Genomic DNA, 922,746 nt, shown 5'->3' on the forward strand with positions numbered 1-922,746 from the left:
GTCTGCTACTTCCGGTCAAAGCATATGCGTTGTGTACGCTGAGCAACAGCGATTGGCTCTCACGAAAGTCAGCCAAGGCATCCGGATCTGCCAAAGACCAGACGCTCAACCAGAGCCAGGAGCCTCAACCAGACGCCATCCAACCTTCAGGTCGCGCAGTGCCGATTCGGAAGTGGGATAGTCCGTACCGTACCTCCGGCGGTGACGCGACTGCGCTTGCAGCGGCGAGTGATCGCGCGGAGTAAGGAGCGGATATGAAGCTGGATGATAGTTACCAATCCTTAGAGCGAGAATTGGCTGCGGATGATCCGTGGCGCCTGGACGGCAATCCGTTCGAGCGCGAGCGTCACACGCAAATGCTCCGGCTTTCGCTTTCTAACGGCTTTATCACAAACGCACTCGAGGTCGGGTGCGCAGCTGGCGCATTCACGGAAAAGCTAGCTCCACACTGCGAACGACTTACGGTCGTCGACGTCATACCGCGAGCGATCGGTCGGGCGAGCCAACGAACGAAGCGATGGTCGCACATCACATGGATAGTGTCTGACATTCAACAGTTCTCGAGAACGGAGCGGTTCGATCTGATCGTGGTCGCTGAAGTGCTCTACTACCTGCACGACGTCGCGGAGATGCGTAAGGCCATCGGCAATCTGGTGCGAATGCTTGCGCCGGACGGTCATCTGATTTTCGGGTCAGCGCGTGATGCCACCTGCCAGGGCTGGGGACATGCTGCCGGTGCGGAGACGATCATCACAATGTTGAACGAAACATTGCTCGAGGTCGAGCGGGTACAATGTCAAGGTGGGTCGGCCAACGAAGATTGCCTGCTCGCCTGTTTTCGCAATTCGATCCGGTCTTCGTTCCCACTCCGAAAACGACCTTAGCATTGAGGCACTATGCGCATCTGTGGCATCAAGTTGACGCATGACGGATCCATCGCTCTTGTAGAGGATGGACGTCTGGTCTTTTGCATCGAGCAGGAGAAACGCGACAACAATCGGCGGTACTCAACCATCGACAACCTCGACACGGTTGTTCGCACTTTGGCAGAGCACGGCCTGGATCCTCGCGATATTGATCAGTTCGTCATTGACGGCTGGGACGGGGAAATCGAATCGGAATTTCAAGTCCCGAGTGGGACGGAACTTCTCACTCTCAAAGGTGCTCCGTATGTTGAACGACCCGAGGGACTCCTCTCTTCACGCGAGGGAGTTGGTCTTGTGCTCGACGGCAGGAGTTTCTCCTACAGGAGCTATGCACACGTCGCAGGCCATGTTGCCTCCGCGTATTGCACTAGCCCGTTTGCGAAAGCGGGAGAACCCGCTTTCTGCCTAGTGTGGGACGGCTGCATCTTTCCGCGGCTCTATCGTGTAGAACCCAGCGGCGGCCGGTTCCTCGAATGCCTCTTCCCGATCATAGGCCACGCCTATGCTGTGGCGGGCCACTACTTTGGGCCCTACCGGCAGCCGAACCGGACCAACTGGGACCTTGGTGTTGCGGGAAAGCTGATGGCCTATATCGGCCTGGGGGCGCCCGATGAAGACATTGTGACAGTGTTTAGGGAGGTTTATGAGAAGTGCTTTGCGGCCGACACAGAGTCCGCTCGGCGTTACCGCGCGAACATAAGTGACGCCGAGGCCTCACTTGCGGCTACGCATGACTTCTTCGAGGAGAGCGCACTTCGACTAGACGCCAAGCGACCCGAAGATATACTCGCATCATTTCATGTCTTCCTTGAGCGTCTGCTCGTGCGGGAGATGGGACTTGCTTTGCTTCGGCATTCGTACTTTCCGGGACCGCGCAATCTATGCATAGCCGGAGGTTGTGGTCTTAACATCAAATGGAACAGCGCCCTCCGTGCAACCGGCCTGTTCGACGCTGTATGGGTCCCACCATTCCCGAATGACAGTGGCTCAGCAATCGGAGCCGCGTGCTCGGCCATGGCAGTCGACAGAGGTTTCGTGCCACTGGAGTGGTCGGTCTATAGTGGCCCCGCCCTCACATGCAGCGATGCATCCGCGGACTGGGACGCCTCGCCGTGCAGCATAAGTGAGCTTGCTGCGCTCCTCGCGAGCAATAAGCCCGTGGTGTTCCTTGCTGGTCACGCCGAGCTGGGACCACGCGCCTTGGGTGGCAGAAGCATTCTTGCCGCAGCGACATCGCAAGGAATGAAAAACTATCTCAACGACACCAAACTTCGTGAACACTTCCGCCCCGTTGCGCCGATATGCCTGGAGGACCGAGCAACCGACATTTTCGATCCCGGATCACCGGACCCTTACATGCTTTTCGATCATCAGACTCGGTCAGAGTGGCGAGGCAGAATTCCAGCCATTGTGCACCTTGACGGATCTGCACGATTGCAGACGATTAGCAGAACATCCCAGCATAAGGTTGCTGAACTGCTCATTGAATATGAAAAACTCACCGGCATTCCGCTGCTTTGCAATACCAGCGCCAACCACCATGGACGTGGGTTTTTTCCCAATGTCGCAGCTGCGTGCAAATGGGGTCGCGTCGAACACATCTGGTGCGACGGTCTGCTCTGGACCAGAACGCTCGAAGGCAAGGTGCCACCATCCGAACTGGTTCGGACAAGCTGAGATGAGCGCATGTCGAGCGTAGCGATCGATCTCGCCGCTGTAACCAAATCATACCGCGGCAAAAGTGTTGTCAACGGGCTGACTTTCACTATTGCGGCGGGAGAATGCTTCGGACTGCTCGGACCGAATGGCGCCGGTAAGAGTACCATTGTGCGTATGATACTCGGCATGACGCCGCCGGATTCTGGCAAGATCACGGTGCTCGGCAAGCAGGTACCGACACACGCTCGCTTGGCACGCGCAGGCGTGGGCGTGGTTCCACAGTTCGACAATCTTGAGAACGGGTTTACGGTACGCGAGAACTTGCTGGTGTTCGGGCGATACTTCAGCATGAGCGCGCGCGAAGTCGAGGCGGTCATTCCATCACTGCTCGAGTTTGCTCGCCTCGAAAGCAAGGCGGACGCGCGTGTTGCTGAGTTATCGGGCGGCATGAAGCGGCGGCTGGTGCTGGCTCGTGCGCTCATCAACGACCCGCATCTGCTCATTTTAGACGAGCCAACGACCGGTCTCGATCCGCACGCGCGTCATCTGATCTGGGAGCGGCTGCGCTCGCTACTTTCGCGCGGCAAGACTATTCTGCTGACGACCCACTTTATGGAAGAGGCGGAGCGGTTGTGCGATCGGCTGTGCGTCCTGGAGGAAGGGCGCAAGATCGCCGAGGGAGAGCCTCAAAGCCTAATCAACGAGCAGATTGGCTGTGACGTTATGGAGATTTATGGCGGCAATCCGCGCGAAACGGTTGAGCTGATCAGGCCTTACGCACAACGCATTGAATTGAGCGGCGAGACCATCTTTTGTTATGCGCCGAATCTGGAGCAGGTACGGAAGCAGTTGCGGGGGTGTGCTGGTTTGCGCCTTCTCGAGCGTCCGCCGAATCTCGAAGATGTGTTCTTGCGACTTACAGGACGCGAGATAGAGATATGATGAGGATAACGTTTGGCGCGGCCATGCCTGCCAACGCGCTCAATTGGGTCGCGGTATGGCGTCGCAATTATTTGGCATGGAGAAAGGTTGCTCTTGCTTCGCTTGTCGGGAATCTCGCCGATCCAATGACGAATTTACTCGGACTTGGCTTTGGCCTCGGATTAATCGTTGGTCGTGTGAACGGGACTTCTTATGTCGATTTTCTCGTGGGCGGCATGGTCGCGACCAGCGCGATGACCTCCGCGAGCTTCGAAATGCTTTACGCGACATTCGCCCGCATGCACACCCAACGGACTTGGGAGGCAATGCTGTGCACACAGCTTACGCTTGGCGATATCCTGCTCGGTGAAGTGGCATGGGCAGCCAGCAAGGCCCTGCTGGCCGGCACAGGCATTACTATCGTTGCTGCCGGACTTGGCTATGCCGCATGGCCATCCATGCTCTACGCGCTACCGGCAATCGTTCTTACTGGGGTCGTCTTCGCCAGCTTGGCAATGGTCGTCATATCGATGGCGCCAAGCTACGACTACTTCGTATTCTATCAGACGCTGGTCGTTACACCCATGATCTTCCTCTGCGGCGCTGTGGTTCCGACGACTCAGTTGCCCGCCGCGTTTCAACTCGTGGCGAGCCTGTTGCCGTTGCAGCATTCGATTGAGCTCATTCGCCCGGCGATGCTTGGTCGGCCAGCGGACGGCGTTGGCATGCATATTGTTGCACTCTGCATCTATGCGGTCGTGCCGTTCTTGTCCTCGGTTGCACTGCTTCTTCGGCGTCTCATGCGCTGAGAGACTGTGGCGGCAAATATGATGAACGTAGAGTCGTTGGTGAGAACGGTAATCTCGCACGGTTTCTTGGATCGGTAATGCCGGCCCGATGCATGAAGCGGCGAGCGACCGCGCGCCATGCCCCAATAGAATGCCTACAGTGAATGGAGAGTAACATGCTGTGTCTCGGAGTGAGCGGTGGACTAGACAAGGTTTATGAATGTCGACCCGAGCTTCCAAGCACATTTCTTCACGACGGCGCTGCTGTGCTCGTACGGGATGGACGTGTGATTGCGGCCGTCGAAGAAGAACGCCTCAATAGGATTAAGCATTCTAACAAGTTCCCAAGCCAGTCGATCCAATATTGCCTCGATGCTGCAGGTGTTCGACTGAGCGACGTGGATCGCATCGCTTTCTATGCGACCGAAGCTTACTGCAATGCCATGCTCGAGCGGTTGTTTGTTTTGCAGCCCTCAGACTCTATTCCAATGGATGCCCGGCTTTTGCTGCGGGGCATGCTGGCGCAGGAGTTCAGCACCGAAGTGGATCCGTCTCGCGTCTCGTTCGTCAGTCATCACCAAGCGCATGCGGTAAGTGCATTCGCGATGTCCGGATTTGAGCGGGGTCTGATCCTTGCGATCGATGGCGGGGGTGAGTTTCTCTCTGGCCTCGTTGCGATCGGGTCTGGAACCGAAGTTAATCAACTCGAGAGCTTCCCGGAGAGTAACTCTTTGGGTTTGTTCTACCTAGAGACGATCCGATATCTGGGCTACGGCTTGTTCGATGAGTACAAGGTCATGGGCCTTGCCCCTTATGGTGATCCCGCTCCTTATCGCAAGCTGTTTGAGCAGTTCTACGAACTCTCCGAGAACGGGCGATACAGGCTGTACCTCGATCGCATCGGTCCTGCATTGGTCCGCGCTATTCAGGTCCGGCGAAGAGGAATGCCATTTACTCAGCAGCATCGAGATGTCAGTGCGTCCTTGCAGGAAGCACTTGAACGAATCGTATTTCACATATTGCGGCATTATCGCGAAGACACCGGCCTGAAGCGGCTTTGCTTGTCTGGTGGAGTGGCCCACAACTGCACCATGAACGGTAAGCTGCTGTATTCAGAGCTCTTCGAGGAGATCTTCGTGCAGCCTGCAGCGCATGACGCTGGCTGCGCCCTAGGCGCTGCACTGATGGCATCCCAAGAGGTCGGTCAGCCCGCGCCACGCGAGCGGCTTCAGGAGGTCTATTGGGGCCCCGGTCTCGGGCCCGACCGGGCCGTGGAGGGGGAACTGAATGCATGGGCTGGGCACCTCGTCATTGAACGCAGCGATGACGTGGCAGGCAGAGCGGCCGATTGGATGGCAAACGGCGCCGTGATCGGATGGGTGCAGGGTCGATCGGAGTTCGGACCACGTGCGCTTGGCAACCGCAGTATCCTAGCGGACCCCCGACCTGCAGCGAACAAGGATCGCATAAACGCGATAGTCAAGAAGCGCGAAGGCTATCGACCGTTCGCGCCCTCTGTATTGGAGGAAGATGCATCCGAATATTTCGAGCTCCCAGCCAGGACAAGAGAAATCCCATTCATGAATTTCGTAGTTCGCGTGCGCGAGGCCAAGCGCGGCTTGCTGGGCGCCATTACACATGTCGATGGCACCGCGCGGCTGCAGACTGTGTCCCGCAGATCAAATCCAACCTACTGGGGTCTTATCGATGAGTTCAAGAAACGAACCGGCATTCCAGTTCTGTTGAATACCTCGTTTAACAATAATGCCGAACCGATCGTAGCTTCCGTTGCAGACGCTATTGCGACATTTTTGACGACCAAGCTCGATGCTCTCGTAGTCGGGCCGTTTCTGGTGAAAAAGCGGACTGCAACGCTTGACGATTGGTGCTCGCTCGCGGTTTCATTGCCCCTTTATGCATCTTTGCACCGCGTCCGCGCTCATACAGCACGAGACCGGCAGGAGACAGTCTGCGAGATCCGCACGACATTCTCCGGCGGTGACAGTGTGCGCATTTCAGATGAGGTGTTCGATCTGCTGATGCAGGTCAAAGGCGAGGCCGTCCTCCGCGACCTATTCAACTCGATGGCATTGGATCAAGCCGATCGCGAAGCTCTCGTCGAAGAGCTCTGCAGCTTGTGGGAACAGCGCCGTATTCGTCTGCACCCTCCTTCACGCGCGACTTGCGCGGAGGATGGTCGTGATCAGATGAAGAGCCAGCATAAAGCTCGATGAATGCATACGGCCACTCATTGTTCGAAATGTGCGCGTTGGGGGGCCATAAAGAGAACGCACGTCGGTGATCGCGCGTGCTTAATCACAATCGAGAGGATCGCCACTTGGTTGAGGCTGTTCTAGGAGGCCCTTTGCTGGCACCGCGAACGGTGATGACGGATGAGGCCGTCGGGCGAGGCCGTGCGTCTAGTTACCCGATCCCGAATACTGCCGAGATGTCCAGGAAAGTAACATGCTTGTTGATCTGCCTATGAAGGAAAGGTTCGTTGTTTCTCGACGACGTACTGGTTTTGGTGATTGCTTGTGGTCCCTCGCGGCTGCCTGGCAGTACGCCAAGCGGACAGGGCGTACACTGGTCATCGATTGGCGCGGCTCTTGTTATCTCGATGAACCCTTCACCAACGCCTTTGGGGTCTTCTTCGAGCCAATTCAAAGCATCGCGGGCGTACGCGTGATTTGCGATGAACAGATCAATCAGCTCTCATTTCCGGGGCCATTCTTTCCAGCTTGGTGGAATAGGCCATCCATCGACTGCGTTTATCGACCAAATGAGCAGATTTTTCGCGAGCGTGACGAGCTCCGGAGGCTCTTCGAAGATCAAAATGATACTCACGCGAATACTGTAGTATGTGATGCTTGTTTGATGTGGGGTTGTGATCAGGACGCGGAGCGACAGATATTTCAGGCGGTCAAGCTGCGGTCGGAAATTCAATCGCGGATTGATGCAATTTATCAGGAGCACTTTGGCGGCCGCAGCGTAATAGGTGTTCATGTTCGACACGGCAACGGTGAAGATGTCATGGGGCACGCACCTTACTGGGTAGATCCGCAGCTGGCCTTGGGGCAGGTATGCGCTGCCATTGAAAAGGCCAAGGCGTTGCCCCACGCAAAGCCAGTTACAGTATTTTTGTGTACGGACAGCCCGAAAGTGCTGCGTCAGGTGTCCGCCTGGTTTCCCGACCTCTTTTCGATCTCAAAGCGCTTTCAAGCGGATCAGGCAGGACCATTACACAGTGCAGAACTGGGCGCGGAGGGTGGGTTTTCTGCCCTGATCGAGATGTACCTCCTCGCTCGATGCGATACCGTAATCCGTTTTCCGCCGACCAGCGCCTTCACGCGCTATGCGCGCCTTGTCGCGCCACGCGTTATTGAGTTCGATTTGAACGATCCGAGCCGTTTGATCGTCTTCGATGGGGAGGCCGTTCGCAAGAACTCGTAACCTGCAGAGCCACACGCGTGCGGCTCATGCCGCCTTTTGCATTTGCTGTGTCGTTACGCCGCCGGGTGCGTTGGCAAGGGATCTTTCAAGGACCACCGAGCCGAGTGAGGGGAACAATCTTCCTGGGTTCGAGATGAGCCTCGACAATCGTGCCGTTAGAGCATTTCATTGCTTAATTGGATTGGAGGGGATTCCGGTTTTGGCGGATTGTGATTCAAGATGCTGACTGGATTGGAGGCCAGCATCGCATGACCCGACCTCTTTCCCTGGATCTTCGCGAGCGTGTGGTGACGTCGGTTTTGGCGGGCGAGAGCTGCCGGTCTGTGGCGGGACGGTTTGGTGTTGCGGTCTCGTCGGTTGTGAAGTGGTCGCAGCGGCGGCGGGCGACCGGCTCGGTTGTGCCTGGCAAAATCGGCGGTCACCGCAAGCTCCTGCGCCGGGAAGGGCTGCGGTTTGAAAAAACCACTGTTCGCGCTCGAACAGGTTCGCGCCGACGCCTCTCGTAAGCGCCGGCGTTGGCGATCCTGGCAGGCCGGATTTGATCCGGGCTGGCTCGTCTTCATCGATGAGACCTGGATCAAGACCAGCATGGCCCCTTTGCGGGGCTGGGGCCCCAAAGGGGCGCGCCTGCGCGGCTTCGCCCCGCACGGTCACTGGCGTACCCTCACATTCCTCGGCGCACTCCGCCATGACCAACTCACGGCACCTTGCGTCTTCGACGGCCCGATCAACGGCGAATGCTTTCGCGCTTACGTGAAGCATCTTCTCTCCTGCCAACCGTGCGCGAGGCGACATCGTCATTCTCGACGATCTCGGAAGCCACAAGTCGAGAGCTGTCAGACAGATGATCCAGGCTGCTGGCGCCAGGCTCTGGTACCTGCCGCCATACTCGCCCGACCTCAACCCGATCGAACAGGCCTTCTCCAAGATCAAACACTGGATGCGGCAAGCTCAGAAGCGCACCATCCAGGACACTTGGCGCCACGTAGGTCACCTCGTTCAGGACATCCAGCCTCGCGAATGCGCCAACTACTTCGCCAACGCCGATGCTTCAGTCAAAATTTGAAACGCTCTAGTGCGTTGGGGAGAGCTGAGGGCGACGCAGTGATTCCGGCAGAATGTTTGCTGGATGTACCTTTTGGGTAGGGGCAGACACACGCGTCTTTCGCGTACAGGCTAGTATGGGACCGGCGGTGTTGCTCCAGTAAACAACCAATGCGCCAAAACAACCGTCAACGTCGGACCACACCCAGCTCGGGTCCTTGTAGCTTGAACTTGTTGGACCACCAGTTCGACGAACCTGACGTATAAGGCTAGCCACGTCCGATCAGCAGAAGTTGCGAGCATCCTGCCATGAGGCGGTGGTAGCATGCACCAGACGCTCGTTGTCCATGGGCTCGCTACTGCGGCCGAGTGGCGTCAATTGGGTCGAGGGACGATAGATCGAAATGTGCCGGCAGAAGCCAGGTTCTCAGGACGCGCTGACACAGCTAAGACTTTATTTGCCTGCGCATCGATCGGCGATCAAACTTAAAACGCGTGCCAGTGGCTCTGATCTTCGTTCAATTTGGCTGACAAACGACAAAATGCCTGCTTCAGGACGCATTGAAGTGTTTCCGACACAAGGGACCGTATTTCCCTAATTCAGCGAACAGGAAGCAGACCCGCTATGTCGTCAACCCGCTAAGCTGTTTGGGAGCGCGGCTTGCGCAATCTTGTCGGCTTCGCAGTGCACTGGCCCAAATCCTGCACGATCTACGCGTAAATGGATGCGGCAAGGGCAACATAAGATGCGTTTGAGTTCTGGACATGTTTGCCAATGCTGCGCTCCTGTCTTGCGCGGACGTCAATATCCCTTTCACGTCGCTGTGACTCGCGTGCAAATGGAGGCCGAAACACGCTTCTGTCGCCTAGGCGTCGCGGCTTCGGCCGGATGTATCGGTAGAATGTGGCGGCCCACTACGATCTATAGAGCGGTGAACGCTGCCGCTCCGCATGACCGAACTCGAAAGGTCCCGGCGTATACGGTTGCTGGCGTTGTGCAGCGCGTCCGTCTCAGCCGAAGGCCCGGATGGCGCGCCGCTTACATTGTCGATAACGCCAGTCGAAATGTGGAAGTAGGCCGTCCGACATCAGTCCTCTGGCGCCATTCTTGTCGGCATCGCGGCAACGCTCGGTGTTCTGACCGCGTCTTTGCAGCGCGAAGTAGTTGCTCGCACGCAATCGCTCGTAGGTTGGCATGTCCAGCTCAAATAGCCTGAAGCGCAATGGCGAGAAAGCGATAAGCAAATCGTTTTCTTGAATGAAAGAAATCACGTCAGTGTCTCAATTCGTAGCGTAGAACATATGTGACGACATGTGCATACGACGAGATGCCGCTAGCCCCGTGTTGCACTGCGCTGATGGGTTTTCAATGAAGTGTCTGCTCGACTTTGGGAAAGAGTGCGAATCGAATGAAAGCCTCTTGGTTACCGTCGTGCCATGAAAAGGTGTTATCTCCCACCGCTATCGGAGTTAGCGCGAAATCGAGAGTGAGATGCAAGACAATGTTTCGAAGTTCGAACTAAGTGCAAGCAAGGAGACGAAGGGCGGCGTCGACGTTGTCACGGTGCAAATTGCTTCCGAATGCGAATGGCCCGGCTCGGAAGGCGGGGTGAGTTATCCCGTGGACCTGCCGTTGAACGAAATCGCGCTCCGAGGAGTGCTCGAAATATCGAACATGCTCGCCAGTCCCTCGCGGCTCGAAGTCGCGCTGGCAAGCGTCATCGATCTGCTGCAGTCCTCTCTGCAGATGCGGCACGGTGTCGTCTCTCTCCTGGCAGACGATGACGTCGCGGAGATTGCGGTCGGAGCGGGCTGGAGCGAAGGAAGCGATGAGCGTTACCGCATGCGCCTGCCCCAAAAAGCGATTGAGCAGATTGTCTCCACGGGCATGCCGTTCGTGGCTGAGGACGTTGCTACTAATCCGGCGTTTAGCGCAGCTGACATGGAAGTGCTCGGCGCATCCGATCACATGCGGCTGTCGTTCATCGGGGTTCCCATCGGCGTCGATGGAAAAGTGGTGGGCACGCTATCCATCGAACGTTTGCCAGACATCGACGCGATGTTCCCGCTGGATTCCGATGTCCGGCTACTCACCATGATCGCCAACCTAGTTGGGCAGGCGGTGAAGCTTCATCGCCTGGTAGCGCGCGACCGCAAGCGCCTTATGGCCGAGAGCTATAGATGGCAGAAGGAACTTCTTGAATTTAAGCAGCAAGCGCGAGAACGGAAGAGAGTTCACATCGATGGTATAATCGGTACCAGTCCAGCGCTGCGGGGACTGCTCGACAAGATCGCTGTGGTAGCCAAGTCGAACGCTACGGTCTTATTGCGGGGTGAATCGGGCACGGGCAAGGAGCTGGTGGCCAAAGCAATTCATGAGCTATCCCCCCGCGCCAAGCGGCCGTTCATCAAAATGAACTGCGCGGCGCTGCCCGAGACAGTGCTGGAATCCGAATTGTTTGGTCATGAAAAGGGAGCCTTTACCGGCGCTCTCAATTCACGCAAAGGACGCTTTGAGCTCGCCGACAAGGGCACTCTGTTTCTGGACGAGATCGGCGAGATCTCGGGCTCGTTTCAGGCGAAGCTGTTGCGGGTTCTTCAGGAGCAAGAGTTCGAGCGGGTCGGTAGCGGCCACACCATGAAAGTTGATGTCCGCGTGATTGCTGCAACCAACAAGGATCTGGAAGGGGCGGTGGCAAAGAACGAGTTTCGCGCAGATCTCTATTATCGCATTAGCGTGGTTCCTTTGCTGCTGCCGCCCTTGCGCGAGAGGCGCAGCGACATTCCGCTGCTTGCGACTGAGTTTCTCAAAAGTTTTAACGGCGAGAACAGCCGTACGTTAACGTTTGATCCGAGCGCCATGGAAGTGCTGATGAATTGCGGTTTTCCGGGCAATGTGCGAGAACTCGAAAATTGCGTGCAGCGGACTGCGACACTTGCCCCAGGGCCATTCATTTTTAGGAGCGATTTTGCCTGCTGCCATGGTCAATGCCTTTCTGCCCTGCTGTGGAAAAGCGGATTAGGTGAACCGAAGCCGCGGGCGGCGCTAAGTGGTGAGCAATCGGCGAAACCACCCATGTCAACCCCTGACGCAGCTTCGTCGATTGCCGTTCTGGCTCCGCCTGTCGAGGCTACGTCGGCCGATCATGCGGTCTTGAGTGGTGCGAAACTGACGGATCGCGAGCGCCTCATTGCTGCAATGGAAAAGTCTGGCTGGGTGCAGGCGAAGGCAGCGCGTCTACTCGGACTAACGCCGCGCCAAATAGGTTACGCGCTGAGGAAGTATGGCATTGAAATCAAACGTTTGTGAGCAGCCGCTGGACTAGGTCTCCAATCCTGGACCCGAGCGTGCCAGAATCTGCGATGCTAGAGGACTTTTAGCCAAGTTGGCTATTGGACGACACTCATGCCACGTAGGTGTCAATGAGATACTTGGTGATCCTTTGCTATTTCGGCGGTCGAGGTCGCTATGACTCTTCCATGCCGGCACGGGGCCTGGAGTTTCGCTGAAGAACTCGTCTCTCGAAATGCTAAGCGAGCCGGCGCGGTTGTTGAAGTCGTTGTAGCGGCAAGTTGCTCCCCGTAAATCAGATCTTTGTGCCGGAGGATCAGATCATCCGGGGTGCAGACAAAGTCCCACTCTGGCCGTGTCCTCAGTGGACGGTACAGATTGGGAGGAAGGACAGAGCATTGAGAGCTGCAATTACCAGGGCTGTAGCCCTGCGGAAGGGCGAAGATGAGAGCAGTTGGAGTTGCGGCCCAAGTTCGCGGCCTCCAGTGAGCGCGACGCTATGCCTCGGGGCGTCGTCCCAGTTCGGTTCGCAGATTGCAAATAGCGCTGTTGGCCAGATGCAGTACGTTCTTCTCACCTGTTCTCAATGAACGTTCCAGGTAGACTCGCAAGCGAGCGCGCAGCAACGACTCCGCATTATGCGTCAAGAATGGATCTTTCTCAATAAAACGCCATGACTTCTCAAACGCCACGCGGACCAGAGTCTCGTGCTTGAGTGAAGTGTGATCCATGAATACTAAACTCCAACAGATTATCCGAGCAACGGCTCGCCGCTGGTCAGAAATGGTAGGTCGCAAGCGGGCCCTTAACCGAGCGGATCATCGATAGTTATTCAGCTCTTAGGACGCGATTGCTAATGGTCTATACAGGTGTTTGTTGAAGCCATGATGACCGCGGCCGTGCAAAGTGTCGTCAGAACTTTCGCTAAGTGCGGTGTTCTATTAAACTTTAGAGAAGATTGTTGCCCTCACGTGATGGAAATCGATTCCAGCGTGTGACGGCCATTGCTTTCGTTTTCTCCAGATGCACCGAGCATTCGGAAACGCGCGAAAAGGTGGTTGTTCGATGCGTGATGGGGCCACCTGCTGTTTTCGCCTACGTCGATAAGGGCTTCAGAGCGGGTGCCTCGGTCCCCAGTGCCCGAGGATCTCTGAGCGACAATGCTAATTCGGGGAATTCACCTTGCCTCTTACGACTACTGTTGCAGCATTGGAGCGTGCTGAGCACTTGATCTTCAGTCATGAACCCGGTTTTCGACCAGGTTGTCCAGCACCGCGTTGGCGAGCACGCGCAGCGGTCAATTCGAAGTGAGGGGCATAACTCGTCGGCGCCTGGATCAGGCCGCCCTGCCTCGCAGCTTCAGCGAGATTCACCTGACGGGCCGGCTTATTGAAGTAAAAGCGGGCGGCGCCGTCGACACCCAGCGCATCACCACCCAGATTGACGCAGTTCAGGTACAGTCTCAGGACTTCATCTTTCGTCAGGTTCCATTCTAGCCAGGCCGCAAGCAAGATCTCTTTGACCGTGTCCTCGATACTGCGCTTAGGGTTTGAAACCAGACTCCGGGCGAGCTGCCGGGTGATCGAAGAGTCGACCTGGTGAACGCGATCGTTCTGCGTTATCATCAGGAAAGCGCGCAGAGCGCCCGCAAAGTCGATGGCGAATTGGTCGTAGAAGTCGCGGTTCTCGGTTGCGAGCATGGCCTTGATCAGCGCGTCGGGAAAGCCCTCGAGAGGGACCGAAACGCCATGGTCAACCGTTCCGCGACCAATCGGAAGACCGGCCTGGTCAAACAGACACGCTGTGACACTGGAGGCCTTTAGCCAATCCTCTTGCAGAGGAGCGCGAATAGTGGAGACCGCAAATGCCATCGCTAGAATCAGTCCGCCAAGAACGAGGGTCAGGACTTCCGAAAGGGGCTCGACCAGCAGCCAGCGCTGCCATCGCCTGAGAGAGAGGCGGTCTAGACTGGTCAAGTAACGCCCATGTAATGGGCGCTTTCTTGCGAGGAAGACTAGGACGGAATTGAAAAAAGGTTCGCGATCCGACAAGCAGTGCAGGATCGTGGTCCTCCAGTTCGGCGGTATAATCTGACCCACGTCAATCTCTTTCAGTTTTTACTATCTGCACGAGCCTTTGAGGACGCGAAGTGGCGTTGCTGAAGCGCCGCGGCAAAACCTAAGGCGATAGTGGCTCGGTCATTTAATGTCCGGTTAAGTGCGAGGTTGACATATGCAACGCGTGACCCGCTGGGTCCAAAGGCGCTTGCGGCCGAGTGTGTACTGGTCGAGAAGGATCAAATTGCGATGAATGTGCCAGCCATTCGGTTGTGCACCTCTCTGATCCGGCGATGACAACTCGAAATGCAGTGAGTGAACGTGGGATGGATCTTGAGCGCCATATTTAACGTCAGTTCACATATTTGCAGAGAATTCCGGACGCCGGGCCAAGGGTCCGGAGAAAGGTACCTTGGAAAACTCAGACTGTTCAAATCGATCGGCCATGGTGCAAGAGGATCGGGGACCAGAACAACCGGAAAGCTGCCCGAGCTGCTGTTTGTTCGAGCGCCCTTTCGTACCGAAATACCAGGCATCGATGGGTCCTGTTGTCTGATGTGGAGTCTGCCCTCGAATCGGCGAGCACGTTCGGCCGCCCACATAGGCGGCAAGTGTGGCGCCTTCGCGCGGTTGCTGAAGCGACAAATCGGCAAAACCTGACAAACGTCACAAGTGCATCAGCTTTCGTGCGGAAAAGTTGGCGAGGTTGTGTAACCGCTGCCGTTGATCTGGTCCGTGGCCAACGGTGTTTCGGGAGCGAGACGAAGTAGCCCGGAGGGAAAAGCGGTTGGCCCTGCGCTATATCGGCGCCTAGCGTAATGGCCCGCCACTCAAGCGAAACCCCTTGAATTTTGCGGCAGGCGCGAGCTGGCGCAAACTAACTAATCAGCGTGATAGACGCCAGTGCTGGTATACCGAATAAGTCGCATAAGCGGCACTCCTGCACGATGTCTTTCATTTGAGACGCCAAAAGCAAGGCAAGCAGCAGGCAAGCAAGGGCAGACTTCGGCAGCTGAAGACGGTGCAAACGAGCCGTCAGCCGAAGTCATGTTGAGGCAACGGGTCGGCTTTTCCCATCAAGTGCGCATCGCGTGAGAGTTAGGCGCGCATGGCGCGGCCGCGCGCGGGTGAGCATCATTGGGGTGGCACAGGAAACGGTGCAAGCAAGCGAGGTTTCGATTGTCAATCGCTGAAGTCTTGCTCGGCTGATCGAGCATTGAGTTGTTTGAGCAAAGTATGCTGAATCTTGCCCAAGGCGGTTCGTGGCAATTCTTGCGTGAAAATGACTTCCCGCGGCACTTTGAAACGCGCGAGATGCGATTGCACATGTGTTAGGAGTGCCTCCGCGCTAATCTGGGCTCCGGATCGCTTGATCACATACGCGACCGGTACCTCATCCCATTGCGGATCCGGCCGGCCGATGACGGCGCACTGTGCAACATCAGGGTGCTCCAAAAGTACACGTTCGACTTCTGCCGGATAGATGTTTTCGCCACCAGAAATGATCAAGTTCTTCTTACGGTCATGAACCCAAAAATAACCGTCGGCGTCGCGACTAGCGATGTCGCCAGTACGATACCAGCCGTCATGCATCACTTCACGCGTGGCGGCTCGATCGCCCCAATACTCGTGCAAAACGTTGGGCCCGCGCACTGCGATCTCACCCGGCGTCCCCGCGGGCACCTCGTTACCGGCCTCGTCCATGACGATCGCTTCGCAGCAAAGTCCGGGTAGGCCGGTCGACCCCTCCCGCGAAAGGTCACCCCCGAGCCTCGTATAGATCGCAATGGGGCTCGTTTCCGTCGAGCCGTACACCTGGAGTACGGTCACCCCGCTTGTAACCAAGCGATCAATCAGAGGCTGTGGCACGGTTGTCGAGCCCACCGAGATGGCTTTCAATGACGACAAATCAGCCGTCGACCACCTATGGTCCCCTGTCAAGGCCTGGATGATCGCAGGCACCAGGACGGTCAAAGTCGGCCGATCGTGCTTGAGTGCGGCAAAGGTAGCGTCAGTCGTAAACCTTGAGTGGATGGTGACAGTCGCGCCAAGATGTAGTGCTGGCGTCGTCTGTATGTTGAGCCCGCCGACGTGGAAAAGTGGTAATACGGCGAGCACGTGGTCGTCGGATGTGAGGGCGTGCATATGCTGACTCATCACGCCGTTCCAAAACAGGGCTTCCTGGCGCAGCACAGCTCCCTTCGGCCGGCCTGTGGTCCCTGAAGTGTAGACGATCAGAAGCGGGTCACCGAGGTTCGCGCAGGGGTCGTGGCATCTGTCCCGCTGTATCTGATCCAATAGGTCATCCCAGGCGCTGGCTCCGGGAGCCGCAAAGTCGAGGCCCACAATCGCAACCTGGGGCAGTGTCTCTTCTAGAATCGGCAGAACTGCGCCAAAAGCTAGCTCAACAACCAGAACCTTGGCGCCGACGTCGGATAAGATGAAAAGCTGCTCGGTGAAGGCCAGCCGCCAATTTAATGGTACCAATATCGCGCCGAGCCGCGCGCAAGCGTACAGGAGAACGAGATAATCGGGGCGGTTGAGGCCGAGCAGTGCGACGCGATCGCCTCTGTTGACGCCGAGCGTAATTTTCAGAGCCCGAGCTGCACCGTTGATGCGTCGACTTAGGTCGGCGTAAGTTAAGGTCTCACCCTCGAAGTGGATCGCGGGCTTGTTAGGAGTAAACGCTGCGTTGCGCTCAATCAGTGTGCAGAGATCGGCCATTCCTCATCCCTAAATGTGGTTCTTAGCTGCTCATACCCGGGGCGTCGAACCCGCGCTCGTCTGCGCGCCTATTTGAAGGTCGGGATTGTGTATCACCTCTGTGAGGCTGACATAGCCAAACGACGGTCTCGCAAAACTGCACAGCGAAGGCGTTCGAGACGTACGTTATTCGTCGTACTGTCTTTGGCTTTTTGGTGTGCAAAGTGTTGTCTAGCTTAGGTTTGGTAGGTCGCGACCCCCGGGTCAGATCATGCCCGACTCTGAATGAGGACCTTACATCTCGTGAAGCCGATCGACCGCATTTCCCGTGTCGGCGTGGGGCACGGCTCAAAACGAACACTGTGGTATCACACTCAACTCGAGATCACGAAAGACGGTGTAGCTCCGCCGAATCCACTGGTGCAGTTCGGTCGACGAATCCTTCTCGTGGCGTAGATAGCCGGTGAAAGACAAGCCAAATCTGCGAATGTAAGTACTCAGAAACACCGGAAGCGCCGCGAACCGGAGCAAGCGGCCCCGACCCATCGTCTCGAACAATTCGCCGCGGACCACGAATTCGTTGTGAACGGTAATCAAGATGCGTGGCGGTACCTGCCACCGTAGCATCTCATGGGCGCGCGCTGAGACGCGGTCGAGGTCAGCTACGAACATGATGATTGGTACCACGTTGTGCAGTATCGCCTCGCTCACGAAGTCGATCTCCCCACACATCTTGAAGAACTCGTCGAAAGCGTGGAAGCCAAGGTCGATCACCTTAGCCACGCCATCATTGAGAATCAGTCGATCGACCAGCTGCATCTTGCCATAGGTGTCCATGACATCTGCTGTCTCAGTGATGGCGGGTAGGTAGTCGAGCAACGACGGCTCCTTCAGGTTGATGTCGAAGGAGAGCACCGTACCGTTCTTCAAAAGCAGGAACTCGCTCAGGAGCCGCGCGATCAGCGTCTTGCCGACCTGCGGGCTCGCAGAGCAGATGATGTAGACCGGAGTTACCAAGATTGCGATCCAGTGGGGCGTAAAGTCCTTGAGGGACTATCTTTCGCCCTCGCGGGTTACCGAATTGGCGCCGGCGAGCTCTGTCAGGTTGATGCGATCGTACTCGCGCCAGACATTGGCGAGCCAATGCCGGACGTACCCACGCAGCACAAAGGAGTAATTCTCGGTATCATCGTGCGGTCCTTTATTCGCGACGAAGCTGACGAACGGGACGGAAGCAACCTCAACCTGCTCGTAGGCCATCTCGTTGAGTTTTGGGATCGTTAGATCGGTCGCGTCTTTGATGCGGTGAAAATAGGAATTGTACGTAGACTGGTCCCATTGGAAGAACTGCGTGTCGTTGATGAAGTTCTTGACCAGGAAGTATTTTGCGCCGCCCATGAACTTGCTCGTCTCGGCGATCTCATCGAGCGAGGCGATAGACGATCCCAAGACATGGAATACGGCAAAGGTGATTTGGCCTGATCGCGCCGCGTCCAAGAAGCCTATATCGCGCAGCGACGCGAGGGCTGGAGACATCAGTCCTGCGCGCACGTCGATCACGGTGACGGATAGGCCCGAGTTCAGCGTGTCGAAGATCTTCATCTGGTCCGCGGTCCTCGTCATATCCACGATGTCGGTGATCGCGGGGTGGAAGCGCTTCAGCGTTCCGCGAGGCGACTCGGTATCAAATGCGCGGGTCTGAACGTTATTAGCGCTGAAATAGTCAAGCAGCGTTCGAGATACGGTCGTTTTTCCGACCCCACCCTTGTCCGCGCCAACCACAATCACAACTGGCTTTGCCATTGAACTTCCCTCATGATTTTCGTTCAACCCGTTTGACCGCGGGACCCCGCGATCAGCATTTCTCTGATCCCGCTTTCGATGCAAAACACAGCGGGAGCTAGTTCGATTTGCGAGATATCGACGGTGGCTATTGTTGGTAATGACGCCGCCTATTGCCCGGTTGGCATCGCTCGCATCTTTGGATCGTGTCTACGTTTGAGTTGCTTCGTGACCATCAGAACATTTTCTCCGGTTGGGGCATGTATGCGGCAGCAATAGTTGTCGTGGTGTGACCTGGAATCGGCATTGTCGCCTGCATCCCGTGAAGAGCTGCATTGACCGAGAAGGGGGCCCGCAGCGACAAATGGCGCTTGTCATGATTCGTCCATTCTTCGAAGAAGACCTGGATGCGTCAGCTATGGTCACGCAGACGCGAGTGGAAAATTAATCAGGACCCACCTGCGGGCGAGGTGCTGGAGAACTGTTTCGAGCACTGGCTCGCTCGTACAGCTTCAGGCGCGTCGGATGGTCAGGCCCGCTTTGTCAAACGCCGCGAGGACCTCTCTTGCAACGGGCAGAGCGTTCCCCTTGTGCTCACCCATCAGGCGAGACGCCACGACGTTCGCGACTATGGCGTATGCTCTCTCGCGCTCGGCCAACTCGCCTTCGACAAAGGCACCACAGGCCTTGCAAGCGATCACCGAACGACCGCTCCAGGGATCATGCGACGCGGATTGATCGTTGGCATGACACTTCGGGCACTGCATGGTTCGTACTTTCGGCATTTCGCGGTTTGTGAGCGTGTTCTTGTCAGGAAACGAGTGCGGTTCGTCGGAGGGAGGTGGCGCGTCGGATCGATTTAAGACGATCGGCCAAGAGGAGGGATCTCCTCTCTTGTCCGAGAAAATTCGTCCACACGATGGAAGGTGATGTTGTGTAGGCTTCTGCATTCCGTCAGTCTCGGCGCTACATTCTGAATACGCCATAATGTGGCGCATCAATTCGGGTATTGAGCGAGGCGCTCAAGGCGATCGAGAGCGCGTTTCTGGTATCTACGGGATCAAGAATGCCGTCATCCCAAAGCTCGGAAGTTGCATAGTAAGAACTCGATCGTTTTCGGTATTCTTCCAAGATTGGCTCTCGAATGGCTGCTAGTTCTTGGTCAGTCAAACGCCGGCCTTTGCGGGCCAGTTGCCGTGCTTTGACATGGGTGAGCACGCCAGCCGCTTGCTCCGCCCCCATGGCCGAGATCTGAGATTGCGGCCAGGAAAATACAAACCGTGGATCGAAGGCTCGACCAGCCATTGCGTAGGTCCCCGCTCCATGGGAACCGTTGCAGATCACTGTGAGTTTGGGCACTGATGTTCCAGAGACGGCCATGATGAGCTTGGCGCCGTCCTTGGTAATGCCTCGCTGTTCGTATTCCCTTCCCACCATGAAGCCGGTGGTGTTCTGCAGGAACAGAAGGGGCGTTCGGTTTTTGTCGCAGAGTTGGATGAAGTGAGCGCCCTTTAGGACGCTCTCGTTCTGCAGCACGCCGTTGTTTGCGATAACGCCGACCTGATAGCCATGGAGGCGCGCGAACCCGCATACCAGGGTTTGGCCGTAGCGTGGTTGGTATTCATGGAACCGGCTACCATCAACCAGCCGGGCGATGATCTCCCGCATGTCGAACTGAGTGCGAGGGTCCTTTGGAAGGATGCCGTACAGCTCGGATGAATCGTAGGCGGGTGGCTCCGAAGGGGATCGGACAACCGCTTCCTTCGTTGGACGACTCATGCGAGCGACCAGCTCCCGCGCAATGGCAATCCCGTGCATCTCGGAGGTCGCGTAGTAGTCACTCGTTCCCGAGACGCTCGTATGCATGCGCGCACCACCAAGCTCCTCGGCAGATATCTCCTCTCCGGTAGCGGCTTTTACGACTGGAGGGCCGCCGAGAAAGATCGCTCCGGTCCCCTGCACAATAATGTTGTAGTCGCTCAGCGCCGGTACGTAGGCCCCTCCCGCGGTGCAGTGCCCCATGACTATCGCGACCTGAGGGACGCCCATCTTGGAGAGCATTGCTTGGTTGCGCAGGATTCGACCTGCGTGATAGCGGTCGGCGAAAAACTCTGCTTGCAGAGGCAAGAACCCGCCAGCGCAGTCGCACAGATGGACGACGGTCAGGCGGTTCTCGATCGCGATATCCAATGCCCGCACGATCTTCTTCACGGATAGCGGATACCAAGCGCCGCCCTTCACGCTGGCGTCATCTGCATGAACAATGACCTCACGACCTGCTACGATGCCGATGCCGACAACCTGCGCTGCGCTTGGTACCTCGCCATCATAGGCGTTGTTGCCAGCCAGAGTCGAAAGCTCGAGAAACGGAGTTTCGGGATCAAGCAGCGCCTCGATCCGATCACGAACGAATAGCTTATTTTTCTGCCGCAGACGCTCAGTTTTTCGAGCTGGTCGGTCGAAGCGAGCGGAACGCTGGCGTTCTTTCAGCTCGGCCGCAAGCTGTCGGTTGTGGAGCTCGTTGATGCGAAAGTCTTGCGAGCGGGTGTCCGCCCGAGAAACAATCCGCTGCATGTCAGCGTCCTACTTCGGAAATCGTAACGAGCGCGCAGTCTCGCTCGAAGCTTTCGCCGACTTCAAAGTGAACGCGCTCGACAACGCCGCCCCGAGAGGCGCGTACGACAAACTCCAGCTTCATGCTCTCGACCAACATGAGGATCGCGTCCGCGGAAACAACGTCGCCACGCGAAACCTTGGTCGCGATAACGACACCGGGCATCGGTGCGCGTGCTACAAGGTGACCCGGCTCCTCGTCTGGGCAGGCAAGCGTTCGTAATTGATCACGGTACGTCAATATGTGCGTTCTGCCACGGATATGCAGGTGAACAATATCGCCGTCGATTGCGAAGTGGACCGGAACGGTATCGCTCGCAATGACAAGAGTACCGCTGCCGTTGCGTTGATGTGAAAACGTAACCGGCGAAATTGCCTCGTCCTTCAAGTGAAGACGATAGCCGTGCTGTCCAGGTGAGAGCCACAGTTCATAGTTCTCGACACCAAGCGCAAAGGAATGCTTCATGTCAGTTTCTCCACTTGCCGAGCTCTGCGTGAAGCAAGGGCACGGCGTCGGCCGAATCTCGAACGGACCTTGTCAGCAGTGCAGCGGCTGCCAAGACGGCTGGGAGGTCGCTCGCAGACTGGCTGACGGCGAGGTGCGGATTCTCGTCCAGATACCCGGTATGGATCTGTCCGCTCAAAAAGGTCTCGTCTGCCAGCACACGCGCGAGAAAGTCTGCGTTTGTTTCGCAACCAAGAAGCACCAACTCGCGCAACACGCGCTCTGAGATCAATGCGGCGGCACGGCGTGTGGTCGAATGTACCACGATCTTTGCGAGCATGGGGTCGAATGCTGTCGTGATCTGCTGACCTTGGACGATGCCGCTGTCAATTCGCAGGCCCTCGCTCTGCGGATACTTCAGCACTAATATCTTGCCAGTCGTCGGAGCGTAGCCGCGCTCAGGAGCTTCGGCATATAGCCTGGACTCAATTGCGTGGCCTCTTGAGACGATATCGGCTTGTGAAAACGCAAGAGAGTGACCCGCAGCTATGCGGATTTGTTCGGCAACAAGGTCGACGCCGGTGACCATTTCGGTCACGGGATGCTCAACTTGAAGTCTGGTATTCATTTCAAGGAAGTAGAACTCGTTTCCATCAAAGATGAATTCGACAGTTCCTGCACTTCGATAGTTGGCGCTACGAGCGATGCCGACCGCTGTATCACAGACCCGTTTCCGTAATTGTGGCGACAAGGCAGGCGAGGGTGTCTCCTCAATGATCTTCTGGAACCGGCGTTGCACGGAGCACTCCCGTTCGAAGAAATGGACCACATTTCCGAAGGAATCCCCTAGCACCTGCACTTCGATGTGGCGCGGCCGCTCAACATATCGCTCGACGTAAAGCCGACCGTCACCGAAGTACCGCAACCCCTCACGGCGTGCTTGAGCGATCGCGTCATCAAGGGTGTCCATATTGCGAACGATCCGCATGCCCTTGCCGCCGCCCCCCGCGGAAGGTTTTACCAGCAGGGGTAAGCCAAGCGCTCGCGCTCTGGAAGTGAAGGTCTCTGGATCGTCGTCTTCAATAGCCGAAGGTGCGACCGGAAATCCATTCCGCTGAACAAATCTGCGAGCGTGGACTTTATCGCCCATTAGTGCGATGTTTTCGGAGGTGGGCCCGATGAATGCGATGCCTGCACTTGAAACGGCGCGCGCGAACTCCGAGCTCTCCGACAGAAAGCCATATCCAGGATGCAAAGCACCGGCATTTGCTCTGCCGGCCGAAGCGATGATTTGCTCGGCATCCAGATAGGCTGCGAGCGGGGAGCAGCCGTCTATGGCGATTGCAGTGTCCGCCATAGAAACAGCAGGCGTGCCAGAATCGACGTCGTGGTAAACGATTGCTGATCGTAACCCTAACTTACGCAAGGTTTTGATGATGCGCAGAGCAATCTCGCCCCTGTTGGCGATCATAACTGTATCGAATGGGAGCGTGTGCATGCGCCTATTCATCCAAACAACGTCGGATTCCCGACGCGAGGGCTGGTGGGTCCAAAAGCAAATACCCGCGCTAGTCGGATAAAGGCGAGACATCAGTGACAGCTCTTCGGATCAGGTTGCGAGCGACGCCGCCGCGACCCTCGAAGCTACGCGAGGCGGCTATTTCGGGCCGTCTTTTACTTTCGCGCTGTCCCGTGCTGACATTATGTAGCGACACTGGTCACTCAAGCTGGCGAAGTTGGTTCGGAGACAAGCAGTGATTGCCTCGACATTTGGTATGACGCTGCTGCACAGCCGAAACACGTCCGCGGTGCAGGCCCGTCGCTCCTGCTCTGTCCCTGTTTGGTCTCGGGCGACGGAGCGCTCGGATATCAGAGCGGTCGAAGCCGAAAAAACTAGGACAGCTGCTGCATGTTGACCTGCTCTAGAGGCCCAATGCGAGAGGGGGCGATGCCTTCGAGTCACGATATCCTCTTTGATAGGTATTTGGCGCCGTGTTGTACGTCGTGCAGGACAATCAGCGGCTTTGTTAAGAAGGGAGGCCAAATGGGCAGAGTTGCCACGCTCGTGGCGGCAGACGCATTTCGATCTACTGGGGGGCTGGTTCGAGCAATCGTCAAAATCGCTGCAAGTTGAGCGAATATGTATCGGAACGCGACAAAGGAGAGTCAATTACTACTCGCGCTCGAGACGCACTGCACGTCCATTATTGTCATCACGACGTGCTGTGTCGGTCTCTGCCGAGACGCCTGGAGCGGTGGCGTATCGGATGCAGGCGCAGTCGGAAATTCACCGTATAGAGGGGATCGGCAAACGCACTGTTGGGTGAGAGATCGTGCGGGGTAGGTCTGAACGAGCTGAGACATTGGCGATCCTTGAGCTACTGGAGACGTTGGCCTTTCCGGAACCGCCGCCACTTGTTCGAGACCGTACAATGTGACGCTACGTACGATACAAGCCTCTAAGCGGCGCGCCTGACAAAATTGTGTGGATTGGTATGGCGGCGGCATCATTCGCAATGTCGAGAGCGCAAGGCGACAAAGGAATGAGAGACGATCTCGTGGCTCACCACGCCGAATCGCGGAGGGCCGTGCCGATTTCGAGAGATCGCAAGGCAGAAGCGGACCTCAACTGATCCGTCGCCAGGAGGGCGCCATCACGGGCGGGCCTAAGACAAGAACGTTCCGTTCTCCGTCCATCCGCGCCGATTGGACGAAAACGGCCGGGGATAGGCAGAGACGATGGCGTGAGAAGCGGTGGCGCTTGCGAGGCGAAGCGAACAATCCGCTGTCGGGTAACGTTGACGTCAGCAATTGCCGCGTCGCCATTGGAAGGCGACTCCTCAGGCTGGCCAATGAGAGTAGTGCCGCCGATGGAGCCCACTAGATTTGGGAGGCATCACAAGAATTGGCTTGAATCTCACGTAACGTCACGCCGTAGATGTGGAGCGCAGAATATGAAGGGTACGCACCATGCCTCAGCCCATGTTCCAATTGCACACGCTGCCCACCAGCATCATGACGCCCGCAGCCGATTATCCCCTAGCTGACGAATGCGGCCGACGTAAGGACGACGAACAAGAGAAGGCGCAAAAGATATGGGCCTATTGCTTCTCACCTTATGATCGGATCAAGTACATCCGCAAACATCGCGCACAGTTTGGGTTTGACGGCTACAGTCAGATGATCGACGTCGTGCGGGGGCGCTGCTTCACCGGTTGCGCGTCGGAGCTAGTTAACTGGCGCGATCGATTCAGAGTAAGGGTGTGGCGCTTCGTCTTATCGTTATGCGCTGCCACATGGTTAGCCATTGTTCTCCTCGCGATTCGAGCAGCCAGTTGAACTTTCGCAACTTGGGGCGCTACGAGCAAGCGTACTTTACGCACTGGTGCTGGGTCGATAGAGCATCGACAAGGAGGCGGGCATCTGTGATCCTGCAGATGCGTGGCATTTCGTCCTGCCTAGAGTTCTCCCTACGATGTTCCCTCTATCGTCCGTCGGGGCAGAACCGCCGGCGGCGCCCGGAATCAGTCCGGCCTGGCAGGGACTCGGCGATTGGCTGGCAGAACTAGATGTCCGCGATCTGCTGATGGCCATCTTGGAAAGTCTCGAGCCGTCCACATTGATGTGAAGGATGATTGATATCTGTTTAATCGCATCAGTTTGGATTCTTTAGCGTGAGGCGCCGGCAAGTGGCCGATTAGTGTCATCAAGCAGCAGCGACAAGGGCGATTATAAACTTAATAAGAAGACCCAGCTCAATTTGTGAAATAGATGAGCGTCCTAAAACAAGTTTGGCGATCTCTGTCCGGTTGGCAGGAGTTCGCATACTTGGTGGAAGTTCCAAGACTGCATTATCAAAAAATGTCCCCAGAGGCGAAAGCTGTTCGGGCTCGTACAGTGCACCATGGTCCTGTTCGATACGGTTCGCGCCCCCTGCTATGACAGCACCGTCGGCTTGTTCGTTGAGTTCCGGGCAAATGCCGAGTTTCGCCGCTACCAGCTCGCTTGTGAGTGCATTGAGGAGTAGAGTCGCCTCAAGCGCGCTCTCGTCATCGCAGATAAGTCTTGCAACCTCTTCGACTTGTAGCTCTATCCTCTGCTTAAGGTATTGAACCCGCGAATTGCAGCTACGAACGTGCCGTGGATGTTCTCCAGGCGATCGTGCAGGGGGGGTACGTGGATCAGTATCAGCCTTCCGTCGAAGTGAGTGTGCGAATTTGCGTAGGGAAAGAGCGAAGTATCGAAGGAGTTGCGTAAAGAAGCAAAATGCCATCACTCGATATGCTTGGTTCAAGCGCTCCAATGCCCTAGAGTTTACGGATCCGTACGCTGTCATAGTCATAGCTGCCTCATGCATCGTTCTGGCGCACGAATTATCCTTTTGCGATGGGGCGGCCTCCAGCGCGCGGGTGGCTGCCTGCCTACTGATCGCTGAACCACCGTGCGTAATGCCCTTCCGGAGCTCAACGTTGAGCGACGAGCAAACGGGGCGATCTCGTGCGGCTGCACTTAACAGTCGACGAAAAATCCTCACGACTTCCTCCGACCCCAAGCTCAACCGCCGCTTTGAGTAGCAGCGTTTAATCGGATCGGTAAAATAGATTTCTATGATGGAGCGCATTCATTTTATGGATGAATTGAGGGGCGAACAAGGCATCTAACACATTGAGCAATAGGATTGCTCTCGCATGGATGTCTGCTCCAGTTTCTCAAGTGTTCGACAATTCGCGGTCATGCTCGTCGGCTTCTTCGTAGGATTAGCCGCCCGTGGAATGGATCACGGTTGGATTGTCGGGGACGACCAGGATCGTTATTAGCCGCTAGAATGCATTTGAGAGACTGATCCTCTTGGCGCCGGGATCACCGCGCAAGTCTCGCGCAGTTCCTGTCGGCAACCTTAGTATAGGTTTAGCAACCAATTCTATATCGCCCCGCTTACCTTTGTAGGGTCGAGACACCTGTCGAGTTGTTCTTACTTTCGGGCGTCGCAGCGGGATAATTCGAAGCAATCGGCGTGCGGCACAAAGCTGACATCTGACTTGATGCGTTTGCTGGAGGCTGTTACCTGCCATTGAAGCGTGAGGACGAAGTTGGAAATACGCGAATCGACTTCCGCGTCAGAGCTCCATCAACGCTCTGTTTCTGCCTGCTGAAGCCAGATCCAGATGAACGTGGATATTGGCTGCTGCGACGTGACGGGCCTCCGAGCGTCCTCTTCGGGTTTCTTCAGGCGCTCTGTTCTAGTGTTTCGAGCCGGCCACCGGGCGATTGACCCAGTGGAGGGAGAGGTGTTGCGCATGAACACGAGCCTTTAAGCAACGATCCTGCTTTACTCATGCTGCGGGCATAATCGCAGTCGCCGCATTTATCACTGTGGCGGTGGCCCGAGTCTGCTTGCGAGCTGATGTCAGTCTCTTGAATCTGAGCGTTGCGACGGCATTTACCGAACTTTTCGTCAAACGTCCGGTGCTATCTGTCGCCGTCAGTCTTCTGATCCTGCTGATAGGCCTTCGCGCGGCCACCGTTTTGCCGATTCGGCAATATCCCAAGCTGTCGAACACGGTCGTCAATATTACGACCTCCTATCCGGGCGCCTCCGCTGACATGATTCAGGGGTTCATCACGACCCCATTGGAGCAGGCGGTCGCTTCGGCCGAGGGCGTCGACTACACAACCTCCTCCTCAGTGCTCGGTACCTCGACGATCCAAGTCTACATCAAGCTCAATTTCGATCCAAACGAGGCGCTCACCGAAGTCCTCTCGAAGGTCAACTCGGTCAGATACTTAATCCCCAAGGAATCGAACGATCCGGTCGTCGCCAAATCTACCGGTCAGACGACAGCTGTCATGTATATCGGCTTCTCCAGCGAGGAGCTAACAGCAAGCGCGATCTCCGACTATCTCTCGCGCATGGTACAACCGGTTTTGTCAACCGTAGACGGCGTCGCAGCGGTAGACATCCTGGGCGGCCAAAGCTTTGCGATGCGACTATGGCTCGATCCTGCGAGAATGTCAGGGCACGGCGTATCACCGGCTGATGTTTCGGCTGCAATCGCCGCCAATAACTTCCAGGCCGCAGCCGGCCAGGCCAAGGGCTATTTCATCGTCTCTGACGTGACGGCCAATACTGATCTGCGGAGTGTCGATGACTTCGAGAGCATGGTCGTCAAAGCCAACGATGACGGCTTTGTTCGCATAGAGGACATCGCGACAGTCGAGCTTGCCGCGCAGACCGCAGACGTCAGCGTCGCCATGAACGGCGAACACGCAATTTTTATCGGCGTGCAGGCGAGCCCTCAAGGAAATCCGCTGAACATAGTGCGAGGCGTTCGGGCATTGTTTCCGGAAATGGAACGCAACATGCCGCCATCGGTGAAAATGAAAGTGGCCTACGACTCCCCAAATTCATTCAATCGTCGATTGATGAGGTGGGAAAGACGCTCATTGAGTCCGTCGCGATCGTTATGTCGTGATCTTTCTGTTCCTCGCCTCGCTGCGGTCGGTCATCATTCCCGTCGCCACCATGCCGCTGTCGCTCGTTGGTGTCTGCAGCATGATGCTGGCACTTGGCTTTTCATTAAATCTCCTGACCCTCCTTGGTGCTTGCGATCGGCCTGGTCGTCGACGACGCGATCGTCGTGGTGGAGAACATTCATCGCCATCTGGAAGCAGGCGCGACGCCCACGCAGGCCGCTAGGGAAGGGGCGCGCGAGATCGTCGGCCCCGTCGTTTCGATGACGATTACACTGGCCGCTGTCTACGCGCCCATCGGGTTCCTCGGCGGCCTCACCGGTGCGCTGTTTCGCGAATTCGCGTTTACGCTGGCGGGATCTGTGATCGTGTCGGGTGTGATCGCGTTGACGCTGTCCCCGATGATGTGCGCGGTTTTCCTGAAGAGTGCTGAGGAGGGGCGGTTTGCAAGATTCGTAAACCGCGTGTTCGGCGCCATGACACGCTGGTACGGCCGCAAGCTCGACCGCTCGCTCGACTATCGCCCGGTTACCGGGTTGTTTGCGCTGACCATGCTAGGTCTCGTCGGTTTTCTTTACATGCATACGTCCAAGGAACTCGCACCCGAGGAGGATCAGGGCATCGTATTTGTACTAACTAAGGCGCCCAAATACGCGAATATCGACTACCTCGACTATTACGCCGTAAGCTCGACAAGGCGTTTCAGAAGTTTCCCGAGACCGACTTGCGTTTCGTGAGCGGCACCAGCGGTGCGCAGGGTGGCATGGCCGGCATGTTGCTCAAGCCTTGGGACGAGCGCAAACGCTCATCGATCGCGCTGAAGCCGTTAGTGCAGGCGGAGCTGTCCAAAAATGAAGGTACCAATGCATTTGCCTTTAGCCTGCCGCCGCTTCCGGGTGGTTCGGGCGGCTTGCCGGTGCAGATGGTGATCAACTCGACGCTGGGTTTTCAGTCCATCTATGAGCAAATGTCGAAGCTGAAGAATGCCGCGCGCAAGAGAGGTCTGTTCATGGTCAGCGACTCTGACCTTGAGTTCAAGCAGCCGGTGGTACGAATGAGGGTAGATCGATCTAAGGCAAATGGGCTGGGCATCACCATGCAGAACATCGGGAGCGCGGTTGCGACCCTACTTGGCGGAAACTACGTCAACCGCTTCAACCTAGAGGGCCGCTCCTACCAGGTGATCCCATAGGTGTCGCGCGAGCACCGCCTGACCCCGGAATCACTTGGGAAGTTTTATGTGAAGGCTGCATCTGGCGCGATGCTGCCGCTGTCAACTGTGGTCTCCATTGAGACTAAGATCGATCCTAACGCGCTCACCCACTACAATCAACTCAACTCCGCAACCTTCCAGGCCGTACCGATGCCCGGCGTCACGATCGGTCAGGCTGTGGACTTCCTAGACGAAAAGGCAAAGGAGCTGCCCGAAGGGTACAATCACGACTTCCTCGCCGATGCCCGCCAATATCTGAGGGAAGGTAACCAACTTGCCATCACCTTTGCGTTTGCAGTCGTCATTATCTCCTTGGTGCGTGTGGTGCAGTTCGAAAGTCTGCGCGATCCTTTCATCATCATGGTCAGCGTGCCGATGGCAATCGTCGGCGCCTTGATCCCGCTATTTTTTGGTGCGGCGACGATGAACATCTACACTCAGGTCGGATTGCTGACACTGGTCGGGCTGATTTCCAAGCATGGTATCCTGATGGTCGAGTTTGCCAATGAGCTGCAGCTCAATAAGAGACTTGATCGTCGCTCGGCCATCGAAGTGGCGGCGCGCGTCCGACTCCGTCCAATCTTGATGACCACTGCGGCGATGGTCACGGGCCTTTTACCTTTATTGACCGCAACGGGTGCTGGCGCCGCGAGCCGCTTCTCGATCGGACTTGTGGTCGTAGCGGGCATGGCTATCGGCACACTGTTCACGCTGTTCGTGCTGCCGGCCGTCTATGTCGCCATCGCGCGGATCACCGTCTCGAAGCGAGCGCGGGCCAAGCCAAGAAGGCCGCCGAGCTCGTCCTCATAGACGGCTGGTCCACCTCGCCAAGCGATGACGCTGATGATCAGCCCGGGTTCGCCCGATTGCTGCTCTAGATAAGGGGGCTGCTCACCGATTGCGTGACGTGACCACACTGAGGTGGTTGCAGTTCGCGGCGCGGACGAACACGAAGGTGATCTGCGGCTGCTGCGCTTTGCCTCAATCTATCGCCTGCCCGAGGAGAGCGACTGAGTATGGTGGGCGCGGTTCGAACGCGACGCGCATGAGCAATAGCTTCGAAACCGACAGCGCGAGCGAATGCTGCGCGTGCAGGCGAATGGTGCCGCCCGTGACTCAGCGCTCGTCACAGCCCGGCGACTCATTCGGGCAAATTGAGTTATAAGTCCGATAGGTGGTCCTCAACTTGATCATCAGCGCCGTCGAGGCGCTAAGCGGAGCAACGAGGTACCCGAGAGTCAGCATGGCCAGATCTGTCTCAAATAGTATGGTGGTCGGCTTACGAGAGTCGGGTCCAGGATTGGACCCGAATAGTCCGGAGCGACTGCAGTTCACCCTGCCCATAGAATCTGACGTCGTCTATCCCACGGTGCATATGGGCGCGAAGAAGAGACTAGGCAAGCATCAGTTGGTGATTGGGGCGTGGGCTCACTAAGCGCAGCCAGCCATTGGGATATACAAAGCGAGTTGGTCGAGGGCAGTTCGTTACAAGTTAGTCGTAGCGTGTCACCACCGATGGCATTGCTCCTTCCTTCATATCAAGCTCTCTTATCCACCCGGCATCGTAGCCCCTTAACCAACCTGAAGACGGTCCTCCGGGCAAACCCGAGCTTATTGATTCGAAAACGTCAGATGTTGAAATTGGCTTTTTCCGGCCGGTCCTGGCTGTAACAAGGCTGGTGTAGCGTTTACCGTGCGGCTTGGCTGGCGACCATGCGCGATCCGCCCGTCGAACGACGCTGGGGAGGTACTGCACTGCTGTCCGTCGGGCCGCACGTTGCCGTCTCTCACCGCTCATTCCGCGCCTGGCTCGGCCGAACAACGCGCGTGGCGCCAAGTTAGAGCCTCGACTGGGAGAGTCCTGTGATCACAGGCGCCGCATCCTGCTCTTCGTTCTTTGTGCACAATCGTCTCGCCGCGTATCGTTTATCTCCACCTGGTGGGCGTCAGCGCTTGCCGCGGCTCACATGGGCGCAGGGCGCATGGTTCCGCTCAGCTTCCGCGCATACGCTCCAGAAGCACAAAATCGCCAACGTCACCAAATGATCCACTGTGTAGATATGGCCCATCAACACAATCGATTTTACCATTTTTGCAGGACGTCGCATAACAAAAGCGTCGGTTCGATCCTATCACGATGGTTATCGATCTTTGCCTAGGCAGGAAAAAACATTCTCCGTATACGTCGCGTGTCAAGCCGCGCGCTCGTTCAGTCTGGCCGCGCTTTTCGATGGTCTCTCAGCTAACACTGGCCGTTCGCGGCGATCGGCGGCAGCCAAAGGGCTGGGCGTTGGTCGCCAAATCCTCGCGCCGACGAGCATCAGGCCGAGTTCCTTCCCTGGGTCAGTCGAACGGAAAAGGCAACGCCAGATTTCATTCGTAAAGGATTTATGGCTAGCGGCGAATGCCCTCGCCGCAAATGGACCGTCGGCAGGAGCCCTCCCTCTGCCGACGGAAGTCGGCGCGGCGTGCAGTAGCGTTCCGAGGCTGACTTCTGCCGGGCCATCAAAAGTGGTCGGGCTTCATTTTGTGCGGCGAGTACGAGCGATAGCGTCGAGCCAGCTATGCGCTTCATTTTGACAGCAGCGACCCATCCTTGATGATCTGACAGGTGCATCATCATGAAGAATCTCAGCGCAACGTGAGCGACCATGAAGTTCATATTGGTCAATCACAGGACGCCTAGCAGTTCATCGAATTGCGCCGAGTGTCATCGATCCCTAGGGATCGGTTACCTACGAGAAATGTCCACGCGGCAGCTCTATTGCGACTACGATTGCTATCATCGAGGTCGGGAGAGGCCATGCATGCCATGGCTCGCGATGAGATGCGGCATCCGTCGCCTCGTGCATGTCTGTTTTACTCACCTGGAAACCGTCGCTGTCTTTGCTGCCGTGACGTGTTGGTATTCGATCGCGCTCACCGAAGCTGCGCTACAGCTTGGCGAGATCAGAGAGCTGAAACGGCCTCACACGTAGGCATCATAAGCCTAAATGACGCGACAGCGAGTCGTGGAATCAAAACTATCAAACCAATCAAGTGTCGCACAAAGGCGAAGCGGCTTTGAGAGTTGGTTTAGTGAGTTCGGGGGTAGTGATTTAAATGTGCGGGATTGTCGGTATTCTCGGTCGCGAACCGGTTGCGGAGCAACTGGTGGAGTCGCTCAAGCGGCTCGAATATCGTGGCTACGACTCCGCGGGTGTTGCCACGCTCGAAGACGATCGCCTGGATCGCCGTCGCGCCGAAGGCAAGCTGAAGAATCTCGAGGTGCGGCTGCGTGACAAGCCGCTCAAGGGCACGACCGGCATCGGGCACACCCGCTGGGCCACTCACGGCAAGCCGACCGAGCACAATGCCCATCCCCACGCCACCGAGCGCGTCGCGGTCGTCCATAACGGCATCATCGAGAATTTCCGCGAGCTGCGCGAGGAGCTCGAAGCGAAGGGGAAGGTGTTCCGGACCGAGACCGATACCGAGATCGTGCTGCATCTGGTCGACCACCTGCTCACGCGCGGAAACAAGCCAGTGGAGGCGGTGAGGCTCGCCTTGAGCCGGCTGCGCGGCGCCTTCGCGCTCGCCTTCATCTTCGCGGGCGAAGGCGACCTGATGATCGGCTCTCGCAACGGTCCGCCGCTCGCGGTCGGCTACGGCGATGGCGAGATGTTCCTCGGCTCGGACTCGATCGCGCTCGGCCCGTTCACCGATACGATCATCTATCTCGAGGATGGTGACGTGGTGGTGCTGACTCGGAGCACCGTTGCCATCTTCGACGGGGACGGCCGCCCCGTCCAGCGCGACAAGATCAAGCACGCGGCCTCGACCTCGCTGGTCGATAAGGCCAATTTCCGCCATTTCATGGCGAAGGAGATCCACGAGCAGCCCGAAGTCGTGGGCCACACGCTGGCCCGCTATGTCAACATGGCTTCCGAACGGCTATCACTGCCCGTGAAGCTGCCGTTCGATTTCCGCGCTATCAAGCACATCACAATCACGGCCTGCGGCACGGCGGGCTACGCCGGCTATGTCGCCAAATACTGGTTCGAGCGCTTCGCCTGCTTGCCGGTCGACGTCGACGTCGCCTCCGAGTTTCGCTACCGCGAGTCTCCCTTGCGCGACGGCGATCTGGCCATCTTCATTTCGCAGTCGGGCGAAACCGCCGATACGCTCGCCGCGCTCCGCTACGCCAAGGCCGCGGGCGTGCACACGCTCGCCGTCGTCAACGTGCCGACCTCGACGATCGCGCGCGAGAGCGAGACGGTGCTCGAGACGCTCGCCGGTCCGGAGATCGGCGTCGCGTCCACAAAGGCCTTCACCTGCCAGCTTATGGTACTCGCCTCGCTCGCTGTCGCTGCCGGCAAGGCGCGCGGCGAATTGTCCGAGGAGGACGAGACCAAGCTCGTGCACGGCCTCGTGGAGATCCCGCGCCTGATGGCGGACGCGCTCACCACCGAAACGCAGATCGAGAAGCTAGCGCACAGAATTGCCAAGTCGCGCGACGTGCTCTATCTCGGCCGCGGCACCAGTTTCCCGCTCGCGCTCGAAGGCGCGCTGAAGCTAAAGGAAATCTCCTACATCCACGCCGAGGGCTATGCTGCCGGGGAGCTTAAGCACGGGCCAATCGCGCTGATCGACGAGACCATGCCGGTCGTTGTCATTGCACCGCACGATCGCGTTTTCGAGAAGACCGTCTCCAACATGCAGGAAGTCGCCGCCCGCGGCGGCAACATCATCCTGGTAACGGACGCCAAGGGCGCGGCTGAGAGGGCAGTCGCTTCGCTCGCCACGGTCGTAATGCCGGACATGGCGGCTGCTTTCACGCCTATGGTCTACGCCATTCCCGTGCAACTGCTCGCCTACCACACGGCCGTTGTGATGGGCACCGATGTCGACCAGCCGCGCAATCTCGCGAAATCCGTCACCGTTGAGTAAGCGCGACGCCATCGGTCGACTCGTCACGATCGCCAGCACTGCGGGTTTCTGACCTGCGCCGCTCCGCCGGTGATAAAAAGAAAGCGAGCAATACTTATCGCGTCGACGTACCACAGAACCGCTATTTATTTCATCACGCCACTGCTCCCTACCAGGTGGTAAAGCAACTTCGCCTGCGACGTTCGGAGTAGATCAGCCCGCGTATGTAGCGCCGAAAGATGGGAAGGTGTTTTGATGCTAGTCCGTTTGCGCTGTGGGGCAATGCTGTCCATGCTTGCCATCACGTGCCTGCCCGCACAGGCGAGAGATCGCCGCACGGTCGCCGAACCTGTCGCGCCCAATTATGTTTGCGCCCGCCTAGCGCCGTCCGGAGAAAACGATACAGTTACGCTGCAAGACGCCGTTGCTCAGTGCCCTCCTGGCTCAGCCGTCTATTTGACAGGCGGGATCTTCCTGTCCGGCCCGCTCGAGATGAAATCGGGAGTAACGCTTTGGATCGAGGGCGGCGCCACTCTTATGGCACTTGCCCAGCCGAATGCTTATGACAAAGGCCGCGGAAGTTGTGGTCGTATCGAAGGCAAGGGCGACGGCTGCCGGCCATTCATCAGCTTCTCAAAAGCACGTGGAGGCGGCATCTATGGCGAGGGCATCATCGACGGTCAAGGTGGGGCGCTCATGGTTGGTGCCACCGAGAGTTGGTGGCAACTGGCCCGGCGTGCGCAGGCCGAGGGCGGCAACCAGAACGTCCCTCGCCTGATCCAGATCGACCATGCCAATGACATTACCTTCCACGGCATCACACTCCGCAATGCGCCCAATTTCCACGTGGCGATGAACCGAGTCGAAAGTGCCACCTTCTGGGGCGTTACGATCGATACACCGGCCGGCGCCCGCAATACAGATGGCATCGATCTCGGCGCCAGCCAGGATGTGACGATTACTCACTGTCAGATCCGTACTGGAGACGACAATGTGGCTATCAAAGCCGGCAGCAATGGGCCCACCCGGCATATTTCCATTACCGACAACTACTTCGGCTGGGGGCACGGCATGTCGATCGGCAGTGAGGTAAGCTCAGGTATTAGCGACATACTGGTGCACGGCCTGACCCTAGACGGCACGACGTTTGGCGTGCGCATTAAGAGCGATGTCGGACGGGGCGGTCTGGTGGAGGGGGTGACCTATGAGAATGTGTGTCTGCGTGGCAATCGATGGCCGATCAATTTCGATACACGCTATGACGTGCAGGCGCACGGCAACAAAATTCCGGTCTACCGACGGATCACTCTGCGCCACGTGCGTGGCGGTGATGGTGCGCTGGTTATGCACGGGCTTGATCGAGACCATGCCCTTGAGATTGTGCTGGACGATGTGCGATTTTCCGATAGCGCGACCTGGCAAGTGGAAAATGCGAATGTCGTGATTTCCGGCGTGTGGCCGCCGTTGCGGGGCGGACAAGGCCCGCTATCGTCTCGTGCATGGGACGGCTGTGCGGGTGCATTCCGTCAGCCCCTAAGCAAAGCTCTGAACGGCCTTGCGCCACGATAGTACTCTTCGCTTCGTTGTAGCACCCGCACTTGACTAAACCCAAGACGAAATTTGGCATGGCTCATGTTGCACCGTCCGGGCCTAATCGCGTAGGGGGATGTGACGCAGCTCGCCATGGACGGATTAAAAGTCCGCGACGACCGCCCCATAGCTCCTATTTTGACGATGAGCTCGGTAGCCAGTTCGTGTCATCAGCAAAGAAAGCTTTGAGGGACCATTGCTTAGCTTCGCTGTCGTTCAGCTGATGGGAGTAAGGCTCACGTCCTCTAAGATTGGCGCCGATTCCGGTGGATTCGTATTCGGCATAGTAAGCCGTCTTTAGTCTGTTGGTCTTGCCAAGTTTCCACTCGCTCCAGCCGTCCGCCATCACCGGCGCATTCATCTTGGTGGATAAGAAGATCACCGTAGCGTAAGAGCGCCAAGGGCGTCCGAGGGTGATGGCACGTGCGGCGGAATCGGCGGTCAGAGTGCAACGGTCAAAAACATAGGCGCTGTCCTCGTCCGGCGAAGTTCTGCTTTGTGCGGTATATACCACAGCTTGGCTGGCGATGCCGTGAAGTTCACAATGTTGGAAATAGGCCTTCGCGTTGCCAAATATATAGTCAACATGTCCCTCGATATAGCAGTCTGAAAAGTATTGCCGTGCCGTTCGGCCGTTCGGCCCCATATTGGCAAATAGTGTGTCTTGTGCGCCGAGCAGGCGAACGCGAGTGATCACGTCCTTGTCTCCTGTAAGAGACAGCGCCACGGCCTGTGATGGCGGATTGGATGGATTCAGGGAGTAGTCGTTTTGGATCGTTAGATTGTCGAGCCGGAAGTCGTCGCCAGACGCGTCCATGGTGGCGGAATGAATGGTTCCACCCGCCTTAATCGCACCGTCGCCATAGACGACCACCGTGTCCTCCGGCTTCTTGCCGGTTCCTTTGATGTGAACGGCAGGTTTGCCAATCCTGATCTTCTCCCGATAGATGCCCGGCGCGATCAGAATGTCGCCGCCTCGGGCCGGCAATGCATCTACGGCCTCCTGGATCGAGCGATAGGTCAAGCCGTCGGATTTTGAGACAAGAAGCCTCTCCGCATTTGCCTCTGAAAGTTGGAAGCATCCGGTCAGAATGGCAACGGAAATCAGGAAGTCTCGCATAATGGTCTCCACCTTTTGCTGGACCAGCTTCACGCTTGTTGCAGCGGTTCTCCTGGAACTCACCTGGCGCGATCTCGACAACGCTTCGTCTAGCTGCGCCCAAGTGTACGTTTAGAATCAGCGTCTTCCCCATCCCGCCCATCTGGAAAGCAGATGGGTAATTGCAATCGTGACCCACCCCGCCGCTTCTGGCGTAAGAGCGCGCATCAAAATTTGTCGGAAAGCGCCCTTTGGTCTTCGTGTCTGGTCATGCTTGCATTGGAGATGCCCATGTCAGAAACACGACATTAGGACGAGAATGTTCCGTCCGAACGACGCACATCATTGTCTCCCTTTCAATCGTGGCTCGCAGACTTGGCACCCCGATTGCTCGATAGCAGAAAACGACCATTACGACGATGGCCACGTTATAGCCGCCGGCGACGGAGTTCGATGAGCAAGGTTGATGCCTTGCCAGACCTCGACGTTCCGAGCGGCCTTGCAGCCGGGCGTCTTGAAATGAATCTTGTGCCAATCGGTCTCAACCAAGAAATGAGGGATACATGGTGCCCCTGGTCGATCGACCGCGCGATAATGCGCGTCGCGTCCGAAAAATATAAGCCGCTCTACTCCGCCATAGAGGAAAGCAGATGAAGTTTGGAGTGTTCTACGAGCACCAATTGCCGCAGCCCTGCGAAAATGGTGGCGAACAGAAAATGTTCAGCAACGCGCTGGAACAGATCGAGCTCGCTGATCGAATCGGATTCAATTATATTTGGCAAGTTGAGCGCCACTTCCTCAAGGAGTACTCCCACTCGTCCGCACCAGAAGTCTTTCTTGGGTGGCGTTTCGCAGCGTACAAAGAATATTCGCATTTGGCCACGCATTTGTCTTCCCCGCCCCGCCATAATCATCCCGCGCGGCTAACTGAGCGCCTCGCGACGCTCGATCTGATCTCTGGAGGACACGTTGAGTGGGGGACCGGAGAATCCGCCTCGCTAATTGAGATGGATTTAGGATAGAGCCTGAGCAGAAGAATGCCATGTGGCAGGAAGGCGTTGAACAGGCCGCCAATATAATGATGATGTGTCGTATCCGGGATACGAACGGCAATTCTTCACAATGCCGCCCCGTAACATTGTGCCAAAACCGATACAGAACCCGCATCCACTGCTTTGGATGGCGTGCTCACGGCGCGACAGCATTTTGCGAGCCGCGCGTCACAGGGTGGGAGCGCTGGTCTTTGGGTTTGCGCGACGAATACTATGAGATGATCAATTCTGACGAATGTGTGCCAATCGGTCATTCGGTCAACGCCAATATTGCAACACTCAACGGTATGATGGTTCATGAGAGTGCAGAAGAGGCGATGCGTCGTGGAATCGAGGGTTTCAAGTTCTTCGGATACTCGCTCGCACATTATGCGGTATGTGGCGCACATCGTCCTGGACGCACGAAGTTGTGGCGACGCTTCCAAGCTATTAAGGACGACATCAAGGACACAGCAGACTCAGGTAGCATCGGACGCCCCCAGATCGTCTGCGACCATCTGATAAGTTATGCGCATGTCTGTATCGACCAGATGATCTTCATTCAGCAATGTGGGGTAAATAAGCGCGAACATATCTGCGAAGCACGCGAGCTGTTTGCCGATGAGGTCATGCCCGCGCTGAAAGAACGGCAAAACGAACGCGTCCGACGCAAACAAGAGGAACTGGAACCCTACAAAGAGGCGGCACTAGCCCGCAAGCCTTTGATGCCAGCGCTGCGCGAAACCGACATCCCCAACATTGAGGCTATGGACATCGTTCTCGGGCGTCGCACTTGTAAGGATTACGCTTCAGCGGGCGGCACCTTCGAGTATCCGACGCGTGCAGGTGCGATTCCGATCGTTTCACGCGAAACCTGTGCCAAGGCAGCAAGTATCGACTGATGGCGAAGCTCATTGCGGAACTTACCTGAGCTCATGTTGGACGTGTTCGCATCGGAAATATGACAGGGAAGCATCTGAGCGCGAATGAAGATATCGCAAGCGTTCAGGTTCGAGGTGGCCCACCGCCTCCCGGAGACGCCGGCCACACACAAGTGCAGCCGCATGCATGGGCAATCCTATCGAACTGAATTGCAGGTCGTTGGGCCGATAGATCCGGTTACAGAATTTGTCGTAGTTGTTTCTGACCTTGGGAAGTCCTTTGCCGAAATAGTTACGTGTACTTGATCATTGATGTCTGAATGGAGGTGAGGGCCTGGAGAACCCTATGGCAGAAAATATTTCCATGTGGATCTGGGAAAGATTACATCGAAAAATTCAGCAGGTCGTGCGAGTCGTGAAACATCTGACGCTCGGGCCGAGTATGACGGACGATGACAGAAAGGTCAGCCTATTCGGTCAGTGCTCGCGGTGAGTTGAGGCGGCCCGAATTCTTCGTTGCTGGAAATCCGGGGAATGATTGCACGGCGCGGCCCGGATGTCGAGCGAGCTGATCGTATTAACCTGCAGATCGTGACAATTTCCAAGTTCTTATCGGGCAACACTGCGCCGCAAGATCTTACTCCTTGGGGCGCGGGAGGACGCCGCAAGAAGAAAACGAAACGCCCCGGCGCACTTCGTCAGGAAGAGCGCGCCGGGTCCGCCAGACATCGTCAGTGCATTCTGACAATGTTCCCTCAAATCAATCAAGCAACCTGGCAAATCTGAGGCTGGCCAATCGGTTAAGGGTGTTGTCTCTGCAAAATTCTACACAAGAGGGCCGACGGAGCTTGAATCGCACGTAGCGTCAAGTTGTAGATCGCATCGTAGGCGTCTCCGACACAGCCAAAGGTGGCTCGATTATATGGCGTGTTCACTGTGCATGTGGGGAAGAGAGGAGAGTGTTGCTCTCCTTTTCATCTTGGTCTCCATTTTCTTTGCTAGCTTCGGGCTCGCATATGCCGCGCTGGCATCGCGCTTTCGTCATTGTGACGGCTATGTACTCTACGTGTTTGATGTGATCTCCCATGACCGTTCTCCGGACTCTTGCGGGCGGAACACCGACGGCTAATGATCCGAAGGATCGATCTAGAAGCAACAAAGGTGCCTCCTATCGTTCAGTAGCGCGCTCTAGTTCCGCAGCATAAACTGCGTGCGAGATAAGGTACAAGAGGTGCCGCGTTTATGTTCTCATGAGTATCGACGTTGCCTCGGTGCGCGATCTTGGCAGCACTTTGATCCGATCAGGTCATCGAGAGCATTGAGCGACATAAGAATGCGTGAAACAAAGGCCGCGCCATACTTGACCACTGTTCTCTTCAAGCTGTGACCATCGGCGATTAACGCACGCGAGAGAGAATCTAGCGAGCCATTTGTGCCTTCAGAATGGAAAAGGTCTAGCTTGCCGGAATTGCTGTGGATCGAAAGTATGAGCAGCGTTTGCGTCATTGCTCGAAGGCAGTCGTCTTGCCGTGAAAACAGAGCATGCAAGCTGACGTTAGGCGCGATTCTAATGTCTTTCGAAGTGCTCGCATGGAGTATGTTTCGCTTCTGCAGAGCCAGGGCCTCAGTTTTGCCACGCTAGTCGCTTCTGTCAGGATAGCATCATCACGGATGTACTGATGGTGCAGAGGTGGGACCCGGCGCATTTTACGTACGAAGACGGCAAAGTGCGCCGGGCGCCTCGGTTGATCGCGAACCCAGTGCGTGAAAGCTTGCAACTGGGCGCAGCTGCGTTGTCTGGTTCGCGAGTGACGTCGCGGGGCCTCAAACAGAAAGCCGAATTTCAAACCAATGCTGCCGAGAATACATCGTCTTGTCAGCTCCGGTCGCTACGTGTGCCGATCTCGGCACCGCAGTTAGTTCTGAAAGGCCACGAGCTTTTGCAGAGAATCAACGAAGATGTCTTAAGCCGACATTCGGAAGAGAGAGGGCAATCCTGCAGTTGCCGCCCTCGGCCCGGATTTCGCAAAACGTCCTGCCGAAGATGTTGGATGTCCTAAAGGAGCTCGCTTGTCCATTCACGGATTAGATGGAGACGGTGCAGTTGAGTCGTCCTCTGCGCCAAATCATGCACTCTGTCCTTTTCACGATGTCAGCTCGCACACGAGGCGGGACGGAAGGAAGACACTCGTACTGACAGGCGCCTCGCGCGGCATTGGCCACGCTACGGGTAAGCTGTTCTCGGAAGCTGGTTGGCGAATTATCTCCTGTTCCCGACAGCCTTTCGATAGCCGTCGATGTCCCTGGGAATTAGGCGTCAGTAACCACGTGCAGGTTGACTTGAGCGACCATCGCGCGTTGCCGCGTGCGATTGTCGAGATTAAGAAGCGGCTCAACGGAGAGCCGCTTCACGCGCTGATCAACAATGCTGGCATTTCTCCAAAGGCGCCGGATGGTAGTCGGCTGAATTCGCAGACGACGTCCATCGGAACTTGGATGAGCGTCTTTCACGTCAATTTGCTCGCGCCGATTCTCCTTGCTCAAGGCTTGTTCGAAGAATTGAAAGCGGCATCCGGCTCGATTGTCAATGTCACCTCAATCGTTGGCACTCGGGTGCATCCATTTGCCGGCACTGCCTATGCGACATCCAAGGCCGCGCTCGCCTGCCTCACGCGGGAGATGGCTCATGACTACGCTCCGTTCGGAATTCGTGTCAATGCGATCGCGCCAGGCGAGATCAAGACCGACATCCTCTCGCCGGAAACCGAAGCGAAGCTGGCACCAATTATACCGCTTCATCGTGTTGGTACGCCGGACGAGGTCGCAAAGGTTATTTTCTTTCTCTGCTCAAATGCTGCGAGCTACGTCACCGGTGCGGAAGTGCCAATCAATGGCGGACAGCACGTGTGATATTGGCGGACAGATACGCAAACGGATCCTTGGATCGTGCTGGTTTAGGCGGAAGATCTCTTGGCCTGCCGTGCAGCATCAATTCCAATGTTGTAAACTGGGAGAACAATCCGGCGAGGGCGACAAGAGACTGTCAGTAAGAAGACAGGCTGAGTATGACCTTCCACATGCCTCGCAACAAAGCGGAGTGGCGAAGTTGAGGAAATTGAGGCTCATTGCATGAGCCACGGTCCATGGCGAGAGCACGAGTGTGGCGTAACCGAACATGGGACGGCCGCACTCTCCTCGTGTTGGAGTCGTGGCCGAACGGCTACACGCCTTAGGCCAAATAGTTGTTATGGGACCGTCGCGGATGTGGCGTGCCATGGGCTCGCGACGATACGCCTCTCATAGATTGGTGCCAAATGGTCGATCTCTCGCATGTGGCACGAGGTTTGAAGGGCAGCTGTCGAAGTACAACGACATCGTTTACTCCTGGGAGTCTCAATTCATGGCTTACAAGATCGTCGCCTCGCAATGCTCGGCTTGCGGTGCATGTGAGTTCGAGTGTCCGAACGGCGCGATCAGTCTAAAGCGCGATACCTATGTGATAGATCCTAAAAAGTGCACAGAGTGCGAGGGGCACTGCGATACACCGCAGTGTGCGGTGGTCTGTCCAGTCGAAGACACATGTGTCCCGGCCTGAGGATTTCGAACGGATCATTCCGCCGCTGACAGGTCGGTGATTGTCGGTAATGCACGCGGAATCGTCGAGCAGCGTGTGCGCAGCTTGCGGACAGCCTTGAAAATGCGTTCAATGCCACGGGGCCGCCGGGCCAATAAACACCGAAGACGAAGGCAGTATCGCGCCGATACATTGGTTCGCATGCGCAGCAATGCACGCGCGGCCTGCAAATTCGTCGAAGTGAGAGCGTGAAGGATTTTGACCAATCGCATAGTTTGAGGTCTTGACAGAAGGTCTGTCGGACGGTTGAGGAATGTACCGCAGGAACGAGCTCGCCCGGTTGCATGTAATGGCGTAGATATGTTGCTACCGGCTGACCATGACCCGTCGCCCCGGGCGCACGTCGACTATTCCAACAGTCACGTCTCAGGACAGACTACACGGAGCCGAAAAGACCATCTCGTGATTTCGATAAGAGAAAGTCGGCTATCCGGAAGACGCGGGAGAAGCTGGGGGTTCCCTGTGCGAGCTCCACGACGCTGGTGATCGTCGGCGCGAAAAAGGCAGGGCGAACCGGCCCTTCGACCGAATGTCCGCAGGCAGAACCTTCAAGGAGAGGCGGAGTTTCATGCTGAGCGCAAGCATCCCCGAACTGGTGCAGGCGGCGCCATTCAAAGCCGAGTAAGAAGCGCCTAACCGAACGCGACACGAACGAGACGCGATGGCGCGCCGGGAAAGTCCGGTGCGCCCAAGACGACCCGGACGGCATCGCAGACAGAATCAAAGGAGATTGGATTACTGATGACTCCATGGGCGCCTTGTTTAAGCCCAGCCTGCGCGACAGGATCGCAAATCCGTTCCGCTACGAGCAAGATCTTGGTCGTCGCGAACACCGTGCTCAGTTCCGCCAGGACCTCCTCGCCTCGGTCGCGCAGGATGGCAATGCCGATCAGCACCACAGCGGGAGCTTTCATGGGCGAGGCCACTGCCTCATCCATGGAGGCAAAAGCATGTGTCCCATAGCGCTCGCGCAGGATATATTCGAGCGCGGAACGTACCACCTGCTCAGGTTCGATCAGGAAGACGGCCGGACGGGCTGTCCTCGCGTAGACCTCGGTATGCTGCATGATATCCTCGATATCATTGATTGATAGGCATCAAGCAAGCTCTGGGCCGTGATGTGATTAGCCGTTTGCGCAGGGAAAACTGCCGATTTCGCTAGCCGGGTAAAGCAAGGTTTGCCGTGTTTCGGACAGGCGAGTGCGACGCACACGCCTTGAGACTTGCCGATGTAGGACTTGCAACAAAGCCCATCTGCGCCTGTATCTATCTCCATTTACACCGCTTTTTCCTCGCGAGCAGGCACTGGCACGCTCGTTGCAAAAGTCATTGCTCAAGCGGCGCGGCTGTCGGCCTTTGTATCTCCATTAGCTGCAAAGGCGGCGAACCGCGCGATGGGATCACGACGAAGCGCATTATGCATATCGGCAATCGGTTGATGGAGAACAGCATGTCTTCACTGAGACAAATCGCGTTTTACGGCAAGGGCGGTATCGGCAAATCGACGACATCGCAGAACACGCTCGCAGCCCTTGCCGAGATGGGTCACAAGATCCTGATCGTCGGCTGCGATCCGAAGGCGGACTCGACCCGCTTGATCCTGCACGCCAAGGCGCAGGACACGATCTTGAGTCTCGCGGCAAGCGCCGGCAGCGTCGAGGACCTCGAGATCGAGGACGTCTTGAAGGTCGGTTACAAAGACATTCGCTGCGTCGAATCCGGTGGTCCGGAGCCGGGAGTGGGGTGCGCCGGCCGGGGCGTCATCACCTCGATCAATTTCTTGGAAGAGAACGGCGCCTATGAGGATATCGACTACGTGTCGTACGATGTGCTCGGCGACGTCGTCTGCGGCGGCTTTGCGATGCCGATACGCGAGAACAAGGCGCAAGAGATCTACATCGTCATGTCCGGCGAGATGATGGCGATGTACGCTGCCAACAACATCTCCAAGGGCATTCTGAAGTATGCCAATTCCGGCGGCGTGCGGCTCGGCGGCTTGATCTGTAACGAGCGGCAGACCGACAAGGAGCTGGAGCTGGCAGAAGCACTCGCCAAGAAGCTCGGCACCCAGCTGATCCACTTCGTGCCCCGTGACAACGTCGTCCAACACGCCGAGCTACGCCGCATGACGGTGCTGGAATATGCACCGGACTGCAAGCAGGCTGACCACTATCGCAATCTCGCGACCAAAATCCATAACAATGGCGGCAATGGCATCATCCCGACCCCGATCAGCATGGACGAGCTTGAGGACATGCTGATGGAGCACGGCATCATGAAGCAGATCGACGAAAGCCAGGTCGGCAAAACCGCTTCAGAGCTTGCTGCTCTCTCGGCTTGAGGTCGGACCTCACATTCGGCAGTTTCGACGAAGCGTCGGTCCGTAAAGCGCAGAGACAATCAGAAGGATACTCGTATGAGCCTGGCATCCACCCAGAGCGTTGCAGAGATCAAGGCCCGCAACAAGGAGTTGATCGACGAAGTTTTGGAAGTTTATCCGGAGAAGACGGCAAAGCGACGTGCCAAGCACCTCAACGTGCACGAGGCTGGCAAGCCCGACTGTGGTGTCAAATCGAATCTCAAATCGATCCCGGGCGTGATGACCATTCGAGGCTGCGCCTATGCCGGCTCGAAAGGAGTGGTGTGGGGTCCGATAAAGGACATGATCCATATCAGCCACGGTCCGGTCGGTTGCGGTCAGTATTCCTGGGGATCGCGGCGCAACTATTATGTTGGTACCACCGGCATCGATGCCTTCGGAACCATGCAGTTCACCTCCGACTTTCAGGAAAAGGACATCGTCTTCGGCGGCGACAAGAAGCTCGCCAAGGTCATCGATGAAATTGAGACCTTGTTTCCGCTCAACCGCGGAATCACTGTCCAATCGGAGTGCCCCATCGGTCTGATCGGCGATGACATAGAGGCAGTGTCGAGGGCCAAGTCGAAGGAGTATGATGGCAAGACCATCGTGCCGGTGCGCTGCGAAGGGTTCCGTGGCGTATCGCAGTCGCTTGGCCACCACATCGCCAACGACGCCGTACGCGACTGGGTATTTGACAAGATCACCTCAGAGGCGGAGCTTCGATTCGAACCAACACCCTATGACGTCGCCATCATCGGCGACTACAACATCGGCGGCGACGCATGGTCCTCTCGCATTCTCCTGGAGGAGATGGGTCTGCGGGTGATTGCGCAGTGGTCCGGCGACGGCAGCCTCGCCGAACTTGAGGCGACGCCAAAGGCCAAGCTTAACATCCTACACTGCTATCGTTCGATGAACTACATCTCTCGCCACATGGAGGAGAAGTTCGGCATTCCCTGGTGCGAGTACAACTTCTTCGGTCCATCAAAAATCGCGGAGTCACTGCGCAAGATCGCGAGCTTCTTCGACGACAAGATTAAGGACGGGGCCGAACGCGTCATCGTGAAATACAAGCCGCTAATGGATGCCGTCATCGCCAAGTACCGGCCGCGCCTTGAAGGCAAGTCCGTGATGCTCTTCGTTGGTGGCCTGCGCCCTCGGCACGTGATAGGCGCCTACGAAGACCTCGGTATGGAGGTCATCGGGACTGGCTACGAGTTCGGTCACAACGACGATTATCAGCGCACCGCCCGGCATTACGTCAAGGATGGTACACTGATTTATGACGATGTCACTGGCTACGAGTTCGAGCGCTTCGTCGAGAAGATGCAGCCCGACATCGTTGGCTCCGGCATTAAGGAGAAGTACGTGTTCCAGAAGATGGGCGTGCCGTTCCGGCAAATGCACTCCTGGGACTATTCGGGTCCTTATCATGGATACGATGGGTTCGCGATCTTCGCCCGCGACATGGACATGGCAATCAATTCCCCGATCTGGAAGAAGACCAGGGCGCCCTGGAAGGACACCCCGCGTCCAAGCCTGATGGCTGCGGAATAAATAAGCCGGACCAGTCGTTCGAACAGGAATTCAACAAGGACGCCACGATGCCACAGAACGCCGAAAACGTGCTCGATCATTTCGAGCTGTTCCGAGGTCCGGAATACCAGCAGATGCTGGCTAACAAGAGAGCGCTCTTCGAGAATGCGCATGATCCCGCGGAGATCGAGCGTATCCGCGAGTGGGCCAAGACACCCGAATATCGAGAAAAGAACTTCGCACGCGAGGAACTCACTATCAATCCGGCCAAGGCGTGCCAGCCATTAGGCGCCGTGTTTGCTTCGGTCGGCTTCGAGCGCACGTTGCCTTTTGTCCATGGCTCACAGGGCTGCGTAGCCTACTACCGAAGCCACCTGTCGCGGCACTTTAAGGAGCCGACCTCATGTGTGTCCTCGTCGATGACCGAAGACGCAGCCGTATTCGGCGGTCTCAATAATATGATCGACGGACTCGCCAACAGCTACAACATGTACAAACCGAAGATGATCGCGGTCTCGACTACCTGCATGGCGGAGGTGATCGGCGACGATCTCAACGCCTTCATCAAGACGTCGAAGGAGAAGGGGTCGGTGCCGGCCGAGTTCGACGTGCCCTTCGCTCACACGCCAGCCTTCGTCGGTAGCCATGTCACTGGCTATGACAACGCCCTGAAAGGCATTATCGAGCATTTCTGGGACGGTAAGGCCCGGGCTGAGCCAAAACTGGAGCGCGAGCCGAACGAGAAGATCAACTTCATCGGCGGCTTCGACGGCTACACCGTAGGCAATATTCGCGAAGTAAAGCGCATCTTCGAATTGATGGGGATTGGGTACACGATCCTGGCGGATAACAGTGACGTGTTCGATACGCCAACGGACGGTGAATTCCGGATGTATGATGGCGGCACCACGCTGGAAGACACCGCGAATGCTATTCACGCCAAGGCGACCATCTCCATGCAGCAATATTGTACGGAGAGAACGCTGCCGTTCATCGCGAGCCATGGTCAGCAAGTCGTTGCGTTCAACCATCCGGTCGGCGTCAGCGCGACAGACGACTTCCTTATGACGCTGTCGCGGATAACCGGTAAGGCGATTCCGAAACTCCTCGAACGGGAACGCGGTCGTCTGGTCGACGCCATGGCGGATTCCAGCGCGCACATTCACGGTAAGAAGTTCGCGATCTATGGTGATCCCGACCTTTGCTATGGATTGGCGGCCTTTCTGCTCGAGCTCGGTTCCGAACCGACCCACGTCCTCTCAACCAATGGCAACAAGGGCTGGGAGGATAAGATGCAGGCGCTCTTCGCCAGTTCGCAATTCGGCAAAGACTGTCATGCCTATCCGGGTAAGGACCTCTGGCACATGCGTTCGCTGCTGTTCACCGAGCCGGTCGATTTTCTGATCGGTAACACCTACGGAAAGTACCTGGAACGCGACACGGGCACGCCGCTGATCCGCATCGGCTTTCCAGTGTTCGATCGGCACCATCATCACCGCTATCCGGTATGGGGTTATCAGGGTGGTATGAATGTGCTGGTGAAGATACTCGACAAGATCTTTGAAGAGATCGACAGGAACACCAACGTTGTGGGCAAAACCGATTACAGCTTCGACATAATTCGTTGAGGTGAGCGTGTCTATGCCTCATGCAGCTTGTCGCGGTCGTGAGGTGGGAATGCAGGGCATCAGCCCATCAGCCGGCCTGTCGACCCTGGCCGGACTAGAAGCGTCCGCGGAAGGAGAAATTGTGACTTCGCTATCGGCTACCATCCAAGACGTCTTCAACCAGGCGGACTGTGCCAAGAACACCAACAAATCGCAGGCTGTGCGCAAGAAAGGCTGTACCAAGCAGCTGCAGCCGGGCGGAGCCGCCGGAGGATGCGCATTTGATGGCGCTAAGATTGCGCTGCAGCCGTTTACTGATGTCGCTCATCTTGTTCATGGTCCGATCGCGTGCGAAGGCAACTCGTGGGATAATCGCGGCTCTGCCTCCTCAGGCTCCGATCTCTGGCGGCGGAGCTTCACGACTGATATGCAAGAGATTGATGTCCTATTCGGCGGCGAGAAGCGACTGTACAAAGCCATAAAGGAAATCATCGCGAAGTACGACCCGGCGGCGATTTTTGTCTACCAGACCTGCGTTCCAGCCATGATCGGCGACGATATCAATGCGGTTTGCAAGGTGGCCGCGACGAAGCTCGGCAAGCCCGTGATTCCTGTCAATTCGCCGGGCTTTCTTGGTTCGAAGAATCTCGGCAACAAGCTTGCCGGCGAAGCGCTGCTGGGATGCGTGATCGGTACGCAGGAGCCAGATTTCGTCACGCCCTACGATATCAATCTTATCGGCGAGTACAATTTGTCCGGCGAGCTTTGGCAGATCAAGCCGCTGCTGGACGAACTCGGCATTCGCATCCTGTCCTGCATATCCGGCGATGGGAAGTATCGTGAGGTGGCCAGCTCGCACCGGGCTCGCGCCGCAATGATGGTGTGCTCCAAATCCATGATCAATGTTGCGAGCAAGATGAGGGAGCGCTACGGGATCCCGTTCTTCGAGGGCTCCTTCTACGGGATTCAGGACTCAAGCGAATCGCTGCGCAAGATCGCGCACATGTTGATCGAGCGCGGCGCAGCGACCGAGTTGATGGAACGAACTGAGGCCGCAGTCACTCGCGAGGAAACAAAGGCCAGAGCTGCGATCGAGTGTTTCAAGCCACGCCTAGCTGGCAAGAAGGTGCTGCTCGTCACCGGCGGCGTGAAATCGTGGTCTGTCGTTGCGGCTTTGCAGGAGGTCGGGCTTGAGATCGTCGGTACTTCCGTAAAAAAATCAACCAGGGAGGACAAGGAGCGCATCCAGAAAATGATGGGCCATGATGCACACATGATTGAGGAGCTGGCGCCGCGTGAAATGTACAAGATGCTCAAAGAAGCAAAAGCCGACATCATGCTCTCGGGCGGAAAGTCACAGTTTGTCGCCCTGAAGGCTACGACACCATGGCTGGATATCAATCAGGAGCGCTGCTACGCCTATATGGGGTATGTCGGCATCGTGAAGCTGATCGAAGAGATCGATAAGGCGCTGCACAACCCGGTATGGGATCAGCTCCGTAATCCTGCGCCGTGGATTGATGACGACCTCACTTGGCATGCCAAGGCGCTTGCGCAGATGGATGTCCGGTCCGCGGAAGTTGCTCCGAAGCCGCTCCGCGTCGAAAAGGCCAGCCCCGTCAAGAGACCCTGCTCCTGCGAGGCCGTGGGTCGCCGCGTCATCAAAGACGCCGGTGCCGCCCACCGCTTGACAATTGTCGATGGAGCCGCGCCGCGCACAGGGGCCAGCGTCTGCCGCGCGAGTAAGGAAACCATCCAGGACGTTACCGCCCATTGCGCGTCCATGCCGCAGGCGGCGGAGTAGGGGCGGCAAAGCTGAATCCAAGCCATGGCTATCGTTACCAGTTCCAACAAGGCTTGTTCGATCAATCCGCTGAAGATGAGCCAGCCGATCGGTGGCTCCTTTGCCTTCCTGGGGCTTCGGGGTGCCATGCCACTCCTACACGGCTCTCAAGGCTGCACATCATTCGGCTTGACCCTGTTTGTCCGCCATTTCAAGGAGGCGGTGCCGCTGCAAACTACCGCAATGAGCGAGGTTGCGACCGTGCTCGGTGGATACGAGAATGTCGAGCAGGCTATTCTCAACATCTACAACCGCACCAACCCCGAAATTATTGGCATCAATTCGACCGGTGTCACCGAGACCAAGGGCGACGACGTCGACGCCTTCATTCGCCTCATTCGGCAGAAGCATCCGCAGCTTGAAAAACTTCCGCTCGTCTACGTATCGACGCCGGATTTCAAGGAGGCGTTTCAGGATGGTTGGGAAAAGACCGTGGCGCGAATGGTTGAGGTGCTTGTCGAACCTGTCGACGCGGCCGCACCGCGCGATCCCTCGCGCATTAATGTCCTGCCTGGCTGCCATCTCACCCCCGGCGACCTTGACGAGCTACGGACGATTGTTGAGGACTTCGGGCTAAGGCCGTCATTCCTCCCAGACATCGCCGGTTCACTCGACGGTCACATCCCCGACGAGTTCACGTCGACCACGATCGGTGGGATCGGGGTCGACGAGATCGCGACCATGGGGCAGGCGGCTTGGACCATCGCAATCGGAGCCCAGATGAGGTGCGCAGCCGAGGCGATGCAGGCGAAGACGGGCGTGCCGTTCCGGCTGTTCGAGCGTGTCTGTGGCCTCGTCCCCAACGATGTATTCATCGCTTTTGTGAGCGAAATCAGCGGCAGGCCCGTGCCCGCGAAATATCGCCGGCAGCGTGGCCAACTCGCGGACGCCATGCTGGATGCGCATTTCCATATCGGCGGTCGAAAGCTCGCCATCGGGGCGGAGCCCGACCTCTTATTCGACGTCTCCAGCATGCTCTACGAGATGGGCGTGCAGGTGACGGCCGCGGTGACGACAACAGCGTCTTCTGTGCTCGAACGCGTGGCGATCGGAGAAGTCGTCATCGGCGATCTGGAAGATCTGGAGGACCTTGCCAAGGCGCGGGACTGCGATCTCTTGATCTCCCATTCGCACGGTCGCCAGGCGGCGGCGCGGTTGAACATTCCGTTCTTCCGAGCCGGCTTTCCGATGTTCGATCGCCTTGGCGCAGCTTACCAGATGACGGTCGGCTATCGCGGCACGCGCGAGCTCATCTTTGCACTCGCCAATCTCATCGTTGCCGATCGCGAGGACAACCGCCAGCCGACGCCGGACACCTGGCGCACCACTTAGAACGGCCCGCATGTCGTTCTGCCGCGGCTGGATTGACGGAAGAGAGGAATACGCCGATGAAAGTCGCATTCGCCACCCAGGATCTGAAGCACGTCGATGCCCATTTTGGTTGGGCCAAAAACATCGCCATCTATGATGTCAGACCCGAGGGCCACCGCTTGGTCGAGGTTATTCAGTTCGATGGTGAACTCAACGAAGATGGCAATGAGGACAAGCTGGCGCCGAAGGTCAAAGCCATCAAAGACTGCGCCATCCTCTACGTTGCTGCTATCGGCGGCTCCGGCGCCGCTCGCGTCGTCGCAAGTAATATCCATCCGATCAAGGTGAGCCAGCCTGAAGCGATCGACGATCTTTGCATCAAGCTTGAAGGTGTATTGAAAGGCTCGCCGCCACCTTGGTTGCGCAAAGTGCTCGCTACGGAAGGGGATCGCTCGTTTGATTTCGAGGACTGAGGAAGATAATCATGACTGAAGCGGCTGAATTGATCCAACCCGGCTCTGAGGCGGAGGCGCCCTTTGTGAAGGAGCTCGTCAAGATCTGGCGCGCCCAGGACGGGCATGGCGCTTGGGAAGGCAAGAAGGATCTCGAGCTGCTTGAGCCCTATGTTCTCGACCGGGAGAAGCGCCGTGCCTTACCCATCGTCGGCGATCCCGATCCGGACACGATCTGGCGGCTGGAATTGTTCTTCAACGCCGTTGCAGTGTCTATTGAGAAGGGTACCGGCGTCATGATCTCGCCGATGCTGAAAATGCACCATGAGGGCTTTGGCCGCATAGTGTTAATCGGTGGACGGCTCATTGTCGTAAACAAGCAACTGCGCGATGTGCATCGTTTCGGCTTTGACACTCTCTCAAAGCTGATCAAGGACGGTGACACATATGTCGACAGCGGAATCGAGATGATCCGCAGTTTTCCGGAAGTCGCGAATTACTGAGGTGACGAATGAGCGATCTTGAGGCACTGAAGGCCGAGATCAAGAAGCTGTCGGCCAAAGCCACTCAGGCAAAGATGGATCTCCACGACTTCGCCGAGGAATTGCCGGTCAACTGGACCTCGATCCTAAGTGTTGCCCAAAAGGTCCACGACGCCTTCGACGAGCTCGAGCGTAAGCGCGAGGATCTTAAGGCGCGGGAAAAAGCATACGGATCGTGACCATGTCATTTGCAACGCGCGACGGCCGCGTCTGGAATCCGAAGTATCTGGTTTCCATCGATCCAAAGAAGTGCATCGGCTGCGGCCGGTGTTACAAGGTGTGTGGCCGCGAGGTCATGATGCTGAAGGGCATGAACGAGAACGGCGAGATGATTGATCTCGAAGACGATGATGACGAGGTCGAGAAGAAGGTCATGGTGCTAAACGATAACGGAGCGTGCATCGGCTGCGGCGCCTGCGCCCGGGTGTGTCCGACCAACTGCCAGACCCACGCTTCAGCTGCTTCAGGCTAACCATCGCGAACAGAGAAGCGGTAAAGACCCTTGGATCTTCTGCAGCGGAGCAAGCCTGTTGACACCGGAGACACGGTCGCCTGATGCTGCTATGCGCGGCGCCGAACCCCGCTCCATCGCCGTCTTAACCTTCATGTAGCTTGCGGCGGGCGCGCTCGGCGCGCGCGTCAGCCCGCTATGTCGACGATCTGCTCGCGGGACGTATTCCGAGACCGCTGCGGCAGGCTCTGACCGACGCGCAGCGGTGCGCCCTTTCCGAAGCTGCGGACAAGCTCGATGATCTGCGCCACGAGAGCCTCAAAGACTGATCAGTCTTCAATTTCGGTCTCCGTACACGCCGGGTCGGCATACAAAAAAGTTAGATTGCAGAAACCTTCCAACGGTGGCTCGTTGCATCTACGATCCGCTGCGATGGCTTGCCGATATGCGGCGCCGGCCGAGCCACCGTCGCGGAATCCGCGTTTGAGAGAACCGTGGACGCACGGGGCCGACGGATCTCTCCTTATGGCGGACTATCACCGGGCCGCATCACGGCTGAAGGGCGCGCTGATAGATCCGAGGGCCTGATGACGTTTCGCAAGGCGCTGCCTCTGGCGATCGATTTTCCAACTGGCGAGTGTTGGTGGAGTGCGCGAAAGTTCGCAGGCCATGCGACTGGCGGCACGAAATGGCGCCGAAAATCTGGCGCCCACCGATGGAATCGTCCAGTACCTGGCGTAACTGTTTCAATCTGGCGACTATACGGCGCTTCTACGCGTCGCGGCATGAGCTGCACCGCTCATGCTGGTGTGGTTGCGGCTTCGCAAGAAGCTGCATGAGTGCGGCCATCGGTGCGCCAGGAGTGCGGCACATTCCTGCTTGAGCGTCGGGAGATGGCGCTCTAGACGCGGGTACTTGATCTTGGCGCTTCTCACCGTCTTCCCCGCGCCTATCTGTGAAAATTCCCGATGACGCGGGGGATTCTGCACTTGGAGCGCTTGAAGCCAGCTCCACGCAGATATGACGCTGCGAGTTGCAGAAAAAAGTCAACACTACTCCTGCTACTCGATCCCCTCTTCACGTGCCTTCATCATCGCAGCAATGCGAAACCGCTCGTGGATGGCGACGGGATTGGCGAGCATATCAGCCTCGGTTTCCTTGAAGGCGGCAAGAACGATCTCTGCTTCCTCGCGCGTCAACGGGACGCGGCCGGCCGTGTGGGTCGCGTTAGGTACTGCGGACAGGATCGCTCGGCGGTAAGGATGATCCTTGACTTCCATGAGCTCATTAGCTTCGAGCTTGCCCCCGAGCAGGATTGCCAGCCCTAGTACCTCGAGCTTGCGGCCGTCCTGGGTGGTCTTGACAAGCGTTGCCATTTCTATTCTGCCTCCTGTGTAGCAACCCACATATGGCCCGGTCTTCCAAGTGCGACGCTTTGCCAAATCACGCGATCATCCGCCTCGAAGAGAGGTGTCCGTTCCGCGAACATCGACCACGTAGAAAGTTGCTCGGGGTCGTAGCACAATGGCGGATGGGTCTGCTGATGCTTTCGCAATTGTCTTCTTTAGATTGTCTGCCCCGCGGACAAGTCCCTCACCACCCCGCCAACGGCCTAGGAGGATGGAAGAAGCGATGCGATCGGGCGCGAAGTTAGACGGGACGGTTCTCGTTGCGGTTCCTTACTGGCTGCATCTTGGCGAGCCCCTCCTCGTAGGAGAGTTCGGCATAAGAGGCATCGACGCTCTTGGCGGCATCGAGCAGATGATCGAGCTTGCCGGCAGTATCGAGTTTCTTGATGTCGTTCTTATCGACGCCCGTGAGATCCATCATCTCCTTCCACACCGTCGACTCGTCACATGGCAGCACGTGGAATGTGATGTCGCCGAACTTGATGCGATATTTCGCCAGCAGATCGATGTTGTTGCAGAAAATGAAATAGGTGCCCTTCGGGCTTAAATCGCCGTCCAGTACTTTTACGACATCGGCAAGATATTCGAAAGAATGCAAGTAGCCAGCCAGTACCGGGATCGTGGTCTGCCCTTCGTCTGCGACCGTCAATACCTGTTCGATCGAATAGTCGGGCGGACGCTTCTCGTCTGCGAGCTGAGCTTGGAACCTTAGCGCAATGTCGCCGCGGAAGCCGAAGCGGCCAGGCTTCGTTGTGTCACCCTTCAGCACCGCATTTAGCAACCGACCTTCCTTATTGAGTCGGCAAAAAACGGTGTTGTCGATCGACGTCATGAAATCCTCCTCGTTTGATGTGGCGGGGCAAATGTCGCACGTAGTCTCGCGTGCCCTATGCAAATTATTTGCCGTCCTCACATATGCGGAAAAGGTCAGAGAAGTGCCGTCTTCGATGTGGGCAGACATGCGTAGTTGGCGGCGCGGTGATGTCGCGCCAGACTTTCCAAAAATTTAAAGCCTTGTGTCGCAATCCCGACACGCCTTACAAGGCAGTCACGCGACATTTTGCAGAAACCCAGCATTGTCAGCGGTGTAATCGCTGGCATGGGACTTGCCCAACTCATCCCGAACTGGCGCGGTAGTGAGGGATAACGATGATCGAACTGACGAAGAGTGCGGAGAACGCGTTGAAGAGCGCGATCTCTACGGCGGCGAAGCCCATGACGGGCTTGCGGATAATGGTCGAAGCTGGCGGATGTTCCGGATTCAAATACACGATGGGACTTGCCGACGAGCCAAAGCCCGATGAGACCGTGATTGAGCGAGGCGGCATCAAGCTGTTTGTCGACAACAACAGTCAGGAGCATCTTGCCGGAACGACGATCGACTTTGTGGTGGCGCTGGAAGGCTCCGGTTTCACGTTCAGCAATCCCAACGCAAAGTCGAGCTGCTCATGCGGCAAGTCCTTTAGCTAGTGCCACGTTCGGACCAAGTTAGCACAGAAAGACCTCGAACAATGCTTGTCGAGACCGCACAAATGGGCCGGCCGGAGGTCGCAAGACCTGCCGAATTCGAGCAGATCGTACGCGCTGTGCTCGATGAAGTCCGGCCAAATCCGCAGCATGACGGCGGATGTTGTGAGTTTGTCGGAATCGATGGCAACAAGATCATGGTCACGCTCACGGGCGCCTGCGTTTTCTGCCAACTTGCGAGTGCTACTCTGGAAGGCATCCAGGCACGCCTCGTTGAACGGCTTGGCAAGTTCGTTCGTCTGGTCCCTCCCTGTCGCGGGACACATCAACGCCAAACACTAACGAAGGCGTAAGGTGCAAGCGATCTACCTTGACAATAACGCAACGACTCGAACGGATCCGTCCGTTGTCTCGGCGATGCTGCCGTTTTTCTCCGAACGATTCGGCAACGCCTCGTCGGCGCATGCTGTAGGCAGCGAAGTCGCTGAAAGCATAAGACAGGCTCGCAGGAGCGTGCAGGCGCTGATCGGTGCAGCCTTTGATCACGAGGTCGTATTTACCTCGGGCGGTACCGAATCGGATAATACGGCGATTCTCTCAGCACTTGCCGTGCAGGAGCGACGCGACGAACTCGTCACCACGACTGTCGAACATCCGGCGGTGCTATCGCTCGCAGACGAACTCGGCCGTCGCGGCAACAAATGTCATCTCGTTCCCGTCGACTGCTCTGGCCGAATCGATATCGATGCTTATCGCCGTGCGCTGTCCCCGCGCACGGCAGTCGTCTCCATCATGTGGGCCAATAATGAGACCGGAACGATTTTCCCCGTGGAGGTCCTCGCCACAATGGCGCGGTCCATTGGCGCGCTCTTTCACACTGATGCGGTGCAGGCTGTGGGGCGAATGCCTATCGACGTGAAGACCACCGATATCGACATGCTGTCGCTTTCCGGCCATAAGCTGCATGGTCCAAAAGGGATTGGCGCGCTCTATGTGCGCAAGGACACTAAGTTCAGGCGGCTGATATTCGGCGGGCCGCAAGAGCGCCGCCGACGTTCCGGCACCGAGAACGTACCCGGTATCATCGGGTTGGGGAAGGCTGCAGAGCTTGCTGCCGTGGAACTCGGTGGGGACGGGCTGAAAATGGCCGCGTTGCGCGACCGGCTGGAGCAGGGCGTTCTTGAGTTTGGCAATTGCGTGGTGCTCGGCGACGACGAGTGTCGCCTGCCAAACACGTCGAATATCGCCTTCGGGCACCTCGAAGGGGAAGCTATTGTCCATCATTTGAATCGCGCCGGCGTTGCCGCCTCCATCGGATCAGCCTGCGCGTCAGGTTCCATGGAGCCGTCGCATGTGCTTCGAGCGATGAACGTACCCTCGAATTTGCTGCGCGGCGCGATCCGCTTCTCGTTGTCTCGCGAGACCACCTGCGAGGAGATCGATCATGTCCTTGTTATGCTGCGAAACATCATCACTAAACTGGATAGGGGCGTCACCTGAAAGGCCACAGCGTGCCGGATCCATCTCTCGATGCAATGAGGTCTTTCCGATGAAAATTATCATACGTCGTTCACCTGAAGCTGGCCTCTCGATTTACGTCCCAAAAAAGGATCTCGAAGAATCGATCGTTGAATCCGAGCATGAGGCACTGTGGGGCGGCTGGATCAGAATCGCCAATGGCTGGGTGCTCGACCTGCCGCGGATGGCGAGCGACACCACTTTGCCGATTACGATCAACGTCAGGAGGCGTGACGGCGACAGAGAAGAGACGTGACCGTGCCGGCTCCGCAGATCGAGTTCGTCGATGGGCCGGCGGCCGAAGCCATGCTCCGCCAAGTTGCGCAGGAGCTTCGTAGTGGCAATGTTGTTCCTTATCTCGGGCCAGGCTTGGTGGAATTGTCGAACGCGCCCGTGCCGACACATCCGGAGGACTTGGCGGCATTCTTCGGCACCAAGGTAACGTTGCCAAAGCGCGCGAGAGGAAATGCCTGGGCCTGCGCACAACACATCGAAACCACGAAGCATCGCAGCATCGTGACAGCGATGATGACGGATGCCTTTAGCGCAGCGTTCGCGCCGACGGAATTACAGCGGCATCTTGCGACGCTGCCGCTGCCGCTGATCGTCGATAGCTGGTATGATGGTGCGATGCGCCAAGCGCTTGCCGGACGTAGCAATTGGGGCGAGATCCAAGGAATTCCGCGCGCCGGTCTCAGTGACGAACGCTGGTACCGCTTCTACGATGCCGCAGGCGCCGAAGTCGATTGCTCTCTGGCAAGAAGTTGGACAACGGTTCTCTACAAGCCGCACGGCAGCGTCACCCCGGCGAAGAATTTCCTGGTCTCCGATGCCGACTATGTTGAGGTGCTGACGGAAATCGACATACAGACGCCGATTCCCGACGAGGTGAAGGCTCGCCGCACCGGCCGCAGACTCCTGTTTCTGGGCTGCCGCTTCAACGACCAGCTCCTGCGCACCTATGCGCGACAGGTCTCAAAGCGCTCGTCCGACGTCCACTATGCCGTGGTCGGGCCCGACACGCTCTCCAAGAATGAGCTCCGCTTCCTGGTTGACCAAGGCCTGACGCCACTCGCAGTTCCGCTTACACGTGTCCTTGAGATCGTTCTGGCGGATTAACAGACGCCTCTCGCGTTGTCATTTAACCGCCAGTTCGTCAGGGCATCCTCTGCTGCGTGCTATTTCTATCATTGCGCATGTCAGCTTTCCAACACGGAGGAACATTGGATGCTTTGCTAACTCATTGGACAAGACGATGAAAGTCGTGAGCCGGAGCCATGGCACGCCGGTTGCTAAGATGCGGATACCGGAAACTTCTCAGGCCTGAAGGGAGAACTGGGCAAATGGGGGCTCTAACGCATCGGAAATCATCAAGCGACGCAGTTGGGAACGGCGAGATCAGGCTGTCGATTGCCGAGCACAAGGGCTGCGGTGCGACGGGCCGCAGCGGGAGAGCTAGATGCGGCTCGCCGGCAGGCCCCAGTGATCTGCCAGCTGAGACGTGGGAGAAGGTGAAGAACCATCCCTGTTATAGCGAGGAAGCGCATCATCACTATGCGCGCATGCATGTCGCGGTCGCGCCGGCCTGCAACATCCAGTGCAACTACTGCAACCGCAAATATGATTGCGCCAATGAATCGCGCCCGGGCGTGGTCAGCGAGAGGCTCACGCCCGAGCAGGCCGCCAGGAAAGTGATGGCGGTCGCCTCTACCATCCCGCGGATGACCGTGCTTGGCATCGCCGGTCCTGGCGATCCACTCGCCAACCCGGAAAAGACCTTCAAGACGTTCGAACTCGTCCATAAGGTTGCGCCCGATCTGAAGCTGTGCTTGTCAACCAACGGTCTTGCGCTACCCGATCACATCGAAAACATCGCCAAATTCAACGTTGACCATGTCACGATTACGATCAATATGATCAACCCCGAAATCGGCGCAAAGATCTATCCCTGGATCTTCTACAAACACAAACGCTACACCGGCATCGAAGCTGCAAAGTTTCTTACTGATCGTCAGCTCCAGGGCCTGGAGATGCTCACTGGGCGCGGCATTCTCTGTAAGATCAACTCCGTCATGATCCCTGGGATCAACGACCGACACCTCATCGAGGTCAATAAGAGCGTAACGCGGCGCGGCGCCTTCCTGCACAATATCATGCCACTGATATCCTCGCCCGAGCACGGAACCGTGTTCGGCCTGAACGGGCAGCGTGGCCCGACGGCGCGGGAATTGAAGGCGCTGCAGGATAACTGCGAGGGAGATCTGCACATGATGAGGCACTGCCGCCAGTGCCGCGCCGACGCGGTCGGTCTGCTCGGGGAGGACCGTCGTGCCGAATTCAGCATGGAGAGGATCGAGCGGATGGATGTCAAGTACGATGTTGAAAGCCGCAAGGCTTATCAAGCTAAAGTAGAGGAAGAGCGCGCCGCCAAGGCAGCCGCTGAGTGCGCGGAGCTTGCGGAACGCGCAGATAACTTCGGCGGCATTAAGGTGCTGGTGGCGGTCGCGACAAAGAGCTCGAGCCTCATCAACGAGCACTTTGGTCACGCCAGGGAATTCCAAGTCTATGAGCTCTCCTCCGGTGGCGTCAAGTTCATCGGCCATCGCCGCGTCGATCTGTACTGCCAGGGTGGCTATGCGGACGAAGGAAGCCTCGCGACTATTATCCATGCTATCAGCGATTGCCACGCGGTGTTCATTGCCAAAGTCGGCGGCTGTCCGAGGGACGAGTTGATCAAGGCCGGCGTCGAGCCGGTCGATCAATACGCTCATGAGCCTATCGATAAGTCGGCGATCGCCTGGTTCAAGGCCTATCTAGACAGGGTCGACAGTGGCGCGATCAAACATATCGAGCGTGGGGATGCGGCGATCCATCGGGGCACGTTGAATTCCGCGGCATGAGATTGGATCAAACGATGCCGTTCAAAATCATCGCCTCTCAGTGCACGAGCTGCTCGGCCTGCGAGCCACAATGCCCGAGTGTCGCGATCGCGGAGAAGAACGGAGCCTTCGTGATCGATCCCAAGAAATGCTGCGAATGCATCGGCTATTTTGACGAGCCCCAATGCGTGGCAGTCTGCCCAGTCGACAACACCTGTGTCGTCGACACCTCGCTACCACGCTACCAGGCGCCCGCTTGAGGGGACGACAGGACATGAACTTTGGGAATTTATTAGCGATCCGCATGAAGCTTCAAGCTGGCGCACGCGCCGGCTGCGACCTCTGCCTTGCGATTAGCCCGATCGGATGTCCCGGGCTCGGCTGTGGGAGCAGCCTGCTCGAAAGATCGCGGTTCCCTGATGCTCTTTCCGAGCGCGATTACGTCAGGCCGTTTACTCACCGGGAGAGCTCGCTACCGAACGGCGGTGTGACGACCGATTTTGTCGATAAGCCGAAGCAGACTAGCATATTGCAGAATCGCAAGTCAGTCTCTTGCGGACACCATTGATTGCAAGTGACCAGCGATGCCAGCTGCTCTGTTCAGTCCGCAATCCGAGATCAACGAAGCGCTCCTCACCAGCACCTTGCTTGGAGATGGGCTGCCCAGCGAGGCGGAGCATCACCTATGGCAAGCGAGCCTCTCCTATCACCTTGATGATATTGCCGAAAGCCACTTGCGCAAGGCTGAAGCGCTCGCACCCGCGCACGCGGCGGTGCTGATCGGCCTCTTTCGTTTTTATTTCTATAAAGCGCGCCTCACCGAGGCGCTTCAGCTTGCCAAGCGCTGTATAAGCAAGGCGGCCGAGGCCAACAGTCTCCCCTCCGACTGGCGCCTTGTACGAGCTGATCATGCGCAGTTCAGCCACTATGAAAAAATCCTGCCTCGCTTCTTCCTGTTTTCGCTGAAAGGATACGCTTACCTGCAGGTGCGCCTCGGTCAAACCGAGGAAGGTCGACTAGCCGTCCAAAAACTCCTGGAGCTCGATCCCACCGACAAGATTGGCGCCAAGGTTCTTCTGCGCGTACTCGAACGCATGGGGGAGGATGAGTGACGACATTAACGACCTCCGAAATTGGAAGGGCGACCAAGTCGATTGCGCCTCCTTTCTGTTGCCACCGTTGCTCAGCGACAAGAAACCGTGCATTGGAGCGCCGTCCGTCGTCTGTCCAAGCGCCATGCTCTGCAACTTGGCAACGATCCTCATCACGATGTTAGGATGTGGGTCGCAAACACCACTTGAAGGCTATGAACTGCTGTCGCTGGCCGCGGATGAATATGACTACGTTCGCCCTGTAGTTGCACGGCGGAGCACGCCATTGCTGCTCTACAGACTGACCCCGACGGGGAAGCTGAAGTCGGCGCGTCGTGGCGCGACGCGTCCCGCAGGAATGGTTGCTCAGTATGGTCGATAACCGTGACGCGTCGGTGGGGTTACAGGTCGCCCGACGCTTGTCGGCGTCGCTCCTGGCTCCTTTGCGCCGTGACTCGGATTGGCGCATCCGGCACGAGGACGCAAGCCGGATCGCGCCCTCCCAACTTGTAGGCCTTGCCGATGATCACTATCGCCTGGCGTGCGAGCTCGCGGCGGCTCTGCAGCCATAACAAAGGAGTCCGGCGTGAGCAACATTGTTCCCGACAGTGACATAGTCGAGCTGACGGCACCGCCGTTCTTCGACTTTGGCGAGAAGGTGCGTGCCAACCGCACCATCCGCAATGACGGTACCTATGCCGGCAAAGAGATCGGCGACATCCTGGCGAAGAAGGGCGAGGTCGGCTACGTCGTATCGATCGGCACTTTCTTGCAACAGTTTTACATTTACGGCGTCGAGTTCATCGAAAGCGGCAACCGTGTTGGCATGAAGCGCAAGGAACTTGATCCGGTCATCCCATCCGACAGCGAAGACCTGCTGTTGCCGGGAGCCAAATCACGGTGATCAAAGTCAAGCTGCTAAAATATCACCGGGCCCAGCGCGTTAAGCGATGCTCGACTTGATCAATGAAGGGTCCTTCTCTGATGCTCCAGCGGAAGGAATCCTGGTCAGTTTCGACGCGTCATCTGAGTTGGCCGGCATACGGGAGCAAACCTGCCGATCTATCTCGTGAGGTCGGTGAGCGGTTGGTCGTCGGATGCCTCGAAAGAGAAATCTGCATGATTTAGAAAGTAGACCGATGAAACCTATCTTGGGAACTAATCCCGGGGACCCATGCACCCCAACGACATCGACCGCAAGCGAACCGAGCGCGCGCTAAAGTCGAGAGAACGTTACCGTTACGTCTCAGTGAATATCAGCGTAGTTTCCGGCGGCTACTTGATCGAAAGTCCGTGCTGCTCGCGCAATATCGGCGTCGAGGGCGGCGTCATGGACGTGGCCATGCTGCAGCACGACGGCACAAGCGCCAGCTGGCACGTGTTCCGAAAGGATCACAAGCAGGGCATCTGGAAACTGCACCCGACGCACCGGCGCTTGGCAGCGGTTACCGATCTCTTGAACACCGATCCGGAACGCGTGTTCTGGCAAATAAGGACCGCCGGATTGCTTTGGAAGCAGGCGAAATTGCGGCCATCGAACAGGTGCTCGCGTCGTGTGATGATGCGTCTCAAGCCTATAAGGCGTTGCGACAGAAATACCCGCACCTCGCCTGGATCCTGCGACTCCTCCGACCTCACCGAAACACCGTTTCGCAGCACCTGGCAATTCGACCTACATTTGCTTGATAGCGCAGATCATTGTACGCGGATCACGGACGATCCGGCGCGGGCGACCGGCGTTGTGCTGGCCAAGCGGAGGAGAGAGCCCTGACCGTCACTCGTATCAGCCGGACGAGCGTTCGGCTGGCCACAGCCGAAACAGGGCAGTTCAGCGATCTCACAGTGACTCTCGCGGGTCTTCGCCGGGCCAATGGGCCATTTCTGGAGCGAAAGCGCAACCGGCCGCTCGCTGACTAGCACGACACGGTTGGCATGAAGTACGCCTCAAGGTCGATGCTCGGCGTATACGTCGTCGCCGCATTTCTTGAGCCCGACGGAAAGCCGAGCAGCCTCATCTCCGCATGACGTAGTCGATCGAAACACTATTGTTATCTTCGCGACAGTTCGCTCGCGGGGTTGTCGGCGAACGGACGCAAGATTGGCATCCGCCTCGGCGGAAGTGTCTCAAATGGTCCTCTCTAAAGTTGGTGTGGAGCTTGCATGAAACAGCAAGAGCAGGGAGTCAGGGACATGGTTATCGCCGGGCCGGCAATCGAAGACTTGATCCGCGAGGCGCTTCCAGAGGCTGATGTGATCGTGACCGAGCTGGCGGGCGCCGGACACCACTGTGGGGCACGAATCGTCTCGCGGGCTTTTGCAGGTAAGAGCCGCATCCAACAGCATCGGATGATCTATGCCGCGTTAGGGGGAAAACTGATCGATACATTCGACGCGCTCGTCCTCCAAACGGCGGTGTCGCATTGAGCCACTTGCAAGGAAGTGACACGGTGAGCAATCTACCCGAAACGTCAGTTGCGGACGTGGCATCAAGTCATCTTTGACCTAGCCGATCATCCTGTGGCTCAATGCCAGAGTTGGATCTCTCGGCGACTGCGACATCGCTCCCCAGAGTTCCAGGTCGGATGAGTTCACCACTCTTGAAAACAGGCGCATTGCAATAACAGAAGTATGAGCGGAAGCATGAACGAGTTCGAACTCCCACAGATCTACCGGCATCACGTTTTTGCCTGCCACACTCAGCGCCCACCCGACCATCCGCACGGCAGCTGCGGGGCGGCGGGCGGTGGACCGTTGTGGGAACGGCTCGGCAAAGCGATCGAGGCGAGAGGGCTGGTCGATATCGGCTTCACCGCAGCCGGCTGTCTCGGCTTCTGCGGCTCCGGTCCTCTGATGGTCGTCTATCCTGACGGTGTCTGGTATCGTCCGAGTACACCGGAGGACATTGACGAGATTGTTGAGTCTCATCTGAAGAATGGCCGCCGCGTCGATCGCCTCGTCATCGTGCTCACACGAAGCTAGCGGCTCCTTGCTTTCCCTTTGCGGGAGATGGTGCCTTGGGTGGGCTTCGGCCACCGTAAGAAGGACGGCGATGGCGTGCCGTCGGTCGTGCCTGTCGACTATTTTCCGAGCATGAGCGGGCGCTCAACGCGCGGCGGGTGGCACGCTAGTTGCTATTCGATTGCTGCAGCTACGAGTTAGGGCTGAGGCCACGCCGGCGCCTATGGCGAGCGATGTTCTCCTTCCCGATGCCCGTGTGCCCACGTTTCTGAGAGAGAAACAATCCTGCGCAAGCCGAGCGCGAAATCATTGGCAATCGGTTGATGGAGAACAGCATGTCTTCACTGAGACAAATCGCGTTTTACGGCAAGGGCGGTATCGGCAAATCGACGACATCGCAGAACACGCTCGCAGCCCTTGCCGAGATGGGTCACAAGATCCTGATCGTCGGCTGCGATCCGAAGGCGGACTCGACCCGCTTGATCCTGCACGCCAAGGCGCAGGACACGATCTTGAGTCTCGCGGCAAGCGCCGGCAGCGTCGAGGACCTCGAGATCGAGGACGTCTTGAAGGTCGGTTACAAAGACATTCGCTGCGTCGAATCCGGTGGTCCGGAGCCGGGAGTGGGGTGCGCCGGCCGGGGCGTCATCACCTCGATCAATTTCTTGGAAGAGAACGGCGCCTATGAGGATATCGACTACGTGTCGTACGATGTGCTCGGCGACGTCGTCTGCGGCGGCTTTGCGATGCCGATACGCGAGAACAAGGCGCAAGAGATCTACATCGTCATGTCCGGCGAGATGATGGCGATGTACGCTGCCAACAACATCTCCAAGGGCATTCTGAAGTATGCCAATTCCGGCGGCGTGCGGCTCGGCGGCTTGATCTGTAACGAGCGGCAGACCGACAAGGAGCTGGAGCTGGCAGAAGCACTCGCCAAGAAGCTCGGCACCCAGCTGATCCACTTCGTGCCCCGTGACAACGTCGTCCAACACGCCGAGCTACGCCGCATGACGGTGCTGGAATATGCACCGGACTGCAAGCAGGCTGACCACTATCGCAATCTCGCGACCAAAATCCATAACAATGGCGGCAATGGCATCATCCCGACCCCGATCAGCATGGACGAGCTTGAGGACATGCTGATGGAGCACGGCATCATGAAGCAGATCGACGAAAGCCAGGTCGGCAAAACCGCTTCAGAGCTTGCTGCGCTTTCAGCGTAACTATTGTGTCGATCGTCAGAAAGAGGGCCAAAACTGACACGGTCCGACCGATGGAGTTGTCAATGTATGCAGCGCAAACAGATCTAATCACTGCGATATCAACTCCGTCGGACGGGACCTCCCCTGACAGACGGCATGCCGGAATTGAACTCTACCATCTTCTATCTGGCTGCGATCCAGTCGACGCCGACGTAAGGGATGACGACAATTTTGACCGGCACGTGCTCGCCTCTGTTCTTTGTGCGGCGGTAATGGATGGAGGGTCGCTTCCCGACCGCGCGGGCCTGACGGTGGAGGAGCTCAATGAACTCCTGGCGAAATGTTTCCCATTCGCGCCGGTGCGGGTCACCGTCTCGATGCAAAAGGCCGGTTCGGCCAGCGACGAGGAGATAATGGTGCGTGACCTCCTGCTGGCACAGCGATCGACCAAGGGCGAAATCAGTCGCTGGCTGGCAGCCATGATCGCGCGGCGTGCGATGGAGCCGAACCATTTGTGGGAAGATCTCGGATTGCGTGAGCGGGCTGAGTTGTCGCGTCTGTTGGCAAGACATTTCGCGCCGCTGGCTGCGCAAAACTCCAAAAATATGCGCTGGAAGCGTTTCTTTTATCGAAGATTGTGCGAGGACGAGGGGTGGGCGATGTGCACCACGCCAGTGTGTGCGGAATGCATCGACTTCAATCACTGCTTCGGTGAGGAGAGCGGCGAGAGCCGGATGGCGGAGCGCTCTAGCGATCATTTGCGCGAATTCAAAAGTCATGTGGAAGCTTCCGGCAGTCCGCAAGCGTGAGTGAATCGACCATGGACGCGTTCCCCGCCAACAGCCTCGCGGGGCCCCCGAAGCTGAGGCGCTCGAACTCTCGCGCGATGGGAAAGTCCGCGAAAGCGTGCATGCGGAAGTTGCGAGAGGCGGCCCTGCGGCCGACACGCCGGCGTGTGCTGCTTTGTTCTTCGATATGCCGATCACTGAATTGGGTATCCCAACTTGAACTCGTGCGGACACAGGCGGAGAATATCCAAGCGCCCCCCCAGAATGCACCGAAGGTGAAACCGCCTTATGCCTTCAGTGACTGTCAAGCACTTCATTGAAATACGCCAATGCTTCTTCGACGGTTCTGGTGCTGATCGAAAGCTGCTCTGCTCAGTTGCTGTTCGCCGGGAAGACCGCCACGTCACTGCCGAGATGCTCTTCCATGAGGCGATCGAAGCCAACATCAAACTCTCGATTGCGACCGTATACAACACGCCGAACCAGTTCACGCAAGCTGGCTTATTGCGCCGCATCATGCCTGACAGCTTAAAGTCATTCTTTGACATCGATACCAGCAAACACCCGCATTTCTATCTTATCGGCGAAGACAATTTGATCAACATCCCCGAATGGCCCTTGCTCGCGCAGATGCCGGAGGCCTTGCCGGCTTCGAGATTGCCCAGCTCGACATCATCGTCCGCAGTCGCCGTAGGCCGATGGACATATGTGGCGTTGGGTCTCCGACATTGTCGCATTTACGACTGGTTCAGCCGCTGCCCAGAAACGCTGTGATTCCAAGAGTCTGCATCACTCAATCGCTCTGGCACAGCTGTTGCTCACGATTTGGCGGAAAGACGGGAATGCGCACATGGCCTTCGGTGGAACGGCTCTCACCTGCAAGTCGCAGACAGGACAGATAGTCCTGAACGACACCACGTTACGCGACGGCGAGCAGGCACCCGGCGTGGCCTTTACAACAGCGGAAAAAGTATCGATCGCACGTGCGTTAGCAAATGCCGGAATTACCGAGATCGAGGCCGGTACGCCGGCTATGGGCCATGAAGAGGTCAGCGCGATCCGCGCTGTTGTCGACGCTGACCTGGCGGCGACAATCATTGGCTGGTGCCGAATGAAACCCGCTGATGTCGATGCTGCAATCGAATCTGGTGTCTCGATGGTCAACGTCTCGATCCCATCCTCCGACGTGCAGATAGCTGCCAAGCTCGCCGGCGGCCGGGTCGCCGCGCTCGAGCAGGTAAGGCGGATCGTCGGCTACGCTCGCGACAGGGGGCTCGAGGTCGCAGTCGGAGGCGAAGACGCCTCGCGGGCCGACGTCAACTTCCTAGCCGAGCTGATCATCGCCGCAAAAGATGCCGGCGCTCGGCGCTTTCGCGTTGCCGATACCCTCAGCGTGCTCGATCCCGATGCAGCCTTTGCGTTGGTGGCGGCGCTACGTGCCGCCGCCGATCTCGAAATCGAATTCCACGGCCACGACGATTTGGGCCTAGCGACGGCTAACACGCTCGCCGCAATCAAGGCCGGCGCAACGCATGCCTCCGTCACCGTGATCGGTCTTGGCGAGCGTGCAGGCAACGCGCCGCTGGAAGAGGTCGCCGTCGCGCTCAAACAGCTCTATGGACGCGATACGGGCGTCGTGCTCTCGCAACTCAACAATGTCGCGGCCGTCGTCGCGGCCGCCGCCGTCCGAATCGTTCCGCTCAACAAGGCGATCGTCGGCGAGCATGTCTTTACCCACGAATCCGGCATCCATGTCGATGGCCTCTTGAAGGACCAGCGCAGCTATCAGGCGCTCGATCCACGGTTGCTCGGCCGCTCTAATCGCTTTGTTATCGGCAAACATTCAGGGCTCGCCGCTATCACCGCGCTGCTGGCTGAACTGCAGCTTTCCGTCAGCGCCGACGAAAGAAAGGTCATCCTTGCGCGCGTCCGCAAGCATGCCATCGAGCACAAGGGCGGGGTCGCGCGCGAGACTGTCATGGCGATTTGGCGCGAGGTCCATGAGCACTCCCTGCTGAACGGAATGTGAGGCCACCATGTTCCGAATAGCCGCTCTCTCTGTCATCGACCAGGTCGTTAAGCCGCCGCGTCAGCGTGTAGGCATCCCGATGATCAGGAAGCGGGCCACACGCAGTATTGCACCACGCTAGAAAGGCGGATGGAGACGACGAATGGTTGATGGAGTCCTGTTGAGATTGAGCAAGGCGGCTGCGGCCGAGGAGTTCTTCGACCTACTCGGCGTCAAGTACGATCCAAATGTCGTCAATGTAGCCCGGCTCCACATCTTGCAGCGCATGGGGCAGTACCTAGCGGATGAAGACTTGACGGCAGCAAGCGATGCATTGGTCGCCGAACGGTGTAGGGCCGTACTGGAACGGGCATACGCGGATTTCGTCTCTTCCTCTCCAATCAATCAACGGGTTTTCAAGGTCCTCAAGGAGGCCACCGCACCACACGCGAAGATAACGCCAAAGTTCGTGCAGCTGGACACGTTCAAGTGACCATGCTTCAACTTGAACGGACGCGTCCTCTTCCTGATCGTCTCACAAGGGCGATGGACCTAATGCCTCTGTACGATCTCCGACGCGTGCCGCCGCACGCTTGTCGGCTCTGGTGCCTCCTCCAGACAAGGGTCAAGCCGCTGTGGTCGTAAACATCTGTACTGATACGGTTCTTTTTTAGGTCGTGTGCACAGTTGGTACGACATTTGCTGTCTCTGTTCGCTGCAAAACCTTGGAGAAGCGAATGCGCATCGTCGTATGCATCAAGCAAGTCCCGCTCCCCGCGCAGAGTCGGGTGCCCTTTGTGAGCAAAACCATCATGCGTGAGAGGGGGAAGACCAACTAAGACCTGTTTGCACTCTGTAATGCGGCCTCCACGGCTCGCCGTTTGTGTCAACGCTTCTTCGCGTCGGGCCGCGTAGCAACGGCAGCTCAAACCGAGACTCCGGGGACGAACCGGACGCGATGCTGAGAGAGGCGGCCCCCAAGCGCCGAACGCACCTGCAAGTCGATCTCGCGAAGCTGGTGCGTGGCTGGTAAAGCAAGGAAACCAATATCATGAGCTCTACATCAAAAAGTCGTGCGCCGGCCGCTGCCTCTGGCCGCGCTGCGACCAAGAAGGAGTTGCCCGAGCACTTCAAGGCCTACAAACACGTCTGGGTCTTCGTCGAGCAGGAACGCGGAGTTGTGCACCCGGTGTCTTGGGAACTCATGGGTGCCGGCCGCAAGCTCGCCGATAAGCTCAAGGTCGATCTCGCCGCTGTCGTCATCGGCCCGGTAGGCGAGGCGACGCAGCAGGCGGCTGCTCAGTCCTTCTGCTATGACGCCGATCTCGTGTACATGGTTGCCCACGATCTTTTGGCCGACTATCGCAACGAGTCCTACACCAAGGCCCTGACCGACGTCGTCGATACCCATAAGCCGGAGATCCTGCTATTGGGCGCCACCACGCTCGGCCGCGATCTCGCAGGCTCGGTCGCCACTACGTTGCTTACGGGCCTTACTGCGGATTGCACAGAGCTTGATGTCGACGCGGACGGATCGCTCGCTGCTACGCGACCGACCTTCGGCGGCTCTTTGCTCTGCACGATCTACACGCTCAACTACCGCCCGCAAATGGCAACCGTCCGCCCACGTGTGATGCCGATGCCGAAGCGCGTCGCGCGCCCGGTCGGCCGCATCATCACTCACCCGCTCGGTCTCGTCGAACACGACATCGTCACAAAAGTGCTTTCCTTTCTGCCCGACCGCAATTCAGAAAAATCCAACCTCGCTTATGCCGACGCGGTCGTTGCGGGTGGCCTTGGGCTTGGATCACCGGAGAATTTCCAGCTGGTACATCGACTTGCGACCGTGCTTGGGGCCGAATACGGCAGTTCGCGACCGCTGGTACAGAAGGGCTGGGTCACCTCTGATCGCCAGATCGGTCAGACCGGCAAGACGATACGGCCAAAACTCTATATCGCCGCTGCCATTTCGGGTGCGATCCAGCACCGTGTCGGCGTCGAGGGGGCCGATCTGATCGTCGCTATCAACACGGATAAGAACGCGCCGATTTTCGACTTCGCTCATATAGGCATCGTTGCCGATGCCATCGAGCTGTTGCCGTCCCTCACCGCCGCCTTCCGCGCGCGGCTGTCGCCGCATTCCAGTGACCGGAAGCAGCTTGAAGGAGTACGATCATGATCGAGGAGAAGTTCGATGCCATCGTTGTCGGCGCAGGCATGGCCGGTAATGCCGCGGCACTCTCCATGGCCCAGCGTGGCATGAATGTGCTGCAGCTCGAACGCGGCGAGTACTCGGGCTCAAAGAACGTGCAGGGCGCGATCCTCTATGCGGACATGCTGGAGAAGCTAGTTCCAGATTTCCGTGACGACGCTCCGCTTGAGCGACACTTGGTCGAGCAGCGCTTCTGGATGCTGGACGACCGTTCGCACACCGGCTTGCACTACCGCTCGGACGACTTCAACGAGGACAAACCGAACCGCTACACCATCATCCGCGCTCAATTCGACAAATGGTTCTCGCAAAAAGTTCGCGAAGCCGGCGCCACAGTGTTATGTGAAACCACCGTCACGGAGCTCGCCCGAGACGCCAACGGTAAGGTCATCGGCGTTCGCACCGATCGCCGCGACGGGGAGATCCGTGCTGATGTCGTTGTCCTGGCGGAGGGCGTCAACGGCATGCTCGGTACGCGCGCTGGCCTGCGCGAGCGGCCAAGGCCCGAGAAGGTTGCGCTCGCAGTCAAGGAAATGCACTTCCTGCCCCGCGAAACCATCGAAGCGCGCTTCAACCTCAAGGGTGATGAGGGCGTAGTGATCGAAGCCGTCGGCACGATTTCTCGCGGCATGACCGGGATGGGCTTTATTTATGCCAACAAGGAATGCATCTCGCTTGGTATCGGCTGCTTGGTCGCCGACTTCCAGCGCACCGGCGAGACGCCTTACGGCTTGCTCGATCGGTTTAAGCGGCATCCTTCGGTCACACCGCTGATAGAAGGCTCCGAGGTGAAGGAATATTCCGCCCATCTGATCCCCGAGGGTGGGTTTAAGGCGATCCCGCAGCTTTACGGCAATGGCTGGGTCGTGGTCGGCGACGCGGCACAGCTTAACAACACAATCCATCGCGAAGGGTCAAACCTCGCGATGACCTCGGGCCGGATTGCGGCGGAAGCGATCCTTCAGATCAAGTCGCGAAGTCAACCGATGACCCCGCAAAACCTGGTGTTATACAAGAAGAAGCTCGATGAATCCTTCGTGATCAAGGACCTAAGGAAGTACAAAGATATGCCGGCGCTGATGCACACCCGGTCCCAAAACTTCTTCCTGACCTATCCGCAGCTCGTCTCCAAGGCTATGCAGAACTTTCTGCGTGTCGACGGTACACCCAAGATCGAAAAAGAGAAGCTCACACTGAAATCGTTCACCAGGGTGCGCTCGCGTAGCGGTCTGTTCGGCGACGCCTTTGGCCTCATGCGCGCATGGCGGTGAACAGAGAAACAGGAAGTACGAACCACGGAGAACGAACTATGTCGATCGAACCATCCATGCGTGTCGAGGACAAGCTATTCTATAACCGCTATCTCGTCGATACCGGCCGTCCCCATATCAAGGTGCGGCCGCACGCAAAGCCATCACCGCAGCTTTTGTCAATGCTCAAAGCCTGTCCAGCGCGCTGCTATGAGCTCAATGAAGGGGGCCAAGTGGAGGCTACAGTCGATGGCTGTATGGAATGCGGCACTTGCCGGATAATTTGCGAAGAGAGCGGCGACATCGAATGGAGCTATCCCCGAGGCGGCTACGGCGTGCTGTTCAAGTTCGGCTAGCTCGAAATAGGAGTCCTTTGGCGAAGATTCGACGATCAACAATTGCCAAGCTTCGAGCCACTTATCGGAGGCGCGGCATGGGGCTATGCGAGAATGATCGGCTATCGGGCAAATGGCAGAACTCTCCTATCGATTGGCGCATGATTAGAGCAGATCTATCTCAACCATCGCAGAGGGTTCCGATGAAGACAGAACCGCTGCTTCCTACGTCCTGAGGGGTGGAGAAGAGTGGCCGCGTCTTGCAGTGGTCGCCCGTGTGCTGGCTGAGCCGACGAGTTTGCTGCTTGATCGATCTGAACCGCTTGAGGGCTGCACAGCTGTCGATGCCGGTTGCGGCGGTGGCGATGCATCGTTCGAATTTGGAAAAAGGGTCGGCCGAGTCGTTCAAGTCATTGGTTTCGACATCGAACGAAGATAAAGTAGTTCTCGCGCTGGCGGAGACGAGGCGTGGTGGTATACCCAATGTCGAATTCTGCTGCACAAATATCATACGGCATTGGCCGGTACGCGGGGGCGTCGCTGGTGAGCGTGCGGTTCGTGCTTTGCTATCTCATCGATCCTGGCGAGGCACTCAAACAAGCGTACGAGGCGCTCCGTCCTGGGGCATGATCTTGGTGCAGGATATCGATTGCATGACGAGTTATGCGAACCGGCGTCGGCTGCATTGCGGCCCAAAGGTGAACTCTTCGATGAGGCGGTGCGGATGTCGGCGATCCCTTGATCGGCCGCAGGCTTCTTCGCCTCCTTGAAGCGCGGGTTTCTCTGATGTTCGCTCCTCAATGGTCCAGCCATACGGCCGCAATGGTGAAGTCCAGCGAGTTCCATTGCTGACTTTCGCGACAACGCCCTGATTGAACTAGAGCTTACGAGCATGCAGGAAATCCGTGGCATCAGGGCCGAACTCGAAGCGTTTCTCGATCGGCTTGACACGACCGTCGTGCCGCCTCGCATCCTTCATGCTTGGGGACGCAGGCAGTGAAGCGCGAGTGGACCGCTTGGTATCAATTCATGCGGGCGTCACGATCGTTCGGCAGGGCGCGGCGGTAGACGCGCGCGCCGGGGTCGTCCTTAACTGCGCCGCGCGCGAGAGCAGTGATCGCCAGCAACACAGGCGGTACGAGATGTCCTCAGCGTCTTCTCACCACCTCATTCGGCAAACGAAGCACATCGAGATAGAAGTTTGGCCAGGACGATCAACGAGAATCTCGCTGCGATGCGCAGTCATCGAAATCGCATCCACCGCTATCGCCGTTTACTTGAAGTTCAGCCGACTGACCTTGAGCGCCAATATCTTGAGCGGCGCTTGTCCGAAGAGCTTCGTGCCTTCGATGCGTTAATGAGTGATAGCATTCTTGTGGTTTTCAGAAGTCCCAGGTAGTTCGCTCGGGACGGTCCGCCCCAGTCACAACAAGGGTATGACCCTGGGGCTGAGGTCGCCCGGATTTCGGGCCAGTCATGTGAGGTATCCGCTCCACATCACAACAAGAGATCTTACGACACCGAGATCATACCCTATTCTGTGATCTGTGGTCCGGCTTCCGCGCAAGATCAGAGGAGCATCTATCATCGAACACTATAAGCGAAGTAGGAATCCGCGTTGTGGTCGAGCATATGGGCTTTACGATGCATGACGTTGATCGAGAAGGAGGATGACGTGTCATGATCAAAGCCGCTGTACACCATCGAGCCGCTCGGCATCAGCGTGAAATACGATTGCTCACCCTGGTGGTATAGGTGCGGTAACTTGCCACTGACGTAACAATGGCTGATGTAGTCATATCCGCAAACTCTGTCGTCCCGCACGGATACACTTATTCTATGGTAGGCGTGAGTTTCGTATTTGTACACCCCGATGACAAGACGTTCGAGGCTGTGAGCCAACGCGATCGCAGCCGCGGCCGTTCGAATATCCGGGTTCAAATTGCCTCCTTGCTGCTTGACCGTCGAAGCGAAGGCCACGGCAGCCGGCGCCTAGCCCGAGACCCATCGAGCTCACCTCAGCATCCCCTGGCGATCTGGTGCCGCAGGAAGCAAGCAGTGTGCCGCGCCGCGGGTGTGGCTGCTCGCATTCCGTGTCCAATCGTAAGTAGCGTAACTCTTGCGACCACCGGCTGTAGCTGAAAAGAGGCTGGAGAGGACGCGTCGTAATTGTGGATTGTGCCTGTCTTACGCTCTTTCCGAACGCCAATTGGGCTTTGAACCATCCGGCATGGGACTTCGATGTGGCCGCGATATTCTCATGGCGGGAGCCACCAGTGCTCAACTCGCGAAGGTGAGGAGGATGTTTCTCTTCGAAGAGGGCTTGAATCGGACGTTACGTCAGGCTGTACGTAGCGGCGAAATCGTTCCACAAGAGATAGCCGGAATGACACAGCCTTTCCTTGTTGCCTTACTATGTTCCACATTCGGTTTGATTGGAATGAGCGGAGTTGCGCGAGCGGATGCAATCGGGCGCTACGACTGCAGCACGGTGGCGACAGCTCGAGAGCCGGTGGGTGATCGCAATGAGCACGACATCATCAGCTTCCAATATACGTGCCGTGGTGTGGATGGGCTGTTCAAGAATGGTATAGTTGCCGCAATATCTGTCGCGGAGTGTGATCGTGAGAAGGGGACCTATTTGTCATCGTTCGGTCTTCATCGCTTGCCCGACGGCTTTGCGGCTGAGCAGCTGTTGGAGGGCATCGGCTACATCGTCCTAGAAGACGACAAAGTCGTTGGGGTCGAAGCGTACGGCAAGACATCATTTAAATTCGCATCCGGTGCCTTGGAGGGTCTTACAGAGAAGGCCGTCAATTTCACGGCGACTCCCACTGGTATTGGTCGGTTCAAGTTGGAGTTTACAGATTAATGTAGGCGTCGACTGAAGCCGTCGCCAGTCAACGCATATTCTGCTTTATGAAGCAATATGATGGCGATCCTGTTCTCTGCATTAGCCAAACTCGTCGGGCCGCCATACGACGAGTGCGGCTCGAATTACGGTTCAGCGATGTGCGGGAAATTCTATGAATCTGGTGTTGGCTGCTGGGTAGTTTATGCGCGTCTGCTGGTGGGCATAGTGTCTATTGGTGGCTTAGCTGCGCTTGCCGACCTCGTTCGACGAGGTCGCTAACTAGCGGCTCAGAATGTTGCTTGAATTCACATTCGCTTAGCCGGAAATCATATGGGAACAAGTGAAGGCGGTCCTCGGCGCAGCCCATATTCAGCGTTCCGCTTTTTAACATCAAAGAGGCCATGACATTTGGCCCTTCGGCCGATCGTTAGAATATCGTAGATCCAAAGCGATCAACCGAAACGTCGATTGCAGCGAGACCACGCGAACCTTCGCTGGCTTAGGACGGGCCTCCCCCTGGCCGATCAGGCCCAATTCACCAATTTGAACGCCACGGCCCGCGGCGCTTGTCTCGATTGTTGTGCGGCGATGCTCGAGCCCGCGTATCGAACGACCTGATTTCAAAGCTAAAGAGGGGAATTTGCAATCCGATGATTGGCCGACGGACCTCGCCGGATCCGCCATTGGGTCGACAAGTCATCCGGGGTACCACAGCCATGGCGTAGCTTGGACCAAACCTGGTTCGAACGCACGTTGCTGGTGCATCTAGTGACTTGCGGAACCTCGCAGATCCGTTTGTTCGACATCGCGCGTCTGGCTGTCTGAGCGTGCACGGGCCGATGTCGGGAACTCACCAAGTTGCCGCCAGAGTGGCATGGGGTCCGAAAGACCACATGCGCGATCGTTTGTATGTCACTGGCGCAAATCCTGCACCGCATAATGGAAGACGGTGATCGCTTGCTCCCGGGTACACCCGTTTGCCGGCACAGATCATGGTGCCTTGCGTGATGCGGAATCGGGAGAATTCATGGACGAGCAATTGGATTTGGCATCATTCAAGCTGCACCCTGAGCGCGCCTCTGTGCTCGGCGAAGTCCATGCGCGCCCTTTCACAGGTCTTGTTTCGTCTCTCGGCATGGTCAGCTTCGTGTTTCTCGCAAAGGGTGATGATGCCGCACGCGATCGCCGCCGGTTTACCGATTTCTGTCGGGGGCACAAAGTGTCTCCGCCGGACCCGACGGCGAAACATCATCAGGTCGGATTTGGGCCGGTGGTGCTGCGCTGGGAGCAACACTCAGAATTTGCGACCTTCACATGGATCTGGAGCACCGCGAACAGTCCAGCCGCTCGTCAATTCGGGGACGTCAGCGAGGCCGCTCAATCACTCATCCGCGCACTATCGCAAACTGGAGAATTGCTCGCCGCGATCAAGTTGGAGGTAGAACGGGATGGTTGCCCAACAGAGCGCGCCGAGCTGATCTTTGACAACAGTAGTCTGGCGATGGTCAACGTCAAGGGCGGAGCAGGGGTCGTGGCCTCGGACTTTCGCGCTGACGACAAAGGTTTCACGAGAATTCTGGTCAGCGATCTCGGGCTGACGCCGCATGATCTCGGCGCGCTGGTGCAACGTCTCTTAGAAATTGAGACCTACCGCTCGCTGGCGCTGCTTGGTCTGTCGACCGCGCTAGAGCTTGCGCCATCGGTCGATCGAATCGATCGCCGTCTGGTCGAGGTGCTTGAGGAAATGCAGGGCGCGAAAGGGCTGAAACTCAACAATCATCTGCTTCAGGAACTGACGGCGTTGGCCGTGTCCTTCGAAAGAGACGTGGCCGGCAGCCTGTTCCGCTTTGGTGCCAGCAGAGCATACAACGAACTCGTGCAATCGCGATTGTCAATCGTTGAAGGTGAGTGCGTCTCAGGTGTTCCAACTTGGTCTTCCTTCCTGGCACGCCGTATGGCGCCTGCGATACGAACCTGCGCAACGATGGAGGAGCGTCAGGCAAATTTATCGGACAAGCTGGCACGCGCCGCCGATTTGTTGCGAACGCGTGTCGACGTTGAAATCGAAAAGCAGAATCGCGACCTGTTGCGGTCGATCAACGAGCGCGCGAGACAGCAACTTCGTCTGCAGTCGACGGTCGAGGGATTGTCGGTTGGAGCAATCGGATATTATGTGGTGAGCCTGTTTGCCTACCTAGCCAAAGGCGCTCAGGATGTCGGACTGCATGTAGAGCCCGCGTCCGTGACCGCCGCCTTCGTGCCGGTCGCCGTCGGCTTGATCTGGCTGGTCAGTTACAATGTGCGGAAACGGCACCTTAAGCCAGACGACGCGTCAGCGAGTGCTGGCGAGTAAGTGTCGTGGTAGAGACATGTCGATCGCGATGTTCCCGCCGCACGGGCGAGGTCCGCACAAGTATATAGTCAGTTTAATGGGATGGCGCTCCTGCGTTCTGTCAATGCGCCCGCCCTGTGTACGGACGAAACCGTCAAGCTCGCCGCGGCGGCTCACACTCGCGAACCAGCGAAACTCGACCGCAAGCGCCGGTCGCGGTCTTCTTGAGACATATCGATATGCGACACAAGAACTTGAGCGTCCGGCGTGCTTCCGCCGGGTCGATCTTGGTCAGGGCATAGCCGACATGGATGATCACAAAATCGCCAATGGGGAAATGCAGCCGTGATGGGAGTGTTGTCGGATCTGCGGGTCGTGGAGATTGGCAACTCGGCGGCAACCAGCGAGTGCGCGCGTTGTTTGCCGATTTCGGCGCGGATGTTCAGAAGATCGAGCCGCCGGCGGGCGCTCCACTTCGTTACTGTGCGCCGTTCACTCCGGTAGGTCAGAGCGCTTGGTTCGCGTTCCTGAAACTTTAATAAGTCATGCACGATCATCGATCCTGCTGACGCGAATGCGATCGCGCGGCTGACAGCAATGATCGACCATTTCGATATCCTGGTTGATGGCAGGGACATTGATCCGCCAAATTGTCCGCCGCCCATTGATCGCTGAGATCCGGCAGCGGCGATCCAGCTTGATTTACCTCCAAGCGAGCTGGTTCGGCAGCGAGGGTTCTTATGCAGGATTTGCCGAACCGATACGACCATCCGCGCGCTCGCTGGCCTCATCAAGCTGGTTGGTCCGGCCGAGGGCCCACCGTTGCACGCACCGGACTTCCAGACGGGTATCCTCGGCGACTGTGGGGTTCATCGCCGCCGCTTCATCTTGTCGCGCGAATGGGGGTGAAGCAGGACTGTCCTGGTCTGTCAGCATCTTTGAATCATGCCTCGCTCTCAGTGAAGATTGCGCCCTGCGCGTATTGCAGATAGGATCTAGTTCAAGGCACATGTCAACGGGCTGGTGCGATGCCAATGCGGAAGGCGCAAGGACGCACGCGGGACCTCCTACGAAGAGGTGTCGCCGATGCAGCTCCAGCGAGCCGTTCTGATGCCTTCCGACTCGATCACTTCATCGATATTGGCTGTTTGAGACTCAGATGCAGTGGTGGCTGGCAGCGGGTGTTTCCCGCTTCGTGTCTCGTATCTGGTAGAGCCCGCACGAGCGCCGCGGATGAAGGAAAGTCATCTCTCTTAGGCCAAATGGATGGCACACAGGAGTTGCGTGCACCTGCCGAGTAGGAAAGTTCGATTTTCGGGCTGAGCAACGTTCCGCACAACGTGCGGCAGAGTGCGCTTGGGCGCGCTTCGCAATCCGACCGATGGAGTCCGTTGCCCACTATCAAATGGAAGTACCGATGGATCGATCGTATCGATTGCATGAACAAACAGCGCCGCAGCAGCCCCGCACGAGCACATCGCTCGCGTTGACGGTCCGAATCCAAATGAATTCGGCCGGTGAGAGACACCTCAGCCAACGCCATTCGTCTGATCGGGACAAAGCAGCATCGCTTCTACGAGCAGAGTGAAATGCAAGCGCCTGGGGTCGGCGTTCGTGTCAATGCCACGGGTAACAGATTCCTGCAGACCTACGCCGACAGTTTATGGAAAACAACGTGCTCGCCCTGCGTGAATGCTCGCGTTAGCCCTCATCATGAGGCCAGACTCCACCAAATATGGTCGAAGTGTAGTTTAAGCCATTTGCTCTCTCCTGCTTGCATGTGCCGCAAGTGACAAGAACGGCCCGGAGACAAAAAAGTCTGATCCGGTCATTCCCGGCATAGGGTTGGTCAGAAGCTATCAGCGCAGGGCGCGTCCTAACAGGGCAAGTGGCTCGGCTCACCCAATGTAATGCGCGCTCCGCACAGTTTGTCGGACAGTTGTAGCCGGGCCGAACTGAAGACGGCGTCGCTTGCGTCAGAGGCGGTGGGCGTCGGTGCGAGCAATACTCGTAAGCGTCATGTACCAGCGGCACGCTACTCTAAGAAAAAGCTGTCATGTGGGCCTCCTGGTGGGGTAGCCAACTATTCATCGTTCCAGCCCCCCCCCCCTTCAATCCGTAGGGTCGGTAGCTGCCAGGAACCATAGTGAAAGTTAATGCCAGCCCCGGCTGGTAAGTTGAGCGTCCCCAAGGGAGGGAAGAGGACTGCAGGCCTGAACAGCTCCGCGCTGCCGAACAATGGAAGGAGACCTTTTGTGGCTTCACGCGAATAGATCACATCCTGCGCAGCCCGCTGCGTGGCGTCTTTCATCCAGACCTGAAGAAGGCCGATCTGATCGGTTGAGGAACTCGTGCAGCTAATTTTTCCAAACACTTCCATCGCCTGCGTGGATTCAGTTTGAACTCGCTCCTGCCAATGACAATAGATATCAAGAAGTTTTTTCGAGAATTCCGTCTGCGTTCCGATGGATCGCTTGGCAAAGTCCTGAAATGCGCTTGTTGAGATGCCAAACTCATCGTTGAAATTGCTTTGCTTCGTCATCACGATCTCCTTGTTATGATTGCCAGCGTTGGTCTCCAATCTATCCCAGCAATATCCGCGCCACTAATGAGGTTGTGGGAGCACTTCAGATGCATATGTGCTTTGCACGAGCACTGCTGGAACGTGTCGACTTTCGTGTAGAGGTGTGGACATCCGTGGCTCTGGACGGACAGACGTGAAGATCTGCCGGCGCTTCGAGTTTTGCGTGGATGCTGTACAAGACAGAATACGGTGCCTAGGCTGATCGACCTCATGAAGAATTGCGAGACTGCCAATGATGCGGTGTGGCAGACAGGCGCATTCGTCAAGCGATCAAATGCCTGCCCCTAATAACGCTATTCTCAGGTATCGAGGCCGCGGGCCCGAGGACTGCACTTCCGACAGATCAAGGAGTGATTGAACCGCGGACCAGGGCAGGACGTTCATCGTTGCCACGGTCTGGCTGATCAGCCGTTCGCCGGAGCGGCATTTTCCCCACTGCCGTCCCTCTCGTACTCGCGAATAAGTTAGCTGTGTCGCGCGGGGTCAACCGTCTTCAGGTCGTTTAGCGCGCGTCTAGCTTCCAGATCGGCGTCTTGGCGGTAGCGGCCCTCGATCTTGTTCACCGCGTCCACCATGCTTTTGGCCGCCGCAGGAAGGACTCCAGCGAAGGTGTCTGTCCGAGTGCCTTCGCGAGCATGCTGAGTTTTTGATCAAGTTCTTTAACGGCTTCGGAAAGCGCGCCGAACCATTCGGTCATGCTTATCTTTTTGGCCAAATCCTGGTCGAATCGCGCGCCAACGTTGGCCTCCAATGTCCTGAGTCACTGCCCCGCTCAGCGGTGCAAAAGAATGGAAAGGAGTACCACGAGAATTAATTCGGATTTGACATCGATATCTTCTCGACCATCGAGATGGTGGCGCTCTTTGTCATGTTCGAGCAATTGGCGTGCCAATCAACCGGTTGTGATCACTACACGAAAAAACAGCCCGCAGTCGACCTCCATCGAGTGCTCAGGAAAGGGCTTGCGTTGCACAAGTACCAAGCTTGTTAAAAGGAAAAGACGGACTACATGGCTGTCGTGATCGGTAAACCGTCAAATAATGTCGATTAAGAGCGGAGCCAAAAATATAGAAAGTTGGAGAGGCTTCTACACCGGCATTGATGGGCGCGGCTCCGCGCACTAGTGCTGAGACGTCCTTGCGACTGAGCTGATAATCGACAATCGTTGCGAAGCTCGTTGGGGTGGTACGGTCGGCGCGGGCCCCGAATTGTGCCTTCTTTGCGAGTTGGTCGTCGGCATTGGGTGCGATCACTCGTTCATAGGCGTTCGGGAAGTGACTCTTTTTCGACAAGAATCGAGAAGCGCTTCGGCGTGCCTCGAGCGGGCATCGCCCGAGAGGGTAGGGACGTCGACATCGGCTGGTTTTCGTGTGAACGACCGCTGGAGCCACGCGACCGCGAAACATTGATCTTCGGCAGTAAGGAGGCATCCGACCGTTCGCCGCAAAGCAAATCGAAGCCCAGCTAGATGAGTCGGTCGACAATCCATGAGCTGAGTGGTTTGGCAATTGGTCTTGGTCTTGCTCCACTGCTTATCGGCTGGGCCGCCCGGATTGTCCGCCGCGGAGCACGGGCATGCACGGATACTTCAGTGTATCAAGCAAGTGATATCGAACGCGCCACCACCCATCGCGAGTACAGATGAGACTCGGATTGGTAATCATTGCGATTTAGTCAGGAAGCTGACAATCGGCAACAACAACCTTCGAGGCGGTTCGCGCTGACGCGTGCCGCTGCGACCCGACCAGGTGGTGCATTGGCATCACCATCGACGCTGAGCGCCGCGAGATTTAACGGATTCAAAAGGGTTCGGACAATGCCAGCCTGGGCCGAATCTTCCGCGCCGACATCGACATCCCGGACGGTGAGAGCCCAGCAAACCGCTCTGACGTCGAGGCGCTGTTTGAAGGCTTGCCTGAACCAATCCACCTTGAGTTCGATCTCGCGAACCGCGTCCTCTATTTGACGGACCGCGGCGATCTTCCGCGGGGCAATACAGTCAATCGCGCGCGCGTCGACACCAAAACGGAACCGGAAATTCTTATCACTCACCTAATGGAGGGCATTGGCATCGCACTCGACGTTCCCGGTGACCAGATGTTCATCATCGACCTGGCCGGGTCGATGTATTCCGCCGATCTCGATGGAAAGAACAAGCGCAATCTCCTCTGGTCCCGGGGCAATTTCACTGGCATCGCGTGTGCCGCTAACGCATAGAGGCAATGAAATGGCTGGAACCAAGCCGATGTACGAACGTCGCGGTTGGTCGCCAGCTGTCGGCGCGAGCTGGGGGCTGTTTGCCGCCAGGAAAGCACAGATCGGCGCAAGCGACGTGGCAGCAAACGCAGAACGTGCGCTGACACAGTTCGCGGCGGCCCCGCAGTCGAACTGCCGGGTTTCGCATTCAAGGTTCCACACCCCACCCGGAAACTCCGCGATCTCACTAGCACAAGCTGCCGGCGGCTCCGTTTTCCTGCAACTGTCCGAATAGCTCAGCTCAGCGGGCTATTGAGCTGCTCTTCCCTCACACGAGCATGGTGTGGAGGTCGCGGCCGTGTTTCGGCGAGCCAACTGCTCCGGAGAGTGAACGCCACGCCTTGGAGACGTGAGCCTGTTGCAGAGGTCACCTCCAAATCGGCGTCATTGTCAAAGCGTTCCCAAGGCAAGTTCGCCAGATCCGCCCATAGATGACTTAAGCCCTCGATGACAGGAGACGCAGTAAGCAGTTTGAGAGCAAAGTCATTGTCACAATTGCTCCAACTGGAGGTGTGGTGAAAAAAATCGCACAATCCGCACCTGCCGACCCAGCCTAGCTAGATGGCCGAGGATGTGTACCGGTGCTATGATGCGGGTGCATCTATCGTGGCGCCGCATGCGCGCAGGCGGGACGACAGTGCGACCTGTAATCTGGAAATCTACCAAGACATCAACGCCCAAGTGCGGCATCATCAACAACAGTACGGGCGAGGGCATTGATGGAGATATGGTGCGATCGATAGAATCAGGTCTCGATGAGGCCATATTCGAGGAGCGTCTAAAAGGTATCGAGGCCGGCGCCGACATAGCGACATTTGACGCGCACAGCGTTCTAGCCTGCGTTGGTAATCGCGAGATTGTCGTGAACACCTCGCTCACCCGCTGCGACATCATGGCAAAACGATTCCAAAAGACGAGCATCAAACCTGAATGAGAATGTTTCTTACTTTCCCATTTTCTCCAAGATCCGATACGCCTCATCAATAAGGGGTTCGACAAGCCTCCCTATTGGATCAATTTCGTTCCTGGTGCCGAGCGCGGAATTCAGGGCGGCTTGCCTTACACCCCGCAGATTCTCGATACGATGATCGGAAATCTTCCAAAAGGAGCCATGTTTTGCGTTAGCGGAATCGGTCGAGCTCAGCTGCCGGCAACAACTCACGCGGTGCTTGCCGGAGGTTCACGTCCGCGTCGGGTTGGAGGACAATCTGTACCTCGAACAGGGCGTGCTTGCCACTAACGTGCGGCTCGAAGAGAAGACAGTAAGGGTTATCCGAGAACTTGGGTACGAGCCCGCAACCGTAGTGGAAGCTCGCGCGATGCTTGGGCCTCGCGCCTCGCAAATTATCCAAATAGCACCGCCACCCTAAATCCGAAGTAGCGTCATCCCGGCGTCATCTGGTACATCTCCACCTGGTTTCCGGCGCGATCAAGAAACGGGCGTCGTCGCCTGGTTTATGGCTGCAACGCCGCTGTCCGCGTTAGTCGGCAATCCACTCTCGCTTCGCTCCTGGAAACGGACGGAGTGTGGAGACTGGCTGGCTGGCAGTGGATGTTCCTGATCGAAGGCCCTCCGGCTTGCCTGCTCGGGGTCCTATGCCTCGTTCTGCTTGCCGATACGCCGGAGAAGGCCTCTTGGCTCACGCCTACAGAGCGCAATACGTTGCTGAACGAACTTGCAAGCGAGAAGCACGAGAAGGTCGAGAGGGATCTCTGGGCCGCAATAAAGGACGCTCGCGTGTCAAAGTTGACGGCGATCACCTTCGCTTTCACGATCGGCTCCTATGGGATTGGCATCTGGCTCCCTCTGCTTCTAAAGGACCAGAACTTGAACAACATGCAGATCGGGTGGCTCTCGGCCGTGCCCTATCTTTTTGTGACATTTGGCATGTTGCTCTGGGCGCGCTTTGTTTATCGCAAAGGGCATAAGATCTACGATCTGATCGCCGCGTTGATGCTAGGCGCGACCGGCCTCGTGTTTTCGGTAGTGCTCACGTCGCTTATATCGACGCTCATATGCATGACGCTCTCTCTGATCGGCACCATCTGCGCGGTCAGTCCTCTACACGATCCCACAGAGTTTCCTTGCTGGCGCCGCTGCCGGCGAAGGTATCGCGTTCATCAACTCTATTGGTGCTTTTTGCGCCTTCGTCGGCCCGTACATGCTCGGCTTCCTTAAGGATAGGACCGGATTCTTTGACATTGCCATGATCGCAATGGCAATCACGCTAGTTGTTGCAGCGGGCATCGCAATCAGTCTTAGGCTGGTGCTCCCGTACGATGATCACGTTCCTGTTTGAGCAGAACACTTAAGTTGAGGACGTTCCCGGTAAGGTGTGTCGCAAGGCGGCGTCTCCTGTGAATTCGCATTGCGAGTGAGATCAGGATCGGAGCACTTCCAAACGCGTACATCGCCAGGATCGAGTTGCTCATTAAAAAATTACCAGCCCAAAACCGGCACGCAAAAATGGCCATTACGTTCCACCAAACGGAGCAGATTCTTGCGCCTGCGCGCCGCGCTTTCGGCTGGTTTCCGGCCACTAACCTCTTACCACCGATATCTGCTTGATCAGCTTGCGAACTTTCCGCGATCGGCGAGCTCTAGGTAAACACCGAAGTTCAGAATCCAACGGAGCGTCTCGCGACTTGGCGGCGGTTTAACTGCAACAGGCGATCCATTTCGCACATTGAATCGACGATACGCTGAGCCTGCGCGTCCTCAAACGAATAAAACCGCGCCCGAATAGATCAGGCCGTCGGGCGCGGCAAGGCCCCATCTCGAAATCGCTACCCAATCAGTGCGGATGAACTGTCCGTGATACGTTCCTTCCCGCGCCCGTGGCAGGTCATGTCATTTGCGATTCTTTGTATTCGAGAGCTTCTCGCCTGCGCCTCCCTTGGCCGCCTCTCCGGCAGCGGACGGAAGCTTTGATTTGTCGCCGCTTGCGAAAGCGAAAGTGTCCGCGCCAGCGCTGATGCCATTCCACGCCACCGCTTCGGCGAGTGAAAGTAGCCAGAGTCCCTGAAATCCCGAGGTAGCGTTCAGCTGTCCCGTCCACACGGTTGTCGAGCCGCAACCTGCAAAATTCACCGAAAAGCTGATCGCCGTGCCAGTGTTAGTCTGTGCGAGCCAGCCTGTCATCAACTGAGGCGCACCTTCGTCGCAGCTATTGCTCGCATTGTTCGTGTAAGTGCCGGCAATCGCACCTGTGTTCGCATTGTAATTCTCAACCACTAGGGTTGAGCCGTATTGGTTGATCCAGGTCCAGATCGGTTGCGCCGCTGCAGGCGCCGTTGGAAGTACACCTATGCAGGCCGCACCGATCCAGTTCGTCAATTTCCACTTTGCTTGAGACATTTCCGACTCCATACCGCTTCAGTAACGGATCGACTTGGTTATAAAACTCGACGTAGGTAATTCAAACGAGCGATATGACGTGGTAACGCTAGCAGGTTGAGATGTGATCGACGTTTGCAATTCCGTTAGGCAAAGGCAAAGTGGTGCGGTTAGTCAGACGCGGGCGGCTGACCCGTGACCGGCCGATCTGGTTGCTTTAGCTGTCCGCAGGTCTGCGCCTTGTACGGCAATGGGGGTAGCACACCGGTCGGCCGCGTCAGTAACGATCCCACGGAGTCCCTCTAGGTACTGCGAGGTGTGGCCACCGCGTAAGTGGGACTAGTCCAGGTGCAGCCCGATGCTTGAGGCGTGTGATGGAAAACGTCGCCGGTGACTTTTCACGAATATGCAATCTGATGTGTTATTGTTCGTACTAGCTGTCGAACACAGGGTTATCGGCATGGCCGCGGAGCCTCCGATAAACCCGTCTTCGTCGCTCCCGCCGGCGAAGCTGCTGCGGGGGCAGTTGCGGGTGGATCCGACAAGCTCCGTCGAACGAACGCGGCTCTATGGTAAGGTCACGCTGGAATCAGCAGGCCTTGCGCAGTTCGCGGGCGGCTGCGACCATGTTGGCCAGTGCCGGACGCACTTCGTCCCATTTGCGAGTCTTCAAGCCGCAATCCGGATTGATCCAGAGCTGTGAGTCCGACAGCCGTCGGCGAGCCAGCGCGATCAGATCTCCCATCTCATTGGCTTCCGGAACGCGAGGCGAGTGGATGTCATAGACGCCGGGGCCGATGTCGTTCGGGTATTTAAACGCCGTGAATGCATCAAGCAGCTCCATCTTAGAACGGGACGTTTCGATCGAGATGACATCCGCGTCCATCGCGGCAATTGCGTCGATGATGGCGTTGAACTCCGAGTAACACATGTGGGTATGGATCTGCGTTGCATCGACGACGCCGGACGAGCATATGCGGAAGCTGTCCACTGCCCAGTCCAGATAAGGCTTCCACTCGGATCGGCGGAGCGGCAAACCTTCGCGAAGCGCAGCCTCATCGATTTGGATCATGGTTGCACCGGCCTTTTCGAGGTCGGCGACTTCGTCACGGATCGCGAGCGCGATCTGTCGGCAGGCCTCGCTGCGCGGAATGTCGTCACGGACGAACGACCAATTCAGGACCGTCACGGGCCCCGTAAGGATTGCCTTCATAGGCCTTTTGGTCAACGATTGCGCGTAGCTCCACCACCGAACGGTCATCGGCTTCGGCCGGGAGACGTCACCGAACAGGATCGGAGGGCGAACATAACGAGAGCCGTAAGACTGTACCCAACCGTGCTTGGTGAACACGAATCCGGAGAGCTGCTCAGCAAAATATTGGACCATATCGTTGCGCTCGAACTCGCCGTGGACGAGCACGTCGAGCCCGATGTCTTGCTGCCAGTGGACGGCGTGAGCCGTTTCCTTCTTCAGAAAGTGTTCATACTGTACGTCTGTCAACTTCCCACTGGCATGGGCCGCGCGGGCCTTGCGAACTTCGGTCGTCTGCGGGAATGATCCGATCGTCGTCGTGGGGAAAAGGGGCAGGCCGAATCGCTTGCGCTGAATTTCGGTCCGGCTCGCAAACGCGCTATTGCGGCGGCGCATATCATCGCCAATCGTGGCCGTCCGCTGCGCGACGGCCGTGTCATGGATTTTTGAGGATACTCGGCGAGCCGTTGCCGCAAGGTCTGATTCGGCAAGCGCGGCGACATTCTCATCGCCCGCAAGCGTTTTCGCCAAGGCCGCGAGTTCCCCGATCTTCTGAACCGAGAATGCAAGCCAGCTCTTCACGTCCAAATCGAGCTCGGTCTCGAGCTCAAGGTCGATGGGGACGTGTATGAGCGAACAGGAGGGCGCCAGCTGCAGGCGATCCTTGCCGAGCCTGGCAACGACGGGCTTGAGCCGGTCCACAAGCGCCGACAGGTTGGAACGCCACACGTTGCGACCATCAATCACGCCGAGCGAAATCATAAGGTCCGCGCGGGCGCCGAATTCAATCTGATTCAATTGTTGGGGAGCGCGAACAAGATCGACGTGCAGTCCGGCCACAGGCAGCTCCAGAGCGGTCGACAGATTGTCGCCGATCGCCCCGAAATAAGTTGCAACCATGACCTTAATGCCAGGTACGTCGTCGGCGAGACGCTTATAGGCGCGCTGGAGCGCATTCCGCGTGGTCTCGTCAAGATCAATCACAAGGCACGGCTCATCAAGCTGAATCCACTCGGCTCCGCGTTTCGCTAGTTCCTTGAGTACCTCAACATAGACCGGCAGGAGGCTATCGAGCAGCGAAATCGGATCAAAAGTCAGATCGGCGCCCTTGCCAAGCTTCAGGAAGGTGACTGGTCCTACCAGAACAGGACGCGTCTGATAGCCAAGGGCTTTCGCCTCCTCATATTCCTCGATCGGCTTTCGGGAGGAGAGCCTGAAGGTCTGACCTTGATGGAATTCGGGCACCATGTAGTGATAGTTCGTATCGAACCACTTGGTCATCTCCTGCGCGGCAGAGGGGCGGGCATCATCGGCGTGGCTGCAACTCGCTTCATGATCCTCGGTTTGCGAGCCGCGCGCCATAGCGAAATAAGTCTTCAGCGAAACCGGACCGCCGTCCCAGCCATACGCTTCCGGAATGGCACCAACCATGACGCTCGTGTCGAGAACCTGATCGTAGAGTGAAAAGTCATTTGACGGGATGACGGTGACGCCAAGCGAGTTCTGACGCGCCCAATTTGCGACACGAAGACCGGCTGCAGTTTCAAGAAGCTGCTGGTTGCTGATCTTACCGGCCCAGAAGCCTTCGAGTGCCTGCTTGAGTTCGCGGCGTGGCCCGATACGTGGCATGCCGAGTGTTGCGACAGGAAGTGAGAGAATAGACATAGCTTTAACCCCATTGTTGGGGGGCAGCCATGGCGGACGCAGCAGGAGGGCTGCGAAGCGCCTGCTGCTTTAGCGTACCACCGGACACCCCGCCCGTGGACGATTATGTTGTCGGGGCAGGTCTCCTGGCTCGCAGGTCATCGCCTACATCCGGTCTTCCCGAAGCGTCTGCTTCAGTGACACGTGTGAATGCAGGCTCGCCGCTTACAGGTGCGGGGGCAGCGCCGGCATTACTTCGATCCCGAAAGGATCCAGAGCGCACCGGCTTCCCTCTTAGCTCCAGATCAGGCGAGACTGAAGAACCTCGACGCCTTCGATTATCTGTAACCTAAGGATTACGTCAACCTCATGATCACCTTTTCCGCGGCATGCTGGCAGGTATGAGGTTCTTAAGTCCGTGGCAATCAATGGTGTAAACCTCTGCGCTTGCATCAGCCCGACGAGCTTGGCCGAAAAACGCTAACCTTGCGCCGTAACGTGTTTCCTAAGCCTTGTTCGCCCCGGAGCGCTGGGGGAAGGCCATATGATCGCGTCGCCGATGGTGTTGGACCTCCGACGCTGTGAGGACGGTAACACCGATCGAACAACTCTACTCTTGGGACTTCCGATCGCATGAGATTAGCACTGCGGCTCTTTAGCGCTGAGCTTCCCATCAGGATCGATCTCACGGGCCCTCTCTCATTCCTCTATCCACCCGACTGGTGTTTTTTTGCGCGTTCGGCGCTGAACGGAGCTGCAATTTCTGCATCAATTGGCCAGCGAGTAGTAAAGCCTATGCCTCAGTCAACTACCAATGTTAGCAATTGATCCAACTGACAGATTCGGTCAATCAATAGATAAGAAACCGTCACGCAGGCCAGACCTCACCTCTTCGAGACCCCGAAGCGCGCATAAATCGGCTCCTCGGGGTCACTCGGTTTTGACGGATTGGCGCTATGCTGTCCGCAACGTGGCGTTCGACAGGTTCTATCCCAGCTGAGTAGCTTGTTCTGGCGATCGAACCGCAGATCTCTCAATTTGGAGAGTGCCGCTGTGAATGCAATGATCGTCTCGGATAGTGTCATTCCTCGCGCCGACGTCATCAAACGCGCAGCGCGCATCGGCGCAGAAATTCGAAAGGTCAAGCTCTCGGGCGATCTGCCCGACCAAACGATCGCCGCCATCAATGAGCTGTTGCTCGAGCACAAGGTTGTCTTCTTTCGCGACCAAGGACATCTCGACGACGCCGAACAGGAGCGCTTTGCTCTTCGTTTCGGAAGTCTGGCGGCTCATCCGATGCGCGGTGCCATTAATGGAACAGCGTCGATCATCGAGCTTGATTCGGCTCGCGCCGGTAGCCGAGCCGACCTGTGGCACACGGATGGAACGTTCGTCGATGCCTACCCCAAGATAGCGGTGCTGCGCGGCATTGTGATGCCATCTTTCGGTGGCGATACAGTCTGGTCAAATGCCGTCACGGATTACCTCGACCTGGCACCGCCGCTGCAACGGCTTGCGGACAAGCTCTGGGCCGTCCACAGCAATGCATTCGACTACGCAATAATGCCCCGCGCCAGCGAGCTCGATAAGAAGCACTTGGACGAAGTCTTCACGAAAACGGTCTATCAGACGGAGCATCCTGTCGTGCGCGTCCACCCTGAGACCGGCGAACGCACGCTGGTGCTCGGCGCCCTAGTACAACGTTTTGTTGGCGTCCCAAAATACGACGGTCAGAAGCTGTTTGATCTGTTTCAGTCCCATATCACTGTGCCCGAAAACACTGTGCGCTGGAGCTGGAAGGAAGGTGATGTAGTGGTCTGGGACAATCGCGCCACGCAACATTACGCGGTGAATGATTACGGCGACCAGCATCGCGTCGTTCGTCGCGCCACAGTCGCAGGCGAGATACCCATCAGCATCGATGGTCAGAGCAGCGTAACCCGCATAACAGCGACCAAGAAGCCTGTGGCAAAGGTCGCTTAGCGGGTCTACAGGATGGATTGCCCGCAAAACAGGCAGGGCAGTCTCTGCTTAGTCCGCCTATCGCTGCATCATGCCAACGGTCATTGACCGCCGTGGTGCTAGCTCTCAGATTAGAAGACGCATCGATTCCTGAAAGGCCCCATTGGCTTGACCAGCTGTGGGATTGTAAGAAACGAACTGCAAGCGGCGGAACTTGGGTTGCGTTGCGGCTGCACAGAGCGCGATTCCTTCGAAAAAGAGGTATCGTGCAAGTTTATTGGGCCTAATGACTTCCTTACATCGGGCTCTCGATCGGCTTGCTTGCTCGCGTGCGCTGGCCTCGACTCTTGTCGAGCCTCTGCCGGACCTGCTGAATAACAGTCAGTATGTATTTTGTTCATCTCGGACAAGTTCTAACACCGCCCATTGGATCGCAATATTCAGCAGATCGCCACACGATGCCTTCATCCATCTGCACGAACTACTATACTCAGCAAGGCCGATTTGCGGTATCGAAAGTGTTTCCACCGGAACGCGTCCGTGGCTTTGAGAAGCAAGTTATGAGCGGGGAAGCTCACTTCTTCCAGCAGACGTACCGCTCCAAGTCTTCATGAGCTGCGATGTCGAGAGCACGCTTTGCGCGCCTCTGTGTCTGTAAGCTCACCCCCCGACGTAGTCCTTGAACAAGTTGTAGGCGCAAGATGCCGCGCAGAAGCGGCCGCTCTTTGATTATGCGCCCGTTGGTGTTTGACGACACGAATCGGAACGCAACGCACTGCGCTGGGTCACCTACCAACCTTGGTGATTGATGGAGATGGGGGACGCATGGCACTCGTGGGGCAACGAAATCGGCGCCTTTCACGCTAAGGGAGTCGGGATGCAAGCGAGATCTGGTCGCGTTACGGGCCTGATGGATCTGCTATCTCGTCATCTCAGCAATGAGATCTGCTCCAGCTGCTTTCTCTCCCGCCTCATTGAAGCTGCTAATGAATCATCTTGCGCGATCGTCGAGCGCTGCTCAGGCTTCAAAGGTGTTGAGGCTCCGGCCCCGTCGATTGCTTTGCCTTGCGGCTAGCGCGCTGGACACGAGGGTTCGTGCAGTCAACACGCAGAGATGGTTTGTTGTGGCACTATCTCTCGCGGCGAGCCCCGTCGGAGGCGCGGCGCCAGCAAAAGCTACCAACGTGCCTGGCCCCAAAAGCGGCACTTCAAGTGAAGTTACTCAAGAAAGAACTCAAAATAAGAATCGTCCGGTTGTCAGATCCCGAGGCGTCTGGTCCCAAGCAGTAGCGTATCCCACCGATGGCTCGGCGCCCGTAGAGACTATGAATTCACTTGCACCAAAATCTGACAGAGCGGATGCAATTGCTTGGAGGAAAACTCAAAGGAATGACCCGTTCGCAAAGTTCGAGCACCTCCGCGAAAGAGGTATGTGGCTCAATATTCCAGGTCCGGCCGATACGATAGATCAGGATCAGGGTGGCGTTAGATCTGCGCTGGCGGATGTCGGGATCGGCTATGTTGGCGGGACGGTAAACACATTCGTAGTCAATCAATTGCCAAGTGCAGCAAGGAGCACGATCCACGAGCAGCTATATGCTGGTCAGAACCCGACATTTAACACGCTTAACTTCATGATCGTGACGTACGATCTCAGTCGCTTTGGGATTCCAGATGGTCAGATTATTTTGGGAGCCCAGCAGCAATATTGGACATGGAAGCCGGGGGGCCAGATAGAGTTGGGATCAATACGATCGCCTACTATCAGACGTTCTTGGACGGGAGACTCGAACTCAAAATGGGCTACCTCAGAAACATAAATGAGTTCGCAGGTACCGTGGTTGGAGGGAATGCAGCAGTCAATGTTTTTGGAGCTTCATCGAATATCCTGTACCAGGCAGGCATGAGCAACAATGCCGCGCCGACGCCCGGTCTCAATCTGAAGTACAATTTCGATGATCGATTCTATATGCGGATGTCAATACAGCGTTCTCTCAGTCCAGACGGTCAATTTGCGCACATTACCGAAAATCCGGACGGGTTAGACTGGACTACGACCAACGCGGGCGTTCTTTTACTCGATTGCAGTATCCGTCGCAGCCGAGAGCTAGCGCGAACAGCATCTACTACGTGGCAGCGGACAGGCAACTCTGGCAGTCTGATGCCCAAGGCTCGGCAGTTCGTGGCGTCTATGCAGGATTTTCTGCGATGTACGCGCCGCCCGAGCTAAACAGAGTGAGTCAGTATTACGAGCTCCGTCTGTACGCCAAGGGGCTGTTTGACGGCCGCCCACGTGATCAGATTGCTATTGTTGCCACCAATACCGCGTGGAGCGATGCTGCAGTAAATGCCGCCGTGGCCAAGGGCCACCTTGTGCATCGCGACAGCACATCGGGCACATACACGGCGCATCTGGCGCCCGGGATATACTCAAGCTTAGGACTGACATACATCAATAACCCGACAAGCATCACCTACACGGCCAAAACGGGACATGCTTTGAACTTGTTGGTGTCCACGTCGATATTTTTCTGAGAAGAGGGTTTGGCGAATGCGGGTCTTGGAACGCTCTCGGCGTCTAGCATACTAGCTGGTCAGGAGACCATCGCGGCCAGCACCGCGTGAAGCCACCGCAAAGAGGGCCGCTTTGTCGGGAAAGGATCGTAAAGTTCAGTATCGATCGTGGCGGTTGCTCCGCAAATGCGATCTTTTGGTCCCATGCAGTTTAGCATCAGTCGTGGTGTGGATTAGACGGCATGCGCCATTTTCCGGAAACTGTTTTGTCTCCTCTGATCAATGTGTCGGCAAAGCTCACGGCCCCCTTCACCAGGAAACGGCCCGCACCGCTAAACTGCGGGTGTCAAAGCGGTGCTCATCAGGGCAGCTCTACGAGTTGACCTCGCAGCTTGCGGTCGTGCTCAAACTGGGCTGAAGTTGCTAGATATAGCTTCCCGCTACAATCTTCGGATGCGGCGATGCTTCGTCGGGAATCGATGGCTAGCCATAAAAATACGGAAAAGGTGGTGTCATGGGCCCAATGCGAACCGAAGAAGACGTTCTTGGTGAGAGGAAGCTGCCTGCGGACGCGCTCTATGGCATCAATACTCTTCGAGCTTTGGAGAACTTTCCGCTGACCGGCCGCACCATCGCGACGCTGCCTGAGTTTGTCCCAGCACTGGCGATGATAAAAGAAGCGGCAGCGCTTGCCAACAAAGAGATCGGCGCGCTTTCAGCGCAGAAAGCGGAAGCCCTCATTGAGGCTGTCCAAGAGATTCGCGTTGGAAAGCAGGATGCCCACCTGATTGTCGACGTGCTCGAAGGGTCGGGTGGCACATCGTCCAATATGAATCTCAATGAGGTGATCGCAAATCTAGCCGCGCGGCTGACCGGAAAGCCGGTTGGCGAGTACGCCTTCGTCCATCCGAATGATGACGTCAATCTCGGTCAATCGGCCAATGACACGGCCATGAGCTTGCGGTCTTTCGGATGTCGGAGGGACTTCGCTCGCCGTGATGCAACTGGCCGCCGCGTTCTCGGACAAGAAAAAGGAGCATTCGCAAACCCTTCGGCTTGGCCGGACATGTTTGCAGGATGCCGCTCCAATGCTATTCGGTCAGACCTTCAGGGCATATGAGGCTGTCGTAGAACGCCATGCCAAGTATGTGAAGGAGTTGCGGCGGCAACTCCCGATCGTTCCACTCGGCGAAACCGCAGTTGGTACCGGCTTGAATTCGAGGCCGGGCTACAAATCGGCCGTTCTCCGCCATTTATCAGCGCTGGCCGGCCACGAGATCAAACCAGCGGCTGATCCATTCAACGGAATGCAGAACTTGGACGCGTGCGCCAGGTTGTCGGCTGAAATCCGGAATTGCAAATTCCCTGGAAGATCGCTAACGACCTCGAACTGGCGGGGTCTCAGTAAGCAGCGCAGAAGCAACGGTAAGCGCCGCATCAATAAGCTGCGCAATGTCCAAAGCGTGTCAGCCACCTCCAGCGCCTTCTGGTGGCGCAGGGCTTTGTTGCTCGGGATCGCCGATACTACGTGACGGCTTTACAGTTTACTACGGCGGCGGGGAGTACCGGTCCTGCGTTTCCTTGCCAAATGCGTTACGCTGTAGGTCTTTAAGAGGCGTCCAAACCGAAAGCGTCGCGTGTTTTGCTACGCGGTAGGGATGGAAGGACATTTCAGGCGGCCGACAACACGGCTGCGGAAGTCCATCGTGCTTTCCGCATTCCGGTTGCCGGCGCCCCAGCCAATCATTGCCTTCTGCGCCCCAGCTATGCCGATGAAAAAGCAGCGATCGCCCTCGGCATTGATTCCGTGACGCCAGATCTGTCAAAAGAACAAATCGTGAGGTCTGACGGGAGGGATCTGATCGAGGAAGATCTTCCGCAACGTTCCACTCTCGCAGCGGCGAGCGCCGAACGACCTCGCAAACCGTAGCGATGCTTTCGGGGCGCTGCTCTTGTCATTCCCAAGTCAAGGCACCTCCGTTCTGGTATTCGATGACGCGGGTCTCGAAGAAGTTCTTCTCCTTCTTCAAATCCATCGTCTCCGACATCCACGGGAACGGGTTCTCGACCTCGGCGAATACAGGCGAAAGTCCGATCTGCGCACAGCGACGGTTAGCGATGAAGTGCATGTACTGTTCGCACAGTGCCGCATTGAGCCCGAGGAAGCCCCTCGGCATCGTGTCGCGTCCATAGGCGGCCTCCAGCTCCGCCGCCTCGCGGATCATGCCGCGTACCTCGTCCTGGAACGCTGGCGTCCACAGGTGCGGATTCTCGATCTTGATCTGGTTGATCACGTCGATCCCAAAGTTGAGATGGATGCTCTCGTCACGGAGGATGTACTGATACTGCTCGGCGATGCCGACCATCTTGTTGCGGCGGCCGAGCGAGAGGATCTGCGCAAAGCCGGTGTAGAACCACATCCCCTCGAACACGACGTAGAAGGCGACGAGATCGCGCAGAAAGGCGCGGTCATTGTCCGGCGTGCGCGTCTGAAACGAAGCATCGTCGAGATGCTGCGTGTGCTTGAGCGCCCAGGCCGCCTTGTCGGTGATCGAAGGTACCTCGCGGTACATGTTGAACAGCTCGCCCTCATCGAGGCCGAGGCTTTCGACGATGTATTGGAAGGTATGGGTATGCACCGCCTCCTCGAAGGCCTGCCGCAGCAAGTACTGGCGGCATTCCGGGTTGGTGAGGTGCCGATAGATCGCCAGCACGATGTTGTTGGCGACGAGGGATTCGGAGGCCGCGAAGAAGCCGAGATTGCGCTTGATCGCGCGCCGCTCGTCTTCCGTCAGCCCGTCCCGCGACTTCCACAGGGCTATGTCGGCCTGCATCGAGACTTCGGTCGGCATCCAGTGATTGTTGCAGCCGGAGAGATATTTCTCCCAGGCCCATTTGTATTTCAGCGGCAGCAGCTGGTTGACGTCGGCGCGGCAGTTGATCATCCGCTTCTCGTCGACCGAGACCCGGCCGCCGCCGCGATCTATCGCACCCAAGCCGGTGGGGTCGACCGGCTCGAGCCTGAGCTGGGTCTGCGGACGGAGCGCGGTGGCGAGGCTTGAGGCAGCCGGAGTCGCCGCCGTGGTTTCGGTGTCGGACCAATCGAGCATCGTCATCTCCTCACTGGCACGCTTCGCATTCGGGATCGTCGATCCGGCAGGCCTTGATGCCTTCGAGATCGGGAGCTGCCGCCGCCGGGATCATGATCGGGGCGTGCGAGAGAGCTTCAGATGCAGACACCGCGTTGAGCTTGCCGTCGGTTCCCTTGAGCGTCGACTTCTCGACATGCGTGGCGCTGCGCGAGCGCAGGTAATAGGTGGTCTTCAAGCCGTGCCGCCAAGCCAGCCGATAGAGCGCATCGAGCTTCTTGCCGGAGGGATTGGCGATGTAGAGATTGAGCGACTGCGACTGGTCGATCCACTTCTGCCGGCGCGCGGCGGCCTCGATCAACCAGGCGCTGTCGATCTCGAAGGCGGTGGCGTAGAGCGCTTTCAGATCGTCAGGGACGCGGTCGATCTGGCCGACGCTGCCGTCGAAATATTTGAGGTCGGAGACCATCACCTCGTCCCATAATCCCCTCGCCTTGAGATCACGAACGAGGAACTCGTTCACGACGGTGAAGTCGCCGGACATGTTCGATTTGACGAACAGGTTCTGGTAGTTCGGCTCGATCGACTGCGAAACGCCGCAGATGTTGGAGATCGTCGCGGTCGGCGCGATCGCCATCACGTTCGAGTTGCGCATGCCGCTGGCGGTGACCTTCTTGCGCAGGCGATCCCAATCCCGCGTCGAGGAGCGGTCCGCACCGAACCCACCGCGGGACTCGGCGACGAACTGCATGGAGTCGAGCGGCAAAATCGCCTTCGACCATAGCGAACCCTCGAAGCTCGCATAGCGGCCGCGCTCGGCGGCGAGATCGGAGGACGCCTCGATCGCGTAGAACGAGATCGCTTCCATGCTGACGTCGGCAAAGGTCACCGCCGCCTCGGACGCGATCGGGATACGCTGGACTTGAAGCGCCTCCTGAAAACCCATCAGGCCGAGGCCGACCGGCCGGTGGCGCATGTTCGAACGACGCGCCTCCGGGATCGTGTAAAAACTGATGTCGATGACGTTGTCGAGCATCCGCACGGCGGTCGTGACCGTCCGCTTCAACTTGGCCTGGTCGATACCGTCAAGGCCGACATGGGCGAGCATGTTGACGGAGCCGAGATTGCAGACTGCGACCTCGTCGGCCGAGGTGTTGAGCGTGATCTCGGTGCAGAGATTCGAGGAATGGATCACGCCCATGTGCCGCTGCGGCGAACGCAGATTGCAGGGGTCCTTGAAGGTGATCCAGGGATGGCCGGTCTCGAACAGCATGGTCAGCATGCGGCGCCAGAGGTCGGTCGCGCGCACCGTCTTGAACACGCGTAGGCCGCCGGCCTTCGCCTTGGCTTCATAGCCCTCATACGCGGTCTTGAACGCAGTGCCATAGAGATCGTGCAGGTCGGGCGTCTCGTCCGGCGAGAACAATGTCCACTCACCGTCGGCATCGACGCGCTGCATGAACAGATCAGGCACCCAATTGGCGGTGTTCATGTCGTGGGTGCGGCGGCGATCGTCGCCGGTGTTCTTGCGCAGATCGAGGAACTCCTCGATGTCGACGTGCCAGGTCTCGAGATAGGCGCAGACCGCGCCCTTGCGCTTGCCGCCCTGGTTGACGGCGATCGCGGTGTCGTTGGCGACCTTCAGGAACGGGATGATGCCCTGGCTCTCGCCATTGGTGCCCTTGATGTGGGCGCCGAGACCGCGGACCGGCGTCCAGTCGTTGCCGAGCCCGCCGGAGTATCTTGCCAGCAGCGCGTTGTCCTTGATGGATTTGAAGATGCCGTCGAGGTCATCGGAGACGGTGGTGAGGAAGCAGGATGATAATTGCGGGCGCAGCGTGCCCGAATTGAACAGCGTCGGCGTCGAAGCCATGAAGTCGAACGACGACAGCAGATCGTAGAACTCGATCGCCCTGGCTTCGCGGTCGATCTCGCGGACCGCAAGACTCATAGCGACGCGCATGAAGAACGCCTGCGGCAACTCGATGCGCTTGCCGCGCTCATGCAGGAAGTAGCGGTCGTAAAGGGTCTGGAGACCGAGGAACTGGAAGTTCAGGTCGCGCTCCGGCTTCAGCGCCGTGGCGATCCGGCCGAGGTCGAAACGGGAGAGCTCGGGATCGAGCAGTTCGGCAGCAATGCCGGCTTTCACATAGGCCGGGAAGTATTCGGCATAGCGGGTCGCCATGTCGGCCTGCGAGGCGGACGAGGGAATGCCGTGGACATGCGAGAGCACTTCGCCGCGGAGCTTGTCGAGCAGCAGACGCGCGCTGACATAAGCATAGTTCGGCTCCTGCTCGACCAGCGTGCGCGCGGCCATGATCGAGGCCAGCGCTAGCTCGTCCTGGCTGATGCCGTCGTAGAGATTGCGGGTGGTCTCGGCCAGCACCGGGGCGGCGGAGACGCCGTCGAGCCCCGCGCAGGCTTCGCCGATGATCAGCGCGAGACGCCTGGTATCGAGGCCGATGCGCGAGCCGTCAGCAAGCGTGACGTGTAGCTCCGGAACGGCAACGGGCGCTGGCTGCGCAGCCGCCTCTTCTGCGCGCTGGCGCGATCGCTCTTCGCGGTACAGCACATAGGCGCGCGCGACCTTGTGGTGCTCGCTGCGCATCAGGGCGAGCTCGACCTGGTCCTGCACATCCTCGATATGGAAGGTGCGTCCTTCGCCTGCGCGCCGCATCAGCGCTGCGACGATCTCGGCCGTCAGCTGCTCGACGCTCTCATGGACACGGCGCGAGGCGACCGCGCTGGTGCCTTCGACCGCAAGGAAGGCCTTGGTCATGGCAACAGCTATCTTGGCGGAATCGAATGGCGAGACCTTTCCATTGCGGCGGATGATCTGCATGGCCGGCTCGCTGAAAGCAGCCGCAAGTGATTGTGGACGCAACTGGATGATGGGTGCGGAAGCGCCTTCCGCGTCGTGCAGGTTCAGTGACATCAATAGGCCCCGTGATGCGCGTTGTGTTTGAACGGGGCGTTGAGGAAGGACGCTGCAGATCGCCGGCGGAATGATGCCGACGGCGCATGCAAGCGACCGCCGGGACACCCCGCCCGTGGACGTTCAGATCATCACGGCAGGTCTCCTGGCTCGCAGGTCGTTGCTCGCTTCCCGTCTTCCCGGTGCAGATAGCGCCAGTGACGATTTTCGGAAACAGCTCGCTGCTGACAGTTGCGGGGGCAGCGCCGGAATTCCACGCCAAAGCGCAGTCACCGGCTTCCCTCTTAGCCACTAAATCTTGCGATCCGGTGGAACCATGATTACTATATGTAGCGATGGTTCGGGCCTCCTGTCAATGGCTGATAACGTGCCGATACCGATTTGCCTGCGGAATGCTGGAATCTCACGGGCTCTGAAAGCTCCCGATTCGCAGGCAAACGTGTGCTCATAGATTTGGGTAGAACGGTGAGGCCTGCGCACTCGCGTTGGAAACTGATCTTGCTTTGGCTCTTATCGACATTTCTACGATATCCGACCATGGCGAGTTCGATCACATTCTTCGTGACTCCGTTGACGTTCCGAACTTCGTCGCCAATGCCGGCGTGTACAAACCTAAGCCCGTAGGCTGGCCGGACGGCATAGGCCGCGTCGAAAATTTGTCGCGACGACCGGAATGACATTCATCAGCGCCATGCCGGATGACCCTGAGCATGTCCTTCCAGTTCAGCTTGATAGCCTAACGACATCACTGCCGCTCGCAACTCGCTTCCGTTCAGAAGGGTCCGTCGGCGAAAGCGCCGGAGCAAGACATCGAGGAATGAACTCGCGCGAACCAGATCGGCATTGAGGCCGCGCGAATTCACTCCACGGACGAAATTCCCGTCCAAAAGAATGACAGTGCAAAGAAGACCTGCATCCGACGCCACCAAAACAACGAGCGAGCCGCCGAGGTTCATGGCACCACTCCTCTTTGTTGTGGTTATTGTTAGCATTATGCTCGCGGTGACCTGCCACTGAATTGTCATCCAGCGGCAGTTAGAGTCCCGAGGGTTTTGAAACGCTCTCCAAAACTAGGCCAGCCGGAGCTGGAATTTTCCGGATTCGGTTCATGCCGGCGGCGGGAGCCATTCAACAGCTATATCGGGCCTTGTTGCCAATCGCGCTGTGTGGGCGGACTTCGTTGTGGTTTCTACGCCATTCTCCATTTTCTGCCGGGCATCGTCAAGGCTGAGGAACCAGTGCGTGTTCAGGCATTCGTTTCTGAACTTGCCGTTGAAGGATTCGATGAAGCTGTTGTCCATTGGCTTGTTAGGCCTGGAGAAGTCGAGAACGACATTCTTCCTGATAAGCCCAGATGTCGATATCGCGGGAGACGAACTCCGACCCCTGGTCGACGCGAGTGGTCTTGGGGCAGCCGACGGTTTTGCACGCGCGTTCCAAAGTCAGCACGACATCCTCGCCTCAATAGCTGAAGCGCGGATCGACAGCTGCAGAGAAACGACTGAAGATATCGACGATGGTAAGGCACACGAATCTTGCCACCGTTGGCGAGCTGGTCATGAACAAAGTCCATCGCCTAGGTCTCATTAATTTGACCTTCAGTGGATCTGAATTGGAAAATTCCAGTTCAGACTGGCATCTTGGCGGAAGCAGGTTATGCCAGCATGGTGAATCAGAAGCACACTGATTTGGGAATCCCAAATCGATCCAACCTAACCCCATCCCGCTTTAGATGAAGGTTCAGCGGTAGGCCAGACGGTTTACACCGACCGGACGCGCTGCCACCGCGGCGGTATGCCTGATCCTAATGTTTCCCACCGATCCCCACTCAGAACTTCCATCTGCGAGAACCCGCAGAGTACCGGCTGTGCTATCTCCGGATTTTGGTCATCCATGGCTTGAAAATGCAAATGGGGAAGCATCGAATTTCCTGAACTTCCGGCTTTGCCTACGGCGTCCCCCACCTCTACTAGCCGACGTTTGCACAAATCGAACCCCGCCGTAGATGGGAAGCACAAATAGAGACGGCCATCGAACACGATTACGAAATTGCCGAAAAGGTCCCGCCAACTGCGGCGCGTCACCTTAGAAAGAATGCGCACCCGAAGTAGGTCCAACGGTAACGACTCTCGATCTTCCGACTCGCACCAGCTGTCAAGCACCTCACCATGTGACGCTGACATCCATTTCCCAGGAGAGAGCGTTCGCCGCCCGCTCTACGAAGAATAGATGGCGGAACGACATACCTGATCTGAAGATGTGACGACCCATCGGCGGAGTCCGTCGAGCTCGCTACGGCACGGGGTTCTGCGGTGAGTGGGGCTTGCCGATACATCCGCGAGCCGGTGCCACTCCCCGGAGCTGGTAGGTTGAACTTAGATCGGACCGCGCCCCTAATGATTAATCATCAGGCGATACTCAGGCCGCATTAATAGGCGGGCGAGAGGGGCGATCCCAATTTGCCCTGACCGCGAGGAAGTTCGTGTCGTGAACATTTCTTCAGCGGTTTAGCGATCAAACGGAAGGTCAGACAATGATCCGTACTCTCTTTCTGATCGGCTTAACGTTTGTCCTCACGTCGAGATTGAGCGCCCAGGGAACCGACGCCAATCCGAACTATGTTGAGCAAGGTGCGGATTGGAGCACGACAGCGAGAGCGGACTTCTATTCGCGCGATCAGGGCTCGCGCTTGATCACACTGTCTTGGATGCAGGCTCTGAAGCAAAGGAACGGACAACCGTTCATCGCATGGTCTATCACGATACGGTTATCTACCGAATCCTGGAAACGCGGCCAACCTTCCCGTCGGCTTTCATGCTTCTGGCCCTCAAGACTTCCAGGTCGTCGGAATGACCTGCTCCGCATGTCACACGCGCCAGATTGAAGTTGACGGTCAGGTGTATCGCGTCGATGGCGGTCCGGCGTTTGTGGACTTCTACGCACTGCTTAGCGATCTGGACAAGGCAGTCGGCGATGTGATTGCCAGCGATAGCTCGTTCGCTCCGTTTGCTGCAGTTGTTCTGCGGTCCGAAACGCCGGATCCGGCCGACGTCGCAGATCTTCGTCGATAGACGCCTGGTACTTGCGGTTTCATACCCTCATGGTCCGCGCACTACCCAAGAACGGCTGGGGAGTTGGCCGTCTAGATGCGGTCGGGATGATCTTCAACCGCGTATCGGGACTCGACATCGGCCCGCCACCCGACTTCATGATTCCGGAAAACATGAAAACCGCCGATGCTCCAGTGAGATATCCATTCCTTTGGAATGCGCCGCGGCAAGACAAGACACAGTGGCCGGGATTCGCAAAAAAACGGAAGTGACATCTTGGGGCTGGCTCGGAACGTGGGCGAGGTTCTGGGGGTTTTCGCCACGTTCGAACCGAAACGTCAGGGTGCGGTCATCAACTTCCTCAACAATAATTCCGCCAACTTCGACGGCCTGAGCAAGCTCGAAAACTTGGTAAAGCGAATTGGCCCTCCGAAATGGCCTTGGAAGATCGACGCTGCCCTGGCGACCAAGGGCAAGCTGATTTTCGAAAGAGATCCCGCGGAAGGTGGATGTAGCGCATGCCATGGAATTCAAGAGGGCGAGCAGCGCTTTCCATTCATCAAGACGTGGAGAACTGCGGTCCAGAACGTTGGAACCGATACACGGGAATACGACGTCCTCGCTTGGAAAGCGAATACCGGCGTGCTGAAAGGAGCGTACATTCCCCTGGCGACCGCCCCACTGAAGGACAATGACCAAGTTCTTAACATTCTTGCTACCTCGGTTATTGGTTCAATCGCAGAACACGTGTTGACCCGCTTCCACCAACGCGCGGGTCGCCGCAGCGCCAGATCCGGGGTCGTCCGACACACCGGAGTCTCTGGGGCTAGTACGATTACCGCCAACGCTGCAGGATCTGCTAACGGCATTCGATACTGCCAGCACGTCGGCAGCGATCGAACAGACCAAGCGGCAGGGAGCAGAACGAGCGTCTCGCAATCGTCTCCCTCCATGGGGCGCTTACGAGGCTCGTGTTCTGCAGGGTATTTGGGCAGCCGCACCCTATCTTCATAACGGCTCGGTCCCCACCTTGGCGGAATTGCTCAAGACATCAGGGCACTGCACATCACAGTTTAGCGTTGGACGGAAATACGACATCGAAAACGTTGGTCTTGCGACTACCCAGGAGCCGCCGCTGAGCGAACACGATCCGTAACGGATTGCAGTGATATCAATACTGGAAACAGCCGATGTGGCCACGAGTACGGGACGAGTTTGAGCGACCAAGACAAAAAAGCGTTGCTTGAATACCTCAAGACACTGTGACCCGCTGCAGCGTTCCCTGTTTGAGCGGATTTCGGACAAAACGGGCCGTTACTCAGACCCTCGCGCAGCCAGATAGAAGGTCCCCTTTGCGCTAGAATCGCCCTATCGGCGAGGACGCCTTCTGGCCATCGCATCAGATCACTGCGACGCGAAATATGGTCGCTATCGGGATATAGGGGACTCTAGCGAGCTGTCCGTGCGGCTTTATGGATTCACGGCTCTAGTCTTCCGGCCAAAGCGCGCTGCTCACGCTTCCTTACATGTGCAGTGACAAAGCCACGCGTTCCAAACGCGGGGCCATCCCGTTCTATCAGAAGCCGCGCCTCTTGGGCGCGCTTGCTCACACCGCTTTTGCCGAAACTTGAGCGGGGGCTAACAAAGACGCAAAATTGGGTCCGCTACTCCGACTCTCTGAGCACTTTGATTGAGAGCCGAGATTAGTTACAGGACCGTACCAAGCCCCAGCCCATCCCGATCCAAAGCCGTCAGCCAATGCGACTGCGACGAGCCAAATGGTTGGATCACTGCTGGGCGTCAATAATAGCGCCAGGATCTCATCTCGATTGAAAATCGAGAAATCCCATTGATCGAGAGGTACTGGCCACGCCGGGACCTCATCGCGGCAGTCATCCGCCACCCTCCCGGTCCTTTCCAAGGCATTCGCACGGTGCAATGGCATGATCGGATCCCTTGTGGTCCTCCAGGATCATGCCGGGAACTAAACTAATCTTTAGGGGACGATTCCACCTCGGCACGAATAGCTACTGCGATGGCGCATGGGTGCAGGCGGACGGAGTGTTTGCTGGGGAGTTTCTGTCGGCCAGTTGCGGCGATTGATCTCAGGGAATCTTTCGATGCTGAATGTCAAGAACAATGGTTCCGCTCGTTCTGAACTCATATAGGGTGCTGGCTCAGAGGCGTTTTTTTACCATGGCGTCCCGTTGGGGGACTGCCACGCGGTACAAAGTCGTCGTGGTGGACACCAGCAGGCGAGTTGTTTTCGCGGCGAAGCTTGACTGCAATGACGAGCAGACCGCGAAACATCGCGCTGAGCAAATGTGTGGCGAGCATGACGTTGAGCTTTGGGAAGCCGATTGCCTCGTTGCGATCTTTCGAAGCGCGAGGTCAGCGGCAGCCACGGGCGACCGCGCCTTCTAAGGGACTTGGTGCCGGGGCTAGCATTTCCATCCCAACAGAATTCAACCGGCAATGGCGTCGTCTAGCAACCGTTTCAGCCGCGTGTTCTCATCCTCCAGCGTCTTCAGCCGCTTGGCCTCCGAGGCTTCCAGCCCCCCGAACCCGGCCTTCCATTTGTAGATGCTGTCGTCGCTGACGCCATGCTTGCGGCACGGATCGGCGATCTCATGCTCCTTCAAGTTCCCGATGATCTGCTCTATGCTCTGGTCCTTGTCGTGGGCTAAACGAACTTCAAACTGGATTAAACCCGCGGGCAAGGTCGGCTGCCTCGGCAGCGCATCTGGTAGTCGTCGCTCTGACGATTGAGCGGCAGATGCAGGCCGTACTTGGCGAACAGGATATGGGCCAGCAGCTTTGGCCCTGCACGCCCGCGCGCAATCGGATGCGAGGGGGCCGGCGGCTGGGTGATCGCTTCGCAGGCCCGGCAGACGAGCTTCTCGCGCACGTGCTGGATCACCTTCCACTGGCGCGGAACGAGCTCCAGCGTCTCGGTCACGTCCTCGCCAATCTTGCGCAATCGGCTGTCGCCGCAATGGGCAGATCGCAGGTGTCGGATAGACGATGCGCTACCGTGGCAGATGCTCCGGCAGTGGCCGGCGGGCTGGCTTGCGGCGCTCGAACGATGGCACCGCAATCTTCTCGGCTGCCATCTGCGCTGTGGTCGCAGCTTGCGCCGCGTTCTCCTCCAGGTCGGCGAGCTGTAGCTCGAGCTGGTCCAGCAATGCGCCCCGCTCAGAGGACTGTCCGAACTGCTCGTGCCGGAGCTTCTTGATCGTGAGCTTGAGCTTCTCGATCAGCAAGGTCCCCGCCTGGGCTTCGGCTTCCGCGGCCAACCGGGCCGCTCGCTCGGCGCGCAGCATCGCCTGCAGCGTGGTCACATCGTCGGGAAGAGAATCATCGGCGCCCATCGCCGACCAGAGAATCACAAGACGCGGTCTCTGTCCGAACCGCTGATCGTGCCACCGATTCAAATCCCAGCGATCCCGAGCCCCGGCAGCAAACTCGATCTCGATCGACCCGCCGCTGCTGGCCGGCGTGGCTGGACAAGGCGTCGGCCCTGATTCCGCGACCACCATCGCCGGTACGAAGCCCGGTTGATCGGCGGCATCCTTCGGCTCCGGCCGAAACGACCGTCGCCACGCAGCAGCAATGAACGCGACACGCCATACCGCCGCGCTGTTGCCGCGACTTGGCGCGGCGCCTGTAAGCTCTCCAGAACGATCTTGAGCTTCTCATCCTCGGACCAGCGCCGCCGCCGGCCCGTGTCCACCACCTCAAGCCGTTCGACTTAGGCACTGCGCCTATCACTGTCCATAAGGACAGTTCTCAACAAAACGCCTCATTCGGCAAGGCGGCCTTCACCGGAGGGATACGCTGAAAGGCATTCTGAGAGCGATTTAGAAATTTGAAGCGGCGGAAATGAGCGGGCGGTGCCGTCATACAATCACTAAGCCCCGCGGCAATTTGCTCAAGACATCGGTTGTACCGGGCAATTGAAGCCGGGAAGAAGTGGCCCTCACTGGAAGGCAAGCCAATCGAACTTGATATCGAGATCGATATCAGCGGTCTCGGGGCCGCGGCCCCAGTCCTCCCACTTCGTGATTCCTCGGGTGTGGTGATAAGGAGCGGTGGCGGCACGGAAGTGACAATGCCTCATTCTGTGCTGATAGGTAATTTCGCGACATGGATATCGCTCAGCGAACCTTAAATAGCACTCGTTACGGTGCTATTTTCTTATCGGCACAAGGTCTTGCTACACTTCAGAAATGGTCAAGAAAGAAGAATCCGTCTTCGATAGACTTGCTTGCCTGCTCAAAGAGGGGGCGAGGACATTCCGGCGCGTCTGGCGCCGAATGTCCTTTGCATTTGTTCTGCCGGCGCTTTGCCCGGCCCGGATTTCTGTTCCATCGATGCTCCGGGTGGCTACGATGACCAGAAATCCTTCATGGGCAAAACCCGTCAATTGTGTCTCACATGCTCTGACAGCGAGCCCTGATGAACCAGAGCCTCTCGCTGATCAGTCTTCAGTTCCTGGCTGCTGCGCACAAGCCGGGTCGGTCAAACAAAAAAGAGATCGCAGATGCCATCCAATGGGTACTCCTCGCATTGAGGGTATACCGTGTCGGCTACCCGCGCCTTGGCGTCGACCGATTGTGCGGCAACCCAGCGACGAAAGTCGGCACTGCCGCTGTAAGCGCCACGGCGCTCGCAGTTAAAAAAGCCAATTTTTTCATTCGAGAGGCACTCCCTTAGATTGGTCTCAGCCGCCCTCAATGTGTCCTATATGGCGATCCCACGAGCTGTAAACTCCATGCTTTGATGGGATCCATCTACAGTATGGATGAGTATCGCGCCTTCGAGATCGCCGTTTGCGATAGTCGCATAATCCCGGGTCTAAGACTCGCAAACAGCATCGGTATGATCGGGACATGCTTCCGACAGGTCATGAAGCCTCCCCCGAGTGTCTCGAAGAGTACAAAGCGATCTACAAAGAAGCGTACGGTGAAGAAATCACCCGGCCCGACGCAGCTGAAATGACCCGCCGACTCCTCTCGCTCTACCAGCTCTTCGGCCGACCTTTGTCATATCGACGAAGAGCAGCGAGCCTCTCCATCGCCTCCTCGTCTCGATTCAGCACAGCCCTGATGCAGTCAAATGTATGCTGCCCCTCTTCGGTCTTCGAGTACTGCGTCATCCCTTTTGCCAGCTTGGCAATTGTGCCCCGTGAAATCGAACGTCGTCGACGACTCCCTTACTTGTTCATACTTAGTGTGAGAAACGAAAATAGCTCGCAGCTGAGCCATATTTTGCCGATTTGGCATGAACTCCGGTCGTGCATCAAAGAGGCGCGGCCGCTAGATTTCGACGCATGTCGCGCACCACGTCAATCTTCTCGGTTTCTTTGCCACCCGAGATGCTCGCCGAACTCGAGCGGGCGCGGAAGGTAGAGTCTCGCACTCGATCCGAGCTTATACGCGAAGCGTTACGCCGGTACTTCAGAGTGGATGCGTTCAGACGTTCGACTGGCCAAGACGTCTGCGAAACCAGCATAATTAGACGACCTTGGCCACAGCGTCGGTCAAGTCGGCCGTCGCCTTACATTTCCGACACTATGGGCTGAACCAGACATTGGTTGAGAAGGGAGGCACAAGCAAAGCGCAGCTCAGGCGGGACGCAGTCGCTCGAATTGCAAGCTGCCTTCCGAGCCGAAAGGGGAGATACCAACTCCCATCCTCTCAATCCACCACCATCGGCTGCTTATGGTCAAAGCGTTAGCAACGGCCCGTTCACGCGTGTGAAAGAAGATCGACAACCAGCAGCCTGGAATCGTACTCCTCGTACGTGCTAAGCATGATCTGGCCAACGGCCAAATTGTGCACCGGATCGATGACTGAGGGCGAGTCGTAAGTTAGTGGAACAGGGCGTTAATCAAGACCACAAAGTGAACGTAAAGTGGGTTCCTTCCCGGCAATCAAACATGCAGGTACGACCGCAGCTGATCTTCTCTGCAAAGTAGGCTGCGGTATCGTGATCGAAGCCGACGTACACTCCGAGGCGCTTCGGAGCGAGCTGCAAGCGCGCCCCCGTTCCATAGTGCTGCAAGCTAGGTAACGAGCCGCTGAAGCGACAGTTGTAATCGTACTGGAATCCGTTCGCGTTATTTCCGCGTACAAAGACGCCGGTCCTGCTGTAACCCCCGCGTTTCCTACTCATAGACGCTCACAACTTCGCGCCGAAGGCCGTGCGCAAATGCGGTTGCTGCCGCGGCAGCTCGAACTGGTTTCATTACGCAACACACCAACATGCACATCGCAATTGAAGCGCTTGCCGGCCGACCTCGTTGCGCGAGGAACCTACAAGGTTTGGCAGGCGGCTAACTCAACAGGATTAGGTATGCTAAAGGCTTCTGTTGTGCAGTTCCAAACGAAGGAGGCCTCAGATGGTCTACAAGAAACTCGTCAGTCAAAGTGTGCTGACGCTTACGCGTGTTGCTCATCACGCGTGTTGGTTCGGAGTCGAACCAGTAACGGGCTATTGTCGCGGCGGCGCTACCGGCGGGCGGCAGGCAAACGGATGAGTCGGTAATACGCAGAATCCTTCCCTCAACGGGCTCATGATTTGCTCGTCTTCCAATGGTGCGTTTTCGAGCGCCCCACAGACCTAGCAACTCGTGGCAGCAGCCGGGACCATCTGCTGAAACGCACACGAAACACTAACCGCTCAGCAGAGCGGGTAGGCCGAACGTGATGGGCTCGAACACCTGAATGCAGCTTACGGCCTGCTGATCCCAGCCGCGTGACCTGGGCCGCTTCTGGACGACAAGGCCGATCCTATCGGCGCCGCCGACTGTTTGACGGGTGCAGCAGACGAAGGGAAAGCACCGGTACGGCGGTGATCGCGCGGACCGCTTTTTGAATGGCCTTCCGACCGCGACGCACCGCGGCTCCTTCATCTGAGTAGTACAGCCGGGACCGAAGGTGCTCTAGGTCAGCGTATCCTCGGAGACGCTCGAGAGCAGGTCATCATGGGTGACGGTAAATCATATGAGCACCAATCTTGCGGTACACGAACCGACCAACGCACTCCGGCTGGTTACACAGGCGTATGTGAGCCTTCTACTCATCGCCTTCGCCCTGATGCCCGCCCAGTTCATCACCTACCTGTATTTCCAGCAGGATCCCGCGCTAAAATTCGAAAATCACCTGTTCCACGAATTCGCGATTGCTGTCGCCACCCTCGAAGGGCTATTCGTCACCTATGTGACGTGGCGTTGCTACCAGTCTTCAGGCGAACCTCTGTTGCGTTGGTTGACGCTGGGTTTTCTCGGCTTCGTGCTGATCTATTCTCCGCACGGCGCCTTCACCGGGATGGCACATCGCAATATTTGGCTGTTTCTGCTCTATGGGCCGGCATCGCGTCTTGCGATGTCGATTCTGCTCTTTGTTGGGCTGCTCAGCTACAACCAGCCGTCAGACGAGGTCGAGAAGCGTTCGGATACGCGCACGTGGCTGATATGGATCGGCCTATTCCTGACGATGGACATAGCCGTCGCCCTGATCGCCTACTCCCCCTATGCGGGACATCCCGCGGTACGCTTGTCCATGGAGGGCGGCGCACTGGTGTTCAGCACGTTGAACGTCACAGCCATGCTCATGCGACGGATTCACTCGCCGCTCATGCTTATTTTCGGCATTTCGGTCGCGTGGTTTGCGCTATCGTCGCTCGCATTCATTCTGGCGGCGCCCTGGAACCATATGTGGTGGCTCGCTCACGCGATCTTTGCTAGCGGGTTCTTTCTGCTCAGCTATGGTGTTGTCCAGGCTTTCCGAACGACGCAATCATTCTCGACTATCTATAGCCAGGAAGAAATGACGGCTCGCCTGACCGAATCGATGGCCGAGACCCAAAGGGCGCTCCAGCAACTGCAACTGAGCAATCAAAGGTTGGAACGCCTTGCCGCCACTGACCCACTAACCGGTGCCGGAAATCGGCGCCACTTCATCGAGCATATCGGCCATGAGATCGCGCGGGCCAAACGAAGCGGTGCTCCATTATCTCTGCTGTCAATCGACCTCGATCATTTCAAGTACATCAATGACTCACGCGGTCACAGTGTCGGCGATGAAGTCCTCCGCGCATTCGTGCGAAAGTGTCTGGAAGCGATCCGCCCTTACGACTCTATCGCGCGCGTGGGCGGTGAAGAATTTATGGTGTTGCTGCCGGGAGCGACGCTCGACGCGGCTTGCGCGGTAGCCGAGCGCCTTCGATCGGCTATCGCACGCGCCGCGTTCGATGTCGGAGCCCAACCGTCTGTTGGTGTCACCATCAGTGTTGGGGTATCGGAGTTCGGGCGCGATGGAGACACGCTTGACGGATTCCTTAATGTCGCCGATCAGCGGCTCTATCGCGCAAAATATGAAGGTCGCAATCGTGTGATTGTCGCCTAGGCCGCTTCCCAGGAAGCGCCATGTCGTTGATTGGTACGGCGTTGTTCAATAGCTTTCGTCTGTCGCGCGTTCAGACTTCTGCGTTGGCGGAACGCATGAGATATTCATGTCGAAGATCGAGGTCGACGGCGTAGGCAAGATGGTGTTCCGACTCTACCGATCCTTGTCGCGAACGCAGGCCGCCCCTGTGGGCGGTCCGAAGCGACGGAGGCCGATAAGTCGACGCCGTCAAGGTCCGGATCGGAGGGCCACTGTGACAAGACCCTAGCGGACTGGTCGCGGATGTCGCGCCCGAGCTTGGTTTCAGCGAGCTGGCGGTGGCCGACTTCTAAGCTTCTCGTCCACGACACCGGCAGCTTTTTCGTCGACCATCGCGACATCGAGAAGGTTCCTAGGTCGCGACACTGGTGCTGCCCTCGGGCCATCGTGGCTGCGAACAAAACGTAGATCGCGTCTTGCTGTACACGGTGTGTGAGCCGCTTTAACGTCGTAAGCGAACTTGCCGGGTATCGAAACCACTCATGCCGGGGACGACTATCGCGATCCGAGGGCAAGGCGCGTTTACCGTCGCGGCTTGCGAAGCGTTAATCCGGCGCACAACATCTGGTATTCAATTAACATCTGTGCTATCTATAAGAAACTCACTCTTGAACAACCAGCCTCAGCGAAGGTTCGACTGTGATGAGTTTGTCGACTCCACGATCACGCGTATTGCACGCCGATTGGTTCGATTGGCGTAGTTCTGCCACAAGGGATTTCGTTGCACTCTTTGGGGGCGTCGTTCTCGCCTCGATTTTGGTGCATGTCTATGAGGTTGGACCTCTTTTGTTCAGCTGGGGCGGGCTATATGGATACGGCACTCAACGACATCGTATTCATCATATTCGTCGCGTTCTTCCTGTGCGCTGCGCTGACAATTTTTAGTGTCCGCCGCTATCGAGATCTCGCCCGCGAAACCAAAGCGCGAGCCATTGCGGAACGAGAAGCGCGCGACCTAGTGCGACACGATCCATTGACCGGCCTGCCAAACCGTGGCCTGTTTGATGAAAAACTGGATGCGTGCCTTGGCCTCGCCCGCGACAAGCACCAGGTGGCCGTTCTGCTGCTTGGCCTTGATGGCTTCAAGAGGATCAAGGACACGCATGGCCACGCAGCGGAGGACAAGGCGCTATGCGAATTTGCCAACAGGGTCGCCGACATCTTGCGCAAGGATGGCGTCCTGGCGAGGATTGGAAACGACGAATTCGGGATTGTCCTACCAGCTATTAGCTCCCTTGAGGTTCCCACCAATCTGGCGCACCGTATTGTGGCGTCCGCCACTGAAACCTTCGCGATCGAAACGGGGGCAGCCGAGCTTGGGGTTGGAATTGGCATCGCCATCGCTCCGATTGACGGCGTCAATCTCCACGAATTGGTCAGGCGCGCAGAACGTGCACTTTATCGCGCACAAGGCGATAGCAGGTCGCGTGTCCGCTTTTTCGAGCCAGAGATGGACATGCATGTCGAGCGGCGCACTCAGATCGAGCGAGAGCTTCGCAGCGCTATCACGGCCGATATTATCGAGCCGTACTACCAGCCGCTAGTTTCACTCAAAGGTAATTGCATTATCGGGTTCGAGGCACTGGCGCGTTGGGAGAACAGGACATTGGGGCGTATTCCGCCCGACGTGTTTATTCCGATTGCGGAGGAAACGGGTCTCATCAACGCGCTTGGAGATCAGCTTTTCCGTCGCGCTTGTTTCGACGCCAATGCGTGGCCGGAGGCGTTTACGCTTGCCTTCAACATTTCCCCCATTCAGTTGCGTGATCTCTCGCTTGGACAGCGGATTCTATCGATCCTTGGGCAAACCGGGTTTAGTCCCCGCCGCCTGGAGATTGAAATTACCGAGAGCGCGTTTGTGGAAAAGACCGGGGTTGCGAAGACCGTGATTGATGTGCTCCGCCAAGCGGGCGTCCGCATCGCGCTAGATGATTTTGGAACGGGTTATGCTACGCTGAGCCAGCTGCTTTCGTTTCGTCTCGATAAGATCAAAATAGACCGCAGCTTCGTGTCGCATCTCAACGACAGTGCCGACAGCCGGGTGATCGTTCGTGCTATCCTTGGCCTTGCCAAGGGATTTGGCTTGACGACTACCGCCGAGGGCGTCGAAGACGCAGGCCAACTAGACTTTCTGGTGGCCAATGGTTGCACAGAAGGACAAGGCTACATGTTCAGTGATGCCGTCCCAGCCGCCGGTATCAATGCCCTGCTTAATCGCGAATCCGGCCGCACGACGGTCGCTGAAGATGGAACAAGAAGCCTGCATGCGTGAGACGGCGTGCTCGGTTGTTCGGAGCGGATTGGCAACAAGATGCCATCTATGTCGGCTTCTCGAGCATGATCCAGAGAAGTGAATATCGGTTTTTCGAGAAGGTCACGTTGAAACAAGAAGATGGAGCAGGACGATGGTTCGAAGATCAGCCATCACGCTCCAAATCTGCGATGGGGATGAGCTGTCGTCCAGATGAATTCCGGGCCATCGCGGACCGGGCAGAGGAACGGGGCGACCTCGTTCGATGTCGCCGGGCTAGGTAGTAGTAGTTATCCAGCAGAATGCGGTTCTTGAGGACCTGGTGCCAACGCGCGATCTTTCCCTGGGTCGGGGATGACACGGCGCGCCGCGTACACGCCGCATGCCTTTCTTCTCGAGCCACCTGATCAGATCCATCGTAAGCGTCATTTTGAACCCACCTTCTCGTGACGCGAGAGATAGGCGAGGTTCACGATTTCTTTGAAGGAATCGGCTCGTGTCTATGCTTGACCATACACTGAAGTCGGATGCGGCGGCGCGCCGGCTCGAAGTGATCAGGGAGACGGACGACGTCGTTGGTTCCAATGATGCCAAGGCCCGGATAGTCGAGGAGACGCTGGCACTAGGTGCGGTCATTTTCCGACGTCGGCGTGTGCCGCCGCCTTAACGCTTGTTGTAGAGCCCGTCAGCAGTCTTTTGCCGAGCTCGTGATAGCCGTGGGGATGTCCCGATTGGTGTTGAAGTATGTCGGGCCGACGTTGCCGGAATGGATGTTACGCGGCCCTCGTGGACCTAGGCAACGGGGTTGATCGTCATGCGATTGTGGCGAATGCGCCTTCAATCGTCGGAAGCCCTTGTTGGCCTCGATCATGCCGGCCGCGACCATCGCAAGGCCGTACCGGCGTCCCGCCGGAGTTTGACGTTGCGCGTGACGCGGCGAATGGTGCCCATCGTGTTCTCGGCGATGTTGGTACAGGCGAGCGATCGACGAAGCTCCTTCGGCAACTTCAACCGGACGACAGTCAGGATTTCATCGAGGCCTTTGAGGATGCTGGCCGCTACGCCGGGCCATTGCTGGTCGAGTCGACGCGCGAGATTGCGGATCAATTTTTCAGTCTTGTCGGCGTCATCGAGCTCCCAGGCCTAGCGCAGCACCCGACGGGTGGCCGCATGATGCTCTTTCGGCAGGCGTTCCATGATGTTGCGCGCCTTGTGGATCTGGCAGCGCTGGCTCGCAGCGGCCGAACCAAAGGTGCGGCGGATCGCCTTCGACAACGCTTTGGCGCCGTCGGCGATGAACAGTCTTGGCACCGTCGGGTCGAGCCCGCGCGAGACCAGGTTGTCCAGCAGGGCCTGAACCGTTGCGGCATTCTCGGTCGCCCCTTCCACCAGCGCCAGCGGATGCTTGTTACCTTCGCCGTCAACGACCTCTTCAACAGAACCCGGGACATCCCCGGTCGATTGCGTGCTCGTCGTAGAATAGGATAGGGTTGTCATAAACCTCCGCCGCGATCGTACACATCAGCGCATCACGCCCTGCTACACTAAGCCTCTGGAAGAGCACGCATCACAATCGGCCCGGTCATGTTTTGATCTCGCCACGTTCATCCTCAGGCTCGAACTTGCGGCAGAACTGTCCGGGCATTTGAGTCGATCCAGGATCGGCCGATCTATATCGAAAGATCAACCGCCCTATGATCGACGAGGGCAAGGCGACGCCGGCCGAATATTGGGTCGGGCTGCAGTACGACAAGATCAAGGCTGGCTCGAGCAACACGAGAGCAGGAACGTTCGTGAGGATGCTTCAGGCCGGGAGAGACCCAGTTCAGTCCGTCAGTCATAGACTGTCCGACTGAAGTGAGCGAACTGAGGTCTCGCGCCGGTTAGCACCCCCGGTATCCCGCTCAGTGAGCGATCCAGAAATCACCAGGCGGAGCGGAAACGCTCAAGAGTCTGAAACCGACATCAAGACTTTTTCGCCAGCTTCGCTCAGCTGACGCGCCAGGCCTGTTTGCAATCCTCTGCCAACCCCTGATCAGATGGTGGCAGGACCGCCTGCGGCCAGCTACCAACTCGAGCTCGCGGCTCATCGTATGCATCGGTCTGCCCGCACCTTCGTTCTCCTGGTGTCTCCGTCCCGATGCTCGCATCGTACGCTACGATCTTGAATATCGCAGCGGAACATCGGCACCGAGAAACTCTGATACCGGTTACCAACCCCATCGAAAACACCTTCGCTACCGTGCCCCACCGCACGATCGCGCAAAGAGCTGCCTGTCGAGCAGGACAGCCCTCGCGATGGTCTTTAAACTGGTCGAAGGAGCCCAGAAAAGCTGGCGCCGTCTCGATGGGGCACAACCAGCCAAAACACGTTCTCGGTGTGACATTCAACGATGGGGTCGAGGTCATCGTACAACAGATCGACCGTCAGCCCGCAACCGCCGCCGGCTGACCGCCTCGGCGGTCACCAAAATTTGGCGATAGCTCGTGCGTCGCTGCACGTCCAAGACCCGCTTCAGTGCCTCGCTCTCGCGCTCAACCTCATGCAGTTTCGCAGCCGCAAGTCGCGGGTGAAATGACCCATAAATGGGGGCATCCCCCCAATCTCATGACCCAATCGTGACACGACACAATGATGGAAATACAAGATCTCCCTCCAATGCGGTACGAAGATGGCGGTGAACCGCGTAAACTAAACCATTTCTGCAAGACCGCGCCATTGGCATGCCAATTGCTTGTCACGAATTGTCGGATGTCGAGGAATAAACGCGGTTCTCCGACATTACTACAACGTCGAGTGACACTCGACGCGATCGCAGTATCCACTGCGCCGGGGGCTAACGCTTAGACTCCGTCTAATATGAGGATGGGAGTATCTTGATGCTTGAGTCAGTGCGGGAGGGTCTTGTATCCGAGGCACGAGTGCCGTCAGGAAAGAAGGTTCCCTCCGATGCTACGCTCATGAACTTCATCGAATGTGCGCGCTTCGTTCAAGAAGAAGAGTTGCAGGCGAATGACATCACGCAATACCACGTCACGAAGTTCTATCGCGAGCACATTCGAAAGAACCGATACTACGAGCAGCTGAAACATATAGTCGTGCCTTCGCTCAAGGAGTTCGAAAGTCCCGGAAGCCTTGACACGAGCGGCGAGCACGACAACACCGTCGTGCCCGGCTTGCAACACAAATACCCGCAGACAGGACTGCTGCTCGTCACCGATCGCTGTGCATCATATTGCCGTTACTGTTTCCGCAAGCGCATTGTCGGCAAGGATTCCGACGAGATCGCGCCGGATTTCGCTGAAGTGGCTCGCTACATCGGCGCGCATCCGGAGATGAACAATGTGCTGCTCTCGGGCGGTGATCCGTTCATCCTAAGCACCACCAAGCTCGAAATGATCGTCGACCACCTGCTGCCGATTCCGCATCTGACCTCCATCCGCTTGGGAACCAAGATGGTGGCCTTCTCTCCCAAGCGGCTGGAGGATCCGACCCTCGCTGCTCTGTTCCGGCACATGCGCGAGGCGGGCAAGACGCCGATCATCGTCGCCCACTTCGATCACATAGGCGAAATCTCGTCCGAAGCAGAGCATTGCATCCGCGGGCTGCGCGCGCATGGCGTCCAGTTCCTCAATCAGACGGTGCTGCTCGCGAACGTGAATGACGACCCCGCTATCATTGCCGACACCTTCGCCAAGTGCCATGAGATCGGCGTGCAGCCGTACTATCTGTTCCAGGGGCGACCAGTGAAAGGTGCGTCGCACTTTCAGGTGCCGCTCGCCCGCGGCATCGAGATCGCCAAAGGGGCCAATCAGCGGCTGAGCGGGATCCAGAAAACGTTCAAGTACATCATGTCGCATTATACCGGGAAGATCGAAATTCTCGACCTCGGCGACGATGGCCGCGTGTACATGCGCTACCACCAGAACAAATATCCGGACAAGATTGGCAAAATCTTCTCCCGCCCGTATGTTGAGGACGCCTACTGGCTCGACGATTTGCCGGAAGCCTGACCCGGAGCGTTCGCGATGCCGGCCGCAGATCGAAAGCCCCGCGGCGTTGCGCCCGCGGAGGGACGCAAGCCGGCAAGCCTGGCAGCGGTGGTGACGGCCTTTCCGCTCGCCACCGCTGCCAGGCTTGCCACATTGCGTGCCGGCGGCAACGCCATGGACGCAGCGGCAGCCGCCGCGTGGGCGTTGTCCGCCTGCGAACCGAGCGCGTCCGGGCTGGGTGGACAGACGTCGATGCTCGTGCGCCGTACCGACGGATCAATACGGATCATCGACGGACCGTCGCGCGCACCCGCGGCGGCATCGCTCGAGACGATCACGGCGGTCCAGCAGAGCCGCGGTCATCGCGCCCGCACGGTTCCGTCGGCTCCCGCCACTCTCGACTGGGCGCAGCGCCAATATGGCGTGCTTAGTCGCGCCCAAGTGTTGGCGCCGGCGATCGGGATCGCGGAAGACGGCTATACCATCACGCAGCTGCAGCATCGGCAGTGCCGATGGTTGGTCCAATATCCGCGCGCCGGCGCGGCGGCGGAGTTGTTCCTGCCGGACGGCCGACCGCCGCCCCTCGGCTCAACGTTCCGCCAGCCCGCATTGGCGGTCACGCTTCGCGAGCTCGTGCGTCGCGGCATCGAGGATTTCTACCAGGGCTCCATTGCCCGTCGGATCACGGCGGACATGGCGACGTACGGCGGGCTCATCACTGCGGCCGATCTCTCAGCCTGCGCTCCGCCGGTCGAGACAGATCCGCTATCGGTCGAGTACGCCGGCTGCCGGATTGTCAGTGCTCCGGCGCCGAACGGCGGCCCGCAGCTCCTCATGGCATTCAACCTGTTGAAAGAGCTCGCGGAGCACGGCTTTGCGAGATCGGAAAGCGGATGGCGCAAGGTGCTCGCCCTTGCCGTGTCGGCCGCGTTCCGCGAACGCGAGCACATGAGCTCGCAGCAGCCCGCGCTAACTTTGCGCGACCCGCTGAGTCAGGATCATGCAAGGCGGGTTGCGGCCGCGATTGCTGGCTCGCGAAAGCTCGCCTTCACGGCCGATTGCGCCGAAGAGCCCGGTGATGCAACCCATCTGGTGGTGTGCGACCGGCACGGCATGATCGTCAGCCTGACTCAGTCGATCCAATCGGTATTCGGCGCGAAGGTCGCCCACCGCACGCTCGGCTTTGTCTACAACAATTATCTCTGCACCTGTCCGCGCACACCGCATGCTCATGCGCTCGCGCCGCGGTGCCGGCCCCGCTCGAACATTGCGCCGACGCTGGTGTTGGGCGGCCCCGCCGCAACGCCATTGCTTCCATTGGGCGCGGCCGGCAGCCGCCGCATCATCTCGGCCATTCTCCAGGTCACGAGCGAAGTCATCGATCACGGCCGTGACATCGTTTCGGCCGTCAATGCGCCGCGCGCGCACGGGCTCGTGGGCGGCAAGGTCTGGATCGAGCGGCCGGCCGCGGACGACGCCTTGCTGAGTAGCCTCCTGGCGAGCGGACGCGAACCCGTCATCCGGTCACGCTATAGCTACGCCATGGCGGCCGTGCACGCGCTGCAGTTCTCGCCGGACGGCGGCGTCACGGGGGCGGCCGACCCCCGGCGTGACGGAACGGCGGGAACGTTCCAGTGATCGAAAAATCGACCACCCCGCCCGAGTCGACGCGCGCGAGAGCTAGGACCGATTGGCTCTTGGTCTTCTTGTTCGCGCTTCCGGTCGGGATCGCGCTCGCGAAGATTCCGGTCTTCCCGTCCGCCGCCGTGACGACAGGCTTTTTCTCGCTTGCCGACGTGCCTGTACATTTTCACGCCGCGGCCGAAAATGTGATGCTGGTAGCGCTGGGCGCCGTGATCGTCGCGGTTTTCCGGCTAACGCTCGGAGTGAGGGTCCTCAGTTTTTTTCGTCCCATCCTCCTGGCGATGGGGTTCGATATCCTGGGTATTCCGATCAGCCTCGCGTTCGTTCTAGCGGTGCTTGTGGTCATGGTCGGGCTTCGCCGGCTGCTCACGACCAATCACAACTACTCGCGCCTCGGCGTGCTGTTGAGTCTTGCCGCGGCGTGTCTGTTCGTCCCGTTGATAATCGGAAGTTGGTGGAATATCGCATGGCTGCGTGAGATTTCCCTGTTTCCTGTCATCGCGCTGTGCCTGACCTGCGAGAGCTTCGCTAAGGTGCTCGACCAGGACGGTTTGGCAGAGGCCCTCTGGCGGATGCTGATGGCGGTGATCGCAGCCGTCCTGATCGTGAGCTTGATCAAGCTGCCGGGCACGTTCAACTTCTTTCTCCGATTCCCCGAAATGGTGCTGGCGCTCGCCGGCAGCATTCTGCTGATCAACAGGTATCTTGACGTTCGCTTGTTCGAAGGCATGAACCCGTTCGCTCGAGAAAAGACGGGCCCCTTAGTTGAGAAGCGGATGCCGACACGCGGTCGGAGCAAGTGATGACTTGGAATATCAATTGGAGTCTGACATGCGCGCAGCTGTCGTTTGGAACAGCGATCGTTTGGGAGTGATCAACCGGTTCGGACAGATATGTCCCGAGGAATACGGGCGCAACGCCGTCGAAAACGTGATGGCGGCCCTGCGCGACGGAGGGCATGAAACCCTCCTTTGCGAGGGTGACAAAACCCTGCTCGCCACGCTGGAGCGGTTCATGCCGCCGGATCGCCAGGGGCGGCCGTCAGGCATCGTATTCAACATGGCCTACGGAATTCAGGGAGAGTGCCGCTACACGCATGTTCCGGCCATGCTTGAGATGGCAGGCGTTCCGTACACCGGGTCGAGCCCGCTCGGCCACGCGCTCGCCCTGGACAAGGTGATCACCAAGGAGCTCATCCGTGCTGCCGGCGTCCCGACGCCGAATTTCCAAGTCATGCGGTACGGCACCGAGGCGATCCGCGAGCTGCAGTTTCCGGTGGTGGTGAAGCCGCGTCACGAATCGACGAGCTTTGGTCTGCAGCTCGTGCACGAGCCGGCTCTGTTGAAGCCTTCCGTGGACGCGATCGTTGCGCAATACGATCAGGACGCGCTGGTCGAAGAGTACATTGACGGCCGCGAAATCTGCGTCGCATTGCTCGGCAACGAGGTGATCGAGACCCTGCCGTTGGTAGAGCATGATTTCGTCGACCGGCCCGTTCGCCTGATCACCTGGGAGGACAAGTCGCATCGCGCTGTGGCCGAACCCGAGAAAATATGTCCGGCCCTCGTGGACGAGGACCTCGCAAAGCGGCTACGTGACATTTCAGTCGCGACGTTCCGCGCGTGCTTCTGCCGCGATTATGCGCGCGTTGATATCCGCGTGGACCGCGCCGGACAGCCGTTCGTGCTGGAAATCAATTCCATGGCGGCGCTCGGGCAGGGCGCTTCGTATGTGCTCGCCGCCCGCGCGGCGGGCCTGGGCTTTCCGGCGCTGGCCAATCGCATCGTCGATGTCGCGCTGGCACGTTATGCATTGTCCGACAAAGCGGAGCCCGTTCCTGCGCAGCAGGGGATGTCCCGGGTTCTGTTGAATTTCTGAAGAGGTCGGCGTTGCCCACCTTCAGCCGGTAGGCTCGGGGTGCTGATTCCACAAAGGAGAGCAAGGCCATGACGAGAGATATCACACCAGCTGGTTGGCCTGCGACCGGGGCTGTGGACGAAGCGTTTGCAGAAGTGCGGGCGAGCTTCGATCGGTTCTGCCTTGCGGCAGGGATCGAGGCGCTCGGCATGATGATGGAGGCGGACGTCACGGCGGTCTGCGGGCCGCGCCACGGTCGCGACGCGGCGCGGCGGGCGCACCGTTGGGGCCGAACGCGGGGACGGATCGGCTTCCATGGCGGCAAGATCGAGGTCGAGCGTCCGCGGGCGGGGTGGACGGCCGCGAGGTCACGATCCCGAGCTGGGAAACGGCGGAGGAGGATTGGCTCGGTCGCTGGGCGATGAACCTGATGCTGATCAATGTGTCGACGCGCCGGTTCGGCCGCGCTGTCCGGCTGCCGACGTGCCGGCACCGCTCGGATCGGGAGTTTCGAAGTCGGCGGCCTCGCGGAGGTTCGTAGCGCTGTCGGCGGCGCGGCTGGCCGACTTCATGGCTGCCGACCTGTCCGCGCTCGACTTTCTGGTGGTCCAAATCGATGGGCTGCATCTCGGCGACGATCTCGTGCTGGTCGCCGCGATCGGGGTTGACGGCGAAGGCAACAAGCATCCGCTGGCGCAGGTGGAAGGGGCGACCGAGAATGCCGCAACGGTTCAGGCCCTGCTGGACAACCTGGTCTCGCGCGGGCTCGACCCGACGGTGCCAAGACTGTTCATCGCCGACGGCGCCAAAGCGTTGTCGAAGGCGAACCGCCGCACCTTTGGTTCGACCGCTGCGAGCCAGCGCTCCCAGATCCATAAGGCGCGCCACAAGATCAAGCAATGTCGGCGTGTCGCAACCAAATATGACAAGCCAGCAGCCAGTAACCTAGCGCTCGTCAAGCTCACATCTCATGCGGCATTGGCTACGTGCCTAGCGAGTCCGCGGCGCCCCAGCCGCCACGCCCGTTTTCCCAGTTCTTACCGTTGCCCCCGCACGTGACCGGGTTCGCGCTCGTCGTGCTACCGACCAAGCGGATCCGAACTCAGCTTCAGGAATCTATCGTCTACCTTGATGCCGAAGCGGTCGGGAAAGTTCTCGGCCGCATGCGACATGCAACCCAGCGAAATGTCCGAGAGGTATGCTTCGTTTTCCGGATAGCTACCGCGACATCGGAGTGTTTCCGGCAGACCTGCTGCAGCCAATCCGCATCCTTGAAATATAGCGCCAGGGCTGCCCCGCACATTCAGCGCGAGAGCAGGCTTTGTCGGGCACTTGCTGCGCCGGTTGTCGGCATTGAGACTCAATGCCAGAAACCTGACACTACGCGCCGCTACGAAGTGCCTGCTGAGCCTGCGAATTCACTTCGGCACGCGATTTGCTCTGTTCACGGCATCATCACCAATCGCGGTGTGACGGTCTTCGGGACGGACACGCCACGCGTCGCTGTTCGCGCCTGGTCGGTTCCGACGGTTTGCTGTGGCAATGACTTGCCGCTCGGTTGTGAACAGAGAAAATGCAGGGAAGTGTTGGATCCGATCTAGAGTTCTTCTTTTGGCAGCCACAACAATTGTGCTCGTCGCGAGCGGTGCAACCAAAGCGGCAGACCGTGAGCCAGGAGTGAAACTGCCACCGGCGGTGTGGGCTAGTCCGGAGGCTATGTTGGCGGACACGTCGGCGGCGGGTACGGTCGAACCTCCTTCACCAATCCCTACGGTCAGTCGATCTAGGGCGTGCCTGAGCGCTGCGTTGGCGCGCCTAAAATTGCGATGCGCCTTCCCCGCGCTGTTCGTGCGGCTGGAGGATCTCGCGCCTACCATCGCCGCGGAGGACGTCGTCTACATGCCGTCTTACGTCATCCTCGCCGCAGCGCCTGCCGGTCACCTTCCGCTTAGAGAGTGAAGTGCCACCATGTCCGAACAACCCTTGCCGACGCTGCCGATGTGGCGCGTCGATCACATCGAGCCCTCGCCTGAGATGTTGGCGCTACGCGCCAACGGTCCGATCCACCGCGTGCGCTTCCCGTCCGGGCACGAAGGCTGGTGGGTGACAGGCTACGACGAGGCCAAGGCGGTGCTGTCCGACGCGGCTTTCCGGCCCGCGGGAATGCCGCCGGTGGCATTCACCCCGGATTCGGTGATTCTCGGTTCGCCGGGATGGCTGGTCTCGCACGAGGGGGGCGAGCATTCCCGGTTACGCGCGATCGTGGCGCCGGCCTTCAGCAACGCCAGGATGAAGCTGCTTGCGCAGGAGGTAGAGGCGATCGCCGCGCAGTTGTTCGACACGCTGGCGGCCCAGCCCCAGCCCGCCGACCTGCGGCGCCACCTCTGCTTTCCGCTTCCGGCCATGGTCATCAGCGCGCTGATGGGCGTGGCCTACCAGGATCACGCCTTTTTCGCTGGCCTGTCCGACGAGGTGATGACGCATCAGCATGAAAGCGGCCCGCGCAGCGCGTCGCGGCTGGCCTGGGAAGAGCTGCGCGTCTACATTCGCGGCAAGATGCGGGACAAGCGCCAGGATCCGGGCGACAACCTGCTGACGGATCTGCTCGCGGCGGTCGATCAGGGCAAGGCGACCGAGGAGGAGGCGATCGGCCTGGCGGCGGGCATGCTGGTGGCGGGGCACGAGAGCACCATCGCGCAGATCGAATTCGGCCTGCTGGCCATGTTTCGTCATCCGCAACAGCGCGAACGCTTGGTCCGCGATCCATCCCTAGTGGACAAGGCGGTGGACGAAATCCTGCGCATGTACCCGCCTGGCGCCGGCTGGGACGGCATCATGCGCTATCCGAGGACCGACGTGACCATCGCGGGCGTGCATATTCCCGCGGAGAGCAAGGTGCTGGTCGGCCTACCGGCGACGTCGTTCGATCCGCGCCATTTCGACGACCCGGAAATTTTCGACATCGGACGCGATGGCAAGCCGCACCTGGCATTCTCCCACGGGCCGCACTCCTGCGTCGGCGGGGCGCTGGCCAGGCTGGAACTCAAGGCGGTGTTCGGTTCGATCTTCCAGCGCTTTCCCGGGCTGCGCCTCGCCGTGGCGCCCGAAGAACTGAAGTTGCGCAAGGAGATCATCACTGGCGGCTTCGAGGAGATGCCGGTGCTCTGGTGATGCGTCGACGCCGGGGATCGGGATCTTCTCCGCAATTTACCGGACGCGCCTGGTTCGCGCCGGTCAGATCATCCAACCAACAGGTAACCAAGATGGACGCGAAAGAAACAACGGCAGCTTGCCGCGATGCCTTCGACGAACTGGCGTCGCCAGCGTGCATTCACGACCCCTATCCGTTCATGCGGTGGTTGCGCGACCACGATCCGGTGCATCGCGCGGCGTCGGGCCTTTTTCTTTTGAGCCGCCACGCCGACATCTGCTGGGCGCTCGAGGCAACGGGCGATGCGTTTCGGGGACCCGCGCCGGGCGAACTGGCGCGCTATATCCCACGTGCGGCGACCAGCCTGTCGCTCAATCTGCTGGCCTCTACGATAGCGATGAAGGACCCACCGACGCATACACGTCTGCGCCGGCTGGTCTCGCGCCATTTCACCATGGGCCAGATTGAGAACCTGCGGCCGAGCATCGCGCGCATCGTCGCAGCGCGCCTGGACGGCATGGCGCCCGCGCTGGAGCGCGGGGAGGTGGTGGACCTGCATCGGGAATTCGCCCTAGCCTTGTCCATGCTGGTCTTCGCCGAACTGTTCGGCATGCCCCAGGACGACATGTTCGGGCTCGCCGCCGGCATCCGCACCATTCTGGAAGGCCTGAACCCGCACGCGAGCAATCCCCAGCTCGCAGCGGCGGACGCGGCCAGCGCCAAGGTGCAGGCCTACTTCGGCGGCCTCATACAGCGCAAGCGCACCGGACCCCGCCACGACATCGTGTCGATGCTGGTCGGCGCGCACGACGACCATGCCGAGACGCTGTCGGATGCGGAGTTGATCGGCATGCTCTGGGGCATGCTGCTGGGTGGCTTCACCACCACTGCTGCGACGATCGACCATGCGGTCCTGGCCATGCTGGCGTATCCCGAACAGCGGCACTGGCTGCAGAGAGACGCCGTCGGTGTGAAGGCATTCGTAGAAGAAGTCCTACGCCGCGACGCGGTCGCCCTGTTCAGCGCCACTCCGCGTATCGCCCAGCACGACATCGAACTGGGCGGCGTGGTGATCCCGAAGAACGCGGACGTGCGCCTGCTGATCGCGGCCGGGAATCGCGACCCCGACGCCTTCGGCGATCCCGACCACTTCGATCCCGCGCGGTTCTACGGCACCAGTCCTGGCATGTCGGCTGACGGGAAGATCATGCTGACCTTCGGCCACGGCATCCACTTCTGCCTCGGTGCGCAACTGGCCCGGGTGGAGTTGGCCGAGAGCCTGACGCGGATCCAGGCACGCTTCCCCAGGCTGGCATTGGCCGAGCAGCCGACTCGGGAGCCCTCGGGGTTCCTTAGGACGTTTCGCGCGCTGCCGGTGCGGCTGCATGCGCAGGGGGGCTGAGATGCGCGTCGTGGTCGACCAGCATTTGTGCGGAACCTTCGGCCAGTGCGCGCTGACTCTGCCGACCACCTTTCGCCAGCGCGAACCGGACGGCGTTGCCGAAGTGTGCGTGGCGACAGTGCCGCAGGCGCTGCACGCCGCCGTGCGACTCGCGGCCAGCCAGTGCCCAGTCGCCGCCATTCGGCTCATCGAAAGCGACGCTCGGGATGACAAGCGCGCCAGCGCCGACCCTGCGCCTTCTCCGGCGCAGGCCGACCAGCATGCCGCGAAAGACCATCGCAGTCCAGGAGGACACGATGAGATGGTTTGAAAGAAAGGTGGCCGTGGTGACCGGCGCCGGCACTGGTAAGGCATGCGTCCTCCTTATCGCGCGCGAGGGCGGCAAGGTCTGGGATCAGACCATGGCGACCAATCTGCGCGGCACCCTGCTCTGCTGCCGCCACCGCCATCCCACGGATGATCGCCCGCGGCGGTGGCGCGATCGTCAACATGTCGTCGTGCCAGGGGCTCAGGGGGTGACATCGGGCAGACGTCCTACGGCCGCGTCGAAGGCGGCGATGAACTTGCTGGCGGCCTCGCTCGCCAGCCAGTACGGTCACGCGCAGATCCGCTGCAAGGCGGTTGAGCCGGATCTCATCATGACCTGGCGTTTCCTCACCAAGCTGGACGGGTGCATGCAATGGCATCTGCGCCGGCACCAGCTTCTGCCTCGCCTCGGCCGCGCCGAAGCGGCTGCGGCGCCGCACTGCTGATGCACATGCTGCTCAACCCGCTGGACCGCCGACACCGGCTGCGCTACGACATCCCGGTGGTGCCCGGCGCTTTCCCCCTGGTCGGGCATCTTCCCGCGATTGTCTGCGACCTGCCGCGCCTGCTAAGGCGCGCCGAACGGACGCTGGGCAGCCACTTCTGGCTGGATTTCGGCCCTGCCGGACACCTGATGACCTGCGTGGATCCGGATGCGTTCGCACTGCTCCGGCAGAAGGAAGTGTCCTCGGCGCTGATCGAAGAGATCGCGCCCGAATTGTTCGGCGGAACGTTGGTTGTCCAGGACAGCGGCGCTCATCGGCAGGCGCGCGATCCAATCAAGGCGGCGTTACTGCCTAAGGGGTTGACCCAGGCCGGCATCGGCGAGCTGTTCGCGCCCGTCATCTGGGCGCGGGTGCAGGCGTGGCGTGACCGCGGCAAGGTAACCATCCTGCGCGAAACCGGCGACCTGATGCTCAAGCTCATCTTCGGCCTGGTGGGAATCCCCGCGCAGGACCTGCCTGAGTGGCATCGCAACTACCAGCAACTACTGCAGTTGATCGTGGCGCCCCCGGTCGACCTGCCCGGACTGCCCTTGCGGCGTGGCCGCGTCGCCCGCGACTGGATCGACGCGCAGTTGCGCCAGTTCGTCCGCGACGCACGGGCGCATGCCGCGCGCACCGGCTTGATCAACGACATGGTGAGCGCCCTCGATCGCAGCGACGATGCGCTCTCCGATGACGTACTGGTCGCCAATATCCGCTTGCTGCTGCTTGGCGGCCACGACACCGCCGCCTCGACGATGGCCTGGATGGTGATCGAGCTGGCGCGGCAGCCTGAGCTATGGGACGCCCTGGTCGAGGAGGCGCAACGTTTGGGCGCGGTGCCGACCCGGCACGCGGACCTGGCGCAGTTTCCGGTCGCCGAGGCGCTGTTCCGCGAGACCTTGCGAGTGCATCCGGCGACCACGCTCCTGCCGCGTCGCGCGCTACAGGAATTGCAAGTTGGCCAACGGCGCATTCCCGCGGGCACCGATATGTGCATCCCGCTGCTGCATTTCTCCACCTCCGCGCTGCTGCACGAGGCTCCCGATCAGTTTCGCCTGGCACGGTGGATGCAACGCACGGAGCCGATCCGACCGGTGGACATGCTGCAGTTCGGTGCCGGTCCGCACGTCTGCATCGGCTACCACCTGGTATGGCTGGAACTGGTGCAGTTCTGCATCGCCTTGGCGCTGACCATGCACAAGGCCGGGGTACGGCCGCGGTTGCTGAACGGCGTTGAAAAAGGCCGGCGCTATTACCCGATCGCACATCCGTCCATGAAAGTTCGCATCGGATTCTCATGAGCTGGCATCGCATCACATGTCCCGTGTCGCGAGGCAGGCCTTGCTGTACCCGATGCGACGCCTGCAACATTTCGGCAACTTGCCACTCGCCGTGGCCGTTTCCTGTCAGGCACTAGGATATGAAGAAGATGCAGACCGGTTCCTCACTATACGACGACCGGACTGACATTTCCGCGCTCGGCGGATTGGGCGCGCAGGCGCGCGGCACATCCGGCAGGCTGCTGCCGGAGATCTGGATGCAGGAGGGCGCAAAGTGGGTCGAACAGGCGCTGGCTCGTCTTCTCTGCGCCGAAGACGACGGTGAGACCGAGCTGTTGGCGGCGATGCGCTACGCCACCTTGCATGGCGGGAAGCGCACCCGCGCCTTGCTTTGTCTGGCTGCCGGTGCACTGGCCGACACTCCGGCGCACATGCTCGACGACGTTGGCGCCGCCATCGAGATGATGCACGCCTGTACCCTGGTTCACGACGACCTGCCCGCGATGGACGACGACGTGCTTCGCCGCGGGTTTCCGACCGTGCACGTCAAGTTCGGCGAAGCGACTGCGATCTTGGTCGGCGATGCGCTGCAGGCGCACGCCTTCCTGACCCTGGCGAACCTGGATGCGCCGGGCGACAAGCGTATCGCGCTCGTGCGCGAACTGGCACAGGCGGTGTCCGCCAAGGGCGCTGCAGGGGGACAGGCCATGGATCTGTCGCTGGTTGGAAAGCACGTCGACTTGGACAGGATTTTGGCCATGCACCGGATGAAGAGCGGCGCGCTAGTGTGCGCGTCCGTTCGCATGGGCGCGCTATGCGCCATCGCGGAAGATGCCGCAAACGCTGCGCTGTACTGTGCTCTCGATCGCTACAGCGCCTGTTTCGGCCTGGCATTGCAGGTGATCGACGACATTCTCGATGCGACCGCGGATACCGCGACGCTGGGCAAGACCCCCGGCAAGGACGCGGCGGCGCAGAAGCCGACCTGCGCGTCGATCATGGGGCTGCAGGCAGCGCGCCAGTTCGCGCTCGATCTGTTGCGCGACGCCGGAGAGGCCATCGCCCCGCTGGGGCCGCGTGCGGAACGGTTGGCGCAGATCCTGCAGCGGGCCAACACGTATCTGTTCAAGCACGCGCCATGCGCCTGAGCGAGCCCGTCCGCATGGAGTCGCCCCTGTGCCGCCGCTATCGGCGGACGGCAGCGGTGCATGCTGCACTGTGTTCGAGTCCGCGGCTGCAATCGCAGCGGTTGCCCAGCACGGATGCGCACAAGCGGCCTATGCGGCAGACCGGCGCCAGCATCGAGGCGCGTCGCCGCGCCGGAGCAGGGCGGCCGTCCGGCGCTGCCCATCCGGCGGGCGGCGACGTGCGCGGCGTTTGCCCGATCCTGGTTCTCGTCAAGTGTCTGCAGAAGGAACATCTCGCGTGAACGCGCTGTCCGAACGGATCCTATCCGAATTGCGCCACCTGCTGAGTGAGATGAGCGATGGCGGCAGCGTCGGTCCGTCCGTCTACGACACGGCGCGAGCTCTGCAGTTCCACGCCAACGTCAACAATCGGCAGGACGTATACGCGTGGCTCATCGCGCAGCAACAGGCCGATGGCGGATGGGGAAGCGCGGACTTCCCGCTGTTCCGCCATGCGCCCACGTGGGCGGCGTTGCTGGCATTGCAGCGTGCCGGTCCTCTCCCCGGCGCTACCGACGCAGTCCAGGCTGCAACCCGGTTCCTTCAGCGCCAGCCCGATCCCTACGCGCATGCGGTGCCGGAAGATGCCCCGATCGGCGCGGAGCTGATCCTGCCGCAGTTTTGCGGCGAAGCCGCATCCTTGCCGGGCGACGTCGCGTTTCCACGCTACCCGGCGCTGCTGCCGTTGCGGCAAGCGCGCCTGGTCAAGCTAGGGGCGGTGGCGATGTTGCCGAGGGGCCATCCGTTGCTGCACTCCTGGGAAGCCTGGGGGACATCGCCGACCACTGCATGCCCGGATGAGGACGGCAGCATCGGCATCAGTCCGGCGGCCACCGCCGCGTGGCGTGCGCACGCCGTGACACAGGGGAGCACGCCGCAGGTCGGGCGCGCCGAGGCGTATCTGCAGGCGGCATCGCGGGCGACGCGCAGCGGCATCGATGGTGTCGTACCCAACGTCTGGCCGATCAATGTGTTCGAACCATGCTGGTCGCTGTACACCCTGCATCTGGCCGGGCTGTTCGCGCATGCCGCGCTCGCCGAGACGGTGCGCGTGATCGTCGCGCAGCTCGACGCCCGCCTGGGCGTGCGCGGTCTCGGCCCCGCCTTGCACTTCGCGGCCGATGCGGACGACACCGCCGTTGCGTTGTGCGTCCTGCGCCTCGCAGGCCGCGACCCGACGGTCGACGCGCTGCGCCATTTCGAAATCGGCGAGCTGTTCGTCACCTTCCCCGGCGAACGCAATGCCTCGGTGTCGACCAACATCCATGCCCTGCATGCGTTGCGACTGTTGGGAAAGCCCGCCGCTGGCGCCAGCGCCTACGTCGAGGCCAATCGCAACCCGCACGGTCTATGGGACAACGAGAAATGGCACGTTTCGTGGCTGTATCCCACCGCGCATGCGGTCGCTGCGCTGGCGCAAGGCAAGCCCCAGTGGCGCGACGAGCGCGCGCTTGCGACGCTGCTGCAGGCGCAGCGCGACGACGGCGGCTGGGGCGCCGGTCGCGCGTCCACATTCGAGGAAACCGCCTATGCGCTGTTCGCGTTGCACGTGATGGACGGGAGCGAAGAGCAGACCGCGCGCCGGCGCATCGCGCAGGCGGTGGCGCGCGCGCTGGAGTGGATGCTTGCCCGCTATGCGACGCCTGCAATACCGCAGACGCCGCTGTGGATCGGCAAGGAACTGTATTGTCCCACCCGGGTCGTGCGTGTGGCCGAACTCGCGGGGTTGTGGCTGGCGCTTCGTTGGGGGCGGCGCGTCTTGGCCGAGGGAGCAGGAGCGGCGCAATGATCCAGACCGAACGCGCGCTGCAGCAGGTGCTGGAGTGGGGGCGCTCCCTGACCGGGTTCGCTGACGAGCATGCCGTCGAAGCGGTCAAGGGCGGCCAGTACATCCTGCAGCGCATCCACCCGAGCCTGCGCGACACCAGCGCCCGCACCGGCCGCGATCCGCAGGACGAAACGCTGATCGTGGCGTTCTATCGCGAACTGGCGCTGCTGTTCTGGCTCGACGATTGCAACGACCTTGGCCTGATCGCGCCGGAGCAGCTCGCCGCGGTGGAGCAGGCGCTGGGGCAGGGCGTGCCGTGCGCGCTCCCCGGATTCGAGGGCTGCGCTGTGGCGCGCGCTTCGCTGGCCGCGCTCGCCTACGATCGTCGCGACTATGCTCAGCTTCTCGACGATACCCGGTGCTACTGCGCGGCGCTGCGCGCCGGACACGCGCAAGCGGCAGGCCCGGAACGCTGGTCCTACGCCGAGTACCTGCACAACGGCATCGATTCGATCGCCTACGCGAACGTGTTCTGTTGCCTGTCGTTGCTGTGGGGACTGGACATGGCGACCTTGCGCGCGCGTCCGGCGTTTCGTCAGGTCCTACGGCTCATCTCCGCGGTAGGGCGCCTGCAGAACGATCTGCATGGACGCGACAAGGACAGGTCGGCCGGCGAGGCCGACAACGCGGCGATCCTGCTGCTGCAGCGCTATCCCGCTATGCCTGTGGTGGAGTTCCTCAACGACGAGCTGGCCGGCCATACGCGGATCCTGCACCGGGTGATGGCGGAAGAACGCTTTCCCGCGCCGTGGGGACCGCTGATCGAGGCTATGGCGGCCATCCGCGCGCAGTACTATCAGACCTCGACCAGCCGCTACCGCAGCGACGCTGCCGGGGGAGGCTACCGTGCGCCGGCCTGAACGCGCGGGAGCCGGCGGCGTACGCGCGCTGCCGTCGGTCCGATCCGACGCAATGCCGTCGCCCGATGGGACGGATGGAGCGAGCATCAGCGACACCGCCTGAGCCGCGCAATCTGGACCTCGTGCTAGATCGGCGAACGGCGCCGGCCACGTTCGCCGCCGGCTGAGTACATCCGGTTCGAACACTGCGCATTGCCCGAGTTGGACCTGACGCCTCGCTGCTGGGCAAGACTATGCGGGCGCCGCTGCTGATCAGCTCCATTGACCGGCGGCATGCCACGCGCCGAGGCCATCAACCGGCGTCTGAGTGAGGCAGCGCTCGCCTTGGGCATCGCCATGTGCGTCGGTTCGTAGCGCAATCCCGCAACTCCCAGGGGCGGACGCGCCGCTGCGCCGCCTGGCCTCAGACATTCTCTTGTTGGCCAATATCGGCGCCGCCTCGGCGCGGCCGACCGTGTCTGCGATGTCGTCGGCGACCTTGGTAAGCATGCCCGAGCAGTTCCCCAACTTCGCCCATCGGGCGGGTCAGCACCACCTGTCAGGGCACCGCACGTGCCCGCCGCCACAAAGACAAATGGGAGCCGGTCTTGTAATGGTGATAGCGGTCGATCGGGACGTGCGTCACGTGTCCGGCGATCAGCCCATGACTGGAGCCGACTGCCTCCACGAGCGCCTCGATCATGCGCGCGATCAACTCAGGTGCCCGCGCAGCCTGCAGGCTTAGGTGTTTCTATTCGCCGTCAGGGCTTGTGAGACAAGTTGAAGGGTTTTTCGGGGGGAGGATTTCTGATTCATCGTAGCGTAAGCGGCAAAGAGACTCCGACTGACGGAGTGGGGATCGATCGGGTATCGGCTGCTGAGCTTGTGAGCCGATGTGAGCTTCTATGTCTGCGCCTAGTTCTGGAACTCAAACCTTCCATATGATCAAAGCGGTCGCCGGCCGTCTTGAGGGAGGGCCGCGGCAGCTTCGCCGACGCTCGTCGGGCGAGTTCAAAGCGCAAGTCGTGACAGAGGCGCTGGAGCCTGGCACGAGCGTCTCGGCGATCGCCCGCCGATCGGCATTCACCCGTCGCATCTGTTTGCCTGGCGCCGTGATGCTCGGGCCGAGCGGCATTATCGCTTGCGGCACTCGCGTTGCGAGGGTGTGGTGGGGGCTTGGCAGGCGCAGTGATCGAGATTGCCACTGGCGAGGTCGTCGTGCGTGCCGGCGTGGACTTCGACGAGGCGCACTTGCAGCGGGTGATCCGGGCGGTGCGTTCGGTATGATCCCCTCGGGTGTGAAGGTGTTCCTCGCCAGCCATCCAGTCGACTTCCGGCAACTGTCCCGAATCTTTCGCACTTTGATCAGGCGACGGCTCCGGCTTCAGAGAGTTGTGGTTGATAGAGCGGTCGCATGTTCATGTAGCATTTGGTCGGCCACGCCGTTCCGGCAATGTGCCGCAGCCGGGCCGCCGCCAAGTTACGACAGAATCGACCATCGGGGAAGGCGCCGACGATACGGGTTCGTCGCCGGATCTCCTTCATGATGCGCTCGAGCGAATTGTTCGTTCGAATCTTCCACCAATGAATGTCCGGAACGACGTAGTAAGTGAGCGTCTCGTGAACCGCCTGCTCGACGAGATCAGCAGCTTTGGCCATACCGCTTTGCCCGCAGATCCGCGATGACGGTCCTGGCTTTCTCGTCGGCCGCGGCGCTGGGCATGAATGGCCTTGAGCATGTGGCTCACCTCGCGGATCCGGGGCGACGGCACGTGGGTAAGCGGCAAGCTGAGGCCATTCACGCGGCGTAGTTCCACGGCTTAAGCGCGTCGATTTGGCTGCTTGGCCAGCCGTTCGCGATACGCTGCAGCGTGAGGGTAAGCCAGGCGAACGGATCGACGTTGTTCATCTTCGCTGTCTGCAGCAGCGTCGCGATGGTCGCCTAGGTTCGCCCGCTGCCGTCACGGCCCGCGAAGAGACTGTTCTTTCTCGTACTTGTTTGTGGCCTGATGGCGCGTTCGACGATGCTGGAGTCCCAATGCGTCCAATCTGTGATTCACTGCGTTGCATGAATGCGACTGCGACGCTTTCCGGATGACGTTGCCGCCCTGAAAGAGGCGCTGGCAGCTGAGCGCGCGAAAGGTTTGGAAATTGCCGCCGAGCTTGCGGTCGCCCGCGCGAAAGCATAAGACGAGGCGCTGACCGCGCAGCAGAAGCTGCAGATCGCCAAGCTGAAGCATCTTGCCGCGCGAAGGAGTGGTGATCAATCCGCCGACGGCTTGCGAGTGCTGTGGCAGCAATCGTCTTCACAAGCTCGGCGAGGGCGTGACACGTACGCTGGAAGTGGTGCGGCGCCAGTAGAAGGTGATCGAGACGGTCCGGGAAAAGTTCTCCTGCCGCGACTGTGAGAAGATCAGCCAGGCGCCGGCACCGTTCCATGCGGTCGCTCGGGGATGGGCTGGCCCGAGCCGCCGGCAAGAAGGAGATCCCGCTCTCGCCGATCGCGATCGAGGTCGTAAGGCGGACCGATGCGCTGTTCGAGATCGAGCGCTCTATCAATGGAAGGAGACCCCAGGAGCGTCTTCAGGTGCGGCAGACGCTGAGCTGGCCTCTGGTCTAGGACCTTCAGGTCTACGTGCGCGAACAGCTCGCCAAACTGTCTTGCGGTCACGACCTGGCCAAGGCGTTCAACTACATCGCTGAAGCGATGGGCGAGCTTCACGCTGTTCCTAGAAGATGAACGCGTGTGTCTCTCCAGCAATGCCGCCGAACGGGGCTTGCGAGGCATCGCTCTTGGACGGAAGTCCTGGCTATTCTGCGGATCTGATCGCGGAGGGCGGCGCGCCGCAGCTATGTACAGCCTCATCGTCACGGCGAAAATGAATGGCATCGACCCGCAGGCGTGGCTTACGGATATCCTTGCCCGGATCGCAGCGAAGATGAAGCAGAAAGCCGGACCGGGCAAAGTGCCGGCAGGACAAGTACTAAAGGACATTCGCCGCGCAGACCCGCCGGCAATATTCGGCGGAAGAGAAGATCCGCATCGTGCTGGAAGGACTGCGGGCGAGGAGAATATCTCCGAGCTCTGTCGCCGAGAAGGCATCCCTGCCTCGATGTATTATGGCTGGTCCAAAGAGTTCCTCGAAGCTGGCAAGCGCCGCCTGGCGGGCGATACCGCGCGTGCAGCAACCTCCGGTGAGGTCTGCGTCGTGAGACGGCCCCGTTGAAGGAAGTCGTGGCCGACCTCACCCTGGAGAACCGGCTGCTCAAAGGACGTATGGCCCGCCCCGTCTGCAAGGGGATCTGAGATTGACAGCTAACCAGTCTACTTCAACGTATCCGGCCCCGAAGCGCAGCCTCCGGCCATGATGGAGATACGCGCGCCCCGGTCCTCATAAAGCGTCCGGCGTCGAGCCGCGGTCTTTTTGACCAGGCTTCCGAAGCGCCGTTCGACTGTTAGAGCATCTCGTCGTCACCCTCTCGCAAACATCCGTGGCAGCCAGGCGCCCGGCCGGGCCCCAAGCCTTCTACGCCGCCGTGGTCCTGGTGACCGCAAATCGCTCTCCGCTTCGCAGCACAGCCCAGGCGATCCTGGCAAGCTTGTTTGCGACAACGGCGACATTGTGATGAGCGCGTTCCATGAGCACTTTCGCCCACCGTCCAGCGGCGTGTCACGCTCTGCCACATGGGGCAACGCCGCGCGCGCTCCATTGATCAGCTGCTTGCGGAGATGTGTATTGCCGCGCTTGCTGATTCCGAGCAGCTTCGGTTTGCCTCCGGTGGTGAACTGACGTGGAACCACGCCAAGCCAAGCCGAGAGATCGCGGCTCCGATCAAAGGACTCCGCCCGTCCAATCGCGGCGACGAGCGCCGTTGCCACGATCGTGCCGATGCCGGGGATTGTGGTCGGCCGGCGTGTGTCTTCGTTCTCGTTCGCCCAGCGGACAAATTCCGCATCAAAAGCTGCGATCCGACGGTCAAGCCTGACCCATTGGGTGCGCGCGTCGGCGACCAACGCGATCATCCGCGGGCTCAATCCCGCGCCGCCCTGTTCGTCCATCAGCACGCCCAGGAATTGTTCATGCTTCCGTTTGCCCTGCGGCGCGACCAGGCCGCTTTCAAGCCGGATCGCGCGCAGCTGGTTGATAGCGCCGTCCGCTCACCGATCAGTCGGTCCCTGGATCGGTGAAGCGTCTGCATGTCGAGTTGGTCTTGGCTCTTCAGTCCCACAAAGTGCATCGTCGGCCGCGTCGCAGCCTCCGCGATCCCCTCAGATCGCGATCATCGTTCTTCTGCGCCTTGACGTACGGGCGGACATATTCGGGCGACGTCAGCCGAACCTCATGACCATGGGCGGCGAACAACCTGCCCAGATGATGAGCCCCGCAGCACGCCTCCATCCCGACGACGCACGGAGGATGCTTCGCCACAAGAGCTATCAGCGTCTCGCGCCTAAGCTTACGCCGCATCACGACCGCGCCAGACGCGTCGAGCCCGACGATGCTGCAGACATTCTTGCCAAGATCGACACCTAGCACTGCAATATCCATTTCCGTTCCTCATTCTGGACCGTCGGCGATCCTACGACGCCGGTGCAAGGGCGGCCATTCCATAAAGCATGAACGGGCCTTTTCGGGGAATGCCCTTGCATTCACCTATCGGGTAAGAGATGGGGAGGACGAGGCATGAGATACCCTGCGTCCGAGAAGGCCGAGATCATCCGGCTCGTCGAGCAATCCACCTGCCGGCCAAGCGCACGCTGGACAAGCGCGGCATCCCGCGAGCCACGTTTTATCGCTGGTTGGTCGCCGTCAGGGCCTGTGAGACAAATTAAATGGTTTTGCGGAGGGGCCCACGATGCGTCTCGAACAGTACACTACCGCCTCTTGCTCTTCGGGTGTCCGTCGCAGCGTACCGGAGGACAGCCGATACTCGTTTCGATCAAGTCTCGGCGCTCCATATTCACCTGATAGTCACTAAACTAATCCGCCAATGAGGGGGAGGCGGGAAATGGGAAACGGCACTTTTGCATGGGGATGCCTGCCCATAGTTTGCGCCCGCGCCACCCTTCCCCTTCTTTTTGTCAAGTTCTGTATACGCTAGATATTGCCAAGGGCGGGCTTTTTCACCATCACCTCGTGACCACCGCCGAGGTGCACCGGAAACGTACGAACGGAAACATTTTCGCCTGCTACGGTTCGTGGATCGGTGAAGGCGCCATCACCAGATGGGTTTCGTGTTGGCACGTGTTTTGAATAAGAGAGCCTAGGAGAGTAGCTCAGTAACAGACGAGGTGGTGCCTCATAAGATCATTGCCTAATCTGGACCTCGACGCGCCACGCCTGCTATCCGGCACGCTCACGCTGAGAAGTGCACGTCATCGCGCGATGTTCGCATCATGCGTGCCGTGACTTTTCTCACCTGCAACTCAAGAACGACGTTTGCGTCGTTCTTTCGAGGGCGGTTGCAGGCCGCCAAACGGCGTTCGACGTCAAAAGAAAGTCGAACCTCTGCTGAAGATGAGCCGGCTCGGATGAGGCTTCCAGGCCCGGAGGCACAGAAACGCGAAGCTCCAGATCCAAACCACCGGGGTGCTTCGAGGTAGAAGGAGAGCCCGGACTAGATACCAAAGCATTCACGAAACCTCAGGGCGCTTCCATTATTGCTTTCGTTGAGAGGCATTTGTCCTATGCTCTACCTTTGCAATTCTAACGCTCAAACAGAGACTCAAAAACGAATCATGATAGCGGAATCGGGGATCAAATCTGCGAACGGAAATATTCGGGCAAACACTGTTTGGACGATTGTGCTCGGGTTTGCCGCCGACCCGTTGATGCGATGGAGTTGGCCCGACCCGCGGCAATATCTTAGGACCATGCCTCAGTTCATTAATGCCTGTGGCGGAAGAGCGTTCGAGCATGGCACAGCATACGTCACCGGAGGGATTCGCGCCGCGGCCCTGTGGCTGCCTCCTGACGTGCAGCAAGACGAGCAGGCGCTGGACGCAATCATGGCGCGGTCCCTACATCCGGAGATCACTGAGGATATGACACAGCTACGGCAGGGAATGGCGGAACATCATCCTACCGGGCCACATTGGTATCTGCCTCTTATTGCGGTCGATCCGACCTGGATCGGACGAGGGCTTGGCACATTGCTGATGAAATACGCTCTTCAACGATGTGACGAGGAGGGCATCGCTGCTTATTTAGAAAGCTCGAATCCGGCGAGCATTCCCTTTTACGAACGTCATGGTTTCAAAGTCGTTGGTGAGATACAACACGGTTCTTCGCCGCCGCTCATGCCAATGTTGCGAGCGGCTTATTGAGCAGATTCGGGGTTCTTGGCACGCTCCTGCTCAATTTTGTTGGTGAGGGCGGCCTAATGATCAGGTTTCCGGAGCGTTCCTCGCTCCAGTGTGTGTCAATGCGGATCTTTTCCGCCGAATAATGCCGGCGGGTCGCCGTCGAATATCCTACAGAAATTGTTCTGCCGGCGCTTTGCCCGGTCCGGATTCCGACGATGCTTGAGCCGTAGCTTGCGATACCTACTACCCCGATTGGGGGATTTGCGGCAGGAATTAGCTGCTTTGGTAATAGGCGTCCCACGTCGCTTGCAATTGTAAAGATGGCTTAAACGGCTTGGCAATTAAGAAACGCGCTGTCATGCCCTTCACCCCCGTGATAAAGGGGCGCATCGAACGGAATACCTGTGATTTCCGTCATAATTTACCCTCCGGTTAAGCATCCTGAGGGCGCTTGGTGAAATTCGCGGGCAGGTTACTGATCACGCGCATAGTGGTTCGCGACTACAGACCCGACTCCCACATCAAGGTTGGGCCCGTCTTGCTGCGAGAAACCGAACTATGGATTACCCAGAAACCAAAGGTCTATGTCCTTTGGGGCGAGCGATGCGACGAAAGCACTAACTCTGGTGACCCCGACTGGGGCGGGCCGGAAACTGGGCTTGTCTGTACGATGACGCTGACCGCGCGTTAGCGATGGCGTTGCCTATCGCGAGCGACTTCAAACAGAACAGTATCACCGACGTAGAGCGTATCAGTACCCCTTGACGCACTACCGTGAACACACTGATCCGCGCTACCGTCGTCACATCGAATGAACCGTAATAGCGCTCGCGAATCCTATCCAGTAGGTGACTTGGCCCGTCTTCATTCCTGCTCTCCGTTAATCAAGACCACAAACTGAACGTAAAGTGGATTCCTTCCCGGCAATCGAACATGCAGGTACGATTGCAGCTGATCTTCACCGTAAAGTAGGATGCGGTATCGTGATCGAAGCCGATGTACACTCCGAGGCGCTTCGGAGCGAGCTGCAAGCGCGCCCCCGTTCCACAGTGCTGCAAGCTAGGTAACGAGCCGCTGAAGCGACAGTTGTGATCGTAGTCGAATCCGTTCGCGTTATTCTCGCGTACAGAGACGCTAGTCCTGCTGTAGCGGCGCGTTTCATGCTCGTAGACGCTCACAACATCGCGACGAAGGCCGTGCGCAAATGCGGTTGCTGCCGCAGCAGCTCGAACATGTGGTTTCATCACGCAACACACCAACATGCATTTTTAGCGGAGCCGCCTGAGGCGAGCCCCACCCTACATCACCGGGGCGGGTGAACGGAATTCGGTGATGTCATCATAGCGCAGCAAGTTGCATGCCAGCATCGCAATTGAAGCGCTTGCCGACCGACCTCGTTGCTCCAGGAACCTACAAGGTTTGGCAGGCGGCTAACTGGTTAGGTGTGCTGGTGCAGTTCCACACGAAGGAGGCCTCAAATGGTCTACAGGAACCTCGTCCATCAAAGTGTGCTGACGCTTACGCGTGTTGCTCATCACGCGTGTTGGTTCGGAGCCGAACCAGTAACGGGCTATTGTTGCGGCGGCGCTACCGGAGGGCGGCAGGCAAACGGATGAATCGGTAATACGCAGAATCCTTCCCTCAACGGGCTCATGATTTGCTCGTCTTCCGATAATGCGTTTTCGAGCGCCCCACAGACCGTAACAACTCGCAGCAGCTGGGACCATCTGCTGAAACGCACACGACACGCCGACCGTCAGCGGAGCGGGTAGACTGAACGTGATGGGCTCGAACACCTGAATGCAGCTTACGGCCTGCTGATCCCAGCCGCGGGACGTGGGCCGCTTCTGGACGACAAGGCCGCTCCTATTGGCGCCGCCGACTGTTCGACGGGTGCGCAGATGAAGGGAAAGCAGCGGTGCGGGGTGATCGCGCGGATCGCTTGTTGAATGGTCTTCGGACCGCGACGCACCGTGGCTCCGTCATTTGAGTCGTACAGCCGGGACCGAAGGTGCTCTAGAGCCATCGAAGCCCGGAAACCGGTGTTCATTGCAGTCAGCGCCGACACCGTGTCGGAATTTGACGCGAAGAGATCGTTGAAACGTCTTTGGAAATACCTGCGCAGCCCTCTCGCGCAGGCTGGCGTGCATGATGAGGTATTCTCGGTAGCTGGTCCTGGCGCGAGCGCTCTCCTTGGCATCCAAAGCCATCCGCTTGAGACAATCGATAGGCGCCTCATGGAAGGCAACAAGAGCCGCTTGTCCGCTTCCGCGAATGGAGCGATGAAGGCTTTTAGCGGGCGGGCGTTCAGTAGATTGCGCAGCTGCTCGTCACCCCCCCATCCAGAACGGATCGCCCGTGACGGGCTTGTCTTCGCTCGAGTTTTCCTTGTCGAAGACACCACGGCTCACATTCCTGGATGCGTAGAAGTTACGGTCGAATGCCGCTGTGAACCGGTCGAGATCGATGCCCAGCGATTTCACAAGCGCTACCAAAGAAGGTAGGCGTGGAGATGTTGGAGGTTGTGCTACCTTCCGAAGAGTTGATGATCGGAACTGAGCAGAGAACCACGTCGCACGTTGTGAATCTTTACTCAGGTTGGGAGATATCGAATGCCCACGATTGCAGCCGAGGGATGAGAAACGCGAACGGCGGCACGCTCAGTGCCCGAGCTGGCCGCCCTTCGCTTCCGCAGCATATGGCGTTGCAGAATCGGCGGAGCCTGCACCGCGCAATTCAATTGGGTTTCTGGATATCAAGCCACTCTCCTGCTGCCGGCTCCAAGGACTTCTTCGGAGTTATTGAAGTGGCAGTTCCCGGAGAAATTCTGCTCCGAAGTCGTCCAGCCACGGCTCGACAATATTGGACCAGCTCAAAACGCAGCCATAGTTTACAACGCGCTAAACAATCGGCCGAGCATGAACAAAGGACCACCACGCTCTACTCCCTCCGGGTAGCTCGCGAGAAACGGCGCCGGACGATGTTGTGAAAAACCTACTGCTTCGAGGGCATACTGGACTGTCTCTTGTCAAATCGTGACCACTCAATAGTGAGCAACTTCAGGGTGAGGTTTCTTGCTCTCTCGCTTCCGTAAATTCGCCTCTAAGTTGCTCCACAAAAGGCTTGGAATGCGGTGGGAATTTTCTCATGAAGCTCGCGCGTGTGGCCATCGGCTTGGTTCTCCTCGTCGGCGGATTGTACGTCATCATCGGCGAGCACTTCGCTGGAACTTCGGCAGATGCCACAGTAAATGCTCGACTTTACGTCGTGCGTGCGCCCATCGAAGGCCGGGTCACCCTAGCCGTCAAGAGCATTGGGGGACGCATTAACGCCGGGGAACTTGCGGCTGAAGTGGCCGACGAGCGCTTCGATACCGCTCGGCTTCTTGATCTTGAGCGCGACCGGGACAATCAACGGAGCGAACTCAAGCGCATTGCTGGTCAGCGTGACGCACTATCGCAAGCGAGAGCCGGATTTGACGCGCAGTCAACCGACTACCAGCGCGGCAGAATTCGGCAGATCGAGGCGCGGATCGCCGAGACGAGGGCGACCCAGGATGCGGCAGTCGCGCGCCTGCGCGAGGCAGATGCGGAATTCAAGCGCGCCAATGAACTGAACAATCGCGGCGTTCAGACGGCTGCAAGCCTCGATCGGGCGCGCGCGAAGTTCGATGTCGCGCAGCAAGACGTGGAGAGTGCGCAACAGCGCGTCAACTATTTCGAGACGGAACTCACCTCAGCCCGCACCGGGGTCTTCATCGGCGAGTCCTATAACGATGCCCCTTTCTCGATGCAGCGCATTCGGGAACTCGATCAGCGCCTGGCGGAACTGAATGTCGACGAGCAGCAGATTAGAGGGCGCATCGCTCAATTCGATCGGCAAATCGACGCCGAGCGTCTGCGCGTCAATCGCCTGACGTCCGCGGCGCTTAATGCCCGGGTCCCGGGCCTCGTCTGGGATATCCTGGTGGATGATGGCGCGTACGCACGGCGTGGGCAAGACCTGGTCAAGCTCGTCGACTGCAATAGCCTTGTGGTCACCTCGGGCGTATCCGAATCGCTTTATGACAGCCTCTCTGTCGGCGCGACGGTTCAGTTTCGGCTGTTCGGCGACGAACGAATTTTCGATGGAACCATCACCCGGCTCGGCGGATCCGCCGCGTCACCGCTCTACGCAAACCTTGCCGTGGGTCCGAGTCCGCAGCATCTGCAGCGCTTTGACGTAACGGTAACGGTCCCGGGCCTCGCGCAGCAGCCGGATCTTGGCTGCGCCGTCGGTCGCACTGGACGTGTTGTATTCTCGAGCGGCCCGATCGCCCAATTCCGCCGTTTTCTCACGCGTTATGGCTTCTAATGCTTATGCTGTCGCCTCTGCTGGCCTCCTTGGCGGGAGCCGCCATCATCATCGGACTTCGCCTGACCGTCCTCCCGCTGCTTGACCCGAGCCGATGGTACTGGCGTGCCCTTCTGCTCGGCCTGGCGGCAACTCTCTCTTGGCGTTACGTGATATGGCGGTTCACCGAGACACTGGTGCCACTTGACTGGACTGCGGACGCATTGGTCAGTTGGCTCTTCGCCGCGCTCGAGAGTATGACGGTCCTGTCCTCGTCCGTCGCCTTTGTAATCCTTTCACGCGTTAAGGAACGCACCGCGGAGGCTGACCAGCACGCCGGATGGTGGCTGCCTGGAGAGGCACCAAGCGTGGACATCTTCATCGCGACTTACAATGAGTCGCTCGAAATCCTCGAACGAACGATTATCGGCGCCAAGGCGGTGCGCTTTCCGAAGCTTCGCGTCTTTGTGCTTGACGATGGCCGCAGGGACTGGCTGCGACAGGCCTGCGAGCGGCACTCTGTCGGATACATCGTGCGGTCCGACAACGCACATGCCAAGGCGGGAAACATCAACCACGCGCTCGCTGCGCGTGCCCAGGACCCGGATCGACCGGATTTTGTCGCCATCCTTGATGCGGATTTCGTTCCACATGTCGATTTCATCGACCGCACAGTGGCGCTGTTTCACGATTCGCGCGTCGGCCTGGTCCAAACGCCTCAACATTTCTTCAACCCGGACCCGATCCAGCACAACCTCGGCATTACCGCCGGGTACCCGGATGAGCAACGACACTTCTTTGATAACGTGGAGCCGGCGCGGGATGCCTGGGGAATCGCGATCTGCTGCGGTACCTCATCCGTGCTGAGGGTACGAGCAATCCAACAAATCGGCCTGCTTCCAACGCAAAGCGTGACCGAGGACTTCCTGCTCACGCTCAAGCTCGCGGAAAACGCATGGCAAACCGTCTATCTAAACGAGCCGCTGACCGAGGGGTTGGCTCCTGAGGGCCTCAAGGAATACATCGTCCAGCGCGGCCGCTGGTGCCTCGGCCTGATGCAGATTGCGCGCAATTCCTACAATCCATTCGGCTCCAATCGACTGGGTTTGATGCACCGGATGAGTCTCATCGATTCCCTGCTCTATTGGTTGACCACCTTTCCCTTCCGGTTGGCAAGTTTGATTTGTCCACTCCTGTACTGGTGGCTCGGTATTACGATCGTAAATGCCTCGCTCGTCGATATCATCAGGTACTATGTCCCGTACTACGTCATGGTCCTGGTGGCCTTGAACTGGCTCTCTAAGGGGCTGTTTATCCCCATCGTCAACGAAACAGCCCAGCTGATTGCCGCTTGGCCAATCTGTCGGGCCGCGGCGCTCGGCCTCTTGACGAGAGGACCGCATAGATTTTCGGTGACGGCCAAGGGCGGCGATAGAACGAGGGTAGTTGTCCAATGGTCATTGATGCGACCGTTTCTGATCCTGTTTGGATTGACCGTTGGCGGCTTGATCGTGCCGCTGAATTCCGATTTCGTCTTCAATACCTCGTCGACAGCCGGCGACGGCGTCGCCATCGTTCTGTTCTGGACAGTCTACAATGTCCTCGTCTTGGTGGTGGCGATCGCAGCGTGCATTGAGCGCCCCCGATATAATCGACCACAGCGCCAGGTGCTTGAACCGATCACGCTGAAGATCGGAGACGATCGGCACCGTGGCTGGCTCGTGAATCTCGGGCCGGAAGGCGCTCGCATCAGCGGACCATTCGGCCTTTCCGTCGGGGCGACAGGCAATTTGACGATCCCAGGTATTGGCGACCTCGATGTGCGTGTTCTTGCGCCAACTCGTGACGGCTACCGGTTAAAGTTTTCGCCGAGCATTGAGCAGCGACCCCAAATCATCGAAAAGCTCCACACCGCCCGAGCTCTTCCGGGAACCGATCGCGGGGACATCGTTCGCATTATCCGCGAATTGGCTCGGGCTCTAACTCGTTGAGGAGGCGTGATGGCGAAAAGACGACTGAGCTTGCGCACGCTTGTGTTCTTTGGCGGCGCAACGTTGATGCTGGCGCCGGCCATGGTGACCGCGACACTGTACACCGCGTCGTTGGAGCGGCGCGGCGAGGAATTGCAGGTGGAGAAGTTGGCGACCCGCGGCGAACTGAGCGCGAACCTGCTGGCGCGACGCCTCTATGGCGTTTGGATGGACGTGGCACGTATGGCCGACCTGATCGACCCCACCGATCTGGCAAATGCCCGTGAGCACATCAAATTCCTGAGCCGTTTGGATGGCCGATACGCCTGGCTCGGCATAGCCGATCTTGAGGGCAAGGTACTGGCGGCCAGGGACGGGATGCTCGAGGGCGCAAGTGTTGCGCAGAGGCCATGGTTCAGGCGTGGTCTTGATGCGCCAACTGCAGTCGATGTGCACGAGGCCCAACTCCTGGCAAGCCTCTTGCCTGTATCCGCTGAACCCTATCGCTTCGTCGATCTGGCCGCACCCTTGCGGCATGATGGGTCCGTCGCCGGCGTGATCGGAGCGCACCTCAACTGGAAATGGGTGGAGGAGGGCATGGCCGCGTTGCAGGCGCCTGGAATCGATGTGCTGCTGCTATCGCGGGACCGAACTGTCCTGTTTGGCCCGACCGATGTCGTCAACAAGCGGCTAAGCGTCGGCTCAGCGTTCGCGGCCAGCCGCGTCACCAGCGCGTTCCCGAGCGAGCGATGGCCCGACGGAAAAGACTATTTCACCGTGATCGTTCCGAGTGTTGGTTTTGCAGATCTTCCAAGCTTCGGCTGGTCTCTTCTGGTCCGACAGAACGCCGACGACGCGATGGCGTCAACCCGAGAATTGATCCATGCGTTCTGGTTCATTCTCGGTGCGGGCGCCGTCGTCGCTCTGGTGCTGCTCCTGTGCGCCGCTCAATGGCTCAGGACGCCGCTACGCCGACTCTCGGAAGCTGCCGAGGCCATCATGGTCGATCCTGGCTCGCGCCCTCCGCACCAGGAAACCCGATTCGAAGAAGCGGCAAGGCTGAGTGACGCGCTCGCCCACCTGCAGTCGAAGCTTTTGGGCCGTTTCCAGACGTAAGCGCCTGAGGGAGAGTGGAGAAGCGCAATTGGCCCACCGAGCGGCTTGAACGTGCGCACTATTCAACGGATAGAGCGTGGACAAGCGCAAGCGTCGAATCCCTGACGGCGGTGGGCGCCGTGGTCGAGGTCGATTGTTCAACTCTCAAGGAGCCGACCATGAATACCAGTGCGAGCCCAACTGTCAGCCCAGATGGAGCCGCCACGCTTGAGGACGATCTGAACTCCGTATGCCAACGCCGAGCCGGAGGTAATTAAGGGGCCGCCTTGCTGCAAACGACCCAAAAAGGCCTACCGTTCGGGCCGACGATCACCTCATCGACGATCCCAAGTAGTCACTTTGAGATCACGGCCCAATGGTTGACGTCAAACCTTCGGCCGCCGGCGGACGAGGTGATCTCAACGCCGTATTGGACGCTGCCGACGGTTATGTCCCCAAAATATCCCGCCGACTTTATCCATTGCAGGATACTCTTGATATCCACGGTCTCGCTGTTGGACTTGGAAGTGCGCAGGAACGAGATAACCTTATGTTTGTTCCAGCCTTCAAACACGTTCCAAGTCGCTCCGCCCACATTGACGCTTGTGTGGACTGGGATCGCGGCAGTCCCTGACGAATTATACTTGTAAGAAATGGGCTTAACATCGCCGCTTCCATCGGGATTCCCGGTGTAATTGGTCCAAAGCATTATTTCGTAGGCATTTGAGCTGTCCCAGATATCGTAGGCGAAGTTCCAGCGGCCGCTACTCGGGACGCTCTGATTGAAGCTTGAACTCAGGTTGTTGATCGCGCTCAGCGGTTTCCCAACATTGAAAGCCTCGTGGGGATAGCTCTTGATGCCGCCGGTATCAGGTTGGTTCGACCACACGCTCCATTGATTGACCGAATGGACCGAGATCGTTTGAGGCCCAGCACCTTGACCATACACGTCGTTGTTCCAGGAATAGCCATTAAGGGAAAAATTGCCGTATTGATCGCTCGAACTCCAGATCGGCGCTTTCGCAGATGCTGGGAATAACGCAATCATTACCGCAAAAGGCAGCGCAAGTACTTTTACCTTCGACAACTCAAACATTCTAATCTCCACCTGAGACCTGCCCGTCAGCGAACCAAAAGTAAGCAAAAGTGGGGCCAGAGTCGGCTCGGGAAATCTGAACAGCACGATAAGTGGAGTTTCTGCCTGACGGCGGGCAAGATTGGCCGGCGAATCAGGAGAGACGATGAGCAGACGAGCACGGCGGAACCATACTCCCGTCTTCAAGGCGAAGGTGGCGCTTGCCGCTGTCAAGGGTGACCGGACGCTGGCGCAACTGGCGGAGCAGTTCGACGTCCACTCCAATCAGATCACATCATGGAAGGCGGCGCTGCCGATATGTTCGGTCCAGGCAGCGGGAGCCGGCTCGCCGAGCCCATGATCGACGTGAAGTCGCTGCACGCCAAGATCGGCGAGTTGAGCTGGAGAACGATTTTTTAGAAGGAGCGCTCACCCAAGGCGGGATTGCTGAGAGCAAAATGATGATCGACCGTGAACACGATCTGCCGATCAGCAAGCAGGCGGAAGCTCTGAACATCAGCCGCGGCAGCGTCTACTATCTGCCGCGCCCAGTGCCGCCCAAAGACCACGCGCTGATGCAAAGGCTCGACCGGCTGCATCTGGAGTTTCCCTTCGCCGGCTCGCGAATGCTGCGAGGCCTGCTGGCTGCCGAGGGGTGCAAGATCGGCCGCCGGCATGTCAAAACGCTCATGCGGCGGATGGGGATAGAGGCGCTCTACCGCCGTCCGCACACCACCCCACCTGAGCCCGGCCACAAGATCTATCCCTATCTACTGCGCGGCATGGAGATCACGCGTCCCAACCAGGTCTCGGCGATGGACATCACCTAGATCCCGAGGCGCGAGGACAGCGACTTCCTCAATCTGTCGAAGAGGCGCATCTCACCTTCCGGGGCAAGTCCGATGGCGAAATCGCCTTCGGCCCTCAAGGGCTTCCTGGACGTGCGCTACGGCATTCGCGACAGATCGGCCTGCGTCGAGTTCTCATGGGAAGGGCACGACGAAAATGACCCCGTCTGCGGTCGCGGATGGGTTATGATCGGCACCGCGGGCAGATTCGTCGGCCACTTCTACATCTACAATGGCGACGATTCAGGCCTCGTTTGCGAACGTGGCTGAGTTCTTCATCAGCCTGCTAGTCGCGCTCCCTCTCAGCCAACGTCCGGAGCGTTCGCATGTCAACACGTCCGTCCGCGGGAGTATCAATGTAGTCGATTTGTACGTCCGACATCTCAAGAATCTCTGCTTTGGATAGGGCTTCTCTCGCGGTGGACCTTTGTATGGAGAAATACTTCCGGCCGTACTCCGTTCGATGACAGGTAATAGTGTAGGTCACAGGCAGCCCCCGTTGAAGGTAGTGAGTATACCGACTTATTGAAATAAGGGACCGACCAATACTGGTAGTGCGTCGGGGCGACACAATGTCGCCCCGAGCTGTCGGTGTTCCGGCTGTCGGTGTTCCGGCTGTCGTTGTTCCGGCTGTCGTTGTTCCGGGCTCGCCGCTCGGCGTAGTACCCAGGACAATGCTGTCCACAAAGTTGGCGGAGCATTATAGGAAATGCGTTTCATGGGTATACTACCAATGCCGAATAACTTCCTGTTAATTCCTGGTGGCGAGCAAACGGAGAAAAAATCGCAGCAGCAGACATCTGCAGGTATTAGGTTGTCGGTGCTCTCACAATAGCAGACATGATTGTAGTGCTCGACGAAGGCGCGTACTTGCCACGAGATCGCCAGGCAGGTAGTAATTGTTGAGCAGAATGCTGTTCTTCAGGGTCTGATGCCAGCGCTCAATCATTCCCTGGGTCTGGGGTGGTACAGAGCACCACGAACGTGCTGCATGCCCTTCTGATCGAGCCACTTGGCCAGATCGTCCGCGACGTAATTCGAATTATTGTCGCTGCTCGGGAAATCTGAACAGCACGATAAGTGGAGTTTCTGCCTGACGGCGGGCAAGATTGGCCGGCGAATCAGGAGAGACGATGAGCAGACGAGCACGGCGGAACCATACTCCCGTCTTCAAGGCGAAGGTGGCGCTTGCCGCTGTCAAGGGTGACCGGACGCTGGCGCAACTGGCGGAGCAGTTCGACGTCCACTCCAATCAGATCACATCATGGAAGGCGGCGCTGCCGATATGTTCGGTCCAGGCAGCGGGAGCCGGCTCGCCGAGCCCATGATCGACGTGAAGTCGCTGCACGCCAAGATCGGCGAGTTGAGCTGGAGAACGATTTTTTAGAAGGAGCGCTCACCCAAGGCGGGATTGCTGAGAGCAAAATGATGATCGACCGTGAACACGATCTGCCGATCAGCAAGCAGGCGGAAGCTCTGAACATCAGCCGCGGCAGCGTCTACTATCTGCCGCGCCCAGTGCCGCCCAAAGACCACGCGCTGATGCAAAGGCTCGACCGGCTGCATCTGGAGTTTCCCTTCGCCGGCTCGCGAATGCTGCGAGGCCTGCTGGCTGCCGAGGGGGGCAAGATCGGCCGCCGGCATGTCAAAACGCTCATGCGGCGGATGGGGATGATAGAGGCGCTCTACCGCTGTCCGCACACCACCCCACCTGAGCCCGGCCACAAGATCAATCCCTATCTACTGCGCGGCATGGAGATCACGCGTCCCAACCAGGTCTCGGCGATGGACATCACCTACATTGCGATCTTGAACGTTCACCGCTCGTTGTTAAAGGCTTCCCGTCATGGCGGCCGCGATGCGGCACGTGGCTCATCTGGCTATACGCAATCGCGGTGCGATCGGCGGCAGCTTGTCCCATGCTGATCGGGCCGCCGAACTGCCGATGCTATCGGCATTCTACGATGCAAGGATCTCCATTCGAGGACCAAATGGGTCCCGGACCGTCGCCGCGGAAGAGTTCTTCATCGATGCTCTGACGAGTTGTTTGGAGCCAAACGAAATCGTCGTGGAAGTTAAATTCCCGATCCTCGATCACGATGGTTGGGCCTTCGAGGAGGTCGCGCGGCGCTTCGGCGATTTCGCGCTAGCAAGCATCGCTCTTTCCGTTCGTCGCTCGGGCTCAAAGCCTCGAGACGCGCGTATCGCGGTAATGTGCGTCGCGGACACTCCGCTGCGCTTGAAGGAAGCTGAGCGAGAGCGCGTCGCCCTGACGCTTGACGAACAGGCTCCGGAGCTCACGGGCTCCAGTGCGGCCACTGCACGCCCGGCATGTTGATGACCGGCTAGGACTTGCTTGGAAAGTATCCTCTCGCGACCGACGAGGACATCCGAGAGGGTCTTTCCGGAAATCTTTGCCGCTGCACTGGCCACCAGAACATACTGGCGGCGATCCGCGGCGCCGCTACGAAGCGCTTGGAGAGAAAGCTATCAAGCTGAATTTTCTCGCCGCCGGACGTCTGGATGAAAAAGAGCATCTTTGTCGCCGACGCAGAGCGGAACGAGACGATCGATCTTCCAGTTAGCAGCGCGTTGATCCGGCACAAGCAGGGTAACGTGTTGTTCCACACTGGATGTCATCCGTCCGTCGTCACCGATGCGCAGGGGCGTTGGGGTCAGCTCGCAAAGGTCATGAGGCCGATGATGGGCGCGAACCAGACACTGGTGCCGAGCCTGGCTTGCACGGGCCTCGGGTCGGACGACGTCGACATCGTCATCAACTCACACTTTCATCCGGACCATTGCGGCTGCAATCAGTTCTTTCGCAAGGCGACGATTTTCGCTCATGCCAAGGAGATTGAAGCGGCGAGGGCGCCTGGCGCCGACACCGCAGGATATCTCAAAGTCGACTTGGGATTACGGACAGCCCATAGAACCCGTAAACGGCGAGAAAGATTCTGTTCGGAGACGCCACCTTGGTGCTGGTTCCGCTTCCCGGCCACACGCTCGGGACGATGGGCGCGCTCGTTAGGATTTGTACTGCACCACATTTCTAGATGACTTTACTGCGAGGTGCCCGAATGGTGCACACTTCATGCCATGGCCCTGCGCGAATTTCGGCGAGCCTCGCTGATGCCAGAGCGATTGAAAAGAAACAAGCGGAGCCACAGCGTGCACGTGGCGCCTGAGGCGGTCGAACTATTCAGGCCAGGGATGTGCGACCCTCACAGTCAGGACATCCGCATCCGATTGGCCGTGGCGCTTGCACGCAGCAAATTTGCAGCGCGCCCGCTGCGATGGCAGGCCTCGGCCTTGATCGGCTCTGGCCGCGAACCGGCGACGTTGCGCTCGGGCTGCGGGCGCAGCTGATGAAGTCGGCGAACCGGCCGGCTAGCGATTAACTTCCAACGGAGAGGTCAATGCCAATTTTTACTGCCGCCACAACGGCTGTTCTTGCGACCGCCGGCATCACCAGCACCTTTGTCGATGAAGCGGAAATCGTGGAATTGGACCCAAGGCCTGAGGATGACGGGGGAGAAGACGAATAACGGCGATCTCCGCTTTCAGATCCCCGGATTTTGTACCTTTTTTTACGAGCTTCAGTTGTCCCCGTATGCCGCATCGACCTGACGACAGGCTGACGACTCCAATGGATGGCGAGATCATTTGTCAATCCCGCAGACGCGGCGATGCGGCTGGCTGCCGAGCTATCATCGAAGTCGGCCGTGAATTGATTGAGCAGAAGAAGCCGCTCGGACACGGCAATTTTCCTGCCTTGGATCGATGCAGATTTTGGGATGGCAAAGAGCGCGGCCGGCAACTTCATCAATGTTGCAAATGTTTATGGCACCAAACTTCCAACCATTGGAAATTTGGCCCCAACCGCTCTCTACGCTCTTGCTGCGCCGTCAACGCCGCCCGAAGTCCACGAGCAAATCGAAGACCGCGCTGCCAAGGGAGAGAAGGTAACGCCCCAAGGCCGACGCATTCGCGGCGTCTTGTGCAGACCTCATTCGCGCCAAGGGTAGATGTTATTGAGAATCACAAACACTCAGCGAGTAAAAGAAGATTGTCAGGTTGAATGTCGTCCGCCATCGTCTTGATGTACTTGTGCCCCTCGTGCGTGGCCCACACCACCTCGACCCTGCGGCCGTTTTCTTCGACGTAAAACTCCCATTCGTCGCTCTCGATATCTTTGATAGCCTGATCGATGGATCGCTTCCACGGCGTCCCGTCGGGGTTTGCTCCTCCAACATGTGTGATTCTTTCGTGAGGGTTCTTTTTGTCCGTCTTGCTGACGCAGCGAATGCGTGCGCGTTTAACCATTCTAGTCTCTCCTAAATCTGAAAGTCCCGAAGGCCCAGCATAGATCAATGGTTGGATTAGGCGGCCACCAATCCTGGTAGGTGCGGGGGACCTTTCACTATACAGCTTGGAGGAGTCGCTCATGGACTGCCATCCGCGCGCGCCGCGCTGGTCAGCTTTGCTAGGCAGGCGGCAGGGCGGCAACCAAAGTTAGCGAACCGTGATAGGGACAGCGCGTTATAGGGAAGGACAAAGCGCCGAGTCATGTCGTCACTAACTTCACTGACAGCGCGAGCGCGGTACGGACAGCGTCGGGCTACGCGATCCTCCGACTCCGAGTCACGCTGCTTCTGTCGCGAGCCGCTTTGTCTTGGAAATCGGCCCGGAGTTGAGCGAGCAAAGCGCGGCACTAAGCGCCTTTATGAAATCCCACATGGCCAACGCGCCACCTTGGGTTGAGGTCGCCTAGCAGGTCGGCCAGCGAGCGAACGGGCTATTCCGCTCGGCGTATAAGCTGCGCTGGGCAGGAGTTCTCGGCCGCCAGTCATAGCCCGCCCATCAAGCCCGCTCCAGCGTACGCTGGGGCGGGCTTTCCCTGTTCTTTTTGCCGACTGGCGTTAACGCTGGTTCTAGGGGGCGTTGGGGGAATACGTGAGCGCGGCTCGCGAGTTTATCGACTTCTGAACCGAGAACAGCATTCAAGCCGTCGAGCAGTACAGGACTCCCGGCGCGTCGCAGGATGTGGCGGAACTCAGCCGATATCTTGTCGAGGCCGCTGGGGAGCGGGGTATTTCGGAGCCCGACTTGCGGGCTGAGATCGGCGAAGTCTCCGAATACATCAGGGACCGGCTCAAGGCGGTGAACGACGCTGAGCGCAAGCGGCGGAGGTTGGCCACGGCGCCGTGCTGCGAGTCGATGCTCTAAAACGTTGCCAGGCCCTAGCCAGAGCCATCCTTCTGAACATAATTCAATGCACCGGGGCAAGCACTGGGTAAAAGTTACAACAAAGTACAAGTCCGGTTGGACTAACGGCTTCCGATGCAGGATAAGGATTGCCTTGGCACGCAAAGCCTTGAGCATGGTTCGTGCAAGTCCCTTGTATTGCCCCGCCATTGGCAGGCGAAAACCAACAGTGCCGAACCCCGTTGATTCTTCCAGTACGACGGAGCAGGAAGCCCCTGCGCCATGGCCTCAGAAAGAAGAAGAACTGGGCGAGCACCAAAAGTGACAGAAATCTCTGTCCAGCTCGGTTGATATCTTTTTTGAATGGGTGTGCGCGGCACAGCCCTTGTGCGAGCTCTTCAAGGTGGCCATTTCCGCGGCGTTCAACCGTCGTCTGCAAGTTGTTCAACATGGTGCTGCGGGATGTCGCGTTCTTTGAATAGAAGGATTTTCAGCAATAGGCGGTGGTGCGGCGAATGGCAACCGATCTCAACCTTCCGATCGACATCGTCGCCGCGCAAACGGTTCGCGATCCGGATCAGCTCGCAATGACCAGCCGGAACCGGCGTGTCAGCGCGACTGAACGCAATCGAGCCCCTTTCGGTCAGTCGAAGGCTGTTCGAGGCAGAGGCCGAGCTTCGGGCAGGGGAGCACGATCCCGTCCGGCTGTTATCACTCGCCAGGCGATCCATCGAGAAGGTCGATGGGCTGCAAACCTGGAAACCGTAGATGTCGAAACGCTCGAGCCAGTCACAAGCCGTATCGCGTCATGTCGCTAGCTTGACCGGGCTGACGACAATATCGTGCTCGATCCCGATGGCTTTGCCGGCTGATGCCGAGCTCCGAGCGAGTCGCGATCTTGGTGTGAAGCGCAGACCGCCGATCAGCGGTCGCGCGCGCGTTTCCGTCGCAGGGGCGACTCATTGAGATGATGGAGCTGGTCGCTCCGATCTTAGCACTTTAAGCGCGCGACGCTTCATCGTCGCGGTCAGCTTTTTTGCTTTGGATCGACCGGGTGTTTTGGATGCAAGACTGCCGATGCTTGATCGTTGCTCCTGCTTGGTCTGCGTCATCGCCATCCTCCAAATAGATTCATCAATACGAGCTGGAGCATGCTTGCGATCGCAACTAGCGCCTCAAGCACGGCCGCTCACGGGCTCGGGCCAAAGCTGGTTGTGGCGAGCAGACCGGTGCGGTCAGCAGCAGAAAAAGAATCCTGTTCGCTTCATAACCGGCGGCTGCTCGACTGCGTTTAGAACCCGACATCACCAGCGGGCCTTCGTGCCTAAAAAGCGACCTGACCAGCTCCGCCCGCGGCGCTTAAGCGAAATCTCATAATAGGAAAAATGGTCGGACATCCACAATCGTTGCATTTCTGTTTACGGCGAACTCCGATCGTGGCGCCGCCTCCTCTGCTCAACGTATGGGGCCGTTGTGAAGCATCGTGCGACGTTGCTGACAACCCCTTCGACAGTTTTGCACATCGACTGCGGTGAAAACTATCAAAAAATGTCAGTCCAACGCTAGATTCCGTCAAGCCCGCTGTTGCGTAGCAAATGGCTTTATAGGAAGAGCAACATCTTCATTGTCGGTGAGGTGTATGTTCGGTTGGACTTTTCAGCTGAAAGAGCGCATTCGAGCGTCTCCAATGTGCTTTCTCGTAAGCCCGTTCCTTCGGGATGAAGTCGGTCAAAGGAGCAGCGTGCATTGTCCTTGTTCCCCCATTTGCATGACGACGCTTTTCTGGCCTTTTTCGCGCGATTACAAGCACATGTACGCAGCGTGCCTACTCGACATCCATGAGCGCTACTTTTCGAGCGCGCCGGCGTTTCCGACGCCGCGGCAGGTCGGTCATGGCATCGACGACGTCATGCGGGCGAACCGCGGGTTGTGAAACGAAGGCCTCGATTTGGGCGCTCCACCGGAAACGATCTCGGCGGGCCGCCGACGACGCGGATGTCGTGCTCGCCTCGGTTGCCGGCAGATCGCGGCCGAACGCCTTGGCGGCTTTCAGATTGACTACCAGCTCGTACTTGGTCGGTGTTTGCACCGGCTTCGCTCCGGCCCTTATCAGCGCAATCATGGGCCATGCAGGAGCGGCCCCAACGTAAGCGTCTTCTTCGCTCAAGGCTCGGACGAAAGTTTCGGACGCCAAAACCTCGCGCTGCTTAGGTTTACATTTCTGAATCTGAAATGCGGGTCAGCATCTTCACGTGCGGCCCCGCCCGTTTGAAGACCGGCTGCCAAAAGGCATAGGCCGACTCGGCGAAACTCGCGCTTATGGCGAACTTCGTGAGCGCCGCTCGATATGCGGCCTGTAGCGGGCAGCCTTGCCCCTCGACAAGGTGCCAGATGAAATGAGCGACCTGGCGCGCGTACGTACTAGGATACCCTCGGAGGTTGGCTACGATCTCAAGCCGCACGGTCCCGGTGTCGCGCGTCGCCGGTTCCGTGATATTGGCAAGCCAGATGAAGATTGATGGATCAATGCTCGCTGCATAACCGTCGCGCTTGAGCTGCTGATTGATTATAGAGAACGCGATGGCGGCTTCTCTGAAGCATTCGCTCAGGATAAAGTTCGCCTGATTCTCCACCTTGCCGTTCTGAAGATCATTCAGCAATCTGAGAGCCTCGTCAGTAAGCCGCCGCATGTATTGCGGCTGCGCCGCGCTATCGGCAAGTTCCTTCTGCACGATCAACTCGGCCGCATCCGCGCGGAGCTCCGTCGCGGTTTCTTTGAGAACGGTCAAAAAACTGCTTTCAAGAGCGGAGCCGATGTCTTTCGACGCCGCTTCGCCCCCCGCCCGTTCCTCTACGAGATCGGCAATCTTCACCATCATCTCAGTGGTAGTGTCGGAATTTAGGAGTTCGTCCTTCAGCGCTGCCGCATTCCGAGATTCAAGCACAGCAACGGGACTCGGAGCCGTCGCTTGCCTCGCCAGCGTTGTTTCATCACACGTCTTCTCTCCTGTGCGCTCCGATCGCGGATTGGAAGCAGCAATCCCGCTGGACAACACAAACAGGCCATCGTCAACGGCTCGGCTCGCCGCCGCGGTAAGCTCCACTAGCGAGCGTCGCGCGCAACGCGCGTGACTAGCACGGCGCCTTTTCTGTGTGTGGCTCATGATCTAACGACCCCTCGACAAGCTTCTTCAAGACCCAGCGCCACAACTCACGAACTTCCTCCGAGGCTCTTCCCTCTTGTGCAAACTCGGTCACGCCTAATCCTGACCCAAGCGCGTCCTGGTGGTCATTGCGCTGTCCGACATAGGGAAGCGCAAGCACCCCGAGCGAATTGAGCGATGTTGCAGCTTCACTCAAGCGGCAACCCCGCGGCGGCGCCTGATTAAGGACGAAAGCGAATCGGCGGTTGAGCCTACGAATAGCAATCAGCGTCGGTATCGCAGCTTCGATGTCGGCCAGGCTCGGACGCACAGGGATCAGGCAAAGATTGGCCCTCGCGATAGCGAGCACGGCCAGTGCATTGTTCGTGGCGGCGGTATCGATGACAGTAAGCCAGGTTCCCTCAGCTTCAAGGCTGTCGAGAGCCACTTCAATTTCGGCGGGATCGGAGATCCGAACGACCCGCGGATAGAGGTGGCCGCGTCGCTCTTTCCATTTTGAAATCGTGCCTTGTGGATCCGCCTCAACAATTGCGACGCGCTCCCCGTTCTCCATCGCTGCGACTGCAATTCCAACCGCCAGCGTGCTCTTGCCGCTTCCGCCTTTTTGGGTGATCAGAGCAAGGACATACATATCCTGCGCTTCCCGAATGACAACGAGATCGCATGAGTCGTTGAAAAAGCTGAGCCTACCAATCGGTGACCTACCACTCCCCAGCGTGAATCGCATCAAGAGCGAACGTGGAACTCACAACCAAATCGAGTCCCCGCCACGAACGATATACCGCGCTATATGTTGCCCAACGATTGCTTTGGCCCTCAGTCAACTACCAACCATTGGGAATGGATGGGAAGATGATCACGTGGCAATCCTCGTCCAGTAACCCCCACCGCCGGATGAGAGGTTGTCCTTTTTACGAGCTTCAGTTTTCCCGCATGCCGCATTCACCTGACGAGAAACTGACGACTCCAATGGAGGGCGAGATCATTTGTCAACCCGCGCAGGCGCGGCTGGAGAGGGGGAGCCGGCCAGCGGTTGGGCGGCGGGCGGTGAGGGGCGCGTCGGACGCGAGACTGTAGCGGCCAGCGGAGGGCTCGTTCTCGTTCAGCACATCCACAAAACGCGCGTGTAGCGTTATCTCATGCTTTGATCCGTCAAGCAGAACACGAAGGCGGTAGCGCGTTCCGACAGATCCGAGAACAAAACCATGTCGGCCGACCATTCTGGGACCCGCTGCTGCGTTCACGATAATCCGTTGCCCTTTCACCATCTCATTTTTGACGAGTGTGAGGTCCAGTGGCTTTGCCAGGCTGCGTCTGTTTGGCGGAGGCATGGTGGAAACTTAGCGCCGCCGGTCGCATGCAAGGAGTTTCCTCGTCGTACCAGGTAGTTTGCGATCAGTAGCCTGACAGCCGGGATGACAGTAGCAATCTCGCGGATCATTTGGACCTCAAAACGTTCATTTACCTCACGAGACGATCAAATCGTCAAGCCTCGTTGTGTTGCGCTCGGACGAGAAGGCCGCCCGAAAGAGATGCATCGGCTCGCGCCGCAGCGGAGCGCATTCGGGGTCGCACGCAGCTCGCGGCCGAGTCTATCATTAAGGTTGGCCGCAAGTTGGTTGAAGAGAAGGCACTTGGTCATGGCAATTTTCTTGCCATTGGTTGAGGCTTAGTTCGGCTGGGGAATTAAGACGGCCGATCGATACATGATGATAACCAACGGATACGGAGAAAATTGGACACGCGTGTCCGATTTGAAATACAGAGCACTCCTTTCTTCGTCGTCTGCAGAACCAGAAGTCCGCCGTCAAGTCGAGGGCCGCGCGACGCGTGGCGAGAAAGCAACGAACTGTATATATCGTTTCGTCCGGCTTTTGAGCAAACCGCATTCGCGCTAAGAGTAGATGTTGCTGAATATCGCGGACACTCAGGCAATAGAGGAATGTTTGGATGAATATCGTCCGCCGCCGTCTTGATGAACTTGTACCGCTCGTGCGTGGTCCACGACATAAACTCCGCGGCCGTTTTCTTCGACATAGAACTCCCACTCGTTGCTCTTCTCGGATAGCCTGATCGAGGGATCGCTTCCACTGCGTTCCGTCGGGGTTTGCTCCGCCATCATGTGAGAATCTTTCGTGAGGGTTCTTTCTGTCCGTCTTGTTGACGTAGCGAATGCGTGCGCGTTTGGTCATTCACGTCTCCTGAATCTGGCAAAAGGTTGAGGACCAGCCGGTTGGATTAGGCGGCCACCAATCTAGGTAGGTACGCTGCAGTGCTTTTCCGTGATACAACTTCGCGGCTCCCGGGGCCCTGCCGTCACCGCCGGGAGCCGGTGGTCAGCTTTGCCATTCAAGGTGGCCAGGCCGGCCACTGAAGTTAGCGGCGCGTGATAGGGACAGCGCTTGCGTGCTTGCGACGCCCCAAAGCGCCGAGTCACGTTGTTGCTAACTTCACCGGCAGCGCGAGCGCGGTAGGGACAGCGTCGGCTACGCGACCTATCGACGCCGAGTCGCGCTCGACGCGCTGCTTCCGTGGCGAGGATAGCTCACTGCGCCCCCTATGTTTTTCGCCCTACCGGGTGGCGACACAAACTCGGTTACAAGGTGGGTGGTCAGTAGAATCTTGGTTGGCTCATAGATGGCGAAGAACCTTGACGATCTCGGGCGTATGGCAGAGGTCGAAATCAACGAGTGCCGAGATCATAGTTGAGCAGCTCGATGGCGAGATCACTGTCGCAGTCGCCGGCGTTGTGGGCGTTTATTTGCAGCTAACGGCAGATAGTCGCGCAAGCTCTCTCGTGCCATGGCTGTGGCCGCGAAGAATGCGCAGAAATTTACCGCGTCAGTTGAGACGTAGTGGCTACTTTCTCACCGAGTGCTCTTGCATAAAGCGCGTGGCACGCACGCGCGCTCGCTCCAGCATGGCTTCCTTGCTTTCGCAGCGGCAAGCTTGGCCCTTGGTGTAGCCATTGTTATTTGGGCTCCATGCCGATAGCGTAGGTCCAAGCGAATGCCCGGTGCCGCGCGTGAGGCTATGGTGGAATCAACCGGTGCTCGCACCACAGCCCGCGCAAGGGTCCAGCGGTTGCCGTTACCCGTCTTGTAGCCGGCCGGTTGAGCAGGCCCGTAATCAGGTCGTCGCTGATGTCGCTCGAACAGCTCGCCATCGCAGAGCGCACTTGCCGACTGAAAGGTAGGGTCCCAAGATGGACGAGATCGTTACCAGGAGAGTGACCGCTGCAGATGCAGAAACCGTCGGCCGCTTTGTCGATTCACTTTTGGTCGAACTAAGGGGCGAACCGTCCGATGCAAGTCGCAGGATCAACAGCGCGCGAGCACTTTTGGCGGACAGCAGTAATTATCTTGGGTTTCTTGCAGAAAAGAGTGCCGGGCCGCTCGGGCTCATGATGATTATCGAATTCGCCGCCGTCTACACGCTCGGTATAGCTGGGACGATCACCGAATTGTACGTTTTGCCGGCGTATCGCTCGAACGGCGTCGCCGAGCGGCTGCTTGGCGCTGCGATCGCACATGGCAAGATGCGCGGCTGGAATAGGCTCGAGGTGGGCGCGCCCAGGCAACCAGCGTGGCAACGATCTCTTAAGTTCTACAAGCGCAACGGGTTCACCGAAATCGGGCCGCGCTTAGGCTTGAAACTTGGCTGACCGGTTGGTGCCGCCTATCTCATCGCGCGCTCAGCTTAACATGAATCCCGACGGCGGCAAAAACCGAGCGACAATAGGATTTATGGAGGCACCTCATGTTCGACACGGCAACCGCCGCGCTTTGCGGCGCTCCTCGACGAAGTCCGCGAAGCGTCTCGCACGGGGATGTCCCGGGTTCTGTTCAGTTTCTGAAGAGGTCGGGGTTGCCCACCTTTAGCCGGTAGGCGCGGGGTGCTGATTCCACAAGTAGAGCAAGTCGTGACGAGAGATATCACACCGGCTGGTTGGCCGGCGACCGGGGCTGTGGACGAAGCGTTTGCAGAAGTGCGGGCGAGCTTCGATCGGTTCTGCCTTGCGGCGGGGATCGAGGCGCTCGGCACGATGATGGAGGCGGATGAGACGGCGGCCGGAGGGCCGCGCCACGGTCGCGATGCGGCGCGGCGGGCGCATCGTTGGGACGGATCGGTTTCCGCGGCGGCAAGATCGAGGTCCAGCGCCCGCGGGTTCGGGGGTGGACGGCCGCGAGGTGACGATCCCGAGCTGAGAAACGGCGGAGGAGGATTGGCTCGGTCGCTAGGCGAATCTGCTGATCAATGTGTCGATGCGCCGGTTCGGCCGCGCTGTCCGGCTGTCCGAGGGTGACGTGCCGGCACCGCCCGGATCGGGGATTCGAAGTCGGCGGCCTCGCGGAGGTTCGTAGCGCTGTCGGCGGCGCGGCTGACAAACTTCATGGAAACCGACCTGTCCGCGCTCGACCTTCTGGTGGTCCAAATCGACGGTCTGCATCTCGGCGACGATCTCGTGCTGGTCGCCGCGATTGGGGTTGACGGCGAAGGCAACAAGCATCCGCTGGCGCTGGCGGAAGGGGCGACCGAGAATGCCGCAATGGTCCAGGCTCTGCTGGACAATCGGTATCGCGCCGGCTTGCCCACCGACGGTGCCAAGACTGTTCATCGCCGACGGCGCGAAGGCGTTTGTCGAAGGCGTCCGCCGCACCCTCCGTTCGGCCGCTGTGATCCAGCGCTGCAGATCCACAGAGCGCGCAGCATCGTGGAACGCCTGTCGAAAGAGCATCATGCGCCACCCGTCGGGTGCTGCGTCAGGCCTGGGAGCTCGATGAAGCCGACAAGGCTGAAAAATTGATCCGCAATCTCGCGCGTCGACTCGACCAGCAATGGCCCGGCGTAGCGGCCAGCGTCCTCGAAGGCCTCGACGAAATCCTGACTGAAGTTGCCGAAGGAGCTTCGTCGATCGCTCGCCTGTACCAACATCGCCGAGAACATGATGGGCACCATTCGCCGCGTCACGCGCAACGTCAAATGCCGGCGGGCCGCCGGTATGGCCTTGCGATGGGCCGCGGCCGGCATGATCGAGGCCAACAAGGGCTTCCAACGATTGAAGGCGCATAAGCAATTGTCAGTTCTGTGTGCCGCCCTTCAGGCTCGCCACAATCGCATGACGATCAACCCCATCGCCCACGTCAAGAGGGCCGCGTAACATTCATTCCGGCAACGCCGGCCCGACGCAATTCAACACGGACCGGGACATCTCCTCCGCGGCATCAGAACCGGGGTTAAGAGCATCTCGAAGGAGTTCTTCGGAATGCTTCCAACTAGCATCGGCTCTCCGCGATATACTCAAAACAGGCGCGGAACGTCAGAGCGCGGCCAACGATCGCATGGGGTAGCAATCCACCTCGCTCAGCCACCGCCGCAAAAGAGCTCTATTGTTCTTCGCTGTCGAGCTCAATTGAGTCAGAATCGTCAAAATCCAAGAGAGCCGGCATGCCAGCAGTGATTCGCCTTGTATTTCTGCGTTTTTTTTAACCACTTGCAAATTCTTTGCAGCGGCGTCATCGGTGTGATCCACATCTCGGCTCAAGTTGAAGCGCGTACCGACGACGAGCCAGGTCAGTGCCACATGCCGTCATTCGCTATCCCGAACGAGGCATTCGCGCTGCCAGGGAAGTTTGCAGCGTTGTGGCTCGGCGCCGGCATACTGACAACGATGTCCCACCACAGGAGGCTAAAGTGGCGGCGGCCATGCTGCCGCCTGCATCGCAAGGCTGACAGCGTGCTCCCCGGAGGGCAACCTACGGGGTGGCCTTCAAGTTGTATCGCAGAGAAGGCCTGTAAGTCACCGACCAGAATTAGTCGGCGGCCGCTAGGAGAGTGGCTCTTTACCCGATACTCTCTAGGCCGATCGGAGCATATGTTCGCGTGATGTGAGTCGCCGTAAAGCAGGTAATCTTGCTTGTAAAACAAAAGCTGGTGTTGAAGCGAGGATATCTCCCACGGATTCTTGCAGGCCGAAGTACGGGCCGCATTGGAATCTTCCTGTCTGTTGACACGAATACAGGCGTGGCCGGTTAGTACATCAACATTGGCTACACCTTGGGCTAGCAATATCAGCCCTTGCTCGGAGCAGGGCCCATTACGGCATCTAGGGCTGAGACTCGATCAGAGCCAGAAGGCGACGGCGGTTGCGAGCGCCACGGCGGACAGGGACAAGATGTAACCTGACGTAGCGTTAGATTTGCGTTTTGCATTCGCTCTGTTAAGCAGAAGGACGGCTGGGGTTAAGTTAAGGAAGTGACGCTCGAATGAAAAAATTCTTGTTTGTGACTGCGACCGCCATCGCGCTTGCAGCGACGGGGCCGGCTTTCGTCGCTGAGGCCGCAGGACTGGCCGACACCAATGCACAGCTCGACGATCCGTCAGGTTTTTGCAGCTCCAGCCCTTCGACGGAATGGCTCTGCCGGGTTTTTTCTTGCTTAACCGACCCGGAGTGCGTCCTAGGGTCCGTATCTAATTAAGGGCTGAGACTCGATCAGAGCCAGAAGGCGACGGCGGTTGCGAGCGCCACGGCGGACAGGAAATTGGCGGCGAGCTTGTCATAGCGGGTATGGACGCGCCGGAAGTCCTTGAGGCGGCAGAAGGCGTTCTCGATCAAGTGGCGGCCCCGGTAGCGCTGCTTGTCATATCGGATGGTGCGCCGGCGGTTGCGGCGGCCGGGTATGACGGGCGTGGCGCCTGCTTGGCGGGCGAGGCGGCGTAACCGGTCGGCGTCATAGCCTTTGTCACCCAGCAGGTATCGCATCGGCCCGGCCCGTTCGAGAAGCGCGGCAGCGGCCTTCATGTCGCTGACATTGCCGGGTGTCAGCATCAGGGCATAGGGACGGCCAATGACGTCAGTGAGCGCGTGGACCTTGGTCGTCCAGCCGCCGCGCGAGCGACCGATCGCCTGGGCCGCACGCCCCCCTTTGCTCCGAACGCCGCGCGTTGCGCCTTGATGTAGGTGCTGTCGATGGCGGTGCTCTTCGTGACCGCCCCTGCCTCCACCAGCGCGTCGAGCAGCTTGAGCCAGAAGCCTCGGCGCGACCAGCGGTTGAACCGATTGTAAATCGTTGTCGAAGGTCCGTAGTCGGCCGGGCAATCGCACCAGCGGCAACCGACCTTGAGCACGTGCAGGATGCCGGAGATCACGCGTCGGTCATCGACGCGCCGCGCGCCGGGCTGGTTCTTCGGCAGATGCGGCTCGATCGCCGCCCACGCCGCATCCGACAACCAGAACAACGCCATACGTCGCCTCCCGAGATCCACACCCTCTGAGAATCAGGAAAACCGAACCTGCTCAACCCGCTGATTGGGTTTTGACCCTAGTATCTACGCTTAACGGATTCATGTCGGTTGGGCGGAGCGGATGAGGTGCATTTATGACGCACGATTCCGACGGTGATGGCATTCGAGCCTCAGCGCGGATCATACCGGGCGCGGCTTGTGTTCGATCGCGATATCGGCCAGCTCTGCCAAAGAGCGCCCGATTTCGGCGGTCGGGATCAGAACCCGCGCGCCGTACCGCTTTTTTTGACACTTCAATTAAGTATCCAGGCCAATCCGGAACGAGAGTTGTCTAGGCGGCCGGCATCGCGACCAACCAATTCGGGTAGGCGCCTTGCGGATCTCATCCGGGATAAAATCCGGACCGGCTGCACGGGTAGAGAAATGACCGCATGCTTTGGTTTCGGCTCTGTCTCTGCCTCGGTTTCAGTCTTGGCCTACAGAGTTTGCGGGGTAGCCGGCCGGTCAGGGCGTTGACGTTCGGGCGAATGACAACGCCCTTATTGACCAGGTTAGATCAACTTGGCGAGCGCAGGATGGTGCGACGGCGGTCTCGACGGTAGCCCACTTCGTTCCCAGGGGATGGGCGGTTGGCCGAGACGGACATTGGCGAGCCCGTTGTCTTTATCATGGGCCAAACGCCGGTCTGCCAAGGACGAATATACGGTCACCTAGGAGGTAGCACCCGATGGCACAATGAAACTGTGGCTCCATATATACGAAACCAACGGAACGAGACTTGCAGGCGTTCGCACTTTCCCTTGTTGCTCACGAGTTGATAAACAACGAAAAGGCCGTGAACCATCGCTTTCTACATGACCACGCTGACTTTATCTTCATGACGACAACGCGAGGCAACTGAGCGATCTTCTGCGGCGCGGTCGTTGCATTTTTGGCGATCTTGTTAGGGGGCACTACTTACCGACGGTGGAGCAACAAACGGCCAAGGGCGACTTGTGGCGCGTTCAGCTTTCAGTCGACTGCGATTTTCAGGGGACTGCTAGGCATTCTACCCGCAACGTCATCATTCTCGAAAAGCGCGATGGGTAAGATTAGAAGTCTCAATCGCTCCTGGCTCAGCGTATCATGACTATGCCCAAGATTTTGTTTGATCATACGGAACCAGAAGATCAGGAAGCAATCGAGGCGGCGACGGCAGCCGTCCGGTCTGTCGATCTCAAAGAAGGATGAACTAGCATTGATTACCATGGGTAGGACGTAGCCGATCGACCCGAGATCCCAGCACGTGTGGGACGGTCTAACCGTCCCATCCCAACGAAGTTGATGCAGTCCGCGATCGGCTGGCACTCAAGGAAATAAAATGCACAGCACCAGACGTCTGCCGCGCGCGAGGGCATATCTGGCAGCGGCCGCATTCCTCTCGCTAACGCTTGATGGCGTTGCCGCGCAGCGAGGCGCGGAACTGCCTCCGCCAACGGTCAGCGTGATCGAAGTCAATGCGCATCCCGTTCCGGTCGTGAACGAGCTTCCGGGACGCGTCGCTGCGACGCGCATCTCCGAGGTTCGCGCGCGTGTTTCCGGAATCCTTCAGGCGCGTGTGTTCACGCAGGGTACTCCGGTCAAGGAAGGCGACCTCCTTTACCGCATCGATCCGAAGCTCTTCCGGGTGCGCGTGGCGAGCGCCGAAGCCTCGCTGCGCCGAGCCAGGGCCGTTCAGCAAAATGCGAGTCAGCAGTTCGAGCGCCAGAAGATTCTTCACGAGCGCGACGCCACCAGCGGTGTGAACCTGGATGCGGCAACCGCGACACTTGCCCAGGCCGATGCCGACGTTGCATTGGCCGAAGCTGCGCTCGCCGAGACGAAGATCAATCTCGACCACACCGAGGTTCGCGCGCCAATCAGTGGCCTCATCGGCGGCGCTCTCGTCACTGAGGGCGCGCTTGTCACCGCCGACGGAACGCAGAATCTGGCGCTGATCCAGCAGGTGGATTCGGTCTATATCGACTTCACGCAATCGGCGCAGGAGTTGCTCGCACTGAAGCGCGCGGTTGAGGAAGGCAAGCTCGCCAGCCCGGCGCCGGGAGAGGCTCGGGTCGAGCTCGTTTTCGACGACGGCAGCCTCTATCCGGAAGCGGGGCGGTTGCTGTTCGCGAGCGCCAGCGTCGATCCCACCACCGGGCAGGTCACTCTGCGCGCCCAGTTCTCCAACCCGAAGCACGACCTGCTGCCCGGCATGTTTGTTCGGGTGCGAACCGCGCAGGCAGTTCGCGAGGGCGCGATCACCATCCCTCAGCGTGCCGTAACCCGGGCACGCGACGGCAGGGCGCAGGTCTATCTCGTATCGGAAGGCGGGATTGCAGAGGCGCGTGACATCGAACTTGGACGGGCGCTCGACTCGGAATGGGTCGTCGAGGCCGGCCTAAAGGAGGGAGAGCGGGTCGTCGTCGAAGGCCTGCAGAAGGTCCACTCGGGCGGCAAGGTTGTGCCGGAGTCAAGGAAGCCTGCCGACCGGGAAGCAGGAATCTCTGCCGAGCAACCGAACAACCGAACAAGGTAAGTTGATGCCGCACTTCTTCATCAGGCGGCCGGTCCTGGCCTGGGTTTTTGCCCTGTTCATCTCCATTGCCGGCGTCATTGCGATTCCGCTGCTGCCGGTCGCGCAGTACCCCAAGGTCGCGCCGCCGCAACTGACGATTTCGACTTCGTATCCGGGGGCCTCGCCGCAGGAACTCTATCAGGGGGTCACGCGCCTGATCGAGGAGGAACTGAATGGCGCCGCGAGATTGATGTATTTCGAATCGACTTCGGACGCGTCAGGCTCGATCAGCATCAACGTATCTTTTGAGGCCGGCACAAGCGTCGAGCAGGCTTCGGTCGACGTGCAGAATAGGCTCCGGCGAATTCAATCCCGACTGCCGGCGGCGGTGACCGCGCAGGGCGTGACAGTGGAAGAGGCTTCAGCCGGGTTCCTCATGATCGTGTCGCTGACGTCCACCGACGGCAAGGTTGATGAAGTCGGGCTCGGCGACTACTTCAGTCGCAACGTCCTTGGCGAACTGCGCCGTCTTGGCGGAGTAGGCCGCGCGCAGCTGTTCGCCGCTCAACGCGCGATGCGCGTCTGGATCGATCCAGACAAGATGGTCGGCGTCAGGCTGACTGCCGCCGACATCAACAATGCGGTCCTGGCACAAAATGCCCAGGTTGCGGCCGGGCAGATCGGCGCATCACCGAATCCAGTCACGACCGACCTGACGGCGACCGTTCTCATCAAGGGGCAGCTCGCCAACGTCGAAGAATTCGGCAATATCGTTCTGCGGGCAAACCCGGACGGCAGCACGGTCCGGCTCAAGGATGTTGCGCGTCTCGAACTCGGCGCCGAGAACTACAACTTTTCCAGCCGCCTGAACGGCCAGCCGAGCGCAGCCGTCGGCATCCAGCTTTCCGGTAGCGGCAATGCGGTTGCGACGTCGCGTGCCGTCCACGCGAAAATGGAGGAATTGTCGCGGTTCTTCCCGCCCGGTGTGAAATACTCAGTGCCCTACGACACCAGTCCCTTCGTCGCCGCCTCGATCGAGAAAGTGCTGGAGACGTTGCTCGAAGCGGTGGCGCTCGTGTTCGTGGTAATGTTCGTCTTCCTGCAGAACTTCCGCTATACGCTGATCCCGACGCTCGTCGTGCCGATCGCGTTGCTCGGCACCGGCGCGGTCATGCTGGCGGCGGGGTTCTCCATCAACGTCCTGACCATGTTCGCGATGGTGCTCGCGATCGGAATCCTTGTCGATGACACCATCGTCGTCATCGAGAACGTCGAGCGTATTATGGCCGAGGAGGGCCTGTCACCGAAGGCCGCCACCAAAAAGGCTATGAACCAAATCACGGGGGCCATCCTCGGGATCACGCTCGTTCTTTCCTCCGTCTTCGTTCCGATGGCGTTCTTCCCTGGCTCGACGGGCATCATCTATCGCCAGTTCAGCCTGACCATGGTCGTTTCGATCCTGTTCTCGGCATTTCTGGCGCTGTCGCTAACGCCGGCACTTTGCGCGAGCTTCCTCAAACCGATCAAGCATGGTTATCATGAGAAGGGAGGAATTGGGCGCTGGTTCAACCGCAACTTCGAAGCATTGACCGACCGCTACACCGGCGCTGCAAGCGGTAGCGTGCGGAGCGCCGGACGCATGATGATGATCTACCTCGCCCTGGTCATCGGCCTTGGCTGCTTTTTCGTCAGCCTCCCCAGCGCCTTCCTCCCAAATGAGGACCAGAGCTATCTGGTCGTCGACATTCAGGGCCCGCCGGAATCCAGCGCCAACCGGACCCTGGCGTCGATCAAGCAGATCGAGGCGCTTCTCAAGTCTGAGCCTGCCATACGCGATATCGTGGCCATTCAGGGATACAGCTTCTCGGGCAACGGCGCGAACGCCGCCTTGATGTTCGTCACCCTCAAAAACTGGAGCGAGCGGGGCGAGGGCCAGGCCGCCCAGGAGATTGCCGACCGGGCCAACGGGCAATTGCTTACATTGAAGGACGCGACCAGCTTCGCGCTTTCACCGCCGCCGATCGAGGGCTTCGGCAACACTAGCGGCTTTGCCTTTCGGCTTCAGGATCGCAAGGGTCTGGGTCAGGCAGCACTGGCGGAAGCGGCGGCCGAGTTGATTGAGAAGGCCGCCAAGAGTCAGATGCTAGCAGGCCTTCGTATTGAAGGATTGTCCGACGCCGCGCAAGTGTTGCTCATTATCGATCGCGAAAAGGCCAACACGTTCGGCGTGACCTTCGCCGACATCAACAACTCCATCACAGCCAATCTCGGATCGTCCTACATTAACGACTTCCCGAACGCCGGTCGCATGCAGCGGGTCATCATCCAGGCTCGGGGGTACGACCGGCTTCGGGTGGAGGATCTGCTGAAGCTCAACGTCCGCAATGCGAGCGGCGGGATGGTGCCCTTATCCTCGTTTGCCATGGCGCAGTGGCGGAAGGGCCCGCCGCAGATCGTTGGATATAACGGTTATCCGACGGTGCGCATCGCGGGCGAGCCGGCTGCAGGTCATTCGTCGGGTGCAGCGGTCGCCGAGATGGAAAGACTTGTCTCCGAGTTGCCGAATGGTATCGGTTCCGAATGGACCGGACAGTCGCTGGAAGAGATCAAATCAGGATCGCAGGCGCCAATTCTGTTCGGCCTAAGCATCCTCTTCGTCTTCCTGCTGCTCGCCGGCCTCTACGAAAGCTGGTCGATCCCGCTCTCAGTGATGCTCGTCGTGCCGCTTGGCGCAATCGGTTGCGTCTTGGCCGTGATGCTCCGCGGATTGCCGAACGACCTCTACTTCAAGGTCGGACTGATCGCCATCATCGGCCTGTCAGCGAAGAATGCCATCCTTATCGTCGAGTTTGCCAAGGACTACTACGCTGAAGGCCAATCGCTAGCTGATGCCGTAGTTGAGGCCGCTCGCGTCCGCTTCCGGCCCATCATCATGACGTCCCTCGCCTTCACGCTCGGCGTCGTCCCGTTCGCCATCGCATCGGGCGCCAGCGCAGCTAGCCAGAATGCTATCGGGACCGGCGTTCTCGGCGGCATGATCTCGGCGACGGTTCTTGCGATCTTCTTTGTCCCCGCCTTCTTCGCGTTCATTCTGCGAGTGATGCGGACAAGAAGGACGGGCTTCGAACGATGATGCTGCAGTCGAGCTTCGTTTGCTGTTCGCCGTCAACGCCTGTGAGACAAATTGAGGGATTTTGCGGAAGGAGGATGCGCCGCCTGGGGCGAAACGGCGCGCGCGTCGACCTCTGGCGAGGTGAAGGATCTCCGCCGAGAGACTGTGGCCTTGAAGGGGGCCGTGGCCGATCTGACTATGGAGAACCGGCTGCTCAAAAAAGCACGAACGGCGATGGGGAGGACGAGGCATGAGATATCCCGCCTCCGCGATCGGTCTGCCAGCGCATGCTTGGCACAAGATCACGTGGCGTGAGGGCACGGCAGAACCGCTGTCTTCGCGTTTTGCCCGTGTGCGCGTCCGTCTGTCACATCGAGATTACTGGCTCGCCGAATGCCGGCACGAGGAATGGCTGCTGATCGAGTGGCTGAGGGCGAGGCAGCACCAACCAAATATTGGTTTTCAACGCTTGCGGTCAACATTGTATTTCGTCGGCTGGTCGATATTGCAGCAAGCTGCGCTGGCGCATCGAGCGCGACTACCACGAACTCAAATAGGAGTTTGGCCTTGGTCACTTCGAGGGGCGAAGCTGGCGTGGCTTCCACGACCACGCACATTGTGCATTGCCGCCTGCGGATTTCTAGTCTCCGAGCGAGAGACGAGTCCCTCTCAGAAACAGCCGCCACCAAGCCTTCAAGGAAGTTGCTATTCCCGAAACCTATCGGCCGAGGGGATCCGCCATTGCGGCCTGAACGGCACGTCCCGAATTCGATTGCGACCGTCCGATGAAGATTGAGCGCTGCGCTCGTCGTCACACTATCTCGATGCCCTTGTTGCATCAGGGCAATCTCAAGTCAAAGTAGCTAAGGAAATTTATGACGCAGTAAGACTAGGATGTGCAGACATTATGCGAGTGAAGTGTGTGGACCACCGTTAGAAAGGTCACACCTGTCCTCATTAGACCGTATGTTCGCCCTCTGAGGTGACGTCTTTCGGGTCGGCTCGAATGCTTCCTGCTCTTTCGGGTGTGCAAGCTTAAACCTCCGGTACAGACGTTGCGATAAGCTTGGCGAAGAAGGATTGCGGCTCCCAATCTTGCCCTTCGCGGAATAGTACATGATCGGCCGATGGGCGCGCTTGTCTCCCTCGACTATCGGGACCAAGCGCTCAAACTGTTCGAACTGGACAAAGCTCGGGCCCGGGAAGGGCACGGATGTTGTCCCTCACGGCTGCCGAGCTTGGCACAGATGGCGGTGCTGCCTTACCGAAGTTCAAGGACCCTGATCGGTATTGTGGCGCCCCGGCTGCGCCAGCTGTCGGTCTTGAGACCAATGTCAGCAATTTGACCTACACGCCACCACGAAGTGCCTCCATAACCTACGAATTCACTTCGGCACGTAACTTGCTCAGTTCACCGCATCATCAACAATCGCAGTGCGATGATCTTCGGGACGGACTTGGCGCAACTCGCTGTTAGCGTCTGGTCCGCCCGACGGATGCTGAGGCGATAAGTTAAGGGCGCTCGGTTGTGGACGAAGAAAACGCAGGGATGTGTCTGCTGCGATCTCGAGTTCTTCTTTTGGGAGCGACGACAATTGCGCTCGTCGCAAGCGACGCAGCCAATGCGGCAGACCTTGTGCCAGTAGTGAACCTGCCAGCGGCGGTGTGGAGCTGGTCCGGGGGTTATATTGGCGGCCACGTCGGAGGCGGCTACGGCCGAACCTCCTTCAGCAATCCGTACGGTCCTTCAATCTATGGCGACGTCGTCGATACCCCAGTATTCCTCGCAGGTGGTCAGGTCGGGTACAACTGGCAGAACAACGGCTGGGTGTTTGGCGTCGAACTTGATGTCAGCGGTGATGTCTCCGACGGCACAAATACCTGCCTCGCCGCGTCCGGCTTTCTCGTGAGCGCAAACTGCAAGGCAGGTCCCAACGTATTTGTTACCGGGACCGGTCGCGTCGGTTACGCGTTTGGCGCGCTGGGTCACACGCTGGCCTACCTCAAGGGGGGCGTTGCTTGGCAAAACAATCGCGGCCACATCTTTAACAACTTTGAAGGCCTCGCGCCACAGCAGAAGACCGACTTCGACTATGGTCGCCTCGGTGGCATCATCGGGCTGGGCGCCGAGCAAGCGCTTACGCCTGCATGGTCGGTCAAAGTAGAGTACGACTATCTGCATTTTGGTGGGCCGAGTGTCGCTACTCCTCCCACCGTGCAGTCTCCGCCGTTTGCGATTCTTCCGGCGAATACAACGGGCCTATCCAGCAATTATCACATCGCAAAAATCGGATTGAACTACCACTTTGGAGCCGCCCCGTGGACGCAGTGGTCCGATGCACCGCTGTACGCGAAAGCGCCCGCCGGCGCGCCGCCGATTGCTTACGCCGCCGGTTGGTTGTTCGAAGGCGGATCGCGGCTCTGGCTCAGCCGGGGACGATTCCAATGGAACGCTAGCGCTGTGCCCCTCGAGATCGCTGCTGGAGATCCTAACATTCTTATATCAAGGCTCACCTACCACGGCCTCGACGGGCTTTCCGGGGACGCATTTGGCCGTGTTGATAGCCCGTGGGGAGTATTCCTGAAGGGCAATATTGGCCTTGGACGCTTCAACAAAGGAAACATGAATGATGAAGATTGGGGCTCGCCCTATGTCAACACGATATCAGGCCAGGCAAACGGGAGGTTCAGCTATTACACGGGCGATGCCGGTTACGATTTCTTGCGCGGCGCCGACTACAAGTTCGGCGGATTTATCGGCTGGAGCTACTACGAACAGAGCTCCGACTCGAGGGGGTGTGTACAGATCGCCAACCCGATGACTAGATGCCTGCCACCCGGCGACGCCAGGGTCGTTGGCAGCCAGAATATTCAGTGGAATGCGCCTCGCATCGGCCTAAGTGCCGAAACCATGCTCACCGAGCAATGGCGTTTGAGCACGGACGTCGCTTACCTGCCCTGGGTCGATTTCAAAGGGCGTGACAATCATCTCTTGCGCCCGACGACCACCTTCGCTGAACAACGCGGGAATGGTGGCGGCGGCGTCCATATTGAAGGCGTGTTATCCTACTTCATCACCAAACACTTCAGCGTCGGCGTCGGCGCGCGCTACTGGGCCATGTGGACCAAAAAAGACAGCGAAGTGACATGCACAGGCTGTGGTGGCCCGGGAATAACCACTGGGACTCAGTTCTCCAAATTCAGTATGGAGCGCTGGGGTACGTTTTTTCAGGCTTCCTATAGGTTCGATTGAAATGATCAGCGAAGCTCCGAGCATTCCACGCCATCCTGAAGCTTTTGTAAACGGTATGAGACGTTTCGGTGCTAACGTTCTGCCGCGGTATCCTACATCGTGGCGTATGGTGCGACCGTCGGAAAAGAGGCACCGGGAGCACGAAGGTGCGGGCAGGCCGATACACACGATGAGCCGAGAGCTCGAGTTAGGGTCTGGACCTAGTTAGCGAACTCTGATTCCCTCGAGTCAGATTGATTCCGCGGGGGACTTCGATGCGCAAAGGACCGTCTGGCTCAATGATAAGCAATGGGCTCTGATAGAGCCGCATTCGCCAACGAACCAGACCGGTTCGGAGCGCGACGACGATCGACGCAACATTAGCGGAGAATTTCGATTTCTCGATTCCTAGAAGCGTGCGCACACCTTCTCACTCGAATGGCTCTTCGCGAAGATTGATCGCAGCCTCCACAAGGCGCAGAGATTGAAGCTGATTCCCTGCCGTGAGAATTCCATCAAGCTGTGTCTTGAATGGCTTGTCCTCGTCAGATAATTTGAAACTGATTAGGCGGTTTGGGAAGGGAGGCTCTAGTTCATGCGGGTTAGAGTTTAAACGGCCTGCAACCGATGCTGCAAGCGTCGGTTTGTGGTGTCGCGCTTGATGCGGTTGCGCTCTGCAAGGATCGCCTCGGCCCTGCCGAAGTAGAAGTCGGCTGGTGTGAGGTTGTCGATGCTCTCGTGGTAGCGAACGTGATTGTAGTGCTCGACAAAGGCCCCTACCTGCCGTTCGAGATCGCCAGAAGGGTAGTAATTGTCGAGCAGAATGCGGTTCTTCAGGGTCTGATGCCAGCGCTCGATCTTCCCCGATGATACCGAGCGCCTTGGACATGCTGCATGCCCTTCTGGTCGAGCCACATGGCCAGATCGTCTGCCACGTAACTTGAGCCATTGTCGCTCAAAGCCTTGTGACGGTGATGTGGTCGAAGCCGGACGCTGCGAGTGCCTGATCGAGCGTGGCCGTGACGTCGGAGGCGCACATGGTCGGACCAAGCCTCCAGGCCACGTTGTAGCGCGAGAAGTCGTCGAGCACGGTCGAGAGATAGTACCAACCCCGCTGGTGATCTTGAATGGAGTAAGAAGCGCACGAGCGCTTCTCCTCCCCGAACCTATGGGCACCTTTCAGCGCATACGGCTCTCCGTTCAAGTCTGGCCCGTGGCCGTTGCGACATCAATGATATCGCGAGGTGATGGTCTTCCTGGGCTCCTCCCTGAAGATGTAGGGATTTGCTTCCGGGTTTCTCCATCGGAACTGCTTCTTTGGACTGGATACCAATCGGTGCAATGCTCCCGACACGGGCCTCGTTCACGACCCCGTGGACAAACCTGGTCTTGGCCTGCCCAGCGACTGGTGCTCGATACCAGCTTCGCATCAATGGTTTGATGCGATTCCGATACTTTCTCGCAAGCCAGAGCGCCGTTTTCCAAAACACGACATGATCGACGTGCCGTAACGTGGTCGCAGTGAAGTTCGTGTACTTGTAGAAGGCCGCCGAGCCCCGCAGTTGGCGGTTCAGGCGGCCCCGTATCGACCTTGGCAAGATCATGGTCACCAGAGAGGACCTTCGACAATCTTCGTGCGAATGCCTTGGCCTTCTCTTTGGGTATGGTCGTGACGACCGCCATCCGCCCGCTTGATCCCCCTTTGCGAATGATCCGATGCCCCAGAAAGACGAAGCCATCGTTGACGTGGGTGATATGGGTTTTCTCCATATTCAGCGTCAACTTGCCTTCCAGAAAGGCCCGGCACTCCTTGCGGACGGCCTCAGCATAGGCGTTCGTCCCTTTGACGATGACGTCAGCATAGCGACAATAGGCTACAGCAGGTTTCCACTCGCGGTTCTCGCGAACCGTGATCGGACGCACCTGTTGAATGCCGATAGCACTGCGACCGCATGACGGCTGCGGCTTCATCAAGGCCTCGCTGAGCGAGCGTATGCTCGCCGTTCGCCGTGCCGGCCCGAAGGAAAGTCCCGATCGGATGCCGGCCTATGGCGAAGCAAGGAGATCGTCCGTGCCGGCCTCGGCGCTGCAACATTATCCTCGTAGTGAGTGAGTGGCGGGCGAGGCGCGCGAGAAAGCCAAGGCTTGGCTGGAGAGCAGAGGCGGGGAAAGCCTGATAGGCGAGCATCTGTTTCGTACGGTGACAGCAGGCCACATCGACGGTTCCGGCGCGTTGCCGTCCCGTCCAGTGACGATTACCTCCATGTGCCAGAGCGCAAGAGCGAGACGTTGACGGGAATGGGGGCGTGCTGATCGGGCGGTCTCCCTATGACAATCCCAACCTGCGCCCGCTTGCCTACGAACGCGTCAAGTCGGCAGCTGATGGGATCCGACTGCGGCATTCCTCGATAGATGCGTAGAAGAAATGGCCGGTCGCGCTTTTCGCCTCGGTGCCTTCAGCGGCCGAATATCTAGGAGCAAGATAGGCCACGAGCTGGCCGCCACTCACCCTCAACTATTCCGGACCAGTTCTAAGCATCATAATCTGAGAAATTAAACGTACCTAAACTCGGAGCCATGGCCGGTTGGGCCACTTCGCGATGCAGCGACGATATTGCACCTGATTATCCCCAGAGATAATGTGCGGTGACTTCGGCTTAATCATTCCCGCTAAGTTTTTTTTGGCAGGTGGACTTTTCTGTTTCAATCGCCTTCGTTGTACACTCACAGGACTAGGACCGCAGACGGAGCGAGGAATGCTATCCGCTCGAGAGCAGACGCAGTCTGCTCACTCGATGCTTGGCATTCATGACCCGAGGTGGTCACGTGGCTGCGCGGCCTGAGCGCGGTAAGGGGTGCCAGCTATCAATGCTGCGCCAACGGTGAAAGGCGCACTCAGAGATGGCGCAACGAAATGCATCGTGAACCTACGCAATGCTCTTTGTGCCATGTGCCTTGTTGGCCTGGTCGGCAGCGGCTCGGCGTAGGCGGGAACCAACGACATCCTGATCGGACTTGCCAGCAAGATCACCTATGGTCCTGAAGGCCAAGCGAAGGGCGCCCCGGGTAACGACGCCGTGCTGGTCATTGATGTTTCCGCCCGGGCCAAACCCAAGATTCGCGCCCGCGTGCCGGTGGCGAACTCCCTGTTGGGGCCGCCACTAATTTGCAGAGCACACCCGACTCAGGTCGGGGCCTGTCGATTTCGAAGGGCGATCTCGCGTTGATTGCCAATCGAGAGGGCAAAAAGTGTCTCTGTTGTCTCGATCCAGGGTACGACGGTCACGGCCGTCCGCGAAGTGCCGGTGGAGCAGCAGGCCGCGGCTGTAGTCATCGCGCCTGACGGCAAGCGCGCCTTCGTCTGCCTCATCTCGCGAACAAAATCGAGGTTTTGGCAATCGATGGACAAGACGTGACCTACGACAATTCGATGGACATTCCTTCGGCATTCAACCCCTACAACATCGACATCACGCCGGACGGAGAATACGTCATTGCCTCAAACACCGCCGCACTGAAGAACAACGCTGATGCGGCGGTGATTATCGAAGCAACCGGCCCACATCCCCACGTGATCGACTTGATGAGCCCCGGTGTCGGACCGGAAGGTTTCTTGATAGCGCCCGATGGAAGACCGCAGCTACCCCGCTCCTGCCTGGCAGTTCGACTAAGAGCGGCGAACTAGTTCTGATGTCGATGGCACTGGCGGTAGCCTGACAGTGACAGCGCGTGCGCCGCTTGGCCGCCTGCCGGAGGACGTCGCTTACAGCCCAAACAGCGACTACCTCTATGTGGCCAACTATGTGGACAGGGACCTGCAGGTATTTAACCTCGCTGGCGGCAAGCTGGCCGAGACGGATCCAGCTTGAAGCTGCCGGGTCAACCGGCGTTCATGCGTGCGCCTGATCAAGCTCTCTATGGATGGCCGTGGTTGTTGGATGGACAAGGTCTTCATCAAGCGGCTATGACGGTCGCTCAAGCATCAGGACATCTGTCTCAAGGGCTATGCGGACGGCAACGAGGCCAAGACAGGGTTGCGAGCTGGATCGGCTTCTACAACGATCGCCTTATCAGGCGCACGACTATCGCACGCCGATGGCGCTTTGGCGCGAACGGATGCAGGCCAGCGAAGGCTGTGGAAATGGTGGACGACGCTGATGCGTTGAAACATGCCCACTGCAACTGCAGCAGACAGAGAGTCTGGCAATGTGATAGAAACGGGTCAGGAGCGGTCAGTTTCCAACTAACAACCGGTCCGATCGGCCCCGCTCCGCGAGTCCATTTCAATATTACAAGTCTGTGCCACGACTCGATACCGTCGGTCAGCTGTTACCCTGGGATGAAACTCGCGTTCGCAGCGCAATCTGTGAGGTCGTCCATTCCCTCAGAGCGCGCGACGTCAGATAGGTATTGGCCAGTTTTCTCCAAGCCTTCCCAGCCTCTATCCAGCAGCTTCGCCGGATGGAAAACTCGTCAAGTATTCTCTGCGCAGTTGAAACGAAGCCTGCAGCGTCAGACCTCGCGTCACGCTCAGCCTCCTCGAGAGCTTTACGAAGAACCTCTTCGGACCGCGTCCACCCTGCCTCAGTAAACCTACGTTCCGCGAAATGCTCGAAGCAGGATCTGAACTTCAAAGCACGGCTGAGAACGGTATAGGTTGGTAGATTCACCTCGGTCAGCCACTGCCTGAGGGAAGCTGTTCGCTCTTGGCCGCTATAATCGATAAACTCAGAAATGTCGAACACCATAAACGCTGCCATATTAGCAACTTCGCTTTGTACCTCTGCGTCCTGCTTTTCGAGCCAATCACTGATTATTTGCAATGGCGTCATCAGTTGGCCCAATGACGGGCCTGCCAACTGAACGCGGGTTTGATGGAGTGGAAACACCGCATTGAGCAGCGACGCAGCGATATCACTTCGATCATCCATGCTGCCTCCTGCGCAAAGCGAACGGTCTTTCCTCATGTATAGGTTGGATACTACTGAAGACAGCTGCGAGTCAGCTACCAAGGTTGGTTGGCCTCGGATTGTTTGTGCGCAGCGTTGGGAGCACCGTTAGAAGAGCAGCTTTGGCAAGAGTGTGCTCGCGATGGACGACCAGTCGGACGACATAGGATGACCGTTGTCGCCGCGTATCGAAGGCATGCTTGCGTAAGCCGAAAGCGCTGGCGGGACGAGCTGAAGGTACCGATCGTCGCGGAGAGTCCAAGCCAGGCGCGGTTGTGACCGAAATCGCGCGCCGCCACGACTGCCGACCCCAGCAGCCATTGCTGTGTGGTGAACCTGTAACATGCGTTGGGCAGCATTATATACTACTCGAACTTGTAGATAGTAGCACCTCGTTGCCGATATCCTTGGCGGCACTTGGAATGCGGCATTTAAGGAGGTTCACGTTTTCTAGGGGCAGCGGAATCCGTTTCTTCCTTGAGGTAAGTCAGCATGGTGTTACAGGCGTCCTCGGCCTCAGCGAAGCTTTGGAGGGGCGAACCTAGAACCCTGATCGCGCCACGGCTCGGGTCGAGCGGACGCCACGACGCGACGTAGCCCAACCTTCCGAAAAAGCCTGGTCCAGAGGGGCTCTGGAAGCTGATCACGAACGAATAGTCGTCGCTGCTTGCGCTCCATATTTCCATGTCTTCGACTGCACGATGGAATTCGAGGGGCATCAGGGGCCGTTCGCCGGGCCAGCTGAAAACGAAACTGCTGCGGGCGGACGCCGGGCCGGGTCAATACACGGCAGCTCTGGGTAAATCGTGTTTCGTCGCCAAGCCATGGCATCGCTTCCCCTTATACCCACGGCAACACGAGGCGTCATTCCGCTAGTACTGTCAAGACGTGTAAATGTGCCCGTCCGGGAGTCGTCGACGACATTCGAACTTGACGGGGCAGAATTGCCAAGATGGCAAAAGAATTAGCGCAATTCGAAGGCCGAAGAAGGTCAGGCATACGTTTGATTGTATCAGGGCTGTTTTGAATCAGGATGCAGAAGCGATGGAGAGGCTCGCTCCCCTTCGTCGGTGTGCAAAGGTCGGGCGAGGATGTTGGTAGAGCGCGAGGAGACGGCGGATCATTTCACCTGCCTCCGGCCGCGTGACAATACCGACCAAGGGAGCCAGTCCACCAGCGCCGCCCTTACCGGCACGCTGGCCGCCACCGGCGTCAGGATCTCGATGGACGCTCGCGGGCGCTGGATGGATAACGTGTTCATCTAGCGGCTGTGGCGCTCGCATCAGGCGCTGGAAAACCGCGCGCGGTCGGCGGGCTGGTGTCACCGGCGCATTCGGCGAAGAGGCTGTGGATATAAAACTTCGCGCAATCGAGAAGCTTGGACAACGCTGCGCATTGTCCTCAGCCACAATAGCAGCAAGCAAGATTAGCATAAAGTTGTTTAGACAGGTCGCCTTCGAGCCGGATGCAAGTCTGTCTTTAGGGCGAGGATGAACGTGACGTTGCGATCGACGCGCGCAAGCGCGCCGGCTGCTAACGTCGCCACACGGCAGGTGCGTCATCGACGCAATCGGGGGGAGAACGAACGGATGCAGTTCCACCTAAGAAACCGGACCAAGTCGTCCTCAGCATAGGGTCCATTTCACAACAGCGATCGGGCAACCCCGGCCAGCAGTTTGGAGCTGCTTGTCACTGTCGGGCCGCTACCGATTACATCTGCGGATCGGCCGCTGCCCATCTTTCGACTGCCGCCGGTCGAGAAAGAATGCGATCGCTGCAGTTGCAAGTGTGATGATTGTGTATGCGAAAAGCAACAGCTCGCGCTATCCGCGTCTGCATATTCTTCCACACTGTATTCTTCTCTTTTGTCGGCGTCAGCGGTCGCTGAGCCATCGGCGTTTGCTGGGTGTTTGCGTTTGCGGACCGTGCTGAGGTGACTAATTTAGACGTCGGCATGGGATTAATCAGGCGACCAATCCTGGTAGGTGCCTGCAGGATCTCCTAGCTGTATAGATTGGGCGGACATGCACCCATGGGCAGCGCGGTGATCAGCTTTGCTATTTGAGATGTTAGCGGCGCGCGGCAGAGACAGCGCTTCGTTGGTCCGTCACGAAAGGGTCGAGTCACGTCGCTGCTAACTTCGGTGGTGGGTAGTAGTGAGGTGTGCCAGGGCGATCCTGTGGGCCGCTTCGGTCTGGCATCGCATGGTAAAGAAGCCGAGGCAGGAACGGGTACGAAGTAGCGGAGAGCGTCTAGTGTCCAGTTTCGGTCCCGGCATGTTCAGCGATGCACTGGCGCAGGCAACACTGACGGCGACTCTTGTGGCGGCGTTGGGCACGCCCTGGTTCGCTGGAAATGCTCGGTCTCCACGAGGCCCCGTTTCTGACGAACGGCTGAAGAAGGTCTATAGCCCGAGTAGAGAGCTGTGAAGTGGACGTACGAAACAAGTGCGGGGTCAGCCGAGATTATTATCGTCCTGGGCGGATGCGCCCTCCTGTTTGACGGTCAGCTTTTAGGCCAGTACATCTCCCCCGTTGTAGCCGCAGACGAACTCGCGAACGGAACATGCTGTTGGCCCACGGCTGGGAACCCAAAGGAGATGGGCTTTCCGCGAGAGCTGTCGGAGTGGCGGTGCGTTCCGTAATGCGTTGACGGCCATCGCAGTTGCCGAGTGCGTTGTAGTGAAACGTCATCACGCATAGTGGAGCCTCGAGGCCACGCTTACCGTTCAACAAAATCGGCCACAAGCAGACATGCGGACGCGACTTCTGGATTGCGGTCAGCACACCCGGCGCGCGTCGCTCGTTGTCGGTCCGACTCGATCGCGCGCTGGCGCGCACGCGGCAAGAATTCGTGATGTCGGAGCTGTTGACGTAGGCCGGATTCGTCGAGCTTCCGATCGCTCACTCCGCTGTGACCCTGGAGAGCTCGCCTTGATCATTCGGGAAGCCCGGCCTTGATAAATGCCTCCATGAATTCGGCCCTGAGCTGGGGTGACCTCACCCAAGGTGGAAGCACCGCCGTCGATCGACGCCATCCAGGAGCCTGACGGAGACACTCTGTCACCAATCTCCGAGCATCATCCATGCGATCCGCACCCGACATACACAGGATTGGCTGACCCATTCCAACGAGGAAGAATGGAGGATTCCGTCCTTCTGCGTTGCTGCGGGAATCTCGCATCTGAGGACGAACGCCTGAAGCACGCGCGCGCCGTTGTGCGTCAGCAACGGAAGTCGCACGGCATAGCCGGAACGCCGATCATACATACTGCACCATTCTAGCGCATACCGACAGTGGATCCGCCTTGGAGGTAAGGAGGGGCGTGAACTGCTAACTTGCCCTCAATTGCCGTTATGCTAGTCACGTGAATCTAGAGTTCGCCACATGAAGTCTGCTGGGCTTTGTGGCAGAAGCTTTTGACGGAAGCCAAAATCTGGTCTGCGGACTTCGTCCATTTGAAGGGCTTCGGTTTTTGTTGTGCAGGTCGATGAAGGTGCGGATGTCGGCCTCGAGCTGCCTGACGGAGTTGTGGACACCTCGCTGGATCTGCTTTCTGGTAAGTTTAGAAAACCAGCGCTCGACCTGATTGATCCATGACGCGGACGTTGGCGTGAAGTGAACATGATAATGCGGACGACGGGCGAGCCACGCTTTGATTGTGGGTGTTTTGTGGGTGGCGTAATTGTCTAGAATGGATATCGAGGCCTTCAGGAACCTCAGCATCGATTCTCTTTTAGAAACTTCAAGACTTCCGCAACCCTCGAACGGATCGACCAGTGCGTCGCGTCGGTGGGCGTCGTACGCAATGTCCGCTCGAGTACCTCAGCAACCTGATCGTCGTTGATGGTTCGAGGACGGCGAGGGCGGGCCTCGTCAAGCAGGCCATCACAGCGATCCTTCAAAAACCGGCGACGCCACTTGCCAACCGTGTGTTCATGGAGGCCGAGTTCAGCAGCCACAGACTTGCTTGACAAGCTATCCGCACACCGCAGGATCGCGCGGCATCGCTCAGATAGCGACCGGGCAACACGATGACGACGAACCTGCCAAGTACGCCCGCTCTTGTTGACTCAGCGCCAACGGCGCGATCGGCCGGCCTCTCACACCTGCATTCGCCACAACCGCTCTCCTTCAGAACCCCAGCGATCTTTTATGTGACGAACTTGTATACCAGATGAATAGAATACCAATCCCGCGCAGCGCGGCAGCCGCCTTCCCGAGTGGCGTAACAGGCTTGACGGTGCCAATTTCATTGGTGCGCATTTCGTCAATTCGATGCAGGAGTCGCGCGAAGCTATTTACTTGTCTGTCCAGCAGAATGATATTGACGTAGTCGCCCGGTTCGGTACTTAGCAGGTATTGCGGTACGGTTACGAGTGCGATGTTGGGGATGCCTTTTAAATAGAGCGGTTGGCCTTCGCCGAACTGAATGAGTGCGTTTGGGACCGATACTCTCGGCGCTTGCGCGGGTGTGCGCCACTCCGATTCGACAAGCGCCGTCAGCTGCGGGTTAGAGGCATAGAGCAATTCGGGTTCAGGTTTGCCTGTCGGCCCGTAGCTGTTTTCTAGGGGGTTGTCACAGTATTCTTGAGCGCCGAGATGCTCGATCACCAAACCTGCCACTGCGAGGCGATTTCCGGGGCCACCCGCCCACCACTGTGGGTGATCCTGCAACCAGCGCGAAGTGGCCTGGCCATGGTCGGTGACTGCCGGGATTCGCAGGTGTCCAGCGGCCAATACGAAGATGACCGTGCGTGACAATGGTTCAGCGACAACCTGGCGCGCGAGTTCGGTCAAACCAATATGGCCGTTCTCCTCGACAGCGTTTGTACCGTCGCTGTGGCTTACCACGAGCACAGTTTCATTGCGCGCGTCTCTACCTTCGACGACCGCCCATATTGTTCGCATTGTGCTGTCTCGTTCGATTACCGCGTCAAGGACGAGTACCGCCCGCCTGCACCGAGAGGCGGCGTCCAGCACAAAGTCGGCCTCCTCTCCAGCTACGAAGATGGATGGAATGCTCTGGTAGGGCAACGTGAATGGTAAATACTGTCCTCGGGCGTTGGAGCTGCTTATGCCACGCCAGGCGAATATCACCGCTTCGACACCAGCTCTGCGGGCACGCGCTAGACCGAGGCCGGCGAGTGTGGCGGGCAGTAGCGGCATAGTAGTCTTGCCCCACGCACGCGCCCGATCCCACGTCTCGACCACCGCACTAAACGGAAACTCATGGTTGCGGACCTCGACGACAGCGATGCCTCCGCGCGCTTTGGCCCATCGCGGTATTGCGCCAGGCAATCTGTGCAACTGCTTCTCGGTCCCTCGGGGCCCGGTTGTCCCGGAGTAGGGAAAGACGGAAGAGATCGCTACGTCGCGTCCGTCGATCAAAAGGCCCAGACCGTTGGGGTTTTCTGCAGTCATACTCCAGCGATCGAAATGCAGGACGTCCTCGTAAACTCGCATGCCGAAATCTACCCACTGCTGTTTGACGTGCTCAACCAGTTGATTATGCGGCTTTGAGCCGGAGGGTCGGGCGCCAAGGGACTCCAAGTACATCAGCTCGGCTCGGATAGTATCGTGGTCCAAGACGAAAACCTCCATTTTGCGGTTTCCAGCGGCGAAAGAAGTATCTGGAAAGTAGGCGGGCTCTTATTCGAAAGGGAAACGCATCCGTACACCCCCTTCCTTCCTCAAATCCCATTCTTGATTCTTCAGCCCTCCTTCGATTTAGTACTCAGGCATCCGACCAGCACCATGTGGCTCGCGTGCGTGGTGATCGAGCATTCCCGTCAACAGGTGCGCCATGTCTCAGTTACTCCGAGCTCCGGGACAGAGCTTCGTTGCCTCTCGACGCGGCGGCGCCACATCTTTCCTCGCCAAGCCACCGGCGCGTTACTCGCGCCCCATTTCCACCAACGGATCTTCCGTTACATCGCCAGCGATGGGTGGCTGGTCAAGAACTTGAGCGAACCGCCGTAAGAGAGCGGTCGTGCTTGGCGACATTTCCGCAACCGGGCCGGGTATATAGCATGAGACGAGATAGGCCCGGCGTCGTGCCTCAGAGTCATCCAGTAGCAATGGCAACGTTTCGATTGCTCTTTCCGGCTCCAAGATCGCGATGATGGTCTGCTGGCGAGTGATTGCATTCAGGCGATCAGACGCGAGAGAGCGGAACGGTTCGTCCTGCGTTAGAACGCGCGACCAGCGGTCCAGACGATCGCGGCGAATACCACCGCGATCGTTGACAAGCAGCGTCATCATACGAACGACCGCTTCGATGAAGCCGCCGGTCGCAATCGCCTTGAGTGCGAAGCAAACGTCAGGGCGCGACCGCAATTCTTCGAGTGTCGTTTGCCTCGCATTCACCTCGTAGTGACTACCAAAGTAGTCCTGCAAAGGAGTATTCCACATGCTGTGGAACACCAGCTCATAGATCGTGTCGCGCAGGTCGCGCCAGAAGATGATCGTCCGTTCGATATGCTGCACATACAGCGCTTCCGCAATCAAGAAAGGATTATCCGCTCTAGCCTTTGCTCGAGACCTAAGAACCTGCTCAGCTCGGGACTTGAAGCCGACGAGCATCAGGTTTTGCGAAGAGAGTAGCGCTCGCGACAAACGCTGCGGATGAACAGTTCGACTGGCGTCAGCCGTGACTTTTGTGACCGCCGCTCTGACGAATGGGCGGGCGACAGTGTGATAGACCTGTGCCTGAAGTTGCGATGCGCGGTCCACCGCGCCGAAAGGACGCTCGTCGCGATAATTGTCGTTAAATGCCAGGATGTCCTTGAAACTGCGTTGGACTAGCTCAACACTGTAGTCTTTTCGTCCATCATGTTCCTGAATATCCGTGACGCACATTTCGTAGAGCCCGGGCATCAACGCCTCGATCGCCTCAAGAGTGGTTGCGACTTGCCTAAACTCCCGATTGACAACTTTCGAAGAGACGAAGATGCCGAGGTGTCCGACGTCATTATGTACTAAATAGATAATGCGTTGGCCGCGAACGCGGATTTCCTCTTCGTTTTCGTAAGCATCCGTAATCCAATTCAGAGCCTGCTGGGGGGGCGTAACGTTGTCGCCATGGCTGGTAAACACGATGATCGGTGCCCCGATCTGCTTGAGATCCACGTGTTGACGTTCTGATGCTAGATAGGCCCTGTTTCTCGCAAGCCGGTTGCCGATGAACAGGTTTTCTAGAATCCAGCAGATCTCGTTCTCGTGCAGCAGGCAGAAGCTGGCCCACCACCTCTCTGTTGCAAGAAAGCTTTCGCGCGCTGTATCCACGTCGCGAAAAAGGTCGGCGTACTTTAGGAACAGCCGCTCGGGATTGAGCAATTCGAAATTGTGTATTAGATTGGCGCCGTCGAACATTCCTTTGCCAAGGTCGCACAGAAACATTGGAATCCAGACTCCGCCGAATATGCCGGCAATGTAGCGGAAGGTATTGTCGCCGATGTTCCCCGACACGGCTGACACCGGCGATCCATTGATGGTAATGGGGCCTGTCAAGTCAGGGTTTGTTGCGGCCATGACGAGGGTCGCCCAGCCAGCTTGGCAGTTGCCAATGATTGCAGGGAGAGCGGCACGCGGATGCCGGCGCATGACTTCCCGAACAAAGGCCGCTTCCGCATAGGCGACATCAGAGAGATGCTGATCCGGCTCCGGCTCGCGGCGGAAGGAAACCAGATAAACGGGATGACCTGCACGCAATGCGACGCCAACCTGACTATCCGCTGCGTGGGCGCCGACACCCGCGGTGTGTCCCGCACGCGGAGGGATGATAACAAAGGGCCGACGATGCGAGTAATCGACGGTAACATCTTGTGCTGGGATCATGCGTAGCAATACGAAGTTGGATTTTACAGGAAGATCCCGTCCGTCCATGATCGTCTCGTACTCGTAGAAAAGGGCGGGTGGACAGCCCGCCGCCTCATATTCAAGGAAGATGTCGCCGCTCTCTCGGAGAACATCCATTAGCAATATGGCGCGCTCGCCGGCGTCGCGGATGTATTCGCGCCAGGAAAGCCCAATCCGTCCGTCCTTACGGAGGTTCCACAGATCTTTTGCCAGACGTTCGCCGCTTGCCAAAAGCTCGGGCAGGCGCGAGAATGCCATCTCGCAGCTGCGCTTAGCCCGCAGTGTCCACGTCATTTGCAACACGTTGATGGTCTTGGCACCCACCTCTATTGTGCGATCAGCGTAGATTCTGAATGGGCTCTGGTTGAATTCAAGTTCAAGTTCAGCACGTTGCGCTTTCATCGACTCGGCTGCATTAGAGCGTTGGAAAGAGTCAGACATGGCCTGGCCTCCTCTGTTCTAGAGTATGCCCCGTAATGCTGTTCACGCTGTGGTGCCGGATTGTCTATCCATGGCGTGGTTCATCCGGCTAACTGCTCGCAAGCGATGTCAAAGTACGACCTGAGAGAAGCGGCGCTTAGGGGGAAACTGTGCGAGCACGGTGCCTTTTCCACCACGTCCCCAAACCTTTTATGGTGCAAGGTGCATGCCAAACGCATGGTCACTTAGGAGATTGGCCGAGCAGCTTCTGTTCTCGTGTTCGCTGCACAGCTTTTGGCGGATTGAGGACCATGACCGTCAGAGATTGAACACTGCCTTGTCGGACAGCGGCCGTTTCTACATTCCTTAGCGAGGCCTTGCAGGGGCTTCGTCCGCCGATTAGCCTGCTCTAAGCGAGAATTCGGGGCTAGTAGCTCGTCACAGTGATTTTGACTTTTTGGTCATGCCTGGATAGGCGCGCCGCAGTTTGGCGCGAGCTTTGTCTGTTGTGAACATCCAGTTGATACGGGCGCGAGCTTTGTTGCCAACGCTCGGTATATTTGATCGAGCCGTATTGGCTGCCCCGGTCGCTATGATGCACGAGGCCGCCGCGATGGACCGGCCGCCTGTCATTGCAGTGCCTGCTCCAGCGCGTCGATCGACGATTGCCGTCAGTTCGCGGCCCACGCGCCATCCCGAGATCGACATCTCCGGAATGGCGCCCAGGCATTCCTTGGTGACGTCGTCAACGATGTTGAAGATGCGGAAGCGTCGGCCATTGGCGAGATGGTCGTGGACGAAGTCCAGCGACCAAGCGCGCGTTGGGCCTCGCCTCGACCAGGATTGGGGCACGGCTTCCCACGGCCTTGCGGCGGCCCGCCGCACGCGGATGGTGAGGCTTTCTCGCGATAAAGCGCCGGTAGATTCGGTTGATTCCCGATGGCTCGCCCTCCCGCCGCAGCAGGACGAACAGCCGGCAATAGCAGAAACGCCGCTGCTCCTTGGCGAGATCGCGCGATCGGCCACGCAGAACTGCCGTCCGGCGGGCGGCTGCAGCGATATCGGATCATCTTCCGATCCGCACCCAGGATCGAGCAGGCCCGCCGTTCCGACAGGCTCATGACGGCCTGCAGTTGTGCGACCGCAGCGCGCTTGGCGGCGGGCCCTAGCATTTTTTTGAAAGCAACTCGCGAAGTGCGGCCGCATCGAGCATCTGCTCGGCCGGTAGGCTTCTTCAGCTTCGCATCCTCCTCCAGCGCCCTCAGCCGCTTCACTTTGTAAATGTCCATGCCGCTGAATTTGACCTTCCAATTGTAGATCGTCGCTTCGGAAACACCATGCTTACGAGCCAGGTCAGCCATCTTCGTCTCCGCCTCATGCTCCTTCAACACCGCGATAATCTCTTCCGTGAACCTTGCTCGCTTCATCAGTCCGTCCTTCTTCGGGGCGGACTCTAACTCCTTTTTGGACGAAATACTCAGTGGCAGATCAGTGAGAGTAGCGCGCTCCACTACGCGATGCGCGACCGATTGACGGCGCTGGGTTGGTCCAAGATCGAGGCGATCGACGATGACCTTGGACGTTCCGGAGGCGTCGCCTGATTAGCCGTTGACTTTGATGGTCCAACGATGGCTCAGTTTGGCATACTCGGGACTATTCGGTGGAAAGTCCTCGACGAAGGCTGGGAGGCCGAAATTGGCGATCTCCATGACCTAATCTCCCCTGGGGGGCGCCGTGACGGCTTGTATCGCATTCGCAGGTGATTGTGCGTGCGTGTCGCGTTCTGCGTCGCCTAGTCCGCCCGTATTTTGTAACTTAGCTACAGGCGCCGAATATTCCCCAGCTCTCTCTAAAGCGGGTGCCGACGACAAAAGTCACTCCCTTCTAAGCTGTGATTCGCTGGCCCTGTCCAGGTTGGGTCCGCCACTATGATGGTATGATGGCCCCATCTAGGGTTCTTCGATTCGAAAATACGTTTGCGTGATGTGCGTCGAAGTAAGTTGGTAACCTTGTGTTCTGGCCTCCGAAGTATCTGCCAGGCGTCGATCAGAGGGGAGTGTAAGGCGAGAACTGATATTAAAATGAGGATACTTTCCTTTGATACGAGGATGTATTTCCGCCGCAACTTCCACGTCTGATGATGAAACGTATCTCCCGCCCCACCTTTCGATGATATATTTGAGTGAGTGGGTGCGCGTCGAGAATCTTTTCGTCGTCGTCTGCGCATCGAGCCACTCGTATGCGATCCTGATGCAGTCGTCATGTTGGTGAATCTTCTCCTGTCCCTGATAGCGAACTCGCTTCTTGGCTTCCGCTATTTGCTCGGCGCTGAGCATATGTGGTGGCCTTGTTGGTTGTCCTACCGCAAACACAGCGAATATTGGACGGCTCTGAGGCGCCCGGCGGCGATCTTTTAGGCTTGGAATCTTCCCGCCCCGGATATCCGTATCTGCAATAAATATCGCTGATCCTTACTCGGAATTGCTACCGAAACTGGTAGGCTTCCCTGGCGGGCGCCCGCGACGCCCCGAGCGGAAACGTTGTACGGCTTACGTCTAGTTAGTTAGTCGAGTTCGCAGCCGTGCGCGACAACGAACCTACTAAGACTAGTAGGCGGCTCTATCCCAGAGAGAGCACGGGCCGCCTGCGCAAAGGCACAGGGGGCCTACCCAAGCACGCCGGCGCTAGCAAATGCCAGCAGCGTTACATATCGCTCCTGACCGCCCAATGGAGGATGACCGCGCCGGCACCCAATCCGGGCCCGGCAGGCGAAATCAAGCCATCGTGTCAAAAATAATCGAGCGGAAATCGGCGTAAGCCCCTCACATCGCATCGCGGGATGCTGTACGGAAACTTCAAATTGGTGGGAGACGAGCTCATGTCGATCATGACAGATCCAACCGATGCGCTTGTATCATTCCAGCAGGCGCTTCTTGCAGGCGCGCGGGAATTCCAGCGCGGAAGCTTGATCCGCAGCTCTTCATTCATCTCGACCATTCGAATGGTCGCGCGATCTACTTACGTGCGTCTCCAGGGCAGGGTTGTCACAGCGCATTTGATGGCGGTCGATCCTATTGAAGGAATTCCTTGCTTCCAGATTGGTGTCGCCGCTCCGGAGGAATATAGGCGCCGAGGGCTGGCCACGGACGTGGTCCCAGCCGATCAACCGTGGTGCTGGGGTGGCGAGTTGTTTGGTGAGCGCGATCATTGCGAGCAATTTCACATGCTTCGGCTTCGAACACAGTGGATGGTAACTGGTCTGAGCAGCAATCTCGATTTCTGGTGGTCAGTGTGCGTCGCTTGGAAATCAATGTGTTAGTCGTTGCTGAAAGCGTACGGGCATTCTGGCGGTTAACTTCGTGCTCTACGGTTCCTCGATCCGACGATATATCTGGATGATGTGAGCTGCCGTAAGCAGGTAGTCTTGCGTTCTGGCCTCGGCTATGCCTGTAAGCCGATGATCGGAAGGGAGCGTAAGGCGAGGGCTAATGTTGAATTGAGGGTACGTCCCTCGGATTTGAGGGTGTATTTCAGCCGCAACTGCTACATCGAACGATGCGACGTACCTGCCGCCCCAAATTTCGACAATCTCCTTCAGAGGATACGCTCGCCTCAGCTTTCTCTTGGTTGTTGTTTGCGCATCAAGCCATTGATAGGCGATCCTGACGCTATCGTCATGTTCGTGCAGAACGCTTGCGTATGGATACTTGACGCGCTTTTTGGCGTCCGCAATTTCTGCGGCGGTCAGCATCGTTGAAAGCTCCTCCCGACACGCTGCGCGACGATCGCTAAACAACTTGCCAAGATTATCCGCCACGATTGTCCGGAGTACTATCAGCTCTGATAGTTGAGCCTGCTTGGGGCCACCCAAGGATTTCGCCGCCTGGGATGACCAGCCAAGGCTCATAGATGGCTACAGGATTTCTGGGCGATACTTTCCGGCGAATGGCGGCGGCGTAAGCGGGCAGTTGAGCGAACGGAGCGATCAATGTGCGTCATGGTTGCAACCCACGATCCCCCACAGCCTGGACGTAACTACTCAGCGGCTCACAAGTGTTTGCCGACGTTCCCACGCTGCAAGCAGAGGGAGTTTTGTCTGGTTGCTCCTAACGAAGTCAGCACGGGAACAATACGCGGGGGAGCTCGCGCCAGAGCCGACTCAACGACGTTGTTCTTGTCACCCAACGACGCCGAACTGGTCACCGTGGAACTATGGTTGTGCCGATTAGCTCAACAATCCGAACAGTCACTGGAAACCTGACGCAAGCAGTAGCCACCGTGATCTGCTAATCGCGGCATTTAGAGGCGTGCACCTGATCATCGTCATCTGATCGATGTCGTCATGTTGCGCGTTCCCGCCCGGCTTCAATCCGCGGGGCGGTGCCCGCGATCATCAAGCGCCAGGAAGACGAGTGATGGCACCGACCGCCGAGGAACGCGACAATCGCCTCGGCGAGCTCGCCTTTTTCTTGCCGACCCTTGCCCGCCCTCCAGCTTTTCACGTGGCAAGGGCGCCGCGTCCGCGGACAAACCTGCGTCATGCGCGCCGGGGTTGCCGTTGTCGATGGTTAGCCCAGACGCAAAATGGAAGACCCGGTATTTGTCACGGACGACCGCAGCCCCACCTTTCACATAGAGCAGCACGTTATCCAGGCATATCCGCTTGGATGCTACGCCTTCTTCAAGCCTTCGCTGTGCCGCTCGCGCCTCATCCTTCTCTTGGCGTAGCGCGGTAACATTCCTCTCCGTTTCAGCGAATCGATTGAGGGCGCGTCGATCTCGTCCAACCTGAGGGCGCCGGCGCTGAGCGTCTTTATAGCCGTTTTTTGGCGACGGGCGAGGGTGTGCGCAAGCGGTTCTATTCGGTCGATGGCGACGCCGGTTCGATCGCGCTCGTGATCCGCCACTGGCTCGAGAAACACGAGCGGCTCTCCTCGCCGAAATATGTCGCGGGGGAAAGCTAAGGCGGCATTCGCGGACCGAAAGTCTTGCGCACTCTGCAGATGGAGCAGGGCGTAGGCGTGAAAGGTCTGATCATGGTCTCGCCGCTGTTCGTCTACCGCGAGTCCAAAGGCACGAGCCTTCTGCAGCATGTCGCGAGGCTGCCAACCTATGTCGCGGTGGCGCGCGACGCCAAAGCCGACGGCAGGCGAGCGGTCAAACGTGCCGATCTCGCCGATGTCGAAGCTTACGCGCGTGGCGAATTCCTGGCCGACCTTGTCAACGGCGCAACGAATTTCGCCGCGAGTTCGGTCGCAGGAGCGGCAAGGTGACCGCCGGTCATTACGCCTCGGTGCGCGGCCTCGATCCCTATCCGGACTCCGATCGCCACCACTTCGGCGATCCCTCGGGCGATCCGCTGGCTACGCCCATGGCGAGTGCCGCAGTCGATGTCCTTACGCGCAAGCTAAACTGGCGGCCGGACGGTTCCTATGAACTGCTCAACGGCGCGGTCGCGCAGGCTGGCAATTCGGCAACTGCGGCTCCCCGGAATCACTGTCGGCGCAGCGCCAGATCCTTGCGACGGACGCGAAGATGAACGTGCTGGTCGGGCTCGGCCTGTTCGATATTGTCACGCCCTATTTCGGCTCCAGATTGGCGCTCGATCGGCTGCCGCCTTTTGCGTCGGCGCGGCGGCTCAAACTCGTGGTCTATCCAGGCGACCACATGTTCTATTCACGCGACACCTCGCGTCACGCCTTTCGCGCAGAGGTCGAAGTAAAGATGAAGTAGGGCGGGTGTTCATCAAGTCGGCGGCGAACTAAGTCACAAGTCCGTCCTACCTATTGTAGTAGCTCGGCTCTTCTTAATTCGAGAAGCGCGGGGCATGGAAGTGGCCGACGCGCTGGTCGAGCAAATCCATCCGCCGCTCGCATGAAAGAGCCACACAACCAGTGCGCGTTGAGGCATTCGGCCCGGAAGCCGGGAGGCAGCAGAACGTTGACATTTCAGGTAGTTGAAATGGACCCGCGGAGCTTGATTGCCTGAATCGGTTTGTTGGACACTGACCGCTCATTACTATCATTCTGACAGAGCCTCTGTCTGCTCGCCATTGCTGTGAGCATGAGGCATGGATCTGGTTTGGTTGAACCGCGTAGCACTGGGCCAGATCGGCCATCGTCGCCTTCTCCCGTACCGCTTCCGGCGCATTCTTTGCCTTCAGTGCCGCGTCGACCTTGTGTCTCGTCTTCGCCGTCGTCATGCGCTCCGTCAAGCAACGGAGCAGCCCTTTCCAACGAAGCACGTGGTTCCAAAATGGGGGTCTGTCCTTTCACTGTGAGAGCGATCTTGGATGCTTTAGGATACGTGGCGCTTCAATCGACTAGCCTGACCTCGGCGGCTCTGTACTTTAAGCGCCGTTTGTTGAAGCGAAGATCGAAAGCCACGCGCCTGCCCGGCACCAGATCAGTCCCTGAGCAGTTGCGTAGTTCGGACATATGCACGAACAAATCCTTGCTGTTGCAACCATCAGACCTTACGAAGCCCCAGCCTTTTTCGACGCTGTACGACACTACCGTTCCAGTCTGCATCCTTGCTTTAGCTTATCGAAATTGGAGGATTATGCATTGACGTTTAGGCGACGACATCGAGTCCTGAGGCAGGCCTGCGCGGCTGCTTCGGAGCTGCGGGTACACTTAGCCAGGGCAAAGATCTCGTGGACATGCGGCCTCGTCGCTCGCGGCTTAGGGAGACATTGATTCCATAGTCCTTCTGTTCGTGCCGCGTAGTATATGGCGGCGGCGAGCGTGAGCGAATCTGGTCGCCGGTCGAAGATCCTGTTTCATGTCGCCTCACAGCACTACGGGGCGGACCCGACGCTAGCGGCGACGCGCGCCGAGCCCGCCCCTAACATTATCGCATCTGAAAAATAGGCGAGGCTGCCTCGAGCAGAGCAAGGGCCGTGCCGAATCGAGTATCGCAGGTTCTGCAGGCGCTTTGTAGTGGGCTATATCGCCAAGTTGGCGAACATTGGTCTGAAAGCCGACAATCGACGCCAACACTGTCCGACGTCTAGCTTTGGCTGACTTCGGACCAATGGCGGGATCACCGTCGCCTCGCGCTTTGGACATGTCCAAAAGCCCTGGAGGTACGCTGGCCGATTCTACAGCCGGCCTGGGTATCTGACACTTGGCATGAACACCACGCTCACCAACATGTACGCGACTCCATACGGCTACGTCGTGATCGATAGCCAACATCCGACCAATTGCATCGACGATGCGATCGCAAGCACCACCGACCGGTGTCTTTGCAGCGCCCCGTTGCGAGCAATACTTCACCCATCGCAGATTGAATAAGCGTATAGCTCAAAGTTCGTCGCGCTTCTCCGGAATCGCCCTAGACGTTCCGTGCTAAAGTCGTCAATCTCAGACTCGAAAACGCCAGCTGCCGATTGGTCCTGAACGAATGACAGCGACTAGCCCCTGTTTGCCTGAACCCACCGGGATCAAAGTCCGGATGCGCACAGCGTTGCGCCGCCGCTTGCGACTGCGAGTCCTTCCTCACGATTGTCGGTGGGCCCGGTTGATGTCTCCGCACGGCACGCCCCCCCGCTGCAGCAAGGACGCCGCGAGCGAGCCAGGCTGTCCGGAGATTGATGACGGTTATTTGAGGGCCATGCCTCCGTACCGAAGTTGTTCTCCCATTCGTGAAGTCATGCATGCCTGTTCTATGGTAGGCAAGAATTGGACCGGTTTAGAAAGGATTGCGTTATGAATCTGACGCAGAAATTTGAGTTTCGGCAGTCGCTGGTGATAACGCCGCAGTTGATGCAGGCGATCAAGCTGCTGCAATTGTCCAATCTCGATGTCGCGACGTTCGTGGAGGAGGAACTCGAGCGCAATCCGTTACTCGAACCTGCTGGCCATAATGAGCTCTCAACTAGTGATGTTTCGGACGAGACCAGCCTGTTCAGCGACCGTGGAGAACGCGCAAGCCAAGACCATGACTCCTTAGGCGGGGCCGTCGAAGCGTTTGAGCTCGGCCTAGAGGCATGGCCGAATCCCGATCTCGGCAGCCGTGCTGAGATCGCACACAACGTCTTCTCCGAGGAGCCGGCCGAGGCGGCCGCGCGCAACGCCCAGGATGCGACGCCGACCACCTATACCGAATGGGGCGGCGGCGCCTCCTCCGACGAGGACTACAATCTCGAGGCCTTCGTCGCCGCGGAGACCACGCTGTCCGACCATCTCGCCGAACAGCTGTCGGTCGCCTTCACTTCGCCTGCGCAGCGGATGATCGGCCAGTACCTGATCGATCTCGTCGACGAGGCCGGCTATCTGCCGCCGGATCTCGGTCAGGCCGCCGAGCGCCTCGGCGCCTCGGCGGGGGATGTCGAGAACGTCCTTGCCGTGCTGCAAAAATTCGATCCGCCCGGCGTCTGCGCGCGCAATTTGAGCGAATGCCTGGCAATCCAGCTCCGCGAGCTCGACCGTTACGACCCCGCGATGCAGGCCCTCGTCGAGCATCTCGATCTGCTTGCCAAGCGCGACATCGCGTCCTTGCGCAAGCTCTGCGGCGTCGACGACGAGGACATCGCCGACATGATCGGCGAGATCCGCCGGCTCAATCCCAAGCCCGGCATGAAGTTCGGCTCGGCGCGGCTCCAGACCATGGTGCCGGATGTCTATGTCCGCCCGGGTCCCGATGGCGGCTGGCATGTCGAGCTCAACAGCGACACCTTGCCGCGCGTGCTGGTCAACCAGACCTATTACTCCGAGCTGTCGAAGAAGATCGGCAAGGACGGCGACAAGTCCTATTTCACCGACGCACTCCAGAACGCGACCTGGCTGGTGCGCGCGCTCGACCAGCGCGCCCGCACCATCCTGAAAGTTGCAACCGAAATCGTGCGCCAGCAGAACGGCTTCTTCACCCACGGCGTGGCGCATCTGCGGCCGCTGAATCTGAAGGCCGTCGCCGACGCGATCCAGATGCATGAATCCACGGTGTCGCGCGTCACCGCCAACAAGTACATGGCGACAAATCGCGGCACATTCGAATTGAAATATTTCTTCACCGCCTCGATCGCCTCGGCCGACGGCGGCGAGGCGCATTCCGCCGAAGCCGTCCGTCACCACATCAAGCAGCTGATCGATTCGGAAGCACCGTCCGCGATCCTGTCGGACGACACCATCGTGGAGCGCTTACGCGCTTCGGGCATTGATATTGCCCGCCGCACGGTCGCGAAGTACCGCGAAGCCATGCGCATTCCCTCCTCGGTACAACGCCGCCGCGACAAGCAGAGCGCTCTTGGTAACGTCCTCTCTACCGCAATGTCCGATCGCTCCCGCAACATCGAGCCGGCGTAATTGCGCTGGCTCAAAGCTAGGCATCAACAGGCGAGCCGCCTGAGCTCACCGGATTTGCATCGGCGAAGCCTGCCAGGCCGCGCTGGCGAAGTGCTAATAGCATAACATCAACGCTAGGATTGGTATCTCGTAAAGAGTCTCCGACAGCGAGCTCGGCAAGCACAAGAGTTCACCGCGATCGATCGTTCGTCGCACAGACTTCGAGGCTCGACGTAAATTCCGCAAACATCTTGCGTTGGCGCTCGATCGACTTTTGGCGAAGGCGACAACGACGTCCGGCGCCAGCATCGGAATGGGCGAGCTCGTCATCAACGACGGCCCGGCGGGCGCGAGCGGTTGAAGGATTTCCCTCAGCGCCTGGGGCCTCGATCCCGACGCAAGAGCCGAACGGCGTCAGTTGTGGAACCTATAGCTGTATCGACGCTATTATGAGAACACGCTCGTCTTTACCGTGCCTGCCGGCGAGGCCCTTGCCCGGAGAGAAAACGGAAACGACTCGCCGGACAGTCGGACATTGGCGTGATATATTAACCGGCGACGATTCGCGTGATCATCGACCGCATCAGGCGCATCTCCTGGTCAACGACCCAAGACGGCGACCCGCGCATGGAACGATTTGCGGAAGTTGAGATGAGGGATTTCTCAAAACTGTCATTTCAGAATCGCGTTTCGCGCGCCCCGGAAACGAGCGGAAAAGCGAGCTGAAAGCAAAAAACCCGGCATCGCTGCCGGGTTCGTAGTCGTTGGAGCAAGTGGACTTAGAAATCCATGCCGCCCATGCCGCCGCCCGGGGGCATCGCCGGACCGGCGCCGCCCTTCTTGGGCAGCTCGGCGACCATGGCCTCGGTGGTGATCAAAAGCGCCGCCACGGAGGAGGCATTCTGGATTGCGGCGCGTACGACCTTAGTCGGGTCGATGATGCCCTTTGTGACGAGGTTGCCGTAGTCGCCCGTCTGGGAATCGAAGCCGTAGGCGTACTGATCCTTCTCGAGGATCTTGCCGACGATCACAGAACCGTCTTCACCGGCGTTGATCGCGATCTGGCGAGCGGGCCAGGACAGCGCCTTGCGCACGATCTCGACGCCGGTCTTCTGGTCGTCGTTCTTGGTGCGAAGGTTCTTGAGCTGCTCGGAGGCACGGAGTAGGGCTACGCCGCCGCCCGGGAGGATGCCTTCTTCGACCGCCGCGCGGGTCGCATGCATCGCGTCATCAACGCGATCCTTGCGCTCCTTCACCTCGACTTCGGTCGCGCCGCCGACGCGGATCACCGCGACGCCGCCCGCGAGCTTGGCAAGACGCTCCTGGAGCTTCTCACGGTCGTAGTCCGAGGTGGTCTCCTCGATCTGCGCCTTGATCTGGGCCACGCGGGCCTCGATGTCGGCCTTCTTGCCGGCGCCGTTGACGATCGTGGTGTTCTCCTTGTCGATCATCACCTTCTTGGCGCGACCGAGCATGTTGAGGGTCACGTTCTCTAGCTTGATGCCGAGATCTTCCGAGATCGCCTGGCCGCCGGTCAGGGTCGCGATGTCCTGCAGCATGGCCTTGCGGCGATCGCCGAAGCCCGGAGCCTTGACCGCCGCAACCTTCAGGCCGCCGCGCAGACGGTTCACGACCAGGGTTGCGAGGGCTTCGCCTTCGACGTCCTCGGCGACGATGATCAGCGGCTTGCCGGTCTGCACCACGGCCTCGAGCAGCGGCAGCAGCTCGTTCAGCGAGGAGAGCTTCTTCTCGTTGATGAGGATGTAGGCATCGTCCATCTCAACGCGCATCTTGTCGGCGTTGGTGACGAAGTAGGGCGAGATGTAGCCCCGGTCGAACTGCATGCCCTCGACGACGTCGAGTTCGGTCTCGAGCGACTTGGCTTCCTCGACGGTGATGACACCCTCATTGCCGACCTTCTTCATGGCGTCGGAGAGGAACTTGCCGATCTCGGCGTCGCCATTGGCCGAGATGGTGCCGACCTGGGCGATCTCCTCGTTCGAGGTGACCTTCTTGGAGTTCTTCTGGAGGTCCGCAACAACGGCCTCGACCGCGAGGTCGATACCGCGCTTGAGGTCCATCGGGTTCATGCCAGCGGCCACCGCCTTTACGCCTTCACGGACGATTGCAGCCGCTAGCACGGTCGCGGTGGTGGTGCCATCGCCGGCCGCGTCAGCGGACTTGGAGGCGACTTCGCGCACCATCTGCGCGCCCATGTTCTCGAACTTGTCGTCGAGCTCGATCTCCTTGGCAACAGTGACGCCGTCCTTGGTGATGCGAGGCGCGCCGAACGACTTGTCGAGCACGACGTTACGGCCCTTCGGGCCGAGCGTGACGTTCACGGCATTGGCGAGAATGTCGACCCCGCGCAGCATGCGGTCGCGGGCGTCAACGCCGAATTTCACTTCTTTGGCTGACATATTTAGTCCCCTGAGTTGTCTTGGTCTCATCTCACTCTTGGCGAGCCGCCCGGCAGGCGCTCCTCAAGGTGAGCGGTACGAGCGATTGGATTAAGCGGCCTTCTTCTTGGCCGACAGGTCGGTGAGAACACCCATGATGTCGCTTTCCTTCATGATTAACAGCTCTTGGCCGTCGATCTTGACCTCGGTGCCCGACCACTTGCCGAACAGCACGCGATCACCGACCTGAACATCAATGGGGATCAGCTTGCCGCTCTCGTCGCGGCCACCGGGGCCAACGGCGACGACTTCGCCCTGGGAGGGCTTTTCCTTGGCAGTGTCGGGAATGATGATGCCGCCAGCGGTCTTCTCTTCTGCCTCAATGCGCTTGACCACGACGCGGTCGTGAAGCGGACGAAATTGCATACGGTACTCCTTGCATTTGCACGATGGGAAATCAACGTTGTTAGCAGTCGATGCCTGCGAGTCTTAGTGCAGGCGCTGCTGAAATAAGACAGCTTCTTAGGGGAGCAAGGGCCTTTCAGCAAAAAATCAGCATTCAGACTAGTCGGCAACACAGATGCTGCAATCATTCTCAAGTGGAGCGAATGCTCTTGAGAGAGACTTACCCGTCAACTACGAGAACTTTTCCGCGAAATTGATGACCGAGTTGATAGCACTATTGGGCGTCCTTATTCTAGCTCCGATGGCAGCGCTTGGGTACCATTTGAATGAGGGCAGGTCTGATCCGCTCTTAGTCGATGGCTTTGATGAGATCGTGATCCAGTCCTTCGCAATCGATCGCCAAGAAGTCGATCTTGTCGGCATAAGGGATCAACAACTCGTTGATGCCGACAGTGTTCACCTCGATACGGTCTGTATACTTCCTAAGCCGTCGAAGTCGCCGAAATTTTCAATATGTGCTTCATTCACTGAGGAGGCTCATGGGCATTTCCGATGAAGAGCGTGGCAAACGCCTGCGGAGCGGGCAAGACAACAGACGGTTCTCTGGGGCGCGCCGTTCGGATCAGCGTCGCCAATTCAGGATTGGGTTCAACCAGAACACCTAGCGCGCCTCTTTGGTACATAAGATATATACTCGAGCTAGAGACGGGGTGATTGGCGCCGATCTCGACGTAGAAAGCACTATCCCGAGATTTTTGGCTCTTGAAGAGCCTCGCAGACAAAATTCCTTCCAGAATGATGTCTTGTCCGGCTTGTGCATAGCTGGCCGGAGCAAAGTGCTTGATGCGAGAATGCGGAAGATCGAGCCTATCGATCTCCTGGACTCCTGGGACGGCCGCTACCACCGGCTTGCAGGCGGCGCCTCTTTGCTTCATCCCAGCAATCGGCGTGCCAGGCCTAAGTATGGTTTCGCTTGCTTGGAAAAGTGAAGCACGCATGCACGGCAGATGCCCGCGCAATGAGCCGCGACGGTTTGTCGAGTTCGTAACATTGGCGTCATCAACCGAGCATGCATAGTAAGCCAAGACGGGAGCATCATGCTTGCCTCTCCGACCAGCTCGGGGTGATAAATCTCGAATATCGATGATGCGGGTAAATATCCGCCTAACCCAAGCGACTGCCGGATAGCGTCGGCGCAACACGTGTCCCATTATGGCTGATAGCCGGCCCGCGGGTCAAAGAGAGACTCTGAGCGATGCGCATCCGCCCGAGAATTCGGCTTCGAAGCGCGTTCATATCCGTTCGGCGTAGGTCACAGAGTCGCGGCTTTAGCAGTCCGGGATCCTCCTTGTAGTTCACCGCCAGGTAAACTTGCGGTAGGGCTCGCGTTTGCCGATGCGCAATCAATGCCTTGTCCCGTCGAATGGTCACGTCGCTGCACGCCAGGCCGCGTACGGCTTTGCGCTCGCTATGCTCCGCTCGCTAGGATGTGCTAACAGAGTGAGCGGTACGGATAAGCGTCGAATGCGGCGGCGACAGCCCGAATCAAAAGGCGGTGCTCCTGCCTCACGCGGATAAATCCATTTTCGATGTCCACAATCCCACCTTCGGCGAGCCTCGCCAAGCGTTCAGCTGAACTAAGAAAAGGAATCGGATCAAATCCGTGCACGGCATAGATGGCCGGCACGTCGGCCTCCAGATCGCACATCAGCCGCTCGATGATTGCTCCTCGGACGCGATCTTTGTGGGTGAGACGGCAGCCCTTTGATGTCGCCAGTAGACCCTCTCTGATGTGCCGGCTGTAGGAACCGGTTGCAACTTCGTTTTGGACGTAACCCTCGCCAAGACGACCAATGGCCGAAGGTCCGAAGCCGATCAGGTTCTACAGGTGTCTGCCGAGTACCCCAAAGAATTGCGCCGCAGGCGACCGGCTTTCTGCTCCAGAGCGAGCTCGTCTTCAGGCAAGGCAAAATGGTCAAGTCCGATTGGGCCGTAGCCGGCGGCGACCAGGGTATCGGCTACCGCGGCTGCCTGTTCGGCGCGGGCACCGCTATCTGGCAGCGCCGTCTCGTTGATGAGGAGCTGATTCTTCCTAAATGACGGAATGTGCGCATAGCTGAAAACCGCGAGCCGGTCGGGGCACATGCCTACCGCGATTGCTGCGGTCCGTACGCATGACTGCACTGTCTGCCTTGGAAGATTGTAGATGAGATCGAAGTTGATGCGGCATATTCCATGTTGGCGCAGATTTTCAACGGCCGTAGCCGTTTGCGCCGGGTTCTGGACCCGGTTTATCTTTTTGAACGATGGGATCGAAGCTCTGCACGCCGAGGCTCGCGCGGTTCACACCGGCCGCCCCGAAAACCTCGGCCATCTCGACCGTAAACGTGCGCGGGTCGATCTCGATGGCGAAGCTAGCCGATTTCCTGAATGCGAAGCGCAACCGCAAGAGTTTCATCAAGTCCAAAAACTCCATGGCCTGATGAGGGTCGGCGATCCGCCGCCAAAATGTATGTCGCTCACTGGCAACCCTTGCGGCACTTGCTCTGCGACCAAACGGATCTCCTCGCGCAGCACCGCCAAATAGTTGAGGATCGGCGCATCCCGCTGAGTCATCGTCGTCGGAAAACCACAATACCAACAAATCGATCGGCAGAACGGAACGTGGATATAGACCGAGACTGGCTCGTCGGCCGGCATTCTCTTCAGCCATTGCTCACAAGCTTCGGGACCGACCGCGGCGGAGAACTGGGGTACAGTTGGATAGATGGTGTACCAAGGCAGGCGGGCATCGAAATACTTGTTCAAGATTGACGTCTGCAACGGTGACTATCCCCTGCTTTATATCAGCATCGCCCTGCTCTCGATCGACGGAGTATAACCCGATATGGACTTACCGGCTCTTCCATCCGATCGCGCGACGTAGAGAATTTCATCCGGGTGCTTGAGAGAGGCTCTCTGCTCGTTGTCCTGGCGGTAAGCGTGGGCGCCTTACGCCGCTATCGTAAACTACCATTGAACATAATGATCGATCCTCAGGGCTGGGTCTTGAGGCTATTGCCAATGGGCAGCAGCCGGATTCGCTTCGAGCCACCAATCTGATTGCGCGGAAGCGAATTTACATGCGCTGAAAGATGTGTGTGATAGTACCAGTGTTCGGAGTCTCATTAGACCAGGTTCCGGTAAAGTCGGCGCCTCTAGGACCGCCGAGATCGCGCGGCACCGTAGTGATCGCGTTAGCGTGCTCGCCAAATATTGGGTAGAGAAGCGCGAGCGTGAGCAGCGTGACCGCGGATAATCGTGACATCTTCTTTGTCCTATTGATGCGACATTCAAGAAATTGGCAACAACCATGCCATGCAGCCGGATTGTGAAGGGGTGCGTTTGGAGCAGGTATCGTGTGCGCAGCTCAACGGTGCCTCGTCGGAAGTCCGACAATCGAGCGAACCAACTGAGGCGCATGTTAGACTCCTTACCTGTGAATTTGTGAGCGTGAGCTTGATCATTTCGGCGCTGGTCACCGATGGTGTGACCGGCCCATACGATAGCGAGGTCACCTGCGCGCCCCGTCGCCGCGTGAAAGCTTCAAACGGCGAGTCGTTGCCTCGTGTAGATCGCGCGCCAAACACGTCGGCGGCCGCGCGCCTGTGCTTTCGATCGAGACGTCGAGGCTGCGAGTGCCGCCGCTCAAGCCTTTTGCGCCCACGGCGGCGCCTCAGCGCGCCGAAATCCCGCCAAATGAGTGCCCGGCGATGGTCGCCGCCGCGGCGTCATCGAACGATAACCCACGTTGGCTGAAGAACGAGGGTACAAGGCTAATGTGCCGTTCTCCTTTCAAGGTCCCTGGACATCATCAAGCAACAGTAGGGTGTTTCGATCGGGGTCTCTGGTTCGCAAAAGAGAAGAGCCAATCAAAAAGCGCGGTGCACTAATGCGAGTAGAACGATATGCCGCTATAGCCTGAGGCCAAGACGGCGAAGTCGATAGTCGAGTTTTGGTCTGCTGATCTTCAAAAGACGGGCGGCGGCCGATACGTTGCCGTCTGCTTGGGCCAGCGCGGAGCGATAGGCGGCAACCTCCATTTCTGCAAAGGATCCGTTCGGCAATGATGCGCGTCCCTCCGAGACAGTGTTGTTGTCTTGCGCTGCAGGTGCATTCACTCCAATTAGCGGCGTGCGTCCCAGTCGTCCCTCACTCGTGAGCTGGATTGAGAATGGCGGCAGCAGCTCCGAGCCACTGAACAGATGACCGATATCTATGATGCTACCGTCGTCGGCATAGACGACGCCGCGCTCGATCAGGTTCTGCAATTCGCGGATGTTACCAGGATAGTCGTATTTGAGCAGCGCGTCGGTGGCGCGGCGGCTGAAGCCCACAAGCTGCCGGCTGTGGCGCGCGCAATAGATTCCGACGAAATGCGCCATCAGAAGTGGGATGTCGTCGCGCCGCTCCCGCAGCGGCGGGATCGCAATCGGAAACACGCTCAGCCGGAAATACAGATCCTGCCGGAAGCGGCCGGCCGCGACCTCGGCGGTCAGATCGACGTTGGATGCCGCCACCACACGGAGGTCCAGTGAGTTGGTCTTCGCGCCGCCGACCCGTTCGATCTTGCGCTCCTGCAGCGCGCGCAGCACCTTGCCCTGGGCCGAATAGGTCAGTGACGCGATCTCGTCGAGGAACAACGTGCCCCCGGAAGCGCGTTCGAATAGCCGGCGCGCGAGGCGATGGCGCCGGTGTAGGCGCCTTTCTCCACCCCGAATAACTCGGACTCGACGAGCTGCTCCGGGATAGCCGCGCAATTGATCGCTACAAATGGACCGCTGCTGCGCCGGCTCATGGCGTGCAACTGACTGGAGAACAGCTCCTTGCCGACGCCGGATTCGCCGACGAAGAGCACGGTGGCGTCGGTCTCGGCGACGCGTTCGAGCTGGCGGCGGGTGCGAACGAACGCGGCCGAGACGCCGACCGCGACGCTGCTGCCATCGCCTGCGGCGGTCGGGCTTTGGTCTGCCGCGACCGGGACCTTGCCGGTGGCGTGCACCGAGCGGCTCTTCCATTCCAATCCGAAATACTTGCGCTCCGGCGCGTCGTCGCCCCATGCATCGGCGTGCTGGCCGACAACCATGCAGCGTGACGCGCCCATGCCGGCGCATTCGACCTCGCGGAAGATGACGGGCCAGCCGCAAAGCTTGGTGGTGTAGCCGGAGGGTAGCCGACCTGAAGCCAACAGACCGGTTCGCTGGCGAGGCCATAGCTCGCAAGGTGCTCGGCGGCTTCCGAGGAGTCCTCCCACAGGAATTCGCCTAGATACGTGCACTTGTCGCTGTCAAATTCGAAATGCCGCGTCGTCACCTTGACGAAGCCCTCCAGCGTATACACGCGCGGCCCGGCGGCGAGCGCGTGGGTGAGGTCTTGGTTTGGGAAACGCTTCTGGATCAACTCGGCGTCGCGCGTACCCTGCATGTAACCCACACGCATGAAAAGCGCTTTCGCGGTCTCGATCCCGAAAGCGTCGATGATCTCGGTGCGCAAGCGCCCCAGCACCTGCGACTGCATCAGCACCATGCGCTGGTCGCTGAACCAGGTGCGACCGTCGCCGAGAACGAAATGCAGCGACTCGGCGAGATCGTTGAAGGTTGGCGCAGCGCCGCTCTTGAGCTCGCTGCTGGCACCGCGGGTGAGAATCCGGGCCGCGCGGCGGGATGCTTCCGCTAGGGAAATCCGCGTTTCATCAGTTCTCATGAGGTTGCCTTGGTATTCATGAATTCGCAAATAGGTCGATGAGGGACTTCATTATTTCATGAATTCTTGGCGATGGAAGGGCGTTGGAGACGTCTAAGCCGTGTACTGCGGTGCCAGAACTAAGCAGCTGTTTTAGCTATGTAATTTATTTTGGCTCATCATTTGGTCACAGCCGCCGGGGCGGCTGGCACCGGCTTTGCTATTCGGTGAGCCATTCGCGGGAGGAAGCGAGGCAAGAGGACCGGTTTACGGTCTCGAACCAGAAGTGCGGCGCGCCATCAGGTCGCCGCGCGGGGCAACTTCCTTGCTCTTTTTCTCCCCGGCAAGCCGCGGTCACAACGGCCGCACCGTCAATTGTTCCGCGTTAAGCGGAGGGGAGAATCTCCAGATGAATATGCAAACGCGCGATTTCATTGCCGTCGACCGCTGGCGCGGCAAGGCGTTCTTGGGAATGGAGCGTCACTGACGGCGGCGGCATGGATATCTGTGATTCGGCGACGGGCGCGCTGCTCGGTTCGGTTGGCATCGCCGATCCGAACGACATCGCGAAGGCCGCGCGCGAGGCGCGCCAAGCCCAGCAGGCATGGGCTTTGAAACTACCGCAGGAACGTGCAGCAATCCTCAACAAGGCGGCCGCTCTGCTCGAGCGGAATGGCGAAGAGCTGATCGGCTGGATCATGCGCGAGAGCTGTTCGATCGAGCCTAAGGCTGCGATCGAGATCGAGCACGGTGCAGGCCTCGTGCGCCATGCGGCGGCGATCGCGATCGAGCCGAACGGCATCATGCTGCCGTCGATGGAGCACGGGCGATCCAACACAGCCAAACGCGTGCCCCATGGCGTGGTCGGCGTGATCTCGCCCTTCAACTTCCCGCTGGTGCTCTCCATCCGGGCCATCGCCGCGGCGCTCGCAGTGGGTAATGCCGTGGTTCATAAACCCGATCCCCGCACGTCGGTATCAGGCGGTATCATCATCGCGCGCATTTTCGAGGATGCGGGCTTGCCCAAGGGAGTGCTGCAGGTCTTGCCGGGCGGAGCTGCGGCAGGTGAGGCGATGTGCGCCGATCCGAACATCGCGATGATCTCCTTCACCGGCTCGGCGGAAGGCGGCAGCAAGGTCGGCGAGGTCGCCGGCCGCCATCTCAAGAAGGTGCAGCTCGAGCTCGGTGGCAAGAATTCACTGATCGTCCTCGACGACGTCGATATCGACGTCGCGGCTTCCAATGTCGCCTGGGGTACCTTCCTGCATCAGGGACAGATCTGCATGTCGACTGGCCTCGTGCTCGCGCATGCCAACATCGCCGATGCGCTAGCGGCAAAGATCGCCGAGAAGGCGCGGCATCTGCCCGCCGGCGATCCGTCGTCCAGGCAGGTTGCGCTTGGCCCCATCATCAGCGACGCACAGGTCGCGAAGATCCAGGCGATCGTCGACGAGGCGGTGGCCAAGGGCGCGCGGCTGCTGGCCGGCGGTGGCCACGAGGGACGCTATTACCAGGCGACCGTGCTCGCGGGCGTGAAGCCGGGGATGCGCGCCTTTGTGGAGGAGATTTTTGGGCCTGTCGCCTGCCTCGTAATCTTCGCGACCGACGATGAAGCTGTCGAGCTGGCCAATCGCTCCGACTGTGGCCTCGCCGCCGGCGTGATCTCCGGCTCGATCGCGCGGGCGCGGGCTGTCGGCGATCGCCTTGCTGTCGGCCAGCTTCACATCAACGACCAGACCGTGAATGGCGGGCCGTTCGCGCCGTTCGGCGGGCGCGGCCGTTCCGGCAACGGCAGCCGCATCGGCGGGCCCGCCATCTGGGAAGAGTTCACGCAGTGGGTGTGGACCTCGGAGAAGCCGCAGGCGACGCCCTATCCGTTCTGAACCAGTTCGCAATATCGCATAGCTTCCGGCGCTTGCGTGCCGGAAGCCTTGCACCTCGAACCGTCTGATTTTTTTTTGGAGATTAGGAATGAAGATTCGTGCCGCCGTCGCCCGCGAAAAGGGCGCGCCGCTGAAGCTTGAAACCATCGACCTTGAAGCCCCGCGCCCCGACGAGATCCTCGTCAAGGTCAAAGCCACTGGCGTCTGTCACACCGATCTCGTCGTCCGCGACGGCATGCTGCCGACGCCGCTGCCGGTCGTGCTCGGCCACGAAGGCGCCGGCGTCGTCGTATCGGTAGGTGCTGCAATCACCAAGGTGAAGCCCGGCGATCACGTGGTGATGACGTTCAATTCCTGTGGCGGCTGCCCGAGCTGTCAGGACCACGCCGCGAGCTATTGCCATGAATTCTTCCCGCGCAACTTCTTCGCCGCGCGCGCGGATGGATCGAGCGCGCTCTCGGCGGACGGCGCTCGTATAAACGGCAATTTCTTCGGCCAGTCGTCGTTCGCGACCCATGCGCTTTGCCACGAGGCCAATGTGGTGATAGTCACCTCCGACGTCCCGCTCGAACTGCTCGGGCCGCTCGCCTGCGGCATGCAAACCGGCGCCGGCGCGGTGATGAACGCGCTGAAGATTTCGGCCGGAAAATCCTTCGCGGTGTTCGGATCCGGATCGGTCGGATTGTCCGCGCTGATGGCGGCGCACGCGGCAGGTGCCAGCACCATCATCGCGGTCGATATCAACCCCGCAAGGCTCGAGAGCGCCAGATCCCTTGGGGCCACACATGCGATCGATTCGCGCCAAACCAATCCGATCGAGGCGATCATGCGGATCACCGGCACGGGTCTGGATTTCGCGCTCGACACGACCGGTCTGCCTGCGGTGATCCGCAACGCCGTGGAGAGCCTTGGCCCGCGCGGCGCCTGCGGCACTCTCGGTGCGTCTGGGCCGGATGCGGAGATCGTGCTCAACGAGACGCATTTCATGAGCGCCGGTCGCCGCCTGATCGGCATCGTCGAAGGCGGCTCGGATCCGACCATCTTCATTCCGACCCTGATCGATCTCTACCGTAGCGGCCGTTTCCCGTTCGATAAGCTCGTCAAGTTCTACACTCTCGATGAGATCAACATTGCGATCAACGATTCCGAAACCGGCGCCGTAATCAAACCGATCGTGCGAATGAACTGAAGGAAAGGTCAATCGTAGCGGGCAAGGGGCCGGGCGTGGCACCTCGTCCTTTCAGGACAACATGGCAACAGACCGATCCACCGGCATACCGCTCACCATCGAAAAAGGAGGAAACATGTCCAAGCAGCAACTCGCAGCGATTTTGCAGAAGAGCGCGCAGTTCCCGCCACCGCCAATGGCAGCCCCGCAGACATATGCGCATGGTTCGAGGCGGTCAATGCGCAGACGCCGATCCTGGACGGCGCCATGATCGAGAGGGTATCGTCGGGGCCTGTCGGTGACCACCTGATCCGCTATTCCAACTCGAACGACAAGTGCTTGATTATCCATCTCCACGGTGGCGGCTTTCTCTTCGGCTCGTCCCGCTCGCACCGGGTCGTCGCTGCTAACCTCGCACGTGGCTCCGGCGTTGCCGTCCTCGTTGGGGACTATCGGCTCGCGCCCGAACATCCGGCGCCCGCCGCCCATGACGACGCGTTCGCCATATACAAATGGGCACTTGAGCAGGGTTTCGCGCCATCGTCGATTTGCCTGTCCGGCGACTCGGCGGGCGGTAACCTCACGATATCGACCGCGATGCGTGCCCGCGACGAAGGGCTGCCCAATCCGGGTGCGGTGGTTGTGATGTCGCCGGCGCTCGATTTCACCGGCCAGAGCGCTTCGTTCCGCTCCGTCGCCGACGCCCCACTTCTCACCCCGCAACTGGCCGAGCTGTTCAGGTACGTCTATTTCGGCGCCAGAGTTCACACATCGCCTTATCTTGCGCCGCTGAATCGCGATCTGTCTGAGCTGCCGGCGACTTTGATTCACGTCGGATCGTGGGAGCTGCTGCGCGACGACAGCGTGCAACTCGCTGAACGACTGCGCCAGGCATGCGTCTTCGCGGAGCTGAAGGTCTGTGACGGCATGTGCCACTCCTGGCAACTGTTTGCGCCGATGCTCCACGAAGGCATGGCCTCGATCGAAGAGGTAGCTGCCTTCGCGCGAGGGCGCCTTGTTCATTGATCGTCGAAGGCGTTCACCGGATTTGTAACGTAAGGACTCCCGAGACGTCAGTTCAATAGTCCGTCGAGCGGCTCGTATTTACTGGCTGCCGGAGCCGCGGCGCCTCGCCGATGCCACTGCATCAGAACCTGAGCAAAACGCTCAGGCGGAATGGCCGCTAGAATTCCTCATCATTGGCGAGGATGCGGGAGCTCCTCGCCAGAAAGCGGATTGCCGCAAATCGTGGCCGCAGCTTGAGGCGACGGTAGGGGATGCGTCGACCCGCAAGCTTGGCTGGCCGTGGCGGGGAACACAGAAAACGGTAATTGGACGCCCTTCCAATGCTCTCCCGCGGATTGGTTGCGATCGCAGTAGACCGTGCGGCGTTCTGTGAATTGTGGATCTCACACCGGTCGCGGATCGATGATAGTGGCTGACTTCTCGAACGCGACGTCAGGTAGTGGGATCTCAACTCGCAAATCTTCTCGAAGGTGCCCATTTCGGGTTAAATGTGAATACTGGTGAAGAAGTAGTGAAGTGCGTCTGAACTTGCGGACATAGTTTTCCGGACGATGCACATGCGAGATGTATTGCGTCTACATGAGATGGATTTTTCTGGATAAAGGCGTATGAGCGTTAAAGCGATGACCTCTACAATCCTTCAGAACCAACTGGCCATTGGGCGGCGAGCATTCCTTGACGCCATCTGGCTATGCAGAGATCATAGAGCAGCTAGTCGAAGAGCTCAGAGAGTTGGAGCTCAACTTTGCTGCTCGCGAGTTTGATTGGCAGGCAAGAGCCCAATCCCCGCATAGCGCGACGGACCGCGCATCAGGGACAGCCAAGTGCCGGACGTCGGGGGTTGTAGACCTGGAATCGATTTTCGGATGATCGCCGGGTCTTAAGCCAAATCCGCGCCCGATCTCTCGCATGCCTGATCTTGGCGTCAGTAGTGACGCGCACTGAAGAGCGTCTCCATCAAGCTGAGAAAAGTTGCCGACTCCAAATCGCGCAATAGCAATGGCTCTAGCATGATTGTGGTCCGGATCGAACGATGCTGACAAAGTTCAAACGGCCCCAGCCACGGATGGGGTAAGCGGCCGGGGGCGGCATTCCCATTCCATGTGCCGCAATCGGCGGTAGGCGGCACGCTCCAAGTTTAGGCACAGAGGAGCTAACGAACTTTTTCTTGGACCGCTGCCTCGTTTCATTTGGCTCAATGCGAGACGCAGCGAGGACATACGCGGCACCGCTCTGCGCGGTCCTGACTTACGGAGTGGTGGCATAAGAAGTTCCGGTTTTCGGCGGGGATCGATCGGAGCGATGGCGTCTCGATTCGGTCGGAAGATCAATTTGTCCTCGGCGGTCCGGGCTCGACATTTTTCACTTGGGCAGAAGTGACACGAGTTTTCGATAGTGAATCTGCTGCCCATTCTACATTGTAATACATCCACGAAGACAAGAATCGTCTAAATCGAACTATCGCAGGAGGGGAGAGAACTTCAGGACATAATCGGTCGAATGCAGTCCATTATGAAAACCGTGCTGGCCAACAGATGCAACTGGACAGAATGAACAGGGCTGCCCAGCGCGAAACAAAACAGCCGTGCCTCCTGCCAACCTCGCCGACAAGGCGAAGAAGCTCCCCATCCCGATCTGAAGTTTGGCAAGGACGACGCGTGAGCGCCGTACTGGTTGACACTGAAAGCAATAGCGCGGCGCGTTGAAAGGATCATTGTCGCAGTAGTCGATGGTGCATCGGGGCAGCGAACCGGTGGGTGGTCCTCCTCGGCTTCCTTGGAATTCCACCTTTGCGTGGGCAGTGATTTACGCGGGCCGAATGGCTCCGGTCGTTGCCGTGCCGGAAGCGTAGGTGCACGCATATGCCCGGACGACAATCCATGCCGTTGGTATCTATCAGCTCTGCGGGCCTCTGATTTGGATCCCCTTCCTAGACTTCCCTGTACGGAATAGCGAGGGTTTCACAGATCGACGCAAATGCCTTTTTTGCCTCGGCGCTCTCGAAGCCAAAGCGTGCCCCGTGGTCTCCACGCTCGATCCACCAATCCGCCCTGTGTCCTCGCGAAACGAAGTATGCCTCTTCGCGCAACTGATCCAATAATCTCCCGTAAGCACGCACAATCACGCAGTGTTCCATCTGGACGCTCATTGAAGGAAAGCAACACAGGCAGGTAAACACATATCCAGAAGACGCTGCAATGACAAATGCGAATCCGCACCTGGTCGTCGTTCCTTCGGACAAGATATCGAAGCTCGATGCGTGTTCCTCGCTCGCCGGGGCCTCTTGCGTTGCGTTCCTGCATTTGTCGGGTGGTAGCCCAGCGAAGAGCTTCTGCGCGGCTTGTGTGCCATCGTTTTTGGCAGCTTTCGATGCGCATCTTGGCGGCTATCTCTAGAAGATGCGATTGATCCGCAAGGGCGCGATGCTCGTCACGTTTCTCGATGGCCCCCATGTCTCCTGGAGTTGGTCGGACAATTATCTGGCCAGCCTAATTGCGCTTGCCGCCGGCGCAATGGTGGGCCGTTTGATCAGGTGCGCAATGATCCACCGTGACTATGCCGCGAACGTACACTCTATGCTTTGTTTAGAGAAACGGATAGGCAGCTGCCCCTGCGAGCGAACAGCGGCGCCAGCTCAGGAGAGCAAATCAGACCACTCGGATTGTCCAGGCTTATCCGGCAAAGCTGTGGATGGCCCAAGCAGCGGTTCTCCGGATTCAGCCAGAGACGCCGATGCCGTACCGAGGATGTTCGTTAACGCTGGCCCGCCGGTGTTGGTACGTACGCTCGTTGCATATCGCCTGGGCACCATCACGAACTCGCGAATCGCCTTCAGCGACGTTGTGGACGACGAGCGCCAAGTGTTGCGCAAAGCTGTGCTCGTTCGCTGGCGCGTACTCAGAATTCAGGAGGACTGCGTTCTGGTCCTTACAGATCGCAACCTAAGTAATGATACGGAGGCCAGCCGTCGCACTTTCTTGATCTTCGAAATGCATCCTCATCTACATGAAACCATACAGACCAATCTACGATCCACAACTCTGGCGAGGTCGTGCGCAAGCAACGCGGCTCAAAGCGGACTCGCTCGGACCCGGCAAACCCAGAGATAGGCTCCTGAAAATCGCTGAGGAATACGACAAGCTAGCCAAGCACGCCGAAGTGCACGACGCGCTCAGAATCAACGAAGATTCAGATTCGGGTCAGGATTTCTGATCGTTCCCCGCTGTCTTTGACGAAATCCCCGAGCGGCTCGCGCCGAGCCAGGCCGATGCCTTGACTCGATCTTGGCCAATGCTTCGGACGCGGTGCTTCCGAGCTTGCGAGAGCTGAGACATCCGCGAAATCAACCGCAATTCGCGCCTCTTCACACTGTACAGCATGTCTGACTCGCGCAAAATCGACTCATACAAAGGGACTATCAAATTCGCGGGGAGAAGCTAGGGCTGAGACTCGATCAGAGCCAGAAGGCGACGGCGGTTGCGAGCGCCACGGCGGACAGGGACAAGATGTAACCTGACGTAGCGTTAGATTTGCGTTTTGCATTCGCTCTGTTAAGCAGAAGGACGGCTGGGGTTAAGTTAAGGAAGTGACGCTCGAATGAAAAAATTCTTGTTTGTGACTGCGACCGCCATCGCGCTTGCAGCGACGGGGCCGGCTTTCGTCGCTGAGGCCGCAGGACTGGCCGACACCAATGCACAGCTCGACGATCCGTCAGGTTTTTGCAGCTCCAGCCCTTCGACGGAATGGCTCTGCCGGGTTTTTTCTTGCTTAACCGACCCGGAGTGCGTCCTAGGGTCCGTATCTAATTAAGGGCTGAGACTCGATCAGAGCCAGAAGGCGACGGCGGTTGCGAGCGCCACGGCGGACAGGAAATTGGCGGCGAGCTTGTCATAGCGGGTATGGACGCGCCGGAAGTCCTTGAGGCGGCAGAAGGCGTTCTCGATCAAGTGGCGGCCCCGGTAGCGCTGCTTGTCATATCGGATGGTGCGCCGGCGGTTGCGGCGGCCGGGTATGACGGGCGTGGCGCCTGCTTGGCGGGCGAGGCGGCGTAACCGGTCGGCGTCATAGCCTTTGTCACCCAGCAGGTATCGCATCGGCCCGGCCCGTTCGAGAAGCGCGGCAGCGGCCTTCATGTCGCTGACATTGCCGGGTGTCAGCATCAGGGCATAGGGACGGCCAATGACGTCAGTGAGCGCGTGGACCTTGGTCGTCCAGCCGCCGCGCGAGCGACCGATCGCCTGGGCCGCACGCCCCCCTTTGCTCCGAACGCCGCGCGTTGCGCCTTGATGTAGGTGCTGTCGATGGCGGTGCTCTTCGTGACCGCCCCTGCCTCCACCAGCGCGTCGAGCAGCTTGAGCCAGAAGCCTCGGCGCGACCAGCGGTTGAACCGATTGTAAATCGTTGTCGAAGGTCCGTAGTCGGCCGGGCAATCGCACCAGCGGCAACCGACCTTGAGCACGTGCAGGATGCCGGAGATCACGCGTCGGTCATCGACGCGCCGCGCGCCGGGCTGGTTCTTCGGCAGATGCGGCTCGATCGCCGCCCACGCCGCATCCGACAACCAGAACAACGCCATACGTCGCCTCCCGAGATCCACACCCTCTGAGAATCAGGAAAACCGAACCTGCTCAACCCGCTGATTGGGTTTTGACCCTAATGCAAAGCGATGAAGATCAAGGGCGACTCGACCCTGATTCCATCTCCGTGGGGGTCTCAATACAGCCCTAATGCTCCTCAAGGTCAGCATTAACCAGTGCCCGGCTGAGACCACCTGGGCGCAACAACAGGTACGCCGCTTGAAATAACTCTCAGCCCTATACGCCTCTCGGCGGCGAACCAACTTGAGACGGCCTCGCGTGTTAAGTTAGTTCCCGCCAGTTCATTCCAGGACTTCACGACACTCCTCCAACTTTCCTTTCGAGCGGGCAGAAGCTCTAGCATCCTTTGCGCCTTTCGCGCAGCTGCGGACTTCCCGTCGCGTTTGGCCTCTTTCAGTCTTTTGCGCATCAGCTCCTCGGTTCGTTTCCATCCGACATCCGTCATTCTTTCTGCGACAAAACAGTCGAAGAAAGTGCGAAAAGACAAAGCTCGGTCTGCGGCGATGCATGAGGCCAAGTTTGACTCGTTCAACCATCGATGAAGTGATTCGAGCTGTTCTGATCCGCCAAGCGCGAGCACACCTTCATTCCCATAAGTCAAGAACGTCGCGAAGCCCGCGATCTCAAGTTGCATGTCCAAGTCTTGTGATTCCAGCCAACGGGTGACGGCTTCCAATGGAGACATATTTTGCTCTCTTTCTCGGAGTGTGGCTTTGATACTGATTCATCTGGGGGCACCGTGCTTGTCAACCACAGGAATTTGTAGGCGACGGACATAAAGAGCTGTTTGGGGCGCGCTTCTGAGGCTGAGCTACGGTTGAACGCTCATCACAAAGCTATTCCGCACAGGAGGACTCGATCTTCCTGTTAGGCAAGCTGCAAAAGACGCGCAAAAAGCCGAGTAGCTATGTTTTGTACACGAATGGTGAACTTGAAGCAGATCATCGAGAATGCGGCGGAACGTATGCGCCGTGCCTTCGTAGGGCTTGTTTCCGGCCCAAGCAGCCAAACAAATTCGCTACGACGATCGGCCATTGCTAGCGTCGCCATTTGCGAGGTAACCCATTCCCTGAGAGCTGTGGATGTCAGATTTCGATCGGCAAGTTCTCTCCGAGAATGCCAGACTTCAATCCACCTGCTTTTTCGGGCGGACATATCATCAAACATTCTTCGTGCAAATGGAGCACAATCCGCAGCATCGGAAACTAGCTTTGCGCTTAGTCTCGTCAAGAGCTTGTCCGAAGAAGTTCTTCAGAATGTTTCCATCAAGCCTCGCTAAACTGCTCTCCGCGAAAAAAGGCAAGACAGGCGCGGAACGTCAAAGTCCGGCCGATGACTGCATGCGCGGGCAATTCCCTCGCTCAACCATTGCCGCACAAATCCTTTGTTCTTCGCTGTCGAGCGCAATAAAGTCAGAATCGCGGTAGTTCAAGAGATCCGCCATACCAGTAGTGATTTCGCCCTGTAATTCTGCGTGCTGTTTCTCGAACCATTCGGTCATTGTTTGCGATGGCACCTCGGTTGAGTCGCACTGACCTCTCGGCTCACCTTAATGCGAGTGCCGACGACAACCAATTCAATGTCACGGGCCGTCATTCGCTATCTCGAACGAGGCAGCGCGAGCGCGGCTCGGCGTCGACGGATCGCGTGACGACGCTGTCCCTACCGCGCCCGCGCTGCTCGCGAAGTTCAGTGGCGATGTGACTCGGCGCTCGTCCTTCCCGGTAAAGCGCTGTCCCTGTCACAGGCTACTAACTTCGCTGGTCAGATTTACCGTTTGCCTAGCAAACTGACTGGCACGGCCCGCGGATGCGAATCCACGAGCATGCTCTCGAAGCTGTATCGACGAAAGATCTCCATTGCACCTACCCGGATCGGTGGGCGACCTAAGTCCGGGCACGATGTTTAAGTTGTCCGAGTTTGGGTTCTATCACCTCAACGACGTTATGGAGTCCCGCTTCAGGACGGTTGATCTTCCATTATCTGATGGGTGGTTCGGCGAAGACTCGTTGCTACCAGCTTCGCGCCGCAACTTCTCCCTGGGTCAATGGCCATCGCCAGGATGACCATAGGAGGCAGCGCGGACGCGACTCGGCGCCGAGAAACATCTGACTGATCTCTCCTAACGCGCCCGCGCCTCGAGCATGACTCGGCCGCCTTGGAGCGTCATTGACAAAGCGCTCTCCCTCATCACGCACTCCAACGACCTGGCCGCCCTGACCCCAAAGCTGACCACCGCGCTCCTGCGGTGACGGAAGGCCCCGAGAGCCGCCAAAGTGTATCAGCAAAAGGACTGCATCGCACCTACCAGGATCGGTGGGCGGCCTATTCCATGGCCGAAGTCTAAGCTAGTCAGTTAGCATTGCAGACGAAGGAGAGACCCACGTGGCCAGACTCGCACGGATTTGTTGCGTCAAGAAGACCGACAGGATGAATCCCCACGAGAGGATTAGCATTGTCGGCGGCGTATATCCAGACGGACGTCGATGGAAGAAATCTGTCAGTCAAACGATCAAAGACATCGAAAGTGGAGAATGGGAGTTCTATGTCGAAGAAAACGGACTCACAGCTGGTTTGCTCGTCGCACAACACAATGGGCACAAGTACATCAAGACGGCGGCGGACGACATTCAGCCCGACAATCTTCTTTCCCTCGCTGAGTGTCAGTGATCGTCAGTAACAGTGGCATCCATAGGGTCATCCTCAGCTTTGTGAAGGGCCCAGCAGCCCAGGAGTTCGGCGCCCTGCGGAATCAACAGGCGTGGCCCGCCACGCTGTCATAAGACGTTCTGGCTGTCCCGGCCGTGATGCATTCCGGGAAGGTTGGAATTGATGCCGCTGATTAGTGTTGCGGGAATGATCGAGCCGCGCTTCAATTCGTAAGCGGGACGTCGGCGTGATAACCTTTGCGGGGAGAAAGCCGAGCTTCTGAGGTCCGCGTTGAAGAAGTCCTCTTTCGCTGCCTGTTGGTTCTAATCAATGTTCTTCACGCTAACGCCGGCGCGCAACGCGCCTTATTCAGATCGGCGCGCCCCGCTGCGACGACAGGTGTGTCGTCATTTTGCCGGCGCGGCGTTGCTCGTCGCCGTCGCAGAGCCTGTCTGGAACTTAATCAGATTGATGTCGAGCGGTGAGTCATAGGCGGCAGAGTTGGCCGGCATGCGCGCCATTCGCCCGCCAAGAAAACGCATTGTTTGCTGGCGTTGGTGTGTCGGGCTGCGGCAGTGCGGGCTAGAAGTGTTGCACCTCGGGTCTGATCGCCGATGATGCTGTTGGAGATACCTTTCCTCAATTGGTCGGTCAGGTCGAGGCCGGATTGGACGATGCGGTATCAACGCCGGCATTGCGCCGGACGTACAGACCGCGCGAATTCAGTTGGAAGATCGCCGCAATCATGCGCTGGTGTTCGGACCGATAGGCTCCGGCAAGTCGAGGCTCTCATGAGCCTGCAAGGGGAAGGAACGTCCCGATCTTTCCACCTTTGATATCGAGATGGACCTTCGACTGATTGCTGCGAGTTACGGAAGTTGATCGAGGCCTTCGCCGACCTGGGTCCTCGACTAGCAAGATGCCGGAGACCACCGCGCGAGAAACCAATTTGACGCATGCCCGTCCCGGACATCATTAGCAGTACGATGGAGCACGTTTAGCCCTCGCGCGCGCCTATGGTTGGAGAACATTCAATCATAAGCCCCCGACTCGCGTTGATGAATTGCAGTGGCCCCTACGCGATGGAGAACGCGTGTAAGTCTAAGCAGCGAGACGAGTACACATAGATGCATTCGCTATGTTCCGTCAGGCAGCCAGAGGTCGACATCAGTACCTTATCTTGACCTGCAGACAAACAATCATAGATGTTCAAATGAACAACTTGCGAGCGGTAACAATAAAGCCTGGTTTACCGGGAAGATGCCTGATGACGCTTCCCGACGATGATGTCGAGATCGTGCCGAAATCCGAGTGCGACAACCAACTTCGCTGCGATGAACACCGGTCCGATTAGCAGATGGGCAGGATTGTCGATCATGGCCGGCCGCCGTCGCTCGAACACCAACTGCCCGATGATCAGCAATGCAGCGCCGGTGACCATCAGGATAGCAGTAAGCGACCACATTCCGGCGGTCGTCACATGGTTAAGGATCATGGCAGCTGCTTCAAGCAATGCGATCGCAGCGCCAAGGATAACAGCGCCAAGCCCGAAGTCGACCACGAGCCAAAAGATCAGCGCCGGCACGAGCGCGATGGTTGCCAGGCGGACCTCGATCCCGAATACTGTGATGAACCAGAGGCTAAGAGGAAGAAGGGTAGCCAGGAACAAGAATAGGATGCCGAACACATGCATCGCATAGGCTGGCGACCGGTCGGACACATACACATATCGGTGCTTAAACCCGGGAAGGCCTCGCGTAAAATCTATCAAAAGCAGCGCGTGTGATAGATTCGTGTACCTGCTCGCGCAACTACGCCGAACCTGTTTGACGGCAAGGGCTCTACACTCGCGCTGGTTGTGGCGTGCGAGACGGTAGCCTCGCGCGGGACACTCGCTCGATCTACTCAGGAGGAGCGGTCTTGAAGCCAGGCCCGCAACCTCAGTTCTCTTGTTTCGATCGGGACGGCTCGTCCGATTGGAGAACGCAGAGATGGGACTGCCACCGAGTTCGTCATGACGGCCCGTTGGAAAAGCTGACGATCGGCCTCGAATCGAGGAGCTTGGCTCTAAACCAGTGACAAGACGCCCGCGTCCTGCGGACGGCACTTCAATCCCTGGAATTGGCGCCGCTCCCGCTGCGCCCAGTGGGCGCAGCGGGAGCGGCCTTGTACGGCAGAGCGCGGGCAGTTCGGCCGATAAGTTGTCTCAGCCACCGGTGAGCGGCGGGAATGATGGGCCGGTTCGTCCAGGTCATGCCAATCTGAAACGGCTCGGGGAGGGGACACGATGTTGCCACGACGGATGTCGCGATGTTTGAAGCAATGCGGCTTGGCACCGTCGAGATGAGATCCGTTGCGGGTAGAATGTGCGTGAGGTCGGAAATGCTCGGTATCGCGACCACCAAAGTGAGCGATAGACCACGTTCATCGAGTTCTGACCGCCAGGTGCCGCCATAGGTGACGACGGCGTGGCTCGCCTTGACATAGTCCTCCACGCGCAGCCTCCTGTCGGCGAGCCGATGGCCGCGATGCATGACGCACACATAGTGGTCGTCCAGCAAATGGCGATGATAGAAGCTCTCATGCACGTCGTAAGGGCCGACGAGAAGATCGGCTTCACCGCTTTTCAGATACGCCGTGCCTTTGGCGCGCGCCGTCTTGATCACTGAGCCGCCGCGCAGCTGTCGCGCGGTCTATCCACGGTCTGAATGCATTCGATCAAAACGATTGATTTTTGTCCATCTTACAAACGGTGGATAAGAGCTCAGTTTAGTAGAAATCAAATCAAGCATTTCCGGGTGAGCTATCATCTTTGTCCCGCCCCTGAGAAGAATTCCGAGGGCTGCGCCGAGCAGCATCCGAGGCGCATGTCGCTAATCCACTCCGCTTAGGCCAGCGGCATCGCGCCGGCTCGATGCGGAAACGTCCTACTTATCGCGTAGTGCGCCTGCTACCAATAAACCTCGGTATGGCTTGCCAAGCCTTTTCCCTATTGGTATCTCCGTGCGACCGAGGGAACCCTGGAGCGCTCTGGCCTCGCAAGCAATCGCTAGCTAGCAAATGCAGGTGAGAAGCGCTGTTTGGAGCCAAATGGATCACCTTCACTATTCAATGAATCATGAGTCATGATGTAAGCCATTTGCCTGCGCTCTGCTTTCTTCTGGGTATTCCCCGATCGGGAACGACCCTGCTGGCGCATTTGCTTCAGCGGCACCCAGATATTGTGGCTCCGCCTGAGCCCTGGCTAATGCTGGCACTCGAGGCATTTGGCAGCGTGGACCACCGTCACCCCGCCGGGGCGTCACTCGTTCAGGCAGCGACCTCGCAATTCTTGAGCCGAATAGACAGAACTGTCGTCACCCGCGCTTTGGCCGATGCAGCTTATGGCCAGTATTTGGCAGCGGCGGGCAAGCGCACCTTGATAGACAAGACACCGCGCTATTGGGCGGTGCTCGATTTTTTGGAATCCCTCTACCCGGAAGCGCCGCGAATCGTTTTGATGCGGAGTCCCTACGCCATTGCCGCGTCACTGAAATCGACGTGGGCCGTTCCCCTCCTGGCCGCAAGCTCCCCATCCGCAATCGCATCATGCGTCGCCGACATCGTGCTGGGTCAGCCTACGCCTGCGATCGCATCTTCTCTCGCCGATCTCGTTCTGGGTCTGCCTGCGCTTGCCGCCTGCCGCGGTCAGCGTGAGACACAAACCGTGCATTACGAAGTCCTCGTGGCACATCCCGATGAGGAAATTCGGCGCGTGCTTGCCGGTCTTGGCTATGCGGCGACTGACATGACATCAGCAACGGCAGAGCAAACCGACTATCTCCAGTCCAGCACTTTCGGAGATCGTAAGATCCTAGAGAAGAAGACGGTCGACGACCGCTCAGTCAAGGCTTGGCAAACCGAATTGAGCATCGAAGAGATGCAGGTTGTGACCGATCTAGTCGGGACAGAGCTTTTGATAGAGCTCGGTTATGAGCAGGATCTTCGGTTCGCAGAACAAGCGGGCGTCCTTGATAAGGGTCGGGAAACAACCGAAGGCTATCGCCAGTTATTTCGGACTTGCTGGGATTTCCTGGGCGGCAACATTGGAGGATCGATCGATATCCCTGGCGATGGCGCCGAGCCAAGCAGTAGTGCTCAGCAGGTGGAGGAGAACTTGTTGGCTTTTAGTCCCTCAATACTTCGGGAGGCGCATCGTCTTGCGGTGTCCAAGAAGCAGGAGAGTTTGCAGGTGGTAACCTCAATCGCGACGCAGTTGCACCAGGAGCTCACGGCTTTGAAGGCCGATCAAGGCGCACGGTCTGGCGACCCTTCATGGTGACCGCCGCGATATGATGAGTGGGGCAAGATCGTGCGGCTTGGGCAGGCCTCGTCATTTCAGAAGCCAATGTGAGGCGCGGATCCAAAGTCATGCGCAAGCAACGTGAGCTTGGACAGCCAAAAATTGCGTCACGTGACGCACACTTATCCGGCACAGCTCAGAGGAATTGCTGAATTGCTCTGGTCAGCATGTCCCGATCTCGAGGCGCACATGCAGCTGCAGCCCATCAATCGTCGGAAAACCTGACCTCGGCTGACGTTACGCATCCAGACCGGTGCCTACCCTGAACTGACGCGATTGATGCAGGTCTATAGGAATCTGCATCTATGCTTTCGGTCGTTGTTGCGCCTGCATTCTATATTGCCCCCCTCAAGACCGCAGAGGCCCTGGATCAATTGCCTTCAGACACCATGGTCGTCTCCGATCCCCACACATTGAGTGTCATTAGGGCGCGCTCCGGCTCAATGCTCCATTCTCGTAATCCAATTTTGTTACGATCAACGAGTCTGCGGAGTCGCGCCTCCGAAGAGCTTTGCTGGCATAAGCTCCGGCAACGAGCTGACTTCTGCGCGGCGCTTCGTGAAATGCTGCCGATAGCTGGCGACTATCGACATATGCTGGATCGTCGGTACCTACGCGAATAAGCGCTTGATGTGGTCGTTGCCTATTCATCAAGTACGGCATCTTGGGCAAATCTTCTGCCGCGAGCTATTTTCGTCGTTGTACTCGCTCGATGGCGGTTGAAAAGTTTAGGGCCTTGGACGGTGGAGTTTCGGATTGTTCAGGATCTCATCGCGCCATCTTTCTGTCGGCCTCGCGGTAATCATGGTTGCGTCGGGACGCGCTTGCTACCAAGCAGAATAACTGAAAGAGCGAAACCAAAGTGCAATTTTCGATGTGTGCGTTCGTATTTGGCGCCTAAAGACAACTATACGAAGGTATGTAATGCGCCTTTCTTCAGCTGTACTGAGTTCAGCAGTCGATCTCTAAACCGCTCTTTTGAGCGCTTGTCGCAGTCGAATAACTTGCTGTATTTTGTCTGATTATTAATCTCTCCCCGCCAGAAGGGCCTGACGGCTACAAACATGTTTAACCAGCTCACCACGTTGGGACGCTCCGCGAGGCAGTTTGTCTTCGGTGGGATTACGCTAGCGGTAGTGACGCTGGCTTCCTTGCATACTCACAGTTCTTTCGCAGCGACCGCGTTCGCCTGCCTGGTGGTGATCTTGCTGTTCTCGCAGATAGGCAGCTTCATCGCGTCACTGGCGCTTTCCATCGTCTCCGTCGCTGCTTTGGCCTACGTGTTTACGCCGTCCATGTTTGGACTTCGAATCGACGACCACCAGGACCTGCTGGTGCTTGTCGCTTTCCTTGCTGCCTCAACTGTCGGAGCGTACCTGATCGGAAAAGCCCACGACGAAATGGAAGCTGCGCGTGAGGCCGCAGCCAAGGTACGGCGCGGCGCGTCCGATCTGCGTGATCGCGAGAAAATGTGGCGCGCAATCTTTGAGCATAATCCGGCCATGTATTTCATGGTCGATGAAGCCGGGACGGTTCTTAACGTCAATACTTTCGGCGCGACTCAACTCGGCTATACGCCTTCGGAATTACTCGATCTATCCGTGCTGAAAGTCTTTCTGGAAGCCGATCGTGAGGTCGTTCGCAAACGCATCGGGGAGTGTCTTTCAGATATCGGCCAATCGCGGACCTGGGACATCCAGAAGGTCAGAAAGGACGGTTCGGTGCTGTGGGCGCGCGAAAGCGCCAAGGCCATGCTGGGGCCTGACGACAAGCCACTCGTCCTCATTGCCTGCGAAGATATCACCGAGCAAAAGCGAACGGAGCTTGCGCTGCAGCGGAGCGAAGCCCATTTGGCCCAAGCGCAGGAATTGAGCCGCACTGGTAGCTTTGGCTGGAACGTCGCCACCGGAGAGGTCTTTTGGTCCAAGGAGACTTTCCGGATATTCCAATACGATCCGGAGACGAAACCGACACCGCAGCACGTCCTTGACCGCACTCACCCGAAAGATAAAGCCGAGGTCCGAGAGACGATCGATCGAGGGTTTCGAGGCGAGGATTTCGAGCACGAATACCGGCTGCTGATGCCCGACGGGTCGATAAAGCATATTCGCGCGCTGGCACGGGCGACGAGAACCGCGTCTGGCGATATCGAATTTGTCGGGGCGGCGACGGACATCACGGCAGCAAAGCAGACGGAACAACAGCTGCGTCGCAGTGAGGGCTATCTGGCCGACGCGCAGCAGCTCAGTCACATGGGAACATGGTGCTGGGACTGTCACCGTCGCTGTTTTGCATATCGCTCCGCCGAAGTCAGTCGTCTATTTGGCTTTGATCCTGATGAGCCCATCTCGCTTGAGGCCCTCCGGTCGCGCATCCATCCAGACGACTTGCCCCTGCAGCAGGTAGTGCAGCGTCAGGCTATCGAACAGAAGACAGGGAACTTCGAATACGATTTCCGGATCTGTCTTCCCGATGGCAAGGTGAGGCATATACACGCAGTTGCGCACGCTGTGTTGGGAAGCGACGGCTCCACCGTCGAACTCATCGGAACGCATATGGATGTTACCGAGCAACACGCAGCTCGGGAACGGCTGGAAAACACTCTTGCTGCGCTACGTGAGAGCGAGCAGCGCTTTCGTGATTATGCCGAAACTGCTTCCGACTGGCTCTGGGAGACCGGGCCAGACCACGCGGTCACCCTCTTATCAGAACACGCCAGCGCTGCGGGCATCCTGGCCGCAGGGCTCCTCGGCCAGCCTCGCTGGGAAATTGCGTGCGACGTCGAAGAAGAACCTGAGAAATGGCGGCAGCATCGGGCAATACTCGACGTACACCTTCCATTTCGCGATCTGATTTATCGCACCGTCAACAGGAGCGGATCTGCGATCTACGTCCGGACAAGTGGCAAGCCCTTTTTTGATGTAAGCGGCAACTTTCTTGGCTACCGTGGCGTCAGCAGCGACATTACTGTGAACATTCGCGCAGATCAGGCCGAGCAGGAGCTGCGTAAGGCACAAGCGGATCTTGCGCATGTGACGCGCGTGACGACGCTGGGAGAACTAACAGCCTCCATCGCCCACGAAGTAAACCAGCCACTCGCGGCCATTGTCAGCAACGCCGATGCGTGCCTTGGCTGGATGGCGCGCGAAACTCCCGATGTGTCCGCCGCGCGCAGATCGGTGCAGTGGATCATCGACGACGCTATACGGGCAAGCGAGGTGATCCGCAGGGTCCGCACACTAGCGAAGAAAGGCGATATCGAGATGGTAGCGCTCGATATCAATGATGTTATCAACGAGGCCATCGCGCTTTTGACACGTGAGCTGGTTAATCACCGAGTGAGCCTGCGAACCGAGTTGGCGCCCACACTTCCCACGATCCTCGGCGACCGGGTCCAGCTGCAACAGGTGATCATCAATCTGGTGATGAATGGGATCGAGGCCATGCATACAGTTGCCGACAGGCCCCGCGAACTTCTGATTCAGTCATCCAGGGATGATAGGGGACGCGTGCAGCTCTCCGTGACTGATTGCGGCGTCGGGATTGCTGAGGATGATAGAGTTCGGATCTTGGATCCGTTCTTCACAACCAAATCGACCGGCCTTGGCATGGGTCTTGCGATATGTCGTTCGATCATAGAGGCTCACGGAGGGCACTTATCAATCGTCCGCAAGAAAGAGCCCGGCGCGACTTTCCAATTTGCCCTGCCCGTCGTGCATTTGCCTATCAGGCGGTCGGGAACCTCAAGTCCTTATTGAGACCTTAAGCCCGCGCGAGCAGGCACCTTGAAACTGGGCAGCTGCAGGTCCAATGAACAAGGAAACAGCCGCCGGCTCGGCCTCGCCGAGCTGAGCACCACAACCAATTCGGAGCGTTTCCAGGCGATCCCGCAAGGCGTCGCCCGCCCGATGTTCTGCAGTTGCGATAACTGGGTTCAGCAGCCGCTCAAGCAGACATGACGGCGCGCGAATGCATCGAAGCGGTCATTGCGCTTCTGGCGGACCTTGGTTTCGACCCGGATGACATCCGAGATTATCGGCGAGCGGCGCTGCAAGCGTTTAGCGCAGCGCGGCCGAATTGAATTGCGCACTGAAATGCCGCTGGGCACATGTGTCGGCTGGAAAGAGGATCGATGTTTCGGATTCATCAGGCCGGACGAAGGCGGCGGTGATATCTTCGTGCACCGAAAAAGCCTCGTTGGTAGTGCGCTCTGGCTCGAGCAAGGGCAGAGAGTGGAATTCGAGATCGGCTTGGATGCGCGTACCGGAAAGCATCAAGCGCTGAACGTCGAAATTCTTCGGTAGCACATGGCGCAGACCGCGAACACCGAAAAGATCAGCCAGATCCACCAAGCGAAAACCGCGCAGCAATCGCCGCGCGATTCCGACTAGCGCCGCGCGCCGGCCGGTACTGCATCTCGTCATGCCCGGCGTTGAAGCCGCGCGCGTTAAGGCGCTGCCTCGAGAGACCGTGACGGCGTTCCTGCGCCGTTCGGGCTGGGCTACGCGAGATCACAAGTATGGTTGGCGATTCAAGAAAGGCTTGCCAACTATCCTGAAATCAACGGCGAAGCGGTGTTGCGCCGCGATTGGCGGCGTCGGCGCATTGGCTCCAAGGATGTCGTGCGTTTTGTTTCCTATCCGCTTGGTGGTGATGGTGGCGCCAAGCAGATCAATGGCTTGTTGGCATTGGTCACCGTGGCGGCGTTTGCTGGCCCTCTGGTGAGGACTCATTTCAGATGCGCTGGTGTTGGACACGAAGGACCAGACAATCGTAGCGATCTGCAACAAGGCGATCTTATTGCCCCAGTTCAACGCCGCAGCGACGATACGAGCCGAGCAGTTTGTTGTCTTCCAGGCGGTCGGGCTTGCTCTCTCGACGATGATGGCAGGCAGTTTTGGTGAGTTCAAGAACGCTATCGGTCCAACCCTTATGTAGTTGAACGAGCGGATGGCCGCGATGGGCGCGACGGGTCCATTCGAGGTTTCGGTCGCTGAATTTCGGAGCGGCATGGTCTCTCCGGTTTCAGGATCACGACCCTTGCGGGCGGCAGCGAGCACCTAGAGCCTTGGTGCGCAATTGACGCGCCGCGCGGCTTTAATCCATGCCCCTGCAATACCGAAGCGGACGAACAGGTGATCCGCTCGGCACTAGCAGCTGCGCCGGCAAGCCTGGAGGCACACGCTATTGCTGCGCTGAAAACCCAGCGTGAGATTGCTCAACGCGACTTTGAGGCAGGCCGGAATCCTTGCTGGTTGGCGGCTTTGCGCAAACGACCACAATCTCCGCTGGAGGCATTTCCACGCGCATCATTCACCGCTTGCCTGAAGACGTTGTCGGGCAGAGATTGGCCGCGTGACGCACTAAGGCGTCAAATGATCAATCTCAGCAACTTACCACCCGACCTAACCGAGCCGCCACCGGAGGCAAAGAGCTGGCTCGCCTACCAGCCATCCAGCGGCAAGTTTTGGTGGAGGATCGACGGCGAATGGCTCCCTTGATGAAGCGCTTGCGCGCAGAGAGGCGATGAAGAAATCATAATGACCGCACTTAATTCGTATTCCACCGGCACCATTGACGTTACCGCAGACGGCACGACAGTCACAGGCACGATTTGGTCGAGCGCCGGCAACGTCAAGTCGGGCGACATATTTCAGAACGGTCGCTTTTCTGCAACGATTACCGACGTCACCGACGACACGCATCTTGTCATTACGCCCGGCCGGGCTCGACACTAAGCGGCGCGTCTTATGTTGTCTGGAAAGTGTCGCAGCAGCGCATTGTCGGCGAGACCTACGCGCGATCGGTTGACCAGATCGTGGGGGCGCTGGACACGAGTGGGTTCTTTGTCTTTGTAAATATCAACCAGACCGAGCCCGACCCGTCCCTCGGCGACAATGAACAGTATGCGTTCCAGCCGACTACGGGCAAGCTGTGGTCAAAGATCGCGAGTATCTCGACCTTCCTTGGCATTTACAAGGGATTCAACCTCACGGGCGCGTGGGACAGCGACACCGATTACGCCGCTGGCGACGTCGCAACGCTCAGTGGGTCGAGCTACGTCTGCAATCTCGACCACATCAACCACCCCCGCCGAACGTCACTTATTCATAACTGCTGGCGAGTCAGGGCGACACGGGCGCGACCGGCACGAAGGGTGACGCGAGCGGGATCAAACTCACATATTCCACGACGACGACCGATCCGACCTTGGCGCGGGCATTTTCCGTCTCAACAACGCCACACCTGCGAGCGCAACGGCTGCGTACAGCGACAATACGCAGGTCGGCGGCGCGTCAATCACCGCGATCCTTGACACTTGGGATGACAGCACGGGGACAACGAAGGGTTATGTCCGGTTTGAGAAGACGACCGACCCGACGGTTTGGGCTCAGTTCCGCGTCACGGGTTCGGTAGTCGACGGGACCGGCTGTCGCAAACTGACCCTGGCAAATGGTGCCGGCAGTGGCGCGTTCACCAATGCGGACACCTTCGCAATCGGGTTCTCGCGCGCTGGCGACGCCGGAATCGGCGACATGCTCAAGAGCGACAATCTTTCTGGTCCCGCGAACGTCGGCACGGCCGCAAACAACCTCGGCGATCTCCTACGCGGTGCCGCAATCCCTCACTGCCGGCGACAAAGCGCAGGCGCGCGCGAACATGGGCGTGCTTAAGAAGAACTATCTTCTGAACGGCGCCATTATGGTGTCGCAAGAGAATGGATCGGCGGCATCCTCTGCGAACTTATACTATCCGGTGGATCAATTTTACTCCACGCTCTCGAACGCGGCCACAGTTGCGTTCACACAGGTCGCAAGCCGACACCCGGCGGCTCGTCAAATAGAATTCGAATGACCGTTAACGTAGCCGATGCTTCCGTCGGCACGGCCGATTATCAATACATCACGCAGAAAATCGAGGGTATGCGCTGCGCTGAGCTCTTGTTTGGTGGATCTTCGGCGAAGGCAATTACGATCCAGTTCGGTGGTAAAGCGCCCGCGGGAACATCCAGCGTACCGTTCTGAATGGTGCGCAGAACCAGAGTTATACGGCGGAATATGTCATCTCCGGCGGGGAGGCGAACACAGACGTCGTTAAATCTGTGACCATTGCCGGAGATACTGCGGGCACGTGGGCGATCAAAAACACCACCGGCATGGAAATCAGGTGGGTTCTGATGGCAGGGTCGGCCGTTGCTCAACCATCGAAAAACGCTTGGGCCGCTGCGAATTACGTTGGATCGGCAAATCAGTTCAATTTTGTGGGAACACTCAGCAACGTGTTCGAACTGTTCGACGTCGGCATTTACGAGGGCGCCGCGCCGGCTTTCCAGTTGCCGGATTACGATGATGAATTGCGGAAGTGCAGCGGTACTAAACCCAAATTGCAGCAAATGATTATCTGCCGGTTTCCGGCTCGCTTTTAAGCGATGCGACAAGTGGTAAGTTTTTGTCAATGCCGGTGCCCGCCTCAATGCGTGCAAATCCAACAGTGACATTGGGCACCGGATGCGCAATGCTCTCCGGGAGCACAAGCGCCGCCATGACGGGGATTACGGCCGTCGCATCCGACCATGCGACGTTACAACTTTCCTTCACTTGGACCGGCACGGCTGGCTCAACTATCGGCGACGCGATGGTTGCGTTCGGTGGCACCACGCCCACCAAGTTCAGCGCTCGGCTTTAAAACTTTACCGAGTGTCGCTAACGGTGCACTGATGTGGCGCGCGCCAGCCTTTCTTTAGTCGGAATTCGGGAACTAGCTTTTGTTCTTGGAGAATGGAGAAGTCAAAATGGCTATGGGGACAGTGAAGTGGTTCAACCCAACAAAGGGGTATGGATTTATACAGCCTGACAACGGCGGCAAGGATGTTTTCGTTCACATCTCGGCGGTCGAAAAAGCTGGTTTCACCTCTCTCGCCGAGGGCGCGAAAGTCAGTTTTGACGTCGTGAATAATCGCGGAAAAGACTCGGCGGAGAATCTACGGATCGGTTAATGCAGCGCAGCCTTAGCCAAAGCCTACGCGAAAGCGCGGGGCACCTGAGAAAATGCGGGGGTACAAAACCCCCGTCGATCTAGCCGTGAAACCTTACTAGAAACCGAATGGCGAAAAAGGCGCCCGCCGCCACAATGACGGTAGCGCTAATCGCGAACAGCACTCTAAAGCTATTGTTCATGGTGTCTCTGGGTCCCCGCGCGAAAATAGCCCATTAAGCTCCCCGCGCTCGTCAAACCAGCATGATCCAACCGCAACCGGCCCGCGAGCGCAAGCCATAGCGCACCGGATGCCGCTTCCGCTACTAATTCGGGTAGGCCGCTGTGAGGCGTGTGGCGGGGTGAGGGGCAAGCGGAAGCGGAGGAGGTGAGGGGCGACATTAACCGAAAGTAGAGCCCGGGCTGATTGCGCGTAAAAGCTATTGTGAGACCCGCCGCGCGGCGTTATGTCGGTATGGTGACAAAAAGTGTGCTTGCCGCGCGGGGAAAGACGAGTGGCAATGGCTCTGCGCGCTGGTGCGCCTAGCGAGGCGCTAGTTTCGCTTCAGCACCTGCTCGCTATCGAAGATCCCTTTAGCGAAGATTTCCGGCGTATCAATTTCGGCGACTGGGCGTCAATTCACGTTTATTTGCCGCACCCCGAAGTGGATTCCAGCATCACCCCTCCATTTCTGGAGGCCTTCCTAGAGCTTCAGAGGCAGTTATATCTGCTCGCGGCGCAAGCGGCGAGCGGCTCACCTGACAGCAGTCAACTATCCGATGAAATCAAACGACGGCTTCAAATCAGTGTCGTTGTCTCCGGAGGAAGCGCCGATTACGTCACCAAGCTTTCCAGCCTGCCCAGGAGCTTTTGAAAACAATGGTTGGCAAGATGACAGGACAGCAGGCTGCTGTTGTCGTTCTAGGCATCGTGTTCTTGATCGGCACGGATGGTCGTTCAGCGCGTAGCTTGAGCAACGCAAGATTGTCCAGATTGAGGAGTTGAAGAGTAAGGACCATGTAGCGGCTCTCAAGGCCCTAAGCCTGAACGGCTCTTCACAACTTGAAACTATGAACAAGATTATCAGTATTGTTGAAAAACAAGGAGATATCGGTAAGCGAGCGACCGAAGCAGCAACGGCCACCAACGATGCTATCTTGAAGGCGGCGTCAAAGACGCCACAGACCGTCATCAACGCGACACATCTCAGTCAGCACGAGGCCGAACTACTTAGGACTTCGCCGCGAAAAAAGCTGAGGTCAGAATTGCTATCCAGCGAATGAGAGTTCTGGATGTGAACTCAAGCGATCCGAATGAACTAAGCATCTTGATTGCGACGCCGGACAAGGAAACTCAGTACCGAATTAAATTCACAGACAGCCTGTTCGGACAGGACGACAGAAGGCGTCTTTAGAGGCGCTCGATAGCAGAGAGTCGATTTGGATGGAGTTCGCGTTCAAGGAGGTGGATGGAGACGTTAGATCAGCAGAACTGATCAAGACGAGAGGGCCTCCCAAGGCTGCCTCTGCCGCCGAAGATTAATGAGTTAGCCGTTGATTGTGCCATCCCACTACTTCTCCTTCAGGTATCTTTCGACCTTCTTCACGGACACCCCCGACAGCGCGAACAGCTCCCGCGAGCGCTTGCCCCGATACGCCAAAGCGCTTTTTCCAGTACTCTTTTTCATAATCCTCATTGAGGTTGATGCGGCTGCGGTCGCTAAGCTGTTTTGCTTTTGTCGTCAGCCATCTCTTCACTCCCTCTGTGGTTATTCTCGTCACCCAAACATCGCCGTGATCTTCTTCGCTTGGCCGCTCACCGTCAAAAATCTGAGTGGGCAAGTAGGGCGAGTCCCATCTGTGATCCTATTGATGGGTGCCGTAGCGATTGCCGGTTCTGGAGTTCGCGTAAGTGCCGCCACGGTGAGAAGAGCCGGTCGCCCAGCGAAGCTTCCCCCGTGGCTGGTTGTATGGTGTCCGACGCCGTAGCTGACGGGACCTCGTGCGATCCGCCGCGAGCGAGGGCATGCTCATTAAGAGCGAGAAGCGTCATCAATGCTACGATCGTTGCAAGCGCTTTGGTCATTCGATCCGCCGTTTACTGACACTCTGGTAAGGCCAAGAGGTTGTCGTTGTAATAGCCGTCTGCGTGCGTGCGGACGTACTTGCCGTTTGAGCCATCAACGACACCGACTTCGGCGCGTTTCCCACCCACCTCGTGAAGAAGGTATTTGAGCCTTGTTCATAAAGAGGATCACCTGCGATCTGGGCCACTTCACCCGATGCCACCGAGATGCGTGATCCTCTCGTGAGTATCGTTTCTGGGTTGCTTGTTAATGCATGTCACCTGAATATCGGGCATCCGAAATCCTTGGTTGAAATCCGCTCAATCAAAGCGCAACCGAAGCGAGAAGGCAAGTCGAGGTGCACCTGATTTCGCCAATATATTTAGTTGGGATATCAAGCGGCGCCAAGAGGTCTGGGAGGAAATTAACGTCTCGGCAAAGGCGATTGGTGGTCGCGCCTCTGCAGCCGCCAGGGGAGGGCGGTTGATCAAGCAAACGCAAATCTGCGTTTGCTACAGCAACGGCAAAGTCGAGTGAGAAGTCCTTGCGCACCGCGGCGAAGCACTCGACCCCGACTCCACAAGATCGCTGGCACCAGTCTTCGTAAGGGCGTCGAGATGGACGCGCTTTCGTCTGCAGAGCTAATCGTCTTAAGTGGGCAGCTTAGACTTCGGGAATAGGCCGGCCACCAATCCTGGTAGGTGCCTTGAAGTCCTTCTCCGCGATACAGTTTGGAGGGCACGCCCATGGACTGCCATCCGCGCGGGCCGTGCTGGTCAGCTTTGCTAGGCAAACGGCAGGGCCGGCCACTGAAGTTGGCGGCGCGTGATAGGGACAGCGCTTCGTGCTTGCCACGCCCCAAGGCGCCGAGTCACGTTGTTGCTAACTTCACTGGCAGCGCGGGCGCGATAGGGACAGCGTTCGGCTACGCGTTTCACCGACGCCGAGTCGCGCTCGCGCTGCTTCCGTGGCGAAGATGGCTCATTGTGCCCTGTGTTTTTCGCCCCACCGGTGGCAAATAGGATTTTAGTTGGCTCACGGAGCACGGTGATCTGAAGCAGCATCTCCAATATACCAATGCCGGCCGCATGGAGAGTGTAGCGATGGCGAAGGACCCTGACGGCCTCGGGCGTGTCGCAGAGATCGAAATCGACAAGTCGGCCGCGATCTTAGTTGAGCAGATCGATGGTGAGATCACTGTCGCCATCGCCAGCGCTGTGAGCGTTTATTTGCAGTTAACGGCAGATCAGGCGCGCAAGCTCTCTCGTGCCTTAGCTGTAGCCGCGAAGAATGCGGAGAAATTCCAAACCGTGACGAGAACGCAAGGCGCGATGTCGTAGGATTGACATTTGTTTGCCCTTACGTAGCCGCGACTCAGGGGACGCATCCGGCGACGGCCTCTGGCCAGGTCGCTTTGAGCAGACAGCCGATAGCATTCAGGCGGCGTAAGCGATGTTCTGAGGGCGCCAGTTCCAAGGCAGGAGTTCGTGGATGCGCTTGGCGGGATGATCCGGCAGGCAGGCGAGCACGTCGGCGAGCCAGGCCTGTGGATCGATGCCGTTGAGTTTGGCGGTGGCGATGAGGGTGTAGATTGCCGCCGCACGCCGGCCGCCCCCATCGGAGCCGGCGAAGGTCCAATTTCTTCGGCCCACAGCGACAGCCCGCAGCTCGCGTTCAGCGGCGTTGTTCGACATGCAAAGCCGTCCGTCCTCAAGGAAGCGGCTAAATGCTTCCCAGCAGCTGGGGCAGTAATTGATCGCCTTGGTCGTGTCGTTGTTCCTGGAGAGGTTGGCGCGCTGCTCGTGCAACCACGCCTCCAGCTCGACGATCAGGGGGCGGCTACTCTCCTTGGCGCACACGCAAACGCTCCTGCGCAGCAAGTCCGTTGATCTCGCGCTGGATGGCGAACAGGACATCGATGCGCTTGACCGCCTCGGCCGCGATCGGCGCCGTACTGAGCCGCGCTAAATCGAAGAACTTACGCCGGCCGTGTGCCCAGCATGCCGCCTCGATAATCGGGCCCCCTTTGCGATTGACTTCGTAGAGCCTGCCAAAGCCGGCATAGGCATCGGCCTGCATCAGTCCGGCATAGCCCGCCAGATGCTGCTCCGGATGCGCACCGCCACGATCAGGCGAGTAGAAGAACACAGCTGCCGGCGGATCTGGGCCGGCGAACGGGCGATCGTCGCGCACATAGGTCCAGAGCCGGCCGGTCCGGGTCTTGCCCTTGGCCAGGACCGGCACCGTGGTGTCGTCGGCATGGATGCGCTCGGCCGCGAAGACGTGGCTTCGGATTGCATCGACCAGCGGCATCAGGGTTGCCGCGGAAGCGCCCACCCAGTTCGCCAGCGTCGAGACATCGAGGTCGACGCCTTCGCGCTGGTAGTCGTCGCTCTGACGATTGAGCGGCAGATGCAGGCCGTACTTGGCGAACAGGATATGGGCCAGCAGCTTTGGCCCTGCACGCCCGCGCGCAATCGGATGCGAGGGGGCCGGCGGCTGGGTGATCGCTTCGCAGGCCCGGCAGACGAGCTTCTCGCGCACGTGCTGGATCACCTTCCACTGGCGCGGAACGAGCTCCAGCGTCTCGGTCACGTCCTCGCCAATCTTGCGCAATCGGCTGTCGCCGCAATGGGCAGATCGCAGGTGTCGGATAGACGATGCGCTACCGTGGCAGATGCTCCGGCAGTGGCCGGCGGGCTGGCTTGCGGCGCTCGAACGATGGCACCGCAATCTTCTCGGCTGCCATCTGCGCTGTGGTCGCAGCTTGCGCCGCGTTCTCCTCCAGGTCGGCGAGCTGTAGCTCGAGCTGGTCCAGCAATGCGCCCCGCTCAGAGGACTGTCCGAACTGCTCGTGCCGGAGCTTCTTGATCGTGAGCTTGAGCTTCTCGATCAGCAAGGTCCCCGCCTGGGCTTCGGCTTCCGCGGCCAACCGGGCCGCTCGCTCGGCGCGCAGCATCGCCTGCAGCGTGGTCACATCGTCGGGAAGAGAATCATCGGCGCCCATCGCCGACCAGAGAATCACAAGACGCGGTCTCTGTCCGAACCGCTGATCGTGCCACCGATTAAAATCCCAGCGATCAGCCAGCCGCCTGCGGTCGCCAGGTATGTTGCGGCATCCGCCAGTCGATGCCCTCCAGCAGGTAGCCAAGCTGGGCGGGGGTGATTGTCACCACGCCATCAGCCGACGACGGCCACAGGAAGCGGCCGCGCTCCAGCCGCTTGGCATAAAGCGACATGCCCAGTCCATCGTGCCAAAGGATATTGATCAGCTTGCCCGCTTTTGCCACGGAACACGTAGAGATCGCCGCCGTGCGGGTCTCGCTTGAAGGCTTCCTGCACCAGCAAGCCCAGCGAGTTCATGCCGCGACGCATATCGGTGTGGCCGGTCGCAATCCACACCCGCACGCCCGACGCAACGGGAATCACCGCAGGCGTCCATCTGCCAGCGCCGCCACGGCGGCCTTCAGCGTCGCCGCGTCGACCGCGCCCGTGATCCGCATCCGAGCCCCGGCAGCAAACTCGATCTCGATCGACCCGCCGCTGCTGGCCGGCGTGGCTGGACAAGGCGTCGGCCCTGATTCCGCGACCACCATCGCCGGTACGAAGCCCGGTTGATCGGCGGCATCCTTCGGCTCCGGCCGAAACGACCGTCGCCACGCAGCAGCAATGAACGCGACACGCCATACCGCCGCGCTGTTGCCGCGACTTGGCGCGGCGCCTGTAAGCTCTCCAGAACGATCTTGAGCTTCTCATCCTCGGACCAGCGCCGCCGCCGGCCCGTGTCCACCACCTCAAGCCGTTCGACTTGGGCACTGCGCCTATCACTGTCCATAAGGACAGTTCTCAACAAAACGCCTCATTCGGCAAGGCGGCCTTCACCGGAGGGATACGCTCGATCGGTATCTGGACGATCCGAAACTCACGGCAGCAGGCTACGATTATAAGGATTTCTTCCCAGCACTACGGAATGCACTGGTCTGGGAGATCAAGGAAGGGCAGATCGAGACGGGAAACGGCCAACGGTGGACGATCCCGCATGGTTTTGAGAACATCCAGCTGTTCCACCGTAAGGACATACTCGACAAGTACGCCATCAAGGTGCCGACGAATCCACCAGAGATGTCGTCAGCCGCCTGCTAAAAACTGAAGGCTGCCGTCGCAGCGATCACACCTTTGGGTGTGCGCGGTGTGCTGCTTTTGGAGCAGCATCGAACCCGACCGGGGGTGTTCACGCGGACGATTGGGTGGGGCGTAAATATGCCGCCTCCCGTTTCCCGCCTTCATCAACTTTCAGCGATAGTTCGCAGTCGGGAAGAGATCTCAGAGAGATTGATCATCTGCTTCAACTCGTTGGCTGATTGACACCCCTCTCCGAAAGCGGCGAGCGTCAGACCGTTCGGGCTGAAAGGCCTCAACTAGAACTAGTAGGGCGCTCGCAGGATCACTGTCGCCGCATACGAAAACATCGGCGGCTGCGTAGGACTTCTCAGGCCAAGTATGCAAAGTCATGTGCGATTCAGCCAATAGGGCTATTGCGGAGACGCCATGACCCGGACAAAACTTGTGAACATGAATGTGGAGTAGTGTCGCGCCCGCCGCACGGATGGCTTTTCGAATTGCGTTTTCTGCGAGGGCCGAATCGTCGAGGTTCTTCGCTCCCCATAGCTCGATTAGCATATGTGTCGCACCAGTAGACAGAGTCGGTAGGACATCCTCGTTATCGATAGGCACTAAGGAATCTCCATTGAAATATCGGCCCAAGAAGCTGAGCTATTCGGGGGGGCGGTGACGAGCTGATCAGGCGCTCGGTCTCAATGCCATCGTTGACTCTAAAAACCGCGACGTTTGGCAACTGTTTGGTGCCTTTGAGCAGCCGCCAGGCCCTTGATGCGGCGATCATCAACTGGAACACCAATGGCTTGGCGGCGGCCGGCTTGTCAGGAGGTGGCTTGTGCGCCAAAAGCTGACCCACGCGGTCGGCTTCGGTGAGGCGACGAGGCCGGCATTTTGTGCCGTCGTGGACGGCGCCTCGGGCTTCGAATGAGACCAAACATCTAGCTATTCTCCCGCCAGTTAGAGCCGATCTGACCGCTGCCTGGTACATAGGAGCGACGCCGCCATAGTGTGACGGAAGGTAGGGATTACTGAAGGCGTCTCGCCGGTAACCACCGCCGGCGCGCCCGTGAAGATATCCTCCGGACCAATTCCACGGGGCCGGAGCCAGTGCGCCTGCTGGCTCAAGATCCGCCGAATCGAATGCACCTCTTGCGACAAACGCAATCGTTGTCGCTCCCCGAAAACAAACTCGACATCGCATCCAGCACTCCGCGGCCCTTTCTCGATCGATCAACCGAGCACCTTCTGTCACCGGTGATGGCGCCGTGAACAAAGCAAGCAGCGTGCCGCTTGGAAATGGTGATGGTCCAGTTACGTCGCGCCACGTGCATGCGACAAGTCGTGGACAAGGGTCTTGGATCTGACAATCGCGCTGTAGGCTTCAACACATACTTCGCAGTAGAAAATCGCCTCCTCTGTTGGAATCCAGGAGACGTCGATCTCGCCTCCAATCAATATCATGGGAGCGGAGCCTGCCTGGACGCTACACTCGACCACCCGCAGAGTACCTGCAGTGCATGGTTCTGCACGCCGACAACTGGTTACGCTGTCCACACTTGTCTCATTATAGCCAAGAGCGTCAAACTGCGTGAGCGCTCAAGCATTGCGCTCCAGATGACCATTTAAACAGCCATTGTGGAAAATGTTACATGCCTCTGTGTCGGGTATAGCGCAATCCGCGTACTGACTTGCGTGCTTCCAGCCAACCGACAGCCGGTGCGCCTAGTCCGCCTTCGTGAGGAGAGCGCCAAACTATAGGCCAGACGCTAATGCAAAAAATCGCAAGCCGCAACGAGTCTGGGCTGATTGGTTTTGATCCACGCATGACATCGCGAGTCAACTACAAGATCCGGTAGATGCGAACGCCAATTTGAGGCCTTAGCTTCCGGCCGTGTTCTCCTGCCGATCATCAGGAACATCAGAGAGCGGAACGACGAAGCCAAGAACGAGCAACAAGAACGAGCAAAACGGCGCTATATGATTCGCAAATCACGGGGCTACGGAACGCAGGTCTCGAGCGGAATCCTCACTGTTCTAATTTAGTGCCGAGCAGGCGATGGATGGCGGGACGGGTATGCCGACGGAAGATCGATCAGCAAAAAATCGACTTGTGGAACCTCAACCGATCGATGTGATCACGCTGATCGATGCCCTTGCAAGATCGGATCCCGAGAGGGACGCGCTGAGGTTCGGCGCAAACAAACTCAGTTACAGGGCACTACGATCAAAATCGGATGTCCTCGCAAGGAGATTACGAGAGCAGGGCGCTCACGGCTCGGTGATCGGTTATTGGGGGGAGCGAAACCTCGACTGGGCAACGGCGGTCGTCGCAATTCTGAAGGCTGGATCAACGTACCTACCGCTTGATCCATCGTTACCAGCGGCTCGTACATCATTCATGATCGAGCAGAGTCGCTGCGCTTTGATTGTTGGGCCAAATCAGCTGGATTCGCTTAGGCCATTCCAGGCGGGCAGCAAGTGCTCCACCCGATTCGTAACGATTGAGGCGACGCTGCGGGAGAGTGAGGCGTCGTCTGTTCTTCCGTCATTGAGCGACGATGGGCACGCCTACATTCTGTTTACGTCCGGTTCTACGGGGCAGCCTAAAGGCGCAATGATTGAGCGTGCAGCCTTAAACAATCATTTGGCGGCAAAAAGTGATGCTCTAACCCTCACTTGGACGGATTGCGTCGCGCAGACGGCATCGCACTCCTTTGACATCTCGCTGTGGCAGCTTCTGGCAGGACTTTGCGTCGGAGGCTGCACCGCGATCATTGATGATGTGACGATGCAATCGCCAGTATCGCTTCTTCAAGCCATTCAAGGACACGGCGTGACCGTCGTTCAATTCGTTCCATCGATGCTTGGGATATTTGTTGAATATCTGCAGTCCCTTCCGGCGGCTCAGCGAGCTTTGGACAGCTTGCGGATTATTTCTACGGTCGGAGAAGCTCTAACACCCGGACTAGCACGGGCGTGGCTTGCCTTATATCCTCGTGCCCCCATTCTTAACCATTACGGACCGACCGAGTGCGGGGACGGCGTCACCCACCATCTGGTCTCCGTGCCGCCTGCGCTGTCTGACACTTATGTGCCGATCGGAAGACCGATTTCTAACCTGAAGGTTTTTGTCGCGGACGGGGCGCGCCTGTGCAACACGGAAGAGGTCGGTGAAATCTGTGTTAGCGGCGTTGGTGTGGCTGGCGGTTACGTCAATGACGATGTCCGTACCAAGGAGGCTTTTGGGCCAAATCCGTTCTCGGATGACCCGTCATACCAGTCCCTATACAGGACAGGTGATCTCGGGCGCGTCCGTTCCGACGGTCTCTTGGAGTGTCTCGGTCGACGGGACCGTCAAGTCAAAATACGCGGGCACAGAATTGAGCTCGGAGAAATCGAGGCCAGACTCTCCACACATGAATTGGTACGTGGCGCCGTGGTGGTCGCCTCAGTCTGCACAGGCGTAAAGCTTACCGCGAGAGACATCGTCGGGGCTGAGGAGGGTACGGGATTCAAGCGACTGATCGCGTATGTGTTGGCTCCGACTGAACTAGGGGAGGGCGAGCTTCAGAATTATCTTGCCGAAGCGCTGCCCAGCTACATGCTCCCAGAAAGGATCATCCATGTCGGCGGAATTCCACTGACTCGAAACGGAAAGGTCGACCTTGGGGCGTTGCCGGATCCGACCAATATTCGCCCCCCACTGCCGACGCCATTCGAGGAGCCGCAAACTGAGCTCGAAGCCAAGCTGTGTCAAATTTGGTCCGGCATTCTGCGTATTGCGAACGTTGGCGTGAATGACCAGTTCATAAGCCTCGGCGGAGACTCGCTTCGGGCGGTGCTCATATTGGGCCAGGTGCAGACCCTGCTCGGAGTGCGACCGGATTTCAAACTGATCGTGAATGGAACGATCCGATCTCTTGCGGCGTCGATCTCTGCCCGACTCGAATCCAAACTGTGCCCAGCCCCTAAGTGCGGCACGCTTACGCGATCGCCTCTGACGCGAGTTCAGGAGCACCTTTGGTTTCTTTCGCAGCTCGATCCGTCTGCCAAAAACTACATCATACAAGGGGGCCTGCGAATAAGAGGCGTTATCGATCTGGCCGCGTTCGAGCGCGCCTGGACCGATGTTGTTCGTTCCCATCAGGCGCTTTCGGCACGCTTCATCGACGAGAACGGTCCGGTTCAGGTTTTCGATGACCCGCAACGCGTAAGTCTTGAAGTGGCTGATGCATCTCATCTCTCGGCGGAGGAAGCTGAGGAGCTAATTGCACAGTTACGGCGAACGGAGATGAATGGCAGCTTTGATCTTACCCAAGGCTATCTGTTTCGTGCGCGCATGATACGATTTAGCGCTGATAGACATCTCGTACTGATCACCGCTCACGAAATCATCATCGATGCCTGGTCGATCTCCGTTCTGCTCAGGGATCTTCGACAAAGGTACGAAAATCCCGCGGCGTTCGTGCCAGAGAACCGCATCACACTTTCGACCTACGCGGTCTGGGAGACAAAACACACAACGCCAGAGACACTGGTCAATCAACGAAGTTATTGGCGTCGTCAGATTGGTGATGATCCGCCGGTGCTTTCTCTTGCAACGAGACGGGTGCGGCGCCAGCCAAATTCCTATCGCGGCGCCTCGCATGCGGTGCTGCTTGGCCGCGAGCTCTCCAACCAGATACGGGAGTTTGCGCGGCGACATAGGTGCACCACGTCGACAACACTCCTCGCGTGCTTCAAGCTGCTGCTGCGGATGTATAGTGGTCAGGACGACATTATCGTTGGCATACCGCACGTCGTACGTGATCAACCCGGCAGCGCCGAAATTGTCGGCTTTCTTCTGAATATGCTGCCAATCCGCACCGCGATCGATGTCCACAAGTCCTTTGCGGTTCATGCCTGCCGCATCCAGGACCTAGTCAGTAGTGCCATCGCAAATTCAGCATATCCGTTCAGCTGGATGGTGAGGGATACCCGTCTGTACCGCGAAGCGGAACGATCACCGATCTTCCAAGTCATGTTCAACATGTACTCCGAAGCCGCGGAACCACCTGGCCTAAATGAGTTGGATTTGACGTTCCGTGAATACGACACCGGCTATGCAAAATTCGATCTGACACTATACGCACAAGATCAGGGCGATGAAATTGCCCTCCAGCTAGCGTATGCGGAAGACGTATTTTCCGGCGATCTGATTGTTCGCATGGCCGAAAATCTGCGCTGCCTGATTGCAGCGTGCATTGAGAACTCGCTTGCGCCCATTAAAGATCTGAGCGTCCTCAGTGCGTCAGACGTCACTATGCTCGACTCGCTGAATAGCTCGGCGCAGCCATATGAGACTGAATGTCCAATTGTCGAGGCGTTCGAGCAAACCAGCGTCTCGAATGGGAGCAGGGTGGCATACTTTGGTGATTTCGGTGAGATCACGTTCGGCCAACTGCGTGAGCGCGTTGCAGCTATCAGGTCGCTACTGCGGGCTTCGGACGTGGGGGCTGACGATGTGATTGCCATGCTGGTCGATCGGTCGCCAGACGTGGCCGCTGTTATCCTAGCGGCACGAGCTTTGCGCTCCATTGTTGTTCCTATATCGCCGAATTATCCGCGCGATCGGATCGAAGATATCCTGCGAGATTGTCAAGCAAAGCTTTTAGTTCACGCAAATGCCGCTGAACTTGGTGTTGACTTACCGTCGGTCTGTCTATTGACCCTACAAGGGGCCATCGCACCCACGCAGGACTTTGAATACTGCGACAAGCGAACAGATCAGGGAATTTCAAACCTTATATACACGTCGTCCTCAACCGGGAAGCCGAAAGGGGTTGCTATACCGGAATCCGCAATTCTCAATCGACTGAACTGGATGTGGCGACGCTTTCCCTTCGATTGTACTGACGTTCTGGTTGTTCAGAAGTCAGCGTCACTTGTTGCGTCCGTTTGGGAGTACTTTGGGGGACTTCTCAAGGGTGTGCCTACGCTGATCCTAACCCATGAGCAGATGCTAGATCCAGATCTGTTGCTATGCGCATTGGCAGAACATCGCGTGACACGCTTATTTGCCTCGCCGCCTCTCCTGTCCGGCGTCATCGCGTCCCAAGAACGGCACCGGCGACCGACCGCCTTGCGGCTGGTCACAAGCAGCGCCGAACCGATGCCTTCCTCGCTCCCCGTTCGCTGGCGTGCGAACTTCCCGAACGTGCCGTTGTGGAACTTCTATGGTGCTACGGAATGTGCATCCAATGCAGCAGTCTACGAAGCATCGGATTCCTACGACGAATCGTCGCTCGTCCCTGTCGGGCGCCCAATCGATAACGTCAAGCTCTACGTGCTCGACCCTCAGTTGAAGAAAGTCCCTGTTGGAGCCGCCGGCGAACTCTGCATCGCCGGACGCTGCGTGAGCGCCGGGTACTGGCGAGATCAAGATCGTACCAATCGCTCTTTCGTGCCTAATCCGTATGATGAGGGTCAGTACGGCGTTCTTTATCGAAGCGGTGACGTCGCACGTATCTCAACAAGAGGGCTTCTCGAGATCTGCGGCCGATCGGACAACCAGATCAAAGTACGAGGCTTTCGGATCGAATTGGAGGAGGTCGAAACCACTCTTGAGGCTCATCCGGCAATCGCCAAGGCCGCGGTCGTCGCAGACGGCATTGATAACCATCGCCGCCTGACCGCTCTCGTTGTTCCGGCTCGCGACGGCTTAAGCTCCGGAGATATTGTCGCCCGCCTGCGCCAATCATTGCCGTCCTACATGATTCCCGCCGCCTTCCGTTTGGTTGACAGTATCCCTCTTACCGCGAGCGGGAAGATAGATCGTTCTCGCCTGTCGTCCGTTCCTCACCGCGAGGTTGGGCCAACTCCAACTGCTGAGCCTCGCACGAGCAAGGAGCGTATTCTTGCTGACATCTGGCAAAATCTATTAGGCGCCAGGTGCGTCGGTCTCGATACGAGCTTCTTCGAGATGGGCGGAGACTCTCTTCTCAGCGTGCGCTGCGTCACGTTGGCGCGCAAAGCCGGGCTGAATTTCACAGTCCGCCAACTCTATCGAACACCGACCATCAGGGAATTGGCGGCAGACGAAGCGACTGCTACATTCCATACCGTTCCTTTCGCGGATGGCTTATCACCAACGACTCCCGTAACCTCATCTTGGAACCGTCTTGCCGGCTTCGATGAGCACTTCAACATCGGAGATCTGTTCTTCTTGCCTAGCGGCGTGCTGAAAATCCAAATGCTGGAGCACGCCCTTAGCTATGTCATGGATAGGCATGAAGGCCTCAGACTCCGTATTGCTCGAACTGCCGATGGTCTATGCCTGACAATCGCACCTTCCGTGGCCGAACGCCTGGTGGAAGAGATCGATCTTGTCGGAATGACGGGCGTACAGCAACGCCAGGCAATCGAGAGCATCTCAGCAAGACGCCAGCATATGTTTCGATTTGACGGCCACATGGCTCTTGTTAACATCACGGCCTTTCGCACAACGGAAAGCGGCGACTACTATCTGCTAATCTTGATGCATCATTTTATAGCGGACGGGATAGGGTATCGACTGTTCCTGGAAGCATTGGATACAGCGTACAAAGTCCTTGCCTCAGGCCGTGCTGTGAGCGCTCCCGTGCAAATGCTCTCTCCCTGGCTGAAGCGCCTTGAGCAATACGCGAACAGCGAAGCGCTAGCCGAGCTCAAATACTGGGAGGGGATTGACTACCATCAGTTCAAGTTCTGCGTGAGCGATACTTCATTAAACAGTGCGAGATTTTCGAAAGTTACCGCGAGAGAGCTGCATTATGCGCGGCTTGAAGGTCGCATGGATGAAGTGAACTGCCGATCCTTTTGGGAAGATCAGGCAAAGTACCATTTAGAGATTGGAAAAAATGCGACAGCTGATCTCTTCAGTATTGCACCTAGATTGGCGCATTGTCAGGACGTTGATGTGTTTCTTGCCGCTATATCTGGCGCCTTTGGACGCGTCTTCGGCAACTACTCGCTATGGATAGATAGCCTTACCTCATTCCGAGGTCAGCTGTTTGACGATTTCGATCCATCTCAGATCATCGGAAATATCAGCGAGCTTGTTCCGCTCCCCTTGAGCCTTTCTGGAAAGGAACATCGCCGCGATCGTGCTCTTTCGATATACCGCCAGCGTCATGCCCTGCCGCGCATGGGAATGGGGTTTCGGGCCCTGAAGTTCCTAAACCGAGATCCAGCGGTGCGGCGACGGATCGATCGCGTGCCCTTACCCAGAATTGGATTGAACTATCGAGCGGGTGTGCAGTGCCATTTTCCACGCCGTCTGTTAGCCAGGGAACCTTCTCCATTCTGGATCGGCGAAGACATGGATGAAGCATCTACGATTCACCTCTTCTGGTTCGACGTCGGATATCACGCCGGACGTCTACAGATTGAGACGAGGTACAATCCAACCGAGGTCAGTTACGAGGTGACCTGCAATCTTTGCAAGGTGTTGCAAGGGGAACTGTTGCAGACGATCAGCGAATTTGAAAGAGCTGGCGACGCTATCATCGATGAATGAGCCAGATGCGGAATTCGCAGTTGAGCGCGATCGCGAGGGGATGCGAAGGAGAAAGACGCATATTGATCTATCGGACTCAAATATCTTGAGCCTAATCTTGCGGCTCGCCATTCCGTCAGTTGTTGGCTTATCAATCAACGCGTTGCAACAGGTCGTAAATGCGATCTTTGTTGGCGCGCTTGGCGCGCAAGCGATCGCAGCTGTCAGTATGACATGGCCGATCGTGGTGTTACTCACCGCCGTCGGACAGGGGATCGGCGTTGGAGCCGGGTCGTCTATATCTCATCGTCTTGGTACGGGTGAGCACCTGGAAGCGAGTCGCGGCGCGAGTACCGCGCTCGCTCTCGCTGCTCCGATCGGCATCGCTGTTACCATTGCTCTGCTTCTAAGCCTGCGAGGTGTCTTCGTAACGCTCGGGGCGACTCCAAGCATCATGTCTGTTGCGCTCGACTACGCGACGACGATTTTGTTCGGGTACACCGTAATGCTTCTAAACATCGTCAACGGCTTTATCGTCAGAGCTGAAGGCAACACACGATTTAGCATGTGGACGATGATCGCGGCCTTTACTCTGAATGCTGTGCTTGATCCCGTGTTCATATTCTTAATGGATCTCGGTGTGCGGGGCGCTGCCCTCGCAACGTTGGTATCTCAGATCGCGGCTATTGGCCTCTATATTGCGTATTTTATGCAGCTTCGCGGGACAGTCCGCATCAGGATATGTCACATCTCGTTCCGACCAGATTCCATCAAGCAACTTGTATTAATAGGAGTACCGGCGACTATGACCAGCATTCTATCTGCTGTCGCCGATATGCTGTTGTACGGAGCTGCTGCGCCGTTCGGCGACGAGGCCATCGCGGCCGTGGGAATTGTTATGCGGATCTTGACGATCGGCTCACTGCCTATCATCGGCTTCTGTATAGGCTCTCAAGCTGTCTTGGGATTCGGTTGGGGCGCGCGCGACTTCGCCCACGTGCTGAAGACCGCGAAGTTTATGCTCTCTATAACCCTGGCCCTCTCCGTTGCGTATTCTGCGGTCGTCGTGAGTTTCGCCCGACCTTTGGTCGGCCTGTTCAGCGATAGCGAGAAGGTCACGGAAATTGCCATCTCAACCTGCATCGTCTTCCATCTCTTTTTTGGTCTTTTTGGTGTTCAGAGTGTCGTAACCACGATGCTTCAATCGTTCGGAAAAGCACGCCTCAGTGCAGTGGTGTCCTTCGCCAGGCAAGGCTATCTCTTCATACCCGCCGTACTGCTATTGCCGGTCATATTGGGCTTCAACGGATTGTTGGTTAGTCAAGCAATCGCTGAGTTGGGCGCTGGAATGATCGCGCTGTTTGTCATGTTCTACCAGTTCGCAGAGCTCAGACGAGCGCTGCGGCAACCGGCTTCGGTCAGGTAGCGCCGTAGCGGGTGGTCGGAAAATGGAGGCGTCCGGCGGGTAGTCCCCAGAGTCCAGTGCGCTGCTGGCGGAATCACGGACAAAGGGAGGGCGACCTTCGTGTCGCACGAGCGGGCGCTTCTGTTTCGCAAGACCATCAATGTCAGTTCGATGGAGAACAGATCTATCTGTCGACCGTCACGGCCAACGGACCGTGGCGGTGAGCGTCCGGAGCGGCATCCCGTCGACTTCGACGGACTGATGCAGGTCGACCTTTCGCATTCGCAGCCGAATACTCCTGAGCGATCCCGCGGCTTCGGCAGTCTCCCGTGAGGCACCGAGCGCTGACAAGAGGGATGAGAGCGCTCGACTCGCTCTAGCATTTCAACGAACGTGAATTCAAGGCGCTCGGTACGATCCGGGTGGGTGGTCGCATGGAAGGCGTCCGTTCTCCCCTACGGCCAACATTGCAGATGAAAGGTTGCGAGCAAAGAAGTAATCCCACTTTCTCTGCGGGAAAGGGTTCGTGATCTTTTGGCAACGGGCACCATCGGCGCGATTGTCGGAGTTGCCGGTGGCAAGGGAAGCGCAGTTTTCGGCGAGCTCGTGTCTGATCTGCCTTATGGCGTCCCTAAGCTACTCGTGAGCAGCGCGAGGCCAGCGCCGTTCGCCGAATTGGCCATCTACAACGACATCATCCTCTACCCGACGATCGTCGATCTCTTCGGGATTAACGCCTTACTGAACGGGTATTGAAGAATGCAGGGCGGGCCATTGCGGCCATGCGATATGTGCCCACGAAGCATGAACGGGAGAAGTAGATCGTTGCGATCACAGCCTTTGGCGTGACGATTGCGGCAAATCAGTGTGTGGCTCGACTCGCCGAGGCTGGCGTAGATGCGATTGTGTTTCCCGCCAACGGGTCGGGTGGCCGTAGAATGGAGGAGCTGATCGTGGGCGGCGAATTCGGCGCTGCGATCGATCTGACAACGACAGAGCTGGCATTTTTCGCAATCCTGGCGCTGACAGGGTTTGGCTCGAAGGGGTGAAGGACAATCTCGGAACACTCGGGTCTGCAAACTGAACTGCCACATCAACGATACCGAATTTGCCGAGACTGCCACCACGTGGGGTCGCGCGAGCGATATTCTGCGCGCTTCGATGGTGTCAGATGGGGCACCTAACAGATCGGATCATGCGGCCAGCGTGTTCGAACATTGTGGCTTTGAAGGGTTTACTCTCGACGAGACTATTTCAATGTGTTTCGGTCACGGCGGCTCCTGGAAAGACCGATATCGCTCCGAGGCAGAACTGATCGCGGATGCAGAGCGATGCTGGAATAAATTCATCTTGCCCAAAGAGGCTGAGCGCGAGGCTAATGCGAGAGCAGCAGAAGCATTCATTGAGAATGCGAGAAGGAAGCGCGATATCCAGGCGCGCGCAAATGCGGTAACCGCGACGCCGTTCATATACCAAGACCCTGCGACGCTGCCTCGACGTGACAACCTCTACGGTGGCCACTTTATCCGAAAGTACGTGTCATCGACGGTGGGCGGAGGTGGCGGAGGCAAGTCATCCCTCGAAATCATCGACGCGTTAGGGATGATCAGTGGCAGTCCGCCGCTTAGCGTCTGGTACGTTAACCTCGAGGACCCGATTGACGAGATACAGCGCAGAGTCACGGCCGCCGCCATGCACCACGACATCAACCCGAAAGTATTGAACGAGAAGCTGTTCGTGGACTCCGGGCGTGATCAATCGTTTGTAGTCGTGACGCAGCGGGGTAGGGAGACGAAAGTCGTCGAGCCGGTGGTGGAGGCGATAATCGCTGAAGTGCGGGGAAAGGGAATTGATGTCTTGATCATTGATCCGTTCGTGTCAACGCACGAAGTTGAGGAGAATGACAACAACAAGATTCAGCAAGTAGCCAACCAATTCACGCGCATCGCTAACGAAACGAATGCATCAGTAGAGTTGGTCCACCACATCAACAAGGCATCAGGGGATGGCAAGTCAGAAGTAACGGCGGTTTCTGGTCGTGGTGCTGGCGCGCTTAAAGATAAGGCGCGTGCGGTGCGGGTAATCAACACTATGAGCGAGAAGGAGGCCAAGAAAGCTGGTATCGATCCCAAAGACCGGTTTTCCTACTTCCGTGTGACCAACGTTAAAGCCAACATGTCGAAGCGATCCGGGCAGGCAGATTGGTACAGGATCGTGTCCGTGAAGCTTGGTAACGGCACGAAATGGTCCGCCGGGGATAGCGTTGGCGTTGTAGAGAAATGGCAGTGGCCGTCTGAAGAAGCTACGGCCAACGACGTTACGACGGAGCAACTTGGCGAACTTAAGCGACGGCTGAGCTTAGCTCCGCACGGAGACAATCACCAGGCGAAGGATTGGGCCGGGTGTGTCTTCGGCGAAGTTCTTGGCCTCGATGCCAAGGCGGACAAGCGCAAAATCGGACTATTGATGAAGGCGCTCGTAACGGCAGGCCACTTCGCCGTAGTCGAACGGAAGTGGACAGGGGGAGGCAACGGCCAATGTTCGAGGGCGCCCCAGACCCCACCACCCACTGGGTGGGGTGGGGAGTGGCGATTCATAACCCCATCCGACACCCCACCACCGCCTTATATCTATAAGGCGGATGGTGGTCGTGTGGTGGCCAGATCGTAACAAGACATCAAAGCCAAGCAATGTGGTCGCATGCAGCGGTCGCAGTGGCATCATTTTGTCTGCAAAGGGAACTAGAGCGTGACAAAAGTACCCAACGTGCTCGAATTCAGCTCAGAGCTAAGAGAAGAAATCGCAAAGGGAGAAGAGATTTCAGGACGGAAACAAGACGCCGAGCGGCGAGCGCATCAACTCAACGAGCGTGTTCGGTCGGGGCCAACTTCTGAAGAGCGAGCAGCCGACGCTGAACGAGTGATGCGGGGAGAGACGCTGCCCGACTTCGACGGTGAACTGGAAAAAGGCGCTGAGAGAATTACACGCGCTAGGCTCAGGACTCATTGATTGAGATAGAAGGCGAGGGAGGCTGCGATGCAGATCGCCGAGAAGAAGGTGTGAGCGCATCGGTCGTAGCGGGTGGCGATGCGTCGCCAATCCTTGAGTTTGGCGAATAGATGTTCGATCTTGTGACGGGAGCGATAGAGGCCTTTGTCGTAGACGAGCGGCTGCTTGCGGCTTCTGGTCGGCGGGATGCATGCTTGCATGCCTTTGGCCTTCAGGGCCGCACGGAACCAGTTGGAGTTGTAGCCGCGGTCTGCGATCAACGCCGAGGCGGGCGGCAGGGCTCCGAGCATCACGCGAGCGCCCTTGCGGTCACTCATCTGGCCTTCCGAGAGCAGCATGACGAGCGGCTTGCCAACGTCGTTGCAGACGACGTGGAGCTTGGAATTCAACCCGCCTTTCGTGCGGCCGATGCAGCGGGAAAGAACCCCTTTTTTAGGAGGCTCGCAGCCGTTCGGTGCGCCTTCAGATGCGTGGAATCGATCATGATGCGCTCTGGCTTCGGTCCTTCCGCCGCCAGGGTGGCAAAGATCCGATTGAACACGCCGAGCCGGCTCCAGCGGATGAAGCGATTGTAGAGCGTCTTGTGCGGACCGTAGCCCCTTCAGCGCGTCCTTCCACTGCAGACCGTTGCGAATGACATAGACGATGCCGCTGACAACGCGGCGGTCGTCGACCCTCGGCACGCCATGCGCCAACGGAAAACACGGCGATATGCGCGCCATCTGGCGCGCGCTGAGCAGAAACAAATCACCCATCAAAGTCTCCGAATCAGGAGACCTTGGATCACGCATCAATCAAAATTAATAGGTCCTGAGCCTAGAAGATGCCGAGAAGGTGCAGCTTGCGCGTATTGAGACGTCACGAAAGACGGCGGCGCGAGGAATCAGCGACGAAATGCGGCCGCACTATCAGCGTGCGATGAAGAAGCTAGTTCCTTTACTCTGCGATGCGCATGCGGAGTGGAAAGAGATCGTCGCAATGAAGCGCGCCATGCTCAACCAAGGACTTCAACTATACGGGATTTTCGAAGTCGAACCCGACTTTCTTGGCTTACCCGATGACCCGACGAGCGATCTCGCCGGATTTTTACGGGAATGTGTCGGCGCGGGATATCTTCGTTCGCTTCCAAAAGAGTTCGAGCGATGATGAAGCGCGGTTATGAGATCGCAGCCGGCGGACCATTTGACTGGAGTATGGCGGCGGCGGATTCGTGTCTGCCATTGATGGCAAGTCGATTGTTCCCTCCGATCCTGGCGGAGAGGTCCGACAACATTTGCAAGGCTATGCGCTGCGGTGGCGTTCCCTGATCGAGCAAAATGGAAACTACTTCTGCTTTCTTCCGCACGCGATCAAGAATCCAATGTGGGGTGAAGCAAAGCGACTCTTGTTTGATCACAACGAGGGTGAAGTGATCGCTACGACGTTGAGCGGTCTGGAGCTTCGCTGCGATGATCATGGCCTAGCGATGCGGCTAGTGATCGGAAATGATGCGGCACGACGTAAAGCGTACGAAACAGTCGAGAGTGGCGAACGCACCGCGCTATCGGTCGGAGTGACTATGCGGGGGGAGTGTGTTGAGGTCGATGATATTCGCGTGAAATGGTGAAGAGCGCCACCTTGCACGAAATCAGTTTGGTAGGAGGCGGAGCTTGTAAGCCGGCGTTTTGCAGCCTCGTCGATGCGGATGCCGATCGTTCGCTGGAGATAGATTCTAAGACGCGTAAGATTCTCAACGACGGCGCCGCGCGCGACTTCATGCGCGCTCTTCAGAATCTCGCTGATGCTTTTGAACAAGATCGCCGCTGAGTTTCAGGCAGCGGCGTGCTGCGTTCACAGCATCCCGGTGTGAGGGCTGCGACCCGGTCGGTGGGGATAGGTCATCGGCCGGGTCAACAACAAGAGAGGAAGCTCCGATGCCTTTTTCTGGCGTTCATATCGCTTGCGGTTTTACTGGCTCGCACGGTGGGTCAAATGGACAGGTCGCTCTGCTTGGCCCCGCTGTTTGGTCTCAAACAATGAGCGCACCAGGCACTACTAGCCAAGTCAGCCCGCACGAACGATTCCCTGATGGCCCAGGCGAGCCGGTCTTCTCCCTTTATTCATCGCAAGACATCTACTTCGCGATCGGAACGGCGCCCGACGCGACAAGCGGCACACGTCGATTCCTCCCAGCCAATACTGCGGTTGATATCTTCGGCGATCGTGCCGGTGGAGAAAAGGTGGCTTGGATTCTGGCGTAGCCATCACGGGCGGTCTGCGGAAGGCCGCAGACTGCGCTTGTCCCGCCCGCGACACCAAGCGGCCCACGCCATTCGTCCGTAATGGATCAAAAGCTGAAAGTCGGCTGGTTGAGCTACAAGGTCAGCTTTGGGCCACAAGGCGACATGAGTATTATATAAAAGAGGCCGCCAACTGGAGCGGCCTCGTATCATTGCCTTCTGAAAATCCTGGAATTGAAGACGGCCGTTACTTCGAGAACAGGCCCAACTCCATTGCGGACCTCGACAGCAAAGCGCTGATCCAGACACCCTTCGATGACTGCTGCACGGGCTGCGTCCATGAGAGCATCAAGCGCCACCTCGTGCGCCGCTTCGGCGTCCGGCAAATCCATGCCTTCAGGGTCTCGTGATCCCGCATGCACCGACTTGAAGTCGAAGAAATAGCGCTCCACTGGGGGCTACGTCGGCGGCTGCAGGCCACAAGAATTGACCCACTCGTCAATGTGAGACGCCGTGTCAGCCTCTCTGGCCTTTTTCAGCAATTGATCTCGCTCCGTCCCGGGCGGAAGGCCGGACGCTTGGGGCGGGCTTCCTGCGCGAAAGCCTGCAGCCTCTCGTGGAGAGATTGAGTTTGTTTGAAACGCCGCCGACGATTGGCCATGGCGCGCTCCTTTCCATTCGAGGAAGGCGGGAGCGCAAGTGGCGTTCTCATCACAGATAAAAGCCACGTTCCGTTCTGTGATGAACGACAATAGCGCGGCGCGGGGCTGGGTTCCTAGCTGAATGGTAACTCTTCAAAATACGCTACTCGCAAAATCCAAATTTGGGCATTGCGCTCGGAAACAAGGCCGACGCCAAAGAAGCTGCCAACTGAGGCAACCTTACTGCCGCTTTAGCAGGTTGGCTAAGTCCATCTCGAACGTCTGCTGTGTCTGCTCGAACAGTCTTAGAAGGTTCATTGAGGCTGACGTCCTGTCCCGGGCAACAATCGCTTGCTGGCGCTCAATAATGATCCTGTCCTGATCAACGTGGCGCTGCGCCAGAGTGATCTTTTCATCCAGCGTCATCGGGCTAACGTTCCCTTCTAACGGCGCCCCTCAATGCAGGAAATAGACGCTCGTAATCGCCATCGCGACGAGCACTGAGCCGCCGATAACGGCAACCACGAGACAAATACGAGCTGGGATTGAATATGTATCGAAACGGGGGTGTTTGATCATGGCACACTGTCCCTTCCTGTCTTGCAGGCGGGAGCGCGATCGGTCTCTCAGTCACCGACGCCTATGGCAAAGCCTCGGTCGGTGATGCAGTGACAATAGACCTCTTGCCGGTCAGTTGCTATTGAATGTTCCTCTGTTGGAACACCTCAGTTCGCAATCCGTTCTTCAAAAGTAAAATAGGCCACTGCGAAATTCAATTTAGGCCACTGGTCGGACACAGGCCAGTATCCGAGCCCACCTTAGGAACGGATCGTGAAAAAGAACTTTTGGGGACAATTCGGTCGGATGTCAGCGACGGGTCAAAAGCGACCTTACGGGTTGGTCACCGCAAGGTCTGGTTTACACGGGGAAACGGGCTCATACCCCGCAAGACTCTTCGCTTCAAAAAGGTCATCGGCCGGGTTGGCATCGATCACAGCGACTGCAAGCGTTTGCTGTCTTTGTTCGTCAGAGTTTTAGGTAGTTGAGCGTAGTTCGCCACAATCCGCCATTTCCTTCGGAATTCGGCGGTCGTGTAGGGGAATGCCGACTGCTCGTTCAAGATGATTGGACCCGTTCGCGCGAGGTCGTCACGCGTGATCTTCTCGGGATCGTGCATGTCGCAATAAATCGCTAGTTCCTGCATAACCATAGGCGCCTTGCGCAGGTTAACAGTCAAAGTGGCTTGCCCTTTTCGGTCCCTTGAGAAGAGGTTCAAATCTTCATCTAAGTCGGACCATCGGAGGCCGTCGTGCCATTTACCGTATTCGCTGTGAACCACATCGGTCTCAATGGCTTCTGACACGGGCACGTAAATGCCAATTACATCTTTCTGACTCAGATGGAGGTCGTACTGAAGGGCCTGAGCCAATGACATAGCTTCGAAGCCGTACTGATGCGCGGTTGTTCGAAACGCAACTATCTGTTCGTTAGTAATCGCCTGCCCTCGTAACGCAGGCTTTTCGAAACGAATTTTACTCAGCGCGGTGGACAATCGTCGGCACTCACGATCTTCCAGAAACACTTCGCCGAAGCGAAATAGCACGCGAAGTCTGGAGATAAGCGAGTGGGCTATCGCCACCTTGCCAGCGCCGACCCAAACTCTGTGCCAGGCAATAAGATCACGCGGCCTAATTTGCTTGAGCGACGTTCGACCGTGCTCGCGGATTAGACGCTCGTACAACCTTATATGCCTGACTCTGACAGCATGGTTGAGTGCGGCGAACGGCGAATGCGGATCAGCGCGAAACTCTTCAATCAAACGTTCAAGCGTGTAGCGCATCTCTGGCCCTCAGTAAGCGTTCAAGAGAATGAGAATCACCAGTACCGCGCCCACTATACCAGCGATGCCTTCCGCGCTGACCCGTGTACCCAAGACGGCTATTTCCATTCGCTGTCGCTGACGCACGGCCCAATCCTTTCAATCTCAGCGTCCCGACTCTCTCTGGGACTTCAGGAGTACATTGGATGTGCGCTGCCCATGACGACAATGACCAAAAGCCCAAAATGCCGATGTCCAGAAAAATCAGGTACTTAGCTGACACTAAGGGGCTTCATCACTCATGGCAAAAGAGCGCGCATCCCTTGTGGCCGTTTACGCTTTATCCCTAAGCGATTGGAATGCTTGCAGCATTCGTGCGCGGCCTCAGGCGCATCGGGGACCGAACAATCAAATGACTGATCACATAAACAACCCCAGACATATCAACTGCCTAGTACGGTTCAGCGCTCTTTACGGTAGAGCGCTGCACCCCTAAGGAAAGCGACTGGTCTTCGCGGTGGCATGCTATCCCTTGATCAGGCAAATCTCTCATCAGCTTTGTGAGCTGCGTCCTATGGCATTTCCGGCTTGTCGGTACCAAAGTCGAACAGCGGGCCGATGCTGATGTCACCGGTGTTCGCTCTTTTTGAAGTTCGCGCGATCTTGCTCGGCGCGCTCTTTCTTTCGATCTTAAGCAGACGAGGGTCCTTATTCGATACTTTTCTGAGCTTACCGGCCTCAGGGTAGTTGCAGGGGATGTGCCAATGAGCCCGGCTTGGCTCGCTTTAACTTCATCGCTATTTCTGGCCACCAGTGAAGTAGCAGCGCACATTTGCGGAAGAATTTCCAACCGGACCACTGGCTCTCAAAAAAAATGACGATCATTCCACATTCGATTAACGCCAATCGTTCGTGGGGTTGTCGCTTCATATCTGTATTGTCCGAAATGATTGCTTTTCCCCCGGCAGCAGCGAACCGCTTCACCCAGGGAACATCACTATGGGGGACGTAGTCAGGATCATCCTTGGTGGGCGAGTAATCCTTCGCGCTCTCCACCTCAAACTTGCCTGATATGAGTTTTTGCAACTGACGTTCGTTGGCGAAAGTCTGGAAGACCCTAACCATTGCAATCGGAACGTTCTCGTCGAATGCGATCTTCAAGCAGCTCTTCGCAATTGATTCTCGAATTTCACGGCTTCTCGAACTTGGCGTTCGGGTATCTCGAAGATGTCAGCAACAAACTTGACACCACCCTCTACATCAACAGCCTTCGCAATCGTTGCTGTTGGAATTCGACTTGTCTTGAGAACTGGATGGCCAAAAGAGAGCTTCGGGTGGACAATTACGTTGGGCGCAATGTCGGGCCGTGGCGTCCACGCGATCATTTCGCCATGAGGATCAAATTCTACGTCCTCACGGAACGACTTCATTACGACGCTGGGCATCTCATAGTTGTGCGAGCGTAGATCATAGACGAGATTTAGGCCATTTCGCCGAGCAATTTCCGCCACTATCTTGCTCCCGTCTGTTTTGAAGACGATGCGGGTCGCGAACGGATGCGGGTGGTTCAACACCTCGCTGGCTTCGTGCATGATGTTACGAATCTCGCGAAGGCCGACGCCCGCCGTCGCAAAGCGCGCAATGAAACGCAGCTCCATTAGATTCGCGAAACTGACGGCGGTCTTCCCACCGACCTTTCCAAGCTGATTTCGAATCACAGGAAGCTGTTTGCCCGTGTGACCTTCCACCCAGACGCGAACGCTGGCTTGTGCAGCATGGACAAGCTCCGCCGCTTCAGGAATCGTATAGATGCCAGCTTCTAGTAGGTCTGGCTGCGCCAAGAATTCCGCTCCCAATCACACGCACCGCGTGCAAAAGAACTTAGCAGTAGAAAAGGCGTCTGGCCAATACCATTCTCTAACGTTGCCCCGGAGTCAGTCGTACCAATCCTTCCGATCACGCGGCAGCACTCGCCCGCGCGCATAACCAGGCGAAGCAAGCTGCTCTAGCCGCCGCTCTAGGAAGTCGTTGGCAACGAGCAACGCTTTGACGGCCTCTCGCGCATCGCCGCCGCAAGTCTCAATGGCCAGATCGGCTGCCGCTTCGAGGCGATCGGGACCGGAGGGCTGGCTGGGGACGGAAGCAGGCATTTGATCGATGTACCAGTTTTGTTCTTGTTCGCAATATGTTCTTATGCGCAACCGGGTACTGGCCTTTTTCCGGCCTCAGTGGCCCAGTTTGATTTTGGGAGTGGCCTAGTTCCGCTTGCAAGGAAGATGAACGAAGCGCTTTGTTCATCTACATGAATAACGGTAATTAGGTATTCTATGTAAGTCACACAGAACCTTGTTACCTCGGTGGGTAACTAAGAGGGGGCGGTGAATTCTGGCCTTATCCGCCCCTTGCAGCGTAGCTTTGCAGGTTCTTGCAATTTGTACGGCGTTGCGGTTGGCGATTGCCTTGGTCGTACATAGCTATACACGAGCGGTTTTCGATGAAGTTTCGCCTAATTATTTGGTCATTAGGGTTTCCAATAGTTAATTTCTTAAGTTTCTTGAAACTATCAATGCGCGATGGTAGTTGTATGTTCAGTTGCTGATGGCGATGTAAAAACAGCACCCCGCTCGAAAGAGCTTCGTGTCTTGCGAATGCAAAGTGGGATTTCGCACAAATAGTCCCCTTAACCGGGGGCTATTTTCGTTTCCACGCCTTTGTTTTCTTCGGTCGCTCAGCTCCGTAGCCCCTGGCAGCCTTATGTACCAAGGCCGTAAACGGTATTGCGTTTAATCGTTCAGGCAGCTGGGGCTTTAGATATGCCGAGGCTACGAACAAAATCACGTCCAAGCTTTTTTGCTTCGCCTGTTCAACGTTGAAAAACACGACATACGGGCCTCCATCAACATCCTCGACGAGAAGCATGTTGCGGCCTTCCGAAAAGTACGCGTGCCCCGCGGAGGCCTCGCGAATGAGGCGGGGCAGGTTTTTCGAAAGCTTTGTTCGGTCGGGGCAGAAACACCGTCGATCTCTCCCCTCACTTAGAATGTAGTGGTCGGGATCTCCATCGCGGACTTCGCGCGCGTAGCAGTGCAGCCCATATGACACGAGCACCCTAAATTTGACCGAGGGGTCGGTCTGGGCAGCCACGTCGATAACAGCGGAATCCAGATGTGTTAGATCGTACTCAACCCCGTCGAAAATCTTCTTCCCATGACTAGACAACAAGACACCCTTAAAACTAGCATGCCGCGCATACCACTACTTTAGGAAAGAATGCAGCGAGTCTATTAACTGTTCGTTAGAACCTGTGGCCAACTAGGAAGGCTTATCCAGTTCGATTTTCAGTTCGACCGGATCGTCCATCTCGGCGCCGTCATAGATTTGCGAGACGTTCATGGCGAAGGTTTTGAACCAGCGAAGGCGCTGCTGGGCAGGCCATCCCTTTTCCGGTTCTGGAATCTTTTTCAGCAGTGCGAGCAGAAGCGGATCGAGGTGCAGGCTCTCGCCGCCGCCACCCCCACCTCCGCCGCCGCCCCCACCATTGCCATCATCGCGCGTCTTGTCTTCTTCACGCTGACCGGCAGCAATTCCGGGCATGACAAGCCGATTGCGCCCCTGTTCGAAGAAGCCTGCTTGGTCGGCTGAGCGTTCGAAAACTTGCCGCGCCTTATCCTTCTGCTTTTCAGCCACTCCGAGCCCGACAATCTCGCGCTCAAGCGCAGCCGTAGGAGGGATCACGCCGCCACGATGAGCGTCGTAAATCGCCTTGTACAATGGCACCGTAAGGAACGCTCGCGCTCGCGCTTCTCGCGCCCGATTGGGATCAACAATGGCGTTACCCAATGACGAGAGCCGATGTCGGCCACCCTCACCCTCAAGAATTCCAAACATGCGAGCCCCGTAAATCTGAGTACGGAACCCGCTACTCTTGACGCTCTGATTTGACCAAGCCGCAAGCTGATCATCGTCGCACTCTCCAGAGCCTACGTTGCTATGGATAGCGTTCGCCATCTCTACGGCGCCGTTTAGGTCAGCATATGGGAACGCAATCGTAGAGCGTTGACGCCCTTGCGCTTCTTCCTTCGAGGCGGCGGTAGCAGTATTCGCCTGATCGCCTTCCATGAGGCTATCTCCTGTCCAACCCGGTGAACTGTATAAGCGTCGTTGTAATGAGCGATATCCAAATTGTCAACGTCGCATGTTGACAATCCGCATTAAGTCGCTTGACTTATCCAAATCTCGCATTAAAAATGTGCGGGTTCCTTGGTTAGGAGGCATTCATGACTAGGAGGGCGGGGAGCCCCGGCGTTTCCGAGCGGCGCGCGGGGCGAGGACAAATAGCAAGGGCCGCTTCCCGGCCATCAACCTAGGGAAAGCGGCCCTTAATCGGGTCTTCTACTCAGGGCTCGTCTAAAGGTAGGACACCAGCCCCTACAAGCGTGGAGATGTCGGTCCGAATCCGGCGCCCTGAGCCACGAATGAGCGGGACCGACGGCGTTGGAGCGCTGCCGATCCCTAGTTACCCACCCCGGGATTGCGCCCCGAAGCGATAACCATCCGGAATATACGCCTTGGAGGGCGTAATTTCTAGAGTCGCTGACGGGCCATCCTTAACCAGAGGATTGCGCCCTCATGAACGTCCTGTCCCGAGAGAAACAAGTCGAAGTCATTGCCGCCCTTTGCGAAGGCGTCGGCGTCCGTACCGCCTCGCGCCTGACCGGTGTCAACCGTGGCACCGTCGCGAACCTGGCCCTCCGTGTCGGGATGGGCTGCATGGAATTGCACGACCGCATCATGGTCGGCGTGCGCACCGACCGCCTAGAGCTTGACGAGCTGTGGAGCTTCGTCGGCAAGAAGCAAAAGAACGTCCAGCGCCACGAAATCAACGCCAAGGGCGATCAGTACGTTTTCATCGGCATGGCCGGAACGCACAAGGCAATCATTAGCTGGGGCGTCGGCAAGCGGAATGCCGAAAGCACTATGGACTTCCTGCACGATCTCCGCAGCCGGGTTATCGGCCAACCTGAGATTTCAACGGACGGCTTCCACCCCTACCGCGTAGCGATCCGCGACGCCTTCGGCGAGAACGCCTCACATGGCGTCATCGTAAAGACCTACAGCGTGACCAACCTCGCCAAAGATGCCGTCACCCGCTACAGCCCGGCTCAAGTAGTAGCGGTAAGCCGCGAAGTAGTATCGGGCGATCCCGAGCAGTACGTCTCCACCAGCTACGTTGAGCGTCAGAACCTTTCACTGCGCATGGCGTCGCGTCGGTTCACTCGCCTCACCAACGGCTTCAGCAAGAAGCTGGACAACCACGTTGCGGCCGTTGCGCTGTATGTCGCGCACTACAATCTGCCGTACCCATGAGGCCCTGCGCACGACGCCAGCGAAGGCGCTGGGGCTCGCGGATCGGGCTTGGACCATCGCACAGCTTGTTGACGCTGCGCTCTCTGTGGCCCCTGCGCTGCCCACGGAGACCCCGCCAGATCGGCGCGGGAAATTCACCGTAATAGAGGGGGGCCGCAGTTAAGCGGCCTCACTCCACATGGTGTCGTCTTCGTCGTTGGTTCGGTGCGAAGTACGCACTCGGACCATCTCTATAGGCGCAATCCCCCCTTCTGGGAACGGCACAAAAATCATGCTCGCGATGGCTTTGGGGTCATATTCGAAGGCCCCATCGCTAAGTAGCGCGCAAATATTGTGTCGGACAAGTTTCTCACTCGCGCCGCCAATTCCATTGTGGTCGTTCTCCCAACGGGAGACGTGTTCAGGAGATAGATCCATTGCGGCGGCAAAATCCTTCTGCTTCATGTCCAGCGCCTTGCGGATAAATCTAACTTCCTTACCGGCCAAGCGCTCGGAACTCTGGGCGCGCGCCATCGCGGCGGCTCGGGCAAGCCCCGGCATGTCGGGGATACCAACCATTTCGTCGCCGCAAGCGGAGCAGCGCTGCACTACAACAGCATTCAAAACTTTGACGACCAAGCCGCCCAAGTCTTCAACGTGCTCTGGCTTCACACTTCTCTCCATCAGTCCATTCTTGCATTTGCAACGCATCGCACAGCCCTTTCAGTCACTTTTTATTCGCCCAGGTCGTGACCACCTTCACCTCTGCAACGTCCTCATAGGCCACGACTACGGCAGTTATTCTTCTACCGTCGTTATCCGTTCCTTCCGCTCTCCATTCCTCTTCTCCATTCTCCTTGTTTGTCTCAACCAATGAGACGGTACAGCGGCCGAGCATGTTGACCACATCGATCTTCTCAATGTCGTCCTTCTTTCGCTCGATCTCAGCATGGTCCGTAAAAAATACCGTTCCGCGTCGCGCAATCCTGCGCAAGCGACCGGCCTCGTGCTCAAATGCCATCGGCTAAGGCTACCACTGTATTCTGACGCGGGTTCCATGGGCTCATGTTGATCTAATGTCAAGTTCCTAGTCCAGTGCCACCTTTGTTATCTCACGAGGTAACGCCTAGATTGTGGCAAACAAGACACATTCCGGCATATATGGTCCTCACATTAGTTGACAATAGGTCAAGTTTTCTTGTCGTGAGGTTCAATTTTCGGGCTGGGAATCGGTTCCTAGTGGGATCGTGGCCCCCTCCGGTGGCCTAGTTTGAAAATAGCAGTGGTCTGATTTGAAATTTGGAACCCAGGTTCCTATGTCAGCTTCGGCTAAAAAGGGAGGCTCAAGTGACCAAACTTTTGAATGCCCGGATCGGTCTCTCTTAGCTGAGATCGCCACCGCCAACTCAATAAAGTGGTTTGGCAAGGGACCCTGGGAGGGTACTTGCTTGCGCTAAGTAAAGTCGCCTGACGGTGCGACAGGGGGAGTGAGCCTATTGCCTGCTCGATACTCACACCCCGCCAAGCCGCCTCAGTTGGCGGCCTCTGTGTGACTCACACAGCGCTTGTCCCGTCGGGCAAAACAGGGGCATGATTACCCTGCGGGGTAACCGTGCAGGCGCCTGCAATCAGCCCCGATGATGCTTCAAGCGGCCGAGCGCTCGACGGCGTTGTCGTGCTTGCAGCAACAAACGTCGGCAACACAAGGCTTGTTCCGGTATACTCCTTCGGTCCGCGGTGACCGCGATCAACCGATAAGATGTGCCCCAGCTCTCGCGGCGGCGAAGATGGCCACGCTAAGTGCGTCCACGATTATCCGATCGTATGAATGCCCGTCCTGCAAGAGCGTGCTGCGGATGGTAGAGCGCACCGAACCGAGCATGTTTCCGCGCCGGTCGGGAACCTGCCCGATAGAGGCGACTTAGTTCGTTGGACGCTTTTCGAGGGCTTACCGATGGCGATCTATGCTTTCGCGGGCACAACGCCGCTGCTTCTTCCTGAACGATTTTTCGTCGGGCAGCTCGAAGGCTGGGTAGTGCTGGAGAATTTGGTCGGTGGACTACTGAAGCGAGCAGCGATAGCTGGCCACGGCGAACGGGATGCGGACACCGATGCGCTGGTGTTCAACGAGACATATACGTTTGACGATGGACACAGCGACACCTTGCATTGGACGATACGAAAAGGCGAGGCTGGCAAGTACACCGGATTGGAAAATCGACTGGAAGGTGAGGCGGTAGGCGAACAAGCCGGTTGCGCGTTCCATTGGAAGTACACGCGCGACACACCGCAAGCGGGCGGTAAGTCCATCAAGCTGAATTTCGACGATTGGTTCTATGCGATCGATGACAGGGTTTGCATCGTGCGAGGTAGCGCTGGGCGTGCGGGAATTCCATTTGCGACGGCGCATGTCACCTACCGGAAGATTTAGCGCTTCGGGCAAAGGCGATGGCCTGAAGCTATAGCTTCCTACCGGTGCGCGAGCTAACCAGATTTTTGATCGACTCGGCCCCCGCGTTCGCGGGAGGCGGCGGCGCACTGCGGACCTCCTTTTGTCGGATGCCAACCGGTACGTAGGGTTTAAGCGGCCATTCGCGAATTCTTACCCCATCATCAGTGAAATCGATTCCAGCGGCTGTAAGCTGATCAAGGACGACCATCAAAGTGATGTCGTGCGGCATACGCCGATCCGATTCCAGATCAACGATTGTGGATTTGTTCACGTTCGCGCCTTCGGCCAGATACGCTTGCGACCAACCGAGGATCGCGCGGGCCGCCCTGATTTGGGCTGCTAGAAGGGAAGTATCTTTCACAAGAATATCCCGGAATCAGTTATTGACACTGGGTGGAAATCCGATAAAACGACGGAATTCCATCTTTTGTCAAGCTAAATGAATCTTCCTGTCCCGGCCAACGACAATATCGGTCCCGATCAGCTTTTACCGTTGAGGGAAGCATGCAAGATCGCGTTTCCACTTGGTGGGAATGACGGTTAGCGGCCTGCGGCGGGAGGCTAGTCGCGGGCACCTTGCGATCATGAGAATAGCAAACAATGATTTCGCAACGCTCCGTAACATCCAAGAAATGGAAATCTATGCCGCGTCGTGGCCGGGGACCTTGCCTCTGTTGGCGTCATGAACGTCGTAAAGGCGGGAACGTCATTGCCCGAGCAACCTGGATCATTATCGACGGGAGCAAGCACATTGCCACGGGATGCTTTGCTGGCGAAAATTCAAAAGCACTGGAATGTCTAGCGCGTTACATCACAGAGAAGTACAGCCCTGTTCGTCGTGAGAGGCTGATTGAAACCATCGATGTCGCGGATGTACTGAACGTCTATTATGACGACACCCGCGCGCGCCAAGCTAACCAGTCCAAGTTGGATGAACGGATACTACGTCTGGCCAGCTGGTGGGGTGGCAAGACGCTCGCAGACGTGAACGGCGAGTCTTGCAGGGCTTACGCGGCGTGGCGTGGCAGCAATGGTGGAGCGCGACGCGATCTCGAAGACCTCAGGGCTGCGATTAACCACCATGAAAAGGAAGGCTATCATCGCGGCCGAGTTCGCGTGGTTCTGCCGGAGAAAGGGCTTCCCCGTGAGCGGTGGCTCACACGATCAGAAGCCACACTGCTTGTATGGACCTGTTGGCGTTATCGAGAGACGCAAACCGTCCATGTCGGCAGTCTCAAGGGTACGAAGGTTGAAACCGATAAGCGGCCGCTGCGGCACGTTGCGAGATTCATTCTAATTGGACTGTATACCGGCACTCGCGCGGGAGCGATCGCCAGCGCTTCGCCGTTCCGAGAACCAGGCAAATCGTTCGTTGATTTGGATTCTGGCATCTTCTACCGGCTCGCTATCGGAAAGCGTGCGACCACCAAGCGGCAAACGCCGGTTCTTCTTCCAAGCCGGCTTCTCGCCCACTTGCGGCGGTGGTCGCGGCTTGGAATCTCGAAGCGCCACTTCGTAGAATGGAACGGGAAGCCGGTTGCTTCCGTGAAGACAGGGTTCGGATCGGCAGTTCGTCTGGCCAAGCTCGACCTCACGATTGGGGAATGTCACGCCTCACACGCTGCGGCATACCGCAGCGACGTGGTTGATGCAGCGCGCGGCGCCAATGTGGGAGGCGGCAGGATTTCTTGGGATGAGCGAAAAGACGCTTCGGGAAACCTATGGCCATCACCATCCCGATCATTTGCATGGGGCAGCGAACGCCATTGGTACGCGCGCGGCACCGAAGAAGAACGTTTCTTTGGTTATTCCTTTGGTTGAGGAAAGAGCGAGGCGGGATATAGCCTCTCAACCGCTTGATCCCACTGGCGGGCCCGGCAGGACTCGAACCTGCAACCAGACCGTTATAAGCGGTCTGCTCGAACCGCCAAGCCGCTAGACCTAATGCACAATTAGCTCCGGCCGCATTGGCTAGCTGCTCAACCGCGCGATATCTCCTTAAACGACTGATAAGGTCTGGTAGCAAACGGAGTTAGTTCGTCAGCTGATAGGGTTCCTAACTGAAGCTTATCGCTCCGTTGAACTCCATTTGACTCACGTCATTTCTGTACGATGCGCCAGGGCTAAGGGGAATTAGCTTCAGGCATCGGCAGCTTGCTGCACAATTTTAGTTCGGCAGACCGCCTTCACTGTCTCGGCTTTTTGCTTCCGACCGTCCGCAATTCGTGACGGATCATGGAGCGGGGCGAACTCGTTCCGGATGATCTGATGGTCGGGCGGATTTCACCTACACGCCTAGAACAAACGGCAAGGCTGTGCGCTTCATCAGACCGCACTTCGGGAATGTGCTTAGGCCAAGGCCCATCCAAGATCAGAATGGCGCGCACAAGAGCTGCCGGCGGTATCAATGCAACTGGCAGAAGCCCACGCGGTATCGATCTACAAACGCCGATAAGCAGTGGGCTGACCAGGGCAACCTCTTGAGGCTCCACATCCAGCTCGCAAGCCGGGGGGCTTGACACCGCGAAAAAAAATCAGTCTAGTTATGCAAGTAATGGGTCTGCCAGCCCTTCGTCGATTGGTCCGAACCCGTCTTAGCGTCAGAGAGGCAATGGTGGAGGAAATTCGTGTCGAGCGGCGAGATAACGTTGCGCACGTCGTTCTGAACCGTCCATCGGTAAGGAATGCCGTGACGCTTGCGATGTGGCGCGAACTGGCCGACATCTTCTTGGGCTTTGCCAGCGATCGGGATGTTCGCGGCGTCATTCTTCGTGGCTCGGCCAAGGACTTTTCCGTCGGCGCCGACATCTCAGAATTCGAACGCATCAGAGAAGACCACCATCAGGCGGCCGCATACGAAGTCGCGGTCGATGCCTGCTCGGGGGCGATTGCCTCGCTGGGAAAGCCTGTCATCGCCGCGATCACTGGCTACTGCCTCGGAGGCGGTTGCCATCTCGCGCTCGCCTGCGATTTTCGTTTCGCCGATCGCAACGCCACAATCGGCATTCCCGCGGCCAAGCTTTCTATCGTTTATGGCGTGAATAGCGTGCAACGCCTCCTCGCACTCACCGGCCTGTCGAATGCCAAGCGGATACTCTATTCGGCAGACCGCTTCGAAGCAGAACAAGCCATCCGAATGGGCTTGATCGATGAGCTTCACGACAACGCCGTCGCGAGCGCCGAGAAGTTCGTTCAGCGCCTGTCTGCCAACGCGCCGCTCTCGATCGCCGGCGCTAAGTTCATGCTGAACGGTCTCATCATGGGTAACGGAGCAATGGATCTCGTGATAGCACAGCGGCTCGTCGACGAAGCGTCTGACAGTAAGGACTTCCGGGAAGGCCGCGAGGCCTTCGTGCAGAAGAGAGCGCCGCGTTTTCTCGGAGAATAGTTCGCATGGTGAGGATTCGAGATTTGGAGAGGGCTCATGAAGCCTGCCAAGTTTGACTATGTCTCGCCATCGACGGTGGAGGCCGCCATCGAGGCACTTGTCGCCTCGAAAGGAGAAGGAAAGCTGCTGGCCGGCGGTCAGAGCCTGCTGCCGCTCCTGAACTTCCGAATGGCGCGACCTTCGGTTCTGATAGATCTCAACCGCATCGACGGGCTTTCCTACATCGAGGACCGGGAGGATCGGATCGCGATCGGAGCGCTGACGCGACATTCCGATCTCGAATGTTCACCGCTCGTCGCTTCAAGGCTTCCCGTCATGGCGGCCGCGATGCGGCACGTGGCGCATCTGGCTATACGCAATCGCGGTACGATCGGCGGCAGCCTGTCCCATGCGGATCCCGCCGCCGAGCTGCCGATGCTATCGGCGTTCTACAATGCAAGGATCTCCATTCAGGGACCGAATGGGCTGCGGGCTGTCGCCGCGGAGGAGTTCTTCATAGATGCCCTGACGAGTTGTCTGGAGCCAGACGAAATGGTCGTGGAAGCTGAATTTCCGATTCTCGAGCACGATGGTTGGGCCTTCGAGGAGATCGCGCGGCGCTTTGGCGATTTCGCGCTGGCAAGCGTTGCTCTTTCCGTTCGTCGCTCGGGCTCAAGCCTCGAAGACGCGCGTATCGCGGTAATGGGTGTCGCGGACACTCCGCTGCGCTTGAAGGAAGCTGAGCGGGAGCTCGTCGCCCTGACGCTTGACGAACAGGCTCCGGAGCTCTTTTCCGAGATCGTCGCATCGAAGGTTTTGCCGAACGACGATCTTCATGCTTCAGGCGAGTACCGCACGCATCTCCTAAAGGAACTGTCCAAGCGCGCATTGCGCACTGCTCTGGCATCAAAGGAGCACGCGGCATGACGGATATATCTGTGAAAGTAAACGGAGAGCGATACGTTATCCGGGACGTCGAGCCTCGCATGCTGTTGTCCGACTTCCTCCGCGATCGGCTGGGGCTCACCGGAACCCATGTCGGCTGCGAGCATGGCGTCTGCGGCGCCTGTACCGTGCTTGTGAACGGCGACAGCGCGCGCTCTTGCCTCATGCTGGCGGTCCAGACCGACGGCGCCGATATCATGACCGTCGAAGGACTGGGGTCGCCCGAAGAGCTTAACGTCCTTCAATCGCAATTCCGCGAGCATCACGGGCTTCAGTGCGGCTACTGCACGCCCGGCATGCTGATGACCGGCGAGGACCTGCTCAGGAAATATCCGCTGGCGACCGACGAGGAGATCAGGGAGGGTCTTTCCGGAAATCTTTGCCGCTGCACGGGCTACCAGAACATAGTGGCGGCGATCCGCAGCGCCGCTGCGAAGCGCTCGGAGAGAAAGTTATGAAGCTGAATTTTCTCGCCGCCGGACGTCTGCGAATGAAGAAGAGCATCTACGTCGCCGACGCAGAACGGAACGAGACGATCGATCTTCCAGTTAGCAGCGCGTTGATCCGGCACAAGCAGGGTAACGTGCTGTTCGACACTGGATGTCATCCGTCCGTAGTCGACCATGCGGAGGAGCGCTGGGGATCGCTCGCCAAGGTCATGAAACCGCTTATGAGCGCGAACGAGACCTTGCTGCCGAACCTGGCTTGCACGGGCCTCGGGCCGGACGACATCGACATCGTCATCAACTCGCACTTTCATCCGGACCATTGCGGCTGCAATCAGTTCTTCCGCAAGGCGACGATTTTTGCCCATGCCAAGGAGATTGAAGCGGCGAGGGCGCCTGGCGCCGACACCGCAGGATACCTCAAAGTCGACTGGGATTACGGACAGCCCATCGAGCCCGTAAACGGCGAGAAAGATCTGTTCGGCGACGCCACCTTGGTGCTAGTTCCGCTTCCGGGCCACACGCCCGGGACGATTGGCGCGCTCGTCAGCCTGGATCGGGCCGGCCAGTTCCTGCTCGCGTCTGATGCGGTCAGCCTGCGCCAGAACCTCGATGCGGACGCGGCCCCCCGCAACACTTGGAACGTCGACCAGCAGATGAAGACGTTCGCAGAGATCCGCCGGATCGAGAAGTCCGGTGTTACCGTCATCTGCGGACACGACGATGCGCAATGGCAAGGTTTGCGCAAAGGTGGCGACGGCTATGAATAGAGATCATCGCGCCAATTCGCTCGACATGATGCGCCCGAAAAACGTCGGCGCGCCGATTAGGCGTACCGAGGATCCGCGTTTGCTGGTCGGTAGCGGTGAATACACGGCCGATCGAAGGCCGGACCGCCCGTTGCATATCGCCTTCCTGCGCAGCGCACAGGCGCACGCGAAAATTGTGCGGGTCGGCACCGCTGCCGCTCTGGAGTCGCCGGCTGTCGTGGCGGTACTGACCGCGGAGGAGATTGCCGGCGACTTCAAACCGGTCATCCCGTTCTCGCGGATGCCGAATTACTACGCGACCCCGATTCTGCCGCTCGCCTCCGGAAAGGTGCGTTACGTCGGAGAGGCCATCGCCGCCGTCGTCGCCACCTCGCGCTATCTCGCCGAGGACGCGCTCGAATTGATCGAGGTCGACTACGAACGGTTGGAGCCGATCGCGCGCGCGGAGGCGGCGATCGCCGACGATGCGGCTCTGCTACACGAAGAAGCTGGGACTAACGTCCTGATCGCTCGCGAATTCAGAAAAGGGGACGTCAGGGCCGATCTAGCCGCCGCTGCGGTGAGGGTAGGTGGGCGTTTCGAGATGACCCGCAAGGCGGCACTCGCGATGGAGCCGCGCAGCTACGCTGCCGAGTACGAGAGGCGAAGAGACGCGCTCACGCTCTACACGTCGTCGAACATACCGGGAATCGTTCGCGACGCCATCTCGGAATCGCTGTCGCTTCCGGGGCACCGCTTGAGGGTGGTCGCCCCCGACGTCGGCGGTAGCTTCGGTTCGAAGGGGTCGCTGTATCCGGAGGAGCTCCTGATCTGCATCGCCGCACGCAAGCTGCGCCGATCGATCAAATGGACGGCAGACCGGCTCGAGGACGTCAGCAGTAGCAGCCAGGCCTTTGCCGAGATCGTTGATGCCGAGATGGGATTCGACGCGAACGGTATGGCCACCTCGCTGCAGGCAGACGTGATCGGCGACGTCGGCGCCTTCTCGATCTATCCGTGGACCTGCGGCCTGGAGCCAGTGCAGGTCGTCAGCTTCCTGCCCGGCCCGTATAAGATACAATCCTATCGTGGCGCGGTTCGCGGCGTTGCGACGTGCAAGCCGCCGACCGGTCCCTACCGTGGCGTTGGCCGGCCGGTTTCGACCTTCGTCTGCGAGCGTCTGATGGACATGGGCGCCAAGACGCTTGGGATCGATCCCCTCGAGATCAGGCGTCGCAACCTGGTGCGGGCTGACGAATTTCCATACCGTATCGCGTCCGGTATCATTTGGGACAAGACCGGTTTCGTCGAATGCCTGGAGGCTGCCGCCGAGGCAGCGGGCTACGATCAGCTTCGAAAGGAGCAGCTGGAGGCACGCAAACGCGGGCGACTTTTCGGGATCGGCATCGCTTCGTACGCAGAATTGACCGGCATCGGCTCACGAATCGCCGTGGCGCCGGGTATGCCGATCAATACGGGCTCGGAAACCGCGAAGATCACGATCGATTCGACCGGAAGTATCACCGCAGCGTTCGGCGTCGCCTCCCATGGCCAGGGGCTCGAGACGACCTTGGCGCAGATCGTCGCCGACGACCTCGGTGCAAGTTTTGAGGACATTCGTGTCATCCAGGGCGATAGCGACGAGGTCCCGATGTCGACCGGGACCTACGCAAGCCGTAGCGCGGTACTCGGCGGCGGTGCTGCGAAGCATGCCTCCGAGATTTTGAAGGGGAAGATCAAGCGGGTCGCATCGCATCTCCTCGAAGCCAACGCGGATGACCTCGAGGTTTTCGAAGGCAGGGTGACAGTACTCGGCACCGATCGCACAGTGTCTTTCAAACAGATCGCGAAGGCCGTCTATTCCGACATGAAGACGCTGCCGGTCGACGCGCGGGAGGAACTGACGGCGAGCTACACTTATGATCCGATCAACGGCACGACCGCGGCAGCAACTCACATCGCCGCGGTCGAGATCGATCCGGCGACCTGCTTCGTGAAGATCCACAAGTTTGTGGTCGCCGAAGATTGTGGCCGCATCATCAATCCGATGATCGTGGATGGTCAGGTTCACGGCGGGGTAGCGCAAGGGATCGGAGCGGCGCTGTTCGAGGAGCTGATCTACGACGACGATGGACAACTTCTCAGCGCGAGTCTTGTCGACTACGTGATTCCGTCAGCACCTGAAGTTCCGATGATGGATGTCGTCCACGTCGAAAGCGAGTCGGCGGTGTCGGGCGGATTCCGCGGCATGGGCGAAGGCGGCACGATCGGAGCGCCGGCGGCGATCGCCAACGCTATCGCCGACGCACTATCGTCCTTCGACATCGACGTCTCGATCCTTCCAATGACGCCAGAACGCATCTTCAGGCTCATCCAGAACGCAAAGCTCAAAGCAAAGGGAAAATCATGACTGATCTCAAGGGACGAGTAGCGCTGGTGACAGGAGGCGGCCGCGACGTCGGTGCTGCGATCTGCAAGATGCTGGCGGAACGTGGTGCGTCCATCGCCGTGAATTACCACAGTTCGAAGGCCGAGGCAGAAGCTGTCGTCGCTGAGATCGAAAAGACGGGCGGGAAGGCGAAAGCCTATCAGGCCGACATCGCGGATGCGGACGTGGTCAAGAAGATGGTCGCTGACATCAAGCGCGACTTCGGCGGTCTGGACATACTCGTCAACAATGCTGGATTGGTGTTCCGCAAGCGATTCAGCGAAAGCACCCCCGAAGAGTGGAAGAAGCAGATCGATACCTGTCTCTACGGGGCCCTGAATTGCTCTCACAGCGCAGGGCCGCTGCTTGAAGCATCGGGCTGCGGCCGCATCATATCTATCATGGGGGATTCCTCGCGGGTCGGCGAGTCCGGTTTGGCGCTCGGGGCCGCCGCCCGCGCAGGCACCATCGCGTTGATGAAGTCGCTGGCTCGTGAATGGGGCCGCTCTGGCGTGACCGCCAATTCGATTTCGCTTGGTCTGATCGAGACCGCACACGACAAGTCCTGGGTGGATGCCAATCGCGACAAGCTGGTCAAAGCCTACGCCATTCGCCGTCTAGGCCTGCCCTCGGACGTGGCTCCCCTGGTAAGTTTACTCGCCTCCGACGCCGGCGCCTGGATCACTGGTCAAGTGATCAGCGTGAACGGCGGATATTCGATGGTCTGATGGGAGGCGGCGATGCTGCACGTTGATCTGATCGCACCGATCGCGACGCTCCTCGAGCGTCACGCTAAGAGCCGACCGGAACAGGTGGCGTATTGGGATTCGACGCGGTCTGTCACCTACGCGCAGCTCGCCGACCGAACTGCTTCGATCGCGGCGAACCTGACGACGGCCGGCTTGAACGAAGGCGACAGGCTCGTGATCTACTTGCCGAATGGGGTGGACTGGATCGAAGCCTGCTTCGCCGCGTTGCGCGCCGGCGCGGTCGTGGTGCCGATTAGCTTTGACGCGGCCGAGGGGGAGGTCAGCTATCGCCTGACAGACGCAGACTGCGGTTTTGTCGTCACCGCGGGCGCGCGCAAGGATCTGCTGGAAAAGATATGCCGGGACCAGCATATCTCACCGACAGTGATCTTCGCTGGGGATGATGCCGACGGGGCCGGAGTATCAATGGCGGACCTCGCCAAGGCGCGCGGTGTCGCGTCGTTCGATCCGGATGACATTGATCGGTCCTCATTCATCATCTACACGTCGGGCACCACGGGACGGGCAAAGGGCGTGCTGCTGTCGATCCGCGGCATGCTGTGGATTTCGGCAGCGTGCTGGGCGCCGATCGGCGAATTGACAAGTAGGGACGTGATCCTGTCGCCGCTTCCGCTCTTCCATTCCTACGGCCTTAACCTTTCCGTGCTTGGGGTCCTTGCTGTCGGCGCCAGTGAGCACATCATGGAGCGCTTCTCGCCGCAGCAGGCGCTCGAACTGCTGCAGACTGGCAAATACTCGCTCATGCCAGGCGTGCCGACGATGTTCCACTACCTTCTGCTCCGCGCGCAGGAGGCTGGCATCGAACGCTTGGGGGCCGTGCGCCTGTGCATCTCGGCAGGCGCGATCATGCCTGCAACACTGAACGAGGCTTTCGAGAGCCGCTTCAAGACACGGCTCCTCGACGGATACGGCATCACTGAGACTTCCACGATGGTGACGATGAACTGGCTGCACGGCGGCAGGCCGATGGGATCTTGCGGACTCCCGGTGCCCGGGCTCGCGGTTCGTATCGTCGATCCGTCCTCGTTGGAAGACGTCCCGTTCGGCGAGGAAGGTGAACTGATCGTCCGTGGACCGAACCTCATGCAAGGCTATCACAACAAGCCTGCGGAGACAGCATCGGCGCTGCGCAAGGGTTGGTACCATACGGGCGATCTCGCGAAATCGGATCCATCAGGCTATCTGACGATCACGGGCCGCATCAAAGAACTGATCATTCGCGGCGGTCAAAACATCGCGCCGGCCGAGATCGAGGAAGTCGTCGTGAAATACCCTCAGGTCAGGGATTGCGCAGTCGTCGGGCTCAGGCACGCGACACTCGGCGAGGTACCGTGCCTCTTCGTGGTAGCCAAGGATGGCGCTTTCGATATCCCCGGGCTGCTGGAGCATTGCAGGGCGCAGCTCTCCGCATACAAGATCCCGGAGTACACGCATCTCGTGGCAGAAATTCCGCGAACCGGATCTGGCAAGATCATGCGCTTCAAGCTCGTCGAAGCTCTGAGCAATCAAGCTTGAGCGGCTCGGGCGGTCAGTCTACGGAGCGCGGACCAAGCGCGCCGAAGGATTTCGGGTCGTAGGCGAGACGATACCGCATGTCGGTAGCTACGATCGGCGTCTTGCACCGGTCGCAATCGACGACAGGATCAAAGTCGTGGCCGCACTTGATGTGCGTGAGGATGAGCGGCGGCTTTCCCTTCGAAAGCCAACGATCTCCCCATCGCAGCATGGCGATGAAGGGACCGTAAAGCTCCAAACCCATGTCGGTTAGGAGGTATTCGTACCGGTCGGGAGAACTCTGGTATTGTCTTCGGCGGAGCACTCCGTTGGCAACTAAGCGATTCAGCCGATCCGTCAGGATGTTCGGCGCGATTGCGAGTTCATTGAGGATCTTATCGTAGCGGCGGTTGCCAAAAAAACCCTCCCGGACGACCATGAAGCTCCATTTGTCGCCGATTATCTCGAGGGCGCGGGATACCGAACTTGGGCGGCCGAGCACGAAGCGGCTTCCGTCGGAGGGACGCCGTGTGTTGCGACCAGGCTTGGCGGGACTGCGGCCGGCGCCAGGGCCGTCGCGATACTTCGCGTCCCGAGCTCCAACGCTCTCACTGCAATGGGAACACGTGACAATCGGGTGACTCTCGCAACCGCAGGTCGCGTGGACAAGCGTCAGCGGCGGCGGCTTGCCTTTGGATAGCCAACGGTCGCCGAACTGCATGAGAGCTATAAAGCTCGGATAGAGGTCGAAGCCCATTTTCGTCAGCCTGTACTCCTTCCTTTGTGAGGAGCCGGGCGCAACTTGGCGGAAAATCGCGAGCTGCGTCAGCTTTTTGAGCCGATCAGTCAGAGTAGCCCGGGGAATGCCGAGCGCCGATCGAAAGGCTTCGAACGTCTGTGTCCCGAAGAATGCCTCGCGGATGATCAGGAAAGCCCATGCGTCGGAGACGATGTCCAACGTACGAGCGACAGAGCAGTTGCGTTCCGTTCGTCCAGCAGCCGTACGGGTCGCCGTCGCCGGCGCCTTGTGTTTGGCCGAGGTTATAGGCTTTTGGATTTTAGCAGCGACAGGCATCCGATCGGTCCGCTCACACAGCCGCCACGACCGGACAGCCTTGAAAAGTTGCGCATCTGTAGCACGGTGGCGCGATTGACTCCGTGAAAAAAATAAGTCTAGTTATGCATGTAACCATAGTCTAGTTATGCTAGTAATAAAAGCAGGATCGGAAACGAGATTATCCGGGAGGAATGACATGAAGCGGGAAGTGGAAAGTGGCCTGATTGCGGCGGCGATCCTGATGATGAGCTTTGGCGCCAGTGCTCAGACGGTCGCGGTCTCAGACGATGTCGTGAAGATAGGTGTGCTAACCGACATGTCCGGGCAGTTCTCGCACGAATCGGGTGAAGGCGCGGTGACTGCAATCAAGATGGCCGTCGAAGATTTTGGCGGCAAAGTTCTCGGAAAGCCGATTGAGGTCATCGTCGCCGATCATCAGAACAAGCCCGACACGGCTTCCGCGCTGGCGCGAAAATGGTTCGACGTCGAGAAGGTCGACGTGATCGGCAACCTCATCAACTCCTCAATCGCGCTTACCGTCTCCGGCCTGGCGAAGGACAAAAACCGGATCGCTATCATAAACGGCTCCGGATCGTCTCGTCTGACCGGCGATGCGTGTACGCCGAACAGCATACACTATTCCTACGACACGTATGCGCTCGCACGCGGAACCGGGACCGCGCTGGCGAAGGAAGGCAAGAAGTCCTGGTACTTCCTGACAGCGGACTATGCGTTCGGACATGCTCTCGAAGCCGACACTTCAACTGTCGTGAAGGCGATGGGTGGTGAAGTCGTTGGATCGACGCGATACCCGCCTGAGTCCTTCGATCAGTCCTCGTTCCTGTTGCAAGCGCAGTCGTCGAAAGCGCAGGTCGTGGCGTTGGCAGGATCCGGCAACGTGTTGGTAAACTCGATCAAGTCCGCGCAGGAATTTGGAATTCAACAGCGCCAAGCGTTGGCTGGCCTCCTCGTCTGGGAAACTGACATTAAGGTCCTCGGTCTTCCGGTCGCCCAAGGATTGGTATTGACGAACGCTTTCTATTGGGATCGCGACGATGAGACGCGCGCATGGTCGAAGCGGTTCTTCGACAGGATGAAAGTAATGCCACATATGGGGGACGCCGGCGACTATTCATCGACCATGCACTATCTCCGCGCGGTGGAAGCCGCTGGCACCGACGAAGCGCAGGCGGTCATGAAAAAGATGCGTGAGATGCCCATCAATGATTTTTTTGCCAAGAGCGGGCGTATTCGAGAGGATGGGCGCATGGTGCACGACATGTACGTATACGAAGTCAAGAAGCCGTCGGAATCGAAGGGCGATTGGGATTTCTACAAGCTCCGCGAAGTGATCCCGGGCGATCAGGCCTTCCGTCCGCTCAAGGATAGCGCTTGCCCGTTGGTGAAGAAGGGTTGAGCAAGTTGGAGCCGGGCCCGGACGCGGATATGTCATAGGCCCGCATGTAAGGAGGCATCTTGATGGACCAGGAAGTTGTCGCAGTGAGCTCAGCAGGGTTGCCCAATCCGATTAGCACTGGGGCTGAATACATCGAGAGCCTCCGCGGACGTAGATTGACCGTGTATTTGATGGGCAAGCTGGTCGATGAGCCGGTCGACAATCCTATGATTCGACCTTCGATCAATGCAGTGGCAAAAACGTATGACCTGGCGAACGAAAATCCGGCCCTCGCGTCCGCAGTCTCGCCACTCACCGGCGGGAACGTGAACCGGTTCCTCCATGTTTCCGCCAGCCCCGCCGATCTCGTAATGCAAAACAAGATGCAACGCCGTCTTGGGCAGCTGACAGGAACGTGCTTCCAGCGCTGCGTGGGCATGGATGCACTCAACTCGCTGCACTCGGTAACGTACGATTTGGATGGAAAATACGGCACGCACTACCATGCGCGATTCACGCAGTTCCTCGCGCGTGTGCAGGCAATGAACCTGGTGATTGGAGGGGCGATGACCGATGTCAAGGGAGACCGCAGTCGGTCGCCTTCACAACAGTCGGACCCTGATTTATTCCTGCACATTGTCCGTCGCACACCTGAGGGCATTTTTGTCCGAGGAGCGAAGGCGCACCAAACGGGCTGCTTAAACTCGCATTGGTTGATCGTTATGCCGACAATGAGATTGGAGGCGGCCGACAAAGATTACGCGATTGTCGGCGCGATTCCGGTCGATGCTCCTGGCATAACCTACATATACGGCCGGCAATCTTGCGACACCCGAAGCACCGAAGGGGGGGATATCGATGCAGGGAACGCGCAATTCGCAGGCCAAGAAGCGATGATCATTTTCGAGGACGTCTTCATTCCAAATGAGCACGTTTTCCTCGACGGGGAATTCGAATTTGCTTCGACACTAGTCGAGCGATTCACCTGCTATCACCGTCGCAGCTACGTCTGCAAAACAGGCGTGGGCGATGTCCTAATCGGTGCCGCGGCAACGATTGCTGACTACAACGGTGTCGAACGCGCATCGCATATCCGCGACAAGCTAGTCGAAATGACCCATCTCAACGAGACGATCTACGGCGCGGGGATTGCAGCGAGCCATCAAGGAACCGAGATGAAATCCGGAGCCTATTTGCCGGACGAGATGCTCGCGAATGTCTGTAAGCATCATGTTGCGCGGCTACCCTACGAGATCGGTCGGCTGGCGCAGGATCTCGCCGGCGGCCTAATGGTGACATTGCCGTCAGAGCGCGAGCTCAGGCATGAGACGATCGGTCCTATCATCGAAAAATACTTGAAAGGGCGGCCTGATATCGCAACGGAGGACAGGATTCGCATTCTACGCCTGGTTGAGAATATGACCCTTGGCAGAAATGCCGTGGGCTATCTAACGGAGTCCATGCATGGCGCCGGTTCGCCGCAGGCACAGCGTATCCAGATCGCGCGCTCGATGCAGATCGAATTCAAGAAGGATTTGGCCAAGGCGCTCGCTGGTGTCTCTTCCGCATCGTCCGCGGAAATCGAAAATGATCTCTCGATTTACATGGCTAGAGTATTCGCGCCTATTCGCAACTGAGACCGCGGAGCCAGCCTATCTCGATCGACTCGGAGACACCAATGGCAATGACAATGAGTGGAGAGATCCAGCTCGCGGCCTCGAGAGAAGCCGTTTGGGCCAAATTGAATGACCCTGATGTATTGAAGGTTTGTATTCCCGGATGCGAAGAGTTGGAGAGGATCGACGATCAAGGGTTTCGTGCCGTCGCAAAAATGAAGGTGGGACCTGTCTCCGCGCGATTCAAAGGTAGGGTTACCCTGACCGACCTCGATCCGCCAAGGAGCTATAATATCGTTGGAGAGGGGGAGGGCGGTGTCGCAGGCTTCGCGAAAGGTGGCGCAAAGGTTGCTCTGCTTGAGCGGGATGATGGCACGCTGTTGACCTATCAGGTCGAGGCGCAAATCGGTGGAAAGCTTGCGCAATTGGGACAGCGGCTCGTCAACGGCACGGCCAAGAAACTCGCCGACGAGTTCTTCGCCAATTTCGCGCGAGCACTTTAGCTGGAGATTACCCAGCCGCTCCAACGTAGGCCGAGCAGCGACCTTTGCGCTCGGCATTCAGCCTTTTGCCGGTGCGCCGACGAGCATCAAGGGCTTCGAGGACGAGCGCACTTTATGTACGCGTCGTGTTCGAGCAGCTGCATTTGCTGCCTCGATCGCCATCCTAACTAGACACGAAGAAATTCGATCGCCCACGATGTCGTGCGTTCCGTGGTTTAAAAGCGCCGCTGTCTAAACAAGCGAGATCTGGCAGGCGAAGGGCCTCACCGCAGCAGTAAGGTCACCGCGAGCGGGACCAATAGCGACGTCACGAGCGCATTGAGGCCCATGGCGATTCCGGAAAACACGCCAGCCACCTCGTCGACCTGGAACGCGCGTGCTGTGCCGATGCCGTGCGCAGCGATGCCAACCGCGAAGCCGCGCGCGCGAAAATCAGTGATCGCTGCCCAATTCATTAGCGGCGTGACGATGATCGCGCCCATGATGCCGGTGAGCACGACGGACACCGCGGTAAACGACGGATCGGCGTGTAGGGATTCGCTGATCCCCATAGCGACACCGGCCGTCACTGATTTCGGCGCAAGCGACAGAATGACGGCATGCGGCAGGCCGAAAGCTTTGGCAAACAGAACGACGGACAGGATTGCCGAAATTGAGCCGACCACTAGCGAGATCATCATCGGCACGATCGCTGCGATCACCCGCTTTCGATTGTCGTAGAGCGGCACCGCGAGCGCCACCGTGGCTGGCCCGAGCAGGAAGTGAACGAACTGCGCGCCGGCAAAATAAGTGGTGTAGGAGGTGCCAGTAATGAGCAGGAATGCGCCGATAATCCAGATCGAATGAAGTACCGGATTCGCCAGAGGATGCCTGTGCGTCGCGAGCGAGAGGCTGTCAGCGACTGCATAGGTCGAGAGTGTCACGGTCAACCAAAGCAGTGGCGACTGCGAGAGATAGACCCACAGCGAGAATGAGGCTGCGTTCATGGCTCTGTTTGGCGTTTCGCGACAAGCCGGCTGATCGCGAGGAAAGTAGCGACCGTCGCGAGCAGAGTGACCACCACCGACGCCGACAGCGTTACTAAAATTGCGGCTCCATGCTCGATAATCAAGTCGAGTTTCTTCACGACGCCTACGCCAGCAGGAATGAACATGAGAGATAGATGAGCGAGCAGGCCGCGGCCCGTTCGCTCAACTGCATCGTTCCGCAATGGGCCATGGCTAAGGGCGATGAAGTGATCTCGAGTCAAGAGAAGCAGCAGCAGCAATGCCATGCCGAGCACCGGTCCTGGCATCGGCAGACCGAGCCCGCGCACAACTACTTCGCCGACCAATTGACAGAACAGAATCAGGCTTAGACCTGCGATCATGCGGGGCGCTCTTCGCGGGACGAATTGGCCTCAATGAAGCGTGCATGAGCTCTGTGCTCGCAAGACGAATGTGGGATCGATATGCGAAGATCCAGCCATCTCGCAGTGGACTTATTGGGCCGAAGCTTAACTTGAATCCACGTTGTCACAGGCGCTATGCCGCGGGAATCTTCAAGGACGACATGAAGTGCTCCATGTTGGCTTCCACGCTTTCCCGACTGAGCATGCCCGTCTGCTGATCTCGGATCATTGCATACATCTTTTCGTGTAGGCCAACGGCACGGTAGCGTCCGCTGACCTCCAGCGATTTGCGGATCCAGGGGGCAACCATGTTCAAAACGAAATCAGCGACCACCACGATGAGCTTGTTGCCCGCTGCAGCATAGACTGCGCGGTGGAAGTCAAGATCGGCTTCCAGCAATTTGTCGACCGGCGAATGGGGATCGTCGGAGAGAGCCTTAAGTCGGTCAATGCTCTCTCTCATGACCGCCAGATCTCGTTCGGTACGTCTTGTTGAGGCCAGCTCTGCGCAATTGCGGTCGAAGATGTATCGAAGCTCCATCAACATCTCGGGAGTGGAATCTTGAAGATAGAGCTGAAACATCATCAGCGGCATCACGGCGGTGCCTTCATCCTTCCGGATATAGTTGCCGTGCCCATGTCGAGTTTCGATCAGTCCCGAAACCGCAAGCGTCTTCATAGCCTCGCGGATAGGGGTGCGGCTGATGCCAAGCTTCTCTGCGAGCTCCTTCTCATTGGGCAACTTGTCGCCGGGATTTAGATTACCGTTGGCGATCTCGCCCGTGATGTAATTCAACGCGACTTCGACACGCGTGGGTAGTTTCTTGTTCTCAATTCGCTCCATCGGTCGCTCGCAGCTCTAATTTTTGGCCGTTGCGGGCATAGCGAACACATAAGGCACCGCGCGACCAGCCCAAACCAACGAACATCCACAAGGTAGGAGGTATGATCTCGGTTGACAACAGGTATAAGGTATGACCTCATATCTCGACAGGGCGCGATCGAAGACGCCTCTGGAGGAAACCGATGCATTTGTCGACCGGGTCAAATCCGGAAGGCCGCGACTATGTCGCCCTCGGGCCGCGAGACGAGCCGTTATTGGTGGCGCACGGAATCGCGAAGTCTTTCAATGGCGTTCCAGCGCTTCGCGATGGCCGGCTTGTCCTCAAGCGCGGAACCGTCCACGCGCTCTGTGGCGGTAACGGCGCCGGCAAGTCGACCTTCCTGAACATCGTGATGGGCTTGTTGCATCGCGACGAAGGCAGCATTCGCATCGACGGGGTGGCCGTTGATTTCAGGAGTGCCGCGGATGCTCTGCGCCATGGCGTGACCATTATCACTCAGGAACCGTCTCCAGTTCCCGAGATGACTGTGGCCGAGAACATCTACTTGGGGAGAGAGCCGAAGATCGGTGGCCTTGTGGTCGACTTCCCGAAGATGCGGCAGGCCGCAAGACGGATTCTGGATGACCTCGAGTTCGACGTTCCCGTCGGCGCCCGCATGCGAGACTTGAGCCTGGCCCAGATCCAGCTCGTCGAGATTGCGAAGGCGCTTAGCCACCGTGCGGACATTGTCATTATGGACGAGCCAACCTCGGCCATCGGCGAGCACGAGGTGCACATCCTCTTCAATGCGCTGAAGCGGATAAAGGCGCGTGGATCTGCGATTATCTACGTCTCGCACAAGTTGACCGAAATTTTCGAGATCGCGGACGAATACACGGTTTTCCGCGATGGCCGGTTCATCGAAAGCGGAGCAATTTCCTCGATCGACCGCAATCATCTCGTTACTCAGATCGTTGGGCACGAAATCAAGTCCGTCGAAAAGGGGAAACCGAACGAAGGCGCGCCAGTCCTGCTCGAGGTGCGCTCGTTGTCGCGCGGATCTCACTTCAAGAACATCTCTGTGACCGTCGCTGCAGGAGAAGTTCTGGGCATCTACGGTTTGCTTGGCTCGGGTCGGACTGAGTTCTTGGAAACGATCTATGGCATCCACGCGCCGGCCGCCGGCGATGTCTTCCTCGATGGGAAACGGGTCGATCCGGGCAGTCCCAAGAAGTGCATCCAACAAGGCATGGCCATGGTTCCGGAAGATCGGAAGGATACCGGGCTCGTTCTTTGTGCCTCCATTGCCCACAACATTGCCTTGTCATCGCTGGCGCTTCGCGCCGTCAGCGGATTTGTCCGCCGCAAGGCAGAGGCGGCTGCGACCGATCGGATGATGCGGTTACATCGGATCAAGGCGGCATCTCCAAACGTCGCCGTGGAGACGCTTAGCGGCGGAAACCAGCAGAAGGTGGTTTTCGCACGCTGTCTCCTGACCAATCCACGTCTGCTGATATGCGACGAGCCAACACGAGGAATCGACGAGGGTTCGAAGCAGGAGATCTACGCCTTTCTCCGCGAGTTCGCGGCCAAGGGCAATGGGGTGCTTGTGGTCTCATCCGAAGCGCCCGAAATCCTCCAAATCAGCGATCGAATTGCCGTGTTTCGGCAAGGACGGCTCGATCATGTCGTCGACGGGCACGAGACAACCCAGCAGATGCTGACAGATCTCGCCAGTTGAGCGGATCGAAGGGCCTTTCAAGAATTGGCGTGCGAATGCGGTCGAAGCGAGGAGTGGATATGGTGACCAACGTAATAAGCAACGTCGCGACGGGTGCCCGATCCAAAAGTATTGCTGCTGTAGGACCATACCTGAAGTCGTTCAGTATCGTCATCGTGTTCGTGGTGATTTCGGCGTTCTTCGCCGTGGCCAACGAATACTTCATGACATGGCTGAATTGGGTGAACCTGCTGCGACAATCCTCGATAAATGGCGTTTTGGCGATCGGGGTGACGTTCGTCATCCTGACAAAAGGCATCGACCTTTCGGTCGGCTCCGTGATGGCCCTTGCGGGTATGATCGCTGCCAGCCTTGTGACCTCGACCAACCAGCATTTCGTCCTCTGGGCGATTCTGGCGGGGTTGGGAACGGGGGCGGCGTTGGGCTTGGTGAACGGCGTCATCGTGACGACATTCAATGTTCCGCCCTTCGTCGCTACGCTCGGAATGCTGAGTATGGCTCGCGGCTTGACGCTCATCTTCTCCGAGGGGCGCCCTGTTCCCAACCTCTCGGAGTCATTTCGCTGGATCGGCGGTGGCAGCGTTGCGGGCGTTCCGGTACCAGTCTTGATCCTCTTTCTGGTGTTTGCCATCGGGTGGGTGGTGCTCTCTTACACAACCTTCGGACGCTATGTGTACGCCGTGGGTGGGAACGATAAGGCCGCTAGGACGAGCGGCATCTCGACCCAGAGCGTCATTGCATCCACCTACGTGATCTCAGGCCTTCTCGCCGGACTTGCCGGTCTGGTGCTCACGTCCCGCACCACTGCCGCACTTCCGCAAGCGGGCATTGGCTACGAACTCGACGCAATTGCAGCCGTGGTGATCGGCGGGACTAGTCTCGCAGGAGGGCGCGGTTCGTTAGTCGGGACGTTGTTCGGCGCACTTATCATTGGAACGATCAATAACGGCATGGATCTGATGGGCGTGTCTTCCTACTACCAGCAGCTTCTCAAGGGCGCGATCATTGTCGTTGCCGTGATGCTTGACCAATTTCGCAAGTGACAGCTGCGAAGACCATTACAGACGCGAGGGAACGGCTGTAACGCCCAGCTGGGCGGACTAGGTGACTGACCACATCAATCGGAGGAGACGATGAAGGTTACGCGTAGATCGACGATGGCGGGTTTCGCCGCTGCCGCAATTATTCTATCGACCAGTACGGCCTTTGCTCAAAGCAAGACTCGGATCGCCGCCCTATCGTTCGGAGAATCCGGCGAATACATGAAGGCCTGGTCCAGCGAGATTCAGAACCACCCGGCCGTTAAGGAGGGTTCTGTCGCAGTCACGATCTTTGACGGCAAATACGATCCGCTCGTCCAAGTGAATCAGATCGATACGGCTATCACGCAAAAATTTGATGCCATTATTATGTCGCCGTTCGATCTCCAGGCGTCGGCGCCCGCGATCGACAAAGCCGTCGCCGCTGGCATTCCAGTCATCGTATCGGCCCTGAAAACCGCGTCGAAGAAATACACCGCGTCGATTATCGTCAACGACACGGAAGGCGGACGCATTATCGGGGAACAACTTGGAAAGCTGCTTCCGAATGGTGGGAACGTGGTGCTGATGGAAGGCCCGATCGGTCAGTCGGCGCAGATCGAGCGCAAGGCTGGCATTGATGCCGGGTTGGCCACGTTCCCGAAGCTCAAGCTGATCGCCAGCAAGTCGGGTAACTGGAGCCGCGCCGAGGCGCAGGCGCTCATGGAGAATTGGTTGCTCGCGCATCCGGGGCAGATCAACGCCGTACTGGCCGAGAATGACGAGATGGCGCTAGGCGCGATCGAAGCCATGAGGAGTGCCAAGGTCGACTTCAAGTCCGTTCCGGTGCTTGCGATCGATGGCATTCCGGACGGAAAGCGTGCCGTTCAGAAAGGCGAAATGACCGTAACGCTCTACAAGTACGCCCGCGCTGAGGGACAGGGCGCCGTCGATCTCGCCCTGCGTGCCGTCAAGGGAGACAGCTACAAGCCCCGGTCCGAGATTTGGGACTCTTTGATGGAGTGGAAAGGCGGGACCCAGAAGGACTACGTCGTTCCCTGGCTTCTCTTGGATTCTTCGAACGTCGCAAAATACATGTGAGTCCATCGTGCGCACGCGGTGAGTAGCCGCGTGCGCACCAATGCTTAAACAGGGATATTTGGTATGGTGGCTCTGCAGAAGAGGGCGCTCCCGAACGGCAGTCTGACTTTGACCTCGCTTGGGCTCGGAACATCACCTTTAGGCGGATGTGGTGTTCCGGTTAGCTTCGAGACCTTCGAGGCGGTCATCCTGAAGGCCTACGAGCAGGGCGTACGCTATTTCGATGTTGCTCCGCTCTATGGCCTCGGGAAGTCGGAGCATTTTCTCGGCCATGTTCTTCGCGTTCACGGTCTTCGTCCAGATGTCGTGGTGAGTACCAAGGCGGGCCGGCTCCTGAAGCCAGCAAGCCGTTCAAAGCGCGCGGAAAGTCTCTATGGGATCAATTGGGTTGATCCGCTGCCCTTCGTCGACGAGTACGATTACAGCTACGACGGCATCATGCGGTCCTTCGAGGATAGTCAGCAGCGCCTTGGTCTCGACCACATCGACATTCTTTTCCTGCACGACGTGAGCGGAGTGTGGCACCAGGAGAAGTATCCCCTCTATCTAGGGCAACTCCGCGAGAGCGGATACCGGGCGTGCGACGAACTCCGTCGCTCGGGAGCGGTCAAGGCGATTGGTCTCGGTGTAAACGAGACGGCTTCAGTGCTCGAAGTGGCGGCCGAATTCGATCTCGACTGCTCGCTCGTGGCAGGGCGGTACACGCTCCTGAATCATGCTCCGTTGACTGACTTCTTCCCCGAGGCCCGACGTCGCGGCATCGGCATCATCGCCGGCGGCGTCTACAATTCGGGGATCCTGGCTGAGGGTAGTCAAGGTAACGCCCTAACGCGGACCTACGATTATCAGACGGCTCCCGATTCCATCGTGCGGCGCGTAAAAGCGCTGGAAGCTGTCTGCGAACGTCACAACGTCGTGCTCGCCCATGCGGCTTCCCAGTTTGTCTATGCGCATCCTGCCGTGACGTCGGTGGTTCAGGGCGCGCTCACGACGTCGCATGTGGAGCAGAACGTCGCCTTGATATCGGCGCCAATTCCTCAGGCGTTCTGGATGGACCTCCGGAGCAAAGGCCTGATTCCTGAAGAAGCCCCGCTCCCGGATCAGGGCTCCCTGGCCCTCTCCGGCTGAACTTCCAAGACAAGCAAGGAGAAGAGCGATGATTCCGCTTGAAAGACGAACTCTAGGCCGCGCTAAAGTGACCGTCACGTCCGCGGGGCTTGGGACGGTGCCTCTTTCCGGGTTCAATGTCGGAGTGCCCTATTCCGAATTCGAAGCTGTCGTTAAAGCAGCCTTCGATCTCGGGGTGCGCTACTTTGACTGCGCGCCGATGTATGGTCTTGGAAAGGCCGAGCATTTCCTCGGTCGCGCTCTCCGCGACCTCAGTATCCGAGATCAGGTCGTCGTGAGCACGAAGTGCGGCCGAGTGCTCAAGCCAGCCAGCCGGACACCGAAGCTTGACACAGTGTACGGCATCGAATGGGTTGATCCGTTCCCGTTTAGAGACACGTATGACTATACGTACAACGGGGTGATGCGCTCGTTCGAGGACAGTCAGCAGCGTTTGGGCCTCGACTATATCGATGTGCTGCTGGTCCACGACGTCGGGTGCGCATGGCATGGCGATCAAGCAGAATTTTACTGGAACCAGCTCCGCGAGAGCGGATACCGTGCCCTCGAGGAGCTGAAGAGCTCGGGTGCTATCGGTGCGGTAGGGTTAGGAGTAAATGAGACCGAATCCGTTGTTGGAGTAGCGCGCGAATTCCCGATTGACTGCGCGTTGATCGCAGGTCGATACACGCTTCTCAACCATGCACCACTCGATGGGCACTTCGACGAACTGCAGTCCCGGAATGTCTCGGTGATTGCGGGCGGCATCTACAATTCGGGCATCTTGGCCGCTGGATCGAAGGCGGCAGCCTCGACCTATGACTACCAGCGGGTACCCAGCGCTGTCCTGGAGCGCGTCCGTTCAATCGAGGAAGTTTGCGAACGACACGGTGTTGATTTGCCGACCGTCGCGACGCAGTTCGTGCAAGCGCACCCCGCCGTCGCCACCGTGGTTCAGGGCGCGAAGTCGACAAGTGAGGTTACCCAGAATGTCCGCGCTGTCTCGGCGCGGATACCCGCTTCTCTCTGGCAGGACTTGAGGGCCGTCAAACTGATCCCATCGAATGCTCCGGTTCCTGAAGGCGAGCAATCCTCGTGAGCGGGCTTGTGGTCGCACAGTTCCGTGCCGACGATCCCTTCGAAGGGATTGCACCGGGTTCAGCGGTCGCCGAATACGATCTCGTCATCGGGCCGGTCGTTCGCTATCTGCGCGACGTTGTGACTGACCGCTCTGTTCGTCTTCTTGCGAACCTCATCGGGGCGTCGCATCTGGAGGACGAAAGCAAGACTGCCGTCGGCGGTCCGGATCATGTGTACGATATTCTTGCCGTGGTTCGGGTACCGCTGCAGCGGCGGCACGAGTATCACCACGTGAAGCAGGCGGCGCATTTGCTGTTGTCGCAGCAGGCAGCCCCCTTGGCGCCGCATCAGCGTACGACCGAGGTGAGCTTGCTATCAAGGGCTTGGGGTCATCTGCGTCGGACGAGCCCGATCGGTTGCGGCGGTTTGATCGACCTGCGGCAGTGCTGCGGCCAACTTAAGCTTGGTGCAGACCTTCTGATGGGAGCCTCCGAATGACGAGATATGCCATCACTGTGCTCGAATACGCAGCGAGCCCCCAACATCCGACAAGTGGGGTGTTGTACGGCCGGCACAACAGCGGAAGCATGAACCTGCCGTTTGCCTATGTGCTCTTGCGCAGCAGCGACACGGTCGCCTTAGTTGACACCGGTTACGATCAATCGGATTTCGGAGGCGAGATCGCCAGTACCATCGGCGTCACCGGCTGGACTCCACCTTCTGAGGTCTTGGGATCTGTCGGCATTCGTCCCGATGATGTGCAGCATGTGTTCCTTACACACGCTCATTTCGACCACATGGGTGGGCTGGACTACTTCCCCAACGCCAAGTTCTACATCCAGAAGCGCGAGATCGAGAGTTGGATCTGGGCCATGTCCAAGGGACGTCGTTTTCGATCCCTTCTCGGCGGCATCAACCCTGCCGACATTTTGAAGCTGGTGGATCTCGGACTGAAGAATCGGCTGGTTGTGCTGGACGGTGCGTCGCACGGCATCCTGCCGAATATCGATCTTCTTCCCGCCTTCGACACGCACACTGCAGGTTCGCAGTATGTGGTGGTCCGCAACGGCGGAAGTATTGAGGACCGATGGGTCCTTACCGGAGACGTCGTCTACACGTACGAAAACCTGCACGGAGGCGATCGGGATGATCCATGCTTCGTGCCACCAGGACTTGCGACGGGAAGTCAGACCAATCTAATTCTCGCGGCGGAAGAGATGCTCGCCAGCGTCGGCGGCGACACATTGAGGCTCGTACCCGTCCACGAGGAAAAGCTCAAGGAGCACTTCCCGTCTCGGGTGAGCGATCGAGGACTCCGAATCACCGATATCGCGACACTTTGAAACAGTTCGGGGCAGGCAAGCCAGCGAGGTATCGCTCATGGATTACATACGTTTGGGGCGTTCGGGCCTCAAGATCTCGAGGGTTGTACTGGGTTGTATGAGCTACGGAGTAGGGGAGCGAGGGAATCATCCTTGGACCCTCGGTGAGAGCGACAGCCGGCCCTTCATACAGAAAGCCGTCGATTGCGGGATCAATTGCTTCGATACGGCGAACGTGTACTCGGACGGTACGAGCGAGGAGATCGTGGGCAAAACTCTCAAGGAGATGGTCCCGCGAGACGAAATCGTGATCGCCACGAAGGTTTACGGCCGCATGCGGCCGGGGCCAAACGGGAGCGGACTTTCGCGAAAGGCAATTCTTGCCGAAGCGGAAGCCAGTCTCCGGAGGCTCGGTACCGACTATATCGATCTGTACCAGATCCATTTCTGGGACAACGACACGCCAATCGATGAAACCCTTGAAGCCTTGAACGATCTCGTGCGGAGCGGGAAGGTCCGTTACATCGGTGCCAGCAACACCTACGCTTGGCAGTTCGCAAGAGCTCTCTATCGGGCCGACGCAAATTCTTGGGCGCGTTTCGTGTCGATGCAGTGTCACCTAAATCTGCTCTACAGAGAGGAGGAACGAGAGATGCTACCGCTCTGTCGCGACGAAGGCATTGGTGTGATCGCCTTTAGTCCGCTGGCTCGTGGGCGCCTTACCCGCCCCTGGACTGAGAAAAGCGCTCGCTCCGAGACCGATAATGTAACGTCGCAGTTTTACGGGCACGCCGAAGCGTCCGATCGGAGCATTGTCGACGTGGTTTCCGATATCGCGACAGAACGTCGAGTGGCACCAGCGCACGTAGCGCTGGCGTGGGTAGCCGGCAAAGACGGAGTAACGGCGCCGATCATAGGGGCGACGAAGACCCAGCACCTTGATGATGCAATTATCGCCCTGAGTCTGAAGCTAACGTCCGAAGAAGTCGCGAGACTGGAAGAGCATTACGTGCCTCACAGAGTGGTCGGCTTGAAGTGAGGAGACCAGAGTTCAGCATCCTAGAGGTTATATTGGGCCGAGCAGGTCAAGGCGAAGCGCGTCGGCGAGGATGTGTGCCGTCGACCGTTGAAGGCGAGATTGGCGACGGGTGTTCAGAGATGTCAGCCGAATATCGGCTCGTCATCGGACTGGAGCAGTGAGGCACTTCGCTCAAATCGCGCATGTGTCTCAGCCAGCTTAATTATTTCTGAACCCGCCTTCACATCTTTGATCTTCATGAAGGCCGCTACAAGACGAATCGATTCGTCGATACCTCTGTCGTGATCCTTGTTTCTCACGAGTTATCCAGGGCTGAGCGCCGTGCTGTGTCGGGAGTCGCGGCTTCGCAGAGCGGAAGAAAGCCAGTGTCAAAAAAAGGGCCGGGATCAGGAAGATCCCGGCCCAGTCTGGGAGAACTGATGGCGCAACGCCTCGCGTCGTCTGGCCGATTGACCGCCTGGCGCCATTTGCTCGCGATTCTTGAACCACTAAATTTCAAGGATTTCCCGAACATCATCTGGAGAAGCAATCTCTCGTCCGCAGCCCCTCGCGATCAGGCACGTTCGGCGAACGAGCTCCTCGTTCGTCAGGCAGTCGTATTCTCTATAGGGATAATCGCCGATTCCGGGAGCAATGTTACCACCGCGCCTTGCTACGCCTTCGCACAGGTTCAACAGATTCCCGCCAACGATGTTGGCGGTCCAACTATGACGGAACCCTTTCGGCAGGAAGGGCAAGAACGCGTCCAATCCTTCGATCGTTCCAGGATGGCCTGTGAGATACGGACCGTCGGTCATGTTGAGCAGGAAGTAACCGGGCTCAGCCACAAGTCCCATTTCCATGAAGGCTATCGCGCGTCGGACAAACCCGATCGACCAGCAAGTCATCTTCGGCTTTATGCCGGCCGATTTAAGAGAACGAAAATAGTGCTCAACGGCGGAAGTGCGGTTTTCATAGATGCGATCAGAATGTTCGAACACGCGCTTATCTTCGTCGAACACGTCGAGATTGGTGCTTCCGGTATCTATGGGAACGATATCGGGTTTGGTCTCTGGATTCTTGGCAAGTTCGAGAATGCAGTTTATGCGCGCGTTCGGATGCGTATCGTTGGCAAAGAAGCCGAGCGTTGGCAGTATCAGTAGATCGCATTTTTGCCGGACTTTGCGAATGATCTCGGCGTTCTTCTCGGCGGTGTGGAGGGGGGACCCATCGTCCGCGCGAGCGTGAAAATGCAGGATTGACGCTCCTGCCTCGCGACAGCGGGCGGCAGTCTCCGCTATCTCATCTGCGGTCCATGGTACGTGAGGATTCCCATCGCGCATCGCATATTCATTCACGCGGGCCTCAATGATCATCTTCTTCAGCATTTTAGGCGCCTATTGCGATCGACCACGCATGCTTCTGGTCTTGACTGAGTTTCCGCGAGGGTAAGGCGTCATTGTCAAATACCCAAACGAGTTTTGAAGCCCCACTTGTGAGGAAAGCTCACAGCCGTTAGAGTTCGGTCTTTAGGAGGGGTCCGATCGTGCGTCCCAGGCCGTCTCTCAATGCATTGCGTGCTTTCGAAGCAACCGCGAGGTTGCGGAGCATGACCGCGGCCTCGCTCGAACTGTCCGTGACCCATGGGGCGGTCAGCCGCCATATCCGGTCGCTCGAGGAATTACTGGGCGTCCCGCTGTTCGTGCGATCGTCCTCCTCGACAGACCCGACGCCCGAGGGGATCCGGCTGGCCGAGGGCCTGACAGCGGCCTTCAACCTGATAGATGCGAGCGTGGAGCAGGTGCTGCCTGGGCCGCTGACGGTTTCATGTTCAGCGACCATAATGATGTATTGGCTGATCCCCCGCCTCGCGGCATTTCATGAAGCTCATAGGAGTATCGAGCTCCAGTTCAACCTGAATTACGATCAAGTGGATTTCATCCGCGATAAGGTGAGTGTCGCCATTCGCTCCAGCACCATTACCCCGCCTCGTGACGTGGTCATCAAAGAGCTTGCGCGGGAGTGGATTTCGCCTGTTTGCGCGACGTCTTACGCGAAGTCTAACAGACTCCAGGACCCTAGCGATATTGCATGTTGCCGGCTGATGGGGACACGAACACGCCCGGAGGCTTGGTCAGATTGGCTTGACGAGATGCGGTTGCGGCAGGACGTCCGCATTCACGACTCTTACGACCATTTCTATCTTCTCATCCAGGCGGCGCTATGTGGGCTCGGCTTGGCGTTGGTTCCGACGATGTTCGTCCTTGACGAAATCAACAGTGGAAGACTGGTTGCGCCGTTCGGAAGCATCCCCGGCAAGCGTAGGCTGATGCTTTGGACAGCCCCTCATGTCGCATCTCGCCCAGAAAGCAAAGCCGTAGCCCGTTGGCTCACGAACGAAATGTCCGCTACAGTGGAGATTTGCGCAACGCTGGCACCTGTCAACGCCTAGTGACGCTTTCGCACCTGCGAAAGGCCCTTACCGCGGTTATGCTCGAGTAGACCAGGCTAGGCCGGTGTAACTTTTCCTCACATGTCGCTTCACTAATATCGTTTGCGGCCGAGGCTTACTCGGGGTCAAGATATCAACGTTCCTCATACGATCGACTTTTCGCCGTACGGATGAAGGACAAATTTTCGGAAGAAACGCAGCAAGTTTCGGCAGGGCGTCACAATGCGCAGCGATAGTCCGCGATCTGAGTTTACGGCCCGATATCTCGTCGAGACCGGCGATAGCCTGGAAAAGGCGGCGGAAGTCATCGCAGGAGAGCAGTCAAGCGGGACATTTCTCTCTTTGCCGGGCGAAACGGATGAACTGAAAAAGCGGTCGCGTGCACGAGTGCTTCGGATGACAGAGCTGCCATCTGTCGACACTCCGACCTTGCATAGTGCCTTCTATGAGCGGAGGCAGAGACCAAAGGCGTTTCGGCGCGGCGAAATCGAGATCGCGTTTCCGATCGATAACGTGGGCCGCAATATCCCGACATTCCTGGCGACCGTTGCGGGCAATCTGTTCGAACTCGGTGAGATCACGGGGCTACGGCTGCTGGACATCGGCCTTCCCGTCGACTACGCCGCCAGCTTTCCGGGGCCGAAGTTCGGCGTGGATGGTACCCGACGGTTGGCCGGCGTTTTTGATCGGCCGATGATCGGCACGATTTTGAAGCCAAGTATTGGCATGTCTCCATCCGAGACTGCCTCGTTGGTCGATAAGATCTGCGAAGCTGGGATCGATTTTCTCAAGGATGACGAGCTAATCGCAGATCCACCTTACGCGCCTTTCGAGGAGCGCCTGAAGGCGGTCTTTCCCGTGATCGAGAAGCATGCCGACCGGTTGGGCCGGAAGCCAATGTACGCGATCAATATCAGCGGTTCGATTGACGACATGCGACGTCGCCATGACCTCGTGCTTCGGGCCGGCGGAACGTGCATAATGGTGAGCGTCAATTGGTGCGGCTTCTCTGCGATTGAACATTTGCGAGCCTACACAGATCTTCCGATCCATGGTCATCGCAATGGGTGGGGCTTATTTACCCGCCAACCCTGGCTTGGCTTCGATTTCTTGGCATTTCAAAAGCTGTGGCGGCTGACGGGTGTCGATCATCTCCACGTAAATGGCCTAAGGAGCAAATTCTGGGAGCCGGATGACTCAGTCATCTCGTCCGCAAGCTCGTGTCTTGCGGCCTTTTCAGGCGTCAAACCGATGATGCCGGTCTTCTCTTCGGGGCAATGGGCGGGGCAAGCCGGAGACACATTCGAGCGTCTCGGCAGCGTAGACCTCATGCACCTCGCCGGCGGCGGCATCATGGGGCATCCTGGCGGTATCGCCGAGGGCGTCATGAGCTTGCGAGAGGCTTGGGAAGCGGCAGTCCAGGGTGTGCCCGTAGCCGAATACGCAAAGTCCCATCCGTCGCTTCAGCTCGCGCTTTCCAAGTTCGGGGGCGCGACGTGACGCAAGCTCGCTATCGGTTGGCATTCTACGGTGATGATTTCACGGGGGCGACGGATGCGCTTGAGGTCATAGCATTTGCTGGGCTCCGTGCTGCTCTCTTTCTCCGTCCTCCGAGCCCCGATGTTTTAAAGCATTTTGGGGACATCGACGTGGTCGGCCTTGCCGGGGTGAGCCGTAGCATGTCTCCAGCGGAGATGACCGAACATCTGGAGAAGGATCTACGGTACCTTGCATCGCTTCGCGCGCCAATCGTTCACTACAAGGTGTGCTCAACCTTTGACAGCTCGCCCGAGATTGGCAGCATCGGTCGAGTCATCAAAATCGCAAAGTCAATCTTCGGCGATACAGTTCCGATCGTTGGCGGCACACCTTCGCTTCAAAGATATTGCTTTTTTGGACACCTGTTTGCCCGGTCCGGAACCGATGGCACTGTCTATCGCATCGATCGGCATCCGGTCATGAGCGTTCACCCAGTGACGCCTATGAACGAAAGCGATCTGGCGGTTCACATTGCACAGCAGGCAACGCTCAGGATCGAGAAACTAACATCTCCGGTCCTCGACCAGGGCTTTGAAGCGGCCGCTCGGCGTTTCAATGATCTGGCGGAGGGGGGGGCGGACGCGATCCTGCTGGACTCCGCGAATGCGTCACAACTTACTCAGGTCGGGCGGCTCATCGCTGATTGGGCTGGGGTGAGCGGAAGCGCATTCGTGGTTGGGCCGTCGGGTGTGGAGTATGCACTGACGCAATGGTGGCGGGAGGCCGGTGTTATTCCGCCGCCGTCTAGCACCTACGGCAATCCAGCTGCGATCGATCAAGTACTCGCCGTGTCGGGCAGCGCCTCGCCTGTGACAGCGTTACAGATCGAGGCCGCCGTGCGGGCTGGATTTGCAGAGGTGCCGCTAGACGCTGCTGCTCTACTTGATGATTGCCAACATTCGGCGTCCGCCAGGCAAGTCGTCGGACGTACCGTCTCGCTGCTCAAAGAAGGGCGCAGTGTCATATTACACACAGCCCGCGGTCCTGGTGATCCTCGGATCGGAAAAATGATCGACATGCTCGTCAGCGGCGGCATGTCACGTGAGCTCGCCAAGCATGAAGGTGGCAGAAACCTTGGTCGGAAGATTGGTCAGCTCGTCAGCGACATCCTCGCGGAGGTACCCTTAAAAAGGTTGTTGTTGTCGGGGGGCGACACGTCGAGCCAGGTTGCGCAGCTTTTGGATATCGATGCGCTTGAAATTCAAGCTCGCGTAAGCCCTGGTGTCCCACTTTGCCGAGCAAGATCGATCCGCGGACGTCTCGACGGACTTCAGATTGCGTTCAAAGGTGGCCAACTAGGCGACGAAGAGTTCTTCAAGCGCGGATGGCTTGGTCAAGCCTAACAAAGACGAAATAGGGAGGATGCCATGAGTGTCCCAACACTGCCAGCAAGCGGCGTGGCCGTGCGCGATGGTGAGGTCGCCCCAACTTTGGGCGCGCCCTTGGAAGAAACGATGGAGACATCAAGCCATCACGGGCTACTCGCGATCATGGACTCTATCGATCGGCTGATCGGTCGCGGTCTTGATGTCTGCGTCATGCTTTTGCTCACTGCCGAAATCCTGTTGCTGTTCGCGGGAGTCTTGGCCCGATATGTGTTCCTCCGCCCCATCATATGGTCTGACGAGCTGGCCTCCATGCTCTTCCTTTGGCTGGTTATGCTCGGTTCGGCGATAGCGCTGCGACGAGGTGAACACATGCGGATGACGGCGCTATTTGCGTTCGTATCCCCCCGGATGCGTGCTCATCTCGACGCTTTCGCGTTGGCGGCATCGTTGGGGCTAGTCGTCCTGCTGTTTCCCGCAGCGCTCGACTACGCTCTCGAGGAAGCCATTGTCAGAACACCGGCCATGGACCTTTCGAACTCCTGGCGGGCTTCCGCCGTCCCTGTCGGTTTCGGCTTGATGGGCATTTTTGCGCTGTTTCGCCTAGTTCGTCTCGGTGACACAAGGCAAATCTTGTCTGCGTTGGCCATCATTGTACTCCTTGTCGCCGCGTTCTGGCTCCTTCAACCGCTCTTTCGTCCGCTTGGAAATGCAAATCTGATCATATTCTTTGTGATCGTGGTTGCAGGCGCGGTCCTCGCGGGCGTTCCGATAGCGTTTTCTTTCGGCCTCGCGACATTTGGCTATCTGATCCTCACCACCAGAACTCCGCCGCTCATCATCGTGGGGCGCATCGACGAGGGTGTGAGCCACTTGATCCTGCTTTCGGTGCCACTGTTCGTATTTCTCGGACAACTCATCGAAATGACAGGCATGGCGCGGGCTATGGTCGCCTTCCTCGCCAGCCTGTTAGGGCACGTACGAGGCGGCCTTCTGTATGTTCTCGTTGGAGCGATGTATCTCGTTTCCGGTATCTCGGGATCAAAGGCCGCGGATATGGCCGCGGTGGCACCGGTCTTGTTCCCGGAAATGAAGCGTAGAGGTGCGAACGAAGGCGACCTAGTCGCGCTGCTCGCCGCGACCGGTGCTCAGACCGAGACCATCCCCCCGAGCATCGTCCTCATCACGATCGGCTCGGTCACCGGCGTCTCTATTGCGGCTCTGTTCACCGGCGGCCTTCTACCTGGCGTTATTCTGGCGGTCACTCTCTGTTGCGTGATCGGGTGGAGATACCGCAACGAGGACCGCAGCCTCGCGCGCCGCGCGCCCGCAGCTGAGATCGGTAAGACGTTCCTTGTTGCCTTGCCGGCGATCGCATTGCCGTTCGTTATTCGATCCGCCGTGATCGAGGGTGTCGCGACGGCGACCGAAGTTTCGACCATCGGCATATTCTATTCGATCGTGGTCGGTGCTTTATTCTACAGACAATTCGACTGGCGCCGGATCAAGCCGATGCTGGTCGAGACCGCGAGCCTGTCCGGTGCCATTCTCTTCATCATCGGTACTGCTACGGCGATGGCTTGGAGTCTGACTCAGTCGGGCTTCTCCCGCTCTCTGGCTATCGCGATGAAGGCACTGCCGGGTGGGTCGATGAGCTTCATGGCTGTGTCCATCGTAGCTTTTGTTGTGCTTGGCAGCGTTCTTGAGGGCATCCCAGCCATCGTCCTCTTTGGGCCGCTGCTTTTCCCGATCGCCCAGGCGCTTGGTATCGATCTCGTTCACTATTCGATGGTCGTCATATTGGCGATGGGCGTCGGCTTGTTCGCACCACCTTTCGGCGTTGGGTACTACGCGGCCTGCGCGATCAGTCGCGTAAATCCTGATGCTGGAATGAAGCCCATAGTGGGTTACATAGCGGCGTTATTGATAGGACTCGCAATCGTAGCGTTGGTCCCATGGATTTCGACGGGATTTTTGTAACCGCCAAACCGCGCGATATTGCGAATTAAACGGAGGAAGCCATGAAAGATATTGTCAATCGCCGGACGTTGTTGAAGGGAGCAACTTCGGTGGCTTTGGCAGCTGGCATCGGACTGCCGATCAGGCGCGCCAGTGCTGCGGAGTTTCCGCTCAGATGGGGCTTTAACCTCGCTGAATCCCATCCGATCACCGCTCGCGCAAGGGAAGCAGCTCAGCGCGTGCTGTCCGAAACGAAGGGCAGAGTGGAAGTTAATGTATTTCCCAACAATCAACTCGGTGGCGACACAGATATGCTGTCGCAACTACGTGCCGGCGGGCTCGATCTGTTCCTCAACTCAGGGATTAACGTCCTGTCGACAATCGTTCCGTCTGCGTCAATCTACGGACTTGGGTTCATCTTTCCGGACTACGATGCTGTTTGGAAGGCGATGGACGGCGAACTTGGCGACGCTTTGCGCCTCAATATCGGAAAGGCGAACCTCGTCCCCATGGCCAAGATGTGGGACAACGGCTTTCGCAACATCACGACGAGCACGAAGCAGATCAATACTCCGGCCGATTTAAAGGGCATTAAGATCCGCGTGCCAGTGGGCGCACTTTGGACGTCGATGTTCCAAGCTTTCGGTGCGGCGCCAACGGCTATCAATTACAGCGAACTTTACTCGGCACTTCAGACCAAGATCGTCGACGGTCAGGAGAACTCGTTGGCGAACATCTTCACGGCCAACCTTTTCGAGGTTCAGAAGTACTGTGCTCTGACCGGTCACATGTGGGACGCTTTCTTCTGCGTGGCGAACAAGCGGAACTGGGAGGCCATTCCGAAGGATCTTCGGGACATCGTTGCCACCGCAATCAACGATGCGGCGCTGTCCGAGAGGAAGGATATGGCGACACTGGCGACGTCGCTTCGCGGTGATCTGAGCAAGAAGGGTCTCGTTTTCAACGAACCAGACGTCAACGCATTTCGTGACGCGCTTCGAACGGCCGGCTTTTACAAAGAATGGCGAGCCAAGTATGGCGAGGAACTGTGGACGATACTTGAGCGTACGACCGGCAAGCTGACCTGAACACGATTGCGGGAGTTATCGAGATGAGATTGAACAATAAGGTGGCGCTCGTCACCGGGGGAGCGCGCGGTATCGGCTTCGCGATCTCGAAGGCATTGGCGCGCGAGGGGGCTCGCATTGTGATCGCGGATCTCAACCTGGACGGCGCTAAAGCGGCGGCGGCGGCTCTCGAAAATGCCGATCGTGACCATTTTGGGCTAAAAGTCGACGTGGCCGATCAGCGGTCCGTGGGCGAATTGATAGACGGATTGACCAGCCGCTGTGGCGGATTGGACATTCTGATCAACAATGCCGGAATCGGTGGCAACACTCCGTTCCTCGACATAAAGCTTGAGGACTGGCAACGAATGATTTCGATCAACCTGACCGGTGCGTTCATTGTGGCTCAATCCGTGGCGCGCCAGATGGTTAAGCAAGGGCGCGGCGGCAAGATCATAAACATCGCGTCGCTCTCGGGTCAGCGCGGCGGGAACGGACGCGGCGCATATGGCGCGGCAAAGGCCGGGTTGGAGTTGCTGACAAAGGTCATGGCGGTCGAGCTTGCTCAGTACCGCATCAACGTCAACAACATTGCTCCAGGAGCTATTGAAACCGAGATGGCGAAGACCGCGCACGACCCGGCAACGCGTCGAGCGTATGAATATCTGATTCCGATGAGCCGCTACGGAACTCCGGAAGAGATCGCTGACGCAGCAGTCTTCCTGTCATCGGACGAGAGCAGGTATGTCCACGGCCACACGTTGAACGTCGACGGCGGCTTCCGTGAGGCTGGCCTGATGTTCGGGCCGGACAAGACGCCGCCCCGGTAGCGTGGTCCTTGTGGGGCCGTTTCGTTCGGAGCGAGCCCAGGTTGTCAATTGAGAGGCTATTCACGTGCGCCGAAACCGCCGAGCGAAAATCGTAGCAACGGTTGGGCCAGCTTGCTGGGACCAGAGATGCTTCGAACGTTGTTCGAGGCTGGTGTCGACACCTTTCGCCTCAACTTCAGTCACGGGGCGAGAGAGGACCACGCCAAGGTGCACGCGGCGATACGCGCCCTCGAAGTTGAAACGGGTAGGCCAATTGGCATCTTGCTTGACCTTCAGGGTCCTAAGATCCGGATCGGTGCTTTGCGTGATGGAAGCCTGACGGTAGCGGCGGGTGAAATCATTAGATTCGCCCAGGGAGACGCTCTTGACGATCGGAATGCTATCCCGTTGCCGCACCCAGAGGTGTTTGCGGCCGCGGCACCTGGTCACGATCTGCTGATCGACGATGGTCGCCTGCGCGTTCGCGTTAAGGCACTCTTCAGTGACAGTCTCGATGCCGAGGTAATCGTTGGTGGGAAGCTCTCCAACCACAAGGGCGTTAACCTCCCGGGCACAATCCTGAATGTGTCTCCGCTCACCTCAAAAGACCGGGCTGACCTCGACTTCGGCCTTCGGCTCGGCGTCGATTGGGTCGCGCTGTCGTTTGTCCAGCGACCGGGAGATCTCCTCGAGGCGAGGGGGCTGATCGGAGATCGCGCAGGGCTCGTCGCGAAGATCGAGAAGCCGGCCGCTCTCGATCGGATCGACGACATCATAGGCTTGTCAGACGCGGTCATGGTGGCGCGGGGCGATCTTGGCGTGGAGATTCCCCACGAAGACGTCCCTGGTCGGCAGAAGGAGCTGGTGCGAGCCTGTCGATTGGCGGTCAAGCCTGTGATCGTGGCCACCCAGATGTTGGACTCCATGGTGTCTTCGCCGACGCCGACTCGCGCGGAAGCGTCCGATGTCGCCACTGCCATCTACGATGGAGCCGACGCCGTGATGTTGTCAGCGGAGTCCGCCGTCGGCCGCTATCCACTCGAGGCGGTGGAGATGATGGATCGCATCATCCGCAGCACCGAGCGTCACAAGATGTATCGTTCCATTGTCGATGCCTTGCGCCCGGAAGAAGAGCAAACGCCACCCCACGCGGTCGCTGCCGCTGCGGCGGGCTTGGCCTCAGCGATCCATGCGGCGGCCATCGTCGCGTACACGTCCGGAGGCACGACCGCGGCGCGCATCGCGCGCCGCCGTCCAGATGTGCCTGTGCTTGCTGTTACCCCGAGCTCGGAAACAGCCCGTCGTCTGTGTCTTCTTTGGGGGACGCACAGCATGTTCTCGTCCGACGTGAGCAATTATGAGGAGATGGTGTCACGCGCCGTCTCTACTGCAGTCGGAGAGCGCTTCGCCCAGAGCTCAGATAACGTGGTGATCGTTGCCGGAATACCGTTCGCCCAGGCAGGAACCACCAACAATATCCGGGTCATCGCGGTACCTTGAATCTTTGAAGCGGCCCGTCTTGAACGCAGGCCGCGACCTGCGCACATTTTCTGCCTGTCTTTGGGAGAAATCCCGAAGTGCTGGTGGCTGCCACGAGAACAAGGGGTGAGGAATGGCTGGGCCTACCACGTTGAAATCAAAGCGCGCGGCTTTCCCGACCCTGCGGTTCCGCGCCAAATCGTAGTGGGCTTCGCGACGGTGCTTAGCGTCTCGGCCGGCAGCATGGCTTTCGCCTATTTCGGCTTTGAGCGTATTTCGAATTGTGTCGGCTCCTACCAGGCCAGTGTCTCGGAGGCCGATTTAGCCCGCAACATCGACCGCGAGCTGCTCGCGTATCGCTCAGTCGCCCGGTACTTTGTGATGTCCGGAAGAGACGATGACGCGAAAGCTGCGCTGGATGCTGAGGGCGGCCTTAAGAAGGCGATCGATCTAGCGATCAAGAGCGTCAAGTCGCCAGCGCGACTGGCAAGCCTCGAAAAGCTTGCAAAGGAATTCTCTCAGTTCTCTGCGACATTCGGCAGGATCCTCGCGGTCAAGCGCGATAGTGCGCTGATCGTGCGCGACCAGCTCATGCGTAATGCGAGCCTGCTGAAATAAAAGCTCGAAGAAAGTCGCCTCGGTACATCCGAGACGGAAACGCAAGCGATCGAATTCGGCACAAAGCGGGTCAATACGCAATTCCAGACCGCAACTGCGGGTGTAAGCAACTTCTTCCTCAACGCGGACGAGTCGGTCCAAGCAAGCGCGCTGGCAGCGTTGAACGCGGGAGAATTCATTGAAAGCGATCTATTCGAAGGATCAGAAGATCGTTTCCGGCCTTAAGGAGGCCGAGGCGCTGCTGGCTGCCTATCGCGGGGCACTGGAGAAGCTTGCGGCGAACGCAAAGATGATTGATCAACTGGTCATCGACATGAGCGCCTCGGCTGGCATGATCATGCAAGGCGCAACTGTGATGACGTCCGATCTCATTTCCGAGCAACAACGACTGGAGACGGAGTCGAGGCGAACGATCGGTCAGACCGAGCAACTTATCCGATGCTCGGGGCCGGCGGTACGCTGCTCGGCGCGGTTCTCGCCTTCCTGCTTGGCATCGGGATTTCCCGACCTATGGTTGCGATGTGCACGGCGATGAGAGAGTTGGCCTCGGGTAATTTTGACGTGGTGTTGCCAGGGCTGGGCCGCAAGGACGAACTCGGGGAAATGGCCAGTGCAGTCGGAGAGTTCAAGCTGCAGGCGATCGCGAAAGCCGAACGCGATGCCGCTTTGAGCGAAGCACAGAGCAAGAAGCAAGCGGCCTCCCGCAGCGCCGAGCTGATACATTTTGCCGATGGTTTCGAGACCGCCGTCGGCTCCATAGTGTCCAACGTCTCGACCTCGGCCGTGCAGCTCGAGTCCGCACGCCACGCTAACGCGCACCGCGGAGACTACGCAAAACCTGTCTAGCCAGGTCGCGGTCGTCTCCGGGCAGACCTCCTCGAACATGCAGGCTGTCGCGACGGCGACGGAGGAGCTCTCGGCTTCAGTTGGGGAGATCGGGCGTCAGGTCCGCGATTCGAGCCGCATCGCAGAAGCTGCGGTGATGCAGGCCAAGGAAACCGATAACCGCATCGGCAAGCTGTCCCGTGCAGCCCAACAAGTCGGTGACGTGGTGAAACTGATTACTGCGATCGCCGAGCAGACCAATCTTTTGGCGCTCAATGCCACCATCGAGGCGGCGCGCGCTGGCGAAGCAGGGCGAGGCTTTGCCGTGGTCGCAAGTGAGGTGAAGTCGCTTGCGAGCCAGACGGCGAAGGCGACCGACGAGATCTCGGCCCACATTGCCAATATGCAAGACGCACCGGCCGAATCGGTCGGGGCGATTAAGGAGATCGGTGCTACGATCGGTCAGATCTCGACGATTGCTGCCTCGATCGCGAGCGCTGTCGAGGAGCAAGGCGCCGCCACGCAAGAGATCGCGCGCAGCGTCCAGAATGTCGCGCAGGGCACGCAGGCTGTGGTCACTAACATCGACCAGGTCAACCGGGGCGCTGGCCGAAACGGGAGCGGCTTCCGAAGAGCTGCTGAGTTCGGCCAGTACGCTGTCGACTGAGAGCACCCGACTTCGCGCCGAGTTGGACCGCTTCATGGCCAATATCCGCGCGGCTTAGCGGATTTCGATCGCGTCCCGCTCACGTACTTGCGATCGATGGTGGCGACCTCACGTGTGCTTCCGACCGTTTTGTGGGTACTCGCCGCGTTTCGGAGCTAAATTGGCTACCTTGCCGCCATTACGATCAGGGGCGGCTGCATTTCACACGTCTTGTCAATCCGGAGGCTCGGGGCTGCTCTCCGAGCGTTGTGCCTGGCTCGCTCTCTCTCCGATACATCCCAATTTGCGAACCCTGCAAAGTTAACTCACATCGATGTTAAAATTAATCGATTGCCATGTCCTATCCTCATCGCGCCTAGTGAGGCTTCTTCGCTTCGAAGACCGGGCACCGCTCGAGCCCAACGCATTTGGCGTGTCGCAAAGGCATTTGACCGACAATAGGAGCGGAAGCCGGCTTGAAGAATAATCGGAGGAACGCGGATGGACTTGGGGTTGCGTGGCAGAACGACGCTCGTTCTTGGTGCGGGCGGCGGCCTTGGACGCGCAATTGCCAGATCGTTTGCCGAAGAGGGCGCGCGCGTCGCCCTTGGCGACATCAATGCTGAGAGCCTCGACCTCACGGCGCAAGGCATCGTCGCAGCAGGCGCAGACTGTCTTCCGGTGGTTTGCGACTTAGCCGACCTTTCCTCGATTGAGGGGAACGTTGCGTTGATTGAGCAAACGTTTGGCCCCGTTGACGTGCTCATTAACAATACGGGCGGGCCTCCACCCACTCCAGCATTTGGGCAGACGAGCGAGGTGTGGAATAAGTACTTTCAGGCGATGGTGCTGTCGGTGATTGCGCTTGCCGATCGTGTCCTTCCGGGCATGCGTGAGCGCAAATGGGGGCGGATCATCACAAGCACCTCATCCGGGGTGGTCGCGCCCATCCCAAATCTTGATATTTCGAACTCACTGCGGCTCTCGCTAGTCGGGTGGTCGAAGACCCTCGCTCGCGAGGTCGGGCGCGACGGCGTTACCGCAAATGTCGTATTGCCCGGGCGCATCGCGACGCAGCGAATTCTCTTCTTGGGTCAGGCCAAGTCTGAACGCGAAAACTGATCAGTAGAAGCAGTCTCCGATGAGAGTACAGGGGCAATCCCACTGGGCCGTTATGGGAATCCCGAAGAGTACGCCGATGTCGTGACCTTTTTGGCCAGTGAACGTGCGTCGTACGTGACAGGGTCAGTCATTCGGATCGACGGAGGCCTGATTGCCAGCATTTAGTAGATCGAATTGAGAGTTTGAGCATGGGGGAAGAGCGTGGTTCTAACTAGCGGCATAAAGGGAGTGGTTCCAATTGCCCCAACACCCTTCCACGAGGATGGTCGGGTCGACGAATCGTCTCTGGATCGCATGACAGATTTCTTTAGGGTGTGGTGTCGACGGCATCACAATTCTGGGCCAGCTCGGCGAAGCACCCAAACTCGACCATCAAGAATCGATCGCGATCGCAAAGCGCATCATTCGAGCGCTAACGTACCCATCATCGTCGGGGTGTCGGCGCCGGGCTTCGCTGCCATGCGCTCTCTTGCGCGAGAGGTCATGGAGCTCGGTGCCGCCGGCGTCATGATTGGACCGCCGAACACGTTGAGAACCGACAATCAGATTGTGACCTACTTCGGTCAGGCCGCTGAAGCGATCGGCTCCGACATTCCTTTCGTGCTTCAGGACTACCCGTTGACCTTCTCAGTCGTGATGACCCCGGCCGTAATTCGCCGGATCGTCTCGGAGAACGAATCGTGCGTCATGCTGAAGCACGAGGATTGGCCGGGACTAGAGAAGATCACGACCCTGCGTGGATTCGAGCGCGATGGCTCAATGCGCCACATTGCCATCCTGACTGGCAACGGCGGCCTATTCCTGGATTTCGAGATGGAGCGTGGCGCCGATGGTGCCAACACAGGGTACGCCGTTCCCGAAATGCTCGTCGACGTGGTCAAGCTGTCCGCCGCTGGACGCCGCGACGAAGCGCACGACCTTTTCGGCGCGCATCTGCCCTACCTGCGGTACGAGCAGCAGCAAGGACCGCTCGGTCTTGCCGTACGCAAATATGTCCTGAGGCGGAGAGGCGTTCTGGCCTCAGATGCGCAGCGCAAGCCCGCCCTCGCGCTCTCTACCCAGGCAAAGCAAGAGATTGACTACCTGCTAGATCGAATAGCGCGCAACGATAAGCGTGCGGTGCTGGCGAGGTAGGTGCGTAAGGCGGTCCATGAAAACCCGGCGGACCGTTTTATGCCAGCAGGATTGCTGCATGATAGTGGCCTGCGTTGGAAACGCCGGCAGCCTGTGACCAACCTGCTTGTTCCTGCAGGTTGGTCTTATTGGAGGTTGAAAGCATGAGCTGGAGTGATTGCGGCTGCTGCAACGCCAATCGGATCTAGGAGGCAAATCGATCAACCTCGATTGATCGAGCATTGCAGATGGTTGCTCGAATCGGGCGGATGCGACGCAGTCAATCTCCTTGGCACGACCGGGGAAGCGACATCGTTCGCATTGCAACAGCGCGTGGAGGCGATGTCCCACGTATCGAAGGCGGGATTGCCGATGTCCCGGTTTATGGTTGGTACGGGCGCGGCGGCAGTTGACGATGCTATTGCTCTTACAAGAGCCGCCGAGGATATGGGTTTCGCAGGTGCGCTCCTCGTGCCGCCCTTTTATTACAAGGGCATAACTGAGAACGCCGTCGTGAATTACGTGCAAAAGATCATCGATGAAGCAGGTTTGAAGCAAACGAGGCTCTACCTCTATCATATTCCGCAGTTCTCAGGTGTGCCGTACACGATCGACATCGTGGAACGCGTCAAGCTGAAGAATCCAAACGTTTTGAGAGGCGTGAAAGATTCGTCCGGCGATCTAGCATACTCCAGAGAGCTGGCGAGGCGTCTGCCGGGAATCGATGTTTTTCCCTGCTCTGAAGGAACTCTTTCGTCAGCGAACGAGCATGGGTTTGCCGGGTGCATTTCCGCTACCACCAATGTGAGTGGCGCTCTGGCGCAGGAGGCTTGGAGAACGAGGGGAACTGACGCAGGCAGACGTGCGGGCGACAAGGCCATGGCGATCCGCGAAACTCTGTCGAGGTTTCCCCTTGTACCTGCAGTCAAATGGGCAGTTTCACTCGTTCATGCGGATCCGTTCTGGAGACGCTTGCAGCCCCCTTTGGCTTCACTGAGTGCAGACCAAGCAAAGGCCTTGGAAGCTGCACTGCCAGAGCTGAACTAAATTGGCGACGAGCCGTCGGTAGTGCCTGATCGGCGTATTCGCTCGCTCTCGTGTTTTGGTATGGCGAGAACCCGCTTGGCCGATGGCAGCGAAAGACCAATTTAGCCGAGGCTGAGTGAAGGAAGAGCCATGCCGATTGCATTCCCAATACCTGACGAGACCGTACTCGGCCGCCGCGACGAAATTCTGACCGGTCTTGGCCAACTCGTTGCCCCGCAAGCGCTCATCGTGTCCGAAGACGAACGCCGCGCCTTCGAGACCGACGCGCTTACAGCTTATCGGCGCGTGCCGCTTGCGGTTGTGCTGCCGTCGACCACGGCGGAGGTGTCCGCCGTCCTGAAATTCTGTGCGCGAAATCACGTGAGGGTTGTTCCGCGCGGCGCCGGTACATCGCTCGCAGGCGGTGCGATTCCGCAGGAGGATGCGATCGTTCTCGCCGTATCGAAGATGAATGAGATCTTGGATGTCGATTTCGTGAACCGGACCGCCCGAGTGCAGGCGGGCGTAACTAACCTTGCGGTGAGCCAGGCGGTTGCGCACAAAGGCTTTTTCTATGCACCCGACCCATCGAGCCAGCTCGCCTGCACAATAGGTGGCAACATCGGCATGAATTCGGGTGGGGCGCATTGCTTGAAATTCGGCGTGACGACCAACAACGTCCTCGGCGTGACGCTCGTCCTGCTAGACGGAACGATCGTTGAGATTGGCGGCGAGCACCTCGACAGTGCTGGCTATGACCTCCTCGGCCTAATCGTCGGATCGGAAGGCCAACTCGGCGTAGTCACCGAAGCCGTCCTGCGGATTCGTTGTGCAGCGGAAGGCGCTAAGCCAGTTCTGTTCGGGTTCGATACGAGCGAGGAATGACACGCTACACTCCAACGTCGGAGGCTGATGTCTGTGAAATCGTTAGAGAAGCGTCTGCGCGGCGTACTCAGCTGGCGATTCAGGGCAGTGGGACAAAGCGCGCTTTCGGCAGGCCGGCGCAATTCGATTCGATCCTTTCGTCATCGCAAATGACAAGAGTCACGCTCTATGAGCCGGCGGAATTCGTGATTTCCGCTGAGCCTGGCGCCTCTCTCAGCGAGATCGTTCGGCTGCTCGCGGAGCATCGGCAAGAGCTGGCTTTCGAACCTCTCGACTACCGCCCGCTGCTGGGCTGTGACGGTGAACCGACGATCGGGGCGGTCGCCGCGATGAACCTGTCGGGACCACGTCGAATCGCTTGTGGAGCGGCTCGCGATAGTTCGCTCGGGCTGCGGTTCGTCAACGGGCGCGGCGAGGCGATCAAATCCGGCGGCCGTGTGATGAAGAACGTGACCGGCCTTGACCTGGTCAAAATCATGGTCGGCGCGTATGCTACCCTTGGCTTCCTGACCGAAGTCACATTCAAGGTCGTCCCGAGCGCGCCACGTTGCGCAACATTGTGCTTGGCGGACCTCTCGGATCAAACCGCCATCGCGGCGCTGTCGGCGGCGCTCGGCGCGCCCTATGATGTCAGCGGTGCGGCGCACCTGCCCGCGGTAGTCGGTGGCGGCGCGCGTACGTTGGTCCGGGTCGAGGGCTTCCCCGAGTCGGTTGAATATCGCCTCGGTGAACTGCTGTCGCTCCTGAAGCGGTTCGGCGCGGCCGAGGTGCTTGCCGACGACACCGGGAGGGGTCTTTGGCAGGCGATTCGCGATGCAACAGTCCTCGCCGAGCCGCGCGATGCCGCAATCTGGCGCATCTCGACCGCGCCGAGCAAAGGTCCTGATGTCGCGGCGCGCATTGCTCGGGCTGTCGAGGCCGGGTGGTTCTTTGACTGGGGCGGTGGATTGATCTGGCTGGCGTGCCCAACTGCCGACTCCGCCGGTGCAGCGACAATTCGTGGGGCGATCCGGAAAGCCGGTGGACATGCCACCCTCGTGCGCACACCCGAAGAAGTCCGTGCTGCGGTCGATATATTTGATCTGCCGGTCGAAGCCGTCGCGCGGCTTCAGGCCGGGTTGAAAACCTCTCTCGATCCGGCTGGCATATTCAATCCTGGCCGAATGTTCCCCGAGTTGTAACGATGCAAACGACTTTTACCGCCGAACAACTGCAGAACCCCGCGACAAAAGCATCGGAAAAGATTCTGCGGAGCTGCGTCCATTGCGGCTTCTGCACCGCGAAGTGCCCGACATATCTGCTGCTTGGTGATGAGCTCGACAGTCCTCGCGGGCGCATCTACCAGATCAAGGACATGCTGGAAGGCAGCAAACCGGCGACGGCTCCTGTCGTCAAGCATGTCGACCGCTGTCTATCGTGCCTATCATGTATGACCACCTGTCCGTCTGGCGTGCATTACATGCACCTTATCGATCACGCGCGGGCCTACATTGAAGAGACGTACCGGCGGCCCCTGCACGACCGGCTCGTCCGGGCCATGCTCGCATTGATCCTTCCGTATCCGCATCGCTTCCGTGCTGCGATAACTGCGGCGCAGATGGTCCGGCCGTTGAAGAATGTTTTGGCCGGTTTGCCGCATGTTGGAAATCGGCTTGTCGCGATGCTCGATCTCGCGCCGCCTCATGTGCCGCCTCGGTCCGCCTCGGAAAGGCCTGGTGTTTTTCCGGCGATAGGCGAGAAGCGCAGCCGTGTTGCAATTCTCGGCGGTTGTGCGCAGCCCGTACTACGACCCGACTTTAACGAGGCGACCATCCGGCTCCTGACCCGCCATGGCGTCGAAGTTGTGCAGGCCAAGGGTGAGGGATGCTGCGGCGCTCTGGTCCATCATCTCGGACGCGAACGCGAATCGCACAAGCTTGCAAAGAAAAACATCGACGCGTGGATCACGGAGATGGATGGCAAAGGTCTGGACGCGATCATCATAACGACGTCCGGATGCGGAACGGCGATCAAGGATTATGGCTACATGTTCCGTGACGATCCCGTCTATGCAGAGAAGGCACGTCGGGTTTCCGCAATCGCGCGAGATATCACCGAATTCCTTTCGCCCATGAAACTGCGCTTCTCGTCAGAAACGCGTGATCTCGTCGTCGCTTACCATTCGGCTTGTTCGATGCAGCATGGGCAGAAAAACACTGAGGATCCGAAGGCGTTGCTTAAACGGGCCGGCTTTACGGTGAAGGATATCCCAGAGGGACACATCTGCTGCGGGTCGGCGGGGACCTACAACATTCTTCAGCCCGACATCGCGAAACGTCTCGGTGAACGAAAAATGGCAAACATCCGGCGTGTAGATCCAGACCTGATCGCGACAGGCAACATCGGCTGCATCGCAGATCGGCGATAGCGCCGGCATACCGATCTTCCATACTGTCGAACTGCTCGATTGGGCGACCGGAGGGCCAGCGCCGAAGTCCTTGTCCGCCGAACTGAGAGGCGGGCGAGGTTCAGAGGGCGCATTAGCGCTTCCCCGATCACACTGACAATCAAACGTCGGAGTTCTTAGTCCTTTCCCAAGCTTCGTGTTGGATCGCATCTATGGCGCTTACTGGCTGACTGGCTTGTACATTTCGCACCGCGCATCCACGACGCTGACATTTTCCATCGGCACAGACAATGCGCATATCGGTCACGCCTATGATTATTGTCACGGGTCAGGAGAGCACCCCGTCCGCCACCAGATCGTCGATATCATCGAGCCAACACGGCCGCTCACGAAGCTAGTGCTGCAGACCGCATCTGGAGAAACGGTTCGGCCCTGTCTCCTCGGAGCTCTCGTAAGCTATCCTTATCTGCGAAGCAGCGACCATCATTGACGGATGGACGCATTAGCTCACAATTGCCGTGGTCGGCCGCTACCAGGAACGCGCCTCCTGCGGCGCAGTCCCCTCAGCGATGCGGCTAGTCTGGCTGCCAGGTCGACACTATGCCATGGAGGATCGAGAAAGTCGCCGCTCTAGCCGAAGGCAAAGGGCCGATCTTCCCGGGTGTCCGTGCAGAATCGCTCAGACCTATGGGAGAGGCGTCTCGGACAAATTCATCGCTCCCGACCGTGACCTCGGAATTTCCATCGGCCCGGCGGGCAAGCCGCCAGTCCGTTCCGTGCGAAGGAAAGTGTAGCGTACGAGCGACGGAAGCCCTCGAAATTGGCTGTGCGCTTGCCCGACGGCTTCGTCGGCTGACTCCTCCGTCAACCTCATGCTTGAAGATCACGAGCATCACCGGGCGGTATTGCGTCATTCAAAGACACCCACCTAGTTTGATGACATAGAAGTGCGCAAACCTCTAATTCGAGGCCGAGCGGGTTGCAAGGGCCGATCGGCCAAGGAAACGGGCGCTTTGACCCAACTCCCGCTCAATCCGCAGGAGCTGGTTATACTTGGCCAGACGATCCGAACGCGAAAGGGAGCCGGTCTTGATCTGACCGCAGTTCGTCGCTATCGCCAGATCAGCTATGGTAGCGTCCTCCGTTTCGCCGGAACAATGTGACATCACGCAGGCGTAGCCGGCGCGATGGGCGGTCTCAACCGCATCAAGCGTCTCCATCAAGGTCCCGATCTGATTGACCTTAACAAGGAGCGCGTTAGCTACTCCTTGCGCGATGCCCTGCTCCAACATAGCCCGGTTAGTCACAAACAGGTCGTCACCTACGAGCTGCACTTTTGATCCGAGCGAGCCGGTGAGAGCTAGCCATCCCTCCCAATCATTTTCGGCCATGCCGTCTTCGATCGACACGATTGGATAACGGGCGCACAGTTCCTCGTAGAGCCGCACCATGCCAGCCGCATCCATCGTTCGACCTTCGCCGGAGAGCTCATAGCGGCCATTCTTGAAAAGCTCGCTCGAGGCCGCGTCGAGGGCAAACACCACCTCGTCACCAACCCGAAAGCCCGCCGCCTCCACGGCCTTGACTAGAAATGCAAGCGCCTGATCGGTGCTTGACAGATCGGGTGCGAAGCCGCCCTCATCGCCTACGTTCGTATTATGACCCGCATCTTTCAGCGCCTTCTTGAGGCTATGAAAGATTTCAGCGCCAATGCGCAGGCTGTCCGAGAATGTCTCAGCGCCGACTGGCATTATCATGAATTCCTGAAAGTCGATGGCGTTGTCCACGTGGGCGCCGCCATTGATGACGTTCATCATCGGCAGAGGCAACACGCGGGCTCCAACGCCGCCCACGTATCGCCACAGCGGCTCGCCCAACTCATCTGCAGCGGCCTTTGCACATGCTAGGCTGACGCCGAGGATTGCGTTGGTCCCCAGGCGACTCTTGTTGTCGCTGCCATCGAGTTCACGAAGGATGCGGTCGGTCGCGATCTGGTCGAGCACGTTGTGGTTCTGGAGCGCGTCGGCTATCTCCCCATTCACGGCTGCTACTGCATTCAGGACACCCTTACCGCTAAATCGGCGCCTATCGCCGTCCCGCAGTTCGACAGCTTCTCGCGTGCCTGTAGACGCTCCCGAGGGAACGGCGGCCCGCCCGCGCGCGCCGCTTTTGAGGACCGTCGACTTCGACCGTCGGATTCCCTCGGCTATCGAAAATCTCCTGTGCGCGCACACGGTCGATGATGGTCATCGCTCATCTCCTTCTTAGGTCTGTTCGACCAGAGGGTTGAAATTGTTTGGCCGGCTCATGCGTGCGCCGGTTCGCTCGGCATCCTGCAACGTGCAACGCTTCGTTACCCAGCAAGGCCGAATGGAATGCGGCCTGAAGTGTCTCTGGATTTCTCCACGCAGTTCGGTCCCTATCGAGTTCCGGTAGCAGCGTTCGTCGGGCATAAGAATAGTCAGGTGCCACTCGTAGATCGGGTCGAGCCGATTAAGCCAATCCGCGCCGGGCGAGCAGCCAGCATCGCTGCGTGCTAACTGAGCCGCTCGCCGTCACGGTCAATCCGAACCTCGAAATGTCTCGCTAACAGCTCGATCAAAAAGCGCACGAGTTCGCCGCACGCATTTCGCGCAGTAGCACGCTGACGGATTTCAGAAGATTTTGTCATGCGCAACAAGCGGGATGACAATCGATTTCTTGTCAGATGACCGTGAATAAAACTCACAGACTAAATTCGAGAAGTGTTCACGGCGCTCCAGTATAACAGTCATGTCAAAGCGGCCTAAGGGAGGGTTAGTTGCAGCCCAAGAAACTCATCATCGAAGCTCGCATTATCGAGTACATGCCGCGTACCGCGAACCCTCATGTCCCTTACACACCAAACGAAATTGGCGTCGAAGCCGCAGAAGCATGTGAGGCGGGCGCGAGCATAGTTCATTTTCATGCGCGCAACTCCGATGGCACGCGCCATGAGGCGATTCGAGCTATCCGTGCCCGGTGCGAATGCCTCGTCTTTCCTACTTGGGCCAGATATCCAACTCAGCAGACACGATGGCGCGGCTCGAGCACATAGAGCAACTTGCACGCGATCCCGCTACGCGACTGGATCTTGCGCCAATCGATACGGGTAACACCAACATCGATCGCTATGATGCAAGCGAGCGTCGCTACGTCACGGATACGCAGACATATCGCAACGACACCGCGACGATAATCGCTTTCGCCAAGCGCTTGCCAGAGCTTGGTGTCAAGCCGCAGTTTGTGAGCTGGACGGTCGCATTTACACGCGGCTTCGAGGCGCTTTGCGAAATGGGTCTTGTGGACGAACCGGCTTACTTCATGTTCGAGCTCACCGATCAGGGGATCTTCGGCGGCCATCCAGGCACCATCAAGGGCTTGATGGCGCATCTCGACTTCCTACCGAAGGCGCCCATCGAGTGGACCGTTTGCAACAAGATCGGAAATCCCATGGGGCCAGCTGCAGCCTCGATTGAGCTCGGCGGACACGTTGCGGTCGGCCTCGGAGATTATGGCTGGCCAGAGCTTGGCACCCCCGATAACGGCGAGGTGGTGCGGGAGATTGTGCGCTTGGCGCGCGCCATGGGACGCGAGATCGCGACACCAGCGGAGACTAGAGCGATGTTTGGGCTACGTGAGTAGAGGCTTGAATAGGATGGACGAAAATAACCTCATCCGAATCCCGGAGCCAGCGCTGAACGACTTCTGCATCGGCGTACTGACTAAGCTTGGTGTTCCGCGCGATGATGCGAAGATTGTCGCTGACAATTTGATCGCGGCTGATCTTCGAGGCGTCGGGTCCCATGGCGTAGTCCGCCTCCCTATCTACATCAAGCGGCTGATAGATGGTGGAACTAATGCCCGGCCGGACATTATCACCGTACGCCAAACGCGCACGACTGCCGTAGTCGAGGGCCACAATGGTCTCGGACATCTCGTGGGCGTCCGTGCAATGGAGGTCGCAATCAAGAAAGCGTCCGACGGGGACTGCGTCTTCGTCGCTGTTCGCAATAGCAACCATTTCGGAGCAGCCGCCTACTATGCCGAGATGGCCGCTCGAAACGGGATGATAGGACTTGTATTCACGATCGGCGCCATCGATCACATGGCGCCCTGGGGCGGCGCAGAAGCTGTCCTTGGCAACAACCCATTAGCCGTCGCCTTTCCTGCGCCCGGCGACTTTCCGATTGTTCTGGACATGGCGTGCAGCGTAGCTGCGCGAGGCAAGATAATCGTTGCCGCCAAAGAGGGAAAACCTATTCCCGTCGGTTGGGCCACTGGTCCCGACGGCCTGCCAACCACCAATGCAGCGGAGGCATTGAAGGGAGTCGTGGTTCCGGTTGGTGGTCCGAAGGGATATGCTCTTACCCTTACGGTCGGGCTTCTAAGCACCATGCTGTCGGGCGCCTTCTTCGGCCGGGACGTGGGTGATCTCTACGAGAAAACCAGCGAGCCGCAAAACAGCGGACATCTGTTCGGCGTGTTGCCCGTTGCAGCATTCGACGAACAGGCTTCATATGCGGCTCGTATGCGGAAGGGCATCGACGACATCAAGGGCGTAAGAAGGGCGCCTGGCTCGGAGCAGGTCTTTCTGCCGGGAGAGCAAGAGTACTTGGCCAAATTGGTCAACTTGGCCGATGGCGTTCCTATCGGCCGCCTTGGCCGCTAAACTTTCTTCGATCGCGGCTCAGTACCACGTTCCTCTGAAGCTGAAGCATAGCCGTGGGGCGTGATAACGCTTGGACTTTGGCGCAGTTAGACGGCTCTTCATCAATATGAGCAAGCCGTTACTGACCACCGATTGACCACCGAAACCCCGTAAACAAACGGCGTTAAAGGTGGTCAATGGTGAGCGAACTTCATTGTTTTTGTTGATGTTTTCGTTTGCTATTTGCGTTCGGGACGCGGGGGCAGGCCATCAAGGGCGACGGTGCCAGGATTGTAGGGTGTCCACGCCGCGCCCTGGATGACGGTACGGTTGCCGAGATCGCGCAAGTGGCACGAGATGACCTCGTACCGGCGCGCGCCCATCGCAAGGCGCATGAACTCCGCGACCACGAGGGTTGCGGCAACCGCACCGACGAACGGCGCCCCAATGCTTCGGCCCGCAAGGCGAACGGTGCCGCACTGGTCACCACGTTCCGCGAGCAACCGGCGATAGGCAGGCTGCGAGATTTCGGCCTCCCCCGTGGCGGTGCTCTGCCAGATGGTGCTTGCGCCGCGCGCGGCCGGAATCGTGTGCAGGTCGATTCCGAGACAATCCTGCGGTCCCTTGCCCAGTCCTGCCTCGATGATGCGCTCAAACCCCGTATCCTCGATTGCCTGACGGGCCCAGGGCGTTGTCGACACTGATCAGCGCGAGCGGGGGTTCCTGCGGCGTCACGCGGAAGTTGCCCGCGAAGCGTCGCTCGATGAGAGCGGTAGGGACCTCGTATACTGCGAACTCGTCCGCTGCCAGAGTGTCCTCCGCAAACATGATCACATGATTGTCTTCGGATTCAAGCGCTCTTGCCACATCGGGCAGGCCGTAACCTAGAAGGTTGTAGATTGCGTCATCATCATTTCTCAGGCAATCGATGGCAGAGCCGGGATGTTCGGCGCTCAAAGCGAGTAGCGCTCTTATGAGGTTTGCCGATGCGTCGGGAAAATTCTCGAATGGCATCGCAGCCTTGTAGCTAATGAGCGGAGCGGCGAACGAGGTTCCCGAATGATATTTCAGGAGCTGTTGTAAATACTCGTGGTGCGTTGAAACCCGCGCTGGCTCGCCTAGACCCACTTTGAAGACGTTGGGTCGGACCATCGAAGATCGCTGTTCCGCCGACATCAACCAGGTCCGGCTTGAGGAACCTTATTGGCGCCAGGGCCCGCGCGAGTGAACGGTGAATGGTTGATAGGGTTCGGCGATGGAGCGAACACCCACGTTATCTACATCAATTGCAGAAAGGCCATTTGAATGGGCGATTGATCCGACCGTAAGCACATTGACTGCGCTCGATGGTTCGAGAATGCGATTTGCGTCGTTAGGCAGGAAGTCCGGATAAGTCGCAACGATACCGTCGCCAAGCGACGCGAGATAGCCGCCCGACGTGTTGCCGGCCGAGACGACAATTAGGATGTCCAGTTCTCGGGCAAGAGAATCCAAAGTGGATGCCCATGCGCTGGGCTTCGCACCTACCGGGCGCTTGATACCGCCTAATGATATGTTGATAACACGACAGCCGAACTCATCATGCAGCCTGCGAATGGAGTTTTCCATTTGAGTTGGAACGAGTTCTTCGTCGTCGAAGCGTCCTTCTGCGTTTACAACTCGTGCGCTGGCGATGCGGAATTTCGGCTGAAAGGGTGCCTCTGACAGCCGCTGGCGAATGTTCCCATAGATCGCGATGCCCGAGGCCGGAGTGCCGTGGCGCCCTTCTCATCGCTATCGCCTAGGGCTGCCGGCTCGCCAAATGCCGCTACCCACTAACCCGCGATCAACGGATGAGCGGATGTCAGGCCGCTATCGATCACCGCGATGGTCAAAGCGTCTCGGTCGGCGGCAGCTACTTTCGGCTCGATCTCGCCGGCGGGAAGCTCGGGCCAGTCCGGAGTTGGAGGGCGATCAATCGCGGCGACCTCAGGCAACTCTAAGAGAGAGCGGATGCAGGGGCCCGAGGCTTGCACGCGCATCAGAAGCGCAGAGTTTCCCCGGTAGGAGCTAACTAGAGTTCCTCCTTGCTGACCTAGGATGACGCGATGGATAAACAGATCGGCGGTGAAGTCGGAAACGGGCCAAAGCTCGACATCGTAAGATTCAACCGGTTCCGGAATGTCGTCCGAGTTGTCATAGCCCTCTCGCCGCAGCACCGGGCCAATTCGGTCCGCTGCGTTGATTGTCCGGACGGCTTCAATGGCTTTAATTAGCGCCGCGCAGGGTTGGTTCTTCTGGTTTTCCGCTTTCTCGCCATTATAGGCTGTGACCCTCTCTTGGAACGCCCTGAGTTCAACGTCGTCGGCGAAAAGGATGAGCGTTTGGCCCGGCTCGTTGGCCAAAACCGTGAGACCAACTTTAACCCATTCCTCCTCGCTTAAGCGCGTCTAACTTCGTGATTTCAGCTTGCGCCTCTTCCTTTCGCTTTTCTAGTTCCAAGATTACAGTTCGCCTAGTGCAGCAAGTTGCGACAGCGCGTGATCACGTTCTGCCTGGATTGCCTTCGCATCCGCAACCAAGCTGCGCCCAATTTCGGCAAGCTTTTGCGTCTTTGCTTCCTCAGCGCTCAATCGCGCTTGCAGCTCATCCACTTCCGCCGATAGCGGTCAGGCAAGCTTTCGAGCTCCTAGGAAGGGGATGGACCTGCGGTTGCTAGATGTAGGCATCGACCTTCTTCGAATGAGTTTGGTCAGTAACCGTTTTGCTCTCCCAAACTACTAATGGTTGCAGCCTCGCGCAACTCGCCAAAGGTGCATGTTCTAAGAGGTCACTCGTGGCGTCGGCTGCGAGGTCCTCCCCCTCCACCCTCATCGATCCTGATGAAACCGTTCCGTGCCTTCCCTGACTTCATCGCTTCCGCGCCCGTGCGGACACAGCACGTTCGCCTATGCAAAGGCGCCTGCCGTTATCGCCCCTGAGTGAGTCATTTCGACTCAGGCATCTCTTCTTGCCGGGCGATCCTTTCGAAAAATGTGGTGACAACGCTACTCGATCACAAAATGTCAGTGCAGGAAGCCATCGACCAACCGCGGATCTTCGCTCGCAGCTATGTGCTGGAAGGTCGAAGGACAGTTCCGGCTGCGGTTATTAAGGGACTTCTTGCCTTGGGCCATCTTCCCAAGCGGGCGCCAAATCCACTCGGAACTGCGCAGGCGATATGGACCGACCGAAAACGTGGACTTCTCAGAGGTGGAGCTGACCCCCGTCGGGACGGTATTGCCATGGGCTATTGAGATCAAAGCAGAAAATTCCTTGTCCTTTCCTGTTGTCGGATCAAACGATGGGCTGCCGAAAACTAATCCTCGATGTCGAGCAGCGTCAGGTGTGTTGGAGCAATCACAAATGGTAGCAGCGCCCTCGGCCAGCAACTCCCGTATCATGAGTAATTGCGCTAACAAGACTACTCGATGCGCTTGCAAAAAACCGGGCGCGGCAACATCAGTCCCAGGGGAGTGACTTTCGACGTAGAGCTGCGTTGACCTTCCATCGCTCCGGCAGTGGGGCTTCAAGCCCTTATTTCCAGGAGCTCCTCGCGATAACGCAAATAAGCGCGCCACAAATTATTTCGGCGCGCAGCTCTACCTCCGTAAGATGGCGCTTCAACATCTGAAGCAAATTTTCCGTGTCGACGAACTCCCAAGAGACGGACAGAAGCCAACCGGCTGTCGTACGATCGCTGCAATCTGTGGCTTTTATATAAGTCCAATTCGCCTTTGGGATCAGAGATAGCAAAACCGCACCCGCGGTCATGCGAATTCTTCGTGGGACTACCAGACAAACTTCGCGCCCTCCGGCAGTTCGCAGACGAAATCTCCCTGGTTCACGACTTCGGTCGCCCCGGCCGCTAGCCTGGAGGCTCGCACGGTGAGCTTGCCTTCGCGGTTCAGACTGTGCCGAATGTATTCCGTAACAGGGTGTCCCGAGGTGTCCACGGTTTGATGCGCATTGGCGAAGCTGATGCCGTGCTGAGCGCTCACCCTGAAGGCGCTGAGAACCAATCCGCCCTGCACGGCCGGCCCGGGCTTGCTGCCGTCGATTGTGGTACAATGGCTGAGGTCCAGTATGAGCTTCACGTTCTTGCCGGCCTGCAGGGCGCCGAGCACCTCGGCATATTTCGGTGAGGGCTCATCGGCGTTAACGATCGTGCTCGCGCTTGCTGCCAAGAGCAACGACGACAGCAGGAACGACAGTCGTCTGCCACTGAACTGCATACGGTCTTCTCCTTCAAAAGATCGCGCGCCGCGCAAACCGAACGTGCCTGATGTCGTGTTCGCAACCAGTTCGCGGATTGACGACATCAGGCACGTTCGGTTTTGGACAAGAGCATGTGCCGCAACTGCTCGTAAATGGTTGGGAGACTAACCTAACGTCACAACCTCGTACGTAAGGATTTCCGAAGTGATGTCAGGATTTGTGATATCCTCTCTGCTGCTTCCGGGCTCGCGCTGTCAATCGTCGGTTGGTAAACTAACAAGACCGGTTGCTTGAGATGAATGCAGGCGGAGTTGCCCAGGTCTCAGGAAGGGCTTCCAAAAAATGCCTGTAAGCAATGGGTCCGCACGTCCCGCGCCACGGCTCATGTCTCGCACTCACACACGCGCACAGCGGAATTGGATAACTGCGCGTGGCTAAAGGCTCCATCTGACTTCATCCATCGCTTCGCCCGGTACAGATATGCTGGTCATCGTACGAGCATAGGTTGCGCATGCGTACACCCAAAAGATGCCGCCTGGAGCCTCGCAGCCGCGGCGGCCGGGTGTCGCATCGTCCTACTGATGGTCGGTCGCTAAGATTGAGCGGGGCGGCACCGACGACTGGATCGGGGGATGCGCCGAGTCCGCCCCTACATCACCGGGAGGGGTGGTGATGTAACTTGAATGTAGCAAGCAAGCTGACGCTGCAGCTACTGCAACTATCTCATGCCAGCATGGCTTACGATGTGGCTTGAATCGTACGCAGGGTGAAGTTGTAGGCTGGGAGTTCGTTTGTGTTTTCCGTCTAGCAAAGATGAGTGCCGTGCTTAGATGACGGCAACGAGTGCAAGCAACGGATGAGACAGGGCAGATGTGGCGAAAGATATCGCCTGGAATCGAGCATCGATCAGCCAATTGAAAATCGATCCTGCTGCTGGTCCCACGCGCCCAACTCGACCAGCCCCGGTCAGCCGACCTCCTTCGAGCTCGACAGTGCTGCGGTCTCCTTGAATGGCATGATCGTTGCTTGAAAAGGGGACTCGGGCAGACAGGCCAGGCGATCGGGTGGCCAACTCTTCGAAAAGGAGATTGTGAGCTCTTGTTCCCGGGCCGGAGCGAAGTTTTGGGCGGGAAGAAAGCCTTGGGCCGGAGCGGAATTCAGCCTGGGCTTACGTCTGTACGACAAGGAGCCGGCTGCACCAGCTCCGTCCGGAGTCTGACAGGGGCGCACAAAGTGTGAGATCTAAGACGTCGCCCGCGATTGCGAGCTATCGAAGCGCAATCACGCCCTTATGCTGGCGAGGTGCGCTGGCACGACGCTTGCTCGTTCACACACGAGGCCAATGGAGGCCAATGGAAGGAGCTGAACATGAGCAGTTCGACAGGATGCTGGGCTGGGGGCGAGAACGCGCCGATGCCCAGCGAAGAAAAGACCAAGTCAAAAGAAGTTTGTGGCTCTTCGACCGGCGGTCGTTTTGGAGCCACTCCGCAGGATGCCAAAGTTGCGGCAAGAGCGGCCTAACCGTCTTGAAGAAACCAGGTGCACTACTGCGGTTTAAACAGGGCCGAAACTGCAGTACCGCTGACCTCGCCCTGCCCCTTGACGGCAGGGTGAGGAAGCGACCTCTGCGTTACGTCTCAGAGACTTGCTAACCGCACGGTTGCTCATTGGCTTTTCTGGAATGAATTGGGTGACTGGAATTGGACGTCCTTTGCGGCAAATTAGGCGACCTCAAACTACAGGACCGAGTAGACTTTGCTGTCGGATGAGGCGCCGCTCCTCGGCACTGCAGCCGCGGATGTCCTTCTCGATGGCGTAAAGCGCGGCGATGTGCTTCAGCGCCTCACTGGCAATCGGCGCCGGGCCAAGGGTAGCGAGTTCGTAGAAGTTACGCCGCATATGCGCCCAGAAAGCAAGCGCAATCTCGCCCCGCTCGGCGAGCTTGGCGTAGCCGGCATATCCGTCCTGCAGGATTCCCTTGAAGCCTGCCAGATGGGCGATCGGTCGGTCGGCTTTGCGATCGGGAGCGTAGACGTAGGCGACGCCTGGCGGATCAGCGCCGCCCCACGGCAGCCGACCCTGAGTCTGATTTTCGCAATTTGATCGTTCCCCAAGCTTCGAAGAGCCTTGATGGAAAATTTGCGGCTTTATCCTCCCGCGTGGATGCAAGGCAGGCGCTTACGAAAGGATCATCTCATCAACGAAATAAGGATTCCTCAGGGGAGCGCGGTGATGGTTTGTACATACTCATTGGCTGGGATCGTCCTGATGTGTTCTTGCCGGACAGGTTTAATGAACCTTCGACCTTGACAGAAGATGCCACGTGCCATTCGGTGGAGGGCCCAAATCCGTCCCGCGTCTGGATTGTCGTTTCCGATTTTGCAATTGATGCTTGCTTACAAGATCAGACGGTTCCGTTTCTCAGCGCAAGAGATGCGATGTAAGCCTCGTGGGCTAGTCGGGCTGAGGTGCATCCGGGCCTCTCAAATTGGACTCTTGATAGCGGAGATCGTCTGAGAAAATGGGAGTTTGGGGCGCGCCATGGGCTCTCGTTCGCCCTCGGTCGGCGATACGCTCAATATCTTTGTCCGATCTCACTGGTCGCGATGGCTGCGCAACCGGATGGTCATCGCAAATCTGGCGGTGGTCAGGGCGCTGGTTTCAAAATAGGCTTGGACTTGGCATGGTGGTTGACGCGGCTGAGCCGTTATCCGCATGTACCGTTCGGTCCCTCCAGCGCAATCTTCAAGCATGTGATCAACGTTGGCGTGGTAAACGGTTTTGCAAGAAAACTGATCGCGCCCGCCTTGATGGCGCGAGCACGGACTGCTTCATTGGGGAAGGCCGTGATAAATATGAAAGGCGCGTTATGGCCGAGGCTGCGCATATGCCCGAGAAAATCAAGTCCGTTCATGCACGGCATCTGGACATCGGTGATCACGCAGGAAGTATCGCGCAATTCCGCCGAGTTGAGAAATTCATCAGCGGAGACAAAGGTGTGGACGATGTACCCGTACGACGTCAGAAGGTTGTTTGTTGCGTTGCGAACTGATGGGTCGTCGTCGACGATCGAGATAACGGAAGGCATTGACAAGATGATGACTGCCGATCGGGGAACTGCTTGCCGCGGTTGCGGCTGCAAATTTTAAGTTGGGGGCGCGGCGCAGGATTGAAAATCATACTTAGGTTTGTACGTCCCCTTTTGGACGGGAAATTCCGAGCGCTTCACTCATTTTTATGAGATCGGCCAACGATTTCGCGCCCATTTTGCGCATGACTTGCCCGCGATAGATCTTGACCGTAATTTCCGCAAGGCCAAGCTCGCCCGCCACTTGCTTGTTCAATAGGCCGGATGCGACAAGTGACAAAATGTCGCGCTCGCGCGACGTCAGACTTTCGAAGCGGGATCGCAACTCGGAGACCGTTTTCTCGAGATCGCGTCGCTTGCGATCTCGTTCGATTGCGGCTTGGACCGCGTCGAGTAAGTCCTGCTCGCGCACCGGCTTGGTCAGGAAGTCCACCGCACCACTCTTCATGGCCTGGACGGTCATGGGAATGTCGCCGTGACCTGTGATAAAGATAATGGGTGTGTGGATATTAGCCTTGGCAAGATCGGACTGAAGCTCGAGGCCGCTCAATCCCGGCAGACGGATGTCCAGCACGAGGCAACTCGCCGCCTTGGGCGGGTTGGCTTGCAAAATCTCCGCCGCCGAGCCGAAAGCCTCGACCTGAAGCCCGACCGATTCAAAGAGATTTGTGAGCGCCTGCCGCATAGAAGCGTCGTCGTCGACGACCAAGACAATCGCTTCATCAGGACCTGTGCGCGATCGCATGTCTTGCGAGAGCTCCCTCATGATGCATCCTCTGGATGCAGGCGCACGATAATCTGAAATGTCACGCCAAATCTCCGGTTAGAAAGTGCAAAGAAAGGTCTTGATGCCGCTCGCAACTGCCTGTGCGGCCGAATTCCCCAATTTCCTAATTTGAGCGCAGAACTTACCATTTTTCAACTATATGGGCGATTCGTTTGCGGCAAAAGGACGATGCAGGCCCCGCTTGGCCCCTGAGTAGACGAAGGTCTCGCTGCAAAACTGCACGAAGGTGCGACCCCTGCCGCCTGCGTGGCGCGAAGGCTCCGACCAGCACTCTGAGCCAGCAGGAGTGACTGCTGCATCATTGCTTTTGCAACGTGTCGGTCTTCGGCCCGCGGGCGAGGGCCGGGCGACCAGGTCAACGATCAGACCGACGCGCTGAAGGAACGAAGTGGCAGCAGCCACTCCAAAACTTCCCTCGAAGTGGATGGCCGATTGAAGCAAAATTCGCGACCAAAGACGGGGCCTGGGCCGGAGCAAAGGAACTGAAACAGCGCTTTCCCGGGTCCGAATTCATGATCCTCTGGCGAAGATTAAAGAGGAAGTCCAGCTTTCGCGCGCTTGACTTTTCCGTTTTTTTGCTGCGCGTGCGGTCTGGTGCCGCAGCGACCTCTCGTGAGACGACCCGCCTCGCGTCGACCGCTTGCTCACAAGGATTTGTCCCTCGCCGAACGCGCCGGGGTCAATCGCGCTCCGCGCCGACGAATACGGCCCCTCCTGCGGGACGTCTTGAAGACAACGACTGCGATCAATCATCCGCTCTCCTGTGAAGACGCTGCGCGGCTCCGACTGCATCCCTCATGGCTTTGCTGGCCTCGTCTTGCGCCACTCGGGTACATTCTCTTAACTGAATTGAAGCTCCACGCCTTAAGGGAGGTGGCTTTCCGCGTTCTTGCCGGATGCCTTAAGACAGAGGCGCGCAAGATGCGGACCCGCGATCTTACGTGAAGTGTGTTCCTTCGTGGTTTGAGGGCAGAGTATGACGGGCGGTCGTTTTCCGCGACTGTTCGAAGGCCGGGGGAAAGCGAGGCTCCGACCAGCCGCGAAGAATCCAATGAACAAGCGTTTGATCTCCCATTCACCCTCAGACGACACTGCCCTCAAGCGCTGGTACTGAGCAGTACTGGGCTCTGACGTAGGAAGGCAGGCGCATCAAGCCAACTGCGAAAGGAGTGTGGTGACATTTTGCAGCCCAACCTTCTAACGGTCGGTGCCGGAGAGAGGGATGCGTCGAACTCCTGAACAGCTTGCCCCAAACGATTGCAATCGAGACCAAGCATCCTGATGACGGCTGTTGGATTTGCGACATGCTGTCAAGGCCGCGACACGACGCTTCAGCAAATCGCCTTCTAACTCAAGTTCTTTCGCATTGGCATGAGTTTTGAACAGAAGGAATTGTTCAGGATAGAAGCCCAAACATTCACAGTGGTGACCGATGATACTAACAACCGTATGTGTGCAACGTTGCTTCGGGTATTTTAGCGCCCGTAACCGCAGATGAGGGATTTGCTCCCATCAGTCGGGGAGCAGCGGGTAGGCCGAAGCCTAATGCCAGATGCATCGCGTTGACGCGGGGCGCCCCCCATCGTCTTGCGCAAGTCCTGATGTGAGATCGCTTCGGCGATCAACGCGAATTCGGAGCAGGGAGGCTAATCCTCCTCTCTGTGAAACACAGGTTGTTGGGCCGGCAAAGCAAACCGGACAGCGTTATTTCTATGGACAAACGAGTCGAAAAAACACGGTTAGATTTCCAGCATAAACTGACCACACGGAGGGAATACCATCTACTCGCGGTCGAACTCTCCGAACTTGCGAAGCTCGCATGGCCGATGGTGCTGACGCAGCTTGGGCAGGTCGCGATGATGACGACCGACCTTGCCTTGATCGGGCGCATCGGACCTGATGCCCTCGCTGCGGCAGCGCTGGGTGCGTCGATCTATCTTATTGGCTTCACTCTCGGCGTTGGTATGCTGGCGCCGATCGCGCCCCTGGCAGCCCAGGCGTTCGGGGCGCAGAACCTTGCCGCGGTAAGACGCACGCTGCGCATGGGACTCTGGGCCGCGCTGCTGCTATCGCTTCCCATCGTGGCGTTTGCCCTGCACGGACAGCATATTTTGCTCGCTTTCGGCGAGGCACCCGACGTGGCGCGGCTCGCGCAGCAATACCTCTTCGGATTAGCTTTCGGAGCGCTGCCAGCACTTTTGTTTCAGGGTTTCCGCAACTTCATGGCCGCGGTCCACCGACCGCAGCCGGCTTTGTGGATTACGCTTGGGGCCATCCCCGTCAATGCCCTTGTGGCTTATGTCTTGATCTATGGGAAGATGAGCCTGCCGCCGCTTGGGCTATTCGGTGCCGGCCTTGCGAGCTCCTTCGTGAACTTAACGATGTTCCTCGCCGTTTTGTGCTTCGCCACAATGTGCCGCCCATTCCGTGACTATCATGCGCTTGCGCAATTGTGCCATTTCGATCGGCTCATTATGCGACGGTTGATCGTGACCGGGCTTCCGATCTCGCTTATTGTTTTGCTGGAATATGGATTGTTTTCGGCTGCGGGGCTATTGGCAGGCCTGGTCAGCATCAGCGCACTCACTGCCCATCAGATCGCATTTCAGATCGACTTGATGCTGTATGTAGTTCCCTTAGGCATCAGCACGGCGGCGGCCGTGCGCGTCGGTCATGCAGTCGGTCGCGGTGACGGTCCCGGCGTCAAAAGGGCAGGGCTGATCGCTCTACTGCTGGGCATTCTGGCTGCTGCGATACTCACGATCGCGGTCGTAGCGATGCGCTTTGAAATCGCCGGCCTGTTTCTGGACCAAACGACTATCGATGCGAGTGCGACCACAGAGCTAGCGGCTAATCTACTTTTGATCGGCGGGAGCTTCTTTATCAGTGACGCCGCGCAACACATTGCGGCGGGCGGTCTGCGCGGACTGAAGGACACCCGCGTCCCGCTTCTGATCGGTTGCATAGCCAATTGGCCGATCGGCTTCACCCTTAGCTACGTGCTTGGCTTAAAGATTGGGCTTGGTGCCATTGGTATCTGGATTGGATTATCGATTGGGACCAGCGTCTACGCCGGCCTTCTCGTTCTGCGTTTTCTGCTGCTCGCGAGCAGGTTTGCAGTTCAGAGGTGTCCGTCAATCTCGTAAGTCAGGCTGTTGGCCAGCCAGAATTCCTGGAACAGTCAGATTAGCTCATGCCCTTACTAAGCGAGCCTGCCGGTTCGAAAGATCATGCTAGTATCGGCTTGTCTTATCCATTTGGTCCATCATTTATCGCGGCATCGAACCCATTCATTATACATTTGGCCGACAAATCAGGCAATGGCGCTCGAAAAAACTAAGCCGCCCTTCCGGCCAGATCCTTTTGGCTCCAGGGAGCGGAAGCGACCGAGTGCCGCCGTCTCTCCGCTATGGGCATCTGATCTCTTGCGGTCAATCTCGCCTGAAGCGCTTTATTCCCGATTCGGTCGGCGGCCGCGCCGGCAGCTCAGCAGTCACTCCTCAGGACCATGCTTATAGTCCATCTTGGGACAGCAGTCGGTGACATATTCCGCCGAAAAGAGGAGCTATGCCGACGCCTGCGGCTACTCCGCTACTCCTTGACGCCAGCCCGGTATTTGAGTGCCTTCGCTTACAAGGCGCCTGAAGCATTTGAAATGAAGTCGCGCCAGGCCAGCGTTGACCAAACCGGGAGGCGACAGCATTCCGGACGGCAGTGCGCCGCGAATGCGGCATTCGAACCATGCAAAATGCCTGAGACAAGCATTGTCGGGAAAAAAAGCCGAGACCTCCATGTCCCACCAGTCTCAGAGCGCCGATTGCGCAGCGACCGGCATTCCCGGCATTTGAGAAGCTTTGTCTATGTCCTCGTATGCGCCGGGCTCGAGCGCCTGCCGTATGCCGGATACGAGAGTAAGCGCTCAGCCAATACCCTGGCTCCGGCATTGAGTTAGATGTGCGAGGAAGCTCCGGCTTGAATGGAGGCTTGGGACGGGATTGGTCGGCAAAAGATGCCTATTTGGACAGCTCAACAGTTGGGCCTGGAGCAGTCAGCCGGCTTGAAGTGCTTGATGGATCGTCCGAGCGTCGCGTGTGGTCAGGCCGAGCGGGCTCGGATCGTCGCCGAAAGTCTTCTGCCCGGCGCTCAGGTGGCGGAGGTGGCACGCAAGCACGGAGCGACGCGCTCGCAAATTTACGATTGGCGACGGCGCTTCCGACAGCGCGGCGAATTACCGTCGCGCGAGGCTCCGCAGCCGCCGTTCGCGCCGATGGTCGTGGAGGGGGCGTTAGAGGAGCGTCACGCTCCGGCAGTCAAGCTCGAGATCGCGATTGGTGACGCCGTGCGGACGGACGGGCGATAGATGGGGAGCAGCTGTCTCGATTGACCCGCGCGGTGCGGGCGTCACGATGATTGTCCCCGGCTCCCAACTGAAGATTTGCATCGCGACGCGGCCCGTCGACGGCACGATGGGCTTGCTGCGAAGGTGCAGGAGATGCTGGTCTCGATCCGTTCAGCGGTGCAGCCTGCGTGTTCCGGTCGAAACGGGCGGACCGGATCAAGATGGTGTGGGATCGAACGGGCCTGATGCTGGTGCACAAACGCCTCGAGGGTTGCAAGTTCGTGTGGCCAAAGATTGCGGGCGGCGTGATGCGGATATCGCCGGCGATGTTCGCCGCGCTGTTTAACGCCTGGATTGGCGGTTGATCCGCCCGGAGGAAGCGCGGCGATCCACAGATCGCTGGCTAAGTGCGGCAGAATGACTCTGTGCCGAGTTGGGCATGCCGCCGGCGGCGCAGATGGGCCCGACATGGCGCATGAGCACCGCGACGCTTCGCGACGAGAATGAACAGCTGCGGGCGCCTTTAGCGCAAACGCAGGCAGCATTGAGCGAACATCAAGCGGCGCTGGCAAAGTCGGGAGAAGCGCGACGCCCGTTGGAGGTCATTCTCGGCGAGCTACACCGAGAGAAGTTCGGAGAGAATTCCGAGAAGCTGCGGCCAAATCAAGTATCATTTGCCGCTCGAAGACGTGGAGATCGCGCAAGGCGTCCTGGACGCGGCCCCAGGAGAAGGCTGCGCCGGTCATCAGGGGCCGATCGCTTTCTGGATCGGATCAGGACCGCCATCGCAATCGGGGCTGCTTGCCCGCCCATTTTGCCTCGGGTGGAGCGGATCCTCGAGCCTGCGAGCATGTTCTGTCCGTGCGGTTGCGGCGCGATGACGAAGACCGGCGAGGACGTCAGCAAGTGCCTTGACGTGACCGCGGCAGAATGGCGCGTGCTGGTCACGCGCCGCCCCAAATACATCTGCCGCCGCTGCTCCGGCCCTGTCGTGCAGGCGCAAGCGCCGGAGCATGTCGTGCCTGGCGGACTACCGACCGCAGCGGCGATTGCGCAGGTGATCGTCCCAAGATGCGACCATAAGCGTTTTACCGTCAGGACGGAGATCGATGCGCGCCAGGGGATCCGGCTTGATCGGGCGACACTGGGCAACTGGTCAGGCCGCGCCTGCCCCCATCTGCAGCCCGTTGCCGATCGCATGCGGCGCCATCTGGCAGCGGCGGATCGCCTGTTCATGGATGAAACTACGGCGCCGGTGCTCGATCCCGGGCGTGGTCAATACGGCACCGAAGCCATGGCACGCGGTTCATGCCGGACATTAGGCTGGCCGCACGCAAGAAACACTCGCTGCCCTCGTCGAGGCGTTGAATCCGTGGTTCGAGAAACAGCTGTCGATGATCTCCAGCGGCTCGACGCTCGCTGATGACATCCGCTACGCGCTCAATCATTGGCAAGGGCTGACGCGCTTCCTCGATGACGGGCGGCTCGAGCTCGACACCAATCCGGTTGAAAACGCGATCCGGCCGATCTGCTTGACCAGAAAAACGTACTCTTTGCTGGTCATGAGGTCGGGGCCGAAAACTGGGCCTTGCTCGCATCCATCGCGGCAACCTGTAAGCTCAACGACGTCAACCCGGTCGCCTACATCGCCGTACGCTCACGGCGATCATCGCCAGCCACCCCAAAGCAAAATCGACGACTCAATGCCATGGCGGTCCCGCAAAACGTCAAGCCAGCATCAATAGGGTGGCAGCTAAGCGCTTACATACAAATTAGGTCGCTCTCACACAATCGCGCCCAGAGTGCGCCAATGTCCTTGGCAAGCTCCGCTTCCATCCATGTCTGTTAGTCTGGTCTCCGCGTTGCATCAGCGGCAATCGCGAGCGTGGGTCGTCACAATACTGGTCGTCGACTGTTGGCAGCTGCCTACCCGCGCGCGGTCTATCTCTGGTATGAGCATTACCGCGAGAGCGGCGCTGACACGTTGGCGATCATCGATCTCTTCCAAAGCGAGTCTGGAATCGCATCCCGGACGTGCTAGGTCAGATCATCGACCTGACGGCACGGCAGATTTGCACTACCTAAGCGGCCGGTCCACAATCCAAGGCCGACTTCAAGCCGAACGCTCGCCGTCTCTGTCATCAATTAGAGATCACATGATCTTCATCAAACAGTTCTGCTAGTCCGGGAATCTCAACCGCCTGCTGCAATAGTTTGGGGAGGAACGCTGTTTCAACCTGAATTTCCTTGTTGTCACGCAGTCGAGCAATGGCGGCAATTATCTTGCGAACATCGTAGGTCGAGTTGAAGACCTGTGGCACCCCCCGTTCGATGTTGAGAAGGGTGTAGGCAGCCTCCATTGCGGTACGAACCGAATACTCGATGGTGAATACACAATCTCGCTCGGCCGACTGGGCAAATTGTCCGATGAATGCGAAATTGGCAGCTCCTTTTGGTACAACGTCTGGCCGGTCGCCCGCCTGCCTCGGCATGAAAAGGGAGGTGACGTAGGGCATCATGACAGGGACCGCTTTTGCGCCGGTCTCGGCAAGTTGCGGTATGTCCGTAATGGGCACACCAAGGTGATAAAGCCATTCCTCCGTAACCTCCGCGCCTGTACAGGCTTGCATCGGTTTCTTGACGAAGTCACCGAGTTTATCGACAAAGAGAGAATAGAGCCAGACGATGATTTGGTCTTTTGGCTGACACTTGAAGTGCGGCTGGCGGTTCACGGTCCAACTGAGCAGCCAGCTCGAATCCTTCACCGTAACGATGCCTCCCGTGACGACTTTGCCGCTGAACGGATCGCGTTTGGCGACGTTGCGGATATATCTTGGGATGCGCGCGTCCAAGGTCGTGATGGTCGCAGATTCCCACTTGGTCGCTTGGATGTTGCCGCAGAAAACCTCCGGGCGTCCGAACGCCGGGCTCTTTGCGGCGATACGTCGCCAGAGGTCCCATGCAGGAGCAGGGCCTTCATTGAGCTTTGCCTGGGTTTGATGGTCGCCGATATCAGTATTCTCGGTCAAAGACCCGATCGTCACAAAGAGGAGATCGTCGGCACAAAGATCGATTCCACCGTTGACACCGTCCCTCTGGTAGTTGATGCGCGTGGCCTGCTTGTATCCGGACCGGATCTCGAAATCGACGTCGGTGACTTCTACCCTGAATTGAAACATGACGCCCTGCTTGGCCAGCCAGTTGCACAGTGGCAGAACAAGGGATTCAAATTGATTATACTTGGTAAACTTCAGTGCCCTGAAATCGGGGAGTCCGCCTATGTGATGGATGAATCGATGGAGGTACAGCTTCATTTCCAGCGCGGAATGCCATTCTTCAAACGCGAACATTGTGCGCCAGTAAAGCCAGAAATTGCTTCTTAGAAGGGCCTCCCCAAACACTTCGTCGATGCGCTTGTTCTCCATCTGCCGAGGGTCAGCAAGAAAGATGGCGATCAACTCCCGTTGCGCCTCCCCGGTTAGGTTGAAAAGGCCGTCGGTATGAGCATCCTCCCCCTGCTTCACCGTCGCTCGTTGCAACGAGTAGTTCGGATCGTCCTTGTTGAGCCAATAGAACTCATCGAGCACGCTGGCGCCTTTCAATTCCAGCGATGGGATCGACCTGAACAGATCCCATAGACATTCGTAATGGTCTTCCATCTCCCGGCCACCCCGAATGACAAAGCCCTTTTCGGGCTGCTTGATCCCATCGAGCGCGCCGCCCGGCAGCATCAACCGTTCGAGAATTGTGATTCGGTTGCCGGCCATATGCCCGTCGCGAATGAGAAATGCCGCACCGGCAAGCGCCGCCAGACCAGCACCGATGAACCAAGCAGTCTTCTTATCGACAGCATCAGGTTTGCGAGGACGGGCAAAGGCTTCGTAGTTTCCACTGCTGTAATACACGGCGTGTTTCCTCCGTTTGGCCAGCATTTATGTCATGAAAACAATTCCTCCAGCGCAGCCCCTTTATATGGGACGCCGATTGTCAAGCCACCATCGAGGACTATCTCAGCACCGGTCATGTAACTGGACTCGTCGCTAAGCAGGAATGCGACCGCCTGAGACACTTCCAGCGGCTCGGCTGCTCGTCCCATCGGAATTGGAAAGAGGGCGGGATCCAAGCGCTCGCTCATCGCCGTGTTGACGAGGCCAGGATGAACTGAGTTGACACGGACGCCGGAAGCTGCGCCCTCCAGCGCGGCAGACTTGGTGATTCCGCGCACGCCGAACTTGGAGGCCACATAAGCATGAAGGCCAGGGCTGCCTCGCAGTCCCTCGACCGATGAGACGTTGACGATCGAACCACCGCCTGCAAGCCGGATCGCTGGCAGCGCCGCCTGAATGCCGAGGAATACGCCGGTTAAATTAACTGCCAGGGTCCTGTTCCATAGATCGAGTGGGAACTGCTCGATCGAAGCCCGGCTCGTGACACCAGCATTATTGACGAGCCCATGCAAGGTACCGAAGGTGGCCTGTGCTGCCGCGATCACAGTTGCCCAGGATGTCGGCTCGCTAACATCCTGGTGCACGTAGATGGCGGCATTCCCCAGTTCGGAAGCGAGAGCCTCGCCGTCTTGATCAAGGACATCGGTGACTACGACTCGAGCGCCCTCTGCAACCAGCAAGCGGGCATGGGCCGCTCCCATACCTCGCGCCGCACCAGTCACCAGAACAACTTTTTCGTTTACACGTCCCATGACATAGTCCTCGCCCCGGGGCTATCGATTAAAAGCTGTGGAGAGGGCGCCGCGCCAAGCCGGCGACACCGGTGAGATACTACTGCAAGTGAGAGTTGGCTCTGCTCCACGCAGTAAGGAGACACAAAGTACATGACGTTCTCCCGCGGGATAGTTGAAGACAATGCTCGTTACAGCCAGTCGGTAGTCCGCCGGTGGCCACGACGAATTCAGATTCGGCGCGATGCTCCCACCAGTGACATGGCAGCCTCGAATAGCTTCGGAGTTCTGCCGCAATTGGGATGTCTTTCCCACGCTCTACCACTCTTCTCTTCTTACCATGGTGCGGCGCTGCCCATGATCGTGCGACAAACCAGCACCAGCAATGCCCATGCCAGGAGCAGGCAGGGTGGTCTAAATGACTTTGGCCACGACTTGTGGCCGAGTCACAGCGATCAAGTTGGACATCGTGTCAGATTCCCGACGTTATGGGATCAATCAGACAGGTTGAGAAGGGGGCGACAAGCGAAGCGCAGCTTAGGCAAGCCTCGGTTTGCCCGGATTCCAAGCTTCTTTTGAACGAAAGGGGTGATCCCAACTTCTGTCGTCTCAAGTTAACATCGTAGGCTGTTATCGCCAAAGTTCTCTTCAGCGACGGCGGCCTACACGTCCGAAAGGAGATCGATCGCACGGAGCCTGGAATCGTACTCCTCGTACGTTCCAAGGATGATTTGGCCAACCACCAAATTGTGCACGGGATCGATGGCTGACGGCGAGTCGTAAGTTAGTGAAATGAGGCCCGTGAATAGCACTTCTTCGCCCGACTCATCTCGTCGAAACGCTCGGTCCGTGCACCACTTTACGAGCTGTGTTGCGGCTCCTTTTCCGGATTTGGTAATAGGAGGCAGATGCCGAAGCGAATAGAAGTTGTTGTGCGTCGAATACATCTGTCGTGCAGTTGCTTTCAGGCGCGTGTCTGGTTGAGCCGTGATGGTTAGGAGACGCTTGCCTGCTGGACGCTCAAGCGTCCCCTGAATTAGGCCACTTTCCCGGGTCAATGCGATGTGCGCAAACTTTTTGGGAGCACCGAGCGCCTCGCGTCCGGAGGCGAGGGCCGCATCGTTCGCAGTCACATAGATGTAAGGAATATAGAAGCCAGTCTCCCCACCGGAATCACGAACTTCGATTCCAGAATACTGCTCCAGATATGGTCCGACAATGCTTGAGCCGTAGCTTGCTATACCTACGACTCCGACCGCGGGATCTGCGGCAGGTCTGAGCTGCTTTGGTAATAAAGGCCCTACGTCGCTTGCAATTGTGAAGATGGCTTGCACGGCTTGGCAGCTAAGAAACGCGCTACCATGCTCTTCATCCCCATGATAAAGGGGCGCGTCGAACGGAATGCCTCTGATTTCCATCATAATTTACCCTCCGGTTGAGCATCCTGTGGGCGCTTCGTGAAAATCGAGAGCCGGCCACTGATGATGCAACAGTTGTGATCGTAGTCGAATCCGTTTGCATAATTTCCGACTACGGAGACACCTGTTCTGCTGTAGCCAAGAGTTTCATACTCTAGACGCTCACAAGCTGGCGGCGAAGAACGTGCGCAAATGCGATTGCAGCTGCAGAGCGGCTCGAAGAGGTGGTTTCATTACGCAACACACCAACATGCGTCGTTGACCGGGCGTGTCTCCTTCGAGGCCATGAGCCCGCTCTACATCTGGGAGGAAGGCAGTTGGACCGAATTCAGCGATGTTGTCATAGCGCAGCAAGTTGCGTGCCATCGTTCGCGATTAAGCGCTTGCCAGCTGGCCCTATCCGGATGCTTTGGGAGTAGAAAGCTACCTAGGGTTTAAGTGTCCAATTACACAAATTGGCGGCGCGGTCAGAAACCAAATACCTTTGCTACGGCCGATTGGGGCACAGTACGGTTGGAGGTGCTTTTCATTGTGGGGAGGCAATCGCTATCGACATCTATGAGCTTACCGCGCCCATAAATACCAGCTGCTCGCAATACACTTTCATGGCCTCATTCATGAACATGGTGTTATAGTCAGTAGACTCAGGATCGGAAACGGCATTCCGTAAAGACCGCCGGAAGGCGTGCGCTGGTGGCGCGCCCTCACGCCGTACGCTCATGAAGGCTACGGGGTCCGAAAGTGCAACGACCTAGGATAATCTCGATGTTCAGGTGTTCTGCGCGGCTGGTCGAACTTGCGCCGTACGCTGCTGAAGCCTTTGAGTAAGGTGGTGCCGCTGGCGCCGGGACCTTAGTGGGTGCCGCCGCACTCCGTTGAGGCGTTGCATGAGGCCCTCAGCCGTGGCTACATATGAGATAGTTGAATGCCAAGTCTATCCGGCTTGCAATCTGCATTCGTGACCAGCGATTTGAGCGGCGAGCCGACCAAGCCGCTACTAAGAAGCCGAGCAGCGCGAACCACTGTCCTCCGACCAGCGGAGCTCTTGCGAAAGTAAGTCATTCGGCAATCCACCATTGAAAACACAGCCGTTGGATCCGATCTCCCATTGAACCGGCCACATTGCATCGAACGGTATCCTTGCGAGCCATTCGGGCGTCATCGATCAGACTAGCAGGCTGGTAAAGAATAGCTTCGTGATTTCGGCGGCAGAAGGATCCGTCTCATCAGAAGTGGTGACGGTGACAAACTCGTTCCTGCAGTTCCAGCAGCGCCAAAGATCTTGAACTTCCTGCTCATCTTTGCGTTCATGCCACTCGAGGCAGACCAAGGCAGAACCACATCGAGAGCATCTTTCATGATGTGCTATTGAGGCCGACGCCATGTTAAGTCATCGCTCCTCTAGTAGCCGCTGGATGAGGTCTCCCCTTCAAGCCTCGTGCCAACTGCGAGAACTTGACCATTTAAAGGAAGTTTGCCGAGCGATCGTATCAAGTCCTCCAAACAGTCGGAAGTCGGACAGTCGGCGTAGATCATGTGCCAACAGCTGGGCGAGCCAGTGATGCCCGCGCCGCTCTGCAGCCGGAGGATGGGCAACCCGCAGGAACCGTCGCGGGCGACTAAAGCTCCTGGTTCCGCATCATTCAATGGATGAAGAAACACCTCACAAACATCGACTTATGCGCGTGACATTAGTATCCCTGAGGTGTGTTGGGTGTGACTCCAGAATCGCTGCCACGGCGATGCTTCCATCAGCGCGATCCCTTTCAGGAAGTGCGCGTACACGCTGACTGCCACAGTGTAGATCGCGCGGTGGCGTTCGTCTCGCGGCCCAGCTGCTTTGCGGAAGGCGAGGCGATTGATCCACGCAGCGTTGGTCCAGGAGGCCGACCAGTCTTGGTAGGTGCGGGCGCCGGACCTCTCGAAATACAATTCTCCATCACCCCGGGCTTTCCCACACTTCCGTGGGGCGACGGGTCAGTTTGCTTGCAGGACGATAAGGCTGACCACCGAAGTTTGCGACTCGTGGCGTGAACTGAATCGCCACAACAGTCAGATCGAGTATATTCCGGACTATGAGGAAGAGTGAGCATATGCGGCTGCCGATTGCCTATGTCGCCATCATGGCGATCTTCTTCGACGTCAGAGCGCCGTTCGCGGCGCCGGTCCTGGCACAGGGGATTTCGGACGGAGTCATCAAGATCGGCATCATGAATGACCGGAGCGGCCCCTATGCTGACAATTGCGGAACCGGTTCGGTTCTCGCGGCGCAGTTGGCAATCAGCGACTTTGGTGAAGCTATCAACGGCAGCAAGATCGAATTTATCGTAGCCGACGATCAGAATAAGCCCGACATCGGCGTCGCCATTGCGAGACGCTGGCTGGATAATGAGCGGGTGGACGCGATCGTGGGCTGTTCGGCATCGTCAGTTGCGCTGGGAGTACAAGACGTCATGAAGAATCGGAGGAAGCCCTATCTCCTCGCTGGAACGGCGGCCTCGGTGTTGACCAATGAGAAATGCTCTCCAATGACGACACAGTGGGCAATGGACACCTATGCGCTTGCAAAGGCGACGGTGAAAACGCTCCTCGCTCGACGACTAGATACGTGGTTCTTTATCACCGTTGATTACTCATTTGGAAAAGTGTGGCAGGCCGAAGCGACGCACTTTATCAGAACCGACGGGGACAGGGTCGTTGGCTCCGTCCTGCATCCGCTAAATAGTTCCGATTTTTCGTCGCCCCTCCTGACCGCCCAATCGAGCGGAGCAAAGGTTGTCGCCTTTGCGAACTCGGGAGCGGACTTAGCCAATGCTCTGAAACAGGCTCTGGAATTCGAGCTCATCAAGAATCAGCAGCTTGTGCCGTTGGGCTTGTTGATAAATCAGACGCACAGTGTAGGCCTGGAATCCCTGCGGAATGTGCGCCTAGCCACTCCGTTCTACTGGGACATGACGGACGAGACGCGAACCTTCTCGCAGCGCTACGGTGCGGCGTTCGACGGCCGGGTCCCAAACGAGGCGCAGGCGAGCACCTACAGCGCGGTCACGCACTATCTCAAGGCGATTGCTGCGACCCAGACCGATGATGGCGGGGCAGTCGTGCAACACATGAAGAACACTCCCATTAGTGATTTTGAGATGGAGAATGTTCGCATCCGTTCCGATGGGCAGGTCATGCGTCCACTCTATGCCGCGCGTATCAAGGCGCCGGGCGAGTCGAACTACCCATATGACTATTATGAGATCACGGCGACCATCCCAGCCGAAGATGCCTGGCGGTCAGCCGCCGACAGCGCCTGCGATCTTCTTAAGAGGTCGTGAGCGGAGCAATCCGGCCTTTCGAAAACTGCCCAACCATCGTGGGCCAGGTCAGCCAATGCGCGGTAGAAATAGCCATCACCGTTTGCTATCTTACCGACCCCGGAGGGTAACTGCCGGAGCTTATTGGAGGCGCAGTCCCCGTTAAGATACGTGGTCCACGGGGCGATGCGAACTTAAAAATGGTGATGCTGTTCGGAAGGCGATTCCACTAGTAAGATGACAAAGCCGCCACCGTCGGGCGCGCATCGATCGACCGACCGCCCCCAATAGCGTAGCCGCCGATCACGTCGTGGCCAAGGGGTCAAGACCGCAGTAGAGAAGCGACGTGCCCATTGAGGTTAGGAGACTAACAGCCGCGGGCCACAGAACAGATTTGCGCCACGTGGATGTGGATGAAGATCGACACCAGCTACAGATCGGACTGCGATGCGATCGATAGCTTCCTGTTTACAAATAGCGTTAGAACCTTTCCATTATTCCATGCAAACACGTGAAACGTGATGCCCTCGACGAGCTCGCTCGATTTGAGAGTGCCCGCGCAGCCGAACGTTCGGACAACCTCTGCATAGTTTGCGCCCAAATGAACATTACTGAAGTCTGACTTCGTGACGCGACAATGCTCGGCGGGAGGCGAACGTGCGTCAACCGCCTTGTATTCATCGTCCAGACTGTCGAGAGCGTCCCGAGCGACGGGAAGCCCGTGATGCAGCGTAGGCGCCGCGCTATTAGTCGCAGAGTCTGGGAGTGTCTCAGTTGTGCGGATCGAGGGCCGCGCGGGCTGCGCTAGCAGCACAAACAGGCACCCGGCAAACAGATACCCTGCAGTCTGGAGGACCACTCGCCGGTCGATCGAGTGCACTACCTTAGCGAGATGAGATGGTTCCATTAGATACTGCACGTTCTTGAAACTCATGGCAGTCACACGGCGTCACCTGCAATTTGGCAGAAGAAAACAACAGGTGGACCCGAAGCCCTTCAAAGCACCGCCGAGACAAACCTAGATCAACAAATCCCAGCGGGAATTCTCACTAAACGATGCAAGCAGTATGCCGAATGAAGATGTTGTAGCCTCGCTAGCAGAAAAGTTGATTGTTTCGGTCGAGGTCATTTGACGATCTTTCCGGTATCAACCGTCGGCGCTCATGAAGTACGCATGTAGCAGGACCAGAGGACACTTCCGAACAGCCAGGTGACGCACGCTTGGATGTTCTGTTGCAGCCCTATCTGCTAGTTTCAAGTGAGACCTGAGCTGACGAACTTTCTCCAACTGGCAATGGCCAGTTTAGATCCAGCTCTGGCGGGGTCTACGTCTCCGCGGTTCATGGTTGCAATGCCGAAGCACTATTTTGCAACAGAAGTCAATGAGGTTGACTTTCGTCCAGTGGCTTGATGCGGTCGGCTCGATCATTCCATTTCTCGCTGATGCGCTTCCGTCGCTGCGCAAGGACGCCGCCGCGGCGCTCGGTGAGATCGCCGATCCGTGTGCCCGTGACGCGCTCGCTGCGCGGGCGCGCGATGGGACCCTGACGTTCGCAAGACGGTCAACTGGGCGCTCGGCTGGTGGTCAAGCTACGATTTAAAGACCTGAAGCGACTATTCATGATGGCATTAGCAGCCAGTCAAATACACGCGCATTCATGGCGATCTTCACGTCAACAACGTTTTGGTGCGCGGGCACGAGGCGCTTGTCCTCGATTCTATGCACACAATTACGGTCCGATGCTGCTCGACGTCGCCACGATGGAGACAAGCCTCCTGGTAGAAGGCTTTGACGATCATCCCGAACCGTTGCACCGTTGGCTGAAGTCCGTTCCACCGGTGTACGATTCTCCTAAGAGCCTGACCGAAAAAAGTGAGCGGTTTTGGCGGGCCTGTGATTCCTTCGGATTTGCGAAGATTCGAGGGAGGACACCATGCCGTGGACCAAAGCCGCTCGTATCCAAAATCAGCGCAGTGGACTGCGTTACGCAAGCGATCTGACCGATGCCGAGTGGGCGCTGATCGCTCGGAAGATGCCGCCTCGATGCCGATTGGGCCGGCCGCGGGAGGTCGATCTGCGCGAGATCGTGCAGGCAATCTTTTATATTTTGTCGAGCGGCTGCCAATGGCGAGCCTTGCCGAAGGAGTTCCCGCCATACTCGACGGTGCAGGGCTATTTTTACGATTGGCGCGACAGCGGCAGGTGGCACCGGATCGTTCGAATCCTGGTGCGGCGGGCACGGAAGAAGCTCGGCCATAAGCCAACGCCAACGGCTGCCGTCATCGACAGCCAAACTGCTTCGACAACGCAGGCCGGAGGGCCTCGCGGCTTCGATCCCGGCAAGCGCCTGCATGGGCGCAAGCGGCACATCGTTACCGATACCAATGGCCTTCTGCTCGCAGCCCATGTCCATCCTGCGAACGTTCAGGATGTTCATGGCGCTGTCCCCTTGCTCGAGCACCTGCGAGATCGCTTTCCCAGGCTCCAACATGTCTTCGCCGATAGGGTTTATCGCGGCAAGCAGTTGACTAACGCGCTGTCCCCCTGCGGGCCGTGGACAATCGAGATCGTCCAGCGACCACCAGGGGTCAAAGGCTTCCAGCTCTTGCCCAAGCGCTGGGTGGTCGAATGCACCTTTGCGTGGTTCGGCCGTTGCCGACGCTTTGACCAGAGACTTTGAAGGCTCCCCCGCAACGGAGCTTGCCTGGCTTCACGTTGCCCATCTCAGGCTGCTGACAACGCGCTCGCCGCGCCCTGAAGCGTTCGCCAGCCTTTTTGAGTCAGGCTCTAAGCTCGACATGATGCCGCGCTACGGCCTAGGCATCATGCTCTGAGGCTCGGATCTCCAGACCGCAGCAGTTCTCGCGTCGGCTGTGCTTGTTAGGGCATCCAAAGACCCCGGCAAGCTCGGCGCCGAAAATGACCGCCGAGCGAGGCGGGAAGGGCCCAGCCGAGCGATCCGACGGCGCGGAAGAACGCGTCGTAGCGCACCGTCGGAAACAGCACGCCCGTCCAGGCCGCCATGTAGCCGGTGTCGGCGACCAGCGTGATCTCTCCGCCATAGCGCGAGAGTTCGTCGAGCACCGCAAGCGGGGACAGGGCGGCGTTGCCGGCAGTGGCCGCGAGTTGCTCGCGATGATGTGCGGTCCATTTGGCCGCATCGCCGCGGCAACGTTCAAGCCAATCGGATGGCGCCTTGAGGCCCCCTGTTTCACGAGATCGAGCAGGTCCGTGAGGAGGACTTGATGTCGGCGCGGACGCCGAGGCGCGGCGCGCAGGTAATCGACGATATCCGCTTGCCATTTGCGCCGCCGAGGAATCCTCAGCCTATCACGGACGCGAGTTCGTGCGCCTGAAGCGCCTGTTACTCAACCGCTTGCGACGTCCGGACAACGTGAGGTTGGGAACGCCATGCGTACATGTTCGCCGGGACCACACCAAGCCGCTCGGCATGAATGCCGCGCTCCACACCCTTGAGGCAGTCTATCCGGCCCTAACGCCGCACGCGTGCCGGTCCAGCTTCCGCGATTTAGCCGGTGACGAAACGCGTTTCGAGCCCGAGATTGCGGAAATGGTATCGGCGCATAAGATTGACAACGAAACCGAGCAAGTCGTGTTCTGAGCAGAAGGCAACGAAGGAGTCGTTTGTGCACCAGCACAGCAGCTCACGCGCCCAGAACCCGGTCCAGGGGAGGCTGCCCGTGGTTTCCTTCCCAGATCGGAAGGATCGCAACCTCAATGAGTCGTCATCCACCACCCCAGGACATCAGGCCATCGCTCCAGGATGGCCTAATCGGTCCGTTCGGCGGATTCGAAAGCCAAACCACGGTCCCCAGAGACCAGATCGCCCATAGATCGGTTCTCGTCATCGGGGGGACCCTAGTTGTCGGTGCAACCAACACCTCCCGCATTTCGCGGTGCTACGGCATCGAAGCGTAGTCCCGCTACCGGCGGCAGATTGATAAAGGCGGTGCCGCTCGTCTGCATCCGGATAAGACGTACTCGATATTTCTCCACTCGGCGGACAAACGCCAAGCTTCCTGCGCGGCCCGCGACGGCGGTGGGCGGTGAACGTGTTTTGCCAAAGCACGGCGAGCTGCGCTCGGTGCGGGCGCGTGTCATGGCGGCCTGATAACCGCGAGCAGCCTCTTCTAGCATGATGGTGTTACTTTGGCGCCGTCTCTGTGGCCCGTGCTGCAATTTCCTGGCAGATCTCGTGTGCCCGCGCTGTGCCCAGGTTTTCTCGGGGCACACTCCCGGGGAATTAGCCCACTAAGTCTTTGAACTTGAGCAGTGAATGGTGGGCGCACAAGGGATCGAACCTTGGACCTCTCCCGTGTGAAGGGAACGCTCTCCCGCTGAGCTATGCGCCCGGGACCATCATGCAGACGGCCGGACCTTTTCGGCCGGCCGGCGCATCGGAGCCCGCGATTTAGAAGTGCGGGCCGAAGGTGTCAAGTTTCCAGGCGCCTTGAGGCCGGAAAACCTTTTGCAGGTCACGTAATTCTGCGGCGAATCCGCGGTTGGGCCCGGCTACGCGCCCTGCTGGCGGGCGCGGGAGGCGTGGGCCTGGAGCGCGCGGATGCGTTCGGCGAGCGTTCCGCCGCCCTCGGGCAGGGTGGCCATGCCATTGCCGGCGGCGTCATTGGCCGGGCGCGGCGCCGGTTTCGGAGGCTGGCCGGCCTCGGCCGCAAGCAGGGCCTCGATCGGCGAGTTCGGCCCTTCGAGCTGCATCGCGAGCTTTGCCACCTCGGCGGCAATGTCGTTGATGCGCTCGCGCAACAGCGCGTTCTCCATGCGCTCGGTCGCCCAGGAGCTTTCGGCCTGCTGCTGGATCGCGTTGATGTCGCGCTGGAGTTTGCCGCGCTCGTCGCGCGCGGTGCGCAGCTGCTCCTCCAGCGCGGTCTTTTCCGCGCGGATTGATTCGAACGCCGCCGACGACTTGCCGCCGCTCAAGGCCGCGATCTCGACGCGCAGCTCCTTGATGGTGCGCTCACCGCCTTCATTGGCCTGGCGCAGCTGGTTGTTCTCGTAGTCGCGCTCGGCGAGCAGCTTGCCCTGCGTGGCGAGGCGGCCTTCGAGGTCGGCGACGCGGCCCGACAGCATCTCGGCCTCTTTCACCTGCACGATCAGCTGGCGATCGAGCTCATTGACGCGCTGGCTCAGATTCTCGACGCGGCCGCGCGCGTCGCCGAGCTCGCGCGAGGCGACCTCCGAGTCCGAGCGTTCCTGCGTCAGCCGCGCCTGCGTCGCCACGAACTCCTTCTCGGCGTCGCCGACGCGGTTCTTCAATTCCTCGATCTGCGCGCGTACCGCAACCAGCTCGACCTGACGGCTTTCCGCCATCATCGAGCGGTCGGACAGCTCGGAATTGATTTTTGCGAGCTCGCCCTGCTTGTCGGTCAGCGCAATCTCGGCGGTGCGCAGGGATTCGGTCTTGGCGTTGAATTCCTCCTCGGTGGCGCGGAGCTGCTCCTTCACCGCCTTCTCGCGCGCCTCCAGCGCGAAGATCGTGGCGTTCTTCTCGCCGAGCTCGATCTTCATGCGGTTGATGGCGTCGCTCTTCTTGCCGAGCTCGGCGAGCTGGCTCGTGGTCTTGTTCTTGAGCTGGTCGACGCTCATCTCGAGCCGTCGCGCCGACATGGCGAATTCGGCGCGGAGCTGGTCCTTGTCGGCCTGGATCTCCGCCATCGAGAGGGGGGTGGCGGCCTCGAGCCGGCGCGTGGTCAGGCGGACCGCGCGGTTATGCACCAGCGGCACGATGGCAAGCCCGCACAGCATCGAGAGCAGGAAACCGATCGCCAGGTACATGATCGGTTCGACCATGGGCCAGAACTCCCAGAGCTAAGGAAAAATTTACCAAAGACAATGCATGGCGGGCCGGCAAAAAGCCAGCCCCGCCCTGTTGTTAACGTGAATCCGGAAATCGACTGGGGACGACGGACCTAGAATGGGTTCCAGGTCGCGCGCGGGGTGAATTTCAAATAGCCGATATTGGCTCCCAGCCGCAGGCCGAGGCCCGAGCGGATCGGCACCAGCACAATGTTGTTGGCGGTGAGCGCCGTCATGCCGAAGCCGCCGATGATATAGGCCGAGCCGTCGATGCCGGCGAAGCGCTGGTAGATCGCGTTGGTCGCGGGCAGGTTATAGACCAGCGTCATGGTGCGCGCGCCGTCGCCGCCCCAGTCGAAGCCGAGCGAGGGGCCCTGCCAGTAGACGCGGAGGTCGCCGGCGTTCTTGGTGTAGAGCGTGCCTTCGCCGTACCGCAGGCCGGCAACGAAGGCGCCGGAGCCTTCCTCACCCAGGATATAACCGTTGGGCAGGCCCCATTGGCTGACGGCCTTCTCGATGATCGAGGCGAGCCCGCGCGAGACATTGCCGAAGAAGCGGTGGCCGGCGGTCACGAGCTCGTCCGGCCCATAGGTGCTGGGCGTCGGGGTCCGCTGCGGCGGCGGCAGATTGGGCGGCGGCGCCTGCTGGGCGGAGGCCGGGACGATCCAGCCGACCAGCGCGGCAAGCGCGACCGCAGCAAGGCGTGATGCGAAAGTCATAAAAGAACCCCTGGTATCGAATCCCGTCGCTTCTTTAACCTGGCGCCAACAGGCACGGCTCTAGGTTGCGCCGGATGTCCCCTCGACTCGGATGTTATCCGCAGCAACTATGACGGCACAACGGCAGGAAGATAGCCCTTTGCGCCCCGGAATTGCCTTGATCGGCTTCCTCATCTGCCTGTTGGCGGGCATCTGGGTCGCCTGCGCGGGGGAGCCGGCCGCGGCAGCCACCACCGAGCGGATCGTCGTCAATCGCTTCAGCGGCGTGGCGATCGAGGGTTTCGACCCCGTTGCCTATTTCGTCGATGGTGCCGCCTTGCAGGGGACGGCCGAGTTCGAGGCCAACCTCTGGGGCGCGGTCTGGCGCTTCCGCAACGAGGGCAACCGGGCGTCCTTCCTGGCCCATCCCGAGATCTATGGACCGCAGTTCGGCGGGTATGATCCGGCCGACATCGCCCGGGGCGTCGCCGTCGCCGCCAACCCCCGCTTCTACGTAATTGCGGCGCAGCGGCTGTACCTGTTCAGCCGGGAGGCCAACCGCGATGCCTTCGCCGCCGACCCGGAGCGCTTCCTCTATGAGGTGCGCAAGCGCTGGCCGGCGCTCCAAGAACAGCTTAGCCAATAGAACAACTTAGCCAATAGCAGCTCGGTCAGTAGCGGCCTACCGCCTGCGGATCGCCCCAGGCGATGAACTCCGGAATGATGAAGCCGGTGTCGCCGCGCTGGCCGAATCGGAGCTCGCCACCCTTGCCGTCGGTGACCTTGCCGCCGGCGGCGGTCACGACCGCACAGCCGGCCCCGACATCCCATTCGCAAGTGGGCCCGAAGCGGGGATAGATGTCGGCGCTGCCCTCCGCGATCCGGCCGAATTTGACCGCCGAGCCGACCGTCTTCCTGACCGCATTGGGCCGGCCATCGATGAACGCTTCGCTTCTGAGGTCGCCATGGGAGCGGCTCACCGCCGCGATCCACGGCTCGCCCTGCGCCGGAAGCGTGCGGGTGCGGACCGGTTCGGCAGCACCGATGGTCGCGCCGTCGAACCTGACGCGCTCGGCGCCGCGGCCGACGATGCCGCGCCAGAGCAGGCCGAGCGCGGGCGCGCTGACGATGCCGAGCAGCGGCACGCCTTCGGTCACGAGGGCGAGGTTGACGGTGAACTCGTCGCGGCCGGCGACGAATTCCTTGGTGCCGTCGAGCGGATCGATCAGGAAGAAGCTGTCGCGAAATGGCGGCGAGGCGAGCTGGGTCCGCTCTTCCGACAGCGTCGGCACGTCGCCCGCCAGCTGGGCCAGGCCGTCAGCGATGATGCGGTCGGCGGCAAGGTCAGCCTCGGTGACCGGCGAGCCGTCGTGCTTGCCGTCGACCCGCATCGCCTTGCGGTTCACGCTGAGGATCGCTTCGCCCGCCTTCACCACCAGCGCGGTAAGCGGATCCATCAGGCCGATAGCGGCCGCCCCGTCGATGATCCGCTTCACCTGCATGCCTCATTCATCGGCAATTCCATCCCTACGCAACTGATTCGCCGCGGCTTTAGGGCCGCTTCGAACCGATCGCAAGCTAGCTGCCACGGGCTTGCGAATGTTAGAACCCGCGGCATTCGTCAAGCATGCGTGATTCGCCGCGTCCGCGCCGTGCAATTCCAGGAACCCTCTATGTCTGACGCTTCGTCACCCGGTACCGCTACCGCTCCAGATGCGCTCGAACTCGCCGCGCTCCTGTGCTCGCGGGTCTGCCACGATCTCATCAGCCCTGTCGGCGCCATCGTCAATGGGCTCGAAGTGCTCGACGACGATCCCAAGCCCGAGGATCGCGAATTCGCGCTCGACCTGATTCGCAAGAGCGCGAAAACCGCCTCCGCCCGCCTCCAGTTCTGCCGCCTCGCCTTCGGCGCCGCCGGCTCGTCCGGTGCGCAGATCGATCTCGGCGATGCCCAGACCATGGCGCGCGGCCACATCGAGGACGGCAAGTGCTCGATCACGTGGAACCTGCCGCGGCTCCTGCTGCCGAAGAATCGCGTCAAGCTGCTGCTCAATATGCTGGTTGTGTCCCAGCACACGATCCCGCGCGGCGGCATGCTGACGGTCGATCCGATCGGCGACGGCGAGACCATGAGCTTCCGCATCACCGCGACCGGACATAATGCGCGCCTGCCGCAGAACATCTCCGAGCTCCTGAGCGGTGAGCGGGGACCTGCCGCGGATGCGCACGCGATCCAGCCTTATTATACGCGGCTGTTGGCGGAGGCTTGCGGGCTCACCGTGAAGCTCGCGCACGAAGGCGAAGCCATCACCGTCACCGCTTCGTAATCGCGCCGCCGCTCTCAAACGTTAATCGAATCTTTACGAGGCGCTTCGGCTTGTCCGGAGCGCCTTATCTCTTTGTTGGTTCCGTTCTTTTGCACATACTCAACCATTATTAAACGCTTTGCGGTGAAGCTGGCCTCATTCCGAAATGGCGCATCACAAATCGTGTGCGCCCTCCCTGTATGAAGGCCTGTTTTCATGGATGATCTGTTGCGGGAGTTTTTGACGGAGACCAGCGAGAGCCTGGACACCGTCGACAATCAGCTGGTGAAGTTCGAGCAGGAGCCGAACAACGCCAAGATCCTGGATAACATCTTCCGCCTGGTCCACACCATCAAGGGCACTTGCGGCTTCCTCGGACTGCCGCGGCTCGAAGCGCTGGCACATGCCGGCGAGACGCTGATGGGCAAATTCCGCGACGGCATGCCGGTGACCGGGCAGGCCGTGACGGTGATCCTGTCCTCGATCGACCGCATCAAGGAGATCCTCGCCGGTCTCGAGGCCACCGAAGCCGAGCCGGAAGGCAACGACCGCGACCTCATCGACAAGCTCGAAGCGATGGTCGAGCAGGGCATGGCCGCCATGTCAGGCTCGGCGCAGCCGATGCCGGCTGCCGGGGCCGCCGCACCGGCTGCGGCTCCCGTCGCCGAAGCGCCGCCGCTGGTGCCGGAAGCACCCGTTGCTGCGGCGCCTGCGCCCGCAAAAGCGATGACCACGGGCTCGCTGATCGACCAGACCCTGGAGCGTCCGCTGCGTCCGGGCGAGGTCTCGCTCGACGAGCTCGAGCGCGCCTTCCGCGAGACCGCGATCGAAGCGCCGGCGCCCGTCGTCAAGGCCGAACCCGCGCCGGTCGCTGAAGCGCCCGCTGCCAAGGAAACCGTCAAGGAAGCCAAGGCGGCCAAGGAAAAGGCCGCGCCGAAGAAGTCGATGGCCGACGAGGGCGCCGGCGAAGGCGCCAGCATCGCCAACCAGTCGATCCGCGTCAACGTGGACACGCTGGAGCATCTGATGACCATGGTCTCCGAGCTGGTGCTGACCCGCAACCAGCTGCTGGAGATCAGCAGGCGCAACGAGGACACCGAGTTCAAGGTGCCGTTGCAGCGCCTGTCCAACGTCACCGCCGAGCTGCAGGAAGGCGTCATGAAGACGCGCATGCAGCCGATCGGCAATGCCTGGCAGAAGCTGCCCCGCATCGTCCGCGACCTCTCGAGCGAACTCGGCAAGCAGATCGAGCTGGAGATGCACGGCGCCGACACCGAGCTCGACCGCCAGGTGCTCGATTTGATCAAGGATCCGCTCACCCACATGGTGCGCAACTCCGCCGACCATGGCCTCGAGACCCCCGCCGAGCGTCTGGCCTCCGGCAAGGGCGAGCAGGGCACTATCCGCCTGTCCGCCTATCACGAGGGCGGCCACATCATCATCTGCATCGCCGACAACGGCCGCGGCCTCAACACCGAGAAGATCAAGGCCAAGGCGATCTCCTCGGGTCTCGTCAGCGAGGCCGAGCTCGAGAAGATGAGCGAAGCCCAGATCCACAAGTTCATCTTCGCGCCCGGCTTCTCGACCGCGGCCGCCATCACCTCGGTCTCCGGCCGCGGCGTCGGCATGGACGTGGTGCGCACCAATATCGACCAGATCGGCGGCACCATCGACATCAAGAGCGTCGCCGGTGAAGGCTCCTCCGTCACCATCAAGATCCCGCTGACCCTGGCCATCGTCTCGGCGCTGATCGTCGAGGCCGCCGGCGACCGCTTTGCGATCCCGCAGCTCTCGGTCGTCGAGCTGGTGCGGGCCCGCGCCAACTCCGAGCACCGCATCGAGCGCATCAAGGACACCGCGGTCCTTCGCCTGCGCAACAAGCTGCTGCCGCTGATCCACCTCAAGAAGCTGCTCAAGATCGACGACGGTGCCGCCTCCGATCCCGAGAACGGTTTTATCGTGGTGACCCAGGTCGGCAGCCAGACCTTCGGTATCGTCGTCGACGGTGTGTTCCACACCGAAGAAATCGTGGTCAAGCCGATGTCGACGAAGCTGCGTCACATCGACATGTTCTCCGGCAACACCATTCTGGGCGATGGCGCGGTCATCATGATCATCGACCCCAACGGCATTGCCAAGGCGCTCGGCGCCGCCGGCTCCTCGGCCCACGACATGGCCGACGAGAACGGCGCGCATCACATCGGATCGGGCGAGCAGACCACCTCGCTGCTGGTGTTCCGCGCCGGCTCGTCGCAGCCCAAGGCGGTCCCGCTCGGGCTCGTCACCCGCCTCGAAGAGCTTCCGGCCGACAAGATCGAGTTCAGCAACGGCCGCTACATGGTGCAGTACCGCGAGCAGCTGATGCCGCTCGTCGCCATGGAGAGCGTCACCATTGCGAGCCAGGGCGCCCAGCCGATCCTGGTGTTCGCCGACGACGGCCGCTCCATGGGCCTCGTCGTCGACGAGATCATCGACATCGTCGAAGAACGGCTCAACATCGAGGTCGGCGGCTCCTCCTCCGGCATTCTCGGCTCGGCCGTGATCAAGGGCCAGGCCACCGAGGTGATCGACGTCGGCCACTTCCTGCCGATGGCGTTCGCCGACTGGTTCACCCGCAAGGAGATGAAGCCATCGATGCACTCGCAGTCGGTGCTGCTGGTCGACGACAGCGCGTTCTTCCGCAACATGCTGGCCCCGGTGCTGAAGGCGGCCGGCTACCGTGTCCGCACCGCGCCGACCGCGCAGGAGGGCCTCGCGGCGCTGCGCGCGCAAACCTTCGACGTGGTCCTGACCGACATCGAGATGCCCGACATGAACGGGTTCGAGTTCGCGGAGGTGATCCGCTCGGACAACAATCTGGGCTCGATGCCGATCATCGGCCTCTCGGCGCTGGTGTCGCCGGCGGCGATCGAGCGCGGCCGACAGGCCGGCTTCCACGACTATGTCGCCAAGTTCGACCGTCCCGGCCTGATCGCGGCGCTGAAGGAGCAGACCGCGGGCGCCGCCGGCGCCTCCGAGCTGAACCGGGCCGCGGCCTAAACGGGACGAGGAGATACCGAGATGAGCAACAAGACCCAGTCCACCGAAGGTGCCATGGTCGAATACGTCACCGCGATGATCGGCGGCCAGCTGTTCGGCCTGCCGATCTCCCGCGTCCAGGACGTGTTCATGCCCGAGCGCGTCACCCGCGTGCCGCTGTCCTCGCGCGAGATCGCGGGCGTGCTGAACCTGCGCGGCCGCATCGTCACCGTGGTCGACATGCGTTCGCGCCTTGGCCTGCCCAGGGACGAGGACGGCAAGACCCCGATGGCGGTCGGCGTCGACCTGCGCGGGGAATCCTATGGCCTGCTGATCGACCAGATCGGCGAGGTGCTGCGCCTGCCCGAGGCCGGCATGGAAGAGAACCCCGTCAACCTCGATCCCCGCATGGCCAAGCTCGCCGGCGGCGTCCATCGCCTCGACGGCCAGCTCATGGTCGTCCTCGACGTCGATCGCGTCCTCGAGCTCGCGCCTGAGATGATGGCGGCCTGATACGGCGGCATCGCCGTTGACGGACTTGCAATTGGAAGTGCCCCCGCAAAGGGGAGGAAGCAGAGGTTCACATGCGAACTTGTCTCGTCGTTGATGATTCCAGCGTCATCCGCAAGGTTGCGCGCCGGATCCTGGAGGGCCTCGACTTCCAGATCCTCGAAGCCGAGGACGGTGAGAAGGCCCTGGAGGCCTGCAAGCGCGGCTTGCCCGATGCGGTGCTGCTCGACTGGAACATGCCCGTGATGGACGGCTACGAATTCCTCGGCCATCTCCGGCGCATGCCCGGCGGCGACCAGCCGAAGGTGGTGTTCTGCACCACCGAAAACGACGTTGCGCATATTGCACGCGCGTTGCATGCCGGCGCCAACGAATACATCATGAAGCCCTTCGACAAGGACATCGTGACGGCGAAATTCCAGGAAGTCGGACTTATCTGAGCGAACTCCCGGAGGCTGAACGGATCCTTCGGCGATTGTTTTCAACTGAACCGTTTCAGTCTGAGTTGGTGAGTAATGAGTGTTGCGTTCGCGGGTAATTCGACCACTGGCACGTCGCGAGACGCCGGGCCGCTGCGAGTGATGGTCGTTGACGACTCCGTCGTCATCCGTGGCCTCATCTCGCGCTGGATCGGTGCCGAGCACGACATGGAGGTCGCGGCCTCGCTGCGCACCGGGCTCGAAGCGGTGAACCAGCTCGAACGCATCAACCCTGATGTTGCCGTGCTCGACATCGAGATGCCCGAGCTCGACGGCCTCTCGGCGCTGCCGCAACTGCTGGCGAAGAAGCGGGATCTCGTCATCATCATGGCCTCCACGCTGACCCGCCGCAATGCGGAGATCAGCTTCAAGGCGCTGTCGCTCGGCGCCGCCGACTACATTCCGAAGCCGGAGTCGACGCGCGAAGCGTCGGCCGCGGACATCTTTCATCACGATTTGATCCAGAAGATCCGCCACCTCGGTGCACGGCTGCGCCGCAAGCCCGCGGTCGCGAGCCCGCCGCTGGCGCCCGCGAGCCCTGCTGCACCGGCTGCACGTGCACCCGCTATCGCGCGGCCTGCTACGCCCGCAGCGGCTCCGCCCATACATGCCCTGTCGTCAGGCCCGCTGACCACGCGCCCGTTCTCGGCCCATGCACCGAAGGTGCTGCTGATCGGCTCCTCGACCGGCGGTCCGCAGGCGCTGATGGCGCTCGTCACCGAGCTCGGGCCGGTGATCGACCGCTTCCCGGTGCTGATCACCCAGCACATGCCGCCGACCTTCACCACCATTCTCGCCGAGCATCTGGCGCGCGCGAGCCGCAAGCCGGCGGCCGAGGCGGTCGACGGCGAGCCGGTGAAGGCGGGACGGATCTACCTCGCACCCGGCGGCAAGCACATGCGTGTCGTGCGCAGTGGCGCGGACGCGGCGATCGCGCTCGATGACGGTCCCGCCGTCAATTTCTGCAAGCCCGCGGTCGATCCGCTGTTCACCTCCGCCATCGACATCTGGCATGGCAACATCCTCTCGGTGATCCTGACGGGCATGGGCTCGGACGGCATGCGCGGCGGCAAGGATATCGTCGCTGCCGGCGGCAACGTGATCGCGCAGGACGAAGCCTCCAGCGTGGTCTGGGGCATGCCGGGCGCGGCGGCCAATGCCGGCATCTGCGCGGCGATCCTGCCGCTCAACCAGATCGGCGCCAAGGTCAACCGCCTGTTCGCGGGAGACCGCTCGTGACGCCGGTTGACTACGAGTATCTGCGCAAGTTCCTGAAAGAGCGTTCCGGCCTCGATCTCTCCGCCGACAAGCAGTACCTGGTCGAGAGCCGGCTGCTGCCGCTCGCCCGCAAGGCGAGCTTGCCCGGCATTCCCGATCTCGTGCTGAAGATCAGGAACGGCGACGGCCGGCTTGCGACCGACGTGGTCGAAGCGATGACCACCAACGAGACCTTCTTCTACCGCGACAAGATCCCGTTCGATCACTTGCGCGAAACCATCCTGCCGGGCCTGTTGCAGGCGCGCGCCGCGCGCAAATCGCTGCGCATCTGGTCGGCGGCGTCGTCGACCGGGCAGGAGCCCTATTCGATCGCGATGTGCGTGAAGGAGATGGGCGCGGCCTTCGCCGGCTGGCGCATCGAGATCGTCGCCACCGATCTGTCGCAGGAGGTGTTGGAGAAATCCAAGGCCGGCATCTACAGCCAGTTCGAGGTGCAGCGCGGCCTGCCGATCCAGCACCTGGTGAAGTATTTTACACAGGCCGGCGAGCTCTGGCAGCTCAATCCCGACATTCGCGCGATGGTGCAGTTCCGCCAGCTCAATCTGCTGCAGGACTTCTCCCATCTCGGCACGTTCGACGTGATCTTCTGCCGCAACGTGCTGATCTATTTCGACCAGGACACCAAGGCCGTGATCTTCGAGCGCATGGCGAAGGGCATGGAAGCCGATGGTACGCTGTTGCTGGGGGCTGCCGAATCCGTCGTCGGCATCACCGATGCGTTCCGCCCGATCACTGAGCGCCGCGGCCTCTACCAGCTCAACCCCGCGCGCTCGGGACGTCCGATGGGCGGATTGATGCCGCCATCGTTGAAGGTCGCAGCTGCAAGGTGATTTTTCTTCCTTCTCCCCTTGTGGGAGAAGGTGGCGCGAAGCGCCGGATGAGGGGTTGCTTCAGCAAACTCCAATGCGAGATGTGTGTGAGGATAGAGACCCCTCACCCGTCTCGCCGCTATCGCGGCGAGCCACCCTCTCCCACAAGGGGAGAGGGAAAGAACGCACCTCACAAAATCGCATGCGGCAGAAATCGCGAGCGGTTGCCCGTGATCGGGCTTTCGTCTTCGCGGATCGATAACCCGCACGGCTCGTGGTTCACCAGCCAGCTTCCTACCACCGCATAGAAACCCGAAAAATTCGGCAGCGGCGACAATGCCTGCCGCACGAAGCCTTCTGCGCCGTAGGGGCCGGCCTGCTCGTCGAGCGGCATGCCACCTGAGACCAGCGTGACATTGGCGCCTTCGCGCGACAGCAATGGCTTGCGCACGTAGGATGTTCCGAGCTCGGCGGCACGCGGATCGTCCTCGAAGAAGGCCGGCAGCAGATTGGGATGGTTCGGAAACATCTCCCACAGCAGCGGCAAAATGCCCTTGTTGGAGAGCACCGCCTTCCACGGCGGCTCGATCCAGCGCGTCGGCGCGCCCGTGAGCTTGGCGCCGAAGGCGTCCTGGAACATCCATTCCCAGGGATAGAGCTTGAAAGCGAGCGCGATGTCGTTCTCGCCGAGATCGACGAAGCCGCCGCCCTCGTCGCGCCAGCCGATCTGCTCGATGTCGAGCAGCGTGGTCGGGAGTCCCGCCTGGCGTGCGGTGTCCTCGAGATAGGCGAGCGTGCCGGCGTCCTCTTCGTTGCCGGTGGTGCCGGTGAGATGAACATGGCGGCCCGCGGCAATCTCCTTCCATGCCGCGATCAGCCGCTCGTGGATGGAGTTGAACTGATCGGCGCGCGCGGGGACGATGCGGCGTTCGATCGCCTGTTCGAGCCAGGTCCATTGAAACACCGCGGCCTCGAAGATTGAGGTCGGCGTGTCCGCATTATATTCGAGCAGTTTTGCCGGCGACTGTCCGTCGAATTTCAAGTCGAGCCGGCCATAGAGGCTGCGGTCGTCACGTTCCCAACTCTCGGCGATCAAGCTCCAGAACGCTTCCGGTATCTTCAAGCGACGCAGATGGCGCTCGTCACCGATGACGCGGCCGGCAAGCTCCAGGCACATCGCATCGATCTCGCCGGTCGGCGTCTCGATGCCGCGTTCGATCTCGTCGAGCGTAAAACCGTAATAGGCCCGCTCGTCCCAATAGCGTTCGCCGCCGATGGTGTGGAAGGCGAAGCCGCATTGCGCGGCGGTCTCTCGCCAGTCGTCGCGCTCGAGGCAGGTGATGCGTTGCATGGATCAGCCGCCGCCCGAGAAGCCGTGCCCGAACGAACCGAAGCCGCCGCGGCTCACGCTGCTATGGCCCGAGTCGGATGACGTGCCCGACGAGGAATGGCCGGAGGAATCGCTGCTGTAGTAGCTCGATCGCGACGACGAGCCCGATCCGCCGCTGCCGCCCGAGGAGCTGCTTCTGCTGCTGCTGCACGCGGTGCTCGTCTGCACCGCCGGATCCGCCCCGGGAGGAGGGGGCTCGCAACTCGTCCGCGGCATCAGCGTGTAGGCGGTGGTGCCGACCGCGAGCGTGCCCATCACCAGCAGCGCGACATGGCCGGATCGCTTCACTGGCGGCCGCAAGGGCGGCGGCTCGGCCGGTAGCCGGCGCTTGCCGAACTCCTTTTTGGAGGGTTTGTCGGCCATGTCAGTAGATCATGCAGGCGGCGTTCAGCAGGCCCGCCGCGAGTGAGGACAACCCGAGCCAGATGGCCGGCGCAAGCTCGCCTGCGGCTATCCGCGCCGACAGGTTCGGCACCGGCACCTTGACGAGAAAGAACACGATGACCTGCACGATGAGCGCGATCGTCGCCCAGATCAGGCAGTCCAGCACATTGGCCGAATGCGCGATCGCGCTGACCAGCGGCGCCACGAAGCCGAGCAGGCTGAGGCCGAGCGCAATCGCGGCGGCCGGCTCGTTGTCGCGGATCAGCTGGAACTCGTCGTGCGGAGTGATGCGGGTATAGACGAACAGATACGCCACGATGGCGATCAGGCCGGTGCAGAAATAGACCAGGAAGGCGGGCAGGCCGGCAAGTGATTGCAGGATCATCGTTCCCCCATCGTGCAGCGACCATTCGTCGGCAGGGGAAGGATAGCGGTTCAATGCCGGGAGGACGATGAGGCCGCGTTCGCGTCCCCAAAAAACAAAACCCCGCCATTTGCGGCGGGGTCCAGGCTGGGAGGAGCGAGCCCCGGGGGCTCGCGACGTAAACCCAGGGATCAGGCGGGAATGCGCTCTTCGTGCTCGTGCGGCTCGCGCAGCACGTAGCCGCGGCCCCACACGGTCTCGATGAAGTTGCGGCCTTCGGAGGCATTCGCGAGCTTCTTGCGGAGCTTGCAGATGAAGACGTCGATGATCTTCAGCTCCGGCTCGTCCATGCCGCCATAGAGGTGGTTGAGGAACATTTCCTTGGTGAGGGTCGTACCCTTGCGGAGCGAGAGCAGCTCCAGCATTTGGTACTCCTTGCCGGTCAGATGCACGCGCTGGCCGCCGACTTCCACCGTCTTGGTGTCGAGGTTGACGACGAGGTCGCCGGTCTGGATGACCGACTGGGCGTGACCCTTGGAGCGGCGCACGATCGCGTGGATGCGGGCCACCAGCTCGTCCTTGTGGAAGGGCTTGGTCATGTAGTCGTCGGCGCCGACGCCGAGACCCTTGACCTTGTCCTCGATGCCGGCGAGGCCGGAGAGGATCAAAATCGGTGTCTTGATCTTGGAGACCCGGAGCTGCTTGAGCACGTCGTAGCCGGACATGTCGGGCAGGTTGAGGTCGAGAAGAATGATGTCGTAATCGTATAACTTACCGAGATCGACGCCCTCTTCCCCCAAATCGGTCGTGTAGACGTTGAAGCTCTCAGACTTCAGCATCAGCTCGATCGACTGCGCGACGGCGCTGTCATCTTCAATCAGCAAAACGCGCATGCCAGTTCCCCATAGTCGCCGCTCCCGGGCGTCAGGTCGGCCGCATTCGCGGCACTCAACAAAACGCCTTTGAACAACTGATTCGGATCCTGACAACAGATGGTTAACAAATCCTGATTCTGGAACGCAAGTCCCCCCGGTGCAATTTTTGTCGAATCGCCCTAAGGTCTTGCGCGTGAAGCAGCTTTCGTCACCCAGCTCCGTTCAAGTTCCACTTTAAGAGACGGGCCTAACCGACTCCCGCGACTCAGCCTTCTTCTGAAGGGGAGTCACGCTCAGTCACAAAGACAGTGACGCAATGATTAACGATGCGGGTAAACACGAAGTTAAGCGCCGTTCAGAAATATGGCGAAACTTAAGGGTTTGCCACGATCGCCCTGAGGATGAAGTCGTCCCCCTTATGAAGGCTCTCTTATGAAGGCGCTTGCCGAACAGATCGGCGATATCGACGGCGTCAATATTTACGGCCGCGTGGTCGGCGTTCGCGGCCTGATGGTCGAAGTGGCCGGACCCATTCACGCGATGTCGGTCGGTGCGCGGCTCGTGATCGAGACCGGCGCGAACCGTTCCATTCCCTGCGAGGTGATCGGCTTCTCCGGCAACAACGCTGTCGTGATGCCGTTCGCCGGCCTCGATGGCGTGCGTCGCGGCTGCAAGGCCGTCATCGCCAATGCCGCCAATCAGGTGCGTCCGTCATCGGCCTGGCTCGGCCGCGTCGTCAACGCGCTCGGCGAGCCGATCGACGGCAAGGGGCCGTTGCCGCAGGGCCCGGCGCCGATGCCGTACCGCAACTCGCCGCCGCCGGCGCATTCGCGCAAGCGCGTCGGCGCCCCGCTCGATCTCGGCGTGCGCGCGATGAACACGTTCCTGACCTGCTGCCGCGGCCAGCGCATGGGCATTTTCGCGGGGTCCGGCGTCGGCAAATCGGTGCTGCTGTCGATGCTCGCGCGCAACGTCGATGCCGCGGTCAGCGTCATCGGGCTGATCGGCGAGCGCGGCCGCGAGGTGCAGGAATTCCTCCAGGACGACCTCGGCGAAGAGGGCCTGGCGCGTTCCGTCGTCGTCGTCGCAACCTCGGACGAGCCGGCGCTGATGCGCCGACAGGCGGCGTATCTCACGCTCGCGGTCGCCGAATATTTTCGCGATGAAGAGAAGGACGTGCTCTGCCTGATGGACTCGGTGACGCGTTTTGCCATGGCCCAGCGCGAGATCGGCCTGTCGGCTGGCGAGCCGCCGACCGCCAAGGGCTATACGCCGACCGTGTTCACCGAGCTGCCGAAGCTTCTGGAGCGCGCAGGGCCGGGCCTGGGTGAGGGCGCCATCACCGCGATCTTCACGGTGCTGGTCGACGGCGACGACCATAACGAGCCGATCGCGGATGCCGTCCGCGGCATCCTTGACGGCCATATCGTGATGCAGCGCTCGATCGCCGAGCGCGGACGCTACCCCGCCATCAACATCCTCAAATCCGTCTCCCGCACCATGCCGAAATCGGCCGACCCGCAGTTCTGGCCGACCATCCAGAAGGCGCGGGCGGTGATGGCGACCTATGCCGACATGGAGGAATTGATCCGGCTGGGCGCCTACCGGGCCGGTTCCAGCCCCGAGGTCGACGAGGCGATCCGGCTGCACGAGCCGCTGGAAGCGTTCCTGAAGCAACGCAAGGACGAAAATGCATCACTGGCGGACGGCTACCGCCAGTTGGCGCAAATCCTCGGCAATTTGGAAACGGAACGCTAACTTTGTCCCGTCATCATCCGACCCCACAGAGTAGCAGAGCCGGTCTTGGCCCCCATCGGGCCTTCGGGGAGACCGGTGTCGTCCCACGCGCAGCCAGGGGACTTCTGGGGAGTATGAGTCGATGAAGTCACGAGATACCCTCATCCGCCTGAAGAAATTTCAGGTCGACGAGAAGCGCCGCCGGGTCACCCAGATCGAGACCATGATCGCCGACTTCCAGCGGATGTCGACCGATCTTGAGCGCGAGATCTCGACCGAGCAGGAGCGTGCCGGGATCAACGATCCCTCGCATTTCGCCTATCCGACCTATGCCAAGGCCGCGATCCAGCGCCGCGAGAACCTGACCCGCTCGGCCGACGAGCTCAAGGGCCAGCTCGACGAAGCCAAGGCCGCTTTGGCCGAGGCCTTCGAGGAGCTGAAGAAGGTCGAGCTCCTCGACGAGCGCGACCAGGCCCGCGAACGCGCCGAGGAAAACGCCCGCGAGCAGGCCGACCTCGACAGCATCGGCCTGATGCGCGCCCGCATCGGCGCCGTCGCCTGAAGACGCAGCCAGCGGCCAGACCGCCGAGAATTTGCAAAACCCGGACCCGCAAGGTCCGGGTTTTCGCATTTGCTATCCACAGTGTGGCGCCCCGCCCCTTGGTGATGGGCTTTGCCGCGCGCTATGGTAGCGGGGTGCCAGGGCCTGCGCGGAACGCGACAGGCCCGCGTGTGGGGGACTGAATGCTGACGCCAGCAGAGCTGGTCGGGCTGATCGGGGAGGTCGCCAAGGGCGACCAGGCCGCTTTCGAGCGCCTCTACGCCGCCACGCGCGCGAAACTCTATGGCGTCGTGCTCCGTATCTTGCGCCGACAGGATCTCGCAGAGGAGGTCATTCAGGAGACCTACGTCAAGATCTGGAACAGCGCCGGCCAGTTCAACTCGGCCTTGTCGTCGCCGATCACGTGGATGGCGTCGATCGCGCGCAACCGCGCCATCGACATCGTACGCAAGAAGACGGAAGTCTCCATCGAGGAGGAGCCGCAGGCGATGGAAGTCGCTGGCGACAGCCCCGATCCGCTGGCGCGGAGGGAGATGACCGAGGAGTTGAAGCGGCTCCTGGAATGCATCGGCCGGCTCGAGCCGGACCGTCAGCGGCTCGTGCTTCTCGCCTATTACAACGGCTGGAGCCGCGAGCAATTGGCGGAGAAATTCGCCGCGCCCGTCAACACGGTGAAGACGTGGCTGCGGCGCAGCATGTTGGATATCCGCGAGTGCCTCGGATTATGAGGGCTCGCACTGTGAGGGTGGTTCTGGACTGCAAGTGATGGCCTACACGGAGGACCATATCGCGCTCGCCGCGGAATATGCGCTCGGTACGCTCGACGCCGACGAGCGCGCGCAGGTCGAGACCATGATGGCCGTAGACAAGGCGTTCGCCGAAATCGTGCAGGCCTGGGCCTACCGGCTCGGCGTCCTCAACCAGATGGTCGGTTCGGTCGAGCCGCGTCCGATCGTGTGGGAGAACATCAGGGCCGAGCTCGCGCGGACGGACTTTGCGCAGGACACGCCTGCGCCGGAAGCTTCGCCACCGCCACCTGTGCCGGAGCTTTCTTCGTTCGACACCGCGCCGCCGGACTTGCCGTCCGAGGATGTGAAACCACTCGAGGCGCAGCCTCCCGAAGCCGAGCAGCCTGAAACGGTGCGGCCGGCGTCCGATGCGCTTCCCGACGTCGCGCCGATATTCATGCCGCAGGTTCATGCGCCCGATCCTGAAGTCGCGCGCGCGCCGCCGCCGCCGGTCGCCGACAACAGCAACGTGATCCGGCTCGAGAGCCGGGTGAAACGCTGGCGCACGATCGCATCCGCCGTCGGGGCGCTCGCGGCCGCGCTGCTGGTGACGCTGTCGCTTCAGATCTTCCAGCCCGATGCGCTGCCGGGCAGCTTGCGTCCGGCGCCGCGCATCCAGACGGTGGAAGTGAAGACACCGGCGCCGCTTGCGGCGTCGTCGCAATATGTCGCGCTGTTGCAGGGCCAGGGCGGCGGCCCCGCCTTCATCCTCACCATCGACGGCGCGACGCGGAATTTCACCGTGCGCAAGGTCGGCGCGACCCCGGAGGCCGGCAAGAGTTTTGAGCTCTGGCTGATCTCCGACAAGCTGCCGCGTCCGCGCTCGCTCGGCGTGATTGGCGCGGGCGATTTCACCGCGCGCCCGGTGCTCGGCTCCTTCGATGCCGACGTCGTCAATGGTGCGACCTACGCCGTCACCGTCGAGCAGGCCGGCGGCTCGCCTAACGGCCAGCCAACTTCGGCGCCGGTGTTTACCGGCAAGCTGATCGAGACCGTGCCGCCTTCACAACCGCAGGTTCCGGCGAAGAAATAGGGGCCGTAGCCCGGATGGAGCGCAGCGCAATCCGGGACCGTCGCGCCGCTCGACGCGCCCCCGGATTTCGCTTCGCTCCATCCGGGCCACGAGGCCTTCATCTGTCGCCGCGGTCCACCCCGTCGTCGCAATCCGACAAATCCCGCTGAATCCGCCCCTGATTTGAACCTCCATCCATTTCGCGGCGTCAAATGCCCGGATTTTGCAGTCGGCGCCGCCGAACATGGTGCCGGAGAGGGGCTAGAAGTCAGATGGATGCAGCAAGGACGCCGGGCATCTTCGTCCACCAATATGCGGGTCTGCCGCACGGTCCGGCCTTCGAACATTGGCGCGAGCGGGCCTTCGGCTCCTGCGGCCTCGACATCGGGCCGAGCCATGGCGACAGCATCGATTGCCGGCTCCAGATCAGCGTGGTCGACAATATCGCGTTGGCCATTCCCGAAGGTGCCTCCGCGCAATATTCGCGCAGGCAGAGCCATCTCGCCGACGGCAGCGACGATCTGGTCCTGATCGCCGCGCATGCGGGTCTCGTCCGCGTCGGGCAGAACGGCCATACCGTCGAGCTTGCGCCCGCGCAGATGGTGCTCGTCGACATGGGCGTCACCGGCACCGTCGGCCACACCGACGAGGATCGCTTCACCACCATTCGCATGCCGCGCCGCGCGCTGCTCGACATCAATCCGCGCGCCGAGGACAAGCTGTCGCAAGTGCTCTCGGATGGCGCGGTCGCCGAGACGATCTTCCGCTACCACGCACTCGCCGCCCATCACGCGCCGCATCTGGACGCCGTCGGCCAGCGCCTGACCGCGCAGCACATGGTCGACCTCGTCGGCCTGCTGCTCGGCACGGACGCGGAGCATGCAAGCCTTGCGCGCGGACGCGGACATGCGGCGGCCCGTCTCGATCTCATGCGTGCCGACGTGATGGCCGCGCTCGGCCGCAACGATCTCTGTCTGTCCGAGATCGCGACGCGCTCGGGGCTCAGCCCGCGCCAGGCGCAACGCCTGTTCGAGCAGGCCGGCACGACCTTCACCGAATTCGTGCTGGAGCAGCGCCTGGTGCTGGCGCGCAAGCTGCTCGCCGATCCCCGCGCGAGAGCGCGCAAGATCAGCGACATCGCGCATTCCTCGGGCTTCTCCGATTTGTCCTATTTCAACCGCGCCTTCCGCAAGCGTTTTGGTGCGACGCCATCGGAACTGCGCGACGCCTGAGCCGCGATTTTGTGCAGCGGCGCGGCGCCGCCGCGGTTGGTCAATCCGGGCGAATGAGCTATATCTGCCCGTGCGGGCAGGCCGCTGAAATTCTCGAGACAACGCAGTAAACGGACATGGCGCGTATCGTCGTGCTCGGCGCCGGGTTTGCAGGTCTGTGGGCGGCCATCGGCGCCGCGCGTAAGCGCGACGAGATCGGCGCGGCCGGCCGCGACATCGAGATCCGCGTCGTCGACCGCAATCCCTACCACAACATCCGGGTGCGCAATTACGAGGCCGACCTCAGCGAGGTCGCGCTGCCGTTGCCGCAACTGCTCGATCCGATCGGCGTCACTCATGGCATTGGCGAGGTCGAAGCCATCGATCCGGCACGGCGCGAGATTTCACTCGTCACGAGCAGCGGCGAGGAGGTGCTGAGCTACGACCGCCTCGTGCTGGCGCTCGGCAGCGAAGTGATGCGTCCCGCCATCCCCGGCCTTGCCGAGCATGCCTTCGATGTCGATACCTATGCCGCCGCGCTCCGCCTCGAAGATCATCTCGTCTCGCTCGGACACAGCGCGCCCTCGCCGGGACGCTCGACCGTCGTGGTGGTCGGCGCCGGATTCACCGGCATCGAGGTCGCGGCCGAGATGCCCGACAGGCTGGCGCGCGCCGGCATCACCGGCAGCCGCCGCATCGTCCTGGTCGATCCCAATCCTGCGGTCGGCGCCACCATCGGCGCGCATGCGCGTCCCGTCATCGAGACGGCGTTGTCGTCATTGGAGGTCGAGACACGGCTTGGCGTGCGCGTCGTGTCGGTCGAGGCCGCCGGCATGCGCCTGAGCTCGGGCGAGTTCATTCCGGCGCAGACGGTGATCTGGTGCGCCGGGATGCGCGCGAGCCGGCTGGCCGAGAGTTTTGCGGGCGCGCGCGATCGGCTCGGGCGCCTGCTGGTCGATCCCTTCATGCGGGTTGCGGATATCGAGGGCGTGTTCGCGGCCGGCGACGTTGCCTCGAGTGTGGTCGACGGACTGCATCCGACCGTGATGTCCTGCCAGTTCGCCCGTCCCATGGGCCGCTTCGCCGGCCACAATGTGGTGGCCGATCTCGCCGGCCAGCCGATGCTGCCGCTGCGGATCGACTGGTACGTGACCGTGCTCGATCTCGGTGGCTGGGGCGCGCTCTATACGGAAGGGTGGGATCGCGAGGTTCGCACCACCGGCGCGGCCGCAAAGGCGACCAAGCAGACCATCAACTGCAAGCGCATCTATCCGCCGCTGACCGGCAGTAAGGAAGAATTGTTCGCCGCGGCCGCGCCAACCGTGCAGGCGCCGCCGCCGACTTATGGGGCGCGGTAGCCCAAGCAAATATTCGGTGTCATCGTCCGCCTTGTGCGCAATTGCGCACCGGGGCGGACGATCCAGTATTCCAGAGACGGCAGTGAAATACGGCGAAGCCGCAGCGTACTGGATTCCCCCGCCTTCGCGGGGAATGACGGTGGAGTTTGTGGAGGAATGTCCGCGCTACACCAGCATAAACATACCCCAGACATGAGAAAGCGCCCGTGGGGGGCGGGCGCTTTCTGTAGTCGACTTGGGGTTGGGGTCGTCTACATATCCACGTGGCGACTTTGGGGGGCTGGTAAAGAGCCGCGTGAATTCCTGAAACTCGTAAATCTCCTTAGCGAACGAGGGACGCGTTCGAACTGGTGATCGCGACCGGCTTGCCGGCCTTGATGACGCGGGCGGTCTGGGTCAGGCCTTCATCCGAACCCGTACGTGCCGTGATGCCGAAGCCAGCAACCACGATCCCTGCGACGAGCGCCACGACCACAATTTTCAAGTGGGTCGAGCGATCCGCGCTGTAGATCGAATGGTTCATGGAAGCCTCCTGCCGCCACCTACCCGAAGTAGTCGCCAGCCTGTTCAGGCAGGTTCATGCTTCCGGTGCCCAACAACCTAGTATTGGGGGGATTCGTTCCCAAGGGGCGATCACAAGAGCGTGAAAGGACGTGAAAGGTCGCGATCAAAAGGCGACCCTTGTTCGTGCAATTTCGTAATTATTTCAAAGCTGTAATGTGCCTGCGCGGCGCCTTGTCGGCATCTGGTCGACAAGGCGCCAGGAACTCAAAAACCATTTGCCTGTGGCTGAAAAACACACGGGTTCTTAAGGCAAATCAGACGCTTCCGACCGTTTTCAGTCTCGCCCTGGGGTGGATCTCGGCCTGCGACAACACCGTCGTCTGGGCCCGGAACCGCTCGACCAGGGAACGCACGAAGGGACGAATTGCCGCGGAGGTGACCAGCACCGGGGCCTCGCCCTCGCGGGCGGCCCGCTCGAAGGCTTCGCGCACGGCGGTCATGAATTCCGACAGCTTGGAAGGCTGCATGGCGAGGCTGCGCTCCTCGCCCTGGCCGATGATGGATTCGGCGAAGGCCTGCTCCCACCGCGCCGACAGCGCGATGAGCGGCAAATAGCCGGCGTAGGAGGTGTTCTGCGCGCAGATCTGGCGGGCGAGGCGGGCGCGGACATGCTCGACCATGGTCGCGGGATTGCGCGAGAAGGCGAGCGAGTCGGCGATGCCTTCGAGGATGGTCGAGAGATCGCGGATCGAGATGCGCTCGGCGAGCAGCAGCTGCAGCACGCGCTGGATGCCGGAGACCGTGACCTGTCCCGGAACGATGTCCTTGACCAGCTCGCTCTGCTCCTTCGGTAGCTCCTTGAGCAGCTTCTGCACCTCGCCATAGGAGAGCAGGTCCGACATGTTGGCCTTGAGCAGCTCGGTGAGATGGGTCGAGAGCACGGTCGCGGCGTCGACGACGGTGTAACCCTTGAGCGAGGCTTCTTCCTTGAGGCTGGCATCGACCCAGGTCGCGGGCAGGCCGAAGGTCGGCTCGGTGGTGTGGATGCCGGGCACCTGCACCTGGCTGCCGCCGGGGTCCATGACCATGAACTGGTTCGGCCAGATCTTGCCGGTGCCGGCGTCGACCTCCTTGATCTTGATGATGTAGGTGTTGGCTTCGAGCTGGACGTTGTCGAGGATGCGCACGGCGGGCATCACGAAGCCCATCTCGATGGCGAGCGAACGGCGCAGCGCCTTGATCTGCTCGGTGAGGCGGTCGGTGCCGTCGGGCCCGTTGACCAGCGGCAGCAGCGCGTAACCGAGCTCGATCTTGAGGTCGTCGATCTTGAGCGCGGCCGAGATCGGCTCCTCGGCTGCGGCGGCACCCGGCGCGCCGGGGGCACCGGCCGCGGGCGCGGCCTTGGCGGCTTCCTCGGCCTTGGCCGTCACGCGATTGCGGTTGCGGGCGTTCCAGGCGAGCGCGCCGGCGCCGGCGCCGAGCGCCAGGAAGGGGAGGGTCGGAATGCCTGGCAGGGCGGCCAGGACCAGCATGACCGCCGATGACATCGCGAGCGCCTGCGGATAGCCGGAGAACTGCTTCATCAGCGCCTTGTCCGCGGCGCCGGAGACGCCGGCCTTGGAGACGAGCAGGCCGGCCGCGGTCGAAACGATCAGCGCCGGCACCTGGGTGACGAGGCCGTCACCCACGGTCAGCAGCGTGTAGCTGCGGCCGGCGTCGGCGAACGAGAGGCCCTGTTGCGCCACGCCGATGATCATGCCGCCAACGATGTTGATGAAGACGATCAGAAGGCCGGCGATGGCATCGCCCCGAACGAATTTGGAGGCACCGTCCATGGCGCCGAAGAAGCCGCTTTCGTCCTCCAGCTCCTTGCGCCGGTGCTTGGCGACCGTCTCGTCGATCAGGCCGGCGCCGAGGTCGGCGTCGATCGCCATCTGCTTGCCGGGCATGGCGTCGAGGTGAAAGCGCGCGGCGACTTCGGCGATGCGGCCCGAACCCTTGGTGATGACGACGAAATTGACGATGATCAGGATGGCGAAGACGATGATGCCGATGACGAAATTGCCGCCCATCACGAAGCTGCCGAAGGCTTCGATGACATGACCGGCGGCCGCCGTGCCCTCGTGCCCGTGCGACAGGATCAAACGGGTCGAAGCCATGTTGAGCGAGAGGCGCAGCATGGTCGAGATCAAGAGGACGGTCGGGAAGGCTGAGAATTCCAGCGGCGTCTGGATGAACAGCGACGTCATCAGGATCAGGATCGAGAGCGTGATCGAGATCGCCAGGAACAGGTCCAGCACGATCGCGGGCAGGGGCAGGATCAGCACCACCAGGATGGTGAGGACGCCGAGTGCCAGCGCGATGTCGCCGCGCTTGAGAATTGTGACGATGTCGTTGAGGGAGGGGATGCCGGGCCTGGCTGCGCCTACGCCCTGTCCCGCGGTGACGTCGACCATGGTAGCTGCCTCCCCGCGCGACTGCCGTCCGCGCGCCCCAAACGTCTGCGCGGCGGCCGAAGGGCCGCCGTTCCGAAAGTGAGGCACCGCACTGGCGTCCACAGGGGATCCCCCGTTCTACGCGGCCGACGACACTCGACTTCACCCGGCAATTTTTGCCCGGTGTATGGTTAGCAAAGGGTTAACGGCGGGTGCGGCAAGAGTGCGGGGAGGGGTGTTTCGGGGACCTCCAGATGTCATTCCGGGTTCGGCTCTTCGAGCCGCCCCGGAATGACGGAAGGGCAAGCCGTCCTACTTCGCCTTCTCCATCTTCGTCACCGTGTACCCCGAAGCCGCCTCCTCGGCGTCAAAAGTCACCTTGTCGCCGACCTTCACCTGCTTGAGCAGAGCGGGGTCCTTGACGCGGTAGACCATGGTCATGGGTTCATCCATGCCGAGGCTTTTCGCCGGTCCGTGCTTGAGCGTGATCTTGCCGGCGCCCTCGTCGATCTTCTTGACCTCGCCGCTGATCGCGGCGCCCTGGGCCGCGAGGGTGCCAGTGGCGAGGCCCACGGTCAGCGCCAGCGCAGCAGTGATTCGGATGATGCGGTTCATAGGAGTCTCCCTCGTTACTTCACTTCACGGTGACGTGGCCGACCATGCCGTAGTCGCGGTGGTCGGGAATCAGGCAGGAAAATTCGAACGTGCCGGCCTTGCTGAACTTCCAGAGGATCTCCGCCGTCTTGCTCGGTGCGAGCCTGACACCGTTGGGATCGTCGTGCTCCATATGCGGATGCTTCTTCATCTGCACCGCATGCGCGAGATTCTCCTTCGTGGTGGCGAGCAGGAATTCGTGGTCCTCCTTGCCGACATTGCGCAGCACGAAACGGATCTGCTCGCCGCGTTTGACCTCGATCCTGGAGGGTGCGTAGTCCATCTCGTTCAGCAGGATCTCGATCGTGCGCGCGGGCTTTTTGGGATCGCCGGGCTCGCCGGCCGAAAAGGTGCCGTGCCCGTGCTGGTCGTGGGCAAAGGCCGGCGCGGTCGAAAGCGCGGACAGCGCGAGGCCGAGCCTGATCGTCTTCTTCATTTTGTTCTCCAGTTGGTGGTTCATCGAAACGCTCACATCTTCATGTTCTTCATCGGTGGACCGCCTGGTTTCTGTCGCGTCGGCTCTGCGGCCGGCGGCGTGACCTCGTAGGCGACGGTGCCTTGCGGGAATTGGTAGGGGCCGGGATCGCGGTAATCGTCGCGGGCGAGGTCCTCGCGGATCTTCATCACCGTGAACATGCCGCCCATCTCGATCGGGCCGAACTGGCCGGTGCCGGTCATCATCGGCAGCGTGTTGTCGGGCGCCGGCATCTCCATGTTGCCCATCGCCATGCCGGTCGAACCCATGGCCATGCTGTCAGGCGCGAGCTTGCCGACGGCCTTGGCGAGATCCTTGCGCGATACCCCGATCAGGTTGCGCATGTCGTGCCCCATCGCATTCATGGTGTGATGCGATTTGTGGCAGTGGAACGCCCAGTCGCCGGGATTGTCCGCGAGCACGTCGAACACGCGCACCGCGCCGACGGGCACATCGGTGGTCGTCTCCGGATATTGCGCGCTCTCGGGAATCCAGCCGCCGTCCGTGCAGGTCACCGCAAAGCTGTGGCCGTGCAGATGGATCGGATGGTTGGTCATGCTGAGATTGCCGATGCGCACGCGCACCTTGTCGCCGAGCCGCACTGGCAGCGGATCGATGCCGGGAAACACCCGCGCATTCCAGGTCCACATGTTGAAATCGGTCATCTCGTTGACCTGCGGCAGATAGGTGCCGGGATCGACGCGGTAGGTGCTCATCACGAAGACGAAGTCGCGGTCGACGGGACGGAAGCCCGGATCGCGCGGGTGCACGACGACCATGCCCATCATGCCCATCGCCATCTGCACCATCTCGTCGGAATGCGGGTGGTACATGAAGGTCCCGCTCTTCTTCATCTCGAACTCGTAGACGAAGGTTTTTCCCGGCTGGATGTGCGGCTGGGTCAGCCCGCCGACGCCGTCCATGCCGCTGGGAATGATCATGCCGTGCCAGTGCACGGTGGTGTATTCGGGCAATTTGTTGGTGACGAAGATGCGGACCTTGTCGCCTTCGACGGCCTCGATCGTCGGGCCCGGCGACTGGCCGTTATAGCCCCACAGATTCACCTTCATGCCCTCGGCGAACTCGCGCACCACGGGCTCGGCGACGAGATGGAATTCCTTCCAGTCGCCGTTCATGCGGAACGGCAACGACCAGCCGTTGAGCGTGACCACGGGGCGGTAGTCCGGGCCGCTGATGGGGTGCAACGGCGGCTGCATCACCACCTTGTCCATGTGAGGCGCCTCCGGGATCGAGGCCGCCTGCGCCCGGCCGCTGACGACGGATGCGCTGGCTAGCGCGGCAGTGCCCAGAAATCCCCGGCGTGAAAACATGTTGGTCTCCATGTCAGTGGCCGCCATCAGCAGGCGCTGCCGCGGCGATCGTGGTTGCATTGTCGCCGCCGGCCGCAGGCACGCCGCCGCCATTGACGGCGGTCTGCAGGTCGGATTGGGCGAGGAAGAATTTTTGCCTGGCATCGATCGCGCCGCGCAGCGACGCCAGGCGCTGCCGCGCTTCGGTGAGCAGCGCGAAAATATCGACCTGCATGCTGGAGAAGCGGAGCTGCATCTCCTCCGTGATGATCTTGCGCAGCGGCAGGATCTCGCGCTGGTAGTGGCTGGCGATGTCGTAGCTCGAGCGGTAGACACGATAAGCATCGCGCGCCTCGGAGCGCACATTGACGGCACGCTCGGTCAGCCGATTGAAGGCGAAGTTGTAGGTTTCGGCCGCCTGCCGCACCCGCACCTCGCCGCCGTCGAAGATCGGGATCTGGAATTGCACGTCGAAGCCGCGCTCGCGGAACGGCGGGCCCTCCGGATCCTGGGTGCGGCGGGAGATGCCGGCGAGATCGAACAGGGTGACGAAGCGCGTCGCCTCGGTGAGGTTGAGTGACTTTGCCAGCGCCGTCAGCTCCAGCCGCGCGATCTGCAGATCGATGCGATGGGCGACCGCGTCGGCTTCGATCGAGGGCAATGCATGGGGCCGGCGCGGCAGCGGCGGCAGTTGATTGGGCAGACGGAAGTCGAGCCCGCCGTCCCATAGGCCCATCAGGCGCGCCAGCCTTTCGCGCGCGCTCGTTGCCGCCTGCCGCGCGGTGGCGAGGTCGGCCGTGGTCTCGGCGTAAAACACCTGCTCGCGGGCCTGGTCGAGCTTGTTGAGCGAGCCGGTCTCGCCGAGCTTGACCGCAAGCTGGGCAGTCGATTCTGCCGTCGCCTTCGCGTCGGTGAGCAGCACCACCATTTCGTTGCCGGCGACGGCACGGACATGGGCGCGCCGGACATCGGCGGCCAGCCGCAGCGTCGCCAGCGCCGCGCGCAATTGCGCCTGACGAAAACGCTCGCGGGCGATGTCGGAGCGGAACGGCAACGTCGCCAGCGCGAGGATGTCGCCGACCACCTGGCGCTCGATCTCGCTGGCGCCATTGCCCGAGATCCGCGAGATCGAGAACACGGGATTGGGCGGCAGGCTCTGCTCGACGAGATCGGTCTCGGCCAGTGCCAGCTCGTTATAGGCGGCTTGCAGACCCTTGTTGTTGAGCAGCGCAACCTGCACGGCGGCCTCCGTGCCCAGCGTCCGCGACAGCAACTGGCGAACACGCGTGTCCACCGCGCCGGCTCCCTCCGCCGTGCGCACGAAGGCGACGTCCTTGTTGATGGTCTGGCTGGTCAGCTCCGCGACCGCGTTCATGCCGCCGTCGGGCGAGAACGCGGCGCAGCCAGAGAGGCCCAACGCGGCGAGACCGAGCAGGCTGCGCGCGAGATGATGTGCCATGGCGCGCTCCTACCGGTCTTGCTTCGGCTGCGGCGCGACACTGTCGTTGCGGTCGCGCCAGGGTGCCGGCGTCGCGGGCCGCAGGCTGTCATAAGGCGCGATCGTCGACCGGTATCCGGCACGTGCCACTTTTGCCGCGGGATCGGCAGGATCCGCGCCGGCGACGTGTGTCGTTGCCGTCATGCAGCCGGACAGCCCCAGCGCAACCAAGGCCAGCAGCGGCCAATTGAATAGAAAGTGTCTTCCACGCGCCGCGGATGCGGCGGCGGACTTCGCCCCGGAAAGCGTAAGCATCTGTCATCCCTGATCTGTCCTGGAGACCACAGGTTCGCGCGCGCAGACGCGCGCTCGGCCTGACGTCGTCGCGTCAGATCAGGCGATGGGAGGACGGTAGTGCAGGGGCGGCGCCGCGCTGTGCAGGCTGGCCGTGATCTCGGGCGCACAGGCGGAGACGGGCTGAAGCGGCTTGGCGACGCTGGGCAGATCGGCCGGCAGGGCGCTCACGCACATCATCGCGCAGCAGGGGCCGGCGTGGCCCTTGCCGTCATGCTGATGCGGGGCGGGCTCGTCCTGCGCGGCAGCCTGGTGATGCGCGTGCATTTCCGCGTGGTCATGCGACACGTCGCCATGCATGTGGCCGTCCTGCATCTGATGATGCGCCGGCACGAGGTCCGCAAGGCGCGAATCGTCGAGGCACGGCGCAGCGCCGTTGCCCCAGGCAAGTGCCGCTGCCGGCGCGAGCACGCAGAACAGATAGGCGAGGGCAACGAGGCGCCCCACCCTGATCCGCATCGATCGCGTCAATTGCAGCAACATACCGTCGACATGCCCTTCGCGCGGCAATGTTGCACACGCAGATTGCAAACTAATGGCAAAGTGCGATTTCGCCAAGCTCTTCTTACCGCAGCGCACCGCGCATGCCCAATATCGCGGCAGGATGCTTGACCGCAAGGCGATCAGCGAACAAGGTCCGCGCCGTGCACGCCCCAAATCATCCAGGACAGATACCGGCCTCATTCACGCCTGATTCGCGTCAGGCTTGGGTACGCCTCGTCATTGCGCTGCTGATCGGCTCGATCGGCGGCGTCGGCATGTGGGCCATCGTGGTCATGATTCCCGCGGTGCAGGCCGAATTCGCCGCCACGCGCGGCGCGGTGTCGCTGGCTTTCACGCTCATGATGTTCGGCTTCGGGCTCGGCGGCGTGATCGCCGGCAAGATCACGGACCGGTTCGGCATCGTGCCCGCAATGGCGATCAGCATTGTCTTCCTCGGCATCGCCAATGTGCTCGCGGGTCTGTCGACTCAGCTCTGGCAATTCGTGGCGGCGTACTTCCTGATCGGCCTCGGCACTTCAGCGACCTTCGCGCCGCTGATGGCGGAGGCCTCGCACTGGTTCGAGCGCTATCGCGGCCTTGCCGTGACCATCGTCGCCAGCGGCAATTATTTCGCCGGCACGATGTGGCCACCGCTCGTGAACTGGGGCCTGCAGACGATCGGCTGGCGCATGACCCATATCGGCATCGGCCTTGTCTGCGTGAGCCTGATGACGATTCTGGTGTTGGTGCTGCGCGCGCAGATGGGCGACGACAAGGTCCACGATCATGCCAATGCGCCGCCGCCGCGGGTCGATCTCAAGCTCTCGACCAACACCCTGACGGTGCTGCTCTCGATCGCCAGCATCTCCTGCTGCGTCGCCATGGCGATGCCGCAGGTGCATATCGTCGCCTATTGCGGCGATCTCGGCTACGGCGTGGCGCGTGGCGCGGAGATGCTGTCCCTGATGATGGCCTGCGGTATCGTCAGCCGCATCGGCTCGGGCTTCCTGGCCGACAAGATCGGCGGCATTCGCACGCTGCTGGTCGGATCGCTGGCGCAGGGCTTTGCGCTGGTGTTCTACCTGTTCTTCGACAGCCTCACTTCACTCTATCTGATCTCCGCGATGTTCGGCCTGTTCCAGGGCGGCATCGTGCCGAGCTACGCCATCATCGTGCGCGAGGCGATGCCGGCGCGCGAAGCCGCAACCCGCGTCGGCATCGTGATCTTCGCGTCCGTGTTCGGGATGTCATTCGGCGGCTGGGTGTCGGGCGTCATCTTCGATGCGACGGCTCCTACGCCGCAGCGTTCGCGAATGGCGTAGCGTGGAATGCCTTGAATATCGGCATCGTGGTAACGCTGCTGATCCGGTCGCGGATGAACGCGATCAAAACCGGCCCTGGTTTTGCGACCTAAACCTCGCGCCCTGGCTTGAGCAGCGAGCAGCCGGTGATCTTGTAACTGCCGTCCGGCTGCTGCTCGAGCGTGTACAGTGCTTCCCAGGCTTCGCCGTTGGCGTCGATGATGTGAACGTGCTGGGCAACCCAGCTGCCTTCGCTCTTGCTGTCGCCGAATTCAAAACTCTTGTGCCGGTAGACCGGTGCGTAGCCTTTCTGCACCATGGACATGAAGATGTCGGGCGCGGGAAAGATCTCCCTGATCGCCGGTGCCGCATGGGAATAGGCCGCGGCCGCATCGTCGCGCGCAAAGGCCTGTTCCTGGGCGCGGATGACGCCCTGTGCTGCCGAGACATCGCCGGCCAGTGCCGGGACGCTGCGGAGGGCGATCGTGAGAGCGACGAGCAAGGCGGCGATGCGCATGACTGGCTCCGCATTGAGATCCCGGCCATGCCGATCCTAGCATGACTTTGGGGAGATACGGGTGCGCTATCGCTTTCGTTTCACCGTCGGCTTCGCCTGCTTGGCTGCGGTACGTGCCTTGACCTTGCCGGGCTGCACCCGCAGCCCGTCGACGAACACGTCGAGCATCCGCAGCACCGAGGATTGCCAGCCGGGCTGGTCGTGCATGTAGCACATGCCGATCAGTGCCCTGAACAGGTCCTCCGGGCTGATATCGGCGCGCATCTGGCCGGTCGCGACAGCGCGATCGAGCAGCGAGCCGACTGCCTTGGTCAGCCGGTCCATCGAGAACGCCGCAAGGTCCGACGAACTCTGGAACGTCAGCGCCAGCGCAGCTGACATGCCCTTTTTCGTGGCAACGAATTCGACGGTGGAGCCCAGCCAGCGCCGTAACGCATCGACCGGGTCCTTGGCATTCTTCAATTGCTCGGCAAGCTCGCTGAGCTGCTCGACCTCGCGCCGGTAAACCGCCTCGAACAGATCTTCGCGCGTCGGGAAATGCCGATACAGCGTGCCGATGCCGACGCCCGCACGTTTTGCCACCGCTTCCAGGCTCGCTTCCGGGCCGCCGGCGTTGAAAACCACCTTCGCAGCCTCGAGCACGCGCTCGCGATTGCGCACGGCGTCGGCACGGGGCTTCCGAATCTGGTCGGTGTGGTCGTCCATGCCCGCAATGTAGATCACGAATTGGTTAGATTGAACCCTCGCAAGAACCTTTGCAGGGCTGCATCGCGTTGTACGCCAACGGGCTTTTGACGAATTCCAAATATTTTCCGGCGGCCCTTGTTAAGCGGAGGGTGCCTCCGTATCTTTGATCATGTGCCGACCCGGATTGTGCTCGGGCGGCGCAGTATCGACGGCGGCCACGGCGGTGGCGCGCCGAACGATGAGCCATGTCCATATCTGATCGGAGCCTTGTATGAACCACTCCATCAGCCTCACCGTGAACGGTGCGCGGCGCGAATTCGTCCTCGACGATCCGCGCGTCACGCTGCTCGATCTCCTGCGTGAGCGCCTCCATCTCACCGGAACCAAGAAGGGATGCGATCGCGGCCAGTGCGGCGCCTGCACCATTCTCGTCGACGGCAAGCGCATCAATTCCTGCCTCGCGCTCGCCATCAGCCATGACGGCGCCGACATCCTCACCATCGAAGGCGTCGCGCGCGGCGACCAGCTTCATCCGGTGCAGGCCGCCTTCATCGCCCATGACGGATTTCAGTGCGGCTTCTGCACGCCCGGCCAGATCATGAGCGCGATCGGCATGATGCAGGAGGCGCAGGCCGGCAACGATCCCGAGCGCATCCGCGAATGCATGAGCGGCAATCTCTGCCGCTGCGGCGCCTATGCCGGCATCGTCGATGCCGTGCGCGAGGCGCAAGACCGCATGGATGAATCCAATCAGAGGCGCTCCGCATGAAGCCGTTCGATTATGTCAGGCCTGCCACGGTCGCCGAGGCCGTCGCTGCTGCCGCCCAGCCGGGTGCGGCGTATCTTGCCGCCGGCACCAATCTGCTCGACCTGATGAAGGGGGGCGTCAGCCGTCCGGATCGTCTGGTCGACGTTACCCATCTCGACGGGCTCGACCAGATCGAGCATCTCGCCGACGGGTCGTTGCGGATCGGCGCGCTCGTGAGCAACGCCGATCTCGCGCATGATGCGGGCTTCGCAAAGTCCTATCCGGCCGTCGCTGAAGCGCTGCTCTCCGGCGCGTCCGCGCAACTGCGCAATGCTGCCACGGTCGGCGGCAATCTGCTGCAGCGGACGCGCTGTGCGTATTTCTACGACACCGCCAGCCGCTGCAACAAGCGCGAGGCCGGTACTGGCTGCGATGCCCGCGAGGGTGAGAACCGCTCGCACGCCGTGCTCGGGTGGAGCGAAAGCTGCACCGCCACGCATCCGTCGGACTTCTGCGTGCCCTTGGTCGCGCTCGACGCCATCGTCGAGATCGAGGGCAGCAACGGCCGTCGCGAGATCGCGCTCGACGCACTGCATCGCCTGCCGGGCAATACGCCCGAGCGCGAATCGGCGCTCGAACCCGGCGACCTCATCGTCGCGGTGCGCCTGCCGGCCGCGGCGCGCGGCTTCGCCGCGCATGCGCGCTACCTCAAGGTTCGTGAGCGCACGTCCTACGCTTTTGCCGTCGTGTCGGCCGCGGCTGCGTTGCGGATCGAGAACGGCAGGATCGCGGAAGCGCGGCTTGCGCTCGGCGGCGTCGCCGCAAAGCCCTGGCGCGCCCGCGCCGCGGAGGACGTGCTCAGGGGCGTCGCACCGACGGCCGACGCGTTCCAGGAAGCGGCCTGGCGCGCGCTCGCCGATGCAAAACCGTCCGGCGACAACGCCTTCAAGATCGAACTCGCGCGCCGCATCGTCGTGCGCGCGCTGACCCTTGCCGCGGCCGGGACGCCTGCGCGTATCCCGGCGCTGCCGGCCTCTCCCTTTGCCTCGACGTCCGGAGCCATCCATGCCTGAGCTCAACCTGACCAGCGCGCCCGCCCATCTGCGCCACGGCTCGAATATCGGCCAGCCGCTGACCCGCCGTGACGGTATCCTCAAGGTGAAGGGGCAGGCGACCTACGCCGCCGACAATCATCCGCCCGGCATGCTGTTTGCCGTGATGGCGGTTTCCAGCATCGCGCGCGGCCGGGTCGCCTCGCTCGATGTCGCTGCTGCAAAACGCCATCCCGGCGTCGTCGACGTCATGACGCCGGACCACAAGCCGCAGCTCGCGGTCGATCCTGAGATCAAGACCAATCCGTTCGTGTTCCGGATGGAGGTGTTGCAAAGCAACGAGGTTCGCTACGCCAACCAGCCGATCGCCGTCGTGATTGCGGAAACGCTGGAGGCGGCAACGGAAGGTGCGGTGCTGCTGGCGCCGCGTTACGAGACGCTGCCCGCGCTTGTCGGCCTCGATGCCGGCGACAGCTTCGTGCCGCCGGTGGTCGGCGTCGGCAACCCCACGGAAAATCACCGTGGCGATGTCGAGGCTGGCCTTGCCTCGGCCGAGAAGCAGATCGATACGGTCTACGAGACGCCGCCGCAATATCACAACGCGATGGAGCCGCATGCGATCGTGGCTCACTGGGACGGCGACAGGCTGTCGGTCGACATGCCGACGCAGGGTCTCATGCTGTCGCTGGCGCGCATTGCGGAGCTGTTCGGCATCGCGCACGACAAGATTCACATCCGCAGTCCCTTCCTCGGCGGCGGCTTCGGCTCCAAGGGGCTGATGGCGGGGCCGCAGACCCTCGGCATCATGGCAGCCAAGCTGGTCGGCAAGCCGGTCAAGCTCGTGCTGCGCCGTGAGCAGATGTATGGCCCCGTCGGCCATCGCGCGCCGACCCGTCAGCGGCTGCGCATCGGCGCCGATGGTGACGGGCGCCTGACCGCGCTCGATCATCACGCCCGGACCGTATCGAGCACGTTCGACGACTTCTACGAGCCCGCGGCCGACGCCTCGCACACGCTCTATGCGGCGCCTGCGATCCGCACCTCGCATGATGCCGTACGCGTCAACACCGGCACGCCGCTGTTCATGCGCGCGCCGGGCGAGGCAACTGGATCGATTGCGCTCGAAAGTGCGATCGACGAGATCGCCTGGGCGAGCGGCATCGATCCGCTCGCCTTCCGTCTGAAGAACTATGCCGAGGTCGAGCCGATCACGGGAAAGCCGTTCTCGTCCAAGGCGCTGCGGGCCTGCTACGAGCAGGGTGCGGCGCGCTTCGGCTGGTCGAAGCGTCCGCTCCAGCCGCGGCAGATGCGCGACGATGCCGGCCATCTGGTCGGCTGGGGCATGGGCACCGCGACCTTCCCGGCGCTGATGTTCCAGGCCGAGGCGCGCGCGGTACTACGCCGTGACGGCTCCGGTGCGATGGAGATCGGCGCGCACGATATGGGGCAGGGTGCCTGGACGGCGCTGGCCCAGATCGCGGCCGACGAACTCGGGCTCGACATCGACCGCGTCGAGTTCAAGGCCGGTACGTCCGACTTGCCCGACGCAGGCATCGCCGGCGGCTCGGCGCATACGGCAACCGCGGGCGCGGCGATCCACAGCGCCGGCGCGGCCGTGATCGCAAAACTCGCCGATCTCGCGACCGGTGACGAGCGCTCGCCGCTGTTCGGCGCCGGCAATGCCGGCGTGATCGCGCGCGATGGCCGATTGATCCGGCGCGACGACGAGAGCCGCGGCGAGAGTTACGCCGATATCCTCGCGCGCGCCGGCGTCGCCGAAATCGAGGCGCGCGGCACCGGCGCGCCGAACCCGGCCGCGATGGAGGAATATGCGATGCACGCCCACGGTGCGGTGTTCGCGGAGGTGAAGGTCGATCCCGAGCTCGGACAGATCCGTGTCAGCCGGATGGTCGGCGCCTTCGCGGCGGGGCGCATCGTCAATCCGCATCTGGTGAAGAGCCAGCTGTTCGGCGGCATGATCTGGGGCCTGTCCTTCGCGCTGCACGAGGAAGCCATCACCGATCGTCGCAGCGGCCGGATCATGAATGCCAATCTCGGCGAGTACCACATCCCCGTGAATGCCGACGTGCCGCCGCTCGACGTGATCACGGTCGAGGAGCACGATCCGCATGTGAATGCGCTCGGCATCAAGGGTGTCGGCGAGATCGGCATCACCGGCAGCGCCGGTGCGGTCGCCAACGCCGTCTGGCATGCGACCGGCGTGCGCGTCCGCCGTTTCCCGATCAGGATCGAGGAACTGTTGACGCAGATCTGACGCAGCAGGCGGGGCGAGATCTTCTCGCTCCGCCGCGACGTCAGTTCATCTTCCTGCGCACGGCCTTGATCGCCTCGCGCTGCGTCTCGATGTATTCGGCGATGGCTTTGCGCAGCTCGCGCGAACGGAGCTTGTCGGCATCGCGCTGCACTTCGTCGAGCGCGGCTTCTGCATTGGCGAGCGTGATCGTCATCCGCGAACCCTGTTACGAAGCGTCCCCGGAACGCGAGCAGTCCGGGGCTACGGCCCGCAACATATAGCGGCTTGGCCCGCGAAAATTGAGATGGCTCAAGCTCCGTAAGAAACCGGTGGCTCCGTAAGATCCCGGATAGCGCCGCTGCGTTTCAGAATGTCGGCGGCGTGCAGGCCGAGATCACTTCGCACGGCTTGCCGCCGACGCAGCGGAAGCGATGCGGGCGGCGGCTCTCGAAATAATAGGCATCGCCGGGATTGAGAATGCGGCGCTCGTCCTCGACGGTGACTTCGAGCTTGCCCGAGATCACGATGCCGCCTTCCTCGCCGTCATGGACGAGATGGACGCGCCCGGTGTCGCTGCCGGGCTCGTAACGCTCTTTCAAGATCTGGAGGCTGCGGCCGAACAGATTGTCGCCTACTTGCCGATACGAGATCGGCTTCTTGCCGACCTCGGTCAGCTCCTCCGCACGGTAGAAGATCTTGCGCCGTGACTCCGGCTCCAGCGCGAAGAACTCGGCGAGCCCCATCGGGATGCCGTCGAGGATGCGCTTGAGCGCGCCGACCGACGGGTTCATCTGGTTGGATTCGATCAGCGAAATCGTCGAATTGGTGACGCCGGCGCGCTTGGCGAGCTCGCGCTGCGACAGCTTGTGGCGCGCCCGGATGAATCGCAGCCGTCCACCGATGTCGACGCTCATGCCCTGGTCCTGTGTTGCAGGTGTTGCGGATCGCGCAAATATGGACCGGCTGCCCCTGTGAAATCAATGGCTTGCAGGTCACCAGAAAAGGACTTGTTGCCCTCTAGAAGCCGTGGCTCTGCTATCCCGTCAGCAAAGGAGCGTGGCCCGTGACCGTTCATCAGATTCCGAACACTATCAAGACCGACTCGTTCTGGATGCCGTTCACGGCCAACCGCCAGTTCAAGAAGGCGCCGCGCCTGTTCTCCTCGGCCGAGGGCATGCACTACACCACCGTCGACGGCCGCAAGGTGATCGACGGCTCCGCCGGCCTCTGGTGCGTCAATGCCGGCCATGGCCGCAAGCAGATCGCCGCTGCGTTGGAGCGCCAGCTCATGACGCTGGACTTCGCGCCGTCGTTCCAGATGGGCCATCCGCTGGCATTCGACTTTGCCGAGCGCCTCGCCGAGATCGCGCCGAAGGGCCTCGACCGCATCTTCTTCACCAATTCCGGCTCCGAGTCGGTCGATACCGCGCTGAAGATCGCGCTCGCCTATCACCGCGCCAATGGACAGGCGAGCCGTACCCGCCTGATCGGCCGCGAGCGCGGCTATCACGGCGTCGGCTTCGGCGGCACCTCGGTCGGCGGCATGGTCGCCAACCGCCGCGCCTTCGCGACCCTGCTGCCGGGCGTCGACCACATCCGCCACACCCACGATCTCGGCCGCAACGCCTTCGCCAAGGATCAGCCGGACCACGGCGTCGAGCTTGCTGACGATCTCGAGCGCCTGGTCGGCCTGCACGGTGCCGAGACTATCGCCGCCGTCATCGTCGAGCCGGTGCCGGGCTCGACCGCGGTGCTGCCGCCGCCGAAGGGCTATCTCCAGCGCCTGCGCGAGATCTGCGACAAGCACGGCATCCTGCTGATCTTCGACGAGGTCATCACCGGCTTCGGCCGCCTCGGCACACCGTTCGCCGCCCAGTTCTTCGGCGTGACGCCTGATATGATGACGACGGCCAAGGGCATCACCAACGGCACCATTCCCTGCGGCGCGGTGTTCGCGAGCCGCAAGGTGCATGACGGGATGATGGTCGGCCCCGAGAACCAGATGGAGCTGTTCCACGGCTACACCTATTCGGCGCATCCGACCGCCTGCGCCGCCGGCATCGCGACGCTCGACATCTACAAGGACGAAGGCCTGCTCACGCGCGGTGCGTCGATCGCCGAATACTGGCGCGATGCGCTGCATTCGCTCAAGGGCCTGCCGAACGTCGTCGACATCCGCAATTGCGGCCTGATGGGCGCAGTCGAATTGGCGCCGCGCGACGGCGTGGCCGGCGCGCGCGGCTATGACGTCATGGTCGACTGCTTCAACACCGGCCTCTATCTGCGCATGAGCGGCGATAGCTTCGCGATGTCGCCTCCGCTCATCGTCGAGAAGAGCGACATCGACCAGATGGTCTCGATCCTCGGCGACGCCATCAAGAAGGTGGCCTGATAATTGCTCTCGCCGTTGCGGAGTTTCTTTTGCAGCGGCGAGCGTGATGCCGCGGGAGTTTGACGAAGCGTGAAAGTTCTGATCCTCGGCAGCGGTGTCATCGGTGTCACCTCTGCCTACTACCTCGCACGTGCCGGCCACGAAGTGACGGTTGTCGATCGTCAACCGGAGCCGGCGCTCGAAACCTCCTTTGCCAATGCGGGCGAGGTATCGCCCGGCTATTCCTCGCCCTGGGCGGGCCCCGGCGTCCCGGTGAAGGCGGTCAAGTGGCTTCTGATGAAGTACGGCCCGCTGGTGATCCGGCCTAATCTGGATCCCGTGATGTGGGTCTGGCTGCTCAAGATGCTGCGCAACTGCACCAGCGCGCGTTACGCGGTCAACAAGAGCCGGATGATCCCGATCGCGGAGTACAGCCGCGATTGCCTGCGCGATCTGCGCCGCGACATCGGCATTCAATATGACGAGCGCGCGCAGGGCACGCTCCAGCTGTTCCGCTACCAACAGCAGCTCGACGGCACGGCCGAGGATATCGCCGTGCTCAAGCAATATGGCGTGCCATTTGAAGTGCTGAGCCGCGAGGGCTGTATCGCGGCCGAGCCGGCGCTTGCCGGCGTGAAGGAGAAGTTCGCCGGCGGACTTCGCCTGCCGCAGGACGAGACCGGCGACTGCCACATGTTCACGCAGGCGCTGGCCAAGCATGCCGAGGCGCTCGGCGTGCGCTTCATGTTCAACACCGGCATCGATCGCATCGTCACCGACGGCGCGCGCGTCAGCGGTGTCGCGACCAGCGCAGGCATGTTGCAGGCGGACGCCTACGTGCTCGCGCTCGGAAGCTGGTCGTCGCGGCTCGTCGCGCCGCTCGGCATCTCCTTGCCGGTCTACCCCGTGAAAGGCTACTCGATCACGGTGCCGATCAAGGACGCTTCCGGTGCGCCGGAATCGACCGTGATGGACGAGAGCTACAAGGTCGCGATCACCCGTCTCGGCAATCGCATCCGCGTCGGCGGCACCGCCGAAATCTCCGGCTTTTCGACCAAGCTTTACGACGCGCGCCGCGCCACGCTCGATCACTCCCTGACCGATCTGTTCCCGCGCGGCGGCGACCTCTCCAAGGCGACGTTCTGGAGCGGCCTGCGGCCGATGACGCCGGACGGCCCGCCCGTGATCGGCCCGACGCAATACGCCAATCTCCACCTCAACACCGGCCACGGCACGCTCGGCTGGACCATGTCCTGCGGCTCCGGCCGCGTGCTCGCGGACATGCTGTCAGGCAAGAAGCCGGAGGTCGATGTCAGCGCGCTGACGGTGGACCGGTATAATCACCGGTTTGGCTAAGATTCTATCCGCTCGTCATTGCGAGAAGCGAAGCGACGAAGCAATCCAGACTCTTTCCGCGGAGACAGTCTGGATTGCTTCGCTGCGCTCGCAATGACGATGTGGAAGCATCGTCGTTCTCTTTCGTAAGAACGAGGGGAAAAGAACTACCCGGCCCCCGTCACGCAATTCACCCACAGCACCACCGCCTTCGCATCCTCCGCGGGATTTGAAAACCGGTGCGGCCTTCGGCTTGCAAATCTAAAGCTGTCGCCGGTCTTCAGTGACCACGTCTCGCTGTCCACCGTCAGCATCATCTCGCCTTCTAGGACGAGTCCGGCCTCTTCGCCGTCATGGGTGTAGAGCTCGTCGCCAGTGGAGCCGCCGGGCTCCAGATGCACCAGGAACAAATTGAGCCGGTTGTCGGCACTGGCCGGGCTCAGCAATTGCTTTGACACGCCGGTGCGCCAGAGCTTCAGTTCGGGCCGTTGCAGCCCGCGCGTCACCACCTGATCGGAGGCGCCGTCGGCGCTCGGGCTCGCGCCGAACAGTGCGGCGATGCCGACGCCGAGCACGTCGGCCAGTGTTGCCAGCACGCGCAGGGAGGGTGACGACAGGCCGCGCTCGATCTGGCTGAGAAAGCCGATCGAAAGATCCGTCCGCGCTGCGACGGTCTCGAGCGAGAATTGCCTGACACGCCTGAGATCGCGGATGCGACGGCCGACCGCGACGTCCATTGCAGGCTCCGTCGGCCTCGCGGTAGCCTTCTTGACCTTCCTCACCGGCTTTGCGGCGGCCGGTTTGCGCATTCTTTTGCCACCGCTCACGTCAAACCGCTTCCTTCATGTGCATGAAAACCGCTTGCATCGTCCGCGAAAGTGTGACCAAATTTTCATATTGGTGAAAATAGGCCGAAACGGCTTGGCCCGCAACGTCTGATCACGACATGCGCGAGCGCCGTCATCGGCCGGACCCAAAGGGGGATGCGATGAAGCGTTTTGGTCTGGCCGCGGTCGCGGCGCTCGCACTGGCAGCGATGGCTCCGGCCTCGGCGCAGCAGGTGCTGAAGGTCGGTTCGACGCCGACCGGCATTCCCTTCACCTTCCTCGACACCAAGACCAACACCATCCAGGGCATCATGGTCGATCTCGTCACTGAAGTGGGCAAGGATGCCGGCTTCAACGTGCAGATCGAGCCGATGCAGTTCTCGGCGCTGATCCCGTCGCTGACCTCGAGCAAGATCGACATCATCGCGGCCGCGATGTTCATCACGGCGCCGCGGAAAGAGGTCGTCGACTTCTCCGACCCGATCTACACCTATGGCGAGGGCCTCGTGGTGCCGAAGAGCGACACCAAGGCCTATGTCACGCAGGATGATCTGAAGGGCGAGACGGTCGGTGCCCAGGTCGGCACCGCCTTCGTCGATGCGCTGAAGAAGTCCGGCCTGTTCGCCGACGTCAAGGCCTACGACACCATCCCGGACATCCTGCGCGACGTGAACACGGGCCGCCTCAAGGCCGGCTACGCCGACTATCCGATCCTCGCCTACAATCTGAAGCAGGGAGGTTTCCCCGAGGTGCGTCTCGTCGACGGCTACAAGCCCGTCACCGTCGGCTCGGTCGGCATCGGTGTCCGCAAAGGCGAGGCCGCGCTGCTCGGCAAGATCAACGCCTCGCTCGCGAAGCTGAAGGCCAACGGCACCATCGACAAGATCCTCGATAAATGGGGCCTCAAGGCTCAGGGCTGACAGAGGCTGATCGAGCTTTACGATGAAAGGCTTCTGGCACGACGCTGTCGAGTTCTTCCCGATCCTGATGAACGGCGTCGCGCTGACGATCGTCGTCACCATCGGCTCGCTGCTGCTCTCGACGGTGCTGGGCCTGATCTGGGCGATGATGCGGGTCTCGGGCATCCGTGTCCTGTCGATGCTCAGCGCCAGCCTGATCAACGTGATCCGCGGCATCCCGATCATCGTGCTGCTCTTCTACCTATACTTCGTGATGCCGGATCTCGGCGTCACGCTGTCGGCCCTGCAGGCCTCGATCCTCGGGCTCGGCATCGCCTATTCGGCCTACCAGGCTGAAAACTTCCGCGCGGGCATCGAGGCGATCGACAAGGGCCAGATCGAGGCGGCGCAGTCGATCGGCATGGGCTGGTGGCTCACCATGCGCCGCGTGGTGCTGCCGCAAGCGGTGCGCATCGTGCTGCCGCCCTACGGCAATGTCATGATCATGATGCTGAAGGACTCTTCGCAAGCCTCCACCATCACGGTCGCCGAGCTTGCGTTGCAAGGCAAGCTGATCGCCTCCTCGACCTTCAAGAACACCAACGTGTTCACGCTTGTTGCGCTGATGTATCTCACCATGAGCATCCCGCTGATCCTGCTGGTCCGTCATTTCGAGAAACGGGCCGGCAAGCGATGATCGAGCTCAGCGACGTCCACAAGAGCTTTGGCAAGGTCGAGGTGCTCAAGGGCATCACGGCTTCTGTCCAGAAGGGCGAGGTGGTCTGCATCATCGGCCCCTCGGGCTCCGGCAAGTCGACCATCCTGCGCTGTATCAACGGTCTCGAAAGCTACGACCGCGGCGAGATCAGCGTCGAGGGGCTCAAGGTGGACCGCGACGCGCCGTCGATCGTGTCGATCCGCACCCAGGTCTCGATGGTGTTTCAGCGCTTCAACCTGTTCCCGCATCGGACAGTGCTCGAAAACGTCGTCGAGGGGCCGCTGTTCGTGAAGAAGGAGCCGCGCGCGCAGGCGTTCGAGCGGGGCCGCGCGCTGCTCGCCCGCGTCGGGCTGGCCGAGAAAGCCGACGTGCATCCGCCGCAGCTCTCCGGCGGCCAGCAGCAGCGCGTCGCGATCGCGCGGGCGCTGGCGATGCAGCCCAAGGCCATCCTGTTCGACGAGCCGACCTCGGCGCTCGATCCCGAGCTCGTCGGCGACGTCCTCGGCGTGATGCGCAAGCTCGCCGATGAGGGCATGACCATGGTCGTCGTCACCCACGAGATGGGTTTTGCCCGCGACGTCGCCGACCGCGTGCTGTTCATCGACGGCGGCGTCATCGTCGAGCAGGGGCCGGCCAAGGCGCTGCTCAATCAACCCCAGCATCCGCGGACGCAGGACTTCTTGCGCCGCGTGCTGCATCCGCTCTGACCGGACCTTTGTAATGACGCGCCTGCCTCTGCCGCCCTCGCTCTATGCCGACACCGCCGTTGCGCCGGTCGCCACGCCGCCGCTCGACGCGGACAAGAACGTGTCGGTCGCGATCGTCGGCGGCGGCTACACAGGGCTTTCCACTGCGCTGCATCTGGCGGAGCAGGGTGTTGAAGCATTGGTGCTGGAGGCGCAGGAGCCGGGCTGGGGCGCGTCGGGCAACAATGGCGGGCACACCAATCCCGGCCTGAAGCACGATCCTGATCAGATCGAGGCCGATTTCGGCACCGAACTCGGCCGCCGCATGATCGCGTTCTCCTACGGCACCACGAATTTCACGCACGATTTGATCCGCCGTTACCAGATCCCCTGCGAGGCCCGGCAGAACGGCACGCTGCGCGCGGCCTATAACGAGGCCAGCGCCGCCGCGATCGAGAAAACGGCGCAGCAATGCATCCGCCGCGGCATGCCGGTGAAATATCTGAACCGCGAGCAGTTGCGCGAGATGACCGGCACGGACCGCTACATCGGCGCCATGCTGGACACGCGCGGCGGCGATCTGCATCCCCTTAGCTACGCCCGCGGTCTGGCGCGTGCCGCGATCTCGGCCGGCGCGAAAGTCCACGGAGAGACGCCGGCGCTATCGCTCCGTCGTGAGGGCACGCGCTGGCGCATCGAGACGCCGCGCGCGGTGGTGCATGCGGACAAAGTGCTGCTCGCCACCAACGGCTTCACCGACGATCTCTGGCCGGCGCTCCGCCGCACCATCGTGCCGGTGTTTTCGTCGATCGCCGCCACCGCGCCGCTCTCCGACGCGGTCGCAAGTTCAATCATGCCGACACGGCCCGTGCTCTACGAGAGCGGCCACATCACCGTGTACTACCGCATCGACCAGCAGAACCGCCTGTTGATGGGCGGCCGCGGCCCGATGCGCTGGATCAACTCGCCGAACGACGTCGCCTATCTCATGCGTTATGCGGAACGGCTTTGGCCGCAGCTCAAGGGCGTGGCCTGGACCCACGGCTGGAACAGCCGGCTCGCCATCACCAAGGATCATTATCCGCATGTGCACGAGCCGGCGGACAACATCCTGATCTCGCTCGGCTGCAACGGACGCGGCGTCGCCCTCTCGACCGCGATGGGCGCGCAGCTTGCGCGCCGCCTGACCGGCGGCTCCAAGGCCGAGATCGACATGCCCGTCACCGGCATCAATCCGATCCCGATGCATGCGTTCTGGCCGGTGGGCGTGACCACCGCCGTGATCGCAGGCCGCGTGCGGGACAGGCTCGGTATTTGAAGAAGGCGCCGCCCGGTCAGGGACGGCGCCTCGCGTGAATTGCTAACCGCGTCAGCAGCGGCCCTGCTTCCACAGGCCGGGCGGGCATCCTCTGCCGCGCCAGCCGACCTTGCGGCCATGATGCCATCCGGGAGCTACGGCGTAGCGATGTGCATGGTATCCGCCGTGGTGGCCATGACCGTGGCCGCCCTTGGCGAACGCTGCGCCGGGCATGGTGAAGCCGGCCGCGATGATCAATGTTGCGGCGAGCGCAAGTTTCTTCATCCGAAATCTCTCCTGTAAGGCACGCATCTGTCCGTTCGACGAACGAACATCGATCGCGGTGTCGCGCGCAAATATGGAGGAGTCGTGACGCTCAGCTTTCCGCGACAGCATCCGCCCAGGGCTGGAAGATCTCGACCGCGCCAAAATTCGTGTCGCCGTCGCGCATGACCACGCTCGGGCAGGCGAACTTCTGCGGCAAGGACTGCACCCGGCTCTCCTCATAGTCGAAGCGCGCGGCAAGTGTCTTGCGGACTTCCGCCGGCAGTCTGGCATCGCCGATCACGACCTCGCCTTCGCTGGCGTCGATGCGCGGCTGGTGGATGGCGGTATCGAGATCCATGCCGAAATCCATCGCAAAGGACACGAGCTGCATCACGGACGGCAGGATGCGGCGGCCGCCGGAGGCGCCGACCGCGAGACGCTTGCCGTCCTTGGTCTCGGCGATGACGGGCGTGTAGTTGCAGAGGCAGCGCTTGCCGGGAGCGAGCGAGTTGGTGGTACCCGGCGTCGGATCGAACCACATGATGCCGTTGTTCATGGCGATGCCGCTGTGCGGTGTCACATATTTCGAGCCGAAGGACGAGAGCAGCGTCTGCGTCACCGCGGCGATGTTGCCGTGGCGGTCGACCACGGAGAAATGCGTGGTGCAGGCGGGCGCCAGATATTCGGCGCCGAGCGAGCGCTTGCCGGCGGCATCGCCCATGTCCTTGAGCCGCTCGCGGAAAGCCGCTTGCAAGGCGAGCGCATATTCGGCGTAGGCGGCCGCATCCGGCGCGCTCGCCGGCTTCAGGCTCTGTTGCAAGAGGCGTAGCGCATGCGCCATGGTCGGCCCGGCCGTGAGCTCCGGCGTCGCAAACACCTTGCCGCCGCGATAGGGGATCGCCAGCGGCTCGCGCAAATGCGCGCGGAACGCGGCGAGATCCTCCACCGAGAGCGAACCGCCGTCGGCCTTGATGTCGGAGGCGATGCTCCTGGCGAGATCGCCCTGGTAGAAATCGCGGGGGCCAGCTTCGGCGAGATGCGACAGCGTCGCCTTCAGCGTGTCCTGCGGCATCCGCGTCTCGGACTTGATTCCCCACGGTGCGCTCGGCGGCAGGCCGTCCTTCAGGAATGCCGCCGCGCTTGCGGGGTAGCGCCTGAGATCGGCGGCCGAGCCCGAGATCGTCACCGTGGTCCACCAATCGACCAGCAGGCCTTCGCCGGCGAGCGCGGCGGCCGGCGCGACCAGATCTTTCCACGGCATTTTGGCGTAGCGGCGATGCGCCTCCTCCATGCCGGCGACGACGCCGGGCACGGCAATCGAGCCGGGGCCGTGGATGTTGCGATCGTCCTTCACGCGCGGCCAGGGAAACAGATCGGAAGCTGCGCCTTCGCCGCTGAGCGGATAGTCGGCAGCGCGCAGGCTCTGCGGCGCGCACATGCCGTAGTCGATCACCTCGGTGCGATTTTCCTTGGCGCGGTAGAGCACCATGGCGCCGCCGCCGCCGATGCCGCTGTTCCAGGGCTCCAGCACGTTCAGCGCGAAGGTGGTCGCGACGATCGCATCCACGCAGTCGCCGCCCGCCGCCAGCACCTGCGCGCCCACTTCAGCCGCCCGCCGCGATTGCGAGGCAACGATGCCGCCCTTGGATTTGACGGCGGGTTTTCGGACGGTTTGGTTGAGGCTGAACTGGTGAGGCATGATGTCGTCTTGATCTCTGTTGTTTTGGGCTTTTTGCGCTAACGCGGAAGGTCAGCATTGGCGGGGCACGGTGAGGATGGCACATTGCGGCCAACGAAAACATCCAAAGGGAGGCGCGGCATGGCAGGTGTGAAACAGGCGCGGGATGGCGCCGTCGGGATCCTGACCCTCGACGAGCCGGCGAGCCTGAACGCGATGACGCCGGATCTGCTCGGCGCACTCGCCGCCGCCATCGCCGAGATGACTGGGGATGCGAAAGTTCGCGCACTGGTTCTCACCGGCGCAGGGCGCGGTTTTTGCTCAGGACAGAATTTGAAGGCGTCGGAGGCGCTCGGCGAGGACATCGCCGCCGGCGTGATGCGCTTCTATTGGCCCGCGTTCAAAGCGCTGCGCGAATGCCGTGTGCCTGTTGTCGTTGCCGTCAACGGCGTCGCGGCCGGCGGCGGCTTCAGTCTCGCGATGGCCGGCGACATCATTGTTGCGGCGCGGTCGGCGAGCTTCATCCAGGTGTTCAGCCGCATCGCCCTGGTGCCGGATCTCGGTTCGACCTGGCTGCTGCCACGCCTGGTCGGTCGCCAGCGTGCGCTCGAGCTGATGCTGCTGAACGAGCCGCTGACGGCCGAACGCGCCCGGGAGATCGGCCTGGTGCGAGAGGTCGTCGACGATGCCAAGCTGATGGACGAGGCGCTGGTCCTGGCGCGGCGCCTCGCCGACGGCCCGACGCGCGCTTTGGTCGCAACCCGAGCGCTGGTTGAGGACAGCGAGCACACGACCTACGAGGCGCAGTTCCGCCGCGAGATCGAGGTTCAGGCCACGATCCGCAAGAGCGCCGACGCCATCGAAGGCCGGACCGCCTTCGTCGAGAAGCGCAAGGCAAGGTTTACGGGACGGTGAGGCTCGCCATGTCCGGGCTTGACCCCGGCATCGACGTCTTCGGCGGTGGTCCAAGAACGAGGATGGCCGGGACAAGCCCGGCCATGACGATGGAGATCAGTGGGAAAACGGCGAAGCCGCAGCGCTCAGAGCCTGCGGTCCAGCCGGCTGGCCCGATACTTGGCGTGCCATTTCGGGCCAGGTCCGCGCATGTAGTGCAGCTCGGGGCGGTACGGGTTGCCCGCGATCCGCACCAGCTTCTGCCATTTGGTGGCGACGAAGGTGATGGGCTGGCAGAGCAGGGTCAGGGAAGCGAACAGCATGGCATCACCTCAATGCGGCTTGCCAAGCATGGCGGTGAAGGGGAGGTCGAAAATCTCCTCGCCGTCGGACCCGCTGACATGGATCACCCAGTCGCGCCAGTCTTCGGCACCCGGGGTCTGGATCATCGAGTGCATGATCTGGGCGGCACGGTCACGCGCCTCGGTCAGGCTCGCCACTGCGATGCCGCTGCGATCGATCAGCGTGCCGTCGGTGTTGGAGCAGTGAAAATAGACCTGGACCATATGCGTCTCCTATTGGGAGCGATTGGGATGGCAAACAGATACCACCCGAGGCCTTCGCGAAACATTCGGGGCGAGCCCGGTAAGGGAATCTACGGAGATTGGTCGGCACCAAGGCTCATTCGGGTTTGATCACAGGGGGGTGATGATCAACTGGACGGCGTTCCCGTGACATGAAACAACTTTGGACGGAAAGTCCGGGGGGCGCCGTGAACCACTTCACATTTTCGCGGGGCCGAAGGCGCCTGTGCCTGCTTGCGGCGATCGTCGCCGGAGCGCTGCTCAGTCTCGCCCCGGAAGCCTCATCCGAACCGGTGAGGAAAAGCGGCTACGCGATCGGCACGGAAACCTGCGGCAGCGGCGATCTCGCCTTTCCCAGAATCCAGATCGACATGAAGGCGGGATTCTGCGCCGGCCTGGTCGCCAGCGAAGAGGATCATCTCAAATTTCCGCGTTCGATCATCCAGGTGCCGGGCCGTGATCTTTTCGTCGTCGCCGACATGGGCGGCTGGGGCCATACCGACGGACGGCTGCTGCTGCTCGATCCGCGCGCGCCCCAGGGGCAGCGGTTCAAGGAGTTGCTGACGGCAATCGAATATCCCTTCGGCCTCGTGATCGGCCCGGACAAGAAGCTCTATGCCTCGACCGCGGAGACGATCTTCCGCTTCGATCCGCTCGCCGACAATCCGCGGAGCACGGTCGAGACCATCATCCGGAGCATGCCGGGCCGCCGGATCACATTGCCCGACGGCACCAGGCTCGACGAGAGCGCGCATCCGCTCAAGCAGTTTGCCTTTGACAGAAATGGTCGGCTGTTCGTCAATATCGGCTCGCACAGCGACGATTGCATCACGCCGGCGCCGATCACAAAGCCCTGCGCGGCGGCCGAGGGTGCTTCCGCGATGGCATCGATCTGGCTGTTCACGCCGCCGTCAGGCGGCGTCTTCCCGGCATTGGGGCCGAAAGACCCGGACCCGCCGCACACCGTCTATGCGCGCGGCCTGCGCAACTCGATGGCGCTGGCGCTGCACCCGAATTTTCCCGATGCCGGCTTCGCCTTCCTGCAAGGCGAGAATGGCCGCGACCTGCCCGACATCTTCAAACCGAACGAGGAGATCAACGCGATCGAGCAGGGCAGGCATTATGGCTGGCCCTATTGCTATGACCTCTCGACGCCGAGCCCCGAATTCAAGCTCGTGCTGCAATCCGGGGTCTACAAGTCGCTCTGCACGGCCGACGCGCTCTACAAGGCGCCGTTCTCGCTGATGCCGCCGCACGGCGCGCCGCTCGCGATGCTGTATTATCACGGCGCGAAATTCCCGGAGCTGGAAGGCAAGCTGCTGGTCGGCCTGCACGGCTATCGTCCGACCGGCAGCCGCCTCCTCGCCTATGACGTCGACGACCATGGCTTCCCGAAGCCCGCTCCGGCGCCAGTGCGCTATCACGTCAGTTGCGCGGCCGATCCGACCCACAGTTTTCAGACCGAGGCCGGCGACGTCGCCGCTGCACCGTTCGAGGAGCTGATCGCCGGCTGGCACCGCGTCAACGGTGCGCGGCCGCAAGGCGCCCCAGTCGGCATGACTGTCGCAGAAGACGGCGCGATCTGGCTGGTCGAGGACAAGAACAAGACCGTGGTCCGCATCGACCGCGCCGCGGGCGAGGCGCCTCCGCCGCTTCCCTGCGACATGCGCAGCCAGGCGGTGATCGACCAGCTCGCGGCCTTCGTCGCCAGGGATGCGCAGAGCAGCGTCCGGCTCACCGCGCTGCGCAAGGGTCTCGTCGAGAGGCATTGCGTCGGTTGCCATTCGGATTTCGGCTTGAAGGCAGGGCAATCGGACGCGGAAAAGGACGCGACGGTGCTGCGCTTCATGCTGTCGCAGGACGGCTGGATCTATCCCGGCGATCCCGAGTCCGGCAAGCTGCGCACGCGGCTGCGCGGTATCGGCGCCGAGAAGCTGATGCCGCCGGGCGGCGAAAGCCTGCCCAAGACCGAGCCCGGTTACACGCGTCTGCTCGACACCGCGGACCTGCTGGTTGCGAAAATGGTCCCGGGCACGCGGATGCGGATCAAGTCCGGCCCGCCGCAGCGCAAGTTCTTTGGCAAGACCAACAAGGAATGCGGCGAAATACCGGCCGCCAAGGTCGTTGTCGTGACACAAAGGAGCGCTGTAGACAAACCCGGCTTCAGCCGGTTCTTCCGGCCGGCCGATCCCTATTTGAATGGCGAGTGCAGCGACGACGATGGCTATTACATCCGGCAGGAATTTCTGGTGCCTGTGCAGTAGCGCTCTTCTCGTGATCGCGACGTCCGCCCAGGCGGAAACGAAGCTGTTCGAAAGCGTGCAGGTGACGCCGTCAGGCGAATACACGTTCGGCATCGAAGGGCCGGCTGCCGATCTCGACGGCAACCTCTTCGTGGTCAATCTTGGCAAGGCTGGTGCGATCGGTAAGCTGCCTGCGGGCGGCGCGGCTTCGGAGCCATTCACGGCATTGCCCGAGGGCAGCGTCGGCAACGCCATCCGCTTCGCGCGTGACGGCACCATGTTCATTGCCGACTACAAGAAGCACAACATCTTCGCGATCGCGAAGGGCGCGAGCGAGCCCGTCGTCTGGTTTCATTCCGACGAGATGAGCCAGCCCAACGACATCACGGTTGCGCGCGACGGCACGATCTACGCGAGCGATCCGAACTGGAAGGGCAGGGAAGGCCACATCTGGCGGATTGCGAAAGCCGCTGACGGGTCGGTGCAGGGGCAGGTGATGTCGGCGTCGCGCGCGATGGGCACCACCAACGGCATCGATCTCAGCCCCGATGGCAAGACGCTCTATGTCGGGGAATCCAGCAGCGGCCAGATCTGGTCCTATGCGATCAATGGCAACGAGCTCACCGGCGCAAAGATGGTGAAGGCATTCCAGCCCGATACCGTCGACGGCCTGCGCACCGACGTCGCCGGCCGCCTCTATGTCGCGCGCATTCTCAAGGGCACGGTCGCGCTGATGAAGCCCAATGGCGCGGTCGAGCGGGAGATCGTGCTGAAGGGCAAGGAGCCGACCAACCTCGCCTTCGGCGGCAGCGACGGCAAGACCGTCTTTGTCACCCAGCGTCAGGGCGGTTTCGTCGAGTCCTTCCGCACCGACCAGCAGGGCCGCGAGCACTGCCTCCAGCGCGGACGCTGCTGATCTTCACGGGCGATCTGCTTCCGGCGCGGGGCAGTGCGGCATGCGCGGCATTCTTCTTGCTTGCATCTCGCCGTCGCAGGGACCAAGACATCTGTGGCATCGTCAGAGCGTAGACACCACGGAGTGTTTGAGTGAAAGCCGTCCATACCGAACTGCATCGCAGCCACGATCCGCAATTCTTCCTGGTTCGCGGCGTCGTCAAGCGTACCACCGAACAGCCCGAGCGCGCCGACCGCCTGCTCAAGGGGCTGAAGGATGGCAAGCATCAATTGGTGGAGCCGACGACATTCGGGCAGGGGCCCCGCGCGCGCATCCACAGTCCGGAATATCTGTCGTTCCTGAGCGAGGCCTGGGACGCCTGGACCGCGCTTGGCGATTCCGGCCCGGAAATGATCGGCAACATCCATCCCGTGCGCCATGCCGCGACCTATCCGACCCATATCGTCGGCAAGCTCGGCTGGCACACCGCCGATACCGCGGCGCCGATCGGCCCCGGTACCTGGGCCGCGGCTTGCGCCGCGACGGACGTCGCGGTCACGGCAGCGCAGATGGTGATGGACGGCGAGGACGCGACCTATGCGCTCTGCCGTCCGCCCGGGCATCACGCCTATCGCGACATGGCCGGCGGCTTCTGCTTCCTCAACAACAGCGCGATCGCGGCGACGCATCTGCGGCTGAAGCATGAGCGCGTCGTGATCCTGGACGTCGACGTCCATCACGGCAACGGCACGCAAGGAATCTTCTACGCACGCCCCGACGTGTACACGGTGTCGATCCACGCCGATCCCATCGCCTACTATCCCTATGTGTGGGGTTATGCGCATGAGCGCGGCGAAGGTCCGGGCCTCGGCGCCAATCTCAACATCCCCCTAGCCATCGGCACCGGCGATGACGGCTACATGCAGGCCATGGATGTCGCGCGCAAGGCGATCGAATCCTTCGCGCCCGGCGCCCTCGTCATCGCACTCGGCCTCGACGCCTCCGAGCACGATCCGCTGCGCGGCCTCGCCGTCACCACGCCCGGCTTCCGCCGCATCGGCCAGGCCATCGCGAAGATGGGCCTGCCGACCGTGTTCGTGCAGGAGGGCGGCTATCTCTCGGATATTCTGGGCGCGAACCTGACCTCGGTGCTGGCAGGATTTGAAGAGGCTCGCTGATCTTCGCCTCTCCCCGCGTGCGGGGAGAGGCCGGAATTTGCGATAGCAAATTCCGGGTGAGGGGGAGTCTCCGCGAGTCCAATCTTCACCTTTCTCGCGGTGACAGCCCCTCACCCCAACCCTCTCAGCGCGAGCGAAGCTCGTCGCGGCCCCGTCAGAACGGGGAGAGGGAGTAGACGCGCCCCGCCCTAATCCTTGAACAGGATCTGCTCCAGCAGATCGATCCGGCTGATCCGGATGCTGCTGCCGTCGATGGCGATGATGCGGCGGTTCTGGAAACGCTTCAGCATCATCGTGACCCATTGCCGTGTCGAGCCGACCATGGCCGCGATCTGGTCATGGGTGATCTTGCGGTTGATGACGACGGTATCGCCTTCGGCAACGCCATGAAGCTCCGACAAAGTGAGCAGGAACTGGGCCAGCCGTTCGATCACCGAGCGTGTGCCGAGGATCTGCGCCATCGAAGAATAGCATTTGCCCTTGGCTATGAGGCCGTCAATCAGCGCCAGCGCGAAGCTCGGCATGCCGGTCAGTAATTTCTCGAGCGCGGGGCCGGAGAGGGCCGTGATCTCGCAGGCCTCGATGGCGATGCCGGACCACATGTGAATGCCGCCGCCCGATATCTCCGGGCCTCCGATGAAATGTCCGGGCGTCCAATAGGCGAGCGTGATCTCGCGTCCCGACGGCGCGGTGTAGTAGACCCGCACCTGCCCGCGGCGGATGATGAAGATGCCGTCGTGGCCGTCGCCCTGGCTGAACACCATCTCGCCCTGCGGCACCGTGATCGTGCGGCCGGCCGCGTGCACGCGCGATCGTTCGGGCACCGACAGCCGATCGAGGAAATGCGCCCCGGCGTTCAGCCCGTCGATCGTCTCGCTCATGAACAACGCCGAGCTTGCGGTCTTCGTGCGCGTGCTGCGCACTCGCCGCGTCTTCTCGCGGTCGGTCCAGTCGAACTGAACGCCCGGGTGATGCCGGTTGGCGAAAGCGGCAGGCTCGGTCGCGGCAGCTTCCTTGAGTATGGTCATCGCAATCCGTCAGCTCTCAGATGTCTTGCGAATAGGTAAGAGCGACGATGGTGCGATGTCCATCTCTTTGCGATCGTTCCAAATCACTTAGCAAGGCTTGATACGCGCGCCGACCGGCGGCGAAACGATTCCTCTGCTGATCGCTTCATCCCGAGAAAATCCTTTGCGCCGATGCGCGACGGAATCATGACGCGAGCGCGATGCAAGTAATTGCTTCAAGCATCGAGCCGCTCCTTCGATACTGCCGGTTCGCGTCGCTGCCGGAATGGCCCGGCCTCCGAGGACAATTCGATGATCGATTTCAGCTCTGTCAGAACGAGTGCAGCCGTCGTGGCCATCACAGTCGCCATGTTCGGTCCATCGCAGGCGGAGACGATACGTGTGGCGGTCGGGACGCAGGATACGACCATCAACTGCGCGACCGGCGGGCTGCTCATTCGCGAGCTCAAGCTGCTGGAGAAGTTCCTGCCCCATGACGGCAAGTACAAGGATGTCACCTACGACATTCAGTGGAAGAACTTCACCAGCGGCGCGCCGCTCACCAATGAGATGGTCGCGGGCAAGCTCGATTTCGGCGCGATGGCGGATTTTCCGGGCTCGTTGAACGGCGTGGCGTTCCAGAAGGCGGGGCGCCGCAGCCTCTTCATCAGCGTATTGTCCGGCAGCACCAAGGGCAGCGGCAACGGCATCGTGGTGCCGTCGGGTTCGCCGGTACAGTCCCTCGACGAGCTCAAGGGCAAGACCATCTCCGTGCCCTTTGCCTCGACCTCGCACGGCATGCTGCTCCGCGCCATCGAGGCCAAGGGCTGGAATCCCGAGACCGACGTCAACATCATCACGCAGGCGCCCGAGGTTGCGGGGCCGGCCTTGCAGGCCAACAAGATCGAGGCGCATGCCGACTTCGTTCCGTTCGCCGAACTGTTTCCGTGGCGGGGTTTTGCGCGCAAGATCTTTGACGGCGCGCAGGCGAACGCACCGACATTCCACGGCGGGCTGGTCGATGCCGAGTACGCCGAAAAATATCCCGAGATCGTCGTCGCCTATTTGCGTGCCGCGATCGAGGCGGACCGCCTGATTGCCGAGGAACCGGAAAAGTACAGCGAGCTGATCGCAAAGGTGACCGGCATCGAGGCCGAGGTCGAATATCTCTTCCATGGCCCGCTCGGTCTTCAGACCCGTGACGTGACCTGGAAGCCGGAATACCGCCAGGCAGTCGCAACCTCGATCAAGACGCTGAAGTTGCTCAAGCGGGCGGATAGCGATCTCGATATCAACCAGTTCGTCACGGACAAATTCATCCGCGTGGCGGCCGCGCAGGCCGGGCGGAACTACGACTCCGAGCTGAAGAACTATGCGCAGCTTCCGCTTCGAGCCAAGGACGCCGCGACGGGCGCCGAGATCGGTGACGTCAGCCGTGTTGCGCAGATCTGGGTCAGGGACGAGGCTCATGTCCGCCACTACGCGTCGCCCGAGAACGCCTTGAAAGCGCTCGCCGGCCTTGAAAAGGACGGCAAGACCATCCGCGTCGTCTACGCTCAGGATCGCGAGACCGGCATCAAGCTGTTCGCAAACCAGGCCTGGTTCGTGCGATCGTCGAGGGGCGATCTGAGCGCGTTCCTGCTCAAAGACGCGGCGGAACGCTGGTCGAAGCAGCATGGCGGCGCGGTGCTCGACTTTGCGGCCGCGCGCGAGTCCCTCGTCGCGAGCCGGTAAGGCGATGGCCGCCGCTATCCAGGCACGGCCTGCCGGCATCCGATGGGTGGTCCGCGGCCTTTCGATCCTGGCCTGCATCACCCTGTGGCAGGTCGCTTCGACGACGCACCTCAATCTGGGGATCGTGACCTTCCGCAATGTGCCGCCGCCGGTCGAGGTCGTCCAATCCGCCATCGCCCTGTTTCGTTCGCCGAAACTGGCTGCGCATATCACCAGCAGCCTCTGGCGCGTGTTCGCGGGCTACGGGGCGGCGGTCGTCATCGGCGTGATCCTGGGTTTTGCGATCGGCCGGTCGCGCGCGGCGAGCGACCTCTTGCTGCCGCCGCTCGAATTGCTGCGGCCGATTCCGGCGGTGGCGTGGATACCGCTGTCGATCCTGATGTTCCCCTCGTCCGAACTGTCGATGATCTACATTACCTTCATCGGAGCCCTGTTTCCGATCGTGCTGAACACCGTCCACGGTGTCGCGAATGTCGACCGTCGGCTGGTCGCCTCCGCCCGCAGCCTGGGCGCGGGCGGACCGGCGATCCTCTGGGAAGTGGTCCTGCCGGACGCTGCGCCCAGCATCGTCACCGGGCTCGCGATCGGCATGGGCACGTCGTGGTTCTGCCTCGTCACCGCGGAGATGATCTCAGGCCAGTTCGGCATCGGCTACTACACCTGGGAGGCCTACACGCTCCAGAATTATGCCGACATCATCGTCGGCATGCTGATCATCGGCCTGCTCGGCATGGGCTCCAGCTGGCTGCTGACGACCGCCGGGCGGCCTCTGATGCCTTGGCGCAGCTCGCGAGTTGCACGATGAAAGGCGTGGCGCGATGAACATTCGGGTCGCGGATATCGACGCGAAGAGCGTCGGTCGCATCGAGATCGCCGATGTCTCGATCTCGCTCGGCGAAGGCAGTGATGCGTTCGAGGCGGTGAGCGGTCTCGACTTTGCCATCGCGCCGGGCGAGCTCGTCTGCATCCTCGGTCCCTCCGGCTGCGGCAAGTCCACGCTGCTCGGCGCGCTGGCCGGACATCTGCCGATTACAGCCGGCCGGCTCACGGTCGACGGGCAGAAGGTCCAGGGGCCGAGTCCCGATCGGGGAATGGTGTTTCAGCAACATACGCTGTTCCCCTGGAAACGGGTGCGCGACAATGTCGCCTTCGGCCCGAAGATGCGCGGACTGGCGAGAAGGGAACGTGACCGCGCCGCCGACGCCATCCTGAGGCTGGTCGGGTTATCCGGGTTCGAGGCGTTTTATCCGGCGCAGCTGTCTGGCGGTATGCAGCAGCGTGTCGAGATCGCGCGGGTCCTGATCAACCAGCCGCGGGTGCTGCTGATGGACGAACCTTTCAGTGCGCTGGATGCGCAGACGCGCGGCATGATGCAGGAGGTCCTGCTCGACATCTGGAGCAAGATCCCGACCACCACGGTCTTCGTCACCCACGACATCGACGAGGCATTGTTCCTCGCCGATCGCATCGTCGTGATGAGCGCAAGACCCGGCCGGGTGATCGAGGATGTGGTGCTGCCTTTCGCGCGGCCACGCAGCCACGATCTCGTCACCGAACCCGAGTTCGTGCGCCTGAAGCGGCATGTCATGCAGCTTCTGCGACAGCCGGAAGGCAGCGAGCCGCTGGCACGGCTCAGTCCGCTCGGTGTTACACCCTAGAACATCCCGCTCGCCGCGAGGGCCTTGCAGACGTGCTGCATCTCGGCCTCGTCCGCGACCATGTCGAGCATGACAGTGGTCAGGCCCTTCGCCGCGAACTCCTTCAGCTTCGCGCCGATCTCGGCGTAGCTGCCGACGAGATAGGGGCAGTCGGCCTGGAAGGTCAGGAACGGCAGCAGCCAGTAGCCGTTGTCGGCGAGCTCGCCGCTCTGGCCGTCATAGAGGCGCCGCTTCCACACGGAGTCGCTGTTCTCCACGGTGAGCGCGAGCAGCTCGCGATCATCGGGATTGTCACGGAAACGCGCCTTTGCCGCGCGCCGCGCCTCGTCGCGTCCCTCGCGGGCGAAAATGCCAAAGTTCATTCCGGGCGCTTCGAGGCCGCGATCGAGATCGGGCGGCAGCATCTGCATCTTGATGCATCCGGTCTCCTTCGCCACGCGCTGCGCCGCTTCCGACTGGCCCGCGACCAGGAATTCCGGCATCAGCTCCGCCGGCAGGCGCGGGCGAAGTTGCAGGTTGCTCGCGCGGTAGAACCGTCCCTCGAAATTCACCGGGCGCGGGCTTTCCAGCAATTGGCGCATCAGCGCGACGAATTCGCCGAGCCGGACATAGCGGTCGGCGTGCGACTGGTCGTCGCCCAGCCCCTGCAGATCGCTGACCGCGGTCCCCGTGATCATGTTGAGATAGACCTTGCGGCCGTGGAGCTGCGCAAAGGATGAGACGAATTTTGCCGCCGTGAACGGGTGCATGTAGACGGGATTGACCGCGATCAGCGGCGAAGATCGCGCCGTTGCAGCCATGATGTGCTGGGCCATCGCCCATGGCTCGACGAATACGTCGTTGCCTTCGAACAGCAAAATGCCTTCGAAGCCGTTGCGGTCGGCGAACCCAGCCACCCGCATCAGCTCGCCGACATATTTTTTGGGATCGCGGTTGCGCGAGATCGCGGGAAAGACGCGCAGCCGCGCCGGCGTCATTCAGCCGCTTCCTGGAGCGGCCAGGCATTGCGCGCGATGGGAAGGCCGCCGGTCGCACGGGAGCCGTCGGCGATCGCGAGGCGATGCGAGGGCGATGGCGAGCACAGCGAGAAGCGCCACGCGTGCGGATCGTCGGCGATGTCGGGCTTGAAGCTGATCTCGATGGCTTCCCGGGACACCTGCATCGCGAAAGCGTCGAGCGGCAGATTGAGCCCAAACCCCCGCGCCTTCAGATAGGCCTCCTTGAGCGTCCAGTAGTCGAAGAAGCGCTCGATCGCGGCGGGCTCCGGCAGCCCGCGCAGGGTTTCGACCTCCTCCGGCGCGAAGAAGCGAAGCGCGGTGGACAGCGGCGCGACGCGCCGCGACACGGTTTCGACGTCGACGCCGACGGCCTCGTGCTTGGACACGACGCAGGCAACACAGCCGTCGGCATGGGACAGGCTGAAATGCAGCGCGGTCGAGGTCGCGGGCGCTGCAACAAACGGCCGCCCGTAGCGGCCGGCCCCGAACGACCAGTCGGAGGGTGCGACGTTGGAGACGACCTGCGACAGCGCCATGCGCAGCATCGCGTGCGCGAAGATATATTGCCGCCGATGCCGCTCGAACATGAAGCGGTCGGCGCGGATCCGTTCGTCGACCGAGAGCAGGCGGCGGCACGCATCGACCGCGCCCGGCGCGTCAATGGTCTCGATCAGTCCGACAAACAGTTCAATTCTGTCGTCTGCCATTAATTGGGCCCATGGCGTCAGGCGGAGGCCAAATCTCCGACCTGACGGAAGAATCAACTGAGCAAGAATCAACTGAGCGGACCGCTTCTAACGGTCCACCCGGGCAATTTCTTGTCGATTTGCAGGCCGGTTTACAGGCGCAAGCTTGTGCGAGACCCCAACTCGACGAGCGAGCGGCCCATATCCGAAAGTGAAGCTCGAGGTTCGTGCGGCGTCCCGGCCGACGAGCCTTACTTCTTCTTCTTGGCTTTCTTCGAGCCGCTGAGCATCGAAAGGCTGGCGTCGACATCCTTGAGCGCGGACTGGAGCTTCTTCTTCTCGGCGCCCAGCAACTTTTGCAGGGCCTTGCGGTCCTTGTCGCTCAACGAAGTGCCCTTGGTAAATTTGATGAAACCCATAACAAACTCCCCCGGTTGAAAATAATCGTCCAAATCAAAACGGCAGAATAATCTTGCGCGCTGGCGCCAAATAATCAAGCTGCAACTTTGTCATTCACAGCTTTGGCGAGTGAACCCGTATTCGCCCGTGCTGTACGGCCGGTCACGCCGCCCTGCGAGCGAGCAATCGGCCGAGCGGCGTGTTGGGTTGGGCGACGGCCGCCTCCAGCAGCGCGACGAGATCCGCCATCCACTCGCCGACCCTGCGACCATCGAGCAGCTCGCCCTTGTAATTGCACGAGCCGGTGATTCCGGTCGGGCGCTCCTTGAGCATCAGCGATAGCCAGGTCTGGTCGATCGGCAGCACCGGCTGGCCTTCGCGCGCGATGTGGCCAATCGATTCCATCGTGATGTCAGGCAAATCGAGCGGCTGGCGCAGCGGATTTTGCAGGGTGAAATAGACCTGAACCAGCGAGGCCGGATCGATCCCCTCCTGCTCCAGATGGTCGGCCAGGATGTTGAACGGCAGCTCCTGGCGCGCATGCGCGTCGAGTACGCTCTGGCGCACCCGGGCCAGCGCCTGCGAGAGCGACAGCTCCGGCGTGATTCGGGTGCGGACGATCACCGTGTTCTCGAACGGGCCGACGACCCGGTCGGTGTCCGGCTGGGTGCGATTGGCCATCGCGGTGGCGACCGAAATGTCGTTGCGGCCGGTCTGCGCCAGCAGCAGGGCTTTGAGGCCGGTGAGAAGGCACATGAACAGCGTGCTGTTATGCCGGCCGGCGAACGCCGTGAGCCGGCCGATCAGCTCGCGCTCGAGGCTGACGGGGTAATGCCCGGTGGACGCCCCGGGGCTTGCTTCGCCCTCGAAGACGGGGGCGGCGCCGCGCAGATTCTCCGTCCAGTCGGCGGCCTGGTGGCGGGCGGCGTCGGTGCCGCACCACCAGCGCTGCCAGCGGGCGACGTCCGAAAAGGCGAGCGGCAGTTTCGGCAGCGGCACGGACGGGCGACCGGCCAGCGCCGCGTAGCGGTTGGACAGCTCCTCGAACAGCACGCCGATCGACCAGCCGTCGGCAACGGCATGATGCAGCGTCAGCAGTAGCACATGATCGTCGGCATGGAGCCGCAATAGCCGCGCCCGCAACAGCGGCGGCCGCGCGGTGTCGAACGGGGCGTAGGTCTCCTGCTCGATCAGGAGATCGATCTTCCTGAGTTCGAGGGCTTTGCGCCGCTTGTTGTTGTGCGGACGTCCGTCGCCGATGATTTCGACGGTGAGGACGGGTCCGAGTTCGCTGGGTGTGGCGATGCGGCTGACGGGCTCCTCGCCGCTCCAGCCGAACCCGGTCCGCAGCGATTCGTGGCGGCGCACGATGTCGCCGAACGCTTGCGCGAGGGTGGCCGGATCGAGCGAGCCCTGGAGGCGGAAGGCAAAGGGCAGGTTGAACACCGGCAAGCCCGGCAGGTTCTGCTCGATTCGCATCATCTGGTCCTGTGCGATCGAGACTGTCGGAGGCCCGCTTTCAGCCAGCCGCGGCACGCCTGCGGCCGATTTGCGCGGCTTCGCCGCCACGGCCGCGTCGACCCGCCGGGCGAGCTCCTCGATCGTCGGTGCCTCGAAGATGGTCTTGATCGGCAGCGACACGCCGAGCGCACGGGCGACGCGCGCCATCGCCTGGCCCGCCAGCAGCGAATGGCCGCCGAGATCGAAGAAATTATCCGTCACGCCGAGGCTCTCGACCTTCAGCAGATCGATCCAGATGTCCGAGAGCACTTTTTCGGTGAAGTGCCGCGCCGGCACGGCGGCATCCGGACCGGACGCTTCCTGCTGCGCCGGCGCCAGCAGCGCCGACCGGTCGATCTTGCCATGGGCATTGAGCGGCACCTGGTCCAGGAACAGGAATGCGGACGGGATGGCATGGCCCGGCAGCCGGCTCTTCAGGAACTCGCGCAGCTCGCTGGCGCTGCTCTGGCTGCCGGCCCTTGCGACGATATGGGCGATCAACCTGACATCGCCGCTCGCCTCGCGGCGCGGCTCGACGATGCCGGCGCGCACGGCCGGATGGTCGGCAAGCGCGTTCTCGACCTCCTTGAGCTCGATACGATAGCCGCGGACCTTGACCTGATGGTCGGCGCGGCCGAGGCATTCGATGGTGCCATCAGTGAGGCGGCGGGCGAGGTCGCCGGTCCGGTACAGCCGCCTGTCTGCCTGGCGCGAGAACGGATCGGGCAGGAAGCGCTGCCGGCTCTGCGCGGGATCGTTGATGTAGCCGCGGCCGACACCGGCGCCGCCGACGCAGAGCTCGCCGGTCACGCCGACCGGCAGCGGCTGGAGGTTCGGATCGAGCACATAGAGCTGGGTGTTGGGCAGCGCCGCGCCGACCGGAACGCTGCTCGTCGCCGCCGCCGGCGCTTTGGTCAGGCGATGCAGCGAGACGTCGTCGGAACATTCCGACGCGCCATAGGCGTTGATCAGCGGCACTTTCGGGTAGCGGGCGAACCAGGCATTGCAGAGATCGACGGGCAGCGGTTCTCCGGTCGAGATCAGGAGACGCAGCCTTGCGAAGGCGCGCCGGATCGGCGGCTCATTCATGCGATCGAGGATCACGCGCAGCAGCGAAGGCACGATCTCGAGCACCGTGATGCCCTCGCGCTCGATTTCCCGCGCAAGCAGGATCGGGTCCTGCACGATCGCGTTGGCACAGACATGGACACGCGCGCCGACCATCGGCCCGGCGAGGAACTGCCACACCGAGATGACGAAGCTCTGCGGCGCGGTCTGTGCGATCACGTCCCTGGCCGACAGGCCAAGCTCGGAAATGAGCGACGCCAGATGGTTCGACAGCCCGCGCTGTTCGATCATGACGCCCTTCGGCGCGCCGGAGGAGCCGGACGTATAGATGAGATAGGCGAGGCTCGAGGCAGCGCGCCGCGCGGCGCGGGCCGGCCTGGTCGCCCCTGGCGTGATCGCGTCCTCGAGCTCGGCGACATGGATCCGCTCGACCAGCGGTTCAAGCAGCGCCTCGACCATGGCCGACTGGGCGCGCCCGGTCAGCAGCATGCGGGCGCAGCTCGATCCAAGGATGGTCGCGAGCCGCGCCTGCGGCTGGTCGGGATCGAGGTTGAGGAAGGCCGCGCCTGCGCGCTGCACGGCGATCATCGCGGCGAGCAGGTCGGGGCCGCGATCCGCAAGCAAGGCGACCACGCTCTCGGCACCGATGCCTTCACGCGCCAGCCAGCGCGCGGCAGCCGCGCTGCGGCGGGCCAGCTCGCGATAGGTCAGGCCGGCACGTCCGTCCGACACCGCAACCGCATTCGGCGTCTTCCTCGCCTGGCGATCGAAGCGTTCGCTGAAATTGCCACGCATGGTGAAATTGGCCGCCATGCCATGGCCTTTCGCCAGCAACTGGCGGCGTTCGGCCTCGGTCAGGAGCGGCAGGCGCGAGATGCGCTGCTCGGGATTGGCAATGACGGCCTTGAGCAGAGTCTTGAACTGCGCGGCCATGTCTTCGATCGTCGCCGCATCGAACAGATCGGTGGCGTATTCGAAGAAGCCGGTGAAGCGGCCGTCGGCCTCGACCAGTTCGAGCGTGATGTCGAAGCGCGCGACCTTCGGGTCGACCTCCAGCCGCCGCGTCGACAGACCGGGGAAACGTGCCGCCTCGATCGAGGCGTTCTGGAGAATGAACATGATCCGGAACAGCGGATTGCCGTCCGTCCTTCGCGCGACCTGGAGCGCACGCAGCACCTCCTCGATCGGGAGGTCCTGATTGCGGTAGGCGTCCAGCGTGACCTGCCGCACCCGCCGCAACAATTCGCCAAAGCTCGGATCGCCGCCAAAATCGTTGCGCAGGATCAGGGTGTTGGCGAACAGCCCGATCAGCCGCTCGCTCTCGATCTGGTTGCGGTTGGCGATCAGCGATCCGGTCGCGACATCCTCGTGTCCGGTGTGCCGGAACAGCAGGCACTGGAACGCTGCGAGCAGCGTCATGAAAGGCGTGACGCCCTGGTCCTGGCTCAACGCGCGCAAATCGGCCGACAGCGTCTTGGAGAATTCGAGATAGTGACGGGCGCCGTGACCGCTCCAGATCTCCGGCCTTGGCCGGTCGGTCCGCAGCGGCAGCGTGGTGACGCCGTCGAGCTGCGTCCGCCAATAATGGAGTTGCTCCTTTGCCGCCGGCGTCTGTGCCCAGGACTGCTGCCACAGCGCGAAGTCGCGGTACTGGAAGGCGGGCGAGGGCTGCGTCGCCGCGCTCGTCTTGCGCGCGGCGGCATAATGGGCGGCAAGCTCCTCCCAGAACAACCGCTGCGACCAGCCGTCGGTGACGAGGTGATGGACGTTGACCACCAGCGCGTGGCTGGATTTGTCGAACGACAGCAGCGTGACTTTCAGTGGCGGCTCATGCGCCAGATCGAACGGATATTGCGCGAGCTTGAGTGCCTCGCGCCTGACAATCGTGGCCCGCTTGTCCGCAGGACAAGGCTTGAGCTTGATCCGCGCGAACCGCGGCGGCGATTGCAGCACGCGCTGCGTCGGCTCGCCCTGCCGTTCGACGAAGACCGAGCGCAGTGCCTCATGGCGTGCGCAGATCGCGGCGAGGCTCGCAGAAAGCGCTGCGACGTCGACCAGGCCTTTGAGGACAGCGACTTCGACGACATTATAATTGTAACGGGTCGGATCGAGCCGCGAGAGCACATACATCCGCTGCTGCTGGAACGACAGCGGCGCCTCTGCCGCTACCGCCTGGCGCCATGCGGGCAGCATCGTGTCACGATGGGTCGTGGCGGCCTCGACCCGGGCCGCAAGAGCTGAGACCGTGGCGCAATCGAAGATGTCCTCGAACGAGAAGTCGACGTTGAAGCGTTCGCGCAGGCGCGAACGCATCTGCGTGGCCGCAAGCGAGTCCGCGCCGAGTGCAAAGACGTCCTGGTCGATGCCGACCTGCGGCAGTTCCAGCAGGCCGGCCCAGATCCCCGCGAGTTGGGTCTCCAGCGCGTTGCGCGGCAATTGCGCTTCGTCGCCATGCTCCGCGGCGGTGATCAGATCGGCCAGCGCGTTGCGCTTGACCTTGCCGCTCGCGCCCTTCGGCAGTGCGGCCACGCTGCGGATCAGGCTCGGCACCTTGTAGGCCGCTAGACGTTTGCGGGCGAACTGCCGCAGCTGGTCCGACGTTGCTTCGGAATTCGGGCGCAGCACCACGACGGCGGCGACGTTTTCGCCAAGCTTCTGGTGCGGGACGGCGAACACGCCGGCCTCCAGCACCGCCGGATGGCTCAGCAGGATCTCCTCGACCTCCAGCGGCGAGATCTTCTGTCCGCCGCGGTTGATGACGTCCTTGATGCGGCCGACGATGAAGAGATAGCCATCGGTGTCGAGATAGCCGAGGTCGCCGGTCCTGAACCAGCCGTTGCGGAATGCGGCTCGTGTCGCCGCCTCGTCATTATAATAGCCGCGACTCATGTTCGGCCCGCGCAGCATGATCTCGCCATGCTCGCCACTCGCAAGCATGCGGCCCGCCTCGTCCATGATCGCGATCTCGGGGCCCGCGGCGCGGCCGACCGATCCGACCTTGCGCAGCTCGAACGGATTGGCCGCGATCTGCGAGGCCGCTTCCGTCATGCCATAGGTCTCGAGCACGGGAACGCCGAACATCGCCTCCAGCCCGTTCAAAATCGCGGGTGCGAGCGACGACGAGGCCGAGCGAATCACCCGCAACGATGACGAGCGGGCGCGGTCCGGGTCGGCTTCCGCCGCCGTCAGCAGCGCGCGATGGATGGTCGGCACCGCCGTGTACCAGGTCGGTTGCAGCTCCCGCATCGAGCCGAAGAAGGACGATGCGTCGAATCCGTTGGTGCAGATCACGCTGGAGCCCGCGGCGAACGCCGTCAGCAGGCCGGAGATCAGGCCGTGAGCGTGAAACAGCGGCAGGGCGTTGAGCAGGCGATCGTGGGGCCGGAGCGACAGCACGCGGCCGGCATTGTATGCGGACAGGCACACATTGCGATGTGTCAACGGCACCATTTTCGGCCGCGCCGCCGTGCCTGACGTCAACAGGATGAACGCATCGTCGTCGCCGCGCGAGGCGCCGCTGGCGCTCGCAGGGCCGACAACCGGGCCGACGAACGCGCAGCCGCCGGGATTGTCGTCCGGCCCCGGCCCGAAATCGATCACCGCGATCTCGAGCGCCTTGGCGACGTCACGACTTGGTGAGTTCATGTCGGCCCGGGTGACGAGCGCGGTCAGCTGCAATTCGCTGAAATAGCGTTGCAGCTCATCGGCCGTCAGATCGGGGTTGACGGGCACGCAGGCGCCGGCGGAGGCGACCGCGATCAGCGCGAGCGCGCTGTCGGCGCCGCGCGGCAGCGCAACAGCAATACGGTCGGCAGGGGCAATGCCGAGCTCCCGCAGGGTGCGGACCAGTTGCTGGTTCAAGTCACCCAGCTTGCCGTAGGTGAGGGCCGGCCGGCCAGGGGCGAGGAGAGCCGGCGCGGCCGGCGTCTTCCGCGCATAGAAGTCGAGAAGGCCGCCGATGTCGGCAAAGGTCCTGGTTTCGGCGCCTGCGCTGTCCGATCCCTCTCCCGCTCCGGATGCAGTGTGCGACAATGCCATTCCCTTTTGATCCGATTGAGCTATTCTTCCCAAGACTTAGGGAACGCGTCCAGTCTGAGGTGAAGTTCGGGCCCCAAAATCTGTGGTTGAGGGGCCTAAAGCCCTTCGACGGAGTAATGGTCGGGCAGAATCACCATGCTGGAGAATGAGCCGGACACGGGGACGGAAGACGGGCTGAAGCGCTGGCTCGAAGGCGTCGGTCTTGGTCATTACACCGATCTCTTCGCGCAGCACCGCGTCGACCTCGATGTCATGGGGGACCTCACCGAATCCGACCTGATCGGGCTCGGATTGCCGCTCGGCGATCGCAAGCGGCTTCAGCGCGCGATGTCGGCGCTATTCCAGGCCGAGACCGCGGAGAAGCCCGAGGCGGCGGCCCGTCCGCAAGCCCGAACGGAGGTCGGTGCCGAGCGGCGTCAGCTCACCACCATGTTCTGCGACATGGTGGATTCCACCTCGCTCTCGGTGCAGTTCGATCCGGAAGACGTGCGCGACATGATCGCGAGCTTCCGCGAAACCTGCGTTCGCGTGGTGAAGCATTACGAGGGTTTTGCCGCGCGCTACGTCGGCGATGGCATTCTGGTCTATTTCGGCTATCCGACCGCGCACGAGGACGATGCCGAGCGCGCGGTGCGGGCCGGGCTCGAGATCGTGCGGGTGCTGTCGACCGCGCGCGCGATCGAGCCGCGCGGTGCGCTGAGCCACGCTCCCGCCGTCCGCATCGGGATCGCGACCGGTCTCGTCGTGGTCGGCGACCTTGTCGGGCAGGGCACCGAGGAGCGCGATTCCGCGGTCGGCGAGACCGTCAATCTCGCCGCGCGCTTGCAAGGCCTGGCGCCATCCAACGGCGTGGTGATCTCGGCGTCGACCCAGTCGCTGCTGAAGGGGAAGTTCGACTACCGCAATCTCGGCGTCCACGCGCTGAAGGGCATCTCGGAAAAGACGCAGGCCTGGCACGTGGTGCGCGCCTCGCGGGTGGAGACCCGCTTCGCCGCCGCGATGGGCACGCGGCTGACGCCGCTCGTCAACCGCGAGGAGGAGATCGCGCTGCTGATGGGGCGCTGGCAGCAGGCCAAGGAGGGCGACGGCCAGGTCGTGGTCAAGTTCGGCGAGCCCGGCATCGGCAAGTCGCGCATCATCCAGGAGATTTTCGAGCGGATCTCGGGTGACCGTCACGGACAGGTCTCGTTCCAGTGCTCGCCCTATTACACCTCCACGGCGTTCTATCCATTTTCGGAGCAGCTCAAATTCTCGCTCGGCCTCGACCGCGAGGATCCGTCGGCGCTGTCGCTGGCGAGCCTGGAGCACGCGATCGCCACCGCCCATGGTGACGTCGAGCAGGTCACGCCGCTGTTTGCGGCGCTGCTGTCGATACCGACCGGAGATCGCTATCCGCCGCTCGACCTGTCGCCGCAGCAGCAGAAGGATGCGACCGTCGCGGCGCTGGTCAATCACTTCCTCGGCCTTGCGCGCGAAATGCCGTTGGTGATCGCATTCGAGGACTTGCACTGGATCGATCCGACCTCCCGCGAGGTGATCGACCTCCTGGTCGACCGGGCGCAGAACCGGCCGATCCTGGTCATCATCACTGCGCGCTCCGAATTCCAGCCGAGCTGGGAGGCGCATTCGCACATCACGACGCTGGTGCTGAACCGCCTGAGCCGGCAGCTGCGCGCGACGCTGGTCGAGCGCGTTGCGGGCCGCGAGCTTCCCAAGGAGGTGGTCGAGGAGATCATCGTCAAGACCGATGGCGTCCCGCTGTTCCTGGAAGAGCTCACCAAGACCGTTCTGGAATCCAACCTCCTGACCGAGCGGCACGGGCGCTACGTGCTGTCGGGCCCGTGGCGGCAGCTCGCGATCCCGGCAACCCTGACCGACTCGCTGATGGCGCGGCTGGACCGGATGGGGCCGTTCAAGCGAATCGCGCAGATCGGCGCCACCATCGGCCGCGAGTTCTCCTACGAGACGCTGCACGCGGTCGCCAACACGTCGGCGGAGCAGATCGAGGCAGCGCTCAATCATCTGGAGGAGGCGGGGCTGATCACGCGCCGCGGCCATCCGCCGGACGCGCTCTATTCCTTCAAGCACGTGATGATCCAGAACGCCGCGCATGCGAGCCTCTTGCACAGCGAGCGGCGCAAGCTGCATTCCCGGATCGCCCAGGTGCTCGCCGAGATGTATCCGGAGAAGACCGAGCGCGAGCCGGAGCTGCTCGCCCGTCATCTCACCGAATCCGGGCAGAGCGAGGGCGCCGCGAGCTTCTGGCTCAAGGCCGGCAAGCAGGCGGCCAAGAGCGGCGCCAATCTGGAGGCTATCGGCCATCTGCGCCGGGGCTTGAGCGTCGTGCAGGCCAATGCACGCATGCAGGGCGCCGACGAGATGGAGCTCGAGCTGCGCATCGCGCTCGGCAACGCGTTGATTGCCGCCAAGGGCTATGCCGTGCAGGAGGTCGAGGAGAACTATATCCGCGCGCTCGAGCTCGGCCAGCAGCTCGACGACGACGAGAAGGCCTTTGCTGCCACGCGCGGGCTCTGGGTCTGCCATTTCATCCGCGCCGATCTCACCCGCGCGCACGATCTCAGCGTCGAGCTGTTGAAGTTCGCCAAGCGCGAACGGCTGAAGGAGCGGGCGCAGCCGGCGCAGCAGACCGGCTATCTGATCGAGGCGCACCGCTCGATCGCGATGACCATGCTCTATCGCGGCCGTTTTGCCGCCTCCCAGCACCATCTGCACCGCTGCATCAATCTCTACAGCCCCGATCTGCACTCCGATCTGATGGAGCGGCACGGCACCGATCCCGGCGTCGTCTCGTTGTCCTATCTCGGCTATCTCCTCTGGTTCCTCGGCCGGCCCGACGCGGCGCGCCAGCACAGCGAGCAGGCGATCGCGAATGCCGAGAAGATCCGCCATCCCTTCACGCTCGCCTTCGCGCTCGTGTTCGGCGCCTATCTCTGCCAGCATTTGCGCGACGTCGAGGGCACGCGCGACCACGCCAACCGCGCCATGATCATTGCCACCGAGCACAATTTCCTGCACTGGAAGCAGCAGGCGACGATCCTGCGCGGCTGGGCGCTGTCGCAGCTCGGCGAGGCCGACGAAGGTCTCAGCCAGATGCGCTTCGGCCTCGATGAATACGAGGCGATGGATTCCTGGCTCGCAGGCTGCTGGTTCCGCTGCCTGCTTGCGGAAGCCTACGCCAAGGTCGGGATGCGCGATGCCGCATTGCGCGCGCTGGACGGCGCGCTCGCGACCGCAAGGCGGACCGGCGATCACTCCTATCTCGCCGAGGTCTATCGCCTGCAAGGCGAGATCACGATGTCGGACGGTGATCCGGCATCGCTGCACGAGGCCGAGGACCTGTTCGCCCTGTCGCTGGAGACCGCGCGCAAGCAGGGCGCGCTGTCATGGGAGCTTCGCACCGCCGTCAGCCTCGCGCGCCTGTCGCACGACACCGGCAAGCGCGAGCACGCAAGTCTTCTGCTGGTGCCGATCGTCGGTAAGTTCAGCGAGGGTTTTTACACCCCGGACCTGAAGCGGGCGATGCAGCTGGTCAGCGAGCTCGGAGGGGACGTGCGTACCCGTGAACAGGCCGATCCCGTGTGATGAGCGATCTGGCCGCCGCGCGCGCGCGTTACGTCGAGATGATAGCCAAGCGCGAGCGGATCTCCTCGCCGCGCCTGCTCGAAGCGCTCGCCGCCGTCCCGCGCGAGGATTTTCTGCCGAGGGGGCGCTGGCGCATCAAGGGTGAGGCGGCGCGCAGCTATCGCCTGACGCCGGATGCCGATCCCGTTCATCTCTACGACAATGTCCTGGTCGCGATCGACGCGCGCCGCAAGCTCGATACCGGTCTGCCGAGCCTGTGGGCGCATTTCATCGACCTGCTCGACGTCGGGGAGAAGGATCGCGTGGTCCAGATCGGCTGCGGGCTCGGCTATTTTTCGGCGGTGTTGTCGAAGATCGTTGGCCCCAAGGGCAGGGTGCATGCAATCGAATGCGACGGCCGGCTTGCGGCGCGTGCCGCGACCTACCTTCGCTCCTATCGCAATGTCGAGGTCGTGGATGGCGATGGATGTGAGGACATCGGCGAACCCGCCGACGTGATCGTCGTCCATGCCGGCTTCTCGCATCCGCACCCGCTCTGGCTTCAGTCGCTCCGCCCGCGCGGCCGCCTGCTGGTGCCGCTGACCCAGCGCGACCGCGAAGGCGCTGCCCTCAAGATCACGCGCAAGGGCAAAGGCTTCGAGGCCGAGGCGGTGCAGCAGATCCGGATCTTCCCCGGCCACGGCCGCGGGACGACCGTACTCGACGACCGCGTCGCCGACTGGTGGCAGCGCGCCTCCGCCCTGGCGCCGTTGCGCTTTCGCGGCATCGAGCAGGGCTTGCCGTCGGATGGCTAATGCTTCGTTTCGTTTTACCTTGATTCCGTTTGTGAGTTTCCAGCATCCCGCGGTGTGGCTATGAGTGCGGTCTGATCGCCATTTGAGCACGTTCCATGCATTCCGTTGCCCTGCTGACCGCCAGCTACGCCAAGGATATCGAGCGTTTTTCGCTGCTCAGCGAGAGCATCGACACGTGGTTGACCGGCTACACGCGGCATTATGTTCTCGTTAACGATGAGGACGTGCCGCTGTTCGCGCGATTTGCGTCCGACAAGCGCGTCATCGTTCCGGCCTCGCGCTATTTGCCGAAATGGCTCTGGGCGCTGCCGCCGGCCCTCCAGTTCATCAGCAAGCGGCGCGTGTGGGTGTCGCTGCTGTCGTCGCCGGTGCACGGCTGGCACATCCAGCAGATCCTCAAGATCGCCGGCGTCCTCAACGCGCCCGAGCAGCGCGTCTGCATCCTGGATTCGGACAATCTGTTCTTCCGCGAATTCGACGTCGGTCAATATGCCGGCGCCGAGAAGACGCCACTGTTCGTCACCCCGAAGGACATCGGCGCTGACCACCCGCTGCATGGGCTGTGGCTGCGCACCGTCGATCAGCTGCTCGGCATCCGGGAGCGCTCGTTCCCCGCGGACGACTATGTCGGCAACGCGCTGGTCTGGGACAAGGACACCGCGCGCGCGATGACCGACGCCATCAAGTCGGCGACGGGATTGAACTGGGTTCTGGCGCTGTGCCGGAAGAAGAAGTTCTCGGAATACCTGATGTATGGCCACTTCGTCGCCAATTCCCCGAAGCATCTGGCGGGGCATCGGGTGACGGAAGACAGCATCGCCGTCTCGCACTGGGACGACACGCCGCTCGACCGTCCAGCCATCGAAGCGATGATGCGCGCCGCTTCGCCCGAGCAGGTCGCGCTCTGCATCCAGTCCTATTCATCGACCTCGGTCGAGGACATCCGCGACGTGTTCCGCCTCAGCTCGCGCGATCGTCGCAGCCCGAGCCTCGCGCCCGAAGACATCGGGGACGAGGTCCAGCTCGAGATGCCGAAGACGCGCTGATATCCGGCGCCGTCACGCGTCTTTGGTAAACTTGCTGATCACGTCCATGAACGGCTTCGGCTTGAACTCGCCGTCGAGCGGCAAGGGGCGGTTCGGCTGCTTGTCCGCGCGGGTGAAGGTGCCGTTGATCCAGCTGTAGCGATCCGAAAGGCCCCAGGTCAGGATCGAGCGCACCGGCCCGCTGGTCGAGACCGCCGTCAGCAGATCACCGACGCGCTTGGCGACGATGGCGTCGCGCTCCGCCGGATTGCCCGTCAGCTTCTGATCGTCCACGTCGAGCTCGGTGACGAGCACCTCTAACCCCCACGAGCGCAGCTCCGTGACGAACTCGGCGAGGCCATGCGTGTCGATTTCGAGCTCGGCGTGCAGGTGCGATTGCAGTCCCACGGCATGCAGCGGCACGCCCTGATCGAGCAGGTCCATGATCAGATTGCGATAGGCCGCACGCTTGGCAATGAACGTGTCCTTCGCCGACTCGATGTCGTATTCGTTGATCGCGAGCTTGACGAAGGGATCGGCCGCGGCCGCCGTGCGGAAGGCCAGCGGAATCCAGCCGTTACCGAGATGCTGCGTCCAGAACGTATCGCGCCGGTCGGTGATCTTCTTCGGGTTGTCGGGGATCGGTTCGTTGACGACGTCCCAGGAGGTCAGCTTGTCCTTGTAGTAGGACACGACGGTGCCGATGTGATCGACGTAGGCGCGCTCGACGCCCCTGGTGTCCTTGATCTGCTTGGTCCAGTCCGGAATGTCGTGATACCAGGCGAGCGTGTGGCCGCGCATCGTCAGATCGTTCTGCCGGGCAAAATCCAGGATCGCATCGGCGCGCTCGAAATTGAACGTGTGCGCGTTCGGCCGCAGCATCGGCCATTTCAGCTCGAGCACCGGCACCACTTGCGTGCAATAGGTGCTGATGGCTTCGCCAAGCCTGGGATCGGCTTGCAGGTCCCACAGCGTCGCCGCTGCGCCAAAGCCCGGACGGCGCTGCGCCAGTTTCGATGCCGGCGCCGCGGACGCCGTTGCGCCGGCCGCGAGCGTTGCGGCGCCGCTGAGGAGAAATTCGCGTCTGTCGAGCCTGGTCACGTCGGAACGTTCCTTTTGGAACCAACGCGCCATCGTACCAAGCCGCGCCTCGCGACGCCGGGGTTTCCCGTTGTTGGGTTAACCTTTGCCGGGCGTCTGCGGGCCAGCGCGCATGACGCCGTATCGCTGTTCCAGTCTGGACCACGGTTTCGTTCGTGATCGCGGAAACCGCTTCACCGAAAGGGCAAATTTAACGCTAACGGGCGAAAGCGGGGGCAGACCCTCATTCGCCGCCCGATCTCCAGACTTATGTGACACTCTTGAGAGATGCTGCGGCGCAGTTCGCCCCGCCAAGGCCCATTGATTAACGGCCGTCACCATCGCAACGGTCCCGTATGCTGAACCGCCATTTCTCGATCTATCTCGTCGCCTACATCCTGCCCGCGGCGGTGGGATTCTTCGCGGTCACGGCCTACACGCGGCTGCTGACGCCGGCTGAGTACGGCGTCTATGTCGTCGGCATCAGCCTTGCTGGAATCCTGGGCGCGATCTTCTTCGCCTGGATCAAGCTGTCGGTGTCCCGCTATCAGGCGATGTCGGCGGAGGTGGATTTTCGCGGCACGGCGATGGTCGCCTTCGGGCTGACGGTCGCGGTGCTCTGCGCCACCACGCCACTGGTCTTCCTGTTCCGCAGCGACCTCAGTGTCGAGCTGCTGCTCGCCAGCATGTTCGTCGCGATCATGGCCAATGCGGTCGACGTCGGCCAGGAGTTCGAGCGCGCCAAATTGCGTCCCTACCGGTTTGCGGCGATCTCGATCGTGCGCAGCGTGTCGAGCGTTGGCTTCGGCCTGCTCGGTATCTGGCTTGGCTGGGGTGGATTGGGGCTGCTCGCGGCGTTCGGCCTGGGTTCGCTCACCGGCATCATCCTCAATCTTGTCGGCGACCGCACGAAAATCGCGCGCTTCCAGCGCAGCCAGTTCATGCAACTGGCGCGCTACGGCCTGCCGCTGACGCTGGCTGGACTCTCTGTTGCGGTCTATTCGGCGTGCGACCGGCTCATCGTCGCTTATCTGCTCGGCAAGGACGCCGCCGGCATCTTTGGCGTCGCCGCCGATCTGCCGCGCCAGTTCATGGTCATGATCGCCTCCAGCGTTGCCGCGGCGACCGTGCCGCTGGTGTTCCGCTCATTGTCGGAGAAGAACACCGAGATCACGCGGGAGCGGCTGACTGAGAGCCTTGAACTGCTGCTCGTCGTCGTCGCGCCCGTCGCCGTCTGGCTCGCCCTCGCGGCGGATCAGGTCGCGGGCACGCTCGTGGGTGTCGACTTCCGCGCCGGCGTGTCGGCATTGCTGCCGACGCTGGTGCTCGCCCGCTTCTTCGGCATCGCCAACCAGTTCTACGTGCAGATCAGTTTCCAGCTTGCCGAGCGGCCTTTCATGCTCGCGGCGCAGTCGTTCCTCACGCTGGTCGTCAGCGTTGTCCTGATGTTCGCGCTGGTCGCGGGTTACGACCTCTACGGCGCGGCGCTGGCGACGCTCGCGACCGAGGCGATCGGCTTCGTCGTCGCCGTCGTCCTGATGCACCGCGCCCATCCTGTGCCGTTCGAGGTCAATCGGCTTGCTGGCGTCGCCGTATCCGCGGCGGCGATGGCCGCTGCAATCCTGCTCGCGCGGTCGCAGGTCAACGGCACCGGCTTCGTGGCGTTGATCGTCGTCAGCTTCGCCGGCGGCTTGGCTTATGTCGCCGCGGCGTGGCTGCTGAACGTCGCGAATGTGCGGACGTTGTCGCTGCGCTTCCTGCGGACATTCAACCGCAAGGCCCTGGGCGTGTAGGCCCGCGCGCTACCCCGCCAGAAATCCGCCATCCACGGCAACGACGGTGCCGGTCGCATATTGCGAAGCCGGCATGCAGAGGAAGGCAACCGCGCCGGCAATGTCCTCCGGCTGTCCCCAGCGCTTGAACGCGGTGCGGTCGGCGATGCGCTGATAATGGGCCAGATCGGTGCGGCCGGCGGCGTTGATCGCGGTTTCGACATAGCCGGGCGCGACCGCGTTGACGCGGATGCCGTCCTCGGCCCACTTCAAGGCCAGTGCCTTGGTCAGCATCACGACACCGCCCTTGCTGGCGCAATAGGCGGGAATCCGCGGCAGCGCCAGTGTGGCGTTCATCGAGGCGATGTTGACGATCGAGCCCTTTTGCGCCGCGAGCAGCGGGCGGAACGCCATGCAGGTGCGGAACGTGCCGGTGAGGTTGACGTCGATCACCTTCATGAAGGTTTCGATCTCGAATTCCTTGTCGCGCGCGAGAATTCCGGCGCAGTTGACCAGCGCGTCGACGCGCTCGTGCTGCCGGGCGAAGGACGTAACGGCGTCGTCATCGGTAACATCGAGCGTGGCGAGCGAGAGGCCTGTGCGTGGCTTGAGCAGGGTGCGCGCGAGATCGGCGTCATTGGCACCCGTTGCAGTCACCGTTGCACCAAGATCGCAAAACTGGTTGCTGATCGCAGCGCCAATGTCGCCGGCGCCGCCGATCACGACGGCATGAAAGCCGGGCGCGAGAGAAAAATTCGAACTCATGGGCTGGGTCTCACTTCAGGGATTTCGGAGGCGGAGCCGTGGATTCGCGGACCACCAGCGAGAAGTCGATCTCGCGATGCATGATGGTCTGCTCGCCGGCGAGGCTCCGCACCAGATATTCGCCGGCGCGCTGCCAGGTTTCTCCAGTTGGAACGTGGATCGTGGTCAGGCTCGGCCGCAGATGGCGGCTCCAGTCGAGGTCGTCGAAGCCGACCACCGACAGATCGCGCGGCACTGAGAAGCCGTCGCGCTCCGCCTCCAGCAGCACGCCATAGGCGATGACGTCATTGCCGCACACCACGGCCGTCGGGCGGTCCTTGAGGTTCAGGAGATAGCGGGCGGCCTCGCGGGCATCGTCCAGCGTATAGGGCACCTCGACGTGCCATTGCGGGGGAAGCTCGAGGCCGTTCTCGGTGAGCGCGCGGCGAAAGCCGGCGACGCGGGCGCTGGCGCGGTCGTTGTTGCGCTGGAGCGCCGAGACGATTCCGATGCGGCGGTGGCCGAGCTCGATGACATGCGCAGCGGCGCGATGGGCGGCGGCCTCGTTGTCGGTGCCGACGCAAGGGTAGGGTCTGTCGGGCTGGTAGATGCCGACATTGATGAACGGTACCGCGTTGTCCGCGAGCAGCTTGCGCAATCCCTCGTGATGGCAATCGCCGCGCAGCACGAGGCCGTCGACACCGCGGCTGATCAAATTGCGCGCCTGCTGCAATTCGACGTCGAGATCGTATCCGCTGGTGGTGAGGAACAGCATGTAGCCGACCGAAGACAGATATTGCTGCAGCGAGGCGATGCCGCGCGCGAACATCGTGTTGTCGATCGTCGGCACGATCGCGCCAAGGGTGCGCGAGCGACGTGACGACAGAATGCGGGCCGGCGCGTGCGGGATATAGCCGAGCGCCTCGATGGCCTGTTCGATGCGCGCACGCAGCGAGGGGCTCACCGCGTCGGGATTGTTGAGGGCGCGCGAGACCGATGCCGTGGAGACGCCGGCGCGCGCCGCCACGGCGCGGATGCCCTGTTTCACAGACTTGGCGTTGGTCAGTCTCATGAATGTAACGTTACATCTTCCGGCGCAAGCCGAGTGGTAGCGGAAATGTCGCAAATCTGCCGCAGATTTTGCGGCTTGTCCATCGCTTGACACGGCCGATGTGAGGTCTATTTTGTAACCGTTTTCAGATCGTACTCAGTCGTGTTCAAAATGGTCCGCCAGCTTAAGGCGGCCAGCCGGGAGGAGAGTTCAATGAAGGCCAGGATGCTCGCGACGCGCGTCGCGTTGCCCGTTCTCGCGATAGCCGCCGTCAGCGCGCAGGCGAACGCCGCCGATTTCGACTGGACGAAGTTCAAGGGCAAGACCGTCACCTTTCTCGCCAACAACAACCCGGTGGCGCAGGCGCTGCTGACCTACAAGGCCGATTTCGAGAAGCTGACCGGCATGACCCTGAAGGTCGACGGCTATCAGGAACAGCAGATGCGCCAGCGTCTGGTCACCGTCATGAATGCGAACAGCGACGAGGTCGACGTGTTCATGACGCTGCCCTCGCGCGAAGGCGAGCAGTTCGCCGCGGCCGGCTGGTACGGCGATCTCACGACGATGGCCAAGAACGAGGTCGCCAAGGACTACGATCCGGCGGGGCTGAGTCAGGCCTTGCTGAAGGCCGCGACCTTCAACGGCAAGCTCACCAGCATGCCGATGAACCTCGAAGGACCGATCTTCTATTACCGCACCGATATCTTCAAGAAATGCGGCCTCGAGGCGCCGAAGACCATCAAGGACGTCGAGGCCGCCGCCGAGAAGATCAAGAGCTGCGACAGCACGGTGACGCCCTTCGTCTCGCGCGGCCTCAAGCCCGCGGTCGCCTACACCTTCAGCAACATGCTGCACAATGTCGGCGGCACTTATATGGCCAACGGCAAGTCGAACCTGTGCTCGGCCAAGGGCAAGGAAGCGCTCGACACCTACAGCCGGTTGCTGCGCGATTACGGACCGCCCGGCGTCGTCAATTACAGCTTCCAGCAGATTTCGGCACTCTATCGCGGCGGTCGCGCCGCAATGGCGTTCGAATCCTCGAATGAATTGCGCACGGTGATGGAGGGCGGCGCGCGCCTGAAGGACACCGGTCTGTTGCCGTTCCCGGCGGGCGAGGCCGGCCAGGTACCGACCACGATCGGCTGGGGCATGGCGGTGTCCTCGCACAGCAAGCAGCCGGAGGCGGCCTGGTACTTCGTGCAATGGGCGACCAGCCCCGAAGTGCAGAAGAAGATGGCGCTGCAGGGCATCGCCCCGCCGCGTCCGTCGGTCGCGAACGATCCCGAATATCGCAAGTGGATCGACGAGGAGCCGGTTCGCAAGGAATGGCAGGCTGCGCTCGACGTGCTCGCCACCAAGGGCTCGTCGGAAGTCGGCTACCCCATCGTCGCCAATCCGCAATCGCGCGAGTTTATCGGGCAGGCGGTGCAGGATTTGATCCTCAAGCAGAAGCCGATCGATCAGGCTTGCGCCGATGCCGACAAGGCGTTGGACGCGCTGATCGCGCTGAACTGACCGCCCGGTGCCGGTTGGCTCGCTGCCGGCCGGCACCTCACCCGATCGAGGACAGGAACACATGTCTGATACGGCTGCGCCACTCACGCAGGACCGGCAGAAGCTGGAAATGGCGGCGCTCTCGGCGCCGGCCGTGGTCTTCACTGTCGCGATGATCGCGTTTCCGGTGGTCTATACGATCTGGCTCGGCTTTCAGACGTTTTCCTCGACCGGCAAGCAGTCCTTTGCCGGCCTCGCCAATTATTCGAAGCTGATCTCCGACTACGAGTTCTGGCACGGGCTGTGGATCACCATTGCGCTGTTCGTGCTGTCGCTGGTTCTTCAACTCATCTTCGGCGTCTGGCTCGCACTGGTGCTGTTCCACGCCAAGCGGCTCCCGGGCATCGTGCGGTCGCTGTTCATCTCGCCCTTCATGATGCCGCCTGTTGTGGCCGGCATGATGTGGCTGGTGATCCTCGATCCCTCGCTCGGTGCCGCCAACTATATCCTGCAGTCGTTCGGGCTGCCGCCGTCCGACTGGCTGGCCTCGCCCACCTGGGTCATTCCGACCGTCGCGCTGATCGACAGCTGGCAGTGGACGCCCTACGTCGCCCTGATTGTGCTGGGCGGATTGCAATCGTTGCCGCCGAGCGTCTACGAGGCCGCGCAGATCGACGGCGCATCTCCGTTCAAGACGTTCCAGCGCATCACGCTGCCGCTGCTGCTGCCGACCATCGTCACCGCCGCGATCCTGCGCAGCGTCGATCTGCTGCGCTTCTTCGACATCATCTACATCACCACCCAGGGCGGCCCTGGCAACGCCTCGAACACGCTCAACATCTACGGCTTCCGGGTCGGCTTCGAATTCTTCAACATCGGCTATGCCAGCGCCCTGATGCTGACGCTGACGGCGATTGTGTTCGGCGCCGTGCTCGCCTTCAATCGCCTGCGCGGCGCAGTGGCGTGGTGATGTCATGACAGATGCCGCCAACACCGACCGCTGGATCCGCTGGCTCAATACGTTGCAGCTCGTGCTCGCCGGCGTGCTCATCATGGCGCCGACGGTCTGGATGGTGCTGTCCTCGTTCAAGCCGTCCTTCGAGGTCACGGCCTATCCGCCGACGCTGATCTTCTCGCCGACACTGGACAATTATGTCGAGCTGACCAGGACCACGCCGTTCCTTAGCTACGCACTCAACAGCCTCATCGTCACCGTCGGCTCGACCGCGCTCGGGCTGCTGTTCGGCATTCCCGCCGCCTTCGCCGTCTCCTGGACGCGGATTTCTTGGCCGGCGATCCTGACGCTGGCGGCGCGGATGGCGCCCGGCACGCTGTTCCTGCTGCCGTGGTACGTGATGTTCCGGCAAATCGGCATGATCGGCTCCTACACCGCGCTGATCCTCAGCCATGCGGTGATCACGCTGCCGATCGTGATCTGGGTGTTGCTGCCGTCCTTCGACGCCATCCCGCGCAGCGTCTTCGAAGCCGCGCAGGTCGATGGATGCAGCGTCACGCGCATCCTCTGGCGCATCGCACTGCCGCTGGTGGCGTCCGGCGTCGCGGTTTCGGCGATCCTCGCCTTCGTCTTCTCATGGAACTACTTCCTGTTTGCGCTGGTGCTCTCTAATGGCGACACCAAGACGTTGATCGCGGCGGCCTTCAACTTCATCGGCGAAGGCTCGACGCAATGGGGCGCCCTCATGGCCGCGGCGACGCTGATCGCATTGCCGCCGCTGGTGCTGGCGGCCCTGGTTCAGCGCTGGCTGGTCTCCGGACTGACGCTCGGCGCGGTGAAAGGCTAAGGTATCCGATGAACGTATCTCCCCGTCCGAATTCGATCATGCAGGCCGCGGTGTTCCACGGCAACGACCGCATCACCATCGAGCGCGTCGCGATGCCTGATGTCGGCACCAGTGAGGTGCTGGTGCGCGTCTTGCGCACGGCGCTGTGCGGCTCGGACTTCAAGCTCTGGCACAAGGGTGCCGAGTTCACTGCCGGTCACGAGATCTTTGGCGTGGTCGAGCAGCCCGGCCATCGTCTGCACGGCCGCCGCTGTTGCGTCTACATCCCGCTGCACTGTGACCACTGCGCGGCCTGCAAGCGCGGTGACACCCAGATGTGCCTGGAAGTCTCCAGCCTGATCGGCTGGAACAGGCCGGGTGGCTACGCCGAATACGTGCCGGTGCCGGAAAACTGCCTGCTGCCGGTGCCCGACGATATCGAGGACAGTCTTGCGCCGCTGCTGCTCGACACCATCGGTACATCAGGCCATGCCGTGCGCTTCGTCAGCCGCGTCGTGCCGCCAAGCGAAGCCGGCCCTGTTCTTGTCATGGGCGCAGGACCCGTCGGCCTCGGCGTCGTGCTGGCGCTCCGCGCGCTCGGCTACGACAACATCCATGTCGCCGATCCCAACGCGGCACGCCTCAGAATCGCGCAATCCTTCGGCGCGAAGGCGCACCGCGTTGGCGATACCTCGAAGCGCTTCGCGCTCATCATGGAATGCTCGGGCGCGCATGCGGCGCGCAACCTCGGCATCGAGCTGGTGCTGCCGCGCGGCGCGCTGGTGCTGGTCGGCGAGAACGCCGCGCCCTGGACCATCGAGGAAGGCAAGGTGTTCCGCCGCAAGGATTTCTACATGATCCGGACCTTCTATTTCCCGGTGTCGGATTTCGAACCGAATGTCGAGCTGCTGCGCAAGTACAAGGACGAATACCGCGTTCTCGTCGACGGCGAGTTCGGCCTACAGGCTTTGCCCGAAAATTTCGCCCGCTTCGCCAAGGGCGAGCTGATCAAGCCCGTATTGGCGCTGGACTGAGCGATCATGGCCTCGATCTCGATCCGCAACCTCACCAAACGCTACGGCAATTTCACCGTGATCCCCGATCTCAATCTGGAGATCGCGGACCACGAATTCGTCGTGTTCGTCGGCCCGTCCGGCTGCGGCAAGTCGACCTTGCTGCGGATCATCGCGGGCCTCGAGCCGATCTCGTCGGGCGATCTCTATATCGGCGACAAGCGCGTCAACGGCGTGCAGGCCGCGCAGCGCGACATCGCCATGGTGTTCCAGGATTACGCGCTCTATCCGCACATGCGGGTCTACGACAACATGTCGTTTGCGCTGGAATTGCGGGGCACGCCGAAGGCGGAGATCGACGCGCGGGTGAAGCGCGCCGCCGCTCTGCTGCACATCGAGCCTTATCTGGACCGAAAGCCGAAGGAGCTCTCCGGCGGCCAGCGCCAGCGCGTCGCGATGGGCCGCGCCATCGTGCGCAATCCCAAGGCGTTCCTGTTCGACGAGCCGCTCTCCAACCTCGACGCCAAGCTGCGCGGGCAGGTGCGCGCCGAGATCAAGGCGCTGTCGCAGGAGCTGAAGACCACCATGGTCTTCGTGACCCACGACCAGATCGAGGCCATGACCATGGCCGACCGGATCGTGGTGCTCCAGAGCGGCACGATCCAGCAATACGACACGCCGGAGACGGTCTATGAGCGGCCGGCCAACCAGTTCGTCGCGGGCTTCATCGGTTCGCCCGCGATGAACTTCTTCCCGGTCGAATGGCGCCAGGAGCGCGCGATCCTTTCGCAAGGTGGAACGTTGGTGCCGCTGGACGGAGAGACCGCAGCCCGCCTGAGCAAGGCCGGCGACGCCGTGCTGGGCATTCGCCCCGAGCATTTCGCCGTCGCGCCCGACGCCGCCGATGGCATCGCCATCAATGTCAGGCTGGTCGAGCCGCTCGGTTCGGACACGCTGATTCATTTCGATCTCGCCGGCGTCTCCGCCATCGCGCGGGTCGATCCGTCACTGCGGCCGAAGGTCGGCGATCGGCTCAGCCTCCGTCCGCAGCCGGGCAAGACGCATCTGTTCGATGCCGCCAACGGACAGGTTTTGCGGTGAGCGCGTCGGCGAACATCGGTGATCTCTCGGCGCTGGCCGACGTCGCGTCCGGCGCAAGGCCCGTGCGCGTGATCTGCCTCGGGCTGTCGGCGCTCGACCAGGTCTGGCGCGTCGATCGGCCGTTCGCGGGTGGAAGTGAGAAGATCAAGGCCACCGGCTATGGCACGCTCGGCGGCGGCATGGCCGCCAATGCGAGCGTCGCGGTGGCAAAGCTTGGCGCGTCCGTCGCGTTCTGGGGGCGGGCAGGGAATGATGCCGCCGGGCATGAGATGAAGTCGGCCTTCACCGCTGAAGGCGTCGATGTCGAGAACTTTCGGCTGTTTCCGGATGGCCGCTCGTCGGTGTCAGGCGTCATCGTCGACAGCCACGGCGAGCGGCAGATAGTGAACTTTCGCGGCCTTTATCCTGAAGCCGCGGACTGGCTTCCGCTCGAAGCAGTCGCCCGCGCATCGTCCGTGCTGGCCGACCCGCGCTGGGTCGAGGGCGCCGCGACGCTGTTCCGCGAGGCGCGGGCGCGCGGCATCCCGACGGTGCTTGATGGCGACATGGCCGAACCTGAAGTGTTCGAGCGGCTGCTGCCGCTGACCGATCACGCGATTTTCTCCGAGCCCGCGCTCGCCGCCTTTGCCGGTTCCTCCGATGATAAATCTCTGGCCGCGCTCGCGCGCTTCGGCTGTCGCGTCATCGCCGTCACGCGCGGCGAGGGCGGCGTGAGCTGGTACGAGGACGGCCAGCTGCACCGGCAGGCCGCCTATGTCGTCGATGTCGTCGACACCACGGGCGCGGGCGACGTCTTCCACGGCGCCTATGCGCTGGCGATCGGCGCCGGCTTGGAGGTGCGCGCCGCGATGGCGTTCTCGGCGGCCACGGCCGCCATGAAATGCCGCCACGCCGGCGGCCGCAACGGAATCCCCGATATCAACGAGTGTCTAGTATTTATGAGGACGAAGCCATGAGAACGATTGGAAAGAACCGCGGCCTGGCAAGGCTTGCTGACGCGGACGGCCACTTTCGCATGGTCGCGCTGGATCAGCGACCGCCACTGTTCGATGCTATCGCGAAGGCAAGAGGCATCACGCGGGAGCAGGTCGAATATTCCGACGTCACGGCGGCCAAGCGCCTCCTCGTCGAAAACCTTGCGCCGCATTGCAGCTCGATGCTGTTCGATCCGAATTTCGCCGTGCCTGCCGCGATCGATCTGCTGCCGCCGCGCTGCGGCCTGATCATGACGCTGGAAGAGCACCGCGTCGAAGAGACCGCGGGCGGCCGCAAGTCGCGCGCCATCACCAACTGGAGCGTGGAGAAGATCCGCGCCATGGGCGGCGACGCCGTCAAGGTGCTGGCCTGGTACCGGCCTGACGCCGATGCCGCGGTGAACGAGCATCAGAAGAAGTTCGTGCGCGAGATCGGCGAGGACTGCGCCCGCCACGACATTCCCTATGTGCTCGAGCTGCTGGTCTATCCGTTCCTCGGCAGCGCCAATCATACCGCAGACTACGTAGAATCGCCGGGCAAGCTGCCCGGTCTCGTGATCGACAGCGTGCGCGAGTTTGCCAAGCCCGAATACAACGTCGATCTTCTCAAGCTGGAGAGCCCGCTGGCGGCCAATAGCCTGCCGGCCCGCGACGGCAGCGCGGAGGCGAAAGCCGCGCAGAAGGAGTTCGATGCGATCGGCGATATTTGCCGCGCGCGCAACATCCCTTGGGTGCTGCTATCGGGCGGCGCTGCGCCGGAGAAATTCGAGCGTGTGCTCGACTACTCCTATGCCGCGGGCGCGAGCGGCTTCCTGGCGGGTCGCACCATCTGGCTCGATGCCGTCCTGAAGAACTTCCCGGACCGCGCAGCGGTGTCAGCAAGCCTGCGCAAGGATGGTCTCAACGTGCTGGAACGGCTCAGCGAGCTGACCACGGCCAAGGGCACGGCGTGGAAAGCGCGTTATCCCGTCTTCACCGATATCAAGCAGGAAGGTGACTTCGCGCGCGCCTATTGAGATGGTAGCGGTTCCGCGTGGTCTCATCCCGATCGCAGGATCTGCAACATGACCGACAGCTTCACCATCCGCTCGATCGAGGCGTTCTGCTATCGCTACCCGCTGGCAACGCCGGTGGTGACCTCGTTCGGCAAGATGCTCAACCGTCCCGCCGTCTTCGTTCGCGTGATCGACGAAGACGGCGTCGAGGGCTGGGGCGAAGCCTGGTCGAACTTTCCAGCGCCGGGTGCCGAGCATCGCGCCCGGCTCGTCAACGAGGTGCTTGCGCCGGGCCTCGTCGGGCGCAGGTTCGACGGTCCCGGCCAGGCCTTCGAGGCTCTGACGAAGGGCACCGAGGTCCTCGCCCTTCAATGCGGCGAGCCCGGTCCGTTTGCGCAGGCGATATCAGGTATCGATCTCGCGCTGTGGAACCTCTCCGCACGACGCCAACGCCAGCCGCTGTGGCGGCTTCTCGGCGGGCAGTCGCGCAGGATCAAGGTCTATGCCAGCGGCATCAATCCCGGCGGCGCGGCGCAGACGGCGATGGCCGCGCTCGAGCGCGGCCATCGCGCGTTGAAGCTGAAGGTCGGCTTCGGAGCCGAGACTGACCTCGCCAATCTGACCGCGCTGCGCGCCATCGTCGGTACGGGCATGCTCGCCACCGACGCCAATCAGGGCTGGTCGGTGGATCAGGCACTGGAAATGCTGCCGCACCTCGGCGCATTCGATTTGCGCTGGCTGGAGGAGCCGATCCGCGCCGACCGGCCGCGCGAGGAATGGCGCAGGCTGCGCGCGGCCGCGAAGATGCCGATTGCCGCCGGTGAGAACATTTCCAGCTTGGAAGACTTCAAGGAGGTCCTCGCAGAAGACGTGCTCGGCGTGGTCCAGCCCGACATCGCGAAATGGGGCGGGCTCAGCGCCTGCGCCGCAATCGCGCGCGACATTCTGAAATCGGGCAAGACGTTCTGCCCGCATTATCTCGGCGGCGGCATCGGACTGCTGGCCTCGGCGCATCTGCTCGCCGGCATCGGCGGCGACGGCTGGCTCGAGGTCGACGCCAACGACAATCCGCTGCGCGATCGGTTCTGCGGTGCCGTTGCCAATGTCACTGATGGTACGATCATCCTCGGCGAGGAACCGGGGCTCGGGTTCACGCCAGACCTGACAGGGATCGCGAACTATCGCAGCCTGTAGACGGCTCCGACACCGGCGTCGCCGCGCACCGCGCCGGCGAGTTTCCCCTTGCGTTCTATTCCTTGTCGCGGAAAGCTCCCGGGACGATGGGCAGCCGCATCACATTTCATAGCGGCGGCCCGAGCCATGTCCTGTTGCGCTTGAAAATCAAAGTTCGTTCTGCTCATTAGAGGGCTGAAATTGCGCTGCAACATGCGCAAAAAAGCCCATCGACTAAAGTCGATAGTCAGCGAGGAAACGAAATTATGCGCAAGCTCACTTTGGCCATTGCCGTGATCGCCCCGATGCTCGGTCATGCCGCGTCGGCCGAGGACACCATCAAGATCGGCTATATCGATCCGCTCTCGGGCGGCGGCGCCAGCGTCGGCGAAGGTGGTTTGAAGACATTCCAGTATCTGGCCGACGAGCTCAACGCCAAGGGCGGCATCCTTGGCAAGAAGATCGAGATCGTTCCGCTCGACAACAAGACCAATCCGCAGGAGAGCCTGGTGCAGGCCCAGAAGGCGATCGACGCCGGGGTCCACTACATCACGCAGGGCAACGGCTCGTCCGTCGCCGCGGCGCTGTCGGATTTCGTCACCAAGAACAACACGCGCAATCCCGGCAAGGAAGTCCTGTACTTCAACTACGCCGCCGTCGATCCGAGCCTGACCAACGAGAAGTGCAGCTTCTGGCATTTCCGCTGGGATGCGAGCTCGGACATCAAGATGGAGGCGCTCACCAGCTACATGAAGGACGTCCCGTCGATCAAGAAGGTGTATCTGATCAACCAGGACTATTCGTTCGGTCAGTCCGTCCGCACCGATGCGCGCAAGATGCTCGGCGCCAAGCGCCCCGACATCCAGATCGTCGGCGACGAGCTGCACCCGCTGCTCAAGGTCACCGACTTCTCGCCCTACATCGCCAAGATCAAGGCGTCCGGCGCCGACAGCGTCGTCACCGGCAATTGGGGCCAGGACATCGCGCTGCTGCTCAAGGCCGCCGCGGATGCCGGTCTGAAGGTCAACTGGTACACCTATTATGCGGGTGGCGCCGGCGGTCCGACCGCGATCAAGCAGACCGGTCTCGATCACCAGGTCTTCCAGATCACCGAGGGCTTCGCCAATTCGGGCAACCAGGCCGCGATGGACTTCGAGAAGTCCTTCCGCGCCAAGGCCAACATGTCGCTTTGGTATCCGCGTGCGGTCAACGAGATGCGCATGTTCAAGGCCGCGGCCGAGAAGGCCAATTCGATCGAACCCGTGAAGGTGGCGGCGGCGCTTGAGGATCTGAAGTTCGAGGTTCTCGACGGCGGCCAGGGTCTGATGCGCAAGGACGACCACCAGTTCTTCCAGCCGATCTACATCTCCTCCTTCGGTAAGCTCGCCGCCAACGAGCCGTTCGACGAGGAGAACACCGGTTGGGGCTGGCACCTGGTCTCGAAGGTCGACACGCCGCAGGCCATGGTCTCCACGACCTGCAAGATGGTGCGGCCGTAATCACGACATCCGTCGTTTTCCCGCGGCCGCCATCGGTCGCGGGAAAATGGCGGCCGGACGACGTTTGATTGGACGATGTTCACCCGGGGCCATTAGGCCCCGGCCGGAGACGAGTGCGCTGTGCTTGAACTCATTGTCATTTCGACCCTGAACGGTGTGCTGTTCGGCATGCTGCTGTTCCTGCTGTCGAGCGGGCTGACCGTCATCTTCAGCATGATGGGCGTGCTCAACTTCGCCCATGCCAGCTTCTACATGCTCGGCGCGTTCTTCGGCTTCCAGCTCACCAAGTGGATCGGCTTCTGGCCGGCGCTGGTGCTCGCGCCGCTGCTGGTCGGTGCGATCGGCATGGCGGTGGAGCGCTACGGCCTGCGCAACACCCATAAGCACGGCCATGTCGCTGAATTGCTGCTGACGTTTGGTCTGGCGTTTGCGATCGAGGAAATCGTCTCGATGATCTGGGGCAAGAGCCCGGTCGACTACCGCGTCCCGGCGCTGCTCGACTTCCCGGCCTTCACGATCTTCTCGACCAACTATCCCGCCTACAAGATCTTCATGCTGGCCGTGTCGGTCGTGATCTTCGTCGCGCTCCTGATCGTGCTCAAGCGCACCCGCGTCGGCCTGATCGTGCAGGCGGCGTTGACGCATCCGCACATGGTCGGGCATCTCGGCCACAATGTCGGGCGCGTGTTCATGGTGGTGTTCGGCGTCGGCAGCGCGCTCGCCGGCATTGCCGGCGTCATTGCCGGTCCGGCCCTGGTGACGCAGTCGGACATGGCCGCGGCACTCGGTCCCATCCTGTTCGTCGTCATCGTGTTCGGCGGCCTCGGCTCCTTGCCCGGCGCTTTCATCGCCTCGCTGGTCATCGGCCTGGTGCAGACCTTTGCGGTGGCGCTGAACGGCTCGCTGGCGAGTGCATTCGGACCGCTCGATCCGTCGGCGGGGCCGTCCGTGCTCACCGACATCTGGAATGTCACGATCGCGCAGGTCGCGCCGATCGTTCCCTATATGCTGCTGGTGCTCATTCTGATCGTTCGCCCCATGGGCCTGATGGGGACGCGCGAGTCATGACGACTGTAAAGAGTTCGGCATCGAAGGACACCGCGACGCCCGCCGGCGGCAGCCTGCGCTTCTATGGTGTCTGGCTGATGGGGATCGCCGCGCTGATCGTCCTGCCGATGATCTTCTCCTCCGGCGGCTCGCTGACGTCGTTCAGCCTGATCGGCATCGCGATCGTCTTCGCGCTCTCCTACAATATCCTGCTCGGCCAGACCGGCCTGTTGTCGTTCGGCCACGCCGTGCACTACGGTCTCGGCGGCTTCGCGGCCTGTCACATGATGAACGCCGTGGTCTCGCACGGCTGGCCGATCCCGCTGCCGTTCATCCCGCTGTTCGGCGGGATCGGTGGTCTGGTTTTCGCGATCATCATCGGCTGGGTCATGACCAAGCGCGCCGGCACCGTGTTTGCGATGATCTCGCTCGGCATCGGCGAATTGGTGGCGTCGTCCTCGCTGATCCTGCGTTCGGTGTTCGGCGGCGAAGCCGGCATCACCACAGATCGCACCGCGCTGCCCAAGATGTTCGGCTGGTCGTTCGGGCCGCAGCTTCAGGTGTACTATTTGATCGCGTTCTGGCTGGTGCTGTCGGCGATCGCGATGTACGCGCTGACGCGGACGCCGCTCGGGCGGATCAGCAACGCGGTCCGCGACAATCCCGAGCGCGTCCAGTTCATCGGCTACGATCCTCACGTGGTCCGCTATCTCGCCTTCTGCTTTGCCGGGTTCTTCGCCGGCGTCGCCGGTGGCCTCGCCGCGATCAATTTCGAGATCGCGAACTCCGCCTATCTCGGCGCGATCCAGTCCGGCCTCGTGCTGTTCTCCACCTTCATCGGCGGCACCGCCTATTTCTTCGGCCCGATCCTCGGCGCGATCCTCGTCACCTATCTCCAGCTCGGGCTGACCAGCGTCACCAGCGTCTGGCAGCTCTATTTCGGCATCATCTTCATCGGAATCGTGATGTTCTCGCCCGGCGGCATCGCCGGCCTGCTGATGATGCACCGGCCGCTGGTTCGCGCGGGAACGTTGTGGACCGTGATCCCGTCCTATCTCGTCGCTGTTGTGCCGACCGTGGCGCTCGCCTGCGGCGTCATCCTGACCATCGAGACGGTCGCGCGCTATTCCGGCGGCGAAGCCATCAACCTGTTTGGCATTCCCTTCAACCCGAAATCGCCGGTGACATGGATTTCTGCCGCGGTCCTCGTGGTCGGCGGCGCGTTCGTCGCGCGGATGACTTGGCGGCGGATTGCGGACGCGTGGGACAGGGCTGCGACTGTCGCCCGTGACCGGGGGTATCTGGCATGAGCGAAGCCAAGGCCACAGCCATCGAAGTCCGCGCCGTCGAAAAGCGCTTCGGCAATGTCGGCATCATCCGTGACCTCAATCTCAGCGTCACCAAAGGCGAGCGTCACGCCGTCATCGGTCCGAATGGCGCCGGAAAATCCACGACGTTCAACCTGATCAGCGGCCACATCCAGCCGACCTCGGGCGAGGTGAAGCTGAACGGCGATGTGATCTCGGGTCTGCGGCCGTTCGAGATCAACCGGCGCGGCCTGTCGCGCTCGTTCCAGGTCACCAACGTGTTCGCCCGCATGTCGGTCTGGGAGAACGTCCGCTGTGCCGTGCTGTGGGCGACGGGACATCGCTACGCCTTCTGGAAGAACGTCGACAGCCTGCCGGAGGTGCGCGAACGCACGGCGCAGATCCTCGATGACATCCATCTGACGCATCGGCGCGACGTTCCGGCGGGACTTCTGACCTACGCCGAGCAGCGCGAGCTCGAGATCGGCATCACCATCGCGAGCGGGGCGACCGTCGTCATGCTGGACGAGCCGACCGCCGGCATGAGCCACGCCGAAACCGACCGCGCGGTGGCGCTGATCCGGCGGCTGACCGAGGGCAAGACCCTCGTCATCGTCGAGCACGACATGAGCGTCGTGTTCGGCCTTGCCGACCGCATCTCGGTTCTCGTTTACGGCCACATCATCGCATCGGGCACGCCGGAAGAGATCCGGCGCGATCCGAAGGTCAAGGAAGCCTATCTCGGCGAGGAAGCGCACTGATGCTCGAGGTCAGGGATCTCCACGCCTATTACGGCAAGAGCCACATCCTTCAGGGCGTCGACCTCGATGTCGCCGCGGGTGAGGTCGTGAGCCTGCTCGGCCGCAACGGTGTCGGCCGCTCCACCACGGTCAAGGCGATCATGGGCGAGGTCGCCCCGCAAGGCACGATCCGCTTCAAGGGCAAGGACATCGCCGGCCTGCCCAGCTACAAGATCGCGCGCCTTGGCCTCGGCTATGTGCCCGAGCATCGCGACATCTTCCCGAGCCTGACGGTTCGCCAGAACCTCCTGCTCGGCGTCAAGGACACGCGCCGCCCCGGCAAATGGCGGCTGCAGGACATGCTCGACATGTTCCCCAATCTCGCCGCGCGCGCCGATACGGCCGCGGGCGTTCTGTCCGGCGGCGAGAAACAGATGCTCACGACCTGCCGGACGTTGATGGGCGACCCCGATCTCATCATGATCGACGAGCCGACCGAAGGCCTGGCGCCGCTGATCGTGCAGCAGGTCGGCGATCTCATCGCCCGCATCGCGCAGGCCGGCGTTGCGATCCTGCTGGTCGAGCAGAAGCTGTCGATCGCGATGCGCATCTCCAAGCGCGTCTACATCATGGGGCATGGCCGCGTCGTGTTCGAGGGAACGCCCGACGAGCTGAAGGCCAATGCCGCCGTGCGACAGGAATGGCTCGAGGTCTGACGCTCACTTTGTCGTGTGACGCGCCGTAAAACTGAACGGCTGCAAGCTGCGCATACGCATCTGAATTCTTCGCTACATCTCACGCTTCATAATCAAGGTATCGTCGCACTCGCCGGCATCGCCATCGATGCGGCCGATGAAAACCAAGAAGAAAGTGGAGGGCGCCGGCGGCAGCCTGTGAGCTCGCGCGTCGATGCGTCTTGCCTGGGAAGGAGATGCCGAGCATGCCGGGAAAACAGCTGGTCCGTGGAGCTGTCGCTCTATTGGCAATCGTGGGGGCTGCTTCGGCCGCACGCGCCGGAAATTACGACACCGGCGCGACCGATACGAGCATCAAGCTCGGGCAGACCATGCCCTATTCGGGACCGGCCTCCGCCTATTCCGCGATCGGCCGCGCCGAGATCGCCTATTTCAAGATGCTCAACGACAAGGGCGGCATCAACGGCCGCAAGGTCGAGCTGCTCAGCATGGACGACGGCTATTCGCCGTCGAAGACGGTCGAGCAGGTCAGGCGCCTCGCCGAGAGCGACGAGGTGCTGGCGATGTTCTCGATGCTCGGCACCGGCCCGAATATCGCGGCGCAGAAATATCTCAACGCCAAGAAGATCCCGCAGCTGTTCCCGTCGAGCGGCGCCAGCCGCTGGAACGATCCGCAGCATTTCCCCTGGACGACGGGTTCGCAGCCGACCTACCGGACCGAGGGACGCATCTACGCCAAGTGGATTCTGGCGAACAAGCCGAATGCCAAGATCGCCGTCATCACGCCAAACGAAGATCCGGGCCGCGACTATCTCGCCGGCTTCAAAGAAGGCCTCGGCGAGCACGTCAACCAGATCGTGTCGGAGGCCACCTACGAGACGTCGGATCCGACCGTGGATTCCCAGATCGTCAAGTTCAAGGCCGCCGGCGCCGACGTCGTCTTCAATGAGTGCACGCCGAAATTCGCGGCGCAAGCGATCAAGAAAATCGCCGAGCTCGGCTGGAAGCCGCAGATCATCCTTCCCGCCGTCTCCAACTCGGTCGGCTCCGTGCTGGTGCCGGCCGGGCTCGACAATTCCGTCGGCATCGTCACTGGCGCCTTCCAGAAGGACCCCGGCGATCCGCGCTGGGAGAATGATGCCGGCATGAAGGCCTGGCGTGAATGGATGAAGACCTACAATTCAGGCGCCGATCCCGCCGACGTCTTCAACGTCACCGGCTACACCATGGCGCAGATCATGGAGCTGGTGCTGCAGCGCGCCGGCAACGATTTGACCCGCGCGAACCTGATGAAGCAGACGCAATCCTTCAAGGACATCGAGCTGCCGATGCTGCTGCCGGGCATCAAGCTGAACACTTCGGCCGAACAGGTGACGCCGATCCGTCAGTTGCAGATGGCGCGGTTCAACGGCAAGTCCTGGGAGCTGTTCGGCGACGTGCTCGGCGAATAGGATCGACGTCTCGTGACAGGCGGGCAGGGCATCAGCCTTGCCCGCTTGCAATTGCCCCACTCGACCTTCCTCCAGCCACAGTGAAAAGACGATGACAGCGACCGGCCCCCTCAGCGGTATCCGCGTTCTCGATCTGACGAGCGTGCTGTTCGGTCCCTATGCCGCGCAGATGCTCGGTGACTGGGGCGCCGATGTCATCAAGGTCGAGCCGCCCGCCGGCGACACCTGGCGTTATACCGGCGTGTTCCGGAATCGCGGCATGAGCGGCCAATTCATGGCGGTCAACCGCAACAAGCGCAGCCTGGCGCTCGATCTGAAGCATCCGGACGGCAAGGCCGCGCTGGCCAGGCTGATCCCGACGGTCGATGCGCTCGTCACCAATGTGCGGCCTGCGGCGATGGCGCGGCTCGGCTTCGGCTATGAAGCCTGCGCAAAACTCAACCCGCGGCTGATCTATGCTGCCGCGACCGGCTTCGGCCAGGACGGCCCGTGGGCGGCGCGCCCCGCCTTCGACGAGATCATCCAGGCCGCGTCAGGCCTGGCGTCCTCGATCGGATCGGACGAGGAGCCGGAATTCATCCCGAGCCTCGTCGGCGACAAGATCTGCGCCATGGCGATGGTCGGCGCGGTGTCCGCGGCTCTGTTCCGGCGCGAGCGAACCGGGCAGGGCCAGATGGTCGAGGTGCCGATGCTGGAGACGATCGCGGGCTTCAACAGCATCGAGATGCTGGGCGGGCACGCCTTCGATCCGCCGATCGGCCCGACCGGCTACAAGCGGATGAAGAACCGGCGCCCGGTGCAGACCAAGGACGGCTGGCTGACGATGCTGCCTTATTCCGGGGACAATTGGTGCGCCTTCTTCGAGGCCGTCGGCCGCCCCGAACTGAGCGACGAGCTCGGCGTGCGCGATCCGGTGCTGCGCTCGCAAAACATCGACAAGATCTACGACCGCATGAGCGAGATCGGCCCGACCCGCACCACGGCGGAGTGGGAAGAGCTGTTGCTGGGGCTGGACGTGCCGCACACCGCCTTTGCCCGGCTCACCGAGATCGGTGAGCAGCCGCATCTTGCGGCGGTCGGGCTGTTTGCGGATATCGATCATCCTACCGAAGGACGGATCCGGCAGGCGCGGCCCGCGACGAAGTTCTCGGAAAGCCCGGCCGGTATCCATCGCATGGCGCCGCGCCTCGGCGAGCACTCGCGCGAGGTGCTCCGCGAGGCCGGCCTGAGCGAGGCCGAAATCCAGGCGTTCGTCGACAGCAAGGCGGTTGGTGTCGCCCCTTGAGCCGGTCGGTGCTCAGGGACCGTCACACATCTCTGTGATGACGGTCACATCCTGCTGCTTCGAGCAGGTCTAGTATGGGGTTGTTCATCAAAGCCCGGATTCGATCATGGCCACGACCGATCTTGCCTTCGTTTTGCGCAAGCTGGGTCTTGCCGCCGCTCTCATCTGTGTCCTCCTCAGCCTCACAGTGTTCGCAGTGTTGCTCGTGAGGGAGCATGACCCGGTCGGGCAGGCTGCCTTGCGGGCTCTGCCCCTCATGGCCTTTGCGTTATTCGGCGTGTTCGGCGCTGCAATGACGCGGCTGATCGGGCGTCGGACCTGTTAGCGGCGCCAAAACCGGACATTCTGCCGCAGCGATTCGCCGCCAGCTCCGGACCAGCCCCGGCTCCGGGCCATCTTCCGCCTTTCCAAGCCGTCGTATATGAGAGATTTGCCGCCGGACCGGACTGAATATTGCCGGATACGGAACGCAAGGTGGCTGCGATTTCTTAATCCAGAGATCGCAATCTCAGACTTAAGGCGCGGACTGGTACTGGACCGGGGTATGGCATGAAAGACCTGATGACGACGGCGCAATCCACCACGGCGATGCGGCGTTGGCGGCCTCCCGGACTCGTTGCGCTGGCTGCGGTCGCCGCCCTGACGGCGCTGACCGGCAGCGCCGAGGCGGCCAAGCAGGCGCGCCAGCCGGTCGAGGCGGTGGCGCCGCGCGAGGCCGGTGAACCGATCATGGCGATCGTGTCGATCAAGAGCCAGCAGGTCACCTTCTACGATGCCGACGGCTGGATCCTGCGCGCGCCGGTCTCCACCGGTACCACGGGCCGAGAGACGCCGGCCGGCGTCTTCGCCATCGTCGAGAAGGACAAGGACCACCGCTCGACCATGTATGACGATGCCTGGATGCCGAACATGCAGCGCATCACCTGGAACGGCATCGCGCTGCATGGCGGGCCGCTGCCCGGCTATGCCGCCTCGCACGGCTGCGTGCGCATGCCCTTCAATTTCGCCGAGGGCCTGTTCGACAAGACGAACATCGGAATGCGGGTGATCATCTCCCCGAACGACGCGGCTCCGATCGATTTCACTCATCCCTCGTTGTTCGTGCCGAAGCGCGAGGCCATCGCGGCAGTGCCGAGCCGGGCCGACAAGCTCTCTGCCGAAGCCGAGGAGGCGACCCAGGCCGCCGCCGAAGCCAAGAAAGCTGCGGCCGCAGCCGCGAAGGAGGCCGCGTCGCTTCCCGCGTCGCTGCGCAAGCTGGAACAGCAGAAGGCCAAGGCCGATGCCGAGCTCGCCTTCGCGGACAAGAAGGTCGCAGGTGCAAAGACCGATCAGGCGCGGGCACAGGCCGAGGAGTTGAAGCAGAAGGTTGCCACCAAGGCCGCAGACGCAGCATCGGCGCTCGATGCCGCCAAGGCCGCCGCGCAGCCGAAGCGCGACGCCGTCGCTGCCACGAAAGAAGCCGCGAAGGTCGCGGCAACCAGGAAGGCCGATGCGGTGACGGCTGCGACCGACGCCAAGCTCGCGCTCGAGCCGGTCTCGGTCTACATCAGCCGCGCGACGCAGAAGCTCTATGTGCGGCGGAACACGCACAAGCCGGCGCCGGATGGCGGCGGCGAGGTGTTCGACACCAGCATCGAGGTCCCCGTCACGATCCGCAATCCCGACCAGCCGCTCGGCACGCACATCTTCACCGCGATGGCGAAGACCGATACCGGCCTGCGCTGGAGCGTGGTCACGATCGAAAGCGGCGACGACGCCAAGGACGCGCTCGACCGCATCACCATCCCGCGGGACGTTTGGGATCGCATCGGGCCGACCGCATTGCCGCGCTCGTCCATCATCATCTCGGACGAGCCGTTGAGCGCCGAGACCAACTACCGCACCGAGTTCGTCGCGGTGCTGAGCAATCATCCGCAGGGCGGCTTCATCACGCGCAAGCCGACCGCGCCGCCTCCCATGGACGTTGCCAGCGACGACAGCTGGGCCAATGGCGGCAACGGCTTCGGCTTCTTCTTCCAGCAGCGCGATCAATATCCGCAGCCCGTCAATCCGCGCCGGCGCGGCCAGTACCAGTATTATCAGCCGGCGCAACCGATGCAGCGGAGTTTTTGGTAAGGCGCGGCAGACCGGGGCCCGCAATTACCGGCGGGCTTCGATCACGATAGCCTGGATCTTGCCCTCGACCGCACCGGATCCGTGGCGCGTTCGGAGCGCCTCGGCAACGAAGTCGGTTGCAGCCTGAAGCTTGCTGGCATCCCTGGCCTCGATCTCGCTGCGCAGCGGCGTGCCCTGGCAGAGCGCGATCGCGACGTACTCGGCCGACGGCGCGCGGCTGATTTCGGATCGCGTTTCGATCGCGATGTCGCGGAAGCCCGCACGTTCGAGGTCGGCGCTGATGACGGCCTTGTCGTGATAGCCGTGCGGCGTCCGGATCATGAAGCGCGGGGGATCGTCGGGAAACATCTTGCCGAGCGCGGCAGTCGCTTCTTGCGAGAGCACATTGTCCTCGATGCGATCCCAGACGTTGAACACGAACGTGCCGCCGTCCTTCAGGACGCGCTTCACCTCCTCGTAAGCTTTGACACGGTCCGGAAAGAACATCGCGCCGAACTGGCAGCAGACCAAGTCGAACTCGGCGTCGCCGAACGGCAGCGCCATTGCATCCGCCTGGCGCCAGCTGATGCGATCGTCACCCACCTGACGCTGCGCGGCGACTGCAAGCATCGGCTCGTTGAGGTCGGTCGCGACGTAACGGACGCCGCGCGGCAACGCCGCCGCCACGGCGCGCGTGACGGCGCCGGTGCCGGCTGCGATCTCGAGCAGCGTGGAGGGGGCTCGCGCGGCGACGCGCCTTGCGATGTCCTCCGCATAGACGGAGAAGATCATCGGCACCAGATATTCGTCGTAGAGCTTCGGGATCGAGCCGGCGAAAACCTTGTCAGTGCTAGACATGCTTGCCTCGCTGAAGGTTCGGACACGAGGCTCATGCTACCATGGATCGCAGTCTCACCGCACCGGCAGCTTGTTCCGGTCGCAATCCAGCGATCGGATTTAAGGTTTCGCGCCGCCGACCTCGCGGATCGCTCGCGTGCCGTCCCAGTTCATCGCCGCCTGCCGGACCTTCTCGAAGAACGGCCCCTTGGTGCCGCTGATGTCGGAGATCTCGACGATGGTTCCTGGATGCGCCTGCGTGTCGAAATAGGCAAAGCGCCCCTTGTCGCCGCCGATCTGGCCCTCATGGCCGACCTTGTAGCCGAGCCCGATCGCTCTGTCGTAGAGCGCCTGGTAGTCGTGGCTCCAATAGGACATGTGCTGCAGGCCTTCGTGGCCGGCGTCCAGAAACTCCTTGTACAGCGAGGGCGCGTCGTTGCGCTGCTGGATCAGCTCGATCTGGAGATCGCCGGAATTGGCCAGCGCAATGCTCATCTCGACCGCGGAATCCTGGCCGCGATGGCGGAACCAGTCGGTCTTGACGCGGTCCATGTAGTACCAGGGACCGACGCCCATCACATCGATCCAGTGCGTCATCGCGGCCTGGATGTCCCGCACCACATATCCGTTCTGGCGCACCGCGCCGAAGATGCGGCTCATGCCCGCGCTCCCTTACTCATCTTGCCCACTTGACCTCGATTCACTTCACTTCACTTCACTTCACCTCAATGCCTGCGTCCTTGGCAACCTGCTTCCAGGCCGCGATGTCCCGGGCGTTGATGTCACGCTGCTCGTCGCCGGGCACGAATTGCGGCGTGATGCCGAGCCCCAGCAGCTTCTGCTTCACCTCGGCATCGCCGAGCGCGTCCTTCAGCGCCGCGGACAGTTTTTGCGCGACCGGCGGTGCGAGTCCCGCCGGCGCATACATCGCCCATGACAGGCTGCGGTCGAACGCCACGCCCTGTTCCTTGTAGGTCGCGACCTCAGGCAGGCTCGGCGAGCGCTCGCCACAGGCGGCCAGCGCCTTGATCGAGCCGTCCTTGACGAGCGGCGTCGCGGTCGCCATGTCGAGCGTCGCCAGCGAAATGTGGCCGCCGAGCAGGTCGCCCGCAAGCTTTGCAATGCCGTTGAACGGCACATGCTCCATCTTGATGCCGGTCTGCTGCATCAGGATTTCCGCGCAGAATTGGCCGGTCGAGCCGACGCCCCAGCTGCCGTACTGGATCGGTTCGCCCTTCCTGGCCAGCGCGATCAGGCTCTTGATGTCATTGGCGGGAAAGTCCTTGGTTGCCACCAGCATGATCGAGGACGTCCCGACGCGGCCGATGGTCGTGAAATCCTTGATCGGGTCGTAGGCCAGCTTTGGATAGATCGCAGGCGCCAGCACATGCGTGGTCATGCCGCCGACCGTGATGGTGTAGCCGTCATTCGCTGATGTCGCGACCATCTGCGTGCCGAGTGTGCCGGCGGCACCCGTGTGGTTCTCGATATAGATGCTCTGTCCCAGCGTCTTGCCCATCTTGTCGGCGAGCAGCCGCCCGACCACGTCGCCGCCGCCGCCAGCCGCGTAAGGCAGCAGCATCTTGATCTTGTGCGTAGGATAGGCGGCGGGATCCTCGGCGCGCGACGGCAGCCCCGCCGACAGCAATGCGAGAAATGAAAGCGTGACGGTGCGCAGCATCATGATGGAATTCCCTAATCTTCGAAACGAAATCTGTAGGCATCGCCGTGCCTGACAACGCGACCCGCGGTCGGTGCTGGAAAATGACCGGTGAGCAGATAGCTTGGCGTATCGGCAAGCTCTTCCAGAAGCGCCATTCGCGTTGCGACCGCCGCGGCCGGATCGACATCGGCGGCATTCGACAGCCACGGCGCGGCGCACTGGATGGGATGATGGATGACGTCGCCCGACATCACCGCGTGATCATGGCCGCCGTTGAGATGGATCTGCATGTTGCCGGCGGTGTGGCCTGGTGCCGGCGCGAATCGCAAGGCCGCATCGCGCTCGCTAAACAGGCGGTGATCGGTCTCGACCAGTTCAGCCTGGCCCGCGGCGACCACCGGCAGCACGGAATCCTCGAACGAGCCGTGGTTCACGGGACTCTTCGGCGCGGCATTGTGCGCGGCTTCGAAGTGGCGATATTCGGCGCGGCCCATCAAATAGCGCGCGTTGGGGAAGGTCGGTACCCAGCGGCCGTCCACGAGCCGCGTATTCCAGCCGACGTGATCGACGTGCAGATGCGTGCACATCACGAAGTCGACCTCTTCAGGCGTGACGCCGAGCGCCTGCATGTTCTCAAGGTAAGGCTGGTTGAGGTCATTCCACGCCGGCACCCGCGGCCGCTTCTTGTGATTGCCGCAACAGGTGTCGACGATGGCGGTCCAGCGCGGCGTGCGAACGAGATAGGAGTGGTGGCTGAGGATGAAGCGGCCGGTCTCCGGCTCGATATAGCGGTGATCGAGCCAGCTGCGGTTCTCCGCGATCACCTCGTCGGTGACGTTGGCGAACAGCCAGGTCTTGTCGAACGCAAGCGAAGCGATCTCGCTGACGAGATCCACCCGCATGCTGCCGATCCGCAACCCCCGCATTGGCTCAGTTCTTCAGGAGGTCGCCGAACGGCACCCAGCGGGTACCGTCGAAGCGGATCAGCTGGAGGCTCGTCATCGGAGTATAGTGCTCGGGCGAGTTGTTCACCGCGGTCCCGTTGATCAGCATCGGCAGGCGCACGTCCTTCATCGTCGTCGCCTGCTTCATCACATTGGCGCGGGTGAGGTCGTTGCCGGAGGCCTTCAGCACCGTCACTAGGGTCTGGGCGATGGTGTAGCCATAGACGTTGAGCCAGTCGCTCTTGTTGGCGTCCGGCATGTACTTGTCCATGAAGGCGGCCCATTCCTTGTAGCCGGCATCGTCCTTCGAGGCCGGATCGGTCGCGTCCTTCAGATACTGGCTGGAGATGACGCCGGTGGAGTTGTCCTTGCCGGCCGGCTCCAGTACGCCGCTGATCGAGGCCGAGACGTTGGAGATGATGGTGACGGGCTTCCAGCCGATCTCGCCGATCTTGCGGATCGCCTGCGCGGCAAATTTCGGCGTCGCCGCCACCAGCACGACGTCCGCGCCGGCGGTCTTCAGTTGCAGGATCTGGGTGTCGACGGTCGGCGCCGAGGTCTCATAGGCCGCGCGCGCGACGATCGCTTCGCCACCGCCGAGCCCTTCCTCCAGCGCTTTCAGATAGTCCTTGCCGAGATCGTCGTTCTGGTAGAGCACGCCGATCTTCGCATTGGCGTGGCTCGCCTTGATGTATCTGGCGTACGCGACGGCCTCGTCGCGATATGTCGGCTGCCAGCCGACGGTCCAGGGAAAGTTCTTGGGATCGTCCCATTTCGCGGCGCCCGAGCCGAGGAACAGCTGCGGCACCTTGCGGTCGTTGAGATATTTGTGCACGGCGCTGTTGGTCGGCGTGCCGACGCCGCCGAAGATCAGCAGCACTTCCTCGCTCTCGACCAGGCGCCGCGTCTGCTCCACCGTCTTCGGCGGGCTGTAGGCATCGTCCGCGATGATCATCTGGATGCGCCGCCCGTTGACGCCGCCGTCGTCGTTCACCTTGCGAAAATAGGCCTCCGCGGATTTCGCGATCTGCGCGAACGCCGACACCGGGCCGCTGAGCGGCGCGGTGGTGCCGATCCTGATGGTCTTGTCGTCGGCACCGGGATCGAATTTCGCGGTTTGGGCAGAAGCGGTGCTGGCTGCGAGCAGCGGCAACAGGATGCAGGCCGCACCCAGGCGAACGCGGGCAAAGCGCGCCATGACGTCGTCTCCCAAAATTGCTCTCCGCCTCTCATGGAGCGGAGTTGAAACGCGAGAACAGCGCCCGAAAGCGGACTTGCGGGCCGCGACCGTTGTCGCCAGACTGGCGAAACGAACGATCGTTCGTACGGTTGACTAGCGAACGATCGTTCGTTAGTCAAGCCGGATGGCTGTCCACACCTCCAGCGCAGCGGAAGCTGCTGCGCCCACCACCCGCGAGCGCATCCTCACCGAGGCGCTCGATCTGTTCGCACAGAGCGGCTATGGCGGCGCCTCGATGCGCGAGCTGGCGCGTCGCGTCGGCATCCGCGAAAGCAGCCTCTACAATCATTTCTCCGGCAAGGCCGCGATCCTGGAAGCGATCGTCAGCGAGCACGGTCCGGCCAGCTCGGCGAGCCGGCTGGAGGAGCCGCGCTACAGGCAGCTCGCGCGCCAGCCCGCCGCGTTCTGCCGGCAGTTTGCATTGGACCTCGTCGAGCAATGGTCCGACCCGCGCGAGCACCAGTTCCAGAAGGTCATCACCGCCGAGCGTAACCGCGTACCCGGCATTCGCGCCAAATTCGCCGACCATTTCTATGCGCGCGAGCAGAGCATGATGACGGATTATTTTCGCGGCTTTGCGCTCGCCGGTTTGGTCAAGACGCCTGACCCGCGCGAGACCGCGCGCCTGTTCGCCGCCGGCCTGATCTACATCCGCCTCGAGCATTACGTGATGGGCGCGGCACCTTCGCCGCGGCCGAAGGTGATCGAGGCGATCGACCGCTATCTCGCCTTCTTCCTGTCGCTGATCGCGGCGGATGGCGGCACGAACGACAACAAGAAACGAAAAACCAAGGGAGAGAATCGTGGCAAGGCTGCCCCTGATTGATCCGGAAACGACGAGCGGCGACATCCGTGCCTCGTTCGACCGCATGCCGGTCAAGCTCAATATCTTTCGTATGATGGCCCATGCCGAGGCCAACATGATCCCGGCGATGCGGCTCGGCAATTCGATCCTGCACAAGCAGAAGCTCAGCGCGGTCAACCGCGAGCTTTTGATCCTGCAGGCCGCCCAGCTCGAAGGCGGCGCCTATGAATGGCGCCAGCACGTGCCGATCGCGCTCGGCGTCGGCTGCACGCAAGCGCAGATCGATGCGGTCGAGCGCAGCGACTATGATACCGCCGCGTTGAGCGAGGCCGAGCGCGCGCTGCTGAAGTTCGGCCGCGAGGTTGTCGAGAACGTCCGCGTGCCCGAGACGACGTTCGCTGCCATGCGAAAACATTTCAGCGACCAGGAGATCGTCGAGTCCATCGTCGCGCTTGGCTTCTACATGATGATGGCGCGTCTCACCGAGGCGACCGAGACCGATCTCGATCCGGCAGCGGGCATGAAGGTCTATGACGGCGGCAAGAAGTAGGCGGCTGAGATGACGGATACCGACAGCAAACCGGAGCGCTACGTCCGTCCGCCGAGCGCGGAGTCCTTGGGCGAGGCGCCGGGCAGGGGACGCCTGAAGGGGCGCCGCATCCTGATCGTCGGCGGCGGCCAGCGCGTGTTCGACGCCGCCACCGATCCGATCGGCAACGGCCGCGCCATGAGCATTCTGTGCGCACGCGAGGGCGCGAAGGTCGCTGTCGCCGACCTCAACCACACGTCCGCGCAGCAGACCGTCAAGCACATCACCGACGAAGGCGGCGAGGGCTTTGCCATCACGGCCGACGTCACATCAGAGGCTGACGTCCAGCGCATGATCGACGAAGCCCACCGCGCCATGGGCGGGCTCGACGGCATGGTCATGAACATCGGTACCTTCGGCAAGACCGGGCTCGATAACGTCAGCCCCGAGGAGTGGAACAGGATCTACGACGTCAACGTCCGCGGCCCGATGCTGTGCTGCCGCGCGGCCCTGCCGAAATTCGACAACGGCGGCGCCATCGTCTTCATCTCATCCATTGCCGCACTGAAAGCCGGTTCGCAGATGGCGGTGTACGATTCCTCCAAGGCCGCACTCGGCGGCCTGATGCGCAACATCGCCCATCTCGGATCGCGCCGCGGCATCCGCGCCAACCTCGTCTATCCCGGTCTCGTCGACACTCCCAACGGCCGTGAAGCCGGCGCCGGCCGTCCCAACCGCGGCAAGGGCCACGTCCCCTTCGGCCGCCAGGCCACCGCGTGGGAGATCGCCTATGCCGTGCTGTTCTTCCTGTCGGACGAAAGCGTCTACGTCACCGCACAGACGCTCGCGGTGGATAGCGGTTTGAGCGGAATGTAGGACGCAAGCGCAATCTGGCACCGCGGCATTCGATGACCCCGGCGCAGCAGAGCCCTCTCATCATGGCGACGACCCCGCAATCGTCGGGGTCTGCTATGCGTTCATCTGCTCGAGTGCTTTCAGGAGATCCTCGCATGCCTTCTCGGCTTCAGCGAAGGTTTTGAAGGGGGAGCCGCCAAGTTTGACTGCGGACTTGTTCCCTTCGACCGGTCGCCATGAGGCAACCAGGCCCGGCTTTCCGTGAAGGCCAGGACCGGTGCGGTCTTCGTTACTGATCACAAACGAAAATCCGCCGCTGCACGCCATCCAGATTTCAAGCTCATTCACCGGAGTATCGACGCGAGCAAAGAGCAGGGCCATATGACTCTCCAGAGTTTTGCTTCGCGAGAGTTTTGCTCCGCGCGTGCAAGTCGTCAGTGCCTACCTGTGCGAATCCCGGACCGCCGCAACGCCCGGGGTCTCTGATCCCTCGGCTCTCCATGCCGCCAAGTCGCCCGGGAGCAGAACGGGATCGCTCTCAACATGCTTGTTGCGGCGAACTCCCAAGCCGATGAGCCCGCCGAATACAAACGCGGAACCTGCAATTATCAACCAGTGCGGCAAGTCCAACACGGGCATTGCAATTCTCCCATTGAAAGGAGGGCGTTACGCAATTGCCTGCCGAAGCGTGAGCCGATTACCGTTATTCAAGTGTATGGACTATTCCCGTACTCCAAGCGCCGTGCAAGGCACCCAAAAGGGGTAGCTTCTCGACCTAAATTGCCGCCAACGAAGGCAACGGGAAGCAGCCGCTCCGTTGGTCGGCGCCAGCTCCCATCCGTACCGCCATCACGAGATACAGATTGCGCGTCATGGCCATATCGCCTAATGATGTTGTACAAATGACCAAATAAGATGGTCGCGCGTTAAAGTCGCGATCGTGGAGCGCCGCCCGTGTGCGGAGGCAGCCGGGTTGAGGGGGATATCGCAGCATGCCGCAGGCAGATGGTTTTGCTTTGGCTGGCGTGATCGGCATGCCGGTCGCGCATTCGCGCTCGCCGGTCATTCATAATTACTGGCTGCAGGCCCATGGCATCCGCGGCGCCTATGTGCCGCTCGCGGTTGAGCCGGAGCGGCTCGACGATGCGCTTTCCGGGCTCGTCGCGCTCGGGTTCCGCGGCTGCAACGTCACCATGCCGCACAAGCAGACCGCGATGCCGAAGCTCGACCGCGTCAACGAGACGGCGAAGCGCATCGGCGCCGTCAACACCATCGTCGTCGAGGAAGACGGCACGCTCTCTGGCTTCAACAATGACGGCAATGGCTTTGTGCAAAGCCTGCGCGATGCGAAGCCCGGCTGGCGTGGCGATGCCGGGCCGATCCTGCTGCTGGGCGCCGGTGGCGCCTCGCGCGCCGTGGTCGTGGCGCTGCTGGAGAACGGCGCGCGCGAGATCCGCATCGCCAATCGCACGCCGGAAAAGGCGCAGGCCATCGCGACCGAATTCGGCTCGGCCATCAGCACCGTAGCGTGGGATGCTCGCGGCGCCGCGCTCGCCGACGTCGCGCTGCTCGTCAATTGCACCGATCGCGGCATGGTCGGCAAGGGCGCGCTCGAGATCGACCTGTCGCGCCTGAGGCCCGAGACGCTCGCCGCCGATCTCATCTACACGCCGCTCGAGACGCCGTTCCTGGCTGAAGCTCGTGCGCGGGGCTGCACCACGGTGAACGGGCTTGGCCTGCTGCTCAACCAGGCCCGGCTCGCCTTCAAGGCCTGGTTCGGCGTCATGCCCGACGTGACGCCCGAGCTGATCAAAGCCATCGAGGCGACGTTCTGAACCGCGTGCCGGGGATTTTTGCGCCATGACACTGCCGGCGTCTCCCAGGATCGACTGCCACATCCATGCCATCGATCCCGCCCGCTTTCCTTACCGGGCTGACACGCCATACCGTCCGAGCGGGCAGGAGATCGCACCCGCGGCGCAGCTCATCCGCGTCTTCGACGCCTTCGACGTCAGGCACGCGCTCGTGGTCGCCACCAACACCGGCTACGGCAGCGACAGCCGCATCCTGCTCGACACCTTGAGTCAGGGCGGCGGCCGCTTCAAAGGCGTCGCCGTGGTCGAGAACGACGTCGACATCAAAGAGCTGGAGCGTTTGAAAGCCGCAGGCATCATCGGCGTCGCCTTCAACGTACCATTCCATGGCGCCGATTATTATCGCAACACGGCGCCGCTGCTGGAGAAGCTGACCAGCCTCGGCCTGTTCCTCCAGATCCAGGTCGAGCAGGACCAGTTGCTCGACCTGCTGCGGCTCATTGAAAAATCAGATGTGCGTCTGGTGTTCGACCATTGCGGGCGGCCGTCGGTCGCGCAGGGCTTGAGGGGCAAAGCATTCCAGGCGCTGCTGGCGATCGGCCGCGAGCGCGACGCGCACATCAAGCTGTCCGGCTACTACAAATTCTCGCAGCAGCCGCATCCTTATGAGGACACCTGGCCGTTCATCGCGGCCCTCGTCGAGGCCTTCACGCTCGATCGCTGCGTCTGGGGATCGGACTATCCGTTCCTGCGCGCGCCTGAGCGGCTCGATTACGGGCCGCTGCTCGCGGTGCTGACAAAGCTGTTTCCGGACGCGGGCGATCAGCATCGCCTGCTGTGGCGAACGCCGGCAAGGCTGCTCGGCTTCGACGACACGACAGATCGATCATAAAAAGAAAGCAAAGGGGAGGAGGACATCATGAGGCATCTTGCAGGGGCACTCGGCATCGCGCTCGCGGCATCGCTGTTATCAGGTGCAGCCGCCGCGCAGAGCGCGGTCTACATCCCCGATGTCATCGAGCTCTCCGGCCCCGGCGCGGTGTCGGGCACCAACTGGCGCGACGGCGTCGCGCTCGCGGTCGACGAGATCAACGCCGCCGGCGGCATTCTGGGACGAAAAATCCAGACCGAGCATCTCGACACCCAGAGCAACCCCGGCATCTCGCGCGCACAGGTGCAGAAGGTCCTGGACAAGGATCCCTATGTCGTGCTCGGGCCGATCTATTCCGGCTCGGTCAAGGTCAACATGGCGCTGACGCAAGCGGCAGAGACTCCGCAGATCGTCGGCGCCGAGGCCGCCGACATCACCACGCAGGGCAACCCATGGGTGTTCCGCACCGCCTTCGGCCAGCAATTCTCGATGCCGAAGATCGCCAACTATCTGCACGACAAGCTCAAGGTGAAGACTGTTGCGGTTCTCTGGGTCAACAATGATTTCGGCAAGGGCGGCCACGACAATTTCGTGAAGGAGATGAAGTCGCGCAACATCGAGGTTGCGGCCGACATCTCCACCGAGCAGGGCCAGGTCGATTTCGGTTCCGACGTCATCAAGCTGAAGGGCGCCAAGGCCGACGCGATCTTCGTCTATACCAACGAGGAGGAGAGCGCGCGCTTCCTGATCGAGGCCAAGCGGCAGGGCCTGACGACGCCGCTGTTTGGGGAGACCACGCTGCTCAGCCAGAAGGTGGTCGAGCTCGCCGGCCCCGCCGCCAATGGCGTGCGCGGCCATGTCGGCCTTTCCGCCGACGCACCGGTGCCGGCGATCGAGGATTTTGCGACGAAATTCACCGCGCGCTTCAAATACCGGCCCGATCACAACGGCATCAAGGGCTACACCGCGGTCTATCTCGTCAAATACCTCACCGAAAAGATCGGCAAGTTCGACAGCAAGGCGTTTGGTGCGGCGATGAAGGGCCTGACCCTGACGCCCGACAAGGCCCCTGGCATGCTGATGGAGGCGAGCTGGGACCAGAACGGCGACATCGACCGCGCCAGCTTCCTCGCCGAGATCGTCGACGGCAAGCAGAAGATCGTCGAGACACTGCCGAAGCTGAAGGGCGGCAAGGGGGAGTGAGGACGTCCGCCTGCTCCGTGACTCCGCCCTCAGAGTTCGTCGAGCGCGGCCCATTGCGGGACGTGTGCGGCGAGCTTGTCGAGCAGGCGCTCGAATTCGCTGCGCTCGGAGCGGGTGAGGCAGGCCAGCATCGCGCGCTCCCGCTCGCGTAGGGCCGGGATGTATTTTGCGTAGAGCGCACGGCCGGCCGCCGTCATGAACAATTGCTGGCGGCGGCTGTCGGTCTTGTCGGCGGCGCGCCGTATCAGCTTCTTCTTCTCCAGCGCGATGATGCCGCGACTGATATTGGCCTTGAGATGGCCCGAGAATTCGCAGATCTCGCTCGCCGTCACACCCTCGCGGAAATTCAGGAAGATCAGGGTCACGATCTCCGGGCGCGTCAGGCCAAGCTCCATCTCGATCCGTCGGAACGACGGCTCGCGATAGAAGTTCAGAACGTAGCCCATCCTGTAGGCGATCTGCAGCTCGGTGCCGCCGATCACCGTGGAGAGCGGCTCGGGCCCGGTCGGGTCTGCCTTGCCTGCGCGGTCGGTCGATTTTCGAGATGGTCTCATATGAGACTTTCTGGTTGCTTTCCGGTTCGGCATGATCTTAACATCGCCGCGCGGCCCGCAAGAATGGCCGTCGTCGATAGTTGTGGAGGATCGGATGGAGGTGACGCCGGCCGGGGCGAGAGCGGTGGACCCGTCGCGCGAGCGCGAGGTTCGTTGCTTCTATGCGGGCACGCCGGCGCATCCGGTCTATGTCGATCATTTGCAATCGCCGCGCGCGGCCACAGGCAGGGCGCCCGTCGTCATGGTCCACGGCGCCGGCCACACCGGAACCTGCTATCTGGCCACGCCTGACGGTCGGCCGGGCTGGGCACAGCGGTTTGCGGCGGCGGGCCGCGACGTGTTCGTGCCGGACTGGCCCGGCCACGGCCGTTCGCCGCAGCCGGCGGACTTCCCGCGGCTCGGAACGGACGACGTCGCGACCTCGCTTCTGGCGCTGATCGAGCAGATCGGCCCTTCGGTGCTGCTGGTGCATTCGGCGAGCGGGCCGATGGCATGGTGGATGGCGGAGCGGCGTCCCGATCTCGTTCGTGCCGTGGTCGGCATTGCGCCGGGCCCGCCAGCCAACCTGCTGCGTGATCTGCCCGACGATCCCTCGGCGATCCTCGCTTTGCGGGATGACGCTGGCGCGGGTCATCCCGTCTATTCGGACGAGAGCAAGCCGGTGCGGCTGACGGCGGAGTTTGCCGCGGCCTATTGGGCCAACGGGCCGCGCTTTCCGCAGCACGCGTTCGACAATTACTGCCGCTCGTTCGCACCGGAAAGTGCGCGAATCCTCAACGAACGCTTCAACATCGGCGGACGTGGGCTCAGGATCGATGATCCCGAGCGTCTGCGTGACAGGCCGATCATGATCGTGACCGGAGATCACGACCCGCGCCACCCGCGCGAGATCGATGCGGCGACGGCCGACTATCTCGGCGCGGAGTTCGCCTGGCTTCCGGAGCGCGGCATAGAGGGCAACGGACACATGATGATGGTCGAGGACAACAGCGACGATCTTGCCGCCATGATCCTGGCCTGGCTCGACGCCGTCAAAAGCTGAGATCTCGCATCGAAAGGGACGACAGATGAAATGGATTGCGTTCGCCGTTCTGCTTCTCGCGCTTCCCGTCGCAGCACAGGCGCAAGTCAGCGGCGACGTCGTCAAGCTCGGTGTGCTGACCGACATGGCCGGCGTGACCGCCGACATCACGGGCAAGGGCTCCCTGGCCGCTGCGGAAATGGCGGCGGGTGAAATCGGCGGCAAGGTCCTCGGCAAGCCGATCCAGATCATCTCGGCCGATCACCAGCACAAGGCCGATGTCGGCACCGCGATCGCCCGCCGCTGGCTCGATGTCGAGGATGTCGATGCGATCGTCGACGTGCCGAATTCAGGCGTTGCGCTTGCGGTCCAGGGCCTCGCCCGCGAGAAGAAGCGAATCGTCCTCTATTCCGGTCCCGGCACGACCGCGCTCACCAACGAGCAGTGCTCGCCCTACGGCTTCCACTGGACCTACGACACTTACGCCGTCTCCCGCGGCACTGCGTCCGCGGTGGTCAAGGCCGGCGGCAGCACCTGGTTCATCCTCGCTTCGGACTATGCCTTCGGCCATCAGCTCCAGCAGGATGCGACCAGCGTCATCACCGCTGCGGACGGCAAGGTGCTGGGTGCCGCCCGCCATCCGCTCAACACGCCGGACTTCTCCTCCTTCCTGCTGAGTGCGCAGGCCTCGGGCGCCAAGGTGATCGGTCTCGCCAATGCCGGCAACGACACCGTCAACGCGATGCGGCAGGCCGGCGAGTTCGGCCTCGTGCAGGGCGGCCAGAGTCTCGCCGCGCTGATCCTGTTCCTCCAGGACGTGCACGCGCTCGGCCTCAGGGATGCACAAGGCACCTACCTGACCACCGCGTCCTATTGGGACATGAACGAGGCGACGCGCGCCTGGTCGAAGGCGTTCTTTGCGAAGACCGGCATGATGCCGTCGATGCTGCATGCCGGCGTCTATGGCGCGGTGCGCCACTATCTCAAAGCCGTCGCCAGCGCCGGCACCGACGATGCCGACAAGGTCGCGGCCGCCATGAAAGCGCTTCCCGTCGAGGACGTCTTCTCGGAAGACGCCCGCGTCCGCGAGGACGGGCGCGTGACCCGCACCATGTATCTGGTCCGCGTCAAGAAGCCGTCGGATTCGAAATACCCCTGGGACTATTTCGAGATCGTGCGCAAAATTCCGCCCGAAGAGACAGTCTGGCCGCTTGCGGAAAGCAAATGTCCGCTGGTCAAGGCCTCCAGCCGCTGAATCAGGCGGCGGCCGGGCGAGTTGCCACTCGACGCCAGGGCATGGAGGAGTGAGGGCGACGAGGGCAGGCGCAAGCCCCGCACCATCGTGCGATGGGATCAAACTGCCGGGCAATTTTTGCAGCGTCGCGCGACGTTGAAGCGATATCGGTGAGCTCTAAAAGCGAAGGCCGATCAGAATCAACAATGCTCTCGCTGGCACGTAAATTGCTGAATGTTTCCGCGCAATGACCACAGGAATAAATCCGTGACCAGCGTCAGCTACACCGTCCCGCCGAACTGGACCGCAGGCTCCGACAAATCAGGCGCGAGCAAGAACAAGAATCCGAACGATCCGAACATGCTGACGACGGGCGCCTACGGCAGCGCGTTCGAGCTGATGCTCGACAGCCGCGCCAACGCCGACGGCACCACGACGGAGACGCTGAGCTACAAGAGCTACACCGGCCAGACCAACGGCAGCTTCTCCGCCACGGCCGAGTCGGGCACGGGAGCCGATCTCGGCAGTGCCTATCGGGCGCTGCTCGCCACGCTTCAGGCCAACGGCGAGATGGACGACAAGACCGCCGCGCAGCTCAACGACGCCATGGGCCAGCTCGATGCCAAATCCGAGGGCGGTACCAAGGATGCCGAAGTGTCCGGTGGCGCCATGCTGGTGCGGGCCGGCGGCCCCGTCTATTTCAACGGCATCTCGGCCTATCAGAACCAGTTTGTGGATTCGCTGGTCAACGAGCTGAGCACAAGGCTGAACCTCGACGCGAAGGCGTGAGACGATTAATGATGTGCGGGTGATCCACGGGACACTCGCGACACATGAAAACGACGCTGCTCAAATCCGAGGACTACACCCGCTCGCCCTGGAAGAACGGCGGCGGCATCTTCACCGACATCGCTGATGCGCATCGTGCGGGCAGCCCGGTGAAGGACTGGGACAGCCTGCTCTGGCGCTTTGCCTCGACGCCGATCGTGGCGCCCGGTCCATTCTCCTATATGCCCGGCATCGACCGGCTCCAGATGGTGGTCGGCGGGCGCGGGCTGGTCCTGAAGTCGCCCACGCAGGACTTCGACGAGCGTGAACCTTTTACGACCGTGCGCTTCACCGGCGAGATGGAGATCGTGACCGCGCTCGAGGAAGGTCCGGTCGAGGTCGTGAATCTGATGGCGCGGCGCGGCGCCGCGGAGATCGGGCTCGCGGCGCTCAGGGAGCCCGGCGAGCGGCCGCTCCCCGCCGGCACGCATCTCGTCTACGCGGCGCGCGGTGATTGCCGCATCCGTCTCGGGGCCGAGGATTTTGCGATTTCGCACGAAAACACGCTGAAGGTCGAGCTGACCGCGGTCTCGAATCTCGCGCTGGTTTCGGGGCTGGCGGTGCTGGGATCGATCCGGCTTACCGGCTAGGCGACGGCACCCGATATTCCTGCGCGCAATCCGTGCAATTGGCCAGGTTGACGCCGCCGCGCCGGAGCACGATATCTGCCCTCATGCAGACCGCCGAAGGGCAGATATGACCACGCCAGACAAGAAACTCCCCACGCTGTCCGACGGCGTCGTCGATTGGTTGACCAACGGCACCAGCGACGAGCGCTTTATCGACAACATCTTTGCCGAGATGTGCATCCGCCTCCAGCAAGCGGGCATTCCGATCAAGCGGTCGACGATGCACGTCCGGATCCAGCATCCGCAATGGCTCGGCGCCGCCTTCATGTGGACGGATGGCATGCGCGAGGCGAAGGTCACGCGGGTCGACTTCGACGTGCTCGAGCGCTCCGAATTCATCGGCAGCCCCGTTAGCGAAATGCTGGACGGTGCGACCGAGCTGCGTGAGAACCTGGAAGGCGACCCGTCGCGCGGCCGCAAGCACGCGGTCTATGACGAGATGCGCGCGAAAGGCCTGACCGACTACGTTGCCTGGCCGCTGCATCACACCCTCGGCAAGCGCCATCTCGTCACCTTTGCGACCGATCGCCCCGGCGGCTTCGACGACGCGCATGTTGCTGCGCTGAAGAACGTGCTGCCCGTGCTGGCGCTGGTCAGCGAGATCCGCATCAAGAACCGCCTGGCGCGAACGCTGCTCGAGACCTATGTCGGCTCCCATGCCGGCGAGCTCATCCTTGCCGGGGCCACGCGGCGCGGTACCGGCACGACGGTGCGTGCCGCGATCATGATCTGTGATCTCAGGGATTTCACGAAGATCTCCGACAACTGGCCGCGCGACGACGTTATCGATCTCCTCAACGACTATTTCGACGCGATGTCGGAGCCGATCGCGCGGCACGGCGGCGAAATCCTGAAATTCATCGGCGACGGCCTGCTCGCGATCTTCCCGCTCGGCGCGCCCAATGCCTGCGCGAACCTGCTTCATGCCGTGACCGAGGCCCGCCAGGCCATGGCCGCCCTGAACGAACGCAACAACGGCACGGGCCGTGCGCCGCTGAACTACGGCATCGGCGTCCATGTCGGCGACGTCATGTATGGCAATATCGGATCAACCAGCCGGCTCGACTTCACCGTGATCGGCCCCGCCGTCAACATGGCCTCCCGCCTCGAAGCCCTCACCAAGCAATTGGGGCGACCCGTGCTCCTGTCGCATGCGTTCGCGGAGCTGGTGGAGAAGCAGTTCGAGCTGGAGCATGTCGGCAAGCATGAGGTGCGCGGCTTCAGCGATCCGATCGAGCTGTTTGCATTTCACGGCTGAGGGCGGGACGATCGCGGTCACGCAGCCTGCCCCATTCGCGGGACGCGATATTTGACAGCTACTGCTTTGCTCCGGTCCAGGTTCCGACGCATCCGTCGGATCGCCGGAATGTCCCCGAGCCGCTGCGGCCTGCGCCGGCTCCACCGACACAGTTGTTGCATCATGCACTGGTTCAAATGAACGGTGCTGACGGCGGGCTCCGCCGGATAAACCGCGTCAATCATGCTGCAAGATTTGCCGGTCTCGCCGCACGCGTCAAGCGCCCGGGAGTCCTGTTGCCAACGCAGGATTGTATGATTACGCTTTGCGCCGGGTCCGCTTCAGACGTTCTTTCGATCGGCCGCACGTCCATGCCAAAATTCCTTCGCATTGGAATCCTTCAGTCGAACGTATCGGGATACACGTCGAAGGCGTGGTGTGTCAGGCGCGTCGGCTCGGCGGTTTTCCTGAAGTGGGGCGCCGTGGAGGTCCAGGGCGCCGGCGACGGGCGCAAGGTCTACTGGACCCGTTCGCCGCAGGAGAAGACGGTCCGTTGCGGCACGGCGCAGCGCGCCCAGGATTATGCCAAGGCCGCGATCGCGCGGCGCCGCAACCATCGCTATGAGCCGCTGGCCGGCGCGATCGCGCTCCGGCGCCGGTCCGCCGAGCGCAGCACCGATCTCAAGCAGGCCCTCGCCACCATCCTGATCGTCGATATCGTCGGCTCCACCGCAAAGGCTGCCAAGCTCGGCGATGCGCGCTGGACCAAGGTCATGGGCCATTATTACGCCGCCGTGCGCAAGGAGCTGAAGTCTTCGCGCGGCAAGGAAGTCGTGACGACGGGCGACGGCGTGCTCGCGACGTTCAAGGCGCCGGCGGCCGGCATCAGTTGCGCGACCGCGATCCAGAAGGCCGTGCGCACGCTGGGGCTCGAGATCAGGGTCGGCCTGCATGCCGGCGAATACACAGTGAGCGGCGGCGAGATGGTTGGTCTCGCCTTCCACATCGGCACCCGCGTCGCCGCCAAGGCGCGCGCCGGCGAAGTTTTGGTGTCGAGCGCAGTCAAGGACCTGATGAAGACGCAGTCCCAGATCCGCTTTAGGGATCACGGCAGTCATCAGCTCAAGGGCGTGCCGGAGCGGTGGCGGCTGTGGCGGGTGGAGGGGTGAGAGAGTGCAGGGAGGGGACCGGTGCGGGGCCCCATGCACTCAACGCGACGTCACAAGATTGCCCGCGCGTTGTTGTCACCGTCCCTCGTAAACGGGTGGACGCTGTTGTGCCTGGGCATCGCGGCCTTCCCGGAAATCCCTGGTCGTGAACAGCGCACGATATTGGTCGTCGAGTCTCGCCAGCGCCGTCTGTGAATCTTCGAGCGCCATATGGGAGGAGGCCAGGGACGTCTTGATTCCGAGAGGGCCGCATGCGGCGATGTTGTTGGCGATCTCGACGGCCTTCGCGAGAGCCGCATCCCGGTTTGGGGCCACTTCCTGTACCGTTCCCATTCGGAGGGCTTCCTTCGCACCCCAATGATCGCCTGTCAGGATGAACCGCATGGCATTTCCCCATCCGGCTTCTCTGGGGAAACGAACCGTAGCGCCGCCTCCGGGAAAGCGGCCGTGCGTGTTCTCATCCTGACCGAACTCCGTGTCTTCCGACGCGACGCGTATGTCCGCGACAAGGAACAGCTCGTGCGCCATATTCCAGGTGTCGCCATGCACCGCGACGACCAGAGGCTTCGTGAGCGCTGGCTTGGTCCGCCCCAGAGGGTCGATGAAGCCGGGTCCATCCATCATCTTTTTTCCAGACTGAGCGAACGCTTTGAAGGCGTCGACATCGACACCTCTGGAGAAGCAGTCGCCATGGCCGAATAGAACCGCGGCACGGAGCGAGGGATCGCGATCGTACGCGTCATATGCTTGCGCCAAGCCTTCGGTCGCCTCCGGATCCAGCCGGTTGTGGATGTAAGGCCGATTGATGCCAATCAGTACGATCTGGCCTTTGCGCTCGATGGTGATCTTCGCCTGCTGACCGTACGGAATGTCCGCCATGAGCGTGGACTGCGCCGTCTCGTCGATTGGTGATGTCATCGATTTCATCTTCCGATTTTGGGTGCGCAACGCGACCGGTCCGAAAACGATGCCCAACGTACCAGCGAGGCGTCGAGCGTATTTCGGGATGGGGCGTCCTTTACGCAAACACACGATTGCCGCAATGCGCCCCATGCGGGCGCCCCCGAGTCGTGCGGATAGGTAATCGCTGGCGCCTTGTTGAAAGATATCTCTGCGCAGGACTCGTAAGTTGGCTGCACTGACGGCCATACGACCGGTGCTGCTCGAGTCGCGGAGGGCAGTCAAATGCGGTGCACGCGATGCAACAGAAAAGGTGATCGGAAACATCGGACACGACCATAACAGGAGACGCCAATGCCAAACTGTTCCGAAGATATTCGCAGTCGAACCGGGCGCTGTGCCGTGTGCGACGGCAAGTTTGGTCTGGTCCGTTACTACTCTTGGCGAAAGCCCCTTTGCTCGAAAAAGTGCGTCGAGCGCTTCACGGCGCGCCGGCAGGGCGACCACGACTGGGTGGGCCGCTTCGCGATCGCTTTCAACATGGTTCCAGAGAACCGCGGGAGAACCCTATGACGATGCAGATGTCACGACGAGGACAGGAATATCTGGAGACGGCGCAGAGTCTGCTCCGCGCAGCCCGAACCATGACGGATGCCGCGGTCGCCGCTCGGCTCGAGATGCTTGCCAACGACTATCAGCGGCGCGCCGAGAAGGCTTCGAGCGTCGATGCGGCCAGAGCATCGGCGCGTCCGGCCGCCAGGACTGAGTACGAATGGTACCCTTGAAACCGGGGTTGCGCGGCCAGTCCGCCAACCGCGCCACATCAGTTTCTCATTTCTTGCCAGCCTTGGAGCCGATATGGGCGAGGTTGTTCGATTAGTCACAAAGGCCGAGCGCGAGAGAGCTCGTCTGATCCGCGAAGCGCGCGCCAACTATGACGCCGTCTTTCCGCCGGTTGATCCCGGCGGCGAGCAGCCTGTCAAACCGTACGCCGACCGCGCGGACAGCAATGCAAGCCCCAACAGGCCGAGGGAGCTCTCGTGAGATGATCAGGATCATTGCCGTGCTCTGCAGTCTCTCGTCTCCAACAGACTGCCACGAGCAGATCGTCACGACCTCGGACTTCGCCGACGTGACGATGCAGTCCTGTCTGATGGGGGCGCCGCAGCTCGCCGAATGGATGGCGCAGCATCCGGCCGAACGTCTCGCGGCGTGGCGCTGCACCATCGGCAAGCAGGAAGCTCGCAGGGGAGCGTAGGGCGCGAGGCATCACGGATTACGGTGATGGGGCACTCAATGCATGAGCCTTCGAACCGGCGAAGGCGGCCGGCGGGACTCGAACTTGCAACCAGACCGTTATGAGGGATGGGATAATATCCCGTTCGTTGCGTTTCGTTCACGCCGTCTCCGGTGGGAAACTGGTGCCGTGCTCCGACACTGGCCAAATCGGCCCTTTCGCGATGGGCCCTTTTGGCATTTCGGCAGGGGTTTGGAGCCCGATCTGATCTGCCTACCCCAGGCATGTGCGGGACAATCGCGTGCGCTTAATGAGCGTTTAATGCTTTTGCGCAACAGATAGATCACCAGCGCGGAATTAGTCCTAGTTACGAGTGCGAGCCGAGCTCCCGAGGAGGGGAATCGGATGGGACTGCTTTTTGTTGGAGTGCTGGCAGGGGTCCTGATCGGCTTTGGCTGGTTCGCGCCTTCCCGAGGGTATTTCCTCGGCTGCGCGTCACCCCCCTGTTTCGACAGGGTTGCGGTCGCCCGACCCGCGCCGCCAATGCAGGCGGCGCCGGCGCCGGTTCCTGCGACCGTCAAATCGGATTCTGCAACTCCGGGACGGTCCGACAAGAAATCGCCTCCGAAGAAGCGCGGATCGGCCGATCTCGCCAAAGCGGCGTCCCCGCGGACGAAGATCAGCGTGCCGGCATCCGAGCGGCCCGCGGACGCATCAGATCCTGTCCTGGACAAAGCGAAGGTCACCATCGCGGCGAAGATGGAGGATCCAGGATCGGCCGAATTCACCGAAATGAAGCGCACAACGCGCAAGAACATGCTTGGACGCCCCGTGGACACGATATGCGGGCGTGTGAAAGGACGAAGCGCATCGGGCGGCCAGACCGGAGAGAGACCATTTCTTTATCTTGTGAAGGAGGATGAAGCCTATGTCGTCGACGGCAAAACGTGGTCGGCGGCGTCGACGGCGTATCGAAACATCTGCAAATAGGGGATGCGTCGACTGCGTCAACGCGTGATGCGCGTCCAAATGATTTGAGCGGAAAGAATTTCCACCCAGGCGCCAGGTGATCCCGCAGCGGACACTGCCCTCATGGCGGCACTGCGCCGCTCTCGTGCTGCTGCATTCAGGATGAATGCGGCAGCAGGGGACGCAATACGGAATGGAAATATCGCGGAAGTTCTTTTCATATCGAGGACATCATGCACGACATAACCAACATCTCGAAACGGCTGAATGACTCGCTCCACTTGCCGGTTCTGGTGATCATCGAGCCGCTCCTGTTGCCTCGCACATGCATTCTGAACGTCCTCAGGCGGGAATTGGACGAACTTGAGATCCTTGACATGGCAACGGTCCAGGGCCTGGACTGCACGTCAACCCGCGATGTTCGTGTGGTGGTGCTGAGTATCGCGAACAAGTCCATCGGCGATCCCCTGGTTGAGGACGATCTTGCCTTCGTTGCGGAGTGTTGTCCCAACGCCGCAATTGTAGTCCTGTCGAACCATGACGACGAACCGACCGTGCAGGCCGCGATGCAGCGGGGCGTGCGCGGCTTTCTCTCCACCTCGCTGCCGATCGAGATCGTCATAGCCGGCTTGCGCCTTGTTCTTGTCGGCGGCGTCTACAGGCCATTGCCGGTCGGCGGGACGAACAGGATACCGGATTTCGAGCCGCCGGATGCGCGCGGGCTTGCGCCCGCATATCTTGTGAACGCGGGAGCCGGAGTGGCTATCGACAGGAGCGTGACCGATCTCACGCCTCGTGAGCAACAGGTTCTGGCGGAATTGGAGCTCGGCCTGCCCAACAAGTTGATCGCCGCCAAATTGAGCCTCTCGGAAAGCACGATCAAGATGCACATCCAGCATATCATGAGGAAATGTGCTGCGCACAATCGGACGGAAGCCGTCCTCCGCTGGCGCGGCCGGCTGCCCGCGCAGAGTCGCGATCACGACTCCGGCGCAGCACCAATGCTGGAAAACTAGTCCTCCCTGAAGGCACCACGGAAGCTGTCGAGCAGGGGCCTGAGCGCGTAGAGAGCCACGGTACCGCGCCCTGTCGTGATGAACACCTGAACCGGCATGCCGGGGACGATCTGGATGTCGTTTGCCGCGACCTGCGCGTCGTCGATCCGGATCCTGGTCGCGTAGTATGGCTGGTCGGTACGCTTGTCGAGGAGCCGGTCTGCGGAGACATGCACGACGGTTCCCTTCAGGCGGGGCACGCGACGCTGATTGTATGGCACGAGATGAACCTCGGCACTGAGGCCGGGATGAACCACGTCGATGTCCTCTGGCCTCAGGCGAGCGGACACGATGAGGCGGTCTTGCCGGGGCACCAGGTCCATCAGCGGAGCACCGGCTCCGATGACGCCGCCGGCTGTATGAATCCGCAAATCGGTTATCACGCCGTCCTCGGGCGCCTTCACCTCCGTTCGCGATAGCTGATCCCGGGCCGCAAGCAACCGCTCGCGGAGCTGGAATATCTGGCTCTGCGCTTCACGAAGCGACTGTGCGATCTCGTTCTGCCTCTCGCTCTCGAGCTTGAACAATGTGGCCTGCTGTTCGCTGATGACCTGCCCGGCGCGGGAAATCTGCGCGGCGATCTCGCCGCGGCGGCCCTCGACGTCGGCCAGCTCCCGCTGCAGGTTCAGAAGCCGCGGCCGCCGTTCGAGCCCCTTGGTGACGAGGGTCGCGACCATATCCAGTTCCTCCCGGACGATGTCGACCCGCTGCCCGGTGGCGTTCTCCTGCGCCTTGAGACCTTCGATCTCCTTCTCGACCTGACGCCTTCGCTCGCGAATGACCGCAAGCTGCGACTCGTGAACCTGCAGGCGTGCCTGAAAAATGAACTCCTGCGCCGACACCGCAGCGGCGGCCACCCCGCTCTGCTTGCTGTCCTGTTCCAGCGCCTCCGGAATTGCGATCCTCTCGAATCTCTGCTGCTCGGCCTGAAGCCGTGCGGCGCGAGCAGCTGCATCCCACAATTGGCCTTGAAGGCTTTGCATCTCCGAGCCGGCCCGGGTGTCGTCCAGCGCGATCAGCGTTTGGCCGCTTCGCACGGTATCGCCGTCCGAAACCAGGATCTTCCTGACGATACCGCCTTCCAGGTGCTGAATCGTCTTGCGGCTCGATTCCGATTCCACGACACCGGACGCGATCGCGGCGCTTTCGAGAGGCGCGAGGCTCGCCCATGTACCAAGTCCCAGCATGAAGCCGAGCACCAGCAGATTGCCGGCGAGGGTGATGCCGCGAAGTCTGCCGCGCGGAGAGATCTGCGTCGGGGTCGAGCACCACGGAAATTCGAGAGGCTGGAAGTCGTCGATTGCGGTCACCACAATGCCGGATCGCCGGGCGAGCGGGGGGTTCGCCGGCGCTCGCATGAGCTGGTCCCAGATGATGGGAAGTCTCGAGACGGCGGGAAGCATCCGGATGGTGAGGGAGTTCCAGATCATGGCGCAACCTGCGACGTGACCTGGGGGCGGCTCAGGTGCCGTTCAAAGATGTCCTCGCTGTCGCCGAACGCGGCAACCGCACCGTCCTCCATGATGGCAATCTTGTCCGTGGCGGCGAGGAGACCCATCCTGTGAGTGACGACGACGAGGATGACGCCTGCGAGCTTCATGCGCTCGATGGCATCCAGGAGCATGCGCTCGCCGCCGTAGTCGAGGCTGGCGTTGGGTTCGTCGAGAACGATGAGGGGTGGAGTGCCGAAAAAAGCGCGAGCGAGCCCGAGGCGCTGCCGATACCCGCGCGAGAAGTTTGTTTCGCTGTGAACCACCGTGTCGTAACCCAGCGGCAGGCGCATGATCGCCTCATGGATTCCAACGAGCCTGGCCGCTTCGACCACCTTCCGCCGGTCGGCATCTTCAAGGCGTGCGATGATGTCGCTGATGGTGTCGCCGAGCAGGTTGATGTCCTGGGGGAGATAGCCGAGGCGGTCGCCGCTTCGGCCTTCGCGAAGCAGCGAGACGTCGGTATTGTCGAGGAGGACACGGCCATGCGTCGGCATCGACAGTCCGGCGATCACCTGGCCGAGCAAGGACTTGCCTGACCCGGACGGACCGATAATGCCAAGGCATTCGCCGGGCATGAGGCTGAACGAGACGCCGTTCAGCAGAAGATGGTCGGACCCCGCAAGCCTGACGCCGACATTGTCGACGACGAGGCCGCTTCGCGCCTGCGGCGCGACAACCGCCGTGCCCTGCTGCTGGGGGGCGGGGAATGCGGCGAGGAGTACGCCGAGCCGCTGACAGGCGGTCACGGCCGTCACGAGTGATTTCCAGCCCGCGACCGCACTTTCGACCGGCGCGAGCGCCCGGCCGAACATCAGCGTGGCAGCAAAGATGATGGCCGGACTCTTGCCGTGATCGAGCACGAGCCACGCGGCCGCTCCCATGATCAGGACTTGCGACAGTGCGCGAACCGGCTTTGCGGCCAGTGAGACGATCTCGCCTCGGCGGAGCGCCACATCGTGCTCTCGGCGCGCGTGCTGCGCGTCGCGGTGGATCATGCGCGCAGCGCTGTCGAACATTCCCATGGCGCGGATCATGTGGATGTTGCCCGCGGTAGTCTGGAGACGACCGCCGCTTCTGGACAGCGCGAGGCTGGATCTGAGCAGGGCGTCTTCCGTGACCAGCTCTCCGGCAACCGTGAGCGCGAACAGGAAGGCGACGCAGCAGGCGCCCACCACGCCAAGCAGGGGATGGATCAGAAAGAGGACAAGGAGGAACAGGGGCGCCCAGAGCGCGTCGAAGAGCAGGGTGCATGCGCCGGACTCGACGAACTGGCGCAGCACGGTGAGATCCCGATACGCGCCCGTCGCTTGAGTCCAATCGCTGCGAAACGCCGATTCGAGGCCGGCCGAAAGCACGCAAGGACGAAGGCGATCGTCGAGCCAGGCGCCAAGGCGTCCGAGGACGGCGCGCCGCAATGCGTCGAACACGCCGCCGACGACCACCGTGATCGCGACAATGAGCGTGAGCAGGAGCAAGGTGTCGCCACTCCGGCTCGACAACACCCGGTCATAGATCTGAAGAAGATAGATGGAGGGCGCAAACAGCAGCAGGTTGTAGCTGCAGCTATATGCGAATACGAGACCGAGCGGTCCCGCGCAGGACCGGAGGGCGGCGTGCAGTGGCGTCCGGACCTGCGGCAGGATGGGTAACCGAATGGGCGGCATCAGCATGATCGTCATCGCCCGAAATCGAGGTCCGGCGTGCCTGACCGATGGCCAACGCATTCTGGCAACGGCATTGGCGGGTCATGGCGTGAAATCCGGGACCGGCGGTAGTGGCCGCCAGTCCCGCCAGTCGGACGAGCCTGATCAGAGCGTGTCGAGATGGAACGTGACCCCGCCGCCCCATGCGAAGTTGCCGTCGCCGCCATCGCCGCCGATCCCGCCCGCGGCTTCCTGGTGCTGATCCACCAAGACCTTGTTGATCTGGGTGGCATCCGTGTTGGCGTACACCTTGGAGGTATCGTAGCCGCTGTAGGATTTCTGGCTGCCGTTCGACTCGGCGTCTCCGCCATGGGCCTTGGAAAAATACGAGGCCTTGGCGTTTGCTCCGCCGGCATCCCAATCCGCCGTCTGCTTGACGTGATCGCCGGTGCTCACATGCACATCGGCGCCTACTGCCTTGTTGGTTGGATCGTAGTTGACTGTCGGCTTGCTGATGATGGCTCCCTTGAACGTGCCGTCGCCGCCATTGCCGGCACTTTGACCACCGGTGTTGATCGATTTGACGTCGATCGTATCCGAGATTTTGATTGCCTTTGGCATCATTTGAGGCCTCCGTCGTTCTGTTGATTGTCGTGCAACATCCTCCCGATCAGGCGGACGCGCGGGGCAAGTCTGATCCGCCGATGCGCGATGACATAGATGTCAAATCGGACACCAGCCGGTTTGAGGCCTACGTACGAAAGTACGAGATGTGTCGGGGGAGGGCGCTTCTGCGCCCGCCTTGCATGCGAAGAGTGGCGGCGGCGCGCGCCGCCATGCGATCGATCGTGCGGGGATGGTGCGGCGTTTCGCTATGCCACTAAGTGATGATCTGACAGGAGATGCGCGGCATCGCCACCCAGCGCGAGATTGCCGTCGCCGCCGTTCCCGCCAACTCCGGCGATCTGGACCGCACTCTGGTCGATGTGCACGTTGTTGACCTGATCGGCCACGGCCGTCGAATGGGGACCTGCGATGGCGATGTTGATGGGTGCATAGATCGCGACGCTGACATCGACCATGCTGCCGGCAAAATATCCGTTGCCGCCATTGCCTGCGCTGTTCGAGCCGGTCGCGATCGCGTCGGAGCCGCCCCACAGATGATGTGAGAGAAGGCTTGCATGGCCGCCCGCTGCGGCGTTGTCGCTGCCGCCGTGGCCGCCAATGCCGGCGATCTGAACCGCGGATTGATCCACCGAGACAACATTTGTCTGGACCGCGTAAGCGCTGGAGCCATAGCCCGCGATTGCAATGTTGATCGGGTTGTACATGACGAACGAGGTATGGACGAGTTCGCCGCAAAACACGCCGTCGCCGCCATTGCCGGCCTGATTCCCGCCGGTGAGAACGTCCCAGACGCTCCCTCCGTGGCTTGATCCCCAGCTGGGGTCGAGCGTGATGACGCTGCCGCCGGCGGCCACATTGCCATGTCCGCCGCTTCCGCCGACGCCCGCGATCTGAACGGCCGATTGATCGATGTCGACCGTGTTCGATTGACCTGCATACGCAGTGCCGCCCGCGCTCGCCAGCGCGATATTGATCGGATGATAGATCACCACGGGAGCGTCCACGATCGCACCCGAGAAATAGCCGCTGCCGCCGCTTCCGGCGCTGTTGTCGCCGCTTGCGATCATGCCGGAGCCTGAGGACGTGCTGACGCTCCCGCCCGATGCCATGTTGTCATTGCCGCCATGGCCGCCGACGCCGGCCATTTGAAAGGCGGATTGATCGACATTCACATCGTTGGACTGGCTTGCGAGGGCGACCGAGCCGTATCCCAGGCTCACCGAGATGTTGATCGGTTCATAGATCAACAGGGAGGCGTGAATGATACCTCCATAGAAGTGGCCATCCCCGCCGTTCCCGGCCGCGTTCGCGCCACTCTCGACCGAGGCAATGCCCATGCCGGGATGGGATGGGCTGGCAGCAGGCGTCGTGGACGAAACATTCTGGTCCCCCGCAGCGTGGTTGTCGGCGTGGCCGCCCGTCTCGCTCCCCGGATGTCTGGATTGAACCGGGTCGGAGTCCTTGTGCTGGGTATTCGCGCTCGCTTGGTGCGCCCCAGGACTTGCAAGTTGATCTCCAAACAGGCCGGGACGGTGGACCGGGGCGCCACCGCCGACCGCGTCGGTCACGAACGGAGCACTCGGCGTGGGGCCCGGTTCGTCCTCGCCATCGTATCCATCGTGGTGACGAGAGGCGTGATGCAGCCGGATTCCATCCGACATCCGCGAAAAATCCATCGTAGCCTCCCTCATCGCAATCGCTTCGCGCGATCGGACGGGTTCTGCGCTCCGGACAGAATGTCATCCCGGGAAGGTCGAATGCCCAGTCGTCAGTTCGGATATGGCGCTTCGGGTGGCAGCCGTAACATCGGCTACATCCGTTTGGCTGCGGTTACAGCCTTTGCGTCAATCCCCCTTTGTCTGCGCGATCATCTCGCCTGCGGCCAAAATGAATCCTCGCCGTTGCCGGATTCAAGTCGCATTGCGACCCAAATCGCGGCCAAGGCTCGTGGCCGGCCAGGGGCGCAACACCGGGGGTTTCCATGTCCGGTCATTTGCGAATTTGTTTTGCCGCTTTTGCATGTCTTGCCGGTCTTTCGACGACGTCTGCGTCGTCGAACACATTTTCCGCATTCTTCAACGCCGATCCCGCGCCTGCCCCTGCCCCTGCCCCTGCGCCCGCGTCAGCGGAAGTGGGGTGCTTGTCACGGCCCGGCAAGTCGGCCGACGGCCAGCACTGGGTCTATCGCCTGGAAGGCCGGCGCAGATGCTGGTTCCAGGTCGCCGAAGGGGTCGGGAGGGCGAAGGAGTCGGTTCGCTATCGCGCCGCCAGACATCGTGCCGCCAAAGATCGTGTCGCCAAGGCCGAAGAGAAGAGGCCCACCGCGCCCAGGCGGAAGGCGGTGGCGGATGCGCGCGCGGAGCTGCAGCGCTCCGCACCCGAGGATACGTCCCGGCCGGGCCCGTCCGCGCCCGTACAGGTGGTTGATGCCGGTCCCGTCCTTGCGACCGGGACCGCGACCCGCGTGTCGCCGGTCCCCCTTTCCAAAAACGATCGGCTCACGGCCAACGGGATCACGCCGCGCCAAATCGACGTCCAGATCGACGTGGAGGCACTCCTGGCTGCCACGCCGGCCGCCAGCGACGTGGTTGCCGCCTCAGCGACTCCGCTCGCCCACGCCGAGGCCGGCGATGGCGGGCAGGGCTGGACCTGGCTTGGCATGCTGCTGATGGCTTTCGGGCTTCTTTCCGTCTTGAGCGCGAGTCGAACCATTCGGTGGGCCGTGCTGACTCCAAGGCCGGCGCCATCGTAGAGCGCGAGAGAATCCCGCCCTGGCCGACGGCGGAGCTCGACGCGCATCGCTCAGCGCAATTCGAACCTCTCGCGCAAAATCAACCAGCGATACTGTGAAGGCTAAGACGGAGACAATAAAAGGATCGCAACACCGCGCTGATGCACATTGCGCGTGAAACAGTGTCCTGTCTAGGCGTGGCCGGAATTCGACTATTTCAACGGCTCCACCTTCGCTGCCATATCCGGAGCGCGGCTGACCCTGTAGGTGGCGTTGCTGCATTTCAGGACCCAGACGGCATGATCGGCCCTGGAGCGCTTGGCATCTCTTGTGGCCTGGAGTGCCTTCTCGCAGGCAAAGCCCTGCGTGCGGATCTGCGCAGCAAGCATCTCCTTCGGCACTTCTTCCGCGGCCTGGGCGACGGATATCGTCAGGTCGGTATGAGACGCACCTCCGATCGATGCTGCGAGGAGAACAGCGCCAGCAAACAGATGAACAGGCGTAACGACGTTGCGATGCATCATAGGCCTCCGGCCGGATGATTGAAGAGTCCCGAATAACTCTCGAAGTCGCGAGAATGATCTGCCGATCGACAACGGAGGTCGTCTCCGACAGCCAGCCACATCGCGCGATTTCGGAATGTCAAGAATGCAGGCCGCGCCGTAGCCGTGTAGCGGCGCAGAATGAACAATGACCATGGCTGGCCCTCATTCTCTGATTGTGCTAATGTGATGCTTGTGGGGGTAGTTGAAGCATCACCCTCCGGTAAGACTACAAGCCCATCACGTTTAATTCCAGCGCGCGTTTTTGATCCTGCAGACGCCATGCGGCGTTAACTGCAACCGATATTGCACGTCTCGATGCCCGACCTCTCGCCTGGAAGCGAGAGTGGCTGCGCCTTACGACGCGCGTCCGGCCTGCGGCTATTCTCCGTACCCGCCCTGTTATTGAGAGATCGACGAAAGGAAGGCTTCGGGACGCAGTCGTCCGCGCGCGACGTCGCGTTGCGCGCCCGGATCGCGGACAGCGCAGCGGTGGCTTGATTTAGGTCAACGAATGCGTCCCGCTGCTGGTTCATCCAGCATCGGGTGAGGGTTAGGCCAAGTTTCAGCCCGGACCGGTGACTGGCAACAGGGATGCGTCTTCGGAGCAGTCATGACCCTTGCCGATGCGAATTCGTCATCCGACCATGAACAGCTGCAGCAGCAGTCTGGCGACGGCGCCATGCTCTACGTTCCCGGCGGCACGTTCCGCATGGGTTCGGATCGACACTATCCCGAGGAAGCGCCCGTTCACCGCGTGACCGTCGATGGATTCTGGATGGACCGCGCACCGGTGACCAACCGGCAATTCCGGCAGTTCGTTGAGGCAACCGGCCATGTCACGCTTGCCGAAACGGCGCCGGATCCAAAGGACTATCCGGGCGCGCTGCCGCATATGCTCAAGGCGGGTTCTCTCGCGTTTGTCGCGCCGAAACGGAGCGTCGATCTGCGCAATTGGGGCCAATGGTGGACGTTCAGGTTTGGCGCCAACTGGCGACGGCCTTACGGACCCGGCAGCTCGATCCGCGGACTGGACGAGCACCCGGTCGTGCATGTCGCCTTTCGGGATGCCGAGGCCTACGCCAACTGGGCGGGCAAGGAATTGCCGACCGAGGCCGAGTGGGAATTCGCCGCACGCGGCGGCCTTGACGGAGCCGAGTTCGCCTGGGGCGAGACGTTCACGCCCGGCGGGCGTCAGTTGGCCAACACCTGGCAGGGCGAGTTTCCGCACGAGAATCTGGCGACCGACGGGTATGCAGGCACTTCGCCGGTGACGGCGTTTCCGCCGAACGGTTATGGCCTCCACGACATGATCGGCAATGTCTGGGAATGGACCACCGATTGGTACACGGCGAAGCACGAAGCCGATGCGCCAAAGGCCTGTTGCATCCCGGAGAATCCGCGCGGCGGTCGCGAAGAGCTGAGCTACGACCCGTGCACGCCCGGCATCAGGATTCCGCGCAAGGTGCTCAAGGGTGGATCGCATCTGTGCGCTCCCAATTATTGCCGCCGCTACCGGCCTGCGGCACGCCATGCCGAGCCGGTAGATACGTCGACCAGTCACGTTGGATTCCGCTGCATCAAACGGGAGAGACGTCATGAACGATGAACGGCGCAGTTGGCGACCGAGCCAAAAATTGCTGTTGGCCTCCGGTCTTGCGACATTGCTCGTCGCTTTGCCGGGTCTTCTCGCTGCGCCGGCGGCGGCGCAGCAGATCACCGGCACACCGGGCACGCCCAGCGCCACGATGACGCTCGATGGCAAGCAGCTTCCGCCCGAACCTCCGAAGTTCGGCGGCGTGATCAAGGAGGAGGCCAAGGACTCAAAACCATACTGGCCACCGTCCGTCGCGCCGCCCAAGGGCGCCCCGAACGTGTTGCTGATCATGACCGACGACCAAGGTTATGGCGTGTCCGGCACTTTCGGCGGTGTCGTTCCGACCCCGGCGATGGACCGCGTCGCCAAGGCCGGCCTGCGTTATACGCAGTTTCACTCGACGGCGCTCTGCTCGCCGACGCGGGCGGCGCTGATCACCGGCCGCAACCACCATTCGGTCGGGTACGGCGTGATCGGCGAAATGTCGACCGGCTATCCCGGTTACAACTCGGTCATTGGCCAGGAGAGCGCCACGATCGGGACCATCCTGCGGGACAACGGATTTGCCACCTCGTGGTTCGGCAAGAACCACAACACGCCGACCTATCTCTACAGCGCTGCAGGGCCATTCGACCAATGGCCGATCGGCATGGGATTCGAATATTTCTACGGCTTCATGGGCGGCGAGACCGACCAGTGGACACCCTATCTTTTCAAGAACACGACCCAGGTTTACCCCTGGATCGGCAAGACCGGCTACAACCTCATCACCGACATGGCGGATGAGGCCATCAACTACATGAACGGCCTGAACGCGGCGGCCCCTGACAAGCCATTCTTCGTCTATTACGTTCCCGGCGGCACCCATTCGCCGCACCAGCCGAAAAAGGAATGGATCGAGAAGTTCAAGGGCAAGTTCGACATGGGCTGGGAGAAGCTGCGCGAGCAGATCTTCGCCAACCAGAAGCGCCTCGGGGTGATCCCCGCGAACACGGCGCTCACGCCCTGGCCGGACACCCTGCCGAAGTGGGACTCGCTCTCGCTCATCCAGAAGAAGTTGTATGCGCGCGAAGCCGAGGTGTTTGCCGCCTACGCGGCCTACACCGACAATGAGATCGGCCGCGTCATCCAGGCGGTCGAGGACATGGGCAAGCTCGACAACACGCTGATCATCTACATCAGCGGCGACAACGGCACCAGCGCGGAAGGCACGCTCGAGGGCACGCCGAACCAGATGACCGCCTATAACGGCGTTCTGAAGCTGCCGGAAGTCGAGCTGATGCTGCACTACGAGAACTGGGGCTCCGACAAGACCTACCCGCATATGTCGGTGGCATGGTCATGGGCCTTCGATACCCCGTTCAAGTGGACCAAGCAGGTGGCGTCGCATTTCGGCGGCACCAGGCAGGGCATGGCTATCTCATGGCCCGGCCACATCAAGGATGTCGGCGGCATTCGATCCCAGTTCCATCACATCATCGATATCGTGCCGACGATCCTGGAAGCCACGGGCGTCGCGGCGCCCGCGACGGTGAACGGAATCGCACAAAAGCCCATCGAGGGCGTGAGCATGGCCTATACGTTCGACCAGTCGAACGCGAACGCGCCGTCAAAGCGCACCACGCAGTATTTCGAGATGTTCGCGAACCGCGGCATCTACCACGACGGTTGGTATGCATGCACGACGCCGCCCGCGCCGCCATGGCTGTTGGGAACGGCAAAGCTGCCTGACGTCACCAATTACAAATGGGAGCTTTACAATATCGTCGACGATTTCTCGCAAGCCAATGACCTGGCAGCCAGCAATCCCGACAAGCTGAAGGAGCTTCAGACGCTGTTCCTGGGCGAAGCGGACAAATACCAGGTCTTGCCATTGGATAATTCGGTCCTGCCGCGTCTGACGACGCCGCGTCCCAGTGCGACCGCAGGGCGAACCGAGTTCACATACAAGGGCATCAATCCCGGCATCCCCGACGGCAACGCCCCCAATATCATGAACAAGGACTACAGGATCACTGCCGACATCACCGTCCCGCAGGGCGGGGCTGAGGGAATGATCGTGACGCTCGGCGGTCGCTTCAGTGGCTATGGCCTCTATCTGCTGAAGGGCAAGCCGGTCTTTGTCTACAACATGCTGGATTTGAAGCGATACCGCTGGGAATCGGGCGTGGGCGCGCGCGACTGGTTGGGCACTGCGCTCAAGCCCGGCAAGCACAGCATCGCGTTCGATTTCAAGTATGACGGGCCCGGCTACGGCAAGGGCGGCACGGGCGTGCTGTCGGTCGACGGCAAGGAGGTTTCCCGCCAGTCGATCCCGCACTCGATCTCGTTCATCATGGCGATCGACGAGTCGTTTGACGTCGGCGTGGATACCCGCACCGGAGTGGATGACAGCTACAAGCTGCCGTTCCAGTTCACCGGCAAGATCGACAAGCTGACGTTCAAGCTTGGCCCGACGCAGGTCTCGAGCGACGAGCAGCGGATCATCCAGCACGCCCGGATCAGGGCAAGCGACTAGTTCGAGCGCGATTGAGTCTGCGGACATTGAAGGATGTCCGCGGACTCATCCGCACCGATCAAGCTGCCGAAATCCACAATCGCGTGGAGAGATCTTGGGGGGCGAACTATCTCACCTTGGATGGATCGCCAGCGGTCCGCGTGAGGCGATCCGCCTTGACCAGCACGCGATCGTCAGCCGTCTGCGGCCGCAATGAGAAGCTGACAGCGACAAAGGCGACGCAGAGCGCGATGCCCACCGCCATGGCGCGCCGATAGGCTGGTCTATCAGCATTCTGAAATGAGGGGAGGCTGCTCCTCCTTGCCTGCTGTTCAAATCCAGCCTGGGAAAGCTTTTGCAATTGTTCGACTTCGCGATGCTCGATGGACAGCGCGCGGCAGTGAGCGGCCATCTCACGATAGTGTTCTCGTGACGAAAAATCGGTCGCCGTCGCAGCGCGTTTTTCAAACGCCAGGGCTCGGTCGGCAAGCTCTTTTGATTTTGACATCGGGCACCTCATTCCAAGGTGGTCCGCTGGACACCAATTTATAGGTCGGCCGGCGCGTCACTTCGGTTCAACGCTCGGACGGCGCCCGCTCCCGACGGAGCCCGGCATCTGTCCCGTGCTCACCTTGCCCGCCGCCGGCGGAGTTGGGACAGGGACTCTGCCCCATCGTGCCGTAATAACTTCACAGTTTGAGGAGCCTATACCGGTGCCCGCTGGGGGATCAGCGCATGGGGGAGCCATGACTGACAGCGAGTGGAAGGAGCGCTGGCACGAGGTCGAACGCTTTCGTTTGATGGCGCTTGAAACGACAGACCCGGTGGCGGCGACTCTGCTTCGCGATATCGTGTTGGACCTGGAAGCGGAGCTGAATGAGCTGGTCGACGTGGAGGCGCAAGGGCTGCCATGGCTTGGCGCAGTGGCATGAGCGCAGGCCTCGTCGATCGATTCAGTTAGAGCACGATCCGGCCCCGAAGGGCCGCGGTGTTCGGTCAGGGGCGCTGCCGAATATGCGCGCCAGGCGCGCCGCCTACCGTTTGTATTGGTTCACCGGCCGCGCGGTCCAGCGGCGGGTGTGGCCGAGCTAGTCCTATTGTCCCGGGAGGTGCGTCGATGCTGGCCGTACGCGTGTCGACGCGATCTGACGTGACCGCTGCTCCAATGGCGATGGCCAGAGCGATAGCACATAGGACCAAGGCTGCTCGATTGGGGTCCATCATTCGACCTCCGCGAAACGGCTCCATGGTGCGGAGATAACGCCCAACTGACGACTTGGTTCTTGCGGTGGTGGGCGATAGGTGCGGTTCACGCGTTCGCAGCAGTTCGTCCGTCTTCGCTCTCACTTCGTTCAAGCTACGCCGGACACCACGCTTCCCCTCTCGTTCTCCGCCTGGCTGCGCCACGCGTAGCCCGCTGGGCGAAGCGTGGTGGGCCCGGCAGGACTCGAACCTCTGAAAAAGATCACATCCGTCCGTCTCGGCCCATCGCCAGTGGCGTCGTTGCAAGGCGCCACCTGAAATTGTATAGTTTCTTTTTTCCCGGGAGCCGATCGGAGGCTTCTCCAGGAGGCCGGCGGCGATGCGTATTGTCGTTGCAATGACAGGAGCCACTGGTGCCGTGTATGGCGCACGCCTGCTCGGCGCGCTTCGCGAACTGGAAGTGGAGACCCACCTGGTTCTGAGCCGGTGGGCTGAAGTCACGATTGCCAAGGAAACCGGGCTTTCCGCCCGCGAGCTCGCATCCACCGCCTCAGTTACTCATTCGCGCGATAACCAGGGTGCATTGATCGCAAGCGGTTCGTTTCGCCACGACGGCATGATTATCGCGCCGTGCAGCATGAAGACGCTGGCGGCGATCCGCTATGGATTTGCTCACGAACTGATCGTCCGGGCAGCCGACGTCACGCTCAAAGAGCGGCGTCGCCTGGTTTTGCTCACTCGGGAGACACCGCTCAACGACATACATCTCGAAAATATGTTGGCGCTGAGCCGGATGGGGGCGATCATCGCGCCGCCCGTGCCGGCGTTCTACGGCAATCCGAAAACCATTGATGATCTCGTCGATCACACGGTCGGTCGCGTACTGGACCTTTTTGGACTGGAGTTTCAGAAACTCGAGCGATGGGACGGCATGCGCCGGGCCAACGAATTGCCTTCGCGTTCCGCAGAACCGCGGGCCGTTTCCGGGGGAGGAGGTGCGGAATGAAGGAAGCCGAGCACATTTACACGGCTCCAGCGAGCAGCAGCAGGATTCCCGATGCACTGGCGCGCTATCTCGATGGCACCGAACTGCTCACGAAGACGCAGGCGCTGCGTCTGTCGACGGTCGATGCCGACGGATGGCCTCGCGCCGCCCTGCTGAGTGCCGGCGACATGCTGGTGACGCCCTTCGGCCGCATCCGCCTTGCGCTGTTCCCGCAATCGAGCATGACGTCCAATCTTGAACGCGACGGGCGGTTGGCGATTGCGCTTTCGATCGATGGGGGGATGTGCGAGTTGAGGCTCCGCTGTCGGCGGCTTGCTCATTCCTCTCCGGAGGTGCCGCTGGCGTTCTTCGAAGGAGAAGTCGAAACGGTGCGCCACCATGTGGCGCCCTACGCAACCGTGACGACCGGGGTGACCTTTGCGCTGCATGATCCCCAGGCCGTGCTCCCGCGTTGGCAAAGGCAGATTGCCGCTTTGAGGTCAGCTTGAAACCCGTTTCAGCAGAGTGGGGCAACGATGCGAGCCTACAAGGACCTCCGTGAATTCCTGTCGGTGCTCGAGCAGGAACGGCAATTGCTGCGCATCCATGATCAGGTTCTCCCCGAGCCTGACATGGCGGCCGCAGCCTGCGCCCTCACGCAGATCGGCGAGGAGAGTCCCGCAATCTATTTTGACAAGATCGCTGGCTTCAGCAGCGCTCGGGTCGCCATGAACGTACATGGATCGTGGTGCAACCACGCTCTCGCGCTCGGCATGGCCAAGGACGCCAGCATGCGCGATCAGTTTTTCGAATTCGTGCGGCGTTTTCAGCTTTATCCGGGTGCGCTGGAGCGCGTCGAGAACGCGCCCTGGCAGGAAGTTGTCGTCGACAAGGATGTGAATCTCTATGAGCTTCTGCCGCTGTTTCGTCTCAACCGGGGCGATGGCGGCTACTTTATCGACAAGGCCTGCACGATCAGTCGCGATCTTGACGACTGGAACAACGATGATGTCGAGAACGTCGGAATATATCGCTTGCAGGTCAAGGGACGAAACCGCCTGGGAATCCAGACCGTGCCGCAACATGACATTGCGATCCACATGGCTCACGCGGAAGAGCGGGGGGAGGACCTGCCGGTCGCGATCGCGCTGGGAAATGAACCCATCATTACCCTGATGGGCGCCACACCGCTGCTCTACGATCAACTCGAGTACAAGATGGCAGCCGTGATGCAAGGTGCGCCCTATCGGGTGGTCAAGACCGCCAAAGGCCTGGATATTCCCTGGGGCTCCGAATACGTGCTGGAGGGACGCGTGCTTTGCGGACGGCGCGAGACCGAGGGGCCGTTCGGCGAATTCCCCGGCTACTACTCGGGATGTCACAAATATCCGGTGATCGAGATCGACCGGGTGTCGCACCGGAAGGACCCCGTTTATGACGCGGTCTATGTGGGGCGGCCGTGGACCGAGATCGATTTCCTGCAAGCCATGACGACGAGTGCGCCGATCTTCCTTCAAATCAAGTCGACCTTTCCCGAGGTCGTCGCGGTCAATGCACTCTACACCCATGGTCTGGTGGTCGTCGTCTCGACCAAAATCCGTTACGGCGGCTTCGCCAAATATGTCGGCCTGCGCGTCCTCACCACGACACACGGTCTCGGCTACGCCAAAATAGTGATCGTCGTCGACGAAAACGTCGATCCGTTCGACCTCAAGCAGGTGATGTGGGCAATGTCCGTGAAGGTCAATCCTGCGGGCGATATCGTGACCATCCCGAACCTCGCGGAGAATCTGTTGGATCCGGCGTGCAGCCCGGGAGGCATCGCCACCAAGATGATCATCGATGCCACCACGCCGGTCGCGCCGGATGTCCGCGGCGATTACGGCGAAGAGCTGGACAGGCCGCTCGGCACCGATCAGTGGCAAACGAAGCTCTCGGGCCTGGTGAAGGAGATGCGCAAATGACTGTAACCAGCGTTCGCGTTGCTCCGACCGCATGCCCGCGGTGCCGATCGGCTACACTCGGGGTAGTTGGCAAATCTTCCGTTGCCGGCGTTTGGACCATCTTCAGTTGTTCAACCTGCTTCTATGCCTGGAGATCGACCGAGCCGGAGGAGAATGTAGACCCCGAGAAATATCCCGCCGCCTTTCGGTTGCGCCCCGAGGATCTTGCGAGGCTGAAGGTCGTCCCGCCCGTTCCGCGGCGCCGGCCGTCCTCGTGAGTTGGCGGAAAGGTCGAGCCCATCATCGCGGCGACGTTGCTCGCGCCGCCGGACTCGCGGAACAGCGAGGGCGCCGGCTTCCAGGTCAGGCAATATTTAAAATTCGATCGATCTGATTAGCCGGACCTTATGCCCGATCCAAGGCGAGGGAATAGTTTTACCGCGTGTTCAGGTCTTGAGTGGTGTCATCGCCCATTCCTTTGAAATCCGCTTTTGTCGTTCGATCATTTTCAAACTGCGAGCGCATCAATGGCTGCTATCACGTCATTCTTGGCCGAGTTGGACGAAGCAGTTGCGAGAGGAAACCCCGAGAGTTGCCTGCGGGCGCTCTGGCATGCGGCAGATATCCTGATCGCCGGCACTTATTCCGAGGAGCAGATCTGGACTTTCGGCGAGGTCATCGGTCGCCTCGCGCAGGAGATTGAAGCGAGCGCCCGGGCGAAGCTCGCGGGAAAGCTCGCATGCAGCCCAAACGCGCCCTATGCGTTGACCCGGCAAATGGCAAGCGACGATTGCATCGATGTCGCATGGCCGATTCTCAGTCAGTCGGAGCGCCTTGACACCGAGACATTGATTGCGTGTGCCAGGAACAAGAGCCAGCAGCATTTGCTTGCAATCTCCAGGCGACAAACGGTCCCGGAAGCGGTCACCGATGTCCTGGTGGTGCGGGGATCTCCCGAGGTCGTCACCTCGGTCGCATCAAACGCTGGGGCTAGTCTCTCCAAATCCGGATTTCTGCACCTGGTACGGAGGTCAGAAGGGGATTCGATCCTTGCCGAGTCGGTAGGACTTCGAAAGGATATTCCCCGACATCTCTTCCACCAGTTGATCGCCAAAGCCTCTGAAGAGGTGCGGCAAAAGCTGAAGAGGGAGCGTCCGGATATCGAAAGTGAGGTCCATCGCGTCGTCGTCGATGTCACCGGGGCCATTCATGCCAGGTTTGGCCCGGCGTCGAAGGATTACTTCACGGCGAAACGCACGGTGGCAAAACTGCACGAGAGAGGCGAATTGACAGAAGACAAGGTCTTCGAACTTGCTCACTCTCTCAAGTTCAACGAGACCACCGTTGCCCTGTCGTTGCTCTGTCGGCTTCCAATCGATGTCGCGGAACGGGCATTGATCGAGAAGGATCGCGAGCCGGTGTTGATCCTGGCCAAGTCTCTCGATTTCTCATGGCCCACCACGATGGCGCTGCTGTTCCTGGGCGCGACCAACTACCGGATAACCGCTGGAGAGCTCGATCAATTGAAGATCGATTTCCACCGGTTGAATGTCAAAGCGTGCCGGGAGGTTGTCACCATCTACCGAACGCGAAAGGAGGAGGTCTTCGGTAGCCCGTTTCAACAGCCTCGGCGCATGATCTAGGATCGCAATTGCGGTAATAGAGCACTTAATTCATGAGCCTTCGAACCCGCGAAAGCGGCCTGAATCATTGAGTGTACGGTCACCGTAATCCCGACTTCATACATGCGTGGATGTGGGTGCGGGTCACGCAACGGTGAGCGCCGTTCGCGCAGCCGTGATTTTCCACTGCGTGTCTTTTCTCAAGCGCATACCTACGTAATCCCTGTCCAAAAAGATTCGAAGGAAACGCTTTCAACAGAGCAGCCGATTCCAGCCAGCGAACGCTCCGCACGACAACAACAACCGTTCGGAGTACGACCATGATTGGATTCAGGACTTCCATTATTGCAGCGATGATGTCGATTGGCGCGATAAGCTCTGCAAGTGCCCAGTGCCCGACGTGGGCGAATTCAAATCCAGCTTTGTTTCAGGCGCAATATCCCAACAGGGATGTGTTGAACGGCTGCGAGTTGACGCCGGCAGGCAGAATGGGCCTCGAGCTCCCCGGCGGCGCGGCTCCCTGGTTTGGGCCCGACAGGGCTTATGGAGCAATGCCTGGCGTTGCTCAACACCACGGCTTTCAGCACCGATCGCGGTGAGTATCTGAAGATAAACCCGAATGGTCGGATTCCGGCCCGTCGATCGCGACATGCAGATGTTCGAGGCCGCAGCGATCGTTCTTCGCTTGGTTGATCAGCATCCCGAAGCCGGCGTGGCGCCGCGAGCGCCATTCGGGACGATTGAACGCGCCCCGGGCAAATCGAAAACGACTTCGTGACTTGGGAATATGCGTCGGGCAACGCCCGTCTAGGGATGGTGGATTGGATCTCTTGCCTCACGGGAGATCATCCAATCGAAAAGGAGTAGCCACGATGACACCATTCAGAAATTCCATCGGGTCGGTGCTGTTCAAGGCCCTGTTGACCGGACTGGTCGTCACCACAATCCCTGGCACACCGCTCGAGGCGAGCGAGCACCACGCCAGCGATCGACGCGCCGAGCAGAGCGTTGGTTCCAGCATTCCTCGCATCGAGGGCGATCGGTCGAGCGTGGCGCCGGCCTACCACGCATTTGCGCCAGCGCCCTCGGAGCAGCCGGGTGGAGTTTGCGACCACGGGGATAACCCGATGATATGCTGACGGGGGACGGCGCAGTACGTATTGCGGTGGCAGCGCACTCAATTCATGAGTCTTCGAATCGGTTAAGATGGCCGGGTCGTAGTATGCACTATAATCCTCGAAGCTCGTCGCTTTTCGATCCTCGTCACCAACCGGGATGGCGAAGAGATCGGCCCGCTGGATATCCTGCAATGAATCGCGATCCAAGATGACGCTCAAGATTGGGGTGATTTCGGACACGCATGGGCTGTTGAGGCCGGAGGCGGAGCACTGCCTCGCCGGCGTGTCCCACATCATCCACGCCGGTGATATCGGCGCTCCGGAGATCGTGGACCGCCTTAACCGGATCGCGCCTGTGACCGCCATCAGAGGGAACGTCGACACAGGTGATTGGGCGAGGCGCTTCCTTGACACCGAAACCTTGCGCCTTGGCGGCCGCGGCCTCTACGTCTTGCACGATCTCAATCAGCTTACGATCAAGCCGAAGGAGCTTGGGATCGATGTTGTGATATCGGGCCACTCCCATCGCGTCGCGATCGAGACCGTCGATGGCGTGCTCTACTTGAACCCAGGAAGTGCGGGGCGCAGGCGCTTCAAGCTGCCGATCACGCTGGCAACGCTCGATTTGGATCGGGTTGGCGCTCTCCAACCGGTTATTCATGATCTCGGCAACGTGTGACAGCCACACGCAGGCGCCTGCGATCGAAGTGTCATCAATGCGAACGGAAATGCGCTTTATTGGTGGGCCCGGCAGGACTCGAACCTGCAACCAGACCGTTATGAGCGGCCGGCTCTAACCATTGAGCTACAGGCCCCGCCGCGGGACGGCTCGCGGAATCCGCGGCCGGCAACGGTGCGCGGTTCGTTTACAGGGATGGAGGCGGGGGTGCAATGCTGGCTCGGGCGGATGGAAACGCCGGCGCGGCATCGTGGGTAATTTTTGAATACCCGAAATTTCCGATAATGCCCTTATAATCCTGTTTTGCCCGACGGGTCAAATCGTCCCTTGTGAAGGCTCGGTTTTCTGATTTCGTAACCCCTTGTAATAACTCATCTTTTCTACTGTGCATGGGGTTGTTTTCGTAAGGTTTGTTGTGAGGGGGACCCTTGAAAACTCTTTGGGTCCCCCGAACGTCTTCCCGGCGGGCGACGTGGCCGGCGGCGAAGCCGCCGCTAGTCCACCGACACCCCGGCGAACTCAACGACCTTCTTCCACTTCTCGGTCTCATCAGCGACCAGCTTGCCGAACTCGGCCGGCGTCATCGGCTTGGGGATGCCGCCGGTCTCGGCGAGGCGGGCGATCAGCTTCGGGTCCTTCAGCGCTTCGCCGACGGCCTTGTTGAGGATCTCGATCACCTCGGGCGGCGTGCCCTTCGGCGCGGAGATGCCGTAGAAGCCGACCGATTCGAAGCCCGGCACGGTCTCGGCAATCGCGGGCACGTCGGGCACGCTCGGCCAGCGCTGCGGCGAGGTCACGCCGAGCGCGCGGACATTGCCGCCCTTCGCCTGCTCCAGCGCGGAGGGCAAATTGTCGAAGATCAGCTGCACCTTGTTGGAGATGATGTCGGGGAAGGCGATCGCGGAGCCGCGATAGGGCACGTGCACCATGTCGCACTTGGTCATGACCTTGAACAGCTCGGCCGACATGTGCACCGAGGTGCCGTTGCCGGACGAGGCAAACGAGATCTTGCCGGGATTGGCCTTGCAGTAGTCGATGAACTCCTGGACCGTCTTGGCGGGAAACGCGTTGGAGACGACCAGCATGTTGGTGAGCTGCATGATGCTCGCGACCGGTACGGTGTCGCGCAGGAAATCGAACGGCAGCTTCTTGTAGAGCGAGGTCGAGATCGCGTTGTTGGGCGCGACGAACAGCAGCGTGTAGCCGTCGGGGGCTGCGTTGATCGCGGCGCCGGCCGCGATGTTGCCGCCGGAGCCGGCGCGGTTCTCGACGATGAATTGCTGGCCGAGACGGTCCGACAGCCACTGCGCCATGATCCGCGCCACGATGTCGACCGGGCCGCCGGCGGAGAAGCCGATGATCCAGTGCACGGGGCGGTCGGGGTAGGCGGCGGAGGCGGGAGGGGAGGCGCCGAAAAGACCTGAAATTAACGCGAGCCCAAAAACAGTGTTACGCAAAATTCGCAACATGACGTCTCCCATTGTTCTATTGTCGTTGAGCCGCATGCTTTCACAAAATCGCGCCGCTGCCTACATCGTCGCAAGTCGGTGTTGACGCAGGCCCGCGGGGACCAATCATGAGATTCGCTTCAATCATCCTTCTAGGCGCGGCGCTGCTCGCAGGCCCCGCCGCTGCTCAAACCGGAGGCAACGCCATTCCGATCACGACCCTCAGCCTCGGCACCGCGACGCCCGGCGGCGGCTTCCCGCTCTATGGCAATGCCTTTGCGCAAGCGATGAACGCGGCCGATCCGCAAATCACCATCGCCCCCCGCAACACCAAGGGCAGCAACGAGAACATTCCGCTGCTGGAGAAGGGCGAGCTCGATCTCGCCTTGGTCGCGGGCGAGCCGGCCTATGAAGCCTTCGCCGGCATCGGCCGCGCGCCCGTGCGGCTGAAGATTCTCACCGCGATCTATTCCAACCCCGGCATGTTCGTGGTGCGGGCGGACAGTCCCTACAAGACCATCCGCGATCTCGTCGGACAGCCCGTGGCGTTCGGCGCGAAGGGCTCGGGCCTGCCGATCCTGGCGCGCTATGTGCTCGATGGCCTCGGCCTCAAGCAGGACGAGGACTTCAAGGCGATCTATCTCGACCGCGCCGGCGACGGTCCTGCGATGGTCGAGGATGGCCGCGTTGCCGCGCTGTGGGGTGCGGGCATCGGCTGGCCCGGTTTTGCCGCGGTGGCCTCGAGCGCGTCAGGCGCGCGCTTCATCGCCCCCAGCGCGGAAGAGATCGCGCGCATCCGCGCCAAGCATGCGTTCCTGAAGCCGCTGATTGTGCCGGCCGCCTCCTATCCGAAGCAGGCCGAGCCGATCGCCTCGCTCGGCTCCTGGAGCTTTGTCCTCACGCGCGAAGACCTGCCCGACGATGTCGCCTACCGTCTGGCGAAGACGCTGCACGGCGTCGAGGCGAGTTTCTGCAAGCAACTCGCGCAGGCCTGCGAGACCACGGCGTCGAACACGGTCGCGGCCGCGCCGAAGCCGGAGCTGATCCATCCCGGCGTGATGAAATATCTTCGCGAGATCGGGGTGATGAAGTGACGGTCGCTTAAGGCGACCGTCATTCCGGGGCGGTGCGCAGCACCGAACCCGGAATCTCGAGATTCCGGGTCTGGTCCTTCGGACCATCCCGGAATGACCGCTACGCGCTCACTTCTTCACCAGCGGACACGCCGGGTCCGGCGGCCCGAAGGCCTTGTCGCCCGAGATGGTCGTGAGGATCTTGTAATAGTCCCACGGATATTTGCTTTCCTCCGGCGTCTTCACCTGCACCAGCCAGAGGTCGTGCACCATCAGATTGTCTTCACGCAAGCGACCGTTGCGGGCGAAGAAATCCTCGATCGGCTTTTCGCGCATCTTCGCGGCGACCTTGAGCGGATCGTCGGTGCCGGTCTCCTTGATGGCGTTGAGATAGTGCATCACGCTCGAATAGACGCCGGCCTGCCACATCGACGGCATCTTGTTCATCTTGGCGAAATAGCGCTTCGACCATTCGCGGGTCTTGTCGTCCATGTCCCAATAGAACGACGTCGTCAGCAACAGCCCCTGGGCTGCCTGCAGGCCGAGGCCGTGGATGTCGGTGATCAGCGCCAGCAGCGCCGCCATCTGCTGGCCGCCCTTGAACACGCCGAACTCCGAGCCGGTCTTGATCTCGTTCATGTTGTTGGGGGGACCGGCGGCAATGCCGATGATCTTGGCCTTGGAGGCCTGCGCCTGGAGCACGAAGGAGGAGAGGTCCGGCGTTGCCAGCGGCGGCCGCACCGAGCCCAGCACCTTGCCGCCATTGGCGGTGACGACGCTGGAGGCGTCGCGCTCCAGTGAATGGCCGAAGGCGTAGTCGTCGGTGATGAAGAACCAGCTGTCGCCGCCGCGCTTGACCACCGCGTCCGCGGTGCCGACCGCGAGCGCGCGGGTGTCGAACACCCACTGGATCGCGTAGGGCGAGCAGAACTTGCCGTGGAAATCCGCCGTGCCGGTGGAGTGGGTGATGAACAGCCGCTTCTTCTCGTTGGCGATGTTCTGCACCGCGAGCCCGACCGCGGAGACCGGCACGTCGACGATCAGATCGACCTGATCGACATCGAACCAGCGCCGCGCGAGCGAGGCGCCGATGTCGGCCTTGAGCTGGTGGTCGCCGATCACGATGCTGATCGGCTTGCCGAGCACGGTGCCGCCGAAATCGTCGATCGCCATCTGCGCCGCCGTCACCGAGCCCTGGCCGGTCGGCGCGGAGGCGGGGCCGTTCATGTCGGTGAGCACGCCGATCTTGACGACGTTGTCGGACACCTGTGCCGAAGCTATGCCCGGCAGCAGTGTCGCCGCGATCGCTCCAAAGGCGGCCGCGACCGGCAGTCCAAATCTTGTTGGGTTCACGCTTGTGTCCTCCCCTGATCCGGCGCGTTGGCCGGTGTTGCCCCGGGTATGCCCGGCTGAATTGGTTTCTTTTGCAACTATTCGGGGGCGGGCGTCAACGTCAGGCCGCGAAGCGGATCTGGCCGGCCGGCGAGGGGTCGTAGCCGGTCAGCTCCTCGGCGCGCTGCCGCAGCCGTCTTTCGCTGAGGAACCGGATCAGGGCCTGCATCGGCGGGCGGAAATAGCTGCGCTGCCGCATTGCGAGATCAAGGTTCTCCCAGACCAGCGGCACGAAATCGAGCCCGGCCGAGCGCGCCGCCGCACGCGTCGCGATTCCGCAATCGGCTTGTCCCGCGCGGACGATCTCGGCGAGATCCGGCCCGGTGAGGGCCGGCGTCTCGACCCGGCGCAGATCGCGCGTCGAGGCGCCGGCGCGCTGGAGCAGCACGTCGAGCAGCATCTGCGCACCTGTGCCCTGTTGTCGCATCGCCATCCTGACACCGAGCGCAAGCACGTCGGAGAGGCCGCGCAGCCGTTTCGGATTGCCCGGCGGTAGCACGAGACCCTGCTCGCGGCGCACGAAGGCGACCAGCACCGCATCATGCAGGTCCGGGGCGTCACGCAGCGCCGTCGCACTGGCGTCGGCGGCAAGACTGCCGTCGGCGTCGAGGCCGTGGAAGTGCACCGCCACCGCCATCACCTCGTCGCGTTGCAGGCGCTCGAGCCCGCGCGCGCTGCCCTCGCTCATCGATCCCAGGCCCGAGCCGGATTCACGCAGGCTCCAGTCCAAAAGCTCGTCCTGGCTGCCGCCCACGACCGGCGGCGGCTCCGCGGTCAGCATGCCGGCCGGACGCGCCATTCCCGACAGCACCCAGAGGTCGAGTTCGTGCCGCGGGAAGAGCCACTTCCCGGTCACCTTGGTGCAGGGGATCGCACCGGTGGTGACGAGTTCGTAGAGCTTGCGTTCGCCGAGCCGAAGATAGTCGGCGGCTTCGCTGGTCGTCAGGAATTCCATCCTGCATTCCTATGCAAATTCTTGCTTCTTTTTGACGATCGACGCAGGTGGAATTCTGCATTTCAATTTGTGTCCGCCGGAACCATGCCCGATCATCTCGCTGCTTTGCAACACATCCTCTCGCGCGATTTTTGCTTTGGTGAATGATCTCGAAGCGCTCTTGAGATGCGGGCCTTGCAGTCGTCGCTCGCCGCATTGCCGAAATGTCCCGAGTGGCGAGCGCAATGAGCAAAGGCGTCACGAGTGCGGCGCAATCGATCATCATCATGATCGCGTCATAACCAATGGGAACCCGATCATGGTCGTCCGCCGCCTGTCCGTTGCACTCGCGCTTCTCTGCGGCCTCGCCGCGGGCGTCGCGGCGTCATCCGCGGAGGACCGCGCGATCGTGTTGGCCTCGACCACTGCGACACAGGAGTCCGGCCTGCTCGATTATCTGCTGCCGATCTTCCGCGAGAAGACCGGCATCGACGTGACGGTGATCGCGCGGCGCGCCGACGAAGTGCTCGACGGGGCGCGACGGGGCGAAGTCGACGTCGTGCTGATGCACGCGCGGCCGCAGGAGGAGAAGTTCGTCGCCGACGGGTTTGGCGTGAAGCGTTTCGACGTGATGTACAACGACTATGTGCTGATCGGGCCGAAGAGCGATCCCGCCGCCGTGAAGGGCAAGGACATCGCCACTGCGCTGAAGGCGATCGAGGCCAAGGGTGCGCCGTTCGTGACGCGCGGCGATCGGTCGGGCACCCACGCCGCGGAGCTCGCGCTCTGGATCGTCGCCGGTATCGATATCGCCGCTGCCAAGGGCGCATGGTATCGCGAATCCAAGCAGGGCATGGACGCAGCCCTCGACGCGGCGCGCACGGCGAACGCCTATGTGCTGTCCGACCGTGGCAGCTGGATCGCCTTCAGGGATCGCGGCGATCTCGACATCGTCGTCGAAGGCGACAAGCGGCTGCTCAATCAGTACGGCGCGATGCTCGTGAACCCGGAAAGATTTCCGAACGTGAAGAAGGAGCTGGGGCAGACCTTCATCGATTGGCTGATCTCGCCGGAGGGGCAGGCGGCCATCGCCGGCTACAAGGTCGACGGCGAGCAGCTGTTCTTCCCCAATGCGGGCAAGTCCGGCGGCTGACCTTCGCATCGGCAGCGGTTGCCAAACCGGACGATGCATGGTCCATCATGGCGCATGACCCAGCGCCTGCCGCCATCATTGACGCCGCTCGACACTGCGCTCGCTGCGTTGCTGCGAGGCGTAGATCCGACAGCGGCGATCGAGTTGCCCCTGGCCGAGGCTGCCGGCTGCATCGCGGCAGGGACGCCGCTCCTTGCGGCCTCTCCGCCGCGCGACATCGCCGCTGCGGATGGCTGGGCGCTCTGCGCCAACGATCTTGTTGGTGCGTCCGCCTATTCGCCGCTGCCGCTGACAACAGCGCCGGTCTGGGTCGACGCCGGTGACGCGATGCCGCCGGGATGTGATTGCGTGCTCGATGCCGGCACAGTCGAGGTGTCGGGTCCACTCGCCCAGGTGCTGGCGGAGGGCGTCCCCGGACAGGGCGTCAGGCGCGCCGGAAGCGACATCGCCGGGCGCGCGCCTGCCGTGGCGGAAGGGCATCTGATCAATCCTGCCACTCTGCTGCTCGCGCGCGCTGCCGGTGTTGAAAGGCTGAGCGTACGGCAGCCGCGGCTGTGCATCGTCAACGTGCCGGGCGCCACCGCGACGACGCACATGATTGCGGAGATCGCGCGTGCGGCAGGGCTGCATGTGCACACGCGCGAAGCCGCCGCGCGAGATGCGGCATCGGTCGCGGAGGCGTTCGGCGATCTCACCTGCGATCTCGTCGTGACGATCGGCGGCAGCGGCGTCGGTCGCAAGGATGCCGCCGTCAGCGCGCTGGCTCAGCATGGTGACGTGCTCGCCCATGGCCTCGCGCTCCAGCCCGGACGCACCGCCGCGGTCGGGCGGCTCGGAAATGTTCCCGTCGTCGCCTTGCCCGGCTCGCCCGATCACGCGCTCGGGGCCTGGCTCGCGCTTGTGCTTCCGCTCGTCGACCGTCTGTCGGCGCGGCAGCTGCGCCGGCGCATGACCTTGCCGCTCGCGCGAAAAATCGCATCCAGCGTCGGCATCGCGGAAATCGCCCTGCTGGCCGAGGAACATCATGCGTGGCTCCCGCTTGCGGTGGGGGAATGGCCGCTTCAGGCAATTGCCCGCGCCGATGCATGGCTGCTCGTTCCCGCCAGCCACGAGGGATTTGCGGCGGGGACGCCGGTGGATGCCTATCTGATGCGGGAATGATATGGTTCTGGCATGACGACAATCCCGCAATCGCAAGACCGCAGCGCATTCGAGCAGGAGCAATTCCTCAAGATCCTCTCGCGTGAGGAAGCCCTGGCGCGTTTCGAGGCGGCCCTGTTCCCGCGCGCGCTGCCGGGCGAAACGCGCAAGCTCGGTGCAGCACTCGGCGCGGCGCTCGCCGAAGACGTCACTGCGCCGATGGACGTTCCCCCGTTCGACCGGTCGAATGTCGACGGCTTTGCCGTGCGCTCGGCCGACCTTGCCGCGGCCGGCGAAAGCGCACCTGTTCGTCTTGCCCTGAATGGCGAGATCATCCACTGCGGCACTGCGCCCAAGCTGCAAGTAGCAGTGGGGACCGCAACGCCGATCGCGACCGGCGGCCCGCTGCCCCGTGGCGCTGATGCCGTCGTCATGGTCGAGCACACCGAGCTTGCCGGCTCCGATGCGATCGACGTCCGACGTGGCGTCTCGCCGGGGCAGTTCGTCTCCTATGCCGGATCCGACATCGCGCGGGGCGAGGCACTGCTGCGCGCCGGCACGATCATCGGCTCGCGCGAGATCGGCATGTTGGCGGCTTGCGGCCTCGCCGAGGTGAAAGTCGCGCGCAGGCCGCGAGTTGCCGTGATCTCCACCGGTGACGAACTGGTTCAGCCCGGCGAGGCGCTCGCACCGGCTGCGATCTACGACACCAACGGCGCCATCGTCGCGGCTGCGATCGACGAGAACGGCGGCGAGGCGGTCTTCCTCGGCGCCATTCCCGACGATGAGGCAAAGCTCGAAGCCGCCATGCGCGGTGCGCTGGCCGACGCCGACATGCTGGTGCTCTCGGGCGGCACGTCGAAAGGCGCCGGCGACCTGTCGCACCGCATCATCGGCCGGCTCGGCGAGCCCGGCATCATCGCGCATGGCGTTGCGCTCAAGCCCGGCAAGCCGCTGTGCCTTGCGGTGTGCGACGGCAAGCCGGTGGTGATCCTGCCGGGCTTTCCGACCTCGGCGATGTTCACCTTCCACGACATGATCGTGCCGGTGCTGCGCAGGATGGCCGGGCTGCCGCCGCGCTCCGACGCCAAGGTGAACGTAACAGTGCCGGTGCGCATCGCCTCCGAGCTCGGCCGCACAGAATTCGTCATGGTCTCGCTGGTCGAGGGCAAAGACGGCCTGATCGCCTATCCCTCCGGCAAGGGCTCGGGCGCGATCACGTCCTTCGCGCAGGCCGACGGTTTTCTGCGCATCGACGCGCTCGCCGACCAGGTGCCGGCCGGGACCGACGCCGAGGTGACGCTGTTCACGCCGCATGTGCGCGTGCCCGATCTCGTCATTGTCGGCAGCCATTGCACCGGTCTCGATCTCGTCACCGCGCAGCTTGCGCATGCCGGCCTCACCGTGCGCTCGATCGCCGTCGGCAGTCTCGGTGGGCTTGCGGCGGCGCGGCGCGGCGAATGCGATCTCGCGCCGATCCATCTGTTCGACGACAAGAGCGAGACCTACAACACACCTTACCTCGTCGATGGTCTCGAGCTCGTGCCGGGCTGGCGCCGGATGCAGGGCATCGTGTTTCGCAAGGGCGACAAGCGTTTCGAAGGCCACGGCGCCAAGGACGCCGTCGCTGCGGCGCTGTCCGATCCCACCTGCATCATGGTCAACCGCAACCAGGGCGCCGGCACGCGCATCCTGATCGACCGGCTGCTCGGCGGCGCGCGTCCGGAAGGCTATTGGAACCAGCCGCGTTCGCACAACGCCGTTGCCGCGGCCGTCGCGCAGCACCGCGCCGATTGGGGCATGACCATTGCGCCGGTCGCCCATGCGGTCGGCCTCGGTTTCATTCCGCTCGCGGAAGAGCATTATGATTTTGCGCTGGTGACGCCGCGCAAGCAGCGCCCGGCGGTGCAGGCGTTTCTCGACGCGCTCGGTTCGGACGAGGCGCGCGCGGCGCTGGAGCGGGCCGGTTTCCGGCCTGCGTAGAGGTGACGACGACGCGGCATTCAAGTCGCGCGGTAAACTGGGTGGGGGACGCGATGGCGAGGCCGCTTTCGGTTGCGATCGTCGGTGCCGGCATGGGCGGGCTTGCGACTGCCGCAGCGCTCAGGCGTGTCGGCGTCGACGTGATGGTCTACGAGCAGGCCTCCCAGTTCGCCCGCATCGGCGCCGGCATCCAGATCGGCTGTAACGCCATGAAGGTGCTGCGCGCGCTGGGGCTGGAAGCGCGGATGCGCGAGCACTCGTTCTATCCGCGCTCCTGGAACAACCGCGAATGGAAGAGCGGCGACATCAAGTTCGACATGATTTTTGGCGAGAGCGCGGAGGAGAAATTCGGCGCGCCCTATCTGCTCGCCCATCGCGGCGATCTGCACGCGGCGTTGGCGAGCGTCGTGCCGGATGAGTTTGTAGGGCTCAACCACAAGCTCGTTGGCCTCGACGAGACCGGCGAGGGCGTCCGGCTGCGGTTTGCCGATGGCACGAGCACCATGGCCGACGCCGTGGTCGGCGCGGACGGCGTCCATTCGGCGGTGCGCGATATCCTGTTCGATACCGCGCCGGTCAAATTCACCGGCCGCATTGCCTATCGCACCACCTATCCCGCCGCGCTGCTCGGCGGCGAAAAGATCGACGACTGCACTAAATGGTGGGGCGAGGACCGCCACATCGTGATCTATTACGTCAAGCCGGATCGTAGCGAGGTCTATCTCGTCACCAGCCAGCCCGAGCCGGACTTCCGCATCGAGTCCTGGTCGGCGAAGGGTGACGTGCGCGATCTGCGCGCCTCGTTCGAAGGCTTTCATCCGCAAGTCGGGCAGGTGCTCGCGGCGTGCCCGGAGGTGCACAAATGGGCGATCATGGACCGCGACGCGCTGAAGCGCTGGAGCGACGGCAAGGTGACGCTGCTCGGCGATGCCTGCCACCCCATGACGCCCTACATGGCGCAAGGCGCAGCCATGGCGATCGAGGACGCCGCCGTGCTGTCGCGCTGCCTCGACGGTGTCGGCCGCGACGGCGTCGAAAATGCGTTCCGCCGCTTCGAGGCAACCCGCAAGCCGCGCACGACGCGCGTGCAGGAGACCTCGCGCGCCAACATCTGGCTGAAGGAGCGGACCGACACGAGCTGGGTCTACGGCTACGACGCCTGGAGCGTCCCGCTGGCGGCTTGAGATTGATTAAGACGCGGCATCCAGCGCGGCCAGCCGCTCGGCTTCGGCGATATCCTCGACCGTGTTGGCATTGAAGAACGGATCGAGCGGCTCGGCCGGCCATGTCACCGTTGCCAGCGGGTAGCGCGCGGTCCAGCGGTCGATCTTGCGGAGGTCCTCGACGACCAGCGCGTGGCGCAGCTCGTTGCGTAAGCCGACGCGCCAGAGCCCGATCACCGGATGCGTCTGGTCGCCCGATGCGGCGACCGCGAGCTGGGCGTTTTCCCGCTCGCGCGCTTCATGCAGGCGCGCCACGAGATCGCGCGGCAGGAACGGGCAGTCGCCTGCGGCGCTCAGCACCCATTCGATGTCAGGCCGGTTCGCTGCAGTCCAGTCGAGCGCGGCGAGAATCCCGGCGAGCGGGCCGGGAAAGCCGGGCACGTCGTCGGCGACGACCTGCAAGCCGAACGGGGCGAAGCGCGCGGGATCGCCGTTGGCGTTGAGGATCAGTCCGCTGCACTGGGGGGAGAGGCGCGCGATCACGCGCTCCAGGATGGTGCGGCCGCCGATGGTCCGCATCGGCTTGTCGCCGCCGCCCATGCGCCGCGCCAGGCCGCCGGCGAGCAGCACGCCTTGCGTGGCCGGAATTTCAGTCGTCACCACCTTCACCCTTGCGCTTGTGCTTCGCGGATTCTTCCTCGACATAAGCGAGGTCCTGGTCGTGGACGATACGCTCCTCGCCCGCGAGCGCGATGAAACGCTTGCCGCGCGTGCGGCCGACCAGCGTCAGCCCGACCTGTCTTGCGAGATCGACGCCCCAGGCGGTGAAGCCTGAGCGCGACACCAGGATCGGAACGCCCATGCGCACCGTCTTGATCACCATCTCCGAGGTCAGGCGTCCCGTGGTGTAGAGGATCTTGTCGCTGGGATCGACGCCGTGGCGGTACATCCAGCCCGCGATCTTGTCGACCGCGTTGTGCCGGCCGACGTCCTCGGTGTAGCAGAGCGGCTCGCCCTCCTTGCACAGCACGCAGCCGTGGATCGCGCCGGCCTCGAGATACAGCGAGGGCATGGTGTTGATGGTCTGCGTCATCTGGTAGAGCCAGGAGGTGCGCAGCTCGGCCTTCGGCAGCGCGACGCTCTCGACCGCCTCCAGCAGGTCGCCGAAGGCGGTGCCCTGCGCGCAGCCCGAGGTCTGGGTGCGCTTCTTCAGCTTGGCTTCGAAATTGGTGTGGTGTGTGGTGCGCACCACGACCACCTGGAGGTCGTCGTCGTATTCGACCTCGGTGACCTCGTCACTATATTTCAGCATGTTCTGGTTGAGCAGATAGCCCAGCGCCAGATATTCCGGATAGTCGCCGATCGTCATCATGGTGACGATCTCCTGCGAATTCAGGTAGAGCGTCAGCGGCCGTTCCATCGGCACCTTGATCTCGACCTTGGCGCCAGTCTGGTCGGTCCCGGTCACGCTCTGGGTAAGGCGCGGGTCGTCCGTGTCAGGGACGATCAGGGGCACCGGGGTTTTGTCGATCTTCATCATGGGCGCGACGTTAGCATGACATTCGGGTCAAGCCGATATAAGCATGGTGGGGAATAGGCGAAATGCCTCTGCTCGTCATTGCGAGCGTAGCGAAGCAATCGAGAGTGCCGCCGCGGAAAGATTCTGGATGGCTTCGCTGCGCTCGCAATGACGGGGAGGGAACGATGGTTCCACCAAGGGCCATGTTGTGCGCGGAGACGGAGCTGGAATGAAGGTCATCGGCCTTGCAGGCTGGAGCGGTGCGGGCAAGACCACGTTGCTGACCCGGCTGATCCCCCATTTCAACGCGCAAGGCCTGCGCGTCTCCGTCATCAAGCATGCGCATCACCAGTTCGACGTCGACGTGCCCGGCAAGGATTCCTGGCGTCACCGCGAGGCCGGCGCGGCCGAGGTGCTGGTGGCGTCGTCGAACCGCTGGGCCCTGATGCATGAATTGCGCGGCGCGGCTGAGCCTCGGCTGCCGGAACTCCTGAGCAAGCTGTCTGCCGTCGATCTCGTCGTGGTCGAAGGCTTCAAGCGCGAGCCGCACCGGAAGATCGAGGTGCATCGCGCCGCCAACGACAAGCCGCTGCTGTTTCCCGATGATCCCGGAATTGTCGGGATCGCGACCGACGCGGCCATTGAAACCCGGCTGCCGACCGTCCATCTCGATGATATCGAGGCCGCGGCGGCGTTGCTGCTGCGTGCGGCGATGCCGGTCGAGGAAGCGGTGGCAAAAAGCGCCGCGATGCGCTGACGAGGCACCATGGCGCAACTGTCGGACGATTGCTTTGCCTTTGGTGGACCGATGATGTCGGTCGACGAGGCCGTGGGCCTGATCACCACGCGCGTCAATGCGATTGCCGATCTCGAAACCGTCGCGCTCGTCGATGCGGACGGGCGCGTGCTGGCGCGCGATATCGCAGCGCCGCTGCCGCTGCCGCCCTTCACCAACTCCGCTGTCGATGGCTATGCCGTGCGCAACGCCGATCTCCCGCAAAGCGCGGAGCAAGCATTGCCGCTCGATGGCCGTATCCAGGCCGGCGGTTTGGCGCACGCCGCAATCAAGCCGGGCCACACCGCGCGCATCTTCACGGGCGCGCCGATGCCGCCGGATGCGGAAACCGTCTTCATGCAGGAAGACGTCCGTCTCGATGAGGCCGGCCAAATCGTGCTGCCGCCGGGGCTGAAGCCCGGCGCGAATGTCCGCCCCGCGGGTGAGGACATTCCGCAAGGACACCTCGCGCTCCGCGCCGGCCAGCGTCTTCGGCCGCAGCATGTCGCGCTTGCCGCAGCATTCGGCCTTGTCAGGCTCGACGTCGTCCGGCGCATCCGCGTCGCCGTGTTCTCGACCGGTGACGAGCTGGCTTCGCCCGGCGAGCCGCGCGCGGCGTCACAGCTGTTCGATTCCAACCGCTTCATGCTGATGGCGATGCTGCGCCGGCTCGGCTGCGAGGTCTCTGATCTCGGCATCTTGCGCGACGAGCGCAATTCGCTCGCAAATGGCCTGAAGCAGGTTGCAGGTAGCCACGACCTGATCCTCACCACCGGCGGCGTCTCGACCGGCGAGGAGGACCACGTCAAGGCGGCGGTCGAGAGCATCGGCTCGCTGGTGTTGTGGCGGATGGCGATCAAGCCCGGCCGTCCCGTGGCGATGGGCATCATCGCGGGCACCCCGCTGATCGGCTTGCCGGGCAATCCCGTTGCGAGTTTTGTCACCTTCGTTCGCGTGGTGCGGCCGACGGTGCTGGCGCTTGCGGGAAGTCTGCCGGAGCCGCTCTTGCCGATCCCGGTGCGCGCGGCGTTTGCCTACAAGAAGAAGATCGGTCGCCGCGAATATGTTCGCACCTCGTTGCGGCGTGCAGAGGACGGCACGCTGGAGGCGGTCAAGTTTCCGCGCGAAGGCGCCGGGCTGTTATCGTCGCTGGTGGAGACCGACGGCCTCGTCGAACTCGGCGAGGACGTCACGCAGGTCGAACCGGGGCAGCGCGTAGGTTTCTTGTCCTATGCCGATCTGCTCTGAGCGCTCGCGTTGACGCCGTTGACCCAGCCCGCCATGTTGCGCCCATGACCAGAACGACGCTTGATCTCACCGGGCTTAAGTGCCCGCTGCCGGCCTTGAAGACGCGCAAGGCGCTCAAGCCATTGCAGCCGGGCGATCAACTCGAAGTGCACTGCACTGATCCATTGTCGGTGATTGACATTCCGAATCTGATCCGCGAGACGGGCGACACGGTGGAGATCACCGAGCGCAACGAGGCGCGCATCGTGTTCTTGATAGAAAAAGCCGATGGTTCGATAGAGAAAGCCAATGGTGCGCTGCGTTCGTAGTGCACGGTCACTCTGCTGATACCTACCTTTTGTCTATCGACATCAATCATGGCTTCTGCCCCAATTGACAATCTCCGTGCAGGCGCGGAGGTTGAGTCTTGTCTGCGATACGCGGATCAACGGGCCACACTCACGAAGCCTGCACGGTGTATCGGCATAGAGCCCCGCCTGAGGGGTTAACGACTCGGATGCGCGTGACGATCCTGGCGCGCGTCGGATGATTATGCGGAGCAGCAGGGACCGTCGGCTGCCCTGCAACGGGCTGAGGCACAGGATCGTAGCGGCAGGCTTGCTCAGAAGGGCAACTGCAGGGGAGGAATGTATGGCTTCAATTGAGAGCGCTGGGACAATTTCAGGCGCTGGCGCAGGTTTTCTTGATCGCGAGCGGACCATCGCGACCGCCGGGTTCAATCGGTGGCTGGTGCCGCCGGCTGCGCTGTGCATCCATCTCTGCATCGGCATGGCCTACGGCTTCTCGGTGTTCTGGCTGCCGCTGTCGCGCGCGATCGGAGTGACCGCGCCGAAGGCGTGCGCAGACATGTCACTGTTTCAGGAGCTGTTCACGACCAGCTGCGACTGGAAGGTCGCGAGCATGGGGTGGATGTACACGCTCTTCTTCGTGCTGCTCGGTATCGCGGCTGCGGTCTGGGGCGGCTGGCTCGAGCGCGTCGGCCCACGCAAGGCCGGCTTCGTCTCGGCGCTCTGCTGGTGCGGCGGCCTCTTCCTCGGTGCGATCGGTGTCTACACCCATCAGCTCTGGCTGTTGTGGCTGGGTTCGGGCGTGATCGGCGGCATCGGTCTTGGCCTTGGCTATATCTCGCCGGTGTCGACGCTGGTGAAGTGGTTTCCGGACCGCCGCGGCATGGCGACCGGCATGGCCATCATGGGCTTCGGCGGCGGCGCCATGATCGGCGCGCCGCTGGCGAACCTCTTGATGAACTACTTCAAGACCCCGACCTCGGTCGGCGTCTGGGAGACCTTCGTCGCGATGGGCGTCATCTACTTCGTCTTCATGATGATCGGCGCGTTCCGCTATCGCCTGCCGCCGCCCGGCTGGCAGCCCGAGGGCTGGACCCCGCCGTCGAAGGCCAACGCGATGATCTCGAAGAACAACGTCCATCTCAACGACGCGCACAAGACGCCGCAGTTCTGGCTGATCTGGTGGGTGCTCTGTCTGAACGTGTCGGCGGGTATCGGCGTGATCGGCATGGCCTCGCCGATGCTCCAGGAAATCTTCGCCGGCAAGCTGATCGGCCTGCCGGACGTCGGCTTCAACGCGCTCGATGCCGGGCAGAAGGCGCAGATCGCCGCGATCGCCGCCGGCTTCGCCGGATTGCTGTCGCTGTTCAACATCGGCGGCCGCTTCTTCTGGGCGTCGCTGTCGGACAAGATCGGGCGCAAGAACACCTACTACACGTTCTTCATCCTCGGCATCGTGCTCTATGCGCTGGCGCCGACCTTTGCGGCGATGGGCTCGAAGCTGCTCTTCGTACTCGGCTTCGGCATCATCCTGTCGATGTATGGCGGCGGCTTCGCCACCGTGCCGGCCTACCTCGCCGACATGTTCGGGACCCAGTTCGTCGGCGCCATCCACGGCCGGCTGCTGACGGCGTGGTCGACGGCGGGCATCATCGGCCCGGTCGTCGTGAACTACATCCGCGAGTTCCAGCTCGCGGCGGGCGTGCCGCGCGACCAGCTCTACAACACGACCATGTACATCCTGTGCGCGATGCTGATCGCGGGCCTGATCTGCAACTACCTGATCAAGCCAGTCGATTCGAAGTGGCACATGAAGGAGGCCGATGTCGCCAAGTTGCAGGCGGCAAGCGCCAGCGCCGCTGCCGCGGGGCCGCACGGCTCCTACGGCATCGGATTTGGCGGGCTTGACGCCAAGGCGGCGATGTTCTGGGCCTTCGTTGGCGTTCCCCTGCTTTGGGGTGTCTGGAAGACGCTGGAGAGCGCGGTCAAGATCTTCTGATCGCCGTCGAGATTGCCGCGGGATGCTGATCATCAGCGTCCCGCGGCGTTCGCCTTTTAGACATCATCGAGAATGGGACTTAGGGGGATTGAAATGCTTCGCACCCGAATTTGCCTTGCGGCCGTGCTGCTTGTCGCTGGCCTTCATGCCGCATCTGCCCAGACGGCGACGACACCGGCGGCGCCCGCCGCAACGACCGAAGCCAAGCCAGGCAAGATCAAGCTCACCATGCAGAAGCTGAAGGACATGAAGGCGAAGTGGGCGGCCAACAAGCCGAAGCTCAAGGCCTGCCGCGCCGACGTGAAATCCAAGGGTCTCGCCGGCGACGACCGCTGGTTCTACATCGAAGAGTGCATGAACAAGACCTGAGATCGGGTTCCGGTCGAGTTTGCGTGAGGGGGCATGGCAGCAACGCTGCCTGCCTCTAAATGATTATAGAGACGTTCTAAATTTGCTTGGCGTCTGGTATACCAGAGGCTAGAGTTGCCTGGAATGAGGCCTGAACCGCGAAACGCGGGCGACGTGGTTCCCGATGGTCGGGCCTGGGAATGAGGAGGGACCGTGATGACGGTTCCGCCTGAGATCATCGCGCTTTTTCAGGAGAACGCGACGTTTCCATGAGCAGCAACGACGACGTCCACAAAGTCAGAGAATTCGAGCATCCGGGCGAGGGACGCAAGCGAGCCAAGGCCACGCCCAAGGGGCGGCAGGTCGATCCGACAGCCGCTCATGAGATCGAGCAGCTGCTCGGCGACAAGCCGCGGCGGCGCGACCTCCTGATCGAATATCTGCACCTGATCCAAGACAGATATCACCAGATCTCGGCCGCGCATCTCGCCGCGCTGGCCGACGAGATGAAGCTCGCCTTCGCCGAAGTGTTCGAGACCGCGACCTTCTACGCGCATTTCGACGTGGTGAAGGAGGGCGAGCCCGATATCGCGCCGCTGACGATCCGGATCTGCGACTCCCTGACCTGCGCGATGCTTGGCGGCGAGAAGCTGCTCGAGGATCTGCAGAGCGCATCGGGCCCCGGCATTCGCGTCGTGCGCGCGCCCTGCGTCGGCCGCTGCGATACCGCGCCGGCGGCTGAGGTCGGCCACAACTTCGTCGATCACGCGACCGTGGCCAACGTGATGGCGGCTGCGAAGTCCGGCGATACCCACGCGCATCTGCCGAAATTTGTCGACTACGACGCTTATGTCGCCGGCGGCGGCTACAAGCTGCTGGGCCGCATCCGCTCCGGCGAGCTGCCGAAGGATGATCTGCTGAAGGCGCTCGACGACGCCTCGCTGCGCGGTCTCGGCGGCGCCGGCTTCCCGACCGGGCGCAAATGGCGCGCGGTGCTGGGGGAGCCCGGCCCGCGGCTGATGGCGATCAATGGTGACGAGGGCGAACCCGGCACGTTCAAGGACCGCGTCTATCTCGAAAGCGATCCGCATCGCTTCATCGAGGGCATGCTGATCGGCGCGCATGTGGTGCAGGCCTCCGACGTCTACATCTACCTGCGCGACGAATATCCGGCATCGCGCGAGATCCTCGAACGCGAGATCGCAAAGCTGCCTGCGGGCGGTCCGACGCTGCACATGCGGCGCGGGGCCGGCGCCTATATCTGCGGCGAGGAATCCTCGCTGCTCGAGAGCATCGAGGGGAAGCGCGGACTGCCCAGGCACAAGCCGCCTTATCCGTTCCAGGTCGGCCTGTTCGGCCTGCCGACGCTGATCAACAACATTGAGACGCTGTGGTGGGTGCGCGACATCGTCGAGAAGGGCGCCGACTGGTGGAAGGGCAATGGCCGCCATGAGCGTCACGGCCTGCGCAGCTTCTCGGTCTCGGGCCGCGTCAAGAACCCCGGCATGAAGCTCGCGCCCGCGGGCATCACCGTGCGCGAATTGATCGACGAATATTGCGGCGGCATGGCCGACGGCCATCAGTTCTACGCGTACCTGCCGGGCGGCGCGTCGGGCGGCATCCTGCCGGCGTCGATGGACGACATCCCGCTCGATTTCGGCACGCTGGAGAAATACGGCTGCTTCATCGGCTCGGCCGCGATCGTGATCCTGTCGCAGAAGGACAGCGTGCGCGCGGCGGCGCTGAACCTGATGAAGTTCTTCGAGGACGAGAGTTGCGGCCAGTGCACGCCGTGCCGCGTCGGAACCCAGAAGGCAGCGCTGCTGATGCAGAAGCCGGTCTGGAACCGTGCCTTGCTGGAAGAATTGAGCCAGGCGATGCGCGATGCCTCGATCTGCGGGCTTGGACAGGCGGCATCGAATCCGCTCTCCACCGTGATCAAATATTTCCCTGACGAGTTCAAGGAAGCGGCCGAATGACCAAAATCAAGTTCGAGCTCGACGGCAAGCAGGTCGAGGCCAATGCCGGCGAAACGATCTGGCAGGTTGCAAAGCGCCAGGGCCGCGAGATTCCCCATCTGTGCTATTCGCCGGCGCCCGACTACCGCCCTGACGGCAATTGCCGCGCCTGCATGGTCGAGATCGAGGGCGAGCGCGTGCTCGCCGCGTCGTGCAAGCGCACGCCGTCGGTCGGCATGAAGGTGAAGACCGAGTCCGCGCGTGCGGTGTCCGCGCAGAAGATGGTGATGGAGTTGCTGGTCGCCGACCAGCCGGCGCGCGAGACCAGCCACGATCCGGATTCGAAGTTCTGGCACTGGGCCGAGACCACCGGCGTCACCGAGAGCCGCTTCCCCGCCGCCGAGCGCTGGGCCACCGACGCCAGCCATCCGGCGATGCGCGTCAATCTCGATGCCTGCATCCAGTGCGGCCTCTGCGTGCGCGCCTGCCGCGAGGTCCAGGTCAACGACGTCATCGGCATGGCTTATCGCAGCCATGGCTCGAAAATCGTATTCGACTTCGACGATCCCATGGGCGAGTCCACCTGCGTCGCCTGCGGCGAATGCGTGCAGGCCTGCCCGACCGGTGCGCTGATGCCGGCCGTCATGCTCGATGAGAACCAGACCCGTGTCACCTATGCCGACAAGAAGGTGGATTCGCTCTGCCCGTTCTGCGGCGTCGGCTGCCAGGTGACCTACGAGGTCAAGGACGAGAAGGTGATCTATGCCGAGGGCCGTGACGGCCCGGCCAATCACAACCGGCTGTGTGTGAAGGGCCGCTTCGGCTTCGACTACATCCACCATCCGCATCGCCTGACCAAGCCGCTGGTGCGGCTGCCGAATGCGAAGAAGGATGCCAACGACCAGGTCGATCCGGCCAATCCCTTCACCCATTTCCGTGAAGCGAGCTGGGAGGAAGCGCTCGACATCGCCGCCAAGGGTCTCGTCAAGATTCGCGACGAGAAGGGCGTGAAGGCGCTGGCCGGCTTCGGTTCGGCCAAGGGCTCGAACGAAGAGGCCTATCTGTTCCAGAAGCTAGTGCGCACCGGTTTCGGCTCGAACAATGTCGACCACTGCACCCGCCTGTGCCACGCCTCGTCGGTTGCGGCTCTGTTCGAAGGCCTGAGCTCGGGCGCGGTGTCGGCGCCGTTCTCGGCTGCGATGGACGCCGAGGTCATCATCGTGATCGGCGCCAATCCGACCGTGAACCATCCGGTCGCCGCCACGTTCATCAAGAACGCGGTCAAGCAGAATGGCGCAAAGCTGTTCGTGATGGACCCGCGCCGGCAGACGCTGTCGCGCCATGCGACCAAGCATCTGCAGTTCAAGCCGGGCTCCGACGTCGCCATGCTGAATGCGATGATCAACACGATCATCACCGAAGGCCTGACCGACGACCAGTACATCGTCGGCTACACCGAAGGCTTCGAGGACCTCAAGGAGAAGATCAAGGAGTTCACGCCGGAGAAGATGGAAGCGATCTGCGGTATCCCGGCGCAGACCTTGCGCGAGGTGGCGCGGACCTACGCGCGCGCGAAATCCTCGATCATCTTCTGGGGCATGGGCATCAGCCAGCACGTCCACGGCACCGACAATGCGCGCTGCCTGATCGCGTTGGCGCTGATCACCGGCCAGGTCGGCCGTCCCGGCACCGGCCTGCATCCGCTGCGCGGCCAGAACAACGTGCAGGGCGCCTCCGACGCCGGCCTGATCCCGATGTTCCTCCCGGACTATCAGCCGGTCAGCCGCGACGACATGCGCGGGGCGTTCGAAAAGCTCTGGCAGCAGGATCTCGATCCCGTCCGCGGCCTGACCGTGGTCGAGATCATGAACGCGATCCATGCCGGCGAGATCAATGGCATGTACATCGAGGGCGAAAACCCCGCGATGTCCGATCCCGATCTGCAGCATGCGCGCCAAGCGCTCGCCATGCTCGATCATCTCGTGGTGCAGGATCTCTTCGTCACCGAGACCGCGTTCCACGCCGACGTGATCCTGCCGGCCTCGGCCTTTGCGGAGAAGGACGGCTCCTTCACCAACACCGATCGCCGCGTGCAGCTCGCGCGCCAAGTGATCAAGCCGCCGGGCGATGCGCGGCAGGATCTCTGGATCATCCAGGAGATCGGCAAGCGCATGGGCCTGCCCTGGAATTATGCCGGGCCCGGCGACGTCTTCACCGAGATGGCGCAACTGATGCCGTCGCTGAAGAACATCACGTGGGAGCGGCTGGTGCGCGAAGGCGCGGTGACCTATCCGGTCGACGACCCGAACAAGCCCGGCAACGAGATCATCTTCACCACGGGCTTCCCGACTGCGAGCGGCCGCGGCAAGATCGTGCCGGCCAAGGTCATTCCGCCGGACGAGCTGCCCGACGCCGAGTATCCGATGGTGCTGTCGACCGGCCGTGTGCTCGAGCACTGGCACACCGGCTCGATGACGCGCCGCGCCCAGGTGCTCGACCAGATCGAGCCGGAGGCGGTGGCGTTCATGTCGCCGAAGGACATGCGCAAGAAGAAGCTCGCGCCCGGCGATTTCATCCGGTTGGAGACCCGCCGCGGCGCAGTCGAGGTCAAGGTCCGCTCCGATCGCGACGTGCCGGAGAACATGGTGTTCATGCCGTTCTGCTACGCGGAAGCGGCGGCCAATCTCCTGACCAATCCGGCGCTCGACCCGTTCGGCAAGATCCCGGAGTTCAAGTTCTGCGCGGTCAGGGCCGAGCGCGCGGAGATGCGGGACGCGGCGGAGTAGGGGAAGGCCTCGTCGTCATTGTGGACGAGGCTTGCGACACAAACCGCCGTCATGCTCCGCGAAAGCGGGGCATCCAGTACGCCGCGGCCCATCAATTCAACCACCACTGTCTCGGAGCACTGGATCGCCCGGTCAAGCCGGGCGATGACAGTGATTGTGTGGTGCCGGCTTGCCCCACATCGCTTCGCTCCTCGCAATGACGGTGCTACATATCGCGCATGTCCAAAGCCACCCCTGCCACGCGCGCGCTTGCAGCTGCCGGCGTTGCCTTCACCGTCCACACCTACGACTACGATCCTGACGCCGAAAGCATCGGGCTCCAGGCGGCGTCCGCGCTTGGTGAAGACCCGGCGCGCGTCCTGAAGACGCTGATGGCGCTGGTCGACGGCAAGCCGGTCTGCGTCGTCGTCCCGTCCGACCAGGAAGTGTCCATGAAGAAGCTCGCGGCTGCCGCCGGCGGCAAGGCGGCGCAGATGATGAAGCCGCCGGAAGCCGAGCGCGTCACCGGCTTCAAGGTCGGCGGCATCAGTCCTTTCGGGCAACGGAAACCGGTGTGGACCGTAATCGAGCAGAGCGCGCTCGCGCATGATCGGGTCTATATCAACGGCGGCCAGCGAGGATTGCAGGTGCGGCTCAAGCCGGACGATGCGCGGGGCGTGTTGAAGGCGGTCGTTGCTGACGTGATTGCCTGAGCGCCTTGCCTTAGCGTCCCGCCGCTATTGCTTCTGCAACAGCTTCAGACGGCAGCGCAGTGCTTCACGAATGTGCGCGCGGGCGAGTTGTTCCGCCTTGTCGCCGTCGCGGGCGGCGATCGCGTCGATGATGGCCTGATGTTCCCCGTGGCTGGTTGACGGACGGCCGGTTACGGTGAAGGTGGTGGGACCGAGCAGCGCGATCCAGTCCTGCAGTTCACGCGAGGCATTGTCGAGATAGCGGTTGCGCGCGGCGCGGCAGATGGCTTCGTGGAAGGCGCGGTTGAGCCTCGCCATCTCGGCGGCGTCGGTTTCGGACGCCTCGACAAACGCCTGCTCGATGTCCCTGAGCGCATCGATCTCTGGTGCCGAGGCATGCTCGGCAGCGAGGCGCGCGGCGGCGCCCTCCATGATCTCGCGCATGGCGTAGAGCTCGAGCACCTCGGAAATGTCGAGGTTGCGCACGATCAGCCCGCGGCCGCCGGCAGGCTCGACGAAGCCGCGGGCCGCGAGACGGCCGAGCGCCTCACGAACCGGCGTGCGGCTGACCTTCAGCCGCTGGGCGACTTCTTCCTCGCGCAATCGGTCGCCGGCGCGGTAGCTGCCGGCCTGGAGCGCCTCGCAGAGCGAGCGGAACACGGCTTCGCCCAGCGCGACGCCGGCGCCGCGCGCGATCGATCCGCCTGTCTTTGCCGGGCGTCTGGCCATGTTCCCTCACGGCGCATCCTGCCCATGCAGAGATGCCGCTTGCACCCCGTATGTATATCTTTGTATACAAAAGTACGCAATGGCTGTGTAGATTGATCGGGGCCATCGGCGGCAGAATGTCTCTAACTTCGTCGCATCGGGCAGACGGCATGAGCAGCAAATACGACGTGCTGGTGATCGGCGGCGGCAACGCGGCGCTGTGCGCGGCGATCTCGGCGCGCCGCGGCGGTGCCTCGGTGCTCGTGCTGGAGGGCGCGCCGAAATTCTATCGCGGCGGCAACACGCGCCACACCCGCAACATGCGCTGCGCCCATGACGTGGCGACGGAAATCCTCACTGGCCCCTACACCGAGGAGGAGTTCTGGGAGGATCTGCTGCGCGTCACCGGCGGGCAGACCGACGAGGTGCTCGCGCGACACATGATCCGCGAGTCCAAGGACATCCTGAACTGGATCGTGGAGCAGGGCGTGCGCTGGCAGCCCTCGCTCGGCGGCACGCTGAGCCTTGGCCGCACCAACTCCTTCTTCCTCGGCGGCGGCCGCGCGATGCTCAACGCGCTCTATCTCACCGCGGAGCGGCTCGGCGTCGACGTCGAATACGACGCCGAAGTCACGGACCTCGTGATCGAGGACGGCATGTTCCTCGCCGCGCGCCTCAAGCGGCCGATCAGGGGCGAGACCGAGATCCGCGCCACATCGCTGGTCGCGGCGGCCGGCGGGTTCGAGGCCAACATCGAATGGCTGAAGCAGTATTGGGGCGAGGCCGCCGACAATTTCCTGATCCGCGGCACGCCTTATAACCGTGGCTCGATCCTGAAGATGCTGCTGGACAAGGGCGTGCAGGAGGTCGGCGATCCCACGCAATGTCATGCGGTGGCAATCGATGCCCGCGCGCCGAAATTCGACGGAGGCATCATCACGCGTCACGACTCCGTCGTGTTCGGCATCGTCGTCAACAAGCACTCGCAGCGCTTCTATGACGAGGGCGAGGACATCTGGCCGAAGCGCTACGCGATCTGGGGCCGGCTGGTGGCCGCGCAGCCCGACCAGATCGCCTACATCATTTTTGATTCAACGGTCGTCACCAGCTTCATGCCGACGCTGTTCCCGCCGATCGCGGGCCAGTCGGTCGCCGAGCTCGCCGGCAAGCTCGAACTCGATCCCGCCGCGCTGGAGAAGACCATCACCGAGTTCAACGCGGCAGTGCGGCCGGGCACCTTCGACCACACCATCCTGGATGACTGCGTGACCGAAGGCATCACGCCGCCCAAGACGCATTGGGCGAGGCGGATCGAGACGCCGCCCTATCTCGCCTATCCGGTGCGGCCCGGCATCACCTTCACCTATCTCGGCACGCGCGTGAACAAGGAGGCGCGGATGCTGATGGCTGACGGCAGGCCGTCGGCCAATATGTTCGCGGCCGGCGAGATCATGGCGGGCAACGTGCTCGGCAAGGGCTATGCCGCAGGCATGGGCATGACCATCGGCAGCGTGTTCGGGCGGATCGCAGGACAGGAAGCGGCGAAACATGCACGGAACTAGGATTCTTGACGAGGCCGACCGCCTGATGACGGTCTGCAATTCCTGCCGCTACTGCGAGGGTCTGTGCGCGGTGTTTCCGGCCATGGAGATGCGCCGCGCCTTTTCGGACGGCGACCTCAACTACCTCGCCAACCTCTGCCACTCCTGCGGCGCCTGCTACGTCGACTGCCAGTTCTCGCCGCCGCACGAGTTCAACGTCAACGTCCCGAAGACGCTCGCGGTGGCGCGCGCCGAGTCCTATGCGGCCTATGCGTGGCCGGGCGCACTGTCCGGCGCCTTCGCGCGCAACGGCCTCGTCATCAGCATCGTCGCCGCGCTCAGCATGGCCGCCTTCATCCTCGGTTTCGCCGCTCTCAACGACCGAAGCGTGCTGTTTGGCGTGCACACCGGGCCCGGCGCGTTCTACAAGCTGATGCCGCACAACGCGATGGCTGCGCTCTTCAGCGCCGCGTTCCTCTATGCGGTGCTCGCGCTGGTCATGAGCGTGCGCGCGTTCTGGCGCGACATCGGTACGCCGATCGGCGGACGCGCCGACGGTGGCTCCATCTTCCAGGCGATCCGCGACGCCGGCGAACTGCGCTATCTCCATGGCGGCGGCGTCGGCTGCTACAACGAGGACGACAAGCCGACCGACCGGCGCAAGTTTTTTCATCACCTGACGTTCTACGGCTTCCTGCTGTGCTTTGCCGCGACCTCGGTCGCCACGCTGTATCATTATCTCCTGTCCCGCGAGGCGCCGTATCCCTGGTGGGACGTCCCCGTCGTGCTCGGCACGCTCGGCGGCATCGGCCTCATCGTCGGTCCGATCGGACTCTTCGTCGCGAAGGCGCGCCGTGATCCGGCACTGCTCGACGAGAACCGCTACGGCATGGACGTCGGCTTCATCGTCATGCTCTTCCTGACCGGCATCACGGGAATGCTGCTTCTGGTGCTGCGCGAGACTGCCGCGATGGGGCCGCTGCTGGCGCTGCATCTCGGCGCGGTGTTCGCGCTGTTCATCACCATGCCCTACGGCAAATTCGTGCACGGCATCTATCGCTTCGCGGCGCTGATGCGCTATGCGCAGGAGCGGCGCAGCGAGGCCGGCTCTTGAGGGGCGTGCAGGGCTGACGTATGTCTTGCGCCTGCTCGCCCAGGAAGCGAGTCGCGCAAGGAGCTCGTGCCGATGTACATGTTTCTGCCCTTTCTGCTGGCGCTGGTCGGCTGCGCCTGCGTCTGGCGTTCGCGCGCGGGGCTGAGCTATGCGCTCTGGAGCACAACAATCGTCGTCATCGTCGCGTGGTTCTTCCACCACGCGACTGATCCGCTCAAATTTTCCTTCTGAGGGTGTCGAGATGAGCACCACAGCGATCAACGAGCAACAACCGGTCGGCGCGGTCCTGAACGTGCTCGGGCTGCTCGGGATCTCGTCGGTCCTGACCGTCGCATTCTTTTATCAGCTTGCGCTCGGTGAGTTGCCTTGCCCGCTGTGCCTGCTGCAAAGGGCCGGGTTCATTGCGGTCGGCATGGGGTTCCTGTTCAACATGCGCCTTGGTGAACGTCCCTCGCACTATGCGATGATCCTCATAGCCAGCCTCGTCACCGGCTTCATCTCGATCCGGCAGGTGTCGCTGCATCTCGCGCCCGGCGATCCCGGATACGGCTCGACGCTGCTGGGCTTGCATTTCTACACCTGGGCGCTCATCGCGGCGGTCGGGCTCGTCTGCTATGTCGCGCTTGTCTTCGTCCTGAAGGATGTGACCGGCAAGCGAGAAGGGGACGCACCCCTCAACGGGCCGGCATCTCACGCGGTATTTGCGATCTTCGCCTTGCTGGTCGCCGCAAATCTGCTGTCCACCGTGCTGGAGTGCGGAGCGGGGCAGTGCGACGACAACCCGGTTCGCTATCTCCTGCTCAGGTGAGCTGAGCGTTGCGAAAGCGGCCATCGTGCAGAAAGGCGATTGTCTGCTCGATCGCAACGGTGTGGCGGGGCAGTCCGGTATGGGACGCCTTGACGACGATGTGGTCGGCCATGTCGGCCAGTTTCGCGCTCGCAACCGAGACCCTGCCGTCATTGGGGCGGGGCAGAACAAAGGTCGAGGCGATCGGCGCGATGGTGCGGCACCCCGCGATGATGCCAACGGGATAGTCGGGCGACGGCAGGTCGGCGAGGACGGGGGCTTGAGCGGTCGTCAGCTGCAGGCCGGCCGGGCCGAAAACGGCACGGTAGATCGAAATATCCTTCAGCAGATCGGCGACCTCGCTGCCGCCGTTGGGCGTGCCCAGCATCACGACGCGGCCGAGCCGCGCCGGCCGATGCCTCGAAATATAAACACGCGCGAGCAGCCCGCCCATGGAATGCGCGACGAAGTGGATCGCGCCGTCGCATTGCGCCGCAAATGCAGCGACTGGCGCGTGGATCTCCTCGGCGAGTGCTTCGATCGGTTTCTTGCGGCTGGGGTAGTCGAGGTTGAGCGTCGCAAAACCGCGGCGTTGTAGCGCTCGCTCAAGCCGCTTCAGCGTCCAGGAGCCGACCCCGATGCCATGAAGCAAAACCACGCCATCGCACCGGGTGTCCGCCGGTGCGATGGCGATGGGTTGGATCTCACGCAACCTCGCGCTCCGCCGAGGACGCCTGCTCGCGGGCCATCGTCGTTGCGGTGACATAGTCGGTCTTGCCGGTGCCGAGCAGCGGCACCTTGTCGACCACCATGATCGCCGCGGGCACGGTCAGTTCGGACGCGCCGATCGCCTTGGCCTGGCCCTGCATTGCGCTGCGCTCGGCGTTCTTCTCCGTCGTCAGCAGCACGATGCGCTCGCCCTTGCGCTGGTCGGGGATCGACACGGCGACCGAAGCGGCCTGCGGCCACAGCGCCGTGGCGATGGCCTCGACCGCCGACAGCGAGACCATTTCGCCCGCGATCTTGGCGAAGCGCTTGGCGCGGCCCTTGATGGTGATGAAGCCGGCCGGGTCGATCGCCACGATGTCGCCGGTGTCGTGCCAGCCCTCGGCGAGCGGTTCGAGCACGCCGGGATTTTCGGCCCGCAAGTATCCGAGCATCACGTTCGGTCCGCGCACCGACAGGCGTCCGCCTTCCTCGATGCCGGGGACCGGGTCGAGCTTGCTTTCCATCAGCGGCGACAGGCGGCCGACAGTGCCGGGACGGTTGGCCATCGGCGTGTTCATCGCCAGCACCGGTGCGGTTTCGGTCACGCCATAGCCTTCGAGGATGCGGATGCCGTAGCGCTCCATGAACACCTGGCGCGTCCGGTCCTTCACCGCCTCGGCGCCGGCGATCACCAGGCGCAGCGTGCGGAAGTCGTAGGCATGTGCCGAGCGCGCATAGCCGGTGAGGAAGGTGTCGGTGCCGAACAGGATGGTGGCGCCGGTCTGGTAGATCAGCTCGGGCACGATCCGGTAATGCAGCGGCGAGGGGTACATGTAGATCGGAATGCCCGCGAGCATCGGCATCATCATTCCGCCGGTCAGCCCGAAGGAGTGGAACACCGGAAGCACGTTGAACACCTTGTCGTTGGCGTTGGCGTCGACCCGCGCCAGCGCCTGCGCCGCGTTGGCGAGGATGTTGCGGTGGGACAGCACCACGCCCTTGGGCGTGCCTTCCGAGCCCGACGTGAACAGCACGACGGCCGGATCGTTCGCCTGGCGGGCGACGCGCGGTGCGGTGCCGGCGAGCAGGCCCTTGATCTTGTCGGCCGCGCCGATCGAGGCGCGGACATCCTCGAGATAAACGACGCGCGCCTCGGCGGAGATCGCGGCCATCAGCTTGTCGAGCTTGCCCTTCTCGATGAAGGCCTTCGAGGTCAGCACGGTCTTGACCTGCGCGGCCTTCATCGCGGCAAGCACGTTGACCGGGCCGGCCGAGAAGTTGAGCATCGCCGGGACGCGCCCGATGCTCTGCAGCGCCATGAAGACGACGGCGACGCCCGCGGAGTTCGGCAGCAGCACGCCGACATTCTCGCCGACGGAGGTGCCGGTCTCGAGCTTGCGGCTCAGGACCTGCGCGCCGAGGATCAGCTTGCGATAGGTCAGCTTGGTGCCGAGCGCGTCCTCGATGATGACCTTGCCGGTGTCGCGGTCGCGATAGGCATGTCCGAGCGCTTCGAACAGCGAGTGATCGAGCATGGCGTTCTTGACCATCGCATCGATCATCACGTCCTGAAGCGCGGCGCCCGCCGCATTGCGGCGCGCCTTGCCCTTCAGCGCCGGATCGACCGGAAGCTTGACCGGCGGCAGGATCGTGACCGTCACCCGCGGAAACCACGAGCGCTTGATCTGGCTAGAGTTGAGGTAGCTGAGATGCGAGCGTTGCGCGCCCTCGATGCGGACGGGCACGACCACGGCGTCGGCCTTGTCCGCGATCATCGCGGTGCCGTCATAGACCTTCATCAGCGAGCCGGAGACGGTGATGCGTCCTTCCGGGAAGATCACGACCGGTTCGCCGGCGGCAACGAGCTTGATCAGGTCGCGTGCGGCCAGCGGCTTGGTCGGGTCCATGGTGTAGTGCTTGACCACCCGCAGGAACGGCTTGGCCCACCAGGCCTTGGAGATGCCGGTGTCCACGGCGAAGCTCGCGTCGATCGGCAGCACGGCGTGCAGCAGCGGGCCGTCGATCAGGCTGACATGGTTGGGCGCGATCAGCATCCGCGTGCCGGCAGGCGGCAGGTTCTCGAGCCCGCGAACCTCGGTGCGGAACAGCGCACGGAACAGCAGCCCGCCGAAATCGCGCACGCCTTCCTTGCCCCATTTCGTCAGCACGAACCAGACCGCGCCGAAGCTGGCGACGCCGAGCCCGAAGAAGATCCAGCCGACATGCAATCCGCCCGCCTGCAACAGTGCCACGAACAGTGAGCCGACCACCATGAAGGCGGCCTGCAGCACGTTGCCGGCGGCGATGATGCGGGCGCGCTCATTCGGCGCCGACCACGCTTGCACGGCGGCAAAGGACGGAACGACGAACAGGCCGCCGCCGAATGCGAAGGCGACGAAGTCGATCAGCATGCGCAGACCCGCGAACGAGGTTGCGAAGTCGACCGCAGCGATGTTCTGCCCCTTGGCGGTCACGGCGATAGCCCAGGCGAGGTCGAGGCCGGCAAAGCCCATGATGATGGCGCCGATCGGCACCAGTGCGAGGTTCGGCCGAACGTGGCTGAGGCTGGCCGCGAACAGTGAGCCGATGGCAATGCCGATCGCGAAGATCGCAAGGCAGAGCGTCACCACGCCCTCGGTGCCACCGACGACCTCCTTGACCAGCGCCGGCAGCAGCGACAGCACGATCGCGCCGACCAGCCAGAACCAGGAGACGATCACGGTGCCGTCCCACAACCGGTGGTCGGCGTAGAGCGTTTTCAGCAGGCTGAGCGTCGAGGTCCAGGGATTCGCATCGACGGGCAGATCGGGTGCAGAGGGGGTTGTCTGCGGAATGCGGGAGGCGAAGGCCCAGGACAACAGGGCCAGCACAACGACGGCCGATGCGACCCAGCCCATATGGGTGGAGCCGGCCACGAACTGGCCGCCGGCGACGGTGCCGAGCAGGATGGCCATGAAGGTCGCGCCTTCGACCAGCGCGTTGCCGGTCGCGAGCTCACCGAGCTCGAGCTGGTCCGGCAGCATGGCGTATTTCACCGGGCCGAACAGGGCGGCGATGGTGCCGAACAGCGCGAGCGCCGTGAACAGCAGCGGCACCGAGTGGAGGAAGAAGCCGGCAGCGGCAAAGCAGGCGGCGAAGATCTCGACGAATTTGAGCCGCCTTGCGACGACGGATTTGACGTATTTGTCGGCGAGCTGGCCGCCGAGCCCGGACAGGATGAAATAGGGGAAGATGAAGACGGCGCCTGCGACCGTCACCAGGGCATCGCCGTGGCCGGTCGCGGCACTGTAAAGCAGGATGATGACGAGTGCGTTCTTGAGCACGTTGTCATTGAGCGCCGAGAAGAATTGCGCCCAGAAGAGCGGCGCGAAGCGGCGTGACGACATCAAGTCCCTGATCATGACCAGTCCTGTTTTGAAAGGCAGCCTGAGGTGCTTACGGTAGGTGAAACGTCACGACCGGAAGGATGCGGGGTAAACGATGGCAGGGTGACGACGGTCGCTGCCTGCTCTGTCCCCTCGGTCCCCCTGATCCTGTTGGTCTCCAAGTGGTCTCGTTAGGTTCGCAATTTTCTGGTCGCGGCCGCAGTTCGGACGGACGGGTCGCGCCTATCGGGGTATCGCGTGGGGCGATGAGGAAAAGCTGAACCGCATCGCCGAGGATTTCCGGACCGGGTGCCAATGTCGGGACATGGTAAGTCCTTCCTTGCAACCGGATCTTGCATTCGAGCCGACCGGAACGTCCCGGCTGCGCCCGCCTCAGGTGAGATGGGCGAGGTGGCGAAAGGGCGAGAGGCGGCCGAGCAGGCTGAACCGGCGGCCCTGATGATTTGCGCGGCCGCGGCTCGCTCGCCACATCCGGAAGGTGGCGCGGCGCTCCGTGAGCACGCCGGCAATGTCGCAGGCATTCGCAATGCGATCGACCGGTGCCATCGCGAACCGCAGGAAGGCGCGGCCAGATCCTGCGATGAGAGCCAGGGCGTCATCGACGAAGGTGGAGGCGATATCAACAGCGAGGGTTTGCATTTTGCAGGTCTCCAGGTTAATTTGAACAATGTTCACATGAGTAGCTCGAAAATGAACAATGTTCAAGAAGAATCGCCGCGGGACCAGAAAAAAAATCGGCGCAGGCTCCTGATCCTTGAGATCGCCCGTGGCATCATTGCAGCTAAGGGGCTGAGATCATTGAAGGTTCGGGATGTCGCGGAGGCCGCCGGTTGCTCGGTTGGCAGCGTCTATAACGAGTTCGGCGACTTCGACGGGGTGATCCTGACCGTGAATCGGGAGACCGTTCAGGCGCTGACGGTACGGCTCGGCAGTGTTCCGGCGGAGGATCCGGTCCGCCAGCTCTATGGGCTTGCCGGGACCTACCTCGAATTCTTCGCGGAGCACGCCAATCTGCTGCGATCGCTGTTCGAGCATCGGATGGAGGACGACCGTCCCTATCCCGACGACATCCTTCAGATGGTGATGGACGCTTTCGCGCTGATGCATCCACCCCTGGTGCGGCTGCTACCGGATGCGGACGATGTGAGGATCGCGCTGCTGTCGCGCACGCTGTTTTCCGCCGTGCATGGCATCATCTCGCTCGGCCTCGAGGAGCGCATGATTGCGGTGCCGCCCCAGATGCTGCGCCAGCAGGTCGAGCAATTCGTCGATACGCATCTCGCCGGCCTCGGGATCGTGCCGGTCGGCGTACGGCCGGCCTGAGGCGCGGCTACCACGCGTATCGCAGGCTCGCGGTGCCGGAATAGGTGGTGCTGCGAGCCGCGAACTCGCCGTCGAACTTGGCCGATAGCGCAACGCCGTTCGAGAACTTCAGCTCGGCACCGGCCGATGCGAGCGCGGCGTTCTTTGCCGGCGTCGCGCCGTTGACGATGAAGCTCGCGCCGGGCAGCACCTGGAATGCGGCGACGAGCGTCGGATCGCTCACCCAATCATGGGCCCAGGCCGCGCGGCCGCGCAACGTCAGGACCGCATTCGGCGTGAGGAGCGTCGCGCGATCGAAGCGCGCGCCGAGCTCGCTCCTGACGTCACTGGCGGTGCGTCCCCGATAGGTCAGGCCAAAGCCGCTGCCGGCGAGATCGGCCTCGGTATAAGTCGGTGTGCGAAATGCCTGCGCCTGCGCCGCGGCGTATGGCGTGACGCCGCCGATCGGCGTGGTGAAGCGATAGCCACCCTCGATGCGGCCGCCGACGGTCTGCGCGTCGAACTTCGCGGTGAGCTGGTTGCCGAACGGCGCGAGCCGGTCCGTCGACATCCAGTGATTGGCCACGGCGAGCGAGGCGGCGAAATAGGCCGGGCCCGTGCGCACCGCGGTGTAGACGCCGGCCTGCATCGCATCGCTCTTGCCGCCGCCGATCGCCTGCGCGAGGTCCCATCTGGTGCCGCCGCCCGAGAGCGCGAAGCCGACGAGCGCATCGCGGCTGAAGTGATAATCGGCGCCGGCTGCGACGCCGACGGCTCGCGCGCTGAGGTCATGACTGCCGATCACGACGGGATCGCCGCTGGTGCGGTTGGTGCCGCCGAACGCGGTGCCCCAGGCCGTCCAGCGCTCAGCAAAGACAGGCGCTTTCGCAGGCGGCACGCCCAGAACCTTGTTGTAGGCGAGGGCAATATCTTCAGGCATCGCCGCGCGCTCGGGGCTGAATCCGAGCGCTGTGTCGCCCGCGCTCACGGCGCTGCGCCCGCCGACGAATGGATCGAGCATCAGGCCGAGGAACTGGCTCGTGAACTGGAAGGCGCCCTGCTGGGCGCCGGTCGCCGCTTCACCCGAAAGCTGGTCCAGACTGTAACGGAGCTGGGCGTCGCTCTGGCCTGCGAAAGACGAGAGGAAGGGCAGATTGGGACCGAATGCGCTCAGTGCGCCGGCCACTTCCTTCTGGTTCTGCGTCTGGGCGATGGAGGGGAATCCGGCGTTGTTGTAGTTGAGCGTCAGGAGAACGTTGAATCCGTCATAGCTGAGGGAGGACGCGAACAGCTGTGGATTGTATCCGCTGACAGTCACGCCCGCGAAGCTGCCGGTGAGGCCAGCCGTCGTGCTGAGGATGGTATATTGCGTCGAGGGATTGTAGGCGCCTGCAAGCGTGGTGACGGCGACGGTGCCGCCGGTCAGCGTCGCGCTCACGGCGGCAATCTTGTCTGATTGTCCGGCCGCGTTGACCGAGATCGCGTACGTCGACCCTGACTGGAACGCCGCACTGCTGCTGACGAAGAGTTGACCGAGATTGCCAGGCGCGACCGTACCGCCCGACAGCACTGTGAGTGATCCGATGGTGCCGTTGCCACTGAGCGTGCCGCCGCTCACGACCGTCGCGATGTTGGGCATCGAGCCGCTCACCTCGAGGGTGCCGGCCAGGACATTCATGGTCGCGAATTCGTTTGTCGAGCCATGCAGCGTCCAGTTGGAGCTTCCGGTCTTCTCCAGAGCCTCGAATTCCCGGAACTGACCGGACACACCAAACGTGTTGAGGTCGAACGCAGCGTTGACGGTCCCACCCAGACGCAGCGTGTCCGTTCCGTTGCCGCCGAGGACCCGCCCCGTGATGTTCGATCCCGCCCGCAATTCGAAGACGTCGCTGCCGTCCTTGAGATCGACAGCCGTGCTGACGCCGCTGCTGGTGATCGCGCCCGAGTTGATGACGGTGTCCTGATTGATCGAGCCGAGGATTGCCGTGCTAACACTTGAGATCACGCCGGCATTATTGATGACGTTGCCATTGCCTGCGCTGTTGAGATCGATGGCGGCGACGTTGCCGGCCTGGACAAGGCCGCTCGACAGGATGTTCACCTGGTTGCCCGCCGCCCCGGCGCCGATGCCGATGCCGATGGCTGCGGGAGCGGCGCTTCCAACCGTGCCTCCGATCACGACAAGGTTGTTGCTCGAATTGGCCAGGCCGAGGCTCGTCGAGGGGAAAGCCGTCGACCCAACCACGGCCCCTGCATCGATGGTTATGGTATTGTTGGTGCCACCGGTCACGGCGATGCCGTCGCTGCTGGTCGACATGACCGATGCGTTGCCGAAGACCCTGATTGCGCTGTTGGATGCCGCTTGAAGGAGTACGCTCGCAAAGGTGGGGTCGCTCACTGTGGTCGCCGTGGTGCCGTCGCCAATGTTGATGGTGACATTGTTGACCACGGGGGCTGTTTTGATCTGGGTGTTGCTTCCGATGCAGCTAATTGAATCACCCGACTGAAGCGTCGTTAGTGTGCCGCTCCCGGTCACCACGCACACCGCTTGCGCCGGCGTGATAAACCACGGCAGCGAACTGCTTGCGGCGAAGGCACCGATCGCGGTGCTCAGGAGTAGCGTGCGCCGCCGAAGCGTGTTCGAGCGGACGATCTTGCGCGGGGCCAGCAAACGATTCCAAGGCACTTCCGAACTCCTCTCACGGCACGTCCCGGTGGAATCGCGCCGCAAATATTGGGCAGTGCCATGCTTAGCGAGAGAGGCGCCGGCCATCGTGGGCCAGCGCGCAAGGTGATATGTCGAAATGTGAAAGACGCTGCGTTTTCAGAGCGATGTGGCCGCAGCGTCACAACTGCGCCGGGCGCCGGTTTCCCTTGTCGCGCCAAGGCGGATTAGCGCGCCATCGCCAGAGCTTGGGGCGAACCCGGCTTCCCGAGCCGGCAATCAGCCTTGCGCCGCGACGACCTCGCGCGTCCGTGACGCGACCACCACGACGTCCGGCCGCCCGCCGTCGACCTGAACGCGGTTGCGCCCCTTTTCCTTGGCGCGATAGCAGGCGGCATCCGCGCGCCGCATCGCATCCTCGAGCGTGGTGTTGCCGTCTGCGATGCAGGCGACGCCGATGCTGGCGGTCACCGCAAAATAGCGATCGTCCCAGGCAAAATTGAACAGCTCGAGCGACCGTCGCAGCCGTTCTGCGATATCGACGGCGTTCGAGGGCGGGCACCGCGGCAGGATCAGGCCGAATTCGTCGCCGCCGAGCCGGGCCACCAGATCATGCGGCCGCCGGTCCTGTTGCAGCAGGCGCGCGACCTGGCAGAGCAGGCGGTCTCCGGCGAGATGGCCGCAGCTGTCGTTGACGTTCTTGAACTGGTCGAGGTCGAGCAGGATCAGGCCGAGCGAACCCGTTGCGCTGTTGTCCAGCTCGCTGTGCAGGCGCGCCTCGAAGGCGCGGCGGTTGGACAGGCCGGTCAACCAGTCGTGCGATGCCTGCCAGGCCAGACGCTCCTTTTCGGCATGCAGCGCATCCTCGAACGCCTGCCGTTGCAGCATCAAGCGCCGCGTGTGCCAGATCAGGAGCAGGATCAGCGTCGCGGCCGCCACGATGTTGATGCACGTCAGCGTCACCTTGATGGCGCGGGAGCCTTCGCCGAGGACAGTAGAGAACCGTTTCGCATGCACCGTGAACTGCGCGTTGAGCTCCGAGAGCCGCGACGACAGGAGCCGCAGGCGATCGCGGTCCTCGACGGGGCCGTGCTGCAATTCAGACCGGATGACCTCGCCGAAGATGCTGAGCTCCAGCAGCATGGGATCGGTGGCCGCCCATTCACGGATCGCTTCCTGGAGGAAGCTGACGCGGTTGAAATAGCGGAACAGCCAGATCAATCCCGGAATGTCGTCGGGATGGTTGCCGCCTTGCAGAAAGCCGATGCGGGCGGCCTCGACGTCGACCGGATCGCGCTCGAGGGCCCACCTTGCGTATTCGTCGCCGATGGGGACGGCGAGCGAGGTCTGGTACTGCGCGAACTGGCTCGCCTCGCCCGAATGCAGGTAGAGATTGAGGAAGTAGACGGCGTTCTTCTGTGACCGCGACCACATCGCTTCGCCCGCGACATAGGCGCGGACCGATGACATCACCTCGAGGCTGAATCCCGCGATTGCCGCCTGGAGCACGACGACCATCACGAATGGCGAGACGAGCTTGATGACGTGAAGGAAACTGCGTCTCCTCGTCGACGTCGCTGTTCTGCGAAACACCCTGCATTCCCCAAATCGCTCAACGACCCCAGCGGAGCGTCGCGCCTGCAACGCCAAGTAGTGGAGAAAGTTGCTTAACTGGGCATCAAAGACGCAGGCGACTGCGCCGCAGGGTGAAAGCGTTGTGAAGCCGGTGCCGACAGATCGCTTCAAATGCCGGCAAACCGGAACCAGCGCGGCAATGGCCGCGCCAGTCCCTCGCATTTGTCCAGCGTGGTTTACCTGACCGAGAGATTTGGTTTGGCGCGCTAGACCAGCACCGGCGTGCGGACGCGGCCGGCGTCGCCGAACACGCGCAAATAACGCTCGATCTCCGACGGCATGCCGGTGGCCTTCTCCGGATTGTCGGAGAGCTTGACGGCCGGGCGTCCGTCGACCGACGACACCTTGCAGACCAGCGAGATCGGATCGAGATTGAACGAGCCGTCCGGTGCGCAGCCGACGAAATCGTTGGTGAGGTTGGTGCCCCAGCCGAACGAGAGCCGGACGCGGCCGGTGAAGTGGTGATAGGTCTCCTCGATCGAGCCGACATCCATCGCGTCGGAAAACACGAGCAGCTTGTCCTTGGGGTTGCGGCCCTTCTTCTGCCACCAGGCGACGATCTCCTCGCCGGCCTGGACCGGGGGTGCGCTGTCGGGGCGGAAGCCGGTCCAGTCGGCGACCCATTCCGGTGCATCGCGCAGGAAGGCCTTGGTGCCGAAGGCGTCGGGCAGCGCGATCAGGAGGTTGCCGCCATAGGTCTGGCGCCACTGGTCGAGGATGCGATAGGGCGCCCAGCGCAATTCCTCGTCGTCCTTGGCGAGCGCAGCCGCCACCATCGGCAGCTCGTGCGCGTTGGTGCCGATGGCTTCGAGATCATTGTCCATCGCGAGCAGCACGTTGGAGGTGCCGATGAAGGACGGGCCCAGGCCTTCCTTCACCGCTTCGACGCACCAGCGCTGCCAGAGGAAGCCGTGGCGGCGGCGGGTGCCGAAGTCGGAGAGCCGCAAATTCTCGAGCTGGCGCAGCCGCTCGACCTTGGTCCACAGCTTGGCCTTGGCGCGCGCATAGAGCACGTCGAGCTCGAAGCGGCCGCGGCCCTTCATGGCGGCGCGCGATCGCAACTCGTTGAGGATGGCGAGCGCCGGAATTTCCCACATCGTGGTGTGGGTCCAGGGTCCGTGGAAATGCAGCTCGTACTGGCCCTCGACCTTGCGCAGCTCGTATTCGGGCAGTCGGAATTCGGCCAGCCAGCGGATGAAGTCCGCCGAGAACATGTGGGTCTTGCCGTAGAAGGTGTTACCGGCAAGCCAGATCAGCTCTTTCTTGGTGAAGCGGAGGGTGCGGGCATGGTCGAGCTGGGCGCGCAGCTCGACCTCGTCGATGGTCTCGGCGAGGCGCACATGGCGCGAGCGATTGATGACCGAGAAGGTCACCTGCTGACCCGGGTACGATTCCCGAATCATTTGCAACATCAATAGCTTGTAGAAGTCGGTATCAAGCAGGCTGCGGATGATGGGATCCAGCCGCCAGCTGTGATTGTAGGTCCGGCTCGCAATGTCGGTCACTGTCATGGGACAATTCTAGCGTGGCCGTCCCGACGCAACCAGTGGGTTTGATGGGGGCGAGCCATCGCATGGGCGCGGACCGCGGAAGAGGCATGGAGAACGGGGGCGTAATCCGCGCGCCGAATTCAGCTCCCGGCGATTGCAGCCACAGACTCCAGTTGTGCCCTGATCCAGCGATGGGCCGGGTCTTTCTGGTAGCGCTGATGCCAGACCATGAACATCGGCAGCTCGGCCAGCGTGCGCGTCCGCGACGCCAGTGGAATCGGCGTTTGCGCGAAACCGCGCATCACGCCGGAGGCGAGCAGGCTCGGCATGCTCGCCAGCATCTGCGAGCCGCGCAGGAAGGGCGGCACGCCGGAAAAGCTCGGCACGGAGATGGCGATGTCACGATGGAAGCCGTTCGCCGCCAGCCGGCGGTCGAAGTCGAGCCGCTCGTTGTCGGTATAGACCACCGTGACGTGGCGCGCCGCGAGATAGGCGCTGCGGCCGGCCGGAGCGGTCCGGGCCCTGGGATCGAAGTAGCAGACGTAATGATCGCTGAGCACGCGCTTCTGCACGATGTCGACGCCGGAGGGCGGCAGCGGCGAGATCAGGAGATCGCAGCGGTTTTCGCGCAGCATTGCGGGCGAGGGAGATTGCGAGGGGATCACGCGCAGGTTCAGGCTCTTCACCTGCGCCGCGACATGATCGAAGAACCGCGGCAGCAGCAGGTCGCGCTGGAAATCATTGGCTGCGATCGTCAGCGAAAGCTGCGCCCGCGCCGGCTCGAAGGTGACGCCGCCGGCAAAGCTGCGCATCTCGTCGATCAGCGCCCGCGCCTTCGCAGCCAAGGCCTGGGCATGGGCGGTGGCGACGATGCCGCGGCCGGATTTGGCAAACAGCGGATCGCCCGCGATCCGCCGCAGCTTGTTCAGCCCGTGGCTGACCGCCGATTGCGTCAGTCCGAGTCGCGTGGCCGCCGCCGTCACGGAGCCTTCCTCCAGCACGGCAAGGAACAGTTCGAGGGCGTGGCCGTCGAGCGCCAAATGATCGATTTCTTTCATATAATTCATTATAATCGATCTATTTATCTTGAGAATAGGGCGGCCCATGATCTCCCGATAAGCCGCGCGCCCGGAACCGGCGCCCCAGGGAGAGACAACGCCGATGAATGTCCAGGCGCCAGCCTTGCAGGATCCCCGCCTCAACCGCCCCGAGCCGTTCACGCCGCCGCTCGGCGACGGCGGCTTCTTCCAGCGCGACCGCAATATTCATCCGCCGGCGCATGCGCCCGGTTACAAATCCTCGGTGCTGCGTTCACCGCGCCAGGCACTGCTGTCGCTTGAGAATTCGATCTCGGAGATCACGGGGCCGGTGTTCGGCCACAACGATCTCGGCCCGCTCGACAACGACCTGATCCGCAACTACGCCAAGGACGGCGATCCCGTCGGCGAGCGCATCATCGTCCATGGCCGCGTGCTGGACGAGACCGGCCGCGGCGTGCCGAACACGCTGGTCGAATTCTGGCAGGCCAATGCCGGCGGCCGCTACCGGCACAGGAAGGACACGTATCTGGCGCCGGTCGATCCGAATTTCGGCGGCTGCGGTCGAGCGCTGAGCGACGACACCGGCTACTATTATTTCCGCACCGTGAAGCCGGGCCCCTATCCCTGGCGCAACTACGTCAACAGCTGGCGTCCCGCCCACATCCATTTCTCGGTGTTTGGCTCGGGCTTTGCGCAGCGGCTGATCACGCAGATGTATTTCGAGGGCGATCCCCTGATCCCGGTCTGCCCGATCCTGACGACGATCCCGGACAAGGACGCGCTCGACCGCCTCGTGGCGCCGCTCGACCTCAACGCCTCGACGCCGCTCGACTCGCTCGCCTACCGTTTCGACATCGTGCTGCGCGGCCAGCGCTCCACCTATTTCGAAAATCGCACCGCAGGGAACTGAGCCATGCCGCAGCCGCTCAACTATCTCAAGGAAACGGCGTCGCAGACCGCCGGGCCCTACGTCCATATCGGACTTATCCCGGCCATGGCCGGCTTCGACATCTTCGAGAAGAATTTTTCGAACGTGCTGGTGACGCCGGGCACCAAGGGCGAACGCATCACGCTGGAAGGCAAGGTACTCGACGGCAGCGGCTCGCCGCTGCGCGACGTGCTGCTCGAGATCTGGCAGGCCAATGCGGCCGGCCGCTACAACCATCCGGCAGACCGCTCCTCCGGCGCGCTGGACGAGGATTTCCGCGGCTGGGGGCGCGGGGGTTCGGATTTCGACAACGGCCTCGTCACCTTCGAGACCATCAAGCCCGGCGCCATCACCGACAAGGCGGGGCGCAAATGCGCGCCGCACGTCAATGTCTGGATCGTTGCACGCGGCATCAACATCGGCCTCAACACGCGGCTCTACTTCTCGGATGAAGAGGCTGCGAACGCCGCCGACCCGGTGCTCAACCTGATCGAGCAGCCTGCCCGGCGGGCGACGTTGATCGCAAAGCGCACAGAGCGCGCCGGCAAGGTCGTGTACTCCTTCACGATCAATTTGCAGGGGCCGGAAGAGACGGTGTTCTTCGACGTGTGAGGGATCGGCGGCCGTCCCGCAGGATCACTCCACCTGGTCGCCGCGATCGATCGCTCCGCGCGAGAGGAATTGCGGTAGCTGACGCATCTCGCGCGATCCCGGCCGGCCAGCCGGATCGCGCCCCACTTTTGGTTTCAGTTCCGCCAAATCAATGAACACGTCCGCCTGTCGGCGCAGGTCGTCGGCGACCATGGGGGGCTGAGTGGAGAGTGTGGAGACGACCGTCACGCGGACACCGCGGCGTTGCACGGCTTCCACCAGCGAACGAAAATCCCCATCGCCCGAGAACAACACGATCTGATCGACGTGCCCGGCGAGTTCCATCGCTTTTACAGCGAGGTCGACATCCATTCTGCCCTTCAACTTGCGGCGGCCGGTGGTGGCGTCGATGAACTCCTTGGTGAGCTTGGTGACGACGGTGTATCCGTTATAGTCGAGCCAATCGATCAAGGGGCGGATTGAAGAATACTCCTGATCCTCGACGACGGTCGTGTAGTAGAACGCCCGCAACAGCGTACCCCGGCTTTGGAATTCGCCGAGCAGACGCCTGTAATCGATGTCGAAACCGAGCGCCTTTGAGGTGGCATAGAGATTGGAGCCGTCGATAAAGAGTGCGATCTTCTCAATCGAAGACATTATGCACAAACCTCCCGTTCCGCGCGAAAGCCGGCCGATCCAGCCGCCAGGGTGCGGTCTGTCGGCCGGAAGATACCGAAGGCGCCGATGGCTTGCTGAAAAAGCGGCGCCGGCGACCGGACGGGGGGCCGCCTTGCGCCAAGGTTAGGGAGGGTTCCATGCCACCAGCGCCAGGGCGCCGAATACAGCCACGCTAAGGCGCGCGCATTCCCTGCTCAATTGTACTGAGGTTAAGCGCTTCTATCCAAAGGATAGCACCGCATATACGAAGGTAAGTGGCTGCGCCGGCAACAGGGGCCAATGCGGTTCGCAGCGCGGCCTCCGGTCGATGGGCAAGCCTGGTCTTTCGTCCGATGCGTCAGCCTTCGTCGCCATGGAGCCGCGCGCGAAAGGCGCGCGGCGACAGTCCCGTGGCTGCGGCGTAGACGCGGCTGAAATAGGCGGGGTCGTCGAAGCCGAGCGTGTAGGCGATCGTCGAGACCGGCAGATTGGTGTAGACGAGATTACGCCGCGCCTCGCGGATCAGCCGGTTGAGGATCAGGTGCGAGGCGGTGTCGCCGGTCGCCGCCCGCGTCACCCGGTTGAGATGGGTCGGCGTGATCGACAGCGCATCGGCATAGTCGGCAACGCTCCAGCGTTCCAGATGATGCTGTTCCAGCAGCGTCTCGAAGCGGCGGAAGAGCCCGCTTTCCGCCGTGCCGGTGCCGCCGCTCTCGCTGGTGAGCGCGCGAGCCACCAGCCCGATCATCGCCGCCGACAATGCACGCAGCACATGCGCGCGGCCGAAATCGCGCGCGGCGTGCTCGGCGAAGATCTGCTTCATGGTGGTGCGGATCTGCGGCGTGCCGCGCACCACGGCCGATCGTGACAGGGCGCCGCGCAGTCCTTCTGAGGCAAGCAGTGCCTCGTCCAGGATTTCCGCGGCGATGGTCAGCACCCAGCCCTGGGTATCAGGCTCGAAACGGAAACCGTGGACATGGCCGACCGGCACGTTGACGATCTGCATCGGCCGGAGCGGCACCACGCGCCCGTCGAGCGTCGCCTCGCCGCCGCCGCGCTCGATCAGCAGCACCTGGTGCAGCCGGGCATGGCGGTGCACTGCCAGAGTCCAGTCGTGCAGCACCGAGCGCGACGCGATCGTCTCGCAATGCACGACGTCGGGCAGATCGCCGGACTCGCCGAACAGGTTGTAGACTCGGATTGCCGGGGCAGGGGCTGCGCTTCTCATGTTCGAATAGTACAAGACAAAGACGAAACCCTCCATCGGTTTGCAGCGCCCTTTCTGCAAAAAGCGCACCGACGGGAGGACGTAAAAATGAAAGTTCAGGTCTGCATCATCGGCGGTGGGCCGTCCGGGCTGCTGTTGTCCCAGCTCCTGCACCTGAAGGGCATCGACACGGTCGTGCTGGAGAAATACAGCCGCGACCACGTGCTGGCCCGCATCCGTGCCGGCGTGCTCGAGCACGGCTTCGCCAGGCTGATGCGCGAGGCGCAGTGCGGCGAGCGGATGGACCGCGAGGGCGAGATCCACAACGGTTTCGAGATCGCGCATGACGGCGTGCTCTCCCATATCGATCTGCACAAGCATTCCGGCGGCAATTCGGTGCTGGTCTACGGCCAGACCGAGCTGACGCGGGACCTCTACGAAGCGCGCGACCGGCTCGGCGGCAAGGTCGTGCACAATGCCGAGGACGTGACCCCGCACGATCTGACGTCGGACCGGCCCTACGTGACCTATCGGTCGAACGACGAAATCGTCCGCATCGATTGCGATTACGTCGTTGGTGCCGACGGCTTTCACGGCGTCAGCCGCAAGTCGATCCCGAAGGACGTGCTGCGCGAATACGAGAAGGTGTATCCGTTCGGCTGGCTCGGCGTGCTGTCCCGCACGAAACCGGTGTCGCCGGAGCTGATCTATGTGAAGCACACGCGCGGCTTTGCGCTCTGTTCCCTGCGCTCGCAAGTGCTGAGCCGCTACTATGTCCAGGTGCCATTGACCGACAAGGTGGAGGACTGGAGCGACGATGCGTTTTGGGCCGAGCTGAAGCGCCGCCTGCCGGAGGAGGTTGCCGGCCGCCTGATCACGGGACCATCGATCGAGAAGAGCATCGCGCCCCTGCGCAGTTTCGTCGCCGAGCCGATGAGCTACGGCCGCCTGTTCCTCGCAGGCGATGCCGCCCACATCGTGCCGCCCACCGGCGCGCGCGGACTCAACAGCGCAGGGTCCGACATCTACTACCTCTACCACGCCATGCTCGCGCATTATCAGCGCGGCGACGATTCCGGCCTTGCGGGTTATTCCGCCAAGGCGCTTGCGCGGATCTGGAAAGCGCAGCGTTTTTCGTGGTGGATGACGATGCTGCTGCACCGTTTTCCCGACCGGCTCGACTACGAGGACCGGCTTCAGCAGACGGAGCTCGAATACCTGCTTTCGTCCGAGACGGCACAGCGGCTGCTGGCGGAGAATTATGTGGGACTGCCGTTTTAGCGGCTTGTGACCGGTTAGCCGACATTGCCGCTTCGAAGGGGAGCTCTCCTCGCGGCACGAAGCGAGTTCGCCCGTCAGGCCGGTTCCCTTTCAATAAGTGGTGACGGGCGCCGAAATGGTCTGTTGCCTTGTGCGATCGTTCCTACCTCCTCGACCGAACAGGAAGCACGGCGATGACGAACACAGCGCTTGTGGTCGGTGCGAGCGGTATTGTCGGCAACAATCTCGCCCGCCATCTTAGCAATCGCGGCTGGCAGGTGCTTGGGCTCGCAAGGCGCCCACCAAGCGACCTTGAGGGTGTTCGCGCCATCGCGGCCGATCTGCAGGATCCGGCCTCGCTTTGCGACATCCTGGCGAGCCTTCGTCCCACCCACGTGTTTCTCGCCACATGGCTGCGTCAGCCGACCGAGGCAGAAAATATCCGCGTTAACGCTGCGATGGTGCGCAACGTGCTGCGGGCACTCTCCGGCGCAAGTACGCTCTCTCATGTCGCGCTGGTCACAGGGCTAAAGCATTACCTGGGACCGTTCGAGTCCTACGGTAAAGGCAGGCTGCCCGCGACGCCATTCCGCGAGGAGCAACCGCGGCTGGATGTCGAGAACTTCTACTACGCGCAGGAGGACGAACTATTCGATGCAGCCAGGCGCGGTGGCTTCAGTTGGAGCATTCACCGCCCGCACACGATCATCGGCTATGCGATCGGAAACGCCATGAACATGGGAACGACGCTTGCCGTCTACGCGACGATCTGTCGAGAAACGGGGCGGCCCTTTCTCTTTCCCGGCTCGGCGACGCAATGGACTGGCTTGACGGATATGACGGATGCCAGATTGCTGGCGCGGCACCTGGAATGGGCCGCGACGACGACGACGGCGCGAAACCAGGCGTTCAACGTCGTCAATGGCGATGTCTTCCGATGGAGCTGGATGTGGGCGCGACTGGCCGACTGGTTCGGGTTGCAGCCCGCCCCCTTTCCAGACGAAATTTCGCCGCTTCAGCGGCAGCTTGCCGATTCAAGCCGGATATGGGCTGATATTGCGCGCAAGTATGATCTCGTCGAAAGCGACCTCTCCGTCCTTTCGTCGGCATGGCATACCGATGCCGACTTGGGCCGACCTATCGAAGTCGTCACCGATATGAGCAAGAGCCGCAAGCTCGGTTTCCTCGAATATCAGGCGACGGACGATAGTTTTTTCGATCTCTTCAGCAGGTTGCGCGCCGCGAACGTGATTCCTTGAGCCTTCTGACGAAGGGTGAGAAACCGTTACTTTCCTTCCAGCGTATTGACCGGCGTCCACTCTGGCGATGGTGGATTTGCGGTGAGGGCTTTCGCGCGCCTGGCGAACAGTGCCGACGCCGGGTCGATTTTCGCGACGCCGTCGAACGCCTCAGCCGCCCTCGCAAATTCCCTTGTCCGCCAGCAGGCCAGCCCGTCCGCATACGCCGCGGCCACCTTCGTCTGCTCCGCGCTCTCTGCGCCCTTGTCCGCCAGCGGCTCGAACACCTTGATCGCCTCGCCGCGGCCCATCACCCTGATCGCATCGAGCTCGCGCCAGGCAAAGGTGTCGCCGGTCTGCGCCATCGTCGTTTCCGAGGCCATGATGGCGGTGCCGTAATATTTGTTGGCGCCTTCCAGGCGGGAGGCGACGTTCACGGTGTCGCTCATCACGGTGTAGTTGAAGCGGCGCCGTGAGCCGATATTGCCGACCACGGCCTCGCCGCTGTTGAGGCCGATGCGGTGCGACAGGCCGTGGCCGGCGAAGGCCGGATTGTTGGCGTTGAGGTCCGCGAGCTTCTCATGGCACTTCAGCGCGGCATGCACCGCGTTGCGCGCGTGCGCGGGATCGTCGGCCGGCGCGCCGAACATGGCGACGATGGAATCGCCGATATATTTGTCGACGTAACCGCCATGGCTTTCGATGATGTCGGTCATGGCGGAGAGATATTCGTTCATCAGCGTCACCAGCTCGCCCGGCGTCATCGTCTCGGCAATGGAGGAGAAGCCGCTGAGATCGGAGAAGAACATGGTGACGTTGCGCATCTCGCCGCCGAGTGCCGGCATCTTGCCGGAAGCGACCATGGTGTTGATCACTTCCGGGGCCAGATAGAAGGCAAAGCTCTTGCGCAGGAAGCGTTCGTCGCGATCGGCCAGCACGAAGCGATAGCCGATCATCATCGCGAGTGCGGCAAGGCTCGCGAGCGCAGGCTCGGTCAAAGGCAGCGCCAGGGCGTGGACGAATGCGCCGACGGCGACGGCGGCGTAAACCGCGGTGAGGGCGAACCAGGCAATGAGGGCGCCGCTCGGTGCCAGCATGCAGGCCGCGCAGGCGATGACCGCCGCGAACACGATCGTAAGAATGGTCCGCAGCGGAAAGCCGAGTTCGGTCACGGCATCGCGCTCGATCAGGTTTCGGACGACGGCCGCGTGCACGAAGACACCGGCGACGTCGCTGCGAGCCTTTGCGATTCTTGCCGGGCCGGGCAGGGCGCATCGCGCGGCCGGCGCGCCGTCATGCCCGCCGGCCAGGCGCATCGAGGTGAGCTTGCGGTCCTCGAAATTGAGGATGGTGCCGAGCAGCACGACCTTGCCGTCGAAGGCGCGGCGGAAGAATTCGTGGTCGCCTTTTTCGACGCAGGCGCGCAGATCGGCGAATGAATAGGTCGGAACGTCGCGGCCCAGCCCTCGAAAGTTGAGTGTCAGCGTGTTCGGCACTGCACTTGGGATTGCGTAGCCCGACAGCTCGGTCGCACCGGAGGGCGCAATCTCGGGCTTTCCGCCGAGCGCACGCGCCGCGAGCTCGACGGCCATGGCGGGCACCGGCTTGCCGTCGATCGAGAAGCTGAGCGGCATTCGCCTGATGACATCGTCCGCGTCGGTATGGACATTGAGTGCGCGGATGTTGGTTCGCACCGCCAATTGCTGCGCGCGGTAAGGTCTGTCCGGATGGTCGTTGCTCAGGATCTCGCCGAGTACCAGTTTTCCGTTGTCGGAGAGTTGCCGGAGCGCGATCAGATAGTCCCGGTCAAACCCCTTCATGCGCGTGCCAAGAGGCGCGTCGCCAAAGGGAATCTCCGATTGCTCGATCGAGCTCGGAAAGATCACGTCGAAGCCGATCACCCTGGCGCCGCCCTCGGTGATGCTTCCCAGCACCCGGCCGATCTCGCGCGTCCAGGTCTGCGTCGGCGAGCCCTTGAACGGCGGAGTGTCATAGGTCTCCCCGTCGATCGCGACGACGACGACCGGCGATGTCGCGGGATCACGGCGGTCACCGATGAGCTTGCCGCGCAGGGCCGTGAGGATATCGAGCGACAGGCCTTGCAGCGCCTGGAGCGGCGGCGACGTGAAGACCGCGCCCGCAATGAGCGCAATCAGGATCGCCGCAACGATGTCCCGCTTGCCGATCCGCCGCATCGCCCCGTCGCTAGGCTGCCTATTCGAGCCGCAACAGGCGGCCGACGATCGGCGTCGGTGACGATGTGGCGCTGGCATCGACCTGGAAGGCATAGCGCTTGGCGCCGAGAATGGCGAGATAGCTGCCGCCCGGGGTCAGCGACTTCCCGGCCTTGGCAAAGTCGTAGAACTTGCCGCCGATCATGACATCGTTCTTGAGCGGCACGCTGATCGTGGGCTCCTTGCCGTCGGTGCGCTCGATCACCAGCGTGCTGCCGCTCTTGGCCTGCACCAGCGGGGCGACGCCGTAGAGCGTCGGCAGCTTGGCCGGCGCGCCCTTCGAGTCCGACCGCATGGTACGGAAGGTCGTCGCGGCGCTCTGGTTCGCCTCGCGCTCCGACAGTTTTGCCGCATTGGTGTCGCAGGGGACCTTCTCCCGCTTGACCTCGCCGAGCTGCACGGTGCTCTGCTCGGCACCGACCAGGACGACACCCTCGCTGATGGTCTCGCGCTGACAGGATTTGAGATAGCTGAGCGTGATGCTGGCCTTGGGCCCGAGCTTGATGATCTTGCCCGGCGCCACATAGTCCATGAACGCGATGCCATCGACCTTGCCCTGGACGTCCTCGACGATCGCGGCCGGGGTCTCCGCCAAAGCGGGGGCCGCAAGACAGAGCGCGCCGACTGCGGCGCCGATCAGGCTTTTCATGGGAATTCTCATCCAATTGACCGATGTATGACCGGTCCCAACCTGGCCCCATGCTTAGCAGCGGAACGTCCAGGCAAGTGTGACCAGAATCACTCTTAGATATTGGTGCACTTTATCCCAGATAGGTTCAATGTGAACGGAATCTGCACCCAGGGATTGCCGGCTTGGCGGGGGCTAATGAGGCCCTCAACCGTTGTCGTGCCGGAGCGCGCTCGCGCAGGACCTGGGTCGTTAAGCCTCACCAGCCGGTCCGGCGTGCTGGCACAAACTGCACATCACAGCAGTCCAATCTTCGGATACCGTTTGTAACGTTGGCGAATTTGGTCGGAGGCGCTCCGCGAACGGCAGGGCGCACGCGGCGGGGTTTTGCCGATTGGTAAAAAAAACGCGCGCGAAAGAGGAAGAGATGCTGACGCAACGCGGCGTCTTTCATCTTCACCCCCGAGCGCCAAAAAGAGGGGACAAGGGCGATGCGTCCAGAATGCCGGGCAACGTGCCGCCGTCGACGCCTGCTGAAGTCCGCGCCGTAGCATCGGGTGGCATGCGTGTATCGGAGTTTCCACCATGTTGTTGCGGGCGGATCGGGATCACTGCGAGTGGTTGCCGGATAATGTGAAGACCGGCGAGATGGTCTTCATTCCCGGCGGGACCTTCCGTATGGGATCCGACCATCATTACCCTGAGGAGGCGCCGAGCCATCGCGTCTCCGTCGATGGTTTCTGGATCGACCGCACGCCGGTCACCAACCGGCAGTTCAAGCAATTCGTCAACGCGACCGGCCACGTCACCGAAGCGCAGATCGTTCCGGACCCCAAGGACTATCCCGGCGCGCTGAAGGAGATGCTCTACGCCGGCTCGCTCGTGTTCTCGCCGCTGCCGCGCATCACCGATCTCTCCGACTGGAGCCAGTGGTGGTCGTTCATGCGCGGCGCCAACTGGCGACATCCCTATGGCCCCGGCAGCAACATCAAGGGCCTCGACGATCACCCCGTCGTCCACGTCTCCTATAGCGACGCGGCCGCCTACGCCCGCTGGGCTGGCAAGGAGCTGCCGACGGAAGCCGAATGGGAGTTCGCTGCGCGCGGCGGCCTCGACGGCGAGGAGTTTGCCTGGGGTGATGCGCTGATGCCGGGCGGCAAGCACATGGCCAACATCTGGCAGGGCAATTTTCCCGTCCAGAACATCGGTGAGGATGGGTTCGAGCGCACCTCGCCTGTCCTGGCTTTCCCGCCGAACGGCTACGGCCTCCACGACATGATCGGCAATGTCTGGGAGTGGACCGCGGACTGGTGGTCGTCAAAGCACCATGCGGATGCGGCAAAGCCGTGTTGCATTCCACGCAATCCGCGCGGCGGAAATGAGGATGCGAGCTTTGATCCATGTCAACCAACCATACGCATCCCGCGGAAAGTGTTGAAGGGCGGTTCGCATCTGTGTGCCCCCAACTACTGCCGACGTTACCGCCCCGCTGCAAGGCACGCCGAGCCGATCGATACCTCAACAAGTCACGTCGGCTTTCGCTGCGTGGTGCGGATACCTGCTGACGCCAGCTCACCGGTACCTTCGGGGAAGTAGGGAGTATCAAAATGGGAAGTGACGTGAAGGAGACGGCCAAGACTTGCGCAAACGAAACTGACAAGAGCCGAAAGTCGCTATTCCGTGGTCTGCTCCGTGCGGCTCTGGTTGCCACAAGCCTGAGTCCTCTCATCGACACGTCAGCCATCGCGCAGCAGCCGAACACGGCCAAGCCGAACATCCTTGTCATCTTCGGAGACGACGTCGGCCAATCCAATATCAGCGCCTACACGCGGGGCCTCGTCGGATACAAGACGCCGAACATCGATCGGATCGCCAACGAAGGCATGATCTTCACCGATTACTACGCTGAGAACAGCTGCACAGCGGGCCGATCCACCTTCATCACCGGACAAGTCTGCCTGCGCACCGGCTTGTGCAAGGTCGGGATTCCCGGCGCGGCGGTTGGATTGCAGGACCGCGACGTGACGATCGCGCAGGCGCTCAAGCCGCTCGGTTACGCCACTGGCCAGTTCGGCAAGAACCATCTTGGCGACCGCGACGAATATCTTCCGGTCAAGCACGGCTTCGACGAGTTCTTCGGTAATCTCTATCACCTCAACGCTGAGGAAGAGCCGGAGCGGCCTTATTATCCGAAGAACGATACAACGTTCACCAAGAGCAATTCACCCCGCGGCGTGCTCAAGGCCTCGGCCGACGGAAAGATCGAGGACACAGGACCGCTGAACCGCAAGCGGATGGAAACGGTCGACGACGAGACCACGGACGCCGCGATCGATTTCATGAAGCGGCAGGCGCGCGCCAACAAGCCTTTCTTTACCTGGATGAACACCACGCGCATGCACGCCTTCACCCACGTGCGTCCCTCGATGCAGGGACAGAGCGGCATGCCCGGCAATGAATATGCCGACGGCATGATCGAGCACGATGGCGACGTCGGCAAGCTTCTCAAGACGCTCGACGAACTCGGCATCGCCAACAACACCATCGTTGTCTACACCACCGACAACGGCCCCAACCAGTGGTCCTGGCCGGACGCTGCGACGACGCCGTTCCGCAGCGAGAAGGACACGAACTGGGAAGGTGCATTCCGCGTTCCCGCGATGATCCGCTGGCCCGGCCGCATCAAGGCCGGCGAGGTCTCCAACGAGATGGTCTCGGGTCTCGATTGGTTTCCGACGTTGTTGGCTGCGGCCGGCGACACCGACGTCAAGGACCGCCTGCTGAAGGGTACCGATCTCGGCGGCAAGAACTTCAAGGTTCATCTCGATGGCTACAATCAATTGCCCTACTTGACGGGACAGCAGCCGAAGTCGGCGCGGAACGAGTTCTTCTATTTCAACGACGACGGCGATCTGGTCGCTTATCGCTACAACGACTGGAAGATCGTGTTCTGCGAGCAGCGCAAGCCGGGCGGCTTCGAGGTCTGGGCGAACCCATTCACCTGCTTGCGCGCGCCGAAAATGTTCAACTTGCGGATGGATCCTTTCGAGCGTGCCGACGTAGTGTCCGATCAATACTACGATTGGTTCGCGAAGAACGCCTATCTGATCCAGTACGGAACCTGGCGCGTGGCTCCATTCCTTCAGACCTTCAAGGACTACCCGCCAAGCCAGCGCTCGGCGAGCTTCAGCATCGACCAGATGGTCGAAGGGCTGATGAAGTCGCTCGATAAGACCGCGCCGAAATAGCGCTTCAAACGCTTGCATCCGGCCGCCGTGTCCGGCGACCGGAGCTCTTCCTGATCCGCAACAATAAAAAATCAGCGTATGAATCAGATGAGAGCCGTGACAGACCCAAAACCTTCGAAGAGCTCACCCGCCCGCGATGCTGTGCTCGAATTGAAGTCGCGCATCGGTAAGTCCGTGCTCGGGCAGGATCATCTGGTCGAGAGCATGCTGATCGGGCTTCTCGCCAACGGCAACCTGCTGATCGAGAGCCTGCCCGGCCTTGCCAAGACGCGCGCGGTCAAGACGCTCGCAAAGCATCTCGCGGCGGATCTGTCGCGCGTGCAGTTCACGCCGGATCTGTTGCCGTCGGATGTGACCGGCGCGGAGATCTACGTCCAGACCGACAAGGGCGGCCAGTTCGAGTTTCAGAAGGGACCGATCTTCGCCAACCTGGTGCTCGCCGACGAAATCAACCGCGCGCCGGCCAAGGTGCAGTCCGCGCTGCTCGAGGCCATGGAGGAGCGTCAGGTCACCGTCGCCGGCAAGACCTACAAGATGCCCGATCTGTTCATGGTGCTCGCGACCGAGAATCCGATCGAGCAGGAGGGGACCTATCCGCTGCCCGAAGCGCAGCTCGACCGTTTCCTGATGCATGTCGTCATCACCTATCCGGACGAGGCCACGGAAGGCGAGATCATCCGGCTCAACCGCACCGAGAACGCGCAAGCCCCGAAGGATCATTCCTCGGAGCCGCCGCCGATTCCTCAGCAGGCCATCCTGGACGCGCGCGGCGAGATCGACGGCATCTTCGTGTCGGATCTCGCCGAGAAGTACATGGTCGACGTCGTCTACGCGACGCGTTTCCCCGGCCGCTATGGCGAGCCCCTGAGCAAATGGATCCAGGTCGGCGCGAGCCCGCGCGGCAGCCTCGCGCTCGACCGCTGTGCGCGCGCCCGCGCCTGGCTCGATGAGTATGACTTCGTGACGCCCGATCACGTTCGGGCGGTGATCCACGATTGTCTGCGGCATCGCATCATCCTCAGCTACGAGGCGATCTCGCAGGGTGTCACGCCTGATCAGGCGATCGACAAGATCACCGAACTGGTCGCGACGGCCTGAGGCGGACATGAGCGAGACATCAGCCAGATTGCCCGGTGTCTATGTCGATCTCGACGACATGATCGCGCTCGAATATCGCGGACGCAAAGTCTCCTTCCTGCCGCGCCAGCCGGTCCATAGCCTGCTCTCCGGCCGCTTCGCTTCCCGCATGCGTGGCCGCGGCCTGAACTTCGAGGAGATCAGGGACTATCGCGCCGGCGACGACGTCCGCTCAATCGACTGGAAGGTGACGGCGCGTCTGCAGAAGCCGCATATCCGCGTCTTCAACGAAGAGCGGGACCGGCAGACGATCCTCGTCGTCGACCAGCGCCTGTCGATGTTCTTCGGCAGCCGGCGCGCCATGAAATCGGTGACAGCGGCGGAGGCCGCGGCGATCGGGGCATGGCGCGTGCTGGGCGCCGGGGACCGTGCCGGCGCGGTCGTGTTCGGTGACCGTGAGCTTGTCGAGGTGAGGGCACGGCGCAGCCGCGCGACCGTGCTTCAGATCCTGGCCGCCATCGTCGCGCAGAACCAGGCGCTAGGTGTCGGGCGCGGACTGGTCTCGGCGCCGGCAATGCTCAATACCGCGCTCGATCATGCTCGCCGCCGTGCACCGCACGACGCCGTCATCGTCATCATCAGTGATTTCGACGGCGCGGACACGACGACTCGTGAATTGGTTAAGGCCCTTGCCCGGCACAACGACGTGATCGCAGCTCTCGTCCACGATCCCCTGCAAAGTGATCTGCCGCCATCGGCCAGCATGACCGTGACCGACGGTGAATTGCAGATCCGGCTCGATGTCGGGCGCGCCAGCGTCCGCAAGAGCGTGTCGCAGGCCACGCAGGATCGCCTGAAGGGCATCTTCGACTGGACCCGCGAGATCGGAATCCCCGTGCTGCCACTGAGCGCGGCGGAGGACACCGCTGCACAGCTCCGCCGCCTGCTCGGTGGACTGCCGGCGCGTCAGGGCCGAACGGCCGCGCACAGCCAGACGGAGGCAGCCCTTGGCTGATGGCTCCACCGCAGCTGTTGATCCCGTGGCCGGCTTGATCGACATCGCGCTGCCGCGCGAGGTGAGCCTCTGGCCGCAAACCTGGGAGGCGTGGCTCGCAATCGTGCTTCTGGTTGCCGCCGTCAGCGTTGCGGCTTGGCGCTATGCGCATCTTCGCCACATCAACCGATATCGTCGCGAGGCGCTCGCAGAGCTGCAAGGGATCGAGCATGCCGGCAATGCGGGGCCGTCGGAATTGCTGTCGCGGCTGACGATGCTGGTGCGGCGCACGGCGCTCGCCGCGTTCCCGCGGGAGAAAGTCGCGCCCCTGGTCGGGCCGGCATGGCTCTCCTTCCTCGATCGCAGCTATGGCGGTGACGAATTCTCGCATGGCGTCGGTCGCCTGCTCGTGAGCGGTCCATATCGGCAGCTCCCGCCCGAGGGAGCAGAGCTGCAATCGCTGGTCCACCTCGTCCGCCGCTGGATCAGGGGGCACCATGCTTGAATTCGCCTGGCCATGGTTGCTCCTGTTGTTGCCGCTGCCGATCCTGGTCTGGTGGCTGTTGCCGCCGTACCGGGCGCGGCAGGCGTCGATCCAGGTGCCGTTCTTCGACAGGCTGGCAGCGGCGACCGGTCAGACACCACAGCGCGGCGCCGTCGTTCTGGAGCGCCGGGCGGTGCAGATGATCGCGGCCGCGGTGATCTGGGCGCTGCTGGTTGTGGCGCTGGCACGGCCGCAATGGGTCGGCGATGCCGTGACGCGGGATGTGTCCGCACGCGACCTGATCCTGGCGATCGACATATCAGGGTCGATGGACCAGCGCGACTTCAAGGCGCCGGACGGCACGACGCTCACCCGTCTCGATGGCGTCAAGCGCGTGCTCAGGGATTTCATTGCCCGCCGCAAGGGCGATCGTATTGGCTTGATCCTGTTCGGCACCAGGGCGTATGTGCAGGTGCCGTTCACCCAGGACCTTCAGACCGCGCAGCAACTGCTCGATCAAGCTGCGGTCGGCATGGCGGGCCAGCAGACGGCGATCGGCGATACGATCGGCCTTGCCATCAAGACGTTCGCGGCCAGCACATCTAAGCAGAAGCTGCTGGTGCTCTTGACCGACGGCAACGACACGGCAAGCCGCGTTCCGCCCGAACACGCCGCCGACATCGCCCATCAGAACGACGTCACCGTCTACACGATCGGCGTCGGAGATCCCGCAGCCTCCGGCGAAAACCGCGTCGATCTCGGCGTCCTGCAACAGGTCGCCGGCACCACCGGTGGTCATTTCTTCCGGGCAGAAAACGGTGCCCAGCTCCAGGCGATTTATGCCGACATCGACCGGCTGGCACCCGCAAAACTACAGACCCAGTCGTGGCGGCCGAAGCAGCCGCTGTTTCAATGGCCGCTCGGCGCCGCTGTCGTGCTCGGCCTGCTGCTGTGGCTCGCGCTTCTGCTCGGAAGCGAATGGCGCCGGATGAGGAGCGTGAGCCATGCCTGAGGCGGCCACGATGTCCTTCCATCTCCTGCGCCCGCTCTGGCTTCTGGCGCTGATCCCGCTTGCCATCGTGTTTGCCGTGTTGCTTCGCCGGCGAAGCGCGGGCGCGCAATGGGGCGGGGTGATCGCGCCCCATCTCCTGACCCATCTGATCGTGCGGCCGCAGCGCGGACGCCACATCGACCCGCTCTATCTGGTCGCTGGAGCGCTGACGCTCGGCATCGTCGCTCTGTCCGGGCCGACGTGGCGACGTGAATTGCCGCCCTTTGTCGAAGACAAGGCGCCGCTGATGATTGCGCTCGCCGTCGGCTCGTCGATGAGCGGGACCGATGTCGCGCCCTCCCGCCTCGAACGTGCCAAGCAGAAGATCAGCGATCTGCTTGCGGCGCGCGCCGGCGCCAGGACGGGGCTCGTCGCCTATGCCGGCACCGCGCATCTGGTGATGCCGCCGACCGACGACCGCTCCGTGATCGCGCCGTTCCTGGCCGCACTGGCTCCGCGATTGATGCCGACTGACGGCAAGAACGTCGTCGCGGCGACCTCGCTGGCTGCGAATGCGCTGGCGTCAGAGCCCGTTGCCGGAACCATCCTGCTGGTCGCCGACGATTTCGGCGCTGCCGATGCGGCCACGGTGCGTCAGGCGGCCGGGCGCAACAATCTCGTCGTCCTGGCGGTAAGCGCGGACGCCTCTCCATTGCCGGCCGGCTTCGATGCCGTCAGGGTCAGCATCGACGGCACCGACATCGCGCGGCTCGAACGGCGGATCGAGACACGTTTCCAGGCCGCCCAGGGCGATGCGTTCGGCACGCAATGGCGCGACGAGGGTTATTGGCTGCTGCCGTTGCTGGCATTGTTGAGCCTGCTCTGGTTCCGGCGCGGCACGACGGTGGCCTGGATTCTCGCTCTCTGCCTCGTCTCGCACGCAACGCCGTCGCGCGCCGAGACGGCATCGCGGTTCACCAGCCTGTGGCTGACGCCGGATCAGCAGGGGCGGCTCGCCTTCGACCGCGGCGATTACCGCGCCGCGCAGACCCTGTTCGCTGATCCGATGTGGCGCGGCATCTCGGCCTACCGCAGCTATGATTTCATCGCCGCAGCCGAGGAGTTCGCGAAGGTCGACACATTGGAGGGCAAATTCGCACTCGGCAATGCGCAGGCGCAAAATCATGCCTACGAGAAGGCACTCAAGATTTACGACGAGGTGTTGAAGGCAGAGCCCGGCAATGCCGCCGCGAAGACCAATCGCGCCATCGTGCAGGCGGCGCTGGATGCGCAGGAGGAGAAGCGCCGCAAGCAGGAGCAAAACGACGCCGCGCCGCCCGACCTGAAGGCGGACGAAATGCGGGTTGATCCCAAGCAGAAGGGCGGCAAGCGGATCACTGTCACGCCGCAGGACGTCACGACGGCCGGCGCGGCCGAAGCCTGGATGCGCCAGGTCCAGACCTCGCCAGCAGACTTCCTCAAGCTGAAGTTTGCGATCCAGGCGGCCGCTCCGGCACAAGGGAGGGCATCGCAATGAGAGCTTGGGTGGGCTCCATCGCTGTGCTGCTCGGCTGTGCGCTCCAGTCGCAGGGTGCGCGCGCGCAACAGGCTGTGACGCCCGATCCGATCGTGCAGATGACGATCGACCCGCCACGAATCGTGGTCGGGCAGCCGACGACGCTGAGCATCCTGGTCCTGGCGCCAAACTACATGACGTCGCCGCCCGAACTGCCGGACTTCCAGGTTCGTAACGCAGTGACTCGGCAATTGCAAAGCGTCAACACCAACGAGCAGCGCGACGGTGTGTCCTATGCAGGGGTACGCTTCGAATACGCGATCTCGCCGCAGGAACCGGGCTCTTATGCCGTGGCAGGCCAGAGCGTCAGGATCAAATATGCGGCCGAGCCACCTGCCGTTCGCGACGTGAACCTCGCGCTGCCGCCGGCTTCATTCGAGGCGTTCATCCCGGATGCGGCAAGCACGCTCAACCCGTTCGTGTCGGCCAGCAACTTGACCGTCGAGCAGGACATCAAGCGCTCGGCCGATCCGCTCAAGGCCGGCGATGCCGTGACCCGGACGATCACGATCAGGGCGGAGGGCACGCCGGCGATGTTGCTGCCCCCTCAGCAATTCCCGGTTATCGACGGCCTAAAGCTCTATCCGGCGCAGCCGAAGCTCGATGACAAGGTCGACGGACGCACCGACGTCATGACGTCGACCCGCGTCGACTCCGCGACTTACATGGTGGAGCGTGCGGGCGACTATTTGCTGCCCGCCGCCGATATAGGCTGGTGGAATGTCGGGAGCGGCAAGGTCGAACAAGCGCATCTCGATGCCGTGCCGGTCAAGGGCGTCGCGGCAGCGGCAGGCTCGACCTTCGCGGTCGGCTCGAATGAGGAGCGGAATTGGGACCGCATCGCCGATTTTGTCACGGATCACTGGCTGACTGCGCTGCTGCTGGCGGTCGTTGCTGCCGTGCTGGCCTGGTTCGCACCTCGTATCGCTCGCCGCGCGGCGATGGATTTCCATCGCCGGCACGCGGCTTATCTCCGGTCGGAGGCGTTTGCATTCCGACGATTGCGACGCGCGATCCGTCATCGCGACGCCGGAAGATCGTATTTTGCGCTGCTCGAATGGCTGCCGCACGTCGACGCAGCGTCACCGTCCCTCACGGCCCGGGACTTCAAGGCCGCTGCGCGCGATCCGGAGCTGGATCGGCAACTCGGGGCGCTCGAGAGGAAACTGTTTGCAAGCCGACGCGACCCGGCCCGCTGGTCCCCGCGCGATTTATTGCGCCACGTGTCCGCTGCTCGCCATCGGCTGCGTCCGCGTGCCGGCCACCGTGACGCGGCAGGCCTGCCCAAATTTTTGAATCCGGTTGGAACTTCGCACGTCGCTGCAGATCAGAACAGAAGGCCCGCCAGATAAGCGAAGCACAAGGAGACCATTTCAGACGGAACGGACGATCGAAACTCGGTATCACCTGCGCTAGCCAACAATCACGTGGATCAAGGAGCGTCGAATGACCAACGAGACGAAGACCGCGAACAATCCCGTTACCGACTCCAACAGCAGCGACAATTCAGCCATCCATCGCCGGGCCGTGCTGCTCGGCACATCGTCCATCGTTGCCGCTGCGGCGCTGACATCGCAGGCGCTCGCGCAGGCACAGAAAGCCGCACCTTCGCCGTCGCCAGCCGCAGCGCCGCCGCCAGGTGGCCGCAAGCCCAACATTCTCGTCATCTTCGGCGATGACATCGGAATTCCCCAGATCAGCGCCTACACCATGGGCATGATGGGCTATCGCACGCCCAACATCGATCGGATCGCGCGCGAAGGCGCGATCTTCACCGATTCCTACGGCCAGCAGAGCTGCACCGCCGGACGCGCGTCCTTCATCCTCGGCCAGGAACCGTTTCGGACTGGCCTTCTCACCATCGGCATGCCCGGCGATCCCCACGGCATCCAGGACTGGATGCCGACGATTGCGGACGTGATGAAAGCGCAAGGTTACGCAACCGGTCAGTTCGGCAAGAACCATCTTGGTGATCGTGACGAGCATTTGCCGACCAAGCACGGCTTCGACGAATTCTTCGGCAATCTCTACCATCTCAACGCGGAGGAAGAGCCTGAGGGCTATTTCTATCCGAAGGACCCGAACTTCCGAAAGCAGTTCGGGCCGCGTGGCGTCATCAAGTCATCCGCGGACGGCAAGATCGAGGACACCGGCCCGCTCAACACCGCGCGCATGCCGACCGTCGACGAGGAGTTCCTGGGGGCCGCCAAGGACTTCATCGGCCGGCAGGCCAGGGCCGACAAGCCGTTCTTCGTCTGGTTCAACTCGACGCGCATGCACGTCTTCACCCATCTCAAGAAGGAGTCGCTCGGCAAGACCGGCAAGGGTATTCACGCCGACGGCATGGTGGAGCACGACGGGATGGTCGGCGAGTTGCTGAAGCAACTCGACGATCTCGGCATCGCCGACAACACCATCGTGCTCTACACCACGGACAACGGCGCAGAGATCGCGCTGTGGCCTGATGGCGCCATGACCCCGTTCCACGGCGAGAAGGGCACAACATGGGAAGGCGGCATGCGCATTCCGATGATGGTGCGTTGGCCGGGCGTGGTGAAGCCGGGCACGCAATATAACGAGGTCATCTCGCTGATCGACTGGTTCCCGACGCTGGCAGCCGCGGCCGGCATTCCGGACATTAAGGAGAAGATGAAGGCGGGCTTCACGGCCAACGGGAAGAACTTCAAGGTCCATCTTGATGGTTACAATTTCCTGCCGTTCTTCAAGGGCGAGACGCCGCCGCGAGATACGATCTACTACTTTGATCAGGGCGGCAACCTCAACGCCATCAGGTGGAACGACTGGAAGTTGAGCTTTGCGACGGCGTCCAAGGGAAACATCGCGACCGCGACCCGCGAAGTGCCCTCGTGGTCGTTGATCGCAAACTTGCGGATGGATCCCTACGAGCGCGGTCTGGAGGAAGGCGGCGGCGGTATCGACTTCCTGGCCCGGAATATCTGGCTGATCGTGCCCGTGCAGGGAAAGATCAAGGAGTTCTTCTCCGACTTCGATCAGTTCCCCTACCAGGAAGGCAGCTCGCTGAACGCGAGCGGCATCAATTACGGCCTGCTGCGGCAGCAAGCGGCATTGAAGCGGCTCAACGAGCTCGAGCGCATGAAGCCGCAATAGCGAGAGGCAACGGCAAGGAAGGGCAGTTGCGATGATCAACCGGCTTGCAGTCATGCTGCTTGCATGTCTCGTGTCCATTGGCGTCGCGGTGGCGCAGCCGGCCGATCCATTGCCGTCCTGGAACGACGGCGCGGCGAAGAAGGCGATTGCCGACTTCGTCGCGCGCGTCACGCGTGACGGCGGACCGGATTTCGTCCCGCCCGCCGAACGCATCGCGGTTTTCGACAATGACGGGACACTTTGGTGCGAGCAGCCGATGTATTTCCAGCTCGCGTTCGCGATCGACCAGGTCAAGGCGATGGCACCGAAGCACCCGGAGTGGAAGCAGAAGCAGCCGTTCAAGGCGCTGCTCGACAAGGACACCAAGGCACTCGCCGAGTCCGGGCAGAAGGGACTTCTGCAAATCGTTGCGGCGACGCATGCGGGCATGACGACGGATGCATTCTCGAAGTCCGTCACCGACTGGCTCTCCACCGCGCGCCATCCGCGGTTCGAGCGGCCCTACAACAGCCTTATCTACCAGCCGATGCTGGAGCTCCTGGCCTATTTGCGGGCCAACGGCTTCAAGACGTTCATCGTGTCAGGCGGCGGCGTCGAGTTCATGCGGCCCTGGGTCGAGAAGGCCTACGGCATCCCACCCGAGCAGGTGGTCGGCTCGTCCGGCGTCGTGCAATTCGAGACCGCTAAGGATGGCAAGCCGGAATTGATGAAGCTCGCCAAGATCGAGTTCATCGACGACGGCGCCGGCAAGCCGGTCGGGATCAACCGGTTCATCGGACGGCGTCCGATCTTCGCCTTCGGCAACTCCGACGGCGATCTGCAGATGCTGCAGTGGACGACCGCCGGAGCGGGCGCGCGCTTTGCGGGCATCGTGCATCACACCGACGCGGCGCGCGAATACGCCTACGACCGTCAATCCAAGTTCGGCAAGCTCGACAAGGCGCTCGACGCGGCCGGGGTCGCCGGGTGGACCGTCGTCGACATGAAGCAGGATTGGAAGGAGGTGTTTCCGGCGAAACCAGACGCCAAGCCGTGAGCGGCCGCCGCAAGTGGCGCTCGAATTCCGGCGCACAGCACATTTGAAAAACAGCAACGGGAAGCATGAAGAGGAACAAAATGTCTATTCAAGCGCGCACAACTTCGCTGGCAACGGCTCTTGTTTTGCTGGCATCCGGCGTGTCCCTGTCCGTTGAGACGGTGTCCGCCGCGCCACTTCAACCCGGTGCAATACACCAGGACGCGGTCGCGTCGCCCGACCTCATCGAGGTGCGCGCCGCCGGGCGCCGCGGCGGGGCGGCAGTCGGTCCTCGTGGCGGTGCAGTCGTTCATCGTGGCGGGGCTGCCGTTGGTCCGCGTGGAGCGGCCTATCGCGGCACCACCGCCGTTAGGGGACCGCGCGGCAACGTCGCGGTTCGCCACACGACGGCGGTCGCCGGCCGCGGCGGCTGGGCGCGACCGGGCTGGTACGGCTGGCCGAGAGGTGGCGCCATCGCGGCCGGTGCGGCCATCGGCATGGTGACAGCGGCGACGGCCGCAGCGTGGGCAGGTGCTGCGCCTGCGCCCGGCATGTGCTGGTACTACACCGATCCGTCCCGGACGCAGGGCTTCTGGGACTACTGCCAGTGATGGCAACGCTCCGATGAAACGGAGGTCACCGCCATGAGCGGCTACGACATCTTCGCCTGGATCGTGCTGGTGATCCTGCTTGCCAGCGCGATCGCCGTGGTCTGCATCGCCGGATGGCTGCCCGGGCACATCGCGAAATCGCGTAATCATCCGCATGCGCAAGCCGTGATGGTCGCAGGCTGGATCACGCTGTTTTTCGGCTTCGCATTGTGGCCGATCGCCTTCATCTGGGCCTATCTCGACGTGCCCGCGCGCAAGGCAGGAGATGCGTGATGGCCGTTGCAATTCTCAATATCTACCTCGTGCTGCTGTTCCTGCTGGTGCACTTCAAGATCGTGCCCTTCAACCTGTTCTGGAAAGTGTCTCCGGCGATCGTAATGGTGGTCGTGCTGCTGGGGCTGCTGATCCCGATGGGATGGGGCGCACCGCAGGGCAATGCGCTGGTCGTACGTAACGCCGTCTCGATCGTGCCCGACGTGGCGGGCGAGGTGACGGACGTACCGGTCGTCGCCAACGCGCCGCTCAAATCCGGCGACGTGCTGTTCAAGATCGACCCGACGCCTTATGCGGCGCAAGTCAAGGCGATCGACGCCCAGTTCAAGCTCGCCAAGACGCGTCTCGGTCAGATGACGCAGCTGTTCGAACGCGATGCCGGGCGCGGCTTCGATGTCGAGCAGCGGCAGTCTGAGGTCGACCAGCTGTCCGGCCAACTGGAGTCCGCGCAATGGAATCTCGAGAAGACCGTCGTACGCGCACCGACCGACGGCTACGTCACCAACCTCGCGCTGCGCAAGGGGGCGCGTGTGTCTAGTCTGCCACTGTCGCCGGTGATGGCCTTCATCGATACGTCCTCGACCATCATCGGCGTCGAGATCAACCAGATCGATGCGCGCTACATCGCACCCGGCCAGGAGGTCGAGGCCACCTTCAAATTCGCGCCCGGGAAAATCTACGCCGGCAAGGTCGAGAGCGTGCTCCAGGCGATCGCACCGGGACAGGCGCAGACCTCGGGCACGGCGGTCCTGCCGAAGGCGATCGAGGCAGCGCCGTTCGTCGTCCGGGTCAGGCTCGAGGATGCGGAGTTTGCGAGGCGCCTGCCGGCCGGCAGCGCTGGCACGGCGGCGATCTACACCGACCACGTCAAGCCGGCCCACATCGTCCGTCGCGTGGTCCTGCGTCAGCTAGCGATCCTGAACTACGTCAATCCGTTCTGAACGAGAGAAAGTAATGAGAATAGCCGCACTGCCCGCCTCGATCGTCCTTCTGAGTATCCCGGTTGCACATGCGCAATCACCGGTGCCGGTGACGGTCGACAATTTCACCCGCGCGACGCCCGGAGATCTTGAGCGGCAAGTGGAAATTCTCCGAGCCGCAGCCGGCGAGTGGAACGTAGAGCGAGGGAGGCTGTGATGAGAAGAGCAATCGTCGGCGCCGCTGCCCTGGTTCTATTGGTCCTCAGCGCGCATGCCCAGAATATGTCGCCGGACGAGCTCGCCGCGCGCAACATTCAGCGTCGTGCGGTCGAAGCGATGATCTGGGGCATGCCGGCGGTGAACGCCGATCTGATGCTTCAGACCATGCTCAAGACGACGAAGGCGAAGCCGAACGAGATCGTCTACTGGTCGAAGCCGGTGAACTGGAAGAACCAGACGCTGACGCCCAATCCGGATTCGATCTACTTCATGTCGTTCTGGAACGTGAAGGACGGGCCGGTGGTGGTCGAGATTCCGCCGGCGCAGGGCGGTTCGATCGCCGGCAACATCGTGACGCTCTGGCAGATGCCGCTGGAGGATACTGGTCCCGAAGGCGCCGACAAGGGGCAGGGCGGCAAGTATCTGATCCTGCCGCCTGGGCATAAGGGTGAGGTGCCTGCGGGCTACATTGCACTCCAGTCCGACGTGTTCAGCGGCTTTGCGCTGCTGCGCTCAAATCTCGTCAGCCATGGCGATGCCGATGTCGAGAAGTCGGTGGCCTACGGCAAGCAGATCAAGGTTTATCCGCTCGCGAGCGCGAAGGAGCCGCCGCCGACGAACTTCACGGACGCTTACGACGTCCTGTTCGACGCGACGATTCCCTACGATGCGAGCTTCTACCGCGGCCTCGACCGCGTGGTGCAGAACGAGCCGTGGCTCGATCGCGACCGCGCCATGATCGACCAACTCGCGACCATCGGAATCGTCAAGGGCAGGCCGTTCAATCCGGATCAGAAGACGGTCACGCTGCTCGACCAGGCCGCACGAGAGGCGCATGCACTCCTTGCGCAGATCTATGACGCCGGCTTCCCGGTCATCAATCCCGGCATTCGCTGGTTCCCGGCGGCCGTGCCGGAGATGGTGAAGGCGGCGAGCGGCGGCTACGGCGACCCGAATGCCTATCCGGTCGACATGCGCGGCGTGACCTACACGCTCGGCTACACCGGCATCAAGCGGCTCGGCACCGCGCAGTTCTATCTGATGGCCAACAAGGACAAGGATGGTCAGGACTTTGACGGTAGCGTCACCTATCGCTTGAGCGTGCCGGCAAACGCGCCGGTGAAGCAGTACTGGTCGGCCACCGTCTACGACCGCGAGACCCATGCGCTGGTGCGCAACATGCCGCGCGCGAGCCGCGCGTCGATCAGCCCGGGTCTTCAAAAAAACGCCGACGGCTCCGTCGATGTCTATTTCGGTCCGAAGGCGCCGGACGGCAAGGATGCCAATTGGGTGCCCACTGATCCCACCCGAAAATTCGAGTTGCTTTTCCGTCTTTACGGGCCGGAGAAGCCGTTGTTCGATCACAGCTGGAGATTGCCTGACGTCGAGCGGGTCGCAACCACAATTGGAGGCGCCACGAAATAGAGGGCCGCGACGAGAGCTAAGGACAGGCATAACCTGTCGGGGTGGACGACTTGATGGAACGGAAGGGGACGTGACATGAGGGGACATCTAGGAAAGGCCGGGTTTGCAGCCACATTGGCGTTGACCAGCTTCTCTGCCCAGCCCGCGCTGGCGGATTCGGGCGGCGTGGGCTTCTGGCTTCCCGGCATCTTCGGCAGCCTTGCCGCCGTTCCGGTGACGCCGGGCTGGGCCTATTCCACCATCTACATCCATCTAAACGAGAAAGGGGGCGGAGGGCAGAACTTCGTCACCAGCGGGGGCGTGCCCGGCTCGGTGACCGCCGGCCTCAATGCGCACGCCGATGTGCTCGTTCAGGGCATCACCTACACCTCCGCGATGCCCGTGCTCGGCGGTCAGGCCGCGGTCACGCTGATCACCGCGCCTGGCAACATCGGCGTCGGCGTCGATGCGACGCTGACCGGTCCACGCGGCAACACCATCTCGGGAAGCGCGACCGACAACCGCACCACGCTGACCGACGTGTTCTACCAGGGCACGCTGAAATGGAATCAGGGCGTTCACAACGAGATGGTCTACATCACCGGCAACATCCCGAGCGGCACCTACGATTCCAGCCGGCTCGCCAATTTGAGCTTCGGCTTTCCCGCGATCGACGCGGGAGCCGGCTACACCTATCTCGACCTGAAAACCGGCCATGAGTTCTCGATCGTCGGCGGGCTCACCTACAATTTCACGAACCCGTTCCTCCAGTACCAGAACGGCATCGATTTCCACGTCGACTGGGCCGCGTCGCAGTTCGTCAGCAAGACCGTTCACGTCGGGGTCGCAGGCTATTTCTTCCAGCAGATCACGGACGACAGGGGGCCCGGTGCGAAGCTCGGCGGCTTCAGGGGGCAGGCCGTCGGCATCGGTCCGCAGATCGGATTCATGATCCCGATGTCGGACGGCTACCAGGGCTATCTCAATGTCAGGGGATACAAGGACCTGGAGGTCGAAAACCGTCCGAACAGCTGGTCGACGTGGGTTACCTTCTCGGTCTCGCAGGCGGCGCCCGCGACGGCCCCGTCGAAACCGATCGTTCGAAAATACTGACGGAGGCGTCACGGAGCTCCGATGACCGGAGACCGCACCAGCAAGCGCGCGTTGCGCATCGGCTTTCAGACATCGATCATCACGGTGTTCGTGGCCGTCGTGCTGCTCGTGGGCTTGACTCTGGTCTATCTCAGCTTCGAACGCGTGACGGTGATCACGCGGGCCGCGGCCAGCGGCTTCATCGAGAAAGTGGCCCAGCTCGGCGCCGATCACGTCGATGAGCAGTTCAAGAACGTCCGCGACAATCTCGACATCCTGTCCGGCCTGCCATCGATTCAGGAGGCCGAGATTGCCGACAATTCGCGGCTGTATGTTCTGATGGCTGCGATGCTGCGGAACAACCCGCAGCTCTTCAATCTCTATGTCGGTTACGAGGACGGCTCCTTCATCGAGATGGACGTCATAGACCGGGCCAATTCGGCCTTCAGGAAGGGACTGAATGTCGATCAGGATGCAGCTTTCCGGCTGGTCGTGATATCGCGCACGGCCGGCGCCAAGCCTGTCACCCAGTTTCTGTCGGAGAACCTCATCCAGGTTGCGGAAGTCGCTGGCCCCGCAGGTTACGACCCGCGGCAGCGGCCATGGTATGTCGAGGCGTTCAAGAACGACAAGACGCTGCTGACCGGCCCCTACGTCTTCTATGCCACGGGCGAGCCCGGCTATACGTTGCGATCGCCGCTGAGAGAAGGGCGCCGCGGCGTCGTCGCCGGCGACGTGCTTCTGAACCGGTTCGAGGACATGCTGGCGCAGCAGAAGCTCGGGCACTCCGGTCTCGCTTTCCTGTTCAACGAATCCGGTCGCATCGTCGGTCACCCCGAAATGAGCCGCTTGATGGCGGAGATACCGGAACGGCAGGATGATCTGCCGCAGATCAGCGCGCTCCGGCTGCCCGCGATTGCACCGATCATCGCCTCCTGGCGGCAGGGTGGGCCGGCGCAGCAGTTCTTCGAGGATGCGTCGGGTCGAACCCATGTCGCGGCAGTGCATCGGCTTGCGACCACCGGGTCCGCCAATGTCTCCATTGCGATGATCGCGCCACTCGACGAATTCTACTCGCGGATCGTCGGCGAACGCCGCACGCTGTTCGCCCTTGCGCTCGCATTCGTGGGCGCCACCCTGCCATTCGCGTTCTGGCTGGGATCGCTGATGGCGCGGCCGCTGCGGAAGATCGTCGATCAGACCGACGAGATCCAGCGCTTTCAGATCGCAGAGCGGCCGCGGATTCATTCTGTCATCGCCGAGATCGAGGAACTCGGCCGCTCAGTGTTCACCATGCGCAACGTGGTGCGGAGTTTTGCGAGCTTCATTCCTCGCCAGGTCGTGCGGCAGTTGATCGAAACCGGTTCCTCGCTCAGCCTCGGCGGGGCCAGGCGCGAGGTCACGGTTCTGTTCACCGACGTCGCCGACTTCACCGCCAAGACCGAGAGGGCCGACCCGTCGCAGGTGATGGTCTACACCTCGCGCTACTTCGCTGCGCTGTCGGACGAGATCATGCGGCATCAGGGCACGATCGACAAATATATCGGCGATGCCGTGATGGCGTTCTGGAACGCGCCGGCGGATGATCCGAACCACACCGTCAACGCGTGTCGCGCCATCCTGGCATGCCTTGCGGCGAACGAGGCACTCAACAAGGAGTTTCGGCGCGAGGGCTGGCCGCCTTACGAGACCCGCTTCGGCTTGCATGTCGGCGATGCCGTCGTCGGCAATATCGGATCGAGCGACCGGATGAACTACACGGCGCTCGGTGCGACCATCAACCTGGCGTCACGACTGGAGGGCTTGAACAAGAATTACGGTACGCGTGTTCTGGTCAGCGCCACCGTCCGCGCACGTGCCAGTCAAGCGTTCCTGTTCCGAAGCGTCGACAGTATCAGGCCCAAGGGATTTGCCGATGCGATCGAGGTGAGCGAGCTGCGTGGCGAGCTTGCGGAGGCGAGCGAGGCCGACATTGCGATGTGCCGGCGCTGGGACGAAGTTTTCGCGGCGATCGCACGGGAGGGCACGGCCGAGACGACCCTGGCTCAGCTCTCCGGCTTCATGCTCGATTATCCCAGGGACGGCATCGCGCAACATCATGTCCAGCAGTTGCGTGCCTCCGGGCCGAACAAAGGGCAGGCGGCGTGAACGCGCGTCGCGTCAGCCGGCGGCAATTGCTGCACCGGGCGGCGATGCTGGCCGTTACCCCGACGCTGGCCGCGCCGGCGCTGGCCCAGGCCCGCGCAAAGATCAGGCTCGGCTATCTCCACGTCGTCGCCGTGGATGGCCACATCTGGACCGGGCTCGATCGCGGTGCGTTCGACAGGCAGGGGATCGACTTCGAATTGCTGGAGTTCAACACCGGGCCGGAAGTGTTCGAGGCGATGGCGAAAGGCCAGATCGACGTGCTTTCGGCGGGCGGGGTCATCTCGAGCTATCTGGCGCGCGGTGCCGGGCGCGGCTTCCTCATCAACGACATCGAGATCGCCACGGCCCAGCTCTGGGTCAGGCCGGCCCTCGGGGTGGACGGTTTCGCCGCACTGAGGGGCAAGCGGATCGCAACGACCGGGCAGACGACGGCGCACATCTTCCTGGATCGCGCGCTGCGCGCCAATTCCATCAATCCGTCGGAGGTCGAGATCGTCAACAGCAGCATGTCGGCTGCGGTCAAGGCGTTCATCGCCGGCGAGGTCTCGGCCGTGGCACTCTGGGTGCCGTTCAATATCGCCGTGCGCGAGGCCGTGCCCGACGCGGTCAGGCTCGTGGATGCGTCGGCGTTCTATCCGCAATCCGCCGTCCTCGGCGGCTGGGCGGCCCGCGTCGACTATGCTGCGGCGAACAAGAATATCCTCGGACGGGTCATTCGTGCATGGGCGGACGCCAACGACTACATGGTGCGCAGCCCTGCGGCCGCCGCCGAAGCTCTCCAGAAGAAGCACTACAGCCAGGCCGCGGTCGCGGACATTGTCGAGGCGTTCAAGGCGCAGAAGCTGTTTTCGTCGCGGGAATGGAAGCGATTATACACCGATGGAACCGTGGTGAAGTGGCTCCAGCAGGTCAGCGATTTCTTCATGGCGGACGCCGGCATCACAGGCGCTGTGCGCGCGTCTGATTATTTCGACACACAGCTCTATCTGGACATCGTGCAGTAGCCCGGTTCGTTCACGCCCCTCGTCAGGCAAGATGCGGCCGATCGAATGCCGGCAATGGCGCGGCAGTGAGCTCGGGTCACGCAGCCGGGCAGGCCGTTTCCAGGCTATCCGGGGCGGGACGGCCCTCGGCGGCCTCTCTCATGGGTGCCATGGATGCCACGGCTTTCTGAAGCAGGGCTGCGCCCCGCCCGGCGGCGATCCCCACGACCTCGTCCCAGCGCGACAGGAAGGCCTCGACGCAGGCCGGATCGAACTGCCGGCCCTGGTTCTCGATCAGGTAGTTGCGCGCCACGTCCAGCGGCATCGGCTCTTTATATGGCCGGCGCGTCGTCAGGGCGTCGAACACGTCGGCGACCGCGACCACGCGCGCGGCAACCGGGATCTCGTCCGCCTTGAGGCCGTTCGGATAGCCCGCGCCGTCCCAGCGTTCGTGGTGACCTGCGGCAATTTGAGCACCGAGCTGGATCAGCTCGCAGCTGGAGTCCGCCAGGATCCTTTCGCCGATCGTCGCGTGGGTCCGGATCACCGCCATCTCGTCGTCGGTCAGCTTGCCGGGCTTGAGAAGGATGCTGTCGGGGATGGCGACCTTGCCGACGTCGTGCAGGGGCGCGGCCAGATAGATGTCACGGCAGAGCCGGGCCGGCAGACCGAGCTGCTCGGCGATGATGCGGCTGTAGCGGGCGACCCGCAGCGTATGCTCACCGGTATCGTTGTCGCGGTATTCGACCGCGAGCGCGAGCCGCAGGATGATCTCTTCCTCGCGCTCGCCGAGCTTCTGGGTCGCGGCCGCAACCGCGCTCGCGAGATCCGCGGCACGGTCGTTCTGCTTGCGTACGGCTGCACCAAGCCGCACCAAATTGCGCAGGCGCACCGTCATCTCGACGCTCTGTGGCTGTTTCGGTAAGAAATCGGTTGCACCAGCCTGCAGCGCTTCCATCTTGACGTCATCGGTCTGTCGCGACGTGATCATCGCGATCGGAATGTCGGCGCAGCCGGGCAGGGTGCGGAAGGCGCGGATGAAGCTGATGCCGTCCATATGCGGCATCTCGTAGTCGACCAGCACGAGATCGAAGACGCGCTCGCGCGCACAAGCCAGCGCCGCGACGGGATCAAGGAAGGTCGTGGCCTCGACCAGGCCTTCGGCTTCGATATGACGTTTCAGGAAATTGAGGACAGAGCGGCTGTCATCAATCAGAAGCGCTTGGGTCAGCATCGGCGGCCGGGCTCGTTCGGATGGCGAGGCATGACCTCCACGAATAGCCTTTGCGATTTAACGCGGAGCAAACGCTTGGGCCGCGGCGAACTGACTCATGAATGCGCACAACGCATGAGAATTGAGCGATCCATGCACGTCTGCATGCACAGGCGAAGTTCTTCGATATGTGACCCGTAGTTGTACGGTGATGCCCATTAAGGGTTTGCGCACTCTCCAACGCGAATAGTCGTCGTGCGGGATTCGCGCGATGCGTGCAGCGAGTCCCTGGAGTTTGGGGGACGAATGTCGTCTGATGTCACCGAGCCGAAGTGGTCCCTGCGGCTGCCGGCGGATTGCAGCATCGCTGCGATCCGCAACGTCTATGACCTGATCCGCGAAGCTTTCGGCCGGCAGGACCGGCTCGAGATCGATTGTTCGAGCGTCGACAAGGCCGACGTGACCTCGATCCAGCTTCTGCTGTCGACCGCCAGGACGGGCGAGGCCCAGGGCCGCCCGGTGGTGCTCACATCATTCTCCCAGTCTCTGCGCAACACCCTTCGCCGCGCCGGCTTCGCCAGCGATGCGATGATCGATCAGCATTTCCCGCAAAAGAAAGATGGCACCTGATGGCCACGATTCTCACGGTCGACGACTCCCCGAGCATCCGGCAGATGATCAAGGTCGTGCTCGAGCCGGCCGGTCACAGCGTGATCGAGGCCGGTGACGGCGCGCAGGGGCTTGCCAAGGCCCAGGCCGGCAAGCTCGACCTCGTCATCACCGACCTCAATATGCCCGTCATGAACGGGTTGGAGCTGATCCGCGCGCTGCGCAAGCTGCCGAGCGCGGTCGGCATGCCCATCGTGTTCCTGACCACCGAATCCAATGACGCGGTGAAGCAGGAAGCCAAGAGCGCGGGCGCCACCGGCTGGATCACCAAGCCCTTCAAGCCCGAACAGCTGCTCGCCGTCGTCGGCAAGCTGGTGCGCGCATGAGCGCGATGGACCCGACCGAGGTCTTTCGCCAGGAAGCCAGCGAGCTGTTCGAGGTCCTGGAAGGGGCCCTGCTCGATCTCGGCCAGCGTCCCGACGACCGCGAGCTGGTCGATTCCGCCTTCCGCGCCCTGCACACGATCAAGGGCTCGGGCGCCATGTTCGGCTTCGACAAGGTCGCCTCCTTCACCCACGAATTCGAGACCGCGTTCGACCGCGTCCGCAAGGGCGAGATCAAGCCGACGCAGGAGCTGATCTCGGTCGCACTCGCGGCCAAGGACTATATCCGCGCGCTGATCGAGGATCCGCAGTCGACCGACGACATCATCGGCGAAGCCATCCTCGACGACCTCAAGCGCTATGTGTTTCCCGACCAGCCTGTCGCTCCCGTCGCCGAAATCGCTGAAGCGCCGCCGCTGACCGCCAGTGAGAGCAAGCAGGCCGGCTGGCATCTGTATCTGGAATTCGAATCCCACATCCTGCGTAACGGCTCGAACCCGCTCGATCTGCTGGAAGACCTTTGCAAGCTCGGCCCGTGCTTCGTCGTGCCCGTGACCGACGGCATCCCGTTTCTCGACGAGCTGGAGCCGGAAGACTGCTATCTGAAGTGGGACGTCAAGCTGCACGCGGCCTGCGACAAGGACGCGATCGACGACGTCTTCATGTTCGTCTCGGACGAGATGAAGCTGACGCTCTCGCCGCTGGAGCATGTCGAAGCGCCCGCGCCGCTACCGCTGTTGCAGCTGCTCGACGAGGAGCCGGCCCCGGTGGCCGAGATGATTGCGCCGGTGCTCGAGGCCGTCGCAGCGCATGTTGCCGAGCAGCCCGTCGCCAAGGCGGAGCCCAAAACCGAGCCAAAGCCGGAAGCGAAGCCCGAAGCCAAGCAGGATCGCGGCATCGCCACCGTCCGGGTCCAGGCCGAGCGTCTCGACGAGTTGATGGACCGGGTCGGCGAACTGGTCATCGCCCAGGCGCGGCTGTCGCAGCTCGCCTCGTCCGGCTCGGACCTCTCGATCAAGATGATCGCCGAGGAAATCGAGCGCCTCGCCTCCTCCTTGCGCGACACCACGATGGGCGCGCGCATGGTGCCGATCGGCTCGCTGTTCGGCCGCTTCCGCCGCCTGGTGCATGATTTGTCGCGCGACCTGTCGAAGCCGGTCGAATTCGTCACCACGGGCGAGGATACCGAGCTCGACAAGACCATGATCGAGTGCCTGGCCGATCCGCTGGTTCACCTGATCCGCAACGCCATCGACCACGGCATCGAAGACACCGCGACCCGCGCCGCCAACGGCAAGACGGAGCAGGGCCGGATCGAGCTCGCCGCCGTTCATTCCGGTGCGCAGGTGCTCGTCACCGTGAAGGACAATGGCGGCGGCCTCAACACCGCGCGCATCCGCGCGAAAGCGGAAGAGCAGGGGCTGATTGCCTCCGGCGCCGTGCTGACCGATCACGAGATCCACCAGTTCCTGTTCCACCCGGGCTTCTCGACCGCCCAGACCATCTCGGCGCTGTCCGGCCGCGGCGTCGGCATGGACGTTGTCAAGCGCACCATCGAGAACATGCGCGGCACGATCGACCTGTCGACGCGTCCGGGCCAGGGCACCACGGTGACGCTGCGCCTGCCGCTGACGCTGGCGATCATCGAAGGTCTTTTGATCCGCGTCGGCGAAGGCCGCTACATCATTCCGCTGTCGGCGGTGGAGGAATGCGTCGAATTGACGGCCGAGGACGAGCGCTCGCGCGGCCGCAACTTCCTCAACGTCCGCGGCAACCTCGTCCCGTTCCTGCGCCTGCGCGAGATCATGTCCGCCTCGGGTTCGCCCGACCGGCACCAGAAGACGATCATCATCTCGACCGGCGAGACCCGCGTCGGCCTCGTCGCCGACCAGATCATCGGCAACCACCAGACCGTGATCAAGTCGCTCTCCAAGCTGCACTCAGACGTCACGATCTTCTCGGGCGCGACGATCCTGGGTGACGGTACGGCAGCGCTGATCCTCGATGTCGCGCAACTCGTCGCGCTGGCGCAGTCGAAGGTCGAGAAGCAGCATATCAGCGAGGCGGCGTGATGAACGAGATGCAGGCCGGCGAGCATCAGGCGGGCGCGATGCAGGTCGTGATGATCGGGCTCGGCGAGGAGAAGTTCGCGCTCGACGCGGGCCTCGTGCGCGAGATCATCGATCCCGTCCCCGTGACCAGGGTCGCGGGAGCGCGCGCCTTCGTTCCCAGCGTCATCAACGTGCGCGGCAACGTCATCCCGCTGGCGGATTTGCGCATACGCTTCGGCATGCCGCAACTCGCGGATTCGGCCGACACGCGCATCGTCGTCATCGAGATCGAACTCGACGGCGAGCCGGTGCTGGTCGGCATGACGGCCGACAAGGTCTACGAGGTTACGGAGATTTCGCAGGCCGATGTGCAGCAGACGCCGCGCGTCGGCATGCACTGGAAGCCGGAGTTCATCCGCTTCATCGCCAAATGGCGCGAAGAGTTCGTCATCGTTCCAAACATGGAACGCATTCTGAATTGAGACGAGTCCCAGGGGCGGGACTTGAGATCTGACTTGGGTTTGGGGGCTGCAATGAGATTTACGGTCAAGGCAAAGCTTGCCAGCGCGTTCGGCGTCGTCCTGTTGCTCTCGATGGCGGCGGGCGGGCTCGCTTATGTCAAGCTGAGCGAGATGATCGACACCGCGGACAGCCTGGTGTCGCGCGCTGGCCGAATGGACCGTGCGGCTGAAATTGAAAAGAGCATCCTGCTCCAGGTTCGCGCCGAGAAGAACCTCATTATGGCCCCTGAAGCCGATGCGGATCGCTTCCTCGCCGAGATTGCCAAGCAGCGCGAGACGCTTTCGAAGCTGAAGGAGGAGATCCATGCGGCGGCTTCGCCCGAAGGCAAAAAGCTGATCGAGAACTTTGGTGCCGCCTATACGCGGATGAACGCCGTTCAGGACGAGGTGCTCAAGACCGCCCGGACCGACAAGACGAAGGCTGCAGAGCGCTCGATGACCGAGGTTCGCAAGGCGGTCGGCGACGCTATGGAAGCCGCCGGCACCTACGTTGCCAACGTCAAGAAGAACATGGCTGACCAGGCCGCGCAAGCTCACGAGGACGGTAACCGCTCGCACATGATGCTGGTCGCGGCCGTGGTGGCATCCCTTGCGATCGGCCTGATCGCCGCAATCTGGATTTCGATGAGCATCGCCCGTGGCCTTGGCCGTGCGGTCGGTCTCGCCGGTGCGGTGGCGAGCGGCGATCTCAGCCAGACGATCAACATCACCAGCAACGATGAGATCGGCGATCTCGTCAAGTCGCTGAACATGATGGTCGAGAAGCTTCGTCAGGTCGTCGAGGAAGCACTCACTGCGGCCAGCAATGTCTCCGCCGGCAGCCAGGAGCTCTCCGCGAGCGCCGAGCAGCTGTCGCAGGGCGCGACCGAGCAGGCCTCGTCGGCAGAGGAAGCCTCGTCCTCGATGGAGGAGATGGCCTCGAACGTGAAGCAGAACGCCGACAACGCCAATCAGACCGAGAAGATCGCCGCGCGATCGGCCCAGGATGCCGAAGCCAGCGGCGTCGCCGTCGGCCGCGCCGTCAACGCGATGCAGACCATCGCCGAGAAGATCACGATCGTGCAGGAGATCGCGCGCCAGACCGATTTGCTTGCGCTCAACGCCGCGGTCGAGGCCGCGCGCGCCGGCGAGCACGGCAAGGGTTTTGCGGTGGTTGCCTCCGAAGTGCGCAAGCTCGCCGAACGCAGCCAGGCGGCGGCCGCGGACATCGGCACGCTGTCGACGGAAACCGTCAAGGTCGCGCAGGAAGCCGGCGACATGCTGTCCAAGCTCGTGCCTGACATCAAGAAGACCGCCGAGCTGGTCCAGGAGATCACTGCGGCCTGCCGCGAGCAGGACGTCGGCTCGGCCCAGATCAACCAGGCGATCCAGCAGCTCGACAAGGTCGGGCAGCAGAACGCCAGCGCGTCCGAGCAGGTCTCCTCGACCTCCGAGGAGCTCGCCTCGCAGGCCGAGCAGCTTCAGTCGATCATCTCGTTCTTCCGCATCGAGCATGCCGGCCGTGATGAGCGCGCGCCCGCGCCGATCGACCGGGCGGTCACCCAGCTCCGTGCCAAGGCCGCGCACATGGCGGCTGCGGATCGCGGCGCGAAGAAGTCCGCGCCTGCCCGCAAGCCGGCGCGCGCGATGAAGGTCGCCAGCGGCGGCGGCTTCGCATTCGACATGCATGACGGCGAGGACGATCGCGACGCCGAGTTCCAACGCTGATCTACCGGTCCGGCCTCGTGCCGGACCGCGCCTATTCGCAAACCTTGGGACCTCTGGACTGCATCATGGCCGCAACCTCGCAATATCTGACGCTCGGGCTCGCCGGCGAGACGTTCGGCATCAGCATCCGCAATGTCCGGGAAATTCTCGATATGCGGCCGATCTCACGGCTGCCACATGCGCCGAATTTCCTGCTCGGCATGATCGACGTGCGCGGGAGCGGCTATCCGATCGTCGACCTCCGCACCAAGCTCGGCCTGCCGACCGTGGAGGCGACTGAAGCGACCCGCATCATCATCCTCGACGTGCCGATGAAGGATCGCCTGGTCGGCGTCGGCTTCGTCGCCGATTGCGTGTTCGAGGTCACCGACATCGACGAGCAGGCGATCGAGCCCATCCCCGAAGTCGGCGGCAAATGGCAGTCCGACTATGCCGCCGGCATCGGCCGCAAGGGTGAGAAATTCGTCGTCATCTTCGATCTCGCCAAGCTGATGGCGAACGACGAGATCCCCGAAGGGCGCGATACGTCGCGCGCCGCCTGAGTTTGCAAGTGTGAAGCGTGATCGAGCGTAAGCACCCCAATTCGAACCAACGAGACTGACATGAGATTCACCGTCAAAGCCAAGCTTGCCAGCGCCTTCGGCGTCGTCATCCTGCTCTCCATGATCGCGGGCGCGGTCGGCTACATGAAGCTGGCGGACATGGTCGGCACCACCGAGCTTCTGGTCAGCCGTGCAGGCCGGATGGAAAAGGCCGCCGAGCTGAAGGAAGGCATCCTGTTCCTCGTACGCGCCGAGAAGAACTCGATCCTCGCGGCGTCCGACGCAGAGCACGATCAGTTCCGGGCCGATCTCATCAAGAACCGCGACGCGGTCGCCAAGTCCAAGGACGAGATCTACGCGGCCGCCAGCGAAAGCGGCAAGAAGCTGATGGAGAGCTTCAACGTCGCGTTCGCCAAGCTGAACGCCTATCAGGATGAGACGGTCCAGCTTGCAAGGACCGACAAGCCGAAGGCGCTGGATCGTTCCATGCACGACGGCCGCAAGGTCGTCGCGGACGCGATCGAAGCGGCCGACGGCTACATCAAGAACGTCAAGAAGAACATGGCCGAACAGGCCGAGCAGGCCAAGCAGGATGGCGCCCGCGCCGAACTGATACTGTTGAGCCTGGTCATCGCCTCCTTGCTGATCGCTGCGGTTGCCGCGACCTGGATCGCGCTGAACATCAGCCGCGCGCTGGCGCAGGCCGTGGGCCTTGCCGACGCGGTGGCGATCGGCGATCTCAGCCACAAGATCGAGTCGTCCAGCAACGACGAGATCGGCGATCTCATCAAGTCGCTGAACGCGATGACGGTGAATCTGAATGCGACTGCGGCGCTGGCCAACCAGATCGCCCAGGGCGATCTGACGGTCGAGGCCAAGCCGCTGTCGGACAAGGATACGCTCGGTCTCGCGCTCGAGCGCATGGTCGAAAAGCTTCGGCAGATCGTGTCGGAAGCCCTGACCGCGGCGCAGAACGTCTCCGCCGGCAGCCAGGAGCTGTCCGCCAGCGCCGAGCAGCTGTCGCAGGGCGCGACCGAGCAGGCTTCGTCCGCGGAAGAAGCGTCTTCTTCAATGGAGGAGATGGCCTCGAACGTGAAGCAGAACGCCGACAACGCCAACCAGACCGAGAAGATCGCCGCGCAGTCGGCCAAGGACGCCGAGGCCAGCGGAGCCGCTGTGGGGCGTGCCGTCAACGCGATGCAGACCATCGCCGAGAAGATCACGATCGTGCAGGAGATCGCCCGCCAGACCGACCTGCTCGCCCTCAATGCCGCGGTCGAGGCCGCGCGCGCCGGCGAGCACGGCAAGGGCTTTGCGGTGGTCGCGTCCGAAGTGCGCAAGCTCGCCGAGCGCAGCCAGGCGGCCGCCGCCGAGATCGGCACGCTCTCGGCCGAGACCGTCAAGGTGGCGCAGGAGGCCGGCTCCATGCTCTCCAAGCTGGTCCCCGATATCAAGAGGACGGCAGAGCTCGTCGAGGAGATCACCGCGGCCTGCCGCGAGCAGGACGTCGGTTCGGCTCAGATCAACCAGGCGATCCAGCAGCTCGACAAGGTCGGTCAGCAGAATGCCAGCGCCTCCGAGCAGGTGTCCTCGACGTCCGAGGAGCTCGCCTCGCAGGCCGAGCAGCTTCAGTCGACCATCGCCTATTTCCGCATCGAGCAGGGCCGCGCCCAGGCGGCTGCGCCGATCGACCGGGCGGTCAATCAGCTCCGTGCCAAGGCAGCGACCATGGCGGCCACCGAGCGTCCGGCCAAGAAGCCGCAGGCCAAGCCGGCTCGCGCCGTGAAGGTGGCCGGTGGCGGCGGCTTCGCCTTCGACATGAACGACGGTGAGGACGATCGGGACGCCGAGTTCCAGCGCTAGATCCGTTTACGGAATCGGCCCGCCTTCGCCGGTGGGCCGACCGCTCTTCAGTCACCAGCGTAAACGCGTAGGATTCGAGATGGCCCGTTCGGCCCGACATTCAGTGCAGGCGGCGGCCATCCCGGATGGGGGCAGCCAGCGATGATGCCTGCCCTGCAGGATACGGCCGTCCATCTGTCGGACCGCCACTTCCGGACCATCGCCGAATTGATCGAGGGCCAGGTCGGCATCAAGCTGCCGCAGGGCAAGCGGCTGATGCTGGAGGGGCGTCTGCACAAGCGCGTGCGCGCGCTGAACTTCTCCGACCTCAACGAATATGTCGACAACCTGTTCGATGCGGATCATTTCGATACCGAGCTGACCCACCTCATCGACGTGGTGACGACAAACAAGACCGACTTTTTCCGCGAGCCCCAGCACTTCACCTTCATGCGCGACGTCGCGGTTCCCGCGCTGCTCAAGTCGCACGGGCGCAGGAACGCGAACCTGAAGATCTGGAGCTCGGCGAGCTCCACCGGCATGGAAGCCTACACCACCGCCATGGTGCTGGATGACATGACGCGGAGCGGATCGCGGTTTCAGTACCGCATCCTCGGGACCGATATCTCGACGGCGGTGCTGCGCCTCGCCAAGAGCGCGATCTACACCCGTGACGTGCTCGCACCGGTGCCGGAACCTTTCCTGAAACGATATTTTCTGACGTCGCGCGACAAGATGCGCGGCGAGGTGCGGGTGGTGCCGGAGTTGCGGCGCATGACGCATTTCATGCGGATGAACCTGATGGATTCATCCTATCCCGTCGATCGCGACGTCGACATCATCTTCTGCCGCAACGTCCTGATCTATTTCGAACGCGAGACGCAGCGCAAGGTGGTCGAGCATTTGTGCAACCATTTGCGGCCGGGCGGCTATCTGCTGGTCGGACATTCGGAATCGATGATTCACAGTGCAGTGCCGGGTTTGAAGCAAGTTCAGCCAACCATTTTCCAGGTCTAGCCGGAGCGCGACTAAAATGCCGAGGGAGAAAGTTCGCGTGCTGATCGTGGACGATTCGGCGTCGGTTCGCCAAATCCTGCAAACGATCCTCAATGACGATCCCGACATCGAGGTGATGGGGACGGCGTCCGATCCGTTCGCGGCGGCGCGGCGTCTCCAGAATGAAATCCCCGATGTCATGATCCTCGACCTGGAAATGCCGCGGATGGACGGCATGACGTTCCTGCGCAAGATCATGGCGCAGCGTCCGATCCCGGTGATCATCTGCTCCTCGCTCACCGAAGAAGGTTCGAACGTGATGTTCGAGGCGTTCGAGGCGGGCGCGGTCGACATCGTGCCGAAGCCGAAGATCGACACGCGGCAGGCGCTGCTCGAATGCTCGACGCGGCTGCGCGAGGCCGTGAAATCGGCAGCGCGTGCGCGGGTGCGCCCGCGGGCGGAGCGCCGTACGATCGAGAGGAAGCTGACCGCCGACGCGATCATTCCGCCGCCGGTGCAGGGCAGGGTCCGGCCGACGACTGAACGCATCGTGTGCATCGGCGCATCGACCGGGGGGACCGAAGCGCTCAACGACGTCCTCGAGATGCTGCCGCCGCACTGTCCGCCCATCGTCATCGTCCAGCACATGCCGGCAGGGTTCACCGCGGCCTTCGCCAGGCGTCTCGACAGCATTTGCCAGATCAAGGTCAAGGAGGCGGAGGACGGTGAGCCGGTGCTGCCGGGCTGCGCCTATATCGCGCCGGGAGCCCGTCACATGCTGCTCCAGCGCATCGGCCTGCGCTACCAGATCGCGATCAAGGACGGGCCGCCGGTGTCGCGGCATCGCCCCTCGGTCGACGTGCTGTTTCGCTCGGCGGCCCAGCACGCGGGCGCCAACGCGCTCGGCGTGATCATGACGGGTATGGGTGACGACGGCGCGCGCGGGATGCTGGAGATGCGCAAGCTCGGTGCCTCGACACGCGCGCAGGACGAGGAGAGCTGCGTGGTGTTCGGCATGCCCAAGGAAGCCATCGCGCATGGCGGTGTCGAGAAGGTGGTCTCGCTGCATCATATCCCGCGCGAGATCATGCTCTGGTACCAGGCCGGGCATGTGGCGGTGGCAGGTTGATTGCAATGTCCGCCATTCCGGCCAACACGCTTGCTGAGGCGACCGCCGCGATCGAGGATGTCTCGTCGCGGATCGAGGACGTCTTCGCGCGGGTCGGTCACGAGCTCGGTCGCGGCCACCTCATATTCAAGGAGCTGAACCAGGGCCTCGCGACGCTCTCGGAGGAGCTCTCCGGCGCCGAGATCGAGGGTGCCGCCACCGCGTTGCAGGAGATCGCCGCGCGGCTCAGCGAGCTGGCGGAGGCGCTGCCGGCCGAGAGCGTCCTGCTTGCGACAATCGGCACGAGCACGGCGGAGGCGTCCTCGCTGCTCAAGCCGCTGTTCAAGCATATCCAGATGATCACCATCATCGCGCGCAGCGCGCGGATCGAGGCGGCGTCGCTGGATGGCGACCGCGAGGGCTTTCTCGCCTTCACGCAGGAGGCTTACGATCTCGGCAAGGCCGTGCAGCGCTCGATCGAGGGCTGCGCGCGGGACCAGCAGCGCCTGTCGGAAGCCGTTGCGATGGCGTCCGGCCGGCAGAGGGAGTTCGAGAGCCGCTATCGAAATCAACTGGTGTCGGAGAGCGCCGAGCTCGGTGCAGCCTATTCCGGATTGCGGGCCCAGCGCCGCAACAGCAGCCAGCTCGCCGACCTCGCGAGCACCAGCACCAGGAAGATCGCCGAGGCGGTCGGCGGCGCGATCATTTCCTTGCAGGCCGGCGACAGCGCGCGCCAGCGCCTCGAACATGTCTGTCATGGCCTCGGCCGTGCAGCGGAATCTGCGCCGAGCCTCGTTCCCGAAGCGGTTGCGAGCGACGACGGCGCGCGCGTGATCTGCCAGTTACAGGCGGCCCTGCTCAGGGACGCCCAGCGCGAATTCGGCGGCGACATCGGCCAGATCGTTCGCGCGCTCACCGCCATCTTGCAGGATGCGGGCAATGTCGTCGGCCATGGCCGCACGCTGTTCGGCGGCGAGGAGGGCGGCTCATCTTCGTTCCTCGCGCGCATCAAGCAGGCGCTGGCACATGCCTCGGCCCTGATTGCCACTTGCGAGAGCGCCGGCCGCTCGGTCGACGAGGCGCTCGCCATCGTCGAGGACACGCTGGCAAAGTTTCGCCAGGCGATCGCCGGGCTCGCCGAGGCGACTGTCGATATTACCCTGATCGGGATGAATGCGGGCCTCAAGGCCAGCCATCTCGGCAGCCGCGGCAGCGCCTTCGTCGTGATCGCGAACGAGCTCAAGGCGACCGCCGACCAGGTCTCGGCCGGCGCGGGGCGCTTGCGGCCTGTGCTCGACGGCATCGAGCGCTCGGCGAACGAGCTGAAGGAGCTTCGCGTGCAGGGCGATCCCACGCAGCTCGCCAAGTTCGAGCCGCAGATCCTCCAGGCGCTGCGCGAGGTCGAGGCCGGCAACGAACGGCTCGGCAGGCTGATGGGCCGGCTCGTCGATGAGGGCGCGGAATTCGAAGGCCTGATGAATTCGGCGCAGGGTCTGATGAACTCGCTCGGCGAGAGCTCCGCGGCCTTGCCCGCGGTTGCCGCGCGTCTCGAAACCGCGAGCGCGGGCGCGCAGCGGCCACAGCCGGAGGCGCAGGATCAGGCGATGCTCGACGATCTCTTCGCGCGCTACACGATGGAGCGCGAGCGGGACGTTCACCGCGAATTCCTGCAGACGCTTGGCCTTGCGTCGATCGCCGCCACGCGTCGCGTCGAGGCGGTCGAGACCGCGGATGACGGCATAGAATTGTTTTGACGCTCGCCGTTGACGGCAGGGGTCGGCGGCAATTTGATGGATTGGATTTTCGGGGCGTTAACCCTGCTCAAAGGGCCGGCCGTTCGGTCATTGTCGCGCCCCAGAGTTGGTCGCAAATACAGGTCAATTTTCACGTCGGGAAATTTCCCATGCTGAGAGACGGTAAGTACGCTGCCTGGTTCAGGACCCCCCGTGGCCAGGGCACCGGGCTCGTGGATCTGGACCACGGCCGGATCTCGGGCCGCGACAGCTTCTTCACCTATGGCGGCTCCTATCGCGTCGATGAGCGGCACTTCTCGGCCGTCCTGACCGTGAACCGGCATGCCGACGGCCCGCCGAGCGTGTTCGGGCCGGACGAGGTCGAGGTCAATCTTGCGGGTGTGTGCAACGGCCTGGTGGCGACCTGTTCGGGAACGGCCAGAGAGGCGCCCGACGTCAAATTCGAGGCGACGCTGATCTACAGCCAGGAAGATGCACCGGCAGCCGACGCCAAATGCGCGGTCGTGAAGCTCAATGCCGACAAGCTGCCCAAGGGTCTCGACAGCCGTTCCAGGCCGCGCCACCCGTTCTCACCCACCAAGACGCCGCCGGTGTCTTAGGTTTGCATTGACGCTGTTGTCGCGAAAACATGGTGGGACCGCACCACCGCAAGACTGCTTTTAGAGGTGAAATCTAGGTTGAGGCCCACAACAAAAGACGGACAGGGACATGCCTCAGATCTGGATGACATATGACGAACTCGCGACACTCAGCGGCTGTAGCGCCGCCGAGGCCAGGATGCAGGCGATGCATCTGTCGCTCGATCGCCGCAAGAGCCGCGACGGGAATACCCGCGTCAAACTGAACCTCGCCTTGATGGCACGGTTCTTCGAGACCATCCGCGAAGCCGAATTCGATCTTGACGACGCGATCACGGCGTTGCGCGATGCCCATCGCCAGATGTCCGGGGTCCTCTCGATCGATCAACCCGGCTTGCGGCGCGGAGTGGCGTAAGCTCGCCGTGCCGGCGGAGGCCACCGCCCTACGAGGGCGGCCTCGGCAGAAAAGCCAGAATGGTTTGGGCCAGAAGGACGCCGACGGTGCCGCCGGCGGCCTTTTGCAGTACATCGATGAACCGTGGGTCACGATCCGGCGTCACCGCCTGCAAGACCTCGAGCCCGACTGCGACGGCCAGCACGAATGCGCAAGCCAGCTTGACTCGCCCCGGTAGCAGGAAGGACAGAAGGAAGCCCAACAGGCCGTATGCGCTGAAGCGCTCGATGACGACGACCCAGTAAGCCTCCGCGTGGCCCATGAGTGCCGGCCTGCCCGCGAGCTTGGCGAGCGTGGCATAGACGATGAGCGCGAGACAGATGACCGCGGCTGCAATGAGATGGTTGCGGCGCATGGCGCCAACATAACTGGTCGGCCAGCTGGCCGCTTCGAAAGCCGAGAACATCGTTAAAGTTCATGAACCTTTGAGGGCATGAACCGAGGTTCACGGGCAAACGGCAGGGCGCCACTCTTGCGGCCCGTTCCGCCTAGACTCAGGCAACATCAAACGCGTCGTTGCTGCCGCGATTTCACGTAGACGGCGCTGAGTTGGCGAGGGCTGGCATCAATCTGCCAGCTCGCTGGTCCTGTCACCCACAATCTCGCGGCCACGAACAGGATGTTGATGGCGAACCACGTCGACATCACGATAAGGAAAGAGTTGGCCATGGCGGCTTCGCCTCCCGCATTCATTTCGGAAACAATGCGAAGCTCGAACGAGAGTTCCGCCTATGGATCGGCGGACGGCGGCAGGCTGTGCCCAAATTGTCGTCATCGACGAATCGAGCCAACCAGATCGTCAGGCACGATGCGACGTGCCTGACTGCATGACCAGCCGTTTGCAGGGACCGACGTTCAACGCCGGTTGTAGGACCAGCCCTTGTCGACATTGGTGGGGTAATGAGCCGCGAAGTACGGATTCTTGAGGCAGTTTCGCGCGGGGTCGTAGATCCAGTCGGCGCATTCCCGGAAGTTCAGGAAGCGGCAGTCGAAACCAAAAGCGCACCACGGCGCGCCGTTCGGAAATCCGAACCGTACGGGGACCTGCGCCGACGCCACTGAAGGCAGAACCAGGAGCAAAGCTACGGCGAGCGCACGGGACAACATGATGTATTCCTCCAACAAGCCATCGAACTGAGACCTAAGCCGGTCCGGCGACCGTTCTGCGCCGGAAAGGGGCGAGGTTCAATCCTCAATGTTGGATAGACTAACATCCGGGCGCGGAGAGATCGAGAGCGCTGGAGGCGTTGGGGCCTGCGTCGATTGGAGGCTGCGATCCATCGGTTGATGAGGCAGACGCGCCCGTCCATGACCTCTCGCGCACGGCCGGCGCGACGGATGCTAGCTCTTCTTGGAGCCCTTGGACTTCAGCGTCAGGCCGAGGCGCAAGGCCATACGCTTGACCGCATCGGGCGAGCGCCCGAGAAGTTTCGCTGCTTCTTCCAGCGAAGTCGAAGACTTGGCCAATTCCATCAGCCGGCGGTCTTCCTTGAACGACCAGGGCCTGCGCGCCATAACCGAAATCATCCTCTCGTCGACACAACGACAAAGCCGCCAAGCGGACCCACGTTCGCTCGACGGCTTTGCTTGGGTGGGGCCGGGCCTTGGGGAAGCCCGGTGAGAGGATGGATATGCGATCCCGCGCGCTTCGCAACAAACAACGCGGATTAAGCTAACTGCTCAACCTTACCGGGATGAAATCGGCGCGTAACGCTCCGTATTACCACGGAGTTTTCGTTGGTTGAGGCCGACACGCGTGCTCCGATCGCGGCGATCGAGGATGTTCTGCCACCACGTCCGGTGGCCGCAGAACCCGCTGACGGTCTTCGCCAGTCCGCTCGCGGGGCGCGCCGATGTGGCAGGTTTTGACGAGCTGGCCGTGCTCGACGACCCGCGTCAGCGTCTCCGCGTGATCCGCGACATCGAGCCGGTCGCGCACGTTGCGGCCGTCGGAAGTTCATTGGTCAATCCGCGAACGATCACGTGCGGAACGAGCGTCTCGGCGCCTGCATCAGGGTGGCCAGCGGGCAATCGGTCATCGGCTTGCCGAAGACAGGTAGAGTTGCTGCTTCAACACCACGCTGGTCGCCGGCGAGGTTGGAACCCGTTCGCCTGCCCCTTTGCATGAAGCCGGGCTGCCGGGCAGGGCGTGCCGCGCGCTCCATCTTCTCGTGGCCGACGATGCGCGATGCCGAAGGTATCGTTCCTGCGCCAACACCTGCGCGATCGGGAATCTGGGCGCGACGGCGCTGCAGCTTCGACGAATCAATTTGAGTTGAAGCACGGTGTGGATTGATCGCAACAGCCTGGAACGAAAATAGATTCAATCGCGACGGATGCATGCGATATCAATCTCGACGAGCAGCATTGCGCTTCTCTCGGGCAAGTCGTCACGAGATCGTCGAATTCGTTCGGCTATGGTCGCGCGCACGAACAAATCCAAATCAACAATCAACAAGAAGACCGAGATGCTTCAGAGAGCGCGAGCGGCACTTCCTCTCACCAAGCTCAGAGAGCGGGCATTCGAAGGCGCCTTTTTCAGCGTTGCGCTGATCGCGATGGCGGGCTGGGTGTATTTCATCACGCTGCTGCTGGTGCGATTGTTCCTCTGGTTCTTCAGTTGAAGCGAGCGTTCGACTGCTTGGCATGCGGTTGCTGCCCAAAAAATCTCCGGCATGACCTGAAAATCAGCGGCGCTCATCATGATCTCGACACAACTCGACGATGAGACTGTCGCATCATGAGACAAGACGCTCGCTAACTGGAGCGAATCCCGAATGATGCTGGTTGCGATCCTGGTTTCGCTCCTTGCCGGCTTTGGTGCAGGCTATGCAATACGCGCGCGGCGCTCTCGCGACCGCGCGGAACGTCATCCGTTCCACCGTCCCTACAGTCCGACTGCGTTCCGGCAGAATAATTCACTGGCGAGGGCGCGGCGTGCATTCTGATGATTTGCGACCTGGGTGTGGTCGTCGTCTTTCGGTTCGCATGACGGCGGAGGGGAGTGGATCATGACGGGATTTCGGGGAGACGGCATGACGGGCTCGACGAACAATGCGCCGCGGCGGTATTTCGTCGATAAGAGGGGCGACCGCGTCCTGATCGGTCTGACGCCCGAGGAGACATTCGAGTTCGAGAGGCTCGACCGGGAGCAGGCGCCCGGCGAGGGACAGGTCGCGCCCAATGGCCGCAATGCGTGGCCTGACGCCGGCGAGCAGCGCCGGCTCGAGCTCTATGAGAAGCACGAGGGCGCCTGGAGGGCCTGGATGGCGCAAAGTCGCACCGAACGGCCCGAAGGATTCAGTCTTTCTTAACCATCCCGGGCCCATTTTCCGGTCTGGCGCCTCGAACCGGAAATGGACGCATGTTTCAGCTCTTCCTGCGGGCCCGCACGCATAATTTCCTGAAAGATCGCTTCGGGGGAGAACAGACGTTTCGCGCTCGCTCGCCCGAGCGCGACGCCGAGACCGATCGTACACGCATCGAAGCCATCATGATCGCGATCGACGACGCCCTGCATGCGGCGGAGCGCGAGCAATCGGGTCTCAACCGCCGGGTGGAAGACGTGCTGGCGCGCGCCGCCGTGACGATCGGCAACGGCGACGACGAATATCTCGAGCGCGAGGCGCTCGACAATCACCACCAGGATCTGTTCGACAAGGAGATCCTGAACGGCCAGCGCCGGCTCAAGGAGCTCGGCGCCTCGATCGCCCATTTCAAGTTCCTGAAGGCCGCGATGCTGAGCCGCTTCCCGGAATATCGGGCTCCGGCAAGTCCCACCAACTAACGTCCGGCGCGCCGCGCGCGCGGGGCGCCTAGATCGCGAGCATGCTGTTGCCCTGAATGGACAGCAGCGTCAGGTTGCCGGTGGCATAGGCCCCGGTATCGATGTTGGCCCGATTCTCGAGCAGCTCGGCCTGCTTCACCGGCGTATGGCCGTGCACGACATATTTGCCGAAGCGCCGCTTGCTCTGGAGAAATTCATCCCTGATCCACAGCAGATCCTGCTCGCGCTGCTCGGAAAGCGGAATTCCCGGACGCACCCCCGCATGGACGAAGAAGAAGTCGCCGCATGTGAAGGTCGGCCGCAACTGGCGCATGAATGCAATGTGCTCCGGCGGCATCACGGAAGTGAGCTCGCGCACCAGATCGGGCAGCTCGTCCTTGCCAATGCCGGGCGCGGCCGACACGCCGTACGACATCAGGGTCTGGAGCCCGCCGAACTGAAACCATTCGGCGGCGCGGGAGGGATCTTCCAGCACCGAGGTGAAGTAGGCCTCGTGATTGCCCTTGAGGAAGACGGTGTTGCGGCGGCGGCTGCGCCTGATCAGGAGATCGAGGGTATGGCGCGAGTCCGGTCCGCGATCGATGTAGTCGCCGAGGAAGACCTCGATCGCGCGATATGGCCGGCTATTCGCCATGTCCGCATCGATCACGGCGAACATCTGCTCGAGCAGATGCGCGCAGCCGTGGATGTCGCTGATCGCATAGATGCGCACGCCGTTCGGTAGCTTCGGCCGGGGCGAATTGGGGAACGCGATCGTGGGCATGGGGTCCAACTCTTTCAGAGAGCTTCGCCCGAGATGTCAATATGCTATCGGCGAAATCCGTGTGCCCCAAGCAGCTTTTTTTAACCCCGCCGGCAAGCGAACGCGTGGCCGATCATTCGCCGGCGTTGCGAATCACCTGTCCCCAAGCTTGCGCGAGGCTAGCCGAAGCTGCGGCTGTCGAACGATGGCGCAGTCTTGCCACGGTAGGCCGCCGCTCGCGCGCGGACCAGAACCGCGCCGCAGAAATAGCCGAGCTGGAGCACCGACGCGAAGACGAGGATTGTCACAACCGTGTGAGCTGAATCATGTCCCTGCCAGGCGGAGCCCGCACCAAGGATCGTCGCACCGAGAACGATGGCGGGCGGCAGGATGAAGATTCGGAATCGGCCTCCCAGCAACGACCCGATCAACAGACTGAAAACGGCAACGGTACTCACGACACAACTCCCCGAATTGGTCACGAGTGTTAATGGCTGCGGCCTAATAACGGCTTAAGCGGCATGGTTGAACAGCCGTTCAAATACTCGCGACAATGCTGTGCGAATTTGACGCGATTTGTTGCGAAATGCGGCGCGATGCCCGCTTAATTGTCACGTGTGTGACAGTAGTTTGAGCATTCACATGCAGCGACGCTGCATTGCAGAAAAATCGATTTGATTTTTTCGGTGCACTGCCGCAATGTCGCTTTGTTTAGTTAAGATATACTTCGGCGCACATCGAAAATTTTCGATCGGTTTGCTCGCAATTCTGGTTGCGACTGGCGTGACGAGGCAGCGAGGTTCGGATGGCTGTAGCAACTTACGGTTCGGAAAACTATTATTCGGTTATATCGAACCGACGCGGAGCCCTCCAAAGACCCCTCCAAGTGGCTTTGATCGCCGGCGACTTCGTCGCCGTGCTGCTCAGCTATTTCGCGGCGAACGGTCTCTATCGCGTGCTCGTATCGGAGCAGGACTCATCCGTCGGAGCAGGTCTGGTCGTCGGCGCGGTGTTCGTGACGATCGCTTATTTCCAGGGCGTCTATGATCACCACCGCCTGCTGAACACGGTCTGGCAGCTGCGCAAGGCTCTGGCGGTCTGGTTGATCTCGCTGACCATTCTCGCCGTCGAGGCGTTCCTGCTCAAATCGTCCGCGGACATGTCGCGCGGAACCACGCTGCTGTTCGCCGCGACCGGCGGCGCTGCCTTGGGCGGTCTGCGCGTGTTGTGGCGCCTGGCGCTGACCTCGGGCTACGCCAAGGGCCGTCTGGTGGACCGCAAGGTCGTGCTGGTCAGCCTCAAGCCTCTCGATTTCACCTCGACCCGCTTCAAGGATCTGCGCAAGCACGGCTTCAACGTCGTGCGGCATTTCGTGCTCGATCCGTCCGAGGAGGGCGCGGGCTGGGATCGCGAGATTCGCGACATCACCCGTCAGGCGCGCACGGCGGATGTGGAAGAATATCTCCTGGTCATCGACTGGGACGAAATGCCGCTTCTCCAGAAGCTGAGCCAGCACCTGCGCGTTGTTCCCCAGCCGATCCGCCTCCTGCCGGATTTCCCGATCGCCGATCTGGTCTCGCGTCCGTTCCAGCCCGTCAGCGGCACGGTCGCGATCGAGATCCAGCGTGCGCCGCTCAGCGTGTTCGAGCAGGCGCAGAAGCGCTGCCTCGACATCGGCCTTGCCTCGTTCGCGCTGCTGTTGCTGGCGCCGCTGCTGATCACGGCTGCGATCATGATCAAGCTCGATTCCAAGGGCAAGGTGATCTTCAAGCAGTCCCGGCGCGGCTTCAACGGCAAGCAATTCGATATCTGGAAGTTCCGCTCCATGACGGTGGCGGAAAACGGTCATGTCGTCACGCAGGCGACGAAGAGCGACGCGCGCGTGACGCGTGTCGGCCGTGTGCTGCGGCGGACCAGCATCGACGAGCTGCCGCAGCTCTGGAACGTTCTGCGCGGCGAGATGTCGCTGGTCGGACCGCGCCCGCATGCGCTCGCGCACGACAATTACTACGACCAGATCATCAGCAATTACGTGTACCGGCATCACATGAAGCCGGGCCTGACCGGTTGGGCCCAGGTCAACGGCTTCCGCGGCGAGACGCCGACCATCGATCTGATGGAGAAGCGGGTCGAGTACGATGTCTGGTACGTCAGCAACTGGAGCATCTGGCTCGACATCAGGATCATCCTGAAGACCGCGCTGGCGCTGATCCATCAGGAAGCCTACTAGCGTCAAGCGCTGTCCTGGCCTGCAATCGCGACAATGAAGCCCGGCCGCCTCGTGCGCGCCGGGCTTTTTCTTTCAGCGCGTTCAGCCGTGCGGGCGATCCTCGAAGGGATAGCAGCGGTGGCGAAGCGGCAATCCCTTTTCCGTCACGAAATGCATTAGGAGCTCCCGGTCGATGTCCGGGGCATTGCATGTCCGGTCCAGAAGCCCGGGGCGGGCGCTTGCCGCGGCCGCCTGGTAGAGCGCGGCAGCGCTCGGGAACAGGCGCGCCTGGAAGATGTCGGCAAAGTCCTGGACGGCGTGGTCCCTGAGCCCGGGCGAGGCCGCATTGAAGATGCGGAGCGCCAGCGGCGCGCGGATGAGCTGGAGCCAGGCCTCGTGCGGCGCGAAGCGATAGGACAGTTCGAGCAACTGCGCCGTTCGCGGCCCGAAGCCGGCCTGGCGAATCTCGGCCCAGTAGCTGCCGAACCAGCCCAGTCCCTCGGTCGGTGCACAGGCGAGCAGGGCACGGCTCGTGGACGCGACGGCGGCCGCGTCGAGGTCGGTCTGCTTAAGGTCGCCTGAGCGCGTCGATTCGTCCGCGATCGCGAGCTGGAGCAGCAGGATCTCGCGCAGCGTCTTGGCGCTGCATAACCGGCGGGCGGACGGCAGATTCTCCGCCACGATCCATCTCAGGCGGTCGAGCTCGTAGCGCTCGCCGCGCGCGACGCGGCCGGCAATCTGTGGAACAGCGGGATTGGTGACGTCAGGAGCAACGGATGCGATCCAGACCAGCGTGACCGCAGCGAGAGCGACGGTCGAGCCGCGCAGAACCCAGCGAAACGCAGATCCCGCCGGCTGGGCCGGCGGCTCGCCGCTAGGCTCCCTCGACATAATAGCTGTTGTAGTGGGAACCCTTGTACGCCTCGATCCGCTTGAGCATCTTCGGATTGGCGCGGTTGAGCACGGCGCCCAGGAGCTTCTTCTGAATGCCCTCGGAGCTCGCCATCGATTCCTGGAGCGCGTTGCGGGTCGTGCGGCCCCACTCGATGACGTAGACCATCGCATCGACGAGGTGGCTGACGGCCTTGGCGTCGGACACCGGCATCACCGGCGCCAGATCGATGATGATGTATTCATACTCCTCGCGCACGACCGCGAGCAGGTCGGCCATCGACTTGGATGCGATCACGTCTGCCGAGTTCACCATGCGCGAGGCGACGACGGAGGGCAGGAAGTCGAGCCCGCTCTCCTTGCTGCGCTGGATGTGGTAGCCGAACGAGCGCGGATCCTTGAGGGCTTCGACGAGGCCGCTCTTGGAATGGGGTGCCAGCGCCCGCGTCAGCGAGCGGGTGTGGAGATCGCCGTCGATCAGCAGCGTGCGGTGTCCGGTCAACGCGGTGAGATGACCGAAATTGGCCGCGACCGTGGTTTTGCCCTCCTTCGGGAGAGACGACAGGATGCCGATCACCTTGACCTCGCGCGAGAGCCGCGCGACGTCGATCGAGACCTTGATGTTGCGCAGCGTTTCGGCAAATCGCGAGAACGGGTGCTCGACGACATAGCTGGAAACGTTGGCGTCCGGACCGTCCGCCGACGTCCTGGTCGGGCGGATATCGGGCAGGACGCCGAGGCATTTCACGCCCAGCTGATCCTCGACGTCGCTCGGCGAGCGCAGCACGTCGCTCAGCAGCTCTCTGGCGAAAGCGGCACCGAAGCCGAAGCACAGACCGCCGAACAGGCCGCCCATCAGCGCCAGCAGGGTCTTGGGCGAGCTCTTCTTGTCCGGCTTGACCGCCGTGCTGATGATGCGCGCTTCGCTGATCGGGAAGCTCTGGTTCTGCGTCGCGTTCTGGAGCTTCTCGAGGAAGTTGTTGTAGAGGTTGCGATAGGTGTCCGCCGCGCTTTCGAGGTCGCGCAGCTTGACCTGGGCCTGGCTGGTGCTGCCGGCCTGCGACACGAGGTTCTTGAGATTTTCGTCCAGCGACGTCTCGCGGCTCTTGGCGATCTCGTATTCGCTGCGATAGGCGTCCGCGATACGGCGCACTTCGTCGGCGATCGCCTTGCGCAGTTCTTCCATGCGGTTGGCGAGGTTGATGGCCGCCTGGTGGGTCTTGCCGTAGCGGCTCGACCAATCGGCATACTGAGCCGCGAGGTCGAGATACTGGGCGCGCAGGCGCGTGATCACGGTGTTGTTGAGGGCGTCCGTCACCGTCGGCTGGACGAGGTCCTTGTCGAGCAGCGCCTCGATCCGGTCGAGGCGCGCCTTGGCCTCGGCGGTGGCGGCACGCGCGGTGACGAGCTGCGAGTTGGCGTCCGCGAGCTGCTGCTCGCTCATCAAGCCGCGGCTGGTGCCGACGATGTTGTTCTCGGCCTTGAAGGTCTGCACGGCGCGGTCGCTCGCCGTCGCCTGCTCGCGCAGCTCGGCGCTGCGCTGCTGGAGCCACTCGCCGGCGCGCTTGGTCGACTGATACTTCGCCTCCAGGGCACCCACGATGTAGGCGTCCGCGATTGCGTTCGCGATCTTTGCCGCCTTGTTCGGATCGATCGAGCGGTAGTTCAGGGAGAGGACATAGGTCGTGAGCACGCGCTCGACCTTGAGATTCTTCTGCAGCAGCTCGACCGCGCCGCGCTCGACCCGCTCCTTGCTGGGAGGGCCGTCCGATCCGAACAGCGACATGACCTTGCCGATGATCAGCGGAAGCAATCCGGGCTCGGAGCCGTTGAATTCTGCGTCTTCGGTCAGCTTGAGGCGGCGGACGATCGACAGGATCAGGTCGTCAGACTGGAGAATCTCGACCTGGCTGTCGACGAAGCCCGGGTCGATCAGCGCGTTGGCGGTTCCGCTGTCCTTGTCCAGCACCTGGGTTTGACGCGTGTCCATCAGGATGCGCGCATTCGCCGTGTACATCGGCGTTGCGCTGATCAGGTAGACGAGAACGAGTGCGAGCGTACCGGCCACGATCGCGACGATCAGCGGCCACTGGCGACGCACAATGTCCAGAGCGCGCTCGGCGCTGAGCGTCGTGCCACCGACCTCGATGGCATACTTCGGGCGTTGCGGAAACTGATCTCGTGGCTGAAACATTTCTGGGAATCTTGATTGTCACTCAGGAAGGGGGACGGGTTTGAACGGATCGGCGACGTCGGTCTTCCATTCGCCCGACATCAGGCCGGCGCTCGAGCTCGGACCTGCCGGCAGGTTGGTGGCTGTGGGTGGAGCGGGGCTCCCCGGAGCCGGCGCCATCGCCGCGTCCTGATCCGCGTAATATCCCTTGAGCACGGCGCCGTCGTGCAGCTTGTTGACGAATTCGCTGATCCTGCGTGCGACGTCGGGTTTTGTGGATACGCAACGGTCTTCGGCACGATGAAGCCCGATGCCGATTGCGATGCGATCGGCCTGGCTCGCTTCACGCAGCATGTCGCGCACCGAATCAAGTGCCGCGATATCGGTCACCAGCACGCCGGTCAGCCGGCCCGTAAGCTTGTCTCTGTCGTTCTTCGACAGCCGAAGAATGACCGACGGGTCCGAGATGAAGGCGCTGACTGCGCCGGGAGGTGCGCGCTCGGCGCGGTCGACGCATTGAGCCCGCGCCGGCGTCGCAAGTGTTGCAGACAGCGCAGCGACGACGACCATGACGATCCGTAAGGCCCGGAGAGGACCACGCAACAAGCTATCGAGTTTGAGGAGGATCGCGCTCATATCTCGTTGCGAATTATTGATGCTGTATGGGATTGGGCCGTAGGTCCTTGATGGCCCAAAACTATGTCAAATTCTTGTGCGGCGCAAAATATAAACCAACGCGGACCAAATTGCCATCCTCGCTGGATCTTCAACATGAACGACGCTTGTGCTGCGATCAGGCGCAGATTCTGCGAATGATCGCTCACGTCTTGATGCGTCAAGCTTGATTCTTAGGCAGATGCCCATGCAATGACAAAGGCGCGAGGGGGCTCCTCGCGCCTTCAACCTGCGATTGGCGTGTGCGCGAAACTTCGCGCGATCTATTCGATGGTTCGCAGCATCGCAAGACGCGTGGCGCGCAGCCGCTCGCCATGGTCGCCGACCGCGACCCAGAAGCGCGGGTTGCCGCCGGACTGCATCGAGATCCACTCGTACTCCGCAGCGTTCCACGGGCGCACCGAGGCGGAAAGATTGTCCAGAACGAAATCGCCGTCGGCAAGACGCGCGACCAGCACGAGATGGCCCTGGCCGCCATTGGTCAGCACGACTGCAAGCCGTAGCGCTGATTTGGGCCAACCCATCTCGATCAGTTGATGACGCTTGGTGACCGCGTAATCGTTGCAATCGCCGGCGGACGGCGAAACGGTCCAGCGCGCGACCATCGGATTGGTCGATTTCTGCATCGGCGTGATCGACGCGTTGACCGCACTGTTGACCTCGCGCAGCATGCTCATCGCCCGGTCGCCCGAGGGCAGTGTCCGGTCGGCGGCGTCTGCCGCGCATTCTGCGTCATTGTTCATGCAGAACTTGACGAACTGCAGTGGCGCGAGCGCGTTGTCGTACTCGCGGATGAACGCACTCTTCGCCTGGTTGAGCGAGCCGTCGTTCACAATCTCGGCCTTGGCGGCGGTGCCGGTCGACGCGATCCCGATCGCGACCAGCGATTTGATAATCCAGCTCATGACATCCCCGTCTGGCGTTTTCTTTTGACGCTACGGGTATCTCACAAACGATTTGAGCTTTGGTTCCGCGGAAATTTACAATTGTAGCGAAATCGGCCGGTCGCGAGACCGGCCGGGGGAGGTTGGTTAATTCGCTGCCAACGCAGCGGTTCCGGCCATTAACGCGACGGGCTTACGGACGTCAGAACCGCGGTGGATGTCGCCGCAAACAGCGTCTGTGACGCCGCGCCGGGGCCGCTCTGGTTCACGGCCGTGGGTTCGGTCGAGGTTGCCCCGCCACCGCGTGCCTCTGCGGCGGTCGAGCCCGGTCCGCCGCCGGCCGTGGTCTCGCCGGTCGGGTCGGCACCGTTCGTCGCTTCGGTCGGGATATCGCCGGTGATGCTGGTGAACGATTGGATCAGGTCGGGATTCTCCGTCTTGAGAACCGCCTCCTGAATCAGTTGGGCAACGCCGGGCTGCGACAGGACACAGACCGAGGCGGCGGTGCCGAGGCCGGCGCCGATGGCGCGGCTTTGATCGGCGCTGCTGGCCTTCGCCAATGAGGCAATGCCCTCGACGGTCTCGGGACGCGCGGTCAAGAGGTCGCGGACAGCTGAGGCGAGGCCGCCTTGTCCGTCCTTGAACTGATCGAGCAGTCCGCTCGGATTGGCCAGAAAGTCGGTGGCGCGCTCGGCTGAAACAGCGCCGGTGTTGTTGGCAACGCAGCTCGAACTGACCCCCGTTGCGCCGAATGCTGCCGGCATTCCGGCAAAAAACGCCAGCGCTCCGACGATCATCGTGAAGCGCCTACCAGAATTCCAATTCATCACCCTGCCCATATTCCAATAATTATAATTTTAGTTTAACTCGACTTGCACAGATTTGCCACGCTCTTTTCGCATCTGTGACGGTAGCGATTGCGCGAGGCCGCATCCGACGACAGCTGCGAAAAACACGCCGTAACCCGGTATTTGTAGCGAGAAATCGATGCAGCTATGTGCAACCCCCAAGACAGCGACGCTCGCGCCGATGACGGGTATGTAGCGATCGCGCTTTCGGCGCAAGCTTCCGGTAAACAAATGGTAAAAGTACCAGAGGCAGGCCAGCGCGATGATTGCGAAGGCGGGAATGCCCAATTCGACGGCAATTTCCAGTGGCGTGCTGTGAGCGCGGTCCCAGATGCCGAGACTGCCGAGCGATGCGGGTCTGTTGGCGGGAAAAACAGCTTCGAAATTGCCCAGCCCGACGCCGAGCAGCCCATGGTCTGCGATGATCTCCAGTGAGGCCTGGTAGGCCGTCAGCCTCTGAGGGTCGATCAGCCCATGTTCGACGATTCGGTCCGCCACGATGCCGCCTACGAGCTGCAGGAGCACAAGTCCTGCTGCCGCCGAGCCGCCGAGGACCAGCCACTTCCGCGATCTGCCGAGCTCCAGCGGCATGAGATAAAGGATGATGGCCAGCACGAACGCGCCGACTGACAACAGAAGGCCCGCCCGCGATCCGGTCATGGCAAGCGCGATCGTGCAGATCGCAAATCCCGCACCAAGTGCCACCGGCGCGGACAGGATCTGATCCAGCCGCGATCGCCAACCCGGTTGCTCCGCCGGCCCGCCTTCCTGGCGGTGCATCGTGCGCAGAAGCGGCACCAGAAACAGCAGGGCACAGGTGCCGAAGAACGTCGCCGCCGTATTTCGATTGACGAACGTTCCCGTGACGAAGCCCAGATACGCTTCTTTCTGCCTGAACAGGATCATGTCCGGCGCGATCAGCTCCGCCAGAATTCCGTAGAGCGCGTATAGACAGCCCGCCCATGCCAGTATGCGTAGCAGCGAGCGCGCTGCGCTCGCCTCGCTTGCAAGGATCACGGCGCGCGTGAAGGCGAGTGAGAGCAGCAGGACTGATCCGAACGCGAGCCACGGCCCGCGCGCCGTCACGGAGAGGCGCTCAGGCAATGCAACACCGAAAAATTGCCGCGGCAGTTCCCAGACGGCTGCGGATTGCGCAGCAGGGCTGCTCCACATTTGCAACGCGACCATGACGCCCACGGTTGCAATCACCACTGCCAGTGGAATGAGCAACATGGCGTTGCGACGGCTCACGGCGGATAGATCGGCGGTGAGCAGGCTGCAAACGAGCAGAAAATTCCAGAAACAAATCCACGCGAGGTCGAGGGATCCGAGTGGAAGTGGCGCCAGCACGAACACGGCTGCAGCGAAAAATCGCGATATCGCGCCCAAAGGCCCCTCTGTCGTTCAGCTCAGCGGCGATGGAGCTATCAGAACTTCGCGCGAGATCAAGTTAATGCGCATCCGGTCACGATTTCAGCACGATCGGCGCGTTTACCTCCGCCTCGATTCACGAGCCGGACGTCGAGCGACGATGAGCGCTAAGCATGTCGGTAAATCTCGGTTCAACTTGACGGTTAACGGTTGAACCGCAGGTCGAAGGAAGGCATTATGCTGCGACGCAGCATTTCGTTCTCGCTCATTGTCAGGTGCTCTGCCCGTGCCGGTTCATAAGCCAAAAGCGCACTACGTGCCGCTCGACAGCGTTCGAGGTCTCGCGGCGCTGTGCGTGGTCGTTCACCATTTTGTCGGCTCGGAGACGCTCAAGACGATCCTGCCGAACAGGGCGTGGATCGACGTCGCGTTCTTCCACAATTCGTGGCTCTGCGTCGATCTGTTCTTCGTGCTCAGCGGCATCGTCATCTCGATGAGCTACATGAAGTCGGACTTCGGCGCGTTCGACTTCCGTGACTTCGTCGCGCGGCGCATTGCGCGAATCTATCCGCTCCACCTGGCGACGTTGCTCGCCTTTCTGTCGTTCCGGTTGATGAAGCTCGGCCTGGTGGCGGTCGGTATCCTGCATTTCGCGCCGCCCGAAATGCCGGTCAACAACTATGTCTCCTTCATCGTGAACCTGCTGCTGCTTCAGGCGTCCGGCATCATCAACTATCTGAGCTGGAACGGGCCGAGCTGGAGCATCAGCGCGGAGTTCTACACCTACCTCGTGTTTGCGGCCGTGATGCTCGCGGCGCAGGCCGCGAGGAACGTCCGGATGGTCTACGCCCTCTCGATATTGCTGGTCGTCGGCAGCCTCGGCATCATCCTGTTCGTGCTCGGCATGGAAACTCTCGACTTTCATTACCAGTTCGGCATCGTTCGCTGCATCCTCAGCTTCTTTCTCGGTGTGCTGACGGTTCGCGCCGTGGCGATGGTGCGGCCGGGCGTCAGTCCCATGCTTCAGTCGGCCGTGCAGATCGGCGCGGCGGTGACGGCGATCGTGATCATCTCGGTGGTCGCATGGCTGCCGGCCATCAGCTTCGTCGCGCCGGTGGTGTTTGCGATCCTGCTCGGCTCGCTGATGCTGTTTCCCAACCGCCCCTTGCCCGAGCTGCTGACGGCGAAGCCGCTGGTGTGGCTCGGCAAGCGCTCCTATTCGATCTACATGGTCCACGCGCTGGTGCTCGTCCTGCTCGAATATTTCGCGCGCGGCGTTGGAGCGGCCCGCTTCCAGTCGCTGGATGGTCTGCTGCCTGGCCTGCCTGCCTCGGTGCTCCTCGTCGGTTTCGTCGGTGCCGTGCTCGCGCTTTCGAGCCTGACCTACGCCACCATCGAAATGCCGGGATCGCGGCTGGTTCTCGGGCTGCTCAGGCCCCGTCCAGCCAAGTCGCTCGCTGCGGCCGAGTGAATTGATGGCCGGCTATTCATCATCTCCCGCGCTTGCCGCCCCGGGCTTCCGCTTTGCGGAGCCGCCCATTGACGACGGCGTGCAGGCGAGCGGTTCGACCTTCAATCTCGAGGCGATCGCTCTGTGTCTCTACTTTTATAGAGACGCACTGGCCGGCGCATTGCGCTACTACCTGTCGGTCGCCAAAATCGACGCCATCTGGTTCCTGCCCGACATCTTCGCGATGGTGTGCATCCTCGCGTTCATTCAGCGCTACATCCTGGTGGGAAAGAGTCTGGTCGCGATCCTGACGCTGTTCTACATGGCGTTTGCGCTTTATCTCGGATACGTCTTCCTCGGCTACTTCACCGGCATGATGTCGTCCTTCAAGATGATTGCGCCGGTATTCGTGGGGTTCTGCTTCTGCGGCCGCAATTTCGGCGAGTACCGGCGACTGCTGGCCTGGATCCATCCGCTCTTTTACCTGACGATCTTCGGGATTTTCCTGTCCTGGCGCGTCCAGCTGCCATGGGTCGGCTTCGCTTACGAGACGTTCGGAGCGACACGGCAGGCAAGCCGGCTCTGGTGGGCAGCGTCGGAAACGCGGCTGGCTGGCCTCGCGGCCGACAGCACGATGGCCGCTTTCTTCGTCTTCATCACCTTCGTGTTGACGTCCGCGCGCCGCAGCCTGCTGTGGTGCCTGTTCTGGGCGCCGATCGGACTCTACGCCATCAAGCTGACGACCAGCAAAACCTCGCTCGGCGTGATGGTGATCTACGTCGTGTGTCTCGTCATCATCCGGATCCTGCCCGAGCGTGAGAAGTTTCCCATGCTCCGGCGCATGTCGCTGGCGTCGTTTCTGTCGATCCTGGTCCCGTTCCTTCTCATCGCTCTATTCGCGGGGAACGGGCTGACCAGCATTTCGAAAGGCCTCTTCAGCCTCCAGGATCGCGTCAACAACAGCTGGCAATTGCCGTTCGTGTACATGAGCGACCTGATGCCCGTCGGGTTCGTCTTCGGCTGCGGGCTCGGTTGCTTCAACTATCCGCAGTTGCTGTTCTCGAACAAGCTGAGCTACTACGTGCCGGTCGATAATTTCTATCTCGGCACCTATCTCATGTTCGGGCCGATCTTCCTGGTGTTCGTGGTGCTTTCGATCGTCGCGATCGCCAGGTCCAGGGACATCTACAAGCTCTCGGCGGCCTTCGCGATGAATCTCTTCACCATCACCGTGCTTGCCTATGGTCCTGCGAGCGGCCTGATCATGCTCGCCGTGGCCTTCAGCGATGTCTTCGGCGGATCGAAGCGGGAGGAAGCTCCGGCGGACGTGGCCCCGCTTGCGCCTGACGTCAACGATCTGGTCTCGCGGCCGGCGTGAAACCGATGTCACCCTGCACGGCGTTTTTCGGCGTATCGGCCTTGCCCGGCGTCGACCTTGGATGGCGAACGGAGAACAGGCCGTGAGCGATGACAACAAGGGCTTCCTGCCGGCTATCCAGGGACTGCGCGGCGTTGCGGCGCTGACCGTTCTGATCGTGCACCTTCAGGACATGCCGCTTCTGGCGGGCTTCCTGCCGCCGATCTGGTCGTGGCTCGAGGCGACGATCAACATGGGCGGGCACGGGGTTGAGCTCTTCTTCATGATCAGCGGCTTCCTGATTCCGGCGAGCCTCGTGCGCCACCGCAGCGTCGGAAAATTCTTCCTCGACCGCTGCCTGCGCATCCTTCCGGTGTTCGTGATCCTGCATGTGATCCTGTTCACGATCGGACCACTGGTCGGCTACAAGTTCTTCAAGGGGATCGACCTGGCAACGTATCTCAAGCTGTTCTTCGTCAATTTGGCGTTCCTGCCGGATGCGCTGGGATTGCCGATCGGCCAGCAGAACGCCTGGACGCTCAGTTATGAATGGGCGTTCTACATCCTGTTCGCGCTTGCCTTCGTCGCGGCGGCGCGGAACTGGGTGCTGGCTGCACCGTTTGTCGCGCTCGCTGCCGCGGGCATCATCTATCGGCCGATCGCCGCGTTCTTTCTGGTCGGATTGCTGTTCAGCTTCGTCGATCTGCGGATCCGCGTTGCCGGTTGGCCCGGCGTGCTGGCCGGCATCCTCTGCGGTGCCGCGATGTACGTGTCGATCGAATATCTGCATCCCCTGGTGGGACTCATTCCGGGCGCGCTGCTGTTTGGAATGGTCCTTGCTCCGGATTCGGGGCTGGCTGCCGCCTTGAGCGCCAGACCGCTGCAATTTCTCGGAAAGATCAGCTATAGCCTCTATCTGGTCCACCCCTTCGCGCTGTTCCCGTTGCAGATCATCGGGGTGAAGCTCGCCGCGCACGGGGTGAACCTCTGGCTTCTCTGGGCGGGGTTTGCGGGCCTTGGTTTAATCGTGGCCCTGATTGCCTGCACGGTGAGTTACGAGCTGATCGAGGTGAGACTGCGCCGTCTGCTCGATCCGGCGCTGCGGGGCCTGTTGTTCGGAGTGCGTCGTGAAGCGCGTTATGTCGCCTGAGCGCACCCCCCTCGCAATCGATCACGCACGGGTGACGTCATGATCATCAAGAATCTGCTTTCGATGTCGAGCGTGAACGTCGTGAAGTCGGCCGTTCAGTTCCTCATCACGCTGCTGATCACTTATTTCGTGACGCCCACGGAATTCGGGCTCGTGGCGTTTTCGCTGCCGTTCATCGCCTTCATCTCCATGCTGACCGATCTCGGGCTGTCGAGCGCGATGATCCAGCGGACGTCGCTGACCAAGCAGGAGGCCGGCGCGGCGACGACGTTGATGGTCGCGATCGGGATCGGCTGCGCCCTGGTGCTGGCGGCGCTATCGAAGCCGCTGGGAGCCGCGGTCAGCATGCCGGGACTGCCGTCGGTGCTCGCCGCTCTCTCCGGTTCGGTCGTCCTGTCCATTTCCGCGATGGGACCGCGCGCGGTTCTGGAACGTTCCCTGCAATATCAGACCATCGCCCTGATCGAAGCTGGTGCGGCACTGGTTTCCGCGACGGTGGGCGTGGTCGGCGCCCTGCTGGGATGGGGAATCTGGGCGCTGATCGCCTACTATGTCCTGATGCAGGCGGTGCGCGCGGTCGCGTTCTATGTGAACACCAGGCGCCACATTCAATTGTGCTTCAAATGGCGCGGCGTCGCCCAGATGCTGTCGTTCGGCGGCTGGGTGCTGGCTTCGAACGTCCTCAACTTCACTGCGAGAAACGTCGGCAATCTCATGATCGGCGCCAAGCTGGGCGCGGCGGCCGTCGGCCTGTTCGGTCTCGCATTTCAGTTCATGACGCTCCCGCTGATGATCCTGTCGTGGCCGGGCGGGGGCGTCCTCATGGCGACCCTGAGCCGGATGAACGGCGACAGTGAACGAGAGCGGCGCAAGGCCGCGATCTGCGCGGTCCTCGGCATGACGGCCATGATCACGTTCCCGGCGATGATCTATCTGACCTTCGGGCTGAAATATCCCGTTGCGACCTTCCTCTCGCCGCACTGGCAGGAGGTTCTGCCGCTGATTGCCATCCTAGCGCCTGCCGGCGCGGCCCAGTCGATTGCGGCCTATGCCGGACCGATCCTGCTGGCCCACGACAAGGCCCGGCTGCAGTTCTGGGTCAGCACCGCCAACAGCGCCAGCATGATCCTTGCCTTTGTCGTGGCGTTGCCGCTCGGGCTCACCGCCGTGGCCGTGGTGTATCTGGTCGTATCGATCCTGGTTTGCGCTCTCATGCTGATGATCGGGGCCCGCAACTGCGCGGTCTCCTACGCCTCGTTGTTCGGCGCGCTGATGCCGGCCACGGTCGCCACCTCGCTCGGCGCCTTGTGCGCCCTCGTCGCGACCAGGGGCGACGTCGCAAGCCTGTCACATTGGCTGATCGCGACGGCCGTCTATGCGCTGATCGTGCTTGGCAGCTACGTGGTATTCCGGCGCCGGATCTGGAGCAGCGTGCAGTCGTTGCTTGGCGGCTCGGCTTCGCCGATTCAGGCTAATCTTCCCTCGGCAAGCTAATAGAGATTGGTAGATGTCTTCAGGAGCGGGAATGGGCGAGGAGCGCCAGGCGGGAATTCCGTGGCGCGAGGACCTGATGGCAAACACCGGCAGGTCCGGCGTCGGTGCCGCCGTCATCGCCTTGCTCACGAGCCCCGGCTTTGCCGTGATCACGACCTGGCGCATCGCCAAGATGCTGCGCTTCCAGACCCGGTGGGGACACCAGATCACCTGGCTGCTCGTGCGCATGCTGATGCGGCGAGGCTGCTACATCTCGGTTCTCGCGGAGATCGGCCCGGGACTGATCCTGCCGCACCCGACCGGCGTCGTGATCGGCGAGGGCGCGCGGATCGGTCGTTCCGTCATGCTGTATCACAACGTGACCCTTGGCCGGCGCGCGTGGGACGAGCCGGGCTGTCCGACCATCGGCGACAATGCCGTCATCTACACGGGCGCCGTGCTGGTTGGTCCGATTTCGCTGGGCGCAGGCGTCAACGTCGCGGCCAACGCGGTCGTGACGCGTGACGTTCCGCCGAATGCCGTCGTTGCGGGCGCACCGGCGCGCGTCGTGCGCACGGAAGCACCGGGAAGAATGCGCGCCTGAGTGATCGGGAACTCGCGGCGCGCGACTGCGGCCGCGTCGGTCGTCGCAACGAGTTCCCTGTTCGGAGTTCAGCAAGAGCTCCAATCAAATTCACTTGCACTAATTGAAAGCGGATAGCCGGCACGGCGAGCAGGCGCGGTTCCATCGCGAGTTCTGTCGTTCGTGATGCCGATCAAATGCGCGCCCGCCAGAGCCGGTCACAATTCTGATGGTTTGCGATGTATAGTTGTGTCTGGAAACATCTCAGACACTGAGGGCAAGCCGATGTCGTCGATCATCACGGATTTTTCGCAGGTCTATCCCTATCTCGACGGCTCGAAGTTCAAGGACACTATCGTCGTGCAATATGGGGGCGACGGAGACGTCAGATACAGATGCGACGTCCTGGTCGACATCTGCAGGGGCAAGCGGGTCCTGCACGTCGGATGCTGTGACCACCTGCCGCTGATCAAGCGCAAGATCGACAACAGGGATTGGCTCCACGGCCTGATCACGGAGTGCTCCGAATACACGGTCGGTGTCGACATCGACGCGGAAGCCGTGCGGGAGGCGTCGCGAATTTCCGGGCTCGACAACATGGTCGCCGGCGACGTGACATCAGGTGAAAAGATCGAGGCGGTATCCAGCCGGAAGTTCGATATCGCCGTGTTCGGCGAAGTCGTCGAGCACATTCCGAATCCGGTCGCGTTCCTGTCGCGCTTCAGGGAGAACTACGGCGACGTCGTCGACCAGATCGTGATCACCGTTCCGAATGCCTTCAGGGGCGGCAACATCAAGGGCATCCTGCAGAACGTCGAGACGATCAACAGCGATCACCGGTTCTTCTTCACGCCCTATACGATCGCGAAGGTCGCAATCGACGCCGGCTATGCGCCGGTCGAGGTGAAGATGGCGACTTTCATGCGCGCCGGAAGGCTGAAGTCGATGCTGCTGCGGCAGCTCCCGCTGCTGGCCGAGGACATCATCTTCATCGGTGCGGCCACGGCTTCGCGGCCGCACTGACGTCGTTTCACCTGTTCGTTCCGCTGACCTCGCCGGCAGGCACGCCTGCCGGCGAGGTCGCGTGCGTCAGACGAACAGGAAGTTGCCGTGATCGAGCGTGGTGGAGTTCACGTTCTTCAACACGATCGAGTCGGTCGTCGAGAGCTGGATCAGCGTATCCGAGCCCGACTGCGAAATCTGCAGGTGGCTGTAGTCGGCCACCAGTGATTTGAGAATCTCGATCGTGTCGTGGTTGGACGCTGTTCCGGCGTGGAAGCTCTTGATCTGGTCGTTGCCGCCGTCGAACATGATGGTCGTGGTGCCCGGCGCCGCGGAGAAGACGTCGTTGCCGCTTCCGCCATTCAGCGTCAGTCCCGCGCTCACTGCCGTGACCGTGTGGGTGCCATCACTGTTGGCCACGTCGATCGAGAGCAGCGAGCCGCTGGAATTGTAGCTGTCGTGCTCGACGGCGCCCGGCAGGCCGGAGACCTTGAACTTGAAGACATCCGAGCTGCCATCGGCGTTGTTGACGGTCTCGGTCGTCTTGACCCCGGTGCTGTCGTAGACATCCGTGATCTTGCTGCCGTCCGATTTGAGGACCTGCGTGTAGTCGAGCGTGCCGTCCGCGTGCGAGCGTTCGACTGAGGTCACCTTGTTCGAGGAGTCTAGGTGCTGATGCTCCGTGACGTAGCTCTTGCCGGTGATGTTGTACGCATAGTTGTCGTGGCTGCCGTCGGCATTGTTGACGTAGGCCTTGGTCTTGACGCCCGACGTGTAGATGGTCGTCGAGTTCGATCCGTCCTTGTTCAGCACGTAGTCGCTGGTCAGGTCGCCGCTGCTGTCGAACAGTTTGGTGTCCTTGGACCCGTCGGCGTTGACGACGTAGATCGACGTTGGCAATCCGTTCGCGTAGTTCGAGGTCGTGACGTCGCCGCCCGCGGTCTTGACGACGTGCTGGGTGACGTCGCCGGACGAATTGTAGGTGTCCGTCGTGGTCGACCCATCGGTGCCGTTGAGGACCTCGCTCGTCTTGTGACCGTTGCTGTCATAGAGGTCGGTGACCTTGCTGCCATCGCTGTTGATCACCTGCTTGTAGGCAAGGGTGTCGTCCGCGTGGAGGCGGGTCAGGCTGGTCAATGTGCCGGCGGCGGTGGTGTGCTGGATCTCCGTCGTGTAGCTCTGGCCGGTGATGTTGTACCAGGTGTTGTCGTGGCTGCCGTCGGCGTTGGTGACGTAGACCTTCATCTTGACGCCGGCCGTATAGACCGTGTTCGAGGATGAGCCGTCCTTGTTCTGCACCAGGTCGGTGGCGATCTTGCCGCTGGAATCGTACAGCTTGGTATCCTTCGATCCGTCGGCGTTGACGACATAGACCGATGCCAACAGCGAGCCATTGTAGTTCGTCGTGGTGACGTTGCCGGAGCTCGTCTTGGCGATCTCCTGCTTCAGCGCTCCGGTCGATGGATCGTAGGTGTCGGTGGTCGTGACCGTCGAGGTGATGGTGACGATCGAGGTCTTGTGACCCGTGGAGTCGTACTGGGTCGTGACCTTGCTGCCGTCGCTGTTGATCACCTGGTTGTAGGCCATCGTGCCGTCGGCATGCGTGCGGCTGACCAGCAGGAGCCGTCCGCTGGCGTCGATGTGGTCGTGCTCGTTGGTGTAGGACTGGCCGCTGATGTTGTAATAGTAGTTGTCGCGGCTGCCGTCGGCGTTGGTGACGTAGACCTTCGTCTTGACGCCGGCCGTGTAGATCGTGTTCGAGGACGAGCCGTCGCTGTTCTGGGCCAGGTCGCTGGCGATGATCCCATTGGAGTCGTACAGCTTGCTGTCCTTCGACCCGTCGGCGTTGACCACGTAAGACGACACCAGCAGCGAGCCGTTGTAGTTCGTCGTGGTCACGTTGCCGGTGGTCGTCTGCACGATCGTCTGCTTGAGCGCGCCGGCCGTGGTGTAGAGCTCGGTCGTCGTGGCCGACGACGTGACGGTGATGACCGAGGTCTTGTGGCCCGTCGAATCGTACTGGGTCGTGACCTTGCTGCCGTCGCTGTTGAACACCTGGCTGTAGGCCATCGTGCCGTCGGCATGCGTGCGGCTGACCGACACCAGCTTGTTGTTCGCATCGAGATGGTCGTGCTCGCTGGTGTAGGACTGGCCGGTGATGTTGTAGTAATAGTTGTCGTGGCTGCCGTCGGCGTTGGTCACGTAGGCCTTGGTCTTGACCCCGGCCGTATAGAACGTGTTCGACGACGAGCCGTCCTTGCTCTGGACCTGGTCGCTGGCGATCTTGCCGCTGGAATCATACAGCTTCGATTGCTTGGACCCGTCGGCGTTGACCACGTAGACCGACGCCAGCAGCGAGCCATTGTAGTTCGTCGTGGTCACGTTGCCGGAGGTCGTCTGCACGATCTGCTGCTTGAGCGCGCCGGCCGTGGTGTAGAGCTCGGTCGTGGTGGAGGTCGACGTGACGGTGATGGCCGTAGTCTTGTGGCCGGTCGAATCGTACTGGGTCGTGACCTTGCTGCCGTCGCTGTTGAACACCTGGCTGTAGGCCATCGTGCCGTCGGCATGCGTGCGGCTCACCGACAGCAGCTTGCCGCTCGCGTCGAGCCGATCGTGCTCGCTGGTGTAGGACTGGCCGGTGATGTTGTAATAGTAGTTGTCGTGGCTGCCGTCGGCGTTGGTGACATAGGACTTGGTCTTGACACCCGCGCTGTAGAGCGTGTTCGAGGACGAGCCGTCCTTGTTCTGGACCATGTCCGCGATCAGATTGCCGCTCGTATCGTAGGTCTTGGTGTCCTTGTTGCCGTCAGCCGAGATGGTGACGTCGCGCACCATCTTGCCGCCGCTGTAGGCGATGTTGTCCGACGATCCGTCGGCGTAGTTCGTGACCTTGCTGGTGATGACGCCGTTCGTGAAGTTGGACGTCGCGGTCGACTGCAGATTCGCCGAGGAGTCGTAGATCTTGGTCACGCTCCAGGCCGCGGTGGAGTTGGTGACGGAGAACTGATAGCCGCCCTGGATGGCCGCCAGCGCCTTGGCGTAGTGCGAGATCATGTATTCCATGGTCGCCTCCGAGGCGACCGGAAGGACATGGGTGTCGGTCAGCGTGATCGTCTCGAGCGAGCCCGAGGCGTTCAGGTCGGACATCTGCGACACGATGTCGGCGGCGGTTCCGCTGACGTCGGTCACGGCGGGCTCGGCTTCGCCGCCGCCCGCGGGAGCGTCGATCTCGATGATCAGGGGGTGATCCGAGACCGGAACCACGATCTGGCTGACGTCGGTGTAGGTGGCGATCGGCGAGCTGCCCTTTAACGGGTCGTAAACGCTGATCAGGTGGTGGACGCTGCCGAGGTTGACGGTGACCGACGTGGTCGGATTCGAGATCTCGGTGTCGGTGGCGTCGTTCCAGATCTTGGGCTCGGCCCAGACCACCAGTTCATAGGCGCCGTTGCTCTTGCCGAGAACCATGCTGTTGCCGGTCGCCGGCAGACCGTCGAGCGTGTAGTTCAGCGAGGCCGTCGGCGTCTGGCCGCCCTTGCCGTCGTCGGCCAGGATGGTCGTCAGATTGTGGATGGCCGTGGCCGCGAGCTTGGGGGTTCCGTCGCTGTTGAACAGGCCCCAATGCGACTCCGGATCGGACGCATCGTTGGTCGCCGAGGCGTCGAGCAGCTGATACAGATAGGTGGTGCCGACGCCGCCCTTGTAGGCATCGACCAGCGTATTCAGGATCGACTTCGCCTGCACGTTCTCGCTGGCGCCAATATAAGGTGTGTCGCTCTTGGTGGTGTAGCCGGTCTCGGTGATCACGACCGGATCGCTGCCGGTGACCGACGTGGCATTGCCGAGCAGGGCCTGGAGGGCGGCCGCCGGCGTCAGGCTCGTGCTGACATAGGCGTGGGAGTTGGCGTAATCGGTCGCTCCCGAGAGGTCGCCGAGCTTCACGTAGTCGGTGGAGTCGTTGAAGCCCAACGACAAATTGTAGACCGAAATCTTGCTCAGCGTGGCATCGGCCTTGATGGCGTTGTAATAGGCAGCCTGGAACTGTGCCGCAGCCTCGATGCTCGAGCTTCCATTGTAGCTGAACGAATAGAGGTTGATCTCGTTGAGGCCCTCCATCGCGTCGACGCTGCCGGGATGGCTGGTCGCGAAAGCCTTGACGGATTCCAGATAGGCCTGGAGCGCGGACGTGCCGCCCTCCGGCACGCTCGACGGAACCACGAAGTCGAATGTGTAGCCGTCTTTCGCGAGTCCATCGAGGATCGGTTGTGCCGACGGGCTCGACGCGAGTCCGTCGCGCAGCTTGGTGACGCCGAGATATTTGAGGTCGTCCTCTACGAGGGCGAGGTTGTTGTAGGCCCCCCACGAATAACCAGTGTGGGTATTGACGCCGATGGAACTGATAAAGGTGCTCGCCGACAGGATCGTCTGATCAGGTGATGCGGTAGTCATCGGTATTCCAAAGCCTTTTCTGGAGCGCGAGATTTCGTTGCCGCTTGTGTCTGTCGTATCGGCCAATCTCTGTTTTTCGAGTTGGTGAGATCGGTAAAAATGGAGGCACCCCGGTGATTTTCTTGCCGAGGAGTCCTGCACGATGCGGACCAGTGCACGAATCTGCTTGGACTGAGTTTGATTTCTGATTCACCACGTCAATGTGCTGTCAGCGTGACGTCGGCATGGCGATGCAACGACGATGTTCGATCGATGTTGTGCCGGTGCCTAATCGAAACGCATTTGCTTGTCGCACGGGCAACTCTGCTCGATTGCTAAAGCGCAATTAAGCCTATGGCCAGAGCAGGTCGAATTGCCTAGAAGCGGCTGGCCGTAGATACACGGATCGAATTTCGAATGTGACACTTGTTCTGCGTGGAGCGCTCGACGGGAGTCTTCCGAAATGTCCCGAAGCAACGAGGGAGTCAGCAAGCGGATGCGATGGAACTTTCTCCAGCAGATCAGTGCGTTCCTTTTTGTCGCAGCTATGAGCGTGCCGGCATCGTTGCCTGCCGAAGCGCTCGAGTGGGGCGTGAGCAGTCCGTCATCGATGCGAAAGGATCCGGAGCCGGTCTTTCGCGTGATGAAGGAGCGAGGCTTCACGGTATTCAGGATCGGCGTCAATCTGACGAAGGACACCGAGCAGACGGAAGGTCCGATGCTGGAGAACGCCGTCCGGCTGGCGAAGGTTTACGGGATAAAGCTGCAGCCGGTGCTGGGCTTTCCCTTCCGTTGGGGCGACCGCACCGATGGCGGCCGCTATCCCGCGGGCGATCGCGACGCCCTGTATCAGCAGGGATACACCCGGACCTACGACTTCGTGCGGCAATTCAAGAACGAGATCGATCAATGGGAATTGGAGAACGAGATCAACCTCGTTGCGCGGGGCAGAGACGACAAGCGCCTCTTCGGTAGCGGAACGACCGCTGCGGAATTCGAGATGCCGGCCATGGAGGACTGGGCCGCCGTTCTGCGTGGAGCGTCCGACGCGATCGACCGGATCAACCAGGACAGCGGGCTGCACATCAAGAAGATCCTGAACACGACGTCCACCATGTTCGGCTTTCTCGATTTCATGGAGCAGCGCGGCGTCCACTACGACCTGATTTCCTATCACTATTATGAAGTGCTGGGACAAAGCCCGCATCGTGCCTGGAACGGCTGGAACCCGCGCTTCGATCTGTTCAAGAAGCTCGCCTCCTATCGCCGGCACGTCCTCTTCAACGAGGTCAATTGTGGCGAGATCTACAAGCCCGACTACGGCAATGCGCCCGGAGATGCTGCAACCGAGCGTTGTCTCCAGAATTTGAACAGCATGTTGACGGCCATCCGTGATCAGAAGGACGTAGCGATCGACAGTGTCAGCATCTACGAGATCGTCGATGAACCCGGCAAGAAGCCTCCGGAAAACCGCTTCGGCCTGATGTACGATCTGAACCGCCCGAAAGTGGCGCTCTATCTCGTGTCACGTTTTGCCGGGGGCAAGCTCACCCCGGCGGAAGCCGCCGAGCTTCAGAAACGCGGCTTTTGAAGCCGCTTCTGATGCCGGGGCGGAGTGTCGCAGATCCGCAACGTCAATATGTTAGGCGCGCAATGCTGTTGCGGGCAAACCGCTGGCACGGCATGGAATTTGCCGCTAAGCACTGACCGAAATGTCGTTGATCGAACGGAGTAAGGCCATTCCCATGCAGGATCCCGCCCCGAATGTCATGTTTCTGGTTGAGGTCGTGAATTGCAATGACGGGATTGCATCCTATTGCGAGACCTTGGCCACGGGACTGCATGGCCGGGGCGTGCAGATCCACCTGGTGTCCGGCGCCGTGCGCTCGGACGAGAAATCCGAATACAAGCGCCAGAAGCTGGCGGCGGCCGTCAAGGAATGGCTCGTCGTCCCCGGACTTCGGAAGCTGCCCTCGCTGTCGATCTTCATGCAGTTGCTGAAGCTGATCCGGAAGAACAACATCACCGTGATCAATGTCCACGGGTTGGGCATGCTGATGTGGGGCAGGCTGCTCGCGCTGCTCACCGGCGCGCGCTGCGTCGCGACCTATCATCCCTCGGTGCTCGGGAACATCGAGAAGGTGCAGAATGCGCCGCAATCGACCTTCAGCCCGGTCCAGGTCCTGTTCTTCAACCTGTTCTTTCCCCACACCCTCATCCTGATGTCGGAGGAATCGCTCCGGCATCTGCGCCGCTACGTGCTGTTCGGCAAGAACCGGATCGCCAAGGTCTATGGCGGCGTCGACACGGTGCATTTCCGTCCGCCCTCGGATGCCGAGCGCCGCGATGCGCGCGCGAAATTCGGCGTCGCCGACGGTGAGTTCATGTGCCTGCTGGCGGCGCGTCTCGCCTGGGTGAAGGGCCACGACCTCCTCATCAAGGCAGCGCGCAAGATCCGCGACGGCGCCAGCCCGTCGCCGATCGACATCAAGTGCTATTTCGTGGGCAGCGGCGGAGCCGAGCGCGAGAAGGAGATCAAGTCGTTCGCCTTCGCCGACGAGAAGGACAAGGACACGTTCAAGTTCCTCGGCTTCATGGGCGACGTCCGCGAAATTCTCTGGGCCGCCGACGTGTTCGCGCTGCCGAGCCGGTTCGAGGGATTCCCGCTCGGTGTTGCCGAAGCCATGGCGACGGGACTGGTGCCGGTCAGGACGCCGGCGGGCGGCGCGACCGATCAGATCATCCAGGGCCAGACCGGCTTCATCGTGCCGTTCGAGGACGTCGATGCGCTTGTGGGCGCGCTCGAGAAAGTGGCCGATCCGGCGATGCGCGCCGCGCTGTCGCGCAATGCCCTGGCGCGTGCCCAGCAATATTTCGGCGTCGGTCCGATGGTCGACGAGACCCTCAAGATCTACGGCTTGATCGGCGATGCCAGCGGCAATTCGCTGGCGCATGCGGTGAAGGCCTAGGCATTATCGGTTCTGATTGCATCAGAACCGCAGCGCTGGATTGCGCTTTCTTCACGCGAGCCGGTATCCGCTTCGCTCTAAAACGCTCTAATTCTAGCTGCGTGCCGAAGCCAGCAGATCGCCTCGCCACGTCACCAGCACGACGGCGAGGCCGGCAAAGGCGGTCTTTCCCGCAAGCCAGAACAGGGAGTCCGACGGAGCTGCCGCGAGCATGGCGACCGCGGCGGCCGCGACGGTTGCTTCCACGATCAGCAGCGCCCGTGGCGCTGCCCGGAACCGGATCAGCGGACCGCTTGCGAACAGGATGATGAGCGCCGTGGCCAATGCTGCGCTCGCGATCTGTCCGGCCACCGATATGTGCAGCAACGCTCCGATCGAGGATGCCGCCGACACGAGCAGCAATTGGCACGCTGCGACGACCACCAGCCTCGTGGCCGATTTGGTCAGATGCGGCACGATCGCGAGCGTGGCCTGAAGGTGGGTGTGGAGGAAGTAGAAGATCGCGGCAATCGGCGCTGCGTTGAGGAAATCGACCAGCAGATCGGCCGGAACGAACAGATGCGCCGCATCGGGCAGCAGGCCGATCAGTCCGCCCAGCATCACGATCGTCGCGCACAGGATGAATTCGAGCATGCGGGCGGTCGCCCTGCGCGCTTCGCCGTCGACGCCGCGCTCGAACCGGACCACGACATTGGGATAGCAGACCGTGTGAATGGCGGCCACCAGGACGGAGAACGGGCGTTGCAAAAGGTCGATCGCCATCGAGAAGCCGGCGGCGCCCGTCGAGGCCCGCCCCAGCGTGGCGATCACGATCAGGCGCAGCGTGACGGGCACGGCGAGGTGAATGACGGAGGCGGCCGCGGCCATGATGCCGTAGCGGCAGAAATTGCCCCAGTCCGTCAGCAATGCATGTCGCGACGCGCGCTGGAGCGACGTGCGATGCACGGCGAGGCTCATCAGAAGCACCGCGCCGTAGCCCGAGGCCATGCCACACAGCGTTGCCGCTGCCGTGCCGTAGAGCAAGGCGCCCGCGACAGCGCCGGCCAGCAGCACGCTCGCGCGCAGGATCAGCAGGGCGGATGCGGTCCCTAGCCGGTCGGAGACGCGGACGATCATGAAATAAAGGTCGGTGGCGCCTTGCAGCACAGCCATCGCCAGCGCGAGGGCGACGACGCTTGTCTCGAGCGTGCCGACGAGGCCCGCCACGGCGCCGACGAGCAGCAGCACCAGCGCGCTGACCAGCCCCGCGGCGAACAGCGAGAAGCGCAGACGCGCGGCCTCTTCTCCGGAAGCGGCGGCGAGGAAGCGAACGCCGGCCAGTTGCAGCCATTCGAACACGAAGACGCAGAACAACTGGCTCGTCGCCAGCGCCAGCGAGAACGAGGTGTACTGGGCCGGCGAGAGGATATGGCTGACGGCGAAGATCAGAACGATCGCGGACGCACTCTGGTAGATATAGCTGCCGAATGCGAGCAGGCTGATCATGTCTGGCGACGCGTGAGGGAGAACATGGTGGGATGATTGGAGAGCATCGTCGGCATCTGCGTCGGCCTGCGCTAGGTGCGAGGCATGCCGCGGCCGCGCATGAGCTGGTTGTAGACGTTGCGATAGCCGGCGACCACGTCGTCAAAGGCCCATTTGTCGATGCCCGACTTCAATCGTCCGCTCATCTCCACGATCTGCTGGGGTGCGTCGACGATCGCCACAATGTTCTTGGCGATCGAGTCCGGATCGGGAGATGTCAACCAGCCGGTCAGGCCGGGCTTGATCGCTTCCTGGATGCCGCCGAACGGCGTGCCGAGCAGGGGCTTGCAGGCGGCTTGCGCGTCGGCGACGACGAGCGGGCTTGGATCTTCCCAGACCGAGGGTACGACCACGACATTCACCTGCTCGTAGAACTGCTTCGGCTGCACGAAGCCGAGAAACTCGATCCGTGCATTGGGGGCGAGGCTCTTGATGTGCTTGCGCTGGCTGTCGGACGCATGGCCCGCGATGACGAGCCGGATTCGTTCGGGTGGGATCGTCGCGATGGCGCGAACGAGATTGTAGATGCCCTTCTCCTCGGTCAGTCGCCCGATGAAGCCGAACGTGACCGTGCCGTCGATCATCGTGTTTTCGTCGCTGCCGACGTCGGCGGTCGAAGCGTTGCGAATGACGATCTTCAACGGCGTCTGCGTGAACAGGCCGAGCTGGGTATGGATGTCGAGAATGCGCTGGCTGACGCCGACGACGGCGTCCAGATGCCGCGTCGCCCCGCGACGGCGAAAGGTCAGGAGCTGACAGCTCATGCAGCTCGATTCGCAGGCGTGCCCGTCCGAGAAGCGCGAGCAGCGCGGGCAGGTGAGGTAATAGTCGTGAAGCGTGTGCAGGACCGGAATGCCCATCTCTGCCGCGGTCCGCCACACCGCCGTCGTCAGACCGGAGAGATTGTTGGAGTGCAGGATGTCAGGCTTGAAGGCCTTGATCCGCGCCGCGACGAGCGCCGACATCTGCTGCCAGTCCTCGATCGCGTGCCAGATGCCGCGCACCGGCGAGCTGTGCTGCTTGGCGAAAGGGAAGTAGATATTGTGCACGGGCGCCGAATACACGTCGATGCCGTTGCAGGTCTCCATCTGCTGGTTCGATGCGGACGCGGCACGTATCACTTCCACGCTGCCGTTCTGCCCGACCAGGGTCTCGGCGAGGCGTCGGACAAAAGTTTCCGCGCCCCCGACCACTTTCGGTGCCAACGGCGTCGGATAGAGGGATGACGTGATAAGGATCTTCATCGAAAATGTCTGTCCAGCTATCCTTGCCAAATGGCTTTGCTGAAATCTCCGTTTGGGCTTATGGCCGGTTGGTTCGATTGTTGTTCAAATAGACGTCCAAATATTGTCCGGTCACTGAATCCGCAGAGAACCTCTCGGCAAATCCTGGCTGGGGAGGCCGGGCGGTTTTCCAGCGCGACCTCTCGTTGACTGCCTTCAGCATCAATTCTCCCAATCGCTTGTGATCGTTGGGCTCGTAAGACCCAACCATATTCGAAAACCCCGCGATTTCGGGAATCCCACCCGCAGTCGAACAAATTGTTGCCCGGCCTGCGTTGATGCTTTCGATCAACGTCCGCGGCAGAGGCTCCGGCCAGACCGAACTCACCAGGCAGACGTCGATGCTGGCATAGAATTCGGCTGCCTTGGCAAAGCCAAGCCATTCGACCTGCCTTCCGCTGCGGCTTTTTAGCCCCCGCACGTAGTCCTCAAGCCCCTTTCCGGCAATTTTTAGTTGCCAACCCTCCGCGGGCAGCTGCTCAGCGGCTTTTAGGACTACTTCGATACCTTTTTCAGCCTCGAGCCTGCCGATGAACCCGAATATCAGATCATCCGAGCTTGAAGCTGGTGACGGCACCACGGAGGTGGGATCGGCGATGTTGAAGATGACGCGGCTGTCCGTGCCGGGGAAATATTTCAGCCTGGTGTGCTGGTCGAGCACGAACTGGCTGTTCGAGACCACCGCATCGACCATGCGCGAGGCCAGCAAATAGGGCGACGTCATGGCGGCGCAGACGGTGCAGCGCTGTGCGCATGTCGCATCGCCCCGAAACAGCGTCGAGCGCTTGCAGAGCAGGGAATAGTCGCGCAGCGTGTGCACGATCCTGATGTTGCGCCGCTTGGCTTCCGACCACAGCGAGACCGAGAAGCCCGTGAGGTTGTTGGTGTGGACGACGTCGGGCTTCTCGATGTCGAGAATTTCGGCGAAGCGCGCCGCGGATTTACGATTCCAGGTGTCCTGCAGATGCCATTTCAGGCGCTGGACCGAGGAGGGCTTCCTGTCGTTGCCGAACGGCCAGTAGTCGTTGTCCATCGGAACACGGTAGACGCGCACGCCCTTGAGTTCGTCGATGGTGCGATCCTGCTTGTTCTGAAGGCAGACCACCGACACCTGGTGGCCGCGCTGAGCGAATGCCTCCGCGAGCAGCGACACAGACACTTCGGCGCCCCCGATGATTTCGGGCGGATAGAGCGTGTTAACGATCAGTATTTTCAAGGTAGCCCCGGATTCAGCAGCTCGCCGCAGCATCAGTTCGATGGCCGGATCTCGAAATCCGGCACGGCCGTGCCCTTGATGCTGACAAGCAACGGCGTTGTCGATAGCGCCGTCCACGCGCCGGCGGCAGGGCCCGGCGCTTGCTGACATACATAGCTGATCTCGGCATTAGGTTCCGTATTTTTTAATCGAACTTCGAAGCGCCTGGACGCGGTCTCCGTCCAAAGCGCCAGTTTGGTTTCCGATCCGCTGTCACTCCGGATCTGCACGACGCCCGGCGCGGGCGTGGTGCGCGTTGCCTTCAGGCTGGTGCGGATGAAGGCCCAGCTCTCGCGAATGGAACACACGGCGGGCTTCGGCGAATTGTCGAAATGATAAATGCCGAAATTGTCCTCCAGTTCGCCAGGCTTCGTCCCGCTGTCCTTCAGCTCGTAAAGCCATATCCCCTTGAGCCAGGAACTGGCGGTCGAGGCCCAGAGAATGATCTGCGCCATGTTGTCGGCGGCAAGCTGCTCGGTCACGCCGCATTTCGCGCTTGGCGTCGGCCAGCCCGTTTCGGTCAGATAGATCGGATAGTCGGGATTGCCGGTCGCCTGTGCGACGCGTTGATGAAGATTTTGCAGCCGCTCGATCGCCTCAGCCGCGGTGCGCCCGGCCGGTGATGAGCAATGGTTATAGATGTGGATGGACATGCCGTCCGCGATGCGCAGCACATCGGTCTTCAAGAGCGCGTCGGTCCATTTCCAGCCCGGATCGTCGCCGAGCGCGCCCACCACGAAGGGTGCGGAGGGCACCGCCTGCTTGACCGCGGGCTGCACCAGGCGAGCGAGCGTCACGTAGTTCTCGACGGTGAAGAGCGGCTCTGCGCGCGCCCTGAGATTGTACTCGTTCCACAATTCGAAGATCGGCCGACGGTTGGCGACCGCCTGCGCGGCCGCCGTGGCATAGGTGACGAATCTCTGGCGCGCTTCGTCGGTCGTCGGCGGATCGGAGTTCGGGACGAGGTGATGGCCGGTGCCGAGAATGAGCAGCGGGATTCCGCCGCTGGTCCTGATCTGGGTCTCGAGGCGGCCGTTCAGCGCATTGAAGCCGAGCCGCTTGCCGGGCAGCTCGAAATCCGACCAGGGGAAGTCGTCGCGGAACGAGGTGACCCCGAGCTCCTTCATCTGCTTGACGGCCGTCGCGGGCACGTAGCCGCGGGCGCTGGTGACGCCGCCGAGGCCCTGGTGCGTGCCGACGCCCAGCAGGAAGCGCTGATCGAGCGGCTGCGCGTTCTGTGCGTTGGCAGGATATGAGAGGCCGGCCGCGATGCAGAGCCCGCACATCAGCATCCGGAAACGACGCAGTGCGCGTTTCCTGTTTTGCTCGGTCACGCTCGTGTCCACTCCTGCTCGCGTCAACCCGACAAGGCTAATACTCTTCTGTGGCCCCAATGCGGTGGGCCGCCTTGTCTGCGCGCTCGTCATTGAGCGCGCTGAGTTGGGCTATTTGGAGTTCACGACCACCGAGCTGATGTTGTCCGCGTTGGCGGTTGCCGCGTTCAACGGGAGCATGAGCTTGATGAATTCGGTCGACGGCGATTCCGCCACCGAAATCACGTCATGATCGCGCATCCTGAACGTATCCGCCTGGAACCAGCCGTCCGGCTTGCTCATGTCGAACTTGTAGACGGCGGGGACGGTCTTCGTCGGGAACTGGGATACGGCGATGCCGATCTTCTCCAGCAGCGGCTTGGGCTCGAAACGGTAGACGTAGATGGACTTGGAGTCCGCACGGGCGCCGTCGAGGCCGCCCGCCTTCGCGATGGCTTCAGCCAGCGACATGTTGTCGTTCTCGAACGAGAAGCGGCGGTTGTTGGTGCCGCCGATCGAGCCCGGAGACGGCGTCGAACCGAACACCATGTAGACGCGCGGAATGCGGGTCAGGAAGACCACGTCGCCCGGCGCGAGCAGCGCATCCTCGTTGGGATTGTGCACCACCGAGGACATCGTCTCGCTGTAGGTGCGGCCCTCGCGCTTGATCGTGATCGTGCTCTCGTAGGACGGATATTTCGGGCCGCCGGCGCGCGCGATCGCGCCCATCAGGCGAATCCCGCCCGGATCGACCGGGAAGCGGAGCGGCGAGTTGACTTCGCCGAGCACGCTGATCTGGTTGCCGCGCTGTTCGGCCACGCTCACGACGGCCTGCGGGTCGATGGCGCGGTCCTTGAGACGCTCGCGGATGATGTTCGAAACGGCGCGCGGCGTCAGCCCTGCGACCTTGATCGATCCGGCGTAGGGGATGTTGATGTTGCCGGACTGGTCGACCTGCTGCCGCGGAATGTCCACGAAGTTACCCGGACGCACGCCGGCTTCACGCGGAATGAACAGACCGCCCGCCTGCGCTTCGTAGACGGTCACGGTGACGATGTCGCCGATGCCGATCGTGACGTCGCGATAGTTGCCACCGGGAAGGCGGGAGAACACCATTCCGGAGGAGTCCGTGAACGCGTTGGTCGCCTGCAGGATCGCCGGATTGACCGGCATCAGGGCATAGGCAAGCGGTGCGGTTGGCTCGGTGATGAGCGCGGCATTTGTATGCGTTGCGACGGCATCAGGAGAGTCTAATGGAATGAAGCTACCGCAACCCGTCAAGGAGACGCTGATCGCAGCAACGGCAAGGATTCGGCTAATACCGAAATCGAAATCAAAACGTTCGGTCTTAGCCACCGGCATTCCCTCGTACTCGTCTAAAATCGGAATCACCGTACAAATCCCGTGCTGCGGAGTCACTGCTACGTCTTCGACTTTATGGTAAAGCACTTATGCCTGTGACCTTATTGCAACTTGTGAACCGCGATATACGCGCGAATTACTGTCCAATTTTTGTGCGGAGTATCTTTTTTCTATGCAGTTCGCAAACTAGACATGCGCGTGTCAGATCGATGTCACGAATGAGGCTGCGATATCTCGCGTCAGCCGCGCGCAGCGATGAAGCTGCACATGCGACGGCGTCGCCGCGCGATGATATCGCGATAAACTTCAAGTGTTGGATTCGAGCGTGAGCTTACCCTGCGTTGTGTTTCCGTCGTCTTGCGACGGACATGGCGTTCGGGCTGAGGTCTCGCCGGATCGTTCGACCGATATTTCTGCGAGGGGATTCCACCTCCGTTAACGCTTAGATTTGGAAGCTGGCGTCATGCTGGTGTCCGTAAGGTCTTCCTAATCCCGATCCGGCTAGTGGTCGGTCAAACAAAAAGGGAAGGCGAAGACGATGTTGCACACCGGATCACTGCTGTTCGCGGCCGGCTTTCTCACTTGCGCGATGGTGGTCATGTTCGCAATCGCGTGGTCCTTTTCCGACAACCGCGTGAATGACGGCGAGTTCGCGCAGGGCGATGCCCGGCGGATGGCCTGATCGGCCGATCGCTACGATCGCACATTGTTCGGGACGTCGGACTGCAGCTTCGCCTGCTGCCCGGATTCGCTCGTCCGCACATGCAGGACGTCGGCATAGACCTGGCTGAGGGTGCGGTGGGTCTGCTCGATGTCGTAGAGGCTGGCAAATCGCTCATATCCGGCACGGCCGACCGCCGGCAGGTCCAGCCTGGTTGCGCGCCGAAAACCTTCAACCAGCTTTTCGGCCGAGACTTCGTCGCACAGCACGCCCGTCGCATTGTCTTCGACGATCTCCGGCAGGGCGCCGATGCGGAAGGCGATGATCGGCTTGGCCGCCCGCATCGCCTCGATCGCGACCAGGCCAAACGCCTCCCAGCGCGAAGGTATAGCGACCATGTCGGCCTGGTCGAGCTCGGCCTCGATCTGGTTGCGGTTCATCCAGCCCAGAAACGAGACGTTGGCGGGCAGGTCGCTCCTGCGGAATTTGCTGACGACCGAGGCGCCGATGAGGCGCACGTCGAGCTTGTCTCCGAGCGCGCGCGCTGCCTCGATCAGGAGATCGTAGCCCTTCTGACGGTCGAGGCGTCCGATGAAGAGGACCTTGATCTTGTCCGACCGCCACGGCGCCGCGCCCTTGTCGAGCGCGGGGCGCTGCTTGGAAATCCCGTTGTGCACAAGAGCGAGGCGCTTTGCCGCGATTCCGACCTGCCTGGCATCGGCCTGCTCGCTTTCCGAGATGCAGACGATGCGGTGGGTGAATTTCGACAGCACGAGCTCGGTGAATTTCGTGACCTCGCGGCTGAGACGGCCGGTCTCGCGGCCGAAGGCCCAGCCATGCGGGCAATAGACGATGCGCGAACGCCGATAGGTGAGCCAGAGCACCGGGCGCACCACGAGCCCGGCGAACGACGAGTGCAGATGGATAATGTCGGGCTGAAGCTGCCGGACCGCGCGCATGGTCGCAAACAGCATGCGAAACAGGCCGACCGCGTTGCGGCCGTCGCGCGGAAACGTGGTGACGGCGTCGTCCTCGATATTCACCAGGTCGCCGCGATGGTCGGAGGGAACGACATAGTTGACGTTCCCGCGGCCGAAGCTCGCGCTCTGATGCGGATGCAGCTCGTTGAGGTAGGTCGCGATGCCGCCACGGACCGTTTCGGCGACATGCAGAATTTTCAGGCCGCTGGACAACGGTCATTCCTTCCTTGTCTTGAAGACGCCAGAACTTGCAGGCGCACGTCTAACGCTCCTGGGCAGCAATAATTGGGCCGCATCATGGTTTCGGGCGACCGGGTGCGGTGTGCGGCGCCGGTTTGGCGAGGAACTCGAGCATCGCTGCGGCGGACTTGGCCCAGGAATATGTCGTCAGGCGCTGTCGCTGCTTCTCCTGTTCCGCCGGCGAAATCCTGCCGAGCGCGATTCTTTCGCGCATCCGTGCCGACAGCTCGTCCGCGTCGAGCGGATCGAAATAGACGGCGGCATCGTCGCAGGTCTCGCGCACGGCGTCGGCGGAACTTGCGATGACCGGGCAGGCGAAGAACATCGCCTCGAGGGGAGGCACGCCGAATCCCTCGTAAAGGCTCGGGAACACGAACGCCGTGGCCCGGGAGAACAGCGCGGCGATCTCCTCGTCCTTCAGCCGCCCGGCGATGACAACGCCGGCCCTCGATTCCGCGGCAGCGCCGCCAAACACCTTGCTGTTGTCGCCTCCGACCACGACCAGAGGAAACTCGGCGCGGCCAAGCCGCTCGGCGGCACGAATGGCGGTCTCGACATTCTTGTTCTTCGTCATCGAGCCGACGAAAAGGAAGAACTGATGGGGCGCGAGATGCAGCTTGTCGATGATCGAAAAGTCGGGCGCGACGGTCGCGAAATGTTCTGCGCTGTTGGCAATGACGGGAATCGAGGCGGGATCCAGCGACAGCACCTCGGCAAGTTCGTTGCGCGAAAACGCGGAAACTGTTGCGATCGTTGCCGTGCGCGCCAGCAGATGGCCGAGCGTCCGATGCAAAGCGAGGTAGCGCCAGCTGAAGAAGTCCGGCCGCCGGAAAACCTGCGCGTCGTGAATCACGACGAGATGATCGCGGTGGAGAACCGGGCCGGAATTGGCGAGGCTGACGAGGCGCGTGCCGGCCGCGGCGCGCGCCAGATCGATCTGGTCCCACGCGTGCCCCTGCAATGAGCCGACCTGCTTGATGGTGATGCGGCGAAGACCGGGAAGCGTCTGCGCATTCGGCGGCGCCAGGATCTGCCACTCTGCATCCAGCAGTTGCTGTGGAGCCTCTCCGCTCGCGAGCAAGCGGTCCATCGCCTTGACGATCTCGGCTGCGTAGCGCTGCACGCCCGTTAGCGATTGTGACAAAAACCTGCCGTTGATGGAGAGTTTCAAAGTCGATCTTTTTCTTTGCGGGATGTTGCGTGTCTCTTGCGCGAACAATGCCTCAAGACTGGGCATCGCGCCGAATATGCGTTCGATGACGTGTAGCACAGGTGGGCGCTATCGTCAGAGCATCCTCGCAGGCGGATAGCATGCGGTGATGCATGACGCCATCATGTTTCCTACACATTTCGATGCGCTTACATGGACCGAGTGATTTGATGATTGTCGTGACTGTCCAAACCTTGCCTCTCATGTCCTGGTCTGGCAATGCTTCGCGGAATGAACGAGATGACAACTTTGCGGCCAGTGATCGTGACCGGCGCTGCCGGCTTTATCGGAATGCATGTTTGTGAACGACTGTTGGCACGTGGCGAGCAGGTCGTTGGCATCGACGCATTCACTCCGTATTACGATCCCGCGCTGAAGCGTGCGCGTCTCGCAACGCTCGAGCACCATCCAGGGTTCAAATTCTACGAGATCGATCTCTCGGATTTCGACGCCGTGACGCGCGTCTTCGACGAGGTCTCGCCCGATCGCGTCGTGCATCTGGCGGCGCAGCCCGGCGTGCGCGCGTCGATCGACGATCCCATCACCAGCATCCGCGCCAATTGTGACGGCTTTGTCACCGTGCTCGAAGCCGGCCGGCGCCATGGCCTGGCGCATCTGGTCTACGCCTCGTCGAGCTCGGTGTATGGCGCCAACCGCACCTTGCCGTATTCGACCGAGCACTCGGTGAACCATCCGGTCAGCCTTTATGCCGCGAGCAAGAAGGCCAACGAACTGATGGCGCATACGTTCGCGCATGTTCACAAGCTGCCGGTGACCGGGCTTCGCTTCTTCACCGTCTACGGCCCGTGGGGCCGGCCCGACATGGCCGCCTATCTGTTCACGCGCGCGATCTTCGCGAATGAGCCGATCAAGATTTTCAATAATGGCGACATGTGGCGCGACTTCACCTATGTCGACGACATCGTCGAAGGCGTGATCCGCACGCTCGATCGGCCCGCGACGCGGAATCCCGCGTGGAAAGCCGAGCAGCCGGAAAACTCGACGAGCTATGCGCCGTATCGCGTCTACAACATCGGCAACAACAGGTCGGTCAACCTGATCGAGTTCGTCGAGACGCTCGAGAAGATCATCGGCAAGCCCGCGATCCGCAAGCTGCTGCCGATGCAGGCCGGCGACGTCCTGGAGACGCGCGCCGATATTTCAGCGCTCCAGCGCGATGTCGGTTTCTCGCCGTCGACGTCAATCGCGGACGGCCTTGGCCGCTTCGTCGAATGGTATCGAGAGTACCACGGCGTCTGATCCTGCGATCGACGGCACCGCGCGCCGGCCGGGAACGCCGGTTCTTAGGCTGGTTCTTGTGCCGGTTCTTGCGCTTTTGGCCGCCGGCGACCTTGTCAGCGGGCGCGAACGGTGGTTATCCCGTCCTCTGAACCTCATTGACCCGGAACCAGGCGCAGGCCCAAAGCTGAGCGGATCATGGCTGAGCGGATCGCTCTCATCACCGGTGTGACCGGTCAGGACGGCGCCTATCTCGCCGAATATCTGCTGTCGCTCGGCTATGTCGTGCACGGCATCAAGCGGCGCTCGTCCTCGTTCAACACCGCGCGGGTCGACCATCTCTACCAGGACCCGCATGTCGGCAACGTGCCGTTCCTGATGCACTATGGCGACATGACGGACTCGACCAATTTGATCCGCCTGGTGCAGCAGATCCGGCCGACCGAGATCTACAACCTGGCCGCCCAGAGCCACGTCGCCGTCAGCTTCGAGAGCCCGGAATACACCGCCAATGCCGACGCCATCGGCGTGTTGCGCCTGCTGGAAGCGATCCGCATCCTCGGCATGGAGAAAGAGACGCGGTTCTACCAGGCCTCGACCTCCGAGCTCTACGGCCTCGTGCAGGAGATCCCGCAGAAGGAGACCACGCCGTTCTATCCGCGCTCGCCCTACGGCGTCGCAAAACTCTACGGCTACTGGATCACGGTGAACTACCGCGAAGCCTACGGCATGTTCGCGTCCAACGGCATCCTGTTCAACCATGAGAGCCCGATCCGCGGCGAGACCTTCGTCACCCGCAAGATCACGCGCGGCGTCGCGCGCATCGAGGTCGGGCTCGAGGACACGCTCTATCTCGGCAATCTCTCGGCCAAGCGCGACTGGGGCCATGCCAGGGACTATGTCGAGGGCATGCACATGATCCTCCAGGCCGACACGCCCGACGACTTCGTGCTCGCCACCGGCGAGATGCGCTCGGTGCGCGAGATGGTCGAGCTGTCCTTTGCGCATGTCGGCCGCCGCATCGAATGGCGCGGGACGGGCGTCGAGGAGACCGGCGTCGATGCGAAGAGCGGCAAGACGGTGGTGAGGATCGATCCGACCTATTTCCGTCCGACCGAGGTCGATCTCCTCGTCGGCGATGCCAGCAAGGCGCGGGACAAGCTCGGCTGGAAGCCGAAGCGCAGCTTTGCCGAACTCGTCCAGGAGATGATGGCCAGCGATCTGGCGGAGGCAAAACGGGACGCCGGCCGTGGCAAGCGCACCGTTTGAGCTGAGGGGCAAGACCGTCTATGTCGCCGGCCATCGCGGCATGGTCGGCAGCGCGATTGCGCGCCGGCTGGCGCGGGAGGACGTGCAGCTCGTCACGGTCGACCGGCGCGAGCTCGATCTGTGCAACCAGGCCGCCGTGTTCGACTGGTTCGCGAAGGTGCGGCCGCAGGTGATCTTCCTCGCCGCCGCCAAGGTCGGCGGCATCGTCGCCAACGACACGCTGCGCGCCGAGTTCATCTACGACAACATCGCGATCGCGGCGAACGTGATCCAGGCGGCGCATCGGAACGGCGCCGAGAAGCTGATGTTCCTGGGCTCGTCCTGCATCTATCCAAAACTGGCGCCGCAGCCGCTGCGCGAGGATTCGGTGCTATCAGGCCCGCTGGAGCCGACCAACGAACCCTATGCCATTGCCAAGATCGCCGGCATCAAGATGGCGGAGGCCTATCGCAGCCAGTATGGCAGCGACTTCATCAGCGTGATGCCGACCAATCTCTATGGCCCCGGCGACAATTATCATCCGGAACTGAGCCACGTCGTTGCCGCGCTGATCCGCCGCTTCCACGAGGCGAAGGTCGCGGGCGCAAAGCGTGTCGCGGTGTGGGGCACCGGCACGCCGCGGCGCGAGTTCCTCTATGTCGACGACATGGCGGATGCCTGCGTGCACCTGATGAAGACCTATTCCGGCGCCGGCCTCGTCAACATCGGCACCGGCGAGGATATCACCATCGCCGAGTTCGCGCGCGTCGTGGCTGACATCGTCGGCTACGGCGGCGAGATCGGCTTCGACACCTCGCGCCCCGACGGCACACCGCGCAAGCTGCTCGACGTCAGCCGTCTCACAAAGCTCGGCTGGCGGGCCACGACCTCGCTCGAGGATGGCTTGAAGCGCGCCTACGAAGCGTACCTGTCGCATACGTAGAATGCAGCAATTGCATGTCGCGTATTTCAGGAGTCATCCGCAACGCCTGTCACGCGCGGCGGTTAAGGTTTATTCGGTACGCGACGCAACCTGCCCTAATGTTGGGCGTGCGGCCGGATAGAGAAATGGTCTAGGGTGTTCGGTGGAACATCCGTCTTCAACGGAAAGAGTTTTTCATGCGAATCGCGATGATCGGAACGGGCTATGTGGGACTGGTGTCCGGAGCCTGCTTTGCGGATTTCGGTCACGACGTCACCTGCGTCGACAAGGACGAGAAGAAGATCGCAGCGCTCCATCGCGGCGAGATCCCGATCTACGAGCCCGGCCTCGACGAGCTGGTCGCGACCAATGTGAAGGCCAAGCGGCTCGACTTCACCACCGACCTGTCGAAGCCGGTCGCGGATGCCGATGCCGTCTTCATCGCGGTCGGCACGCCGTCGCGCCGCGGTGACGGTCACGCCGACCTGTCCTATGTCTACGCCGCCGCGAAAGAGATTGCGCAGTCGCTGTCGGGCTTCACGGTCGTGGTGACCAAGTCGACCGTTCCGGTCGGCACCGGCGACGAGGTCGAGCGCATCATCCGCGAGGCCAACCCGTCGGCCGACGTCGTCGTCGCCTCCAATCCCGAATTCCTGCGCGAGGGCGCGGCGATCCGCGACTTCAAATATCCCGATCGCATCGTCGTCGGCACCTCCGACGAGCGTGGCCGCAAGGTGATGGGCGACGTCTATCGTCCGCTGTCGCTGAACCAGGCACCGCTGATGTTCACGGCGCGCCGCACCGCCGAGATGATCAAATATGCCGCGAACGCGTTCCTCGCGACCAAGATCACCTTCATCAACGAGATCGCGGACCTCTCCGAAAAGGTCGGCGCCAACGTGCAGGAGGTCGCGCGCGGCATTGGCCTCGACAACCGCATCGGCACCAAGTTCCTGCATGCCGGTCCGGGCTTCGGCGGCTCGTGCTTCCCGAAGGACACCAAGGCGCTGATCAAGATCGCGCAGGACTACGACGTCTCGCTGCGGATCGTCGAATCCGTGCTGGCGGTCAACGAGAACCGCAAGCGCGCGATGGCGCGCAAGGTCGGCCAGGCGCTCGGCGGTAGCTTGCGCGGCAAGACCATCGCCGTGCTCGGCCTCACCTTCAAGCCCGACACCGACGACATGCGCGATGCGCCGTCGATCCCGCTGGTCACCGGCCTGATCGACATGGGCGCGACGGTCAAGGCCTTCGATCCCGTCGGCATGGAGCAGGCCAAGGGCGAGCTGCCGAACATCACCTATTGCGAGGACGCCTATTCCTGCGCGCAAGGCGCCGATGCGCTCGTCATCGTCACCGAATGGGTCCAGTTCCGCGCGCTCGATCTCGACCGGCTGAAGACGACCATGACGCAGCCCGTCGTCGTCGATCTGCGCAACATCTACCGTCCCGAAGACATGGAAGCCGCCGGCTTCGTCTATGAGAGCGTCGGGCGGTCGTCCCAGGCCTAGCGCCGCGCCAGCGACGAGCTGATCTTCGCCCGTCTCATCGCGAGACGGGCGAAATCGTTTCTGATGCGATATGATCCGGTCGCGGCTGCCGCCATGGAGATTGTCATGACCGACGACACGCACACGATCCGGAGCGGCGGGCTCGCCGCGACCATCAAGGCGCATGGCGCCGAGCTGTGCTCGCTGAACGACGGCAGCGGCGTCGAATTCGTCTGGCAGGCGGGGCCGGCCTGGCCGCGCCACGCGCCGCTGCTGTTTCCGATCGTCGGGCGTCTCGCCAATGACGAGCTGCGGCACCGGGGCAAGACGTACCGGATGACCCAGCACGGCTTTGCGCGCGACAGCCGCTTTGCGTGGGGGGCGCGGGACGCGAGCCGCTGCACGCTGGTGCTCGAAGACAGCGAAGCAACGCGCGCGCTCTATCCGTTCGCATTCCAGCTGACGGCTGCCTATACGATCGATGAATCCGGTCTCGATCTCTCGCTCACGATCGCCAATACCGGCAACGAGCCATTGCCGGCCTCGCTCGGCGGCCATCCCGCTTTCAACTGGCCGCTTCAGCCTGAAATGGCGAAGGAGAGCTACGCGCTCACCTTCGCGAACGCAGAGCCGTCTCCCGTCCGCCGTCTCGACGGCGGCTTGCTGCGCGCGGCAGCGGAGCCAAGTCCCGTTAACGGCACGGTGTTGCCCTTGTCCGAACGCCTCTTCGCCGATGACGCGATCATCTTCGACAAAGTCGAGAGCCGTTCCGTGCGTTACGCCGCTACGCAGGGCACCGGAGCTTGGCTCAAGATGTCATGGCGCGGCTTTCGCGAACTCGGCGTCTGGTCGAAGCCGTCGGGCGCGCCGTTTCTGTGCATCGAGCCCTGGCGCGGCTATGCCAGTCCCGCCGGCTACGACGGCGAATTCAACGACAAGCCGGGCCTGATGCACATCGCGCCCGGCGCGGAGGAGCAGTTGTCGTACCGGATCGAAGTCGGGTCGTCCTGAGGCCGGCCTCCGCGGCTCTCACACCTCGATCCGCGTGAGGTCCTCGCCGAGCACGACGGGACCCGAATAGTCCTGCCTGACATCCGCGAGCAGCGCGTTGAGCATGGTATCGTCGGTGCGGGGGCGGTGATGGGTCAGCGCGAGCTTCTTGACGCCGGCCTTGGCCGCGACCTTGCCGACGGTGTCGCCGCAGGCGATCGTGTATTTCGCGAGCCGGCGGAAGTGTTCGTTGTTGATCTCCGGCGTTGCGAGGAAGCAGACCTGGACCAGCAGGTCGGCTCCCTCAGCCAGCCGCTCGAGACCGGGGCAGGGGACCGTGTCGCCGGAGATCGCAATGACCTTGCCGTCGGCTTCGAAGCGGTAGCCGAGACACATCCAGCGTGCGAGGAACGCCGGCGACATGTCGAGGCCGTCACCGTGCGAGACGAGCTCGGCGCTGATCTTCCAGCGGCCGGTGTCGAGAACGGGGCCGGGAACGATGTCCGTCGCGACCACCGGCTTCCAGCCGCCAAAAGTCGGCTCGCCCTGATCGCGCCAGGCGATGTCCTTGTCGTAGACCTGCGTGACCAGCGTGTTGACGAGCCGCTCGGTATCGGGCGGCCCATAGATGCGCAGATCGTCCTTGCGCCCATGCATCCACGAATTCAGCATCACATCGTAGAGGTCGCCGATGTGGTCGAAGTGGTGATGGGTGAGAAAGACGGTGTTGATGGCGCTGAGCGGCACGCCGGCCTTGCTCAGCTGCACCGTGACGCCGCGGCCGGCGTCGAACAGGATGTTCTCCTCGCCGAGCCTGATCAGCGTGGTCGTCGCCATGCGGCGCGGGTCCGGACGCGGGCCGCCTGTGCCGAGCAGGATGACTTCCATGGGCCTACTCCAGCGTGCAGATTTCGGCGCGCAGAGTAGATTCGAAGGCCCAGGCGAGGCAAGCCGCGTCAGGGGCAGGCTGCGGCAGCAGGGCCTTAACGCATGCTCGTTGCCGTGGCGGCGACGGTCGGCCGGATGGTTGAACGGCCCGATCCCGCCGACGTCAGGCGATGCGCGAGGTCCTGCGCATGCCGTTCGACCAGATGCCATGTCGCGCGCGCGACGAGGTAGCTGAGCGCGGCGGTGACGGCATAGGCGATCAGCAGCGAGACCAGCCCGTCCACCAGCGGCCAGACCTGGCGCAGGCCGTAGATCACCGCGAAGTGCGATAAATACATCGAATAGGAATTGCGGCCGAGCGCCTCGATCGGCTGGAAGCGGATCGCAAGCTTGATGCAGCCGGCAACCAGCGCGCCGAGCACGAGGTTGATCATCAGATAGTTGAATTCGTGCGAGCCGGTCGCGCGGTCGGCGACGAAGGACAGCGCGATGAAGACCGCGAAGATCGCGGCATCCGATTTCGCAAAGCCGTCGCGCAGCGAGAAGAACAGCGCGCATCCCACGAGGAAGACCGGCAACTGGTTCAGGAAGCTGAGGTGCAGCGCGTTCCAGACGAAGGCCTCGTGGCCGGGTCCGTAATAGGCCGAGAACAGCGCGAAGGCGAACGGCTTGAACAGGCAGACATTGACGAGATGCAGCACGATCGCGAGCGCGAGATAGAGATGGCGTCGCGACCCGAACGCCGTGATCACGAACGGGAAGACGAGATAGAAAATCATCTCTGCCGCGATCGACCAGTCGCCCGGCACGACGCTGTTGATGCTGTCCGGCCAGAAGCCGTGCAGGAACGTCGCCGTCAGGATCACCTGCAGCGGCCCGATGCCGTTGGGCGCGTTGTAGCTCGGACCCGTACCGTTGAGGAGGAGGTAGACCGGGATCGCGAGCCAGAACAGCGGCGCGATGCGCAGGAAGCGCCGGATGTAGAATTTGCGCGTCGGGCTGGTTTCGGTGCGTTGCGTCCACATCAGGCACATCGTCATGGCGCTGACGAAGTAGAACACGTTGACGCCGGTCCAGCCGCACATGAGGGCGTAGTCGACGGCGTGGATATTTGACGGAAAGGATTGCGAAACGTGGATCGCCATCACGCCGACGATGGCGAGGCCGCGCAGCACGTCGAGCGTGTGCGAGCGGCCGAAGGGCGTTACGCCTTGGTCGGTTCGTCCGGCAGCCAACCGGGCCTGCCCATGCATCGCGCCTGCTCCGTGGTTTCGCATCTGCAATGGGGACCATAGAGGCACGGCCGGATTTTCCGTAGCCGAAGACTCTCTTTACGTTAACCAGCGGTTGAGTCCGGAACCGAATGTGCGGGGTCGGGGGGCGAGGGGCCCGGCCGGCGCTCGCCCGGACCACGCCGGCATGATGATGCGCGCGATGAGAATTGTGGGCCAATTCATACTTAATGTGCCAAGATCATGACCAATATTGTTCGGGCTGCACAACACGCCTAGTATCCGGCAGGCAATTTCGGGGGCTCGAATAAGTCGTGAATGTACGTTCACATGACGGTGCGCTGCGTGACGACTTGGGTTTTCAAGCCGGCCCGCAAGCACACAGGACATCCAACAACGTGTCTGATTCCGCACGTCAGGAAGCAAGGCCTGCCGGCCGCGAGCGGCTGATCGTCGTCGAAGACGATCCCGTGACGCGGACGATGCTGGTCGGCTATTTCAACGAGAACAATTTCGACGTGGTCGGCGCCGGCTCCTGCGCGGAATGCCGCCAGGCGCTGCGCTCGCGCACCGATCTCGTCTTCCTCGACGTGCAGTTGCCAGATGGCGACGGCTTCGAGCTCGCCAAGGAGATCCAGGCGACCAGCAATGCGGGCATCATCTTCGTGACGCGCCGCGACACCGATGTCGATCGCATCCTCGGCCTCGAGATCGCCGGCGACCATTACGTGACCAAGCCGATCAATCTGCGCGACCTGCTCGCGCGCGCGCGCAGCGTGCTGCGGCGGCGCTCGATCGACCGCAAGGCGGCGCGCAACCACAATTCGATCGCTTTCGGCGACTGGATCATCGACCTGACGCGGCGCGAGCTGCTCGGCAGCGACGGCAAGCCGGTGGCGCTGACGCGCGCCGAGTTCGACCTGCTCGCGGCGCTGGTCGGCGCCGACGGCAGGCCGCTCAGCCGCGACTATCTGATCGAGGTCGTCAGCAACCGCCAGGCCGAGGTCGACATCCGCACGGTCGATGCGCTGGTGGCGCGGCTGCGCCGCAAGCTCGTCGGCAGCGGCACGCCCGTGATCGCGACCGTCACCGGCGTCGGCTACAAGCTCGCGCTCAGCGAACGGCTCTAGCCCCATCGTTCGAAGATCCGATCGCCCTCGCGCCTATCGCGCGCGGGCGCTCTGGTCCGTCGATGCCCTTTGCGCGGTCCCGGCCAGCCGGTCATCGACCGCATACAGCGTGCAGGTCGGCGACCATTTCATGCAGGCGCCAAGCGAGTCGCGCCGGGCGTCGTCGACCGTGGCGCGCCCCGAGCGCCAGCCGTAACCGCCGTTCGGCGACACCGCAAAAGCCTTGTGCGGCATGGTGCTGGCGAGATAGCGCGAGAATTCGGCGCGCGCGGCCTCGTTGAGCTGGCTCGGCGGCGGCAGTGGATCGGGCGGGCTCAACATGTCATGACCGAGCCCGCGCTCGCGCAGGAAGGCGTCGAGATACGGCGTCCATTGCGGCCGGCCCACCACCGAATAGAGATAGTGGCCGTCGTCGCCATAGGGCGGCGCCGCGATGAATTCCGCGTTACCACCGTTGCCGCGAAATCCACCATAGAGGCGGCGCGCGAGATCGGGACCGAAGAATGAATCGTTGCTCGCATAGACCCACAGCATCGGCACGCGTGACGTCTTGCCGAACGTGGCAAATGCCTGCACCAGCCCATCCTCATTGCAGACGTCGTCGTCATCCCGCGAGCCGCGGCCGCCGGCAAAGCTGATCCCGGCGACGAGACCTGCGGGCGCCTGCGCGGTCAGCGCGACGGTGGCGAGCCCGCCGGCGGAATGGCCGGCCGCGATCATGCCCGATGTCGTGACGTCGGCCCTGCGCCCCATCGCGTCGATCGCCGCGCGCAAATCCGCGACCGCGACCGCCGCCGCCGGCAGATAGGCGGCATTCGCGCAGCCACCGACGCTGTCGACGCGCCCGCCGGGCGAGGTGCCATAGCCGCGCCGCATCACGATCAGCGCGGCAAAACCGCGCCGGGCATATTCCAGCGCGATGCCGTAATATTTATGCGCCGACATGGTCGCGCGGTCCTCGAACTTGCGCGGCGAGCCGTGGCTGAGCAGCGCGAGCGGATAGCGCTTCGTTCCGGCCGGCCGGACCAGAAAGGCCTCCAGCCCCTGCGGCCCGGCCTCCGTCATCGGAATGCGCAGGTCTTCCGTGTAGAACTCCGCAGCCATCGCATTGGGCACGATGCCGGCCGTCGCAAGCCAGGCCATCAGAAGAACCAAGAGCCTGTGAAACAACGTCATGCCCCGACTCGAAAAAGCCCCGATCTGAAAGACCATAGCATGATCTCAGGAACGGCCAGCCCGTCGCGCGTGTTGTGCTCTTGGCGGGGGGCTGCCCGATGCTATGCTGCTCCGCAATCTCTGGACGACAGGACGAGGATATTTCAGTGGCTGATGTTCATCCCGCGGCGGGCAAGCTTGTCTCGCCGGACGCGCTCACCAACGTTCCGCGGCTGGTGACGGCCTATTTCGCCGGCAAGCCCGATGTCGGCGATCCCGCGCAGCGGGTGGCGTTCGGCACCTCCGGCCATCGCGGCACCTCGTTCAAGAACAGCTTCAACGAGGGCCACATCCTCGCGACCACGCAGGCAATTTGCGACTACCGGCGGGAAAAGGGCCTGACCGGCCCGCTCTTCATCGGCATCGACACCCATGCGCTGGCCGAGCCGGCGCTGGTCAGCGCCATCGAGGTGTTCGCGGCCAACGGCGTCGACATCATGATCGACAAGGACGGCGGCTACACGCCGACGCCGGTGATTTCGCACGCGATCCTGACCTACAACAAGGGCCGCAGTAGCGGCCTTGCGGACGGCGTCGTCGTCACGCCCTCGCACAATCCCCCCGAAGACGGCGGCTACAAATACAATCCGCCGCATGGCGGGCCGGCCGACACCGATGCGACCTCCGTGATCGAGAAGCGCGCCAATGCCTATCTCGCCGACGGCCTGAAGGACGTGAAGCGCATCGATTATGCCAAGGCTCGCAAATCATCGAACGTCCACGCCTACGACTTCATCACGCCCTACGTCGCCGATCTCGGTAATGTCGTCGATCTCGATCTCGTCAAATCCGCCGGCATCAATATCGGCATCGATCCGCTCGGCGGCGCCGCCGTGCATTACTGGCATCCGATCATCGAACGCTACGGCCTGAAGGCCACCGTCGTGAACGAGGCGATCGACCCGACCTTCCGTTTCATGACGGTGGACTGGGACGGCAAGATCCGCATGGATTGCTCCTCGCCTTACGCGATGGCGAGCCTGATCGCGATGCGCGACCGCTTCGACGTCGCCTTTGCCAACGACACCGATGCCGACCGCCACGGCATCGTGACGCGGAGCAACGGATTGATGAATCCGAACCATTATCTTGCGACCGCGATCGCCTATCTGTTCGCGCACCGCCCGCACTGGGGCAAGGATGCCGCGATCGGCAAGACCGTGGTGTCGAGCTCGATCATCGACCGTGTCGCCAAGAAGCTCGGCCGCAAGCTGGTCGAGACGCCGGTCGGCTTCAAATGGTTCGTCGACGGCCTCGTCAGCGGCAGCTTCGGTTTCGGCGGCGAGGAGAGTGCAGGGGCCTCGTTCCTGCGCCGCGACGGCACGGTGTGGACCACCGACAAGGACGGCATCATCCTCGGCCTGCTCGCAGCCGAGATCATGGCGAAGACCGGCCGCGATCCCAGCCAGTTCTTCAATGATCTCACCGCCGAGCTCGGCGTGCCCCACTACGCGCGGATCGACGTCGCGGCCACGACGCCGCAGAAGAACATCCTGAAATCCGTCACGCCCGAGCAGCTCGGCCTGAAGGATCTCGCCGGCGATCCGGTTCGCTCAACCCTGAGCAAGGCGCCGGGCAACGGCCAGCCCTTCGGCGGCATCAAGGTCGAAACCGATTTCGGCTGGTTTGCCGCAAGGCCCTCCGGCACCGAGGATGTCTACAAGATCTACGCCGAGAGTTTTCGGAGCACCGAGCATCTGAAGCGGATTCAGGAAGAGGCCCAGGCCGGGCTGGCGAGGGTTTTCGGGGCGTAAGGCGTCGAGGCAAGCGCCTCTTCTCAGACTGGTCCTGCAAGGGAGGGCTCGGGGAGGGCTAGCCGTATCCTGAGCTGTCATCACCCGCGAAAGCGGGTGATCCAGTACTCCGCGGCCCTGCTTGTGTGAACCCAATGTCCGCCGCGGCGTACTGGATTCCCCGCCTTCGCGGGGAACGACCTGCGGTTATGTGTGTATACATTAGATTGCATATAGGTATTATAATACGCGCTTTTCGGCCTTGAACGATTCTATCCCGCTGCTATTGTATACATAGCGCATACATAAGCCTTGGGAGATCGCCGGTGACAAAACCCTTCCCGATGAACGCCTGGTACGCCGCGGCCTGGGACGCTGACGTCAAGCCGGCGCTCTTGCCGCGGACGATCTGCGGCAAGCATGTCGTGATGTACCGCAAGGCCGATGGCTCGGTGGCCGCACTGGAGGATGCCTGCTGGCACCGCCTGGTGCCGCTGTCCAAGGGCCGGCTCGAAGGCGACACCGTCGTCTGCGGCTATCACGGCCTGAAGTACAATTCGCAGGGGCGCTGCACCTTCATGCCCTCGCAGGAGACCATCAATCCGTCGGCATGCGTGCGCGCCTATCCCGTGGTCGAGCGTCATCGCTACATCTGGCTCTGGATGGGCGACCCCGCGCTGGCCGATCCCGCGCTCGTCCCCGACATGCACTGGAATCACGATCCGGCCTGGGCCGGCGACGGCAAGACCATCCACGTCAATTGCGACTACCGCCTCGTGCTCGACAATCTCATGGACCTCACCCACGAGACCTTCGTGCACGGCTCCTCCATCGGCAATGATGCGGTCGCCGAAGCGCCGTTCGACGTCACCCATGGCGAGAAGACGGTGACGGTGACGCGCTGGATGCGCGGCATCGAGGCGCCGCCGTTCTGGGCCAAGCAACTCGGCAAGCCCGGCCTCGTCGACCGCTGGCAGATCATCCGGTTCGAAGCGCCATGCACCATCGCGATCGACGTCGGCGTGGCGCCGACAGGCACCGGCGCGCCGGAAGGCGACCGTTCGCAGGGCGTCAACGGCTTCGTGCTCAACACCATCACGCCGGAGACCGAGAAGACCTGCCACTATTTCTGGGCCTTCGTGCGCAACTATCAGATCGGCGAGCAGCGCATCACCACCGAGATCCGCGAGGGCGTTTCCGGTATCTTCCACGAGGACGAGCTGATCCTCGAAGCGCAGCAGCGTGCGATGGACGAGAACCCCGATCGCATCTTCTACAATCTCAACATCGACGCCGGCGCGATGTGGACGCGCAAGCTGATCGACAGGATGGTGGCGAAGGAAAACCCGCCGCAGCACCTCCAGGCTGCGGAGTAAGCTGATATGGCCGAACGCGAGGTCGACCGCTCCGTCTCGCAGACCGTGAAGGCGCAGCTCGCGTTGCGCGACCAGCTCCTGTCGGGGGCGTTGCGCCCGGGTGAGCGCATCTCCGAGCTGCAGGCGGTGGAAACCACCGGCGCCTCGCGCACGCCGGTGCGCATGGCGCTGGTGCGGCTGGAGGAGGAGGGCCTGCTGGAGGCGATCCCCTCCGGCGGCTTCATGGTGAAGGCATTCTCCGAGCGCGACATTTCCGATTCCATCGAGCTGCGCGGCACGCTGGAGGGGCTGGCCGCGCGCTTCGCCGCCGAGCGCGGCGTCTCCGCGCGCGAGCTCGAGCCATTGAAGGAATGCCTTGCCGCGATCGACGAGCTGCTGCGCCAGGTGCCGATCTCGATCGAGGCCTTCTCGTCCTATGTCACGCTGAACGCGCGCTTCCACGCGCAGCTCACCGAATTGTCGCGCAGCCCGCCTTTGATCCGGCAGATCGACCGCGCCTCGGCGCTGCCGTTCGCCTCGCCAAGCGGCTTTGTGATGGCGCAGTCGGCATTGCCCGAGGCGCAGCAGATCCTGATCATCGGCCAGGAGCATCATCGCGTCGTGATCGACGCGATCGAGAATCGCGAAGGCGCCCGCGCCGAAGCGGTGATGCGCGAGCACGCGCGGCTCGCGGTGCGCAATTTGCGGCTCGCGCTGCGCAACCGGACCCATCTCGACCTCTTGCCGGCGCTTGCGCTGATCAAGACCGCAAACGACTAGGGGAGTGCCATGCGCTTCATCGAAACCTGGATTCCGGCGACGCTCGTCTCGACGCGCGATCTCGCGCCCGGCATCCGCGAATTCCTGATCCGGCCGGATCAGTTCGACGGCGCGGCCTATCCGGTCGGCAGCCACATCAACGTCAGTGTGACCATCGACGGCCTGCCGGAGACGCGGTCCTATTCGCTGGTCGGCGAGGTTTCTCCGCGCGGCTTGCGGATCGCGGTGCGTCGCGCGGAAGATTCCCGCGGCGGCTCGCGCTACATGTGGCAGCTCAAGCCGGGCGCGCGGCTCGACATCACGCAGCCCGCCTCGCTGCTCGCGGTGGATTGGGCGCGTGAAAACTATTGCCTGATCGCCGGCGGTATCGGCATCACGCCGATCCTCGGTGCCGCACAGGCGCTGGCCCGCCGCGGCGCGAATGTGACGCTGCATTATGCGGTGCGCTCGCGCTCTGAGGCGGCCTATCTCGACGATCTCACTGATGCGCTGGGCGATCGCCTGGTCGTTCACGCCAGCGACGAAGGCGGGCGGCTCGATCTCGACGCGCTGTTCGCCTCCGTGCCCAAGGGGACGCTGGCGCTGTTCTGCGGCCCGATGCGGATGCTGGATGCCGCACGCCACGCCTGGATCGGCGCCGGCCATCCGCTTCCCGATCTCCGCTACGAGACTTTCGGCTCCAGCGGGACGCTGCCGACCGAAACGTTTCGCGTGCGCCTGAAGGACACCAATGTCGAGCTCGAAATCCCGCGCGAGCGCTCGATGCTGGATGTGCTCAATGCGAGCGGCCACGACGTGATGTACGATTGCAAGCGCGGCGAGTGCGGACTGTGCGCCATCGACGTGGTCGAGGTCGACGGCGAGATCGACCATCGCGACGTCTTCTTCAGCGATCACCAGAAGCAGAGCAACCAGAAGATCTGCGCCTGCGTCTCGCGCGCCCGCGGTACCATCACCGTGGATACGTTGCTGCGGGCGGATGCGGTCTGAGAGGCGTGTACCCCATCCGATAGGTCCGCCCGCGGGAGCGGACAGGTTCGGTTCGCCCTGCGGGTCGGATAAGGGCCCACAACCGGACCAACGCGGAGGTTTGATCTAGATCAATGCTGCGACTCTTTAGCGAGGGTCGATCGGTAGGGGGGCTTGTTGCAATGGAGCAAGCCATGACAAATCTAAAAGTTCTCGGCGCAATCGTGATTGCGGCATCAGCCCTGTCCAGCTCTGGTGCACTGGCGCAGGCGGCCCTTTCCAATCCTGACTTATGCCAAGCTGAATTCGCGACCTGCACGGGTCTTGGAACCGGTAGCACCCCCACCGGCAACTATCGATATCGGCAATCAACTCCGCGAACGGCATATCGGCAGCCGGTGGCGCCGGTCGCGACCGTCGGCAACTGGGGCAATTCCTACGCCATGTCGTCCGGCGAGATGGGCTGGCACGGCGACTGGAATACGTATGCTGCCCGCAACGGCATCGTCTGCCGGCCCGGCACCTATTTCAAGGGTGCTGACGGTCTCCTGCATCTCTGCCAATAGGCGATCCATGCCAACCCAGGCGGTTCGCCAACGCGCCGCCTGTTTCACGACGGACTGCGATTTTTTTCGAAGTTTGCAATCCATGTCGGGCATCACGACTGGGTGAGGGTGCGGCCTCCGGATCGAGGGTCCCCGCACCATCACCAGTGCTTCGACCCGCCGCCTCCACCCGGACTTCGCAGGCAAGGCCATGTGTGGACGCCGATGACGTGGACTTAACCACCAACGGACTTCGCCAGGCTTTCCAGGTTCTGCGGCCGCACCTCAATCAAGCCGTGCCGCGGAGCATCGATATCGGCGATCAGGAGGAAGGCAAAGGAGAAGATCAAAGGCAGGACGAACACCAGCCATGCCCCGCTTTTGGCGCTTCGCGATCGATAGCCCATTAGCGCGTTGGAGCATAACGCCATGACCGCCATGAGATACCACGCGGCGATGGGGATCCGGTTCCAGAATGCGGCCTGCGTATAGCCTTGCGAATTGATCACGTCGTTCATGCCGGCAAGTGCCAGCGCCTCGACCGGCGTTGGCTGAGCCGCCGCCGACGTGCGGACCGCAGACCAGAGATCGGCCTGCAACTGGGCCGTCCGCTCGTCGATCCGCTTGCGCTGATCATCGTCCTTGTTGAGATAGAACTCGATCCGTAGGCGGGTGTATTCCGCGAGAATCTTGCGAACGTTTGCGGCACTGGCGGAAGGCAGCAAGTCGGCGCGCAACATTTCGGTTCCGATCGCGTTGGCTTCCGCCTCCTCGAAATGCTTGCGCTGGTCATAGCGATTGATCGCCATGGAAAAACTGAAGCCGATGATCAGGCCGAGCAGCGTCAGGGTGGCCCCAAGGATGACATTGAGATGCTCGTTGTGTTCGTGGTCGGTGTCAGGATTGCGCCGGCGCAACCAGGCGCCCGCCACTGCGACGGCAGATAGCGCTACGAAAGAAACCGCGAACAGCAAAAGAGGGTAGTGCGTCAGATTTTCCATGGCCAGCCCGCCGTTGGGCCACCATCCTATTCCGAAATTGGAGGTTTCCCTACGCCGCCTGGATCGCCCGAAGCTTCTTCGGGTCGAGCAGCGCCAGAACGTCCTCGGCCGACACCGGCCGGCTGATCAGATAGCCCTGCACTTCGTCGCAACTGAACTGGCGCAGATATTCGAGCTGGTCGGTGGTCTCGACGCCTTCGGCAACCACGCCGATGCGCAAATCGCGCGCCAGCGAGATCACCGACTTCACGATCGCGGCGCAGTCGGGCTGCACCAGCATGTCGCGGATGAAGGACTGGTCGATCTTGATGCGGCTGAACGGCAGCTTGCGCAAGTACGTGAGCGAGGAGAAGCCGGTGCCGAAATCGTCGAGCGCCACCGTGATGCCGAGCTCGAGCAGCGCGTTCAGGATTGACGCCGCGGAGCCGTATTTCGACAGCAGCATCGATTCCGTGATCTCGATCTCGAGCCGGTGCGGCGCGACCTTCGCGTCGGCGAGCGCCTGCACGATGATCTGCAAAATGCCGGTGTTGTGAAACTGCGCCGCGGAGAAGTTCACGGCGACCCGGATGTCCTCGGGCCAGTCCGACAACGTCACGCAGGCCTGCCTGATCACCCATTCGCCGATCTCGTGGATCATCCCGGTCTCCTCGGCGATCGGGATGAATTCGCTCGGTGGCACCAGCCCGCGCCGGGGATGCTGCCAGCGCAGCAGCGCCTCGAAGCCGGTGATGCGGTTCTCGGCGAGATCGAGGAACGGCTGGAACACCAGGAACAGCTCATTGCGCGCGATGGCGCGTTCGAGGTCCGCCTGCAGGGCCTTGCGGTCGCGTGACACCCTGTCGTCGCTGGCCTCGAAGAAGCAGACCGTGCCGGGACCCGCCTTCTTGGCGCGATAGAGCGCGGCGTCGGCGTTCTTCATGATGTCGAGCTGCGTGGTGCCGTCGCGCGGTGCCAGCACGATGCCGACGCTGGTCGCGCCGACGATCTGGCGGCCCTCGATCTGGAAGGCCTCGGTGAAGGCCGCGACGAAGCGTTCGGCGATCTCGAGCGCATCCTCCGGCCGCGCCAGATTGGCCATCACCAGCGCGAACTCGTCGCCGCCGATGCGCGCGACGTGCTCGGCCGCGCGCGTGCAGCGCTGCAGGCGGCTTGCGACCTGGACCAGGAATTCGTCGCCGGCGGGGTGGCCGAACTTGTCGTTGACCTCCTTGAAGCGGTCGAGGTCGAGCAGCAGCACCGCGAATTCCTCGCCTGATAGTGCCAGCCGCTTGAGCGCGGCCTCGAGTGTCTCGTTGAAGGCGAAGCGGTTGGGCAACAGCGTGAGGGGATCCTGACGGACCGTGCGCTCCGCCTCGATCTGCCGGATCACGCGCCGCGCGAACGCGAATGAATTGACGAACACCGCGCGCAGCAGCACGCTGCCGTAAACCACCACCAGGATGGCCATCAGCACATAGGCGGGATCGCCGTCGCGGCCGAGGCAGATGGCGATGCCGACGAAGATGGGGCTCGTGAAGGCGATGGCCGCAATCGGGATCGTGGCGAAGGCCAGCGCGCCGCCGGCCAGCATTCCCGAGCAGAGGCAGGTGATGACGAGCTGGCCGCCTGTTGCGGCATTGTCGAAGAAGGCAACCGGGACGATGCCCCAGGCCACGCCGAGCACGAAGGCGTTGCGCACCAGCCGGTGCATCGCCCGGCGCGAGACGAATTGCGGTTTTGTGACGCGGCGCGAGGCGTGGGATTGCAGGCCGAACGCGATCGCGGCCCCGGCCACGATCACGGCCCAGGCCAGCGCAAACTTCCAGTCCGGCGAATGCCACAGCGCGATGGCGAGCACGGCCGCGTTGCAGGCGTTGGCCAGCATGATGCCAACGGAATAGCCGAGCACCAGTGACATCTGGTCGGCGCGGATATGTCCGGCGACGGCTTCGTCGGTTGCAGGACCGCCAAAGGCCGACAGATCGCCGGCGAACAGCCGGGCGACATAGCTGGTCGTTTGAGTCCGCATTCCAGGGCCTAGCAGCATGGGCCGTTCTTGTTCGGCTCGATCGGGAGAATTCGCCGCAAACCTTTGACGAACTATGAATTATCCCCGTTCACCACGCCCGCCGTGACCACTTCTGCGTGTTCGCGCGCAGTATCGATAACAAATCGATACAAATGCGGCGCCTCGCGTTACGGCTGTAACGCGAGCGACATGTCTGCGGCCAACTCCGCTGTCATGCCCCGGCTTGACCGGGGCATCCAGTACGCCGCGGCCTGTCGATTCAATCACAGTCAACTCGGAATACTGGATCGCCCGGTCGAGCCGGGCGATGACAGCGGTGTGCCGGGTTTGCGTATCACCGCCCCAGCTGCTTCGGATCGTAATAGAACCGTTCCTCGATCAGCTCGTCGCCGCACCAAATCTGTCGCGAATTCTCATCCCGCGCACGAATGTCGCTGCATCACAGCCTCGTGCGTCGAAATACGACGGCTGGTATCTGATTGCCACGCGGTGTTGCTCATTAGACATAGTGTGAACTTAAGGTTCCATTTACTCTATCTAGACGCGATTTTTGGAATTTTGGAATTGCCGGTGGTTGGAATGGGAATGAAGCGTCTGCTGCTCGCGACCTCGGCATTGGCGAGCTGCCTGTTTTCAGCTTCGGCTCAGGCGCAGAGTGTGTGGCACGGCTTCGGCAACTCGACAGCCACCAGCGATTACAATCTCGACACGAACTGGTCGAATCCGCCGGCGGGCGCTCCGCCGATCAATGCCGGCCAGTCCGCTCAATTCAACGGAGGGGGCAGTGCGACCATCACGGTCACTGCCGGCCCGATCACCCCGGATTCGTGGACGTTCGGAGCAAACGCCAGCAACTATGCCGTGTCGGGCTCCGACGTGAACTTCAACGGCGCCGGACCGAACCTCGTCAACAACGCCAATACCAATCAGAGCATCTCGATCAGCAACAACATGACGGGAGCGGGCATCTCACAGGCCGGCGCCAGCACGCTGACGCTGAGTGGGACCAACTCGTTCACGACGACGAGTGTCTCGGCCGGCACCTTCGTCAACAGCGGCACCCTGACGTCTGCCGTGTCCGTTACGAATATGAGCGCGACCTACGACAACACCGGCACGCAAAATGGCGGCCTCGCCAACAATGGCGTCACGCACAATTCGGGCACGCTGAACGGCGGTCTGACCAACTTTTTCGGCTACATCCAGACGGCCGGTTCAACCAATGGCGGGGTGACCAACATCGGCTCGATCGGTGCCCATGCCGGCGCGTTCAACGGCGCGATCGACAACAGCACCGGCGGCCTCTTCGAAATCTTCGGGACGGTCACCAGCGACAGCACGTTCACCAACAGCACCGCCTCGTCTGTCCTGTTTTTTTCCACCGGCTCGTACACCGTCGCAGGATTGATCACGAATTCGGGCACCGATCCGGCCGGAGGCATCGTGGTGAACGCGGGCACGACTCTCAACGCCAATGGCGGCCTGACGAACAACGCCAGCGCGACGATCGTCAACAGCGGCGGTACCGTGACCGGCAACCTGAGCAACGCCGGCATCGTCACCAACAGCGGCGCCATGGGGCCGGTGACCAATACCGGATCGTTCGACAACCAGAGCGGCGGTTCGATTACGACGCTGAGCAACAGCAGCGGCACCTTCACCAACGCGAGCGGCGCGACGGTCTCCGGCGCGGCGACGATCTCCGGCGGCACCGTGACTAACGCCGGCACGTTTTCCAGCACGCTCGGCCTGACCGGCGGCACATTCACCAACAACACCGGCGGCCAGGTTCAGGGTGCGACCACCAACAACGGTGGCACGGTGAATAACAATGCCACCATGGCTGGCGTGACCAATACCTCCGGAATTTTCAACAACAACAACGGCGGTTCGGTCACGACGCTGAACAACAACGGAGGCACGTTCACCAACGCGAGCGGCGCAACGGTCTCCGGCGCGGCCACCGTTTCGAGCAGCAATGTCTTCAACGCGGGAACGTTTGCCAGCACACTTGGTCTGAGCGGCGGCGGCTTCATCAACAATTCGGGCGGCCAGGTGCAAGGAGTTACCACCAACAACGGTGGTTCGGTGACGAACAATAGTGGTGGCGCCTTCGCCGGTGTAACGAACACGAGCGGGACCTTCACCAACAACGCCGGAGGCTCAATCGGGGCGCTGACCAACAATGGTGGGACATTCCTTAATACCGGCGGCTCCGTTTCGGGGGCGGCCACGATCTCGAATGGTACCGTCACCAATTCCGGAACGTTCGCCAGTACCCTTGGGCTGACCGGGGGCACCTTTAATAACAATGCCGGCCAGGTCCAGGGCGCGACGACAAACAATGGAGGCACCGTTGACAACAATGCCGCCATGGCGGGCGTGACGAACACGTCAGGCACCTTCACCAACGACATCGGCGGCTCCATCACGACGCTAAACAACAACGGCGGTACCTTCAGCAACTCCCTTGGTGCAACGGTTTCCGGCGCAGCTACCGTTTCGGCCGGTTCGGTTGGCAACAACGGCACGTTCTCCAGCACGCTCGGCCTGACGGGCGGCACGTTCACCAACAATAGCGGCGGCCAGGTCCAGGGCGCGACCACCAACAACGGCGGCACGGTGAACAACAATGCCGCGATGGCCGGCGTGACCAACACGACAGGCATCTTCAGTAATAATAGCGGCGGTTCGATCACGACGCTGAACAACAACGGCACCGGCAGTTTCAGCAACGCTATCGGCGCAACGATCTCCGGCGCCGCGACCGTCTCGGCGGGTACCTTGACGAACTACGGTACGGTAGCCAGCACGGTCAACCTGACGGGCGGCAACCTCAACAACTTCAACGGACAGATTCAGGGCACCACCACCAACAACGGCGGCCTTGTGAACAACAACGCTGCCATGGCCGGCGTGATCAACACTTCCGGAACGTTCAACAACAACAATCTCAGTTCGATCACGACGCTGACCAATAATGGAGGCAGTTTCCTCAACTTTGGAACGGTTTCCGGTGCGGCGACGATCTCTGCGGGCAGCGTGATTAACGGCGCCACATTCTCCAGCACAGTCGGCATGACAGGCGGCACGTTCAACAACGGCGGCACGATCAGTGGAGCGGTGACGATCGCAGGCGGCACGATGTCCGTGACCGGCAGTGGCACCATCGGCGGCGCGGTGAGCCTCACCAACGCGGCGGGCACGCTCGATATTTCCGGCGTCACCACCGGGCTTTCGGTTGCAGGCCTCTCGGGTGTCAGCGGAAGCACCGTGAACCTCGGCGCCAAGACGCTGACGATCTCGGGTGGCACGCAGGTCTTTGCCGGCGCGATCCAGGGCAGCGGCAATCTGATTATTTCCAGCGGCGTCGCAGAGGGGTTGACGGGCATCAGCGGCTACACCGGGACGACCACGATCAACGGCGGCCTGCTCATGGTCAATGGCTCCATTGCCAGTTCGTCGATGACGACATTGAACAGCGGCTCACTCCTGGGCGTCGGCACCGTCGGGAATCTCACCGTCAACGGTGGCCTCTTCACGCCTGGCGGCGGTGTGGTCGGCGGGTCCATGACCGTCTCCGGAAGCCTCGTCCTGGCGGCGGCCTCGACTTACCTGGTGGAAGTGACACCGGCGACATCCACCTCGGGCATCGTGACCGGCAACGCAAATCTCGGCGGCGCGACCCTGGGCGCCAACTTTGCCGCCGGCAGCTACGTCGCCAAGAAATATACGATCCTGACCGCCGGCAGCATCACCGGCACGTTCAATTCCACCGTCTCGAGTCTTGGCCTGCCGTCAGGCTTCAGCACCAGCGTGAGCTACGACGCCACCCACGCCTATCTGAACCTCGTGCTGAACTTTGCGCCGCCATCGGGCAGCCTGAACGTCAACCAGCAGAACGTCGGCAACGCGGTCGTCAACTTCTTCAACACGACCGGTGGGATCCCGATGGCGTTCGGCGGCCTGACGCCATCAGGGCTGACGCAGCTCTCGGGGGAGGTCGGCAGCGCGCCGTTGCAGTCGACGTTCAACGCGATGACCCAGTTCATGGGCGTGATGACGGACCCGTTCGTTGCCGGCCGCGGCGATCCCGTCAGCGCCGGCGGGACGCCGAATGCCTATGCCGAAGAGAGCATGGCTTACGCCGCGACCGGGAAGGGCCGCTCGGCGAGTGCACGCGATGCCTTCGCCGCCTACACCAAGGCGCCAGTCGCGCCGTCCTTCGAGCAGCGCTGGAGCGTCTGGGCGGCCGGCTTCGGCGGTTCGCAGCAGACCGACGGCAACAATGCGCTCGGCTCCAACACCACCACGAGCAGCCTCTACGCCACCGCGGTCGGCGCGGATTATCGCTTGTCGCGCGACACGCTGCTCGGCTTCGCGCTCGCCGGCGGCGGCACCAATTTCTCCGTCGCCAACAATCTCGGCGGCGGCCGCTCGGATCTGTTCCAGGCTGGTGCCTTCTTCCGCCGCAACGCAGGCCCCGCCTACATCACGGGTGCGCTGGCCTATGGCTGGCAGGACATCACGACCGACCGCACCGTGACCGTTGCCGGCGTCGATCGCCTGCGCGCCGAGTTCAACGCCAATGCCTGGTCGGGTCGGCTCGAAGGCGGCTATCGCTTCGTATCGCAAGGCATCGGCCTGACGCCCTACGCAGCGGCGCAGGTCACGGCCTTCGATCTGCCGGCCTATGCCGAACAGGCGATCAGCGGCAGCAACCAGTTCGCGCTCGCCTATGGCGCCAAGAGCGTTACGGATACCCGCAGCGAGCTCGGCCTGCGCACCGACAAGGCGTTCGCTCAGAACGACGGCATCGTCACGCTGCGCGGCCGTGTGGCCTGGGCACACGACTTCAATTCCAACCGTGCGATCGGGGCCACGTTCCAGACCTTGCCCGGCGCCAGCTTCGTCGTGAACGGTGCGGCGATGGCATCGGAGACGGCGCTGGTCACCGCATCGGCCGAGAAGAAATGGCTCAACGGCTGGGCGGCGGCTGCGACCTTCGAGGGCGAATTCTCCAACGTGACGCGCAGCTATGCCGGCAAGGGCGTTGTGCGTTACGCCTGGTGAGAATGGGCGTTAACGCCCGAGCTGCTTCGGGTCGTAATAGAACCGCTCCTCGATCAGCTTGTCGCCTTGCCAGGTCTGCCAGGCGATCTCCTCCAGCGTCCGCGTGACGCCTTCGGCGTTGGTAAAGCTGAAGATCCAGCGCGAGGCGACGTTGTCGCCCGCGATCAGGCTCGGCCCGAGGCGCACGGCCTTGACCTCCTTGAAGGCGGCGAGCACGCCGCGTTCCTTTGCTGCAAGCTTGTCCCGCCCGACCGTCGGCGACGCGTTGTTCTCATAGGTCGCCGCGTCAGGCGTGTAGAAATTCTCGATCGCGCCGACGAAGTCTCCATCCTCCAACCGCTTCGCAAACGCTTCGACGATGTCACGGCTCGGCATGACGCACCTCACGATTAAAACCGACTGATAGTCGGTAAATACCGACCGATGGTCGAAAAGTCAACTGGCCGCTTGTGGCGAATTCAATTAGAGACTGAAGGGATGAGACTCGGCTGGCGCCCCGACGGAGGTGCGTTCCCTCCCCCCTTGCGGGGGAGGGCTAGGGAGAGGGGTAGCCCAGCAAAGAGCGCCAATTGTCGAAGATTCACCGAGCGGATGCACGATCGATGGAATCCCCGTGTGGCACCCCTCTCCCTGACCCTCCCCCGCAAGGGGGGAGGGAACGGACAGAGCGCTGCTCGTGGCCGAACGCGCTTCGACTTCAACCCATCACGCATTAGACGAGACCCATGGCGAAGCAGGCGGAGCGGCGGGCAGCGACATCGGAGGCGATCCTGACCGCGGCGTGCCGCCTGTTCGGGACGCAAGGATTTTCCGCCACCACCATGGACGAGATCGCGGAGGGCGCCGGCATCGCCAAGGGCGCGGTCTATCATCACTTCAAGACCAAGGAGGCGGTGTTCGAGGCCGTTTTCGACCTGGTCTCGCGCGACCTCGTTGCCGAGATCGACAGTACCGCGCGCGCAGAGAAGGACGTGCTCGCCGCGATGGTCGCCGGCACCCAGCATTATTTCGCCGCGACCGCGAAAGGTCCGACCGGCCAGATCATCCTGCGCGACGGCCCGGCCGTGCTCGGCTGGGAGCGCTGGCGCGAGATCGACGCCAAGCACTTTGGCGGCAAGCTGCCGCGCGCGATTGCGGCGGCGATGGAGGCTGGCCTGATCGCGCGACAACCGGTCGAGCCGCTGGCGCGGCTGCTGCTTGGCGCGGTGACGGAGGCGGCGGTTGCCTGCGCCGGGCGCGCCGATATCGCAAGGGCAGGGGCGGAATATGCCCGTGCGTTCAAGTCGCTGGTCGAGGCGCTGCGTCTGCGCGCATGATTGTGCTAATCACGCAACTGGAAACGCCCACACCAACAAGAAGAAGCGTAGCGCATGAACGCAAATTCCTCCCTTACGCCATCCGATCCCGAATTCGATTACATCATCGTCGGCGCCGGCTCCGCCGGTTGCGTGCTGGCCAACCGGTTGTCGGCGAACGGCAAACATTCGGTGCTGCTGCTCGAGGCCGGCCCGAGGGATTCCAACATCTGGATCCACGTGCCGCTCGGTTACGGAAAACTGTTCAAGGAAAAGACCGTCAACTGGATGTACCAGACCGAGCCGGAGCCCGAGCTGAAAGGCCGGCAAGTGTTCCAGCCGCGCGGCAAGACCCTCGGCGGATCGAGCTCGATCAACGGACTGCTCTATGTCCGCGGCCAGCACGAGGATTACGATCGCTGGCGCCAGCACGGCAATGCCGGCTGGGGCTATGACGACGTGCTGCCCTATTTCAAGAAGGCCGAGAACCAGACGCGCGGGGCCGATCAATATCATGGCAGCGGCGGGCCGCTGCCGGTCTCCAACATGGTCGTGACCGATCCGCTGTCGAAGGCGTTCATCGACGCCGCCGTCGAGACTGGTCTGCCTTACAACCCCGATTTCAACGGCGCCACGCAGGAAGGCGTCGGCCTGTTCCAGACCACGACGCGCAACGGCCGCCGCGCCTCGACGGCGGTGGCCTATCTGGGCCCCGCGAAGACGCGCGGCAATCTCAAGGTCGAGACCGAGGCGCTCGGCCAGCGCGTGCTGTTCGAGGGTCGCCGCGCCGTCGGCGTCGAATACCGGCAAGGCACCACCGTGCGCCGCGCGCGGGCGCGCAAGGAGATCGTGTTGTCGAGTGGCGCCTACAACTCGCCGCAGCTGCTTCAGCTCTCCGGCGTCGGTCCCGCCGATCTGCTGCGCAAGCACGGCATCGACGTCGTGCTGGATGCGCAGGGCGTCGGTCACGACCTCCAGGACCACATGCAGGTCCGCATCGTGATGCGATGCTCGCAGAAGATCACGCTGAACGACACCGTCAACAATCCGCTCCGCCGCACGCTCGCCGGTGCACGCTATGCCCTGTTCCGGAAGGGCTGGCTGACGATCGCGGCCGGCACGGCCGGCGCGTTCTTCAAGACCAATCCGCGGCTGGCATCGCCCGATATCCAGGTGCACTTCCTGCCGTTCTCGACCGACAAGATGGGCGAGAGGCTGCATGATTTTTCCGGTTTCACGGCGTCGGTCTGCCAGCTCCGGCCCGAAAGCCGCGGGTCATTGCGCATCAGGAGCGCGGACCCGACCGTGCCGCCGGAAATCCGCATCAACTACATGTCGACCGAGACCGACCGCACCACCAACGTCGAAGGCATCAAGATCCTGCGCAAGATATTGAATGCGCCGGCGCTGAAGGCGTTCGTGGTCGGCGAGTACGATCCTGGCACGAAGGTATCCACGGATGCCGAGATTCTGGATTATTGCCGCGAGCGCGGCAGCACCATCTACCATCCGACCTCGACCTGTCGTATGGGCAACGACGCGCTCGCGGTGGTGGACCAGCGGCTGAAGGTGAGGGGGCTCGACGGCCTTCGAATCGTCGACGGCTCGATCATGCCGGACCTCGTGTCGGGGAACACCAACGCTCCGATCATCATGATCGCCGAAAAGGCCTCCGACATGATATTGGAGGATGCGCGGTAAATTCGCGCCTCGAAAGGACGAAGACTTGGCTACGCGATTCAAGATCGGCACACGTAAGAGCGCGATGGCGCTGGCGCAGACGGAAGAGATTGCGCGCCGCCTGACCGCCGCCATGCCCGGTCTCGACGTCGAGATCGTCAAGTTCGACACCACGGGCGATCTCGACCAGACCAGCAAGCTGTTGCCGCATGGCGGCAAGGGCGGGGCCTTCGTGGCGCAGATCCGCGCCGCCGTGCTGTCGGGCGAATTGCAGGCGGCGATGCATTCGCTCAAGGACATGCCGGGCAACGAGGATACGCCCGGCCTCGTCATCGGCGCCACGCTGTCGCGCGATCGGGCCAGCGATGCGCTGGTGCTGCGGGACGGCGTGACGATCGAGGCGCTGCGCCAGTCGCGCGGCAAGGGTTTTAAGATTGGTACTAACGCCGTGCGCCGCGCCGCTTACGCGCGGCGGCTGTTTCCTGATGTCGAAGTGATCCACTTCCGCGGCGCCGCCGACACGCGCGTGCGAAAACTCGACAATGGCGAGATGCAGCGCTTGCCGGATGGCGGCGCGGTGGGGCCGGCGGATGCGCTGATCATGGCGCGCTCGGGCCTCGACCGCGTCGGCCTTGCCAGCCGCATTGCCTACGAATTCACCGCGGCGGAGATGTTGCCCGCGGCAGGCCAGGGTATCGTCGCGGTCGAATGCGCCGCGCAGGACTGGCAGACAAGACAGATCCTTTCATCGATCGACGATCCCGCCGCGCACGCCTGCGCCGATGCCGAGCGCGAGGTGCTGTGGGTGCTGAACGGCCATTGCAATTCGCCGGTCGCGGGCTTCTCGACCATCGCAGGCGATCAGATGTCGCTCACCGCGTCCGTGCTCGACCTTTCCGGCAACACCATCATCGAAGCTGCGCGCACTGGCCCTGCGAACCGTCCACGCGAGCTCGGCCGTGCCGTCGGACTGGATCTGCTGGACAAGGGCGCCGCCGAGATCATCGAGCGCAGCCGGCCGCGCTAGAGCGCGACCTCCGCGCTACGGCGGCTCTCGGGTCGACTCGCCTTTAGGAAAGATTCCGGAGCGCCGCCAGGAGTTCCTTTGCCATCGGGCCTGCGGAGGCCGGATTTTGGCCCGTTATCAGTCGACCATCGACAACCACCTTTGGCTGCCAGTTTTCCGTTGACGAATAGTCCGCGCCTTCAGCCCGGAGCGCATCCTCAAGTTCATACGGGACATCATCGCGGGCGTAGTCGTATTCTTCCTTCTTCGAGAACGAGGTGAGTTTCTTGCCGCGCACGAAGGGAACGCCGTCGCCAAGGTCTACGCCGAGCAGCGAGCACGGGCCATGACAGACGGCCGATACGAATTTCCCTGTGGTCCAGGAACGAGCGACGGCTCTTTGGACTTCGGTATTCCGCGCGATATCGACCATCGGTCCGAGGCCGCCGGGAATCAGGATGGCGTCATAGTCCGCGGTATCGACCTCCGATAACTTACGGCTCCGATTGAGACGACGGAAAGCCTTGCTTTCGAAAAAGGTCTTCTGGGCCTCATCCTTTTGGTCGTAGGCATCGTAGGGTGTCCATCCGCCTGCAACGGACGCGAACTCCACCGCGATCCCCGCCCCGTCAAGCACCTCAAAAGGATGAGCGACTTCAGCAAAAAAGAAACCGGTCTTGCGATTGTTCGGCCCGATGATGGCTGCATTGGTGACGATAAACAAAACATGCTGAGTCACGGTGCGGCCCCTCTATCGATTTCTAAATTCCATGCGCTTCGTTTATGGTTGTGTTAGTCCAGTGTGGCAGACACCATCGGACCGATATTTCAAAAAGGAACGGTCGCTGCTGCCTCGGCAGGCGACCCGATGTCGCAGACCGCCGCCGTGCTCGACCTCTCCGGCAACACCATCATCGGAGCCTCGCGCACAGGCCCCGCCAATCGCCCGCGTGAGCTCGGTCGTAGTGTCGGACTGGATCTGCTGGACAAGGGCGCCGCCGAGATCATCGAGCGCAGCCGGCCGCGCTGAGCTGGCCTGTGAATTCAAGATCTGCGGGATGATGCCATCCTGCTCCTGTTTTGCCCGACGTGTCAAACCGCAGTGCGATCTGGTGCGATGACAGGCCGGCTGATTTAGCGTGCTCTAAGCCATTGATCTGGCGCGGTCTCTCTACTGTGCATGGGGTTGTTTTCGTGGGTTTTGTTTGAGCCCGTTTAGAGCCGCAACAAATCACCCCCGCACGCGCCTCAGCATCTGCTCGACATGGGCGATCGGCGTCTCCGGCTGGATGCCGTGGCCGAGGTTGAAGATGAAGCGCCCTTGCGCAAAGTTCGCCAGCGTATTGTCGACCGCGCGGTCGAGCGCAGCGCCGCCCGTGATCAGCGCCAGCGGATCGAGATTGCCCTGCACGGCGACGCGGCTCTGCACGCGCTCGCGGATGAAGGCCGGCTCCGCGGTCCAGTCGATGCTGACGGCATTCACGCCGGTCGCCTCGACGTAACCAGGCAGCTGTGCACCTGCGCCGCGGGGAAAGCCGATGATCTTCGCATCCGGCACTTTTGCGCGCACGCCCTCCACGATCCGCCGGGTCGGCTCGACCGACCAGCGTGCGAATTCGGCGGGCGGCAGCACACCGGCCCAGGTGTCGAAGATCTGCAACGCATTGGCACCGGCGGCCAACTGCGCCAGCAGATATTCGATCGAGTTCTCGACCAGCACGTCGATGATTTTCGCAAACGCCTCCGGGTGCCGGTAGGCCATCATCCGCGCCGGCGCCTGGTCGGGCGTGCCGTGGCCTGCGACCATGTAGGTCGCCACCGTCCACGGTGCGCCGCAGAAGCCGATCAGCGCGATTTTTGCATCGAGCGCGCCGCGCACGATCTTGAGCGCCTCGAATACCGGTGTGAGCTTGTCGAAGTCGGCCCGCGCGGCGAGCGTCGCGACCTTGGCCGGATCATCCAGCGGCTCCAGCCGCGGACCCTCGCCGACCTCGAAGCGCACCGAGCGGCCGAGCGCGTAAGGGATCACCAGGATGTCGGAGAAGATGATCGCCGCATCGAAGCCGAATCTGCGGATCGGTTGCAGCGTGACTTCGGCGGCGAGTTCCGGGTTAAAGCAGAGATCGAGGAAGCCGCCGGCCCTGGCGCGCACCTCCCGATATTCCGGCAAATAGCGGCCGGCCTGCCGCATCATCCACATGGGCGGAATGGCCTGCCGCTGGCCGGAGAGCACGTCGATGAAGGGCTTTGTCGCAGACTGGGGCACGAGAAATCCTGATGCAGATTGAGGCCCCTGATACACCGCCCAAGGCCCGAGCGGAACAGGGGAACCAGCGCAAATGCGCCGCGTTGACCTGCCATGGAGGAGGTATCCATGGCTGAGACATTCAATCCCGCGCCGCATGACAAGCACGCCGACGATCTGCGCGAAGCGCTCGCCGCCGATCGCCACACCAAGCTCGACGCCGGGCTGAAGGACAGCTTCCCCGCGTCCGATCCCGTGAGCGCCGCGCAGCCGACGCCGTCGAAGGCCGATGCGGACGCCGACAATCCCTCGCTGTGGGACAAGGTTAAGGCGATCTTCAGCTAGGGCCGCTCTTCAGCGAGGGCAGAGAGCCGGTTTCCGATAGGGTCGCTAACGCATTGTTAGCGATCCGGCGACGCCCAGGTCCGTAGGAGTACGGGAAAAGCCGCATATCGTTGCGAATGTCCGCAAGCGTTTCAGGGTTCAATAACAGAAGCGGTGGAATTTCCGGCTATCGGAGAATTCTGCCGCATGAACCTCGCCTCACAGAGAGCCGGATGGAGCCGCCTGCCGTTGCGGGCGGCCGCGTTCGTCGTGCTCACTTGCGCGACCATCCTCGGCGTCAGCGGCTGGCGCGAATGGGCCGCGCGCGATTCCGTGCTCAAGGGCGCCGAAACCGAGATGGCGAATGTGGCGCGCTCGCTGACGCAGCATGCGGAGGACAGCCTCGACCTGCTCGATTCCGGCGTCGTCGGCGTCGTCAGTCGGCTGGAGATGGACGGCACCGAGCCGGCCACGATCGCCAAGCTGCGCAACCTCCTGGAGGCGCGCAAGAAGGCGATGGAGCGCGTGCACGGCCTCGCCATCATCGACGACAAAGGCAACTGGCTGACTTCGCCCGGCACGATCGGCTCGACGCTCAGCGACGATGCATTTTTCCGCCATCACCAGCTCTCCCCGAAACGCGAGCCCTATGTCGGCCACCCCGTGAAGAGCCAGCTCGATGGCGAATGGGTCGTTACGCTGTCGCGTCGCTTCAACAAGCTGGACGGCAGTTTCGGTGGCGTGGTGCTCGCGACCATCAGCTCGAAATATCTCTCGCATTTCTACGAGCAGTTCGAGATCGGCCGCAACAGTTCGGTGGCGCTGATGTATGGCGACGGCTTGATCATCGCGCGCAACCCGAGCAACGATAAATTCGTCGGGCGCAGCGTCGCCGACACCCCGCTGTTCCGCGACGCGAGCCTGCAACGGCCGAGCGGCGCATATCATTTCAAGTCGCCGTTGGACGGGGCCGCGCGCGTCAGCTTCTTCAAGCGCTCTGGCCGCTATCCCCTCGTCCTGCTTGCCACCGTCGACAAGGACGAACTGCTCGCGCCCTGGCGCGCAGCCGCGATTTCCCGCATGCTCTACGTGCTCGCGCTGGTCATGCTGATCGCGGTGATCGGTGCGGTGCTGGTGCGGCAGTTGCAGCGCGGCCAGCGCATGGCTGCCGCCCTGGTCGAGAAGGAAGCGCATTTCCGCCTGCTCGCGGAAGGCTCCAGCGACATGGTCACCCGCATCGGGCTCGACGAGCGGCTGCGCTACGTCTCTCCCTCGTCGGCCCGTGTCGTCGGCTGGCGCGCCAATCAGCTGATCGGTACGCCCGCACTTGCGGGCATTCATGAGGAGGACCGGCCGCACGTCCAGGCCATCGTCGATGCCATGAAGCGCGGCGACGCGGAGGAGGCGCGCGTCACCTATCGTAACACGCACCGGACGAACACCGAAGTCTGGCTCGAATCGACCATGCGGGTCACGCGCAAGGAAAGCGGCGTCGTCGACGGGGTGGTCGCGATCTCGCGCGACATCACCGAGCAGAAGAAGCTGGAGACCAGGCTCGAGACGCTCGCGATCGAGGACAGCCTCACCGGGCTCGCCAACCGCCGCCGCTTCGACGAACGGTTGAAGGAGGAATGGGCGCGCGCCTATCGCGACCGTTCCAGCCTCGCCTTGCTGATGATCGACGTCGACCACTTCAAGGCCTACAACGACGAATACGGTCACCCCGCGGGCGATGCCTGTCTGCGCGTGGTGGCGCAGGTCATCGCGGCCGAGATGCAGCGCGCCGGAGATCTGGCTGCGCGCTATGGCGGCGAGGAATTCGCCATGCTGCTGCCGAACACCGATGCCACGGGCTGCGCGCGGATCGGCGAGCGGATCCGCCGTGCCATCCGCGAGGCGGGCCTCGTCCACAGCACCAATCACGCGTCGGGCTGCGTCACTGCTTCGCTCGGCGGCGCGGCCTGCCGGCCGGCGCTGGAACGCACTGCCGGTGTGGGCTCGCTCGTCGAGGCGGCCGATCAGGCGCTCTATGCGGCGAAGGAAGGTGGGCGCGACCGCCTGATGATGTCGGTCGAGGTGGCGCGCCTGCTGCCCAAGGCGTCAGGGCTGTAGCGCATCAATCTCAATAATGCGGCGGGGGCTCGTTGGCTGGGCCCGGCGCATTCGTCTCGGCTTCCTGAAGTCGCTCGCCAAGCTCAGCGATCTTCCGCGTCAGCACGTCGATCTGCTTCCACTGCGCGGTAATCGTCTGGTTCAGCGTCTCGATCGTATCGTCCTGATAGGCGATGCGCATCTCCAGCGTGTCGATGCGCTCGCCCAGCATCTTGATGTCATTCGTCACGGTCGTGCCCCTTGTCTCGCTCGCGCAATCCGTGACCGAGCGCCACGCGCTCGTCGAACACGAAGCATTCGCCGCGCCAGCGGCTCTGCGCCTGCGGCACCTCCTCCAGATATTTGAGGATACCGCCCTTGAGGTGATAGACCTCGGCGAAGCCGCGCGCGAGCAAATGTGCGCTCGCCTTCTCGCAGCGGATGCCGCCGGTGCAGAACATTGCGATCCTGCGATGCTTCGCCGGATCGAGCTGTTTTGCGGCAAAATCCTTGAACTGGCCAAAGCTCTTGATATCGGGGTCGACCGCGCCCTCGAACGTGCCCATCGCCACCTCGAACGCGTTGCGGGTGTCGAGCACCAGCATGTCGGGCGCCGCGATCAGCGCGTTCCACTCGGCGGCGTCGACATAGGTGCCGACCTGGCGGGTCGGATCGGCGGCCGCGTCGCCGAGCGTGACGATCTCCTTCTTCAGCCGCACCTTGAGCCGGCCGAACGGCATCGCCTCCGCAGTCGAGAACTTCAATTCGAGATTGGTCAGCCGGCCGCCGAACAGGCTGCCGTGCGCGAGCTCGTGGACGAAGGCGTCGATCGCCTCGGGCGCACCCGCAATCGTGCCGTTGATGCCTTCCCGGGCGAGCAGCACGCTGCCCTTGAGCGCAAGGCCTGCGCAGAACGCGCGCAACGGCTCGCGCAGCTCGCGGTAATCGGGCAGGGCGGCGAATTGGTAGAAGGCGGCGACCTTGTGGATCATGGCGGCTCGTTTAGCAGGCAGCCGCCGCCCGGAAAACCCGCATGGCCCCGGACGGCAAAAGGTCTATACGCCCAGCGGATGGCAGCCATTTCGCTGGTATGCCAGCATTGCCCCGGCGGGCCGGAATGTGTCATGTAGGCCCGGTTTTTCCGGGATGGCGCGCCGCGCGCCCCACGGCCCAAGAGAGCCTAACGACAGCCCAACGAGAGCAAGAATTGACATGAGAAACTTCCATTTCCCCGGCAGGTCGACCGTCCACGCCACCAACGCGATGGTGGCGACCTCGCATCCGCAGGCGTCGCTCGCCGCGATCGAGGTGCTGCGCGAGGGCGGCACGGCGGTGGACGCGGCGGTGGCGGGTTCGGCCTTGCTCGGCGTGATCGAGCCGCAATCGACCGGCATCGGCGGCGACTGCTTTGCGCTGATCCAGCCGCGCGGCGAGGGCAAGATCATCGCGTATAACGGCTCCGGCCGGGCCCCGAAGGCGGCCAATGCCGACTGGTATCTCGAGCGCAAGATCAACTCCGTGCCGCTGACCTCGGCGCATGCGGTCTCGATCCCCGGCGTGATCGACGCCTTCGCGACCGTGCTGCGCGATCACGGCAAGTTCGGCTTCGACCGGCTGCTGCAGCCCGCGATCAAGGCGGCAGAAGAGGGTTATGTCGTCGCGCCGCGCATCGCCTTCGACTGGAAGAACCAGTTCGAGAAACTGAAGGGTGGCACCAACACGGTGCGTTATCTGCTGCCAGGCGGCAAGCCGCCGGTGGCCGGCGACGTCATCCGCCAGGCCGAGCTCGGCAAGACGCTGCGCGCGATCGCCAAGGACGGCCGCGACGCCTTCTACAAGGGCGCGATCGCGGAAGACATGGTCGAGACGCTCAGGGGCATCGGCGGCCTGCACACGCTCGACGATTTCGCCGCGCACACCACCGAGACGACGACGCCGATCGGCACCGCGTACAAGGGCTATGACGTCTGGCAGTGCCCGCCGAACGGCCCCGGCGTCACCGCGTTGTTGATGCTGAACATCCTGTCGCGGTTCGACCTGACCAAGTATGCGCCGCTCAGCGTCGAGCGCTTCCATCTCGAAGCCGAGGCCGCGCGCATCGCCTACATGAACCGCGAGATGCACGTCGCCGATCCCGATCACATGAAGATCGACGTCGCCGAGATGCTCGCGAAGGGCTTTGCCGACGAGTACATCAGCAAGATCCGCATGGACGGCATGCTCGACCTGCCGAACGTCGCGCCGCCGATGAATCCCTCGACCATCTACATCACGGTCGTGGACAAGGACCGTAACGTCTGCTCGTTCATCAATTCGATCGCGCATTCCTTCGGTTCGGCCATCGTCTCGAACAACACCGGCGTGCTGTTCCAGAACCGTGCGGGCGGCTTCCGCATCCAGCCCGGCCATCCCAACTGCATCGCCGGCGGCAAGCGCCCGCTGCATACGATCATGCCGAGCCTGCTCACCAAGGGCGGCCGCTCCGTGATGCCGTTCGCGGTGATGGGCGGCCAGTATCAGCCGGTCGGCCAGACCCACGTCGTCACCAACATCCTCGACTATGGCTGCGACGTGCAGGAGGCGATCGACATGCCGCGCGGCCTGCATTACGAGGGCCAGTACCAGCTCGAGGACAGCGTGCCGGCCGACATCGTGGAAGGGCTGAAGAAGCTCGGCCACAAGACCACCAGCGTGGTCGGCCCGCTCGGCGGTGCCCAGGCGATCTGGATCGACTGGGACAAGGGCACGCTCACCGGCGGTTCCGATCCGCGCAAGGACGGCTGCGCGCTCGGTTATTGATCGACGCCCCGGGGCTGGAAACCGTACCCGCGTTGCGCTAGACACCTCCCGCCTCAAACGGAAGGTGTTCTATGCAGCGTTTCCAGCGCGCGCTCCTCGCCATCATGTCGGCACTCGCGATCACCGTGATCGGCAGCGTGTCGACATTCGTCTCCACCACGGCCTCGGCCCAGACCGCAGGAAAGACCATGACCACAGCTTCAGGATTGCAGACCATCGACAGCGTCGTCGGCACCGGCGCTTCGCCGAAGCCCGGACAGATCTGCGTAATGCACTATACCGGCTGGCTCTACGAGAACGGCCAGAAGGGCAAGAAATTCGACTCGTCCGTCGATCGCAACGAGCCGTTCGAATTCCCGATCGGCAAGGGCCGCGTCATCGCTGGCTGGGACGAGGGCGTTTCCACCATGAAGGTCGGCGGCAAGCGCACGCTGATCATCCCGCCGCAGCTCGGCTACGGCGCCCGCGGCGCCGGCGGCGTGATCCCGCCGAACGCGACGCTGATGTTCGACGTCGAATTGCTCGCGGTGAAGTGACGGCGTAGCCGTCATCCCGGGATGGTCCGAAGGACCAGACCTCAGGTGCGCAATCGCGCACCGGGGAATCCCGAGATCCCGGGTTCGCTTCGCGCCCCGGGATGACGACGTGAATAGACAAACAAAAAGACCGGCCTTACGGCCGGTCTTTTCGCATTCAGGCTTGTGCGTGTTATTCCGCCGCGCGACGTGCCGCCGCGGCGGCGCGATCAATCGCGTCCTTAGCCGCGTCCTTGGCGTCGCCCATGGCCTTCTGGCCCTTGCCCTTCACTTCCTGGACCGCACCTTCGCCCTGAAGACGCTCGGAACCGGTGGCTTCACCGATGCCCTGCTTGGCCTTGCCGATGGCTTCGTTGGCGGTGCCCTTGATCTTGTCGCTCGTGCTACCCATGGAAACTCTCCTTGCAGTTTGCTCGCGAAGACAACCTCTGGCGGCTACGAGAGTTCCGATTTTGGTATGGCTTGATGTCGCGGCTTTGGTTAGTTTCGCCCGCACGGAACCAACAGAAAGCAAGAATCATGACCGGCCATGACCACACGCATTCCCACCATGACCACGATCATCACGACGATCGCTGGAAGCATGACGGCGTGCGCGTCATTCCCGGCAACCAGCTCGATACCAACGTGCCGTCGACGGCCGGCATGGACCGCGCGGCCGCGATCAATTTCGCGCGCGTCGGCGCGCAGAAATTGTGGGCGGGCACGGTCAGCATCAGGCCCGACGCCAAGACCGGCGCACATCACCATGGCCATCTCGAAAGCGTGATCTACGTCGTGAAGGGCAAGGCGCGGATGCGCTGGGGCGAGAGCCTGCAGTTCACCGCGGAGGCCGGCCCCGGCGATTTCATTTTCGTGCCGCCCTATGTGCCGCATCAGGAGATCAATGCCAGCCCGGACGAGGTGCTGGAATGTGTGCTGGTGCGCAGCGACGGCGAGGCAGTCGCGATCAATCTCGACATCGAGCCGGTCGAGAAGCCCGAGACCGTGCTGTGGGTCGACCCGATCCATCGGGACCCGAACGAGAAGAAGTAAGGCCGAAGCCGCGCGGGGTCGGCGCGACAGAACCCCGCAGATCTGGGTGCAAAAAATATTCGGAAGCCGTGTCGGATGGCCGTCAGGCCGTCCGTCCTTGGGCAGAACCCCGCCCAAGGAGCTTCCGATGCCCAGGATGATCTTCCTCAATCTGCCGGTGACCGACCTCAAGCGCGCGACCGCCTTTTACGAAGCGGTCGGTGCGACCAGGAACCCGCAATTCAGCGATGATACGGCGAGCTGCATGGTCTTTTCCGAGACCATCTACGCGATGCTGACGACCCACGACAAATTCCGTCAGTTCACGCCGAAGCCGATCGCCGATGCAAAGACCACGAACCAGGCGCTGTTCTGTCTGTCCGCCGACAGCCGGAACGAGGTCGACGAGATCGTCGGCAGGGCCGAGGCTGCGGGCGGGGTGGCCGATCCCAGCCCGAAGGACGAATACAGCTTCATGTACGGCCGCAGCTTCGAGGATCCGGACGGTCATATGTGGGGTGTGAACTGGCTGGACATGGCAGCCTTCGCCGCGCAGTCCGAAATGGCGAACGCCTGATCGCAGTCCACGACCACCGAAGAGGAGCACTCTCCATGTCCAAGCTCGTACCCTGCATGTGGTTCAACGGCGATGCCGAGGAAGCCGCAAAATTCTACGTCTCGCTCGTTCCGAATTCGGAAGTAACGCACGTCCAGCGCAACGTGTCGGACAACCCCTCCGGCAAGCAGGGCTCCGTGCTCGTCGTCGAGTTCACGGTGGCGGGACAGCCTCTCGTCGCACTCAACGGCGGCATGAAAATGGAATACACCCACGCGCTCTCGCTGATGATCCATTGCGACGACCAGGCCCAGGTTGACAGCGTGTGGGATGCTTTCCTGGCTCATGGCGGCAAGGAGCAGCAGTGCGGCTGGATCAGCGATCGCTGGGGCGTGTCCTGGCAGGTCGTGCCGAAGGTGATGTTCGACTTCCTCTCGAGCCCCGACAAGGCGGCTGCCGCACGCGCGATGCAGGCCATGATGAAGATGGTGAAGCTGGACGTGGATGTGCTGCGCCGTGCGTTCGAGGGCAAGTCGGCGGCGTGAGGCGGGATACTCGCGCCACACGATCAGTGCCGTAGGGTGGGCAAAGGCGCGAGAGCGCCGTGCCCACCATCTGTTGCCTTCTGAGAGAGTTGGTGGGCACGCTCCGCTTTGCCCACCCTACGAGACCGTGCGCGCCGGCTAATAATTAATTCTTAGCCCCACGCCGCCGTGGATGGTGTTCCCCACCGGCTGCGGGCCCAGCGTGCCGTTGGCGAACAGGTCGACGACCCAGCCCTTTTGCACGCGGAAGCCGAGGCGGCCGCCATATTCGAACCAGCCCTGGTTGCCCATCGTCGGCACCACCAAGCCGTCGCCGGTCACGGTGGCGACAATGCCGCTGTGGCTCGCGAACGACTGCACCCAGCCGCCGTTGATATTGGTCTCGATGTTGCTGCCGAACAGATGGGTCCACTGGCCGCCGATCTTGACCAGGCTGGTGCGGTCGGTGCCGGTCGCAATCGTGGCGTCGAACGGATTGAACGCGACCGCGCTGTCGGAGTAGCCGGACACGCGCTGCCAGAGCTGCCAGACTTCGATCGAGGCCGCGACTTCGTCGCGCGGGGACACGCGGCTCATCCAGCCGGCGCGGCCGTACACGGCGTAGTTCGAAGCGTTGGTCGAGCCCGTGACGCTCACCGGCCCGAGGCTGGTGTTGTAGCTGCGGGTGTAGCGCGCCTTCTCCCACGGCGTCAGGATGGTGCCGACGTCGAAGAACGGGCGCGACGAGCCCCAGTCGGTGAAGTCATAGCGCAGAGCGAAGGCGCCGATCGGCGCGCTGGTGATGTTGTAGCCGCCCTCGTTGTATTGCGTGTAGGCGATGCCGGCGAGTAGCGACAGGTTGTTGGTCAGCTCCTTGCGGCCGTGAATGCCGGCCGAGAACGAGCCGGCCGAGCCGAACGCGCTGATGCAGTCGCTGCAATTGACCTGCTCGTTGACGCCGAGCAGCACCGTGCCGAGCACCCGGTTGGTGATCATCTGGTTGAAGCGCTGGTTGGCGAGGCCGCCGATCGAATTGCCGCTGGAATCTGCGCCGGTCGGGCCCGACGGTGGAGGCGGTGGATACGGGCTAGGCGACGGATAGGGGCTGGGCGAAGGCGAGGGCGTCGGTGTGGGTGTCGGCGTCGGGGACGGTGAATAGGTCGGGGTGGGGCTCGGACCACCGCACTCGGACTCGCACCCCGCCCCCTGGGCTGCCGCCGGACGGGCATCGAACGCGCCAAGCGCAAACGCCGCGGTTGCGGTCAGTACAGCGGCGAGGACGAAACGTCTGACGTCGAGTTTCGCCATCGTCACCGCCCGCACAGCATGCCGTCGTCCTGGACGGCGGGCGTGACGGTTGGCGAGGCGTCCGCATACTGGTTGACCGAGCACAGCCCGGCACTTGCGGCGCAGTTGGCGGCAAAGGTCCAGGGCGGCGTGTTGGTCTTGGTGATGCTGACCTTGCCGCCGGCGGAAATGATGATTGCGGTGTCGCCGGGCTGGGTGAGCTGCACGCACTGGGAGCTCGTCGTGCAGACGCTGGCGGCACCGTCCTGGAGCACGACGACGGAGCGTCCGCGCTGCGAGAGAATGTCGAGCGTAGTGCCGCGCACGCCGATGGTCGCGAGCGGTGTCGTGATCTTGTAGGCGGTCTTCTCCGAATGTCCGGTGACGAAGCGGAATGCGCCGGTGGTCATGCGGATCGCGACGTCGCGATAGCTGTGCTCATCGTTGAAGACGGTGCGGTCGAGCTTGAGCGTCGCGCTGGGACCGAGCGACAGATTGGTGCTGTCGGCCATGACGAAACGCGCAGCGCTGTCGGCGCCGGTGCGCACGGTCTCATCGCGCAGCATGCTGTCGCCGACGCTGATCGGCGTCGTGGTCGCGGCCACGCGCACCACTTCTTTCTGGATCACGACGGCTTCGCCGACGCGCGTCTGCGCCTGTGCGCCGGGCGCCGCGCACAACACAGCCGATAGCAGTGCGGGGAAAAACAAGAAACGCAAATTCATCTCGCAACCGATCGATATGTCCCTGATCGTACCGGACTGCGCGCGCTTCTGATGTGGCGAAATTATCACAAGCGGCGCGGGACGTGCGTTATGCTTAGTGACAGTTGCAGCAGAATGCGTTCAATGAAAAGTGCCATTCCTATTTTTCTCCGCGGTGAAGCAGATTTGCCACGCAAAACAGCCCCACAAGCGCCGCTCGAATTGCCCGCAGCTCCAAAGGTGTCGCGGAGCGCAGTAATCGCTGTCGCGATTTTCCTGATCGCACATCTCGCGCTGCTGATCGGCCTGACTGCGCCGGAGAAGTTCGTCTTCGACGAGGTGCATTACGTACCCGCGGCGCGGCAGATGCTGGCACCCGTGATGTCGCAGCCGATGCTCAATCCGATGCATCCGCCGCTGGCTAAGGAGCTGATCGCGGCATCGATCGCGGCCTTCGGCGACAATGCGCTGGGCTGGCGCTATCCGTCGACCTTGTTCGGTGCGCTCGCGATCGTCGCGATCTATCTGTGCGGGCTTGCGCTGTTCTCCGCGCAAGGGCCCGCGATCGCCGCCGCGTTGATCGCCGGCTTCAACCAGATGCTCTACGTGCAGGCGCGCATCGCCATGCTCGACATTTTCGCGCTCGGATTCGGTCTGCTCGCGATCGCCGCCTTCATGCACGGCTTTCGAAGAGAGCGCCCGCATGCGCTGTTCGCGCTCGCGGGCGTATTGTTTGGCCTCGCTGCGGCCTGCAAATGGAGCGGCCTGTTTCCACTCGGCATCTGCATCGTCCTCGTTGCGGTCATTCGCCTGATGCAGGGCTGGCGGACGCTGTTTGCCGACGCGAAGCCCGACGACTGGTACCGTCCCGATCTCTGGGCCGATTTTCGCGTGCAGCATGCCGTGATCTGCTTCGCCGTGCTGCCGGCGCTGACGTATCTTGCCGCCTTCGTTCCGCTCTACGGAGTGTCGTTGTCGGATCTGATCGAGGCGCAGCGCCGGATTTTCGCCGACAACACCACCACCGCGATCGCCGGTCACACCTATATGAGTGCGTGGCCGTCCTGGCCGCTGCTCGCGCGCCCGGTGTGGTTCCTGTTCGACAAGACGGCGGAAGACAATGTCTCGGCGATCGTCTTCCTCGGCAATCCTCTGGTGCTGTGGCCCGCACTGCCAGCGCTCGCGGTCGTGCTGCGCGATTTCATCGTCGCGCGCCGCTGGGATGCGTTCCTGATCGTGGCGTTCTATTTCGGCTGCTGGCTTGCCTGGGCTTTGCTGCCACGCACGCTCGGCTTCATCTACTACTATCTGCCGGCCGCTAGCGTGGCGTCGCTTGCGCTGGTCTATGTGCTGCGACGGGACGGCCTGCCGCGCTGGCTGCTGTGGGCCTATGTCGGCATCGCGGCCGTCGGCTTTGCGGTGATGCTGCCGGTCTCGGCGGCCTTCATCGGCACGTCGATGCAGACCTTCAACCGGCTGATGCTGTTCCAGAGTTGGATATGACATCGCCGCCTGCCGTGTGATGGCAGGCGGCGTGTTTCGCTCGGCGATGACTTCGCGATTACTTGGACGCCGTCGACTTCGCTTCCATGTTCACGACCTGGACGCGGCGGTTGATCGGGTCGGCGCCGTTGGCGGTGTCCTTCAGCTTGGTCTTGCCATAGCCGACGGCGACGAGGTCGGTGCCGTTGAGGCCGTAGTTCTGCACCAGGTACTTCTTGATGGTTTCGGCGCGACGTTCGGAGAGTCCTTGATTGTACTCTTCGCCGCCGACCGCATCGGTGTGGCCGGCGACCACGAAGGTCGAGCCCTTCAGCGTCGGATCGGACAGAGCCTTGCCGAGCGCCTGCACCGACGGCACCGAAGTCTTGGCGATGTCGGCCGAGTTGTAGTCGAACTGGATCTCCAGATCGATCTTCGGCTTGGTCGCGGCGAGCTCGGCGATCTGCTCGCGCTCGCCCGTCGAGAGCGATCGGGTCGCGCGGTTGCGCACGGTGCTCAGGAAGGTCGATTCCTTGGCCTGCGCCGCCGGGTCGGCCTGCGGACCGGTGGACAAGCCGCGGGTCGCCGGCTTCGACTTCAACGCATCCACGATCTGGTCGGCCGAGAAGGTCTTTTCGCCGGCGAAAGCCAGGCCCGCCGTCATCGACAGCGCGGCCGTGAGGGTGATCGCCTTCAGTCCAAAAAACTTATCAAAACGGGTCATTGTCGTATCCTCGCTGTTACGCCTGATGGCGATTTGATGCTGCGAGCCTAGGGCAGGTTCAAATGCCCAAATGTGATGCCGATCACATTCCAAATGGCCAACGTCCCGTTGCATCTTAACGCCGGAGCCAATCGGCATCCATGGCATGTCGGCCAGTAGTAGTGCCCTGCCACCGGGAAGAAGCGCTGTCGCATTCGGCATCGAAAGCAGAGTGCTGAACCAACTCGCTTTCTCGGAAGAAGACCGGGCCGCCTTTCCCTGTCGGAAACGTGCGTTCATCGTTCGTCGCAAAGCGGTCGCGGCATGGCCTGCTCGCGGACAAGAAATCGGCCAGATGGGCGCCTAGCAGACCCTTTCGATCGCCACCGCGAGCGAAGGGAGCCGAGTTTCATCCTGTGCCGAGGCCAACTGACTACCAGTTCTATCGCAATGGCCCGCCGGATCGGACCGTCTCACTGGGCGCCATGCCCATCTATATCGGCGCGGCGATGATTGCCGTGGCAATCCTGCTGTCGACGCTGATCACCGGGCTGACCAGCCGCTATGTCGGCCTCGACGGTCCGAACGACGAGAACATGTGGCTTGTCGACCGCCTCACCGGCAGCGTCTATCGCTGCCAGGCGGAGGGGCGCGGCAAGGCGTCCTGCGAGCCTGACGTCGCCACCGGCAGCCTCGGTGACCGGCCCAAGGCGCAGAAGGATGGCCGTTGAGGCCCTGCGCCATCATGAGCAATGGCAAGATGAAGAGCGCCTGCACGCACTACATGAGTCGCAGAAGGCCATGTCGATGAAGTAAGCGCGAGGCGCGCACGGTGCGGCCGTGTTGTCAGCAGTTGGCAGCGCGGCTTTTTCCTCGCACGACTTCTCTGCCGTCTCCCTTTTTCTCTGCGCGAATCCCGCTACATTGCCTCCTGCAATGTCACGCGCGCCCAAACCGTTTCCGATCCCCACGACACAGGCCCGGCAGATCTGGCTGCATGCCCAGCGGCTGGACGAGCGCGCGCCGTTCGGGGAGGGCGCGCACGCGGTGGCGGATGTCATCGCTCATCTCGGCTATGTGCAGATCGACACCATCAACGTCATTGAACGCAGCCACCACCATATCCTGTTCAGCCGCATCCCGTCCTACCGCCGCACCGACCTGCGCCAGGCCCAGAGCGTCGACAGAAGCGTGTTCGAATACTGGACCCATGCGCTGTCTTACGTGCCGGCGAGCGACTTCCGCTTCTTTCTGCCGGCGATGCGCGAGCACAAGCGCGAGGGCCATAAATGGTATGCCTCGGTGAAGCCGGCCGACACGCGCAAGGTGATGCGGCTCCTTCGTGCCGGTCCGCTCACGATCCGCGACATCGAGGACGACGTGCTCACCGAGAAGGAGCATTTGTGGCAGAGCCGAAAACCCTCGAAGCGCGCGTTGCAGCTCGCCTTCTATACCGGCGTCGCGACCGTCAGCGCGCGCCAGGGCATGCTCAAGACCTATGAGCTGATGACGCGGCATTTCGGCTGGGACAAGCTGCCGAAGCCGGCGTCGGCAAGGGACATCACGGCCTATCTGCTCGACCGCGCGCTGCGGTCGCAGGGTGTGGTCAGCCTGGATTCGATCTGCCACCTCGATGCGCCGAGCAAGAAGGCGGTCGCGCAGCTGATCACCTCGCGCGTGCGCCGCGGCGAGCTGGTGCCCGTTGCGATCGAAGGCGCCGGCAAGCAGGAGCATTGGGCCGCGCCTGCGGCGCTGGAGCCCGGTGAGGGCGCCTCGCCCGATCTCGTTCACATCCTCTCCCCGTTCGATCCCCTGATCATCCAGCGCAAGCGCACCAATCTCTTCTTCGGCTACAATCATCTGTTTGAGGCCTATGTGCCGAAGGCCAAGCGCAAGCTCGGCTACTTCGCGCTGCCCGTGCTGGTCGGCGACGAGATCGTCGCCGCGCTCGACCTCAAGACCGACCGGCAGGGCAAGAAACTCCTGATGCAGAAATGGACCTGGGTCGGGCAGGGCAAGAAGACGGCGGGGCGCAAGGAGCTGAAGCGCGTGATCGAGCAGGAGCTCGATCGGTTCGAGCGATTTCAATTGTCGGAGTGACAGATCGTAGGGTGGATTAGCCGAAGGCGTAATCCACCACTGTTTGTCTCTGCGGGGGCGAAGCGGTGGATTACGCTTCGCTAATCCACCCTACGCTTCCCGACGAGCCGATCGATCCAGACCCCAAACGCAATCCCGGCCGCATAGGCCACCAGATTCCACAGCGAGAAGATGCGCCCGAGCAGCAAGGCCCCGGCCGTCGTCAGCCGGAACGCGTCGAGCCAGGGCGTATGCACCAGCCGGGAGAATTCGACCGCGATCGCGATCACCGCCGCGATGGCTGTCATCCGGCTCCGCGTCAGCCGCGGCAGCACGACCCCGACCAGCAGAAACACCATCGTCGCCCACAGCAGCGAGCCGCCGTACTTCACGACGAAGGCCGGAAGCCCGAGCGGAAAGCCGTACCAGCGCAACGACAGGCCGCAAGCGATCACGACCAGCGCCAGGGCGGCGCGGATCAGCGACCGCTGTCGCGGCGCCACGGGTTTGACCGGCTGCGCCCCGCGCATTGCTTGTTCCATTGACTCTTTGCTCGTGATGCTGAAAACCGCGGATCAGCCCATAAAAGCAACAACCCCGGGGGGAAGCCATGAGCCAGACCACGACCTATGCCGGTTCCGCCGGTTCAGCCAAGTCGGAAATCGAGACCTCGACAATCCGCGCCATCTCCTGGCGCCTGATCCCGTTCCTGGTGCTGGCCTACTTCTTCTCCTATCTCGACCGCGTCAATCTCGGCTTCGCCGCGCTGACCATGAATGCGGAGCTGAAGTTCACGCCGCTGATCTTCTCCTGGGGCGCGGGCATCTTCTTCATCGGCTATTTCATTTTCGAGGTGCCGAGCAATCTGGCGCTGGAAAAGTTCGGCGCGAGCCGCTGGATCGCCCGCATCATGGTGACCTGGGGCATCATCTCGGCGCTGATGGCGCTGGTCAGCGGCGTGACGAGCTTCTACGTCCTGCGCTTCCTGCTCGGTGTTGCCGAGGCCGGCTTCTTCCCTGGCATCATCCTCTATCTCACCTACTGGTATCCGGCCGAATATCGCGCCCGCTTCCTCGCCGCCTTCGCCATCGCCGTGCCGGTCTCGACCGTGATAGGCGCGCCGATCTCGGGCCTGCTGCTCGGGCTTGACGGCGTGATGGGGCTGAAGGGCTGGCAGTGGCTGTTCATCATCGAGGGCATCCCCTCGGTGCTGCTGGGCATCGTCACCTGGTTCTACCTCACCGACAAGCCGGAGAAGGCGGACTGGCTCTCGGCCGAACAGAAGGCCTGGCTCAAGGGCAGGCTCGACTCGGAAATTGCGGCCAAGCAGGCGGTGAAGCATCTGTCGCTCGGCGAAGCGCTGTCCTCGCCCAAGGTGATCGCGCTCAGCCTGATCTATTTCGGCTTCGTCGGCGCGCTCTACGGCATGCAGTTCTGGCTGCCGCAGATCGTCAAGGCGTTCGGCCTCACCAACGCGCAGACCGGCTTCGTCACCGCGATCCCGTATCTGTTCGGCACCATCGCGATGATCCTGTGGGCGCGGCATTCGGATGCGACGCGCGAGCGCGTGAAGCATGTCGGCGCGCCGCTGCTGCTGACCGCGGTCGCACTTGCCGTCTCCTCCTATCTCACCGATCCCACCATGACGATGGTGGCGCTGACGGTCGCGGCGATCGGCGTGTTCTGCTGCTTCGGCGTGTTCTGGACCCTGCCGACCGCCTGGCTCTCCGGCACGGCCGCGGCCGGCGCCATCGCGCTGATCAACTCGATCGGCAACCTCGCCGGGTTCGGCGGCCCCTATCTGATCGGCTGGGTCAAGGAAGCGACGGGGCAGACCTCGACGGGCCTGCTGGTGCTCGCCGTGCTGCCGCTGCTCGCCGGCATTTTGGTCTTTGTCGGCGGCCACGACACCAAGCACGAGTTCGCCGAGCAGGGGCGATAAGGGCCGAGTGAACGGTTCCGTAGGGTGGGCAAAGCGCAGCGTGCCCACCAATAGTTCGTGGGCACGGCGCTAACGCGCCTTTGCCCACCCTACAATTGCACCTCTCTCACGACCTTCCCCCAATCCTTACCACCCCTTAACGATCACGCTTTCCTGATGACTGACGATTATTGACTTTTATCAGTGATTAGTCGACATTCCTCTCATTGCAGTCGCAGGAGTGTCCTCCGATGTTCGTCCGGTCGGTTTTGTCCAACTATTCCAGGCTCTTGGCAGGTGTGTCGCTGGCCCTCATGGCCGCCGCCCTGGGCGGGTGCAATGACACCGTCGCTGAAAAGGCCGAGCCGCCGCGGCCGGTTCTGGTCGCAACGGCTCATTATGACTCCGAGACGCCGGAGCGCAGCTTCGTTGGCACCGTCAGGCCCCGGATCGAGAGCGATCTCGGTTTCCGTGTCGCCGGCAAGGTTGCCAAGCGCCTGGTCGAGGTCGGCCAGACGGTCGAGGTCGGCCAGCCGCTCGCGACCCTCGATGAGGTCGACCTGAAGCTCCAGGCCGAGCAGTCCGTCGCCGAGCAGACCGCTGCGACCGGCGTGTTGGCCCAGGCCGCCGCGGCCGAGCAGCGCGCCAAGGATTTGAAGGCCAAGGGCTGGACCACGGATGCCCAGATGGATTCGAGCCGTGCCGCTGCCGACGAGGCCCGCGCGCGCCTGAACCGGGCCGAGCGCTCGGTTGAGCTGACCAAGAATTCCCTTTCCTACGCGACGCTCGTTGCCGACGCCCGTGGCGTCGTCACCGCAACGCTGATCGAGCCCGGCCAGGTGGTCGCCGCGGGCCAGGCTTCGATCCGCGTCGCCCGCTTTGCCGAGAAGGAAGCGGTCGTCGCGATCCCTGAGACGCTGGTTGGACGCGCCAAGTCGGGCGTCGCCAGCGTCACTCTTTGGTCGGAGCCGGACAAGAAGTATGCGGCCAGGCTGCGCGAGATCGCGCCGGCGGCCGATCCGGCCACGCGCACCTATCTCGCAAAGTTCTCGCTGCCCGAAGCCGACGACAAGGTCGCACTCGGCATGACCGCGACGCTGACGCTGTCGGATGCTGCCACCGAGCGCGTCGCGCGGCTGCCGCTGTCGGCGCTGTTCAACGAAGGCGGCAAGCCGTCCTTCTACGTCGTCGACGACAATGGCTCCGTCACGCTGAAGCCGGTCGTGGTGAAGTCCTACGAGAGCAACGACGTCATCATTACCAGCGGTGTGGACGAGGGCGCCAAGATCGTCGCCCTCGGCGTGCAGAAGCTCGATCCGGGCCAGCGGGTGCGGATCGTCTCGTCACTGTCTTTCTAGCAAGCTCGTACGAGTCACGTCGCGTGAGGTGAGTTTCGGCCCAAGCGTAAATGCCGGGGCTGAAGCGGCGAAGCGATCCAGAACCTGCCCAGCCCCCTGGATTGCTTCGCTGCCTCGCGACGACGGTTTGAAAAGAGTGGCTGTCGTTTTTTGCAATTGATCGTCTTCCGGAGAGAGCGATGAAGCGCTTCAACCTTTCGGCCTGGGCCGTCAGCCATCCGACGCTGGTCCTGTTCCTGATGATCATACTCGGCGTCGCCGGCTTCTTCTCGTATCAGAAGCTCGGGCGAGCCGAGGATCCGTTCTTCACGGTGAAGGTGGTCAACGTCTCCGTGATCTGGCCGGGCGCGACCGCGCAAGAGATGCAGACCCAGGTCGCCGATCCCATCGAGAAGAAGATCCAGGAGCTGCCTTACTTCGAGAAGGTGCAGACCTATTCCAAGCCGGCCTTCACCGCGCTCCAGGTCACCTTCCGCGATTCCACGCCGCCGAAGGACGTGCCCTATCTTTTCTACCTCCTGCGCAAGAAGCTTGCCGACGTGCAGGGCCAGCTGCCCTCGGGGATTCTGGGACCCGTCGTCAACGACGAATTCTCCGACGTCGATTCCATCCTCTACATGATGACCGGCGACGGCGCCGACTATGCCCAGCTCAAGAAGGTCTCCGAAGGCTTCCGCCAGCGCCTGTTGAAGGTGCCGGGCGTCACCAAGGTCGACGTCTACGGCAACCAGGACGAGCGCATCTTCGTCGAATTCAGCCACGCCAAGCTCGCGACCCTCGGCATCACGCCGCAGGCGCTGTTCGATTCGCTTGCCAAGCAGAACAACGTGACGCCCGCGGGCACGGTCGAGACCTCGTCGCAGCGCGTGCCGCTACGCGTCACCGGTGCGCTCGACGGCGCCAAGGCCGTTGCCGAAACCCCGGTCGAGAGCAACGGCCGCGTGTTCCGCCTCGGCGACATCGCCACCGTCACCCACGGCTATGTCGACCCGCCGAGCTTCATCGTGCGCCAGGAAGGCAAGGCCGCGATCGGCATCGGTGTCGTCACCGCCAAGGGCGCCAACATCCTCGATCTCGGCAAGGAGGTCGAGAAGGCCACCGCTGAGTTCATGAAGGCGGTACCGCAGGGCATCGACGTCAAGCTCATTGCCGACCAGCCCAAGGTGGTCGAGCACGCCGTCGGCGAGTTCGTGCACTCCTTCATGGAAGCGCTCGTCATCGTGCTGTTCGTGTCGTTCCTGGCACTCGGCTGGCGCACCGGCATCGTGGTCGCGCTGTCGGTGCCGCTGGTGCTCGGCATCGTCTTCGTCGTCATGAACACGATGTCGCTCGACCTGCACCGCATCACGCTCGGCGCACTGATCATCGCGCTCGGTCTGCTCGTGGATGATGCCATCATCGCGGTCGAGATGATGGTGGTGAAGATGGAGCAGGGCTGGGATCGCTTCCGGGCTGCGTCCTTTGCCTGGGAATCCACCGCGTTTCCGATGCTCACGGGAACGCTGGTCACGGCCGCTGGCTTCCTCCCCATCGGCTTTGCCAATTCCGCGGTCGGCGAATATGCCGGCAGCATCTTCTGGATCGTGGCGATCGCGCTGGTCGCGTCGTGGTTCGTGGCGGTGATCTTCACGCCCTATATCGGCGTCATGCTGCTGCCCAACATCAAGGTGCATCACAATCACGATCCGCACGCGGTCTACGAGACCCGCATGTACCGCGGCCTGCGCGCCATCGTGCAATGGTGCGTCAATCATCGCATCACCGTGGTGGCCGCGACCGTCGGCGTCTTCATCGCCTCGATCGTCGGCTTCGGCCATGTCCAGCAGCAGTTCTTCCCGCTGTCGGAGCGGCCCGAGCTGTTCCTCCAGCTCCGTCTGCCCGAGGGTACGGCCTTCAACGTCACCGAGAAGGCCGTCAAGAAGGCCGAGACGCTGCTCAAGGACGACAAGGACATCGAGACCTATACGTCCTATGTCGGCCAGGGCTCGCCGCGCTTCTGGCTCGGCCTCAACCCGCAGCTCCCGAACGAGGCCTTTGCCGAGATCGTCATCGTCGCCAAGGGCGTCGAGGCCCGCGAGCGCATCAAGGCCAAGATCGAGAATGCGGCGGCGGAGGGCATGCTGACCGAGGCACGCGTGCGCGTCGACCGCTTCAATTTCGGTCCGCCGGTCGGCTTCCCCGTCCAGTTCCGCGTGATCGGCCCCGACGCCAACAAGGTGCGCGAGATCGCCTACCAGGTTCGCGACGTCATGCGGCAGAACAAGAGCGTCAAGGACGTCCAGCTCGACTGGAACGAGCAGTCGCCCTATCTCAAGCTCGTCGTCGACCAGGATCGTGCCCGCGCCATGGGCCTGACCCCGCAGGACGTCTCGCAGGCGCTGTCGATGCTGATCTCGGGCGCGCAGGTCACGACCATCCGCGACGGCATCGAGAAGGTGGCCGTGGTCGCCCGTGCGATCCCGTCCGAACGCCTCGATCTCGGCGGCGTCGGTGATCTCACCATCACCTCGCGCAACGGCGTGGCCGTGCCGCTGCAGCAGATCGCCAAGATCGAATATGCCCACGAGGAGCCGATCATGTGGCGGCGTAACCGCGACATGGCGATCACCGTGCGCTCCGACGTGGTCGACGGCGTGCAGGCGCCCGACGTCACCAGCCAGATCACGCCGAAGCTGAAGGCGATCAAGGACCACCTCGAGCCGGCCTACCGGATCGAGCCGGGCGGGGCGTTCGAGGAATCCGCCAAGGGCAACGCCTCGATCTTCATCCTCTTCCCGCTGATGGTCATGGTGATGCTGACGCTGCTGATGTTCCAGCTGCAGAGCTTCTCGCGCCTGATCCTGGTGTTCCTGACCGCGCCGCTCGGCATCGTCGGCGCCTCCTTCGGGCTCAACGTCGCCAACGCCCCGTTCGGCTTCGTGGCGCTGCTCGGCCTGATCGCGCTCGCCGGCATGATCATGCGCAACACGGTCATCCTGGTCGACCAGATCGAGACCGACGTCTCGCATGGCCTGACCCGCCGAGAGGCGATCGTGGAGGCCACCGTCCGCCGCGCCCGTCCGGTGGTGCTGACGGCGCTCGCCGCGATCCTCGCCATGATCCCGCTGTCGCGCTCGGCGTTCTGGGGCCCGATGGCGATCACCATCATGGGCGGCCTGTTCGTCGCGACCTTCCTCACGCTCTTGTATCTGCCGGGCCTGTACGCCCTGTGGTTCAGGAAGAGCCTGGATGAGGCCGGTTCTGCCGAACAACCTACCGCGCCGCAGCATGGGAGCGATGAGCAACCAGCAATTCCGCTTGCTGAGGCGGCTGAATAAGTGAGAAGTAGTGCGGATTGACGAGTCCTGACAGATGACACTGGTTGCGGAACATATCGAAGGCGACACCCGGGATCGTATTCTCGAGGTGGCCGAGCGGCTGTTCCGCCAGATCGGCTACCAGAAGACCACGGTCGGGGACATCGCCAAGGAGCTCAGGATGAGCCCCGCCAACGTCTATCGCTTCTTCGAATCGAAGAAGGCGATCCATCAGTCGGTGGCGCGGGCCTTGATGGGCGAGGTCGAGCTGGAGGCGCAGCGGATCGTGGCGCGGCCCGGCCCGGTCCTTCCGCGCTTCCGCGAGCTGCTCACCACCATCCACCGCATGAACACCGAGCGCTATGTCGGCGACAACAAGTTGCATGAGATGGTCGCGATCGCGATGGAGGAGGACTGGGACGTCTGCGTCGCCCATATGGAGTGCATTGCCGGGGTGATCGGCCAGGTGATCGCGCAAGGGGTGGCCTCCGGCGAGTTCGAGGCGCCCGATTTGCAGCTGGCCTCGCTGTGCGCCTGCACCGCGATGATTCGCTTCTTCCACCCCCAGATGATCGCCCAGTGCGCCACCAAGCCGGGCCCGACCATCGATCAGATGATCGATTTCGTCATCGCGGGTCTGTCGCCGCGCCACTGACGGGGCGGGAAGTTTCCTCCTATAAGCTGCTCCACCGTCATTCCGGGGCGGTCCGCAGGACCGAACCCGGAATCTCGAGATTCTCAGGTGCGCAAGTGCGCACCATAGTTCGATGCTTCGCATCGCCCCGGAATGACGGAAACGGAGAAGCCGCGCGTGACCGACAAAGACCTCTACTTCTACGAGCCCTCCAAGGGCCACGGCCTCAAGCACGATCCCTTCAACGCCATCATCGCGCCGCGGCCGATCGGCTGGATTTCGTCGCGTGACACCAAGGGCCACGTCAACCTCGCGCCCTACAGCTTCTTCAACGCGTTCTGCTACGTACCCCCGATCATCGGCTTCTCCTCCACCAACTGGAAGGACTCGGTCGAGAACATCAAGCAGACCGGCGAGTTCGTCTGGAATCTCACCACCATGGATCTCGCGAAGCACATGAACGCGACCGCCGCGCATGTCGGCCCCGAGGTCGACGAGTTCGAGATCGCTGGCCTCACCGCCGTGCCCGGCAAGCTCGTCAACGTGCCGCGCGTGGCTGAGAGCCCCGTCGCCTTCGAGTGCAAGGTGTCCGACATCGTCCGCCTCAAGGGCGCCGACGGCAAGGAGGCCGACGCCTGGCTGACGCTCGGCGAGGTCGTGGCCGTCCACATCGACAAGGCCATGATCAAGGACGGCGTCTACCAGACCGCCGCCGCCCGGCCGATCGTCCGCGCCGGCCGCCGCGGCGATTATTTCGAGATCAAGCCGGAAAACATGTTCGAGATGGTCCGGCCGGATTAGGACGGCCCTGTAGCCTGGATGGAGCCAACGGGGTCGGCGCGAAGCGCCGCCCGATGACAGGCTCCGCGAAATCCGGGTCATTCTTTCCAGTCGCACCGGCCCCGGATTGCGCTTCGCTCCATCCGGGCTACGGTCTTCCCAACGCTTCCCCCTCCCGGAACTGCCACCACGCCCCGGTCGTTATGGCCCCCGGGGCGGCCGCCCGGCCGCGTCAATTCGCATCATTTCGCGGGCGAAGTGTTCACCTCCGCCGGCCACTTTCCGCTAAAATGCCCGATAACGCGCCGATGCACGAGGTCAGCCATGAGCTTCCGCCGCGACACCCTGACAAAGCCGATCTTCTCCTGGGCGCGCGGCGTGCTGCCGGCGATGTCCGACACCGAGCGCGAGGCGCTGGAGGCGGGCGACGTCTGGTGGGACGCCGATCTCTTCACGGGCAATCCCGACTGGTCGAAATTGCTCGGCATTCCGCCGGCTAAATTGACCGACGAGGAGCAGGCCTTCCTCAACGGCCCCGTCGACGAGCTCTGCGCCATGCTCGACGAGTGGAAGATCTTCTGGGAATGGCGCGACCTGCCGCCGGATGTCTGGCACTTCGTCAAGCGCGAAAAGTTCTTCGGCATGATCATTCCGAAGGAGTTCGGTGGCCTCGGCTTCTCGCCCTACGCGCATTCGGAAGTCGTGCGCAAGATCTCGACCCGCTCGATCGCCGCTGCGGTCACTGTGATGGTGCCGAACTCGCTCGGTCCCGGCGAGCTCCTGATGCACTTCGGCACGAAAGGGCAGCGTGAGCGCTGGCTGCCGCGCCTTGCCGATGGCCGCGACATTCCCTGCTTCGGTCTCACCAGCCCGGAAGCCGGCTCCGATGCCGCCTCGATGGTCGACACCGGCATCATCTGCAAGGGCGAGTTCGAGGGCCGCGAGGTCACAGGCCTCAGGCTCAACTGGCACAAGCGCTACATCACGCTCGGCCCGGTCGCGACGCTGCTCGGTCTCGCCTTCAAGGCCTACGATCCCGATCATCTCGTCGGCAACCAGAAGGACCTCGGCATCACCGTGGCCTTGATCCCGACCAATCTGCCGGGCGTCGAGATCGGCCATCGCCACCTGCCGTCGATGCAGGTCTTCCAGAACGGTCCGAACCGGGGCCGCGACGTCTTCATCCCGCTCGACTATGTCATCGGCGGCAAGGAGCGGCTGGGGCAGGGCTGGAAGATGCTGATGACCGCGCTTGCCGCCGGCCGCGGCATCTCGCTGCCGTCGCTGTCGGCGGCGGGCGCCGCCTATGCCGCGCGCACCACCGGCGCCTATGCCCGCATCCGCGAGCAGTTCGGCATTTCCATCTCCAAGTTCGAGGGCGTCGAGGAGCCGCTCGCGCGCATCGTCGCGACCGCCTATCAGCTCGACGCGGCGCGCCGGCTGACCTGCGCGGCACTGAATGCCGGCGTCCATCCCGCCGTCATCTCCGGCATCATGAAGCTGCACGCGACCGAGCGGATGCGCACCGCAGTCGACGACGCCATGGACATCCATGGCGGCAAGGCCGTGATCGACGGTCCGCAAAACTATCTCGGCAATCTCCACCGCGCCGTGCCCGTCGGCATCACGGTCGAGGGCGCCAACATCCTGACCCGCAATCTCATCGTGTTCGGGCAGGGCGCGATCCGCGCGCATCCCTTTCTGCTCGACGAGATGAATGCGCTGGCCGACACCGACCGCGAACGCGGGCTCGCCGCGTTCGACAAGGCATTCTGGAAGCATGTCGGCCACAGCTTCAATACGTTGCTCCGCGCCTTCGGCCGGAGCTGGACGTTTGGCGCCTTCGCGCTTGCGCCTGATGCGGGCGACGCCACGCCATTCTATCGCCAGCTCGCGCGTTACTCCGCGGCGTTCGCGCTCTGCGCCGACATGGCGCTGCTTACGCTCGGCGGTGCGCTGAAGCGCAAGGAGATGCTGTCGGCCCGCTTCGGCGACATCCTCTCCGAACTGTACTTGCTCTCGGCCGCGCTCAAACGCTGGCAGGACGAGGGCCGCCAGAAGGAGGACTTTGCGGCGCTGGAATGGTGCATGGCGACCGGCTTCAGGACCATCGAGACCCGGCTTGCGGAGATCCTCGCCAATTTGCCCAACCGCTTTGTCGCACTCATCCTCAAGCTCGTGGTGCAACCCTTCGGCGCCCGCGTGCTCGGCCCCTCCGACCGTGTCGTGCACCAATGCGCTGGCATCGTGCTGGAGCCTTCGGCCGCGCGGGAGCGCCTCACGCCGGATCTGGCCCATGTCGACGATGACGGCGGCTTTGCCCGGCTCGAGCGCGCGTTCAAGCTGGTCGCAGGCACCGATGCCATCGCCAAGCGCATGCGCGCGGCGCATATGAGCGACTGGAAGGACGCGGTGGCCAAGGGCGTGGTCACGCAGTCCGAGGGCGAGCAGCTCGCGGCGGCCCGCGAAGCCGTCACAAAAGTGATCGAGGTCGACGATTTTGCGCCGGAGGCGCTGTCGCCGATTTACAGGAAAACCGGCGACGTGCATCAGTTCTTCCAGGAACTCGGTGAACAGAGGGCGGCGAGCTGATGGCACGACCGGTTTTCATCGTCGACGGCAGCCGGACGCCGTTTCTAAAAGCGCGCTCGGGGCCGGGGCCGTTCACCCCGGTCGACCTCGCCGTGCAGTGCGGACGACCGCTGCTGGCGCGCCAGCCGTTTGCACCAACTGATTTCGACCAGGTCATCCTCGGCTGCGTCAACGTGATCGCGGACGAGATGAATCCGGCCCGCGTCGCGGCGCTCCGGCTCGGCATGGGCGAGGACATGGTCGCCTTCACCGTGCAGATCAATTGCGGCTCCGGCATGCAGTCGATCGACACGGCCTATCGCTACATCCGCGAGGGCCATGCCAACATGGTCCTCGCCGGCGGCACCGAGGCGCTGAGCCACGCCCCGCTGGTCTGGCCGAATTCCGGGGTGCGCTGGTTCGCCGGCCTTGCCACGGCCAAGGGCGTGGCCGCGAAGCTCGGCGCTGCGTTCAAGCTGCGCCCGCGCGATCTCAAGCCGATCATCGGGCTCGAGCGCGGGCTGACCGATCCCATCACCGAGCTGAACATGGGCCAGACCGCCGAGGTCGTCGGCCATCTCTTCGGCATCACCCGCGCGCAGTCCGATGCCTATGCCGCCGAAAGCCATCGCCGGCTCGCACATGCGCAAGGCGCGGGCTTTCTCAAGGGCGAGGTCGAGACGGCGTTCTCCCGCGACGGAAAATTCTTCGACCATGACGATGGCGTCCGCCCGGACTCGACGGCCGAGACGCTCGCAAAGCTCCGCCCGGTGTTCGAACGCCCCTGGGGCCAGGTCACCGCGGGCAATTCGTCGCAGATCACCGATGGCGCCTCCTGGGTGATCCTCGCCTCCGACGAGGCGGTCGCCAAGCACAGGCTGACGCCGAAGGCTGTGATCGTCGACAGCAACTGGGCCGCGCTCGATCCTGCTATCATGGGGCTCGGTCCGGTGATGTCGGCGACGCCGCTGCTCCAGCGCAACGACCTCACCATCCAGGACGTCGAAACCTGGGAGCTGAACGAGGCCTTTGCCACGCAGGTGCTCGGCTGTCTTGCCGCCTGGAACGACGACAAGTTCTGCCGCGAGATTTTGGGCCTCGACGGCGCGGCCGGAGAGATCGATCGCGAGAAGCTCAATGTCGATGGCGGCGCGATCTCGCTTGGCCATCCCGTCGGCACCTCCGGTAACCGCATCGTGCTGCATCTCGTCAACGCGATGAAGCGGCTCGGCACGCGGCGCGGCGTTGCCACCGAATGTATCGGCGGTGGGCTCGGCGGCGCCATGCTGATCGAGGCGGTGTGACCATGGACTCGAAGATCATGACCGCGCTCGGCGACCGCGTCCTGACGCTCGGGCCTCAGCCCGCGGCAGACGGCCCGTACAAGCACTTCAAGCTGACGCGCGATGCCGACGGCGTCGCCTGGCTGCTGTTCGACCGCGCCGATGCGAGCGCCAACACGCTGTCCTCCGACGTGATGGAGGAGTTCGACGCCGTGCTCGCGGCGATCGAGACCGAGCGTCCCGCCGGCCTCGTGGTCCGCTCCGCAAAGCCGTCCGGCTTCATTGCCGGTGCCGATGTCAACGAATTCCGTGGCGCCAGCGATCCCGCGATGGTGGAGACACGCATCCGTGCCGCGCACGCCGTCGTCGATCATCTGGAAGCGCTAAAACTGCCGACGGTCGCCGTCATCCACGGCTTCTGCCTCGGCGGCGGGCTCGAGGTCGCGCTTGCCTGCCAGTCGCGCATCGCCATCGACGGCGCGCGCTTCGGCTTCCCCGAGGTGATGCTCGGCCTGCATCCGGGCCTCGGCGGCACCGCGCGCTTCACTGCGCTGGTCAACCCGACGCAGTCGATGGCGCTGATGCTGACCGGCCGCACCATCGATGCGCGCCGCGCCAGATCGCTCGGCCTGGTCGATACCGTCACGCAGGAGCGCCATGTCGCTCACGCGGTGAAGGATGCATTGTTCGGCCGCTTGAAGCGGGCGCGTCCTGGCTTTCTCACGCGCGCGGCCAATTTCGGTCCCGTGCGCGGGCTGCTGGCCAAGCGCATGCGCTCGGAGGCGGCGAAGGCCGCGTCTCGCGAGCACTATCCGGCGCCCTACGCGCTGATCGATCTCTGGGAGACCCATGGCGGCAGCAAGGCCGCGATGTTGAAGGCCGAGCAGGCCTCGTTCGCCAAGCTGATGGTGACGCCGACCGCGCAGAACCTGATCCGCGTGTTCTTCCTGCGCGAGCAGATGAAGAAGGCCGCAGGCCCCGGCAACACCGTCAAGCGTGTTCATGTCATCGGCGCCGGCGCCATGGGCGGCGACATCGCGGCCTGGTGTGCGGGGCAGGGGATGCGGGTCTCGCTCGCCGACATGAAGGCTGAGCCCATTGCAGGCGCGGTGAAGCGCGCCGCCGAGCTCTACGGCAAGATCATCCGCAAGCCGACCGACGTGCGTGACGCGCTCGACCGCCTGATCCCGGACATGGACGGTGAGGGCGTCCGCAACGCCGATCTCATCATCGAGGCGGTGCCTGAAAAGCTCGAGCTGAAGCAGAAGGTCTATGCCGGCCTCGAGCCGCGAATGAAGCCGGGCGCGATCCTCGCGACCAACACGTCGAGCATTCCGCTGCAGGATCTGCGCACCACGCTGGTGCAGCCGGAGCGGCTGGTCGGCCTGCATTTCTTCAACCCTGTGTCGCGGTTGCAGTTGGTGGAGGTCGTCAGCCATGACGGTAACGACGCGCAGGTGCTCAAGGAAGCGCTCGCCTTCGTCGGTGCGATCGACCGCTTGCCGCTGCCGGTGAAGAGCTCGCCAGGCTTCCTCGTCAACCGCGCGCTGACGCCCTACATGCTGGAAGCGATGGTGATGCTGGACGAGAAGACCGACCAGCGCCTGATCGACGCTGCGGCCGAACAGTTCGGCATGCCGATGGGGCCGATCGAGCTCGCCGACCAGGTCGGGCTCGACATCTGCCTCGACGTCGGCGACATGCTGCGCACCAGGTTCGGCGATCTCTTGCCGCCGACGCCGGCCTGGCTGCGCGAGAAGGTCGCCAAGGGCGAGCTCGGCCGCAAGACCGGCAGGGGCTTTTACGTCTGGAAGGACGGCAAGGCGGAGAAGCAACCGCTCCCCGAGACCGGCCCGCGCATCACCGACCAGATGATCGACCGCCTGGTCCTGCCGATGTCCAATGTCTGCGTCGCGGCGTTGCGCGAAGGCATCGTCGACGATCCCGATGCGGTCGACGGCGCCATGATCTTCGGCACGGGTTACGCACCGTTCCGCGGCGGCCCGCTGAATTATGCGCGCACGCGCGGCGTGGAAAATGTCGTATCCACCTTGCGCGCGCTGGCCGAACGATTCGGCGGGCGCTTTGCGCCCGATCCGGGCTGGGACAGTTTCAAGTGAGAGAGGCATGAGCGAACAAGCGAATACCGGGCCGGGCGGCGATCTCTGCATCCGCACGCTGGCCATGCCCGCCGACACCAACGCCAATGGCGACATCTTCGGCGGCTGGCTGCTCAGCCAGATGGACGTCGGCGGCGGCGTGTTCGCGTCGAAAGTCGCGAAGTCGCGCACCGTGACCGTCGCGATCGAAGCGATGAATTTTCGCAAGGCGGTCTATGTCGGCGATCTCGTCTCGGTTCACGCCCACCTCGTCCGCGTCGGGCGCACCTCGATCACCGTGCACCTGGAAGCCTGGGCGCTGCGTCGTGGAGAGCAGCATCCGTTCCTCGTCACCGACGGCAATTTCACCTACGTGTCGATCGACGAGCACGGCCGCCCGCAGGCGGTTCGCCCGACCGACACGGCGATCGCGACGTAATCGCGCGCGGCGCTTTGCCCTCTCACGAAAACTTGCAGCGCGCCAAACGCGGCGCGGCTGAGTCAACGCGTCGCGGCTTTGCCAAGAAGCAGTCATAAAACGGATGAGGTCGCCGCGTACCCATTAGCGCGTCGATTCGGGGTGGAAACCGGTTGATTTGCCCTAGGAACCAAAGGGCAGTCATGCCGTTATTTGCCCGCACTGAGGAATCAACGGGCCATGCCGGACAGCTACATCATCGAAGTTAATTCCGAGACCGCGGGCATCGTGGTTCGTGGTCACGGAGGATACTGCTTCTTCGCCTCGTCCCACCAGTTCAATCGCCTCGAAGGCCAGCTCTTCCGCAATGCGCGCGAAGCCGAGCGCGCTGCGCGCAAGCTGGTTAACGGCGACGTGAAGGAAGCGGCGTAAGCGGCTTCTGCCGGTGACTTCTGACGCGCGAAGCGTGGTCGGAATTTTTTGCAGCCCTTGATGCTGCTGACTTTTCCTTCTCCCCTTGTGGGAGAAGGTGGCGTAGGCCGCCCTCGGCGGCCGTTCTTGAGAGAGCGCCGAAGCAAAGCTTCGGCTATAGCGCCGGATGACGGGTATATCTCCGCATATTCAAATAGAAACGAGTTCGCGGAGAAATACCCCTCATCCGTCTCGCCGCTCTGCGGCGAGCCGCCCTCTCCCGCAAGGGGAGAGGGCAAGAGTCGCATCACAACTTCGTCGCGGAGCGCGACAACAGCTTCCAATCGTCGCCCTGCTTCAACCAGTTCATCAGGATATGAAGGCTGTTTGCCACTTTCTGTCCGCCGGTCATCATTTCGGCCAGCCAGTGGAAGCGCACGATCGCGACGGGGCCGACGATCTTGATGGTCGGGTCCTTGTACGTAATCGACAGGAACTCCGTCTTGCCGTCGGTGGCGTTGGCGACGAAGGCCGCCTTGTCCTCGAGGAAGCCGTTGGAGTGGCTGTAGCTCAGATCATCCGCGCACAGCGCACTGAGTGCCTTCGGGTCGGCCGCGATCTGGGCGAGACGAAATGCCTCGAGGTTTCTTGCCACCGCCTCGTGGTCCGTCGTGGCGGCATGATCGCGATTCAGTGTCATCGTATGCTCCGGTCTTGATCTTGCGCCCACTGTTGCAGCCGCACTTGATTTTGTCGAGATTCAGGTCGCAATACGCTGCATTACGCTAGGTGACGCGATTTCTGACGCGGAAAGCGTGGTCGGAGTTTTTTGCAGCCTGATGCTGCTGCCTTCTTCTCCCCTCGGGAGAGAAGGCGGCCTATGTCACCCTCTCCCGCAAGGGGAGAGGGTGAGGGCCGTCATCACAACTTCGTTGCGGCCCGCGACAGCAGCTTCCAGTCGTCGCCCTGCTTCTGCCAGTTCATCAGGATGTGAAGGTTGGTCGGCACTTTTTTCCCATCGGCCGCCATCTCCTGTTCCGCCACCCAGTGGAAGCGCACGATCGCAGCGGGGCCGACGACCTTGATGGTCGGGTCCTTGTATTCGATCGACAGGAATTTCGACTTGCCGTCGGTGGCGTTGGTCACGAAGGTCGCCTTGTCCTCGACCTTGCCGCTGGAATGGCTGTAACTCACATCGTCGGCGCAGAGCGCGCCGAGCGCCTTGGGATCGGCCGCGATCTGGGCCAGGCGGAAGGCCTCGACCTTTTTCGCCACGGCTTCCTCATCCGCCGAGGCTGCCAGCGCCGGTGCTGTGAGAGCGAGCGCGGAGAGAGCAAGGGTCGAGAGAGCCAGATCGCGTCGGTTGATCGTCATCGTTTCCTCCTTTTTGATCTTGTACGGAGTGTTGCAGCCGCGCGCGGCTTTGTCGAGTGTCGCGTGGTGGTCATGTCCATGCGTCATTGCGCGATCGGGGCTGCATTGATACGTGTTTCGCATTGATGCGTCGTGCATTCGGGAAAGTACGGAAATGATCGAAGGCAAAGGGCAAGCGCAGGGGCAAATGCAAGGACAAGTGCGAGGGCAAATGATGGGCAAGGCATTGCTGTTCGACATCGACGGCACGCTCGCCAACACCGACCCGCTGCACTTGAAGGCCTTCAACCAGGTGCTCGGGCCGCGCGGCCATGTGTTCGATCACGCGCGCTTCTCCAGGGAGCTGCAAGGCTTCGCCAATGCGTCGATCGGCGAGCGCTTTCTGCCCGACGAAACGGTGGAGCGGCGCGCCAAGATCCTCGGCGAGAAGGAAGAGGTCTTCCGCACGCTCGTCGCCGGGCAGATCGAGCCGCTGCCGGGCCTGATGGCGCTGCTCGACCGTGCGGATGCAGCCGGCATTCCCATGGTGGCCGTGACCAACGCGCCGCGCCTCAACGCGGAGCTGCTGCTTTCGGGCCTCGGCATCACGGCGCGGTTCAAGGCGATCGTCATCGGGGACGAGCTGCCGCACGGCAAGCCGCATCCGCTCCCGTATCAGGAAGGGTTGCGCTTCGTCGGCGCCAGCGCGCAGGCCTCGATCGCGTTCGAGGATTCCCGCTCCGGCGTGCAGTCGGCAGCGGCTGCCGGCATCCCGACCATCGGGATGCGCACCAGCCTCAGCCATGCTGACCTTGTTTCCGCCGGCGCGGTCGCGTCCGCCGCTGCTTACGATGATCCGGCGCTGCTGGCGCGCCTCGCCGCCGCGATGGCGTGGTGAGAGGCTTCGTCCGTTAACCGTGATCGCCACGCGCATTGACCGCACGCGCGAACCGCCGCACGATGCGGTATCCTGATTTGAGGCCATCGCCGTGACCGGATTGACCCATCGCCAAGCCGAGATCCTCAACATCGCGCGCGCTTCCGGCCGCGTCATGGTCGAGGAGCTCGCGCGCCGGTTCGAGGTCTCGGCGCAGACCATCCGCAAGGATCTCAACGATCTCTGCGAGCGCCGCTCGCTGACCCGCATCCATGGCGGCGCCATCATTGCCTCCGGCGTGGAAAACCTCGCCTACGAGGCGAGACGGTTCGTCGCTGCCGACGAGAAGAAGGCGATCGGCGCTGCCGCCGCCTCGCTGATCCCGAACGGCTGCTCGCTCTTCATCAACATCGGCACCACGACCGAGGAGGTCGCGAGCGCGCTGACCTCGCACGAGGATCTCCTCGTCATCACCAACAATCTCAACGTCGCGATGCTGCTCTACCGCCATCCCCGCATCGAGGTGGTGGTCGCGGGCGGCACGGTGCGGCGCGCCGACGGCGCCGTGGTCGGCTCCACCGCGACGCAGCTGATCGGCCAGTTCAAGGTCGACTACGCCATCATCGGGGCGTCCGCGATCGACGAGGAGGGCGCGCTGCTCGACTTCGACTATCGCGAGGTGCAGGTGGCGCAAGCCATCATCGCCAATGCCCGCAGCGTCATGCTGGTGGCCGACTCCACCAAGCTTCGCCGTAGCGCCCCGGTGCGCATCGCCCATATCAGCCAGATCCAGACCTTCGTGACCGACCAGGAACTGCCCGAGCGCCTCGCCACCATCTGCCACAGCAAGGGCATCGAGGTGATGGAGGCGATGCCGAAGGCCGCAGGGGATATCGAAGATTCTCCGGCCGAGACGACGCAGGACGCCGCGCCTGAGGGTGCACCGGTGGTCAGGCTGCGGTAGCGCGACAGCCCCCGCATCGTCATGGCCGGGCTTGACCCGGTCATCCCACGTCAGCAGCACATAGAACGTCGATGCCCGGGACAATCCCGGGCATGACGGCGCACGGCTGAATTGTGGCCGTCGCTCCCCCGAGGGTGGCGCTTGCCTATATCCTCACCCCGCTGCCCACAAAAAATGTTCCACTTTCACTTCCTGTCGCCCCTCTTTCATCTTGCTTTCGTTTTTCGGTGTGATCTAATCAAAAACGAAAGTAGTCGCTCGAAGGAACGAGCGGTCGCCGGGGGATGCGTCTGTTGGAGCGTATTTTCGACCTCGCCATTATCGGAGGCGGTGTTAACGGCTGCGGCATCGCGCGCGACGCGGTGGGCCGGGGCAACACGGTTTTCCTGTGCGAAATGAACGATTTGGCGAGCGGGACATCGTCCTGGTCGACCAAGCTGGTGCACGGTGGCCTGCGCTATCTCGAATATTACGAGTTTCGCCTGGTCCGCGAGGCGCTGATCGAGCGCGAGATTCTCTGGGGCATCGCGCCCCATATCATCCGTCCCCTGCGTTTCGTTTTGCCGCATCACGCCGGCCTGCGCCCGGCCTGGCTGCTGCGCCTCGGCCTCTTTCTCTATGATCATATCGGCGGCCGGCACCTGCTGCCGGCGACGCGCTCGGTCGATCTCAGGCGTGATGAAGTCGGCCGTCCGCTGATCCCGAACCGCTACTCTCGCGCGTTCGAATATTCCGACTGCTTCGTCGACGACGCCCGTCTCGTCGTGCTCAACGCGCGCGATGCCGCCGACAAGGGCGCCGAGATCCGCACCCGCACCCGCGCGACCGACATCAAGCAGTCTGACGGCGTCTGGACCGTCAGCATGGTCAACACGCTGACCGGCGAGCGGTCGTCGATCCAGGCCCGCGCGTTGATCAACGCCGGCGGCCCCTGGGTCGAGGACGTGCTCGGCCGCGGCGCTGGCGTGAACGCCAAAGCCAAGGTGCGGCTGGTGCAGGGCTCGCACATCGTGGTCAAGAAGCTCTACGACCACGACCGCGCCTACATGTTCCAGAACGCGGACGGCCGCATCATCTTCGTGATCCCGTACCAGGATGACTTCACGCTGATCGGTACGACGGACCGTGATTATGACGGCGATCCCGCCAAGGTGAAGGCGACGCCCGAGGAGATCCAGTATCTCTGCGCCGCCGCGAGCGAGTATCTGGCCAAGCCGGTGACGTCAGAGGACGTGGTCTGGACCTATTCCGGTGTGCGACCGCTTTATGACGACGGCGCCAGCGAAGCCAAGGCGGCGACGCGCGACTACGTGTTCGAGCTCGACACACCCGGCGGCGTGCCGCTGCTCTCGATCTATGGCGGCAAGATCACGACCTATCGCCGGCTCGCCGAAGAGGCGCTGGAACGGCTCGCGCCCTATCTTCGCAGTGCGAAAGCACGCGAAGGCTGGACCGGCAAATGGCCGCTGCCCGGCGGCGACATGGGCGTGTCCGACGTCGACGGCCTGATCGCCGAGCTCCAGCGCGGCTACCCCTTCCTCAGCCACGAGCACGCCCGCCGTCTCGCCCGGGCTTACGGTACCCGCGCCATCAAGCTGCTCGGCGATGCCAAATCGGCCGCCGACCTCGGCGAGGCCTTCGGCGCGACGCTGACCGAGCGCGAGGTCCGCTACCTCATCGCCAACGAATGGGCCGTCACGGCGGACGACATCGTCTGGCGCCGCTCCAAGCTTGGCCTGCGACTATCTGCCGACGAGATCTCTGCATTGAACGACTGGATTGCAACCCACGCTGTGCCGCAAAGTCCCCTGCTGGAAGCGGGAGGACGCTCATGAGCGTGACGCTCGATCATGTGACCCGGACCGTCGAGGGGATACCGCATATCCGCGACGTCTCGCTGACGCTCGAGAGCGGCACGCTCAACGTGCTGCTCGGGCCGACGCTGTCCGGCAAGACCTCGATCATGCGGCTGCTCGCCGGCCTCGACAAGCCGACGACGGGCAAGCTGCTGGTCAACGGCAAGGACGTCACCGGCGCCGACGTGCGCCAGCGTTCGGTCGCCATGGTCTACCAGCAGTTCATCAACTACCCCTCGCTGTCCGTCTACGAGAACATCGCCTCGCCCTTGCGCGTGCAGGGCAAGCCGCGCGCGGAGATCGAACAGCGTGTTGCGGAGGCCGCAAAACTGCTGCGGCTCGAGCCGTTCCTGAAGCGCACGCCGCTCCAGCTCTCCGGTGGCCAGCAGCAGCGCACCGCGATCGCGCGCGCGCTGGTGAAGGGCGCCGATCTCGTTCTGCTCGACGAGCCGCTCGCCAATCTGGACTACAAGCTTCGCGAGGAGCTGCGCGCCGAGCTGCCGCGCATCTTCGAGGCCTCCGGCGCGATCTTCGTCTATGCCACCACCGAGCCGACCGAGGCGCTGCTGCTGGGCGGCAACACGGTCTGCATGTGGGAAGGGCAGGCGCTCCAGATCGGCGAGACCGCCAACGTCTATCGCCGGCCGCAGACTCTTCGCGTCGCGCAGGTGTTCTCCGATCCGCCGCTCAACCTCGTCGGCATCGAGAAGAGGAGCGGCTCCGTGCAATATGCCGGCGGCGCAACGTCGCCGGCCTCCGGTCTCTATTCATCGCTGGCCGACGGCGCCTATCGCGTCGGCTTTCGCGCCCACCAGCTTGCGCTCGCCAATGGCGAGGCCGACCGCCACGCCTTCCATGCCACGGTGACGGTGACCGAGATCACCGGTTCGGAGAGTTTCGTGCATCTGACCCGCGACGGATCGAACTGGGTGGCGGTGCTGCACGGCGTGCACGAGTTCGAGCCCGGCCAGACCATTGACGCCGTGCTCGATCCGAATGATGTCTTCGTGTTCGACGCGGCCGATCGCCTCGTCGCAGCGCCTGCTACCTGAGGGGGATGCGCCATGGCTCGCATTGACCTCGTCGATCTCGCCCATTCCTACGGCGGCAATGATGCGCCGCAGGAAAGCTTTGCGCTGAAGCCGGTGACCATGACCTGGCGGCAGGGCGGCGCCTATGCGCTGCTCGGGCCGTCCGGCTGCGGCAAGACCACGCTGCTCAACGTCATCTCCGGCATCATCACGCCGTCGCGGGGGAAAATCCTGTTCGACGGCGAGGACATCACACCGCTGTCAACCCAGAAGCGCAACATCGCCCAGGTGTTCCAGTTTCCGGTGATCTACGACACCATGACGGTGGGGCAGAACCTGGCGTTTCCCCTGAAGAACCGCGGCGTGCCGAAGGCCGAGATCGACAAGCGCGTCGCCGAGATCGGCCGTCTGCTCGATCTCGAACCTTATCTGAACCGCAAGGCGACCCGCCTCACGGCGGATGCCAAGCAGAAGATCTCGCTCGGCCGCGGCCTCGTCCGCTCCGACGTCGCGGCGGTGCTGTTCGACGAGCCGCTGACCGTGATCGATCCCGAGCTGAAATGGCAGCTCCGCTCCAAGCTGAAGGCGCTGCATCGCGAGCTCGACCTCACGATGATCTACGTCACCCACGACCAGACCGAGGCGCTGACCTTCGCCGACACCGTCGTCGTCATGCATGACGGCCGCGTGGTGCAGAGCGGCACGCCGGCCGAGCTGTTCGACAAGCCGGCGCACACCTTCGTCGGTTACTTCATCGGCTCGCCCGGCATGAACATCCTGCCGGCGGAGGTGAGGGGACGCGAGGCCAGGGTCGACGGTCATGTCATCGCGCTCAACCGCAGCTATGACCATCTGCCTGCCGGCGCCAGGATCGAGATCGGCGTGCGTCCGGAGTTCGTCGACGCCGTCGCGCCCGCACCCGGATTGCTCACCGCGAAGATCGAGCGCATCGACGACCTCGGCCGCATCCGCTTCGCGCGCGTCCGCGTCGGCGAGGCCAAGCTCGCGGCGCGCGCACCGGCGGGCTTCACGAGTTCGGACGGGACCGCCGGACTGAAATTCGATCCGGCGCATATCCACGTCTATGCCGACAGCCTTCTGGTGGAGGGAGCCGCCTGATGGATAAGACCGTCAACCAAAAAGCCTGGTTCCTGGTGCTGCCGGTGTTCCTGGTCGTGGCCTTCTCGGCGGTGCTGCCGCTGATGACGGTCGTGAACTATTCGATGCAGGACACCTTCGGCAACAACCAGTTCTTCTGGAACGGCGTCGGCTGGTTCAAGGAGCTGCTCGATCCCTCGACCGATCTCGGCGGCCGCTTCCTCGCCTCGCTCGGCCGCAATCTGTTCTTCTCCATGGTGATCCTCGCGATCGAGGTGCCGCTCGGCATCGTCGTCGCGCTGTCGATGCCGCGCCAGGGCTGGACGGTCGCGGCCTGCCTCGTCATCCTCGCGCTGCCGCTGCTGATTCCGTGGAACGTGGTCGGCACGATCTGGCAGATCTTCGGCCGGCCCGACATCGGTCTGATGGGCTATGTCCTCAACGCCATGGGCTTCGACTACAATTACGTCTCCAACGACATCGACGCCTGGGTCACCGTCATCGTGATGGATGTCTGGCACTGGACCAGCCTCGTCGCGCTGCTCTGTTACGCCGGCCTGAAGTCGATCCCGGAGGCCTATTATCAGGCCGCCCAGATCGACGGCGCCTCGCGCTGGGCGGTGTTCAAGGCGATCCAGCTGCCCAAGATGAATCGCGTGCTGCTGATCGCGGTGCTGCTGCGCTTCATGGACTCGTTCATGATCTACACCGAGCCGTTCGTGGTGACGGGCGGCGGTCCCGGCAACTCCACGACCTTCGTGTCGATCGAGCTGGTCAAGATCGCGCTTGGCCAGTTCGACCTCGGCAAGGCGGCCGCGTTGTCGCTCGTTTACAACCTGATCATCCTGATCGTCTGCTGGATCTTCTACACCGTCATGACCAATGCCGGCGCCGAGCGCAAAGTCCAGGCGGAGAACGAGCCGGCGACGGAGCCTAAGCCTGCAGCCGGGCTCAAGCCCGTACCCGCGCTCAAGCCAAAGGAAGGAGTGGCCTGATGCACTCGATCCCCGGCCGCCGCGTCATCATGGCGCTGTTCCTGATCTTCCTGCTGTTGCCGATCTACTGGCTCGTCAACATGAGCTTCAAGACCAACGCCGAGATCGTCTCGACGATGACGCTGTGGCCGCATGCCCCGACGCTCCAGCATTACAAGCGCATCTTCACCGATGAGAGCTGGTATTCCGGCTACATCAACTCGCTGGAATACGTCGTCCTCAACACGATCATCTCGATCTCGGTGGCGCTGCCGGCGGCCTACGCCTTCTCGCGCTACCGCTTCCTCGGCGACAAGCATTTGTTCTTCTGGCTGCTGTCTAACCGCATGGCGCCGGCCGCGGTCTATGCGCTGCCGTTCTTCAACCTCTATTCGGCGATCGGCCTGTTCGATACGCCCTGGGCGGTCGCACTCGCGCACTGCATCTTCAACGTTCCGCTGGCGGTGTGGATCCTCGAAGGCTTCGTGTCCGGCGTGCCGCGCGAGATCGACGAGACCGCCTTCCTCGACGGCTATTCCTTCCCGCGCTTCTTCATCAAGATTCTGGTGCCGCTGATCGCGAGCGGCATCGGCGTCGCCGCCTTCTTCTGCTTCATGTTCTCCTGGGTCGAGCTCCTGCTCGCGCGGACGCTGACCTCGGTGCAGGCAAAGCCCATCGCGGCGATCATGACGCGTACGGTGTCGGCAGCCGGCATGGACTGGGGCCTGCTGGCGGCGGCCGGCGTGCTGACCATCATTCCGGGCGCACTCGTGATCTGGTTCGTCCGCAATTATATCGCGAGCGGTTTCGCGCTCGGTCGCGTGTAAGGAGGCATCAATGGAATCTATCGCATGGATGGCCTGGACGCTGCCGACGGCGATCTTCTTCGCCGCGCTCGCCTGCACGCTCGCCGTGATGACCTGGCTTGCCGCGGTCTATCCGGAAGCCGAGCGCGTCGGCGTGCTCAGCATTCCGACCACGCGTGGCGACCGCCTGTTCATCTCGCTGATCTCGGCGGCAGTCATCCATCTTCTCTGGATCGGCCTCGTCGGCACCGATGCGATCGCCACGCTGCCGATCGGCGAGGAAGGTTTTGAGATTTCGAGCCTGTGGCTCGCAAGTGGGATTTCGCTGGCCACGGCCGTGCTCATTTTTCGCACGGTCTGAAGCTCGCGAAGGGACGGCCAGATCCGGGGGCAACCCGGGCCTGTATAAAATTTTGTCGCTGCAACGGAGGAACAACATGCGACAGTTTAGGAGAAGGAAAGGTCCATTGACCAAGAATAGCTTTCTGACCATGTCCAGCGCCGCCGCCATCGTAGCGGTGTCGTTCGCCGTCTCGGCGCCGGTCCGCGCCGCCGACGATGCCACGATCCAGAAGTGGATCACCGAATTCCAGCCCTCGACGCTGTCGAAGGACGACCAGAAGAAGGAGCTGGAGTGGTTCGCGAAGGCCGCCGAACCGTTCAAGGGCATGGAGATCAACGTCGTCTCCGAGACCATCACCACCCACGAATACGAGGCGCAGACGCTCGCCAAGGCGTTCTCCGAGCTCACCGGTATCAAGCTCAAGCACGACCTCATCCAGGAAGGTGACGTCGTCGAGAAGCTGCAGACCCAGATGCAGTCCGGCAAGAACGTCTATGACGGCTGGATCAACGACTCCGACCTGATCGGCACGCACTTCCGCTACGGCCAGACCATCGCGCTGTCGGACTACATGACCGGCGAGGGCAAGGACGTCACCGACCCGATGCTCGACGTCAACGACTTCATCGGCAAGTCGTTCGGCACCGCGCCGGACGGCAAGCTCTATCAGCTGCCCGACCAGCAGTTCGCCAACCTCTACTGGTTCCGCTACGACTGGTTCACCAACCCGGACTACAAGGCCAAGTTCAAGGCCAAGTATGGCTACGAGCTCGGCGTGCCCGTGAACTGGTCCGCCTATGAAGACATCGCCGAGTTCTTCACCAACGACGTCAAGGAGATCAACGGCGTCAAGGTCTACGGCCATATGGACTATGGCAAGAAGGACCCGTCGCTCGGATGGCGTTTCACCGACGCCTGGCTGTCGATGGCCGGCAACGGTGACAAGGGCATTCCGAACGGTCTGCCGGTCGACGAATGGGGCATCCGCATGGAAGGCTGCCGTCCGGTCGGCTCGAGCGTGGAGCGTGGCGGCGACACCAACGGTCCGGCCGCGGTCTACTCGATCACCAAGTATCTGGAGTGGATGAAGAAGTATGCTCCGCCGCAGGCCCAGGGCATGACCTTCTCCGAGTCGGGTCCGGTGCCGGCTCAGGGCAACATCGCCCAGCAGATGTTCTGGTACACCGCCTTCACCGCCGACATGGTGAAGCCGGGCATCGCCGTGATGAACGCGGACGGTACGCCGAAGTGGCGTATGGCCCCGTCGCCGCACGGCTCGTACTGGAAGGAAGGCATGAAGCTCGGCTACCAGGACGCCGGCTCGCTCACGCTGTTGAAGTCGACCCCGGCTGACCGCCGCAAGGCGGCCTGGCTCTATCTCCAGTTCATCGTCTCCAAGTCGGTGTCGCTGAAGAAGAGCCATGTCGGTCTCACCTTCATCCGTGAATCCGACATCTGGGACAAGTCGTTCACCGAGCGTGCGCCGAAGCTCGGCGGCCTGATCGAGTTCTACCGCTCGCCCGCGCGCGTGCAGTGGACCCCGACCGGCAACAACGTGCCTGACTATCCGAAGCTCGCGCAGCTGTGGTGGCAGAACATCGGCGATGCGTCGTCCGGTGCGAAGACGCCGCAAGCCGCGATGGATGCACTCGCAGCCGCTCAGGACTCCGTCATGGAGCGCCTCGAGAAGTCCGGCGTGCAGGGCGCCTGCGGTCCGAAGCTGCACAAGAAGGAGACGGCCGAGTACTGGTACGCCAAGGCCCAGAAGGACGGCACCATCGCTCCGCAGCGCAAGCTCGCCAACGAGAAGCCGAAGGGTGAGACGGTCGACTACGACACGCTGATCAAGTCGTGGCCGGCGTCCCCGCCCAAGCGCGCGGAAGCCAAGTAAGCGGCGCGTAGCGTCATCAAACACGAAAGGCCGGGAGAGATCCCGGCCTTTTTGTTTTGTGAGTTTAGGCACGCTGTCTCCACATCGTCATTGCGAGCGCAGCGAAGCAATCCAGAATCGTTCCGCGGAAGCAGTCTGGATTGCTTCGTCGCTGCGCTCCTCGCAATGACGGAGGAGAGAGCGGAGTTTACTCCGCCGGCTCTGCCGCCAGCGTCGGGTAGTCCGTGTACCCCTTGGCGCCGCCGCCGTAGAACGTGGTCTTGTCCCAGTCGTTCAGCGCCGCGCCCTGCTTCAGCCGCTCGACCAGGTCGGGGTTGGAGATGAACGGCTTGCCGAAGGCGATGAGATCGGCCGCGTTGGCCTCCAGCACCTTGCTGGCGAGATCGAAGTCGTAGCCGTTGTTGGCGATGTAGGCGCCGGCGAAGCGCTTGCGCAGGCTTGCATAGTCGAACGGTGCGATGTCGCGCGGACCGCCGGTGGCGCCTTCGACGACATGGAGATAGACCAGCTTGAGCGCGCTGAGGCCGTCGACGATGTGATCGAACAGGGCTTGCGGATTGCTGTCGGTGAGGTCGTTGGCCGGCGTCACCGGCGAAATGCGGATGCCGGTGCGCTCGGCGCCGGCTTCAGCGGCAACCGCTTTGGAGACCTCGAGCATCAGCCGCGCGCGGTTCTCGATGGAGCCGCCATAGGCATCGGTGCGCTTGTTGGCGCCGTCCCTGGCGAACTGGTCGAGCAGATAGCCGTTGGCGCCGTGGATCTCGACACCGTCGAAGCCGGCCTCCAGCGCATTCTTCGTGGCGCGCTTGAAGTCGTCGATGATTTCAGGAATTTCCGAGAGCTCGAGCGCACGCGGCTCGGAGACGTCGGCAAAGGTGCCGTTCACGAAGGTCTTGCCCTTGGCGCGGATCGCGCTCGGCGCCACGGGGGCTGCGCCATTGGCCTGGAGATCGACATGCGAGATGCGGCCGACATGCCAGAGCTGGATGAAGATCTTGCCGCCGCGCTCATGCACGCGGTCGGTGACCTTGCGCCAGCCGGCGACCTGGTCCTTTGAGTAGATGCCGGGCGTATCCTGGTAGCCCTGGCCCTGCTGTGAGATCTGGCTCGCTTCGGTGACCAGGAGGCCTGCGGACGCGCGCTGACTGTAATAGTCCGCGGCAAGCGTACCAGGTACGAACGTGCCGGGCGCGGCGCGGTTGCGCGTCAGCGGCGCCATCACGAAGCGGTTGGCCAGCGTGATCGGGCCGAGCTTGTAGGTCTCAAACAATTTGGTCGGACGGCTCATGGGAATGCTTCCAGGCGATGAGAGATGACGAACACTTGTGCATCGCGACATCGGGCGCAAGGGAGGAGCCATACGGAAAGTGCAGGCGAGCTACGCGGCAGGGCCCGCGTAGCATACTTCATGTGCAATTCCGGGGCGCGGCAGTCGTTTTCCGCTGCCGCGACCGTGCGAATTGACAATCAGTTCAAACCCATGAAATCGCGCTTGCCGATCTCGACGCCGTTGTGGCGCAGAATGCCGTGAGCGGTCGCGCAGTGGAAATAGAAGTTCGGCAGTGAGAACGCGCTGAGGAATTGCTGGCCCTTCAGGGTGGTGGTTTTGTTGGGGCCGGACGGGAAGGTGACGTCCCTGGTATCGGCACCTTCGAATTGCTCCGGCTTGAACGACTTCACATAGTCGATGGTTTTCGCCAGCCGCTGCTTCAATTCCGCAAAGCTGGTCTCGGTGTCGGGCATCGAGGGCACTTCGCTGTGGGTCAGCCGCGCACAGCCCTTGGCGGCGAAATCGCTGACGAGCTGGATCTGCTTCGACAGCGGCAGCATGTCCGGGAAGAGCCGGGATCCCAGCAGGACGCTCGGGTCGATCTTTTTCGCCGCGCAATGCGCCTCGGCTTTGGAGAGCAGGCCGGTCAGGCTGTTCAGCATTTGCAAATAGGCAGGGACGACGGCGTCGTGGAAGGACATGTGATGCTCGCTCTCATGGTGGGAAATCTCAGGAGAAACCTGAGCCACTCACATGGGAGCCTCATGGAAAAATACAATCGCGGAGGTGCCTTGTGCGGTGCGAAAATTCTACTCCGCTTGCTCGTGGTGCTATCTGCGCCACACCCCGCTGTCATCGCCCGCCACACCCTCGGTGTCATCGCCCGGCTTGACCGGGCGATCCAGTACTCCGAGGCAGCTGTGATTGAACCGACAGGCCGCGGCGTACTGGATTCCCCGCCTTCGCGGGGAATGACGACGGATAGATTATTTACCGCACCACTGCCCCCGGCTGCGCCTGCGCTGTGCCCCCGCGCATCCGCGCCAGCAGCTCGGCGGTCGGCCAGGAATCGGCGGGCAGGCCGAACTTGATCTGCATCGCCTTCACGGCGGCGCGGCTCTGCTGGCCCAGCACGCCGTCGACCTTGCCGACATTGAAGCCGGCCTGCACCAGAAGCTGCTGCAATTGCTTGAGCTCGTTGAACGGCAGTTGCGCGACCGGTTGTGCCGGCTTGCGCATCGGCGCCGCGCCCGCGATGCGGGTGGCGAGATAACCTGCGGTGGTCGAATAGATCAGCGAGTTATTCCACTCGGTGTAGGCGGCGAAATTCGGGTACGCCATGAAGGCCGGCCCGTTGCGTCCCATCGGCAGCAGCACGGATGCGGCGAGATCGTCGTTCGGCAGCGGACGGCCGTCGGGATAGGTGACCCCGAGCTGCGCCCATTTCGAGCGCGGCAGCTGTACCGTGAGGTCGGTCTGATCCCACGGCAGGTTTTGCGGCACCTTGATCTCTTCCAGCCACGGCTCGCCGCGCCGCCACTTCAGGCCGTTGGCGATGTAGTTCGCGGTCGAGCCGATCACGTCGTCCTCGCTGCGCAACAGATCGCGCCGCCCGTCGCCGTCATAGTCGACGGCATAGTTGACGTAATGCACCGGCAGGAATTGCGTCTGTCCGAGCTCGCCGGCCCAGGAGCCGACCATCTCCTCGGGTGTGAGATCGCCGCGATCGATGATCTTCAGCGCGGCGATGGTCTCCTTCACGAACATCTCGGAGCGCCGGCAGTCATAGGCCAGCGACACCAGCGATTTCAGCGTCGGCAGATTGCCCATGTTGACGCCGAAGTCGCTCTCCAGGCCCCAGAACGCCGCGATCACCGCCGGCGGCACGCCATATTCCTTTTCCGCGCGCGCGAACGCGGCCGCGTGGTGCTTGATGTGCTGCTGGCCGTTCTGCATGCGATAGGGCGCGGCCATGCGGCCGGCGAATTCGGTGAAGAGCTGGCCGAACACGCGCTGGCCGCGATCGCGGTTGACGATGCCCTGATCGTAGACGAGATACGGCGAGGCCTCCGATATCGTCCGCTGCGACACGCCGGCGGCGACAGCCTGGCTCTTCACGTCCGCCAGGAATCGATCGAAGCTCGCACCGTTATGGCAAGACGCTGCGCGCGGCGACGGCGCGGTGGCCCTGGGCGCCGCAGGCCTTGCGGGCGGCGGCGCGAACTGGGCGGAAGCGGTGGCGCAGCATGCGAAGAGCGCGACGGCCGCGATCACAAATCGGGTCTGGAGCATAAGGGTTCCGGCGGGGAGGGCAGGCGTGGATTCGCCTGAAGTCTAGGTGAAGTGACGGCCTCAGGCCATCCTTTCCATGCCATGCCGGCGCACGGAATGCGAGCCGATCGACGTCGCGCGGCTCACCCGAACAGCCGCATCAGCAGCGCTTTGCCGACCGGGAGCGCCCTGACGCCGCGATAGGCGCGCACATATTCGCCGGCATAGAACGCCCGGATGGCATGCACGCGCGTGTCCATGCCTTCCTCGAACCGCACCGCAAATCCATCGATGGTCCGCCGCACCACGATCGCCGCGATCGCGCGGCCATAGATGCGGCATTCGATCGTGCTGCCGGGGCGCGGCGGATCGGGATCGATCAGCCGGGCGCCGGTAATCGAGATATCGGCGAGCCGCGCGAGATGCGACCTGCCGTCCTGGCGCAGCAGCACCGGCTCATTGCGATCGAAGCGCTCCGCCTTGCGCTTGCGCGGCTGCTCGATGCAGACGAAGCAGACCACGGCGAGGATGAACGCGTTGTAGAGGCTCCAGGCCAGAGCCAGTCCGCCATAGGCGATGTTCTCGCCGCGCAAATGCAGGATGAAGGCATAGGCGACGGCCGCGAGCGTGATGACGAGGGCACTGCCATAGAGCCGCAGCAGCGGCCATTCGACGAAACGCCTGTCGCGATCGCCGCCTTTCGCGGTGACCTTGAATTTGTGCCCCTTCGGCCTCAACAGGCCGGCTGCCACCGCCTTGAGCACGGCGGGCGCGGCGATCAGTTGCGAGACGTCCGTCATCATCGCGAGCGAACGGCCGCGCGACAGCCAGGCCATGCTGAGACCGTGCCAGACATAGAAGGGCAGGAAGAAGCGCAACAGCTCGGTGAGGTCCGCCTGCACCGCCTTGATGCCGAACAGCAGGAACAGCCAGGGCACCACGAGGCCTGCCACCTTCGAGGTGTAAACCGCAGACCAGCTCATGAAGGCATCGACCAGCGAGAGCCGGTCGATGAAGGCGAGTTTCGATTCCCGCGAGAACGGACCGCTGCGGCCGCGGATGATCTGCATGAAACCGAGGCACCAGCGGGCGCGCTGGGTGATGTATTCCTTCAGCCCCTCCGGTGCGAGCCCGATCGTCAATCGCTCGTTGAGATAGATCGTGGTGAGGCCGTATTCCTTCAGGCGCAGCGTGACGAGATAGTCCTCCGTCACGGAATCGGTCGGAAAGCCGCCGATCCGCATCAGCCCGGAATAACGAATGAGGGAGGAGGTGCCGCAGCAGAAGGCGACGCCCCAGGCGTCCTTTGCCGGCATCAGGATATCGAAGAAGAAGCGCTGCTCGTCGGGCCAGACGTCGGTCGCGGCGAGATTGGTCTGGATCGGATCGGGATTGATGAAGTGCTGCGGTGTCTGCACCACGCCGACCGAAGCATCGTCCATGAGCGAGATGGTGCGCGCGAGGAAATCGGGCCGCGGCACGAAGTCTGCGTCGAGAATGGCGACGAAGTCCGGCTGCTCCGGAAGCGTGCCGACGTGTTTGAGCGCGTGGTTGATGTTGCCGGCCTTGGCGTGGTGGTTGTCGGGCCGCGTCAGATAATGGCAGCCGAGCTCGCTCGAAAGGCGCCGCAGCCATGGCCGCCGGCCGTCGTCCAGCACCCAGACGCGGTATTTGCCGTACGCCATGCCGGTCGCGCCGATGATAGTGCGCTCGAGGATCGACCGCTCCTCGTTGTAGGTGCAGATGAAGACATCGATCAGCGGCGCGTGCGGATCGGTGGCGCGGCCGTCGATCCGGGCCGCCTTGGTGCGGTCGATGGTCCGGCTCAGGAACAGCAGCGACAGCGCGACCGCGACGAGCGAGGCCGCTTCCAGCAGCATGAAGGGATAGCCGATCACCGCATCGGCCGTAAGGTGCAGCGGTGGTAGCGTTGCGGTAACACGCCAATGGAGATAGCGAAGCAGGAAAACCAGTGACACGACGGCCAGGAACGAACGCGCCATCGTGCTGTCGCGCTTCAGCAGCGGCACGATCGCCATGAACGCGCCGAGCGTGATGAGGCCGGGCGACAATGCCATCATCACAACGCGGTCTCGTGCCGGTTGAATACCACGCGGCCGGTGCGCCCCACGGTGCAGGCGTGGGACGCGGCATCGCGAGGCGCCACCGTCACGCGATAGGGCTCCTTGCTCAGCGCATCCGGATTGATGGCGAGATTGGCGGGCGCGCCGGCGGCGCCGGTCAAATTGACCACGGTGCCGGAGATCGGCGCGCCGCCGTCATTGGGTTCGAAGCTGGCGCGGTCGCCGAGCTGCAAGCGGTTGTAGACGCTCTCGGTGACGTTGGCGGTGATGACCGCGCCGCTGCAATCGAGCACCTTGAGCAGCGGCTGGCCGGCCTGCACGTCCTCGCCCGGTGAGGTCATCATCTCCCAGACGCGGCCCGCGACCGGTGTCGTGATGTTGGCTTCGGAGAGATCGGCGAAGCGGACCTCCTCGATGATGATCTCGTTGGCGAGCCAGGCGATCTCAGTGTCGGTGCGTGCAAGATCGGCCTCGAGGTCGCCGGCGCGCTGGCGCATCTCCTCCTCGCGCTGCACCGAGCTTGGCCGGTCGTTATAGCTGTCGCCGAGGAAGGAGCCGTTCTGTGCCGCGGCAAGCTCGACCTTGGCGGCGTCCAGGCGCTTGCGCGCGCCGAGCTCGGTCTGCTGTGACACCGAAAGCTCGCGCGTCAGTCGCGCCAGCTCGACGGTCGAGACGTTGCCGGATTTCGCCAGCGAGGAGGCGCGCTCGACGGCGGCGCTGGCCTCTTCCCGCCGTGCTCCTGCCGCTTCGATCGAGGTCTGGATCTCGGCGATGCGCGCCTCGAGCTGGAGCACGCGCCCCTCGCGGAACTGCGTGGCTTGCCGGGCCAGATCCTTTTGTGCCGCCTGGGCCGCGGCAAGTTTTGCGGCAAGGCTCGGCCGCTCATTCTCCAGGCGCGACTTCTGCCGCCGCAGATCGTCGAGCCGCGTGCGATCGCCGCGCGAATTCACGACGCGCAGGACCACGGTTCCGGCCTCGAGCTTGGCCTGGTCGGCCACGCGCTGGGCGGCTGCGACGCGGCCGCCGATCGGCGTGCGCAGGGTAACGAGGCGAGAATTCAGCACCGCCTCGACGCTCGAATTCTCCCAGATCGCGCGCAGCGGCAGCCAGCCGAACACGGCAATGATGGCAAGCCCGATGGCGACCTTGGCGCCGCGCCGCAGATGCAGCCAGCGCCGCCCTGACTCCGACGCTGCCTGCGGCTCGGGCGCGTGGCTGGGCTCGTCGTTGGCGAAGAGCTGCTCGTGCAGCGCCTCCTGCAATCCTTTCGCGTCGGTCTTGCTCTCATGAGGCGCGGGAGCGGATGCGGGGTCGACGGAGGCGGCGCGCGAGCGGTCCATCATGACGTCACCTTGCTGACGGAAAACCAACTGGAACCGGTCAATGCGCAAGGGCCGCGCAGCGTGCCCGGTTACCGTGCATTTTGCCGACGTTGCACTTTCCAGGTTGCTAAGCGTCCGCAGGCGTTTTTGCGCAAATCCCGCTCAAGGTTTAGCGACGGGGGAAAGGCTGGTGGCGGCCCACGCATCTGCGGCCCGGCGACGCACGAACCCTTGCAGGGGCCGGCAGCATCCATACTTCGAGGGGGCCGGCCGGAGGCTCGCCCGCGGCCGCTCCAGGAGACGGCCATGAACTACCTTCGTACCGCAATGCTGCTCGCAGGCCTCACCGCCCTGTTCATGGGCGTGGGCTATCTGATCGGCGGTGCATCCGGCGCCATGATCGCGCTCGTCATTGCCGCGGCCACCAATCTCTTCACCTACTGGAACTCCGACCGCGCGGTGCTTTCGATGTACGGCGCGCATCAGGTCGACCGCGCCAGCGCGCCGGAACTGGTCGGGCTCGTGGCCGAGCTTGCGGGCCGCGCGGGCCTGCCGATGCCGCGCGTGTTCGTGATGGACGAGGCGCAGCCCAATGCGTTCGCGACGGGGCGCAATCCCCAGAATGCTGCCGTCGCCGTCACCACCGGCCTGATGCACCAGCTCAGCCGCGAGGAGCTTGCCGGCGTCATTGCGCACGAACTTGCCCATATCAAAAATCACGACACGCTGCTGATGACCATTACCGCGACTCTCGCGGGCGCGATCTCCATGCTGGCGCAGTTCGGCATGTTCTTCGGCGGCAATCGCAACAACAACGGCCCGGGCATCGTCGGCTCGATCCTGATGATGATCCTGGCGCCGCTCGGCGCCATGCTGGTGCAAATGGCGATCAGCCGCACGCGCGAATACGCCGCGGACAATCTCGGTGCGCGCATCGTTGGCCAGCCGATGTGGCTGGCCTCGGCGCTGGTGAAGATCGAAGGCGCCGCACATCAGGTGCCGAACTTCGAGGCGGAACGAAATCCCGCGACCGCGCACATGTTCATCATCAATCCGCTGTCGGGCCACGGCGTGGACAATCTCTTCACCACCCATCCCTCGACGCAGAACCGCATCGCCGCGCTCCAGCAGCTCGCGGCCGAGCTCGGCGCGCAGGCGGCGCCGTCGCTCGGCGCCAACGAAAACTATCCGCCGCGGAGCCCGTGGGGCCGCTCGTCCTCACGAGGTCCTTCTCCTGGTCCTTCTCCTGGTCCCTGGGGCTGACGCGGAACCGGCCGGAAATTGCGCCCGGCTTTGTGACCTGGCGCACACAGGACGGTCCCGGCCGGTGTTAACACCACGGCGAGACTGTTCCTTCGAAAGGGGATGCGTGGCCGGCCCTCTGCCTGCCACGGTCGAAGATGACCAAAGCTGCGGTACCATTGCTGATCGTCCTGGGCGTGCTCATTGGCCTGTCCACGCACACGGTCGTCAATTGCGGGGACGAGGACGAGCCCGACGTCTGCTCGGCCGTGATCGGCTTCTCGCCGCTGCGGGGATCGCTGATCGCTTTCGCCTATGAGGGGCGTGGGCGGATCGCGCTACGCCATGGCGACTTCAGGCGGGCGATCGCCGATTTCGACGAGGCCATCCATCTCAATCCCAATCGCGCCTCGCTCTATCGCGACCGGGCGGAGGCGCGCCGGCAGAACGGCGACCTGGAGCTTGCCATCGAGGATTACGACGAGGCGATCGCGCATGATCCCAGGCGCGCCGCGCCCTATCACCAGCGCGGTCTGGCGCTCGCCGCCACCGGCGATCTCGATCGCGCCATCCTGAGCTACAACACGGCGGTCCGCCTCGACCCGTCGGATGCACAGGCCCGCCTCGACCGTGGCCTCGCATTCCTGGCCCGCGGCCAGTCCGATGACGCGCGCGCCGATTTCGAAGCCGCACTTGCGCTGCCGGTCGGCAAGGACAACCGCACCCGCGATGCGGCGCGCGCAAAACTCGCCGAGCTCGCCAGTGCCGAGCCGACCCATGTTGTCGCGCCGAGAAGGTGAGATTCTAAAGCCGCATTCGCCGATTTACCCTCTCCCCCTTGTGGGAGAGGGTGGCTCGCCGCGCAGCGGCGAGACGGGTGAGGGGTATCTATCCGCGAGCGACTCTCTCGCATGCGAATTTGCTGAAGCAACCCCTCATCCGGCGCTTCGCGCCACCTTCTCCCGCAAGGGGAGAAGGAAGAAAGTGCGCCTACTTCGCCTTCTTGGCTTTCGCCTTCTTCGCCTTGGCCTTCTTCTCAGGCTTCGCCTTCTTCTCCACCTTCACCGCGACCGGCGCGCTGGCGGCGAGGCGCATGGCGCGGGCGTAGCTGTCGGCGACGTTGTCGGCGGACATCTGGAGCCGCTTGGCCGCAGCGGTGGCCTGCTCCATCGTGGCCTTGGCCATCATCTTGAAGCGGTCGCCGGTCTCCTTGCCCTTGGCCTTGGCCGCAAGGCCGTTGAAGCGATCCCGCCGCTCCTTGGCGCGGGTCAAAAGGCCCGTATGCAGCTGTCTGGCCAGTTGCCGGATCACGACATCCAGGTCGGCGTCCGCCATGTTGTTCTATCCTCTTCGAAAACGGGTATCGATGCGGGCGGGACTATGCAGATCGGGCCCCGCCTTGGCAATTCCCGGCAGTGCGTCATCCGCAGCTTCCGGTTACCAAAACAAAAAAGCCGCGCATTTTCGCGCGGCTTTTGCGGTGGTCTGGTGCTCGAGCGCTACGCCTGCCTTACTTCAGCGAGGCAACGGGACCGCTCGACGGTGCCGGGTCGGGGTCGAAGCCGAACACGCCGACTAGATATTTGTAATAGTCCGGCATCTTCTCCTTGAGCGCGTCGCGCGACTTCGGGTCGTGGAATTCGCTCTTGCCGGCCAGGAAGATGCTGGCGGTCACGGCAAAGAATTCCATGGGATTCTTCATCGCATAGGAGTCCTTGGGCAGCAGGTCCTTGGACTTGGCCAGGGCGTAATAGCCGATCACGCCCTTGTTGGCGTAGCCGTCCGGCAACAGCCGGGCGTGATAGGCGTGCAGCAGCTCGTGCAGCAGCACGGCCTCCTTCTCGTAGCGCATCATGTCCGGCCGCAGCATGATCACGCCGAGGCCTGAATCGACCGCGAGGTCGACGGCATTGGGATTGGTCCAGCGCTGCGTGGCATGGTCCCACACCGTCAGCGCCCGCGGCACCGGGCGCTCGACGTTCGGGGTGACGCGGCCGTAGCAGGCGGTTGCGGCGCCTTCGTCGAGGCAGGCCAGCTCGCTCGCGATGATCGGGACGGTGCGGAAGAAGCGCAGCACGCGCGGCGACAGGCCGGCGGATTCGACGACGTCGATCTGGCTCTTCAGATTCTCGGTGAGCTTGTCGACATCCTTGCGGTCGGAATTCTCCGACAGGTCGAACATGTAGCCCCGGTAGCTCTGGAAGCCCGACGGCAGCGCCTGCGCGGCCCCGGCCGATGCGTCGAGCGATCCGGCAATGGATGGATTGGCGAAGAGCGCGCCCATAACGGTCGCGGTCAGCAGCAGCGCAACGCGCATGATGAACCCCCTGATGTCACTTCTCCCGGCAGAATAGGCCGTCGCCGTTTGCGAAAAGTGAGTGCGGCGAGACTAAGGCACCGATGTTGAGGCGTGCTTAATCGTTGGTTGCAGATCGCCGGGGCGGATTAGCGCGGGATTAACCAAGCGTGGATCGGCCGTGCGCTTCGGCGTAACATGCGGTGCGGGCACCAGGTCCGCAGGTCCAGACAGCCGGTAGGAGGATGCCATGTATGCCGCCATCCGTCAGGCCAAGGCGAAGAGCGGGAGCGCGGAAGAGCTGGCGCGCCGCATCAAGGACGGGGCCGTTCCGATCATCAGCGACGTCGACGGTTTCCGCGCCTATTACGTCGTCTATGCCGGTGACGACACGGTCACCGCGATCTCCATCTTCGACAAGTTCGAGCAGGCGGAGGAGGCGAACCGGCGCGCGATCGCCTGGATCGAGAAGGATCTGGGGCCGCTGCTGGCAGGGCATGCGAGTGCCGCTGCGGGGCCGGTGATCGTGCATACGCTGGCGTGAGGGCGGGCTGTCGCCAATCATTCAGCTGTCATTGCCCGCGAAGGCGGGCAATCCAGTACTCCGTGACAGCAGTGATTGAGCCGACGGGCCGCGGCGTACTGGATGCCCCGCCCCCCGTGCGCAATTGCGCACTAGGCGGGGCATGACAGCGGTGAGTCTCACAACTCCCGCGCATTCGAGAACGCGAAGCTCGACACCCGCCGCGTCGTCTCGTCCAGGATCAGCGTGCGCGTGATCGGCGGCTCGGCGCGCTGGGCGCAGTTTTCGCGTTCGCAGAGGCGGCAGTTGACGCCGATCGGTGTGCCCTCCGTTTTCTCCAGGTCCATGCCGGAGGCGTAGACGAGGCGGGCGGCGTGACGGATCTCGCAGCCGAGGCCGATGGCGAAGCGCGGCTGCGGCAGCGGATGCGGGGCGACGGGGCGGCGCACCATCTGCGCGATCGAGAAATAACGCGTGCCGTCGGAGAGCTCGATCACCTGCTTGAGCAGGCGATCCGGCGTGTCGAAGGTCGAGTGCACGTTCCACAACGGACAGGTGCCGCCGAATTTCGAGAACGGGAACGTGCCGGAGGAGAAGCGTTTCGAGACGTTGCCGGCATTGTCGACGCGCAAGAGGAAGAACGGAATGCCGCGCGCGTTCGGCCGTTGCAGGGTGGTGAGGCGATGGCAGACCTGCTCGAAGCCGGAATTGAAGCGCTGCGCCAGCACATGGATGTCGTAGTTGAGCGCTTCTGCCGCCGCCAGGAATGTCGGGTAGGGCATCATCACGGCCGCGGCAAAGTAATTGCCGAGCGTGATGCGGAACAGCCGCCGCGGCGCGTCGTCGAGCGGGCCGGCACGGCCGATGATGGTCTCGAGGGCTTGCGCGCATTCACCCAGGCCGAGCTGGAAGGCGAGCTGGAAGGCGCGGCCCGGCGGGTCGACCAGCTCCGAGATCAGGAGCTGGCGGCGATGGCGGTCGAAACGCCTGAGCGTCTCGCGCATCACGTCGACGGGCATGATGCGGGTCTGGATCGAATGTTTTTCGCGCAGGCGCGCGGCGAGCGCGGCATAGAGTCCTTCGGCCGGCACGTTCAGCTCGTCGCGAAGGGTCTCCGCGGCCTGCTCCAGCTCCGGAAAATAGTTGCGGTTGGCCTCGATCAGCTCGCGCACGCGCTCGACCGGATTGGCCTCATAGCGCGTGCCGACGTCGCGGTCGGCCATCTGCGCCGCGGCCAGGGTCTCGCCCTGGCGCGCCTCGGCATAGGCCGCATAGAGCCGTTGCAGCGCATGGGTGACGCCGGGGCAGAGCTCGGCGAGGTCGCGCAGTTCCTGCTTGGGAACGTCGATCTGGCGGAACAGCGGGTCGGAGAAGATCTCGTTCAGCTCGGCGAAGAAGCGGTCTTCGTCGGCGGTGGCGAGGTCGCGCAAATCGAGGTCATAGGTCTCGGCCAGCCGCAGCAGGATCTGCGCCGTCACCGGGCGCTGGTTGCGCTCGATCAGATTGACGTAGCTCGGCGAGATCCCGAGCCCCTCGGCGATCTGGGTCTGCGACAGCCCCAATTGCTGCCGGATCCGCCGGAAGCGCGGGCCGACGAACAGTTTCTTCCCGGACTCAGCGGGCATTGTCAGGTCTCCAGAGGCGGCAAGGTCAGTATATCTGACCTATATTTTTTACAAAATTTACAAAATAACATCTATTACATGTTCCGATGTTACATGACATCACCATTCGAAGACAAGCCCTCTGTACGAACTTCCCTTTCTGGCGTTTAGCTCATGACACGCATTTCGCAATGCACTGTCAAAAATGTCGATGAGAAAGCTTCGCGCTTTGTCATCAGCGAAAGGATCGAACAGATGAATTATCAGCCCCGTGGCATCACCCTCCAGGGTCCGGCGTCGTACCAGAGCGAACTCGACGCGGCCCAGGCGCTCCTCGAGAAGCAGCCGACCTGGAACGGAGTGTCGGCCGAGGCCGTCGCGCGCATGCGCCTCCAGAACCGCTTCAAGACGGGCCTCGACATCGCCCGCTACACCGCGGCGCTGATGCGTGCCGATATGGCGGCCTATGACGCCGATCCCACCAAGTACACCCAGTCGCTGGGCTGCTGGCACGGCTTCATCGCCCAGCAGAAGCTGATCTCGGTCAAGAAGCATTTCGGCGGCAAGACCGATCGCCGTTACCTCTACCTGTCGGGCTGGATGATCGCGGCGCTGCGCTCCGAGTTCGGACCGCTGCCCGACCAGTCCATGCACGAGAAGACCTCGGTGCCGGCGCTGATCGAAGAGCTCTACACCTTCCTGCGTCAGGCCGACTCGCGCGAGCTCAACGACATCTTCCGCCAGCTCGACGCCGCCCGGAAGGAAGGCGACAAGGCGAAGGAGAAGTCGCTGATCGAGAAGATCGACAACTTCCAGACCCATGTCGTGCCCGTCATCGCCGACATCGACGCCGGCTTCGGCAATGCCGAGGCGACCTATCTGCTCGCCAAGAAGATGATCGAGGCGGGTGCCTGCGCGCTCCAGATCGAGAACCAGGTCTCGGACGAGAAGCAGTGCGGTCATCAGGACGGCAAGGTCACCGTGCCGCACGAGGTGTTCCTGGCGAAGATCCGCGCCTGCCGCCATGCGTTCCTCGAGCTCGGCATCGAAGACGGCGTCGTCGTGACCCGCACCGACTCGCTCGGCGCCGGCCTGACGCAGCAGATCGCGGTCAGCCACAAGCCGGGCGACATCGGCGACCAGTACAACAGCTTCCTCGATTGCGAGGAAGTCACGCCGGAGAACGCCCGCAACGGCGACGTCATCATCAACCGCAACGGCAAGATGATGCGTCCGAAGCGCCTGCCCAGCAACCTCTACCAGTTCCGCGCCGGAACGGGCGAAGACCGCTGCGTGCTCGACAGCATCACCTCGCTGCAGAACGGTGCCGACCTGCTCTGGATCGAGACCGAGAAGCCGCATATCGAGCAGATCGCCAAGATGGTCGACCGCATCCGCAAGGTCGTCCCGAACGCCAAGCTCGCCTACAACAACTCGCCGTCGTTCAACTGGACCATCAACTTCCGCTGGCAGGTCTACGACGCGATGAAGGAAGCGGGCAAGGACGTCAGCCAGTACAACCGTGCCGAACTGATGAAGCCGGAATACGACGATACGCCGCTGGCCATCGAGGCCGACGAGCGCATCCGCACCTTCCAGGCGGATTCGGCCAAGCGCGCCGGCATCTTCCATCACCTGATCACGCTGCCGACCTATCACACGGCTGCGCTCTCGACCGACAATCTGGCGAAGGAATATTTCGGCGAGCAGGGCATGCTCGGCTACGTCAAGAACGTGCAGCGCGCCGAGATCCGTCAGGGCATCGCCTGCGCCAAGCACCAGAACATGGCCGGCTCCGACATCGGCGACGACCACAAGGAATACTTCGCGGGCGAAGCCGCCCTGAAGGCGGGCGGCGCCCACAACACGATGAACCAGTTCGGCTAACGCAGAACGCTTGAGAGGAGAGCGACAATGACCAACAGCAATTTCTGGGTGATCGGCGGCGAGTTCGGTTCGATGAACTTCCACAAGCTCGTGGAAGGCTCTGCCCAGGTCAAAGGCCCCTTCAAGTCCCGCAAGGAAGCCGAGGACTGCTGGAGGCAAGTGTCGGAAGAGAGCCGCCACAAGGCCGGCGTCCGCTTCTCGATCGTGGAAGAGCCGTCGCGGGTCTCGGCCTGACGCCCGGCTGCCGACCTAAAATCTAAGAAGACGTCCAAGGACGGAGGGTCCCATCCGGCGCAAGCCGGGTGGGATCGTCTGTTTTTGGCACAGGCGAACCGGTTGTGGGCGGCGTAAGCCTCTGGAATTGTGGACCCTTTGCGGAGGGTGTGGTTGCTGATAGGTTAATGGCGGCAAGTGAGGACGAGGCCGACAATGTCAGAGCCCGAGACCAGCGGGACCCAGCCCAGCCAGCCGCGCCCGGTGCGGCTGCGCGATGCTCTGCTGCGCGCACGGATCGAGGCCGCCGACCGGACCGGTGTGGTCGTCGATTTGCGCGATGCGGAGCTGGCGCGGCTGGAGATCCTCAACGACGCGCTCGATCCCCTGTTCGCGCAGGTGCCCGACCAGATCGACCTGTTCGACCGCGGCATTAGCCAGGGCGATACGCCGAGACTCTGGATCGATGTCGTCGCGCACATCATGATGGGGCGCGACAAGCGGCAGTACCGCTTCGTTCAGGACACCCGCTTCGGCCGCATCGTGCTCGCCGAATCGCACGACACCGCCGTGATCGTCGAAGCCGTGACGGACTACGTCGCCCGCCGCATGATCGAGCGCGAGCATGCCATGGTGGTGTTGCCCGAGCCGAAGCCCGAGGTCGCCCCGCCGCCGCGCCGTTCGCGGGTATGGCCGTTCGTGTTCGGGTTCGTGCTCGGTGCCGCCGCGCTGTTCGGCATCGCCGTGGTTGCGGCCCTGCGGAGCTGGTGACGGTTTTTCCGTTGGTGAACTAAATCAACCGTGCCTGCTTGATCTGCCGGATCTGAAATCCGGACCCGAGGCCCCGCACCGTCTGCTCGCAACGCCAGCCGGCATTGTCCTTCTCGATCGTGAACAGGTTATAGGCGGCCGCCGGGTAGCGCCCGTGGGCGAGCGCGGAGGCCGACGGCACGCCGATCGCGGGGATGTTGCCGTTGGGGCCCTCGAACCACATCGTCGAATGAATGTGGTCGTGCCCGTGCAGGATCAGCTCGACGCCGTGGCGCCTGATCAGTGCCAGCAGCGCGGCCGCGTCGGTCATCCGCTTCTGGCGCGTGCCGGACTTCAGAGGATGATGCACCAGCAGCACGCGGAAGACGTCCTCGGCTGCGAGGCGGTCGAGGACCGCTTCGAGGGCTGCGAGCTGATCGCGGCCGAGCGTGCCCGTCGCCATCAGCGGCAGGGTCGGCACCGCCGTGGACAGGCTGATCAGCGCGAGCGGCCCGCGTCGGCGCACGCCGGGAAAGCCGATGCGGCCGTCGTCGCCCGCAAGATAGGGTGCAAAGGTCTCGCCGAAGCGGTGAGAGGTGGCGCGCACATAGGCGTCGTGATTGCCGGGAATGGTGGTGACGCGGTCGGGCGGACCGACGCCGTCGAGCCAGGCGCGCGCCGGCGCGAACTCCGCCTCCAGCGCCAGATTGACGAGATCGCCCGTGACCGCGATGTGGTCGGGCGTCTGCGCGTGGACATCGGCAACCAGCGCGTCGAGCACCTCGCGGCGCTGGTACTTGTGGCGGTTGCGCGTCCAGTTGACGTAGCCGAGCGCGCGCTTGCCCGCGAGCTCGATCAGCCGCGGCTTCGGCATTGGCGGCAGATGCGGGTCAGACAGATGGGCGAGCGTGTAGGGAGCCAACGTGTGGTGAGTCATGGCGCGCGATTGCCTCGCTATTCGTCCGCTGTAATGGCAAGGTCGCGGGCACTGTGCAAGCGGGGCCCGGACCGGGGCCTGTTGGGAGTTTTCTCGGGAGTTTGCTTGGGAGCCTGATGGGGGATCGTCTGAACGGTATCCGACGGAAATTCGAGCCGCTGCTGCGGCGGATCTTCCACGCCTATTTCCTGCTGGTCCGCGGCATGACTCTCGGCGTCCGCGCCGTGGTGCTGGATTCCGAGAACCGGGTGTTCCTGGTCAGGCACAGCTACATCGCCGGCTGGTATCTGCCCGGCGGCGGCGTCGACCTCGGCGAGACCATGGAGCAGGCGATGCGGCGCGAGCTCAAGGAGGAGGGCGATATCGATCTCACGGGTGATGCCGTTCTGCACGGTATCTTCCTCAACAACCACGTCTCCCGCCGCGACCACGTCGCGGTCTACGTCGTCAGGCAGTTCAGGCAGGATCGCCTGCCCGCGCCCAACCACGAGATCGTCGAATGCGGATTCTTCGCGATCACGGCGCTGCCCGAGGGGACCACGCAGGGGACGCGGCAAAGAATCGCGGAAGTGATTGATGGCAAGCCGCCGAACGCGACTTGGCGGACTCAGCCACCGCTCTGACCGCTCTCCCTGGCCTTCATCTCCAGCGCCATCAGGCTCTGCTCCTGGATCAGCGCGCAGTTCTGCCGCTCCAGCCGGTGCAGTCGCGCCGTCATGTTGTGCATGAAGGCGAACACCACCAGGAACAGGGCGCCGAACATCACGACGAACGGAAACACGACGCCGGTCAGGTGGCTGACGAGGTAGGCCAGCGTCGGAAACAGCGCGAAGCCCGCGGGGATGATCGCCACCATCGACAGCATCAGGAAGTCATAGAGATCGAACTTGCCCTGCAGCGTCTTGCGCAGCAGCACCAGCATGTAGATCAGCGCAAAGGCCGAGATGACGACGACCGTCTCTGGACTCGGAAGGGCATCTGTCACGGCTGCGTCCTCAAAATGTTTGGCGCTGTGATGGGAGTGCAAATCGGTGGGGAGCTGGCCGGCGTCATCGCGATCTCACGAGACGCGCGAGCAGGATATAGCCGAGGACGCGGATCATGTAGCTCGCCGACTTCAATCCATCGATCGAGCTGGCGCCGGTCTCCCGCGCCCGCATCTCCACGGGAACCTCTTTGACCGTCAGTCCCGCGCGCATCGCCCAGGCCAGCGAGATCGGCTCCGGAAAATCCGTCGGATAGGCTTTTGCGAAGAAGGCGATGGCGGAACGATCCATCAGCCGCATGCCGCTGGTCGGATCGGTGATGCGGCCGCCGCCGCTGAACAGACCGTTGAGCGCAAGCACGATCATCCTGATGCCGGCGCGCCGCATCCGCGTCGAGCAGAAGCCGGCATGGTCGATGAAGCGGCTTCCGATGGTGATGTTGGTCGGGTCCTTGCGATGGGCGTCCAGCAGCGTCTCGATGGCGCGCGGATCATGCTGGCCGTCGCCGTCGATCTGGATGCAGAAATCGAAATCCTGACGCGCCGCGTATTTGATGCCGGTCTGCACGGCGCCGCCGATGCCGAGATTCTGCGCGAGGCGGGCGACCGGCGAGCGGCGGCTTGCCACCGCGGACGTCGCGTCCGACGAGCCGTCGTCGACGACCAGGGTGTGGTAGCCGCAGCCGGTTGCCGCGATCTCGCTCAGCAGACCGCCGACCGAGGCCTCCTCGTTGAAGCAGGGAATGATGAGCAGGATCCGTGCCGCAGCGGCCGGCGGTGCGGCGGCACCGTCCCGGTACGTGTCGGCCGAAGCCAAGTCCGTATTTATACCCGTACCCAAGCCCATATCGGCCACGTCTGCCTCACCTCCTGACTGCCCGCCTTTGCTATACTTGCCGAGGCTTTTCCTGTACAGGCAGCGGGCCATTTCAAGCTGCGGGGGCGGCCCGGCGAATGCCGATCAGAGCTGTTAAAGTATTTTTTTCAATTGTGTTTCTGGCAATTCTGGCCAGCAACATCAGGCTGATCTCGCATTGGAACGAGAGCCGCGGCGTCTATGACGACATCTGCTATCTCAGGCAGGCGCATCTGTTCCAGCGCTTCGGCTGGCAAGGGCTCGACACCAGCCTCGCCCGTGAAACCGACGGCTATCTCGCGGCCAAGCTGCGCAGCATCGATTTTCCGAACTGGAACGAACCGACGCGGGCACCCTGCCACACCCAGACTGCCGACGGCAGCAAATGGGTGATGACGCCGCCGCCGGGCACGGGTTTCGTGCTGGCGCTGTTCCCGGAGGGGTTCCAGGTCATTCCGCTCTATATGGCGGCGAATTTCATCATCGCGGCCGTTGCGCTGTACGGGCTGTGGCGCGCGCGGGAGCCGTTGTCGTTGACATCAGGCGCATTGTTCGGCGCGCTCTCGATCTACTTCATGATCAATCCGACCAAGGCGAGCTATTCGATGGCGCCGACCATGGTCGTCTGCGCCCTCGCAGGTCTGCTTACCGCGCGGCTGTTCGTCGACGAGGGGAGGCGCCGCGTGCTGATGGTCGCGGCCATCGGCGTCCTGCTCGGCCTGTCCGCGAGCTTCCGGATCGCGAACGTCGTTCTGTCGGCCGGCTATTTCCTGTTCTTCGGATTGTCGTTCCTGATCTGGCGTAACCGCGAGACGTTCGTGTCGGGCCTCGTGCTTGGCCTTTCGTTCCTCGTCGGGCTGTTGCCGGTGTTTGTGGCGAACCTGGTCAATTCGGGCCATCCGCTGGTCTCGGCCTATGGCGGCCAGGATACGGCGCCGCCGAGCCTCGACCCCGCCGTGCTGCTGGCCTATCTCCGCGACACCCAGTTCCCGCTGATCGTGATCGCCTGCGTCGGGACCGCGCTATTGTGGCGCTTCGCTGGCGATGATGGCGTCCGCAAACTCGCGTTGCTGGTGGCAAGCAATCTCGCGCTGAATCTGGCGTTCTTTGCCACGCATCCGGTCTTCACGCAGTATTACGTCATCCCGGCCCTGATGCTGTCGCTCTGGACGCTGCTGTTCGCGGCCGTCCTCAGCCGCGGCCCGGCACGGGAGTTTATCGCCCACGAGCCCGATGGACCGCGGCGCGCCGAGATGTTATCCCGCGTCTGACATTGACGCGTTTTCCTGACGCGAACCGGGGCCCAATTCGCTCGAAGACGCATGCTGCCATGACCGATCTTTCGCTCACCATCCTTCCTGAAGCTGCCGGCGACGCCCAGGCGATCGAGCGGCTGCACGAACGCACCTTCGGCCCCGGCCGCTTCGTGCTCAGCGCCTACCGCATCCGTGAGCACGTCGACCATCTGCTCGAACTGTCCTTCACCGCCCGCATCGGCACGCTCCTGGTCGGCTCTGTCCGGCAGTTGCCAATCCTGGTCGGCGAGACGCAGGCGTTGCTGCTCGGACCGCTCACCGTCGAGCCGCCGTTCCGCGACCGCGGCATCGGCCGTCTCCTGATGGAGCGCGCGCTGAAGGACGCGAAGGAGAAAGGTCACCGCCTGGTGCTGCTGGTCGGCGACGAGCCCTATTACAGCCGCATCGGATTCAAGCCGGTCGCCAAGGGCCGCGTCACCATGCCGGGCCCGGTCGACGCCGCGCGCGTCCTGGTGTTCGAGCTCGTCGACGGCGCCTTCGAGGGCGTATCGGGACAGGTCGGCCCGGACTGGAGCAAGGCGCGGGCAGGGTAGCTACGACGCTCTCTCATGGAGTCTCGACGATGCAGGTGCGTCCCGCTGAGGCCGCTGAGATCGATCATCTCGCGCGGCTGTGGCACGACACCTGGCATGGGTCGCATGCCTCGCTTGCGCCGCCCGAGCTGGTCCGCCTCCGCACCCTCCCGAATTTTCGCGATCGGCTCGCGGCCATGCTTCCCAACATCAGCGTCGTCGGCCCGGCCGGCACGCCTTTGGGCTTCTGCGCCATCAGGGGCGACGAATTGTACCAGCTCTTCGTGTCGTTCGAGGCGCACGGCGCGGGTGTGGCTGCTGCACTGATCGCCGACGCCGCGGCCCGGCTCGCCGCGCGCGGTGTGGAGCTGGCGTGGCTCGCATGTGCGGTCGGCAATGCGCGCGCTGTGCGGTTCTACGAAAAGAGCGGCTGGCGCAACGCCGGCAGGTTCGTGATGTTTTCGGAGACGTCGAACGGGCCTTTCCCCAAAGACCAATGGCGCTTCGAGAAGCGGCTGGGAGCCCCGTAAGACGCGAGAATTTCCCCAACGTCGCGAGCTGATCCTGGCATCCCATTTGCTGAGCCTGCAAGAAACCGCAGCCCCGCAATTGGGTCTGTCCCAGATTGAGGCGATAACATGCAACCGACGTTCCGTTCCGACGCAGCTGCGTCCCTTCACCTCCATGCGCTCATCTCCGACCTGCGCTGGCGTATCCAGATGCTCGAGGCCGATATCCGGGACGAGGAACGCAAGGCCGGAAATGCCGACCCCGGCAGCGAAACCTATCCCATGCTTGCTTTGACGCTGCGGGCCCGGCTGGACAATCTGCGCGCCTCGACCGCGATGCTGGAGCAGCGGTCGGAACATTCGTCCGCACGCGCGGCCTGAGCGGCTTCGACACGCTGGCGCCCCGTCGCGCCGAAGACGCGTCGGTCGCAACGGCACCTGCGCGACGTATGTCGGGGCCCTTGGGCCCCGACTGCAGCCAAAGCTGGAACTTCAAGTCTAGAACTTGAAATTGGCGAACGCCCTGACGCCGATGCCTGGCATCAGGACCTCGTCCTTGGTGTAGGACACCGAGTTGCGGATGTTCGCGTTGAGGAGATTGTTGCCGACGATGCCGGCCATCATCTCGCGCGCGCCGAACCAGTTGCGGTCGAGCTTGGTCTTGTAGCTGACCTCGGCCTTCAACAAATTATAGCCCGCCGTCGGCGTCTCCGCGATCACGGCGACGTCGTTCTGTGCGAAGGCGTGCAGCAGATTGACACGCATCAGCCAGTTGTCGTCGCGCCAGAACACGCCGCCTCCCATCCGCAACGGTGGAATGCGCGGCACGTTGGTGCCGTCGGTGAAGGTGGCGCGGACGAAGTCGAGCTGGTTCTCGATGCCCCAGATGCCGCCCCGGAATGCCCCCACATCGAGCTGCGACTGGAATTCGCCGCCGCGGAAATTCGCATTGCGTTGCGAGTAGACCGCCTGGTTCAACTCGGCGCCCGGCGTGCCGCAGGACGCAAAATCGTCGTCGCACATCACGCCGGTGAGGCGACGATAGATGAAGTTGTCGAAGTGCGTGTAGTAGACGGTCGCCTCGAAGCGGAACGGCCCCGTCGCCTTGCGCACGCCGACCTCGACCGACTTCGCGGTCTCGATGGTGAGGTTCGGATTGCCGATGTCGAACGTCGCGGTCGCGTCATGGGCGCCGCGGGAAAACAGCTCGGCCGCCTTCGGCGCGCGCTCGACATATTGCGCGGTGATGCTGCCGACCATGCCGCCCGGCAGGTCCTGCAACAGGCCGATGCTGCCGCTCTTCGGCGTGAAGGACGGATTGCGCGCAATGCCCACCTGCGGCGTGCCGTCGGGCAGGTAATCCGCCGGGAAGTTCGGCGTCGTGCCGTGCAGCTCGACATGCTCGATGCGGCCGGCGATCTGCGCCCGCGTCGCCTCCGTGAACTTGAATTCATTGAAGGCGTAACCGGCAACGCGCGTGTTGTTGTTCGGGTCCCACAATCCGTTGAACAGCGTGCCGGGATTGTCCGGGCTTGGCGCCGTCAGCTCCTGATGCCCGACCTGGAAGCCCAGCGCCGTCGTCACTTCGGCAAAGCGCGCGTTGAACGGCATCAGCTGCACCTCGGTGCGGATCTCCTGCTCCTTGTTGGTGAAGGTCTGCCTGATGCCGTCGCTGTTGAGATCGGCGGGATCGGCGAGGCCGATCTCGTTGTGCCGGTAGTCGGTCGCGCCGGCCCAGAAGCGGACCGCATCGATCGCGGCCGCGTCGGGGTGGTACTCGCCCTTGACGTTGATCTTGGTCTGGTGGCCGTCGATCCGCGTGTTGTGGTCGGCGCCGTCGATGCCGGGGATGTGGTAGAGCGAGTCGTTCTGCGTGATCGACGCGCCGATATAGCCGCCCTGGAAGAAGTAGGAGCCGCCGATCGAGGCGCCGTCCGAGCGCGTCGCCGAGTTGGGCTGGCGGCCGTTCACGGGCCGCGACGGGTCGTTCAGATAGGGATAGCCGGGGATCGCATAGTCCGACGTCGTGCGGCCATAGGCGTCGGCATGGAACGCAAAATTGCCGCCGCCGGTATCGAGCAGCACGCCGCTCTCGACACCGCGATCGACCGAGCTGAACGCGGTGCGTGTTTCGGCGGTGACGCAAGGCGATGTTGCGGCCGCTGCAAGCGGCGCCTTGGTCGGCAGGCCGTAAGTCTGGAACGATGGCGCGCAGGACGGCAGCGCATCCGGAATCCGGTTGTTGGTGGCGCTGACGACGCCGCCGATCGAGGTCGAGCCGTAGCGCAAGGCCGCCGGCCCGCGCACCACCTCGATCTGGTTGGTCGCGAGCGGATCGATCGGGACGAAATGATCCTCGCCGAGGTCGGAAGCGCCGTTCGCATTGGTGCCGTTCTCGACGATGCCGACGCGGTTGACGTCGAGGCCGCGGATGATCGGCCGGCTGGAGGCGCCGGGCGCAAAGCTCGAGCCGGTGATACCGGGCTTGGAGAACAGGAGGTCGCCGAGCTGGCCGCCGCCCTCGCGGCGGATCTCCTCGTTCGGCACCACGGTGACGGTGGCAAACTGGTTGGTCACAATAGGCAGCACGCCCTGTTGAGATGCGGCCGTCGCCGGCGCGGCCGGCGTGGCTTCTGCCGTGCGCTGCTGGCTGCGCGATCGCCCGGAGCGCGCGACGCGGACCGGGCTGCGGGTCGGCACCACCCTGCGCACGATGGGGCTCGGGGCGGTCACGGTGACGGACGGGATCTCGGTCGAGGACTTATCTTGTGCAGGTTCTTGGGCGAATGCCGAGGTGGCGGCGGCGCCGAGCAGGAGCAGGCTTGCTCCACCCAGACGCTGCGCGCGTCGCAATTCAAATGACATGGTCCTGATTCCAGTCAGGCGCCGTCCGAAGGCTTTGCTGTTGATCGGTGGCGGCCTGCCGTCGCAGCGCGACGGAATTCGACTTCAACTGCTCCCGGGCAGCCGCCTGAAGGCGGCGAGCCCGGGCATGATCAAGCAATGTTGGAAGTCAGGACGCGGGAGGGGCGCGGGGCTGGAACGCCGTGCCGGCCGATTTCAGATGAAGGAATTCGGCATCAGTGGTGCGGTAGAGCAGGTCGATCGCCTGCGGCAGCAGCAGCAGAGGTGGCGTTGCGGACACCACGGTGCCCGCCATCGCGACGACGGCGCAGATCGCGCAATTGTCCTCGCCCGGCTGCTCGCGGTCGGGGACCCCTGGTGATTGCTTCTCGACCGCGGCGCGGTCGATTGAGGCAACGCCCTTGCCGCTGTCGATCTGCTGAAGCGAGGACTGGGCGAGGGGAGCCGCCTGGGCGAACCAATGGCTATGGCCGAATGTCAGCGCGAGCTGCACCAGCATCGCGAACAACGCGAGCCGGGCGCCGTGCCTGATGTTCGACCGGAACCACTTCATCTGGAAAAGCCACCCCACATCGCGAGGCACCAATCCCCTGATGCCGCGATGTTATAATGTAACATCGCCCGATCGCTCAGCGGATGTCAACGGTGGTCCGACTGGCTGTCGCAGACAGCCAACCCGATGTGTCGTTCCGGCAACTAGGCAGCTTGCTGTGGCCCATCCTTCGAGACGCCCGCCTGCGGCGGGCCCTCAGGATGAGGTCGGAGTGCGTGGCTGCAATTTGGACAAGCAAAGCTGCCGCTCAGCCTCATCCTGAGGAGACCGCGAAGCGGTCGTCTCGAAGGACGAGGCGCTTGCTCAGACCCCGCCAAGCTCACATGCGATATTCCGCCTCCACAGGGCGGCGGGAACGGAGAGAGCGCTGATCGTCAGCGCCCCTCGCGCACCCACGTCGCTGCAAACGCGCCGAGCAGCAGCAACAGGCCGATCAGGCCGGCGAAGATCGGCAGCACGCCGACGCCCTTCACCACGCTGGCGTCGCGCATCCTGACGCCCATCCAGCCGTCGCCGGCGAAGACGCTCGTCGAGCGCACCGGCACGATGCGCGGCAGCTCGACGCTGTTGCCGTCGACCACGCGGACGGCGTTGCCGCCGGTCGCCTGCGTCAGCGGCTTCAGGGTGTCGGTGGTGGATGTAACTTCCGAAAACTCCTTCGGATTGGTCGGGCCGACATTGATCAGCGCCTTCAGCGTGCCGTCGGTGGCCTGCCACAGGCCGAGCTCGCTCGCCGGCAGCCTGGCGCGCCACTCGCCGGGATCGCCGGGACTGAGCGTCAGGTCCTGCGACACGCCCGACGGCGACGTCACGCTGACCGGCTGGACGCTGTCCGACATGGTCTGGCGCACCACCACGAGGTCCTTGCCCTGCACCTGGAGGCGCAGCGCCTCTTCGTCGAGGTCCGGCTGCTTCATCAGCCAGTGCGACATCCGCCGCAGCAAGTCGAGATGCGGACCGCCGCCTTCATAGCCGCGCGCCCACAGCCAGATGTGGTCGGACAGCAGCAGCGCGACGCGGCCCTCGCCGAAGCGCGAGAGGAACAGCAGCGGCTTGCCGTCGACGCCGGTCATGACAGGCGGGTTGACGGCGTTGCGGGTGTCGACGGTGCGGAAGAAGCGGCTCCAGTGCGGCGGCTCGGAGGCGGAGCCTTCGAGGCCGCGCGTGACGGGATGGCGTTTGCCGATCTCGGACAGATGCGCATAGAACGGCTTCTCGGTCACGCCGACAGGCTCTGCCGGCAGCACCGAATCCAGCGGCGTGCGCCAGATGCTGGTGTTGGAGGCATAGTCGGGGCCGGCCGAGACCAGCACCGCGCCGCCCGCGCGGACGTAGCGCGCGATGTTGTCGAAATAGGCGATCGGCAGCACCCCCTGGCGGGCGTAGCGGTCGAAGATGATCAGCTGGAATTCGTTGATCTTCTGCTGGAACAGCTCGCGGGTCGGAAACGCGATCAACGACAGCTCGTTGATCGGCGTGCCGTCCTGCTTCTCCGGCGGACGCAGGATGGTGAAGTGCACGAGATCGACGCTGGCGTCGGACTTGAGCAAATTGCGCCAGGTGCGCTCGCCGGAATGCGGCTCGCCAGAGACCAGCAGCACGCGCAGCTTGTCGCGCACGCCGTCGATGGCGACGACCGCGCGGTTATTCACCGGCGTCAGCTCGCGCTCGAGCGGCGAGGCCTCGATCTCGACGATGTTCGGGCCGGCATGCTTGATGTCGACGTCGACGCTTGCGCTCTGGCCGCTCGATAGCGTGCGCTCGCTCAGGACCTCGCCGTCCCTGCGGATCGTGACCTTGGCGCGTTCGCCGGTGACGCCCTGGTCGTCGAGGCGGTAGGTGATGGTCTGGCTCTGCCCGACGATGCCGAAGCGCGGCGCGGCCGTGATCGCGATGCGGCGGTCACGCTCGTCCTTCTGTCCGGTGATCAGCGCCTGCACCGGCGCCTGGAAGCCGAGCCCGGCGGCGTTGGCCGGAATGTCGTGGACCCGGCCGTCGGTGATCAGGAATGCGCCGGCGACGCGATCGACTGGCACGTCCGACAGTGCGGAGGCGAGGGCGCCGAACAGCTTCGTGCCGTCGGTTTCGCCGTCGGCCTGTCCGGCGTCGACGACGCGGACCTCGAGGCCCTTGATCTTCTTCAGGCTGTCGACCAGTGCTTCCTGCGCCTGTGCGGCTTCCTTGTTGCGGTTGCCGAAATTCTGGCTCGGGCTCTTGTCGACGACGACGGCGGCGACCGAGGTGAGCGGATCGCGGTCCTCGCGCGTGAACGAGGGATTGGCGAGCGCCAGCAGGAACAGTGTCAGCGCGGCCACGCGCACGGCGGCGCCGCGCGCGCGCGCAAGCAGCAGCACGAGCGCAACGACGACGATCGCGGCCAGCGCGAGCCACAGGACGATCGCGGGAACAAGCGGCGTGAAAGCGATGCCGTAATTCATGTCGATCCTATTGCCCCAACCGTTCGATCAGGGCCGGTGCGTGCACCTGGTCGGCCTTGTAGTTGCCGGTCAGCGTGTACATCACGATGTTGGCGCCGGCGCGGTAGGCGAATTCGCGCTGGCGGGCGTCGCCGCCGGCCATCGGCAGCATGAACTGGCCGTCGAGCCGCTGGGCCCAGGCGCCGGCCAGATCGTTCGAGGTGATGATGATCGGCGAGACGCCGTCGCCGCCGCGGGCCGGCCGCTGCGCGCTGTCCTCGTCCTCGTCGCGCGGCAATGCCTCGACCCAGGTCTGGCCGGTGCTGAAGCGGCCGGGGAAGTCGCGCAGCAAATAGAAGGTCTTGGTCAGCACGTGCTCGCGCGGCACCGGTTCGAGCTCGGGCACGTCGAGCGACGAAAGGATCTCGCGTAGCGTCTGCATGGCCGGGGTCTGCGCGGCGCCGTTCTCGCCGGGTGGGGCTTCGATCGCGTCGCGGGTGTCGAACAGCACGGTGCCGCCCTGCTTCATGTAGGCGTCGATCTTGTTGATGGCGTCCTGCGGCGGCTTGGGTGCGCCGGGCACGATCGGCCAGTAGATCAGCGGGAAGAAGGCGAGCTCGTCGCGGCCGGGGTCGATGCCGACGGGATCGCCGGCCTCGAGCGCGGTGCGCTGTGCCAGAAACTGCGTCAGCCCGGACATGCCGGCCTTGACGATGGAATCGACGTCGGCATTGCCGGTGACGACATAGGCGAGGCGGGTCTGCGACACCGCCTTCATCGCGAACTCGTCGGAGGCGCTGTCGGCATGCGAGGGCGCGGGCACGAGTGACACGGCGCCTGCAAGCGCCAGTCCGAACACGATCATCGCGGTCGCAGCGCGCCGGCGCAGCAGCGCGGCGATGCCGCCGCCGAGCACCGCGACGATGATGGCGTCGATCAGGAACAGCGCGAGCGCGGTCGACAGCAGCCAGCCGCGCAAGTCGCGCGGCTCGGCATTGGTGTAGGTCGCGTGCCGGGCGCGCAGGCTCGCGGTGTTCAGCGCGGCGATGCGGTCGGAGGCGGCGAGCGTGTTCACGGCGAGCGGTCCTTCTGCCGGACCGTAGAAGCCGGGCGGATGATCGGGCGTGGCGCGGTCGCGATAATCCGCGGGCAGCGGTTTTGCGGTCGCCGGCGGCGGCCCGAACGCGCCAAAACCGTCGAGGATGTGCAGCGGCGCTACCGTCTCGGTGGTTGCTTCGCCGGCAACGCCAGGACCCGGCTTGGCGGTGTAGCCGGACATGTCGACGACCCGGCGCAGCATTTCGACGAAGGTGCCCGACATCGGCAGATCCGACCAGCGCATGTCGGCGCTGACATGGAACAGGCTGACCATGCCCTTGCCGCGATGCTCGCCCGTGACGAGCGGCGTTCCGTCTTCCAGCGAGGCCCAGCTCTTGGTGGCGAGCACCGCGTCGGGCTCGGCCAGGACCTGCCGGCTGATGGTGACGTCCTTGGGGACCGCGACGCCGGCAAAGGGACCGTCGGCGGCGAAGGATGCGAGATGCTGGGGCTTCTCCCAGGTCAGGCTGCCGCCGAGGGTGCGGCCGCCCTTGCGCAGCTTGACCGGAACCAGATCGTCCTCGGCCTGCGCGAGGCGAGGACCGGCGAACCGCACCAGCACGCCGCCCTGATCGATCCAGGCGTTGAGGCGCTCGCGGATTTCGGGGGCGACGGTGCCGACATCGGCGAGGATGATCATCGGCAGCTTCTGGTCGAGGAATTGCGTGATGCCCTGCTGCGGCGAGCCGCGGTCGGCGAGCCGCACATCGGCGAACGGTGCCAGCGCGCGGGTGAGGTAGAAGGTCGGCGCCAGCAGCGGCTGCGCGGTTTCGCTGGTCGTGCCGGTGACGATGCCGATGGCGCGGCGGCGCCAGCGCTTGTCCAGCAGCTGCACCGCGCCGGCCGAGCGCTCGCCCGATATGTCGAGCCGCGTGATGTCGTTGCGCAGTTCGACCGGCAGGTCGAACGAGGCTTCGGTTTCCTTGTCCTGCGGGCCGAACGAATAACGGGCTTCGCCGATCGGCGAGGCCTTCTGGTCCAGCGCGCGCACGGTGCCTGCCGCGATGCCGCTGTCGGTGCGCAGCACCTTCACCGTCATCTTCGCGGCGGCGTTCTCGGCGGCGACCAGCGCCAGCGGGGAGGACGTGCCGCCTTCGAACACCGTCAAGCTGCGATCTCCGATGGTCTTGCCGAGGCCTTGCACGAAGTCCTCGCCGCGGCCGGTATCGACACCGTCCGAAAGCCAGGCGATCTCGCAGTCGCCGGTGGCCTTCAGGAAACGGTCGATCGCGGTGAGGGTTTCAACGCGATCGATCGAATAGGGCTTTGGCGCGAGCTGGCGCAGCGCGACGCGCGCAGCACCCGCCGGCATCAGGGTGATGTCGCGGTTCGGTTCGGACAGCGGCACCAGCGCGATCGCGCGGCGGTCGTTGTCGGCATTGGCGATCAGCTCGTCGGCGGCCTTGACCCTGATATCCCAGTGCGATGCGGCGCTCCAGCCGTCGTCGAACATGATCATCAGCGGCGCCTTGCTGCCGGCGAGGCCTGTTTGCGGATTCCAGATCGGGCCGGCGGCGGCGAAAATGACGAGGGCCGCAGCCAGGAGCCGCAATGCGGTCAGCCACCACGGCGTCCGCGAGGGCGTCTCTTCCCTTGGTGCGATGTCGAACAACAGGCGCGTCGGCGGAAACTCGATGCGGCGCGGCCGCGGCGGCATCACGCGCAAGAGCCACCACAGCACGGGCAGGCTGACGAGGCCGATCAGCAGCAGCGGTTCGGTGAAGGCGAGCGGCAATCCCATCATGCGGCGGGCCCCGCCTTGATCGTCGTGGTGCGGGCGCCCGACTTGCTCACCTGCATGCCGGCATGCAGGAACAGCAGGAGCTCGGCGGCGGAGCGGTCGGTCGCGTGCGTCGTGAACAGCCAGTCGAGCTTGTTGGTCTCGGCGCGGATCTGGTCGCGGTGCAGCGCGAGTCGCGCGGTGTAATCCTGCGCCCAGCTCTCGGCGCGGCCGGCGGTGATCATGCCGAAGCCTTCCGGCTCGACGAACTCGACACGTCCGGAATAGGGGAACGACTCTTCGGCGGGATCGACGATCTGCACCATCGTGCCGTGGGCGCCGGAGCCGGAGAGCCCTGCGAGCGTCGTCCTGATCTCCGCGATCGGCGACCAGAAATCCGACAGCACGATGGTTTCGGCCAGCGCCGAGGGGACGAAGGACGGCGGCAGGCTCAGCCGGTCGGCATCGTCATGCAACATCGCCTGCGCCATCTTGTCGATCACGCTGCGGCTCGCGGTCGGCGCCATCAGTCCGGGAATGCCGACGCGTTCGCCGCCCGTGACCAGCAGCTCGGCCAGCGCGAAGGCGACGATCAGCGTGCGTTCCAGCTTGGATTCGCGCGCGCCCTTCGAGGCGAATGCCATCGACGGCGAACGATCCGGCCAGATCCAGACCGTATGCGCGGCCTCCCATTCCTGCTCGCGGACATAGAGATGGTCGTCGCGCGCCGAGCGCCGCCAGTCGACATTCTGCGATGGCTCGCCCGAGACGAAGCGGCGGTACTGCCAGAAGCTTTCGCCGGAGCCGGCGCGACGCCGTCCGTGCAGGCCGTGAATGACGTTGGCGGCGATACGGCGGGCCTCAAGCACCAGACGCGGGAGCGAAGCGGCGAGCGTGCGGCTTTCACCGTCGGCACGTCGGATCGCGATGATCTCCTTTGCTGTGTGCCCGTTCTCTGCGGCCATCAACCGATCCGTGCCTTCAATTGTTTGATCACGTCCGGAATCGTCCGGCCTTCGGCGCGCGCCTGGAACGTCAGCGCCATGCGGTGCTTCAGCACGGGCTCGGCGAGGTCGAGCACGTCGTCGATCGACGGCGCAAGGCGTCCGTCGATAAGCGCGCGTGCGCGCACGGCGAGCATCAGGGATTGGCTGGCGCGCGGGCCGGGGCCCCAGGCGATGAACTTGCCGGTCTCGCCGCTCTCCTCGCCCGGACGGGCCGAGCGGACCAGCGACAGGATCGCCTCCACCACGGAATCGCCGACCGGCAGGCGGCGGATCAGCCGCTGCGCGGTGATCAGCGCATCCGCGGTCATCGATCCCTTCGCCAGCGTCTCCTCGGCACCGGTGGTCTCGAACAGGATGCGGCGCTCGGCGTCGCGATCGGGATAGTCGACGTCGATTTCCATCAGGAAGCGGTCGAGCTGGGCTTCCGGCAGCGGATAGGTGCCTTCCTGCTCCAGCGGGTTTTGCGTGGCGAGCACGTGGAAGGGCTTGGGCAGATCATGCCGCGCGCCGGCGACGGTGATGTGCTGCTCCTGCATCGCCTGCAGCAGCGCCGACTGCGTGCGCGGGCTGGCGCGGTTGATCTCGTCGGCCATCAGCAGCTGTGCGAACACCGGACCTGCAATGAAGCGGAAGGCGCGCCTGCCAGCGGTGCTCTCGTCGAGCACTTCGGCGCCGAGAATGTCCGACGGCATCAGGTCGGGCGTGAACTGGATGCGCTTGGCATCGAGACCGAGCGTGACACCGAGCGTCTCGACCAGCTTGGTCTTGGCAAGGCCGGGCACGCCGATCAGCAGCGCATGGCCGCCGGAGAGGATGGTGACGAGCGTGTTCTCGATCACGCGATCCTGGCCGAAGATGACGGAGGCGATCGCCTCTTTCGCCGCGCGAATCTGGCTCGACACCTGCTCGGCCGAACGGACGATTCCGTCTTCCAGCTTCTCGACACTTTCCGCCATCCGTCAGCTCCTTAAAGTCCGCCACGCGGCTCGCTTGCGTCGTCAGATCATCACAAGTCGCACATGGGCCCTATGCTAGACTTGCAGGAAGGCCATGTATTCGTTGAATTAACCTATCCCCACCTTATCGGCTTAGGGATATGTAGGGCATCACGAAGTGGCGACCTCCGCACCGGACTAATCCGGAGTGGAACCGCGCACCCGGGTACAACGTAAACCTGCACCAATCGTGCCAAATGACAGAGTCAGGGCAAACCATGGCGAAGCAAGGGCAGAGCGCCGATCGAGGTCTTGAGGGGCTGACTGCCGCCGCCACAAGTGCAGCCAATGCCGAAGGCGCCAAAAAGGGCCTGCCTCCGGTGCATCTGTGGAATCCGCCGTTTTGCGGCGATCTCGACATCCGAATCGCATCAGATGGTACCTGGTTCTACATGGGCACGCCAATCGGCCGTCACGCCCTGGTCCGCCTGTTCTCGACCATCCTCAAGCGCGAGGGCGACAAGCATTTCCTGGTCACGCCGGTGGAGAAGGTCGGCATTCGCGTCGACGACGCGCCGTTCATGGCGGTCGAGATGCTCAGGAGCGGCGAGGACAACCATCGCGTGCTCAGCTTCCGCACCAATGTCGACGACTGGGTCACCTGCGACGCCGCGCACCGGCTGCGTTTCGAGCAGGCGAGGGACGGCGGGCTGACGCCATACCTGCATGTCCGCGCCGATCTCTGGGCCAAGGTCACCCGCGCGCTCTACTACGATCTGGTTGACATGGGTGAGGAGCGGATGGTCGATGGCCAGCCGATGTTCGGCGTCGAGTCGGCCGGCGAATTCTTCGCCATGGCCGATGCGGAGCAGGTGAGGGCCGCGCTTTGAGCAAGCTTATCCTGAAGAGCGGTCCGGTCGTGATCGGCGCGGAGGATTTCTTCGCCCGATCCAGGGCGAAGCTCGGCTTCGACGTGCCGCCCGGCCTCTACGATCCGAACGTCATCCCCGCCTCGGGCGATCCCGGCACCGACAAGATGCTTGAGATCGTCGCGCGCGAGCAGCCGGTGCGCCCCGCGGCGGTCCTGATCGCCGTGGTCGACCATCCCGAGCCGACCGTCCTGCTGACGCAGCGCTCGGCGCATCTCAACGACCACGCCGGCCAGATCGCTTTCCCCGGCGGCAAGATCGACGCGACCGATACCTCGCCGCTCGATGCGGCGCTGCGCGAGGCCGAGGAGGAGGTCGGCCTGTCCAGAGACTTCGTCGAGCCGATCGGCTATCTCGATCTCTACGGCACCGCTTTCGGCTTCCGCATCCTGCCGACGGTCGCGAGGGTCCGGCCGGGCTTCGAGCTCACCATCAACCATTCCGAGGTTGATGACGCCTTCGAGGTGCCGCTATCCTTCCTGATGAACCCGGCGAACCACCAGGTGCACAGCAAGGAATTCCGCGGCATGGAGCGCTTTTACTACGCCATGCCGTTCGCGGAGCGCTACATCTGGGGTGCGACGGCCGGAATGCTGCGTGTGCTGTATGAGCGGATCTATTCATCATGATCCGGCCGGTTCTGACCGAGATCGGAATCTTCCTCATCCCCTTTGCCGTCTATGCGCTGTTCCTGGCCGCCACGCGGTCCGGCCTGTTCGCGCGATCGTCCTGGCCGGTCGCCATCGTCGCGCGCCTTGCGCTCGCCGCGATCGTGCTGGTGATCGCCGGGCTGGTTGGGCTGGCGCATTTCTCCGGCGCCGCGCCGGATTCGACCTACGTTCCCGCCCATATCGAGAACGGCAGGCTCGTGCCGGGCGTGGAAAAATAGGGGCTGGACGATGAGCGCAGAGCCGTTACTCGCCAATGCGCCCTGGCTGACCTCCGGCGGGACGGCGCGCGTCCTGGCGCTGCTCAACGCCGACGGCGAGGAAGCGCGCGTGGTCGGCGGCGCCGTGCGCAATGCGCTGCTCGGTCTCGTGCCCGGCGACATCGACATCGCGACCACGGCCTTGCCGGACGAGGTGATGCGGCGCGCCAAGGCTGCCGGCATCAAGAGCGTGCCGACCGGCATCGACCACGGCACCGTCACGCTGGTCGTCGACAGCGAGCCTTACGAGGTCACGACGCTGCGCGAGGACACCGAGACCTTCGGCCGCAAGGCCAGGGTCGCGTTCGGCCGCGACTGGGTGAGGGACGCCGAGCGGCGCGACTTCACCATGAACGGCCTGTCGGTCGATGCGACCGGTGTCGTGCATGACTATGTCGGCGGCATCGCGGACGCCGCCGCGCGGCGCGTGCGCTTCATCGGCGATCCCGGCCAGCGCATTGCCGAGGATTATCTTCGTATCCTGCGCTTCTTCCGCATTCATGCCGCCTTCGGCGCCGGCGAGCCCGACCGCGACGGCTATCTCGCCTGCATCCGCGGTCGCGCGGGACTTGCGAGCCTGTCGGCCGAGCGGGTGCGCATGGAGATGCTGAAGCTGCTGGTCGCTCACGGCGCACCTGATGCCGCGGTCGCGATGGCGGATGGCGGGTTGCTGCAGGCGCTGAGCGGGGGCGTCGTTTATACCGGACCGCTGTCGGCCATGATCGCGATCGAGCGCGAGCTTGGCCTCGACGCAAGCAGCACGCGGCGGCTGGCCGCGCTGACGGTCGCCGTGACCGAAGATGCGAGGCGCGTCGCGACGCGCTTTCGCCTCTCCAACGCCGAGGCCAAGGCGCTGGATTCGATGGGGCACCGCTGGTGGCGCTTCGCCACCAAGGACGAGGCCAATGCGCGGCGGCTGCTCTACCGGCTCGGCGCGGAGCGCTATCACGATCGCGTGTTGCTTGGTTGGGCGCGAGCCGGCGGCGACGTCGGATCGTCGCGCTGGCGTGCGCTTGCCGAGCTGCCGCAGCGCTGGATTGCGCCGAAATTTCCGCTGAAGGCCGCGGACTTCATCGCACGCGGCATGGCGGAAGGCCCTGCGCTCGGACATGTGTTGACGCTCGCCGAGGACGCTTGGCTTGCGGCGGATTTTCCCCTAGAGGAAGCCGCACTCGCTTCCATCGCCGATCAAGCTGCGGCACGCGTCAGCCGCGATGAGAGAACGTGACCATCGTCTCAGGCTTCGCCGATATCTCGGTCTTTCAGCTTCTGCTGGTCGCGTTGATGGCGTTGTTTGCTTCGATCATCGGTGGTCTCGCCGGCTACGGCACCGGCGCCTTGATGCCCTTGGTGCTGGTGCCGCTGGTCGGCGCCGAGCCCGTGGTGCCGATCATCGCGATCTCGGCGATCTTCACCAATTCGAGCCGCGCGCTCGCCTACGTCCGTTACGCCGATCGTCGCCGCGCGCTGATCGTGCTGGCCTGCGCGGCGCTGACGACCGCGCTCGGCGCCTACGGCTACACGCGCCTCACCAATGCGGGCGCCGCGCTGGTGATCGGCTCCATGCTGATCCTGAGCGTGCCGCTGCGCCGCGTCCTCCGCCGCCGCGAGGTCCGGATCGGCGACACCGGCCTTGCCGCCGGCTCCGTCGGCTACGGCGTGCTGGTCGGCGGCACCTCGGGCTCCGGCGTGATCCTGCTGTCGCTGCTGATGGCCGCAGGCCTCGAAGGCGCCGCCGTGATCGCGACCGACGCGATGATCTCGCTCGGCACCGGCCTGATCAAGATCTCCGTGTTCGGCCTCGCCGGCGCGGTGAATGCGCAGGTGCTCGCCTTCGCGCTGCTGATCGGCGCGATTGCGATCCCCGGCGCGTTCCTCGCAAAAGCCTTCGTCGAGCGGATGCCGGTGCACATCCACACCGCGATCCTCGACGTCGCCGTCATCACGGGCGGGCTGGTGATGATCTCGGCTGCCGCGAAGCAGCTCATCGCGTAGGTAACCCGGCCCCAACTGGCCTTCGCGCCGCGATGCGGATCGAAGCTCGTCCAGGACGTGACTCCGTTGCGCTCGAGCGCAGCGCCATATGGCTACCGCCATCCGCTCGAACCTTCGCAAATCACCTCGCGCTCAGCATCCGCTCGGCGGCGCGGCCGGCCGTCAACCCGATGCAATGGCTATCAACGTGCGCAGTCGTGCGCTGGCGGCGAGCCGGTTTCGCGCGATGTGATTACCTCGACCGTGACATTGCGACATCCCGCCTTGGCCAGATACGGTAGGCAGCGAGGATTTTGATCGGAAGAGCGCGGCGGACGTAACCGGCCTGACGATCCTGAACGGCCCCGACGTACAATATCGTCGGGGCCGTTTATTATTGTGGCGGGATCAACGATGGCTCGTGAGGCGTTCCTTCACCACGTCGACCAATCGGTCATTTGCTGCGCTGCTTCGCGCTAGCTAGCCTCTCTGCACGTTCACTTTGGGCTCCGTACAATTACGGCCGTTAGCGCTGGGTTGCGCTGCGAAACACGGGTGTTGCGACATCGACGCGCTTTCGTCCGGATTCGGCTTGCTCGAAACGGATCGTTAGCTTTCATGTGGCTAGCTGGTCGCGTGCCGATTTACCGCCGATTGCGGCACATTGGAATGGGAATGCCGGCCCCGGCTGTCCTCCCAACCTGCGGCTGGGGCCGTTTTGAACTTGCGCTGCATCGTTCAACCCGGTCCACAACCATGTTCAGAGGCATTGCTATAGCGCTGTTCGGAATGGGCATCTTTTCCCAGCTGGATCAAGCGCTCTTCTATGGCCGCAATACTGACGCCGCGCTCAAGCTTGTGCGGGAGATTGGCCGCGGCTTTGGGCTGTAAGGTTCAGCGCCGAACCTCAAGCAGGACGAGGCGCGCGCGGGATATCCGATCGGACCCAGCATCCTTTCGCTGCGCGCCGACGCGCCTGGCAAACTTTGCTCTTTGGTTTTGGTCGATCACCCATAAGCGGTCGTGACGTGGCAGCTCGACGAGCAGCAAAGCGCATCCGATACACTGTCTCGCAAAGCGCGAGATGCTCACCTCATTGGCTCAATTCGCTACCGAATGCCGGGCTGGCGTCACAGCTCTCGCGAGAGGCGTCGGCGAAATCGAAAAAGGTCAGTCAGTTATTCCAGGCCGCTCTTGAGATCAGATGCACGTGCAGCACAGGGAAAAAGGGCCACTGGCACAAACTGCATACTGGTTGGACACGGACGTTTCCTGCTTGAGTCACTGTGGCTCTTTGGTCGCAGTATTCTTCTTTTTCCCGGCAGATCGATCCTGACTGAATTTACGTGGTGAGCCCCGCCCGCTTCAAGGTTACGATGCGCCAGGATTTATTCGGAGGCGACATACTTACGGAGCAGGATATGACAGCGAGAATTGCACTCGCCGCGGCGAAAAGCGGGCGGCCAATCTCAGCAAGTCGACGCAGACTCGGCATAGCCGCAAGCGTCCTGACGTCCGCCATCATCTCGTTTTCCCCTTGTGCGTTGGCCGACGAAAACGGCATCAGCTTCTGGGTCCCCGGGTTCTTTGGAAGCCTCGCGGCCACGCCGCAGCAGCCGGGTTGGTCGCTCGCGAATATTTACTACCATACCTCCGTATCCGCCGGCGCCGACGTCGCGCGTGCGCGTGAGTTCACGCTCGGCAGGGTTCCGGGCAACGTTACCCTCAACGCAAATCTGAATTTGAGCGTCAACTCCACCGGCGATCTTGGCTTTGTGGTCCCGACCTATGTATTCGCGACGCCGGTGCTCGGCGGCCAGGCGTCGGTGTCCCTCCTCGCAGCCTATGGCGTCGTCGGCACCAGCCTGGCGGGGACCTTGTCGGGCGTGCTCACTGGCCCGTTCGGCAATAGCATCCCCTTCGCGCGGTCCGACACGATCAGCGACACGACATGGGGCTTTGCGGATGTGGCGCCGGTCTTCCAAATGAAATGGAACGCCGGTGTCCACAACTACATGGCCTATGTCATGGGCGGCATCCCGATTGGCGCTTACGAATCCACGCGCCTGTCAAACCTTGGCATCGGACACGGCTCGATCGACGCCGGCGGCGGTTACACCTATTTCGATCAGCAGGCCGGCCACGAGTTTTCCGGCGTGCTCGGCTTCACCTACAATTTCAAGAATCCTGCAACGCAGTATCAGAGCGGCGTCGACATGCACTTCGACTGGGGTGCATCGCAGTTCCTCTCGAAGCAGGTCCTGGTTGGCCTCGTGGGCTATGTCTACAAGGAGCTCGGCTGCGACAGCGGTTCAGGTGACCGTGTCGGCTGCTTCCGGTCCCAGGTGGTTGGCGTCGGCCCCCAGATCGGATTCCTTTTTCCGGTCGGAGACATGCAGGGCTATGTCAATCTCAAGGCTTACGGCGAGTTCGCTGCGGAAAACCGGCCATCGGGCTGGAATACCTGGGTCACCTTCTCTGTCTCGCCGCCGGCGCCCGGAGCGCCTCCGACAACAAAACCCGTCGTCAGGAAATATTAGGGTCAACCAAGCGACGGCTGGTCAGTAACTCAAGCGCGATCCTGCGCCGCTGACCATGTCTGCATTTGGCAGATTTTGTTGCAAAGGTCTTTTGGCGCGACGAACGAAAAGTTTTGGGGCACTGACGCGCGAAGCGCGTGACGACGCGATGAGAGCCCTCGCGGAACGCGTTTGCGCGGAAATCATGCTCAAACAACAACCTCAAGCGCGATGACGGTTCATCCTGATCTCATCGCGCTTGAGCCGACCTCTTACCTCTCCGGGAAGAGCAGAGACAATTCGGCTCGCAATTGCCAATTTGGCGCGCCGGTTGGACGAACGACGTTGTAATAGCCGGTCAAGTATGCGCTCACGGGCTGATCGCCGAGCTTGAAGACTCGACCAAGGCCGCCGCCGATCGGTACGGTCCACTGCTGACCCGGAGCTGCCAGCCAGTTCGAGGTGATCACTGGCGAACTCGTCAGGAACCACCCGTGCGCCATGTTGTAGTTGACAAATGGCTGCGCGAGAAACTGGTTCACGCTCTGCCGCAACGGGTCCCCACCAACTGACCACTGATTGTTGACCAGCACGCCGATCACCCAATGTCCCGGCGTTGTCAGGAAGACGGCCGTGGGACCGAACAGCACTTTTCCCTGCCCAAGAATAGGATCGGTCGCGGACGGCACCGTAAAGACGGGACCGAGGCCCCAGATCAGAGCGCCTGGATGGGTGGGGGTGAAAAAGAACTGCTGAGTAATGTCGCCAATTCCATTCGTGCTGTTGTTGAAAAACGGACTAGGTTGACTGATCACGGGCATGATGGTGCGCGAGATCACATTCCAGTCCGCGTTGATGCGCAGCGGTATGACCGGCTGAATGTTGAGGACTTCCTGGGTCCGGTTGAACGGTCCGGCGTTGAAATTCGTATTGCTTTGGAACGGGACGCTGACGAGATCAGCGATGGGGTTCTGCGATTTCTGGGCGAGGTCTTCGTCTTGGGAAGGTTCGGCAGAATGCGCGGTTCTTGTCGGTGCGACCGTATCGGCAAGGCCGCGCTCGAATTTGTAGTTGGCGCCGAACTTCACCATTTGAAGGTCGCGGTTCAACTGGATTGGCGGGACGGTGGGCGAAGTCCAGCCTCCCAGCCCAATGTAATCGTATTCGAGTTTGAGCGTCCAATTCGGTTTGAAGCCGTACTCGACACCCGCGCCAGCTAGCCAGCCGGGGCTGGTGTTGGACCCCTGCCAGGTGACGCCGGGGAAGTTCAACGAGGCATTGCTTTGCACCCAGCCGCCGCCAAGCTTGGCGTAGAAGAGCCACTTATCCTCCACAAGGCCGATGCGGCCTGCAATCGTTCCAACCCAGTTCTGCCTCACGGTGCCGAGCGTAGGTGTCGGAAGCACGGGATGACCAAAAGTCGCCCCGTCAAAATCACCTTCCACGCCGAACAAGACGTGGCCCGCCTGGAAATTATAACCTGCCTGAACACCTCCGATGAATTCGGTGGTGCCGCCATACAAATTGTTGCCTGGAATGTTCAGGCTGCCGCTGCTCCAAGCCCCACCGAGATTCACGCCAAGATAAAATCCTGACCAATTGTACGCCGGTGAGGGAAGTGGCGGAGCCTTCACCGGCATATCCGCAGCACGCGCGGTGACACTCACACAGATTGCAAGCAGCGCAACGTTTCCAAGGAACGGCTTCATGACGCCCCCCTAATAGGGTAACGATACTGCCGGTTTTTCCCGTCTCTGCCCCACTTAACTACGAAGCCCTTCCTTTCCTTGTCTCTCACTGGCCACACTTGCGGAAAATCGTATTTCGGCGAGACCGCGTTCAAAACAGATGCAACGGAGCGCCACATCACGTCGTCGCGAAATTAGTCCCTCATGAAAGGGGTCTTGGGAGGCCAAATGACGCAACAATTTTCGCTATTCGTAGGCACGTTCACAACCTTGCTGGCGATCATCAATCCTTTTGAGGTTTTACCTGTGTACCTCATGATGCTGTCGGGGAAGGACGACGCGGCGCACCGATCGGTTGCCCGGAGATCCTGCGTCTACGCACTGCTCCTTTGCTTTTTCTTCCTGGTCTTTGGCGCGTTGCTGCTGCGGTTGTTTGACGTGCCCCTGAGCATGGTCCGTATTGTCGGTGGATTGATCCTTATGAAGATCGGGTTTGAGCTTTTCTCTCCATCTTCATCCGGCGGGATAGCGAAACCTGCTGCGGAAGCGGACGGGACCGACGGCGCCTTTGTGCCACTGGCGATGCCGCTAATGTTCGGACCCGGCGCGATCGCCACCATCCTCGGAATGACGGCCACGATCAAAAAGTCCTCAAATGAGCTTGCCTCCTTCATGGCGATAGCCGCTGCGATCGTTGCCACAATGCTGATCACCTTCCTATGTCTCGCCTATGCAGCGAAGCTGACGCAGGCCTTGGGTCGCCTTGGAATCGACGCGGCGACGCGGATTGTTGGCTTCTTCGTCGCAGCCATGGGCGTCGGGCTGGCGTTTGATGGGGTCATCGAGGCCTTGGTGAGCCACGGCATGTCGTCGCTGCACTAGCTAGCGCGCGGCCGGTCTCTATGGTTTGATATTTCGGCCCAAATCAACCACCGGGTGCTTCGTGGCGAGCGAGCGCGTCAAGCGTCGACTGGCAGCTGTCGTAGCCGCTGACGTGGCTGGCTATTCGCGGCTGATGCACACGGATGAAGAGGCGACGCATGCCAAACTGGCCGCGCTCCTCGCGGATGGTGTCGCGCCCGCGATCACGGAACACGGGGGCCGCATCGTGAAGAACACGGGGGACGGGTTCCTGGCCGAGTTTCCGAGCGCGGTCGAAGCGGTTCGAGCTGCTTTGCAGTTCCAGACCCGCACCAGGGAGCTTACAATCGGCGAGGTCGAAGACAGGCGCATTGCTTTCCGTGTGGGCGTCAATATCGGCGACGTGATCGTCGAGCCTCATGACATCTTTGGAGACGGCGTCAACATCGCGGCACGGCTCGAGAGCATCGCAGAACCCGGCGGCATCTGCGTCTCGTCTTTTGCCTACGATCAGGTTCGCGGCAAGGTCGCGGCTGAGTTCGTCGATCTAGGCGAGCAGAACCTGAAGAACATTGACCGCCCCGTCCGCATCTACGCAGCAATACTGAAGGACGGAGCGGTCTCCGCGCCGTCCCCAGAGGCCAGGAAGCCGCTGCCGCTCCCCGACAAGCCTTCCATCGCCGTCCTGCCCTTCGAGAACATGCTGGGTGATCCCGAGCAGGAATACTTCACGGACGGCATGGTGGAGGACATCATCACCGCGCTCTCGCGGTTCAAATCGCTATTCGTCATCGCCCGCAATTCGAGCTTCACTTTCAGGGGCAAGGCTGTCGAGATCAAGCAGGTTGGACGGGAGCTCGGCGTCCGCTACGTGCTGAAAGGCAGTGTCCGAAAAGCTGGTGGCAGGGTTCGCATCGCCGGCCAACTCATCGAGGCCGCCACCGGCGCATATCTGTGGGCTGATCAGTTTGACGGAGCTCTGGAAGACATCTTTGCGCTGCAGGATAAGGTAACATCCAACGTGGTCGCGGCACTCGAGCCGCGCCTTGTACAGGCGGAAATCGATCGGTCGGAGCGCAAGCCGACCGAATGCCTCGACGCCGTTGACCTGTACTACCGCGCTCTCCACGCTCATCGGCGCGTGACCCGCCAAGGTTATGAAGATGCTTTGCGGCTTGCCCGGCAGGCGATTTCGCTCGATCCCAATTTTGCTGCTGCGTATGCCCTGGCGCTGGACTGCTATATTGGGCAGGAAGAGCTTGGTTTGATCACAAACGACGATGTTGCGGCCGGAGGCAAGCAATACGCTTTGCGCGCAATCGAAGTGGGAGCGGATGACGCTTTTGCGCTTGCACGAGCAGCAAACTTTTTCGGCCGCAATTTAGGGGAGGCCGGAACTGCCGCTGTGATTGTGGATCAGGCAATCGCCGTAAACCCGAATTTGTCCATAGCCTGGCGAATGCGCGGCTGGATCAGCGTTTACCTTGGTGAACACGAGAGCGCCATCGAGCAATTCGACTACGCCATGCGGCTCAATCCCCTCGATCCGGACATTTATCTTGTGGAGTCCGGACTGGCGTGGGCCAATTTCCTTTTGCGTCGCTTCGAGGTTGCCTTGTCGTGGGCTACCAAGGCGCTGGCCCATCAAAAAAACTACGTCCCGGCCATAGCGGTTGCCATGGCGAGTTACGCCATGCTGGGCCGTATTCCCGAAGCGCAGATGATGGTGACCCGTCGACGGGAAGCCGGCTTTGGCTGGACGATTTCCGGAAGTCGGAAGCGGATTGCGAAGATTTTCCGGCAGGAGGATGTTGAACTCTATATTGAAGCCTGTCGTATCGCTGGCGTGCCCATGAGATAACCGCGCCTTGGCTCACCGTCATTCGATGCGACCCGCGCAGATGGATCAGCTGGAATTTCCGATCATCATACGGCCGTTTACGGAAGAGGACGCAGAGCAGGTGCGTCTTCTATTCGTCAGGGTCAATCGGCTCCTCGCGCCTCCTCACATGGCGGAAGCGTTTGAGCAGTACATTGCAGTATCGCTGAACGAAGAAATTGGTCAGATAAGCCGGTACTACGGATGCCGGCAGGGCGGGTTCTGGGTAGCCGTCGACGGCAAAAAAGTCGTTGGCATGTTTGGACTTGAACCTTCTTCATCTGCGGGGATGGAGTTGCGCCGCATGTACGTCGATCCAGAGGTTCGCCGCCGGGGTATCGCCCGGCAGATGTTGAGGTTCGCTGAAGACGAATGTCGCAAGCGCAATTGTCCTCGGATCGATTTGAGCACCTCCGAGCTACAGCGCGAAGCACTTTCGCTCTACAGGGCCTCCGAATATCAATTGGTTCGTGAGGAGGTCGCCGTTTCACCCAGCAACAAAACCTTGGGCGGGGGCATTCGGCGCTTTCATTTCACCAAGGAGCTGTGATGTCCGAGGCGCCTTGTGGCCCTTCTGCGACATCCAGCGATGTCCGCTATCGTGCCGTTCTTGGCGAGTAGCGGACATCACGCACGCCGGAGCCGAGCACTTCGATCCGGCTCGGCTGCGGTCGGAGGAGGCGCCTACTCGTCGTCTTCATCCTCGTCTTCGTCGTCCTCTTCCTCTTCCTCGTCGTCTTCCTCTTCCACCTGCACGAGCGTGGCCAGCGGCAGCGTCTCGCGGAACAGGTCGCCTTCCATGCCCATCCAGAGGCAGAGCACGTCGTCCTCTTTCACTTCGGCAACCGTCAGCGGCTGGCCGCCCGATTTCAGCATCACGACATCGCCGGCTTTCAATTCCATGGATTGTCCTTTCGGGTTGATCGATCCGGAGGACGCTAGCAGGCGGTCATGACACGCTGAAAACGGGGCCGACCTCATCCTGGGGGCCCGCCGCAGGCGGGCGTCTCGACAGATGGCCGCAGGCGAAGACCGTTCGTGAAAAGGCCGCATCGCAAGCCTGGCGACGATGGCATAGTACCCGTGTTTTGCCCGACGGGTCAAAGGCTTTTCGGTAAATCCGTAAGCCCTTGATTTTGCAGCTGTCGGCTACTGTGCATGGGGTTGTTTTCGATGTTTTGTCTTTGAGCCCCGATTACGGCTGGCTCGGCACCAGCTCGGTCAGCGAGCGGATGATGCGGTCGGGCTTGACGGACGAGCCTTCGGGCAGGCCGTCGCCATGCACGTCGATCCAGATCGCGTAGATGCCGAGACGCTGCGGCGTCACGACTTCCCATTCCAGATTGTCGCCGATCATCCAGGTGTCTTTCGCGGTGACGCCGAGCGCTTCCATCGCGTGCAGATAGGCGCGCTCCTCGGGCTTGCCGAAGCCGTGCTCGCCCTCGATCTGGATGTGATCGAAGCGATGCGTCAGCTCGAAGCGCTCGACCTTGGCACGCTGCATGTCGGCGGCGCCGTTGGTGACCAGCGCGAGCTTGACGCCATGGGCCTTGAACGCGTCGATCGCATCATGGGCGCCGGGGAAAACGAAGATCGCTTCTTCGCGATAAGTGGTGAAACGGTCGGCGATCCGATCGGCGAGATCATCGGGGAGGGCACGATGGCCATCGGCGGCAAGCGCGGCGAAGCCGCCTCGCACCGTGAGCCGCCGCGCCTCGCCAAGCTTCATCCGCCAGAGCGGCTCCGCGGTCGACCAGAACTGCCGCGCATAGGCCAGCACCGCGGTTGCGACCTGCGGTGGCGGCAGCGGCGCCAGCTCGTCGGCGAATTCGTTGGCGATCGTGTTCCAGGCGATCTCGGGCCGGCCATAGGCCGACAGGATGGTGTCGTCCATGTCGATCAGCATGGCGCGCGGCAGCGGTCTCGAAGCGGGCTTCACAGTCATGGCCATTTCACCTCCGGCGGCAGCGACGACAGGATCGAATCCACATTGCCGCCGGTCTTGAGTCCGAAGATGGTGCCGCGGTCGTAGAGCAGGTTGAACTCGACATAGCGACCGCGCCGGATCAATTGCTCCTCGCGATCATCAGCGGTCCAGCTCGTCGCGAAATTGCGCCGCACGATCTCAGGATAGATTTTCAGGAAGGCGCGGCCGACATCCTGGGTGAAGGCGAGGTCGGCGTCCCAGTCGCCGCTGTCGTGCCAGTCGTAGAAGATGCCGCCGATGCCGCGCGCCTCTTTCCGGTGCGGCAGGTAGAAATACTCGTCGCACCATTTTTTGTACTTGTCGTAATCGGCAACGCCGTTCGGCTGGTCGCAGGCCTCCTTCATCGCGGCGTGGAAGGCGAGCGTGTCGGCATCGTCCTGAATGCGCCGGCGGTCGAGCACCGGCGTGAGATCGGCGCCGCCGCCGAACCAGGCTTTTGTGGTGACGACGAAGCGCGTGTTCATGTGCACGGCGGGGACGTGCGGATTGCGGTGATGCGCGATCAGCGAGATGCCGGAGGCCCAGAACTTCGGGTCGTCTGCTGCGCCCGGAATCTGCGCGCGAAACTCGGGCGCGAATTCGCCGTGCACGGTCGAGCAATGCACGCCGACCTTCTCGAACAGGCGACCGGACATCATCGACATCATGCCGCCGCCGCCGGGCGCACCGGTATGATCGGTGCGCTGCCAGGGCGTACGCTTGAAGCGGCCGGCATCCCCGGGATAGAGGCTTTGCGGCGCGTCGTCCTCCAGCCGCTCGAAGCTCGCGCAGATGTCGTCGCGCAGATGCTCGAACCAGGCGCGGGCGCGCGTCTTGCGGTCGTCGATTGTTGAAACGTCCATATCCAATTCCCGAACGAGCCTGCCGTAGGGTGGGCAAAGGCGCCCTTGCGCCGTGCCCACCATCCTTCACCGTCATCTCGAATGGTGGGCGCGCTGCGCTTTGCCCACCCTACGAGACCGAGATCGTAACTAGCCCTGCGGACCGTAGTAGGTGCAGCTCTCGTTGCAACTGTCGCGGTGGATGCTGACGCGGGTCAGCTTGCCGATATGCTGAAGCCGCTCCCAGACGAAGCGCGAGAGGTTTTCCAGCGTCGGTGTGCCCAGCGCCTCGATCTTGTTGAGGTATTTGTGGTCCAGCGTCAGCCGGACGTCCTCGATGGCGCGCTGGACGAGGCCGAGATCGACCACCATGCCGGTCGCAGGGTCGGGCGTGCCGCGCAACGTCACCTCGGCGCGGAAGGAATGGCCGTGGATCTCTTCGCTGGCCGCACCGAACGTCGTTCCCGACAATGAATGTGCCGCCTCGAAGCGGAACGATTTGGTCAATTCCCACATCTGTTCGAAAACCAATCCTATCTGATGCCGAGCGATTTATGCGTCTGCACGCTCAGCCGCCATTGCGGATGATTCAGGCAATAGTCGATCGCGCGCGCGGTGTTCTCGATGACCTCGGGGCCGTCCATCGGCTGGAGTGAGAAGCGCTCGAAGGCGAGGTCCTCGAACGCCTCGGGCGCGGCGAGGGCCTGCGGATAGACCAGCTTCAGCTCGTGGCCGCGGCGCAGGACGAGCTCGCTGCCGCCCTTGGGGCTGACGCAGATCCAGTCGAGCCCCGCGGGCGGCTCGATGGTGCCGTTGGTCTCGACGCCGATCTCGAAGCCGCGGGCGTGGAGCGCATCGACCAGCGCGGCATCGACCTGGAGCAGCGGCTCGCCGCCTGTGAGCACCACATAGCGGTTGGCGGTAGAGGCCGCCCATTGCGCGGCGATGGTGTCGGCGAGTTCCGCGGCCGTGGCATAGCGGCCGCCGAGCGTGCCGTCGGTCCCGACGAAGTCCGTGTCGCAGAATTTGCAGGTCGCGCCTGCGCGGTCGGCCTCGCGGCCGCTCCAGAGGTTGCAGCCGGCAAAACGGCAGAACACGGACGCGCGCCCGGCATGGGCGCCTTCGCCTTGCAGGGTCAGGAAGATTTCCTTGACCGCGTAACTCAACCTTCTCTCCTCAATCCGATGGGCCGTTGGGGTTCCGGAGCTGCCGCAGCGCCTCGCCTGCGGCCATCGCCGCGGTCATGGCCACATTGAGCGACCGCAGCCCCGCCGTGATCGGGATCACCAGCCGGGCGTCCGCAGCCTCGACCACCGCGTCGGTGACGCCGGCGCTCTCGCGCCCGAATAGCAGGATGTCCGACGTCTGGTAATGAAAATCGCGGTAGTCGGTGGCCCCTTTGGTGGTGAACAGCAGCAGCCGGTAGCCCTGTGCCGCGCGCCAGTCCTCGAACTTGGTCCAGGAGTCGTGCCTGCTGAGGCTGACATGGTCGAGGTAATCCATTCCCGCCCGGCGGAACAAGCGGTCCGAGACCGGGAAGCCCGCCGGCTCGATGATATGGGCGGCGATCCCCAGACAGGCGCAGAGCCTGAGAATCGTGCCGGTGTTCTGAGCGATGTCGGGTTGGAAAAGCGCGATCTGCATGGGCTGTGTCGGGGTCGGTGCGGGCCGGAAATGTCTCAATAAAACATCGCTGGCCGCGGAATTCGTGCATTGCACGCCCCCACGCCGTTAGCGGGCTTGCGCTCGCCCGGCAAGGGTGCCAATAGAACGATTCTGGACTGCTGTTTTCGCCCTTGTTTTGGTGGGGACAAGTGAAGTTCTGCCGCCGCGGGGGGCCGCGGGCGCCGGCAGATCGTTCTGGGGACCTTGGGGGCCTCCGGAGCGGTTCCGTCGGCAGCATAAGAAGAAAGGGTTGGAATCGTGACGACAGCGTCTTCGGCGGACCATCCGACACGCCGTGATTTCTTATTCGTTGCAACGGGGGCAGCTGCAGCAGTAGGGGGCGCAGCCGCGCTCTGGCCCTTCATCTCTCAAATGAATCCTGATGCGTCGACCATCGCCGCCGGTGCGCCGATCGAGGTCGATCTCAGCCCGGTCGCCGAGGGACAGGACATCAAGGTGTTCTGGCGCGGCAAGCCGATCTACATCAGCCACCGCACCAAGAAGCAGATCGACGAGGCGCGCGCCGTCAACGTGGCGAGCCTGCCCGACCCGCAGTCCGACGAGGCCCGGGTCAAGCCCGGCCACGAGCAGTGGCTGGTCGTGATCGGCATCTGCACCCATCTCGGCTGCATCCCGATCGCCCATGAGGGCAATTACGACGGGTTCTTCTGCCCCTGCCATGGTTCGCAGTACGATTCGTCCGGCCGCATCCGCCAGGGGCCCGCGCCCGCGAACCTGCCGGTGCCGCCGTACCAGTTCGTTTCCGACACCAAAATCCAGATCGGCTGAGCTTCGGACCTTCGTCCGAAGCCTCGCGCCGTCTCGTCGTTTTATTTCCTCAGGATCGCATCATGAGCGGACCATCCGACTACCAGCCGAGCAATCCGGCCCTGCAATGGATCGAGCGGCGCCTGCCGATCATCGGCCTCGTCCATTCCTCCTTCGTCGTCTATCCCACCCCGCGCAACCTGAACTACTGGTGGACCTTCGGCGCCATTCTCTCCTTCATGCTGGGGATGCAGATCCTGACCGGCGTGGTCCTGGCGATGCACTACACGCCGCATGCCGATCTCGCCTTCAAGTCGATCGAACTGATCGTCCGCGACGTCAATTACGGCTGGCTGCTGCGCAACATGCACGCCTGCGGCGCGTCGATGTTCTTCTTCGCGGTCTACGTCCACATGCTGCGTGGCCTCTATTACGGCTCCTACAAGGAGCCGCGCGAGGTGCTCTGGATCCTCGGCGTCATCATCTACCTCCTGATGATGGCGACGGGCTTCATGGGCTACGTGCTGCCGTGGGGCCAGATGAGCTTCTGGGGCGCCACCGTCATCACCAACCTGTTCTCCGCCATTCCCTATGTCGGCGAGAGCATCGTGACGCTGCTGTGGGGCGGCTATTCGGTCGGCAACCCGACGCTGAATCGCTTCTTCTCGCTGCACTATCTGCTGCCGTTCCTGATCGCGGGCGTCGTCGTGCTCCACGTCTGGGCGCTGCACGTCGCCGGCCAGAACAATCCTGACGGCGTCGAGCCGAAGACGGAAAAGGACACGGTTCCGTTCACGCCGCACGCGACGATCAAGGATGGCTTCGGCGTCGCCTGCTTCCTGCTGCTCTACGCCTGGTTCATCTTCTACATGCCGAACTATCTCGGCGACGCCGACAACTACATTCCGGCGAACCCGGGCGTGACCCCGCCGCACATCGTGCCGGAATGGTATTACCTGCCGTTCTACGCGATCCTGCGCTCGATCCCGAACAAGCTCGCGGGCGTCATCGGGATGTTCTCGGCGATCATCATCCTGTGCTTCCTGCCCTGGCTGGACAGTGCCCGGACGCGGTCGTCGAAGTATCGTCCGCTGGCCAAGCAGTTCTTCTGGATCTTCGTCGCGGTCTGCATCCTGCTCGGTTATCTCGGTGCGCAGCCGCCGGAAGGCATCTACGTGATCGCCGGCCGCATCCTGACGGTCTGCTACTTCGCCTACTTCCTGATCGTGCTGCCGCTGCTCTCGCGCATCGAGACGCCGCGGCCGGTGCCGAACTCGATCTCGGAGGCGATCCTGAGCAAGGGCGGCAAGGCGGTGGCTTCCGTGATGGTCGCGATCGTCGCCGCCGGCGCGCTGCTCCTCGGCAGCATGCAGGATGCGCGTGCGTCCGAAGGCAGCGACCAGCCTCCGGGCAACAAATGGTCCTTCTCGGGCCCTTTCGGTAAGTACGACCGCGGCGCGCTTCAGCGTGGTCTCAAGGTCTACAAGGAAGTCTGCGCCAGCTGCCACGGCCTGTCCTTCATCGCCTTTCGCAACCTCGCGGAAGCCGGCGGCCCCGGCTATTCGGTGGCGCAGGCGGCGGCGTTTGCCTCCGACTACAAGATCAAGGACGGTCCGAACGACGCCGGCGACATGTTCGAGCGTCCCGGCCGGCCGGCGGACTATTTCCCCTCGCCATTCGCGAACGAGCAGGCAGCGCGTGCGGCGAACGGCGGCGCGGCTCCGCCCGACCTGTCGCTGATCACCAAGGCGCGCTCCTACAAGCGCGGCTTCCCGATGTTCATCTTCGACTTCTTCACCCAGTACCAGGAGCAGGGCCCGGACTACGTCTCGGCTGTGCTCCAGGGTTTTGAGGAGAAGGTGCCGGAGGGTGTGACCATCCCGGAGGGCTCCTACTACAACAAGTACTTCCCGGGTCACGCCATCAAGATGCCGAAGCCGCTCAGCGACGGCCAGGTGACCTATGACGACGGCTCGCCGACCACGGTCGCGCAATATGCCAAGGACGTCACCACGTTCCTGATGTGGACCGCCGAGCCGCACATGGAAGCGCGCAAGCGCCTCGGCTTCCAGGTGTTCGTGTTCCTGATCATCTTCGCCGGCCTGATGTACTTCACCAAGAAGAAGGTCTGGGCCGACTCCCACTAAGGGCGGCGCGAGGACGAAACGAGAAACGAAGAAGCCCCCGAAAGGGGGCTTTTTTGTTGCCCAACTCTCGTCATTTCGGGGCGCGCGATAGCGCGAACTCTGGTGCGCAATTGCGCACCCGAGAATCTCAAGATTCCGGGTTCGGTGCTGCGCACCGCCCCGGAATGACGAGAGTGTGGATTGCCTCACGCGCCCGCACCCGCCAAAATACCTCCAACCTCTCCCCCAGAACTCGTCGGAGGACACCATGGGAACCGCCATCACCTTCAAGCGCCCGGACGGCAAGGACGCCTCGGGCTATCTCGCCAATGCCGCGCGCGGCAACGCGCCGGGCGTGGTCGTGATCCAGGAGTGGTGGGGGCTGTCGGACCAGATCAAGGGCCTGTGCGACCGCTTTGCCCTGGCCGGTTTCGACGCGCTGGCGCCGGATCTCTACAAGGGCAAGGTGGTGCCGTATCACGACACGGATTCCGCCAACAAGGAGATGAACTCGCTCGACTTCATGGATGCGACCACGCAGACGGTGCGCGGCGCTACGCAATATCTGTCGCGCAACGGCGCCAAGGTCGGCCTGACCGGTTTCTGCCTCGGCGGCGCCGTGACCATCATCGGCGCGACCAAGATTCCGGAGCTTGCGGCCGGCGTCGTGTTCTACGGCATCCCGCCGGAGCAGGCGGCCAAGCCCGCCGACGTCAAGATCCCGCTCCAGGCCCATTTCGCCAACAAGGACGATTGGTGCACGCCGGAGCTGGTCAGCGGCTTCGAAAAGGCCATGAAGGCCGCCGGCAAATCGCTCGAGCTGTTCCGCTATGACGCCGAGCACGCCTTCGTCAACGAGCAGCGCCAGGCCGTACACGACCGCGAAGCTGCCGAGCTTGCCTGGGGGAGGGCGACGGAGTTTTTCCGGAAGCATTTGGGGTAGGGCGCCTCTGATCTGTAGCCCGGATTGCGCTTCGCTCCATCCGGGCCACGGCACCGTGGCCACCCTTGACGCCGTCCCCGCGCCATGGTGAGTATCCGCCCCATGAGCACCGCCGTCCGCCCAGCCCGTCTTTGGTGGCGCACCTCCTGAAGAGGTGGCCGGTGCGATTTCTTTTCTCAAAATCGTCGAAGGTCGCCCACGCAGTGCGGCGGCCTGATCGTTTGTCCTGTGTGGCGTTCCCTCGGCAAGTTTCGTAAGAGGACCCCATGAACAGGACAGTCTTTGCCCTCCCGGCCCGAAGCGAGTACGTGACCCGCGCAGGTCTCGCGATCACGCGCGTGGCCGAGCAATTCACCGGCGGCGCCAACCGGCTCGACGATCTCGTCAACCTGCTCGACCGCCGCCGCGGCGTGGTATTGTCGTCGGGCACGACCGTGCCGGGCCGCTACGAGAGCTTCGACCTCGGCTTCTCCGACCCACCGCTCAAGCTCGAGACATCAGGCGTCAATTTCAAGCTGGAGGCACTGAACGAGCGCGGGCAGGTGCTGATCGCCTTCCTCGCGAACGTGCTGCGCGAGCCCTGCGTCGTGATCTCCGAGAAGACCGCGTCGCGCTTGTCCGGCCATATCCTCCGCGGCGATGCCCCGGTCGAGGAAGACCAGCGCACGCGGCGCGCCAGCGTGATGTCGCTGGTGCGCGATATCGTTGCCGCCTTCTCCGCCAATGACGACGGGTTGCTCGGCCTGTTCGGCGCCTTCGCCTACGACCTCGTGTTCCAGATCGAGGACCTCGTGCAGAAGCGTGCGCGCGAGCAGGACCAGCGCGACATCGTGCTCTACGTCCCCGATCGCCTGCTGGCCTACGACCGCGCCACCGGCCGCGGCGTCGTGCTCACCTACGATTTCGCGTGGAAGGGCAAGTCGACCGCGGGCCTGCCGCACGAGACCGCCGAGAGCCCGTACCTGAAGACGCCGCGCCAGGGTTTTGCCGATCACGCGCCCGGCGAATATCAGGCGACGGTCGAGACCGCCCGCGCGGCCTTCGCGCGCGGCGATTTGTTCGAGGCGGTGCCGGGACAGCTGTTCGCCGAGCCCTGCGATCGCTCGCCGGCCGAAGTGTTCCAGCGCCTTTGCGTCATCAACCCGTCGCCCTACGGCGCGCTGATGAATCTCGGCGAGGGCGAATTCCTCGTCTCCGCCTCGCCGGAGATGTTCGTGCGCTCGGACGGACGCCGCGTCGAGACCTGCCCGATCTCGGGTACGATCGCCCGCGGCTCCGATGCGATCGGCGACGCCGAGCAGATCCGCCAGCTCCTGAACTCGGAGAAGGACGAGTTCGAGCTCAACATGTGCACCGATGTCGATCGCAACGACAAGGCGCGCGTCTGCGTGCCCGGCACAATCAAGGTCTTGGCGCGCCGCCAGATCGAGACCTATTCAAAGCTGTTCCACACCGTCGACCATGTCGAGGGCATGCTGCGCCCCGGCTTCGATGCGCTCGATGCCTTCCTCACCCATGCCTGGGCCGTCACCGTGACAGGTGCGCCAAAACTGTGGGCGATGCAGTTCGTCGAGGATCATGAGCGCTCGCCGCGGCGCTGGTATGCCGGCGCGATCGGCGCGGTGAACTTCGATGGCAGCATCAACACGGGTCTCACCATCCGCACCATCCGCATGAAGGATGGCCTCGCCGAAGTGCGCGTCGGTGCCACTTGCCTGTTCGACTCTGATCCAGCCGCGGAAGACCGCGAATGTCAGGTGAAAGCCGCCGCGCTGTTCCAGGCGCTGCGCGGCGATCCGCCGAAGTCGCTCTCGACCTTCGCACCCGATGCGACCGGCTCGGGCAAGCAGGTGCTGCTGATCGATCACGACGACAGTTTCGTGCACATGCTGGCCGACTACTTCCGCCAGGTCGGCGCCGACGTCACCGTGGTCCGCCATGTGCATGCGCTCGACATGCTCAAGCGCAAGGCGTGGGATTTGCTGGTGCTGTCGCCTGGACCTGGACGCCCGGAGGATTTCGGGATCAAGAAGACCATCGACGCGGCGCTGGAGAAGAAGCTGCCGGTGTTCGGCGTCTGCTTGGGCGTGCAGGCGATCGGCGAATATTTCGGCGGCGAGCTCGGCCAGCTCACGCATCCCGCGCACGGCCGGCCCTCACGGGTGCAGGTGCGCGGCGGGCGCTTGATGCGCAATCTGCCGAACGAGATTGTCATCGGCCGCTATCACTCGCTCTTCGTCGAGCGCGACAGCATGCCGGAGGTGTTGTCCGTCACCGCCAGCACCGAGGACGGCGTCGCGATGGCGCTCGAGCACAAGACCCTGCCGGTCGCCGGCGTGCAATTCCACCCGGAATCGCTGATGTCGCTCAGTGGCGAGGTGGGACTACGTATTGTCGAGAATGCGTTCCGGCTGGATGCCGGGGCGAATTGAGTGCATGTTTCATACTCGTCATTCCGGGGCGGCTCGAAGAGCCGAACCCGGATCTCGAGATTCCGGGTTCGGCTCTTCGAGCCGCCCCGGAATGACAGCTAACATGGGATAGAAATGACCTTTGACCACGACCTGAAGGCGAGCGTCCGCACCATCGTCGACTATCCCAAGCCGGGGATCATGTTCCGCGACATCACGACCTTGCTCGCGGATGCGCGCGCGTTCCGCCGCGCGGTCGACGAGCTCGTCAATCCCTGGGCCGGCAACAAGATCGACAAGGTCGCCGGCATGGAAGCGCGCGGCTTCATCATCGGCGGCGCGGTCGCGCACCAGCTCTCGGCCGGCTTCGTGCCGATCCGCAAGAAGGGCAAGCTGCCGCACACCACGGTGCGCATCGCCTACTCGCTCGAATACGGCATCGACGAGATGGAGATGCATGTCGACGCCATCCAGCCCGGCGAGCGCGTCATCCTGGTCGACGACCTCATCGCCACCGGCGGCACCGCGGAAGGCGCCGTAAAACTGCTGCGCCAGATCGGCGCCAACGTCGTCGCCGCCTGCTTCATCATCGACCTGCCCGAGCTCGGCGGCGCCGCCAAGCTGCGCGCCATGGACGTGCCGGTGCGCACGCTGATGACGTTCGACGGGCACTGAAGCCGCTGGCGGTCGTCAGATCGCCTCAGCCTTCAGCTCGTCCCGCCAATGCAGCACGCGCTCCTTCAGGAGTGCGTTCCTGACATAGTCCGTCTCCTCGTCTTCCAGACGCTCGCATTCGCCGAATGTCAGTCCCGCCTCGCCATGCGCGTTCCAGGCGGCCTGGAGCGTGCGGCAGGTATGGTTGCCCTGGCGCAGGGAGAACCAGATGCGGTTCTGGATCGTCTCGAGGTTCGGCGCCTGGCCGACCCAGGCCTCGCCTGAGGCCGCACAGCGGACGACGTAGATGCCGGCAATGGTCTTCCGCTCCTTGTAGGCGGCGATCGCTGCTTTCCGGTCGATGGTCACGGTGGGGAGCCTTCCTGAGGGGACGCTGATGCGTCGTCTCAGTAACGGCAGGGACGCCCGGCGTCAATATTACCCGGGTAAAATATTTCAAGACCGTTGCAGGATCAGGCTGAGCTCAAGCTCACGGAAGGCGAGGTAGTTCCGCCGGGTCCATTGATGCAGCTCGGTCGAGGCGTCCTTTTCCTGGCGCAGGTAGCCGGTGAAGGAGAAGTTCAGCCGGTCGATATAGGTCTTGAGGAAGCCGGGCAGCGCGGGCAGGCGGAACAGCCGGCCGCCGGCCATCGCGGCCGGCAGCTCGCCGCGCACGACGTGCTCGTTGTCCACCGTGATCAGGTTCACCCGCGGGATCTGTCCGCGCAGCATCTCATAGGCGCGGGCCGAGACGCGGTCGGTGTCGGCGACGAACAGGATCATCGGCGCGACGTGACGGCGTGCCGCTTCCTTCAGCAGCCCGATCTCGTCGGTCATCTTGAAGAACTCGTCGAAGGCGTGGAAGCCGAGGTCGATGACCTTGCCAAGTCCGTCGTCGACGATGACGCGGTCCATCAGCTGCATCTTGCCGTAGGTGTCGATTACGTCGGCGGTCTCGGTGATGTTGGGCAGATAGTCGAGCAGCGACGGCTCCTTCAGATTGACATCGAAGGCCGTGACGTTGCCGTTCTTGAGCAGCAGGAATTCGCTCAAAAGCCGCGCCAGCAGGGTCTTGCCGACCTGCGGGCGGGGCGAGCAGATGATGTAGACGGGCGTTACGGACATTGACAGCTATATCAGGCCAACTCACCGCCCAATCCAGCCGTATCAGCCCTGACCGTGCAACTATTTTTCGGTGTTGCGGGTTACCGGTTTCGAACCGACGATGTCGGTCAGCCGGATCCGGTCGAACTCGCTCCAGACGTTCGCCAGCCAGTGCCGGACATAGCCGCGGAGCACGAACGAATAGTTCGCGGCGTCGTCGTTGATGCCCTTGTTGGCGACGAATTTCAGGAACGGGACCGAGGACACCTCGACCTGCTCATAGGCCATTTCGTTGAGCTTGGGGATGGTCAGCTCGGTCGCGTCCTTGATGCGATGGAAATAGGAATTGTAGGTCGCCTGGTCCCACTGGAAGAACTGGGTGTCGTTGATGAAGTTCTTCACCAGGAAATATTTCGCGCCGGTCATGAAGCCCGCGGTCTCCGCGATCTCCTCCAGCGAGGCGATCGAGGGGCCGAGGATGTGGAACACCGCAAAGGTGATCTGGCCGGCCTTGGCGGCGTCGAGGAAGCCGATGTCGCGCAGCGAGGCCAGCGCGGGCGAGAGCAGGCCGGCGCGGACGTCGATGACGGTGACCGAAGGGCTGACAGCGTTGAGCGTGTCAAAAATCTTCATCTGGTCGGCCGTGGTCGTCATGTCGACGATCTCGGTGATGTCAGGATGGAAGCGCTTCAGGGTTCCGCGCGGCGACTCCGTGTCGAATGCGCGCGTCGGCACGTTGTTGGCGGAAAAATAATCGAGCAAGGTGCGCGACACCGTGGTCTTGCCCACGCCGCCCTTGTCCGCGCCCACCACAACCACTGCCGGCTTTGCCATTGCTGTCCCCTAACGCGCCCCCGATCGCGAGGTCGCGATCGGCCGGGCCTCAAATCGATGTTCCAAGGATGTCCCAACCCAAGGATGTCCCAAGTCTGCTGTTGGGCGCGAACATGGCAGAAACAAGGGAGAATTCAAATCCTCGGCACGCCGCTATGCCTATTCTTGGGGTTTTTCCCAATCGTTGCGAATCCGCCGCGTGGTGGGACATGACGCCTCAATGGCGGCCCCAGGGACCCATGGGATTGTCCACCGGCTTGCTGTTCGCGGTTCCGGAGGGGCTCGGCACGGGCGGCGGACTGGCCGAGCCGCCCGCATCGTCCCAGGGCCCCTGGCGCAATGGCGGCGGGTCGTCCTGCTGCTCGACCTGTGCCTCAGGCTCGTCCGCCTCGTAGCCCGGCGGCGGCAGCGGGCCGGGATCATGGCCGCCGGCGAACTTGACCAGCGCGTCGACCCGGGACTGCACCGAGGGGTGGGTCGCGAACAAATCGGCAAAGCCCTCGCGCGGATTGTCGACGCAGAGTTCCATCACCGCCGAGGTCGCGCCCGGCAACTCGCCGCGGTTCTCGATCTTGCGCAGGGCCGAGATCATGGCGTCCGGATTTTTCGTCAGCTCGACGGAGCCTGCGTCGGCCAGATATTCGCGCGAACGCGACAGCGCGAGCTTGACCACTTGCGATACCAGCCAGGCCACCACGATCAGCACGACCGCGATGATGATCACGATCACCGCGCCGCCGCCGGAGCTCTTGCTGTCGCTCGATGACGAGGACGATCGCGACGATGAGGACGAGCCCGACGACCACGAGCCGCCGCCAGAGCTCCAGCGGAAATTCGTGAACAGGCGGAAGAACAATTCGCCGAAGAAGCCGACCACGCCGGCGATGATGACGGCGACGACCATGAGCTGCACGTCGCCGTTCTTGATGTGGGTCAGCTCGTGGCCCAGCACCGCCTCGACCTCCTTGTCGTTCAGCGCATTGAGGAGACCGGTGGTCACGGTGATCGAATATTGCCGCGGGTTGAGGCCGGTCGCGAACGCGTTCAGCGCCGGGCTCTCCATGATCTTCAGCTTCGGCATGGTGATGCCGCGCGAGATGCAGAGGTTTTCGAGCAGATTGTAGAGCCTCGGCTCTTCCTGCCGGGTGACGTTGTGGCCGCCGGTCACCGCGTCGATCATCGACTGGTGGAAGAAATAGGCGATCACGATCCACACCGCCGCCACGACCGTCGCAACGGGCGCGGCGACTTTCAGATCCTGGAAGGCGTGGCTCAGGTAGAAGGCGACGGTCCGGTTGCCGTCGATGAGGACTTCGGCGACCAGCGCGCCGGCATAGACCAGCACGTAGACCAGCGCGAACAGGCCGGCGAGCAGCAGCATCGAACGAAACTTGTTCGAGGCGATGTGCGTGTAGAGACCATACGCGGCCATGACGCGATGCCCTGCCGGCCTATCGGCTCAACTCAGAACTTCACCTGAGGCGTGGCCTCGACTTCGGTGCGGCTGGCGCCGAGATCGAAGAAGTCCTTCTTGGTGAAGCCGAACATGCCGGCGAACAAGGCGGCGGGCATCTGCTGGATGCCGGTGTTGTATTCCTGGACCGCGTTGTTGAAGAAACGGCGGCTCGCCGCGATCTTGTTCTCGAGGTCGGAGAGCTCGCTGGCGAGCTGCTGGAAGTTGGCGTTGGCCTTGAGGTCCGGATAGGCCTCCGACAGCGCGATCAGCCGGCCGAGCGCGCCGGAGAGCTGGTTCTCGGCGGCGGACACCTGCGCCGGCCCCTGCGCCGACATCGCCGAATTGCGCGCCTTGATGACGTCGTCGAGCGTGCCGCGCTCATGCGAGGCATAGCCCTTCACCGTCTCGACCAGGTTCGGGATCAGATCGTGGCGCTGCTTGAGCTGCACGTCGATGTCGGCAAAGGCCTGGCCGACGCGCTGGCCCAGCGCCACCAGGCGGTTGTAGGCGCTGAACGCCAGGAACACGAGGACGACGATGACGCCGAGAACGATCCAGCCGGTCGACATGGAGAACTCCTGAAGGGGGAAGAAGGCGGGCGCAGCCTAGACCAAATTGGCGCAGGATGAGAGCCCGGCGCAGGGGAGGTAAGACTTGGTCGAATGGGGCGCCATCCGAGTTCAAGGCGAAAGCGCCGGACGAGGTTAACTTTCGGACATGATGGCGTCGCCCCAGCGCCAGCGCCGGGCGTTCGCGTAGGCGGCCTTGTCGCGTCGCGGGACTTTTGTGATGGCGAGGCCGCCCCCGGTGCAGAGCTTTGCCGCGATCTCGGCCTTGCCGATATCCGGCGGCGCCAGCACGCGCGCGGCGCGCGTTGCGGGCGGCGCGCGGGTCAGGGCGATGTAGATGAAGCGCTCGTCCTCGAACGGCACGTCGGCGCCCTTGATCTGGCGGTGTGCTTGGGAGCGCGGCAGGCGCTGGCTGAAATGGCACCAGTCGGGCGCTGCGAGCGGGCAGGGCTTTTCGTGCGGGCACGGCGCAGCGACGTACGCACCAGCCGCGATCAGTTGCTGGCGCAGGGCGAGGATGCGGGCATAGCCGGCGGGCGTGCCGGGTTCGATCACGACCAGCGCGTGGCGTGCCTTGGCCCACATCACCTCCGCGAGCTTGCGCTGGTCGGCCTCGCCGAGCTCGCCGACGATGTAGCTGGCAACGACGAGATCGGCTTGCGAGACCTCGGCGAGGTTCGCACCGGCGTCGCCCGGCAGATAGCGGCAATCGGCCAGACGCGTGCTGTCGCGCGCCAGTTCGAGCGCGAGCCGGCTGAGCGTGGCGTTGGCATCGAGCAGCGTGAAATCCTGCAGCGAGGAGAACGCCTCCGCGGCGGCCCAGCTCGCGGTGCCCGGACCCGCGCCGACGTCGAGCAGTGTTTCCGGAGCGAGATCCGGGGCGATCTCGGTCAGCGCATTCAGGCTTGCGGCCACGGCCGCATAGGTCGCCGGCATGCGTGCCAGCGCATAGGCGAGCGCATCGGCCTCCGACTTGATCGTGCCGGAGCCGCCGCCTGCGCGGTAGGTGGTCGAGATTTTCTGCGATCGCTGCGCAGCGTCGGTGCGCGAAAAGCCCTGGAGCCTGGCGTCGAGGGCGGCTTTCAGTTCGGCGGGGAGGGTGGGAGAAATCATCATCCGCGGTCATGCCCCGCGCAGGCGGGGCATCCAGTACTCCGAGACAGTGCCGTCAACCGAGAAGCCGCGGCGTACTGGATCATCCGCCTTCGCGGATGATGACGTCAATGGGGGCGCGACGACTTCGGTCTCACGCCACGTTCTGGTCGAGGATGTCCACGGCCTCAGACAGGCTCACCGACACCAGTTGCGACACGCCGCGTTCGGCCATGGTGACGCCGAACAGGCGGTTCATCCGCGCCATCGTGATCGGGTTGTGCGTGATGATGACGAACCGCGTGTCGGTCGAGCTGGTCATTTCGTGCAGCAGGTTGCAGTACCGTTCGACGTTGTGGTCGTCGAGCGGCGCGTCGACTTCGTCCAGCACGCAGATCGGCGAAGGGTTGGTCAAGAACACGGCGAAGATCAGCGCCATCGCGGTCAGCGCCTGCTCGCCGCCCGAGAGCAGCGACAGCGTCTGCGGCTTCTTGCCCGGGGGCTTGGCGATGATTTCGAGGCCGGCTTCGAGCGGGTCGTCGCTCTCGATCAGATGCAGCGCAGCTTCGCCGCCGCCGAACAGCTCGACGAACAGGCGCTTGAAGTGGTTGTTGACGACCTCGAACGAGGTCAGCAGCCGCTCGCGCGCCTCCTTGTTGAGGCTCTGGATGCCCTGGCGCAAGCGCTTGATGGCTTCGACGAGGTCGTCGCGTTCGGTGACCAGACCGGTGTGCTGGGTCTCGACCTCGCGCAGCTCTTCCTCGGCGCGCAGGTTCACCGCGCCCAGGCGCTCGCGGTCGCGGCGCATCTTTTCGAGGTCTTCCTCGATGTCGTGCAGCGGCGGCAGCTCGGCGCCGGGCTCGAGCTCGGCGAGGCCGGCGACGGCCTGCGGCTCGACTTCGAGCATGTCGCGGATCTCGCGCTCGATGTCCTCGAGCCGGCGCCGTGCGCCTTCCATGCGCTCCTCGGCGCGGGCGGTGGCTTCGCGGGAACTCGACAGCGCTTCGAGGGTCAATTTCGCGACGCGATCGGTTTCGGCCATCGCGGTCTCCGCCGAGGCGAGCGCGTCGGCGGCCATGCGGCGGTCGTTTTCCGCGTATTCGATCTCGGTGATCAGCGCGCTGCGCTTCTCGGCGAACACGACGGGCGCGTTTTCGAGATCGCTGCGCTCGATCGTGAGTTCGGCGATACGGGCCTGGATGGTGTCGATGTGGGAAGCTGCGCTTTCCTTGCGGTTCGCCCACTCGGTGCGTTCGGCGAGGATCGCCTGCACGCGGCGGTCGGCGAGCTCGGCTTCGCGCGCCAGCGCCTGCGCCTCGGCGCGGACCTGGGCGGCGATGCGGCGCTGGCCCTCGATGTCGCTGCGGACGGCGGCGAGACGGGTCTCGGTGTCCTCGCTCGACGGCAGCTCGGTGATACCGGCCTCGGCGTATTCGTAGGCGGCCTCGGCCTCGGCGCGGTCGGCGGCGAGGCGGCTGTGTGCTTCGGACAGCGTCGCCTTGCGCGCGGCGTGGCGGCTGATCTCGCGCTCGGCGGTGGCATGGCGCTCACGCGCGACGTTCAGCTCGCGCTGCGCGGCGCGCCAGGCTTCGCGGCTGGCACCTTCGGTGCTGGCAGCCATCTGCAGCTCGGACTCGGCGTTCTCCAGCGCCTGACGCTTGATCTGCGCGTCGATGCGGGCCTGCTCCAGTTCGTTCTCGATGTCGACGAGGCGGGCGCGCTCGGCGAGGCGCCGTGCGGCGCCGGTCGGGGCGTGAGCGGCCGCGACAAAGCCGTCCCAGCGCCAGACGTCGCCTTCGGGCGAGACCAGCCGCTGGCCCGTCTTGAGTTGCGAGACCAGCTCGGCACCGCGCTCGCGCGGCACCACGCCGATCTGTGCCAGGCGGCGCGCCAGCTCGGCGGGCGCCTGAACGTGGTTGGCGAGCGGCACGACGCCTTCGGGCAGCTCCGGATCGCCGTCGGTGACGCCGGCATTGGTCCAGCGCATCGGCGCCGACGGATCGACCGGCGCGTCGAGATCGTCGCCGAGCGCGGCGCCGATTGCCTTTTCAAAACCCTTGTCGACGGTGATGCCGTCGATGATCGGCGGCCACAGATTCTTGGTCTCGCCGTTGACGATCTTGGAGATCGTGCGCGCCTCGGTGTCGAGCCGCTGCACGCGCTTGTCGGCCTCGACCAGCGGCGAGCGCGAGGATTCCAGCGTCTGGCGCGCGGCGACATGCGCGGCTTCGCTCGCCTGCGCGGCGGCTTCGGAAGCGGCAAGCGTCTGCTCGGCGGTCTCGACGGTCGCGGTCAGCTCGTCGAGGTCGCCGAAACCGCCGGTCTCCGCGGCGAGCTTCTGCTCTTCCGCGGCGACATTCGCGATCTCCTGGTCGAGACGGGCGAGCTTGTCGCGGTGGGTGCGGACGTTGGCCTCGAGCTGGTTGCGCTTGGCGGTGAGGTCGGCGAGCGCGGTGGTGAGCTCGGCGAATTGCTGCTCGGTTTCGGTCAGCACCGCCTCGGCTTCGCCGACGCGCTCGTCGACGCCTGAGCGCTTCTCGACGCGCGACTTGATCTCTTCCTTCAGCTCGGCATCTTCGGTGTCGAGCCGCTGCAGCGCGACGTCGGCGTCCATGGTCTGCTGCTGGGCGCGCGAGATGTCGCCTTCGAACTGGGCGAGGCGGCGCTCGAGCTCGGCGACGCGCTCCTTGGCGCGCTCTTCCTCGCGGTCGAGCAGCTCGCGGGCATTGGTGAGGCGCTGCAGCCCGGCCGCGGCGCGCGCTTCGGCATCGCGCAGCGCGGGCATTTCGGCGGCGCGGATCGCCTGGATGCGGGCAGCTTCAGCCTGGTGCTGGGTGCGCTCGGCCATCTCGCGGACCGCGAGGTCATGGGTCTGGCCGGATTCGTTGACGTCGGCATGGGCGCCGATCCAGCGCAGGTGGAACAGCGTGGCTTCGGCCTTGCGAACCTTGGCCGCGACCTCGCGATAGCGCACCGCCTGGCGGGCCTGCTTCTTCAGGCCCTCCATCTGGCCTCCGAGCTGACCGATCACGTCCTCGACGCGGGTGAGGTTGGTTTCGGCGGCCTTCAGCCGCAGCTCGGCCTCGTGGCGGCGGGCGTGCAGGCCGGCGACGCCGGCGGCGTCTTCCAGCACGCGGCGGCGCTGCTCGGGCTTGGCCTGGATGATCTCGCCGATCTTGCCCTGGTGGACGAGGGCCGGCGAACGCGCGCCGGTGGCGGCGTCGGCGAACAGGATCTGCACGTCGCGGGCGCGGACGTCGCGGCCGTTGATGCGATAGACCGAGCCGGCCTCGCGCTCGATGCGGCGGGAGATTTCGAGCAGCTGGCTGTCGTTCATCGCCGCCGGCGCGGTGCGATCGGCATTGTCGATCGTCATCGTCACTTCGGCGTGGTTGCGCGCAGGACGGTTGCCGGAGCCGGCGAAGATCACCGCGTCCATGTCGGCCGCGCGCAGCGATTTGTACGAGGTCTCACCCATCGCCCAGCGCAGCGCCTCGACGAGATTCGACTTGCCGCAGCCGTTGGGTCCGACCACGCCGGTCAGGCCGGGCTCGATGACGAAGTCCGTGGGCTCAACGAAGGACTTGAAGCCGTGAAGGCGCAGGCGGGTGATTTTCATAAGCACGCATCTCTGTTGGCAGGCGCGAATCCCCCTGCCGGGACAATACCATGGAAGGCAATGTCGCTATCCGGGCGAGTCGCGCGAGGCGCCTCATGCGGCTGGACAATGGCCGCGGTGCGTCGCGAGGGCAACCGGCGAAACCCGCTTTTCCCAAGGGATTTATGCTGGGAAAGATACGGCTTTCGAGATGCGAATCAGGATCTTGACGAGCGAATCAGCTCTTCAGCAGCGGATTGATCTTCTTGGCGAACTCCTCGAACGAGGCCTCGCCCTTGATCTTCTCGCCATTGATGAAGAAGGTCGGCGTCGAATCGACCTTCAACACGTCGCTGGCGTATTTCTGGTCGGCGGCGATCTTGTCGAGCAGCGCCTGGTCCTTCAGGCAGGCCTCGACCTGCTGCTGGGTGAGGCCGGCCTGCTTGCCGATCCGCGTCAGGGTCTCGGTGGTGTTCTTCATCACCCAGTCGCTCTGCTGGCGGAACAGCATGTCGGTGACCGCGAAGTACTTCTGCGCGTCGTCCTTGGCGATGCAGCGCGACAGCATCGAGCCGGCGGCGGCTTTGATGTCGAGCGGGAACTCGCGGAAGATGTAACGCACCTTGCCGGTGTCGATGTATTCCGACTTGATCTTGGGGAACACCTGCTCGTTGAACGCCGCGCAATGCGGGCAGGTCATCGAGGCGTATTCGGTGATGGTGACGGCGGCATCCTTCGATCCGAGCGCCATGTCGGGCAGCGACACGGGCTTTGCGACGTCGGCGGCGACTTGGGCCATGGCTTCCGAGATGAACCGCAGCGGCGAGAGCCCGGCGAGCGCGGCAAGCCCGGTCAGCGACAGCATCGTGGTGAAGGCGCGGCGGGTGATGATCAAGGTCGGCTCCCGGGATTGGCGTGGTGTCGCCCGAGGTTCCCGCCCGGGCGGCCTGTCGCTAGCTTGAAACGTCGTTTGAGGCAATGGCGAGCCGCGACAACAGGTCCAGATTAGCCCGGGAATGAGGCTCAATTTCGCTTGATGGCCGCCCCGAGCCGGGCCAGCGCCGTCTTCAATTCTTCATCTTCGATGTCTCCCAGGCTCTCGGCCACTTTGGCCACCGATTTGGGATCGGGCGGGCCGGGCCGCGCCCGCCGCCGGGGCCGCGACAGGGGGGCCTGGCGGAAGGCCAGCTTGCCGACCGCGCTCCAGCCGAAGAAGCGGTTGACCCGCTCCAGGATCACGTCGGCGGAGTGCTGGATCTCCAGCGCCATCGGCCCCTCGACCCGCAGCACCAGGGTCGCCGGCTCCTGCGGCTGGCCCTCGACCGGCCGGGGCCATTGCATCTTGAGCGGCTCGGCATGGGCCGCGATCTCCGCCCCGGCAATCTGCGCCCACCGCGTCACCAGCTCGCGCGCCGCAAATCCCTGCTTGGCATAGGCCTCGGCAAAGACGTCGTTGAGTAGCAGCGACAGCGGCTTGGCGCTGATGGGACCGGGTTTGGGCGGGAATTTGGACATGGGGCCCTTATAGCACTCCCCGGCGATCCACGAAGAAAGACGTGGATGCCCGCGACGCGCGCAGGCATGACGTGGAGAGGTCAGCGCGTTGCCGCTACAGTGAGAGCATGAGCCCCAGATCCGCCCTCAAGGCCAAGCCGGAACCAGTTCAGTCGGAAGGCTCGTCGCGCCCGATCGCGCTTCTGCAATGGTACGACCGCCACCGCCGCCGTCTGCCCTGGCGCGCGATGCCCGGCGAGACATCGGACCCTTACCGCGTCTGGCTGTCAGAGATCATGCTGCAGCAGACCACGGTGAAGGCGGTCGGGCCCTATTTCGAAAAATTCGTCGCGCGCTGGCCCGATGTCACGGCGCTGGGCCGGGCCTCGCAGGACGACGTGCTGCGGATGTGGGCCGGGCTCGGCTACTACTCGCGTGCGCGCAATCTCCATGCTTGCGCGGTTGCCGTGACGCGCGACCATGGCGGCGTGTTTCCGGACACGGAGGAGGGCCTGCGCGCGCTGCCGGGCATCGGGCCCTATACGGCGGCGGCGATCGCGGCGATCGCCTTCGACCGCCACACCATGCCGGTCGACGGCAATATCGAACGCGTGGTGTCGCGGCTCTTTGCCGTTGAAGACGAGCTCCCGCAGGCAAAGCCGCTGATCCAGCAACTGGCGGCGACACTGCTCGCGAACTCTCGCGCCGGCGACAGCGCGCAGGCGCTGATGGATCTCGGCGCCTCGATCTGCACGCCGAAGAAGCCGGCGTGCTCACTGTGCCCGTTCAACGAGGATTGCACGGCGCGTGCGCGAGCGACGCAGGAGACGTTTCCGCGCAAGGCGCCGAAGAAGAGCGGGACGTTGCGGCGCGGCGCCGCCTTCGTGGTGACGCGCGGCGACGAGCTGCTGGTTCGCTCGCGGCCCGAAAAAGGCCTGCTCGGCGGCATGACCGAGGTCCCGGGCTCGGATTGGCTGGCCGGCCAAGACGAGGCGACGGCGAAGCAGCAGGGGCCGGAGCTGAAAGGGTTGTCGCGCTGGCAGCGCAAGGTGGGCGTCGTTACCCACGTCTTCACGCATTTTCCGCTGGAGCTGGTGGTCTACACCGCGAAGGCCGAAGCCCGCACGCGCGCGCCCGAGGGCATGCGCTGGGTGCCGATCGCGACATTGGCCGGCGAAGCGTTACCCAACGTCATGCGCAAGGTGATCGCGCACGCGCTGGGTTGAAATCCTTACGCCGCGCGCGCGGCGCGCTCGTCCTCGGCCGGCATCAGGAAGGTGCGGTTGCGCCCGGTTTTCTTGGCGACATAGAGGCCCTGGTCGGCGCGCTCGATCACGTCCTGCACGTCGCGGTCGCTCTCGTCGAACAGCGCGAGCCCGACCGACACGGTGAGGGGAATGATGGTGTCGCCGTGACGCACCGTCGCGCTCTCGATCGATGTCCTGATGCGATCGGCGAGCAGCACGGCGGTCTCCCGGTCGATCTCGCGCAGCAGCACCACGAACTCCTCGCCGCCGAAACGGGCGGCCTTGTCGGTGGTCCGGATCGACTGATTGACGATCTCCGCGACGCGTTTGATCGCATCGTCGCCGGCGGCATGGCCATGGGTGTCGTTGATCTTCTTGAAATGATCGATGTCGATCATCAAAGTCGCCATGTTGCGCTTGTAGCGGCGGCAGAACGCGATGGCGTCGTCGGCGACGGCCAGGAAGGAGCGGCGGTTCATCAGGCCGGTCATGAAATCGGTGTCGGCGAGCTGGCGCAGCTTCAGCATGTCCTCCTGGAGCTGCATCGCATTCTCGGTCGCGCGCAGCTCGGCTTCCTTGGTGCGCTCCTCGGCAAGGCCGATCCGGCGCAGCAGCGAGCGCAGCGCGCGTGAGAGCTGCACGACCTCGGCCGAGCCGCTCTGCCGCGCCAGCATGGTCGGACCGTGGGCGCGTCCGATGCGGTCGGCTTCCTGCGTGATGGCGATGATCGGCGCTGCGATCCTTCGCGAGACCAGCATGGCCAGCGACAGCGCGATCAGCGCGGTGACGGCACCGATTGCCAGAATCGTTTGCGCCGACGAGATCGCCGCCGCCAGCGCCACGCTCGCCGGCTGGCTCGCGGTGACGATCCAGTTCAGGCCCTGATAGTCGCGATGCCCCGTGCCGACGTGGAAGGCGGTCAGCATCTGCCGGCCGTCGGTCGTCTCGCGGAAGGCGCCGACGCCGGCCTTCAGGATGCCGGACAGCTCGTCCCCGCTGTACCGGATGGTTTCTTTCTGCGGTCCGAGCAGGATCATGCCGCCCTTGCTGATGATCGACAGCGCCGCGTCGGCATTGTTGTCGTTGGCTTCGACGTCCTTGATCAGATTGCTGGCCCAATCCCAGTTCAGGTGCCCGCCGAGCACGCCGAGCAGCCTGCCGGTGGGATCACGCACGGGCACGGCGATGTCGACGAAGCGGTAGGGCTCGTTGTTGGCGCGCTGCGTCAGCAGCGAGGACAGCAGTACGGCCTCATGGACGTCGCCGACGGCGACTTTCTCGAGGCCCTGCTTGAACCAGGGTCGTGCGGCAACGGACTTGCCTTGCAGCAGGCCGCCGGTCGCGGCAACCACGTTGCCGTTTACGTCGGCGAAACCAATCCAGGCGAATTCGGCAAAGGAGCGCTGGAGGTCCTCCAGCGAGCTGCGCAACGCGGCCGGGTCGGCTTGCCACAGCGGCTGCATCGGCTTCAGTTCGGCAAACAGCTTCATCTCCTGCTGGCGCGTCGCCATGAAGCGGTCGAGCCGGCCGGAGGCCATCGACGCGGTTCCGGCCAGACTGCTCTCGATCAGCGCGGCAGTGTTCCTGTAGCTGATCAGCGCGGCGCCGGCCGCGAGTGTGCCGACGAGCACGATGGACATCGCCGCCACCGCCGCGGCGATCTGCGTGCGCACGGTCAGATGGTCTTCGATCGCGTGCAGGCGGCTCGCTGCCTGCTGCAAGAGGGCTCGCATGGAAAGGCTCCGGTGTCACCGTCGCTCATGCCATGTGGTAGCTTCCAACCGCTTACCGGCGGATTGTCCAATTGGATCGTATTGAATCGGTCGTGAAGCCGGTTGGTTGAAGCGACCTTAAGTGCCGGCGAAATCCCGGGGTTTTCTGGGTTCCCCGGGGATGTTGCGCTGCGGCCTATCGCCTGCTGACACCAGGCTGGCAACAGACCTACGCTATGAGCCGCCGGCAACGGAGGTTCGCATGGTCAAGACCGCACTCGACAACTTTCGCAAGCCGCCCTGCGCCGAGCTGCTCGGATGGCGTCTGCTCGATGCCCGCCCCGAGGAGGGCTGGATCAGGCTCGCCTTCGAGGGCAAGCCCGAGTTCTGCAACCCGGCGGGCTTCATCCAGGGCGGCATGCTGTCGGCCATGCTCGACGACACGATGGGGCCGGCCGTCCTCGTGATGAGTGAGGGCCGCCTCTACACCACCACCATCAGCATGACCGTGAACTTTTTGAGCCCGGCCAGGCCCGGGCCGATCATTGCCGAGGCGACGGTGACGCAGCTCGGCAAGACGATTGCATTCGTCGAGGCCAAGCTGATGGCCGAAGACGGGACCGTGCTCGCCACGGCAACCGCGAGCGAGCGGCTGTTGGAGGCGGCGAGGGTGGTGCGGTGAGACGAGCACCTGTCTCTCGCTTCCTCGCCCCGTTCTTACGGGGAGAGGGCGGGTGCGGGGCAGGAAGCCTTCTCGCGTCCTTCGTCAGTTGAACACAGCCGCTTTATTGTCGACGGTCGCAGCACCGCACTGCTTGTCGCCGGCCTGAGTGATTGCGCTTAGCGCAGCGCTAAAAGATCCGCGGGAAACAAGATCAACGACCGCGTCAACAGGCGGCGTGGTGCCTTCCGCTCCAAAAAGGGCGACTAGAATGCGAGCGTCGAATTTCTTCTTGTTGAGCCTGCGAACAGTAGCCTGAATCTTGCCGGTAGATGGTTGGCCGACGTAGCAAACGCACGCCAACGACGTGTCCGTCATATCGAGCGAAACGAATTTCGACATCGACAAGGCGTCGGCCTCTTCTGCTGTCGCTGCGATACCACGGTGACGCAGCAAATAGGCCAGTACTAGCGCTGCTGCCTCGTCGAGCTTGTCGGATCCTGGAACACAGAGAATAGGAGGCGCTCCACTGCTCTCCTTGGTCAACTCGAGTTGCGCTCTTGTTTGTTCAATTGCGATGGCTGCTCCGGGGTTGGCACTCAAGTCTATGGACGGAACGCCCGTCGCTCCTGTCTCGTGGTTCAATTCCAGGTCAGCCACCAGTTCGCGGACAGTTGAAGCAATTCGATTCAATCGCTCTTCGTCGAGATGGCCTAACTGACGGTCCGCTTCCGCGAGCCTCAATCCCTCCAGTAGAATAGTGTCACAGTAGTCCTCAAGTGACGCATCTCTGAGGAAGTCATGCGCTTGTTCTGCCGCCTCGAGAGGATCGGCGGCCAGAAGCCGTTGGTAGAACAGCTGAGGCGGTTTCAACGGAGGTCGGTCGCCAAGCATGATTTCCAGGAATTTGAGCCGCTCGACATGCCGTCCCGCGACGACGAGGCATACCGTCAGAGGGGTTGCCATGACCAATCCGATCGGGCCCCAGAGCCAGGTCCAGAATGATGCAGACAGGATGACCGCGACAGGAGACAGGCCAGAACTGTGGCCATAAATCAAAGGTTCGATAACTTGTCCGGCTAGAAATTCCAGGGCCACAAACAAGAGGGCAGTCAGCACCAACATCTCCCAGCCAGAACCAACGGCTGCAGCGAGGATAAGCGGGAATATGGCTGAGATGAGTGCACCGATATACGGCACGAACCGCAAGATCATCGCTAACAGGCCCCATAGCGGAGCCGACGGCACGCCAATGAGCTCAAGGCCTATGCCGATTGCCAATCCGAATACTGCATTGAAGATCATCTGAGTTAGAAAGAGTCTACTCAGTCGCTTGCCGGCGTCATCAAGGGCTGCGGTTGTGCGCTGAATATCTCCCGAGCCAGCGAGGCGAACGAGCCGGTTCCTGAGATCCTCGCGTTGCAGCAAGATGAAAGCCACGAAAATCACGACGACTCCCGTCGTCGTGAGTGGTGAAAGCAATGGTTCGATGATCTTGGCGAGCGTCGTCAGAGCGCCGGGGTCGGGCTGCTTGACTTCGACAGGTATCGGAATCGCTTTACCCGGTCCTTGCTTCGCAAGACCGTTGTCCGGTTGGTCAGCCGTGTTCCCATGTTGCAGCTGCGTCCCTAATTCCTTGAGAACAGTGGATGCCTGCTCCAACGTTCCTGTACCACCGACCAAACCACGAATGCTTTCGACCTTATCGCTCAACGTCTGCTGATATTGAGGCAGTTTCGCAGCAAGGCGAGTTGCCTGCGATACCATCAGGCCGCCCAAGCTGAATATGATCGCAAAACCAAAGAACACCACGACAAGAACAGAAGCGGTGCGCGGAATTCGCCAGGAATGCAGTCGTATGACAAAGGGCGCGAGTACAAAGCTCAAGAGGACCGCGAGTGCGATCGGGACGAAAATTTCACGACCTACATAAAGCGCGGCAACTATCAGCGCCGCTACGGCCATATTGACCAGCGCCGCACCTCGTTGCTGTATTAGCCTTACTTGATTGGGCTTCTCTTGCAACTGCGTAGCCCTCGCGTTTAACCGAGCCTGCACTTGTTGCGTTTCGATTGATTCAGTTCATTGCCCCAAAATTAGTCCCAAGATGCTCGCCATCGGCAGAGCCCGTACTCTGGACCGATCCCGAGGTGCACGATCAGGTTGGACAATGCATACGTCTTACTCCACCGGCGCGGAAGAAAGACCCTTTTCATTGAGCCACCTTGGAGCCACCTTGCGATAGATCAAGGAACCTTGCATCGGCTCCCTACCGACTCCAGCGGACGTTCGAGGGCATCAGGACAGGTCTGTTTACGCACTTGCCCGAGGCTGTGTCGTGCGCGCAACTTGATCGAACGGTTCTTCAACAAGGCCAAGCAGTGTCGGCGCGTCGCGACCCGATCCGGCAAGCTGGCGGTCAACTATCTGGCATTCGTCAAGCTTGCATCCATACGCATTTGGCTGCGTGCCAATGAGTCCGCGCCCTAACTCACGCCCCCGCCCGCTTCGCGTCTCTGCTCACAATCGCAGGCTTCGCATTCAGCGCCTCGACCTGGAAGCCCGCGACGCGCTTGTAGTTCGCGGCGATGTCCTCCAGCTCCTGCTGCGACAGCACGTCGGTGACGACGTCATAGCCGTCAGGCGCGCGCTCCTCGACGAGCTGCATCACCTGCTCAGGGCCGTTCTTGCGGTTGAGCAGGACGAGGTCGGTGGTCGCGGGACGCCGCTCGGCCTCATAGGCGAGCAGCGCTGCGGTCGTCGGGCCATGCGCAAGGATCTCGCGGGTGATGGTGCGGGCATCGAGGATCGCCTGCGAGGCGCCGTTCGAGCCGATCGGGTACATCGGATGCGCGGCGTCACCCATCAGCGTGACCTTGCCAAAGGTCCATTGCGACACCGGATCGCGATCGACCAGCGGATATTCGTAGGCGTGCGGGCAGTTCTTGATCAGGCCGGGCACGTCGAGCCAGTCGAACTGCCAGCTCTCGAACCAGGGCAGAAACTCCTCCAGCCGCGCGGTGCGGTTATAATCCTCGCGCCGCCACTGATAGGTCGGCGGCATGTGGCGTTCGGCGACCCAGTTGATCAGATGGTTGCCCGCTGCATCCGGCTGCTTCGAAATCGGATAGCAGACGAATTTCAGGATCTCGTGCCCGGCCATGATCATGGTGCGGCCGGTGAGGAAGGCCTTTGACGGCGTGACGCCGCGCCAGAGGATGCGGCCGTTCCAGATCGGCGGGCCTTCATCGGGGTAGAGCTTTTCTCGCGCGGCGGAATGGATGCCGTCGGCGGCGATCATGATCGCGCCGTCGTAGGTCCCGGCGGGCTTGCCGGTCGCCCTGTCGATGAAGTCAGCGCGCACGCCGTTGGCCGTCTCGGTCCAGCCGGTCAGATGGTGGCTGGTCAGGATATTGTCGCGGCCGAGCCGCTCGATCGCGGTGTCGAGCAGGAGCTGCTGGAGCGTGCCGCGATGGATCGAGAATTGCGGCCATTTGTAGCCGGCTTCCAGCCCGCGCGGTTCGCTCCAGATCGGCTTGCCGTGCTTGGAGAAATAGGCGAGCTCGCGGGTGCGCACGCCGCTGGCGTCCAGCTTGTCCATCAGCCCGAGTTCGATCAGCTCGCGGACCGCATGCGGCAGCACGTTGATGCCGACGCCGAGCGGTTTCAGCGCGGCGACGCTCTCGAACACTTTTACGGGAACGCCGATTCCGTGCAGGCTGAGCGCAAGCGTCAGCCCGCCGATGCCGCCGCCGGCGATGAGTACGGTCATGACAAAACCCCTCCGATTGCAGGCGTCTTGGCACAGGGGGGCGGCGGTGGGCAACTGCGAAGAGCAACGCACGGAGAATGTCGTGCTATAGACCTCGGGGTCGACAGTCGTTAATTTCCAGCTTTCCCATGAGGTCCGACATGCTCAAGCTCTACTACGCCACCGGCACCTGCGCGCTCGCCACCTACATCACCCTGGAAGAGGCCGGCGCCGACTACACGGCCGAACGGCTGAGCTTCAAGGACAACCAGCAGAACAGCCCGGACTATCTCGCCATCAACCCCAAGGGCCGGGTCCCGGCGCTGGTGACCGATCGCGGCGTGCTGACCGAGACGCCGGCGATGCTGGCCTATATCGCGCAGACCTTGCCCAAGGCGAAGCTCGCGCCGCTCGACGATCCCTTCGACTTCGCCCAGGTGCAGTCGTTCAACTCCTATCTCTGCTCGACCGTGCACATCAACCACGCTCACAAGATGCGCGGCGCGCGCTGGGCGACGCAGGAGAGCTCGTTCGCCGACATGAAGGCGAAGGTCCCGCAGACCATGGGCGCCTGCTTCGCCCTGATCGAGCAGAAGATGTTTCGGGGGCCTTGGGTGATGGGCGATCAGTTCACGATCTGCGATCCCTATCTCTACACCCTGTCGACCTGGCTCGAAGGCGACAGCGTCGACATCAATGCAACGCCGAAGATCGCCGATCATTTCAAGCGCATGTCGGACCGACCGGCGGTGCGCAAGGTGATGGACGAGCAGAAGGCGTAACAACGCGCCGGCCCTCGCAGGGTGGGCAAAGGCGCGTAGCGCCGTGCCCACCATCCTTCAGACGACGACAAAAGTGGTGGGCACGCTTCGCTTTGCCCACCCTACGAGAGCTTGCGCTTGGCTTGCTCCAGCTCCCGTCCCGTCTCCAGCATCAGTCGCCGCAGCCAGATCGAGCCGGGGTCCATCTGTGCGCGGGTCGGGTAGAACATGAATTGCTCGTCGATCCCTGGGTCGAGCGGCGGCGTCACCGTGACGAGGCCGAGCTGCTTGGACAGGGCCGCGATCAGCCGGCGCGGCACGAAGGCAACGAGGTCGGTGCGGGCGGCGATGTGCAGGGCTTCGAGATAGCCTGAGACGACAAGCGAAATGTGCCGCTCGATGCCCTTGCTGCGCAGCCAGGGGTCGATCAGGTCCTCAGCGCCGCCACGGATGATCACACCGACATGGCGGGCGGCCAGAAAGATTTCGCGCCGCTTCAGTTTCGCCCCCATGGGGTGACCGCGCCGCACCGCCAGCGCATCGCTGTCGGTGTACAGCAGCTGGCGGTGAAAACCCTTAAATGCGTTGCCGATCGAGATCACGAGGTCGATGGTGCGGGCGAACTCGGCATGGAAGATCGCCGATCCCCGCCACGGCACGATTTCGATGCGGACGTTGGGCGCAAGACGCGTCACCTTCTCCATCAAGGGCGGCATCAACAGCTCGACCGCGAGATCCGGCATCATCAGGCGGAATTGCCGCTCGCTGCGCGCGGCGTCGAAATCATCCGGCACGAACAGCCCGCGCACCTGGTCGAGCGCCTGTGCCAGCGGCGCGCGCAGCGCCTGCGCCCGGGGTGTCAGCTCCATCCGCGCGCCGGTGCGGACCAGCAGCGGATCGCCAAAGAGGTCGCGCAGACGCTGTAGCGCGTGGCTCGCCGCCGGCTGCGACAGCCCGATCCGCATCGCGGCGCGGCTGACATTGGCCTCGCGCAGCAGCGCGTCGAGTGCGATCAATAGATTGAGATCAAGCGAATTCAAATTCATGAGCTGAATACATATCATATCCTCTATCGATTTGAAGAATTCTGTTTCAGCGGCGATGTTCTCCGTGTTGCCAGCAAACGGAGATGCCGCCATGAACGCGAGCGCCAACAAGAAACTGATGCAGGATATTTTCGCCGCCGCCGCCAGCCCCGACCCGGCGGTGCGCGACCGCGCCCTGTTCACCGCAAGCCTTGCCGACGACGCCAGATGGGTCGTGACCGGCCAGTATTCCTGGTCGCGCACCTTCACCGGCAAGGAGTCGATCCTCAACGATCTGCACGGCTATGTCCGCACCCGTCTGCGCGACCGCACGCGCACCGTGGCTCACCGCTTCATTGCCGACGGCGACGTCGTCGTGGTGGAAGCCAAGGGCGACAACGTCACGCCCGAGGGGGTGCGCTACGACAACGACTACTGCCTCGTGTTTCAGTTCGAGGACGGCAAGATCAAGGAGATCAGGGAGTATTGCGACTCGGTCCTGACCGAGAAGGCGCTCGGTCCGTTTCCGCAAACGCCAGTGAGGGCCGCGAGCTGAGCCGCATCGCATGCCCGGGCCGAGCCGGTTCATCACGGCCGATGATGGTCGCGCAGGCCTGGCGGGCGCTGGTGGAGATGGTCCGTATCAGGCGCGAGCGGTCCCAGGCCCGGTATCAGCTCGCCGCCATGACCGAACGGGAGCTTCAGGACTGCGGGATGACCCGGGCGGAGATCGCGTACGAGCTGCATAAGCCTCGCCGACGCAAATAGAGAGTGAGGGGCACGGGCCGTCGCCTTGCCCGGCTTTTGCAGTACCGGCGGAACCTTTGGGTTCCGCCGGCGTTCCTTCGCTTCCGGGGCAATCGCGCCTTCGGCATCGCGCGCGTTTGGGAATTTCATGCTGGCTGGGGCTTCGGACGTTTCGACACAAGTGGGCCGCAGCTTCCCCGGACTCCGCGAACGACTGAGAGATGCGACTGCGGCTGCGCACCGGGAGCTCGATGCGCAGCTTTCATCATTCGATCTCACCGTATTTTCCGGCTACCGCCGCTTTTTGCAGGCCAGTGCCGGCGCGCTGCTGCCGCTCGAAGCCACGCTTGTCGCTGCCGGCGTCGCCACGATGTTTCCGGACTGGCCGGAGCGGGCGCGCAGCGCCGCGATCGCGGCGGATCTCGAACGGCTCGGCAGCGCCGCGGAACCCACCGTGTCCGTGCCGCCGCTGACGCGCAGCGGCGTGCTAGGCACCATGTACGTGCTGGAGGGCTCCCGGCTCGGGGCCAAATTCCTGCTGAAGGCGGTCGCGGACGCCGCCGACCCCCGTATCGGCGAAGCTACCGGCTATCTCAGCCACGGCGCCGGCAAACGGCTTTGGCAGAGCTTCCTGTCGAAGCTTCAAAGCGAAGAGGCCTGCGACGAGGACGAGGTGATCGAGGCGGCGCACATCGCCTTCGCCGCGTTCGAGCAGGCGGCGGACCGCGCATGAACGAGGCCGTCAATCTCACCAATTGCGATCGCGAACCGATCCACATTCCCGGCAGCGTGCAGCCGTTCGGCTTCCTGCTTACGCTGTTGTCGGATTTCACGATCTGCATGGCGTCGGACAATGCCGCCAGCTTTCTCGGCACTGACGTCGCCGACCTGCTCCAGCGGCCGCTGTCGAGCGTCATCTCCAAAGCCGCCGTCGAGACCATCCGCAGCCGCGTCGATCATCTGAGTGGTCCGGACGCGACCGAACGCCTGTTCGGGGTCGAGCTCCAGGCGGGCAAGCCGCTTTGCGACGTCGCGATCCATTTTTCCGGCGTCTATCTGGTCGTGGAGGCCGAGCCAAGCGTCATCGAGCCGGGCGTCAATTCCGGCGAGCTGGTGCGCCTGATGCTGGAGCGGATCCGCAAGACACGCGGCATGACCGAACTCGCGCGCGAGGCGGCGCGGCAGCTCAAGGTGCTGACCGGCTTCGACCGCGTCATGGTCTATCAGTTTCACCCGGACGGATCGGGCGAGGTGATCGCGGAGGCTGCGGAAGCGGGGCTCGAACGGTTTCTCGGCCTGCATTACCCGGCCTCCGACATCCCCAGACAGGCCCGGGTTCTCTATCAGCGCAACTGGCTGCGCATCATAGCGGACATCAATGCGCAGCCAGCCGCGCTGGTGTCGACGGCGACCCACAATGCGGGGCTGCTCGATCTTTCGATGAGCGTGCTGCGCTCGGTGTCGCCGATCCACATCGAATATCTGCGCAACATGGGCGTCGGCGCCTCGATGTCGGTGTCGGTCCTGCGCGACGGCAAGCTGTGGGGCCTGTTCGCCTGCCATCATTACTCGCCGCGCCACATCTCTTTCGAGAAGCGCACGGCCTCCGAACTGTTCGGGCAGATGTTCTCCTGGATCGTGGAAGGGCGCGAGCGCGAGGGCGACGTCGCCTACGAAATGCGCGCTCACCACGTGCAGGAGCGGTTGATCGAGACGGCGGCCTCGCACGAGCACAGCCAGCGCGCGATCGTCGACTTCCTCGGCGACTATCGCGGGATGATCGACTGCGACGGCGTGGCGGTGTGGTCCGACAACAAGATCGCACTTCAGGGCCAGACGCCGACCGAGGACGAGGTGAAGGAGCTGGTTGCCTTCATCAACCGGACCTCACCGGGACGGATTTTCGCCAGCGCCGAGATCGCCAGGGTGTATGCCGCCGGCCAGTCCTTCCGCGACCGCGCAGCGGGATTTCTCGCCATCCCGATCTCGCGCGCCCCGCGCGATTGTCTGATCTTCTTCCGGCGCGAAGTCGTGCGTTCGGTGAACTGGGCCGGTGCGCCCGACAAGGTCTATGACGAGGGCCCGAACGGGCCGCGTCTGACGCCGCGCAAGAGCTTTGAGCTCTGGCAGGAAACGGTGGCGGGCCAGTCGAAACCGTGGTCCTCCGCCGACATCCGCATCGCGGAGAGCCTGCGGGTGACGCTGCTCGAGGTGATCCTGCAACTGTCCGATCTCGCCGCGCGCGAGCGGCGCGGCGCGCAGGAGCGGCAGGAGCTGATGATCGCCGAGCTCAATCACCGCGTCCGCAACATCCTGAGCCTCGTCCGCGCGCTGGTGGCGCAGAGCAAGGACACCGCGGCCAGCGTCGAGGAATTCGCCGGCGTGCTCGGCGGCCGCATCCAGGCGCTGGCGCGGGCCCACGACCAGATCACCAATCTGAACTGGGCGCCCGTCGCACTGCGCTCGCTGCTCGAATCCGAGGCCGGCGCCTATCTGGGCGCGCGCGCAGACCGGGTGAGGATGGGCGGGCCCGACGTAGCGCTCGATCCCAAGGCGTTCGCAACGCTGGCCCTCGTCGTGCACGAGATGATGACCAATTCCGCCAAATACGGCGCGCTCGCCGATTCCACCGGCAGCGTCGAGGTGGCGTGGCGCCTCGATCCGTCGTCGAGCCTCGTCATCGACTGGAAGGAGAGCGGCGGTCCCCCGGTGCAGCCGCCGTCGCGGCGCGGCTTCGGAACCACGATCATCGAGCGCTCCGTCCCGTTCGACCTCAAGGGCGAGGCCGAAATCCGCTTCGACCTGCTGGGGGTGCAAGCGACGTTCATCATTCCCCCCAACTTCGTCGAACTCGTGCCATCAATCGCAGGAGCCGCCATGCGCGTCGAAGAGCAGCAATCGTCCCGTTCGCGGATTTCCGACACGGCGCTGATCGTCGAGGACAATCTGATCATCGCGATGGCCGCGGAGGTCATCCTGCTCGACCTCGGTGCCCGCCACGTCGATACCGCCGCGACCGTCGACCAGGCGCTGCGTGCGATCGAGCGCACGCGCCCGGGCTTTGCCCTGCTCGATCTCAATCTCGGCAACGAGAGCAGCATCAAGGTGGCGCAGAAGCTGATGGAGATCGGCGTGCCCTTCGTGTTCGCGACCGGCTATGGCGAGCGCGCGCCGATCCCGGCGGAGCTGGCTGCCGCGCCGGTGATCCAGAAGCCCTACACGCTGGAAGTGGTCGAGAACGCGCTCGGCAAATTGACGCAGGCGGGCGACTGACAAACATTCAACGGCGCGACGTTTGCAGCCGGCTGCATGCCGCATGCGGCCGTGCGCCACATCCTTGCGCAACTGCATAGAAGATCAGCAGATTTTGTATGCGCCTCATGAGGTGTGCGCGAAAATTTGGAAGGTTCAATTAACGAGTGTCCCCCATTGTGTCGCAGTGCAGCGTGAGTCGCTTGAGGAGTGACGCGCGGCTGCCGGGGGTGGCCGCGACGATCGCCGGATGAGTTCGTCCGCCCGAATTCACATGCATCCGGGTGGACAGTGGGAATGCCGAAATTTCGTTTGCGGATCAGGGGACGCCTGTACGCAGGCTTCATGGCCCTGGTGGCGGTCGGTCTCGTGATGGCGGTGGTTGCCGTCTGGAATTTGTGGGCGGTCCAGGATCAGGTCGGAAGGCAATCGGCGCTTTCGGACAGCACCGCGCGGGTGCTGGAGATCTCGACCCATCTCCAGGCCATCCAGCGCGCCAACCTGCGCTACATCTACGATGCCAGCGAACCCGCAATGAAGGAGGCCGCCGAGCGGGAGACCGCGGCAATCGAGCTGTTGCAGGTCGGCGCCAAGGGCACAGCTTCCGAGGAGCGGCGGAAGCTCTACAACGATCTGATCGCCGACATCGGCAAAATGCGAAGCCTGCGTGACAATCTCGGCGACGCCGTCAACGAGGCGCGAACGGGCAAGGCGACGTTGCTGCCGAGCGGGGACGAACTGACCGTCAAGATGAACAAGCTGACCGACGTGGCGCGCGCAGCCGTCGACGAAGACACCGCGGCCCTCGTCGCGGACCTCGAATCCAGGCTGCTTCTCGTTCAAATCGCAAACTGGCGTTTCCTGGCCCTGCGCGACACCAAGGGGCCCGCCAACTTCAGGACCAATGTGGACCGGGCGTCGCAGCGGCTCGCGGCGATCGAAAAGAGCCCGCAGGCTGCGGAACTGCGAACCACGCTCGCGCCGGTGAAGACCTCGCTCGGAATCTACAAATCCGCGTTCGAGACGACGTCGGCCGCGATGCTCCAGGCCGACGAGATCTACCACAAGAACCTCGCGCCCCTCATCGTGGAGAGCATCGCCAAGCTCAAGATCGCTGAAACCGCCTTGAAGAAGGACTACCGGGACTCGCGCGCCAATGCCGAAGCGGTGATCGCGGGAACGACGTCCATCCAGGAGCTCGCCGGCGGCCTTGCCATCCTGTTCGGCGGCATCGTCGCGTTCCTGATCGCCCGCAGCATCGTCGGTCCCCTGACCTCGATGACGCGCGCGATGGGGCTGCTGGCCGGCGGCAATCTCGCGGTCGAGATTCCCGGCCGCGGCAAGGCCGACGAGATCGGCGACATGGCCAAGGCGATCGAGGTGTTCAAAACCAACATGCTCGACACCGAACGCCTGCGCGGCGAGCAGAGCGAGCTCGAGGCGCGGCAGGCCGAGAGCCGCAAGGCCGATATGGTCAGGCTTGCCGACCAGTTCGAGCAGGCGGTCGGCGAGATCGTCGATACCGTGTCGTCGGCATCGAGCGAGCTGGAGGCCTCGGCCGGCACGCTGACGGCGACCGCGACGCGTGCGCAGGACCTGTCGACCGAGGTGGCATCCGCCTCACAGGAGGCTACAGCCAATGTCCAGGCGGTTGCCTCGGCGACGGAGGAACTCTCGTCCTCGGTCACGGAGATCGCGCGCCAGGTGCAGGAATCCGCCCGCATCGCCAACGAAGCGGTCGGTCAGGCGAGCCGGACCAACGAGCGCGTCGGCGAGCTGTCCAAGGCGGCCGCCCGCATCGGCGACGTGGTCGAGTTGATCAGCACGATTGCCGGCCAGACCAACCTTCTGGCGCTGAACGCCACCATCGAGGCCGCGCGCGCCGGCGAGGCCGGCCGCGGCTTTGCGGTGGTCGCCTCCGAAGTGAAGGCGCTGGCCGAGCAGACCGCGAAAGCGACCGGCGAGATAGGCCAGCAGATTTCGAGCATCCAGGCCGCGACCGAGCAGTCGGTCGGGTCGATCCGGGAGATCAGCGGCACCATCGAGCGGCTGTCGGAGATCTCGTCGGCGGTTGCCGCCGCCGTGGAGCAGCAGGGCGCGGCGACGCAGGACATCTCCCGCAACGTCCAGCAGGCCGCCCATGGCACGCAGCGCGTCTCGACCAATATCGGCGACGTCCAGCGCGGCGCCTCCGAGACCGGCTCGGCCTCCTCGCAGGTGCTCTCGGCGGCCCGCTCGCTGTCGGCCGACAGCAACCGGCTGAAGCAGGAAGTCGCCAAATTCCTGAACTCGGTCCACGCGGCATAAAAGCAAAAGGCCACGCGCATGCGCGTGGCCTTCAAATCGCGGCGTGGCGCGATCAGGCGACCTTGGTCGTCATGTGCTTGAACATGTTGGCGCGCGCCTCGTCGTCCATCTCGGCCTTGAAGGTGAACTTGTCCTTCAGGCCGATCGCGCGCGCGGCCGCGGGCCGCGCCGAGATCTCGTCCACCAGCCGCTTCACGTTCGGGTATCGCGCAAAGGCGTCGTCGCCGAGCTTGAACGGCACCATCCGCGCCCAGCCCCACAGCGCCATGTCGACGATCGAATAGCTGTCGCCGACCATGTAGCGCCGACCTTTGAGGTGGTCGTCGAGAATCTTGTAGTGGCGATCGGTCTCGTACTGGTAGCGGTTGTGGGCATAGTCGTGGTTCTGGTCCTTCGGCGCGAAATGCTTGAAGTGCACGGCCTGGCCAGAATAGGGCCCGACGCCGGTGGCGATGAACATCAGCCATGACAGCGTCTCGCCGCGAATATTTGCGGCGGGCAGAAACTTGCCGGTCTTCTCGGCGAGATAAAGCAGGATGGCGTTCGAATCGAACACGATCGTGCCGCCGTCGTCGATCGCCGGCACCTTGGCGTTCGGATTGATCTTCAGATAGTCCGGCGTGAACTGCTCGCCCTTGCGGGTGTCGACCTTCACCGGCTCGAAGGGCAGGCCGGTCTCTTCGAGATAAAGCGCGACCTTGGTCGGGTTCGGCGAGCCGTTGAAATAGAATTTGAGCATCGATCATCTCCCCAGTGTTGTTGGCCAGAGCGAAACAAGAGCGAAAGCGGATTGTGGTCGTGAGCGAACGCAGCGTCACTGGCGCTGACGGCTTCTCTTGCCTGAACCTCGTCTGGGAGGGCAACCGGCGAGTTTGCCGGGCGGTATCTGCGCGGCACGCAGATCAGCCGGCGTAACAAAGGCCGATCGCAGCCGTAAGGATCATCGCCGCGCCGACCGCTTCCAGCCGCAGCCCGAGCCGCGTCGCGATGTGCATGTCGGAGGCCCGCGCCTTGCGCTCCGACCCGCGCGCGTAGCCGTGCACGATCACGTCGTGATTGAAATTGTCGTGAGCCTCGTTGCTGCTGGCGAGCCCGACGCAGATCACGAGCACGCCGAACAGGGCGAGCCCGAAAAATCCCAGCAGCGCGATCAGGAACATTGGAAACATGCCGAGCAGGAAGATCGGCAGCAGCGGCACCAGCAGCAATGTCTCGGACTGTCGTCGCATCGGAGGACCGGTCGGGACGGGACTGATCGGGGAAATCTAGTCCTCGCTGCCGCGTCCTTCAAGGTGCCGCAGTGCCGTAGGGTGGGCAAAGGCGCGAAGCGCCGTGCCCACCAGCGTGCTTTCGATTTGGATTGACAGGAATGGTGGGCACGCTTCGCTTTGCCCACCCTACGAGGTCGGAGTGCTGGGCTACCCCGCCGCCATGCCGGCGCGGATCTCGGCGCGGAGCTCGTCGATCAGCTTGAGACCCTTCTTGGTCTCGACGTGCCAAAAGGTCCAGCCGTTACAGGCCTGGGCGCCTTGCGCCACCGCGCCGATGCGGTGGATCGAGCCGACCTTGTCGCCCAGCATGATGGCGCCGTCGGCACGGACCAGCGCGCCAAGCTTTTTCTTGGCGTCGAACAGCTTCGTGCCTGGCATGATCATGCCGCGCTCGATCAGCTCGGAGAACGCGACCCGCGGCGCTTCGCGCGCGGTCATGAACGGGGCGAGGCTTTCTTCCGGCAGCGGCTCGACCGCCGCGATGCGCGCTTCGGCTGCCTTGGCGTAGGTCTTGTCGCGCTCGAAACCGATATAGGAACGGCCGAGGCGCTTTGCGACCGCGCCGGTGGTGCCGGTGCCGTTGAACGGATCGATCACGAGATCGCCGGGCTTCGACGACGACAGCAGCACGCGCGCGAGCAGGCCTTCCGGCTTCTGCGTCGGATGCACTTTCTTGCCATCGGCGCCCTTGAGGCGTTCCTCGCCGGTGCAGAGCGGGATCAGCCAGTCGGACCGTGCCTGCACGTCCTCGTTGGCCGCCTTCAGTGCCTCGTAGTTGAACGTATAGCCCTTGGCCTTCTCGTCGCGCGCGGCCCAGATCATGGTCTCGTGCGCGTTGGTGAAGCGGCGGCCGCGGAAATTCGGCATCGGGTTGGACTTGCGCCAGACGATGTCGTTCAGGAGCCAGAAGCCGAGGTCCTGCATGATCGCGCCGACGCGGAAGATGTTGTGATAGGAGCCGATCACCCAGATCGTCGCCGACGGCTTCATCGCGCGGCGGGCGGCAAGCAGCCAGGCGCGGGTGAAATCGTCATAGGCGGAGAACGAATCGAACTTGTCCCAGTCGTCGTCGACGGCATCGACATGGGATTCGTCGGGGCGCTTGAGATCGCCCTTGAGCTGGAGATTGTAGGGCGGATCGGCGAACACGAGATCGACCGAACCAGCCTGAAGCTTCGACATCTCGGCGACGCAATCGCCGAGGACGATGCTGTGCGAAGGAGACTCAAAATTTGTGCGGGGCGCCCTTGCAGACGCCCCGCGACGCGACACTACCATGACTCAAGAACTCTGACTCAGGCGACGCTGTCGGCGACGCGGGACCAAACAACCGACTGACCGTTACAATGAAGCGGCAAAGTAAAAATCGACTTAACCCGCCGTTTTCGTAAGCAGACCTCGCATCTTGCATTGAGCGCGTTTCGCTTCGCGCATTCGCCGCGTTTTCCAGTGTATTTCGTATTTCTTCGCGTTGCGGGAGCGGTCAGGTCGCCAAATTTCTCTCGGAAAAAATTGCACGACCCCCGGAAAAAATTGCTGGCATCGACATGCTGTCGCACTAGGCAATTTTTGCCGGCCACGATATTGATAAGTGCAACGGAAATTTTACGTATGTGGCGCGTTGAGCTTTCGCGCATCCGCGCGCCAAGAACCGCCATCCGGACCTTAAGGGAAAGCCGCCATGCGTTACGATGACTTTCGCCGCAGCGACGACGTCGAGGATCGTCGCGACGACGGTGGTGGCATGGGCGGCGGCGGAGGCGGGTTCGGCCTGCCGATGGGGGGCGGCGGCCTTGGCATCGGTACCATCATCGTGCTCGGCCTGGTCGGCTATGCCTTCGGCATCGATCCGCGCATCCTGATCGGCGGCGCCGAAATCCTCACTGGCGGCGGCCAGGCACCGTCCTACCAGACCGATCGGCAGTCGACCTCGGCCAAGCGCGGCGCGCCGACCGACGAGGTCGGCAGTATGATCGCCGGCATTCTCGGCGAGATCGACGACCGCTGGAGCGAGATCTTCCAGGCCAGCGGCCAGAACTATACCGGTCCGAAGGTCGTGCTGTTCCGCAACGCCACCAATGGCGGCCGCTGCGGCATGGCGCAGTCGGCGATGGGCCCGTTCTATTGTCCGCCGGACCGCACCATCTTCCTCGACACCGCCTTCTTCCGCGAGGTCGAGACACGCTTCCGCGGCTGCTCCGGCAAGTCCGCCTGCAACTTCACCACCGCCTACATCATTGCCCATGAGGCCGGCCATCACATCCAGAACCTGCTCGGCATCATTCCGCGCGTGACGCGGCTGCAGCAGCAGGCCGGCAGCAAGGCCGAGGCCAATGCCCTGCAGGTCAAGGTCGAATTGCAGGCCGACTGCCTGTCCGGCGTCTGGGTCAACCGCGAGGCGAAAAAGCGTCCGAACTTCCTCGAGCCCGGCGACATCGACGCCGCGCTGACCACGGCGAGCGCGATCGGCGACGATACGCTGCAGCGCCAGGCCACGGGCCGGGTCGTGCCCGATTCCTTCACCCACGGCTCGGCGGCGCAACGCAAGCAGTGGTTCATGACCGGCTACCAGCAGGGCACGGTCCAAGCCTGCAACACGTTCGGCGGCGGGCAGATGTAAGGTGGTCGTGGCGTCATCCTGAGGTGCTCGCCCTTGCGAGCCTCGAAGGATGGCGGGGCTCCGGCCCGTCCCTCGAGGCGCGCTTGTGCGCGCCTCAGGATGACGTCGGTGGGCGGATAGAAGGTGCGGTTCAATGGCCTCCATCGACGAAACAAAACAGTTCATCCCGCTCAACATCGCGGTGCTCACCGTCTCCGACACGCGCGCGCTCGCGGATGATAAATCCGGCCAGACGCTCGCCGACCGCCTTACCGCCGCCGGCCATCATCTGGCCGCGCGCGAGATCGTCACCGACGACGTCGAGGCGATCCGTGCGGTGATCCGCCGCTGGGTCGCGGATGCCGGCGTCGACGTCGTCATCACCACCGGCGGCACCGGCTTTACCGGACGCGACGTCACGCCGGAGGCGATCGAGCCGCTGTTCGAGAAACGCATGGACGGTTTCTCGATCGCCTTCCACATGCTGAGCCACGCCAAGATCGGGACGTCGACGATCCAGAGCCGCGCCACCGCGGGCGTGACCGGCGCGACCTACATCTTCTGCCTGCCCGGTTCGCCCGGCGCCTGCCGCGACGGCTGGGACGGCATCCTCAAGGCCCAGCTCGACTACCGCACGCGGCCCTGCAATTTCGTCGAGATCATGCCGCGGCTCGACGAGCATCTGCGCCGGCCGAAGGCGCAAGGCGCGACGGTGTGATTTCCTTTCTTCCCTTCCCCCCTTGTGGGGGAAGGTGGCGCGAAGCGCCGGATGAGGGGTTTCTATCGGCACGGTACGCGTGGAGACATACCCCTCACCCAAGCAAGCTTGTGTCTGCCAGCGTCGCCGCCCTCTCCCACAAGGGGCGAGGGCACATTCATGCGCATCCCGCATGCTGCGAGATCGTCAGAGATCACGCTCCCATGTCTCGCCGATCAGGTCGGCACCGAAGCTGTGGTGTTTCTCTTCCTTCACGAGCTTGAAGCCGGCGGACTGGTAGATGCCGCGTGCGGCGACCAGGATGCTCTGGGTCCACAGCGTCATCTTGCTGTAGCCCCTCTCGCGTGCGCCCTGGATGCACTGCTCGACCAGCGCGCGGCCGACACCGAGCCCTCGGGCTTTCTTCTCCACCTGCAACAGGCGCAGCTTGGCGATCTCGTCCGTGGCCTTGACCAGAAAGATCGAGCCAACCGGCTCGCCACCCACTTCCGCGATCCAGCAGTGCTCGCGCGCGGCGTCGTAATTCTTGATGAACTGTGCGCAGATCTCGGCGACCAGCGCCTCGTAGCTGATGTCCCAATTGTAGTCCGCGGCATAGGCGGCGGCCTGCCGGGAGATGACCCAGCCCATGTCACCGACGCGATGGCTGCGCAGCATGAAGGCCGCGGGCTGGCTTCGACGTTGCTCCAGCACGGTCTCGATGGTCGCCATGGCCTGCGTGAGCCGCGCTGCATCGCCGGCTGAAAGCCGAGCCAGCATTGCGGCGACCTCGTTTTGCGAACCCAGATTCAGCTTGGCGAAGGTTTGGCGGCCCTTGGCGGTGAGGCTGAGCTGGTATTGCCGGCGATCCGCGGGCAGGGGCCTTCGCGTGATCAGCCCCTTTTCGTCGAAGCTTTGGACGATGCGGCTGAGATAGCCGGCGTCGAGACCAAGCTCGTTTCCGATCTCCTTGGCCGCAAGGTCGTCGCGATGCGCGAGTTCATAGAGCACGCGGGCCTCGCTGAGCGAGAACGGGCTCTGCCCAAGATGCTGGTCGAGCACACCAAGCTTGCGGGTATAGAAGCGGTTGAAGGCGCGAACCGCTGCGATCTGGTCGTCGGTACCGTCGAATGTCATTGGGTCACCTCGATACTTGCCATTGTCAAATAATTATTTGACTTTGGCAAGTATTTGGTGGCCTCAGCCGACCATGACGATCCGGCTGCGCAGCATGGTCCGGGACGAGCGGCCGAGCCGCCGGAGCAGCCGCGCCTCGGAGCGGCGGGCCTGGGGCGGGTAGCCGCCGATCCGGTCGTAATGATCGCGCGCGATCAGAAGTCCCTGGTCGCCGAGCGGACCGACGAGCTTGCGCGTCACGGCGCGGAGGAGGTCGCGGATTCCGGTATCCGCGTAAGGCGAGCGCGCATAGCGGAACACCGCCGCACGATCCCGGCCGCTGGTCGCGACGGTGTGGATGAACTGGGTGGTCTCGTCGATCCAGCCGGTTTCCAGCACCGCGCCGGCGGGGAGGAACATCAGCCAGGGCGAACGGGCCTGGAGCGCGCCGGCGGCGAGCGCAGCGCCCTGCGAGGATCCCTCGAAGCCGATGAATCGGCAGCCTGCAACGTCCGCAACGCGCTCGATGACGCCGTTGCGGGTGCCGTCGACCAGCAGCACTTCGCGGATGACGCCCGCGGCGGCACCGGGTACCAGCGCGGCGAGGGTTGCGACCGCCGTCTGCTCGACGCCTTCGGTCGGAATGATGACGCTCAGCATGATTGAGGCTTCAGTGTCTGCACTTCGGGAGAAGCGTAGCTCGTTATGAATGTGTCATAAACACGCGGCGCTGCCGAGTGCAACCTTTTGGCGGCGCTACGGCCAGCGATGGTAAACCCCGGGAGGCCTATCGCAGCCGAATGTGTTGCGCGCGAGGTGGTCATGTTGCCGAATGTTTCGGCGTATCTCGTTGTCGTGAGCTTCAAACGGGGGCTTTCTCCGCCGGTATGATCGGGGCGAGGACGGCATTTTTCCGCAAGGCTGCATCGGCAGTCTGACACAGACCTTACGGTGGGAAAAACGTGCAACCGCGCGCCGCGCAAAGTGAGATAGTCCAGTGACCGCAGATCAACTTCCCGTTGGCACAACGCCGACATCGCCGAAGCCGGACGGTGCGCCGACCTTGCGGATCCGCGCCGTGATGCTGGGCGAACGCATCAATCCCTCGGGGCTCGAGCTGGGTGCGCCGGTCTCCTCGACGCCGGCCGCCTTCCGCGTCCATGCCGGCCTTGCCGTGATCTTCCGCTACGGCGTTGTGGTGCTGATCGGCCTGCTCCCCTCGGAGGAGAAGGTGCTGATCGACAGCCTGAAATCCCGCGTCATCGGCGAGCTCAGCCCCTTTGAAGAGGAGATCGCGCAAGCGCAGCTCTGCAAGGATGAAAGCACCGAAGCGATCCAGCCGGGCGGGCCGATCAATCTCTCGAAGTTTTCCGACGAGCGGCTGCTGCTGATCGCGGATGCACTGGCCAAGAGCACGTCGCTGGCGCGCGACGAACGCCGCGTCGCTGCGGTGTTCGACGTTATCGAGCCTTTTGCGCGCGAGCTTGCCGAGAAAGGCCGCACCTCGCGCCGGCGCAAGGGCATCCTCCAGCTCATCGGCAACGCGCTGCTGGTCCAGCAGCGCGTCGCCGGCCGCGTCGCGGTTGCCGAAAAGCCCGATGCGCTCTGGGAGAAGCCGCAGCTCGACCGGCTCTATGCGCGTCTCGAAGACGAGTACGAACTGAAGGAGCGTCTCGACACGCTCGAGCGCAAGCTCACGGTTGTTGCGGAGACGGCCGATGCGCTGACCGACATCATCGACACCCAGCGTTCGTTGCGGCTCGAAATCGCGGTGGTCGTGCTGATTTTGATCGAAGTCGCGATCGGCTGTATCCAGATCTTTGCCGGGATTCACTGAGTTCAGCAGGCGAGATGCGCATGACTGTGCCCTCGCCCCTTGTGGGAGAGGGCAGCGATGCAAGAAGACACAAGTTCATTTGGGTGAGGGGTCTGTCTCCGCGCATTCATTTGCATGTGTGAGCGCGGACAGAACCCCTCATCCGGCGCTTCGCGCCACCTTCTCCCACAAGGGGAGAAGGGAAGATGCACCCGCCAATCGCGTCTCATCTCGTTCGCAGCACCGCCGCGCAATGCCGCGCGATCGTCAACTCCTCATTCGTTGGAATGACCAGCACATCGACAGTACTGTCACCGCCGCTGATCCGCTCGCGTCCCCCGTCATTCGCAGCGGCATCGATGCGCACGCCAAGCCAGCCGAGACGCTCGCCGATTGCTCCACGGATGTCCGCAGCATGCTCGCCAATGCCACCGGTGAAGACCAGGCCGTCGAGCCCGCCAAGCGTGGTCGCCATCACCGCAACCTGCTGCGCCGCGCGGAAGGTGAAGAGATCGACCGCCTCGCGCGCCGCAGCCTCACTGCTTGCGAGCAGTGCGCGCATGTCCGCCGAGATCCCGGAGACGCCGAGCAGGCCGGACTCGTGATAGAGCAGGTGCTCGATGTGCTCGACGGACATCTTCTCGTGCTGTTGCAGATAGAGCAGGACGCCGGGATCGATCGTGCCGCAGCGGGTGCCCATCACCAGGCCATCGAGCGGCGTCAGTCCCATCGTGGTGTCGACGCTGCGGCCATCGCGCAAGCCGCACAGGCTCGCGCCATTGCCGAGATGCGCGATCACGGTGTGCTTCGAGGCGAGCTCCGGCGCGATTTCGGCGAGGCGGCCCGCGACATATTCGAAGGAGAGACCGTGGAACCCATAGCGCCGGATGCCGCGCTCCTCGAAGCGCCGCGGGATCGCGAAGCGGCTCGCGGGCGGCTCAATGCTGTGGTGGAAGGCGGTGTCGAAGCAGGCAATCTGCGTCAGGTCGGGCTTGATCGTCCTGATGGTCCGGACCGGCGCCAAGCAACGCGGCTGGTGCAGCGGCGCCAGCGGCGTCAGCGCCTCGAGTCTCGCGTAGACGTCGTCCGTCAGCGTCACCGGCCCGGAATAGTCCGGGCCGCCATGAACGATGCGGTGACCCACGGCGCGCAAGCGCTGATCGCCAAAGCGGTCCTTTATGAAGCCGAGCATGTCGGCGAGCAGGTGACCTCCGCTCGCGTCCGCCGTCTCCCTCCGTGTCTCGAACAGGTCCTCGCCCGCGGGGCTCCTTACCACGAGCCGCGGTTTCGCCTCATGCTCGTCGAGGAGGCCCTTGCACAGCAGGGCAGGCTCGGTCGCTGCAATGTCGAACAGGCCGAACTTGATGCTCGACGAGCCCGCGTTGAGGACGAGGACCGACGCGGTCATGACGTCAACCGGTCTTGCCCGGCCAGACCCAGTCGCGCACCGCAGGCATGTCCTCACCATGCTCGCGGACGTAACGCGAATGCTCGATCAGTCTGTCGCGGAATTGCTGCTTGACCTGCGCGGCCTTGGCCGCAAGCCCGGGCACGCGCTCGATCGCCTCGATCGCGAGGTGATAGCGGTCGAGCCCGTTGAGCACGACCATGTCGAACGGCGTCGTCGTGGTACCTTCCTCGGCAAAGCCACGCACATGCATGCCGGCATGGTTGGTGCGGTTATAGGTGAGACGGTGGATCAAATAGGGATAGCCGTGATAGGCGAAGATCACGGGCCTGTCTGATGTGAACAGGCCGTCGAAGTCGCGGTCGGAAAGGCCGTGCGGATGCTGCTCCCGGGGTTGCAGCGTCATGAGGTCGACGACGTTGACGACGCGGATCTTCAGGTCAGGCAGCGCCTTGCGCAGCAGGTCGACGGCGGCGAGCGTTTCCAGCGTCGGCACGTCGCCGGCGCAGGCCATCACCACGTCGGGCTCGCCGTTGGCGTCTTCGTTGCCGGCCCAGGTCCAGATGCCGATGCCGGCATCGCAATGCGTGGCCGCTTCCTGCATCGACAGCCATTGCGGCGACGGCTGCTTGCCGGCGACGATGACGTTGATGCGGTTGTAAGTGCGCAGGCAGTGGTCGGCGATCCACAACAGCGTGTTGGCGTCGGGCGGGAAGTAGATGCGGACGATGTCGGCCTTCTTGTTGGCGACGAGATCGACGAAGCCGGGATCCTGATGGCTGAAGCCGTTATGGTCCTGCCGCCAGACATGCGAGGTCAAGAGATAGTTGAGCGAAGCGATCGGGCGGCGCCACGGCAGATGCCGCGTGACCTTCAGCCATTTGGCATGCTGGTTGAACATGGAATCCACGATGTGGATGAAGGCCTCGTAGCAGGAGAAGAAGCCGTGCCGTCCGGTGAGCAGGTAGCCCTCGAGCCAGCCCTGGCAGAGATGCTCGCTCAAAACCTCCATGACGCGGCCGTCCTGTGCGAGGTGCACGTCGTAGGATTCGATCGGCTCCATCCAGACGCGTTCGGTGGCCTCGAACACCGCGTCGAGCCGGTTCGACGCGGTCTCGTCCGGACCCATGATGCGGAAGTTGCGCTCTTGCGCGTTGAGACGGATGACGTCGCGCAGGAATTTGCCGAGCTCGCGCGTCGCTTCCGCGGTCACGCCGCCGGGCTGCGGCACCTCCACGGCGAAGCTGCGGAAGTCCGGCAGCTTCAGCTCCTTCTTCAACAGACCGCCATTGGCGTGCGGATTGGCGCCCATGCGGCGGATGCCGTCGGGCGCCAGCGCCTGTAGCTCGGGGATGAGCGCGCCGTTCTTGTCGAACAGCTTGTCCGGCTCGTAGCTGCGCATCCAGTCTTCGAGCACCTTCAGATGCGCCGGGTTTTCGCGGCAACTCGCAACGGGAACCTGATGTGCGCGCCAGAAGCCCTCGACTTTCTTGCCGTCGACCTCTTTCGGGCCGGTCCACCCCTTCGGGCTGCGCAATACGATCATCGGCCAGCGCGGCCGTTCGACCGTCCTGCGCCCGTCGCGAGCGTGCTGCTGGATCGAGCGGATGCTGGCAAGCGCGACGTCGAGCGCGTCCGCCATGGCTTGGTGCATCAATCCGGGATCGTCGCCCTCGACGAACAGCGGCTCGTGGCCGAACCCGCGGAAGAGATCGCGGATCTCCTCGTCGCGCATCCGCCCGAGCACGGTCGGGTTGGCGATCTTGTAGCCGTTGAGATGCAGAATCGGCAGCACCGCCCCGTCATGGGCGGGATTGAGGAACTTGTTGGAGTGCCAGGACGCCGCGAGCGGACCGGTCTCGGCCTCGCCGTCGCCGACGACGCAGGCGACGACCAGGTCGGGGTTGTCGAATGCGGCGCCATAAGCGTGCACCAGCGCGTAGCCGAGCTCGCCGCCTTCGTGGATCGAGCCCGGCGTTTCCGGCGCCGCGTGGCTCGGAATGCCGCCAGGGAAGGAGAACTGTCTGAACAGCTTGCGCAATCCGTCCGCGTTGCGCGGGATGTCGGGATAGATCTCGCTGTAGCTGCCTTCGAGATAGGTGTTCGCCACCATGCCCGGCCCGCCATGGCCGGGGCCGCAGATATAGAGCACGCTGACGTCGAGCGCGCGGATGACACGGTTGAGATGGGCGTAGATGAAGTTGAGACCGGGTGTCGTGCCCCAATGTCCGAGCAAACGCGGCTTGATGTGCTCGGGCCGCAAGGGCTCGCGCAGCAGCGGATTGTCGAGCAGATAGATTTGCCCGACGGAGAGGTAGTTGGCGGCGCGCCAATAGCGATCGAGCAGATCGAGGTCGTTGCTCGCCGCACGCGATTTTTGTTGATTTGTCATGTTCATGCCGACCTTCCCCAGCGATTGTCACCAACTGTGTTCCGCGACGATTGATCCCTGTCCGGCATCGAACCGGATTGCCGCGACGGCCATGTTGCGTGAGGTCAAAGGACCGAGCCCGAAATTTGGGCGGCTACTGTGCATGGGGTTGTTCCCACGTTTTTTGTTTGCGTTCTTGATTTGTTCCTTTCTCGTGCTATCTTGGCTTCATGAGTCCAGCATCCTCTCATGCTCTCAAGCACCCGCCGGTCACGGCGCCCTCCGAGCCGGCGGGTGCGGACTCTGATTTTCCCGCCGATTTTCCAGAACTTGGCGTCGCCATCGACCGCGCGCGCAGGCGAGGGCGGGGCGCTCAATCCAATGCCAGCGGCCGCTTTGAAGCCGAGGCGCGCGTCGCCTTCGACGATGGCTGGCAGAGCCTGGAGGAGCTGCCGCCGTTCAAGACCAGTGTCGGCGTCGACACCTCCCGCAAGGTGATCACCCGCAACGAATCCCCTGACATCGGCTTCGATCGCTCGATCAATCCCTATCGCGGCTGCGAGCACGGCTGCGTCTACTGCTTCGCGCGGCCGACGCATGCCTATCTCGGCCTGTCGCCGGGGCTCGACTTCGAGTCCAAGCTGTTCGTGAAGCCCGAGGCGCCGGCGCTGCTCGAGAAGGAGCTCGCCGCGCCAGGCTACGAGCCCCGGATGATCGCGATCGGCACCAACACCGATCCCTATCAGCCGATCGAGCGCGAGCGCAAAATCATGCGCGGCATTCTCGAAGTGCTGGAGCGCGCCAGCCATCCCGTCGGCATCGTCACCAAGTCGGCGCTGGTGGTGCGCGACATCGACATTCTCGCGCGCATGGCCAAGCGCAACCTCGCCAAGGTCGCGATCTCGGTCACCTCGCTCGATCCGAAGCTCGCGCGCACCATGGAGCCGCGGGCCTCGACGCCGCCGAAGCGGCTGGAGGCGCTGAAGCAGCTTTCGGAGGCCGGCATTCCGACCACCGTGATGGTCGCGCCTGTCATTCCTGCGCTGAACGATTCCGAGATCGAGCGCATTCTCGACGCCGCCGCCCATGCCGGCGTCAAGGAAGCCTCCTACGTGCTGCTGCGGCTGCCGCTGGAGGTGCGCGATCTCTTCCGCGAATGGCTGATGGCGAATTATCCGGACCGCTACCGCCACGTCTTCACCCTGATCCGCGACATGCGCGGCGGCCGCGACTACGATGCGAAATGGGGCGAGCGGATGAAGGGCACGGGACCGATGGCCTGGACCATCGGCCGCCGCTTCGAGATCGCCTGCGACAGGCTCGGTCTGAACAAGCGGCGCTCGAAGCTGACGACGGATCACTTTGCAAGGCCGAAGCGGAACGGCGATCAGCTCAGCCTGTTCTGATCGGGAAGTGGAAGAGGCGTTGCATGAGCAAGGAACTCACCGTGCCGGTGCCGCGGCTCACCGTCATCACCCTCGGCGTGAGCGACATTCGCGCCAGCATCGCCTTTTATGACGCGCTGGGTTTCTCGCGCCGGCTGAAGGCGACCGGCGAGGCCGTCGCCTTCTATGATACCGGTGGTCCGGTGCTTGCCCTGTTTCACTGGGACAAGCTCGCGGCAGACGCCAAGCTGCCTGATGATCCGAGGCCTGCGACCTTCCGCGGCATGACGCTCGCATGGAACTGCCTGACACGTGAGGAGGTCGATGCGGTGCTGGCCTTCGCGCTCGGCAAGGGCGCGAAGCTGCTGAAAGCGGCGCATGAGACCGATTACGGCGGCTATTCCGGCTATTTCGCCGATCCCGACGGCCATCCCTGGGAGGTCGTGGTCGCGCCGGGCATCGAGGTCGGTGAGGACCGGCGGGTGCATCTGGCCGAGTAGGGCTCGTCTGAATAACGGGAATTGCGAGGGGTTCCCGGTTGCGCCGGCCGGGCTGCTTGCGCACGATCCCGGCCATGATTCGGGACAAGTCCGCCAAGAAGCCGGCCAAAGACGCGCCAAAGAAGGACGCCGCAAGGAAGGCAGCGCCCGCGAAGGCGGCCAAGCCTTCCGCCGTCAAGCCTCCCGCCATCAAGGCCCCGGCCGGCAGGAAAGGTATCATCGCGATTGCGCCGCCGAGCTTTCGCCGCGAGCGCGCGCTGATCAAGCGCGGGGTCTGGCCGGTCGCTGGCTGCGACGAGGCCGGCCGCGGGCCGCTCGCCGGACCCGTGGTGGCCGCCGCGGTGATTCTCGATCCGGACCGCATTCCGCGCGGCATCGACGATTCCAAGCGCCTGACGGCCGAGGAGCGGGAAAGGCTGTTCGACAAGATCTGCGCCACCGCGCAGGTCTCGGTCGCCGTCGCCTCGCGCTCCCGGATCGACCGCGACAACATCCTGCGTGCCTCGCTGTGGGCGCTGAAGCGCGCCGTGGTGGCACTGCCCGATTCGCCGCGCCACGTGTTCGTCGACGGCCGCGATCGGCTCGACACCGCCTGCGACTGCGAGGCCGTGATCGGCGGCGACGGCATCGTCCTGTCGATCGCCGCGGCCTCGATCATCGCCAAGGTGACGCGGGACCGCCTGATGTGCGCGCTGGCGCAGGACTGCCCCGGCTATGGCTTCGAGCAGCACAAGGGCTACGCCGTTCCCGAGCACCTCGACGCGCTCGACCGCCTCGGTCCCACCGTTCACCACCGCAGCTTCTTCGCCCCCGTCGCCGCCGCCCGCGCCAAGCACATGCCCTGGACGGTCGAGCCGGTGCGGGACTTGTTTGCGGTGACCGAGATGGAAGTGCAGGTGGAAGCGGCCGTCGAAATCGATGCTTCCGCGAACCTCTAGGGCAGACTGTCGTTGCCACAACGCGTGACGCCCTTTATCAAAACAGATGTGAGCGAATAGGGCCGGCTGAACGGGTTGGCTGCATCTTTCGGACGTTGCATGCGGTTTACCTCCCTGGTCATCGAGCTCATTCGCGCCCGGCCGCGGCTGATCGTGTGGATCGCCGTGCTGCTCCAGGCCGCGATGTGGCTGTTCGTGGCGCTGGTGTTTTATCGCAGCCCGCCCGGCACGCTGGCGACGCTGCTTGCGTTCGGTCGCGAATACCAGGTCGGCACTGATCTCGGCCCGCCCTTGCCGATCTGGCTGGCCGACATCGCCTACCGCGCCGCCGGCGGCCACGTGTTCGGCGTCTATGTCCTCGCCCAGCTCTGCGAGATCGCGACCTTCGTCGCGCTTTATCATCTCTCCCGCGCCGTGGTCGGCTCACAGCAGGCGGTGCTGGCCGTGCTGCTGACCATGACGGTGCTGGCCTTCTCCTCGCCCGCGCTCGACTTCGGCCCGCTGGTGCTGGCGCGGCCGCTCTGGGCGCTGCTGCTGCTGCACTCCTGGCAGATCATCGGCCAGCGCCGCGGCAACGCTTGGTTCGCCTGGTCGATCGAGGCCGGCCTGTTGCTGCTGACGACGCCCGCGGCGATCTTCCTCCTGCTGCTGCTCGTTGTCTTCGCGATCTCGACCGCCGGCGGCCGCCGCACATTGCGCGCGCTCGATCCGCTGTTCGCGCTGATCGTCGTCGCGGTGCTGGCGCTGCCCTACGCGGTCTGGCTGATGCGCGCCGAGACGCTGGTCCTGCCGACGTTGCCGCAAGTCGCCGAGTTGAACGCTCGCGCGCTGCACGCGGCCTGGCTGCTTGGCGGGCTCGTGCTCGGGGCCGCGGCGATCCCGGCGCTGACCTTCCTCAACACCGGCATTTTCGTCGCCAAGGGCGAGGAAGCGCCAATCATCTACCGCCCGCCGGTCGCGCCGCTGGCGCGCAATTTTGTCTATTTCTTCGCGCTGGCGCCTGCGCTCGGCGCGGTGCTGATCTCCGGCGTGCTCGGGCTCGATGCCGTCGTGGGCGGCGCCGGCGTCGTGCTGGTGATGTCGGGCCTTGCCGTCGTCGTGACGGCGGGCAACCTCATCGCGATGCGCCGCGCGCGGATGCTGCGGACGGTGTGGGCTGCCGCCGTGGCGGCACCCGCAGCCGGCGTCGTGCTTGCCGTCCTGTTCCTGCCCTGGACCGGCGCCAATGAGATCGCGACCTCGATGCCGGCGCGCGCGATTTCGGACTTCTTCGACGAGAGCTTTGCCCGCCGCACCAACCATCGCCTGCGCGCGGTCGCCGGCGAGACCCAGCTTGCGAGCCTGATCACGTTGCATTCCGGCCGACCGCATCTCTTCATCGATGCCCAGCCCGCGCGCACCCCGTGGATGAGCCAGTCCAAATTCGCCGAGACCGGCGGCGTCGTGGTCTGGCGCGCCTCCGATACCGCCGGCACGCCGCCGCCCGAAATCCTCGCGCGCTTCCCCGGCATCGTGCCGGAGGTGCCGCGCGCCTTCGAATGGCTCGTCACCGGCCGCCAGCAGCTGCTGCGCATCGGCTGGGCGATCGTGCGGCCAAAGGGAACGTGAATTCGGACATCGCAGGGTGGGCAAAGCGAAGCGTGCCCACCACCTCTATCGCTACGCGGGATAGGCTTGATGGTGGGCACGGCGCTTCGCGCCTTTGCCCACCCTACGACAGCTCGCTATCCCGCCAGCACCTTCGCGATCGCCCGCAGATCCTGCCAGGCCAGCCGCTTGTACGACGGCGAGCGCAACAGATAGGCCGGATGGAACGTCGGTAGCGCGCGGATAGTGCGCTGGCCGGTCTCGTACTCGAACCAGCGCCCGCGGGTGCGCATGATGCCTTCGCGCGTCGACAGCAGCGTCTGCGTCGAGGGATTGCCGAGCGTCACCAGCACGTCGGGATTCACCAGCTCGATCTGGCGCTGGATGAACGGCAGGCACACCTGGGTCTCCTGCGGCGTCGGCGTCCGGTTGCCCGGCGGCCGCCAGGGAATCACGTTGGCGATGTAGGCGGTGGTGCGGTTGAGGCCGATGGCTCCTATCATCAGATCGAGCAGCTTGCCGCTGCGCCCGACGAAGGGCAGCCCTTCGATGTCCTCGTCGCGGCCCGGCGCCTCGCCGACGAACATGATGCGCGCCTGCGGATTGCCGTCGGCGAACACCAGCCGCGTCGCGGTGTGCTTCAGTGCGCAGCCTTCGAAGCCCTGCATCAGTTCGCGCAGCGCCTCGAGCGTCGGCGCGGTGCGTGCGGCCTCGCGTGCGGAGGCGATGGCGACGTCGGGCGCGGGTGCGGCCTCGCCACGCATCACCGCCGGCGCGGCGACCGGCCGCGGCGCCTCGACCGCAGGGGCCGCGCGCGGGGCCGGCGGTGGAGCGTCCAATTCCGCCAGGCGGTCGATCGGTTCCTCCGCGAGCGCGCAATCGACCCCGGCCTCCAGATAGAAGGCGAGAAGCTCTCGGACGGTGGGTGCGGGTTCGGGTATCATTTTGGAAAGTCAGACTATTAGTTCATCTTAAGGTGCCTTGCATCCCAGCGAAACGCATTTCCGTGGTTGTCCTGCCCGGAAAAATCGGAAACAAGGGGGCGCAAACGACCTTAGAACGTCTCAAGGGCTGAGATCAGATGAGCACCGAAGAACTGCCTCCGCGCGAATCCATGGAATTCGACGTCGTCATCGTCGGCGCAGGCCCCTCGGGCCTCGCCGCGGCGATCCGGCTGAAGCAGCTCAACGCCGATCTCAACGTCGTCGTGGTGGAGAAGGGTTCCGAGGTCGGCGCGCACATTCTCTCCGGTGCGGTGATCGATCCGATCTCGCTCGACAAGCTGATCCCGGACTGGCGCGAGGATGCCGACTGTCCGCTGAAGACCCAGGTCAAGGACGACCACTTCTACTGGATGTTCGGCGACAACCGCATCAAGCTACCGGGCTTCGCGATGCCGCCGCTGATGAATAATCATCACTGCTACATCGGCTCGCTCGGCAATGTCTGCCGCTGGCTCGCGCCGAAGGCGGAAGCGCTCGGTGTCGAGATCTATCCGGGTTTTGCCGCAGCCGAAGTGCTCTATGACGACAAGGGCGCGGTGCGGGGTATCGCGACCGGCGACATGGGGATCGCCCGGGATGGCACGCACAAGGACTCCTACACCCGCGGCATGGAGCTGCTCGGCAAGTACACGCTGTTCGCCGAAGGCGCGCGCGGCTCGCTGACGAAGCAGCTGATCGCGAAGTATCAGCTCGACGCCAAGAGCGAACCGCCGAAGTTCGGCATCGGCCTGAAGGAAGTCTGGCAGATCGATCCGGCCAAGCACAAGAAGGGCCTGATCCAGCACTCGTTCGGCTGGCCGCTCAACAACTCCACCGGCGGCGGCTCGTTTCTCTATCACTACGACGACAACCGCGTCGCGGTCGGCTTCGTCGTGCATCTCAACTACGACGATCCGTATCTGTCGCCGTTCGATGAATTCCAGCGCTTCAAGACCCATCCCTCGATCCGCGACGTGTTCGAAGGCGGCAAGCGTCTCGCCTATGGCGCGCGCGCCATCACCGAAGGCGGCTACCAATCGGTGCCGCGGCTGACCTTCCCGGGCGGCGCGCTGGTCGGCTGCGCGGCCGGCTTCGTCAACGTCCCCCGCATCAAGGGCGTCCACAACGCGATGGGCACCGGCATGCTCGCGGCCGAGCATCTCGCCGCCGCGCTCGCCGAAGGCCGCGCCAATGACGAGGTCGTCGCCTACGAGAACGCCTGGCGCGATTCCGCGGTCGGCAAGGACCTCTTCAGGATCCGCAACGTCAAGCCGCTGTGGTCGAAGTTCGGCACCTTCCTCGGCGTGCCGCTCGGCGCAATCGACATGTGGACCAATCAGCTGTTCGGCATCTCGCTGTTCGGCACGCTGTCGCATGCCAAGCCCGATCGCGCCACGCTCGATCCGGCCAAGAGCCACGCGCCGAAGAACTACCCGAAGCCGGACGGCAAGATCTCCTTCGACAAGCTCTCGTCGGTATTCCTGTCCAACACCAACCATGAGGAGGACCAGCCGGTCCATCTGAAGGTCGCGGACATGAACCTGCAGAAGACCTCGGAGCACGACGTCTTCGCCGGTCCCTCGAACCGCTATTGTCCGGCCGGCGTCTACGAGTGGGTCGAGGAAGGCGCGAGCCCGCGCTACCAGATCAACGCCCAGAATTGCGTCCACTGCAAAACCTGCGACGTGAAGGACCCCAACGGCAATATCACCTGGGTTCCCCCGGAAGGCGGTGGCGGCCCGAACTACGAGGCGACGTAAGCCGGCACAATTGGACCGGGGCGATCAAGCCGGGGCCGATGTGACATGCCCCCGGCATTGTGACGCACGTTCGCGTGAGAACCGGGCCGCGGTGAGGGTCCCCGGCCACGATAAGGCCATACTGGCAGCGTCTTGGGGCGTTGTCGGCCGATTTGGGACGCGCGGAGGGGATCGCATGCCCGAATCCTTGCGGCGAAGCGCCAAAAGCGGCATTGTCGGCCCGACGGTTCCGGGTCCCGATGCCACCGGCCGCGTTCGCATGCGATACGGCCTTCTGCTGCAAACCCAGGCACTACCAACTCAAGGCGAGCCCTGATGTTCTCAAATCGTTTCAACCGCTGGACTGTTGCCGCCATCGCCCTCATGGGCACCGCGATCGCGACGGTCCCCGGCGCGGTCCTGGCGCAGACGCCGGACCATCCGTCCGACACGGCGGCGCAGTTTCCGACCCGGAACGATCTGAAGTCGCTCACCGGCGCCGGCAGCTATCTCGCCGCCCGCCACGCCAGCGTCGAACGCGACGCGGCCTCCGCCGCCGCCTTCTACCGCTCGGCGCTCCGCACCGATCCGAAGAACAACGAACTGCTCGACCGCGCCTTCATCTCGTCGGTTGCCGACGGTGACATCGACGAGGCCGTCAAGCTCGCCGAGCGCATCCTCACCATCGACAAGACCAACCGCGTCGCGCGTCTCGTCGTCGGGGTGCACGATCTCAAGATGAAGAAATACGCGACCGCGCAAACCAACATCAACCAGTCGATCCGCGGTCCGATCACCGATCTCGTCGCCACGCTGCTGTCGGGCTGGGCCGCCTATGGTGCGGGCGATGCCAAGGGCGGTGTCGCCACCATCGACAAGCTCGCCGGTCCGGAATGGTATCCGCTGTTCAAGGACCTCCACGCCGGCATGATCCTCGAGCTCTCCGGCAAGGAGAAGGACGCCGGCACCCGCTTCGAGCGCGCCTACAAGCTCGACGATTCCATGCTGCGCGTCACCGAGGCCTATGCGCGCTGGCTGTCGCGCAACAAGGACTCGGCGGCCGCGACCGCCGTCTACCAGGCTTTCGACAAGAAGCTCGCCCGCCATCCGCTGATCGTGGAAGGCCTGCGCGACACCAAGGCCGGCAAGAAGATGCCGCCGCTGGCCGACTCCGCACAAGCCGGTGCCGCCGAAGCGCTGTACGGCATCGGCGCCACGCTGACCCGCCGCGGCGGCGAGGATCTGGCGCTGGTCTATCTCCAGCTCTCGCTCTATCTTCAGCCGACCCATCCGCTGGCGCTGCTCTCGCTCGCCGATCTCTATGAATCGGTGAAGCGGCCGCAGATGGCGATCAAGGTTTACGAGCGCGTGCCGGCGACCTCGCCGTTGAAGCGCAATGCGCAGATCCAGCTCGCCATCGATCTCGACTCCGCCGACCGCACCGACGAGGCGATCAAGATCCTCAAGGGCGTCACATCAGACGATTCCAAGGATCTCGAAGCCATCATGGCGCTCGGCAACATCGAGCGCGGCCGCAAGAAGTTCGGCGATTGCGGCGCGACCTATTCGCGGGGCATCGAGGTGCTGCCTGCCGGCAACGACAAGGCCAACAGCGTCTGGTACTATTATCGCGGCATCTGCGAGGAGCGCTCCAAGGAATGGAGCAAGGCCGAGGCCGACATGAAGAAGGCGCTCGAACTCCAGCCTGACCAGCCGCACGTCCTCAACTATCTCGGCTATTCCTGGATCGACCAGGGCATCAATCTCGACGAAGGCATGAAGATGATCAAGCGCGCCGTCGAGCAGCGTCCCGACGACGGCTACATCGTCGACTCCCTCGGCTGGGCCTACTACCGCATCGGCAATTACGAAGAGGCGGTGAAGAACCTCGAGCGCGCGATCGACCTCAAGCCCGAGGATCCCACCATCAACGATCACCTCGGCGACGCCTATTGGCGCGTCGGCCGCACGCTGGAAGCCAAATTCCAGTGGGCGCACGCCCGCGATCTCAAGCCCGAGCCGGATGAGCTCCCGAAGATCGAGGCCAAGATCGCCAACGGTCTCACCGAGGACAATTCGAACTCTTCGGCGGCGCAGGCCGAGAAGAAGAAGGACGACGGCAAGGGCGGCTGATCCGCATGACCCGGAAAAGCGTGTAGCGGTTTTCCGGCAAGATCATGCGCGACTAACAAGTGAGTTCTGGGGGCGTGGCGTCAATGCCGGCGTTGGTTGAAGAAGGACGGGCGAAGGTCAATCTGAGCCTTCGCGTCGTGGGCCGTCGTGCCGACGGCTATCATGATCTCGAAAGCGTGGTCGCGTTTGCCGATTGCGCCGACAGGCTCACGCTCGAGCCGGGCGGTGAGTTGAAGCTCGCCACCACCGGGCCGCTGGCTGCGGCCTGTGGCGATACCGCGGATAATCTCGTGTTCAAGGCGGCCAAGCTTCTGGCCGAGGCCGTGCCGAACCTGAAGCTGGGCGCCTTCGCGCTCGACAAGGTGCTGCCCGTTGCCGCCGGCATCGGCGGCGGCTCGGCCGATGCCGCGGCGGCGCTGCGGCTGCTCGCGCGTCTCAACAATCTGTCGCTCGATGATCCGCGCCTGCAGAAGGTCGCGCTCGCGACCGGCGCCGACGTGCCGGTGTGCCTGTTCTCGCGCGCCTGCGACATGACGGGTGTCGGCGAGCAGCTGCTGCCGCTCGCGCTGCCGAGCATGCCCTGCGTGATGGTCAATCCGCGCGTGCCGGTCGCAACCAAGGACGTGTTCAAGGAGTTGGGCCTGCGCAACGGCGAATTGCTGGTTGGTGCCACATCGGTCCTCGGAGCTCCGGCCTGGCCGGAAGAGGGTGGATCGATTGCCGATTGGGTCGACGTCCTCGAGAACGTCCCCAACGATCTCGAAGCGCCTGCGCTGCGGATCGAGCCCGTGATCGGCGAGGTGCTGAACGCCTTGCGCGACTCCGCCGGCGTCAAGCTCGCCCGCATGTCCGGCTCGGGTGCGACGTGCTTTGCGGTCTATGGCGCAGCGAACGAAGCGCATGCCGCGGCCGAAAAGATCCGGCGGGATCACTCCGGCTGGTGGGTTCATGCGGGGACGCTGAGCTAAGAGCGACTGTCATAGCTGCGACACTGCCGCAGGGTGGGCAAAGGCGCGATAGCGCCGTGCCCACCATGCATCCAGGTCATGTGATCGAAGTGGTGGGCACGCTTCGCTTTGCCCACCCTACGGCGGTTGAGCTAGCCGCCGCCTTCGTCCGCCAATCCCAAAAACCGCCGGATCTCTCCCAGCACCTCTTGCGGCTTGTCATGCTGCAGCCAGTGTCCGGCCCCGGCGATGGTCTCGACGCGCGCCTGCGGGAAATAGCGCTCCAGGCCTGCTGCCCTCGCGCCGGCCAGAAAGCTTTCACCGGCGTTCAGCAGCAGCGTCGGGCAGGTGATGCGCGACCACAGCGCGACGTGGTCGTCCGGCCAGAGCCGGTGCGGCGCACTGGCGCGCTGATAGGGATCGAACTTCCAGCTGTAGGTGCCGTCCTCGTTCTGCCGCGCGCCGTGGGTGGCGAGGTGCAGCGCGAGCTCGCGGGACAGCCGCTTGTTGTGAAGCACCATCTGTGCGGCCGCATCCGCGAGGGTCGCGTAGCGGCGCGGCGTGCGGTCATGCAGTTTGTCGAGCTGGCCGACCCATTTGCCGATGCGCTCATGCGCCGGCGGTTTTGGCGTATCCGGCAACATCGTCACGCCGTCGAGCACGACCAGCTTCGAGACCAGCTCGGGGAATGACCCTGTAAAGATCAGGCTCACCATGCCGCCCATCGAATGGCCGATGAGGGTCACCTGAGGCGCTGCGATGGAACGGACGAGCTGTGCGAGGTCGTACACATACTCCGTCAGCGCGTAGCTGCCGCCCTTGGTCCAGTCGGAATCGCCATGACCGCGCAGGTCGGGCGCGATCACGTGAAAATGCGGTTGCAGCGACCGGGCAATGACGTCCCAGCTCCGGCAATGATCGCGGCCGCCGTGGACCAGGATGGCGACGGGCAAGCCGTCATTGCCCCAGTCGGCATAGTGCAGCCGCAGGCCGTGTGACTCATAGAAGCGGCTTTGCGGGGTGCTATCCATTTGCCGGCCGGCGCGCCAGCGCAAGGGAGAGGCCGAGGCCCGCGATGAAGACGCCGGAGCCCTGGGTGAGACGCCGCATCAGATGCGGCCTTCCAATCAGCTGCGTGCGCGTTGCAGTTGCCATCAGCACCACGACGACATCGGCGAGCGTGTTCAGGATCACCGAGATCGCGCCGAGCGCGATGAATTGCAGCGTAGGGCTCGGTCCCGCGGGATCGAGGAACTGCGGAATGAAGGCGAGGAAGAATGCGGCGGTCTTCGGGTTCAGCGCCTCGACCAGTACGCCGTCGCGGAATGCGCGCCTGTCGCCGACGGGCTCGCTCTCCAGCGAGAGCGCGCGGCCGGCGCTGCGGAAGGTCTTGATGCCGAGCCAGACCAGGTAGAGTGCGCCGATGAATTTTACGGCGGCAAACAGCTCGGCGCTGGCAAGGATGATCGCGGAGATGCCGAGGCTGCCCGCGACGACATGAACCAGCCCGCCCAGCGCCGTGCCCGCGGTTGAGGCAAAACCGCTGGCGCGCCCTTCGGACAAGGTCCGTGCCGCGACGTAGAAAATGCCGGGGCCGGGAACGGCGGCGATGAGACAAGCTGCGGCCAGGAACAGCCAGAAATTCGTTTCGATCATCCCGTTTTGGTAACGAAGCTTGCCGCGATTGCAAGGCCTGTTGTCTAGCCCATCCGGCGGAAGATCACGCTGGCATTCACCCCGCCAAAGCCGAAGCCGTTGGAGATTGCGTTGAGCATCGGCATCGGCCGCGCGCTGCCTGCGACGATGTCGATGCCGTCAGCGCCCGGATCGGGGCTTTCGAGATTGAGTGTCGGCGGCGCGACCTGGTCGCGCAGGGCAAGGACGGTGAAGATCGCCTCGAGGCCGCCGGCGGCACCGAGCAGATGGCCGGTGGCCGATTTGGTCGCGCTCACGGCAATGTTCCGGTTGCGGCCGAACAGCGCGGCGATGGCGCCGAGCTCGCTCTCGTCGCCGGCCGGCGTCGAGGTTGCGTGCGCGTTGAGGTGCTGCAAATCCGCGGGCGCAAGCTTCGCCTGCCGGAGCGCGATCTCCATCGCACGGCGGGCGCCGTCACCGTCGGGCGGACCGGACGTCATGTGATAGGCATCCGCCGTCGTGCCGTAGCCGACGATCTCGGCGATCGGCGCGGCGCCGCGCGCCAGCGCATGCTCCAGCTCCTCGATCACCAGGATGCCGGCGCCTTCGCCCATGACAAATCCCTCGCGGTCGCGATCGAATGGGCGGGAGGCGCGCGCGGGCTCGTCGTTGAAGGAGCTCGACAGCGCGCGGGCCGCGGCGAAACCGCCGAGGCTGACGATGTCGATGCAGGCCTCCGCGCCGCCGCAGATCGCGACATGGGCTTCGCCGGCGCGGATCATGCGCGCGGCATCGCCGATCGCCTGGACGCCGGCGGCGCAGGCGGTGACGGGCGTACCCAGCGCGCCCTTGTAGCCGTATTTGATCGAGACGTGACCGGCGGCAAGATTGGCGAGGAACGAGGGGATCGTGAACGGCGAGAGCCGGCGCGCACCGCGCTGCTCGGTGATGCGCACGGCCTCCGCCATCGCGGGGAAGCCGCCGACGCCGGAAGCGATGATCGTCGCGGTCCGTTCCAGCGCTGCTGCGTCCTCTGGCGTCCATTTGGCCTGCGCGACCGCTTCCGCGGTGGCGAGCAGCGCGAACAGGATGAAGCGGTCCATCTTGCGCTGGTCTTTTGGCGCGGCCGCCTGTGCGGGATCGAAACCACCTTCGGCATCGTCGGCTTTGTCAGGCACGAGGCCCGCGATGCGCGCCGGCAGCGCCTGCGCCCATTCGGGCAGCGGACGCAGCCCGCTCTGGCTGGCGAGCAGCCGCCGCCACGACAGTTCGACACCACAGCCGAGCGGCGACACCGCGCCCATTCCCGTCACGACGATACGACGCATGTCAGTCTCCAGCCGGCGCGACGGCCGGGTTCATGGCCTTGAGCGAAGCCAGCCGCGCGCGCATCCCGCGGCTGGCGCGGGGACCCGGGACGACGACGGCATTGGCGAGAGTGATCGGGCGCATGTCGGCGGCATCGACCACGACCGGATCGAACGGGCGAACATCGCTCCGGTTCGCCAGCACGATGGATTCGCCCTTGGGCGCGAGATGCTTGTTGCCCCAGGCCAGCAGCGCCACGACCACGGGGAAGAAATCCCGCGCCTTCTCCGTCAGAACATATTCGTAACGCGGCGGGCGTTCGCTGTAACGGCGGCGGACGAACATGCCGCTCTCGGTGAGATGGGCAAGGCGCCGCGACAGGATGTTCGGCGCGATGCCGAGGCTTTGCTGGAACTCGTCGAACTTCGTCGCGCCCTGGAAGGCATCCCGCAGGATCAGGATGCTCCACCATTCGCCGACCGTCTCCACGGCGCGGCCGACCGGGCATTCCAGGATGGAAGGGGATTTGGGCTGCATGGCGGGAACGTAGGGAAGTAACTTGCAAAATGCAAGTTACTTGGCGAGCCGTAGTGGGAGAGGGTGGAGCGGGCCGAAGGGCCATGAAGGCGAGGCCGCAATTGAAGGTGTCGCTGCGATTTTAGCGGGAGGTCGGCGAACGATGGCGGGGCGCCATACTCAGTCATTGCGAGCGCAGCGAAGCAATCCAGAGTCGCTCCGCGGCGGCAGTCTGGATTGCTTCGCTACGCTCGCAATGACGCGTGTTGATGCAGTCGCGCGCTATTTCATCGGCCTTCGCCGGGGCGACGCCGATACGCCTGGCAGGCAGCCGGCTGGATGTCGCGCCTAGTGCGACCGTGCCAGGCAGAACGCCACCACCTGCTCCAGCGCGCTCTTCATCGGCGAGGACGGGAACAGCGCCAGCGCGTCGACGGCCATGGCGCCGTAGTGCTGGGCGCGGCTGAGCGTGTCCTCGAGGGCGCGGTGCTTGTTCATCAGGCCGATGGCGTGGTCGAGGTCGGCATCGCCGATCTCGCCGCGCTCCAGCGCGCGGATCCAGAACGCGCGCTCGGTGTCGTTGCCGCGGCGGAAGGCGAGCACCACCGGAAGCGTGATCTTGCCCTCGCGGAAATCGTCGCCGGTGTTCTTGCCGAGCTTGGCGCTCTTGCCGCCATAGTCGAGCACGTCGTCGACGAGCTGGAAGGCGATGCCGAGATTCATGCCGACCGAGCGGCAGGCGGTCTGCTCCGCCTTCGGGCGGTTGGCGATGACGGGGCCGACCTCGCAGGCGGCGGCGAACAGCTCGGCGGTCTTGCCGCGGATCACGGCGAGATATTCGTCCTCGGTGGTCGCGGTGTTCTTGGCGGCTGCAAGCTGCATCACCTCGCCCTCGGCGATGGTGGCGGCCGCGGCGGAGAGGATGTCGAGCGCACGGAGCGAGCCGACCTCGACCATCATGCGGAACGCCTGGCCGAGCAGGAAGTCGCCGACCAGCACGCTCGCCTCGTTGCCCCAGAGCATGCGCGCCGACAGCTTGCCGCGGCGCATCTCGCTCTCGTCGACCACGTCGTCATGGAGCAGGGTCGCGGTATGCATGAACTCGACGGAGGCGGCGAGCTTGATATGACCGTCGCCGGCGTAACCGGCGAGGTTGGCCATGGCGAGGGTCAGCATCGGCCGCAGGCGCTTGCCGCCGGAGGAGATCAGATGGTTGGCGACCTCCGGAATCATGGTCACGTCCGACCCGGTCCGCGACAGGATCGTGGCGTTGACGCGCTCCATGTCGGGCGCGACAAGGGCAACCAGCTCTTCGATCGACGCGCCGGGAGTTTCGAAAGGTACGATGACGGCCACGCCGGTCTCCAATATTTGCCCCGGAAGGGCTATTCTGATGGAAATACAATAGAAACTGGCGACGGATGCGGCAAGTGCTGCGGAACCATTGACATTTGCCGCTAAACCGCTTTCAGGCAGGAGATCTGTGTTTTGCGTGAACTGGTTCGAACCAACGATATGGTGCTGGTGTCGGCGATCGGTGCGCTGCTCGACGGCGCCAACATCCATCATCTGGTGCTGGACCAGAACATGAGCATCATCGAGGGCTCGCTCGGCATTTTGCCGCGGCGGATCCTGGTCCATGAGGACGACGCCCAGGAGGCCAGGGAACTGCTCACCGAGGCCGGCCTCAGCCACGAACTGCGCGGCGATGAGTGACGCCTCGGCAGCCATCACCGAGGACGCCTTTCTCGGCGGCCGCTTGCTGCTGAGGCAGAAGCGGTCCGGCCATCGCGCCGGGCATGACGCCATTTTGCTCGCGGCGGCGACGGAAGCGCGGGCGGGCGACCGCGTGGTCGATCTTGGCGCCGGCATCGGCACCGCCGGGCTGGCGCTCGGCCGGCGCGTCGCCGGTATCGGGCTAAGCCTGGTCGAGATCGATCCGGAGCTGGCGGAGCTCGCGCGCGCCAATGCGGCAGCGAATGGAATTGCCGCCGAGACGATCGTGCTCGACGTCACGGCGGACGCGCAGGCGTTTGCGGCAGATGGGCTGCTGCCCGACAGCGTCGACGTGGTGCTGATGAACCCGCCCTTCAACGATCCCGCACGCCATCGCGGCTCGCCCGATCAGATGCGCCACACCGCGCATGTGGCGACGGAAGAGACGCTGAATGCATGGGTGCATGCGGCGCGGCGCATCCTCCGATCGAATGGCGCGCTGACATTGATCTGGCGTGCCGATGGGATCGGCGAGGTTCTGGCAGCGCTGTCGCGCGGCTTTGGCAGCCTGTCGATCCTGCCGGTTCACGGCGAGGCGGGACGGCCCGCGATCCGCGTGCTGGTGCGCGCGGTCAAAGGGGGGCGGGCTCCGACGCGACTGCTGCCGGGCCTGATGCTCAACGACGAGTCAGGCGTGCCCAAAAATCAGGTCACAGAAATTCTGGAGGGGAGAGCGGTGTTGCCGCTGGCCGAGCTGTGACCGCTTACTGCGGAAGCGATTCCGACTGCTGCTCTTGCGGGGTCGTCAGGCGGATCGCCATGAACAGCGCACCGATCAGCAGCATCAGCAGATAGATTTTCATGGTGTTCTCCGCTGCCTCATTGCAGCCTCCCAACGGGAAATCTGCAAAACACGTTCCGGGCACTTCCAATGACAGTCGCGTGATAAGAAATGGTTAAGCAGAGGTAACGGCATGGCCGAACAATTGAACGATCGTGAGGGTTCCGGCCTGGCCGACAAGCTCATGCAATATCTGCCGGCGCGATTCCGCCCCGGCACGGCGGTGGTGCCGGTGGTGCGGCTGTCCGGGGTGATCGGCGCGGTGACGCCGCTGCGCCCGGGGATGTCGCTTGCGGGTGTCGCGCGGGTGCTGGAGCGGGCGTTTTCGTATCGGAACGCCAAGGCGGTGGCGCTGGTGATCAACTCGCCCGGCGGCTCGCCGGTCCAGTCGCGCCAGATCTATCTGCGCATCAAGCAGCTTGCGGCGGAGAAAAAGCTGCCGGTGCTGGTGTTCGTCGAGGACGTCGCGGCCTCCGGCGGCTACATGATCGCCTGCGCCGGCGACGAGATCATCTGCGATCCGTCCTCCATCCTCGGCTCGATCGGCGTGGTCGGCGGCAGCTTTGGTTTCCAGGAGGCGATCAAGCGGCTCGGCATCGAGCGGCGGCTCTACACCGCCGGCTCGCACAAGGCGATGCTCGACCCGTTCCTGCCGGAAAACCCTGACGATGTCGGCAAGCTGAAGGCGATCCAGCGCGAGATCCACCAGATCTTCATTTCGTTGGTAAAGGAGAGCCGCGGCGCGCGCCTCAAGGGCACCGACGACACGCTGTTCACGGGGGAATACTGGGCCGGCGAGAGTTCGATCGCGCTCGGGCTCGCCGACAGCATCGGCGATCTCCGCTCAACTCTTCGTGCCCGCTACGGAGAGAAGGTTCTCACCCCCGTGATTGCCCAGCCGACCGGTTTGCTGTCCGGCCTTCTAGGGCGGAAATCGGCCGGCGCGGGGCAGCTTTCGGCCATGGAATCAATGGCCGGCCTGCCGGACGATCTGATCTCGGCGGTCGAGACGCGGGCGATTTGGGCGAAATTCGGGTTCTAGGCCGTGGCCTCCCGCGCCATTTGGTCCGGGCCGAGCCAATTGCGGCGCGGCCCGGTCTGCGCAAGAATGTGCGTGGGGGCTGAGCACTAAGACAAGGATCGACCGATGCCGCCGTTCGTCGCTTTCGCGGGCGTCCTGGGCGGGCTTGCCGTGGTCCGCTGGGCCTACAAGACCGCTGTCCGGATCAACCAGGAGCTGGAGGAGATGCGCTTGTCGCGCGTCGCCGAGGCCGCCCAAATGGGGACCATCCAGACGCTGAAACGTGACCCCGTGACCGGAGCCTACCGGCCGGGATAGCCGGCGCCAAGAGTGGGCAAAGGCGCTCTTGCGCCGTGCCCACCATTCCCTTCCGCAATCGTGGTGACGATGGTGGGCACGCTTCGCTTTGCCCACCTGACCGGACCGTCCCGCCTGGCCCGAATCCGCCCCCCTTTGCCTTGATTCCCGTCCCCGCCGTCGATACGGTCCCGCGCGATTCAAAACCCCCCGCGAGAGCCTGATCTGACGATGGACGCCTCATTGCCCGCCCATATGCGCCCGGAACGGTCGTTCCAGGGCTTCATCCTCGCGCTCCAGCGGTTCTGGGCCGAGCAGGGCTGCGTGATCCTGCAGCCCTACGACATGGAGATGGGCGCGGGGACCTTCCATCCGGCGACGACGCTGCGCGCGCTCGGCCCGAAGCCGTGGAACGCGGCCTATGTGCAGCCCTCGCGCCGTCCCAAGGACGGCCGCTACGGCGAGAATCCGAACCGGATGCAGCATTATTACCAGTTTCAGGTGATCATGAAGCCGTCGCCGCCGAACCTTCAGGAGCTGTACCTGAAGTCGCTCGCCGCGATCGGCATCGACTCCGCCGTGCACGACATCCGCTTCGTCGAGGACGACTGGGAGAGCCCGACGCTGGGCGCCTGGGGCCTCGGTTGGGAATGCTGGTGCGATGGCATGGAAGTTAGCCAGTTCACCTATTTCCAGCAGGTCGCCGGCTTCGAATGCGCGCCGGTCGCGGGCGAGCTCACCTACGGGCTCGAGCGCCTCGCGATGTATGTGCAGGGCGTCGACCGCGTCTACGACCTCAACTTCAACGGCCGCGACGGCGACGCCAAGGTCACCTATGGCGACGTCTTCCTGCAGGCCGAGCGGGAATATTCGAAGCACAATTTCGAAGTCGCCGACACCGCGATGCTGTTTGAGCAGTTCAAGATGGCGGAGGCGGCCTGCAGGAAATACCTCGACGCCGGTTGGAAGGACGATAAGCGCGAGGCGCATCTGATGGCGCTGCCCGCTTACGACCAGTGCATCAAGGCGAGCCATGTCTTCAACCTCTTGGACGCGCGCGGCGTGATCTCGGTGACGGAGCGCCAGAGCTACATCTTGCGTGTGCGCGAATTGGCAAAAGCCTGCGGCGAGGCCTGGATCCATACTGAAGCGGGCGGAGCGGCCTGATGCCCGAACTTTTGCTTGAACTGTTCTCGGAAGAAATCCCCGCGCGCATGCAGGCCAAGGCGGCCGACGATCTGCGCCGCATGGTCACCGACAAGCTCGTCGCCGAAGGTCTCGTCTATGAGGGTGCGAAGGCATTCGCGACGCCGCGCCGCCTTGCGCTCACCGTGCACGGAATCCCCGTGCGCCAGCCCGATTTGAAGACCGAACGCCGCGGACCGAAAGTCGGCGCGCCCGATGCGGCCGTGCAGGGCTTTCTGAAAGCCACAGGCCTGAAATCGCTGGATGAAGCCAAGATCCAGCGCGACCCGAAGGGTGATTTCTACATCGGGCTGATCGAGAAAGCCGGCCGCGACGCGATCGACGTGCTTGCGGAAATCCTGCCCGTCATCATCCGCACCTTCCCCTGGCCGAAATCGATGCGCTGGGGCGCGCGCTCGGGCAAGCCGGGCTCGCTGAGCTGGGTGCGTCCGCTGCATGCGATCACCGCGACTTTCGGGCCGGAGACGGAAGAGCCGGATGTCGTCAAGTTCGAAGTCGACGGCATCGAGACCGGCCAGACCACTTACGGCCATCGCTTCATGGCACCGGCGGCGATCAACGTGCGCCGCTTCGAGGACTATGAGACGAAGCTGAAGGCGGCAAAAGTCATCCTCGATCCGCAGGCGCGCAAGGACATCATCTTTGCCGACGCCAAGGAGCTGACCTTCGCGCAGGGCTTCGAGCTGGTCGAGGATCAGGTGCTGCTCGACGAGGTTTCCGGCCTCGTCGAATGGCCCGTCGTCATGATGGGATCGTTCGAAGCCGAATATCTCGCGATCCCGGAAGAGGTGATCCGCGCCACCATCCGCAACAACCAGAAATGCTTTGTGGTCAGGGATGCGAAGACGGGCAAGCTGACCAACAAGTTCGTCCTCACCGCAAATATCGAGGCTGCCGACGGCGGCAAGGTCATTGTATCAGGCAACGAGCGCGTGATCCGTCCGCGCCTGTCGGATGCGAAGTTCTTCTATGAGACCGATCTCAAAACGAAGCTCGAAGATCGGCTGCCGAAGTTCGATCAGATCGTGTTCCACGAAAAGCTCGGCACCCAGGCTGCGCGCATCAAGCGCATCGAGCGGCTTGCCGCCGAGATCGCACCCCTCGTTGGCGCCGACGTCGCCAAGGCGACGCGCGCCGCGCACCTCGCGAAGGCGGATTTGCTGACCGAAGTCGTCGGCGAATTCCCGGAGGTGCAGGGCCTGATGGGCAAGTACTACGCGTTGGCCCAGGGCGAAGACGCGTCCGTCGCCGCGGCCTGCGAGGAGCACTACAAACCGCAAGGTCCCACGGATCGCGTGCCGACCGATCCGGTCAGCGTCGCCGTGGCGCTCGCCGACAAGATCGATACATTTGCTGGCTTCTGGGGCAGCAACGAGAAGCCTTCGGGGAGCAGGGACCCGCTTGGGCTGCGAAGGGCGGCATTGGGCGTTATTCGGATCGTCCTGGAAAACGGACTACGCATTCGGCTGGAACCGCTCTTCTACTTTGCACTTCAAAAGCATTCCGTCCTGACAATCTCTCCGGCGGGCGAAGAACCGTTGACGAATCCGGACGTGACTAAGGTTGCGAAGGAGATGCGTGAGACTGTCGCGAGAGAGCTAGTGGAGTTCTTTGCTGAACGACTTAAGCTCCAGCTCCGCGAGCAGGGCGCGCGGCACGATCTCGTCGACGCCGTGTTCGCGCTCGGCGGCCAGGACGATCTCTTGATGATCGTCCGCCGCGTCGAGGCGCTCGGAAAATTCCTCGACAGCGACGACGGCAAGAACCTGCTTGCCGGCACCAAGCGCGCCAGTAACATCCTTTCGATCGAGGAGAAGAAGGACAAGCGTAGCTTCGCCGGTTCGCCGGATGCCGCGCTCTACAGCCTCGATGAGGAAAAGGCGCTGGCGAAGGCGATCGGCGAGGTGCAGGCGGAAGCAAGCGCCGCCGTCGCCAGGGAGGACTTTGCGGCTGCGATGAGCGCGATGGCAAAGCTGCGTCCGCCGGTCGATGCGTTCTTCGACAAGGTTCGCGTCAACGACGACGATGCCAAGGTGCGCGAGAACCGCCTGAAGCTGCTGAACGAGATCCGCAGCGCCACGCGTGCGGTGGCGGATTTCTCGAAGATCCAGGATTGATCTCGTGCCCCGGACGCAGCGCAGCGCTTCTTCAGCGGTGCGCTGCTGAGCCGGGGCCCATGCGGCATGCACGAAAGATTCTGGGTCCCGGCTCTGCGCCGCACCGCTACGCGTTGCGTCGCGTCCGGGACACGAGAGGATAAAAAAGCCCCGCCCGGCGGGGGGATACCGGGCGGGGCCTGATGTCCGATTAACACTGCTCGCGCCAGCCTGATTGAAGTGACGCGCCGGACATCGAGTTGGACTGATTAGTTCATCATCTCGCTAGTCCATCACCTCGACGATGCGTCGCGAGCGCGGCTCGACCAGCACGGTTTCGCCGTTCACGACGGTGTAGCGATAGGTGGTGGCGCCGAAACGTTGCGGCACGTCATAATAGGTGATGCCGGTCTCGGGTAACGTAGAGCCGACCACCACGCGATCCGGGATACGGAAGGCCGGCACACGTTGTTCGACGACATATTCGCGGAAGGCCGGCCGCTGATCGACCGCAATCGTAGGGCTGCTGTCGACCACGACGGGCGCGCGTCCCACCGTGACACCGCTTTGCGCCTGCGCCGCGACGGGCGAGCCAATCGCGGCCGCGAGCGCTGCAAGAGCAAGAATCCTGTTCCGCATGGACAACTCCTTCGAGAAGGTTTTCGGGAAGCGCCACTGGCGCGACCGGTTGCCAATGCTGCGACGCGGACGATGTTCCGGAAAATGCCCTGCCGCATTCGCGGCATTTTCGGGCAGTTTTCGCGAAGCCGGGAACTCAGGCGGCGCTTGTGCGTCTCTACCCGCGGAACCCGGTCCGCTATGATCTGGCCGCGATTCGCCTTAACGCACAGAAAGACAATTCATGCACATCACCGTCGCCCACATCTCGCCGCTTCTGTCGCTGCTTGCGGGCGTGCTTATCCTGATCATGCCGCGCCTGCTGAACCTGATCGTCGCCATCTTCCTCATCATAAATGGTGCGATCGGGCTCGGATTGTTGAAGTGGCTCCATCTCTAGGCCTTCATTTTCCGGAACTCTTCGACTTGCGCGGGCCCTCCCAAAGTGGTGTAAGGCCCGCGATTTCCCCTTCCTCTCGCAGGTTGTGTGCAAGCTATGGCCAAAGCCGCCTCGAAGCCTAAGAAAATACCAGCGAAATCAAAGTCCTCCGCCGCCGCGAAAGCTGCGCCGCCAGCCCGCAAGGCGCTGGCCAAGAGCGCGCCGAAGCCGGTCGCCAAGGCAGCTAAGAAGGCCGGAGCCAAGCCGGCCGCAAAGCCCGCCGCCAAAGTCGCTGCAAAGGCCGTGACCAAGCCGGTCGCGCCGAAGCCCGCGGCAAAGAAGGCGGCGCCTGTGGCGGCCAAGGCCGGCAAATGGGTGTTCACCTTCGGGGACGGCAAGGCCGAGGGCCGCTCGGAAATGCGCGACCTGCTCGGCGGCAAGGGCGCCAACCTCGCCGAGATGGCCAATCTCGGCCTGCCGGTGCCTCCGGGTTTCACCGTTCCGACCTCGGTCTGCACCTATTTCTACGCGCACGACAAGTCCTACCCGAAGGAGTTGCAGTCGCAGGTTGAGAAGGCGCTCGACTATGTCGGCAAGCTGACCGGCAAGGTGTTCGGCGATTCGAAGAACCCGCTGCTCGTCTCCGTGCGCTCCGGTGCGCGCGCCTCGATGCCGGGCATGATGGACACCGTGCTCAACCTCGGCCTCAACGACGAGACCGTCGAAGCGCTGTCGGAACTGTCGGGCGACCGTCGCTTCGCCTATGACAGCTATCGCCGCTTCATCACCATGTATTCGGACGTGGTGCTCGGCTTCGAGCATCATCACTTCGAGGAAATCCTCGACACCTTCAAGGACAGCCAGGGCTATACGCTCGATACGGACCTCACCGCCGAGGACTGGGTCGGTCTGGTCGGCAAGTACAAGGACGCGGTCGCGCGCGAGACCGGCAAGGAATTCCCGCAGGATCCGCACGACCAGCTCTGGGGCGCGATCGGCGCGGTGTTCTCATCCTGGATGAACGCGCGCGCGGTGACTTATCGCAAGCTGCACGACATTCCGGAATCCTGGGGCACCGCGGTCAACGTACAGGCCATGGTGTTCGGCAACATGGGCGAGACGTCGGCGACCGGCGTTGCCTTCACCCGCAATCCCTCGACCGGCGAGAGCAAGCTCTACGGCGAATTCCTGATCAACGCGCAAGGCGAGGACGTGGTGGCGGGCATCCGCACGCCGCAGGACATCACCGAGGAAGCGCGCAAGGAATCCGGCTCCGACAAGGCCTCGATGGAAGCGGCGATGCCGGAAGCCTTCAAGGAGCTGACGCGGATCTACACGCTGCTCGAGAAGCACTACCGCGACATGCAGGACATGGAGTTCACGGTCGAGCAGGGCAAGCTGTGGATGCTCCAGACCCGCGGCGGCAAGCGCACCGCCAAGGCGGCGTTGCGCATCGCGGTCGAGCTCGCCAATGAAGGCCTGATCTCGAAGAAGGAAGCGGTGACGCGGATCGATCCCGCCTCGCTCGACCAGCTGCTGCATCCGACCATCGACCCCGACGCCAAGCGCGATGTCATCGCGACCGGCCTGCCGGCCTCGCCTGGAGCGGCCTCCGGCGAGATCGTGTTCTCCTCGGACGAGGCGGCCAAGCTTCAGGGCGACGGACGCAAGGTCATTCTGGTCCGCATCGAGACCAGCCCGGAAGACATCCACGGCATGCACGCCGCCGAAGGCATTTTGACCACCCGCGGCGGCATGACCTCGCACGCGGCGGTGGTCGCGCGCGGCATGGGCAAGCCCTGCGTCTCCGGCTGCGGCACCATCCGCGTCGATTACGGCCGCGGCACCATGAGCATCGGCTCCCGCACCTTCAAGACCGGCGACGTCATCACCATCGACGGTTCGCTCGGCCAGGTGCTGGCCGGCCGCATGCCGATGATCGAGCCGGAGCTGTCCGGCGAGTTCGGCACGCTGATGAAATGGGCCGACCAGGTCCGCAAGATCGGCGTGCGCGTCAACGGCGACACGCCGGAGGACGCGCGCACCGCGATCAAGTTCGGCGCCGAAGGCATCGGCCTCTGCCGCACCGAGCACATGTTCTTCGAGGAGACCCGCATCCGCACCGTGCGCGAGATGATCCTCTCCGAGGACGAGCAGTCGCGCCGCGCCGCGCTCGCAAAGCTGCTGCCGATGCAGCGCGCCGACTTCGTCGAGCTGTTCGAGATCATGAAGGGCCTGCCCGTCACGATCCGCCTGCTCGACCCGCCGCTGCACGAGTTCCTGCCGCACACCCATGCCGAGGTCGAGGAAGTGGCGCGCGCCATGAACACCGACCCGCGGCGTCTGGCCGACCGCGCGCGCGAGCTCTCGGAGTTCAATCCGATGCTCGGCTTCCGCGGCTGCCGCATCGCGATCGCCTATCCCGAGATCGCCGAGATGCAGGCGCGTGCGATCTTCGAAGCCGCCGTCGAGGCCGAGAAGCGTACCGGCAAGGCCGTCGGCCTCGAGGTGATGGTGCCGCTGATCGCCACCAAGATGGAGCTCGACCTCGTCAAGGCGCGCATCGACGCCACCGCGAAGGCGGTGATGCGCGACTCCAACACCAAGCTGTCCTATCAGGTCGGCACCATGATCGAGTTGCCGCGCGCCTGCCTGCTCGCGGCCGAGATCGCGGAGAGCGCCGAGTTCTTCTCGTTCGGCACCAACGACCTCACGCAGACCACCTATGGCATCAGCCGCGACGACGCAGCGAGCTTCCTCGGTCCCTACGTGACGAAGGGCATCCTGTCGGTCGACCCCTTCGTCGCGCTCGACCAGGAAGGCGTCGGCGAGCTCGTCAAGATCGGCGTCGCGCGCGGCCGCAAGACGCGCCCGAAGCTCAAGGTCGGCATCTGCGGCGAGCACGGCGGCGATCCCGCTTCCGTCGCCTTCTGCCACAACATCGGCCTCGACTACGTGTCGTGCTCGCCCTATCGCGTGCCGATCGCCCGTCTCGCAGCGGCGCAGGCCGCGCTGGGCAAGGCGGTCGCGAGCCAGGCGTAAGTCGAGTCGCAGGATTGAGTTGAGAGAGGCGGGGCCCAACCCCGCCTCTTTTCATTTTGCGCGACGCTGTTTCCACATACTCAGTGTCATCGCCCGCGAAGGCGGGCGATCCAGTACTCCGAGACAGTAGTGGATCAATCGAGAAGCCGCGGCGTACTGGATGCCCCGCCCCCGTGCGCAATTGCGCACTAGGCGTGGCATGACAGCGGTTGCTGTCGCAATACCGGAACTCATCGCGCATCCCGCAATGAAGCGCGCCGTCAACGGTTCCTTCACCATTCGCGTTGACCAAATGTTTACCGTCTTGCGAGAGGCCGCGTTTACCAACGCGCATCGTCGTCCCGTGAAAACACCTGCAATTGCTTGAGTGTGCCGCACGCGCAACGCCGATTAACGCCCCGGCAACCTAAATTGGATACTCACGATAAAGATCGAATTGTACGGATGTACTGCGGTTCGATTTTTCTGGCGTAAGCGTAGCGTGAGCGTGTCGATGTCAGTGTTGCGTAACCATCCGAAGGGCGCGCGGTTCGCGTCCTTCGGCATCGGTCTCTGCATCTTCGCATTGATGCCGAGAGAGACCGGCTATCAGGACATCGCGTCGTTGCTGGCGCGTCAGCCCGGCGTCGCCGAGCGTTGGCAGAGGCAGGTGTTCTCCGCAGCGTCCTCGATCCAGCTCGCCACCTACAGCTTTTCCCGGCCCATCGGCACTTCGGTTCCGCAGAGCGCGATGGTTCGCCTCGCGAGCCTCGATGGCCGCGACGTCACCGGCGCGATCAGCCGCAATCCGGCGCTCCAGGCGCCGCCGCGCTACCAGGCCGCCGATTTTCCCAAGGTCGATCGCTCCATGAAGGGTGATCGTCTCGCAAGTGTCGCACCCACGCAGGCTCCCGAGACGACCGCGCCATCCGCGGCACCGGCACAGGAGGATCCCGCGACATCGAACCGCTCGGTGTTCGGCGCCAAGACCGTCGCGTTGCCGCAAGCCATGTCGCCGGAGTCCGCGGCCGCGCTCGATCCCGAGCTTCAGGAAGCGCTGCGCGCGCCGCCACTGCCGCAATACGCCAATCCGCCGCAAGCCAGTGACGCAGCGCGCGCGTTCGCGGTCCAGCCGCTCGAGGCGCTGAAGCAAGCGACCCTTCCGGCCGCGCCGCCGCGCGATCCCTTCCGCGTGAAGACCTCGAACCTGTTCTTCGGCAGCTCCTCGCTCGGCGGCAGCCTCGAGAGCATGGAGAGCTGGCAGCCCGGCGCCGAGCCGCTGATCGTGATGCCCGACCCCGACATGAAGGTGACAGCTTCGCTGACGCCGCCGACGGAGGAGATCGCCAAGGACATCGAGAGCGGCGAGAGCGTGGCGCCGAAGGGCGAGGTCAACGCCGACAACCAGCGCGCCAGATCGCCGGCGGAGCGGCTCGCGCTCGACGACAAGTCGCGCGCGAAGTCCGAGAAATGTCTTGCCGAAGCGGTCTATTTCGAATCGCGCGGCGAGGCCGTGCGCGGCCAGATGGCCGTCGCGCAAGTCGTGATGAACCGCGTGTTCTCGGGCAAATATCCTGACACCGTGTGCGGCGCGGTCTATCAGAACAAGCACCGCCACCTGGCGTGCCAGTTCACCTTCGCCTGCGACAACAATGCCGACGTGATCCGCGAGCCCGAGATGTGGGAGCGCGCGAAAAAGATCTCGAAGGCGATGCTCGACGGCCAGATCTGGCTGCCCGAGGTCGGCAAGTCCACGCACTATCACGCCTACTGGGTGCGCCCGTCCTGGGTCGCCGAGATGAAGAAGATGTACAAGACCGGCGTGCACACCTTCTATCGCCCGCGCGCCTGGGGCGACGGCAGCGAAGAACCGAGCTGGGGTACCCCGGCGCAGACCGCCGCGCTCTCCGCCGAGCTCGCGCAGGAAGCGAAGAGTTCTGCCGAGATGGGTGTGAGCGAGCGGCGGTAGCTTTCTTCACCTCTCCCCGTCAGAACGGGGAGAGGGAAAAGACCGCCTCACGCCTCGATATCCAGCGCACAATCGAAATTCGGCGCCGAATGCGTCAGCGCGCCTGCCGACGCGTAGTCGACGCCAGTTGCCGCGATCGCCGCGATCGACTCCAGCGTGACGCCGCCTGACGCCTCCAGCTCGAGCCGCCCCTCGTTCATCCGCACTGCCTCGCGCAGCGTCGCAAAATCCATGTTGTCGAGCAGCACGGCGTCCGCGAGGCCAGTGTCGAGCACATCGCGCAATTGCGCCAGCGTATCGACCTCGATCTCGATCTTGACGAGATGCCCCGCATGGGCGCGGGCGCGCTCCAGCACCGGGCGGATGCCGCCGGCGACAGCGATGTGGTTGTCCTTGATCAGGATCGCGTCGTCGAGCCCGAAGCGGTGGTTGAAGCCGCCGCCGCAGCGCACCGCGTATTTCTCCAGCGCCCGCAGCCCCGGCGTGGTCTTGCGCGTGCAACAGATGCGCATCTTCGTGCCTTCGGTGCGGGCGACATAGTCGGCCGTGAGCGTCGCGACGCCCGAGAGGCGGCCGACGAAGTTCAGCGCCGTGCGCTCTGCCGTGAGGATGGCGCGGGCGGGCCCCGAGATCGTCAGCACGTGCTGGCCGCGCGCAACCCGTGCGGCATCGCGGACCTCTCCGCGCACCGCGATGTCGGGCGAGAGCTTTTGCAGCGTTGCCAGCGCCAGCGGCAATCCCGCGATCACGCCGGACTGGCGCGCGACCAGGATCGCCTGCGCTTTTGTCGCTTCCGGGATCGTCGCCAGCGAGGTGATGTCGCCGGCGCGGCCGAGATCCTCGTCGAGTGCGCGGTGCACGGCCGCGTCGATCGCAAGCGGCGAGAGGAAGGCGTCGGGATAGAGCAGTGAGGTCGGGGTGATCATGGAAAACTCCATCAGGCGATCATGGGTTGAGCGGTGCGCGGCAGCGGACGACCGGTGAGGCCATCGGCCACCTCGCGCGCAGCCGCGAGTGTCGTCATCGTTCTTTGCCTCAGCGCAGGGACATCCGCCGGAAGGTCGGAACGGAAATGCGCGCCGCGGCTCTCGCGCCGGGTCCAGGCCGCCGCGGCAACGAGCAGGGCTGTCGTTGCCATGTTGCGCAGCGTGATGTTGCCGGCTTCGCGCTCGGTCGCGGCGAAGCTGCGCACGGCCTCCGCAAGCCCGTCGCCATCGCGGATCACACCGACATGCGTGCTCATCATCGTCCGCAGCCGCGTCACGGCTGAAGCATCAGGCGCAGCGCCGCGCGGTGTCACCAGTGCATCGGGAAGCCGGGCAGGCGCGGGGATGGTACGGCCGGCGATGTCCTCGGCGATGCGCGCCGCATAGACCACGGCCTCCAGCAGCGAGTTCGACGCGAGCCGGTTGGCGCCATGCGCGCCGGTGGACGACACTTCGCCGCCGGCCCAGAGCCCGTCGATCGAGCTGCGGCCGCGCGCGTCCACCGCGATGCCTCCCATGTGGTAATGCGCGGCCGGCGCGATCGGGATGGCCTGCGTCGCGGGATCGATGCCTGCGGCGACGCAGCTCGCGTGCACCGTTGGAAATTTGTCGGCAAAGCGCGCACCGAGCGCCTGCCGTGCATCGAGGAAGGCGCCGCGGCCGGCCGCGATCTCGGCGAATACGCCGCGTGCCACGATGTCGCGCGGCGCGAGCTCGGCGAGCGGATGGCGCGCAAGCATGAAACGTTCGCCATCGCCGTTGATCAGCGTCGCCCCTTCGCCGCGCAGTGCTTCGGTCGCGAGTGGCGCCGGATCGCGCCCGACCATGATGGCGGTCGGATGGAACTGCACGAATTCGGGGTCGGCGATGACGGCGCCGGCGCGGGCAGCAAGCGCAAGACCGGAGCCGCTGGCCTCGATCGGATTGGTGGTGACGGCATAGAGATGGCCGATGCCGCCGGTCGCAAGCACGACCGCGCGTGTGGCGAGCATGACCGGCCGTGCCGCCGCGTTGCCGGCTTCACGCAACTGAAGGCCGGCGACCGCGCCGTCCTCCGTCAACAGCGCTTCGGCAACGAGACCTTCGATCAGCCGGATCGACGGCGTGCGCCGCACCGCATCGCTCAGGGCCGCGATGATCGCGGCGCCCGCACCGTCGCCGCGCACATGCACGATGCGCCGGGCCGAATGCGCAGCTTCCCGCCCGACCGCGAGCCGGCCTTCGAGATCGCGGTCGAACGGCACGCCGTGGGCGAGCAGGTCGTGGATCCGCGGCGCCGCTTCGCGCGCGATGCCGAGCGCGACCGCTTCGTCGACGATGCCGCCGCCGACGGCGATCGTGTCAGCGGCATGCGCCTCCGGCGTATCGCCCTCGGCCACCGCGGCGGCGATGCCGCCTTGCGCCCATGCGGACGATGCGCCCTGGCCGAGCGGCGCGGCCGAGATCAGCATTACCGGCCGCGGCGCGAGTTTGAGTGCGCAAAACAGGCCGGCGAGGCCACCGCCGACGATGACGATGTCGTCGGTGCGGGTGAGGTTGTCGATGTTGTCTTGCATGTTGTGCTTTCAATTCTTCAGATTGATCATCCGCTCGACCGATCGCCTTGCACGTGCCGCAAGCGCGGGATCGATCGTGACCTCCTCGCGAAGCGTCAGCAGGCTGTCCAGAATGTTGGCGAGGGTGATGCGCTTCATGTGCGGGCAGAGATTGCAGGGGCGCAGCATCTCCACATCAGGCAGCTCGGCGCGGACATTGTCGGCCATCGAGCATTCCGTGATCATGACCAGCCGCCGCGGCCGCCGCTCGCGCACCCAGTTGATCATGTGCGCGGTCGAGCCGGTGAAGTCGGCTTCCGCCAGCACGTCCGGCGGACATTCGGGATGTGCGATGATCTGCACCGACGGATCGGCCTCGCGATAGGCGCGCAGCTCCTCGCCGGTAAAGCGCTCGTGCACCTCGCAGGCGCCCTTCCAGGCGATGATCTTCACATCGGTCTTCGAGGCGACGTAGGTTGCGAGATAGCGGTCGGGCAGGAAGATCACACTCGGCGCGTTCAGGCTCTCGACCACCTGCACCGCGTTCGACGAGGTGCAGCAGATGTCGACCTCCGCCTTCACCTCCGCCGACGTGTTGACATAGGCGACGACAGGCACGCCGGGAAATTTCTCGCGGAGCAGGCGGACGTCCGCGCCCGTGATGCTGGCCGCAAGCGAGCAGCCCGCGCGCGCATCCGGGATCAGCACCGTCTTGTCCGGATTGAGCAGCTTTGACGTCTCCGCCATGAAGTGCACGCCGCACTGGACGATGATGCCCGCCTTCACCTTGGTGGCTTCGACCGCGAGTTGAAGCGAGTCGCCGCCGATGTCGGCGACGCAATGAAAGATCTCCGGCGTCTGATAGTTGTGCGCGAGGATCACCGCGCCCCGGGCCTGCTTCAGCTCGTTGATCGCCTTGATCGTCGGCGCCATCAGCGGCCACTCGATTGCGGGGATCACGTGCTTGACGCGCTCGTAGAGCGGGGCGGTGGCTTGCGCGACTTCCTCCGTCCATTCCAGCGAAGGCATCGGCAGCGCGGGCGCCGTTTGCGTCGGCGCCGCGCGAGCGGACGCGGCGGTTTGGCCCTGCGGCCGGCCTGTAAAGTCGTCGGGGCCGTAAATTCCAGTGATCGGCATCGAAGCCTCCCGTCCATGTCTATTATGCTCGATATGAGTATATATGCGGCCTGAGAAATCCGGCCGAGAGGGCCGGTGGGTATCGCCAGAGCTTACATATACTCAATTTGAGTAGATCAAAGATAACACGTGACTGGAGAGGTTGCTAGGCCCCAGCACACACATTCCCGTCAAGTCGCCACGCGCGTCAGGCATCACCGCAGGGAAACGCAATGCTCCCGCGGGAGCCCTTCGTGGAACGCAACCATTTTTGACTTGGGATTTTCATGCATCTGCATTAAACGGCTGATCAGCGGTTGCCTATCCCGGATCCGCCAGCGACTGACACGAGGAACACCATGTCCACTCAAGCGGGCGAGCTCGGTCCGGCCTCACGTTCCTCCTCCTGGCGCACTCCGGCGATCATCATTCTCTGCGGCTGTGCGATCGGCATGCTCGGCTTCGGCCCGCGTTCGGCGCTGGGCTTCTTCGTGCAGCCGATGAGCCACGAATTCGCATGGGGCCGCGACGTGTTCGGCCTTGCGATCGCCGTGCAGAACCTGCTGTGGGGATTGGGCCAGCCCTTCGCCGGCGCCGTCGCCGACCGCTTCGGCCTGTTCCGCGTGATGTGCGTCGGCGCGCTGCTCTATGCCGGCGGCCTGCTCTTGATGCGCTATTCCTCGACGCCGCTGTCGCTCAACCTGGGTGCGGGCGTGATGGTCGGCTTTGGCCTTGCCGGCTGCTCGTTCAACCTGGTGCTGTCGGCGTTCAGCAAGCTCCTGCCGGCGGAGAAGCGCGGCCTTGCGCTCGGCGCCGGCACCGCGGCGGGTTCGTTCGGGCAATTCCTGTTCGCGCCGATCGGCGTGGCGCTGATCGACAATTTCGGCTGGCAGCAGGCACTCACCGTGTTCGGTTTCCTAATGCTGCTGATCATCCCACTGTCGCTGGCGCTCTCGACGCCGCCGGTCGCAACCACGGCCAACGCTGCGCCGGCGGATGAGCAGACCTTCACGAAGGCGCTCGCGGAAGCCTTCGGTCATCGTTCCTATGTGCTGCTGGTGCTCGGCTTCTTCACCTGCGGCTTCCAGCTCGCCTTCATCACCGTGCATCTGCCGGCGTTTCTGGTCGATCGCGGCATCTCGACGCAAACCGGCGGCTGGGTGATCGCGGCGATCGGCCTGTTCAACATCATGGGATCGCTGAGCGTCGGCTATCTCCAGAACTCGCTGCCGAAGCGCTATATTCTCTCCACGATCTATTTCACGCGCGCGCTTGCGACGCTCGCCTTCATCTCGTTCCCGATCACGCCGTTCTCGGCGATCGCGTTCGGTGCGGTCTCCGGCCTGACCTGGCTGTCGACGGTGCCGCCGACCTCGGCGCTGGTGGCGCTGATGTTCGGCACGCGCTGGCTCGCCACGCTCTATGGCTTCGCTTTCGTCAGCCATCAGGTCGGCGGCTTCCTCGGCGTCTTTCTCGGCGGCATCGTGTTCGAAAAGTTCGGTTCCTATACGCCGATCTGGTGGCTCTCGATCCTGTTCGGCGTGCTCTCGGCGCTGATCAATCTTCCGATCGTGGAGAAACCCGTCGCACGAGCGGTTGCGCAGCCTGCCTGATCGGCTAAACATCCCCGACAAACAAGTCAGGGAGTTCAGTCGTGGCCACATTCAAGGCGATCCGGATCGACAAGGCCGACAAGGGCACCACTGCGCAGCTGGCGCAGTTCGACGAAGCCGAGCTGATGGATGGCGACGTCACCGTCCGCGTGGAATGGTCGACGCTGAACTACAAGGACGGCCTCGCGCTCACCGGCAAGGCGCCGGTGGTGCGCCGCTTCCCGATGATCGCCGGCATCGATTTCGCCGGCACGGTTGAAACCTCCTCCCATCCGCAATGGAAGGCAGGCGACAAGGTCGTCTGCACAGGCTGGGGCATGGGCGAGACCCATCTCGGCGCCTATGCCGAGAAGGCACGGGTCAAGGGCGACTGGCTGGTCGCTCTGCCGCAGGGCCTGTCCGCACGTGACGCCATGGCGATTGGCACCGCCGGCTTCACCGCGATGCTGTCGGTGCTGGCGCTGGAGAAGCACGGCCTGTCGCCGAAGAGCGGCCCCGTGGTGGTCACGGGCGCGGCCGGCGGCGTCGGTTCGGTCGCCACCGCCGTGCTCTCGAAGCTCGGCTATCACGTCATCGCCTCGACCGGCCGCGCCTCGGAAGCCGACTATTTGAAGGAGATCGGTGCTGCCGAAGTCATCGACCGCAACGAATTGTCGGCGGCGGCCAAGCCCCTTGCCAAGGAGCGCTGGGCGGGCGGCGTGGACAGCGTCGGCTCGACCACGCTCGCGAATCTCCTGTCGATGACGAAGTACGGCGGGGCGATCGCCGCCTGCGGCCTGGCGGCCGGCATGGACCTGCCGTCTTCTGTCGCACCCTTCATTTTGCGCGGGGTGTGCCTTCTCGGCATCGATTCGGTGATGTGCCCGATCGAGCCGCGGAAAGCCGCCTGGCAGCGTCTGGCCTCCGATCTGGATCGGACAAAACTATCTGAAATTACTCAAGAAATTACGCTCGACCAGGTTTCGGAGTGGGGCGCGAAAATCCTCGCCGGCCAGGTCCGCGGTCGCATCGTGGTAAAAATTGTCTAACGGCGTTCAGACTTTACCAACCAAGCTGCTTCAATGTTGCCTTGGTTAGTATGGTAAGCAGCGGGTAAAGAGATAAGGCATCGCCCGCTGCGGGGGTTGGTTCGGAGTTGAGCATGCTTGCGCGTATTGTGTTGGGGGCTGTCACGGCGGCAGCGACGTTTGCGCCGGCCATTGCTGGAAGCATGAACGCTGACGAGGCCCGCCGCTTCGTCGCCGGCAAGGTGTTCGCTTTCACCTGTTTCGACGGCACCCGCGGCGCAGGCCGCATCCTGGACGACCTCGGTGCCGCCGGCGCGGTACAGTTCTCTGGCGCAGGCCCGGTGAAGCATCTCCGCCTTCCCGGCAACACGCTCCAGATCCGCGGCCAGAACGTCTGCGCCTCGATCAAGGGCATTCCGTTCGAGCCCTGCTTCAACCTGGAAAAGACCGACGATCGCAGCTTCCGCGGCTCGGTGTCGGGCATGGGCTTCGCCTATTGCGACTTCCACCACCAGGGCGGCAACCAGATGCTGATGGCCCGTGCCGCAGCACGTCCGCGTTCGCTGCGCTCTTCGGAGCACACCGGTTCGGTCGGTGCGTCCAATACCGAAGTGGCCGCGCGCGTCGAGACCCCGCGGGTCGAGAGCAGCCGCCTCGAGCCGGTGAAGTCGGAACCCGCGAAGATCGAGGCTCCGCTGGAGCTGCGTCGCTCCACGCAGTGAGCTGGCTGCGAGTGAGCCGGCCGCGCGGGACCGCCCGCGCGTTCTGTCGTTGAAAACCATCATCGATCACGAAGCCGCTGTGCCGTAGTCATACGGACGGCGGCCTTCATGCGTTGGTAGCGACTCGCGCCCCAGTTTGCGGACGGCCGGGGGGCGCAAGGGTCTTACGATGTCGCTGTATTTCTTCCGCATCAGCACCGGCCGCTATTCCGGCGCCGCCGACCAGCCGTACGAGTTCGAGGATCGCGCCGTCGCCTGGGCCGAGATGAGCGAGGTCTGCGCCAATCTGCTCGGCAGCATCGCGCGCAACCTGAAGCCGAATGCGAAGTGGAGCATGGAGCTGCTCGACGAGAACAAGAAGCCGGTCTTCCGCGTCAGCCTGGTCGGCGAGACGGTGTGCTGATAATCGCGAACACGCGTTAACGGACGCCAGCCCGTGCAAATCCGCGAGGCGCCAATTCTCTGCACGTGAAAAGTGCGCAAGTCCGGTAGTTTGAGCGGCGTTTCCAGTATTTCTACCTAGGCCGCCAGCGCGCTCTCTTAACGTTAATGAGGAACCTCGCGTTTAGTCTTCCCAAGCTGTTCACGCGCGTCGGCGCGACAATGCGTATCCCGGGAAGATTTCGATGTCGTTCATTCAGAACCTGCGAATTGGCACCAAGCTCGCCGTGACCTCGGCACTGACCATCGGGCTCGTCGCGTTGATGATCTTCCTCCAGATGAACGGGGGCACCGAGGTTCAGAAGCTCAGCAATGCCGCATCGGGACAGCAGGCGATCGCGCAAAACGCCGCGGAAGCCAAGGCCTCGGTGCGTGGGATGCAGATCGGCATTCGTGACATCCTGACCTCCACTTCGCCGGCCGAGATGCAGAAGGCCGTCACCTATTTTGGCGATCGGCAGACTGCGGTCCTGAAATTCGCAGGCGAGATGGCGAAGCTGTCGCACTCGCCGGAGAACCACAAGCGGATCGACCGCCTGATCGTATTGATCGGCAATTTCGGCAAAGGCCAGCAGCAGATCGAAGCGATCCGCAAGCAGGAGCTCGCTCTGGTCGCGAAGAAGGACGGCGAAGCGGCAGCGTCGCTCGCAAAGCTCGTGGCCGAGGTCGACCGCATCCGCAAGGAGATGCTGGCGCCGATCAATGAAGAGATATCGGAGCTGACCAACGAGATCACGAACTTTGCCAAGCAGAAGAGCGCCGAAGCGCGCACCGAGGCCGAAGCTGAGGCCGCGTCCGTCGCGCGAACCTCGTTCGTCGCAGGCTTGCTGGTCGCGCTGGTTCTGATCGGAGCATGCATTTTCTCGGTCTTCAGCATCGCGCGGCCCATGCGCGCGTTGACGGCGGCGATGGAGAGGCTCGCCGGCGGCGACTTCTCGGTGGTGCTGCCGGGCCTCGGCCGCAAGGACGAGGTCGGCGAGGTCGCCGGTGCCGTCGAAAAATTCAAGATCGTGTCCGAACAGAAGGCGCGGGAGGACGCGGAAGCCAAGATGCGGCAGGATCAGCTCGCGGCCGAGCAGCGCAAGTCCGAGATGCGCAGGCTCGCCGACAGCTTCGAGGGCGCCGTCGGCGAGATCGTCGGTACGGTGTCATCGGCTTCGACCGAGCTTGAAGCATCCGCGACCACGCTCACCTCGACCGCGGAGCGCACGCAGCAGCTCACCACGGTGGTCGCGGCCGCGTCCGAAGAGGCCTCCACCAACGTGCAGTCGGTGGCGTCGGCAACGGAAGAGCTGTCCTCGTCGATCACCGAGATCAGCCGCCAGGTGCAGGAATCCGCGCGTGTGGCGAGCGAAGCCGTCGGCCAGGCCCGCACCACCACCGAGCGCGTCAGCGAGCTGTCGAAGGCGGCGACGCGGATCGGCGACGTGGTGGAGCTGATCAACACCATCGCCGGCCAGACCAACCTGCTGGCGCTCAACGCCACGATCGAGGCCGCGCGCGCCGGCGAAGCGGGCCGCGGTTTTGCCGTGGTCGCCTCCGAAGTCAAGGCGCTCGCCGAGCAGACCGCGAAGGCGACCGGCGAGATCGGCCAGCAGATTGCCGGCATCCAGGCCGCGACCGAGCAATCGGTCGGCGCCATCAGGGACATCAGCGACACCATCGAGAAGCTCTCGGAGATCTCCTCGACCATCGCGGCCGCGGTGGAAGAGCAGGGCGCCGCGACGCAGGAAATCTCCCGCAACGTGCAGCAGGCCGCGGAGGGCACCCATCAGGTGTCGTCCAACATCACCGACGTGCAACGCGGCGCGAGCGAGACCGGCTCGGCGTCGTCGCAGGTGCTGGCGGCGGCGCAGTCGTTGTCCGGCGACAGCAATCGCCTCAAGCTCGAGGTCGGCAAGTTCCTCCGCACCGTGCGCGCCGCCTGACGGCGGGCGTCCTTATTGAAGCATCCGCCCACTGCAACGTATTGGAGCACATTCAATGAGCGGCCCTTCCATTCGCCTCACTCACAAGGTCATGGCGATCGGACTGTTCGGACTGTTGGGTCTCGTCGTCTTCGGCGCGATCTACCAGATCGGCAGCCTCTCCCAGGACGGTTCCCGCGACGTTGCCAACCGGGCTCGTGCGATCGCCGACCTCAACAAGCAGATCTCGATCGAGATGCTTGAGGCCCGCCGCAACGAGAAGAACTTTCAGCAGCGTCGCAACGAGAGCTACGCCAAGGCGCATGCCGAGCTGATCGGGCCGATCAACCGCGATTTCGACGAGGTGGAGCGGCTGATGGCGGTGGGTGGCATGAACGTGCTGTCAAGCCGGATGAAGCAGGTTCAGGACGGCTTCAAGCGTTACACTGCGGATTTCAACGCGCTGGTCGCTGCCGAGACCAGACTCGGCCTGAACGAGACGCTCGGCCTGTCCGGCTCGCTTCGCAGTGCCGTGCACGACATCGAGGCCAAGCTGAAGGAGATCGACGATCCCAGGTCGACGACCTGGATGCTGATGATGCGCCGGCACGAGAAGGACTTCATGCTGCGGCGCGATCCAAAATACATTGCCGAGGTGAAGAAGGCCGGGGTCGAATTCTCCAGTGCGATCGAGGTCGTTGCAGTCTCCGAGGCGGTGATGAACGACATCAAGGCCAAGCTCCGGAAATACCAGTCCGAGTTCGCGGCCTGGGCTGAGGCCGCACAGCAGAGCGCGGCCTATGACGCCAGCATGATGAAGACTTTCCGCGAGGTCGAGCCTGTGATGGTCGAGGTGCGGACCGCCGTCGATGCCATGTACAGGCAGGCCGACGCCGCGGAAGCTGCAACCCGCGATGCCGTCCGCTTCTGGATGCTCGTTGCCTTCGGGGTCACCGTCGTCGTGCTCGCCGCGGTCGGCTTTCTCCTTGGGCGCTCGATCTCGAAGGCGCTTGCCGCGATGGTCGATGCGATGACGCGGCTTGCGCGTGGTGAGCTTTCGATTTCCGTTCCCGGCGTCGGGCGCAAGGACGAGATCGGCGAGATGGCCGGTGCGGTCGAGGTGTTCAGGACCAACATGGCGGAGGCCGAGCGGCTGCGCACGGAGCAGGCCGAAGCCGACGCGCGCGGGCGCGAGCGGCGGCAGGCGGACATGCGGCGCCTCGCCGATGGCTTCGAAGGCGCGGTCGGCGAGATCATCGAGACCGTGTCGTCGGCGGCAACCGAGCTCGAGGCGTCCTCCAACACGCTGACGCAGGCCGCCGAGCGCGGTAACGGGCTTGCCACGGCCGTGGCAGCAGCCTCGGAGGAGGCGTCCGCGAACGTGCAGTCGGTGTCGGCCGCGAGCGAGGAGATGACCACATCGATCTCCGAGATCAGCCGCCAGGTCCAGGAATCGGCCCGCGTCGCCGATGCCGCGGTGGAACAGGCCCAGCGCACCAATGCGCGCGTCGCCGAGCTGACGAAGGCGGCAGGTCGCATCGGCGATGTCGTCGAGCTGATCAACACCATTGCCAGCCAGACCAATCTGCTGGCGCTGAATGCCACGATCGAGGCGGCGCGGGCGGGCGAGGCCGGCAAGGGCTTTGCGGTGGTCGCGACCGAAGTGAAGGCGCTCGCCGAGCAGACCGCGAAGGCCACCGGCGAGATCAGCCAGCACATCGGCGCGATCCAGACCGCGACGCAGGACTCGGTCGGTGCGATCAAGGAGATCGGCGACACCATCGCGCGGATGTCGGAGATTTCCTCGGCCATCGCCGCGGCGGTGGAAGAGCAGGGCGCCGCGACGCAGGAGATCTCCCGCAACATCCAGCATGCCGCGCACGGCACCTCGGAGGTGTCGGCGAATATCGGCGACGTCCAGCGCGGCGCCGGCGAGACCGGGGCGGCGTCGGCCCAGGTGCATTCGGCGGCGCAATCGCTCTCGCAGGAGAGCAACCGTCTGAAGAGCGAAGTCGCGCGCTTCCTGGAGTCGGTCCGGGCGGCCTGACGTCGTCAGCCGCCTTGCTCAAATTATCGTCGGTGCGCTGGCGCGGCGTTGCGCGATCTCCGCTGCACTGCAACGCATGATTGCGAAACATATAACATCGGCGATAGCGAATTCCGTAGTTTCACGTAGGTTCCTGTTAACGCCTGTTTGCAACTATGTGCGCAATCTTACGGGATAAGAACCAGCCAGCATTGTTGGAATGACCAACGCCCTGTCGTCCGTCGTGACGATGGCGGCGCAGGTGGTTTGCGCGTTGCCAGGTATCATCGGGATTTATCGTGATGTCGACGTTGTCGATCGTCTTCAAGCTTCTGACCGTGTTGTCGGTTCTCGTGCTCACGCTCGCCGGCGTCGGCGTGATGGCGATCGGCACCATGCAGAACATCAACTCTCACACCGTCGAGATCGCGGAGAGCTGGCTGCCGAGCGTGCGCGCGCTCGGCTCGCTTCGCGCCGACATCAACGAGCTTCGCGTCGCGCTTCGCCTGCACCTGATGCAGGAGACCACCGAGGGCAAGGACGCCGCCGAGAAGCGCCTCGCCTCATTGCGCGAGCGCATCGACCAGACGCGCAAGGTCTACGAGCCGCTGATCACCTCGGCCGAGGAGCGCTCGCTCTATGAGCAATGGACCAAGGCGTGGGCCGAATATCTGAACGGCGTGCAGGACGTCATGGCGCTGTCCCGCAAGGGCGCCGGCCGCTTCCCGGCCGATGCCAACGAGCTGTTGCAGACCAAGGTCGCGAAGATGGCCCAGGCGGCCGATCCATTGCTTCAGAAGGGCATCGAGCTCAACAACAAGGGCGCCGAGCTGGAGACGAAGCAGGCGGCCGACAGCTATGCCACGATCTTCCGCGTGCTGGTCGGCATCATCGTGTTCTCGGTCGTGATCGCGATCGGTGCCGCCTATTATCTCGTGCGTGACGTTTCTCGTGGTATCGCCTCGATCATCCGTCCGATGCAGTCGCTTGGCGAAGGCGACCTCTCGGCCGAGGTGCCGCATCGTGGCGAGAAGACCGAGATCGGCGCGATGGCTGACGCGCTCCAGATCTTCAAGCAAGCGCTGATCGCCAAGAAGGCCGCCGACGAGGCGGCCGCAGCCGATGCCGAGGCCAAGATCGAACGCGGTCGCCGCGTCGACGCCATTACCCGCAAATTCGAGGCCATGATCGGCGAGGTCGTCGGGACCGTGTCGTCGGCCTCGACCGAGCTCGAGGCCTCCGCGACCACGCTGACCAATACGGCGCAGCGCGGGCAGGAGCTTGCGACCGTGGTCGCCGCGGCGTCCGAGGAAGCCTCCACCAACGTCCAGGCGGTGGCGTCCGCCTCGGAGGAGCTGTCGTCCTCCATCACAGAGATCAGCCGCCGGGTGCAGGATTCGGCGCGGATGGCCGCGGAGGCCGTCGAGCAGGCCACGCGGACCAACGACCGCGTCAACGCGCTGTCGCAGGCGGCCTCGCGCATCGGCGACGTCGTCGAGCTGATCAACACCATTGCCGGGCAGACCAACCTGCTCGCGCTCAATGCCACCATCGAGGCGGCGCGTGCCGGTGAAGCCGGCCGCGGCTTCGCAGTCGTCGCCTCCGAGGTCAAGGCGCTGGCCGAGCAGACCGCGAAAGCCACCGGCGAGATCGGGGCGCAGGTCTCCGGGATCCAGGCCGCGACGCAGGAATCCGTCAGCGCCATCCAGGAGATCGGCGGCACCATCGAGCGGCTGTCCGAGGTATCGGCGGCGATCGCAGCCGCCGTCGAGGAACAGGGCGCGGCCACGCAGGAGATCTCGCGCAACGTGCAGCAGGCTTCGGTCGGCACGCAGGAGGTCTCGATGAACATCACCGACGTGCAGCGCGGTGCGATCGAGACCGGTTCGGCCTCGACGGAGGTGCTGTCGGCGGCGAAATCGCTGGCGACCGACAGCACGCGGCTCAAGGTCGAGGTCGCGCAGTTCCTGGAGTCGGTCCGCGCGGCCTGATCCTCAACTGCTCGTCTGCGGAGCCGGCGGCGGTGCGACCTGCCGCCGGAACAGGATGCGCTGGTAGAGCCAGCCGATCGCGACCAGCACGATGCCGAGGCACATGAACGACAGCGCGCGGTAGACGCCCGTCAGCGTCGACATGTCGATCACGAAGGCCTTCAGGATCGTCAGCGCGATCACCGCGGCCGACGCCAGTCGCGCCCGCTCCGAGTTGACCAGGATGCCGACGCCGAGCAGCAGCACGCCGAAGGCAAGCCAACCGATCGAATAGGTATACTGCTCCGCGCCCGTCGTCGGTCCGGTCGCGAGGATCGGGCCGTGATAGAAGCGGCGGATCTCCAGCGTGACATAGGCGAGCGCGAACAGCAGCGCGCCGCCCGCGATCGTGTTGGCGTAGACCTTGCCGCGCTGGCCGACCACTGCATAGGAGAGCAGCAGCATCAGCACTGCCGGCAGTGCGTAGCCGAGCAGCAGCAGGTTGAACACGGCGCCGCCGACGTTGACGCTCCAGATCAGCGGGTTTTCCAGGATCAGCAGGCCGAACACGCTGATGAGTCCGGCAATCGCCGTGAGCACGACCGCGCCGACATTGTGAACGATGCTGCGGCTCCGCAGCCGCAGCCGTTCCAGCCCGATCGCCATGGCGAGCGCTACGCAGACTTGCAGCGCGAACTCGAGCAGCGACGGCGCGGCCGTCATGCGGCCGCCGGTGGCGAGATGCCGGATCTCCATGAAGGCGAGCAGCGCGGTGAACAGGATCGCCGCGGTCTCCACCATGCGCAGCGGCGCATCGTCGCCGCGGCGGCGCAGGAACACGCTCGCCGCCCAGAACGAGGCCGCCGGCAGGCCGTAGCCCCACAACAGCCAGTTGAAGATCGGCGTGGTGCCGACGGCGTCGCCGACGATGCGCGGATCATAGCCGATGCGCGCCGTGACGATGGCGGCGAAGACGGCGGCGAGCCAGCGCAGGAACGGGATCGGCCGCTGCATCGAGATCCAGGCGGTGCCGAGTGACATCAGCGCGAGCGCAATCGTGAGCCAGCCCTTCTCCAGCGCGAAGGTCAGTGCCAGCGCCAGTGCGCCGAGCGTGCCGGTCGCGAACAGGGCGGTGGAGATCATGGCGCCGGGCCGGGTCTCGCGGCGCGTCAGCGCTTCGGTCGCGGCGCCAAAGGCGGCGGCGAGCAGCACCGCGAGGATCGCGAACGGGATCGAGCGGTCGAGATGGGCGATGCGTGCGTAGAGCGCAACGAGGATCGCGATCGGGGTTGCGACCGCCGCCGCCGACCACACCACCGGGATGATCGCCGAGCTCGACCGGCCCTGCGCGAAGAAGCCCGCGAGGCCGAAACCGGCGGCGAAGATCGCAGCCATCACCAGATGCAGCGTGACTGAACTGTCGGTCGCGACCGGCCCGACGCCGGGCATCGGGCCGCCCGGCAGCACCAGCATGTCCGGATTGGCGCGCACCGCCCATTCGGCGAACACGATGAAGACGGTCGCTGCCGCGGCGCCCAGCGCGCCCGTGGCGGACGGCGCACGCCAGGCGACGAACAGCGTCGCACCGACCAGAAGCGTGAAGGCGATCAGCGCAAGATCTGCATGCGCGCTCGACAGCACGATCAGCATCGCGCCGAACAGATAGGCGCCGAGCGAGCTCGACGACACCGGCTCGATCTCGCCGTCCTCGATGGTGGGGCCGAACATGAAGCCGCAGACCACGAGGAGGGCTGCGAGCACGAAACCCGCGATGACATGGAAGGCGTGCGGCGCGACCTGCAGCTCGCTGGTATCGAGCCCCGGGAAGATCCAGACCACGGCGAAGGCGATGGTGGTGACCGCGAGCCAGCGCCACAGCCGGATGCGCGCGAGGCCGAAGCTCGCGGCGGTGACGATCGCAAGATAGATGTAGAGCGCCCAATAATCCGGCTTGCCGCTGGAGACGAGGATCGGCGTCACGAACGCGCCGACCACGCCGAGGCCCGCGAGCGCGGGTCCGTGCAGCAATGCGGCGGCGAGCGTGCCCATCGCGACGATGCCGAGCAGCACGAAGGCGGTCGCGGGCACGAGGAAGCCGTAGAGTGCGTAGGCGGCATAGATCGTTGCGAACGCCACCGCCGTTCCGGCCGCGGTGAGGATCGCGGGGATGTTGGCGATCGGCAGCGCGGCGATGTTGGAAATGCTCTCCTTGCGCCGCGACCACTCGCCGGCACCGAGCAGCGCGGCTGCGAACAGGCCACCGAGGAACACGCGCACGCCGGGACCGACGAGGCCGGCCTCGATCGAATAGCGCACCATGAAGAAGCCGCCGAGCGCGAGCGCAAGGCCGCCGATCCATACCACCCAGCGGGTGCCGAGCCGCTCCTCGAAGCCAGGCTCTCTAGAATCTGCTGCCGGCGCGGGCAGGGGCGGCGGCGCATCGGCCTCGGTGCTTGCTGCGAGCGGAGGCGGGGAAACCGCTTCGGTGACGAGCGGAGGCGGCGCTGCCTCTGCTTCGGGTGCGAGCGGCGGCGGTTCGGCGGGCGTCGTCGCGGGCGCTTCAGCCTCGACGACCTGTGCAGGCATCAGCGGCGGCGGCTGCACGGTCCGCTGCGCGTAAAACATCTCTTCGAGTGAGCTCAGCCGGCGGCGCAGCTCGGCCGCCTGGCTGGAAGCCTTGATCGCGATCAGGAAGGCGATGATCGCAATGATCAGCGCAAAGACGTCAAACGGGCCGTCGAACATGAAGCCTCCAGGCAACCGGCGGGCAGGGGCCGGTCGCGCAATCTCAGGATCTAGCGCCGGGAGCGGACGCGCAAGCCCGGCGCGGGCCGCTCCTGGAGCACGTCGCGGCGGAAGCGGTAGAGCGCCGCCGGCCGTCCGCCCGTCTGTGTCGACATCACCCCGGTCGGTTCGACCAGGGCTTCGGTTTCGACGAGGCGGCGGAAATTTTGTTTGTGCAGGTGCCGGCCGGAGATCGCCTCCACCGTGTACTGCAATTCAGTGAGTGTGAACTCGGCAGTCAAAAGTTCAAACACCACAGGACGATACTTCAATTTTGCACGCAGCCGCGCGATCGCGGTGGCGAGAATCCGGCGGTGGTCGAAGCGCATGGACGTGCCGAGCGCCGGAAGCGCCTTGCGCGCTAATGCCGCAGGACGGCCGTCGCGCCGCGCCTCCTCGATCAGTCCTGCCTCGTAGAGCAGCTCGTAGCGGTCGAGCACGCGTTCCTCATCCCACGGCGCGCCGTCGAGGCCGAAATAGAACCGCACGCGATCCTTGCGCGGCAGCGCCCGCGTGGTCTCGGGCGTCTCCTCCTCGGCCCATTTGGTCAGAGCCGGAATGATGTCACGGGCGATGATCGCGGGCGGCTGCTCGCGCCAGTCTTCCCAGGGGAGGAAGCGGTACCACGGTTCGAAGCTCGCACCGGTCGCTGCGAGCTCGCCGCCCACCGCGCGCGTCAGCGCAAGATATCCGATCGAGACCGTGTGTGCGCCGATGTCGCCGGCCTCCGCATGACGGCCGCGATCGCCGAACGTATAGAGCTGCTCGACATAGCCGAGCCGCAAGCCCGCCTGTGCCTCGACCCAGGCGCGCAGGCCGATCTCGAAGGTGCGATGACTGAGCGCATCGAACGGTCCGAACGGCAGGCCGGCCAGCCCGTCACTGCCGCGCGCGGTGAGGATCAGCGGCTCATGATCCTCGATCGCGACGATCGCCGCGGTCAGGCCGATCTCGATCGGCGTCAGCTGCGTGTCGCTCATGCGATGATGATCGCAGCTGTCATTCGAGCTCGATCACGAAGGGGCGGCCCTCGACCATCATTGCGCCCGGGCCCATCTCGTCGAGCGCACGCAGCATGCGGCCGTTGCGGCCCAGCGCGCGGTCGGCAAGGCCGACGATGCGCCGGTTCGGCGAGGCGATCGGAGAGGCGGCGCGGATCTTCTTCGCGATCTCGATCTCGTCGCGCTCCGGATTGAGGGCGCAGACGGCGGCGAACGCGCTCGCGGTGGAGCGGCTGATGCCGGCATAGCAATGCACCACCAGCGGCGCGCTGCGGTCCCAGCCGCGCACGAAGTTCAGCACCTGGTCGATATGCGTTTCGGAGGGCGCGACAAAGCCGTCCATCTCCTCAGTGATGTCGTCCATCGACACCTTGAGATGGTTGGCCGGCAGCACGGACACGGGACGCGCCACCTGCTCGACATTGGCCATCACGGTCAGCACATGGCTGGCCCTGGTGAGGCGGACGGTTTCGGGAAGGGCGGCGAGGGAACAGACGTGGATCATGGCGGACCTTTTTGCCGCTGAGTATAGCGAGCGCTCGTAGGGTGGGCAAAGGCGCATCGCGCCGTGCCCACCGTTTCGCACCGCGCTCATCTCTCCTAGTTTGGTGGGCACGCTTCGCTTTGCCCACCCTACGAAGGGATGATGCTACGCAAACACCGCGCCGAACCGCTCCAGGAACTGCTTCTCGGCCCGCGCCGCCGTCCAGGGCGTCAGGTAATCGCGCCGAACGCCGTCGGAGAGGCCCGGATCCTTGCCGAACAGGCGCCGCGCCTCGCTCTCGCTGAAGCCGGCGAGCTCGGTCGCCTCCAGATAGGCCGCGCCGCGGTCGGCGGCCTTGATGGCCAGCGTGATCTCGTCGGAGAGCACCGGCGGCAGGCCGAAGCGGATGTGGATGGCGCCGAGCAGGCGCTTCTCCACCGCCTTGTAGTGGCCATCCAGCACGGCCTTGAACGGCGAGATCATGTCGCCGATCACGTATTCGGGCGCATCGTGCAGCAGCGCGGCGAGCCGCATGCGCTGATCGACGCGCGGCATCTCATGCCGCAGCACGGTCTCCACCAGCAGCGTATGCTGCGCGACCGAGAAGATGTGCGCGCCGGTGGTCTGGCCGTTCCAGCGCGCCACGCGCGCCAACCCATGCGCGATGTCGGCGATCTCGACATCGAGCGGAGAGGGATCGAGCAGATCGAGCCGCCGCCCCGACAGCATGCGCTGCCAGGCGCGGGACGCCGCATCGCGGGCCGTCTTCTTCGCGGTCATTTGGCCTTGAGGCGCGGCTTGCGCTGCGTCTTGCCGCAGCTCGCGTGGCAGTGGCAGTCGACGAGATGGTCGTTGACCATGCCGGTCGCCTCCATGAAGGCATAAACGATGGTCGGGCCGACGAATTTGAAACCGCGCGAGGACAGCTCCTTGGAGATTTGCGTCGACAGCGGCGTCGAGGCCGGCACGCTCGCGGTGGTCTTGAAATTGTTGACCTTGGGCTTTCCGTCCATGAAGTCCCACAGCAGCTTCGAGAAGCCGGGGCCCTTCTCCATGATGTCGAGATAGGACTTCGCGCTCAGGATCGCGCCGTCGATCTTGGCGCGGTTGCGCACGATGCCGGCGTCGTTCATCAACGCGTGCACCTTCTTGTCGTTGTAGCGCGCGATCTTCTCCGGCTGGAAATCGTCGAAGGCTTTGCGGAAATTGTCGCGCTTGCGCAGGATCGTGATCCAGGAGAGGCCGGCCTGGAAGCCGTCGAGGATCAGCTTTTCATAGAGCGCGCGGTCGTCATATTCCGGCACGCCCCATTCGGTGTCGTGATAGGCGACATAGAGCGGATCTTCGCCGGGCCAGGGGCAACGCGTCTTTCCGTCGGGATGCAGGCGGGGGGCTCGGCTCATGCGATGGGCTGCTTCAAGGGAATGCGGACAACTTCGGGTTCGGCGAGCCGCACGGCGAGGCCGCCGGCCGTGAGCGGCTGGCCGGCATCGAGCGCATCGGCGACGCGGTCGATGCGCACCAGGGCGATGCCCTTGCCCTGTGCCGACGAGCCCATCGTGCCGACCGGCTTGTCGCCGGCGAGAACGCTGACGCCGAGCTCGGGCGAGAGGTCCTCGAGCAGCACCTTGACGCTGCGGGTACGCGCGGTGCCGCGATGCTGCATCCGCGAGACGACCTCCTGGCCGACATAGCAGCCCTTGTCGAAGTCGACGCCGGCGAGGCGGTCCATGTTGGTCTCGTGCGGAAACGCGTCGCTGTACATGAAATCGAGGCCGCCGCGCGGCACGCCGAGTGCGATGCGGTGCGCGTCATATTCGGCAGCGTCGACCAGCTCGGCGCCGATGAGGTCGGACAGCTTCTGCTTGAGGTCTTCGGGGATCAGGATGCGATAGCCGAGTTCGCCATTGCGCGGATCGGCGAAGGCAAGGTCCGGTTGCGCCGCAGGCTGGCCGTCCCAGGCCGCGAGCACGCCGAGATCGTCCGAGAGGTTTTCCACCGTGACCTTGGCGCGCAGCTTGTAGAATTTCAGCTTGGTGGCGAGGCCCTCGGCCAGCGCTTTCGGGCAGTCGATCAGGAACCCGCCGCCATGGCCGGCCGGCGCTTCCGTGATCAGAAAATCCACGATGATCTTGCCCTGCGGCGTCAGCAGCGCGCCGAATCGCCCCAGGCCCGGCTTGAGCCTGTCGACATCGGTCGTGACGAGGCCGTTGAGGAAGTTGCGCGCGTCCTCGCCCGCGACCTTGATCACGCCCCGGTCGGGAAGAAACGCTGATTTCATGCGAAAATCTCTTGCGACATGTTGCTCCGGAACGTAAGCCCGCAGGGATTAAACGACAAGACCTTGAGCCCTGCGCTTGGGGATGAGAGAGGCCTTCAGCCATGACCCAGCGTTTCGATGTGATCCTCAAGGGGGGCACCGTCGTCAACCAGGACGGCGAGGGGGTTCGCGATATCGGCATCACCAACGGCCGGATCGCGGAGCTGGGCCCGCTGTCGCAGGCGTCTGCCGCCGAGGTGATCGACTGCAAGGGCCTGCATATCCTACCCGGCGTGATGGACACGCAGGTGCATTTCCGCGAGCCCGGGCTGGAGCAGAAGGAAGACCTCGAGACCGGTTCGCGCAGCGCCGTGATGGGCGGCGTCACGGCCGTGTTCGAGATGCCCAACACCTCGCCGCTGACGGTGACCGAGGCGACCTTCTCCGACAAGATCAAGCGTGCCCATCACCGCATGCATTGCGATTTCGCCTTCTTCATCGGCGGCACCCGCGAGAACGTGCAGGATCTGCCGGTGCTCGAGCGCGCACCCGGCTGCGCGGGTGTCAAGGTGTTCATCGGCTCGTCCACCGGCGCGCTGCTGGTGGAGGATGACGAAAGCCTGCGCCGCATCTTCCAGGTGATCCGCCGTCGCGCGGCGTTCCACGCCGAGGACGAGTACCGCCTCAACGATCGTAAGTCGCTGCGCATCGAGGGCGATCCGCGTTCGCATCCGGTCTGGCGCGACGAGACCGCGGCGCTGATGGCGACGCAGCGGCTGGTCAAGCTCGCGCATGAGACCGGCAAGCGCATCCACGTGCTGCACATCTCGACCAAGGAAGAGATCGAATTTCTGCGCGATCACAAGGACGTCGCCTCCTGCGAGGCGACGCCGCACCATCTCACGCTGGTCGCGCCCGAATGCTACGAGCGGCTCGGCACGCTGGCGCAGATGAACCCGCCGGTGCGCGGCGCCGATCATCGCGCCGGCATCTGGCGCGGTATCGAGCAGGGCATCATCGACGTGCTCGGCTCCGACCACGCCCCGCACACGCTTGAAGAGAAGCAGAAGACCTATCCGGCTTCGCCCTCCGGCATGACCGGCGTGCAGACGCTGGTGCCGCTGATGCTCGATCACGTCAACGCCGGCCGGCTGTCGCTGGCAAGGTTCGTCGATCTGACCAGCGCCGGCCCCGCGCGGCTCTACAACATGGCCTGCAAGGGCCGCATCGCCGCCGGTTACGACGCCGACTTCACTGTCGTCGATCTCAAGCGCAGCGAAACCATCACCAACAAATGGGTGGCCTCCAAAGCCGGCTGGACCCCCTATGACGGCGTCCGCGTCACGGGCTGGCCCGTCGGCACCTTCATCCGAGGTCGCCGCGTGATGTGGCAGGGCGAACTGGTGACGGCCTCGCAGGGTGAGCCGGTGCGGTTTCTGGAGACGCTGAAGCAGTAGGTGCGCCGCAGTCTCGTCATTGCGAGGAGCGGAGCGACGAAGCAATCCAGAATCCCGCCGCGGCGGCAGTCTGGATTGCTTCGCTGCGCTCGCAATGACGGGTTGAGACGGCTACAGTGTCCTCAGCAGGGAGGACACGACAATGAGCCAAATGGCATCTGTCATCACCACCGAGCAACTTGCCGCCATCCTCGGCGATCCCAATCTCCGCCTCTACGATTGCACGACCTACAACGAGCCGGTGCCGCCGGGCAGTGACGTGCCTTATCGCGCAGTGCCCGGCGACAAGACCTTTGCGGCCGGCCACATCCCGGGCGCCGATTTCCTCGATTTGCAAGGCGAATTCTCCGATACCTCCGCGCAACAGTTCTTCATGATGCCTGGCGTCGCCCAGTTGGAGGCCGCGTTCGGCCGCCACGGCCTCGATGCAGGAAAGACCATCGTGCTCTACAGCATCGGCACCATGATGTGGTCGACACGCTTCTGGTGGATGCTCCGTTCGCTCGGGGTCGATGCGCGTGTACTCGACGGCGGCTTCGACAAATGGAAGGAGGAGGGGCGGCCGGTCGAGACGGGCGCGCCGAAGGGCTATCCCGCCACGACCTTCAAGGCCGCGCCGCGTGCGGGCTTCTTCGTCGACAAGAACAATGTGAAGGCGCGGATCGGCGATCCCTCGACCGTGATCGTCAACGCGCTCGGGCCGCAGTTTCATCGCGGCCTCGAGCCGAGCCGCTACGGCAGGCCCGGCCGCGTTCCCAGCAGCGTCAACGTCTCGGCCGCTACGCTCACCAATGCCGACAAGACGCTGACGAGCCTTGCGGATGCCGAGGCGAAATTTGCCGCGGCAGGCGTCACGCGCGACAAGAGCGTGATCTGCTATTGCGGCGGCGGCATTTCGGCGACGATCGACCTGCTGATGCTGACGCAGCTCGGCTACGACAAGCTGACGCTCTACGATGCCTCGATGGGCGAGTGGGCGAGGGACCCGGCGCTGCCGATCGAGACGGACTAGCGGCTCTAACCCTCGCCTGGAGGGTCCCCTCCAGGGGAGGGTGAGAGGCCGGAAAGTTGGGAACCTTTCCCTTTGGCCTGCATCCAATGTCCGTAGCGAATGGAGACAGGTGACCACCATGCAACGGACCGCAGCCGGCCTATCCGCCGGCGCCAGAGCATCGGAAGCCGAGCTGATCGACCGCGCGCGGGGCCGTGACGAGGCCGCATTGCGCGAGATCATGCAGGCCAACAACCGCAGGCTCTATCGCCTCGCGCGCGGGATCCTGCGCAGCGACAGCGAAGCCGAGGATGTGGTGCAGGAGACTTATGTCCGCGCCTTCACCCACCTCGACGGCTTCAGGGGCGAGTCGGGGCTGTCGACGTGGCTATCGCGCATTGCCATCAACGAAGCGCTTGGCCGGGCGCGAAGCGCCAGGCCGCATGTCGAGCTCGGCTCGGTGCCCGAAGCGACGCTCGAGGCGCAGATCATCAAATTTCCCGTTTCTCCCGCAGGCGATCCGGAAAGGACCATGGCCCAACGCGAAATCCAGCGCGTCGTCGAGCGCGCCATCGATGAATTGCCGGATGTCTTCCGCATGGTCTTCGTTGCGCGGGTCATGGAGGGAATGAGCATCGAGGAGACCGCCGATCTGCTCGGCGTCAAGCCCGAGACCGTGAAGACGCGGCTGCACCGTGCCCGCACCATGCTGCGCGATAACGTCGAGAAGGAGATCGGCCCGGTGGTGATGGATGCGTTCCCGTTCGCCGGGTGGCGCTGCGAGCGCCTGACCGTGTCGGTGCTGAAGCGGCTCGGCGTCGGCGGCTGAAGTTTTTCGGGAACGTTCGCGCGAAAATTCCATCCAACGCCTGTGAAGCAACGCCGGCAAAATGTCCGGCAGCACAGGAGTGTCAAACATGTTCACCCGATGGAGCGCGGCGATCGCCGCAGCGATTCTGTTGTCGAGCCCCGCGCTGATTCGGGGCGCCAGCGCAGCCGACAAGCCCACCGACCCGCAGATCGCCCACATCGCCTACACCGCGGGCGTGATCGACATCAACGCGGCCAAGCAGGCGCAGAAGAAGGCGACCAACAAGGACGTCAAGGCGTTTGCCGAGGACATGCTGCGCGACCACGAGGTGGTCAACAAGCAGGCGCTCGCGCTGGTCAAGAAGCTGAACGTCACGCCTGAAGACAACGATACCAGCAAGGCGCTGTCGAAGCAGGCGAGCGACAAGTTGGCCGAGCTCGACAAGCTGAGTGGTGCGGCGTTCGACAAGGCCTATGTCGCCAACGAGGTCGCCTACCACAAGGCAGTCAACGGCGCGCTGGAGACCCAGCTCATTCCGTCGGCGAACAATGCCGAGCTGAAGAGCCTGCTGCAGACCGGCCTGAAGATTTTCCAGGGGCATCAGCAGCATGCAGAGCACGTCGCGGCCGAGTTGAAATAGGGAGCATGCGATGCAGCCGGGACGTCTCGCTTCGATCGCGCTTGCGGTCGCCTTGCTGTCGATCATCGTCCCGGCGCACGCCGCGACCATCGAGATCACGATGGAAAACCTCGTGGTCTCACCGACTGAGGTGTCGGCGAAGGTCGGCGACACCATCACATGGATCAACAGGGACGTGTTCGCCCACACCGCCACCGCGAAGAACGGCGATTTCGACGTGACGCTGCCGCCGAAGAAGTCGGCGACATCGGTTCTGACGAAGGCGGGAACAATCGAATATTACTGCCGCTATCATCCCAACATGAAAGCGACGCTCAAGGTCGAGCCGTGAGGAGGAGGGAGCGCATTCCCGATCTCAGCGGGAACATCTCCCGGCCATCGTGAGACTAATGCTTGTCCGGGGAAAACGGCTTCCGTGCGATAAATGCGTCAGACTTCGCGAACCTGTTCGCCAAATCCTGTTCGCAAGTCATTCATCCGTAGACTGGCCCCGCCCGCGTGGCGGGGTCATTTTTTGCAAGGCTTACTGCCTCGCGAGCATGACCGAGAATTCGCCGTTGCGAATGCGGCCCGGAAAGCCCTCGACGAATTTCGCCACCGCATCCTCGCCGTAGGTGCCGACCAGCTCCGCGAATGCCGCAAACAGGCTCGCCTGCGCCAGGCAGTCGCCGTCGACGCCATCATGGCGCGCTTCGGCCCAGGCCTCGTTGAGATAGCTCAGCGCAGCCTGTTTCTGCTCGTGATCGGGCAGCGGCGCGCGGGCGGGGGCGTAGGACACTGAATGGCTCATGAAACTCGATCAGGGCTGGGGCGCGATCCACGGCGATGCGCTGTGCGAAAGGTGTAGCACGCGTATTAACGCCCGCTAGGCCACATCTTTAGGAACGGTTAACGGCTGTGAACAAAGTCGATGACGGGGTTCCCGTTACTGTCATTCCGGGGCGCGACGAAGTCGCGAGCCCGGAATCCATCGGGCCGCAGAGACTGCCGCTTGATGGATTCCGGGCTCGCGCTACGCGCGCCCCGGAATGACGAGAAAAGTCAGTTCGCGTAACGCGCCGTGAGGTCGCGCGAGATCTTCGAGCCTTCCTCGATATAGCGGCGGATCGCGACCGTCGCGGCCGGCGTGCAGCTCCGGTAGGTCTGCTGAAAGCCGTTATAGCCGCGGTTGAAGCCGGCGATCATGCGGGTGCGGCGCTCGCCCGAGGGGGTTTCGGCGTCGATCAGCGCCTGCATCTCGCTGCGCCATTTGTTGCCCTCGTTGGACCCGCAGATGCCGCGCAGGTAATGCAGCCCGCCGAGGATCTCCGCCAGCCGCTGCAAATCGGCGTCAAACGGCGCCGCCACGTCCTGGGCCCTCGTGGGCACGGAGGCGCAGGCGAGAATCAGGGCAAAAATGGCCAGAAATCGCGTGGACATCGGCGGGGTGTATGCCCCCTCGGGGCCGTCGACGCAAGGCGGGGCGCGGTCAGGGCCCGATCAGCCGGGCGGCGGACTGGATGACCTCCTCCAGCCCCCCGGTCAGCTTGAGGTCGCCGAGGCCCGCCAGGGCGTCGGGCGCGATCCAGCGGTAATCGTCGAGCTCGTCGTTGAGAACCGGCTCCCTGGCCACCCAGCGGGCGGCAAAGGACATGATCAAATAATGGCCGGCGCCGGCCGCGGCCGGCAGCACCTCGCGCCAGCCGGCGAGGCCCACGATCTCGATACTAAGGCCGGTTTCCTCGTCGACCTCGCGCGCCAACGCCTGGTGCAGCGATTCGCCGAACTCGACCCGGCCGCCCGGCAGAGAATAGAACCCCTTGGCGGGCGAGCGGGCACGGCGGGTCAGAAGCACCTTGCCGTCGCGGAAGATCGCCGCGCTGACCGCGATCTGGGGACGGGTGGGCTGGACGACCGCAGACATGTCTTCAATGACCCTGGCTCAGTTCGCCATGATGGTGTCAATGTCGGCTTCCGCGCCGCCATTGATGATGCCGCCGCAGGCCGCGATCAGCGGCTTGACCCAGAGCGTGGCCTGCTCGGCGAGGCGGACGCGGGTCGTGTCCTTCTCGACCTCGCGCATGGCCGAGCCGACCGCTGTCAGGATCGAGGTCATGGTGTCGGTGATGTGGTCGAACTGGGCGCGCACGTTCGGATCGGCCTTCTCATAGGCCTCGATGGCAAGATCCCGTGCCTTGAAATTCGACGCGGTGAAATGCTCGGCATAGGACAGCGGCGACCAGGTCAAGAAGTCTTCCGCGCATTCCGGCATGTCCGGGACCATTTCCAACAGCATCACGGCTTCATTGAAATGGTTGAGATAGTCGGTGGCAAGCCCGGTCCGCGGGTTGATGTTGGCCACGCGCAGCCGCTCGGCCCAGGCTTGCGCCTCGGGGCCCGTCAGTACATGCGTCCGCGCGGGGGAGGCCGTTGAGCTCATCTGCCGCAGTGTTAACGTTCGGGGTTAAAAGGACCTGAACGGACCCTATATAGGCCCCCAAGGATGTGTGGACGCTTCGTCATAACTTCGGCCCCCGCGGCTTTACGGCAACTGTTCGGCTACATCGAGCAGCCGAATTTCCCGCCCCGGTACAATGTCGCGCCGACACAACCGATTCCGGTCGTGCTGGTCGAGAATGGCGCACGCCATTTCCGACTGATGCGCTGGGGCCTGCTGCCGGGCTGGGTCAAGGATCCCAAGGGATTTACGTTGTTGATCAACGCCCGCTCGGAGACGGTGCTGGAGAAGCCCGCTTTCAAACGCGCGATTCGCCGGCGCCGCGGCCTGATCCCCGCTGACGGCTATTACGAATGGAAGGCGGAGGGCGGCCGCAAGCAGCCGTTCTTCATTCACCGCGCCGACGGCGAGCCGCTCGGCTTTGCCGCGGTGTTCGAGACCTGGGTCGGGCCGAACGGCGAGGAGGTCGACACCGTCGCGATCGTCACGGCGGCGGCGGGCGAGGATCTCGCCGCGCTGCATGACCGCGTGCCCGTGACCATCAGCCCGCGCGATTTCGAGCGCTGGCTCGACAGTCGCGGCGACGAGGTCGATGCGATCCTGTCGCTGATGTCCGCCCCGCGCATCGGCGAATTCGCCTGGCACCCCGTCTCCACCCGCGTCAACCGCGTCGCCAATGACGACGAGCAGCTCTTGCTGCCGATCGGCGCGGAGGAGATGGAGGCGGAGGCAGAGGCGGCGAAGCCGAAGAAGGTGGCGCGAAAGGCCGCGGCCGGGCCGGCGGACGACGGGCAGGGGTCGTTGTTCTGATCACCGACGCCGTAGGGTGGGCAAAGGCGCAACGCGCCGTGCCCACCATCGCTCCGGTTGCGCGATGCGCAATGGTGGGCACGCTTCGCTTTGCCCACCTTACGACACAGGAGTGTGAGGCGGCCTACACAATCTCCCTTGCTCGCAACGCCGCGATCTCCGCCGCATCGAACCCGAGCTCGCCCAGCACTGCGTCCGTATCCATTCCCAGCTCCGGCGCCATCCGGTCCAGCCGGCCGCCACCATGCGCGAGCTTGAAGCCGCTGCCGGCAAAGCGCAGGCGGCCGTAGGGCGTATCCAGCTCCTGGATCGCGCCGCGCGCGGCAATCTGCGGATGATCGATGACCTCCTCGACCTTCCAGATGCTGGCGCAGGGCGCGCCGGCGTCCTCCAGGATCGTCTCCCATTCGCGCGCCGGCTTTGCCACGAGCGCCTCCTCGATGATGGCGCGCAGCGCGGGCTCGTTCTCGTTACGCGAAAACCAGTCGGCGAAGCGCGGATCGCTCAGGGTATCCTCGCGGCCGAGCGTGGACATCAGCGCGCGATATTGTTTCTCGTTGTTGACGGCCAGCAGGATATGCCCGTCGCCGCATCTGAACAAATTCGCGGTGGTCCTGCGGCTCACCGCCTGGTTGCCCGACAGCTGCTGGCGGTGGCCGGCGACCGACCAGTCCGCGATCTGGCCTGAGAGAAACGCCATCGTCGCCTCCAGCATGGAGACGTCAATGAGCTGCCCCTTGCCGGTGCGGTCGCGCTGGTAGAGCGCGCTCGACACGCCAAAGGCGGCGGTCGCGCCCGAGAGCACGTCGCACACTGCAAAGCCCGCGCGCGTCGGCCCGGTCTCGGGATGACCGGTGATCGCCATGATGCCCGACAGCGCCTGCATCTTGCCGTCATAGCCGGGCCGCAAGCGATCCGGGCCGGTCTGGCCGAAACCTGACACCGCGCAATAGATCAGTTTTGGATTGATCGCCGACAGCGCCTCGTAGCCGATGCCGAGCTTGTCCATCACGCCCGGACGAAAGTTCTCCATGACGACGTCGACTTGCGCCGCAAGCTTCTTCACGATCGCGATCGCGTCGGGCTTTTGCAAATCGAGCGTCAGGCTGCGCTTGTTGCCGTTGATGGCCTGGAACGCCGGCGCCAGCCCGCGCTCGGCCCATTCACGGCTGAGCGGCGTGCGGCGCATGTCCTCGCCCTCGCGCCGCTCGACCTTGATGACGTCGGCCCCTAACAACGCAAGTTGGTAGCTGGCGTAAGGACCGGCCAGCACTTGCGTAAAATCCAGGATCTTCACGCCCTCGAACGGTCGCGTCACGTCGCTCTCCCCGATGATTGTTGTTGTTGGAGGACGTCAGGCGGCGCGATTGCCGCGCGCGATCTCCTTCTGCTTGTCGAATTCGGCGCGGCGCCGCGCCAGCTCTTCCGGCGAAATCTGCGCGACGTTGTTGTAGTCGAGCTTCCAGGAGGCGTCCTCGCTCCAGCGCAGCGGCGACTGCATCGTGGTCTGCGGCCCGCTCGCGCTCTCCAGCAGCTTGAGCGCGAGCTCGAGCGTCTGCGCCTGCGAGGCGACGTCGTGCGGCTTGCCGGCGGAATTGCCGAGCGGGAAATCGCTGAACAGAAAGCGCGGCACGGCGGCGTGCTCGATGATGTCCTTGGCGCAGCCCATGACCACGGTCGGAATGCCGTTGGCTTCCAGATGCCGCGCCACCAGCGCCGTGGTCTGGTGGCAGACCGGGCAGTTCGGCACCAGCACGGCGACATCGACCTTGTCGGCGAGGCAGCGCGCCAAAATCTCGGGTGCGTCGGTGTCGAGCGTGACGCGATGGCTGCGGTTGGTCGGTGCGCCGAAGAAGCGCGGTGCGACCTCGCCGATGCGCCCCGAAGCGCTCGCCTTCAAAAGCTGCGGCAGCGGAAACCAGGTGCCGTTGTCGGTCGCCGTGGTGTGCTTGCGGTCGTAGCCGATGTGGGAGATGCGAAGGTCGTGCGCTTGCGACGTGTCGCCGTCATAGACCTGGTAGAACTTCGCGCCGCCGTTGTAAGCCGCGCCCGGCCCCTGGTCACCCTTGGTCGGATCGTAAGGCGCCGCGGTGGTGATAATCGTCACCCGCGATTGCGCCAGCGGCTTCGTCAGTGGCTGGAACGGCGCCTCGGTGTAATGCGCCCAGCGATACGGCGTCGTGTAGCCGATCGCGGTGTAATAGTCCCGCGTGCGCTGCATATAGGGAACGGGGGCATCATAGTCGGGCGCAAAGCCGAATTCGTCGTCGCGCGGAGCGGACATGGGCGCGTCTCCTGGTTCTTGGTTGGGGCCAGACTAGAGATAGTTTTGGGCTTGCTCAACGGGGGCGGGGCGACGCAGGACAGAATTGCAGGCATAGCGGGCGTGCTTGTCTTCCCCTCTCCCCCTGTGGGAGAGGGTGGCTCGCCGCGATAGCGGCGAGACGGGTGAGGGGTCTCTATCCGCGAGTCCAACACTCTTGGAGTTCGCGGAAACAGACCCCTCATCCGGCGCTTCGCGCCACCTTCTCCCACAAGGGGAGACGGGAAGAAGGCAGCTCGCGAGTCATCTGAACACATTCAGCGCCACATATTGCAGCAGCATGATCGCCTTGCCGTCGATGATGCGGCCGTCGGCGATCATCGCCAGGGCCTGGTCGATGCCGAGCTCCAGCACCTCGATGTCCTCGCCCTCGTGCTCGAGGCCGCCGCCGTCGCTGACCCGCATCTCCGGCTCGTACTCCGCGACGAAGAAATGCAGCTTTTCAGTCACCGCGCCGGGGCTCATGAACGCCTCGAACACTTTTTGGACGTGGTGCAGGCGATAGCCGGTCTCCTCCTCGGCCTCGGCGCGGATGCGCATCTCGGGCTCGGCGTTATCCAGCACGCCGGCGGCCGCTTCGATCAGGAGATCGTCGTAGCCGCGGATGAACGCCGGCAAGCGGAATTGCTTCACCAGGATCACGGTACGCCGTGCGCGATTATACGGCAGCACGGCGGCGGCGTTGTCGCGCTCATAGGTCTCGCGGTGCTGCGTCTGCCACTCGCCGTTGGCGCGGCGATACTCGAACGTCGTGCTCTTCAACGTGGTCCAGCCGTCCGAGAGCACGCGGACGTCCTTGATGCGGACGCGGTCGGAGATGGTCATTGCTGTCTTCCGGCTAGGAACTACGTGGGAGCGCGGCCGTCGAGCCACTTCTGGAACATCACCGAGGTCGATTCCTCAAAACCCAGCGACTGATAGAACGCATTGGCCTGCGCGTTCTCGCGGCGAACCAGGAGCTGGAGCTTTGCAATTCCAGCCGTGCGCAGCCAGTCCTCGGCGGCAGCCATGATGACGCGGCCGTAGCCGCGCTTGCGGATATCGGGGTCGACCGCGACGTAATAGACCCAGCCGCGATGGCCGTCATGGCCGGCCATGACGGTGGCGACGATCGCGCCATTGTCGCGGCCGAGCAGGATGGTGGAATTGTCGCGCCGCCGCGCCAGCGCGATGTCGGCATGCGGATCGTTCCAGGGCCGCGTCAGGCCGCAGCGCTGCCACAACGCGACGACCGTCTCGACATCGGCGTCGGTGATCGCGTCGATCGCGAGGGTCCTCACAGCACCTTCCCCGGATTCATGATGCCCTGCGGGTCGAGCATCGCCTTGATCGCGCGCATCAGTTCGATCGCGGTCTTGTCCTTGACGTCAGGCAGCTCGTCGCGCTTGAGCACGCCGATGCCGTGCTCGGCCGAGATCGAGCCGCCCATGCGCAGCACGATCTCGAACACGACGGCGTTCATCTCGTGCCAGCGCGCCAGATAGTCAGCGGTGTTGGCGCCGATCGGCTGGCTGACATTGTAGTGCAAATTGCCGTCGCCGAGATGGCCGAACGGCACCGGACGCGCGCCCGGGATCAGCTTCACCGCTGCGGCATCTGCCTCGGCGATGAAGGCCGGCACGGCGGCGATCGGCACGGAGATGTCATGCTTGATCGAGCCGCCCTCCGGCTTCTGCGCCGACGACATCTCCTCGCGCAGCTTCCAGAAGCCGTTGCGCTGGGTCAGGTTGGCCGCGATCACGGCGTCGTCGACGATCTCCTCCTCCATGGCGCGGGCCAGGATCGTCTCCAGCGGGGTGCGAGCGTCATCGCCGGGCGAGGACAATTCCATCAGCACGTACCAGGGATGCTTCTCTGCAAGCGGATCGCGTACGTCGATGCCGTGGCGGACCGAGAAATCGACCGCCATCTCGGAGAGCAGCTCGAAGCTCGTCAGCGCATTGGCGGCCTCGCTCTGTGCGATCGTCAGCAGCTTCAGTGCCGCGGCCGGCGACTTCAGCCCGACATAGGCGGTCTCGATCGCCCGCGGCTTCGGAAACAGTTTTAGCGTCGCCGCGGTGATGATGCCGAGCGTGCCCTCGGCGCCGATGAAGAGGTTGTGCAGATTGTAGCCGGTGTTGTCCTTCTTCAGCTTCGACAACACATTGAGCACGCGCCCGTCGGCCAGCACCACTTCCAGCCCCAGCGCCATCTCGCGCGCGACGCCATAGGCGAGCGCGGCGGTGCCGCCGGCATTGGTCGAGAGATTGCCGCCGATGGTGCAGCTTCCTTCGGCGCCGAGCGACAGCGGAAACAGCCGGTCGACGTCGGCGGCCTTTTGCTGCGCGATCTGCAGCACCACGCCGGCCTCGCAGGTCATGGCGTTGGACGCCGTGTCGATCTCGCGGATCTTGTCGAGCCGGCGCAGTGACACCACGACCTCGCCATTATGCGGCGTCTGTCCGCCGACGAGTCCGGTGTTGCCGCCCTGCGGCACCAGCGCGATCCTGTGCGCGGAGGCGAGCTTGCAGATCGCGGAGACTTCCGCCGTCGAGCCCGGACGCAGCACCAGCGGCGAGCGTCCGTGGAACAAATTGCGCTCCTCGGTGACGTAGGCCTCGATGTCGGCTGCGTCGGTGATGGCATGGCGGTCGCCGACGATCTTGCGGAATTGGTCGATCAGCTCGGGTGCAAGCGGCGGGGTGGCAGGCTTGTCGATATTCATGTCGTCTCTCATTCCACTTCTAGCGCGCCACGGCCGCCCGGCGCAGCCGGTCGTTGATGGCTTCGCCAAGTCCTTCTTCGGGCACTGTCATCACCGCAATCGCCCGCGGGCCCTTCGCATCGAGGGCGCGAAGATAGCCGAACAGATTGGCGGCGGCTTCATCGAGATCAGCCGCGGGCGACAAATTCATGACAGCGGCTGCGGTCTCAAGTCCGGGCAGGCGCGCGGGGCCGAAGGCCAGCAGCGCTTCGCCCGCCGCGACATCGCGCGCGTTGAGCCGCACCTGGGCGCGCGGCGCGTAATGCGAGGCCAGCATACCCGGCGCCAGCGGCTGGCTGTCGTCGCTCTCGGCCTCCACCGGCGGCCGCGCCAGGGGCGCGCCGAGCACGGCCTCGATCCGCTCGCGCGACAGCCCGCCCGGACGGAGCAGCATCGGCGCCTCGAAGCAGCCGACAATGGTCGATTCGACGCCGACCGCGACGGGGCCGCCGTCGACGATGAGGTCGATGCGGCCCGCAAGGTCGCTTGCGACATGGGCGGCCTGAGTCGGCGAGACGTGGCCGGAGATGTTGGCGGACGGCGCCACCACGGCCCCGCCGAAGGCGCGCAAAATCGCCTCCGCCACGGGGTGGGCGGGAATGCGGATCGCGACGGTGTCGAGGCCTGCCGTGGCGAGATCGGCCACCGGGCAGTCTTCGGTCTTCGGCACCACCAGCGTCAGCGGCCCCGGCCAGAACGCCTCCGCAAGGCTCAACGCGCGCGCATCGAGCCGCCCGATTCGTCGCGCTGCCGAGAGGTCGGCGACATGCGCGATCAGCGGATTGAAGGCCGGCCGCCCCTTGGCGGCGTAGAGATGGGCGATCGCGGCGGCGTTGGCGGCATCCGCGCCGAGCCCGTAGACGGTCTCGGTCGGAAATGCGACCAGCCCGCCGGCGGCCAAGGTCCGGGCGGCGGCGTCCGCGCCGGCCTCGCCGGCCGGTAAAATCAGCGTTTCAAGACCCGTTTTCACAGGGACAAAATTCCTCGGCTCGGCCGCTTGCGGTGCGTCAAACCCGACGCTATAAGCCGCCTTCTTGTCGGAGTGTGGCTCAGCCCGGTAGAGCACTGCGTTCGGGACGCAGGGGTCGCAGGTTCGAATCCTGCCACTCCGACCATTCTTCCAAAAGTCGACGTTTTCCAGAGGCTTGGCGGACCGGCCGCCGGGGCCTCAGGACGCCTTTTTGCAACGATTTTCGGGGCGGGTCCACGGCCGATTTGGCCCAAGCAGGGCGGCTTGTTCCGGGGGCATGGCTCGCCAGGTTCGGGATGAGCTGGCTGGCTTGGGCTCGAACGAGATCACGATCCCCTTGGCCTTGATCCGGCCGTACACGCCATAGCTGGACTCCGAGCTCAGCGTGGTCCCGTCGGGATCGATCTCGATCTTGAGTTCGAAGAGGATTCCGGCCTCGGTGAGGTCGAATAGCTGCACCGACGTCATCTGGAAGGCGTGGACGACCAACCGGCTTGGAGCGCCCTGGCGAAGCTCTACCTCCCGCACAGCGCTGCGCCACCTTCGAGATCGCCAATCGTAGCCTTCGTCAGTCAGGAAATCCTGCGCGCAAATCCAATGCGCAAGCTATCGGGATTTCGATGACGGTGCATCTCCGCGCTTGCGTCATTGCTAAAGCTTTTGCGCGCGAAGTCCTTGCACGCGGCATAACCGGTTGCCATCCGGTCAGGCCGACGGCTAGATGACTGCATAGCCGGTTGCGCGTTCGAGAGCGCGATCGGCCAATAACAAGAAACAGGGCTGGAAATCATGAACAAGATTATCGCGCTCGTTGCAGCTTTTGGCTTCGCTGCCTGTGGGTCGGCATGGGCCGCGTGGCCGGACGACAAGCCGATCGAAGTCGTCGTTGGCTTTGCGCCCGGCGGCGGCACCGATGTCATGGCCCGCAAACTTCTTCCCTTTGTCGAGCGCGCGCTGGGCGGCAAAGCGAAGTTTGTCGTCCTGAATAAGCCTGGCGCCGGTGGGGAGATCGCGTTTGCTGCGATCGCGCGCGCGGCGCCCGACGCCTATTCGATCGGCGTCGTCAACGTGCCGGGCTACAATTTCTTGCCGATGACTCGCAAAACTCAATACACCATGGACGAAATCCGGCTGGTCGCACGGGTCGTCGAGGATCCGAACGTCATCGTGGTGCCCGCGGACAGCAGATTCCAGAACCTGCCGGATGTCGTTGCCGCCCTTCGCAGCAAGCCGGGCTCGGTGACGTTTGGTCACAATGGTGCCGGCACGAACGGTCACTTGGCCATTCGCATGCTGGCAGCAGCCGCGAAAGTCGAGCCCAACGAAATCTCTTACAGGGGAACGGCGGCACAGCGGACCGATCTGTTGGGCGGACATCTGGAAGTCGGGATGGTGAGTCTCAGCGAGATTCCCGAATTGCATGGCACCAACAAGGGACCACTTCGCGTCATCGCGATCCTGTCGAAGAAGCGCTTTCCATCGCTGCCGGACGTTCCGACGGCAGAGGAGGTGGGCTTTCCAGTCACGTCGACGGCGGAACGCGGCTTCGCGGTCCCGAAGGACGTTCCGGACGACATCGTCAGGAAGCTGGAAGGCGGGATTGCCGAAGGCCTCCGCAATCCCGAGTTCGTGACGAGCTCACCCGGGGATGAGCCCGTGATCGCCTTCCTGCCTGGCGCTGAGTGGCAGAAACGCCTCGACGACATGTCCGCGGCTTTGCGTCCTTACGCCGAGGAGATGCGAGCAAGCGAGCAGAAGTGATCACTCCTGCCGTAGCCGGCGGTCGTCGCGAGACTACCGCCGCGCCACCAGCACGCCGACCAGAAATGCCAGCATCAGCGCTGGCAGCGGCGCCTCGCGCACCATGCCGCGAACGATGTCCGGCCAGTGCTGATCGGGTGCCAGTCTTGGCGACCTGACTTCGGCCATCGGCGTCATGCCCCATTCCGAGGCAAGCTCGGTGATCTCGCTCGATGCCAGTCGCGAGCCGTCGCGAACGCGGAAGATGGCGGCCTCGGATCGCTCGCGTGGCGCGACCGCCATCAACGTCGCGATCGCCGTGCGCAACGTCATCTCGCCGTAGCCTTGCAGCCTCACCGACTCCTCGGGGTCGGACGTCATGCGAAATCCCTCACAGCGCGAAATGGCGCGCGATGGTGAATGCCGCCGTCGCGCACAGGACCAGCGTGGACACCGCGCCGGCCACGCCGCGCGCGAGATGGGCTCGCGTCAGGTGCCTGGTCATGATCTTGCTCCATGCTCTCATGGAAATGGCAGTGCGCGGCGTTGGTTCCTGGCGCGGCGCCGAATCGCTGAAGGCCTGACTACTTCCGCAGCAGCTCGCTGAGCGCGGCCGTCGCTTCGGCGCAACGGATGTCGTCGATCTCGCGCGACAGGCTGAGCGCGCTCGATCTGAGCTCCTCGAGCCTCCAGCTCTCCGGATGCTGGCTTTCGAGCTGGCCGAGGCGCTTGTTGAGGTCGTCCAGTCTCGATTGGAGCTGCCCGATGCTGGCGGCTCCATTCACTTTCCAAACGCGTTGTGCACGCATCGTAGTTCCCCTGCTAGTCTCACGGCGTTGTGAGAGCGGTTCATGGCCGGAATGGGAGTTTGTTTTGTCCGGCTTCAGACAGTTGGGAACCGTTGCAGATTGGCAACGAAAGTTCCCTGCTTGGGTGTGCATCTACCGGCAACTGCGAGACAGGCCAGAAGAGGCACGGAACTTGATTGTGCGCCGTCGACAAGCCAACAAAGGAAAGACGCGTGGGAAGATTTGTGAATGTCGCGGCCGGCCAACTTGGCCCGGTTGCGAGAAGCGAGACGAGAACCGCGGTTGTGGCGCGTCTGATGGCCTTGATGCGCCAGGCGAAGGCCAACGGCTGTGACCTGATCGTCTATCCCGAGCTCGCGCTGACCACTTTCTTTCCGCGCTGGTATTTCGAGGATCAGGCCGAGATCGACAGCTTCTTCGAGCGCGAGATGCCGGGGGTGGAAACGCAGGTCCTGTTCGACCTCGCGCGCGAGATCGGCATCGGATTCTATCTCGGCTATGCCGAGCTGACGGTTGAGGCCGGAACTGTCAGGCGCTACAACACCTCCATCCTCGTCGACAAGGGCGGCGCCATCGTCGCGAAATACCGCAAGGTTCATTTGCCCGGCCATGCCGGGCACGAGCCGTGGCGCGAATTTCAGCATCTGGAAAAACGCTATTTCGAGCCCGGCAGCGGTTTTGGTGTCGTCGATGCCTTCGGCGGCTTGATGGGGATGGCGATCTGCAACGACCGCCGCTGGAGCGAGACCTACCGGGTGATGGGCTTGCAGGGCGTCGAGATGGTGATGATCGGCTACAACACGCCGGTGCACAATCCGCCCGCGCCGGAGCACGACGATCTCTCGCTCTTCCACAATCATCTCGTCATGCAGTCCGGCGCGTACCAGAACGGCACCTTCGTGGTCGGCGTCGCCAAGGCCGGTATCGAGGAGGGCGTCGACCACATCGGCGGCAGCTGCATCATCGCACCCTCCGGCGAGATCATCGCGAGATGCACGACCAAGGGCGACGAGATCGCGCTGGCCCGCTGCGATCTCGATCTCTGCAATTCCTACAAGCGCACGACGTTCAATTTCGACGTTCACCGCCAGCCGGGGGCGTATGGGATGATCGTCCAACGGAAGGGGGTGACGACTTTGGCCGACGGCACGCCGGTGCGGCCGAAGGGGTGAGGCTCTTGTAGCCCGGGTGAGCGTAGCGACACCCGGGACCCCACTCGCAAAGAGCCCGGATGCCGCTGCGCTCATCCGGGCTACAGGCTTTGCATTGCCCGACGACGGGCAAAACACCTGTAGCCTGTCAATCCGTCCGCCAAGAAATATTCCACTTTACCGAAATTCGGAATCGGCGTATGTGTCCGCCCATCCCGGCTCGATCTTGAGGGGCGATCTCGTGTCGTGACTATCGAGAGCCGGGTTGCGGTGGACGCAGCAGCGTCGGGCGCGAGGCTAAGGGCAGGGCGGATTGCTCTCCGTGAGCCCTGAGGCTTCGTGCGGACGAACGGCGCTGTCAGGTTCGTCTCGCCAGTATTTCGATGGCAACGTGCACAACGCCGTCGAACCCTGTGGCGCCAACGGACGTGCGTACGGCAAAACCGTGTGGTCCTGGCCGTCGTTGCTACGGTCAAGCTCTTGCGGAGGCGGCAGTCGCGTCAACCGGCGCGGTGCCGGTTAATTCTGCGAGGGTGAGGGAGGCCAGAAGGAACTCGGCTCCCGGGAGAGCACGGCATAAGCCGTCCAACCACTGCGCAGGGAAGGCCGCGTGTTGGGCTTCACCTGTATGCCGTTGTGCGGTCTCCTTGCGCTACACTTCGCGCAGCGGACCGCGGGTGCCGCCGGCACCCGGCCTTCCCTGCGCCCTCTTGGATATGAGGGCGGTGAGACGAAGCAAAGCTCGGGCGAAATGCGCCGCGAGGATGCGAAGGTGTGTCTGCGTCCGGCCATTCGCCGTCATCGCCCGGCTTGACCGGGCGATCCAGTATTCCAGAGGCGGTCGTAATTGAGCCGAGAAGCCGCAGTGTACTGGATTCCCCGCTTTCGCGGGGAATGACAGTGGTATTTGGCGAACGAGACCGATGCCCCTCGCTCCGTCATTGCGAGCAGCTCTTGCGACGAAGCAATCCAGAAACCCGTCGCGGAAGGATTCTGGATTGCTTCGCTGCGCTCGCAATGACGATGTGGAGAGAGCGTGCCAAACACCCCGGCATCGTAGGGTGGGCAAAGCGAAGCGTGCCCCACGCATTTTGCGCTGCATCGCCGGAATCGTGGGCACGGTGCTTTGCGCCTTTGCTCACCCTATGGCACCTCGCTCTATCACCGTCACTCCCGCGCAATGGCGAAACTACAGCGTCATTGTCGTCGTGCGCCCCATCACAACCAGGTGTCTTGATTCGGAAACGGTCATTCCCTATTATGCCGCAATGCAAAAAGCCGCCCGCCGCTCCCTGCCTGCTGCCCAGCCGCCCGGCCGTCCCCGGGAGTTCGATATGGACACCGCCCTCGACGGCGCGGTGCGGGTGTTTTGCGAGCGCGGCTATCATGCCACCTCGATCGGAGATCTCACCGCCGCGATGCAGCTCGCCACCGGCAGCGTCTACAAGGCGTTTCGCGACAAGCACGCCGTGTTCCTCGCCGCCTTCGAGCGTTACGCGACGGTGCGCCGGGAGCAGACCCGCGGCGCGGCCGCGCGCGGTGCCAACGGCCGCGACCGTGTGGGTCTTGTGCTGCTGTCCTATGTCGAGCGCTCTCAGGGCAGCGAAGGGCGCCGCGGCTGCATCGTGGTCGGCAGCGCCGTCGAGCTGTCGGCGGTCGATCCGGTGATCCGCGCCCGCGTGACCGCGCAGCTCAAGACCAACGAAAGCTTCATCGCCGGCCTCATCCGCGAGGGCCAGGCCGACGGTTCGATTCCCGCCCATATCGCGGCCGAGGACACCGCGCGGCTGATGATCTGCATGACGCAGGGTCTGCGCGTCGTCGGAAAGGCGCGCCTGCCGCTCGACGGCGAGCGCCTGGTCGGCGTCGCGATGAAGCTGCTCGCCTGAATTCTTGTCTTATTAGGGAATGATCATTCCCTATCACTGGAGTCTGTTGGAATGACGATGAATGCCACGATCGAGACCGCGCCCGGACCGGATGCGGTGTCGCAGCGACTGACCTTCGTGCTTGCCGCGGCCTGTGGCATGGTCGCCGCCAACATCTATTATGCCCAGCCGCTGATCGCCCCGATCAGCGCCGCGCTCGGCCTCTCGCATGCGGCAGCGGGGCTGATCGTCACCATGACGCAGATCGGCTACGGCGTGGGGCTCCTCTTCATCGTGCCGCTCGGCGACCTCGTCGAGAACCGCGCGCTGATCTGCTCCGTCATCATGCTGGGCGCCGCCGCGCTGCTTGCCGCCGCATTCGCCACCCACGCGCTGCCGTTCCTGATCGCGGCGCTGTTCATCGGGCTCGGCTCGGTCGCGGTGCAGATCATCATTCCCTATGCGGCGCATCTGGCGCCGGAAGCCATCCGCGGCCGCGTCGTCGGCAACGTCTCGACCGGATTGATGCTCGGCATTATGCTGGCGCGGCCGGTGTCGAGCTTCGTCACCGCGGCATTGTCGTGGCACGCGGTGTTCTTCATCTCCGCCGCGCTGATGATCGTGCTCGCCGCCGTGCTGTTGACCACGCTGCCGAAGCGCAAGCCGGTCGCGCGCATGCATTACGGCACGCTGCTGCTGTCGATGCCGCATCTGGCCCGGACCACGCCGCTACTTCGGCGCCGTGCGCTCTATCAGGCGAGCCTGTTTGGCGCCTTCACGCTGTTCTGGACGGTGGCGCCGCTCCAGCTCGCCAGCGCGTTCGGCTTCTCCCAACGCGGCATCGCGCTGTTCGCCCTGGCCGGCGTCGCCGGCGTGTTCGCGGCCCCGATCGCGGGACGGCTCGCCGACCGCGGCCATAGCCGCATCGCGACGCTGGTCGCCATGCTGCTCGCTGCTGCCGGCTTCCTCGTGACCTATATCGGTGCGGCCGGCTCGATGCTGAATCTCGCCTGCCTGGTCGTGGCCGCGATCGCCATCGATATCGGTGTGCAGGGCAATGTCGTGCTCGGCTTCCGCGCCATCTTCGTGCTCGGGCACGAGCAGCGCAGCCGCCTCAACGGCCTCTATATGGCGACGTTCTTCGCGGCCGGCGCTGCCGGCTCCGCGGTCGGCGCCTGGGCCTTCGCGCAAGGCGGCTGGGTGCTGGCGTCGGCCATTGGCCTTGCATTGCCCGTCGGGGGCCTGATCTATGCGGCCACCGAATAGCGGTACGATCGTGCCCATGGCCGTTTACCAAGCCCTGGATACGCAGTCCTGCACCGTGCGATTTCCATCTCGCGGTTTCCCGGCGGCTGTAGTACTTTGGTCGCAAGGCCCGGTTAACGGGCGGCAGGGGGAGGCTGATGAGGCGTACGGGACTGGTTGGCGTACCGCGGGTACGGCCATGGTCGTGGCAGGCGTTTCTGCTCGGATTTGTCGTCGTCGCAATGTCGGCCGTGCTTCAGGGCGCCTGCGTCGCGCTCGGCGCCAAGCTCTATTTCGCGGCCTTCCTGCCCAGCCTGTTCGTGCTCGGGATTATCGCGGGCGCGCCGGCGGCGGCGTTCGCCGCGCTGCTGACGATTCCGCTGGTGTGGTGGGCGTTCATCCCGCCGTTCTTCCAGTTCATGCCATTGACCAGCGCGGGCGCGGATTCCATCAACCTGTTCTGCCTGCTCGCGGCGCTCCTGATCGGCCTTGCCGATCTCTGCCGCGAGACGATGGCCATGATCAGCCGCGGCGGGCTGAAGCCCTCGGGCGAGAGCGCGGCAACGAATTCGCAATAAACGTGCTTCGCGCGGAAGCCGCGCGTTGCGCCCGCGCAACAGTCCGGCAACCATCCGCGAGCTTGGTGCGCGCCGCTAACTTTTCGAAAAAGATTTGGCCGCAGTTTCTCCCCCGGGAATGACGAGGGAGTTTTCGACATGAACGGCCAAATGAGTGGTCACGCCATCTTTGAGAATGTGCGCCGCTATCGCGGCATCGCATCGCTCTACCGCCAGACCGCAGCATTCCGCCCGGGTCAGCGTTGGTCGCTGCTGGAGCAGGCGAGCGAGTGGGAAGCGCGGGCGCTGTCGGAGCTGGAAGCCTATTTCGCCGCGCGCGCGGACTACGCCGCCCCGCTCGCGGCCTGATCGTTAACCATCAGGATCGTGAGACCAGGGGCGGGCACCATAACTGTCCACCCCAGGCGCGGACTGCGATCTCGCGTGGTGGATTGATCAGAACCGGTAGCTCGCCTGAACCTTCACCGTGCGGCCCTGACCGGGCGAGATGTTGTTGTTGCCGTCGGCGGATGCCCAATAGCCGCGGTTGAAGATGTTCTCGATCGTGAGCTGCGCGCGCCAGTTGGCGTCGATCGTGGCGTAGACGCCGGCATCGAAGCGCACGAAGCTCGGCAGTCTCACCGTGTCGTCCGACGATGCAAAGGAATCGCCGAAATAGATGATGCCGAGCGCGGCCGCCCACATCGGCGTGAACTGGTACTTGTTCCACCAGGCGAATTGATTGTACGGCACGAGCTGCACGCGATTGCCCGGTACCACGGTCGCCGAGGTCGCGCTGGTGATCTTCGCATCGGTATAGGCATAGCCGAGCGAGGACTGCCATTGCTCGGTGATGTAGCCGACGAGACTCGCCTCGAAGCCGCGCGTCAGCGTGCTGCCGGATGGCAGGAAGAAGCCGGGATTGTTGCCGTCGGCGATCGGCTGGTTGGTGCGGTTGAGATTGTAGATCGCGGTCGAGAACAGCAGCTTCGGGCTGATATTCCACTTCATGCCGACCTCGGTGTTCTCGAACTTCTGCGGCTGGAGGATCAGCGTGCCGTCGTTGAGCGAGGAGAACTGGTCGCCGGAGGCAGGCAAATAGGAGATGCTGTAGGCGGTGTAGACCGACATGCTCTGCATCGGCTTGAGGATCACGGCCGCCTGCGGCGACACCAGATTGTCGGTGCGGTTGCGGTTGAGGTTGGTGTTCATGTCGAGCGCCGACATCTCGAAGCGGTCGAAGCGTGCGCCGGCAATGAACTGGAGCGCGCGCGAGAATTCGATCGTGTCGCGCAGATAGCCGGACTCGACATTCAGCCGGTACTTGCTGTTGGAGTCCGGCGTCGTGACGCCATCACCATTCACGCCGGTAGCGTGGTGGATGAAGGTCACCGGCCCAAAGTAGGTCGGCGCGAACGGGTTCTGGACGATGGTGTTGGTGCCGTTCGGGAAGACGCCGGTGTTGCGGATGTCGACGCCGCTCTGGCGGCCGAACTCGGTGCCGAAGCCGAAGGTGTGCGCGATCGGCCCGGTCCAACCCTTGTAGGTGAAGTCGGTCTGGTTGAAGACATTGTCGCGGTTGGTCGTGTGCTGGTAGGCGCCGAGATTGACTGCGGTATCGGCCGGGTTCACGGCGCCCGCGAGCGGCCCGCCGGTCGGATAGACGTTCTGGTAGAACTTCTGGTAGTCGGCCGCCATCGTGCCGTTGCGGACCGACAGTCCATTCTGGAAGTCGTGCTCGATGATCGCCATGCCGGTCTGCACCGTCGCCTGCGCCGTATTGAGGCTCGGGCTGCCGAAGAAGGTCTGGAGATTTCCGTTCGGCGCGAACGGCGTCGTCGGATTGAAGCGGGTGACGCCGCCCGGAAGGCTCTGCGAGGGATTGCCGCGATCGGCGGTGCGGCCGTCGTGGTAATATTCGTAGGAGAGCCTGACCTTGGTGAAGTCATCAGGCTTCAGCGTGACGGTCGGATTGATGCCGTAGCGCTCGAGATGATTGAAGTCGCGGAACGCATCGCTGCCCTCGTAGAATACGTTCAGCCGCGCCGCCGCGCTCTCGTTGATGGCCTGGCCTGCGTCGAGCGAAACGCGGCGGTCGCCCCATGATCCCGTCTGCGCGGTGGCCTGGTAGATGCGGGTGCCGTCAGCCTCCTTGAGGGTGCGATTGAGCACGCCGCCGCCTGCGCCGCGGCCGAAGGTGAGTGCGCTCGGGCCCTTCAGCACCTCGATGCTCTGCGCGTTGTACAAGTCGCGGAAGTACTGCACGTCATCGCGAAAACCGTTGACGAAGAAGTTCGCGCTGGAATCGACGCCGCGGATGACGAGCTCGTCGCGGTTGCCTTCGCCCTGGTGGACGGCGACGCTCGGGACATAGCGGGTCACGTCGGTCAGGCCCTGATAGTTCTGGTCGCGGATCTGCTCATGCGTGATGACGGACAGCGATTGCGGGATGTCGACGATCGGCGTGTTGGACTTGGTGGCGACGGAGGTGCTGTTGGCGTAATAGCCGACCGTCCCGGTGCGCGCGTCCTGCGATGGCGCGAAGGGCACGGGCGCGGCCGTGGTCTCGGGCCGCCGCGCGGTCTGCGTCCGGCGCGTCCGTGCGCCGCTCGACCGGCGCGCGGCCGGGGAAGGATTGGAGCGGCGCTGCGCTTCCGGCGCGGTCACGGTGACCGACGGAATCGTCACGCCTGGCGCAGGCGAGGATTGTGCGTAGGCCTGCGAGCCGGCGAAGAACGCCGCTGATGTCATCAGCGCGGTCAAGACGCCTCCGACCCCCGAGACCTTGCGCGTGGAAATGTAGTTCGCGGCAGACAAAAGCTCTCCCGCGGCGGCGATGCGGCTCATCGCGCCCTCCCTCAACTCTGCAAAACTCGCCCGGATTCCCCATTGCGTGGCCGGATGCGGGGCAAGGCGCATCCGTGCACACGAGTCACTGCGTGCATGAACACGGTGACCGTGCGGCCATTCCGCACAGAGCGATTTGAATCGTTCGAAACTGGTCGGGTTCCGCGAGCGCAGTGCGGACAGCACCTGTGGCGACTACGGAGTTTCCCTGCCGGCCGCGTATGATAGCAACGTGCCCGTCCAGACATCCGACGTTGGCCGGGGCAGAGATGACCACCTTCAACCGCATCTTCACGACGGAGCGTTTGCTCCAGATCATCGTCATCCTGGCCGCGACGATCGCGATGAAGCTGATGAGCTGAACTTCGGCGGGCTATTGCGCGCCGAATTCGGGCACGTCGGGCAGATAGTTCGAGCCCTCGGAGCCCAGGAAATCGAACATCGCCTGTGCCGGCGGCAGCAGCACCTTGTCGCTGCGGCGGATCACGTACCACTGCCGGACGATCGGCAGGCCGGCGACGTCGAGCACGATGAGGCGGCCTTCAGCAAGCTCATGCGCCACCGTGTGGGCCGAGATGAAGGCAATGCCGAGCCCGGCAATGACCGCCTGCTTGATGGTCTCGTTGCTGCTCATCTCCATGCCGATGATCGGCTCGAGATCCGACTTCTGGAACATGCCCTCCATCAGCGTGCGCGTGCCGGAGCCCGGCTCGCGGGTGAGGAAGGTCTCGTGCACGAGGTCGGTGAGGCTGAGGCCTGAATCCTTCTCCAGCCAATGCCCCTTGCGCGCGACGATGATGTGCGGATTGCGCCCGAGCTGACGCACGTCGACGCTGACGTCGGCCGGTGGCCGACCCATCACCGCGAAATCGAGATCGTAGCCGTGCATGGCCTCGCGGATGTCCTCGCGATTGCCGATGGTGAGCTTGATCTCGATCTTCGGATGCCGCTTCGAGAACGCCGCGATGGCATGCGGCACGAAGTATTTCGCGGTCGAGACCGCGCCGAGATGCACCGTGCCGCCGGTCCGCCCGGCGAGCAGATCGAGCGCGCCCTGGCAGTCCGTGATCGCGGCCTCGACGCGCTCGGCGAGCGCCAGCACCTCCCGGCCTGCCTCCGTCAACAGCATGCCGTCGCCGGTCCGCTGCACCAGCGGCAGGCCGGCGAGGTCCTGAAGCTGCCGGAGCTGCTGGGTGACCGCCGGCTGAGTCAGGCCGAGCTGGCTCGAGGCCGCGGTGACGCTGCCCTTCGCCGAGAGTGCCGCGAGCGAGCGAAGCTGCCGGATCGTCAGATGCCGGAGCTGGGCCGCCGCATGGCCGGGGCCATTATAAGAAAATTCTTTGACGGTCATTATGATTAGAAATTTTCCTTATTAAGCCGCCCCTGTCAATCTCATCGTGCTGGGACTGACCGCACCGACCTCCCGCGGGGAGGGAACTGGATGCGGCGCCAGCAAGGGGATGGACGCAGATGACCGGGCAACTCAGGCTGGACGACCACCTTCAGCGGTACTCCGAGACCGCGCCCCATGCGCTGGCCGTGGCCGCCGCAGTCGATGCCATCGCGGCGGCTGCGATCGAGATCGCCGACCTCATCGCCACCGGTGATCTCGCGGACGCATCGGGCCTGACCACCGGCCGCAACAGCGACGGCGATCTCCAGCGCGATCTCGACGTGCGGGCGGATGCCATCCTGCGCCGCTGTCTCGGCAAGCTGCCGATCGCAGCGCTGGCGTCGGAGGAGATGCGCGAGGCGCAAATCGGCGACCGCGAAGCAAAAATCTGCGTTGCGATCGATCCGCTCGACGGCTCCTCCAACATCGACATCAACATGACCGTCGGCACGATCTTCTCGATCCTGCCCGCGCCGGATGACCTGTCTCTCGCCTTCCATCAGCGCGGCTCGGCGCAGCTTGCCGCGGGGTTCGTCACTTACGGGCCACAGACCTCGCTGGTGCTGACGCTCGGCGACGGCGTCGACATCTTCACGCTCGACCGCAAGGCGGGCTGCTTCCGCCTCGCGCGCAGCGCCGTGCAGATCTCCGAGACGTGCGAAGAGTTTGCGATCAACGCCTCGAACCGCCGCCACTGGGATTCGCCGGTCCGCGCCTTCGTCGACGAATGTCTTGCCGGCGTCGAAGGGCCCGCCAACCACAATTTCAACATGCGCTGGATCGGCTCACTGGTCGCGGACGCCTATCGCATCCTCACTCGCAGCGGTGTGTTCCTCTATCCGTCGGACGCGCGCCCCGGCTACGGCGACGGGCGCCTGCGCCTGACCTACGAGGCGCACCCGATGGCGATGATCGTCGAACAGGCAGGCGGCTCGGCTTCGACTGGACGTGAGCGCATCCTCGACCTCTCGGCGCAAAGCCTGCACCAGCGCGTGCCGCTGATCATGGGCTCGAGCAACGAGGTGCGGCGCGTCGAGGAATTGCACTGCGATCCGCTGCTTGTCGCAAGCGTCTCCGCACCGCTGTTCGCGCGGCGCGGCTTCTTCCGGCTGTGAGCGAGGCATTCCATGTCCAGGAAGCATCCGATCATCTCCATCACCGGCTCCTCCGGCGCCGGCACCACCTCGGTCAAGAAGACCTTCGAGCAGATATTCTTCCGCGAGAAGGTCAACGCCGTCTACATCGAGGGCGACGCCTTCCATCGCTATGACCGCGCCGAGATGCGCGCGCAGATGGCGAAGGAGGCCGATCGCGGCAACAAGCATTTCAGTCATTTCAGCCCCGAGACCAACCTGTTCGAGGAGCTGGAGCGGGCCTTCCGCGACTATGGCGAGACCGGCACCGCGACGACGCGGCACTATGTCCACGATGCCGAGGAGTCCGCACTGCACGGCGCGGCTCCGGGCACCTTCACCGAATGGGAAAGGTTGCCGGAGAATTCGGACCTGCTGTTCTACGAGGGCCTGCACGGCGCCGTCGTCACCGACAAGGTCAATGTCGCGCGCTACGCCGATCTCAAGATCGGTGTCGTGCCGGTCATCAATCTCGAATGGATTCAGAAGCTGCACCGCGACCGCAGCGCGCGCGGCTATTCGACCGAGGCCGTCACCGACACCATTCTGCGGCGGATGCCCGACTACATCCACTACATCTGCCCGCAATTCACCGAGACCGACATCAACTTCCAGCGCGTGCCGACGGTGGACACGTCCAATCCGTTCATCGCGCGCTGGATCCCGACGCCGGACGAATCGATGGTGGTGATCCGCTTCAAGAACCCGCGCGGCATCGACTTCCCCTATCTGCTCTCGATGCTGCCGCACAGTTTCATGTCACGCGCGAATTCGATCGTGTGTCCCGGAGCCAAGCTGGATCTGGCGATGCAGCTCATTCTGACACCGCTGATCATGCAGCTGATCGAGCGCAAACGCAGCTTGAAGTGAACAAGGAGAGAATCCGATGAATATCTCCGTCCATGCCGAAGCCGACCTCTATGCCGTCGCGCATAGCGATCTCGCCAATGCTGTCCGCTTCCTCGCGGTCGACGCCATCGAGACCTCGCAATCGGGCCACCCCGGCCTGCCTATGGGCATGGCCGACGTCGCGACCGTGCTGTTCTCGCGCTTCCTGAAGTTCGACTCGGCTCACCCGAACTGGCCGGATCGCGACCGTTTTGTGCTCTCGGCCGGCCACGGCTCGATGCTGCTCTATGCGCTGCTGCATCTCACCGGCGGCGATGTCAGCCTCGACGACATCAAGGCCTTCAGGCAATGGGGCTCGAAGACGCCGGGACACCCGGAATACGGCCACACGCCGGGTGTCGAGACCACCACGGGCCCGCTGGGGCAGGGGATTGCGACGGCTGTCGGCATGGCGCTCGCCGAGCGCATGGCCAATGCACGGCATGGCGACGGCCTCGTCGATCACTTCACTTATGTGATCGCCGGTGACGGCTGCCTGATGGAGGGCATCAGCCAGGAGGCGATCTCGCTCGCGGGCCACCTCCAGCTCGGTCGGCTGATCGTGCTGTTCGACGACAACGGCATCTCCATCGACGGCCCGACCTCGCTTGCGACATCGGACGACCAGCTCGCGCGCTTCGCCGCCTCCGGCTGGTCGGTCCGCCGGGTCGACGGGCACGATGCCGAAGCCGTTGCGCAGGCGATTGCCGAAGAGCGGGAGAGCACAAAGCCATCACTGATCGCCTGCCGCACCATCATCGGTTATGGCGCGCCGGACCGCCAGGGCACCGAAAAGGCGCATGGCGCGCCGCTCGGCACCGAGCAGACGGCGGCGGCGCGCCGGACCCTTGGCTGGGACTATCAGCCCTTCGTGGTGCCGATCCCGATCCTGAAGGCATGGCGGATGATCGGACAGCGTGGGCAGGTCGAGCGTCTCGCCTGGCTCGACCGCTATGAATGCGCGACGCCCGAGCAGCGCGACCTCTTCATCGAGGGCAAGGCGGTTGCCCTGCCGGACGCCTATGCCCAGGCGGCGGCGAAATTGCGCGAGCGCTTTGCCACCGAGCGTCCGAAGCTCGCGACGCGGCAGGCCTCGCAACAGGTGCTCGACGGCATCGCCGGGACCATTCCCGGATTTGTTGGCGGCTCGGCGGACCTGACCCATTCGAACCTGACGCATGCCAAGGTGCAGACCCCGGTCAAGCGCGACGCATTCGCCGGCGACTACATCCATTACGGCATCCGTGAGCACGGCATGGCAGCGGCGATGAACGGCCTCGCGCTGCACGGTGGGTTCATTCCCTATGGCGGCACGTTCCTCGCCTTCTCCGACTACAGCCGGCCGGCGATCCGCCTTGCGGCCCTGATGCGGCTGCGCGTCATCCATGTGATGACCCACGACTCCATTGGCCTCGGCGAGGACGGTCCGACGCACCAGCCGGTCGAGCATCTCGCGGCGCTCCGCGTCATTCCGAACTTGCTCGTGTTTCGCCCGGCCGATGCGGTCGAGACGCTGGAATCCTGGGACTGCGCGCTCAAGGCCGAGGATCGCCCCTCCGTGCTCTGCCTGTCGCGTCAGGCGCTGCCGACATTCCGCAGCGACGTGCGCGGCAGGAACCGTGTCGCGCGCGGCGCCTATCTCATCGTCTCGCCGGACGGTGGTCGCGACGTCACGTTGATGGCGACCGGCTCGGAAGTCTCGATCGCGCTGGAAGCCGCCCGCCTGCTCGCAACCGAGCACGTCCGCGCGGCCGTGGTGTCCGCGCCGTGCTTCGCGCTGTTCGAGGAACAGCCAGAGGACTACCGCGCCGCCGTGCTCGGCACTGCGCCGCGCGTCGGGATCGAGGCCGCCATCGCCGGCGATTGGCATCGCTGGATCGGTGCTGACGGCGAATTCGTCGGCATGCGCGGCTTTGGCGCCTCGGCACCGGCGCCGGTGCTCTACCGCGAATTTGGCATCACGTCGCAAAGCGTTGCGGAAGCCGCCCGCCGGGCGATTGCCCGCAAGAGACAATAAGGAGGACTATTCGTGGCCCGTATCACCCTTCGTCAGCTGCTCGATCATGCCGCCACCCATGGCTACGCGGTGCCGGCGTTCAACATCAACAACATGGAGCAGGGCATCGCGATCATGCAGGCGGCGGCCGAGGTCGACGCGCCCGTCATCATCCAGGCCTCGCGCGGTGCGCGCAGCTATGCCGGCGATCTCATGCTCTCGCACATGATCGACGCGCTGGAGCGGACCTATCCCGACATTCCGCTCTGTATGCACCAGGACCACGGCAATGACGAGGCGACCTGCGCCTCCGCCATCGCGCATGGCTTCACCTCGGTCATGATGGACGGCTCGCTGAAGGCCGACGCCAAAACGGCGGCCGACTACGACTACAATGTCGCGATCACCCGCCGTGTCGTCGATCTCGCCCATTGGACCGGAGCCTCCGTCGAAGGCGAGCTCGGCGTGCTCGGCTCGCTCGAGCATGGCGGCGGCGAACAGGAGGATGGTCATGGCGTCGAGGGCAAGGTCAGCCACGACCAGCTCCTGACCGATCCCGATCAGGCCGTCGACTTCGTTCGAGCCACCAAGGTCGATGCACTCGCAATCGCGATGGGTACGTCTCACGGCGCCTACAAGTTCAGCCGCAAGCCGGATGGCGACATCCTGGCAATGCGGGTGGTCGAAGAAATTCATCACCGGCTGCCGAACACGCATCTCGTGATGCACGGCTCCTCCTCGGTGCCGCAACCGCTCCAGGACATGTTCAACCAGTTCGGCGGGGAGATGCCGCAGACCTGGGGCGTGCCGGTCGAGGAGATCGTGCGCGGCATCAAGAGCGGCGTGCGCAAGGTCAATATCGACACCGACTGCCGCCTGGCGATGACCGCGGTGTTCCGCAAGGTCGCGGCGCAAAGCCGCAACGAGTTCGATCCGCGCAAATTCCTGAAGCCCGCAATGGACGCGATGCGCGACCTCTGCCGCGACCGTTTCGAGCAGTTCGGCACCGCAGGCCACGCCAGCCGGATCAAGGTCGTTCCCTTGAGCGAGATGGCGCGGCGGTACCGCGCGGGCGAGCTCGATCCGCGCATCGACGCGCGCGAGCCGGTCGCGGCCTAATCATTCAGAGAGAGAAGAGCAGGAGAGAGCCATGAATGCACACGCAGGAACCGTCCGCGGCAAGGAAAGATATCGCTCGGGCGTGATGGAATACAAGCGCATGGGCTATTGGGAGCCGGACTACACGCCGAGGGACACCGATGTCATCGCGCTGTTCCGCGTGACGCCGCAGGACGGCGTGGATCCGATCGAGGCGTCAGCGGCCGTCGCCGGCGAATCCTCGACCGCGACCTGGACCGTGGTGTGGACCGATCGTCTGACCGCCGCAGAGAAGTATCGCGCCAAATGCTACCGCGTCGATCCGGTGCCGGGCACGCCAGGCTCGTACTTCGCCTACATCGCCTATGATCTCGACCTGTTCGAGCCGGGCTCGATCGCCAACCTTTCGGCTTCGATCATCGGCAACGTGTTCGGCTTCAAGCCGCTGAAGGCGCTGCGCCTGGAGGACATGCGCTTCCCGGTTGCCTATGTGAAGACGTTCCAGGGACCGGCGACCGGCATCGTGGTCGAGCGTGAGCGGCTCGACAAGTTCGGCCGGCCGCTGCTGGGCGCGACGGTGAAGCCGAAGCTCGGCTTGTCCGGGCGTAACTACGGCCGCGTGGTCTACGAGGCGCTGAAGGGCGGGCTCGACTTCACCAAGGACGACGAGAACATCAACTCGCAGCCCTTCATGCACTGGCGCGACCGGTTCCTCTATTGCATGGAGGCGGTGAACCGCGCGCAGGCGGCGTCCGGCGAGGTGAAGGGCACGTACCTGAACGTCACCGCGGGGACGATGGAGGACATGTACGAGCGCGCGGAGTTCGCGAAGGAGCTCGGCTCGTGCATCGTCATGATCGACCTCGTGATCGGCTACACCGCGATCCAGTCCATGGCGAAATGGGCGCGGCGCAACGACATGATCCTGCATCTGCACCGCGCCGGTCACTCGACCTATACGCGGCAGAAGAGCCACGGCGTGTCGTTCCGCGTCATCGCTAAATGGATGCGGCTCGCCGGCGTCGACCACATCCACGCCGGCACGGTGGTCGGCAAGCTCGAAGGCGATCCCAACACCACGCGCGGCTATTACGACGTCTGCCGCGAGGAGTTCAATCCGACCAGGCTCGAGCACGGCATCTTCTTCGACCAGTCCTGGGCGAGCCTCAACAAGATGATGCCGGTCGCCTCCGGCGGCATCCATGCCGGCCAGATGCACCAGCTGCTCGATCTGCTCGGCGAGGACGTCGTGCTGCAATTCGGCGGCGGCACCATCGGCCATCCCATGGGCATTGCGGCCGGCGCGATCGCCAACCGCGTGGCGCTGGAGGCGATGATCCTCGCCCGCAACGAGGGCCGCGACTACGTCCATGAAGGTCCGGAGATCCTGGCCAGGGCGGCGGAGACCTGCACGCCGCTGAAGGCCGCGCTCGAGGTCTGGAAGGACGTCACCTTCAACTATCAATCGACCGACACGCCGGACTTCGTGCCGACCGCGCTGGAAACCGTTTGAGGAGATGAGACATGAAACTGACCCAGGGCTGCTTCTCGTTCCTGCCTGATCTGACGGACGACCAGATCTATAAGCAGGTGCAGTATTGCCTGACCAACGGCTGGGCGGTGAATATCGAGTTCACCGACGATCCGCATCCCCGCAGCACCTATTGGGAGATGTGGGGCCTGCCGATGTTCGACCTCCAGGACGCCGCCGGCGTGATGATGGAGCTCGCCGAGTGCCGCAGGGTCTACGGCGACCGCTACATCCGCGCCAGTGGTTTCGATTCCAGCCATGGCTGGGAATCGGTGCGGATCTCGTTCCTCGTCAACCGCCCGCCGCAGGAAGCCGAGTTCGAGCTGGTGCGGCAGGAGGTGGGCGGACGGGCGATCCGCTACACCACCGTGCGCCGGCCGGCCGCGCACGCGTCGACCTAGTCATTCTCCTCCGCGCGGAGCACTCCCTGCTCCGTTTTCCTTGGCGGACCACTGCTTCGCCGCTCCCCCCGCGGCGAAGCTCTTTTCTTCGAGGTGCCCATGCTGGATGTTCCCCACGCAACCACTACTGAAAGCAGCGAGACCAGTTTCGATCTCCGCAAGGAGGCCGAGGCGGCCGGGATCACCGACACGCTGCAACAGCTCGAGCAGGAGCTGATCGGCCTGAAGCCGGTCAAGAACCGGGTGCGCCAGATCGCATCGCTGCTGCTGATCGAGCGCATCCGTCAGCGCGCGGGACTGGCCTCAGCGCCGCCGACGCTGCACATGTCGTTCACCGGCAATCCCGGTACCGGAAAGACCACCGTGGCGCTGCGGATGGCAAAGATCCTGCACGGCCTCGGCTTCGTGCGGCGCGGGCAGGTGATCTCGGTGACGCGCGACGATCTCGTCGGGCAATATATTGGCCACACCGCGCCGAAAACGAAAGAGATATTGAAGAAGGCAATGGGCGGCGTGCTGTTCATCGACGAGGCCTATTATCTGCATCGCCCCGACAACGAGCGCGATTACGGCCAGGAGGCGATCGAGATCCTGCTCCAGGTGATGGAGAATCAGCGTGAGGACCTCGTCGTGATCCTCGCCGGCTATGGCGAGCGGATGACGAGCTTCTTTGCCTCCAACCCGGGCTTCCGTTCGCGCATCGCCCATCACATCGAATTTCCGGATTATGCGGAAGCCGAGCTGCTTGTCATCGCCGAGCTGATGCTGAAGGAGCGGGGCTATCGCTTCTCGGCCGCCGCGCGCGAGGCGTTCGAGAAATACATCGCGCTGCGCCGGACCCAGCCGTTCTTCTCCAATGCGCGCTCGATCCGCAATGCGGTCGATCGTATCCGCCTCCGGCAGGCCGATCGCCTCGTGTCCGATCTCAACCGTATGCTCGATGTCGCCGATCTCGAAACGATCGATCCGGCGGATGTCCTTGCGAGCCGCGTCTTCAGCGGTGGTGCGGACGCGCAGGGGAGTGCGAAGCCATGACGAGAGAAATCCTCATCGCGCCCTCGATCCTGGCCGCCGATTTCGCGCGCCTCGGCGAGGAGATCACGGCTGTTGATGCTGCCGGCGCCGACTGGATCCACTGCGACGTCATGGACGGACACTTCGTGCCGAACATCAGTTATGGCGCCGACGTCATCAAGGCGGTCCGGCCGGCGACGTCGAAGATCTTTGACGTGCATCTGATGATCGCGCCGGCCGATCCCTATCTGGAGGCGTTCGCAAAAGCAGGCGCCGACGTCATCACCGTTCATGCCGAAGCGGGCCCGCATCTCGATCGCTCGCTCCAGGCCATCCGCGCACTCGGCAAGAAGGCCGGCGTCAGCCTGTGTCCGGCTACTCCGGAAGCTGCGATCGAATACGTGCTTGATCGGCTCGACCTCGTGCTGGTGATGACGGTCAATCCCGGCTTCGGCGGCCAGTCCTTCCTCGACTCCCAGATCGAGAAGATCAGGCGCGTTCGAAGCATGATCGGCGACCGGCCGATCCGGCTCGAGGTCGATGGCGGCATTACGCGCGACAATGCCGCCGCTGTGGCTGCCGCGGGCGCCGACACCCTCGTGGCTGGTTCGGCCGTGTTCCGCGGCAAGAGCAGCGCCGATTATGCAGGCAACATCGCCGCCATCCGCGCGGCTGCGGAAGCCGGCAGGGTTCCGAAGCTGCAACATGGTTCAGCGCAAACGATGCGAGCCGGCGAGACCGCGCTCGTCCGGTAGAATACGACAAAAGGCGCGGCGAGAGCCGGCGTCAGCTGGTTGTGCCAGGGTGTGCCACCTTCTCCGGGGTTCCACTGATAATGCTGAAAAAAGCGATCAGCTCCTTCAGGCCGGGGTAACCAACGCGTCCGAGACGAAGGTTCGATTAACGGCCACGCAAGGCTGTGCCTCTCAATCTGCGGTTTAGCAACGCTGAGAGAGCGCGGGGATGCGGATCGAAGACATCTGCGGGCATGAGGCCCGCACGCGGCGTGGAGCGATGGCATGAGCATGCATCGCCTGTTCGCCGAGCAGCTTCGCTGTGCCACCGACGCGACCGGGCAGGTCGATCTCGTCAAGCTGGGCGAGTTCGTCAGCGCGGCCTATGAGGCGAGTGACCGCGATCGCCGGCGGATGACCGACGCACGCACGCAGACGCATGACCAGGCCGAGGAAGACCTGCTGCGGACCCGCGAGTTCCTCGACACCATCGTCGAGAATATCCCGATCGCAGTTTTTGCAAAGCGTGCGAAGGATTCGCGCTACATCCTGCTGAACCGCGCCGGCGAACACTATTACGGCCTGCCGCGCGAACAGATGCTGGGCAGGACGCCCGAGGAGATTTTTCCGGCCGACGTCGCCCGCATGGTCAAAGAGCAGGATCGTCGTGTCGTCGCCACCGGCATGCCGATGTTCCTCGAGGAGCACCTGCTCGAAGTCGGCATCAAGGGCCACGACCGCGTCGTCAATTCGCGCAAGATGCTGATCACGGACGGCGCCGGCGATCCGCAATATCTGGTCGGTATCATCGAGGACGTCACCGAGCGCATCACCACCCAGGAACGCATCAGCCACCTTGCCCAGCATGATGCGCTGACCGACCTGCCGAACCGCAGCGCCTTCAATGCGGCGCTGAGCGAGCGGCTGGAACGGGCGCAGGAGGCGTCGGCCAACTTTGCCGTGCTCAGCCTCGATCTCGATCGCTTCAAGGAGGTCAACGACGTGTTCGGCCATCCCGTCGGCGACATGCTGATGCGGGCTGCGGCCGAGCGCCTTGCCGCGGAAGCCGATGGTGCCTTCGTCGCCCGCATCGGCGGTGACGAGTTCATGGTCCTGATGCCGGACGATGTCTGCCGCGAAGCGGTCCTGGCGCTCGGCGAACGCCTGGTCGAGGCGATCGGCAACGAGCTCGAGGTCGACGACTATCTCTCCCATGTCGGCCTGAGCGTCGGCATCGCGCTCTATCCGGATGACGGCGTGGATGCGGCAACGCTGCTCGCCAACGCCGATTCCGCACTTTATCGCGCCAAGCGGGAGGGCCGGGGCACGGTGCGCTTCTTCGAATTCGAGATGGACCGGGAGCTGCGCGACCGCAGGCTGCTGTTGCACGATCTGCGGCAAGCGGTGGAGCAGAACCAGTTGCTCGTCTACTTCCAGCCGCAGGCGCGGATGGACGGTGAGATCATCGGTTTCGAGGCGCTGCTGCGCTGGAACCATCCAACGCGCGGTTTCGTGCCGCCGGACCAGTTCATTCCAATGGCCGAGGAGAACGGGCTGATCATCCAGATCGGCGAATGGGTCTTGCGCGAAGCATGCCGCGAAGCCGCCTCCTGGCCGCGGCCGTTGCAGGTCGCGGTCAACCTGTCGCCGGTCCAGTTCCAGGCCGGTGACCTCGAACGCTCCATCCACCAGATCCTGCTGGAGACGGGGCTCGCGCCGACGCGGCTCGAGGTCGAGATCACCGAGGGCGTGCTGATCGGCGATTTCACTCGCGCGCTCAATCTGCTGCGCCGGCTGAAGGCGCTAGGCATCCGCATCGCGATGGACGATTTCGGCACCGGCTATTCCTCGTTGTCCTATCTGCAGTCGTTCCCGTTCGACAAGATCAAGATCGACCGCAGTTTCATCTCCGATCTCGAAGCGACGCCGCAATCGGCCGAGATCGTTCGCGCGGTCCTGAGCCTCGCGCATGCCTTGCACATTCCGGTCGTCGCGGAAGGAGTGGAGACGGAGGCGCAACGGGCCTTCCTGGCACGAGAGGCCTGTGAAGAGATGCAAGGCTATCTCATCGGCCGGCCGGAGCCGATCGAACGGTATCTCGAACTGATCGGCATCACCGTCGAGCGCCGCCGCTACGCCTAGCATCCCCTCCGGGTTCCACGCTCGGGTGCTCCGATAGGAACCAATGCGGGCCTGCGCGTTTGCTGGACGTTAACCCAGGTTGGTCGGGACTTCGCACGCAGCAAATGTTTTGCATAACCGCCATCGGCCTGACGCAAATCGGGGCAATAAGCTCAGTCAATGCGAGGGAGGGTCTCATGGAGAACGTACGTCGCTACCGCGCGCTGGCCTCTCTCTGTCGTCAGCAGGCGGCCTATCGGCCGCTCCAGAACTGGCAACTCCTTGGCCAGGCCGAACATTTCGAATATCTCGCAGAAGTCGCACTGAAGGCACATTTCGACGCGTGCAACGCGCAACGCGAAGACGACGCCATCGCAGCTGCGCAATGGGAAACCCCCGCCGCGGCGTGAGGGCGCCGCACCGGCTTCGCTAGTGCGACATCAGTGTCGGGACCGTCATGGCTTCCAGCATGGCGCGAGTGACGCCGCCGAGGAAACGTTCCTGCCAGCGGGAATGGCCGTACCCGCCCATCACCAGCAAGCCAATGTTTTCGTCGGCCGCCAGCGACAGGATGGTCGGTTGAATGTCGGCGCGCGCGGCTGACAGGCCGGCCGTGCGGGTCGAGAGCCCGCGTAGGCCGAGATGGCGGGCCAGATGGCTTGCAGAGACCTCGTCGGGAACGGCATCGGCTTCGTTGATCGTGATGATCACGATCTCCTCGGCGCGGGCCAGGAACGGAGCTGCGTCGCGCATCGCCCGGGCGGCGAGGCGACTGCCGTCCCAGCAGATGCCGATCCGGTTCGCCTTGAAGGTCCCGCGGAAGGTATAGGGCAGGAACAGCACCGGGCCGCCCGACTGGAACAGGATCTCGCCGGGCACGTCGTTGTCGAACGAGCCTTGCGCCGGATCCGGCTGGAGCACGATGCTGAGGTCGTGGAGCCGCGCCATCTCGCCAAGTGCGACGGCTGCGTCCACCGGGATCGCGCCGAGCGGGTGGCAGGTGCAGGAAATGCCGGCGTTCGCCGCTTCGCTCCTGAACACCGCGAGCGCCGCCTCGGCCCGCTCCAGGGCACGCTCGCGCTCCAGCTCGAACACGGCCGCTACGGCGGCGCCACCCTCCAAGACGTAAGCCGCGCTGCCCGCGACATAGCCGGCGGCGACCGCGTCGACGTGGGCGTTGAGCTTGGCCGCGAGCGAGATGGACCCGTCGATCAGGGCGCGCATCGGGCGCTCGGTCGGGATGTGGACGAGAATGTCTTTGTACATTGCGCGCCTCCTGTGGGGATCATCCGGTGGCTCAGTTTTTCATCGGCCGGAGAACCCGCGTTGAGCTGTATCAAACAACCAGCCGCGATTTGGGCGGGCTGCCGGCCCCAGCTCCTTTGCCAAGATTTAATCGGACGGACGGGACGCCGTAAGGTGACGACGTCCATGTTGGGTGCAAGGCGACTTACCCAACATGGACATTTCGACATGAACGATCGCGTCAATTCCGACACCACCACGTCCCGCACGATCTTGAAGCCGCGCCGGCTTGCGCTGCTCGGCACGGTGGCCGCGCTTGGCGTGGCCGTGCTGGCTGCGTCTCCCGGCTCTTCGCCGCTTGGTATGGCCTCCTTCGTCGCGCCGGCTCAGGCCGCCGAGAGCGCCGCAACGCCGCCGGGCTTCGGCGATCTCGTCAGCAAGGTCAAACCCGCCGTCATCTCGGTACGGGTCAAAATCGACCAGGACAACGACAAGAGCGCGATGCTGCAGCAGAACCGGATGGATTCGGACGAGGATTCGCCGTTCGACCAGTTCTCGCGGCAGTTCGGCTTCCGTGGCCCGGGTGGTATGAACGGCATGCCGCGCCAGCGCCACCAGATGATCACGGGCGAAGGCTCCGGCTTCTTCATCTCCGCCGACGGCTATGCCGTGACCAACAACCACGTCGTCGATCACGCTGAATCGGTGCAGGTGACGATGGATGACGGCACGGTCTACACCGCGAAGGTAGTCGGCACCGATCCGAAGACCGATCTCGCGCTGATCAAGGTCGATGGCAAGAAGGACTTCCCGTTCGTCAAATTCTCCGACCAGAAGCCGCGCATCGGCGACTGGGTGGTCGCGGTCGGCAATCCCTTCGGCCTCGGCGGCACCGTCACCGCGGGCATCGTCTCGGCCAACGGTCGCGACATCGGCAACGGTCCCTATGACGACTTCATCCAGATCGATGCGCCGATCAACAAGGGCAATTCCGGCGGTCCGGCGTTCGACATGAACGGCAACGTGATCGGCGTGAACACCGCGATCTTCTCGCCCTCCGGCGGTTCGGTCGGTATCGGCTTCGACATTCCGGCGTCGACCGCGAAGCTCGTCATCGCGCAGCTGAAGGACAAGGGCTCGGTCACCCGCGGCTGGCTCGGCGTGCAGGTGCAGCCGGTGAGCGCCGAGATCGCCGACAGTCTCGGCCTCAAGGAGGCACGCGGCGCGATCGTGGACAATCCGCAGGACGGTAGCCCCGCGGCGAAGGCCGGCATCGAGGCGGGCGACGTCATCACCGCCGTCAACGGCACCGCGATCAAGGACTCCCGCGATCTCGCCCGCACCATCGCCACCCTGGCGCCGGGCACGTCGGTGAAGCTCGACGTCTTCCACAAAGGCGCGAACAAGACGGTGACGCTCGCCCTTGGCGAGTTGCCGAACGAGCGGCAGGCCAAGGCCGGCGACGGCAAGGCGCAGCCGAACACCGGCACGCCGCGCCTCGGTCTCAGCCTGGCGCCGGCCGGTGACGTGCAGGGCGCGGGCCAGAAGGGCGTCGTCGTCACCGAGGTCGATCCGCAGGGACCCGCCGCGCAGCGCGGCATCCAGACCGGCGACGTCATCCTCAATGTCGGCGGCAAGGCCGTCGCCAATGTCGGCGACGTCCGCTCGGAGCTGGCGCAAGCCAAATCGTCCGGCAAGAGCAGCGTGCTGTTGCAGGTGAAGGGCGCGGAAGCGACGCGGTTCGTCGCGGTGCCGCTGGCATAAGCCCACGCTTTCTGCGGCAAACTCAAAAGGCGGCCCCCCGGGCCGCCTTTTTCGTGCGTGCGCTGGAGATACCCACAGGCTTCCGATAACATTCTCGTTAACGGCAGCAACGGTGACGGGTTCGTCCGAAAAAGCCGCGTTCGCTCGTCACAGTTCTGACTCGCGTGTTGCGCCTTGGCGGCGATGACGACGCCGGGGCGAAATTTGCTAGAGTGGAACTTCGAACGCCCGGCCTTCTTGTGGAACCGGTGGTTCGCATTTGATCGGTGCCGACATGGATCGATTGAAGCTCTCGCTGAGGCGTGCGTTGCTCGTGGCGCCAATTGTGCTGCTGACGACTGGAAGCGCCTTGGGGCGCGACGACGGCCGCTACGCCAATTCACCCCTAAAACCCTGGTTCGACAGTTTGCGCAGCCATCTCGGGCCGTGCTGCTCGGATGCGGATGGCTTTGCTGTGTCGGATCCCGATTGGGAATCGCACGACGGGCACTATCGCGTGCGGCTCGACGGGCAGTGGGTGGACGTGCCCGATGAGGCCGTCATCACCGAGCCAAACCGGGCTGGCCACACCATGGTGTGGCCCGTGAAGACCGCGTTCGGGATTTCGATCCGCTGCTTCATGCCGGGCAGCATGATCTGACGCGGTGTCACCGCTTGCTGGATTTGCGCTTCGAAGCCTTCTTCGGAGCTTTTCGGGACGTCTTCTTGGAGGTCTTCGTGGAGGTCTTCTTGGTCGTTGTCCGCTTCGACGCCTTCTTCGGGACCTTCTTGCCCTTCTTGCGCGCCTTCGACAGTCCGATCGCGATGGCCTGCTTGCGGTTCTTCACGCGTCCGCCGCGACCACCGCGGCCGCTCTTCGCGGTGCCCTTCTTGTAGCGCCGCATTTCGCTTTCGACATCGCTGCCGGCGCTGCGTGAGTAGCGGCGCTTCTTTGCCTTGCGTGCCATCAACTCTCTCCCTTGGCCCGGGGAAAGAACCGCATCACTGACCCAACGTTCCAAATGCGCCGGCGGCGCTCCTCAGAAGGAGTTCGCCAGCTCGATCTCGTCTTCCAGCGCTCGGATGCGGCGCGCAGCCTCGGTGAAGGACAGAGCCCGATCGTATTGAGTGGGCTGATAGGCTTCCTCGCTCAGACGCTTCAGCTTCAGCCCCTGCGCTCTCGTCATCTGCTCCGCGAGGAAAACCCTGGCGTCATATTTACCCTGAACCTGCATCTGGCCTCTCCGTTCCGAAATCGTGACTTGACTATATGTTCTTATTTTGTTCTAACAAGCCATGGACAACAGAATTAATGAAATTCGACGCAAAATCAGCGCCTTGAGGCTCGAAATGGCCAACATCGAGGTGTCCGTGCGCGACCTCGTCAATCGCGATCGTGACTGCACAGAAAAGGCCCTGGCGCAGATGGATCTGCGCCGGAAAATCAACCTGCTGATCGGCGAATGGAAGGCTGCCGGTGGCGGCGATGTTCTGCCCGACGTCCGCGACCGGGTACGCCTACGTCCCGCGACGACATCCGGCAGTCCCCTGCGCGTGGTCGCGCGGCGCTGAAAATTTTGGGAGCGTGCGGTGGAAGAAGACCCGGACACGTACCGGATTCTAAAGCTGCGCGCCGAAATTCTCGAACTCGGCTCCGCCATCCGGCAATTGCAGCGCGAGGGTCTCGACGATGCCGCAGCCCAGCTCCTGATCGCACGCAAGCGTGCGCAGCTCGAGCATCTCGTGAAGGCGAATGCCACGGGACGGCCGCTTTAGCATCCCCTACATCCGACCGGCCGCGGTGAGCTGACGCGCACGCCGACGATGTGGCGGCCAGAAGGATTTCCAATGAGCTCCAAAGCGAAGGCCCCGCGTTGCCGCGAGGCCTTTTGTTTGGCGGCCAGAGCTCACTTGGTGTTGGTCATGCCGCCCTTGTTGTTCGTCATGGTGCCGCCCTGGTCGGAGCCGGGGCCAGAACCACCTTGACCGGAGGGATCAGCGCCCTTGGAGGATTTGGTGTTGGCGCCTGTGGTCTGCGACGACGACATCGACGATCCCTGCTTGGCCTTGTGCGACTTGGCCTGCGCGGCGAACGGGGCGGCGGCGAGGCCGGTTGCCAGCATTACGGTGAGAGCGAGCTTGGTGGTTTTCATGCGCGGGAACTCCCTGAGTTAAATTGACGCAGGCAGCCAACCGCCGTTTGCCGCAGGAGTTCCGACGAAAGCGCCCGGGGCGCTTCACGCAGGCTTCAAAATTCCTTGTCCTCGGCAAGGATGAACACGAGGCCCGTGAGCGTCGCGCCGATCGCGAATGTCGTGACCAGTGTGGTGACGAAGACGACAGCGGCCGAATAGCCGCCGTGGTTCAGCAAATTCGCAACCGCCGGATTGAACAGGACGAGGGCGAGACCGAAGACAAGGCCGAGGGCTGCGCCCATCATCGCATGCGTCATCAGCTTGATGACGCCGGTCGGAGAGATGAGGCTCGGCGACTTTTTCGCGGGCATGGAACAGCCTCACGGTGTGGCATAGAACGCGCGCGCCGATTGCGGGTTCCATTCTCATGAAGATATTGTCATTCCCCGCTTCATCCGACGTTCATGCCGGTCTTGCGAAGATGAAAGCCAACAACACGGGAACATCCGATATGGGTAAGGTCGTCTTTCTCTATCGCTCCTTGGCCTATCGCAACGCCGCCGCGGACATGCTGCGGAAGGCGCGCAAGCTGCCGCGCGGTGTCGAGCGGAGCGCAGCCCGCCGATACGCGCGGGCACTGCGCGACCTCTCGCAAACCGAAGCCTGGCTCGAAGGACGTGTCGCTGACGAGCCTCAGCCGATGCAGCGTATGAGGGTCGCGGCGCGCTAGAGCTTGACGCGTTTTCTTCACGCGAACCGGAGTCTACTTCGCTCGGAAACGCGCTAGCCTGAAGCCCGCTGAAGGGCTTCGGAGGGAGCCGCCTCGAACTTGCTCGCGGGCGCTGCCGCCTTCCGCGTCAGCGGCACCTCAAGGCGGCACAACAGGCCTTCGGCACGCCAGTCAAATTCCGCCTGTCCGCCGAGTTGCGATTCGACACTGGCAAGCAGACTTCGCGTGCCAAAGCCGCGGGATTTCGGTGTCCTGACCAGCGGACCACCCGTTTCATCCCAGGTCAGTGTGAGGTGGTCGTCCTCGACTTGCCAGCCGATCGCCAGCCGTCCTGACCGCGCCGACAGCGCGCCATACTTCGCCGAGTTCGTGAAAAGCTCATGCAGCGCCAGCGCCAGTGTTTGCGCCGTCGCGGGCATCAGCTGAACCTCCGGACCCGCCAACTTGATCTGGCCGCCGAGCGAATAGGGTGCGAGCTCCTCGTCGATCAGCTTGGACAATTCGGCGCCCTGCCAGCTCGACAGCGACAGGATCGTGTGCACGCGCGCCAGCGCATTGATGCGCCCTTCCACCGCATTGACGTAGTCCTTGACTTCATCGGCACGGGTGAGCCGCACGATCGACTGCGCCAGCGCCAGCGCGTTCTTGGCGCGATGATCGACCTCGCGCGCCAGCAGATTTTGCCGCTCTTCCGCGCGCTTGCGTTCGGTGATGTCGACGGTGACGCCGCTCACGCGCACCACGCGGCCGCCCTGGTCGACCGTCGCGGCTGCCGTGCCGACGCACCAGCGCACCTCGCCATCGGGCCGGTTGACGCGAAACTCGCCTTCATAGGCGTGCGCGCCGGTATTGAACGCGGCAATCGCCTGGCCGAACTGGTCGACGTCGTCGGGATGCAGCAGCGCCTGGATGTTGGCTGAGGTGACGTTGAAGGTCTCCGGCGTCACGCCGAAGATGCGGTATTGGCCTTCGTCCCACATCCAGTCGCCGTTGACCCAGTCCCAATCCCAGGACCCCATCTTGCCGGCGGCGATCGCCATGCTGCGCCGCTCTTCGCTCTCGCGCAGCTTTGCGGTGGAGTTCTCCAGCTCGGCCGTGCGGGCACGCACGCGATCCTCCAGATCCTGGTTCAGCCGTTCGAGTTCGCGCGTCTTGCGATAGAGCTCGGCGAACACCTTGACCTTGGCGCGCAGCACCTCCGGCACGACCGGCACCGGCACGTAATCGACCGCGCCCATCTCGTAGCCGCGCAGGCGGTCGATGTCGCTGACCTGGATTGCCGAGATGAAGATCATCGCGGTCTTCTGGAATCGCGGATGCTCGCGGATCATCGCGGCCAGCTCGAAGCCGTCGAGCTCGGGCATGCAGACGTCGACCAGGATCACCGCGACCTCGGTCTTGAGCAGGACCTCCAGCGCCTCGCGTCCCGACGAGGCGATCACGAGGTTCTCGCCGAGATCCTTCAAAATCACCTCATAGGCGAGCAGCTTGGCGGGCTGGTCGTCGACGAGGAGGATGTTGACCTTTTCGTGGTCCATTCGCGGATCCAAACTCAGCGGTGCAGCCACATGCGGATCGCAAGCAGCAATTGATCGGTGTTGACGGGTTTGGCGAGGTAGTCGGACGCGCCGGCTTCCAGGCATTTTTCACGGTCGCCCTTCATCGCCTTGGCGGTCAGCGCGATGATCGGAAGGCGGGCGAAGGCCGGATTTTCACGAATGACGCCGATGGTCTGATAGCCATCCATCTGCGGCATCATGATGTCCATCAGCACGATGGCGATCTCGGGATTGGATTCGACCAGTGTCACCGCCTCGCGGCCTGTCGTGGCCGTCAGCACTTTCATGCCGCGCCGTTCCAGCACACTCGACAGCGCAAAGATGTTGCGGGCGTCGTCGTCAACGAGCAGGGCGGTCTTGCCGATCAAATCCTCGTCGGAACTGTTCAGCTTCTCCAGCATGCGCTGCTTCTCGACCGGAAGTTCCGTGATCACGCGATGCAGGAACAAGGCGGTTTCATCGAGCAGGCGTTCCGGCGACTCCACGCCTTTGACCACGATGCTGCGCGCCATCGTGTGGAGTTCCGCATCCTCCTCCGCCGACAGCTCGCGGCCGGTGAAGACCACGACGGGGACGTTCGACAGCACTTCGTCGTTGCGGATCTGGTCCAGCACCTCGAAGCCGGTCATGTCGGGCAGCCTGAGGTCGAGCACCACGCAATCGCAAGGAGCCTCGCGCAACGTCGAGAGCGCGCCGGCGCCGGTATCCGTCGTCACGATCTCGATGTCGTCGTGATGCAGCAGCTCGCGGATCGAGAGCTGCTCGGCCTCGTTGTCCTCGACGATCAGGAGCCGCTTGCGCCTGGGACGCGCATATTCCTTGATCTGCGTCAGCGCGGCTGAGACGCCCTCGGTCGTGGTCGGCTTGTTGACGAACGAGAAGGCGCCGCGGGCCAGCGCATGCTGCCGGTCCTCGTCGAGCGTGATGATCTGCACGGGGATGTGGCGGGTCAGCGGATTGTGCTTGAGCTGGCTCAGCACGGTCCAGCCCAGCATATCCGGCAGGAACACGTCGAGCGAAACGGCCCGCGGCTGGTATTGCTTGGCAAGCTCCAGCGCCTCCGCGCCGCGTGCGGCGACCAGAACTTTGAAGCCCTTGTCGCGGGCGAGATCGACCAGCACGCGCGCATAGTGCGGATCGTCCTCGACGATGAGCAGGATGGTGTCGCCGGGCTCGAGATTGAGCCTGTCGTCGGCAATTTGCTCGATGACGCGCTGCTGCTCGGGCGCGGCGGCTTGCAACGCCGGTGGCTGACTGTACTGCTGCGGCGCGGGCGCACGCGGCGCGAGCGTCGGGCCGGAATATTTCAGCGGCAGGTAGAGCGTGAAGGACGAGCCCTTGCCCGGCGCGCTGCGCAGGTGGATTTCGCCGCCGAGCAGGCTCGCGAGCTCGCGGCTGATGGCAAGCCCGAGGCCGGTGCCGCCATATTTGCGGCTGGTGCCGGCGTCTGCCTGCTGGAAAGCCTCGAAGATCAGCTTCTGCTTCTCCAGGGGGATGCCGATGCCGGTGTCCGACACCTCGAACGCGATCACGGCCGGCGCGGAATTCAGCACCGGGTGATCCGTGCCCCAGCCGCCGACCGCGGCGGCGACCTTCAGGCGGACTTCGCCCTCGGCGGTGAACTTGAAGGCGTTGGAAAGCAGGTTCTTGAGGACCTGCTGCAGGCGCTTGGAGTCGGTGACGATGCTGCGTGCGAGGTTCGGGTCGACGTCGATCTTGAACGACAGGTCGCGGTTCTCGGCCTCGTGCCGGAACGGCCGCCCGACGGTCTCGAGCAAGTTCGCGGTCAGAATCTCCTCGGCGTCGACCGTCACCGTGCCGGATTCGATCTTGGAGAGATCGAGAATGTCGCTGATGAGGTTGAGCAGGTCGGTGCCGGCGCCATGGATGGTGCGGGCGAATTCGACCTGCTTGGCCGAGAGGTTGCCGTCCGGATTGTCGGTGAGCTGCTGGCCGAGGATCAGGATCGAGTTCAGCGGCGTGCGCAGCTCGTGGCTCATATTGGCGAGGAATTCGGACTTGTACTTCGAGGTCAGCGCGAGCTCGGTCGCCTTTTCCTCCAGCGCGCGGCGGGCCTGCTCGATCTCCTGGTTCTTGCGCTCGACTTCGACGTTGCGCTCGGCGAGCTGCTGCGCCTTCTGTTCGAGCTGGTCGTTGGTCTGCTGCAACTCGCGCTGCTGGGTCTGGAGCTCGCCGGCAAGCTGCTGCGACTGCTTGAGCAGGCCTTCGGTCTGCATCGTCGCCTCGATCGAATTGAGCACGATGCCGATGGAGTCGGTGAGCTGCTCCAGGAACGTCATCTGCGACGTCGTGAACGAGGTGAGCGAGGCGAGCTCGATCACCGCCTTGACCTGGCCTTCGAACAGCACCGGCAGCACCACGAGGTTCTTCGGCGCGACGCGGAACAGCGCCGAGTTGATCGGCACCACGTCGGGTGGAATGTCGGCGATGACGCGCGGCCGTCTGTCGAGGGCGCATTGGCCGATCAGGCCGTCGCCGAGCGGCAGCACGCGCTGATAGGGATAGACGCCGTCGCCGGCATAGGAGGCGAGCAGCAGAAGCTGCGGACTATCCTCGTTCTCGACCTGGTAGATCACGCCGGTATGGGCGTTCACAAGCGGCGACAGTTCGGTCAGCAGCAGCCGGCCGACGGTGGCGAGGTCACGCTGGCCCTGGAGCATGTTGGTGAATTTCGCAAGGTTGGTCTTCAGCCAGTCCTGCTCGGTGTTCACGTCCGTCGTGAGACGGAGGTTCGTGATCATCGTGTTGATGTTGTCTTTCAGCTCGGCGAGTTCGCCGCGGGCATCGACCTGGATCGACGGCGTCAAATCGCCCTTGGTCACTGCTGTCGCCACTTCCGCGATTGCGCGCACCTGCGAGGTGAGGTTTGCCGCCAGCAGGTTCACGTTGCCGGTGAGGTCCTTCCAGGTGCCGGCCGCGCCTGGCACGTCGGCCTGACCGCCGAGACGGCCCTCGACGCCGACTTCACGCGCCACCGAGGACACCTGGTCGGCGAAGGTCGCGAGCGTCTCGGTCATGTTGTTGATGGTGTCGGCAAGGGCCGCGACCTCACCCTTCGATTTCACCGTGAGGTTCTGCTTGAGGTCGCCGTTGGCGACCGCGGTCACGACCTTGACGATGCCGCGGACCTGCTCGGTCAGGTTCGCCGCCATGAAGTTGACGGTGTCGGTCAGGTCCTTCCAGGTGCCGGCGACGCCGGGCACCTGCGCCTGGCCGCCGAGCTCGCCTTCGGTGCCGACCTCGCGGGCGACGCGGGTGACTTCGCCGGCAAAGGCGTTGAGCTGGTCCACCATGGTGTTGATGGTGTTCTTCAGCTCGAGGATTTCGCCCTTCACGTCCACGGTGATCTTGCGGGACAAGTCGCCGCGCGCGACGGCGGTCGTGACTTCGGCGATGTTGCGGACTTGGGTGGTCAGGTTCGCGGCCAGCAGGTTGACGTTGTCGGTGAGATCCTTCCAGGTGCCGCCGACGCCGGGCACGACGGCCTGACCGCCGAGCCGGCCCTCGGTGCCGACCTCGCGCGCCACGCGCGTCACTTCGGCGGCGAAGGAGCGGAGCTGCTCCACCATCGTGTTCAAGGTATCCTTGAGCAGAAGGATCTCGCCGCGGACGTCCACCGTGATCTTCTTGGAGAGGTCGCCGCCGGCGATCGCGGTCGCGACCTCGGCGATGTTGCGGACCTGGGCCGTCAGGTTGGACGCCATGAAGTTGACGTTGTCGGTCAGGTCCTTCCAGGTGCCGGCCACGCCGGGCACTTCGGCCTGGCCGCCGAGCTTGCCTTCGGTGCCGACCTCGCGCGCCACGCGCGTGACTTCACCGGCGAAGCCGTTGAGCTGGTCCACCATGGTGTTGATGGTGTTCTTGAGCTCGAGGATTTCGCCCTTCACGTCCACGGTGATCTTGCGGGACAGGTCGCCGCGCGCCACGGCGGTGGTGACCTCGGCGATGTTGCGGACCTGCGCGGTGAGGTTGCCCGCCATCGAGTTCACGCTGTCGGTGAGGTCCTTCCAGGTGCCGGCGACGCCGGGCACGTTGGCCTGACCGCCGAGGCGGCCTTCGGTGCCGACCTCGCGCGCCACGCGCGTCACTTCGCCCGCGAAGCGGTTGAGCTGGTCGACCATCGTGTTCAGCGTGTCCTTGAGCTGAAGGATCTCGCCGTGCACGTCCACCGTGATCTTGCGCGAGAGATCGCCGCCGGCGATGGCGGTTGCGACCTCGGCGATGTTGCGGACCTGGGCGGTGAGGTTGCCCGCCATCGAGTTCACGTTGTCGGTGAGGTCTTTCCAGGTGCCGGCAACGCCCGTCACCTGCGCCTGACCACCGAGCTTGCCTTCGGTGCCGACCTCGCGCGCCACGCGGGTGACCTCGCCGGCGAAGGCGTTGAGCTGGTCGACCATGGTGTTGAGCGTTTCCTTCAGCTGAAGGATCTCGCCCGACACGTTGACGGTGATCTTCTTGGACAGGTCGCCCTTGGCGACCGCGGTCGCGACCTCGGCGATGTTGCGGACCTGGCCGGTGAGGTTCGAGGCCATCGAGTTGACGCTGTCGGTCAAGTCCTTCCAGGTGCCGGCGACGCCGCGCACCTGGGCCTGGCCGCCGAGCTTGCCTTCGGTGCCGACCTCGCGCGCCACGCGTGTGACTTCGCCGGCGAAGGCATTGAGCTGGTCCACCATGGTGTTGATGGTGTCCTTCAGCTCCAGGATTTCGCCGCGCACGTCCACCGTGATCTTCTTCGACAGGTCGCCGCCGGCGACCGCCGTCGTCACCTCGGCGATGTTGCGGACCTGCGCGGTCAGGTTCGACGCCATCGAGTTGACGCTTTCGGTGAGGTCCTTCCAGGTGCCGGCGACGCCGAGCACGTTGGCCTGGCCGCCGAGCCGGCCCTCGGTGCCGACCTCGCGCGCCACGCGCGTCACTTCGCCGGCGAAGGCGTTGAGCTGGTCGACCATGGTGTTGAGCGTTTCCTTCAGCTGAAGGATCTCGCCCGAGACGTTCACGGTGATCTTCTTCGACAAGTCGCCGCCGGCGATGGCGGTCGCGACGTCGGCGATGTTGCGGACCTGCGCGGTCAGGTTCGACGCCATGAAGTTGACGTTGTCGGTGAGGTCCTTCCAGGTGCCGGCCACACCGGGCACTTGGGCTTGGCCACCGAGCTTGCCTTCGGTGCCGACCTCGCGCGCGACGCGCGTCACTTCGGACGCGAAGGAGTTGAGCTGGTCCACCATGGTGTTGATGGTGTCCTTCAGCTCCAGGATCTCGCCGCGCACGTCCACGGTGATTTTTCGCGACAGGTCGCCGCGCGCCACGGCGGTCGTCACGTTGGCGATGTTGCGGACCTGTGCGGTAAGGTTGCCGCACATCGCGTTCACGGAGTCGGTGAGGTCCTTCCATGTGCCGGCGACACCGGGCACGATCGCCTGTCCGCCGAGCTTGCCGTCGGTGCCGACCTCGCGCGCCACGCGCGTCACTTCGGAGGCGAAGGAGCGGAGCTGGTCCACCATCGTATTGATGGCTTCCTTGAGCTGAAGGATCTCGCCGCGAACGTCGACGGTGATCTTCTTGGACAAGTCGCCGTTGGCGACCGCGATCGTCACCTCGGCGATGTTGCGAACCTGGTTGGTCAGGTTGTTCGCCATCGAGTTGACGCTCTCGGTCAGATCCTTCCAGACGCCGGTCACCTCCGGCACCTGGGCCTGGCCGCCGAGCTTGCCTTCGGTGCCGACCTCGCGCGCCACGCGCGTCACCTCGGAGGTGAACACGCCGAGCTGCTTGATCATGGTGTTGACGATGGTCGCCGACTGCAGGAATTCGCCGCGGAGCGGACGACCATCGACGTCCAGCTTGACGGTCTGGAGCAGGTCGCCTTGCGCCACCGCCGCGACCGCGCGCGTCACTTCGCGCGTCGGCCACAGGAGGTCGTCGATCAGCGTGTTGACGGAGCCTTCCATGTCGGCCCAGGAGCCGCTGGCGAGGCTGAACTTCACGCGCTGGCGGGTCTTGCCCTCGCGCCCCACGACCTGACCGACCAGCTCCAGCTGCTGCGCCATGCGCTGGTTGGCGGCGATGATTTCATTAAAAGTGTCGGCGATCTTGCCGTCGATACCGAGATAGTCCCCGCTCATCCGCACCGAAAAATCGCCGCTGCGCATGGCCTGCAAGGCAAGTAGCAATTCCGGCCGAGAATCCGGGTCCGACATATCGTTGGTTTTTGGCTTTGGGCCGCGACGACCGGAGCGTGATGCAGTTCCGGGATCGAGGTCGCTCATACTGATTCCCCCGCAGCGTCGGCCGAATCCAAGGCGTGACGCGATTGTCAAAATAGAGCGTCAGCCAAATTCGAAATCAAGCGCCAAGGTTTTGACGCTAGGAATTGGAACCTGCCATGCTCAGCCCGGCAAAAGTAACGACCACGATTGCCAATGGTTCCATCCGGTTCAGAAAAAGCCGCTCCGAGCGCCGGCCTTTGGGCCAGCACCAGGGTTCTTCACCGTCCCAGGAACGGAGGATCAGTCCCGAGGTTAGCCCGCAACCCCAGGGAGATCGCATATGAGAGCCGGATTGGCCGTCCTTATCCTCACATTCTTTGCCGCCGGATCGGCGCTGGCACAAACCGGCGCTCCCAGCGGACGCGGGGCTGTGACCGGCGACCCCGCCGCAAGCTCCGCCACGCCACGCGCGGATCCGCAGACCACGGGGACCGCATCCAGATCGAACCCGAGCGGCAGCGGCACCTCGACCTCGGGCGGCAGGGACGACAACGGCGATGCCGGCCGGGACAAGATGCCCGAGAGCAATCGCACGGTGCGGCCGGAGAGCCAGCAGCATCATCCGGAAGACAAATAGAGCTGCTATTTGTCCGCCATGGTGCGCGCCGCATCCTTCACCTGCGAGCGCAGCATCGGCAATTGCTCGCGCGCAAAGGTGGCGAGCGCAGGATTGTCGGGCGCTTTCAGATAGCGCTCGAGCAGGCTGATGGCGGATTCATATTCGGGGATTTGCGCGGCATAGAAGCTTCTGACGTAAGTTGGTCCGTCGGCATTTTCGGGCTCGGCGAGGCTTGCGCTCACTGACGTCGTCTTGCCGGCATGCGGCTCCGCACCGATTGCGTCCTGAATCTGCTTCAGGGCCTTGTCGCGCTTGCTCGCCTCTTCGGCGCGCAGGGCCGCGAGATTTTTCACCTCCGCATTGCCTTTCAGGTCGGTGCTTTCCAGCAGGCCCTGCTGGAAACGGCTGAAGGTGTAGAGACCGGTGATGACATCGGTTGCGGTCGGCACGCGGTCGCCAGCCGTTCGCTCACCAGTGCTGTCGGCGAACGCCGAGGTGCTGATGAACGCAACGATGATCGCGACGAGAATCCTCATGACTCTCCAATGACCGATGACGTGCGAAGTTCCCTTGCGTTACGATCCGGTAAGGGCGGTTGCAGGGCGGGAGTTCCGTCCCCAGATCTTCTCCATGAAACAGTCTGACCTTTTCAGGGATAACGCCGAGAACTGCCTGCAGCTCGCCGAGCGCGCGGAAGGGCAGCCCGCCCACAATCGCTATTTGCGCATGGCGAATGCCTGGACCGCATTGGCGAAAGAGCAGGACTGGCTCGACGGCGAAATCCCGCCTGTAACGGTCCGCGTCCTCCAAACGCAGGATGCGTGAGCGTTCCCGTTTTCGCAGATCTGCGTGTGAGACAGCTCACGGAATGCAAGCGACCAATTCAGGATCATCCACGAACAGTCGATCGCGTCGATATTTGATTCCAGAAGGAGGTTTTGCGATGGCTCCACGTCTGGCTCTTCTTTCACTCATTTTCGCCTTTGGCGTCTCGGTTGCGTTCGCGACGGTGACGACAGTGCGGCAGGTGCATCTCGAGAAGGCATCGGCTGCGGTCCACGCTGTGCATAGTTAGCGCTGCGGGCCTCTCGCGCTGGAACATTCGTTGTGCCGGCGCGTAACCGCTTCGAGACATCAGCAGAAGCGAGAGGATATCATGGCGCATTCCGACCACGGCATCGTCAAGGACAAGCGCGCCGAGGAGCAGCCGCGCGACAAGCAACGCGCGCAGACCGTGCACAAGACGGATCCAAAGGGTTCGTCGTCGCGCGAAGCGACGCGCGATCCCAAGCTGAACGACAACAGCAAGACGCCGGGCTCCGGCATGACGCCGGATGATTCCGGCGCTGCGCCGAGCGGGTAAAGCGCGCTCGGCGGTAGACGATTTCTCGCGAGGAACGAATCCTCGCGCGACGAGTCGACAGGATGCTTCCGGCTGTCATGCCCCCGGTGCGCTGGAAGCAATCTCCAAGGACGGCCCTGGCACCTACCGTGCCGGGGCCGTTTGCTTATGGATGGCCGCTATGGATCAGTTTCGTTACCGCTGTCAGGATCGCGCTGGGTGTGTCCGTCAGGGCCGCGGCCCAATACGCCGTAGTTGCTCGATTTGACGCCGGCTTGCGCGTCCACGCCCACGGCCGCCAGTCCGAACTTGAGAAGTTCGCGGACCGCGGCGGCCCGTGTCGGCATGCGATGTTTGAACCGGAAATCGTCAACAGCAGCCAGCTCGTCCGGTGAGAGCATGACCTGAAGGCGCTCGGCGCGAAGGTCTTTCATGGTTGAGCACTCAGATTGTGCAAGTTGAGTAGATTACTCAATGATCTAACTCACCGGGAGTTCCACAAGAGTCCACAAAATCACCAAATGAGTAAAAACATACAATAAAATCAATAGGTTATATTGAAACCACTCTTTCGATCGCGCATTCTCTTGGGGAGGGAGAGAGGCCATGACCGAGGAAGTCAGGTTACCCCGCAAGCTTTCCGAAGAGCCCGAGGCGCCCAAGCCGGTGCGTCCGAGTCATCAGAAGGTCATCGATCAAGTCGAGCGCTGGGCCAACAGCCCCGGGCTGCAACCACCGAGGACGGAAGATGCGAAGACGATCTGAGCCGCATACATTCGAACAACGTCTCGAGGCAGAGAAACTGCGGCTCGAGCATGAGCTGTCGGGCCTGCCGGACGGACAGCGGCGCAATTCTGTTCTGGCGCGCATCGATCAGCTTCAGACCGCTGCCGCGATGCACGAGTTCCTGATGTTACGGGAGGCCGCGGCCCCACACTGACCGCGCCTCGCGTCCGCGCTCCCTGCGGCGTGCGGTGACGCGAAGCTTCCGCCTCAGCCACCATGCCGACACCGAAACCAAGACCCAGGCCACAATGGCGGTGGCGAACGCGCCGACGACGCTTGCCGATACCACGACATAGAACGCGGCCGCGAACGCTGCGAGGCCGATGCTCCCAAGGCCGGCGCCCGCTGCGTCCAGCGCTGCTGCCTGCTGCCCGCGTCTGCGTCCGCTGAAACCCGCCTTCTCCCTGGTGCGGCGCTCATGGCTTTCGATCAGTGTTGCGCTCGCGCAGAGGATGACGGGGAGCGCGAGGAAGAGTCCGCCGACCGAGACGCCGAAGCGCGCGCCCATGACGCCCGCGAACACTGTCGCGAGGCCTCCGAGCAGGAAGCGAACGCCGTATTCATACCAGCGCGTTCGCTTGAGCGCCGAGGGTGACAGCTTGATCAGCATCAGGCGGCACCTCCAAGTTCGGTCCCTCCAAGACCGGAACCTCCGAGAGCCGCGAGCAGGCCGAAGGCGACTGCAAGCCATACGGCAAAAGCGATGATGGTGGCGGGCAGCGCCGCGAGCCGAAATCTCATCAGAAGACGGCAGACGGCGAGGCTGTAGCAGGCGAGGGCGACCGCGCCGTAGATCATGGTCCAGCTTTCGGCCGCAACGTATTGCGGGCCGTGCTGAACGACCGCGATACCGAGCGTGGCGAGCGCGACCGATGGCGCGGCGCCGAAGAGGCCGCCAAAACTCTTGGGCTTGAGCATGTCACCGAGGATTGCGAAGGCGGATACGATCACGCCGCCGGCGATGAAGCGCAGAACGTATTCGGTCATGGTCGCCTCCGCCGCTCCGCGGGCTTGCAGTTCCGCCTTGCCAGCGCGCACGGCCTCAGCAGCCGCTCGACCGCCACGCCAAGGGCGAAGCCTGCGACGACGTCGCTGGCCCAGTGCGCGAGCAATGCCACGCGCGTCAGCGACAGAGCCGCCGCTATGGACCGCACGAGACGGCGCCGGGCAGGTGGCAGCAAGCCGGCCGCGGATGCCAGCGCGCCCATGTGCACGGCATGGCCCGACGGGAAGGCGTCGCGCGGCCGCCCGGAGAAAGGGATGCCGCGACGATGGCCTCGCACGGTCAGCCGGTCGGGCCTGACCTGGTCAAAGGCGGATTTCAAGATATGGGGCAATAACGCTGTCGCCAACGACACCGCCAGGATGTGGTCAGCGGCGCGGCGCTCTTGCCGAGGTCGAAGCCGGGTGTAGAGCCAACCCGCAGCGGCGAGGGCGAGGAGCACATGCTCGTCCGCGCCCCAGGTCAGCGCTTCGGCGGTCTGCTCCAGCTCCGGGTTGGTATGATCCGCGATCTCGTCCGCGATCGCGATGTCGATCCGTGTTGGTTTGACTGTTACAAGCGCCATCGGTCTGCGGCTGGCGAAACGATCTCCATGACAGTTTTGTAAAGCTCGGATGCCGATGATGGTTCCTGAGCCTTACGGCTGTCCCGATCCGTCCGCGGAGCCATACACCTGGCCCGTCGCATAGCTCGCATCGGCTGCGGCAAGCTGCACATAGATCGAAGCGAGCTCGGCGGGCTGGCCGGGGCGACCGAGCGGCGTCATGCGATGATTACCTGGACTGCCCGACGCTAGGCGCCTTGCCGAGCTCCTTGGCCATCTCGAGATGATGCTTGAGTGCCGGCAGCGTCTTGCCGGCCCAGTCCTTCAGCGCCGAATTGTCACCACCCTTGGCGTAGCGCTCGAACAGCGAGACCGCGTCCTCGTGTGCGCTGACCTGGTAGGAATTGTAGTCCGAGCTGAAATCCTTGCCCGTAGCGCCCTTGAGCTTGTCGAGCTTGCTCTGGTGCGAACTGTCGATCGCCGTCGGCAGGGTCGCCTGCACCTTGCCGTCGCCGACGAGACCTTTGAGCTCGCTGCTGGTCTTGGTGTGGTCGGTCACCATCTGCTGCGCGAAGGATTTCTCCTGCGCGGTGCCCTTCTGCCCGGCGAGCTTGCTCGATTCGATCTCGAACATGTCGCTGATGGCGACCTCCTTGACGAAGTCTGCGGTTGCAGGCGCGACGCCGAGCACGGAGTTGACGCCGGTCTTCTCGCCGAGCGACTGGGCGAGGGCAGGGCCTGCGAGAAGCACGCAAGCAATGGCGATGGCGGTACGTTTCATGGTCCGGTCCTCTGGATTGGCGGCGCGGTCGCTTGCCGCGCGGGTTGTTGCGCCAACACAGCCTCCAGACCGAAGTTCCTAATCCGTCGGATGGCGACCGGTGCGCGGATTGATCGGATCGGTCGGCTTGCGCCGTAGTCTCTCAGGCAGGAACGGTTCTGCGGGCGAGGCCGACGGATCAGCGCGCACATCGGCGTGTCGCTGCGCACGCTCATGAGGGGTCTGGTTGGTGTTGATCTGTCGCTTCACGTCGACGCCATCGACGGGGTCGTTGACGCCATGCTGGATGTCGCGGAAGTCGCTCATGGTTCACCTCATTCCCGGTTTCCTGATCTCGACATTGAGAACGGCGCGTTTTCCGTGATGTTCCTGTTCGGCCGCGAGATGTCGCACCTGCACCCAGGAACGATCACCCCTTCACGCAAGTTGATCCGTACATTTTCTGATTGGAGAATCGAGATGTTGAATCAAGGCGAGTTGGACCGCACCGAGATGGGCAGGTTGATCGGCAGCGACAAGGTCGAGGGAACGTCGGTCTATGGCGCTGATCGCAACAAGATCGGCGCGATCGAACGCGTGATGATCGACAAGGTCAGCGGCAAGGTTTCCTACGCCGTGCTCGGTTTCGGCGGCTTCCTGGGCCTCGGCAACGACCACTATCCGCTGCCTTGGCAGTCGCTGAAATACGACACGGAGCTCGGCGGCTACGTCACCGCGATCACCGCGAAGTCGCTCGAAGGCGCGCCGAAATATGGCGAACGCAGCGACTGGAACTGGGGCGATGACGCCGCGGTCCGCGGCATCAACTCCTATTATGGCGTTCCCTTCGCTTGAGCGGCGAATGGAAAGGGAGCTTCCCATGAGCAAGGAACGGCCCACCGACGATCCCCGGCGTCAGACTGACTGGGGATCGCACACCCAGACGAACAAGCCCTGGAAGGGAAATCCGGAGAAGGAGCAAAAGTCGGGGGAGGCAAAGCCCGACCTCGAGAAGTGGCAAGAGACGAAGACGCACTGAGCAAGGTGTGCGACGACAGCATCTACATGAGCGCGGCACCCACGGTGCCGCGCTTTTTCTTTTGAGCAGTGCAATCACGAATGACAGCGGTGCTCTCGAAGGCCGGAACCATGCTCTGGGGCTGTCGTTGGGCTCGCGGCGCGTGAGCCGGCCTTGGCCGCTCCGCCGCCAGTTCAGTCCCTGGAAAGGTGTTCACCGTGGATGCTCAGACACGGGAGCGTGGGCCATCTGCGGAGCAGCCGCAGAGGGCGAAGGAAGCTCCGAAGACATCTCCTGATCAGGCCCGCGACGCCAAGGACCAGGAGCCCGCGAACACGCCCTCGCTGCGCGATCGGCTTCGCGAGCACTGGTTGCTGGCAACCGTCGGCGCCATCATTTTTCTCGCGGTCCTGATCGGCGGTCTGCTCTACTGGCTCGAAGTTCGCCACTACGAATCCACCGATGACGCCTTCGTCGCCGCGCGCAGCTTTTCCGTAGCCTCGAAGGTTGGCGGCTACGTGACTGACATCCCGGTCACGGACAATCAGCATGTCAATGCCGGCGACCTCATCGCCAAAATCGACGAGCGCGATTACCGGATCGCCGTAGACCAGGCTACGGCACAGGTTGCCGTCTCCAGGGCGAACATCGACAATGTCCAGGCGCAGATCGTTTCACAGCAGGAGCAGATCAAGCAGGCCGAGGCGCAGCTCGAACAGGCGCAAGCCCAGCTTCAGTTCTCGCAGGAGGAGTTCGCGCGTGCCCAGGACCTCGTCGAGAAGGGCGCCGGCACCGTGCAGCGCCAGCAGCAGACCCGGTCCGATCTTCAGGCGCAGCAGGCCAACACCGAGCGCGCCAAGACCGCAGTGACGGCCGCGCAGGTCGGCATCAAGACGCTGCAGGCGCAGCTGGAAGGGGCCAAGGCGCAGCTCCAGCAGTCGCAGGCGCAACTCGATCAGGCCAAGCTGAACCTGCACTACACCAACGTCGTTGCCGCGCAGTCCGGCCGGGTCGTCAAGCTCTCGGGCGCCAAGGGCACGTTCGTCACGGCGGGGCAGAGCCTGATGATGTTCGTGCCCGACGAGGTCTGGGTCGTCGCCAACTACAAGGAAACGCAGCTCAACGACATGCGTCCGGGCCAACCCGTCGAGATCCGTATCGACGCCTATCCCGGGCGCAAGCTCACGGGACATGTCGATTCCGTGCAGCCGGGCTCGGGCACGGCGTTCAGCCTGCTGCCGGCGGAGAACGCCACCGGCAACTACGTCAAGGTGGTGCAGCGCGTGCCGGTGAAGATCGTGGTCGACAACTGGCCGGCCGATCTGCCTGTTGGTCCCGGCATGTCGGTCGTGCCCTGGACCAGGGTGCGATGACGGACACCACACAAAACGGCGCCTCCGCAGGCGGCTGGTCGCCGGAGCGCTCGGCGGCCGGCGGGCACAATCCCTATCTCATCGCCTTCGTGGTCTCGATCGCGACCTTCATGGAGGTGCTCGACACCACCATTGCCAATGTCGCGCTGCGCCACATCGCCGGCGGCCTTGCCGTCGGCATCGACGAGAGCACCTACGTCATCACCAGCTATCTCGTCGCCAACGCCATCGTGCTGTCGATCTCCGGCTGGCTGTCGACCGTGATCGGCCGCAAGCGATTTTACATGATATGCGTGGCGACGTTTTCGATCGCGTCGCTGCTGTGCGGCTTCGCCTGGAATCTGGAAGCGCTGGTGCTGTTCCGCATTCTCCAGGGCCTCGGTGGCGGCGGCATGGCGACCAGCGAGCAGGCGATCCTCGCGGACTCCTTTCCGCCTCACAAGCGCGGCCAGGCCTTCGCGATCTACGGTGTCGCGGTGGTGGTCGCGCCCGTGATCGGCCCGACACTCGGCGGCTGGATCACCGATACGTACAGCTGGCACTGGGTGTTCCTGATCAACGTGCCGATGGGAATGCTCTCGCTGTTCCTGGTCGGCACGCTGGTCAAGGAGCCGTCGGGCGCGGAAGAGGAGCGTGAGAAATTGCTGAGCAAGGGCCTGCGTGTCGATTATATCGGCTTCGCACTCGTCGCGATCGGGCTCGGCTCGCTCGAATACGTGCTCGATGAAGGCCAGCGCAGCGACTGGTTTGGCTCGAACGTGATCGTGTTCTTCGCGGTGCTCGCTGCTGTCTCCCTGATCGTGCTGATCCCGTGGGAGCTGACGCGTGAGGATCCCATCGTCGACCTCCGCCTGCTCGGCCGGCGGCAGTTCGCCGCCTGCTTCCTGGTCATGCTCGGCACCGGCGCGGTGCTGATCTCGACCACGCAGCTCCTGCCGCAACTGCTCCAGACCGAGTTGAACTACACCGCCATGTTGGCCGGCCTTGCGCTGTCACCGGGCGGCATCGCGACCCTGGTGCTGATGCCGGTGGTCGGGCGCCTCGTCAGCACCGTGCAGCCGAAATATCTCATCATGCTAGGTGCCGCCATCGTCGCGTTCTCGATGTGGCATCTCACCGGGCTCACCGGCGACATCACCTACGGCTATGCCGCGCTGTCGCGCATCTTCCTCGCGCTGGGCCTGCCATTCCTGTTCCTGCCGGTGACGACCGCGTCCTATGACGGTGTGCCGCCTGACAAGACCAACCAGGCTTCCGCGCTGATCAACGTCGCCCGCAACATCGGCGGCTCCATGGGTGTTGCGCTCGCGCAGACTGTCCTGGCGCAGCGCCAGCAATTTCATCAAAGCCGCCTGATCGAGCACGCCGCGCCATCCGACCTCGGTTACCAGCAGACCATCGATGCGATGACACGCTATTTTCAGGCGCAGGGTTCGAATGCGAGCGACGCCGCGTCGCAGGCGGTCGCATGGGTCGGCCGAACCTTGCAGCAGCAGGTGGACTTCCTCGCCTATATCGACGTGTTCTGGACGCTCGCGATCGTCGCTGTGCTGATGATTCCGACGGCGGCGGTGCTGCGTCCGATCGATCTCGGCGCGCCGGCGCGGGGGCATTGAGGAGAAGGGCGCTGCCTGTCCCCGTCATTGCTTCGTCGCAAGAGCGCCTCGCAATGACGGCGTTTGAGAAGCGCGCCGCTCACCCCACCGCTTCCCGCCGCCCCGGCCCCGCATGCACATGTACCTGTTTCGCATGCAACGGCTCGCCGCATTCCGAGCACACCATCACCGGGTCGAACTGCTTGCCGCAGGTCTTGTGCTCATGCAGCAGCGGGCGGCCGCGCTCGTCGCCCATGTGGGTATCCCCCCAATGCACCATCGCCATGATGATCGGGTAGAGATCGAGGCCCTTCTGCGTCAGGATATATTCGTAGCGCTTGGGCGCTTCGGAATAGGGGACGCGGCGCAGGATGCCGAACCGCACCAGCTTCTTCAGTCGCTCCGAGAGCAGGTGTCGCGTGATCTGGAGCGAGGACTGGAATGCCTCGAACCGGCGCACGCGCAAGAAGCAGTCGCGCAGGATCAGCAGCGTCCAGCGGTCGCCGACCACCGCGACGGTGCGGGAGAGCGAGCAGGGCTCCTCGTCCAGCGTGTCCCACTTCATGATGCGGTCTCCGGCTCGTCCCTTTAAGTCTGAAAAAGGAACTGACTTGAATGATCAGAGATATTCGTAGTTCAGCCTAGCATTAGGCCGGATGGTTTGACAGTTCTATTTTAGAACTGTAGCCTTCTGCCCAACACACGATTGCTCTCACCGGAGGAGGCGACCTTGCCCAAGCGAAACGCGACAGCAGCCGTGATCGGGGCCGGCGATTTCATCGGCTCCGAGATCGCCAAGAAATTTGCCGCAGAAGGCTTCACGGTCTTCGCCGGCCGCCGCAACGGCGACAAGCTCGCGCCGCTGGTGAAGGACATCGAGGCTTCCGGCGGTGAGATCCACGCGCGCTCGCTCGATGCGCGCAAGGAGGAGGAGGTTGTCTCCTTCCTCAACGACGCCGACCAGCGTGCGCCGCTCGAGGTCTGCATCTTCAACGTCGGCGCCAACGTCAATTTCCCGATCCTCGACACCACCGAGCGCGTCTTCCGCAAAGTGTGGGAGATGGCCTGCTATTCCGGTTTCCTCGCAGGGCGCGAAGCGGCGCGGCTGATGCTGCCACGCAATGGCGGCAACATCTTCTTCACTGGCGCGACCGCATCCTTGCGCGGCGGCAGCGGCTTTGCCGCCTTTGCCAGCGCCAAATTCGGCCTGCGCGCGGTGGCGCAGGCGATGGCGCGCGAGCTCGGGCCGAAGAACATCCACGTCGCCCATCTCATCATCGATTCCGGCGTCGATACCGAGTGGGTGCGGCAACGCCGGCTCGAAGCCCTCGGGGCGAATGCGCTGGACAATCCCGATCTCCTGATGCCGCCGTCGTCTGTCGCGGATGCCTACTGGCAGCTCTATCAGCAGCCGAAGAGCGCCTGGACCTTCGAGATGGAGATCCGCCCGTTCGGAGAGAAATGGTGACCGCGGCGTGGGACTGCGGCTAGACTGACCACAACACAAACCGAAATCCGGGAGGAAGCTTACGTGAAGACCGCGATCACCGAACTGTTCGGCATCGAGCACCCCATCATCCAGGGCGGCATGCATTTCGTCGGCTTTGCCGAACTCGCCGCCGCGGTCTCCAATGCCGGCGGGCTCGGCATCATCACCGGCCTGACGCAGAAGACGCCGGAGCTGCTCGCGAAGGAAATCGCGCGCTGCCGCGACATGACCGACAAGCCGTTCGGCGTGAATCTCACCTTCCTGCCGACCTTCTCCGCGCCGCCTTATCCGGAATACATCGCGGCCATCGTCGAAGGTGGCATCAAGGCGGTGGAGACGGCGGGCCGCAGCCCGGAGCAGTACATGCCCGCGCTGAAGGCCGCCGGCATCAAGGTGATTCACAAATGCACCTCGGTCCGCCACTCGCTGAAGGCCGAGCGCATCGGCTGCGACGCCGTCAGCGTCGACGGCTTTGAGTGCGGCGGCCATCCCGGCGAGGACGACATCCCGAACATGATCCTGCTGCCGCGGGCGGCGGAGGAACTGAAGATTCCGTTCGTTGCCTCCGGCGGCATGGCCGACGGCCGCAGCCTCGTCGCGGCACTGTCGCTGGGCGCCGCCGGCATGAACATGGGCACGCGTTTCATCGCCACCAAGGAAGCGCCGGTGCATCAGAACGTGAAGAACGCGCTTGTTACGGCGACCGAGCTCGACACCCGCCTGATCATGCGGAGCCTGCGCAACACCGAGCGCGTGCTGAAGAACGCCAATGTCGATCGCCTGCTCGAGATCGAGCACGAGAAGGGCGACAAGCTCAAGATCGACGACATCCACGACCAGGTCGCGGGCGTCTATCCCAGGATCATGCTGGATGGCCAGATGGACGCGGGCGCCTGGAGCTGCGGCATGGTCGCGGGCCTCATCCGCGACATTCCCTCCTGCAAGGAACTCGTCGATCGCATCATGTCTGAGGCGGAACAGATCATCCGCAGCCGCCTGATGGGGTTCCTCGATGGGACAGGTGCGGCGCGAAAAGTCGCCTGACACCGGCAAACTTCTTAACCACGGCGGGAACTGCCCGCTGGAATTGCGCGCGACGCCTCCTAAATAGGGGTAAATTACCCCTTAATCAATTTCAGGAGGCGTCCGTGGTCCTGAAGAGCGTTCCTTTTGCAGCTGCCCTTGCCTTCGTGCTCGCATGGGGCGGCATCGCGCGCGCTGACGACTACAAGCCCGACGAATATCTCGGTCTCGATCTTTCCAAGGCGGTGCTGTCGCCGAAGCGGCTCGGGCCCGAGACGCAATTCGCTCCTGTCGCGTTGGAGGCGAAGGGTGGCAACGAGGCGCAGGCCCGCGCCGAGCCGATCGATGTGCCGAAGAAGGTCGCCGCCGAACGCGTGCATGTGGCGGAGCCGAAGGTCGCGCATGCCAGGAACGCCCAGCCGCGCGGCGCTGCCCGCGCCAAGCTCGCGCATCGCCACGGCAATCCGCTGGACGCGCAGGCGAGGGATACCCGCATCCAGACCTGGCCCTGCCGCTCCGGCGGCATCTGCAACTGGCAGCGCTAGAGCGTAGCGGATCGGACCTAGATCGAGAGGCGAAGTCGCTTCACCTCGCCCCGCTTGCGGGGAGAGGTCGGATTGCATCGGAGATGCAATCCGGGTGAGGGGGACTCTCCGCGAGTCCGAATCTCACCATCCCCGCGGAGACTCCCCCTCACCCCAACCCTCTCCCCGCAAGCGGGGCGAGGGAGTGCACCTTCCTTGCGGCTGCATCTCGCCCGTCATCCGCGCGTCGCAAAACCGTCGGCGCGGAGTCAAAAAACCGTAAGGATAGGAGTCAAGGAGCGCAGGCACCTTCCGTCGCGATTCGACGAAGGTTTCCTGAATGGCAACGCTCCGCGCCTCGCGCGCATGGACCCGGCGGCAGTTCCTGGTCCGCTCGACTTCAAGTCTCGCCGTTTCCACGCTCGGCACACTCGCAAAGCCATCCATCAGCCGCGCCGCCGATCGCCCGCAGATCGCGGGCGGTATCCAGTCCGGCGACGTCTCGGATGGCTCCGCCGTGGTCTGGGCGCGCGCCGACCGGCCCGCGCGGATGCAGGTGGAGTATTCGACCGTCGAGAGCTTCAAGACCATCATCGCATCCGCATCGCGCGACGCGCTGCCCGATACCGACTTCACCGCAAAGCTGTTGCTGAACGATCTGCCGCCCGGGCAGGACATCTTCTATCGCGTGCGCTTCGACGACATCGCGAGCGGCATTGCCGGCGAAAGCCGTGTCGGCCATTTCCGCACCGCGCCGGCAGCGAGCCAGTCGATCTCGTTCGTGTGGTCGGGCGACGTCGCCGGGCAGGGCTGGGGCATCGACAGCTCGCGCGGCGGCTATCGCAGCTATCGCACCATGCTCAACAATCGCCCGGACTTCTTCATCCATTCGGGCGACCACATCTACGCCGACTGCACGATCCCTTCCGAACAGAAGCTGCCGAACGGCGAGACCTGGCGCAATCTGGTGACCGAGGAAAAGGCCGAGGTCGCGCACACGCTGGCGCAGTTCCGCGGCAACTACAAATACAATCATCTCGACGAGCATTTTCGCGCGTTCCACGCGGACGTCCCGATGTTCGCGCAGTGGGACGACCACGAGGTCACCAACGACTGGTCGCCCACCGGCAGCTATGACGAGGCCGGCTACGAGGATGACGGCACCCCGCGCCTCGTCTCACGCGCCCGCCGCGCCTTCTTCGACTTCATGCCGATCCGCGACATCGGCGCGCGGCAGGGCCGGGTCTACCGCAAGATCGCCTACGGTCCGCTGCTCGATGTCTTCATGATCGATATGCGCAGCTATCGCGACGACAGCTGGAATAAAGGTGACGACCATCGCGGCTGGATCTTGGGTATCGAGCAACTCGCCTGGCTGAAGCGCGAGCTCGCCGGCTCGCGCGCGACCTGGAAGGTGATCGCGGCCGACCTGCCGATCGGCCTCGTGAGCCTGGATGCCGTCGCACTCGGTAATGGCCAGCCGGACCGGCGCGAGCATGAGATCGCCGATCTCCTCGCCTCGATCAAGCGCGCCGGCATCCGCAACATCGTCTGGCTCACCGCCGACATGCACTACACCGCCGCGCACTACTACGATCCGAACAAGGCGCAATTCCAGGATTTTGAGCCGTTCTGGGAGTTCGTCTCCGGCCCGCTGCATGCCGGCACCTGGGGACCGGGCGAGCTCGACGACACCTTTGGCCCGGTCGCGATGTACCAGAACGGGTGCAGCGAAGCGCAGGGCGAGAATCTGGCGCCGTGCTTCGGCCTGCAGTTCTTCGGCCGCGTCGACATCGACGGCCGCAGCGGCGTCATGACGGTGACCTTGAAAGACGTCGACGATCGCGACCTCTGGTCGGTCGACATCGTGCCGCACCCGCAGGCCCGGCCGACCGTGGTCGCGCAGCATTCCTAGGGCATACGCAGGCCAATGCCGCCGCGCACGGGCCGGGGAGCGGTTTGCGGAGCTTCGGCGCGCGCATTCATCCAGGGCGGCATCTGCGGTGCGGTCGGTTGCCGGACAAAGAATTCCCCTTGCTTGGGCGAGCCGGTATAGGCGAAGCCGTCGGCCTGCGCCGGCGCGGCGCTGGCGAGGGCGGCTGCCAGAGCAGTGATGGTCAAGATCGTCTTCATGGTCGTCTCCGTGTCGCGCGCGGCCAGAATGACCGCGACGGTGGGATGCTGACAGGAGAGGGCGCTGATCTGAAATGCCGTTTGGCTGTCGCGGCGATACCCGTCGGCTATCTCGCTGACCCGATCTTGATTGGCCGCCCCGCGCCTCCCGCGCTATACTGTCTGCTCCCGCCATCTCTTTTCCATCACCGAAGAGTCTGTTCCCGCGGCCTCACCGCGTGCATCCGGCGGGCTGAAATATCTCAGGAGCCTGTTTCATGGACAATCTGAAGACACAGGGCATCAGCATGCCCAAGCTCGGCCTCGGCACCTTCCGCTTGCAGGGCGATGCCTGCCGCGCTGCGGTCGAGAGCGCACTCTCGATCGGCTATCGCCACATCGACACCGCCGAGATGTACGCCAACGAGGAGCCGATCGGTGCCGCGCTTGCAGCGGCCCGCCTGCCGCGCGCCGAGCTGCATGTCACCACAAAAGTCTGGCACGAGAACCTCAGCCCCGACGCGATCCGTCGCGCCTTCGATGCCAGCCTGCAGAAGTTGAGGCTCGACCATGTCGACCTCTATCTCGTGCACTGGCCGTCCAAGGCCGCGAACTGGGGCGCGGTGTTCGAGACGCTGATGAAGCTGAAGGAGGAGGGGCGCACGCGAGCGATTGGCGTTGCCAATTTCAACACGGCGCTGCTCAAGACCGTGGTCGAGGACATCAAGGCGCCGATCGCCTGCAACCAGATCGAATATCACGCCATGCTCGATCAATCGAAGGTGCTGGCCTATCTCAACGCCAGGTCGATCCCGCTGGTCGCCTATTGCCCGCTCGCGCAGGGGCGAATTGCATCAGATCCGGTGCTGGCCGAGATCGGCGCCAGGCACAACGCGACCGCGGCGCAGGTCGCGCTGAAATGGCTGCTCGACCAAAACGGCGTCGCTGCGATCCCGAAGGCCTCGCGACGCGAAAGCCAGCAGGCCAATCTCGATGCGCTCAAGATCGCGCTCGACGATGCCGACCGCAAGAAAATCGCGGCGCTGCCGAAGGACAGGCGTTGCGTCAACCCTGGCTTTGCGCCGGCGTGGGATTAGTCTTGTCTGATGTTTCGAACACGCAAAGAAATGGCCCCGCGAGGGGCCATTTCCGTGTTGCGTTGCGCGTTAGTCCCAGTGGTGACGGTGGCTGCGCTTGATCACCACGACCTTGTTGTCGCGATGGTGCCAGCCGCGATGCCAGCCGTGATCGCGATGCATGCCGTATTCGGCGCGGGCGCCGTACGGGCCGTGATGATGACCATGCTTGATCACCACCGTCTCCGCACTTGCCAGCGTCGGCGCAGCGATCACGAGCGCACCCAGAGCCGCAACCACATAACCAAGCTTCTTCATGCTGTCCTCCTCCAATTCAATGCAAATGAGAACGGCGCATGCGTGTGAACGTTCCGGGGGAAATGGAGGAGATTTCTGAACGGATATTCAGGGTGGTTAATCGCAGCGTTGCTGTGAAGGCGTCGGCGCGCCCGTCGCGACGTACTTGCCGTCCTTGATGGTGTACACACCGCGCTCGCTGCGATTGTAGATCGCGCGCAAGCTGCCTTGCTCTGATAGCAGCAGGCCGTATTCACGCGTCTGCCGTAGCGAGGGGAAGTAAACCATCACATTGAGCAGGCCTCCGGCATCGACCGTGGCGGACACCACTTCGTTCTCGTCCTTGGCTTCGCCGAAATCGCGCCGGTACATCACCCGGCCGTCCTTGCGGATCTCGTAAGTCAGGAGCGAGCCCTTGTCGCGGTCCGGCCGGGCCGCGCAATCGACCGCCCATGAGCCGAGCAGGCCCCATTGCTCGACAGTCGCCGCGAGCGTCTCGGCGCCGGCCGCGGGCGCGAACGCAATCCACAGCGATGCCGCCGTGATCCAGCGGCTCAAACAACGTGTCATCTCCTGAAAAACCCCGCCTCGAAGAATTCCAAAGTGTAGCATCCCGTTCGCGATCGTCCACGCCGGCTACCAATCGCGCGCGAATTTGATCCGCGTCAATGAGGTCGGTCATATCAAGGCTAGGATGGCGCTCCCGAAGGCGAAATTGGATAGACCGATGCTGAATCAAGTCATGGATTTCGCGGGCGAGGTGCTGCCGGGGAGCTGCGCCGTGCCGCCTTATTCCGAGACGGCGTTTCTGGCCGAGCTGGGCGAGCGCTTGAGGTCCTCGCGCGCGCGTTGCGAGCTGTCGCGCCGGGAGCTGGCCCGCCGGTCCGGGATTTCCGAGCGCTACATTGCCCAGATCGAGGCCGGCAAGGGCAACGTCTCGATCGTGCTGTTGCTGCGGCTGGCCTCCGCGATCCATAGCAGCCAGCCACAGGTCGCCTGAAGCCCTAGGCCCGCTTCTCCACGTTGGCGCTGCGGGCCGGCACGCCGAACTCCTTGCGACAGACCTCGGCCAGCACGGCGACGCCCTCGCGGATCTGCTGATGCGAAGGGCTTGCAAAGCACAGTCTCAGACGCGAGCTGGAATGCGTCTTGTTGGTCGACCATTCCGGTCCTGGATTGATCGAGACGCCTGCGGCGAGCGCGGCCTGATACAGTTTCAGCGTATCGACCTGGTCGGGCAGCTTCACCCAGAGGAAGATGCCGCCCTTCGGCTCCTCGAACTCCGCCGCCGTCCCGAACTGCTCGTTGAGGGCCTCCATCAGCGTGTCGAGCTTGGTGCGCAGCGCCTTCGTCAGTGCCGGCACGTGGGTCGCAAAATGCGGCTTGCAGTAGGCGGCCAGCACCATCTGCTCCAGCGCGCCCGAGCCGGCATCCGTCTTCAGCGCCAGCATCCGCGACATCACATCCCAGGGCGCGGCGATGAAGCCGACGCGCAGTGCCGGCGCGATCGACTTGGAGAACGAGCCGATGTGGATCACGCCGCCGTTCGGGCTCATCGCGTAGATCGCCGGCGGTCGCTGTCCCGACCAGACGAGATCGGCATAGCAATCGTCCTCGAAGATGGGCACGCCGTATTCCGCCGACAGCCGCAGCAACTCGGCGCGTCGGCTCTCCGGCATGATGCTGCCGGTCGGGTTCTGCACGGTCGGGATGGTGTAGATGTATTTGGGGCGGATGCCGCGGCCCTTGAGGTCGGCCAGCATCGAGGCCAGCACATCCATGCGCATGCCGTCCTTGTCGAGGGGGACGCCTACTACATTGACCCCGAGCCGCGCCAGGCGGGTCAACGAACCCTGATAGCTGTCCTGCTCGAAGATCACGGTATCGCCGCGCGTCAGCAGCGTCGCGTTGACGAGGTCGAGCGCCTGGAGCGAGCCCGAGACGATCATGAGATCGTCGACCGTGCAGTTGATGCCGGCGTCGCGCTTCAGTTTTGTCACCAGGAATTCGCGCAAGGGCAGGTAGCCCTGCGGACCGTGCGCCAGCCCGTAAGTGGCGAGCGAGCGGCCCTCGCGTTGCAGAGCCTGGTTGGTCGCCTCGATCAGGCCGTCGAGCGGCAGTTGCTCGGAATCGTTGTTGCCGCCGACGAAGCTGTACTTGGCAAGGCCCGTCCAGCGCGCAGAAGGGGCCGGCAGCCCTGCGGGAAACAGGGGTGCGAAATCGAAGCTGGACGTCATGGGGGCGTTCCTCGTTTCTGTTCTTGTTGAGCGGCCAGCGTTGCACCGGCCCGCTTGTTTTCTTTCTCGGGGGCCGCCCGGGTGGGCGGCCTTGCTTGTTGCCGGCCGTCCTGGTCGGACGGGCCTTACTTCTTCCCGACCGTCCTGGTCGGACGGCCCTGGCTGATGAAAGCGTAATGCGCATTGGCGACGCCGCCAACCATCAAGGCCTCGACCACCGGCTCGGCGATCTCGCCGGTCGCAGCCCAGTCGACGAGGAAGTTGGCCCCGGTCCCGCCGCGCACGTCGTCGGTCGGAATGAAGATCGAGATGGTGGCCAGAGGCTTCAGCGCCACCTGAGCCTTCAGGTAGGTCTCGACCTGCTTGCCTGTGGTGTCGAAATAGGCGATGCGTTTAACGACCAGCGGCTGGGTCTCGGAGGCGTTGTGCACACTCAGCGTCACCGAGAAATCGACACGCAGCTTTCCCTGGCTCATCGCGACGCTGGAATAGGCGGGCACGTAGAACCCGCCGGAGACGGCAAGTTCCTCCTTTGGCAGCGCGGTGAGCGAATCGGCAAAGTTTTGTTCGATATTGACCTTGGATTGAGCGGCTGCGGGCACGGCATAGGCAAGGGGGCATAACAGCATTGCTGCCAACAGCCCCTTCCGCATGTGACGAATTGCTCGCTTGCCGCACCGCAACCCGTCTCTAGGGTGCGGCAAAACGGACCAATTTGGCATGCACGAACTCATTCGCGACATCACTCTCTGTATTCTGTTTGCCTGGATGCTGGGCCTGCTCGCCCATTTCTCGCGGCAGCCGCTCATCCTGGCCTACCTTATCGCCGGCTTTTGCATAGGTCCATTCGGTGCCGGCTGGGTCAAGTCGCAGGAATCGATCAGCGTCATCTCCGAGCTCGGCCTGATCTTCATGCTGTTCATGATCGGTCTGGAGATCGACCTGAAGAAGATCGTGCGGGCGGGCAAGGTGATCCTGTTCGCGGCGGGCGGTCAGCTGCTCGGCGGCTGCCTGCTCGGGGCGCTGTTCTTCGCCGGCATCGGCTTGTCGTTCGGCGGCGGGCATTTCGATGCGGTCTATCTCTGCGTCGCCTGCGCGCTGTCGAGCACCGTGATCATCGTCAAGGTGCTCTACGAGAAACGCGAGCTCGACACGCTGCCCGGCCGCATCACGCTCGGCGTGCTGGTGCTCCAGGACATCTTCGCGATCCTGTTCCTGGCGGTGCAGCCGAGCCTTGCCAATCTCGAGGTCAGCGTCATCCTGCTCTCGATCGGCCGCGTCGCCGTGCTGGTGGCCGCCGCGCTGCTGGTCAGCCGTTATGTGCTGCCGCGCCTGTTCCATCAGATCGCCCGCCGTCCCGAGCTGATCCTGCTCGGCGCGCTGGCCTGGTGCTTTCTCGTCGCCGAGACCGCGGAGCGGCTGTCGCTGTCGCGCGAGATGGGCGCGCTGATCGCCGGCGTTTCGCTCTCGACCTTTCCTTACGCCCTCGACGTCACCGCCAAGGTCACGACGCTGCGCGACTTCTTCATCACGCTGTTCTTCGTCGCGCTCGGCATGACCATTCCCGTGCCCGGTCTCTCCGTGATCGGGCTCGCCTTGATGATCGCAGCGTTCACCGTGGTGAGCCGCCTCGTCACCACCTTCGCTCCGCTCTACCTGATGAAGCAGGGGCTGCGCGCCAGCCTGCTGCCGGCCCTCAACCTCGCGCAGATCTCCGAGTTCTCGCTGGTGGTGATCCAGACCGGCGTCGCCGACCATCATATCGCGGCCGAAACGGCGAATGCGGCCTCCTTCGCCTTCGTGGTGCTGGCGGTGCTCTCGACCTTCGTGATGACCCGCAGCGACGAGATCACCCGCTGGGCGATCGGCCCCCTGAAGCGGATCGGCCTGCGCGATCTCGACCACGGCAACGGCCATGGCGAGGAGGGGCACGAAGGCGGCCATGGCGAGGCCCGCCGCATCGTCATCCTCGGCTTTTTCCGTGCGGCGAGCGCGCTTCTCGCCGAGATCGAGCGGCAGACACCGGTGCTGCTCGAGCAGATCACCGTGGTCGACTTCAACCCCAATGTGTACCAGACCCTGGTATCGCGCGGCCTGCACGTGATCTATGGCGACATCAGCAGCGCCGACACGCTGCTCCATGCCGGCGTCGGCAAGTCCGAGATGATCATCCTCAGCGTGCCGGATGCGCTTCTGAAGGGCGCCAGCAACGAGAAGCTGGTCCGCCACGTCCGCACCCTCAATCCGACCGCCATGATCGTCGCCACGGCCGATCTCTTGTCGGATGTGGGCGAACTCTACGCGGCCGGCGCCAGCTATGTCACCGTGACCCGGCTCAGCGACGCTCATGAGCTGTTTACCGTGATCGAAGCCGCCCAGGCCGGCCTTCTGGCCGACAAGCGCGCCGAGCTCGATCAGCGGCTTGGCGAGCGGCGCGAAGTGCTGCCCTGACGGCGCCCGGCCGCCTTCCGGCCCGGCTATTTGCGCCTATATCTCTGGCATCTTCGGTGCAAGCCTGCCCCTGACAGGCCCGCCGCCCGGAATATGTGGTTGCGTCCAGGACACTAGCGCCCCGGCCCAAGTCCGGCTAAGCCTCCCGGCCATAACCGATAGAGATTGGGAAATGCCCGATAGCGTTCAGGAAGTCTTGCAGGCCTTTGCCCGCGGTGAGCTCGTGGTCGTCACCGACGACGAGGACCGCGAGGGCGAGGGCGATCTGATCGTCGCCGCCTCGCTCTGCACCGCCGAGAAGATGGCGTTCATCATCCGCCATACGTCGGGCATCGTCTGCGCGCCCGTGACCACCGAGGACGCGCGCCGCCTCCGGCTCGATCCGATGGTGGCCCACAATGATTCCGCGCACACCACCGCGTTCACGGTCTCGATCGACTACAAGCCCGACGGCGGCACCGGCATCTCGGCCGAAGAGCGCGCCTCGTGCTGCCGCGCGCTGTCCAATCCCAATGTCGGCGCCAACGACTTCGCCCGGCCCGGCCACATCTTCCCGCTGATCGCCAAGGACGGCGGCGTGCTCTTGCGCTCCGGCCATACCGAGGCCGCGGTTGATCTGTGCAAGCTCTCCGGCCTGCCGCCGGTCGGCGTCATCAGCGAGCTGATGAATGACGACGGCAGCGTGATGAAGGGCGAGCAGGTCGCCCGCTTCGCCGCCCAGCACAAGCTCAAGCATGTCACCATCGCCGACATGATCGCCTATCGCCAGGTGCGCGAGAAGCTGATCGAGCGGGTCTCGACCTTCGTCACCGAAAGCCCGATCGGACCGCTTCAGGGCTATGCCTATCGCTCGCCGTTCGATTCCATCGCCCACGTCGCATTCGTCTATAACGGCGTCGGCGACGGCAAGAACGTGCTGACGCGCTTCCACAAGCCCAACATCGTCAAGGACATTTTCACCGGCCACAAGCGCATGGCGGCGGTGCTCGAGCACTTCAAGAAGTCCGGTCGCGGCGTCCTGGTGTACTTGCGCGACGGTGCCGCCGGCGTCCCCGTTGCCCCGCTGCCCGATGAGAGCGCGACCGAGGCGGACCGCAACCGCCAGTGGCGCGAGGTCGGTGTCGGCGCGCAGATCCTGCGCGACCTCGGCGTCACCTCGATCCGCCACCTGACTTCCTCGGTGCACGACTACAAGGGTCTGTCGGGCTTCGGCATCGAGATCGTCGCCAACGAGCAGCTTGAAAGCTAGCGCTGTCATTCCGGGCTCGCGCGCCGTGCGTCCCCGGGATTCACGCAGACCCGTACTTCTGCAACGCAATTGCACTTGTTGCCGCGGCGCTTTAGTTTGTCGGGCAAATTTTTGACGGAACCAGACGAAAGGACGTTTCATGAGCGTGCGCCCTCAGGCCAAGGACAAGCCGGCTGCGGCTTCTTTCCAGTGGGACGATCCGTTCCTGCTCGACGAGCAGCTCACCGAAGACGAACGCATGGTGCGCGACACCGCCCGCGCCTACGCCCAGGACAAGCTGCTGCCGCGCGTCACCAAGGCCTATCTCGAGGAGAAGACCGACCGCGAGATCTTCAACGAGATGGGCGAGCTCGGCCTGATCGGCATTACGCTGCCTGAGGAATATGGCTGCGCGAATGCGAGCTACGTTGCCTACGGTCTCGTCGCGCGCGAGATCGAGCGGGTCGATTCCGGCTATCGCTCGATGAACTCGGTGCAGTCCTCGCTGGTGATGTACCCGATCTACGCCTATGGCGACGAGAACCAGCGCAAGAAGTACCTGCCGAAGCTCGCCAGCGGCGAGTGGGTCGGCTGCTTCGGCCTCACCGAGCCCGATGCCGGCTCCGATCCGGCCGGCATGAAGACCCGCGCCGAGAAGGTCTCGGACGGCTACCGCCTGACCGGCAGCAAGATGTGGATCTCGAACGCGCCGATCGCCGACGTGTTCGTGGTCTGGGCCAAGTCGGCCGCGCACGACAACCAGATCCGCGGCTTCGTGCTGGAGAAGGGCATGAAGGGCCTCTCCGCGCCGAAGATCGGCGGCAAGCTGTCCTTGCGCGCCTCGATCACCGGCGAGGTCGTGATGGACGGCGTCGTGGTTCCCGAGGACGCCCTGCTGCCCAACGTCTCCGGCCTGAAGGGCCCGTTCGGCTGCCTCAACCGCGCCCGCTACGGCATCTCCTGGGGCGCGCTCGGCGCCGCCGAGGACTGCATGCACCGCGCCCGCGAGTACACGCTCGACCGCAAGCAGTTCGGCAAGCCGCTCGCTGCGACCCAGCTGGTGCAGAAGAAGCTGGCGGACATGGAGACCGAGATCGCGCTCGGCCTTCAGGGCTCGCTTCGCGTCGGCCGCCTGATGGACGAGGGCAAGTTCGCGCCCGAGATGATCTCGATCATGAAGCGCAACAATTGCGGCAAGGCCCTCGACATCGCCCGCGTCGCCCGCGACATGCATGGCGGCAACGGCATCTCGGCCGAGTACCACGTGATGCGCCACGTCCATAACCTCGAGACGGTCAACACCTACGAGGGCACCCACGACGTCCACGCCCTGATCCTGGGACGTGCGATCACGGGCATCCAGGCGTTTTTCTGAGCCACGTATTCCGTGGCCGTTGTTTTACTCAGCTGTCATCGCCCGCCCCGTGCGCAATTGCGCACTAGGGCGGGCGATCCAGTATCCCGGAGACCTTGCCTTCGCCACCGGCGCCACGGCGTACTGGATACCCCGCCTTCGCGGGGTATGACGGCGAGTGTTGGGGCAGCAGTGCACAGGAAGTCTCATGTCCGACAACGACGACGTCCCGTTCAACCGCAACTTTCCGCTTAAAGCCGGCGTCGTCGAGGAAGTTCGTCCCGGCGTGCGGCGCGTGCTTTGTAACAATCCGAGCCCGTTCACCTTCACCGGCACGGTCAGCTACATCGTCGGCCAGGGCAACGTCGCGATCGTCGATCCCGGCCCGGACGACGAGGCGCATGCGGCGGCGCTGCTCGATGCGGTGCGCGGCGAGACCGTGAGCCATATCTTCGTCACCCACACCCACCGCGACCATTCGCCGAACACCGCGCGGATCAAGCAGGCGACCGGTGCGCCTGTTTATGCCGAAGGCCCCCACCGCGCCTCGCGCCCGCGCTTCGAGAGCGAGAAGCACAATCCGGAATCCGGCGCCGACCGCGATTTCGCGCCCGATATCAGGATCGCGCATGGTGACGTGGTCGAGGGCGACGGCTGGCGTCTGGAGGCCGTGGCGACGCCGGGCCACACCGCCAATCATCTCGCCTTCGCCTGGCCCGAGCGGAAATTCAACTTCGTCGGCGACCACGTGATGGGCTGGTCGACCTCGATCGTGGCGCCGCCCGACGGCTCGATGATCGACTACATGGAGTCGCTGGATCGTCTCGCCGCGCGCGAGGAGGATCTGTATTTCTCCGGCCACGGCCCCGAGATCCCGGACGGCCAGCGCTTCGTGCGCTTCCTGATCCGCCACCGCAAGGCGCGCGAAGCCTCGATCCTGCACCGTCTCGCCAAGGGCGAGACCGACATCCCGACCATGGTCCGCGCGATCTATATCGGCATCGACCCGCGCCTGACGACGGCCGCCGGCTATTCCGTCCTGGCGCATCTGGAAGATCTGGTCGCGCGCGGCGTGGTGACGACGAATGGCGATCCTGTGATCGGCGGGACGTACCGGATGGCCTGAGGGCGAGTAGCGAATGGGGAGTAGCGAATAGACGGTCTTCCACTCGCTATTCACCACTCCCCATTCGCCTGCTCATTTCTTCACCGTCTTCGCTGGTGCCTTCGGCGGTGCGACCGGCGTCTTCTTCACCGGTTTCAGCGCGTCGGCGTCGGCGGCGGTGTTGAGATCGTCGATGAATTTTTTGACGCGTGCGGCGTTGCTGCCGAAATCACTGTCGAAATAGCGCGAGGCCGAGCGGATATCGACACGGGAATCGTCACCGTCGGGCACGACCCGGATCGAGACGTCCTCGCGGAACCCCATGATCGGCGTCCGTGCCACCGCCTCGATGCGGCCGATGCGGCGCGGCGGCTGAGGCTCACGCTCGTCGATGACGAGCCATTTGCGCTTGATGACGAGCTGGCGCGCGATCGCATAGGCCCGATCGACCGGGATCTCCAGCTCGATCGGCTCGATGTCGGGATAGAACTGGCGCTGCTGCTCGGCCGAATAGAGGCCGGCATAGACGGCGGTGTTGGTGCCATCCCCGGTGCGCACGTGCGACAGCGCGTCGAAGCGCGGCGGGTCGATCGGGTTGGTGGTGATGTCGTAGATCGGAGGCAGCTTGCGGTATTGCAGGCCGAGATAAGCCGGATAAGCGAGGATCGCGCCGTCGATGAGGAAGGCGAGCAGGATGCGCGCCATGCCGCGCGAGCCGTTCTGCCAGATCGCGGCAAAGCCCGCGAGCCCAAACAGGATCGAGAGGCCGGCGATCGCGAGCCCGGCGAAGAACGTCATCAGCGCCGGTTTCATCTCCAGGAAGTCGAAGCGGACGATGATGATCGAGACCACCACCGCCACCACCGCGAACACGGCCAGATTACGCGCCCAGCTCGCGAGGCTGGACACGGGCTCCGACTGATAGGGAGTGGAAAACCTGCGGGCCATCGGGTGACGCTTCTGCCGGGTTTTGGGGGCGGTGCCGGCCGATTTGGCACGACGATGGGCCGTTGAGACCACGGCCCGGGGGCAAATTCAAGGGAGACCGGACTGTTACCGCCCGGACGAACCGTCATTCCGGGGCGATGCGAAGCATCGAACCCGGAATCTCGAGATTCCGGGTCTGGTCCTTCGGACCATCCCGGAATGACGGTGAGTGCTCCCCGTTACGCCGCGGCGTTCGGAAAGCGGTAATCCTTGAACTGGTCGCGCAGCGCCGTCTTCAGGATCTTGCCGGTGGCGGTGTGCGGAATGCCGTCGACGAAGGCGACGTCGTCGGGCATCCACCATTTGGCGATCTTGCCGTCCATGAACTTCAGGATGTCCTCGCGGCTGGCCTGCTGGCCCTGCTTGAGCTGCACGATCAGCAGCGGCCGCTCGTCCCATTTGGGATGGAACACGCCGATCACCGCGGCTTCCGCAACGGCGGGATGGCCGACCGCGAGGTTTTCGAGGTCGATCGAGGAGATCCACTCGCCGCCGGACTTGATCACGTCCTTGGAGCGGTCGGTGATCCGCATGTAGCCGGCCTCGTCGATGGTCGCGACGTCGCCGGTGTCGAAGAAGCCTTCCTCGTCGAGGATGTCAGTGTCGATGCGGAAGTAGGCCTTGGCGACGGCGGGGCCGGAAACTTTCAGGCGGCCGAAGGTCGTACCATCCCACGGCAATTCCTTGCCGGCATCGTCGGTGATCTTCATCTCCACCGCGAAGGGCGCATAGCCCTGCATCTGGAGCACGGCGAGTTTGGCATCGCCGGTCGCATTCTGGAACGGCGGTTTCAACGCCGCGACGCTGCCGATCGGGCTCATCTCGGTCATGCCCCAGGCATGGCGCACGTTCGAGCCCATGTCGAGGAAGGCCTTGATCATCGAGCGCGGCATCGCCGAGCCGCCGCAGATCACCATCTTCAGGTCCGGCAGCTTCAGATTGTTGGCGGCCATGTGCTGCAACAGCATCAGCCACACCGTGGGCACGCCCGCCGTGTGCGTCACCTTCTCGGTCGAGAGCAGCTCGTAGACCGAGGCGCCGTCGAGCTTGGCGCCGGGCATCACCAGCTTGGTGCCTTGCGAGGGGGCCGAGAAGGCGATGCCCCAGCTATTGGCATGGAACAGCGGCACCACCGGCAGCATTGTCTCGGACGCGCTGGTGCCGAGGGCATCGACATTGTTCGCCATCAGCGCATGCAGCACGTTGGAGCGATGCGAATACAGCACACCCTTCGGATCGCCCGTGGTGCCCGACGTGTAGCACATCGCGGCGGCCGTGTTCTCGTCAAAGTCCTTCCATTTGAAGTTGCCGTCGGCCTCCGCGATCCAGTCCTCGTAGGCGACCACATTCTTCAGCGTCGTCTGCGGCATGTGCGCCTTGTCGGTGAGCACGACGTAGCGTTCCACGCTCGGCAGCTTGTCGGCGATCTTCTCCAGGACCGGAACGAAGGTGATGTCGGTCATCACGATGCGGTCCTGCGCATGGTTGATGATCCAGGCGATCTGCTCGGGGAAAAGGCGGGGATTGACGGTATGGCAGATGGCGCCGATCCCCATGATGCCGTACCAGACCTCGAGATGGCGCCAGGTGTTCCAGGCGATCGTTGCGACACGGTCGCCGAGCTTGATGCCGTCGCGCTCCAGCACTTGCGAGACCTTGAGCGCGCGCTTGTGGATTTCGCCATAAGTGGTGCGATGGATCGGTCCCTCGACCGATCGTGTAACGACCTCCTGCTTGCCATGAATCCTGGCGGCGTGTTCGATGATCCGGTGGCAGAGCAGGGGCCAATCTTGCATCAAACCAAGCATTCCGTCGTTCCTCCGAGAATTCGCTGGGCGGGTTGTCGCTCTCAGCGCTGGGCCAAAGAATTGTCATGAGTTTTAGCCTGCCGGACTTTCGCCGCAAATGGTCTTGTCGCGGCTATATGTCCGCCGGCGCGGCAATGGTTACCGCCGCGCTGGGGCTGTCGCTTGTGCTCGCCGAGAGGGCAGAGGCGCGAAAATACGCATCGCCGTTCGATATCTTTGGCCTTGGTACGCCACGGCCGCGCGGATCGGTTCATCCAGCCAGGATACCTGCCAAGATACCGCTACCAAAACCGCGCCCGGAAGAGGCTCCCAAAGCGGCGGACGAGACCCCTCCGCAGACCGAAGCAAAACCTTCTCCCGACAAGCCGAACGCCACCAAGCCCGCCGAGGCCGCGCCGCCGCCCGAGAAGCAGGTCTCGGCCTGCCGGCTTGCGCTGACCGATGAGATCGCGGTCGCGCCGTCCATTCCGGATATTCGCGGCCCCGGTGCCTGCGGCGGCGAGGACCTGGTGCGGCTCGAAGCCATCGTGCTGCCGGACAAGCGCAAGGTGGCGGTCAAGCCGGCGGCTGTCCTCCGCTGCACCATGGCGTCCGCGATCGCCGATTGGATTCGGAAGGACATGGTGCCGCTGGCCACCAGCCTCGGCTCGACCATCAGCGATCTCGACAATTTCGACAGCTTCGAATGCCGGGGCCGTAACCGCGTCGTGGGGGCGATGCTGTCCGAGCACGGCAAGGCCAACGCGCTCGACGTCCGCGCCGTCAAGCTCACCAACGGGCAGTCGATCGGCCTGACCGACCGCAGCCTGTCGCGCGATGTGCGCGAGCGCGTGCTGCATTCGGTCTGCGCGCGCTTCTCCACCGTGCTTGGCCCGGGCTCGGACTGGTATCACGAGGACCACATCCATCTCGACCTGGCGCAGCGGCGCAACGACTACCGGATCTGCCAGTGGAATGTCTGGGATCCCCTGCCGCAGGTCGCTCCGCTGCTGCCGGCGGAGCGGCCCGAGGAGGCGCCGCCGCGCGAGGTCGCGGCCAAATCCGAGGCCAAGCCTGAGGCGAAGGACGGGGCTGATGACGAGGCGGCGCAGAACCCCCCTGCGCCTGCGGACAAACCGGCGGCCGACCGCAAGAAGGCCCAGCCGCACAAGCCGGCAACAAAAAAGCGCCGGTAAAACCGGCGCTTTTGAATGTCTGAGATCAGGAGATGATCAGTAGCTGCCCGCCTGGCCCATTTGGCCGCCGCCGAGCGCAAGGCGCGAATTGTAGGGCGAGTCGCCGTGCTTCGGCTCGAGCACCACGACGATGGTGCCGACCTTCACGCGATCATAGAGATCGATCGCGTCTTCGTTGGTCAGGCGGATGCAGCCTGACGAGATCGAGGCGCCGATATATTCCGGCTGGTTGGTGCCGTGGATGCGGAACAACGTGTCCTTCCCGCCGGAATAAAGGTAGATCGCGCGAGAGCCCATCGGATTGTCCGGGCCGGGCGCAACATAGGTCGGCACGCCCAGGCGCGAAATTTCGCCCGGGGTCGGATGCCAGGCCGGCCACTCGGTCTTGCTGCCCACCTTGGCGATGCCAGACCAGGCCATCGCCTCTTCGCCAACGGTGATGCCGTAACGGATCGCCTTGCCGCCATCCTGCACGTAATAGAGATAGTGGTTGTCGGAATCGACCACGATCGAGCCCGGCGATTCCTTGCGGTGGTAATCGACGATGGCGCGGCGGAACGGCTCGGCGACCGGGGTGTTCTCATACCGGACCTTGGCGAGGAGTTCCTTGTCCTTCGGCTTGAAGGCCTTGGTGTCGGTCGCCTCAAAATGTGTGGCCTGCATGCAGCCCGACAGCATCAGGCCAGCGGCCAAAATACCCAGCTTAACTTTCAGCGACGACATGATTTGGTTCCAATCGACAACAACATGCTTTCGTGGGGCTTGAGCGAGCCCAAACCACGACTCCGTTGGGTCCTATTATCGTTGAAATCTGCCACAATTCCAGCGCTTCGGACCTTTTCCCGCGCTGCGAGACCCGAGCTGTGGCTTTTTTGCCGCAAGTTTTGCAGCTTTGGGCTGATTTTTGGGCGTGGGATGCCGAACTGTCGATTCTGGGCCACGGTGCCGCCACAAATGCAAACGCTCCGTTAATGTGCTTGTCATCATGAACTTGTCAGAATCGCGCTAAGGGCTGTCAGTCTGTCGCAGGCCCCTGCTGGAGTTGTGCATGTTTTCTGTGTTCGTTCCCTCCGACTCCACTCTCAAGAAGGCCGTCGTCGAGGACCTCGCGGCGGTTCCGGAGCACGCGGTGTGGATCGATCTGGTCAACCCGACCGCGGCGGAGGACAAGGCGGTGGAGCGGCTCTCGGGCATCGCGATCCCGACCCGGGAGGACATGCAGGAGATCGAGATCTCCAGCCGCCTCTATATCGAGAACGGCGCGCGCTACATGACGGCGACGCTGATGTGCCACTCCGATACCGACATGCCCCGGACCACGGCCGTGACCTTCATTCTCGGCGACCACCGCCTCGTCACGGTGCGCTACGACCAGCCCAAGCCGTTTGCGCTGGTCGAGGCCAAGCTGGCCCGTTCCTGCACGCCTGCGATCACCGGCGAGATGGTGCTGATGGAACTCCTCGACGCCGTGATCGACCGCTGCGCCGACATCCTGGAGCGCTGCGGCGCCGAGATCGACCAGGTCAGCCACGACATCTTCGAGCCCGAGAGCGAGCGCCACGGCCACGCCAAGCAATATTCCCAGATCCTGATCTCGATCGGCCGCAAGGGCGACCTGACCTCGAAGGTTCGCGAAAGCCTGGTGTCGATCGGCCGCGTCGTCACCTTCCTGTCCGCGGTGGTGGAGGGCGTGAAATGGTCGAAGGACATGCGCGAGCAGCTCAAGACCATGCAGCGCGACGTGTCGTCACTGACCGACCACGCTTCCTATCTCTCCAGCAAGATCACCTTCGTGCTCGACGCCATGCTCGGCGTCGTCAATCTCGAGCAGAACAACATCATCAAGCTGTTTTCGGTCATGGCCGTTGTCCTGATGCCGCCGACGCTGATCGCCTCGATCTACGGCATGAACTTCAAGTCGATGCCGGAACTCGAATGGGTCCACGGCTATCCGATGGCGATCGTCATGATGCTGTTCGCCGCCATCGTTCCGTACTGGATCTTCAAGTGGAAGAAGTGGCTTTAATACCTACCGATACCTTACGCCGGTCGTAGAGACATGGCGGTTGGTGTCGCAGAATAGAGCGGGATTGCGGCCGCGCCGTGATGTGTGCGCGCCGCCCCAATTCCTCCGGTAAAATTTGAGCAGTGGGCTGAACGTTTGCGCGAAACTTGTCTGCGATAAGCAGCATGTTAGCCGCGAGGAACAGCCATGGTTGAAAAACACATAACGACGCCCCGCAACGTCATCGATCTGGCGAGTTATCGTCAGGTCCTGGCGAGCGGCAAGGCGCCGTCGTTGTCGGCACGGATGTGCCGGCACTGTGGTGCTCCGCTGCTCGATGGCGAGAACGACGACGACTGCTCGACTGCGTTGAACGTTGCCGCTCCAAGTGCTGCAGCTTCAAGTCTGCGCAAACGGTCGCGTCGGATTCGAGTCGATTGAGGACCGGAAGGAAGGGCGGGCGATCCAGGTCTTGCGGCGGCGTTGTCTGGATCGCCTTGCTTTCTGCCATTAGACGATTCAGCTAGCGCTTCACGATCTGCGCTGTCGAGACGATGGTCTCGGCGATGGCACTGTTGCGGCTGAACGAAGCCAGATGCCCCTCGACATCGCGCAGCATCGCCTCGACATTGTCGCCCAATGCATCCGGCGAAGACGACGAGTAGGTGAGTGTGCGCTGTGCGAGGTCTTGCACGCTGACCATGTGGCTTGTCTCGACCGTGACGAGTTCTGTGGGCTGAAAGGGGCTGCCGCGAAAGAATGCGGGAAGGTCGCGATGGGTCCGCGTGCCCTTGCCGGCCTCTTCCCAGAGCTTGGCCGGCGACCAGCGGCGGCGGATTTCATTGTAGCCGTCGAGCCATGGGTTGCGGCCGTCGGTGGCCGAGAACGAGGCGCAGACCAGGATCGCGCCGCCGCGCGCGACCAGCCGGTCGAGCAACGCAAGCGTCGCCTCGCGATCCATCCAGTGCAGGGCGCGCCCGATCGTCACGACGTCGAAGGTGCCGATGTCAGGGGCGAGCGTCTCGGCCTTGCCCTCGATCAGCGTGAGTGCTTGGCCTGCGGATGCAGCGGCGGCTCGCGCGGCGTCGAGCATGGCGGGCTCAGGGTCGACGCCGACGACGCGGCCGACATATCCGGCGAAGCCCAGCGCCAGCAATCCGGGGCCGGTGCCGAGGTCGATCAGGGCGCAGCGCGCGGACAGCCCAAGCTTCTGCGCGACGCTGCGAAAGAACTCGCTCGGGTAGGGCGGCCGCAAATGCTCGTAAAGTGAGGCTGTGCTCGCGAACCGGCCCATGCATCGCCCTGCGTGCTTTGCCTACACGTGCTGGCCGCCGTTGATGTGGATCTCGGCGCCGTTGACGTAGGAACTGGTGTCCGTGCACAGCACGTAGATGATCTTGGCGACCTCGTCGGGCGTGCCGAGGCGATGCATCGGGATCTGCTGGTCGACGATCTTCTCGGTGCCCGGCGACAGGATCGAGGTGTCGATCTCGCCGGGCGCGATGGCGTTGACGCGGACGCCGACGCGGCCGAAGTCGGAGGCCATCTCGCGCGTCAGCGCGGCGAGCGCGGCCTTCGAGGTGGCGTAGGCGGCGCCCGCGAAGGGATGCACGCGCGAGCCCGCGATCGAGGTGACGTTCACGACCGAGCCCTTGGCGGTCTTCAACTCTTCGATCAATCCGCGTGCGATCATGATCGGTGCGAAGAAGTTGACGTGGAAGACGTGCGTCCAGGTGTCGAGGTCGGTGTCGACCGAGCCGAGCCGGGAGCCGCCGGCGCCCTTCGGCGAGATCGCGGCGTTGTTGACGAGGGCATGGAGCATGCCGCCTTCGAGGCGGTTGCGGATTTCGGAGATCGCGCGCGCGGTGTCCTCGGGATTGCCGAGGTCGACCTGGATGTGGTCCTCGGGGCCTGCATCCCACGGGCAGTCCTCGGGGAAGGGATGCCGCGAGCAGGTGATGACACGCCAGCCCGCCGACGAGAAGCGGATCACCGTGGCGTGGCCGATGCCGCGGCTGGCTCCGGTCAGGAGCAGCGTGCGGCGCGGCGCATTGGACGAATGCGGCATGGACATCTTTCAGGTCGGCCCAAAGCTGGCGATAAGGCTCAAGGATACATCCGCGTCTTGGACCATGGCTGGCCGGCCGCGTCACGGCGAAATTCGATGCGGTCGTGCAGGCGGAATGGGCGGTCGTGCCAGAACTCGATGCGCGAGGGCGCAATGCGCCAGCCGCTCCAGCCCGGCGGGCGCGGCACCTCGCCGATGACGTGTCTGGCCGCGACTTTCGCGATGGCCTGCTCGAAGGCGAAGCGGCTCTCCAGCTCCTGCGACTGCTTGCTGGCCCAGGCGCCGATCTGCGCCTGCTTGGGCCGGGTGGCGAAATAGGCGTCGGCTTCGGCGTCGGTTACCGGCGTCACGTTGCCGCGGATGCGGACCTGACGGCGCAGCGACTTCCAGTGAAAAAGTAACGCCGCCTTAGGATTTGCGGCGAGTTCGCGGCCCTTCTGGCTGGCGATGTGGCTGTAGAAGACGAAGCCCTCGGTATCGAAGCCCTTCATCAGCACCATGCGCACGTCAGGCAGCCCATCCGCGTCGACGGTGGCGAGCGCCATGGCGTTCGGATCGTTCGGCTCACTCTTGATCGCCTCGTTCAGCCAGGCCTCGAACAGCGCAAATGGCTCGTCGGCGGCGGTGAAATCACCGGATGTTAAGGGTGTCTGGTGTTTCATCGAGGTCGTGTCGGTCATGTCTGGAGTCCGAGTTGCGTCCCGCGGCCCAAAACGCGTTGTTGTCCGCTACCGCCCTATATAGGGCATGGGGGCGCGTTGGCCTATCGGCGATCCGGCCGTCCGGCTTTGTCATGACGATGATTCTGATCGGGCTCGGCTCCAGTGGCTGCAGCTTTTCCCGCAACGACACCCGCGCTTATGCCAAGGCCGACGACAGTGACCTGACCGGCTCGATCGCCCGGCCGGCGAAGGACGCCCCGCCGACCGACACCGATCTTGCCTTCGCCCGCAACGCCGCTTCCGACGTCCTCAGCAAGGGCGACAAGGATTCCAGCCAGCACTGGGAGAATCCGGAAACCGGAGCGCGCGGCTCGGTGACGCCGATCGCGCAGTCCTACGCCGCCGAGGACGGCCGCAAGTGCCGCGACTTCCTGGCGAGCTACGTCAACGGCAGCACGGAAAGCTGGCTCCAGGGCGCCGGCTGCCAAAGCAGCCGTGGCCGTTGGGAGATTCATACGCTAAAGCCGTGGCGGAGCTAGGAATCGGCTCCGCAGGCTAGTTGCAAAAATGCCACTCGCCTCCCACATGATGTGCAGGTGGGGCGGGGAGCCCTTTGAACAATTCGATTTCTTGAAGGAGACGTGACGGATGCGCGACCCCTATGAGGTCTTGGGGGTGCCGCGGAGCGCCAACGCTGCCGCGATCAAGAGCGCCTATCGCAAGCTTGCCAAGAAGCACCATCCCGACAGCAACAAGGATGACCCGAAGGCCGCCGAGCGCTTCTCCGAGATCAATTCGGCGAACGAGATCATCGGCGACGAGGACAAGCGCAAGCAGTTTGACCGCGGCGAGATCGGCGCCGACGGCAAGCCGCGCTTCCAGGGGTTTCCGGGCGGCGGCGGGCCGCGCGGTCGCGCGGGTCCGGGCGGGTTCGAAAGCTATTCGTTCCGCAGCGGCGGCGCGGGCCCCGGTCAGGGCGGCGGTGCGTTCGAGGACATCCTCAACAGCATGTTCGGTGGCGGGGTGCGCGGTGCGCGGCCCGGGGCCGGCGGCGGTGCCCAGTTCGAATTCGACACCGGCGGGATCGGGCTCGATCTCGACGTCAACGTCGCCATGTCCGTCTCGCTGGAAGAGTCGGTCAAAGGGGGCGACAAGCGCGTCCGGCTGCCGAACGGCAAGGAGCTCAACGTCAAGGTTCCACCGGGGGTCACCGAGGGCCAGCAGATTCGGCTCAGGGGGCAGGGCGAAAGCGCCCAGGGCCATCCGCCGGGCGACCTGCTGATCACGATCAGCATCGCGCCGCACCCGTTCTTCAAGATCGAGGGCGCGGACTTGCGGATCGACCTGCCGGTCACGCTCTACGAGGCGGTGCTCGGCGGCAAGGTCCGCGTGCCGACCCTCGGCAATGCCGTCGAGCTGTCGGTCCCGAAAAACACCTCGAGCGGCCGGACCTTCCGCCTCAAGGGCAAGGGATTGCCAAAAGCTGGCGGAACCGGGGATCTCTTCGTCACCATCAGGATTATGCTACCGGACGGGAACGACGCCGAGCTTGAGGCATTGATGGAGAAGTGGCGGGACCAACACCCCTACAATCCACGTAGCGGGCTTGGCTAAGCATGATCCGGACCCGGAGGCCGCGTTGGCGCAAAATGTGCAACGGCTTTCTGAAAGATCAGGCGCCAACAAATAGCTAAAGCGCGAGCCGTTGCGCTTTAGGGCGAGATCGCAGCTGAAGGGGGTTTCTCCTGAGAGCCTTGAGCATCTCTCGACAGATGATGCTCATCATATGCCTGAGGCGTGGTAGCGCTTCTCGGCTCATGTGGTTCGGCGTGTCGGCTGTCCGGCGGGGCAGCCGATAATAAGGTGCGGCCTCGAGAGGGGGACCAGCGCGGTACCAAAAACCCCAATCGAGGCCGCCCGCGTCGATCGGCGGATCGAACGCTGCTCATTTTCTCGTGATCATCCGGTGCGATAATGAGACGCACCCATGTCCTGATTCCAAATTTTCAATGTCGGAATCGAGGCACCGCGTTCAAGCGGTTGCTCAGCTACCGTTTTTCTCTGCCTGGTCGTAGACTGCCTGCGCCACCTTGGTCAGGCGATCGCGGTCGCCGGCGCCGCTGACGACGTAGCCGACGCCGCGCTCGGCCCAGAACAGCGCCCCATCCTTGTCCGTCTTGGCGTAGCGCATCTGAGTCGCGCCGTTCTCGGTCTTGGCGGTGTAGATCGTGTACCGCTCGCCAGAGGCGCCCTCGTACATCAGGAATGACGCCGGACCGTTCGGCCCCGGCAACAGCCGGCCGCCGACGAGCTTCAGCCCGCTCGCCTCAAGGTTCGGCGCGAACACGGTCCAGCCGCAGCGCCTGGTCAGCCAGGCCTGGAGATGGTCGCGCTCGTTGCCGGCGACCTCGACGGGGTGGCGGACCTCGACGACATAGAGGCGGTGGGCGTCGAGCGCGTCCGCCGTGAAGCTCTGGAATGTCGAGGGGGCGCTCGCGGCGCCGCGCGCCACCCAGCCTGCGGTGCCGCCGGCGACGAAAGCGACCAGCACAGCCGCGGCGGCGCCATAGAGCCATTGCCGGGGGCGCCGCTCCAGCCGTTCGAGCTCCAGTCGCGCCGGCACCGGCTCCTGGGCGACGGAATCGTAGCGGGCGTGCAGCATCTCGGCCATGGTCTGCCAGGACTGCACGCGCTCGGCATCCTCGGGGTGCGCGGCAAGCCAGGCCTCGACGTCGGCGCGGCGCTCGGCCGGCAGCTCGCCATCGACATAGGCGTGGAGTTCGTCCTCGGTCACTGCAATCTTGCGGTCGTTCATATCGGTCGTCTCTGGCTCTGCGGCCCAAAAAATCTTACGTGGTTCAACTGCGCTGCTTCCCGCACCATGCAGGGGAAGCGACCCGCGCGATGCATCAACCCTGCCATCATTTCACCCGCTTGAGCGCCGGACGCTCACCTTCCAGCGACGCTTTAACGTGGGCACGGGCGCGCGCCAGGCGCGACATCACGGTGCCGATCGGTACGCCCTGGATGTCGGCGACTTCGCGGTAGCTCATGCCCTCCAGCATCACCAGCAGCAGCACCGAGCGCTGCTCCTCGACCAGCGTCGCCAGCGCCTTCGCGATGTCGCGCCCTTCGGCTTCGGTCCCGCTGGCATCCGGATTGTTCTCCGTCAGCTGCGTGAATTGCGGGCGCCTTGCCAGCGAGCGCCGCCGGTTCTTGTTGAGATTGGTCAGGATCGTATAGAGCCAGCTCCTGACGTCGCCTCCGAGGAACAGGCGCTCCGAGCGCAGCGCCCGCACCAACGTATCCTGCACCAGATCGTCGGCCGCATCCGCATCGCGCGTGAGCGCGCGGGCGTAGCGGCGCAACGCCGGGATCATGGCTTCCACACTCTGGCGAAACGCGCTCATGCCGTCTTTGATGTCCTGCCGTTCGGCGCAAGCGCCACAATCATCATAACACCCGAACGGAACGGCTATTCCGGCCCTCGAAACAGCGTTAACGCCGCGTATTAGGACTGTACCGCGAAGGAGGGCTGGTGTACCTCCAGACCACAACGAGAGCTCGACGGGACGTTAGCAAATGGCGCAGAATTCAGGTCTGATGCAGGGTAAGCGCGGGGTGATCCTCGGCGTTGCCAACAACCGCTCGATCGCCTGGGGCATCGCCAAGGCATGCCACGCGGCCGGCGCCGAGCTCGCCTTCACCTACCAGGGCGACGCGCTGAAGAAGCGCGTCGAGCCGCTCGCCGCCGAGATCGGCGGGCTCGTGCTCGGCCATTGCGACGTCACGGATGCCGCGACCATCGATGCCGCGTTCGCGGTGCTGAAGGAGAAGTGGGGCAAGATCGACTTCCTGGTGCATGCGATCGCCTATGGCGAGCAGCTCGACGGCCGCTACGTCGACACTACGCAGGAGAATTTTTCGAAGTCGATGCTGATCTCCTGCTACTCGTTCACGGCGGTGGCGCAGCGTGCCGAGAAGCTGATGACAGATGGCGGTTCGCTCATCACGCTCAGCTATTACGGCGCCGAGAAGTGGATGCCGCATTACAACGTGATGGGCGTCGCGAAGGCGGCGCTGGAGGCCAGCGTGCGCTATCTCGCCGCCGACCTCGGCGAGAAGAACATCCGCGTCAACGCGATCTCGGCGGGACCGATCAAGACGCTCGCGGCGTCCGGCATCGGCGACTTCCGCTATATCCTGAAGTGGAACGAACACAACGCGCCGATGCGGCGCAACGTCACGACCGAAGACGTCGGCGGCAGCGCGCTGTATTTCCTCTCCGACCTGTCGCGCGGCGTGACCGGCGAAGTCCATCACGTCGATTCCGGTTACCACGTGCTGGGCATGAAGCGGCCCGACGCGCCGGACATTTCGTTCGGCGGGAAGGACTAGCCCTTAGCTCTGGAATGCCCGTGCCCACGATCTATTATCTTCGCCACGGCGAGACCGAGTGGAATGCGCTCGGGAGGCTTCAGGGCACCAAGGACGTTCCGCTGAACGCGCGCGGACGCGGTCAGGCCGTGCAGGCCGGCGGCGTGCTTGCGGATCTCTTCAAGCGCGACGGCAAGGACAAGACGGCGTTACCCTACGTGTCGAGCCCGCTAGGGCGTGCACGCCAGACCATGGAGCTCGCGCGCGGCAAGCTCGAACTGCCGGTGGCGGACTATGGCCTCGACGATCGCCTGCGCGAGATCGGCTACGGCTCCTGGGAAGGGCTGACGCTGGCCGAAAGCGAGGCGGCCGATCCCGAAATCTACGCCCGGCGCCTCGCCGACAAATGGACGGTGGGCCCCGCGGGCGGAGAGACCTATGCCGATGTGCAGGTCCGCGTGCGCGCCTGGTACGACCAGCTCCGGACCGACACCGTCGCGGTCGCCCATGGTGGGACTTGCCGGGCCCTGATGGTCTCGCTCGGCCTGGAGACGCCGGCCAGCGCCGCCGAGCTCTATATCGAGCAGGGCGCCGTCTACGTCTTTCGCGACGGCCGGCTGGAGAAGTACAGTTAAGCCAATTCCCCGTTATCCCGGGGGTTGAACGCCGTGTGCCCGGGCGCTACCACAAGTCAGAACTGACTGACGAGCCAGCGAGCAGCGATGTCCTTCAACACCTTCGGCCATATGTTCCGCGTCACCACCTTCGGCGAGAGCCATGGGGTCGCGATCGGCTGCGTGGTCGACGGCTGTCCGCCCATGATCCCGCTCACCGAAGCCGACATCCAGCAGGATCTCGATCGCCGCCGGCCCGGCCAGTCGCGCTTCACGACCCAGCGCCAGGAGCCGGACCAGGTCAAGATCCTGTCCGGTGTGATGGCGCATCCGGAGACCGGCGTGCAGGTGACGACGGGCACGCCGATCGGGCTCCTGATCGAGAACACCGACCAGCGCTCGAAGGACTATTCCGAGATCAAGGACAAGTTTCGGCCGGGCCATGCCGACTTCACCTATGAGGCCAAATACGGCCTGCGCGACTATCGCGGCGGCGGGCGTTCGTCGGCGCGCGAGACCGCGATGCGCGTCGCCGCCGGCGCGATCGCGCGAAAAGTGCTGCCCGACGTGAAGGTGCGCGGCGCGCTGGTGCAGATCGGCCCGCACAAGATCGACCGCGACAAATGGGACTGGGACGAGATTGCGAGAAATCCGTTCTTCTGTCCCGACAAGGACAAGGCGGCGTTTTTCGAGACCTATCTCGACGGCATCCGCAAGAGCGGCTCCTCGATCGGCGCGGTGATCGAGGTCGTCGCCGAAGGCGTGCCGGCGGGCCTGGGTGCGCCGATCTACGCCAAGCTCGATTCCGAGCTGGCAGGTGCGATGATGACCATCAACGCAGTGAAGGGCGTCGAGATCGGCGCCGGATTTGGCGCGGCCGAGCTCACCGGCGAAGAGAACGCCGACGAGATGCGCACCGGCAATGACGGCACACGCTTCCTGTCCAATCACGCCGGTGGCGTGCTGGGCGGCATCTCGACGGGACAGCCGGTGGTGGTGCGGTTCGCGGTGAAGCCGACCTCATCGATCCTCCAGCCGCGTCTCACCGTCGATCGCAAGGGTGCCGATACCGAGATCTTCACCAAGGGCCGCCACGACCCCTGTGTCGGCATCCGCGCCGTCCCCGTCGGCGAAGCCATGATGGCGTGTGTGCTCGCCGATCACTTCATTCGGGATCGCGGGCAGGTTGGGCGCTAACGCAGGGCTTGATGTCGCGGTACTAGCCCACCGCGCAGCTTGACGATCCCACAACTTCGTCCGCAAATGCGGCCATGGAAAGCTCCGAGCTCCAGCGCATTACCCACTGGTTGATCGACGGCGCGAGGTCGTCGGGGACGCCCTCCGAAATGATTGCGGATGTCTGCGAACATCTGGTCGCAGCCGGCCTGCCGCTGGCGCGCTTCGGCATCTTCATCCGCACGCTGCATCCGGAAATCTTCGGCCGCAACTTCATCTGGCGGCAGGGCCAGGCGGTCGAGATCGGCACCGTCGATTTCGAGATCCTGGAGACGCCCGAATTCGCCAAGAGCCCGCTGCGGATCGTGTTCGAGCAGGGGATCGAGGTCAGGGGCCGCATGGACGACCCCGACAGCAAGCGCTTTCCGTTTCTCGACGACATGCGCGCCGAAGGCGTGACCGACTACATCGCCGTGCCGATGCCGTATCTTGACGGCTCGATCCACGCCACGAGCTGGGTCACCCGGCATCCCGGAGGGTTCAGCGACGACGACATCGCGGCGATCCGCACCATCATGGCGCCGCTCGCGCGTGTTGCCGAGATCATCAGTCTGCGCCGCACCGCCGAGATGTTGCTCGACACCTATGTCGGCAACCGCGCCGGCGCGCGCATCCTCGGTGGCCAGATCCGCCGCGGCCACAACGACACCATGCAGGCCGCGATCTGGCTCTCCGATCTGCGCGGCTTCACCGCGCTGTCGGACCGGTTACCGGCCGAGACCGTGGTCGATATCCTCAACCAGTATTTCGACTGCCAGGTCACCGCGATCCGCGGCCACGGCGGCGAGGTGCTGAAATTCATGGGCGACGGGCTGCTCGCGGTGTTCCCGATCGACGAATATGTCGGCGATGCCGCCCATGTCTGTTCGCGCGTGCTGGAGGCGGCGCGCGAATCCCGCGCCAGCGTCGAGGCGCTGGCCTTTCCGGTCGGCGACGTCGTCGAGCGCTTCCGCTTCGGCGTCGCGCTGCATGTCGGCAACATCCTCTACGGCAATATCGGCGGCGGCAACCGGCTCGACTTCACCTGCATCGGCCCCGCCGTCAATCTCGCGGCAAGACTCGAGAAGATCACGGGTCGCATCGGGCGGACCGTCGTCGCCTCGGAAGGCTTCGCCAAGGTCTGTCACCACGACTGGCACGAGCTCGGCGAATTTCCCATCGCCGGATTTTCCAAGGCGCAGCGCGTGTACGGGCTGGCGGAGGAAATGCCGGTGGTGATGGCTTAGGGCGTCTTTCCAGGAGCGATGTCTGCTCCAAGACCGGCCGGTCCCGACACATTGCCGCAACAATGGAAAAGGTATAGTGTTCGTCGCTGCTCAGCCAGCTCGATATGCTGGCCTTTCGTTCGATCCCTGCACTGCGTCGCGAAAAGAGGAGCACAATCATGCCGATTACGACGCTGAAGGTCTTGGCTAGCCTCATTCAATTGCACGGACCTGGTGCAACCATTCAGAGCGACCATCAGGGTATCGACGCATTGCTGAACGATCTGCGAGGACAGGGGGCGGAGCAGGGCGTCGTCTCCGACGACCCCGTGGCGACCCAGGCTGCTTTCAGACGGGGCGCTTTTGCTAAAGGCGCCAACGCAGGTGCCTTCCGCAGGGGGGGCTACGCGCCGGGCGTCGGGGCGTTCCGCCGAGGCGGATTCGTTAGAGGGTACTAGACAAACTTCTTCCAACTCGTCTCGGTGTCGGCATGCCGGCTGACGGTCCAGATTGTGTCGCCTTCCAGGATCAGCCAATTACGCAATTGCTGGTCAAGGTCGCGGCGAGATGTAACATCGACTGCTCCTATTGTTACTGGTTTCGCGACGCGTCCGTTTACAGCAAACCGAAGCTGATGAGTCCTGACGTGCAGCATCGTCTGCTGCAGCGCATCGAGGAGCATGTCGTCAGATTTTCGCTCACCGATTTTCCCGTCATTCTGCACGGCGGCGAGCCGTTGCTGTGGGGCGTCGAGAATTTCCACCGCTTTGCCGAGGCCTGCGAGGCCATTTCATCACGGACCGGATGCGGCATACCGATCGCGGTCACGACCAACGGCGTGTTGATCGATGACGAATGGCTGGCCTGCTTCGAGGCCCGCAACATTTCGGTTGCGATCAGCGTTGACGGGCCGGCCCATATTCACGACCTCCACCGCAAGACCTTTCAGGGGACGGGCACTCATGCCAGCGTCGAACGTGCCGTTCGCATGCTGGTATCGCGCAACATCGGGGTCATTGCCCTGGCCGTCTGCAATCCCGCTTATGCGCCGCAGGAATACGTCGATTTTTTCGCCGCGTGTGGAATCGCCAACTACGACATCATGATCCCCGACGCGACGGTGGATGAGAGGCCTCCATCCATTGCCGCCTTCTACAAGGGGCTGTTTGGCTTGTGGCTCGAGGCAAATCGCGCAACGCCAACGACCGATATTCGCATCATCTCCGACATGATCACCGCCCTGCTCGGCGATAATTCGCCGACCGAAGGTGTGGGTCACAAACCTGTCGAGCTTTGCACCGTGATGACCGATGGCACCGTGGAGGCCCACGATGTGCTGCGAATTGCAGGCGACGGCTTCACGAACACCAGGTTCAACATCTTCGATCATGCGATCGATGAGGTCCGAAACGAGCCCCGCTGGAAAGCCGCGCGCGATGCTTCGATCAATCTTTGTACGAAGTGTCGTCAATGCAAGTTCATGAACGCCTGCGGGGGCGGCTATCTTCCGCATCGTTTCTCCAGGGAGCGCGGCTACGACAACCCTTCGGTCTATTGTGAAGATCTCTATTCGATGTTTGAGAGCATGCAATCCGTGTTGGAGAGCCATCTCTACGTCAGCAAGCCAGACGGAGGGCGCGTCAACGTGGGCGATACGCTGACAGGCGCCTAGTCGAAACCGACTTCGTCAAGATGAAGTACAGCGCGGGGAGCACCCGTGGTCTCGCGGAACGCGATGCCGGCTCGTGCAATGCAGCATCCGCGGTCATGCCTCCGATCGTCCCCCATGCGTATGACGGGAAATCTTTAGCATTCTGGACGAGTTTCGGCGCGCTATTCCTCTGGCTCCGTCGTGAACAGCAGCGGATAGCCCTTGGCGCGTCCGGCGTCGGTGGCGCGGGTGGCCTTGGTTTCGGCGACGTCCTTGGTGAACACGGCGACCACGCAGGCGCCCAGCTTGTGCGCGGTGATCATGACCTTGTAGGCCTGATCCTCCGTCATGCGGAACTCGGCCTTGAGGATCATCGTGACGAATTCGCGTGGCGTGAAGTCGTCGTTGATCAGGATGACCTTGTGCAGTTTGGGCCGCTCGACCTTGGTCTTGGTCCGCGTCTTCGGCGTAGTGACAGTGTCGTTCATTCCGCCTCCTGGACACGGCGGGCTCGGGTTCCCGGCCGGAGCGTTCAGCTCGTGGCCTTCGCACCATATTGCAGGACCTGCACCTTCTCCAAGGTGATCAGGCCGCTCGACATCATGCCATCCAGGATGGGCAGGAATGCGTTGATGTTGTCCTCGCTGTCGACGATCTCGATCAGGAGCGGCAGATCTTCCGAGAGCCGCAGGATCTTCGAGGTGTGCAGCCGGCTCGACTTGCCGAACCCCATCGGGCCGCGCAGCACGGTGGCGCCCGCCAGATGCCGCTCGCGCGCCGTCGTCACGATCGCTTCGTAAAGCGGTTTGCCGTCGAAATGGTCGCTCTCGCCGATGAAGATCCGGAGCGAAACAGCCTGATTGGGGATTTGCATGGTCAGCTCCTCGTCAAGCGGTTGTAGCGGCTTGCCATCATATGGCCGAGCCACACCGACACCAGCCAGCAGATGATAGAAGCCGCGATATAGGCGAGCGCCATGTATTTCATGCCGCCGTGGAACAGGCGGAAGGTCTCCAGGCTGAAGGTCGAGAAGGTGGTGTAGCCGCCGCAAAACCCGGTCATGACGAATTGCCGGTGTTCGGGCCGCGCCAGCACGCGGCCGTCGGGGCCGGTCAGCGTCGCGTAGAAGCCGATGATCAGCGAGCCGGTCGCGTTGATGAACAGCGTCGCGACGGGAAAGCCCGGCCCGGTGTCGAGCGCGAGGCCGACCAGATATCGCGTCAGCCCGCCGACGATGCTGCCGGCGGCAACCCAGGCATAGAGTATCGCGCTGCGCCGGCGTTCGGCAGAAGGAGAGTTCATCTGCCTCTAGCCCCCAAGGCTGTCGGCAAGGATGAAGCCGCAACTGACGGCCGCAAGGCACAGCCCGACCGAGAGCACGACATTGCCGAGGGCATGCATCGGCTCGCCGCTCCGCGCCAGGGTCAGCGTTTGCAGGCTGAACGAGGACACCGTGGTGTAGCAGCCGAGGAACCCGGTCACCGCGAACAGCCATGGATCGGGCGCAGCGAAGACCGAGCCGGGATGGGTCGCCAGCGCGCCGAAAATGCCGATCAGGAAGGCGCCGGTGACGTTGATGGTCATGGTGCCCCAGGGAAAGGTCTCGCCAAGCTGCCGCGCGATCGCGCCCGAGACGAAATAGCGCGCGCAGCCGCCGAGAACGCTGCCGACCACGATCGCGATCACTCCGCTCAGCACGGCGAACGACCCCCCATCATCATTTGTCCTCCGCTGCCAGACCATTGCCGACGGCGAGCAGCCCGACGAGCGCGATCAGCGCGAAGCCGAGCCCGGCCAAAAACGTTCCGACCGGACCATAGGCATCCCACAGCGCGCCGGCGATCACGCTTGCGGCCAGCAAGGCAAGTCCGGTGAACAGGTTGAAATAGCCGAACGCGGTGCCGCGCAGGCTCGGCGGCGCGGCGTCGGCGACGAGGGCCGAGAGCAGGCCCTGCGTCAATCCCATATGCAGTCCCCACAGCACGACGCCGAGTGCGAGGCCCGGAAGGTTCGGCAGCAAAGCGAGCGCGAGATCGGCGCCGGCAAGGAAGACGAGGCCGAGCGCGAGCAGGCCGGTCCGGTTGATCCGGTCCGACAGCACGCCGGCCGGATAGGCCGACAGGGCATAGGCCACGTTCATCAGCACCAGCACCGCCGGCACCCACATCGCATTGAGCCCGATGTTCTGCGCGCGCAGGATCAGGAAGGCCTCGCTGAAGCGCGCCAGCGTGAACACGATTCCGACCGCGACGACGCGCCAGTACACGGATCCAAGCTGCCGCATCGCGGCGGTGTTCAGCGGATTCTTCGACGGCTCACGACCAGGGTCCGGCTCCGGCTCGCTCACCGCGAACGCGATCAGGCCGAACGACAGGAACGCCGGCAGCACCGCCACCCAGAACACAGCGGCAAAATTGTCCGCCGTCCACCACATCAGGCCGATCGCCAGGAGCGGTCCGACGAACGCGCCGATGGTGTCGAGCGACTGCCGCAGGCCGAAGCTCGCGCCGCGCAGGCCCGCAGGCGCGATATCGGCGATCAGCGCATCGCGCGGTGCGCCGCGAATACCCTTGCCGACGCGGTCGATGAAGCGCGCGGCAACCAGCCATCCGACGCTGGGGGCAAGCGGGAACAGCGGCTTTGTCAGCGCGGCCAGCCCGTAGCCGAGCGCTGCGAGGAGCTTGCGCCGGCCGAGCCAGTCGGACAATGCGCCAGAGAAGATCTTCGTGATCGAGGCGGTCGCCTCGGCGACGCCCTCGATGAAGCCGACCGTGAGCGTGGAGGCCCCGAGCACGGTGACGAGATAGATCGGCAGCAGCGCGTGGATCATCTCGGAGGAGACGTCCATCAGCATCGAGACGAAGCCGAGCACCCAGATCGCCCTGGGCAGCTTGGTACGCGCAGCATTCGGTGTCGTCGTCGTCACGCCCTTCTCCTTGGCCTTCGCGTCCCGGCCCTTTCAGGCTGTCGTTTCCAGGCAACAAAAAACCCGCCGGCGGCGGGTTCGTCCATGCTCCCGCCGAAGGCAGAGGCTCAAAGATTGCCCCACCTCAAGCAGGAGTCATCAGCCCACTACGGTCACAGGCCGATGGGCGGTTGTCGGGGGACTCCATCCCCATCTGTACGTCCAGCCTAGCATGGAAATCGCACCGGACAAGTGGGCGGGGAAGCCCTGTCCCGTGCAGCGTCAATCCGGACTCGACGCCGCCGGACGCGCCGGAATGACGGTGCGGGATTGCGCATGTTCCAGCGGCGCGAGCGCGGCAACACGGCGGCAGCTTTGCGCAAGGCGCGCAAAATTCCCCACTCGCAGATTCCTAACTCGCAGATTCTTAACTCGAATGTGAAGCGCAAGCGATCTTCGGACTTTGCGGCAAGGCGATTGCATGTCACCATCGCGTCATACGACGGGAGACTGCGATGCGCATGCTGTTCTCGATCGGGGCTGTGCTGGTGGCCGGCGTGCTTGCCGGAGGGGACGTCGCGGGCATCGCGGCACCAGGGCCAAAATTTGAGCCGCCCAAAAATCAGCCGCAACGGCTGGCGGCCGACAGGGACGCGCAGACGGTCGATGTCGAGCTGGTCCTTGCGGTCGACGTCTCCTACTCCATGGATATGGACGAGCTCGCGATCCAGCGCGAAGGCTATGCGCAGGCGATCCAGTCGAAGGAATTCCTCCAGGCGCTGAAGCTCGGTCCGAATGGCCGGATCGCGGTGACCTATTTCGAATGGGCTGCTTCCAGCGACCAGAAGATCATCATCCCGTGGCGGCTGGTCGACGGACCGGAGACGGCGGACGCGGTCGCCGCCGAGATCATGAAGACGCCGATCCGGCGCGCCTCGCGCACCTCGATCTCCGGCGCGATCACGTTCGCGATGCCGTTGTTCGACGAGGATCCCTATCGCGGCTTGCGCCGCGTCATCGATATTTCCGGTGACGGCCCCAACAACAATGGCGGCCCGGTCACGGCGGCGCGCGACGCCGCGCTCGAGAAGGGCATCGTCATCAACGGCCTGCCGATCATGGTCAAGGAGCCGTCCTATTCGACCATGGATATCGACAATCTCGACTACTATTACGAGGACTGCGTCATCGGCGGTCCCGGCTCCTTCGTCATCACGATCAAGGACCGCGACAAGTTCAAGGAAGCGATCCGCACAAAACTCCTGATGGAGGTCGCAGGCCGCATGCCGGAGCGCCCCGTGACGCGCGTTGCCGACAAGGAGCCGCGGGTCAATTGCATGATCGGCGAGAAGATCTGGTCGGACCGCTGGGGGCGCTGATCCACGCTACCCCGAATGAGACCAATTGCCCCATCTCGCCTGACGGTTGAATTTAACCTCTCTTTAACCAGCGCGAGGGCCTAATCGAATTGTTTCTGTTTGCTTCTCAAAGGTCTCTTCGCGCTGCTGTCCGGCGTGCGAACAAAAGCGGGTCCGTCGGACAAATCCGCCGAGCAATCCAATGGCCGTCATCTCGTCGAGCACCAACCAGATTTCGCCCGCCAACGAGCGGATGTACCACCAGAGCAATCTGGTCGGTGACTGGAAGGGCAATTGGGCAGGCAACAACCAGGCCGTCGGCTTCAAGGTTGTGAACATCCGCGGGGCCCGGGCCCAGATCGAGTACACCCATAACGGGCACACCGAGCGCGGTTTCGGCCAGGTTAATGGCGCGACCATCACCTATGGCAACGTCACCGTCGGCACCAAGGATGGCAAGACTCTCGCGCTCGTGTTCTCCGCCGGCGGCGGTCAGGCGAGCGCCACTCTCGAGAAGCAGGCGCCCCCAGGTTCCGACAGCAATTTGATGGGAAGCTGGGGCGGCTATTCCTCCGACAACGGCAAGAGCGCGAGCTTTCGCGTGCTGGCCATCAACGACAAGGAAGCCACGGTCAGCGTCACCACCGACGGCATCACCCGGCAGGGCACCGGCTACGTCTACAAGAACGTCATCATGTTCGGGCAGTCGCAGATCTCGACCAAGGACGGACAGAACGGCACGATCATCTACCAGGTCGGCAGCAAATCCTTCTCGGTGCCCGTGACGAAATATCCGCCGGCGGATTCGTCGTCCTCGGTGGACGTGACGGCCTGAATTTCAGCCTGCTGGGCGGGCTGCCTGCCCCTCACCAGTTCGGCGCCCGTTTCTCGACGAATGCCCTCAAGCCCTCCTGCGCTTCGTCCGACGTCGCGACGTTGCAGAAATCGTCTACGGCGCTCGCGATGCTGCGCCGATAGTCGAGATCGATCTGGCGCATGAAGGCGGCGCGGCCCATCCGCAGCACGGCGGCCGATTTGCTCGCGAATTGCGCCGCAAGCTTTCCCACCTCGGCGTCGAGCTCGGCATCGCCGACGACGCGGTTCACCACGCCGAGCTCGCGCGCCTCCATGGCGCTGAAGACGCGGCCGGTGAACAGCAGCTCGAAGGCGCGGTGACGTCCCACGATGCGCGGCAGATGCGCATAGTGGATCGCGGGAATGACGCCGACGTCGATCTCGGGATAGCCGAACGTCGCGCTCTCGGCGGCCAGCACCACGTCGCAGGACACCGCCATGGTCATGCCGCCGCCGCGCGCCGCGCCGCCGACCGCGGCAATCGACGGCTTTCCGAGCCCATATTGGGCGTCGTAAAGGTCGATATAGAGAGCCTGGAGGAATTCGCGGATGTCGGCGCCGGATTTGCCAAGCAGGATGTCGAGGTCGAGGCCTGCCGAAAAGCGCTTGGCAATCGCGCTCGCCAGCACGACCACGCGCGCATCCGGATCGTTCGCTGCGCGGTGAAGCGCCGCGACCACGGCACGGATGACCTCGAGGCTCAGCGCGTTGACGGGCGGGCGGCGCAGCGTGATGCGGGCGATGTTGCCAGCGCGTTCGTAGGCGACGGGATTGTCAGATGTCACCCTGTTCTCCATGCTTTTGAGATCTCTGCACTACTCATCTGCGTCCACCCCGTCATTGCGAGCGAAGCGAAGCAATCCAGAGTCCTTCCGCTGCGGCAGCCTGGATTGCTTCGCTGCGCTCGCAATGACGCCCGATACACTCGCGCCGCCTTGCTCGATCGCCAGCTTATGTTGCGGCGTGAGCTGTGCAAGACCTCGGCGCGCATGCTAGGCTGCGCGCAGGAGATTGCTTGCAAGACGGGAAAACCAATGACCAACGAGCACCCGATGATGGCCGGCTCGGCCACCGTCTTCGTCGTCTCCGACATCGCCGCGAGCCTCGCATATTACCGCGACATATTCGGCTTCGAGGTCACCTTCGAATACGGCCCGCCCTTGTCCTACGCCTGCCTCTGCCGCGACGAGGTGGCCCTGCACTTGCTCGCGGCGGCCGGGACGAAGCGATTGCCGGGGCAGGGCGGCCTCTGCATCTTCGTGCGGGATGTGGACCAGCTCTACGCCGAGCTGTCGGAACGCGGCGCAAGGCTCATCGGCCAGCCGGAGGATCGCGACTATGGCATGCGCGACTTCGATGCGGTCGATGCCGACGGCAATCAGGTCACGTTCGGGATGGGGACGGACGCCGCGGCCTGACAACGCCGGCCGCGGGCCCGCCTCGGGTCAGATCCGCGCCTCCAGGATCAGGTTGAAGGGCGTCTCGGCGGCGCGGCGGAAGCGCGACAAGCCGCCTTCGCTGGCGACCTTGCGCAGCCTTGCCTCGCCGGCCTGTGCGCCGAGCCCGAGACCCACCTCCTGATCGAGCGAGGCCGGCGTGCAGATCATGGTCGATGCCGCATAATAGATGCGCCCGACCGGGTTGAGATTGTCTTCGAGACGGTCGCCCGCGAACGGTTCGACCAGCATGCAGGTGCCGTCCTTGGCCATCGTTTCACGCACGTGCCTAATGGCGCCTACGGGATCGCCCATGTCGTGCAGGCAATCGAAGAAGCAGACGAGATCGTAGCCTTCGGCCGGATAGGTCTTGGCGGAATGAACGGCAAAGCTGACCCGGTCGCCCAACCCGGCCTCATTGGCCTCCTTGCGCGCGGCCTCGATCGAGCCCTCGTGATAGTCGAAGCCGTAGAAGCGGGAGTTCGGGAAGGCCTTCGCCATCAGTCGCGTCGAGACGCCGTGCCCGCAGCCGACATCGGCGACCTTGGCGCCCCGCTTCAGCTTGTCCACGACGCCGTCGAGCGCTGGCAACCATTCCTGAACCAGATGATGCATGTAGCCGGTGCGGAAGAAGCGGGCGGTGCCGCAGAACAGGCACTCGCTGCGCCGGTTCCAGCCGACTCCCTTGCCGGACTTGAATGCGTCCGTAATCTTCGGCTCGTCGAGAAACGTCGATGCAATGACATTGCCGACCGCGCCGAGGAACACCGGGCTGTCCTCGTCAGCGAGCGCCATCGCCTGCTCGGGCAGCATCGAGAACTTTCCCGAAGCGGAGTCGTATTCGATGTAGCCGGATGCCGCCTGGCTCGCGAGCCATTCGCGGACATAACGCTCCTTCGTTCCGGTCGCGCTTGCGAGCTCGGAAGAGTTCATCGGTCCCTTGGCCGCGAGCGTACGGTACAGACCGAGCTTGTCCCCGAGCAGCACCAGCGATGCATTCATCGCCGCACCGAACTCGGTGACCATCTTGCCCATAAAGGCATTCAACCTGTCGGAATTGACCTCCATGACAGCCTCCATGCGATGTCGGACATTTTCAAGGATCTGCGCAATAAGCGTGGGGCGCACGCTTGCGGGTCCTGTAAGTGGGTCAATCCGGCGCGGAGGAGGTTCAAGGCGTCACGAAGAGGTAATCCGGGAACCAAGTGACGTGATCAGCGGCATCGCATCGCTGGTATTCGTACGTTCCCGGGCGTATAATTTGCGAGCTTTTTCGACGGTCTCCTGTATGCCCAGCCTCGTACGTTCCTGCGGTCTTGCCACTCTCTTCGCGGTGCTTTGCCTCGGCGGAGCGCCGGCGCATGCGCAGGTCGCGCCCTTGCAATATTGGATCCCGGGCGGGCCTTTCGGCTTCGGCGGCAGCGCCGTCCAGAGCTCCGACGGCTACGGCACTTTCCCGAGCTTCAATGCCGGCGATGCCAACGCAGGTTACGGTTTCCGTCCCGGTTTCTTTGTCGGAAGCCAGCACGGCAATCTTGGTTTGAGTGGCCTCAGCCAGCCGGTGCCTTCAGGCAATTTCAGCGCGCTTTCTTACGACAGCACGCAGTTCGGCTACAACTATAAGACCGCGGGCGGCATGCCCGTCACGTTCTTTGCGGGTTTCGACACGCTCAAGCTTGGCAACGGCATCGGCAGCTCGCTTGCCCCGCTCACCTCCAGCGCCGCGCCCGGCTATGGCGCGTTCGCCGGTGTCGAGTTCAAGCCGACCTCCAACCTCAGCCTGTCGTTCGGCGCCGGCTTCACCCAGCGGGACTCAGGCCGCATGGACAGCGACATCAATTCGTCGATGCTGCCCGGCGAGTCGCCGGCGTTGGGCGGCTTGCGGCGCTAGAGCGCTCACGCGTCGATTTCGCCACCCGCTTGACCGCGGCCGCGCTGGCCTACGACAAGCCCGCTATCAGCGGGCGCTGCAGGTGCTTCGCCATCAGCTCCGCCGCTTCGGCGTAACGCCCTGTTTCCAGAACCTCGAGCAGGCGCAAATGCTCGCGCACGTGCCGCCGCATGCCGTCGCGGTCGGCGAAGCTGCGATAGGCGAACAGGCGCCGGATCGAATTCACGCGCCGGAGCGATTCAAGAAAGAAGGGATTGCCGGCGCCGCGGATGATCTCCTCGTGGAATTCGCAACCGGAATGAAAAACCTCGCCGATCGTCATCTTCTCCAGCTCGCCTTCGAATACGCGCTGCTGGCGCTCGCGCAAGCGTGCAATCACCTCCTGGGGCAGCGCAAAGCCGGGCTGCGCGATCGCCGCAGGCTCGATCACCGCGCGAAACGCCATGGCCTTGGCCTGGGCTTCCGGGCTCGAGACCGTCTCTGCGAAGCGCCAGCCATAACCGGGCAGGCGAGCAATCCAGCCCTCGACGGCAATCCGGTCGAGCAGCCGCTGCAGCTCAGCCCGGGTGAGGCCATAGCGCCGCATCAGCTCCGCCTCGGTGACGTCTGCGGGCAGCCGGCTTGCGAGCACGTCGCCTGCGATGGTCGCATAAACCTGTTCGCTGCGCCTGACGGCTGCGAGGGCCGGTTGGGCTGCGCCGCTGGTCGGATTCTTGGCCAGCACGAACCCGCGATGCGGCTCGCCGCGCGCGAGTCCTGCCGCTTCCAGAGCCTTGAGGCCGAGCCGGATCGGCGCGCGTGAAAGATCGAGCGCATCGGCAAGCCGTTGTTCGATCAACCGATCGCCGGCTTTCATGCCTTCGCGTTTGGCGAGCGCCATGATCAGGCCGGCGAGGTGCTCAGCGCGCTCGGAACCGCCTCTGCTCGAGGCGGGCTGTCGGGAGCTGTCGGAGGTGGCCATTGCAGTGCACACAGATTTTGAGCTTGACAGATTGTCCCATGGATTGTTCTTTAATGCAATAATATACAATCAAGCCCAGGGAGAGCCTGATGGCGCATGCGCCGGATGTCCTGATTTGCGAGGTCGGCCCCCGCGATGGCCTGCAAAACCTGGACGTGTTCGTTCCCACCGAAGCCAAATGCGCGCTGATCGATGTGATCGCCGCCGCCGGCATGCGCGAGATCGACGCGGGATCCTTCGTGCCGCCGAAGGTCGTGCCGCAATTCGCCGATGTCGATGCGGTGATGGCGCACGCCCTCGCGCACAAGACCGCGACCATCGGTGCGCTTGTGCCGAACGTGAAGGGCGCCGAGCGCGCCATCGCCGCCGGTGTCGATGCCGTGTACTTTGTCATCTCCGCCAGCGAGACGCACAACCGCGCCAATGTGCGCCGCTCGATTGAGGAGCAGCTCGAGGGGTTTCGCGCGGTCCGCGCCGCGATCGACGCCTGTCCGGCGGACCGGCGGCCGCACCTGATGGGCGCGATCTCCACCTCCTTCGGCTGCTCGCTGGAAGGCGAGGTGAGTGAAGCGGCGGTGTGCCGGGTTGCGCGCGCTTTTGCCGAGGCCGGCGCCGACGAGATCGGGCTCGCCGACACCGTCGGCTATGCCACCCCGAAACTGATCAGGCAGATCGTCGAAGCCGTCAGGCGCGACGTCGGATCGCAAATGACACTGCGGCTGCATCTGCACGACACGCTTGGCGCCGGCCTTGCCAATGCCGTCGCCGGCCTCGAAGCCGGGATCCGGCGTTTCGACGCCGCGGTATCGGGACTTGGTGGCTGCCCCTTCGCTCCCGGTGCCCGCGGCAACATCGTCACCGAGGATCTCGTCTTCATGCTGGAGCGCATGGGACTTTCCACCGGCATCGACCTGGACCGCCTGATGCAGACGCGCGAGATTCTGGCCCGCCATATCGCGGCAAGACATCTGACCGGGCACCTGCACGAGGCCGGCATTCCCAAGGTGCTGCGGAGGGCGGCATGACGGCCGCCGCGCCCGAGACGGCATCGGAGCTGCGTCCGCTGGCCGGCATTCGCGTCATCGAGTTCAGCCAGATGGTGATGGGGCCGAGCTGCGGCTTGATCCTCGCCGATCTCGGCGCCGACGTGATCAAGGTCGAGCCGCCCAAGGGCGACCGCACCCGCTATTTCAAGGGTCCCGCGGCCGGCTTCTTCGCCACCTACAGCCGCAACAAGCGCAGTATCGCGTTGGACACGTCGACCGCGGAAGGCCAGAACATCGCCCGGCGGCTGATTGAGGACAGCGACGTCCTGATCGAGAATTTCCGCCCCGGCCTGCTGAAGCGGATCGGGCTCGACTACGAGTCGGTTGCCGCTTTTGCGCCACGCCTGATCTACTGCTCGCTCAAGGGCTATCTGCCCGGCCCCTACGAGAACCGCCTCGCGCTCGACGAGGTCGTGCAGATGATGGGCGGTCTCGCCTACATGACCGGCTTGCCCGACCGCCCGATGCGCGCCGGCGCCTCGGTCAACGACGTCATGGGCGGCATGTTCGGCGTGATCGCGATCCAGGCCGCGCTGGCCGAGAGGCAGCGCACCGGCCGCGGCCGCTACATCCAGAGCGCGCTCTACGAGAACAACGTGTTCCTGATGGCGCAGGCCATGATGTGCGAGGTGGTCAGTGGCCAGCCCTCGATTCCGTATTCCATCAAGGACAGTCCCTGGCCGGTCTACGATCTCTTCGACACCAGGGACGGCTCGAAGCTGTTCGTCACCATCGTCGGTGAGGAGCAGTGGGTGGCGTTCTGCCGCGCCTTCGATCGCGAATCCTGGCTTGCCGATCCGCGCTTTGCGACCAGTAACGACCGTGTCGACCATCGCGGCTGGCTGATCCCCGAGATCGCGAAGATCTTCAAGCAATGGGACAAGGCCGATCTCGCCGCGCGCCTCGAGCAGCTCGATCTGCCCTACGCGCCGGTGAACAAGCCCGGCGATCTCTTCGATGACCCGCATCTGAACCAGTCGGGCGGGCTGACCGACATTCACCTGCCCGATGGCGGCGAGGCGAAGACGCCGCTGTTGCCGATCTCCATGGACGGTCGCCGGCTGCCCAACCGCTACGACCCGCCGCAGATCGGCGAACAGACGCGCGAGATTCTGACCGAGATCGGCATGTCGTCGAACGAAATCGAAACGCTGCAAAAAGCGGGAACGATCCGGATTGCGCCAACGCCGTCCTGACGAACAGATCGATCAAGCAAGAACCGAGGGAGGAGCACATGAACATCACCAGGCGCCAGGCGCTGATCGCAGGCTCCACGTTGGCCGGCGCATCGATGCTGCCCGGGCGGCTCCGCGCCGAGACCAAGCAGGTGTCGCTCGCTTTCGGGCCGGTATCGCCGGTCTACGCCATCGGCATGATCGCCGAGCTGAAGGGGTACTTCAAAGACGAGGGACTCGACTCCAAACTTATCACCGGCAACGCCGGCACATTCGGTCGCCAGACGCTGGCGGCGGGACAGGCATTGTTCGCGCATGGCGATGCCAGCCATCCGCTCCAGCTCAGCGCGCGCGGCAAGCCCTGCAAGATCCTGCTCGCGACCGAGATGATATGCTCTTACGCCAACATCATGGTCCGGCAGGACCTGTTCGAGAGCGGCATCAATTCGGTCGAGAAGCTCGCGGAGTACAAGCGGCCTGACGGCGCGAAGCCGATCGTCGCGGCCACCGCGATCGGCTCGGGCACCTGGGTGTTCGGCACCTACGTGTTCGAGGCGCGCGGGCTCGGCGACAGGGTGAACTGGGTTGCTGGCGGCGGGCCCAACACGATGTTTCCGTCGCTGCAGACCAAGCAGTTCGACGCCATCATGGCGCCGCCGAGCTGGGTCGTCGAAGTCGAGAAGAAGGGTTTTGGCAAGACGATCTACGACACCTCGAAACCCGGCGTGTTCGAGAAGGATTTCGGCGGGACGCTGCCCGTGCTGGTGATCTACACGCTGCAGGACACGGTCGAGCAGGACAAGGCAATGGTGCAGGCCTATGTCAATGCCATCCACCGCGCGATGGCGTTCGTGAAAGCGACGCCGCTGGCGGACGTGCAGGCGCTGGTCACGCCGAAATATTTCTCCGGCATCGACCCCGATGCGGTCAGCGCCGAGCTCGGCTTCGACAAGTCGACCTGGGGCTATGACGGTGTCATCGACAAGGCCGCGTTTGAACGCGGCGCCAAGCCCTGGTACCGCAAGGGTACCGACATTCCCGAGACGAAATACGAGGATGTCGTCGACATGAGCTTCCTCCAGGCGGCCAGGGCGAAATACAAATGATCGCCGCGCCAGGTCCGGGCCTTACGCTCGCACGAAACGAGGATGAGAGAGCCGCGCCGCGCACCCGCATCGCGGTGCAAGCTCTCGCCAAACGCTTCAACGCGTCCGGCCGCGAGTTCGTGGCGGTCGACGACGTTTCCTTCGAGGTCAAGCAGGGTGAATTCGTCGCGCTGCTCGGTCCCTCCGGCTGCGGCAAGAGCACCATCCTCAACATGGTCGCGGGACTGTTGCCGCGCTCGGGCGGACGCATCCTGATCGATGAGGACACGGTCGAGACCGGCAAGGTCAATCCCAGGGTCGGCTATGTCTTCCAGCGCGACACGCTGTTTCCCTGGCGAACCGTGGAGCAGAACATCGGCTATGGGCTGGAGATCGCGGGGCTGCCTAGGACCGAGCGCGCCGGGCGCGTCGCCTCTGCCGTCGACAAGGCGGGGCTCTCGGGTTTTGCGCAGAGCTTTCCCCGCATGCTGTCCGGCGGCATGCGCCAGCGCGTCGCCTTGATGCGCACGCTGATCCTGGAGCCAGAGATCCTGCTGATGGACGAGCCGTTCGGCGCGCTCGACACCCACACCAAGCTCGAGATGCACAAGACGCTGCTGGAGATCTGGGAACGCGAGCGGCAGACTGTGCTGTTCGTGACCCACGATCTCGGCGAAGCCTTGACGCTGGCGAGCCGCATCATCCTGCTCTCGGCGCGGCCCGGCAGGCTCAAGGAAGACTTCGACGTCGCCATCCCGCGGCCGCGCGATCCCGTGGGCGTGCGCGAGACCGCCGAATTCGGCCGCCTCTATTCTCACATCTGGCATTCCCTCGGCGAGGAATTCCGCCGCACCAGGGCCGACTGACCATGTCCAACAGCCGCACCGCCATCCTGTTCTGGCAACTGGCCATTCTCGTACTGGTTCTCGTCGTCTGGCAGTGGGGCTTTGAATGGAGCAAGGCGCTGTTGCCGAAGGCCTATGTGCCGAAAATCCTCGATCCGTATTTCGTCGCCAAGCCATCGCTGATCTGGCAGAGCTTCCTGCGGCTCGGCTGCTTCGCCGATTCCGCCGGCTTTGCCGCCTGCATCAACGGCAACGACAACAATTTGTGGCTCGCCACGCTCGTCACGCTGAAGAACACCTGGTGGGGATTTCTGTTCGGGTCGGCGAGCGGAATCGCCGCTGGCCTGGTCCTCGGCCGTTCGGACTTTCTTGCCCGCGTGTTCGGGCCCTACGTCGTGGCGCTCAACTCGATACCGCGCATCGCGCTGGTGCCGCTGGTCATCCTGATCTTCGGCCTCGGTGATCTCTCCAAGATCGCCACGGCCTGGCTCGTCGTTTTCTTCGTGGTGTTCTTCAACACTTTCGAGGGAACGCGTGCGGTCGACCGCGACCAGATCGCCGCCGCCCGTCTGCTCGGCGCCAGCGAATTCACCGTGCTGCGCACGGTGGTGATCCCGTCCGCACTGGCCTGGGTGTTCGCGTCGCTGTTGCCGGCCGTGTCATTTGCGCTGATCGGCGTCATCGTCGGCGAGTTCATCGGCGCCGAGCGCGGGCTCGGCAAGCTCATCATCGAAGCCGAGGCGCGCGCCAATGCCAGCGAGATGATGGTCGCCATCTTCGTCATGATGTTCGTCGGGATTGTACTGGCGATCGCCGTGCGTTCGCTGCAGTCCTACCTGCTGCGATGGCAGCCGCAATTCGAGCCGTCGGCCTAGCAGTCCGGAAACAATCGGACGGTGGGCGCGTCACCGGCTGAATCGGGCCACCAGCTCGACATGCGGCGTGTGGCGGAACTGGTCGACCGGCACCACGGTCTCGATCCTGTAGCCGCCGTCGATGAGGAGCCGCGCGTCGCGGGCGAAGGTTGCGGTGTTGCAGGACACCGCGATCACGACGGGCACCTTGCTCGCAGCGAGTTTCAGCGCCTGCGCCTGCGCGCCCTGGCGCGGCGGATCGAACACCACGGCGTCGAAGTCGCGCAGCTCCGGCGGCACCAGCGGGCGGCGGAACAGGTCGCGCGGCTCGGCCTTGATCGGCTTCAGCCCGGGCGTGCGCGCAGCCTTCACAAGCGCGGCGACGGCGCCGGCGTCGTTGTCATAGGCGGTGACGCGGGCCTTCTCGGCGAGCCTCAGCGCAAACGGACCGACGCCGCAGAAGAGATCGAGAACCTCCTTGGCCTTGCCGACGCGCTCGGCGACGAGAGACGCCAGCGCCTCCTCGCCCGCGATCGTTGCCTGCAGGAACGAGCCCGGCGGCAGTGTCACGTCAGTGCGGCCCATCTTGACCGTCGGTGGCAGACGCTGCAGCACCAGCTCGCCATGCCGCGTCAGCCGTGCCAGACGATGCTGCTCGGCGACGCGCGAGAGTGCCGTGACGAGCGGTGTCGGCAGCGGGCCGGAGCCGCGGACGTCGACATCGAGGCCGTTGGCGGTCGCGGTGACCTGGATGTCCAGCGGCTTCGTCACCGGCATTCTGGACGTTAGCGGTTCGGCAAGCGCCCAGGCGGCGTCGAGCGCACCCTCGAGCCCGGGATCGAGGATCGGGCAGCGATGGATCGGGATCACGTCGTGCGAACTCGCCGCCGAGAAGCCGACCTTGAGGACGTCGTGCGTGCCGAACCGGCCGTGCAGCGTGACGCGCCGGCGGCCCGCGCCATGGGCATCGACCAGCGGCGCCACCTCGCAGTCGATGCCGGCCTGGGCCAGCGTCTCGACCACGATGCCGCGCTTCCAGGCGTGGTACGGCGCGGGCGCCCAGTGCTGGATGGCGCAGCCGCCGCAGATGCCGAAATGCGGACAGAACGGCTCGATGCGATCGGGGCTTGCGACATCGACCGCGAGCAGCTTGCGGCGGTCGGGATGGTTGCCGGCGACGTGGTCGACCTCGACGGTCTCGCCGCCGAGCGTGTAGGGCACGTAGATCGCTTCGCCGGCCTCGAGGCAGACGCCGTCGCCGCGATGGCCGACGTGATCGATCCTCACGCGCTCAACCACGACGCGCGCCCAGGAAGAATTCGATATTGCCGTCGCCGCCCGTGATCGGGGAGGGGAACACCTCGATATCGGTGCAGCCGAGCGAGGCGGCGAAGGCCGCGATGTCGTCGCAGATCTCCCGGTGCACGGCAGCGTCGCGGATGATGCCCTTCTTGTTGTGCTTCCGCTCGGCCTCGAACTGCGGCTTGATCAGTGCCAGCAGGCTCATCGGCGCCGCTGCCAGCGACAGCGCCACGGGCAGCACCGTCTTGAGCGAGATGAAGCTGACATCGATGACGACGACATCGGGCCGCGCCGGCAGCCGCTTGCCGTCATAGCTGCGGATGTCGGTCTCCTCCATCGACACGATCTTGGGATGGTCGCGCAGCGAGGGATGCAACTGGCTGGTGCCGACATCGATCGCGAACACCAGGCTGGCGCCGTTCGCCAGCAGCACCTCGGTGAAGCCGCCGGTGGAGGCGCCGACGTCGAGGCAGACATGGTCCTCGATCTCGATGCTGTAGCGCTCCAGCGCGCCGGCGAGCTTGACGCCGCCACGGGAGACGTAAGGATGCGCCGGCTCGGCCTGGATCACCGCGTCCTCGGCGATCGTCTCCGAGGGCTTTGCGACCTGCTTGCCGTCGGCGGTGACGAGCCCGGCCTCGATCGCCGCGCGCGCCCGGGCCCGGCTCTCGAACAGGCCGCGCTCGACCAGCAACACATCCGCACGTTTGCGGGCAGGGGACATCGGCTCTCCGGACGACGATTGAAACGTCTATGGTGCGATCAATCGCGCGGCCGCCATCCGGACGCAAGCCTCGAACGCGGCCAGATCGTGCCAGACGTCAATCGGCATCTGCGCCGGCGTCACCAGCGGGCAGCCGTGCAGTTCCAGCGCATGGATCATCATGAGGTTGTCGACGAGGCCAAAATCCTCGACCGTCAGCCCCTGTGCATCGACCAGCCGTCCGTCCTCGGAGGTCACGTCCATGAAGCGGCCGACACGGTCGGCATACGCGGCGCCGTCGTTGGAATAGGCCAGGCAGAACTTGCGGCGGCCGGCCATGTAGCCGAGCTCGTAGACCGTGCCGGGGTCGGCGCCGGCGCCGCGGAACGGCGTGAGATTGGCGATGATGACATCGGCCTCGTCCATCATCGCCTCGTTGCCGCAGAAGATCTGCCGCGAGGCGTCGGGCGCGGTGAGGTCGATCGCGTTGTCGAGGGGGAAGAGGCCGGTTAGGCCGTGCGCGGCGCAGATCGCGGCCTTGCGCCGGCCGATCTCAACCGCATCCGGCAGGAACACGTCGGGACCTGCCAGATAGATTTTCATGGCCGTGAGCCGCTTCGCCGAGGTCGAAGCTCGCCTCAGGCGAGCTTGACCGTCTCGGTCTTGACGTCCTTGCCGAGCGCCTCGAACACCTTGGCGACGATGCCCTTGGCGTCGAGACCGGCGCGGCCGTACATCGCGGCCGGCGTGTCGTGGTCCTGGAACACGTCGGGCAGCACCATGGAGCGGAAGCGCACCATGCCGCTGTCGAGCGCGCCCTGGTCGGTCAGGAACTGCGCGACATGCGAGCCGAAACCGCCGACCGAGCCTTCCTCGATCGTGATCAGGATCTCGTGGTCGCGGGCGAGCTTGAGAACCAGCTCGGTGTCGAGCGGCTTCATGAAGCGCGCATCCGCGATCGTGGTCGAGAGGCCGTGGGCGGCGAGCTCGTCGGCCGCCTTCTCGCATTCGGCGAGGCGCGTGCCGAAGGAGAGCAGGGCGATCTTGCTGCCCTGGCGGATCATGCGGCCCTTGCCGACCTCGAGCGGAACGCCAACTTCGGGCATCTCGATGCCGCGGCCTTCGCCGCGCGGATAGCGCAGCGAGCTCGGACGGTCGTCGATCGCGACCTGGGTCGCCACCATGTGCACGAGCTCGGCCTCATCCGCCGCCGCCATGATCACCATGTTCGGCAGGCAGCCGAGATAGGCGTTGTCGAACGAGCCGGCATGCGTCGCGCCGTCGGCGCCGACCAGGCCGGCGCGGTCGATGGCGAAGCGGACCGGCAGGTTCTGGATCGCGACGTCGTGCACGATCTGGTCGTAGCCGCGCTGCAGGAAGGTCGAGTAGATCGCGCAGAACGGCTTGTAGCCTTCGCTCGCAAGACCGGCGGCGAACGTCACCGCGTGCTGCTCGGCGATGCCGACGTCGAAGGTGCGGTCCGGGAAGGCCTTGTTGAAGATGTCGACACCGGTGCCCGACGGCATTGCCGCGGTGATGGCGACGATCTTGTCGTCCTTCTGGGCTTCCTTGACGAGGCTCTGGCCGAACACGTTCTGGTAGGCCGGCGCATTCGGCTTGGCTTTGGCCTGGGTGCCGGTCGCGACGTCGAACTTGACGACGGCGTGGTACTTGTCGGCAGAGGCTTCCGCCGGGCCATAGCCCTTGCCCTTCTGCGTCACGACGTGGACCAGGATCGGGCCGGTCTCCATGTCGCGCACGTTCTTCAGCACGGGCAGGAGATGGTCGAGATTGTGGCCGTCGATCGGGCCGACGTAGTAGAAGCCGAGCTCCTCGAACAGCGTGCCGCCGTCCATCATGAAGCCGCGGGAATATTCCTCGACGCGGTTGGCGCGGTTGGCGATGATCTTGGGCAGGCGCTTGTTGATCTGCTTGGCCGCATCGCGCAGCGTGCGATAGGTCTTGCCGGAGTAGAGCCGCGACAGATAGGCGCTCATGGCGCCCACCGGCGGCGCGATCGACATGTCGTTGTCGTTGAGGATCACGATCAGGCGCGAATTCATCGCACCGGCGTTGTTCATGGCTTCATAGGCCATGCCCGCCGACATCGCGCCGTCACCGATTACGGCGATAACGTTGTTCTTGCCGCCGGAGAGGTCACGCGCGACCGCCATGCCGAGGCCGGCGGAAATCGAGGTCGAGGAATGTGCCGCGCCGAACGGATCGTAATCGCTCTCGCTGCGCTTGGTGAAGCCGGACAGGCCGCCGCCGGTGCGCAGCGTGCGGATGCGGTCGCGCCGGCCGGTGAGGATCTTGTGCGGATAGGCCTGGTGGCCGACGTCCCAGATCAGCCGGTCGCGCGGCGTGTCGAAGACGTAATGGATCGCGGTGGTCAGCTCGACCACGCCGAGGCCCGCGCCGAAGTGACCCCCGGTCACCGAGACGGCGTCGATGGTCTCCTGCCGCAACTCGTCGGCAACCTGGCGAACCTGCTCGATCTTGAGCTTGCGCAGGTCATCCGGCGTCTGGATGGTGTCGAGAAGCGGCGTTTTACTGTATGCGTTCACGGCGATTTCCAATTTGTCAGCGCCGGAAGATCGTTCCGGTGCGCGATGGGTTTGCACAATATCGGCGCAGCGCGAGTCCTAAAACCGTCGGAGCCACCTGCATGGGGCGAGGCCCCGTCTTCAAGCTTAGGTGAGCTCAGGTGCGCTCCGGTTCAGTCTCTGTGATCCCTGTCACTTAGATCGGCTTCGTCCGTCCCAGCCAATTCACTAGCAGATTGAAGCGCTTGTCGTCGGTAATCGGTGCCCACGCAAGGCTTACAAAAAGCCACACTCCGCGCAGCTTTACACCAAAGCTTGGGCCAAAGCCAACCCGCCGGACCGATTACCGGCATCCACCTGCAACCCGCGGGCCAGAGTGGTTAATCCTGGTCCCAGCTGTAGGGTTCCAATCTTTGCCCGGTTCTTCGGCAGGATTTTGGGCGAATGGAAGGCCATTTTGGACGGATTCGGAGGGGGAGAGGCCCCTCGCGAGCGAGTTCCGCGACCTTTCCGGCGGGCCGCCCCGACCCCATGAGCGAAATCAGCCGCGTGCGATCATGAAAAAATGCAGGCGGCCGATGCCTGGGACGGGCGGCTTTGAACGGCCGCCCTTACTGCACGTCGAGCGGCGCGGTTCCGATGGCCTGACCGCTGGCATCGGTGGTGATCTTGTCGACGCGCGCCTCGGCCTGACGCAGCAATTCCTCGCAGCGGCGCTTCAGCGCCTCGCCGCGCTCGTAGATCGTCACGGATTCCTCGAGCGGCACCTTGCCGTCCTCGAGCCGCTTCACGATCGTTTCGAGTTCCTCGATCGCGCGCTCGAAGGTGAGCCTGGAGACGTCGATTTGGGTATTTTCGGCCATATCCGTTTCCGATTGCCCGATTCGCGTTCCTTGCAGAGAAGGGGCGTTTTGCGGGCTTAGTGTGGCGGGATCGTCAAGCGCCCATCAGGGCGCCGACATGCGCCGTAACAGATTCTTTCAATCCTTGCAGGTCATAGCCGCCCTCGAGCACGGAGACAACGCGCCCTCCGGCGCTCTTGTCGGCAAGGTCCATCAGCTTGCGTGTGACCCAGGTGTAGTCCTCCGCGCGCAAATTCAGCGAGGCCAGCGGATCGCGGTAATGCGCATCGAAGCCCGCGGAGATGATGACAAGCTCGGGGCTGAATTTTTCGAGCTGCGGCAGGATCAGATGCTCGAACGCGGCGCGGAACTCGGGTCCGCCGTCTTCGGAGGCGAGCGGCGCGTTGACGATGGTGTCGTGGTCGCCGCGCTCGCCCTTCGCACCGGTACCCGGAAACAGCGGCATCTGATGCGTCGAGCAGTACATCACGGTCGGGTCCGACCAGAAGATGTCCTGCGTGCCGTTGCCGTGATGCACGTCGAAATCGACGATGGCCGCACGCTTGATGCCGTATTTGCGCTGCGCGTGACGTGCGGCGATCGCGACATTGTCGAAGAAGCAGAAGCCCATGGGCTTGCCGATCTCGGCGTGATGTCCGGGCGGGCGCACTGCGACGAAGGCGTTGCGATGCTCGCCATTCATCACGGCTTCGGTCGCGGCCACCGCGCCGCCGACGCCGCGCATCACCGCTTCCCACGTGCCCGGCGACATCGAGGTGTCGCCGTCGATATAGACCTGACCGCTGGTCGGCGCGATGTGGCGCAGCTCGGTGACGTAATGCTCGTTGTGGCAGAGCGTGACGAGGTCGAGATCGCCTTCCGGCGCTTGGTCGCGCACCAGGAACTGGAAGCGCTCGTGCGACAGCGCTTCCTCGACCGCCCGCAGGCGGTCGGGCCTTTCGGGGTGTCCGGGCGGCGTGACGTGGTCGAGGCAGGCCTTGTGGGAGAGGAGAAGCGTGCTCATCAGGTCGGCCTCATGGGATGCGGGCTCTTGACGTCGTTGGCGCATCCGGCGCCAAAACGCAATGCAAAACCCAATCTATGCACTTGGCCTGGAATGGCAAAGGATTGTCCCGGACCGGTCCGTTTGATCCGAATCAATTCACGCGGAGGATGCGGGTGAGCGGCAGCGGACCGATCGGTCCGTGCGCCCTGAAGAAGGCGAACAGGGCGTCCGCGTCGTAGCCGCCATATTGCGGCGCCGTGCCTTGCTTGGCGACCGTGAAACCGTCGCCGCCCACGGCGAGGTAATCGTTGACGGTGACGCGGTAGCCGCTTCCAGGCTCGACCGGCCTGCCGTTGAGCATCATCTTCTCGAGGCTGATGCGCTCGCCGAATGGCTTGGTCGCATCCCAGGTGTAGCTGAAGCCGTTCGAGACCTGGAGAATCCGCGGCCGCTTCGGATCGAGCCATTGCTGCTCCAGCATGTCCTTGAGCTGGCTGCCTGTCAGCGTCATGGTGACGAGCCGATTGCGGAACGGCTGGCTGGCGAAAACGTCGCCGAAGGATATGGCGCCGTTCTCCTTCGGGACGATGTCGGTGCGGATGCCGCCGGGATTGGTGAGCGCGATCACCGCGCTGCCGTCCCTGGCCTCCCTGGTGGCGGCAAGCTGCGCGTCCGCGATGACGTCGCCGAGCGCGCTTTCGCCGGCCTCGTTCGGAACGCGCGACAGCGTTTGCGTCACCGATCCGGCCGGACGGTTGGCGATCGGTGCGGAGAGCTTGTCGTAAGCCTCGATCAATGCAGTCTGTTCGGGATCCTTCGCCAGCGAGGCATTGGCGACGATGACGTTCTCGCCTTTGGCACTGACGATGTCGCGCGTAACAGGATCGAGCTTGAGGTCGATCGCGGTGACCAACGTGCCGTATTTGTCGCCGCTGGTGACGAGCCGCCCGTCGATATTGCAGACATAGGCGCGGTGCGTGTGGCCGCTGACGACGACGTCGACGGCGCGATCGAATTTCTTCACGATATCGACGATCGGCCCGGTAATGGCCGGGCATTCATTGTAGTCGCCGGAGGGCTCACCACCCTGGTGGATCAGCACCACGATCGCCTCGACGCCGCGCGCCTTCAGCTGTGGCACCAGCGCGTTCACCGTTTCGGCTTCGTCGCGGAACTCGAGGCCTGCGATGCCTGATGGCGAGACGATGCCCGCGGTCTCCTTCAAGGTGAGCCCGATGAAGGCGACGGGGATGCCCTCGAACTCCCTGACCTCGTAGGGCGGCAGCACGCTTCTACCGGTCGCGGTCTCCACGGTGGACGCCGCGAGATAGTGGAATTTGGCGCCCGTGAACGGATGCGGCCCCTGGCAGCCGTCAACGGGATGGCAGCCGCCGTTCTGCATCCGCAACAGCTCGGTCTTGCCCTCGTCGAACTCGTGATTGCCGACCGATGTGATCGCAAGTCCCATCATCGAGAGCGCCTCGACCGAGGGCTCGTCGTGAAACATTGCCGACAGGAACGGGCTTGCGCCGATCAGGTCGCCGGCGGCGACGAAGATCGTGTTCTTGTGCCCCTCGCGCAGCTGCTTCACCAGCGTCGCCATGTATTCGGCGCCGCCCGCCGCCACCATCACCCTCTTGCTCTTGTCCTCGGGATCGCCGATCCGGATCCCGCCCGGCGGCGGCCGCAGATTGCCGTGGAAATCGTTGATCGCGAGGACGCGCAGCTCCACGGGCGCTGCGGTCTGGGCCGCGGCGGGGAGGGTGGCGAGTGCGAGCGTGAGGGCGGTCAGGCGGAAAAGATGTCGCATGGAACCAGACTAATCGTTCCGCGCGAAGTTTTCACGAAGCATTGTCGTGAACACGGCGTTCTCTTCCTTCTCCCCTTGTGGGAGAAGGTGGCGCGAAGCGCCGGATGAGGGGTCTTCCTCCACAAGGTTAGGTTCGAGTTGGAGGAGAGAGACCCCTCACCCGTCTCGCCGCTATCGCGGCGAGCCACCCTCTCCCACAAGGGGAGAGGGGAAGAGGACCTACCGCTTCTTCCTGTTCGCAAACGCGTTGAACGCGGCGATCGCTTCGTCCGACTTCAGCCGTTCGCCGAACAGATGGCCTTCCTGGTCGATGCGGCGGGTGAGCTCTTCGGGCGGGGTGCGCAGCAATTTGCGCGAGGTCGCGACCGCTTCCGCCGGAAGCCGGCAGATCTCGCGAGCAACCTTGCGCGCCTCGACCTCGGTATGTCCCGGCGAGACCACGGTGTTGACGAAGCCCGCCGCATGCGCCTCCGCGGCGGTGAAAGTCCGCCCCATCACCAGCATCGCGAAGGCGCGCTGGTAGCCCATCGTGTTCGGCATCAACAGGCTGGCGGCGCCGACCGGAACGAGGCCGAGATGGATATAGGGCGCGGAGAAGGTCGCAGCGTTCGAGGCCAGCACATAGTCGCAGTGGAACAGCATCACGGTGCCCATGCCGATCGCGGCGCCGTCCACGGCTGCGATGATGGGCTTGACGTTGAGGGCAAGCGAATAGAGAAATTTTGCGCCGTCCGACAGCGTCTCGGGGCGCGACGTGTCGGCATGCATGAAGTCGTCGATGTCGTCGCCGGCGGTGAACACGCCGGAGCCGCCGGTGATGATCATGCAGCGGATGTCGGGATTGTTCTGCGCGGTATCGATCGCGCGGCTCATCTCGCGGTACATGTCCTGCGTGATCGCGTTCTTCTTGCTCGGGCGACGCAGGGTGATCACGCGCGTTCCGCGCTCTTCGGTGACGACGATATTGCCATTCGGCATGTGAGCCCCCTGCGCTCGCCGCGACGCTTGCCTTTGGCGAGTCTCGCAAGCCTCAGCCTACATCATCTCGCAGGCGTGCCAATCCGCCCGCCCGGCCTTTTCAGGGCCCATCCCCGTGATCCCGGCGCATGCCGCCGCCGCGGCTCTCTCCCGTTGCGGAACCGCACTGCGCCGGATCAGGCCGGTTGTATCGCTTCGCACATGCAGTTGCGCATTGCAACAAATGGCTACAATGTTTCATTTGAAAAACCGGTGGTTGTAAGGCACGATCTCGCCCGATGCCATTCCATTTGGCCGATTGCTCGATTGATGATTGCCACAACGGGCGTTGACGAATCCTCGTTACGCTATCGCGGCTGGCGCGTCGTGCTGGCCTGCTTCCTGATGGCGTTCTTCATGTTCGGCTTCGGCCTCTACGGCCAGGGCGTCTATCTCGCCGAGCTCCAGCGCGCCCATGGCTGGCCGGGCACGCTGGTCTCCGCCGCCAGCACGTTCTCGTTTCTCCTGACCTCCGTGCTCGTCATCTTCACCGACGATCTGCTCGCCCGCATCGGGCTCCGCGCGCTGATCCTGTGTGGCCTGTCGGCGCTCGGCGCTTCGACCGTGCTGCTGGCGTTGATGCAGACGCCCTGGCAGCTCTATCTCGCCTATGCGCTGATGTCGGTCGGCTGGACCGGTATGGGGACCGTGGTGATCGCGACCGTGCTGAACGCCTGGTTCGAACGGCGCCGCGGGCTCGCGCTCAGCCTCGCCTTCAACGGCGCGACCTGCGGCGGCATCGTCCTCGTACCGCTGTTGCTGTCGCTGACCGGCAGCATCGGATTCCGCTCGGCCATGCTGGCCGCCACGATGGCGATGGTGGTGCTGGTGCTGCCCGTGGTCGTCATCTTCATCGGCTGGCCGGCACAGACGTCGCCTGCATCGGGCGAGCGATCGTCCGCCGCCGCGGCGGCGCCGACCCATTCCCGCAAGACGCTGCTCGCCAACGCGGCGTTCTGGACCATGGTGCTGCCGATCGCGATCGCGCTGCTGGCGCAGATGGGATTCATCATCCACCAGGTGACGTTCCTCGAGCCGCTGATCGGCCGCGCCAGTGCCGGCCTCGCGGTCACCCTCATGGCGGCGATGGCGGTGGTCGGCCGCCTGTCGCTCGGCCTGTTCGTCGACCGGCTCGATCCCAGGCTCGCCTGCGCGGCGTCGATGACGAGCCAGGCTGCGGCCTTGTTCGTGCTGCTCCAAAGCACGAGCCCGACCGTGCTGCTCATCTGCTGCGCCGTCTACGGCTTCTCGATCGGCAACATGATCACGTTCCCGCCCTTGATCATCCAGCGCGAGATCGGTGCCGCTGCCTTCGCCGCCGCGATGGGGTTGGGCACCTCGATCAGCGGCATCGTCAGCGCCTTCGGCCCCGGCATCATCGGCCTCGTGCGGAGTTTTACGGGCAACTACACGACGGCGTTCGCGCTGTGTGTGGCGCTGGATCTCGTCGCGGCCGGAATCGTGCTGTGGCGGCCGGGGCGACGAGCGAAGCTCGCCGCTTCGTAGCTACGGATTCCACATATTCGCTGTCATCGCCCGCGAAGGCGGGCGATCCAGTATTCCGAGAGAGCAGTTACCGAATCGAGAAGCCGCGGCGTACTGGATTCCCCGCCTTCGCGCGGAATGACAATGGAGAGGAGGAGAGGCCTCCTCATATATCGCGGTGGCAGGCCTATCCCTTACCCCAGCAACACCGCATCCGCCGCAGCGACCGACTCCGCGCTCTCCGTCACCGTGCGCTCGAGCGCGCCGGCCTGCACGCTGATGTTCTCGGCGAAGAAGCGCGCGAGCGAGACGTAGCGCGCGGCCTCGGTATTGCCGCCGGCCTTCGCGGCCAGCGCTTCGGAGGCCAGCATGCAGCCGCCGAGCGTGGCGCCGAACTGCTGCAAGTACGGCGTCGCGCCGGCGAGTGCTTCGTTCGGCGCGGAGGCCATGCGCTCCAGCAGCCATTGGCTGGTACGCGTCAGCGCCTCCAGCGCCTCGCGCAGCTTTGTACCCGTGGTGCCGAAAGCGGGATCGTTGGAGGCTTCGACCTGCTTCACGGTAGCCGAGAGCTCGTCGAGCAGCGCCCATACCGCAGCGCCGCCATTGGCCGCGAGCTTGCGCGTGACGAGATCGATCGCCTGGATGCCGTTGGTGCCCTCGTAGATCGCGGTGATGCGCGCATCGCGATAATACTGTGCCGCGCCGGTCTCCTCGATGAAACCCATGCCGCCATGCACCTGCACGCCGAGATAGGCGACCTCGTTGCCGATGTCGGTGGAATAGCCCTTGGCCATCGGCGTCAGCAGCGCCGCGCGGGCGGCGGCGTCCGCGCGGACCTTCGGGTCCTTGGCGCGCGTCGAGACGTCGATCGCGACCGCGGTCGCATAGCAGATGGTGCGCGCGGCGGCGGTCTGCGCCCGCATCCGCATCAGCATGCGCTTGACGTCCGGATGCACGAAGATCGCGTCCGAGCCGTCGCCCTTCTTGCCGACGGCGCGGCCCTGCTTGCGCTCCTGCGCATACGACAATGCCTGCTGATAGGCGCGGTCGGCGACGCCGACGCCCTCGAGGCCGACGCCGAGGCGGGCCTGGTTCATCATCGTGAACATGCAGCGCATGCCCTGGTTCTCCTCGCCGACCAGGAAGCCGATCGCGCCGCCATTGTCGCCCATCGTCATGGTGCAGGTGGGGGAGGCGTGCATGCCGAGCTTGTGCTCGACGCCAGAGGCAAAGATGTCGTTGCGCTGCCCCAGCGAGCCGTCTTCATTGACCATGAACTTCGGCACGAGGAAGAGCGAGATCCCCTTGGTGCCGGCGGGTGCGTCCGGCAGGCGCGCCAGCACGAAATGCACGATGTTGTCGGTCATGTCGTGCTCGCCATAGGTGATGAAGATCTTCGTCCCCTTGATGCGATAGGTGCCGTCGGCCTGCTTCTCGGCGCGGGTGCGCAGCGCGCCGACGTCGGAGCCGGCCTGCGGCTCGGTAAGCTGCATCGTGCCGGTCCACTCGCCGGAGATGAGCTTTTCGAGATAGATCTTCTTCAGCTCGTCGCTGCCATGGGCATCCAGCGCCTCCATCGCCGACGCCGTCAGCAGCGGGCAGAGGCCGAAGGCGACGTTCGAGGCGCTCCAGATCTCGGTGCAGGCCGCGTTGATCGCGAGCGGCAGGCCCTGGCCGCCGAAATCTTCCGGGCCCGAGACCGCGTTCCAGCCACCCTCGGTCCAGCGCTTGTAGGCGTCCGGCCAGCCCGGCGCGGTCGTGACCTTGCCGGCGTCGAGCTTGATGCCGTGCTCGTCGCCGACTTTATTGAGCGGCGCCAGCACGTCGGTTGCGAACTTGCCGGCTTCCTCCAGCACGGCGGCAACGATGTCGCCGTCGAAATCGCCGTAATGGCCGGCCTCCACGGCAGCCTTCAGGCCGGCGCCATGGTTGAGCGACAGCAGCATGTCAGAGATCGGCGCGCGGTAGGTCATGGCTCACTCCCCGTGGACAAATATTGGCGCCGTATTCCCATGAAACGGGGGAGGTCTCAATGGCCGCGATACGGGACCGCACCGGGCCCTTGCCGGGGCCTATAATAAGGTGTGGCGCGTCCCGAGCCGACGGCCCGCGGTATTTTGCCCCTCCAGGCGGTTGAAATGCTGCGCCGCTCCCTATAGACCGGCTGCGACCGAAGGGAATCTGCGGTAGCCAGTTCTTCCGCCCCGTTCCCCGGTCGCCTGTTGGGGCGTAGCCAAGCGGTAAGGCAGCGGATTTTGATTCCGCCATTCGGAGGTTCGATCCCTCCCGCCCCAGCCAGGTGCAACGCCCTGAATTTCCTTCCAAATCAGCTTTGTTCTCAGTCGCGTTGTGAGCGCGTTTGGAAATTCGTTTGCCCGGGCATTTGGAAATTCTGTGCTGTTTTCGTTTCCCCGCCACCTGCATGCCAGGTCGGTTGCACATGGCCCACCGCATGTTCTTCAACGTGTCATTACGGTGAGAAGCGGGCAACGCGCATCAACTGCCGCAGTGGGGCAGCGCGTATCGACTTGATCCCTTCGCGCGAGGATCGGCAGTCGGGGTGAGGCGCCTGGTGTTGCTCAGGAAGCGCTTTGGCGGATATTGCCGTCGCCGGTCTGGTCTTGAGCTTCAGCTACGTCGCTATCCCGTTGCTCAACTTGCTTTTGCGCTAGGAGATGTGCGTGCCGCTTGCGGGTCGCCGCCAAGGCGCGTTGCATCGTTTCCTTGGCGTAGCCGCGATAAGCTTGTGCTGTTTTGTGTCCCGACAGCGCGCGGCCTTGACCATCCGTCAACTCGGCTTCTTCCAATTCAGTCATGCCGCCATGTCGGCATGCGTCGAGCGTGAACAGCTTGGACACGCCTTCGATCTTCTTGCGCATCTGCTGAACGACTTTTTCCATCCCGGGGTAAGACCAGACTTTCGCTGCTCCCTTGGATTCCCCGCGCTCGATCCGACGCATGATCATGGGAACGCCGATCTTGGGGAGATGGCCCAAGATGTCTTCTGCTTCGGCATAGAACTTGACGACTTCACCATCCTGCTTTTCTTCCAGAGGATGCCAGACCAGGGACTTGTTCTTGTGGTGCTCGATCCGCACCGCATGTGGCCAGTTCTTGCTGCGGTAATCTGGCCAGGTCAAAAACCCGGCCACGACATTCTCCGGCCGCTGCAGCCATTCAAAGCAGATGACCGCAACAGCGGCCGGCTCGGGCCGGCCATGCTCGATGCAACCCCACGCAAACCGGTAGACCTCTTCGCGCGAGACCGCATGCTTCTTGGTCTTGGTCCGGGATTTGAGAGTAAAATCATTCCAGGGATTCGGGTGCTTCTTATCGAACAGGTCCGGGTGCAGGCGGCCCATGATGCGCCAAACCTTGCGGCACAGCCCGACGACCTTTTCGCCTTGCCGCAGCCTAAGACCGTTCGGCCCGTTGATGATCCTGTCGTAGATCTTGTCAGCTGCTCTAGGCGTAACTTCCCGGATCTGTCGCTCGCCAATACGCCGGCCGCTCTTACCGACGGTATCGCAAATCATCTGCATAATGCGTTCGTAGTCTGGCCGCGATCGCGGCGAGACCTTCTCGGTATAGGCCTTCTCTGTTTTGTATTGCCGAAACAGCCAATCGAGCGTGCCATAGCGCGCGATCTTGCCTTGCTCGACCGGATCACCCTTGCGACGATCGTTCCATTCATCGAACAGCGCGTTGAGTGTCGCGGCGCGGCCTCCTTTGCCGTCGTCACCGCACGCCACATCATAGCTTGTGCCCAATGGCTCGTTGGCCATCTCGCATCCAAGTTTGCGGTAATGCGTGGGAATGCGGAAGTAGAATCCAAGTGGACTGCGGGCAAGTCGGCGCACTTCCACGAACCGCGGCAGAGGGCGCTCCAGCGCTACAAATCCTCGGCGAGGTCGCCCGGCGCCAGGTCCGGGGCAATAGCTCGGTCTAGATCGTCTCTCAACCACAGTTGACGTCGTCCTTCTTTTACACGTGGCTGAGGATACTCCGAACCAACCCGTTTTAGAAAGGATTCTGTGGTCGGCTCACCACAATAACCAGCTGCAATCGCGGCTGGCATGCGACGCGGCCAAGCACCAACTGGAATGATGGCAGAGCGCCGCATTGCCGAACCAAAACGCTGAGTTCAATGAAGCTGGATGAGCAGCGCCGGGAATGACGATGGCGGAGCTGTTTGATCCCAATCAAACATGGGTGCACGAGTTGCTCAACTGCAAGCAAAGCAAGGTTGCTGCATTGTGCGCCCAAGTCACGCCGCTTGTGTGGCCCTTCGTCCGAGTAGCTGGCGCTAGGTCATGCGGATCATAATCGTGTTATCCGCCGCTGCCACGCGGTTTCGACCCCTTGTGCCTTCAATAAAAGGCATTCTGCGGCTGGAGCAGGCTGGATCTTCAGTGATAGCTGTTGATCGGCGGTAGCGCGTTCGCATGCGAACCGGGGTCTCGTGGACCGAGCCGCGTTGCGTCTCGGCCGTTCGGCTTCGATCCCTCGCGGAAGCAAGCAGCAGATATATAATGTGTCGCTCGCCGGAGGCACTCGCACGAAGGGCTGCCGCTTCGCGGCACCGTTATCACTGCCCATCGCGCGGGTGCCTTTTTGAACCGGTCTCGCGACTGCACTCGGTCCCGGGTCCCGCCGCGTTCCGCGTCGGCGCTATGCTGACCCTCTTGCGGGTGCCTCTTTTGATTTGCTCACTCTTGCTTTCGTTTTCGATCTTTTGTTCTCACTTATGCTGACCTGCTCACCATTCTCTTGATTGAGATCTCAGGGGCGTTGCCCCTCGCGCGCGCCAGGGTGAAGCGCCGGCTTTGCCGGCGCCGCCCCGAGCGGTCTCCCCAGTCTTCCGCGCTTGTTTCAACCAGCCTCCTTCGGACTTCAGGCAATCGCTTGTGCAGACCCGCTCGCGCGAGCGGCCCTTCCGGGCGGGAGATACCCCTCCGCTCGGGTCGCCCTGGCACTTGCTACCCCCAGTCTCGCCGACGGGCAGGGTGCAGGCGCGTGGTGCGCCTTGCACCCATGGAAGCAAAAGGAAGAATGATCATGTCGGCCAAGTCAGTTGAAATCATTCCCGTGAGCGGGAGGGAGACGTTTATCCCGCTCAACAAGCCCAAAAAAGTCTCCCAACAATGCGCGCAAGACTGCGCATAGCGAGGCGGCGATTGAGGGTTATGCGGCGAGCATCGCCGCGAAAGGCATCCTGCAAAATCTGGTGGTCGAGCCCGAACTGGACGGTGAGGGCGTGGCTACGGGGTTCTATTTGGTGACCATCGGCGAGGGCAGGCGGCTTGCCCAGCTGCTGCGGGTGAAGCGGAAGGAGATCAAGAAGACTGAGCCTATCCGTTGCATCATCGACACCGCAAACGATCCACACGAAATTAGCCTGGACGAGAATGTCACCCGGGAAAACATGCATCCTGCTGACCAGTTCGAGGCGTTCAGGAGGCTCGCGGAGGAGCGCGGCCTTGGTGCGGAGGAGATCGCCGCTCGCTTTGGCGTGACGGCTCACGTGGTGCGGCAACGGCTGCGATTGGGATCAGTTTCGCCACGGTTGGTTCAGCTCTATAGGGATGGCAATCTGGCTCTTGATCAGTTGATGGCGTTTGCCATCACAGGCGACGTGGTTCGGCAGGAAAGTGTCTACGAGCGTCTTTCCTATGACCGTGAGCCGAGCACGATCCGCCGTCTCCTCACCGAAACCCATATCGCCGCGACCGATCGCCGAGTGCGGTTTGTCGGGCTTGAAGCTTATATCGAGGCAGGCGGTACGGTTCTGCGCGACCTCTTCACCGAGGATCGTGGCGGCTATCTAGAGGACGTGGCGCTGCTTGATTTGCTGGTGACGGCACGGCTTGGCCGAGAGGCGGACACTCTTCGAGCGGCCGAGGGATGGAAGTGGACTGAGCCCCATCTCGACTTCCCACATGCCCACGGGATGAAGCGCGCTTACCCGCATCCGGTCGAGCTTTCGGCGGAAGATCAGACCGCTCTTCAAGCGCTTCAAACTGAGTTCTGATTGGCTGACGGAAGAGCATCAAACGGCCGAGGAATTGCCTGATGAGGTGGATGCACGGCTCGGTGAACTGGAGAGCCAAATCGAGCAACTCGAAGCGAAAAGGCAGGCCTACGATCCCGGCGATGTCGCGCGCGGCGGCGCGTTCGTGACGCTCAATCATGACGGTACCATCAGGATCGAACGCGGTCTCATCCGCCGCGAAGACGAGAAGCCCCAGTCCGAAACTGGGCTGGACGGCGAGGCTCAGGCACAGGATGAGGAGCGCGATGGGGACGACCAAGCCACGCGTGATGGTGAAGGAGAAGAGGCGGAAAGCGAAGAGGACGAAGAAGAACAGAAGCTGTCCGACACACTCGTTCGTGACCTCACCGCGCATCGTACCTTGGGGCTGCGTCAATCTTGGAGAGCAGCCGGACGTTGCCATCGTGGCAGTTACGCATGCGCTCGCAGCACAAATCTTTTATGTTGGGGCCAATGCCCATGTGGTTGGCATCCAACCAGTCAAGACGGATTTGGCCACGCATGCGGTCGGGATCGAGGACACTCCGGCCGGCAAAGCGTGGTCGGATCGCCACGCCAATTGGGCGCGGCAAATGCCCCGAGACGTCGCCAGACTGTGGGAATTCGTGGCCGAACTCGACCACGACAGCCGCATGGCGCTGTTTGCACATTGCGCGGCATTGACGGTCAATGCGGTCAAATTGCCATTTGACCTGAGGCCCCGCGCGTTGGCGGTGGCTGGCCGTTTGGCCGGAGCCGTCGACCTCGACATGACCGGATACTGGCGGCTGACGGTGCAATCCTATCTCGGCCGGGTCACCAAGGCGGGCATTCTGGAGGCTGTCCGCGAAGGCGTTAGTGAGGAGGCCGCCGGCCGCTTGTCGGGGATGAAAAAGGTCGAGATGGCGGCGGCCGCTGAGCAGTTGCTGGCGGCAACCGACTGGTTGCCGCCGTTGCTGCGCACGGCCAAGACGCAGGATCAGGCCGGTGCGCCAGACACGGTGCAAGGTCACGATTTCTCCTCGCAAGCGGCGGAGTAAGAGCAGAGCCGGGGGCGCGAGGACGCCCCCGGCTTCCTTCAAAATCCGGCCGCGCACCTTACGGCGCGCGGCCGGTTCAGTCGGAGCGAAACCGGCGATCACGCATGCTAGCCCGTCTCCAAATGCGGGCTACGATCGGTCCGATCTACGCCGTTGCAGCGGCCAGCGTGGCTGTGCCATGCCTCCCTTTTGGCAGCGGCCAGCGCTCAGGTTGGGGTTCTGATCGTGTCTGGACCTCGCGTATCCGACGCGCAATCGCGCGAATAATCCTGGCCGGCGCCGTCGTTTGCTGATGCGAAAATGCGATCTAGCTCGCTTGGTTTGTCCGGTGCATCGTGCTTTGATTGATGAGCGGACGTCGGCTTTTCTTTGATCGACCCGCCGTTTCCCATGCTGCACCGAGCGTTGGCAGCCATGGTCATCGCCGTCAGTCCAGGTCATGGGCGCGCGTCCAACGCAACTCGATTGGCTGATCAGGCCCGAGGGACGGCAAGAGCCTCGATCGCCTTCCCGCAACGGCTGACGCCTGCTTTTTTCCCCTGCCGCCGAGCGGCGGCATTCCTCGCGGAAGACAAAAAAGCAGGCTTTCGCCGTCCTCCGCTGCGCTGCGGGCCCAAGGGCTGCGGGCCGATCGCCCCCCGGGCCAAGGATCGCCATCGAGGCTGCGATGGGCGCGGCCCGAACAACAGACAGACGGAGATCACCATGGCGACCATCGGCACTTTCACCGCTTCGGACAACGGCTACACCGGCTCGATCAAGACGCTGACGCTGAACATCAAGGCCAAGTTCGCGGCCTCCGAGAAGGACAACGACAAGGCTCCCGACTTCAGGATTTTCGCAGGTGCAACCGAATTCGGTGCCGCCTGGAAGAAGACCGTTCGCGACAGCGACCGCGAATATCTCTCGGTCAAGCTTGACGATCCGAGCTTCCCGGCTCCGATCTACGCCTCGCTGGTGAAGATCGAAGGCGAAGAAGGTTTCAGCCTGATCTGGTCACGCCGCAGCGGCGACTGATCGCCGGGATCATCGGCCCCGCCTCCTCGGAGGCGGGGCCGTTTTGCGTTGCTTGCATCGCTTTAGAAGAAGGGCAGGAGGGGATTTCTTCCTCGAAAAAAAGGCACGCTGCCATGGATTTGTGGCGCAACTTGAAGCCGGTTTGAGGCGCCGAATGACGAATTCACGAGCTTCCGGGCGGGTCTTCTTTGAGCGATTGGCGAGCTCGATCGCCCTTTGCGCGGTCGACTGATCGCGCCGATGCCGACTTGAGATGCAAGACCAGCCCCACGGCTTGGATGCGAAACAGAGGAGCTTTCTCGGCGAGAAAATTGGCGCTGAAGCGCCGTTTGTGCGGGTGAATAGCGCTGTGCGGCAAGGCCTCCCTCCTTCCTCCAAGGGCGCGTTGCCCTGCTTATGGCGCTACGACCTATGGCGGCCGTCCCTCATCCGAAACCCTCGCACGCTCCTTTTTTCCCCGCCGGAAGTGCGGCTCCTCGCGGCCGCTTCGCTGCAAAAAAGGAACGGGCTCGGGTGCGCCGCTGCGCTTCGCCCCGAGGGTTCGGATGGGGGCCAACCGCCATGACGGTCTCGCCATCGCAGGGCATCGGCCCCTGCGGCAACGAAGGAGACAGACCATGACCGCGATCGGATTCGTCACCCGCACAATGGACGGCGGCTTCAGCGGCGAGCTCAAATTGCTGCCCATCTGCGCCCACATTGACATCGTGCCCAACCGCGATAAGTCGGGCGATATCACGCCGGACTTTCGCATCTTCGCCCACGGGGTCGAGGTCGGATCCGGTCGGATTTTGAGCGGCGAGAGCTTTGGAACGGACTACCTCAGCTTGTCGCTCGCAGCACCCGGCCTTGGGGGCCGTAAGCTCTGCACCAACCTTGGTCGAACCGTCGGCCTTAACGGTGACGGCGGCTACTTTCTCGTCTGGAATCCTGTCGACTAGGTCGAAACAAGGGCTCCCGCGTACCGCGCGGGAGCCCTTTCCTGTCTCCAGGGCAGCAGTTTTCTTGAGAAAAATTCGACGGCTTCGGCTCGAAGAACGCAGTCCGCCGACGTGAGAATTCTCGCCTGTTTGCAAGCGCTCAAAGGGTCCAACAGGCGATCTTCCGGGCTTAAATTCTCATGTTTCGGCTACGTATCGTCTCTCCAAAACGCTCGACGGGGCTTTCAAATCTTGCGGTTGGTTACGTCGTCTGGCGCCGGTGCCAGGACCTTGTTGTGAGCAGAGGGAGAAAACGCTGAGATTAAGCGCACAGACGACCAAGTAAGCGTCCGGCGGCTGCACATGGCGTATGGGCGATGCCTTCGGCTCGCGCTCTACTCGTCGCTTCGCTCCTCACCGAGCCACCCTCCGGGTGTCTCGGCCCTTCGGGTAACGATCGCTATCGCAAGCGTCGCAAACAGTGTGGGCTTCGCAAATCAACTGCCAAGTCGCGGCATGAATCGGCCACCAGCCCAGGTGTTTTTGCAGGCGCTATTGGTGGATCCTCCGCGATGATCCGCACTACTGTTCATCGCATATCTCCCTCTTTTACAGACAAAAAGATGGGAGATTTGTCTGCTGATCCGTAGATCAGCAGATACGAGTTCTTCAAACAGAAGAAGGTTGAGCGAGCAACAATGAGCAGAGGGAGTAGGGCAAGATAAAAGCACTGTCGCCGAAGAGCGGCTAAGTGGTTGTCTGCACATCCAAGATTTGGCGCTATTGGCGCCCTACGTATCGCCACAACATGCTCAAGTGGTGCAGTCTCTTCGTGAAATTCGTCTGCATGCTCCGTTTGGGTTTGTCGAGCGGAGAATTTCCGGAAGCTCGCCGACAGCGGTGCGGGCGAAACTCTCGTAATGAGCCTTTATGTCGATGGAGCCCGCCCCGCGACGGTCGCTTCCGTGGCACGTCCAACTGTTCGCAGAACCGTTTCGATCTGCGCTACCATTTGGCATCCATCGAAGCTTCTCGGAAGTAGGGTGCGCGCGAAAGGCCCGAAGGCCTCACTTCCGATAGGTTCTAAGCATCCAGACTGGCTCTCTTCTGCTCTCGGCTACATCCCCACATGGATTGACTATCAGCGGGAACTATTTATCAGCTCGGCGTGCCGCTGGCGATCGTTCGCAAAGGTCTGGTGCTGCTTGAAACACGCGAGCGGCATGGCCGATCTTGCAACCCGCGAACCACTCACCTCTCGCCATCGCTTTCGCGTTCGAAGACTTTCACGGCGGCGGGGATCATGTTGTTGCGCGAGCAAAATAAAGTTCGGCTTGACGACCGGCTGGGTGAGTATCTGGCAAATCTGACGCCGGAGGTCTCTGACGTCACCATTTCGCAACTGCATGCGGCCGGCCTGACCCGCGAGGGGCCCGAAACTGCTCACTGGCGCGGTCGCTGGTGGACATTGTGGGGTCCATTTGATCTGGTGCCCCGGCAAAGACAAGGTGTTAGTCGCGACGCCGGGCCAACTGTCCCCTTTTTGGGATGCGACCGAACTAACCCTGTCCGGGATCGACGAGGCGGTCGTTACCTCGGCGCAGGCATTCGGCGATCTCGGGGAGGCCTGCCGCCTCATCCGTAACTCGGCCGGCATCGTCCACGAGGTCAGGATCGGTGGCAAGAACCTGGTGACTGAAGACGCGATCAAGTCCGAAGTACAGCACCGGTACCAGCCGAGCTCACGCGAGGTTTAGACGGCGTTCTGTCATTGCGCGATAGGTTGAGGCCTCAAGAAGGTCGGGCTGAGTCAAAAACTTGATGCCCGATCTATGGCGGTTCTTACCAAGGCGATCGCGCATTCGAGGCGGCTGAATAGAAGTGCGAGGTCTTCCGGGGTTGCCTCTTCCATTCGCAGTGTTTCCGCACTCAATGTTTCTCTCATGAGGTCATCAATCGAAAAGACGGTCTCTGCTACGTAGCCAACTTCACCAAGAACATTCGGAATTGATAATCCTGGGACGATCTCGCCGCGTGGCGTAATGCGTACCGACGGCCCAGTTTTCGAGAGTAAGAGCTTCTCGACAGTCTCTGCCGGTAGATCGACGGCCGAAACGACCGCCCCGCCCAACCGATACCCAAACCGGTACACATCGGCGTGGGGCGAGGTCGCACCGGGTGCTTCAATAAACGGTTCTAGGTCGGACGCTTGAGGCTTCATAACGTCTTGATAGTTACGCGCTGTCTACATCGCAAAAAAGAGGCGATATGGACTATATTCCCTAGAGACTATATGCCTCATGGTGCCCGATCCTGCAATGCAGGATTGGTGCAGCATCGTAGGAGGAAATGTGCGACGACTGCGGCAATTGCGGCGCATGACGCAAGAGGAGCTCGCATTCGAGGCGCAAATAGATCTAACTTACGTCGGGGGCATTGAGCGGGGCCGTCGAAATCCCAGTTTGTTGGTCATGGCGAGAATCGCACGGGCGCTCTCCGTGCCCATCACTAAACTATTTGTGGAATCCTGAAATCGGCAAAGGCGACCGAGGCTGGAAATATCGCAGATTTGCGTCGTATGGGGAATGGCGGTAGCGCTCCCCTCCCGCTACCATGAAAATAAGGGGCTTTTCGCCCGAACTGCAGCGAGATTTGATTTCGTACCACGTTCCCCACGGATTTCAGCTTCCCTGCTGAAGGATTCAAATTTACGAATTGTAGGTATTTCAACTCGTTATGCGATGGGCAGTTCGCCCGGCTGGCGTGGCTCTCGGGTCATCTCCTTTGATGGTGCCTATTCGAGGACTCAACTGCGCCTCGTGGACACAGACGCGAGTGGTGGTACGAACCACCCCAATGTTGTGTCCCGGGGCCGGCGATCGCTCCGGGCTGTCGAGTTCAACAAGTGGCGGCCAATTGGTCGGCATCGGCATAACGCGCCTGCTCGTCCGCGCTTGGACGCGGAACGCATTTTGAGCGAGGGAGGCGTAGTGCCGGCGAGGCTATGGTTGCGGGTGAAGTCAAGAAAGACCGGCCATTCGGATTTCGGTGTGGACGGGTCTCGTCTCTTCGCTTTATCCGCAGCCGGAAGGCTCCTCGCGTCCGGAGCGGGCGGCTAATCGAATCCTTGGGTTTCCCCGGTCCCGTGAAGCCGGCTGCGTTGACTCTTTCCAGCCCTCGGGTCGGTTTGGGAGCATGCAGACGATCTCCCTGCCATACCGCTGCTCCACCGAGGACCGCGCCTTCTTGGACGACTGCCGCCGCGTCTATTCCGCGGTGGTGAGGACGGCGTACGCAAATGGGCATGACGTGGCAGACGAACGTGTAAAGCAGAAGCCGCTGCGGGACCTGGTCAAGTCAAGCTTCGCCGGCGGGATCCTTGACGCCTGGGCGCTTCACTGCGCCACGCCGGAGGGCATGGACCTGCGCAAGCGCATTCCGGACGGCCGCATGGTGTTCGGCGGCCGAGCGACGTTGGAGCGGCGCCGCAAGGATTTGATTAGGCGCGAGGACTGGCGTCGGGCGAGGCTGAGGCCGATGACCATTCGGGGCGACAAGAACTACGCGCGCAACCGCCATTTCCGGCTCAGCGCGGACGGGCGGACCTGCGTCTTCACTATGCTCCAGGGCGGCCGCGTCAAGGGCAAGTCCATGGTCCGGCGCAGTGTCACGCTCGATCTGCAGGAGTTGACCGGAAACGCTGGCGAGGTGCTGCGGCAAGCCGCCCAGTTGGCTGCGGCGCGGATCAACGTCACGTTCCGGATCGACGACGCAAGGCTCCACGTCACCGTCGATCCTGAGGACCTGCCCGAGCATCCGCAGCGGCGGCGACCGGCGCTCCGGATGGCGACGCGTGCCGTCGGGCTCGATCTGAACCCGGCCTGGGTCGGCATCGCCTCAGTCGAGAACAGCGGCGCCCCCGCGCGTCTCGACCAGACGAGGCCGCTGGACCGGGGCTGGTCGAGCTGGGATGTCGTACATCTCTGCTGTTCTGGTCGACGATAAAAATCATCGCTTGTTGACTGCAAGCGGTGACGGATATTTCCGCTCCTGGCCTCTCGATGCAATGCGCTGGATCGCAATGGCTTGCGAGAAGGCCAATCGAGGGTGGTTGCTCGACGAATGGCGTAAACTGTTGCCCGACGATACTTACGTTGCATCCTGCTCGGAGCCAACGGCGCATCCTAATTGGCTTGGCAAATACTAGGTCGCACACTCACATCAGAGCCGCCGCTTGACGCCCAGCATCTCGGCGAGAAAATCCTGGGCGAAATGCAGATTGTCGCTGCCCGCTAAATCCCTTGCTCGAAGAAGCCATCGGCAAAGTCGCGCTTCTACCGTATGAGCCGCCATGCAGGCGGCCGATTGGCTTGCCTGCGCATAGACCGTCTGCTCATGACGAAACAGCGTTGTCAGCAAGGATTGACTTTGAAGCACCGCGCTTCTGAGTTCGCTCACCTTGCACGTCAGCGCGGGTCCGGCGAGTTGGACTATGGCTCGATTGACGGGAATGTTCCCGCCAAGAGCGGCGAATGCGCCGACGACTCCGTCTTTACCGACCATCGCGGCTTCAATGATCTCTCCAGAAGAGAGACCCACCACAAGCGAGACGATCGACCCGTTCGGAAAGTAGATGTCCGTGACCTTACCCCCGGCCTCAAACAGAACCTTCTCATTGTCCAGATGGATGGGTTTCAGGTGCGCGCGGAGGGCAGCGGCGTCACTCTCGGAAAGAGAGTCCAATAGCAGATTGCCGGAATTGCGCATGTACAGGCGGGAGCGCAGAGAACTCTCAGTCAGCGGCGCCTAGGAGACTGCCGCTAATCCACCGACCCTAGGCCTTTGCTGGAAAATAGCGAGCTTTCTTTTCAACTATGTCGGGTGGTTAACCGACAGCCGCCGGAACCTTGAGTTTGAATGGGCTTCTGGAGGTGCTGGCATGGCCCATTATGATCCCGAAACCTTGATTATCCTCCGAAAGGTGCTTGATGAAGCTTGGGCCGTCCTGCCGGATGGACTCAGATCTCACACCGTCAAATCCGAAATGGCTCAGCGCATCCTAAAGCATGCGGCGGGCGGCGTCCGAGACCCAGTCAAACTTCGAGCGTGTGCCCTCGAAGCCGCTTAGAATTAGCCAGTGGTTAAGATTACTGTAGGGAGTCCGCCGTGGCCCAGACGAGAAAGCGTGTAAAACATCTGACCACCTTCGAAGAGCGGTTGGCGGAAGAAGCCCGACGTTTCAAAGAAGCAGCCGAAGAACAGCCCCCGGGTAGCAAAGCCCGCGAGTTGCTTCTGCGCCGGGCGCGTCAAGCCGAAACCGCATCCCATATGAACGATTGGCTGTCGTCGCCGGGTCTTGCAGCGCCCAAGTGATCACATGCTTCTAAAACGGGAACGAAGGGGCCGGGGAGCGGGAAGTGGACGGATTCCATGCCTATAGGGCCTGATGGGCACATCATCCAGCGCGTCGATCTAGCATTTGAAAAGCAAGAAGATGCGGAGAAGCACGCAAGGGCGCTCGTTGATGGGCACGACGTCGAGTTGTGGCAGCTGGACCGCAAGATAGCGACGTTCACTCGCAACCAGTAAGGCCGCCTCCTGGACGCACTTGCAGCAGCCTGGGCGCGCGCCTGATGCAGCCAAAGCTGCTCCGGGCTGTTAAGACTGCGATGTCTGCACCTGGCCCATCGCGACATAACTGCGCTGCCACGAACCTGTTCGCTATAGGAGCAAAGCGGGCGTCGTCACCGGTCATATGACGCCGCCAAGTTTATAGGTACACGGACTAGCAATCGAAACGGAATAGGCGCATTGTCACTGCATCACCGGCTTCGGCTTTGCCCGTAGGCGTCGGTGGCTGAGAGACTGTTAGCGCTCCCGCCTGCAAGGCAGAGGAGCGGCCGATGTCCGAGCCGACCAATAACGAACATATCGGTTTGCGTCGCCATCTTGCGTTTCACGAGGCGGAGCTGATCGCCCGGTCCCGAGAGCAAATCGAACGCAGCCCAGAGTTGCTACGCCAGCCGATGCCATCAACTTTCGTAGGCGAGCAGCGCCCTCCATCAGAACGCTAGTCGTTAGGTTGCCGGCTGTGTGCAACAAGTGCGATGCAATAGACCTGACAATCGCCCGGTATAGAAGGTTTAAAACCCTGGTATGCGATCAGCAGATGAATGAAGCCGCTGACCGCCTGCTCGAAAAGCTGACGGCGGATAAGTTGGCACTCCACCCCAAAGAGTAGGCCGCGTGGAGGGCTGGTCATGTTCACCGTCGCCGGATGCCGGGACATTGCAAAGAACTGCCGCCGCTTGGCGGAAGACCCCGGCCTGGCCCCACGGCGGGCTACCATCCTGCGAAACATCGCCCACAGCCTGAGCGGCTTAGCTCATCAGCTCGACCTGCTGGCCGACGATGAGGAAGCGCTTCGTCGCTCCGACCTAAAGAAGTAAGGCCGCCTCAGTTGGCGGCCTCCTAAGTTGAATTTCGAAGTCACTTAACATGGGATCAGGCGAGCTGGCCGGGAATGGGCTCCCGTCTCAAGGGAAATAGGAAGGCCGAGCCAGTGATCAACATTGTTGAGTGCCAAGAACATGCCGACCACTACAAGGAACTGTCCTGCGCGAACGGCATCTCCAAAGAACGCGCAGCTATCCTGAAGAACATCGCCCGATCTTTTGTGGGGTTGGCCGGCCAACTGGATAGACTGGCTTGCCTCGCGAGGGCCGAGCGGCGGTAAGTCTTTTTCGGCCAGCGACCGCCGCCTCAGTTGGCGGCCCCTTTCGCGCCTATGATCGCAAGGCGTTGGTTGCCCCGTTCAAAATCAGGCCGAACATCGGCGCCGCGGCTACCGCAGCCCTCGCAAACGAACCGCGGCTCGAGATCAGACAGCCTGACGCTGTCGTGCCAGCAGTCAGCGGTCAGGGCGATGTGATGGCCACAGTGGCAATAGACCAGGACGCCGCGCAGACCCATCTCGCGCATTTCGCAGAAGGTAACCTTGAGCGGTCGGCCGTCTGGGTGCGTAGGCGTGTGGCGTCGAGCAGGGTTGGGCATGCTGCCATCGAAACCCCGCGCAAGGCAGAGTCAAATTATCGATTCCTAGCGGCGGGATAGAGCGCGAACTACTGCCGGTGGTGGATGTGGAGAAATATTCTCCCGTCGCTGCGCTTCATACCCTCCGCATACCGCACGCTCGACCTCGGCGGAGGCTTCGCGACCTTTTTTTCCCGCTTACGACCGGCAGTAGCTTGTGCTCCGCTTGCGCA

General features: G+C 62.3%; 780 protein-coding genes, 4 tRNA genes, 54 pseudogenes and 3 riboswitches (1 of these 841 cut by a window edge). Of the genes and pseudogenes, 506 read left to right on the forward strand and 332 right to left on the reverse strand.

The window, feature by feature from the left end; all coding sequences use genetic code 11:
• The 8 genes and pseudogenes from nodC to NLM15_RS07390 form a co-directional block, all read left to right on the forward strand.
• Nucleotides 1-245, forward strand: partial view of a chitooligosaccharide synthase NodC gene (gene nodC, locus NLM15_RS07355; protein WP_254116338.1) — the end only. It extends 1,120 nt beyond the left edge of the window; the window shows 245 of its 1,365 coding nt (coding positions 1,121-1,365); its start codon lies beyond the left edge, outside the window; the stop codon is at nt 243-245.
• 9 nt (nt 246-254) lie between these two features.
• Nucleotides 255-884 (forward strand): nodulation methyltransferase NodS, encoded by a 630-nt coding sequence (gene nodS, locus NLM15_RS07360; RefSeq protein ID WP_254116339.1) that lies wholly within the window; start codon nt 255-257, stop codon nt 882-884.
• A 12-nt stretch (nt 885-896) separates the two neighbouring features.
• A complete protein-coding gene (nodU, locus tag NLM15_RS07365) occupies nt 897-2,603 on the forward strand; it encodes a nodulation protein NodU (protein WP_254116340.1) in 1,707 nt (568 codons plus the stop codon).
• A gap of 9 nt (nt 2,604-2,612) precedes the next feature.
• The gene (gene nodI, locus NLM15_RS07370) at nt 2,613-3,527 is read left to right on the forward strand and encodes a nodulation factor ABC transporter ATP-binding protein NodI (RefSeq protein WP_254116341.1); all 915 of its coding nucleotides are present in this window, start codon (nt 2,613-2,615) and stop codon (nt 3,525-3,527) included.
• A complete protein-coding gene (locus tag NLM15_RS07375; RefSeq protein ID WP_254124167.1) occupies nt 3,527-4,315 on the forward strand; it encodes an ABC transporter permease in 789 nt (262 codons plus the stop codon). The genes nodI and NLM15_RS07375 overlap by 1 nt, the downstream gene beginning before the upstream one ends.
• Before the next feature lie 155 nt (nt 4,316-4,470).
• Nucleotides 4,471-6,528: a carbamoyltransferase gene (locus NLM15_RS07380; RefSeq protein ID WP_254116342.1), complete on the forward strand. Its 2,058-nt coding sequence runs from the start codon at nt 4,471-4,473 to the stop codon at nt 6,526-6,528.
• Nucleotides 6,529-6,760: 232 nt separating this feature from the next.
• Nucleotides 6,761-7,747 carry a nodulation protein NodZ gene (locus tag NLM15_RS07385; protein WP_305887429.1) on the forward strand — a complete coding sequence of 329 codons (987 nt, stop codon included), beginning with the start codon at nt 6,761-6,763 and terminating at the stop codon, nt 7,745-7,747.
• Nucleotides 7,748-7,995: 248 nt separating this feature from the next.
• Nucleotides 7,996-8,813: pseudogene (locus tag NLM15_RS07390) on the forward strand (IS630 family transposase).
• Nucleotides 8,814-9,802: 989 nt separating this feature from the next.
• On the opposite strand, the gene NLM15_RS07395 reads toward NLM15_RS07390, so the two are convergent.
• Entirely contained in the window at nt 9,803-10,063 is a 261-nt protein-coding gene (locus NLM15_RS07395) for a hypothetical protein (RefSeq protein WP_254116343.1), read from the reverse strand.
• A 220-nt stretch (nt 10,064-10,283) separates the two neighbouring features.
• Between NLM15_RS07395 and nifA the strand changes: the two genes are divergently transcribed.
• On the forward strand, nt 10,284-12,101 hold the full coding sequence (nifA, locus tag NLM15_RS07400) for a nif-specific transcriptional activator NifA (RefSeq protein ID WP_254116344.1): 1,818 nt from the start codon (nt 10,284-10,286) through the stop codon (nt 12,099-12,101).
• 479 nt (nt 12,102-12,580) lie between these two features.
• On the opposite strand, the gene NLM15_RS07405 is transcribed toward nifA, so the two are convergent.
• The 8 genes from NLM15_RS07405 to NLM15_RS07440 all read right to left on the reverse strand — a co-directional run bounded on the left by NLM15_RS07405 (nt 12,581) and on the right by NLM15_RS07440 (nt 23,154).
• Entirely contained in the window at nt 12,581-12,814 is a 234-nt protein-coding gene (locus tag NLM15_RS07405) for a hypothetical protein (RefSeq protein ID WP_254116345.1), read from the reverse strand.
• 507 nt (nt 12,815-13,321) lie between these two features.
• A complete protein-coding gene (locus NLM15_RS07410) occupies nt 13,322-14,059 on the reverse strand; it encodes a transglycosylase domain-containing protein (RefSeq protein WP_254116346.1) in 738 nt (245 codons plus the stop codon).
• Between the two features lie 1,263 nt (nt 14,060-15,322).
• Nucleotides 15,323-16,864: a class I adenylate-forming enzyme family protein gene (locus NLM15_RS07415; protein ID WP_254116347.1), complete on the reverse strand. Its 1,542-nt coding sequence runs from the start codon at nt 16,862-16,864 to the stop codon at nt 15,323-15,325.
• 327 nt (nt 16,865-17,191) lie between these two features.
• Nucleotides 17,192-17,863, reverse strand: a complete 672-nt coding sequence (locus NLM15_RS07420) for a hypothetical protein (protein WP_254124169.1) — start codon at nt 17,861-17,863, stop codon at nt 17,192-17,194.
• 33 nt (nt 17,864-17,896) lie between these two features.
• Nucleotides 17,897-18,646 (reverse strand): hypothetical protein, encoded by a 750-nt coding sequence (locus NLM15_RS07425; protein ID WP_254116348.1) that lies wholly within the window; start codon nt 18,644-18,646, stop codon nt 17,897-17,899.
• 945 nt (nt 18,647-19,591) lie between these two features.
• A complete protein-coding gene (locus tag NLM15_RS07430; RefSeq protein ID WP_254116349.1) occupies nt 19,592-21,199 on the reverse strand; it encodes an acyl-CoA carboxylase subunit beta in 1,608 nt (535 codons plus the stop codon).
• A gap of 1 nt (nt 21,200) precedes the next feature.
• Nucleotides 21,201-21,704: a biotin/lipoyl-containing protein gene (locus NLM15_RS07435; protein ID WP_254116350.1), complete on the reverse strand. Its 504-nt coding sequence runs from the start codon at nt 21,702-21,704 to the stop codon at nt 21,201-21,203.
• 1 nt (nt 21,705) lies between these two features.
• Nucleotides 21,706-23,154, reverse strand: coding sequence for an acetyl/propionyl/methylcrotonyl-CoA carboxylase subunit alpha (locus NLM15_RS07440; protein ID WP_254116351.1), 1,449 nt, complete (start codon nt 23,152-23,154; stop codon nt 21,706-21,708).
• A 1,499-nt stretch (nt 23,155-24,653) separates the two neighbouring features.
• Between NLM15_RS07440 and NLM15_RS07445 the strand changes: the two genes are divergently transcribed.
• The 4 genes and pseudogenes from NLM15_RS07445 (at nt 24,654) to NLM15_RS07460 (ending at nt 35,844) form a co-directional block, all read left to right on the forward strand.
• Entirely contained in the window at nt 24,654-25,022 is a 369-nt protein-coding gene (locus tag NLM15_RS07445) for a hypothetical protein (protein ID WP_254116352.1), read from the forward strand.
• A gap of 2,082 nt (nt 25,023-27,104) precedes the next feature.
• Nucleotides 27,105-30,245 (forward strand): annotated as a pseudogene (locus NLM15_RS07450) (efflux RND transporter permease subunit).
• Between the two features lie 2,224 nt (nt 30,246-32,469).
• Nucleotides 32,470-34,296: a glutamine--fructose-6-phosphate transaminase (isomerizing) gene (gene glmS / locus NLM15_RS07455; RefSeq protein ID WP_254116353.1), complete on the forward strand. Its 1,827-nt coding sequence runs from the start codon at nt 32,470-32,472 to the stop codon at nt 34,294-34,296.
• A 270-nt stretch (nt 34,297-34,566) separates the two neighbouring features.
• Entirely contained in the window at nt 34,567-35,844 is a 1,278-nt protein-coding gene (locus NLM15_RS07460) for a glycoside hydrolase family 28 protein (RefSeq protein ID WP_254116354.1), read from the forward strand.
• Between the two features lie 154 nt (nt 35,845-35,998).
• Here NLM15_RS07460 and NLM15_RS07465 read toward each other — a convergent pair whose 3' ends face one another.
• A complete protein-coding gene (locus tag NLM15_RS07465) occupies nt 35,999-36,985 on the reverse strand; it encodes a pectinesterase family protein (protein WP_254116355.1) in 987 nt (328 codons plus the stop codon).
• 432 nt (nt 36,986-37,417) lie between these two features.
• On the opposite strand from NLM15_RS07465, the gene NLM15_RS07470 reads away from it, so the two are divergent.
• From NLM15_RS07470 to NLM15_RS07500, 7 genes are all read left to right on the forward strand, one after another.
• Nucleotides 37,418-37,618 carry a hypothetical protein gene (locus NLM15_RS07470; RefSeq protein WP_254116356.1) on the forward strand — a complete coding sequence of 67 codons (201 nt, stop codon included), beginning with the start codon at nt 37,418-37,420 and terminating at the stop codon, nt 37,616-37,618.
• Nucleotides 37,615-37,986 (forward strand): LLM class flavin-dependent oxidoreductase, encoded by a 372-nt coding sequence (locus NLM15_RS07475; RefSeq protein ID WP_254116357.1) that lies wholly within the window; start codon nt 37,615-37,617, stop codon nt 37,984-37,986. Before NLM15_RS07470 ends, NLM15_RS07475 begins: the two co-directional genes overlap by 4 nt.
• A gap of 20 nt (nt 37,987-38,006) precedes the next feature.
• Nucleotides 38,007-38,897, forward strand: coding sequence for a hypothetical protein (locus tag NLM15_RS07480; RefSeq protein WP_254116358.1), 891 nt, complete (start codon nt 38,007-38,009; stop codon nt 38,895-38,897).
• A gap of 84 nt (nt 38,898-38,981) precedes the next feature.
• The gene (locus NLM15_RS43920) at nt 38,982-39,182 is read left to right on the forward strand and encodes a 6-pyruvoyl tetrahydropterin synthase family protein (RefSeq protein WP_375166816.1); all 201 of its coding nucleotides are present in this window, start codon (nt 38,982-38,984) and stop codon (nt 39,180-39,182) included.
• Between the two features lie 228 nt (nt 39,183-39,410).
• Nucleotides 39,411-39,662, forward strand: a complete 252-nt coding sequence (locus tag NLM15_RS07490) for a hypothetical protein (RefSeq protein ID WP_254116359.1) — start codon at nt 39,411-39,413, stop codon at nt 39,660-39,662.
• A gap of 1,290 nt (nt 39,663-40,952) precedes the next feature.
• The gene (locus NLM15_RS07495) at nt 40,953-41,786 is read left to right on the forward strand and encodes an SDR family NAD(P)-dependent oxidoreductase (protein ID WP_375166933.1); all 834 of its coding nucleotides are present in this window, start codon (nt 40,953-40,955) and stop codon (nt 41,784-41,786) included.
• 490 nt (nt 41,787-42,276) lie between these two features.
• Complete coding sequence (locus NLM15_RS07500; protein WP_254116361.1) at nt 42,277-42,471, forward strand: 4Fe-4S binding protein; 195 nt, start codon at nt 42,277-42,279, stop codon at nt 42,469-42,471.
• A gap of 671 nt (nt 42,472-43,142) precedes the next feature.
• Here NLM15_RS07500 and NLM15_RS07505 read toward each other — a convergent pair.
• Nucleotides 43,143-43,577 (reverse strand): response regulator, encoded by a 435-nt coding sequence (locus NLM15_RS07505; protein WP_254116362.1) that lies wholly within the window; start codon nt 43,575-43,577, stop codon nt 43,143-43,145.
• Nucleotides 43,578-43,960: 383 nt separating this feature from the next.
• Here NLM15_RS07505 and nifH (NLM15_RS07510) point away from each other — a divergent pair, with 383 nt between their 5' ends.
• The 9 genes from nifH (NLM15_RS07510) (at nt 43,961) to fdxB (ending at nt 52,635) form a co-directional block, all read left to right on the forward strand.
• Nucleotides 43,961-44,851 (forward strand): nitrogenase iron protein, encoded by an 891-nt coding sequence (gene nifH, locus NLM15_RS07510; RefSeq protein ID WP_254116363.1) that lies wholly within the window; start codon nt 43,961-43,963, stop codon nt 44,849-44,851.
• 75 nt (nt 44,852-44,926) lie between these two features.
• Nucleotides 44,927-46,429, forward strand: coding sequence for a nitrogenase molybdenum-iron protein alpha chain (gene nifD, locus NLM15_RS07515; RefSeq protein ID WP_254116364.1), 1,503 nt, complete (start codon nt 44,927-44,929; stop codon nt 46,427-46,429).
• Between the two features lie 47 nt (nt 46,430-46,476).
• On the forward strand, nt 46,477-48,036 hold the full coding sequence (gene nifK / locus NLM15_RS07520) for a nitrogenase molybdenum-iron protein subunit beta (RefSeq protein WP_254116365.1): 1,560 nt from the start codon (nt 46,477-46,479) through the stop codon (nt 48,034-48,036).
• 121 nt (nt 48,037-48,157) lie between these two features.
• Nucleotides 48,158-49,819: a nitrogenase iron-molybdenum cofactor biosynthesis protein NifE gene (gene nifE / locus NLM15_RS07525; protein ID WP_254124170.1), complete on the forward strand. Its 1,662-nt coding sequence runs from the start codon at nt 48,158-48,160 to the stop codon at nt 49,817-49,819.
• Between the two features lie 24 nt (nt 49,820-49,843).
• The gene (gene nifN / locus NLM15_RS07530) at nt 49,844-51,190 is read left to right on the forward strand and encodes a nitrogenase iron-molybdenum cofactor biosynthesis protein NifN (protein WP_254116366.1); all 1,347 of its coding nucleotides are present in this window, start codon (nt 49,844-49,846) and stop codon (nt 51,188-51,190) included.
• A 56-nt stretch (nt 51,191-51,246) separates the two neighbouring features.
• On the forward strand, nt 51,247-51,642 hold the full coding sequence (gene nifX / locus NLM15_RS07535) for a nitrogen fixation protein NifX (RefSeq protein ID WP_254116367.1): 396 nt from the start codon (nt 51,247-51,249) through the stop codon (nt 51,640-51,642).
• A gap of 11 nt (nt 51,643-51,653) precedes the next feature.
• Nucleotides 51,654-52,124, forward strand: a complete 471-nt coding sequence (locus NLM15_RS07540) for a NifX-associated nitrogen fixation protein (protein ID WP_254116368.1) — start codon at nt 51,654-51,656, stop codon at nt 52,122-52,124.
• An 8-nt stretch (nt 52,125-52,132) separates the two neighbouring features.
• Complete coding sequence (locus tag NLM15_RS07545; protein ID WP_254116369.1) at nt 52,133-52,342, forward strand: CCE_0567 family metalloprotein; 210 nt, start codon at nt 52,133-52,135, stop codon at nt 52,340-52,342.
• A 2-nt stretch (nt 52,343-52,344) separates the two neighbouring features.
• The gene (fdxB, locus tag NLM15_RS07550; RefSeq protein WP_254116370.1) at nt 52,345-52,635 is read left to right on the forward strand and encodes a ferredoxin III, nif-specific; all 291 of its coding nucleotides are present in this window, start codon (nt 52,345-52,347) and stop codon (nt 52,633-52,635) included.
• 167 nt (nt 52,636-52,802) lie between these two features.
• Here fdxB and NLM15_RS43475 read toward each other — a convergent pair whose 3' ends face one another.
• The 3 genes from NLM15_RS43475 to NLM15_RS07560 form a co-directional block, all read right to left on the reverse strand.
• On the reverse strand, nt 52,803-52,925 hold the full coding sequence (locus NLM15_RS43475) for a hypothetical protein (RefSeq protein ID WP_256565393.1): 123 nt from the start codon (nt 52,923-52,925) through the stop codon (nt 52,803-52,805).
• A gap of 750 nt (nt 52,926-53,675) precedes the next feature.
• Nucleotides 53,676-53,990 carry a hypothetical protein gene (locus NLM15_RS07555; protein WP_254116371.1) on the reverse strand — a complete coding sequence of 105 codons (315 nt, stop codon included), beginning with the start codon at nt 53,988-53,990 and terminating at the stop codon, nt 53,676-53,678.
• Nucleotides 53,991-54,264: 274 nt separating this feature from the next.
• On the reverse strand, nt 54,265-54,855 hold the full coding sequence (locus tag NLM15_RS07560) for a hypothetical protein (protein ID WP_254116372.1): 591 nt from the start codon (nt 54,853-54,855) through the stop codon (nt 54,265-54,267).
• A 317-nt stretch (nt 54,856-55,172) separates the two neighbouring features.
• On the opposite strand from NLM15_RS07560, the gene NLM15_RS07565 reads away from it, so the two are divergent.
• The 20 genes and pseudogenes from NLM15_RS07565 to NLM15_RS07665 all read left to right on the forward strand — a co-directional run bounded on the left by NLM15_RS07565 (nt 55,173) and on the right by NLM15_RS07665 (nt 71,755).
• The gene (locus tag NLM15_RS07565) at nt 55,173-55,493 is read left to right on the forward strand and encodes an iron-sulfur cluster assembly accessory protein (RefSeq protein ID WP_254116373.1); all 321 of its coding nucleotides are present in this window, start codon (nt 55,173-55,175) and stop codon (nt 55,491-55,493) included.
• 41 nt (nt 55,494-55,534) lie between these two features.
• A complete protein-coding gene (locus NLM15_RS07570) occupies nt 55,535-55,843 on the forward strand; it encodes a NifU family protein (RefSeq protein WP_254116374.1) in 309 nt (102 codons plus the stop codon).
• 1 nt (nt 55,844) lies between these two features.
• Nucleotides 55,845-56,990 (forward strand): cysteine desulfurase NifS, encoded by a 1,146-nt coding sequence (gene nifS / locus NLM15_RS07575; protein ID WP_254116375.1) that lies wholly within the window; start codon nt 55,845-55,847, stop codon nt 56,988-56,990.
• A gap of 49 nt (nt 56,991-57,039) precedes the next feature.
• Nucleotides 57,040-57,264 carry a putative nitrogen fixation protein NifT gene (gene nifT, locus NLM15_RS07580; RefSeq protein WP_254116376.1) on the forward strand — a complete coding sequence of 75 codons (225 nt, stop codon included), beginning with the start codon at nt 57,040-57,042 and terminating at the stop codon, nt 57,262-57,264.
• Complete coding sequence (locus NLM15_RS07585; protein WP_375166817.1) at nt 57,261-58,127, forward strand: SIR2 family protein; 867 nt, start codon at nt 57,261-57,263, stop codon at nt 58,125-58,127. The genes nifT and NLM15_RS07585 overlap by 4 nt, the downstream gene beginning before the upstream one ends.
• Before the next feature lie 224 nt (nt 58,128-58,351).
• A complete protein-coding gene (gene nifB, locus NLM15_RS07590; RefSeq protein WP_254116377.1) occupies nt 58,352-59,908 on the forward strand; it encodes a nitrogenase cofactor biosynthesis protein NifB in 1,557 nt (518 codons plus the stop codon).
• Nucleotides 59,909-59,922: 14 nt separating this feature from the next.
• Nucleotides 59,923-60,147, forward strand: coding sequence for a 4Fe-4S binding protein (locus NLM15_RS07595; protein WP_254116378.1), 225 nt, complete (start codon nt 59,923-59,925; stop codon nt 60,145-60,147).
• 324 nt (nt 60,148-60,471) lie between these two features.
• Nucleotides 60,472-60,999 (forward strand): hypothetical protein, encoded by a 528-nt coding sequence (locus NLM15_RS07600; protein WP_254116379.1) that lies wholly within the window; start codon nt 60,472-60,474, stop codon nt 60,997-60,999.
• A gap of 565 nt (nt 61,000-61,564) precedes the next feature.
• Nucleotides 61,565-61,882 carry a nitrogen fixation protein NifZ gene (locus tag NLM15_RS07605; protein ID WP_254116380.1) on the forward strand — a complete coding sequence of 106 codons (318 nt, stop codon included), beginning with the start codon at nt 61,565-61,567 and terminating at the stop codon, nt 61,880-61,882.
• Between the two features lie 270 nt (nt 61,883-62,152).
• Nucleotides 62,153-62,467 (forward strand): annotated as a pseudogene (locus NLM15_RS07610) (hypothetical protein); the annotation flags it as partial.
• Nucleotides 62,468-63,138: 671 nt separating this feature from the next.
• Entirely contained in the window at nt 63,139-63,402 is a 264-nt protein-coding gene (locus tag NLM15_RS07620) for a BolA/IbaG family iron-sulfur metabolism protein (protein ID WP_254116381.1), read from the forward strand.
• A gap of 216 nt (nt 63,403-63,618) precedes the next feature.
• Nucleotides 63,619-63,957, forward strand: coding sequence for a ferredoxin (locus tag NLM15_RS07625; protein ID WP_375166818.1), 339 nt, complete (start codon nt 63,619-63,621; stop codon nt 63,955-63,957).
• A gap of 314 nt (nt 63,958-64,271) precedes the next feature.
• A complete protein-coding gene (gene nifH / locus NLM15_RS07630; RefSeq protein WP_254116363.1) occupies nt 64,272-65,162 on the forward strand; it encodes a nitrogenase iron protein in 891 nt (296 codons plus the stop codon).
• Nucleotides 65,163-65,224: 62 nt separating this feature from the next.
• Nucleotides 65,225-65,950: a nitrogen fixation protein NifQ gene (locus tag NLM15_RS07635; protein WP_254116383.1), complete on the forward strand. Its 726-nt coding sequence runs from the start codon at nt 65,225-65,227 to the stop codon at nt 65,948-65,950.
• 267 nt (nt 65,951-66,217) lie between these two features.
• Nucleotides 66,218-66,703 carry a transcriptional repressor gene (locus NLM15_RS07640; protein ID WP_254116384.1) on the forward strand — a complete coding sequence of 162 codons (486 nt, stop codon included), beginning with the start codon at nt 66,218-66,220 and terminating at the stop codon, nt 66,701-66,703.
• Between the two features lie 76 nt (nt 66,704-66,779).
• Nucleotides 66,780-67,958, forward strand: coding sequence for a homocitrate synthase (gene nifV, locus NLM15_RS07645; RefSeq protein WP_254116385.1), 1,179 nt, complete (start codon nt 66,780-66,782; stop codon nt 67,956-67,958).
• A gap of 142 nt (nt 67,959-68,100) precedes the next feature.
• Nucleotides 68,101-68,430: a nitrogenase stabilizing/protective protein NifW gene (nifW, locus tag NLM15_RS07650; protein ID WP_254116386.1), complete on the forward strand. Its 330-nt coding sequence runs from the start codon at nt 68,101-68,103 to the stop codon at nt 68,428-68,430.
• Between the two features lie 558 nt (nt 68,431-68,988).
• Nucleotides 68,989-70,116, forward strand: coding sequence for an electron transfer flavoprotein subunit alpha/FixB family protein (locus NLM15_RS07655; protein ID WP_254116387.1), 1,128 nt, complete (start codon nt 68,989-68,991; stop codon nt 70,114-70,116).
• The gene (locus tag NLM15_RS07660) at nt 70,113-71,420 is read left to right on the forward strand and encodes an FAD-dependent oxidoreductase (protein WP_254116388.1); all 1,308 of its coding nucleotides are present in this window, start codon (nt 70,113-70,115) and stop codon (nt 71,418-71,420) included. The genes NLM15_RS07655 and NLM15_RS07660 overlap by 4 nt, the downstream gene beginning before the upstream one ends.
• Before the next feature lie 38 nt (nt 71,421-71,458).
• Nucleotides 71,459-71,755, forward strand: coding sequence for a ferredoxin family protein (locus tag NLM15_RS07665; RefSeq protein ID WP_254116389.1), 297 nt, complete (start codon nt 71,459-71,461; stop codon nt 71,753-71,755).
• A 1,563-nt stretch (nt 71,756-73,318) separates the two neighbouring features.
• Here NLM15_RS07665 and NLM15_RS07670 read toward each other — a convergent pair.
• Complete coding sequence (locus NLM15_RS07670) at nt 73,319-73,714, reverse strand: hypothetical protein (RefSeq protein ID WP_254116390.1); 396 nt, start codon at nt 73,712-73,714, stop codon at nt 73,319-73,321.
• Nucleotides 73,715-74,036: 322 nt separating this feature from the next.
• Here NLM15_RS07670 and NLM15_RS07675 point away from each other — a divergent pair, with 322 nt between their 5' ends.
• From NLM15_RS07675 to NLM15_RS07685, 3 genes are all read left to right on the forward strand, one after another.
• Complete coding sequence (locus NLM15_RS07675; protein WP_254116391.1) at nt 74,037-74,606, forward strand: hypothetical protein; 570 nt, start codon at nt 74,037-74,039, stop codon at nt 74,604-74,606.
• Between the two features lie 57 nt (nt 74,607-74,663).
• Nucleotides 74,664-74,867: a hypothetical protein gene (locus NLM15_RS07680; RefSeq protein WP_254116392.1), complete on the forward strand. Its 204-nt coding sequence runs from the start codon at nt 74,664-74,666 to the stop codon at nt 74,865-74,867.
• A 748-nt stretch (nt 74,868-75,615) separates the two neighbouring features.
• Nucleotides 75,616-76,941, forward strand: coding sequence for a DUF3422 family protein (locus NLM15_RS07685; RefSeq protein WP_254116393.1), 1,326 nt, complete (start codon nt 75,616-75,618; stop codon nt 76,939-76,941).
• Between the two features lie 133 nt (nt 76,942-77,074).
• Here NLM15_RS07685 and NLM15_RS43710 read toward each other — a convergent pair whose 3' ends face one another.
• The gene (locus NLM15_RS43710; protein WP_375166819.1) at nt 77,075-77,239 is read right to left on the reverse strand and encodes a hypothetical protein; all 165 of its coding nucleotides are present in this window, start codon (nt 77,237-77,239) and stop codon (nt 77,075-77,077) included.
• Between the two features lie 10 nt (nt 77,240-77,249).
• On the opposite strand from NLM15_RS43710, the gene NLM15_RS43715 reads away from it, so the two are divergent.
• The gene (locus NLM15_RS43715) at nt 77,250-77,459 is read left to right on the forward strand and encodes a CoA transferase (protein ID WP_309144919.1); all 210 of its coding nucleotides are present in this window, start codon (nt 77,250-77,252) and stop codon (nt 77,457-77,459) included.
• Between the two features lie 1,544 nt (nt 77,460-79,003).
• Here the strand turns inward: NLM15_RS43715 and NLM15_RS07705 are convergent.
• Together NLM15_RS07705 and NLM15_RS07710 are read right to left on the reverse strand one after the other, a co-directional pair.
• Complete coding sequence (locus NLM15_RS07705) at nt 79,004-79,462, reverse strand: hypothetical protein (RefSeq protein WP_254116395.1); 459 nt, start codon at nt 79,460-79,462, stop codon at nt 79,004-79,006.
• A 601-nt stretch (nt 79,463-80,063) separates the two neighbouring features.
• A complete protein-coding gene (locus tag NLM15_RS07710; RefSeq protein WP_254116396.1) occupies nt 80,064-80,201 on the reverse strand; it encodes a hypothetical protein in 138 nt (45 codons plus the stop codon).
• A 1,214-nt stretch (nt 80,202-81,415) separates the two neighbouring features.
• On the opposite strand from NLM15_RS07710, the gene NLM15_RS07715 reads away from it, so the two are divergent.
• The 5 genes and pseudogenes from NLM15_RS07715 to NLM15_RS07730 all read left to right on the forward strand — a co-directional run bounded on the left by NLM15_RS07715 (nt 81,416) and on the right by NLM15_RS07730 (nt 83,939).
• Nucleotides 81,416-81,721 (forward strand): hypothetical protein, encoded by a 306-nt coding sequence (locus tag NLM15_RS07715; protein ID WP_254116397.1) that lies wholly within the window; start codon nt 81,416-81,418, stop codon nt 81,719-81,721.
• Between the two features lie 600 nt (nt 81,722-82,321).
• Complete coding sequence (locus NLM15_RS43925) at nt 82,322-82,480, forward strand: 3-keto-5-aminohexanoate cleavage protein (protein ID WP_375166820.1); 159 nt, start codon at nt 82,322-82,324, stop codon at nt 82,478-82,480.
• Nucleotides 82,481-82,487: 7 nt separating this feature from the next.
• Nucleotides 82,488-82,694, forward strand: coding sequence for a hypothetical protein (locus tag NLM15_RS07720; protein WP_375166821.1), 207 nt, complete (start codon nt 82,488-82,490; stop codon nt 82,692-82,694).
• A 78-nt stretch (nt 82,695-82,772) separates the two neighbouring features.
• Nucleotides 82,773-83,130: pseudogene (locus NLM15_RS43930) on the forward strand (3-keto-5-aminohexanoate cleavage protein).
• A 182-nt stretch (nt 83,131-83,312) separates the two neighbouring features.
• Nucleotides 83,313-83,939: an MFS transporter gene (locus tag NLM15_RS07730; protein ID WP_254116399.1), complete on the forward strand. Its 627-nt coding sequence runs from the start codon at nt 83,313-83,315 to the stop codon at nt 83,937-83,939.
• 672 nt (nt 83,940-84,611) lie between these two features.
• Here NLM15_RS07730 and NLM15_RS07735 read toward each other — a convergent pair.
• Both NLM15_RS07735 and metE read right to left on the reverse strand, forming a co-directional pair.
• The gene (locus NLM15_RS07735) at nt 84,612-85,118 is read right to left on the reverse strand and encodes an avidin/streptavidin family protein (protein WP_254116400.1); all 507 of its coding nucleotides are present in this window, start codon (nt 85,116-85,118) and stop codon (nt 84,612-84,614) included.
• A 568-nt stretch (nt 85,119-85,686) separates the two neighbouring features.
• Nucleotides 85,687-88,014 carry a 5-methyltetrahydropteroyltriglutamate--homocysteine S-methyltransferase gene (gene metE, locus NLM15_RS07740; RefSeq protein WP_254116401.1) on the reverse strand — a complete coding sequence of 776 codons (2,328 nt, stop codon included), beginning with the start codon at nt 88,012-88,014 and terminating at the stop codon, nt 85,687-85,689.
• Nucleotides 88,015-88,111: 97 nt separating this feature from the next.
• Nucleotides 88,112-88,336, reverse strand: a riboswitch (cobalamin riboswitch).
• Nucleotides 88,337-89,046: 710 nt separating this feature from the next.
• Between metE and NLM15_RS07745 the strand changes: the two genes are divergently transcribed.
• The 4 genes and pseudogenes from NLM15_RS07745 (at nt 89,047) to NLM15_RS43940 (ending at nt 94,001) form a co-directional block, all read left to right on the forward strand.
• The gene (locus NLM15_RS07745) at nt 89,047-89,976 is read left to right on the forward strand and encodes a TauD/TfdA dioxygenase family protein (RefSeq protein ID WP_375166822.1); all 930 of its coding nucleotides are present in this window, start codon (nt 89,047-89,049) and stop codon (nt 89,974-89,976) included.
• 1,693 nt (nt 89,977-91,669) lie between these two features.
• A pseudogene (locus NLM15_RS43935) lies at nt 91,670-92,490 on the forward strand (carbohydrate porin).
• Nucleotides 92,491-92,992: 502 nt separating this feature from the next.
• Nucleotides 92,993-93,589 carry a lyase family protein gene (locus NLM15_RS07755; protein ID WP_254116403.1) on the forward strand — a complete coding sequence of 199 codons (597 nt, stop codon included), beginning with the start codon at nt 92,993-92,995 and terminating at the stop codon, nt 93,587-93,589.
• Entirely contained in the window at nt 93,474-94,001 is a 528-nt protein-coding gene (locus NLM15_RS43940; protein ID WP_375166934.1) for a lyase family protein, read from the forward strand. The genes NLM15_RS07755 and NLM15_RS43940 overlap by 116 nt, the downstream gene beginning before the upstream one ends.
• A 423-nt stretch (nt 94,002-94,424) precedes the next feature.
• On the opposite strand, the gene NLM15_RS07760 is transcribed toward NLM15_RS43940, so the two are convergent.
• The 4 genes and pseudogenes from NLM15_RS07760 to NLM15_RS07775 form a co-directional block, all read right to left on the reverse strand.
• Entirely contained in the window at nt 94,425-95,579 is a 1,155-nt protein-coding gene (locus NLM15_RS07760; RefSeq protein ID WP_254116404.1) for a ribonucleotide-diphosphate reductase subunit beta, read from the reverse strand.
• A 10-nt stretch (nt 95,580-95,589) separates the two neighbouring features.
• Nucleotides 95,590-98,493 (reverse strand): ribonucleoside-diphosphate reductase subunit alpha, encoded by a 2,904-nt coding sequence (locus NLM15_RS07765; RefSeq protein WP_254116405.1) that lies wholly within the window; start codon nt 98,491-98,493, stop codon nt 95,590-95,592.
• A 117-nt stretch (nt 98,494-98,610) separates the two neighbouring features.
• A riboswitch (cobalamin riboswitch) is annotated at nt 98,611-98,827 on the reverse strand.
• 349 nt (nt 98,828-99,176) lie between these two features.
• Nucleotides 99,177-99,449 carry a hypothetical protein gene (locus NLM15_RS07770; RefSeq protein ID WP_254116406.1) on the reverse strand — a complete coding sequence of 91 codons (273 nt, stop codon included), beginning with the start codon at nt 99,447-99,449 and terminating at the stop codon, nt 99,177-99,179.
• Nucleotides 99,450-99,621: 172 nt separating this feature from the next.
• Nucleotides 99,622-100,069, reverse strand: a pseudogene (locus NLM15_RS07775) (integrase core domain-containing protein); the annotation flags it as partial.
• A gap of 1,273 nt (nt 100,070-101,342) precedes the next feature.
• Between NLM15_RS07775 and NLM15_RS07780 the strand changes: the two are divergent.
• Nucleotides 101,343-101,564 (forward strand): hypothetical protein, encoded by a 222-nt coding sequence (locus tag NLM15_RS07780; RefSeq protein ID WP_254116407.1) that lies wholly within the window; start codon nt 101,343-101,345, stop codon nt 101,562-101,564.
• 135 nt (nt 101,565-101,699) lie between these two features.
• Here the strand turns inward: NLM15_RS07780 and NLM15_RS07785 are convergent, their stop codons facing one another.
• On the reverse strand, nt 101,700-102,242 hold the full coding sequence (locus NLM15_RS07785) for a hypothetical protein (RefSeq protein ID WP_254116408.1): 543 nt from the start codon (nt 102,240-102,242) through the stop codon (nt 101,700-101,702).
• 286 nt (nt 102,243-102,528) lie between these two features.
• Here NLM15_RS07785 and NLM15_RS43945 point away from each other — a divergent pair, with 286 nt between their 5' ends.
• The gene (locus tag NLM15_RS43945) at nt 102,529-102,699 is read left to right on the forward strand and encodes a hypothetical protein (RefSeq protein WP_375166935.1); all 171 of its coding nucleotides are present in this window, start codon (nt 102,529-102,531) and stop codon (nt 102,697-102,699) included.
• 1,318 nt (nt 102,700-104,017) lie between these two features.
• Here the strand turns inward: NLM15_RS43945 and NLM15_RS07790 are convergent.
• From NLM15_RS07790 to NLM15_RS07800, 3 genes and pseudogenes are all read right to left on the reverse strand, one after another.
• Nucleotides 104,018-104,206 (reverse strand): annotated as a pseudogene (locus NLM15_RS07790) (transposase); the annotation flags it as partial.
• Between the two features lie 83 nt (nt 104,207-104,289).
• Nucleotides 104,290-104,866, reverse strand: a pseudogene (locus NLM15_RS07795) (IS66 family transposase zinc-finger binding domain-containing protein); the annotation flags it as partial.
• 107 nt (nt 104,867-104,973) lie between these two features.
• Nucleotides 104,974-105,279, reverse strand: a complete 306-nt coding sequence (locus NLM15_RS07800) for a transposase (RefSeq protein ID WP_309144920.1) — start codon at nt 105,277-105,279, stop codon at nt 104,974-104,976.
• Nucleotides 105,280-106,001: 722 nt separating this feature from the next.
• On the opposite strand from NLM15_RS07800, the gene NLM15_RS07805 reads away from it, so the two are divergent.
• The 4 genes from NLM15_RS07805 to NLM15_RS07815 all read left to right on the forward strand — a co-directional run bounded on the left by NLM15_RS07805 (nt 106,002) and on the right by NLM15_RS07815 (nt 112,265).
• On the forward strand, nt 106,002-106,259 hold the full coding sequence (locus tag NLM15_RS07805; protein WP_254116409.1) for a hypothetical protein: 258 nt from the start codon (nt 106,002-106,004) through the stop codon (nt 106,257-106,259).
• A 616-nt stretch (nt 106,260-106,875) separates the two neighbouring features.
• Nucleotides 106,876-107,127 (forward strand): CopG family ribbon-helix-helix protein, encoded by a 252-nt coding sequence (locus NLM15_RS43950; RefSeq protein ID WP_375166823.1) that lies wholly within the window; start codon nt 106,876-106,878, stop codon nt 107,125-107,127.
• A gap of 1,423 nt (nt 107,128-108,550) precedes the next feature.
• The gene (locus NLM15_RS43670) at nt 108,551-109,954 is read left to right on the forward strand and encodes a GGDEF domain-containing protein (protein ID WP_305887430.1); all 1,404 of its coding nucleotides are present in this window, start codon (nt 108,551-108,553) and stop codon (nt 109,952-109,954) included.
• An 847-nt stretch (nt 109,955-110,801) separates the two neighbouring features.
• Nucleotides 110,802-112,265, forward strand: a complete 1,464-nt coding sequence (locus NLM15_RS07815) for a bifunctional diguanylate cyclase/phosphodiesterase (protein WP_254116410.1) — start codon at nt 110,802-110,804, stop codon at nt 112,263-112,265.
• 808 nt (nt 112,266-113,073) lie between these two features.
• Here NLM15_RS07815 and NLM15_RS07820 read toward each other — a convergent pair.
• Nucleotides 113,074-113,669: pseudogene (locus NLM15_RS07820) on the reverse strand (transposase); the annotation flags it as partial.
• Between the two features lie 751 nt (nt 113,670-114,420).
• On the opposite strand from NLM15_RS07820, the pseudogene NLM15_RS07825 reads away from it, so the two are divergent.
• The 17 genes and pseudogenes from NLM15_RS07825 to NLM15_RS07905 all read left to right on the forward strand — a co-directional run.
• Nucleotides 114,421-114,696, forward strand: a pseudogene (locus tag NLM15_RS07825) (IS256 family transposase); the annotation flags it as partial.
• A 509-nt stretch (nt 114,697-115,205) separates the two neighbouring features.
• Entirely contained in the window at nt 115,206-116,258 is a 1,053-nt protein-coding gene (locus NLM15_RS07830) for a KamA family radical SAM protein (protein ID WP_254116411.1), read from the forward strand.
• Between the two features lie 15 nt (nt 116,259-116,273).
• Nucleotides 116,274-117,875 (forward strand): gamma-glutamyltransferase family protein, encoded by a 1,602-nt coding sequence (locus NLM15_RS07835; RefSeq protein WP_254116412.1) that lies wholly within the window; start codon nt 116,274-116,276, stop codon nt 117,873-117,875.
• Nucleotides 117,872-118,684, forward strand: a complete 813-nt coding sequence (locus NLM15_RS07840; RefSeq protein ID WP_254116413.1) for a 7TM domain-containing protein — start codon at nt 117,872-117,874, stop codon at nt 118,682-118,684. The genes NLM15_RS07835 and NLM15_RS07840 overlap by 4 nt, the downstream gene beginning before the upstream one ends.
• A gap of 28 nt (nt 118,685-118,712) precedes the next feature.
• Nucleotides 118,713-119,759: an ATP-grasp domain-containing protein gene (locus tag NLM15_RS07845; RefSeq protein WP_254116414.1), complete on the forward strand. Its 1,047-nt coding sequence runs from the start codon at nt 118,713-118,715 to the stop codon at nt 119,757-119,759.
• 68 nt (nt 119,760-119,827) lie between these two features.
• Nucleotides 119,828-120,626, forward strand: a pseudogene (locus tag NLM15_RS07850) (transposase); the annotation flags it as partial.
• 918 nt (nt 120,627-121,544) lie between these two features.
• Nucleotides 121,545-121,697 carry a cytochrome P450 gene (locus NLM15_RS07855; protein WP_254116415.1) on the forward strand — a complete coding sequence of 51 codons (153 nt, stop codon included), beginning with the start codon at nt 121,545-121,547 and terminating at the stop codon, nt 121,695-121,697.
• A gap of 9 nt (nt 121,698-121,706) precedes the next feature.
• Entirely contained in the window at nt 121,707-122,909 is a 1,203-nt protein-coding gene (locus tag NLM15_RS07860; protein ID WP_254116416.1) for a cytochrome P450, read from the forward strand.
• Between the two features lie 92 nt (nt 122,910-123,001).
• Nucleotides 123,002-124,291 (forward strand): cytochrome P450, encoded by a 1,290-nt coding sequence (locus tag NLM15_RS07865; protein ID WP_254116417.1) that lies wholly within the window; start codon nt 123,002-123,004, stop codon nt 124,289-124,291.
• A gap of 1 nt (nt 124,292) precedes the next feature.
• Complete coding sequence (locus NLM15_RS07870; protein WP_254116418.1) at nt 124,293-124,601, forward strand: ferredoxin; 309 nt, start codon at nt 124,293-124,295, stop codon at nt 124,599-124,601.
• Entirely contained in the window at nt 124,588-125,043 is a 456-nt protein-coding gene (locus NLM15_RS07875) for an SDR family oxidoreductase (RefSeq protein WP_254116419.1), read from the forward strand. Before NLM15_RS07870 ends, NLM15_RS07875 begins: the two co-directional genes overlap by 14 nt.
• Nucleotides 125,043-126,386: a cytochrome P450 gene (locus NLM15_RS07880; RefSeq protein ID WP_254116420.1), complete on the forward strand. Its 1,344-nt coding sequence runs from the start codon at nt 125,043-125,045 to the stop codon at nt 126,384-126,386. The genes NLM15_RS07875 and NLM15_RS07880 overlap by 1 nt, the downstream gene beginning before the upstream one ends.
• A 128-nt stretch (nt 126,387-126,514) precedes the next feature.
• Entirely contained in the window at nt 126,515-127,513 is a 999-nt protein-coding gene (locus NLM15_RS07885) for a polyprenyl synthetase family protein (RefSeq protein ID WP_254124176.1), read from the forward strand.
• Nucleotides 127,514-127,644: 131 nt separating this feature from the next.
• Nucleotides 127,645-127,794 carry a hypothetical protein gene (locus tag NLM15_RS07890; RefSeq protein WP_254116421.1) on the forward strand — a complete coding sequence of 50 codons (150 nt, stop codon included), beginning with the start codon at nt 127,645-127,647 and terminating at the stop codon, nt 127,792-127,794.
• Nucleotides 127,791-129,341: a hypothetical protein gene (locus NLM15_RS07895; protein ID WP_254116422.1), complete on the forward strand. Its 1,551-nt coding sequence runs from the start codon at nt 127,791-127,793 to the stop codon at nt 129,339-129,341. The genes NLM15_RS07890 and NLM15_RS07895 overlap by 4 nt, the downstream gene beginning before the upstream one ends.
• Nucleotides 129,338-130,240, forward strand: a complete 903-nt coding sequence (locus NLM15_RS07900) for a hypothetical protein (protein WP_254116423.1) — start codon at nt 129,338-129,340, stop codon at nt 130,238-130,240. The genes NLM15_RS07895 and NLM15_RS07900 overlap by 4 nt, the downstream gene beginning before the upstream one ends.
• Nucleotides 130,241-130,292: 52 nt before the next feature.
• A pseudogene (locus NLM15_RS07905) lies at nt 130,293-130,688 on the forward strand (type 2 isopentenyl-diphosphate Delta-isomerase); the annotation flags it as partial.
• 90 nt (nt 130,689-130,778) lie between these two features.
• Here NLM15_RS07905 and NLM15_RS07910 read toward each other — a convergent pair.
• The 3 genes and pseudogenes from NLM15_RS07910 to NLM15_RS07920 form a co-directional block, all read right to left on the reverse strand.
• Nucleotides 130,779-130,922: a hypothetical protein gene (locus NLM15_RS07910; protein WP_254124744.1), complete on the reverse strand. Its 144-nt coding sequence runs from the start codon at nt 130,920-130,922 to the stop codon at nt 130,779-130,781.
• A gap of 662 nt (nt 130,923-131,584) precedes the next feature.
• Nucleotides 131,585-131,878: a transposase gene (locus NLM15_RS43955; RefSeq protein WP_375166824.1), complete on the reverse strand. Its 294-nt coding sequence runs from the start codon at nt 131,876-131,878 to the stop codon at nt 131,585-131,587.
• Between the two features lie 139 nt (nt 131,879-132,017).
• Nucleotides 132,018-132,254, reverse strand: a pseudogene (locus tag NLM15_RS07920) (transposase domain-containing protein); the annotation flags it as partial.
• A gap of 37 nt (nt 132,255-132,291) precedes the next feature.
• On the opposite strand from NLM15_RS07920, the pseudogene NLM15_RS07925 reads away from it, so the two are divergent.
• Nucleotides 132,292-133,155: pseudogene (locus NLM15_RS07925) on the forward strand (transposase); the annotation flags it as partial.
• A 3-nt stretch (nt 133,156-133,158) separates the two neighbouring features.
• Nucleotides 133,159-133,505 (forward strand): annotated as a pseudogene (locus NLM15_RS07930) (transposase); the annotation flags it as partial.
• 241 nt (nt 133,506-133,746) lie between these two features.
• Here NLM15_RS07930 and NLM15_RS07935 read toward each other — a convergent pair.
• Nucleotides 133,747-134,769 (reverse strand): annotated as a pseudogene (locus NLM15_RS07935) (IS110 family transposase).
• A 1,190-nt stretch (nt 134,770-135,959) separates the two neighbouring features.
• Here NLM15_RS07935 and NLM15_RS07945 point away from each other — a divergent pair.
• Complete coding sequence (locus NLM15_RS07945; protein ID WP_254116424.1) at nt 135,960-136,547, forward strand: N-acetyltransferase; 588 nt, start codon at nt 135,960-135,962, stop codon at nt 136,545-136,547.
• Between the two features lie 2,309 nt (nt 136,548-138,856).
• Here the strand turns inward: NLM15_RS07945 and NLM15_RS07950 are convergent.
• Nucleotides 138,857-139,009: a hypothetical protein gene (locus tag NLM15_RS07950; RefSeq protein WP_254116425.1), complete on the reverse strand. Its 153-nt coding sequence runs from the start codon at nt 139,007-139,009 to the stop codon at nt 138,857-138,859.
• 664 nt (nt 139,010-139,673) lie between these two features.
• Here NLM15_RS07950 and NLM15_RS07955 point away from each other — a divergent pair.
• From NLM15_RS07955 to NLM15_RS07965, 3 genes are read left to right on the forward strand one after another with little or no spacing between them, the layout of a single operon-like run.
• Entirely contained in the window at nt 139,674-140,879 is a 1,206-nt protein-coding gene (locus NLM15_RS07955; RefSeq protein ID WP_254116426.1) for an HlyD family secretion protein, read from the forward strand.
• Nucleotides 140,880-140,884: 5 nt separating this feature from the next.
• Nucleotides 140,885-142,849: a glycosyltransferase gene (locus tag NLM15_RS07960; protein WP_254116427.1), complete on the forward strand. Its 1,965-nt coding sequence runs from the start codon at nt 140,885-140,887 to the stop codon at nt 142,847-142,849.
• 9 nt (nt 142,850-142,858) lie between these two features.
• Nucleotides 142,859-143,944 (forward strand): cache domain-containing protein, encoded by a 1,086-nt coding sequence (locus tag NLM15_RS07965; RefSeq protein WP_254116428.1) that lies wholly within the window; start codon nt 142,859-142,861, stop codon nt 143,942-143,944.
• A 334-nt stretch (nt 143,945-144,278) separates the two neighbouring features.
• On the opposite strand, the gene NLM15_RS07970 is transcribed toward NLM15_RS07965, so the two are convergent.
• Nucleotides 144,279-145,019 carry a glycosyl hydrolase gene (locus NLM15_RS07970; RefSeq protein ID WP_254116429.1) on the reverse strand — a complete coding sequence of 247 codons (741 nt, stop codon included), beginning with the start codon at nt 145,017-145,019 and terminating at the stop codon, nt 144,279-144,281.
• 145 nt (nt 145,020-145,164) lie between these two features.
• Here NLM15_RS07970 and NLM15_RS07975 point away from each other — a divergent pair.
• A pseudogene (locus NLM15_RS07975) lies at nt 145,165-145,825 on the forward strand (IS3 family transposase); the annotation flags it as partial.
• Nucleotides 145,826-145,863: 38 nt separating this feature from the next.
• Nucleotides 145,864-146,116: pseudogene (locus tag NLM15_RS07980) on the forward strand (hypothetical protein); the annotation flags it as partial.
• A gap of 525 nt (nt 146,117-146,641) precedes the next feature.
• Here NLM15_RS07980 and NLM15_RS07985 read toward each other — a convergent pair.
• Nucleotides 146,642-146,899 (reverse strand): annotated as a pseudogene (locus tag NLM15_RS07985) (integrase core domain-containing protein); the annotation flags it as partial.
• Nucleotides 146,900-146,979: 80 nt separating this feature from the next.
• Here NLM15_RS07985 and NLM15_RS07990 point away from each other — a divergent pair.
• From NLM15_RS07990 to NLM15_RS08005, 4 genes and pseudogenes are all read left to right on the forward strand, one after another.
• A pseudogene (locus tag NLM15_RS07990) lies at nt 146,980-147,649 on the forward strand (IS3 family transposase); the annotation flags it as partial.
• A gap of 55 nt (nt 147,650-147,704) precedes the next feature.
• Nucleotides 147,705-148,184, forward strand: a complete 480-nt coding sequence (locus tag NLM15_RS07995; protein ID WP_254124177.1) for a xanthine dehydrogenase family protein subunit M — start codon at nt 147,705-147,707, stop codon at nt 148,182-148,184.
• A pseudogene (locus tag NLM15_RS08000) lies at nt 148,145-148,345 on the forward strand ((2Fe-2S)-binding protein); the annotation flags it as partial. The gene NLM15_RS07995 and the pseudogene NLM15_RS08000, both read left to right, overlap by 40 nt.
• 24 nt (nt 148,346-148,369) lie before the next feature.
• Nucleotides 148,370-148,906, forward strand: coding sequence for an MBL fold metallo-hydrolase (locus NLM15_RS08005; protein WP_254116430.1), 537 nt, complete (start codon nt 148,370-148,372; stop codon nt 148,904-148,906).
• Between the two features lie 337 nt (nt 148,907-149,243).
• Here NLM15_RS08005 and NLM15_RS08010 read toward each other — a convergent pair whose 3' ends face one another.
• The gene (locus tag NLM15_RS08010; RefSeq protein WP_254116431.1) at nt 149,244-149,672 is read right to left on the reverse strand and encodes a hypothetical protein; all 429 of its coding nucleotides are present in this window, start codon (nt 149,670-149,672) and stop codon (nt 149,244-149,246) included.
• Between the two features lie 215 nt (nt 149,673-149,887).
• The gene (locus NLM15_RS08015) at nt 149,888-150,172 is read right to left on the reverse strand and encodes a DUF3892 domain-containing protein (protein ID WP_254116432.1); all 285 of its coding nucleotides are present in this window, start codon (nt 150,170-150,172) and stop codon (nt 149,888-149,890) included.
• A gap of 1,397 nt (nt 150,173-151,569) precedes the next feature.
• Here NLM15_RS08015 and NLM15_RS43675 point away from each other — a divergent pair.
• Nucleotides 151,570-151,872 carry a pantoate--beta-alanine ligase gene (locus NLM15_RS43675; protein ID WP_305887431.1) on the forward strand — a complete coding sequence of 101 codons (303 nt, stop codon included), beginning with the start codon at nt 151,570-151,572 and terminating at the stop codon, nt 151,870-151,872.
• Between the two features lie 141 nt (nt 151,873-152,013).
• On the opposite strand, the gene NLM15_RS08025 is transcribed toward NLM15_RS43675, so the two are convergent.
• The 4 genes from NLM15_RS08025 to NLM15_RS08040 all read right to left on the reverse strand — a co-directional run bounded on the left by NLM15_RS08025 (nt 152,014) and on the right by NLM15_RS08040 (nt 154,849).
• Nucleotides 152,014-152,166, reverse strand: coding sequence for a hypothetical protein (locus NLM15_RS08025; RefSeq protein WP_254116434.1), 153 nt, complete (start codon nt 152,164-152,166; stop codon nt 152,014-152,016).
• Between the two features lie 713 nt (nt 152,167-152,879).
• A complete protein-coding gene (locus NLM15_RS08030) occupies nt 152,880-153,176 on the reverse strand; it encodes a hypothetical protein (RefSeq protein WP_254116435.1) in 297 nt (98 codons plus the stop codon).
• A gap of 91 nt (nt 153,177-153,267) precedes the next feature.
• Complete coding sequence (locus tag NLM15_RS08035) at nt 153,268-154,158, reverse strand: hypothetical protein (RefSeq protein ID WP_254116436.1); 891 nt, start codon at nt 154,156-154,158, stop codon at nt 153,268-153,270.
• Nucleotides 154,159-154,186: 28 nt separating this feature from the next.
• Nucleotides 154,187-154,849, reverse strand: a complete 663-nt coding sequence (locus tag NLM15_RS08040; protein ID WP_254116437.1) for a ParA family protein — start codon at nt 154,847-154,849, stop codon at nt 154,187-154,189.
• A gap of 2,574 nt (nt 154,850-157,423) precedes the next feature.
• Here NLM15_RS08040 and NLM15_RS08045 point away from each other — a divergent pair.
• Both NLM15_RS08045 and NLM15_RS08050 read left to right on the forward strand, forming a co-directional pair.
• Nucleotides 157,424-157,882: a GNAT family N-acetyltransferase gene (locus NLM15_RS08045; protein ID WP_254116438.1), complete on the forward strand. Its 459-nt coding sequence runs from the start codon at nt 157,424-157,426 to the stop codon at nt 157,880-157,882.
• 258 nt (nt 157,883-158,140) lie between these two features.
• Nucleotides 158,141-159,379, forward strand: a pseudogene (locus NLM15_RS08050) (transposase).
• Nucleotides 159,380-160,711: 1,332 nt separating this feature from the next.
• Here NLM15_RS08050 and NLM15_RS08055 read toward each other — a convergent pair.
• Nucleotides 160,712-161,463, reverse strand: a pseudogene (locus NLM15_RS08055) (IS5 family transposase).
• A 1,360-nt stretch (nt 161,464-162,823) separates the two neighbouring features.
• Between NLM15_RS08055 and NLM15_RS08060 the strand changes: the two are divergent.
• From NLM15_RS08060 to NLM15_RS08080, 4 genes and pseudogenes are all read left to right on the forward strand, one after another.
• Nucleotides 162,824-164,020, forward strand: a complete 1,197-nt coding sequence (locus NLM15_RS08060; protein WP_254116440.1) for an efflux RND transporter periplasmic adaptor subunit — start codon at nt 162,824-162,826, stop codon at nt 164,018-164,020.
• 4 nt (nt 164,021-164,024) lie between these two features.
• On the forward strand, nt 164,025-167,132 hold the full coding sequence (locus NLM15_RS08065) for a multidrug efflux RND transporter permease subunit (protein WP_254116441.1): 3,108 nt from the start codon (nt 164,025-164,027) through the stop codon (nt 167,130-167,132).
• An 87-nt stretch (nt 167,133-167,219) separates the two neighbouring features.
• Nucleotides 167,220-167,379: pseudogene (locus NLM15_RS08070) on the forward strand (IS3 family transposase); the annotation flags it as partial.
• Between the two features lie 1,260 nt (nt 167,380-168,639).
• Entirely contained in the window at nt 168,640-170,364 is a 1,725-nt protein-coding gene (locus tag NLM15_RS08080; protein WP_254116442.1) for an outer membrane beta-barrel protein, read from the forward strand.
• Between the two features lie 588 nt (nt 170,365-170,952).
• Here NLM15_RS08080 and NLM15_RS08090 read toward each other — a convergent pair.
• Nucleotides 170,953-171,454 (reverse strand): annotated as a pseudogene (locus NLM15_RS08090) (transposase); the annotation flags it as partial.
• A 55-nt stretch (nt 171,455-171,509) separates the two neighbouring features.
• Complete coding sequence (locus NLM15_RS43725; RefSeq protein ID WP_375166825.1) at nt 171,510-172,082, reverse strand: group II intron maturase-specific domain-containing protein; 573 nt, start codon at nt 172,080-172,082, stop codon at nt 171,510-171,512.
• 194 nt (nt 172,083-172,276) lie between these two features.
• Here NLM15_RS43725 and NLM15_RS43960 point away from each other — a divergent pair.
• Together NLM15_RS43960 and NLM15_RS08105 are read left to right on the forward strand one after the other, a co-directional pair.
• Nucleotides 172,277-172,762 (forward strand): annotated as a pseudogene (locus tag NLM15_RS43960) (hypothetical protein); the annotation flags it as partial.
• A 993-nt stretch (nt 172,763-173,755) separates the two neighbouring features.
• Complete coding sequence (locus NLM15_RS08105; RefSeq protein WP_254116443.1) at nt 173,756-174,028, forward strand: hypothetical protein; 273 nt, start codon at nt 173,756-173,758, stop codon at nt 174,026-174,028.
• 637 nt (nt 174,029-174,665) lie between these two features.
• Here NLM15_RS08105 and NLM15_RS08110 read toward each other — a convergent pair.
• Nucleotides 174,666-175,274 (reverse strand): hypothetical protein, encoded by a 609-nt coding sequence (locus tag NLM15_RS08110; RefSeq protein WP_254116444.1) that lies wholly within the window; start codon nt 175,272-175,274, stop codon nt 174,666-174,668.
• A gap of 1,166 nt (nt 175,275-176,440) precedes the next feature.
• On the opposite strand from NLM15_RS08110, the pseudogene NLM15_RS08120 reads away from it, so the two are divergent.
• Nucleotides 176,441-176,554 (forward strand): annotated as a pseudogene (locus NLM15_RS08120) (IS3 family transposase); the annotation flags it as partial.
• Between the two features lie 2,111 nt (nt 176,555-178,665).
• Here NLM15_RS08120 and NLM15_RS08125 read toward each other — a convergent pair.
• The 4 genes and pseudogenes from NLM15_RS08125 to NLM15_RS08140 all read right to left on the reverse strand — a co-directional run.
• Nucleotides 178,666-179,414: pseudogene (locus NLM15_RS08125) on the reverse strand (helix-turn-helix domain-containing protein).
• Nucleotides 179,415-179,426: 12 nt separating this feature from the next.
• Nucleotides 179,427-180,896 (reverse strand): hypothetical protein, encoded by a 1,470-nt coding sequence (locus NLM15_RS08130; protein ID WP_254116446.1) that lies wholly within the window; start codon nt 180,894-180,896, stop codon nt 179,427-179,429.
• A gap of 291 nt (nt 180,897-181,187) precedes the next feature.
• On the reverse strand, nt 181,188-183,593 hold the full coding sequence (locus NLM15_RS08135; RefSeq protein ID WP_254116447.1) for a DUF3141 domain-containing protein: 2,406 nt from the start codon (nt 183,591-183,593) through the stop codon (nt 181,188-181,190).
• A gap of 629 nt (nt 183,594-184,222) precedes the next feature.
• A pseudogene (locus NLM15_RS08140) lies at nt 184,223-184,999 on the reverse strand (transposase); the annotation flags it as partial.
• A 1,451-nt stretch (nt 185,000-186,450) separates the two neighbouring features.
• Here NLM15_RS08140 and NLM15_RS08145 point away from each other — a divergent pair.
• Complete coding sequence (locus tag NLM15_RS08145; protein ID WP_254116448.1) at nt 186,451-186,891, forward strand: hypothetical protein; 441 nt, start codon at nt 186,451-186,453, stop codon at nt 186,889-186,891.
• 45 nt (nt 186,892-186,936) lie between these two features.
• On the opposite strand, the gene NLM15_RS08150 is transcribed toward NLM15_RS08145, so the two are convergent.
• On the reverse strand, nt 186,937-187,323 hold the full coding sequence (locus NLM15_RS08150; RefSeq protein WP_254116449.1) for a hypothetical protein: 387 nt from the start codon (nt 187,321-187,323) through the stop codon (nt 186,937-186,939).
• 1,030 nt (nt 187,324-188,353) lie between these two features.
• On the opposite strand from NLM15_RS08150, the pseudogene NLM15_RS08155 reads away from it, so the two are divergent.
• Nucleotides 188,354-189,305: pseudogene (locus NLM15_RS08155) on the forward strand (peptidase S10); the annotation flags it as partial.
• Nucleotides 189,306-189,886: 581 nt separating this feature from the next.
• Here the strand turns inward: NLM15_RS08155 and NLM15_RS43965 are convergent.
• Nucleotides 189,887-190,102, reverse strand: a complete 216-nt coding sequence (locus tag NLM15_RS43965; RefSeq protein ID WP_375166826.1) for a cold-shock protein — start codon at nt 190,100-190,102, stop codon at nt 189,887-189,889.
• A 1,182-nt stretch (nt 190,103-191,284) separates the two neighbouring features.
• On the opposite strand from NLM15_RS43965, the gene rpoN reads away from it, so the two are divergent.
• Nucleotides 191,285-192,880: an RNA polymerase factor sigma-54 gene (gene rpoN, locus NLM15_RS08160; RefSeq protein WP_254116450.1), complete on the forward strand. Its 1,596-nt coding sequence runs from the start codon at nt 191,285-191,287 to the stop codon at nt 192,878-192,880.
• Nucleotides 192,881-193,638: 758 nt separating this feature from the next.
• Here rpoN and groL read toward each other — a convergent pair.
• From groL to NLM15_RS43985, 8 genes and pseudogenes are all read right to left on the reverse strand, one after another.
• A complete protein-coding gene (gene groL, locus NLM15_RS08165; RefSeq protein WP_254116451.1) occupies nt 193,639-195,279 on the reverse strand; it encodes a chaperonin GroEL in 1,641 nt (546 codons plus the stop codon).
• Between the two features lie 90 nt (nt 195,280-195,369).
• A complete protein-coding gene (gene groES, locus NLM15_RS08170) occupies nt 195,370-195,684 on the reverse strand; it encodes a co-chaperone GroES (protein ID WP_254116452.1) in 315 nt (104 codons plus the stop codon).
• Nucleotides 195,685-196,012: 328 nt separating this feature from the next.
• Nucleotides 196,013-196,135: pseudogene (locus NLM15_RS43970) on the reverse strand (hypothetical protein); the annotation flags it as partial.
• Between the two features lie 52 nt (nt 196,136-196,187).
• A complete protein-coding gene (locus NLM15_RS08175; protein WP_254116453.1) occupies nt 196,188-196,661 on the reverse strand; it encodes a hypothetical protein in 474 nt (157 codons plus the stop codon).
• A 494-nt stretch (nt 196,662-197,155) separates the two neighbouring features.
• Nucleotides 197,156-198,486: pseudogene (gene hemN / locus NLM15_RS08180) on the reverse strand (oxygen-independent coproporphyrinogen III oxidase).
• 1,130 nt (nt 198,487-199,616) lie between these two features.
• Nucleotides 199,617-200,087 carry a helix-turn-helix domain-containing protein gene (locus NLM15_RS43975; RefSeq protein WP_375166936.1) on the reverse strand — a complete coding sequence of 157 codons (471 nt, stop codon included), beginning with the start codon at nt 200,085-200,087 and terminating at the stop codon, nt 199,617-199,619.
• Between the two features lie 90 nt (nt 200,088-200,177).
• Nucleotides 200,178-200,569 (reverse strand): annotated as a pseudogene (locus tag NLM15_RS43980) (sigma-54 factor interaction domain-containing protein); the annotation flags it as partial.
• Entirely contained in the window at nt 200,497-201,405 is a 909-nt protein-coding gene (locus tag NLM15_RS43985) for a XylR N-terminal domain-containing protein (protein ID WP_375166827.1), read from the reverse strand. The gene NLM15_RS43985 and the pseudogene NLM15_RS43980, both read right to left, overlap by 73 nt.
• Before the next feature lie 476 nt (nt 201,406-201,881).
• Here NLM15_RS43985 and NLM15_RS08200 point away from each other — a divergent pair, with 476 nt between their 5' ends.
• The 4 genes from NLM15_RS08200 (at nt 201,882) to NLM15_RS08215 (ending at nt 207,857) form a co-directional block, all read left to right on the forward strand.
• The gene (locus NLM15_RS08200; protein ID WP_254116456.1) at nt 201,882-203,267 is read left to right on the forward strand and encodes a benzaldehyde dehydrogenase; all 1,386 of its coding nucleotides are present in this window, start codon (nt 201,882-201,884) and stop codon (nt 203,265-203,267) included.
• A gap of 88 nt (nt 203,268-203,355) precedes the next feature.
• Nucleotides 203,356-204,456 carry an NAD(P)-dependent alcohol dehydrogenase gene (locus tag NLM15_RS08205; protein WP_254116457.1) on the forward strand — a complete coding sequence of 367 codons (1,101 nt, stop codon included), beginning with the start codon at nt 203,356-203,358 and terminating at the stop codon, nt 204,454-204,456.
• A gap of 246 nt (nt 204,457-204,702) precedes the next feature.
• The gene (locus NLM15_RS08210) at nt 204,703-205,461 is read left to right on the forward strand and encodes an alpha/beta hydrolase (RefSeq protein WP_254116458.1); all 759 of its coding nucleotides are present in this window, start codon (nt 204,703-204,705) and stop codon (nt 205,459-205,461) included.
• A gap of 2,198 nt (nt 205,462-207,659) precedes the next feature.
• Nucleotides 207,660-207,857 (forward strand): hypothetical protein, encoded by a 198-nt coding sequence (locus NLM15_RS08215; protein WP_254116459.1) that lies wholly within the window; start codon nt 207,660-207,662, stop codon nt 207,855-207,857.
• A 1,428-nt stretch (nt 207,858-209,285) separates the two neighbouring features.
• Here the strand turns inward: NLM15_RS08215 and NLM15_RS08220 are convergent.
• The 3 genes and pseudogenes from NLM15_RS08220 to NLM15_RS08230 form a co-directional block, all read right to left on the reverse strand.
• A pseudogene (locus NLM15_RS08220) lies at nt 209,286-210,037 on the reverse strand (IS5 family transposase).
• A 170-nt stretch (nt 210,038-210,207) separates the two neighbouring features.
• Entirely contained in the window at nt 210,208-210,744 is a 537-nt protein-coding gene (locus NLM15_RS08225; RefSeq protein WP_254116460.1) for a hypothetical protein, read from the reverse strand.
• Between the two features lie 633 nt (nt 210,745-211,377).
• Nucleotides 211,378-211,560: a hypothetical protein gene (locus tag NLM15_RS08230; protein ID WP_254116461.1), complete on the reverse strand. Its 183-nt coding sequence runs from the start codon at nt 211,558-211,560 to the stop codon at nt 211,378-211,380.
• A gap of 884 nt (nt 211,561-212,444) precedes the next feature.
• Here NLM15_RS08230 and NLM15_RS08235 point away from each other — a divergent pair.
• Nucleotides 212,445-212,729, forward strand: a complete 285-nt coding sequence (locus tag NLM15_RS08235) for a DUF3892 domain-containing protein (RefSeq protein WP_254116462.1) — start codon at nt 212,445-212,447, stop codon at nt 212,727-212,729.
• A gap of 386 nt (nt 212,730-213,115) precedes the next feature.
• On the opposite strand, the gene NLM15_RS43480 is transcribed toward NLM15_RS08235, so the two are convergent.
• The 3 genes from NLM15_RS43480 to NLM15_RS08245 form a co-directional block, all read right to left on the reverse strand.
• Nucleotides 213,116-213,250, reverse strand: a complete 135-nt coding sequence (locus NLM15_RS43480) for a hypothetical protein (RefSeq protein ID WP_256565397.1) — start codon at nt 213,248-213,250, stop codon at nt 213,116-213,118.
• Nucleotides 213,251-213,957: 707 nt separating this feature from the next.
• Complete coding sequence (locus NLM15_RS08240; protein WP_254116463.1) at nt 213,958-214,428, reverse strand: Mpo1-like protein; 471 nt, start codon at nt 214,426-214,428, stop codon at nt 213,958-213,960.
• A 388-nt stretch (nt 214,429-214,816) separates the two neighbouring features.
• Entirely contained in the window at nt 214,817-215,374 is a 558-nt protein-coding gene (locus NLM15_RS08245; RefSeq protein ID WP_254116464.1) for a LysR substrate-binding domain-containing protein, read from the reverse strand.
• 452 nt (nt 215,375-215,826) lie between these two features.
• On the opposite strand from NLM15_RS08245, the gene NLM15_RS08250 reads away from it, so the two are divergent.
• From NLM15_RS08250 to NLM15_RS08265, 4 genes are all read left to right on the forward strand, one after another.
• Nucleotides 215,827-217,029, forward strand: a complete 1,203-nt coding sequence (locus NLM15_RS08250) for a sulfotransferase (RefSeq protein ID WP_305887432.1) — start codon at nt 215,827-215,829, stop codon at nt 217,027-217,029.
• 1,085 nt (nt 217,030-218,114) lie between these two features.
• Complete coding sequence (locus NLM15_RS08255) at nt 218,115-220,808, forward strand: PAS domain S-box protein (protein ID WP_254116465.1); 2,694 nt, start codon at nt 218,115-218,117, stop codon at nt 220,806-220,808.
• A 27-nt stretch (nt 220,809-220,835) separates the two neighbouring features.
• Nucleotides 220,836-221,009, forward strand: coding sequence for a hypothetical protein (locus NLM15_RS08260; RefSeq protein ID WP_254116466.1), 174 nt, complete (start codon nt 220,836-220,838; stop codon nt 221,007-221,009).
• A 135-nt stretch (nt 221,010-221,144) separates the two neighbouring features.
• On the forward strand, nt 221,145-221,354 hold the full coding sequence (locus tag NLM15_RS08265) for a cold-shock protein (RefSeq protein ID WP_254124179.1): 210 nt from the start codon (nt 221,145-221,147) through the stop codon (nt 221,352-221,354).
• A gap of 207 nt (nt 221,355-221,561) precedes the next feature.
• Here NLM15_RS08265 and NLM15_RS08270 read toward each other — a convergent pair whose 3' ends face one another.
• Nucleotides 221,562-222,062, reverse strand: coding sequence for a hypothetical protein (locus NLM15_RS08270; RefSeq protein WP_254116467.1), 501 nt, complete (start codon nt 222,060-222,062; stop codon nt 221,562-221,564).
• 528 nt (nt 222,063-222,590) lie between these two features.
• On the opposite strand from NLM15_RS08270, the gene NLM15_RS08275 reads away from it, so the two are divergent.
• From NLM15_RS08275 to NLM15_RS08300, 6 genes are all read left to right on the forward strand, one after another.
• Complete coding sequence (locus NLM15_RS08275; protein ID WP_254116468.1) at nt 222,591-222,788, forward strand: hypothetical protein; 198 nt, start codon at nt 222,591-222,593, stop codon at nt 222,786-222,788.
• 1,113 nt (nt 222,789-223,901) lie between these two features.
• The gene (locus NLM15_RS08280; protein ID WP_254116469.1) at nt 223,902-224,075 is read left to right on the forward strand and encodes a hypothetical protein; all 174 of its coding nucleotides are present in this window, start codon (nt 223,902-223,904) and stop codon (nt 224,073-224,075) included.
• A 77-nt stretch (nt 224,076-224,152) separates the two neighbouring features.
• Nucleotides 224,153-224,476, forward strand: a complete 324-nt coding sequence (locus NLM15_RS08285; RefSeq protein ID WP_254116470.1) for a hypothetical protein — start codon at nt 224,153-224,155, stop codon at nt 224,474-224,476.
• A 366-nt stretch (nt 224,477-224,842) separates the two neighbouring features.
• A complete protein-coding gene (locus tag NLM15_RS08290) occupies nt 224,843-225,046 on the forward strand; it encodes a cold-shock protein (RefSeq protein ID WP_028141284.1) in 204 nt (67 codons plus the stop codon).
• A 493-nt stretch (nt 225,047-225,539) separates the two neighbouring features.
• On the forward strand, nt 225,540-225,899 hold the full coding sequence (locus NLM15_RS08295) for a hypothetical protein (RefSeq protein ID WP_254116471.1): 360 nt from the start codon (nt 225,540-225,542) through the stop codon (nt 225,897-225,899).
• 127 nt (nt 225,900-226,026) lie between these two features.
• Complete coding sequence (locus tag NLM15_RS08300; RefSeq protein WP_254116472.1) at nt 226,027-226,308, forward strand: hypothetical protein; 282 nt, start codon at nt 226,027-226,029, stop codon at nt 226,306-226,308.
• Nucleotides 226,309-226,563: 255 nt separating this feature from the next.
• Here the strand turns inward: NLM15_RS08300 and NLM15_RS08305 are convergent, their stop codons facing one another.
• Complete coding sequence (locus NLM15_RS08305) at nt 226,564-226,866, reverse strand: DUF3606 domain-containing protein (RefSeq protein WP_254116473.1); 303 nt, start codon at nt 226,864-226,866, stop codon at nt 226,564-226,566.
• Nucleotides 226,867-227,122: 256 nt separating this feature from the next.
• The gene (locus tag NLM15_RS43990; protein WP_375166828.1) at nt 227,123-227,239 is read right to left on the reverse strand and encodes a DUF3892 domain-containing protein; all 117 of its coding nucleotides are present in this window, start codon (nt 227,237-227,239) and stop codon (nt 227,123-227,125) included.
• Nucleotides 227,240-228,193: 954 nt separating this feature from the next.
• On the opposite strand from NLM15_RS43990, the gene NLM15_RS08310 reads away from it, so the two are divergent.
• Nucleotides 228,194-228,430 carry a hypothetical protein gene (locus NLM15_RS08310; RefSeq protein ID WP_254116474.1) on the forward strand — a complete coding sequence of 79 codons (237 nt, stop codon included), beginning with the start codon at nt 228,194-228,196 and terminating at the stop codon, nt 228,428-228,430.
• Nucleotides 228,431-228,526: 96 nt separating this feature from the next.
• Here NLM15_RS08310 and NLM15_RS08315 read toward each other — a convergent pair.
• The 3 genes and pseudogenes from NLM15_RS08315 to NLM15_RS08325 form a co-directional block, all read right to left on the reverse strand.
• Nucleotides 228,527-230,097 (reverse strand): annotated as a pseudogene (locus tag NLM15_RS08315) (IS66 family transposase).
• Nucleotides 230,098-230,170: 73 nt separating this feature from the next.
• Nucleotides 230,171-230,329, reverse strand: a complete 159-nt coding sequence (tnpB, locus tag NLM15_RS08320; protein WP_208068039.1) for an IS66 family insertion sequence element accessory protein TnpB — start codon at nt 230,327-230,329, stop codon at nt 230,171-230,173.
• A complete protein-coding gene (locus NLM15_RS08325) occupies nt 230,271-230,438 on the reverse strand; it encodes a hypothetical protein (protein WP_254124180.1) in 168 nt (55 codons plus the stop codon). Before NLM15_RS08325 ends, tnpB (NLM15_RS08320) begins: the two co-directional genes overlap by 59 nt.
• On the opposite strand from NLM15_RS08325, the gene NLM15_RS08330 reads away from it, so the two are divergent.
• The gene (locus NLM15_RS08330) at nt 230,364-230,708 is read left to right on the forward strand and encodes a hypothetical protein (RefSeq protein ID WP_254124745.1); all 345 of its coding nucleotides are present in this window, start codon (nt 230,364-230,366) and stop codon (nt 230,706-230,708) included. The genes NLM15_RS08325 and NLM15_RS08330 overlap by 75 nt on opposite strands.
• A 100-nt stretch (nt 230,709-230,808) precedes the next feature.
• Here NLM15_RS08330 and NLM15_RS08335 read toward each other — a convergent pair.
• Together NLM15_RS08335 and speD are read right to left on the reverse strand one after the other, a co-directional pair.
• Nucleotides 230,809-230,925 (reverse strand): annotated as a pseudogene (locus NLM15_RS08335) (IS66 family insertion sequence element accessory protein TnpB); the annotation flags it as partial.
• 488 nt (nt 230,926-231,413) lie between these two features.
• The gene (gene speD / locus NLM15_RS08340) at nt 231,414-231,770 is read right to left on the reverse strand and encodes an adenosylmethionine decarboxylase (protein WP_254124181.1); all 357 of its coding nucleotides are present in this window, start codon (nt 231,768-231,770) and stop codon (nt 231,414-231,416) included.
• Nucleotides 231,771-233,265: 1,495 nt separating this feature from the next.
• Between speD and NLM15_RS08345 the strand changes: the two genes are divergently transcribed.
• The 5 genes from NLM15_RS08345 to NLM15_RS08365 all read left to right on the forward strand — a co-directional run bounded on the left by NLM15_RS08345 (nt 233,266) and on the right by NLM15_RS08365 (nt 243,799).
• Nucleotides 233,266-239,745, forward strand: a complete 6,480-nt coding sequence (locus NLM15_RS08345; protein ID WP_254116475.1) for a non-ribosomal peptide synthetase — start codon at nt 233,266-233,268, stop codon at nt 239,743-239,745.
• Nucleotides 239,711-241,150: an MATE family efflux transporter gene (locus NLM15_RS08350; RefSeq protein ID WP_309143588.1), complete on the forward strand. Its 1,440-nt coding sequence runs from the start codon at nt 239,711-239,713 to the stop codon at nt 241,148-241,150. The genes NLM15_RS08345 and NLM15_RS08350 overlap by 35 nt, the downstream gene beginning before the upstream one ends.
• A gap of 513 nt (nt 241,151-241,663) precedes the next feature.
• Complete coding sequence (locus NLM15_RS08355) at nt 241,664-241,885, forward strand: Tm-1-like ATP-binding domain-containing protein (RefSeq protein ID WP_254116476.1); 222 nt, start codon at nt 241,664-241,666, stop codon at nt 241,883-241,885.
• A gap of 113 nt (nt 241,886-241,998) precedes the next feature.
• A complete protein-coding gene (locus NLM15_RS08360; protein ID WP_254124183.1) occupies nt 241,999-242,178 on the forward strand; it encodes a Tm-1-like ATP-binding domain-containing protein in 180 nt (59 codons plus the stop codon).
• A 208-nt stretch (nt 242,179-242,386) separates the two neighbouring features.
• Nucleotides 242,387-243,799 (forward strand): AAA family ATPase, encoded by a 1,413-nt coding sequence (locus tag NLM15_RS08365; protein ID WP_254116477.1) that lies wholly within the window; start codon nt 242,387-242,389, stop codon nt 243,797-243,799.
• Between the two features lie 332 nt (nt 243,800-244,131).
• Here NLM15_RS08365 and NLM15_RS08370 read toward each other — a convergent pair whose 3' ends face one another.
• Nucleotides 244,132-244,893, reverse strand: coding sequence for an IS5 family transposase (locus tag NLM15_RS08370; RefSeq protein WP_254116478.1), 762 nt, complete (start codon nt 244,891-244,893; stop codon nt 244,132-244,134).
• 79 nt (nt 244,894-244,972) lie between these two features.
• On the opposite strand from NLM15_RS08370, the gene NLM15_RS08375 reads away from it, so the two are divergent.
• The 3 genes from NLM15_RS08375 to NLM15_RS08385 all read left to right on the forward strand — a co-directional run bounded on the left by NLM15_RS08375 (nt 244,973) and on the right by NLM15_RS08385 (nt 245,944).
• Complete coding sequence (locus NLM15_RS08375) at nt 244,973-245,284, forward strand: hypothetical protein (protein ID WP_254116479.1); 312 nt, start codon at nt 244,973-244,975, stop codon at nt 245,282-245,284.
• Between the two features lie 64 nt (nt 245,285-245,348).
• Nucleotides 245,349-245,744: an HK97 family phage prohead protease gene (locus tag NLM15_RS08380; protein ID WP_254116480.1), complete on the forward strand. Its 396-nt coding sequence runs from the start codon at nt 245,349-245,351 to the stop codon at nt 245,742-245,744.
• Nucleotides 245,738-245,944, forward strand: a complete 207-nt coding sequence (locus NLM15_RS08385; RefSeq protein ID WP_254116481.1) for a hypothetical protein — start codon at nt 245,738-245,740, stop codon at nt 245,942-245,944. The genes NLM15_RS08380 and NLM15_RS08385 overlap by 7 nt, the downstream gene beginning before the upstream one ends.
• Nucleotides 245,945-246,566: 622 nt before the next feature.
• Here the strand turns inward: NLM15_RS08385 and NLM15_RS08390 are convergent.
• From NLM15_RS08390 to NLM15_RS08425, 7 genes are all read right to left on the reverse strand, one after another.
• The gene (locus NLM15_RS08390) at nt 246,567-246,809 is read right to left on the reverse strand and encodes a DUF6894 family protein (protein ID WP_254116482.1); all 243 of its coding nucleotides are present in this window, start codon (nt 246,807-246,809) and stop codon (nt 246,567-246,569) included.
• Nucleotides 246,810-247,238: 429 nt separating this feature from the next.
• Entirely contained in the window at nt 247,239-247,424 is a 186-nt protein-coding gene (locus NLM15_RS08400; RefSeq protein WP_254116483.1) for a hypothetical protein, read from the reverse strand.
• Nucleotides 247,425-247,989: 565 nt separating this feature from the next.
• Entirely contained in the window at nt 247,990-248,838 is an 849-nt protein-coding gene (locus tag NLM15_RS08405; protein ID WP_254116484.1) for a hypothetical protein, read from the reverse strand.
• 717 nt (nt 248,839-249,555) lie between these two features.
• On the reverse strand, nt 249,556-249,978 hold the full coding sequence (locus NLM15_RS08410) for a hypothetical protein (protein WP_254116485.1): 423 nt from the start codon (nt 249,976-249,978) through the stop codon (nt 249,556-249,558).
• On the reverse strand, nt 249,975-250,658 hold the full coding sequence (locus tag NLM15_RS08415; protein ID WP_254116486.1) for a hypothetical protein: 684 nt from the start codon (nt 250,656-250,658) through the stop codon (nt 249,975-249,977). Before NLM15_RS08415 ends, NLM15_RS08410 begins: the two co-directional genes overlap by 4 nt.
• An 850-nt stretch (nt 250,659-251,508) precedes the next feature.
• Complete coding sequence (locus tag NLM15_RS08420; protein ID WP_254116487.1) at nt 251,509-252,036, reverse strand: hypothetical protein; 528 nt, start codon at nt 252,034-252,036, stop codon at nt 251,509-251,511.
• A 93-nt stretch (nt 252,037-252,129) separates the two neighbouring features.
• On the reverse strand, nt 252,130-252,936 hold the full coding sequence (locus NLM15_RS08425) for a hypothetical protein (protein ID WP_254116488.1): 807 nt from the start codon (nt 252,934-252,936) through the stop codon (nt 252,130-252,132).
• Nucleotides 252,937-253,446: 510 nt separating this feature from the next.
• On the opposite strand from NLM15_RS08425, the gene NLM15_RS08430 reads away from it, so the two are divergent.
• Nucleotides 253,447-254,184 carry a transposase gene (locus tag NLM15_RS08430; RefSeq protein ID WP_254116489.1) on the forward strand — a complete coding sequence of 246 codons (738 nt, stop codon included), beginning with the start codon at nt 253,447-253,449 and terminating at the stop codon, nt 254,182-254,184.
• A gap of 159 nt (nt 254,185-254,343) precedes the next feature.
• Here NLM15_RS08430 and NLM15_RS08435 read toward each other — a convergent pair whose 3' ends face one another.
• On the reverse strand, nt 254,344-254,874 hold the full coding sequence (locus tag NLM15_RS08435) for a type II TA system antitoxin MqsA family protein (protein ID WP_256565399.1): 531 nt from the start codon (nt 254,872-254,874) through the stop codon (nt 254,344-254,346).
• A 16-nt stretch (nt 254,875-254,890) separates the two neighbouring features.
• Entirely contained in the window at nt 254,891-255,184 is a 294-nt protein-coding gene (locus NLM15_RS08440) for a hypothetical protein (protein ID WP_254116491.1), read from the reverse strand.
• A 933-nt stretch (nt 255,185-256,117) separates the two neighbouring features.
• On the opposite strand from NLM15_RS08440, the gene NLM15_RS08445 reads away from it, so the two are divergent.
• A complete protein-coding gene (locus NLM15_RS08445) occupies nt 256,118-256,594 on the forward strand; it encodes a DUF3833 family protein (protein ID WP_254116492.1) in 477 nt (158 codons plus the stop codon).
• 28 nt (nt 256,595-256,622) lie between these two features.
• Here the strand turns inward: NLM15_RS08445 and NLM15_RS08450 are convergent, their stop codons facing one another.
• On the reverse strand, nt 256,623-256,976 hold the full coding sequence (locus NLM15_RS08450) for a helix-turn-helix domain-containing protein (RefSeq protein ID WP_254116493.1): 354 nt from the start codon (nt 256,974-256,976) through the stop codon (nt 256,623-256,625).
• 239 nt (nt 256,977-257,215) lie between these two features.
• Here NLM15_RS08450 and NLM15_RS08455 point away from each other — a divergent pair, with 239 nt between their 5' ends.
• From NLM15_RS08455 to NLM15_RS08490, 8 genes are all read left to right on the forward strand, one after another.
• A complete protein-coding gene (locus NLM15_RS08455; protein ID WP_309144922.1) occupies nt 257,216-258,436 on the forward strand; it encodes a site-specific integrase in 1,221 nt (406 codons plus the stop codon).
• 790 nt (nt 258,437-259,226) lie between these two features.
• On the forward strand, nt 259,227-260,003 hold the full coding sequence (locus NLM15_RS08460) for an enoyl-CoA hydratase-related protein (protein ID WP_256565401.1): 777 nt from the start codon (nt 259,227-259,229) through the stop codon (nt 260,001-260,003).
• Nucleotides 260,004-260,039: 36 nt separating this feature from the next.
• Nucleotides 260,040-260,909 (forward strand): xanthine dehydrogenase family protein subunit M, encoded by an 870-nt coding sequence (locus NLM15_RS08465; RefSeq protein WP_254116494.1) that lies wholly within the window; start codon nt 260,040-260,042, stop codon nt 260,907-260,909.
• Nucleotides 260,906-261,385 (forward strand): (2Fe-2S)-binding protein, encoded by a 480-nt coding sequence (locus tag NLM15_RS08470; RefSeq protein WP_254116495.1) that lies wholly within the window; start codon nt 260,906-260,908, stop codon nt 261,383-261,385. Before NLM15_RS08465 ends, NLM15_RS08470 begins: the two co-directional genes overlap by 4 nt.
• Complete coding sequence (locus tag NLM15_RS08475) at nt 261,382-262,143, forward strand: N-acyl homoserine lactonase family protein (protein ID WP_254116496.1); 762 nt, start codon at nt 261,382-261,384, stop codon at nt 262,141-262,143. The genes NLM15_RS08470 and NLM15_RS08475 overlap by 4 nt, the downstream gene beginning before the upstream one ends.
• On the forward strand, nt 262,097-264,532 hold the full coding sequence (locus NLM15_RS08480) for a xanthine dehydrogenase family protein molybdopterin-binding subunit (protein ID WP_254116497.1): 2,436 nt from the start codon (nt 262,097-262,099) through the stop codon (nt 264,530-264,532). Before NLM15_RS08475 ends, NLM15_RS08480 begins: the two co-directional genes overlap by 47 nt.
• On the forward strand, nt 264,529-265,278 hold the full coding sequence (locus tag NLM15_RS08485; protein ID WP_254116498.1) for an SDR family NAD(P)-dependent oxidoreductase: 750 nt from the start codon (nt 264,529-264,531) through the stop codon (nt 265,276-265,278). The genes NLM15_RS08480 and NLM15_RS08485 overlap by 4 nt, the downstream gene beginning before the upstream one ends.
• Nucleotides 265,279-265,290: 12 nt before the next feature.
• Nucleotides 265,291-266,835 (forward strand): class I adenylate-forming enzyme family protein, encoded by a 1,545-nt coding sequence (locus NLM15_RS08490; protein ID WP_254116499.1) that lies wholly within the window; start codon nt 265,291-265,293, stop codon nt 266,833-266,835.
• Nucleotides 266,836-266,848: 13 nt separating this feature from the next.
• Here NLM15_RS08490 and NLM15_RS08495 read toward each other — a convergent pair whose 3' ends face one another.
• A complete protein-coding gene (locus NLM15_RS08495; RefSeq protein WP_254116500.1) occupies nt 266,849-267,772 on the reverse strand; it encodes a helix-turn-helix domain-containing protein in 924 nt (307 codons plus the stop codon).
• A gap of 295 nt (nt 267,773-268,067) precedes the next feature.
• Between NLM15_RS08495 and NLM15_RS08500 the strand changes: the two genes are divergently transcribed.
• From NLM15_RS08500 to NLM15_RS08510, 3 genes are all read left to right on the forward strand, one after another.
• Nucleotides 268,068-269,288 carry an ABC transporter substrate-binding protein gene (locus NLM15_RS08500; RefSeq protein ID WP_375166829.1) on the forward strand — a complete coding sequence of 407 codons (1,221 nt, stop codon included), beginning with the start codon at nt 268,068-268,070 and terminating at the stop codon, nt 269,286-269,288.
• 62 nt (nt 269,289-269,350) lie between these two features.
• Nucleotides 269,351-270,904, forward strand: coding sequence for a 4-hydroxyphenylacetate 3-hydroxylase family protein (locus NLM15_RS08505; RefSeq protein WP_254116501.1), 1,554 nt, complete (start codon nt 269,351-269,353; stop codon nt 270,902-270,904).
• 41 nt (nt 270,905-270,945) lie between these two features.
• The gene (locus NLM15_RS08510; RefSeq protein WP_254116502.1) at nt 270,946-271,386 is read left to right on the forward strand and encodes a carbon monoxide dehydrogenase subunit G; all 441 of its coding nucleotides are present in this window, start codon (nt 270,946-270,948) and stop codon (nt 271,384-271,386) included.
• A 263-nt stretch (nt 271,387-271,649) separates the two neighbouring features.
• Here NLM15_RS08510 and NLM15_RS08515 read toward each other — a convergent pair whose 3' ends face one another.
• From NLM15_RS08515 to NLM15_RS08525, 3 genes are all read right to left on the reverse strand, one after another.
• Complete coding sequence (locus NLM15_RS08515; protein WP_254116503.1) at nt 271,650-272,372, reverse strand: LrgB family protein; 723 nt, start codon at nt 272,370-272,372, stop codon at nt 271,650-271,652.
• The gene (locus NLM15_RS08520; RefSeq protein WP_254116504.1) at nt 272,369-272,755 is read right to left on the reverse strand and encodes a CidA/LrgA family protein; all 387 of its coding nucleotides are present in this window, start codon (nt 272,753-272,755) and stop codon (nt 272,369-272,371) included. Before NLM15_RS08520 ends, NLM15_RS08515 begins: the two co-directional genes overlap by 4 nt.
• A gap of 154 nt (nt 272,756-272,909) precedes the next feature.
• Nucleotides 272,910-273,620 (reverse strand): FadR/GntR family transcriptional regulator, encoded by a 711-nt coding sequence (locus NLM15_RS08525; RefSeq protein ID WP_254116505.1) that lies wholly within the window; start codon nt 273,618-273,620, stop codon nt 272,910-272,912.
• 182 nt (nt 273,621-273,802) lie between these two features.
• Here NLM15_RS08525 and NLM15_RS08530 point away from each other — a divergent pair, with 182 nt between their 5' ends.
• The 8 genes from NLM15_RS08530 (at nt 273,803) to NLM15_RS08565 (ending at nt 282,009) form a co-directional block, all read left to right on the forward strand.
• Complete coding sequence (locus tag NLM15_RS08530; protein WP_254116506.1) at nt 273,803-275,341, forward strand: sugar ABC transporter ATP-binding protein; 1,539 nt, start codon at nt 273,803-273,805, stop codon at nt 275,339-275,341.
• 59 nt (nt 275,342-275,400) lie between these two features.
• Complete coding sequence (locus NLM15_RS08535; protein ID WP_254116507.1) at nt 275,401-276,384, forward strand: ABC transporter permease; 984 nt, start codon at nt 275,401-275,403, stop codon at nt 276,382-276,384.
• Nucleotides 276,385-276,474: 90 nt separating this feature from the next.
• Nucleotides 276,475-277,461 carry a substrate-binding domain-containing protein gene (locus NLM15_RS08540; RefSeq protein ID WP_254116508.1) on the forward strand — a complete coding sequence of 329 codons (987 nt, stop codon included), beginning with the start codon at nt 276,475-276,477 and terminating at the stop codon, nt 277,459-277,461.
• A gap of 63 nt (nt 277,462-277,524) precedes the next feature.
• Nucleotides 277,525-278,589 (forward strand): aldo/keto reductase, encoded by a 1,065-nt coding sequence (locus NLM15_RS08545; RefSeq protein ID WP_254116509.1) that lies wholly within the window; start codon nt 277,525-277,527, stop codon nt 278,587-278,589.
• A 28-nt stretch (nt 278,590-278,617) separates the two neighbouring features.
• Nucleotides 278,618-279,667, forward strand: a complete 1,050-nt coding sequence (locus tag NLM15_RS08550) for an aldo/keto reductase (RefSeq protein ID WP_254116510.1) — start codon at nt 278,618-278,620, stop codon at nt 279,665-279,667.
• Nucleotides 279,664-280,146 (forward strand): hypothetical protein, encoded by a 483-nt coding sequence (locus NLM15_RS08555; RefSeq protein ID WP_254116511.1) that lies wholly within the window; start codon nt 279,664-279,666, stop codon nt 280,144-280,146. The genes NLM15_RS08550 and NLM15_RS08555 overlap by 4 nt, the downstream gene beginning before the upstream one ends.
• Nucleotides 280,143-280,991, forward strand: coding sequence for an N-acyl homoserine lactonase family protein (locus tag NLM15_RS08560; protein WP_254116512.1), 849 nt, complete (start codon nt 280,143-280,145; stop codon nt 280,989-280,991). The genes NLM15_RS08555 and NLM15_RS08560 overlap by 4 nt, the downstream gene beginning before the upstream one ends.
• Nucleotides 280,992-281,028: 37 nt before the next feature.
• Nucleotides 281,029-282,009 (forward strand): aldo/keto reductase, encoded by a 981-nt coding sequence (locus NLM15_RS08565; RefSeq protein WP_254116513.1) that lies wholly within the window; start codon nt 281,029-281,031, stop codon nt 282,007-282,009.
• A 122-nt stretch (nt 282,010-282,131) separates the two neighbouring features.
• Here NLM15_RS08565 and NLM15_RS08570 read toward each other — a convergent pair whose 3' ends face one another.
• Together NLM15_RS08570 and NLM15_RS08575 are read right to left on the reverse strand one after the other, a co-directional pair.
• Complete coding sequence (locus NLM15_RS08570; protein ID WP_254116514.1) at nt 282,132-282,308, reverse strand: hypothetical protein; 177 nt, start codon at nt 282,306-282,308, stop codon at nt 282,132-282,134.
• A gap of 189 nt (nt 282,309-282,497) precedes the next feature.
• Nucleotides 282,498-283,376, reverse strand: coding sequence for a 3-keto-5-aminohexanoate cleavage protein (locus NLM15_RS08575; protein ID WP_254116515.1), 879 nt, complete (start codon nt 283,374-283,376; stop codon nt 282,498-282,500).
• A gap of 158 nt (nt 283,377-283,534) precedes the next feature.
• Between NLM15_RS08575 and NLM15_RS08580 the strand changes: the two genes are divergently transcribed.
• From NLM15_RS08580 to glcF, 14 genes and pseudogenes are all read left to right on the forward strand, one after another.
• Complete coding sequence (locus NLM15_RS08580; RefSeq protein ID WP_309144923.1) at nt 283,535-284,440, forward strand: LysR substrate-binding domain-containing protein; 906 nt, start codon at nt 283,535-283,537, stop codon at nt 284,438-284,440.
• Between the two features lie 222 nt (nt 284,441-284,662).
• Complete coding sequence (locus tag NLM15_RS08585) at nt 284,663-285,940, forward strand: ribulose-bisphosphate carboxylase large subunit family protein (RefSeq protein WP_254116517.1); 1,278 nt, start codon at nt 284,663-284,665, stop codon at nt 285,938-285,940.
• Nucleotides 285,937-287,322, forward strand: a complete 1,386-nt coding sequence (locus NLM15_RS08590) for a four-carbon acid sugar kinase family protein (protein WP_254116518.1) — start codon at nt 285,937-285,939, stop codon at nt 287,320-287,322. Before NLM15_RS08585 ends, NLM15_RS08590 begins: the two co-directional genes overlap by 4 nt.
• A gap of 111 nt (nt 287,323-287,433) precedes the next feature.
• Nucleotides 287,434-289,284: a TRAP transporter large permease subunit gene (locus NLM15_RS08595; protein ID WP_254124186.1), complete on the forward strand. Its 1,851-nt coding sequence runs from the start codon at nt 287,434-287,436 to the stop codon at nt 289,282-289,284.
• Between the two features lie 41 nt (nt 289,285-289,325).
• Entirely contained in the window at nt 289,326-290,351 is a 1,026-nt protein-coding gene (locus NLM15_RS08600) for a TRAP transporter substrate-binding protein (protein ID WP_254116519.1), read from the forward strand.
• A gap of 23 nt (nt 290,352-290,374) precedes the next feature.
• Entirely contained in the window at nt 290,375-291,160 is a 786-nt protein-coding gene (locus tag NLM15_RS08605) for an SDR family NAD(P)-dependent oxidoreductase (RefSeq protein ID WP_254116520.1), read from the forward strand.
• A gap of 64 nt (nt 291,161-291,224) precedes the next feature.
• Nucleotides 291,225-292,639: pseudogene (pyk, locus tag NLM15_RS08610) on the forward strand (pyruvate kinase).
• Nucleotides 292,640-292,751: 112 nt separating this feature from the next.
• A pseudogene (locus tag NLM15_RS08615) lies at nt 292,752-294,786 on the forward strand (methyl-accepting chemotaxis protein).
• A 422-nt stretch (nt 294,787-295,208) separates the two neighbouring features.
• Nucleotides 295,209-295,994: pseudogene (locus NLM15_RS08620) on the forward strand (SDR family oxidoreductase).
• 36 nt (nt 295,995-296,030) lie between these two features.
• Nucleotides 296,031-296,963 (forward strand): annotated as a pseudogene (locus NLM15_RS08625) (dihydrodipicolinate synthase family protein).
• 153 nt (nt 296,964-297,116) lie between these two features.
• Nucleotides 297,117-297,989 carry a dihydrodipicolinate synthase family protein gene (locus NLM15_RS08630; RefSeq protein ID WP_254116521.1) on the forward strand — a complete coding sequence of 291 codons (873 nt, stop codon included), beginning with the start codon at nt 297,117-297,119 and terminating at the stop codon, nt 297,987-297,989.
• Between the two features lie 129 nt (nt 297,990-298,118).
• Nucleotides 298,119-298,850, forward strand: a pseudogene (locus NLM15_RS08635) (FAD-binding oxidoreductase); the annotation flags it as partial.
• Nucleotides 298,850-300,034 carry an FAD-binding protein gene (locus tag NLM15_RS08640; protein ID WP_254116522.1) on the forward strand — a complete coding sequence of 395 codons (1,185 nt, stop codon included), beginning with the start codon at nt 298,850-298,852 and terminating at the stop codon, nt 300,032-300,034. The pseudogene NLM15_RS08635 and the gene NLM15_RS08640, both read left to right, overlap by 1 nt.
• Before the next feature lie 2 nt (nt 300,035-300,036).
• Nucleotides 300,037-301,396, forward strand: a pseudogene (gene glcF / locus NLM15_RS08645) (glycolate oxidase subunit GlcF).
• Between the two features lie 802 nt (nt 301,397-302,198).
• On the opposite strand, the pseudogene eno reads toward glcF, so the two are convergent.
• Nucleotides 302,199-303,489 (reverse strand): annotated as a pseudogene (eno, locus tag NLM15_RS08650) (phosphopyruvate hydratase).
• A 595-nt stretch (nt 303,490-304,084) separates the two neighbouring features.
• On the opposite strand from eno, the gene NLM15_RS08655 reads away from it, so the two are divergent.
• The 3 genes from NLM15_RS08655 to NLM15_RS08665 are packed head-to-tail and all read left to right on the forward strand — an operon-like array spanning nt 304,085 to nt 305,929.
• Nucleotides 304,085-304,315, forward strand: coding sequence for a 3-keto-5-aminohexanoate cleavage protein (locus NLM15_RS08655; protein ID WP_254124187.1), 231 nt, complete (start codon nt 304,085-304,087; stop codon nt 304,313-304,315).
• Complete coding sequence (locus NLM15_RS08660) at nt 304,294-304,902, forward strand: 3-keto-5-aminohexanoate cleavage protein (protein WP_254116523.1); 609 nt, start codon at nt 304,294-304,296, stop codon at nt 304,900-304,902. The genes NLM15_RS08655 and NLM15_RS08660 overlap by 22 nt, the downstream gene beginning before the upstream one ends.
• Nucleotides 304,903-304,915: 13 nt before the next feature.
• Complete coding sequence (locus tag NLM15_RS08665; protein WP_254116524.1) at nt 304,916-305,929, forward strand: Ldh family oxidoreductase; 1,014 nt, start codon at nt 304,916-304,918, stop codon at nt 305,927-305,929.
• Nucleotides 305,930-306,147: 218 nt separating this feature from the next.
• Here the strand turns inward: NLM15_RS08665 and NLM15_RS08670 are convergent, their stop codons facing one another.
• The 4 genes and pseudogenes from NLM15_RS08670 to NLM15_RS08685 all read right to left on the reverse strand — a co-directional run bounded on the left by NLM15_RS08670 (nt 306,148) and on the right by NLM15_RS08685 (nt 308,292).
• Entirely contained in the window at nt 306,148-306,609 is a 462-nt protein-coding gene (locus NLM15_RS08670) for a hypothetical protein (RefSeq protein ID WP_254116525.1), read from the reverse strand.
• Entirely contained in the window at nt 306,560-307,084 is a 525-nt protein-coding gene (locus tag NLM15_RS08675; RefSeq protein ID WP_254116526.1) for a S8 family serine peptidase, read from the reverse strand. Before NLM15_RS08675 ends, NLM15_RS08670 begins: the two co-directional genes overlap by 50 nt.
• A gap of 24 nt (nt 307,085-307,108) precedes the next feature.
• Nucleotides 307,109-307,660 (reverse strand): annotated as a pseudogene (locus NLM15_RS08680) (S8 family serine peptidase); the annotation flags it as partial.
• A 62-nt stretch (nt 307,661-307,722) separates the two neighbouring features.
• Nucleotides 307,723-308,292, reverse strand: a complete 570-nt coding sequence (locus NLM15_RS08685) for a hypothetical protein (RefSeq protein WP_254116527.1) — start codon at nt 308,290-308,292, stop codon at nt 307,723-307,725.
• A 633-nt stretch (nt 308,293-308,925) separates the two neighbouring features.
• Here NLM15_RS08685 and NLM15_RS43995 point away from each other — a divergent pair.
• Complete coding sequence (locus NLM15_RS43995) at nt 308,926-309,183, forward strand: gamma-glutamyltransferase (protein ID WP_375166937.1); 258 nt, start codon at nt 308,926-308,928, stop codon at nt 309,181-309,183.
• A 534-nt stretch (nt 309,184-309,717) separates the two neighbouring features.
• On the opposite strand, the gene NLM15_RS08690 is transcribed toward NLM15_RS43995, so the two are convergent.
• Nucleotides 309,718-310,248 carry a VirK family protein gene (locus NLM15_RS08690; protein WP_254116528.1) on the reverse strand — a complete coding sequence of 177 codons (531 nt, stop codon included), beginning with the start codon at nt 310,246-310,248 and terminating at the stop codon, nt 309,718-309,720.
• A gap of 1,651 nt (nt 310,249-311,899) precedes the next feature.
• A pseudogene (locus tag NLM15_RS08695) lies at nt 311,900-312,214 on the reverse strand (transposase); the annotation flags it as partial.
• Between the two features lie 93 nt (nt 312,215-312,307).
• Here NLM15_RS08695 and NLM15_RS44000 point away from each other — a divergent pair.
• The gene (locus NLM15_RS44000; RefSeq protein ID WP_375166830.1) at nt 312,308-312,454 is read left to right on the forward strand and encodes a hypothetical protein; all 147 of its coding nucleotides are present in this window, start codon (nt 312,308-312,310) and stop codon (nt 312,452-312,454) included.
• Between the two features lie 397 nt (nt 312,455-312,851).
• Here NLM15_RS44000 and NLM15_RS08700 read toward each other — a convergent pair whose 3' ends face one another.
• Both NLM15_RS08700 and NLM15_RS08705 read right to left on the reverse strand, forming a co-directional pair.
• The gene (locus tag NLM15_RS08700) at nt 312,852-313,232 is read right to left on the reverse strand and encodes a response regulator transcription factor (RefSeq protein ID WP_375166938.1); all 381 of its coding nucleotides are present in this window, start codon (nt 313,230-313,232) and stop codon (nt 312,852-312,854) included.
• A 94-nt stretch (nt 313,233-313,326) separates the two neighbouring features.
• On the reverse strand, nt 313,327-313,998 hold the full coding sequence (locus NLM15_RS08705; RefSeq protein ID WP_254116530.1) for a response regulator transcription factor: 672 nt from the start codon (nt 313,996-313,998) through the stop codon (nt 313,327-313,329).
• Nucleotides 313,999-315,731: 1,733 nt separating this feature from the next.
• On the opposite strand from NLM15_RS08705, the gene NLM15_RS08710 reads away from it, so the two are divergent.
• The 4 genes and pseudogenes from NLM15_RS08710 (at nt 315,732) to NLM15_RS08720 (ending at nt 320,103) form a co-directional block, all read left to right on the forward strand.
• Nucleotides 315,732-317,165 (forward strand): MATE family efflux transporter, encoded by a 1,434-nt coding sequence (locus tag NLM15_RS08710; protein ID WP_254116531.1) that lies wholly within the window; start codon nt 315,732-315,734, stop codon nt 317,163-317,165.
• A gap of 923 nt (nt 317,166-318,088) precedes the next feature.
• On the forward strand, nt 318,089-318,379 hold the full coding sequence (locus tag NLM15_RS08715) for a transposase (RefSeq protein ID WP_254116532.1): 291 nt from the start codon (nt 318,089-318,091) through the stop codon (nt 318,377-318,379).
• A 146-nt stretch (nt 318,380-318,525) separates the two neighbouring features.
• Nucleotides 318,526-318,723, forward strand: a pseudogene (tnpB, locus tag NLM15_RS44005) (IS66 family insertion sequence element accessory protein TnpB); the annotation flags it as partial.
• Nucleotides 318,724-318,833: 110 nt separating this feature from the next.
• Nucleotides 318,834-320,103 (forward strand): annotated as a pseudogene (locus NLM15_RS08720) (transposase).
• A 396-nt stretch (nt 320,104-320,499) separates the two neighbouring features.
• Here NLM15_RS08720 and NLM15_RS08730 read toward each other — a convergent pair.
• From NLM15_RS08730 to NLM15_RS08740, 3 genes are all read right to left on the reverse strand, one after another.
• On the reverse strand, nt 320,500-322,263 hold the full coding sequence (locus tag NLM15_RS08730) for an oleate hydratase (RefSeq protein ID WP_254116535.1): 1,764 nt from the start codon (nt 322,261-322,263) through the stop codon (nt 320,500-320,502).
• A gap of 32 nt (nt 322,264-322,295) precedes the next feature.
• On the reverse strand, nt 322,296-323,057 hold the full coding sequence (locus NLM15_RS08735; protein ID WP_254116536.1) for a glucose 1-dehydrogenase: 762 nt from the start codon (nt 323,055-323,057) through the stop codon (nt 322,296-322,298).
• A gap of 641 nt (nt 323,058-323,698) precedes the next feature.
• A complete protein-coding gene (locus tag NLM15_RS08740; protein WP_254116537.1) occupies nt 323,699-324,457 on the reverse strand; it encodes an acetoacetate decarboxylase family protein in 759 nt (252 codons plus the stop codon).
• 2,090 nt (nt 324,458-326,547) lie between these two features.
• Between NLM15_RS08740 and NLM15_RS08745 the strand changes: the two genes are divergently transcribed.
• Together NLM15_RS08745 and NLM15_RS08750 are read left to right on the forward strand one after the other, a co-directional pair.
• Nucleotides 326,548-327,777, forward strand: coding sequence for an ABC transporter substrate-binding protein (locus NLM15_RS08745; protein WP_254116538.1), 1,230 nt, complete (start codon nt 326,548-326,550; stop codon nt 327,775-327,777).
• 1,913 nt (nt 327,778-329,690) lie between these two features.
• A pseudogene (locus NLM15_RS08750) lies at nt 329,691-330,510 on the forward strand (IS5 family transposase); the annotation flags it as partial.
• A gap of 127 nt (nt 330,511-330,637) precedes the next feature.
• On the opposite strand, the gene NLM15_RS08755 reads toward NLM15_RS08750, so the two are convergent.
• Nucleotides 330,638-330,841 carry a hypothetical protein gene (locus tag NLM15_RS08755; RefSeq protein ID WP_254116539.1) on the reverse strand — a complete coding sequence of 68 codons (204 nt, stop codon included), beginning with the start codon at nt 330,839-330,841 and terminating at the stop codon, nt 330,638-330,640.
• A 262-nt stretch (nt 330,842-331,103) separates the two neighbouring features.
• Between NLM15_RS08755 and NLM15_RS08760 the strand changes: the two genes are divergently transcribed.
• Nucleotides 331,104-331,379, forward strand: coding sequence for a hypothetical protein (locus NLM15_RS08760; RefSeq protein ID WP_254116540.1), 276 nt, complete (start codon nt 331,104-331,106; stop codon nt 331,377-331,379).
• Between the two features lie 676 nt (nt 331,380-332,055).
• On the opposite strand, the gene NLM15_RS08765 is transcribed toward NLM15_RS08760, so the two are convergent.
• From NLM15_RS08765 to NLM15_RS08775, 3 genes are all read right to left on the reverse strand, one after another.
• Nucleotides 332,056-332,130, reverse strand: a tRNA-Val gene (locus NLM15_RS08765).
• 160 nt (nt 332,131-332,290) lie between these two features.
• On the reverse strand, nt 332,291-333,583 hold the full coding sequence (locus NLM15_RS08770; RefSeq protein WP_254116541.1) for a hypothetical protein: 1,293 nt from the start codon (nt 333,581-333,583) through the stop codon (nt 332,291-332,293).
• Nucleotides 333,584-333,702: 119 nt separating this feature from the next.
• A complete protein-coding gene (locus NLM15_RS08775) occupies nt 333,703-334,308 on the reverse strand; it encodes a DUF1134 domain-containing protein (RefSeq protein ID WP_254116542.1) in 606 nt (201 codons plus the stop codon).
• Between the two features lie 139 nt (nt 334,309-334,447).
• Between NLM15_RS08775 and NLM15_RS08780 the strand changes: the two genes are divergently transcribed.
• Complete coding sequence (locus tag NLM15_RS08780; RefSeq protein WP_254124189.1) at nt 334,448-334,933, forward strand: YHS domain-containing (seleno)protein; 486 nt, start codon at nt 334,448-334,450, stop codon at nt 334,931-334,933.
• Nucleotides 334,934-334,958: 25 nt separating this feature from the next.
• Here NLM15_RS08780 and NLM15_RS08785 read toward each other — a convergent pair whose 3' ends face one another.
• Nucleotides 334,959-335,789 carry a 3'(2'),5'-bisphosphate nucleotidase CysQ gene (locus tag NLM15_RS08785; RefSeq protein ID WP_254116543.1) on the reverse strand — a complete coding sequence of 277 codons (831 nt, stop codon included), beginning with the start codon at nt 335,787-335,789 and terminating at the stop codon, nt 334,959-334,961.
• 171 nt (nt 335,790-335,960) lie between these two features.
• On the opposite strand from NLM15_RS08785, the gene chpT reads away from it, so the two are divergent.
• The 6 genes from chpT to NLM15_RS08815 all read left to right on the forward strand — a co-directional run bounded on the left by chpT (nt 335,961) and on the right by NLM15_RS08815 (nt 342,708).
• Nucleotides 335,961-336,614, forward strand: a complete 654-nt coding sequence (gene chpT, locus NLM15_RS08790) for a histidine phosphotransferase ChpT (protein ID WP_254116544.1) — start codon at nt 335,961-335,963, stop codon at nt 336,612-336,614.
• 195 nt (nt 336,615-336,809) lie between these two features.
• Complete coding sequence (locus NLM15_RS08795; RefSeq protein ID WP_254116545.1) at nt 336,810-339,632, forward strand: hybrid sensor histidine kinase/response regulator; 2,823 nt, start codon at nt 336,810-336,812, stop codon at nt 339,630-339,632.
• Nucleotides 339,633-339,653: 21 nt separating this feature from the next.
• Nucleotides 339,654-340,124, forward strand: coding sequence for a chemotaxis protein CheW (locus NLM15_RS08800; RefSeq protein ID WP_254116546.1), 471 nt, complete (start codon nt 339,654-339,656; stop codon nt 340,122-340,124).
• A gap of 71 nt (nt 340,125-340,195) precedes the next feature.
• Complete coding sequence (locus tag NLM15_RS08805; protein WP_007600538.1) at nt 340,196-340,561, forward strand: PleD family two-component system response regulator; 366 nt, start codon at nt 340,196-340,198, stop codon at nt 340,559-340,561.
• Between the two features lie 75 nt (nt 340,562-340,636).
• Nucleotides 340,637-341,839 (forward strand): chemotaxis response regulator protein-glutamate methylesterase, encoded by a 1,203-nt coding sequence (locus NLM15_RS08810; RefSeq protein ID WP_254116547.1) that lies wholly within the window; start codon nt 340,637-340,639, stop codon nt 341,837-341,839.
• On the forward strand, nt 341,836-342,708 hold the full coding sequence (locus tag NLM15_RS08815) for a protein-glutamate O-methyltransferase CheR (protein WP_254116548.1): 873 nt from the start codon (nt 341,836-341,838) through the stop codon (nt 342,706-342,708). Before NLM15_RS08810 ends, NLM15_RS08815 begins: the two co-directional genes overlap by 4 nt.
• 169 nt (nt 342,709-342,877) lie before the next feature.
• Here NLM15_RS08815 and NLM15_RS08820 read toward each other — a convergent pair whose 3' ends face one another.
• The 4 genes from NLM15_RS08820 to ctrA all read right to left on the reverse strand — a co-directional run bounded on the left by NLM15_RS08820 (nt 342,878) and on the right by ctrA (nt 345,718).
• A complete protein-coding gene (locus NLM15_RS08820) occupies nt 342,878-344,038 on the reverse strand; it encodes a glutathionylspermidine synthase family protein (protein WP_254116549.1) in 1,161 nt (386 codons plus the stop codon).
• A 3-nt stretch (nt 344,039-344,041) separates the two neighbouring features.
• On the reverse strand, nt 344,042-344,440 hold the full coding sequence (locus tag NLM15_RS08825) for a hypothetical protein (RefSeq protein WP_254116550.1): 399 nt from the start codon (nt 344,438-344,440) through the stop codon (nt 344,042-344,044).
• 1 nt (nt 344,441) lies between these two features.
• Nucleotides 344,442-344,846 carry a DUF350 domain-containing protein gene (locus tag NLM15_RS08830; RefSeq protein WP_254116551.1) on the reverse strand — a complete coding sequence of 135 codons (405 nt, stop codon included), beginning with the start codon at nt 344,844-344,846 and terminating at the stop codon, nt 344,442-344,444.
• A gap of 170 nt (nt 344,847-345,016) precedes the next feature.
• On the reverse strand, nt 345,017-345,718 hold the full coding sequence (gene ctrA, locus NLM15_RS08835) for a response regulator transcription factor CtrA (protein ID WP_008138878.1): 702 nt from the start codon (nt 345,716-345,718) through the stop codon (nt 345,017-345,019).
• A 414-nt stretch (nt 345,719-346,132) separates the two neighbouring features.
• On the opposite strand from ctrA, the gene fliI reads away from it, so the two are divergent.
• The 6 genes from fliI (at nt 346,133) to NLM15_RS08865 (ending at nt 352,368) form a co-directional block, all read left to right on the forward strand.
• Nucleotides 346,133-347,458, forward strand: coding sequence for a flagellar protein export ATPase FliI (gene fliI / locus NLM15_RS08840; RefSeq protein WP_254116552.1), 1,326 nt, complete (start codon nt 346,133-346,135; stop codon nt 347,456-347,458).
• Nucleotides 347,459-347,579: 121 nt separating this feature from the next.
• Complete coding sequence (gene fliJ / locus NLM15_RS08845) at nt 347,580-347,999, forward strand: flagellar export protein FliJ (protein WP_254116553.1); 420 nt, start codon at nt 347,580-347,582, stop codon at nt 347,997-347,999.
• Between the two features lie 182 nt (nt 348,000-348,181).
• The gene (locus NLM15_RS08850; protein ID WP_254116554.1) at nt 348,182-348,727 is read left to right on the forward strand and encodes a sigma-70 family RNA polymerase sigma factor; all 546 of its coding nucleotides are present in this window, start codon (nt 348,182-348,184) and stop codon (nt 348,725-348,727) included.
• Nucleotides 348,728-348,764: 37 nt separating this feature from the next.
• On the forward strand, nt 348,765-349,820 hold the full coding sequence (locus NLM15_RS08855) for an anti-sigma factor domain-containing protein (protein ID WP_254116555.1): 1,056 nt from the start codon (nt 348,765-348,767) through the stop codon (nt 349,818-349,820).
• A 251-nt stretch (nt 349,821-350,071) separates the two neighbouring features.
• On the forward strand, nt 350,072-351,031 hold the full coding sequence (locus NLM15_RS08860) for an AraC family transcriptional regulator (RefSeq protein WP_254116556.1): 960 nt from the start codon (nt 350,072-350,074) through the stop codon (nt 351,029-351,031).
• 116 nt (nt 351,032-351,147) lie between these two features.
• Nucleotides 351,148-352,368 (forward strand): NAD(P)/FAD-dependent oxidoreductase, encoded by a 1,221-nt coding sequence (locus NLM15_RS08865; RefSeq protein ID WP_254116557.1) that lies wholly within the window; start codon nt 351,148-351,150, stop codon nt 352,366-352,368.
• A gap of 322 nt (nt 352,369-352,690) precedes the next feature.
• Here NLM15_RS08865 and NLM15_RS08870 read toward each other — a convergent pair whose 3' ends face one another.
• From NLM15_RS08870 to NLM15_RS08905, 8 genes are all read right to left on the reverse strand, one after another.
• Nucleotides 352,691-352,891, reverse strand: coding sequence for a hypothetical protein (locus NLM15_RS08870; protein WP_254116558.1), 201 nt, complete (start codon nt 352,889-352,891; stop codon nt 352,691-352,693).
• 295 nt (nt 352,892-353,186) lie between these two features.
• Nucleotides 353,187-355,328: a flagellar biosynthesis protein FlhA gene (flhA, locus tag NLM15_RS08875; RefSeq protein ID WP_254116559.1), complete on the reverse strand. Its 2,142-nt coding sequence runs from the start codon at nt 355,326-355,328 to the stop codon at nt 353,187-353,189.
• A gap of 291 nt (nt 355,329-355,619) precedes the next feature.
• Nucleotides 355,620-355,922, reverse strand: a complete 303-nt coding sequence (locus tag NLM15_RS08880) for a copper-binding protein (protein ID WP_254116560.1) — start codon at nt 355,920-355,922, stop codon at nt 355,620-355,622.
• A gap of 19 nt (nt 355,923-355,941) precedes the next feature.
• Entirely contained in the window at nt 355,942-356,397 is a 456-nt protein-coding gene (locus tag NLM15_RS08885) for a cupredoxin domain-containing protein (RefSeq protein WP_254116561.1), read from the reverse strand.
• 32 nt (nt 356,398-356,429) lie between these two features.
• Entirely contained in the window at nt 356,430-357,767 is a 1,338-nt protein-coding gene (locus tag NLM15_RS08890) for a copper oxidase (protein ID WP_254116562.1), read from the reverse strand.
• Between the two features lie 13 nt (nt 357,768-357,780).
• Entirely contained in the window at nt 357,781-359,205 is a 1,425-nt protein-coding gene (locus NLM15_RS08895) for a TolC family protein (protein ID WP_254116563.1), read from the reverse strand.
• A gap of 9 nt (nt 359,206-359,214) precedes the next feature.
• Nucleotides 359,215-359,499 (reverse strand): hypothetical protein, encoded by a 285-nt coding sequence (locus NLM15_RS08900; protein WP_254116564.1) that lies wholly within the window; start codon nt 359,497-359,499, stop codon nt 359,215-359,217.
• Nucleotides 359,500-359,577: 78 nt separating this feature from the next.
• Nucleotides 359,578-359,997, reverse strand: coding sequence for a hypothetical protein (locus NLM15_RS08905; protein WP_254116565.1), 420 nt, complete (start codon nt 359,995-359,997; stop codon nt 359,578-359,580).
• A 125-nt stretch (nt 359,998-360,122) separates the two neighbouring features.
• Here NLM15_RS08905 and NLM15_RS08910 point away from each other — a divergent pair.
• Nucleotides 360,123-361,435, forward strand: a pseudogene (locus tag NLM15_RS08910) (MFS transporter).
• On the opposite strand, the gene NLM15_RS08915 reads toward NLM15_RS08910, so the two are convergent.
• Together NLM15_RS08915 and NLM15_RS08920 are read right to left on the reverse strand one after the other, a co-directional pair.
• Complete coding sequence (locus NLM15_RS08915) at nt 361,432-361,839, reverse strand: DUF4864 domain-containing protein (protein WP_254116566.1); 408 nt, start codon at nt 361,837-361,839, stop codon at nt 361,432-361,434. The pseudogene NLM15_RS08910 and the gene NLM15_RS08915 sit on opposite strands and share 4 nt — an antisense overlap.
• 66 nt (nt 361,840-361,905) lie before the next feature.
• Nucleotides 361,906-362,544 (reverse strand): TetR/AcrR family transcriptional regulator, encoded by a 639-nt coding sequence (locus tag NLM15_RS08920; protein ID WP_254124190.1) that lies wholly within the window; start codon nt 362,542-362,544, stop codon nt 361,906-361,908.
• Nucleotides 362,545-362,797: 253 nt separating this feature from the next.
• Here NLM15_RS08920 and NLM15_RS08925 point away from each other — a divergent pair, with 253 nt between their 5' ends.
• From NLM15_RS08925 to NLM15_RS08935, 3 genes are read left to right on the forward strand one after another with little or no spacing between them, the layout of a single operon-like run.
• The gene (locus tag NLM15_RS08925) at nt 362,798-363,295 is read left to right on the forward strand and encodes a (2Fe-2S)-binding protein (RefSeq protein WP_254116567.1); all 498 of its coding nucleotides are present in this window, start codon (nt 362,798-362,800) and stop codon (nt 363,293-363,295) included.
• Entirely contained in the window at nt 363,292-364,347 is a 1,056-nt protein-coding gene (locus tag NLM15_RS08930; protein ID WP_254116568.1) for a xanthine dehydrogenase family protein subunit M, read from the forward strand. Before NLM15_RS08925 ends, NLM15_RS08930 begins: the two co-directional genes overlap by 4 nt.
• Complete coding sequence (locus tag NLM15_RS08935; protein WP_254116569.1) at nt 364,340-366,601, forward strand: xanthine dehydrogenase family protein molybdopterin-binding subunit; 2,262 nt, start codon at nt 364,340-364,342, stop codon at nt 366,599-366,601. Before NLM15_RS08930 ends, NLM15_RS08935 begins: the two co-directional genes overlap by 8 nt.
• A gap of 40 nt (nt 366,602-366,641) precedes the next feature.
• On the opposite strand, the gene NLM15_RS08940 is transcribed toward NLM15_RS08935, so the two are convergent.
• Both NLM15_RS08940 and NLM15_RS08945 read right to left on the reverse strand, forming a co-directional pair.
• Nucleotides 366,642-366,794, reverse strand: coding sequence for a hypothetical protein (locus tag NLM15_RS08940; RefSeq protein ID WP_254116570.1), 153 nt, complete (start codon nt 366,792-366,794; stop codon nt 366,642-366,644).
• A gap of 151 nt (nt 366,795-366,945) precedes the next feature.
• On the reverse strand, nt 366,946-367,494 hold the full coding sequence (locus NLM15_RS08945) for a cupin domain-containing protein (RefSeq protein ID WP_018646206.1): 549 nt from the start codon (nt 367,492-367,494) through the stop codon (nt 366,946-366,948).
• Nucleotides 367,495-367,643: 149 nt separating this feature from the next.
• Here NLM15_RS08945 and NLM15_RS08950 point away from each other — a divergent pair, with 149 nt between their 5' ends.
• Both NLM15_RS08950 and NLM15_RS08955 read left to right on the forward strand, forming a co-directional pair.
• Complete coding sequence (locus NLM15_RS08950; protein WP_254116571.1) at nt 367,644-368,972, forward strand: aspartate aminotransferase family protein; 1,329 nt, start codon at nt 367,644-367,646, stop codon at nt 368,970-368,972.
• A 69-nt stretch (nt 368,973-369,041) separates the two neighbouring features.
• Nucleotides 369,042-370,307 carry a D-amino acid dehydrogenase gene (locus NLM15_RS08955; RefSeq protein WP_254116572.1) on the forward strand — a complete coding sequence of 422 codons (1,266 nt, stop codon included), beginning with the start codon at nt 369,042-369,044 and terminating at the stop codon, nt 370,305-370,307.
• Nucleotides 370,308-370,453: 146 nt separating this feature from the next.
• Here the strand turns inward: NLM15_RS08955 and NLM15_RS08960 are convergent, their stop codons facing one another.
• On the reverse strand, nt 370,454-371,095 hold the full coding sequence (locus NLM15_RS08960) for a helix-turn-helix domain-containing protein (RefSeq protein WP_254116573.1): 642 nt from the start codon (nt 371,093-371,095) through the stop codon (nt 370,454-370,456).
• A gap of 179 nt (nt 371,096-371,274) precedes the next feature.
• Between NLM15_RS08960 and NLM15_RS08965 the strand changes: the two genes are divergently transcribed.
• From NLM15_RS08965 to NLM15_RS08980, 4 genes are read left to right on the forward strand one after another with little or no spacing between them, the layout of a single operon-like run.
• Entirely contained in the window at nt 371,275-372,033 is a 759-nt protein-coding gene (locus tag NLM15_RS08965; RefSeq protein ID WP_254116574.1) for an ABC transporter substrate-binding protein, read from the forward strand.
• Between the two features lie 22 nt (nt 372,034-372,055).
• Complete coding sequence (locus NLM15_RS08970) at nt 372,056-372,709, forward strand: amino acid ABC transporter permease (RefSeq protein WP_254116575.1); 654 nt, start codon at nt 372,056-372,058, stop codon at nt 372,707-372,709.
• Nucleotides 372,706-373,437: an amino acid ABC transporter ATP-binding protein gene (locus NLM15_RS08975; protein WP_254116576.1), complete on the forward strand. Its 732-nt coding sequence runs from the start codon at nt 372,706-372,708 to the stop codon at nt 373,435-373,437. Before NLM15_RS08970 ends, NLM15_RS08975 begins: the two co-directional genes overlap by 4 nt.
• A gap of 13 nt (nt 373,438-373,450) precedes the next feature.
• Entirely contained in the window at nt 373,451-374,734 is a 1,284-nt protein-coding gene (locus tag NLM15_RS08980; RefSeq protein ID WP_254116577.1) for an FAD-binding oxidoreductase, read from the forward strand.
• Between the two features lie 51 nt (nt 374,735-374,785).
• Here NLM15_RS08980 and NLM15_RS08985 read toward each other — a convergent pair whose 3' ends face one another.
• Together NLM15_RS08985 and NLM15_RS08990 are read right to left on the reverse strand one after the other, a co-directional pair.
• A complete protein-coding gene (locus NLM15_RS08985) occupies nt 374,786-374,998 on the reverse strand; it encodes a hypothetical protein (protein WP_254116578.1) in 213 nt (70 codons plus the stop codon).
• A 91-nt stretch (nt 374,999-375,089) separates the two neighbouring features.
• Nucleotides 375,090-376,679, reverse strand: a complete 1,590-nt coding sequence (locus tag NLM15_RS08990) for a gamma-glutamyltransferase family protein (RefSeq protein ID WP_254116579.1) — start codon at nt 376,677-376,679, stop codon at nt 375,090-375,092.
• Between the two features lie 120 nt (nt 376,680-376,799).
• On the opposite strand from NLM15_RS08990, the gene NLM15_RS08995 reads away from it, so the two are divergent.
• Nucleotides 376,800-377,573 (forward strand): enoyl-CoA hydratase-related protein, encoded by a 774-nt coding sequence (locus NLM15_RS08995; RefSeq protein ID WP_254116580.1) that lies wholly within the window; start codon nt 376,800-376,802, stop codon nt 377,571-377,573.
• 125 nt (nt 377,574-377,698) lie between these two features.
• Here the strand turns inward: NLM15_RS08995 and NLM15_RS09000 are convergent, their stop codons facing one another.
• Both NLM15_RS09000 and NLM15_RS09005 read right to left on the reverse strand, forming a co-directional pair.
• Entirely contained in the window at nt 377,699-377,875 is a 177-nt protein-coding gene (locus NLM15_RS09000) for a hypothetical protein (protein ID WP_254116581.1), read from the reverse strand.
• Nucleotides 377,876-377,884: 9 nt separating this feature from the next.
• Nucleotides 377,885-378,118: a DUF6894 family protein gene (locus NLM15_RS09005; RefSeq protein WP_254116582.1), complete on the reverse strand. Its 234-nt coding sequence runs from the start codon at nt 378,116-378,118 to the stop codon at nt 377,885-377,887.
• A gap of 206 nt (nt 378,119-378,324) precedes the next feature.
• Between NLM15_RS09005 and NLM15_RS09010 the strand changes: the two genes are divergently transcribed.
• From NLM15_RS09010 to NLM15_RS09020, 3 genes are all read left to right on the forward strand, one after another.
• Nucleotides 378,325-380,400: a PQQ-dependent sugar dehydrogenase gene (locus NLM15_RS09010; protein ID WP_254116583.1), complete on the forward strand. Its 2,076-nt coding sequence runs from the start codon at nt 378,325-378,327 to the stop codon at nt 380,398-380,400.
• Entirely contained in the window at nt 380,357-381,295 is a 939-nt protein-coding gene (locus NLM15_RS09015; protein WP_254116584.1) for an SMP-30/gluconolactonase/LRE family protein, read from the forward strand. The genes NLM15_RS09010 and NLM15_RS09015 overlap by 44 nt, the downstream gene beginning before the upstream one ends.
• Nucleotides 381,296-381,426: 131 nt before the next feature.
• Nucleotides 381,427-382,452, forward strand: a complete 1,026-nt coding sequence (locus NLM15_RS09020; protein WP_254116585.1) for a histone deacetylase family protein — start codon at nt 381,427-381,429, stop codon at nt 382,450-382,452.
• A gap of 188 nt (nt 382,453-382,640) precedes the next feature.
• Here NLM15_RS09020 and NLM15_RS09025 read toward each other — a convergent pair whose 3' ends face one another.
• Complete coding sequence (locus tag NLM15_RS09025) at nt 382,641-383,480, reverse strand: Crp/Fnr family transcriptional regulator (protein ID WP_375166831.1); 840 nt, start codon at nt 383,478-383,480, stop codon at nt 382,641-382,643.
• A 348-nt stretch (nt 383,481-383,828) separates the two neighbouring features.
• Here NLM15_RS09025 and NLM15_RS09030 point away from each other — a divergent pair, with 348 nt between their 5' ends.
• The 3 genes from NLM15_RS09030 to NLM15_RS09040 are packed head-to-tail and all read left to right on the forward strand — an operon-like array spanning nt 383,829 to nt 386,851.
• A complete protein-coding gene (locus NLM15_RS09030; protein WP_254124192.1) occupies nt 383,829-385,193 on the forward strand; it encodes an ABC transporter substrate-binding protein in 1,365 nt (454 codons plus the stop codon).
• A gap of 4 nt (nt 385,194-385,197) precedes the next feature.
• Nucleotides 385,198-385,998 (forward strand): ABC transporter permease, encoded by an 801-nt coding sequence (locus NLM15_RS09035; RefSeq protein WP_254116586.1) that lies wholly within the window; start codon nt 385,198-385,200, stop codon nt 385,996-385,998.
• 13 nt (nt 385,999-386,011) lie between these two features.
• On the forward strand, nt 386,012-386,851 hold the full coding sequence (locus NLM15_RS09040) for an ABC transporter ATP-binding protein (RefSeq protein WP_254116587.1): 840 nt from the start codon (nt 386,012-386,014) through the stop codon (nt 386,849-386,851).
• On the opposite strand, the gene NLM15_RS09045 is transcribed toward NLM15_RS09040, so the two are convergent.
• The 4 genes from NLM15_RS09045 to NLM15_RS09060 all read right to left on the reverse strand — a co-directional run bounded on the left by NLM15_RS09045 (nt 386,848) and on the right by NLM15_RS09060 (nt 395,540).
• A complete protein-coding gene (locus NLM15_RS09045; protein ID WP_254116588.1) occupies nt 386,848-387,828 on the reverse strand; it encodes an LLM class flavin-dependent oxidoreductase in 981 nt (326 codons plus the stop codon). The genes NLM15_RS09040 and NLM15_RS09045 overlap by 4 nt on opposite strands.
• Nucleotides 387,825-388,556 carry a 4'-phosphopantetheinyl transferase superfamily protein gene (locus NLM15_RS09050; protein ID WP_254116589.1) on the reverse strand — a complete coding sequence of 244 codons (732 nt, stop codon included), beginning with the start codon at nt 388,554-388,556 and terminating at the stop codon, nt 387,825-387,827. The genes NLM15_RS09045 and NLM15_RS09050 overlap by 4 nt, the downstream gene beginning before the upstream one ends.
• A 230-nt stretch (nt 388,557-388,786) precedes the next feature.
• Nucleotides 388,787-388,954, reverse strand: a complete 168-nt coding sequence (locus tag NLM15_RS09055) for a hypothetical protein (protein WP_254116590.1) — start codon at nt 388,952-388,954, stop codon at nt 388,787-388,789.
• 142 nt (nt 388,955-389,096) lie between these two features.
• On the reverse strand, nt 389,097-395,540 hold the full coding sequence (locus tag NLM15_RS09060) for a non-ribosomal peptide synthetase (protein WP_254116591.1): 6,444 nt from the start codon (nt 395,538-395,540) through the stop codon (nt 389,097-389,099).
• Nucleotides 395,541-395,675: 135 nt separating this feature from the next.
• On the opposite strand from NLM15_RS09060, the gene NLM15_RS09065 reads away from it, so the two are divergent.
• From NLM15_RS09065 to NLM15_RS09075, 3 genes are all read left to right on the forward strand, one after another.
• Nucleotides 395,676-399,143, forward strand: a complete 3,468-nt coding sequence (locus NLM15_RS09065; protein WP_254116592.1) for an AAA family ATPase — start codon at nt 395,676-395,678, stop codon at nt 399,141-399,143.
• Nucleotides 399,143-399,937 (forward strand): protein-L-isoaspartate O-methyltransferase, encoded by a 795-nt coding sequence (locus NLM15_RS09070; protein WP_254116593.1) that lies wholly within the window; start codon nt 399,143-399,145, stop codon nt 399,935-399,937. Before NLM15_RS09065 ends, NLM15_RS09070 begins: the two co-directional genes overlap by 1 nt.
• Nucleotides 399,938-400,032: 95 nt before the next feature.
• Nucleotides 400,033-400,983: a DUF6492 family protein gene (locus NLM15_RS09075; protein WP_254116594.1), complete on the forward strand. Its 951-nt coding sequence runs from the start codon at nt 400,033-400,035 to the stop codon at nt 400,981-400,983.
• A gap of 12 nt (nt 400,984-400,995) precedes the next feature.
• Here the strand turns inward: NLM15_RS09075 and NLM15_RS09080 are convergent, their stop codons facing one another.
• A complete protein-coding gene (locus NLM15_RS09080; protein WP_254116595.1) occupies nt 400,996-402,063 on the reverse strand; it encodes an endo-1,4-beta-xylanase in 1,068 nt (355 codons plus the stop codon).
• Between the two features lie 335 nt (nt 402,064-402,398).
• On the opposite strand from NLM15_RS09080, the gene NLM15_RS09085 reads away from it, so the two are divergent.
• Complete coding sequence (locus NLM15_RS09085; protein ID WP_254116596.1) at nt 402,399-403,835, forward strand: lipopolysaccharide biosynthesis protein; 1,437 nt, start codon at nt 402,399-402,401, stop codon at nt 403,833-403,835.
• A 9-nt stretch (nt 403,836-403,844) separates the two neighbouring features.
• Here NLM15_RS09085 and NLM15_RS09090 read toward each other — a convergent pair whose 3' ends face one another.
• Complete coding sequence (locus NLM15_RS09090; protein WP_254116597.1) at nt 403,845-404,579, reverse strand: SDR family NAD(P)-dependent oxidoreductase; 735 nt, start codon at nt 404,577-404,579, stop codon at nt 403,845-403,847.
• Between the two features lie 10 nt (nt 404,580-404,589).
• Nucleotides 404,590-405,630 carry a LacI family DNA-binding transcriptional regulator gene (locus NLM15_RS09095; protein ID WP_254116598.1) on the reverse strand — a complete coding sequence of 347 codons (1,041 nt, stop codon included), beginning with the start codon at nt 405,628-405,630 and terminating at the stop codon, nt 404,590-404,592.
• Nucleotides 405,631-405,822: 192 nt separating this feature from the next.
• Between NLM15_RS09095 and NLM15_RS09100 the strand changes: the two genes are divergently transcribed.
• The 17 genes from NLM15_RS09100 to NLM15_RS09180 all read left to right on the forward strand — a co-directional run bounded on the left by NLM15_RS09100 (nt 405,823) and on the right by NLM15_RS09180 (nt 424,279).
• Nucleotides 405,823-407,124, forward strand: a complete 1,302-nt coding sequence (locus NLM15_RS09100; RefSeq protein WP_254116599.1) for an ABC transporter substrate-binding protein — start codon at nt 405,823-405,825, stop codon at nt 407,122-407,124.
• A gap of 61 nt (nt 407,125-407,185) precedes the next feature.
• The gene (locus tag NLM15_RS09105; protein ID WP_254116600.1) at nt 407,186-408,073 is read left to right on the forward strand and encodes a carbohydrate ABC transporter permease; all 888 of its coding nucleotides are present in this window, start codon (nt 407,186-407,188) and stop codon (nt 408,071-408,073) included.
• A 4-nt stretch (nt 408,074-408,077) separates the two neighbouring features.
• The gene (locus tag NLM15_RS09110) at nt 408,078-408,905 is read left to right on the forward strand and encodes a carbohydrate ABC transporter permease (RefSeq protein WP_254116601.1); all 828 of its coding nucleotides are present in this window, start codon (nt 408,078-408,080) and stop codon (nt 408,903-408,905) included.
• 8 nt (nt 408,906-408,913) lie between these two features.
• Entirely contained in the window at nt 408,914-409,918 is a 1,005-nt protein-coding gene (locus tag NLM15_RS09115; protein WP_254116602.1) for a zinc-binding dehydrogenase, read from the forward strand.
• Nucleotides 409,919-409,924: 6 nt separating this feature from the next.
• Entirely contained in the window at nt 409,925-410,998 is a 1,074-nt protein-coding gene (locus NLM15_RS09120) for an ABC transporter ATP-binding protein (protein ID WP_254116603.1), read from the forward strand.
• On the forward strand, nt 410,995-411,954 hold the full coding sequence (locus NLM15_RS09125) for a PfkB family carbohydrate kinase (protein ID WP_254116604.1): 960 nt from the start codon (nt 410,995-410,997) through the stop codon (nt 411,952-411,954). The genes NLM15_RS09120 and NLM15_RS09125 overlap by 4 nt, the downstream gene beginning before the upstream one ends.
• Nucleotides 411,951-412,988 (forward strand): tagatose 1,6-diphosphate aldolase, encoded by a 1,038-nt coding sequence (locus NLM15_RS09130; RefSeq protein WP_254116605.1) that lies wholly within the window; start codon nt 411,951-411,953, stop codon nt 412,986-412,988. The genes NLM15_RS09125 and NLM15_RS09130 overlap by 4 nt, the downstream gene beginning before the upstream one ends.
• Nucleotides 412,989-413,036: 48 nt before the next feature.
• A complete protein-coding gene (locus NLM15_RS09135; RefSeq protein ID WP_254116606.1) occupies nt 413,037-414,161 on the forward strand; it encodes a mandelate racemase/muconate lactonizing enzyme family protein in 1,125 nt (374 codons plus the stop codon).
• A gap of 245 nt (nt 414,162-414,406) precedes the next feature.
• Nucleotides 414,407-415,639 carry a branched-chain amino acid ABC transporter substrate-binding protein gene (locus NLM15_RS09140; protein ID WP_254116607.1) on the forward strand — a complete coding sequence of 411 codons (1,233 nt, stop codon included), beginning with the start codon at nt 414,407-414,409 and terminating at the stop codon, nt 415,637-415,639.
• 120 nt (nt 415,640-415,759) lie between these two features.
• The gene (locus NLM15_RS09145; protein WP_254116608.1) at nt 415,760-416,707 is read left to right on the forward strand and encodes a branched-chain amino acid ABC transporter permease; all 948 of its coding nucleotides are present in this window, start codon (nt 415,760-415,762) and stop codon (nt 416,705-416,707) included.
• Nucleotides 416,704-417,996, forward strand: a complete 1,293-nt coding sequence (locus NLM15_RS09150) for a branched-chain amino acid ABC transporter permease (protein WP_254116609.1) — start codon at nt 416,704-416,706, stop codon at nt 417,994-417,996. Before NLM15_RS09145 ends, NLM15_RS09150 begins: the two co-directional genes overlap by 4 nt.
• Entirely contained in the window at nt 417,993-418,754 is a 762-nt protein-coding gene (locus tag NLM15_RS09155) for an ABC transporter ATP-binding protein (RefSeq protein WP_254116610.1), read from the forward strand. The genes NLM15_RS09150 and NLM15_RS09155 overlap by 4 nt, the downstream gene beginning before the upstream one ends.
• Nucleotides 418,754-419,449 carry an ABC transporter ATP-binding protein gene (locus NLM15_RS09160; protein WP_014497636.1) on the forward strand — a complete coding sequence of 232 codons (696 nt, stop codon included), beginning with the start codon at nt 418,754-418,756 and terminating at the stop codon, nt 419,447-419,449. Before NLM15_RS09155 ends, NLM15_RS09160 begins: the two co-directional genes overlap by 1 nt.
• A gap of 215 nt (nt 419,450-419,664) precedes the next feature.
• The gene (locus NLM15_RS09165) at nt 419,665-420,879 is read left to right on the forward strand and encodes an ABC transporter substrate-binding protein (RefSeq protein ID WP_254116611.1); all 1,215 of its coding nucleotides are present in this window, start codon (nt 419,665-419,667) and stop codon (nt 420,877-420,879) included.
• A gap of 91 nt (nt 420,880-420,970) precedes the next feature.
• Nucleotides 420,971-422,164, forward strand: a complete 1,194-nt coding sequence (locus NLM15_RS09170) for a CaiB/BaiF CoA-transferase family protein (RefSeq protein ID WP_254116612.1) — start codon at nt 420,971-420,973, stop codon at nt 422,162-422,164.
• Nucleotides 422,165-422,270: 106 nt separating this feature from the next.
• Nucleotides 422,271-422,489 carry a hypothetical protein gene (locus NLM15_RS09175; RefSeq protein WP_254116613.1) on the forward strand — a complete coding sequence of 73 codons (219 nt, stop codon included), beginning with the start codon at nt 422,271-422,273 and terminating at the stop codon, nt 422,487-422,489.
• A gap of 224 nt (nt 422,490-422,713) precedes the next feature.
• Entirely contained in the window at nt 422,714-424,279 is a 1,566-nt protein-coding gene (locus NLM15_RS09180) for a L,D-transpeptidase (RefSeq protein ID WP_254116614.1), read from the forward strand.
• A gap of 24 nt (nt 424,280-424,303) precedes the next feature.
• Here NLM15_RS09180 and NLM15_RS09185 read toward each other — a convergent pair whose 3' ends face one another.
• The 5 genes from NLM15_RS09185 to NLM15_RS09205 all read right to left on the reverse strand — a co-directional run bounded on the left by NLM15_RS09185 (nt 424,304) and on the right by NLM15_RS09205 (nt 428,900).
• Complete coding sequence (locus tag NLM15_RS09185) at nt 424,304-425,116, reverse strand: class I SAM-dependent methyltransferase (RefSeq protein WP_254116615.1); 813 nt, start codon at nt 425,114-425,116, stop codon at nt 424,304-424,306.
• A 99-nt stretch (nt 425,117-425,215) separates the two neighbouring features.
• Entirely contained in the window at nt 425,216-425,755 is a 540-nt protein-coding gene (locus NLM15_RS09190) for a VOC family protein (protein WP_254116616.1), read from the reverse strand.
• A 55-nt stretch (nt 425,756-425,810) separates the two neighbouring features.
• A complete protein-coding gene (locus tag NLM15_RS09195) occupies nt 425,811-426,779 on the reverse strand; it encodes a tripartite tricarboxylate transporter substrate binding protein (RefSeq protein ID WP_254116617.1) in 969 nt (322 codons plus the stop codon).
• An 11-nt stretch (nt 426,780-426,790) separates the two neighbouring features.
• Entirely contained in the window at nt 426,791-427,660 is an 870-nt protein-coding gene (locus NLM15_RS09200; RefSeq protein WP_254116618.1) for an MBL fold metallo-hydrolase, read from the reverse strand.
• A 28-nt stretch (nt 427,661-427,688) separates the two neighbouring features.
• Nucleotides 427,689-428,900 carry an ABC transporter substrate-binding protein gene (locus NLM15_RS09205; RefSeq protein WP_254116619.1) on the reverse strand — a complete coding sequence of 404 codons (1,212 nt, stop codon included), beginning with the start codon at nt 428,898-428,900 and terminating at the stop codon, nt 427,689-427,691.
• Nucleotides 428,901-429,066: 166 nt separating this feature from the next.
• Between NLM15_RS09205 and NLM15_RS09210 the strand changes: the two genes are divergently transcribed.
• Genes NLM15_RS09210 through NLM15_RS09220 form a run of 3 tightly spaced genes read left to right on the forward strand, consistent with a single transcriptional unit; the run spans nt 429,067 to nt 431,152 of the window.
• Entirely contained in the window at nt 429,067-429,768 is a 702-nt protein-coding gene (locus tag NLM15_RS09210) for a TetR/AcrR family transcriptional regulator (RefSeq protein WP_254116620.1), read from the forward strand.
• The gene (locus NLM15_RS09215; RefSeq protein WP_254116621.1) at nt 429,746-430,297 is read left to right on the forward strand and encodes a carboxymuconolactone decarboxylase family protein; all 552 of its coding nucleotides are present in this window, start codon (nt 429,746-429,748) and stop codon (nt 430,295-430,297) included. Before NLM15_RS09210 ends, NLM15_RS09215 begins: the two co-directional genes overlap by 23 nt.
• A 9-nt stretch (nt 430,298-430,306) precedes the next feature.
• Complete coding sequence (locus NLM15_RS09220) at nt 430,307-431,152, forward strand: SDR family NAD(P)-dependent oxidoreductase (RefSeq protein WP_254116622.1); 846 nt, start codon at nt 430,307-430,309, stop codon at nt 431,150-431,152.
• A gap of 93 nt (nt 431,153-431,245) precedes the next feature.
• Here NLM15_RS09220 and NLM15_RS09225 read toward each other — a convergent pair whose 3' ends face one another.
• On the reverse strand, nt 431,246-431,512 hold the full coding sequence (locus NLM15_RS09225) for a hypothetical protein (RefSeq protein ID WP_254116623.1): 267 nt from the start codon (nt 431,510-431,512) through the stop codon (nt 431,246-431,248).
• Between the two features lie 611 nt (nt 431,513-432,123).
• Between NLM15_RS09225 and NLM15_RS09230 the strand changes: the two genes are divergently transcribed.
• Genes NLM15_RS09230 through NLM15_RS09240 form a run of 3 tightly spaced genes read left to right on the forward strand, consistent with a single transcriptional unit; the run spans nt 432,124 to nt 435,019 of the window.
• Nucleotides 432,124-432,966 (forward strand): shikimate dehydrogenase, encoded by an 843-nt coding sequence (locus NLM15_RS09230; protein WP_254116624.1) that lies wholly within the window; start codon nt 432,124-432,126, stop codon nt 432,964-432,966.
• 25 nt (nt 432,967-432,991) lie between these two features.
• Complete coding sequence (locus tag NLM15_RS09235) at nt 432,992-433,837, forward strand: amidohydrolase (protein ID WP_254116625.1); 846 nt, start codon at nt 432,992-432,994, stop codon at nt 433,835-433,837.
• Nucleotides 433,838-433,864: 27 nt separating this feature from the next.
• Nucleotides 433,865-435,019 (forward strand): ABC transporter substrate-binding protein, encoded by a 1,155-nt coding sequence (locus NLM15_RS09240; RefSeq protein ID WP_254116626.1) that lies wholly within the window; start codon nt 433,865-433,867, stop codon nt 435,017-435,019.
• Between the two features lie 29 nt (nt 435,020-435,048).
• Here NLM15_RS09240 and NLM15_RS09245 read toward each other — a convergent pair whose 3' ends face one another.
• Nucleotides 435,049-435,573, reverse strand: coding sequence for a MarR family winged helix-turn-helix transcriptional regulator (locus NLM15_RS09245; RefSeq protein WP_254116627.1), 525 nt, complete (start codon nt 435,571-435,573; stop codon nt 435,049-435,051).
• 94 nt (nt 435,574-435,667) lie between these two features.
• Between NLM15_RS09245 and NLM15_RS09250 the strand changes: the two genes are divergently transcribed.
• The 6 genes from NLM15_RS09250 (at nt 435,668) to NLM15_RS09275 (ending at nt 441,691) form a co-directional block, all read left to right on the forward strand.
• On the forward strand, nt 435,668-436,615 hold the full coding sequence (locus NLM15_RS09250) for an alpha/beta fold hydrolase (RefSeq protein ID WP_254116628.1): 948 nt from the start codon (nt 435,668-435,670) through the stop codon (nt 436,613-436,615).
• A 25-nt stretch (nt 436,616-436,640) separates the two neighbouring features.
• Nucleotides 436,641-437,849: an ABC transporter substrate-binding protein gene (locus NLM15_RS09255; RefSeq protein WP_254116629.1), complete on the forward strand. Its 1,209-nt coding sequence runs from the start codon at nt 436,641-436,643 to the stop codon at nt 437,847-437,849.
• Between the two features lie 246 nt (nt 437,850-438,095).
• On the forward strand, nt 438,096-438,617 hold the full coding sequence (locus NLM15_RS09260) for a hypothetical protein (protein WP_254116630.1): 522 nt from the start codon (nt 438,096-438,098) through the stop codon (nt 438,615-438,617).
• Between the two features lie 44 nt (nt 438,618-438,661).
• Nucleotides 438,662-439,246, forward strand: coding sequence for a HutD family protein (locus tag NLM15_RS09265; RefSeq protein WP_254116631.1), 585 nt, complete (start codon nt 438,662-438,664; stop codon nt 439,244-439,246).
• A 106-nt stretch (nt 439,247-439,352) separates the two neighbouring features.
• Nucleotides 439,353-440,543 (forward strand): adenylate/guanylate cyclase domain-containing protein, encoded by a 1,191-nt coding sequence (locus NLM15_RS09270; RefSeq protein WP_254116632.1) that lies wholly within the window; start codon nt 439,353-439,355, stop codon nt 440,541-440,543.
• A 350-nt stretch (nt 440,544-440,893) separates the two neighbouring features.
• Complete coding sequence (locus tag NLM15_RS09275; protein ID WP_254116633.1) at nt 440,894-441,691, forward strand: adenylate/guanylate cyclase domain-containing protein; 798 nt, start codon at nt 440,894-440,896, stop codon at nt 441,689-441,691.
• Between the two features lie 75 nt (nt 441,692-441,766).
• On the opposite strand, the gene NLM15_RS09280 is transcribed toward NLM15_RS09275, so the two are convergent.
• A complete protein-coding gene (locus NLM15_RS09280) occupies nt 441,767-442,918 on the reverse strand; it encodes an enoyl-CoA hydratase-related protein (protein ID WP_254116634.1) in 1,152 nt (383 codons plus the stop codon).
• Between the two features lie 242 nt (nt 442,919-443,160).
• Here NLM15_RS09280 and NLM15_RS09285 point away from each other — a divergent pair, with 242 nt between their 5' ends.
• From NLM15_RS09285 to NLM15_RS09305, 4 genes are all read left to right on the forward strand, one after another.
• Nucleotides 443,161-443,376: a hypothetical protein gene (locus NLM15_RS09285; RefSeq protein ID WP_254116635.1), complete on the forward strand. Its 216-nt coding sequence runs from the start codon at nt 443,161-443,163 to the stop codon at nt 443,374-443,376.
• 260 nt (nt 443,377-443,636) lie between these two features.
• On the forward strand, nt 443,637-443,849 hold the full coding sequence (locus tag NLM15_RS09295) for a hypothetical protein (protein ID WP_254116637.1): 213 nt from the start codon (nt 443,637-443,639) through the stop codon (nt 443,847-443,849).
• Nucleotides 443,850-444,233: 384 nt separating this feature from the next.
• Complete coding sequence (locus NLM15_RS09300; RefSeq protein ID WP_254116638.1) at nt 444,234-444,818, forward strand: hypothetical protein; 585 nt, start codon at nt 444,234-444,236, stop codon at nt 444,816-444,818.
• Between the two features lie 212 nt (nt 444,819-445,030).
• Nucleotides 445,031-445,813 carry a response regulator transcription factor gene (locus NLM15_RS09305; RefSeq protein ID WP_254116641.1) on the forward strand — a complete coding sequence of 261 codons (783 nt, stop codon included), beginning with the start codon at nt 445,031-445,033 and terminating at the stop codon, nt 445,811-445,813.
• On the opposite strand, the gene NLM15_RS09310 is transcribed toward NLM15_RS09305, so the two are convergent.
• From NLM15_RS09310 to NLM15_RS09325, 4 genes are all read right to left on the reverse strand, one after another.
• Complete coding sequence (locus NLM15_RS09310) at nt 445,810-447,210, reverse strand: HlyD family type I secretion periplasmic adaptor subunit (protein WP_254116642.1); 1,401 nt, start codon at nt 447,208-447,210, stop codon at nt 445,810-445,812. The genes NLM15_RS09305 and NLM15_RS09310 overlap by 4 nt on opposite strands.
• A 68-nt stretch (nt 447,211-447,278) precedes the next feature.
• Complete coding sequence (locus NLM15_RS09315) at nt 447,279-449,024, reverse strand: type I secretion system permease/ATPase (RefSeq protein ID WP_254116644.1); 1,746 nt, start codon at nt 449,022-449,024, stop codon at nt 447,279-447,281.
• Between the two features lie 129 nt (nt 449,025-449,153).
• On the reverse strand, nt 449,154-449,612 hold the full coding sequence (locus tag NLM15_RS09320; RefSeq protein WP_254116646.1) for a hypothetical protein: 459 nt from the start codon (nt 449,610-449,612) through the stop codon (nt 449,154-449,156).
• 248 nt (nt 449,613-449,860) lie between these two features.
• Entirely contained in the window at nt 449,861-451,291 is a 1,431-nt protein-coding gene (locus NLM15_RS09325; protein ID WP_254116648.1) for a hypothetical protein, read from the reverse strand.
• Nucleotides 451,292-451,755: 464 nt separating this feature from the next.
• Here NLM15_RS09325 and NLM15_RS09330 point away from each other — a divergent pair, with 464 nt between their 5' ends.
• Nucleotides 451,756-452,367, forward strand: a complete 612-nt coding sequence (locus NLM15_RS09330) for a hypothetical protein (protein ID WP_254116649.1) — start codon at nt 451,756-451,758, stop codon at nt 452,365-452,367.
• Nucleotides 452,368-452,558: 191 nt separating this feature from the next.
• Here NLM15_RS09330 and NLM15_RS09335 read toward each other — a convergent pair whose 3' ends face one another.
• Entirely contained in the window at nt 452,559-452,867 is a 309-nt protein-coding gene (locus NLM15_RS09335; protein WP_254116651.1) for a hypothetical protein, read from the reverse strand.
• A gap of 634 nt (nt 452,868-453,501) precedes the next feature.
• On the opposite strand from NLM15_RS09335, the gene NLM15_RS09340 reads away from it, so the two are divergent.
• Together NLM15_RS09340 and NLM15_RS09345 are read left to right on the forward strand one after the other, a co-directional pair.
• On the forward strand, nt 453,502-454,497 hold the full coding sequence (locus NLM15_RS09340; protein ID WP_254116653.1) for a formylglycine-generating enzyme family protein: 996 nt from the start codon (nt 453,502-453,504) through the stop codon (nt 454,495-454,497).
• The gene (locus NLM15_RS09345; RefSeq protein WP_254116655.1) at nt 454,487-457,003 is read left to right on the forward strand and encodes an arylsulfatase; all 2,517 of its coding nucleotides are present in this window, start codon (nt 454,487-454,489) and stop codon (nt 457,001-457,003) included. The genes NLM15_RS09340 and NLM15_RS09345 overlap by 11 nt, the downstream gene beginning before the upstream one ends.
• A gap of 106 nt (nt 457,004-457,109) precedes the next feature.
• Here NLM15_RS09345 and NLM15_RS09350 read toward each other — a convergent pair whose 3' ends face one another.
• Complete coding sequence (locus tag NLM15_RS09350; protein WP_254116657.1) at nt 457,110-457,490, reverse strand: hypothetical protein; 381 nt, start codon at nt 457,488-457,490, stop codon at nt 457,110-457,112.
• Nucleotides 457,491-457,728: 238 nt separating this feature from the next.
• Here NLM15_RS09350 and NLM15_RS09355 point away from each other — a divergent pair, with 238 nt between their 5' ends.
• The 7 genes from NLM15_RS09355 to NLM15_RS09380 all read left to right on the forward strand — a co-directional run bounded on the left by NLM15_RS09355 (nt 457,729) and on the right by NLM15_RS09380 (nt 463,513).
• Complete coding sequence (locus tag NLM15_RS09355) at nt 457,729-457,914, forward strand: hypothetical protein (protein ID WP_254116659.1); 186 nt, start codon at nt 457,729-457,731, stop codon at nt 457,912-457,914.
• A gap of 650 nt (nt 457,915-458,564) precedes the next feature.
• Nucleotides 458,565-459,191: a UbiX family flavin prenyltransferase gene (locus NLM15_RS09360; protein ID WP_254116661.1), complete on the forward strand. Its 627-nt coding sequence runs from the start codon at nt 458,565-458,567 to the stop codon at nt 459,189-459,191.
• Nucleotides 459,188-459,679, forward strand: a complete 492-nt coding sequence (locus NLM15_RS09365; protein ID WP_254116663.1) for a pyridoxamine 5'-phosphate oxidase family protein — start codon at nt 459,188-459,190, stop codon at nt 459,677-459,679. Before NLM15_RS09360 ends, NLM15_RS09365 begins: the two co-directional genes overlap by 4 nt.
• Nucleotides 459,680-459,706: 27 nt before the next feature.
• Nucleotides 459,707-461,134, forward strand: coding sequence for a non-oxidative hydroxyarylic acid decarboxylases subunit C (locus NLM15_RS09370; RefSeq protein ID WP_254116665.1), 1,428 nt, complete (start codon nt 459,707-459,709; stop codon nt 461,132-461,134).
• Nucleotides 461,131-461,391 carry a non-oxidative hydroxyarylic acid decarboxylases subunit D gene (locus tag NLM15_RS44010; RefSeq protein ID WP_375166832.1) on the forward strand — a complete coding sequence of 87 codons (261 nt, stop codon included), beginning with the start codon at nt 461,131-461,133 and terminating at the stop codon, nt 461,389-461,391. The genes NLM15_RS09370 and NLM15_RS44010 overlap by 4 nt, the downstream gene beginning before the upstream one ends.
• 249 nt (nt 461,392-461,640) lie before the next feature.
• A complete protein-coding gene (locus NLM15_RS09375; protein WP_254116667.1) occupies nt 461,641-462,756 on the forward strand; it encodes a DUF2336 domain-containing protein in 1,116 nt (371 codons plus the stop codon).
• 598 nt (nt 462,757-463,354) lie between these two features.
• Nucleotides 463,355-463,513 carry a hypothetical protein gene (locus NLM15_RS09380; protein WP_254116669.1) on the forward strand — a complete coding sequence of 53 codons (159 nt, stop codon included), beginning with the start codon at nt 463,355-463,357 and terminating at the stop codon, nt 463,511-463,513.
• A gap of 67 nt (nt 463,514-463,580) precedes the next feature.
• Here the strand turns inward: NLM15_RS09380 and NLM15_RS09385 are convergent, their stop codons facing one another.
• On the reverse strand, nt 463,581-464,060 hold the full coding sequence (locus tag NLM15_RS09385) for a hypothetical protein (RefSeq protein ID WP_254116671.1): 480 nt from the start codon (nt 464,058-464,060) through the stop codon (nt 463,581-463,583).
• Nucleotide 464,061: 1 nt separating this feature from the next.
• Between NLM15_RS09385 and NLM15_RS09390 the strand changes: the two genes are divergently transcribed.
• Nucleotides 464,062-464,532, forward strand: coding sequence for a metallophosphoesterase family protein (locus NLM15_RS09390; RefSeq protein WP_254116673.1), 471 nt, complete (start codon nt 464,062-464,064; stop codon nt 464,530-464,532).
• Between the two features lie 60 nt (nt 464,533-464,592).
• Here the strand turns inward: NLM15_RS09390 and NLM15_RS09395 are convergent.
• Together NLM15_RS09395 and NLM15_RS09400 are read right to left on the reverse strand one after the other, a co-directional pair.
• Nucleotides 464,593-464,668 (reverse strand) — tRNA-Ile (locus tag NLM15_RS09395).
• 358 nt (nt 464,669-465,026) lie between these two features.
• Nucleotides 465,027-466,001 carry a tripartite tricarboxylate transporter substrate binding protein gene (locus NLM15_RS09400; protein ID WP_254116674.1) on the reverse strand — a complete coding sequence of 325 codons (975 nt, stop codon included), beginning with the start codon at nt 465,999-466,001 and terminating at the stop codon, nt 465,027-465,029.
• Nucleotides 466,002-466,108: 107 nt separating this feature from the next.
• Here NLM15_RS09400 and NLM15_RS09405 point away from each other — a divergent pair, with 107 nt between their 5' ends.
• Nucleotides 466,109-467,074 (forward strand): TAXI family TRAP transporter solute-binding subunit, encoded by a 966-nt coding sequence (locus NLM15_RS09405; protein ID WP_254116677.1) that lies wholly within the window; start codon nt 466,109-466,111, stop codon nt 467,072-467,074.
• 108 nt (nt 467,075-467,182) lie between these two features.
• On the opposite strand, the gene NLM15_RS09410 is transcribed toward NLM15_RS09405, so the two are convergent.
• Both NLM15_RS09410 and NLM15_RS09415 read right to left on the reverse strand, forming a co-directional pair.
• Nucleotides 467,183-468,406, reverse strand: a complete 1,224-nt coding sequence (locus NLM15_RS09410) for an ABC transporter substrate-binding protein (protein ID WP_254116679.1) — start codon at nt 468,404-468,406, stop codon at nt 467,183-467,185.
• A gap of 100 nt (nt 468,407-468,506) precedes the next feature.
• Complete coding sequence (locus NLM15_RS09415; protein WP_254116680.1) at nt 468,507-469,400, reverse strand: helix-turn-helix transcriptional regulator; 894 nt, start codon at nt 469,398-469,400, stop codon at nt 468,507-468,509.
• A 298-nt stretch (nt 469,401-469,698) separates the two neighbouring features.
• Here NLM15_RS09415 and NLM15_RS09420 point away from each other — a divergent pair, with 298 nt between their 5' ends.
• The 4 genes from NLM15_RS09420 to NLM15_RS09435 are packed head-to-tail and all read left to right on the forward strand — an operon-like array spanning nt 469,699 to nt 474,839.
• Nucleotides 469,699-470,532 carry a substrate-binding domain-containing protein gene (locus NLM15_RS09420; RefSeq protein ID WP_254116681.1) on the forward strand — a complete coding sequence of 278 codons (834 nt, stop codon included), beginning with the start codon at nt 469,699-469,701 and terminating at the stop codon, nt 470,530-470,532.
• Nucleotides 470,533-470,586: 54 nt separating this feature from the next.
• Nucleotides 470,587-471,693, forward strand: a complete 1,107-nt coding sequence (locus NLM15_RS09425) for a molybdopterin-binding protein (protein ID WP_254116682.1) — start codon at nt 470,587-470,589, stop codon at nt 471,691-471,693.
• Between the two features lie 12 nt (nt 471,694-471,705).
• Nucleotides 471,706-473,655: a molybdopterin biosynthesis protein gene (locus NLM15_RS09430; RefSeq protein ID WP_254116683.1), complete on the forward strand. Its 1,950-nt coding sequence runs from the start codon at nt 471,706-471,708 to the stop codon at nt 473,653-473,655.
• A 53-nt stretch (nt 473,656-473,708) separates the two neighbouring features.
• The gene (locus tag NLM15_RS09435) at nt 473,709-474,839 is read left to right on the forward strand and encodes an FAD-dependent monooxygenase (protein ID WP_254116686.1); all 1,131 of its coding nucleotides are present in this window, start codon (nt 473,709-473,711) and stop codon (nt 474,837-474,839) included.
• A gap of 6 nt (nt 474,840-474,845) precedes the next feature.
• Here NLM15_RS09435 and mobA read toward each other — a convergent pair whose 3' ends face one another.
• Together mobA and fdhD are read right to left on the reverse strand one after the other, a co-directional pair.
• A complete protein-coding gene (gene mobA / locus NLM15_RS09440; protein ID WP_254116688.1) occupies nt 474,846-475,523 on the reverse strand; it encodes a molybdenum cofactor guanylyltransferase MobA in 678 nt (225 codons plus the stop codon).
• Nucleotides 475,468-476,358, reverse strand: coding sequence for a formate dehydrogenase accessory sulfurtransferase FdhD (gene fdhD, locus NLM15_RS09445; protein ID WP_254116689.1), 891 nt, complete (start codon nt 476,356-476,358; stop codon nt 475,468-475,470). Before fdhD ends, mobA begins: the two co-directional genes overlap by 56 nt.
• A 208-nt stretch (nt 476,359-476,566) precedes the next feature.
• On the opposite strand from fdhD, the gene mobB reads away from it, so the two are divergent.
• The 8 genes from mobB to ybaK all read left to right on the forward strand — a co-directional run bounded on the left by mobB (nt 476,567) and on the right by ybaK (nt 486,430).
• Nucleotides 476,567-477,094 (forward strand): molybdopterin-guanine dinucleotide biosynthesis protein B, encoded by a 528-nt coding sequence (mobB, locus tag NLM15_RS09450; RefSeq protein WP_254116690.1) that lies wholly within the window; start codon nt 476,567-476,569, stop codon nt 477,092-477,094.
• A 9-nt stretch (nt 477,095-477,103) separates the two neighbouring features.
• A complete protein-coding gene (glp, locus tag NLM15_RS09455; RefSeq protein WP_254116691.1) occupies nt 477,104-478,360 on the forward strand; it encodes a gephyrin-like molybdotransferase Glp in 1,257 nt (418 codons plus the stop codon).
• A gap of 44 nt (nt 478,361-478,404) precedes the next feature.
• The gene (locus tag NLM15_RS09460; protein WP_254116692.1) at nt 478,405-478,668 is read left to right on the forward strand and encodes a sulfurtransferase TusA family protein; all 264 of its coding nucleotides are present in this window, start codon (nt 478,405-478,407) and stop codon (nt 478,666-478,668) included.
• 322 nt (nt 478,669-478,990) lie between these two features.
• Nucleotides 478,991-480,646 (forward strand): OFA family MFS transporter, encoded by a 1,656-nt coding sequence (locus NLM15_RS09465; RefSeq protein WP_254116693.1) that lies wholly within the window; start codon nt 478,991-478,993, stop codon nt 480,644-480,646.
• Nucleotides 480,647-480,739: 93 nt separating this feature from the next.
• Entirely contained in the window at nt 480,740-481,015 is a 276-nt protein-coding gene (locus tag NLM15_RS09470) for a hypothetical protein (RefSeq protein WP_254116694.1), read from the forward strand.
• A 248-nt stretch (nt 481,016-481,263) separates the two neighbouring features.
• Nucleotides 481,264-482,973, forward strand: coding sequence for an NADH-ubiquinone oxidoreductase-F iron-sulfur binding region domain-containing protein (locus tag NLM15_RS09475; RefSeq protein WP_254116695.1), 1,710 nt, complete (start codon nt 481,264-481,266; stop codon nt 482,971-482,973).
• The gene (gene fdhF / locus NLM15_RS09480; RefSeq protein WP_254116696.1) at nt 482,970-485,738 is read left to right on the forward strand and encodes a formate dehydrogenase subunit alpha; all 2,769 of its coding nucleotides are present in this window, start codon (nt 482,970-482,972) and stop codon (nt 485,736-485,738) included. The genes NLM15_RS09475 and fdhF overlap by 4 nt, the downstream gene beginning before the upstream one ends.
• A gap of 218 nt (nt 485,739-485,956) precedes the next feature.
• A complete protein-coding gene (gene ybaK, locus NLM15_RS09485) occupies nt 485,957-486,430 on the forward strand; it encodes a Cys-tRNA(Pro) deacylase (protein ID WP_254116697.1) in 474 nt (157 codons plus the stop codon).
• Nucleotides 486,431-486,454: 24 nt separating this feature from the next.
• On the opposite strand, the gene NLM15_RS09490 is transcribed toward ybaK, so the two are convergent.
• Nucleotides 486,455-487,138 carry a GntR family transcriptional regulator gene (locus tag NLM15_RS09490; protein ID WP_254116698.1) on the reverse strand — a complete coding sequence of 228 codons (684 nt, stop codon included), beginning with the start codon at nt 487,136-487,138 and terminating at the stop codon, nt 486,455-486,457.
• Between the two features lie 149 nt (nt 487,139-487,287).
• On the opposite strand from NLM15_RS09490, the gene tcuA reads away from it, so the two are divergent.
• From tcuA to NLM15_RS09510, 4 genes are all read left to right on the forward strand, one after another.
• Nucleotides 487,288-488,679 carry an FAD-dependent tricarballylate dehydrogenase TcuA gene (tcuA, locus tag NLM15_RS09495; protein WP_254116699.1) on the forward strand — a complete coding sequence of 464 codons (1,392 nt, stop codon included), beginning with the start codon at nt 487,288-487,290 and terminating at the stop codon, nt 488,677-488,679.
• Complete coding sequence (gene tcuB / locus NLM15_RS09500; protein WP_254116700.1) at nt 488,666-489,772, forward strand: tricarballylate utilization 4Fe-4S protein TcuB; 1,107 nt, start codon at nt 488,666-488,668, stop codon at nt 489,770-489,772. Before tcuA ends, tcuB begins: the two co-directional genes overlap by 14 nt.
• Before the next feature lie 72 nt (nt 489,773-489,844).
• Nucleotides 489,845-490,003 carry a DUF5993 family protein gene (locus tag NLM15_RS09505; RefSeq protein ID WP_254116701.1) on the forward strand — a complete coding sequence of 53 codons (159 nt, stop codon included), beginning with the start codon at nt 489,845-489,847 and terminating at the stop codon, nt 490,001-490,003.
• 10 nt (nt 490,004-490,013) lie between these two features.
• The gene (locus NLM15_RS09510; protein ID WP_254116702.1) at nt 490,014-490,580 is read left to right on the forward strand and encodes a disulfide bond formation protein B; all 567 of its coding nucleotides are present in this window, start codon (nt 490,014-490,016) and stop codon (nt 490,578-490,580) included.
• On the opposite strand, the gene NLM15_RS09515 is transcribed toward NLM15_RS09510, so the two are convergent.
• Nucleotides 490,573-491,271, reverse strand: a complete 699-nt coding sequence (locus NLM15_RS09515; RefSeq protein WP_254116703.1) for a triacylglycerol lipase — start codon at nt 491,269-491,271, stop codon at nt 490,573-490,575. The two genes, NLM15_RS09510 and NLM15_RS09515, sit on opposite strands and share 8 nt — an antisense overlap.
• Nucleotides 491,264-494,668 carry an acyl-[ACP]--phospholipid O-acyltransferase gene (locus NLM15_RS09520; RefSeq protein WP_254116704.1) on the reverse strand — a complete coding sequence of 1,135 codons (3,405 nt, stop codon included), beginning with the start codon at nt 494,666-494,668 and terminating at the stop codon, nt 491,264-491,266. Before NLM15_RS09520 ends, NLM15_RS09515 begins: the two co-directional genes overlap by 8 nt.
• 675 nt (nt 494,669-495,343) lie before the next feature.
• Between NLM15_RS09520 and NLM15_RS09525 the strand changes: the two genes are divergently transcribed.
• Nucleotides 495,344-495,976, forward strand: coding sequence for a TetR/AcrR family transcriptional regulator (locus NLM15_RS09525; RefSeq protein WP_254124193.1), 633 nt, complete (start codon nt 495,344-495,346; stop codon nt 495,974-495,976).
• Between the two features lie 7 nt (nt 495,977-495,983).
• Here the strand turns inward: NLM15_RS09525 and NLM15_RS09530 are convergent, their stop codons facing one another.
• The 4 genes from NLM15_RS09530 to NLM15_RS09545 form a co-directional block, all read right to left on the reverse strand.
• Nucleotides 495,984-498,641, reverse strand: coding sequence for an autotransporter domain-containing protein (locus NLM15_RS09530; RefSeq protein ID WP_254116705.1), 2,658 nt, complete (start codon nt 498,639-498,641; stop codon nt 495,984-495,986).
• A 258-nt stretch (nt 498,642-498,899) separates the two neighbouring features.
• On the reverse strand, nt 498,900-500,213 hold the full coding sequence (locus tag NLM15_RS09535; protein ID WP_254116706.1) for a GGDEF domain-containing protein: 1,314 nt from the start codon (nt 500,211-500,213) through the stop codon (nt 498,900-498,902).
• 248 nt (nt 500,214-500,461) lie between these two features.
• Nucleotides 500,462-501,766 carry a nicotinate phosphoribosyltransferase gene (gene pncB / locus NLM15_RS09540; protein WP_254116707.1) on the reverse strand — a complete coding sequence of 435 codons (1,305 nt, stop codon included), beginning with the start codon at nt 501,764-501,766 and terminating at the stop codon, nt 500,462-500,464.
• A gap of 119 nt (nt 501,767-501,885) precedes the next feature.
• Nucleotides 501,886-502,812, reverse strand: coding sequence for a LysR family transcriptional regulator (locus NLM15_RS09545; RefSeq protein ID WP_254116708.1), 927 nt, complete (start codon nt 502,810-502,812; stop codon nt 501,886-501,888).
• A gap of 94 nt (nt 502,813-502,906) precedes the next feature.
• Here NLM15_RS09545 and pcaH point away from each other — a divergent pair, with 94 nt between their 5' ends.
• Nucleotides 502,907-503,695 carry a protocatechuate 3,4-dioxygenase subunit beta gene (gene pcaH, locus NLM15_RS09550; RefSeq protein ID WP_254116709.1) on the forward strand — a complete coding sequence of 263 codons (789 nt, stop codon included), beginning with the start codon at nt 502,907-502,909 and terminating at the stop codon, nt 503,693-503,695.
• Between the two features lie 3 nt (nt 503,696-503,698).
• Entirely contained in the window at nt 503,699-504,325 is a 627-nt protein-coding gene (gene pcaG / locus NLM15_RS09555; RefSeq protein WP_254116710.1) for a protocatechuate 3,4-dioxygenase subunit alpha, read from the forward strand.
• Between the two features lie 24 nt (nt 504,326-504,349).
• Here the strand turns inward: pcaG and NLM15_RS09560 are convergent, their stop codons facing one another.
• Nucleotides 504,350-504,961 (reverse strand): NYN domain-containing protein, encoded by a 612-nt coding sequence (locus NLM15_RS09560; RefSeq protein ID WP_254116711.1) that lies wholly within the window; start codon nt 504,959-504,961, stop codon nt 504,350-504,352.
• Between the two features lie 358 nt (nt 504,962-505,319).
• Complete coding sequence (locus NLM15_RS09565) at nt 505,320-506,225, reverse strand: helix-turn-helix domain-containing protein (RefSeq protein WP_254116712.1); 906 nt, start codon at nt 506,223-506,225, stop codon at nt 505,320-505,322.
• Nucleotides 506,226-506,276: 51 nt separating this feature from the next.
• On the opposite strand from NLM15_RS09565, the gene pobA reads away from it, so the two are divergent.
• Together pobA and NLM15_RS09575 are read left to right on the forward strand one after the other, a co-directional pair.
• The gene (gene pobA, locus NLM15_RS09570; protein ID WP_254116713.1) at nt 506,277-507,449 is read left to right on the forward strand and encodes a 4-hydroxybenzoate 3-monooxygenase; all 1,173 of its coding nucleotides are present in this window, start codon (nt 506,277-506,279) and stop codon (nt 507,447-507,449) included.
• Between the two features lie 173 nt (nt 507,450-507,622).
• Entirely contained in the window at nt 507,623-508,687 is a 1,065-nt protein-coding gene (locus NLM15_RS09575; RefSeq protein WP_254116714.1) for an SDR family oxidoreductase, read from the forward strand.
• 26 nt (nt 508,688-508,713) lie between these two features.
• Here the strand turns inward: NLM15_RS09575 and NLM15_RS09580 are convergent, their stop codons facing one another.
• The gene (locus NLM15_RS09580) at nt 508,714-510,861 is read right to left on the reverse strand and encodes an adenylate/guanylate cyclase domain-containing protein (protein WP_254116715.1); all 2,148 of its coding nucleotides are present in this window, start codon (nt 510,859-510,861) and stop codon (nt 508,714-508,716) included.
• A gap of 19 nt (nt 510,862-510,880) precedes the next feature.
• Complete coding sequence (locus NLM15_RS09585; protein WP_254116716.1) at nt 510,881-511,549, reverse strand: hypothetical protein; 669 nt, start codon at nt 511,547-511,549, stop codon at nt 510,881-510,883.
• Between the two features lie 567 nt (nt 511,550-512,116).
• On the opposite strand from NLM15_RS09585, the gene NLM15_RS09590 reads away from it, so the two are divergent.
• The 17 genes from NLM15_RS09590 to NLM15_RS09670 all read left to right on the forward strand — a co-directional run bounded on the left by NLM15_RS09590 (nt 512,117) and on the right by NLM15_RS09670 (nt 531,713).
• Entirely contained in the window at nt 512,117-513,124 is a 1,008-nt protein-coding gene (locus NLM15_RS09590; protein ID WP_254124194.1) for a formylglycine-generating enzyme family protein, read from the forward strand.
• An 11-nt stretch (nt 513,125-513,135) separates the two neighbouring features.
• On the forward strand, nt 513,136-514,776 hold the full coding sequence (locus NLM15_RS09595) for an arylsulfatase (protein ID WP_254116717.1): 1,641 nt from the start codon (nt 513,136-513,138) through the stop codon (nt 514,774-514,776).
• 87 nt (nt 514,777-514,863) lie between these two features.
• Nucleotides 514,864-515,874, forward strand: a complete 1,011-nt coding sequence (locus tag NLM15_RS09600; protein ID WP_254116718.1) for a MoxR family ATPase — start codon at nt 514,864-514,866, stop codon at nt 515,872-515,874.
• Nucleotides 515,875-515,932: 58 nt separating this feature from the next.
• Entirely contained in the window at nt 515,933-516,868 is a 936-nt protein-coding gene (locus NLM15_RS09605; RefSeq protein WP_254116719.1) for a DUF58 domain-containing protein, read from the forward strand.
• On the forward strand, nt 516,861-517,352 hold the full coding sequence (locus NLM15_RS09610) for a DUF4381 domain-containing protein (RefSeq protein WP_254116720.1): 492 nt from the start codon (nt 516,861-516,863) through the stop codon (nt 517,350-517,352). Before NLM15_RS09605 ends, NLM15_RS09610 begins: the two co-directional genes overlap by 8 nt.
• Entirely contained in the window at nt 517,345-518,343 is a 999-nt protein-coding gene (locus tag NLM15_RS09615; RefSeq protein WP_254116721.1) for a VWA domain-containing protein, read from the forward strand. Before NLM15_RS09610 ends, NLM15_RS09615 begins: the two co-directional genes overlap by 8 nt.
• Entirely contained in the window at nt 518,336-519,859 is a 1,524-nt protein-coding gene (locus NLM15_RS09620) for a VWA domain-containing protein (protein WP_254116722.1), read from the forward strand. Before NLM15_RS09615 ends, NLM15_RS09620 begins: the two co-directional genes overlap by 8 nt.
• Nucleotides 519,856-521,250 (forward strand): BatD family protein, encoded by a 1,395-nt coding sequence (locus NLM15_RS09625; RefSeq protein WP_254116723.1) that lies wholly within the window; start codon nt 519,856-519,858, stop codon nt 521,248-521,250. The genes NLM15_RS09620 and NLM15_RS09625 overlap by 4 nt, the downstream gene beginning before the upstream one ends.
• Before the next feature lie 94 nt (nt 521,251-521,344).
• Complete coding sequence (locus NLM15_RS09630; RefSeq protein WP_254116724.1) at nt 521,345-523,027, forward strand: arylsulfatase; 1,683 nt, start codon at nt 521,345-521,347, stop codon at nt 523,025-523,027.
• Between the two features lie 31 nt (nt 523,028-523,058).
• Nucleotides 523,059-524,063 carry an HAD family phosphatase gene (locus NLM15_RS09635; RefSeq protein ID WP_254116725.1) on the forward strand — a complete coding sequence of 335 codons (1,005 nt, stop codon included), beginning with the start codon at nt 523,059-523,061 and terminating at the stop codon, nt 524,061-524,063.
• A gap of 140 nt (nt 524,064-524,203) precedes the next feature.
• Nucleotides 524,204-524,653, forward strand: a complete 450-nt coding sequence (locus NLM15_RS09640; RefSeq protein WP_254116726.1) for a hypothetical protein — start codon at nt 524,204-524,206, stop codon at nt 524,651-524,653.
• A 33-nt stretch (nt 524,654-524,686) separates the two neighbouring features.
• Nucleotides 524,687-524,926: a DUF3302 domain-containing protein gene (locus tag NLM15_RS09645; RefSeq protein ID WP_254116727.1), complete on the forward strand. Its 240-nt coding sequence runs from the start codon at nt 524,687-524,689 to the stop codon at nt 524,924-524,926.
• Nucleotides 524,926-525,867, forward strand: coding sequence for an HlyD family secretion protein (locus tag NLM15_RS09650; protein WP_254116728.1), 942 nt, complete (start codon nt 524,926-524,928; stop codon nt 525,865-525,867). The genes NLM15_RS09645 and NLM15_RS09650 overlap by 1 nt, the downstream gene beginning before the upstream one ends.
• A gap of 195 nt (nt 525,868-526,062) precedes the next feature.
• Nucleotides 526,063-527,490, forward strand: a complete 1,428-nt coding sequence (locus tag NLM15_RS09655) for a DUF1254 domain-containing protein (RefSeq protein WP_254116729.1) — start codon at nt 526,063-526,065, stop codon at nt 527,488-527,490.
• A 75-nt stretch (nt 527,491-527,565) separates the two neighbouring features.
• Nucleotides 527,566-528,582: a transporter gene (locus NLM15_RS09660; protein WP_254116730.1), complete on the forward strand. Its 1,017-nt coding sequence runs from the start codon at nt 527,566-527,568 to the stop codon at nt 528,580-528,582.
• A gap of 21 nt (nt 528,583-528,603) precedes the next feature.
• A complete protein-coding gene (locus NLM15_RS09665; RefSeq protein WP_254116731.1) occupies nt 528,604-530,709 on the forward strand; it encodes an adenylate/guanylate cyclase domain-containing protein in 2,106 nt (701 codons plus the stop codon).
• A gap of 44 nt (nt 530,710-530,753) precedes the next feature.
• Nucleotides 530,754-531,713 (forward strand): ABC transporter substrate-binding protein, encoded by a 960-nt coding sequence (locus tag NLM15_RS09670; protein WP_254124195.1) that lies wholly within the window; start codon nt 530,754-530,756, stop codon nt 531,711-531,713.
• 76 nt (nt 531,714-531,789) lie between these two features.
• Here NLM15_RS09670 and NLM15_RS09675 read toward each other — a convergent pair whose 3' ends face one another.
• Complete coding sequence (locus NLM15_RS09675) at nt 531,790-532,926, reverse strand: HD domain-containing phosphohydrolase (protein ID WP_254116732.1); 1,137 nt, start codon at nt 532,924-532,926, stop codon at nt 531,790-531,792.
• Between the two features lie 285 nt (nt 532,927-533,211).
• Here NLM15_RS09675 and NLM15_RS09680 point away from each other — a divergent pair, with 285 nt between their 5' ends.
• The 12 genes from NLM15_RS09680 (at nt 533,212) to NLM15_RS09735 (ending at nt 545,411) form a co-directional block, all read left to right on the forward strand.
• Complete coding sequence (locus NLM15_RS09680) at nt 533,212-533,535, forward strand: lipid asymmetry maintenance protein MlaB (protein WP_254116733.1); 324 nt, start codon at nt 533,212-533,214, stop codon at nt 533,533-533,535.
• Nucleotides 533,535-533,900: a response regulator gene (locus NLM15_RS09685; RefSeq protein ID WP_018644022.1), complete on the forward strand. Its 366-nt coding sequence runs from the start codon at nt 533,535-533,537 to the stop codon at nt 533,898-533,900. Before NLM15_RS09680 ends, NLM15_RS09685 begins: the two co-directional genes overlap by 1 nt.
• The gene (locus tag NLM15_RS09690) at nt 533,897-535,969 is read left to right on the forward strand and encodes a chemotaxis protein CheA (protein ID WP_254116734.1); all 2,073 of its coding nucleotides are present in this window, start codon (nt 533,897-533,899) and stop codon (nt 535,967-535,969) included. Before NLM15_RS09685 ends, NLM15_RS09690 begins: the two co-directional genes overlap by 4 nt.
• Nucleotides 535,969-536,430, forward strand: a complete 462-nt coding sequence (locus tag NLM15_RS09695) for a chemotaxis protein CheW (RefSeq protein WP_254116735.1) — start codon at nt 535,969-535,971, stop codon at nt 536,428-536,430. The genes NLM15_RS09690 and NLM15_RS09695 overlap by 1 nt, the downstream gene beginning before the upstream one ends.
• A 51-nt stretch (nt 536,431-536,481) precedes the next feature.
• Entirely contained in the window at nt 536,482-538,176 is a 1,695-nt protein-coding gene (locus NLM15_RS09700) for a methyl-accepting chemotaxis protein (RefSeq protein WP_254116736.1), read from the forward strand.
• A gap of 65 nt (nt 538,177-538,241) precedes the next feature.
• Nucleotides 538,242-538,718 (forward strand): chemotaxis protein CheW, encoded by a 477-nt coding sequence (locus NLM15_RS09705; RefSeq protein ID WP_254116737.1) that lies wholly within the window; start codon nt 538,242-538,244, stop codon nt 538,716-538,718.
• A 60-nt stretch (nt 538,719-538,778) separates the two neighbouring features.
• Nucleotides 538,779-540,581, forward strand: coding sequence for a methyl-accepting chemotaxis protein (locus NLM15_RS09710; protein ID WP_254116738.1), 1,803 nt, complete (start codon nt 538,779-538,781; stop codon nt 540,579-540,581).
• Nucleotides 540,582-540,722: 141 nt separating this feature from the next.
• Nucleotides 540,723-541,577 carry a protein-glutamate O-methyltransferase CheR gene (locus NLM15_RS09715; protein WP_254116739.1) on the forward strand — a complete coding sequence of 285 codons (855 nt, stop codon included), beginning with the start codon at nt 540,723-540,725 and terminating at the stop codon, nt 541,575-541,577.
• 16 nt (nt 541,578-541,593) lie between these two features.
• Nucleotides 541,594-542,685, forward strand: a complete 1,092-nt coding sequence (locus tag NLM15_RS09720) for a chemotaxis response regulator protein-glutamate methylesterase (RefSeq protein ID WP_254116740.1) — start codon at nt 541,594-541,596, stop codon at nt 542,683-542,685.
• A 5-nt stretch (nt 542,686-542,690) separates the two neighbouring features.
• Nucleotides 542,691-544,418 (forward strand): chemotaxis protein, encoded by a 1,728-nt coding sequence (locus NLM15_RS09725; RefSeq protein ID WP_254116741.1) that lies wholly within the window; start codon nt 542,691-542,693, stop codon nt 544,416-544,418.
• A 149-nt stretch (nt 544,419-544,567) separates the two neighbouring features.
• Nucleotides 544,568-545,017: a hypothetical protein gene (locus NLM15_RS09730; RefSeq protein WP_254116742.1), complete on the forward strand. Its 450-nt coding sequence runs from the start codon at nt 544,568-544,570 to the stop codon at nt 545,015-545,017.
• A gap of 187 nt (nt 545,018-545,204) precedes the next feature.
• Complete coding sequence (locus NLM15_RS09735; protein WP_254116743.1) at nt 545,205-545,411, forward strand: hypothetical protein; 207 nt, start codon at nt 545,205-545,207, stop codon at nt 545,409-545,411.
• A 28-nt stretch (nt 545,412-545,439) separates the two neighbouring features.
• On the opposite strand, the gene NLM15_RS09740 is transcribed toward NLM15_RS09735, so the two are convergent.
• The 5 genes from NLM15_RS09740 to NLM15_RS09760 form a co-directional block, all read right to left on the reverse strand.
• Nucleotides 545,440-545,805, reverse strand: a complete 366-nt coding sequence (locus NLM15_RS09740) for a VanZ family protein (protein WP_309144964.1) — start codon at nt 545,803-545,805, stop codon at nt 545,440-545,442.
• 149 nt (nt 545,806-545,954) lie between these two features.
• The gene (locus NLM15_RS09745) at nt 545,955-546,119 is read right to left on the reverse strand and encodes a hypothetical protein (RefSeq protein WP_254116745.1); all 165 of its coding nucleotides are present in this window, start codon (nt 546,117-546,119) and stop codon (nt 545,955-545,957) included.
• Nucleotides 546,120-546,305: 186 nt separating this feature from the next.
• The gene (locus tag NLM15_RS09750; protein ID WP_254116746.1) at nt 546,306-546,557 is read right to left on the reverse strand and encodes a hypothetical protein; all 252 of its coding nucleotides are present in this window, start codon (nt 546,555-546,557) and stop codon (nt 546,306-546,308) included.
• Nucleotides 546,558-546,791: 234 nt separating this feature from the next.
• Entirely contained in the window at nt 546,792-546,965 is a 174-nt protein-coding gene (locus tag NLM15_RS09755; protein ID WP_254116747.1) for a hypothetical protein, read from the reverse strand.
• Between the two features lie 464 nt (nt 546,966-547,429).
• Nucleotides 547,430-547,792, reverse strand: coding sequence for a hypothetical protein (locus NLM15_RS09760; RefSeq protein ID WP_254116748.1), 363 nt, complete (start codon nt 547,790-547,792; stop codon nt 547,430-547,432).
• A gap of 75 nt (nt 547,793-547,867) precedes the next feature.
• On the opposite strand from NLM15_RS09760, the gene NLM15_RS09765 reads away from it, so the two are divergent.
• The 3 genes from NLM15_RS09765 (at nt 547,868) to NLM15_RS09775 (ending at nt 549,237) form a co-directional block, all read left to right on the forward strand.
• On the forward strand, nt 547,868-548,074 hold the full coding sequence (locus NLM15_RS09765) for a hypothetical protein (protein WP_254116749.1): 207 nt from the start codon (nt 547,868-547,870) through the stop codon (nt 548,072-548,074).
• 387 nt (nt 548,075-548,461) lie between these two features.
• Nucleotides 548,462-548,764: a hypothetical protein gene (locus NLM15_RS09770; protein ID WP_254116750.1), complete on the forward strand. Its 303-nt coding sequence runs from the start codon at nt 548,462-548,464 to the stop codon at nt 548,762-548,764.
• Between the two features lie 50 nt (nt 548,765-548,814).
• A complete protein-coding gene (locus tag NLM15_RS09775; RefSeq protein ID WP_254116751.1) occupies nt 548,815-549,237 on the forward strand; it encodes a hypothetical protein in 423 nt (140 codons plus the stop codon).
• A gap of 28 nt (nt 549,238-549,265) precedes the next feature.
• On the opposite strand, the gene NLM15_RS09780 is transcribed toward NLM15_RS09775, so the two are convergent.
• A complete protein-coding gene (locus NLM15_RS09780; protein ID WP_254116752.1) occupies nt 549,266-550,000 on the reverse strand; it encodes a metallophosphoesterase family protein in 735 nt (244 codons plus the stop codon).
• A gap of 158 nt (nt 550,001-550,158) precedes the next feature.
• A complete protein-coding gene (locus NLM15_RS09785; protein ID WP_254116753.1) occupies nt 550,159-550,437 on the reverse strand; it encodes a hypothetical protein in 279 nt (92 codons plus the stop codon).
• Between the two features lie 347 nt (nt 550,438-550,784).
• On the opposite strand from NLM15_RS09785, the gene NLM15_RS09790 reads away from it, so the two are divergent.
• The gene (locus NLM15_RS09790) at nt 550,785-552,209 is read left to right on the forward strand and encodes an undecaprenyl-phosphate glucose phosphotransferase (protein WP_256565414.1); all 1,425 of its coding nucleotides are present in this window, start codon (nt 550,785-550,787) and stop codon (nt 552,207-552,209) included.
• A gap of 81 nt (nt 552,210-552,290) precedes the next feature.
• On the opposite strand, the gene NLM15_RS09795 is transcribed toward NLM15_RS09790, so the two are convergent.
• The 6 genes from NLM15_RS09795 to NLM15_RS09820 all read right to left on the reverse strand — a co-directional run bounded on the left by NLM15_RS09795 (nt 552,291) and on the right by NLM15_RS09820 (nt 559,048).
• Complete coding sequence (locus tag NLM15_RS09795; protein ID WP_254116755.1) at nt 552,291-553,079, reverse strand: hypothetical protein; 789 nt, start codon at nt 553,077-553,079, stop codon at nt 552,291-552,293.
• Nucleotides 553,063-555,273, reverse strand: coding sequence for a GNVR domain-containing protein (locus tag NLM15_RS09800; RefSeq protein ID WP_254116756.1), 2,211 nt, complete (start codon nt 555,271-555,273; stop codon nt 553,063-553,065). Before NLM15_RS09800 ends, NLM15_RS09795 begins: the two co-directional genes overlap by 17 nt.
• 18 nt (nt 555,274-555,291) lie before the next feature.
• Entirely contained in the window at nt 555,292-555,822 is a 531-nt protein-coding gene (locus tag NLM15_RS09805; protein ID WP_254116757.1) for a hypothetical protein, read from the reverse strand.
• Nucleotides 555,823-556,190: 368 nt separating this feature from the next.
• On the reverse strand, nt 556,191-556,832 hold the full coding sequence (locus tag NLM15_RS09810) for a transglutaminase-like cysteine peptidase (RefSeq protein WP_254116758.1): 642 nt from the start codon (nt 556,830-556,832) through the stop codon (nt 556,191-556,193).
• A gap of 158 nt (nt 556,833-556,990) precedes the next feature.
• Nucleotides 556,991-557,608 (reverse strand): hypothetical protein, encoded by a 618-nt coding sequence (locus tag NLM15_RS09815; RefSeq protein WP_254116759.1) that lies wholly within the window; start codon nt 557,606-557,608, stop codon nt 556,991-556,993.
• A 60-nt stretch (nt 557,609-557,668) separates the two neighbouring features.
• A complete protein-coding gene (locus NLM15_RS09820) occupies nt 557,669-559,048 on the reverse strand; it encodes an O-antigen ligase (protein WP_254116760.1) in 1,380 nt (459 codons plus the stop codon).
• Between the two features lie 268 nt (nt 559,049-559,316).
• Between NLM15_RS09820 and NLM15_RS09825 the strand changes: the two genes are divergently transcribed.
• From NLM15_RS09825 to NLM15_RS09850, 6 genes are all read left to right on the forward strand, one after another.
• A complete protein-coding gene (locus tag NLM15_RS09825) occupies nt 559,317-560,501 on the forward strand; it encodes an acyltransferase (protein ID WP_254116761.1) in 1,185 nt (394 codons plus the stop codon).
• A 4-nt stretch (nt 560,502-560,505) separates the two neighbouring features.
• A complete protein-coding gene (locus NLM15_RS09830) occupies nt 560,506-561,858 on the forward strand; it encodes a hypothetical protein (protein ID WP_254116762.1) in 1,353 nt (450 codons plus the stop codon).
• 82 nt (nt 561,859-561,940) lie between these two features.
• Nucleotides 561,941-562,987 carry an acyltransferase gene (locus tag NLM15_RS09835; RefSeq protein WP_254116763.1) on the forward strand — a complete coding sequence of 349 codons (1,047 nt, stop codon included), beginning with the start codon at nt 561,941-561,943 and terminating at the stop codon, nt 562,985-562,987.
• A 39-nt stretch (nt 562,988-563,026) separates the two neighbouring features.
• On the forward strand, nt 563,027-564,481 hold the full coding sequence (locus NLM15_RS09840; protein WP_254116764.1) for a lipopolysaccharide biosynthesis protein: 1,455 nt from the start codon (nt 563,027-563,029) through the stop codon (nt 564,479-564,481).
• Between the two features lie 31 nt (nt 564,482-564,512).
• A complete protein-coding gene (locus NLM15_RS09845; protein WP_254116765.1) occupies nt 564,513-565,064 on the forward strand; it encodes a serine O-acetyltransferase in 552 nt (183 codons plus the stop codon).
• Between the two features lie 264 nt (nt 565,065-565,328).
• Nucleotides 565,329-566,066, forward strand: a complete 738-nt coding sequence (locus NLM15_RS09850; RefSeq protein ID WP_254116766.1) for a bifunctional 2-polyprenyl-6-hydroxyphenol methylase/3-demethylubiquinol 3-O-methyltransferase UbiG — start codon at nt 565,329-565,331, stop codon at nt 566,064-566,066.
• 66 nt (nt 566,067-566,132) lie between these two features.
• On the opposite strand, the gene NLM15_RS09855 is transcribed toward NLM15_RS09850, so the two are convergent.
• Nucleotides 566,133-570,494, reverse strand: a complete 4,362-nt coding sequence (locus tag NLM15_RS09855; RefSeq protein ID WP_254116767.1) for an RHS repeat protein — start codon at nt 570,492-570,494, stop codon at nt 566,133-566,135.
• Between the two features lie 589 nt (nt 570,495-571,083).
• Between NLM15_RS09855 and NLM15_RS09860 the strand changes: the two genes are divergently transcribed.
• Complete coding sequence (locus NLM15_RS09860) at nt 571,084-572,064, forward strand: hypothetical protein (protein WP_254116768.1); 981 nt, start codon at nt 571,084-571,086, stop codon at nt 572,062-572,064.
• 154 nt (nt 572,065-572,218) lie between these two features.
• Nucleotides 572,219-573,442 (forward strand): glycosyltransferase family 4 protein, encoded by a 1,224-nt coding sequence (locus tag NLM15_RS09865; RefSeq protein ID WP_254116769.1) that lies wholly within the window; start codon nt 572,219-572,221, stop codon nt 573,440-573,442.
• A gap of 93 nt (nt 573,443-573,535) precedes the next feature.
• On the opposite strand, the gene NLM15_RS09870 is transcribed toward NLM15_RS09865, so the two are convergent.
• The 5 genes from NLM15_RS09870 to NLM15_RS09890 all read right to left on the reverse strand — a co-directional run bounded on the left by NLM15_RS09870 (nt 573,536) and on the right by NLM15_RS09890 (nt 580,179).
• Nucleotides 573,536-574,927 (reverse strand): hypothetical protein, encoded by a 1,392-nt coding sequence (locus NLM15_RS09870; RefSeq protein ID WP_254116770.1) that lies wholly within the window; start codon nt 574,925-574,927, stop codon nt 573,536-573,538.
• A gap of 71 nt (nt 574,928-574,998) precedes the next feature.
• Nucleotides 574,999-576,210 carry a glycosyltransferase family 4 protein gene (locus NLM15_RS09875; RefSeq protein ID WP_254116771.1) on the reverse strand — a complete coding sequence of 404 codons (1,212 nt, stop codon included), beginning with the start codon at nt 576,208-576,210 and terminating at the stop codon, nt 574,999-575,001.
• 58 nt (nt 576,211-576,268) lie between these two features.
• Nucleotides 576,269-577,582 (reverse strand): glycosyltransferase family 4 protein, encoded by a 1,314-nt coding sequence (locus NLM15_RS09880; protein WP_254116772.1) that lies wholly within the window; start codon nt 577,580-577,582, stop codon nt 576,269-576,271.
• Entirely contained in the window at nt 577,498-578,790 is a 1,293-nt protein-coding gene (locus tag NLM15_RS09885; protein ID WP_254124196.1) for a hypothetical protein, read from the reverse strand. Before NLM15_RS09885 ends, NLM15_RS09880 begins: the two co-directional genes overlap by 85 nt.
• A gap of 159 nt (nt 578,791-578,949) precedes the next feature.
• Entirely contained in the window at nt 578,950-580,179 is a 1,230-nt protein-coding gene (locus NLM15_RS09890) for a polysaccharide biosynthesis/export family protein (RefSeq protein WP_254116773.1), read from the reverse strand.
• Nucleotides 580,180-580,717: 538 nt separating this feature from the next.
• On the opposite strand from NLM15_RS09890, the gene NLM15_RS09895 reads away from it, so the two are divergent.
• The gene (locus NLM15_RS09895; protein ID WP_254116774.1) at nt 580,718-580,861 is read left to right on the forward strand and encodes a hypothetical protein; all 144 of its coding nucleotides are present in this window, start codon (nt 580,718-580,720) and stop codon (nt 580,859-580,861) included.
• An 11-nt stretch (nt 580,862-580,872) separates the two neighbouring features.
• On the opposite strand, the gene NLM15_RS09900 is transcribed toward NLM15_RS09895, so the two are convergent.
• Together NLM15_RS09900 and NLM15_RS09905 are read right to left on the reverse strand one after the other, a co-directional pair.
• Nucleotides 580,873-582,033 (reverse strand): glycosyltransferase, encoded by a 1,161-nt coding sequence (locus tag NLM15_RS09900; RefSeq protein WP_254116775.1) that lies wholly within the window; start codon nt 582,031-582,033, stop codon nt 580,873-580,875.
• Nucleotides 582,034-582,115: 82 nt separating this feature from the next.
• Nucleotides 582,116-583,231, reverse strand: a complete 1,116-nt coding sequence (locus NLM15_RS09905; protein ID WP_254116776.1) for a glycosyltransferase family 1 protein — start codon at nt 583,229-583,231, stop codon at nt 582,116-582,118.
• Between the two features lie 279 nt (nt 583,232-583,510).
• On the opposite strand from NLM15_RS09905, the gene NLM15_RS09910 reads away from it, so the two are divergent.
• The 5 genes from NLM15_RS09910 (at nt 583,511) to NLM15_RS09930 (ending at nt 589,180) form a co-directional block, all read left to right on the forward strand.
• Nucleotides 583,511-584,530 carry an NAD-dependent epimerase gene (locus NLM15_RS09910; protein ID WP_254116777.1) on the forward strand — a complete coding sequence of 340 codons (1,020 nt, stop codon included), beginning with the start codon at nt 583,511-583,513 and terminating at the stop codon, nt 584,528-584,530.
• Nucleotides 584,531-584,707: 177 nt separating this feature from the next.
• Entirely contained in the window at nt 584,708-585,778 is a 1,071-nt protein-coding gene (gene gmd / locus NLM15_RS09915; protein ID WP_254116778.1) for a GDP-mannose 4,6-dehydratase, read from the forward strand.
• Complete coding sequence (locus NLM15_RS09920) at nt 585,759-586,700, forward strand: GDP-L-fucose synthase (protein ID WP_309144924.1); 942 nt, start codon at nt 585,759-585,761, stop codon at nt 586,698-586,700. Before gmd ends, NLM15_RS09920 begins: the two co-directional genes overlap by 20 nt.
• 176 nt (nt 586,701-586,876) lie before the next feature.
• Complete coding sequence (locus NLM15_RS09925; RefSeq protein ID WP_254116779.1) at nt 586,877-588,190, forward strand: UDP-glucose/GDP-mannose dehydrogenase family protein; 1,314 nt, start codon at nt 586,877-586,879, stop codon at nt 588,188-588,190.
• Between the two features lie 105 nt (nt 588,191-588,295).
• On the forward strand, nt 588,296-589,180 hold the full coding sequence (locus tag NLM15_RS09930) for an aldose 1-epimerase family protein (RefSeq protein ID WP_254116780.1): 885 nt from the start codon (nt 588,296-588,298) through the stop codon (nt 589,178-589,180).
• 18 nt (nt 589,181-589,198) lie between these two features.
• Here NLM15_RS09930 and NLM15_RS09935 read toward each other — a convergent pair whose 3' ends face one another.
• Nucleotides 589,199-590,047, reverse strand: coding sequence for an MBL fold metallo-hydrolase (locus NLM15_RS09935; protein WP_254116781.1), 849 nt, complete (start codon nt 590,045-590,047; stop codon nt 589,199-589,201).
• 95 nt (nt 590,048-590,142) lie between these two features.
• The gene (locus NLM15_RS09940; RefSeq protein ID WP_254116782.1) at nt 590,143-591,300 is read right to left on the reverse strand and encodes an acyltransferase; all 1,158 of its coding nucleotides are present in this window, start codon (nt 591,298-591,300) and stop codon (nt 590,143-590,145) included.
• 293 nt (nt 591,301-591,593) lie between these two features.
• Here NLM15_RS09940 and NLM15_RS09945 point away from each other — a divergent pair, with 293 nt between their 5' ends.
• Nucleotides 591,594-592,409: a response regulator gene (locus NLM15_RS09945; RefSeq protein WP_254116783.1), complete on the forward strand. Its 816-nt coding sequence runs from the start codon at nt 591,594-591,596 to the stop codon at nt 592,407-592,409.
• A gap of 33 nt (nt 592,410-592,442) precedes the next feature.
• On the opposite strand, the gene NLM15_RS09950 is transcribed toward NLM15_RS09945, so the two are convergent.
• Nucleotides 592,443-593,585: a S9 family peptidase gene (locus NLM15_RS09950; RefSeq protein ID WP_254116784.1), complete on the reverse strand. Its 1,143-nt coding sequence runs from the start codon at nt 593,583-593,585 to the stop codon at nt 592,443-592,445.
• 146 nt (nt 593,586-593,731) lie between these two features.
• Here NLM15_RS09950 and pgm point away from each other — a divergent pair, with 146 nt between their 5' ends.
• The 5 genes from pgm (at nt 593,732) to NLM15_RS09975 (ending at nt 599,027) form a co-directional block, all read left to right on the forward strand.
• Nucleotides 593,732-595,378 carry a phosphoglucomutase (alpha-D-glucose-1,6-bisphosphate-dependent) gene (pgm, locus tag NLM15_RS09955; protein ID WP_254116785.1) on the forward strand — a complete coding sequence of 549 codons (1,647 nt, stop codon included), beginning with the start codon at nt 593,732-593,734 and terminating at the stop codon, nt 595,376-595,378.
• A 305-nt stretch (nt 595,379-595,683) separates the two neighbouring features.
• Nucleotides 595,684-596,733 carry a Rieske 2Fe-2S domain-containing protein gene (locus NLM15_RS09960; protein ID WP_254116786.1) on the forward strand — a complete coding sequence of 350 codons (1,050 nt, stop codon included), beginning with the start codon at nt 595,684-595,686 and terminating at the stop codon, nt 596,731-596,733.
• Between the two features lie 6 nt (nt 596,734-596,739).
• On the forward strand, nt 596,740-597,492 hold the full coding sequence (locus NLM15_RS09965) for a GntR family transcriptional regulator (protein WP_254116787.1): 753 nt from the start codon (nt 596,740-596,742) through the stop codon (nt 597,490-597,492).
• 9 nt (nt 597,493-597,501) lie between these two features.
• Nucleotides 597,502-598,482 carry a PDR/VanB family oxidoreductase gene (locus NLM15_RS09970; RefSeq protein WP_254116788.1) on the forward strand — a complete coding sequence of 327 codons (981 nt, stop codon included), beginning with the start codon at nt 597,502-597,504 and terminating at the stop codon, nt 598,480-598,482.
• 173 nt (nt 598,483-598,655) lie between these two features.
• Nucleotides 598,656-599,027, forward strand: coding sequence for a hypothetical protein (locus NLM15_RS09975; RefSeq protein ID WP_254116789.1), 372 nt, complete (start codon nt 598,656-598,658; stop codon nt 599,025-599,027).
• A 215-nt stretch (nt 599,028-599,242) separates the two neighbouring features.
• On the opposite strand, the gene NLM15_RS09980 is transcribed toward NLM15_RS09975, so the two are convergent.
• Nucleotides 599,243-600,007 carry a hypothetical protein gene (locus NLM15_RS09980; protein ID WP_254116790.1) on the reverse strand — a complete coding sequence of 255 codons (765 nt, stop codon included), beginning with the start codon at nt 600,005-600,007 and terminating at the stop codon, nt 599,243-599,245.
• Between the two features lie 49 nt (nt 600,008-600,056).
• Nucleotides 600,057-602,018, reverse strand: a complete 1,962-nt coding sequence (locus NLM15_RS09985) for a bifunctional diguanylate cyclase/phosphodiesterase (RefSeq protein WP_254116791.1) — start codon at nt 602,016-602,018, stop codon at nt 600,057-600,059.
• A 585-nt stretch (nt 602,019-602,603) separates the two neighbouring features.
• On the opposite strand from NLM15_RS09985, the gene NLM15_RS09990 reads away from it, so the two are divergent.
• Entirely contained in the window at nt 602,604-607,091 is a 4,488-nt protein-coding gene (locus NLM15_RS09990) for an S-layer family protein (protein WP_254116792.1), read from the forward strand.
• Between the two features lie 9 nt (nt 607,092-607,100).
• Here the strand turns inward: NLM15_RS09990 and NLM15_RS09995 are convergent, their stop codons facing one another.
• Nucleotides 607,101-607,466, reverse strand: coding sequence for a nuclear transport factor 2 family protein (locus NLM15_RS09995; protein ID WP_254116793.1), 366 nt, complete (start codon nt 607,464-607,466; stop codon nt 607,101-607,103).
• 350 nt (nt 607,467-607,816) lie between these two features.
• Here NLM15_RS09995 and NLM15_RS10000 point away from each other — a divergent pair, with 350 nt between their 5' ends.
• Genes NLM15_RS10000 through hemC form a run of 3 tightly spaced genes read left to right on the forward strand, consistent with a single transcriptional unit; the run spans nt 607,817 to nt 611,093 of the window.
• Nucleotides 607,817-608,407: a TetR/AcrR family transcriptional regulator gene (locus NLM15_RS10000; RefSeq protein WP_254116794.1), complete on the forward strand. Its 591-nt coding sequence runs from the start codon at nt 607,817-607,819 to the stop codon at nt 608,405-608,407.
• 54 nt (nt 608,408-608,461) lie between these two features.
• Nucleotides 608,462-610,087 (forward strand): GMC family oxidoreductase, encoded by a 1,626-nt coding sequence (locus NLM15_RS10005; RefSeq protein ID WP_254116795.1) that lies wholly within the window; start codon nt 608,462-608,464, stop codon nt 610,085-610,087.
• A 25-nt stretch (nt 610,088-610,112) separates the two neighbouring features.
• Complete coding sequence (gene hemC / locus NLM15_RS10010; RefSeq protein WP_254116796.1) at nt 610,113-611,093, forward strand: hydroxymethylbilane synthase; 981 nt, start codon at nt 610,113-610,115, stop codon at nt 611,091-611,093.
• A 43-nt stretch (nt 611,094-611,136) separates the two neighbouring features.
• Here the strand turns inward: hemC and NLM15_RS10015 are convergent, their stop codons facing one another.
• The gene (locus NLM15_RS10015) at nt 611,137-611,811 is read right to left on the reverse strand and encodes a type 1 glutamine amidotransferase domain-containing protein (RefSeq protein WP_254116797.1); all 675 of its coding nucleotides are present in this window, start codon (nt 611,809-611,811) and stop codon (nt 611,137-611,139) included.
• A 120-nt stretch (nt 611,812-611,931) separates the two neighbouring features.
• Here NLM15_RS10015 and NLM15_RS10020 point away from each other — a divergent pair.
• Nucleotides 611,932-612,102: pseudogene (locus NLM15_RS10020) on the forward strand (hydroxymethylbilane synthase); the annotation flags it as partial.
• A 201-nt stretch (nt 612,103-612,303) separates the two neighbouring features.
• On the opposite strand, the gene hemE reads toward NLM15_RS10020, so the two are convergent.
• Nucleotides 612,304-613,338: a uroporphyrinogen decarboxylase gene (gene hemE, locus NLM15_RS10025; protein ID WP_254116798.1), complete on the reverse strand. Its 1,035-nt coding sequence runs from the start codon at nt 613,336-613,338 to the stop codon at nt 612,304-612,306.
• 108 nt (nt 613,339-613,446) lie between these two features.
• On the opposite strand from hemE, the gene NLM15_RS10030 reads away from it, so the two are divergent.
• Together NLM15_RS10030 and NLM15_RS10035 are read left to right on the forward strand one after the other, a co-directional pair.
• Entirely contained in the window at nt 613,447-613,662 is a 216-nt protein-coding gene (locus tag NLM15_RS10030) for a hypothetical protein (protein ID WP_254116799.1), read from the forward strand.
• A gap of 186 nt (nt 613,663-613,848) precedes the next feature.
• On the forward strand, nt 613,849-615,753 hold the full coding sequence (locus NLM15_RS10035; RefSeq protein ID WP_254116800.1) for a diguanylate cyclase domain-containing protein: 1,905 nt from the start codon (nt 613,849-613,851) through the stop codon (nt 615,751-615,753).
• Between the two features lie 10 nt (nt 615,754-615,763).
• Here the strand turns inward: NLM15_RS10035 and NLM15_RS10040 are convergent, their stop codons facing one another.
• Both NLM15_RS10040 and NLM15_RS10045 read right to left on the reverse strand, forming a co-directional pair.
• Nucleotides 615,764-615,982, reverse strand: coding sequence for a SlyX family protein (locus NLM15_RS10040; RefSeq protein ID WP_254116801.1), 219 nt, complete (start codon nt 615,980-615,982; stop codon nt 615,764-615,766).
• Nucleotides 615,972-616,724 carry a rhodanese-related sulfurtransferase gene (locus tag NLM15_RS10045; protein ID WP_254116802.1) on the reverse strand — a complete coding sequence of 251 codons (753 nt, stop codon included), beginning with the start codon at nt 616,722-616,724 and terminating at the stop codon, nt 615,972-615,974. Before NLM15_RS10045 ends, NLM15_RS10040 begins: the two co-directional genes overlap by 11 nt.
• 220 nt (nt 616,725-616,944) lie before the next feature.
• Between NLM15_RS10045 and ggt the strand changes: the two genes are divergently transcribed.
• The gene (ggt, locus tag NLM15_RS10050) at nt 616,945-618,531 is read left to right on the forward strand and encodes a gamma-glutamyltransferase (RefSeq protein WP_254116803.1); all 1,587 of its coding nucleotides are present in this window, start codon (nt 616,945-616,947) and stop codon (nt 618,529-618,531) included.
• A 71-nt stretch (nt 618,532-618,602) separates the two neighbouring features.
• Complete coding sequence (locus NLM15_RS10055) at nt 618,603-619,067, forward strand: FKBP-type peptidyl-prolyl cis-trans isomerase (RefSeq protein ID WP_254116804.1); 465 nt, start codon at nt 618,603-618,605, stop codon at nt 619,065-619,067.
• A gap of 172 nt (nt 619,068-619,239) precedes the next feature.
• On the opposite strand, the gene NLM15_RS10060 is transcribed toward NLM15_RS10055, so the two are convergent.
• Nucleotides 619,240-619,458, reverse strand: coding sequence for a CsbD family protein (locus NLM15_RS10060; RefSeq protein ID WP_254116805.1), 219 nt, complete (start codon nt 619,456-619,458; stop codon nt 619,240-619,242).
• 128 nt (nt 619,459-619,586) lie between these two features.
• Here NLM15_RS10060 and NLM15_RS10065 point away from each other — a divergent pair, with 128 nt between their 5' ends.
• From NLM15_RS10065 to NLM15_RS10075, 3 genes are all read left to right on the forward strand, one after another.
• Nucleotides 619,587-620,102 carry a cupin domain-containing protein gene (locus tag NLM15_RS10065; protein WP_254116806.1) on the forward strand — a complete coding sequence of 172 codons (516 nt, stop codon included), beginning with the start codon at nt 619,587-619,589 and terminating at the stop codon, nt 620,100-620,102.
• A gap of 127 nt (nt 620,103-620,229) precedes the next feature.
• Nucleotides 620,230-620,658, forward strand: a complete 429-nt coding sequence (locus NLM15_RS10070) for a VOC family protein (protein ID WP_254116807.1) — start codon at nt 620,230-620,232, stop codon at nt 620,656-620,658.
• A gap of 35 nt (nt 620,659-620,693) precedes the next feature.
• Nucleotides 620,694-621,182 (forward strand): VOC family protein, encoded by a 489-nt coding sequence (locus NLM15_RS10075; RefSeq protein ID WP_254116808.1) that lies wholly within the window; start codon nt 620,694-620,696, stop codon nt 621,180-621,182.
• A gap of 138 nt (nt 621,183-621,320) precedes the next feature.
• Here the strand turns inward: NLM15_RS10075 and NLM15_RS10080 are convergent, their stop codons facing one another.
• Together NLM15_RS10080 and NLM15_RS10085 are read right to left on the reverse strand one after the other, a co-directional pair.
• Nucleotides 621,321-622,469 (reverse strand): hypothetical protein, encoded by a 1,149-nt coding sequence (locus tag NLM15_RS10080; protein WP_254116809.1) that lies wholly within the window; start codon nt 622,467-622,469, stop codon nt 621,321-621,323.
• Between the two features lie 2 nt (nt 622,470-622,471).
• Complete coding sequence (locus NLM15_RS10085) at nt 622,472-623,173, reverse strand: FecR domain-containing protein (protein WP_254116810.1); 702 nt, start codon at nt 623,171-623,173, stop codon at nt 622,472-622,474.
• Nucleotides 623,174-623,224: 51 nt separating this feature from the next.
• On the opposite strand from NLM15_RS10085, the gene NLM15_RS10090 reads away from it, so the two are divergent.
• Nucleotides 623,225-624,655: a phospholipid carrier-dependent glycosyltransferase gene (locus tag NLM15_RS10090; protein WP_254116811.1), complete on the forward strand. Its 1,431-nt coding sequence runs from the start codon at nt 623,225-623,227 to the stop codon at nt 624,653-624,655.
• Nucleotides 624,656-624,713: 58 nt separating this feature from the next.
• Here the strand turns inward: NLM15_RS10090 and NLM15_RS10095 are convergent, their stop codons facing one another.
• A complete protein-coding gene (locus tag NLM15_RS10095) occupies nt 624,714-625,358 on the reverse strand; it encodes an OmpA family protein (RefSeq protein ID WP_254116812.1) in 645 nt (214 codons plus the stop codon).
• Between the two features lie 464 nt (nt 625,359-625,822).
• On the opposite strand from NLM15_RS10095, the gene NLM15_RS10100 reads away from it, so the two are divergent.
• Together NLM15_RS10100 and NLM15_RS10105 are read left to right on the forward strand one after the other, a co-directional pair.
• Complete coding sequence (locus NLM15_RS10100) at nt 625,823-626,068, forward strand: hypothetical protein (protein ID WP_254124198.1); 246 nt, start codon at nt 625,823-625,825, stop codon at nt 626,066-626,068.
• 205 nt (nt 626,069-626,273) lie between these two features.
• Nucleotides 626,274-627,437, forward strand: a complete 1,164-nt coding sequence (locus NLM15_RS10105) for a winged helix-turn-helix domain-containing protein (protein ID WP_254116813.1) — start codon at nt 626,274-626,276, stop codon at nt 627,435-627,437.
• A gap of 80 nt (nt 627,438-627,517) precedes the next feature.
• Here the strand turns inward: NLM15_RS10105 and NLM15_RS10110 are convergent, their stop codons facing one another.
• The gene (locus tag NLM15_RS10110) at nt 627,518-627,946 is read right to left on the reverse strand and encodes a DUF2809 domain-containing protein (protein WP_254124199.1); all 429 of its coding nucleotides are present in this window, start codon (nt 627,944-627,946) and stop codon (nt 627,518-627,520) included.
• An 80-nt stretch (nt 627,947-628,026) separates the two neighbouring features.
• On the opposite strand from NLM15_RS10110, the gene NLM15_RS10115 reads away from it, so the two are divergent.
• The 10 genes from NLM15_RS10115 (at nt 628,027) to NLM15_RS10160 (ending at nt 642,208) form a co-directional block, all read left to right on the forward strand.
• Complete coding sequence (locus NLM15_RS10115) at nt 628,027-629,358, forward strand: MFS transporter (RefSeq protein WP_254116814.1); 1,332 nt, start codon at nt 628,027-628,029, stop codon at nt 629,356-629,358.
• Nucleotides 629,359-629,588: 230 nt separating this feature from the next.
• Complete coding sequence (locus NLM15_RS10120) at nt 629,589-630,695, forward strand: efflux RND transporter periplasmic adaptor subunit (protein ID WP_254116815.1); 1,107 nt, start codon at nt 629,589-629,591, stop codon at nt 630,693-630,695.
• A 179-nt stretch (nt 630,696-630,874) separates the two neighbouring features.
• Nucleotides 630,875-634,012 carry an efflux RND transporter permease subunit gene (locus NLM15_RS10125; RefSeq protein WP_254116816.1) on the forward strand — a complete coding sequence of 1,046 codons (3,138 nt, stop codon included), beginning with the start codon at nt 630,875-630,877 and terminating at the stop codon, nt 634,010-634,012.
• A gap of 34 nt (nt 634,013-634,046) precedes the next feature.
• Nucleotides 634,047-634,646, forward strand: coding sequence for a TetR/AcrR family transcriptional regulator (locus NLM15_RS10130; RefSeq protein ID WP_254116817.1), 600 nt, complete (start codon nt 634,047-634,049; stop codon nt 634,644-634,646).
• A gap of 156 nt (nt 634,647-634,802) precedes the next feature.
• Nucleotides 634,803-635,426, forward strand: a complete 624-nt coding sequence (locus NLM15_RS10135) for a flavin reductase family protein (protein ID WP_092028987.1) — start codon at nt 634,803-634,805, stop codon at nt 635,424-635,426.
• Nucleotides 635,427-635,729: 303 nt separating this feature from the next.
• Nucleotides 635,730-637,997 carry an acyl-CoA dehydrogenase gene (locus tag NLM15_RS10140; RefSeq protein ID WP_254116818.1) on the forward strand — a complete coding sequence of 756 codons (2,268 nt, stop codon included), beginning with the start codon at nt 635,730-635,732 and terminating at the stop codon, nt 637,995-637,997.
• On the forward strand, nt 637,997-639,280 hold the full coding sequence (locus tag NLM15_RS10145) for an acetyl-CoA C-acetyltransferase (protein WP_254116819.1): 1,284 nt from the start codon (nt 637,997-637,999) through the stop codon (nt 639,278-639,280). Before NLM15_RS10140 ends, NLM15_RS10145 begins: the two co-directional genes overlap by 1 nt.
• A gap of 2 nt (nt 639,281-639,282) precedes the next feature.
• Nucleotides 639,283-641,379, forward strand: a complete 2,097-nt coding sequence (locus tag NLM15_RS10150; protein ID WP_254116820.1) for a 3-hydroxyacyl-CoA dehydrogenase NAD-binding domain-containing protein — start codon at nt 639,283-639,285, stop codon at nt 641,377-641,379.
• 7 nt (nt 641,380-641,386) lie between these two features.
• Entirely contained in the window at nt 641,387-641,797 is a 411-nt protein-coding gene (locus NLM15_RS10155; protein WP_254116821.1) for an acyl-CoA thioesterase, read from the forward strand.
• A gap of 219 nt (nt 641,798-642,016) precedes the next feature.
• Nucleotides 642,017-642,208: a hypothetical protein gene (locus tag NLM15_RS10160; RefSeq protein ID WP_212237565.1), complete on the forward strand. Its 192-nt coding sequence runs from the start codon at nt 642,017-642,019 to the stop codon at nt 642,206-642,208.
• Between the two features lie 286 nt (nt 642,209-642,494).
• Here the strand turns inward: NLM15_RS10160 and NLM15_RS10165 are convergent, their stop codons facing one another.
• Entirely contained in the window at nt 642,495-642,887 is a 393-nt protein-coding gene (locus tag NLM15_RS10165) for a nuclear transport factor 2 family protein (protein WP_254116822.1), read from the reverse strand.
• 221 nt (nt 642,888-643,108) lie between these two features.
• A complete protein-coding gene (locus NLM15_RS10170; RefSeq protein ID WP_254116823.1) occupies nt 643,109-643,561 on the reverse strand; it encodes a nuclear transport factor 2 family protein in 453 nt (150 codons plus the stop codon).
• 211 nt (nt 643,562-643,772) lie between these two features.
• Here NLM15_RS10170 and NLM15_RS10175 point away from each other — a divergent pair, with 211 nt between their 5' ends.
• The 9 genes from NLM15_RS10175 to NLM15_RS10215 all read left to right on the forward strand — a co-directional run bounded on the left by NLM15_RS10175 (nt 643,773) and on the right by NLM15_RS10215 (nt 653,380).
• Nucleotides 643,773-644,438, forward strand: coding sequence for an HAD family phosphatase (locus NLM15_RS10175; RefSeq protein WP_254116824.1), 666 nt, complete (start codon nt 643,773-643,775; stop codon nt 644,436-644,438).
• A gap of 91 nt (nt 644,439-644,529) precedes the next feature.
• Nucleotides 644,530-645,381 (forward strand): DeoR/GlpR family DNA-binding transcription regulator, encoded by an 852-nt coding sequence (locus tag NLM15_RS10180; protein WP_254116825.1) that lies wholly within the window; start codon nt 644,530-644,532, stop codon nt 645,379-645,381.
• Between the two features lie 284 nt (nt 645,382-645,665).
• Entirely contained in the window at nt 645,666-647,216 is a 1,551-nt protein-coding gene (gene glpD / locus NLM15_RS10185) for a glycerol-3-phosphate dehydrogenase (RefSeq protein ID WP_254116826.1), read from the forward strand.
• On the forward strand, nt 647,213-648,289 hold the full coding sequence (locus tag NLM15_RS10190) for an ABC transporter ATP-binding protein (RefSeq protein ID WP_254116827.1): 1,077 nt from the start codon (nt 647,213-647,215) through the stop codon (nt 648,287-648,289). Before glpD ends, NLM15_RS10190 begins: the two co-directional genes overlap by 4 nt.
• 12 nt (nt 648,290-648,301) lie before the next feature.
• A complete protein-coding gene (locus NLM15_RS10195; RefSeq protein WP_254116828.1) occupies nt 648,302-649,387 on the forward strand; it encodes an ABC transporter ATP-binding protein in 1,086 nt (361 codons plus the stop codon).
• A complete protein-coding gene (locus tag NLM15_RS10200; protein ID WP_254116829.1) occupies nt 649,387-650,361 on the forward strand; it encodes a carbohydrate ABC transporter permease in 975 nt (324 codons plus the stop codon). Before NLM15_RS10195 ends, NLM15_RS10200 begins: the two co-directional genes overlap by 1 nt.
• Complete coding sequence (locus NLM15_RS10205) at nt 650,361-651,167, forward strand: carbohydrate ABC transporter permease (RefSeq protein ID WP_254116830.1); 807 nt, start codon at nt 650,361-650,363, stop codon at nt 651,165-651,167. Before NLM15_RS10200 ends, NLM15_RS10205 begins: the two co-directional genes overlap by 1 nt.
• Before the next feature lie 10 nt (nt 651,168-651,177).
• Nucleotides 651,178-651,507 carry a DUF2160 domain-containing protein gene (locus tag NLM15_RS10210; protein WP_254116831.1) on the forward strand — a complete coding sequence of 110 codons (330 nt, stop codon included), beginning with the start codon at nt 651,178-651,180 and terminating at the stop codon, nt 651,505-651,507.
• Between the two features lie 130 nt (nt 651,508-651,637).
• On the forward strand, nt 651,638-653,380 hold the full coding sequence (locus NLM15_RS10215) for an ABC transporter substrate-binding protein (protein WP_254124200.1): 1,743 nt from the start codon (nt 651,638-651,640) through the stop codon (nt 653,378-653,380).
• A 187-nt stretch (nt 653,381-653,567) separates the two neighbouring features.
• Here NLM15_RS10215 and NLM15_RS10220 read toward each other — a convergent pair whose 3' ends face one another.
• The 5 genes from NLM15_RS10220 to NLM15_RS10240 all read right to left on the reverse strand — a co-directional run bounded on the left by NLM15_RS10220 (nt 653,568) and on the right by NLM15_RS10240 (nt 660,348).
• Nucleotides 653,568-654,668, reverse strand: a complete 1,101-nt coding sequence (locus NLM15_RS10220) for an alkene reductase (RefSeq protein WP_254116832.1) — start codon at nt 654,666-654,668, stop codon at nt 653,568-653,570.
• A 179-nt stretch (nt 654,669-654,847) separates the two neighbouring features.
• Entirely contained in the window at nt 654,848-655,351 is a 504-nt protein-coding gene (locus NLM15_RS10225) for a DUF1993 family protein (RefSeq protein WP_254116833.1), read from the reverse strand.
• 289 nt (nt 655,352-655,640) lie between these two features.
• The gene (locus tag NLM15_RS10230) at nt 655,641-656,942 is read right to left on the reverse strand and encodes a lytic murein transglycosylase (protein WP_254116834.1); all 1,302 of its coding nucleotides are present in this window, start codon (nt 656,940-656,942) and stop codon (nt 655,641-655,643) included.
• A 122-nt stretch (nt 656,943-657,064) separates the two neighbouring features.
• Entirely contained in the window at nt 657,065-659,002 is a 1,938-nt protein-coding gene (locus tag NLM15_RS10235; RefSeq protein ID WP_254116835.1) for a glycosyltransferase, read from the reverse strand.
• On the reverse strand, nt 659,002-660,348 hold the full coding sequence (locus NLM15_RS10240; RefSeq protein ID WP_254116836.1) for an HlyD family secretion protein: 1,347 nt from the start codon (nt 660,346-660,348) through the stop codon (nt 659,002-659,004). Before NLM15_RS10240 ends, NLM15_RS10235 begins: the two co-directional genes overlap by 1 nt.
• Nucleotides 660,349-660,633: 285 nt before the next feature.
• On the opposite strand from NLM15_RS10240, the gene htpX reads away from it, so the two are divergent.
• Together htpX and NLM15_RS10250 are read left to right on the forward strand one after the other, a co-directional pair.
• Nucleotides 660,634-661,590 (forward strand): zinc metalloprotease HtpX, encoded by a 957-nt coding sequence (gene htpX, locus NLM15_RS10245; RefSeq protein ID WP_254116837.1) that lies wholly within the window; start codon nt 660,634-660,636, stop codon nt 661,588-661,590.
• 137 nt (nt 661,591-661,727) lie between these two features.
• The gene (locus NLM15_RS10250) at nt 661,728-662,369 is read left to right on the forward strand and encodes a tetratricopeptide repeat protein (RefSeq protein WP_254116838.1); all 642 of its coding nucleotides are present in this window, start codon (nt 661,728-661,730) and stop codon (nt 662,367-662,369) included.
• Nucleotides 662,370-662,559: 190 nt separating this feature from the next.
• Here NLM15_RS10250 and NLM15_RS10255 read toward each other — a convergent pair whose 3' ends face one another.
• A complete protein-coding gene (locus tag NLM15_RS10255; RefSeq protein WP_254116839.1) occupies nt 662,560-662,904 on the reverse strand; it encodes a hypothetical protein in 345 nt (114 codons plus the stop codon).
• Nucleotides 662,905-663,079: 175 nt separating this feature from the next.
• A complete protein-coding gene (locus NLM15_RS10260) occupies nt 663,080-663,886 on the reverse strand; it encodes a hypothetical protein (protein WP_254116840.1) in 807 nt (268 codons plus the stop codon).
• Between the two features lie 229 nt (nt 663,887-664,115).
• Here NLM15_RS10260 and NLM15_RS10265 point away from each other — a divergent pair, with 229 nt between their 5' ends.
• Nucleotides 664,116-664,409: an antibiotic biosynthesis monooxygenase gene (locus NLM15_RS10265; protein ID WP_014497428.1), complete on the forward strand. Its 294-nt coding sequence runs from the start codon at nt 664,116-664,118 to the stop codon at nt 664,407-664,409.
• Nucleotides 664,410-664,567: 158 nt separating this feature from the next.
• Here NLM15_RS10265 and NLM15_RS10270 read toward each other — a convergent pair whose 3' ends face one another.
• The gene (locus NLM15_RS10270; RefSeq protein ID WP_254116841.1) at nt 664,568-666,013 is read right to left on the reverse strand and encodes a short-chain fatty acyl-CoA regulator family protein; all 1,446 of its coding nucleotides are present in this window, start codon (nt 666,011-666,013) and stop codon (nt 664,568-664,570) included.
• Between the two features lie 234 nt (nt 666,014-666,247).
• On the opposite strand from NLM15_RS10270, the gene NLM15_RS10275 reads away from it, so the two are divergent.
• The 3 genes from NLM15_RS10275 to NLM15_RS10285 all read left to right on the forward strand — a co-directional run bounded on the left by NLM15_RS10275 (nt 666,248) and on the right by NLM15_RS10285 (nt 668,863).
• Nucleotides 666,248-667,879, forward strand: a complete 1,632-nt coding sequence (locus NLM15_RS10275; protein ID WP_254116842.1) for an isocitrate lyase — start codon at nt 666,248-666,250, stop codon at nt 667,877-667,879.
• A gap of 27 nt (nt 667,880-667,906) precedes the next feature.
• Nucleotides 667,907-668,113: a hypothetical protein gene (locus NLM15_RS10280; protein ID WP_254116843.1), complete on the forward strand. Its 207-nt coding sequence runs from the start codon at nt 667,907-667,909 to the stop codon at nt 668,111-668,113.
• A 195-nt stretch (nt 668,114-668,308) separates the two neighbouring features.
• A complete protein-coding gene (locus tag NLM15_RS10285; RefSeq protein WP_254116844.1) occupies nt 668,309-668,863 on the forward strand; it encodes a hypothetical protein in 555 nt (184 codons plus the stop codon).
• Between the two features lie 19 nt (nt 668,864-668,882).
• Here the strand turns inward: NLM15_RS10285 and NLM15_RS10290 are convergent, their stop codons facing one another.
• The gene (locus tag NLM15_RS10290) at nt 668,883-669,764 is read right to left on the reverse strand and encodes a metallophosphoesterase (RefSeq protein WP_254124201.1); all 882 of its coding nucleotides are present in this window, start codon (nt 669,762-669,764) and stop codon (nt 668,883-668,885) included.
• A 131-nt stretch (nt 669,765-669,895) separates the two neighbouring features.
• Between NLM15_RS10290 and NLM15_RS10295 the strand changes: the two genes are divergently transcribed.
• Nucleotides 669,896-670,402 carry an NUDIX domain-containing protein gene (locus tag NLM15_RS10295; RefSeq protein ID WP_254116845.1) on the forward strand — a complete coding sequence of 169 codons (507 nt, stop codon included), beginning with the start codon at nt 669,896-669,898 and terminating at the stop codon, nt 670,400-670,402.
• Here NLM15_RS10295 and NLM15_RS10300 read toward each other — a convergent pair.
• Both NLM15_RS10300 and NLM15_RS10305 read right to left on the reverse strand, forming a co-directional pair.
• A complete protein-coding gene (locus tag NLM15_RS10300) occupies nt 670,387-670,764 on the reverse strand; it encodes a DUF2304 domain-containing protein (protein WP_254116846.1) in 378 nt (125 codons plus the stop codon). The genes NLM15_RS10295 and NLM15_RS10300 overlap by 16 nt on opposite strands.
• 64 nt (nt 670,765-670,828) lie before the next feature.
• Complete coding sequence (locus tag NLM15_RS10305; RefSeq protein WP_254124202.1) at nt 670,829-671,611, reverse strand: glycosyltransferase family 2 protein; 783 nt, start codon at nt 671,609-671,611, stop codon at nt 670,829-670,831.
• A 143-nt stretch (nt 671,612-671,754) separates the two neighbouring features.
• Between NLM15_RS10305 and NLM15_RS10310 the strand changes: the two genes are divergently transcribed.
• The 4 genes from NLM15_RS10310 to NLM15_RS10325 all read left to right on the forward strand — a co-directional run bounded on the left by NLM15_RS10310 (nt 671,755) and on the right by NLM15_RS10325 (nt 674,338).
• Nucleotides 671,755-672,891: a hypothetical protein gene (locus tag NLM15_RS10310; RefSeq protein WP_254116847.1), complete on the forward strand. Its 1,137-nt coding sequence runs from the start codon at nt 671,755-671,757 to the stop codon at nt 672,889-672,891.
• A 59-nt stretch (nt 672,892-672,950) separates the two neighbouring features.
• Nucleotides 672,951-673,469: a GNAT family N-acetyltransferase gene (locus NLM15_RS10315; RefSeq protein ID WP_254116848.1), complete on the forward strand. Its 519-nt coding sequence runs from the start codon at nt 672,951-672,953 to the stop codon at nt 673,467-673,469.
• Nucleotides 673,470-673,498: 29 nt separating this feature from the next.
• Nucleotides 673,499-673,978 (forward strand): GNAT family N-acetyltransferase, encoded by a 480-nt coding sequence (locus tag NLM15_RS10320; RefSeq protein WP_254116849.1) that lies wholly within the window; start codon nt 673,499-673,501, stop codon nt 673,976-673,978.
• 108 nt (nt 673,979-674,086) lie between these two features.
• Nucleotides 674,087-674,338: a hypothetical protein gene (locus NLM15_RS10325; protein WP_254116850.1), complete on the forward strand. Its 252-nt coding sequence runs from the start codon at nt 674,087-674,089 to the stop codon at nt 674,336-674,338.
• A gap of 117 nt (nt 674,339-674,455) precedes the next feature.
• Here the strand turns inward: NLM15_RS10325 and NLM15_RS10330 are convergent, their stop codons facing one another.
• The 6 genes from NLM15_RS10330 to NLM15_RS10355 all read right to left on the reverse strand — a co-directional run bounded on the left by NLM15_RS10330 (nt 674,456) and on the right by NLM15_RS10355 (nt 684,573).
• Entirely contained in the window at nt 674,456-676,822 is a 2,367-nt protein-coding gene (locus NLM15_RS10330) for a TonB-dependent receptor (protein WP_254116851.1), read from the reverse strand.
• A gap of 148 nt (nt 676,823-676,970) precedes the next feature.
• Nucleotides 676,971-677,375 carry a DUF2946 domain-containing protein gene (locus tag NLM15_RS10335; protein ID WP_254116852.1) on the reverse strand — a complete coding sequence of 135 codons (405 nt, stop codon included), beginning with the start codon at nt 677,373-677,375 and terminating at the stop codon, nt 676,971-676,973.
• A 374-nt stretch (nt 677,376-677,749) separates the two neighbouring features.
• A complete protein-coding gene (locus NLM15_RS10340; protein WP_254116853.1) occupies nt 677,750-679,813 on the reverse strand; it encodes a hypothetical protein in 2,064 nt (687 codons plus the stop codon).
• Between the two features lie 7 nt (nt 679,814-679,820).
• Complete coding sequence (locus tag NLM15_RS10345) at nt 679,821-682,634, reverse strand: DUF4159 domain-containing protein (RefSeq protein ID WP_254116854.1); 2,814 nt, start codon at nt 682,632-682,634, stop codon at nt 679,821-679,823.
• Nucleotides 682,631-683,575 (reverse strand): DUF58 domain-containing protein, encoded by a 945-nt coding sequence (locus NLM15_RS10350; RefSeq protein WP_254116855.1) that lies wholly within the window; start codon nt 683,573-683,575, stop codon nt 682,631-682,633. Before NLM15_RS10350 ends, NLM15_RS10345 begins: the two co-directional genes overlap by 4 nt.
• The gene (locus NLM15_RS10355) at nt 683,575-684,573 is read right to left on the reverse strand and encodes a MoxR family ATPase (RefSeq protein WP_254116856.1); all 999 of its coding nucleotides are present in this window, start codon (nt 684,571-684,573) and stop codon (nt 683,575-683,577) included. Before NLM15_RS10355 ends, NLM15_RS10350 begins: the two co-directional genes overlap by 1 nt.
• Before the next feature lie 257 nt (nt 684,574-684,830).
• Here NLM15_RS10355 and NLM15_RS10360 point away from each other — a divergent pair, with 257 nt between their 5' ends.
• The 6 genes from NLM15_RS10360 to NLM15_RS10385 all read left to right on the forward strand — a co-directional run bounded on the left by NLM15_RS10360 (nt 684,831) and on the right by NLM15_RS10385 (nt 690,923).
• On the forward strand, nt 684,831-685,442 hold the full coding sequence (locus NLM15_RS10360) for a DUF1285 domain-containing protein (RefSeq protein ID WP_254116857.1): 612 nt from the start codon (nt 684,831-684,833) through the stop codon (nt 685,440-685,442).
• The gene (locus NLM15_RS10365; protein WP_254116858.1) at nt 685,439-686,110 is read left to right on the forward strand and encodes a CoA pyrophosphatase; all 672 of its coding nucleotides are present in this window, start codon (nt 685,439-685,441) and stop codon (nt 686,108-686,110) included. Before NLM15_RS10360 ends, NLM15_RS10365 begins: the two co-directional genes overlap by 4 nt.
• On the forward strand, nt 686,107-686,370 hold the full coding sequence (locus NLM15_RS10370) for a DUF6111 family protein (protein ID WP_254116859.1): 264 nt from the start codon (nt 686,107-686,109) through the stop codon (nt 686,368-686,370). The genes NLM15_RS10365 and NLM15_RS10370 overlap by 4 nt, the downstream gene beginning before the upstream one ends.
• Nucleotides 686,371-686,380: 10 nt before the next feature.
• Nucleotides 686,381-687,637 carry a CCA tRNA nucleotidyltransferase gene (locus NLM15_RS10375; protein WP_254116860.1) on the forward strand — a complete coding sequence of 419 codons (1,257 nt, stop codon included), beginning with the start codon at nt 686,381-686,383 and terminating at the stop codon, nt 687,635-687,637.
• Nucleotides 687,634-688,404, forward strand: coding sequence for a TSUP family transporter (locus NLM15_RS10380; protein WP_254116861.1), 771 nt, complete (start codon nt 687,634-687,636; stop codon nt 688,402-688,404). The genes NLM15_RS10375 and NLM15_RS10380 overlap by 4 nt, the downstream gene beginning before the upstream one ends.
• 1,400 nt (nt 688,405-689,804) lie before the next feature.
• Nucleotides 689,805-690,923 carry a transporter gene (locus NLM15_RS10385; protein ID WP_256565657.1) on the forward strand — a complete coding sequence of 373 codons (1,119 nt, stop codon included), beginning with the start codon at nt 689,805-689,807 and terminating at the stop codon, nt 690,921-690,923.
• 251 nt (nt 690,924-691,174) lie between these two features.
• Here the strand turns inward: NLM15_RS10385 and NLM15_RS10390 are convergent, their stop codons facing one another.
• On the reverse strand, nt 691,175-692,611 hold the full coding sequence (locus NLM15_RS10390; RefSeq protein WP_254116862.1) for an outer membrane protein: 1,437 nt from the start codon (nt 692,609-692,611) through the stop codon (nt 691,175-691,177).
• A gap of 207 nt (nt 692,612-692,818) precedes the next feature.
• On the opposite strand from NLM15_RS10390, the gene NLM15_RS10395 reads away from it, so the two are divergent.
• The 3 genes from NLM15_RS10395 (at nt 692,819) to NLM15_RS10405 (ending at nt 695,880) form a co-directional block, all read left to right on the forward strand.
• A complete protein-coding gene (locus tag NLM15_RS10395; protein WP_254116863.1) occupies nt 692,819-693,472 on the forward strand; it encodes a MarC family protein in 654 nt (217 codons plus the stop codon).
• Between the two features lie 61 nt (nt 693,473-693,533).
• Nucleotides 693,534-695,312, forward strand: coding sequence for an adenylate/guanylate cyclase domain-containing protein (locus tag NLM15_RS10400; RefSeq protein WP_254116864.1), 1,779 nt, complete (start codon nt 693,534-693,536; stop codon nt 695,310-695,312).
• 40 nt (nt 695,313-695,352) lie between these two features.
• Entirely contained in the window at nt 695,353-695,880 is a 528-nt protein-coding gene (locus tag NLM15_RS10405) for a GNAT family N-acetyltransferase (RefSeq protein WP_254116865.1), read from the forward strand.
• Nucleotides 695,881-696,014: 134 nt separating this feature from the next.
• Here the strand turns inward: NLM15_RS10405 and NLM15_RS10410 are convergent, their stop codons facing one another.
• From NLM15_RS10410 to NLM15_RS10435, 6 genes are all read right to left on the reverse strand, one after another.
• On the reverse strand, nt 696,015-696,233 hold the full coding sequence (locus NLM15_RS10410) for a YodC family protein (protein ID WP_254116866.1): 219 nt from the start codon (nt 696,231-696,233) through the stop codon (nt 696,015-696,017).
• A 292-nt stretch (nt 696,234-696,525) separates the two neighbouring features.
• On the reverse strand, nt 696,526-697,281 hold the full coding sequence (locus NLM15_RS10415; protein ID WP_254116867.1) for an HAD family hydrolase: 756 nt from the start codon (nt 697,279-697,281) through the stop codon (nt 696,526-696,528).
• Nucleotides 697,272-698,159, reverse strand: a complete 888-nt coding sequence (hemF, locus tag NLM15_RS10420) for an oxygen-dependent coproporphyrinogen oxidase (protein ID WP_254116868.1) — start codon at nt 698,157-698,159, stop codon at nt 697,272-697,274. Before hemF ends, NLM15_RS10415 begins: the two co-directional genes overlap by 10 nt.
• Nucleotides 698,160-698,288: 129 nt before the next feature.
• Entirely contained in the window at nt 698,289-698,654 is a 366-nt protein-coding gene (locus tag NLM15_RS10425) for a 6-carboxytetrahydropterin synthase (RefSeq protein WP_028153666.1), read from the reverse strand.
• A 17-nt stretch (nt 698,655-698,671) separates the two neighbouring features.
• Nucleotides 698,672-699,304: a 7-carboxy-7-deazaguanine synthase gene (queE, locus tag NLM15_RS10430; RefSeq protein ID WP_254116869.1), complete on the reverse strand. Its 633-nt coding sequence runs from the start codon at nt 699,302-699,304 to the stop codon at nt 698,672-698,674.
• Between the two features lie 10 nt (nt 699,305-699,314).
• Nucleotides 699,315-699,782, reverse strand: coding sequence for a tRNA (cytidine(34)-2'-O)-methyltransferase (locus NLM15_RS10435; RefSeq protein WP_254116870.1), 468 nt, complete (start codon nt 699,780-699,782; stop codon nt 699,315-699,317).
• 279 nt (nt 699,783-700,061) lie between these two features.
• Here NLM15_RS10435 and petA point away from each other — a divergent pair, with 279 nt between their 5' ends.
• From petA to NLM15_RS10460, 5 genes are all read left to right on the forward strand, one after another.
• A complete protein-coding gene (gene petA / locus NLM15_RS10440; protein ID WP_254116871.1) occupies nt 700,062-700,592 on the forward strand; it encodes a ubiquinol-cytochrome c reductase iron-sulfur subunit in 531 nt (176 codons plus the stop codon).
• Nucleotides 700,593-700,654: 62 nt separating this feature from the next.
• Complete coding sequence (gene fbcH, locus NLM15_RS10445; RefSeq protein ID WP_254116872.1) at nt 700,655-702,718, forward strand: cytochrome b/c1; 2,064 nt, start codon at nt 700,655-700,657, stop codon at nt 702,716-702,718.
• A 247-nt stretch (nt 702,719-702,965) separates the two neighbouring features.
• Nucleotides 702,966-703,640, forward strand: coding sequence for a dienelactone hydrolase family protein (locus NLM15_RS10450; RefSeq protein WP_254116873.1), 675 nt, complete (start codon nt 702,966-702,968; stop codon nt 703,638-703,640).
• 266 nt (nt 703,641-703,906) lie between these two features.
• On the forward strand, nt 703,907-706,072 hold the full coding sequence (locus NLM15_RS10455; protein WP_254116874.1) for an anthranilate synthase component I: 2,166 nt from the start codon (nt 703,907-703,909) through the stop codon (nt 706,070-706,072).
• Nucleotides 706,073-706,186: 114 nt separating this feature from the next.
• Nucleotides 706,187-706,726 carry an adenine phosphoribosyltransferase gene (locus NLM15_RS10460; protein WP_254116875.1) on the forward strand — a complete coding sequence of 180 codons (540 nt, stop codon included), beginning with the start codon at nt 706,187-706,189 and terminating at the stop codon, nt 706,724-706,726.
• Nucleotides 706,727-706,741: 15 nt separating this feature from the next.
• On the opposite strand, the gene NLM15_RS10465 is transcribed toward NLM15_RS10460, so the two are convergent.
• The 9 genes from NLM15_RS10465 to NLM15_RS10505 all read right to left on the reverse strand — a co-directional run bounded on the left by NLM15_RS10465 (nt 706,742) and on the right by NLM15_RS10505 (nt 716,873).
• Nucleotides 706,742-707,074, reverse strand: a complete 333-nt coding sequence (locus NLM15_RS10465; RefSeq protein WP_254116876.1) for a GIY-YIG nuclease family protein — start codon at nt 707,072-707,074, stop codon at nt 706,742-706,744.
• An 87-nt stretch (nt 707,075-707,161) separates the two neighbouring features.
• Entirely contained in the window at nt 707,162-707,830 is a 669-nt protein-coding gene (locus NLM15_RS10470) for a hypothetical protein (RefSeq protein ID WP_254116877.1), read from the reverse strand.
• Nucleotides 707,831-707,890: 60 nt separating this feature from the next.
• Nucleotides 707,891-708,643 carry a hypothetical protein gene (locus NLM15_RS10475; RefSeq protein WP_254116878.1) on the reverse strand — a complete coding sequence of 251 codons (753 nt, stop codon included), beginning with the start codon at nt 708,641-708,643 and terminating at the stop codon, nt 707,891-707,893.
• A 217-nt stretch (nt 708,644-708,860) separates the two neighbouring features.
• Entirely contained in the window at nt 708,861-710,075 is a 1,215-nt protein-coding gene (locus NLM15_RS10480) for a M48 family metallopeptidase (protein ID WP_254116879.1), read from the reverse strand.
• A gap of 32 nt (nt 710,076-710,107) precedes the next feature.
• The gene (locus NLM15_RS10485; protein ID WP_014497379.1) at nt 710,108-710,668 is read right to left on the reverse strand and encodes a LemA family protein; all 561 of its coding nucleotides are present in this window, start codon (nt 710,666-710,668) and stop codon (nt 710,108-710,110) included.
• Between the two features lie 135 nt (nt 710,669-710,803).
• Entirely contained in the window at nt 710,804-711,784 is a 981-nt protein-coding gene (locus NLM15_RS10490; protein ID WP_254116880.1) for a small ribosomal subunit Rsm22 family protein, read from the reverse strand.
• A 130-nt stretch (nt 711,785-711,914) separates the two neighbouring features.
• A complete protein-coding gene (gene smc / locus NLM15_RS10495; RefSeq protein WP_254116881.1) occupies nt 711,915-715,379 on the reverse strand; it encodes a chromosome segregation protein SMC in 3,465 nt (1,154 codons plus the stop codon).
• 217 nt (nt 715,380-715,596) lie between these two features.
• The gene (locus NLM15_RS10500) at nt 715,597-716,253 is read right to left on the reverse strand and encodes a DsbA family protein (protein WP_254116882.1); all 657 of its coding nucleotides are present in this window, start codon (nt 716,251-716,253) and stop codon (nt 715,597-715,599) included.
• 128 nt (nt 716,254-716,381) lie between these two features.
• Entirely contained in the window at nt 716,382-716,873 is a 492-nt protein-coding gene (locus NLM15_RS10505; protein ID WP_254116883.1) for a DUF721 domain-containing protein, read from the reverse strand.
• A 107-nt stretch (nt 716,874-716,980) separates the two neighbouring features.
• Between NLM15_RS10505 and mutY the strand changes: the two genes are divergently transcribed.
• Nucleotides 716,981-718,078, forward strand: a complete 1,098-nt coding sequence (gene mutY / locus NLM15_RS10510; RefSeq protein ID WP_254116884.1) for an A/G-specific adenine glycosylase — start codon at nt 716,981-716,983, stop codon at nt 718,076-718,078.
• 5 nt (nt 718,079-718,083) lie between these two features.
• Here mutY and NLM15_RS10515 read toward each other — a convergent pair whose 3' ends face one another.
• The gene (locus NLM15_RS10515) at nt 718,084-719,832 is read right to left on the reverse strand and encodes a sensor domain-containing diguanylate cyclase (protein ID WP_254116885.1); all 1,749 of its coding nucleotides are present in this window, start codon (nt 719,830-719,832) and stop codon (nt 718,084-718,086) included.
• Nucleotides 719,833-720,073: 241 nt separating this feature from the next.
• Here NLM15_RS10515 and NLM15_RS10520 point away from each other — a divergent pair, with 241 nt between their 5' ends.
• Nucleotides 720,074-720,493: a PaaI family thioesterase gene (locus NLM15_RS10520; RefSeq protein ID WP_254116886.1), complete on the forward strand. Its 420-nt coding sequence runs from the start codon at nt 720,074-720,076 to the stop codon at nt 720,491-720,493.
• An 84-nt stretch (nt 720,494-720,577) separates the two neighbouring features.
• On the opposite strand, the gene NLM15_RS10525 is transcribed toward NLM15_RS10520, so the two are convergent.
• Nucleotides 720,578-722,497, reverse strand: a complete 1,920-nt coding sequence (locus NLM15_RS10525; protein WP_254116887.1) for an AI-2E family transporter — start codon at nt 722,495-722,497, stop codon at nt 720,578-720,580.
• A gap of 300 nt (nt 722,498-722,797) precedes the next feature.
• Here NLM15_RS10525 and NLM15_RS10530 point away from each other — a divergent pair.
• Nucleotides 722,798-722,962 (forward strand): annotated as a pseudogene (locus NLM15_RS10530) (IS5/IS1182 family transposase); the annotation flags it as partial.
• Nucleotide 722,963: 1 nt separating this feature from the next.
• Here NLM15_RS10530 and NLM15_RS10535 read toward each other — a convergent pair.
• The gene (locus tag NLM15_RS10535) at nt 722,964-724,244 is read right to left on the reverse strand and encodes a flavin-dependent oxidoreductase (RefSeq protein WP_254116888.1); all 1,281 of its coding nucleotides are present in this window, start codon (nt 724,242-724,244) and stop codon (nt 722,964-722,966) included.
• A 140-nt stretch (nt 724,245-724,384) separates the two neighbouring features.
• Here NLM15_RS10535 and NLM15_RS10540 point away from each other — a divergent pair, with 140 nt between their 5' ends.
• Nucleotides 724,385-725,005, forward strand: a complete 621-nt coding sequence (locus NLM15_RS10540; RefSeq protein ID WP_254116889.1) for a glutathione S-transferase family protein — start codon at nt 724,385-724,387, stop codon at nt 725,003-725,005.
• A 101-nt stretch (nt 725,006-725,106) separates the two neighbouring features.
• Here NLM15_RS10540 and NLM15_RS10545 read toward each other — a convergent pair whose 3' ends face one another.
• Nucleotides 725,107-726,030: a LysR family transcriptional regulator gene (locus NLM15_RS10545; protein ID WP_254116890.1), complete on the reverse strand. Its 924-nt coding sequence runs from the start codon at nt 726,028-726,030 to the stop codon at nt 725,107-725,109.
• A 91-nt stretch (nt 726,031-726,121) separates the two neighbouring features.
• Between NLM15_RS10545 and NLM15_RS10550 the strand changes: the two genes are divergently transcribed.
• From NLM15_RS10550 to NLM15_RS10570, 4 genes are all read left to right on the forward strand, one after another.
• On the forward strand, nt 726,122-726,565 hold the full coding sequence (locus NLM15_RS10550) for a nuclear transport factor 2 family protein (protein WP_254116891.1): 444 nt from the start codon (nt 726,122-726,124) through the stop codon (nt 726,563-726,565).
• 339 nt (nt 726,566-726,904) lie between these two features.
• Entirely contained in the window at nt 726,905-727,489 is a 585-nt protein-coding gene (locus NLM15_RS10560) for a biliverdin-producing heme oxygenase (protein ID WP_254116892.1), read from the forward strand.
• Entirely contained in the window at nt 727,486-730,029 is a 2,544-nt protein-coding gene (locus NLM15_RS10565) for an HWE histidine kinase domain-containing protein (RefSeq protein ID WP_254116893.1), read from the forward strand. Before NLM15_RS10560 ends, NLM15_RS10565 begins: the two co-directional genes overlap by 4 nt.
• A gap of 276 nt (nt 730,030-730,305) precedes the next feature.
• Nucleotides 730,306-732,315: a methyl-accepting chemotaxis protein gene (locus tag NLM15_RS10570; protein WP_254116894.1), complete on the forward strand. Its 2,010-nt coding sequence runs from the start codon at nt 730,306-730,308 to the stop codon at nt 732,313-732,315.
• Nucleotides 732,316-732,367: 52 nt separating this feature from the next.
• Here the strand turns inward: NLM15_RS10570 and NLM15_RS10575 are convergent, their stop codons facing one another.
• The 3 genes from NLM15_RS10575 to NLM15_RS10585 all read right to left on the reverse strand — a co-directional run bounded on the left by NLM15_RS10575 (nt 732,368) and on the right by NLM15_RS10585 (nt 734,864).
• Nucleotides 732,368-733,054, reverse strand: a complete 687-nt coding sequence (locus NLM15_RS10575) for a glutathione S-transferase family protein (protein ID WP_254116895.1) — start codon at nt 733,052-733,054, stop codon at nt 732,368-732,370.
• 163 nt (nt 733,055-733,217) lie between these two features.
• The gene (locus NLM15_RS10580) at nt 733,218-733,544 is read right to left on the reverse strand and encodes a hypothetical protein (protein WP_254116896.1); all 327 of its coding nucleotides are present in this window, start codon (nt 733,542-733,544) and stop codon (nt 733,218-733,220) included.
• Between the two features lie 189 nt (nt 733,545-733,733).
• Nucleotides 733,734-734,864 carry a site-specific DNA-methyltransferase gene (locus tag NLM15_RS10585; RefSeq protein ID WP_305887433.1) on the reverse strand — a complete coding sequence of 377 codons (1,131 nt, stop codon included), beginning with the start codon at nt 734,862-734,864 and terminating at the stop codon, nt 733,734-733,736.
• 403 nt (nt 734,865-735,267) lie between these two features.
• On the opposite strand from NLM15_RS10585, the gene NLM15_RS10590 reads away from it, so the two are divergent.
• Together NLM15_RS10590 and moaB are read left to right on the forward strand one after the other, a co-directional pair.
• Nucleotides 735,268-736,206, forward strand: a complete 939-nt coding sequence (locus tag NLM15_RS10590; protein WP_254116898.1) for a neutral zinc metallopeptidase — start codon at nt 735,268-735,270, stop codon at nt 736,204-736,206.
• Nucleotides 736,207-736,339: 133 nt separating this feature from the next.
• A complete protein-coding gene (gene moaB / locus NLM15_RS10595) occupies nt 736,340-736,903 on the forward strand; it encodes a molybdenum cofactor biosynthesis protein B (protein ID WP_254116899.1) in 564 nt (187 codons plus the stop codon).
• 186 nt (nt 736,904-737,089) lie between these two features.
• Here the strand turns inward: moaB and NLM15_RS10600 are convergent, their stop codons facing one another.
• Entirely contained in the window at nt 737,090-738,019 is a 930-nt protein-coding gene (locus tag NLM15_RS10600; RefSeq protein ID WP_254116900.1) for a helix-turn-helix domain-containing GNAT family N-acetyltransferase, read from the reverse strand.
• A 63-nt stretch (nt 738,020-738,082) separates the two neighbouring features.
• Nucleotides 738,083-738,658, reverse strand: coding sequence for a glycosyl transferase (locus NLM15_RS10605; RefSeq protein ID WP_254116901.1), 576 nt, complete (start codon nt 738,656-738,658; stop codon nt 738,083-738,085).
• Between the two features lie 337 nt (nt 738,659-738,995).
• Here NLM15_RS10605 and NLM15_RS10610 point away from each other — a divergent pair, with 337 nt between their 5' ends.
• Nucleotides 738,996-739,835, forward strand: a complete 840-nt coding sequence (locus NLM15_RS10610; protein ID WP_254116902.1) for an RMD1 family protein — start codon at nt 738,996-738,998, stop codon at nt 739,833-739,835.
• A 205-nt stretch (nt 739,836-740,040) separates the two neighbouring features.
• Here the strand turns inward: NLM15_RS10610 and NLM15_RS10615 are convergent, their stop codons facing one another.
• Complete coding sequence (locus tag NLM15_RS10615) at nt 740,041-741,222, reverse strand: acetate/propionate family kinase (RefSeq protein ID WP_254116903.1); 1,182 nt, start codon at nt 741,220-741,222, stop codon at nt 740,041-740,043.
• A 4-nt stretch (nt 741,223-741,226) separates the two neighbouring features.
• Nucleotides 741,227-743,614: a phosphoketolase gene (locus NLM15_RS10620; protein WP_254124205.1), complete on the reverse strand. Its 2,388-nt coding sequence runs from the start codon at nt 743,612-743,614 to the stop codon at nt 741,227-741,229.
• Between the two features lie 209 nt (nt 743,615-743,823).
• Between NLM15_RS10620 and NLM15_RS10625 the strand changes: the two genes are divergently transcribed.
• The 4 genes from NLM15_RS10625 (at nt 743,824) to NLM15_RS10640 (ending at nt 748,024) form a co-directional block, all read left to right on the forward strand.
• Nucleotides 743,824-744,999 carry a PA0069 family radical SAM protein gene (locus tag NLM15_RS10625; RefSeq protein WP_254116904.1) on the forward strand — a complete coding sequence of 392 codons (1,176 nt, stop codon included), beginning with the start codon at nt 743,824-743,826 and terminating at the stop codon, nt 744,997-744,999.
• A 23-nt stretch (nt 745,000-745,022) separates the two neighbouring features.
• Nucleotides 745,023-745,478 (forward strand): VOC family protein, encoded by a 456-nt coding sequence (locus NLM15_RS10630; protein WP_254116905.1) that lies wholly within the window; start codon nt 745,023-745,025, stop codon nt 745,476-745,478.
• 74 nt (nt 745,479-745,552) lie between these two features.
• Complete coding sequence (locus NLM15_RS10635; RefSeq protein WP_254116906.1) at nt 745,553-746,416, forward strand: ribonuclease HII; 864 nt, start codon at nt 745,553-745,555, stop codon at nt 746,414-746,416.
• A 99-nt stretch (nt 746,417-746,515) separates the two neighbouring features.
• Entirely contained in the window at nt 746,516-748,024 is a 1,509-nt protein-coding gene (locus NLM15_RS10640; RefSeq protein ID WP_254116907.1) for a glycosyltransferase family 39 protein, read from the forward strand.
• A 116-nt stretch (nt 748,025-748,140) separates the two neighbouring features.
• On the opposite strand, the gene NLM15_RS10645 is transcribed toward NLM15_RS10640, so the two are convergent.
• Nucleotides 748,141-748,947, reverse strand: coding sequence for a uracil-DNA glycosylase family protein (locus tag NLM15_RS10645; protein WP_254116908.1), 807 nt, complete (start codon nt 748,945-748,947; stop codon nt 748,141-748,143).
• A 137-nt stretch (nt 748,948-749,084) separates the two neighbouring features.
• Here NLM15_RS10645 and NLM15_RS10650 point away from each other — a divergent pair, with 137 nt between their 5' ends.
• The 3 genes from NLM15_RS10650 (at nt 749,085) to NLM15_RS10660 (ending at nt 753,826) form a co-directional block, all read left to right on the forward strand.
• On the forward strand, nt 749,085-750,746 hold the full coding sequence (locus NLM15_RS10650) for an electron transfer flavoprotein-ubiquinone oxidoreductase (protein ID WP_254116909.1): 1,662 nt from the start codon (nt 749,085-749,087) through the stop codon (nt 750,744-750,746).
• Nucleotides 750,747-751,061: 315 nt separating this feature from the next.
• Complete coding sequence (locus NLM15_RS10655) at nt 751,062-752,858, forward strand: tetratricopeptide repeat protein (RefSeq protein ID WP_254116910.1); 1,797 nt, start codon at nt 751,062-751,064, stop codon at nt 752,856-752,858.
• Nucleotides 752,859-752,941: 83 nt separating this feature from the next.
• The gene (locus NLM15_RS10660; RefSeq protein WP_254116911.1) at nt 752,942-753,826 is read left to right on the forward strand and encodes a 4-(cytidine 5'-diphospho)-2-C-methyl-D-erythritol kinase; all 885 of its coding nucleotides are present in this window, start codon (nt 752,942-752,944) and stop codon (nt 753,824-753,826) included.
• A 131-nt stretch (nt 753,827-753,957) separates the two neighbouring features.
• Here the strand turns inward: NLM15_RS10660 and NLM15_RS10665 are convergent, their stop codons facing one another.
• From NLM15_RS10665 to NLM15_RS10685, 5 genes are all read right to left on the reverse strand, one after another.
• Nucleotides 753,958-754,836, reverse strand: coding sequence for an alpha/beta fold hydrolase (locus NLM15_RS10665; protein ID WP_254116912.1), 879 nt, complete (start codon nt 754,834-754,836; stop codon nt 753,958-753,960).
• Nucleotides 754,829-755,461 (reverse strand): LysE family translocator, encoded by a 633-nt coding sequence (locus tag NLM15_RS10670; RefSeq protein WP_254116913.1) that lies wholly within the window; start codon nt 755,459-755,461, stop codon nt 754,829-754,831. Before NLM15_RS10670 ends, NLM15_RS10665 begins: the two co-directional genes overlap by 8 nt.
• A gap of 44 nt (nt 755,462-755,505) precedes the next feature.
• Entirely contained in the window at nt 755,506-756,768 is a 1,263-nt protein-coding gene (gene fabF, locus NLM15_RS10675) for a beta-ketoacyl-ACP synthase II (protein ID WP_254116914.1), read from the reverse strand.
• A gap of 1 nt (nt 756,769) precedes the next feature.
• Nucleotides 756,770-757,285 carry a helix-turn-helix domain-containing protein gene (locus NLM15_RS10680; protein ID WP_254116915.1) on the reverse strand — a complete coding sequence of 172 codons (516 nt, stop codon included), beginning with the start codon at nt 757,283-757,285 and terminating at the stop codon, nt 756,770-756,772.
• Between the two features lie 327 nt (nt 757,286-757,612).
• Entirely contained in the window at nt 757,613-758,620 is a 1,008-nt protein-coding gene (locus tag NLM15_RS10685; protein ID WP_254116916.1) for a polyprenyl synthetase family protein, read from the reverse strand.
• Nucleotides 758,621-758,752: 132 nt separating this feature from the next.
• Here NLM15_RS10685 and NLM15_RS10690 point away from each other — a divergent pair, with 132 nt between their 5' ends.
• The 6 genes from NLM15_RS10690 (at nt 758,753) to glyS (ending at nt 764,462) form a co-directional block, all read left to right on the forward strand.
• A complete protein-coding gene (locus NLM15_RS10690) occupies nt 758,753-758,980 on the forward strand; it encodes a DUF2007 domain-containing protein (RefSeq protein ID WP_018323354.1) in 228 nt (75 codons plus the stop codon).
• On the forward strand, nt 758,973-759,740 hold the full coding sequence (locus NLM15_RS10695; RefSeq protein ID WP_254116917.1) for a tRNA1(Val) (adenine(37)-N6)-methyltransferase: 768 nt from the start codon (nt 758,973-758,975) through the stop codon (nt 759,738-759,740). Before NLM15_RS10690 ends, NLM15_RS10695 begins: the two co-directional genes overlap by 8 nt.
• Nucleotides 759,741-759,954: 214 nt before the next feature.
• Entirely contained in the window at nt 759,955-760,863 is a 909-nt protein-coding gene (locus tag NLM15_RS10700; RefSeq protein ID WP_254116918.1) for a S49 family peptidase, read from the forward strand.
• 105 nt (nt 760,864-760,968) lie between these two features.
• Nucleotides 760,969-761,160, forward strand: coding sequence for a hypothetical protein (locus NLM15_RS10705; protein ID WP_254116919.1), 192 nt, complete (start codon nt 760,969-760,971; stop codon nt 761,158-761,160).
• Between the two features lie 210 nt (nt 761,161-761,370).
• Entirely contained in the window at nt 761,371-762,306 is a 936-nt protein-coding gene (locus NLM15_RS10710) for a glycine--tRNA ligase subunit alpha (protein WP_038948278.1), read from the forward strand.
• A complete protein-coding gene (gene glyS, locus NLM15_RS10715; RefSeq protein WP_254116920.1) occupies nt 762,306-764,462 on the forward strand; it encodes a glycine--tRNA ligase subunit beta in 2,157 nt (718 codons plus the stop codon). Before NLM15_RS10710 ends, glyS begins: the two co-directional genes overlap by 1 nt.
• Nucleotides 764,463-764,726: 264 nt before the next feature.
• Here the strand turns inward: glyS and NLM15_RS10720 are convergent, their stop codons facing one another.
• Nucleotides 764,727-765,080: a DUF1236 domain-containing protein gene (locus tag NLM15_RS10720; RefSeq protein WP_254116921.1), complete on the reverse strand. Its 354-nt coding sequence runs from the start codon at nt 765,078-765,080 to the stop codon at nt 764,727-764,729.
• Nucleotides 765,081-765,303: 223 nt separating this feature from the next.
• On the opposite strand from NLM15_RS10720, the gene NLM15_RS10725 reads away from it, so the two are divergent.
• The 3 genes from NLM15_RS10725 (at nt 765,304) to NLM15_RS10735 (ending at nt 770,428) form a co-directional block, all read left to right on the forward strand.
• Nucleotides 765,304-765,459: a DUF3096 domain-containing protein gene (locus tag NLM15_RS10725; protein WP_014497329.1), complete on the forward strand. Its 156-nt coding sequence runs from the start codon at nt 765,304-765,306 to the stop codon at nt 765,457-765,459.
• A gap of 96 nt (nt 765,460-765,555) precedes the next feature.
• A complete protein-coding gene (gene ppdK / locus NLM15_RS10730) occupies nt 765,556-768,480 on the forward strand; it encodes a pyruvate, phosphate dikinase (protein ID WP_254116922.1) in 2,925 nt (974 codons plus the stop codon).
• Nucleotides 768,481-768,973: 493 nt separating this feature from the next.
• Nucleotides 768,974-770,428 carry a cell wall hydrolase gene (locus NLM15_RS10735; RefSeq protein WP_254116923.1) on the forward strand — a complete coding sequence of 485 codons (1,455 nt, stop codon included), beginning with the start codon at nt 768,974-768,976 and terminating at the stop codon, nt 770,426-770,428.
• A gap of 47 nt (nt 770,429-770,475) precedes the next feature.
• Here NLM15_RS10735 and nadC read toward each other — a convergent pair whose 3' ends face one another.
• Genes nadC through nadA form a run of 3 tightly spaced genes read right to left on the reverse strand, consistent with a single transcriptional unit; the run spans nt 770,476 to nt 774,086 of the window.
• Nucleotides 770,476-771,354 carry a carboxylating nicotinate-nucleotide diphosphorylase gene (gene nadC / locus NLM15_RS10740; RefSeq protein ID WP_254116924.1) on the reverse strand — a complete coding sequence of 293 codons (879 nt, stop codon included), beginning with the start codon at nt 771,352-771,354 and terminating at the stop codon, nt 770,476-770,478.
• A gap of 11 nt (nt 771,355-771,365) precedes the next feature.
• A complete protein-coding gene (locus NLM15_RS10745; RefSeq protein ID WP_254116925.1) occupies nt 771,366-772,970 on the reverse strand; it encodes an L-aspartate oxidase in 1,605 nt (534 codons plus the stop codon).
• A gap of 9 nt (nt 772,971-772,979) precedes the next feature.
• On the reverse strand, nt 772,980-774,086 hold the full coding sequence (gene nadA, locus NLM15_RS10750) for a quinolinate synthase NadA (RefSeq protein WP_254116926.1): 1,107 nt from the start codon (nt 774,084-774,086) through the stop codon (nt 772,980-772,982).
• A gap of 338 nt (nt 774,087-774,424) precedes the next feature.
• Between nadA and NLM15_RS10755 the strand changes: the two genes are divergently transcribed.
• The 7 genes from NLM15_RS10755 (at nt 774,425) to NLM15_RS10785 (ending at nt 783,772) form a co-directional block, all read left to right on the forward strand.
• Nucleotides 774,425-775,678, forward strand: coding sequence for an MFS transporter (locus tag NLM15_RS10755; protein WP_254116927.1), 1,254 nt, complete (start codon nt 774,425-774,427; stop codon nt 775,676-775,678).
• Nucleotides 775,679-775,719: 41 nt separating this feature from the next.
• Nucleotides 775,720-776,706, forward strand: a complete 987-nt coding sequence (locus tag NLM15_RS10760) for an MDR family oxidoreductase (RefSeq protein ID WP_254116928.1) — start codon at nt 775,720-775,722, stop codon at nt 776,704-776,706.
• 113 nt (nt 776,707-776,819) lie between these two features.
• Nucleotides 776,820-777,407, forward strand: a complete 588-nt coding sequence (locus NLM15_RS10765; protein WP_254116929.1) for a hypothetical protein — start codon at nt 776,820-776,822, stop codon at nt 777,405-777,407.
• A 169-nt stretch (nt 777,408-777,576) separates the two neighbouring features.
• Nucleotides 777,577-777,810: a DUF6894 family protein gene (locus NLM15_RS10770; RefSeq protein ID WP_254116930.1), complete on the forward strand. Its 234-nt coding sequence runs from the start codon at nt 777,577-777,579 to the stop codon at nt 777,808-777,810.
• 223 nt (nt 777,811-778,033) lie between these two features.
• Nucleotides 778,034-779,776, forward strand: coding sequence for a methyl-accepting chemotaxis protein (locus NLM15_RS10775; protein ID WP_254116931.1), 1,743 nt, complete (start codon nt 778,034-778,036; stop codon nt 779,774-779,776).
• A 55-nt stretch (nt 779,777-779,831) separates the two neighbouring features.
• A complete protein-coding gene (locus NLM15_RS10780; protein ID WP_254116932.1) occupies nt 779,832-781,802 on the forward strand; it encodes a methyl-accepting chemotaxis protein in 1,971 nt (656 codons plus the stop codon).
• Nucleotides 781,803-782,083: 281 nt separating this feature from the next.
• On the forward strand, nt 782,084-783,772 hold the full coding sequence (locus NLM15_RS10785; RefSeq protein ID WP_254116933.1) for a methyl-accepting chemotaxis protein: 1,689 nt from the start codon (nt 782,084-782,086) through the stop codon (nt 783,770-783,772).
• Between the two features lie 3 nt (nt 783,773-783,775).
• Here NLM15_RS10785 and NLM15_RS10790 read toward each other — a convergent pair whose 3' ends face one another.
• The 6 genes from NLM15_RS10790 to NLM15_RS10815 form a co-directional block, all read right to left on the reverse strand.
• Nucleotides 783,776-786,496, reverse strand: coding sequence for a DUF2339 domain-containing protein (locus NLM15_RS10790; RefSeq protein ID WP_254116934.1), 2,721 nt, complete (start codon nt 786,494-786,496; stop codon nt 783,776-783,778).
• Between the two features lie 50 nt (nt 786,497-786,546).
• Nucleotides 786,547-787,515 carry an NAD regulator gene (locus NLM15_RS10795; RefSeq protein WP_254116935.1) on the reverse strand — a complete coding sequence of 323 codons (969 nt, stop codon included), beginning with the start codon at nt 787,513-787,515 and terminating at the stop codon, nt 786,547-786,549.
• A gap of 19 nt (nt 787,516-787,534) precedes the next feature.
• Nucleotides 787,535-788,041 carry a tyrosine phosphatase family protein gene (locus NLM15_RS10800; RefSeq protein WP_254116936.1) on the reverse strand — a complete coding sequence of 169 codons (507 nt, stop codon included), beginning with the start codon at nt 788,039-788,041 and terminating at the stop codon, nt 787,535-787,537.
• 144 nt (nt 788,042-788,185) lie between these two features.
• Nucleotides 788,186-788,800 carry an HD family hydrolase gene (locus tag NLM15_RS10805; RefSeq protein WP_254116937.1) on the reverse strand — a complete coding sequence of 205 codons (615 nt, stop codon included), beginning with the start codon at nt 788,798-788,800 and terminating at the stop codon, nt 788,186-788,188.
• Entirely contained in the window at nt 788,797-789,423 is a 627-nt protein-coding gene (locus NLM15_RS10810) for a DNA-3-methyladenine glycosylase I (RefSeq protein ID WP_254116938.1), read from the reverse strand. The genes NLM15_RS10805 and NLM15_RS10810 overlap by 4 nt, the downstream gene beginning before the upstream one ends.
• Nucleotides 789,420-790,301: a folate-binding protein YgfZ gene (locus tag NLM15_RS10815; RefSeq protein ID WP_254116939.1), complete on the reverse strand. Its 882-nt coding sequence runs from the start codon at nt 790,299-790,301 to the stop codon at nt 789,420-789,422. The genes NLM15_RS10810 and NLM15_RS10815 overlap by 4 nt, the downstream gene beginning before the upstream one ends.
• Before the next feature lie 101 nt (nt 790,302-790,402).
• Between NLM15_RS10815 and NLM15_RS10820 the strand changes: the two genes are divergently transcribed.
• The 5 genes from NLM15_RS10820 (at nt 790,403) to NLM15_RS10840 (ending at nt 794,510) form a co-directional block, all read left to right on the forward strand.
• Nucleotides 790,403-791,737, forward strand: a complete 1,335-nt coding sequence (locus tag NLM15_RS10820) for a dihydroorotase (RefSeq protein ID WP_145667961.1) — start codon at nt 790,403-790,405, stop codon at nt 791,735-791,737.
• 142 nt (nt 791,738-791,879) lie between these two features.
• Nucleotides 791,880-792,749: a sulfurtransferase gene (locus tag NLM15_RS10825; protein WP_254116940.1), complete on the forward strand. Its 870-nt coding sequence runs from the start codon at nt 791,880-791,882 to the stop codon at nt 792,747-792,749.
• 118 nt (nt 792,750-792,867) lie between these two features.
• Nucleotides 792,868-793,557 (forward strand): RNA polymerase sigma factor, encoded by a 690-nt coding sequence (locus NLM15_RS10830; protein WP_254116941.1) that lies wholly within the window; start codon nt 792,868-792,870, stop codon nt 793,555-793,557.
• Nucleotides 793,558-793,645: 88 nt separating this feature from the next.
• The gene (locus tag NLM15_RS10835) at nt 793,646-794,179 is read left to right on the forward strand and encodes a DUF4142 domain-containing protein (RefSeq protein WP_254116942.1); all 534 of its coding nucleotides are present in this window, start codon (nt 793,646-793,648) and stop codon (nt 794,177-794,179) included.
• 10 nt (nt 794,180-794,189) lie between these two features.
• Nucleotides 794,190-794,510 (forward strand): cupredoxin family copper-binding protein, encoded by a 321-nt coding sequence (locus NLM15_RS10840; protein ID WP_254116943.1) that lies wholly within the window; start codon nt 794,190-794,192, stop codon nt 794,508-794,510.
• A 192-nt stretch (nt 794,511-794,702) separates the two neighbouring features.
• Here NLM15_RS10840 and NLM15_RS10845 read toward each other — a convergent pair whose 3' ends face one another.
• The 4 genes from NLM15_RS10845 to NLM15_RS10860 form a co-directional block, all read right to left on the reverse strand.
• Nucleotides 794,703-794,969 (reverse strand): hypothetical protein, encoded by a 267-nt coding sequence (locus tag NLM15_RS10845; protein ID WP_254116944.1) that lies wholly within the window; start codon nt 794,967-794,969, stop codon nt 794,703-794,705.
• 251 nt (nt 794,970-795,220) lie between these two features.
• A complete protein-coding gene (locus NLM15_RS10850; protein ID WP_011085347.1) occupies nt 795,221-795,598 on the reverse strand; it encodes a TIGR02301 family protein in 378 nt (125 codons plus the stop codon).
• Between the two features lie 49 nt (nt 795,599-795,647).
• On the reverse strand, nt 795,648-796,082 hold the full coding sequence (locus tag NLM15_RS10855; protein ID WP_254116945.1) for an NUDIX hydrolase: 435 nt from the start codon (nt 796,080-796,082) through the stop codon (nt 795,648-795,650).
• 18 nt (nt 796,083-796,100) lie between these two features.
• Nucleotides 796,101-796,598: a hypothetical protein gene (locus NLM15_RS10860; RefSeq protein WP_254116946.1), complete on the reverse strand. Its 498-nt coding sequence runs from the start codon at nt 796,596-796,598 to the stop codon at nt 796,101-796,103.
• Nucleotides 796,599-796,661: 63 nt separating this feature from the next.
• On the opposite strand from NLM15_RS10860, the gene NLM15_RS10865 reads away from it, so the two are divergent.
• Nucleotides 796,662-797,426: an SOS response-associated peptidase gene (locus NLM15_RS10865; protein ID WP_254116947.1), complete on the forward strand. Its 765-nt coding sequence runs from the start codon at nt 796,662-796,664 to the stop codon at nt 797,424-797,426.
• 124 nt (nt 797,427-797,550) lie between these two features.
• Here NLM15_RS10865 and NLM15_RS10870 read toward each other — a convergent pair whose 3' ends face one another.
• The 6 genes from NLM15_RS10870 to NLM15_RS10895 form a co-directional block, all read right to left on the reverse strand.
• Complete coding sequence (locus NLM15_RS10870; protein WP_254116948.1) at nt 797,551-798,744, reverse strand: CaiB/BaiF CoA-transferase family protein; 1,194 nt, start codon at nt 798,742-798,744, stop codon at nt 797,551-797,553.
• Between the two features lie 36 nt (nt 798,745-798,780).
• Nucleotides 798,781-799,710 (reverse strand): glycine reductase, encoded by a 930-nt coding sequence (locus tag NLM15_RS10875; RefSeq protein ID WP_254116949.1) that lies wholly within the window; start codon nt 799,708-799,710, stop codon nt 798,781-798,783.
• Between the two features lie 282 nt (nt 799,711-799,992).
• Entirely contained in the window at nt 799,993-800,574 is a 582-nt protein-coding gene (locus NLM15_RS10880; protein WP_254116950.1) for a GDP-mannose pyrophosphatase, read from the reverse strand.
• A gap of 20 nt (nt 800,575-800,594) precedes the next feature.
• Nucleotides 800,595-801,029 (reverse strand): GNAT family acetyltransferase, encoded by a 435-nt coding sequence (locus tag NLM15_RS10885; protein ID WP_254116951.1) that lies wholly within the window; start codon nt 801,027-801,029, stop codon nt 800,595-800,597.
• Nucleotides 801,026-802,453, reverse strand: a complete 1,428-nt coding sequence (locus NLM15_RS10890) for an FAD-binding oxidoreductase (protein ID WP_254116952.1) — start codon at nt 802,451-802,453, stop codon at nt 801,026-801,028. Before NLM15_RS10890 ends, NLM15_RS10885 begins: the two co-directional genes overlap by 4 nt.
• A gap of 19 nt (nt 802,454-802,472) precedes the next feature.
• Nucleotides 802,473-803,462, reverse strand: a complete 990-nt coding sequence (locus NLM15_RS10895) for an L-threonylcarbamoyladenylate synthase (RefSeq protein ID WP_254116953.1) — start codon at nt 803,460-803,462, stop codon at nt 802,473-802,475.
• 68 nt (nt 803,463-803,530) lie between these two features.
• Here NLM15_RS10895 and NLM15_RS10900 point away from each other — a divergent pair.
• Nucleotides 803,531-803,607 (forward strand) — tRNA-Pro (locus NLM15_RS10900).
• Between the two features lie 53 nt (nt 803,608-803,660).
• On the opposite strand, the gene NLM15_RS10905 is transcribed toward NLM15_RS10900, so the two are convergent.
• Nucleotides 803,661-803,930, reverse strand: a complete 270-nt coding sequence (locus NLM15_RS10905; RefSeq protein WP_254116954.1) for a hypothetical protein — start codon at nt 803,928-803,930, stop codon at nt 803,661-803,663.
• A 321-nt stretch (nt 803,931-804,251) separates the two neighbouring features.
• Between NLM15_RS10905 and NLM15_RS10910 the strand changes: the two genes are divergently transcribed.
• Nucleotides 804,252-805,223, forward strand: a complete 972-nt coding sequence (locus tag NLM15_RS10910) for a tripartite tricarboxylate transporter substrate binding protein (RefSeq protein ID WP_254116955.1) — start codon at nt 804,252-804,254, stop codon at nt 805,221-805,223.
• Between the two features lie 33 nt (nt 805,224-805,256).
• On the opposite strand, the gene NLM15_RS10915 is transcribed toward NLM15_RS10910, so the two are convergent.
• A complete protein-coding gene (locus NLM15_RS10915) occupies nt 805,257-805,583 on the reverse strand; it encodes a hypothetical protein (protein ID WP_254116956.1) in 327 nt (108 codons plus the stop codon).
• Between the two features lie 203 nt (nt 805,584-805,786).
• The gene (locus NLM15_RS10920) at nt 805,787-806,011 is read right to left on the reverse strand and encodes a hypothetical protein (protein WP_254116957.1); all 225 of its coding nucleotides are present in this window, start codon (nt 806,009-806,011) and stop codon (nt 805,787-805,789) included.
• 212 nt (nt 806,012-806,223) lie between these two features.
• On the opposite strand from NLM15_RS10920, the gene NLM15_RS10925 reads away from it, so the two are divergent.
• The 5 genes from NLM15_RS10925 (at nt 806,224) to NLM15_RS10945 (ending at nt 811,201) form a co-directional block, all read left to right on the forward strand.
• The gene (locus NLM15_RS10925; RefSeq protein ID WP_254116958.1) at nt 806,224-807,183 is read left to right on the forward strand and encodes an N-carbamoyl-D-amino-acid hydrolase; all 960 of its coding nucleotides are present in this window, start codon (nt 806,224-806,226) and stop codon (nt 807,181-807,183) included.
• Nucleotides 807,184-808,496: 1,313 nt separating this feature from the next.
• Nucleotides 808,497-809,051: a TetR/AcrR family transcriptional regulator gene (locus tag NLM15_RS10930; protein ID WP_254116959.1), complete on the forward strand. Its 555-nt coding sequence runs from the start codon at nt 808,497-808,499 to the stop codon at nt 809,049-809,051.
• A gap of 51 nt (nt 809,052-809,102) precedes the next feature.
• Nucleotides 809,103-810,296 carry an MFS transporter gene (locus NLM15_RS10935; protein WP_254116960.1) on the forward strand — a complete coding sequence of 398 codons (1,194 nt, stop codon included), beginning with the start codon at nt 809,103-809,105 and terminating at the stop codon, nt 810,294-810,296.
• Between the two features lie 137 nt (nt 810,297-810,433).
• Nucleotides 810,434-810,853, forward strand: a complete 420-nt coding sequence (locus NLM15_RS10940; RefSeq protein WP_254116961.1) for a DUF4118 domain-containing protein — start codon at nt 810,434-810,436, stop codon at nt 810,851-810,853.
• 138 nt (nt 810,854-810,991) lie between these two features.
• Nucleotides 810,992-811,201 carry a hypothetical protein gene (locus tag NLM15_RS10945; protein WP_254116962.1) on the forward strand — a complete coding sequence of 70 codons (210 nt, stop codon included), beginning with the start codon at nt 810,992-810,994 and terminating at the stop codon, nt 811,199-811,201.
• Between the two features lie 87 nt (nt 811,202-811,288).
• Here the strand turns inward: NLM15_RS10945 and NLM15_RS10950 are convergent, their stop codons facing one another.
• A complete protein-coding gene (locus tag NLM15_RS10950; RefSeq protein ID WP_254116963.1) occupies nt 811,289-813,679 on the reverse strand; it encodes a TonB-dependent siderophore receptor in 2,391 nt (796 codons plus the stop codon).
• A gap of 373 nt (nt 813,680-814,052) precedes the next feature.
• On the reverse strand, nt 814,053-815,030 hold the full coding sequence (locus NLM15_RS10955) for a LysR family transcriptional regulator (RefSeq protein WP_254116964.1): 978 nt from the start codon (nt 815,028-815,030) through the stop codon (nt 814,053-814,055).
• 119 nt (nt 815,031-815,149) lie between these two features.
• Here NLM15_RS10955 and NLM15_RS10960 point away from each other — a divergent pair, with 119 nt between their 5' ends.
• The 10 genes from NLM15_RS10960 to NLM15_RS11005 all read left to right on the forward strand — a co-directional run bounded on the left by NLM15_RS10960 (nt 815,150) and on the right by NLM15_RS11005 (nt 826,398).
• Nucleotides 815,150-816,187 (forward strand): class 1 fructose-bisphosphatase, encoded by a 1,038-nt coding sequence (locus NLM15_RS10960; protein WP_254116965.1) that lies wholly within the window; start codon nt 815,150-815,152, stop codon nt 816,185-816,187.
• A gap of 12 nt (nt 816,188-816,199) precedes the next feature.
• The gene (locus NLM15_RS10965) at nt 816,200-817,075 is read left to right on the forward strand and encodes a phosphoribulokinase (protein WP_254116966.1); all 876 of its coding nucleotides are present in this window, start codon (nt 816,200-816,202) and stop codon (nt 817,073-817,075) included.
• A gap of 16 nt (nt 817,076-817,091) precedes the next feature.
• Nucleotides 817,092-819,110 carry a transketolase gene (gene tkt, locus NLM15_RS10970; protein ID WP_254116967.1) on the forward strand — a complete coding sequence of 673 codons (2,019 nt, stop codon included), beginning with the start codon at nt 817,092-817,094 and terminating at the stop codon, nt 819,108-819,110.
• A gap of 12 nt (nt 819,111-819,122) precedes the next feature.
• Nucleotides 819,123-820,208, forward strand: a complete 1,086-nt coding sequence (gene fba, locus NLM15_RS10975) for a class II fructose-bisphosphate aldolase (protein WP_254116968.1) — start codon at nt 819,123-819,125, stop codon at nt 820,206-820,208.
• A gap of 31 nt (nt 820,209-820,239) precedes the next feature.
• The gene (locus tag NLM15_RS10980; protein WP_254116969.1) at nt 820,240-821,700 is read left to right on the forward strand and encodes a form I ribulose bisphosphate carboxylase large subunit; all 1,461 of its coding nucleotides are present in this window, start codon (nt 820,240-820,242) and stop codon (nt 821,698-821,700) included.
• 11 nt (nt 821,701-821,711) lie between these two features.
• Nucleotides 821,712-822,119: a ribulose bisphosphate carboxylase small subunit gene (locus NLM15_RS10985; RefSeq protein WP_254116970.1), complete on the forward strand. Its 408-nt coding sequence runs from the start codon at nt 821,712-821,714 to the stop codon at nt 822,117-822,119.
• Between the two features lie 99 nt (nt 822,120-822,218).
• Nucleotides 822,219-823,154: a CbbX protein gene (gene cbbX / locus NLM15_RS10990; RefSeq protein ID WP_254116971.1), complete on the forward strand. Its 936-nt coding sequence runs from the start codon at nt 822,219-822,221 to the stop codon at nt 823,152-823,154.
• A complete protein-coding gene (gene rpe / locus NLM15_RS10995) occupies nt 823,151-823,888 on the forward strand; it encodes a ribulose-phosphate 3-epimerase (RefSeq protein WP_254116972.1) in 738 nt (245 codons plus the stop codon). The genes cbbX and rpe overlap by 4 nt, the downstream gene beginning before the upstream one ends.
• A 264-nt stretch (nt 823,889-824,152) precedes the next feature.
• Nucleotides 824,153-826,009, forward strand: coding sequence for a bifunctional diguanylate cyclase/phosphodiesterase (locus NLM15_RS11000; RefSeq protein ID WP_254116973.1), 1,857 nt, complete (start codon nt 824,153-824,155; stop codon nt 826,007-826,009).
• Between the two features lie 176 nt (nt 826,010-826,185).
• Nucleotides 826,186-826,398 carry a hypothetical protein gene (locus tag NLM15_RS11005; RefSeq protein ID WP_254116974.1) on the forward strand — a complete coding sequence of 71 codons (213 nt, stop codon included), beginning with the start codon at nt 826,186-826,188 and terminating at the stop codon, nt 826,396-826,398.
• 19 nt (nt 826,399-826,417) lie between these two features.
• Here NLM15_RS11005 and NLM15_RS11010 read toward each other — a convergent pair whose 3' ends face one another.
• Nucleotides 826,418-827,254, reverse strand: a complete 837-nt coding sequence (locus NLM15_RS11010; RefSeq protein WP_254116975.1) for a universal stress protein — start codon at nt 827,252-827,254, stop codon at nt 826,418-826,420.
• Nucleotides 827,255-827,461: 207 nt separating this feature from the next.
• Between NLM15_RS11010 and NLM15_RS11015 the strand changes: the two genes are divergently transcribed.
• Nucleotides 827,462-828,997 carry a Do family serine endopeptidase gene (locus tag NLM15_RS11015; protein WP_254116976.1) on the forward strand — a complete coding sequence of 512 codons (1,536 nt, stop codon included), beginning with the start codon at nt 827,462-827,464 and terminating at the stop codon, nt 828,995-828,997.
• 274 nt (nt 828,998-829,271) lie between these two features.
• Nucleotides 829,272-829,637, forward strand: a complete 366-nt coding sequence (locus NLM15_RS11020) for a hypothetical protein (RefSeq protein ID WP_254137089.1) — start codon at nt 829,272-829,274, stop codon at nt 829,635-829,637.
• 7 nt (nt 829,638-829,644) lie between these two features.
• Here NLM15_RS11020 and NLM15_RS11025 read toward each other — a convergent pair whose 3' ends face one another.
• Both NLM15_RS11025 and NLM15_RS11030 read right to left on the reverse strand, forming a co-directional pair.
• Nucleotides 829,645-829,944, reverse strand: coding sequence for a DUF6496 domain-containing protein (locus NLM15_RS11025; protein WP_254116978.1), 300 nt, complete (start codon nt 829,942-829,944; stop codon nt 829,645-829,647).
• Between the two features lie 72 nt (nt 829,945-830,016).
• A complete protein-coding gene (locus NLM15_RS11030; protein ID WP_254116979.1) occupies nt 830,017-830,211 on the reverse strand; it encodes a DUF3072 domain-containing protein in 195 nt (64 codons plus the stop codon).
• 115 nt (nt 830,212-830,326) lie between these two features.
• On the opposite strand from NLM15_RS11030, the gene NLM15_RS11035 reads away from it, so the two are divergent.
• Together NLM15_RS11035 and NLM15_RS11040 are read left to right on the forward strand one after the other, a co-directional pair.
• Nucleotides 830,327-830,548 (forward strand): hypothetical protein, encoded by a 222-nt coding sequence (locus tag NLM15_RS11035; RefSeq protein ID WP_254116980.1) that lies wholly within the window; start codon nt 830,327-830,329, stop codon nt 830,546-830,548.
• A gap of 18 nt (nt 830,549-830,566) precedes the next feature.
• Nucleotides 830,567-830,752: a hypothetical protein gene (locus tag NLM15_RS11040; RefSeq protein WP_254116981.1), complete on the forward strand. Its 186-nt coding sequence runs from the start codon at nt 830,567-830,569 to the stop codon at nt 830,750-830,752.
• 131 nt (nt 830,753-830,883) lie between these two features.
• On the opposite strand, the gene NLM15_RS11045 is transcribed toward NLM15_RS11040, so the two are convergent.
• Both NLM15_RS11045 and NLM15_RS11050 read right to left on the reverse strand, forming a co-directional pair.
• Nucleotides 830,884-831,129, reverse strand: a complete 246-nt coding sequence (locus NLM15_RS11045; protein WP_254116982.1) for a hypothetical protein — start codon at nt 831,127-831,129, stop codon at nt 830,884-830,886.
• A gap of 95 nt (nt 831,130-831,224) precedes the next feature.
• Nucleotides 831,225-831,482 (reverse strand): hypothetical protein, encoded by a 258-nt coding sequence (locus NLM15_RS11050; protein ID WP_254116983.1) that lies wholly within the window; start codon nt 831,480-831,482, stop codon nt 831,225-831,227.
• Between the two features lie 140 nt (nt 831,483-831,622).
• Between NLM15_RS11050 and NLM15_RS11055 the strand changes: the two genes are divergently transcribed.
• Nucleotides 831,623-831,841: a hypothetical protein gene (locus tag NLM15_RS11055; protein ID WP_254116984.1), complete on the forward strand. Its 219-nt coding sequence runs from the start codon at nt 831,623-831,625 to the stop codon at nt 831,839-831,841.
• 53 nt (nt 831,842-831,894) lie between these two features.
• On the opposite strand, the gene NLM15_RS11060 is transcribed toward NLM15_RS11055, so the two are convergent.
• Both NLM15_RS11060 and NLM15_RS11065 read right to left on the reverse strand, forming a co-directional pair.
• Nucleotides 831,895-833,379 carry an HWE histidine kinase domain-containing protein gene (locus tag NLM15_RS11060; protein WP_254116985.1) on the reverse strand — a complete coding sequence of 495 codons (1,485 nt, stop codon included), beginning with the start codon at nt 833,377-833,379 and terminating at the stop codon, nt 831,895-831,897.
• 14 nt (nt 833,380-833,393) lie between these two features.
• Nucleotides 833,394-839,687 (reverse strand): HAMP domain-containing protein, encoded by a 6,294-nt coding sequence (locus tag NLM15_RS11065; protein ID WP_254116986.1) that lies wholly within the window; start codon nt 839,685-839,687, stop codon nt 833,394-833,396.
• 280 nt (nt 839,688-839,967) lie between these two features.
• Between NLM15_RS11065 and NLM15_RS11070 the strand changes: the two genes are divergently transcribed.
• On the forward strand, nt 839,968-840,264 hold the full coding sequence (locus NLM15_RS11070) for a hypothetical protein (protein ID WP_254116987.1): 297 nt from the start codon (nt 839,968-839,970) through the stop codon (nt 840,262-840,264).
• Nucleotides 840,265-840,269: 5 nt separating this feature from the next.
• Here NLM15_RS11070 and NLM15_RS11075 read toward each other — a convergent pair whose 3' ends face one another.
• Entirely contained in the window at nt 840,270-840,782 is a 513-nt protein-coding gene (locus NLM15_RS11075; RefSeq protein ID WP_254116988.1) for a DUF4142 domain-containing protein, read from the reverse strand.
• A 94-nt stretch (nt 840,783-840,876) separates the two neighbouring features.
• Here NLM15_RS11075 and NLM15_RS11080 point away from each other — a divergent pair, with 94 nt between their 5' ends.
• Both NLM15_RS11080 and NLM15_RS11085 read left to right on the forward strand, forming a co-directional pair.
• Complete coding sequence (locus tag NLM15_RS11080) at nt 840,877-841,071, forward strand: hypothetical protein (RefSeq protein WP_254124206.1); 195 nt, start codon at nt 840,877-840,879, stop codon at nt 841,069-841,071.
• A gap of 331 nt (nt 841,072-841,402) precedes the next feature.
• Nucleotides 841,403-841,609 (forward strand): hypothetical protein, encoded by a 207-nt coding sequence (locus tag NLM15_RS11085; RefSeq protein WP_254116989.1) that lies wholly within the window; start codon nt 841,403-841,405, stop codon nt 841,607-841,609.
• A 158-nt stretch (nt 841,610-841,767) separates the two neighbouring features.
• Here the strand turns inward: NLM15_RS11085 and NLM15_RS11090 are convergent, their stop codons facing one another.
• Nucleotides 841,768-842,022: a hypothetical protein gene (locus tag NLM15_RS11090; RefSeq protein ID WP_254116990.1), complete on the reverse strand. Its 255-nt coding sequence runs from the start codon at nt 842,020-842,022 to the stop codon at nt 841,768-841,770.
• Between the two features lie 172 nt (nt 842,023-842,194).
• Between NLM15_RS11090 and NLM15_RS11095 the strand changes: the two genes are divergently transcribed.
• On the forward strand, nt 842,195-842,353 hold the full coding sequence (locus tag NLM15_RS11095) for a hypothetical protein (RefSeq protein ID WP_254116991.1): 159 nt from the start codon (nt 842,195-842,197) through the stop codon (nt 842,351-842,353).
• Between the two features lie 148 nt (nt 842,354-842,501).
• Here the strand turns inward: NLM15_RS11095 and NLM15_RS11100 are convergent, their stop codons facing one another.
• The 6 genes and pseudogenes from NLM15_RS11100 to NLM15_RS11125 form a co-directional block, all read right to left on the reverse strand.
• Nucleotides 842,502-842,984, reverse strand: coding sequence for a hypothetical protein (locus NLM15_RS11100; RefSeq protein ID WP_254116992.1), 483 nt, complete (start codon nt 842,982-842,984; stop codon nt 842,502-842,504).
• Nucleotides 842,984-843,361 (reverse strand): DUF3147 family protein, encoded by a 378-nt coding sequence (locus NLM15_RS11105; protein ID WP_254116993.1) that lies wholly within the window; start codon nt 843,359-843,361, stop codon nt 842,984-842,986. The genes NLM15_RS11100 and NLM15_RS11105 overlap by 1 nt, the downstream gene beginning before the upstream one ends.
• The gene (locus NLM15_RS11110; RefSeq protein ID WP_254116994.1) at nt 843,358-843,942 is read right to left on the reverse strand and encodes a phosphatase PAP2 family protein; all 585 of its coding nucleotides are present in this window, start codon (nt 843,940-843,942) and stop codon (nt 843,358-843,360) included. Before NLM15_RS11110 ends, NLM15_RS11105 begins: the two co-directional genes overlap by 4 nt.
• Before the next feature lie 72 nt (nt 843,943-844,014).
• A pseudogene (locus NLM15_RS11115) lies at nt 844,015-844,140 on the reverse strand (NAD(P)-dependent oxidoreductase); the annotation flags it as partial.
• Nucleotides 844,141-844,150: 10 nt separating this feature from the next.
• Nucleotides 844,151-844,702, reverse strand: a complete 552-nt coding sequence (locus tag NLM15_RS11120) for a DUF4142 domain-containing protein (protein ID WP_254116995.1) — start codon at nt 844,700-844,702, stop codon at nt 844,151-844,153.
• Between the two features lie 78 nt (nt 844,703-844,780).
• Nucleotides 844,781-845,008: a hypothetical protein gene (locus tag NLM15_RS11125; protein WP_254116996.1), complete on the reverse strand. Its 228-nt coding sequence runs from the start codon at nt 845,006-845,008 to the stop codon at nt 844,781-844,783.
• Between the two features lie 153 nt (nt 845,009-845,161).
• Between NLM15_RS11125 and NLM15_RS11130 the strand changes: the two genes are divergently transcribed.
• The 4 genes from NLM15_RS11130 to NLM15_RS11145 all read left to right on the forward strand — a co-directional run bounded on the left by NLM15_RS11130 (nt 845,162) and on the right by NLM15_RS11145 (nt 848,688).
• A complete protein-coding gene (locus tag NLM15_RS11130) occupies nt 845,162-845,536 on the forward strand; it encodes a PRC-barrel domain-containing protein (protein WP_254124207.1) in 375 nt (124 codons plus the stop codon).
• Between the two features lie 25 nt (nt 845,537-845,561).
• Nucleotides 845,562-845,720 carry a hypothetical protein gene (locus NLM15_RS11135; RefSeq protein ID WP_254116997.1) on the forward strand — a complete coding sequence of 53 codons (159 nt, stop codon included), beginning with the start codon at nt 845,562-845,564 and terminating at the stop codon, nt 845,718-845,720.
• A gap of 197 nt (nt 845,721-845,917) precedes the next feature.
• Nucleotides 845,918-847,072: an efflux RND transporter periplasmic adaptor subunit gene (locus tag NLM15_RS11140; RefSeq protein ID WP_254116998.1), complete on the forward strand. Its 1,155-nt coding sequence runs from the start codon at nt 845,918-845,920 to the stop codon at nt 847,070-847,072.
• Nucleotides 847,069-848,688 (forward strand): DHA2 family efflux MFS transporter permease subunit, encoded by a 1,620-nt coding sequence (locus tag NLM15_RS11145; RefSeq protein WP_254116999.1) that lies wholly within the window; start codon nt 847,069-847,071, stop codon nt 848,686-848,688. Before NLM15_RS11140 ends, NLM15_RS11145 begins: the two co-directional genes overlap by 4 nt.
• Nucleotides 848,689-848,767: 79 nt before the next feature.
• On the opposite strand, the gene NLM15_RS11150 is transcribed toward NLM15_RS11145, so the two are convergent.
• Complete coding sequence (locus tag NLM15_RS11150; RefSeq protein ID WP_254117000.1) at nt 848,768-849,232, reverse strand: helix-turn-helix domain-containing protein; 465 nt, start codon at nt 849,230-849,232, stop codon at nt 848,768-848,770.
• 165 nt (nt 849,233-849,397) lie between these two features.
• On the opposite strand from NLM15_RS11150, the gene NLM15_RS11155 reads away from it, so the two are divergent.
• The 4 genes from NLM15_RS11155 to NLM15_RS11170 all read left to right on the forward strand — a co-directional run bounded on the left by NLM15_RS11155 (nt 849,398) and on the right by NLM15_RS11170 (nt 853,618).
• Entirely contained in the window at nt 849,398-850,135 is a 738-nt protein-coding gene (locus NLM15_RS11155) for an SDR family oxidoreductase (protein ID WP_254117001.1), read from the forward strand.
• A 63-nt stretch (nt 850,136-850,198) separates the two neighbouring features.
• On the forward strand, nt 850,199-851,200 hold the full coding sequence (locus NLM15_RS11160) for a nitronate monooxygenase family protein (RefSeq protein WP_254117002.1): 1,002 nt from the start codon (nt 850,199-850,201) through the stop codon (nt 851,198-851,200).
• A 104-nt stretch (nt 851,201-851,304) separates the two neighbouring features.
• Nucleotides 851,305-851,724, forward strand: a complete 420-nt coding sequence (locus tag NLM15_RS11165) for a hypothetical protein (protein WP_254117003.1) — start codon at nt 851,305-851,307, stop codon at nt 851,722-851,724.
• Nucleotides 851,725-852,043: 319 nt separating this feature from the next.
• Nucleotides 852,044-853,618, forward strand: coding sequence for an alkaline phosphatase (locus NLM15_RS11170; protein ID WP_254117004.1), 1,575 nt, complete (start codon nt 852,044-852,046; stop codon nt 853,616-853,618).
• Here NLM15_RS11170 and NLM15_RS11175 read toward each other — a convergent pair.
• Nucleotides 853,615-853,836 (reverse strand): hypothetical protein, encoded by a 222-nt coding sequence (locus NLM15_RS11175; RefSeq protein ID WP_254117005.1) that lies wholly within the window; start codon nt 853,834-853,836, stop codon nt 853,615-853,617. The genes NLM15_RS11170 and NLM15_RS11175 overlap by 4 nt on opposite strands.
• A gap of 257 nt (nt 853,837-854,093) precedes the next feature.
• Here NLM15_RS11175 and NLM15_RS11180 point away from each other — a divergent pair, with 257 nt between their 5' ends.
• Entirely contained in the window at nt 854,094-854,912 is an 819-nt protein-coding gene (locus tag NLM15_RS11180; protein ID WP_254117006.1) for an aldo/keto reductase, read from the forward strand.
• Nucleotides 854,913-854,981: 69 nt separating this feature from the next.
• Here NLM15_RS11180 and NLM15_RS11185 read toward each other — a convergent pair whose 3' ends face one another.
• Together NLM15_RS11185 and NLM15_RS11190 are read right to left on the reverse strand one after the other, a co-directional pair.
• Nucleotides 854,982-855,209, reverse strand: coding sequence for a hypothetical protein (locus NLM15_RS11185; RefSeq protein ID WP_254117007.1), 228 nt, complete (start codon nt 855,207-855,209; stop codon nt 854,982-854,984).
• A gap of 96 nt (nt 855,210-855,305) precedes the next feature.
• On the reverse strand, nt 855,306-855,758 hold the full coding sequence (locus NLM15_RS11190) for a hypothetical protein (RefSeq protein ID WP_254117008.1): 453 nt from the start codon (nt 855,756-855,758) through the stop codon (nt 855,306-855,308).
• A gap of 157 nt (nt 855,759-855,915) precedes the next feature.
• On the opposite strand from NLM15_RS11190, the gene NLM15_RS11195 reads away from it, so the two are divergent.
• Nucleotides 855,916-856,188: a helix-turn-helix domain-containing protein gene (locus NLM15_RS11195; RefSeq protein WP_254117009.1), complete on the forward strand. Its 273-nt coding sequence runs from the start codon at nt 855,916-855,918 to the stop codon at nt 856,186-856,188.
• Between the two features lie 4 nt (nt 856,189-856,192).
• On the opposite strand, the gene NLM15_RS11200 is transcribed toward NLM15_RS11195, so the two are convergent.
• Entirely contained in the window at nt 856,193-857,425 is a 1,233-nt protein-coding gene (locus NLM15_RS11200; RefSeq protein ID WP_254117010.1) for a PLP-dependent aminotransferase family protein, read from the reverse strand.
• A gap of 125 nt (nt 857,426-857,550) precedes the next feature.
• Nucleotides 857,551-858,078, reverse strand: a complete 528-nt coding sequence (locus NLM15_RS11205) for a DUF3124 domain-containing protein (RefSeq protein WP_375166833.1) — start codon at nt 858,076-858,078, stop codon at nt 857,551-857,553.
• Nucleotides 858,079-858,145: 67 nt separating this feature from the next.
• On the opposite strand from NLM15_RS11205, the gene NLM15_RS11210 reads away from it, so the two are divergent.
• From NLM15_RS11210 to NLM15_RS11225, 4 genes are all read left to right on the forward strand, one after another.
• Nucleotides 858,146-859,876: a cation:proton antiporter gene (locus NLM15_RS11210; RefSeq protein WP_254117011.1), complete on the forward strand. Its 1,731-nt coding sequence runs from the start codon at nt 858,146-858,148 to the stop codon at nt 859,874-859,876.
• Between the two features lie 172 nt (nt 859,877-860,048).
• The gene (gene ribB, locus NLM15_RS11215) at nt 860,049-861,125 is read left to right on the forward strand and encodes a 3,4-dihydroxy-2-butanone-4-phosphate synthase (RefSeq protein WP_254117012.1); all 1,077 of its coding nucleotides are present in this window, start codon (nt 860,049-860,051) and stop codon (nt 861,123-861,125) included.
• A 139-nt stretch (nt 861,126-861,264) separates the two neighbouring features.
• Entirely contained in the window at nt 861,265-862,479 is a 1,215-nt protein-coding gene (locus NLM15_RS11220; protein ID WP_254117013.1) for an acyl-CoA dehydrogenase, read from the forward strand.
• A 187-nt stretch (nt 862,480-862,666) separates the two neighbouring features.
• Nucleotides 862,667-863,584 carry an MBL fold metallo-hydrolase gene (locus NLM15_RS11225; protein WP_254117014.1) on the forward strand — a complete coding sequence of 306 codons (918 nt, stop codon included), beginning with the start codon at nt 862,667-862,669 and terminating at the stop codon, nt 863,582-863,584.
• A 72-nt stretch (nt 863,585-863,656) separates the two neighbouring features.
• Here NLM15_RS11225 and NLM15_RS11230 read toward each other — a convergent pair whose 3' ends face one another.
• Both NLM15_RS11230 and NLM15_RS11235 read right to left on the reverse strand, forming a co-directional pair.
• Nucleotides 863,657-864,511 carry a DUF1499 domain-containing protein gene (locus tag NLM15_RS11230; RefSeq protein ID WP_254117015.1) on the reverse strand — a complete coding sequence of 285 codons (855 nt, stop codon included), beginning with the start codon at nt 864,509-864,511 and terminating at the stop codon, nt 863,657-863,659.
• Nucleotides 864,512-864,729: 218 nt separating this feature from the next.
• Entirely contained in the window at nt 864,730-866,358 is a 1,629-nt protein-coding gene (locus NLM15_RS11235) for a fatty-acid--CoA ligase (protein ID WP_254117016.1), read from the reverse strand.
• Between the two features lie 65 nt (nt 866,359-866,423).
• Here NLM15_RS11235 and NLM15_RS11240 point away from each other — a divergent pair, with 65 nt between their 5' ends.
• Complete coding sequence (locus NLM15_RS11240; RefSeq protein ID WP_254117017.1) at nt 866,424-867,533, forward strand: extensin family protein; 1,110 nt, start codon at nt 866,424-866,426, stop codon at nt 867,531-867,533.
• Between the two features lie 36 nt (nt 867,534-867,569).
• Here the strand turns inward: NLM15_RS11240 and NLM15_RS11245 are convergent, their stop codons facing one another.
• Entirely contained in the window at nt 867,570-868,256 is a 687-nt protein-coding gene (locus NLM15_RS11245) for a L,D-transpeptidase (RefSeq protein ID WP_254117018.1), read from the reverse strand.
• Between the two features lie 325 nt (nt 868,257-868,581).
• Between NLM15_RS11245 and NLM15_RS11250 the strand changes: the two genes are divergently transcribed.
• Both NLM15_RS11250 and NLM15_RS11255 read left to right on the forward strand, forming a co-directional pair.
• A complete protein-coding gene (locus tag NLM15_RS11250) occupies nt 868,582-869,559 on the forward strand; it encodes a magnesium transporter CorA family protein (protein WP_254117019.1) in 978 nt (325 codons plus the stop codon).
• A gap of 186 nt (nt 869,560-869,745) precedes the next feature.
• On the forward strand, nt 869,746-869,979 hold the full coding sequence (locus NLM15_RS11255; protein ID WP_254117020.1) for a hypothetical protein: 234 nt from the start codon (nt 869,746-869,748) through the stop codon (nt 869,977-869,979).
• Between the two features lie 82 nt (nt 869,980-870,061).
• On the opposite strand, the gene NLM15_RS11260 is transcribed toward NLM15_RS11255, so the two are convergent.
• Genes NLM15_RS11260 through pdxH form a run of 3 tightly spaced genes read right to left on the reverse strand, consistent with a single transcriptional unit; the run spans nt 870,062 to nt 872,286 of the window.
• Nucleotides 870,062-870,832: a class I SAM-dependent methyltransferase gene (locus tag NLM15_RS11260; RefSeq protein ID WP_254117021.1), complete on the reverse strand. Its 771-nt coding sequence runs from the start codon at nt 870,830-870,832 to the stop codon at nt 870,062-870,064.
• 21 nt (nt 870,833-870,853) lie between these two features.
• Nucleotides 870,854-871,606 carry an SDR family NAD(P)-dependent oxidoreductase gene (locus NLM15_RS11265; protein ID WP_254117022.1) on the reverse strand — a complete coding sequence of 251 codons (753 nt, stop codon included), beginning with the start codon at nt 871,604-871,606 and terminating at the stop codon, nt 870,854-870,856.
• A 38-nt stretch (nt 871,607-871,644) separates the two neighbouring features.
• The gene (gene pdxH, locus NLM15_RS11270; RefSeq protein ID WP_254117023.1) at nt 871,645-872,286 is read right to left on the reverse strand and encodes a pyridoxamine 5'-phosphate oxidase; all 642 of its coding nucleotides are present in this window, start codon (nt 872,284-872,286) and stop codon (nt 871,645-871,647) included.
• A gap of 113 nt (nt 872,287-872,399) precedes the next feature.
• On the opposite strand from pdxH, the gene NLM15_RS11275 reads away from it, so the two are divergent.
• Complete coding sequence (locus NLM15_RS11275; protein WP_254117025.1) at nt 872,400-872,807, forward strand: RT0821/Lpp0805 family surface protein; 408 nt, start codon at nt 872,400-872,402, stop codon at nt 872,805-872,807.
• A 109-nt stretch (nt 872,808-872,916) separates the two neighbouring features.
• Nucleotides 872,917-873,882, forward strand: coding sequence for a DnaJ C-terminal domain-containing protein (locus tag NLM15_RS11280; protein WP_254117026.1), 966 nt, complete (start codon nt 872,917-872,919; stop codon nt 873,880-873,882).
• Nucleotides 873,883-874,312: 430 nt separating this feature from the next.
• Here the strand turns inward: NLM15_RS11280 and NLM15_RS11285 are convergent, their stop codons facing one another.
• Nucleotides 874,313-875,083, reverse strand: a complete 771-nt coding sequence (locus tag NLM15_RS11285; protein WP_254117027.1) for an anti-sigma factor — start codon at nt 875,081-875,083, stop codon at nt 874,313-874,315.
• A 106-nt stretch (nt 875,084-875,189) separates the two neighbouring features.
• Nucleotides 875,190-875,678: an RNA polymerase sigma factor gene (locus tag NLM15_RS11290; protein ID WP_254117028.1), complete on the reverse strand. Its 489-nt coding sequence runs from the start codon at nt 875,676-875,678 to the stop codon at nt 875,190-875,192.
• Nucleotides 875,679-875,850: 172 nt separating this feature from the next.
• Between NLM15_RS11290 and fabI the strand changes: the two genes are divergently transcribed.
• From fabI to NLM15_RS11315, 5 genes are all read left to right on the forward strand, one after another.
• On the forward strand, nt 875,851-876,666 hold the full coding sequence (gene fabI, locus NLM15_RS11295) for an enoyl-ACP reductase FabI (RefSeq protein WP_254117029.1): 816 nt from the start codon (nt 875,851-875,853) through the stop codon (nt 876,664-876,666).
• Between the two features lie 14 nt (nt 876,667-876,680).
• Complete coding sequence (locus NLM15_RS11300; protein ID WP_254117030.1) at nt 876,681-877,280, forward strand: histidine phosphatase family protein; 600 nt, start codon at nt 876,681-876,683, stop codon at nt 877,278-877,280.
• Between the two features lie 87 nt (nt 877,281-877,367).
• Nucleotides 877,368-878,456, forward strand: a complete 1,089-nt coding sequence (gene aroC, locus NLM15_RS11305) for a chorismate synthase (protein ID WP_254117031.1) — start codon at nt 877,368-877,370, stop codon at nt 878,454-878,456.
• A 74-nt stretch (nt 878,457-878,530) separates the two neighbouring features.
• Entirely contained in the window at nt 878,531-879,721 is a 1,191-nt protein-coding gene (locus NLM15_RS11310; RefSeq protein WP_254117032.1) for an adenylate/guanylate cyclase domain-containing protein, read from the forward strand.
• 469 nt (nt 879,722-880,190) lie between these two features.
• The gene (locus NLM15_RS11315; RefSeq protein WP_254117033.1) at nt 880,191-881,372 is read left to right on the forward strand and encodes a radical SAM protein; all 1,182 of its coding nucleotides are present in this window, start codon (nt 880,191-880,193) and stop codon (nt 881,370-881,372) included.
• Nucleotides 881,373-881,533: 161 nt separating this feature from the next.
• Here NLM15_RS11315 and clpS read toward each other — a convergent pair whose 3' ends face one another.
• The 5 genes from clpS to NLM15_RS11340 are packed head-to-tail and all read right to left on the reverse strand — an operon-like array spanning nt 881,534 to nt 884,277.
• On the reverse strand, nt 881,534-881,839 hold the full coding sequence (gene clpS / locus NLM15_RS11320; RefSeq protein ID WP_254117034.1) for an ATP-dependent Clp protease adapter ClpS: 306 nt from the start codon (nt 881,837-881,839) through the stop codon (nt 881,534-881,536).
• A gap of 44 nt (nt 881,840-881,883) precedes the next feature.
• Nucleotides 881,884-882,225 (reverse strand): DUF190 domain-containing protein, encoded by a 342-nt coding sequence (locus NLM15_RS11325; protein WP_254117035.1) that lies wholly within the window; start codon nt 882,223-882,225, stop codon nt 881,884-881,886.
• A gap of 2 nt (nt 882,226-882,227) precedes the next feature.
• Complete coding sequence (gene crcB / locus NLM15_RS11330; RefSeq protein ID WP_254117036.1) at nt 882,228-882,653, reverse strand: fluoride efflux transporter CrcB; 426 nt, start codon at nt 882,651-882,653, stop codon at nt 882,228-882,230.
• A gap of 6 nt (nt 882,654-882,659) precedes the next feature.
• Nucleotides 882,660-883,094, reverse strand: coding sequence for a fluoride efflux transporter CrcB (crcB, locus tag NLM15_RS11335; RefSeq protein WP_254117037.1), 435 nt, complete (start codon nt 883,092-883,094; stop codon nt 882,660-882,662).
• A complete protein-coding gene (locus tag NLM15_RS11340) occupies nt 883,069-884,277 on the reverse strand; it encodes an MFS transporter (RefSeq protein WP_254117038.1) in 1,209 nt (402 codons plus the stop codon). The genes crcB (NLM15_RS11335) and NLM15_RS11340 overlap by 26 nt, the downstream gene beginning before the upstream one ends.
• A 122-nt stretch (nt 884,278-884,399) precedes the next feature.
• A riboswitch (Fluoride riboswitch) is annotated at nt 884,400-884,477 on the reverse strand.
• Nucleotides 884,478-884,771: 294 nt separating this feature from the next.
• Here NLM15_RS11340 and NLM15_RS11345 point away from each other — a divergent pair.
• Together NLM15_RS11345 and NLM15_RS11350 are read left to right on the forward strand one after the other, a co-directional pair.
• Nucleotides 884,772-885,635, forward strand: a complete 864-nt coding sequence (locus NLM15_RS11345; RefSeq protein WP_254117039.1) for a DUF1194 domain-containing protein — start codon at nt 884,772-884,774, stop codon at nt 885,633-885,635.
• A 181-nt stretch (nt 885,636-885,816) separates the two neighbouring features.
• Nucleotides 885,817-886,449 (forward strand): hypothetical protein, encoded by a 633-nt coding sequence (locus NLM15_RS11350; RefSeq protein WP_254117040.1) that lies wholly within the window; start codon nt 885,817-885,819, stop codon nt 886,447-886,449.
• Nucleotides 886,450-886,480: 31 nt separating this feature from the next.
• Here the strand turns inward: NLM15_RS11350 and NLM15_RS11355 are convergent, their stop codons facing one another.
• A complete protein-coding gene (locus tag NLM15_RS11355) occupies nt 886,481-887,254 on the reverse strand; it encodes an enoyl-CoA hydratase/isomerase family protein (protein WP_254117041.1) in 774 nt (257 codons plus the stop codon).
• 249 nt (nt 887,255-887,503) lie between these two features.
• Between NLM15_RS11355 and NLM15_RS11360 the strand changes: the two genes are divergently transcribed.
• On the forward strand, nt 887,504-887,887 hold the full coding sequence (locus tag NLM15_RS11360) for a VOC family protein (protein ID WP_254117042.1): 384 nt from the start codon (nt 887,504-887,506) through the stop codon (nt 887,885-887,887).
• A 27-nt stretch (nt 887,888-887,914) separates the two neighbouring features.
• Here NLM15_RS11360 and NLM15_RS11365 read toward each other — a convergent pair whose 3' ends face one another.
• Nucleotides 887,915-888,973 carry a class I SAM-dependent methyltransferase gene (locus tag NLM15_RS11365; RefSeq protein WP_254117043.1) on the reverse strand — a complete coding sequence of 353 codons (1,059 nt, stop codon included), beginning with the start codon at nt 888,971-888,973 and terminating at the stop codon, nt 887,915-887,917.
• Between the two features lie 220 nt (nt 888,974-889,193).
• Between NLM15_RS11365 and NLM15_RS11370 the strand changes: the two genes are divergently transcribed.
• Complete coding sequence (locus tag NLM15_RS11370) at nt 889,194-889,796, forward strand: hypothetical protein (RefSeq protein ID WP_254117044.1); 603 nt, start codon at nt 889,194-889,196, stop codon at nt 889,794-889,796.
• Between the two features lie 49 nt (nt 889,797-889,845).
• Here NLM15_RS11370 and NLM15_RS11375 read toward each other — a convergent pair whose 3' ends face one another.
• Nucleotides 889,846-890,757: a GntR family transcriptional regulator gene (locus NLM15_RS11375; protein WP_254117045.1), complete on the reverse strand. Its 912-nt coding sequence runs from the start codon at nt 890,755-890,757 to the stop codon at nt 889,846-889,848.
• An 89-nt stretch (nt 890,758-890,846) separates the two neighbouring features.
• Here NLM15_RS11375 and NLM15_RS11380 point away from each other — a divergent pair, with 89 nt between their 5' ends.
• From NLM15_RS11380 to NLM15_RS11400, 5 genes are read left to right on the forward strand one after another with little or no spacing between them, the layout of a single operon-like run.
• A complete protein-coding gene (locus tag NLM15_RS11380) occupies nt 890,847-891,782 on the forward strand; it encodes a hydroxymethylglutaryl-CoA lyase (RefSeq protein ID WP_254117046.1) in 936 nt (311 codons plus the stop codon).
• Nucleotides 891,779-892,999 carry a CaiB/BaiF CoA-transferase family protein gene (locus tag NLM15_RS11385; RefSeq protein ID WP_254117047.1) on the forward strand — a complete coding sequence of 407 codons (1,221 nt, stop codon included), beginning with the start codon at nt 891,779-891,781 and terminating at the stop codon, nt 892,997-892,999. Before NLM15_RS11380 ends, NLM15_RS11385 begins: the two co-directional genes overlap by 4 nt.
• 38 nt (nt 893,000-893,037) lie before the next feature.
• A complete protein-coding gene (locus NLM15_RS11390) occupies nt 893,038-894,084 on the forward strand; it encodes an ABC transporter substrate-binding protein (RefSeq protein WP_254117048.1) in 1,047 nt (348 codons plus the stop codon).
• Nucleotides 894,081-894,929 (forward strand): ABC transporter ATP-binding protein, encoded by an 849-nt coding sequence (locus NLM15_RS11395; RefSeq protein WP_254117049.1) that lies wholly within the window; start codon nt 894,081-894,083, stop codon nt 894,927-894,929. The genes NLM15_RS11390 and NLM15_RS11395 overlap by 4 nt, the downstream gene beginning before the upstream one ends.
• 2 nt (nt 894,930-894,931) lie before the next feature.
• Nucleotides 894,932-895,783 carry an ABC transporter permease gene (locus tag NLM15_RS11400; RefSeq protein ID WP_254117050.1) on the forward strand — a complete coding sequence of 284 codons (852 nt, stop codon included), beginning with the start codon at nt 894,932-894,934 and terminating at the stop codon, nt 895,781-895,783.
• A 30-nt stretch (nt 895,784-895,813) separates the two neighbouring features.
• On the opposite strand, the gene NLM15_RS11405 is transcribed toward NLM15_RS11400, so the two are convergent.
• The 8 genes from NLM15_RS11405 to NLM15_RS11440 form a co-directional block, all read right to left on the reverse strand.
• Nucleotides 895,814-897,061 (reverse strand): methyltransferase, encoded by a 1,248-nt coding sequence (locus tag NLM15_RS11405; RefSeq protein ID WP_254117051.1) that lies wholly within the window; start codon nt 897,059-897,061, stop codon nt 895,814-895,816.
• Nucleotides 897,054-897,788, reverse strand: a complete 735-nt coding sequence (locus NLM15_RS11410) for a TlyA family RNA methyltransferase (protein ID WP_254117052.1) — start codon at nt 897,786-897,788, stop codon at nt 897,054-897,056. Before NLM15_RS11410 ends, NLM15_RS11405 begins: the two co-directional genes overlap by 8 nt.
• Nucleotides 897,789-897,815: 27 nt before the next feature.
• Nucleotides 897,816-898,370, reverse strand: coding sequence for a nucleoside 2-deoxyribosyltransferase (locus tag NLM15_RS11415; protein WP_254117053.1), 555 nt, complete (start codon nt 898,368-898,370; stop codon nt 897,816-897,818).
• 35 nt (nt 898,371-898,405) lie between these two features.
• Nucleotides 898,406-900,334, reverse strand: a complete 1,929-nt coding sequence (gene dxs, locus NLM15_RS11420) for a 1-deoxy-D-xylulose-5-phosphate synthase (RefSeq protein WP_254117054.1) — start codon at nt 900,332-900,334, stop codon at nt 898,406-898,408.
• A 590-nt stretch (nt 900,335-900,924) separates the two neighbouring features.
• Nucleotides 900,925-901,176, reverse strand: coding sequence for an exodeoxyribonuclease VII small subunit (locus NLM15_RS11425; RefSeq protein ID WP_027568726.1), 252 nt, complete (start codon nt 901,174-901,176; stop codon nt 900,925-900,927).
• Nucleotides 901,177-901,249: 73 nt separating this feature from the next.
• Complete coding sequence (locus NLM15_RS11430; RefSeq protein WP_254117055.1) at nt 901,250-902,179, reverse strand: histone deacetylase family protein; 930 nt, start codon at nt 902,177-902,179, stop codon at nt 901,250-901,252.
• Nucleotides 902,180-902,312: 133 nt separating this feature from the next.
• Nucleotides 902,313-903,971 (reverse strand): bifunctional UDP-sugar hydrolase/5'-nucleotidase, encoded by a 1,659-nt coding sequence (locus NLM15_RS11435; protein ID WP_254117056.1) that lies wholly within the window; start codon nt 903,969-903,971, stop codon nt 902,313-902,315.
• Nucleotides 903,972-904,190: 219 nt separating this feature from the next.
• Nucleotides 904,191-904,949 (reverse strand): enoyl-CoA hydratase-related protein, encoded by a 759-nt coding sequence (locus NLM15_RS11440; RefSeq protein ID WP_254117057.1) that lies wholly within the window; start codon nt 904,947-904,949, stop codon nt 904,191-904,193.
• Nucleotides 904,950-905,258: 309 nt separating this feature from the next.
• Between NLM15_RS11440 and NLM15_RS11445 the strand changes: the two genes are divergently transcribed.
• On the forward strand, nt 905,259-906,494 hold the full coding sequence (locus NLM15_RS11445; RefSeq protein WP_254117058.1) for an MFS transporter: 1,236 nt from the start codon (nt 905,259-905,261) through the stop codon (nt 906,492-906,494).
• Nucleotides 906,495-906,667: 173 nt separating this feature from the next.
• Here the strand turns inward: NLM15_RS11445 and NLM15_RS11450 are convergent, their stop codons facing one another.
• The gene (locus NLM15_RS11450) at nt 906,668-908,446 is read right to left on the reverse strand and encodes an acyl-CoA dehydrogenase (protein ID WP_254117059.1); all 1,779 of its coding nucleotides are present in this window, start codon (nt 908,444-908,446) and stop codon (nt 906,668-906,670) included.
• A gap of 250 nt (nt 908,447-908,696) precedes the next feature.
• On the opposite strand from NLM15_RS11450, the gene NLM15_RS11455 reads away from it, so the two are divergent.
• Nucleotides 908,697-908,771: transfer RNA gene (locus tag NLM15_RS11455), tRNA-Gln, on the forward strand.
• 281 nt (nt 908,772-909,052) lie between these two features.
• Here NLM15_RS11455 and NLM15_RS11460 read toward each other — a convergent pair.
• Entirely contained in the window at nt 909,053-910,258 is a 1,206-nt protein-coding gene (locus NLM15_RS11460; RefSeq protein WP_254117060.1) for a hypothetical protein, read from the reverse strand.
• Between the two features lie 1,273 nt (nt 910,259-911,531).
• Between NLM15_RS11460 and NLM15_RS11465 the strand changes: the two are divergent.
• The 5 genes and pseudogenes from NLM15_RS11465 to NLM15_RS11480 all read left to right on the forward strand — a co-directional run bounded on the left by NLM15_RS11465 (nt 911,532) and on the right by NLM15_RS11480 (nt 917,238).
• Nucleotides 911,532-913,544 (forward strand): annotated as a pseudogene (locus NLM15_RS11465) (ParB/RepB/Spo0J family partition protein).
• A 705-nt stretch (nt 913,545-914,249) separates the two neighbouring features.
• The gene (locus NLM15_RS11470) at nt 914,250-914,561 is read left to right on the forward strand and encodes a DUF736 domain-containing protein (protein ID WP_254124209.1); all 312 of its coding nucleotides are present in this window, start codon (nt 914,250-914,252) and stop codon (nt 914,559-914,561) included.
• A gap of 617 nt (nt 914,562-915,178) precedes the next feature.
• The gene (locus tag NLM15_RS11475; RefSeq protein ID WP_254117061.1) at nt 915,179-915,502 is read left to right on the forward strand and encodes a DUF736 family protein; all 324 of its coding nucleotides are present in this window, start codon (nt 915,179-915,181) and stop codon (nt 915,500-915,502) included.
• Nucleotides 915,503-916,679: 1,177 nt separating this feature from the next.
• Nucleotides 916,680-916,886, forward strand: a pseudogene (locus tag NLM15_RS44015) (serine hydrolase); the annotation flags it as partial.
• 103 nt (nt 916,887-916,989) lie between these two features.
• Nucleotides 916,990-917,238, forward strand: a complete 249-nt coding sequence (locus tag NLM15_RS11480; RefSeq protein ID WP_254117062.1) for a hypothetical protein — start codon at nt 916,990-916,992, stop codon at nt 917,236-917,238.
• A gap of 53 nt (nt 917,239-917,291) precedes the next feature.
• On the opposite strand, the gene NLM15_RS11485 is transcribed toward NLM15_RS11480, so the two are convergent.
• Nucleotides 917,292-917,702, reverse strand: coding sequence for a hypothetical protein (locus NLM15_RS11485; protein ID WP_254117063.1), 411 nt, complete (start codon nt 917,700-917,702; stop codon nt 917,292-917,294).
• A 97-nt stretch (nt 917,703-917,799) separates the two neighbouring features.
• Between NLM15_RS11485 and NLM15_RS11490 the strand changes: the two genes are divergently transcribed.
• Nucleotides 917,800-918,012 (forward strand): helix-turn-helix domain-containing protein, encoded by a 213-nt coding sequence (locus NLM15_RS11490; RefSeq protein WP_256565666.1) that lies wholly within the window; start codon nt 917,800-917,802, stop codon nt 918,010-918,012.
• Nucleotides 918,013-918,676: 664 nt separating this feature from the next.
• On the forward strand, nt 918,677-919,486 hold the full coding sequence (locus NLM15_RS11495; protein ID WP_254117064.1) for a hypothetical protein: 810 nt from the start codon (nt 918,677-918,679) through the stop codon (nt 919,484-919,486).
• A 216-nt stretch (nt 919,487-919,702) separates the two neighbouring features.
• On the opposite strand, the gene NLM15_RS11500 is transcribed toward NLM15_RS11495, so the two are convergent.
• Entirely contained in the window at nt 919,703-920,248 is a 546-nt protein-coding gene (locus NLM15_RS11500) for a Crp/Fnr family transcriptional regulator (RefSeq protein ID WP_254117065.1), read from the reverse strand.
• Between the two features lie 399 nt (nt 920,249-920,647).
• Here NLM15_RS11500 and NLM15_RS11505 point away from each other — a divergent pair, with 399 nt between their 5' ends.
• From NLM15_RS11505 to NLM15_RS11520, 4 genes are all read left to right on the forward strand, one after another.
• Complete coding sequence (locus NLM15_RS11505; protein ID WP_254117066.1) at nt 920,648-920,854, forward strand: hypothetical protein; 207 nt, start codon at nt 920,648-920,650, stop codon at nt 920,852-920,854.
• A gap of 530 nt (nt 920,855-921,384) precedes the next feature.
• Nucleotides 921,385-921,555 carry a hypothetical protein gene (locus tag NLM15_RS11510; protein ID WP_254117067.1) on the forward strand — a complete coding sequence of 57 codons (171 nt, stop codon included), beginning with the start codon at nt 921,385-921,387 and terminating at the stop codon, nt 921,553-921,555.
• A gap of 186 nt (nt 921,556-921,741) precedes the next feature.
• Nucleotides 921,742-921,930, forward strand: coding sequence for a hypothetical protein (locus NLM15_RS11515; protein WP_254117068.1), 189 nt, complete (start codon nt 921,742-921,744; stop codon nt 921,928-921,930).
• A gap of 113 nt (nt 921,931-922,043) precedes the next feature.
• Entirely contained in the window at nt 922,044-922,217 is a 174-nt protein-coding gene (locus NLM15_RS11520; protein WP_254117069.1) for a hypothetical protein, read from the forward strand.
• The last annotated feature ends 529 nt before the right edge of the window (nt 922,218-922,746 follow it).

It is taken from the genome of Bradyrhizobium sp. CCGB20 (genome assembly GCF_024199855.1).
Taxonomy (GTDB): domain Bacteria; phylum Pseudomonadota; class Alphaproteobacteria; order Rhizobiales; family Xanthobacteraceae; genus Bradyrhizobium.

Excerpts from the sequence above, each read along its gene's own strand:
- nodS (WP_254116339.1), top strand. The coding sequence starts at position 255 with ATGAAGCTGGATGATAGTTACCAATCCTTAGAGCGAGAATTGGCTGCG.
- nodU (WP_254116340.1), top strand. The coding sequence starts at position 897 with ATGCGCATCTGTGGCATCAAGTTGACGCATGACGGATCCATCGCTCTT.
- nodI (WP_254116341.1), top strand. The coding sequence starts at position 2,613 with ATGTCGAGCGTAGCGATCGATCTCGCCGCTGTAACCAAATCATACCGC.
- NLM15_RS07375 (WP_254124167.1), top strand. The coding sequence starts at position 3,527 with ATGAGGATAACGTTTGGCGCGGCCATGCCTGCCAACGCGCTCAATTGG.
- NLM15_RS07380 (WP_254116342.1), top strand. The coding sequence starts at position 4,471 with ATGCTGTGTCTCGGAGTGAGCGGTGGACTAGACAAGGTTTATGAATGT.
- NLM15_RS07385 (WP_305887429.1), top strand. The coding sequence starts at position 6,761 with ATGCTTGTTGATCTGCCTATGAAGGAAAGGTTCGTTGTTTCTCGACGA.
- nifA (WP_254116344.1), top strand. The coding sequence starts at position 10,284 with ATGCAAGACAATGTTTCGAAGTTCGAACTAAGTGCAAGCAAGGAGACG.
- NLM15_RS07405 (WP_254116345.1), bottom strand. The coding sequence starts at position 12,814 with ATGGATCACACTTCACTCAAGCACGAGACTCTGGTCCGCGTGGCGTTT.
- NLM15_RS07415 (WP_254116347.1), bottom strand. The coding sequence starts at position 16,864 with ATGGCCGATCTCTGCACACTGATTGAGCGCAACGCAGCGTTTACTCCT.
- NLM15_RS07425 (WP_254116348.1), bottom strand. The coding sequence starts at position 18,646 with ATGGCAAAGCCAGTTGTGATTGTGGTTGGCGCGGACAAGGGTGGGGTC.
- NLM15_RS07430 (WP_254116349.1), bottom strand. The coding sequence starts at position 21,199 with ATGCAGCGGATTGTTTCTCGGGCGGACACCCGCTCGCAAGACTTTCGC.
- NLM15_RS07435 (WP_254116350.1), bottom strand. The coding sequence starts at position 21,704 with ATGAAGCATTCCTTTGCGCTTGGTGTCGAGAACTATGAACTGTGGCTC.
- NLM15_RS07440 (WP_254116351.1), bottom strand. The coding sequence starts at position 23,154 with ATGATCGCCAACAGGGGCGAGATTGCTCTGCGCATCATCAAAACCTTG.
- NLM15_RS07445 (WP_254116352.1), top strand. The coding sequence starts at position 24,654 with ATGCCTCAGCCCATGTTCCAATTGCACACGCTGCCCACCAGCATCATG.
- glmS (WP_254116353.1), top strand. The coding sequence starts at position 32,470 with ATGTGCGGGATTGTCGGTATTCTCGGTCGCGAACCGGTTGCGGAGCAA.
- NLM15_RS07460 (WP_254116354.1), top strand. The coding sequence starts at position 34,567 with ATGCTTGCCATCACGTGCCTGCCCGCACAGGCGAGAGATCGCCGCACG.
- NLM15_RS07465 (WP_254116355.1), bottom strand. The coding sequence starts at position 36,985 with ATGCGAGACTTCCTGATTTCCGTTGCCATTCTGACCGGATGCTTCCAA.
- NLM15_RS07470 (WP_254116356.1), top strand. The coding sequence starts at position 37,418 with ATGAGCAAGGTTGATGCCTTGCCAGACCTCGACGTTCCGAGCGGCCTT.
- NLM15_RS07475 (WP_254116357.1), top strand. The coding sequence starts at position 37,615 with ATGAAGTTTGGAGTGTTCTACGAGCACCAATTGCCGCAGCCCTGCGAA.
- NLM15_RS07480 (WP_254116358.1), top strand. The coding sequence starts at position 38,007 with ATGTGGCAGGAAGGCGTTGAACAGGCCGCCAATATAATGATGATGTGT.
- NLM15_RS43920 (WP_375166816.1), top strand. The coding sequence starts at position 38,982 with ATGAAGATATCGCAAGCGTTCAGGTTCGAGGTGGCCCACCGCCTCCCG.
- NLM15_RS07490 (WP_254116359.1), top strand. The coding sequence starts at position 39,411 with ATGATTGCACGGCGCGGCCCGGATGTCGAGCGAGCTGATCGTATTAAC.
- NLM15_RS07500 (WP_254116361.1), top strand. The coding sequence starts at position 42,277 with ATGGCTTACAAGATCGTCGCCTCGCAATGCTCGGCTTGCGGTGCATGT.
- NLM15_RS07505 (WP_254116362.1), bottom strand. The coding sequence starts at position 43,577 with ATGCAGCATACCGAGGTCTACGCGAGGACAGCCCGTCCGGCCGTCTTC.
- nifH (WP_254116363.1), top strand. The coding sequence starts at position 43,961 with ATGTCTTCACTGAGACAAATCGCGTTTTACGGCAAGGGCGGTATCGGC.
- nifD (WP_254116364.1), top strand. The coding sequence starts at position 44,927 with ATGAGCCTGGCATCCACCCAGAGCGTTGCAGAGATCAAGGCCCGCAAC.
- nifK (WP_254116365.1), top strand. The coding sequence starts at position 46,477 with ATGCCACAGAACGCCGAAAACGTGCTCGATCATTTCGAGCTGTTCCGA.
- nifN (WP_254116366.1), top strand. The coding sequence starts at position 49,844 with ATGGCTATCGTTACCAGTTCCAACAAGGCTTGTTCGATCAATCCGCTG.
- nifX (WP_254116367.1), top strand. The coding sequence starts at position 51,247 with ATGAAAGTCGCATTCGCCACCCAGGATCTGAAGCACGTCGATGCCCAT.
- NLM15_RS07540 (WP_254116368.1), top strand. The coding sequence starts at position 51,654 with ATGACTGAAGCGGCTGAATTGATCCAACCCGGCTCTGAGGCGGAGGCG.
- NLM15_RS07545 (WP_254116369.1), top strand. The coding sequence starts at position 52,133 with ATGAGCGATCTTGAGGCACTGAAGGCCGAGATCAAGAAGCTGTCGGCC.
- fdxB (WP_254116370.1), top strand. The coding sequence starts at position 52,345 with ATGTCATTTGCAACGCGCGACGGCCGCGTCTGGAATCCGAAGTATCTG.
- NLM15_RS07555 (WP_254116371.1), bottom strand. The coding sequence starts at position 53,990 with ATGGCAACGCTTGTCAAGACCACCCAGGACGGCCGCAAGCTCGAGGTA.
- NLM15_RS07560 (WP_254116372.1), bottom strand. The coding sequence starts at position 54,855 with ATGACGTCGATCGACAACACCGTTTTTTGCCGACTCAATAAGGAAGGT.
- NLM15_RS07565 (WP_254116373.1), top strand. The coding sequence starts at position 55,173 with ATGATCGAACTGACGAAGAGTGCGGAGAACGCGTTGAAGAGCGCGATC.
- NLM15_RS07570 (WP_254116374.1), top strand. The coding sequence starts at position 55,535 with ATGCTTGTCGAGACCGCACAAATGGGCCGGCCGGAGGTCGCAAGACCT.
- nifT (WP_254116376.1), top strand. The coding sequence starts at position 57,040 with ATGAAAATTATCATACGTCGTTCACCTGAAGCTGGCCTCTCGATTTAC.
- nifB (WP_254116377.1), top strand. The coding sequence starts at position 58,352 with ATGGGGGCTCTAACGCATCGGAAATCATCAAGCGACGCAGTTGGGAAC.
- NLM15_RS07595 (WP_254116378.1), top strand. The coding sequence starts at position 59,923 with ATGCCGTTCAAAATCATCGCCTCTCAGTGCACGAGCTGCTCGGCCTGC.
- NLM15_RS07600 (WP_254116379.1), top strand. The coding sequence starts at position 60,472 with ATGCCAGCTGCTCTGTTCAGTCCGCAATCCGAGATCAACGAAGCGCTC.
- NLM15_RS07620 (WP_254116381.1), top strand. The coding sequence starts at position 63,139 with ATGAAACAGCAAGAGCAGGGAGTCAGGGACATGGTTATCGCCGGGCCG.
- NLM15_RS07625 (WP_375166818.1), top strand. The coding sequence starts at position 63,619 with ATGAACGAGTTCGAACTCCCACAGATCTACCGGCATCACGTTTTTGCC.
- nifH (WP_254116363.1), top strand. The coding sequence starts at position 64,272 with ATGTCTTCACTGAGACAAATCGCGTTTTACGGCAAGGGCGGTATCGGC.
- NLM15_RS07635 (WP_254116383.1), top strand. The coding sequence starts at position 65,225 with ATGTATGCAGCGCAAACAGATCTAATCACTGCGATATCAACTCCGTCG.
- NLM15_RS07640 (WP_254116384.1), top strand. The coding sequence starts at position 66,218 with ATGCCTTCAGTGACTGTCAAGCACTTCATTGAAATACGCCAATGCTTC.
- nifV (WP_254116385.1), top strand. The coding sequence starts at position 66,780 with ATGGCCTTCGGTGGAACGGCTCTCACCTGCAAGTCGCAGACAGGACAG.
- nifW (WP_254116386.1), top strand. The coding sequence starts at position 68,101 with ATGGTTGATGGAGTCCTGTTGAGATTGAGCAAGGCGGCTGCGGCCGAG.
- NLM15_RS07655 (WP_254116387.1), top strand. The coding sequence starts at position 68,989 with ATGAGCTCTACATCAAAAAGTCGTGCGCCGGCCGCTGCCTCTGGCCGC.
- NLM15_RS07660 (WP_254116388.1), top strand. The coding sequence starts at position 70,113 with ATGATCGAGGAGAAGTTCGATGCCATCGTTGTCGGCGCAGGCATGGCC.
- NLM15_RS07665 (WP_254116389.1), top strand. The coding sequence starts at position 71,459 with ATGTCGATCGAACCATCCATGCGTGTCGAGGACAAGCTATTCTATAAC.
- NLM15_RS07675 (WP_254116391.1), top strand. The coding sequence starts at position 74,037 with ATGTTTCTCTTCGAAGAGGGCTTGAATCGGACGTTACGTCAGGCTGTA.
- NLM15_RS07680 (WP_254116392.1), top strand. The coding sequence starts at position 74,664 with ATGATGGCGATCCTGTTCTCTGCATTAGCCAAACTCGTCGGGCCGCCA.
- NLM15_RS07685 (WP_254116393.1), top strand. The coding sequence starts at position 75,616 with ATGGACGAGCAATTGGATTTGGCATCATTCAAGCTGCACCCTGAGCGC.
- NLM15_RS43715 (WP_309144919.1), top strand. The coding sequence starts at position 77,250 with ATGGGGAAATGCAGCCGTGATGGGAGTGTTGTCGGATCTGCGGGTCGT.
- NLM15_RS07705 (WP_254116395.1), bottom strand. The coding sequence starts at position 79,462 with ATGACGAAGCAAAGCAATTTCAACGATGAGTTTGGCATCTCAACAAGC.
- NLM15_RS07710 (WP_254116396.1), bottom strand. The coding sequence starts at position 80,201 with ATGACCGAATGGTTCGGCGCGCTTTCCGAAGCCGTTAAAGAACTTGAT.
- NLM15_RS43925 (WP_375166820.1), top strand. The coding sequence starts at position 82,322 with ATGGCCGAGGATGTGTACCGGTGCTATGATGCGGGTGCATCTATCGTG.
- NLM15_RS07720 (WP_375166821.1), top strand. The coding sequence starts at position 82,488 with ATGGTGCGATCGATAGAATCAGGTCTCGATGAGGCCATATTCGAGGAG.
- NLM15_RS07730 (WP_254116399.1), top strand. The coding sequence starts at position 83,313 with ATGTTCCTGATCGAAGGCCCTCCGGCTTGCCTGCTCGGGGTCCTATGC.
- NLM15_RS07735 (WP_254116400.1), bottom strand. The coding sequence starts at position 85,118 with ATGTCTCAAGCAAAGTGGAAATTGACGAACTGGATCGGTGCGGCCTGC.
- metE (WP_254116401.1), bottom strand. The coding sequence starts at position 88,014 with ATGTCTATTCTCTCACTTCCTGTCGCAACACTCGGCATGCCACGTATC.
- NLM15_RS07755 (WP_254116403.1), top strand. The coding sequence starts at position 92,993 with ATGCGAACCGAAGAAGACGTTCTTGGTGAGAGGAAGCTGCCTGCGGAC.
- NLM15_RS07760 (WP_254116404.1), bottom strand. The coding sequence starts at position 95,579 with ATGCTCGATTGGTCCGACACCGAAACCACGGCGGCGACTCCGGCTGCC.
- NLM15_RS07765 (WP_254116405.1), bottom strand. The coding sequence starts at position 98,493 with ATGTCACTGAACCTGCACGACGCGGAAGGCGCTTCCGCACCCATCATC.
- NLM15_RS07770 (WP_254116406.1), bottom strand. The coding sequence starts at position 99,449 with ATGAACCTCGGCGGCTCGCTCGTTGTTTTGGTGGCGTCGGATGCAGGT.
- NLM15_RS07780 (WP_254116407.1), top strand. The coding sequence starts at position 101,343 with ATGACCTGCTCCGCATGTCACACGCGCCAGATTGAAGTTGACGGTCAG.
- NLM15_RS07805 (WP_254116409.1), top strand. The coding sequence starts at position 106,002 with ATGAACCAGAGCCTCTCGCTGATCAGTCTTCAGTTCCTGGCTGCTGCG.
- NLM15_RS43950 (WP_375166823.1), top strand. The coding sequence starts at position 106,876 with ATGTCGCGCACCACGTCAATCTTCTCGGTTTCTTTGCCACCCGAGATG.
- NLM15_RS43670 (WP_305887430.1), top strand. The coding sequence starts at position 108,551 with ATGAGCACCAATCTTGCGGTACACGAACCGACCAACGCACTCCGGCTG.
- NLM15_RS07815 (WP_254116410.1), top strand. The coding sequence starts at position 110,802 with ATGGATACGGCACTCAACGACATCGTATTCATCATATTCGTCGCGTTC.
- NLM15_RS07830 (WP_254116411.1), top strand. The coding sequence starts at position 115,206 with ATGAACTTCATCGAATGTGCGCGCTTCGTTCAAGAAGAAGAGTTGCAG.
- NLM15_RS07835 (WP_254116412.1), top strand. The coding sequence starts at position 116,274 with ATGCCGGCCGCAGATCGAAAGCCCCGCGGCGTTGCGCCCGCGGAGGGA.
- NLM15_RS07845 (WP_254116414.1), top strand. The coding sequence starts at position 118,713 with ATGCGCGCAGCTGTCGTTTGGAACAGCGATCGTTTGGGAGTGATCAAC.
- NLM15_RS07860 (WP_254116416.1), top strand. The coding sequence starts at position 121,707 with ATGTCCGAACAACCCTTGCCGACGCTGCCGATGTGGCGCGTCGATCAC.
- NLM15_RS07865 (WP_254116417.1), top strand. The coding sequence starts at position 123,002 with ATGGACGCGAAAGAAACAACGGCAGCTTGCCGCGATGCCTTCGACGAA.
- NLM15_RS07870 (WP_254116418.1), top strand. The coding sequence starts at position 124,293 with ATGCGCGTCGTGGTCGACCAGCATTTGTGCGGAACCTTCGGCCAGTGC.
- NLM15_RS07875 (WP_254116419.1), top strand. The coding sequence starts at position 124,588 with ATGAGATGGTTTGAAAGAAAGGTGGCCGTGGTGACCGGCGCCGGCACT.
- NLM15_RS07880 (WP_254116420.1), top strand. The coding sequence starts at position 125,043 with ATGCACATGCTGCTCAACCCGCTGGACCGCCGACACCGGCTGCGCTAC.
- NLM15_RS07885 (WP_254124176.1), top strand. The coding sequence starts at position 126,515 with ATGCAGACCGGTTCCTCACTATACGACGACCGGACTGACATTTCCGCG.
- NLM15_RS07890 (WP_254116421.1), top strand. The coding sequence starts at position 127,645 with ATGCGGCAGACCGGCGCCAGCATCGAGGCGCGTCGCCGCGCCGGAGCA.
- NLM15_RS07900 (WP_254116423.1), top strand. The coding sequence starts at position 129,338 with ATGATCCAGACCGAACGCGCGCTGCAGCAGGTGCTGGAGTGGGGGCGC.
- NLM15_RS07910 (WP_254124744.1), bottom strand. The coding sequence starts at position 130,922 with ATGATCGAGGCGCTCGTGGAGGCAGTCGGCTCCAGTCATGGGCTGATC.
- NLM15_RS43955 (WP_375166824.1), bottom strand. The coding sequence starts at position 131,878 with ATGGCCAAAGCTGCTGATCTCGTCGAGCAGGCGGTTCACGAGACGCTC.
- NLM15_RS07945 (WP_254116424.1), top strand. The coding sequence starts at position 135,960 with ATGATAGCGGAATCGGGGATCAAATCTGCGAACGGAAATATTCGGGCA.
- NLM15_RS07955 (WP_254116426.1), top strand. The coding sequence starts at position 139,674 with ATGAAGCTCGCGCGTGTGGCCATCGGCTTGGTTCTCCTCGTCGGCGGA.
- NLM15_RS07960 (WP_254116427.1), top strand. The coding sequence starts at position 140,885 with ATGCTGTCGCCTCTGCTGGCCTCCTTGGCGGGAGCCGCCATCATCATC.
- NLM15_RS07965 (WP_254116428.1), top strand. The coding sequence starts at position 142,859 with ATGGCGAAAAGACGACTGAGCTTGCGCACGCTTGTGTTCTTTGGCGGC.
- NLM15_RS07970 (WP_254116429.1), bottom strand. The coding sequence starts at position 145,019 with ATGTTTGAGTTGTCGAAGGTAAAAGTACTTGCGCTGCCTTTTGCGGTA.
- NLM15_RS07995 (WP_254124177.1), top strand. The coding sequence starts at position 147,705 with ATGCGGCACGTGGCTCATCTGGCTATACGCAATCGCGGTGCGATCGGC.
- NLM15_RS08005 (WP_254116430.1), top strand. The coding sequence starts at position 148,370 with ATGAAAAAGAGCATCTTTGTCGCCGACGCAGAGCGGAACGAGACGATC.
- NLM15_RS08010 (WP_254116431.1), bottom strand. The coding sequence starts at position 149,672 with ATGAAGTTGCCGGCCGCGCTCTTTGCCATCCCAAAATCTGCATCGATC.
- NLM15_RS08015 (WP_254116432.1), bottom strand. The coding sequence starts at position 150,172 with ATGGTTAAACGCGCACGCATTCGCTGCGTCAGCAAGACGGACAAAAAG.
- NLM15_RS43675 (WP_305887431.1), top strand. The coding sequence starts at position 151,570 with ATGGCAACCGATCTCAACCTTCCGATCGACATCGTCGCCGCGCAAACG.
- NLM15_RS08025 (WP_254116434.1), bottom strand. The coding sequence starts at position 152,166 with ATGACGCAGACCAAGCAGGAGCAACGATCAAGCATCGGCAGTCTTGCA.
- NLM15_RS08030 (WP_254116435.1), bottom strand. The coding sequence starts at position 153,176 with ATGATTGCGCTGATAAGGGCCGGAGCGAAGCCGGTGCAAACACCGACC.
- NLM15_RS08040 (WP_254116437.1), bottom strand. The coding sequence starts at position 154,849 with ATGTATGTCCTTGCTCTGATCACCCAAAAAGGCGGAAGCGGCAAGAGC.
- NLM15_RS08045 (WP_254116438.1), top strand. The coding sequence starts at position 157,424 with ATGGACGAGATCGTTACCAGGAGAGTGACCGCTGCAGATGCAGAAACC.
- NLM15_RS08060 (WP_254116440.1), top strand. The coding sequence starts at position 162,824 with ATGCACAGCACCAGACGTCTGCCGCGCGCGAGGGCATATCTGGCAGCG.
- NLM15_RS08065 (WP_254116441.1), top strand. The coding sequence starts at position 164,025 with ATGCCGCACTTCTTCATCAGGCGGCCGGTCCTGGCCTGGGTTTTTGCC.
- NLM15_RS43725 (WP_375166825.1), bottom strand. The coding sequence starts at position 172,082 with ATGGCTTCGTCTTTCTGGGGCATCGGATCATTCGCAAAGGGGGATCAA.
- NLM15_RS08110 (WP_254116444.1), bottom strand. The coding sequence starts at position 175,274 with ATGGATGATCGAAGTGATATCGCTGCGTCGCTGCTCAATGCGGTGTTT.
- NLM15_RS08130 (WP_254116446.1), bottom strand. The coding sequence starts at position 180,896 with ATGGAGGTTTTCGTCTTGGACCACGATACTATCCGAGCCGAGCTGATG.
- NLM15_RS08135 (WP_254116447.1), bottom strand. The coding sequence starts at position 183,593 with ATGTCTGACTCTTTCCAACGCTCTAATGCAGCCGAGTCGATGAAAGCG.
- NLM15_RS08145 (WP_254116448.1), top strand. The coding sequence starts at position 186,451 with ATGTCGATCATGACAGATCCAACCGATGCGCTTGTATCATTCCAGCAG.
- NLM15_RS08150 (WP_254116449.1), bottom strand. The coding sequence starts at position 187,323 with ATGCTGACCGCCGCAGAAATTGCGGACGCCAAAAAGCGCGTCAAGTAT.
- NLM15_RS43965 (WP_375166826.1), bottom strand. The coding sequence starts at position 190,102 with ATGCAGACTGGAACGGTAGTGTCGTACAGCGTCGAAAAAGGCTGGGGC.
- rpoN (WP_254116450.1), top strand. The coding sequence starts at position 191,285 with ATGAATCTGACGCAGAAATTTGAGTTTCGGCAGTCGCTGGTGATAACG.
- groL (WP_254116451.1), bottom strand. The coding sequence starts at position 195,279 with ATGTCAGCCAAAGAAGTGAAATTCGGCGTTGACGCCCGCGACCGCATG.
- groES (WP_254116452.1), bottom strand. The coding sequence starts at position 195,684 with ATGCAATTTCGTCCGCTTCACGACCGCGTCGTGGTCAAGCGCATTGAG.
- NLM15_RS08175 (WP_254116453.1), bottom strand. The coding sequence starts at position 196,661 with ATGCGTGCTTCACTTTTCCAAGCAAGCGAAACCATACTTAGGCCTGGC.
- NLM15_RS43975 (WP_375166936.1), bottom strand. The coding sequence starts at position 200,087 with ATGGCGCATTTCGTCGGAATCTATTGCGCGCGCCACAGCCGGCAGCTT.
- NLM15_RS43985 (WP_375166827.1), bottom strand. The coding sequence starts at position 201,405 with ATGAGAACTGATGAAACGCGGATTTCCCTAGCGGAAGCATCCCGCCGC.
- NLM15_RS08200 (WP_254116456.1), top strand. The coding sequence starts at position 201,882 with ATGGATATCTGTGATTCGGCGACGGGCGCGCTGCTCGGTTCGGTTGGC.
- NLM15_RS08205 (WP_254116457.1), top strand. The coding sequence starts at position 203,356 with ATGAAGATTCGTGCCGCCGTCGCCCGCGAAAAGGGCGCGCCGCTGAAG.
- NLM15_RS08210 (WP_254116458.1), top strand. The coding sequence starts at position 204,703 with ATGATCGAGAGGGTATCGTCGGGGCCTGTCGGTGACCACCTGATCCGC.
- NLM15_RS08215 (WP_254116459.1), top strand. The coding sequence starts at position 207,660 with ATGACAAATGCGAATCCGCACCTGGTCGTCGTTCCTTCGGACAAGATA.
- NLM15_RS08225 (WP_254116460.1), bottom strand. The coding sequence starts at position 210,744 with ATGTCTCCATTGGAAGCCGTCACCCGTTGGCTGGAATCACAAGACTTG.
- NLM15_RS08230 (WP_254116461.1), bottom strand. The coding sequence starts at position 211,560 with ATGACCGAATGGTTCGAGAAACAGCACGCAGAATTACAGGGCGAAATC.
- NLM15_RS43480 (WP_256565397.1), bottom strand. The coding sequence starts at position 213,250 with ATGCGTTTTCTTGGCGGGCGAATGGCGCGCATGCCGGCCAACTCTGCC.
- NLM15_RS08250 (WP_305887432.1), top strand. The coding sequence starts at position 215,827 with ATGAGTCATGATGTAAGCCATTTGCCTGCGCTCTGCTTTCTTCTGGGT.
- NLM15_RS08255 (WP_254116465.1), top strand. The coding sequence starts at position 218,115 with ATGTTTAACCAGCTCACCACGTTGGGACGCTCCGCGAGGCAGTTTGTC.
- NLM15_RS08265 (WP_254124179.1), top strand. The coding sequence starts at position 221,145 with ATGCCGCTGGGCACATGTGTCGGCTGGAAAGAGGATCGATGTTTCGGA.
- NLM15_RS08270 (WP_254116467.1), bottom strand. The coding sequence starts at position 222,062 with ATGCCGCTCCGAAATTCAGCGACCGAAACCTCGAATGGACCCGTCGCG.
- NLM15_RS08275 (WP_254116468.1), top strand. The coding sequence starts at position 222,591 with ATGACCGCACTTAATTCGTATTCCACCGGCACCATTGACGTTACCGCA.
- NLM15_RS08280 (WP_254116469.1), top strand. The coding sequence starts at position 223,902 with ATGACCGTTAACGTAGCCGATGCTTCCGTCGGCACGGCCGATTATCAA.
- NLM15_RS08290 (WP_028141284.1), top strand. The coding sequence starts at position 224,843 with ATGGCTATGGGGACAGTGAAGTGGTTCAACCCAACAAAGGGGTATGGA.
- NLM15_RS08310 (WP_254116474.1), top strand. The coding sequence starts at position 228,194 with ATGGCGAAGGACCCTGACGGCCTCGGGCGTGTCGCAGAGATCGAAATC.
- tnpB (WP_208068039.1), bottom strand. The coding sequence starts at position 230,329 with ATGTCGCTTTATGCCAAGCGGCTGGAGCGCGGCCGCTTCCTGTGGCCG.
- speD (WP_254124181.1), bottom strand. The coding sequence starts at position 231,770 with ATGCTAATCGAGCTATGGGGAGCGAAGAACCTCGACGATTCGGCCCTC.
- NLM15_RS08345 (WP_254116475.1), top strand. The coding sequence starts at position 233,266 with ATGGATGGCGGGACGGGTATGCCGACGGAAGATCGATCAGCAAAAAAT.
- NLM15_RS08365 (WP_254116477.1), top strand. The coding sequence starts at position 242,387 with ATGTGTTTCGGTCACGGCGGCTCCTGGAAAGACCGATATCGCTCCGAG.
- NLM15_RS08370 (WP_254116478.1), bottom strand. The coding sequence starts at position 244,893 with ATGGGTGATTTGTTTCTGCTCAGCGCGCGCCAGATGGCGCGCATATCG.
- NLM15_RS08385 (WP_254116481.1), top strand. The coding sequence starts at position 245,738 with ATGGTGAAGAGCGCCACCTTGCACGAAATCAGTTTGGTAGGAGGCGGA.
- NLM15_RS08400 (WP_254116483.1), bottom strand. The coding sequence starts at position 247,424 with ATGACGCTGGATGAAAAGATCACTCTGGCGCAGCGCCACGTTGATCAG.
- NLM15_RS08405 (WP_254116484.1), bottom strand. The coding sequence starts at position 248,838 with ATGCGCTACACGCTTGAACGTTTGATTGAAGAGTTTCGCGCTGATCCG.
- NLM15_RS08425 (WP_254116488.1), bottom strand. The coding sequence starts at position 252,936 with ATGGAAGGCGATCAGGCGAATACTGCTACCGCCGCCTCGAAGGAAGAA.
- NLM15_RS08430 (WP_254116489.1), top strand. The coding sequence starts at position 253,447 with ATGAACGTCCTGTCCCGAGAGAAACAAGTCGAAGTCATTGCCGCCCTT.
- NLM15_RS08435 (WP_256565399.1), bottom strand. The coding sequence starts at position 254,874 with ATGCGTTGCAAATGCAAGAATGGACTGATGGAGAGAAGTGTGAAGCCA.
- NLM15_RS08440 (WP_254116491.1), bottom strand. The coding sequence starts at position 255,184 with ATGGCATTTGAGCACGAGGCCGGTCGCTTGCGCAGGATTGCGCGACGC.
- NLM15_RS08445 (WP_254116492.1), top strand. The coding sequence starts at position 256,118 with ATGGCGATCTATGCTTTCGCGGGCACAACGCCGCTGCTTCTTCCTGAA.
- NLM15_RS08455 (WP_309144922.1), top strand. The coding sequence starts at position 257,216 with ATGATTTCGCAACGCTCCGTAACATCCAAGAAATGGAAATCTATGCCG.
- NLM15_RS08460 (WP_256565401.1), top strand. The coding sequence starts at position 259,227 with ATGGTGGAGGAAATTCGTGTCGAGCGGCGAGATAACGTTGCGCACGTC.
- NLM15_RS08465 (WP_254116494.1), top strand. The coding sequence starts at position 260,040 with ATGAAGCCTGCCAAGTTTGACTATGTCTCGCCATCGACGGTGGAGGCC.
- NLM15_RS08470 (WP_254116495.1), top strand. The coding sequence starts at position 260,906 with ATGACGGATATATCTGTGAAAGTAAACGGAGAGCGATACGTTATCCGG.
- NLM15_RS08475 (WP_254116496.1), top strand. The coding sequence starts at position 261,382 with ATGAAGCTGAATTTTCTCGCCGCCGGACGTCTGCGAATGAAGAAGAGC.
- NLM15_RS08480 (WP_254116497.1), top strand. The coding sequence starts at position 262,097 with ATGCGCAATGGCAAGGTTTGCGCAAAGGTGGCGACGGCTATGAATAGA.
- NLM15_RS08485 (WP_254116498.1), top strand. The coding sequence starts at position 264,529 with ATGACTGATCTCAAGGGACGAGTAGCGCTGGTGACAGGAGGCGGCCGC.
- NLM15_RS08490 (WP_254116499.1), top strand. The coding sequence starts at position 265,291 with ATGCTGCACGTTGATCTGATCGCACCGATCGCGACGCTCCTCGAGCGT.
- NLM15_RS08500 (WP_375166829.1), top strand. The coding sequence starts at position 268,068 with ATGAAGCGGGAAGTGGAAAGTGGCCTGATTGCGGCGGCGATCCTGATG.
- NLM15_RS08505 (WP_254116501.1), top strand. The coding sequence starts at position 269,351 with ATGGACCAGGAAGTTGTCGCAGTGAGCTCAGCAGGGTTGCCCAATCCG.
- NLM15_RS08510 (WP_254116502.1), top strand. The coding sequence starts at position 270,946 with ATGGCAATGACAATGAGTGGAGAGATCCAGCTCGCGGCCTCGAGAGAA.
- NLM15_RS08515 (WP_254116503.1), bottom strand. The coding sequence starts at position 272,372 with ATGAACGCAGCCTCATTCTCGCTGTGGGTCTATCTCTCGCAGTCGCCA.
- NLM15_RS08520 (WP_254116504.1), bottom strand. The coding sequence starts at position 272,755 with ATGATCGCAGGTCTAAGCCTGATTCTGTTCTGTCAATTGGTCGGCGAA.
- NLM15_RS08525 (WP_254116505.1), bottom strand. The coding sequence starts at position 273,620 with ATGGAGCGAATTGAGAACAAGAAACTACCCACGCGTGTCGAAGTCGCG.
- NLM15_RS08530 (WP_254116506.1), top strand. The coding sequence starts at position 273,803 with ATGCATTTGTCGACCGGGTCAAATCCGGAAGGCCGCGACTATGTCGCC.
- NLM15_RS08535 (WP_254116507.1), top strand. The coding sequence starts at position 275,401 with ATGGTGACCAACGTAATAAGCAACGTCGCGACGGGTGCCCGATCCAAA.
- NLM15_RS08540 (WP_254116508.1), top strand. The coding sequence starts at position 276,475 with ATGAAGGTTACGCGTAGATCGACGATGGCGGGTTTCGCCGCTGCCGCA.
- NLM15_RS08545 (WP_254116509.1), top strand. The coding sequence starts at position 277,525 with ATGGTGGCTCTGCAGAAGAGGGCGCTCCCGAACGGCAGTCTGACTTTG.
- NLM15_RS08550 (WP_254116510.1), top strand. The coding sequence starts at position 278,618 with ATGATTCCGCTTGAAAGACGAACTCTAGGCCGCGCTAAAGTGACCGTC.
- NLM15_RS08560 (WP_254116512.1), top strand. The coding sequence starts at position 280,143 with ATGACGAGATATGCCATCACTGTGCTCGAATACGCAGCGAGCCCCCAA.
- NLM15_RS08565 (WP_254116513.1), top strand. The coding sequence starts at position 281,029 with ATGGATTACATACGTTTGGGGCGTTCGGGCCTCAAGATCTCGAGGGTT.
- NLM15_RS08575 (WP_254116515.1), bottom strand. The coding sequence starts at position 283,376 with ATGCTGAAGAAGATGATCATTGAGGCCCGCGTGAATGAATATGCGATG.
- NLM15_RS08585 (WP_254116517.1), top strand. The coding sequence starts at position 284,663 with ATGCGCAGCGATAGTCCGCGATCTGAGTTTACGGCCCGATATCTCGTC.
- NLM15_RS08595 (WP_254124186.1), top strand. The coding sequence starts at position 287,434 with ATGGAGACATCAAGCCATCACGGGCTACTCGCGATCATGGACTCTATC.
- NLM15_RS08600 (WP_254116519.1), top strand. The coding sequence starts at position 289,326 with ATGAAAGATATTGTCAATCGCCGGACGTTGTTGAAGGGAGCAACTTCG.
- NLM15_RS08605 (WP_254116520.1), top strand. The coding sequence starts at position 290,375 with ATGAGATTGAACAATAAGGTGGCGCTCGTCACCGGGGGAGCGCGCGGT.
- NLM15_RS08640 (WP_254116522.1), top strand. The coding sequence starts at position 298,850 with ATGACACGCTACACTCCAACGTCGGAGGCTGATGTCTGTGAAATCGTT.
- NLM15_RS08655 (WP_254124187.1), top strand. The coding sequence starts at position 304,085 with ATGCCGCGTACCGCGAACCCTCATGTCCCTTACACACCAAACGAAATT.
- NLM15_RS08660 (WP_254116523.1), top strand. The coding sequence starts at position 304,294 with ATGGCGCGGCTCGAGCACATAGAGCAACTTGCACGCGATCCCGCTACG.
- NLM15_RS08665 (WP_254116524.1), top strand. The coding sequence starts at position 304,916 with ATGGACGAAAATAACCTCATCCGAATCCCGGAGCCAGCGCTGAACGAC.
- NLM15_RS08675 (WP_254116526.1), bottom strand. The coding sequence starts at position 307,084 with ATGTCGGCGGAACAGCGATCTTCGATGGTCCGACCCAACGTCTTCAAA.
- NLM15_RS08690 (WP_254116528.1), bottom strand. The coding sequence starts at position 310,248 with ATGTCGTCAATCCGCGAACTGGTTGCGAACACGACATCAGGCACGTTC.
- NLM15_RS44000 (WP_375166830.1), top strand. The coding sequence starts at position 312,308 with ATGCAAGGCAGGCGCTTACGAAAGGATCATCTCATCAACGAAATAAGG.
- NLM15_RS08700 (WP_375166938.1), bottom strand. The coding sequence starts at position 313,232 with ATGCCTTCCGTTATCTCGATCGTCGACGACGACCCATCAGTTCGCAAC.
- NLM15_RS08705 (WP_254116530.1), bottom strand. The coding sequence starts at position 313,998 with ATGAGGGAGCTCTCGCAAGACATGCGATCGCGCACAGGTCCTGATGAA.
- NLM15_RS08710 (WP_254116531.1), top strand. The coding sequence starts at position 315,732 with ATGGACAAACGAGTCGAAAAAACACGGTTAGATTTCCAGCATAAACTG.
- NLM15_RS08715 (WP_254116532.1), top strand. The coding sequence starts at position 318,089 with ATGGATCGTCCGAGCGTCGCGTGTGGTCAGGCCGAGCGGGCTCGGATC.
- NLM15_RS08735 (WP_254116536.1), bottom strand. The coding sequence starts at position 323,057 with ATGGGACGTGTAAACGAAAAAGTTGTTCTGGTGACTGGTGCGGCGCGA.
- NLM15_RS08740 (WP_254116537.1), bottom strand. The coding sequence starts at position 324,457 with ATGATGGAAATCAGAGGCATTCCGTTCGACGCGCCCCTTTATCATGGG.
- NLM15_RS08745 (WP_254116538.1), top strand. The coding sequence starts at position 326,548 with ATGCGGCTGCCGATTGCCTATGTCGCCATCATGGCGATCTTCTTCGAC.
- NLM15_RS08770 (WP_254116541.1), bottom strand. The coding sequence starts at position 333,583 with ATGGTCGAACCGATCATGTACCTGGCGATCGGTTTCCTGCTCTCGATG.
- NLM15_RS08775 (WP_254116542.1), bottom strand. The coding sequence starts at position 334,308 with ATGACTTTCGCATCACGCCTTGCTGCGGTCGCGCTTGCCGCGCTGGTC.
- NLM15_RS08785 (WP_254116543.1), bottom strand. The coding sequence starts at position 335,789 with ATGCAGGTGAAGCGGATCATCGACGGGGCGGCCGCTATCGGCCTGATG.
- chpT (WP_254116544.1), top strand. The coding sequence starts at position 335,961 with ATGTCTGACGCTTCGTCACCCGGTACCGCTACCGCTCCAGATGCGCTC.
- NLM15_RS08795 (WP_254116545.1), top strand. The coding sequence starts at position 336,810 with ATGGATGATCTGTTGCGGGAGTTTTTGACGGAGACCAGCGAGAGCCTG.
- NLM15_RS08800 (WP_254116546.1), top strand. The coding sequence starts at position 339,654 with ATGAGCAACAAGACCCAGTCCACCGAAGGTGCCATGGTCGAATACGTC.
- NLM15_RS08805 (WP_007600538.1), top strand. The coding sequence starts at position 340,196 with ATGCGAACTTGTCTCGTCGTTGATGATTCCAGCGTCATCCGCAAGGTT.
- NLM15_RS08810 (WP_254116547.1), top strand. The coding sequence starts at position 340,637 with ATGAGTGTTGCGTTCGCGGGTAATTCGACCACTGGCACGTCGCGAGAC.
- NLM15_RS08820 (WP_254116549.1), bottom strand. The coding sequence starts at position 344,038 with ATGCAACGCATCACCTGCCTCGAGCGCGACGACTGGCGAGAGACCGCC.
- NLM15_RS08825 (WP_254116550.1), bottom strand. The coding sequence starts at position 344,440 with ATGGCCGACAAACCCTCCAAAAAGGAGTTCGGCAAGCGCCGGCTACCG.
- NLM15_RS08830 (WP_254116551.1), bottom strand. The coding sequence starts at position 344,846 with ATGATCCTGCAATCACTTGCCGGCCTGCCCGCCTTCCTGGTCTATTTC.
- ctrA (WP_008138878.1), bottom strand. The coding sequence starts at position 345,718 with ATGCGCGTTTTGCTGATTGAAGATGACAGCGCCGTCGCGCAGTCGATC.
- fliI (WP_254116552.1), top strand. The coding sequence starts at position 346,133 with ATGAAGGCGCTTGCCGAACAGATCGGCGATATCGACGGCGTCAATATT.
- fliJ (WP_254116553.1), top strand. The coding sequence starts at position 347,580 with ATGAAGTCACGAGATACCCTCATCCGCCTGAAGAAATTTCAGGTCGAC.
- NLM15_RS08850 (WP_254116554.1), top strand. The coding sequence starts at position 348,182 with ATGCTGACGCCAGCAGAGCTGGTCGGGCTGATCGGGGAGGTCGCCAAG.
- NLM15_RS08855 (WP_254116555.1), top strand. The coding sequence starts at position 348,765 with ATGGCCTACACGGAGGACCATATCGCGCTCGCCGCGGAATATGCGCTC.
- NLM15_RS08860 (WP_254116556.1), top strand. The coding sequence starts at position 350,072 with ATGGATGCAGCAAGGACGCCGGGCATCTTCGTCCACCAATATGCGGGT.
- NLM15_RS08865 (WP_254116557.1), top strand. The coding sequence starts at position 351,148 with ATGGCGCGTATCGTCGTGCTCGGCGCCGGGTTTGCAGGTCTGTGGGCG.
- NLM15_RS08870 (WP_254116558.1), bottom strand. The coding sequence starts at position 352,891 with ATGAACCATTCGATCTACAGCGCGGATCGCTCGACCCACTTGAAAATT.
- flhA (WP_254116559.1), bottom strand. The coding sequence starts at position 355,328 with ATGGTCGACGTCACCGCGGGACAGGGCGTAGGCGCAGCCAGGCCCGGC.
- NLM15_RS08880 (WP_254116560.1), bottom strand. The coding sequence starts at position 355,922 with ATGAACCGCATCATCCGAATCACTGCTGCGCTGGCGCTGACCGTGGGC.
- NLM15_RS08885 (WP_254116561.1), bottom strand. The coding sequence starts at position 356,397 with ATGAAGAAGACGATCAGGCTCGGCCTCGCGCTGTCCGCGCTTTCGACC.
- NLM15_RS08890 (WP_254116562.1), bottom strand. The coding sequence starts at position 357,767 with ATGTTTTCACGCCGGGGATTTCTGGGCACTGCCGCGCTAGCCAGCGCA.
- NLM15_RS08895 (WP_254116563.1), bottom strand. The coding sequence starts at position 359,205 with ATGGCACATCATCTCGCGCGCAGCCTGCTCGGTCTCGCCGCGTTGGGC.
- NLM15_RS08900 (WP_254116564.1), bottom strand. The coding sequence starts at position 359,499 with ATGCTTACGCTTTCCGGGGCGAAGTCCGCCGCCGCATCCGCGGCGCGT.
- NLM15_RS08905 (WP_254116565.1), bottom strand. The coding sequence starts at position 359,997 with ATGCGGATCAGGGTGGGGCGCCTCGTTGCCCTCGCCTATCTGTTCTGC.
- NLM15_RS08915 (WP_254116566.1), bottom strand. The coding sequence starts at position 361,839 with ATGCGCATCGCCGCCTTGCTCGTCGCTCTCACGATCGCCCTCCGCAGC.
- NLM15_RS08920 (WP_254124190.1), bottom strand. The coding sequence starts at position 362,544 with ATGGACGACCACACCGACCAGATTCGGAAGCCCCGTGCCGACGCCGTG.
- NLM15_RS08925 (WP_254116567.1), top strand. The coding sequence starts at position 362,798 with ATGAACCACTCCATCAGCCTCACCGTGAACGGTGCGCGGCGCGAATTC.
- NLM15_RS08930 (WP_254116568.1), top strand. The coding sequence starts at position 363,292 with ATGAAGCCGTTCGATTATGTCAGGCCTGCCACGGTCGCCGAGGCCGTC.
- NLM15_RS08935 (WP_254116569.1), top strand. The coding sequence starts at position 364,340 with ATGCCTGAGCTCAACCTGACCAGCGCGCCCGCCCATCTGCGCCACGGC.
- NLM15_RS08940 (WP_254116570.1), bottom strand. The coding sequence starts at position 366,794 with ATGACGATCACGCTCGCCAATGCAGAAGCCGCGCTCGACGAAGTGCAG.
- NLM15_RS08945 (WP_018646206.1), bottom strand. The coding sequence starts at position 367,494 with ATGAGCGTCGACATCGGTGGACGGCTGCGATTCATCCGGGCGCGCCAC.
- NLM15_RS08960 (WP_254116573.1), bottom strand. The coding sequence starts at position 371,095 with ATGCGCAAACCGGCCGCCGCAAAGCCGGTGAGGAAGGTCAAGAAGGCT.
- NLM15_RS08965 (WP_254116574.1), top strand. The coding sequence starts at position 371,275 with ATGAAGCGTTTTGGTCTGGCCGCGGTCGCGGCGCTCGCACTGGCAGCG.
- NLM15_RS08970 (WP_254116575.1), top strand. The coding sequence starts at position 372,056 with ATGAAAGGCTTCTGGCACGACGCTGTCGAGTTCTTCCCGATCCTGATG.
- NLM15_RS08975 (WP_254116576.1), top strand. The coding sequence starts at position 372,706 with ATGATCGAGCTCAGCGACGTCCACAAGAGCTTTGGCAAGGTCGAGGTG.
- NLM15_RS08980 (WP_254116577.1), top strand. The coding sequence starts at position 373,451 with ATGACGCGCCTGCCTCTGCCGCCCTCGCTCTATGCCGACACCGCCGTT.
- NLM15_RS08985 (WP_254116578.1), bottom strand. The coding sequence starts at position 374,998 with ATGAAGAAACTTGCGCTCGCCGCAACATTGATCATCGCGGCCGGCTTC.
- NLM15_RS08990 (WP_254116579.1), bottom strand. The coding sequence starts at position 376,679 with ATGCCTCACCAGTTCAGCCTCAACCAAACCGTCCGAAAACCCGCCGTC.
- NLM15_RS08995 (WP_254116580.1), top strand. The coding sequence starts at position 376,800 with ATGGCAGGTGTGAAACAGGCGCGGGATGGCGCCGTCGGGATCCTGACC.
- NLM15_RS09000 (WP_254116581.1), bottom strand. The coding sequence starts at position 377,875 with ATGCTGTTCGCTTCCCTGACCCTGCTCTGCCAGCCCATCACCTTCGTC.
- NLM15_RS09005 (WP_254116582.1), bottom strand. The coding sequence starts at position 378,118 with ATGGTCCAGGTCTATTTTCACTGCTCCAACACCGACGGCACGCTGATC.
- NLM15_RS09015 (WP_254116584.1), top strand. The coding sequence starts at position 380,357 with ATGGCTATTACATCCGGCAGGAATTTCTGGTGCCTGTGCAGTAGCGCT.
- NLM15_RS09025 (WP_375166831.1), bottom strand. The coding sequence starts at position 383,480 with ATGACCATACTCAAGGAAGCTGCCGCGACCGAGCCTGCCGCTTTCGCC.
- NLM15_RS09030 (WP_254124192.1), top strand. The coding sequence starts at position 383,829 with ATGTTCGGTCCATCGCAGGCGGAGACGATACGTGTGGCGGTCGGGACG.
- NLM15_RS09035 (WP_254116586.1), top strand. The coding sequence starts at position 385,198 with ATGGCCGCCGCTATCCAGGCACGGCCTGCCGGCATCCGATGGGTGGTC.
- NLM15_RS09040 (WP_254116587.1), top strand. The coding sequence starts at position 386,012 with ATGAACATTCGGGTCGCGGATATCGACGCGAAGAGCGTCGGTCGCATC.
- NLM15_RS09045 (WP_254116588.1), bottom strand. The coding sequence starts at position 387,828 with ATGACGCCGGCGCGGCTGCGCGTCTTTCCCGCGATCTCGCGCAACCGC.
- NLM15_RS09050 (WP_254116589.1), bottom strand. The coding sequence starts at position 388,556 with ATGGCAGACGACAGAATTGAACTGTTTGTCGGACTGATCGAGACCATT.
- NLM15_RS09055 (WP_254116590.1), bottom strand. The coding sequence starts at position 388,954 with ATGGGTTTCATCAAATTTACCAAGGGCACTTCGTTGAGCGACAAGGAC.
- NLM15_RS09060 (WP_254116591.1), bottom strand. The coding sequence starts at position 395,540 with ATGGCATTGTCGCACACTGCATCCGGAGCGGGAGAGGGATCGGACAGC.
- NLM15_RS09065 (WP_254116592.1), top strand. The coding sequence starts at position 395,676 with ATGCTGGAGAATGAGCCGGACACGGGGACGGAAGACGGGCTGAAGCGC.
- NLM15_RS09070 (WP_254116593.1), top strand. The coding sequence starts at position 399,143 with ATGAGCGATCTGGCCGCCGCGCGCGCGCGTTACGTCGAGATGATAGCC.
- NLM15_RS09075 (WP_254116594.1), top strand. The coding sequence starts at position 400,033 with ATGCATTCCGTTGCCCTGCTGACCGCCAGCTACGCCAAGGATATCGAG.
- NLM15_RS09085 (WP_254116596.1), top strand. The coding sequence starts at position 402,399 with ATGCTGAACCGCCATTTCTCGATCTATCTCGTCGCCTACATCCTGCCC.
- NLM15_RS09090 (WP_254116597.1), bottom strand. The coding sequence starts at position 404,579 with ATGAGTTCGAATTTTTCTCTCGCGCCCGGCTTTCATGCCGTCGTGATC.
- NLM15_RS09095 (WP_254116598.1), bottom strand. The coding sequence starts at position 405,630 with ATGAGACTGACCAACGCCAAGTCTGTGAAACAGGGCATCCGCGCCGTG.
- NLM15_RS09100 (WP_254116599.1), top strand. The coding sequence starts at position 405,823 with ATGAAGGCCAGGATGCTCGCGACGCGCGTCGCGTTGCCCGTTCTCGCG.
- NLM15_RS09105 (WP_254116600.1), top strand. The coding sequence starts at position 407,186 with ATGTCTGATACGGCTGCGCCACTCACGCAGGACCGGCAGAAGCTGGAA.
- NLM15_RS09110 (WP_254116601.1), top strand. The coding sequence starts at position 408,078 with ATGACAGATGCCGCCAACACCGACCGCTGGATCCGCTGGCTCAATACG.
- NLM15_RS09115 (WP_254116602.1), top strand. The coding sequence starts at position 408,914 with ATGAACGTATCTCCCCGTCCGAATTCGATCATGCAGGCCGCGGTGTTC.
- NLM15_RS09120 (WP_254116603.1), top strand. The coding sequence starts at position 409,925 with ATGGCCTCGATCTCGATCCGCAACCTCACCAAACGCTACGGCAATTTC.
- NLM15_RS09130 (WP_254116605.1), top strand. The coding sequence starts at position 411,951 with ATGAGAACGATTGGAAAGAACCGCGGCCTGGCAAGGCTTGCTGACGCG.
- NLM15_RS09135 (WP_254116606.1), top strand. The coding sequence starts at position 413,037 with ATGACCGACAGCTTCACCATCCGCTCGATCGAGGCGTTCTGCTATCGC.
- NLM15_RS09140 (WP_254116607.1), top strand. The coding sequence starts at position 414,407 with ATGCGCAAGCTCACTTTGGCCATTGCCGTGATCGCCCCGATGCTCGGT.
- NLM15_RS09150 (WP_254116609.1), top strand. The coding sequence starts at position 416,704 with ATGACGACTGTAAAGAGTTCGGCATCGAAGGACACCGCGACGCCCGCC.
- NLM15_RS09155 (WP_254116610.1), top strand. The coding sequence starts at position 417,993 with ATGAGCGAAGCCAAGGCCACAGCCATCGAAGTCCGCGCCGTCGAAAAG.
- NLM15_RS09160 (WP_014497636.1), top strand. The coding sequence starts at position 418,754 with ATGCTCGAGGTCAGGGATCTCCACGCCTATTACGGCAAGAGCCACATC.
- NLM15_RS09165 (WP_254116611.1), top strand. The coding sequence starts at position 419,665 with ATGCCGAGCATGCCGGGAAAACAGCTGGTCCGTGGAGCTGTCGCTCTA.
- NLM15_RS09170 (WP_254116612.1), top strand. The coding sequence starts at position 420,971 with ATGACAGCGACCGGCCCCCTCAGCGGTATCCGCGTTCTCGATCTGACG.
- NLM15_RS09175 (WP_254116613.1), top strand. The coding sequence starts at position 422,271 with ATGGCCACGACCGATCTTGCCTTCGTTTTGCGCAAGCTGGGTCTTGCC.
- NLM15_RS09180 (WP_254116614.1), top strand. The coding sequence starts at position 422,714 with ATGAAAGACCTGATGACGACGGCGCAATCCACCACGGCGATGCGGCGT.
- NLM15_RS09185 (WP_254116615.1), bottom strand. The coding sequence starts at position 425,116 with ATGTCTAGCACTGACAAGGTTTTCGCCGGCTCGATCCCGAAGCTCTAC.
- NLM15_RS09190 (WP_254116616.1), bottom strand. The coding sequence starts at position 425,755 with ATGAGCCGCATCTTCGGCGCGGTGCGCCAGAACGGATATGTGGTGCGG.
- NLM15_RS09195 (WP_254116617.1), bottom strand. The coding sequence starts at position 426,779 with ATGATGCTGCGCACCGTCACGCTTTCATTTCTCGCATTGCTGTCGGCG.
- NLM15_RS09200 (WP_254116618.1), bottom strand. The coding sequence starts at position 427,660 with ATGCGGGTGGATCTCGTCAGCGAGATCGCTTCGCTTGCGTTCGACAAG.
- NLM15_RS09205 (WP_254116619.1), bottom strand. The coding sequence starts at position 428,900 with ATGGCGCGCTTTGCCCGCGTTCGCCTGGGTGCGGCCTGCATCCTGTTG.
- NLM15_RS09210 (WP_254116620.1), top strand. The coding sequence starts at position 429,067 with ATGGCTGTCCACACCTCCAGCGCAGCGGAAGCTGCTGCGCCCACCACC.
- NLM15_RS09220 (WP_254116622.1), top strand. The coding sequence starts at position 430,307 with ATGACGGATACCGACAGCAAACCGGAGCGCTACGTCCGTCCGCCGAGC.
- NLM15_RS09225 (WP_254116623.1), bottom strand. The coding sequence starts at position 431,512 with ATGGCCCTGCTCTTTGCTCGCGTCGATACTCCGGTGAATGAGCTTGAA.
- NLM15_RS09230 (WP_254116624.1), top strand. The coding sequence starts at position 432,124 with ATGCCGCAGGCAGATGGTTTTGCTTTGGCTGGCGTGATCGGCATGCCG.
- NLM15_RS09235 (WP_254116625.1), top strand. The coding sequence starts at position 432,992 with ATGACACTGCCGGCGTCTCCCAGGATCGACTGCCACATCCATGCCATC.
- NLM15_RS09240 (WP_254116626.1), top strand. The coding sequence starts at position 433,865 with ATGAGGCATCTTGCAGGGGCACTCGGCATCGCGCTCGCGGCATCGCTG.
- NLM15_RS09245 (WP_254116627.1), bottom strand. The coding sequence starts at position 435,573 with ATGAGACCATCTCGAAAATCGACCGACCGCGCAGGCAAGGCAGACCCG.
- NLM15_RS09250 (WP_254116628.1), top strand. The coding sequence starts at position 435,668 with ATGGAGGTGACGCCGGCCGGGGCGAGAGCGGTGGACCCGTCGCGCGAG.
- NLM15_RS09255 (WP_254116629.1), top strand. The coding sequence starts at position 436,641 with ATGAAATGGATTGCGTTCGCCGTTCTGCTTCTCGCGCTTCCCGTCGCA.
- NLM15_RS09265 (WP_254116631.1), top strand. The coding sequence starts at position 438,662 with ATGAAAACGACGCTGCTCAAATCCGAGGACTACACCCGCTCGCCCTGG.
- NLM15_RS09270 (WP_254116632.1), top strand. The coding sequence starts at position 439,353 with ATGACCACGCCAGACAAGAAACTCCCCACGCTGTCCGACGGCGTCGTC.
- NLM15_RS09275 (WP_254116633.1), top strand. The coding sequence starts at position 440,894 with ATGCCAAAATTCCTTCGCATTGGAATCCTTCAGTCGAACGTATCGGGA.
- NLM15_RS09280 (WP_254116634.1), bottom strand. The coding sequence starts at position 442,918 with ATGTTTCCGATCACCTTTTCTGTTGCATCGCGTGCACCGCATTTGACT.
- NLM15_RS09285 (WP_254116635.1), top strand. The coding sequence starts at position 443,161 with ATGACGATGCAGATGTCACGACGAGGACAGGAATATCTGGAGACGGCG.
- NLM15_RS09295 (WP_254116637.1), top strand. The coding sequence starts at position 443,637 with ATGATCAGGATCATTGCCGTGCTCTGCAGTCTCTCGTCTCCAACAGAC.
- NLM15_RS09300 (WP_254116638.1), top strand. The coding sequence starts at position 444,234 with ATGGGACTGCTTTTTGTTGGAGTGCTGGCAGGGGTCCTGATCGGCTTT.
- NLM15_RS09305 (WP_254116641.1), top strand. The coding sequence starts at position 445,031 with ATGCACGACATAACCAACATCTCGAAACGGCTGAATGACTCGCTCCAC.
- NLM15_RS09310 (WP_254116642.1), bottom strand. The coding sequence starts at position 447,210 with ATGCGAGCGCCGGCGAACCCCCCGCTCGCCCGGCGATCCGGCATTGTG.
- NLM15_RS09315 (WP_254116644.1), bottom strand. The coding sequence starts at position 449,024 with ATGACGATCATGCTGATGCCGCCCATTCGGTTACCCATCCTGCCGCAG.
- NLM15_RS09320 (WP_254116646.1), bottom strand. The coding sequence starts at position 449,612 with ATGATGCCAAAGGCAATCAAAATCTCGGATACGATCGACGTCAAATCG.
- NLM15_RS09325 (WP_254116648.1), bottom strand. The coding sequence starts at position 451,291 with ATGGATTTTTCGCGGATGTCGGATGGAATCCGGCTGCATCACGCCTCT.
- NLM15_RS09335 (WP_254116651.1), bottom strand. The coding sequence starts at position 452,867 with ATGCATCGCAACGTCGTTACGCCTGTTCATCTGTTTGCTGGCGCTGTT.
- NLM15_RS09340 (WP_254116653.1), top strand. The coding sequence starts at position 453,502 with ATGACCCTTGCCGATGCGAATTCGTCATCCGACCATGAACAGCTGCAG.
- NLM15_RS09345 (WP_254116655.1), top strand. The coding sequence starts at position 454,487 with ATGAACGATGAACGGCGCAGTTGGCGACCGAGCCAAAAATTGCTGTTG.
- NLM15_RS09350 (WP_254116657.1), bottom strand. The coding sequence starts at position 457,490 with ATGTCAAAATCAAAAGAGCTTGCCGACCGAGCCCTGGCGTTTGAAAAA.
- NLM15_RS09355 (WP_254116659.1), top strand. The coding sequence starts at position 457,729 with ATGACTGACAGCGAGTGGAAGGAGCGCTGGCACGAGGTCGAACGCTTT.
- NLM15_RS09360 (WP_254116661.1), top strand. The coding sequence starts at position 458,565 with ATGCGTATTGTCGTTGCAATGACAGGAGCCACTGGTGCCGTGTATGGC.
- NLM15_RS09365 (WP_254116663.1), top strand. The coding sequence starts at position 459,188 with ATGAAGGAAGCCGAGCACATTTACACGGCTCCAGCGAGCAGCAGCAGG.
- NLM15_RS09370 (WP_254116665.1), top strand. The coding sequence starts at position 459,707 with ATGCGAGCCTACAAGGACCTCCGTGAATTCCTGTCGGTGCTCGAGCAG.
- NLM15_RS44010 (WP_375166832.1), top strand. The coding sequence starts at position 461,131 with ATGACTGTAACCAGCGTTCGCGTTGCTCCGACCGCATGCCCGCGGTGC.
- NLM15_RS09375 (WP_254116667.1), top strand. The coding sequence starts at position 461,641 with ATGGCTGCTATCACGTCATTCTTGGCCGAGTTGGACGAAGCAGTTGCG.
- NLM15_RS09380 (WP_254116669.1), top strand. The coding sequence starts at position 463,355 with ATGGTCGGATTCCGGCCCGTCGATCGCGACATGCAGATGTTCGAGGCC.
- NLM15_RS09390 (WP_254116673.1), top strand. The coding sequence starts at position 464,062 with ATGACGCTCAAGATTGGGGTGATTTCGGACACGCATGGGCTGTTGAGG.
- NLM15_RS09400 (WP_254116674.1), bottom strand. The coding sequence starts at position 466,001 with ATGTTGCGAATTTTGCGTAACACTGTTTTTGGGCTCGCGTTAATTTCA.
- NLM15_RS09405 (WP_254116677.1), top strand. The coding sequence starts at position 466,109 with ATGAGATTCGCTTCAATCATCCTTCTAGGCGCGGCGCTGCTCGCAGGC.
- NLM15_RS09415 (WP_254116680.1), bottom strand. The coding sequence starts at position 469,400 with ATGGAATTCCTGACGACCAGCGAAGCCGCCGACTATCTTCGGCTCGGC.
- NLM15_RS09420 (WP_254116681.1), top strand. The coding sequence starts at position 469,699 with ATGGTCGTCCGCCGCCTGTCCGTTGCACTCGCGCTTCTCTGCGGCCTC.
- NLM15_RS09425 (WP_254116682.1), top strand. The coding sequence starts at position 470,587 with ATGACCCAGCGCCTGCCGCCATCATTGACGCCGCTCGACACTGCGCTC.
- NLM15_RS09430 (WP_254116683.1), top strand. The coding sequence starts at position 471,706 with ATGACGACAATCCCGCAATCGCAAGACCGCAGCGCATTCGAGCAGGAG.
- NLM15_RS09435 (WP_254116686.1), top strand. The coding sequence starts at position 473,709 with ATGGCGAGGCCGCTTTCGGTTGCGATCGTCGGTGCCGGCATGGGCGGG.
- mobA (WP_254116688.1), bottom strand. The coding sequence starts at position 475,523 with ATGTCGAGGAAGAATCCGCGAAGCACAAGCGCAAGGGTGAAGGTGGTG.
- fdhD (WP_254116689.1), bottom strand. The coding sequence starts at position 476,358 with ATGATGAAGATCGACAAAACCCCGGTGCCCCTGATCGTCCCTGACACG.
- mobB (WP_254116690.1), top strand. The coding sequence starts at position 476,567 with ATGAAGGTCATCGGCCTTGCAGGCTGGAGCGGTGCGGGCAAGACCACG.
- glp (WP_254116691.1), top strand. The coding sequence starts at position 477,104 with ATGGCGCAACTGTCGGACGATTGCTTTGCCTTTGGTGGACCGATGATG.
- NLM15_RS09460 (WP_254116692.1), top strand. The coding sequence starts at position 478,405 with ATGACCAGAACGACGCTTGATCTCACCGGGCTTAAGTGCCCGCTGCCG.
- NLM15_RS09465 (WP_254116693.1), top strand. The coding sequence starts at position 478,991 with ATGGCTTCAATTGAGAGCGCTGGGACAATTTCAGGCGCTGGCGCAGGT.
- NLM15_RS09470 (WP_254116694.1), top strand. The coding sequence starts at position 480,740 with ATGCTTCGCACCCGAATTTGCCTTGCGGCCGTGCTGCTTGTCGCTGGC.
- NLM15_RS09475 (WP_254116695.1), top strand. The coding sequence starts at position 481,264 with ATGAGCAGCAACGACGACGTCCACAAAGTCAGAGAATTCGAGCATCCG.
- fdhF (WP_254116696.1), top strand. The coding sequence starts at position 482,970 with ATGACCAAAATCAAGTTCGAGCTCGACGGCAAGCAGGTCGAGGCCAAT.
- ybaK (WP_254116697.1), top strand. The coding sequence starts at position 485,957 with ATGTCCAAAGCCACCCCTGCCACGCGCGCGCTTGCAGCTGCCGGCGTT.
- NLM15_RS09490 (WP_254116698.1), bottom strand. The coding sequence starts at position 487,138 with ATGGCCAGACGCCCGGCAAAGACAGGCGGATCGATCGCGCGCGGCGCC.
- tcuA (WP_254116699.1), top strand. The coding sequence starts at position 487,288 with ATGAGCAGCAAATACGACGTGCTGGTGATCGGCGGCGGCAACGCGGCG.
- tcuB (WP_254116700.1), top strand. The coding sequence starts at position 488,666 with ATGCACGGAACTAGGATTCTTGACGAGGCCGACCGCCTGATGACGGTC.
- NLM15_RS09505 (WP_254116701.1), top strand. The coding sequence starts at position 489,845 with ATGTACATGTTTCTGCCCTTTCTGCTGGCGCTGGTCGGCTGCGCCTGC.
- NLM15_RS09510 (WP_254116702.1), top strand. The coding sequence starts at position 490,014 with ATGAGCACCACAGCGATCAACGAGCAACAACCGGTCGGCGCGGTCCTG.
- NLM15_RS09520 (WP_254116704.1), bottom strand. The coding sequence starts at position 494,668 with ATGATCAGGGACTTGATGTCGTCACGCCGCTTCGCGCCGCTCTTCTGG.
- NLM15_RS09525 (WP_254124193.1), top strand. The coding sequence starts at position 495,344 with ATGAACAATGTTCAAGAAGAATCGCCGCGGGACCAGAAAAAAAATCGG.
- pncB (WP_254116707.1), bottom strand. The coding sequence starts at position 501,766 with ATGACAGTGACCGACATTGCGAGCCGGACCTACAATCACAGCTGGCGG.
- NLM15_RS09545 (WP_254116708.1), bottom strand. The coding sequence starts at position 502,812 with ATGAATTATATGAAAGAAATCGATCATTTGGCGCTCGACGGCCACGCC.
- pcaH (WP_254116709.1), top strand. The coding sequence starts at position 502,907 with ATGAATGTCCAGGCGCCAGCCTTGCAGGATCCCCGCCTCAACCGCCCC.
- pcaG (WP_254116710.1), top strand. The coding sequence starts at position 503,699 with ATGCCGCAGCCGCTCAACTATCTCAAGGAAACGGCGTCGCAGACCGCC.
- NLM15_RS09560 (WP_254116711.1), bottom strand. The coding sequence starts at position 504,961 with ATGTCTTCGATTGAGAAGATCGCACTCTTTATCGACGGCTCCAATCTC.
- NLM15_RS09565 (WP_254116712.1), bottom strand. The coding sequence starts at position 506,225 with ATGGAGGGTTTCGTCTTTGTCTTGTACTATTCGAACATGAGAAGCGCA.
- pobA (WP_254116713.1), top strand. The coding sequence starts at position 506,277 with ATGAAAGTTCAGGTCTGCATCATCGGCGGTGGGCCGTCCGGGCTGCTG.
- NLM15_RS09575 (WP_254116714.1), top strand. The coding sequence starts at position 507,623 with ATGACGAACACAGCGCTTGTGGTCGGTGCGAGCGGTATTGTCGGCAAC.
- NLM15_RS09580 (WP_254116715.1), bottom strand. The coding sequence starts at position 510,861 with ATGCGGCGGATCGGCAAGCGGGACATCGTTGCGGCGATCCTGATTGCG.
- NLM15_RS09585 (WP_254116716.1), bottom strand. The coding sequence starts at position 511,549 with ATGAAAAGCCTGATCGGCGCCGCAGTCGGCGCGCTCTGTCTTGCGGCC.
- NLM15_RS09595 (WP_254116717.1), top strand. The coding sequence starts at position 513,136 with ATGGGAAGTGACGTGAAGGAGACGGCCAAGACTTGCGCAAACGAAACT.
- NLM15_RS09600 (WP_254116718.1), top strand. The coding sequence starts at position 514,864 with ATGAGAGCCGTGACAGACCCAAAACCTTCGAAGAGCTCACCCGCCCGC.
- NLM15_RS09605 (WP_254116719.1), top strand. The coding sequence starts at position 515,933 with ATGATCGCGCTCGAATATCGCGGACGCAAAGTCTCCTTCCTGCCGCGC.
- NLM15_RS09615 (WP_254116721.1), top strand. The coding sequence starts at position 517,345 with ATGCTTGAATTCGCCTGGCCATGGTTGCTCCTGTTGTTGCCGCTGCCG.
- NLM15_RS09620 (WP_254116722.1), top strand. The coding sequence starts at position 518,336 with ATGCCTGAGGCGGCCACGATGTCCTTCCATCTCCTGCGCCCGCTCTGG.
- NLM15_RS09625 (WP_254116723.1), top strand. The coding sequence starts at position 519,856 with ATGAGAGCTTGGGTGGGCTCCATCGCTGTGCTGCTCGGCTGTGCGCTC.
- NLM15_RS09630 (WP_254116724.1), top strand. The coding sequence starts at position 521,345 with ATGACCAACGAGACGAAGACCGCGAACAATCCCGTTACCGACTCCAAC.
- NLM15_RS09635 (WP_254116725.1), top strand. The coding sequence starts at position 523,059 with ATGATCAACCGGCTTGCAGTCATGCTGCTTGCATGTCTCGTGTCCATT.
- NLM15_RS09645 (WP_254116727.1), top strand. The coding sequence starts at position 524,687 with ATGAGCGGCTACGACATCTTCGCCTGGATCGTGCTGGTGATCCTGCTT.
- NLM15_RS09650 (WP_254116728.1), top strand. The coding sequence starts at position 524,926 with ATGGCCGTTGCAATTCTCAATATCTACCTCGTGCTGCTGTTCCTGCTG.
- NLM15_RS09655 (WP_254116729.1), top strand. The coding sequence starts at position 526,063 with ATGAGAAGAGCAATCGTCGGCGCCGCTGCCCTGGTTCTATTGGTCCTC.
- NLM15_RS09660 (WP_254116730.1), top strand. The coding sequence starts at position 527,566 with ATGAGGGGACATCTAGGAAAGGCCGGGTTTGCAGCCACATTGGCGTTG.
- NLM15_RS09665 (WP_254116731.1), top strand. The coding sequence starts at position 528,604 with ATGACCGGAGACCGCACCAGCAAGCGCGCGTTGCGCATCGGCTTTCAG.
- NLM15_RS09670 (WP_254124195.1), top strand. The coding sequence starts at position 530,754 with ATGCTGGCCGTTACCCCGACGCTGGCCGCGCCGGCGCTGGCCCAGGCC.
- NLM15_RS09675 (WP_254116732.1), bottom strand. The coding sequence starts at position 532,926 with ATGCTGACCCAAGCGCTTCTGATTGATGACAGCCGCTCTGTCCTCAAT.
- NLM15_RS09680 (WP_254116733.1), top strand. The coding sequence starts at position 533,212 with ATGTCGTCTGATGTCACCGAGCCGAAGTGGTCCCTGCGGCTGCCGGCG.
- NLM15_RS09685 (WP_018644022.1), top strand. The coding sequence starts at position 533,535 with ATGGCCACGATTCTCACGGTCGACGACTCCCCGAGCATCCGGCAGATG.
- NLM15_RS09690 (WP_254116734.1), top strand. The coding sequence starts at position 533,897 with ATGAGCGCGATGGACCCGACCGAGGTCTTTCGCCAGGAAGCCAGCGAG.
- NLM15_RS09695 (WP_254116735.1), top strand. The coding sequence starts at position 535,969 with ATGAACGAGATGCAGGCCGGCGAGCATCAGGCGGGCGCGATGCAGGTC.
- NLM15_RS09700 (WP_254116736.1), top strand. The coding sequence starts at position 536,482 with ATGAGATTTACGGTCAAGGCAAAGCTTGCCAGCGCGTTCGGCGTCGTC.
- NLM15_RS09705 (WP_254116737.1), top strand. The coding sequence starts at position 538,242 with ATGGCCGCAACCTCGCAATATCTGACGCTCGGGCTCGCCGGCGAGACG.
- NLM15_RS09710 (WP_254116738.1), top strand. The coding sequence starts at position 538,779 with ATGAGATTCACCGTCAAAGCCAAGCTTGCCAGCGCCTTCGGCGTCGTC.
- NLM15_RS09715 (WP_254116739.1), top strand. The coding sequence starts at position 540,723 with ATGATGCCTGCCCTGCAGGATACGGCCGTCCATCTGTCGGACCGCCAC.
- NLM15_RS09720 (WP_254116740.1), top strand. The coding sequence starts at position 541,594 with ATGCCGAGGGAGAAAGTTCGCGTGCTGATCGTGGACGATTCGGCGTCG.
- NLM15_RS09725 (WP_254116741.1), top strand. The coding sequence starts at position 542,691 with ATGTCCGCCATTCCGGCCAACACGCTTGCTGAGGCGACCGCCGCGATC.
- NLM15_RS09730 (WP_254116742.1), top strand. The coding sequence starts at position 544,568 with ATGCTGAGAGACGGTAAGTACGCTGCCTGGTTCAGGACCCCCCGTGGC.
- NLM15_RS09735 (WP_254116743.1), top strand. The coding sequence starts at position 545,205 with ATGCATCTGTCGCTCGATCGCCGCAAGAGCCGCGACGGGAATACCCGC.
- NLM15_RS09740 (WP_309144964.1), bottom strand. The coding sequence starts at position 545,805 with ATGCGCCGCAACCATCTCATTGCAGCCGCGGTCATCTGTCTCGCGCTC.
- NLM15_RS09745 (WP_254116745.1), bottom strand. The coding sequence starts at position 546,119 with ATGGCCAACTCTTTCCTTATCGTGATGTCGACGTGGTTCGCCATCAAC.
- NLM15_RS09750 (WP_254116746.1), bottom strand. The coding sequence starts at position 546,557 with ATGTTGTCCCGTGCGCTCGCCGTAGCTTTGCTCCTGGTTCTGCCTTCA.
- NLM15_RS09755 (WP_254116747.1), bottom strand. The coding sequence starts at position 546,965 with ATGGCGCGCAGGCCCTGGTCGTTCAAGGAAGACCGCCGGCTGATGGAA.
- NLM15_RS09760 (WP_254116748.1), bottom strand. The coding sequence starts at position 547,792 with ATGCATCCGTCGCGATTGAATCTATTTTCGTTCCAGGCTGTTGCGATC.
- NLM15_RS09765 (WP_254116749.1), top strand. The coding sequence starts at position 547,868 with ATGGTCGCGCGCACGAACAAATCCAAATCAACAATCAACAAGAAGACC.
- NLM15_RS09770 (WP_254116750.1), top strand. The coding sequence starts at position 548,462 with ATGACGGGATTTCGGGGAGACGGCATGACGGGCTCGACGAACAATGCG.
- NLM15_RS09775 (WP_254116751.1), top strand. The coding sequence starts at position 548,815 with ATGTTTCAGCTCTTCCTGCGGGCCCGCACGCATAATTTCCTGAAAGAT.
- NLM15_RS09780 (WP_254116752.1), bottom strand. The coding sequence starts at position 550,000 with ATGCCCACGATCGCGTTCCCCAATTCGCCCCGGCCGAAGCTACCGAAC.
- NLM15_RS09790 (WP_256565414.1), top strand. The coding sequence starts at position 550,785 with ATGGCTGTAGCAACTTACGGTTCGGAAAACTATTATTCGGTTATATCG.
- NLM15_RS09795 (WP_254116755.1), bottom strand. The coding sequence starts at position 553,079 with ATGTCGAGGGAGCCTAGCGGCGAGCCGCCGGCCCAGCCGGCGGGATCT.
- NLM15_RS09800 (WP_254116756.1), bottom strand. The coding sequence starts at position 555,273 with ATGTTTCAGCCACGAGATCAGTTTCCGCAACGCCCGAAGTATGCCATC.
- NLM15_RS09805 (WP_254116757.1), bottom strand. The coding sequence starts at position 555,822 with ATGGTCGTCGTCGCTGCGCTGTCTGCAACACTTGCGACGCCGGCGCGG.
- NLM15_RS09810 (WP_254116758.1), bottom strand. The coding sequence starts at position 556,832 with ATGAGCTGGATTATCAAATCGCTGGTCGCGATCGGGATCGCGTCGACC.
- NLM15_RS09815 (WP_254116759.1), bottom strand. The coding sequence starts at position 557,608 with ATGATCGTCGGAGCGCTGGCGTTTTTTGCCGGAATGCCGGCAGCATTC.
- NLM15_RS09830 (WP_254116762.1), top strand. The coding sequence starts at position 560,506 with ATGGCCGGCTATTCATCATCTCCCGCGCTTGCCGCCCCGGGCTTCCGC.
- NLM15_RS09840 (WP_254116764.1), top strand. The coding sequence starts at position 563,027 with ATGATCATCAAGAATCTGCTTTCGATGTCGAGCGTGAACGTCGTGAAG.
- NLM15_RS09845 (WP_254116765.1), top strand. The coding sequence starts at position 564,513 with ATGGGCGAGGAGCGCCAGGCGGGAATTCCGTGGCGCGAGGACCTGATG.
- NLM15_RS09850 (WP_254116766.1), top strand. The coding sequence starts at position 565,329 with ATGTCGTCGATCATCACGGATTTTTCGCAGGTCTATCCCTATCTCGAC.
- NLM15_RS09855 (WP_254116767.1), bottom strand. The coding sequence starts at position 570,494 with ATGACTACCGCATCACCTGATCAGACGATCCTGTCGGCGAGCACCTTT.
- NLM15_RS09860 (WP_254116768.1), top strand. The coding sequence starts at position 571,084 with ATGCGAAAGGATCCGGAGCCGGTCTTTCGCGTGATGAAGGAGCGAGGC.
- NLM15_RS09865 (WP_254116769.1), top strand. The coding sequence starts at position 572,219 with ATGCAGGATCCCGCCCCGAATGTCATGTTTCTGGTTGAGGTCGTGAAT.
- NLM15_RS09870 (WP_254116770.1), bottom strand. The coding sequence starts at position 574,927 with ATGATCAGCCTGCTCGCATTCGGCAGCTATATCTACCAGAGTGCGTCC.
- NLM15_RS09875 (WP_254116771.1), bottom strand. The coding sequence starts at position 576,210 with ATGAAGATCCTTATCACGTCATCCCTCTATCCGACGCCGTTGGCACCG.
- NLM15_RS09885 (WP_254124196.1), bottom strand. The coding sequence starts at position 578,790 with ATGTGCGGGCTCTGCATCGCGGCCGGCCTCTCATATCCTGCCAACGCA.
- NLM15_RS09890 (WP_254116773.1), bottom strand. The coding sequence starts at position 580,179 with ATGCCGGTGGCTAAGACCGAACGTTTTGATTTCGATTTCGGTATTAGC.
- NLM15_RS09895 (WP_254116774.1), top strand. The coding sequence starts at position 580,718 with ATGTTGCACACCGGATCACTGCTGTTCGCGGCCGGCTTTCTCACTTGC.
- NLM15_RS09910 (WP_254116777.1), top strand. The coding sequence starts at position 583,511 with ATGACAACTTTGCGGCCAGTGATCGTGACCGGCGCTGCCGGCTTTATC.
- gmd (WP_254116778.1), top strand. The coding sequence starts at position 584,708 with ATGGCTGAGCGGATCGCTCTCATCACCGGTGTGACCGGTCAGGACGGC.
- NLM15_RS09925 (WP_254116779.1), top strand. The coding sequence starts at position 586,877 with ATGCGAATCGCGATGATCGGAACGGGCTATGTGGGACTGGTGTCCGGA.
- NLM15_RS09930 (WP_254116780.1), top strand. The coding sequence starts at position 588,296 with ATGACCGACGACACGCACACGATCCGGAGCGGCGGGCTCGCCGCGACC.
- NLM15_RS09935 (WP_254116781.1), bottom strand. The coding sequence starts at position 590,047 with ATGGAAGTCATCCTGCTCGGCACAGGCGGCCCGCGTCCGGACCCGCGC.
- NLM15_RS09940 (WP_254116782.1), bottom strand. The coding sequence starts at position 591,300 with ATGCATGGGCAGGCCCGGTTGGCTGCCGGACGAACCGACCAAGGCGTA.
- NLM15_RS09950 (WP_254116784.1), bottom strand. The coding sequence starts at position 593,585 with ATGACGTTGTTTCACAGGCTCTTGGTTCTTCTGATGGCCTGGCTTGCG.
- NLM15_RS09965 (WP_254116787.1), top strand. The coding sequence starts at position 596,740 with ATGGCCGAACGCGAGGTCGACCGCTCCGTCTCGCAGACCGTGAAGGCG.
- NLM15_RS09970 (WP_254116788.1), top strand. The coding sequence starts at position 597,502 with ATGCGCTTCATCGAAACCTGGATTCCGGCGACGCTCGTCTCGACGCGC.
- NLM15_RS09975 (WP_254116789.1), top strand. The coding sequence starts at position 598,656 with ATGACAAATCTAAAAGTTCTCGGCGCAATCGTGATTGCGGCATCAGCC.
- NLM15_RS09980 (WP_254116790.1), bottom strand. The coding sequence starts at position 600,007 with ATGGAAAATCTGACGCACTACCCTCTTTTGCTGTTCGCGGTTTCTTTC.
- NLM15_RS09985 (WP_254116791.1), bottom strand. The coding sequence starts at position 602,018 with ATGCGGACTCAAACGACCAGCTATGTCGCCCGGCTGTTCGCCGGCGAT.
- NLM15_RS09990 (WP_254116792.1), top strand. The coding sequence starts at position 602,604 with ATGAAGCGTCTGCTGCTCGCGACCTCGGCATTGGCGAGCTGCCTGTTT.
- NLM15_RS09995 (WP_254116793.1), bottom strand. The coding sequence starts at position 607,466 with ATGCCGAGCCGTGACATCGTCGAAGCGTTTGCGAAGCGGTTGGAGGAT.
- NLM15_RS10000 (WP_254116794.1), top strand. The coding sequence starts at position 607,817 with ATGGCGAAGCAGGCGGAGCGGCGGGCAGCGACATCGGAGGCGATCCTG.
- NLM15_RS10005 (WP_254116795.1), top strand. The coding sequence starts at position 608,462 with ATGAACGCAAATTCCTCCCTTACGCCATCCGATCCCGAATTCGATTAC.
- NLM15_RS10030 (WP_254116799.1), top strand. The coding sequence starts at position 613,447 with ATGGCTGAGACATTCAATCCCGCGCCGCATGACAAGCACGCCGACGAT.
- NLM15_RS10035 (WP_254116800.1), top strand. The coding sequence starts at position 613,849 with ATGAACCTCGCCTCACAGAGAGCCGGATGGAGCCGCCTGCCGTTGCGG.
- NLM15_RS10045 (WP_254116802.1), bottom strand. The coding sequence starts at position 616,724 with ATGATCCACAAGGTCGCCGCCTTCTACCAATTCGCCGCCCTGCCCGAT.
- ggt (WP_254116803.1), top strand. The coding sequence starts at position 616,945 with ATGAGAAACTTCCATTTCCCCGGCAGGTCGACCGTCCACGCCACCAAC.
- NLM15_RS10055 (WP_254116804.1), top strand. The coding sequence starts at position 618,603 with ATGCAGCGTTTCCAGCGCGCGCTCCTCGCCATCATGTCGGCACTCGCG.
- NLM15_RS10060 (WP_254116805.1), bottom strand. The coding sequence starts at position 619,458 with ATGGGTAGCACGAGCGACAAGATCAAGGGCACCGCCAACGAAGCCATC.
- NLM15_RS10065 (WP_254116806.1), top strand. The coding sequence starts at position 619,587 with ATGACCGGCCATGACCACACGCATTCCCACCATGACCACGATCATCAC.
- NLM15_RS10070 (WP_254116807.1), top strand. The coding sequence starts at position 620,230 with ATGCCCAGGATGATCTTCCTCAATCTGCCGGTGACCGACCTCAAGCGC.
- NLM15_RS10075 (WP_254116808.1), top strand. The coding sequence starts at position 620,694 with ATGTCCAAGCTCGTACCCTGCATGTGGTTCAACGGCGATGCCGAGGAA.
- NLM15_RS10080 (WP_254116809.1), bottom strand. The coding sequence starts at position 622,469 with ATGGCGAAACTCGACGTCAGACGTTTCGTCCTCGCCGCTGTACTGACC.
- NLM15_RS10085 (WP_254116810.1), bottom strand. The coding sequence starts at position 623,173 with ATGAATTTGCGTTTCTTGTTTTTCCCCGCACTGCTATCGGCTGTGTTG.
- NLM15_RS10090 (WP_254116811.1), top strand. The coding sequence starts at position 623,225 with ATGTGGCGAAATTATCACAAGCGGCGCGGGACGTGCGTTATGCTTAGT.
- NLM15_RS10095 (WP_254116812.1), bottom strand. The coding sequence starts at position 625,358 with ATGACCCGTTTTGATAAGTTTTTTGGACTGAAGGCGATCACCCTCACG.
- NLM15_RS10100 (WP_254124198.1), top strand. The coding sequence starts at position 625,823 with ATGCCCATCTATATCGGCGCGGCGATGATTGCCGTGGCAATCCTGCTG.
- NLM15_RS10105 (WP_254116813.1), top strand. The coding sequence starts at position 626,274 with ATGTCACGCGCGCCCAAACCGTTTCCGATCCCCACGACACAGGCCCGG.
- NLM15_RS10110 (WP_254124199.1), bottom strand. The coding sequence starts at position 627,946 with ATGCGCGGGGCGCAGCCGGTCAAACCCGTGGCGCCGCGACAGCGGTCG.
- NLM15_RS10115 (WP_254116814.1), top strand. The coding sequence starts at position 628,027 with ATGAGCCAGACCACGACCTATGCCGGTTCCGCCGGTTCAGCCAAGTCG.
- NLM15_RS10120 (WP_254116815.1), top strand. The coding sequence starts at position 629,589 with ATGTTCGTCCGGTCGGTTTTGTCCAACTATTCCAGGCTCTTGGCAGGT.
- NLM15_RS10125 (WP_254116816.1), top strand. The coding sequence starts at position 630,875 with ATGAAGCGCTTCAACCTTTCGGCCTGGGCCGTCAGCCATCCGACGCTG.
- NLM15_RS10130 (WP_254116817.1), top strand. The coding sequence starts at position 634,047 with ATGACACTGGTTGCGGAACATATCGAAGGCGACACCCGGGATCGTATT.
- NLM15_RS10140 (WP_254116818.1), top strand. The coding sequence starts at position 635,730 with ATGAGCTTCCGCCGCGACACCCTGACAAAGCCGATCTTCTCCTGGGCG.
- NLM15_RS10145 (WP_254116819.1), top strand. The coding sequence starts at position 637,997 with ATGGCACGACCGGTTTTCATCGTCGACGGCAGCCGGACGCCGTTTCTA.
- NLM15_RS10150 (WP_254116820.1), top strand. The coding sequence starts at position 639,283 with ATGGACTCGAAGATCATGACCGCGCTCGGCGACCGCGTCCTGACGCTC.
- NLM15_RS10155 (WP_254116821.1), top strand. The coding sequence starts at position 641,387 with ATGAGCGAACAAGCGAATACCGGGCCGGGCGGCGATCTCTGCATCCGC.
- NLM15_RS10160 (WP_212237565.1), top strand. The coding sequence starts at position 642,017 with ATGCCGGACAGCTACATCATCGAAGTTAATTCCGAGACCGCGGGCATC.
- NLM15_RS10165 (WP_254116822.1), bottom strand. The coding sequence starts at position 642,887 with ATGACACTGAATCGCGATCATGCCGCCACGACGGACCACGAGGCGGTG.
- NLM15_RS10170 (WP_254116823.1), bottom strand. The coding sequence starts at position 643,561 with ATGACGATCAACCGACGCGATCTGGCTCTCTCGACCCTTGCTCTCTCC.
- NLM15_RS10175 (WP_254116824.1), top strand. The coding sequence starts at position 643,773 with ATGATGGGCAAGGCATTGCTGTTCGACATCGACGGCACGCTCGCCAAC.
- glpD (WP_254116826.1), top strand. The coding sequence starts at position 645,666 with ATGCGTCTGTTGGAGCGTATTTTCGACCTCGCCATTATCGGAGGCGGT.
- NLM15_RS10190 (WP_254116827.1), top strand. The coding sequence starts at position 647,213 with ATGAGCGTGACGCTCGATCATGTGACCCGGACCGTCGAGGGGATACCG.
- NLM15_RS10195 (WP_254116828.1), top strand. The coding sequence starts at position 648,302 with ATGGCTCGCATTGACCTCGTCGATCTCGCCCATTCCTACGGCGGCAAT.
- NLM15_RS10200 (WP_254116829.1), top strand. The coding sequence starts at position 649,387 with ATGGATAAGACCGTCAACCAAAAAGCCTGGTTCCTGGTGCTGCCGGTG.
- NLM15_RS10205 (WP_254116830.1), top strand. The coding sequence starts at position 650,361 with ATGCACTCGATCCCCGGCCGCCGCGTCATCATGGCGCTGTTCCTGATC.
- NLM15_RS10210 (WP_254116831.1), top strand. The coding sequence starts at position 651,178 with ATGGAATCTATCGCATGGATGGCCTGGACGCTGCCGACGGCGATCTTC.
- NLM15_RS10215 (WP_254124200.1), top strand. The coding sequence starts at position 651,638 with ATGTCCAGCGCCGCCGCCATCGTAGCGGTGTCGTTCGCCGTCTCGGCG.
- NLM15_RS10220 (WP_254116832.1), bottom strand. The coding sequence starts at position 654,668 with ATGAGCCGTCCGACCAAATTGTTTGAGACCTACAAGCTCGGCCCGATC.
- NLM15_RS10225 (WP_254116833.1), bottom strand. The coding sequence starts at position 655,351 with ATGTCCTTCCACGACGCCGTCGTCCCTGCCTATTTGCAAATGCTGAAC.
- NLM15_RS10230 (WP_254116834.1), bottom strand. The coding sequence starts at position 656,942 with ATGCTCCAGACCCGATTTGTGATCGCGGCCGTCGCGCTCTTCGCATGC.
- NLM15_RS10235 (WP_254116835.1), bottom strand. The coding sequence starts at position 659,002 with ATGATGGCATTGTCGCCCGGCCTCATCACGCTCGGCGCGTTCATGGCG.
- NLM15_RS10240 (WP_254116836.1), bottom strand. The coding sequence starts at position 660,348 with ATGATGGACCGCTCGCGCGCCGCCTCCGTCGACCCCGCATCCGCTCCC.
- htpX (WP_254116837.1), top strand. The coding sequence starts at position 660,634 with ATGAACTACCTTCGTACCGCAATGCTGCTCGCAGGCCTCACCGCCCTG.
- NLM15_RS10250 (WP_254116838.1), top strand. The coding sequence starts at position 661,728 with ATGACCAAAGCTGCGGTACCATTGCTGATCGTCCTGGGCGTGCTCATT.
- NLM15_RS10255 (WP_254116839.1), bottom strand. The coding sequence starts at position 662,904 with ATGGCGGACGCCGACCTGGATGTCGTGATCCGGCAACTGGCCAGACAG.
- NLM15_RS10260 (WP_254116840.1), bottom strand. The coding sequence starts at position 663,886 with ATGCGCGTTGCGCTGCTGCTGACCGCGACCGTTATGGGCGCGCTCTTC.
- NLM15_RS10265 (WP_014497428.1), top strand. The coding sequence starts at position 664,116 with ATGTATGCCGCCATCCGTCAGGCCAAGGCGAAGAGCGGGAGCGCGGAA.
- NLM15_RS10270 (WP_254116841.1), bottom strand. The coding sequence starts at position 666,013 with ATGCCCGCTGAGTCCGGGAAGAAACTGTTCGTCGGCCCGCGCTTCCGG.
- NLM15_RS10275 (WP_254116842.1), top strand. The coding sequence starts at position 666,248 with ATGAATTATCAGCCCCGTGGCATCACCCTCCAGGGTCCGGCGTCGTAC.
- NLM15_RS10280 (WP_254116843.1), top strand. The coding sequence starts at position 667,907 with ATGACCAACAGCAATTTCTGGGTGATCGGCGGCGAGTTCGGTTCGATG.
- NLM15_RS10285 (WP_254116844.1), top strand. The coding sequence starts at position 668,309 with ATGTCAGAGCCCGAGACCAGCGGGACCCAGCCCAGCCAGCCGCGCCCG.
- NLM15_RS10295 (WP_254116845.1), top strand. The coding sequence starts at position 669,896 with ATGGGGGATCGTCTGAACGGTATCCGACGGAAATTCGAGCCGCTGCTG.
- NLM15_RS10305 (WP_254124202.1), bottom strand. The coding sequence starts at position 671,611 with ATGGGCTTGGGTACGGGTATAAATACGGACTTGGCTTCGGCCGACACG.
- NLM15_RS10315 (WP_254116848.1), top strand. The coding sequence starts at position 672,951 with ATGACCGATCTTTCGCTCACCATCCTTCCTGAAGCTGCCGGCGACGCC.
- NLM15_RS10320 (WP_254116849.1), top strand. The coding sequence starts at position 673,499 with ATGCAGGTGCGTCCCGCTGAGGCCGCTGAGATCGATCATCTCGCGCGG.
- NLM15_RS10325 (WP_254116850.1), top strand. The coding sequence starts at position 674,087 with ATGCAACCGACGTTCCGTTCCGACGCAGCTGCGTCCCTTCACCTCCAT.
- NLM15_RS10330 (WP_254116851.1), bottom strand. The coding sequence starts at position 676,822 with ATGTCATTTGAATTGCGACGCGCGCAGCGTCTGGGTGGAGCAAGCCTG.
- NLM15_RS10335 (WP_254116852.1), bottom strand. The coding sequence starts at position 677,375 with ATGAAGTGGTTCCGGTCGAACATCAGGCACGGCGCCCGGCTCGCGTTG.
- NLM15_RS10340 (WP_254116853.1), bottom strand. The coding sequence starts at position 679,813 with ATGAATTACGGCATCGCTTTCACGCCGCTTGTTCCCGCGATCGTCCTG.
- NLM15_RS10345 (WP_254116854.1), bottom strand. The coding sequence starts at position 682,634 with ATGATGGGATTGCCGCTCGCCTTCACCGAACCGCTGCTGCTGATCGGC.
- NLM15_RS10350 (WP_254116855.1), bottom strand. The coding sequence starts at position 683,575 with ATGGCCGCAGAGAACGGGCACACAGCAAAGGAGATCATCGCGATCCGA.
- NLM15_RS10355 (WP_254116856.1), bottom strand. The coding sequence starts at position 684,573 with ATGGCGGAAAGTGTCGAGAAGCTGGAAGACGGAATCGTCCGTTCGGCC.
- NLM15_RS10360 (WP_254116857.1), top strand. The coding sequence starts at position 684,831 with ATGGCGAAGCAAGGGCAGAGCGCCGATCGAGGTCTTGAGGGGCTGACT.
- NLM15_RS10370 (WP_254116859.1), top strand. The coding sequence starts at position 686,107 with ATGATCCGGCCGGTTCTGACCGAGATCGGAATCTTCCTCATCCCCTTT.
- NLM15_RS10375 (WP_254116860.1), top strand. The coding sequence starts at position 686,381 with ATGAGCGCAGAGCCGTTACTCGCCAATGCGCCCTGGCTGACCTCCGGC.
- NLM15_RS10385 (WP_256565657.1), top strand. The coding sequence starts at position 689,805 with ATGACAGCGAGAATTGCACTCGCCGCGGCGAAAAGCGGGCGGCCAATC.
- NLM15_RS10390 (WP_254116862.1), bottom strand. The coding sequence starts at position 692,611 with ATGAAGCCGTTCCTTGGAAACGTTGCGCTGCTTGCAATCTGTGTGAGT.
- NLM15_RS10395 (WP_254116863.1), top strand. The coding sequence starts at position 692,819 with ATGACGCAACAATTTTCGCTATTCGTAGGCACGTTCACAACCTTGCTG.
- NLM15_RS10405 (WP_254116865.1), top strand. The coding sequence starts at position 695,353 with ATGGATCAGCTGGAATTTCCGATCATCATACGGCCGTTTACGGAAGAG.
- NLM15_RS10410 (WP_254116866.1), bottom strand. The coding sequence starts at position 696,233 with ATGGAATTGAAAGCCGGCGATGTCGTGATGCTGAAATCGGGCGGCCAG.
- NLM15_RS10415 (WP_254116867.1), bottom strand. The coding sequence starts at position 697,281 with ATGGCCATGACTGTGAAGCCCGCTTCGAGACCGCTGCCGCGCGCCATG.
- hemF (WP_254116868.1), bottom strand. The coding sequence starts at position 698,159 with ATGGACGTTTCAACAATCGACGACCGCAAGACGCGCGCCCGCGCCTGG.
- NLM15_RS10425 (WP_028153666.1), bottom strand. The coding sequence starts at position 698,654 with ATGTGGGAATTGACCAAATCGTTCCGCTTCGAGGCGGCACATTCATTG.
- NLM15_RS10435 (WP_254116870.1), bottom strand. The coding sequence starts at position 699,782 with ATGCAGATCGCGCTTTTCCAACCCGACATCGCTCAGAACACCGGCACG.
- fbcH (WP_254116872.1), top strand. The coding sequence starts at position 700,655 with ATGAGCGGACCATCCGACTACCAGCCGAGCAATCCGGCCCTGCAATGG.
- NLM15_RS10450 (WP_254116873.1), top strand. The coding sequence starts at position 702,966 with ATGGGAACCGCCATCACCTTCAAGCGCCCGGACGGCAAGGACGCCTCG.
- NLM15_RS10455 (WP_254116874.1), top strand. The coding sequence starts at position 703,907 with ATGAACAGGACAGTCTTTGCCCTCCCGGCCCGAAGCGAGTACGTGACC.
- NLM15_RS10460 (WP_254116875.1), top strand. The coding sequence starts at position 706,187 with ATGACCTTTGACCACGACCTGAAGGCGAGCGTCCGCACCATCGTCGAC.
- NLM15_RS10470 (WP_254116877.1), bottom strand. The coding sequence starts at position 707,830 with ATGTCCGTAACGCCCGTCTACATCATCTGCTCGCCCCGCCCGCAGGTC.
- NLM15_RS10475 (WP_254116878.1), bottom strand. The coding sequence starts at position 708,643 with ATGGCAAAGCCGGCAGTGGTTGTGGTGGGCGCGGACAAGGGCGGCGTG.
- NLM15_RS10480 (WP_254116879.1), bottom strand. The coding sequence starts at position 710,075 with ATGGCCGCGTATGGTCTCTACACGCACATCGCCTCGAACAAGTTTCGT.
- NLM15_RS10485 (WP_014497379.1), bottom strand. The coding sequence starts at position 710,668 with ATGTCGACCGGCTGGATCGTTCTCGGCGTCATCGTCGTCCTCGTGTTC.
- NLM15_RS10490 (WP_254116880.1), bottom strand. The coding sequence starts at position 711,784 with ATGATGATTTCTCCCACCCTCCCCGCCGAACTGAAAGCCGCCCTCGAC.
- smc (WP_254116881.1), bottom strand. The coding sequence starts at position 715,379 with ATGAAAATCACCCGCCTGCGCCTTCACGGCTTCAAGTCCTTCGTTGAG.
- NLM15_RS10505 (WP_254116883.1), bottom strand. The coding sequence starts at position 716,873 with ATGTCCAAATTCCCGCCCAAACCCGGTCCCATCAGCGCCAAGCCGCTG.
- mutY (WP_254116884.1), top strand. The coding sequence starts at position 716,981 with ATGAGCCCCAGATCCGCCCTCAAGGCCAAGCCGGAACCAGTTCAGTCG.
- NLM15_RS10515 (WP_254116885.1), bottom strand. The coding sequence starts at position 719,832 with ATGCGAGCCCTCTTGCAGCAGGCAGCGAGCCGCCTGCACGCGATCGAA.
- NLM15_RS10520 (WP_254116886.1), top strand. The coding sequence starts at position 720,074 with ATGGTCAAGACCGCACTCGACAACTTTCGCAAGCCGCCCTGCGCCGAG.
- NLM15_RS10535 (WP_254116888.1), bottom strand. The coding sequence starts at position 724,244 with ATGACCGTACTCATCGCCGGCGGCGGCATCGGCGGGCTGACGCTTGCG.
- NLM15_RS10540 (WP_254116889.1), top strand. The coding sequence starts at position 724,385 with ATGCTCAAGCTCTACTACGCCACCGGCACCTGCGCGCTCGCCACCTAC.
- NLM15_RS10545 (WP_254116890.1), bottom strand. The coding sequence starts at position 726,030 with ATGAATTTGAATTCGCTTGATCTCAATCTATTGATCGCACTCGACGCG.
- NLM15_RS10550 (WP_254116891.1), top strand. The coding sequence starts at position 726,122 with ATGAACGCGAGCGCCAACAAGAAACTGATGCAGGATATTTTCGCCGCC.
- NLM15_RS10560 (WP_254116892.1), top strand. The coding sequence starts at position 726,905 with ATGCTGGCTGGGGCTTCGGACGTTTCGACACAAGTGGGCCGCAGCTTC.
- NLM15_RS10565 (WP_254116893.1), top strand. The coding sequence starts at position 727,486 with ATGAACGAGGCCGTCAATCTCACCAATTGCGATCGCGAACCGATCCAC.
- NLM15_RS10570 (WP_254116894.1), top strand. The coding sequence starts at position 730,306 with ATGCCGAAATTTCGTTTGCGGATCAGGGGACGCCTGTACGCAGGCTTC.
- NLM15_RS10575 (WP_254116895.1), bottom strand. The coding sequence starts at position 733,054 with ATGCTCAAATTCTATTTCAACGGCTCGCCGAACCCGACCAAGGTCGCG.
- NLM15_RS10580 (WP_254116896.1), bottom strand. The coding sequence starts at position 733,544 with ATGCGACGACAGTCCGAGACATTGCTGCTGGTGCCGCTGCTGCCGATC.
- NLM15_RS10585 (WP_305887433.1), bottom strand. The coding sequence starts at position 734,864 with ATGGTAGTGTCGCGTCGCGGGGCGTCTGCAAGGGCGCCCCGCACAAAT.
- NLM15_RS10590 (WP_254116898.1), top strand. The coding sequence starts at position 735,268 with ATGCGTTACGATGACTTTCGCCGCAGCGACGACGTCGAGGATCGTCGC.
- moaB (WP_254116899.1), top strand. The coding sequence starts at position 736,340 with ATGGCCTCCATCGACGAAACAAAACAGTTCATCCCGCTCAACATCGCG.
- NLM15_RS10600 (WP_254116900.1), bottom strand. The coding sequence starts at position 738,019 with ATGACATTCGACGGTACCGACGACCAGATCGCAGCGGTTCGCGCCTTC.
- NLM15_RS10605 (WP_254116901.1), bottom strand. The coding sequence starts at position 738,658 with ATGCTGAGCGTCATCATTCCGACCGAAGGCGTCGAGCAGACGGCGGTC.
- NLM15_RS10615 (WP_254116903.1), bottom strand. The coding sequence starts at position 741,222 with ATGACCGCGTCGGTCCTCGTCCTCAACGCGGGCTCGTCGAGCATCAAG.
- NLM15_RS10620 (WP_254124205.1), bottom strand. The coding sequence starts at position 743,614 with ATGACAAATCAACAAAAATCGCGTGCGGCGAGCAACGACCTCGATCTG.
- NLM15_RS10625 (WP_254116904.1), top strand. The coding sequence starts at position 743,824 with ATGAGTCCAGCATCCTCTCATGCTCTCAAGCACCCGCCGGTCACGGCG.
- NLM15_RS10630 (WP_254116905.1), top strand. The coding sequence starts at position 745,023 with ATGAGCAAGGAACTCACCGTGCCGGTGCCGCGGCTCACCGTCATCACC.
- NLM15_RS10635 (WP_254116906.1), top strand. The coding sequence starts at position 745,553 with ATGATTCGGGACAAGTCCGCCAAGAAGCCGGCCAAAGACGCGCCAAAG.
- NLM15_RS10640 (WP_254116907.1), top strand. The coding sequence starts at position 746,516 with ATGCGGTTTACCTCCCTGGTCATCGAGCTCATTCGCGCCCGGCCGCGG.
- NLM15_RS10645 (WP_254116908.1), bottom strand. The coding sequence starts at position 748,947 with ATGATACCCGAACCCGCACCCACCGTCCGAGAGCTTCTCGCCTTCTAT.
- NLM15_RS10650 (WP_254116909.1), top strand. The coding sequence starts at position 749,085 with ATGAGCACCGAAGAACTGCCTCCGCGCGAATCCATGGAATTCGACGTC.
- NLM15_RS10655 (WP_254116910.1), top strand. The coding sequence starts at position 751,062 with ATGTTCTCAAATCGTTTCAACCGCTGGACTGTTGCCGCCATCGCCCTC.
- NLM15_RS10660 (WP_254116911.1), top strand. The coding sequence starts at position 752,942 with ATGCCGGCGTTGGTTGAAGAAGGACGGGCGAAGGTCAATCTGAGCCTT.
- NLM15_RS10665 (WP_254116912.1), bottom strand. The coding sequence starts at position 754,836 with ATGGATAGCACCCCGCAAAGCCGCTTCTATGAGTCACACGGCCTGCGG.
- NLM15_RS10670 (WP_254116913.1), bottom strand. The coding sequence starts at position 755,461 with ATGATCGAAACGAATTTCTGGCTGTTCCTGGCCGCAGCTTGTCTCATC.
- fabF (WP_254116914.1), bottom strand. The coding sequence starts at position 756,768 with ATGCGTCGTATCGTCGTGACGGGAATGGGCGCGGTGTCGCCGCTCGGC.
- NLM15_RS10680 (WP_254116915.1), bottom strand. The coding sequence starts at position 757,285 with ATGCAGCCCAAATCCCCTTCCATCCTGGAATGCCCGGTCGGCCGCGCC.
- NLM15_RS10695 (WP_254116917.1), top strand. The coding sequence starts at position 758,973 with ATGAGTGACGCCTCGGCAGCCATCACCGAGGACGCCTTTCTCGGCGGC.
- NLM15_RS10700 (WP_254116918.1), top strand. The coding sequence starts at position 759,955 with ATGGCCGAACAATTGAACGATCGTGAGGGTTCCGGCCTGGCCGACAAG.
- NLM15_RS10705 (WP_254116919.1), top strand. The coding sequence starts at position 760,969 with ATGCCGCCGTTCGTCGCTTTCGCGGGCGTCCTGGGCGGGCTTGCCGTG.
- NLM15_RS10710 (WP_038948278.1), top strand. The coding sequence starts at position 761,371 with ATGGACGCCTCATTGCCCGCCCATATGCGCCCGGAACGGTCGTTCCAG.
- glyS (WP_254116920.1), top strand. The coding sequence starts at position 762,306 with ATGCCCGAACTTTTGCTTGAACTGTTCTCGGAAGAAATCCCCGCGCGC.
- NLM15_RS10720 (WP_254116921.1), bottom strand. The coding sequence starts at position 765,080 with ATGCGGAACAGGATTCTTGCTCTTGCAGCGCTCGCGGCCGCGATTGGC.
- NLM15_RS10725 (WP_014497329.1), top strand. The coding sequence starts at position 765,304 with ATGCACATCACCGTCGCCCACATCTCGCCGCTTCTGTCGCTGCTTGCG.
- ppdK (WP_254116922.1), top strand. The coding sequence starts at position 765,556 with ATGGCCAAAGCCGCCTCGAAGCCTAAGAAAATACCAGCGAAATCAAAG.
- NLM15_RS10735 (WP_254116923.1), top strand. The coding sequence starts at position 768,974 with ATGTCAGTGTTGCGTAACCATCCGAAGGGCGCGCGGTTCGCGTCCTTC.
- nadC (WP_254116924.1), bottom strand. The coding sequence starts at position 771,354 with ATGATCACCCCGACCTCACTGCTCTATCCCGACGCCTTCCTCTCGCCG.
- NLM15_RS10745 (WP_254116925.1), bottom strand. The coding sequence starts at position 772,970 with ATGCAAGACAACATCGACAACCTCACCCGCACCGACGACATCGTCATC.
- nadA (WP_254116926.1), bottom strand. The coding sequence starts at position 774,086 with ATGCCGATCACTGGAATTTACGGCCCCGACGACTTTACAGGCCGGCCG.
- NLM15_RS10755 (WP_254116927.1), top strand. The coding sequence starts at position 774,425 with ATGTCCACTCAAGCGGGCGAGCTCGGTCCGGCCTCACGTTCCTCCTCC.
- NLM15_RS10765 (WP_254116929.1), top strand. The coding sequence starts at position 776,820 with ATGCTTGCGCGTATTGTGTTGGGGGCTGTCACGGCGGCAGCGACGTTT.
- NLM15_RS10770 (WP_254116930.1), top strand. The coding sequence starts at position 777,577 with ATGTCGCTGTATTTCTTCCGCATCAGCACCGGCCGCTATTCCGGCGCC.
- NLM15_RS10775 (WP_254116931.1), top strand. The coding sequence starts at position 778,034 with ATGTCGTTCATTCAGAACCTGCGAATTGGCACCAAGCTCGCCGTGACC.
- NLM15_RS10780 (WP_254116932.1), top strand. The coding sequence starts at position 779,832 with ATGAGCGGCCCTTCCATTCGCCTCACTCACAAGGTCATGGCGATCGGA.
- NLM15_RS10785 (WP_254116933.1), top strand. The coding sequence starts at position 782,084 with ATGTCGACGTTGTCGATCGTCTTCAAGCTTCTGACCGTGTTGTCGGTT.
- NLM15_RS10790 (WP_254116934.1), bottom strand. The coding sequence starts at position 786,496 with ATGTTCGACGGCCCGTTTGACGTCTTTGCGCTGATCATTGCGATCATC.
- NLM15_RS10795 (WP_254116935.1), bottom strand. The coding sequence starts at position 787,515 with ATGAGCGACACGCAGCTGACGCCGATCGAGATCGGCCTGACCGCGGCG.
- NLM15_RS10800 (WP_254116936.1), bottom strand. The coding sequence starts at position 788,041 with ATGATCCACGTCTGTTCCCTCGCCGCCCTTCCCGAAACCGTCCGCCTC.
- NLM15_RS10805 (WP_254116937.1), bottom strand. The coding sequence starts at position 788,800 with ATGACCGCGAAGAAGACGGCCCGCGATGCGGCGTCCCGCGCCTGGCAG.
- NLM15_RS10810 (WP_254116938.1), bottom strand. The coding sequence starts at position 789,423 with ATGAGCCGAGCCCCCCGCCTGCATCCCGACGGAAAGACGCGTTGCCCC.
- NLM15_RS10815 (WP_254116939.1), bottom strand. The coding sequence starts at position 790,301 with ATGAAATCAGCGTTTCTTCCCGACCGGGGCGTGATCAAGGTCGCGGGC.
- NLM15_RS10820 (WP_145667961.1), top strand. The coding sequence starts at position 790,403 with ATGACCCAGCGTTTCGATGTGATCCTCAAGGGGGGCACCGTCGTCAAC.
- NLM15_RS10825 (WP_254116940.1), top strand. The coding sequence starts at position 791,880 with ATGAGCCAAATGGCATCTGTCATCACCACCGAGCAACTTGCCGCCATC.
- NLM15_RS10830 (WP_254116941.1), top strand. The coding sequence starts at position 792,868 with ATGCAACGGACCGCAGCCGGCCTATCCGCCGGCGCCAGAGCATCGGAA.
- NLM15_RS10835 (WP_254116942.1), top strand. The coding sequence starts at position 793,646 with ATGTTCACCCGATGGAGCGCGGCGATCGCCGCAGCGATTCTGTTGTCG.
- NLM15_RS10840 (WP_254116943.1), top strand. The coding sequence starts at position 794,190 with ATGCAGCCGGGACGTCTCGCTTCGATCGCGCTTGCGGTCGCCTTGCTG.
- NLM15_RS10845 (WP_254116944.1), bottom strand. The coding sequence starts at position 794,969 with ATGAGCCATTCAGTGTCCTACGCCCCCGCCCGCGCGCCGCTGCCCGAT.
- NLM15_RS10850 (WP_011085347.1), bottom strand. The coding sequence starts at position 795,598 with ATGTCCACGCGATTTCTGGCCATTTTTGCCCTGATTCTCGCCTGCGCC.
- NLM15_RS10855 (WP_254116945.1), bottom strand. The coding sequence starts at position 796,082 with ATGTCTGCGGTCGTCCAGCCCACCCGTCCCCAGATCGCGGTCAGCGCG.
- NLM15_RS10860 (WP_254116946.1), bottom strand. The coding sequence starts at position 796,598 with ATGAGCTCAACGGCCTCCCCCGCGCGGACGCATGTACTGACGGGCCCC.
- NLM15_RS10865 (WP_254116947.1), top strand. The coding sequence starts at position 796,662 with ATGTGTGGACGCTTCGTCATAACTTCGGCCCCCGCGGCTTTACGGCAA.
- NLM15_RS10875 (WP_254116949.1), bottom strand. The coding sequence starts at position 799,710 with ATGTCCGCTCCGCGCGACGACGAATTCGGCTTTGCGCCCGACTATGAT.
- NLM15_RS10880 (WP_254116950.1), bottom strand. The coding sequence starts at position 800,574 with ATGACCATCTCCGACCGCGTCCGCATCAAGGACGTCCGCGTGCTCTCG.
- NLM15_RS10890 (WP_254116952.1), bottom strand. The coding sequence starts at position 802,453 with ATGAATATCGACAAGCCTGCCACCCCGCCGCTTGCACCCGAGCTGATC.
- NLM15_RS10905 (WP_254116954.1), bottom strand. The coding sequence starts at position 803,930 with ATGACGTCGGTGCAGCTATTCGACCTCACCGAGGCCGGAATCCTCTTC.
- NLM15_RS10910 (WP_254116955.1), top strand. The coding sequence starts at position 804,252 with ATGAACAAGATTATCGCGCTCGTTGCAGCTTTTGGCTTCGCTGCCTGT.
- NLM15_RS10915 (WP_254116956.1), bottom strand. The coding sequence starts at position 805,583 with ATGACGTCCGACCCCGAGGAGTCGGTGAGGCTGCAAGGCTACGGCGAG.
- NLM15_RS10920 (WP_254116957.1), bottom strand. The coding sequence starts at position 806,011 with ATGCGTGCACAACGCGTTTGGAAAGTGAATGGAGCCGCCAGCATCGGG.
- NLM15_RS10930 (WP_254116959.1), top strand. The coding sequence starts at position 808,497 with ATGGACACCGCCCTCGACGGCGCGGTGCGGGTGTTTTGCGAGCGCGGC.
- NLM15_RS10935 (WP_254116960.1), top strand. The coding sequence starts at position 809,103 with ATGACGATGAATGCCACGATCGAGACCGCGCCCGGACCGGATGCGGTG.
- NLM15_RS10940 (WP_254116961.1), top strand. The coding sequence starts at position 810,434 with ATGAGGCGTACGGGACTGGTTGGCGTACCGCGGGTACGGCCATGGTCG.
- NLM15_RS10945 (WP_254116962.1), top strand. The coding sequence starts at position 810,992 with ATGAACGGCCAAATGAGTGGTCACGCCATCTTTGAGAATGTGCGCCGC.
- NLM15_RS10950 (WP_254116963.1), bottom strand. The coding sequence starts at position 813,679 with ATGAGCCGCATCGCCGCCGCGGGAGAGCTTTTGTCTGCCGCGAACTAC.
- NLM15_RS10955 (WP_254116964.1), bottom strand. The coding sequence starts at position 815,030 with ATGACCGTCAAAGAATTTTCTTATAATGGCCCCGGCCATGCGGCGGCC.
- NLM15_RS10960 (WP_254116965.1), top strand. The coding sequence starts at position 815,150 with ATGACCGGGCAACTCAGGCTGGACGACCACCTTCAGCGGTACTCCGAG.
- NLM15_RS10965 (WP_254116966.1), top strand. The coding sequence starts at position 816,200 with ATGTCCAGGAAGCATCCGATCATCTCCATCACCGGCTCCTCCGGCGCC.
- tkt (WP_254116967.1), top strand. The coding sequence starts at position 817,092 with ATGAATATCTCCGTCCATGCCGAAGCCGACCTCTATGCCGTCGCGCAT.
- NLM15_RS10980 (WP_254116969.1), top strand. The coding sequence starts at position 820,240 with ATGAATGCACACGCAGGAACCGTCCGCGGCAAGGAAAGATATCGCTCG.
- NLM15_RS10985 (WP_254116970.1), top strand. The coding sequence starts at position 821,712 with ATGAAACTGACCCAGGGCTGCTTCTCGTTCCTGCCTGATCTGACGGAC.
- cbbX (WP_254116971.1), top strand. The coding sequence starts at position 822,219 with ATGCTGGATGTTCCCCACGCAACCACTACTGAAAGCAGCGAGACCAGT.
- rpe (WP_254116972.1), top strand. The coding sequence starts at position 823,151 with ATGACGAGAGAAATCCTCATCGCGCCCTCGATCCTGGCCGCCGATTTC.
- NLM15_RS11000 (WP_254116973.1), top strand. The coding sequence starts at position 824,153 with ATGAGCATGCATCGCCTGTTCGCCGAGCAGCTTCGCTGTGCCACCGAC.
- NLM15_RS11005 (WP_254116974.1), top strand. The coding sequence starts at position 826,186 with ATGGAGAACGTACGTCGCTACCGCGCGCTGGCCTCTCTCTGTCGTCAG.
- NLM15_RS11010 (WP_254116975.1), bottom strand. The coding sequence starts at position 827,254 with ATGTACAAAGACATTCTCGTCCACATCCCGACCGAGCGCCCGATGCGC.
- NLM15_RS11015 (WP_254116976.1), top strand. The coding sequence starts at position 827,462 with ATGAACGATCGCGTCAATTCCGACACCACCACGTCCCGCACGATCTTG.
- NLM15_RS11020 (WP_254137089.1), top strand. The coding sequence starts at position 829,272 with ATGGATCGATTGAAGCTCTCGCTGAGGCGTGCGTTGCTCGTGGCGCCA.
- NLM15_RS11025 (WP_254116978.1), bottom strand. The coding sequence starts at position 829,944 with ATGGCACGCAAGGCAAAGAAGCGCCGCTACTCACGCAGCGCCGGCAGC.
- NLM15_RS11030 (WP_254116979.1), bottom strand. The coding sequence starts at position 830,211 with ATGCAGGTTCAGGGTAAATATGACGCCAGGGTTTTCCTCGCGGAGCAG.
- NLM15_RS11035 (WP_254116980.1), top strand. The coding sequence starts at position 830,327 with ATGGCCAACATCGAGGTGTCCGTGCGCGACCTCGTCAATCGCGATCGT.
- NLM15_RS11045 (WP_254116982.1), bottom strand. The coding sequence starts at position 831,129 with ATGAAAACCACCAAGCTCGCTCTCACCGTAATGCTGGCAACCGGCCTC.
- NLM15_RS11050 (WP_254116983.1), bottom strand. The coding sequence starts at position 831,482 with ATGCCCGCGAAAAAGTCGCCGAGCCTCATCTCTCCGACCGGCGTCATC.
- NLM15_RS11055 (WP_254116984.1), top strand. The coding sequence starts at position 831,623 with ATGGGTAAGGTCGTCTTTCTCTATCGCTCCTTGGCCTATCGCAACGCC.
- NLM15_RS11060 (WP_254116985.1), bottom strand. The coding sequence starts at position 833,379 with ATGGACCACGAAAAGGTCAACATCCTCCTCGTCGACGACCAGCCCGCC.
- NLM15_RS11065 (WP_254116986.1), bottom strand. The coding sequence starts at position 839,687 with ATGAGCGACCTCGATCCCGGAACTGCATCACGCTCCGGTCGTCGCGGC.
- NLM15_RS11070 (WP_254116987.1), top strand. The coding sequence starts at position 839,968 with ATGAGAGCCGGATTGGCCGTCCTTATCCTCACATTCTTTGCCGCCGGA.
- NLM15_RS11075 (WP_254116988.1), bottom strand. The coding sequence starts at position 840,782 with ATGAGGATTCTCGTCGCGATCATCGTTGCGTTCATCAGCACCTCGGCG.
- NLM15_RS11080 (WP_254124206.1), top strand. The coding sequence starts at position 840,877 with ATGAAACAGTCTGACCTTTTCAGGGATAACGCCGAGAACTGCCTGCAG.
- NLM15_RS11085 (WP_254116989.1), top strand. The coding sequence starts at position 841,403 with ATGGCGCATTCCGACCACGGCATCGTCAAGGACAAGCGCGCCGAGGAG.
- NLM15_RS11090 (WP_254116990.1), bottom strand. The coding sequence starts at position 842,022 with ATGAAAGACCTTCGCGCCGAGCGCCTTCAGGTCATGCTCTCACCGGAC.
- NLM15_RS11095 (WP_254116991.1), top strand. The coding sequence starts at position 842,195 with ATGACCGAGGAAGTCAGGTTACCCCGCAAGCTTTCCGAAGAGCCCGAG.
- NLM15_RS11100 (WP_254116992.1), bottom strand. The coding sequence starts at position 842,984 with ATGCTGATCAAGCTGTCACCCTCGGCGCTCAAGCGAACGCGCTGGTAT.
- NLM15_RS11105 (WP_254116993.1), bottom strand. The coding sequence starts at position 843,361 with ATGACCGAATACGTTCTGCGCTTCATCGCCGGCGGCGTGATCGTATCC.
- NLM15_RS11110 (WP_254116994.1), bottom strand. The coding sequence starts at position 843,942 with ATGGCGCTTGTAACAGTCAAACCAACACGGATCGACATCGCGATCGCG.
- NLM15_RS11120 (WP_254116995.1), bottom strand. The coding sequence starts at position 844,702 with ATGAAACGTACCGCCATCGCCATTGCTTGCGTGCTTCTCGCAGGCCCT.
- NLM15_RS11125 (WP_254116996.1), bottom strand. The coding sequence starts at position 845,008 with ATGAGCGACTTCCGCGACATCCAGCATGGCGTCAACGACCCCGTCGAT.
- NLM15_RS11130 (WP_254124207.1), top strand. The coding sequence starts at position 845,162 with ATGTTGAATCAAGGCGAGTTGGACCGCACCGAGATGGGCAGGTTGATC.
- NLM15_RS11135 (WP_254116997.1), top strand. The coding sequence starts at position 845,562 with ATGAGCAAGGAACGGCCCACCGACGATCCCCGGCGTCAGACTGACTGG.
- NLM15_RS11145 (WP_254116999.1), top strand. The coding sequence starts at position 847,069 with ATGACGGACACCACACAAAACGGCGCCTCCGCAGGCGGCTGGTCGCCG.
- NLM15_RS11150 (WP_254117000.1), bottom strand. The coding sequence starts at position 849,232 with ATGAAGTGGGACACGCTGGACGAGGAGCCCTGCTCGCTCTCCCGCACC.
- NLM15_RS11170 (WP_254117004.1), top strand. The coding sequence starts at position 852,044 with ATGGCAACGCTCCGCGCCTCGCGCGCATGGACCCGGCGGCAGTTCCTG.
- NLM15_RS11175 (WP_254117005.1), bottom strand. The coding sequence starts at position 853,836 with ATGAAGACGATCTTGACCATCACTGCTCTGGCAGCCGCCCTCGCCAGC.
- NLM15_RS11180 (WP_254117006.1), top strand. The coding sequence starts at position 854,094 with ATGGACAATCTGAAGACACAGGGCATCAGCATGCCCAAGCTCGGCCTC.
- NLM15_RS11185 (WP_254117007.1), bottom strand. The coding sequence starts at position 855,209 with ATGAAGAAGCTTGGTTATGTGGTTGCGGCTCTGGGTGCGCTCGTGATC.
- NLM15_RS11190 (WP_254117008.1), bottom strand. The coding sequence starts at position 855,758 with ATGACACGTTGTTTGAGCCGCTGGATCACGGCGGCATCGCTGTGGATT.
- NLM15_RS11195 (WP_254117009.1), top strand. The coding sequence starts at position 855,916 with ATGCTGAATCAAGTCATGGATTTCGCGGGCGAGGTGCTGCCGGGGAGC.
- NLM15_RS11200 (WP_254117010.1), bottom strand. The coding sequence starts at position 857,425 with ATGACGTCCAGCTTCGATTTCGCACCCCTGTTTCCCGCAGGGCTGCCG.
- NLM15_RS11205 (WP_375166833.1), bottom strand. The coding sequence starts at position 858,078 with ATGCGGAAGGGGCTGTTGGCAGCAATGCTGTTATGCCCCCTTGCCTAT.
- NLM15_RS11210 (WP_254117011.1), top strand. The coding sequence starts at position 858,146 with ATGCACGAACTCATTCGCGACATCACTCTCTGTATTCTGTTTGCCTGG.
- ribB (WP_254117012.1), top strand. The coding sequence starts at position 860,049 with ATGCCCGATAGCGTTCAGGAAGTCTTGCAGGCCTTTGCCCGCGGTGAG.
- NLM15_RS11220 (WP_254117013.1), top strand. The coding sequence starts at position 861,265 with ATGAGCGTGCGCCCTCAGGCCAAGGACAAGCCGGCTGCGGCTTCTTTC.
- NLM15_RS11225 (WP_254117014.1), top strand. The coding sequence starts at position 862,667 with ATGTCCGACAACGACGACGTCCCGTTCAACCGCAACTTTCCGCTTAAA.
- NLM15_RS11230 (WP_254117015.1), bottom strand. The coding sequence starts at position 864,511 with ATGGCCCGCAGGTTTTCCACTCCCTATCAGTCGGAGCCCGTGTCCAGC.
- NLM15_RS11235 (WP_254117016.1), bottom strand. The coding sequence starts at position 866,358 with ATGCTTGGTTTGATGCAAGATTGGCCCCTGCTCTGCCACCGGATCATC.
- NLM15_RS11240 (WP_254117017.1), top strand. The coding sequence starts at position 866,424 with ATGAGTTTTAGCCTGCCGGACTTTCGCCGCAAATGGTCTTGTCGCGGC.
- NLM15_RS11245 (WP_254117018.1), bottom strand. The coding sequence starts at position 868,256 with ATGTCGTCGCTGAAAGTTAAGCTGGGTATTTTGGCCGCTGGCCTGATG.
- NLM15_RS11250 (WP_254117019.1), top strand. The coding sequence starts at position 868,582 with ATGTTTTCTGTGTTCGTTCCCTCCGACTCCACTCTCAAGAAGGCCGTC.
- NLM15_RS11255 (WP_254117020.1), top strand. The coding sequence starts at position 869,746 with ATGGTTGAAAAACACATAACGACGCCCCGCAACGTCATCGATCTGGCG.
- NLM15_RS11260 (WP_254117021.1), bottom strand. The coding sequence starts at position 870,832 with ATGGGCCGGTTCGCGAGCACAGCCTCACTTTACGAGCATTTGCGGCCG.
- NLM15_RS11265 (WP_254117022.1), bottom strand. The coding sequence starts at position 871,606 with ATGCCGCATTCGTCCAATGCGCCGCGCCGCACGCTGCTCCTGACCGGA.
- pdxH (WP_254117023.1), bottom strand. The coding sequence starts at position 872,286 with ATGACCGACACGACCTCGATGAAACACCAGACACCCTTAACATCCGGT.
- NLM15_RS11275 (WP_254117025.1), top strand. The coding sequence starts at position 872,400 with ATGACGATGATTCTGATCGGGCTCGGCTCCAGTGGCTGCAGCTTTTCC.
- NLM15_RS11280 (WP_254117026.1), top strand. The coding sequence starts at position 872,917 with ATGCGCGACCCCTATGAGGTCTTGGGGGTGCCGCGGAGCGCCAACGCT.
- NLM15_RS11285 (WP_254117027.1), bottom strand. The coding sequence starts at position 875,083 with ATGAACGACCGCAAGATTGCAGTGACCGAGGACGAACTCCACGCCTAT.
- NLM15_RS11290 (WP_254117028.1), bottom strand. The coding sequence starts at position 875,678 with ATGAGCGCGTTTCGCCAGAGTGTGGAAGCCATGATCCCGGCGTTGCGC.
- fabI (WP_254117029.1), top strand. The coding sequence starts at position 875,851 with ATGGCGCAGAATTCAGGTCTGATGCAGGGTAAGCGCGGGGTGATCCTC.
- NLM15_RS11300 (WP_254117030.1), top strand. The coding sequence starts at position 876,681 with ATGCCCGTGCCCACGATCTATTATCTTCGCCACGGCGAGACCGAGTGG.
- aroC (WP_254117031.1), top strand. The coding sequence starts at position 877,368 with ATGTCCTTCAACACCTTCGGCCATATGTTCCGCGTCACCACCTTCGGC.
- NLM15_RS11310 (WP_254117032.1), top strand. The coding sequence starts at position 878,531 with ATGGAAAGCTCCGAGCTCCAGCGCATTACCCACTGGTTGATCGACGGC.
- NLM15_RS11315 (WP_254117033.1), top strand. The coding sequence starts at position 880,191 with ATGCCGGCTGACGGTCCAGATTGTGTCGCCTTCCAGGATCAGCCAATT.
- clpS (WP_254117034.1), bottom strand. The coding sequence starts at position 881,839 with ATGAACGACACTGTCACTACGCCGAAGACGCGGACCAAGACCAAGGTC.
- NLM15_RS11325 (WP_254117035.1), bottom strand. The coding sequence starts at position 882,225 with ATGCAAATCCCCAATCAGGCTGTTTCGCTCCGGATCTTCATCGGCGAG.
- crcB (WP_254117036.1), bottom strand. The coding sequence starts at position 882,653 with ATGAACTCTCCTTCTGCCGAACGCCGGCGCAGCGCGATACTCTATGCC.
- crcB (WP_254117037.1), bottom strand. The coding sequence starts at position 883,094 with ATGGTCTGGCAGCGGAGGACAAATGATGATGGGGGGTCGTTCGCCGTG.
- NLM15_RS11345 (WP_254117039.1), top strand. The coding sequence starts at position 884,772 with ATGCGCATGCTGTTCTCGATCGGGGCTGTGCTGGTGGCCGGCGTGCTT.
- NLM15_RS11350 (WP_254117040.1), top strand. The coding sequence starts at position 885,817 with ATGGCCGTCATCTCGTCGAGCACCAACCAGATTTCGCCCGCCAACGAG.
- NLM15_RS11360 (WP_254117042.1), top strand. The coding sequence starts at position 887,504 with ATGACCAACGAGCACCCGATGATGGCCGGCTCGGCCACCGTCTTCGTC.
- NLM15_RS11365 (WP_254117043.1), bottom strand. The coding sequence starts at position 888,973 with ATGGAGGTCAATTCCGACAGGTTGAATGCCTTTATGGGCAAGATGGTC.
- NLM15_RS11370 (WP_254117044.1), top strand. The coding sequence starts at position 889,194 with ATGCCCAGCCTCGTACGTTCCTGCGGTCTTGCCACTCTCTTCGCGGTG.
- NLM15_RS11375 (WP_254117045.1), bottom strand. The coding sequence starts at position 890,757 with ATGGCCACCTCCGACAGCTCCCGACAGCCCGCCTCGAGCAGAGGCGGT.
- NLM15_RS11380 (WP_254117046.1), top strand. The coding sequence starts at position 890,847 with ATGGCGCATGCGCCGGATGTCCTGATTTGCGAGGTCGGCCCCCGCGAT.
- NLM15_RS11385 (WP_254117047.1), top strand. The coding sequence starts at position 891,779 with ATGACGGCCGCCGCGCCCGAGACGGCATCGGAGCTGCGTCCGCTGGCC.
- NLM15_RS11390 (WP_254117048.1), top strand. The coding sequence starts at position 893,038 with ATGAACATCACCAGGCGCCAGGCGCTGATCGCAGGCTCCACGTTGGCC.
- NLM15_RS11395 (WP_254117049.1), top strand. The coding sequence starts at position 894,081 with ATGATCGCCGCGCCAGGTCCGGGCCTTACGCTCGCACGAAACGAGGAT.
- NLM15_RS11400 (WP_254117050.1), top strand. The coding sequence starts at position 894,932 with ATGTCCAACAGCCGCACCGCCATCCTGTTCTGGCAACTGGCCATTCTC.
- NLM15_RS11410 (WP_254117052.1), bottom strand. The coding sequence starts at position 897,788 with ATGTCCCCTGCCCGCAAACGTGCGGATGTGTTGCTGGTCGAGCGCGGC.
- NLM15_RS11415 (WP_254117053.1), bottom strand. The coding sequence starts at position 898,370 with ATGAAAATCTATCTGGCAGGTCCCGACGTGTTCCTGCCGGATGCGGTT.
- NLM15_RS11425 (WP_027568726.1), bottom strand. The coding sequence starts at position 901,176 with ATGGCCGAAAATACCCAAATCGACGTCTCCAGGCTCACCTTCGAGCGC.
- NLM15_RS11430 (WP_254117055.1), bottom strand. The coding sequence starts at position 902,179 with ATGAGCACGCTTCTCCTCTCCCACAAGGCCTGCCTCGACCACGTCACG.
- NLM15_RS11435 (WP_254117056.1), bottom strand. The coding sequence starts at position 903,971 with ATGCGACATCTTTTCCGCCTGACCGCCCTCACGCTCGCACTCGCCACC.
- NLM15_RS11440 (WP_254117057.1), bottom strand. The coding sequence starts at position 904,949 with ATGCCGAATGGCAATATCGTCGTCACCGAAGAGCGCGGAACGCGCGTG.
- NLM15_RS11445 (WP_254117058.1), top strand. The coding sequence starts at position 905,259 with ATGATTGCCACAACGGGCGTTGACGAATCCTCGTTACGCTATCGCGGC.
- NLM15_RS11450 (WP_254117059.1), bottom strand. The coding sequence starts at position 908,446 with ATGACCTACCGCGCGCCGATCTCTGACATGCTGCTGTCGCTCAACCAT.
- NLM15_RS11460 (WP_254117060.1), bottom strand. The coding sequence starts at position 910,258 with ATGGCCAACGAGCCATTGGGCACAAGCTATGATGTGGCGTGCGGTGAC.
- NLM15_RS11470 (WP_254124209.1), top strand. The coding sequence starts at position 914,250 with ATGGCGACCATCGGCACTTTCACCGCTTCGGACAACGGCTACACCGGC.
- NLM15_RS11475 (WP_254117061.1), top strand. The coding sequence starts at position 915,179 with ATGACCGCGATCGGATTCGTCACCCGCACAATGGACGGCGGCTTCAGC.
- NLM15_RS11485 (WP_254117063.1), bottom strand. The coding sequence starts at position 917,702 with ATGAAGCCTCAAGCGTCCGACCTAGAACCGTTTATTGAAGCACCCGGT.
- NLM15_RS11490 (WP_256565666.1), top strand. The coding sequence starts at position 917,800 with ATGCAGGATTGGTGCAGCATCGTAGGAGGAAATGTGCGACGACTGCGG.
- NLM15_RS11495 (WP_254117064.1), top strand. The coding sequence starts at position 918,677 with ATGCAGACGATCTCCCTGCCATACCGCTGCTCCACCGAGGACCGCGCC.
- NLM15_RS11500 (WP_254117065.1), bottom strand. The coding sequence starts at position 920,248 with ATGCGCAATTCCGGCAATCTGCTATTGGACTCTCTTTCCGAGAGTGAC.
- NLM15_RS11510 (WP_254117067.1), top strand. The coding sequence starts at position 921,385 with ATGTCCGAGCCGACCAATAACGAACATATCGGTTTGCGTCGCCATCTT.
- NLM15_RS11515 (WP_254117068.1), top strand. The coding sequence starts at position 921,742 with ATGTTCACCGTCGCCGGATGCCGGGACATTGCAAAGAACTGCCGCCGC.